This window comes from Geodermatophilus nigrescens, assembly GCF_900129495.1.
Taxonomy (GTDB): domain Bacteria; phylum Actinomycetota; class Actinomycetes; order Mycobacteriales; family Geodermatophilaceae; genus Geodermatophilus; species Geodermatophilus nigrescens.
In genome coordinates this window covers 395,439-1,120,487 of sequence record NZ_FQVX01000003.1, presented here as the reverse complement: position 1 = coordinate 1,120,487, position 725,049 = coordinate 395,439, and the positions used below count along the sequence as shown (strand labels likewise).

Here is a 725,049-nt window from a genome sequence, read left to right as displayed (position 1 = left end):
ACTGATCCCCTCCGAAGAGGTTCACCGTTCGACTTGCATGTGTTAAGCACGCCGCCAGCGTTCGTCCTGAGCCAGGATCAAACTCTCCGTAGATGATTTGATCTGGCCGAGAACCGAGAGCTAGCACTCTCGATGTCATCAACCAAAGGAATCCCACCCAGGCACGAAGCCCGGGACGGGGTATTACTTGGCACTGACTTTCGGCACGCTGTTGAGTTCTCAAGGAGCGGACGCACACCAACTCGACCCTTCCGGGCTCCGTCAGCAGCGGTTTATCCTACCGTACGCCGTGTCCAGAGGCTCTGCACCCTCGGGGTGCTCCTCCGTGGCCCTCGCGGGCTCCGTCCGGCGCGAAGAGAACAGTACACCAACTCCGAGGGGGTCTGCACGGGGGGTCCGGTGGGACGCCGGACACACCCCGGACACCTCCCCTGGACGGGCCCTCAGAGCCCTAGGAAGGACTCCAGGCCCACGGTCAGACCCGGGCGCCGGCCGATCTCGCGGACGGCCAGGAGCACACCGGGCATGAACGAGGCCCGGTCGTACGAGTCGTGCCGCAAGGTCAGCGTCTCCCCCGCCGCACCCATGAGCACCTCCTGGTGCGCCACCAGACCGGTGAGCCGCACGGCGTGCACGGCCACCCCCTCGACGTCGGCCCCGCGGGCACCGGGCAGTGAGTCGGTGGTGGCGTCCGGGGACGCGGGCAGGCCGGCCGCACGCCGCGCGGCGGCCACGAGGCGGGCGGTGCGCACCGCCGTCCCCGAGGGGGCGTCGACCTTGTTCGGGTGGTGCAGCTCGACGATCTCGGTCGAGGGGAAGAAGCGCGCGGCCTCCTGGGCGAAGCGCATCAGCAGGATGGCGCCGATCCCGAAGTTGGGCGCGATGACGACACCGACGTCGGGCTTCGGCTCGAGCCACTCGGCGACGGTCGCGAGCTTCTGCTCGTCGAAGCCGGTGGTGCCGACCACGCAGGAGATGTTCTGGTCGATGCAGAAGCGGATGTTGTCCATGACGACGTCCGGGCGGGTGAAGTCGACGACCACCTGCGCGCCGGCGTCGGCGACGTTGAACAGCCAGTCGCCCTCGTCCACCATCGCCACGAGCTCGAGGTCGTCGGCGGCGTTGACCGCCTTGACCACCTCGGTGCCCATCCGCCCCCGGGCGCCGAGGACGCCGACCGAGATCCGTGGCGGCTCTCCCACCACGGTGCCGGGAGCCTGCTGGTCGGGGGTCGGGGTGCTCGTGGTCACCCGGTCAGTCTCCCGGGGTCCCCGGACGGCGCAAGTGTCGGGCCGTCCTCAGACGGCGGGGACCCGCCGCTCCCCCACCGCCCAGGCGGCCAGGCCGAGGGCGATACCGGCGGCGTCGGCCAGCCAGTCGGTCACCGTGCCCGAGCGCCCCAGCAGCGGCAGGGCCTGGACCACCTCGCTGACGGCGCCGTACCCGAGCAGCAGCACCCCGAGCGGCACCGGCCGGATCCCCGCCCAGCGGCCGGCGAGGGTCAGCGCCAGGAACAGGCCGAGGTGCACGACCTTGTCCACCCCCGGCGGCGACGACGGCACGTCCGCCGCCGGCGCGAAGAGGACGGCGAGCGAGACGAGCACCGTGACGGCGAGGACGCCGCGGGACAGGGCGCCGTGCACGCGCAGGGCGGGATGGGGTCGGGCCATGGTGCGGGCGGCCTCTCAGAGCCGGTCGAGGTCGGACTCGCGGTACGGGCCGACGACGGCCAGGCAGGTGTCGCGGCCGAACAGGTCCGCGGCGGCGGCACGCACCTGCTCCTCGTCGACGGCGGCGATCCGCTCGAGCACCTCGCGCACCGGCACGTACTCCCCGTGCGAGAGCTCGCTCTTGCCCAGCCGGCTCATCCGCGACCCGGTGTCCTCCAGGCCGAGGACCGTGCCGCCGCGCAGCTGGCCGCGGCCGCGGGCGACCTCCTCGGCGGTGATCCCCTCGGCGGCCACGCGGGCCAGCTCCTCGCGGACCAGCCGGAGCACCTCCGGCACCCGCTTCTTGGCGCACCCGGCGTAGACGGAGAACGACCCGGTGCCGGCGTAGGAGGTCAGCGCCGACCCGACGCTGTAGACCAGCCCGCGCTTCTCGCGGATCTCCTGGAACAGGCGCGAGCTCATCCCGCCGCCGACCGCCGTCTCCAGGACCGCGGCCGCGTAGCGGCGCTCGTCGAACCGGCTCAACCCCACGCTGCCCAGGAGGAGGTGCGTCTGCTCGGTCTTCCTGCTCACCAGGCCGGCGGGCCGGGCGGGGCGGCCGAGCACCAGCTCGTCGCCGCGGCGCAGCGGCGCCGGCGGCACGGAGCCCGACAGCCGGTCGCCGAAGACCGCCGTCACCAGGTCCACCACCTGCTGGTGGTCGACCCGGCCGGCCGCGGTGACCACCATCGACGGGAGCGCGTACCGGGACCGGTACCAGCCGTCGACGTCGTCACGGGTCAGGCCCTCGATCGACTCGACGGTGCCGAGCACCGAGCGGCCGAGCGCGGTGTCGCCGAAGAGCGTCTCGGCGAACAGGTCGTGCACGAGGTCGGAGGGCTCGTCGTCGCGCATGGCGATCTCCTCGAGCACCACCGTCCGCTCGGACTCGAGGTCCTCGGCGGTGTTGAGCGCCTCGGTGACCAGGTCGCCGAGCAGCGTGACCGCGAGCGGGAGGTCGCTGGCGAGCACGTTCGCGTAGTAGCAGGTGTGCTCCTTGGCGGTGAAGGCGTTCATCTCACCGCCGACGGCGTCCATCGCCGTCGCGATCTCCAGGGCGCTGCGGCTGCGCGTGCCCTTGAACAGCAGGTGCTCGAGGAAGTGCGAGGCGCCGGCGACCCGGTCGCTCTCGTCCCGGGAGCCCACGCCCACCCAGATGCCGAGGGTGGCCGAGAGGACGCCGGGCATCGTCTCGGTGAGCACCCGCAGCCCGCCGGGCAGCACGGTGCGCTCGACGCGGCCGCCGACCTCGTCGACGTCGAGGACACGGGTGACACCGACCGGGGCCGGGACGGACGCGAGGTCGGCAGACCCCGCGCCCGTCCCGGCCCCGGCAGGAGTCGGGTCGGCGACCGTGTCAGGCCTCCGCGGACGCGTCGGCCGGAGCCGCGGTGTCGGCGGGGGCGGCACCGTCAGCGGCGCCCTCGGCGGCGACCGGCACGAGGCTGATCTTGCCGCGGGCGTCGATGTCGGTGATCTCCACCTGGAGCTTGTCGCCGACGTTGACGACGTCCTCGACCTTGCCGATGCGCTTGCCGCCGCCGAGCTTGCTGATGTGGACGAGGCCGTCCTTGCCGGGCAGCAGCGAGACGAAGGCGCCGAACGGCGTCGTCTTGACGACGGTGCCGAGGAAGCGCTCCCCGACCTTCGGCATCTGCGGGTTGGCGATCGCGTTGATGCGGTCGACCGCCGCCTGCGCCGAGGGGCCGTCGGAGGCGCCGACGTAGATCGTGCCGTCGTCCTCGATGGTGATGTCGGCGCCGGTCTCGTCCTGGATCGAGTTGATCATCTGGCCCTTGGGGCCGATGACCGCGCCGATCTTGTCGACCGGGATGCGCACCGTGGTCACCCGCGGGGCGTACGGGCTCATCTCGTCGGGGGCGTCGATGGCCTCGTTCATCACGTCGAGGATGTGCAGCCGGGCGGCGCGGGCCTGGGTCAGCGCCTGGGCGAGCACGTCGGACGGGATGCCGTCGAGCTTGGTGTCGAGCTGCAGGGCCGTGACGAAGTCCTTGGTGCCGGCGACCTTGAAGTCCATGTCACCGAAGGCGTCCTCGGCGCCGAGGATGTCGGTCAGCGCGACGTACTGGGTCTTGCCGTCGACCTCGTCGGACACCAGGCCCATGGCGATGCCGGCGACGGGGGCCTTCAGCGGGACACCGGCGTTGAGCAGCGCGAGGGTCGAGGCGCAGACCGAGCCCATCGACGTGGAGCCGTTGGAGCCCAGCGCCTCCGACACCTGCCGGATCGCGTAGGGGAACTCCTCGCGGTCGGGCAGCACCGGCACGAGCGCCCGCTCGGCGAGCGCGCCGTGGCCGATCTCGCGGCGCTTCGGCGAGCCCACGCGGCCGGTCTCCCCGGTGGAGTACGGCGGGAAGTTGTAGTTGTGCATGTACCGCTTGCGGTTCACCGGCGACAGCGTGTCCAGCTGCTGCTCCATGCGCAGCATGTTCAGCGTGGTGACACCCAGGATCTGGGTCTCGCCGCGCTCGAACAGCGCCGAGCCGTGCACGCGGGGCAGCACCTCGACCTCGGCCGACAGCGGCCGGATGTCGGTCAGGCCGCGGCCGTCGATGCGGACCTTGTCGCGCAGGATGCGCTGCCGCACGACCTTCTTGGTGACGGCGCGGAACGCGGCCGACACCTCCTTGTCGCGGCCGGCGAACTGCTCGGCGAGCGAGGCGGTGACCTCGTCCTTGAGCGCGTCGGTGGCGTCGTTGCGCTCGGTCTTGCCGGCGATGGCCTGCGCCTCGGTCAGCCGTTCGAGGGCGGCGGACTCGACGGCGGCGTAGACGTCGTCCTGGTAGTCGAGGAAGCGCGGGAACTCCGCGACCGGCTTGGCGGCCTTCTCGGCGAGCGCGGCCTGGGCCTCGCACAGCGCCTTGATGAACGGCTTGGCGGCCTCGAGGCCCTGGGCCACGACCTCCTCCGTGGGCGCGGTGGCGCCGCCGGAGACCAGCTGGATCGTCTTCTCGGTGGCCTCGGCCTCGACCATCATGATCGCGACGTCGCCGTCGGGGAGCAGGCGGCCGGCCACGACCATGTCGAAGACGGCGTCCTCGAGCTCCTCGTGGGTGGGGAAGCCGACCCACTGGCCGTCGACCAGCGCGACGCGGGTGCCGCCGACCGGGCCGGAGAACGGCAGGCCCGAGAGCTGGGTCGACGCGGAGGCGCCGTTGATGGCCAGCACGTCGTAGAGGTGCGCCGGGTCCAGCGACAGGACCGTGATGACGACCTGGACCTCGTTGCGCAGGCCCTTGGCGAAGGTCGGGCGCAGCGGGCGGTCGATGAGCCGGCAGGTGAGGATCGCGTCCTCGCTGGGGCGGCCCTCGCGGCGGAAGAACGAGCCGGGGATGCGCCCGGCGGCGTACATCCGCTCCTCGACGTCGACCGTCAGCGGGAAGAAGTCGAAGTGCTCCTTGGGGTGCTTGCCGGCCGTGGTGGCCGACAGCAGCATGGTGTCGCCCATGCTGACGACGACCGAGCCGGCGGCCTGCTTGGCCAGCCGCCCGGTCTCGAAGGTGATCGTGCGGCTGCCGTGGCTGCCGTTGTCGATGACCGCGGTGGCGGTGGTGACCCCGTCCTCGGGGTCGTACTCGGCAGCGGTGCTGCTGGCGGTGGTGGGTGCGGACACGTCGTCCTCTTCCTACGTCGCATGCGGCGACGTCCTCTTCGTGGCGCCCGGCGCCGGACTGCTCCCGGGTGACCGGTCTTCGATCGAAGCCCCCGGGGACGTTCCCCCCGCGACGGGAGGGCATGCCCGGAGGCCACCACCGAGGACCGGCCGGCGTCGGAGCGCGCGGCGGGCGCCGTGGTCCCGTGGGGCGGACGCCCCACGAGAGAGGGGACCGTCCCGGTGGGACGGTCCCCTCTGGGGTCAGCGGCGCAGACCGAGCCGCTCGATGAGCGAGCGGTAGCGGTTGATGTCGGTCTTCGCCAGGTAGTTCAGCAGCCGCCGGCGGCGGCCGACCAGCAGGAGCAGGCCCCGCCGGCTGTGGTGGTCGTGCTTGTGCTGCTTGAGGTGCTCGGTCAGGTCACTGATCCGGCGGGTGAGCATCGCGACCTGGACCTCGGGCGAGCCCGTGTCCTTCTCGACCGTCGCGTACTCGGTCATGATCTGCTGCTTCGTCGCGCTGTCGAGCGCCATGGGCGGGCCTCCGGGCCTGGTCAGGTGTGGCCCCCGGTCTGGTTCACGGGGGCAGCTCGCACACACGTCGGGCGGTGCCCGACGCTCCGAGGCTACCAGCGTGCCCGCGGCCGCCCGTGCCGGTGATCACCCGGCGGGGGGCAGCCCCAGGACGGCACGGGTGCGGGCGACGTCGCCGGCCATGGCCTCGACGAGGGCGTCCACCCCGGTGAAGGAGGTCATCGGCCGCAGCCGGGAGACGAACTCGACGCCGACGTGCTCGCCGTAGAGGTCCCCGGTGAAGTCGAGGACGTACGCCTCGACGGTGCGCCGCGACCCCTGGAACGTCGGGTTGGTGCCCACGGAGATCGCCGCCGGGGCGCTGCGGAGCGTCGCGCCGGAGGGGTCGAGGGTGACCAGGTGCCCGGCGTAGACGCCGTCGGCGGGGATCGCCGTCCACGGCGGGCTCTCGACGTTGGCCGTGGGGTAGCCGAGCTCCCGGCCCCGCCGGTCGCCCCGGACGACGACGCCGTCGACGCGGTGCGGGCGGCCCAGCGCCCGCGCCGCGCTCTCCATGTCCCCGGCCGCGACGCAGGCGCGGATGTAGGTGGAGGAGATGGTGACCTCGCCGTCGGCGGAGTCGTCGCCGGCCAGCGGGATGCCCTCGACGGCGAACCCGAACCGGCGGCCCTCCTGGGCGAGGGTGGTGACGGTGCCCGCGGCCCGGTGCCCGTAGGTGAAGTTCTCGCCGACGACGACCGCCGAGGCGTGCAGCTGCTCGACGAGCACGCCGTGCGCGAACTCCTCGGGGGTGTGCCGGCTGAACTCCAGGGTGAACGGGATGACGCACATGCCGTCGACGCCGAGCCCGGCCACCAGCTCGGCCTTGCGGTCCAGCGACGTGAGGATCGCCGGGTGCGAGCCGGGCCGCACGACCTCGCTCGGGTGCGGGTCGAAGGTGACCAGCACGCAGGGCCGGCCCAGCGACCGGGCCCGCTCGACGGCGGTGCCGATCAGCTGCTGGTGGCCGCGGTGGACGCCGTCGTACTGGCCCACCGTGACCACCGTCCGCCCGAGGTCGGCCGGGGTGGCCGCCAGCCCGCGCCAGCGCCGCACGCGCCGTCCTCCTGGGGGTCCGCCGGGGTCGCTCAGGCGACCCGGTGCAGCCAGCCGTGGGTGTCGGGCACCCGGCCGTGCTGGATGTCGAGCAGGTGCTCCCGCAGGCCCATGGTCACCGGGCCGGGGGTGCCGTCGCCGACGGTGAAGTCGCCGGTGCGCGCCTTGACCTCGCCGACGGGGGTGATGACGGCGGCCGTGCCGCAGGCGAAGGTCTCGGTGACCGTGCCGTCGGCGACGCCGGCGCGCCACTCGTCGACGCTGAACTTCCGCTCCGTCACCCGCATGCCGCGGTCGCGGGCCACGGTGACCAGCGAGTCGCGGGTGATGCCGGGCAGCAGGGTGCCGGTGAGCTCGGGGGTGACCAGCTCCGCGTCGTCGCCGGAGCCGAGGACGAAGAACAGGTTCATCCCGCCCATCTCCTCGACGTACCGCTTCTCGACGGCGTCGAGCCACACGACCTGGTCGCAGCCGGCGGCGATCGCCTGCTCCTGCGCCAGCAGGCTCGCGGCGTAGTTGCCGGCGCACTTGACGTCGCCGGTGCCGCCGGGCGCGGCGCGGATGTAGTCCTCGGAGAGGTAGACGCTCACCGGGTGCACGCCGCGCGGGAAGTAGGCGCCGGCGGGGCTGGCGATGACGAGGAACAGGTACTCGGTGGCCGGGCGCACGCCGAGGAACGGCTCGCTGGCCAGCTGGTAGGGCCGCAGGTACAGCGTCTGGTCGGGGCCGGTGGGGACCCAGTCGCGGTCGGCGTCGACGAGCGCGTCGACGGCGGCGAGGAAGGCCTCCTCGGGCACCGGCGGCATGGCCAGCCGGCGGGCGCTGCGGGCGAAGCGGGCGGCGTTGGCCTCGGGCCGGAAGGTGGCGACGCTGCCGTCGGGCTGGGCGTAGGCCTTGAGCCCCTCGAAGATCGACTGCGCGTAGTGCAGCGCGGCGGTGGCCGGGTCGACCTGCAGCGGCCCGTAGGGCGTCAGCCGGGCGTCGTGCCAGCCGCGGCCGGCCTCGTAGCGGGCCACGAACATCGAGTCGGTGAAGGAGCGGCCGAAGCCCGGGTCGGCCAGCACGGCCTCCCGGTCGGCGGCGGGACGGCGGGTCACCGGCTCCACGGTCACCGGCACGCCCTCGGTGAAGATCCGGGAGGAGGTGCGGCTGTCGGCGAGCGTGTCGGTCATGTCTCCCACCTGGGTGAGCTCGTGCGGGCGCCGGGCCGGCGGAGGGCCGGCCCCGGGCTCACAGTAGCCCCGGGTCCGGCGGCGGCCGGGAGCCGACCGCCGCCGTACCCACCCGGCCGGCTCAGGGCCGGTCGGGCGCCGAGCTCTCGATCACCTGGTAGGACCACAGGTGGTGCGAGTCGCTGGCGGCCGGGGCGAGCTCGTCGCCGCCGCCGGAGTGCGCCCGGGCGAAGTCCTGCCCGCCCTCCCAGGCCTGGTAGGCCTCCTCGCTCTCCCACCGGGTGTAGACGAGGTACTGGTCGGTGCCCTCCAGGGGGCGCAGCAGCTCGAACCACTCGAAGCCGGGGGTCTTCTCGACCAGGCCGCCCCGGCCGCGGAAGCGCTCCTCGAAGCGCTCCTGCGCGTGCGGCGGGACCACGATCGCGTTGATCTTGACGACGCTCATGCGCGGCTCCTTCCCGGCGTGGCGGCCGGTCACACGCACGCCCCTGCGGCGCCGCCGGTCCCGGGCGAGGATGGCCCGGTGACCCAGGACCCGCGGCCCGGCGTGCTGTTCGACGTCGACGGCACCCTGCTCGACACCAACTACCTGCAGGTCCTCGCGTGGTGGCAGGCCTTCCGCGACACCGGGCACGACGACGTGTCCATGGCCGACTGCCACCGCGCCATCGGCATCGCGAGCGAGCAGCTGGTCACCCACCTGCTCGGCGAGGACGCCGAGGACGCCGAGGAGATCTCGGAGACCAAGACCCGGCGCTACGAGCCGCTGCGGGAGCTGGTCTCCGCCTTCCCCCGCGTCGACGAGCTGCTCGCCGCCTGCCGCGAGCGGGACCTCGCCGTCGTGCTGGCCACCAGCGGCAAGGAGTCCGACCTGGAGTGGATGGTCCCGGCGATCGGCGGCGAGGACGTCGTCGACGGCTCGACCACCTCGGCCGACGTCGAGTCGGCCAAGCCCGCTCCGGACCTGCTGCGGACGGCGGCCGAGCAGAACGGACTGGACCCCCGCCGGACGGTGGCCGTGGGCGACACGATCTGGGACGTGCGGGCGGCCCGCGACGCCGGCTTCCCGTGCATCGCGCTCACCTGCGGCGGGATCTCGCGGCAGGAGCTGCTCGAGGAGGGCGCCGACGAGGTGTACGCCACCCCGGCCGACCTGCTCGAGCACCTCGACGACTCGCTCATCGGCAAGGCCGCCCGCGGCTGACGCGCCGGGCGCCGAGGCGCCGGTCAGGAGGGCGGGAAGCCCACGGCCACTCTGGCCGTGGCCCCGGCGTCCTCGACCAGCGCGGCGAGCCGCCCGGCGGGGTCGAGCGCGGCCACCAGGCCGGGGCGGCCGGTGGCGGGGATGCGCTGCCCGTAGCCGAGGGCCCGCGCCTCGTCGTCGGTGAGCCGCCGCTCCGGGTAGATCGCCGTCGCGGCGTCGGGCAGGGACAGCACGCCCGGTCCCCCGCCGGCGGCGAGCGCGGCCGCGGCCTCCTCCACCGGCGCGGCCTGCGCGGTGGTGAAGGGCCCGGAGGCGGTGCGGCGCAGCGCGGTCAGGTGGCCGCCCACGCCGAGGGCGGCGCCGGCGTCGCGGGCGATCGCGCGCACGTAGGTGCCCGCGGTGCAGGCGACGGTGACCTCGACGTCGACCAGCCCGGGCGCGGGGCGGGTGACCGCGTGCACGTCGATGCGGTGCACGGTGACCGCCCGCGGCTCGAGGACCACCTCCTCGCCGGCGCGCACCCGGTCGTAGGACCGCCGCCCGCCGACCTTGACCGCGCTCACCGAGGAGGGCACCTGCAGCAGCGGGCCGGTCTGGGCGGCGAGCGCGGCGCGGACGGCCTCGTCGGCGACCCCGTCGGCGGGGGTGGTGGTGAGCACCTCGCCCTCGCGGTCGTCGGTGACGGTGGTCTGCCCGAGCCGGACGGTGGCCTCGTAGACCTTGTCCGAGCCGCCGAGGTGGCCGAGCAGCCGGGTGGCGGCGCCGACGCCGAGGACGAGCAGGCCGGTGGCCATCGGGTCGAGGGTGCCGGCGTGCCCGACGCGGCGGACCGACAGCACGCGGCGGGCGCGGGCGACGACGTCGTGGGACGTCATGCCGCCGGGCTTGTCGACCAGCAGGATCCCGGGGGTGACGTCGGCGTCGGCGGCGCGACGGCGGCTCATCTGGGGGTCCCCGCGAAGACGTGGAGCGCCGGCGGAGCGTCTTCGTGGGGTGAGCTCATGTCCCCACCGTCGCAGGTGCGGTGAGCCACCTGTCCCCCGCCACCCGGGCGAGGACGGCGACCAGCCGCAGCACGACGAAGAGGGTCAGGCCGGTCCAGACGCCGGCGAGCCCCCAGCCGAGCGGGCCGGACAACAGCGACAGCGGCAGGAACCCGAGCAGCGCCGCCCCGACCGTGACGGTGCGCAGGTAGGCCACGTCGCCGGCGCCCATGAGCACGCCGTCGAGGGCGAACACCACCCCGGCCAGCGGCTGGAAGCCGGCGAGGAACCACCAGACGAGCTCCGCCTGCTCCCGGACGGCCGGGTCGCCGGTGAACAGCGGCACGACCAGGTCGCGGCCGGCGAGCAGGAGCACGGCGACCAGCGCGCCGGTGCCCAGGCCCCACAGCGTCACCCGCCGGGCGGTGGCCCGGGCCTCCTCCGGCCGCCCGGCGCCGAGGGCGTGGCCGACGAGCGTCTGCGCGGCGATGGCGTAGGCGTCGAGCACGAGGGCGAGGAAGAGGAACAGCTGCAGCGCGATCTGGTGGGCGCCGAGCTGCGCCTGCCCGGCGCGGGCGGCCACCCCCGCGGCGGTGAGGAAGGCCACCTGGAGGACGGTGGCGCGCAGCAGCAGGTCGCGGCCGAGGACCAGCTGCGCGCGGACGGCCGCCGGGCGGAAGCGCCAGTCGGCGCCCTCGCGGAGGAGCGCCCGCACGAACAGCGCCGCCGTCAGCGACTGGCCGGCCAGGTTGGCCACCGCGGAGCCGTTCAGCCCGAGACCCGCGGTGTGCACCAGCAGCGGGCACAGCACCAGGCTGAGCAGGCTCCCGGCGACGACGAAGCGCACGGGCCGGCGCAGCTCCTGCACCCCGCGCAGCCAGCCGTTGCCCGCGAGGGACACCAGCAGCAGCGGCGCGCCGCACCCGGCGATCCGCAGCCACCCCTCCCCCGCCGCGGCCACCTCGCCCGGGCCGCCGGCGAGCGCGCGGGTCAGCGGGCCGGCCAGCACCTGGAACAGGACCACGACGGCGGCGCCGAGCAGCAGCGCCAGCCAGGTGGCCTGCACGCCCTCGGCGACCGCGCCCGCCCGGTCGCCGGCCCCGGCGCGGCGGGCGGCGCGGGCGGTGGTGCCGTACGCGAGGAAGTTGAGCAGCGCGGCGGCCCAGGCCAGCAGCCCGCCGCCGACGGCGAGCCCGCCCAGCGGGACGGTGCCCAGGTTGCCGACGACGGCGGTGTCGACCAGCAGGTACAGCGGCTCGGCGGCCAGCACGACCAGCGCCGGGACGGCCAGCCCGAGGACCGACGGCGCCCGCGCCGTCACCGGGCGAGCGTCGCGGGTGTCCCCTCGGCCCCGACCGTGCCCCGGGTCGTGGCCCCGACCGTGGCGCGGAGCGTGGCGCGGATCGCCGCGACCGTCGCCTCCCGGTCGAGGTGCGAGGTGAAGCCCGCGGCGGCGCGGTGCCCGCCGCCGCCGAGCGCCGTGGCGACGCGGGCGACGTCGGTGGCCCCGCGCGAGCGCAGCGACACCGACCACGAGCCGTCGTCCTGGCCCTTGAGCACGCAGGCGACGTCGGCCTCGGCGGTCGCGCGGACGACGTCGACCAGCGCCTCGAGCTGCTCGCCGGGCAGGCCGTGCTCCGCGGCCTCGGCGGTGCTCGACCAGGTCCACACCAGCCCCTGTCCGACCTCCGGCTCCAGGACGGCGCGGCCGGCGACCGCCGACAGCAGCCGCAGCCAGCCGAAGGGCGCGGTGTCGAACAGGCGCCGGCTGATCGCGGCGTGGTCGATGCCGGTGCCGAGCAGCCGGGCGGCGAGCAGGTGCGTGTCGGGCCGGGTGCTGCCGAAGCGGAAGGAGCCGGTGTCGGCGGCGAGGCCCGCGTACAGCAGCGTGGCCAGCGGCGCGTCGAGGGGGACGCCGAGCTCGTCGAGCAGCCCGGCCACCAGGACGACGGTGGCGGGCGCCGCGCCGTCGATCAGCCGCACGTCGCCGAAGCCCGGGTTGCTGGCGTGGTGGTCGACGACGACGGAGGTGCCGGCCCGCTCGAGCAGCACCGCCAGCTCGCCCAGGCGCGCCGGGGAGGCGACGTCGAGGCTGACGAAGACGTCCGGCGCGGGGTCGACGGCGGCGGCCGGGGTGAGCCCCTCGGCACCCGGCAGCCAGCCCAGGGACGCCGGGAGCTCCGGCCGGCCCGGGAAGGTGGCGGTGACGCGGGCGCCGCGCCGGCGCAGGCCCTCGGCGAGCGCGAGCGTGCTGCCGAGCGCGTCGGCGTCGGGCTGCACGTGGCCGGAGAGCACGACGGTCGCGCCGGCGTCGGCGGCCGCGGCCAGCACGGCGGCCGGGGTGCGCGGCGGCACCCCGGCGGACGGGAGGGTCACCGGCGTCAGGCGTCGGGGCCGGGGTCGGACACCGGGGCGGCGTCCTCGTCCTCGGACACGGTGCCCCCACCGGGCGCCAGCGCGGGGCCGCCGTCGTCGGGCAGGTCGGAGGCGATGCTCGGCGCCGTGCCGATCTGGCCCTCGCGGCCGCCGTCGGTGGGGTCGCCGGCGTTCGGCTCCTGCCGGCCGCCGAGCTCCGAGAGCCCCTGGCCCTCGCCGGGCAGGTAGGGGTCGGGGTCGTTCTCGCTCATGAGGCGCTCCTGTGCTCGGGAGAGGTGTCGGCGTCCTCGTCGTCGTCCTCGTCCGGGTGCCGGTAGGGGTCGGCCTCGCCGGCGTAGCTCGCGTTCTCGCGCAGGCGGGCGAGCTCGGCGTCGGCGTGCCGGACCCGCTCGAGCGCCTCGTCGAGCTCACGGGCGGTGTCGGGGACCATGTCGGCGACGAAGGTGAGCGTCGGCACGAACTTGATGCCGGTCTGGCGGCCGACCGTGGAGCGCAGCACGCCGGTGGCGCTGGCCAGGGCGCGGGCGGAGTCGGCCACGACAGTCTCGTCGCCGTAGACGGTGTAGTAGACCGTGGCCTCGCGCAGGTCACTGGTCACCCGGGCGTCGGTCACGGTGACCATGCCGAGGCGCGGGTCCTTGATCTGCGACTCGATCGCCGCGGAGACGATCTGGCGGATGCGCACCGCGAGCTTGCGGGCGCGGGCGGGGTCGGCCACGGCGGACCTCCGGGGGTCGGGGGCGCGCCGGGGTGGCGCGCCCGGACGGGCGTGGGACTGCGGCCGGTCGGTGCGACCGGCCGGTGTGGCTAGTCGGTGTCGGAGAACAGCTGCCGGTGCGTCGACAGCAGCGTCACCTCCGGCCGCTCGGCCAGCAACCGCTCGCAGGCGTCGAGGACGTCGGTCACCTGGCCGGCGTCGCCCGCGACGGTGGCGACCCCGACCTGCACGCGGCGGTGCAGGTCGAGGTCGCCCACCTCGGCCGCGGCGACGGCGAAGCGGCGCCGCAGCTCGGCCACGATCGGCCGGACGACGGCGCGCTTGCCCTTGAGCGAGTGGACGTCGCCCAGCAGCAGGTCGGCGGTCAGCGACCCGGTGAACACCCGGTCTCCTCCCTGGGACCTGCCGTGGGCGACGTCCGGCGCGGTCTTACGCGCGCGGCTTCTCGCGCATCTCGAACGTCTCGATGACGTCCTCGATCTTGATGTCGTTGAACGACCCGAGCCCGATACCGCACTCGTAGCCGTCGCGGACCTCGGTCACGTCGTCCTTGAAGCGGCGCAGCGACTCGACGGTGAGGTTGTCGGCGACGACCACCCCGTCGCGCACCAGCCGGGCCTTCGAGTTCCGGGTGATGACGCCGCTGCGGACGATGGAGCCCGCCACGTTGCCGATGCGCGGCACGCGGAAGACCTCGCGGACCTCGGCGGTGCCGAGCGCGACCTCCTCGTACTCCGGCTTGAGCATGCCCTTGAGGGCCGCCTCGATCTCCTCGATCGCCTGGTAGATGACCGAGTAGTACCGGACGTCGACGCCCTCGCGGTTGGCGAGCTCGGTGGCCTGGCCCTCGGCCCGGACGTTGAAGCCCAGGACGATGACGTCGTCGGCCAGCGCCAGGTCGATGTCGCTCTTGGTGATGCCGCCGACGCCGCGGTGGATGACCCGCAGCGAGATGTCGTCGCTCACCTCGATCTTCATCAGGGCCTCCTCGAGCGCCTCCACGGTGCCCGAGTTGTCGCCCTTGATGATCAGGTTGAGCTGGCGGTTCTCCTTGAGCGCCGCGTCGAGGTCCTCGAGGCTGATCCGCTTGCGCATGGAGGCGTTCTGCGCGTTGCGGATGCGGGCCTGACGACGGTCGGCGATCTGCCGGGCGACGCGGTCCTCCTCGACGACGAGGAACGTGTCACCGGCACGCGGCACCGAGGTGAGACCCACGACCTGCACGGGGCGGGCCGGCAGGGCCTCCTTCAGCTTGTTGCCGTGCTCGTCGAGCAGCGACCGGACACGGCCGTACGCGTCGCCGGCGACGATCGAGTCGCCCTGGCGCAGCGTGCCGCGCTGGACGAGGACGGTCGCGACGGGGCCGCGGCCCTTGTCCAGCTTGCCCTCGATGACGACACCCTGCGGGTCCTGCTCGGTGTTCGCGCGCAGGTCCAGGGAGGCGTCGGCGGTCAGCAGGATCGCCGTGAGCAGCTCGTCGATGCCCTGGCGGGTGGTCGCGGAGACGTCGACGAACATCGTGTCGCCGCCGTACTCCTCGGCCACCAGCCCGTACTCGGTGAGCTGCTGACGGATCTTGGCGGGGTTGGCCCCCTCCTTGTCGATCTTGTTGACCGCGACCACGATCGGCACCTCGGCGGCCTGGGCGTGGTTGAGCGCCTCGACCGTCTGCGGCATGACGCCGTCGTCGGCGGCCACGACCAGCACGACGATGTCGGTCACCTTCGCGCCGCGGGCACGCATCGCGGTGAACGACTCGTGACCCGGGGTGTCGATGAAGGTGATCGGACGCTCGTTGTCCTCCAGCTCGGTGACGATCTGGTACGCGCCGATGTGCTGCGTGATGCCGCCGGCCTCGCGCGCCACCACGTTGGTGTTGCGGATGGCGTCCAGCAGCTTCGTCTTGCCGTGGTCGACGTGACCCATGACGGTGACGACCGGCGGGCGGGCCTCCCAGTCCTCCTCGTCGCCCTCGTCGCCGAAGGTGAGGTCGAAGGTCTCGAGGAGCTCGCGGTCCTCGTCCTCCGGGCTGACGACCTGGATGTCCCACTCGATCTCGGCGCCGAGCAGCTGGAGCGTCTCGTCGTTGACCGACTGGGTCGCGGTGACCATCTCGCCCAGGTGGAACAGGGCGGTGACCAGCGCGGCCGGCTGGGCGCCGATCTTCTCGGCGAGGTCGGTCAGCGAGGCGCCGCGGGGCAGCCGGACGACCTGCCCGTGGCCACGCGGCAGGCTGACGCCGCCCATGCTGGGCGCCGCCATGGAGTCGAACTCCTGACGCCGCTGCTTCTTGCTCTTGCGCCCGCGGACCGGACCGCGGCCACCGGGACGCCCGAAGGCACCCGCGGTGCCCGCACCCGAGCCACCGCGGCCGCGGCCACGGCCACCGCCGCCACCGCGGAAGCCACCGCCGGCCGGCGCGCCGCCGCCACCGGGGGCGCCACCGCCGCCGGGACGGAAGCCACCGCCGCCGCCGGGACCACCCGGACGGCCACGGCCGCCGGGACCACCCGGACCGCCGCCGGGACGCCCGGCACCGGCCGGACGCGGCGGCATCATGCCGGGGTTGGGCCGGGGCGGCATCATGCCCGGGTTCGGCCGGGGACCACCCGGGCCGGCCGCGGGACGCGGGCCACCCGGACGGGGACCACCGGCACCGGGCGCGGGACGCGGACCGCCGGCACCGGGCGCCGGGCGGGGACCGCCGGCACCGGGGCCCGGACGGGGACCGCCGGCCGCGGGACCCGGACGCGGGCCACCGGCAGCCGGACCCGGACGCGGGGCGCTGCTGAAGGGGTTGTTGCCCGGCCGCGGGGCCGGACGGGGACCCGGACGCGGACCGGCACCCGGGGCACCGGGCGCGGCACCGCCGGGACGCGGGGCGCCGGGAGCGGCCGGACGCGGGGCGCCCGGACGGGCGCCGCCGGGCACGGGACCACCGGCCGGACGCGACACGGGGCCGCCCGGACGGGGGGCACCGGGCGCGGCCGGACGCGGGCCCTGCGGGGCGGCCGGCTGCTGCGTCGGCGCGCTCGCGGCCGGCGCCTGCGGGGCGGCCGGCTGCTGCACCGGCTGCTGGGTCGGGCGCGGGCCGGGCACGGGGGCACCGGGGCGCGGGGCACCCGGACGCGGGCCCGGCGCGGGGCCGGCCGACGGGGCGGGCACGGACGGCGCGGCCGGCGCCTGGGGGGCGCGTGCGGCCGGCGCGGGCGCCGACGGGCGCGGCGCGGCCGGGGGCGTGGGACGGGGCGCAGGAGCGCTCCCGCCGTTGCCGCCGCCGTTGCCGCCGCCGGTGGCGGCGCCGAGGGCCTCCCGCAGCCGCCGGGCCACGGGGGCCTCGACGGTGGAGGAGGCGGACTTCACGAACTCGCCCTGCTCCTTGAGCTTGGCGAGGACGGTCTTGCTGTCGACCCCGAACTCCTTGGCGAGTTCGTGGACGCGGGCTTTGCCTGGCACGGATCTCCTCTGGTGAGGCCGGCGGCTCGCCCGCGCGACCTCGTCGTCAGTGGTGCATGGTCTGGCTTGTCATCGTGGGGACTTCACGGCGTGCTCATCCGACGACGTCCTGCTCTCGACGTGCGGACCGGCCGGGTGCCGGTCCGTCTGGGGAAGTGCGGTCTGTCGTTCGTCCGGTGTCGCCCGCCCCGGGTCGCGGTCGCCCGGCGCGGAGGCGCCGAGGACGTGCTCCCGGAGCGGACCGGCCTCCACCGCGGCGCCGCCTCCGGGGAGGCGCAGCGCCCGGGGGAAGGCCCGGCGTCGCTCCGCTGCGTGCAGGCACTCCGGCGTGGGGTGCAGGGACGCACCCCTACCGGGGAGCCTCCTCCGCGGATCGGGCACCAGGGCGCCGGAGCGGAGGACGACACGCAGCAGGTCGGTGACCGGAGCGCGCTTCCGGCAGCCCACACAGGTGCGCACCGGGATCGACGTTTCGGCCACCCGTCATGTTAGCGCGCGGCGGGGCCCCGGTGTTCCGGGCGTCGCTGACCGGTCCGGGGCGCCCCTCCACCGGGGTACGGGCGGCCGCCGGGGGCCCCGGCGCGCACCGACGGCGGACCCGACCGCAGCGGCGGCCGGCCCACGCCCGGCGACGGCGCGGCGTCGTCGGCCTGGGCGTCGCTGCGGATGTCGATCCGGCAGCCGGTGAGGCGGGCGGCCAGGCGGGCGTTCTGGCCCTCCTTGCCGATCGCCAGCGACAGCTGGTAGTCGGGCACGACCACCCGCACGGCCTTCGCCTTGGGGTCGACCAGCGTCGCCGAGGCCACGCGGGCCGGGCTCAGCGCCGAGGCCACGAAGGTGGCGGGGTCGTCGGACCAGTCGACGATGTCGATCTTCTCGCCGTGCAGCTCGCTCATGACGTTGCGCACGCGCTGGCCCATCGGGCCGATGCAGGCGCCCTTGGCGTTGAGCCCCGGCACGGAGGTGCGGACGGCGATCTTCGACCGGTGCCCCGCCTCGCGGGCGACGGCGACGATCTCGACGCTGCCGTCGGCGATCTCGGGGACCTCGAGGGCGAACAGCTTGCGCACCAGGTTCGGGTGGGTGCGCGAGATGGTCACCTGCGGGCCGCGGTGGGTGCGGGCCACGGAGACGACGTAGGCGCGCAGCCGGCTGCCGTGCGGGTAGCGCTCCCCCGGCACCTGCTCGGCCGACGGCATGACCGCCTCGACCTTGCCGATGTCGAGCAGCACGGCGCCCTGCGCGTTGCGGCGCGCGTCGGCCTGGACGACCCCGCTGACGATGTCGCCCTCGCGGCCGGCGTACTCGCCGAAGGTCTGCTCGTGCTCGGCGTCGCGCAGCCGCTGCACGATGACCTGCTTGGCGGTGCTGGCCGCGATCCGGCCGAAGTCGGAGGGGGTGTCGTCCCACTCGCGCACGACCTGGCCGTCGTCGCCGAGCTCCTGGGCGAGCACCGCCACCTCGCCGCTCTTGCGGTCGACGTGCACCCGCACGTGCCGGGCCGCGCCGTCGGCGTGCCGGTAGGCGGTCACCAGCGCCGTCTCGATGGCCTCGATCACCGTGTCGGCGGGGATGTCCTTCTCCCGCTCGATGGCCCTGAGGGCGGTCAGGTCGATGTTCACTGTCGTCCTCCGTCGTCGCCCTCGTCGTCGTCCAGCAGGTCCTCGTCGAGGTCGTCGTCGTCCGTGTCGCCGTCGAGGTCGTCCCCGAGGTCGTCCAGGACGTCGTCGACGTCGCCGTGGCCCGGGTCGCCGTCCGCGGGTCCGTTCTCGTCCCTGCCGGGCCGGCCGAACTCGACCTGCACCCGGCCGGCGCCCAGCTGCGCCCACGGCACGTGCCGCGGGGTGGGCGCCTTCTTCTTCGCGCCGGGCTTGCCCGGCTTCTCCACCGCCAGGGTCACACCCGAGTCGTCGACGGCGGTGACGCGGCCGGTCAGCTGGTCACCGCCGACCGCGACCGCCACCAGCCGCCCGGTGTTGCGCCGCCAGTGCCGCGGCTCGGTCAGCGGCCGGTCGACGCCGGGGCTGGTCACCTCGAGCACGTACGGCGCGCGGCCGAGCTCGCCGTCGTTGCGGTCGAGCACGGCCGACACGGCCCGGCTGACCTCGGCGACGTCGTCGAGGGAGACCCCCTGGTCCCGGTCGACGACGACGCGCACGACGCTGCGGCGGCCGGCGGGGGTGACCACCAGCTCCTCCAGGTCGTACCCGGCGTCGGCGACGACCGGCGTGATCCAGCCGGCCAGCCGCGTCGCGGCCGGGTCCCCACCCCGCGCTGCCGGGTCCTGACCCTTCGCTGCGGACACGGGCTCCCTCCCTCCTGACCGGTCGGAGCTCGTGCTCGGCGGACCGCACCCGGGCCGGCCGGCGGCGCGCACGGCACCGCCCGGCGGCGTACCCGGGAAGTGGTCAGGCTACCGCTCCGCCGCGGGCCCGGCCGCGGCCGCTCGGCGCGGACGGACCGACCGGGCCGACCCGCCCGTCGCTGCCCGCGGCGCGCGGGGGCGCCTGGGAGGATGGCGGTGATGTCCACCTCCCTCCCCGACGGCTCCCCCGCCGGCTTCTCGCGGCGCCGGCTGCTCGCCGGCGCGGCCGGGCTGGCCCTGCTGGCGGCTGGGTGCACCGCGGGCGACGGCGGCGGGGCGGCCGCGCAGACGTCGGCGCAGGACGACCGGCTGGCCGCGCAGCTGCCGGTGCAGGAGGCGGTCGTGGCCGCCTACGACGCCGCGGTGGCCGCCGACCCGGCGCTCGGTGGCGAGGTGGCCCCGCTGGCCGAGCAGGCGCGCACCCAGCTCGAGCGGCTGCGTGCCGCCGCGCCCGGGGCGGCCGCGTCGTCGTCCGGGTCGTCGTCGTCCGGGTCGTCGTCGTCCGGGGCGTCGTCGTCCGGGGCGTCGGCCCCCGCCCCGCCGGCGGGCGGGGACGTGCGCGGCTGGCTGCGCGAGCAGGTGGCCGCCGCCGCGGCGGGGCACGCCGCCGCGTGCGTGGAGGCCACCGGCGCCCGGGCGGCGCTGCTCGGCGCGGTGGCGGCCGGGCTGCGCGGCCACGAGGCGGCGCTCGCATGAGGGCCCGCACGAGGGCTCGCACGAAGGCTCGCACGAGGACTCGCGGGAGGAGGGGCCGACGTGGCCGATGACGGGACCGCCGCCGGCGGCGAGGACGCCGCGCTGCGCGAGGCGCTGGCCGCCGAGCACGCGGCGGTGTGGGGATACGGCGTCGTCGGGGCGGCGCTGCCGCCGGACGCGCGCGGGCCGGCCGTCGACGGCGAGCTCGCCCACCGCGACCTGCGTGACGGCCTGGCGGCGCTCCTCGAGGAGCGCGACGCCGACCCGGTGCCCGCGGAGGCCGGCTACGAGCTGCCCTTCCCCGTGCTGTCCGACGTCGACGCCGCGGCGCTCGGCGCCGCGCTCGAGGAGGGCGTGAGCGCCTCGTGGGTCGCGCTGCTGGGCGCCGCGGAGCAGCCGGCGGTCCGCCAGCTGGCCGTGGACGCGCTCGGCGCCGCGGAGGCGCGCGCCGTGGGCTGGCGCCGGGCGGCCGGGCGCACGCCGGTCACCGCGGCGCTGCCCGGTCTGCCCGACTCCTGACGGGCCCGCCCCGGCGGGGCGTCAGCCGACGGCGCCCAGGAAGGCGTCGGTGACCGCGACGGCGGCGCTGCTGGACTGCCCGCCCTCGACGAGCACCGCGAAGGCGATGTCGCCCTGCGCCCCGCCGAGCCGGTAGCCGACGAACCAGCCGTGCGAGTCCGGCGGGGTGTTGGTGCCGTACTCGGCGGTGCCGGTCTTGCCGTACACCTCGCCGCGGTCGGCCAGGGCGGTCGCGGTCCCGCTCAGCACCACCTGGCGCATCATCGGCCGCAGCTGGTCGAGCACGGCCTGCCCCGGTCCCGCGGGCGCGGGTCCGGCGGGCTCGGCGCCGACCACCTCGACCGGCGCGGCCGGGGTGCCGCTGGCGATGCCGGCGGCCACGAGCGCCATCTGCGCGGGGCTCATCAGCACCTGGCCCTGGCCGATGGCGTTGGCCGCCTTGGTGGTGCCGGTGGAGTCCGACGGGACGCTGCCGGAGAAGACGCCGACCGGCAGCTGCCACTCGGTGCCCACGCCGTAGGAGGCGGCCGCGGCGGCGAGGGCGTCGTCGGGCAGCTCCAGGCCCTCCTGGATGAACGTGGTGTTGCAGGACTGCGCGAACGCCTCGGTGAAGGGCACGGTGCCGAGGTCGAACTGGTCCTGGTTCTCGAACTCGCGGCCCTCGACGACCGTCGTCCCCGGGCAGGCGACCGGGGCGTCGGGGGCCACCGTCCCGGTGGACAGCAGCGCGGTGGCCGAGATCGTCTTCATGCTCGAGCCGGGCGGGTACTGGCCGGACAGCGCGTTGGCCGGCACGGCCGCCTCGTTCGACGCGACGGCCAGGACCTCCCCGGTGCCGGGCCGGACGACGACGAGATGGGTGGCCCGCGCCTCGGTGGCGACGGCGGCGTCGGCGGCCTCCTGCAGGGGGCGGACCAGCGGCGTCTGCAGCGGCTGCCCGGCGACCGGCGCGACGGCGGCCACCTCGCGGCCGGGATCGCCGGTGGCCTCGTCGGTGCTGACGACGGAGACGGTGAACCCGGGTGTGCCGGTGAGCTGCTCCTGGAACGCCCGCTGCAGGCCGGACAGGCCCACCTGGTCGCCGGCGGCGTAGGCGGGGCCGGCCTCCTCGGTGGTGGTCTCCTCGATCACCTCGGCGGTGGCCGCGCCGACCCGGCCGAGCAGCGCGGAGGCGAACCGCGGCGAGGGGGCGAGCAGCCGGGTGTCGGTCGGGAACACCGCGCCGGGCAGGTCGAACACCTGGGCGCGGATGGCCTCGAAGTCGGGGCGCCGCAGGGTGATGACCGGCACGAACTGCCCGGGCGGCGCGGCCTGGACGTCGGCGGTGATGTCCTCCGCCGGGATGCCGGTGGCCGCCGAGAGGCCCGCGGCCAGCGCCGGCAGGTCGGTCACCTGGCCGGTGTCGACGCCGACGTTCACGACCTCGGTGGGGGTGAACAGGGGCTGCCCCGCGGCGTCGGTGACCGCGGCGCGCTCGGGCAGCGCGCGGGTGAGCTGCAGGCGCTGGCCCTCCCCCAGCTCGGGGTGCACGAGCGCCGGCTCCGCGACGACCTGCCAGGCCTCCGCGCCGTCGCCCTCGCCCTCCCGCAGCTCGAGGGTCGCGTCGTAGGTCCAGTCGGGAGCGGCCTGCAGGTCCCAGGTGGCGGTCCACGCGGCGGTGGCGGTGCCGTCCTCGACGGTGACCGCGCCGAGCTCGGCGGACAGCGCCGCGCCGGGCAGGTCAGCGGCGGTCTGCTCGAGCAGCGCGGTGGCGGCGGCGGGGTCGGTGGTGGCGTCCGCGGCGGCCGCGGCGTCGCCGCCGGCCCAGTCGTCGAGGAAGGCCTGCGCGGCGGCGCGGACGTCGTCCTCGGAGCTGCCGGAGCAGGCCGCGAGGACCGGTGCGGACAGGAGGGTGAGGACCGAGCCGAGGACCGCCGTGCGTCGTGCTGCCACGTCCGGAGAGCCTGTCAGACGGCGGCGGCGTTCCCCGGGAGGCGCCTCAGAACAGGACGCTGGCGTAGCGGCCGACCTCGCGGAACCCGACCCGGCGGTAGACGGCGCGGGCGGGGGCGTTGAAGTCGTTGACGTACAGGCTCACCACCGGCGCGATGACCGTGCGGGCGTAGTCGACGACGGCGGCCATCCCGGCGGCGCCGATGCCGCGGCCGCGGGCCTCCGGGGCGGTCCACACGCCCTGCACCTGGCAGGCCGCGCGCGACACCGCGCCGATCTCGGCCTTGAACAGCACCCGCCCGTCCTCGATCCACGCCAGCGACTGGCCGGCGCGGACCAGGTCCTCGACGCGCATGCGGTAGCCGATCCCGCCGTCGGCGCGCAGCGGGCTGACGCCGACCTCCTCGGTGAACATGGCCACCGCGGCCGGGAGCAGGACGTCGATCTCGGCCGGCCGCACCGGGCGCACCCGCGGCTCCGGCGCCACCGCGGGCGGGCCCTCGATGGCCAGGAGGGGCTGCCGCGGCCGGTGGTCGCGCGCCGGACCCCAGGAGGGCTCGAGCAGCTCCCACAGCGGGTCGACGGCGGCGGCCGGGCCGACGATCGTCGAGCAGCGGCGCCCGGCCCGGCGGGCGCGCTCGGCGAACGCGGCCGCGGCCGCCCGCTCGGCGCCCGGGACGCTGAACGGGATCAGGTTCGCGCCGGCCAGGCAGACGGCGTCGAGGCTGCGGCCGCTGCCGATGCCCCACAGCGGCGCCCCGAGCGAGGCGGGGGCGGTGCCGGCCGCCTCCACCCGCCCGGCGAGCACGCACGCGGCGACCGGGTCGGCGGACAGCAGGCGGCGGACGGCCGGTTCGTCGCTCTCGTCGAGGACACGGGCGGCCGGCGAGCGCAGCACGGAGGGGACCGGGGAGGGCGGACGGGGCGGCGCGTCAGCCGACGGTGACGACGGGCGGGCCGGAGGGGACGCCGTCGTCGTCGAGCTGCTCCCCGGCCAGGCGCATGGCCTCCTCGATGAGGGTCTCGACGATCTGCGACTCCGGCACGGTCTTGATGACCTCGCCCTTGACGAAGATCTGGCCCTTGCCGTTGCCGGAGGCGACGCCGAGGTCGGCCTCGCGGGCCTCGCCCGGGCCGTTGACGACGCAGCCCATGACGGCGACCCGCAGCGGGACCTCCATGCCCTCGAGCCCGGCGGTGACCTCGTTGGCCAGCTTGTAGACGTCGACCTGCGCGCGGCCGCACGACGGGCAGCTGACGATCTCCAGGCCGCGCTGGCGCAGGTTCAGCGACTCGAGGATCTGGGTGCCCACCTTGACCTCCTCCGCCGGCGGCGCGGAGAGGGAGACGCGGATGGTGTCGCCGATGCCCTGGGACAGCAGCGCGCCGAAGGCGACGGCGGACTTGATCGTGCCCTGGAAGGCGGGGCCGGCCTCGGTGACGCCGAGGTGCAGCGGGTAGTCGCACCGGGCGGCCAGCAGCTCGTAGGCGCGCACCATGACCACCGGGTCGTTGTGCTTGACCGAGATCTTGATGTCGCGGAAGTCGTGCTCCTCGAACAGCGAGCACTCCCACAGCGCCGACTCGACCAGCGCCTCGGGCGTCGCCTTGCCGTACTTGGCGAGCAGCCGCTTGTCCAGCGACCCGGCGTTGACGCCGATGCGGATCGGGATGCCGGCGCCCTTGGCGGCGCGGGCGATCTCGCCGACCTTGTCGTCGAACTTCTTGATGTTGCCGGGGTTCACGCGCACCGCGGCGCAGCCGGCGTCGATCGCGGCGAAGACGTAGCGCGGCTGGAAGTGGATGTCGGCGATGACCGGGATCTGCGACTTCCGCGCGATGATCGGCAGCGCCTCGGCGTCGTCGGTGTCCGGGACGGCCACGCGCACGATCTGGCAGCCCGAGGCGGTCAGCTCGGCGATCTGCTGCAGCGTCGCGTTGACGTCGGCGGTCTTGGTCGTGGTCATCGACTGGACGCTGACCGGGTGGTCGCTGCCGACCCCGACGTTCCCGACCATCAGCTGACGGGTCGTGCGACGGGGCGCGAGGACGGGCGGGGGTGCGGCGGGCATGCCGAGACCGACGACGGTGGACATGCCCCCGAGTATCCCCGTTCTCCGCAGGTCGGCGCCGCGCGCTACTGCAGTGTGATCGGGTTGACGACGTCGGCGATGAGCAGCAGGCCCGACAGCGCGATGAACAACCCGGCGACGACGTAGGCCACGGGCATCAGCCGGGCGATGTCGAAGGGCCCGGGGTCCGGCCGGCCGCGCCACCGGGCGACCACCGAGCGCGCCTTCTCGTACAGCGCGCCGGCGACGTGCCCGCCGTCGAGCGGGTAGATCGGCAGCAGGTTGAACAGGAACAGCACGAGGTTGACGCTGGCCAGCAGGCCGAGGAAGAAGCTCAGCTTCTGCGCGCCGCTGAACTCCTCGATGGCGAACACCTCGCCGGAGATCCGCCCGACGCCGACGACGCCGATCGGGCCGTCGACGTCGCGCTCCTCGCCGAGGAAGGCGGCGCGGAACAGCTGCGGGACGCGCTCGGGGATCTCGACGAGCCGCTGCACCGACTGCGACACGACCATGCCGAAGTAGCCGGGCAGGTCGGAGAAGGACTGGCGGGCGAAGCCGAACACCGGGCTGACGCCGAGGTAGCCGGCCGTCATGGTGCCCTCGCCGTCGTCGGTGGCGACGACGTTCTCGATCGGGGTGACGGTGAGCTCGCGGGTCTCGCCGTCGCGCTCCACGGTGAGCGCCAGCGGCTCGTCCTCCGAGCCGCGGATCGCCTGCTGCACCGCCGTCCAGCTGTCGTAGGCGGTGGGGTCCAGCGTCCGCCCGTCGATGGCGACGATCGTGTCGCCGGGCTGCAGGCCCGCCTCGGCGGCGGGGCTGGCGACCGGCTCCGCGCAGCCGGGGGTGCCCTCCTCGCACAGCTGCCCGGCGTCGGCGCCGCTGGTCACGATCGGGATGCCGCAGACGTCGGTGTCCTGCTCGGCGGCGACGTCGATGCTCTCCGCGCCGGCCGGCACCACGCACGCGGGCACGCTGGCCAGCTGGGTGGTGATGACGTTGGTGCCGATGGCGGTGAGCAGCACCGCGAAGAACACGGCGGCCAGCACCAGGTTGTGGAACGGCCCGGCGAACATCACGATGACGCGCTGCCACCAGGGCTTGGCGTAGAAGACCCGGCCGGCGTCGCTGGGCAGGACGTCGTCGAGGGCCTGGCCGCGGACCTCGGCGATGAAGGTCCGCATGCGGGTGGCCCGCGTGCTCTCGTTCTCCTCGGCGGGCGGGATCATGCCGACGATGCGGATGTAGCCGCCGAGCGGGATGGCCTTGACGCCGTACTCGGTCTCGCCGCGGCGGCGGGAGAACACGGTCGGGCCGAAGCCGACCATGAACTGCGGCACGCGCATGCCGAACTTCCGCGCCCAGTAGAAGTGGCCGTACTCGTGGAAGGCGATCGAGGCGAGCAGGCCGACGAAGAACGCGACGATCCCGAGGACCGTCAGGACGATGCTCAGCTCGGGCCTCCGGCGAGAGCGGCGCGGGCGTGCTGCCGGGCCCAGCGCTCAGCGGCCAGCACGTCGTCCACGCAGGTGGGGGCGCCGAGGTCCGGCGCGTCGTCGAGGGTACGCGCGACGAGGCCCACGACGTCCGGGAAACGCAGCCGTCCCCCCAGGAAGGCGGAGACCGCCTCCTCGTTGGCCGCGTTGTAGAGCGCGGGGACGACGCCGCCGGCCTCCCCCGCGGCCCGCGCCAGGCGCACCGCCGGGAACGCCTCGTCGTCCAGCGGCGCGAACTCCCAGGTCCTCGCGGCCGACCAGTCCAGCGCCGGCTGCACGTGCGGCAGCCGGTCGGGCCAGGCCAGCGCGAGCGCGATGGGCAGCCGCATGTCCGGCGGGCTGGCCTGCGCGATGGTCGCGCCGTCGGCGAAGGTCACCATCGAGTGCACGATCGACTGCGGGTGCACGACGACGTCGATGTCGGCGTAGGGGACGCCGAAGAGCAGGTGCGCCTCGATGAGCTCCAGGCCCTTGTTGACCAGGGTCGCGGAGTTGATCGTCACCACCGGGCCCATGTCCCAGGTGGGGTGCGCCAGCGCCTGCTCGGGCGTGACGTCGGCGAGGTCGGCGGCCCGGCGCCCGCGGAAGGGGCCCCCGCTGGCGGTGAGCACCAGCCGGGCGACCTCTCCCCGGTCCCCGCCGCGCAGGCACTGCGCCAGGGCCGAGTGCTCGGAGTCGACCGGCACGAGCTGGCCGGGCGCGGCGGCCGCGGTGACCAGCTCGCCGCCGGCGACCAGCGACTCCTTGTTGGCCAGGGCGACGGTGTTGCCGGACCGGAGCGCGGAGAGCGTCGGCCCCAAGCCGATCGAGCCGGTGATGCCGTTGAGGACGACGTCGGCGGGGCGGGCGGCCAGCTCCTCGGCGGCGCGCGGCCCGGCGAGGATCTCCGGCAGCGCGTACTCCCCGCGCGCCCAGCCCCGCTGCGACGCCGCCGCGTAGAAGGCGAGCTGCAGGTCCTGGGCCGCCGTCGCCCGGGCCACCGCCACCGTGCGCACGCCGAGCGCGAGGGCCTGCTCGGCCAGCCGGGCGACGTCGCCCCCGCCGGCCGCCAGCGCCGTGATCCGCAGCCGGTCGGGGTTCTGCTCGGCGACCGCGATCGCCTGCCGGCCGATCGACCCGGTCGAGCCCAGCACGGTCACCTCGCGCGGCTCGCTCATACGGCGCATCCTCCCCGACGCGCCGCACCACCTCGACCGGTGGCCTCCGGGCGGGGCTGGCAGGATGGGGCCCGTGAGCGAGCACCACGGCCCGGGGGTCCGTCAGGACAACGCGCTGACCACGCGCGTCAACCAGCCCAACCGCGAGGAGGGCGTCGTCCGCGCCGGGGAGCACCCGGTCGAGGAGGAGCGCCCCGAGGACTGGGGCTGGCACGGCCGCTCCGGCAAGTGGGCGCAGATCGCCGGCTGGCTCACCGTGCTCTCGATGCTCGCCTACACGTGGGGCAACCACGAGGGCCGCATGGAGGACCTGTGGCTGTTCGGCATCGCCGCGGGCCTCGTCGTGATGCTGCTGTGGGACCTCCGCCGCAAGCGCACCGCCTGGCGCCCGTAGCGCCAGCAGTCCCCGAGACGTCCCGCGACGACCCGGTCCGGCACCCGCCGGGCCGGGTCGTCGCGTGTCAGGGCCGTCGCGTGTCGGGGCCGCCTCAGGCGGCGGTGACCCCGATCGCGGCGCCGATCAGGTAGGTGGCCCCGGCGGCCAGCGCGCCGAACAGCAGCTGGCGCAGCCCGGCGTACCACCACGGCCGCGGGGTGAAGCGGGACGACAGCGCACCGGCGGCCACCAGGCCGACCGCGCCGCACAGCAGCGCCACCCACAGCAGCGAGAGCCCGAAGAGGTAGGGCAGCAGCGGCAGCACCGCGCCCAGGGAGAACGTCAGGAACGACGAGACGGCCGCCGTCCGGGGTGAGGGGCGGTCCTCGGGGCTGACGCCGAGCTCGGCGACGACGTGCAGCCGCAGCGCCACCTCGGGGTCCCGGGACAGCTGGACGGCGACCTCGTGGGCGAGGTCCGCGTCGACGCCACGGTCGCGCAGCATCCCGACCAGCTCGCGCAGCTCCTCCTGCGGGTGCCGCTCGAGCTCGCGCCGCTCCTTGGCCACCTCGAGGTCGAGCTGCTCGTTCTGCGTCTTCACCGACGTGTACTCGCCGAGCGCCATGGAGATCGCGCCGGCGACCAGCCCGGCGACGCCGGTGAGCACGATCGTGCGCGGCGCCGCTCCCCCGCCGCCGACGCCGGCGACCAGCGCGGTGTTGGTGACCAGGCCGTCCATGGCGCCGAAGACGGCGGCGCGCAGCCAGCCGCCGGAGACGTCGCCGTGGTGGTGCTCGTGCAGCGCGGCGGGCTCCCCGGCCGCGGACTCCTCGGCGGTCCCGGCGCTCACGCGGGGGCTCTCACGCGTCGGCCTCGGCGCCCAGCGGCACCGGTGCCTCCAGCATGGGCGCGGGGGTGGCGACCGTCGGCACGCCGGCGTCGTCGCCGAGGTCGGCGGCGGCGAGCTGGCCGCAGGCACCGTCGATGTCCTGGCCGCGGGTGTCGCGGACCGTCGTCGGCACGCCCGCCGCCCGCAGGCGCGCGACGAACTCCCGCTGCGCCGGCAGCGGGCTCGCGTCCCACGGGCTGCCCGGCGTCGGGTTGAGCGGGATGAGGTTGACGTGCGCCAGCTTCCCGGCGAGCAGCCGGCCGAGCAGGTCGGCCCGCTCGGGCTGGTCGTTGACGTCGCGGATGAGCGCGTACTCCACCGAGTAGCGGCGGCCGGTGCGCGCGGCGTAGTCGTCGGCGGCCTCGACCACCTCGGCGACCTTCCACCGGGTGTTGATCGGCACGAGGGTGTCGCGCAGCTCGTCGTCGGGGGCGTGCAGGCTGACCGCGAGGGTCACCGCCATCCCCTCCTCGGTGAGCTTCCGGATGCCGGGCACCAGGCCGACCGTGGAGACGGTGACCGACCGCTGCGACAGGCCGAGGCCGTAGGGCGCCTGGCCGAGCAGCGCGCGCAGCGTGGCGCGCACCCGCGGGTAGTTGGCCAGCGGCTCGCCCATGCCCATGAAGACGACGTTGGACAGCCGGCCCGGCCCGCCGGGGACCTCGCCGTTCGCCATCGCCGCCGAGGCCGCCACCGCCTGGCCGATGATCTCGGCGGCCGACAGGTTGCGGGTCAGGCCGCTCTGGCCGGTGGCGCAGAAAGGGCAGGCCATGCCGCAGCCGGCCTGGCTGGAGATGCAGACGGTGGCGCGGTCGGGGTAGCGCATGAGCACGCTCTCGACCAGGGCGCCGTCGTGCAGCCGCCACAGCGTCTTGCGGGTGCGGCCGCCGTCGGCGCTGAGCGTGCGCACCGGGGTCAGCAGGCCGGGCAGCAGCGCCTCGCTGAGCGTCTCGCGGACCGCCGCGGGGACGTCGGTCATCTGCGCGGGGTCGGTGACACCGCGGAAGAAGTGCCGGGCCAGCTGGTCGGCGCGGAACGCCGGCTGCCCGAGGTCGGCGACGACGGCGCGCGCCTCCTCCCGGGTCAGGTCGGCGAGGTGGCGCGGCGGCTTCCCCCGGCGCGGGGCGTCGAAGACGAGGGGCAGGGCAGTCATGGCGCCCTCCATCGTCCCACCCCGCCCGGCGCCGTGGGACGCGCCGCGGGTGAGGTCGCTCGCTCAGGAGGGCGGTGCGGCCGGGTCCCCGCTCGGCTCCGGGGTCGCCGACGGCTCCGGCGTCTCCGTCGGGGTCGGCTCCGGCGTCTCCGTGGGGGTCGGCTCGGGCGTCTCCGTCGGGGTCGGCTCCGGCGTCGCGGTGGGGGTCGGCGTCGCGTTGGGCGTCGGCTCCGGGGTCGCCGTCGGCGTGGGCGTGGGGACCGGGGCCGACGTCGGGAGGGCCACCGGGACCGGCGCCGGCTCCGGCGGGGGCGCCGGGACCACCACCGGCGGCGGGACGGGCACCACCTGCGGGACGACGGCCGGCGGGACGGCGGGCGGCGCCACCGCGGCCGGGGCCCTCGTCGCCGCGGCGGCGAGCACGGGCGCCGGCGCGGGGACGGCCTCCGGCTGCGGCGCCGCGGTCTCGACGGCGGTCGTCGGGGCGGCGGGGACCGGCGGCGGGAGGACGGGGCGCACGGGCCGCGGCGCGCGCGTCGCCGTGGCGGTGGCGGTCGCGGTGGCCGTCGGCGAGGCCTGGACGGCGGAGGTCGGCACCGGGCCGGACGCCGAGCCTGCCAGCAGCACCGCGCCGGTGATCCCGCCGGCGGCGAGCAGGCCCAGGGCCACCGCCGTGCCGGTGCGGCGGCGCGGTCGCACCCGCGGGGCGACGACGACCCGGGGCGCCACCACCGGCACCGCGGACGTCCGGACGGGGTCGTCGGGCTCGTCCACGTCGGCGTCGAGGTCGGCGCCGAGGTCGGCGGCGTACGCGAAGCCGTCGGCGACGTCGAGGACCACGGTCTCCTCGGCCACCGCCTCCCCGGCCGCCGGCTCCTCGTCAGCGGGCTCCTCGTCAGCGGGCTCCCCGACGGCAGGCTCCTCGGCGGCGACCGCCCCGACGGCGGGCTCGTCGAGGCCGGGCTCCGCATCGACGGCCACCGTGGCCGCGACCGGGACCGCCTCGACCGGGACCGCCTCGTCTGACGGCTCCTCCGCCGCGGCCGGCTCGACCGTGGCCGGGTCGGCGGTGGCCTGCTCCGCGACGGGATCCCCGACCGCGGCCTCCTCGAGCGGCGTCTCAGCACCGACCTCGTCCTCAGCGGCGCCATCCCCCACAGGGGCGTCGTCCTCCGCGGCCAGCCAGAGGGGCAGCAGGTCCCGCAGGTCCTGCGTGGGCATCAGGCCGTCGTCGTCCACGAACGGGGTCGCGGCCGCGGCGGCGGCGCCCGGCGCCTCGTCGTCCTGCTGTGCCGTCATCCCACCTCGCAGTCACTCATGGTCATCCCCCGCTCACAGGTCGGAGTGATGGTGCCGGACGAGGGCGCCCGGGAGGCGGAGGCGCGGCCGGGCTAGCGTCCCCCGGGTGCCCGAGGCCACGGATGGGGAGACGGCGGCGGCGGGGCCGCTCGACACGGTCGGCGTCGGGCCGTGGGAGGGCCCGTGGCCCGAGGACCCGCGCTACGACCCCGAGCTGCTCGCGCACGGCGACCGGCGCAACGTCGTCGACCGGTACCGCTACTGGACGGTCGAGGCGATCGTCGCCGACCTCGACCCGCGCCGGCACGCCTTCCACGTCGCCATCGAGAACTGGCGGCACGACCTGAACATCGGCACGGTCGTGCGCACGGCGAACGCCTTCCTCGCCGCCGAGGTGCACGTGGTCGGCCGCAGGCGCTGGAACCGCCGCGGGGCGATGGTCACCGACCGCTACCTGCACGTGCGCCACCACCCCGACGCCGTCGCCCTCGGCGCGTGGGCGCGCGAGGCCGGCCTGCCGGTGCTCGCCGTCGACAACCTCCCCGGCGCCGTGCCGCTGGAGACCGCCGAGCTGCCGCGCGCGTGCGTGCTGCTGTTCGGCCAGGAGGGCACCGGGCTCTCGCCGGAGGCGCGCGGGCTGGCCGACGCCGTCCTGTCCATCGCGCAGTTCGGCTCCACCCGCTCGATCAACGCCGGCGTGGCCGCCGGGATCGCCATGCACGCCTGGGTCCGCCGGCACGCGCGGCTGCCCTGACGCGCGCGTCCGGGCCGGGTGCGCCACCCTCGGCGGGGTGGGCCGACTCGACGACGTGGACCTGACCCTGGAGCTGTCGAAGAAGGACGGCAACAAGCAGCTGGCCGAGGCGCAGCGACGGCTGGTGCACCTGCGGCTGTTCCTCGGCGGGCAGCTCGGCGGGCCGATCGGGCCGCCGGTGTGCGTGCTCTTCGAGGGCTGGGACGCCTCGGGCAAGGGCGGGGCGATCAAGCGGCTGGTCGACGAGCTCGACCCCCGGCACGTGCGGGTCGCCCAGTTCGCCGCCCCCACGCCCACGGAGAAGCGGCACCACTTCCTGTGGCGCTTCTGGCCGGTGCTGCCCGGCTGGGGCGGCATGGCCGTGCTCGACCGCACCTGGTACGGCCGGGTGCTGGTCGAGCGGGTGGAGGGCTTCGCCTCCGACGAGGCGTGGCAGCGGGCCTACGGCGAGATCGTCGACCTGGAGACCACGCTGGCCGCCGAGGGCACGATCCTGGTGAAGTTCTGGCTGCACGTCTCCCCCGAGGAGCAGCTGCGCCGCTTCGAGTCCCGCGCCGCCGACCCGTACCGCGCCTGGAAGCTCACCGACGAGGACTGGCGCAACCGGGAGAAGCGGGCCGCCTACGAGGCCGCCGTCGAGGAGATGCTCGAGCGCACCGACCACCCCGGCGGGCGCTGGACCGTGGTGCCCGCCGACGACAAGCGCCACGCCCGCGTCGCCGTCGTCCGGGCGGTGTGCGAGGCGATCGAGGCCGGGCTCGCCGCCCGCGGCATCGACCCGGACGCGCCCGCTCCGTGAGCGTCCTGCTCCACCTGTGCACCAGCGGCGAGTGGCGGGCCGCCCTCGACGCCGGTGCGCTGCGGCCGCCCGGGCCGTTCGTGCACCTGTCGCGGCCGGAGCAGGTGCACCTGCCGGCGCAGCGGCTCTTCCCGGGGCGCCGCGACCTCGTGCTGCTCGTCGTCGACCCCGCCCGCCTGACCGATCCCGTCGTGGACGAGCCCGGCGTCGCGGGCGACCCCGGCGGCATGCGCTTCCCGCACCTGTACGGGCCGCTGCCGACGTCGGCCGTGGTCGCCGTCGTGCCCCACCGGCCGCCGGTCCCGCCGGTGCTGCCCGAGCCCGGCGACGCGCTCGGCCGGGCGCTCGCCCTGTCGCTGTCCCTGCCGGTGCGCCGGGCCCCCGACGTGCGCGACGTCCCCGGCGGCGTGGCGGTCCGCGACCCGCGCTTCCCGCACTCGTACGACAACAACAGGCTGCTGCTCGGCTCCCCCGTCGACGCGGGCACCGTCGCCGCGGCCGCGGCGGACCTGTCCGTGCCCGCCGCGCTGCTGTCCTGGCCCGGCGCCGCGGCGGTCGCCGCGGAGCTGGCCACCTCCGGCTGGGAGGCCACGGAGCTGCTGGTCATGACCCGCCCGACCCACCCGCCGCTGCCGGGCGGCGAGCGGGCGGAGGTGCTGGCCGAGCCGCAGGTGCGCGCCTTCCGCACCGAGGCCTGGCGGCGCGACCTGCCCGCCGGCCTGCCCGACCGGGACGAGGTGGTCGCCCAGCTCGTCGGCCGCGAGCCGCTCACCGGCACCGTCGTGGCGGTGCACGAGGTGGCGGTCCGGGACGGCGGCCGCGTCGTCGCCGCCGGTCAGCTGCGGGTCGACGGCGCGACGGCGGCGATCGAGGCCGTGGAGACCGAGCCCGCCGCCCGCGGGCGGGGCGCCGCCGACGCCGTCCTCGCCCGCCTCGTGCGGCTGGCCGCCGACGCCGGGTGCGACCTGGTCGTGCTCGAGGCCGACGCCGCCGACTGGCCGCGGCACTGGTACGCCCGGCGCGGCTTCGCCGTCGCCGGTTCGGTGTGGGAGATGGCCCGGCGTCAGGCGGGCGGCGCCACCCAGGCCAGCAGCAGGTAGGCGACGGCGGCCGACGGCAGCAGGCTGTCGAGCCGGTCCATGATCCCGCCGTGGCCGGGCAGCAGCGTGCCCATGTCCTTGATGCCGAGGTCCCGCTTGATCAGCGACTCGCCCAGGTCGCCCACCGTCGCGCTCACCGCGAGGCAGACGCCGAAGAGCACGCCGCCCCACCACGGCCCGCCGAGGGCGAGGGTGACGATCGGCGTGGCCACGGCGACGCAGGCCACGATCGAGCCGGCCATCCCCTCCCAGGACTTCTTCGGGCTCACCGTCGGCGCCATGGGGTGCCGCCCGAACAGGACGCCGGCCGCGTAGCCGCCGACGTCGTTGCCGACCACGGTGGCGATGAACGCCAGCACCCGGGCGGCGCCGTCGTCGGGCACCAGCAGCAGCACGGCGAACCCGGCGAGCAGCGGGACGTAGAGGGCGACGAAGACGCCGGCGGTGGCGTCGCGCAGGTAGCCCTCGGGGCCGTCGCCGAGCCGCCACAGCAGGACGGCGACGACGGTGAACAGGAACCCGGCGACCAGCCCGTCGGTGCCGCGGGTCCAGGCCAGCGCGAGCATCGCCACCGTGCCCACGAGGACCGGCGCGAGCGGCACCCGGACGTTGCCGGCCTCCAGCGCCCGGACCAGCTCGACGCCGCCGACGAGGATCGCCACGGCGATGACGCCGAGGAACGCCGGCGGGTAGACCAGCAGCGAGGCGATGATGACCGCGCCGAGGCCGAGGCCCACGCCGATGGCCGCGACCAGGTCGCGCCCGGCGCGGCTGCTCTTCGGCGGGACGAGGTCCGGCTCGGGGTCGGGGCCGGGCACCGGGGCGATCACCGGGCCGCCGTGGGTGTCGTGGTCGTCCGCCTCCACCGGGGCGTCGGCCGCCGGGGCGTCGGTGGCCGGGACGGCGGGTGCCGGGACGGCGATCTCCTGGGTGCCGGGCGGCTCGGCCCGCGGCACCGCGATCGGGCTGGTCGGCGGGGCCACCGGCCGGACGGGACCGGTCGCCGGACCGTGGCCGCCCGCGGGCGGCGGTGGCGGTGTGGGCGCACGCCGGACGGCCGGGATCGGCCCGGTGTCGGCTGCCCCCTCGGGGGCTGCGCCGGACGGACCGGCCCCGGCGGCGTCGGGACGGGAGGTCATCGGAGGGGCGGGGCGGAGCGGCTCAGACCTCGAGCAGCTCGGTCTCCTTGTTCTTGACCGCCTCGTCGATGCTCGCGACGTGCTGGGCGGTGAGGTCGTCGAGCTCCTTCTCCGCGCGGCGCACGTCGTCCTCGCCGGCCTCGCCGTCCTTGGCGATGCGGTCGAGCTCCTCCTTGGCCCGGCGGCGCACGTTGCGGATGGCGACCTTGGCGTCCTCGCCCTTGCTGCGCGCCTGCTTCACCAGGTCGCGGCGGCGCTCCTCGGTCAGCTGCGGGAACACCACGCGGATGATCTGGCCGTCGTTGGTCGGGTTGACGCCCAGGTCGCTGTCGCGGATCGACCGCTCGATCGCCGAGAGCTGGCTGTTGTCGTAGGGCTTGATGACCGCCATCCGCGCCTCGGGCACGGTGATCGACGACATCTGCGGCACCGGCGTGGGTGCGCCGTAGTAGTCGACGAGGATCTTGTTGAACATCGACGGGGCGGCGCGTCCGGTGCGCACCGAGCCGAGGTCCTCCCGCGCGACCGACAGGGCCTTGTCCATCCGCTCCTCGGCGTCGAGCAGGGTGTCGTCGATCACGGGTCTCTCCTCCTGCGGCGGGCGGTGTCCGCCGTCGTCCTGCGGTGCGGTGCGGTGTGCTGCGGAGCCGGCGCCCGGGAGGCGCCCGCTCAGCTGATCAGCGTCCCGATCCTCTCACCCGCCACGGCGGCGGCGATGTTGCCGTCACGCAGCAGGTTGAACACCACGATCGGCATGCGGTTGTCCATGCAGAGGCTGATCGCGGTGGCGTCGGCGACCTTGAGCTGGTCGGCGAGGACCGTGGCGTAGTCGAGGTCGCGGTACATGGTCGCCGCCGGGTTGGTGCGCGGGTCGTCGTCGTACACGCCGTCGACGCCGTTCTTGGCCATGAGCAGCACCTGGCAGCCGATCTCCAGGGCGCGCTGGGCGGCGACGGTGTCGGTGGAGAAGTACGGCATGCCGGCGCCGGCGCCGAAGATGACCAGCCGGCCCTTCTCCATGTGCCGCACGGCCTTGCGCGGGATGTAGGGCTCGGCGACCTGGCCCATCTCGATCGCCGTCTGCACCCGGGTCTGCAGGCCGACCTGCTCGCAGAACGCCTGCAGGGCCAGGGCGTTCATGACCGTGCCGAGCATGCCCATGTAGTCGGCCTGCCGGCGGTCCATGCCCGCCTGCGACAGCTCGGCGCCGCGGAAGAAGTTGCCCCCGCCGACGACGACGGCGACCTGCGTGCCCGAGTCGACGACGGCGGCCAGCTGGGTGGCGATGTCGTGGACGATGCCCGAGTCGACGCCGACCTTCCCGCCCCCAAAGGCCTCACCGGAGAGCTTGAGGAGCACCCGCTGGTAGCCCGCGCCGTCGGCGGGCTGGAAGGCGCTGGGGGCCGAGAGCGGTGGGCTCTGCGGCGCGGTCTGCGGCGCGGCGGTGTCGGTCAACGGTCCATCCCTCGCTCGACGTCGTTCCGGTGATCCTGCCAAACGGGCCGCGCGGCGCCAGCCGGGCCCGGACAGGCCACCGGCCCCGTCCCGGGTGCGGGACGGGGCCGGTGGGGTGCCTCGTGCTGCCTGGAGGTCAGGCCTGGCCGACCTCGAAGCGGGCGAACCGCTGCACGGTCAGGCCCGCCTCGTCGACGATCTGCTTCACCGTGCGCTTGGGCTCGGTGATCGACGGCTGCTCGAGCAGGACGAAGTCCTTGTAGTAGGCGTTGACCCGGCCCTCGACGATCTTGACGATCGCCTGCTCGGGCTTGCCCTCCTCCTTCGCCGTCTGCTCGGCCACGCGGCGCTCGGTCTCGACGGCCTCCGCCGGGACCTCCTCGCGGGTCAGGTAGCGCGGACGCGCGGCGGCGATGTGCATCGCCAGCGAGCGCGCGGCCTCCTCGTCGCCGCCCTGGTACTGCACGGCGACGCCGATGGCCGGCGGCAGGTCGGTGGCCCGCTTGTGCAGGTACACCGCGGTCGGGCCCTCGAAGGTGGCGAAGCGGGAGAGGACGAGCTTCTCGCCGATGCGGGCGGACTCGGACTCGATCAGCTGGGCGACGGTCTGGCCCTCGACCTGGACGGCCATGAGGTCGTCCAGGGTCGCCGGGGACTGCTCGAGGACGATCTCGATGAGCCGCTCGGCCAGCGCGACGAAGTCGGCGTTCTTGGCGACGAAGTCGGTCTCGCAGTCGAGCTCGAGCAGGGCGCCGTGCTTGCTGACGACGATGCCGTTGGTCGTGGAGCGCTCGAGGCGCTTGCCGACGTCCTTGGCACCCTTGATGCGCAGCAGCTCGATGGCCTTGTCGTACTCGCCGTCGGCCTCGGTCAGGGCCTTCTTGGCGTCCATCATGCCGGCGCCGGTGGCGTCGCGGAGGCGCTTGACGTCGGCAGCGGTGAAGGCGGGCATGTCACTTCCTCACGGGTCTGAAGGGGGTGGTGCGGACGTGCCGCGGCGCCGCCGCCCGGCCCGCGGGGGGCGGGACGGCGGCGCCGGCGGGGTCAGCCGTTCTGGGCGCCCTGGGTGCCGGTGGAGGTGTCGCCGGTGGCGGGCACGCCCTCGACCGGGGCCACCGCGTCGGCCGAGACGGCCGGCGGGGCGGCCGGGGTCTCGGGGAGCGGGGTGGCGGCGCCGTCGGTGCCGGCACCGCCGGTGAGCAGCTCGCGCTCCCAGTCCGGCAGCGGCTCGTCGCCACCGATGGCCTGCTCCCCGCCGTCCTCGCGGCCGGCGTTGGCCTGCGACGCCGAGCGGGCCATGAGGCCCTCGGCGACGGCGTCGGCGACCACGCGGGTCAGCACGTTGATCGCGCGGATCGCGTCGTCGTTGCCCGGGATCTTGTAGTCGACCTCGTCGGGGTCGCAGTTGGTGTCGAGGATCGCGACGACCGGGATGCCCAGCTTGCGGGCCTCACCGACGGCGATGTGCTCCTTCTTGGTGTCGACGATCCAGATGGCGCTGGGCACCTTCTGCATGTCGCGGATGCCGCCGAGGCTGCGCTCGAGCTTGGCCTTCTCGCGGGTCAGGCCGAGCTGCTCCTTCTTGGACAGGCCGGCCATCACGCCGGTCTGCTCCATGTCCTCGAGCTCCTTGAGGCGCTGGAGCCGCTTGTGGACGGTGGAGAAGTTGGTGAGCATGCCGCCCAGCCAGCGCTGGTTGACGTAGGGCATGCCGACGCGCTGCGCCTGCTCGGCGACGACCTCCTGCGCCTGGCGCTTGGTGCCGACGAACAGGATCGTGCCGCCGTGCGAGACCGTCTGCTTGACGAACTCGTAGGCCGAGTCGATGTACCCGAGCGTCTGCTGCAGGTCGATGATGTAGATGCCGTTGCGCTCGGTGAAGATGAAGCGCTTCATCTTCGGGTTCCAGCGACGGGTCTGGTGCCCGAAGTGGACGCCGCTGTCGAGCAGCTGCTTCATGCTGACGACTGCCATGGTCGCCTTCCTGTCTGCGCGCGGCCGCAGGACGGCCGCGCTCCTCGGTTGACGCGGGCGCCGGGTGGCTGCCCGCCCTGGCGTCCTGCTGACCCACCGACCCGGTGCGGGACCGAGGTGGGGCTGCCCCGCCGTGCGAGGCGGGAGGAGGACGCGCGGAGTCGACCCGCACAGACGGGTCGCGCCTGACAGCATACGCGGCGCCGTCCGGGCCCCTCCCCCGCCGTCGGGTCCGTCCACAGGCCGGCCCTCCGGGCCCCGCCGCGTCCGGGGAGGCGCGAGGCTCGCCGGCGTGCTCCCCCGCCTGCTGCCGGCGCTGCTCCTGGCCCTCGCGGCGCTGCTCGCGCCGGCCACCGCGGTGGCCGAGCCGGCCGCCGGGCCCGTGGCCGGGGCCGTCGCCGGGGCGGGGTCGCCGTGGGTGTCCCCGCTGGGCGACCCGCCGGCCGTGACCCGGCCGTTCGAGCCGCCGCCGACGCCGTACGGCCCGGGCCACCGGGGCGCCGACCTCGGCGGCGTGCCGGGCGACGTCGTCCGGGCGGCCGGGGACGGCGTCGTCGTCTTCGCGGGGATGGTCGCCGGGCGGCCGGTGGTCAGCGTCGACCACGCCGGCGGGCTGCGGACGACCTACGAGCCGGTGGCCGCCTCCGTCGCCGCGGGGCAGGGCGTGGCGCGGGGCGACCCGCTGGGGACGCTCGCGCCGGGGCACGCCGGGTGTCCGGCCGCGGCGTGCCTGCACTGGGGCCTGCGCCGCGGCGAGGTGTACCTCGACCCGCTGGCGCTGCTGCGCCCGCCGCGGGTCCGGCTGCTGCCGCTGCGCCCGTGAGGGGCGGTCAGGCGATGTCCGCCAGCTTCGTGCGCAGGTGCAGCACGGCCTTGGTGTGCAGCTGGCAGATCCGGCTCTCGGTGACGCCGAGGACGCGGCCGATGTCGGCCAGCGTCAGGCCCTCGAAGTAGTAGAGGCTGACGACGACCTTCTCCCGCTCGGGCAGCTGCTCGACGGCGCGGGCCAGCAGCTGGCGGGACTCGCCGTGCTCGGCGACGGCCTGCGGGTCCAGGGCGTTGGCGTCCTGCAGCGTGTCGACCAGGCGCGGGGCGCCGCCCTCGTCGTCGGTGAGCAGCTCGTCGAGCGCGACGACGTTCACCAGGGACAGCTGGCCGAGGAACTTCCGGACCTCCTCGACGTCGAGGTCCATCTCCGCCGCGATCTCCTCGTCGGTGGGGCTGCGCCGCAGGCGGCTCTCCAGCGCGGCGACCGTGCGCTCGAACTGCCGGGCGCGGTTGCGCACCGAGCGCGGGATCCAGTCGGTGCTGCGCAGCTCGTCGATGATCGCGCCGCGGATGCGGGCCATCGCGTAGCTCTCGAACTTGACCTCGCGCGAGGGCTGGTAGCGGGTGATCGCGTCGATGAGGCCGAAGGTGCCGTAGGAGACGAGGTCGGCCTGCTCGACGTGCGCGGGCAGCCCGCTGCCGACCCGGCCGGCGACGTACTTCACCAGCGGGGCGTAGTGCAGGATCAGCCGGTCGCGCAGCGCGGGTGACCGGTCGGCGACGTACTGCGCCCAGAGGTCGGCGAGCGCCGCGTCGGCGTCCTCGTCGGACCCCCCGATCCGGTGGATGGTCGCCTCGGGCACGTCTGCGCTCCCCGTGTGGTGGTCGGTCGGGTCCCCGCGGTGCGGCGGGGCGGGCCGGATGGTCTCGGGCACGGCGGGCGCTCAGGCCCTCGGGTGGGCCTGGGCGTGCACCGCCCGCAGCCGCTCGACCGTCACGTGCGTGTAGATCTGCGTCGTCGCGAGGCTAGCGTGGCCGAGCAGCTCCTGGACCGAGCGCAGGTCGGCGCCGCCCTCGAGCACGTGGGTGGCCGCCGAGTGCCGCAGCCCGTGCGGCCCGACGTCGGGCGCCCCGGGGGCCTTCGCCACGGCGGCGTGCACGGTGCGCCGGGCCTCGCGCGCGTCCAGACGGCGCCCGCGTGCGCCGAGCAGCAGGGCGGGGCCGGAGTCGGGGGTGGCCAGCGCCGGCCGGCCACGCACCAGCCAGGCGTCGAGCGCCCGCTCCGCCGGGGCGCCGTAGGGCACGCTGCGCTCCTTGCGGCCCTTGCCGAGCACCCGGAGCAGCCGGCGTCCGCGGTCGACGTCGTCGACGTCGAGGCCGACCAGCTCGCTCACGCGGATGCCGCTGGCGTAGAGCAGCTCCAGGACGGCGGCGTCGCGCAGGCCCACCGGGTCGTCGGCCCCGGCGGTGGACTCGACGACCGCGCGGGCCTGGTCGGGGGCGAGCACGTCGGGCAGCGTGCGGTGGGCCTTGGGGCTGACCAGCCGCAGGCCGACGTCCTCGGGGGTCAGGCCGGCGCGGCGCAGCCAGGCGGTGAACGAGCGGGCCGCGGCGGCGCGGCGGGCGGTGGTCGCCCGGCTGGCGCCCTTCGTCCGGCCCTGCGCGAGCCAGCTGCGCAGCACGGCGAGGTCGAGCTCGTCGACGCGGGTGCCGCCGCGCCGGGCGAGGTGGTCGAGCAGCCAGACCGCGTCGGTGACGTATCCCCGGACGGTGTGCGGCGAGAGGTCGCGCTCCCCGGTGAGGGCGTCCTCGTAGCCCTCGAGCGCCGCGGCGAGCGCCGGCGGCAGCGCGGCGCGGGCGTCGGCGGTCCGGGCGGTCACGTCCCGACCGTCCGACGACACCCCCGCCCGGTCAAGGCGCCGCGCCGGTCGGTCGCCCGCGACGGAACGGGCGTCCCACCGTCCTCAGCGGCGCCGCGCCCGCTCCGGCGGCGGGGCCAGCCGCCAGCCGGTGCCGGTCCACTCGACCAGCCCGGAGATCTCCAGGCCGGGCAGCACCCGCATCGCCTCCAGCGGCCCGCAGCCGGCGACCGCCGCCAGCCGCTCGGCGCTCACCCCGGCGCGCACCGGGCAGGCGTCGAGCACCCGCCGCGCGAGGTCCGACAGCCCGTCGCGCGGGGAGGCCGGCCGGCCGGGCGGGGCGGCGAGGTCGCTGCCCAGGTCGCCCACCTCCTCGATCACCTGCGCGGCGCTGGAGACCAGCCGGGCGCCGGACTCCGCGTCGCGCAGCAGCTCGTGGCAGCCGACCGACAGCGCCGAGGTGACCGGGCCCGGCACGACCAGCACCCGCTTCCCCAGCGCCTGCGCGCGGCGGGCGGTGGCCTGCGCGCCGGAGCGGGCCGCGGCCTCCACCACGACGGTGCCGCGGGTGAGCCCGGCGATGAGCCGGTTGCGGACCAGGAAGCGGTGCCGGTGCGGCGCGGCGCCCGGCGGCCACTCGCTGACCAGCAGCCCGCCGCCGTCGACGATGCGGGCGAAGACCGCCGAGTGCGCGGCCGGGTAGGCGCGGTCGACGCCGCACGCCAGCACCGCCACGGTCGGCGCACCGGCGGCCAGCGCCCCGCGGTGCGCGGCGACGTCGATGCCGTAGGCGCCGCCGGAGACCACCGTCCAGCCCCGCTCCCCCAGCTGCGCGCCGAACTCGGCGGCGACGTGCTCGCCGTAGGACGTCGAGGCCCGTGACCCGACCACGGCCACCGAGCGGTCGACGGCCGCGTCGAGCGGCGCCTCGCCCCGCACCCACAGCGCCATCGGCGGCACCAGCGCCTTCGTGCGGTCGAGGTCTCCCCCGCCGTCGTCCCCGCCGTCTCCCCCGCCGGCGTGCGCGGCCACGGTCAGCGGGTGCAGGGCGAACGCCGGCCACTCCTCGTCCTCGGGCACGACGAGCCGGGCGCCGCAGCGCTCGGCGCGGCGGAGGTCGGCGAGGCTGGCGTCCTGCTCCGCCCGCGCGCCGACGAGGGCGCGCAGGGCGGCCGGCGCGGTGCCGTCGCGCAGCGCGCGCACCGCCGCCGCGGGGCCGACGTCCTCGACGTACCGCCACAGGGCCACCGAGCCGGGCTCGGCGGCCCGGGTGAGCCACGCCCGGGCCCGGCGCACGCCGGCCGCGCCGTCGGGGGTGCCCGGCGCCTCGACCGCCGCGGCGAGGTCGTCCTCCAGGCCGGTCACGCGGCCACCCGCTGCAGCCGCATGCCGAGCGCCTCGGTCACGTCGTCGGCGTGCGGCACGGGGCGCCCGTCGAGGTCGGCGAGCGTCCAGGACACCCGCAGCACCCGGTCGAGGCCGCGCACCGACAACAGGCCGCGGTCGAGCGCGCGCTCGGCCAGCGCCAGTGCCGGCCGGGGCACCGGCCACCGCTCCCGGAGCAGCCGGCCGGGCACCTGGCTGTTGAGCGCCAGGCCGGTGCCCCGCAGCCGGGCGGCGGCGGCCTCCCGCGCGACCGCGACCCGGGCCGCCACGGTCGTCGTCGACTCCGGCTCGGCACCGGCGCCGAGCCACGCGGCGCGCCCGACCGGCGGCAGCTCGACCCGCAGGTCGATCCGGTCGAGCAGCGGGCCCGACAGCCGCGCCTGGTAGCGGCGGCGCTCCAGCGGGCTGCAGGTGCAGGCCGCGTCCCCCGCGGCGCTGGCGCACGGACACGGGTTGGCGGCCAGCACCAGCTGGGCGCGGCACGGGAAGGTGGCCGACCCCGCCGCCCGGCTGATGGTCACCGCGCCCCGCTCGAGCGGCTGGCGCAGGGTGTCGAGCGTCGCCCGCGGGAACTCCGGCGCCTCGTCGAGGAACAGCACGCCGCGGTGGGCGCGGCACAGGGCGCCGGGGCGGATGGCGCCGGAGCCGCCGCCGACCAGGGCCGCCATCGTGGCCGAGTGGTGCGGCGCCTCGAAGGGCGGCCGGCTCACGAACGGGGCGTCGGGCGGGAGCGTGCCCGCCACCGAGTGGATGGCGGTGACCTCCAGCGCGGCGCGCTCGTCGAGGACCGGCAGCAGCCCGGGCAGCCGCTCGGCGAGCATCGTCTTGCCCGCGCCGGGCGGGCCGGTGAGGAACAGGTGGTGCCCGCCGGCCGCGGCGACCTCGACCGCGCGCCGCCCGGCCGCCTGGCCGACGACGTCCCCGAGGTCGGGCACCGGCGCGGGGGGCGGCAGCGGACCACGGGCGTGCGCCGCGAGCCGGGCCCGCCCGGACAGGTGGTCGACGAGGTCGCCCAGCGTCCCGGCGGGCAGCACCTCCGCGCCGTCGACCAGGGCCGCCTCGTCGGCGTTGCCGGCCGGGACGACGACGGTGCGGTGCCCCGCGCGCCTGGCGGCGAGCACGGCCGGCAGGACGCCGCGCACCGGGCGCACCGACCCGTCGAGGCCGAGCTCGCCGAGCAGGACCAGCCCGTCGGCCGCGTCGGCGGGCACCGCGCCCGCGGCGGCCAGGACCGCGGCGGCCAGCGCGAGGTCGAACCCGCTCCCCTGCTTGGGCATGGAGGCCGGCGAGAGCCCGATGGTGATGCGGCGCATCGGCCACGACGCCCCGGTGTTCACCACGGCGGCGCGGACCCGGTCGACCGACTGGCGCACCACGGCGTCGGGCAGGCCGACCAGCGCGACGCCGGGGAGGCCCGCCGACATGTCCACCTCGACCTCGACCATCGCGCCGGTGACGCCGGCCAGGCCGACCGACCAGGTGCGGGCCAGGGTCACGAGAACGCCCCGCGCAGGTGGGTGACGAGCGCCGGGCCCGCCGGGCGGACGAGGACGCCGACGACGTCGAAGCGCAGGTCGGGCGCGTGCTCGTCGTGGGCGGCGAGCCAGCGCCGGGCCAGCGTGCGCAGGCGCCGCTGCTTGGCGGCCGGCACCGCCTCGACCGGGTGGCCGAAGCCGGTGGCGCGGCGGGTCTTCACCTCGCAGAAGACGATCGCCGCGCCGTCGCGGGCGACGATGTCGAGCTCGCCGTCGCGGCAGCGCCAGTTGCGGTCGAGGACGCGCAGGCCGGCGTCGGTGAGGTAGGTCGCGGCGATCGACTCGCCGCGGCTGCCGAGTTCGGAGGGAGTGGGCACCCGCCGACCGTCACCGCGGCCGGCCCCGGTCGGGGGCGTCCGGCGACGTCTGTGGACACCGGATGCGCCTGTGGACGGCCGCGGCGGTCCCGTCGGCCCCGCCGGTCAGCGTCCGGGGCGTGGAGGCGACGTCAGGTGATGCGGGGCCCGTCGGGCAGCTCGAGGTCGGGCTTGTCGAGCTCCTCGACGTTGACGTCCTTGAACGTCAGCACGCGCACGTTCCGCACGAAGCGGGCCGGGCGGTACATGTCCCACACCCAGGCGTCGGAGAGCTTGAGCTCGAAGAACACCTCGCCGCCGGCCTCGCGCACCTGCAGGTCGACGGAGTTGGCCAGGTAGAAGCGCCGCTCGGTCTCCACCACGTAGGTGAACTGGCGGACGATGTCCCGGTACTCGCGATAGAGCTGCAGCTCCATCTCGGTCTCGTACTTCTCCAGGTCCTCGGTGCTCATCGCGGGTCTCCGGAGATCGTGCGCATGCCCCCATCATCGACCATGCCGCCCGCGGCGGTGAGGTGGAGTTCCCGGCCGGCGTGCGCGTCGCGGGCGCGGGCGACGTTGACGAAGCGCGAGCGGTGCTCCGGGCAGGGGCCGTGACGCTCCAGCGCGGCCGTGTGCGCGCCGGTCGTGTAGCCCTTGTGCACGGCGAAGTCGTACTCGGGGAACCGCTCGTGCAGGTCGAGCATGATCCGGTCCCGGGTGACCTTCGCCAGCACCGACGCCGCGGCCACGCACGCCGCCACCCGGTCGCCCTTCCAGACGGCGAGGGTGGGCACGCCGAGGCCGGGCACCGGGAAGCCGTCGGTGAGCACGTAGTCGGCCGGCGGGTCGAGCGCGCTCACCGCGCGGCGCAGCGCCTCGAGGTTGGTGACGTGCATGCCGCGCGCGTCGAGGTCCTCGACCGGGATGACCACCACCGACCAGGAGACCGCGCGGTCGACGATCTCGTCGTAGGCCCGGTCGCGGGCGGCGGCGGTGAGCAGCTTGGAGTCGGCGAGCCCCGGAACGCGGCCGCGGCGGCCGGCGGGCAGCACGCAGGCGGCGGCCACGAGCGGGCCGGCGCAGGCGCCGCGGCCGGCCTCGTCGGCGCCGGCGACGGCGGAGAACCCGCGCCGGCGCAGCGAGCGCTCCATGTCCCACAGCGCGTCGCTGCCGGGCGGCTCCGGCGGTGCCGGACGGCGGGTCCGGGCGGCCGGCACGGCGGCGGCCCGGTGGGCGGGGGGAAGACGGCCTGCCATCGCCGTCCGACAGTACGACCCGGCACCGACGGACCGGACCGGGCCCGGGAAGCCCGCACCACACGGCCGCGGGCCGGCCCCCGGGTCAGTGGGGACCGGCCCGCGGACCGGAGCGGACCGAGAGGCCCGCGGTGCCGGACCGCCGAGGAGGCGGACGGTCCGGGCAGAGCGGATGGAGGTTCAGACCTCCACGGGGGCGGAGGCGGCGGCCACGGCGTGGGCGCCGCAGCTGCAGGCGGCGGTGCCGCGCGAGGACAGGACCAGGGAGACGGCGTGCGCGCGGTCCCGGGCACCCAGCTTGCGCAGGATCGCCTTGACGTGCGACTTGACGGTGTCCTCGCTGATGAACAGGTTGCGGCCGATCTGGCGGTTGGACTGGCCCTGCAGCAGCTCGTCGAGGACGTCCTGCTCGCGGCGGGTCAGCGGCACCTCGGGGGTGAGCGGCTTGGCCACCGGCGCGGCGGCGGCGCCCTCGACCCGGCGGATCTGCGGGTCCACCACGGTGCGGCCGGCACGGGCGGCCAGGATCGCCCAGCCGAGCAGGGTCGGCGAGGTGTTGAGCATGAGGTAGCCGCGGACACCGGCGGCGACGGCCTCGTTCACGACGGCCGGGTCCTCGGAGGTGGCCAGCGCGACGACGGCGACCCGGGGGAAGCGGCGGCGCAGGTCGCGGACGACGTTGAGGGTGGCGGCGCGACCGGCACCCAGCTCGACGACCACGGCGTCGGGGCGGGCGGTCTCGACGAGGGTCAGCGCCCGGCGGAGCTCGCCCGGGGTGCCCACCGACTGCATGCCGGCGGTCTCGTTGACCATGCTGACCAGGCCGCGGCGCAGGACGGGGGCGTCGGCGAGGAGGAGCACGCGGGTGACGCCGCGGGTGGCGCTCGCCAGGGGTGCGGACACGACTTACTCCATTTCGGGAAACCGGTGTTGCTCTCGATTACTCCATCGGGCGGTATTGGCGATCGCTTGAACACTTCCTGGGGATTTTTTCTGCCTTTTCCGGTGCGGCCGTCGTCACACGGGAAACGCGCACCGGTCACCGACTCGCGATTGTCGACATGGGGACGACCATTCTGCGGAATGGTCGGACGGGAAACGGCGACGGCGCCGCCCCGGGGAGGGACGGCGCCGTCGAGGGAGCGCACGGGGGGCGGGTCAGCCCGGTGGGGCGCGGCGCAGCCGCCGTCGCCGGTTCCACACCGCGACCGGCAGCGCACCGACCAGGCCGGCGCCCAGGGGCAGCACCTGGCCGATCCGGCCGCTCGTGGCGGCGGCCTCGGCGGCCTGGATGTCCGGGGAGTCGAGCGTGCCGAAGCGGTCGACCGGCCAGACGATGAGCGCCGCCTTGCCGATGACGTCGTCGACGGCGATCGTGCCGCCGTAGCGGTCGCCGACGTGCGCGCGGGAGTCGGCCGACGCCGAGCGGTGGTCGCCCATGACCCACAGGCGCCCCTCGGGGACCGTCACCGGGCCGAACGGGCGGCTCTCCAGCGGGGTGTCCTCGAAGATGTAGGGCTCGTCGAGCGGCTCGCCGTCGACGGTCACCCGGCCCTCGGCGTCGCAGCACTGCACGGTCTGCCCGCCGGTGGCGATGACCCGCTTGACGTAGTCGTCCTCGCTCGGCGGCGCGACGCCCACGGCGCGGCCGAGCCACAGCAGGCCGCCGGTGAACCAGTTCGAGGGCTCCTGGTAGTCGACCTCGGGCACCCAGGTGTCGGGGCCCTCGAAGACGACGATGTCGCCGGGCTCGGGCTCGCCGAACCAGTACGGGACCTTGTTCACCAGCACGCGGTCGCCGGTGCAGCCCGGGCAGCCGTGCAGCGTCTGCTCCATCGACCCCGAGGGGATGAAGAACGCCTGGGCGAGGAACGTCTTGACCAGCAGGGCCAGGACGAAGGCCACAAGCAGCAGCACGGGCAGCTCACGCAGCAGGGAGCTCTTCTTCTCCGGCTGGGCGGGCCGGCGCCGCCAGAGGGACCGTCGGGCCGCCGTCCTGGGCGGCGGGTCCTCCCCCGGGACGACGTCGGCGGGCCCACCGGACCGGTCGCTGCTCATCGGGAGTCAGCGTACGGCCGCGGTGGACCCGCCGCGGTCAGGCCGGGCGGAGCCGGCCGGGGAACGGAGGTCGCGTCAGCGCGCGACGGTCTCGCGCTTCTCCTTGATCTTGGCGGCCTTGCCGCGGAGCTCGCGCAGGTAGTACAGCTTGGCGCGGCGGACGTCACCGCGGGTCAGCACCTCGATCTTCTCGACGACCGGGGTGTGCACCGGGAAGGTGCGCTCGACGCCCACGCCGAAGCTGACCTTGCGGACGGTGAAGGTCTCGCGGATCCCACCGTTCTGGCGGCGGATCACCACACCCTGGAAGACCTGGATGCGCGAGCGGTTGCCCTCGACGACGCGGACGTGCACCTTGACGGTGTCCCCGGGGCGGAACTCGGGGATGTCGTCGCGCAGCGAGTCGGCGTCGAGTACGTCCAGGGTGTTCATCGCAGCATTCCTCGGTCTCAGCGTGTGGCTGGTCGTCGGCCCGGGCAGCGGGGCGCCCCACTCCGGACCAGGTGTCGGCTGCGACTCCGGGAGGGAGTTGCCCGTCGGCGGGCGCCTCCGGTCTGCAGCGACTCTCTACTGTGCCACATCCGCGCCACCCTGCCGAGCGCGGCCCCCGGGCGACGGGTTCAGTCGACCACGCGGGGTGGCCGGCGCCACGGCCCGGCGAGCAGCTCCGGCAGCACGGCGGCGAGCTCGCGCGGCGCGAACTCCACGTCGGCCGCGGCGATCTCCGCCGCGGTCCACCAGCGGTGCGGCTCCTCGCCGAGCAGCTCGAGCTCGGTGCGGCCGGCCGGGTCGACCTCGTGGACGACGTCGCGCAGCACGAAGAAGGTCTCGCGCGAGTCGACCTGCACGCCCGCGAAGGGGCCCACGTGCCGGCGGAACCACACCGGGCCCTCGAGGGCCGCGGGGTCGACGACCAGGCCGATCTCCTCGGCGAGCTCCCGGGCGGCCGCGACGCGCACGCTCTCGCCGTCCTCCACTCCCCCGCCGGGCGTGTACCAGAACAGCACGTCACCGGGCGGGACGGCGGGGTCGGTCAGCCGGGCGCCGAGCAGCAGCACCCGGCCGTCGGGGTCGAGGACGACGACACGCGCCGTGGGCCGGACCACCGCCCGGGCGACCTCCGCGCGGTCAGGCACCGTCGAGGACCGCCCGCTCGGCGGGGGTGAGCGCGTCCCCGGGGAGCGCGGCCAGCAGGTCCGGGCGCCGGGTGGCGGTGCGCCGCAGCGACTCCGCGCGCCGCCAGCGGGCTATGGCCGCGTGGTCGCCGGACAGCAGCACCGGCGGGACGTCGAGCCCGCGCCAGGACGCCGGGCGGGTGTAGGACGGGCCCTCGAGCAGCCCGTCGGCGTGCGAGTCGAACTCCACGGACTCGCGGTTGCCGACGACGCCGGGCAGCAGCCGGGTGACCGCCTCGACCATCACCAGCACCGCGGACTCCCCGCCGGCGAGCACGTAGTCGCCGATCGAGACCTCGGACACGGGCCCGGCGGAGGCGGCCCAGTCGGCGACCCGCTGGTCGATGCCCTCGTAGCGGCCGCAGGCGAAGACCAGCCCGGGCTCGGCGGCCCACTCGGCGGCGACGGCCTGGGTGAACGGGCGGCCGGCCGGCGTCGGCACGACCAGCCGGGTGCCGGGCGGGCGCACGGCCTCCAGCGCGCGGGCCCACGGCTCGGGGCGCATGACCATGCCGGGGCCGCCGCCGTAGGGGGCGTCGTCGACGGTGCGGTGGACGTCGTCGGTCCACTGCCGCAGGTCGTGCACGCCGACGGCGACCAGGCCGCGGTCGGCGGCCTTGCCGAGCAGCGACTGGCGCAGCGGCGCCAGGTACTCGGGGAAGATCGTGACGACGTCGACGCGGTACGGCTCGCTCACAGGTCGAGCAGCCCCTCGGGCGGGTCGACGACGACGAACCCGCCGGGCACGTCGACCGTGGGCACGATCGCGGCGACGAAGGGGACGAGCAGCTCGCCGCCGTCGACGCGGCGCACGACGAGCAGCTCGGCGCCCTCGTGGCGGACGGCGGTGACCTCGCCCAGCGGCGTGCCGTCGGGCAGCCGGGCGGCGAGCCCGACGAGCTGGTGGTCGTAGAAGGCGTCGGGGTCCTCGAGGTCGGGGAGCTCGGCCACGGGGACCTCGAGGAGGGTGTCGCGCAGGGCCTCGACGGCCTCGCGGCTGTCGTAGCCCTCGAACGCGAGCAGCAGCACGTCGCGGTGCCAGCGGGCCGCGGTGATCGTCAGCGGCCCGCGCCCGGCGGGGTCGGTGCGGAGGGCGACGCCGACGCGGAAGCGCGCACCGGGGTCGTCGGTGCGCACCTCGACGGTCGCTTCACCACGGACACCGTGGGGCCGGCCGATCCGGCCGACCACCACGGTGTCCTGGGGAGGGGTTCCCACGTGCGGGACGCGGGGCTCAGCGCCCGTCGGTGTCGACGACGTCGACCCGCAGGCCGCGGCCGCCGACGCCGGCCATGACGGTGCGCAGGGCCTTGGCGGTGCGCCCGCCGCGGCCGATCACCTTGCCGAGGTCGTCGGGGTGCACCCGGACCTCGAGGGTCTTGCCGCGGCGACCGCCGACCAGGTCGACGGTGACGTCGCGCGGGTGGTCGACGATGCCCTTGACCAGGTGCTCGAGCGCCTCTTCGAGCACGTCTTACTCGGCGGGCGTCGAGGTGGCGCCGGCCGCCGGGCCCTCGCCACCGGCACCGGCGGCCTCGGCCACCGTGTCGGCGGCGCTGCTGTCGGCGGTGTCGGCGTCGGCCTTGGGGGCGGCCTTCTTCTTCGGGGTGGTGGCACCCGCGGCCGGCTCCTCGCCGTTGCCGCGGACGGCCTCCTCGTAGAGGGCCTTGCGGTCGGGCTTGGGGGCGGCGACCTTCATGGGCGGCGGGGCGGCCTCGCCCTTGAACTTCTGCCAGTCACCGGTGACGCGGAAGATGGCCGCGACGGGCTCGGTCGGCTGCGCGCCGACACCGAGCCAGTACTGCGCGCGGTCGCTGTCGACCTCGATGAAGGAGGGGTCCTCCTTCGGGTGGTACTTGCCGATCGTCTCGATGACGCGACCCTCGCGCTTGGTGCGCGAGTCGGCGACGACGATGCGGTAGTACGGAGCACGCATCTTGCCCAGACGCATGAGCTTGATCTTGGTGGCCACGGTGGCTCGAACTCTCCTCGAACGCTGTTCGTCGGTGCTCGCCGGACGGACGCGTGGGGTTACGCCGGGGCGGAGCCAGGGACACGGCCGGCGTCGGTGAGAGGGCCGCGCACCGCCGTGTTCGACCGACCATGATGCCAGACGCGAGGAGGTCCGCCGTGACCAGCCGGGGTCTGCTCCACCACGTGGAGCTGTGGGTGCCCGACCTCGACCGGGCGGAGCGCTCGTGGGGCTGGCTGCTGACCGCGCTGGGCGCGGCGCCGTACCAGTCGTGGGAGCACGGCCGGTCCTGGAGGCTGGGCGACGTGTACGTCGTGGTCGAGCGCTCCCCCGACCTGGCGGCGGGCGTCCACGAGCGGCGCCGGCCGGGCCTCAACCACCTGGCGTTCTGGGCCGGGAGCGACGGCGACCTCGACGCGCTGGTGGAGCAGGCCCCGGCGCACGGGTGGCGGCTGCTGTTCGCCGACCGCCACCCGTACGCCGGCGGCCCGGACCACCGGGCCGCCTACCTCGAGGACGCCGACGGCTATGAGGTCGAGCTGGTCGCCGGGCCCTGACGGACGGCGGCCAGGACGGCGGCCGCCGCGTCGGCGACCGGCACCTCCGTGCGCTCCCCGCTCACGCGGTCGCGGACCTCGACCACGCCCTGCGCCAGGCCGCGGCCGACGGTGACGATGGTCGGCATGCCGAGCAGCTCGGCGTCCTTGAACTTCACGCCGGGCGACACCTTCGGCCGGTCGTCGTAGAGGACGGTCAGCCCGGCGCCGACGAGCTCCCGCGACAGCGACTCGGCGGCCTCGAAGACGGCGGCGTCCTTGCCGGTGGCGACGACGTGCACGTCGGCCGGGGCGACCTCGCGCGGCCACACCAGGCCGAGCTCGTCGTGGGTGGACTCGGCGATCGCGGCCACGGCGCGCGAGACGCCGATGCCGTAGGAGCCCATCGTGACCGTGACGAGCTTCCCGTTCTCGTCGAGCACCTCGAGGCCGAGGGCCTCGGCGTACTTCCGGCCCAGCTGGAAGATGTGCCCGAGCTCGACGCCGCGGGCGAGCTCCAGCGGGCCGGAGCCGTCGGGCGCGGGGTCGCCGGGCAGCACCTCGGCGGCCTCGACGGTGCCGTCCCAGGAGAAGTCGCGGCCGGCGACGAGGTCGAACACGTGCTTCCCCGGGGCGTTGGCGCCGGTGACCCAGCGGCTGCCGGGGACCACGCGCGGGTCGACGAGGTAGCGGATGCCCGACTCGCTGCCGCTGCCCAGCACCTGCGGGCCGATGTAGCCCTTGACCAGCGCGGGGTGCTTCTCGAAGTCGGCGAACGGCTCGACCTCGGCCGGCGCCACCTGGGCCTCCAGCCGCTTGGCGTCGACCTCGCGGTCGCCGGGGACGCCGATGACCAGGGGCTCGCGGGTGCCGTCGGGGTGCACGAGCGTGACGACGACGTTCTTCAGCGTGTGCGCGGCGGTGTACCCGGCGTCGGGGAACAGCTCGTTCGCGACCGCGACCAGCGTCTCGATGGTCGGGGTGTCGGGGGTGTCCTCGACGTGCGCCTCGGGCAGCCCGTCGAACGGCACGGCCTCGGGGACGACGGTGGCGACCGCCTCGACGTTCGCCGCGTAGCCCCCGGCCGAGCGGACGAAGGTGTCCTCGCCGATGTCGGTGGGGTGCAGGAACTCCTCGCTGCGCGACCCGCCCATGGCCCCCGACATCGCCGAGACGATGACGTACTCGAGGCCGAGCCGGTCGAACACGCGGATGTAGGCGTCGCGGTGCGCGGCGTAGCTCTTGTCCAGCCCGGCGTCGTCGACGTCGAAGGAGTAGCTGTCCTTCATCGTGAACTCGCGGCCGCGGAACAGGCCGGCGCGGGGCCGCGCCTCGTCCCGGTACTTGGTCTGGATCTGGTACAGCGACAGCGGCAGGTCCTTGTACGACGAGTACAGGTCCTTCACCAGGAGCGTGAACATCTCCTCGTGCGTGGGGCCGAGCAGGAAGTCCGCGCCCCGGCGGTCCTGGAGCCGGAAGAGGTTGGGGCCGTACTCGGTCCAGCGGTTGGTCGCCTCGTAGGGCTCGCGGGGCAGCAGCGCCGGGAAGTGCACCTCCTGCGCGCCCATCGCGTCCATCTCCTCGCGGATGACGCGCTCGACGTTGCGGAACACCCGGTAGCCCAGCGGCAGCCAGGTGAAGCCGCCCGGCGCGGCGCGCCGGATGTAGCCGGCGCGGACCAGCAGCCGGTGGCTGGGGACCTCGGCGTCGGCGGGGTCGTCGCGCAGGGTGCGCAGGAACAGCGTGGACATCCGCAGGAGCACGGGAGCAGTGTCCCAGCACCGGCGAAGCGGTTTCCCGGCAGCGTCGGGAGGCGTCAGACTACGCGGCCGCGCAGCAGCCGCAGCACCGGCCGGGTGAGGGTGTGCAGGTCGACGCGCGGGTCGGTGTCGTAGACGACGACGTCGGCCGGCGCGCCCTCCTCGATGCCGGGCAGCCCGAGCCACGCGCGGGCCGCCCACGACGCCGCGCCCAGCGCCGCCTCGGCCGGGAGCCCCGCCTCGCACAGCGCCCGCACCTCGTCGGCGATCCGGCCGTGCTCGATGCCGCCGCCGGCGTCGGTGCCGGCGAACACCGGCACGCCGGCCTCGTGGGCGGCGCGCACGACGGCGCCCGAGCCCGCGTACAGCCGCCGCATGGTGCTCGCGTACGCCGGGAACCGCTTCTCCCCCGCCGCGGCGAAGCCGGGGAAGTTCTCCACGTTGACCAGCGTGGGGACGACGGCGGTGCCGCGGGCGGCCATCTCGGCCACGAGGTCCTCGGTCAGCCCGGTGCCGTGCTCGACGCAGTCGATGCCCGCGCGGACCAGGTCGGGCAGCGCGTCGGTGCCGAACGTGTGCGCGGTGACCCGCGCGCCCTCCTCGTGGGCCGCGGCGATCGCGGCGGCGACGACGTCGGCCGGCCACTCCGGCGCGAGGTCGCCCACCGAGCGGTCGATCCAGTCGCCGACGAGCTTCACCCAGCCGTCGCCCCGGCGGGCCTGCTCGCGCACCTGCGCGACGAGGTCCTCGGGCTCCAGCTCGACGGCCAGCCCCGGGATGTAGCGGCGGGTGCGGGCCAGGTGCCGGCCGGCCCGGATGATCGTCGGCAGGTCGGGCTCGTCGTCGAGGGCCCGGGTGTCGACCGGCGAGCCGCAGTCGCGCAGCGCCAGCACGCCGGCGTCGCGCTCGGCCACGGCCTGCTCGCGCAGCCCGGCGAGGTCCTCGACGTGCACGCCGCCGCGGCCGATGCCGACGTGGCAGTGCGCGTCGACCAGGCCGGGCAGCAGCCAGCCGCCGCGGGAGACGGTCTCCGCACCGGGCACCGGGTCGGACGTGAGCCGGCCGTCGCGCACCCACAGGTCCCGGTGCGCGCCCTCGGGGAGGACGACGCCGGAGAGGTGCAGCGCGGGCGCGCTCACCGCCCGGGCCGCTCGTCCCCGAACTTGCTGAAGTCGAGCTTGGACAGGTCCGGCAGCGCCTGGCCGGGCGGCAGCGAGGGCATGCCGCCGGGCAGCTGGCCCGGGAAGCCGGCGCCGGGGGGCAGCCCGGGGGCGCCCATCGGGCGGCGGGCCGGGGCCTTGCCCTTGCCGCCCTTCTTGCCCTTGCCCTTCTTCGACGACTGGGCCTGCATCTGCCGGCCGCGGGCCTTCTTGGACATGGGGCCCATGCCGGGCAGGCCCATGCTGCCGGCCATCTGGCCCATCATCTTCTGGGCTTGGGCGAAGCGCTCCAGCAGCTGGTTGACCTCGGTGACGGTCACGCCGGAGCCGTTGGCGATGCGCACGCGTCGCGAGGCGTTGATGATCTTCGAGTCGACGCGCTCCTGCGGCGTCATCGACCGGATGATCGCCGCGGTGCGGTCGAGGTCGCGGTCGTCGACCTGCTTGAGCTGCTCCTTCATCGCCCCGGCGCCGGGCAGCATGCCGAGCAGGTTGGCGATCGGGCCCATCTTGCGGATGGCCATCATCTGCTCGAGGAAGTCCTCGAGCGTGAAGCCCTCGCGGCTGACGAGCTTGCCGGCCATCTTCTCGGCCTGGTCGGCGTCGAAGGCCTGCTCGGCCTGCTCGATGAGGGTGAGCACGTCGCCCATGCCGAGGATGCGCGAGGCCATCCGCTCGGGGTGGAAGACGTCGAAGTCGGTGAGCTTCTCGCCGGTGGAGGCGAACATGATCGGCTGCCCGGTCACGTAGCGGACCGAGAGCGCGGCACCACCGCGGGCGTCGCCGTCGAGCTTGGTGAGCACGACGCCGGAGAAGCCCACGCCGTCGCGGAACGCCTCGGCGGTGGTGACGGCGTCCTGGCCGATCATCGCGTCGACGACGAACAGCGTCTCGTCCGGCCGGACGGCGTCGCGGATGCCGGCGGCCTGGGCCATGAGCTCGGCGTCGATGCCGAGGCGGCCGGCGGTGTCGACGACGACGACGTCGTGCATGGTGCGGCGGGCGTGCTCGATCGAGTCGGCGGCCACCCGGATGGGGTCGCCGACGCCGTTGCCCGGCTCCGGGGCGTAGACGTCGACCCCGGCCTGGCCGGCGACGATCGTGAGCTGGTTGACCGCGTTCGGGCGCTGCAGGTCGCAGGCCACCAGCAGCGGGGCGTGGCCCTGGGACTTCAGCCAGCGGCCGAGCTTGCCGGCGAGCGTGGTCTTACCGGAGCCCTGCAGACCGGCGAGCATGATCACCGTCGGCGACTGCTTGGCGAACCGCAGCCGGCGGGTCTCGCCGCCGAGGATCTCGACGAGCTCCTCGTTGACGATCTTGATGACCTGCTGGGCGGGGTTGAGCGCCTGCGAGACGGCGGCGCCGCGCGCCCGGTCCTTGATCGCGGTGATGAAGGCGCGCACCACCGGCAGCGCGACGTCGGCCTCCAGCAGCGCGATGCGGATCTCGCGCGCGGTGGCGTCGATGTCGGCGTCGGTCAGCCGGCCCTTGCCGCGCAGGCCGGTGAAGACCTTGTCGAGGCGGTCGGAGAGTGTCTCGAACACGAGCAGTCCTCAGCAGTCACGGGCGCTGTCGTGGCCCCGACGGGCCGCGCCTCCTGACTCCAGCGTATCGACCCGGGCGGTCCCGCCCCGGCCGTGCGGGCGCTCAGGCCGCGCGGCGCACCGCCGCCTCGACCACGACGTCGAGGCCGCCGAGCAGGAAGGCGGTGCCGCAGTCGGTGCACGCCCACTCGGGGCACTCGCCGCCGTCGGCGGTGTGCCCGTCGGCACACCCGGGCTGCTCGAACACGGTGTCCTCGCCGCAGGTGGGGCAGGGCCAGGTCTGGGACCGCACGGGGACTCCCCTCGCCGTCGGTGGCGGGACCGGTCCGTCCCGCATCTGCCGCGACGGTCGCACGGGCCACCGACAGTCCCGCGGATTCAGCGCGGCGTGTCCCCTCCCCCGCTGTGCGCCGGGTCGGGCACCGCACCCCGCGCGGCGGCCACCAGCGCCGCCTCCACCCGCCCGCGCTGCGCGGCGTCGATCGGGCAGCCGGCGGGGTTGCTCACGTAGAAGTAGTCGGCGGCGTCGGCCCCGAGCGTCTCGATCCGCGCGGAGGTGACGTCGAGGCCCTCGGCGCCCAGCGCGGCGGTGAGCCGGTAGAGCAGGCCCGCCCGGTCGCCGGCGCGCACCTCGACGATGCTCGTGGCCTCCCCGCTGACCTCCGAGTCGTGCCAGGAGACCCGCGGCGGCGCGGAGCGGGCGGCGTCCTGCCGGTAGTCGGCCTCGCGCTGCCGCAGCCGGTCGGCCAGCGGCAGCGTGCCCTCGAGGGCGGCCCGGACGGCGTCGGCGAGGATCGCCGGCTGCGGCGCCCGCCCGAACCGGGGGCGGACGGCGAACACCGCGGTGGCCCGGCCGCCCGCCACGTTGACCTTCGCGGCGCGCACGTCGAGCTGGTTGAGGGCGAGCACCCCGGCCAGCCGGCTGAACAGGCCCTGCTCGTCGGGGGCGCCGATGGTCACCTGCTGGCCGTCGGCGACGTCCTCCACGCCGACGGTCACCGCGCCCTCCCCCGGGCTGGTCACGCTCGGCTCGGTGGGGTGCAGCACGGGCTCCGGCCCCTCGACCGGCGTGCCGCCGAGGTGCGCCTGCACCCGCGCGACGAGGTGGGCGACCAGGTGCGCCTTCCACGGCGACCAGGCCGAGGTGCTGGTGGCCGCGCCGTCGGCCTGCGCCACGGCGTGCAGCAGCTGCAGCACCTGCGCGTCGCGGCCGATGGTGTCGGCGACCCGCTCGATGGTGGCCGGGTCGTCGATGTCGCGGCGGGTGGCGGTGTCGGGCAGCAGCAGGTGGTGGCGCACGAGGGTGCCCACGGTGGCGACGTCGGCCGGGGTGAAGCCCATCCGCGCCGCGATGCCGGCGGCGATCGGCTCCCCGACGACGCTGTGGTCGCCGGGCCAGCCCTTGCCGACGTCGTGCAGCAGTGAGGCGACCAGCAGCAGGTCGGGCCGGTCGACGTCGCGGGTGAGCTCGGCGGCGGCCGCGGCGGCCTCGACCAGGTGCCGGTCGACGGTGAACCGGTGCCACGGGTGGCGCTGCGGCAGCGAGCGCACCCGCTCCCACTCCGGCAGCAGGCGGGTGAGCAGGCCCTCCTGGTCCAGCTGCTCGATGACCGGGACGGCGGAGCGGCCGCTGGCCAGCAGCCGCAGGAACGACCAGCGGACCTCCGCGGGCCAGGGCTCCGGCAGCGGCGGCGCGTGCACCGCGAGCACCTTGAGCGTGTAGGGCGACAGCAGCAGGTCCTCGCGGGCGGCGGCGGCCGCGCCGCGCAGCACCAGGCCCGGGTCGGTGGCGGGGCGGGCGTCGCGGGCCAGCACCACCTCGTCCCCCTGCCGGACGACGCCCTCGGCCAGCGGCTCGCGGCGCACCCGGCGGTAGCGGGCGCGCGGGCGGCGGACCAGGGCGGCGTCCACGCGCCGCCAGGTGTCGTCGGCGACGAAGGCCAGCCGCCGGCCGGCGAGGCTGACCTCGCGCAGCAGCACGTCCTCGTCGGGCAGGCCGAGGGCCGCCGCGACCGGCCGCTGCTCCTGGCGGACCAGGACGTCGGTGGGCCGGCCGGCACGGCGGCGCAGCTCGTCGCGCACGTCGAGCAGGAAGGCGTAGGCGGCCTCGGCCTCCGCGGAGGGCTCGTCGCCGAGCTGGGCGGCGGCGACCGCGCGCAGCACCTGGCCCTCGCGCAGGCCGCCGTAGGCCTCCTTGAGGTCGGGCTCGAGCAGGAACGCCAGCTCGCCGACCTGGCGGGCCCGGCCGCGGCGCAGGTCGCGCAGCTGGGGCAGCAGCCGCGACGCCGACTGGCGCCAGCTGGCGAGCGTGGCGGTGCGCAGCGCGGCGGCCAGCCCGGCGTCGCCGGCGACCAGCCGCGCGTCGAGCAGCCCGAGGCCGGCCTTGACGTCTGTGGAGGCGACCGAGACGGCCTCGGCGACCGAGCGCACCGAGTGGTCGAGCCGGACGCCGGCGTCCCAGATCGGGTACCAGACGGCGTCGGCGAGCGCGGCGACCTCGGGCCGGCCGTCGTGGACGAGCACCAGGTCGAGGTCGGCGTGCGGCGGGGGCTCGCGCCGGCCGAGACTGCCGACGGCGACGAGCGCGACGCCGTCGGTGCCGGTGCGCGGGGCCGGTGCGCCCCGGCCCTGCCGCGGCGGCGGGGTGCCGGCCACGGCGTCGGCGAGCAGGTCGCCGAGCCACGCGTCGAGCAGCTGCACCCGCCCGGCGCGGGGCAGGTCGGGCAGCGAGGCCAGGTCCGGCACGGTCTCCCCCTCGGTCAGCGGTGCGGGAACGGCGTCGGCCGGGGCGGTGGTCTCCCCACCACCCCGGCCGACGCGACGTGCTCCGGGGTCAGTCCCGGGTCAGAGCGCGTCCTCGCCGCGCTCGCCGGTGCGGACCCGCACGATCTCGTCGATCGTGGTGACCCAGACCTTCCCGTCCCCGATCTGGCCGGTGGAGGCCGACTCGACGACGGCGTCCACCACCCGGGCGGCCTCGATCTCGCCGACGACGACCTCGATGCGGACCTTGGGGACGAAGTCCACCTGGTACTCCGCGCCGCGGTAGACCTCGGTGTGGCCGCGCTGGCGGCCGAAGCCCTGGACCTCGCTGACGGTGAGCCCGGTGATCCCGATCAGCTCGAGGGCGTTCTTCACGTCGTCGAGCTTGAAGGGCTTGATGATGGCGGTGACGAGCTTCATGCCCGGACCCCTTCCGTGGTCTTCGGCGTGGTGGCCTGGGAGAGGGCGGACCCGCTGCCCCCACCGAGGCTGGTGAAGTCGTACCCGGACTCGGCGTGCACGACGGTGTCGATCCCGGCCACCTCGTCCTCCTCGCTGACGCGGAAGCCCATGGCGGCCTTGACCAGGGTCCCGATGACGTAGGTCAGCACGAAGGAGAACACGAGCACCGCGCCGGCCCCGACGGCCTGCCGCCAGAGCTGGTCGACGCTGCCGCCGAAGAAGAGGCTCTCCACGCCGGCCGGGGCGTCCGGGTCGGCCAGGAAGCCGATGGCCAGGGTGCCCCACAGGCCGCCGACGAGGTGCACGCCGACGACGTCGAGCGAGTCGTCGTAGCCGAGGCGGTACTTCAGGCCGACGGCGAGGGCGCACAGCGCGCCGGCGATGACGCCCACGATGATCGCGCCGACCGGCGAGACGGCGGAGCAGGCGGGGGTGATGGCGACCAGGCCCGCGACGGCGCCGGAGGCGGCACCCAGCGAGGTGGCGTGGCCGTCGCGCAGCTTCTCGGTGACCAGCCAGCCGAGGACGGCGGCGCCGGTGGCGGCGAGGGTGTTGACCCAGACGACGGCGGCGGTGTTGTTGGCCGCGAGCGCGGAGCCGGCGTTGAACCCGAACCAGCCGAACCACAGCAGGCCGGCGCCGAGCATGACCAGCGGCAGGTTGTGCGGGCGCATCGCCTCGCGGCCGAAGCCGCGCCGCTTGCCGAGCACCAGGGCCAGGGCGAGGCCCGCGGCGCCGGCGTTGATGTGCACCGCGGTGCCGCCGGCGAAGTCGATGGCGGCCAGGTCGTTCGCGATCCAGCCGCCGGTGTGGGTGACCACGCCGTCGTCGTCGGTGAGGGTGAAGTCGAAGACCCAGTGCGCGACCGGGAAGTAGACGACGGTGGCCCAGATGCCGGCGAAGACCATCCAGGAGCCGAACTTCGCCCGGTCGGCGATGGCGCCGGAGATCAGGGCGACGGTGATGATCGCGAAGACCGCCTGGAAGCCGACGAAGGCCATCGAGGGCAGGCCGCCGGCCTCGCTGGTGGTGTCCTCCATCAGGCCCTTGAGGCCGAAGAACTCGCCGGGGTCGCCGAGCAGGCCCAGGCCGACGTCGTCGCCGAACGCGAACGAGTAGCCGTAGAGCACCCAGAGCACCGTGATCAGGGCGAGGGCGCCGAAGCTCATCATCATCATGTTGAGGACGCTCTTCGCGCGGACCATGCCGCCGTAGAAGAGCGCCAGGCCAGGGGTCATCAGCAGCACGAGGGCCGCGCTGGTGAGGATCCAGGCGGTGTCGCCGGTGTTGACCACGGCAACCTCCTGAGGTGGGTCGTGGGCCGTCGGCCGCAACGAGGACGGGCCCCGGCGGGCCGGGGTCGGGGCGGGTCGCGGTCGCTGCCCTCCCTGGCGGCGACGCGGCGTTCACGGTGCCGGGGCGGTGTTTCCGGGGACGTCGTCGCCGCGTTTCCGGGCGGTGAACTCCCGGTCGCGTGTCCCGCACCCGTGTGACGGCCGTGTTGCGCGCCGCACGGGGAGGTGGGACCGGGCGGACCTGCGAGGGCGGTGCACCTGCAAGCGATGTGCAATAAGGTGCCCGTCGGGTCGGCACCGGGCCGGTCCTCTCAGCCTGCGGAGGTCCGCGTGCACGTCCCCGACGGGTTCCTCGACGCCCCGACGTCGGTGGCCACCGGCGCCGTGGCCGCCGGGACCGTGGCCCTCGCCCTGCGCGGCGCGCGCCGCGAGCTCGACGAGCGCACCGCTCCCCTGGCCGGCCTCACGGCCGCCTTCGTCTTCGCCGTCCAGATGGTCAACTTCCCGGTCGGCGCCGGCACCAGCGGCCACCTGATCGGCGGCGCGCTCACCGCCGTGCTGGTCGGGCCGTGGACGGCGGTGCTCTGCATGACCGTCGTCCTGCTGGTCCAGGCCGTCCTGTTCGCCGACGGCGGGCTCACCGCCCTCGGCACGAACGTGACGCTCATGGGCCTGGTGGCGGTGGCCGCCGGCTACGGCGTCTTCCGGCTGCTCGTGCGGCTGCTGCCGCGCACGCGCTCCGGGGTGCTCGGCGCCGCGGGCGCCGGCGCCTTCCTGTCGGTGCCGGCCGCGGCGCTGGCCTTCGTCGGGCTGTTCGCCGCCGGCGGGGTCGCCGACGTCCCGCTCGGCACCGTGCTCGCCGCCATGGGCGGGATCCACCTGCTCATCGGCATCGGCGAGGCCGTCATCACCGTCGCCGTGCTCACCGCGGTGCTCTCGGTGCGGCCGGACCTGGTGCACGGCGCCCGGCACCTGCGCCGCCCCGCCGACCTCGCCACCCGCCCGGGCCTGCGCGCCGAGGGGGCCCTCCGATGAGCGGCACCGCGACGAGCGGCACCGCGACGAGCGGCAGCGCGACGAGGAGCCGCCGCGCGTTCTGGATCGCCGGGCTCGTGGTCACCCTGCTGGTCGCCGGGTTCGTCAGCTACTACGCGAGCGCGCACCCCGACGGGCTGGAGTGGGCCGCCGGCGAGAGCGGCTTCGCCGACACGGCCCGCGACAGCGCCGTCGCCGGCTCCCCGCTGGCCGACTACGGCGTCGAGGGCGTCGACGACGGCCGGCTGTCGGGCGGGCTGGCCGGCGTCATCGGCGTCGCGGTCACCCTCGTGCTCGCCGGCGGCCTCACGCTGGTGCTGCGCCGCCGCACCGGCACCGCCGACCGGGACTGAGCGTGGGCGCCGGGCACGGCGGCCCGCTCGGCTCGGCCTACGTCGCGCGCGACACCGTCGTCCACCGGCTGCCGGCGCACGTGGCGCTGGTCGCCGTCGTCGCGTTCGCGCTGGTCGTGGTGGCCACGCCGGTGCGGGCGGCCTGGGCGCCGGCCTACGCCGGGTACGCCGTCCTGGTGCTCGGCGCCGCGGCGCTGGCCCGCGTCCCGGCCGGCCGGCTGCTGCGCGGCCTGGCGGTGGAGCTGCCGTTCGTCGTGTTCGCGCTGCTGCTGCCGGTCGTCGCCCGCGGCCCGCGCGTGGAGGTCCTCGGGCTGTCGCTGTCGGAGAGCGGGCTGCTCGCCGCGGGCGGCCTGCTGGCCAAGGCGACGCTGTCGGTGCTCGCGGCCACGGTGCTCGCCGCCACCACCACGCCGCAGGACCTGGTCCGCGGGATGCAGCGGCTGCGGCTGCCGGCGGTGCTCGTGCAGATCCTGTCGTTCATGGTCCGCTACGCCGACGTCGTGGCCGGCGAGCTGCGCCGCATGCGGGTGGCGCGGGAGTCCCGCGGCTTCCGCGGCCGCGGCCCCGGCGCGCTGAAGGTCGTCGCCGGCACCGCGGGGGCGCTGTTCGTGCGGTCCTACGAGCGCGGCGAGCGGGTGCACCTCGCGATGCTGTCCCGCGGCGGGGACGGCCGGCTGCCCGCCGGGCCCGCCCTCGCCGTGCCCGCGCGCACCTGGCTGACCGGGCTGGCGCTCCCCCTGTCGGCGGCGGCCCTGCTGGCGGCGGGGATGCTCGGGGCGTGAGCACCCCGCCGTCCCTCCTCGTGGAGGACCTGGCCTTCGCCTACCCCGACGGGCACCAGGCGCTGTTCGGCGTCGACCTGCGCCTCGAGCGCGGCGAGCGGGTGGCGCTGCTGGGGCCCAACGGGGCCGGCAAGACGACGCTGGTGCTGCACCTCAACGGCATCCTCGCCGGCGGCCGCGGGCGGGTGAGCGTGGCCGGGCTGCCGGTGGAGAAGCGGAACCTGCCGGAGGTCCGCCGCCGGGTCGGCATCGTGTTCCAGGACCCCGACGACCAGCTGTTCATGCCGACCGTCGGCGAGGACGTCGCCTTCGGCCCGCGCAACCTGGGCCTGCCCGAGCCGGAGGTGGCCGCCCGGGTGGCCGCGGCGCTGGAGCAGGTGGGCATGGCCGGGTCGGCCGACCGCCCGCCGCACCACCTGTCGTTCGGCCAGCGCCGCCGGGTCGCCGTCGCCACCGTGCTGTCGATGCACCCGGAGGTGCTCGTGCTCGACGAGCCCTCCTCCAACCTCGACCCGGCCGGGCGGCGCGAGCTCGCCGAGGTCCTCACCGGCCTGCCGGTGACGATGCTGATGGTCACCCACGACCTGCCCTACGCGCTGCAGCTGTGCCCGCGCTCGGTGGTGCTCGACGGCGGCGTCGTGGTCGCCGACGGCCCGACACGCGAGGTGCTCGCCGACGCCGACCTGCTGGCCGCGCACCGGCTCGAGCTGCCCTACGGCTTCGACCCCTCGCGGGCCTGAGCCCGCGGCGGCCTCAGTCGGCGCCTCCGACGAGGCCCTCGGCGAAGGCCTCCGGCTCGAACGGCGCGAGGTCGTCGGCGCCCTCGCCCAGCCCGATGAGCTTCACCGGGATGCCGAGCTCGCGCTGCACGGAGACGACGATGCCGCCCTTCGCGGTGCCGTCGAGCTTGGTGAGCACGACGCCGGTGACGTCGACGGCCTGCGTGAACACCCGCGCCTGCACGATGCCGTTCTGGCCGGTGGTGGCGTCGAGGACCAGCAGCGTCTCGGTGACGGGGCTGACCTTCTCCACGACCCGCTTGATCTTGCCGAGCTCGTCCATGAGCCCGGACTTGGTGTGCAACCGGCCGGCGGTGTCGACGACGACGGTGTCGACCTCGGCCTCCACGCCGGTGCGCGCCGCCTCGAACGCCACCGACGCCGGGTCGGCGCCCTCGCGGCCGCGCACGGTCATCACGCCCACGCGCTCGCCCCAGGTCTCGAGCTGGTCGGCGGCCGCGGCGCGGAAGGTGTCGGCGGCGCCCAGGACGACGCTGCGGCCGTCGCCGACGAGCACGCGGGCGATCTTGCCGACCGTCGTCGTCTTGCCGGCGCCGTTGACCCCGACCACGAGGAGCACCCCGGGGCGGCCCTCGCGGCGGTCGGTGCCGAGCGTGCGGTCGAGGTCGGGGCCGAGGACGGCGGTGAGCTCGCGGACCAGCAGCGCGCGCAGGTCGGCCGGGGTCGCGGTGGCCAGCACCATCGACTGGGTGCGCAGCCGCTCGACGATCTGGGTGGTCGCGGCGACGCCGACGTCGGCGGCCAGGAGGGTCTCCTCGACCTCCTCCCAGTCGTCCTCGGTGAGCCGCTCGCGGGCGAGCACGGTGAGCAGGCCGCGGCCGAGGGAGGACTGCGAGCGGGCCAGCCGCGAGCGCAGCCTCACCAGCCGGCCGGCCGACGGCGGCGGGGTCTCGAAGACGAGGCCCGGCTCCGGGACGGCGGGCGGCAGGTCGACCGTGGGCGGCGCCTCGGGCGCGACGGCGTCGGGCTCGGCCGGCGCGAGGCCCAGCCCGGACGCCGTGGCCCCGGCCGGGCGGTCCTCCGGGGGCGCCGGCGGCGCGGCGGGCGGCCGCGGGCGGGTGAGCGTCGTGCCCGCGACGGCGTCGTCGTCGAGCCGGGTGGTGCGGCGGCCCCGGCCGACCAGCAGGCCCACCCCGGCGACCAGGGCCACGAGGACGATCGCGATCGCGATCAGCACGAACTCCATGCCGCCCAGTCTCCCAGCCGCCGCACGGCGGGCTCTGGGCGGAACCCGGGTGCGTGGAGCACGCTGGGCGGCGTGACGTTCCCCGCGGGAGACAGCCCCGCCCTGCTGCTCGGGCCGCTGCTGCGCCACGTCGACCCGGTGTCGGCCACGGTGTGGGTGGAGACCGACCGCCCCTGCACCGTCGACGTCCTCGGCCGCACCGCGCGCACCTTCCGCGTGGGCGGCCACTGGTACGCGCTCGTCGTCGTCGAGGGGCTGGAGCCGGGCAGCACCACCCCCTACGAGGTCCGCCTCTCCGCCGACGGCACCGACGGCGTCCGGGTGTGGCCCGAGGAGAGCTCCCCGTTCCCGCCCAGCCGGATCCGCACCCCCGGCCGGCCCGGCCCGTTCCGGCTGGCCTTCGGCTCCTGCCGCTACGCCGCGCCGAGCACCGTCGACCTCGGCGAGGGCATCCCGCCCGACGCGCTCGACGCCTACGCCCAGCGGGTGGCCGACCTCCCCGAGGAGGAGTGGCCCGACGCGCTGGTGCTGCTCGGCGACCAGGTCTACGCCGACGAGCTGACCTCGGCCACGCGCGCCTGGCTCACCGTGCACCGCGGCGAGCCGGTGCCCGAGGACGCGCAGGTGCGCGACCGCGAGGAGTACACGCGGCTGTACGCCGAGTCCTGGATGGACCCGCAGGTGCGCTGGCTGCTGTCGACGATCCCGTCGTCGATGGTCTTCGACGACCACGAGATGATCGACGACTGGAACACCTCGGCGGCGTGGCGGCGGCAGGTGACGGCCACCGACTGGTGGGCCGAGCGGATCACCGGCGGGCTGGTCAGCTACTGGGTGCACCAGCACCTGGGCAACCTCAGCCCGGCCGAGCTCGCCGCCGACCGCACCTGGCAGGCGGTGCTCGCCCTGCCCGAGGGCACCGACGCCGAGCCGCTGCTGCGCGAGATGGCCGTCGCCGCCGACCGCGAGCCTCGGACGGTGCGCTGGAGCTACGTGCGCCACTGGGGCGACGCGCGGCTGGTCATGGTCGACAGCCGGGCCGGCCGGGTCCTCGACGAGCAGGGCCGCCGCATGGTCGACGACGACGAGTTCGCCTGGATCGAGGACCAGATGCGCCAGGCGGTCGCCGACGGCGTCGACCACCTGCTGGTCGGCACCTCGCTGCCGTGGCTGCTCCCCCACGCCATCGACTCGATCGAGCGGGTGGACGAGGCGGTCGCCGTCCGGCACGAGGGCCGCTGGCGGGGGAAGGCCGCCGAGGCGGTGCGCCAGGCCGCGGACCTCGAGCACTGGGCCGCCTTCGGGCACAGCTTCGACCGGCTCGCGGCCGCGCTGCTCGCCGTCGCCCGCGGGGAGCACGGCCGCGCCCCGGCGACCGCGCTGGTGCTCTCCGGCGACGTCCACCACGCCTACGCCGCCGAGGTCGTCTCCCCCGGCGGGCTGACCGGCCGGGTGCACCAGCTGACCGTCTCCCCGCTGCACAACCAGGCGCCGCACCCCATCCGCGTCGGGTTCCGGATCGGCTGGAGCCGGTGGGCGCGGCGGTTCACCGCCGCGGTCGCGCGGGCGGCGCGGGTGCGGCCGCCGTCGGTGGAGTGGGCCAAGGCGGCGGGCCCCTTCTTCGGCAACCAGGTCGGCGAGCTGGTGCTCGAGGGCCGGCAGGCGCGCTTCGTGCTGCACGTGAGCGACCACCGCCCCGACGGCGAGGAGTGCCTGCAGCAGGTGCTCGACCTGCCGCTGGCCGACCCGGTCCCGGCGACGGTGCCCGCGCAGGGGTGACAGGCTGACGGGGTGACCGACCCCTCCGGCGTGAAGCCCGCCCCCGGTCCCGACCAGCCGCCCATCCCGGTGCGGCTGGTCACCTTCAACACCCACCACGGGGTGGGCGACGACCGCCGGCACGACCTGCCGCGGCTGGCCAAGGTGCTGGCCGCCGCCGACGCCGACGTCATCTGCCTGCAGGAGGTGGACCGGCACTTCGGCGACCGCAGCGAGGACGTCGACCAGGCGCTGCTGCTGTCCCGCGCGCTGGACATGCAGCTGGCGTGGGGCCCGGCGATCGACGAGGAGCGGCCGGGCGACGCCCCGCGCCGCCAGTACGGCAACGCGCTGCTGTCGCGGCTGCCGATCCTGATCAGCGACGTGCACCCGCTGCCGGGCACCGGCGAGCCGCGCAGCGCCCTGCGCACGCTGGTCGAGCTCGACGGCGGCGCGCTGTGGGTGACCACCACGCACCTGACCACCCGGTCGGCCGAGGAGCGGGCGCGGCAGGTGCAGCTGCTGCGCGACCTGCACACCGACTCGATGGAGACCGGCGTGGTGGTCGGCGACCTCAACGCCGCCCCGGACGCGCCCGAGCTGTCGGCGCTGCGGGCCGACTTCTCCGACGCGTGGACCCTCGCCGGCGACCGCGACGACCAGGCCCGCTGGCGGTTCTGGCAGCGCGACGAGGGCCACACCCACCCGGCGCGCGCGCCGCACGTGCGCATCGACCAGGTGTGGGTGACCCCGGGCATCCAGGTGGTCGCGGCCCGCGTGCTCGACGGTGCCGGCGCCTCGGACCACCTGCCGCTCGTGGTCGACCTGCTGGTCCCGTCCGGCGTCTGAGGCCAGGCATAGGAAGCTGTCCGCACGTTCTCGCGCCCGAGACGTGCGAACAGCTTCCTATGCCTGGGCCGGGTCGGGCTCGCGCAGCCGCTGGCTGATGACGCCGGTGATGCCGTCGCCGCGCATGCTCACGCCGTAGAGCGCGTCGGCGATCTCCATCGTGCGCTTCTGGTGGGTGATCACGATGAGCTGTGACGTCGCCCGCAGCTGCTCGACCAGGGTCAGCAGGCGGCCCAGGTTGACGTCGTCGAGCGCCGCCTCCACCTCGTCGAGCACGTAGAACGGCGAGGGCCGCGCCCGGAAGATGGCCACGAGCAGCGCGACGGCGGTCAGCGAGCGCTCGCCGCCGGACAGCAGCGACAGCCGCTTGACCTTCTTGCCGGGCGGGCGCGCCTCGATTTCCACGCCGGTGGTGAGCATGTCCTCGGGGTCGGTGAGCACCAGCCGGCCCTGACCGCCGGGGAACAGCGTCGCGAAGACGCCCTCGAACTCGCGGGCGACGTCGGCGAAGGCCGAGGCGAACACGTCGTGGATGCGCCCGTCGACCTCGCGGACGACGGTGAGCAGGTCGCGGCGGGTGGCCTTGAGGTCCTCCAGCTGCGTGGCGAGGAAGGTGTGCCGCTCCTCCAGGGCCGCGAACTCCTCCAGCGCCAGCGGGTTGACCCGGCCGAGCGTGACCAGGTCGCGCTCGGCCTGCGCGGCGCGGCGCTCCTGGGTAACGCGGTCGTAGGGCACCGGCCCGGGCGCGGGCTCACCCGCCGCCTCCGCGGCGGCGAGCCGGGCGGGCGAGGGCGGCACCGGAGCGGCCGGGCCGTACTCGGCGACCAGCGTGGGCAGGTCGACGCCGAACTCCTCGGCGGCCCGCTCCTCCAGGGCCTCGATGCGCAGCCGCTGCTCGGCGCGGGCCACCTCGTCGCGGTGCACCTCGTCGGTCAGCCGCTCGAGCTCGGCGGTGGCCGCACGGACGCGGGTGCGCACCTCGAGCAGCTCGGCCTCGCGGGCGCTGCGCTGCCGGGCCAGCTCGTCGCGCTCGGCGGCGGCGCGGGCCAGCGACGTCGCCAGGGCGGTGAGGGCGTCCTCCGCGCCGGCGCGCACGCGGGTGGCGACCTCGGCGCCCCGCCGGCGGGCCAGGGCGGCCGCGGCGGCGCGCTCGCGGGCGGCGCGCTCCTGCCGGGCCTGCCGGCGCAGCGCCTCGGCGCGGCCCGACAGCGCCCGGGCGCGCTCCTCGGCGGTGCGGACGGCCAGCCGGGCCTCGGTCTCGGCCTGCCGGGCGGCGGCGACCTCCAGCCGCAGCCGGTCGCGCTGCCCCGGGTCGGGCTCCTCGGCCGCGGGCGCCGCCTCGGCCTCGGTCAGCCGGGCCTCGAGCTCGGCGAGCCCGGTGGCCGACTCCTCGAGCGCCCGCTCGGCGCGCCGCCGGGCGGCGTCGGAGCGGTCGGCCTCGGCGGCGGCCGAGCGGGCGGCGGCGCCCAGCTCGGCGAGCTCGGCGGCCAGCTTCGACCGGGTGCGGTCGGCGGCCCGGCGGGCGGCCTGCGCGGCCTCGACGTCGGCCGAGCGGGCCTGGGCGGTCTCCCGGGCGGCGGCCAGTCGTGCGGCGAGGTCGGCGGCGCGGGCGGCCGCGGCAGTGTGCTCGCGCTCGGCCTCGTCGACCCGCGCCCGCACCTCCAGGCCCGACGGCGCCTCGGCAGCGCCGCCGGAGGCGCGGTCGGCGGCGACCAGGTCGCCGTCGACGGTGACCGCGCGGACGGTCGGGTGGGCCCCGACGAGCGCGGCCGCGGCCCCCAGGGTCGGGACGACCACGACGCCGTGCAGCGCCCGGGCCAGGGCCGGCCGCAGGTCGCCGGGCGCCTCGACGAGGTCGACCGCCCAGCGCAGGCCCTCGGGCAGCGCGGGCTCCCCGGCGCGCGACGGGGCGTCCGGGCCGCCGCTGACCAGCAGCGCGGCCCGGCCGCCGCCGACGTCGCGCAGGTGCGCCAGCGCGTCGGCGGCGCCGGTGACCCCGGCGACGGCGACCGCCTCGGCCAGCCCGCCGAGCGCCGCGGCCAGGGCCACCTCGGCGCCCGGGGCGACGGTGATCCGCTCGGCGACCGGCCCGAGCACGCCGGCCAGCGCGCCGGAGGTCCCGGCGGCGAGCACGGCGGCGGCGCCGTCGGCCGGGGCGAGGCCCTGCGCGAGCGTGTCGCGGCGGGCGGCCCAGGAGGCCCGGTCGCGCTCGGCGGCCCGCTCGGCGTCGGCCAGCTCGGTGACCGCGCGGGCCGCGGCGGTCCGGGCGGCGACGGCGTCGGCGTGCGCGGTGACCAGCGCGACGTCCTCGTCGTCGGCGTCGCCGGTGCCGGCGCGGCGCTCGTCGAGCCGGGCCTGCGCGGCCTCGGCGCGGGCGACGGCCTCCGCGGCGGCCTGCGCCAGCCGCTGCGCCTCGGCCTGCCCGGCGGCGGCCCGGGAGCGGGCGGCGGCGACCTTCCCCGACAGGCGGGCCAGGCCCTCGCGGCGGTCGGCGATCGCCCGGGTGGCCACGACCCAGGCGCGCTCCTCGGCCGCGAGCGCCTCCTCCAGCTCCGTGCGGGCGGCGACGGCGGCCGACAGCCGGCCGCGCTCGGCCGCGAGGCCGGCGGCCAGCTCGGCCTCGGTCGCGTCGAAGCGGTCGGCCTCGGCCTCGAGCTGCTCGGGGTCGCGCCCGCCGGTGCCGCCGGGGACGGGGGCCGAGAGGTGCCGGGAGCGCTCGGCGGCCAGCGAGGCGATGCCGCGGAAGCGCTCGGTCAGCGCGGACAGCCGGTACCAGGTGTCCTGCGCGGCGCCCAGGCGCGGGGCGTCGGCGGCCTGGGCGGCGTCGAGGTCCGCCTCCCGGCGCGCGACGCCGGCGAGCTCGGCCTCGACGACGGCGCGGCGGGCGCGGGCCGCGGCCTCGTCGGCGACGTCCTTGTCGAGCGCGTCGCGCAGGCCCACCAGGTCGTCGGCGAGCAGCCGCAGGCGCGCGTCGCGCAGGTCGGCCTGCACGCCGGCGGCGCGGCGGGCCACCTCGGCCTGGCGCCCGAGCGGCTTGAGCTGGCGGCGCAGCTCGGCGGTGAGGTCGGCCAGCCGGTCGAGGTTGGCCTGCATCCCGTCGAGCTTGCGGAGCGCCTTCTCCTTGCGCTTGCGGTGCTTGAGGACGCCGGCGGCCTCCTCGATGAAGGCCCGGCGGTCCTCGGGGCGGCCGGAGAGGACGGCGTCGAGCTGGCCCTGGCCGACGATGACGTGCATCTCGCGGCCGATGCCGGCGTCGCTGAGCAGCTCCTGCACGTCGAGCAGGCGCACCTTGTCGCCGTTGATCTCGTACTCGCTCTCGCCGGAGCGGTACATGCGGCGGGTGACCGACACCTCGGTGTAGTCGATCGGCAGGGCGCCGTCGGCGTTGTCGATGGTGAGCGTCACCTCGGCACGGCCGAGCGCGGAGCGCCCGGCGGTGCCGGCGAAGATGACGTCCTCCATCTTGCCGCCGCGCAGGGACTTCGCGCCCTGCTCGCCGAGCACCCAGGCGATGGCGTCCACGACGTTGGACTTGCCCGAGCCGTTCGGCCCGACGACGGCGGTGATGCCCGGCTCCAGGCGCAGCGTCGTCGCGGACGCGAAGGACTTGAAGCCCTTGAGCGTCAGGCTCGACAGGTGCACGGGAGGGAGGCTCTCACCCGGCGGCGGATCCGCGCGCCGGGTGGTGGTGCAGGTGTTACGCGAGCGCCGGCGCGGTGGTGTCGCCGGCCATGCTCAGCAGCTCGGAGGCGATGACGGCGTCGCGGGCGGCGTCGCGCTGGGCGCGCAGCTCGCCGAGCTCCTGCTCCAGGCGGCGCACCTTCGCGCGCAGCGCCGCGTTCTCCTCGAGTACGCGGAGCTCCGCGGGCGACACGACGGAACCGAACAGGGCCTTGGCCATGGCGACAGCGGCCTTTCGACAGCGGGAGGGGTGCCCGCCGCCCCGGGAAGTCGGTCGGCGCGGGCTCGGTGCCTCCAGGGTGACAGCACCCGACACGCAGGTCAACGGCCACACTGGACACCTCCCGTGTCGGGTGGATGTCGTCTTCGTCACGCCGTGGTGAAGCCCTGTCCCCCCTGCACCGCGCGGTCCTCGGACACCACGCCGGTGACCGAACCGGGCGCGCGCGGCCCGTCGAGCGCGGCGACGACGGCCCGGACGTCGTCGGCCGGCCCCTCCAGCTCGACCTCGACGCGCCCGTCGGGGAGGTTGCGCGCGGACCCCGCCAGCCCCGCCGCGTCGGCCAGGCCGCGGACGAACCAGCGGTAGCCGACGCCCTGCACGGTGCCGCTGACCAGCACGCGCACCCGCACGTCCGGGCTCACGACCGCCTCGCGCGCGGGCGCGGCTGGCACTGCGGGCAGCTGTAGCTCGAGCGGTTCATGAACGACTCCCGGATGATCGCCGTCCCGCAGCGCGGGCAGGGCCGGTCGAGCTGGCCGTAGACGGCGAGGAAGCGGGAGAAGTAGCCGCTCTGCCCGTTGACGTCGACGTAGAGCGAGTCGAAGGACGTGCCGCCCTGGGCGAGCGCCTCGCCGAGCACGCTGCGCACGCCGTCGAGCAGGTCGCCGACCTGGGCGCGGGTCAGCCGGTCGGTGGGCCGCGCGCCGTGCAGCCGGGCCCGCCACAGCGACTCGTCGGCGTAGATGTTGCCGACGCCCCCGATCAGCGTCTGGTCCAGCAGCGCCCGCTTGACCTCGGTCCGCCGCCGGCGCAGCGCCGCGCTGAAGCCGGCCTCGTCGAAGGAGGGGTCCAGCGGGTCGATGGCGATGTGCGCGAGGCGCGACGGGATCCGCTCGGCTGTGTCCTCACCCGCCGCACCGCCCCCGGCGCACTCCTCCACCGCCAGCCCGCCGAAGGTGCGCTGGTCGACGAAGCGCAGCTCGCGCCCGCCGTCGGTGAAGGTGAACCGGGCGCGCAGGTGGGTCTCGTCGGGCTGGCTGCGCTTCTCGACGAGCAGCTGCCCGCTCATGCCGAGGTGGGCGACCACCGCCCGGCCGGAGGGGGCGCCGTCGGGCTCGGTGAGCGGCAGCCACAGGTACTTGCCGCGGCGGTGCGCGGCGGCGACGGTGCGGCCGGTCACGGCCCCGACGAAGTGCTCGGCGCCCTCGAGGTGCCGGCGGACGGCGCGCGGGTGGTGCACCTCGACCGTGGCCACGGTGCGGCCGGCGACCCAGCGCTCGAGACCGCGCCGGACCACCTCGACCTCGGGCAGCTCGGGCACGGGGGCTACTCCGCGGGTGGCGCGACCGGGTTGGCCGCCGGGTCCGCCGCCGGGTCCGCCGCGGGGCCCTCGCTGGAGACGGCCTGCCAGGCGGCCTCGGCGGCCTCCTGCTCGGCGGCCTTCTTGGTGCGGCCGCTGCCGGTGCCCCGGAGGACGCCGGCCAGCGACACCGACGCGGTGAACGTCTTGGCGTGCGGCGGGCCCTCGTCGGTGACGTCGTAGACCGGGGCACCGAGGCCCCGGGCGGCACCGAGCTCCTGCAGGCTGGTCTTCCAGTCCAGGCCCGCGCCGCGCTTGGCCGACTCGACCAGCAGCGGGTCGAACAGCCGGTGCACGATCGCCGCCGCGGCGTCGAGGCCCAGGCCCAGGTGGATGGCGCCGATCAGCGCCTCGAGCGCGTCGGCGAGGATCGAGTCCTTCTCCCGGCCCCCGGTGGTCTCCTCGCCGCGGCCCAGCAGCAGGTGCGGGCCGAGGCCGCCGGCGCCGAGCCGCCGGGCGACGCCGGCCAGCGAGGTCATGTTGACCACCGACGCCCGCAGCTTCGCCAGCCGGCCCTCGGGCAGGTCGGGCTGGCTGCGGTAGAGCTCGTCGGTGACGACCAGGCCGAGCACGGCGTCGCCGAGGAACTCCAGGCGCTCGTTGGTCGGCAGGCCGCCGTTCTCGTAGGCCCAGGAGCGGTGGGTCAGCGCCAACGCCAGCAGGCCGCCGGGCAGCTCGACGCGGAGTGCGTCGAGCAGCCAGGCGGCTGCTCGGTCGGCGTGCGCCTGACCCGCCGGCGACCCGCCCTCGGGGACCACCGGCGTGCGGGCGGCGCTGCCCACGGACGCCGTCGTCAGACGGAGAGGACCTGGCGGCCGGCGTGCTGGCCGCAGTTCGGGCAGGCCTGGTGCGGCGGCTTGAGCTGACCGCAGGCGCGGTTCGGGCAGGGGCTGAGCGTGGGGGCGCTCGCCTTCCACTGCGACCGGCGGGCGCGGGTGTTGGCGCGGGACATCTTCCGCTTCGGGACGGCCACGGTCAGTTCTCCTCAGGGTCGTCCGGACGGTCGGTGACCGCTCCGGTGGTGAGTCGGCCGGCGAGGCCGGCCCAGCGGGGGTCGACCAGCTCGTGCGAGTGGTCGGCCGGGAGGTCGTCGATGCGCTGGCCGCAGCCGGAGCACAGGCCCGCGCAGTCGTCGGTGCAGGTGGGCGAGAGCGGGAGGGCCAGGACGACGGTGTCGCGGACCATCGGCTCGAGGTCGATGCGCTCGCCCTCGACGAGGCGGACCTCGTCCTCCTCGCTCGTGGCCTCGGTGGTGCTGCCCGGGTAGGCGTAGAGCTCCTGGACGTCGAGCTGGAGCGAGTCGTGGACCGGCTCGAGGCAGCGGGCGCACTGGCCCTCGACCGGGACCTCGACGTCGCCGGAGACCAGCACGCCCTCCATCACCGACTCCAGGCGCAGGCGCAGGTGAACCGGGGCGCCCTCGGGGACGCCGACGAGCTCGAGCCGCCAGCCGTCGGGCGCGGGGACCGTCCGGTCGAGCTCCTGCATGGAGCCCGCCCGGCGGCCGAGCTCGCGCAGCTCCACGGCCCAGGGGTTGGCGGCGGGACGCCGGGCGTCGGGGCTCGCGGCGCCGGGGCGGCGGGATGGGGCGGCAGGCATGTCGGTACTCGCGGTCGTCAGGAGGAGGGGATCCGGTCCGGGGAGGTCACCGGTGGACCAGCAACCGAGACTACCCGATCCTGCCGGGGTGCCGTCCGGCCCCGCTCAGTCGCGCAGGGTCTCCCGGGCCTTCTCCACCGAGCGCAGCATCCGCTCGAGGGTCGAGCCGAAGTCGGCGAGGCGGGTGTCGACGTACTCGTCGACCTCCGTGCGCATGCGGGTGACCTCCGCGACGGTCTGCGCGCCGAGCTCGTCGGAGCGGGCGACGGCGCCGCGGTAGACCTCGGTCTCGGTGACCAGGCGCTCGTGCTCGGCCTGCGCGACGGCGAGCAGCTCCGCCTGCTGGGCCTCGGCGTCGGCCAGCACCGCCGCGTGGTGGTCGCGGGCCTCGGCCAGCAGCCGGTCGGCCTCGGCCTCGGCCTGCTCGAGCAGCTCGTCGGCCTCGGCCTGCGCGCGGGCGAGCAGCTCGTCGCGCTGGCGGCGGGCCGTGCCGAGGATCTCCTCGCGCTGGCGGCGGGCGCCGGCGACGAGCCGGTCGGCCTCCTCGCGGGTGCGGCCGGTCAGCTGCTCGGCCTCGGCCTGCGCCTGCTCGAGGATCTCGGTGCGCTGCTCGACGATCGCGCCGGCGGCGTGCACCTCGTCGGGCAGGTTCTCCCGCAGGTCGTCGAGCAGGTCGAGCAGCTGGTCGCGCGGCAGGATGCACGAGCCCGACATGGGCACGCTGCGCGCGTTCTCGATCAGTCGGCTGAGCTCGTCGACGGTCTCGTAGAGCCGGTAGACGACCTCGGTCACGCCGAACCGTCCCGCTTGGCGAGCAGCCGGTCGAGGACGGCCTTGGGGACCAGCCGGGACACGTCGCCGCCGAAGGTGGCGATCTGCTTCACCAGGCTGGAGGACAGGTGCCCGACCTGCGGGGCGGTGGGCACGAACAGCGTCTCGATGCCCGCGAGCTCGCGGTTCATCTGCGCCATCTGCAGCTCGTACTCGAAGTCGCCGACCGCCCGCAGCCCCTTGACCACCACGGGGACGTCGTGGCTGCGGCAGTAGTCGACGAGCAGCCCGCTGAAGCTGTCGACGACGACGTTGGGCAGGTCGGCGACCGCCTCGCGCAGCAGCTCCATGCGCTCGTCGACGCTGAACAGGCCGGCCTTGCCGGGGTTCACCAGCACGGCGACCACCAGCTCGTCGTACAGCCCGGCGGCCCGCGCGATCACGTCGACGTGGCCGTTGGTGACCGGGTCGAAGGACCCGGGACACACCGCTCGCCTCACGGGAGGCGACCGTACCGGAGCAACGCCTCTCCGTAGCGGCGGTCGCGGATCCCGGTGAGCGGTGTCGGCCACTCCCACGGCTCCTCGCGGGAGGACCGCTCGACGACGACCACCGCTCCCGGCACCAGCCACTCCCCCGTGACCAGCGCCCCCAGGACGCCGAGCACCTCGGCGACGGGGACGGCGTAGGGCGGGTCGGCGAGCACGAGGTCGAAGCGGGTCGGCGGCGCGCCGCCGACGACGGTGGGCACCGAGCCCGCCACCACCCGCGCGCCGGGCAGCCCGACGGCGGCGACGTTGGCGCGCAGCACCGGCAGCACCCGGGGCCCGTTCTCGACGAGCACCGCCTGCGCCGCCCCGCGCGAGAGCGCCTCGAGGCCCAGCGCACCCGACCCGGCGTAGAGGTCGAGGACGGTGGCGCCGTCGAGGTCGAGCAGCGTGCCGAGGCTGTTGAACAGGCCCTCGCGGGCGCGGTCGCCGGTGGGCCGGACGCCGCTCGGCGGCACCGTCAGCCGCCGCCCGCCGGCCGCCCCGGAGATCAGGCGCGTCATGCCTTCTCGAGGTACTCGGCGCGCTCGTCGGTGGCCAGCGCCGCCACCTCCATCGCCAGGCCCGGGTGGTCGGCCAGGCCGCGGTCGGTGGCCAGCAGCGCGGTGGCCTCGGTGCGCGCGGCGGCGATGAGCTCCTCGTCCTCCAGCAGCGAGAGCATCCGGATGCCGGAGCGGCGGCCGGACTGCGCGGCGCCCAGCACGTCGCCCTCGCGGCGGGTCTCGAGGTCCAGGCGGGCGAGCTCGAACCCGTCGGAGGTGCCGGCGACGGCGGCCAGCCGCTGCCCGGTCGACGTCGTCTCGCGGGCCTCGGTGACCAGCAGGCACAGCCCGCGGTGCCTGCCGCGGGCGACGCGTCCGCGCAGCTGGTGCAGCTGGCTGACGCCGAACCGGTCGGCGTCCATGACGACCATCACCGTGGCGTTGGGCACGTCGACGCCGACCTCGACGACGGTGGTGGCGACGAGCACGTCGACCTCGCGGGCGGCGAAGGCGCGCATCGTCGCCTCCTTGGCCTCCGGCGTCATCCGGCCGTGCAGCACCGCGAGGCGCAGGCCGGCCAGCGCCCCCTCGTCGAGCGCGCGGGCGACGTCGAGGACGGCCAGCGGCGGGCGCCGGTCGTCGTCGCCGCCCTTCGCGTCCCCGGGTGCGCCGTCGGCGTCGTCGGGGGCGTCGGTCTCGTCGTCCCCGGTCTCGTCGTCGCCGATCCGCGGGCAGACGACGTACGCCTGCCGGCCGGCGGCGACCTCCTCGCGCAGCCGCTCCCAGGCGCGGTCGAGCCACGTCGGCTTGTCGGCGACCGGCACCACGGAGCTGGCCACGCCCCCGCGACCGCTGGGCAGCTGGCGCAGGACGGAGGTCTCGAGGTCGCCGTAGACGGTCATGGCCACGGTGCGCGGGATCGGCGTGGCCGTCATGACCAGCACGTGCGGCGGCCGCTCGCCCTTGGCGCGCAGCGCGTCGCGCTGCTCGACGCCGAAGCGGTGCTGCTCGTCGACGACGACGAGGCCGAGGTCGGCGAACTCGACGCCCTGCTGCAGCAGCGCGTGGGTGCCGACGACGATGCCGGCGCTGCCGTCGGCGACCGCGGCCCGGGCGGCGCGGCGGGGCGCGGCCTTGAGCGAGCCGGTGAGCAGCACGACCTTCGTGCCCGCGGGGTCGCCGTCGAGCTCGCCGGCGCGGGCGAGCGGGCCGAGCATCGCGGAGATGCTGCGCGCGTGCTGCGCGGCCAGGACCTCGGTGGGCGCCAGCAGCGCCGCCTGCCCGCCGGCGTCGACCACCTGGGCCATCGCCCGCAGCGCCACGACGGTCTTGCCCGACCCGACCTCGCCCTGCAGCAGGCGGTGCATCGGCTGGTCGCGGGACAGCTCGGCGGCCAGCTCCTCCCCCACCTCGCGCTGCCCCTCGGTGAGGGAGAACGGCAGGGCGGCGTCGACGGCGTCGAGCAGCCCGCCGGACCGGCGCGGGCGGGCGGTGCCCGGCTCCAGGGCGGCGGCCCGGCGGCGGGCGGCGAGCACGAGCTGCAGGGTGAGCGCCTCGTCCCACTTGAGCCGGTCCTGGGCGCGCTCGACGTCCTCGGCGGAGGTGGGCCGGTGGACGTCGAGCAGTGCGGCGGCGAGGCTGAGCAGCCCGTGCCGGGAGCGCAGGTCCTCGGGCAGCGGGTCCTCGACGAAGCCGAAGCCGCCGGTGGCGTCGAGCAGCAGCTTCACCGACTTCTGGATCACCCAGGACGAGACGTCCTTGCTCGCGGGGTAGATCGGGATGAGCGCGCGGGCCCAGTCCTCGTCGTCGTCGCCGGTGATGAGGTGGAAGTCGGGGTGCGCGAACTGCTTGGAGTTGCGGTACTCGCCGACGGTGCCGGCGAACAGCCCCCAGGAGCCCTCCTCGAGCTTCCCGAACTTCCGGTTGAAGAAGACGAGCTGCATCTGCCCGGCGCCGTCGCCGACGGTGACCTCGGTGAGCGTGCCCGGGCGGTTGCGCATGCGCCGGCTGGTGACCTTGCGGACCTGCGCGAGCACGGTGACGCGGTCGCCGACCTGCAGGTCGTCGAGGCGGGCGATCTCGCCGCGGCGGGCGTAGCGGCGCGGGTAGTGGCGCAGCAGGTCGCGCACGGTGCGCAGGTCCAGCGACTCGGCCATGGCCTTGGCCGTCTTCGCGCCGAGCACGCGGGAGAGGTCGGTCTCCAGGGTGACCGCCACGTCACTCCACCCCGATCTGCAGCGGGACCGCGGCCCCGCTCTCGTAGCGCACCACCTCGACGGTCGGGTGCGCGGCGGCCAGGTGCGCGCAGGCGGCGTCGCCGAGCGCGGGGTCGGGGCCGACCAGCACGGTGGCCATCTCCCCGCCGGCCGACAGCAGCCGGTCGAGCAGGTCGCAGGCGACGGCGGCGAGGTCGGCGCCGATGACCACGACGTCGCCCTCGGCCGACCCGAGGACGTCGCCCGGGCGGCAGGGGCCCGCGCTGGTCAGCGCCTCCTGCTCGGCGACGGCTACCTCGGCCCAGCGGGTGGCCGCCGCGGCCTCGGCCATGCCGATGACGTCGTCGCCGAACCGGCGGCCGGGGTCGGCGACCGCGACGGCGGCCAGCCCCTGCACCGGGGAGCGGGTGGGCACGACGGCGACGTCGCGGCCGAGCTCGCGGGCGCGCTCGGCGGCGCGGGAGGCGGCCGGCGTGAGCGCCGGGTCGTTCGGGAGCAGCACGACCTCGGCGGCGGCGGAGGCGACCACCTCGGCGAGCACCTGGTCCTCGGTGACGCCGTCGGGACCGCAGGTGACCGCCCGCACGCCCTCCCCGGCGAACAGCAGCGCCAGCCCGTCGCCCGGGACGACGGCGACCACCGCGCGCCGCCCGGGCACCGGCTCGGCCGGCCGCACCGGCGCCAGCGGCGTGACGCTGATCCCGTGCGGGCGCCCCGCCTCGATGCCGGCCTCGATGGCCGCGCCGACGTCGGAGGTGTGCACGTGCACGTTCCACTGCCGGCCGGTGGGGGTGTCGACGCCGACGACGACAAGGCTGTCGCCGAGCGCGGCCAGCCGCCGGTGCAGGACGGCGACGGCGGCCTCGTCGGCGTCGGCGAGCAGGTACTGCACCTCGCTGCCCGGGCCCGGCGGCGGCTGGTGCGGGACGTGGCCGTGCCCGTGCCCGCCCCGCTGCGGGCGGCGGTGCAGCGGCGGGCGGGCGGGCTCGACGCCGGTCACCGTGGTGACCAGCGCGTCGAGGACCAGGCTCAGGCCCGCGCCGCCGGCGTCGACCACGCCCGCGGTGCGCAGCACGTCGAGCTGGCCGGGGGTGGCCTCCAGCGCCGCGCGGGCGCCGTCGGCGGCGGCGGTGACGACGTCGGCCAGGGCGGTGCCGCCCGCGGTGACGGCGGCGCACGCGGCCTCGGCGCCGGCCCGGGCGACGGTGAGGAAGGTGCCCTCCTCGGGGTCGGCCACCGCCGAGTAGGCGCCGTCGGCGGCCTGCTGGAGGGCTGCGGCCAGCGCCGGGCCGTCGGCGGGACCGGCACCGGCGAGGGAGTCGGACAGGCCGCGCAGCAGCTGGGCGAGGATCGTGCCGCTGTTGCCGCGGGCGCCGAGCACCGCGCCCCGCGACAGCGCCGTCCAGGCGGACTCGGCGGGCCCCGCGGCCTCCAGCGCCGCGACCGCGGCCTGCGCGGTCAGCAGCAGGTTGGTGCCGGTGTCGCCGTCGGGCACCGGGAAGACGTTGAGCTCGTCGATGCGGTCGCGGGCCCCGGACAGCGCGGCGACCGCGGTGCGGCACCACTGACCGACCGCGGCGTCGTCGAGCGCCTGCAGCACGGGCGGAGGGTACCCACGGACGACGACGGTCCCGTTCCCCGCGACGGCGGTCCCGGGCCTCGGCGACACCGTCGCGCCGGACCGGTTAGGATGGTCGACGGTCTAGCGGTCGCCGTCGGTGCGCCGCCGTCTTTCGAACGATTCTCTGGGAGTGATCCACCGTGGCTGCCGTGTGCGATGTCTGTGGCAAGGGGCCCGGTTTCGGTATGTCGGTGTCGCACTCGCACCGCCGCACGCCGCGCCGTTGGAACCCGAACATCCAGTCGGTGCGGGCGCTCGTCGCCCCCGGCAACCGCAAGCGGATCAACGCCTGCACCTCGTGCATCCGCGCGGGCAAGGTCGTCCGCGCCTGATCGCGCCGCCCCCGTGAGGGGGTGAGGGTCCGACCGAGGACCCCGGAGGTCCCCGACCTCCGGGGTCCTTCGTCGTCCCTGCGGTCAGCCGATCCCCCGCGCCCGCGCCGCGGCGACCACCAGGTCGACGACGGTGCCCGGCGGCAGCGCCGTCCCGTCGACGACGAGGTGGTAGTGCCGCACGGCGGCCGGGTCGCAGCGGTAGAAGTGCCGCACGTAGGCCTCGCGGGTGGTGTCGTTGGCCTGCATCTCCCGCCGGGTCTCCTCCTCCGGCCGGCCGTAGCGCTCCACCGCCGCCCGCAGCCGCGCCTCCGGAGGCCCGTCGAGGCGCACGTGCAGCGCGTCGGGCCGGTCCCGCAGCACCAGTGCCCCGGCGCGGCCGAGCACCACTCCCCCGGGGCCGTCGGCGATCTCGCGCAGCACCCGCTCGGTCTGCTCGCGGTAGGCGCGCTCGTCGGGCTCGCCGGTCAGCGGGACGACGCCGCCGATCGGGTCGGGCATCGCCCCGAGCGAGGCCACGAGACGCCACAGCCCGCGCACGACGCGCTCGTCGTTGGCCTCGGCGTCGTCCTGGGAGACGCCCAGGCGGCCGGCCACCCGGGCCGGGATCGCCCGGTCGTGGAAGGCGAGGCCCAGCCGGTCGGCGACCGCCGGCCCCACCTCCGGGCCACCCGCGCCGTAGGACGCGGAGATCGTCACGACGCCCACGGCCGCTCCTCCCCGGGATCGGTCAGCTGCCGGCCGAGGAAGACCGCCCCGGCCTCCCCCGCGTAGATGCCGTACCCCGGCACGGGGCGGTATCCCATCGCGGCGTACAGCCCGAGCGCCTCGGGCTGCCGGTCCCCGGAGTTGAGCACCACCGAGCGGTACCCGGCGGCGCGGGCGGAGTCCTCCAGCGCGGTGACGACCAGCTGCGCCAGGCCCAGCCGGCGGAAGGCGGGCACCACGTAGACCCGCTTGACCTCCGCCTCGGTGCCGGCGTGCCCCTCCCCGTGCCGTCGCCAGGCGCCGCAGCCGGCGGGCTCGCCGTCGACCTCCGCGACGAGGAAGAGCCCGGCCGGCGGCACGAACTCCGCCGGGTCGACGGCGGCCTCGTCGGGCCCGCCGTAGCGGTCGACGTACTCCTGCTGCACCCGGCCGACCAGGTCGCGCGCCAGCGGGTCGTCGTACGGCACCGCCCGCAGCTCCGCGGTCCGCCCGTCCCGCAGCCGCACGCTGCGCCCGGCGACCTCAGCCGAAGTGGACATGCCCGGTCCTCCCTGCGCCCACGGCCTGCGCGACGTCGGCCGCCGGCTCGCCGCTGACGAACACGCCGGCCGCGCCGTCGCGGACCCCTCCGATGACCGTCCAGCCCGCGGGCAGCGCCGCGCCGGGCGGGAAGGTGGCCAGGAGGGCATGGTCCTCCCCGCCGGTGAGCACCCAGGACAGCGGGTCGGCGCCGAGCGCCGCCGCCACCTGCTGCATCGGGCCGGGCGGCTCGAGCATCGTCCGCACCAGGGCCGCGCGGTCGACGTCGATCGCCACGCCGCTCGCGTCGGCCAGGTGCCCGGCGTCGGCGAGCAGGCCGTCGCTCACGTCGCACATCGCGCTCGCCCCGGCGTCGGCGGCGGCCGGGCCCGCGGCGTAGGGCGGCGCGGGCCGGCGGTGCGCCGCGACGGCGGCGATCGGGCTGCTGAAGCCGCGGCGCAGCACGGCCAGCCCGCACGCCGACCAGCCCAGCCGCCCGGCGACGGCGAGCACGTCGCCGGGCCGGGCCCCCGAGCGCAGCACCGGCGCGCGGCCGCCCAGGTCGCCCAGCGCGGTCACCGACAGCACGATCGCGCCGCTGTCGGGTGCCGAGGCCACCGTGTCCCCGCCGACGACGGCCGCGCCGAGCGGCGCGCACTCGGCGGCCATGCCGGCGGCCACCCCCTCCAGCCACGACGTCGGGGTGTCCGCGGGGCAGGCCAGCCCGACCAGCAGCGCGGTGGCCACCCCGCCCATCGCGGCGACGTCGGCGAGGTTGGCCGCGGCGGCCTTGTGTCCCACGTCCTCCGCCGAGGACCAGTCGCGCCGGAAGTGGCGGCCCTCGACGAGCACGTCGGTGGTGGCGACCACCCGGCCGTCGGGCACCCGCAGCACGGCGGCGTCGTCGCCGGGACCGACCTCGGCGGCCGCCGCGGAGCCCGCGCGGGCGACCACCCGCGCGATGACGCCGAACTCCCCCACCACCCGGACGGTGTCGGCCAGGTCGCCGCGGCCGGTCAGCGGACGGGGCCGTGTCACCGGCCCCACCCGGCCGCTGGGGTACGTTGCGAGCCGGTCAGCCTGCCGGTGGCAGGCAGCCACCCGCAGACTCGTCCGAGGAAGGTCGTCCCGTGGTCCACGCCTACATCCTGATCCAGACCGAGGTCGGCAAGGCCGCCCAGGTGGCGTCCACGATCAGCGAGATCGCCGGGGTGACCAAGGCCGAGGACGTCACCGGCCCCTACGACGTCATCGTGCGCGCCGAGGCCGAGAGCGTCGACGACCTCGGCCGGCTGGTCGTCGCGCGGGTGCAGTCGGTGGACGGGATCACCCGCACGCTGACCTGCCCCGTCGTCAACATCTGAGCCGCTGAGCGAGCACACCCCCGCCGAGGGCGAGCCCGCCCCGGCCGACCGGACCGCGCCCGACCCGCTGCGCCGGCTGGCCCTGCTGGCCGCCGCCGTCGTCGTGCCGGTCCTGCTGGTGCTGCTGGTCGTCCGCCTGGTGAGCGGGGGCGACGACGACCCCGCGGCGGACGACGCCCCGGTGGCCGACCTCGGCCCCACGACGGGGCAGCAGCGCGAGGACCTGCCGGTGCTGCCGGTCGAGGTCCCGCCGGCCACCCCCGAGGCGGACGCGAACTGCCCGGCGCTCATGGGTTCGCTGCCTCTGGACCTGCTCGAGGAGCCGGGCCGGATGGTGCAGTCCGACACCCCCTACGCCGCCGCGTGGGGCGAGCCGCCGGTCGTGCTGGTCTGCGGCGTCGACGCGCCCGAGGGGCTGGTGCCCGGCGAGGGCCTGTTCACCATCAACGGCGTCACCTGGTTCGTCGACCAGTCCGATCCCGACGCCACGGTGTGGACCGCGGTCGACCGCGCCGTGTACGTCGAGGTGACCCTGCCGCCCGACCTCGACAGCGCCCCGGTGACCGCGCTCAGCGGGGTCATCGCGGGCGCGCTGCCGGCGCGCTGACCCACCGGGCTCAGGCCGGCGGCAGCTCCTCGAGCTGCGCGGCCACCACGTCGCGGACCTCGGCGACGGCCTCCTCCTCGGTGCCCGCCACCGCGGTGACCGCGACGCTGAACGACCCGTGGCCGCACCAGGCGAAGGCGGCCGGGCCGGCGAGGCCCGTGGCGGGGTCGGCCTCCGGCACGGTGAGCAGGCTGCACCCGGCGGGCAGGCCGGGCGGGTCGTGGCGCAGCACCCCCTCGTACACCTCGGCGTCGTTGCCGGCGAGGTCCTCGGCGTAGGTGGCGGCGCCCGCGGGGTCGTCGAACTGGTCGAGGAAGACGCTGGTCAGCGGGCCGGTGGTGGAGCCCCAGAAGCGCTCCCAGCCGTGCCGGTACCCGTAGTCGCGCAGCACGTCCCGCTCGCGCTCGGGGTCCTCGGCGTAAGTGGCGACGTCGTCGACGGTCTTGGCGCCGGCGGGCGGCTGCAGGTCGGCGTCGGGGATGCGCGGCAGGCCCGAGGGCACCTCGGCGAGCACCAGGTCGCCGAGCTCCTCGACGCTGCCCGGCGTCGGGACGGCCTCGGACCGCACGCCCTCCGCCTCGGAGGCCGTGCAGGCGGCCACCAGGGGGCCGGCCAGCAGCAGGCCGGCGGAGAGGACGGCCCGGCGGCCGCGGGTCACCGAGGGGCCGGCCGGCCCGCCCGCGCCAGCGCGGAGGCGACCAGCCGGTCGACCAGCTCGGGGTAGGGCACCCCGCTGGCCGCCCACATCCGCGGGAACATCGAGATCGGTGTGAAGCCGGGCATGGTGTTGACCTCGTTGACCACCAGCCGGTCCTCGCCGTCCGGGCCGGTGCCGAGGAAGAAGTCGACGCGCGCGAGCCCCTCGCAGTCCATGGCGAGGTAGGCGCGGCAGGAGGCCTCCTGGACCGCGCGGGTCTGCTCGGGCGTGAGGTCGGCCGGCACGTCGAACTCGACGGCGTCCTCGAGGTACTTGGCGTCGAAGTCGTACCAGTCGGTGCCGGGCTTGAGCCGGATCTCGGCCGGCAGGCTCGCCTCGGGGGCGCCGCCGTCGCGGCCGGCGAGCACCCCGCACTCGACCTCCCGGCCCGGGACGGACGCCTCGACGACGACCTTCCCGTCGACGGCGGCCGCGGTGGCCACCGCCTCGGGGAACTGCGCCCAGTCGGTGACGCGGGTGATGCCGATGCTCGAGCCGGCCCGCGACGGCTTGACGAAGACCGGCAGGCCGAGGCGCTCGCGGTCGTCGGCGGAGAGCGCGTCGGGGTGCGCCCACAGCGCGCCGCCGGCGTCGCGGAGGACGACGTGGTCGCCCTGCGGCAGCCCCGCTGAGGCGAGGAGCTTCTTGGTGAACTCCTTGTCCATCGAGGCGGCGCTGGCGAACACGCCCGACCCGACGTAGGGCAGGCCGCTCATCTCCAGCAGGCCCTGGATGGTGCCGTCCTCGCCGTAGGCGCCGTGCAGGACCGGGAAGACGACGTCGACCTCGGTGAGCGCCGCGCCGATCCCCCGTGCCGGCTCCAGGACCGCGAGCCCGCGCCCGGCGGGGTCGCCGACCAGGGAGACCGCCGTCCCGCCGGTGACCTCGGGCAGCTGCCCGTCGGTGATCGCGAGCCGCTGCGCGGGGTCGGGCAGGACCCAGCGGCCGTCGCGGGCGATGCCGACCGGCACCACCTCGTAGCGCTCCGGGTCGAGGGCGGCGATCACGCTCCCCGCCGAGACGCAGGAGATCGCGTGCTCCGCGCTGCGCCCCCCGAACACGACCGCGACCCGCACCCTGCCTGTCCCGCTCATCGCGGCCGACCCTAGTCGACGCCCGAGCGCGTCCCGCGTCTCCCGCGGGGCCGGGGCCCGCGCCGTGTGGGAACCTCGTCGGGATGCGGGAGAACGTGGCCCCTCCGGTGGACCCCCGACCTCCGGCGACGACGGCGCACCAGGGGCACGGGGACCGTCCGGCGCGTCCGCACTCCCTCGGTCTGCGGCTGGCCGGCGCGGCCGTGCACGCCTACACCGCGCTCGGCTCGGTGCTGGCGCTGCTGTTCGTGCTCGCCGCGCTCGAGGGCGAGGTGGAGGCCGCGCTCTGGGTGGGCCTGGCCGCGCTGTTCATCGACGGCACCGACGGGATGCTCGCCCGCCGCGCGCGGGTCAAGGAGACGATCCCCTGGTTCGACGGCGCCCTGCTCGACAACATCGTCGACTACCTGACCTACGTCTTCGCGCCGATCGTCCTGCTCTGGACGACCGGCGCGCTGCCGCACGGGCCGTGGGGTTGGGTACTCGCCGCGCTCCCGCTGCTGGCGTCGAGCTACCAGTTCTGCCGGGTCGACGCGAAGACCGACGACCACACGTTCCTCGGCTTCCCGAGCTACTGGAACGTCGTGGCGTTCTACGCGGTGGTGCTCGACCTGTCGCAGCCGGCCGTCGCGATCACGCTCGTCGTCTGCTCGGTGCTCGTGTTCGTGCCGGTGCGCTACCTGTACCCGTCGCGCACCGAGGCCCTGTGGCAGCTGAGCATGCTGCTGACGGCGGTCTGGTTCGTCTGCTACGCCGTGCTCGTCGTCCAGCTGCCCGACCCGAACCCGTTCGTCGTGGTGCTGTCGTTCGCCTACGTCGTCTACTACCTGGCCTTCAGCGGGTGGCTCACCGCCCGCGCCGCCCACCGCCGCCGCCGGGCCGCCCGCGCCGCCTGACGTCCCGGGCGGTGATGCGGGCGGTGATGCGCACCTGGGGTGCAGCCGGGCGCCAGGACGCGACGCGACCGCACGTCACCGGCGCGAGCGTGTGCGCTGACCCCGCATCCGTCGCCCGTGGATGCGGCGTGGGCGCACACCGTCGGGCCGGCGCGAGGCGATGTGCACCTGAGGCGCATCCGGACGCCGGAACGCACCGCGCCCGCACATCACCGGCCCGGCTCAGGGAGCGGACGCGGCGTCGAGCCCCGCGGTGAGGTCGGCGACGACGTCGCCGGTGTCCTCGATCCCGCAGGAGAACCGCAGGAAGCCCCCCGGGACGGCGTCGCCGCCCCACTGCGCCCGGCGGTCGACGGTGCTGTGCACCCCGCCGAAGCTCGTCGCCGCGACCCACAACCGGGTGGCGGCGAGGAACCGGGAGACCGCCGCCTCGTCGGCGAGCTCGGCGGACACGACGCCGTTGGGCCGCAGCATCTGCCGCGCCGCCAGCGCGTACGAGGGGTCCTCCGCCCGCCACGGCCAGCGCACGCCGGTGGCGGCGGGGTGCGCGGCGAGCGTCTCGGCCACCGCCGCCGCGGTCTCCCCCTGCCGGGCCAGCCGCAGGTCCAGGGTGCTCATCGAGCGGTGCCCGAGCCAGGCGTCGAACGCGCCCGGGGTGGCGCCGGTGTGGTCCCGCCAGCCCTTGAGCCGGTCGTACACCTCGTCTGAGGAGGTGCTCACGTGGCCGAGCAGCAGGTCGCTGTGGCCGGTGAGCGCCTTCGTGTCGGCCGCCATCGTCACATCGGCGCCGAGCGCCAGCGGCCGCTGGCCGAGCGGGGTCGCGGTGGTGTTGTCGACGGCGAGCAGCGCGCCGGTGGCCCGGGTGGCCCGGGCGACGGCGGCGACGTCGCACACGTCGAGCATCGGGTTGCTCGGCGTCTCCAGGACCACCATCCGGGCACCGTCGAGGTCACCGCGCGCGGCGACGCCGGCGATCTCGAGGGTGGGCACGTACTCGACGCGGACGCCCAGCCGCTCCAGCTCGTCGCGGGCCAGCAGCCGGGTCGTGTAGTAGCCGTCGCTGGGCAGCACGAGCCGGTCGCCGGCCGACACCAGCCCCAGGACGACGGCGGAGATCGCGGCCATGCCGGTGGCGAAGGACAGGCAGCGGCCGCCGTCCAGCTCGCCCACGGCGTCCTCGAAGGCCCGGAAGGTCGGGTGCTCGGTGCGGGCGTACGCGTCGCGGCCGCCGGCGCGGGGCGGCAGGTCGCCCAGGTGGTACGGCGCGGCGAACACCGGCGAGGGACGCAGCGGGGCGCCGGGCTCGGGAGCCGGGTCACCGGCGTGCACCGACCGGGTGCCGTCCCCCCATCCACCAGGCAGTCCACTCACTCGGGCTCCGCCCGTGGTGCCGTCGCTCACTCGGGCTCGGCCGGTGGTGCGGTCGCTCACTCCGGCTTCGCCTCGCGACTCATGATCTCCTTCACCATCTGCGCCGCCGGGACGCCCTCGTGGCAGACCCGCACGACCGCCTCCGTCAACGGCATCTCCACCCCGTGCGCGCGGGCGAGGTCGAGCACCGGCCGGCAGCTCTTCACGCCCTCGGCGGTCTGCCGGGTGGTGGCCTGCACCTCCTCCAGCGACAGGCCGCGGCCGAGCTTCTCGCCGAACGTGCGGTTGCGCGACAGCGGCGAGCTGCAGGTGGCCACCAGGTCGCCGAGGCCGGCCAGGCCCGCGAACGTCGTCAGCTCCGCGCCGAGCGCGAGGCCCAGCCGGGCGGTCTCGGCCAGCCCGCGGGTGATCAGCGAGGCCCGGGTGTTGTCGCCGAAGCCCATCCCCTCGGTGATGCCGCAGGCCAGCGCGATGACGTTCTTCACCGCGCCGCCGAGCTCGCAGCCGACGAGGTCGCGGTTGGTGTAGGGCCGGAAGTACGGCGTGTGGCAGGCGGCCTGCAGCGCCGTCGCGCGGTCGTCGTCGGGGCAGGCGATGACCGTGGCCGCAGGCTGCTCCTCGGCGATCTCGCGCGCCAGGTTCGGCCCCGACAGCGCCGCCACCCGCTCCGGGCCGGCGCCGGTGACCTCGCCGATCACCTCGCTCATCCGCTTGGTGCTGCCGAGCTCGATGCCCTTCATCAGCGACAGCAGCGTGGCGTCGGGCGGCAGCAGCGGCGCCCACTCGCCGAGGTTGGCCCGCAGCGACTGCGACGGGACGGCCAGCACGACGACGTCGGCGCCGTCGAGGGCGACCCCCGCGTCGGTCGTGGCGCTGAGCGCGCCGGGCAGCCGCACGCCGGGCAGGTAGTCGGGGTTCTCCCCGGTCTCGGTGATCGCCGCGGCCAGCTCGGGCCGGCGGGCGTGCAGGGTCACCGCGCACCCGGCGTCGGCGAGCACCTTGGCGAACGTCGTCCCCCAGGACCCGGCCCCGAGGACGGCGGCGCGCGTGCCGCTCACGCGGCGCTCCCCGGCAGGTCGCCGGGCAGCGCACGCCGCGGCCGGGCGGCGAAACCGGGCGGCGCCGTCTCGCCGCGGACGTCGGCCAGGAGGTCACGCACCCGGCCCATGATGGTGTCGGTGACCTCGCGCAGCAGGTCGGGCGTCAGCGGGCGTCCGGCGCGGACCTCCTCGCGCAGCGCGGTGAGGTCGACCGGCTCGCCGACCGCGTAGTCCGTGGGCGTCCGCAGCCGCAGGTGCAGCTTCTTGCTGTGGTAGTCGTGCACCCGCTGCGGGCCCCACTGCGCCACCGGCAGCACGACGGCGTCGGTGGTCAGCGCCAGCCGGGCGACGCCGGTGCGGGCCTGCATCGGCCACCAGTCCTCGTCGCGGGTGACCGACCCCTCGGGGTAGATGACGACGACGTTGCCGGCCTCGAGGTCGGCGGCCGCGGCGGCCAGCGCGCCCCGGGCCTCCGACGACCCGCGGGCCACCGGGATCTGCCCCGCGTCGCGCAGGATCGCGCCGGCCAGGCCCTTGAACACCGCCTCCTTGGCCAGGAAGTGCGGCACCCGCCCGTTGTCGTAGACCAGCCGCGCGCAGGCCAGCGGGTCGAGCACGGAGACGTGGTTGGCCACGAGCAGCACCGGCCCGGTGCGCGGCAGCCGGTCTCCGTGCCGGTAGCGCAGCCGGAACAGCAGCGAGGCCACCGGGTAGATGACGACGACGGCCAGGCGCAGCGACCACGGCAGCCGCCCGCGTTCGTGCAGGGCGCGGGGCCGTGTCTGCCCCGGGACCGCGGGGGTCCCCGGGGTCGGGTCCTCGGTCACCGGCATCCCTCCGCTGGTCGTGACGACCGGCACATGATCGACCCTCCCGGGGGCCGGTGGTCGCACCGGGGTCCCCTCGCGGGTCCCCTCGCGGCGACGGCCCGGCGCCCGCGTGTGCTCACATGGGCGGTGTGCGGTGGTCCCTGGTCGTCCCGGCGAAGCGGCTCGGCGCGGCCAAGACCCGCCTGGCGCCGCTGACCGGCGGCGGCCGCGGCGACCGGCCCGACCTGCACGCGAGCCTGGTGCTGGCGCTGCTGGCCGACACCGTCGCCGCCGCGCGCGCCTGCCCCGCGGTGGCCGCCGTCGTGGTGGTCACCGACGACGAGCGGGCCGCGGCCACCGTGCGCGCCCTCGGCGCCCGCACCGTGGCCGACGAGCCCGACCGCGGGCTCAACCCGGCGCTGGCGCACGGCGCCCGGGCGACCGGGGCGGCGGCGGTGGCCGCGCTGTCGTCGGACCTGCCGGCGCTGCGGCCGGCCGAGCTCGCCGCCGCGCTCGACGCCGCCGCGGCGGTCCCCCGCGGGTTCGTCGCCGACGCCGCGGGCACCGGCACCACGCTGCTCACCGCCTCGGGCGTGCCGCTGGACCCGCACTTCGGCAGCGGCTCGGCCGCCGCCCACACCGCCGCGGGTGCGCTGGCGCTGACCGGCGACTGGCCGGGGCTGCGCCGCGACGTCGACACCCCCGCCGACCTGCGCGAGGCCACCGGCCTCGGGCTCGGGCCGGCCACCGCGGCGCTGCTGCCCCGGCTGCCGCGGCCGGCGGCCTGAGGCCCCCGGGCGCGGTCCCTCGCCGTTCACCTGCGTGGGGCACGATGACCGGGTGGCTGCCGAGACGACACCCGTGGTGACCGGGCCGGAGACCCCCGCCCCCGCCGACGGGTCGACCGCCCTGCCCGCCGACCGCTTCCTCAACCGGGAGCTGTCCTGGCTGGACTTCAACGCGCGGGTGCTCGAGCTGGCCGAGGACGAGTCGATGCCGCTGCTCGAGCGGGTCAAGTTCCTGGCGATCTTCGCCGGCAACCTCGACGAGTTCTACATGGTGCGCATCGCCGGGCTGAAGCGCCGGCTGAGCACCGGCCTGACCGTCCGCTCCCCCGACGGGCTGACCATCCGCGAGCAGCTGGCCCGGGTCACGGCGCGGACGCAGGAGCTGGTGCACCGGCACGCCGTCGTCTTCGAGCAGGACGTGACGCCGCGGCTGGAGGCCGAGGGCATCCGGATCGTGCACTGGGAGGACCTGGCCGAGTCCGAGAGCCGGCGGCTGCGCGAGTACTTCCGCGACCAGGTGTTCCCCGTGCTCACCCCGCTGGCGGTCGACCCGGCGCACCCGTTCCCCTACATCAGCGGCCTGTCGCTCAACCTCGCCGTCTCGGTGCGCGACCCCGAGACCGGTGCGCCACGGTTCGCCCGGCTCAAGGTGCCGAACAACGTGCCGCGCTTCGTGCCGGTGGGATCGGACGACGAGGCGACGTTCCTGCCGCTCGAGGACCTCATCGCCGCCCACCTGGCGCTGCTGTTCCCCGGCCTCGAGGTGATCGACCACCACCTGTTCCGGGTCACCCGCAACGCCGACCTCGAGGTGGAGGAGGACCGCGACGAGGACCTGCTGCAGGCCCTCGAGCGCGAGCTCGCCCGCCGCCGGTTCGGCCCCGCGGTCCGGCTCGAGGTCCACAGCACGATGGACCCGCAGATCCTGTCGGTCCTCGTCTCCGAGCTCGAGGTCGACCCCCAGGACGTGGTCACCGTGCCCGGGCTGCTCGACCTCGCCTCCCTGTGGGCGCTGTACGACATCGACCGCCCGGAGCTCAAGGACGAGCCGTTCGTGCCGGCCACCCACCCGCGGCTGTCCGAGGGCGAGACGCCCATGAGCGTGTTCGCCACGCTGCGCGAGGGCGACGTGCTGGTCCACCACCCGTACCACTCGTTCGCCACGAGCGTGCAGCGCTTCATCGAGCAGGCCGCGGCCGACCCGCACGTGCTGGCGATCAAGCAGACGCTGTACCGCACGTCGGGCGACTCCCCGATCGTCACCGCGCTCATCGAGGCGGCCGAGGCGGGCAAGCAGGTCGTCGTCCTCGTCGAGGTCAAGGCGCGCTTCGACGAGGAGGCCAACATCACGTGGGCCCGGTCCCTGGAGCGCGCCGGCTGCCACGTCGTCTACGGCCTCGTGGGGCTCAAGACGCACTGCAAGACGGCGCTGGTGGTGCGCCGGGAGAACGGCGTCATCCGCCGCTACGCGCACATCGGGACGGGCAACTACAACCCGAAGACGGCGCGGCTGTACGAGGACCTCGGCATCCTCACCGCCGACCCGCGGGTGGGCGCCGACCTCACCGACCTGTTCAACGTGCTGACCGGCTACTCGCGGCAGACGTCCTACCGGCAGCTCATGGTGGCGCCGCAGGGCATCCGCGCCGGGCTGCTGGAGAAGATCCGCCGCGAGGCCCGGCACGCCGCGGAGGGGCGGCCCTCGGGCATCCGGATCAAGGTGAACTCCCTGGTCGACGAGCGGCTCATCGACGCGCTGTACGAGGCGTCGCGGGCCGGGGTGCCGGTCGAGCTGTTCATCCGCGGCATCTGCGCGCTGCGCCCCGGCGTGCCCGGGCTGTCGGAGAACGTCCGCGCCCGCTCGATCGTGGGCCGCTTCCTCGAGCACTCGCGCGTCATGGCGTTCGTCAACGGCGGCGACGAGGAGTGGTGGATCGGCAGCTCCGACCTCATGCACCGCAACCTCGACCGGCGCGTGGAGGTGCTCCTGCGGGTCTGCGACGACACCGCGCAGCGGCAGCTGCAGGGCATGTTCGACGCCGCGATGGCGCCGGGCGTGCGCTGCTGGGAGCTCGGCCCCGACGGCGCGTGGGTCCGCGGCGGCGAGCGCGACTACCAGGCCGGCCTCATGCGGGCGGTGACCGAGCATGCCGGCTGAGCGCACCCGCGCGGTCGTCGCGGCGGCCGGCGGCGTGGTCTGGCGCCCGGCCGACGGCGGCGGCATCGAGACCGTCGTCGTCCACCGGCCGCGCTACGACGACTGGTCGCTGCCCAAGGGCAAGCTCGACGCCGGCGAGAACGCGCTGACCGCCGCCGTCCGGGAGGTCTGCGAGGAGACCGGGCTGCAGGTGGTGGCCGGGCGGCGCAGCGTGCGCACGCACTACGAGGTCGCCGCCGGCCCCAAGCACGTCGACTACTGGCTCATGCGGGCCGTGGGCGGGGAGGAGTTCACGCCCAACGACGAGGTCGACGAGCTGCGCTGGCTGCCGGTCGACGACGCCTCCCGGCTGGTCACCCACGCGCACGACCGCGCCGTGCTGGCGGACCTCGCGCGCGAGGACGTCCCGCGGGCGCCGTCGCTGCTGCTGGTGCGCCACGCCAAGGCCGGCAGCCGCCGCGACTGGGACGGCCCCGACGAGGAGCGGCCGCTGGAGAGCCAGGGCCGCCGGCAGGCCGCGCAGCTCGCCGCGGTGCTGCCGCTGTTCGGGCCGCGGGAGCTGCACACCGCCGACCGGGTGCGCTGCCGGCAGACGCTGGAGCCGCTGGCCGCCGCGACCGGGCTGGAGCTGCACACGCTGCACGCCCTCGGCGAGGAGGAGTACGCCGCCGACCCGCGGGCCGGGCTCGACGCCGTCGAGGCGATGCTCGCGCCGTCGCCCGAGCCCGGGGTGCGGGTGGTGTGCAGCCAGGGCGGGGCGATCCCGTCGGTGCTCATGAGCCTCGGGGTGCGCTTCGAGGGCACCCGCCTGCACCCGCCCGCGGCCAAGGGCAGCGTGTGGGCGCTCGGCGGGCGCCCGGGCGCGCTGCTCGCCGACTACTACCGCGAGTTCGACCCGGACGCCGACGCCCCCCGCTGAGGGGGCGCCGGCGCCGGGGACGTCACCCGGCCGGGAGCGCCGGGAGCGCCTTCGGCAGCCACGCGGGGCGGCGGTCCTCGAAGGCCTCGATGTCGCCGAGGTGCCGCTCGGTGAGCCCGACGTCGTCGAGGCCCTCCAGCAGCCGCCAGCGGGTGTACTCGTCGACCTCGAACGGCACGGTGGTGTCGCCGTAGGAGACCGTCCGCGCCCCCAGGTCGACCGTCACCGGGGTGGCCGGGTCGGCCTCGACGGCCTGCCACAGCGCCTCGACGTCGGCCTGCGGCAGGACGACGGTGAGCAGCCCCGACTTGGTCGAGTTGTTCTTGAAGATGTCGGCGAACCGCGAGCTGATGACCACGCGGAAGCCGCCGTCGAGCAGCGCCCAGCAGGCGTGCTCGCGGGAGGAGCCGGTGCCGAAGTCCGGGCCGGCGACCAGGACCGTCGCGTCGGCGTACTGCGGCTGGTTGAGCACGAAGTCGGGCTCGTTGGTGCGCCAGGCGACGAACAGGCCGTCCTCGAAGCCGGTGCGGGTGATCCGCTTGAGGTACTCGGCCGGGATGATCTGGTCGGTGTCGACGGCGCTGCGCCGCAGCGGGGCCGCCGTGCCGGTGTGCGTGGTGAAGGGCTGCATCGGACTCAGACTCCAGCCATCTCGAGGTCGGCGGGGGCGGTCAGCCGCCCGGTGAGCGCGGTCGCGGCGGCCACGGACGGCGACACCAGGTGGGTGCGCCCGCCCTTGCCCTGCCGGCCCTGGAAGTTGCGGTTGCTGGTCGACGCCGACCGCTCCCCCGGCTTCAGCTGGTCGGGGTTCATGCCCAGGCACATCGAGCACCCGGCGCCCCGCCACTCGGCGCCGGCCTCGGTGAACACCCGGTCCAGGCCCTCGGCCTCGGCCTGCTGCTTGACGCCGATCGACCCGGGGACGACGAGCATCCGGGTGTTCGCGTCGATCCGCTTGCCGCGCAGCAGCTCGGCGGCGGTGCGCAGGTCCTCGATGCGGCCGTTGGTGCACGAGCCGAGGAAGACGGTGTCCACCTCGATCTCGCGCAGCGGCGTGCCCGGGGTCAGGCCCATGTAGGCCAGCGCCTGCTCGGCGGCGCGCCGCTCGTTGTCGTCGGCGAGGTCGGCCGGGTCGGGCACCCGCCCGGTGATCGGCAGGCCCTGGCCGGGGTTGGTGCCCCAGGTGACGAACGGCGCGAGCTCGGCGGCGTCGAGGACGACCTCGGTGTCGAAGGCGGCGCCCTCGTCGGTGTGCAGCGTCCGCCAGTACCCGACGGCGGCGTCCCAGTCGGCGCCCTGCGGGGCGTGCGGGCGGCCCTGCAGGTAGGCGAAGGTCGTCTCGTCGGGGGCGATCATCCCGGCGCGGGCGCCGGCCTCGATCGACATGTTGCAGATCGTCATGCGGGCCTCCATCGACAGCGCCCGGATGGCGCTGCCGCGGTACTCGATGACGTGCCCGGCGGCGCCGTTGGTGCCGATCCGCGCGATGACGGCGAGGATCACGTCCTTCGCCGAGACGCCCTCGGGCAGCTCGCCCTCGACGGTGACCGCCATCTGCTTCGGCCGGTACTGCGGCAGCGTCTGGGTGGCCAGCACGTGCTCGACCTCGCTGGTGCCGATGCCGAAGGCCAGCGCGCCGAAGGCGCCGTGGGTGGAGGTGTGGCTGTCGCCGCAGACGATCGTCAGGCCGGGCTGGGTGAGACCCAGCTGCGGGCCGATGACGTGCACGATGCCCTGGTCGCGGTCGCCCATCGGGGCCAGCCGGATGCCGAACTCGGCGGCGTTGCGGCGCAGCGCCTCGACCTGCGCCCGGCTCACCGGGTCGGCGATCGGGGCGAGGACGTCGAGCGTCGGGACGTTGTGGTCCTCGGTGGCCATGGTGAGGTCGGGCCGGCGCACCGGGCGGCCGGCCGCGCGCAGGCCGTCGAACGCCTGGGGGCTGGTGACCTCGTGCACGAGGTGCAGGTCGATGTAGAGCAGGTCCGGCTCGCCCGCGGTGCTGCGCACCACGTGGGCGTCGTAGACCTTCTCCGCCAGGGTCTTCGGCACGTTCCCTCCAGGTCCCACCGAGCGCGCATCCCATTGCGTGGGATGAGAGTATCGCTGTGTGGGACAGCCTAACCCCGTCGCCGTGCTGGACAAAGCAGTGGCCATCCTCCGCGCCGTGGCGCACGAGCCGGCCACCCTCGCCGACCTCGTGGAGCGCGCCGCGCTCCCCCGCGCCACCGCGCACCGGCTGGCCGTCGCCCTGGAGGGCCACCGCCTGCTGCGCCGCACGCCGGCGGGCGCCTGGGCGCCCGGCCCGGCGCTGGCCGAGCTCAGCCACGGCAGCGTCGACCTCGCCCAGGTGGCCGGCCGGCACCTCGTCGCCCTGCGCGACGCGAGCGGCGAGAGCGCGCAGTTCTACGTCCGCGAGGGCGGCTCGCGCGTCTGCGTCGCCGCCGCCGAGCGCACCTCGGGCCTGCGCGACACCGTCCCGGTGGGCGCCCGGCTGCCCATGACGGCGGGCTCGGCGGCGCACGCGCTGCTCGCGTTCGCGCCCGCCGAGGAGGTCACCCCGCTGCTGCCGAGCGCGAGCTTCACCGCCCGCACGCTGCTCGACGTCCGCCGGCGCGGGTGGGCGCACAGCGTGGCCGAGCGCGAGGCCGGCGTCGCCTCCCTGTCCGCGCCGGTGCGCGACCCCGCGGGCGCCGTCCTGGGCGCGGTCTCGATCTCCGGGCCGGTCGAGCGGCTCGGCCGCCGGCCGAGCCCCGAGGTGGTCGGCGCGGTCCTGGAGACGGCCGCCGCCATCGCCCGCGCCGCGAGCTGACCGGCGGGCCGGACCCGGCTAGTGCGCCGCGGTCCGGCCGCTGCCGTCGTCCTCGGGGTCCTGCCGGCCGGCCGGCTCCTCGACGACGACCGGCCGCAGCCGCGACCACAGCAGGAAGACCAGGGCGAACACCAGCATCGCGATGCCGGCCCAGAGGTTGGCGTTGGTGTCGCCGGTCTTCTCCTGCTCGGCCGGGGTGTTGCCGAACAGCCCCATGAGGACCAGCACGACGCCGTAGAACCCGATCAGCGCCGCGATGACGTTGCGGACGTCGAACGCGCCCGCCGAGTGCTTCGACCCGCCGGCGCGGGTGGTGCTGCTGCTCATGACCGCACTCCTGTCAGCGGAAGATCACGTTGAGGACGATGACCATGACCAGCGCGATGCCGGCCAGCTTGGTCGGCGACTGGTACCAGGGCAGCCGGTGGGCGTCGGGGTCGGTGCGCTGCTCCTTGGGCGTCTCCGAGTAGACGAGCCCGGCGAGCTGGGCGACCGGCTTGGGGGCGGTGACCATGCTGACCGCGATGCTCACGACGATGTCGACGACGAACGCCGCGCTCGCCGCGACGAAGCTCGCGCCCTGGCCGCCCAGCGGCAGCACGCCCAGCGACGCCGCCCCGAAGGCGTCCTCGCTGAGGAACGCCACCGCGACCGCGGCCAGCGTGCCCGACACCAGGCCCATCCAGCCCGCGGTCGGCGTCATCCGCTTCCAGAACATGCCGAGGATGAACGTGGCGAACAGCGGGGCGTTGAAGAAGCCGAACAGCGTCTGCAGGTAGTCCATCAGGTTGCTGTAGCCCGAGGCGATGATCGCCGTCCCGATCGCCACCACGGTGGCGCCGACGGTCGCCCAGCGGCCCACCGCCAGGTAGTAGGAGTCGGGCCGGTCCTTCTTCACGTACTGCTGCCACAGGTCGTAGCTGAAGACGGTGTTGAAGGCGGAGATGTTGGCCGCCATGCCGGCCATGAACGCCGCGAGCAGGCCGGCGAGCGCGACGCCGAGCAGGCCGTTGGGCAGGGTGTCGCGGATCAGCAGGAGCAGCGCGTTGTTGTAGTCGAAGTCGGGGTCGGCGCTGGCCCGCGCGGCGGCGACGTCGTCGACCAGGACCGTCGCGATGACGCCCGGGATCACCACGATGAACGGGATGAACATCTTCGGGAAGGCGCCGATGATCGGCGTGCTGCGCGCGGCGGACATCGACTTGGTCGCCATGGCCCGCTGGACCTCGACGAAGTTCGTCGTCCAGTAGCCGAAGGACAGCACGAAGCCCAGGCCGAAGACGATGCCGATGACCGACAGCACCGGGCTGCCGATGCCCGACAGCTCGGTGGCCGGCCACGAGGTGAGCTCCTCGCCGCGGCCGGCGCCGCGGACCTCGTCGATGAGCCCGCCGACGCCGCCGACGCGGTGCAGGCCGATGAGGGTCAGCGGCAGCAGCGCCGCGACGATCACGAAGAACTGCAGGACCTCGTTGTAGATCGCGGCCGACAGCCCGCCGAGGGTGATGTAGCTGAGGACCACGGCCGCGGCCACGATCAGCGACACCCACAGCGGCCAGCCGAGCAGCGCGTTGACGATGGTGGCCAGCAGGAACAGGTTGATGCCGGCGATGAGGATCTGGGCGACGGCGAAGCTCAGCGCGTTGACCAGGTGGGCGCCGGTGCCGAACCGGCGGCGCATGAACTCGGGGACGCTGCGGACCTTCGACCCGTAGTAGAAGGGCATCATCACCACGCCGAGGAACAGCATGGCCGGGACCGCGCCGATCCAGAAGTAGTGCATGGTGCTCATGCCGTACTGGGCGCCGTTGGCCGACATGCCGACGATCTCGACGGCGCCCAGGTTGGCGGAGATGAACGCCAGGCCGGTCACCCACGCGGGCAGCGACCGGCCGGACAGGAAGAAGTCCAGGCTGTCGGACACCCGCCGCCGCGCGGCGAGTCCGATCAGCAGCACGACGGCGAAGTAGGCGGCCACCAGCAGGTAGTCGACGAACCCGGCGTCCAGTCTCAGATCGCCCACTCAGGCCTCCACTCGGTTGTGCGTCACCTCAGCCGCCGGGCCCCCGCTGCGGGGACCACGACGTAGGAACGGGGGGCGCCGGCGCGCTCGGCGACGGCGGCGGACACGGCCTCGACGGCGCCGGCGTCGACCAGGGCGACGGCGCTGCCGCCGAAGCCGCCGCCGACCATCCGGGCGCCGTACGCGCCGGCGGCCAGCGCGGCCTCGACGACGGCGTCGAGCTCGGGCACCGACACCTCGAAGTCGTCGCGCAGCGAGGCGTGCCCGGCGGTGAGCACCGGGCCGGTCTCCCGCGGGTCGGCGCCGGCGCGCAGCAGGTCGACCACCTCGGCCACGCGGGCGTCCTCGGTGACCACGTGCCGCGCCCGGCGCAGCAGCACCGCGCCCTCGTCGGTGCCGTCGTCGAGGGCGGCCAGCGCGTCGGTGCCCGGCAGGTCGCACAGGTACTCGACGCCGAGGCGGCGCGCGGCCTCCTCGCACTGCCGCCGGCGCTCGCCGTAGCCGCTCTCGGCGTGGCTGTGCGTGGTGCCCGAGTCGACGACGAGCAGCGCCAGCCCGGCGGCCTCGAGGTCGAGCGGCACCTGGTCCCAGGAGCGGTCACGGGTGTCGAGGTGCAGCGCGTGCCCGGCGGTGCACAGCACCGAGGCGGACTGGTCGAGGATGCCGGTGGGGGCGCCGACGAAGTCGTTCTCGGCCCGGCGGGCGACATCGACCAGGTCGTCGGGGCCCCAGTCGAGGCCGAGCAGGTCGCGCACGGCGAGCGCCGCGGCGCACTCCAGCGCCGCCGACGACGACAGCCCCGCGCCGGCCGGCACGTCGCCGTCGACGAGCAGCGACAGCCCGCCGGCGGCCGCCTCGCGCACCTGCTCCACGATCCCGGCCGGGTAGCCGGCCCAGCCGCCGGGGGTGCCGGGCGTGAGGTCGGCGACCGCGACGTCGGCGTCCTCGCCGGGGTGCTGCGCGGAGACGAGGACCAGCCGGCCGTCGTCGCGGCGGGCGGCCGCGGCGCGGACGGTGTGCGGCAGGGCGACCGGGAGCACCGAGCCGCCGTTGTAGTCGGTGTGCTCGCCGATGACGTTCACCCGGCCGGGCGCGGCCCACACGCCCTCGGGCGCGGCGCCGAAGCGCTCGGCGAAGGCCGCCGCGGCGGCGCCGGCCGCGGCCGCGTCGTCGGCCGGTGCGTCGCTCACGGGACGACCACCGCGCGCAGCTGCTCGGCGACGTCCTCGGGGTTGGTGTCGGTGATGAACGCGCCCATGCCCGACTCGGAGCCCGCCAGGTACTTGAGCTTGCCGGGCGCGCGGCGCAGCGAGAACAGCTGCAGGTGCAGCCACCAGTCCTCGCGGCCCTCCCGCACCGGCGCCTGGTTCCAGGAGGCGATGTAGGGCATCGGGGTGTCGAAGCGGTGCGCGAACCGGCCGAGCACGTCGAGGTAGATCGCGGCCAGGTCGTCGCGCTGGGCGTCGTCGAGGGCCGGCAGGTCGGGCACCCGGCGGGTCGGGAACAGCTGCACCTCGTAGGGCCACCGCGCCGCGGCGGGCACGAACGCGACCCAGGAGTCGTTGGCGGCCACCACGCGCGGGCCGGTGCGCTCGGCCTCGACGACCTCGGCGAACAGGTCGCCGCCGGTGGTCTCGCGGTGCCGGCGCACCGAGGCGAGCACCCGCTCCACGCGCGGGGTCACGAACGGGTAGGCGTAGATCTGCCCGTGGGGGTGCGAGAGCGTCACCCCGATCTCCTCGCCCGAGTTCTCGAAGCAGAACACCTGCTCGACGCCGTCGATCGCCGACAGCTCCGCCGTCCGCTCGGCCCAGACGTCGACCACCAGCCGGGCGCGGTCGCGGCCGAGGCCGGCGAAGTGCTGGTCGTGGTCGCTGGTGAACAGCACGACCTCGCAGCGCCCGAAGCCGGGGCGCAGCTCGGCGAACGGGGCGCCGGGGGCGGTGGGCGGCACGTCGGTGTCGACCCCGGTGGCCAGCGACGGGAAGCGGTTCTCGAAGACGACGACCTGGTAGTCGCTGTCGGGCACCTCGCTGGGTCGGCCGGGCCGCGAGGGGCACAGCGGGCACTGGTCGGCCGGCGGCAGGAAGGTGCGCGTCTGCCGGTGCGCCGCGACGACGACCCACTCGCCGAGCAGCGCGTCGTGGCGCAGCTGCGACCGGGTGCTGACCGGCGGGAGGTCCCGGGTGTCCTCGGCGTCGTGGGCGGCGGTGCTGCCGTCGGCGTCGAAGTAGAGGATCTCCCGGCCGTCCGCCAGCCGGCGAGTCGTCCGGTTCACCGTTGCCGCGCCTCCGTTCCCGGCCCGAGGAGGGGCCCCGGGAACGCTACGTCCGCTGGCGATCATGGGCCACTCGGGGGGTCCGGGAACGCAGCAGGGCCCCCGGCCGGGGAGCCGGGGGCCCTGCTGTGGTGTAGCCCCGAAGGGATTCGAACCCTCGCTACCGCCGTGAGAGGGCGGCGTCCTGGGCCGCTAGACGACGGGGCCGGACGAGCACGATTCTGCCACACCACGGCGCCCGCCCCGTGGCAGGGGCCCGGGAACGGCGAGAGCCCCCGGTCCGGGGACCGGGGGCTCTCGGTGCGTAGCCCCGAAGGGATTCGAACCCTCGCTACCGCCGTGAGAGGGCGGCGTCCTGGGCCGCTAGACGACGGGGCCGTGCGGTGGTGCTGGTCGTGCTGTGGTGCTGAGGAGGTGGTGCTTCCTCGCTGGGGTACCAGGACTCGAACCTAGACTAACGGAGCCAGAATCCGTCGGGCTGCCAATTACCCCATACCCCAAGGTCTTGGCCGGCACCTCGCGGCGCCGGGGAGAACGATACCCGACGTCCCCGCGGGACGTGTCACCACCCCCCGGCCCGCGGGTCGCGGGCGGGGACGCGCAGGTCGAGGGCGGGGGTGAGCACCTCCGGGCGGAGCCGCCGGCGGGAGGTCGCCACCAGCGCCACGTAGGCGCCCATGGCCACCAGCGAGACCGCCAGCGACAGCAGCCCGATGCCGGCGGGGAGCTCCTGGGTGGCCACGCCGTCGCCGAGCGAGCCGGCCAGCAGGAAGACCAGCACGTTGTTGACCGCGTGCAGCACGATCGCCGCCTCCAGCCCGCCGGTCAGCCAGACGACCGCCGAGGCGGCCAGGCCGAAGGCGAACCGGTCGAGGAAGGTGGCGACGTCGCCGGGCGCGTGCGCCAGCGAGAACAGCGCCGCGGTGAGCACCGCCGCCGTCAGCGCCCCCGCCCGCGGGTCGCGGACCCACCCGGCGACCGCCTGGCTCAGGTAGCCGCGGAACACGTACTCCTCGGCCGCCGACTGCAGCGGCGTGGTGAGCACCACGACGAGCAGCAGCCAGAGCAGGTCGTCGACCGGCCCGGTGGCCGCGGCGTCGCCGAACGCGAAGCCGAGCACGACCGACAGGGCGATCCCGACGCCGAGGGTGGCCAGCGCCTGCAGCGTGTACGGGGCGAACAGCCGCCAGCGCAGCCGCGCCAGCACCGACGACGACCAGCCCGGGCGCATCCCGTGCGCGACGGCCCACAGCAGCCAGACGATCGGGATCGCGACGATCAGCGAGAGGTTGGTCACGAGCAGCACGCCGGGGTCGACCAGGTCGAGCAGCGCGAGGTCGGGCTCGATACCGGTGAGCAGCACCAGCAGCACGACGACGAACGCGGCCACCGAGTAGGCGACGACGAACAGCAGCAGGCCGAGCAGCGGCCTCCACCACGCCCAGTCCCGCGAGCGCATGGCCCGCAGGAAGGGCACCGGCTCGTCGTGCGGCGGGGTGCCCGGCGGCGGCGCCAGCCGGAGCCCCGGCGGCAGCGGCCCCGGCCCGAACGCGCCGGGCGGGTACGCGCCGTGCGGCACCGGCAGCGGCCCCGGGCCGGCCGGCCCGTGCGGGCCCGGGGGCAGGGGCACCGGGCCGAGCGGCCACGGCACCGGGCCGGCGGGCGCGCCGGCCCAGTGCGGGGCGTCCGCGCCGAGGAGCCCGGGCACCCGCGGCGGCGCCGCGTAGGGCCCGGTGGGCGGCGGGCCGGTGTACGGCTCGTCGGCGGCCCAGGGCGCCGGGCCCTCGGGGGCGGTCATCAGCTCGCGGTCAGCTCGCGGGCGGCCTCGAGGCGGCGCACCGTCCGCTCCCGGCCGAGCAGCTCGATCGACTCGTACAGCGGCGGGGACACCGTGCGGCCGCTGAGCGCCACCCGCACCGGCCCGAACGCCTGGCGCGGCTTGCGGCCCAGCCCCTCGACGAGGGCGTCCTTGAGCGCCTGCTCGATCGCCGGCGTGCTCCACCCGGGCAGGTCGCGCAGCGCGGCGGCCGCGGCGGCGAGCACCTCGCCGTCCTCGGGCCGCAGGTTCTTCGCCGCGGCGGCGGGGTCGACCTCGACGTCCTCGGTGAACAGGAAGCCGAGCAGCCCGACGACGTCGGACAGCACGACCGTGCGCTCCTGGGCCATCGGCGCGATGGCCCGCAGCACCCGCTCCTGCTCGGCCGTGGGCGGGTCGGCGACCAGCCCGGCGCCGGCGAGGACCGGCAGCACGGCGGCGACGTAGTCGTCGGCGGGCAGCGCCCGCACGTGCTGGGCGTTGATCGCCTCCGCCTTCTTGACGTCGAAGCGCGCGGGGTTGGCGCTCACCCGCGTGACGTCGAAGGCCGCGGCCATCTCGGCCATCGAGAACACGTCGCGGTCCTCGGCGATCGACCAACCCAGCAGCGCCAGGTAGTTGGCGAAGCCCTCGGGCAGGAAGCCGCGCTCGCGGTAGGCGTCGACGTTGGACGTGGGGTCGCGCTTCGACAGCTTCTTGTTGCCCTCGCCGGTGACGTAGGGCAGGTGGCCGAAGCGCGGCGTGCCGGCGGCGACCCCGACGTCCTGCAGCGCGGCGTAGAGCGCGAGCTGGCGGGGCGTGGAGGGCAGCAGGTCCTCGCCGCGGAGCACGTCGGTGATGCCCATCAGGGCGTCGTCGACGGGGTTGACGAAGGGGTACAGCGGCGCGCCGTTGGCCCGGACGACGACGAAGTCGGGCACCGAGCCGGCGGCGAAGCGCACCTCGCCGCGCACGAGGTCGGTCCAGGCGAGGTCCTCGTCGGGCATCCGCAGCCGCAGCACCGGCTCGCGGCCCTCGGCGCGGAAGGCGGCCTTCTGCGCGTCGGTGAGGAACCGGTCGGCGTTGTCGTAGCCGAGCTTGGGGTCCTGCCCGGCGGCCAGGCGCCGCGCCTCGACCTCCTCGTTGGTGGAGAAGGACTCGTAGAGGTGCCCGGCCTCGAGCAGCTTCCCGGCGACCTCCCGGTAGACCTCCGAGCGCTCGGACTGCCGGTAGGGGCCGTGCGGGCCGCCGACCTCGGGGCCCTCGTCCCAGTCCAGGCCGAGCCAGCGCAGGCTGTCGAGCAGGTGCCGGTAGGACTCCTCGGAGTCGCGGGCGGCGTCGGTGTCCTCGATGCGGAAGACGAACGCGCCGCCGGTGTGCCGCGCGTGCGCCCAGTTGAACAGGGCGGTGCGCAGCAGGCCGACGTGCACCATGCCCGTCGGCGAGGGGCAGAAGCGGGTGCGGACGCCCGTCATCGCGCGCCGCCCGCCGTGGAGGCGGTGTCGGCGCCGCTGACGCCGTTGGTCAGCGAGCCCAGGCCCTCGATCGCGCACTCGACGCGCTGGCCGGGCCGGATCGGGCCGACGCCCGCCGGGGTGCCGGTGAGCACGACGTCGCCGGGCAGCAGCGTCATGACCTGCGAGATGTAGGAGACCAGCGTGGGGACGTCGAACAGCAGCTGGCTGGTGCGCCCGGCCTGGCGCCGCTCGCCGTCGACGGTGCAGGTGATCTCCAGGTCGGCCGGGTCCTTGCCCAGGCCGCGCAGGTCGGTCTCGATCCACGGACCGAGGGGGCAGAACGAGTCGAAGCCCTTGGCGCGGGTCCACTGCCCGTCGGCCTTCTGCATGTCCCGCTCGGTGACGTCGTTGCCGATGGTGTAGCCGAAGACGCTGCCCGGGACCTGCTCCGGGGTGAGGTTGCGGGCGCCGCGGGCGCCGATGACGACGGCGAGCTCGACCTCGTGGTGCACGTTGGTGCTGCCGGCCGGGATGCGGATGGCGTCGCCGGGGCCGATGACCGACGTCGAGGGCTTGAGGAACAGCAGCGGGCGCTCGGGGGCGTCGCCGGTGTTCATCTCCTTGACGTGGTCGGCGTAGTTCTTGCCGACGCAGACGACCTTGCTCGGCAGGATCGGCGAGAGCAGCCGGACGTCGGCCTGGGCGAAGCGCTGGCCGGTGAAGGAGATGGTGCCGAACGGGTGGCCCTCGATCTGGGCGACCTGGCCGTCGCCGTCGAGGACTCCGAAGGACATGCCCGAGGGCGAGGCGAAGCGGACGATGCGCACGAGGTCGAGGCTACTGACCCCGCGCGGGCCCGCCGCCCGCCCTACGGTGACCGGTGTGGCCTGCCGCCTGAGCGAGATCGTCGTCGACAGCCGGGACCCCGAGGCGCTCGCCGCCTGGTGGGCGCAGGTGCTCGGCTACCGGGTGCTCGGGCGCGACGAGGACGGCGCCGTGGAGATCGGCCCGGAGGCCGGCTTCGGTGGCCCGGCGCCCACGCTGGTCTTCACCCCGGTGGAGCACTGGGAGCCCGCGAAGCCGCGCCTGCACCTCGACGTCAACGCCACCGACCGCGACCAGGACGCCGAGCTGCAGCGGCTGCTCGGCCTCGGGGCCACGCGCGCCGACGTCGGCCAGACCGGCGAGGAGTCCTGGCACGTGCTCGCCGACCCGGAGGGCAACCCGTTCTGCCTGCTGAGCCGCCGTCTCGACCCGCTGTGACCCCCGACCCGAGGAGAGTCCCGTGATCCTGATCGTCATCAAGTTCCCCGTCCGGCCGGACAGGATCGACGAGTTCCGGGCCAAGGCCGACGAGTACGCCGCGGCGGTGAACGCCGAGGAGGGCAGCCTGTTCTTCGAGTGGTCGCGCAGCGTGCTCGACCCGAACACCTTCGTCTGCATCGAGGGCTTCCGGGACTCCGACGCCGGCGCCTCGCACGTGGCCACCCCGCACGCGAAGGCCGCCTTCGACTGGATGTCGGACCTCGTGGCCGAGCAGCCGCAGATCATCTACGTCGACGAACCGTCGGTGCCCGGCTTCGGCCCGATGGGCGAGGTCCAGCCCCGCACCTGATCCGCCGGCGGGCGACAGCGTGCGCGGAGGTGCACTGCGAGACCCGGTCGCTGCACCTCAGCGCACGCTGTCGCCACCCAGCAGCCGCCGCCGGGCCCGGTACACCGCGAGGACGTCGCGCCGGCACTCGTCGGGCGCTGTCGTGAGCCGGCGGTAGCCGTACCGCAGGGTCTGCCAGCCGGCGGTCGCGACGAGCGAGTCGCGGCGGATGTCGGACTCGCGCTGCTCCCTCGAGCCGTGCCAGGCGGCACCGTCCATCTCGACCGCGAGCTGCACGTCGTCGTAGGCGGCGTCCAGGAAGAAGGTCTCGCCGCGCACCGCGAGCCGGCGCTGCTGCGTGAACGGCGGCATGCCCGGCGCGCGCAGCACCCGCAGGCAGCCCCAGATCTCCAGCTCGCTGCGGCAGCCGTCTGCCAGCAGGCCGACCAGCGCCGCGAGCTCGGCCCGCCCTCGCAGCCGGGTGCTCCGCTCCAGCTCGTACGCCAGGTCGGCGGGCCGACAGAGCCGCTGCCGGACGGCGGTGATCGCGGCGGCGCGGACGTCGGTGCGCGTCGGCGGGCCGGCGCCCCAGGCGTCGACGACGGCCCGCTCGACCGACGTCACCGGCAAGCCGCCCGCCCGGCGCCGGTCGGCGACCGCCGCCGCGTTCCGGTGCACCACCACGCCGGCCGGCCCGCGCGCGCTGCGGCCGTCCGCGACCGTCACGTGCACCGGGCCGGGCGGCGGCGGGAGGAGCTGCCACAGCGCCAGCGCCGTCCCGTGGCTGGCGACGGCGCCGCGACCGGCCAGCGCCGCGGCCACCCGCACCCGCCACCGCTGCGCCGCCACCGGGGTGGCCAGCACGCCGGGCGCGAGCCGGACCAGCCGGCCGCGGGTGACCCAGGTGGAGAGGGTCCGTGCGCTGACGTGCCGGAGCAGCTCCGCGCGGGTGGCCCAGCCCGCGGGGCCGACGACGAGGTCCACGTCCATGCCCGCGACCCTGCGGGCCGGACGCGCGGGCGGACGATCCACCGCCCGATCTGTGGACGGACGGCGACACCGTGCGCCGAGGTGCGGGCAGGGCCTCCGGGACCGCACCTCGGCGCACGCTGTCGGGCCGGGGAGGCCTAGCGGCAGTGGACGGCGTAGGTGAGCGCGTCGACCAGCGCGTGCCAGGAGGCCTCGACGATGTTGTCGTGGACGCCGACGGTGGTCCACTCCCCCACGCCGTCGGTGCTGTCGACCAGCACCCGCGTGGTGGCGCTCGTGCCGCCCTTCCAGCCGAGGATGCGCACCTTGTAGTCGGCCAGCGAGACGTCGGCGAGGCCGGGGTGGCGGCCGACCAGCGCCTGGCGCAGCGCGTTGTCCAGCGCGTTGACCGGGCCGTTGCCCTCGGCGGTGCTGATGACCCGCTCGGAGCTGCCGTCGTCGTTGGGCAGGTGCACCTTCACCGTCGCCTCGCTGACGACCACGCCGTTGCCCCAGTGCTCGACCGTCGTCCGGTAGCTCTCCAGCCGGAACAGCGGCGCCGGCGCACCCGGGAGCTGCGAGCGCAGCAGCAGCTCGAAGGAGGCGTCGGCCGCCTCGAACGACCAGCCGTCGGCCTCCAGCACCTTCACCCGGTCGACGACGCGGCCCACGACCTCGGCATGCCCGTCGAGGTCGACGCCGAGCTCGCGGCCCTTGAGCTCGACCGACGCCCGGCCGGCCATCTCGGTGACCAGGATGCGCATGTCGTTGCCGACGACGGCCGGGTCGAGGTGGTTGTAGAGCTCGGGGCTGACCTTGATGGCGCTGGCGTGCAGGCCGGCCTTGTGCGCGAACGCCGACGCCCCGACGAAGGGCTGGTGGTCGTCGGGCGCGATGTTCGCGAGCTCGGCGATCGCGTGGCTGACCCGCTGCAGCTCGGCCAGGCACTCCGCGGGCACCACGGGCAGCCCCATCTTGGTCACCAGGTTGGCGACCAGCGCGAACGTGTCGGCGTTGCCCGCCCGCTCGCCGTAGCCGTTGGCGGTGCCCTGGACGTGCGTCACCCCGGCCTCGACGGCGGCCAGCGAGTTGGCGACCGCGCAGCCGGTGTCGTCCTGGCAGTGGATGCCCAGCCGCCCCTCGACCCGCGAGCGCACGTCGGCCACGACCCGGCCCACGCCCATCGGCAGCATGCCGCCGTTGGTGTCGCACAGGACGCCGACCTCCGCGCCCGCGCCGAACGCCGCCCGCAGCACCGCGACGCCGTAGTCCGGGTCGGCGGCGTACCCGTCGAAGAAGTGCTCGCAGTCGACGAACACGCGCCGGCCGTGCGCGACGAGGTGGGCCACGGTGTCGGCGACCATCGCGAGGTTCTCCTCGAGCGTGGTGCGCAGCGCGTCGCGGACGTGCCGGACGTCGGACTTCGCGACCAGGCAGACCACCGGCGTCTCGGCGTCGAGCAGGGCCCTCACCTGCGGGTCGTCCTCCACCCGGACGCCGGCCTTGCGGGTGGCGCCGAACGCCACGAGCACCGCGTGCCGCAGCTTGAGCTCGGTGCGCGCGCGGGCGAAGAACTCGGTGTCCTTGGGCAGCGCCCCCGGCCAACCGCCCTCGATGTAGCCGACGCCGATCTCGTCGAGCAGCCGCGCGACGGCGAGCTTGTCCGCGACGGAGAAGCTGATCCCCTCGCGCTGGGCGCCGTCGCGGAGCGTCGTGTCGAAGACGTGCAGGTCGGTGTCGAGGTCGGTGGCCACGGGCTCTCCCGGGGGTTCGACGCCGATCAGGCCCCTCACACGAAGAAGACCCCCCGGGAACGGGAGGTCGGCGCGCGGTCGGGGGTGCTGACCGCGCGCTAGACGATGATGAGGGTGGTGCCGGGGACGTGCATCGCCGCGGAGTCTAACCCCGCGGCGACGCGCCGCTCAGCCCCGTCAGCCTCCCGCTAGGGCGGCGAGCCGGTCGCCGACCTCCGCGGTGCGCACCTGGGCGCGCGGGTCGCGGGTGGACAGGTCGAAGGCGACGGCGGCGTTCACCTTGCGGGCGAGGTCGGCGTGGCCGAGGTGGTCGAGCAGCAGGCCCACCGACAGCACGGTCGCCGTCGGGTCGGCGATGCCCTGCCCGGCGATGTCGGGCGCGGAGCCGTGCACCGGCTCGAACATCGACGGGTTGGTGCCGGAGGCGTCGAGGTTGCCGCTGGCGGCGAGGCCGATGCCGCCGGTGACCGCGGCGGCGACGTCGGTGACGATGTCGCCGAAGAGGTTGTCGGTGACGATGACGTCGTAGCGGCCCGGGTCGGTGATGAAGAACATCGACGCGGCGTCGACGTGCTGGTAGGCGACGGTGACCTCGGGGAACTCGGCGGCCACCTCCTCGACGGTCCGCGACCACAGCGACCCGGCGTGGGTGAGCACGTTGGTCTTGTGGATGAGCGTGAGGTGCCGGCGCGGCCGGGCCGTGGCCCGCTCGAAGGCGTAGCGGACCACCCTCTCGACGCCGAACGCGGTGTTGAGGCTGACCTCGGTGGCCACCTCGTGCGGGGTGTCGCGGCGCAGCACGCCGCCGTTGCCGACGTAGGGCCCCTCGGTGCCCTCGCGCACGCACAGCATGTCGATCTCGCCGGGCTCGGCGAGCGGGCTGCGGACGCCGTCGTAGAGCTTGGCCGGCCGCAGGTTGACGTGGTGGTCGAGCTCGAAGCGCAGCCGGAGCAGCAGCCCGCGCTCGAGGATGCCGGGCGGCACGCTGGGGTCGCCGATGGCGCCGAGCAGGATCGCGTCGTGCCCGCGCAGCTCGTCGAGCACGCTGTCGGGCAGCAGCTCGCCGGTGCGCTGCCAGCGGGCGGCGCCCAGGTCGTAGGGCGTCGTCTCGAGGCCGGGGGCGACCGCCCCGAGGACCTTGAGGCCCTCGGAGACGACCTCCGGGCCGATGCCGTCTCCCGCGATCACAGCCAGGCGCATGGCGAGGACCCTAGGTCAGCGGGGGTCGAGGTCGGCGGAGCGGGCCTCGCGCGCTCCGATGCGGCCGGCGATGTCGGCGAGCAGCTCGGGGGCGACCGGGCTGTCGACGACGACGGCCATGAGCGCCTCGCCGCCGCGCGTGGTGCGGCTGACCTGGGCGCCGGCGATGTTGATCCCGGCCTCCCCCAGCGCCGCGCCGACGGTGCCGACGACGCCGGGCCGGTCGGTGTAGAGGAAGAACAGCAGGTGCCCGGACAGGTCGAGGTCCATGTCGAAGCCGTCGACCTCGACGAGCTTGGGCACCTGGTTCTTGCCGAACAGGGTGCCGGAGACGCACACCTCGCGGCCGTCGGCCATCGCGCCGCGCACCCGGACGAGGTTGCGGTAGTCGGGGCTCTCGACGTCGCTGGTCAGCGCCACCTCCAGGCCGCGCTGCCCGGCCAGCAGCGGCGCGTTGACGTAGGTGACCTGCTCCTCGACGACGTCGGCGAAGACGCCCTTGAGCACGGCCAGCTGCAGCACCGAGTCGTCGAACTCGGCGAGCTTGCCGCGCACGTCGACGGTGAGGGACTGCGCGAGCCCGCCGGCGACGGCGGTGAACACGGTGCCCAGCCGCTCGGCCAGCGGCAGGCCGGGGCGCACGTCCTCGGCGACGACGCCGCCGGCCTGCACGTTGACCGCGTCGGGCACGAACTCGCCCTGCAGCGCCAGGCGGACCGAGTGGGCGACGGCGGTGCCGGCCTTGTCCTGCGCCTCCGTGGTGGAGGCCCCCAGGTGCGGGGTGACGACGGTGTTGGGCAGGCCGAACAGCGGGCTGTCGGTGGTGGGCTCGGTGGCGAAGACGTCGAGCCCGGCGGCGGCGACCTGGCCCGAGCGCAGGGCGTCGGCGAGCGCCGCCTCGTCGACCAGCCCGCCGCGGGCGGCGTTGACCACGATCACGCCGCGCTTGGTGGTGGCCAGCTCCGCGGCGCCGATGAGCCCGAGGGTCTCCGGCGTCTTCGGCAGGTGGACGGTGATGAAGTCGGCCTCGCGGAGCAGCTCCTCCAGCGACACCATGCGGACGCCGAGCTGCGCGGCGCGGCCGGGCTGGATGTAGGGGTCGTAGGCGATCAGCGTGGTGCCGAAGGCGGCCAGCCGCTGCGCGACGAGCTGGCCGATGCGGCCCAGCCCCACGACGCCGACGACCTTCCCGGTGACCTCGACGCCCATGAACCGCGACCGCGCCCACCGGCCCTCGCGCAGCGACGCGTCGGCGGCCGGGATCTGCCGGGCGGCGGCCAGCAGCAGCGCGACGGCGTGCTCGGCGGCGCTGACGATGTTCGACGTCGGGGCGTTGACCACCAGGACGCCGCGCTCGGTGGCCGCGGCGACGTCGACGTTGTCCAGGCCGATGCCGGCGCGGGCCACGACCTTCAGCCCGGGGGCGGCGGCGAGGGCCTCGGCGTCGATGCGCGTGGCGCTGCGGACCAGCACCGCGGCCGCGTCGGCGAGGGCCGGCAGCAGGGCCGCGCGGTCGGCGCCGTCGACGTGGCGGATCTCCACGTCGGTGCCGAGCACCTCCAGGACGCTCGGCGCCAGCTGCTCGGCGATGAGGACGACGGGCGCGCTCCGGTTCACGGGGGTAGAGCCTAGGGACGCGCAGGTCACGGGCACCGGCACGGGCGGGGTCACGGGGCGGGCACGGGGAGGGGTCACGGGGCGGGCACGCGGTGCCCCACGGGCCCCAGCACGGGCCCCCGCCGGGTGGCTCGCTTGATGTGGGTAGGGGTGCCCCGCATCCTGGCCGCGACCAGCCGGCACCGGCCGGCGACCCGGAGGAGACCATGACCGACTTCAGCAAGGACAGCGGCGGGGCCTCGGCCTCCGGCCAGGGCGGTTCCCAGGACCCCCAGCAGGCGGGCCAGTACGGCGGGCAGCCCCAGGGCCAGCAGTACGGCCAGCAGCAGGGCCAGCAGGGCTACGGCCAGGAGTACGGACAGCAGCAGGGCTACGGCCAGACCCAGCCCTACGGCCAGCAGTACGGCCAGCAGGGGTACGGCCAGCAGCCCCAGCAGTACGGCCAGCAGGGCTACGGGCAGCAGGGATACGGGCAGGGGTACGGCCAGCAGCCCCAGCAGTACGGCCAGTACGGCCAGGACCCGCAGTACGGCCAGTACGGCTACGCCCAGCAGTACGGCGCCGGCGCGGTGCCGGCCAAGCCCGGCGGCGTGGTGACGGCGGCGGTCCTCGGCTTCGTGTTCGGCGCCATCGGCGTGCTGCTGAGCTTCCTGCTGGTCTTCGCCGGGGCCGTGGCCAGCGGTGCGGGCAACGGGATCGACGACGAGATCCCCGGCTTCGGCGCCGTCGCCGGCGCGGTCGGCGGGGTGATCCTGGCCTTCGGCCTGGTGGTGCTGATCTGGACCGTCGTCATGATCTGGGGCTCGGTCTGGGCGCTGTCCGGCCGCAGCCGGGTGATGCTCCTCGTCGGCGGCTCGATCGCGCTGGCGTTCACCCTGCTCGGCTTCATCGGCAACCTGTCCGACGCCGACACCGCGGGGGCCGGCGGGATCATCACCAGCCTGCTGTTCTTCCTCGCCGCGCTGGCGATCGTCGTCCTGCTGTCGCTGAAGCCGGCCGCCGCGTTCTTCGCCGCGCACCGCGCCCGGCGCGGCCGCTGACGATGTCCGCGGGGACGCCGGGCCGGGACGGGCCGGGGCGGGGCGGGCGTCCCGTCCCGCGCCCGGCCCCGCTGCTCGTCGCGACGCTGCTCGGCTTCCTGCTCGGCCTCTGGGCCCTGCTGTACGCGGCGCTGCTGTTCTCGGCGGCCCGTTCCGACGGCGTCCTCGCCGCGATCGCGGCCGTCTGGCTCGGCATCACCGTGCTGTGCGTGGCGGGCGGCGTCCAGGCGCTGACCGGGCGGGGCGGCCGCCTCCTCGCGGCCGGCGGGGTGGCGGTCGCCGCTCTGTCGCTGCTGGGGGTCGTCACCTCGGTCCTGGACGGCACGCTCGCCGTGTGGCCGCTGGTCCTGGCGGCGGCCGGCGCGGGCGTCGTCGTGCTGCTCAACCGGCCGGCGTCCCGGGAGTTCCTCAGCCGGCCCCGCGCCTGACCTCCCGCGCCGGACCTCGCGCCCCTGACCTGCACCGATCCCCCGCCCGGGCGACGACCCGGGCCCCCGCAGGCCCCTACACTCCGCCGCCGACCGCCGACCCGGCGCGCCGGCTCTCCCGGAAGGAACCCCATGACAGGTCCCAGCTTCGACAAGGACTCCCCCTACGGGGGCCAGCCCGCGCCGGGTCAGCCGCCCTACGGCCAGCAGCCCGGCTACGGCCAGCAGCAGCCGTACGGCCAGCAGCCGTACGGCCAGCAGCCCTACGGCCAGCCGCAGCCGTACGGCCAGCAGCCGGGCGGCTTCGGCGGCCCCTCCCCCTACGGCGCGCCGGCCGGCAGGCGCCCGGGCGTCGTCACCGGCGCCGCGGTCGTCGGCATCGTCTGGGGTGGCCTCGGCACGCTGTTCGGGATCATCAGCCTGTCGCTGGCCTTCCAGATCAACGCGGTGGTGGGGCTGCTCGTGCTCCTGTCGACCGCGCTGTCGGTCGGCCTGCTCGTCGGCGGCATCCAGACGCTGCAGGGCAAGTCGCCCCGGCTGCTGCTGCTCATCAGCTACGTGGCCATCGGGATCAACGTGATCTCGCTGCTCCTGTCGCTGATCAGCGACGGCGCCTCGGCGGCCAACGGCCTGCTCGGGTTCATCCTGCCGGTCGTCGTCGTGGCGCTGCTGCGCCAGCCGCAGGCCCGGCAGTACTACGCCTCGCGCGGCATCAGCTACTGATCCCCGCACGTACGGGAACGGCCCCCGCTGCCATCGGGCAGCGGGGGCCGTTCCCGTGTGCCGACGTTACGAGCGGGCGGCGGTGCCGGTGTAGTCGTCGGAGCTCGACACCCAGCTCATCAGGCCGCGCAGCTTGCGGCCGGTCTCCTCGATCGGGTGCGCCTCGGCCTCGGCGCGGCGGCGCCTGAAGTCCGGCGCGCCGGCGTCCTGGTCGGCGATGAAGGCGGCGGCCCAGGAGCCGTCCTTGATCGCGGCGAGGACCTCCTTCATCGACTCCTTGACGCGGGCGTCGATGACCTTCGGGCCGGAGGTGTAGTCGCCGTACTCGGCGGTGTCCGACACCGACCAGCGCTGCTTGGCGATGCCGCCCTCGTACATGAGGTCGACGATCAGCTTGAGCTCGTGCAGGCACTCGAAGTACGCGATCTCGGGCTGGTAGCCGGCCTCGGTGAGGGTCTCGAAGCCGGCGGTGATCAGCGCGCTCGCGCCGCCGCAGAGGACGGCCTGCTCGCCGAACAGGTCGGTCTCGGTCTCCTCGGCGAACGTCGTCTTGATGACGCCGGCGCGGCTGCCGCCGATGGCCTTCGCGTAGGACAGCGCGAGCTGCAGGGCCTGCCCGCTCGCGTCCTGCTCGACGGCGACGAGGCAGGGCACGCCCTTGCCGTTCTCGAACTCGCGGCGCACGAGGTGGCCGGGGCCCTTGGGGGCGACCATCGCGACGTCGACGCCGGCCGGGGGCTTGACGTAGCCGAACCGGATGTTGAAGCCGTGGCCGAAGAACAGCGCGTCGCCGTCCTGCAGGTTGGGCTCGATCGACTCGGTGTAGAGGGTCCGCTGCACGTGGTCGGGCGCCAGGATCATGATCAGGTCCGCCTCGGCGGCGGCCTCGGACGGGGTGACGACCCGCAGGCCCTCGGCCTCCGCCTTGGCCCGGCTCTTCGACCCCTCGGGCAGGCCCACCCGGACGTCGACCCCCGAGTCGCGCAGCGAGAGGGCGTGCGCGTGCCCCTGGCTGCCGTAGCCGATGACGGCGACGGTGCGCCCCTGGATGATCGACAGGTCGGCGTCGTCGTCGTAGAAGATCTCGGCGGCCATGCGGTGGTGCTCCTTCGGTCGGTTCAGGTGAGTGGATGGAACGGCCCCCTCACAGGGTCCCGCCGCGAGCGCGCGAGCGGTGGGGGGCGAGGGGGTCCTTCGTCAGGCGGTGCGGTCGACCGGCCGCAAGGTACCGGCGCCGCTCATCGAGCGCGGTCCGCGGCCCAGGGCGACGGTGCCCGACTGGGCCATCTCCTTGATGCCGAGCGGGGCGAGGACCGCGAGCAGGGCCTGCAGCTTGTCGGGGGTCCCGGTGGCCTCGAGGGTCACCGTGTCGGTGTTGACGTCGACGACGCGGGCGCGGAAGAGCTCCGCGGTCTGGAGCACGGTGGTCCGCTCGGCCAGCGGCGCGCGGACCTTGACCAGCAGCAGCTCGCGCTGGACGGCGGCGCCGCCGTCGAGCTCCACGATCTTGATGACCTCGACGAGCTTGTTCAGCTGCTTGGTCACCTGCTCCAACGGGGCGGACTCCGCGTCGACGACGATCGTCATGCGGGACAGGTCGGGGTTCTCGGTCGGGCCGACGGCGAGCGACTCGATGTTGAACGCGCGCCGGCTGAACAGCGCCGAGACGCGGGCCAGGACGCCGGCCTTGTTCTCGACGAGGACCGACAGGGTGTGGCGGGTCATCGGGGGACCTTCTTCCGATCCGCGGTCCGGCCCCGTTCCAGGGGCCCGCCGCGAGCGTGCGAGTGGTGGGGACGAACGGGGTCCTTCGTCAGACCTGGTCCTCTCCGAAGACGGGCCGCAGGTCGCGCGCGGCCAGGATGTCGTCGTTGCTGGCGCCCGCGGCGACCATCGGCCACACCTGGGCGTCGGCGCCGACGACGAAGTCGATGACCACCGGGGCGTCGGTGATCGCCATGGCCTTCTCGATGACGGCGTCGACGTCGTCCTTGGACTCGCAGCGCAGGCCGACGCAGCCGAGCGCCTCGGCGAGCGCGACGAAGTCGGGGATGCGCACCGGCTTGGGCGTGCCGTCGGCGTTGCGCGCGTGCAGCCGCGTGTTGGAGTAGCGGCCCTCGTAGAAGAGGGTCTGCCACTGCCGGACCATGCCGAGGTTGCCGTTGTTGATGACGGCGACCTTGACCGGGATGCCCTCGATCGCGCAGGTGGCGAGCTCCTGGTTGGTCATCTGGAAGCAGCCGTCGCCGTCGATCGCCCAGACCGTGGTGTCGGGGCAGCCGTACTTGGCGCCCATGGCCGCGGGGACGGCGTAGCCCATCGTCCCGGCGCCGCCGCTGTTGAGCCAGGTGCCCGGCTTCTCGTAGCGGATGAACTGCGCGGCCCACATCTGGTGCTGGCCGACGCCGGAGGTATAGATCGCGTCGGGGCCGGCGATCGCGCCGAGCCGCTCGATGACGTACTGCGGCGACAGCGAGCCGTCCTCGGGCCAGTCGTAGCCGAGCGGGTAGCGGTCGCGCCAGTCGTCGAGCTGGGTCCACCAGGCGGTGAGGTCGGCGCGCCGGCCGGCCTCGTGCTCGGCGCGCAGGGCGGTCACCAGCTCGGCGATCGTCTCCTTCGCGTCGCCGACGATCGGCACGTCGGCCTTGCGGTTCTTGCCGATCTCGGCCGGGTCGATGTCGGCGTGCACGACCAGGGCACCGGGCGCGAAGGTCGACAGCTGGCCGGTGACGCGGTCGTCGAAGCGGGCGCCCAGGGCGACGAGGACGTCGGCCTTCTGCAGCGCGGTCACGGCGGCGACGGTGCCGTGCATGCCCGGCATGCCCAGGTGCTGCGGCGAGCTGTCGGGGAAGGCGCCGCGGGCCATGAGCGTGGTGACGACGGGCGCGCCGGTGAGCTCGGCCAGCTCGGCGAGCTCCGCGGTGGCGGAGGCCTTGAGCACGCCGCCGCCGACGTAGAGGACCGGGCGGCGGGCGCCGGCGATCAGCGCGGCGGCCTCGCGGACCTGCTTGCCGTGCGGGCGGGTGGTCGGCTTGTAGCCGGGCAGGTCCAGCCGCGGCGGCCAGGCGAAGTCGGTGCGCGCCTGCAGCACGTCCTTGGGGATGTCGACCAGGACCGGCCCGGGGCGGCCGGTGGCGGCGAGGTGGAAGGCCTCGGCGATCCGCTGCGGGATCTCGGCGGGGTCGGTGACCAGGAAGTTGTGCTTGGTGATCGGCATCGTGATGCCGCGGATGTCGGCCTCCTGGAAGGCGTCGGTGCCGATCGCGGCGCTGGGCACCTGCCCGGTGATCGCGACGATCGGGACCGAGTCCATGTAGGCGTCGGCGAGCGGGGTGACCAGGTTGGTCGCGCCCGGGCCCGAGGTGGCCATGCAGACGCCGACCCGGCCGGTGGCCTGCGCGTACCCGGTGGCGGCGTGGCCGGCGCCCTGCTCGTGGCGGACCAGGACGTGGCGCACGCGGGAGTCGAACAGCGGGTCGTAGGCCGGCAGGATCGCCCCGCCGGGGATGCCGAACACCACGTCGACGCCGACCGCCTCGAGCGAGCGGACCAGGCTCTGGGCGCCGGTGATGCCGGTCGCGGGCAGGTGAGCGGACTCGGCGATCGAGCGGGCCGTCGTCTCGACACCGGTGAGCGCCTCGGCGGCCTCTCGGGTGGCGGACTCGCTCGGGGTCGTGGTCATGGGGGGCGTCTCCTGGGCCGGACGTGCAGGGAGGGTGCGGTCGGGTGCCTGCTCGGGCAACAAAAAACCCCTCGTGCCACGGGCACGGAGGGGTCAGCGCGTCGGTCGGGCGACCGGCGCGCTAGGCGAGTACGAGGAGCAGGCAGGCGGAGGGCACGACCACACTGTGCGCCTCCGCCGTCGGGACGTCAACCAGCCCGTCCCACACCGTGGGACCGTGTCGAGCGGAACCTGGGACGACGCTCCGCGCCCGCTACGGGACGGCGACCGCCTCGGGGCCGCCGACCAGGGCCGGGTCGAACCCGTCGACCCGGGCGGGCAGGTCCGCGGCGGGCACCGGCCGGCCGATGTGCCAGCCCTGCAGGAAGCGGCAGCCCAGCGCGGTGAGCACCTCGAGCTGGGCGCGGGTCTCCACGCCCTCGGCGACGACGTCCATGCCGAGCGTGCGGCCGAGGTCGACGACGCTGCCGACGAGGGCGGCGACGCGCGGGTCGGTGTCGATGCCGGAGACGAACCCGCGGTCCATCTTCAGCACCTGCACGGGCAGCCGGGCGAGGTAGGCCAGCGACGAGTAGCCCTTGCCGAAGTCGTCGAGGGAGACCACGCAGCCCAGCGCGGACAGCTCGGCGAGCTCGGCCAGCAGCCGCTCGTCGTCGTCCATGAGGACGCTCTCGGTGACCTCGACCATGAGCAGGTGCGCCGGCAGGCCGGAGCCCTCCAGCGCGCGGGTGACGTCCTCCACCAGGCAGCGGGCCTGCAGGTGGCGCACGGAGATGTTGACGCCGAGCTTGAGGTCGCGGCCGCCGGCGACGAGGCGGGCGTGCTCGGCGGTGGCGGTCGCGAGCACCCAGCGCTGCAGCGGCACGATGAGCCCGTCGTCCTCGGCCAGGCCGATGAACTCCTCCGGCGGTACGGGGCCGAGCTCGGGGTGGTCCCAGCGCACCAGCGCCTCGACGCCGAGCACGCGCCGCTCCTCCGCGCCGGCGACCGGCTGGTAGACCATCCGCAGCTCGCCGCGGGCGATGGCGCCGGGCAGGTCGCGGGCCAGCCGGCTGCGGCGGGCGGACTCCTCGACGAGGGCCTCCCCCGACGCCCGGACGCCGTTCTTGCCCTGCGCCTTGACGGTGCGCAGCGCGAGGTCGGCCTCCCGCACGGTGGCCGAGGCGTCCGCGCCGGACAGCACCTCGGTGACGCCGACGCTGGCCGACACCCGCAGCACGGGGCCCGCAGTCTCCGGCTCCCCCGGCGCGGCGTGCCGGCTCGTGCGGTCGAGCTTCGCGACCAGCCGCTCGGCCAGGGCGAGGGCCTCGTCGGGGCCGCCGTCGACGACGAGGGCGAACTCGTCGCCGCCGAGCCGGGCCACCAGGTCGGTGCCGCGCGCCTCGGCGCGCAGTGCGGCCGCGACCTCGACCAGCAGCCGGTCCCCGGCGTCGTGGCCGGCGAGGTCGTTGACGGCCTTGAAGCCGTCGAGGTCGACGAGCAGCACGCAGGCGCGGGCGCCGCGGCCGGCGCGGGCGAGGGCGCCGTCGAGGGCGGCCATGAACCGGGCGCGGTTGGGCAGGCCGGTGAGCGAGTCGGTGTAGGCCAGCCGCTCGAGCTCGCGGTGGCTGGCGCGGCGCTCGGTGACGTCGCGCAGGTGCAGCACCAGCCCGTCGCCGGTGCGGCGGCCGCCGGTGCGGGCGGCACCGGACACCTCGACCTCGCGCCACGCGCCGTCGGCGGTGCGCAGCCGGCCGGTGGCGGGCAGGCCGTCGGGGGCGCCGTCGCGCAGGGCCGCGGCGACCCGGACGACGAGGTCGCGGTCCTCCTCGTGCAGCAGCCCGACGAGCAGGCGTCCGCGGAGGTCCTCCTCGGGGCGGCCGAGCTGGGCCTCGACCGCGCCGGTCGCCGAGGTCACCCGGCCGGCGGCGTCGAGCTCGACGGTGACGGCGTCGCCGCTGTGCACCAGCGCGCGGAACCAGCCCTCGGTGCGCTCGAGGCGGCGGGTGAGCCGGGCGGCGTCGAGCACCCAGGACAGGGTGCGGACCGCGGCCAGCAGCAGCAGGACGGTGGCGGCGCCGGCCTCGGCGGCCTGCAGCGGCCGCCCCGCGACGACGCCGGCGGTCAGCCCGACCAGCGCGGCGGTCGCGGCGCCGTGGGCGAGCACGCCGCCGCGCAGGGGCAGCGCCCGCCGGGACCCCGGCGGGAAGTCGGCGGCCGGCACGGGAGGGTCGGCGGCGGCCGCACCCAGGGCGGTGCCGAGCATGGCGAGCCACGCGAGCACGGTGACCACCCCGGCGACCGGGGCGGCGCCCTCGGCCGTGCGGCCGGCCGCGCCGCCGAGGGCGACGACGGCCATCGCCACGAAGGAGGCGAGCAGCCAGCCGGCCGCGCGGCGGCGGTCCTCCGACACCGCGGTGAGGGTGACCAGGCCGATGCCGCACAGGACGGCGCCCACCAGCGGGTAGCCGACGGCGATCAGGCCCTCGGCGGGGCCGCGGACGGCGGCCAGCAGGTCGGCGAGCAGGACGTCGCCGAGCAGCGCGACGGCGATGGTGACGACGAGGCCGTCGAGCACCACGCGGGTGCCCAGCCGGCGCTCGGCCCGCGGCGGCAGGAGCAGCACGGCGGCCGACACCGCGACCGGGACGGCGAGCAGGGCGGGCAGGTCCTCGACCCCGCCGGCACTCATGTCGCGGTCGGGCCGGGCGAGGGCGAGCACCTGGCCGAGCGCGAGCAGCGCGCCGGCGGCCGCGAGCGCCTGCCAGGGCCGGCGGGCGGTCCGGGGCAGGCGGGCGGCGCGGCGGGCCAGCACGGCGGCGGCAGCGCCGGAGCCGAGCGCGAGCGCCGCCGGGACGAGCCGGCCGGCCTCCTGCGCCCCGGACAGCTGCAGCGCGGTGGTGCCGGCGCCGAGGACTGCGAGCAGGACGACGACGGCGCGGCTGGCGGCGTCAGGCACCGGACGCCTCCCGCAGGACGGAGGAGTCGGCGGTCTCCCCGGCGATCAGGGTCGCGGCCGGGCCGGCCGAGGAGCCGACCAGCCCCGGCCACAGCGCGCCGGCGTTCTCGCGCAGCACCTGCGCCAGGTCGGCGGCCGGCAGCGGGCGAGCGAGCAGGAAGCCCTGCGCGAAGCCGACGCCGAGACCGCGCAGCACGCCGAGCTGGGCCGGCGTCTCCACGCCCTCGGCGACGACGTCGAGGCCGAGCGCGCGGCCGATGGTGACCATCGACTCGCACAGCGCCCGGCTGTCCCGGTCGCGGTCCACGCGGGAGACGAACGCGCGGTCGAGCTTGACGACGTCGATGGGCAGGCGGGTCAGGTGCAGCAGCGACGAGGAGCCGGTGCCGAAGTCGTCGAGGGCCACGTGCACGCCCATGAGGCGCAGCGCGGCGATGTCGCCGTCGACGGCGGTGCCGGCCGCGCGCACGGTGGCCTCGGTGATCTCGAGGACCAGCCGCTCGGGCCCGAGGCCGGAGCAGCGCAGGGCGCCCGCGACGTCGTCGACCAGGGTGCGGGCGGCGACGTGCGCGGCGGAGATGTTGACGCCCAGCCGCAGCGGGACGCCGTCGACGGCGGGCAGCCCGGCGACGGTGGTCGTGGCCTCCCGCAGGGCCCAGCGCTGCAGGTCGGCGATGACGCCGGCCCGCTCGGCGACGGGCACGAACTCCCGCGGCGGGACCTCGCCGAGGTCGGGGTGCCGCCAGCGCAGCAGCGCCTCTACGCCGGTCACCCGCTGCTCCCCCATCGACACGATCGGCTGGAACGCCAGCCACAGCTCCCCGCGCGCGGCGGCTCCGGCGACGTCCTCGCGCAGCCGGTCCCGGCGGGCCGCGGCCGCGCCGAGCTCCGGGGTCCACACGGTGGCCCGGGCCCGGCCGGAGGTGCGCGCGGCGGCGACGGCGAGCTCGGCGCGCGCGGTCAGCCCGGCGACGTCGAGGCCGTCCTCGGCGACGACGACGCCGACGTCGGCGGTGAGGTCGAAGACGCCCGCGGGCGTGGTCACCGGCTGCTCGAGCACGGCGAGGCAGCGGTCGGCGAGCAGCGCGGCGGTGTCGGCGTCGCCCTCGGCGAGGATGCCGAAGGTGCCGCCCACGGTGCGGGCCACGACCTCCTCGCCGCGGGTGGTGGCGCGCAGCCGGCGGCCGAGCTCGACCAGGACGGTGGTCACGGTGTCGCGGCCGGCGTGCTCGCGGACGTCGTCGAGCCCGCGGACGTCGACGAGCAGCACGGCGTGGCCGGCGCCCGTGCCGGCCAGTGCGGCTTCCCAGCCGGCCCGGTTGGGCAGGCCGGTCAGGGCGTCGGTGTAGGCGACCTCGGCCAGCGCGCGCTCGCGGGCCTCGCGCTCGGTCACGTCCCGGCAGTGCAGCACGACGGAGCCGACCGCGGCCTCGTCGCGCAGGTCGGCGACGCTCGCCTCCAGGTGCCGGGTGCCGCCGTCGGTGGTGCGGACGCGGAGGGTCAGCAGGCCGGGCGCCCCGGCGGGGCCGGCGAGCAGCCGGCGCAGCGCGGCGGCGTCGGCGGGGTCGACGGTGCCGGGGCGGGCGGTGCCACCGGTGAGCAGGTCGCGGCCGGCCAGCTCGGCGGGCGTGGTGCCCAGCAGGTCGGCCAGCGCCGCGGAGACCCAGCCGACGCGCAGCCGGCGGTCGAGGACGAGCACGGCCTCGCGGGTGGACTGCAGGAGCTTGCGGAAGTACGCCTCGTCCGAGCGCAGGCGGGCGCCGCGCTGGTGGTCCTCGCGGGCGGTGACCCAGCGGTGCGCCGCCGACAGGGCCACGCACAGCAGCGCGCCGGCGAGGGTGACCCGGGTGGGCCGGACGCCGAACGCGAGCGGGCCGACGACGACCCCGACCACGGCGACGAGCGCGAGCTGGGGCAGGACCGACCGCAGCTGGACGGCGCGGCCGCTGGCGGCGCCGGTCGAGGAGGAGGCGGCGGCGTCGCGGAGGCGGGCCAGCACGACCAGCGCCAGCCCGAGCACCACGGCGATCCGGGTGGCGGCGACGAGGTGGGGCGCGCCGAGCAGCGCGGCGGAGGTGGCGGTGCCGCGGCCCAGGCACAGCAGCACCAGGCCGCCGAGCAGGACGGCGGCCATCCCCTGGCGGTGCGCCGCCACGGAGCCGAGGACGGTGAGCGCGGCGGCCATGACCGCGCCGGTGGCGGCGACGGCGGCGCCGAGCACCAGCTGGGCGCCGACGGTCAGGCCGGCCCAGCTGTTGCCCGGGCCGACCAGCAGCAGCTGCATGACCACGACCGCGGCGGTGCCGAACAGCGCCAGCTCGAGCGACGTGCGCGAGCAGGTGCGGCGCAGGCCGGAGCGCCCGGCCATGTGCAGCAGCGCCACGACGGTGACGGCGTAGCCGGGCACGGTGGGCAGCCAGCGCAGGACGACCTGCTGCAGCACCGTCTCCGGCTGCACGACCGCGCCCACCGCGAGCGCGAGGACGGGGAAGAGCGGGGCGAGGGCGAGCAGCCGCCACGGCCGGTCGCCGGCCGCACCCGAGCGGCTCGTCGCGAACAGCACGGCCGCCGTCGCCACCCCGGCGAGGGCGGCGACGGCGTCGCCGAGCGGGGTCAGCGGCGGGACGAGCGCGGCGAGCACGCACGCCGCCGCGGCGGGCACGGCAGCCGCGAGCAGCCACCTGGTCCGTCTGTCCACAGTCCCGGTGTCGGCACCGCGGGCGGGCCGGAACAGCGCGGGGCGCCGCCGCTCACCCCATCGGGGGGACTCCCCCGGGTCTCAGCCGCAGATGGCGCCGTTCGCCGCGGAGCCGACGAGCTTGGCGTACTTCCCGAGGACCCCGGTGGTGTAGCGCGGGGGCAGCGGCTGCCAGCCCTGGCGGCGCCGGGCGAGCTCGTCGTCGTCGACCAGCAGGTCCAGCGTGCGGGTGGTCAGGTCCAGCCGGATCCGGTCGCCGTCGCGGACGAACGCGATCGGGCCGCCGTCGGTGGCCTCGGGCGCGACGTGCCCGACGCACAGGCCGGTGGTCCCGCCGGAGAAGCGGCCGTCGGTGAGCAGCAGGACGTCCTTGCCCAGGCCCGCGCCCTTGATGGCGCCGGTGACGGCGAGCATCTCGCGCATGCCCGGCCCGCCGCGCGGCCCCTCGTAGCGGATGACGACGACGTCGCCGCTCTGCAGCGTGCCCTCGGTGACGGCGTCCATGGCGCCCTGCTCGCCGTCGAAGACCCGCGCGGTGCCCTCGAAGACCTCGGCGTCGAAGCCGGCCGACTTGACCACGGCCCCCTCGGGCGAGAGCGAGCCGCGCAGGATGGTCAGCCCGCCCGTCTTGTGGATCGGGTTCTCCATCGCGTGCACGATCGTGCCGTCGAGGTCCGGCGGGGCGATCTCGGCGAGGTTCTCGGCCATGGTCTTGCCGGTCACGGTGAGCGCGTCGCCGTGCAGCAGGCCGGCGTCGAGCAGGGCCCGCAGCACCACCGGGACGCCGCCGACGCGGTCGATGTCGGTCATGACGAACCGGCCGAACGGCTTGACGTCGGCCAGGTGCGGGGTGCGGTCGCCGATCCGGTTGAAGTCGTCGAGCGTGAGGTCGACCTGCGCCTCGTGCGCGATGGCCAGCAGGTGCAGCACGGCGTTGGTGGAGCCGCCGAGCGCCATGACGACGGTGATGGCGTTCTCGAACGCCTCCCGGGTCATGATCTGGCGGGCGGTGATGCCCTTGCGCAGCAGGTTGACCACGGCCTCGCCGGAGGCGACGGCGAACGCGTCGCGGCGGCTGTCGGGGGCCGGCGGGGCGGCACTGCCGGGCAGCGCCATGCCGAGCGCCTCGGCCACGCTGGCCATGGTGTTGGCGGTGTACATGCCTCCGCAGGAGCCCATGCCGGGGCAGGCGGCCCGCTCGACGGCGGCGAGCTCGTCCTGGGTGATCAGCCCGCGGGCGCAGGCGCCGACGGCCTCGAAGACGTCGATGATCGTGAGGTCGTCGCGGTCGCCGAGCTTCCCGGGCAGCGTCGAGCCGGAGTAGAGGAACACGCTCGCGAGGTCCAGTCGCGCGGCGGCCATGAGCATCCCGGGCAGCGACTTGTCGCAGCCGGCGAGCAGCACCGAGCCGTCGAGCCGCTCGGCGAACATGACCGTCTCCACCGAGTCGGCGATGACCTCGCGGCTGACCAGCGAGGCGCGCATGCCCTCGTGGCCCATCGAGATGCCGTCGGAGACGGAGATCGTGCCGAACTCCAGCGGGAACCCGCCGGCGGCGTGCACGCCCTCCTTCGCCCGCTTGGCCAGCCGGTCGAGGGAGAGGTTGCAGGGGGTGATCTCGTTCCAGGACGAGGCGACGCCGATCTGCGGCTTCTCCCAGTCGTCGTCGCCCATGCCGACGGCGCGCAGCATCGCGCGGGCCGGGGCCCGGGTGATGCCGTCGGTCACCTCGCGGCTGCGCGGCTTGACGTCGGCGGTGGTGCGGGGCTCGTCCACGGTGGTCACGGACGACGAGGGTAGGCGCGTTCGGGGGGCCGTCCCAGATGCCGCTGATACTGGTACCGCCACCACCACCGAGGAGGAGCGCTGTTCGCCACCGCCCGTCGTGAACTCGCCGACTTCCTGCGCTCCCGGCGCGCCCAGCTCGACCCGCGCGACACCGGGCTGCCGGCCGGGGGCGCGCGACGCACGCCGGGGCTGCGCCGCGAGGAGGTCGCGCTGCTCTCGGGCGTGAGCTCCACCTGGTACACGTGGCTGGAGCAGGGCCGCGACATCCGGCCCTCCCGGCAGGTGGTCGACGCGCTGGCCGCCACCCTGCGCATGACGCCGGCCGAGCACGGCTACGTGCTGCGGCTGACCGGCCACGGCGGCGCCGCCCCCGGCGACCCGGGCGACGGCATGCCCGGCCACGTGCAGCGGCTGCTCGACGCGCTGGGCCCCTCCCCCGCCTACGCCATCACCGCCGACTGGACGATCGCCGGCTGGAACCGCGCCTACGAGCGGCTCTACCCCGGCGTGGCCGCCGTCGCCCCGGACCGGCGCAACCTGCTGGAGCTGGTCTTCACCGACCCGGCCGTACGGGCGCTGCTCGGCGACTGGGACACCGACAGCCGCCGGTTCCTCGCCCAGTTCCGCGCCGAGGTGGGGCCGCGGCTGGCCGACCCGCCGGTGGTCGACCTGGTCACCCGGCTCGAGGCGGCGAGCCCCGCGTTCCGCGCCGGCTGGGCCAGCCACGACGTCGACCGGTTCACCTCCGCCGAGCGGCGCTTCGAGCACCCGGAGGTCGGCACGCTGCTGCTCGAGCACCACCAGCTCGCGCCGGCCGACGCGCCGGGTCTGCAGGTCGTCGTCTACACCGCGGCCGCGGGCAGCGAGACCGCCGCGCGGCTGGCCCGGCTCGCCGGCCCGGCCGCCGGTCAGGCCGCCGGTCAGGCCGCCGGGGGCTGAGGCACCTCGAAGCGGCCGCCGGACCAGCCGGCCAGCCGCGGCAGGTCGCGGGCGCGCAGCACCGGCAGCCGCACCTCGCCGCCGCCGCGGGTGACCAGCCGCAGCCGCGCGTTGCGCACGACGCGGATCCCGGCCAGGTCGTCCCACGCCACGCGGCGCTGCCCGAGCACGCCGCGGGTGGTGATGGCCTCGTCGTCGACGTCGACGCCCACCCGCAGCACCCACACCGCGGCGGCCAGCGGCAGCAGGAGGACGAGCGCGGCCCACGGGGAGGCCGCGGCGAAGGGCAGCACGCAGACGGCCAGGAAGACGACGGGGACGAGGGCGACCCGGCTCAGCCGCATCCGCGCATGGACAGCCACGTCCGCCGATGATCCCTCAGTAGTCGCCGACGACGTCGGTCAGCGGCTCGCCGGCCAGCACCCGCCGCAGCTGGGCGAGGACGGTCTCCTGCGCGCGGGCCCGCGTCTGCGGCACCGCGCCGCCCACGTGCGGGGTGAGCAGCAGCCCCGGCGCCGTCCACAGCGGGTGGCCCTCGGGCAGCGGCTCGGGCTCGGTGACGTCGAGGGCGGCGCGCAGCCGGCCGGAGGTGAGCTCGGCGACCAGCGCGTCGGTGTCCACGACCACCCCGCGGGCGGCGTTGACCAGCAGCGCGCCGTCCGGCATGGCGGCGAGGAACGCGGCGTCGACCATGCCGGTGGTCTCGGCGGTGACCGGCACGATGAGCACGACGACGTCGGCCGACGGCAGCAGGTCCGGCAGCTCGTCGGTGCCGTGGACGCCGTCGCGGGCGGTGCGGCCGACGTAGGTGAGCTCGGCGTCGAAGCCGGACATCATCGCGCCGATCCGGCGGGCGATGTCGCCGGCGCCGACGACGAGCACCCGCGCGCCGACCAGCGAGCGGTGGGTGCCGGGCGCCCAGCGGCCGGCGTCCTGCGCGCGGACGAACTCCGGCAGGCCGCGCTGTGCGGCGAGGGTGGCGGCGAGCACCCACTCCGCCGTCGACGGGGTGTGCGCGCCACGGGCGTTGCACAGCACGACGCCGTCGGGCAGCCGGCCGGTGAACCGCTCGGCGCCGGCGCTGAGCAGCTGCACCAGGCGCAGGTCGGGCAGCGCGGCGAGGAACGCCTCGTCCGGCTGCGCGCCGCCGAAGGCCGGCACCCACACGCGCGCGGCCGCGGCCTCGCCCGTGGGCGGGCCGTCGTCGGGGGTGACGTGTGCGCGCACCCGCGGGTCGAGGGCCGCGACGGCGTCGGCCATCTCGCGCGAGGGCACGAGGACGGTCAGCGTCTCGTCGGGGCCGGCGATGTCGGTGCCGCGGATCTCGGGTGCCACGGGGTCCGAGCGTAGGCAGCCGCGCTCCACCCGGCCGCACCGTGCCCGGCCGTACTGTGGGTCGGGTGAGGCGGCAGCGGGGGCGGCGGGCGGCCGGCGCCGCGTGCGCGGTGGCCCTGACCCTGGTCCTCGCCGGCTGCGGCGAGGAGGGCTACGAGCCCAGCGGCCCGTTCCGGCCGCTGCCGGAGGGCGCGCCCCCGGAGGTCGGCCCGCCCACGGAGTCCTCCCCCGCCCCGGCGCCCGGCGACCCCGCCGACCCCGGCTCCGGGCAGGCCGGCGGCGACCCCAACGTCGTCGCGTCCGGGCTCACCGTGCCCACCGGCCTGGTCGTGCTGCCCGACGGCAGCGCCGTGGTCGGCGAGCGGGAGACCGGCCGGCTGCTGCAGGTCTTCCCCGACCGCTCGCCGGCCCGTGAGCTCATGGTGGTGCCGGGCGTCGACACCGGTGGCGACGGCGGCCTGCTCGGCCTCGCGCTCTCCCCGACGTTCGACGAGGACGGGCTGTTCTACGCCTACGTGTCGACGGCGACGGACAACCGCGTCGTCCGCTTCCCGATCGGCGGCACCCCGAACCCGGTGTTCACCGGCATCCCGCGCGGCGAGACGCACAACGGCGGCGGGCTGGCGTTCAGCACCGACGGCACGCTGCTGGTCGGCACCGGCGACACCGGCAACCCGGCGCTCGGGCAAGACCCGGCGTCCCTGGGCGGCAAGGTGCTGCGCATCGACGTCTTCGGGCGGCCGTCCAACGCCGCCGGGCCGGTGTTCAGCAGCGGCTTCGCCGACGTCACCGCGATCTGCCCGACCGCCGACCTGCCCTCGACGATCTACGCCGTCGACGAGTCGGCGGCCGGCCCCGACGAGCTCAACGAGCTCTCGGAGGGCACCGACCACGGCTGGCCGACCGCCGGCGGCGGCACGATCGAGCCGGTGTTCGAGGTGGACAACGCCGCGGGCGGGCTCGGCGGCTGCGCCGCCGTCGGCACCACGGTCTTCCTCGGCACCCTCGACGGGCAGCAGGTGACCGTCGTCCAGGTCGACGGCGAGGGCACCGTGAGCGAGGAGCCCGAGCAGCTGCTCACCGGGCGCTACGGCCGGCTGCGCACCGTCGTCCTCGACGGCGAGGGCGCGCTGTGGATCACCACGTCGAACCGAGACGGGATCGGCGCGCCCGCCGAGGACGACGACAAGGTGCTGCGCATCCTGCCGCCGTCCTCGACCGGCAACTCGCCGTTGTAGCGGCCCGCGGTGCCGTGCCCGGTGGCGGGCCCCGGAGGGGTCCCCGGCGGGTGCGGCGGACGGGCTCAGCGCACGTCGGGGACGGCACGTGGCCGCGGTGCGGTCCGGTAGGACCGCAGTGTCATCGCACGCGCTCCTCGAGCATCCGGCGAACGGTCGCGGCGTCGGCCTGGCCGCGGGTGGTCTTCATGACCGCGCCCACGAGCGCGCCGAGCGCCTGGACCTTCCCGCCGCGCACCTTCTCCACGACGTCCGGCGCGCCGGCGATCGCGGCCTCGACGGCGGCGACCAGCTCGTCGGACTCCCCCATCACCGCCAGGCCGCGGGCCTCGACGACGGCGCGCGGGTCGCCCTCGCCGGCCAGCACGCCGTCGAGCGCCTGGCGGGCCAGCTTGTCGTTGATCGTGCCCTCGGCGACCAGCGCGGTCAGCTCGGCGACCTGGGCCGGGGTGACGGCGAGGTCGGCCAGCTCGACGCCGGCGTCGTTGGCCCGGCGCGCCAGCTCCCCCAGCCACCACTTGCGGGCGTCGGCCGGCGTGGCCCCGGCGGCGACGGTCTGCTCGACCAGCCCGAGCGCCCCGGCGTTGACCAGCCAGGTCAGCTCGGTGGCCGACAGGCCCCACTCCTCCTGCAGCCGGCGGCGGCGGGCGGCGGGCAGCTCGGGCAGGCCGGCCGCCAGCTTCTCGATCCACTCGGCGTCGGGCGCGAGCGGCACGAGGTCGGGCTCGGGGAAGTACCGGTAGTCGGTGGCCTCCTCCTTGCTCCGCCCGGACGAGGTGCTGCCGGTGTCCTCGTGGAAGTGCCGGGTCTCCTGCACGACCCGCCCGCCCGCGTCGAGGACGGCGGCCTGGCGGCGCATCTCGTAGCGCACCGAACGCTCCACCGACCGCAGCGAGTTGACGTTCTTGGTCTCGGTGCGGGTCCCCCACTCCAGGCTGCCGATCGGCGCGAGCGAGGTGTTGACGTCGCAGCGCAGGCTGCCCTGCTCCATCCGGACGTCGGAGGCGCCGAGCGCCTGGATGATCTCGCGCAGCTCGGTCACGTAGGCGCGGGCGACCTCGGGGGCCTTCGCACCGGCGCCGGCGACCGGGCGGGTGACGATCTCGACCAGCGGGATGCCGGCGCGGTTGAAGTCGACCAGCGAGTGGTCGGCGCCGTGGATGCGGCCGGTGGCGCCGCCGACGTGCAGGTTCTTGCCGGTGTCCTCCTCGAGGTGCACCCGCTCGATCTCCACGCGGTAGGTCTCGCCGTCGACCTCGACGTCGAGGTGCCCGGCGGTGCACAGCGGCTCGTCGTACTGGCTGGTCTGGAAGCCCTTCGGGATGTCCGGGTAGAAGTAGTTCTTCCGGGCGAAGCGCGACCAGGACGCGATCCGGCAGCCCAGCGCGAGGCCGATGCGGATCGTCGACTCGACGGCGGCGGCGTTGGCCACCGGCAGCGAGCCGGGCAGGCCGAGGCACACCGGGCAGGTCTGCGTGTTGGGCTCGGCGCCGAAGGTGGTCGCGCAGCCGCAGAACATCTTCGACTCGGTGCCCAGCTCGACGTGGGTCTCCAGGCCGATGACCGGCTCGTACCGGGTGAGGACGTCGTCGAACTCGACCAGGGTCTCGCTGCGGGTCTCGCTCACGGGGTGGGGTCTCCCTTCGGGGCGGTGCTGCGCCCGGTCAGCCAGGCGCCGACGCCGGTCAGCAGCCCCAGGACGATGAAGACGGCGAACACCGCGCGGCCGGTGGTCAGCCAGAGCACGAGCCCGGCGAGGACGACGAACGCGGTCAGGCCCCAGGCGGCCTTGAGGGCGCCGTTCACGCGGCACGCTCCGCGAGGCGGTCGGTGAGCGGCGCGCCCTGGGCGGCCTCGACGGCGGCGGCGACGCGGTAGCAGCGGTCGTCGGCCAGCGCGGGCGCCATCACCTGCAGGCCCACCGGCAGGCCGTCGGACAGGCCGCACGGCACCGAGATCGCCGGGACGCCGGCGAGGCTCGCCGGCAGGGTGCACAGGTCGGCGGCGTACATGGCCAGCGGGTCGTCGACGCGGGCGCCGATCGACCAGGCCACGGTCGGGCTGGTGGGGCTGACCAGGACGTCGACGCCGCCGTCGAACGCGGCGGTGAAGTCGCGGGTGATCAGCGTGCGCACCTTCTGCGCCTGCCCGTAGTAGGCGTCGTAGTAGCCGGCCGACAGCGCGTAGGTGCCGAGGATGATCCGGCGCTTCACCTCGGGGCCGAAGCCCTGCTCGCGGGTGAGCGCCATGACCTCGTCGACGTCGCGGCTGCCGTCGTCGCCCACGCGGATGCCGAACCGCATGCCCTCGAAGCGGGCCAGGTTCGACGACGCCTCGCTCGGCGCGATCAGGTAGTACGCGGGCAGCGCCAGCCCGAACGACGGGCAGGTCACCTCGCGCACCTCGGCGCCGGCGGCCTCCAGCAGCGCGACCGCCTCGGCGAACCGGTCGAGCACGCCCTGCTCGTAGCCCTCGCGGGCGCCCTCGCCGCCGAGCTCCCGGACGACGCCGACGCGCAGGCCGGCCAGGTCGCCGGTGGCGCCGCGGCGGGCCGCCTCGACGACGGTGGGGACGGGCGCGTCGATGCTCGTGGAGTCGCGCGGGTCGTGGCCGCCGATGGCCTCGTGCAGCAGGGCGGCGTCCATGACCGTGCGGGCCATCGGGCCGGCCTGGTCGAGGCTCGAGGAGAAGGCGATGAGGCCGTAGCGCGACACCGAGCCGTAGGTCGGCTTGTGCCCGACGAGCCCGGTGACGGCGGCCGGCTGCCGGATCGAGCCGCCGGTGTCGGTGCCGAGCGCGAGCGGCGCGAGCCGGCCGGCGACCGCGGCGCTCGACCCACCCGAGGAGCCGCCGGGGATCCGGTCGTGGTCCCAGGGGTTGCGGGTGGGCCGGTAGGCGGAGTTCTCGGTGGAGGACCCCATGGCGAACTCGTCCATGTTGGTCTTGCCGAGCAGCACCGTGCCGGCCTCCTGCAGCCGGGTGGCGACGGTGGCCGAGTACGGCGGGCGCCAGCCCTCGAGGATCCGCGAGCCGCTGGTGGTGGGCACGCCCTCGGTGACGAAGACGTCCTTGAGCGCCACGGGGATGCCGGCCAGGCCGGTGCCGGCGGCGCCGGAGGCGTCGATCTCGGCGGCGCGGGCGAGCGCGGCGTCGTCGTCGACGAAGAGGTAGGCGCCGAGGGCGCCGTCCTCGGCGGCGATCCGGTCGAGGTGCGCGCGGGTGACCTCGACGGCGGAGGTCTCGCCGGCGGACAGCGCCGCCTGCAGCTCGACGGCGGTCAGGGCGGTGAGGTCGCTCACTCCTCCTCCCCCAGGATGCGTGGGACGCGGAAGCGGTCGTCCTCGGCGGCGGGGGCGCCGGCCAGGACGACGTCGCGGGGCAGGCTCGGCGTGGCGACGTCGGGCCGCAGGACGTTGGTCAGCGGGACGGCGTGCGTGGTGGGGGCGACGTCGCCGGCGTCGGCGCGCTGCACCTGGGCCACCGCGTCGAGCACCGCCCCGAGCTGGCCGGCGAAGCGGTCGAGCTCCTCGTCGGTGACGGCGAGCCGGGCCAGTCGCGCGAGGTGCGCGATGTCCTGGCGGCCGAGGGCGGGCGTCGCCCCGCGGTCGGGGGTGGACTCGGTGCTCATGCTGGGGCGGGACTCCTGTCGTCGGCGCCGCGCCGGCGCCAGGGACGCAACCCGCTCAGCCTACGCGGCGGCGCCCGGGCCGCTCCGACCGCCGAGGGGACGCATCCCACGCCCCGGTCCCCGCGTCGCACCTCGACCCGGGACCCGGCCATGGGGGAAGCTGCCTACTCGATCGACGCGGATCGTCCTGCACCTCGATGTCGTCAGCGGAGGAACCGTGTCCTATCTCCTGCGCCTGGTGGTCCCCGACCGGCCCGGCCTGCTGGGTGCCGTGGCGACCGCGCTGGGCACCGCGGGGATCGACATCGTCTCCGTCGACGTGCTCGAGCGCGGGGGCGGCGTGGCCGTCGACGACATCGTCGTCGACCTGCCGCCCGACCGGCTGCCCGACAGCCTGATCACCGCCGCGCAGGCGGTGCCCGGCGTGCAGGTGGAGTCATTGCGGCCCTTCGCCGGGCCGCTGGACACCCACCGCGAGCTCGACCTGCTCGAGGCGCTGGCGCGGGCGGCCGAGGGCACCGCGGTGAAGCTGCTGGCCGCCGAGATGCCGCGGGTGTTCCACGCCGGGTGGGCAGCCGTGCTGCAGGCCTCCGGCGACGGCTCGGCCGTGGTGCTCGCCGCCTCCGACGCCGCGCCCGCGCTGGAGGGCATGGCGCTGCCGTGGCTGCCGCTGTCCTCGCCGCTGCTGCTGCCCAGCGAGGACGACTGGGTGCCTGAGCGCTGGCAGGAGATGGCGATCGAGATGATGGCCGCCCCCTTCGGCGCCCCCGACACGGCCGTGCTGCTGGGCCGGTCCGGCGGGCCGGCGTTCCGCCGGTCGGAGCTGCTGCGGCTCACACACTTGACGGGCATCGCGACGTCGGTCGCCCACCTGCCACCGGTCTGACCTGCGGGTTCGTCCGTCCACAGAGGTTGTTCGGGTCTCGGTTCGAACGTATGATCGAAGGCGTGACGACGGTCCTGCCCGCTCCCGCCGGGGCGCCTGCCGCGGGGTGGGCGTCCGGGCCGCTGGGGTCAGTGCAGGCGTGTGATCGGGAGGTGTCGCGGCAGGCGGCGCTGCGGTACCGGGCTGTGGCGGCGTTCGCGCTCTCCCGGCCGTCGTCGGTGGATCGGCCGCAGGGCACGCGCGGGGCGATGGCGGCGGAGCGGTGGGCGGCGCGGCCGGAGCTGCTGCGCTCGGTGAGCGAGTGGGCCACCCAGGAGCTGTGCGTGGCGCTGTCGCTCACCTCGAACGCCGCCGAGGCGCTGCTGGTGCGGTCGCTGACGCTGGTCCACCGGCTACCGGCCACCCTCGACGCGCTCGAGGCCGGTGCCGTCCACGCCGGGCACGTGGCCGCGCTGCTCGACCACGTCGCGCCGGTCGCCGACGACACGGTGCGCGCCGCGCTGGAGCGGGACCTGCTCGCCTGGTCCGCCCGCCGCGGCGCGGTGTGCACGCCGGCGCAGTTGCGCGACAAGGCCCGCCGCGAGGTGCTCAAGCGCAAGGCCCGGTCCGCGGCCGACGACCTCGCGCGCGCCATCACGCGCCGCGGCCTCTCGTGCCGGCCCGATTCCTGCGACGGCATGGCGGTCGTCTCCGCCCTGCTCACGACGCCCGAGGCCGCGGCGCTCATGGCCGCGCTGGGCGCCTACGCCGACGCCCTGCCCGACGACGGCCGCACGCGGGGCCAGAAGATGGCCGACGCCCTGCTCGACCTGGTGCTGCGGCCCGGGGAGAACGGGCTGTCGCCGGTGCAGGTGGTGCTCACCGTGGTCGCCCCGATCGGCGCGCTGCTCGGTGGTGACCAGCCGTGCGAGATCGACGGCCAGGTCGTCCCGGCCGAGGTCGTCCGCGCCCTGCTCGCCGCCCTCACCGGCGCCCGCGTCACCGCCTCCGACGCCACCGCGGCCGAGGACAGCGCCACCGAGGATGCCCCGGCACCCGCCGAGGACACCGCCGTCGAGGACACCGCCGAGCAGGACCCCGCCGAGCAGGACCCCGCCGAGCAGGACCTCGCCGGCGCGAACCCCGCAGGGGCCACCGCACCGAGCGCCGCCACCACCGCGGACGACACCGATCCCCCGGAGCCGACCACCTCCGGCACCGCCACCGCCGGCGTCAGCCTGGTCAAGGGCGAGGACCCGCTGCGCGGCCTGAGCGACGCCGCCATCGCCCAGCACATCGCCGAACTGGAGGCCGACGCCGCCTGGTGGGCCGGGATCGAACGCCGCGTCGCCACCGGCGAGCTCTACGCCGACCTCGACCCCGCGCTCGATGACGACCCCGGGCCACCGCCCGGATGGTCACCACCCCGGGGCGACCTCGATCCCGACGACCGGGCCGACCACGACCCAGACCTACCGCCCGACCGCCCCGGCCCACCCGAGCCCGACGGCTGGTGGGCCCGCGCCGATGACGCCGTGAGCGACGCCAGTGCCGCGCTGCTCGACGCCGAGCGGGCGATCGGTCGTGCCCGTCGCCTGGTGGCCACCGCCGAACGCGCCGACGCGAGTGACGAGGGCGCCTGGGCGCACGGCCCGGCCGGCCGCGTGACCGCAGCGGCCGACGCGATCACCGCCCTGGCGCGAGCCACCGACGCCACCCGAGCGGAGCTCGCCGACCTGCTCGGACGCACCGCCGGCGGCGGCCTCGCCGACCGGCCCCGCATCGCCGTCACCCACGCCCTCACCGGCGCCCTGCTGGCCCTCACCGACCTGCCCGGCCTCCGCCGCGCCACTCGCGCCGGGACCGGCCTGCACGCACCCGCCGGGACCGACGGCTACCGGCCCGGCGCCGCCCTCGACCGGCACGTCCGCGCCCGCGACCGCCGCTGCCGCTTCCCCGGCTGCCGCCGCCCCGTCCCGAGAAAGGGCGAACTCGACCACGCCACCCCCTGGCCGGCCGGACCCACCTCCGCCGCCAACCTGACCGGCTTCTGCACCGGCCACCACCGCGGCAAGCACCAGGCCCCCGGCTGGACGCACACGCTGCAGCCCGACGGCACCCTCACCGTCACCACCCCCAGCGGCCTCACCGCGAGCACGGAGCCGCCGCCCTGGTGAGGGAGCCGAAAAGGCTCGCACCCCGCCCCGGCGCGGGGGCACGGTGACCGGTATGGCCGTCGACCACTTCGCCGGGCCCGTCGCCGAGCACTACGACGAGTCCTCCGCCGCGATGTCCGCGCCCGCGGTGGTCGATCCGGCGGTCGACCTGGCCGGCGACGGCGCCGCGCTCGAGTTCGGCATCGGCACCGGCCGGCTCGCCCTCCCGCTCAGCGCACGCGGCGTCCCCGTGCACGGCATCGACCTCTCCCCCGACATGCTCGCCCGGCTGCGCGCCGAGCCCAGCGCCGAGCGGATCGGCGTCACGGTCGGCGGCTTCGCCACCACCCGGGTCGAGGGCACCTTCCCTCCGGTCTACCTGGTCGTCAACACGGTGATGAACCTGACCAGCCAGGACGAACAGGTCGCCTGCTTCGCCAACGCCGCGCGCCACCTGGGCCGGGCGGGCACGTCGTCGTCGAGGTCGGCGTCCCGGACCTGCAACGGCTCCCGCCCGGCGAGCGCGCCCGCCCGTTCTCCGTCTCGGCCGACCGGCTGGGCGTCGACGAGTACGACGTCGCCGAGCAGCGCCTCGTCTCGCACCACTGGACGCTCACCGGCGGCCGCCCCGAGGCGCGGTCCATCCCGTTCCGCTACGTGTGGCCCGCCGAGCTCGACCTCATGGCGCGGCTCGCCGGCCTCGTGCCCGCGGGCCGCTGGGCGGACTGGCACCGCCGGCCCTTCACCTCGGACAGCCGCGCGCACGTCTCCGCGTGGCGGAAGCCGGGGGAAGGGCCGGAGGAACCGGGGGTCAGCCGCGCGGCGAGGTGACCTTGTCCGCGCTGATCCGCACCATCAAGCGCACCTGGTCCCGGCCGCCGAACCACGGGTACGGCCCGCCGATGTAGCGCTGCGCGAGCTCGTCGATGTGCTCGCGCGCGCCCTCCTCGGTCACCTCGACCACACGGCCGCGCACCTCGAAGTAGCGGCTCGGGTCGTCGGGGTCGGCCACGTTGAGCGACACCCGCGGGTCCCGCTCGACGTTGCGCACCTTCTGGTGGCCCCGGACGGTGTTGATCAGGACGTCGCGCCCGTCGGTGTCGACCCACGTCTGGGTCAGCTGCGGCGACCCGTCGGGCATCAGCGTCGCGAGGAAGCAGGGGCTGGGACGGCGGAGCAGGTCGAGCAGGGCGTCGGGCAGCGACACGCGGGGTCCTTCCGGAGCGGGTGGGCCCCGCCCCTACCCCCGCACCGGGCCTCCCCGAACGCGCGCGGACGGCGGACAGGTCACTCCGCCGCCGGCTCGCTCCCGTCGCCGATCGTGGCCACCGCGCGCGCCGCCTCCGGCCCCTCGTCGAGCAGCACCCGCAGGCCGTCGTCGTCGAGGACCGGCGCCTTCACCTGCACGGCCTTGTCGTACTTGCTGCCCGGGTCGGCGCCGACCACCACGAACCCGGTCTTCTTCGACACCGAGCCGGTCACCTTCCCGCCGCGCTCCTGCACCGCGGCGATCGCCTGGTCGCGGGACAGGTCGCGCAGCGAGCCCGTGATCACCACGGTGACCCCGGTGAGCGGCCCGGGCGGGGCGTCCTCCCCCGCGTCGGCCAGCCGCACGCCCGCGCGCCGCCACTTCTCCACGACGCCGAGGTGCCAGTCGACGGCGAACCAGTCGCGCACCGAGCGGGCGATCGTCGGCCCGACCCCGTCGGCCGCGGCCAGCTCCTCCTCCGAGGCGGCCATGATCCGGTCGAGCGAGCGGAAGTCGCGGGCCAGCGCCTGCGCCGCCGTGGGGCCCACGTGCCGGATCGACAGCGCGACCAGCACCCGCCACAGCGGCACGTCCTTGCGGGCCTGCAGGTTGGTGAGCAGCCGCTGCCCGTTCGCCGAGAGGCTGCCGTCCTTCTTGGTGAAGAAGGCGGTGCGGCGGAGCGCGTCCTCGGTCAGGTCGAAGACGTCGCCCTCGTCCTCCAGCAGGTGCTCGGCGAGCAGCGCGATCGCCGCCTCGTAGCCGAGCACCTCGATGTCGAAGGCCCCGCGCCCGGCCACGTGGAAGACGCGCTCCCGCAGCTGCGCGGGACACGAGCGGGCGTTCGGGCAGCGGATGTCGGCGTCGCCCTCCTTCTCGTGCCGCAGCTCGGTGCCGCACTCCGGGCAGTGCGTGGGCATCTCGAACTCGCGCTCGTCGCCGGTGCGCGCGGCGACCACCGGCCCGAGGATCTCCGGGATCACGTCGCCGGCCTTGCGCAGGACGACGGTGTCGCCGATGAGCACGCCCTTGCGCCGCACCTCGCTGGCGTTGTGCAGCGTGGCCAGCTGCACCGTGGACCCGGCCACCTTCACCGGCTCCATGTACCCGAATGGCGTCACCCGCCCGGTGCGCCCGACGTTCACCCGGATGTCGAGGAGCTTGGTCGTGGCCTCCTCCGGCGGGTACTTGAACGCGATCGCCCAGCGCGGCGCCCGCGCCGTCGACCCGAGCCGCCGCTGCAGCGACACCTGGTCGACCTTGACGACGACGCCGTCGATCTCGTGCTCCACCGAGTGGCGCTGCTCGCGGTACCGCTCGACGTAGGCCCACACCGCCTCGAGGTCGCCGACCACCTCGTAGCGGCTGCTCACCGGCAGCCCCAGCGCGCGCAGCCGCTCGTAGGCCTCCGACTGCCGCTCCGGCTCGAAGCCGCGCCGCGCGCCCAGCCCGTGCACGACCAGCCGCAGCGGCCGGGACGCGGTGATCCGCGGGTCCTTCTGCCGCAGCGAGCCCGCGGCGGCGTTGCGCGGGTTGGCGAACGGCGCCTTGCCCTGCTCGACCATCCCGGCGTTCACGTCGGCGAAGCCCTCGATCGGGAAGTAGATCTCCCCGCGCACCTCGAGCAGCTCGGGCAGGTCGTCCCCGGTCAGCTGCTGCGGGACGTCGGCCATCGTGCGGACGTTCGCCGTCACGTCCTCGCCGGTGGTGCCGTCGCCGCGGGTGGCCGCCCGCACCAGCCGGCCGTTCTCGTACACCAGCGCCACCGCGACGCCGTCGACCTTCAGCTCGCACAGCCAGCTCACGCCCGCCCCGGCGTCGCGGGTGACCCGCCCGGCCCACGCCGACAGCTCGTCGCTGTCGAAGACGTTGTCGAGACTCTGCATCCGCTCCAGGTGCTGCACCGGAGCGAAGGTGGCCGTGAACCCGCCGTTGACCTTCTGGCTCGGCGAGTCGGGCGTGACCAGCGCCGGGTGCGCGGCCTCGAGGGCCTTGAGCTCGGCCATCCGCTCGTCGTACTGCCCGTCGCTGACCAGCGGCTCGTCGCGCACGTAGTACGCGAAGGCGTAGCGGTCGAGCTCCTCGGAGAGGTCGCGGTGGCGGGTGCGCGCGTCGTCGGGGACCTGCGTGAGGTCCTCGCGGTCGGCGACCGCGGCGACCTGCGGGGCGTCCAGCTCGGCGTCGGTGCTCACGCCGGAGACGGTATCCGCCGCCTCCGACGGCGAACCGGTCGTTCCCCCGGCCGGGTCGGCGGCGCGGTCACGCGGCCGGGTCACTCCGGCAGGAGGTACCGCGCCGCCTCGCGCACGTGCGTCATCGCCGCCCGGGCGTACGCCGGCGAGGCGCCCGCCAGGCCGCACGACGGGGTGAGCGTCACCGCGGCGTGCAGGTCGTCGGCGGGGAAGCCGAGCTCGCTCCACCACGCCCGCAGCCGCGACGCCGTCGCCTTGGCCTGCGGGAGCGCGCTGTCGGTGCCGGGGACGACGCCGGGCAGCAGGTGCACGCCCGCGTCGACGGCGGTGCCGAGCGCGTCGAGGTCCTGCACCAGGCCCAGGTCGAACGACAGGGCGGCGGCACCGGCCGCGCGCAGCAGGTCCAGCGGCACCCGCGGCGCGCAGCAGTGCACGACCACCGGCCCGGGCAGCGCGCCGACGACGGACCCGAGCTCCGCCTCGACGTCGGGCGCGGCCACCGCGGGCAGCCGGCCGAAGCCGCTCGCCGTCGGCAGGGCGCCCTGCAGCACCGCGGGCAGCGACGGCTCGTCGAGCTGCACGACGACCTGCGCGCCGGGCACCCGGGCGCGCACCGCGGCCACGTGCGCGGCGATGCCCTCGGCCAGCGACTGGCCCAGGTCGCGCCGGGCGCCCGGGTCGACGACGGCCCGCTCCCCGCGCTCGCGCTCCAGCGAGGCGGCCAGCGTCCACGGGCCCGCGGCCTGCACCTTGAACGGCCCGGAGTGGCCCTCGGCGACGTCGTGCAGGGCGTCGAGGTCCCGGGCCAGCAGCTCCTGCGCCCGGCGCAGGTCCACGCCCCCGCGCGGCACCAGCCGCCAGCCGGCCGGCGTCAGGTCGACGGCGAGGTCGACCAGCAGCGCGGCGCTGCGCCCCACCAGGTCGGCGCCGGGCCCGCGGGCCGGCAGCTCGGGCAGGTGCGGCAGGCCGGGCAGCTCGCCGAGCACCACCCGCAGCGCCTCGGCCGGGTCGGTCCCGGGCACCGACCCCACGCCGGTGGCCCCGCCCCAGGTCAGCGGCTCGCTCACGAGCGGACCGTCCCCTGGCCGAGCACCAGGTCACCGCGCACCGGGTCGGGCGCGTACAGCACCGCCGACTGCCCGGGCGCCACCCCGCGCTGCGCGTCCGCCAGCGCGAGCACCAGCCCGCCGTCGGGCGCCGCGGTGACCTCGCAGGCCACCGGGGCGGAGTGCGCCCGCAGCTGCACCTCGGCGCGCAGCGGCAGCACCGGCGGCTCCCCCGTCCAGGTGGGCGGCGCCGTGCGGACGACGTCGACCCCGGCCAGCTCCGCCGTCCCGACCGTCACCGTGCGGGTGACCGGCTCGATCGACAGCACGTACCGCGGCCGCTGGTCGCCCACGGCGATCCCGAGGCCCCGCCGCTGGCCCACGGTGAACCCGTGGGTGCCCTCGTGCGTGCCCACGGTCGCCCCGGTGGCGGCGTCCACGACGGGGCCGGGCGCCGACCCGAGCCGGCGGGTGAGGAAGCCGCGGGTGTCGCCGTCGGGGATGAAGCAGATGTCGTGCGAGTCCGGCTTGGTGGCGACGGCGAACCCGCGCTCGGCGGCGATCGCGCGCACCCGCTCCTTGGTCATCGACCCGAGCGGGAACCGGGCGCCGGCGAGCTGCCCGGGCGTGAGCACGCCGAGCACGTAGGACTGGTCCTTGGCCGCGTCGACCGAGCGCCGCAGCCGGCCGTCCTCCAGCCGCGCGTGGTGGCCGGTGACGACGGCGTCGAAGCCCAGCGCGAGCGCCCGGTCGAGCACCGCGGTGAACTTGATCCGCTCGTTGCAGCGCAGGCACGGGTTGGGCGTGCGGCCGGCGGCGTACTCGGCCACGAAGTCGTCGACGACGTCCTCGGTGAACCGCTCGGCGAGGTCCCACACGTAGAACGGGATGCCGAGCTCGTCGGCGACCCGGCGGGCGTCGTGGGCGTCCTCGACGCTGCAGCAGCCGCGGGCGCCGCTGCGCAGCGTCTGCCGGTCGGGCGAGAGCGCCAGGTGCACGCCGGTGACGTCGTGGCCGGCGTCGACGGCCAGCGCGGCCGCGACCGCCGAGTCCACGCCCCCGCTCATGGCGGCGAGGACGCGCATCAGCGGCCCATCCCCGCGCGGCGGGCGCGCTCGACCACCGGGGCGATGACGGCCAGCAGCGCGTCGACGTCGTCGTCCGTGCTCGGCGAGCCCAGGCTGAACCGCAGCGAGCTGCGCGCCCGGTCGGCCTGCGCGCCGACGGCGGTGAGCACGTGGCTGGGCCGGGCGACGCCGGCGCTGCACGCCGAGCCGGTGGAGCACTCGATGCCGCGGGCGTCGAGCAGCATGAGCAGCGCGTCGCCCTCGGCGCCGGGGAAGGACAGGTGCGCGTTGCCCGGCAGCCGCCCGGGCCCGCCGGCCACGACGTCGTCGAGCGGGGGGCCGTTGAGCTGCGCGTCGGGCACCTGCTCGAGCACCCCGGCCACCAGCCGGTCGCGCAGCGCCGCCAGCCGGGCGGCCCGCTCGGGGCGCGCGGCGACGGCGGTGGTGGCCGCGACGGCGAGACCGACGATCGCCGGCACGTCGAGGGTCCCGGAGCGGACGTCGCGCTCCTGGCCGCCGCCGTGCAGCAGCGGCACGCACTCGGCGTCGCGGCGCAGCAGCAGGGCGCCGGCGCCCATCGGCCCGCCGAGCTTGTGCCCGGTGAGGGTGAGCGCGTCGACGCCGCTGGCACCGAAGTCGACCGGCACCTGACCCACGGCCTGCACCGCGTCGGTGTGCAGCGGGACGCCGACGGCGTGCGCCACCTCGGCCAGCGCGGCGACGTCGCTGACGGTGCCGATCTCGTTGTTGGCCCACATCACGCTCGCGACCGCGACGTCGGTGCCGTCGCCGAGCGCGTCGGCCAGCGCGTCGGGCGTGACCCGGCCGGTGGGCTCCAGCCGCAGCCAGGTGACCTCGGCGCCGTCGTGCTTGGCCAGCCACTCGGCGCTGTCGAGGACGGCGTGGTGCTCGGCCGGGCTGACCACGAGCCGGCGACGGCGCTGGTCGGCGTCCCGCCGCGCCCAGTACAGGCCCTTGACCGCGAGGTTGTCGCTCTCGGTGCCGCCGCCGGTGAACAGCACCTCCGACGGCCGGGCGCCCACGGCCTCGGCGAGGCGCTCACGGCCCTGCTCGGCGGCCCGCCGGGCGGCGCGGCCGCTCGCGTGCAGCGACGAGGCGTTGCCGACCCGGCCCCACTGCTCGGTCATGGCGGCCAGCACCTCGGGGAGCACCGGCGTGGTGGCCGCGTGGTCGAGGTAGGTCACCGGCCCAGGTTAGTCGCGCACGACGGATCCGCCGCCGGCGCGACCGTGCGCCCGGCCACCCGGGCGGTCAGCAGCGCCGGGACGGTCAGGACGGCGACCGCGGCCAACACGGCCGGCCACAGCGGCCCCCCGGCGTCGGCGGCGCCGGCCACCAGCACGCCCGAGAGCCCGACGCAGATCGCCGACGCGGTGGCGTCGGAGATCTGCAGCGCGGCGGAGTTGGCCCCGCGCTCGGCCTCCGGCGACTGGTCGAGCAGCAGCACCCCGACGCTGGGCATGCCGAGCCCCATCCCGACCCCGGCGAGCCCCCACGTCAGGTAGGCCGGCCAGCCGCCCAGGGCGGGGACCGCGACGGTGGCCGTGGCGGCCACGCCGACGGTGAGCACCAGGGCCCCCAGCCGGAGCACCCGCTGCCGGGGGACGTCGGGCCGCCGGCCCTGCAGCTGGGCGGCGACCACCCAGCCGACCGCGCCCGCGGTCAGCGGCAGCCCGGCGGTGGCCGCGCTCCACCCGTGCTGCTCGGTCAGCACGAACGGCAGCAGGGCGTCCATGCCGAAGAAGGCCCCGGCCAGCAGCCCGCGGGAGGCGACGACGGCGGGGATGCCGCGGCGGGCGCGCACGGTGCCGCGCGGCAGCAGCCGGCGCAGGCCCGCGGCGAGGGCGGCCGCCCCGAGGACGGCGATGCCGGCGGCGGCGAGGTCGAGCCGTTGCGCGGCGTACTGCAGCGCGGCGATGCCGGCACCGGCCAGCAGCGCCCACCCGGCCCGGCTCCGCCACGGCGCCGCGTCCGCGGGCGGGGTCCCGCCGGGCGCCCCGGTGAGGAGCAGCACCAGGCCGGCCGCGACCAGCGGCACCAGCCCGAGGAAGACCGCCCGCCAGCCGACGTGCGTGGTCAGCAGCCCGGCCGCGAGCGGCCCGAGCAGCGCCGGCAGCACCCAGCCCGCGGCGAACGCGCCGAACAGGCTGGGGCGCAGCCGGGAGTCGTAGGCCTGCCCGGCGACGACGTAGAGCAGCACGATGACCACCCCGGCGCCCAGTCCCTGCACGGCGCGGCCGAGGACGAGCACGGCCATGTGCTGCGCGAGGCCGGCGACGACCAGGCCGGCGGCGAACACCACCACGCCCGCGAGGACGCCCGGTCCCGGGGGACGGCGGTCCCCCACCTCGCCGCCGACCACCATGCCGACGACCGAGGTCACCAGGAACGCGCTGAACGTCCACGCGTACCAGGCGACGCCGTCGAGCTCGGCGACCGCGCGCGGCATCGCCGTCCCGACCGCCATCGCCTCGAAGGCGACCAGGGTGACCAGCGTCAGCAGGCCGACCGTCGTCCGCCGGTGCGCGGCGTCCCAGATGCTCGCCGTCGCCACGTCCCGCCCGCCCACCGGTCCCCCTGTCCCTCTACGAGTGCCCCGAACGCCGACGGGCGCCGACCCCCGGGAGGGGGTCGGCGCCCACGGAACGCGATGGAACGGCCTCCCTGCGGGGTCCCGCGGCGAGCTCGCGAGCCGTGGGGGGCAGGGAGGTCCTTCGTCAGCCCTTGCGGACCTTGATGAGCTCGGTGGCCTGCGGGGCGACCTGGAACAGGTCGCCGACGACGCCGAAGTCGGCCAGCTCGAAGATCGGGGCCTCGGGGTCCTTGTTGACGGCCACGATGGTCTTCGAGGTCTGCATCCCGGCGCGGTGCTGGATCGCACCGGAGATGCCGACGGCGATGTAGAGCTGCGGCGAGACGGTCTTGCCGGTCTGCCCGACCTGGAAGCTGTGCGGGTAGAAGCCGGAGTCGACGGCGGCGCGCGAGGCACCGACGGCGGCGCCGAGCGAGTCGGCCAGCGCCTCGATGATCGAGAAGTTCTCCGCGCTGGCCACGCCGCGGCCGCCGGAGACGACGATCGAGGCCTCGGTCAGCTCGGGGCGGTTGCTCTTCTGCTCGACGACCTTGTCGACGACGCGGGTGAGCTTGGCCTGCTCGGAGAGCTGTACCTGGACCGGGACCTCCTCACCGGCGGCCGGCGCCGGCTCGGGGGCGACGGAGTTGCCGCGCAGCGTGTAGATGGGCGTCCCGACGGTGACCTTCGAGTGCACGATCTGCGCGCCGGCGAAGACCACCTGGGTGGCGGTGCCGTCGGCGGCGATCTCGGTGACGTCGGTCAGGAAGCCGCTGCCGGTCTTGAGCGCGAGCCGGCCGGCGACCTCCCGGCCCTCCGGGGAGGACGGGATGACGACGGCGGCCGGCGAGACCTGCTGCACCAGCTGGGCCAGCACCTCGGCCTTGGGGGCGACGAGGAACTCGTCGATCTCCGGGGACTCGGCGACGTAGACCTTCGCCGCGCCGTACTGGGCGAGCTGCTCGCGGGTGCCGCCGAGGACACCGGGGCCGCCGGCGACGACCGCCGAGACCTCACCGAGTGCCCGCGCGGCGGTGAGCGCCTCGAGGGTGCCCTTGCGGACGGTGCCGTCGGCCGGGTTCAGCTCGACGAGGACCAGGACCTCTGCCATGGATGTTCAGTCTCCTCTTCGCTTCGATCCGGGCCGGGTCAGACGAGCTTCTGCTCGGCGAGGAAGCCCACGAGCTTCTCGGCGCCGTCGCCCTCGTCGGTGACCTTCACGCCCTCGCCCTTCGGCGGCCGGCCGGAGAAGTCCACGACCTGGCTGGTCGCCGTGGCGAGGCCGACGGCGGAGGGGTCGACGCCGAGGTCGGCCAGGGACTTGGTCTCCACCGGCTTCTTCTTGGCGGCCATGATCCCCTTGAAGGAGGGGTAGCGCGGCTCGTTGATGGTGTCCCAGGTGGACACGATCGCCGGCAGCGGCGCCTCGAGTGCCCAGAAGCCGCCGTCGGTCTGCCGCTCGACCTTGACGGTCGAGCCCTCGACGGTGAGCTTCTGCGCACCGGACAGCTGCGGGAGGCCGAGCCGCTCGGCGAGCAGCGCGGGCATGACGGCGACCTGGCCGTCGGTGGACGTGGCGCCGGTGAGCACCAGGTCGTACTGCATCTGCTGCAGCGCCGCGGCCAGGACCCCGGAGGTCTGGATCGCGCACGAGCCGTGGATCGCGTCGTCCACCACGTGGACGGCCTTGTCCGCGCCCATCGACAGGGCCTTGCGGATCGCGTCGGTGGCCGAGGCGGGACCGACGGTCAGCACGGTGACCTCGCCACCCTCGCGGTCGCGGACCTGCAGTGCCTCCTCGATCGCGTACTCGTCGATCTCGTTGATGACGTTGTCCGCGGTGGCGCGGGCGACGGTGTTGTCCGACGGGTCCAGCGAGCGCTGGGTGCCGGAGTCGGGGACCTGCTTGACCAGAACGACGATGTTCATCGCCAGACCTACCTCCGCGATCGGTCATGGGGGACGCGGGCCCGCGGCCCGCCTGGCTCCGATAGTGGAGGTTACTGCGGGGTAACGGAGCGCCGTGCCGGGGTGCGGGTGAGGCCCGTCACGCCGGGAAGCGGCCGGTCGCGGCGAACTCGTCCAGTACCGCTGCGTACGGCGCGAGGTCCATCCCGCGGGACGCCACCCAGGCGTCGGAGTGGTACGTGTGCGCGTACCGCTCACCGCCGTCGCAGAGCAGGGTGACGACGCTGCCGGTGCGGCCCGCCGCGACCATCTCGGCGACCAGCCGGAACGCGCCCCACAGGTTGGTGCCGGTCGAGCCGCCGGCCCGCCGGCCGGTCGCCCGCTCCAGGTGCCGCACCGCGGCCAGCGAGGCGGCGTCGGGCACGCGGATCATCCGGTCGACCACCGAGGGTAGGAACGACGGCTCCACGCGCGGCCGGCCGATCCCCTCGATGCGCGAGGCCGTGCCGGTGGTCCACCCCGGCTCGTCCTCCACCCAGCCGGGGAAGAACGCCGACCCCTCCGGGTCGACGACGGCCAGCCGGGTCGGGTGCCGCCGGTAGCGCAGGTAGCGGCCGAAGGTCGCGCTCGTGCCGCCGGTGCCCGCGCCGACGACGACCCACTCCGGCACCGGGTGGCGCTCGAGGGCCATCTGCTCGAACACCGACTCGGCGATGGTGTTGTTGCCGCGCCAGTCCGTGGCCCGCTCGGCGTGGGTGAACTGGTCGAGGTAGTGGCCGCCGGTCTCGGCCGCCAGCCGGCGCGCCTCGTCGTACATCGCCGACGCGTCGTCGACGAACGCGCAGCGCCCGCCGTGGAACTCGATGAGCGCGACCTTCTCCGGACTGGTGGAGACCGGCATCACCGCGACGAAGGGCAGGCCCAGCATCCGGGCGAAGTACGCCTCGCTCACCGCCGTCGACCCGCTGGAGGCCTCGACGACGGTGCTGCCCTCGGTGATCCAGCCCGAGCACAGCGCGTGCAGGAACAGCGAGCGGGCCAGGCGGTGCTTGAGGCTGCCGGTCGGGTGCGTCGACTCGTCCTTCAGGTACAGGTCGACGCCCCACTCCGGCGGCAGCGGGTAGACGAGCAGGTGGGTGTCGGCGCTGCGCACCGCGTCGGCCTCGACGGCGGCGATCGCCCGCTCCACCCACGCGCGGCCGGCGGGGTCGGAACGGTCGACGTCGCCGGTGCCGGGGTGCTCCACCCGGCCATCCTCGTGCAGGCCGGCCGGACGGCGGCGCGCACCCTCCGTCGCGGCGGGGTGGCGCAGCGGCGGGACGCGGCGGTCCCGCCGGGCGGGGAGCCGGCGCCGGGCGGACGCGGCTCCCGGCGGGACGCCGCGGTTCCTAGTCTCCGCGCGACCCGGACGTCCACGCCCGGCCGCGGTCCGCGGGCCGGGCAGCCGAGGAGCGCGCCCATGCCCCGCGAGTTCGGCCGCTACGTCCTGGAGGAGATGATCGGCGCCGGCGGCATGGGCGAGGTGTGGCGGGCCCGCGACACCCGCTTCGACCGGCTCGTGGCCCTCAAGCTGCTGCCCGAGGCGCTCAACCACGACGCGGAGTTCGCCCAGCGCTTCCGCCGCGAGTCGCACGTCGCCGCCCGGCTGCGCGAGCCGCACGTCGTCCCCATCCACGACTTCGGCGAGATCGACGGCCGGCTCTACATCGACATGCGGCTGGTCGACGGCCGCGACCTCGGCGCGATCCTGCGCGACGGGCCGCTGCCGCCCGCGCGGGCGCTGGCGCTGCTGTCCCAGGTCGCCGAGGCGCTCGAGGCCGCGCACGCCGACGGCCTGGTGCACCGCGACGTCAAGCCGAGCAACGTGCTGGTGACCCCGAACGACTTCGTCTACGTCGTCGACTTCGGCATCGCCCGGTCGGTGGGCAGCACGCGGACGTCGCTGACCATCACGGGCGCCACCGTCGGGACGCTGGACTACATGGCGCCCGAGCGCTTCACCGACCAGCCGATCGACGGCCGGGTCGACGTCTACTCGCTCGCCTGCGTGCTCGCCCAGACGCTGACCGCGCGCAAGCCCTTCGGCGGCGAGGACCTGCCGGCGTTGCTCTACGCGCACCTCTACGCCGAGCCGCCACGTCCCAGCGACGTGGTGCCGGGGCTGCCGCCCGGGCTCGACGACGTCGTCGCGCGCGGGATGGCCAAGCGGCCCGAGGACCGCTACCCCACCCCCACCGCCCTGATCGCGGCGGCCCGGGAGGCGCTGCGGGACGGCGCGCGGGGGGCCCCGCGGGAGGCGCCGGCGCGGACCGTCCCGGCCGCCGGGCTGCCGGGTGCAGGGCTGTCGGGCGCGGCGCCCACCGTGCTCGGGGTGCACTCCCGCGACGGCGCGCACAGCTCCGTGCAGCCGCTCGCCCCGCCGCCGGGACCGGTGCCGCCGGGGCCGGTGCCGCCGGGGCCGGTCCCGGCCGGCCGGCCGGCCCGCCGCGGCCGTGCCCGCCGCGCCGCCCTGGCCGCGGCGGCCGCGCTCGTGCTCGCCGCCGGCGGCCTCACCTGGTGGCTGTGGCCCGAGGGAGGCGACGGCGACCCCGCCGCGGCGGCCGGGACGAGCGGGGAGGCGTCCGGGACGCTGGCCCCCGACAGCACCACCGCGCCGCCCCGGCCGAGCGCCGGACCCGCCCCCAGCGTGGCCGTGCCCACCCAGCTGGGTGGGCCCATCTCGGTCCCGCCCACGCCGGGCTACATGGCGGTCGCGCCCAACGGCCGCTACGCCTACATCGCCCACCGCGCGGAGGGCATCGTCAGCGTCTTCGACACCAACTCCCTGCAGGTGGTCTCGCGCATCCGGATCGAGGCCGGGCCGCCGCAGTTCGTCACCTTCTCCCCCGACGGCAGCCGCGCCTACATCACGGTCACCAACGCCGACTACACCGAGAACCACGTCGCGTTCGTCGACACCGCCACCAACGAGGTGATCGACACGGTCGAGGTCGGCCTGCGGCCCTACGCGCCGGAGACCTCCCCCGACGGGACGCGGCTGTACGTGCCACTGCACGACGAGGGCCGGGTGGAGGTCCTCGACACCGCGACGGCCACGGACGTCGACTCCTACGACGTCCCGCGCAACCCGCACTGGATCGCCGTCTCCGCCGACGGGACGCGCGCCTGGACGGCCAACCACGAGTCGAACGTGCTTTCGGTGCTGGACCTCACCGACGGCGGCCGGGTGCTGCAGCAGATCCCCGCCGGGGTCTCACCGCACAGCGTCGCGGTCTCCCCGGACGGCACCCGCGTGGCCGTCGTCGCCTACGACAGCAGCGACGTCCACGTCATCGACGCCACGACCGGGGACGTCGTCGACTACGGGCCCGTCGGCACGAGCCCCCAGGACCTGACGTGGGCGCCGGACGGGCGCCGGTTCTACACCGCCGACGTGGGGTCCGACACGATGTCCGTGGTGGACGCCGAGACGCTGACCGTGACCGCGAACCCGTACACGGGCGACGGGCCGACCAGCGTCGCGGTCTCCCCCGACGGCGAGCGCGCCTACGTCACCAACCTCAACGAGGCCACGGTCGTGGTCTACCAGCTGACCGCGTGAGCCTCAGTCCGCGGACGCGGGCTCCACGAGCACCGGCCGCTCGGCCGGCGTGACGGTGACCGCGGTGCCGGGGGTGAGGCCCTGGCTGTCGGCGCTCGCGACGTCGGCCTGCACCTCCACGCCGTCGGGCAGCGCGACCGCCAGGCGGGTGGTGGCGCCGGAGAAGGTGCGGGTGACCACGCGGCCGGCGCCGTCCGGGTCGGCGGTCACGGTGAGCGCCTCGGGGCGCACCAGCGCGGTCGCGGGGCCGGCCGCCGCCGTGGCGCCGAGGACCTCGCGGCGCACGCCGAGGAACTCCACGTCGCCGTCGCCGAGCTGCGCCGGGATCCGGTTCATCGTGCCGACGAAGCCGGCCACGAACGCCGTCGCCGGGCGCTCGTAGAGCTCGTCGGGCGAGGCCACCTGCTCCAGCCGCCCCGCGCGCATGACGCCGACCCGGTCGGCCACCGACAGGGCCTCGGCCTGGTCGTGGGTGACGAACACCGTGGTGGTGCCGAGCTCGAGCTGGATGCGGCGGATCTCCTCGCGCAGCTGCACGCGCACCTGGGCGTCGAGGGCTGACAGCGGCTCGTCGAGCAGCAGCACCTGCGGGGCGACGGCGAGCGCGCGGGCCAGGGCCACCCGCTGCTGCTGCCCGCCGGAGAGCTGGTGCGGGTAGCGGCCGCCGCGGTCGGCGAGCCCGACCAGCTCGAGCAGCTCCGCGGCCCGGCCCGCCCGCTCGGCCTTGTCCCGTCGGCGCACCCGCAGGCCGTAGGCGACGTTGTCGGCCACGGTCATGTTCGGGAACAGGCTGTAGGCCTGGAACACCATGCCGACGTCGCGCTTGGCCGGGGGCAGCCCGGTGACGTCGCGGCGGTCGAACCGGATCCGGCCGGCGTCGGGCACCTCGAAGCCGGCGATGGCCCGCAGCGCCGTCGTCTTGCCGCAGCCCGACGGGCCGAGCAGGGCGAGGAACTCCCCGCCGGCGATCTCCAGGTCCAGGCCGTCGAGGGCGAGCACCGACCCGTAGCGGCGCGTCAGCCCCTCGAGCCGGACGGCGACGCCCGGCGCCTCCCGGAGGTCGGCCGGCGCGGCCGGTCGGACGGCGGTCATGCGGGGTCCTCCTCGCGGCGCCGGCGGTCCAGCGCGGAGATGAGCAGCAGCAGCGCCCAGGTGAGCAGCAGGGACAGCACCGAGACCGCGACCGACAGCCGCGGCTGGGAGCCCGAGATGCGCACGATCCAGGTGGGGAAGGTCTCGAAGCCGAGGATGTTGGCGACGGTGAACTCGCCGATCACCAGCGCGAGCGTGATGAAGGCGGCGTTGAGCACCGACGTGCGCAGCACCGGCAGGACGACGGTGAGCATCAGCCGCGGCCACGAGGCGCCGAGCACCCGCGCCGCCTCGGTGAGCGTGCGCAGCTGCGCGCCGCGGACGCCGGCGTCGAGCGCGCGGTAGACGAACGGCAGCGCCAGCACGACGTAGACGAGCACCAGGATCCACGGCAGCGCCGGCTCCTGGAGCGCGAAGAACGCCTCGGCCAGCGGGGTGCCGTAGAAGTGGTCGGGCGCCCAGGCGAGCACGCTGCGCACGCCGACCACCAGCGCGATCGGCGGCAGCAGCAGCGGCACCAGGGTGAGCAGCTCGACCACCGGCCGCCAGCGCGGCAGCCGCAGCTCCACGAGCACCACCGTGGGCACCATGAGCAGCAGCGCGATCACCACGGTGAGCACGCCGAGCAGCAGCGAGCGGCCGAGGTTCTCGGCGAACCCCTCCGCCGTCGGGATGCCGGTGTAGACGTCGGCGGTGACCCCGTCGCGGCTGCGCAGGGTGAACCACGTCGAGGCGGCCAGCGGGACGAGGAAGTACAGGCCGAGGACGGCGAACACCGCCCAGCGCCACCAGCCGCGGCCGCGGCGGGCGGCGCGGACCGGCGTCTCCGGCTCCACCCCGCCGGCGCCGGCGACCGCCGCGGTGGACAGGCCGGCGGAGGTGGCGCTCACGCGAGCCACCGCGACGCGCGCCGCTGCACCCAGGTGTAGAAGACCATCACCAGGCCGACGAGGACGACCATCCCGAGTGCCAGCGCCTTGCCGAGGTTCTCCGCGCCGACGATCACGTTGCTCGACAGCGAGTCGGCGATCTGCAGGGTCACCAGCGGCACGCTGCTGCCCACCAGCGCGCGGGCGGTGGCGTAGGCGGCGAACGCGGAGGCGAACAGCAGCACCGTGGCGCCGAGCACCGGCGGGGCGAGCACCGGCCCGCCGACGTGCCGCCAGTACTGCCAGCGGCTCGCGCCGAGCACCTCGGCGGCCTCCCGCCACTGCGGCCGCAGCGCCTCGATCGCCGGGACGATCGTCAGCACCATCAGCGGGACCAGGAAGTAGAGGTAGACCAGCGCCAGGCCGGTCATCGAGTACAGCGAGAAGCCGTCGAGCCCGAGCGGGCCGGTGAGCACCGCGGTGACCACGCCCTGCGTGCCGATCGTGGCGATGAAGGCGAACGCCAGCGGGATGCCGCCGAAGTTGGCCAGCACGCCGGACGCGGTGAGCACCAGGCGGCGCAGCAGGCGGCCGCGGCGGCTGGTGACGACGGCGAACGCGAGCGCCAGCCCGAGCACGGCGCCGAGCACCGCGGTGATCGCCGACAGCCGCAGGCTCCCGGCGTAGGACCGGGCGTAGGCGCCCTCGGCGATCGCGCCGAGGTTCGCCGTCGACCAGGACTCCTCGAAGGTGACCGGGTCGACCGCGCGGAAGGCCTCGACGGCCAGCACGCCGACCGGCAGCAGCAGGAAGACCGCGACGTAGAGCAGGAACGGCACGATCCCCAGCAGGGGCAGCAGACGCCCGCGCCGGCGCCCCCGGGGGGACGCCGGCGCGGGGCTCTCGACGACGGTGCTCAGCCCGAGATCTCCTGGTTCCAGCGGGTGGCGACCACCTGCTGCGCGGCGGTCTCCTGCTCCTGGGTCGGGAACTCCGCGGTGCCCTCGACCGGCGGCAGGGCGGCGAGCGCCTCGGCGTCGGCGGTGCCGGCCTCCTCCATCGCGGCCTGCCGGACGGGGCGGGCGCCGCCGGCCAGGTAGAGGTTCTGGCCGCGGTCGGAGTAGAGGAACTCCTGCCACAGCCGCGCCGCGGCCGGGTGCGGGGCGTAGGCGCTGATCGCCTGGCTGTAGTAGCCGCCGAACAGGCCGTCGCTCGGGACGGCGACCTGCCACTCGACGCCGTCGGCGGCGAGGGTCTCCGTCAGGCCGGCGTTGAGGTAGTCCCAGTCGATGGCCAGCGGCGTCTCACCGCTCTGGATGGTGGCCGGGGTGATCTCGACCGGGTTGAAGTTGCCGGCCTCCTTCACCTGGGCGAAGAAGTCGATGCCCGGGCCGATGTCGTCGAGGCTGCCGCCGTTGGCCAGCGAGGCCGCCCAGACGCCGGCGAACGCGGCCGCGGCCTGGGTGGGGTTGCCGTTGAGCGCGACCTGGCCCGCGTACTGCGGGTCGAGCAGGTCGGCGAAGCTGGTCGGGCACTCGGCGATCACCGTGGCGTTGCAGCCGATGGAGATGTAGCCGCCGTAGTCGTTGTACCAGTGGCCCTCGGGGTCCTTCTGGCCCTCGGGGATCTCGTCCCAGGTCTCCACCTGGTACGGCGCGAGGAGGTCCTGGGCCTGCGCCTGGCGGGCGAAGGCGGTGCCGAGGTCGAGCACGTCGGGCGCCCGGTCCTGGCCGCGCTGGCTCTCGACGGCGTTGAGCTCGTCCTGGCTGGAGCCGTCGGGCAGCGCGCTGTTGACGGTGATCCCGTACTCCTCCTCGAAGGCGGAGATGATCTCGCCGTAGTTCGCCCAGTCCGGCGGGAGCGCGATGACGTTGAGCTCGCCCTCGGCCTGCGCGGCCTCGACCAGGGCGTCCATGCCGCCGAGGTCCTCGGCCGAGCGCGCGCTCGCCGCGTCGCCGCCGCCCCCGCCGCCGGAGCCGCCGTCGTCACTCCCCCCTCCGCAGGCCGTGAGCACGAGGGCAGCGGCCGCCAGCACGGACGCGGTCCTCAGGGTGGGGGTGCTTCGCACGGGGTCCTCCAGGGGAAGGGAACGGAACGGCCGGAAGGCCGTGCGGATGGTGACAGAACCGGACCGTCCGGGAGGCGGGATCCGGTGGCCGGCGGCGGAACAGTCGGCGACGGGAAGCCCTCAGCGGCCGGTGAAGGTCGCCTTGCCCGGGCCGCTCTCCAGGAACGAGCGCATGCCGGTGGCCTGGTCCTCGGTGTCGAAGAGCTCGGCGAACAACCGGCTCTCCAGCTCCAGGCCGCCCTGCAGCGGCAGGTCCAGCCCCTCGTCGACCGCCCGCTTGGCCGCCGCGAGGGCCAGCGGCGGCCCGGCGGCGAACTTGCGCGCCATGGCGACGGCGGTGTCGTACACCTCGGCGTCGGGGACCACGGCGTCGGCCAGGCCCATCTCCAGGGCCTCCTCCGCGCCGACGTGCCGGCCGGTGAAGACGAGGTCCTTCGCCTTGGCCGGGCCGACCAGGCGGGCCAGGCGCTGCGTGCCGCCGGCGCCGGGGATGACGCCGAGCAGGATCTCGGGCTGGCCCACCTTCGCCCCGGCGCCCATGACCCGGAAGTCGGCGCACAGCGCGAGCTCGTAGCCGCCGCCGAGGGCGTAGCCGGTGATCGCCGCGACGACGGGCTTGGGGATCCGCGCGACGGCGGTGAAGGAGTTCGTCAGCTCGCGGCCCCAGGCGACCATCGCGGTGCCGTCGAGCTGCGACATGGCCTTGATGTCGGCGCCCGCGGCGAACACCCGCTCGCCGCCGTAGAGCACCACCGCGCGGACGTCGGCGCGCTCGGCGGCCTGCACCGCGGCGGCGCGCACCTCGGTGTGCAGCTGCTCGTCGATGGCGTTCATCTTCGGCCGGTCGAGGCGGATCGTGCCCACCCCGTCCTCGACCGACAGGGTCACGAACTCCGGTGTTCCAGCCATGCCCGGCACCCTAGCCAGGCAGGAGGCGTCAGGACCGGCGGCGGGCGGTGAACCGGCCGTCGTCGCGGGTGAGCTGCAGGGGCAGGCCGAAGGTCTCCGACAGCGTCTCGCCGGTGAGCACCTGGCCGAGCGGGCCGGAGGCCACCACCCCGCCGCCGCGCAGCAGCAGCGCGTGCGTGTAGCCCGGCGGGATCTCCTCGACGTGGTGGGTGACCAGCACCTGCGCCGGGGCGAACAGGTAGCGGGCGAGGTCGGACAGCCGGCTGACCAGGTCCTCGCGGCCGCCGAGGTCGAGGCCGGCGCCGGGCTCGTCGAGCAGCAGCAGCTCCGGGTCGGGCATGAGCGCGCGGGCGATCTGCACCCGCTTGCGCTCCCCCTCGCTGAGCGTGCCGAACGGCCGGTGGGCGATCGACTGCACGCCCCACTGCTGCATGAGCAGCGCCGCACGGGTGAGGTCGTGGATGTCGTAGCGCTCCCTGCCCCGCCCGACGACGGCGTAGCCCGCCGACAGGACGACGTCGCCGGTGCGCTCGCCCGGCTCGATGCGCTGGGCCAGGGCGGCGCTGGTCAGGCCGATCCGCGGCCGCAGCTCGAAGACGTCGACGGCGCCCATCGTCTCGCCGAGCAGCCGCACCTCGCCGCGGGTCGGGTGCATGTGCGCGCCGGCCAGCTGCAGCAGCGTCGTCTTGCCCGCGCCGTTGGGACCGAGGACCACCCAGCGCTGGTCGGGCAGGACGGTCCAGTCGACCCCGCGCAGCAGGTGCGAGGTGCCGCGCACGACGTCCACCCCGCGCATCTCGACGACCGGTTCGGCTCCGGGGGGTGCGGCGCTGCTCGACACGGCCCCATCCAAACAGCACCCCTGGTCCCGCCGCCCGGGAGGCGGACCGGGCACGATCGCGGCGTGAGGACTCCTGAGCACGGCAGCGGCGGCCCGGAGGTGTGGCCCGGCTCCCCCGCGCCGCTCGGCGCGCACTGGGACGGCACGGGCACCAACTTCGCGCTGTGGTCGGCAGGGGCGAGCGCCGTCGACCTGTGCCTGTTCGACCCCGACGGGACCGAGTCCCGCCACCGGCTGCAGGAGACCACCCACCAGGTGTGGCACGGCCGGCTGGCCGGCGTCGGCCCCGGCCAGCGCTACGGCTACCGGGTGCACGGCCCCTACGACCCGGGCGCCGGGTCGCGGTGGAACCCGGCCAAGCTGCTGCTGGACCCCTACGCCCGCGCCGTCGACGGCGAGCTCGCCCTCGACCCGGCGCTGTTCGGCTTCCGCCCCGACGGCGTCGACGCCGCCTCCCCCGACCCGCGCGACTCCGCGCCGTTCGTGCCGCGCGGCGTCGTCGTCCACGACTCCTTCCCGTGGGACGGCGACCGGCGGCCGGCGACGCCGTGGTCGGACACCGTCATCTACGAGGTGCACGTCAAGGGCGCCACGATGCGCCACCCCGACGTCCCCCCGGCGCTGCGCGGCACCTACGCCGGCCTCGCGCACCCCGCGTTCGTCGAGCACCTGCAGTCCCTGGGCGTCACCGCCGTCGAGCTGCTGCCGGTGCACCAGTTCGTCAGCGAGCCGCACCTGCTGCGCCGGGGCCTGACCAACTATTGGGGCTACAACACCCTCGGCTACTTCGCCCCGCACGCCGGCTACAGCTCGGCGGGCTCGGGCGGCGCGCAGGTGACCGAGTTCAAGGCGATGGTCAAGGCGCTGCACGCCGCGGGCATCGAGGTCGTGCTCGACGTCGTCTACAACCACACCGCCGAGGGCGACTCGACCGGGCCGACGCTGTCGCTGCGCGGCATCGACAACCCCGGCTACTACCGGCTCGACGGCGCCAACCGGGCCCGCTACACCGACTACACCGGGTGCGGGAACACCCTCGACGTCCGCCGGCCGCAGGTGCTGGCGATGCTCATGGACTCGCTGCGCTACTGGGTCACCGAGATGCACGTCGACGGCTTCCGGTTCGACCTCGCCGCGGCGCTGGCCCGCTCGATGCACGACGTCGACCGGCTGTCGGCGTTCTTCGACGTCGTCCACCAGGACCCGGTGGTCAGCCAGGTGAAGCTCATCGCCGAGCCGTGGGACATCGGCGAGGGCGGCTACCAGGTGGGCAACTTCCCGCCGCTGTGGACCGAGTGGAACGGCAAGTACCGCGACACGGTGCGCGACGTGTGGTCCGGCGCCCGGGTGGGCGTGCGCGACCTCGCCTACCGGCTGACCGGCTCGTCGGACCTCTACCGCTCCGACGGCCGCCGGCCCTTCGCCAGCGTCAACTTCGTCACCGCGCACGACGGCTTCCCCATGGCCGACCTCGTCACCTACGAGCACAAGCGCAACGAGGCCAACGGCGAGGACAACCGCGACGGCGAGAGCCACAACCGCAACTGGAACTGCGGCGTCGAGGGCCCCACCGACGACCCGGAGGTCACCGCCCTGCGCGCCCGGCAGGTGCGCAACCACCTGGCCACGCTGCTGCTGTCCACCGGCGTGCCGATGCTCACCGCCGGCGACGAGCTCGGCCGCACCCAGGGCGGCAACAACAACGCCTACTGCCAGGACAACGAGATCTCCTGGATCGACTGGGAGGCCGTCGACGGCGAGCTGCTGGAGTTCGTCAGCCGGCTGGTCGCGGTCCGCCGCGGCGCCCCGGTGCTGCGCCAGGAGGCGTTCTTCGAGGGCCACGAGATCCCCGGCACCGGCGGCACCCGCGACGTCGCCTGGTTCGCCCCGGGCGGCGGGCAGCTGACGACGGCGGAGTGGTTCGACGGCGGCCTGCAGACCGTCGGCATGTACCTCGACGGGCGCGGCATCCGGCACCGCGACGCCCGCGGCCGCCGGGTGGTCGACGACTCCTACCTGGTGCAGCTGCACGCCGGCCCCGACCCGGTGACCGTGCACCTGCCCGGGCCGCCGTGGGCCGACGGCTACGAGTTCGTCGTCAGCACCGAGTACCCGACCGGCGTCCCCCCGCGCCCGGCCGTCGTCGCGCCCGGCCCAATCGAGGTCCCCGCGCGCTGCGTCTGGCTGCTGCGCGTCCTGCGCCGGCCCTGACACGGCGAGAGCCCCGGTCCGCGGGGACCGGGGCTCTCGCCGGGAGCGGTGCCGCTACTCCTGCGGCTGCTCGTACGTGATCACGGTCCAGCCGAGCAGGAGACGGTCGCCGTCGGAGAGCGGGTGGGCGACGCCGGGCTCGAGCTGCGTCCACTCGGTGGCCTCGGGGCCGGCGACGTGCGTGCCGTTGAGCGAGCCCAGGTCGGTGAGGGTGACCTCGCGGCCCTGGCGCTGGATGGCGGCGTGCGCCGAGGACAGCACGTTCTGCGTGTCGGCGATCGGCACCGGGCGGGCGTTGCCCGCGGTCACCAGCTCGTGGCTGTCGGGGCGGCGGCCGAGCACCAGGTCCTCGTCGACGGTGACGACGAGGCCGTCGTCGAACCGGAGCACCGGCGCGGAGGCGCTGTCGGGCTTCCAGAACGCCGTCTCCTCGCCCTCGTCGGCGCGGGAGGGCGCCGACGACGCGGCCGAGGAGCCGCCCGGGGTGTAGGACGGCGCGGCGCCGAAGGAGGAGGGGCCGGCGAACCCGGCGTCGGAGCCGGCGGTGAACGACGACGGCTGCGCGGGGGCCGACGGCGGGACCGCGGCGCCGGCGGACGCGGCGGCGGCGAGGTGCAGCAGCGCGCCGGAGCCGGGCACGGTGCCCTCGGTGAGGTCGTAGGCGACGCCGGGCGGCATCGACGGGGCGGCCTGGCCGGGGCCGACGTACAGCGTGCCGCCGAGCGGGAAGCCCGCGGCGAGGCTGCAGCCCTCGGTGGGCTGGCCGGAGACCGGGACGCCGTCGACGGCGGGCTGGCCCTTGCCCGACCAGAGCGCGACGCCGGTGCCCGCGCCACCCTGGGAGTCGGTCAGGACGAGCGCGAAGGACGCCGACCCGCTCCCCAGGGAGTGCACCTGCGCGGCGACGGCGGCCAGGACGCGGTCGGCGCCGGGGCCGGCGACGCCCAGGCAGGCGTGCAGGGCGGCGACGAGCGCCGGCGAGCCGGGAGCGTCCACCCAGAGCAGGCCACCGCCGCGTCGGGCGACGACGGCGTCTCCGGGCAGGACTTCACAGCGGTCGGGCATGCGCGCCAGCCTAGTGACCGGGCCGGGGTCCGCGCGGCCCGGCGGCCACCGCCACGCCGGTCGCGCGCGCCCGGTGGGGACGCTGCGACCGGCGTGACGGGTGATCCCGGGTCAGGCCGAGCGGACCAGCCCCAGCTCGGCCGGGTCGGCCAGGTGCTCGGAGTGCGGGAGCACGCGCACGGTGTAGCCGAAGGCGCCGGTGCGCTCCAGCGGCAGCGTGGCGGTGAACCAGTGCCGGGAGCCCTCGGTGTGCTCGTGCGCCATCGGCACCGTGGTCACCTCGTGCAGCCCGTCGGCGTCGTCGACCCGCCCGTAGGCGGCCTGCACCTCGACGTCGCCCGGCGTCAGGTGCGGCAGCTCCACCTCGGCGCGCAGCGCCAGCGTCGAGCCGATCTCCGGGGTGTCACCGGCGCCGGTGGCCTCCACGTGCGCCACCCGCACGCTGCTCCAGTTCTCCAGCAGCCGGGCCCGCCACTGCGCCTCGTCGCGCGCCGGGGCGTAGCCGCCGTCGGCCATCGACCGGGCCGAGCCCGCGGCCGGGACGTAGAGGTGCTCGACGTAGTCGCGGACCATCCGGGTGGCCAGCACCTTCGGCCCGGTCTCGCGCAGCGTGTGCCGCACCATCTCCACCCAGCGGGTCGGGATGCCGTCGCGGTCGGTCTCGTAGAACCGCGGCAGCACCTGGGTGGCCAGCAGGTCGTAGATGGCGCGGGCCTCGACGTCGTCGCGGCGGGTCGGGTCGCTGACGCCGTCGGCGGTCGGGATCGCCCAGCCGTTCTGGCCGTCGAACCACTCGTCCCACCAGCCGTCGCGGATGGAGAGGTTGAGCCCGCCGTTGAGCGCGGCCTTCATGCCCGAGGTGCCGCAGGCCTCCAGCGGCCGCAGCGGGTTGTTCAGCCAGACGTCGCAGCCCCAGTAGAGGTAGCGGGCCATGCCGATGTCGTAGCCGGGCAGGAACGCGATGCGGTGCCGGATGGCCGGGTCGTCGGCGAACTTCACCATCTGCTGGATCAGCTGCTTGCCGCCGTCGTCGGCCGGGTGGCTCTTGCCTGCGATGACCAGCTGCACGGGCCGGTCGGGGTCCAGCAGCAGCGCCCGCAGCCGCTCGGGGTCGCGCAGCATGAGGGTGAGCCGCTTGTAGGACGGCACCCGGCGGGCGAAGCCGATGGTGAGGACGTCGGGGTCGAAGGCGGTGTCGGTCCAGCCGACCTCGGCCTCGGCCGCGCCGCGCGACAGCGCGGTCTCCCGCAGCCGGCGGCGGACCTCCTCAACCAGCCGCCCGCGCAGCATCCGGCGGGTGTTCCACAGCTCCAGCGCCGGGATCCGGTCCACGCCGTCGAACACCGCGGCGCCGGCGCCCTCGAACGGGTCGCCGCTGCGGGAGGTCTGGGTGCCGAGCTCGACGAGCTCCCGGGCGGTCCAGGTGGGGGCGTGCACGCCGTTGGTGATCGAGCCGATCGGGACGTCGGTCTCGTCGAAGCCCGGCCACAGGTCGCTGAACATCCCGCGGCTGACGTGCCCGTGCAGCTCGCTGACGCCGTTGGCCCGCTGGCCCAGCCGCAGGCCCATGTGCGCCATGTTGAACTTCGCCGGGTCGTCCTCGGCGCCGAGCGGGATGAGGTGCTCGAGCGGGACGCCGAAGCCGGCGAAGTAGCGCTCGATCAGCGCCCGCGGGAAGCGGTCGATGCCCGCCGGGACCGGCGTGTGGGTGGTGAACACGGTGCCCGCGCGGACGGCCTGCAGCGCCTCGGTGAAGGTCAGCCCGTGCGACTCGGTGAGCTCGCGGATCCGCTCGACGCCCTGGAAGCCGGCGTGGCCCTCGTTGGCGTGGAACACCTCCGGCTGCGGGGTGCCGGTGAGCTGGCAGTAGGCGCGCAGCGCCCGCACGCCGCCGATGCCGAGCAGCATCTCCTGGCGCAGCCGGTGGTCCTCGTCGCCGCCGTAGAGCCGGTCGGTGACGACGCGCTCGGCCGGGGTGTTCTCCTCGATGTCGCTGTCGAGCAGCAGCAGCGAGACCCGGCCGACCTGCGCCCGCCAGACGTGCGCGTGCAGCGTGCGGCCCTCGGGCAGCGGCACGGAGATGACGACGGCCGACCCGTCGGGCTGGCGCAGCAGCTTCACCGGCAGGCCGTGCGGGTCGAGCGAGGGGTAGTGCTCGAGCTGCCAGCCGTCGGCCGACAGACCCTGCTCGAAGTAGCCGGCCCGGTAGAGCAGCCCGACGCCGATCAGCGGGACGCCGAGGTCGGAGGCGGCCTTCAGGTGGTCACCGGCGAGGATGCCCAGGCCGCCGGAGTACTGCGGCAGCACCTCGGTGATGCCGAACTCGGCGGAGAAGTAGGCGATCGACCGCGGGGCGTCGGGCCCCAGCGACTGGTACCAGTGCTCGGCGGACAGGTAGTCCTCGAGGTCGTCGACGACGTCCTGGAGGCGGCGCAGGAACCGGCGGTCGGTGGAGAGCGTGGCCAGCCGCTCGGCCGACACCTCCCCCAGGACCTTCACCGGGTCGTTGCCGCACCGGCGCCAGAGGTCGGGGTCCAGCGTCTCGAACAGGTCGCGGGTCTCGGCGTGCCAGGACCAGCGCAGGTTCATGACCAGCTGGGACAGGGGTGTGAGGGCCTCGGGGAGGGCCGCCCGGACGGTGAACCGACGGAGTGCTCGCACGGCGCGAGCCTAGTCAGGCGGGCCCCGCGCGACAGGGTGGACGGATCACACCCGTCACGGCACCGGGACGTGCCGGAACCGGACGGGTGGGCGGCCCCCGGCCGAGGTGTGGGCGACCCCCCGGCTGGATAGCGTGGCCGCGATGACTCGCCGACCTGACCTCCGCCTCGGCATCTCCGATGTCGCCCCCGTCGTGTCCTGCGGGTCCTTCTCGGCCCGCGCCGTGGTCGGCGAGCACCTGCCGATCACGGCCACCGTGTTCCGCGAGGGCCACGACGCCGTCGCCGCCGACGTCGTCTGGACCGCTCCCGACGGCACGCGCGGTGCCTTCACCCGCATGCGCCGCTACGGCGAGGAGCCCGACCGCTGGATCGCCACGGTCGTGCCCGACCGGGAGGGCCGCTGGACCTTCCGCGTCGAGGCGTGGAGCGACCCGCTGGCCACCTGGCACCACGCCGTCGAGGTGAAGATCGACGCCGGCCAGGGCCCGGCCGAGCTCGCCAACGACCTCGAGGAGGGCGCGCGGCTGCTCGAGCGCGTGGCCGCCGACGCCGACGACGAGTGGCGCGGGCGGCTCACCGACGCGGTCACCGCGCTGCGCGACGAGACGCGCGGCCTGCACGAGCGCGTCGCCCCGGCGCTGGCCACCGGCCTGCAGCGGTACCTCGACGGCCACCCGGTCCGCGAGCTGGTCACCCCGACCGCCGACCACGAGGTGTGGGTCGACCGGCCGACCGCGCTCTACGGCTCCTGGTACGAGTTCTTCCCCCGCTCGGAGGGCGCCGTCGTCGGCGGGCAGCCCACGCACGGCACCTTCACCACCGCCGCCGACCGGCTGCCGGCGATCGCCGACATGGGCTTCGACGTCGTCTACCTGCCGCCGATCCACCCGATCGGCACGGTCAACCGCAAGGGCCCGAACACCGCCCAGTTCCCGGGCGGCAACCCGAACGAGATCGGCCCCGACGACGTCGGCTCGCCGTGGGCGATCGGCAGCGCCGAGGGCGGGCACGACGCCGTCCACCCGCAGCTCGGGACGATGGAGGACTTCCGCGCCTTCGTCGAGCGCACCCGCTCCCTCGGCATGGAGGTGGCGCTCGACCTCGCGCTGCAGGCCGCGCCCGACCACCCGTGGGTGGCCGAGCACCCGGAGTGGTTCACGACCAAGCCCGACGGCACGATCGCCTACGCGGAGAACCCGCCGAAGAAGTACCAGGACATCTACCCGGTCAACTTCGACAACGACCCCGAGGGCATCTACGCCGAGGTGCTGCGGGTCGTGCGCGTGTGGATGGACGCCGGCGTGCGGATCTTCCGCGTCGACAACCCGCACACCAAGCCGCTGGACTTCTGGCACTGGTTGATCTGGAAGGTCAAGGAGACCGACCCCGACGTGCTGTTCCTGGCCGAGGCGTTCACCCGGCCGGCGATGATGCACCAGCTCGCGCGGATCGGCTTCACGCAGTCCTACACGTACTTCACGTGGCGGACCGGCCGCGAGGAGATCGAGGAGTACGGCCGGGAGCTCGCCTCCAACGCGCACTACATGCGGCCGAACTTCTTCGTGAACACCCCGGACATCCTGCACGCGAGCCTGCAGTACGGCGGCCCGCCGATGTTCAAGATCCGTGCGGTGCTCGCGTCGATGATGAGCCCGACCTGGGGCGTCTACAGCGGCTACGAGCTGTTCGAGCACGTGGCGGTCAAGCCGGGCAGCGAGGAGTACCTCGACAGCGAGAAGTACCGGCTGCGTCCCCGCGACTGGGCCGGCGCCGAGGCCGCCGGGCGGAGCCTGGCGCCCTACCTGCGCAGGCTCAACGAGATCCGGCGCGCGCACCCCGCTCTCCAGCAGCTGCGCACGCTGCGCTTCCACGGCGTCGACAACGGCAACCTGCTCTGCTTCTCCAAGACCGACCCGGGCTCGCAGGACGCCGTCCTCGTGGTCTGCGCGCTCGACAGCCAGAACCGGCAGATCGGGACGACGTCGCTGGACCTGCCGGCGCTCGGTCTCGACTGGCACGAGCGGTTCGCCGTGACCGACGAGATCACCGGCGCGCGCTACGACTGGGGCCAGTTCAACTACGTCGAGCTCGACCCCTACTGGGAGCCCGCGCACGTCTTCTCGGTGCACCTCCCCCGGCCGGTCACCTGGCCCCCACCGGTCCGCTGAGCGCCGACCGCCCCTTCCCCGGACCACCGCTGAACCGCGAGGACGACCCGCTCCGATGACGCTCCCCGTGCCCGATCCCACCGACTCGACCTCCGGCCTGCCGCCGCGCGGCAGCGACCCGCTGTGGTTCCAGCGCGCCGTCTTCTACGAGGTGCTCGTCCGCGGCTTCGCGGACAGCAACGCCGACGGCATCGGCGACCTGCGCGGCATGCTCGACAAGCTCGACTACCTGCAGTGGCTCGGCGTCGACTGCCTGTGGCTGCCGCCGTTCTTCGCCTCGCCGCTGCGCGACGGCGGCTACGACGTCAGCGACTACACCGCGGTGCTGCCCGAGTTCGGCGACATCGACGACTTCCGCGCCCTGCTGCAGGCGGCCCACGCCCGCGGCATCCGCGTGATCATCGACTTCGTCATGAACCACACCTCGGACCAGCACCCCTGGTTCCAGGCCAGCCGCAGCGACCCCGAGGGCCCCTACGGCGACTTCTACGTGTGGGCCGACGACGACACCGGCTACGCCGACGCGCGGATCATCTTCGTCGACACCGAGAGCTCGAACTGGACGTTCGACCCGGTGCGCAAGCAGTACTTCTGGCACCGCTTCTTCTCCCACCAGCCGGACCTCAACTTCGAGAACCCGAAGGTGCAGGAGGCGATCATCGACGCCCTGCGCTTCTGGCTGGACCTGGGCATCGACGGCTTCCGGCTCGACGCGGTGCCCTACCTGTTCGAGGAGGAGGGCACCAACGGCGAGAACCTCCCCCGCACCCACGAGTTCCTCAAGCACGTGCGCAAGGTGGTCGACGCCGACTACCCCGACCGCGTGCTGCTGTGCGAGGCCAACCAGTGGCCGGCCGACGTCGTCGAGTACTTCGGCGAGAACGGCGACGAGTGCCAGATGGCCTTCCACTTCCCGGTCATGCCGCGGCTGTTCATGGCCGCCCGCCGGGAGCAGCGGTTCCCGATCTCGGAGATCATGGCCCAGACGCCGCCGATCCCCGACAACTGCCAGTGGGGCATCTTCCTGCGCAACCACGACGAGCTGACCCTGGAGATGGTCACCGACGAGGAGCGCGACTACATGTGGGCGGAGTACGCCAAGGACCCCCGCATGAAGGCCAACATCGGCATCCGCCGCCGGCTGGCGCCGCTGCTGGAGAACGACCTCAACACCCTCGAGCTGTTCAACGCGCTGCTGCTGAGCCTGCCCGGGTCGCCGGTCCTCTACTACGGCGACGAGATCGGCATGGGCGACAACATCTGGCTCGGCGACCGCGACGGCGTCCGCACGCCGATGCAGTGGACGCCCGACCGCAACGGCGGCTTCTCCACCGCCGACCCGCAGCGGATGTACCTGCCGCTGAACCAGGACCCGGTCTACGGCTACCAGACCACCAACGTCGAGGCGCAGCTGCGCAACAGCAACTCGATGCTGCAGTGGATCCGCCGGATGATCGCCGTCCGCAAGGAGCACCCGACCTTCGGCCGGGGCACCTACGAGGAGATCGGCTCGCGCAACCCGACGGTGCTGTCGTTCGTCCGCGAGTTCGGCGACGACGTCGTGCTGTGCGTCAACAACCTCTCGCGCTTCCCGCAGCCGGTGGAGCTCGACCTGCGCCGGTTCGAGGGCTACACGCCGATCGAGCTCACCGGCCGGGTCGAGTTCCCGCAGATCGGCGTGCTGCCCTACATGCTCACCCTCGCCGGGCACGGCTTCTACTGGTTCGAGCTGGCCAAGCCGGCGGAGCCGGTCGAGGAGCCCGCCGCGGAGCCGGAGTCCGCGACCAGCCCGGTCGCCGACGCGCTGCTCGCCGCCGGCCTCGTCAGCGAGGCCGAGCAGATCCCCGGCGGCAGCGACACGCGCACCGGCGACGACGTCCCGCCCAGCACCGGAGGACCCCGATGAGCACCGCCCTGGCCCACGTCCTGCGGGACTGGATGCCGCACCAGCGCTGGTTCGGCGGCAAGGGCCGCGAGTGGGCCGACGTGAGCGAGGAGGGCTTCTTCCTCTCCCGCTCCGAGCCGGTGCTCTCGGTCCACCGCGTCCGGGTCACCTACGCCGACGGCGCCGTCGAGACCTACCTCGTGCCGCTGTCGTGGCGGGCGCACCCGGAGGAGGACCTGACCTCGGCCTTCGTCGGCGCCGTGCCGGTGAAGGACGCCGAGGGCGCCGACCGGGAGAACTACGCCTACGACGCGCTGCGCGACCGCGACGCCACGACGCCGTGGCTGACCCACCTGGCCGCCGCCTCGACCGTCGGGCCGATGCACTTCTCCCCGTCGGGGAGCTCCGCCATCCCCGAGGGCGTGCCCGGCGACGTCATCTCCACCGAGCAGAGCAACACCTCGCTCGTCTACGGCCAGGACGCCATCCTCAAGCTGTTCCGCCGGCTCGAGCCCGGGCTCAACCCCGACGTCGAGATCGGCGAGGCGCTGCGCCGCACCGAGAACCCGCACATCGCCCCGCTGCTCGGCCACGTCGAGATCGACACCCCCGACGGCGAGCCCGCCACCGTGGCGATGCTGCAGACCTTCGTGCCGAACGCCAGCGACGGCTGGCGGCTGGCCACCGCGAGCGTGCGCGACCTCTACGCCGAGGGCGACCTGCACGCCGACGAGGTGGGCGGCGACTTCGCCGCCGACAGCGAGCGGCTGGGCGCGGCGACGGCGTCGGTGCACGCCGACCTCGCGCGGGTGCTGCCCACCGAGGCGGCTGACCGCGACTGGTTCGCCGCCACCGCACGGGGCATGGGCGAGCGGCTCGAGGCGGCGCTGGCCGTCGTCCCGCAGCTGGAGGAGCACCTCGAGCGGCTGCGGGCGGTCTACGCCGCGGTCGCCGACAGCCCCGAGACGGTGGTGCGCCAGCGGGTGCACGGCGACTTCCACCTCGGCCAGGTGCTGCGCACCGCGACCGGCTGGGTGGTGCTCGACTTCGAGGGCGAGCCGGCCCGGCCGCTGGCCGAGCGGCGGCAGCTCGACAGCCCGATGCGCGACGTGGCGGGCATGCTGCGCAGCTTCGACTACGCCGCACGTCACATGCTCGTGGAGCAGCCCGACGACCCCCAGCGCGCGTACCGGGCGCAGGAGTGGGCAGTGCGCAACCGCGGCGCCTTCTGTGCGGGCTACTCGGCGGCGAGCGGGATCGACCCGTGCGGGGACTCCCCTCTCCTGCGGGCCTTCGAGGCGGACAAGGCCGTCTACGAGTGCGTCTACGAGGCGCGCAACCGGCCGAACTGGCTGATGATCCCGCTCCAGTCGCTCTCCCGGCTCACCGCCGGCGAGGCCTGAGGCCCGCACCGCACCGCACGCAGACGAGACGACGGCAGCAGAGGACGGCACCCCGACGATGACGACGAGCGACTCCACCGGCCACGAGACCCCCGAGGCGCCGGCGACCAAGGACGAGCTGCAGCGGGTGGTCGAGCAGAAGGCGGCTGCCGCCGAGGCGGCCGAGAGCGAGCCGATCGTGAACCCGACGCCGGCCCGCAAGCGCGCCCCGGCCAAGAAGGCCGCCGCGAAGAAGGCCCCGGCGAAGAAGGCCGCCGCAGCCGCGCTCGCGGACGGCGACGGCGCGGCCGAGCCCGCCGCACCGGCCAGGGCCGCGAAGCGGACGACGAAGAAGGCCGCCGCGGCCGCCGGGGACGGCGCCCCCGCGAAGGCCACCCGCAAGCGCGCGCCGGCCAAGCGGACGGTCGCCGACACCGCCGCCGAGCCCGCCGAGCAGGTGATCGCCGAGCAGGGCGGCACCGCGACGCCGGTGGTGGCGCCGGCGCCGATCGCCGAGCCCGGGTCGCCGACCGGCGCCCCCGCGGAGCAGCCGGAGGCGCCCGACCCCGACCCGGCGACGCCGATGACGCCGCAGGCCCCGTCGGAGTCGCCGTCCGAGTCGCCGTCGGAGTCGCCGTCCGAGTCGCCGTCGGAGGCCCCGTCCCAGTCGCCGTCGGAGGCCCCCTCCGACGCGTCGGCCGAGCCGGCCCCCGGCGACGGGGGCGGGCTCGCCTCCGGCGCCGGCGGCGAGGGCGACCACGACCCCGTCGACGAGGTGACCGAGGAGGACCTGCGGGCCATCGTCGACGGCTGGTCGCGCGACCCGCACCGGGTCCTCGGCGCGCACCCGTCCGGCGACGGCTGGGTGGTGCGCGCGCTGCGCCCCGACGCCGCCGCCGTGGCCGTCGTCGACCAGGACGACGCCCGCTACGACGCCCGGCAGATCCACCCGGGCGGCGTCTTCGAGGCCCGTCTCCCGAGCCAGCCCGGTGACTACCGGCTCGACGTCAGCTACGGCAACGGCGAGGGCGGCACCGACACCTTCCTCGTCGACGACCCCTACCGCTGGCTGCCGACCCTCGGCGAGCTCGACCAGTACCTGGTCGGCGAGGGCCGGCACGAGCGGCTCTGGGAGGTGCTCGGCGCGCACGTCCGCCGCTACGACACCCCGCGCGGCCGGGTCGAGGGCGTCTCCTTCGCCGTGTGGGCACCCAACGCCCAGGGCGTGAAGGTCACCGGCGACTTCGACTACTGGGAGGCCCGCTCCTACCCGATGCGCCAGCTCGGCTCGATCGGCGTCTGGGAGATCTACGTGCCCGGCGTGCAGGCCGGCAGCCGCTACCGCTTCCACGTGCTCGGCGCCGACGGCGTGTGGCGCGAGAAGGCCGACCCGATGGCGTTCGCCACCGAGGTGCCGCCGCTCAACGCCTCCGTCGTCACCGAGTCCACCCACGAGTGGCGCGACGACGAGTGGCTGGCCGCGCGCGAGCGCGGCGGCTGGCACGAGCGGCCGATGAGCATCTACGAGGTGCACCTCGGCTCGTGGCGGCAGGGGCTGTCCTACCGGGAGCTGGCCGAGGAGCTCGTCGACTACGCCGTCTCCGCCGGGTTCACCCACCTGGAGTTCCTGCCCGTCGCCGAGCACCCGTTCGGCGGCTCGTGGGGCTACCAGGTCACGAGCTACTACGCGCCGACGTCGCGGTTCGGCAGCCCCGACGACTTCCGGTACCTCGTCGACCGGGCGCACCAGGCCGGCCTCGGGATCATCGTCGACTGGGTGCCCGCGCACTTCCCCAAGGACGCCTGGGCGCTGGGCCGCTTCGACGGCACCGCGCTCTACGAGCACGCCGACCCCCGCCGCGGCGAGCAGCCGGACTGGGGCACGTTCGTGTTCAACTTCGGCCGCACCGAGGTGCGCAACTTCCTCGTCGCGAACGCGCTGTTCTGGGCGCAGGAGTTCCACATCGACGGCCTGCGCGTCGACGCGGTGGCCTCGATGCTCTACCTCGACTACTCGCGCGAGGACGGCGAGTGGGTGCCCAACGTGCACGGCGGGCGGGAGAACCTGGAGGCGGTGTCCTTCCTCCAGGAGGTCAACGCCACGATCTACCGCGAGGTCCCCGGCGTCGTCACCATCGCCGAGGAGTCGACCGCCTGGCCGGGCGTCACCCGGCCCACCCACCTCGGCGGCCTGGGCTTCGGCTTCAAGTGGAACATGGGCTGGATGCACGACTCGCTGGCCTACGTGGCCCGCCAGCCGGTGCACCGCAGCTACCACCACAACCAGCTGACGTTCTCGATGATGTACGCCTACTCCGAGAACTACGTGCTGCCGATCAGCCACGACGAGGTCGTGTACGGCAAGGGCTCGCTGCTGCGGAAGATGCCCGGCGACCGGTGGCAGCAGCTGGCCGGCGTCCGCGGCTACCTCGCCTACATGTGGGCCCACCCCGGCAAGCAGCTGCTGTTCATGGGCTCGGAGTTCGCGCAGGACGGCGAGTGGGCCGAGAGCCGCTCGCTGGACTGGTGGCACCTCGACGACCCCGCGCACCGCGGCGTGCTGGAGCTGGTGACCGACCTGAACGCCCGCTACCGCGAGACCGAGGCGCTGTGGTCGCTCGACGTCGACCCGGCCGGGTTCCAGTGGATCGACGCCAACGACGCGGGCGGCAACGTCGTCACCTTCCTGCGCTACGGCCGGCCGAAGGTCGCCGACGTCCCCACGCCCACGGAGGCGGCCGAGTCCGGCGACAGCGGCACGACGCCCGACGGCGGGCAGACGCCGGGGCAGGCGCTGGCGGTCGTCTGCAACTTCTCCGGGTCGCCGCACCACGGCTACCGCATCGGCCTGCCGCGCGGCGGCCGGTGGCGCGAGGTGCTCAACACCGACGCCGAGGGCTACGGCGGCTCCGGCGTCGGCAACTACGGCGGCGTCGACGCCGTCGAGGAGTCCTGGCACGGCCAGCCGTTCTCGGCCACCGTCTCCGCTCCCCCGCTCGGCACCCTCTGGCTGCTGCACGAGGGCTGACGCCCGCCCGCGTTCCCCGGCTCCGCTCCCCCGGCCCCGCCGCGCTCCCCGCGCGGCGGGGCCGCGCGCAGACCCGTTCCGCGCTCCTCCCGGTCCGTGCATCATGGCCCGGCTCCGCGCCGCCCCCGGCGGCGCCGGACGGTCCCGCCGGCTCCGCTGCCGGCACCGGCAGAGGAGGAACACCGCGCGATGAGGCATGCCCGACGCCCCGGACTCGCCGTGCTCGCGGTGGGCAGCGTGCTGCTCGCCGGGTGCTCGGGCACCGTCGCGGGTGCCGCGGCCCCCGGCCCGGGGGTGCCGGCCGACGTCGCCGCCGCCGACTTCCCGATCACCGGCTCGGCCGACACCGAGGCCGACCGGCGGGCGCGCAACGCCCTCGCCGACCTCGACGCCTTCTGGTCCGAGGCGTACCCGGAGTTCTTCGGCGAGGAGTACCAGCCGATCACCGGCGGCTACTTCTCGGTCGACTCCACCGCGATCGACGAGTCGGCCTACCCGGCCACCGGGATCGGCTGCGCGGAGGCGCCGGAGGACCCGGAGGGCGTCGCGAACAACGCCCACTACGACCCGAACTGCGACGTCGTCGCCTACGACCGGGCGCTGCTGCAGCAGCTCAGCGAGGCCAACGGGCCCTACCTCGGCCCCGCGGTGATGGCGCACGAGATCGGCCACGCGATGCAGGGCCGGTTCGGCTTCGCCGACTCCACGATCGTCGTCGAGACCCAGGCCGACTGCCTGGCCGGCGCCTTCACCCGCTGGGTGGTCGACGGCAACGCCGAGCACACGGCGCTGCGGATGTCGGAGCTCGACAGCGTCGTCCTGGGCTTCATCGGCCTGCGCGACCCGGTGGGTCTCGCCCCCGACGACGACCGGGCGCACGGCTCGGGCTTCGACCGGCTGTCGGGCTTCTACGCCGGCTTCGAGGGCGGCGTCGGCACCTGCCGCGACGACTTCACCGAGGACCGGCTGTTCACCGCCACCGAGTTCCTCACCGAGGACGACCTCGACAACGAGGGCAACGCCCCGATCGACGAGATCGGCGGCTTGGTCGAGCAGACCCTCCCCGCGTTCTACGAGTCGGTGTTCCCGGGCCTGGGCGCGCAGTTCACCGCGCCGGCCATCGAGACCTTCGAGGGCACGGCGCCCGACTGCGGCGACATGGGCGCCGAGGACCGCGACGTCGGCTACTGCGAGGCCGACGACACCGTCTACGTCGACGGCGAGCTGCTCGGCGGCGCCTACGAGCAGATCGGCGACTTCGCCGTCGCGGCGGCCGTCTCGGTCGGCTACGCGCAGGCCGTCCGCGCGCAGCTGGACCTGCCGGTCGACGACGCCGCCGCGATCTCGTCGGCCGTCTGCCTGACCGGCTGGTACACCGCCCGGTTCTGGACCGGCGACTTCGAGCAGATCGGCAGCCTCTCCCCCGGCGACGTCGACGAGGCCGCCGTCTTCCTGCTCACCTACGGCCAGGAGGACGGCGTCTTCCCGAACACCGACCTGTCGGGCTTCGAGATGGTCGACGCCTTCCGCGACGGCTTCCTCGAGGGCGGGGCCGGCTGCGACATCGGGCTCTGACCTCCCCACCCGCGCCGGCGCCGCGTTCGGACGGCGCCGGCGCGGGTAAGGGCGCGCTGATGAGCCAGACAGCGCGCTCCCGGGGCCTGCTCGCCGCCGTGGCCACGCTCGGCGTCCTCGCGACGTCGGCGTGCTCCTACGTCGTCATCGGCACGCCGTCGTTGCAGGGCATGCCCTCGCAGTCGGTCGACGACGGGACGCTGCAGATCGTCGGCTCCACCGACAACCCGATCGACGCGCTGTCGCGCAACGCCCTGGCCGACCTGGAGACCTACTGGTCGCAGACGTTCCCCGACGTCTACGGCGAGCAGTTCCCGCCGCTGGCCGGCGGCTACTTCAGCGTCGACCCGGACGACATCGACCCGGCGGCCTACCCCGAGGGCATCGGCTGCGGCACCGACCCGCGCGACCTGGAGAACAACGCCTTCTACTGCTCCTCGCAGGGCGTGCCGAACTCCGACTCGATCAGCTACGACCGCGCCTTCCTCGGCGAGCTGGCCTCCCAGTACGGCGAGGTGCTGCCGCAGCTGGTGATGGCGCACGAGTTCGGCCACGCCGTGCAGGGGCGGGTGGGCTACCCGCGGACGTCGATCGCCACGGAGACCCAGGCCGACTGCCTCGCCGGCGCGTGGACGGCCTGGGTGGCCGACGGCAACGGCGAGTACTCCTCGGTCGACACCGCCGACCTCGACCAGCTGCTGCGCGGCTACTTCCTGCTGCGCGACCCGGTGGGCACCGGCTCCGGCGAGCAGCAGGCGCACGGCTCCTACTTCGACCGGGTCTCGGCCTTCCAGGAGGGCTTCGACGACGGCGCGACGGCCTGCCGCGACCGCTTCGGCCCCGACCGGGTCTTCACCCAGGGCGAGTTCACCAGCGACGCCGACTTCGCCAGCGGCGGCAACGCGCCCTTCCCCGACACCGAGGACATCCTCGCGGCATCGCTGCCGGAGTTCTGGGACCGCGCGTTCACCGAGGTCCTCGACGCGCAGTTCACCGAGCCGGAGCTGCAGAGCACCGACGGCCCGCCGTCCTGCGCGCCGTCCGACGTCGCGCTCGTGTACTGCCCCGACGGCGGCGACGGGTCGGGCCTGGTCGCCTACGACGCCGACTTCGCCTCGGCCGCCTACGACCTCGGCGACTTCGCGCTGGTCACCGGGGTCGCGATCCCGTACTCGCTCGCCGCCCGCGACCAGCTCGACCTGTCCACCGACGACACCGCGGCCCTGCAGTCGGCGGTCTGCCTCACCGGCTGGTACTCCGCGCAGGTCTACAACGCCCAGCTGACCTCGGTGACGATCTCGCCCGGCGACCTCGACGAGAGCGTGCAGTTCCTGCTCGAGTACGGCAACGACCCGGACGTGCTCGCCGACGTCGAGCTGACCGGCTTCCAGCTCGTCGACCTGTTCCGCGCCGGCTTCCTGAACGGCGCGGCCAGCTGCGACGTCGGCGTGTGACCCCGGGTCAGTACAGGGCGGCCATCAGCTGACGGCGGGCGGCGACGACCCGGGGGTCCTCGGCGCCCACGACGTCGAACAGCCCGACCAGGTGCACGCGCGCGGCGTCGCGGTCCTCGCCGGCCGTGCGCCGCACGGTGTCGACCAGGCGGGCGAAGGCGCCCTCGACGTCGCCGGTGCCGAGCAGGAAGTCGGCGGCGCGGGTCTGCGCCGCCACGTCGTCGGGGGCGGCGTCCGCCTGCGCGACGGCGTCGGGGCCGGCGTCCTCGGCTCGGCGGATGAGCCGCACCTGGCTGAGCGCGAGACCGGCGACCGGGTGGTCGGGCTCGGCCTCGAGGATCGCGGCGTAGGCGGCCTCGGCGGCCTCGAGGTCACCGCGCTCGAGCGCGGCCTCGGCGGCGTCGAGGCGGGGGTCCTCGAGGCCGTCGTCCTCGCCCTCGGCCGCGCCGGGGACGGCGCCGCCGGTGGTGGCGCGCACCAGCTCGGTGACGAACTGGCGGGCCTGCTCCTCGGGGATGGCGCCGGTGAACTCGGCGACCAGCTGCCCCTGCCAGACGGCCTTGACCGCGGGGATGCCCTGCACGCGCAGGCCCTGGGCCAGCGCCGGGTTGGCGTCGACGTCGACCTTGGCGAGCACCCACGAGCCGCCGCCCTCGGCGGTGAGGCGCTCGAGCACCGGGGACAGCTGCTTGCAGGGGCCGCACCACTCGGCCCACAGGTCGAGGACGACCGGCACCTGGAAGGAGCGGTCGAGGACCTCGGTCTGGAAGGTGGCCTCGGTGACGTCGACGACCGCCGAGCCGGGCGCGCCCGCGGGGGCCGCGGCGCTGGGCGGCGGCGCTGCCTGGGCCCGGGCGGCGGCCTCGGAGCGCGCCTTGACGGCGGCGAGGTCGACCGCACCGGCGAGGGAGGCGGCCAGCTGTGCCTGCTGGGCCTGCGCGCGCGGGTCGGGGCGTCCGGGACGGGTGGGCTGCATGGCTCCCATGATCCCACCGGCGCGGACGCGCCGTGTCAGCCCTCGGCGGACGGGGCGGGGTCGAGCCCGGCGACGTCGCCGGCGCCCAGGCGGACCCGGCGCAGCAGCTCGAACAGCGTCTCCTGCTCGGCCTCGGGCAGGTCGTCGAGGCCGAAGCCGAGCGCGGTCAGCTCCCCGGTGGCGGCCTCCACCACGGCGCGGCCGCGCTCGGTGATGCCGGCGAGCACGCCGCGGCCGTCGGCGGGGTTGGGTCGGCGGTCGACGTAGCCGGCCGCGGCGAGCCGGTCGATGGCGTTGGTGACGCTCGTCGGGTGCACCATCAGCCGGCTGCCGATGACCTTGAGCGGCAGCTGCCCGGTGCGGCTGAAGGTGAGCAGCACGAGCACCTCGTAGCGGGCGAAGGTCAGCCCGTGCGGGCGCAGCACCTCGTCGAAGCGGGCGAGCAGGATCTGCTGGACCCGGAAGACCGACGTCGCCGCGCGCATCGCCGAGGCGGGCCCGAAGTGCTGCTCCCAGGTCTCCCCCGCGCGCTCGATCGGGTCGAACGGCAGCCCCAGCGCCCGGACCATGCGCCCGACGCTACCTGGGCTGATCGTCCGTCCCCCGGCGAGATGCGGCTCAGCGTCGTCACCCGGGCCCCGATGACCGCCCAGGACCGCATCTCGGTGCCGCCTGTGGACGACGCCGACGTCGCGCCGGCGGGAGCGGCAGCATCCCCACCCGTGTCCCGACCGCCGGCCCGCCCGACCCAGCTGGTGGGCCGGGTCTTCCGCGGCTCCGCTGTCGTCCGGGCCGGGCTCCTGACGCGGTCGCAGCTGCGCAGCTCGGCCTGGCGGCGCCTGTTCCCCGACGTCTACGCGTGCACCACGGCGCAGGTGGACCACGCCGTCCGGGCCCTGGCGGTGAGCCGGCTGCTGCTCCCGGGCGCCGTCGTGAGCGGGCGCAGCGCCGCCGTCCTGTGGGGAGTGGCCCTGGCGGAGGCCGCTGACGACGTCACCTGCACCGTCACGCCCTCCGTCCGCGCAGGCGAGGTGCCCGGGATCGTCCTCACCCGGCGGCACCTCCGCGCGGACGAGACAGCGACCCGGCGCGGCACCCGCGTGACCACGCCCCTCCGCACGGCCCTGGACCTGGCCCGAACCCGCCCGCTCGAGGACGCGGTCGTCGACGTCGACCGGTTCCTCCGTACCGGGCTCCTCGACCTGGCGGCCCTGCGCGAGGCGGCGGCCGCGCTGACGGGCCGGGACTGCCGCCACGTCCGGAGCGTCCTGGCGCTGGCCGACGGGCTCGCCGAGTCCCCTCAGGAGACGAGGCTCCGGCTGCTCCTGCTCAGGTCGGGGCTGCCGCGACCCGTCGCCCAGCACGTCGTCCGTGACGGCACGCGCTTTGTCGCCCGGGTCGACCTCGCCTGGCCCGACCGGCGCATCGCCGTCGAGTACGACGGGCTCTGGCACGCCGACCCCGTGCAGTTCCGCGCCGACCGGCAGCGGCTCAACCGCCTCACCGCGGCCGGCTGGCTCGTCGTCTTCGTCACGGCCGCGGACCTGCGGGACCCCGCGCAACTGCTCACCCGCCTGCGGACACTGCTCGCCGCACCGAGATCCGCCTGAGGGGCGTCATCAGGGGCGCAGAACGACCCTCGGACGGATCTCGACGCGGCGGGCCGGAGCGGCAGAGCGGGTGTCAGGCGGCGGGGCGCAGGCGCGGGACATCGCGGACGCCGAACACCTCGCGCAGCGCCACGCGGGCCGCGTTGTCGCCGCACGCGCCGTGCACCGCGGGCCCGGGCGGGGTGGCCGCCGAGGCGAGGTACACGCCGTCGACCGGCGTCTTGTAGGTGTTCCACCGCGGCACCGGGCGGGCGAGCATCTGCCGCAGCGACGCCTCGCCGTTGGAGATGTCCCCGCCGACGTGGTTGGGGTTCCACGCCTCCATCGCCGGGGCGTTCTTCACCGCCCGCGCGACGATCGTGTCCCGGAAGCCGGGGGCGAAGCGCTCCACCTGCGCCTCGATGGCGTCGGTCATGTCCACCGGCGAGCCGTGCGGCACGTGCACGTACGCCCAGAACACGTGCCCGCCCTCGGGCGCCCGGGTCGGGTCGACGACGGTCGGCTGGACGGCGAGCACGTAGGGCTTGTCGGTGATCCGGCCGGCCGCGGACGCCGCCTCGCCGGCGATCGTCTCGGTGAGGTCGCCGGCGACGTGGACGGTGCCCGCGCGGCGCACCTGGGGGTTGGTCCAGGGCACCGGCTCCGACAGGACCCAGTCCACCTTGAAGACGCCCGGCCCGTGCTTGTACCGCGACACCCAGCGCCGGTAGCCCGGGTTCACACGGTCGCCGGCCATCTCGACGAAGGCCCCGGGCGTCGTGTCGAGCAGCACCGCGGGGACGCCGTCGAACTCGCGCAGGTCGGTGACCCGGTGGCCGGTCACCACCTCGCCGCCCTGCTGCTCGAGCGCGGTGACCATCGCGTCGGCCAGCCGCTGCGAGCCGCCCTCGACCAGCGGCCACCCGCGGTGGTGGGCCAGCATCCCGAGCACCATGCCCAGGCCCGCGGTGAGCGGCCGGCCGAGGTCGAGCATCCCGTGCGCGGCCGCCCCGCCGATGAGTGCCCGCGCCTCGTCGGTCTCGAAGTACCGGTGCACCAGCCAGCGCACGTTGGGCAGCGCGTTGAGCGCGAAGTGCGTGATCGCGCCGACGCTGCGGGTGGGCAGCCGCCGCAGCCGGCTCATGAGGAAGAAGTCGATGACGTCCTGGCCGTGCTCGACGAGCGGCTCGAACAGCCGCCGGTAGGCCGCGCCGTCGGAGCCGAGGCCCTCGGCGGTCTCCTCCAGCGAGTACCGCGACACCGCCGCCCGCCCGCCGTCGAGCGGGTGCGCGTAGGCGATCTCCGGGTGCACCAGCCGCACGCCGCGGCTGGGCAGGTCGAACTCGCGGAAGAAGGGCGCGGCGGCGGCCATCGGGTGCACGCTCGAGCAGGTGTCGTGCCGGTAGCCGGGCCGGGTGAGCTCCTCGGTGCGCATCCCGCCACCGGGCTTGTCGGCCGCCTCGACCACCTGCACCCGCAGTCCCGCGGCGGCCAGCCGGAGGGCTCCGGCCAGGCCGTTGGGTCCCGATCCGACGACGACGGCGTCCGGCTTCCCGTTCACCGGGACAGTCTGCCCGCGGGACCTGGGAGCCGCCCGGTCACAACGAGGCGAGGAGCCGGTCGGCGGCGCGGTAGGGGTCGGTCTCCCCCGCCACCACCTCGGCGGCGAGCGCGCCCAGCGCCGCCGACCCGCGCACCTCGCCCATCCGCTCGCGCAACCCGGCCAGCGCGATCGCCTCGATCTCGCGGGCGGCCCGCTCGGCGCGGCGGCGGGCGCCCTCGCCGGAGGAGTCCAGCCAGCGGCGGTGCTCCCCGACCTCGGCGAGGACCCGGTCGATCCCCTCGTCGCGCGAGGCCACGGCCCGCACGATCGGCGGTCGCCACGCGCCCGGGCCGGTGTGCCGCCCGCCGAGGGACTGCGCGTACCGCAGGTCGCGCACGGTGGTGTCGGCGCCGTCGCGGTCTGCCTTGTTGACGACGAACACGTCGGCCACCTCGAGGATCCCCGCCTTCGCCGCCTGGATGCCGTCGCCCATCCCGGGCGCGACGAGCACGAGCGTGGTGTCGGCGAGCGAGGCGATCTCCAGCTCCGACTGCCCGACGCCGACGGTCTCCACCAGCACCACGTCGCAGCCGGCCGCGTCGAGCACGCGCAGCGCCTGCGGGGTCGCCCAGGCCAGCCCGCCGAGGTGGCCGCGGGAGGCCATCGACCGGATGTAGACGCCGCGGTCGCCGGCGTGGTCCTGCATCCGCACCCGGTCGCCGAGCAGGGCGCCGCCGGAGAACGGCGAGGACGGGTCGACGGCGAGCACGCCCACCCGCCGGCCGGCGGCCCGCAGCGCGCGGACCAGCGCCGTCGTCGTCGTGGACTTGCCCACCCCGGGCGAACCGGTCAGGCCGATGACCTGCGCGTGCCCGGTGTGCGGGGCCAGCGCCGCGGCGACCTCGCGGAGGACCGGGCTCGCGTCCTCGACCAGCGAGATCAGCCGGGCGACCGCGCGGGCCTCGCCGTCGCGGGCGCGGGCGACGAGGTTGGGGACGTCGACAGCGCGCCGGCCCCGCCGCCCACGGGGGGCGACGGGGCCGGGCGTCGCGACGGCCGTGCCGTCCAGGACGACGCCGTCCGAGGTCACGCCTTCGCGGGCACGTGCAGGATCAGCGCGTCGCCCTGGCCGCCACCGCCGCACAGCGCGGCCGCCCCGACGCCGCCGCCGCGACGACGCAGCTCCAGGGCCAGGTCGAGGACGATCCGGGCGCCGCTCATGCCGACCGGGTGGCCCAGCGCGATCGCGCCGCCGTTCGGGTTGACCTTCTCCGGGTCGATGCCGAGCTCGCGGGTGGACACGATGCCCACCGCCGCGAAGGCCTCGTTGAGCTCGACGAGGTCGAGGTCCTTCGGGTCGATGCCCTCGCGGGCGCAGGCCTTCTGGATCGCCCGCGACGGCTGGCTCTGCAGCGTGGCGTCCGGACCGGCGACGACGCCGTGCGCGCCGATCTCGGCGAGCACGGTGCAGCCGAGCTCGGCGGCCTTCTCCGCGGACATGACGACCACCGCGCACGCGCCGTCGGAGATCTGGGAGGCGGTGCCGGCGGTGATGGTGCCGTCCTTGGCGAAGGCCGGCTTGAGCTTGGCGAGGGTCTCGACCGTGGTGTCGGCGCGGATGCCCTCGTCCTCGCGGAACTCGATGGGGTCGCCCTTGCGCTGCGGGATGAGGACGGGGGTGATCTCCTCGTCGAAGACCCCGTTCTTCTGGGCGCGGGCGGCCTTCTGGTGGCTCTCCGCGGCGAAGGCGTCCTGCTCCTCGCGGGTGAGCTGGTACTGCGCGTTGGCGCGCTCGGTCAGGGCGCCCATGGCGATCTGGTCGAAGGTGTCCGACAGGCCGTCGTGGGCCATCGAGTCGACCAGCGTGGCGTCGCCGTACTTGGTGCCGGTGCGGGAGCTCGGCAGCAGGTGGGGCGCCTGCGTCATCGACTCCATGCCGCCGGCGACGACGACGTCGAACTCGCCGGCGCGGATGAGCTGGTCGGCCAGCGCGATCGCGTCGAGGCCGGACAGGCAGACCTTGTTGAGCGTGAAGGACGGGACCGTCATCGGGATGCCGCCGGCGACCGCGGCCGGGCGGGCCGGGTTCTGGCCGGCGCCGGCCTGGATGACCTGGCCCATGATCACGTAGTCGACCTGGTCGCCGCTGATGCCCGCGCGCTCGAGGGCCGCCTTGATGGCGACGCCGCCGAGGTCGGCGGCGGAGAAGTCCTTGAGCGAGCCGAGGAGCCGGCCCATCGGGGTCCGGGCGCCGCCGACGATGACCGAGCGGGACATGCTGCCTCCAAGGGCGCGTCGCCGACGCTGGCGACCGCGGATCGGGCCGCACCCGCAGGACAGCGAGTCGCGGCGAACGGGCTGCCGGTCAGGATAGATCGGTTCTCCAACCGGGTCGACGGGCCGCCCGGGGGTCCCGTCGTCCGCCGGGCAGCGGGCGGTCCGGGGCGGACCCGCGGGGCGTGATGCCCGCCACACGGGAGAGTCGTCTCAGACGTCTTGCGCCAAGATGGCCCGATGACCGCCGACGCCCCCGCGGGTCTGCCCGCCGAGCTGTTCACGACCATCGACCACGTCGGGATCGCCGTCCCCGACCTGGACGAGGCGATCGCCTTCTACGCGGACACCCTCGGCGTGCGCTCGGTGCACGAGGAGACCAACGAGGAGCAGGGCGTCCGGGAGGCGATGCTCGCCGTCGGCACCGGGGAGACGCGCATCCAGCTGCTCGCCCCGCTCACCCCCGAGTCGACGATCGCCAAGTTCATCGGGCGGTCGGGCCCCGGCCTGCAGCAGCTCGCCTTCCGCGTCGACGACGTCGAGGCCGTCAGCGCCACGCTGCGCGAGCGCGGCCTGCGCCTGCTCTACGACACCCCGAGGCGGGGGACGTCGGACAGCCGCGTCAACTTCGTCCACCCCAAGGACGCCGGCGGGGTGCTCGTCGAGCTCGTCGAGCCCGCCCGCACCGCGCACTGACCCGTCGCCGGGCCGGGTGAGACGTCCGCCACGGTCTCGCCGACCGCCCTCGCGACGCCCGGTTACCCATCGGTAACCTCCGCCGCACCGCACCACCCTCCGAGCCAATGAAGACCCGGGAGACACACGTGGACGCCATCAGGGACGCCATCCTCGCCGACCAGCTCAGTGACATCGGCGGCCTGCCGGTGCCGGAGTCCTACAAGGCCGTGCTGGTCCGCAAGGACGAGCAGGACATGTTCGCGGGCCTGCCTCCCAAGGAGAAGGACCCCCGCAAGTCGCTGCACGTGGAGGAGGTCGCCACCCCGGAGCTCGGCCCGGGCGAGGCGATCGTCGCCGTCATGGCGTCGTCGGTGAACTACAACACCGTCTGGACGTCGATCTTCGAGCCGGTCAGCACCTTCGGCTTCCTCGAGCGCTACGGCCGCCAGAACGACCTCACCAAGCGCCACGACCTGCCCTACCACGTGGTCGGCTCCGACCTCGCCGGCGTCGTGCTCGAGGTGGGCGCGGGCGTCAACAAGTGGAAGCCCGGCGACGAGGTCGTGGCCCACTGCCTGTCGGTCGAACTCGAGGACCCGGCCGGCCACGACGACACGATGATGGACCCGCAGCAGCGGATCTGGGGCTTCGAGACCAACTTCGGCGGCCTCGCCGAGCTGGCGCTGGTCAAGAGCAACCAGCTCATGCCCAAGCCCGCCCACCTGTCGTGGGAGGAGGCGGCCGCCCCCGGGCTGGTCAACTCCACCGCCTACCGGCAGCTGGTCAGCCGCAACGGCGCGGCCATGAAGCAGGGCGACGTCGTCCTCATCTGGGGCGCCTCGGGCGGCCTGGGCTCCTACGCCACCCAGATGGCGCTCAACGGCGGCGCCATCCCCGTCTGCGTCGTCTCCTCCCCCGAGAAGGCCGACATCGTCCGGTCGATGGGCGCCGAGCTGGTCATCGACCGCTCCGCCGAGGGCTACCGGTTCTGGAAGGACGAGCAGACCCAGGACCCCAGGGAGTGGCAGCGCTTCGGCAAGCGGATCCGCGAGCTGACCGGCGGGGACGACGTCGACATCGTGTTCGAGCACCCCGGCCGCGAGACCTTCGGCGCGAGCGTCTACGTCGCCAAGAAGGGCGGCACGATCGTCACCTGCGCCTCCACCAGCGGCTACATGCACTCCTACGACAACCGCTACCTGTGGATGAACCTCAAGCGGATCGTCGGCTCGCACTTCGCCAACTACAAGGAGGCGTGGGAGGCCAACCGGCTCATCGACAAGGGGCTCGTGCACCCGACCCTGTCGAAGACCTACGCCATGGACGAGGTCGGCCAGGCCGCCTACGACGTCCACCACAACCTCCACCAGGGCAAGGTCGGCGTGCTGACCCTCGCCCCCGAGGAGGGCCTCGGCGTCAAGGACGCCGAGAAGCGCGAGAAGCACCTCGCCGCGATCAACCGCTTCCGCGGCGTGTGACCACCGTCCCCGGGCCCGGTCGACCGGGTCCGGGGACCGTGGCATGCTGCCCGCCCGGGCGCCCCTCGCGGGCGCCCGGGCACCCCGGGGGGGACCGCTTCGTTGACCGACGGGGCGCGGTCCGGGGGCTCGGTGGCCCGCGGCGCGGGCCCCGTCCGACACGCTGACGACACCCCCCGACTCTGCGAGGATGAACCGCATGACCGATCCCCGCCGCGACCTGCTGCCCATGCGCGAGGCACAGCACTCGTTCGACGTGGTGCTGCGGGGCTTCGACCGCCACCAGGTGGCCGAGACGATCGAGCGTCTCGAGGCCGACATCCGGGTGGCGCTCGCCGACCGGGACGCCGCGGCCGGCCGCGTCAGCGACCTCGCCGGGCAGCTCTCGGCGATGCACGCGGAGATCGACCAGCTGCGCCGCAGGGCCGCCAACCAGGGCCCGGCCACGTTCGAGAACATGAGCGAGCGCATCTCGCACATGCTCCGGCTCGCCGAGGAGGAGGCCGCCGACATCCGCGGCGCCGCCGAGCAGGAGGCCCGCGCGCTGCGCGAGCAGACCGCCGCCGAGGAGCGCGCGATGCTCGAGCGGCACGCCGCCGGGCGGGCCGAGGTCGAACGGATGCTCGCCGAGGCCCGGCAGAACGCCGAGCAGATCGCCAGCAAGGCGCAGATCCGCGCCGACGAGCTGGTCACCAAGGCGCAGGAGAAGGTCGCCCGCCTCGACGCCGAGTCCCAGGCCCGCCGCACCAAGGTCGAGCAGGACTTCGACATCGCGCAGCGCGCCCGCCGCGACGAGGCCGCGCGCGCCGCCGACGAGCGCGAGCGCGCGTCGGTGCAGGCCGCGCAGGACCGGGTCGCCGCCGCCGAAGCGCACGCCGCCCGCATCGTCGGCGAGGCCGAGGCCTCCGCCGCCGCCATCCGCCGCATCCGTGACGAGCTGACCGGCCGCCTCGTCGAGGCCCGGCGGGTGCTGTCCGCCCTGCCCGAGCTCGGCGACCGCCCGCAGCGCCGCCCGGCGGGCCCGCAGCAGCCCCAGCAGGGTCCCGCCCCGCAGGGCCAGCAGGCCCCGGCGGCCCAGGGTCCGGCGGCCCAGGGCACGGCCCCGCAGGCCCCGGCGCAGCAGCCGCGGCCGGGGGCGACCCAGGAGGCGCGCCTCCCCCGCCGCGAGCCGCAGGGCCCGCCCACGGCCATGCAGCCCGCCGTCGGCCCGCAGACCGGGATGCAGCCGGCGGTCGGCCCGCAGACCGCCGTCCAGACGGCCGTCCAGCCCGCGGCGCAGCCCGCCGGGGGCCCGCAGACGGCGCCGCCGCGGCCCGCGCCCGGCCGGGCGGCGACCGCGCCGCAGCCGGTGACCCAGCCGGCCACGCAGCCGCCCGGCGCCTCGCCCGAGCAGACGCAGTCGATCCGCCCGGTGCACACCAGCGCGCAGGACGAGGGCCGGCACTCCGGCGGCTCGACCCGCGTCGACAGCGCCCGGCCCGACAGCGCCCGGCCCGAGGGCGCCCCGGCCGAGGAGTCCCGGGCCCCGGGCGAGGACCCGCAGACGCAGGTCCAGCCGGCCGTCGACCCGCGGGACACCGGCAGCCAGCCGGCCGTCCCCGGGCGGCGCTGAGACCCGCCCGCACTTCTCCGGCGACGCAGCGCGACCGGCGCGCGGACGGCGGCCCGGCAGGGTAGGCAGGACCCGTGCCTGACGCCGCCGGACCGGAGGGCACCGGACCACGGCACGCCGCTCCCGAGGACGACGACGGCCCCGCGCCCGGTGCCGCCCCGGCGCGGACGCCCTCCCGCGCCCGGCACCGGCGGCGCCCGGCCCTGTCGGGACCGCCGGGCCGGGGCACGCTGCTGGCCCTCGTGCTCGCCGTACTGGTCGTCGGCGCCGCGTTCGTCCCGCGGCTGACCGGCGACGCCGGCGGCAGCACCACCGGCCCGTCCCCGGCCGCGCCGTCGTCCGGGTCGACCGCCGCCGCGGCGTCTCCCGCCGCCGGCGCGACCTCACCTGCCGACTGGCTGGCCGCCGCGCTCCCGCCGTCGACCGACCTCGCCGCCACGGCCGGCGTCCGCGAGGAGCTCGCGGCAGAGGGCGTGCCGGCCGACCGGCTGCGCCCCGCCGAGCAGAGCGCGTCCTCGGGGAGCCTGCTCGCCGTCGTCGGGCCGGCGCCGGAGGGCGCGCGGGTGGTGGCCGCCTTCGACCGGCCCGGGGACGGCAGCCGGATGCTGGTGGTCGACCCCGCGCCGGCCGAGCCGACCGCCGAGGAGCTCGACCGCCGCCGCGCGCTGGCCGACGCGCTGCTGGCCAACCCGGCCACCGGCGAGGACCCCGCGGTCACGGCCGTCCTGCGGTCCGGCGACGTCGACGCGCGGCTGCTGAGCATGCTCGCCGCCGTCGCCGCGCGGGAGGGCGTGCGCATCGCCGGGTTCCCCGCGCTGCCCGGCGAGGAGGCCGGCGACGCCCCGGCCCGGCGGGTGCTGGTCGGCGCCGTGGCGGGCGCGCCCGTGCCCGCCGACGCGGCGGCCACGGCGTCGCTGCGCGAGTGGCTCGACGCCCAGCTGCCGCCCTACCGCCCCGACGACGTGCAGGTGACCGACGCGGGCGTGCTGGTGTCCTTCCACTACGCCTCCACGCCCGACGCCCTGGTCAGCGCCGCGGCGGGCTGACGGCGCGCCCGGACGGACCTCGGCGTGCGACCCGCCCGGGCGGGGGGTAGACGTGGGGCGGTCGCCCGGCTCCGCCGGTGCGCGGGGTGCCGCGAGCAGCGCGGGTTCGTACACGGGGAGGACGCAGTGACGAGGACGAGCCGGGTCCTGGCGGTGGCGGCATTGACGGCGGGCCTGGCGGGCCTGCCGCTGCCCGCGGCGAGCGCCGCCGACGGGGGGCTGCTGCGCCTGGCGCACCTGTCGCCCGACACCCCCGCGGTCGACGTGTACGTCGACTCGGTCGCCGACCCCGCCGCCGGGCAGGTGTTCCCGGCGGTCGGCTACGGCACGGTGTCGGACTACCAGACCGTCCCGGTCGGCACGTACGCCATCAGCATGCGGGCCGCGGGCGCCGCCCCCGACAGCCCGCCCGTGCTGTCGACGACGGTGCAGGTGGGCACCGACTCCGCCCGCACGGTGGCCGGCGTCGGGCCCTTCGCCGACCTGGGCCTCGAGGTGCTCGAGGACGACCTGACGCCGCCCGCGGCCGGGTCCTCGCGGGTGCGCGTGATCGCCGCCGCGGCGAGCGCGCCGACCCTCGACGTCGCCGTGCCCGGCGGCCCGTCGGTGGCCACCGACCTCGCCTTCGCCGAGACCACCGGCTACGTGGACGTGCCTGCCGGCGCCACCAGCATCAGCGTCACGCCCGAGGGCGGGCAGGCCACCGACCTGCCGGTGCAGGTGGACGCGGGCTCGGTCTACAGCGTGCTCGTCCTCGACCGCCCGGGTGGCGGCCTGAGCGTGCAGACGGCGCTCGACGCGGCCAGCCCCGGCGTGGTCCCCGCGGGCGGCGTGGAGGCGGGTGCCGGCGGGACGGCCGGGGACTCCCCGTCGCTGCCGGTCGTGCTCACCGCGACGGCCGGTTCGCTCGCCGCGGGCGGCGGGCTGCTGCTGGTCGCCTCCCGGCGCACCGCAGCCGCCGGCCCGGGGCACGCCGCCCGCGCCCGGCACGCCGCCGGCCCGCGGGCGCGGTGACCTCCACCCGGCAGCGCACCGCCCCCCGCCGCGCGCGGCACCGCGCACCCCGCCGGCGGGGGGCGGTGCTGCTGCGCGCCGTCGTCGGGGTGCTCGCCCTGGCCGCCGGGGCGGCCGTCCTGCTGGCGCCCGGGTCGCCATCCCCGGCCGGCGCGGCGGAACCGTCGTCGGCCCCGTCGCCGGCCCCGTCGTCGGCCGGCCCGGTGGTGCTGGCCGCCCGGCCGCCCGCGACGACGGCGGTGCCCACCCGGGTGCGGGTGCCGGCGATCGGCGTCGACAGCGCGCTGGTCGACCTCGGCCTCGACGGCGCCGGCGCGCTCGAGGCGCCCGCCGACTTCGCGCTGGCCGGCTGGTACGCCGACGGGCCGGTGCCCGGCGAGACCGGCCCCGCGGTCGTGGCCGGGCACGTCGACTCGACCGCGGGCCCCGCGGTGTTCTTCCGGCTGCGCGAGCTCGCCCCCGGCGACGAGGTGCTCGTCGACCGCTCCGACGGCACGACCGCCCGGTTCACCGTCACCGGCGTCGAGCGGCACCCGAAGGACGCCTTCCCCACCGAGGCGGTCTACGGCCCCACCGCCGACGCCCAGCTGCGGCTGGTCACCTGCGGCGGCGCCTTCGACCGCTCGGTGCGCAGCTACGAGGACAACGTGGTGGTCTTCGCGCGGCTCGTCTAACGGCGGCGGTCGCGGGCCCGCCAGCAGGCGGTGTGCCAGTGCCGGCGCAGGTCGGCCGCGGAGTCGGTGTCCCACGGCTCGAGGTCGGAGTCGCGGGCGTAGGCGGGCCACGTGACCACGTGCGGCGTGCCGGGCCGGATCTCCTGGTCGCAGCCGGGGCAGCGGTAGGCCTTGGTGCTCGCGGCGCCGCTCAGCTGCCGGACGACCCAGTCGCCGTCGCTGGCCTCCTCGACCGGCTCGGGGCGACGCGACAGCGGGGGGCGGCCCCCCGGCCGCCCCCCGCTGCTCCGTCGTCCCCGGCGCGGCACGGCCTCAGCGGCCGGAGTGGTCCCGGAACCCGCGGCCGGTCTTGCGGCCGAGGTACCCGGCGGTGACCAGGTGCTCGAGCAGCGGCGCCGGCGCGAAGCCGGGCTCGCGGAACTCGGTGTAGAGCTCCCGCTCGATCGCCAGCGACACGTCGAGGCCGACGACGTCGAGCAGCTCGAAGGGACCCATCGGGTAGCCGCAGCCGACCTTCATGGCGGCGTCGATGTCGTCGGCGGTCGCGTAGTGCGCCTCGAGCATCTTCACCGCGTCGTTGAGGTAGGGGAACAGCAGCGCGTTGACGATGAACCCGGCGCGGTCGGTGCAGGAGACCGCGTGCTTGCCCAGCTGCGCGCAGACCGCGTGCGCGGTGGCCGCGACGTCGGGGGCGGTGGCGATGGTGCTGACCACCTCGACGAGCTTCATCACCGGGGCGGGGTTGAAGAAGTGCAGGCCGACGACGTCGCCGGGGCGCTCGCTGGCCTTGGCGCACTCGATGACCGGCAGGCTCGAGGTCGTCGTCGCGAGGACCGCGCCCGGCTTGGCGATCTCCCCCAGCGCCGCGAACAGCGCCTGCTTGACCGGCAGCGACTCGACGACGGCCTCGATCACCAGGTCGCGGTCGGCGAGGTCGTCGAGCGACGTCGTGCCGCGGACCCGGCCGAGCACCTCGTCGCGGCCGGCCTCGTCCAGGCGCCCGCGGGCCACCTGCTTGTCCAGCGACCGGGCCAGCGCCGTGCGGACCGCCTCGACCTTCTCCGGCGAGCGGGCCTGGAAGACGACGTCGTAGCCGCCCTTGGCGACGACCTCGATGATCCCGGTGGCCATCGTGCCCGAGCCGACGACGCCGACCAGCGAGACCGGGCGCGCGCCCTCGGCGGCGCCGCCGGCCGGCGGCGTGGCGGCGTCGGGGACGACCTCGGCGGAGTCGCGGCCGGCGTAGGTGTAGAAGCCGCGGCCGGACTTCCGGCCCAGCAGGCCCGCGGTCATCATCTGCTTGATCACCGGGCTCGGGGCGTGCAGCCGGTCGCGCGACTGCTTGTACATCGTGTCGAGGATCTCGTAGGCGGTGTCGATGCCGATGAGGTCCATGAGCGCGAGCGGGCCCATGGGCAGGCCGCAGCCCAGCCGCATGGCGGCGTCGATGTCCTCGCGGCTGGCGTAGCGGTTCTCGTACATGGAGACCGCGTGGTTGAGGTAGCCGAACAGCAGGGCGTTGGCGATGAAGCCGGCCTTGTCGCCGATCGTCACGTCGACCTTGCCGAGGCGGGCGGCCAGGGCCTCGACGTCCTCGATGACCGAGGGCTCGGTGACCACCGTGCGCACCACCTCGACCAGCTTCATGACCGGCGCCGGGTTGAAGAAGTGCATCCCGATGACCTTGCTCGGGCGGCCGGTGGCCACCGACAGCTCGGTCACCGACAGGCTCGAGGTGTTCGTGGCCAGGATGGTGTCCGGCGGGCAGATCTTGTCGAGCTTCGCGAACAGGTCGGTCTTGAGCTCCATCCGCTCCGGGACGGCCTCGACGACCAGCTCGGCGGCGGCGAGGTCCTCCAGCGAGGTGCTGAACCGGATGCGGCCGAGGATCGCGTCGCGCTCCGCCGGCTCCAGCTTGCCGCGCGAGACCGCCTTGTCCGTCGACTGCTCGACGTGCCCGCGGCCGCGGCCGAGTGCGTCCTCGCTGATCTCCACGGCGGTCACCGACAGGCCCGCGCGGGCCAGGACCTCGGCGATGCCCGCACCCATGGTGCCGAGCCCCACCACGCCGACCTCGGTCAGTTCTCTGGCCACGCTGCCATCCCTCCGTACCCGTTCCGACCGGGGCAGTCTCCCACCCGGGACGGCGGCGGTTACCCCTGGGTAGGGCTCAGAACAGGCGCTGCGTCGGGTCGTCGGTGCCCTTGAGGACGGCGTAGTCGACGGTCACGCAGTCGATGCCGCGGTCGCCGGCCAGCACCCGCGCCTGCGGCTTGATCTCCTGCGCGGCGAACACGCCCTTGACCGGCGCGAGCAGCGGGTCGCGGTTGAGCAGCTCCAGGTAGCGGGTGAGCTGCTCGACGCCGTCGATCTCCCCGCGCCGCTTGATCTCCACCGCCACCGTGCGGCCGTCGGCGTCCCGGCAGAGCAGGTCGACCGGGCCGATCGCCGTCGGGTACTCCCGGCGCACCAGCGTCCAGCCGGCGCCGAAGGTCTCCACGTGCAGCGCGAGCAGCCGCTGGAGCTCCGCCTCGACGCCGTCCTTCTGCAGGCCCGGGTCCACGCCGAGCTCGTGCGAGCTGTCGTGCTCGACCGCCTCGATCGTGATGACCAGCTGCTCCCCGGCCTTGTTGGTGACCGTCCAGGTGCCGGCCCGGCCGTCGGGGGTGTCGACGAGCTCGTCCTTGAGGGTGCAGGGCGGGGTCATCCAGTTGAGCGGCTTGTAGGCGCGGTCGTCGGCGTGCACCGACACCGAGCCGTCGGCCTTCACCAGCAGCAGCCGGGTGGCGAGGGGCAGGTGGGCGGTCAGCCGCCCGATGTAGTCGACCGAGCAACGGGCGATGACCAGGCGCACGGGCGCCGACGGTACCGGTCCGGTCACGACGGGAACCCCGCGGCCGGGGTCGGGCGTCGCACGACCGTGACGACGACGTCGACGGCCCGCGCGGCCGGCCTGCTCGCCCTGGCGCTCTCGCTCGCGGCCTGTGCCGGGGGCGGCGGGGACGCCGCGGCACCCTCCCCCGACCCGGCGCCGCTGCCGCCCGGGCTGGTGCTGCAGGTGGCGCACACGGGCGGCTTCACCACGCCGGACGAGCTCGCCGCCCGGCTGCCCGTGGTGAGCGTCTACGGCGACGGGCGGATCCTCACCCAGGGCCCGCAGATCGAGATCTGGCCGGCGCCGGCGCTGCCGAACGTGCAGGTGCAGCAGGTCGGCGAGGACGTCGTCCGCGACCTCGTGCAGGCCGCCGTCGACGCCGGCGTCGAGGAGTCCGGCGACCTCGGCGACCCACCGGTGGCCGACGCGCCGACGACCCGTTTCACCCTGGTCACCGGCGGCGGCACGGCGGTGCGGGAGGTCTACGCCCTGTCCGAGACGCCCGACGACTCGGTGACGCCGGAGCAGGCGGAGGCCCGCACGCGGCTGCGCGGGCTGGTCGACGAGCTCACCTCGCAGACCGGGCCGAGCGAGCCCTACGTCCCGCAGACCGTCGCCGCCGTGGTGCAGCCGCATCCCGGCGGCGACCCGGAGCTGCCGCAGCCCGACGTCGCCTGGCCCGGGCCGGAGCTGCCCGGGACGCCGCTCGGCGCGGGCCTGACCTGCGTGAGCGCCACCGGCCGCGAGGGCGCCGACGTGCTGGCCGCGGCCGCGTCGGCGAACGCCCTCACGCCGTGGGTCACGCCCGACGGCGCCCGCTGGTCGGTCACGTTCCGGCCGGTCCTCCCGCACGAGACGGGCTGCGCCGACCTCGGGCGCTGACCCGGTGGCTCAGACGCCGAGGTGGGCCAGCGCCTGCAGGAGCAGCGTGCCCTGCCCGCCGGCCAGCTCGGCCAGCACGGTCGACCCGCGCACCTCGTCCGGGGTGAACCAGGTGAGCTCCAGCGCGTCCTGCTGCGGCGCGCAGTCGCCCTCGACCGGCACGACGTAGGCCAGCGAGACGGCGTGCTGGCGGGGGTCGTGGAACGGCGTCACGCCCGGCGTCGGGAAGTACTCCGCGATGGTGAAGGGCTGCGGTGCCGGGGGGACGCGCGGCAGCGCGAGCGGGCCGAGGTCCTTCTCCAGGTGCCGCAGCAGCGCCGAGCGGACCCGCTCGTGGTGCAGCACCCGGCCCGAGACCAGCGCCCGCTTCACCTGCCCGTCCTCGCCGATCCGCAGCAGCAGGCCGACGGCGGTGACGACGCCCTGGCCGTCCACCCGCACCGGCACGGCGTCCACGTACAGGATCGGCAGGCGCTCCCGCGCGAGGTCCATCTCCTCGCGGGAGAGCCAGCCGGCGTCGGACCGCGTCACCTCGGACATGCGGACTGTCTATCCGACGCGGCCGCGGGCGGCCCGGCAGGGTCCCCCGATCAGTCGGTCCAGACCGCGGGCCGCTTCTCCAGGAACGAGGCCATGCCCTCGCGGGCGCCGTCGAGCTGGCTGGCCGCGGCCATGACCTCGACGGCCGTGGCGTAGGCGTCGCGCTCGGGCCGGTCGAGCTGGGCGTACATCGTCCGCTTGCCCCACGCCTTGCTGGCCCGCGAGCCGCGGGTCGCCCGCGCCACGAGCTCGTCGACGGCGGCGTCCAGCTCGTCGTCGGGGACCACCCGGTTGACCAGGCCCCAGTCCAGCGCGGTGCGGGCGTCGATGACGTCGCCGGTGAGCGCCAGCTCCATCGCGCGCTTGCGGCCGACGTTGCGGGCGATCGGCACCATCGGCGTGTGGCAGAACCAGCCGCCCTTCCCGCCCGGCGCGGCGAAACCGGCCGACTCGGCGGCGACGGCCAGGTCGCAAGAGGCCACCAGCTGGCACCCGGCGGCGGTGGCCAGCGCGTGCACCCGCGCGACGACGACCTGCGGCACCTGCTCGATCGCCTGCATGAGCTCGGTGCACAGCGCCAGCAGGCTGCGCACGTCGGTCAGCGGGGCGTCGAGGACGTCGGCGAAGTCGTGGCCCGCGCTGAACACCGGCCCCTCGCCCGCGAGCACGATGCCGGCGGCGTCGCCCTCCCCCACCTCGCGCACCGCGGCCAGCAACTGCTCCAGGTGGTCGCGGGACAGCGCGTTGCGCCTCCGCGGCCGGCACATGGTGATGCGGACGACGTCGCCGTCCCGCTCGACGCGGGGCGCACCCTCAGCGGTCATGTGGCCGACCTCACCACGGCGGGGTCGCCGCGGGCAACGCCGCTGGGGAGGCTGGAGGCGTGCAGCCCGAGGAGGTCACCGACACCGCGCCGCGCGCCGCCGGCCGGACGCTGTTCACGCAGGGCTGGCGCGACGTCGCGTTCGTGCACTGGGCGGTCGACCCCGCCGTCGTCGCGCCGCTGCTGCCCGCCGGCACCGAGCCCGACGTGCACGACGGCGCGAGCTGGGTGGGCCTCGTGCCGTTCCGGATGCGGCGCATCGGCGTCCTGGGCTCCCCCGGCCTGCCGTGGGTCGGCTCGTTCCTCGAGACCAACGTGCGGCTGTACTCCGTCGACGCGCAGGGCCGCCGCGGCGTCGTCTTCCGGTCCCTCGACGCCGACCGGCTGCTGCCGGTGCTGGTCGCCCGGGCCGCCGGACTGCCCTACCTGTGGTCGCGGATGCGGTTCGCCCGCGACGGCGACCGGCTCACCTACACCTCGCGCCGCCGCTGGCCCGGCCCCCGCGGCGCCGGCGGGCGGGTGGAGCTGCGGGTGGGCGAGCGGCTGGCCGCGCCCGGCCCGCTCGAGCGGTTCCTCACCGGCCGGTGGGGGCTGCACCAGACGACGCTCGGCCGCACCCGCTACTGGCCCAACGAGCACCCGGCCTGGCCGCTGCACCGCGCCGAGCTGCTGACCTGGGACGGCGACCTGCTGGCCGCCGCCGGGTTGCCGGGGGTCGGCGGCCCGCCGGACAGCGTGCTGTTCTCCCCGGGCGTCGACGTCCGCTTCGGCCCGCGCCGGTAGCCGTCCGACGCCGTTCCGCCACCGCTGGGCAAGCGCTCTCCCAACCGTCAGGATGCCGGGGTGGGCTCTCCCCGGTCGCTCGCCGCTCCCCCGACGTCCGCTCCCTCCGACGACTGGGTGCACCGGCTGCTCGACCTCGCCCGGACCCGGCTCGACATGGACGTCGCGTGGCTGTCGGTGTTCACCGAGGGCCGGCAGGAGGTCACCTCGGCCACCGGCGCGCTCGACGCCATGAACGTGAGCGAGGGGATGTCGCTGCCGCTGGAGGAGTCCTTCTGCGTGCGGGTGCTCTCCGGCCAGCTGCCGCCCGTGGTGACCGCGGCCGACCGCAACCCGGTCACCCGCGACCTGGCGGTCACCGAGGCGCTGGGCATCGGCTCCTACGTCGGCGCCCCGGTCCGCGACGTCGACCGGCGCCCGCTGGGGATGCTCTGCTGCCTCAGCCGCGACGCCGGTGAGCACCTCGACGGCGCCGCGGTGCGCACGGTGGAGATGCTGGCCGACCTGATCGGCGAGCGGCTGGCCGCCGAGGAGTTCGCCGAGGCCGAGCTCACCGCGCGGCGCGACCGCGTTGTCGACGTCCTCACCCGCCGGGCGGTGACGATCCACCTGCAGCCGGTCGTGGACATGCGCTCGGGCCGGGTGGTGGCGCACGAGGCGCTGGCCCGCTTCCCCGGCCGGGAGGAGGGCCCCGCGACGCTGTTCTCCGACGCCGCGGCGGTCGGGCTGGGCGTGGAGCTGGAGCTGCTGGCGGTGCGCTCGGCGTTGGAGCTGGCCGACCGGCTGCCGCCCGGCACCCGCCTGGCGGTCAACCTCTCCCCCGACGCGCTGCTCGTGCCGGCCGTGGGCCGCACCCTCGTCGAGGGCGCCGCCGCCACGCCGCTGACGGTGGAGGTCACCGAGCACTCGCCGATCGAGGACTACCCGGCCGTGCTGGTCGCCGTCGAGCCGCTGCGACGGGCGGGCATCCGGCTGAGCGTCGACGACGCCGGCGCCGGCTACGCGAGCCTGCGGCACATCCTTCGGCTGCGCCCGGACACCATCAAGCTCGACATCGCGCTGGTCAGCGGCGTGGACGCCGACCCGGCCCGGCAGGCGATGACCGCCGCGATGGTGGCCTTCGCCGCCGAGACCGGGTCCGCGCTGGTGGCCGAGGGCGTGGAGACCGCCGCCGAGCGGGACGCGCTGCTCGCCCGCGGCGTCCGGCTGGGGCAGGGCCACCTGTTCGGCCGCCCGGCCCCGCTGGACCGGGCGGCCGACGAGCAGACCGCCTAGGCGGGCGCGGGGACCCGCTCGTCGAGGCCGTTCGCCTCGCGGACGACGTCGACGACCTGGCCCATGATGTCGGTGAGCCCGAAGTCCTTGGGCGTGAACACCCGGGCCACGCCCTGCTCGCGCAGCCGGCGCGCGTCGCTGTCGGGGATGATCCCGCCGACCACGACCGGGACGTCGTCGAGCCCGGCGTCCCGGAGGCCCTGGAGCACCGCCGGCACCACCTGGAGGTGCGAGCCGGACAGCACCGACAGCCCGACGACGTGGACGTCCTCCTCGACCGCCGCCGACACGATCTGCGCGGGCGTCAGCCGGATGCCCTGGTAGACCACCTCGAAGCCGGCGTCGCGGGCCCGGACGGCGATCTGCTCGGCGCCGTTGGAGTGCCCGTCGAGCCCCGGCTTGCCGACCAGGAACCGCAGCCGCCCGCCGAGCTCCTCGCCGGTGGCGCGCACCCGCTCGCGGACGGCCACCAGCGTCTCGTCGGCCTCGCCGCCGCCGGTGGCCGCGGCCACGCCGGTCGGGGCGCGGAACTCGCCGAACACCTCGCGCAGGACCCCCGCCCACTCCCCCGTCGTCACGCCCGCGCGGGCGCACGCGAGCGTCGCGGGCACCAGGTTGACGTCGCTGCCGGCGGCCTCCCGCAGGGCGGCCAGCGCGGCCTCGACCGGGGCCGGGTCGCGCTCGGCCCGCCACCGGCGGACCGCCTCCTGGGCGGCGTCCTCGACGGCGGGGTCGACGACCTGGATGGCGGCGTCGAGGTCGGCCAGCAGCGGGTTGGGCTCGGTGCCCTCGAACCGGTTGACGCCCACGACGACGTCGTCCCCGTTCTCCATCCGGCGCCGCCGCTCGGCCAGCGAGGCGACGAGCCGGCCCTTCATGTAGCCGGACTCGACGGCGGCCACCGCCCCGCCCATCTCCTGCACCCGGGCGATCTCGGCGCGGGCGCCCTCGACCAGCTCGGACACCTTCCGCTCCACGACGACCGAGCCGGTGAACAGGTCGTCGTACTCGAGCAGGTCGGTCTCGTAGGCGAGCACCTGCTGCAGCCGCAGCGACCACTGCTGGTCCCACGGCCGCGGCAGGCCGAGCGCCTCGTTCCAGGCGGGCAGCTGCACCGCGCGGGCGCGGGCGTCCTTCGACAGCGTGACCGCGAGCATCTCCAGCACGATCCGCTGCACGTTGTTCTCCGGCTGCGCCTCGGTCAGGCCGAGGGAGTTGACCTGCACGCCGTAGCGGAACCGGCGGTGCTTGGGGTCCTGCACGCCGTAGCGCTCCTGCGTCAGCTCGTCCCACAGCTGGGTGAAGGCGCGCATCTTGCACATCTCCTCGACGAAGCGGACACCCGCGTTGACGAAGAAGGAGATGCGCGCGACCACCTCGCCGAAGCGCTCCTGCGGCACCTGGCCGGAGTCGCGGACGGAGTCCAGGACGGCGATCGCGGTGCTCATCGCGTACGCGATCTCCTGCACCGGCGTCGCCCCGGCCTCCTGCAGGTGGTAGCTGCAGATGTTGATGGGGTTCCACTTCGGCATGGCCGTCACCGTGTAGGCGACCATGTCGGTGATCAGCCGCATCGAGGGCCCGGGCGGGAACACGTAGGTCCCCCGCGACAGGTACTCCTTGATGATGTCGTTCTGCGTCGTCCCCGCGAGCTTCGCGACGTCGTGGCCGTGCTCCTCGGCGACGGCCTGGTAGAGCGCGAGCAGCCACATCGCCGTGGCGTTGATCGTCATCGACGTGTTCATCTCGTCGAGCGGGATGCCGTCGAACAGCGCGCGCATGTCACCGATGTGCGTCACCGGCACGCCGACCTTGCCCACCTCGCCGACGGCGAGCTCGTCGTCGGGGTCGTAGCCGGTCTGCGTCGGCAGGTCGAAGGCGACCGACAGCCCGGTCTGCCCCTTCGCCAGGTTGCGCCGGTACAGCGCGTTCGACTCGGCGGGTGACGAGTGGCCGGCGTAGGTGCGCATGACCCAGGGGCGGTCGCGGTCCTTCGGCGCTGAAGGGAACGGCATGCCCGCGGAGTGTAGGGCTGTTACCGGCCAGTAGCAGCACCGGTCCGGGAGCTCCGGCGGTGGCACACTCGATCGTGGACGACCGTGCCGGCGGGGCGCGGCCGGGGTCGACGGAGGGGGCCGGGATGCTGCAGCCGGGCAGTCTCAGCTACATCGCCGGGCCGGTCATCGCGATCGTGGTCATGGTCCTGCTGGCGCTGTTCATGCGCTGGGCCTTCGGCGGGAGCTCGACCGGCGGCATGCGCCGCGGCCGTCCCACGCCGTCGGACGACGGCCTGCTGACCCGCGTGGCCACGCTGTCGCGGCGGGAGTCGGCGCTGGCCCTGCGCGCCGTCCTGTCCGACGCCGGGATCCGCTCGACGATCCGCTTCCCCGAGGCGCACCGGGCCGACGTGCTCGTCTTCCCCGAGGACGCCCCCCGCGCCCGCGAGCTCGCGGCCTCGTTCCCGGCCCGCTAGCGGCCCCGTGCAGGGGCCCGGGCCGAGCGCAGCGAGGTCCGGGGGCACGGGGGTCCTTCCTCAGTCGGGGCGCTCGACCCGGCGGATCTCGGCGCCGAGGCCGGTGAGCAGCTCGACGAAGTCGGGGTAGCCGCGGTCGACGTGGTGCACGTCCTGCACCTCGGTGACGCCGTCGGTGAGCAGCCCGGCGAGCACCAGCCCGGCGCCGGCGCGGATGTCGGTGGCCAGCACCGGCGCGCTGGAGAGCCGCTCCCGGCCCCGGACGACGGCGTGGTGGCCGTCGATGCGCACGTCGGCGCCCAGCCGGACCAGCTCGTTGACGAACATGAACCGGCCCTCGAACACGTTCTCGGTGATCAGCGCCGTGCCGGTGGACACCGCGGCGAGCGCGACCGCCATCGGCTGCAGGTCCGTGGGGAACCCGGGGAAGGGCAGCGTGACGACGTCGACCCCACGGGGCCGCTCCTCCATGGCCACCCGGATGCCGTTCTCGACCACCTCGACGGTCGCCCCGGCGCTCACCAGCTTGTCCAGCGGGACGGCGAGGTGGTCGGGCACGGCCCGCTCCACGACGACGTCGCCGCGGGTCATCACCGCCCCGATCGCCCAGGTGCCGGCGACGATCCGGTCGGGGACGGTGCTGTAGGTGACCGGGCGCAGGGCGTCGACGCCCTCGATGGTCAGCGTGGAGGAGCCCGCGCCGTCGATCCGCGCGCCCATCGCCGTGAGCATCGAGCAGATGTCGACGATCTCCGGCTCGCGCGCGGCGTTGTCGATGACGGTCGTGCCCTCGGCGAGCACCGCGGCCATGAGCAGGTTCTCGGTGGCGCCGACCGACGGGAAGTCCAGCCAGATCGAGGTGCCCTGGAGCCGCGGCGCGGTGGCCACGAGGAAGCCGTGCTCGCTGTGGATGGAGGCGCCGAGCCGCTCGAGGCCGGAGATGTGCATGTCCAGGCCGCGGGAGCCGATCGCGTCGCCGCCGGGCAGCGCGACCTTGGCGCTGCCGCAGCGGGCCACCAGCGGGCCGAGCACGCTGATCGAGGCGCGCATCTTGCGGACTAGGTCGTAGTCCGTCTCGGTGGCCGGCTGCTCCGGCACGTCGACGACGACCCGGCCGCCGCCCCCGGGCTGCCCCGACCGCTCGTAGGTGACGCCGCAGCCCAGCCGGCGCAGCACCTCGCTCATGATCGCCACGTCGAGGATGTCGGGGACCTCGTCGATGGTCGTCCGGCCGGAGGCCAGGAGCGCCGCGGCCATGAGCTTGAGGGCGCTGTTCTTGGCGCCCGTGACGCGGACCCTGCCCGTGAGGGCCGTGCCCCCGGTCACCTCGAAGCACTGCACCGGCCCACCCTACGGCGGGCCCGCCGGCGGCCTCCGGCCAGCGCCTAGTCTCCTGGCCATGACCGTCCGGCTCACCCGCATCTACACGAAGACCGGTGACGCCGGGCAGACCCACCTCGGCGACATGAGCCGGGTGTCGAAGACCGACCCGCGACTGGTCGCCTACGCCGACGTCGACGAGGCCAACAGCGTCATCGGCGTCGCGCTCGCGCTCGGCTCGCCGACGCCGGAGCTGACCGAGCTGCTGCGCAGCGTGCAGAACGACCTGTTCGACGTCGGCGCCGACCTCTGCACCCCGATCGTCCCGGACCCGGCGTACCCGCCGCTGCGGGTGACCGCCGCCTACACCGAGCGGCTGGAGGCCGCCTGCGACGAGCACAACGAGGCGCTGCCGAAGCTGACCAGCTTCGTGCTGCCCGGCGGCACCCCGCTCGCGGCGCTGCTGCACCAGGCGCGGGTGGTGGTCCGGCGGGCCGAGCGGAGCGTCTGGGCGCTGCTGGAGGCCGACGGCGAGCGCACCAACCCCGAGACGGCGCGCTACCTCAACCGGCTCTCGGACCTGGTGTTCATCCTCGCCCGCGAGGCCAACCCCGACGGCGACGTCCTCTGGGAGCCGGGGGCGCACAGCGGGGTGCACGCCCAGCGCGCCGCCCGCGGCTGACCGCCCGGGCCGGCCGCCGGGCTCGCCCGCCCGGCCGCTAGGCCGTGGGCGGGGCCGACTCCACCCAGGACAGGAAGCCGGTCACCGTCGCGGGGTCCATCGCCAGCTCGCGGGGCCCGTTGTCGGTCTCGCAGGACACCACGACGGCGTCGTCGGGCAGCGCGACGTCGTCGCGACCGGGCGCCCGGCGACCGGCGACGTGCAGCTCGGTGCGGCACAGCCGCTGCTGCGGGCGCACCGACAGCGACACGGCGCGGTACCAGAGCAGCGCGTCCCCGCCGTACCAGGCCACGCCCACCGCCCAGCGCGAGCTGCCGCCGGGGCGCAGCCACATGGTCACCGCGCCGAGGCCGGAGAGCAGGAACCGGCGGCGCAGCAGGAAGGCGACCACCAGGGCGACGACCAGCGCCGCGGCGACGACGAGGAGGGCGGTGGTCACCGGCGGGTCGTGCGGGAGCAGTCCGGTCGGGTCAGGCCGGCCGGGTCAGGCCTGGCCGGCGGCGCGCAGCCGGGACTGGGCGCGGCGGGCGGCGGCGAGCGCGTCGGGGTCGTCCCCCTCCGACTCGGCGCGGCGCAGGGCCTCGCGGGCCCGCTCGACGTCGATCTCGGAGCTGATCTCCGCCGTCTCGGCGAGGATCGAGACGCCCTGCGGCGTCACCGACAGGAAGCCGCCGTGGGCGGCCGCGACGACGTCCTGGCCCTCGGTGCTGCGGATGGTGACGACGCCGCCGGGGGCGAGCTCGCCGAGCAGCGGGGCGTGGCCGGGCAGGACGCCGATCTCACCCTCGGTGGTGCGGGCGATGACCATGCTCGCCTCGCCGGACCAGATGGTCCGCTCGACGGCCACCAACTCGACCTGCAGGGTCGCCACGACACTCCTCCGGGTCCACCGACGCTGCGGTGCTGGGACGCCGGCCGGACGGGCACGGCGACGGTCGACCTCACTCTAGCCGCGTGCGTCGCGGCGTCCGGCGCGGGTCGGCTGCGGCCACCCCTTCGGGCGGCGGCGTGCCCGGGTGCTCAGGCGGCGCGGCGGTAGAGCAGGGTCCAGCGGCCGACGCGGACCCAGGGGTGGCGCACCGTGGAGGCCGGCGCCCAGTCGTCGGTGTCGTAGCAGATGTCGTCGACGGAGGAGACTGGCGCCGACGGCGGCCAGGTCCAGCCGGGGTCCGGGGTGCTGACCGGCAGCCGGCTCACCGTGCCGTGCGTGCTCGTCCCGTCCAGCCAGTCCATCGTCACTCCCGTGCTGCGCTTCCGGTCCCTCCGGGGCGCCACCTGCTGTGTCGGCACGCAGGCTCCCGCTCTTGAGGGTCGATCCGCCAGCCACCTGCCCACGGGGGTGCCCCGCCCAACCACCCGTCCCGGCGCGCCCGGGCAGGTCCCGACGCTGTGTCACCGGTCCGGCACGGAGGACGTCGATGCAGGTCACGGACCCGTAACGGCGGAGCGGAGCGTCGGAGAAGCGCGACGGCCGGGCACCCCCGTTCGGGGTGCCCGGCCGTCGCCGGACCGCGGGAGGTCAGCCGCGCTTGAGCTTCTCCGCGTTGCGCTCGAGGTCCTCGAGCCCACCGCACATGAAGAAGGCCTGCTCCGGCACGTGGTCGTAGTTGCCCTCGGTGAGCGCCTTGAAGGCCTCGAGGGTCTCCGACAGCGGCACGAAGGAGCCGGGCTGACCGGTGAAGGCCTCGGCCACGAACATGTTCTGCGAGAGGAACCGCTCGATCCGCCGCGCGCGCTGCACGGTGACCTTGTCCTCCTCGGAGAGCTCGTCGATGCCGAGGATGGCGATGATGTCCTGCAGCTCCTGGTAGCGCTGCAGGATCTGCTTCACCGTCTGGGCGACCTGGTAGTGCTCCTGCCCGACGTACTGCGGGTCGAGGATCCGGCTGGTGGAGTCCAGCGGGTCGACGGCCGGGTAGATGCCCTTCTCCGAGATCGGCCGCGAGAGCACGGTCGTCGCGTCGAGGTGGGCGAAGGTGGTGTGCGGCGCCGGGTCGGTGATGTCGTCGGCGGGCACGTAGATCGCCTGCAGCGAGGTGATCGAATGACCACGCGTCGAGGTGATCCGCTCCTGCAGCTCGCCCATCTCGTCGGCGAGGGTCGGCTGGTACCCCACGGCGGAGGGCATGCGGCCCAGCAGCGTGGAGACCTCGGACCCGGCCTGGGTGAACCGGAAGATGTTGTCGATGAAGAGCAGCACGTCCTGGTTCTGCTCGTCGCGGAAGTACTCCGCCATCGTCAGCGCCGAGAGCGCCACGCGCAGGCGGGTGCCCGGCGGCTCGTCCATCTGGCCGAAGACCAGCGCGGTCGAGTTGATGACGCCGGACTCCGTCATCTCCGTGATGAGGTCGTTGCCCTCGCGGGTGCGCTCGCCGACGCCGGCGAACACCGACACGCCACCGAACTCCTGGGCGACGCGGCGGATCATCTCCTGGATGAGCACCGTCTTGCCCACGCCGGCACCGCCGAACAGGCCGATCTTGCCGCCGGCCACGTAGGGGGTCAGCAGGTCGATGACCTTGATGCCGGTCTCGAGCAGCTCGGTGCGGCCCTCGAGCTGGTCGAACCGCGGCGCGTGGCGGTGGATCGACCAGCGGGTGAGGTCGCTGCCGTAGCCGGGCTGGTCGAGGCACTCGCCGAGGGCGTTGAACACGTGCCCGGTGACGCCCTCGCCGACGGGCACCGAGATCGGGGACCCGGTGTCGGTGACCGCGGCGCCGCGGACGAGGCCGTCGGTCGGGGCCATGGAGATGGTGCGGACCACGTTGTCACCCAGGTGCTGGGCGACCTCGAGGGTCAGGGTCTTGCCCAGGTCGGCGAGGGTGACGTCGACGTGCAGGGCGTTGAACAGGTCGGGCATCGCGTCGCGCGGGAACTCGACGTCGACGACCGGCCCGGTGACCCGGACGACGCGGCCGGTCGTCTGGGTGGTCGGACGGTCCTCGGTGACGGTCATGGGGTGCTCCTGGGATCTCAGGTCCGGACTCCCCGTCGCGGGCGACGGGGCGGGGTGGTCAGTCGTCGGCGTTCGCTGCGACCAGCGCGTCGGCGCCACCGACGATCTCGCTGATCTCCTGGGTGATCTCCGCCTGCCGGGCCTGGTTGGCCTGGCGGGACAGGTTCTTGGCCAGCTCCTCGGCGTTGTCGGACGCCGACTTCATCGCCCGCCGGCGCGACGCCGACTCCGAGGCCGCGGCCTCGAGCAGCGCCGCGTAGATGCGGGTGGTGACGTACTTGGGGAGCAGCGCGTCCAGCAGCGCCTCGGGTGAGGGCTCGAACTCGTAGGAGGTGGGGACGCCGGAGTCGCCGGGGCGCTCGCCGTCCTCCTCCCCCGCGTCCTCGAGCTCCGAGGTGTCCATCGGGGCCAGCCGGCGGGCGGTCGGCACCTGGGACAGCAGCGAGACGAACTCGGTGTAGACGATGTGCACCTCGTCGACGGCGCCGCTGCGGTCGGCGTCGTCCCCCGGCGCGAACACGTCGATCAGCGCGCGGCCGACCTCCTGCGCGTCGGAGTAGGCCGGCTGCTCGGAGAACCCGGTGAAGGTCTGCTCGACGGGCCGGTCGCGGAAGGAGTAGTAGGTCTCCCCCTTGCGGCCGACGACGTAGAGCACCGGCTCCTTGCCCTGCTGGCGCAGCTGGCCGAGGAGCTCCTCGGTGCGGCGCAGCACGTTGACGTTGTACGAGCCGGCGAACCCACGGTCGGAGGTGACCACCAGGACCGCCGCCCGGCGCGTCTCGGTCCGCTCGTTGAGCAGCGGGTGCTCCAGCGTCGCGGAGGACGCCAGGGCCGAGAGCACGCGGGTGATCTCCCGGGCGTAGGGCTTGGAGGCCTCCACCCGGGCCTGGGCGCGGACGATGCGGGCGCCGGCGATCAGCTCCTGGGCCGAGAAGATCTTCTTCGTCGACTGGGTGGAGCGGATGCGGCGCCGCAGCGCGCGGAGGGAACCGGCCACGTCAGGCGCTCTTCGTCGTCGAGACGCCCTGGGCGGTCGCGCCGCCGTCGCCGTCGTCGGTGAGCGAGGAGCCGTCCGACGTCGTGAACGAGCCGTAGAACGACTGCACCGCGCGCTCGAGGCTGTTGACGGCGTCGTCGCCGAGGGCTCGCGAGGTGCGGATCTCGTCGTAGACGCCGGGCTCGGCCCGGCCGATGTGGTCGAGGAACTCCGACTCGAAGCGCCGGACGTCGCCGACCGGGATGCGGTCGAGCTTGCCGGTGGTGCCCAGCCACAGCGAGACGACCTCGCGCTCGACCGGGTACGGCTGGTACTGGCCCTGCTTGAGCAGCTCGACGAGGCGCTGGCCGCGGTCCAGCGTGGCGCGGCTGGAGGCGTCCAGGTCGGACGAGAAGGAGGCGAAGGCCTCGAGCTCGCGGTACTGGGCGAGGTCCAGGCGCAGCCGGCCGGCGACGGACTTCATCGCCTTGATCTGCGCCGAGCCGCCGACGCGGGACACCGAGATGCCGACGTTGATGGCCGGGCGGACACCGGAGTTGAACAGACCCGTCTCGAGGAAGATCTGCCCGTCGGTGATCGAGATGACGTTGGTCGGGATGTAGGCCGACACGTCGTTGCCCTTGGTCTCGATGAGCGGGAGACCCGTCATCGAGCCGGCGCCCAGGTCGTCGGAGAGCTTCGCGCAGCGCTCCAGCAGGCGGGAGTGGAGGTAGAAGACGTCGCCCGGGTAGGCCTCGCGGCCCGGCGGGCGGCGCAGCAGCAGGGAGACGGCGCGGTAGGCCTCGGCCTGCTTGGACAGGTCGTCGAACACGATGAGGACGTGCTTGCCCTCGTACATCCAGTGCTGGCCGATGGCCGAGCCGGTGTAGGGGGCGATGTACTTGAAGCCGGCCGACTCCGACGCGGGCGCCGCGACGATGGTCGTGTACTCCATCGCGCCGGCCTCCTCGAGGGAGGCGCGGATCGCCGCGATCGTCGAGCCCTTCTGGCCGACGGCGACGTAGATGCAGCGCACCTGCTGGGCCGGGTCACCGGTCTCCCAGGCCTGCTTCTGGTTGATGATCGTGTCGGTGACGATCGCCGTCTTGCCGGTCTGGCGGTCGCCGATGACCAGCTGGCGCTGACCGCGGCCGATCGGCGTCATGGCGTCGATGGCCTTGATGCCGGTCTGCATCGGCTCGTGCACCGACTGCCGCTGCACCACGGTCGGGGCCTGCAGCTCCAGGGCCCGGCGCCCGGTGGTGGCGATCTCGCCGGCACCGTCGATCGGGTTGCCCAGCGGGTCGACCACGCGGCCGAGGTAGCCGTCGCCGACCGGCACCGAGAGGACCTCGCCGGTGCGGCGGACCTGCTGGCCCTCCTCGATCCCGGCGAAGTCACCCAGGATGACGACGCCGACCTCGCGGACGTCGAGGTTCAGCGCCAGGCCGCGGACGCCGCTCTCGAACTCGAGCAGCTCGTTGGTCATGACCGAGGGCAGGCCCTCGACCCGGGCGATGCCGTCGCCGGCCTCGGTGACGATCCCGACCTCTTCCCGGGACACGTCCGGGGAGAACTCGGTGACGTAGTTCTGGATGGCACTGCGGATCTCGTCTGCGGAGATCGTCAGCTCGGCCATGGCTCGCGTCCTCTTCCCTGCTGGGTCGTGCTGTCTGTGGTCTGGGGTGGGGCGGGTCAGCCGGCGAGCCGGCGGCTCGCGACCTCGAGCCGGTTCGCCACGCTGCCGTCGATGACCTCGTCACCGACGCGGACGACGAGACCGCCGAGCACCGTCGGGTCGACGGTCACCTGCAGTCCGATGGTCCGCCCGTAGATCCGGCCGAGCACGTCCTGCAGCCGGCGCTCCTGCGCCGTGGTCAGCGCCACCGCCGTCGTCACGTGGGCGACGGAGCGGCCGCGCCGGGCGGAGGCCGCCTCGGACAGCCGGACGATCCGGTTCTCCGCGTTCCCCACGTGCCGCGCGGTCAGCGAGTTCCGCAGCAGCGACTCGGTGACCGGGCTGACCCGGCCCGTGAGCAGCCGGTCGAGCAGGGCCGACTTGCCCGCCACGGGCGCGCGGTCGTCACCGAGGATGCGGCTGAGCTCGGGGTCGCCACCGACGATCCGGCCGAACCGGAAGAGCTCGTCCTCGACGCCCTCGAGCTCGCCGCGCGCCTCGGCGGCGTCGAGCCCCGCCTCGGTGGCGAGCACCTCGGTGGCCTCGACCAGGTCCAGCGGGCGCGACCAGCGCTGCCGGGCCGCGGTCTGGACCAGGTCGACGGTCGCCTCCGACACCCGCGAGCCGAGGACCCGCTGGGCCAGGCCGGCGCGGTCCGCCGGCTTGACGGCCGCGTCCGACAGCGCGCGCCGCAGCGCGACGCTGCCGTCGAGCAGCCGCGCGACGGCGAACAGCTCGTCGGCGAAGGCGAGCAGGCCCGGGCCGGCCGCCCCGCGGGTGGTCGCCGCCAGGCGCTCGCGGGTGACCGCGAGCGCCTCCCGGCTCGAGGCGTCCATCAGCGGTCCGTGCCGGGGACGAACACGGTGCTGCCGGTCCGCCCGTCGGTGGCGCCGCCGGCGCTCATGCCGTCGAGCGTGTCGAGGAAGCGGTCGACGGTGCCCCGGCGACGCGCCTCGTCCTCGAGGGACTCCCCGACGACGCGGCCGGCCAGGTCGACGGCGAGCGTGCCGATCTGGCCACGCAGCTCGTTGATGACCGACTGGCGGTTGGCCGCCAGCTGCTCCTCGCCGCGCGCGACGATCCGCGCGGACTCCTCCTGCGCCTGCGTCCGCAGCTCCTCGAGGATCTGCTGGCCCTCGGCGCGCGCCTGGTCGCGGATCTGTGCGGCCTCGGTGCGGGCCTCGGCGAGCTGGGCGCGGTACTGCTCCAGCGCCGCCTTCGCCTCGGCCTGCATGGCCTCAGCGCGCTCGATGCCGCCCTCGATCGCCTCACGGCGGGCGCGGAAGACCTGCTCGAAGCGCGGCGCGATGAGCCGGAAGAACACCACCATGACGATCGCGAAGGCGATCAGGCCGATGATGATCTCGCCGAGCGGCGGGATGAGCGGGTTGGCACTCTCCGCAGCGAGGATGCTCATGGTCTCAGTGTCCTGTCTCTGTGGTCGCTGTCCCTACCCGGAGGCGGGGATCAGGTGCCGAAGACGAAGGGGACGACGAAGCCGATCAGGGCGAGCGCCTCGGAGAGGGCGAACCCGAGGAAGGCGTAGGTGCGGGTCAGGCCGGCCGACTCGGGCTGCCGGGCCGTGGCCTGGATGTAGGCCGCCCACACGATGCCGACGCCGATGCCGGGGCCGATGGCGGCGAGGCCGTAGCCCACGGAGCCGATGCTGCCGGTCAGCTCAGCGAGAAGATCCATGACGGGGTGTTCCTCCTGTGTCGTCGCCCGGTGTCGTCCGGGCGGCTTGCGGGGGTCGTGCGGGTGGTGCGGTCCGGGTGGTGCGCGGGGAAGCCCCGGGGCTCAGTGCTCGGCCTCGATGGAGCCGTTGAGGTAGGTCCCCATCAGCACGGTGAAGACGTAGGCCTGCAGGAAGATGACCAGCAGCTCGAAGAAGGTCATCACGATCGCCATCAGCGCCGAGATGGGGCCGAACACGATCGAGAAGTTGTCCCGGCTGAACAGGTAGACCGCGCCGAGCGAGAAGACGACCAGCAGCATGTGGCCGGCGAACATGTTCGCGAAGAGCCGGACCGCGAGGGTGAACGGTCGGACGACGAAGTTCTGCAGGATCTCGATCGGGGTGACCAGGATGTACATCGGCTTGGGCACACCGGGCAGGAACAGGATGTCCTTGAAGTACCGGCCGGCGCCCTGCTCGCGGATGCCGATGTAGATGTAGATGACCCAGCAGATGGCGGCGAGCACCAGCGGGAAGGCGAACTTCGACATCGGGGAGATCTGCGCGAACGGGATGATCGCCATCAGGTTGTTCGCGAGGATGAAGAAGAACAGCGACGCGAGGAACGGCGCGAAGGGGATCCCCCGGGGGCCGACGACGTCGCGGGCGATGCCGTCACGGACGAGCGAGTAGCCGCTCTCACCGATGAACTGCATCTTGCCGGGGACGATGGACGGCTTGCGCACCGTCATGACCATGAAGACCAGCATCGCGAGCGTGGCGAACCACAGCCCCAGCGTGATGCGGGTGATGGCGAAGTCGACGCCCAGCAGCGAGAACTCGGCGATCGGCTCGGGGTAGAACTCGCTCAGGCCGGGGGCCTGGAAGCCGTCGCCGGCGCCACCGCCCTCGGCGGCGAGCACGTCCACGAGCGCGAGGGCGCTGGAGGTCACCGTTGTCCCTTCTGCGTCCTGGGCCGGCTCCGTCGTCCGCCCGGGGTCCTGCTGTTCTCGGTCGCCCCCGGTGTCGGAGGCGGACCGCCGTACCGCTTGACGACCAGGTAGATGGCCACGGTGATGCCGAGGAGGATCCCGACCGGCAGGAACACCCGCGTGTCCAGCCACCGGTCGATCAGCCAGCCGGCTCCGCCCCACACTGCCAGCCCGGAGATCATCGTCCCGATGACCGCATAGCCGGTCTCGGCACCGCTGCCCCGAGGAGCGGCTGGTCGCGCAGGTCGGGGCCGGGGCTCCCCACGGGTGAGGTCGTCCTCGGCCATCGCCCGGACACTATCAGCCGCGTGTCGCGGGCCCTCCCGGTGCCGGGGAGCCGGTCCCCTGACCGGGTGGCGCGGGAGGCGTGACGTAGTACAGCGGCCGGGTCCACACCCAGCGGAGCTGGACGACGCTCCACAGCAGCGCCCCGACGATCACCGTCCACGCGAGGGTGAGCCGGTCGAGCCAGCCGTCCTCGGGCAGGGCGTCGAGCACGGCGAAGAGAACCAGCGCCTTGACGAAGAACATGCCGAGCGCGGCGGGCAGCGTGAACGTGTCGTTGATCCGGCCGGCCCAGGCGATGACCACGCCGCTGACCACGAAGAACGCCGTCACCACGGCGGCCCCGACCAGGACGCCCACGGCGTCGGCCCAGCCGAGCGTCAGGCCGACGACGAGCGCGGCGACCGCGGCGACGGCGCCGGTGACCAGCGCGCCGACGCGGAGGAACGAGAGGTCCCAGGGGACCTCGGTTCCGGGGCGCGGCGCGCTCACCGGGTCACCTGCCCGGCGCCGGCCGCGCGCGGCGCGGTCGTCCCGGGCGCCGTCGCGCCGTTGGGTGAGGGCGGTGGCGCCGCGACCGGGCCGGCCGGCCGGCGCTCGCGGGTGGCGCGGGCGGTGGGGTGCGCGGCCCGGCTGCGCCGGCGCTGCGCGGCGATCTCGGCCGCCCGGGCCTCGCGGGCCGCCCGTCGGGTGTGCGGGCTGAGGACGACGACGACACCCACGGCGAGCAGGACTCCGATCACGACGAGCAGCTCCGCCGTCCCGCCGGTGATCGAGAGGGCCACCGCGCCGAAGGACAGGAGAGCCGCCCAGAAGTACATGGTCAGCACCGCCCGGCGGTGCGAGTGCCCGATGGACAGCAGCCGGTGGTGCAGGTGCATCTTGTCCGGCGAGAACGGCGACTGTCCGCGGCGGGTCCGGCGGACGACGGCCAGGACCAGGTCGACGAACGGGATGAAGAGCACCGCGACCGGCACGAGCAGCGGCAGCGTCAGCGGCAGCAGGCTGGCCGCGGAGTCGAAGGTCTGGGCGTCGACGCGGCCGGTGGCGCTGACCGCGGCCGCCGACAGCATCAGGCCGACGAGCATCGAGCCCGAGTCGCCCATGAAGATGCGCGCCGGGCTGAAGTTGTGCGGCAGGAACCCGAGGCACGCGCCGGCGAGCACCGCCGTGATGAGGGCCGGGGCGCTGGCCACCTCGTCGTAGCCGACCCGGCCGAGGTTGTAGCTGTAGGCGAAGAACGCCAGGGCCGCGATGGCCGAGACGCCGGCGGCCAGCCCGTCGAGCCCGTCGATGAAGTTGAGCGCGTTCACCACGAGGACGGTCAGCAGGATCGTCAGCGGCACGCCGACGTCGGGGCCGAAGGAGATCGTGCCGATGTCGGCGACCGGCAGGAACAGGAACGCCAGCTGGACGCCGAGCAGCACCATCACGCCGGCCGCGGCGATCTGGCCGGTGAGCTTGGTGAGCGCGTCGAGGCCGAACTTGTCGTCTAGCACGCCGAGCAGGCAGATCAGGCCGCCCGCGGCAAGCACCGCGGCGGTCTGGGAGTCCTCGAACGTGCGCTGCAGGGCCGGCAGCCGGGTGGCGACCAGCACGGCGGCGGCCACGCCCAGGTACATGGCGACCCCTCCCCCGCGCGGGGTCGGGATGACGTGCACGTCGCGCTCGCGGGGGGCGGCCATCATCCGCAGCCGGACGGCGGCCACGCGGACCACCGGCGTCGCCAGGAACGTCACCAGCGCAGCGGTGAGCAGGACGACGGCGTACTCGCGCACGGCTCAGCCCCGCTCGGGACCGCGCGGGACCCCGGCCGGGCGCGCGGCGGAGGGGCTCATCGCGACGGTGCTCCCGGGGCGAGACGACGACAGCGGACTCCCCACGGTATCCCCCGGGGCGGGACCGGAGCGGGACGTCGGCCCCTCCGCAGGGCCCCGCCGCGCGCGGAGCGCGTGGTGGGGGGCGGAGGGGTCCTCCATCAGTCCGTGGTGTCGGGCAGCACCTCGCGCACGCGGTCGACGGGGACGGCGCCCACCCGCAGCACCCGCGGCACGGGGCCGGTGCAGTCGACGATCGTGCTGGCCGCGGAGCCCGCGCGCGGGCCGCCGTCGAGCACCACGGCGGCGTGCTCGCCGAGCTGGGCCACCGCCTCCTCCGCCGTCGTCGCGGCCGGGCGGCCGGACCGGTTGGCGCTGGAGACCGCGAGCGGGCCGGTGCGGCGCAGCAGGTCGCGGGCGACGTCGTCGTCGGGCAGGCGGACGGCCACCGTGCCCTCGGCGTCGCCGAGGTCCCAGGCCAGCGACGGGGCGTGCTCGACGACGATCGTCAGCCCGCCGGGCCAGAACGCCTCGGCGAGCCGCTGCGCCGGCTGCGGCACGCTCATCGTCAGCCCGGCGAGCGTGGAGGCCTCGCCGACGAGGACGGGCACCGGCATCGCGCGGCCGCGGTTCTTCGCCCCCAGGAGCCGGGCGACCGCGGCGGGCGAGAAGGCGTCGGCGCCGACGCCGTAGACGGTGTCGGTGGGCAGCAGGACCAGCTCGCCGCGGGCGATCGCCGCCGCGGCGGCGTCGAGGCCGGCGGCTCGGGCCTCGGGGTCGGTGCAGTCGTAGACATCGGCCACGGGACGCGAGTCTCCCCCACGTACCGTCCGCGCCGTGCGCAGGGAGGCGGCGTCGCTGGTCGGGGCGCTGCTGACGGCCGGCTGCGCGACCGCGGCACCCCCGTCGCCGGCCGGGCCGCCGGCGGGCGTCCGCTGGGACTACCAGCTCGGCGGGGCGTCGGAGCCGGGCGAGGGTGTGGGGATCGTCGTCCGCGACCGGACCGCGGCGCCGGCCGCGGGCCTCTACTCGGTCTGCTACGTCAACGCCTTCCAGACCCAGCCGGGCGGGGACGGGGTGCCGCCGGACCTGCTGCGGACCCCGGGCGGCGCCCCGGTCGAGGACCCCGACTGGCCGGGCGAGTTCCTGCTCGACGTGTCGGCGGACGGCGCACGCGACCGCGTGGTGGACCTCGTCGGCGGCTGGGTGGCGGGGTGCGCGGCGGACGGCTTCGACGCCGTCGAGCTCGACAACCTGGACAGCTGGACGCGGTCGGCGGGCCTGCTCACCCGCTCCGACGCCGAGGCGGTCGCCCGGGCGCTGACCGCGCGGGCGCACGAGGCGGGGCTCGCCGCGGCGCAGAAGAACGCCGCCGAGCTGGCCGGGACCGACCTGGGGTTCGACTTCGCCGTCGCCGAGGAGTGCGCGGCGTACGGCGAGTGCGGGGCCTACGCCGCCGCCTACGACGTCGTGCTGGCGGTCGAGTACGCCGACGGTCCGTTCGCGGCGGCCTGCGCCGCCGGGCTCGACGGCGTCGCGGTCGTGCGCCGGGACCGCGACGTGCGCCCGCCCGGCGAGCCGGGCGCGGTCACCCGCTGGTGCCCCTGACCGTCAGCGGCGGACGGCGGTGGTGAAGCGCGGGCGACCGGCGAGGTCGGGGTGGTCGGCGACGTCGCCGAAGTCGCCGCTGCCGCGGACCAGCGCCGGGAGCGAGTCGCCCTGGGCGTCGGCGTGCTCGATGCCCAGCCCGCCGCCGGCCGGCAGCAGCCGGGCCGCGGTGCGCAGCAGCCCGCGGACGACGTCGAGGCCGTCGGGGCCGCCCCACAGCGCCAGCGGCGGGTCGTGGTCGGCGACCTCGCGGGGCACGCGCGCGCCGTCGGGCACGTAGGGCGGGTTGGAGACGACGAGGTCGACGGCGCCGTCGAGATCGCGGAGCAGGCCGGGGTCGGTCATGTCGCCGGCGAGCACGGTGACGGGGGCGTCCCCCGCCGCGGCGCGCAGGGCGGCGTTGTGCCGGGTCCACTCGATCGCCTGCGGGTCGCGCTCGACGGCGGTGACCCGCGCGCCGGGGTGCTCGTGCGCGATGGACAGCGCGATCGCGCCCGATCCGCTGCCCAGGTCGATGACGACCGGCTCGGCGACGCCGGCCAGCCGGGCCAGCGCCCACTCGACGAGCTGCTCGGTCTCCGGCCGGGGCACGAACACCCCCGGCCCGACGGCGAGCTCGAGGTGGCGGAACGGCGCCCGGCCGGTGAGGTGCTGCAGCGGGACGCGGGCGGCGCGCTGGTCGAGCAACGCGCCGAAACGGGCGGCCGCGTCGTCGTCGACGCCGTCGAGGGTGAGCAGCGCGGCGCGGGAGCGGCCGAGGACGTGCGCGAGCAGCAGCTCGGCGTCGACCCGCGGGGACGCGACCCCGGCGTCGGCGAGCCGCCGGGCGGCGTCGGTGAGCAGCGTCCTGGGACTCGGGGACATGGGGACTAGGACCCGGCCGCCAGCAGCTCGGCGGTGTGCGCGCGGGTGAGCGCGTCGATGACCGGGTCGAGCTCGCCGTCGAGGACGGCGTCGAGGTTGTGCGCCTTGAAGCCGACCCGGTGGTCGGAGATGCGGCTCTCCGGGAAGTTGTAGGTGCGCACCCGCTCGCTGCGGTCGACGGTGCGCACCTGGCTGCGCCGCTGGTCGCTGGCGGTGGCCGCGGCCTCCTCGCGGGCGGCGGCCAGCAGCCGGGAGCGCAGCACGCGCAGCGCCGACTCCCGGTTCTGCAGCTGGCTCTTCTCGTTCTGCGAACTCACCACGATGCCGGTGGGCAGGTGGGTGATGCGCACGGCGGAGTCGGTGGTGTTCACGCTCTGCCCGCCGGGGCCCGACGAGCGGAAGACGTCGATGCGCAGGTCGTTCGGGTCGACGGTGACGTCGACCTCCTCGGCCTCGGGCAGCACGAGCACGCCGACCGCGGAGGTGTGGATGCGGCCCTGCGACTCGGTGACCGGCACGCGCTGCACCCGGTGGACGCCGCCCTCGAACTTCAGCCGCGACCAGATGCCCTCGTCGGTGCGGGACTTCACCGCGATCGAGACGTCCTTGTAGCCACCCAGCTCGGCGGGGACGGCGTCGAGGACCTCGGTGGCCCAGCCGCGGCGCTCGGCGTAGCGCAGGTACATGCGCAGCAGGTCGCCCGCGAACAGCGCCGACTCCGCGCCGCCCTCCCCCGCCTTGATCTCGAGGATGACGTCCTTGTCGTCGTCGGGGTCCTTCGGCAGCAGCTGCTCGCGCAGCCGGTCCGAGAGCTCGTCGATCCTCGTCTCGAGGCCGCGCGCCTCCTCGGCGAACGACGGGTCCTCCGCGGCCAGCTCGCGGGCGGCGGAGAGGTCGTCGCGGGCGGCGTCGAGCGACCGGGCGGTCTCCACGACCGGCGCGAGCTGCGCGTACCGGCGGCCCAGGCGGCGGGCACGGCCGGCGTCGGCGTGCACGGCCGGGTCGGCGAGCTCGGACTCGAGCGCGGCGTGCTCGTCGAGCAGCCCGCGCAGCCGGTCGGGAGCGGCGTCGGGGGTGCTGCTCATCGGGTACCTCTCGGAGGGCCGTACGGGGTGCGGACACGACGACGGCGCCCGTCCCACGCGAGGTGGGACGGGCGCCGTCGGGGGTGCTACTTCTCGGCGTTCGCGCCGCGCTTGCCGAAGCGCTTCTCGAAGCGGGCCACGCGGCCGCCGGTGTCGAGGATCCGCTGCTTGCCCGTGTAGAACGGGTGGCACGCGGAGCAGGTCTCCACGGTGAGCGTGCCGCCAGGGGCGGTGCTGCGGGTGGTGAAGGTGTTCCCGCAACCACAGGTCACCGTGGTGGTGTGGTAGTCGGGGTGGATGCCGGGCTTCATGATGCTGCCTCTTCCGGGGACGTCGGTGCTGTCTGGCTGAACGCCGGCGGCCGGCCGGTCATTCCGGGCGCGCAGCGGGGCTCGGCCGTCCAGTGTCCCAGACGGCCGGGCCCTGCCGCAGCGGTGGTGGCTAGTCCCTCTCCGGGCCCAGCGCCGTCTTCTGGATCTGCATGAGGAACTCGATGTTGTTGCGCGTCTTGCGCAGCTTGTCGAGCAGCAGCTCCAGCGCCTGCTGCGGCTCGAGCGCGGCGAGCACCCGGCGCAGCTTGATGACGATGGCCAGCTCGTCGGGCGACATGAGGATCTCCTCCTTGCGCGTGCCCGACGCGTTGACGTCGACGGCCGGGAAGACCCGCTTGTCCGCCAGCCGGCGGTCGAGCTTGATCTCCGCGTTACCGGTGCCCTTGAACTCCTCGAAGATGACCGTGTCCATCGTCGAGCCGGTCTCGACCAGCGCGGAGGCGATGATGGTCAGCGAGCCGCCGTTCTCGATGTTGCGGGCGGCGCCGAGGAAGCGCTTGGGCGGGTAGAGCGCCGTGGAGTCGACACCACCGGACAGGATCCGCCCGCTGGCGGGCGCGGCCAGGTTGTAGGCGCGGCCCAGGCGGGTGATCGAGTCCAGCAGGACGACGACGTCGTGGCCCATCTCGACCAGGCGCTTGGCCCGCTCGATGGACAGCTCCGCCACCGTGGTGTGGTCCGACGGCGGGCGGTCGAAGGTCGAGGCGATGACCTCGCCCTTCACCGACCGCTGCATGTCGGTGACCTCCTCGGGCCGCTCGTCGACGAGGACGACCATGAGGTGGCACTCGGGGTTGTTCGTGGTGATCGCGTTGGCGATCGCCTGCAGCACCATCGTCTTGCCGGCCTTGGGCGGCGAGACGATGAGCGCGCGCTGCCCCTTGCCGATCGGCATGACCAGGTCGATGACCCGGGTGGTCAGCTGGTGCGGGTCGGTCTCCAGGCGCAGCCGCTCCTGCGGGTACAGCGGCGTGAGCTTGGTGAACTCGGGGCGGTTGCGCGCCTGCTCGGGGTCGAGGCCGTTGACGGTGTCGAGCCGCACGAGCGCGTTGTACTTGTCCTTGCGCTCGCCCTCGCGGGGCTGGCGGACGGCGCCGGTGATGGCGTCACCGCGGCGCAGGCCGTAGCGGCGCACCTGCGACAGCGAGACGTACACGTCGTTCGGGCCGGTCAGGTAGCCCGAGGTCCGGACGAACGCGTAGTTGTCGAGGACGTCGAGGATGCCGGCGACCGGCAGCAGGACGTCGTCGTCGCTGACGGTGGGCTCGCTCGGCTGGTCGAAGCGGTCGCGCCCGTTGCGGCGGTTGCGGTCGCGGTAGCGGCGCCCGCGGCGGCCGCGGCCACCCTCGAAGTCGTCGTCGTCCTCGTCGTTACGGCTGTCGTTGCGGCTGTCGCCCCGGGTGTCGGGACGGCCGTCGGTGCGGGTGTCCGCGCGGTCGGCACGGCCGTCGCGGTCGGCACGGCCGTCGCGGTCGGCGCGGCCGTCCGGGCGGGCGGTGCGCTCACCGCGCTCGGCGCCGCGGCTGCCGTCACGGCCGTCCCGCTGGCGGTCGCCGTCGCGCTGCGGGCGGTCGCCGTCGCGGCCGGTGCGCTCGGCACGCTCGCCGTCGCGGTCCCGCGGGGCACGGTCGCCGTCGCGGGGGGCGCGCTCGCCGTCCCGGTCGCGGCCGTCGCGCCGGTTGCGGTCGCGGCGGGACGGGCGGTCGCCGTCGGCGCGCTCGTCCTCGGTGCGCTCGGCGGGCGGCGCGGTGTCGGACGCGGGGGCCGGGGCCTCGGCGACCGGCGCCTCGGCGGGGGCCTCGACGACGACGGGGGTCCCGGCGGTGGGCCCGGCGGTCCCGGCCGGCGCGCCGGCGGGGCGGCTGGCCGCACGGCGGCGGCGCGGCGTGGTCTCGGCCGGCGCGGCCTCGGCGGGAGCGCTCGCGGCCGGGGCGGTCAGCGGGCCGCCGTTGGCGCCACCGCTCACGGGGGCCTCGACCGGCGCGGCGGTCGCGGCGATGCCCCGCGGGGCGTCCCCGGCGGACGCGCTCACGGCAGGCGCGGTCTCGACCGGCGCGGCGTCGGCGGGCGCGATGCCGGCGGGCGCGGCGTCGGCGGGCGCGGCGTCGGCCGGCGCGCTCGGCGCCGGGGTGCCGTTGCCCACCTGGCGGGCGGAGATGGCGGCGACGAGGTCGCCCTTGCGCATGCGGCCGACGCCGGAGATACCCAGCTCGGACGCGAGTCGCTGGAGCTCCGGGAGCAGCATCCCGGCGAGCCCGCTGCCACGGCGGCGGGACCGGCCCGCGGCAGGCGCCTCGCCCGTCGCGCCCGCGGGGGCGTCGGCGGTGGCGAGGTCGGTGGTTTCGCTCACGTACAGGTCCTTCCCTGCGGTGACCTGCGCCTACCGGCACAGGAGGTGACCCGGCGCCGCCCCTGCCGACCGGTTGAGGGCAGGGCAGAGCGGCGGATCGAGTGGGTGCGGAGCGGGGATCTGCGTCGACAGGAAGGGTCGTCGGCAACGTTCCGCGCGAGGCTCGCCCGAGAGGCGGCTACGCCGAGAAGACTAGACTCGCCCCACAGACGGGACAACACCGCTGGCCAGCGGAGTGTTCCTCGTTACGCCAACGATACCCCAGGCGTCACACGGGACACGCGGGCGCCGCCGTGGTCCACCTGCAGGGGGTACGCGCGCCACCCGTCCGGGGTGAGGGAACTCACCTCACGAACCCGGCGGGCCGACGCCGGGTCGCCAAGCGCGTCGTCCGGGTGGCGGCGGGTCAGCACCAGGACGCTCGGGCCGGCGCCCGAGACCACGGCCGCGTGGCCGGCGGCCCGCAGCCGGTCGACGAGCGCGAGCGTGTCCGGCATCGCCGCCGCCCGCTGCCGCTGGTGCAGCCGGTCGCCGGTCGCCTCGAGGAGCAGGCCGGGCTCGCTGGTCAGCGCGTGCACGAGCAGCGCGGCGCGGGCGGCGTTGAACGCGGCGTCGTCGTGCGGCACCGAGGCCGGCAGCAGCGTGCGGGCGAGGTGCGTCGACAGCGTCCCCTCCGGCACGAGGACCACCGGCAGCACCTCGTCGCTGACCGGCAGCTGCTCGGCCTGCGCGCCGTCGTCCGTCGACCACGACAGCGTGGCCCCGCCGAGCAGGCAGGCCGCGACGTTGTCCGGGTGCCCCTCGATCCGGTCGACCAGCCGCAGCACCGCGCCGGTGTCGACGGCCTCGACGTGCGGGCACAGCGCCCACGCGCCGACGACGCCGGCCACGACGGCGGCGGCCGACGAGCCCATCCCCCGCCCCTGCGGGATGGCGTTCTCCGCGCGGACCGCCAGGCCCGCCGGCGTCCAGCCGAGCTCCTCGCAGGCGGCGCGGAACGCGCGCACCACGAGGTGGCGCTCGTCGGTGGGCAGCTCCCCCGCGCCGACGCCGGACACCTCGACGGTCAGCCCGCCGTCGGTGACGGCGAACTCGACGACGTCGTGCAGCGTGAGCGCCAGCCCCGCGCAGTCGAACGCGGGGCCGAGGTTCGCGCTGGTGGCGGGGACCCGGACCCGGACGGCGGAGCTCACAGACCGAGCTGCGCTGCGGCCGCGGCGGCGTCGACCGGCACGGTGACCGGCGCGGGCGCGCCGGAGATCGCCCACTCCGGGTCCTTGAGGCCGTTGCCGGTGACCGTGCAGACCACCCGCTGGCCGGGCTCGAGCTCCCCGGCCGCGGCGGCCTTGAGCAGGCCCGCGACCGACGCGGCCGACGCCGGCTCGACGAAGACGGCCTCGCGGCGGGCCAGCAGCCGGTAGGCGGCGAGGATCTCGCGGTCGGTGACGGAGTCGATGCGCCCGCCGGACTCGTCGCGGGCGGCCAGCGCCTTGGTCCACGACGCCGGGTTCCCGATGCGGATCGCCGTCGCGATGGTGCTCGGCTGCTCGACCACCTGCCCGGTGACGATCGGGGCGGCGCCGGCGGCCTGGAAGCCCCACATGCGCGGGCGCCGCGTGGCCGGGCCGTCGTCGGCGTACTCGCGGTAGCCCTGCCAGTAGGCGGTGATGTTGCCCGCGTTGCCGACCGGCAGGCAGTGCACGTCGGGGGCGTCGCCCAGGACGTCGACGACCTCGAAGGAGGCGGTCTTCTGCCCCTCGATGCGGTACTGGTTGACGCTGTTGACCAGGCTGACCGGGTAGTCGATCGCGAGCTTGCTGGCCAGCGCCAGGCAGTCGTCGAAGTTGCCGTCGACCTGCAGCAGCTTGGCGCCGTGCACCAGCGCCTGGGCGAGCTTGCCCAGCGCGATCTTGCCCTGCGGCACGAGGACGGCGCACACCATGCCGGCGCGCGCGGCGTAGGCCGCGGCGCTCGCGCTGGTGTTGCCGGTGGAGGCGCAGATGACCGCCTGCGCGCCCTCCTCCTTGGCCTTGGTGATGGCCATGGTCATGCCGCGGTCCTTGAACGAGCCGGTCGGGTTGGCGCCCTCGACCTTGAGGAACACCTCGCAGCCGGTGCGCTCCGAGAGCTCCACGGCGCGGACCAGCGGGGTGGCGCCCTCCTGCAGGGTGACCACCGGCGTCGTGTCGGTGACCGGCAGCCGCGACCGGTAGGCCTCGATCAGCCCCGGCCAGAAGGGCGAGACCGCACCGCGCAGCGTCCCCGTCATGACAGACCCTCCACCCTCAGCACGCTCGTGACCCCGCGGACCGCGGGCACCTCCCGCAGCGCCGCGATCGTCGCCGAGAGGGCGGCGTCGGGGGCGCTGTGCGTGACGATGACCAGCGTGGCGGCGTCGCCGTACCCGTCCTGGCGGACGGTCGCGATGCTCACCTCGTGCCGGGCGAACTCGGTGGCCACGGTCGCGAGCACGCCGGGCACGTCGGCGACGTCGAGGCTGACGTGGTACCGCGTCGGCGTCTCGGCGATCGGCCGGGCCGGCAGCTCGGCGTAGGCGCTGGGGCCGGCGCCCGCGGCACCGGCGACCCGGTTGCGGGCGACGGCGACGAGGTCGCCGAGGACGGCGCTGGCGGTCGGCTCGCCGCCGGCGCCCTGGCCGTAGAACATCAGCTGCCCGGCGGCCTCGGCCTCGACGAAGACGGCGTTGAACGCCCCGCCGACGGCGGCCAGCGGGTGCGACGTCGGGATCATCGCCGGGTGCACGCGGACGGCGACGGTGTCGCCCTCGGCCTCGTCGGGGCGGCCCGCCACCCGCTCGCAGATGGCCAGCAGCTTCACCGTGCAGCCGATCTCCGCGGCGCGGGCGACGTCGGTGGCGGTGACCGACGAGATGCCCTCGCGGTGCACGTCGGCGGCGGTGACGGCGGTGTGGAACGCCAGCGACGCGAGGATCGCGGCCTTCGCGGCGGCGTCGAACCCGTCGACGTCGGCGGTCGGGTCGGCCTCGGCGTAGCCGAGCTCGGTGGCCTCGGCGAGCGCCTCGCTGAACCCGGCGCCCGTCTCGGCCATCCGGGACAGGATGTAGTTCGTCGTGCCGTTGACGATGCCCACGACCCGGCGGATCTGGTCGCCGGCCAGCGACTCGCGCAACGGGCGCAGCAGCGGGATCGCCCCGGCCACCGACGCCTCGTAGTACAGGTCGACGCCGGCCTTGGCCGCCGCGGCGTGCAGCGCGACGCCGTCCTCGGCGAGCAGCGCCTTGTTCGCGGAGACCACCGACTTGCCCGACTCGATCGCGGCGAGGATCAGCGAGCGCGCGGGCTCGATGCCGCCGATCACCTCGACGACGAGGTCGACGTCGTCGCGGGTGACCAGGCCGTGCGCGTCGGTGGTGAGCAGGCCGGCGGGCACCTCGGGGTGCCGGTCGGGCCGGCGGACGGCGACGCCGACGACCTCCACGGCGCGGCCGACGCGGGCGGCGAGGTCGGCGGCCTGCTCGTCGACGAGCCGCAGCACGGCGCTGCCGACGGTGCCGCAGCCGAGCAGGGCGACCTTCAGCGGTCCGGTCACGAGCGGGCTCCCACCGGGTGCTCGGGCGCCGGCTGGTCGACCGCCGGCGAGGGCGCGGGCCGGCCCGCGAGGACGGCGTCGAGGGCGAACACGTCGGACAGTGTCTGACGCCGGACGATCTCGGTGGCGGCGCCCTCCCGCACGGCGACCACCGGCGGCTTGAGCAGGTAGTTGTAGTTGCTGGCCATCGACCAGCAGTAGGCGCCGGTGGCGGCGACGGCGAGCAGGTCGCCGGGCTGCACGTCGGAGGGCAGCCACAGGTCGCGGACCAGCACGTCGCCGCTCTCGCAGTGCTTGCCGACGACGCGGCACAGCGCCGGCGGGGCGTCGGAGGTGCGGTTGGCCAGCACGCAGGTGTAGCTCGCGTCGTAGAGGGCGGTGCGGATGTTGTCGCTCATCCCGCCGTCGACCGACACGTAGTTGCGAACCTGCGGGGCGCCCTGCCCGCCGCTGCCCAGCCGGACCGGCTTGATCGTGCCGATCTCGTAGAGGGTGACCGTGCCGGGCCCCGCGATGGCGCGGCCGGGCTCGACGGCCAGCCGCGGCACCGGCAGGTCCAGCGCGGCGCACTCCATCGCGATGACGGCGCGCAGCCGCCGGGCGACGTCGCCGGGGGTCACCGGGTCGTCGTCGGAGAGGTAGGCGATGCCGAAGCCGCCGCCGAGGTTGAGCTCCTCCAGCACCTCGCCGGTGGCCTGGTGCACCTGGCCCATCAGGCCGACGACGCGGTGCGCGGCGGCCTCGAAGCCGGCCGTGTCGAAGATCTGCGAGCCGATGTGGCTGTGCAGGCCCGACAGGTGCAGCGCGGGCTCGCGGATGACCCGGACGGCGGCGGTCAGCGCGTCGCCGGTGGCCAGCGAGAAGCCGAACTTCTGGTCCTCGTGGGCGGTGGCGATGAACTCGTGGGTGTGCGCCTCGATGCCGACCGTGGTGCGCACCAGCACCGGCACCGGGGCGCCGCCGGCGGCCACCCGCGCCGCGGCCATGGGCACCAGCCGGTCGATCTCGTCGAAGGAGTCGAGGACGACGTGGCCGATGCCGGCGTCGACGGCGAGCTGCAGCTCCACCAGCGACTTGTTGTTGCCGTGCAGCGCGATCCGCTCCGCGGGGAAGCCGGCGGCCAGGGCGACGGCGAGCTCGTTGCCGCTGCAGGCGTCGAGGTGCAGGCCGTCGTCGGCGATCCAGCGGGCCACCTGGCCGCAGAGGAACGCCTTGGACGCGTAGTGCACGTCGGCGCCGTCGAAGGCGGTGGCGAAGTCGGCGGCGCGGCCGCGGAAGTCGTCCTCGTCGAGCACGAACAGCGGGGTGCCGTGGGCGCGAGCGAGGTCGGTGACCGCCCGCCCGCCGAGGTGCAGCTCGCCGTCGACCCGGCGGGCCGAGCGCGGCCACACCTGCGGGTCGAGCGCGCCGAGGTCGGCCGGGGGCATCCCGGCCGACGGCGGCGGGGCGAAGGCGCCGTGCAGCGGCCCCGCCGGGTGCGCCCTCACATCCGCTCCGGCGCGGAGACGCCGAGCAGGCCCAGGCCGTTGCGCAGCACCACGGCGGTGGCCGAGCACAGCCACAGCCGGGCGGTGGTGAGCGGGCCGGCCTCCTCGTCGCCGCGCGGGAGCACCCGGCAGGCGTCGTAGAACCGGTGGTAGGTGCCGGCCAGCTCCTCGAGGTAGCGGGCCACCCGGTGCGGCGCCCGCAGCTCGGCGGCCGCGGCCACCACCCGCGGGAACTCGGCGATGGCCCGGAGCAGGTCGTTCTCCCGCTCGTGGGCCAGCAGCGCCGGGTCGACGTCGCCGGGCTCCCCCAGGGCGAGCCCGAGGTCGGCGGCGTTGCGCAGCACCGAGGCGATCCGGGCGTGCGCGTACTGGACGTAGAAGACCGGGTTGTCGTTGGTCTTCCGGCTCCATAGCTCGACGTCGATGTCGATCATCTGGTCCACCGACGCCCGGGCGAGGGCGTACCGGGCGGCGTCGACGCCGATCGCGTCGGTGAGGTCGGAGAGCAGCACGATCGTGCCCGCGCGCTTGCTCATCCGGACCGGCTCGCCGTCGCGCAGCAGGTTGACCAGCTGGCCGATGAGGATCTCGAGGTGGGTGTCGGGGTCGTCGCCGGTGGCGGCCACCAGCGCCTTGTACCGGCCGACGTAACCGGAGTGGTCGGCGCCCAGCATGATCACGACCCGGTCGAAGCCCCGGGACCGCTTGTCGAGGTAGTAGGCGCAGTCGGAGGCGAAGTAGGTCGTCTCGCCGTCGGCCTTGACCAGCACCCGGTCCTTGTCGTCGCCGAACGTCGTGGTGCGCAGCCACACCGCGCCGTCGGACTCGTAGACGTGCCCCTGCTCGCGCAGCCGGGCCAGCGCCTTGTCCACCGCGCCGGTCTCGTACAGCGACTTCTCGGAGAACCAGACGTCGAAGTCGACGCCGAAGCCCTCCATCGACCGGCGGATCTCGTCGAGCATCAGCGCGACGCCGGTGTCGCGGAACGCCTGCCGCTGGGCGTCGTCGTCGCGGTCGAGGACGTCGGGGACGGCGGTGACCACCGACGCGGCGATGTCGCCGATGTAGGAGCCGCCGTAGCCGTCCTCGGGCACCGGCCGGCCCTGCGCGGCGGCCTGCAGGCTGCGCGCGAAGCGGTCGATCTGCGCGCCGGCGTCGTTGATGTAGTACTCGCGGGTCACCGCGGCGCCGCTGGCCTCGAGCAGCCGCCCGATCGCGTCGCCGACCGCGGCCCACCGGCTGCCGCCGATGTGCACCGGGCCGGTGGGGTTGGCCGAGACGAACTCGAGGTTGAGCGTCTGCCCGGCCAGCGGGGTGGTGCGGCCGTAGGCCTCGCCGGCGGTGACCGCCTGGACGGCGATCTGCCCGAGGGCGCCCTGGGCGAGGGTGACGTTGAGGAAGCCGGGGCCGGCGACGTCGACCCGGGCGACGCCGGGCTGCTCGCGCAGCTCCGCGGCGAGCAGGTCGGCCACCGCGCGCGGCGGCATGCCGGCGGGCTTGGCCAGGCGGAGGGCGACGTTGGTCGCGTAGTCGCCGTGCTCGGGGTTCTTGGGACGCTCGACGAGGACGTCGTCGGGGACGGCGACGGCGAGCGTGCCGCGCTCGACCACCGCCGCGACGACGGCCCGGACGAGGTCGCGCAACTGCTCGGGTGTCACCGCGACATCGTAGTCAGCGGCCGCGACCCGACTTCCGTCACACCCGCGGTGCCCGGGCACGCACAGGCGACCGACCTATGCTCGCGGGCGGGAGCGGCGGCGCAGCCGCGCTGCCCCGCGCGGACGGGCCCCCATCGTGGGCCACCGCGCACGCGCGCACCACTCGGGGCGCCGCCAGCGAGACGAGGACGAGGAGAGCACGTGGCCAAGGACCGCAAGCCCGACGCCGGCCGCAGCGGAGGCGGGGCGGGTCGCTCCGGCGGCGCGCCGGGCAGGGGCGGCTCCGGCGCGCGGCCGGTCTCCACCACGAAGGGCGGCGCCGGCGCACGCCCGTCCGGCCGGGGCCGCACCCGCCCGCCGACGCAGGTGGTCACCCAGCAGCGGCCGTGGGGCCTGATCGCCGCCGCCGTCGCCGTCGTGGTCTTCGCCGCCGCGGCGATCACCTACGCGGTGGTGCAGGTGCGCCAGGCCGACGCCGAGCGGATCGACGCGATCGACGAGATCGCCGGCATCGAGAGCTTCGACTACGCCGCGGGCCAGGAGCACGTGACCACCCCGGTCGAGTACGACCAGTCGCCGCCGGTGGGCGGCCCGCACGACGGCAACTGGGCCGACTGCACGGGCACCGTCTACGACGTCGACGTCCGGCACGAGAACGCCGTCCACTCCCTCGAGCACGGCGCCGTCTGGATCGCGTACAACCCCGACGAGGTCTCCGACGAGGACGTCGAGAGGCTGTCGGGGCTCGTCGACGGGATCTCCGGCCGGCTGATGTCGCCCTACGAGGGCCTGGACGCCGCGGTGAGCCTGCAGTCGTGGAACCACCAGCTGAAGGTGGACTCCGCCGACGACCCGCGCATCGAGCAGTTCGCCGACTTCCTGACCTTCAACGGCGACGTCGAGGGCCACTACCCCGAGATCGGCGCGAGCTGCGAGAACCCCGACTTCGCCGCCAGCCCGCTGGTCGCCGGCGACGCGAGCACCCCGGTCGGCCCGAGCGACGCGCCGACCACGCCGACCATGGGCGCCGAGGGCACCACCGAGAGCACCACGGAGTGAGGCCGCGATGACCGCCACCGCCACCCGTCCCGAGCAGGACGCGCCGGCTCCGGCGCCGGGCCCCCGCGGGCGCGGCCTGCGGGCGGCGCTGCTCGCCGTCATCGCCGTCGCGCTGGTGGCGCTCGGCGGCGGGCTGGCGGTCGGTCTCGGCATCGGCGCGAGCGGGACGCCCACGGCGGACTCGGTCGACGCCGGCTTCTCCCGCGACATGGCGGTGCACCACCGGCAGGGCGTGGAGATGGCCAACCTCGCGCTCGACCGCAGCGCCGACCCCGAGGTGCGGCAGCTCGCCTTCGACATCTCGAGCACCCAGACCAACCAGGCCGGGCAGATGGAGGGCTGGCTGGCGCTGTGGGGCCTCCCCCGCTCCGGCGGCGACCACATGGCCTGGATGGGCGACGGGCACGCCGGCCACGACATGTCCGGGATGTCGTCGGACACCGACGGCGCGCTCATGCCCGGCATGGCCACCGAGACCGAGCTCGCCGAGCTGCGCACGCTGACCGGCACGGAGTTCGACGTGCAGTTCCTGCGGCTGATGACCCGCCACCACCAGGGCGGGTTCGACATGGCGCAGTACGCGGCGGAGAACGCCTCGGAGGCGGCGGTGCGCACGCTCGCCCGGTCGATCGCCGAGACGCAGACCGCCGAGGTGACGACGATGGTCGGGATGCTCACCGCGCGGGGCGGGACGCCGCTGCCGGCGCCCTGACGCCCGCCGTCGGGACGGGCGGGGGCGGCTGGTAACTTCTCTCCTGCCCGGGCCCCCGTAGCTCAGGGGATAGAGCACCGCCCTCCGGAGGCGGGTGCGCAGGTTCGAATCCTGCCGGGGGCACAGTTCGAAACCGCAGGTCAGCGGCTTGTCGCAACGGCCCGGACGGTCTTCCGTCCGGGCCGTTCTGGCGTCTGGTCCGCATCTAGTCCGCAAGACCGGCCCGGACGTGCCGGGCCGCGTCGTCCAGCCGATGCGCCACCGCGTCGAGGTCGTCGTCGAACAGGTCGGTGTAGGTGTCGAGGGTCAGCGCGGCCGAGGCGTGGCCGAGCATCCGCTGGACGGCCTTGACGTTGGCGCCCGAGGAGACGGCGAGGCTCGCGGCCGTGTGGCGTAGCTCGTGCGGCACAAGCCCCTCAAGCCCCAGCGCCTCCGCTGCTCGGTCGAAGCCGGCGCGCCGGAAGATCCGGTTGCGCAGCACTCCCCCGCCCCGGAGACCAGTGAAGAGCAGCTCGTCGGGATCCCGGCCCTCCAGGTGCCTCCGGAGCTCCTCCAGTAGGAACGCCGGGACCGGGACAGACCGGCGCTCGTAGCCCTTGGGCACGCCCCAGACCAGGACGCCGTCGACCTCGACGACGGACTCCACGACCTCGAGCCGCCGTCGCGCCATGTCCACGCGGTCGACCTTCAGCGCGGCCAGCTCGCCCCAACGGAGACCGCAGTAGGCCAGGACCAGGACGACGAGCCGGTAGGAGTCCATGACCGCTCGCTCGCGGAACGGGAGGCGGGTCCCGGGACGCGGCCGGGCCGTCTCGGCGGCCAGCAGGTGCACCTGCTCGTGCGTCAGGTAGCGGCGCCGGGCCTGCTCGGCACGGGGCAGGTTGACCCCGGTGCAGGGATTGCGGGCCAGCCGGCCGTCGCGGACGGCGAGATCCAGGACCAGGCTGAGCACACGGAAGTGCTTGCGCACGGTGGCCGCTGCCATGCCGGCTGCACGCTGCTCCGCCACCCAGGTCTGGATCTCGGCATGGGAGAGGGTCGTCAGCGGCCGGTCGGCCCAGCGCGGGAGCACGTGTCCGTCGAGGATGCCTCGGTAGCGGGCGCGCGTCGTGGGCTTGAGCTGGGCCTGGCCCTCCAGCCACCGGCCGGCCCACTCCCCCACGGCGATGCGTCCGGCACGTGGGTCGACGTAGGTGCCGCTCGCGACGGCGGCGGTGACACCGTCCAGCCAGCGCTGCGCATCGACCTTGCGACGGAAGTGACGGGCGTGTTCGCGGCCGGCGGCGTCCCGGTACCGCGCCCGCCACTGGCCGTCGGTTCGCTTCGCAACGCTTGCCACTCGTCCTCATCCCGCTCGAGCCCTGTCGTCGTGACCCGTGTAGTGGGAGGGGACGACCCGTTGGTCGTGCCGAGCGAAGTTGTGGACGCGCTGAGGCCTGTGGACAACAGACTGCGGGTTCAGGTCGGACGTGAGCTGTAGCGCTTCTCCAGTGCTCCCATGAAGTCGTCGCCGGTTCTTGAGTGGCCGACTTAGGAAACGAGCACTCCACGCCTAGAGCATGTGCTTAGAGGCGGCTTCAGGGACGCGGTCACCCAAGGGCACCCCGTTCGGAGCACCGACCTGCATGGAGGCGGGGGGGCCGGCACCGGGGACGCCACGGCCGACGGCGGAAGTGATCCCGTACCTGAAGTGGAGCGGTAACTGGGCCCGTCCAGACCAGGGCGACTCACCGCGCTCACCTGCTCACCGTTACGCCATAGGTACTTGCCGAGACCGCCCGCGGGGCCTCGTCAGCTGTATGGCGAACGTCGACGACGCTCGAATAGGTGGAGTGCATGGTTCGTCATGGAGAAGGGGACGTGGGTCATCGTGGCGACTTGCTCAACGCTCGTCGTCAGCTGAACTGCTGCAACATCGCCGTCCGCGGTCGGGTGCTCCTGGCGATTCAGCATCCCGAGCATCGCCCAACTTCGACCGTGCGCGAACCCGCTACAGACCCGCCAGTGCACCTTGGCCTCTCGTCCGCCAAGTCTGCTCGCTCCACCCGCGGCCTCGACGATCTTCTCGTAGCTGAAGGTGCCGCAGACCCGGCTTAGGTCAAGGTCGAGGGTCTTGGCGAGCTTCTTGACCTCGTCCTTCCGTTCCTCCGCCGTGCGGATGCCGGCGAACGCCGTCGGGATCAATTCGCTTGCCTTCCCAACCTCGCTGACCTCGTTCCATGCGAGCCGCAGCCGTCGCTCGAGACGTGTCTTGCGGTCCGAAGGCGCGAGTAACCACACGGCGGTAGCGGCGTTCTCGATTGCTGCACGGAGCAGGGAGAAGGACGCGAACGGGTGTAGCACCTCGGCATCGATGACGAGCGCTTTGACCGCCGCAAGGTGGTCGATCGAATAGGTGATTGCTGACCAGGCAGCGTTGTCGACACGGTGAACAGGGCTCCGCTTTGCATCACCGGCAAGCGGGCTGCTGTCCTCGGTGGTCGGTGGCAGCTGCGCGCTCAGGTCTAGCCATGCGTCGATATGTGCGAAGAGCTGCTCGGGAGGCAGCAGGGGTGAACTACTCACCGGTTCAGTCGTCCGTCAATGCGCGGCTGCGGTGTCGCGGTCAGGTGAGGCACCCAAGGCATCGACGTGTGGCGCTCGACCGCGAGCGGGTGCCCGCCTATGTGCGCGCACCACTTGGCCCACGCCTTGAGGTCGCGTCGGTAGGCAGTGGCCGTCTTGTCGGCGCGGCCGACCAGCCAGCCAGCAGTGAGACGGAGGAACGGGTCGTCGTTGCTTGATCCCGGCAGCCGGTCGAGGGGAGCCGGCCGAGCGGCGGGCACCGGAACGGAGATGGGGACGTCGAAAGCTACTTCGGAAGCCATGTGGGGTCCTTCCAGGCGATGCGGACCTCTTCGAGCTCTTGCAACGCGCGCAGAACGGTTGAGGCCGTGAGCACCGCGAGGACGGCGTTGGCTTCGGTGAAGTGCTCCGGCGCGGCCGAGTGAACCGTGACGTGGCGACTCAGCGCCTTCGGCATGTCCCCAGGTGTTTTGCCTTCTGTCCACTCCGTGTAGAAGCGGTGTAAGGGGGCGAGCGCAGCCCGCAGGCGCAGCTCGTAGATGTGTACGTCTTCAAGGTCCGCGAGGCGAACCTTGTTCTTGACCCTGTCGTAGGTCGGGTGGATTGCTCTAGCCACCGCGGACTCCGTCACCACAACAGCGAGCGCTTGCGCCGGTTGCGGATGGCCGGCCTTGAGGGCATTGAGCGCCTGACGGGCGAGCAGCACCTTGCCTTCGTAGGTCGGGGAGGTCACCTCGTCGAGCACGGCCTGGCAGTCCTCGATGACGGCGTCTTGGTGCTCGACCAGGACCGCGACGCGCGCAGTCCAATCGGTCGCGTTCAGCACGTCGGCGACCACGTCCTCGCGAGGTGCCCAGACCAAGGGGATGCCGTCTACCGTGATCGCCGTTGTCATCCGGTCCACGTCAACGCCTGGCGGCCAATTCGACGGCCGGTACCCCGCCCATCGCCTGAGCCGCTCGACCAACTCCGGCGGAAACTCGAAGGCAGGAAGCAGGGGGCGGAGGTCCAAGCCGGAGAAGGTCTCTGCCCACTGCTCACGGATGCGCGCGGCAAAGGGAGCGACTGCCGCGCCGAGCGCCTCGCTGAGTTCCTTGGTCATCGGAGCAAGAGCCTCGGCAAGTCGTTGGCGGTCCTCCTCGGACAGCTCGAAGCCAAAGCCGCTGTCCTCGTGGTCGTCCTCGGTGGGTGACTCAGTCACGATTCCGACGCTAGCCGCGAGGCGCGACACCGACCGTGAGATGACGTCCCTTATCTGCGGACAGGGACGCCGTCCCGTGCCTGTCCGCCCGCGGCGATTCATGCTGGCTCCGGCGAGGGCGGTCGACAGGAGACAAGACGCTGCGCGGGACGCCCGCGCGGTGGATCCTGGGGTCGTCATAGAGACTCCGCCTGCAGCACGGGACGAAGGGCCCTGAGATGCCGGACGTGTTGAAGAAGGAGAACAAGCCGAAGCCGAAGCCGAAGGGCAGCCGGTGGCAGCGCTGGGGCAAGTGCCTGGCCGGCATCGCAGGAGGGGCAGGTGCCGGCGTCCTCGCCGGTGCGTCAGCCGGCAAGCAGTTGTCTAGCGGAGCGCCGCCGCCAGCCCAGGCAGGCGCCACGGTCCTCGGCGGGATCGCTGGGGGGCTGGCTGGGGGGCTAGCCGGGGCGGCGTCGTCATGCTGACGGACTGGGACCGTCGGACGACGTCGCGGGTCCTGACGTGGGCCCCGGCATGGTCCCTCGCTGTCGTGGCTTTAACCACCCGGGACGCCCCGGCCGCGCGCGTCCTGGGGACGGTGTTGTGGGTAGGCGGCGTCGGAGCGCAGTACGCAGTCGGGTTGCGATGGCTGGCGCGTCGATCGGCGACGTGACCGCCCGCTCAACCAGTCAAATCCGAGGCGGTCGCCGAGCTGGCGTGGATATGCAACGCAGATGAGCACCGGCGATCTGCTCGTCGACGTCGCCCAGCGGATCGCACTGGCCGATCCACCTGCCGTTCACTCCCGAGCTGACGCCAGAGGGGTGCCCGGAAAGGTCGTCGTCTTAGTGCCCTCCGTCTACGTCTCCGATGGCGCAGGTACAGATGGCGTTGGGCAGGCTCAAGCGCGAGTGTTGCGGACGGATCTCAGCTTGGGCGTAGAAGGTGCCTCGTCCTCGGGTGGACCTGGCTCCGGCTCGTCATCACCGGCGGCTTCCATCGTGGGCTGAGTAAGGCCGGCTCCTGCAAGGAGCGTCTCGACGAGCTTCGTCATCTCAGGGACGCTCACGGGCCGGTCCGCTTGCCTGGCCATCGTGTTCACAATCTTGGCCAAGTCTCGTGCGGTCCTGGCGTTGTCCTCCGCGATCCGGTCGCGGCTGAGTCGCGACCGAAGCAGGCTCCACTCCCGCAGGAGCTGGGGAGCGACGCGGATGACGGCGTAGACGGCCATAAGGAGCGCTGCGGCTAGGCCGACTCCTCCGACGTCAGTCGAGCCCACGACCTCAGCGATCGCGTCCCCGGCACTTGGGGTGGCGACTGCCAGGATGTGCACAGTGAAGAGCAGAGCAGGTTTGCTCGCCCGTGGCACTGCCCGATCAGGTGGACTTCACCCTTCAGTGGCACCTTGCCCCGCCGGGTGATCCTCGCGCTAGAGCGAGCTGGTGCGCCGGAGGGGCTCCGCCCCAGCTTCGCGCCGGCGCACTCCGTGTCTGCTGAGGATGTTGCGCACCGCTGAGAACGAGCGATCAGTCAGCTCCGCGAGCTCACGTAGGGATCGACCAGCGGCGTACTGCTGGACGATGAAAGCTTCGACGCGTCGCTGGACGTCCGGGTCAGGTCGCGTGGTCGCCGTGCCGGCGAACTCAGGCAGTGCCGTGAGCTGAGGACGCGACGGGTATGGCATGAAAGATGTGTCGTCTCTCGCGCCATGCGTCCTGAGCGCCCCTCCCCCAGAAGGGGTGGGTCCCGGTCCAATAGTCCACCCGTACCCAGGTAACGGACCGATTCGCAACTCTCCGGTGCTGGCGTGGAGACCAGGCCGCAAAGCTGGAAGCAGGGGCGCAGCTCGACCGCGGCGGTGACGGGCGGCGAAGGTTGCTGCTCGACAACGCAGTCCCGCTGGTAATCACTGAAGCCGATGACGACTGAGGCACTATCAAGGCAGCTGTCATGATCAACTGCGATGAGGCCGGGGACTCCTTTGGGAACCAATGCGTCGAAACACCTGGCGCTGATCCATGGACGCCGTTGCACGCTTCGACATCGAGTTGGCCGAGGCGCTGCGCCGCGGAGAGCTCGAGGGTCGAGACGACCTCAGCGTGGCCATCGCGCTTGCTGGGCTTGTGCACAAGAATCTTGAGGCCCACGGCACAAGAGGCGACCTGCAGCTCGACGACGATGACATCAAGACCGCGCTTCTTGCGCTGCGTGCCGTGTTGCGACGTCTCGGCATCATGTCCACCGTCCCGTTCCGCGACTTCACCTCGTTCCGCAGCTACTGGCTCAACAACGATGCGTCGGGGTCCGAGCAAGCGCGTCGCGACCGGCTCGAGGAGCTCTTCGAGCCGGTTCATGTGCGCCTGATCCGCTTGGAGGAGGCAACCTTCGAGGCGCTGGTCGAAAGCCGCCTTCAGGGACAGTCGTCAAGGAGCGGCCACTAGCAACGCCCCGCACACACTGCCGAAGGCCGAGCGCGTTTCCGCCGTCGCCAGCCTCCGTCCGACCGAGCGCTCGGTGGCGCGAACGGCCGCCGGCGTGACTACCGCCCTGAGGGTGAGGACGCGTCGCTACCAGCGCCTGCGTCGACGGCTCGTCCGTGGGTGTCCGACTTGGTGGTGGCCGCCGGCGAGGCATCGGTAGGCGTGTACTTGCCGGCCGTCGTATGCGCGACGGTTGAGCACCATCGCCCGCGTCTGCGCCGTCTGCTTGGTCAGCCGTTCCTTCTGCGGAAAGGGGCAGATATCAGCCATGTCCTCGGCTTCTCCGGCTGGAGGGGGAGCGGGGATGAAGGAGACCACCGACAGTGCTCGGGCACAGGCGGGAAACACCGCAGTTGGCAGTCCGAGTGGCTCGGTCGCCGGCTGGTCAAAGCGCCGGCCGACCGCACAATGGGCGCTGCCGTGGCCATGTGTAGCGCGAAGCCGCCCTGACAGACACCGGCGGACGTGGTGCCGGTCCCACCTGGTGATGCGACAGCGCTCCGTGCACGTCGTCTACGTCCGGCCCGACGACCGCCTGCGGACGCCGCGGCAGGGTCAACGCCACGTCCTTCACGCCGAGCCAACGCCAGTATTCAAGAGCTGGAGAAGCCGAGACTCGGAGGCGACACACCTCATGCACTCGGCGGCTGCCAATGCGTCGGACGGCTTTCCGGAGGTTCGTCCCCGACGCTGCAGGCATGGCGGGTGAGAAGGGCGACAGCGACCGCAATCGTCGGCTGCAGACCGAGAAGCGGCGACGAGCGCAGGCGCTCCGAAGACACGACAGCGAGCAGGTTGCCGGCCCACCAACACCGGCCGGCGCTATCGCTCAGGGCCCCGCACGACGTGCGGCCGCGGTGTCTTGCGCGTGGTGCGGCGCCGCCATCACGCCGGGGTGCCGGGGTCCCTTACCAAAGTGGTGCTCAGTCGGGTGCCGACGCCGAGCCTGGGAGCAGGGCCGCGCGGCGGCATCCGGACGATCAGCGATCGAGGTCGTCGAGCGCCGCGTGGAGGTCCGTGTGCCCTGCATCCCGACGCGGCGAGATTGGCTGGGACTGCTCAGCGAGTTCGCTGCACAGGTCGACGACGGGCGCGTCTACGACCGCGACCTCGCCGTGCTCGCTCCCGTCCTCCGGGGCGTCATGGAGGCGGTCGAGCGCCGTGCGAGGACACCCTGGTAGCCCGGCTAGTCCGCGCCAGTCCGCAGGCCTCTGCCCGCTGGACGTGGACCACTCGACTGTCGGGCGCCAGCACCAGGATTCACGGTCCGCAGGGAGTCCGCAGGAAGTCCGCAGAACGGCCCGCAACCGCCCCTTGCGACCAGTAACGACCAACCGCATATGCGCTGCTCAGCAGCCAGATCCGCGGTACCTAGCGAGGTAGACAAGGCCCCCCGGACGCCCTCCGGAGGCGGGTGCGCAGGTTCGAATCCTGCCGGGGGCACCCACGCGAGAACGGCCCGGACGGTCCTCCGTCCGGGCCGTTCTCGGTTCCGGGTCTCCGCGGCGACCGCGTCAGCGGTCCGGCGCCGTCTCCAGCGCCGGGGAGGCCGCCGGAGCGGCCCCCGTGACGGGCGCCTGCGCCGCCGGCTCCCGGTCGCGCAGGCTGCGCTGCGCCCGCGCCGCGCGGAAGCGCGACAGCGCGGCCCGCTGCCCGAACGCCCCGGTCAGCCGGTCGAGGAAGATCGCCAGCAGCACGACGGCGAGGCCGCCCTCGAAGCCGGCGGCGACGTCGAGCTGGGTCACCGCCCGCACCACCACCGCGCCGAGCCCCGCGGCCCCGAGCAGGCCCGCGGTGACCACCATCGACAGCGCCAGCATGATCACCTGGTTGACGCCCGCCATGATCGACGGCAGGGCCAGCGGCAGCTGCACCTCGCGCAGCACCTGCCCCGGCCGGGCGCCGAACGCCCGCGCGGCCTCGACGACCTCGCGGTCGACCTGCCGGATGCCGAGCTCGGTCAGCCGGACCCCGGGTGGGATGGCGAACAGGATCGTGGCCACCACGCCCGGCACCACCCCGACGCCGAAGAAGAAGACGGCGGGGATCAGGTAGACGAAGACCGGCGTCGTCTGCATGAAGTCCAGGACCGGCCGGACGACGACGCTCACCGCACGGTTGCGGGCCGCGAGGATGCCCAGCGGGACCCCGATCGCCGCCGCGATGACCGCCGCGACGAGGACCAGCGCCAGGGTCTGCATCGTCTCGGCCCACAGCTCGAGCGACACCACCAGGAGGAACGCCAGCACGGTGTAGAGCGCCAGCCAGGGTCCGCGCAGGAGCAGCGCGACGACGGCGAAGACGACGATCCAGACCACCGGCGGCGGGGTGACCAGCAGGTCGGTCAGGCCCTCGACGAGCGCCGACATGACCGCCGAGACGGCGTCGAAGAGCCACGGCACCGTGGCCAGCAGCCAGTCGATGAGGTCCGACACCCACCGGCCGAGCGGGACGTGCGGCATCAGGACCGCCTCCCCCGGGCCGGGACGGCCGACAGGGCATCGAGCACCGCGGCCCGCGGGACGACGCCGAGCAGCCGGCCGTCGTCGTCGAGGACGCCGAGGGGCACCGTGTGCCGCCCGACCAGGTGCACGAAGTCCACGACGGGCCGGTCGGCGCCGATCGTCGCGTAGTCGGGGACGAGCTCGCGGGGGCCGAGCGCGTCGCGGCCCTCCTGCACGGCGCGGGCCAGCAGGTCGTCCCGGGCGACGCCGGCCACCCGCCGGTCGCCGTCGAGGACGTAGACGCCGTTGGCCTCCGCGGTGCCCAGCCGCCGCAGCACCTCCCCCGGCGGGTCGCCGAGCCGGGCGGTCATCCGTGGCTCGCGCAGCAGGTCGCCGGCGGTCAGCACCCGGGTCCGGTCGACGTCGGAGGTGAAGTCGGCGACGTAGTCGTCCGCGGGCGCGGAGATGATCTCCGGACCGGTGCCCAGCTGGACGGTGCGGCCGTCCTTGAGCATCAGGATCCGGTCACCGAGCCGCATGGCCTCGTTGAGGTCGTGCGTGATGAACACGATCGTCTTGGCCAGCTCCGACTGCAGCCGCTCGAGCAGGTCCTGCATGTCCCGGCGGATCAGCGGGTCGAGGGCGGAGAACGGCTCGTCCATGAGCAGCACCTCCGAGTCGGCCGCCAGCGCCCGGGCCAGCCCGACCCGCTGCCGCATGCCACCGGAGAGCTCCTCGGGCCGGGCACCGGCGCGGTCGATGAGGCCGACGGTCTCCAGCGCCCAGTCCGCGCGCTCGCGCTGCACGGCCGCGGGCGCCCCGCGGACCTTGAGCGCGTAGGCGGCGTTCTCCCGGACCGTCCGGTGCGGCAGCAGCGCGAAGTGCTGGAAGACCATGCTGATCTTCTCGTTGCGCACCGTCCGGAGCTCGGCGTCGTCGAGCGCGCGCAGGTCGCGGCCCTCGACCTCGACGGTGCCGGCGCTCGGCTCGATCAGCCGGTTGAGCAGCCGCACCAGCGTCGACTTGCCCGAGCCCGACAGGCCCATCACGACGAACAGCTCACCGCGCTCGACGGCGAAGCCGACGTCGTGCACGGCGAGCGTCGCGCCGGTCCGGCGCAGGATCTCGTCGCGCCCGAGCCCCTCGCCGGCCAGCCGCAGCGCCTCCTGCTCCCGCGCGCCGAAGACCTTCGTCAGGCCCGTGACCCGCAGCACCGGGGCCGTCACGTCAGCCGATCCACTCGTCGATCTGGTCGGCGTTCGCGTCCACCCAGTCGCGCGCCACCGCGGCCACGTCCTCGCCGTCGACGTCGACCCGCTTCTGCATCTCCTCCATCTCCTCGACGGAGATGCGGAAGTCCGTCAGCAGGTCGACGAACGCCGGCGCCTGCTCGCGCAGCTCGTCGCTGGCGGCGATGTTGGCGCTGTAGGAGGGCATCGCGCAGGCGCCGTCGCCGGTGGTCAGGCACCCGTCGCTGTAGGGCGTGGGCTCCTCGAGCTGCACCATGTCGTACTGCGCGAAGACCGCGTGCGGGTGGTACAGGTACAGCACGATCGGCTCCTCGCGGCTGTAGCTGTTCGCCAGCTGCGCGAGCTCGGCGGCCTCGCTGGACACCACGTGCTCGAGCCCGATGCCGTAGCCCTCGAGGCGCTTGGCGTTCTGCTCGGTGGTGATGTAGCCGGGGTCGGCGTCGTAGAACTTGTTCCCGAGCTGGTCGGCGTACTCGTCGAGCTGCGTGACGCTGGTCAGCCCCTCGAGCGGGCCGCCCGGCTCCAGCGCGTACGCGGGGACGAACCAGCCCTGCGAGGCGTCCCCGTAGGTCTCCGACACGATCTCGACGCGGTCGGCGGCGGAGTCGGCGAGCTCCTGCTGGTTGGGCAGGGCGACCTCGGTGAGCAGGTCGATGTCACCGCGCTGGGCGCCCGCCCAGGCGGCGGCCGGGTCGAGCTGGGTGGTGGCGAGCGAGGCGACCCCGAGGTCGGGGTTGTCGGCGGCGATCTCACCGAGGATGCCGGTGGTCAGGCCGGCCGCGGTCCAGCTGAACTGCGCGGTCTGGACGGTGATCCCGTCGCCGCTGCCGGAACCGGCGCCCGAGTCGGGCTGCTCGCTCGTGCAGCCGGCGACGGCGGCGGCCAGGACGGCGGTGAGGGCCACCGCGGAGGCGCGGGGCCGGAGGGTCGTGCGCTGCATGGGGTCTCTTCCTGGAGGTCGTCGGGCCCGGGAGGCCGCGGCGGAGGGAGGCGCGCGCGACGAGGCGCAGGCCCCTCTCTGGGAAGAGCCTGCGCCTGAGGCGGCGGTCGTGCTGGGCGGAGGTGCCCCGCCGTCACCCGGCGGAGGGACCGACCGGGGCGTCGCCGCGCAGCGTGATGCGGTGCATGACACGGCGCTGGTCGCCGTAGTCGCGGTTGGCGTAGTGCACCGTCGAGCGGTTGTCCCACATCACGACGTCGCCGACCGACCAGCGGTGCCGGACGACGTGCTCCGGCTTGGTGATGTGCGCGTAGAAGAGGTCGAGGAGGTACCGGCTCTCGGCGTCGGACACGCCCTCGATGTGCGACACGAAGCCCGGGTTGACGAACAGCCCCTTGCGGCCGGTCTCGGGGTGCACGCGGACGACCGGGTGGGCGACCGGGACGAGGGCGCGGTACTCCTCGCCCTCCCACTTCGTGCGCTCCTCGCGCTGGGCGATGTAGTAGCCGAACTCGCGGGTGCCGTCGTGCACCGCGACGAGCTGGTCGGCCAGCCGCTGCACCGGCTCGGACAGGGAGCGGTAGGCGAGCTCCAGGTCGGCCCACTGGGTGTCGCCACCGGTGGGCGGGAGGACGACGGCGCGCAGCACCGACCCGAGCGGGGGCCGGCGGACGAAGGTGACGTCGGTGTGCCAGATGTCGGCGAACCCGCCGGTGGCGCTGTCCAGCGCGTAGATCTCGGGGTGCTCCTGGTCGACGCCCGGGACGACGGGGTGCGACTCGGTGACCTCGCCGAGCCGGCGGCCCAGCGCGATCTGGCCGTCGGGGTGCAGGTCGTGCTGGCCGGCGAAGAACAGCACCTTGTACTCGGCGAGCGCGGCCCGGACGGCCCGGACCTGCTCGTCGGTGGCGCGGGCGAGGTCGAGGCCGTGGACGCGGGCGCCGATGGTGGGCTCGAGGCGCTCGAGCTCGAGGGCGGCGACGTCGGCGTGGACGTCGGCGGGCTGGGTCGGGGCTGCGGCGAGCAGGGTCATGCGAGGACTCCGGGGGATGCGGCTGGACGGGACGGGGGACGGTCCTCAGGCCCGACAGAGCGCGCTCGCGCACCGCAGCAGGTCGACGTGCCGGCGCTCGACGAGCGCCAACCGCACAATCCCGACCGACTGCATGGGGATTACCGTAGCGGTCGATCGGGTCCGGCGACACGCGGGTGCCCTCGTCCCGCCCCCTGGAGGACCCGTGCCCACCACCGTCCGCGCCTACGCCGCCACGTCGCCCACCGATCCGCTGGCGCCGACGACGATCGACCTGCGGGACGTCGGCCCCCGCGACGTGCGCATCGACATCCGGTACGTCGGCATCTGCCACTCCGACATCCACACCGCGCGCAGCGAGTGGGGCGCCACGCGCTACCCCGTCGTCCTCGGTCACGAGATCGCCGGGGTGGTGGCCGAGGTCGGCGCCGAGGTGAGCCGGTTCCGCGTCGGCGACCGCGTCGGCGTCGGCTGTCTCGTCGACTCCTGCCGGGAGTGCCGCTACTGCCGGCGCGGGGACGAGCAGTTCTGCACCGAGGGCTACGTCGAGACCTACTCGAGCACCGGGCGGGACGGGCGGCCCACCCAGGGCGGCTACGCCGAGGGCATCGTCGTCACGGAGGACTTCGTCCTGCGCATCCCCGACGGCCTGGCGCTCGACGTGGCCGCCCCGCTGCTGTGCGCGGGCGTCACCGTCTACTCCCCGCTGCGCCACTGGGGAGCGGGCCCGGGGACCCGGGTCGCCGTCGTCGGGCTGGGTGGGCTGGGGCACGTGGCCGTCCAGGTCGCCGCCGCGCTCGGAGCCGAGGTCACGGTGCTGTCCCAGTCCCTGCGGAAGCAGGAGGACGGCCTGCGCCTGGGGGCGGGCCACTACGCCGCCACGAGCGCCCCGGACACCTTCGCCCGCCTGGCGGGCTCGTTCGACCTCGTCCTCAACACCGTCAGCGCGTCGGTCGACGTCGACGCGTACCTGTCCCTGCTCGACGTGGACGGCACGCTGGTCAACCTCGGGATCCCCGAGCACCCGCAGTCGCTGGACGTCGCCTCGCTGCTCATGCGTCGCCTCTCCTACGCCGCGTCCAACATCGGCGGCATCCGCGAGACCCAGGAGATGCTCGACTTCTGCGCCGCGCACGGCATCGCCGCGGAGGTCGAGACGATCGGCGTGGACCGCGTGGACGAGGCCTTCGACCGGGTGGTGGCCTCCGACGTGCGCTACCGCTTCGTGATCGACACGGCCACCCTGGCGTGACGCGCCGGTAGCGGACGGCACCGGGGGGTTGCCGATCTCCGGGACGGGGAACAGCGGTATCGGACGACGCCGACCGGAACGAGCCGATGACCGCACGCACCTGGCCGCGACGGCCCTGCCCCGAGACCACGGGATCCCGCTACGACTACGAACTCGCCTCCGCGGCACAGCTGCGCACCATGCGCGCCGGGCTGCGGGACTGGCTGCCCGCCGTGACGAGTGACCCCGACCTGCTCGACGAGCTGCTCCTGACCCTCGACGAGCTGGCGTCGAACGGCCTGCGGCACGGGCTCCCGCCCGTGCGCGTGAGCGTCGCGTCCTCGGCGGACGACCTGCTGCTCGCCGTCAGCGACGCCGCGCCCGAGTGCGCGCCGGAGCCGGCGACGGGGCGGGACCCCGCGCAGGGCGGGATGGGCCTCAACCTGGTGGCCGACCTGTCGGTCGCGTGCGGCTGGGACGTCCACGACGGCCGCAAGCACGTCTGGGCCTGCCTGTCCCGGGGCTGACCGGAGGGCCGGCACCCCTCGGGAGGAGGACCCCCGGCGGGCCAGGAACGCGGGACGCCCGGCCCGGCGTTGTGCTCTCCGGACGACGCGCCCGCCCCCGGCGCGCGCCCGAGGAGGGGACATGGACTACCTCAACCGCCTGCGCTCCGAGCGCCCGGTGCTCTACTGGCTCGTCCTGCTGGTCGGGTTCTGGCTGGCCTTCCAGCTCCTCCTCGGCGTCGCGCAGCTGCTGCTGGGCGGTTTCGCGCTGCCGGCGTGGGCGCCCCTGGCCCTGGTGCTCGGCGTGCTCGTCCTCGTCGCCCGGCGCCAACAGGGACGCTGACCCACCGGTCAGGACACGGCGGCCGCCGGGGCCTCCGCCGGGAGGGCCGTCCGGCGGCGCGGGCGCAGCTGCACGACCACCACGGACGCCAGCACCAGCAGGCCGCCGGCGAGCTGGACCGGCGTCAGGGACTCCCCCAGCGTCACGGCGGCCAGCGCCGCGGTGACGAGGGGCTCGGCGGTGGACAGGATGGCCGCGGTCGACGGGCCGGTGCGGCGCAGGCCGGCGAAGAAGGCCAGCATCGCGACGACGGTCGACACGACGGCGATGCAGCCGACCCACAGCCACCCGGCCGGCCCGAAGCCGAGGTCCAGCCCGCCGCCGGCGATCGCCCGGCCGGTGAGCGCCACGGCGGCGCCGGCCATCACCAGCGCGGACAGCACCACCGGCGCCAGCCGGTGCACCACCGTGTCGGCCACGAGGATGTAGCAGGTGTAGGTGACGGCGGCGCCGAAGGCGAGGGCCACGCCCGTGCCGTCGAACCGCACGCCGCCGGCGCCGAGCAGGACCAGCAGCGTCCCGCCGGACGCGACCAGCAGCGCCGCGGCGCGCGCCGGGGTCAGCCGGTCGCGGCCGAGCAGCACCGCGGCCAGCGTGACGAGCGCCGGATAGGTGTAGAGCACGAGCGCCACCAGCGAGGCGTCGATCCGCTCGAGTGCGGTGAAGTAGAGGGTGGCCTGGGTGGCGTACCCGACGGCGCCGAGCGCCAGGGCGGTCAGCAGGAGCCGCCGGCCGAGCGGCCGCCGCGGCCCCGGGCCGCCTGACCGCAGGCCGGGCCGCAGCGCGAGGACGCCGGCCAGCAGCAGCGCGGCGAGGAGGAACCGCAGCGCGAGGAGCGCCTCGGGCCCGACCCCGGCGGCGTAGGCGAGCTTGCCGAACACCCCCATCGCGCCGAAGCAGGCCGCCGACAGCAGGCACAGTGCGAGACCCACGCCGGACAGCCTCGCCCGCACGTCCCGTCAGCTCCAGCGACGGTTCGTGGACCGCACTGGTTAGCGTCCCTGCATGGTCGAGTTCGATCTCCGCCGGCTACGCGTGCTGCGGGAGCTGGAGCTGCGCGGCACCCTCGGCGCCGTGGCCGCCGCGCTGGGCTACACGCCGTCGGCGATCTCGCAGCAGCTGGCGGTCCTGGAGCGGGAGGCCGGCACGCCGCTGCTGGAGAGGGCGGGCCGGGGCGTGCGCCTCACCGACGCCGGGCGCCTCCTCGCCCGGCACGCCGGGGTCCTGCTCGCCGCGGCCGAGGCGGCGCGCGCGGACCTCGCGGCGTTCGGCGGCGAGGTCCGCGGCACGGTCCGGGCGGGCGGCCTGCAGTCGGCCACCCGCCACCTGCTCGTCCCCGCGGTGGCCGGCATGCGCGGCGAGCACCCGCGGGTGCGGGTCGAGGTGTCGGAGCTGGAGCTCGAGCAGGCGCTGCCGGAGCTGCGGTCGGGCAGCCTCGACGTCGTCGTCAGCGACGAGTACGACGGCCACCCGCGCCCGCGGCCGGCGGGGCTGCGGTTCGCCGTGCTGCACGAGGAGCCGCTGCACCTCGTCCTGCCCGCCGACCACCCCGCGGCCGTCCCGGGAGGCCCGGTCGCCCTGGCGCACCTGCGCGACGACGCCTGGGCGGCCTCCGGCGCCGGGACCGGGCACACGGCGCTGGTCGTCGGCGCCTGCCGCTCCCTGGGCGGGTTCGAGCCGGACCTGCGGCACCGGTCCGACGACGCCGACGTCCAGCTCGAGCTCGTGCGCCGCACCGGCGCCGTTGCCCTGCTCCCCGCGCTCACCCTGCCCGGGGGCGACCCGGCGCTGGCCGTGCGCGACGTCGCCGGGGCCGCCGTCCGGCGCCGGCTCGTGCTGCTCACCCGCGACCAGCCCGCTCCCCCGGCCCTGGCCGCCTTCCTCACCGCGGTGCGCGGCCGGGCGGAGCAGCTCGGCTGAGCGGGCCGACGGCGGTCAGCCCGGGTAGGCGACCCAGCCGCCCGGGAAGGCGTCGGGCGGGGCGAGCCCGGGCCGCGGCCCGCCGTCGAGGTCGTCGGCCGCCGCGACGACCTCCTCGGCGCCCACGCCGAGCAGCACCCGGGTGACCTGCTGGGTGGAGTCGAGCAGGTCGTCGAGGGCGCGGTCGACGTGCGCCCCGGTGACCACCTCGACCGGGTCCTGCTCGTGCAGCGCCTCGAGCACCGCGCGGCGCAGCAGCTCCTTGAGGAACGACGCCGTCACCCCGTCGGTGCGCTCGACGGCCCGCTCGACGTCGTCGCCGGTGAGCCGCAGCGGCACCGCCCGGCCGTAGAGCCGCAGCAGGTCGCGGCGGGCGGCGGCGTCGGGCAGGCCGACCTCGACCGCGACGTCGATGCGCCCCGGCCGCGCGGCGAGGGCGGGCTCGAGCAGGTCGGCCCGGTTGGTGGTCAGCACGAACAGCAGGTCGGCGTCGGGGGCGGCGCCGTCCATGGCGTCGAGCAGGTCGAACAGCACGGGGCTGCCGCCGGGGCCGAACGAGCGTTCGGCGGCCACGAGGTCGACGTCCTCCAGGACGACGACGGCCGGCTGCAGCTCGCGGGCGAGCTCGGCGACCGCCCCGATCGCCCCGAGGGAGCGGCCGGTGAGCAGTAGCCGGGTGTAGTCGTCCATCCGGCCGAGCAGCCACCGCACGGTGTGCGTCTTGCCGGTGCCGGGCGGGCCGTAGAGCAGCAGGCCGCGCTTGAGGTGCTGGCCGGCGGCGCGCAGGCCCGCGCGGTGCTCGGCGACCCCGACGGCGTGCCGCTCGACCCGGTCCAGGACGACGGCGGGCAGCACGACGTCGTCACGGGTCAGGCCCGGCGGCTCGAGGAAGGTGAGCTCGACGCCGCCCATCGGCGTCGGCGTCACCTCGACCAGCTGCCCGCGGTAGACGTTGCGCTCGCGGCGCAGCCGGTCGAGCTCGGCCAGCACCTCCTGCGCCGCGCGGACCGGCAGCCCCGCCACCTCCACCGACAGGGTGGGCCGGTGCTCGCCGGGGCCCTGCACGAGGAGCACGTAGCGCCCGGTGTCGTCGGTGACCAGCAGCAGCGCCAGCCGCAGGCACGCGAGCGTCGAGCCGGGGCCGTCGGGCAGGTCGACCACCGTCGGGGCGGACAGCCGCACCGGCGGCAGCGCCTCGCCGGTCATCAGCTGCTGCAGCGAGATGTCGCCGTAGTGCGGCGGGAGGACGACGCCGTGCACCTCGACCGTGCGCCCCTCGGCGGCCGTCCAGGCGTCCAGCGCCGTCTGCAGGTTGACGTGCTCGAAGCCCGACAGCGTCCGGGAGACGACGGACTCCGCCAGCCCCGCCGCGCCGAGCGACCCCCGCACGAGGGCCACGACCTCGTTGGCCCCCTGCGCCGGGGCGTGCAGCCAGTTCAGCAGCGACTGCAGGCCCTCGGCGAACCGCCTCGCCTCGTCGTCCGACGCTCCCGCCACGCTGCCCCCGCTCCGTCGGCCCGGCCGTGCCGGCGGAGCGTAGCGATCACCGGCCTGTGGCGCCTCAGCCCGCGGCGGGCAGCCGCACCAGGTCGAGCACCGCCCGGGCCGCGCTGCCCGGCGGCGCGAGCAGCACGAGCTCGCGGCCGTGCCCGGCGAGCTGGTCGCGCACCCGGTGCAGGACCTGCACGCCCGCGCTGGCCAGCAGGGTGACCGCGGACAGGTCGAGGGTCAGCGACAGCACGCCGCCGCGGGTGGCGGCCGCCACCGTGCGGTCGAGCTCGTCGACGCTGGTGACGTCGACCGGCCCGCTCACCCGCAACCGCACCGCGCCGGGGGTGCCGTCGGGCTCCCCGGGCACCACGCCGAAGGGCTCGCGGGGCGGCGCGGCGGCGCCCGGGCCGGCGTCGGCGCCGAGCATCGCCGGCCGGTGGAGCCGGTGCCGGAGCGTGACCACGGTCCCCGAGCCGCCGTCGGAGCGCTGCACGTGCAGCGAGTCGGTGAGCTGCTGGGCGAGCAGCAACCCGCGCCCGCGGTGCGAGGCGCCCGGGTCGGGGTCGCGCCACCGCCCCTCGTCGGCGACGCGGCACTCGAGCACCCCGTCGGGCAGCAGCACCGCGTCGAGCCGGACCGGGCCGGTCTCGCCGCGCGGGTAGGCGTGGTCGACGGCGTTGGCCACCGCCTCCCACACGGCGAGCTCGACCGCGCCCCGGTCGTCGGCGGCCGGGTCGAGCTCGTCGAGCCACGCGTCGACGGTCCGCCGCAGCCGCCGCACCTCGTCGCGGGCCGTGCCGGAGTCGGCGTGCAGGGGCGGCACGGGCACCGCCAGGCGGTGCGCGGCCAGCGTGGTGACGTCGTCGTCGTAGCCGGTGCGGGTGAGCAGCTCGACGGTCAGCCGGCACAGCCGCTCGTCGGGGGCGCCCGGCGCGCCGAGCGGGAGGGCCCGGTTGGCGGCCGCGTCGGAGGCGACGCCGGCGAGCTCGGCCATGCCGTCGGCGATGCTGCGGAACGGCCGCTCGATGAGCCCGTCGCTGTACAGGAGCACCGTCTCGCCGGGGGCGAGGACGTCGTCGGTGATCTCGGGGACGGAGCCCGGGGCGGCGGTGCCCAGCGGTCCCGCCGCCCCGGGGGCGAGGAAGCGGGTCGTCCCCTCCCCGTCGACCACGAGGGGCGGCGGCTGGCCGCAGCAGGCGTAGCGGAGGGCGCCGGTCGCCGGGTCCAGGACGACGAGCGCCACGGTCGCGGCGTGCAGCCGCGGGTTGCGCGCGGCGAAGGCGTCGGCCCGGGCGAGCGCCTCGGCGGGTCCGAGGCCGGCGAGCAGCGCGTCGCCGAGGACCGCGCGCAGCTGACCCATGGCCGCCGAGGCCGCCACCCCGTGCCCGACGACGTCGCCGACGACGAGCGCCACGGTCCCCGCGGGCAGCGGGATCGCGTCGAACCAGTCGCCGCCGGCCACCTGGTCGCCCGCGGCCACCAGGTACCGGGCGGAGATCCGGGCACCGGGCAGCACCGGCAGGGTGGCCGGCAGCAGTGCCTCCTGCAGCGTCGTGACCAGGGCCCGCGCGTCCCGGAAGCGCCGCTCGGCGTCGGCGGCCTGCTCCTGCGCCGCCTGCCGGGCGAGCACCTGCTCGGTGACGTCGTGGGCGAAGGTGGCCACGCCGTCGACCTCGCCGTCGGCCGAGCGGGTCGGCGCGAGGTGGAAGTCGAGGAACACCTCCTGCAGCTCCCCGGTGCCGCCGGGGTCCACCTGCAGCCGCCACTCCCGGGCCACCCGGTCGCGGCCGGTCGCCAACACCTCGTCGAGGAGCTCGAAGATGTGCTGCCCCTCCAGCTCGGGCAGGGCGTCGCGGATCGGCAGGCCGACCAGGTCGTCGCGGCCGAAGAACGCCCGCATCGCGCCGTTCGCCGCGACGACGGCGTGCTCCGGGCCGCCGTAGACGCACAGGATCAGCGGCATCTGGTCGTAGGCGACGCGGACGGCGGAGGCGTCGCCGACCAGCCGGTCGGCGTCTGCTCCGCCGCGCTGCACCACTCGCCCACCCACCCCCGCGGTCCTCCGGCGCGAGCGCGCCGCGGCGCCCCCCTACCCCCCGGACCTGCGGGTCCATGCACCGTGCCGGTGCGCGGCACCCCGCCGGGCGGTCCTCCTGGCCGTGCGGCCCCCGGTGGTCGATGATCGGGTGATGACGGTCACCGCACTGCCCTCGCGCGGGAGGTGGGTCTGGGACGCGCGCGACCGGACCCGCGCGGTCCGCGTCTCGGCGCACGCCGCCCAGGGGCTGCTCAACCTGAGCATCTGGCGCGACGACGTGTGCGTCGGCACCGTGAAGCTGCGGCCCGACGAGGCCGCCGACCTGGTGTCCGGCCTGTCGGAGGGGCTCGCCCAGCTGGCCGCCGCGCCGGCCCGCCCGGTCCCGGTCGACGCGCGGGTGCTCGACCTGGAGACGCGCCTGGCCGCCGTCGAGTCCGCCGTCGGGGGGCCGACAGGCGCCGCCCGCCGGTACCGCAGCGAGCCGCCCGCGCTGCGGGTGGCCCGCGCGCTGGCCCGCCGGGTGCAGCAGCGCCTCGCGCCCGACCCCCGGGCCCGCTGACACCGGGCCGGCCCGTGCGGGTCGTCTCCCTGCTCCCGTCGGCGACCGAGATCGTCTACGCCCTGGGCCTCGGCGAGCAGCTCGTCGGCGTCACGTTCGAGTGCGACGAGCCGCCGCGGGCCCGCGCCGAGAAGACCGTCGTCGTCGGCGGGCTGGACACCGCGGGGATGACGCCGGCGGACGTCGACGCCGCCGTCCGCGCCCGCGTCGCCGCCGGGGAGGACCTGTACACGCTGGACGCCGGCGCCCTCGCGGCGCTGGACCCCGACGTCGTCCTCACCCAGGACCTCTGCCGCGTCTGCGCGCTGCCCGCGGGCTCCGTCGACGCCGCGCTGGCGCACCTCGGCTGCCGCGCCGACGTGGTGACCCTCGACCCGCACACCCTCGAGGACGTCCTGGCCACGATCACCACCGTCGGCGAGCGCACCGGCACCGCGCCGCGGGCCGCGGAGCTCGTGGCGTCGCTGCGCGCCCGGCTGGACGCCGTCGCGCGCCGGGTGGCCGGGCGGCCCCGCCCGCGGGTGGCCGTCGTCGAGTGGGTCGACCCGCCGTTCCCGGCCGGGCACTGGGTCCCCGACCTGGTCACCGCCGCGGGCGGGCAGCCGGTGGCGTGCCGCCCCGGGCAGCGGTCGGCGCCGGTCCCCTGGGCCGAGTTCACCGCGGCCCGCCCCGACGTCGTCGTGGTCGCGCCCTGCGGCTTCGGCCTGGACGGGGCCGCCGGGCAGGCGGCCGACGTCGCGGGCCGGCTGCCCGGCGTGCCGGTCTGGGCGGTCGACGGCAACGCGGTGGTCGTCCGCCCCGGCCCCCGGCTGGTCGACGGCGTGGAGGTCCTCGCCGCGCTCCTGCACGGCGGGGAGGTGCCGCCGCCCCTGGCGGTCCGGGTCACCTGAGCGGCGGCTCCCCACCGCCTGAGCCGCCGCGGCCGGCTCAGGCGGTGGGGGTGCGCCGGCGCGTGGTCCAGGCCAGCGCCAGGCCGGCGATGCCGGTGACCGCGCCGACGACGCCGAGCACCAGCGCGGTCGTGGCGGTCCCGGAGCCGCCGTCGCCGCTCGCGGAGGCCTCGGCGACGTCGGTGGTGGGGGCGTCACCGCCGCCGTCGCCGTCGGCGGCCGCGGCACCGGCCAGCGTCAGCACCGGCGCCGGGTACTCGGGCTCCTCGCCGCCGACCGTGGGCTCGATCCAGGCGGCCTCCGTGCCGTCGCTGTAGGTCTGCACGGCCGGGTAGCTCACCTCGTCGGCGTCCGGGAACGGGCCGCCGGACAACGCGAACTCCAGGAATTCGCCGGGGCCGATGCCCTGGCCCTCCTCGGCGCGGAACTCCACGACGGAGACGTACTCGGTGATCTCCTGGCCGTGGGACTCCAGCGGCTCGGCCAGCTGCGCCCGGGTGGTCGACACCGTCCAGCCGGGCACCGGCATGGCCCGCAGCGAGGCCATCGCGGCCTCCTCCGGGACGGAGATCCGGACGGCCACGGTGCTGGCGGTGTCGCTCTCGTTCGGCACGCGGAAGGTCAGCTTCCCGTAGCCGCCGGCGGCCGCGTCCTGCGACGAGACGGTGACGTGCGCCGAGGCGACCCCGGCGGTCGCCAGGAGCGCGGCCAGGCCGGCCGCCAGGACGACGGCCAGCCGGTGGATGGTGCGGGACACGGTTCTCCTCGGGTCGGTGGTCGGGTGCGGCGGGCCGCACCTCTCCCCCCTCTGGTCGTCGCGCGCGCCGCCGCGGTTCCCGTGTGCCCGGTCACGGCCGCCACCGAGCCGCCCGACGGTCCTGTGCGGTGCCGGTTTAGCGTCGCCGCATGGAGCACACCGGGGTGCAGACCACCCGCGCCGGCGACGTCGAGATCGCCTACGAGACCTTCGGCTCGCCCGAGGACACACCGCTGCTGCTGGTCATGGGCCTGGCCACCCAGATGGTCGGCTGGCCCGACGGGTTCTGCCGGATGCTCGCCGACCGCGGCCTGTACGTCGTCCGGTTCGACAACCGCGACATCGGCCTGTCCACGCACCTCCACGACGCCGGCGCGCCCGACGTGCTCGCCGTCATGGGCGGCGACCACAGCCGCGTCGCCTACCGGCTGGCCGACATGGCCGACGACACCGCGGGCCTGCTCGACGCGCTCGGCCTCGACAGCGCGCACGTCGTCGGCGGCTCGATGGGCGGGATGATCGCCCAGACGCTGGCCATCCGGCACCCGCAGCGGGTGCGCAGCCTGACCTCGATCATGTCGACGACCGGCGACCCCGCCGTCGGCTCGCCTGCCGAGGCCGCCATGGGCGTCTTGCTCGCCCCGCCGGCCACCGACCGGGAGTCCGCGCTGCAGCGGGCCGTCGACACCTACCGCGTCATCGGGTCGCCGGGCTTCGAGTTCGACGAGGCCGGCCTGCGCGAGCGCGCCGGGCTGTCCTTCGACCGCGCCCACGACCCGGCCGGCGTCGCCCGCCAGCTCGCCGCGATCCTCGCCAGCCCCGACCGCACCGCCGACCTGGCGTCGGTCGCCGTCCCCACGCTGGTCGTGCACGGCGAGCAGGACGCGCTGGTGGACGTCTCCGGCGGCCGCGCGACGGCGGCGGCGATCCCCGGCGCCGAGCTGCTCGTCGTCGACGGGATGGGCCACGACCTGCCGCGCGAGGTGTGGCCGCAGATCGTCGACCGGGTCGCCGCGCTGGTCGACCGGGTCGAGCGGGCCTGACCTCCCGGGGCCCCGCCGCGCGGCGGGGCCCCGGACCGGGCTCAGCTGGTGAGCATGCCGCCCTCCACCGGGATCGTCGTCCCGGTGACGTAGCCGCCGGCCTCGCTGACGAGGAAGACGAGGGCGGCCGCGAGCTCCATCGGGTCGCCGGCGCGGCCGGCGAGGACCCGGCCCATCTGCTGGTCGAGGTAGCCCTCGGGGTACTGGTCGGTCATCTCCGAGGCGAAGAAGCCCGGCGCCAGCGCGTTGACCCGGATGCCCTTGCGGCCGGTCCATTGCTGCGCGAGGTCGCGGGTCAGGCCGATCAGCCCCGCCTTGCTCGCCGCGTACGCCGCCTGGGGCAGCCCGGCGGTGGTCAGCCCCAGCACGCTGGAGATGTTCACGATCGAGCTGCCCGGCTGCATCACGCGCCCGCAGGCCTGGGCCATCCAGTAGCAGCCGTTGAGGTTCACGTCGATGACCGACCGGAACTCCTCCGGCTTCTCGCGGGTGGCCGGCGCGGCGGTGCCGATGCCGGCGTTGTTGACCAGGACGTCGACACGCCCGAACTCCGCCATCGTGGCGTCGACCAGCGCCTGGCAGTCCTCCACCCGCGCGACGTCCGTGCGCACGGTGATCGCCCGCCGGCCCTCCGCCTCGACCGCCTCCCGCGTCGCGGCCATGCGGTCCTCGCGGCGGGCGCCGAGGGCGACGTCGGCCCCGGCCTGCGCCAGCGCCCGGGCGAACACCACGCCCAGCCCCGAGGACGCCCCCGTCACGATCGCCACCCTGCCGTCGAGCCGGAACATGTCCAGGACGCTCTTGTCCGCCACCGTGCACTCCCCTCGCCGACCATGCCGTCCCCGGGACCGTATCCGGGCTGTGCGGTACATCACCGCCCGGGCGGGTAGGGGGTGCTGCGCGGGCAGCAGGACCCGCGGGGAGGGAGTCGGCATGACGTCGGCACAGCCACCGGGCACGCCGCTGTGGCGGCAGGCGTTCGACGCCGCCGAGAAGGCGGTGACCCCGCACGCGGAGAACCTGGTGCGGACCCCCGGGTTCGCCACCGGCGTCACCCTGCTGCGCCGCGCGCAGACGATGGCGCGCGACACCGCACGCGGGGTGTCCGCCCGCGCCTGGCACCTGGTCAACCTGCCCGCCGGCAGCGACCTGGCGCGGCTGCGGGCGCAGATCGGCGCGCTGGACCGCGAGGTGCGCCGGCTGACCGTGCAGCTGGAGAACGAACGACGTGCCCGTGCCGCCGACCCCACCCCGGAGGAGCCCGATGCCGACGGTCCCCACTCCCCAGGCGGTGCTCGACCGCGTGCGCCGCGACGTCGAGCGCAACGCCCTCCGCGCGCGTAACGGCATCAAGCTCGCCGCCGGCGTCGACCGGCCCGGCGTCGGGCTCACGCCCAAGGACGTCGTCTGGCAGCGCGGCCGCACCCAGCTGTGGCACTACCGCAGCGAGAAGGTGCGGTACTCGCCGCCGCTGCTCATCGTGTTCAGCCTGATCAGCCGCAGCTACATCCTCGACCTGACGCCGGGGAACTCCTTCGTCGAGCAGCTGCTCGACGCCGGCTTCGACGTCTACATGGTCGACTGGGGCGAGCCCGACGAGCGCGACGCGCAGAACCGCCTCGAGGACTACGTCGACGACTACGTCCCCGCGGCCGTCGACCGGGTGCGGGAGATCTCCGGCGCCGACGAGGTCAACCTGTTCGGCTACTGCTTCGGCGGCGACCTCTCGCTCCTCTACGCCGCGCACCACCCCGACGCCCCGGTGCGCAGCCTGAGCGTGCTGGCCACCCCCGTCGACTTCACGGAGATGGGGCCGATGGCCGACATCTTCCGCAGCGGCGGGATGGAGGTCGACGACGTGGTCGACGAGAACGGCAACGTCCCGCCGCGCATCGTCGTCCAGGGCTTCCGCACCCTCACCCCCACCGCCGAGGTCACCCGCTACGTGACGCTGTGGGAGCGGCTCTGGAACGACGAGTACGTGGCGGCCTACCAGGCGATGACCGGCTGGTCCGACGACCACATCCCGTTCCCCGGCGCGGCCGCGCGGGAGACCGTGCAGATGCTCGTGCGCGACAACGGCATGGTCACCGACCGGCTGACCGTCGGCGGGGACCGCGTGCACCTGTCCGACATCCGGCTGCCGTTCCTCACCGTGCGCGCCGACCGCGACCACATCGTCCCGCCGGCTGCCACGGCGCCCCTGATCGACCTGGTCGGGTCGGAGGACAAGCACGAGCTGCGGCTGCACGCCGGGCACATGGGGCTGGTGGTCGGCCGGACGGCGGCCAAGACCACCGTGCCGGAGATCATCGGGTTCCTGCGCCAGCGCAGCGACGAGCACACGCCCGGCCGCGCCGCCGGGCAGGAGGGGTGAGCGTGGACGTCGTCGAGCTCGGCGAGGCGCACTGCGACGCGCTGCTGCGGTTCTTCCGGTCGCTGCCGGAGGAGGACCTCACCTTCATCGAGGAGCAGGTGACCGACCCCGACGTCGTCCGGTCCTGGGCGTCCGGCGGCGGGAGCGCCCGGCGGTTCGTCACCGTCGACGGCGACGACCCGGGGGGCGACGTCGCCGGCTACGTGGCGATCCGGCGGCTGACGGGCTGGTCCTCGCACGTCGGCGAGGTCCGGCTCGTGGTCTCCCCCGCCCGCCGCGGCTCGGGCCTCGGACGGGCGCTGGCCCGGCACGCCCTGGTGACGGCGGTCGGCGACGGGCTGACCAAGCTCGTCGTCGAGGTGGTCGCCGAGCAGGGCAGCGCGCTGGCGCTGTTCACCGGCCTGGGCTTCACCGGGGAGGCGCTGCTGCGCGACCACGTCCGCGACCGGGAGGGGCAGCTGCGCGACCTCATGGTGCTGGCCCACCACGTCGACGAGACGTGGTCGGGCATGGCCACCGTCGGCCTCGACGAGGCACTCGGCCAAGATCTGAGCTGACCTCCGCTCCCGTTCCCCGGCCTCCCTGCAGGGTCCCGCCGCGAGCTCGCGAGCGGTGGGGGGCAGGGAGGTCCTTCGACCGAGGCTCAGGACTCCGTGACCCGGCCGTCCTCGACGGCGAACCGGCGGGTGGTGGCCACGGCGTCGAGCATCCGGCGGTCGTGGGTGACCAGCAGCAGGGTGCCCGGGTAGGCGGCGAGCGCGGACTCCAGCTGCTCGATGGCCGGCAGGTCGAGGTGGTTGGTCGGCTCGTCGAGGACCAGCACGTTCACCCCGCGGGCCTGCAGGAGGGCCAGGGCCGCGCGGGTGCGCTCCCCCGGCGACAGGGTCGCGGCCGGTCGCAGCACGTGCTCGGCGGTGAGGCCGAACTTGGCCAGCAGGGTGCGCACCTCGGCGGTGGGCCAGTCGGGCACCTCCGCGCCGAAGGCGTCCAGCAGCAGCCGGTCGCCGGTGAACAGTCCGCGCGCCTGGTCGACCTCGCCCAGCCGCACCGCCGGGCCCAGCGACGCGGCGCCGGAGTCCAGCGGCACCCGGCCGAGCAGCGCGCCGAGCAGCGTCGTCTTGCCCGAGCCGTTGGGGCCGGTGATGGCCACCCGGTCGCCCCAGTCGACCTGCAGGCTCACCGGCCCGAGGGTGAACCCGCCGCGGCGGACGACGGCGTCGCGCAGGGTGGCGACGACGGCGCCGGCGCGCGGGGCCGCGGCGATCGTCATCCGCAGCTCCCACTCCTTCCGGGGCTCCTCGACCACCTCCAGCCGCTCGATGCGCCGCTCGGTCTGCTTGGCCTTGGCGCCCTGCTTCTCCGCCGTCGACCGGTTGTGCGCGGTGATGTGCTTGTCCGGGTCCTTCTTCTTCTTGACCGCGTCGCGCACGCCCTTGGCCAGCCAGTTGCGCTGCATGCGCGCGCGGGCCTCGAGCTCGGCCCGCGTCCCGGCGTACTCCTCGTACTCCTCGCGCGCGTGCCGCCGGGCCACCTCGCGCTCGGCGAGGTAGGCCTCGTAGCCGCCGTCGACCACCCGAACGAGCTGCTGGGCGAGGTCGAGCTCGACGACGCGGGTGACGGTGCGGGACAGGAACTCGCGGTCGTGGCTGACCACGACGATGCCGGCGCGGTTGCCGGCGACGAACCGCTCGAGCTGGTCGAGCCCCGTCAGGTCGAGGTCGTTGGTCGGCTCGTCGAGCAGCAGCAGGTCGTAGCGGGACAGCAGCAGCGAGGCCAGGCCCACGCGGGCGGCCTGCCCCCCGGACAGCGCGGGCATCGGCGCGTCCGGCGCGACGCCGGGGGCCACCTCGGCGAGCACCGCCCCGAGCCGGTCGTCGAGGTCGGCGCCGCCCAGCGCCAGCCACCGCTCCAGCGCCTCGCCGTAGGCGTCGTCGGCACCGGGCCGCCCCTCGGCGAGGTCGGCGGTGGCCGCGTCGAGGGCGGCCTGCGCGGCGGCCACGCCGGTGCGCCGGGCGACGGCCGCGGCGACGGTCTCGCCCTCGCGGCGGTCGCGCTCCTGCGGCAGGTGCCCGACGGTCGCCGCCGGCGGGCTGAGCGACACCGAGCCGCCGCCGGCGGGCAGCTCGCCGGCCAGGGTGCGCAGCAGCGTGGACTTGCCGGCGCCGTTGACGCCGACCAGGCCGACGACGTCACCGGGCGCGACGACGAGGTCGAGGCCGGAGAACAGGACGCGGGCGCCGTGGCCGGCGGAGAGGGCGCGCGCGACGAGGGTGGCGCTCATGGGGTGCTCCCGGGAGGACGGTCGGAGGAGGGACGACGTCGGGTCCGCGGGTCACAGCACGCGACCACGGTAGCGCGGGCGCGCTCAGCCGTCGTGCGGGTTCCCGGCGTCGTCCTCGCGGTCGTCCCGGACGTCGTCCTCGGCGTCGCCGGCGAGGACGTCGTCGGCCATCTCGTCGAGCATCGACTCCAGCGCGTTGTCCTCCTCCCCCGGCGGCCGGCGGCGCACCAGCCAGGGCTGCAGGTGGTCGTAGCCGCGCACCGACACCCGCCGGAGCGGGCGCACCCGGTACTGCCGCAGGCCCCGCAGGTGCCCGGCCAGCACGCGGTCGGCGAGCAGCGTGCCGGGCCGGGCCAGCGAGGTGAGCCGGCTGGCCAGGTTCACCACCGGCGAGTAGACGTCGCCGAGCCGCGTGAGCACCGACCCGTAGGCGACGCCCACGCGCAGCGGCGGGCGGTCCTCGGCCTCCCAGGCGCCGGGCAGCGTCAGGCCGATCTCGACGGCGTCGACGGCGGAGACGGCGGTGTAGAGGACGCCGTCGCCGACGGTCTTGACCACCCGGCCCCGGTGCCGGGCGATGACCTCCGTCGCGGTGGCCTCGAACGCCTCCACCATCGCGCCGAGCTCGCGCCCGCCCATGCCGCGGGAGCGCGAGGTGTAGCCGACCAGGTCGGCGAACCCGACGGCGAGCTCGCGGCGGTCGCCGGGCGCCCCATCCGACATCAGCCGGTCCACGTTGGCCGCGAGGTGCCGGCGCCACACGTAGTCCTGCGTGCGGGCCAGCAGCGGCAGCAGCGTCTCGGCCGCGGCCACGACGTCGACCGGTCCCTCCGCGTCCCGGCCCTGGCGCAGCAGCGCGGCGGCGAGCAGGTCGGTCTGCCAGTCGGCCAGCCGCGACAGCGCCTGCCCGGTGGCCCGGGCGATCGACGCCTCGGTCCCCGGCTCGACGAAGCCGGAGTCGATGAGCGCCGAGACGGTCGCCAGCGCGCCGACGTCGGCGAGGGTGAAGGCCGGGTCGTCGTCGGCGACGTCGGGGAAGCCGAGCGCGCGCCACAGCCGCTGGGTCCGCTCCGGCGGCATGCCGGCCGCCGCGGCGACCTCCAGGCGCGTCAGCCGGCGCGGCCCGCCCAGCAGCAGGCGCTCCAGCGACTCCCGGACGTCGGGATCGGGGCCGGCGGGGTCCACGTCCGGCTCCGGGTCAGCCCGTCGTGTGGACGACGAGGACGTCGCAGGCCGAGCGCCGGGTGGCGTCGGCGGGGACCGAGCCCAGCAGCCGCCCCCTGATGCCGGCGAGCCCCCGGTTGCCGACGACGAGCAGGTCGGCGCCCTCGCGGCGGACCACGTCGAGCAGCGCCTCCACGGGCGAACCGACGACGGCGACCGTGCGCACCTCCCCTGCGCCCGCGGCCAGCGCCGCCTCCCCCGCCCGGCGGACGGTGTCCTCGGCGGGGTGCGAGCCGACCACCTGGTAGGCCTCGTCGCGCAGCACGTCCCGGGCCCGCGCGAGCTCCCGCTCGTCCTCCTCCGTCGGCAGGTACGCGCAGGCCACGACGAGGGCGGCACCACACGCACCGGCCAGGGCGCCCGCGCGCGCGACCGCGCGCAGGGAGGAGTCCGAGCCGTCGGTACCGACGACGACCGTCCGGTAGGCGCTCACGGCCGCACTGTAGTGACCGGCCGGACCGGCTGTGCCCGTGGTCACGGCGGCGCACCCGCTCGGGGCCGCGGGGGAACGGCCGGTGGACGGCGGGTGGCCGGCCGGTGCGGAGGCCGCGGCCCGGGGGCCGGAGGGGTCGGAACGGTCGGCCGGGTGCGCTTGGATGACTCACGCACGGGGGTGCACGCACAGACGAGGAGGACCGATGCCCAGCGGCACCACCGCCGGACCACGGCCGGTGCGGATCGAGGTCGCCGGCCTGACCAAGACGTTCGGCTCGGTCCGGGCGGTGTCCGACCTCGGGTTCACCGTCGAGCCCGGTGCCGTCACCGGCTTCCTCGGCCCCAACGGCGCGGGGAAGACGACGACGCTGCGGATGGTCCTCGGTCTGGTCACCCCCGACAGCGGCCGCGCCACCTTCGACGGCGTCCCCTACGCGGCGCTGCCCGACCCGGTGCGCACCGTCGGCGCGGTGCTCGAGACCGCCTTCCACCCGGCCCGCTCCGGCCGTGACCACCTGCGCGTCTACTGCCGCGCCGCGGGCCTGCCGGTCGCCCGCGCCGACGAGGCGCTCGAGCGGGTGGGCCTCAGCGCCGCCGGGCGGCGCCGTGCCGGCGGCTACTCCCTCGGCATGCGGCAGCGGCTCGCGCTGGCCACCGCGCTGCTCGGCGACCCGCCGGTGCTGGTCCTCGACGAGCCGGCCAACGGCCTCGACCCCGAGGGCATCCTCTGGCTGCGCGGCTTCCTCCGGCACCTGGCGCACGACGAGGGCCGCACCGTGCTGGTGTCGAGCCACCTGCTCGCCGAGATGGAGCAGACCGCCGACCGGGTGGTCATCGTCGGCGCCGGCCGGCTGGTGCGGCAGGGCTCGATCGCCGAGCTGCGCTCGGGCGCGCAGGGCGCGGGCACCGTGCTCGTCCGCAGCCCCGAGGCCGACCGGCTCGCCGCCGTCCTCACCTCCGGCGGGCTGTCCGCCGCCCGCGGCGACGACGGGCTGGTCACCGTCGAGGGCGCGAGCCCCGCCGACGTCGGGGCCCGGGCCTTCGCCGCGCAGGTGGAGCTGCACGAGCTGCGCGCCGAGAGCACCGGCCTCGAGGAGCTCTACTTCCGGCTCACCGCCGGCCAGGAGCAGTACGCCGCCGGCACCCCCGACCAGCCCGCGACCACCTCCGACCGGCCCACGGCCCCCGAGGGAGCGACCCGATGAGCGCGCTCGTCCGCGCCGAGTGGACCAAGCTGTTCACCACCCGCGTCTGGATCGGGCTGCTGCTCGGCGCGTGCGCGCTGACCATCGGCTTCGCCGTCCTGTTCACCGCCTTCGCCGGCAACCCCGAGAGCGGGCTGCCCGCCGTCGGCACCCCGGCCTACGAGCAGCTGGCGCTCGCGGTCGCCGCCAACGTGACGGTGCTCTTCCTGATCCTCGGCGTCATCGGGATGACCCAGGAGTACCGCCACCGCACGGCCACCCCGACCTTCCTCACGACGCCGCGGCGCGGCCGGGTGGTCGTGGCCAAGCTCCTGGCCTACGCCGCGGCCGCGGTGCCCTTCGCGCTCCTCGTACTGGTGGTCAACTACGTCGTCGTGCTCGTCGCCGCGGGCGCGCGGGGCTCGGCGCCGTCGCTGACCGGGGACAACCTGCAGGTGCTGGGCAACAGCGGGCTGGCGCTGGTGATCTACGCCGTCATCGGCGTGGGCCTGGGCGCGCTGCTGCGCAACCAGGTCGGGGCGATCGTCGGCGGGCTGGTCTACCTGTTCGTGATCGAGCCGATCATCCGGTCGATCCCCGCGACCGCCGGCACCTACAAGTGGCTGCCCGGTGGCGCGCTGGAGGCCATGACGGCGACGTTCGAGGCCCCCGACCTGCTCGAGCGGTGGCAGGGGGCGGTGCTGCTGCTCGGCTACGGTCTGGTGGCGGCGCTGCTGGGCACCCTGCTCGCCGTCCGCCGCGACGTGAGCTGAGCCCCGGCCCACCCGCACCGACGCCCCGAGCGCCGACGCCGGCGCCGGCCCGGCCACGGGCGCGGCGCCGCTCCCGCACACGACTCCCGAGGACGGGGACCCCCTGCATGACCACCCGCATGACGGTGCAGCGACTCATCCGGCTGGTGGAGGCCGGCGACCTCGGGGCGGTCCGCGCGGCCGTGGCCGAGGCGCCGCGGCTGCTGGCCGGCACGGTGGAGCGCGCCGGGGAGAGCGGCTGGACGCCGCTGCACGTGGCCGTCGCCTGCGGGCAGACCGTCGCCGTGCGCGACCTGGCCGCGGCCGGCGCCGACCTCGGGGCGCGCACCGAGTCCGGCCGCACGCCGCTGCACGTCGCCGTCCTGGAGGCCCCGGACCTCGTGCCGCTGCTCGGGGAGCTCGGCGCGCCGGTCGACGCCCCGGCCGCCGCCTACCTCGACGACGCCGCGCGGCTGGCGGTCCTGCTCGACGGCGGCGCCCCGCTCACCGACCCGGTCACCGGCCTGGACCTGCTGACCGTCGCCGCCGCCGGCGGCGCGGCCGGGACGCTCCGGCTGCTGCTCGAGCGCGGGGCCGACCCCGACGGCGGTGCGCTCGCCGCGGCCGCCGCCGCCCGCCGGCCGGACCTGGTGCGCGCGCTGCTCGACGCCGGGGCCCGCGCCGACCGCCGCGACCCCGACACCGGGCGCACCGCGCTGCACGAGGCGGTGTCGGCCGGGACGCCGGCGGGCGCGCCGGCCGGCCCGGGGACCGGGCCGGAGGGCGACGCGCCCGAGGTCGTGCGGCTCCTGCTGGCCGCCGGGGCCGACGTCGACGCCACCACCAGCGACGGCGCCAGCGCCCTCGACATCAGCCGGGTCGCCGCGGCCCGCCACCGGCGCGACGACGCAGGTCGGGCCGGTGCCCGCGACGCGCTGGTGGACCTGCTGGTGGCCGCCGGCGCGAGCAGCTGAGGGAGGTCGCGCGGACCTCGCCGCGGGCCCGGCACACCGGCTGCGCACTCCGGGTCGGCCGGGAGGGACGGGCGTAGAGTCAGTCCCCGGTCCAGAGACGCCCACCGACGACGAAGAAGGCACTCGACCCCGTGTCACGCGACAACGCATCCCGGCCGTCCACCACCGGCGCCTCCTCGGCCGTGGCGGGCTTCGGCACCAACGAGTGGCTGGTCGAGGAGATGTACCAGCAGTTCCTCGCCGACCCGTCCAGCGTGGACCAGGCGTGGCACGAGTTCTTCGCCGACTACCGGCCGGGCAGCCCGGTCGCCGCCAGCGACGACCGTGAGCAGGCCCCGGCGCCCGCGCAGGCCGCCGCCCCGGCACGGCCGCAGGCCCCCGCCCCGGCACCTGCCCAGGCCTCCGCCCAGGCCGCCGCGCCCTCGAACGGCGCCGCGCGCCCGGCCGCCGCCGACGCGGCCGCCTCGGCCCCCACCGCGGCCGCGCCCGCCGCCCCGGCCACCCCCGCCCCGGTCCGGTCCACCCCGGTGCCCGAGCGCACCGAGGCCACCGTCGTCGACCGCGCGGCCGACCGTGCCGACCAGAAGACCGCGGCCGCCCCCGCGCCGAAGCCCGCGGCGAAGCCGGCGCAGCCGGCCGGCGAGGGCCCGAGGCGCACGCCGTTGCGCGGTGCGGCGGCGAGCGTCGTCAAGAACATGAACGCCTCGCTCACCGTGCCCACGGCGACGAGCGTGCGGGCGGTGCCGGCCAAGCTCCTGGCCGACAACCGCATCGTCATCAACAACCACCTCAAGCGCTCCCGCGGCGGCAAGGTCTCCTTCACGCACCTGATCGGCTACGCGCTGGTCCGGGCGCTCGACGACTTCCCGAACATGAACGCCGCGTTCGCCGAGGTCGACGGCAAGCCGACCCTGGTGCAGCCCGAGCACGTGAACTTCGGCCTGGCCATCGACCTGCCCAAGGCCGACGGCTCGCGCTCCCTCGTCGTCGCCTCGATCAAGGGCGCCGAGGAGATGGACTTCGCCGCGTTCTGGGGCGCCTACGAGGACGTCATCCGCCGCGCGCGGGCGAACAAGCTGACGCTGGAGGACTTCTCCGGCACCACGATCAGCCTGACCAACCCGGGCACCATCGGCACCGTCCACTCGGTGCCGCGGCTGACCGCCGGCCAGGGCGCGATCATCGGCGTCGGCGCCATGGAGTACCCGGCGGAGTTCCAGGGGATGAGCCCCGAGGCGCTCACCGACCTCGGCATCTCCAAGATCATCACGCTGACGTCGACCTACGACCACCGGATCATCCAGGGCGCCGAGTCCGGCGACTTCCTGCGCCGGCTGCACCAGCTGCTCCTCGGCGAGGACGGCTTCTACGACGACGTCTTCCGGTCGCTGCGCATCCCCTACGAGCCGGTGCGCTGGATGCCCGACGTGCGGGTCAGCCGCGAGGGGCAGATCGACAAGGAAGCCCGGGTCATCGAGGTCATCGAGTCCTACCGGCGCAACGGCCACCTCATGGCCGACACGGACCCGCTCGAGTTCAAGGTCCGCAGCCACCCCGACCTCGACATCCTCCAGCACGGCCTCACCCTGTGGGACCTCGACCGCCCCTTCCCCGTCGGCGGCTTCGCCGGCGAGAAGGTCATGCCGCTGCGCGACATCCTCGGCGTCCTGCGCAACTCCTACTGCCGCACCGTCGGCGTGGAGTACATGCACATCACCGATCCCGAGGAGCGCGAGTGGCTCCAGAAGCGGATCGAGGTCAAGCACGAGCAGCCCGACCGGGAGAAGCAGAAGCACATCCTCGGCCGGCTCAACGCCGCGGAGGCGTTCGAGACCTTCCTGCAGACCAAGTACGTCGGCCAGAAGCGCTTCAGCCTCGAGGGCGGCGAGTCGGTCATCCCGATCCTCGACGAGGTGCTCATCGCCGGCACCGACCACGGCCTCGACGAGGTCGCGATCGGCATGGCCCACCGCGGCCGGCTCAACGTGCTGGCCAACGTGCTCGGCAAGAGCTACTCGAAGATCTTCGGCGAGTTCGAGGGCAACATCGACCCCGGCACCGTCCAGGGCTCGGGCGACGTGAAGTACCACCTCGGCGCCGAGGGCACCTTCGCCAACCCGTTCCAGCCGGGTGCGGAGATCGCCGTCTCGCTCGCCAGCAACCCCTCGCACCTGGAGACGGTCAACCCCGTCCTCGAGGGCATCGTCCGCGCCAAGCAGGACATGATCGACAAGGGCGAGCAGGGCTTCACCGTCCTGCCGGTCCTGCTGCACGGCGACTCCGCGTTCGCCGGCCAGGGCGTCGTCGCCGAGACGCTGAACCTGTCGCAGCTGCGCGGCTACCGCACCGGCGGCACCGTGCACGTCGTCATCAACAACCAGGTCGGCTTCACCACCAGCCCGGCCGCGGCCCGCTCGAGCCTCTACTCGACCGACGTCGCGCGGATGGTCAACGCGCCGGTCTTCCACGTGAACGGCGACGACCCCGAGGCGTGCGTGCGGGTGGCGCGGCTGGCGGTCGAGTACCGGCAGGCGTTCCGCAAGGACGTCGTCGTCGACCTGGTCTGCTACCGCCGGCGCGGGCACAACGAGGGCGACGACCCCTCGATGACCCAGCCGCTGATGTACGACATCATCGACCGCAAGCGCTCGGTCCGGAAGCTCTACACCGAGGCGCTGATCGGCCGCGGCGACATCACGCTGGGCGAGGCCGAGGAGGCCCTGAAGGACTACCGCGACCAGCTGGAGCGGGCCTTCGCCGAGACGCACGACGCCACGGAGACCCCGAAGCCGCAGCCGGTCATGGACCAGCCGGCCCAGCAGGTCAGCACCGTCGCCACCGCCATCACCCCCGAGGTGATGAAGGCGATCGGCGACGCGCACGTCTCGCTGCCGCAGGACTTCACCGTGCACCCGAAGCTGCAGCGGCTGCTCGAGCGGCGCGCCGCGATGGTCAGCGAGGGCGGCATCGACTGGGCGATGGGCGAGCTTCTCGCCTTCGGGTCGCTGCTCATGCAGGGCGTCCCGGTGCGGCTGGCCGGCCAGGACTCCCGCCGCGGCACGTTCGTGCAGCGCCACTCGGTGCTCATCGACCGCGAGACCGCCGGCGAGTACACGCCGCTCGGCAACCTGTCCGAGGAGCAGGCGAAGTTCTTCGTCTACGACTCCCTGCTCTCCGAGTACGCCGCGCTCGGCTTCGAGTACGGCTACTCGGTGGCCAACCCGAAGGCGCTGGTCCTCTGGGAGGCGCAGTTCGGCGACTTCGTCGACGGCGCGCAGATGGTCATCGACGAGTTCATCTCCTCCGGCGAGGCCAAGTGGGGCCAGCGCTCGGGCGTGACGATGCTCCTGCCGCACGGCCTCGAGGGCCAGGGCCCCGACCACTCCAGCGGCCGCATCGAGCGGTTCCTGCAGCTGTGCGCCGAGAACAACATGACGGTCGCCAACTGCTCGACGCCGGGCAACTACTTCCACCTGCTCCGCCGCCAGGCGCTCTCCGACGTGCACCGGCCGCTGGTCGTGTTCACGCCGAAGTCGCTGCTGCGGGCCAAGGCGGCGGTCAGCCCGGTCGCGGACTTCACCGAGGAGTCCTTCCGGCCGGTGCTCGGCGACCCGGGCGTGGGCGGCGAGCCGCTCGACGACGCCGCGGTGCGCCGGGTGCTGCTGTGCAGCGGCAAGGTCGCCTACGACCTGGTCGCCCAGCGCGAGGCCGAGGGCCGCGCCGACACCGCGATCCTGCGGGTCGAGCAGCTCTACCCGCTGCCGGCCGAGCAGATCGCCGAGGCGGTCGGCCGGTACCCGAACGCGCAGGACCTCGTCTGGGTGCAGGAGGAGCCGGCGAACATGGGCGGCTGGTCGTTCATGGCGCTCGAGCTGCCCGAGCACCTCGGTGGCCGCACCCTGCGCCGGGTCAGCCGCCGGGCGTCGGCCAGCCCCGCCGTGGGCTCGGCGAAGGTGCACGAGAGCGAGCAGAAGGCGCTGGTCGCCGAGGCCTTCGCGAGCTGACGTCCGTGTACTCCACCAGAGGACGTCCCGGCCGTGTACTTCACTGACAGGGGCCTGGAGGAGCTGGCCGACCGGCGGGGCGGGGAGCAGGTGACCCTCGCCTGGCTGGCCGACCAGCTGCAGGCCTTCGTCGACCAGAACCCCGACTTCGAGGTGCCGATCGAGCGGCTCGCCACCTGGCTGGCCCGCGGCGGCACCGACGACGTCGACGACGACTGAGCGCCGGACGCACGATCAGGTGAGCTGATCGTGCTGCGTCCTGGCTCACCTCCCACGCTGAGCCAGGACGTACGCCGGTGATCCCGGCTGATCGTCGGTACGGAGCGCCTCCGCCGGCGGCGCCCCACCAGGCGGGACGCTGCGCACGTGCTCGGTCACTCCCACGCGCTCTCCGGCCTGGCCGCCGGCGCGGCGACGCTCCCCTGGGCCCCGGTCGACGGCACCGTCGCGCAGGTCGCGTGGGTGGCCGCCGCCGGCGGGTTCGCCATGCTCCCCGACCTCGACCACTCCGGCTCGACCGTCTCGGACATGTGGGGCCCGCTGACCGACGTGCCCTCCGGCGCGATCGGCCGGCTGTCCGGCGGCCACCGCTGGGGCACCCACGACGCGCTGCTGGCGCCGATCGCGTTCGGAGCGGTCGCGCTGGCCGCGGCCAACCTCTACTGGTCGAGCCTCGTGGTCATGGCGCTGGCGATCGGGCTGGCGCTGCGGGCGCTGCACTTCGTCATCCCCGGTCGGGCGGAGAACACCGTCGTCGGCAACCTGGCGCTGTCCTTCGGCGGCGCGTGGCTGCTGCTGGCCCACTCGCCGCAACCGACCTGGCTGCCGTGGGCGGTGGCGCTCGGCGTGCTCACCCACGTCGCCGGCGACCTCATCACCAAGCAGGGCGTGCCGCTGCCGGTGCTGTGGCTGCTCAAGCGCAAGCGGGTGGCCCTGACGCCGATGCGCACGGGCACGACGCTGGAGAAGGCGGTGCTCGCGCCCGCGTTCCTGCTGGTCGCGGTCTGGTTCCTCTACAGCAACACCGCCGCCCGCGACGTCGTCGACCCCTACCTGCAGGGGTTGCTCAGCCTGGGCTGAGTCGCCGGGCAGCGCTAGGTTGCGCTCGCCATGACCGTCCTCCACACCGCAGCGCGCTGGTCGCTGCCGCTGCTGCGCCCCGTGCCCGGCGCGGTCGCCGCGGCGCTGTGGACCGCCGTCGATACCGGCCGCCCGCCGTGGCGGCCCCGCAAGCGGCGCTGGGACCGCCTGCTGCTGCTCGTCGTCGCGCTCGCCGGCTACGTCACGTGGCTGACCGCGTCGGGGGCGGGCGCCTCGAGCCGGCTCTCCAGCGGCCTGTTCCTGCTCACCGCGGCGCCGCTGCTGGCCGGGTTCGTGCTCGCGGTGCGCCGCCCGCTCGACGGGTGGCGGCTGTCGCTGCTGGGCCTCGTGCTCGTCGGTTACGCGCTGCCCCCTCCCCCGGCGCCCGCGCCCGTCCTCGAGGGCTGGCAGTGGACGCTGTGGTGCCCGGTGCTGCTCGCCGTCGCCTGGGCCTGCGCCCGGAGGGTGGCGCTCGGCGTCGCGGTGGTCTCGCTGGCGCTCGTCGTCGTGCTCGGCGCGACGACGCCGTGGCCGGTCGACCTGCGGCTCACCCTGCCCGTGGCGTTCCTCGGCGTGCTGGCCCCGCTGGTGGTCGGAGCGAGCCTGGGCGCCCGGTGGGACGCCCGGCGCGCGCTGGAGGCCGAGCAGGCCCGGACGGCGGAGGCGCAGGCCGCCCGCGGCGCGCTGGCCGAGCGGGCCCGGATCGCGCGGGAGATGCACGACGTCGTCGCCCACCACCTGTCGCTCATCGCGGTGCGCTGCGAGACCGCGCCCTACCGCCTGGCCCCGCTGGACGTGCGGGCCGGCGCGGAGCTCGCCGAGGTGGCCGGCACCGCCCGCACCGCGCTCACCGAGCTGCAGCGGCTGCTCGGCGTGCTGCGCGCCGAGGACCAGGACGCCGAGCGGTCGCCGCAGCCGGGCACCGCCGACCTCGGCGCGCTGTTCGCCGGCGTCCGCGCGGCGGGCACCGACCTGAGGGTGGAGGTCGCCGACCTCGACCTGCCCGCGGGCCTGGGACTGAGCGTCTTCCGCATCGCGCAGCAGGCGCTGTCCAACGCCGCCCAGCACGCCCCCGGGGCGCCGGTGCGGGTGACGGTGCGGCAGGACGGCGGCGCCGTGCGTATCGAGGTGGTCAACGGCCCCGGCGCCGTGCCGGGCACCCCCGGCGCCGGCAACGGCCTGACCGGCATGCGGGAGCGGGCCGAGCTGCACGGCGGGCGCCTCGACGCCGGCCCCACCGCCGACGGCGGCTTCCGGGTGCTCGCCGAGCTGCCGCTGGAGGTCGCGCGCCGGTGATCCGGGTGATGCTGGTCGACGACCAGGAGATGGTCCGCGAGGGCTTCGCCGCGCTGCTCGGCGCCCAGCCCGACGTCGAGGTCGTGGGCACCGCCGGCGACGGCGCGGCCGCGCTGGCCACCCACGCGGGCCTGGCCGCGGCCGGGCGGGCGCCCGACGTCGTGCTCATGGACGTGCGGATGCCGGTGCTCGACGGGCTGGAGGCCACCCGCGCGCTGCTGTCGGGCGACCCGCCGCACCCGCGGGTGCTGGTGCTCACCACCTTCGACCTCGACGACTACGTCTACGACGCGCTGCGCGCCGGGGCCAGCGGGTTCCTGCTCAAGCACGCGCCGGCCGCCGAGCTGCTGCACGCGGTGCGGGTGGTCGCGGCCGGGGACGCGCTGCTCGCGCCCGCGGTGACCCGCCGGCTGATCGCCGACTTCGTGGCCGCCCGCCCCACCGCCGCGCCCGCCCCCCGCCCCCAGGTGCTGACCGCGCTGACCGAGCGCGAGGCCGAGGTGCTCGCCCTGGTGGCCCGCGGGCTGTCCAACACCGAGATCGCCGCGCACCTGGTGCTCGCCGAGCAGACGGTGAAGACCCACGTGAGCCGCGTGTTCACCAAGCTCGGGCTGCGCGACCGCGCGCAGGCGGTGGTACTGGCGTACGAGACGGGGCTGGTCTCCCCCGGCTCCTGAGTACCCCGGTAGCACCCGCAGGTGGGCTCCCCGGTGTGACGATCCGGGCGCCCGACCTGCCTAGCGTCGGGCAGCGTGAGAAACCGGTGGACCGCCTCGTTCCTGCTGGTCAGCGCCCTGTGGACGGCGTCCGCGCAGCCGTCGGAGGCCGCCGTCCCGGCGCCCGTGCGGCTCGACGCCGCGTGCGCCGCCGACCTGGCCGCGCGGCTCGGGCCGGTGGGCGTCCTCGGCTGCGACCCGGCCGGCCGGGGCCTCGCCGTCGTCGTCCTCGGCGACCTCGCGACGGCCCGCTCGGTGGCGGTGCTGGTGCCCGGGTCCGACACCGACCTCGCCCGGCTGCACGACCACGCCGACCCGCGGCGGCGCCCGTTCGGCTGGGCGCGGGCCCTCGCCGACGCCGGCGGCCCGGGCCTCGCCGTCGTCCTCTGGGTGGGCTACGTGACGCCGGACGGGCTGGGCGTGGACGCCGCGAGCGGCCGGCTCGCCCGTGCCGGGGCCACCGCGCTCGTGCGGTTCGTCGACGACCTGCGGGCCGGCCCGTCGGCGGCGGCGCACGTGACGGTGGTCGGGCACAGCTACGGCGCCGTCGTCGCGGCGCTGGCCGCGCCGGACCTCGCCGCCGAGGACGTGGTGCTCCTGGGCAGCCCCGGGGCGCGCGCCGGGTCGGTGGCGGACCTGGGCACCACCGCCCGGGTGTGGGCCGGGCGGGCGGACGCCGACTGGATCGGCCGGGTGCCGGGCCTGCGGATCGGCGACCTCGGGCACGGCCGCGACCCGGCCGGCCCCGGCTTCGGCGCCCGCCCGCTGCCGGTCGACGGCGTGCGCGGGCACGACGGCTACCTCTCACCGGGGACGGCGTCCCTCGAGGCGATCGCCCGGATCGCCACCGCACCCGCGGGCGGTGCGGCGTGACCCGCGACCGCGGCCCGGACCTGCTGCGCGCCCTGGCGCTCGCCGGCGTCGTCCTCGGGCACTGGCTGGTCACCGCGCCCGGGGCGCCCGGGGCGGTGGACGGGCGGGTGGTCACCGGCAGCCCGCTCGCCGGGATGCCCGCGCTGGCGCCGGTCAGCTGGCTGCTGCAGACGCTCGCCCTGTTCTTCCTCGTCGCGGGCTGGGCGGCGGCCCGCGGGACCGGGGCGCGGCGGTGGTCGCGGACGCTGCGCCGGGCCGCCGGGCCGGTGGTCGCCCTCGTGGCCGCGGTGGCGGCCCTCGCGACCGCGCTGGCGGTGGCCGGGGCGTCGCAGGGCGTCGTCCGGACCGTCGTCACGCTGTCGCTGCGGCCGCTGTGGTTCCTCGGCGTGTACCTGGTGCTGTCGCTGGCGACGCCGCTGCTGGTGCGGCTGGACGCCCGCCTCGGCGCGGCGGCCGCCGTCCTGCCGCTCGGGCTCGCGCTGGCCGGGCCGCTGGTGCCGGGGACCGCCGGGACGGTCGCCACCGCGCTGGCCGCGTGGTGGGTGCCGTGGCAGCTGGGCGTGGCGGCCGCCCGGCGCGAGCCCGGCCCGGGTGCCTGCGTGGCGCTGCTGGCCGGCGGGGTGCTCGCCGTCGTCCTGCTGGTGACCGCCGGCGGGCTGCCGGTGACGGCGGTCGGCGTCCCGGGCGTCGGGGCCTCCAACCTGGACCCGCCGTCGGCGGCCACGCTCGCCCTGGGGCTGGCGCAGGCCGGCGCGGCCGGGCTGCTGCTGCCAGTGCTGCGCCGGGCCCGCGGGCCGCTGGCCGACGCCGCGGTCGCCACCGGACGGTCGGCGCTGCCGGTGTTCCTGCTGCACCAGCCGCTGTTCGTGCTCCTGTGGCTCGGCACGCTGCCGGCCGCGCCGCTGCCCGGGTTGCACGACCTGCCGGACGACCCCGCCTGGCTGGTCGCCCGCGCCGGCTGGGTGCTGGTCCTGGCCGGGCTGACCACCGCCGCGGTGCGGGCGCTCGGGGCGCGCCCGGCCGCCGGCCGCTACGGTGCCCCGCTGTGACCGCCGTCGCACCGCGCCTGTCCCGGGGCACGCACCTGGGCTACGCCGTGGGCTCCATCGGCACCGCCGCGTTCGGCACCGTGCCCGGCCTGCTCCTCCTGTACTACCTGACCGACGAGCTCGGCGTCGCCGCCGGGCTGGCCGGCCTGGTCGTGTTCGCCCCCAAGGCGTGGGACGTGCTGCTCAACCCCTGGATCGGCAGCCGGTCGGACCGCACGACCGGCCGCTGGGGGCCGCGCCGGCCGTGGATGCTCGCCGGCGGGCTGGCCCTGCCGCCGCTGTTCGTGCTGGTCTTCGCCGGCCCCGGGGAGCCGCCGGCGCTGGCCGCCGCCTGGGTGGCGGTCGCCTTCCTGCTCGCCGCCACCGCCTACGGCTGCTTCCAGGTGCCCTACGTCGCCCAGCCGGCCGAGATCACCGACGACCCGGGCGAGCGCGCCACGCTCATGTCGTGGCGGGTGGCCGCCCTCGCGCTCGGCATCCTGCTCGCCGGCGCCGGCGCCCCGGCGGTGGTCGACGCGTTCGGCGGCGGGCGCGGCGGCCACCTGGCGATGGCCGTGTTCGTCGCGCTGCTGCTGGCCGGCGGGATGCTCGGCGCGGTCGCCGGCACCCGCCGCGCGCCCACCCTCACCCGCGCCACGAGCGAGGGCCGGCTCGGCGCCACGCTGGTGCTGGCCTGGCGGTCCCGGCCGTTCCGGGTGCTGCTCACCGGCTTCGTCGTCCAGGCGCTCGGCATCGGCGTGATGCTCGCCGGCGTCCCGTACTTCTCCGAGCAGGTGCTCGGCGACGCCGCCGCGGGCTCGCTGCTGTTCGCCGCGCTGGTCGGCCCGGCGATCGTCGTCATGCCGCTGTGGCTGCGGGTGAGCCGGCGGCTGGGCAAGCGCACCGGGCTGCTGGCGTCCTCGGCGCTGTTCACCGCGGGCGCGGCGGCCCTGGCGCTGGTCGGCCCGGGCGGCACCGGGCCCGCGCTGGCCCTCGTCGTCCTGGTCGGCGTCGGCTACGCCGGCATGCAGATGTTCCCGCTGGCGATGCTGCCCGACGTCGTGGCCGCCGACGAGGCCGCCTCCGGGCAGCGGCGCGCGGGCGTCTTCACCGGCGTGTGGACGGCGGCCGAGACGCTCGGCCTCGCCGTCGGCCCGGGCCTGCTCGGGCTGCTGCTCGCGGCGGCCGGCTACCGCTCCTCCGCCGGCGGCGACGCCGTCCAGTCCGACGGCGCGGTGCTCGCCGTACGGCTGGGCTTCTCGGTCGTCCCGGCGCTGCTCGTGCTCGCCAGCCTGCCGGTGCTCGCCCGCTACCGGCTCGACCCCGTCCCCGACCGGCCCCAGGAGGTCCCCGCGTGACGCCGCAGGAGGTGCTGGCCGAGCTCACCGCGCTGCAGGCCGGCGACGTGCCCACCCACGGGGGCTCGACGATGGCCTACGTCTACGACTCCGGACGGGCCGGCGTCGAGGACCTCGCCGCCGCCGCGCAGGCCGCGTTCCAGTGGACCAACGCGCTGGACCCGACCGCCTTCCCGAGCGTCGCCCGCATCGAGGACGACCTGGTGGGCGCGGCGGCCGACCTGCTCGGCGGCGGCCCGGCGACGGTCGGCACGGTCACCAGCGGCGGCACCGAGAGCTGCCTGCTGGCGGTGCTGGCCGCCCGCGAGCGGTGGCGGGCGCGGGGAGGCTACCGGCGGGGCGGCAGCGGGCGGCCCCGGCTCGTCCTGCCGGTCACCGCGCACGCCGCGTTCCGCAAGGCCGCGCACCTGTTCGACCTCGAGGTCGCCGACGTCGCCGTCGACCCGGACACCTGCCGGGCGCTGCCGGCGGCGGTGGCCGGGGCGCTGGACGACCGGGCCGCGCTGGTCGTGGTCAGCGCGCCGTCCTACCCGCACGGCGTGCTCGACCCGGTCGGCGAGGTGGCCGCGCTGGCCGCCGCCGCGGGCGTCCCCTGCCACGTCGACGCGTGCATCGGCGGGTGGGTGCTGCCCTTCCTCGACGACGTCCCCGAGCCGTTCGACCTGTCGGTGCCCGGCGTGACCTCGCTGTCGGTGGACCTGCACAAGTACGGCTACGCGCCCAAGGGCGTCTCGGTGCTGCTCACCGCCGAGCCCGAGCTCCGGCAGGGGCACTGGTTCAGCACCGCCGGCTGGCCCGGCTACCCGGTGGTCAACCCGACGCTGGCCGGCACCCGCCCGGCCGGCCCGATGGCCGCCGCCTGGGCCGTGCACCGCTGGCTGGGGCGCGACGGCTACGCGGAGCTCGCGCGGGCCACCCGGGCGGCGACGGTCGCGCTGGCCGGGGGCGCGGCGGCGATCCCGGGACTGCGGGTGGTCGGGACGCCGGTGGCCACGCTGGTCGCGCTGGCGCAGGACGGCCCGGACGGCGTCGACGTGCTGAATCTCGCCGACGAGGCCACCGCCCGCGGCTGGCTGCTGCAGCCCCAGCCGCCGTTCGCCCAGCCCGGCGGCGCCGACCTGCCCGCCACGCTGCACCTCACCGTCACCGGCGCCACCGCGGGCCGGGTGGACGCCCTGCTCGCCGACCTCGCCGACGCCGCCCGGGCCGCCGCCGAGCTGCCCCGCCCCGTGGCCGACCCGGACCTGGTGGCGGCCGCCGCGACGATCGACCCGGCCGCGCTCACCGTGGCCGAGGTCGACGCGCTGCTGGAGCTGGCCGGCGTCGGCGGCGGGCGGCTGCCCGAGCGGATGGCGCCGGTGCACGCCCTGGTGGCGGCGCTCCCCCGCCCGGTGGCCGAGCGGCTGCTGGCCGGTGTCCTCGACCTGGTCTACCGGCCCCGCCGGGCGGCGTTCAGCGGGTGATGCCCTGCGCCCGGGCGGTGGCGGCCACGGCCTCGGCGACCGCGGTGGCCACCCGCCGGTCCAGCGGGCTCGGCACGACGTACCCGGGCGCGAGGTCGTCGCCGACGACGCCGGCGATGGCCTCGGCGGCGGCCAGCTTCATCTCCTCGGTGATCGCCGTGGCGCCCGCGTCGATGGCGCCGCGGAACACCCCGGGGAAGGCGAGCACGTTGTTGATCTGGTTCGGCAGGTCGCTGCGCCCGGTGGCGACGACGGCGGCGTACCGCGCGGCCATCTCCGGGTCGACCTCCGGCGTCGGGTTGGCCAGGGAGAACACGATGCAGCCCGGCGCCATCGAGGCGATCGCGGCCTCGGGCACCGAGCCGCCGGACAGGCCCAGGTAGACGTCGGCGCCCTCGAGCGCGCCGGTCATCGTGCCGGCGTAGCCCGAGCGGTTGGTGTGCTCGGCGACCCACCGCTTGACCGGGGTGAGGTCCTCGCGGCCGGGGTGCAGCACGCCGCGGGAGTCGGCGACGCAGATGTCCCCGACCCCGGCGCCGAGCAGGATCCGCGTGCAGGCGATGCCCGCCGCGCCGGCGCCCGCCACCACCACCCGCAGGTCGGCCAGGGTGCGGCCGGTGACCCGGGCGGCGTTGCGCAGCGCGGCGAGCACGACGATCGCCGTCCCGTGCTGGTCGTCGTGCATGACCGGGACGTCGAGCCGCTCGCGCAGCCGGTCCTCGATCTCGAAGCAGCGCGGGGCGCTGATGTCCTCGAGGTTGATGCCCCCGAACGACGGCGCGATGGCGGCGACGGTCTCCACGATCCGGTCGACGTCGGTCGTCGACAGCACGACCGGCACCGACGACAGCCCGGCGAACTCGCTGAACAGGCAGGCCTTGCCCTCCATCACCGGCAGCGCCGCCGCCGGCCCGATGTCGCCGAGACCCAGGACGGCGGTGCCGTCGGAGACCACCGCGACGACGCGGGAGGCCCAGGTGAAGCGGCGGGCCAGCTCCGGCTCGGCGGCGATGGCGCTGGAGACGCGGGCGACGCCGGGGGTGTAGGTGAGCGCGAGGTCCTCGCGGGACTCGATCCCGCGGGTGGGGCGCACCACGAGCTTCCCGCCCTCGTGCACCTCGAAGGCCGGGTCGGAGGCGAAGCGGTCCTCCGCCGGGGCCCGCGGCGTGCGGTCGGCAGCGGTCGCGGGCGAGCCCGTCTCTGCGCTCATGGACCCCGGAGGGTAGTGCGGCGCCGGGGGTCCCTCTGCCGCCGACCCCGGGCGCACGGCGGCTCGCTACCGTGCCCGCCGTGGAGATCCGCGAGCTCGCCGTGCCGGACACCTACGTGCTCGACCTGGTGCCGCACGGCGACGACCGCGGCCGGTTCACCGAGTGGTACCGCGCCGACGTGCTCGCGGCGGCCACCGGCTGGGCGCTGCCGCTCGCGCAGGCCAACCACAGCGTGTCGGCCCGCGGCGTGCTGCGCGGCGTGCACTTCGCCCTCGTCCCCCCGGGCCAGGCCAAGTACGTCTACTGCCCGGCCGGCCGGGTGCTCGACGTCGTCGTCGACGTGCGGGTCGGCTCCCCGACGTTCGGCGTCTCCGACTCCGTGCTGCTCGACGCCGCCGAGCCGCGCGCCGTCTTCCTCGCGGAGGGCCTGGGCCACGCGTTCCTCGCGCTGGAGGACGGCTCGTCGGTGACCTACCTGGTCTCCACCGGCTACTCCCCCGGCCGCGAGTTCGGCGTCTCGCCGCTGGACCCCGAGCTGGACCTGCCGTGGCCGGCGGACGTGGAGGTCCGGCTGTCGGACAAGGACCGCGCCGCGCCGACGCTGGCCGAGGCCCGCGCGCAGGGGACGCTGCCCACGATGGAGCAGTGCACGGCCCGCTACGCGGAGCTGCGCGCTGGGGGTCAGGCGGGCGTCTAGGCGGTCGGCTGGACGGGCGGAGGCGGCCGCAGCCTCCCGGGCCGGGGGGACAGCCGGCCGACGACGCGGCCCACGGCGACGGCCGGCCCGAACGCCCGGCTGTCGTCGGTGACCAGCGGGTTGTCCCCGCGCACGTCGACGGCGCCGCCGTCGAGCAGCGCGTGCACCCGCTTGACCACGAGCAGGTCCGGCCGCGCGGGGAACCGCGCCAGGACGACGTCGCCGGGCGCCACCCGGCCCGCGCGCACCCGCCGGACGAGCAGCCGGTCGCCGTGCCGGACGGTCGGCGACATCGACGGGCCGCTCACCCGCGCCACCACCCACGCGCCGGCCAGCGGCGGGACCGGGCGCTCGCCGGGACGGGGGGTGATCACCGCGAGTAGGGTCGCAGACGACCCGATCCCGCGACATCCGGAGGAAGAGACATGCTGTTCAGCCGCGTGTTCTCCGCCGTGGAGGCCACCGCGCACTGCGACCTCCCCTGCGGTGTGTACGACCCGGCCCAGGCCCGCATCGAGGCGGAGTCCGTCAAGGCCATCCAGGAGAAGTACCAGGCCAACGAGGACCCGGCCTTCCGCACCCGCGCCATCCTGATCAAGGAGCAGCGGTCGGACCTGGTCAAGCACCACCTGTGGGTGCTGTGGACCGACTACTTCAAGCCGCCGCACTTCGAGAAGTACCCGCAGCTGCACGAGCTGTTCAACAAGGCGACCAAGCAGGCCGGCGCCGCCGGCGGCAAGGGCAGCATGGACCCGGCCGAGGGCCAGAAGCTGCTCGACTACATCGCCGAGATCGACAAGATCTTCTGGGAGACCAAGGCCGCGGCCTGACGAAGGACCCCCTCGCCCCCCCACCGCTCGCTGACGCTCGCGGCGGGACCCTGCGAGGGGGCCGACGGCACGTCCCGACGGCCGGTGGGCACCCGCCCACCGGCCGTCGGCGTCCCCGCCCCGGGCCGGCGGCGCGGACCCAGCGCGCCGGTGGCGGGTGCCCGGGCCCGCGGAGCGGCCCCGGTACCGTCGCACCTCGATGCGCATCGACCGGGCCGGGTGGCCCTTCATCACCGGACCCCTCGGCCCCGCCGCCGTGCTGGCCGCCGCCGGCGCGCGGACCGGACGCCGCTGGGCGCGGGTCGCCGCCTGGCCGTTCCTCGCGCTCTCGGCCTACATGCTGCTGTTCTTCCGCGACCCCGAGCGGCCCTGCGACCGCGTCGAGCCACCGGCCGACGTCGTCCTGTCCCCCGCCGACGGGATGGTCATGGTCGCCGGGGAGCCGCAGGAGGGCGTGGCGCCCGAGCCCGCGCCGCCGGGCGGCTGGCAGCAGGTCAGCGTCTTCCTCTCCGTCGTCGACGTGCACGTCAACCGCTCGCCCTACCGCGGTGAGGTGGTGGAGAGCTCCTACCGCAAGGGCAGCTTCCTGGCCGCCTACCGGGCGGAGTCGGCGCACCGCAACGAGCGCAGCGAGCTGTGGCTGCGGGACGGCGACCGGACCGTCGTCTTCCGCCAGCTCGTCGGGGTGCTCGCCCGCCGCATCGTCACGCGCACCGGCGTCGGGCAGCGGCTGGCCACCGGCGAGCGGTTCGGGCTGATGAAGTTCGGCTCGCGGATGGACGTCTTCCTCCCCGCCGAGTGCGAGATCACCGTGCGGAAGGGCCAGCGCGTGCGCGGCGGGGACACCGTCATCGCCCGCTGGCCCGCCGCCGGCTGAGGGCCCCCGGTGCCCAGTTCCGCGTCGGGCGAGGGCCGCGCGCCCACCCGGCGGCTCGCGACCGTCGAGTTCGTCCGCGGCTCGGTCCGGGGCAGCCGCCGCCGGGCCCTCGCCACGCTCCCCAGCCTGTTCACGCTCGGCAACATGATGTGCGGCTTCGCCGCGATCCTGGTCTCGATCCGCGGGCAGTTCTCCCTCGCCGCGGTGCTCATCGGCCTGTCGGTGCTCTTCGACATCGCCGACGGCGCGGTGGCCCGGCTGGTCCGCGCGGTCAGCGCCTTCGGCCTGCAGTTCGACTCGCTCGCCGACCTCGTCTCCTTCGGCCTGGCCCCGGCGCTGCTGGCCTTCACGCTGTTCTCCGAGGGCCGCGACGAGTGGGACCCGCTGGGCTGGGTCGTGTGCTTCCTGTGGGTGGCGTGCGCGGCGATCCGGCTGGCCCGCTTCAACACCACGGTCGACCCGACGGCCGACAAGCGGTACTTCACCGGCATGCCCAGCCCCGGCGCGGCCGGCGTCGTGCTGGCCTCCGTGTTCGCCTTCGGCGACCAGATGCAGGGCCGCGACCGGCTGTGGGTGCTGCTCATCGTCGCCGTCCCGGCGCTGCTGATGGTGAGCACCGTCCGGTTCCGCTCGTTCCGGTCGCTGGTGAGCCCGAAGAGCGGCCGCCCCTACGGGCTGGTCGCCGCCGCCGTCGCGCTCGTCGTCGGGTTCGCCACCGTCCCGGTGGTCACCGGCTGCGTGCTGGCCTACGGCTACCTGCTCGCGCCGGTGCTCAACCCGGTGCTGTCCCCGCTCGGCCGGCTGGTCCCGGAGCGGGTCCGGGAGGTGCTCACGTGACCGTCCGCCGCATCGAGCCCGGCGACGTCGCCGCCGTCGTCGGCCTGGTGCGGGAGCTGGCCGAGTACGAGGAGTCCGCGCACGAGGTGCGGCTCACCAAGGAGCAGCTGTCCGGCGCGCTGTTCGGCGACTCCCCCGCCCTGTTCGGCCACGTGGCCCTCGGCCCGGACGGCGCCGTCGTCGGCACCGCCCTGTGGTTCCTCAACTTCTCCACCTGGCGCGGCACGCACGGCATCTACCTCGAGGACCTGTACGTGCAGCCGCGGCACCGCGGGACGGGCCTCGGGCGGGAGCTGCTGCGCACGCTGGCGGCCACCTGCGTCGAGCGCGGCTACGACCGGCTGGAGTGGTCGGTCCTCGACTGGAACGAGCCCTCGATCGCCTTCTACCGGGCGGCGGGCGCGGTGCCGATGGACGGGTGGACGGTCTTCCGGCTCACCGACGACGCCCTGACCGGCTTCGCGGCCGATCGGCGCGGTACGGCAGGCTGAGCGCGTGACGATCGAGCGCGGGCCCGCCGAGTGCTGGCTCACCGACATGGACGGCGTCCTCGTGCACGAGGGGCAGGCGCTACCGGGGGCGGCGGAGTTCCTCGCCCGGCTGGTGGAGCGGCGGCGCCGCTTCCTCGTCCTCACCAACAACTCGATCTTCACGCCGCGCGACCTCGCCGCCCGGCTGTCGCGGTCGGGCCTGCAGGTGCCCGAGGAGTCGATCTGGACGTCGGCCCTGGCGACGGCGGACTTCCTCGCCACCCAGCTGCCCGGCGGCTCGGCCTACGTCATCGGCGAGGCGGGCCTGACGACGGCGCTGTACGAGGCCGGCTACACCCTCACCGACACCGCGCCCGACTTCGTCGTGCTCGGCGAGACCCGCACCTACTCGTTCGAGGCGATCACCCGGGCGATCCGGCTGGTCGACGCGGGCGCCCGGTTCATCGCCACCAACCCCGACGTCACCGGCCCCTCCCCGGAGGGCCCGCTGCCCGCGACCGGGTCGGTGGCCGCGCTGATCACCGCCGCCACCGGCGCCAAGCCCTACTTCGTCGGCAAGCCCAACCCGATGATGTTCCGCAGCGCCATGAACCGCATCGAGGCGCACTCGGAGACCACCGTGATGATCGGCGACCGCATGGACACCGACGTCGTGGCCGGCATCGAGGCGGGCCTGGAGACCTTCCTCGTGCTCACCGGCTCCACGACGGCGGCCCAGGTGGCGCAGTTCCCGTTCCGGCCGAGCCGGGTGCTCGACTCGATCGCCGACGTCGTCGACCTGGTCTGACGGCCCGCGCCGGCGGTCAGCGGTCAGCGGTCAGCGGTCGAGGAACGCCAGCCGCGCCTCGGGGGTGGCCAGCAGGTACAGCTCGGTGAGCGCCAGCACGATGAGCGGAATGCCGAGCAGCGGCTGGCCGCCGGGGAACGCGGTGCTGTAGCCGAACAGCCCGAGCAGCAGCTGCAGGACGACGACCGGGCCTCGGGACCACCCCGCCAGCCGGCGCAGCCCCGCCGCGGCGAAGGCCAGGGCGACGCCGAAGAGGGCCACGTACACGACCTCGGCCAGCGCCCGGCCGACGCTGTCGGGGTCGCTGGTGAGGGTCAGCCAGAGGATCACCAGCGCGCCGCCGAGCAGCAGCGCGGCCTCGACGGCGGCCACCAGCGCCGCACGCCGGACCGCCGACGGGGCCTCGGGGGCGGGCGGCCGGGGCGGGCGCGACGAGGGCTGCGCGGCGCCGCCGAAGAGCCGCTCGGCCCGGCCGGGGCGGCGCGGGGTGTCCTCCTCCGTCACACGAGCGAGGCTACGCGTCAGCAGGAACGCACCGGCCGCGTCCGTGCCGGTCAGCGGCCCGGGTGCTGGTTAGCCTGACCACATGCGTGCGCTCGTGGTGGCCAACCCCGCGGCGACGACGACGAACGGCCGGGTCCGCGACGTGCTCGTGGGCGCGCTGGCCAGCGAGCTGAAGGTCGACCTCGCGGAGACCACCCACCGCGGGCACGCCCGCGAGCTCGGGCACCGGGCGCTGGCCGAGGGCTTCGACGTCGTCGTCGCGCTGGGCGGCGACGGCACCGTCAACGAGGTCGTGAACGGCCTGCTCACCGACGGCCCGGGCGCGCACGTGCCCACCCTCGCCGTCGTCCCCGGGGGCTCCACCAACGTGTTCTCCCGGGCGCTGGGCCGCTCCCGCGACCCGGTCGAGGCGACCGGCGAGATCCTCGACGCGCTGCGCGCGGGCCGGACACGGCGGGTGTCGCTGGGCACCGCCAGCGCCACCGGCGCGAGCACCACCCCCGCCCGCGGCGTCGACGAGCGCGTCGCCGTGGCCGCCGCCGAGGCCGGCGCGGCCGAGCACGACGGGTGGACCGGGCCGCGGTGGTTCGTCTTCGCCGCAGGCCTCGGCTTCGACGCCGACGTGATCGCCCGCGTGGAGGCGCAGCGGGCACGCGGCCGGCGCTCGACCGGGGCGCTCTACGTCCGGGAGGCCACCCGCGCGTTCGTGCTCGGCCGCGAGCGGCGGCGCCCGGCGATGACGCTGACCCGGCCCGGGGAGCCCGACCTCGACGGGCTCTTCCTCTGCCTGGTCTCCAACGTGAGCCCGTGGACCTACCTGGGCGCCCGGCCGGTGAACCCCAGCCCGCAGGCCTCCTTCGAGACCGGGCTGGACGTGTTCGCGATGGGCCGGATGGGCGTCCTGCGGATGCTGCACCACTCCCGCCAGGTGCTGGCCCGCCGTCCCGACGCGCGCGGCCGCGGCGTGCACCGCCTGCACGACCTCGACGGGGTCACCCTCACTGCGTCCCGGCCGCAGGGCTGGCAGCTCGACGGCGACCACCTGGGCACCGCGACCGGCCTGCGCGTGCGCTCGGTGCCCGCGGCGCTGTCCGTCGTCGCCTGATCCCCGCGCCGGGCGTCCGGGCTCGCTGCCCGGCCCGGCCGCGGCCTCCCGCGCCCCTGTCCGACCTCGCGTCGCGGTGCCCGACCTCGCCCCGCAGCGCGAGGTCGGGCACCGTGCGGCGAGGTCCGCGCGGACGGGCGGCGGAGGGGTGGCGGGCGTCCCTCACGCACGTCGCGGAGCGCCTGTCAACGAACCCGGCACTGCCGAGTGGCGGCCCTAGCACGCCCGTGGTGAGGTTGCTCACGCGGGGTCGACCCGAGACCCTCACGCGCTTGACACGCGGTCCTCAGGTGAAAACATCGCGAGAGGAAAGCAACCTGCCGGTAACAAACGGCAGGCGGTCGCTGGAACGAGGCGCTGGGCAACCGGTGTCGCGCCCGCGCGAGCGGCCCGTGGTCAGCGATCCGCACGCACAACGTAGTCGACACCGAGGAGTGCACCGACATGGACTGGCGCCACCGCGCCCTCTGCCGGGACGAGGACCCGGAGCTGTTCTTCCCCATCGGGACGACCGGCCCCGCCCTCGTGCAAGTCGAGCAGGCGAAGGCCGTGTGCCGTCGCTGCTCCGTCGTGGAGTCCTGCCTCGACTGGGCCCTGCGATCCGGCCAGGACTCGGGCGTGTGGGGCGGGCTCTCCGAGGACGAGCGGCGCGCGCTCAAGCGCCGCCAGTCCCGGACCCGCGTCCGCGCCTGACACACCCGCACCACCACGCCGCGAGGCCGGTTCCCCACCCGGGGGACCGGCCTCGCGGCCGTTTCAGCGGCGGTCGCGGCCGGCGTTGGGGAGCTCGAGCACGACCTCGGTGCCGGGGCGGCCGGGCCCCGGCGGGTCGGCCGGGGTGGTGGCGTGCAGCGCGCCGCCGAGCTCGCTGGTGACCAGCGTCCGCACGATCTGCAGGCCGAGCCCCTCGCTGTGCGCCGGGTCGAACCCCTCGGGCAGCCCCTGGCCGTCGTCACGCACCCGCACGACCAGGTCGTCGCCGTCGCGCTCGGCCACCAGCTCGATCGAGCCGGGCGGGCCGTCGGCGGGGAACGCGTGCTCGGCGGCGTTCTGCAGCAGCTCGGTCACCGCCATGACCAGCGGCGTCGCCGTCGCCGCGGGCAGCTCGCCGAAGCGCCCCACCCGCCGGGTGCGCGCCGCCGGGCCGATCGAGGTGAGGTCGCCGAGCATCGGCAGCACCTGGTCGATGACGTCGTCGACGTCGACGACGTCCTCCCGGCTGCCCGCCAGCGTCTCGTGCACGACGGCGATCGAGGCCACCCGGCGCACCGACTCCTCCAGCGCCGCGCGCGCCGCCGGCTCGGTCATCCGGCGCGCCTGCAGCCGCAGCAGCGCGGCGACCGTCTGCAGGTTGTTCTTCACGCGGTGGTGGATCTCGCGGATCGTCGCGTCCTTGGTGAGCAGCGCCCGGTCGCGGCTGCGCAGGTCGGTCACGTCGCGCACCAGGACCAGCGCGCCCTCCTCCGCGCCCGGCGCCTGCAGCGGCAGCGCCCGCACCAGCAGCACCGCCGAGGCCCCCTCGACGTCGGTGGGGTCGGGGAACCGCCCCGCCACGGCAGCGGCGATCCCCGCCGCGGCGGCCTCGCCGGCCACCCGGTCCCAGGCCGCCGAGCGCGTCAGCCTCGCCAGGTCCGCCCCGACGAGGTCGCCGGTCACCCCGAGCCGCCGGTAGGCCGACAGGGCGTTGGGGCTTGCGTAGACGGCCCGCCCCGACGCGTCCAGGCGCACCAGCCCGTCGCCCACCCGCGGGCTCATCTCGGCGTCGAGCAGCTTCTCCGGCGGGAAGGTGCCCGCCGAGACCATGAGGCAGAGGTCGGCGGCGATGTCGAGGTAGGTGAGCTCCAGCGTCGACGGCGACCGGGTGACGGCCAGGTTGGTGTCCTTCGCCAGCACCGCGACGACGACGCCGTCGTGCCGCACCGGGATGATCTCCCGCCGACGGGGCGCGGTGCCCGACCAGTCGACGTCGCCCTCGGTCACCGGGCGGCCCTCGCGGTGCGCCAGCCGGAACGCGTCGGCGCCGGGGCCGTCGACCTCGCTGCCCACCAGGTCCTCGGGCTGGCTGGTCGGCGCGGTGAGCGGCCGCACCTGCGCCACGCACCACCACGCGCCGGTGCGCAGGGGCACCCACAGCGTGAGGTCGGCGAAGGCCAGGTCGGCCAGCAGCTGCCAGTCGGCCACCAGGCGCCGGGCGTGGTCGACCTGAGAGGGGGCGGTCGCCGAGCCGCGGTGCAGGCGTTCGGAGAGGGTGCTCATGGTGCCCCCGAGCGTAGGTGGGGCCGCTGCCTAGGCTCGGCGGACGTGGCGCTCCCCTCCCCGCTCCCCTCCCCGGTCCCCTCCGCCGTCCCGTCGCCCGTGCGGGTCGAGGACGCCGTCCCCGCCGACTGGCCGCGCATCGCGGAGCTCACCGCCGGCGTCTACCGCGACGAGCGCCTCGCCTCCGACGAGTACCAGGCGGAGCTGGCCGACGTCGCCGGGCGGGCGGGCCGCTCGCAGCTGCTCGTGGCCCGCGACGGCGGGGTCGTGGTGGGCGCGGTGGCCCTCGTGCTGGAGGGCGACTTCGGCGAGGTCACCGGCTCCGACGACGAGGCGGCGTTCCGCATGCTCGTCGTCGACCCCGCGGCCCGCGGGCGCGGCGTCGGCGAGGCGCTGGTGCGCACCTGCCTCGACCGGGCACGGGCCGCCGGCAAGCGGCTCATGGTCCTCTCGACCGACCCGCGGATGACCGCCGCGCACCGCATCTACGGCCGGCTGGGCTTCACCCGGCTGCCGGAGCGCGACTGGAGCCCGCGCCCGGGCATCGACCTGCTGGTGTACGCGCTGGAGCTGTGAGCCTCAGGCGTCGCCGACGGTGGCGATGAGGTCGCCCTCCTGCAGCACCTCGCCCTCGACGACGTGCAGCTCCTGCACGACGCCGGCGCGCTCGGTGAGCACGGGGATCTCCATCTTCATCGACTCGAGGATCACCAGCGTGTCCCCCGCCGCGACCTCGGTCCCCGGTGCGACGAGGACCTTCCAGACGCTGGAGACCATCTCGGCGTGGATCTCCTCGACCGCCACGCGGCACCCCCTCGGTTCGGAGACCCCATCCAACCAGGCCGGGTCCCCGGCGGCGGCGGGAGCGGGCCTCAGGCGCCCGGCGCCGGGTCGCCCGCGGCCAGCCGGTCGAGGACCGCGCACACCTCAGCGCCGTCGTGCGGGACGCCGGCGTCGGGCAGGTCCGACAGGGCCGCACCGGCGGCGCGGGCCGCGGTGGCGGTGTCGGCCGCGCCGGCGCTGACGGTGGTCAGCAGCGCGTCGTACCAGGGGTCGAGGCGGTCGCCGGGGTCGTAGCCGCTGACCGCGACCACCTCGGTCTCGCCCGCGGCGCCGCGCAGCCGCCCGGAGGCGGGCAACCGGCCGGTGACCCGGCCCGCGCGTCCGGGCGCCAGCGTGGAGCGCAGCTGCACGGCGACGGCGGCCCGCGGCGGGTGCTCCTCGGCCGTGCGGCGGCGCGGCGCCCGGCGGCCCGCGGCGGTGGCCAGCGCCAGGTCGACGGCGTCGACGCGGTGCGCGCGCTCCAGGACGGCCATGTCGAGGGAGAACCCGGCCGCGACCTCGCCGAGCTCGCCGTCCTCGGAGACACCGACGGTGACCAGCCCCCGCCAGCCGACGTCGACCAGCCGCTTCGCGCCCATCGGCACCTCGCCGGCCGGGTCGGGCGTCCAGGACACGCGGGCGATGCCGGCGGCGCGGTCACGGGCGACCGCCGTCGGGTAGCGCAGGCCCTCCTCGGTGACCAGCGCCAGCAGGCCGTGCTCGCTGGCGGGCTCCACGCCGTCGCCGCCGAGCCGCTCGAGCACCTCGGCGGGCGGCCCGACCCAGGTCAGCCCGGCGGCGGCGACCTCGGCGGCCAGCGACGCGTTGCCGGCCAGCGCCGGCGGCACGGGCAGCACCGCGCCCGCGCCGCTGCGGCGGGCGGCCTCGACCACCCGGTCGACGGCGAGGTAGGACTCCGCCGCCGGCGCGGGGCCCAGCAGCACGGCGTCGTCGGCCAGGCGGACGTGCCGGGCGCTGCGCTCGGCCTCCGAGTAGACGGCCACCGCCTTGACCCCGAGCCGGGAGCAGGCCGCGATCACCGCACAGGCGGCGGGGCCCCGCCCCGCCACGAGCACGCTCTCGATCCCGTGCTGCGCCACGCTCCGGTCCTCCCCGTCCCGAGCCGGGTCCCCGTCGTCCCGGCTGCCCTCATCGTGCCCCCCGCCCCCGACACCCGCCGCACCGGCCGGGGCGCTCTCCCCCGCCTGTGGGACCCTGGAGGCAGACCCGGCGGTCGCCTCCCGGCGCACCGCGACCCGACGACGGAGGAAGGAGGGCAGCGATGTCCAAGCGCGGACGCAAGCGTCGCTCCCGCAAGGGGAACAAGGCCAACCACGGCAAGCGCCCCAACGCCTGAGCGCGAACGCAGCAGCGCCCCGCACCGGAGTCCGGTGCGGGGCGCTGTCGCGTGCGGGGTCAGTCCTCGAGGTCGACCCGGACCACCTCGGTGCTCACCTGCTCGACGCTGACGTGCGTGCCGTCCTCGTCGAAGGAGACCGTGGTCAGCTGCAGCTTGATCCGGTCGCGCAGGCCCAGCGGCGTGGGGTCGCCCCCGCAGCGGCGGCGGACCAGCGCCTTGAACTCCTGCTCGATGCCGAACTGCCGCAGGCACGGCGAGCAGTCCTCGAGGTGCTCGGCGATGACGGCCCGGCGGGCGTCGTCGGTCTCGTGGTCAAGGAACTCGAAGACGTGCGAGAGGACGTCGTCGCAGGAGGTGGCGTGCTCGTGGTCGGTGGTCACGACCGGCCCTCCTCGGCGGCGCCGGCGCGGACGAAGCCGCGCTCGCGGGCGTAGTCGGCCAGGAGCTTCTGCAGGCCCCGCCGGCCGCGGTGCAGCCGGGACATCACCGTGCCGATGGGCGTGCCCATGATCTCGGCGATCTCCTTGTAGGCGAAGCCCTCGACGTCCGCGAGGTACACCGCCAGGCGGAAGTCCTCCGGCAGCTGCTGCAGGGCCTCCTTGATGTCGGAGTCCGGCAGGTGGTCCAGCGCCTCGATCTCGGCCGACCGCAACCCGCTGGAGCTGTGCTCCTCGGCGGCGTACAGCTGCCAGTCCTGCACCTGGTCGGTGGGGTACTGCTGCGGCTGACGCTGCTTCTTGCGGTAGCTGTTGATGTAGGTGTTGGTCAGGATCCGGTACAGCCAGGCCTTGAGGTTCGTGCCCTCGGCGAACTGGTGGAACGCGGAGTAGGCCTTGACGAAGGTCTCCTGGACCAGGTCCTCGGCGTCGGCGGGGTTGCGGGTCATCCGCAGCGCCGCCGGGTAGAGCTGGTCGAGGTAGGGCAGCGCGTCGCGCTCGAAGCGGGCGTCGCGCTCGGCCCGGGTCTCGGCGACCTCGGTGCGGCTGCCGCCCTCGCGGGCCTCCGGCACCTCCACCGGCGCCCCCGGGACCTGCGTCTCGACGGGCTCGACGGCGGGGTTCCCGCCCGCGGACTCCTCAGGCACCGACCGTCCTCTCTGCGGCGCCCGGGTGCGGGCGACCACGTCAGACGATCCTAGTCGCGCGGCGTCGGGCCGGCCCGGGGGCCGCCGGCGCGAGGCCCGCGTGCGGGCGAGGGAGACGGTGCTGCTCACGGTCGCTGCAACGGTCCCCCCGGGGGCGTCATTCCCCGCCGGGCCGTCCACCTGCGGAACCCGGCGGCGCCGCGGGGAGGCGCTGGCTACGCTGCCCGGCCGTGGCGGCGACCCCCGCGGTGCGGGCTCTGGAGAAGGCCGGCGTGGCGCACACGCTGCACCCCTACGACCCGGAGCATCCCTCCGACCAGGGGCACGGCGAGGCCGCGGTGGCCGCGCTGGGCGCCGATCCGCGCCAGGTGTTCAAGACGCTGGTCACCCGGGTCGACGGCGTCCTGACCGTCGCCGTCGTCCCGGTGGCCGGCACCCTCGACCTCAAGGCGCTCGCCACCGCGGCCGGCGGGCGGAAGGCCGCGATGGCCGACCCCGCCGACGCCGAGCGGACCACCGGCTACGTGCTGGGCGGGATCAGCCCGCTCGGCCAGCGCAAGGCGCTGCCGACGGTGGTCGACGACTCGGCGCTGGGGTTCGCGACGGTCATGGTGAGCGCCGGCCGCCGCGGCCTGCAGGTGGAGCTGCCGCCAGCCGAGCTGGTGCGCCTCACCCGTGCCCGCACCGCCCCGATCGGCCGCTGCTGAAGGACCTCCCTGCCCCCCACCACTCGCACGCTCGCGGCGGGCCCCTGCAGGGAGGCCGCGTGGACCGGAAGAGTCCTCCTGGTCAGGCGTCCGGGGCGCCGTAGGGGGTGAGCAGCTGGTCGACCGGCGCGGCGTCGTCGGTGAGCACCCGGGCGTCGCCGGCGAAGGCGGCCACCTCGTCGGCCGAGGCCACCTGCCACGTGGAGTCCTGGGCCAGCAGCGCCTCGGCCAGCGCCACCTCGTCGAGCGGCCGGTGCGAGGCGACGGCGACCAGGTTGCCGCCGTCCTCCCCCGCGAGCACCGGCGCCCGGGCCAGCAGCAGCACGGACGGCCACACCTCGCGCATGGTCGCCAGCTCCGCGCGGACGAACGACAGCGGCGGGTGGTCGATGAGGTTGGCGACGTAGACGCCGTCGTCGGTGAGCGCGCGGTCGACCAGCCCGAGCGCCTCCACGGTGGTCAGCTGCCACGGGACCGACAGCCCGCCGAACGCGTCGCCGACGACGAGGTCGCGGGTGCCGGCGTCCTCGTCGGCCAGCCCCACCCGCGCGTCGCCGACCCGCACCTCGAGCTCCGCGGACTCCTCGAGCCCGAGCCGCTCGCGGTCGATCTCGACGACGCCGGGGTCGACCTCCAGCACCCGGCTCGTGGTGCCCGGCCGCACCTCGGCGAGGTAGCGCGGCACCGTGGCCCCGCCGCCGCCGAGGTGCAGCGCCGACAGCGGCTGCCCGGCCGGGGCGAGGACGTCGGTGACCGCGGCGATCGCGCGGACGTACTCGAACTCCAGGTACGTCGGGTCGGCGAGGTCGACGTAGCTGTGCCGCAGCGTGTCGAGCACCAGCACCCGGCCGGTCTCCCGCTCGGGGTCGGCCACCACGCGGGCGCAGTGGTAGGCGGTCTCCTCCTCGCACGGCGTGGGCGCGACCGCGGCCAGCAGCGACCCGGCCACCGCGAGCAGCAGGAGCGCAGCCGGCAGCCGCCCGGCGCCGGCGGGGGCCGAGCGGCGCAGCAGCACGAACACCGCGATCCCGGCGAGCACGGTGACCAGCCCGGTGCCCACGAGGATGCCGCTGCTCGGGAACACCGCGACCAGCACGAACCCGGTGGCGAAGGTGGCCGCGATTCCGCCGAGCGTGCCGATGCCCGACAGCTTCCCGACCACCGCGCCGGTCTCGTCGAGCGAGGCCAGCTGCAGCTTGACCACCATCGGCGGCACCGCCGACAGCAGCGCGGCGGGCACCACCACGGCCACGGCGGCCAGCAGCAGCACGCTCCCGGCGTCGGCCCCGGTGAGGAACGACCCGGCGAAGCGGACCAGCGGCAGGACGGCGACCACCAGCGCGCCGCCGGCCACCAGCAGCGGCGCGATGAGCTGCCGCGGGTCGCGCCGGTCGGCGGTGGCGCCGCCGGCCCACGCGCCGATCGCGATGGCGGCCAGCGCGAAGCCGATGACGGCGGTGTTGGTCTGCAGCGTGATGCCGACGTAGGGCGCGATCAGCCGCAGCCCGACGATCTCGAGCACCAGCACCGCCCCGGAGGACAGGAAGGTGACCCCGGCGGCCACCCACCCGGGCAGCGCGGCGCCGGCCGGAGCGGGCGGGTCGGTCGACGGGACGGCGGGCGCGCGCTCGCTCAGGGCAGGTCTCCTCAGAAGAGCGCCGGCTGGTCGGCGGGGGCGCTGGCGCCCTCCACCCGGGTCAGCAGCTCGGCGCCGTTGTTGCGGACGTTGTTCACCGCGGTGCCGACGGGGCGCAGCTCCAGCGCCTCGACGACCTCCGTCGGGGTCGGCTCGGTGAGCGCCTCGACGTCGTCGCGGGACGGGTCGAGCCAGTCGGCCCAGCGCTCGCGGGGCAGCACCAGCGGCATCCGGTCGTGGATGTCGGTGAGCGCCCCCACGGCCGGGGCGGTGACCACGGTGCAGGTGTAGAGGCGGTCCTCGCCCTTCCCCCACACCTCGTACAGCCCGGCCATGGCGAGCGTCGACCCGTCGGCCGGGTGGATGAAGAAGGGCTGCTTGCCCGGGGAGTCGAGCCGCTTCTGCCACTCGTACCAGCCGTCGGCCGGCACCAGGCAGCGGCGCGAGCGCGCGGCCGAGCGGAAGGCCGGCTTCTCGGTGAGCGACTCGACGCGGGCGTTGAGCAGCCGGTTGCCGATCGAGGCGTCCTTGGCCCACGAGGGCACCAGGCCCCAGCGCACCGCCCGCAGCTCGCGGTGCCCGGCGCCGGTGGGGCTGCCCTCGGCGTCGCGCTCCCGCTTGGTGCGGACGACGTACACGTCCTTGGTGGGCGCGACGTTGAAGTCGGCCCGCAGCGGCTCCTGCCCCTCGGCGGGGACCGCCTCGAACTCGACCACGAGGTCCTCGGGACGGCGGCTGGCGGCGTAGCGACCACACACGGCTGGTCCTCCCGGCGGCTGTCGGGCCCGGACGGCGGGCCCGTCGCACCCGACTCTAGGTGGGGGGACCGACGGCGCGACTGCCCCGGGCGGCCGCGGGTAGGCCGGGGGTGGAGTCGACGCCGACGAGAGACGAGGATCACCCAGGTGACCGCCACCCAGAACCCCACGCACGAGCAGCCGAAGACCGCGAGCGAGTCCGCCGAGCGGCGCTACGCGACGGTCAACCCCTTCACCGGCCAGGTCGAGAAGGAGTTCGACTTCACGCCGACCGAGGCCATCGACGGGATCGTCGGGAAGGCGCACGCCGCCTACCAGGAGTGGCGGGAGCGGTCGGTGGAGGACCGCGCCGCCGTGGTCCGCCGCGCCGCCGAGCTGATGGACGAGCGGCGCGAGGAGCTCGCGTCGCTCATCACCACCGAGATGGGCAAGCGCCGCGACGAGGCGACCGGCGAGCTCTACCTGTGCTCGATGATCCTCAAGTACTACGCCGACAACGGCCCCGGCTTCCTCGAGCCCACGTCGATCACGCCGCTCATGGGCAAGGGCGAGGCGGTCGTGGAGACCCGGCCGGTCGGCGCCCTGCTGGCCATCGAGCCCTGGAACTACCCCTTCTACCAGGTGGTCCGCGTGGCCGGCCCCAACCTGGTGCTGGGCAACACCGTCATCCTCAAGCACGCCGAGATCACCCCGCAGTGCGCGGTGGCCATCGAGCAGCTGTTCACCGACGCCGGCGCGCCCGAGGGCGTCTTCACCAACACGTTCCTGCGCATCGAGGACGTCGAGCAGGTCATCGCCGACCCCCGCATCCAGGGCGTCACGCTCACCGGCAGCGAGCGCGCGGGCAGCGCGGTGGGCGCCCTGGCCGGCAAGCACCTCAAGAAGTCGGTGCTCGAGCTCGGCGGCAGCGACCCGTTCATCGTGCTCGACGCCGAGGACATGGCCGCCACGGTGAAGGCCGCGACCATGGGCCGGATGCAGAACACCGGCCAGGCCTGCACCGCCTCCAAGCGGCTGATCGTCACCGAGGAGAACTACGAGCCCTTCGTCGAGGGCCTGCGGCAGGCGTTCGGCACCTTCGCCCCCGGCGACCCGGCCGACAAGGCGACGTCGCTGGCCCCGCTGTCGAGCGAGCGCGCCGCGAAGGACCTGCACGCCCAGATCCAGGACGCCATCGACAAGGGCGCCACGGTCGTCGCCGGCGGCGGGCGCCCCGACCACCCGGGCGCCTTCGTGGAGCCGACGATCCTCACCGACGTCACGCCGGAAATGCGCGCCTACCGCGAGGAGCTGTTCGGCCCGGCCGCCGTCGTCTACAAGGTGAAGGACGCCGACGAGGCGGTCGCGCTGGCCAACGACAGCGACTTCGGCCTCGGCGCCACCGTCATGAGCAGCGACGTCGACCGCGCCCGCGCGGTGGCCGAGCGGCTCGAGGCCGGCATGGTGTGGATCAACCAGCCCACCGGTTCCTCCCCGGAGCTGCCCTTCGGCGGGATCAAGCGGTCGGGTTACGGCCGCGAGCTCTCGGAGCTGGCGATGTTCGAGTTCGCCAACCGGCGGCTGGTCCGCACGGTGCCGGTGAAGAAGGCCGACCGCCCGGTCGGCGGCTGAGCGTGGGCGGAGCGGCGTCGGCCGGGCCAGGCAGGATGGACCCGTGAGCCAGGTCTGGTCGACGCCGCACCGCAGCACCCCGGTCGACGCCGTGGTGGCGCTGCCCGGCTCGAAGTCGATCACCGCGCGGGCCCTGGTGCTCGCCGCGCTGGCCGACGGCCCGAGCCGGGTGGTGCGCCCGCTGCGCGCCCGCGACACCGACCTCATGGCCGCCGGGCTGCGGGCCCTCGGCGTGCGGGTCGACGAGGACGGCGCCGACTGGCTCGTCACCCCCGGCCCGCTGCGCGGCCCCGCCGAGGTCGACGCCGGGCTGGCCGGCACCGTGCTGCGCTTCCTGCCGCCGGTGGCCGCCCTCGCCGACGGCCCGGTGCGGCTCGACGGCGACCCGCGGCTGCGCGAGCGCCCGAACGCCGGGCTGATCGCCGCGCTGCGCGCCCTCGGCGTGGCGGTCGACGACGGCGGCCGCGGCCGGGCGCCGTTCACCGTGCACGGCACCGGCGGGGTCCGCGGCGGCGCGGTGACCGTCGACGCGAGCGAGTCGTCGCAGATCGTCTCCGGCCTGCTGCTGGCCGCCGCCCGCTTCGCCGACGGGATCGACCTGGCGCTGGCCGGCGGGGTGCCGTCGATGCCGCACGTGGAGATGACCGTGGCCGCGCTGCGCGAGCACGGCGTCGACGTCGCGGCCACCGACCGCGGCTGGCGGGTGGCGCCCGGGCGGCTGGCGCCGCTGGACCGCGTCGTCGAGCCCGACCTGTCCAACGCCGCGCCGTTCCTCGCCGCCGCGCTGGTCACCGGCGGCCGGGTCACCGTGCCCGACTGGCCGGCGGCCACCACCCAGCCCGGCGCGCAGCTCGACGCGCTGCTGTCGCGGATGGGCGCCGAGGTGGAGCGCACGCCCGAGGGGCTGCGGGTCACCGGCACCGGCCGGATCGCGCCGCTGGTGGCCGACCTCGGCGACGTCGGTGAGCTGACCCCGGTGCTCGCCGCGCTGTGCGCGCTGGCCGACGGGACCTCCCGGCTCACCGGCATCGGGCACCTGCGCGGCCACGAGACCGACCGGCTGCAGGCCCTCGACGAGGTGCTCACCGCCGTCGGGGCGCGGGTCGAGCAGCTGCCCGACGGCCTGGTGGTCACCCCCGGCCCCGGCCGCGCCGCGCTCGTCGACTCCTACGCCGACCACCGCATGGTGCACGCCGCCGCCGTCCTGGGCCTCGCGGTCGACGGCGTGCGGGTGTCCGGGCCCGAGGCGGTCACCAAGACGCTGCCGGACTTCCGGGAGCGCTGGGCCGCGATGCTCGGGGACGACGTGCTCGGTGCCGACGTGTCCGGGGCTCCCGCCGGGGTGGGCACCTGAGCCCCCGCAGGCTCGACAGCCGGTCGGACGAGGACGACGTCCGGACGCGGCCGAGCCGGCGTGGCTCGCGGCCGCGCACCCGCACCCGCCCGGCGCACGGCGACGCCGTCCCGGGGCTCGTCGTCGCCGTGGACCGCGGCCGGATGACCGTCCGCGTCGAGGGCCCGGACGGCGCCCCCGTCGAGGTCACCGCGATGCGCGCCCGCGAGCTCGGGCGGCACGGCGTCGTCGTCGGCGACCGGGTGCGGCTCGTCGGTGACACCACCGGCCGCCCGGACACCCTGGCCCGGATCGTGGTCATCGAGGAGCGGGCGACGTCGCTGCGGCGCACCGCCGACGACACCGACCCCACCGAGCGGGTCGTGGTGGCCAACGCCGAGCTGCTCGTCGTCGTCACCTCGGTGACCGACCCGGAGCCCGCGCTCGGCTTCCTGGACCGCTGCCTCGTGGCCGCCTTCGCCGGCGGCCTGCAGCCGCTGTTCTGCCTGACCAAGACCGACCTGGCCAGCGCGCAGCCGCTGCTGGACCGCTACGCCGGGCTCGACGTGGACGCGGTGCCGATGTCGCGCGAGGCGCCGCTGGAGCCGCTGCTCGACCGGATCGGCGGACGCACCAGCGTCTTCGTCGGGCAGTCGGGCGTGGGCAAGTCGACGCTGGTCAACCGGCTGGTGCCCGACGCCTTCCGGGCCACCGGCGACGTCAGCAAGATCGGCAAGGGGCGGCACACCTCGTCGTCGGCGGTGCTGTTCGACCTGCCCGGCGGGGGCACGGTCATCGACACCCCGGGCATCCGGTCGCTGGGGCTGGCGCACGTCACCGCCGACGACGTCGTCGCCGCCTTCGACGACCTGGCCGAGGCCGCGGTCGAGTGCCCGCCCGGGTGCGGGCACTCGTCCGACGACCCCGACTGCGCGCTGGACGCCTGGGCCGCGGCCGGCCCGGACAACCGGGAGGAGCGGCTGGCCAGCGTGCGACGGCTGCTCGGCGCCGTCGGCCAGGTCGGCCCGGGGTACTAGGAGGCCACCGTGGAGCAGCAGGTCCACTTCCTCACCCTCGCCACCGCCGACCTCGACGCGGCGCGGCGGTTCTACGTCGAGGGCCTCGGGTGGACGCCGCTGCTCGACGTCCCCGGCGAGATCGTCTTCTTCCAGGTCGCGCCGGGCACGGTGCTGGCCTTCTTCGAGACGGGGAGCTTCGCCCGCGACCTCGGCACCGGCCCGGCACGTCCGGAGGTGTCCGGGGTGACGCTGGCGCACAACGTCGCCGACCGGCCCGCCGTCGCCGCGCTGGCCGACCGGATGGCCGCGCACGGCGGGACGGTGCTCACCCCGCCCGAGGAGGGCGCCTTCGGCGGCGTCTTCCACGCGCTGGTGCGCGACCCGAACGGCGTCGTCTGGGAGGTCGCGCACAACCCCGGCTGGTCCGTCGACCCCGACGGCACGGTGCGGCTGGCTCAGCCGGACTGACGGCCCGGAGCGGCTGCCGGACCCGGACCCGGGCCCGGCGGCCGGGGCAGCGGGACGAACAGGTCGTCGGCCATCGGCTCGTCGACGGCCTCGACCACCACCTCGTGGCCGTCGCCGGCGGAGGTGCCGTCGAGGGCCTCGACGAGGACGCAGACGCCGGTGCCGACGTCCAGCCGGATCCGGGAGGCGGTCGGGTACACGACGTCGCGCGCCTCCCCCCACTCGAGCCGGTCGACGTCCGGGTCGTGCAGCAGGGAGCAGCAGCCACAGCGCGGCTCGTACGAGCCGGTCGTCGCGACGACGGCCTCCCAGGCGGGCCGGCCCCCGTGCTCGACCTCTCGGACCGGGCCGATCTCCAGCGGCGGCCCCGCGGGCTCCCCGGTGTCCCGGTCGCGGCCGTCGGCGAACTCGACGGGGTCCAGCAGGGCGACGAAGCCGTAGTCCTGCCACATCGGGTCCTCGGCCTGCGCGCGGTCCCACGGGCGGACGGCGACCAGCCCGTCGGGGCGCCGGACCGGCTCCCCGGGCGGCTCGGTGGCCGGGGCGACCCCGCCCGCCCACGAGGTGAGCACGACGGTCCCGCTGCCGGGGGACTCGTGGACGACGTCCAGCAGGTCCCCGCCCAGGGTCTCGACGCGCAGCCGGTCCGGGCGCCGCAGCCGGACCCGGACGGCGCCGTCGGACCGCCCGGTGCGGAGGGTGAACCGCAGCGTGCGGAACAGCCACGGCGAGGACCGGGCGAGCGCGCGGAGGTCGTCGGCGTCGGGCACGGGCGGGAGTGTGGCCCCCGGAGGCGGGTCCTGTCCTGCGAGTGGTCGTGCTCTGCCCCGCCGGGCGGGGCAGAGCACGACCCGCACCGGGACTAGACGTCCACCCAGCCGCCGGAGCGCCAGTACTCCCCCGCCTCCCGCGACAGCAGCCCCTCGTCGACCAGGTACCGGCGCAGCGCCGCGGTGTCGGGGTGCCAGACCGCGAGCAGCGCGTTGACCTCCCGCTCGGGATAGCGCACGCCGACGTCGAAGACCCGCACCACGTGCTCGAGCACCACCCGGCGCTTGCTCAGCTGGGCCGGGATGGTGGTCAGCCGGCCGTCGCGGATGAAGGAGGCGAGCACCGCGGACTCCGCCGGGTCGTCCGACAGCGGCTCGGCCGGCGGGGCGGAGGCGGCCGCGGCCCGCGCGGCGGCGCCGAACCGGTCGGTCAGCAGCTCGAGGCCGTGCCCGTCGCGGCGCACCAGCCCGGCGCGGGCCAGCCGGCGGGCGGCCAGCGCGACGTCCTTGAGCGAGAGCCCGGAGGCGTCGGCGACCTCCTCGATCGTCCCGGCGCCGAGCGCCAGCGCCGCCACCACCCTCAACCGGGTGGGGTCGGCCAGGAGCCCCACGATCGTCGCCGCCTCCACGCCCGCGACGGTATCCGCGCATCGACGGACGGGGGCGGGGGTAGCGGGACGCCATGGTGAGCCCGATCGACATCCAGAAGGCCCTGAAGGGCATCGAGTACCCGGCGAGCAAGGAGCAGCTCCTCGAGCACGCGAAGGGCGGGGACAAGGAGGTGCTCGACGCGCTGCAGAAGATCGAGGACCGCGAGTACGAGGGGCCCAGCGGCGTGAGCGCCGCGGTGTTCGACTGACGTCCCGCTAGGTTCGGTGCCCATGACACCGGGCCGGGACTTCACGGGGGACATGCACCTGGCGCACGTGCTGGCCGACCAGGCGGACTCCATCAGCATGGACCGCTTCAAGGCCCTCGACCTCACCGTCGAGACCAAGCCGGACCTGACGCCGGTCACCGACGCCGACCGCGCCGTCGAAGAGCAGCTGCGGATCACCCTCGCCCGGGCCCGCACCCGCGACGCCGTGCTCGGCGAGGAGTTCGGCGTCACCGGGCACGGCCCGCGGCGCTGGGTGCTCGACCCCATCGACGGGACGAAGAACTTCGTCCGCGGCGTGCCGGTGTGGGCGACGCTCATCGCGCTGTTCGACGGCGACGAGGCGGTCGTGGGCCTGGTCTCCGCGCCCGCGCTCAACCGCCGCTGGTGGGCGGCCAAGGACGTCGGCGCGTGGACCGGCCGGCGGCTGGAGTCGGCCACGCGCTGCCGGGTGTCGGGCGTCTCCGACCTCGGCGACGCGAGCCTGTCCTACTCCAGCCTGTCCGGCTGGGAGGAGCGCGGCCTGCTCGACGGCTTCATCGGCCTCACCCGCGCGTCCTGGCGCACCCGCGCCTACGGCGACTTCTGGAGCTACGTGCTCCTGGCCGAGGGGGCGGTCGACGTGGCGTGCGAGCCGGAGGTCTCGCTGTGGGACCTCGCCGCGCTCGACGTCATCGTGCGGGAGGCCGGCGGCCGGTTCACCGACCTCACCGGCGTCCCCGGCCCGGCCGGCGGCAGCGCCCTGGCCACCAACGGCCTGCTGCACGACGCCGCGCTGGCGCACCTGCGGCTGCCCCCGGACGACGCGGCCTGACGCGCCGGCCCGGGACACGACGGCGGCCCCTCCCCGAGTCCGGGGAGGGGCCGCCGTCGTGTGCGGTGCGGAGGCCTACGGGCGCGGACCGCCCGCGCCGCGGCCGCCGGAGAACCGGCGGCGCGCGTCGTCGATGCGCGCCTTCGTCTTCGGGTCGCTCGCCAGCTGCTGCGCCTTGGCCGAGACCTGCTTGAGCGCCTGCTGGCCCTTGGGACTGCGGGCGAACTGGGCCACCTTGTCGAACACCGACGCCATGTCGGGTGCCTCCTCTCGCCGGGGCCCGCGGCCGGGCCCGCTCGTCGAGGTCAACGGATGCCCCGCCCCCGCCGTTCCATGCGGCTGGCCGGGCGTCGGCCCGGTCACTTCCCCGGGGACACCGGCTCGCCCGCCGCCCGCTCCGGCTCCACCGCCAGCCCGACCCCGCGCCCGGCCAGCACGGCGGCACCGATCGCGGAGGCGCTCCGCAGCTCCAGGGGCACCACGGGCCGCCCGAGCAGGTCGGCGAGCACCTGCCGCACCAGCGGGGAGCGCCCGCCGCCACCGGTGAGCACGACCGGCCCGTCCGGCGGCTCCCCGATCAGCCCGGCTGCGTCGGCGACCGCGGTCAGCACCCCCTCGACGGCGGCGCGGGCGAGGTCGGAGCGCGTGGTGCCCGCCGACAGCCCGGTCCACGAGGCTCGGTCACCCGGACCGGCCACCCCGCCGCGCTCGCCGGTGAGGAACGGCCGGAACACCGCACCCCCGGCACCCGGCGGCGACGCCGCGGCGAGGTCGAACAGGTCCCCGGGCGCGACACCGAGGACGCCGGCCGCCCAGGACCACGCCGAGCCGCCGTTCTGCAGCGCGGCCATCGCGTACCAGCCGCCCTCGGCGTCGGCGTAGCCGTGCACGGGCGGGTCGTCGGCGGGGGCGGGCGTCCAGCCGGGCCGCAGCACCTGCGCACCGGTGCCCAGGTTGACCTGCAGCCCGCCGGCGGTACCGGCCGCGAGCAGCGCCAGAGGGGTGTCGGCGCCGCCGACGACGACCGGCACCCCCGCCCCGCCCAGCACCGCCGTCCCGCCCAGCACCGCCGTCCCGGCGACCGCGGCCGAGGACCGCACCGCGGGCAGCAGGCCGGGCGGCACCCCGGCCGCGGCCCGGGCGGCGTCGGACCAGGTGTCGGCGACGACGTCCCACAGCAGCGTCCCGGAGGCGTCGCTGCGGTCGGTGACCCGCCAGTCGGCGCCGGGCAGCAGGGTGGCCCGCAGCGCGTCCTTGGGCAGCAGCACGCCGGCCGCGCGGGCCACCAGGTCCGGGCGGTGCGCCGTGAGCCAGGCGAGCACCGGGCCGGTCATCCCGGGCACGAGCGGGTTGGCCAGCGCGGCGCGGGCGGCGTCGGGCAGCGCCCGCCAGCGAGCGACCTCCGCGGCCGCCCGCCGGTCCGGCCAGAGCACCGCGGGCGCCAGCGCCGCCCCGGCCTCGTCGACCAGGACGGTGCCGTGCATCTGCCCCGAGAGGCCGAGACCGGCCACCGGGCGCCCGCCCAGGGCGGGCAGCAGCCGGGCGAGGGCGTCGTCGAGGGCGGCCCGCCACGTGCCGACGGCGCACTCGGCCCACCCCTCGTGCGGGCCGTCGACCGGGTAGCCGGCCTCCGTCTCGGCGGCGATCCGGCCGTCCTCGCCGAGGGCCACCAGCTTGAGCCCGCTGGTGCCCAGGTCGGCGCCGAGCAGGACGGCGCTCACCGCGGGCCGTGCGCCGCCCCGCCGCTGCGGCCGTTGCGGTCCGCGAGCAGGCCGGCGAGCGTGCTGAGCGCGATCTCCGCGGGCGCCCGCGAGCCGATGTCCAGGCCGATCGGCCGGTGCACGCGGGCGACCTCCTCCGGCGGCACGCCGAGCGCGGCCAGCGCGGCGACGTGCGGGCCCTCGTGCCGCGGGTTGCCCATGACGCCCACCCAGCGCACCCGCCGGGCGAGCGCGTCGCGCAGCACCTCGCCGAGCTCGGCCCGGTGGTGGTCGGTGACCACGACGTCGGCGTCGGCGAGGTCCTCCGGCAGGCCGGCGAGGGTGCGGACCCCGGCGTCGCGGGCCGGGTCGGGGTCGAGCAGCACCGTGCGGAAGCCGAGCTCCGGCGCCCAGCGCAGCAGCACCTCGGCCACGGGCGAGTCGAACACCGCCACCAGCACCCGGCCCGGCGGCGCCTCCCCCGGCGCCCCGTGCGCGACGCCGCAGGCCGGGTCGGTCACGCCGCGCCCCGCTCCGGGCTGTCGCCGTAGGCGTAGCCGGCGTCGGCGTAGCGGCCGCCCACGGCGACCCCGGGCGGGGCGATCTCGCCCAGCCGTGCCAGGTCGTCGGCCGAGAGCTCCACGGCCAGCGCGCCGGCGTTCTCCTCCAGGTAGGACCGCCGCTTGGTGCCCGGGATCGGCACGACGTCGGGCCCCTGCGCGAGCACCCAGGCGAGCGCCAGCTGCCCGGGCGTGCAACCCCGCTCCTCCGCCATGGCCCGCACGGCGTCGACCAGCCGCAGGTTGGCCGCGAACGCCTCGCCGGTGAACCGCGGGTGGGTGCGCCGCCAGTCGTCCTCGGCGAAGTCGTCCGGGCCGGTGATCGCGCCCGTGAGGAAGCCGCGGCCGAGCGGGCTGAACGGCACGATGCCGATCCCCGCCTCCCGGGCGACGCCGAGCACCTCCCTCTCCAGGTCACGCGTCCACAGCGACCACTCGCTCTGCAGCGCCGCGATCGGGTGCACCGCCACCGCGCGCCGGACCGACGCCGCCGACGCCTCCGACAGCCCGAGGTGGCGGACCTTCCCCTGCTGCACGAGCTCGGCCATCGCCCCGACGGTGTCCTCGATCGGCACCCGCGGGTCCACCCGGTGCTGGTAGTAGAGGTCGATCACGTCGACGCCCAGCCGCCGCAGGCTGGCCTCGGCGCAGGCCCGCACGTTCTCCGGCCGGCCGTCGATGTCCATGCCCCCCGAGCCGTTGCGGCGCAGCGAGAACTTCGTGGCCAGCTGCACCTCGTCGCGCCGGCCGCGGATCGCCTCGCCCACCAGCTCCTCGTTGTGCCCGTCGCCGTAGACGTCGGAGGTGTCGAGGAAGGTGATCCCGAGGTCGAGCGCGCGGTGCACGGTGGCGATCGACTCGTCGCGGTCGGCGGCGCCGTACATCTGGCTCATGCCCATGCAGCCCAGTCCGAGCGCGGAGACGACCAGGCCGTCCCGGCCGAGGGTCCGGGGAGACGCAGGAGAGGTCATGCCCCGCATCCTCGTCCCGGCCGCCGACGGGACGCCACCGGCCGTTTCCCTCGGGGTGGCCCGGGTAGCCGCCCGGGGTCGCGACTCCCCGGGAGGACCCATGAGCCCGCGCCCCGCCCGCCGCACCGCCCGCCTGCTCGGGCTGGCCAGCCTCGGCCTCGGCACCACCATGCTCGTCGACCCGCGAGGTGTGGCCCGCTTCGCCGGCGTCGACGACTCCCCCGTGGCGCTGCCGGTCGTCACCGCCGTCGGGGCCCGGGAGCTGGCGCACGCCGCCGGCCTGCTCGCCGGGCGGCCGGGCTGGGCGTGGACCCGCGTGCTCGGCGACGCCGTCGACCTCGCCGTCATGGGCGTCGCGCTGCAGAACCGCCGCGGCGACCGGCACGATCGGCTGCGCACCGTCCTCGTCGGCGCGTCGGTGCTCGCGGCGGTCGACCTGCTCACCGCCCTGCGCTCGCGCCGCCGTCGCGGCTCCTCCGACGGGCGGGCCGGCAGCCCCACCCCCGTGGAGCGGCGGGCGGCGGCCCCGGGGCTGCTGGCCCCGCTGGTCGACGTCCGCCCCGCGCTGGCCGGCGTCGCCCGGCAGCCGGTGCGGCGGCCGGGCGGGACCGACGCCCCCGACCTCCCCGCGGGGAGCTAGCCCCCCGCGGTCAGGAACGCGTCGACGACCGGCGCGAGCTCCGGGGCGGCGAACACGTCGTAGTGGGTGCGCCCCGGCAGGACCGCCAGCCGCGACGCCGGCCGGCCCGAGCCGTCCCAGCCGGCGTCGCGCAGCCCGCCGCCGAGCAGGGCGAAGAACTCCGCCGCGTGGGCGGGCGGGATGCCGTCGGCGTCGGCGTAGGCCAGCAGCACGGGCAGCGTCAGGGCGCGGACCTCGTCGGTCCAGTCGTAGTCGCCGCTGATCAGCGCGCCGGTCTTGTCCATCAGCGCCGGGAAGGCGTCGACGTCGGGTGCGACCGCCGCGTACGCCTCGTACAGCGGCGTCCGCCGCATCCACTCCAGGCCCGCGGAGGACACCGACTCCTGGCCCGCCCGGACGTCGGGGAACCAGCCGTCCCGCCGGCACGGCGCCGACACCACGACCAGCCGGCGCACGGCCTCCGGGGACCGGATCGCCGTCCGCAGCACCACCCCGCCGCCGAGCGAGTAGCCGAGCAGGTCGGCCGGGCCGGGGCCGAGGGAGCCGACCAGCGCGGCGACGTCGTCGGCGAACGCCTCCCAGGTGAAGGGCCGGTCGACGTCCGCGGTGTGCCCGTGCCCCTGGAGCTCGACGGCGACCACCCGCCGCCCCGCGGCCAGCCGCTCGAGGACGTCGCCGAACATCTCGACCACGCCGAACCCGCCGTGGACGACGACCAGCGGCGGACCGCCCTCCCCGACGCTGCGCCAGTACATCCGCACGCCACCGGTCACCGGCGCGTACCCCTCCTCGACCCGCGGGCCCGTCGTCGTCATGCCGCTAGGACGCCGCGGGCGGCCGGGACTCATCGGTGGTGGTGGGATGGGGGCAGCGCGCCCGACCGGGGCGCCGGGCGAGGAGGTCCGCGTGCAGTACGCCGAGTCCGTCGTCGACCTGATCGGCGGCACCCCGCTGGTCCGGCTGTCGTCGGTGACCGCCGACCTCGGCCCGGACGCACCGCTGGTGCTGGCCAAGGTCGAGTACATGAACCCCGGCGGGTCGGTGAAGGACCGCATCGCCGTGCGGATGGTCGACGCCGCCGAGGCCAGCGGGGAACTGCAGCCGGGCGGGACCATCGTCGAGCCGACCAGCGGCAACACCGGCGTCGGCCTGGCGCTGGTCGCCCAGCAGCGCGGCTACCGGTGCATCTTCGTGTGCCCCGACAAGGTCAGCCAGGACAAGGTCAACACGCTGCGGGCGTACGGCGCCGAGGTGGTCGTCTGCCCCACCGCCGTCGACCCGTCCGACCCGCGCTCCTACTACTCGGTCTCCGACCGGCTGGCCCGCGAGACGCCGGGCGGCTGGAAGCCCGACCAGTACGCCAACCCGGCCAACCCCCGCTCGCACTACGAGACGACCGGGCCGGAGATCTGGGAGCAGACCGAGGGGAAGGTGACCTGCTTCGTCACCGGCGTCGGCACCGGCGGCACGATCAGCGGCATCGGCCGATACCTCAAGGAGGCCTCCGGCGGGCGGGTGCAGGTGGTCGGCGTCGACCCCGAGGGGTCGGTGTACTCCGGCGGCACCGGCCGGCCCTACCTCGTCGAGGGCGTCGGTGAGGACTTCTGGCCCGAGGCCTACGACCGGTCGATCGCCGACGACATCGTCGCCGTCTCCGACGCCGACTCGTTCCGGATGACCCGCCGCCTGGCCCGCGAGGAGGGCCTGCTCGTCGGCGGCTCCTGCGGGATGGCCGTCGTCGGCGCGCTGCGCGCGGCCGAGCGGCTGGGGCCCGACGACGTCGTCGTGGTGCTGCTGCCCGACGGCGGCCGCGGCTACCTCAACAAGATCTTCAACGACCGGTGGATGGCCGACTACGGCTTCCTCGACGTCGCCACCGGCGAGACGGTCGGCGAGCTGCTGCACGGCAAGGGCGGGGTGACGCCGGAGCTCGTGCACACCCACCCCAACGAGACCGTCCGCGACGCGATCGACATCCTGCGCGAGTACGGGGTCAGCCAGATGCCGGTCGTCCGCGCCGAGCCCCCGGTGACCGCCGGCGAGGTGGTCGGCTCGGTCGACGAGAAGGTCCTGCTCGACGCGCTGTTCGCCGGCCGCGCCTCGCTGTCGGACCGGGTGGAGAAGCACATGTCCGCGCCGCTGCCGATCATCGGCTCCGGCGAGCCGGTGAGCGCCGCCGTCGCGGAGTTCGGCGAGGCCGACGCGCTCGTCGTGCACGTCGACGGCAAGCCCGCGGGCGTGGTCACCCGCCAGGACGTGCTCGGCCACCTGGCGGGGGTGACCCGGTGACCGAGTTCCCCGGCTTCGACACCCGCGCCATCCACGCCGGGCAGGACCCCGACCCGGCCACCGGCGCGGTCGTCGTCCCCCTGCACCTGGCCACCACGTTCAAGCAGGACGGCGTCGGCGGGCTGCGCGGCGGCTACGAGTACGCCCGCAGCGCCAACCCGACCCGGGACGCGCTGCAGGCGCTGCTGGCGTCGCTGGAGGAGGGCACCGCGGGGCTGGCCTTCGCCTCAGGCCTGGCCGCCGAGGACACCCTGCTGCGCACCGTCTGCGCGCCGGGCAGCCACGTCGTGCTCGGCGGGGACGCCTACGGCGGCACCTTCCGGCTCATCTCGAAGGTGGTCTCGCGCTGGGGCGTCGAGCACACGCCGGCCGACCTCAACGACGCCGACGCGCTGCGCGCCGCCATCCGCCCGGGGTCCACCCGCGTCGTCTGGTGCGAGACGCCGACCAACCCCCTGCTCAACGTCGCCGACATCGCGCGCACCGCCGAGATCGCGCACGAGGCCGGCGCGCTGCTCGTCGTCGACAACACCTTCGCCAGCCCCTACCTGCAGCGGCCGCTGACGCTGGGCGCCGACATCGTCGTGCACTCCACGACGAAGTACCTCGGCGGGCACTCCGACGTCGTCGGCGGGGCGCTGGTCGTCCGCGACGGCGACCTCGCCGAGCAGCTGACCTACTCCCAGAACGCCATGGGGGCGGTCTCCGGGCCGCTGTCGGACTGGCTGGTCGTGCGCGGCATCAAGACCCTCGGCGTGCGGATGGAGCGCCACCAGGCCAACGCCGCCCGGATCGCGGAGTACCTGACCGCGCACCCGGCCGTGTCCCGGGTGCTCTACCCCGGCCTGCCCGACCACCCCGGCCACGAGATCGCGGCCCGGCAGATGTCCGGGTACGGCGGGATGCTGTCGTTCCGGCTGGCCGGCGGCGAGGAGGCGGCCCTGCGGGTCTGCGAGCGGGCGCGGCTGTTCACGCTGGCCGAGTCCCTCGGCGGCGTCGAGTCGCTCATCGAACACCCGCACCGGATGACGCACGCCAGCGCCGCCGGCTCCCCGCTGGAGGTCCCGGGCGACCTGGTGCGCCTGTCGGTGGGCATCGAGGACGTCGACGACCTGCTCGCCGACCTCGAGCAGGCTCTCGGCTAGTCCCGCTCGAGCAGGGTGATCGCCCCCGTCGGGCACTGCGAGACCGCGTCGCGCACGGCGGCGGCGTCGTCCGGCTGCTCCTGCAGCACCCGGACGGCGCCGTCGTCGTCGACCTTGAACGCGTCGGGGGCGAGCAGTTCGCACGAGCCCGCCCCGACGCACACCTCGCGGTCGGCCACGACCCGCATCAGCGGTCCCCGCCCAGCCGCGCGGGCAGCCGCTTGAGGCCGTTGACGAACGACGACGCCAGCCGGTGTGGCGGGCCGGTGACCTCGAGGTCGGGCAGCTGGTCGAAGACGGCCCGGAAGGTCACCTGCAGCTCGCGGCGGGCGAGGTGCGCGCCGAGGCAGAAGTGCGGGCCCTTGGAGCCGAAGCCGACGTGCGGGTTGGGGTCGCGGCCGACGTCGAAGCGCTGCGGGTCGGCGAACACCTCGGGGTCGCGGTTGGCGGCGGCGTAGAACAGCAGGAACTTCTCCCCCGCGGTGAAGGCGTGGCCGTTGATCTCGCCGTCCTGCGTGGCGGTGCGGCGCATCCAGGTCACCGGGCTCACCCAGCGCACGACCTCCTCGACGCCGGTGCGGTCCAGCGCCGGGTCGGCGGCCCAGCGGGCCCACTGGTCGGGGTGCTGCGAGAGCGCCAGCAGGCCCTGGGAGATCGCGTTGCGGGTGGTCTCGTTGCCGGCGACCAGCAGCAGGATGAAGAACGAGGCGATCTCCTGGTGCGACAGCCTCTCGCCGTCGACCTCGGTGCTGACCAGCGCGGTGGTGAGGTCGTCGCGCGGCTCGGCCAGCCGCTCGGCCGCCAGCCGCTCCATCAGGGCCGCCATCTCCATGCCCGCGGTGAGGAAGGCGGTCAGCGGGTCGTCGTTCTCGATGAGCTCCGGGTCGCCGCCGGACAGGATGACGTTCGAGTTGGCCAGCACGGAGGCGCGGTCGGCCTCCGGGACGCCCATCATGTCGCAGATGACCCGCAGCGGGATCGGCGCGGCGATGTCGGCGACGACGTCGATGCTCCCGTCCCCGGCCTCCGCCTTCGCCCGGGCGCGCGCCAGGACGTCGTCGACGACGGCGCGCACCGAGTCCAGCGTCCGCTCGAGCATCCGCGGCGTGAACGTCTTCGACACGATGCGGCGGATCTTGGCGTGCCGCGGGTCGTCCATGCTGATCAGCGAGCCGTAGAACTCGTTGAGGTCGGCCGGCACGTCCTGCATGGACACCGCGCCCTTGCCGGAGCAGAAGACGGCCGGCCGGCAGCTGATCGCCTCGAGGTCGGCGTAGCGGGTGACCGCGTGGTAGCCGGGGCCGGGCGGGAAGCCGGGGATGTCGGGCTCGGCGAAGAAGGCGAAGGGGCGCTCGCTGCGCAGCCGGTCGAAGGCGGCGTGGCGGTACTCCGGCGGGGTCGTCCACCAGTCCCGGTCGGACAGGTCGACGGTCGCCAGGTCGACGCCGCCTGCGTCGGCCGGGGGCACGGCTGCGATGGTCACGGGACGACTCCCTCGTCGTAACGGTCACCTCTGACCGCACGCTAGAGAGGACCGGGTGTGAGGGGCAACACACCCGGGCGCGTCGGCCGGCTCAGGACCGGCCGAGTCGCCCGGTGAGCCAGGCGCGGGCCTCCGCGCCGCCGCGCCGCCCGCGCTCGCGCGCCGCGGCCACCACGCCGTCGAGCTCGCCGGACAGGCAGCGGGTCAGCGCGGCGTCGAGGGCCGCGACGCCGACCTCCTCGGCCGGCACCACGAGCGGCCAGCCGAGGGCGCCGGCCTGCCGGGTGACCTTGGCGCCGCCGGCGACGGGGTCGCAGGCCACCACGGGCCGGCCGGCCTTCAGCCCGAGCACCAGCCCGTGCAGCCGCATGCTCACCACGACGTCGGCGCGCGTGATGAGCGCCTCCACCTGGGCCGGGCGCCGGGGGTGCGGCTTCTCGTACATGTCCATCCCGAGCTCGAACCAGGGCAGCTGCCGGGCGGCCAGCCACTCCTCGATCTCCTCGCGGACACCGTCGGCACGGCTCCGGTCGCCGTACTCGGCCTGCGCCGGGGTGAAGGCCACCGCGACCACCGGCGCGGTGGCGGCCGGGCCGGCGGCGGCGAGGTCGGGGCGGGCGATCCCGTCGGCGTCGCGCTCCCACACCTCGTCGAACAGCGCCCGCCCGGCCTCCTCGACCACCGAGACGTTGACGGCGAGGCGCCGGCAGCCGGCGAAGGCGCCCGTCAGCTCGCGCAGCAGCGGCGAGTCGCGGACCGGCCCGGTGACGAACACCAGGTGCGTGTAGCCCGCGGGGTCGACGTCGCGCCAGTCGACGCCGCGGCCGTCCGCGCCGCCCTCGAGGAACGGCGCGACGGCGACGTCGTACGGCACACCCAGCTCGGTGAGCCAGCCGGCGACGACGTCCCCGCCCAGCTCGTCGCCGACGGTGGCGATCACCTCGTCGAAGCTGAACCACCCGGCCACGAGGACGCGCACACGGTCCACCCAACCAGGCGGGCCGCGGCGTCGCGCGTCAGGAGTCGCGCGCCACCAGGTCGCCGTACTCCGGGTGGCGCTCGATCCAGCCGCGCACGAACGAGCACTGCGGGACGACGGAGCCGCCGCGGCCCCGCACGTCGTCCAGCGCGGCGCGGACGAGCGTGCCGCCCAGGCCCGAGCCCTCGGAGTCCGGGTCGATCTCGGTGTGGGTGAAGACCACCGTCTCGCCACGCCGCTGGTAGGCGGCCAGGCCGAGCAGGCGGTCGCCGTCGCGGATCTCGTAGCGGTCGGCGTCGGGGGCGTCGTGGACGGTCGGCTCCATGCCGTGCGCCAACCGGCGCCGGGCCGCTCCTGTTCCGGGGGAACGACGAGGGCCCCGGAGCGGTGTGCTCCGGGGCCCTCGTGCCAGTAGCGGGGACAGGATTCGAACCTGTGACCTCTGGGTTATGAGCCCAGCGAGCTACCGAGCTGCTCCACCCCGCGTCGGTACGGATCACTCTACACGGCCTCCGGGGGCCGTCGACGCGGGCCTCCGGTGACCTCCGTCGCCCCCTCGCCCGGCGCGCCACGCGAGCCGACCCCGGACGCGGCGAGGGCCCCGGATCGGGTGATCCGGGGCCCTCGTCGTGCGAGTAGCGGGGGCAGGATTCGAACCTGCGACCTCTGGGTTATGAGCCCAGCGAGCTACCGAGCTGCTCCACCCCGCGTCGGTGAGACCACTGTACCCCGCGGGGACGGCGGCCGCAGACGGGGGCCGCCGGGCCGGTCAGGCCGGCCGGCCGGCACCCTCCCGCAGCAGCCTGACCAGGGCGTTCGTCGAGGAGTCGGAGTCGTAGTCCGGCGCACCCTCGCTCTGCAGCTTCGGCGCCAGCTCGTTGGCCATGACCTTGCCGAGCTCCACGCCCCACTGGTCGAAGCTGTTGATCCCCCACACCACGCCCTGGGTGAAGACGCGGTGTTCGTAGGTGGCCACGAGCTGCCCCAGCGTCGACGGCGTCAGCTTCGGCGCCACGATCGCGTTGGACGGGTGGTTGCCCGGCATGACCTTGTGCGGGACGACGTCGGCGGCGGTCCCGTCGGCGGCGACCTCCTCGGCGGTCCGGCCGAAGGCGAGCGCGCGCGGCTGGGCGAGGAAGTTGGACAGGAACAGGTCGTGCATGCCGTCGAGGTCCCTGCCGTGGGCGAGGTCGTTCGGCTGCGCGAAGGCGAGGAAGTCCGCCGGTACGAGCACCGTGCCCTGGTGCAGCAGCTGGTAGAACGCGTGCTGGCCGTTGGTGCCCGGCTCCCCCCACACGATCTCGCCGGTGGCGACGTCGACCGGCGACCCGTCGAGGCGCACCGACTTGCCGTTGGACTCCATGCACAGCTGCTGGAGGTAGGCGGGGAACCGCGCCAGGTACTGCGAGTACGGCAGCACGGCCTGCGTCTGGGTGCCGAAGAAGTCGACGTACCAGACGCTGATCAGCCCGAGCAGCGCCGGCAGGTTCTCCTCCCAGGGCGCGGTGCGGAAGTGCTCGTCGACGGCGTGGAAGCCGTCGAGCAGCTCGCGGTACCGCTCCGGGCCGATGGCCACCATGAGCGACAGCCCGATGGCCGACGTGAACGAGTAGCGGCCGCCGACCCAGTCCCAGAAGCCGAACATGTTCTCGGTGTCGATGCCGAACTCGGCGACCTTCTGCGCGTTGGTCGACACCGCGGCGAAGTGCTTCGCCACCGCCGTCTCGTCGCCGCCGAGCCCCTCGAGCAGCCAGCGCCGGGCCTCACGGGCGTTGGTCAGCGTCTCCTGCGTGGTGAACGTCTTGGACGCGACGATGAACAGCGTGCTCGCCGGGTCGAGGTCGCGGGTGGCCTCGGCGAGGTCCGCCGGGTCGATGTTGGAGACGAACCGGACGGTGATCGACCGCTCGGAGTAGTCGCGCAGCGCCTGGTGGGCCATCGCCGGGCCGAGGTCGGAGCCGCCGATGCCGATGTTGACCACCGCGCGGATCCGCTCGCCGGTGTGCCCGGTCCACTCCCCGCCGCGCACCCGGTCGGCGAAGGACGCCATCCGGCCGAGCACCTCGTGCACCTCGGCGTTGACGTCGTGCCCGTCGACGTCGAGGCCGCTGGTCCGCGGGTCGCGCAGCGCCACGTGCAGCACGGCGCGGTCCTCGGTGCTGTTGACGTGCTCGCCGCGGAACATCGCCTCGGTGCGCTCCCGCAGGCCGGCGGCGTCGGCCAGCGCGGCGAGCAGCCGCACCGTCTCGCGGGTCAGCCGGTTCTTGGAGTAGTCGAGGTACAGGTCGCCGGCCGTGACGACCAGGTCCGTGCCCCGCTGCGGGTCCTCGGCGAAGAGGTCGCGCAGGTGCCGGTGCCCGATCTCGCCGTGGTGCTCGGCCAGGGCCCGCCACTCCGGGGTCTCGCTGATCCGCATGTGTCCTCCTGCTCGCGCGCGTCGGCCGCGTACAGCCTTCCCTAGCGGCCGGCGGGCGGCCATGCGGCCCCGGACGGCAGCGGCCCCGGACGGCAGCGGCCCCGGACGGCAGCGGCCCCGGACGGCAGCGGCCCCGGACGGCAGCGGCCCCGGACGGCAGCGGGCCCCGGCCCTCGCGAGGAGGACCGGGGCCCGGACTGCCGTGCGGGAGGCGTCAGCCGGTCGGCGACGCCGGGGCCGCCGAGCCCGCCGCGGCCTGCGCCGCCTCGTACGCCTCGACGGCGTCCTGCAGGTCGGCCAGCGCCTGCCCCTGCGCGGCGAAGTCGCCGGAGCGCTGGGCGTCCTCGAGCCGCTGCAGGGCCGCGTCGAGGTCGGACACCGCCTGGTCGAGCTCCGGCGCCGACGTACCGCCGCCGTCCGGCGGGGTGGTCGGGTCGGCCGGCGCCGACGGGTCGGCCGGCGGCGTGGTCGGCGTCGTCGGCTCCTGCGGGTCGGGCGTGGAGTCCGCGTCGTCGGAGTCGGTCGCGGTGTCGCCCGCGCCGGCGCCGAAGACCTGGTCGAGCGCCTCGGACAGGGTGTTGGCGTACCCCACCGAGCCGCCGTAGTTGACCAGCACCTTGCGCAGCAGCGGGAAGGAGTTCTCCCCCGTGCCCTCGACGTAGAGCGGCTGCACGTACAGCAGGCCGTTCCGGCCGATGGGCAGGGTCAGCAGGTTGCCGAACACCGCCTGCGAGTCCTCGCTGTTGAACAGCGTGAGGTCACGCGCGACCTGGTCGTTGGTGTTGAACGACTGCTGCACCTGCTGCGGCCCGCGGAACGGCGTGTTGCCCGGCAGCTGCAGCACCTGGATCGACCCGTAGCTGTCCGGGTCGCTCGACGCCGAGATGAACGCCGAGAGGTTCTGCCGGCGGAAGGCGTTGAGGGCGCTGGTGAGCTGGAACGTCGCGCCGTCCTCCCCCGGCCGCGCGGCCAGGATGTAGTACGGCGGCTGGGCCTCACCGGTGGCCTGCGTCTCCTCCGACTGCGTGGGGTCGGTCGGCACCGCCCAGCGGTCGTTCTGCTGGTAGAAGTCGCTCGGGTTGCTCACGTGGTAGCGCGTGAGGATGTCCCGCTGCAGCTTGAACAGGTCCTCCGGGTACCGGACGTGGCTGACGAGCTCCTCGCTCATGTCCTCGCGCGGCTCGATGACACCGGGGAACGCGGCCTCGTACGCCTTGAGGACCGGGTCCTCCTCGTCCCACTCGTACAGCCGCACGGTGCCGTCGTAGGCGTCGACGGTCGCCTTGACCGAGTTGCGGATGTAGTTGAACTGCTCGTTGGGCAGCGCCGTCGTGCCCTGGCCGGTGAGCGCGTCCGCGGCGGCCTCGCCGAGCTCCATCCGCTCGGAGTACGGGTAGGCGTCCGACGTCGTGTAGCCGTCGAGGATCCAGGTGACCCGGCCGTCGATCACCGCGGGGTACGGGTCGCCGTCGACCTCGAGGAACGGCGCGGCCTTCTCCACCCGCTCGCGCGGGTCGCGGACGTAGAGGACGCGGGAGGCGTCGTTGACCGCGCTGGAGAGCAGGAAGTTCCGCTCGCGGTAGTAGATGGCGAAGGTCAGCTGCCGGAAGAAGCTGCCGATCGCGACGCCGCCCTCGCCGTCGTAGGTGTTGTTGACCTCGCCCTCGGAGCCGTCCTCGGGCCGGTCGAACTCCTGCGGGTTCGCCCCCTCCGGCGCGCCGACCACCGAGTAGTCCTCGATGAGCTCGCCGTAGTAGATGCGCCCCTGCTCGACGTCGATGTCGCCGACCGTGGGCAGGTCCCGGCTGGTGAAGTTGGGCTCGCCGCCCTCCTGGCCGGTGACCACCTGGTTGGCCGGCGCGGCCACGAAGCCGTTGCCGTGCGTGTAGACGGTGTGCCGGTTGATCCAGGTGTCCTGGTTCTCCGACAGGCTGCCGCTCTCCAGCTCGCGGACGGCGACCACGTAGTCGCGCGTCTCGCCGTCGACCGTGTACCGGTCGATGTCGAGCTTGTCGGGGAAGCCGTAGACGTTGCGGATCTGCTGGCGCGCGGTGAACGTGTCCGACAGGACGTTGGGGTCCAGCAGGCGGGCGTTGGGGATCGTCGCCTGGTCGTCGCGCAGCTCGCCGGAGGCGGACTCGGTGTCGGCGTCGTCGCCGGTGGTCTGCTGCGCGTAGTCGATGTAGTCGACCTCGGTGAGGTCGTAGGCCTCGCGGGTCGAGGCGATCGCCCGCTCGATGTAGGCGGCCTCCCGCTCGTTGGCGCTCGGGCGGACCACGAACTGCTGCACGATGGCGGGGTAGGCCACGCCGATCACCAGGCTCGACAGCAGCAGCAGGACCAGCGCCGCGGCCGGCAGCCGGAAGTTGCGGACGACGACGTTGGCGAAGAACGCGATGGCGCAGAACGCGGCGGCGAAGACCAGGATCGTCTTGGCCGGCAGCAGCGCGTTGACGTCGGTGTAGCTCGCGCCGCTGAACAGCTCGCCGCGGTCGGAGTAGACGAGGTCGTACCGGTCGAACCAGTAGGCGACGGCCTTGAGCGCCACGAACAGGCCCAGCAGCACCGACAGCTGCACCATCGCCGCGCCGGTCAGCTTCTGCCCCGGCGTCTGCAGCCGCAGCCCGCCGAAGACGTAGTGCGTGAGCAGCGACCCGATGAGCGCCAGCAGCACGATCGCGAAGCCGAAGCTGATCAGCAGCCGGTAGAAGGGGTACTCGAAGACGAAGAACGACAGGTCGAGCCCGAACTGCGGGTCGGTCTGGTTGAACGGCACCGAGTTGCGGAAGGTCAGCCAGGTCTCCCAGCTGCCCTGCGCGGTGAACCCGGCGAACAGGCCGACGACGACGGCGACGGCGGTGAGCACCAGGGTGCGGCGCGGCTCGAGCGACTGGCGGTAGCGCTCGAGGTTCTGCTGCTCCAGCGACATCGGCCGGAACGCGGGACGGAACCGGTAGGCGAGGTACACGGCCAGCGCGGTCAGCCCGCCGGTGGCCACGCCGGCCACGGCGAACAGCAGCGCGCGCGTCTGGAGCTCGGTCCAGAACACCTCGGTGAACCCGGTCTCGTCGAACCAGAGGTAGTCGACGTAGACGTTGGTCAGCGTCCCGATGGCCGTGAACAGCACCAGCAGCACGGCGATGGACCCGATGACCACCTTCGCGCGCCGCGACAGCGTCGGCACGGACACGGGGGGCCGCATGGCCACGAGCGGTCTCCTTCAGTTGCAGGTGCGGCGGCACACCGGGAGGTGCGTCACCGCGGTGGGGCGACCGCGTGCGGTCGGACACGCGCCGCCACGACGGCGCGGACACCGGTCCGCCGGACGGTCCGGTGTCGCCCCGACCAACGTCCGGCGCGGCACCGGGTTCCCCGGCGGGGCCCGTGCTGGCCGACAGCATCCCCCACGCGGGGCGTCCCGTGCCGGGGGCCGGGTCAGCAGCCCTGCGGCGTGCGCCCGGCGCGGACGTCCTCGAGGGCGGTGAGCGCGTCGTCGAGCGTCGCCACCCGCGCCAGGGTCAGGTCGGCGGCCGGGGAGCCGAGTGCGTCGGCGCAGTTGTCGGCCGGCACGAGGAACAGCTCGGCACCGATCTCCTGCGCCGCGACCATCTTGAGCTGGATGCCGCCGATCGGGCCCACGGTGCCCTCGGCGTCGATCGTGCCGCTGCCGGCCACCACGGCGCCCTCGGTGAGGTCGGTGTCGCCGACGAGGTCGAGGATGCCGAGCGTGAGCATCAGGCCCGCCGAGGGGCCGCCGACGTCGGCCACGTCGATGTCGACGTCGAAGGGCGCCGAGGGCTGCTCGGTCACCAGCACGCCCAGCACCGAGCCCGCGCGCCCCTCGGCGGCCGCCGTCGTCAGGGTCGCGGTCCCCGGGTCGCCGAGGCGGGTGTAGCCCACCTCGACCTCGGTGCCCGGCGCGATGCCGCCGAGGACGGTGGTCAGCGTGGCCGAGTCCGGGGTGGCCTGACCGGCCACCGACTCGATCGCGTCGCCCTCCTCGAGCAGGCCGTCCGACGGCGAGTCGTCCCCGGACAGCCCGCGGACGACGACCTTCACCGGGTAGCCGAGCTGACCGAGCGCCGCGGCCTCCGCCGACTCCTCCGAGGTGAGGAAGGCCTGCCGGTTGGCCTGCTCGATCTCCTCCTCGGTCTGGTCGGGCGGGTACACCGACTCCTCGGGGACGACGCTGATCTCGTCGTCGAACCAGCCGCGGACCGCCTCCACCAGGCTCAGGCCCGCGCGGCTGACACCGACGGTGGTGAGGTTCAGGTTGCCGCTGACCTCGTTGCGGTCGCGGCCCCGGACGCTGATCACGGGGTCGCCGTCGATGTCTCCGAGGGTGTTGAAGGTCGGTCCGGGCACCTGGGCCACGTAGGGCACCGGCAGCGCCGCCCCGAGCACCCCGGCCACCAGCAGCAGCACCACACCGACGGCGAGGACGGCGACGCGACGGGTCACGACCGGCCAGCCTAGGTGGTGTTGCCGGCGGCGTCCGCTGACGGCGGACAGCCGGGTCCCCGATCCGCCCGCGACGGCGTGATCACGCGTCTACCGTGGGGGCATGAGCGACGTGCCGTTCGGCTTCGGGCTCCCCGACCGGGACCCCGAGCGCCGCGACCAGCCCAGCCCGAACGACCCGTTCGGGTTCTCCGCGCTGTTCGGGGCCGGTGGCGCCGGCGGCACGCCCGAGGAGCTGCTGGGCAAGATGCCGCTGTTCGCGGAGCTGCAGAAGCTCATGAACTGGTCGGGCGGCCCGGTGAACTGGGACCTGGCCCGCCAGGGCGCCATCAGCGGGCTGGCCACCGGCACGCAGCCGACGTCGGAGGCCGAGCGCGCCGCCGTCACCGAAGCGCTGCGGCTGGCCGACCTGTGGCTGGACCAGGTGACCGACCTGCCCTCCGGCGTCGACCGCGCGGTGGCCTGGTCGCGCGTGGAGTGGGTGGAGCAGACGCTGCCGGCCTGGAGCCGGCTGATCGACCCGCTGGCCGAGAAGGTCGTCGCGGCGATGACCAGCGCGCTGCCGCAGGAGGCCATGGCGATGGCCGGGCCGCTGGCCGGGCTCATGGGCCGGATGGGCGGGCTGATGTTCGGCGCCCAGGTCGGCCAGGCGATGGGCCGACTGGCGGGCGAGGTGCTCACCGGCACCGAGGTGGGGCTGCCGCTGGCACCGGCCGGGTCCGGGGTGCTGGTGCCGCAGAACGTCGCGGAGTTCGCCTCGGGTCTCGACCGCCCGGCCGACGAGGTGCGGCTGTTCCTCGCCCTGCGCGAGGCGGCGTCGCTGCGGCTGTTCGCGCACGTCCCGTGGCTGCGCCAGCAGCTGCACGACGCCGTCCACGCCTACGCGCGCGGGATCACCATCGACCGCGAGGCGATCGAGCGCGGGCTCAACGACGCGATGGGCTCGATGGGCGGCGGCTTCGACCCGTCGAACCCCGAGGCGATCCAGGAGCTGCTCGGCAGCGGCCTGCTCGAGCCGGAGGAGACGCCGGAGCAGCAGATGGCGCTGCGCCGGCTGGAGACCCTGCTCGCGCTCGTCGAGGGCTGGGTGGACGCCGTCGTCGCCGCGGCGGCCGGTGAGCGGCTGCCGGGCCACGGCGCGCTGGCCGAGACCATGCGCCGGCGGCGCGCCTCGGGCGGTCCGGCCGAGCAGACGTTCGCCACGCTCGTCGGGCTGCAGCTGCGCCCGCGCCGCCTGCGCGACGCCGCGACCGTGTGGGGCGCCATGTCCCAGCGGTACGGGTCGGCCGAGCGCGACCGGCTGTGGTCGCACCCCGACCTGCTGCCCACGTCCGACGACCTCGACGAGCCGCTGGACTTCGTGGCCCGCCAGGGCGTCGACGACGAGCTGCGCGCCCTGACCGAGGAGGCCGAGGCACAGGGCGGTGCGGCCGACGACACGGTCGACCCGGCCGACGGTCAGGACGGGGACTCCCCCACCCGCTGACGCCGCCCTGCGGGGCGCCGTGAGGAGTGGGGGCCGGAGGCTCCCGCGATCGAGCGGCGGGCTGGGCTCAGCGCACGACGGGGACGGCACCTGGCCGCGGTGTGATCCGGAGGATCACGATGTCACGGCTCAGTCGACGAGGTCGTCGTCCCCGGCCGGGTCGACGCCGTCGGCGCGGGCGGACTCCACGCCCTCGAGGAACCCGCGGGCCCGCTCGGCCTGCGGGTAGCGCGCCACCAGCGCCCAGAAGCGTGCGTCGTGCGCGGCCTCGAGCAGGTGCGCCAGCTCGTGGACGAGCACGTAGTCGACGACGTAGGCGGGCATCGTGCGCAGCCGGCTCGACAGCCGGATGCTCCCGTCGGCCGGGGTGCACGAGCCCCAGCGGCGCTGCTGGTTGTCCACCCACCGCACGCTGGCCGGGCGGGCGGCGCCGTCGAGGTGCGCCTCCGACAGGGCCCGCGCCCGGGCCATGAGGTCGTCGTCGCCGCCCATCGACCGGCGGCGGCGCTCCTCGCGGGTCTGCAGCTTGGCCACCATCTGCGCCACCCAGCGGCGCTCCTCCGCCGGCGTGAACGCGGCGGGGATGAGCACGACCGTGCGACCGGACTCGCGGTAGGCGGTCACCGTCCGGCGGCGCCGGGCGCTGCGGCGGACCTCGACCGGCCCGAGCGCGGAGGCCGGGTCGAGCGAGGAGTCGGGGGTCGTTCCGGGCACGGGAGGACCGTAGTTGCCCGCCCCTCCCCGACGCGCCCGGGGGAGCCACCCGCTCGGGTACGAGTCGCACGGACGGTGGACAGCCGGGCGCCCCGCCGGGCCGTCCGCCGTCCACAGCTCCGGCAGCGGCGTCATCGCAGGTGACGGCGCCGTTCCCGAGGGTGAGGCCGACCCCCTCCCCCGCCCCGTCCCCGGTCCGCGCACAGGGACACGCCGCCGGGTCCCCACGCTGCCCACAGAGTTGTCCACAGGCTGTGGGGAACGGGGCCCTGCGGACCCCCTGCCGCGCCGGGTCGGACGGTGCCGTCCGGGTAGCGTTCCGCGACGAGGGCGCCCGGAGCGGGGGTCGAGCATCCGGAGGGGAGACGGACCGTGGCGGAGAGCTACAACGGCTACTGCGTGAAGTGCAAGGAGAAGCGGGACTTCGACGGCGAGGTCAAGGTCAGCGAGTCCGGCCGCCGGATGGCCCAGGGCACCTGCCCGGTCTGCGGCACCAAGATGAACCGGATCCTCGGCAAGGCCTGACCGGCCTCCCGGAAGCCGCTCTGCGACGGCGGCGCCCGCACGGCGGGCGCCGCCGTCGCCGTTGCCCGGCCTGTGGACAGCGCGGGCGGGTCGACGCCGGCCGCTGGCACCCTGCGCCGGTGCCCGACGCCCATCCCCTCCTGCCGCCCGGCACGCCGCTGCTGCACCGCGCCCCCGACGCCCTCCAGGTCGGCGGGGTCGACGGTCCCGGCGCGGTGCTCACCGGCACCGACCCCGCCGCCCTGAGCGGCCTCCTGCGCGGTCTCGACGGACGCCGCACCCGCCGCGCGGTCCTGGCCGACGCCGCCGCGGCCGGGCTGGACCCCGGCCCGGTCGGCGCGCTGCTGGACACCCTGCGCGACGCCGGCGCCCTGGCCGACCTCGATGCCGCCGACCTGCTGGCCTCCGACGCCGGGCCGGCCGCCGCCGCACGCACCACCGCCGAACTGACGGCCGCGCGGCCGGGCGCCGGGCGCTGGCGGGCCCGTCGGGCGGCGTCGGTCGTGGTCGACGGCGCCACGCGGGTCGGCGTGCCGCTCGCGGCGCTGCTGGCCGCCAGCGGCGTGGGCCGGACCGTCGTCGCGGACGACGGCGTGGTGACCGCCGCGGACGCCGTCGTCGGCGGGCTGGGGGCCGACGACGAGGGACGCCCGCGCGGGCCGGCCGCCGCCGACGCCGTGCGCCGCGCCGCGCCGCTCGCCGACCTGCGCCCGCTGCCGCCCGGCGTCTCCCCCGACCTGGTCGTCCTGTCGCGGCCGTGGTCGGCGTCGGACCCCCTGGTCGCCGGACTGCACGACGCCGGCGTGCCGCACCTGGTGGCCACGGTGCGCGGGACGACCGGCGTCGTCGGGCCGCTGGTGGTGCCCGCGGTGACCAGCTGCCTGCACTGCGCCGACCTGCACCGCCGCGACGCCGACCCGCGCTGGCCGCTGCTCGCCGCCCAGCTCGCCACGGGCACCGGTCCGGCCGGCGGGTCGACGCTCACCTGCTGGGCCACCGCCCTGGTCGCCGCCCAGCAGGTGCTGGCCTACCTCGACGGCAGCGGGAGCCCCGCGGCGCTGTCCGCCGCGCTGGAGCTGCGCCCGCCGGACCTGGTCCCCCGCCGCCGCCCCTGGCCGCCGCACCCGTCGTGCGGGTGTACCGGCCCCTCCATCGGGGACGAGATCGGCCGTCCCGTCAGCGGCGATGGCGCCCGTAAGGGGACAATGGCACGGTGAGCGACGACGCACGCGGGATCCCGAGCGGCTCGATCTCGCGCACCGCGCGCCTGGCCGCGCTGCCTCTCGGTGCCGCCGGTCGCGCCACGCTCGGGATCGGCAAGCGGCTGTCGGGGCAGTCGTCGGAGGCGGTCACCGCCGAGCTGCAGCAGCGCACCGCCGAGCAGCTGTTCGCCGTCCTCGGCCAGCTCAAGGGCGGGGCGATGAAGCTCGGCCAGACGCTGTCGGTGTTCGAGGCCGCGGTGCCCGACGAGGTGGCCGCGCCCTACCGCCAGGCGCTGGTCAAGCTGCAGGAGGAGGCGCCGCCGATGCCGGTGCGGACCGTGCACGCGGTCCTCGCCCAGCAGCTCGGCGGCACCTGGCGCACGCGCTTCCGCGAGTTCGACGACCAGCCCGCCGCGGCGGCCAGCATCGGCCAGGTCCACCGGGCCACCTGGCGCGACGGCCGCGACGTCGCCGTGAAGATCCAGTACCCGGGCGCGGCCACCGCCCTGATGGCCGACCTCAACCAGCTCGCCCGCTTCGCCCGGCTGTTCGCCGCGGTGTTCCCGGGCATGGACGTCAAGCCGCTGATCGCCGAGCTGAAGGCCCGGGTGGTCGAGGAGCTCGACTACGGGCTCGAGGCCGACGCGCAGCGGCAGTTCTCCGCCGCCTACGCCGGCGACCCGGAGATCGTCGTCCCGCGGGTGGTGGCCAGCGCGCCGAAGGTCATCGTCTCCGAGTGGCTCGAGGGCGTCCCGCTCTCGCGCGTCATCGTCGACGGCACCCGCGAGCAGCGCGACCGGGCCGGCCACCTGATGGCCCAGCTGCACTTCTCCGCGCCGCACCGCGCCCGGCTGCTGCACGCCGACCCGCACCCGGGCAACTTCCGGCTCGTCGACGGCGACCGGCTCGGCGTCATCGACTTCGGCGCCACCGCCCGCCTGCCCGACGGGCTGCCCGAGCCGATCGGCCGGCTGGTGCGGTGGGCGCTGGAGGGCCGCGCCGAGGAGGTGCTGACCGACCTCCGTGCCGAGGGCTTCGTCCGGCCGGGGGTGCAGGTCGACGCCCAGGGCGTGCTCGACTACCTGCGGCCGATGCTCGAGCCCATCGAGCGGGAGACCTTCCGGTTCACCCGCGCGTGGATGCAGGAGCAGGCCGCCCGGCTCGCCGACCCGCGCAGCGACGCGAGCAAGCTAGGACGCCAGCTCAACCTGCCCCCGGCCTACCTGCTCATCCACCGGGTGACGGTCGGCTCGATCGGGGTGCTCTGCCAGCTCGACGCCGCCGCCGGCTACCGCAGCGTCCTCGAGGAGTGGCTGCCCGGCTTCCGCGGCTGAGTCCGCCCACCGGAGAACGACAGGAGGCCGGGTCCCCGACGCACCGGGAGCGTCGGGGACCCGGCCTCGTCCGGGAGGGGCACGGCGTGCCCCGGATGATCGCCGTCTCTCAGCGGACGGCGGCGCTGGCCCGCGCGGCACGCCGGCTGGCGTACTCCGCGCGCCGGGCCCACCGGCGCGCGGCCCGCAGGCGCCGGACGCGACCGGCGGTGTCGGCCTCCGCGCGCAGCTCGCTGAGCCGCGTGGTGGCCAGGTCGTACTCGTAGCTGTACATCGTGGGTCCTCGGTGCTCGTCGGGCGTCGGCGCCCGGTGGGAGTGCTCTCGCTGTTCGCTGGCGCCGTCCCCGCTCACGCGGCGACGACCTTGCGGGGACGGCCCCGCGGACGCTTGCGGGCGATCACGACGCCCCGCTCGAAGATCTCGCCGCCCCAGACGCCCCAGGGCTCGCCGCGGTCGAGCGCGCCCGCCAGGCAGGCGTCGCGGACCGGGCAGTCGCCGCACAGGACCTTGGCCTGCTCGAGGGCCGCGGGGCTCTCGGCGAACCACAGGTCCGGGTCGTCGCTCCCGCGGCACGGCAGGGGCCGCCGCACGGGGGCCGGGGCCAGGGGCGTGTGCGGCGTCCTCGGGGTGGCGCCACCGGTCCGGGGGAGCCCGGGTCGGCGGTGGGACGTCGGGCGGTCGATCGTCTGCTGCACTGCCGCTCCTCCTCGTACTCGTCGTCTCGCAGCCGGCGGGGGCCCGCCGACCGGGTGGTCGGGGCCGGGTGCCGCGAGAAAGACGAAGGCCGCGGATCCCGGGGTTCGGGTTCCGCGGCCTCGAGGAGGACCGGTCGAGCGCTAGCTCTGCGGTCTCCCCGGGGAGTGGATCCCGAGGGTGGTGCTGTTGTCGATGTCGGTGCGGTGGCCGCCGAGGACGGTGGCGGCGGGCTGCTCGGTGCCGCGCGGGTCAGCGGGCAGACCGGTCCCCTGGAACGGGGCGGTGGGCGCAGCAACGGAGGTGCCGGTCAGGTCGAACGGCGTCATCGACCGGACGACGGCGTAGCGCGGACGGGCCCAGCGGACGTCGTCCACGAGGACGCCACCGGCGGCGCAGCCGGCCGGACGCACGTCGAGGCCGCCCGTTCCGGTGACCCCGGCGGGGGCGAGAGCGAAGCGCATGTCGATCATCGGAACCCCTCCTCCCGGGGTCGGAGCCGGCGGTCGGGCCGGTCTCGGTCTGGCGCGCCGGCGGGGTCCCCCGCGGCGCAGTCAGGACAGTAGGGAAGGCCACACGGGCGGCGCAACGCAATTAACGAGCGCGTCCCCGAGCCGGGGGACGCCACGCCGGAGGAGCGTGCGGTGGGCACGCTCCGTGACCGGCTACTCCCCGACGGTCGCGAGTACGTCCTCGCCGTAGAGGTCGAGCTTCCGGGCGCCGATGCCCGGCAGGCCCGCCAGCTCCTGGATGCTCGTCGGCCGCGCCTCGGCGATGGCCTGCAGCGTGGCGTCGGTGAAGACGACGTACGCCGGGACCGAGGCGGCCTGCGCGGTGCTGCTGCGCCAGGCGCGCAGCCGCTCGAACAGCTCCCCGGCCTCGCCCTCGAGGACGACCTTGGCCCTCTTCGGCTTCCGCTGGGGCGCCGGCGCGGTCGGCGAGGAGCCCGGGACCAGCCCGTCGAGGAACCGGCTGCGCGGGCGCGGGCGCTTGGCGCCGGGGTTGCGCACCAGCGACCACGACAGCGTCAGCTGCTCGCGGGCCCGGGTGACGGCGACGTAGAGCAGCCGCCGCTCCTCCTCCACCGCGTCGGGCCGCGACAGCGACTGCGAGATCGGCAGCACGCCGTCGACGAGGCCGACGACGAACACCGCGTCCCACTCCAGGCCCTTGGCCGCGTGCATCGAGGCCAGCGTGACGCCCTGGACCGTGGGCGCGTGCTGGGCGTCGGCCCGCTCGGCGAGGTGGGCGACGAAGCGCGGGAGGTCGGTGCTCGGGTCCTCGGCGACGAGGTCGACGGCGAGGTCGACCAGCGCGGCCAGCGACTGCCAGCGGTCGCGCGCCGCTCCCCCGGGCGGCGGCCGGTGCTCCACCCAGCCGGTGGAGGCCAGGACGTCGCGCACGGTGGGCACCAGCATCCCGGGGTCGCTGCCGCCGGCTGCTGCCCCGCGCAGCAGGACGACGGCCTCGCGCACCTCGGGCCGCTCGAAGAACCGCTCGCCGCCCTTGAGCACGTAGGGCACGCCGGCGTCGGCCAGCGCCGACTCGTACACCTGCGACTGGGCGTTGATGCGGAACAGCACCGCGATCTCCGACGCCGGCGTCCCGGCCTCGACCAGCGCGCGGCAGGCCTGCGCGACGGCGGCGGCCTCGGCGGGCTCGTCGGCGTGCTCGAAGAAGCGCGGCTCGGGGCCCTCGGCCCGCTGACCGAGCAACTTGAGCCGGAAGATGCTCTTGCGCTCCGGCGCCTGCCCGATGAGCTTGTTGGCCAGCCCCACCACCTGCGGCGTCGACCGGTAGTCGCGCTCGAGCTTGACCACCTCGGCGTCGGGATAGCGGTCGGCGAAGCCGAGCAGGTAGTCGGGGTCGGCGCCGGTGAACGAGTAGATGGTCTGGTTCGGGTCGCCGACGACGCACACCGACGCCCGGCCGCCCAGCCAGGCGTCGAGCAGCCGCTGCTGCAGCGGGTTGACGTCCTGGTACTCGTCGACGACGAAGTGGCGGTACTGCGCGCGCACCTGCCGGGCGACGTCGGGGTGCTCCTCCAGCGCGAACGCGGTGACCAGCAGCAGGTCCTCGAAGTCGAGCATCCCGTCGCGCTGCTTGGCCGACTCGTAGGACGCGTAGACCCGCGCGACGGCGGCGGCGTCGAAGGGGGGCTCGCGGCCCGCGGCCTGGGCGCGCGCCGGGTAGTCCTCCGGTGTGGCCAGGGTGGTCTTGGCCCACTCGATCTCGCTGGCGAGGTCGCGCAGGCTGGTGCGGTCGGTGGTCAGCCGGGCGCGGGCGGCGGCGGTGGCGACCACCCGCAGCTTGTTCTCCACCAGCGCCGGCATCGGCCCGCCGAGCACGCGCGGGGCGAAGTAGCGCAGCTGCCGCATGGCGGCGGCGTGGAAGGTGCGTGCCTGTACCCCGCCGACGCCGAGGCCGGCCAGCCGGGAGCGCAGCTCGCCGGCGGCGCGGGCGGTGAAGGTGACGGCGAGGACCTGCTCGGGCACGAAGGCGCCGGCGTGCACGCCGTAGGCGATGCGGTGGGTGATGGTGCGGGTCTTGCCCGTGCCGGCGCCGGCGAGGATGCACACCGGCCCCTCCACGGCCGACGCGGCGGCCCGCTGCTCGTCGTCGAGCCCGGCGAGCACGGCCTCCGCCCCGGCGGACGGGGCGGCGGAGGGGGCGGCGGACCCGGGCAGGTCGGCGGTCCGCGGCATGCGGTCGTACTCCTCGGGGGGACGGGACGGGACGTGCGGCTCCGAGTCTCCCAGCCCCCGCCGACATCCGGCCGGGACACCCCGCGCCTGTGGAGGGAAGGTCCGGCGGCCCCCGGGCGTTCACGTACGGCGGGACGCCCCGCGTCCCGGACCGATCGACCGCTCCCTGGGAGGACCCCGAGTGACTGCCGCACCCGCCGCCGTGACGATGTACACCACCACCTGGTGCGGGTACTGCGTGCGGCTGAAGAAGCTGATGCAGCGCGAGGGCATCCAGTACGCCGAGGTCGACATCGAGCGCGACCCCGCGGCGGCCGACGTCGTCATGCAGGCCAACGGCGGCAACCGCACCGTCCCGACGCTCGTGTTCGCCGACGGCAGCGCGCTGACCAACCCGAGCATCGACCAGGTGAGGTCCCAGCTCGCCTCCCAGCCCGGCGCCTGACCGGCGGGTGCTGCGCGGTCCGCGACCCCCGGCGGTGCATCATCTGCCCCGGCGGGTCGCGACCGTGACCGCCGCCGGAGCCCCGGCCAGCCGGCCGGTCACCCCCACGGGAGCCACTGACGTGACCTCGGACGCCGTGCCCTCCCCCGAGATCCCGACGTCCGCCGGGGACGGCCCGTCGGTGGTCGTCGCCCGCACCGGCGGCGGCTGGCGCGTGCTCGCGCCCGGCCGCGCCCAGGACGTCGGCGACCTGCTCGAGGGGATGTCGCTGGCCGACCTGGTGGCCGAGGAGCTGGGCGGCGCCACCGACCCCGACCGCACGGCCCGCCGCGCGGCCCGCGGCAACGGGGACGCCGCGCCGGACACCGACCCCCGGGACGCGCGGATCGCCGCGCTGGAGCGGACCGTCGCCCAGCTCGAGCACGCCCTCGCCGCCCGGGTCGCCACCGAGCGGGCCATCGGCGTCCTCGCCGAGCGGCACGCCACCGCCCCGCGCACCGCCTTCGAGGTGCTGCGCGGCCAGGCCCGCTCGCTCGGGCGCCCGGTGCACGAGCTCGCCCGCGAGGTGATGGCGACCCTCGACCGGCTCGCCGAGCCGACGACGCCCGCCGTCCCCGCTGCCCCGGCCGCCGAGCCCGTGCCCGTGCTGCCGCCGGTCCCCCGCCGCCCGCCGGGCCGGCGGGTCGAGCGCGGCGCGCACCGACCCGGCCCCGTGGTCCCGGCGGACGGCCGCCCCTGAGCGGTCCGGAGCCGCTGACCCCGGGCGCGCTGGCCGACCGGCTGGCCGCCCTCCTCGCCGACGCCGACCCCGAGCCGGGCGCCGCTGCGCTGCGCGTGGCCGTCGACGGCCCCGACGTCGCCGGTCCCGAGACGCTCGCGCGGGCGGTCGCCGAGCGGCTGCCCCCGCTGGGCCGCCCCGCCGTCGTCGTGCCCGCCGCCGGGTTCCTCCGGCCGGCGTCGCTGCGGCTCGAGCACGGCCGCATCGACCCCGACGCGCGCTACACCGACTGGCTCGACGCCCGGGCGCTGGCCCGCGAGGTGCTCGACCGGGTGGGTCCCGGCGGCCCCGCCGAGTACCTGCCGGTGCTGTGGGACGTCGCGCGGGACCGCGCGGCGCGGGCCGGCTACGAGCCGATGCCCCCGCGCGGGGTGCTGCTCGTGCCGGGCCCGCTGCTGCAGGGCGTCGGGCTGGCGTTCGACGTCGTCGTCCACCTGCGGGTCGCCCCGGCCGCCCGCCGCCGGCGGTTCCCGGCGGAGCAGGCGTGGGAGCTGCCGGCCTTCGACCGCTACGACGACGAGGTGGACCCCGCCGCCCTGGCCGACGCCGTGGTGCTCGCCGACCGGCCGGAGCACCCGGCGCTGGTGCTGCAGGGCCGCTTCGGCTAACGAAGGACCCCGACCTCCCCACCCTTCGCGAGCTCAGGGCGGGCCCCTGGTCGGGGCCGACAACACACCCGACCTGCGGGCTCAGGCCAGCTGGCCGTCGACCCAGCGGTCGATGAGGTGCCGGGCGATGGAGACCGGCGGCGGCAGCGCGGCGGGACCGTCGCCGGAGGCCAGCTCGTCGCGGGTCCACCAGCGGGCCTCCTCGATCTCCGTGGGGTCGAGGGTCAGCTCGAGGTCGCCGACCGCGCGGGCGACGAAGCCGAGCATCAGCGACTGCGGGAACGGCCAGGGCTGGCTGCTGACGTAGCGGACGTCGGTGACGGTGAGCCCGACCTCCTCGGCCACCTCGCGGGCGACCGCGCCCTCCGCGGACTCCCCCGGCTCGACGAACCCGGCGAGCACCGAGAACCGCCCGGGCGGCCAGACCGCCTGGCGGCCCAGCACGCACCGGTCGCCGCCGTCGTGGACGAGCATGATCACGGCCGGGTCGGTGCGCGGGAACAGCTCGACGCCGGTCTCGGGGTCGCGCTGCACCCAGCCGGCCCGCTCGATCGTCGTCGCCGCGCCCGACACGGGGCTGAACCGCGCGCGCTCGTGCCACTCGAGGATGCCGATGGCCTCGGCGAGCAGGCCGGCGTCGAGGTCGCCCAGGTCGGTGCCGAGCTCGCGCAGCCCCGACCAGGCGTCGACCGGCCGGCCGTTGACGGTGAGCGCCCGCTCCCCGCGGACGGCGGCGTAGGGCACGCCGTCGGCCTCGCCGAGGTAGACCGCCCCGACCGGGAGGGTGGGCTGCTCGTCCCAGACCAGCGCGGGGCCGTCAGGGCCCTCGGCCACGGGGACGGCACGGCGCCCGTCGACGGTCAGCACCCGCACCGGCCGCCCGCGGGTGGGGTCGGGCAGCGAGCGGCCGAGGTGGTCGCGGTCGTGCGCCGAGCGCGAGAGCACCGGCACGACGCCGGTGGTGCGCGGCGTGCCGGACGGCCAGTTGCCGCGGGTGACGTCCTCGGGCGTGCTGCCGCCCGGCGGGACGCTCACGCCGGGTCCGCCGCGGCGGCGCTCGCGGTGACGTCGACCGGGCCGAGTGCCCGGAGCCCCTCGGTGACCCGCTCGGCGTCGCCGACGACGACGCCGGTCAGCGCCGCCGGGGCGAGGTACCGGCGGGACGCCTCCTGCACCTGCTCGACGGTGACCTCGGCCAGCGCCCGCTGGTGCTCGGTCAGCCACTGCGCCGACAGGCCCGACCCGGCCAGCGCCGACAGCGTGCTGGCCAGCCCGGCGTGGGTGGCGGTGGACAGCGCCATCGAGCCGAGGACGTAGCGGCGGGCGGCGTCGAGCTCGGCCTCGGTGACCGGCGCGAGCGCCATCCGGCCGAGCTCGGCCCACGTCTCGACGAACGCCGCTCCCGTGACCTCGGTGGCGACGTCGGCCTCGACGAGGAACGAGGAGGCCGCGGCCAGGTGGTCGACGGCGCTGCGCGGGCTGTAGGAGTAGCCGCGGCGCTCGCGGATGTTCTCGACCAGCCGCGAGGAGAAGTAGCCGCCGAAGACCATGCTGGCCAGCCGGACCGCGGGCAGGTCGGGGTCGGTGCGCCCGGGCGCGGGGCCGCCGAGGCGGATGTTGGACTGCACCGCGCCGGGCCGGTCGACCACCTCGAGGTGTCCGGGGGCGAGCGCCGGCGCGGGCGGGGCGCCGGCGGCGGAGCCCTCGCCGGTCCACTCCCCCAGCGCCGCGGCGACGGCGTCGGTGGCCGCGGCGGCGTCGAGGTCGCCGACGAGGACCAGCGTGCTGCCGGCGGGCAGCACCCGCTCGCGGTGCAGCTTGCGCAGCGCCGCGGCGCCGACCTTGCCGACGAGCTCGGGCGCGGGCAGCTGCGCGGCGTAGGGGTGGGTGCCGTAGCGGCGGGCGGCCAGGGCGGACCGGGCGATGACGCCGGGCTGGGACCGCGCGATGGCGATCCGCTCGGCGACCCGGTCGCGCTCGCCCTCGACCTGGTCGGCCGGGTAGGCGGCGCCGGTCAGCACCTCGGCCAGCAGCTCGAGCACCGGCGTCAGGCCCTCGCTGAGCAGGGTGGTGGAGAACAGCAGCCGGTCGGGGTCGGCGGCCACCGTCAGCTCGGCGCCGTGGCCCTGCAGCGCCTCGGCGAGGCCCGTGGCGTCCCGCCGGGCGGTGCCGAGCAGGACGGCGCCGGAGAGCACCGAGGCGCGGGCGGTGTGCTGGGCGGCGCCGCGCGGGGTGGTGGCCGCGAAGGGCACCCGCAGCCGCAGCTCGACCAGCGGGACGCCGGGCCGCGGCACGGCGACGACGGTCAGGCCGCTGGGCAGCGTCGTCGTCGTGCCCTCGGGGACCGGGTGCGGGCGCGGCTCGCCCAGCGGCGGGACGAGGTCGAGGTCGACGACCGGCGCGCTCATCGGGTGCCTCCGGTGGCCTTCAGCTCGAGGATCGCGGCGGTGCCGGGGTCGAGGCCCCGCGCGGCGGTCTGCACCTGGTCGGGCGTGACGGCGGCGAGCCGGGCGGCGATCTCGCCGGCCAGCTCGGCGCGGCCGTGCACCAGCTCGGCGCCGGCGAAAGCCAGCGTGCGGCCGAGCACCGAGTCGGCCTGGCGCAGCAGCTGCGCGCCGGTCCGGGCCTGCACCCGGGCCAGCTCCTCGGCGCTCACCCCCTCGGTGGCCACGCGGCCGATCTCCTCGTGCACGGCGCCGAGCACGTCGTCGACCCCGACGGCGGCCGGGTGGTGCACCTGGGTGGTGAGCAGCGTGGCGTCGCGGACGTCGAACGGGTCGCCGAACAGGCCGACGTAGCTGCTCTGGGCGACGGCGAGGCGGTCGTCGTGCACGAGCCGGCGCTCGAGACGGGAGGCGTCGCCCTCGCTGAGCAGCTCGGCGAGCAGCACGGTGCCGAGGTAGGTGTCGAGGTCGCCGACCGGGTCGGGTACCCGCCAGCCGAGGGCGACGGCGGGCGCGGGGGCCAGCCGGTCCTCGACGACGTCGCGGCGCACCGTCGTCGGCGAGGGCTCCCCGGTGGGCGGGGTCGGCGGGACCTCGCGGGCCTCGACCGGGCCGAACCAGCGGCGCACCAGGCGCTCGGTCTCGGCGACGTCGAGGTCGCCGCCGATGCACAGCACCGCGTTGCCGGGGGCGTAGTAGCGGGAGAAGAAGTCGGTGGCGTCGTCGACGGTGGAGCTCTCCAGGTCGACGAAGGAGCCGTAGCCGTCGTGGGTGTTGGCGAAGCTCTCGAACGCGATCTGCGGCAGCTGCAGCCAGGGGAAGGCGCCGTAGGGGCGGTTGAGGACGTTGACCCGGATCTCCTCCTTCACCACGTCGATCTGGTTGCGGAGGTTCTCCTCGGTGATGGCCGGGGCGGCCATCCGGTCGGCCTCGAGGAACAGCGCGCGCTCGAGCGCCTCGGCCGGCAGCGCCTCGTAGTAGTTCGTGTAGTCCTGGTGGGTGGAGCCGTTGAACGTGCCGCCGGCGGCCTGCACCAGGCGGGCGTGCTCCATCTTCGGCACGTGCGCCGAGCCCTGGAACATCATGTGCTCGAAGAGGTGGGCGAACCCGGTGCGGCCCTCCGGCTCGTTGCGCATGCCCACGTCGTAGAAGACGGTCACGGCGACGACCGGCACGCTGCGGTCGGGTGCGAGGACGACCCGCAGCCCGTTGTCGAGCGAGAAGCGTTCCACCGGGTGCCGCAAGGTCAGATCGGCCCCTACTGCTGTCACGGACCGACCCTAACCACGCGGGCGCCGGGGCCGCCGGGCGGCCGACGAGCGGGGCCCGGAGGGTCCCCGAGGAGGCCACGACCGCAGCCGCGTCCCAGTGCCGGGACGGCAGGGCGCCGCGGCACGGGACGTGACCCGCCCTGCGAGGGCCACGACCGGGGACGGGCCCGGAGGGTCCTCACCGGGCGCGGCGGCAGAGCTCAGCGCAGCCGGGGTACGGCACGTGGTCGCGGTGTCGGCCGGTAGGCCGACGATGTCACCGCTTCACAGCACGTCGATGTCGCCCACGACGCGGTCGATGACGCCGTAGAGCTCGGCGTGGGTGTTGGGGATGGAGACGTAGAGCAGCGCGGGGTCGGCGCGGCCCACGTCGATGACGAGCAGCGCGGCCCGCTCACCGGTGGAGTCGTAGCCCTCGACGTCCCAGCTGAGCTGGAACTCGATCAGGTGGGCGTTGCGGCCGTCGACGGTGAGAGCCTCGTCGCGCAGGATCTCGCGCTCGTTCGGGTACGGGTAGTACAGGGTCCGGACGCTGTCGGCCAGCGCCGTGACGGTGGCCTGCTCGCTGCCCGGGCCGGTCCACCCGTAGCCGTCGGCGACGGGGCCGGAGGTGCACTGGGCGATGAAGATCCCCCCGGAGGGGACCCCCTCCTGGGTGGTGAAGTACTGGCCGGCGATGGTCCGCGTCTCGGCCATGTCCCCCAAGTCGTACTCGAACCAGCCGTTGCCGAGGAACGGGTAGGAGATGCCCGCCTCCTCGTCGACGATCCGCACCGTGCCGGGCGGGAACTCCGTGCCCGAGGGGCCGGCCGGCACCGGCGGGTCGTCGGCGACGGCGCGGCCACCCCCGCCCCCGGACAGCCCCACGACGAGCGCCACGACCACGACGGCGACGACGGCGAGCACGGAGCCGGCCACCCACCACGCCGTGCGCGGACGGCGGGCGGGCGGCGGCGGGACGTCGTCCCACTGGCCGGCACCCCAGCCGGCCTGCGGGCGCGGCGCGGGGGCCACCGGCGGCGTCTGCACGGCGACGCCGGGGCCGGCCGGCGTCGTCACGTCCGACCAGCTCTCCCCGTTCCACCAGCGCACCATCCCGGGCGCCCCGTCGGGGTCGGGGTACCACCCCGCGGGCGCGGTCGTCAGCCCAGGTCCGGTCACGGGGGTCAGGGTAGGACGGCGACGCCGCCGGTCAGGGCTCCCGCGGCGCGACGTGTCCCATCAGTAGCCGCGGTCGGCGTCGTCCCACCATCCGCGCAGGTCGTAGAGCCCCGACGCGCCGCCGCCGCGCTGCTCGGCGATGCCGTAGGTGCCCAGGTCGTCCCAGGCCCAGGCGAGCACCGCGTCGCCGTCGCCGTCGACCCAGCAGGCGACCCGGCCGACCTCGGCGTCGTCGTCGTCCAGGACGGGGAACCAGCCGGAGGGGCCGGGCTGGCCGTCGAGCTCCTGGCCGCAGTCGTAGCGCTCGTCGAGCTGCTCGAGGCCCTCCCGCTCGATGTCGGCGGCGAGGGCCCGCGCGGCGCCGTCGCCGTCGTGCGCGCGGACGGTGCTGGTGGTGACCCCGGCCTCGTCGTCGGCCGGGCAGGTGACCTCGCGGAGGACGCCGTCGCCGGGGTCGGCGCCGGTGCAGTCGCCGATCGTGACGCCGGCCGGCAGGGCGGCGGCGACCAGCCGCTCCCCCGCGCCGGCCGCCGCGTCGCCGGCGTCGTCGGACCGCAGCGCGACCACGACGAGCGCGACGGCGAGGGCCAGGGCGACCAGCCCGGCCAGGGCGGCGACCACCCACGGCAGCCGCGGTGCCCGGGCGGGCGCGGGGCCGGCGGGCGGGCGCGGCCCGACGGTGGTCGGCGGCGCGGGCGGGCGGGCGGTGCCCTGCTCGCGGGTGACCGCCCGGCCGGGGGCGCCGCCCGCGGCCGGACCCACGGCGGTGCCGGCGTCGGCCGGGACGGGGACGCCGCTCTGGGCGAGTGCCGCCCGCGCGGCGGCGGCCATGGCGCCGGCGGTGGGCCAGCGCTGGTCGCGGTCCTTGGCCAGGCCGCGGAGCACGACGCCGTCGAGGGCGGGCGGGATGCCGGGCGCCAGGGCCGACGGCGGGGGTGGCGGCTCGTGCATGTGCGCGGCCATGAGCGCCACCGGCTCGGCGGCCGGGAACACCCGGCGGCCGGTGAGCGCCTCGAAGAGCACGCAGGCGAGGGAGTAGACGTCGGCGCGGGCGTCCAGCGTCGCGCTGCTGAACCGCTCCGGGGCCATGTACTCGGTGCTGCCGACGGCGGTGCCGGTGCTGGTCAGCGCGGGGCCGGTGCCCTCGGTGGTGCGGGCGATGCCGAAGTCGGCGAGGTAGCAGAAGTCCTCGCCGGGGGCCGAGCGCAGCAGGTCCCCGCCGTCGCCGCGGCCGACGAGCAGCACGTTGGACGGCTTGACGTCGCGGTGCACCAGTCCGCCGGCGTGCGCGGCGTCGAGCGCGCGGGCCACCTGCCCGACGACGTCGACCGCGCGGGCCGGGGCGAGCCGCCCGCCGCGGCGGAGGAGGGAGGCGAGGTCCTCCCCCTCGACCAGCCGCATGTCGAGGAAGAGCTGGCCGTCGATCTCCCCGAAGCGGTGGATGGGGATGACGTGCGGCTCGTTGAGCCGGGCGGCGATGCGCGCCTCGCGGCGGAAGCGCTCGCGGTAGCCCTCGTCGGCCGCCCACGCCGGGTGCAGCACCTTGATGGCGACGTCGCGCTCGTGCTCGTCGTCGTGGGCGCGCAGCACCGCGCCCATCCCGCCGCGGCCGAGCTCGCCGAGGACGCGGTAGGGCCCGAAGCGGCCGCCGACCTCGGGAGCGGTCACCGCGCCGCCAGCTCGCGCCACAGGTGGGCCGCCGCCTCCGCGCCGCGGTGCAGCATCGGCAGCAGGACCCGCTCGTTGGGCGAGTGGATGCGGTCGGTGGGCAGCCCCACGCCGAGGAACAGCAGCGGCGCGCCGAGCTCGCCGGCGATCGCCGCCTCGGGGCCGCTGCCGCCCTCCCGGGTGAGCAGCACGTCCTCCGGCGCGGTGTCGAAGGCCTGGCCGATGGCGGCCAGGAGCGCGTCCATGAGCGGGGAGTCCAGGTCGCTGGCGCAGGGCGCGACGCCGCCGGGCGGGGCGTGCACCTCGGCCTCGATGCCCTCGGGGACGTTGGCCTCCACCCAGGCGCGCAGCATCGGCCCGATCTCCCCCGGCCGCTGGTCGGAGACCAGCCGGAAGGTCACCTTGGCGTGCGCCTCGGCCGGGATGATCGTCTTGTGACCGGGGCCGGTGTAGCCGCCCCACATGCCGTTGACCTCGGCGGTCGGGCGGGCGCCGGTGCGCTCCAGGGTGCTGAAGCCGGCCTCGCCGGAGGTGGCGCGCGAGGCGGCCGGGCCGGCGAGCCAGGCCCGCTCGTCGAAGGGCACCCGCGCCATGAGCTCGCGCTCGCGGTCCGACAGCGGGCGCACCGCGTCGTAGAAGCCGGGGAGGGTGACCCGCCCCTGGTCGTCGTGCAGCTTCGCGATCAGCTCCGCCATGGCGTGCAACGGGTTGGGCACCGCGCCGCCGAACGAGCCGGAGTGCAGGTCGACGGCGGGGCCGCGCAGCGTGATCTCGGCGTCGGCCAGCCCGCGCATGGCGGTGACCGCGCTGGGCACGTCGGGGGCGGCCATGCCGGTGTCGCTCACGACGACGACGTCGCAGTCCAGCCGGTCCCGCCGCTCCCGGAGCAGCGCCTCGAAGTGCGGTGAGCCGGACTCCTCCTCGCCCTCGACGAGCACCTTGACCGTGACGGCGGGGGTGTCGCGGCCGGTCGCGGCGAGGTGGGCCCGCAGCCCGAGCAGGTGCACGACCAGCACGCCCTTGTCGTCGCTCGCGCCGCGGCCGTGCAGCTCCGGGCCGTCGGGGCCCTCGACGCGGGTCGGCTCGAACGGCGGGTGCTCCCACAGCTCCAGCGGGTCGACCGGCTGGACGTCGTGGTGGCCGTAGACGAGCGCGACCGGAGCGCCGGCGTCGGCGCTGGGCCACTCGGCGTACACGGCGGGCGCGCCGGCGGTCGGCCAGATCTCGACGGTCGGGAAGCCGGTCCGGCGCAGCGCGTCGGCCAGCCACTCGGCGCTCGCGGCGACGTCGGGGCCGTGCGCCGGGTCGGCCGAGATGGACGGGATGCGCACCCAGGCGTCGAGGTCGGCGTGCAGGTCGTCGAGGTGGGCCTGCACGAAGTCGCGTTCCGGGCTCGTCACGGTCGCCGACGGTAGCGGCGTCGACGGGCGCCGTCCGCCCCGGCCACTAGGTTCGGGGACATGGCCGGAGAGCTGCTGCGGGTGGACGTGGGCGACCTGACCTTCGACGTGCGGGCCGACGGCCCCGAGGACGGGCGGCCGGTGGTGCTGCTGCACGGCTTCCCGGAGACCTCGGCGTCGTGGGCGGCGGTGACCCCGCGGCTCGCCGAGGCGGGGCTGCGCACCTACGCCGTCGACCAGCTCGGCTACTCCCCCGGCGCCCGCCCGCAGGAGGTGGAGGCGTACGCGCTGACCAACCTCGCGCAGGTCACCGCCGACCTGATGAGCGCGATGGAGGTGCCGGTCGCCGACGTCGTCGGGCACGACTGGGGCGCCAACGCCGCCTGGGCGCTGGCCGCCTGGCACGCCGACCGGGTGCGCTCGCTGACCGCCGTCTCGGTCCCGCACCCCACCGCTTTCACCGCCGCCTACCGCAGCGACCCGGAGCAGAAGGAGCGCTCGGCCTACATCCGGCTGTTCTGGCAGGAGGGCAAGGCCGAGGAGGTGCTGCTCGCCGACGACGCGCGGCGGCTGCGGCGCATGTTCGGCGACGTCGTCGACCGCGAGACCGTCGACGAGTACGTGGCCGTGCTGTCGGCGCCGGGCGCGCTGACCGCGGCGCTCAACTGGTACCGGGCGATGAGCTCGCAGACGCCGGTGGACGACGTGACCGTGCCGACGACGTTCGTGTGGAGCGACGCCGACATCGCGATCGGCCGCATCGCCGCGGAGGGCTGCGGCGAGTACGTGGCCGGCGACTACCGCTTCGTGCAGCTGCCCGGCGTGAGCCACTGGATCCCCGAGGAGGCGCCGGACCAGCTGGCCGCGGCGATCCTCGACCGGATCGCCTCCACCTGACCTGACCTGACCGGCCGTCCTCGCCGTGCGGTGCCCGACCTCGCGCTGCGGGGCGGGGTCGGGCACCGCGGGGCGAGGTCCGGCGGTCAGACCAGCCGGTAGTAACGGACCAGCGGCAGCGCCGTGAAGCCGGCGGCCTCGTACGTGCGCCGCGCGGGCCCGTGGCCCGGGTCGCCGCCGGTGCCGATCGCGACCAGCCGCACGCCGGCCTCGCGCAGCCGCTCGATCCCGTCGTCGAGCAGCGCGCGGCCGGTGCCCCGGCGCTGGGCCGCCGGGTCGACGGCGAGCATCTCGACCTCGCCGCCCTCCGGCTCACCGTCCTCGCGCACCACGACGGCGACGAACCCCACGGGACGGCCGCCGTCGTCGGCCACGCGGACCCGCATCGCCGGATCGCGGCACACCCGTTCGACGGCCGCCGCCTGCGCGCTCCGCCAGTCCGGGTACAGCTGCCGGTACACCGCCGGGCCGAGGACCGACTCGAAGGAGCCGAACACCGGCTCCCACGCGCGCAGGGACAGCGCGACGACCTCCGCCACGTCGGTGTCCTCGAGGTCCCGGATGACGACGGCCACCCGATCAGGCTGGCGCGGGCGTCAACCGAGTTCGTCGTCCGGCGGGGGCGGAAGCTCGTCGTCGTCCGGCTCGGGCGGCAGGTCGTCGGGCAGGTCGCCGCCGGCCGCGGCCCGGCCGGTGACCAGCGCGAGCAGGCCGGCCTCGTCGAGCAGGTCGACCGGGCGCACGGTGACCCCGGCGGAGACGTGGTGGAAGCCGGCGCTGACCCGCTCGACCGGCACGCCGGCCAGCCGCGACCAGCCCAGCCGGTAGGCGGCCAGCTGCACCGCGGCGGCCGACAGCTCCGTTCCCGACGGCGGCGGGCCGGTCTTCCAGTCGACCACCTCGAAGCCGCCCTCGGCGTCGCCGAAGACCGCGTCGATCCGCCCGCGCAGGGTCAGCGGGCCCAGCGGCGTCTCGAAGGGCACCTCCACCTCGACCGGCTGGCGCTCGGCCCACGGGCTGGCCAGGAACGCCTGCTGCAGCTCGGTGAGCGCCCCGTCGGGGGCCGCGGACTCGTCGCCGGAGCCGGGGAGCTCGTCGAGGTCGAGCAGCCGGGCGGCGCCGAAGCGCTCCTCGAGCCAGGCGTGGAAGGCGGTGCCGCGGCGGGCCAGCGGCGCGGGCGCGGCGGGCATGGGGCGGCGCAGCCGGCGGGCCAGCTCGGCGGGGTCGCGGCGCAGGGTGACCAGCTCCGACACCGACAGGTGCGACGGCAGCGCCACCTCGACCGTGGGCCGGGCCGTGCGCCGCCGCTCGCGCAGCAGCAGGTCGGCGTCGCGCACCCAGCGCGCCACCTCGGGGTCGGCGGTGCCCAGGTCGGCGCCGGGGTCGAGCGGGTGCGGCGCCGCGCCGGCCACCAGCTCGGCGGCGGCGGTGAGGGCACGGCGCCGCGGCGCCGACAGCGGGTCGGCCGGCCAGACGCCGACCGGCCACTCCTCCAGCGCCGGGTTGGTGGCGCCGTCCTCGGGCCGCTCGGCCCACGCGACGACGACGCCGGCGCCCGCGGTGCACGCCCGGCGGACGGTGTCGAGCAGCACCGACGGGCCGTTGGGCTTCACGCCCTCCCGCCACCAGCTGCCCGAGCACACGAGCAGGTGCTTGGCGCGGGTGACCGCCACGTAGCCCAGCCGGATCTCCTCGGCCTCGCCGAAGCGCTTCCACTCCTCGACGTAGTCCTCGAGCGCGGCGCGCACCGCGGCCTGGTCGCCGGAGCCGGGCACGGGCAGGCGCAGCTGCGGCAGCTCCTCGCGGTCGGTGAGGCGCAGGTCGACGGGGACGGCACCCGGGTCCTTCACCCACGAGTCGGCGGTGTCGGTGCGGGCGGGGAACTGGTCGGCGGTCATGCCGGGCACCGCGACGACGTCCCACTCCAGGCCCTTGGCCGAGTGGCCGGTGAGCAGCTGGATGGACTCCGGGTCGACGGCGACCTCGCCGGGCTCCAGGCCGCGCTCGCGCTCCTCGGCGTCCTTGAGGTAGCCGAGGAACGCCGGCAGCGAGGGCAGCTCGGCCAGCTCGGTGAACTCCGCGGCGACGGCGTGCAGCGCGTCGAGGTGCGCCCGCGCGGCGCCGGGGCTCACGCCGGGCGTGCTGGCCAGCTCGGTCTCCAGGCCGAGGACGCGGGCGACGTCGTCGACCATGTCGGGCAGCGACTCCCCCAGCCGGCCGCGCAGGTGCCCCAGCTCCGCGCCGAGCCGCCGCAGCCGGCGGTACGCGGCGGGCGAGTAGGCCGCCGGGTCGCCGAGGTCGTCGAGCGCCTCGACGATGCTGCCCCGCTCCGAGGGCCGGGGCGCCGCCTCGTCGTCGGTCTCGCGCGGGGGGCGGCGGCCGTGCACGAGTGCCCGGGCGCGGGCCTCGAGCGCGGCGAGGTCGCGCGGGCCGATCCGCCAGCGCGCGCCGGTGAGCAGCCGGCCGAGCGCGTCGCCGGCGGTGGGGTCGACCAGCACGGTGAGCGTGGCGACGACGTCGGAGACCTCGGGCACCTCGAGCAGCCCGCCGAGGCCCACCACGGTGACGGGCAGCCCGCGGGCGCGCAGCGCGGCCGCGATGCCGGGCAGCTGCTTGCGCGTGCGCACGAGCACCGCGGTGGTGGGCGGGCGGCCGTCGGGGCGCGGCGGCACGTCGGGGTCCTCGCCGCGCCAGCAGGCGGCCAGCCGGTCGGCGAGCGCCTCGGTCTCCTCGGCCACCGTGGCGTACAGGCCGGCGGTGACCAGGCCCCGCCCGGCCCCGGGCGCCGACGCGAGGTCGGGCAGCGGCACGTCCGGCGCGGGCAGCATCCCGGCGACGGCGTTGGCGACGTCGAGCACGGCGCCGTCGTTGCGCCAGCTGGTGGCCAGGGTGAGCCGCTGCGCCTCCCGGCCGCGCAGGCCGGGGAAGGTGCGCGCGAACCGCTCGATCGTGCCGGCCGACGCGCCGCGCCAGCCGTAGATCGACTGCCGCGGGTCGCCGACGGCCAGCACCGCGTGCCCGCTGGTGCGGCCGAACAGCGCCTCGAGCATGCGCAGCTGGCCGACGCTGGTGTCCTGGTACTCGTCGAGCAGCACGATCCGCCAGCGCGCCCGCTCGCGGCGGCCGACCTCCGGCGCGCTGACCGCCACCTTCGCCGCCAAGGCGACCTGGTCGGAGTGGTCGATGGCCCCGGCGGCCCGCTTGCGCCCCTCGAAGGCCTCGACCAGCGGCAGCAGCGCCACGCGGGCCCGCTGCCGGGCGAGCATCTCCAGCACCGGCGCGTACGGGCCGCGCTTGCCCTTCGCGTCGGGGTAGCCGGCGACCTGGCGCTCCAGGCGGGCGGTCCAGGAGCGCAGCGCGTCCGCGGAGACGTCGTGCTCGCCGAGCTCGCCGGCCAGCGCCAGCACGTCCTCGACGGTGGTGAGCGGGGTGAGCGGGACGTCGGCCATGTCGCCGGTCCACTGCGACACCACCGACGCCGCCTGGCCCCAGCACATGGCCGGGCCGAGCACGCCGGCGCCCGGCTCGACGCCGATCCGCAGCCCGTGCTCGCTGACCAGCGAGGCGGCGTAGCCGTGGTAGGTGGACACCGTCGGCATCGCGACGGCGAGCCGCTCCCTGAGCTCCGGGTCGGTGCCGGGGTGCCGTGCCAGCGCGCCGAGCCGGATGCGGATGCGCTCGTTGAGCTCGCTGGCGGCCTTGCGGGTGAAGGTCAGCCCGAGGACAGCGTCGGGCGCGACCAGCTCGTTGGCCACCAGCCAGCACACACGGGCGGCCATCGTCTCGGTCTTGCCGGACCCGGCGCCGGCGACGACGACCAGCGGCCGGTCGGCCGGCGACGACACCACGCGCGCCTGCTCGTCGGACGGCGCGTACTTCAGGCCGCACCGCTCGGCGACCTCGGCGGGGGTGAGCAGCCGCCGCGGCTCCACCGGCTCGGGCGCGCCGCCGAACAGGGCGTCGTCGAAGGCGAGCTGGTCCTCGGCCGGCGTGGAACGTCGACTCACGCCGTGACCTGCCGGCCGCGCTCGTGCATCGGGCAGCTGCGGCGGGCCGGGCAGCGGGAGCAGTGGCTGCCGGTGCGCACCTCGAAGGTGCCCGCGCCCATCCCGTCGCCCACCTCCGCGACGAGCTCGCCGGCCCACGTCTCCCCCACCGGCACGTCGGCCGGGAGCGCGTCCTGCGCCTGCTCCTTGGCCTTCGTGCCGGACCCCACCTGCAGCAGCGCCGCCCCGCCGGGGGCGTCGCCGTGCTCGCCGAAGGCGCCCGCCGCGACCGCCACCTGGTAGGCGGCGAGCTGGCCGTGGGTGTCGATGCCCTTGGCCTGGCTGCGGCCGGTCTTGAGGTCGACGACGACCAGCCGGCCCGCGGAGTCCCGCTCGAGCCGGTCGACCTGGCCGCGGATGCGCGCCCGGCCCACCGTGACGTCGAAGTCGGCCTCGGCGGCCAGCAGCTCGCGCCGGTTGCCCGCGTGCCAGCGCAGGAACCGGTCGAGCATGTCGCGGGCGGCCACGCGCTGCCGCTGGTCGGCCCAGCCGGGGCCGAGGTCCAGCGCGTCGAGCTCCACGGCCAGCGCGGCCGGCGCCTCGGCGGCGGGCAGTCCCTCGGCCACCTGCTGCGCCACCGCGTGCACCGCCGAGCCGACGGTGCGGGTCGAGTCCGGCGACGCCTCGGCACCCACCGCGCCGAGCACCCACTTGAGCGGGCAGCGCTGGAAGGTCTCGATCGCCGACGGGCGCACCCGTACCGGCTCGCCCTCGGGCACCAGCGGCGCGTCGTCGGACAGCGGCGCCAGCCCCCACCAGTCGGCGGGCGAGGCGCCGGGGACGCCCTCGTCGGCCAGCCGGCGCAGCACCGCCGCGGCCGCCGAGCGGCGCGCGGGCTCGGTCTGCGGGTCGCTGACCGTGCGCCGCAGGTCGGCGACCAGCGCGGGCAGGGTGAGCGAGCGCGGCAGCGGCGTGAGCGGGCGGCCCTCGTCGGGCGGCGCGGCGACGAGGTCGAGGAACCGCGAGGCGGTGGCGCCGGCGTCGGGGCCGTCGAGCGCGCCCTCCACCGCCGTGACCACCAGCCGCCTCCGGGCGCGGGTGCAGGCGACGTAGAACAGCCGCCGCTCCTCGGCGAGCATCTGCACGCGCCGGTCGACCGTCGCGCCGTCGATGCCCGCGACGCGCTCCACCAGCAGCTCGGTGTCGAGCAGCGTGCCGCGGTCGCGCAGGTCGGGCCAGACGCCCTCCTGGACGCCGGCGACGCAGACGACGTCCCACTCCAGGCCCTTGGACGCGTGCGCGGTGAGCAGCCGCACGGCGTCCGCGGCCGACTCCCGGCCGGCACCGGCGACGCCGGGCAGCTCCTGGGCCGCGAGGTGCTCGACGAACGCCCCGACGGTGGCCGAGGGCAGCCGGTCGACGAAGCCGGCCGCGGCGTCGAACAGGGCGACGACGGCGTCGAGGTCGCGGTCGGCGCCCGCGCCCGCCGCCCCGCCCGCGGCGCTGGCCCGCGCCCACCGGCCGGCCAGCCCGCTGCGCTGCCACATCGCCCACAGCACGTCCTCGGCCGAGCCGTCGCGGGCCAGCGCCACCCGGCCGGCGGCGAGCACGCCGGCGACCTTCCGAGCGGGCCGGGCGACGGCTTCGGGCAGCTCCTCGAGCAGCGCCTCGTCGGCGAGGGCGGCGGCCAGCGGCTCGCCGCGCTCGTCGGCGTCGACGCCGCGCTGGGCCTGCGCGATGCGCACCGCCCGCCGCAGCCGGCGCAGGTCGAGCACGGTGGCCCCGCCGAGCGGCGAGGTGAGCAGCGCCTCGGCGCCGGGCTCGTCGAGGTCGAGCGTGCCGGGCTCGGCGTCCCGCCGCGGCAGCAGCGCGCGCAGCGCGGCGAGCAGCGGCGCGACGGCGGGCTGGGCGGCCAGCGGGAGGTCGTCGGTGCCGACCTCCACCGGGACGCCGGCCGAGGTCAGCGCGCGCCGCAGCGGGCCGATGGCCAGGGCGTTGCGGACGACGACGGCCATCTCGCCCCACGGCACGTCGTCGACGAGGTGCGCTCGGCGCAGGGTGTCGGCGACGTAGGCGGCCTCCACCGACGCGGACCCGAAGACGTGCACCTCCGCGGCGCCCTCCTCGGCACCGTCGACGGCCGCGAGCCGGCGGTGCTCCCAGGGCCCGGGCAGCGCCTCGGCGACCCGGCGGCTCACCGCGAGCAGGGCCGGGCCCGACCGGCGGCACACCCCGAGCGAGACGCGCGGCGCGGGCTCCCCGCGGACGGTGCGGAAGGCGTCGGGGAAGTCGACGATGCCGCGCGGCTCGGCGCCGCGGAAGGCGTAGATGGCCTGGTCGGGGTCCCCCACGACGACCAGGTCACCGCCGCCGCCGGCCAGCAGCTGCAGCAGCTCGACCTGCGCGGGGTCGGTGTCCTGGTACTCGTCGACGAACAGCCAGCGGGCCCGCGCGCGCTCGGCGCGCAGCAGCTCGGGGTCGTCCTCCAGCTCGGCGATCGCGGCGCGGACGAGCTCGGCGGGGTCGTAACCGGAGGCGTCGCCGCCGCCGGCCGTGGAGAAGGCGGTGACCGCCTCGTACTGCTCGAGGAACGCCGCGGCGTGCAGCCACGCGTCGGTGCCCGTCTCGCGGCCCCAGGCGGCCAGCAGCTCGGGGTCCACCCCGCGCTCGGTGGCCCGCAGCAGCAGGTCGCGCAGCTCGCCGCGGAACCCGGCGGTGGCGAGCGCCGGCATCAGCTGGTCGGGCCAGCGGACCGCGCCCTCCCCCGCCAGGTCACCGCGCAGCAGCTCCGCGACGACGGCGTCCTGCTCGGCGGCGGTGAGCAGCCGCGGCGGCGCCTCACCCCGCAGCAGCGCCGCCCGGCGCAGCACCCCGTAGGCGTAGGAGTGGAAGGTGCGGGCCAGCGGCTCGCGGATGGTGCGCGCCACCCGCGCGGTGACCCGGTCGCGCAGCTCGGCGGCGGCCCGCCGGCTGAAGGTCAGGACGAGGATCTGCTCGGGGTCCACGCCGCGGTCGATCCGCGCGGCGACCGCCTCGACGATCGTCGTCGTCTTGCCCGTGCCGGGACCGGCCAGGACCAGCAGCGGCCCGCCCGGGTGGTCGACGACGGCCTGCTGCGTGGGGTCCAGCCGCGGCCGCCGCGGCGGCTCGGCGGCCGGCTGCACGAGCCGGTAGACCGGCGCCCCGTCCCCGTGCGTCGTGTCCCCCCGCAGTGCCACCCCTCGATGACACCACGGCGGTCCGACATCGCCGCGGCGCGCACGGGGCGCGGCGTCAGCCGGCCGGCGCGTCCGGGTACCGGACCCGGTACCAGTGCTCGGTCTCCCCGGGCACGGGGTCGAGCAGCACCTGCGTCCCGCCCGGGACGTCGAGGACCCGCGTCCCGTCGCCGAGGAGGACGGGCGCGAAGAACAGCAGCACCTCGTCCAGCAGGCGGGCGGCCAGGAGCTGGCGGGCGACGTCGGCCCCGAGCACGTTGGCCGTCCCGTCCCCGGCGGCCGCGCGGACCAGCTCGACGCCGTGGTGCAGGTCGTCGGTGAACGTGACGCCGTCGGGCGCCTGCGCGGGCGGGCGGTGGGTGAGGACGACGACCGGCCCCGACCACTGCCCGCCGAAGGCGCCCTCCCGGTCGGTGCCGCGGTTCGGGTCGTCGCCGCCGAAGGTGACGGCGCCGGCGAGGATCGCCGTCGTCTGCGCCATGAGCCGGTCGGCGGTCGGGTTCGGCGCGCCCAGGTGCGGGGTCAGCCAGGACATGTCCCCGCCGGGGCCGGCGATGAAGCCGTCCAGCGACGCGGTCGCGGAGTAGAGCAGCGTGGCCACGGGGTCCTCTCGGTCGGGCGGGCACAGGACGGACCCGCCCGCGCCCCGGGACTCATCGCCTCAGGGCCAGCCGACGGCGGCGAGGTCCACCCGGCCCGCGCGCAGCGGCACGCCCTCGCCGGCCAGGAGCTCCAGCTGGCGCACGCGCACCGGCTCGGCGCAGCTGCCGTCGGCGCGCACGACCCGGTACCAGGGCACCGCGCCCCCGCCGCCGGACAGCGCGCGGGCGACGCGCCGCGGGCCGACGCCGACCAGCCGGCCGATCGCCCCGTAGGTGCTCACCCGGCCCGGTGGGATGGCCTCGACGGCGTCGAACACGGCCTCGTCGACGTCGGCCGGGTCGACATCGGCCGGGTCGGGGACCGCGCGGGCGCCCGGGGGCCGCGGCTCCCCGGGCGCCCGGCGGCTCACAGCTGGTAGTCGCTGTTCGCCGTCCACCACGTGTAGAGCGCGGCGAGGTCGGCCTGCGTGCTGCCGGGGGCGGTGACGACGCCCTCGACCAGTGCGTTGTCGTCGGTCCAGATGATCCCGACCTGGCCGCTGGCGGCGTCGATCGCGCAGGCGACCGATCCGGAGTTGGTGTCCGACGACCACGTGCCGGCGCCCTGCGTCGTCGCGCAGTCCTGCCCGTCCGGGATGGCCGGGGCACCCTCGGTGTCGGTGGCGAAGACCGAGTCCATCGTCGCCGCGTCGGGGTAGGCGAAGAACTCCGCCACCTGGGGCCCGGGCTGGGTGGTGGCCGCGCCGCAGGACGCGTGGGCGACGTCGCCGTCGCCGGCCAGCGGGGCCTCGGTGCAGTCGGTGAAGTCCGCCGGGACGATCGCCAGCAGGTCCGCCGACCCGGCCCCGCCGGCGGGCGGCGGCGCGCTGGTGGTCGCCGACGAGCTGCTGCTCGACGAGCTCGACGACGAGCTGCTGGAGCTGCTCGACGTCGTCGTCGTGGTGTCGTCGGCCGTCGGCGCGGGGTCGTCGTCGCGGAGGACGAAGAAGAGCGTGACGGCGGCCGCGATCACGAGGACGAGACCCGCGATGAGGCCGGCGACCAGCCCGCGCCGCTTCTTGCCTCCACCCGGGCCGCCGGGCCCGCCGGGCTGGCCGTACGGCTGCCCGTACTGACCGGGCTGCCCGAACTGACCGGGCTGCCCGTACTGACCGGGCTGCTGGGGCTGGCCGTACGGGTCGGGTGCGCCGTACTGACCGGGCGCCCCGTGCTGGCCCGGGGCGCCGTACTGACCGGGAGCGCCGTACTGCCCGGGCTGCTGCGGCTGGCCGTACGGGCCGGGCTGCGGCTGGCCGGAGCCGTCGGGGAACGGACCCGAGGGCGGCTGGCTCATGGGATGACCTCCTGCGTGCGTGAGCCCGCAGGATAGGGACGTGCGGGCGCCGCCGGGCCGTCCCGGACCGGCCGACACCCCAGCGGGTCAGACGCGGCGGCCGAGGCGGGCCAGCAGCCGCTCCTGCGGGGTCGCGCCGTCGGGCAGCTCCACCGGCGGGTCGAACAGCCCCGGCACCCCGTCCGCGGGCAGCCGGCCGGCCAGCCGCTCCGCGGCGCGGACCAGCGCCGGGTCGAGCGCCTCGTCGCCGCCGGTGGCGCGGGCGAGGTCCCAGGAGTGCACGGTCAGGTCGGTGGTCAGCTCCTCGACGTACTCCCACGCCGGCGTCGGGCCGCGGGACAGGTGCACGGTGCCCGCGGCGAGGTCGGCGGCGGCGACGGCGGCCAGCGCCTCGTCGGCGACCCCCTCCCACGACGTGAGCGGGTCGGCGCCGAGCAGCGCGCCGGTGCCCTCCGGCACGCGGGCGGCGACGTCGTCGAGCGGCTCGCCGGCCAGCAGGCCGGGGACCCAGTGGGCCTCGCCGACGAGGTGCGCGACGAGGTCGGCGACGGTCCAGCCGGGCAGGGCCTCGAGGTCCCACTGGCCCGGCTCGACGGCGTCGACGCGGTCGGTGAAGGCGGCCTGAGCGCGCTGGAAGAGCTCCAGCAGCTCGACGGGTTCGGGTGCGGACACGCGCCCCAGTCAACACAGACGCCGGGGGCCCGGCACCCGCAGACGCAGGTGCCGGGCCCCGGTGAGCCGCTGGGCGGACCCCCTGAAGGGGTCCTCCCGTCAGTACGTGGGCAGCGTCTTGTCGATCCGCGTGGCCCACGCCGTCACGCCGCCCTGCACGTGGACGGCGTCCTTGAAGCCGGCGTTCTTGACCGCGGCGAGCACCTCGGCCGAGCGGACGCCGGTCTTGCAGTGCAGCACGATCGGCCTGTCCTGCGGCAGCTGCGACAGCGCCCGGCCCGACAGCAGCTCGTCCTTCGGGATGAGCGTGGCGCCGGGGATGGACACGATCTCGTACTCGTTCGGCTCGCGGACGTCGATGAGCTCGAAGTCCTTGCCCGCGTCCATCATGTCCTTGAGCTCGTCGACGGTGATCGTCGAGCCGGCCGCGGCGGCCTGGGCCTCGTCGGACACGACGCCGCAGAAGGCCTCGTAGTCGATGAGCCCGGTGATCGGCTCGGCCTCCGGGTCCTTGCGCACCTTGATGGTGCGGAAGGTCATCTCCAGGGCGTCGTAGACCATCAGGCGACCGAGCAGCGTCTCGCCGATGCCGGTGATCAGCTTGACGGCCTCGGTGGCCTGGATGGCGCCGATGGTCGCGCACAGCACGCCCAGCACGCCGCCCTCGGCGCAGGAGGGGACCATCCCGGGCGGCGGGGGCACCGGGTAGAGGTCGCGGTAGTTGGGGCCGTGCTCGGCCCAGAAGACCGACACCTGGCCGTCGAAGCGGTAGATCGAGCCCCAGACGTAGGGCTTGCCGAGCAGCACGCACGCGTCGTTGACCAGGTAGCGCGTGGCGAAGTTGTCGGTGCCGTCGACGATGAGGTCGTACTGCTCGAAGATCCCCATCACGTTGTCGCTGTCCAGGCGCGTCTCGTGCAGCCGGACGTCGACGTAGGGGTTGATCTCCTTGATCGAGTCCCGGGCGCTCTCGGCCTTGGAGCGGCCGACGTCGGAGGCCCCGTGGATGATCTGCCGCTGCAGGTTGGACTCGTCGACGGTGTCGAACTCGACGATGCCGATCGTGCCCACACCGGCCGCGGCCAGGTACATCAGCACCGGCGAGCCGAGGCCCCCGGCGCCGACGGCGAGCACCTTGGCGTTCTTGAGCCGCTTCTGCCCGTCCATCCCGACGTCCGGGATGATCAGGTGGCGGCTGTAGCGGCGGACCTCGTCGATCGACAGGTCGGCGGCGGGCTCCACCAGGGGTGGCAGGGACACGCTTGACTCCTCGGGTCGCGACCAGCGGCCCCGCGGGGGGCCGGCGTTCGTGCGCACAACAGCGTGGCACGCGCCGCTGTTCCCGCCGGGGTCAGGGGAAGGGCCAGGCGTTCTTCGTGCAGCCCTCGAGGCCCAGCGTCTGCTGCTGCATGACCGGCGCGAGCTGCCCCTGCCCGGGGCAGGGCTGGTGGCCGTTGCCGAGCGCGTGCCCGACCTCGTGATTGACCACGTACTGGCGGTAGGTGGCGATGTCGCCCTGGTAGTCGGGGACGGCGGTCTCCCAGCGGGCCAGGTTGATGACCGCGCGCTCGCCGTAGCGGCAGGAGGTGTAGCCGCCGGTGCCCACGCCCGGGCAGTAGCGCTCCATGCTGCCGGGGCTGACCAGGCTCACGCGGAAGTCGTAGGAGCCGACGTCGGTGGTGTCGACCCGCTGGAAAGACATCCGCCCGCCGCTCCCCCACGACCGCGGATCGCCGAGGGTCGCCTCGACCGCGGCGGCGAAGGTCGGCCCGTCGACGCCGATGCCGCCCTCCACCTCGACGACGAAGCGCTGCAGCGGCCCGCTGCCGTACACGCCGGAGCTGCCGGGGACGACGGCGACCTCGCCGCTGCCCTGCTCCACGTAGGTGGCCGCCGCGGGCGGGGGGACGACGTCGGTCGGGCCGGCGTCGCCCTCGGCCGGCGCGGTCGGCGTGGCGGGAGCCGGGGCGGGCCCGGTGCTCGCCGGGGCCTCCGCCGGGGTCCCCTGGGAGGTCGCGGCGCCGGTGGAGGCGGCGGGCGTCGTGTCCGGGGCGCCGACGACGTCGACGAGGGTGAGCACGGTGGCGACGGCGAGCAGCGGGATCGCGTAGGCCCGCCAGCCGTACCGGCGGACGAAGCGGCGCAGCCGGCCCGGCCGCCGGCGCACGACCGGGGGGCGGGTGCGGTCCGCCCGCGGGTCGTCGCCCCGGGACCGGCCGGACGGCGGCAGGTCGCGGGGGCGCGGCGGGGGCGGCACCGGGGGGCGGGTGCGCAGCGGCTCGGGCTGGCGGCCGGACGGCGGACGTGCCACGGTGCCGCCTCCTCGCCGCTCGTCCTGCCGTCGCGCAGCGCACCCGGACGGCGACGCCGCGCTTCCCGGGGATCAGGCTCTCACGGCGGCGCGGGGATCGGACAGGACCGCGAGGGCGCGTCGGCCGGGTCAGCCGGCGCGGGCCTCCCCGGCGGCGTCCTCCATCAGCCCGAGCACCGCGCGTGCCGTCTCCTCGGGCGCCTCGAGCATCGCCACGTGCCCGACCGTCTCGAGCACCAGCAGCCGCGCGCCGGGCACCACGGCGGCCAGCCGCGGCGCCAGGCGCGGGTCGACGAGCCGGTCGCGGTCGCCCCACACCACGAGGGTCGGCATGCGCAGCGACGCGGCCATCCGCCAGGCGTTGGCCCGGCCGACCCGCAGGTAGGAGGTGATGAGGCCGCGCATGCTGCGGGTCAGCGACCGGTTGGCCCAGCCCTGCGCCGCCCGCTCCCGGGCCTCCTCGACGGCGGCCTCCAGGCGCTCCCGCGGCACCCGTGCGGGCTCGCCGAAGCACATCTGCGTCATCCCGCGCACCGACTGCTCGGGCGTCACGCCGGCCAGCCGCCGCTCGGCCAGCGTGGGCACGCCCGGCAGCAGGAGCAGCAGCAGCGCCCGGCTGAACGCGGCGGGCACCCGGTAGACCGGCATCGCCGGGGAGACCAGCGTCAGCGACGCGACCAGGTCCGGCCGGCGCGCGGCCGCCACCAGGCTGACCAGCCCGCCGAGGCTGTTGCCCAGCAGGTGCACCGGCCGGCCGGCGGCCTCCCCCGGCTGGGCGGCGACGTGCTCGAGGACGTCGACGACGGCCCGCACGTGCCCGCGCACCGAGTAGGAGCTCCGCGGCGGCGGCTGGGAGCGGCCGAAGCCGGGCAGGTCCACCGCCCAGCCCTCGCAGCGGAGCGCGAGCAGGCCCGCGAGGTCGGTCCAGTTGGTGGAGGCGCCGCCGAGGCCGTGCACGTAGAGCGCCCGCTCGCGCGGCCCCTCGGGCGGCCCGGCGTAGGGGGTGGCGCGGACGAACACCCGCCCGCCGGTCACCGCGACCTCCTCGCCCGGCCAGGCCGGTGGCGGCTCGGCCGGGAGCGCGAGGTCCGCGGCGGAGGAGCGGGCGGTCGACGACGGCGACACGGTGGGGGGCGCGGGAGTCCGGCGGGTGCGCGCGCGGGAGGCCTCGGGCACGCGGCGACGGTATGCCAGGCGGCCGGGACGCGTGCGCCGGGTGACCCGCCGGTAACATCCCCGGCGCCATGCAGCCCTCCCGACCGGTCCCCGTGCGCCGCACGTCACGCCTGCCCCGGGGCGCGCGCCGGCTGCAGCTGCTGCAGGCCGCGCAGGAGGTCTTCGTCGCGCAGGGCTTCCACGCCGCCGCGATGGACGACATCGCCGACCGCGCCGGCGTCAGCAAGCCCGTCCTCTACCAGCACTTCCCCGGCAAGCGGGAGCTGTACCTGGCGCTGCTCGAGCAGCAGGTCACCGAGCTCACCGACCGGGTGCGCGAGGCCATGGCCGGCACCGAGGACAACCGGCAGCGCGTGCACGGCGCCGTCGGCGCGTACTTCGACTTCATCGACGCCGAGGGCGGCGCCTTCAGGCTCGTGTTCGAGTCCGACCTGCGCAACGACGACGACGTGCGGGCGCTCGCCGACCGCGGCAACCGCGCCTGCGTCGAGGCGATCGCCGAGGTCATCGCCGGCGACACCGGCAGCTCGCCGGAGCAGGCCCACCTGCTCGCCTCCGGGCTCACCGGGCTGGCCGAGAGCAGCGCCCGCTGGTGGCTGGCGCAGAAGGGCACGGTCTCGCGCGACGACGCCGTGTCGCTGATGTCGGCGCTGGCGTGGCGGGGCATCTCCCGCTTCCCCCGGGTCGAGGGCGAGCCGGCCGCCGGCTGAGCGCCGTTCGCTCTCGGCGCAGGTCCGCGGCGGGGCCGGGTCGCCCGCGCTGGACTAGCGTGGTCGGCAGCCGTGCAACACGAGGAGGCATCCCGAGTGGAAGTCAAGATCGGTGTCCAGCACTCCCCCCGGGAGCTGGTCGTCGACAGCCCGAAGACCCCCGACGAGATCGCTGCCGACGTGGCCTCCGCCATGTCCGGCGGCACCAAGGACGGGCTGCTGACCCTGGAGGACGAGCGAGGGCGCCGCGTCCTCGTCCCGGTCGACCGGATCGCCTACGTCGAGATCGCCCAGGCCGACCAGCGCCGGGTCGGGTTCGTCGCCGGCGGCGCCTGAGCACCGACGACGTCGTCCGGGAGGGCGTCCCCGCATCCGCGGGGGCGCCCTCCCGCCGTCTCAGGGGAGGGGGCTCGCGCAGGAGGTGAGCCGCCCGGCGGGGCGCGTGCGAGGAGCGGGGGCCGGAGGCTCCCCGACGAGTGCGCGGGACGAGCTCCACGCAGGTCGCGACGGCACCTGGCCGCGGTGCAATCCGGAGGATCGCCGTGTCAGGGGTTGAGGCCGAGGGTGCGCATTCGCTCGGTGTGCGCGGCGGTGATCCGGTCGACCAGCCGCGCGATGCCGGTGAGGTCGCCGGTGCCGGCGACGATGAGCCCGACCAGGCCCTCCCGCTCGGCGATGACCGCCTGCGACTGGGAGATCGCCTCCCCCACCAGCCGCCGCCCCCACAGCGCCAGCCGGCCGGCGAGGGCCTGCTGCGCGGCGATGGCCGCGCGGACCTCGCGCACGGCGAAGTCGGCGTGGCCGGTGTCGGCGAGGACGTCGAGGATCAGCGAGCGGTCCGGCTCCGGCAGCGAGCCCGCGATCTCGCGGTAGAAGTCGGCGGCCAGCCCGTCGCCGACGTAGGCCTTCACCAGGCCCTCGAGCCACGTGCGCGGGCGGGTGCCCTCGTGGAAGCCGTCGAGCGCGGGCACGAACGGGGCCATCGCGGTGGCCGGGTCCGCACCGAGCTCGGTGAGCCGGGCGGCGAGCCGGTCGTGGTGGTCCATCTCGGCGGCCGCCATGCGCGCCAGCGCCGCGCGGCCGTCGAGCGTCGGGGCCATCCGCGCGTCCTCGGCCAGCCGGTCGAACGCCGTCAGCTCGGCGTAGGCGAGCACGCCGAGAAGGTCGACGACGGCTCGCGGGTCGGCCGCGGTCACGGGCCACCTCCGGGCGGGGTCGGGGGCCGGTGGGCACCGGCCGCAGGGCCCGCCGCGGGGCCGGTCGGGGTGCGGGTGGCCCCGCGCGGCAGCCGAGGCTAACCGCTGCCCGCGCTACCATGGGAACAGGCGGGCCGCCAGGTCCGCTGGTATCTGTGCGCTGACGAACGTCGGAAGACGCCCCGAGGAGCCCCCACCGGGCACCGGGTGCGTCCCGGTCCTCCCCGGTCCGCTGGCCGCGTCGGCGCTGGAACGCATCCCGCGACACCCGACCGCGGAGCGCCCGGGCGACGCCACCGTCGCCCCCGGCCGCTCCCCCAGCCGACCAGAGGCGAGAACCCTGACCTCCACCGAGAACACCCACACCGAGAACACCCCCACCACCCCCGAGATCGACCACGCCGAGAGCGGCGCGCCCGCCCCCGAGCAGGTCGAGCAGGCCGTCGAGGCGCTCGGCGGCGCCCCGGTCGCCGAGACCGCCCCGCTGTTCAGCGACTTCGACGTCCACCCCGACGTCGTCGCGGCGCTGGCCGAGGCCGGCATCACCCGCACCTTCGCCATCCAGGAGCTGACGCTCCCCCTCGCGCTGGCCGGCAACGACCTCATCGGCCAGGCGCGCACCGGCACCGGCAAGACCCTCGGCTTCGGCGTCCCGCTGCTGCAGCGCGTCGCCCCCGCGGCCGAGGGCGGCGACGGCGTACCGCAGGCGCTGGTCGTCGTCCCCACCCGCGAGCTGTGCGTGCAGGTCGCCCGCGACCTCAGTACCGCCGGCGCCAAGCGCGGCATCCGGGTGAAGGCCATCTACGGCGGCCGCGCCTTCGAGCCGCAGGTCGCGGCACTCCAGGCCGGCGTCGAGGTCGTCGTCGGCACCCCCGGCCGGCTGCTGGACCTCGCGCAGCAGGGCCACCTGATCCTGGGCAAGGTCCGCGTGCTCGTCCTCGACGAGGCCGACGAGATGCTCGACCTGGGCTTCCTGCCCGACATCGAGCGGATCCTCGCCATGGTCCCGGAGAAGCGGCAGACGATGCTGTTCTCCGCCACGATGCCCGGCCCGATCGTCACGCTGTCGCGGTCGTTCATGACCCAGCCGACCCACATCCGGGCGCACGGCAACGACGAGGGCTCGACCGTCCCGCAGACCACCCAGTTCGTCTACCGGGCGCACAACCTCGACAAGCCCGAGCTGCTGTCCCGCGTGCTGCAGGCCCGCGGCCGCGGCCTGGCGATGGTCTTCTGCCGCACCAAGCGCACCGCGCAGAAGGTCGCCGACGAGCTCGTCGACCGCGGGTTCGCCGCGGCCGCCGTGCACGGCGACCTCGGCCAGGGCGCCCGCGAGCAGGCGCTGCGCGCCTTCCGCAGCGGCAAGGTCGACGTCCTGGTCGCCACCGACGTCGCCGCCCGCGGCATCGACGTGACCGGCGTCAGCCACGTCGTCAACTACCAGTGCCCCGAGGACGAGAAGACCTACGTGCACCGGATCGGCCGCACCGGCCGCGCCGGCCGCGAGGGCGTCGCCGTCACCCTCGTCGACTGGGACGACATCCCGCGCTGGCAGCTCATCAACAAGGCGCTCGACCTGCCGTTCGCCGACCCGCCGGAGACCTACTCCACCTCGCCGTGGGTCTACACCGACCTCGACGTGCCCGAGGGCGCCAAGGGCCGGCTGCCGCGTGCGCAGCGCACCCGCGAGGGCCTCGACGCCGAGGTGCTCGAGGACCTCGGTGAGACCGGCAAGAAGACGAAGGGCGCCGGCCGCGGTCCCGCGCGCGAGGAGTCCCGGGAGGACGGCGAGCGGCCGGCCCGCTCGCGGTCGCGCTCGCGTCGCCGCACCCGCGGCGGCGAGTCCGCCGACGGCTCGGCTCCCGCGGAGGCCGGCACCGCGTCGGACGTCGCCCCGGCCGACGGCGCGCCGTCCGACGCCGCCGACGCCGGTGACGGCACGCCCGCCGGTGACGGCACCCCGCGCCGCCGCCGTCGCCGCCGCGGTGGCTCCCGTCGCCGCTCCGGGGGCGCCGAGGCCGGGGGCGAGTCCTCCGGCGACTCCGGCGACGGCCCGGGCGGCGACTCCGAGTCCGCCGCCTGACGGCGCCCGCGTCCGCAGGTGGCGCTGCGTCCCCCGCCGCTGCGGGTCTGGGTCTGGACGGCGGGCGCGCTCGTGCTGGCGCTGGTCGCCGTCCTGCTCTACCGCGGCTCCAGCGTCGCGGCCACCGACAGCACCACCGCGCCGGCGTCCCCGCTCCCCGGGGGGACGCCGGCCGGGCAGGTCGCGCAGGCCTGGTCGGCCGATGGCCGGGACCTGCCCGTGCAGCTGGTGCAGGAGGGCCGGGTCGTGGTGCCCGGCGAGCGCAGCCTCGTGGCCCACGACGCCGTCAGCGGTGAGGAGGCGTGGCACTACCGCCGCGACGACGCCGAGCTGTGCGGCGCCACCGCCGTCGACGGGCTCGTGGTGGCGGTGTTCCGCACCGCCGGCCGCTGCGACGAGGCACTCGCCCTCGACGCGGCCACCGGCGTCCGGCAGTGGACGCGCAACCTGAGCCTGCGCGGCGACGCGACGATCCAGGGCACCAGCCAGGCCGTGCTGGCCAGCAGCACCACCGGCGTCGTGGTGATCGACCCGACCGGTGACAACGTCCGCTGGCGCACCGCCGCGGACGAGGGCTGCCGGCTCACCGACACCGCCGTCGGCAGTTCCGGGGTGGCGCTCCTGCAGCGCTGCCCGGGCTCCGACGCCGTCCGGCTGCGGCTGTTCGACTCCTTCACCGGCCAGGCGCGGTGGAGCCGCGACGTCGCCGTGCCCGACGGCGGCGAGGTGACGCTGGTCGGCGCCGACCGGCTGGTCACCGTCGCCGCCGGCGGCACGCTGCTGGCCTCCCGGCCCGACGACGGCTCCGAGGCGGCGGCGCTGCCCCTCCCCGAGGGCGACGGCGACGGCGATGGCGACGGCGATGGCGACGGCGATGGCGACGGCGACGGCGACGGCGGCATCCTGCAGGGCGGCGCCGGCGACCTCGCGCTGCTGTGGGCCCGCGGCACGCTGTGGGCGGTCGACCCGGCCACCGGCGAGGTCCGCTGGGAGCGGCCCGCCCGGGGCCTGCCGGCCACCGCGGACGCGGCGAAGACCGCGGCCGGGGACGTCGCCGTCTGGGTGCCCGAGGAGGGCGGCTTCGTGCTCCGCGACCTCGCCACCGGCGAGGAGGCCGGACGCGCCGACGTCGACGGCGGCCTGGAGCCCGGCGGGCGCACCTCCGTGACCGGGCCGGCGCTGGTGTACCGGCTCGAGGACCGCGTGCTCGGCTACCGCTGAGGGGCCTCGGCGGCACACCGCGCCGGGTCGGGGTTCACTGGGTGCATGGTCCTGCCCGGGAGCCCCGAGCCGTCCGCCACCCTCGCCGTCCCCACCGACGACCTGCGTCAGCTCGCCGACCACGACGCCACCCCGCGCACCCTGCCCGGCCGGGCGGGCCCGCTGGCTGCGCTGGACACCGGCGGCGACGGGCCGAGCGGGACCGTGCTGATGGTCGCGGGCTACACCGGCAGCAAGGAGGACTTCGCGCCGCTGCTCGCGCCGCTGGCCGCCGACGGCTACCGCGTCGTCGCGATCGACCAGCGCGGACAGTTCGAGTCCCCCGGCCCCGACGACCCGGCCGCCTACACCGTCGCCGAACTCGCCGACGACCTCGTCGCGGTCGCCCACCTGCTCGCCGGTGAGACCGGCGTCCCGCACCTCGTGGGGCACAGCTTCGGCGGCCTGGTCGCTCGCGCCGCCGTGCTCGCCGACCCCGCCGTGTTCCGCTCGCTCACCCTGCTCGGCTCCGGCCCCGCCCGGCTCACCGGCCCGCGGGTGGCGCTGCTGGAGCACCTCGGGCCGCTGCTCGACTCCGGCGGCGTGCCGCTGGTGCAGGCCACCCTCGAGCAGCTGGCGATGACCGACGAGCGCGCCCAGGCCGTGCCGGAGCCCACCCGCGCCTTCTACGCCCGCCGGTTCCTCGGCAACACCGCCGCCGGGCTGCGCGGCATGGCCGACGCGATGACCACCGAGCCCGACCGGGTGGCCGAGCTGGCCGCCACCGGCGTCCCGGTGCTCGTGGCCCACGGCGAGGCCGACGACGCGTGGTCCCCGGCCGAGCAGGCCGACATGGCCCGGCGGCTCGGCGCCCGCCACGAGGTGGTCCCGCACGCGATCCACTCCCCCGCGGTCGAGAACCCACCGCGCACGCTGCAGGCGCTCGAGGACTTCTGGACGTCGCTGTGAGCGGCGTGCGGCCGTCGGCGCGGGACTGGACGCCGGAGGAGGACCTGCTCGGCTTCTTCGGCCCGGACAGCGTCACCTGGCGGGTGCACGCCGACCCCGTCTACAGCGTCGGCGGGCTGCGCGCGCTGCTGCTGCAGGCGCTGCACCCGGTCGCCATGGACGGCGTCGCCCGCAACTCCGTCTTCCGCGAGTCGCCGTGGCAGCGGCTCACCCGCACCGCCGAGTACGTGGACACGCTGACCTTCGGCACCCGGCGGGAGGCGATCCGGGCGGTGCGCCGGGTGCGCGGCCTGCACCGCCGGCTCGGCGGCACGGAGGAGACGACCGGGCGCACCTACCGGGTCGACGACGCCGACCTGCTGCTGTGGGTGCACGCCTGCGAGGTCGACTCGCTGCTCGACGTCGCCCGCCGCGCCGGCGTCGTCACGCCCGCGGAGGCCGACCGCTACGTGGCCGAGCAGGTCACCGCGGCGGCGCTCATCGGCGTCGACCCGGACGACGTCCCCGCCTCCGTCGCCGAGCTCGAGGCCTACTTCGCGCGGGTGCGCCCGCAGCTCGCGCTGACGCCCGCCGCCCGCGAGGCGTGGCGGTTCCTCGTCGTCCCCCCGATGCCGCGCTGGGTGCAGCTCCTGACGCCGGCCCGCCCGGCCTGGGGGTCGCTGGCCTCGCTGGCGGTCGCCACCCTGCCGCCGTGGGCCCGCCGGCTGGCCTCGATGCCGGGCCTGGCGCTCACCGACACCGCGGCGACGGCGGCGCTGAAGGCGTTCCGTACCGGCCTGCTGGCGGTGCCGGAGCGGGCGCGGCGCTCGCCGATCGTGCGCGCCGGCTTCGACCGCACCGCGGCGGCCGAGGCGGTCTGACCGACCGGGTCGGACGACCGGGTTAGACGACCGCGTCGTCGTCGGCGGGCAGGCTGCTCCACGTCTCCCGCACCGGGGTCGCGGCCTGGCCGGTCGGGCAGCTGGGCCGGAAGTCGCACCAGCCGCACTGCCGGCCCGGCGCCGTCGGGAACGCCTCGTCGGGCGACGCGCCGTCCTCCACCCGCTGGGTGGCGACGGCGATGTCGGCGGCGATGTCCTCGGCGCGGCGGACGTGGTTGGCCAGCGAGCGCTCGGTGTGCTCGAACGCCGCCACCGTGCCGCTGGGCAGGTGGTGCAGCTCCACCCGGCGGCAGGGCCGGCGCAGCGTCCGCTGCACGCCGAGCACGTACAGCGCCAGCGCCGGTGAGCCGCGCGCCTCGTCCTCGGTGCTGGGCACCCGGCCGGTCTTGTAGTCGACGACGACCAGCTCGTCGCCGCGCTGGTCGATGCGGTCGACCCGGCCCGACACCGCCAGCGCCGCCGTCGTCGCCGCGACCTGGCGCTCGGTGCCCACCGGCTCGTCGTCGGGGTGGAGGGTGGGCACGTAGTCGGTGAGCCAGCCGGCCGCGCGGGCCCGCCACGACGCCGACTGCTCGGCGTCGCGGAAGCCGGTGTCGGACCAGACGCCGTAGAGCAGCTGGCGGGCCGCGGCGGCGGTGCGGCGGTCGCGCGGGAGCTCCCACCACGAGCGCAGCGCCGCGTGCACCGCGGAGCCGACCGTGTTGTGCGCCCACGGCGGGCCCTTGGGCGGGGTGGGCCGGTCGACGTAGGCGAACCGGTAGCGGCGCGGGCAGTCGGCGAACGCGGCGAGCTTGCTCGGGGTGGCCGGGAACAGCCGCCGCGGCATGCCGGGCATCTCCAACTGCACGCCCCCACGCTAGCCGGGCGCGCCGACGATCAGCCGGAGAACACGGTGCTGCCGGAGCCTGCGGCCAGCAGCGCCTCGTACTGCCCCGGCTCGGTGCGGCAGGCGGCGATCGGCGTCGTCTTGTTCGTGCCGTGGTAGTCGCTGGACCCGGTGGTCAGCAGGCCCAGGTCGCGGGCCAGGCCGCGCAGGTGGTCGCGCTCGGCGGGGCTGTGGTCGGGGTGGTCGACCTCCAGCCCGAGCAGCCCGGCGCCGGCCATCGCGGCGATCGCGGCGTCGTCGACCACCCGCCCGCGCTTGGTGGCCAGGCCGTGGGCGAAGACCGGCACCCCGCCGGCGGCGCGGACCAGCGCGATGCCCTCGAGGACGTCGGTGTCGGCCTTGGCGACGTAGTACGGGCTGCGGTGGCTCAGCAGGGTGGCGAACGCCTCGTCGACCGATCCGACGACGCCCGCCTCGACCAGCGCGCGGGCCACGTGCGGCCGGCCGACCACCCCGCCGCCGGAGGCCTGCACGATCCGGTCCCACACCACCGGGTACCCGGCGGCGGCCAGCGCGGTGACGATCCGCTCGCCGCGGCCGAGCCGCTCGGCGCGCAGCCGGCCGAGCTCGGCCGACAGCTCGGGGTGGTCGGGGTCGAACAGGTAGGCCAGCAGGTGGACGCTGACCGGCGGCTGGTCGGCGGGGAACCAGCGGCAGGACAGCTCCATGCCGGGGACGACGGTGAGCCCGGCCGGGCGGGCCGCGGCGGCGACGGCCCAGCCGGCGGTGGTGTCGTGGTCGGTGAGGGCGACGACGTCGAGGCCGGCGGCGCGGGCGGTGGCCAGCAGCTCGGCGGGGGTCTCGGTGCCGTCGGAGACCGACGAGTGGGTGTGCAGGTCGATCAGCATCGGCGTCCAGCCTCCCCCAGCGCGGCGGCCCGCGCCGGGAGCCTCACGCGCCGGGCGGGTCCTGGCGGGCGCCGGGGATGGGCTGGGTGTCGTGCCGCACGCGTGGTCGCTGCCGCCGCGGCACGGCCGGCTCGGGGTTGCCCTCGTCGTCGCCGCTGGACGCGCCGCCGTGGTCGCTGCCGAACAGCAGCCCGCTGACCTCGTGGTACAGGAGGTCGGCCCGCGGCAGGTAGGTGATCTGCGAGAGCGCCTGCTGCTGGCCGGCGGACTCGAAGCGGAAGGTGCCGTAGCCGAGCACCTGGCCCAGCAGCGTCTCCTTCCACGTGAGGTCGGTGATCCGGCGCAGCGGCAGCAGGGTGACGGTGCGCGCGACGATCCCCGAGGTCAGCAGCACGCGGCGGCGGGTCACGATGAAGTGCCGCATCCACCACTCGCCGGCGCGCAGCGCGAACCAGCCCAGCGCGCCGACGGCGACCAGCAGGCCGACGCTGGCGGAGAACCGGTTGTCGGGGTCGAGGGTGAGCACCCAGACGCCGATCGCGAACACCGGCAGCGCGCGGGCCGCCGGCGACAGCAGCACCGCCCAGTGCCGGCGGGTGGCGACGACCGCCTGCTCGCCGGGCAGCAGGTACTTGGCGGCGTCCTTGGCCCACCGTGGCGGGCGGCCGTCGGCGGGGCCGGACACGGCCCGGCTAGCCGAGCGAGGTGACGAAGTCGGCGATCGAGGACGCCGCGTCGCCGAGCGCCTCCCCGGCGCTCTTGACCATCTCGGCCGAGGACTCCGGCTGCTGGATCACGTAGAAGACGACGAAGGCGATGGCCAGCCAGACGAGCACCTTCTTCAGGTTCACCGCCACCTCCGGAGTGCGCGCGGACCGGCGGGCACGGTGCCCGCGCGGGTCGGCCCGGAGGCCTGCCCCATGGGTAACACGTGTCCCAGCCGGGGCGGCGGCGGACACGCCGGTGCGGTCACTCCCCGGGCAGGAAGTGCTCGCTCGGCGGGCCCAGCGGCAGGTCGGGGTAGAGCCGGTCGCGCAGGTCGAGCAGGCGCAGCGGCTCGGCGACCAGCCAGCCCGCCGCCATCGGCCACATCACCAGCCACAGCCACACGCCGTAGGCCTCGCCGACGAACGCCGCCCGGTCGTCGGAGGTGGGGACCGCCCACAGCGGCGCGTGCTGCCCGGCCGCCTCGACGGAGGCCACCGACGGGCCGGTGATGACGTCGCCGGGGTCGAGGCCGGGCAGGCCCGCGTAGCCGCAGCCGACGCCGGTGCCCGGCTCCTCGGCGACCAGCACCATCTCCGCGGGACCGCCGAGCGGCGCCGGGCCGGCACAGCCGACGACGATCGCCCGCGCGCCGGGTTCCCCGCCCCACGCCAGGCCGGTGACCGACCAGCCGGCGGGCACGGGGTCGGGCACCCAGGCGGGGACGCGGGCGTCGGCGGTGACGGCGGCGATCGCGTCGTGGGCGATGACGGCGGTGTGGTGCAGCGGGGTGACGGCGCCGTGCAGGTGGCACCAGGCCTGCGCCGAGTCCCCCGGCCGGACGACGAGCGGCTCGCCGCAGCGGGGGCAGACCGGGGAGGCGCTCATCGGAGACACCGTCCTGTCACGCGCGGTTCCCGTCAAGCGGGGGCGGACGGTCCCGGTCCGTGTCGCCGTACCCTGCGCGGGTGCCGCCCGACTCCCCCGCCGCCGGCCCGCCGGTGCAGGCCTGCGTGGGCGCGGTGGTGCTCGACGACGCCGGGCGGCTGCTGCTGGTGCGCCGCCGCAACGAGCCGGGCCGGGGCCTGTGGTCGGTGCCCGGCGGGCGGGTGGAGCCGGGTGAGTCGCTGGGCGCCGCGGTGGCCCGGGAGGTCCGCGAGGAGACCGGCCTGGCGGTGACCGTGGGCGCCGAGGTCGGGCGGGTGACGATCCCCGGCGACGGCGTCGTCTACGAGGTCGCGGACTTCGCCTGCACGCTCACCGGCCCGGCCGACCCGGTGCCGGGCGACGACGCGGACGCCGTCGTGTTCGCCGACGCGGCCGACCTCGACCGGCTGGCCTGCACGCCGCGCCTGCTGGAGACGCTGCGCGGCTGGGGCGCGCTGCCCGGCTGAGCGGGCGGCGCGCCCCGGCGCGTCGGCTGCGGGGGACTCGACCGGGCCTGGACCGCGGGGGTCACCTGCGAGGTCTCAGCTGCGGGACCTCAGCTGCGGGGCTTCGGCTCCGGGCGCCCGGGCTGCTCGCCGCCGCGGGCCTCGCCGTAGGAGCGCTTGGGCACCATGACCTTGCGGCGGAAGACGCACACGACCGTGCCGTCCTGCTTGTAGCCGATCGTCTCGACGTACACGACGCCGCGGTCGTCCTTCGACCTCGACTCGGTCTTGTCGAGCACCGTCGTCTCGCCGTAGATGGTGTCGCCGTGGAAGGTCGGCGCCACGTGCCGCAGCGACTCGATCTCCAGGTTGGCGATGGCCTTGCCCGAGACGTCGGGGACGCTCATGCCGAGCAGCAGCGAGTAGACGTAGTTGCCGACCACCACGTTCTTGCCGAAGTCGGTGGTCTCCGCCGCGTAGTGGGTGTCCAGGTGCAGCGGGTGGTGGTTCATCGTGATGAGGCAGAACAGGTGGTCGTCGTACTCGGTGACGGTCTTCCCGGGCCAGTGCTTGTAGACCGCGCCGACCTCGAACTCCTCGTAGTACCGACCGAACTGCACGTGTGCTCTCCCGACGTCGTCGTGCGGTGAGAGGGCGCGGCGCACGCGCGCGGACGGGCCCCGTGGGACGGGTGGGGCCAGTTGCCCACCACGCGGCGCCGGTGACCCATCTGGACGGCCGCCGATCCTACGATGCCCGGGTGGTCCGCCCGCTCCGCACCGGCGACCCCGCGGAGGGCGACGTCATCAGGCTGTCCCCCGCCGGTCGCCGCGCCCGCCTGGCCGCCTCGCTCGTGGTCCTCGCGCTGCTCCTGGCCGGCACGGTCTGGGGCACCGACGCCCACTTCCCGTTCGGCCCGTTCAAGATGTACTCGACCCGCGCGTCCAACGACGCCCCGGTGGTCTCCACGCGTGTCGTCGGCCTGACCGGTGACGGGCGCGAGGTGCGGCTGTCCGGCGGCGAGGTGGGCCTCCGCCGCGCCGAGTTCGAGGGCCAGCTGCCGCGCCTGGTCAACGACCCGGCGCTGCTGGTCCTGCTCGCCGACACCTACGCCGAGCACCACCCCGGCGGTCCGGAGCTGGTCGAGGTGCAGGTGGTCCAGCGCCACTTCGAGCTCGTCGACGGCGAGGTCACCGGCGCGTGGACCGACGAGGTGCTCGTCGAGCAGGAGCTGGAGGTCGGCCCGTGAGCGCCACCCTGCCCGCCGCCGAGGCGCCCGCGGGTCCGCGCCGGCGCACCCCGCTGCGCGGCTTCTGGACGCGGCCGGTGCCGCTGGCCCGGATCGCGGTGTTCCGCACCATCGCCTACCTGTTCGTGCCGGTCGACGTCTTCCTCACCACCGCCTGGGTGAGTGCGCACGCCGACGTCCCGACCGCCTACTACCAGCCGCTGGTCATCGGCCGGCTGCTGGACCTGCCCACCCCGACCTCGACCGTCGTGCACGTCGTGCAGTGGGCCCTGGTGGCCTGCGCGCTGGCGGCGGCGACCGGTCGCGCACCCCGCCTGCTCGGTACCGCGGTGTTCGTCCTCTACCTCGAGTGGATGGTCATCGCGATGAGCTACGGCAAGGTCGACCACGACCGCATCGCCTACCTCGTCGCGCTCGCGGTGCTGCCCACGATCGGCGTGGCCCGCTGGCGGGACCGCCGCTCGTCGGAGGCCGCCGGCTGGGCGATGGCCGCGGTGATGGTGACCGTCATGCTCACCTACTTCCTGGCCGCCTGGGCGAAGATGCGCTTCGGCGGCTGGGACTGGGCGACCGGCTCGACGATCACCCGCGCGGTCATCCGCCGCGGCACCGTCCTGTCGGAGTGGACGCTCGACGTCCCCGGCCTGCTCACCGCCGTCCAGTGGGCGATGCTCGTGCTGGAGTTCGCCGCGCCGCTGATGCTGCTCGTGCGGTCCGACCGGGCGCGCACCGCGCTGGTGCTCTTCCTGCTCGGCTTCCACCTCATGGTCTTCGGCGGCCTGCGGATCATCTTCCTGCCGCACTGCGTCGCGATCCTGTCGATCCTGCCGTGGGAGCGGTTCCCCGACGCCGTCGCCGCCGTGCGCGGGCGGCTGGGGCGGGGACGGGCACCGGCCGCCCCCGCCGCCGCGCCACCGGGCTGAGCCGGCTCAGACCAGCGCTCCGATCCGGGCCGCGACGTCGGCCTCGTGCTGCTGGTAGGACGCCGCCACCGCGGTGAGCAGCCCGCCCATGCCGGTGAGCGCGTCGCTGACCGACTGCGCCGAGGCCCGCCACTGCTCGTAGAGCGCGCTGAACTGCACGGCCGCCTGGCTGTCGGTCCACCCGTCGAGCACCGAGCCGGTGACGCTGCTCGACAGGGTGGCGTGCCGGGCGGCGGTGTCGGCCGCCTCCGCCTGACACTGCCCGGCCAGCGACTGCAGCGTGGCGATGTCGACCCTCATGACCCCTCCGATCCGTCCCGGGCACCTCCCGGGACCTGGGGGCGGACGCTAGGGCCGGACCGCGACGGCGCCCGCTCCCCCGTCCACAGCCCGCCTCCTGTCCACAGTCCGCGCCGGCGGCCCCCGCCAGGGCGCGTGGGACCGCACGGTCGCCGGGTGCCCGCCTCCCCGCCGGACGTCCCCCCGCGCTGCTGGACCGTGGTCGGCCCCGAGGGCGCCGTCGACGTCGAGGTCTCCGCCGCCGACGACGATCCGCTCGGCGCCGTGCTGCCCGTGCTCACCGCGGCGCTCGGTGTCCCGGCGGCCGGCGTGTGGTCCGGGTCGACCCGGCTCGACGACGACCTGCCGCTGACCTCGCCGCTGCTCGCCCACGGCGCCGTCCTGGGCCTCGGCCGGCCGGCGCCCCGCGACGAGCGGCCGCCGAGCCCGCTGGAGCTGCACGTCGTGGGCGGCCCGGCGGCCGGGACGACCGTCGGCCTGGCCTCCGGGCGGCACGTGCTCGGCCGCGGCGCCGGCGCCACGCTGCCGCTCCCCGACCCCGGGGTGTCCCGGCGGCACGTGCGGCTCGACGTCGGCGCCGGCGGCACCACCGTCACCGACCTCGGCTCGACCAACGGCACCCGGCTCGACGACCGCGACCTCACCGGCCCGGCGGCCTGGCCCGACGGTGCGCCGCTGCGGGTGGGCGCCAGCACGCTGGCGGTCACCGGCCCGCGGGACGCCCCGGCGGCCACGCGTCCGTCCCCCGGCGGGCGGGTGCTGCTGCAGCTGGGCGTGGCGCCGTCCGCCGGGCGTCCCGAGACCGAGGTGGTGGTGCCCGGCCCGCCGGAGGACCCGCCCCGCCGGAGGCTGGCCTGGGTGGCGGTGCTGCTGCCCGCCGTCGCCGGCGCGTGCCTGGCCTGGGCGCTGGCGACCCCGACGTTCCTCGTCTTCGCACTGCTCTCGCCGCTGGTCGCGGTGGGCACCTGGGCCTCCGACCGGTGGACCGGCCGGCGGTCGGGGCGCCGGGCGGCCGCCGCACACGCCGAGGAGGTTGCGGCGACGCGGGCCCGCGTGGCCGAGGCCGTCCGCGCCGACGTCCGGGCCGCCGCCCGGGCGCTGCCCGACCTCGCCGCCCTGGCCGGCGCGGCCCGCCGTCGCACCGCGCTGCTGTGGTCGCGCGGCGCCGACGACCTGGTCGTCCGGCTGGGCCTGGGCCCCGGACCGACCCGGGTGGTCCGGGTCGAGGAGGGACGGCGGCACCCGGAGACCGCCGGTGACCTGCCCGTCGGCCTGGACCTGCTGCGCGCCGGCGGCCTGGGGGTCACCGGCCCGAGGGCGGCCGCCCTCGGCGTCGCGGCGGGCGTGCTCGCGCAGGTGGCGGCGCTGCACCCGCCCGGCGAGGTCGACGTCGCGCTGCTCGCGGCGCCCGACCGTGCCCGCGACTGGGCGTGGGCGCGGTGGCTGCCGCACCTGGCGCCCGGCGCGGTGCACGCGCGGGCGGGCACGGCGGCCGGGTGGGTGGCAGCGCTGGTGGTCCGGCCGGGCGGGCGGCTGCTGCTCGTCGTCGACCGCCCGGTGGACGACGAGGAGCGCGACGCCCTCCGCCGCTGCCGCGCGGCCGGGGCGCTGCTCCTGTCGGTCGCCGGGCGCATCGGCGAGCTGCCCGTGTCCGGCGGGGCCGTCGTGCAGGTCGGGGGCGAGACTGGCGACACCGGTCTCCTCGACCGCGGGGACGGGTCCGCCCGGGCCCAGTTCACCGCCGACCGCCTGCCCCGGCCGGTCGCCGCCCGGCTCGCCCGCGACCTGGCCGCGCTCGACGCCGGCCGCGCGGCCCCTCCCCTGCCGCGCACGGTCCGGCTCCTCGACCTCGTCGGGCCGGACGACGGCGGCCCGGTGGCGGTCGCCTGGACGCGCGCGCGGGACTCGCTGCGCGTCCCGCTGGGGCGCACGGCCGACGGGACCGCCGTGGTCGACCTCTGCCGGGACGGGCCGCACGCGCTAGTCGCGGGCACGACCGGGTCGGGGAAGTCCGAGCTGCTGCAGACGCTGGTCGCCGGGCTCGCCCTCGCCTCCCCGCCCGACCGGTGCTCCTTCCTGCTCGTCGACTACAAGGGCGGTGCCGCCTTCGCCGAGGCCGCGGCCCTGCCGCACACCGTGGGCCTGGTGACCGACCTCGATGCCGCAGCCACCGCCCGGGCGCTGCGCTCGCTCACCGCGGAGCTCACCCGGCGGGAGGCGCTGCTCGCGGCGGCCGGGGTCGCCGACCTGGCCACCCTGCCCGACGACGTGGCGCTGGCCCGCCTGGTCATCGTCGTCGACGAGTTCGCGGGCCTGGCCGAGGAGCTGCCGGAGTTCGTCAGCGGGCTGGTCGGGATCGCGCAGCGCGGCCGGTCGCTGGGCGTGCACCTCGTGCTGGCCACCCAGCGACCCGGCGGCGTGGTGTCCCCCGAGATCCGGGCCAACTGCTCGCTGCGGCTGTGCCTGCGCACCACCGACGAGGCCGACTCCCGTGACGTCCTGGGCGGCCCCGAGGCGGCGCGCGTCCCGGCCGACCGGCCCGGCGGCGGGCTCCTGCGCGTCGGGTCGGCGCGTCCGGTCGCCTTCCAGGCCGCCCGGGTGGCGAGCACCCCTCCGCCGCGGGCCACCGGTCCCACCGTGCGCCGCCGGCCCTGGCCGCCCGGGCCCGCCTCCGACGGCGGGCCGGGGACGCCGCGGGGCGCGACGGACCTGGCCCGCATCGCGGAGGCCGTGACGCGGGCGGCCGGGTCGGCCGGCGGGGCACCGCCGCACCGCCCCTGGCAGCCGGCCCTGCCCGACCGGCTGCCCGCCGCGGACCTCCCGGCCCCGGCCGGCCCGGGCACCCGCCTGCCGGTGGGCCTCGTCGACCGCCCCGACCGGCAGGCCCGCGAGGTGCTCGCCCTGGACCTGACCGGCGGCGGGGGCTGGCTGGCCGTCGGCGGGCCCCGCAGCGGCCGCACCACCCTGCTGCGGACGGTGCTCGCCGAGGCGGTCACCCGGCTCACACCGGACCGGCTGCACGTGCACGTCCTCGACCACGGCGGCGGCGCGCTGGCCGCCGAGGCGGCCCGGCTGCCGCACACCGGCACCGTCGTCGGCGCGGGCGACGCCCTGCGCACCGTCCGGCTGCTGGCCCGGCTCGCGGAGTCGGTCGCGGCCCGCCGCGCGTCCCCGGAGCACGGCGGGCCCCCCGTGCTGCTGCTCGTCGACGGCGTCGAGTCGCTGATGGCGCAGCTCGACGAGGCCCTGCCGGGACAGGGGTCGGCCGAGCTGCTGCGGCTGCTGCGCGACGGCGCCGCGGCGGGCCTGACCGGCGTCCTCACCGCCGACCGGGCGGTCCCCGGCGGGCGGCTGGCCGCGGTCGCCGGCACCCGGCTGGTGCTCCCGCTGCCCGACCGCGCCGATTACGCCGTCGCCGGCGTGCCGGTGCGCGCCGTCCCCGCCTCCCGGCCGCCGGGTCGGGCGCTGCTCGGCGAGGACGCGCTCGAGTGCCAGCTGGCCCTCCCGCGACCGCTGCCCGCGCCGTTTCCCGGGCCGTACCGCGGGGCGGCCGCGACCACGGCCCTGCGCATCCCCGAGCTGCCGCCGGCGCCGGTGCTGCCGCCCGGCGGCGCCGGCGACGACCCGCTCGCCGCGGTGCCGCTCGGACCGGGTGGCGACGAGGGGACCGTGCTGCACGCCGACCTGCGCCGCGGCGGCGGGCTGCTCGTCGTCGGGCCGCCGCGCAGCGGCCGCACCGGCGCACTCACGGCGGTCGCCGGCACGCTCGCGGGCTCCGGCGTCCCGGTGGCGCAGCTCGTCCGCGGCCGGCAGCCCGTCGTCGCACCGGGCGCGGTGGCCCTCGCCGTCGACGACGTCGCCGGCTGGCACGCCTGGCTGCACGCCCTCGACGGCGGTCCCGGGGTCCTCGTGGTCGACGACGCCGGCCCGCTCGCCGACGCACCGGTGCTCCTCGCCGCCACCGGCGCCGGGCTCCCCGGGCGGGACGTCGTCACCCTCGCCGCCGGCACCGCCGGTGAGCTGTCCGGCGCCTTCCGCGGCCCGGTCGCCGACCTGCGCCGCAGCCGCAGCGGGCTGCTGCTGTGCCCGGGTCCCGGCGACGCCGACCTGCTCGGCATCCGGCTGCCGCGCACGCCGGTGCCGGTGCGCCCGGGATCGGGCTGGCTGGTCGCCGCCGGCGTCGCGCAGCGGGTCCAGGTCGCCCGGCACGCCCCCGGCGGCGGGCCGTGACCGGTGGGTCAGAGCAGGTCGAGCGCCGGCCCGATCTCCTGCGTCGCGTACCAGGCCAGCTCGTGCCCCTCGGCCTGGTCGACGACGAACTGCGCCTCGTCGCTGCCGAGGTCGGCCTCCAGGACCACACCGACCGCGGCCCGGACGTCGTCCTCCGCGTCGGCCCCGTCGACGTGCGCGCTGGCCACGTCCGCGAGCGCGACGTCCCCGGTCACCCGCACCGCGCCGGGGTCGGTGTCGGCGTCGTCGACCTCGGTGACCGCCGTGTCGGGGACGTCGGCGGCCAGCACCACCCGGCGCCGGGCGGCTCCCGGGTCGACGTCGATCAGCCGCAGGCTCGCCCGGGCGGCCGCCAGCAGCGCCGCGTACTCGAGCTCCTCGACGTCGGCCGCGGCGTCGCTGAGCGCGTAGTACCCGCGCAGCCGGGCGGTGACGGCGAAGGCCGTGTGCGGTCCGGCGAGGCGGCCCTCGTCCACCAGGCGCCGCAGCACCGTGGTCGTGGCCGGCAGGTAGATCCGCACCCGGCCGCTCCTCTCCTGTCAGGGACCGCGACGGTATCCCGCGCCCGTGCGCCGGCCGCGTGCAGCAGGTCAGCGCACGGACTCGGCGAGGGCCGCGACCTCCTGCTCGACGAGGTCGGCCAGCACGTCGACGTCGCCGACGCCGTCGCGGTCGGCGTTGAGGCCCACGTACACGGAGCCGTCGTAGCTGGTCATCCCGACCGACAGCGCCTGGCCGCCGACCAGCGGCACGACGGGGAAGACCTCCAGCATCCGGCTGCCCGCGGCGTAGAGGGGCTGCTGCGGGCCGGGGACGTTGGTGACGACGAGGTTGAACATCCGCCGCGACAGGCCCCGCGCCGCCCGGGCGCCCAGCGCGTGCAGCGTCGGCGGCGCGAAGCCGGTCAGGGCGATGAGCGCGTCGGCGCGCACCGAGCGGCCCGAGTCGGTGACGCCGCGCATGGCGTAGCTCAGGCGGGCCAGCCGCACCCACGGGTTGGGCTCCCCGACGGGCAGGTCGACCAGGTAGGCCGCGACGCTGCCCCCGGGCGCCCGCTGTTCCTCGCCCTGCACCGACACCGGCACCAGCGCGCGCACCGCCGTCGAGCCGAGGACGGGCTCCCCGCGCGAGAGCAGCCAGTCGCGCAGCGCGCCGGTCAGCACGGTGAGCAGGACGTCGTTGACCGTGCCGCCGTGCGCCTTCCGGATGGCCTTGAGGTCCTCGAGGTCGGCGCGCGCCACCGCGACCCGGCGCTGGGTGCCCAGTGTCCGGCCGAGCGGGCCGTGCGGGGCAGCGAGGATCGCCGAGCGCGCGGCGCGGGCGAGCCCCTCGGCCACCCCGGCCACGCGGGCGGCGGTCGAGCGCAGGTCCCCGACGGCCGCGCGCGCGTTCTCCAGCACCGCCGTCGGCCGCTGCACGGACTCCACGAGCGCGTCGCGGACCAGACCGACCCGGCCCGGCAGCCGGCGCGGCACCCAGGAGTCCGCGGCAGGCACGGACGCCTCGGGGGTGGTGTCGAGCAGGACCTGCGCGATGTCCACCGCACCCAGCCCGTCGACCAGCGCCGGGTGGGTCTTGGTGACCACCGCGACCCGGCCCTCCTCGAGCCCCTCGACGAGGTAGACCTCCCACAGCGGCCGGTCGCGGTCCAGCGGCCGCGAGGTCACCCGGGAGACGAGGTCCAGCAGCTGCGCCCGGGTGCCGGGACGGGGCACCGCCGAGCGCCGCACGTGGTAGGCCACGTCGAAGTCCGGGTCGTCGGCCCAGACCGGGTTGGCCAGGCGCCCGGGCACCGGCACGATCCGCTGCCGGTAGCGCGGCACCAGCGGCAGCCGCGCCTCCAGCAGCTCCGCGAGCGCGTCGAGGCCGCCCTGGACCGGCTCGAGCACCAGCACGCCCGCGACGTGCATCGGCGCCCCGGCGTCCTCCAGGTACAGGAAGGACGCGTCCAGGGTCGTCAGCCGCTCGGCCATCGTCCTCCTCCGGATCGGTGCCCCACGCTACGGGGCCGGGCGGCGGCGCCCCAGTCCACACGGCGGTCCCCGTCCCGGCCGGGGGTGCGGGTCACCCGGCGCGCCGGCGGCGCCACCCGCGGCGTCCCGGTGCCGGCTCGGGCACCCGGGCCAGCGCGGCGGCCAGCCCCCGCAGGCCCGCCCGCAGCGGCGAGCCCGGCGCCACCTCGGCGAGCGTCCGGCCCGAGGCGAGCGCCGCGTCGGTGGCACCGCGGTCGACCGGGAGGAAGGCGCGCACCGGCCGGCCGGCGAAGCGCTCGAGCGCCTCCCCGATCTCCCGGCGGGCGTCCCCGGGCACCGGCCCGCGGCGCACCTGGTTGACCACCACCACCGGCTCCACCTCGGGCAGCAGGTCACGCAGCTGGCCCAGGGCGCGGATGGTGCGCTGCAGGCCGACCGGGTCCGCGCCGCTCACGCACAGCACCTCGTCGGCACTCTCGAGCACCGTCACGGTGGCGCCGTTGCGCCGTGGTGCGGCGGTGTCGAAGGACAGCTCCTCGTCCTCCTCGAGGTTGAAGGCGCAGTCGACGACGGTCAGGTCCGCCACCCGGCGGGCCTCGTCCAGCACGGCGCCCACCGCGCGGGGCCGCAGCTCGGGCCAGCGGTCGGCCCGCGCGAGCCCGGTGAGCACCGACAGCTGCGGCCGCACCGACCAGGCGAGCCGGAGCAGCGCCGCCTCGTCGAGCGTGCCGGCGGCCGCCTGCCGCGCGGCTCCGGCCAGCCCGGGCGACTCGTCGAGCAGCCCGAGCACCTGCGCGACGACGCCCCCGTAGACGTCGGCGTCGACCAGCAGCGTCGGCACGCCGAGCCGGGCCGCCTCGTCGGCGAGGCCGACCGCGACCGTCGTCCGCCCGGGCGCTCCGGTCGGTCCCCACACCGCGACGACCCGGCCGCGGGCGGGCCGCCGGTCGGCCGGTTCGGGCCCGTCCCCGCCGGCTCCCGGGAGCGCCGCACGCGGGTCGGCGACATCGCGCCCGCCTGCCGGACCGCCGGTGACGGCCTCGCGCAGGGCCCGCACCACCTCCTCCGGAGCGGCGTCCGCGGGCAGCACGGTCGTGACGCCGAGCGCGCGCAGCCGGTCGCCGGCCCGGTCGTCGCCGGGGTCGACGAGACCGACGACGGCCACCCCGCCGGCCTGCAGCCGGGCGACGGCGTCGACGTCGAGCCGGTGCAGGTCCGCCGACAGCAGTGCCGCCTGCGCGGTGCCTGTCGCCGCCGTGGCCAGCAGGTCGGAGGCGTCGACGCAGCGGCGGACCACCGTGACGCCGTGGTCGGCCCGGTCGAGTGCGCCGACCAGCGCGGCCTCCCAGGCGGCGCCGGTGACCGCGGTGACGACCTGCAGCGCCATCAGAGGGTGGGCCCGGCGGGAGCGCCCGGGCCGGCGACCGGCGCCGGGGCGGGCTGCACCGCGGGAGGCGCGGCCGCCGTCGACGGCGCGGCGGGCGCCGGCAGCGGACCGCCCGCGGCGGGCGCGCCGGTCGTCGGGGTGCTCGTCGAGGAGGCGCCCGTCGTCGGGGCGCCCGGGGACGGGGAGGCCGACGGCCGCGCCGCGGAGGGAGCACCGTCCACCGAGCCGTCCACCGAGCCGTGCACCACGACGACCAGCGGCCGCCCGCCGATCGACCCGAGCACCGCGGCCGCGTCCGCGGCGGGGACGCCGACGACCACCTGCACCGTCGTCGTCGCCGTCGACAGCACGCCCTCGGCGCGCCCGCTGACCGCCTGCACCGTCGCCCCCTCGACCACGGGGACGACGCCCTCGCCGGTCGTGGTGCCGGCGGGGTCGGTCACGCCGTAGACGTCGACGACCTGTCCGCGGGTCAGGCCCGGCGGGACGTAGCCGGCCTGCACCGGGAGGGCCACCTGGACCAGGTCGGCCGGCTCCTCCAGGGCAGCGCGCGGCAGCAGCTCTCCGGCCCGCACCGCCCGGGCGAGCGTGCGGCCGGCGGGGTCGGTGCCGGTGGACAGGTAGGCGCCGGCGGCGTCGCCCAGGCGGACCTGCACGGCGACGAGATCGGCGGCCTGGATCTCGGTGCCCGCGGCGAGGTCGGCGGCGACGGACCAGACGGGCACGGTCGCGTCGGCGGCACCGACCACCCGCGCACCGAGCAGCACCGACCCCAGCACCAGCAGGACACCGAGGACCAGCCGCAGGTCCAGCCACCGCGGCGGGCGGACGCGGCGCGGCACCGGGCCCGCCGCCGTCCCCGTGGCCGGCGTGGCCGTCGGCGGCACCGTGCGCGTGGCAGCGCTCACCGGGCGCTCCTCTCAGTCCCCGGAGCCGTGCCCGGCTCCCCCGCACCGGCGGGCGTGACGACCGGCGTCCCGCGCGGTCGGACGCAGATGATGCGATACGGGTGCGGATGGACGCACGGGTTGTCCACACGTTCGGGTGTGGACGGGATGCACGCGGACGGTCGCGGTGCTGACAGACTGGCGGCGACTGGACGGAGAGCCATGCCCACACCGCGATTCCTGACCCTCGACGACGTCGCCGAGGTCCTCAACGTCTCCTGGTCGCAGGCCTACGCGCTGGTGCGGCGCCGGGAGCTGATCGCCATCCAGATCGGCGGCCGCGGCCAGTGGCGGGTCGAGGTCGACGAGCTCGAGCGGTTCATCCAGCGGAAGTACGCCGAGGCGCGCGCCGGTGCGGTCCCCGCCGCCGAGGAGCTCGCGTCCGCCGAGGCCCCCGCGGCGGGCGGGGACGCCGAGGCCGAGACACCGGCCGAGGCCGGCCCCACCCGCGGACGGCGTTCCCGCCGCTGACCTCAGGCGGCGCCCGGGGTCAGCGTCCGCACCACGGCCACCGCCGCCAGCACCACCGCGCGCACCGAGCGCACGGCCCCGGCCCGCCGGAAGTCCTCCGGCGCGTGCTCGGCCAGCTCGACGAAGTCCGCGCCCACCCGGTCCACCGTGCCCGTGAGCACCGCGCCGTCGTCCAGGACGACGGCCACGGCGGCGCGGTCGCGCGCCAGCCCGCGGAGCGCCCGCCGCAGGTCCAGGGCCGCGCGCACCGGCGACGCCGGCTCCGCGGCCGCCGTCGACCGCACCAGTCCCGACACCGCCAGCACCGCCGGCAGGGCCACCAGCACCTCGCGCCCGGCGTCGTCGGTCAGCAGCGCCCAGTCCGGCCCCACCTCCTCGAGGCGGCCCGCGACCTCGCCCGCCCCGCGGCAGCGCAACGACACCCGCGCGCCCACCGCGCCGCCGAGGCGCCCGGCCAGCCGGACGGCCGCCGTCTCGGCCCGCGACCGGGACGGCAGCTCGGCGCGCTCCTCCGCGGCGGCGGCCTCCTCGAACTCCGCCTGCAGGTCGGTGAACAGCTGCTGCCAGCGCATGACCGGAGCGTAGATCCACAGCGTTCATTGCGTTTGCTTGCGTTTGTCTGCTCTAGTACGCCGACGCGTGCAGAGGAGGAGACATGTCGATGCGTCGGCTCGTCGTCACGACGGCGGCGACGGCGGCGGTGGCGGCCGTGCTGGCCGTGCTCACCCCGGACACGTCCTGGCTCTCGGCCGGGAGCCTCCAGCACGCCGTCGACACGGCCGGCCCGGAGGCCGTGCTGCTGTCCGCGGTGGCGGCCGCCGCGTGGCTGACGTGGGCGTGGGGCGCGCTCGGGCTGGTGCTCACCGCCCTCTCCGCGCTCCCCGGACTCGCCGGTGCGGCCGCCGCGCTCGTCCTGCGGGTGGTCGTGCCCGCCGCCGGCCGGCGGGCCGCCGCGCTCGCGCTCGGCGTCGGTCTCGCCGCGACGCCGGTGCTCACCGGCTGCACCGGCCCGGCCGCCGTCGTCCCGGCCGCCGTCGTCCCGGCCGCCGCCACCGCCTCGGCCGCCACGCCCGCCGCCACCACACCGGCCGCCGTGCCGGACTGGCCCACCGCGCCGGCGGCCACCCCCACCGGCACTCCGACGACGCCGGTCCCCGACTGGCCCCTCCCCGCACCGGGCGACCACGTCGTCCTGCGCGGCGAGTGCCTGTGGTCGATCGCCGAGGCCGACCTCCGCGAGCGGACCGGGCGCGAGCCGGCCGACGCCGAGGTGGCCGAGGCGGTCGGCCGGTGGTGGTCGGTCAACGCCGACGTCATCGGCACCGACCCCGACCTCCTGCTGCCCGGCCAGGTGCTGCGCCCACCCGCCTGAACCACCCACCCGTCCCACCTGCCCGCACCGCCTGCCCCCACCACCTGCCCTCACCACCTGCACCGCCCCGTCCCGGCCGCTCCCCCGGCCCACCCCTCCGACCCGACCCCGGGAGCCCCCGTGACCGCTGCCTCCCCCGCCGGCCCGCAGCCGGCCGTCGCCGCCCCGCACCTCACGCTCGTCCCGGCCCTGCACCCGCCGCTGCGCGGGCCCGCCGCCGTGCTGGTCGACCCGACCACCCCGCCGCCGCGGCCGCCGCACCGCCCGGGGCCGCGCCCGGCCGCGGACGGCGGACCCGCGCGCCGGCCCGACCTGCTCGGTCCCGCGTGGTCGGTGCGCGCCGGGCTGCCCGATCCGCGCGCGGCAGGGCGGCTGCTGTTGACCACCGTGCTCGAGGCGCTCGCCGGCCGCCGCCCGATGGGTCAGGTGCAGCGGCTGACCGCGCCGGGCGTGCACGCCGCCCTGCTGGCCGGGCGCCGGCCGGCGTGGTGCAGCCACGGCGCCGGACCGCTCCTGCTCGGGCCGGTGTCGGTCTGCGAGCCGGTCGACGGCGTCGCGGAGATCAGCGCCGTGGCCCGGCGGGCCGGCCGGGCGCACGCGGTCGCCGCCCGGCTCGAGGGCAACCACGGCGTGTGGCGCTGCACCGCGCTGTCGATCGGCTGACGGCCGGGCGTCCCGCCGCCCGAGGTGACCGCGTGCCGGGGCCCGGCCCACCCGACGACGTCGAGCGGACCGGGCCCGGGACACGGCTGGGGTCAGCCGCGCGCGCCCTGCAGTTCCTCCTCGCGGTCCCGGCCCGGCGCCGGCGACCCGACCGCGTCCCCGGCGTCCTCGGCCACCTCGGCCTCGATCCGCGGCAGCAGCCGGTCGAGCCGGCCGGGCAGCCACCAGCTGCGCCGGCCGAGCAGGCTCATCGTGGCGGGCACGAGCACCATCCGGACGACGGTCGCGTCGAGGAACACCGCGACCGCCATCCCCAGGCCGATCTGCCGGACGACGAGATCGGACTCGGTGGCGAACCCGAGGAAGACGACCACCATGACGGCGGCGGCGGTCGAGATGACCCGTCCGGTGCCGGCGACGCCGCGCACCACGCTCGCCTGGGCGTCTCCGCTGCGCAGCCAGTGCTCCCGGATCCGCGAGAGCAGGAACACCTCGTAGTCCATGGACAGGCCGAACAGGATCGCGAACATCAGGATCGGCAGCCAGCTCGAGACGGGCATGGCCGCGTCGAGACCCATCAGTCCGCTCCCCCAGCCCCACTGGAACACCGCGGTGACCACGCCGTAGGCGGCGCCGATCGACAGCAGGTTGAGCGCGGCCGCCTTCAGCGGCACGACGGCCGAGCGGAACATCGCCGCGAGCAGCAGCACCGACACGGCGACGACGAAGCCGACGACCAGCCACAGCCGTCCCGACAGCATCTCGGCGATGTCGGTGAACATGGCGGTGCTGCCGGTGACCTCCGCTCCGTCGAGGTCGGCGCGCAGTCGCTCCAGCAGCCCGGGAGTGCGCTCGTCGGCGGGGCCGAAGGCGGGCTGCGCCTCGAGCACGGCGACCGCGCCGTCCGGCGACACGACCGGTTCGCTGACGGCGACCACACCGTCGGTCCCCCGGAGCTGCGCGGCGGCCGCCGCGACGCCCGCGTCACCGACCTCCGCGCGGTCGACCACCACGGTGAGGGGCCCGTTGGCCCCCTCCCCGAACTCCGCGGTGACGATGTCGTAGGCCTGTCGCGTCGTGCTGTCGGCCGGGTTGTTCGACACGTCCCGCGGGAAGGTGCGCATGTCGAGCGCCGGCAGGGCGAGCGCGCCCATGACGACCACCCCGGCGAGCGCCCAGGGCACCGGCCGGCGGGCGACCGCCGCCGCCCACCGCGCGGACCACGGCTCGCGCACCGGCCGGCGCCGACGGGGCGGGAGGCCGCGGCGCTCCCGCCGCGGCAGCAGCCTGCGGCCGAGGAGTCCGCAGAGGGCCGGGACGAGGGTGAGCGCGGCCGCCGCGACGGCCACCACGGCGATCCCGGTGGCGAACCCGAACGTCGAGTACATGGGGATGCCGGCGAGTGGGAGGCCCATCAGCGAGACCAGGACGATCGCCGCGGCGAAGACCACGGAGCGGCCCGCCGTGGCCGTCGCCCGGCCCGCGGCCTCGACCACCGGGACGCCGGCCCGCACGAACTCCAGGTGCCGGGTGACCAGCAGCAGGGCGTAGTCGATCCCGACGCCGAGGCCCACCATCACCGCGACCGTCGGGGCGGTGCTGCTGACGTCGGTGACGGCGGCCAGCAGGCTGATGCCGGCCGCGGAGACGCCGAGCCCGGCGAGGGCCACCAGCAGGGGCAGCCCCGCGGCGACGACGGTGCCGAGGACCACGACCATCAGCACGAGGGCCACCGCCACGCCGGCGATCTCGCCAGTGCCCTGCACCTCCTCGGCGGACGTGTTGGGCAGCTCGCCGCCGAGCTCGACCCGCAGCCCGCCGGCGGCCCCGTCCACCGCCTCCTCCAGCGCCTCGACGCCGCGGCCGCCGGCGAGGTCGGGATCGGTCACGGGCACGTCGAGGACGACGCCGAGCAGGGCGGTGTCCCGGTCGTCGGACCAGCGCGGCGGCGACACCGACGTCACGTGGTCGACCTCGGCGATCCGGGCGGTCAGGTCGGCGACGTCGGCGTCGCTCACCTCACCGCCCGCAGGGTCGTGGACGACGACCTGGGCGGAGCTGCCGGCCGCCCCCGAGCCGGGGAAGTGCTCGCGCAGCGACTCGACGCCGGTGAGCGCGCGGGCGCCCTCGACGTCGAAGTCGTCCTGGGGCGTCCCGCCGAGCGCGCCGGCGGTCAGGGTGGCCACGACGGCGAGGAGCACCCAGGCGGTCAGGGTGCGCCACGGGTGGGCGGCCGTGGCCCGGCCGAGGTGGTGCAGCAGGCGGGTCATCGCGGCCCCCCGGACCCCGCGCCGCCGGCGCCCGAGGACGTGAGGCTCTGGGCCCCGATGACCGCGAGCACCTCGAGCTTCTCGTGGCTCTCGGTGCCGGGCTCGGCCGTGTACACCATGAGGCGGTGCGACTGGTGCGGGTCGACCAGCGTCTGGCAGTTGAGGTCGAGCCGGCCGACCTCGGGGTGTCGGTAGCGCTTCCGCTCCTCGAGGTGGATCCCGACCTCGTGGACCTCCCACAGCGAGCGGAACTCCTCGCTCTCCTCCAGGAGCAGCCCGGCGAGGTACGCGGCCCGCGACCCCGGTCCCCGCATCGCGAGCAGCGCGCGCAGCCCGGCGGCGTAGGTCCGCGACATGTGCGCGTGGTCCTCCGGCAGGTACAGGTCCCGCGCCGCGGGGTCGGTGAACCAGCGGTAGCCCCGGCTGCGCGCCGGACCGGTGTAGCGCATCGCGTCGCCGACGAGCGCGACCCCGGGCGGCGTCTGGCGGAGCGTCTCGCCGACCTCGGTGACGATCTCGGCCGGGGTGTCGCCCAGCCGGTCGAAGATGCGCAGCAGCCCGGGGCTGACGTGCTCGCTCGCCGCGCCGCGGGGCGGCGGCTGGTGCCCGGCGAGGCGGAACAGGTGGTCGCGCTCGTCGACGGACAGGTGCAGCCCCTGCGCGATGGCGGCGATCATCTGCTCCGACGGCTGCGGTCCGCGCTCGCGCTCGAGGCGGGAGTAGTAGTCGGTCGACATGAAGCACAGCGCCGCGGCCTCCTCGCGGCGCAGGCCGGCGGTCCGGCGGCGCGGCCCGCGGGGCAGGCCGACGTCCTCGGGCTGGAGCACTTCCCGGCGGCGGCGGAGGAACTCCGCCAGCCCGGTGCGGTCGATGGCCACGTGTCTCCTCGGGGGATGGGGTGCGACCGGCCCGGCCGGGGCGGTCGCTGCCGTGTCTATCGGCGCGGCGCCGGCGCAGACACGGCCCGCTGATCCCCCTCTCACGGGGCCCGGACGGGGGGATCGGCAGGTCCTGCCTCGCGCCGGCCGGAACGCCGACGGTGGGGACACGGCGCGGACAGCGCCGACCCCACGAGCACAGGAGCCCGAGATGGCCCGCACCATCGACATCCCCGTCCCCGACCTGTCGGGCAAGCGGGTGGTCCTCACCGGAGGCAGCGACGGCATCGGCCTGGTCCTGGCCCGCCGCCTGGCGCAGGCCGGTGCCGACCTCGTCCTGCCGGTCCGCAACCGCGGCAAGGGCGAGGCGGCGACGGCGGAGATCCGCGCCCGCGTCCCCGGGGCACGGATCACCCTGCACGCGCTCGACCTGTCCTCCCTCGCGTCGGTGGACGACCTGGCCGGCGTCCTGCTCGCCGAGGGCCGCCCGATCGACGTCCTGATCGCCAACGCGGGCGTGATGACGCCGCCGGAGCGCCGGACGACGGCCGAGGGGCACGAGCTGCAGTTCGGCACGAACCACCTCGGCCACTTCGCCCTCGTGGCGCGGCTGATGCCGCTGCTGCGTGCCGGCCGTGCCCGGGTGACGACGCAGCTGAGCATCGCGGCGAACAGCAACGCGATCAACTGGGACGACCCGGACTGGGAGCGGTCCTACGACGGGATGCGCGCCTACAGCCAGTCGAAGATCGCCGCCGGGCTGTTCGCACTCGAGCTCGACCGGCGCAGCGTCGCCCACGGCTGGGGCATCACGAGCACCCTGAGCCACCCCGGCGTCGCCCCGACCAGCCTGCTCGCGGCGCGGCCGGAGATCGGCCGCGCCGACGAGGGGCGCGAGCTCCGGATCATCCGCCGGCTGTCGGCGCTGGGCATCGCGGGGACGCCGGAGACCGCGGCCCTCCCCGCGCTGCTCGCCGCGACGGCGCCCGACGCCGTCGGCGGCCGGTTCTACGGCCCCAGCCGGTTCTGGCACGTGAGCGGCCCGCCGGCCGAGCAGCGCCTGTACCGCACCCTGCGCAGCGCCGAGGACGCCGCGCGCATCTGGCGGCTCTCCGAGGAGCTGACCGGCCTGGCCTTCGCCGCGGACGGGGCCGGGCACGTCGCCGGACCGGCCGGCGACCGTCGTGCACCGGCCTGACGGCGTCGCGCCGAGGTCCGGAGGTCCCGTGACCGGCGCCCCGGCCGCCGGGTCGCCGTCCGCCCCGCGGGGTGGGCGGCGACCGTCCGGCACCGGCCTGTTCGTCCGTGAGTTCGCCCGCGCGCCGCTGCGCACCGCCTCACTGGTGCCGAGCTCCCCCGCCCTGGCCGAGCGCATGGTCGCCCCGCTGCGCCGGCCGTCCGCCCGCCCGCCGGTGGTGGTGGAGCTGGGGCCGGGCACCGGGTCCTTCACCGCGGCCCTGCGCGCGGCGGCGCCCGCGGCGCGCTACCTCGCCCTGGAGCTCAACCCAGCCATGGCCGACCACCTCGAGGCCCGCTTCCCGGGCATCGACGTCGTCCGCGGCCCCGCGTCCGGCCTGGCCCGCGCGCTCGCCGAGCGGGGGCTCGGGCCGGTCGACCTCGTCGTCAGCGGCCTGCCGTGGCAGGCCTTCGCCGGTCCGGAGGGCGACGCGCTGGTCGCCGACGTCGCCGCCTGCCTGGCGCCGTCCGGCGCCCACACGCAGTTCACCTACAGCGCGACCCGCTGGGCGCCGCCCGGCCGGCGCCAGCACCGGCGGCTGCAGCGGCACTTCGGCAGCGTCGACCTGTCGCCGACCGTCTGGCGCAACCTGCCGCCGGCGGTCGTCTACACCGCCACCCGGCCCGTGCCCGCCGTCGACCCCTGCCTCGCCGGCCGGTGAGCGGCTGGGCTGCCGACCCGTCCGCCGCCGGGACGGCGGTGCTCGTCGCCGTCCTCCTGACGGCGGAGGCGGGCCTGCTGGTCGGCGTCGTGATGCCGGCGTCGTCGCTGGTCCTGGGGCTGGGCGTGCTGGCCGGCGCCGGCGCGTTCTCCCCGGCGGCGGCCGTGCTGACGGCGGCGGGGGCCACCGTCCTGGGTGCGGCCCTGGGGCACCGGGCCGCCGCCCGCGGCGGGCCGGGGTCCCTGCTGCCGACGGCGGGACCGCTCGGCCGGCTGCTCCCCGCGCGGGCGCGCGCCCTCGCCGAGCGGCTGACCGCGCCCTGGGTCGAGGCGGTCGGCCGCGGGCCGGTGCGGGCGGCGGCCGCGGCCCAGTTCGTCGCCGGGGCGCGCACGCTCGCCCCCCGTGTCGCCGCCCGGGCCGGGGTGCACCCCGCCGAGATGCTCCGCGGGACCGTCCCGGCGGCGCTGGTCTGGGCGTCGTGCCTCGTGTCGGCCGGCGCGCTGGCGTCCTCCGCGCTGCCGCTGGTCCGCAGCGCCTCCACCGCGCTCGGCCTCCCGCTGCTCGTGGTCGCGACCGCCGTCCTCCTCGTCCGGCGGCGGGCCGGGGCGCGCCGGGCGGGACCGCGCCCGGCCTGAGCACCGCCCCGCACACGACGGCGCCCCGCCGACCACGGAGGTCGGCGGGGCGCCGTCGGCTGCGGGGAGCGGTCAGCGACCGGCCGCTCCGTGGCAGACCTTGTACTTCTTGCCCGAGCCGCAGGGGCACGGCGCGTTGCGCGACGGCTCCTTGGTGCCGGTGACCGTGGCGGTCTTGGCCGCCTTGGCCGGGCCGCTCTCCTTGGGCGAGGCGTCCAGCGACGGCGCCGAGTAGCTCAGCTCCTCCTGGGGCCGCCGCGGCTCGTCGAGGCCCTTGACCGCCAGCTGCGGGCCGGTGCCCGACGGCGACGGGGCCTCGGGGGCCGGTGCGGGCGGCGTCGTGCGCGCGGCCGGCCGGTTCGCCGGGCCGCCGGTGGAGCGGCGGGCGGCGGGCTTGGCCGACGGCTTGGACACCGACACCGGGGTGGCGGGAGCGGGGGCCGGGGCAGCCGGGGCAGCCGGGGCAGAGCCGTCGCCGTCCACGGCGGGAGCCGGAGCAGCGGGTGCCGGGGCGGCAGCGGCGGACGCGGCCGCCTCGCGGGCGGCGGCCTCCTGCTGCGCGCGCTGGCGGGCGAGCACGCGGGCGGTGCCCTCCTGCGCGGCGGCCAGCGCCTTGGCCTCGGCCTCGGCCTGCTGGGCCCTCGCCTCGGCCTCCTGCTGCTCCTTGGTCTTGACCTCCAGGTTGAACAGGAAGCCGACCGACTCCTCCTTGATGCCGTCGAGCATCGCGTTGAACATGTCGTAGCCCTCGCGCTGGTACTCCACGACCGGGTCGCGGTTGGCCATCGCGCGCAGGTGGATGCCGGCCCGCAGGTAGTCCATCTCGTAGAGGTGCTCGCGCCACTTGCGGTCGAGGACCGACAGCAGCACCCGCCGCTCGAGCTCGCGCATGACCTCCGAGCCGAGCGCGGCCTCCCGCTCCTCGTAGGCGCGGTGGACGTCATCGAGCAGCTCCTGCCGGAGCACGTCGGCGGTCAGCGCGGCCTGCTCGCCGTCGGCCACCCGGCCGAGCAGCTCGGTGCGGTCGAGGCCCACGGGGTAGAGCGCCTTGAGCCCGTTCCACAGGACCTCGAGGTCCCAGTCCTCGGCGTAGCCGGTCTCGGTGGCGCCGTCGACGTAGGCGCCGACGACCTCGTCGAGCACGTGCTGCACCTGGTCGTGCAGGTCCTCGCCGTCGAGGACCTTACGGCGCTCCTCGTAGATGACGGTGCGCTGCCGGTTGAGGACCTCGTCGTACTTGAGGACGTCCTTGCGGACCTCGAAGTTCTGCTGCTCGACCTGCGTCTGCGCCGAGCGGATGGCCCGGGTGACCATCTTCGACTCGATCGGCTGGTCGTCGGGGACCCGCAGCGTGGTCATCATCGACTCGAGCATCGGGCCGTTGAACCGGCGCATCAGGTCGTCGCCGAGGGAGAGGTAGAACCGCGACTCCCCCGGGTCGCCCTGCCGGCCGGAGCGGCCGCGCAGCTGGTTGTCGATGCGGCGGCTCTCGTGCCGCTCGGTGCCCAGCACGTACAGGCCGCCGGCGTCGACGACCTCCTCGTGCTCGCTCTCCACCTGGTCCTTGGCGGCCTGCAGCGCCTCGTCCCAGGCGGCCTCGTACTCCTCCGGGGTCTCCGACGGCGACAGGCCGCGGGCCCGCAGCGTCTCGTCGGCGAGGAACTCCGCGTTGCCGCCGAGCTGGATGTCGGTGCCGCGGCCCGCCATGTTGGTGGCCACGGTGACCGCGCCCAGCCGACCGGCCAGGGCGACGATCGCGGCCTCCCGCGCGTGGTTCTTGGCGTTGAGGACCTCGTGCGGGATGCCGCGGCGCACGAGCATCTTCGACAGGAGCTCCGACTTCTCCACGCTCGCGGTGCCCACGAGGATCGGCTGGCCGGCCTCGTTCCGCTCGGCGATGTCGTCGATGACCGCCTCGAACTTGGCCTTCTCCGTCTTGTAGATGACGTCCGAGCGGTCCTCGCGGATCATCGGCCGGTTCGTCGGGATCGGCACGACGCCGAGCTTGTAGGTCTGGTTGAGCTCGGCCGCCTCGGTCTGGGCGGTGCCGGTCATCCCGGAGAGCTTCTCGTAGAGCCGGAAGTAGTTCTGCAGGGTGATCGTGGCGAGCGTCTGGTTCTCGTCCTTGATCTGCACCTTCTCCTTGGCCTCGATGGCCTGGTGCATGCCCTCGTTGTAGCGGCGGCCGGCCAGCACGCGCCCGGTGAACTCGTCGACGATGAGCACCTCGCCGTTGCTGACGATGTACTGCTGGTCGCGGTGGAAGAGCTCCTTGGCCTTCAGCGCGTTGTTCAGGTAGCCGATCAGCGGCGTGTTGACCGCCTCGTAGAGGTTGTCGATGCCGATCTGGTCCTCGACGAACTCGACGCCCTCCTCGGTGACGGCGACCGTGCGCTTGGACTCCTCCACCTCGTAGTGCACGTCGCGCTTCATCAGCGGCACGATCCGCGCGAACTCGACGTACCACTTGCCCGCCGACTCGGCCGGGCCGCTGATGATCAGCGGGGTGCGCGCCTCGTCGATGAGGATCGAGTCGACCTCGTCGACGATGGCGTAGTTGTGCCCGCGCTGCACGAGGTCGGCCTTCGACCAGGCCATGTTGTCGCGCAGGTAGTCGAAGCCGAACTCGTTGTTCGTGCCGTAGGTGATGTCGCAGGCGTACTGCTCGCGGCGGTGCGCCGGCTTCTCGCCCGACAGGATCGTGCCCACCGACAGTCCGAGGAACCGGTGCACCCGGCCCATCTGCTCGGCGTCGCGGCGGGCCAGGTAGTCGTTGACCGTGACGATGTGCACGCCCTTGCCGGACAGGGCGTTGAGGTAGGCCGGCAGCACGCCGGTCAGGGTCTTGCCCTCACCGGTGCGCATCTCGGCGATGTTGCCCAGGTGCAGCGCCGCCCCGCCCATGAGCTGGACGCGGAAGTGCCGCTGGCCCAGCGTCCGGGTGGCCGCCTCGCGGACGACGGCGAACGCCTCGGGCAGCAGCTGGTCGAGCGTCTCGCCGTCCTCGTGGCGCTGCTTGAACTCGTCGGTCTTGGCACGCAGCTCGGCGTCGGTCAGGTCGGCGACGTCGTCGGACAGGGAGTCGATCGCGTCGGCGATCCGCTCCAGTCGACGGACGAGCTTTCCCTCTCCGGCCCGGAGGATCCTCGAGAACACCACGACCCCAGCGTAGGCGGCCCACCCGGCGTGCCGGGGACGCCGCACGTACCCTCCCGGCCCATCCGCAGGTCAGCGGACGACGAGGCGCCTCTCGCGCGGGTCGACGACGACCTCCCGCGCGCCCTGCCGCATGCCGTCGAGCACCGCGGCCACCACCTCGCCGCGGTCGTGCCCGGCGGGCAGCCGCGGCGGCGTCCCGGCCAGGGCGCGGTCGACCAGGCCGGTGTCGACGTGCGGCGGGCGCACGTCCAGCACGGCCACCGACCGGCCGCGCAGCTCGCGCCGCAGCACCGACGCCCAGGCCGACAGCGCCGCCTTGCTCGCCGAGTACTCGGCCATGCCGAGGGTCGGCGCGTCGGCCACGACCGCCGACAGCAGGACCACCGCCCCGCCGTCGGCGAGGTGGGGCAGCGCGGCGCGGACCAGGCTCATCGGCGCGAGCGCGTTGACGGCGAACAGCTCCTCGGTGACCGCGTCGTCGGCGTCGGCGGCCGGGCCGAAGGCCACCACGCCCCAGGCGACGACGACGGCGTCGAGCCCGCCCAGCGCCCCCGCGGCGGCGTCGACCGCGGCCCGCACGGCGTCGACGTCGACGGCGTCCACGGCGGACGCGGGCGCACCGCCGAGCTCCGCGGCCAGCGCCTCCAGCCGGCCGCCGTCCCGCCCGGCGAGCGCCACCCGTGCCCCGGCGTCGGCGAGCGCGCGGGCCAGCGCCCCGCCGAGCACCCCGGTCGCGCCCGCCACCAGCACCTTCGCCCCGGTCAGCTCCACGGGCCGCCGGTGCCCGCCGCCGCGGCGACCTAACCTCTCGGCGTGGCCCACGATCCGCACGACCTCGCGCCGGACCTGCTCACCTTCCTCACCGAGCGGCACCTGGCCACGCTCACCACGCTGCGCGCCGACGGCAGCCCGCACGTCGTGCCGGTCGGCGTCACCTTCGACCCGGACACCGCCACGGCCCGGGTGATCACCTCCGGCACGTCGGCCAAGGCCCGGCACGTGCGGGCCGGGCAGTCGCGGGTGGCCGTCTGCCAGGTCGACGGCCGGCGCTGGCTGACCCTGGAGGGGGCGGCGGTCGTGCGCGACGACCCGGCGTCGGTCGCCGACGCCGAGGCCCGCTACGCCCGCCGCTACCGGCAGCCGCGGGAGAACCCGGCGCGGGTCGTCATCGAGATCTCGGTCGACCGGGTGCTGGGCAACGCATGACGATCGTCTGGTGGACCTCTCCGGCACCGACCTGACCACCGCGGTGGTGCGCACCGCCCGCCTGGTGCTGCGCCCGCCGACCACGGATGACGCCGCCGCGGTGACCCGCGCGATGCAGGACCCCGAGACGCAGCGCTGGGTCACCGGGGCGCCGGTCCCCTACACCGAGGACGACGCCCGCGCGTTCCTGGACACGGTGCTGCGGCAGCGCGCCGAGGGCACCGGCCTGCCGGTGGTGGCCGAGGCCGACGGCGGGTTCGTGGGCACCGGCGGCCTGCTGCTCGGCGGCGCCCGGCACCTGGGCCCCGAGATCGGCTACTCGGTGGCGCCCTGGGCGCGCCGCCGCGGTTTCGCGGCCGAGGTCGCCGCCGGCCTCGCCGGCTGGGCGTTCGCGCACGGTGCGCCGCGGGTGCACCTCGTCGTCGACGTGGACAACGCCGCCTCGCAGGCGGTCGCCCGGCGCGCCCGGTTCACCGAGGAGGGCGTGGTGCGCGGCTGCCTGCCGCTGCGCGACGGCCGCTACTCCGACGCGGTGCTGTTCGGGCGGCTGGCGACCGACTGAGGCAGGGGCCCGGGATCCCGGGCCCCTGCCCCCGGGTCAGCGCGGGACGGCGGCGGGCTCGGCCGCCGGGGCCGCGGCCGCGCCGAGCGGCTGGTCGACGAGCCGGATGAGGCCGTAGTCGAAGGCGTGCCGCCGGTAGACGACGGTCGGCTGCCCGGTGTCGGCGCAGTGGAAGAGGAAGAAGTCGTGCCCCACGAGCTCCATCTCGTGCAGGGCCTGGTCGACGGTCATCGGGGTGGCCGGGTGGTGCTTCTCCCGGACGATCTGCCCCGGCAGGTGCTCGTCGAGGTCGGTGACCGCCGGCTCGCTGTCGGCGAACCGGTCGAGGGCGCCGTCGGCGAGGCCGAGCGAGGGGGTGGCCAGCGGCGCGGCGTCGGCCGGGCCGCCGCCCACGCGCACGCTGGCCGGGGTCCTCCGGCCGTGGTGCACGCGGCGCCGGTCGTTGGCCCGGCGCAGGCGGTTGTCGAGCTTGCCGCAGCTCAGGTCGAGCGCGGCGTAGAAGTCCGGCGCACTGGCCTCGGCGCGGACCACGGGTCCCTTGCCGCGCAGCGTGATCTCGACGCGCTGGCAGCTGGCGGACTGGCGGGGGTTCTTCTCGTGGAACAACTCGACGTCGATGCGGGACAGCTTGCCGTCGAATCTCTCGAGCTGGCCGACCTTGTCCTCGACGTGCTGCCGGAAGTGCTCCGGCACCTCGACGTTGCGGCCACGGACCACGATCTCCATAGGACCTCCCGGTCGTCGGGTGTGACCAATGGCACGCTAGTCGCTGTCACGTTGCCGGGACAGTCGATCAGCCGGGGCGCCGGGGACCGGTGCGCGCGCCCCGGGACGGGACCGCTGGTGGCGCCGCGGGAACGCGCGGGAGGACCGGCCGTGGCGTCGCGGCGACGACGGCACCGAGCACCGGCGTGTCGCCGTCCGGGCGTGTCGCGGCCAGCACGCCCGCCGCCGCGGTGAGCGTGGTGCCGCTGGTGACGACGTCGTCGACCACCACGAGCAGCGCCCCGGGCGGCGCCGCACCCCGGGCGGCGAAGGTGCCGGCGAGGTTGGCCCGGCGCTGCGCCACCGTCAGCCCGGCCGAGTCGCGGACCCGGCCGGCGCGGGCGAGCAGCCGCGCCTCGGCCGCCTCCACCCCGGCGGCCCGCAGCTCCGCGACGGCGGCGCCGGCCAGCTCCCGCACGTGGTCACGGCCCCGCTCGCGCAGCGCGGCCCGGGTGGCCGGGACCGGCACGAGCACCACCGGGCGGCCGGGCAGCAGCGTGGCGTGCACGGCGACGGCGAGGGCCAGCGCGGCGCCCAGCGGCCCGGCCAGCTCCGCGCGGCCGCGCTCCTTGAACGCCACCACCGCCGGGCGCACCGGCCCGGCGTAGGCGCCCGCCGCGACGGTCGGCGGCATCCCCCACGGCACGCGGCGCGGCGCGGCCTCCCGCGGGCGGGCGAGCAGTCCCGCGCAGCGGCGGCACAGCACCGGCCCGGGCACGCCGCAGCCGGCGCAGGTGCGCGGCAGCACCAGGTCGGCGAGGGCCGCCGCGAGCGCGCGCACTCCGCCACCCTCCGGCCGGCGCGGCCGTGGCGGGCGGGCGCCGCCCGATCTGTGGACTCAGACGGGGTAGAAGGGCTCGATGCCGGGCACCGGCTGCTGCCCGCGCACCAGCGTCACCCACGTGCCGCCGGCCAGCACCCAGACCGACCCGCCCGCGCTGACCAGCGGCTGCTGGCCGGGCGCGGCCGCCACCGCGGTCGGCTGGCTGGGCAGGCCCGCGGTGGGCACCTCCGTGAGGCCCCAGCCGTCGACGCCGACCTCGTAGGGCACCGTGCCGTCCTCCCCGCCGGCGGCCGCGAGGACGACGAGGGTGCCCGCGTCGCGCCAGGCGACGTCGGTGACGCCGGTCAGCGACGGGGCGATCTCGCGCAGGTCGCGCAGCGCGACCGGGCCGTCGTCGGAGCGGACGACGGTGCCCACGAGCAGCGAGGACCCGTCGGCCGCGCCGACGACGAGCGCGGCCCGCACGCCGTCGGGCGAGAGCTGCAGCGCCGTCGCGCGTCCCTGCTGGGGCAGCGTCGGCGCGTTGACCGGCTGCGGCGAGCCGCCGGCGGGCACCCGCACCACGGTCGTCTCGTCGCGGACCACCCAGTACTCCGGTCGGGTCGCGGCGACCGTCGGCACCGAGAGCCGCCCTGCGGTGAACACGGGGGCCAGCTCCCGGCCGTACTCGCCGGCCAGGAAGGTGGCGGTGCCCCCGGAGACCGAGACGCCGACCATGGAGGTCAGCGCGCTGGTGCGCGCATCGGCCGCCACCGCCGCGGAGGCCAGCCCGTAGGCGCCCTCCCCCGCCGGCCCGGGCGCCGGGCGGCCGTCGACGGTCATGAGCCGGCCGCCGTCGAGGTAGTGGCCCGCGGCGTCGGCGGGCACGGAGTCCGGGCTGGAGCCGGCCCAGTCGTCGGTGCGCTGCACGGTCGGGACGCCGTCGAGCGGGAGGGGGTCGCCGCCGCTGGTGATCTCCACGGAGCTCACGCCGTCGAGCTGGTCGAGGGTCCAGACCAGCTGCGCGCAGAGGGTGGACAGCTGGGGAGCCGGCAGGTCGTCGAGGCCGGCGAGGTCGACGGTGACGGTGGCCCCCGAGACGGTGACCGCCCGGGTGAGCGTCACGCCCGACAGGGCGTTGCCCACGCCCGCCGACAGCGCGGGCGAGGGACCGTCGAGCAGGCGCTGCACCAGCGTCGTCGGCTGGGCGCCGCCGCCGAGCAGGTAGCGCCGGTCGGGCACGACCCGCTGGCCGGTCGGGTCGACGAAGTAGGCGGCGAGGTCGTCGTAGAGCCGCTCGAAGTCGGGCACGAGCATGACCAGGCCGTCGGGCGGGTTGGCGATCCGCCACTGCCCGCCCACCTCGGTGAGCGTGAACTCGTGGGTGAACGGCTGGCCGGCGGAGGCCTCGAACACCCCGCGCGGGTCGACCGTGCCGACCAGGTCGCCGGTCAGCGCGACGGTGCCCTCCTCGACGGTGACCGTGGCGTAGTCGGCGCCGACGAGGGTGATGCCCGACTCGTCGGACCAGGAGGCCGCGGCCTCGGGGGTGAGGTGGTCGCGGGCGACGGGGTGGCGCTGCACGCTGCTGGCGGCGGCGTCGACGAAGCCGCGCACGATCTCCTCCGGGGAGGCGCCGGCGGCGGGCCCGACCGGCTCGATGCCGACCTCGCCGGCCGGCCGGGTGGGCGCCTCGGTGATCTGCACCGGCGGGGAGCCGGTGGGCACCGTGGAGCAGGCGGTCAGCAGCCCCAGCACGAGCGCGGCGAGGACGGCGCGGCGTCGGGTCACGGCCGGTACACCGCCGGGAGGGCCGGGCGGGTCGCCGGCTGCGCGGCCGACCGGGCCGTCGCGCCGGCCGGGCGCCGCACGATCGTGGGCCGCAGCGGCAGCGGGGAACTGGTGAGGTCGGTGCCCGCCGTCAGCGGGACGGTGAGCCGGAACTGCGCGCCGAGGCCGGGCTGTCCCCACACCTGCAGCCAGCCGCCGTGCAGCCGCGCGTCCTCCAGGCTGATCGACAGGCCGAGGCCGCTGCCGCCGACGGTGCGCACCCGGGAGGGGTCGGCGCGCCAGAACCGGTCGAACACGTGCTGGGCGTCGGCGGAGGTGAGGCCGACCCCGTGGTCGCGGACGGTCACCGCGGCCGCCGTCCGGTTGGCCGCGAGCGTCACCTCGACCGGCTTGCCGTTGCCGTGCTCGATGGCGTTGCCGACGAGGTTGCGCAGGATCCGCTCCACCCGCCGGGCGTCGACCTCGGCGATCACCGGGTCGCGCGGGCAGGTCACCTGCAGCTCGCAGCCGTGCCGCTCGGCCAGCGCGGACATGCCGTCGGTGACCCGGCCGACGATGGCGGCGAGGTCGGTGGGCGCCCAGTCCAGGACGGCGGCGCCGGCGTCGTAGCGGCTGATCTCCAGCAGGTCCGACAGCAGCCGCTCGAAGCGCTCGAGTTCCTCGTGCAGCAGCTCGGCCGACCGCGCCACGTGCGGCGCGAAGTCCTCCCGCGACTCGTGCAGCACGTCGGCGGCCATCTGCACCGTGGTGAGCGGGGTGCGCAGCTCGTGGCTGACGTCGGAGGTGAACCGCTGCTGCAGCTGCGAGAGGCCCTCGAGCTGGGTGATCTGCCGCTGCAGGCTGTCGGCCATCGCGTTGAAGCTGGTGGCCAGCCGGGCGAGGTCGTCCTCGCCGCGCACGGCCATCCGCTCCTCGAGCTGGCCCTCGGCCAGCCGCTGGGCGGTGCCCGCCGCGCGGCGCACCGGGTCGACGACCAGCCGGGTGACGAGCACGCCGATGCCGGCGACGAACAGGGTGAGCGCGATGCCGCTGATCGCCACGGTGCTGCGGATCAGCGAGAGCGTCTCCTCCTCCTGGTCGAGGGGGAAGGCGTAGTACAGCTCGATCTGCCCGGACGACGACGCGCCGCCGGGCACCGGGGAGCCGACGAGCAGCGTCGGACGCTCCTGGCCGGCGGCGTTGGGGACCATCGCGTACTGGTAGGACTGCCCGCCGCCGCGCACGTCGGCGCGCAGCCCGTCGGGCAGCGCCGGGTAGATGCCGCGCTGGCTGACCGCGGGCGGCCGCTCGGTCTCGCCGGCCCGGTAGACCATGACGACGTCGAAGTCGCCGGCCGACCCGCCGCGGGTGAGCAGCTGCTGCACGGTGCGGTCCAGCGTGGTCCGCACGCTCGCGGCGTCGCCGGCGGCGATGCCGACCACCTCGGTCTGGGCGTAGAAGACGCCCGACTGCACCTGGTCGATCGCCGCCTGCTGCTTGACGGTGAGCAGCTGGGTGCGGATCTGGCTGAACAGCACCAGGCTGACGATGACGACGACGGTGCCGGCGACGACCATCGTGATCGCGCCGATCCGCACGTGCAGCGACGAGCGCCAGGCCGACAGCGCCGCGGCCAGCAGGGCACGGCTGATCCGGCGCGCCCGCCCGGCCCGCCGGCGCACGCCGCGCCGCAGGGTCGGCAGGTCCCGGGGCAGCCGGCGCCGCGCCGCCGACCGGGGGGACTCGAGGACCTCGGCGTCCGCCGGTGCGGCGGCCCGCTCGGTCGTGCTCATGCGGTCACGGCGGGCCGGCCTTGTAACCCACCCCGCGCACGGTCAGCACGATCTCCGGCTTCTCCGGGTCGCGCTCGATCTTGGCGCGCAGCCGCTGCACGTGGACGTTGACCAGCCGGGTGTCGGCCGCGTGGCGGTAGCCCCACACCTGCTCGAGCAGCAGCTCGCGGGTGAACACCTGGCGCGGCTTGCGGGCCAGGGCCACCAGCAGGTCGAACTCCAGCGGGGTGAGCGCGATCGGCTGGCCGTCGCGGGTCACCTGGTGGGCCGGGACGTCGATCTGCACGTCGCCGATCGCCAGGGACTCGGCCTGGCCGGTCTCCCCGCGGCGCAGCTGGGCGCGCACCCGGGCGACGAGCTCGACGGGCTTGAACGGCTTGGTCACGTAGTCGTCGGCGCCGGCCTCGAGGCCCTGGACGACGTCGATGGTGTCGCCCTTGGCGGTGAGCATGACGATCGGGACGGTGGACTGGGCGCGGATGTCCTGGGCGATCTGCAGGCCGTTGCGGCCGGGCAGCATCAGGTCGAGCAGGACGATGTCGGGGCGCGTCTGCTGGAACACCGACACCGCGCGGTTGCCGTCGGAGACGAAGGCGGGGTCGTAGCCCTCGCGCCGCAGCACGATGCCGAGCATCTCGGCGAGGGCGGCGTCGTCGTCGACGACGAGGACGCGGCCGCGGCTGGGCCCGGTGTTCGCTGCGGTCGGAGGCACGGACCCATTCTGCGACGTCACGGGCCGATAACGGCGGCGCCGGACCGGAGAGTCCCGGTCCGGCGCCCCCATCAGCCCCAGGTTCCCCCTGGCGAGGGACGGGAACGGCCCCCTCGCAGGGTCCCGCGCCGAGCGTGCGAGGCGTGGGGGGCGAGGGGGTCCTTCGTCAGTAGCGGTAGTGCTCGCTCTTGTACGGGCCCTCGACCGGCACGCCGATGTAGTCGGCCTGCACCTTGGACAGCTCGGTGAGCTTCACGCCGAGCGCGTCGAGGTGCAGCCGGGCCACGTGCTCGTCGAGCCGCTTGGGCAGCACGGTGACGGTGGGCTCCTTGCCCTCGTACGCCGCGCGGTTGGCCCACAGCTCGATCTGGGCGAGCACCTGGTTGGAGAACGAGGCGCTCATGACGAAGCTCGGGTGCCCGGTGGCGTTGCCGAGGTTCAGCAGCCGGCCCTCCGACAGCAGGATGATCGTGTGGCCGTCGGCGAACCGCCACTCGTCGACCTGCGGCTTGATCTGCGTCCGCGTGATGCCCGGGGTGCGGGCCAGGCCGGCCACGTCGATCTCGTTGTCGAAGTGGCCGATGTTGCCGACGATCGCCTGGTGCTTGGTCTGCCCGAGCTGCTCGGCGGTGATGATGTCGCGGTTGCCGGTGGCCGTGATGATGATGTCGGCCTTGCCGATGACCTCGTCGAGCGTGGTCACCTCGTAGCCGTGCATCGCCGCCTGCAGGGCGTTGATCGGGTCGATCTCGGTGACGATGACCCGGGCGCCCTGGCCGCGCAGCGACTCCGCGCAGCCCTTGCCGACGTCGCCGTAGCCGCAGACCACGGCCACCTTGCCGCCGATCATGACGTCGGTGGCGCGGTTGATGCCGTCGATCAGCGAGTGCCGGCAGCCGTAGAGGTTGTCGAACTTGCTCTTGGTGACCGAGTCGTTGACGTTGATCGCCGGGAACAGCAGCCGGCCGTCACGGGCGAGCTCGTACAGGCGCATGACGCCGGTGGTGGTCTCCTCGGTGACGCCCTGGATGCCCTGCCCGATGCTGGTCCAGTAGCCGGCGTCGGCGGCCAGGGTGCCGCGCAGCACGTCGAGGATGACGCCGTACTCCTCGGAGTCGGCCTCGGTGGTGTCGGGGACCGCGCCGTCGGCCTCGAAGCGGGTGCCGAGGTGGACCAGCAGGGTGGCGTCACCGCCGTCGTCGAGCAGCATGTTCGGGCCGACGACGTCGCCGGCCTCGTCGCGGAACTCGAAGAGGCGCTGGGTGCACCACCAGTACTCCTCGAGCGTCTCGCCCTTCCAGGCGAAGACCGGGACGCCGGCGGGCGCCTCGGCCGTGCCCTCCGGGCCGACGACGATCGCCGCGGCCGCGTGGTCCTGGGTGGAGAAGATGTTGCAGGAGACCCAGCGGACGTCGGCGCCGAGCGCGACGAGGGTCTCGATGAGGACGGCGGTCTGCACGGTCATGTGCAGGGAGCCCGCGATGCGGGCGCCGGCCAGCGGCTGCTCGTCGCCGTACTCGGCGCGCAGCGCCATCAGCCCGGGCATCTCGTGCTCGGCGAGCTGGATCTCCTTGCGGCCGAACGGCGCCAGGGAGAGGTCGGCGACCTTGAAGTCGGCCTCGCCGCTCGGGGTGGTCAGGGGACGGGTGCCGGTAGAGGCGGTCATGTCGCTCCAGGGTCGATGCCCCGCGCCGGGAGGGCGGGGCTCGGGATCGCTGATGAGGGAGCGCGCTCGCGAGTTCCCCGTGGGCACAGCGAGCCTGCGAGCGAGCGCTCCGACGAGCGCCAGCGAGGAGGCTGGCGCGAGCGAGCATGCCGAGGCTTCGGCGGGGCTCGTGCCGTCGTCCAGGGTAGCCCAGCGCGCCGGTCAGGACTCGCAGCCGACCCCGTCGCCGTCGCCGTCGAGGTCGGGGTTCCAGCCCGGCTCGCCCTCCCGGAGGGGCGCGGCGCCGGCGGCGCGCGCCGCGGCGCAGTCGGGGAAGGGCCCCTGCGGCGTCTCCTGCGCGGGCAGCGGCTCCCCGCCCGGCAGCGGCTCGCCGGGGCAGGTGCCGAGCACCGCGGCCATCGCGTCGCGCTCGGCCCGGGTCACCCACAGGCCGTAGGTGGCCTTCACCGCCACCTGCCGGGCGACGTAGGCGCAGCGGTAGGAGCGGTCCGGCGGCAGCCAGGTGGCGGCGTCGCCGTCGCCCTTCTGCATGTTGAGCGGGCCGTCGACGGCGAGCAGGTTGAGCGGGTCGTTGGCGAACTGCGTCCGGCGCGCGTCGTCCCACTGCCGGGCGCCCTTCTGCCAGGCGTCGGACAGGGCGACGACGTGGTCGATCTGCACGGCCTCGCTGGTGCCCTCGCCGCGGCGGAACGCGATGGTGCGGCCGGAGTACGGGTCGTCGAGGGTGCCGGTGGCGACGACGCAGTCGCGGCTGCCGGACACGAACGTCTCGCCGGTGAGGTCGCGGGCGAGGACGTCGTTGCGGGTGTCGCAGCCGTTGCGGTCGGTGTCCACCCAGCCGTCGCCGAACTCGTCCCGCTCGTAGCCGGTGCGCGGGCCGCGGCCGCGGACGTCGACCGTCGCGAGGGTCTCCAGGGCGCTGCCCGGCGGGCCGGTCACCGGGGCGGGCGCGGCACCGGTGACCAGGTCGCAGCCCGACGTCAGGGCCACCGCGACGCCCAGCGCGGCGAGCGCGCGGCGGGACGACGGGGAGGGCACGACCGACGCTACGTCGGCCGGCGGACCCTCCCCCGCCGCGACACGCGGCCCCGGTCAGCCGGTCGTCGGCGCAGGTCCTGTCGCGTCAGCGCAGGTTCGTCGTCGCCCGGTAGAGCACGGCGGGGCCGCGCGCGGTGACCGGGGCGCCGGCCGGCACGAACGCCGACGAGCCGCGCTCGAGCACCACCTCGCCGTCGGCTCCGGCGAGCACCGCGCGGCCCTCGGTGCACAGCACGACCTGCGGGCCGCGGGTGGTGAGCGGGCCGGCCTGCTCGTCGAGCTGGACGCGGGTGAGGTCGAAGTCGTCGACCGGCACCGGGTAGCGCAGCCCGCCGGGGCCGAGCACCGGGTGCAGGACCGGGATCTTGCCGTCGGAGAAGTCGAGGACCTCGATCAGCGCGGCGAGGTCGACGTGCTTGCTGGTCAGGCCGCCGCGCAGCACGTTGTCCGAGCTGGCCATCACCTCGACGCCGGCCCCGGACAGGTAGGCGTGCAGGTTCCCGGCGGGCAGGAACACCGCCTCACCGGGAGCGAGCTTGAGGTGGTTGCACATCAGCGAGATGACGACGCCCGGGTCGCCGGGGTAGGCCTCGGCGAGGGTGGCGGCCCACCGGTAGGTGTTGATGAACTCCGGGTCGTGCGCGGCGACGAAGCCGGCGGCGCGCTCGGCCACCACCTCCACCAGGTGCGTGCGCCGCTTGCCCGACAGGGCCAGCAGCTGCGGGATCGCCGCCTGCAGCCCGCCACGGGCCAGCGCCGCGATCGTCGGCTTGAGGTCGGGCAGCTGCAGCTTGGCCAGGCAGTGCAGCGACTCCTCGATCGGCCGGAAGCCGCACAGCGCCTCGAAGGTGGTGAGCGCGAGCAGCAGCTCGGGCTTGTGCCACGGGTCCTTGAACGTCCGCGTCGGGTCGTCCTTCGGGATCCCGGCCGCCTCCTCGGCCGCGAACCCCGCCCGGGCCTGCGCCATCGTCGGGTGCGCCTGCAGCGACAGCGGCGCGTCGGCGGCCAGCACCTTCATGAGGAACGGCAGCCGGGCGCCGAAGCGCTCGACCACCGGGGGGCCGAGCAGCCGCTCGGGGTCGGCGGAGATCGCCGCGTCGAGCGGGCTGCCGTCGGGCAGCACGCTGGGCTGGTCGGGGTGCGCGCCCATCCACAGCTCGGCCTCGGGCTGCGCGGCCGGGCTGGGCCGGCCCAGGAGTTCGGGGATGACGGTGCGGCTACCCCAGGGGTAGTTCCGGACCGCGCTGCTCAGCTGCCACATCACCGAGCAGGCTAGCGGCGGACGGGCCCGGATCGGCCCGTCCCACCCGTCTCTCCCGCCACATCACCCGGTCGGGCTGGGTGACGCGCCACCCGTTCAGTGGGCGGCCGCGCCCCCGGCCTTCTGCCCCTTCCGGCGGTGCAGCGTCAGGCTCAGCACGGCCACGACCACCGCCCCGACGACGAGACCGACGACCGCGCTCGCCAGGGTGTTCACCAGCCAGCCGACGACGCCGCCGAGGGCGCCGGTCGCCTCGTGCGCGGCCTCCTCCCAGTGGTGGACGACGTCGTAGAGGGCGTGCCAGCCGAGCTCGTCGGTGCCGACCAGCAGGATGTGGCCGCCGACCCACAGCATCGCCACCGTGCCGATCACGGTGAGCGCCGCCAGCAGCCGCGGCATCGCCTTGACCAGGCCCCGGCCGAAGCCGGCGACGCCCCGGCTGTCCGACCGCGACAGCCGCAGCCCGGCGTCGTCCATCTTCACGATGAGCGCGACCACGCCGTAGACGAGGACGGTGATGAGCACGGCGACGACGACGAGGATCGCCGCCCGGGACCAGAAGCCCTCACTCGCCACCTCGTTGAGCGAGATCACCATGATCTCCGCCGACAGGATCAGGTCGGTCCGCACCGCGCCGCGCACGAGCGTGTCCTCGTCCGGCGGGTGGTTCTCCGCGTCGCCGTGCGCGGCCGAGTGGCCGCGCAGCCGGTGCCAGATCTTCTCGGCGCCCTCGTAGCAGAGGTAGGCGCCACCGACCATGAGGATCGGGGTGAGCAGCCACGGCAGGAACTCGCTGAGCAGCAGGATCGCCGGGAGGATGATCAGCAGCTTGTTGCGCAGCGACCCGATCGCGATGCGCCGGATGATCGGGATCTCGCGCTCGGCGCTGATCCCCTGCACGTACTGGGGCGTGACGGCCGTGTCGTCGACGACGACACCGGCGGCCTTCATGCTCGCCTTGCCCGCCGCGGCCCCCACGTCGTCGATCGAGGAGGCGGCGGCGCGGGCGATGAGCGCCACGTCGTCGAACAGGGCCACGAGTCCACCGGCCACGGGAGGTCCTTCCAGTCGGTCAGCAGTCGGGTGCGCTGCACGGTCGATCGCGAGCCGGTACCCCGGCCGGGCGCCGGGGACACGGGCCGGTGGACGTCACCGGCGCTGCGCGCGCTCCTGGTCCAGCGCCAGCGCCAGGTAGACGGCGGCGAAGTCGGCGACGGCGAGCTGGCGGGCGAGCCGCGGCAGCCGGCCCCAGCGCTCCGGCTCGCCGTGCTCGGCCAGCCCGCTCACCGGCACGTTGTTCGCCGCGGCGGTGCGCAGCACCTCGCCCAGGGCCTCCGGCGCCGAGCGCGGCTCCCGCTCCCCCGCGCCGTCGTGCGAGGCGGCGTCGGTGTCGCGGATGGTGAGCAGCCGCAGCCGCCGGCCGGTGTCCTCGGCGCGGTCGCGGAAGAAGTCGTCGGCGTCGGGGGTGGCCAGCGGCCCGCCGAGCACCGCGCAGGCCGCCACCCGCTGGTCGGGCAGCCGGAACCCGCTGGTCGGCAGGCCCGCGAGGGTGGCCAGCTGGTCGGCGAAGCGCGTGGCGGCGGTGTCGGCCATCGGACCCTCGGCGGCGATGACCGGCAGGGCGTCGAGCAGCTCGAGGGCGAGGGTCTTCGCCGGGTTGACGAAGGACTCCTGCGCCGGGCCGCACTCCACGGCGACCTCGTCGAGGGCGGCGGCGATCGCCTCGGGGTCGGCGACCTCGGGCCGGACCAGCTCCAGCTCGGTGGCCAGCCGCAGCATCGGCGTGAGCAGCGACCACAGCGTCGTGTGCCGGACCCGCGTACCTGGCAGCGGGACGTAGGGCATCCGCGCCGTCGAGCAGGCGGCCCGCAGCGGCGCGTCCTCGGCGCCGATGCCGAGCAGCGTCACGCCGCGGCGCGCGGCCTCGTAGGCCGGGGTCACCGCGTACCGGCCGGCGCCGGTGCGGGTGGCGACGACGGCGATGTCGGCCGGGCCGGTCCACACCGGCAGGTCCGGGCCGGGGACGACGTCGACGGTGACCGGGCTCGCCGGGCCGAGCAGCGCGCGCAGCACCGACGCCGCGACCGCGCCCTCGCGCCGGGCGACGACCACGAGCCCGCGGGGACGGCCGCCGCCGGCGACCCGCCCGAGGCCCGCCTCGTCGACCAGCCGGGAGGTCTCCCGCACCTGCGCGCCGGCGCCGGCCACGGCCGGCAGCAGCCCGCGCGGGTCGCGGGCGCGCAGCACGTCGAGGTCGTCGAGGACCTCCTCGGCCAGCTCCGGCGAGGTCATGCTCCCCCGCTCCCCCCGCGGTGGCGTGCCTCGTCGAGCAGCAGGACCGGGATCCCGTCGCGCACGGGGAAGGCCCGGTCGCACTCGGTGCACAGCAGCTCGCCCGCCGCCTCGTCGACGGTGAGCGGCGCGTGGTGGGTGTCGGGGCAGGCGAGGATCCCCAGCAGCACCGGGTCCAGGCCGAGCGGCCCCTGGGTCGTCCCCTGCGTCATGCGCGCACCATCCCGAGCACCCGGTCCCGGAGCTCTGCCATCCGCGCCGCGTCGGGCGCCTCCACGTTCAGCCGCAGCAGCGGCTCGGTGTTGCTCGCCCGCAGGTTGAACCACGAGCCGTCGGGCAGGTCGACGGTGAGCCCGTCGAGCTCGTCGAACGTCGCGCCCTCGGCCTCGAACGCCTCGCGGACCGCCGCGGTGCGCCCGGCGGCGTCGTCGACCCGGGAGTTGATCTCCCCGGAGGCGGCGTACCGGCTGTAGGCGGCGGTGAGCTCCGACAGCGGCCGGGACTGCTCGCCGAGCGCGGCCAGCACGTGCATCGCGGCGAGCATGCCGGTGTCGGCGCGCCAGAAGTCGCGGAAGTAGTAGTGCGCGGAGTGCTCGCCGCCGAACACGGCGTCGGTGCGGGCCATCTCGGCCTTGATGAACGAGTGGCCGACGCGGGTGCGCACCGGCTGCCCGCCGTGCTCGCGCACGATCTCGGGCACCGCGCGCGAGGTGATCAGGTTGTGGATCACCGTCGTCCCGTGGCCCTTGGCCAGCTCCCGGACGGCGACCAGCGCGGTCACCGCCGAGGGGCTCACCGGCTCGCCGCGCTCGTCGACGACGAACACGCGGTCGGCGTCGCCGTCGAAGGCCAGCCCGATGTCGGCGCCCTCGCGGACGACGGCCGCCTGCAGGTCGACCAGGTTGGCCGGGTCCAGCGGGTTGGCCTCGTGATTGGGGAAGGTGCCGTCGAGCTCGAAGTACAGCGGGACGACGTCGAGCGGCAGCCCGTCGAGCACGACCGGGACGGTGTGCCCGCCCATGCCGTTGCCGGCGTCGACGACGACCCGCAGCCGCCGGACGGCCGACAGGTCGACCAGGCGGTTCAGGTGGGCCGCGTACTCGGCCAGCAGGTCGCGCTGGGTGACCCCGCCGGTGCGGCCGGGGTCGCGGTCGTAGGAGTCGACCTCGGCCCACTCGCGGATGGTGGCCAGCCCGGACTCCTGCCCCACGGGGGCGGCGCCGGCGCGGCAGAGCTTGATGCCGTTGTACTGCGCCGGGTTGTGGCTGGCGGTGAACATCGCGCCGGGCACGTCGAGCGAGCCGGCGGCGAAGTAGAGCAGGTCGGTGGAGCCGAGCCCCGCCTCGACGACGTCGACGCCGCGGGACAGGACGCCCTCGGCGAAGGCGCGCGACAGCGGCACCGACGAGGGGCGCATGTCGTGCGCGGTGACGACGGTCGTGGCACCGCTCTCGGTGACCACGAACTCGGCGAAGGCGGCGCCGATGCGCCGCGCCACGTCCTCGTCCCACTCGTCCGGGACCACGCCCCGGACGTCGTAGGCCTTGATGATCGACGACAGATCCGCCACAGCCCACCCTCGCGCCGGCCTCGCCCCGGGCCGACCCCGGTGCCGGACGACCCTATCCGGAGCCCCGGGCGAACGCGCCTAGTCGAGGTCGGGGAGCACCCGGAGGTGTCCGCGCCGGGTGCCGCGGCCGTCGTCGGCCGGGTTGCGCGGGGGCTCGGGACGGGCGGCCTCGCGGACCGCGTCGGCCAGCGCGAGCAGGTCGTCGCCGGTCGGGCCGGAGTCCTCGACGTCGATCTCGTGCCGGACGACCTCCCAGCCGCGCGGCACGGTCAGCCGCTCGGCGTGGAACTCGCAGAGGTCGTAGCTGTGCGGCTCCGAGTACGTCGCCAGCGGACCCACGACGGCGGTCGACTCGGCGTACACGTAGGTCAGGGTCGCCGCCGCCGGTTGCGCGCAGCCGCTGCGCGAGCAGCGACGTGACTGCCTCACCACCGGTTCCTCACGCGAGGCACAGTAGCCGCGCCCGCGGGGTCCGGCGAGCAGGCGCACCGGCCCGGCGCACCACCTCTCCCATCCAACCCGACGTCCCCGCGCGCCCCGGGACCGGGTCCGCGCAGGCCCGCGCCGTGTCCCGCGCGCCGTGTCCCGCGCGCCGTGTCCCGCGCGCGCTGCCCGCCCCCGCGGGCGCGCCGTACGCTCGGCGCGCCATGAGCCGACCCGCCCCGCGACCCTCCCCCGGCCGATCCCGCTCCCGCCGCGACCGCCACGGCCGCGGCCTGCGCGGGCGCCTCGTGCCCGAGGAGGTCCCGCTCTCGCGCAGCCGCGCCGAGCAGTTCGACGACCTGGTGCTCGACGCGGTCGAGGACATCGAGCGCCGCTGGGAGCGCGAGCTCGCCGGCGTCGAGTTCGCCGTCGAGGACGTGCCGTGGGTCGACCACACCAGCCCCGACGAGGTGGTGCTCGACCCCGACGTCCTCGACGACGGGACGGTGCCGCTGGCCCGGGTGCTGCCGGCGCACCGCGAGGACGGCCGGGAGGTCCCGCCGCGGATCGTCGTCTACCGGCGGCCGCTGGAGATCCGGGCGCACGACCGCGACGACCTGGCCGACCTCGTCCGCGACGTCGTCGTCGACCAGGTGGCGGTGCTGCTGGGCCGCGACCCCGAGGAGATCGACCCCACCGGCTGAGGCCCCGGCGGTCAGCGCTCGACCGGGCCGCCCAGCTCCTCGGCCATCCCGCGCGCCTCGTCGAGGCGGGCGCGGGCGAAGGCGGCGTCGAGCCCGTCGCCGCGGTCGGCGCGGGTGAGCCGCGCGACCAGCTGCTCCAGCGCGACGGCGTGCCACAGCAGGCCGACGTCGGGCTCCTCCCAGCCGGCGGTGCGCGAGAGCACCACCTCGCCGACCTGCGCGCGGTCCTGCGCGTCGGGGGTGGTCGCCCACAGGGTGAGCAGGTCGCGGTGCCGCGGGGCCGCACGCACGCCCGACCACTCGAGGACGACGACCCGGTCCCCCTCGTCGGCGCCGTCGGCGTCGAGGACGACGTTCGCGGCGCGGTAGTCGCCGTGCCCGACCTCCGACAGCGGCAGCTGCGCCGCGGCCGCGCGGACCGCCCGCAGCTCCCCCATCCGCAGGCCGCCGCGCAGCAGCCGGCCGGTGTCGCCGACGGTGGCGCGCGCCCGGCGCAGCGCGGGCCCCGCGGGCGGGGACCACGGCTGCCCCGGCGGGACGGGCAGCGGCGCGATGCGGACGGCGGTCTCCACCGCCGCGGCCGTCCACCGCTGGCCGCCGGAGACGCCGGGGTGCACGCGGCGGGACAGCAGCCAGCGGCCGTCGTCGGCGGCGGCGAGCACCTCGGGGACGCCGACCTGCCGCTCCTCGGCCCAGCGCCGGCCGCGCAGCTCCGCCCGCAGCCGGCGGCGGCCGCTCTCGGTGACGGCGAGGTCGAGGACGCGGTCGGCGAGCACCCCCTGCACCACGCCCAGGCGGGCGCTGAGGTCGGCGACCGCGGTCACGGGCTGGGTCACCCCCAGCTCAGCGAGCAGCGAGGTCACGCGGTCGCGGACACCGGACGACGTCGATCCGTTGTCTGCCACAGCGGGATCGTGTCAGGCGCCCCGCCCGGCCGCGATGGCTGATCCGGCCGGGGCGCCCTGCGATGCTCTGCGGGATGGAGTCCACCGCGCCGGTCGCCGCCTGGCTGGTGCTGGGCCTGGCGCTGGCGGGGCTGGCCGCCGCCGCGGTGCTCCTGGCGCGCACCCGGCCGGCGGGCCGCCCGGCCCAGCGCACGGCCGCGCCCGCGCCCGCGCAGGCCTCCCGCTGGGCGCAGGACGACCTCCCCGCCTTCCTCGAGGCGCCGCCCGGGACGCCCCGGCCGCCGGTGGCCGCGCCGCCCGAGCCGCCGCTCGCCGGGCCGGACGACGACGGCGACGCGGGCCGCGCGGTGGCCGCGCTGGCCGCGGCGGCGCTGGCGCTGGTCGCCGTCCTGGCCGGCGTGGCCCTGGCCGCCCGCGAGGACCCCGCCCCCGCGGCCGCTCCCCCGCCGGTCGCGACGGCCGCTCCCCCGCCGCCGGCGCCCGCCCCGGCCGCGCCGGACCTGCCGCTCCCGCCGGCCGACCCGCTGCCCGGCGAGCGCGGCGCCGGCCTGCTCGCCGCGCGGTCGGTGCCCCTCGGCGACGGCGGCGTCAGCGCCCGGCTGGCCCTCGGCGGCCTGGTGCTCGAGCGGCGCGCGGTCGGCGTGAGCGTCGGCTACCCGGCCGTCAGCGTCACCGCGGGCGAGAGCGGCGCGGCGCTGGCGCACCTGCGGCTGGTCACCTGGAACTGCCTGGGGAGCACCGCGCCGGAGGACCCGGCCGCCGCCGGCTGCGCGGCCACCGGCGTCGAGTACGCCGACCTGCCGACGCCGGCACTCGGGGTCACCCGCGACGGCGACGCCCTCCGGCTGACCGGCCGCTTCCCCACCTACACGCGGCCCACCGGGACCCCGCCCGCCTACACCGGGCGGGTCTACGACCTGAGCGTCACCGTCGCCCGGGCGGGGCCGCCGCGCGACGGCGAGGCGCCGGCGGAGGGCGCGCTGTTCCTCGGCACCGAGCGGGCGGACTCGCTGCCCGACCCGCTGCTCAGCCGGTTCCGGCCGGCCGGCTGAGGGGCCGGGCGGGTGGAGAGCCCCCGGGCAGCAGCGGGACCACCCGGTCCACGACCGCCCGGACGACGCTGCCGCGGCCGGCGAGCGACACGCCGACCAGCGGCGCGCCCCGCTCCTCGCGCAGCCCGCCGACCTCGGAACGTCCCCACCAGGGCAGCCGGTCGCCGCCGTCGAGGAGGGTGAGCAGCCCGGCGCGCAGCCGGCCGCCGTCGCGGACGGTGGCCACCTCGAGCCGGCCGGCCGCGGCGTGCAGCCGGGCGGCGGCGCGGACCAGGTCGGTGGTGCGGCGGTCGCGGACCCCGGCGAGCAGTCCGGGCAGGGCGGCGTCGAGGTCGCGGGCGTCCCGGCTGCGGACGAGACCGCCGGCGGGCAGGGCATCGGCGGGCAGCGCGTCGAGGTCGTCGACCAGGCGCGCACTGCGGGCGCTGGCCACCACGGCGTCGGGCCGCCGCCGCACCAGCGCGCGCACGGTCGGGTCGCCGAGCGGCAGCCCGGTCAGGCGCATCCGCCAGGGCCGGCGCAGCGCCGTGAGCACGCCGAGCATCCCGGCGGCGAGCCGGTCGGCGGCGTCGTCGTCGCGGGCCAGCAGCCGGGCGGCGGGGCGGCCGCCGGGCACGGGCAGCCCATCGCCGAGGAGGGTCGCGGTGACCACGGGGCCCGCGGTCGCCAGCGCCAGCAGCGCCAGCCCGTCGGGGCCGCCGGACCCGCGCGGCCCGGCGACCACCGCCACGGGCGTCAGCCGGGGCCGGCGGTGCGCCGACTGCACCGACAGGACGGTGGTGAGCCAGGGCGCCGAGGCGGTCAGCGGCGCCCGGAGGTCGCGGGCCAGCGGCACGGCGGCGTGCAGCTCGCGCACGACCTCCGCCCGGCCGCGTGCGACCCGGGTGTGCGCGTCCCCCACCCGCTCATCCGACCACAGGGACGCCGCAGCCCCCGGCGGCGGTGCCGCCGGGGGCCGGTGAGGGGCTGGAACGGCCTCCCTGCAGGGGCCCGCCGCGAGCTCGCGAGCGGTGGGGGGCAGGGAGGTCCTTCGTCAGATGGCGCGACGGCGCAGGCGGCGGCGCTCCCGCTCGGAGAGCCCGCCCCAGATGCCGAACCGCTCGTCGTTGGCCAGCGCGTACTCGAGGCACTCGGCCTTGACCTCGCAGCCGGTGCAGATCTTCTTCGCCTCGCGGGTGGAGCCGCCCTTCTCGGGGAAGAACGCCTCCGGGTCGGTCTCGGCGCACAGCGCGCGCTCCTGCCAGGACGCGATGTCGTCGGTCAGGCCCATGCCGAGCATGCCCATCAGACCCTGGTCGGCGGCGCCGGCACCCCGGCCGGGCCGCTCGGCTCCGCTGACGTAGTCACTCAGCCACGAGACCTCTGCCATGACGATGCGTCCCCTCTCGCTGTCGTCCGGAGCGCGGGTCACCGGGTTCCTCCCGGCGCTCCCTGCGCCTCACACCGCCGGAATTACACGCGTGTCGTTGCCCGAGCGTCAACATCGCCCGGTGTAAGCGGTTGACCACACCCGTCCCACGCGTCACGGATCGTTCGTCAGTTCTCGTGCACCTACGCAACACGCCCGTCGAACAGTGGACAAGTGCCCATGGGGCACGATGACTTTCGTGGAGATCGTCGTCCTCGCCGGAGGTGTCGGAGGAGCCCGTTTCCTCACCGGACTGCGGGACGTGGCACCGCCGGGGTCGGTCACCGCGGTGGTCAACACCGGCGACGACGTGACGATGCACGGCCTGCGGATCTGCCCCGACCTCGACAGCGTGGTCTACACGCTGGGCGGTGGCATCGACCCGGAGCGTGGCTGGGGCCGCACCGGCGAGACGTGGACGGTCAAGGAGGAGCTGGCCGCCTACGGCGCCGAGCCCACCTGGTTCGGCCTCGGCGACCGCGACCTCGCCACCCACCTCGTGCGCACCCGGATGCTCGACGCCGGCTACCCCCTCTCCGACGTCACCGCCGCGCTGGCCACCCGCTGGGAGCCGGGCGTCACGGTGCTGCCGATGAGCGACCAGCGCGTCGAGACGCACGTCGTCGTCGACGACCCCGCCACCGGCCGCCGCGGCGCGATCCACTTCCAGGAGTGGTGGGTGCGCCACCGCGCGCAGCTCGACGCGCACGCGTTCGTGCAGGTCGGCGCCGAGCGCGCGCGCCCGGCGCCGGGCGTGGCCGAGGCCCTGGCCCGCGCCGACGCCGTCCTCCTGGCGCCGTCGAACCCGGTGGTCTCGATCGGCACGATCCTGGGCGTGCCCGGCCTGCGCGAGGCCCTGCTGGCCACCCCGGGCCGGATCGTGGGCCTGTCCCCGATCGTCGGCGGCGCCGTGGTGCGCGGGATGGCCGACCGGTGCCTGCCGGTGGTCGGCGTCGAGGTCAGCGCCGAGGGCGTGGGCCGGCACTACGGCGCCCGCTCCGACGGCGGCCTGCTCGACGCCTGGCTGGTGCACACCGGCGACCGCGCCGAGGTGCCCGGCGTCGACGTGCGCGCCGTCCCGCTGCTCATGGACTCCCCGGAGACCACCGCCGCCATGGCCCGCGCCGCCCTGGACGCCGCGGGTGTCTGACGAGGGACCCCTCCGCCCCCCGCCGCCCGCGAGCTCGCGACGGGTCCCTGCGGAGGGGCCGACGGTCGGCATCTCCGTCCATCCGGTCCCGGGGCTGCCCGAGTTCACCGCCGGTGACGACCTGGCCGGCGCCGTGGCCGCCGCCGCGCCGTGGCTGGCCGACGGCGACGTCGTCGTCGTGACGTCGAAGGTCGTGTCGAAGGTCGAGGGCCGGGTGGTGCCGGTGCCGCCGGGCGCCGACCGCGAGGCGGTGCGCCAGCGGGCCATCGACGAGGAGACCGTGCGGGTGGTGGCCCGGCGCGGGCCGCTGAAGATCGTGGAGACGCGGCACGGCTGGGTGGTGGCCGCGGCCGGCATCGACGCCTCGAACGTGCCCGGCGACTCCCTCGTCCTGCTGCCCGAGGACGCCGACGCCTCCGCCCGCGGCCTGCGCGCGCGGCTGCGGGAGCTGCTCGGCGTCGACGTGGCGGTGGTCGTCAGTGACACCTTCGGCCGCACCTGGCGGGAGGGGCTCACCGACGTCGCGGTGGGGTCGGCCGGGATCGCCGCGCTGACCGACCACCGCGGCGACGTCGACGCGCACGGCAACCGGCTGGAGACCACGCAGGTCGCCGTCGTCGACGAGCTCGCCTCGGCCGCCGACCTGGTGAAGGGCAAGCTCGGCGGGGTGCCGGTCGCCGTCGTCCGGGGGCTGCCGTTCGCGCGGCCCGCCGAAGACGCCGGCACCCGGCCGCTGGTCCGGCTCGGTCCCGGCGACCTGTTCCCCTACGGGAGCCGCGACCTGGTGGCCACCCGCCGGCCGGCCGCCGACCTGGTGCCGCGGCCCGGCGACCGCGAGGCGGTCGCCGAGGCGTTCCGGGTGGCCAGCGCCGCGCTGCCCGAGTTCCCGGTGGTGCTGCGGCACGGCGGGGAGGGCGACGGCGCCGTCGACGTGCACCTGACCGAGCGCGCCACCACGACGGCGGCGCTCAACCTCGGCGCGCTGGTCGGCGCGGTCGTCGTCCAGCTGCACGCCGAGGGCTGGTCGACCCGCTGGGAGCCGGTGGGCACGCCCGGCGGCTCCTCCCTCGTCGGGAGGTTGTGGCTGGGCTCCCCGCGCGCCTGACCAGCCCGCTCTCGGTAGCGTCCGCCGTCATGCGGGGGATCATCCTGGCCGGGGGCACCGGCAGCCGCCTGTTCCCGATCACGCAGGCGGTCAGCAAGCAGCTGATGCCCGTCTACGACAAGCCGATGGTCTACTACCCGCTCTCGACGCTGATGATGGCCGGCGTCCGCGAGGTGCTGGTGATCACCACCCCCGGCGACCAGGCGGCGTTCCGCGCCCTGCTCGGCGACGGCGGCCGGCTCGGGATGCGGATCGAGTACGCGGTGCAGGAGCGCCCCGAGGGCCTCGCGCAGGCGTTCCTCATCGGCGCGGACTTCGTCGGGGACGAGGCGGTCGCGCTGGTCCTCGGCGACAACATCTTCTACGGCGCGGGCCTCGGGACGGCGCTGGGCCGCCTGCCCGAGCCCGACGGCGGGCACGTGTTCGCCTACCACGTGGCCAACCCGGCCGACTACGGCGTCGTGGAGTTCGACCCGTCGGGCCGCGTGCTGTCGATCGAGGAGAAGCCGGCCCGGCCGAAGAGCTCCTACGCGGTGCCGGGCCTGTACTTCTACGAGTCCTCGGTGGTCGAGGTGGCCCGCTCGATCCGGCCCAGCGCCCGCGGCGAGCTGGAGATCACCGCCGTCAACGAGCACTACCTGCGCGAGGGCCGGCTCACCGTCACCGTGCTGGACCGCGGGACGGCCTGGCTGGACACCGGGACCTTCGCCTCGTTGCGTCAGGCGACGGAGTTCGTCTCGGTGGTCGAGGAGCGGCAGGGCCTCAAGATCGGCTGCATCGAGGAGGTCGCCTGGCGGCAGGGCTGGCTGGACGACGACGGCCTGCGCCGCGCCGCCGAGCCGCTGGGCAAGAGCGGCTACGGCGACTACCTGCTCCGCCTGCTCGAGGACCGCTAGATCCGCTTGTAATTCGTCGGCGCCGTGCGCGGCCCACGGCGGGGCGGCATGCTCCCGCCGAGGTGCAGCAGCCGGACGACCCGCTGGCGGTGCCCGCGCCAGGGCTCGAGAAGCACCATCATCCCGTCGTCGTCGGTCTTGCGGCCGGCCAGCGACCAGCCCACCAGGTTCTTGAGGTGGTAGTCGCCGTAGCTGACGGTGTCGGGGCAGCCGAGCGTGCGCTGCACGACCTCGGCCGCCGTCCACACGCCGATGCCGGGGACGGTGCGCAGCCGGCGCTGCAGCGTCGGGGAGTCGCAGCCGCCGTCGGGCTCCAGGGCGTGGGCCACCGAGGCGACGTGCCGCAGTGCCCGCCGCCGCGCGCCGTCGAGGCCGGCGCGGTGCCACTCCCAGTCGGGGATCTCCAGCATCCGGCGCGGCGAGAACAGCACCCGCATGCCCTCGGGCGCCGGGCCGGGGGCGGGCTCGCCGGCCAGCCGCAGCAGCGCCCGCCACACCCGGTGCGCCTCGATGACGGTGACCTTCTGCTCCAGCACGGCGGGGACGAGGGCGTCCCAGGTGCGGCCGGTGCGGCTCAGCGGCAGGTCGGGCGTGCGCCGGGCGATCTCGCGCAGCAGCGGGTGGCCGCTCGGGTCGAAGCCGGCCGGGTCGTCCTGCGCGCCGAGCCACCCGGGCACCGCCGTCCCGGCCCACTCCGCGCCCGGTCCCCACGCCAGCACCTGCACCTCGCCGCCGCGGTGCGTGATCCGGACGGTCGCCGGCCCGCAGGGGGTGGTGGTCGTGCGCCAGACGGCGTCGCCGTCCCACCGCATCGTCGGGTCGCTCGCGCTGCGCTGGTGCGGGCGGAGGACGGCCTTCAGGTCGAAGGTCCAGTCCGGCCGCCAGCAGTCGGCGAAGTCGGCGCCGGTCGGGGCCGCATCGGCGGGAGCCGCGCCGGCGGGGGCCGGTGCGGGGTGGTGCGCCGGCGGGGTCGGGGCCGGCAGTGCTGTGGTCACGCGGTTCTCCGGGGAAGAGGGAGAGGAGCAGCGGCCACCGTCAGCGGGGCGCCATGCGCAGGGCGCCGTCCATCCGGATGGTCTCGCCGTTGAGGTAGCCGTGCTCGATGATGCCGAGCGCCAGCCGGGCGAAGTCGTCGGGGCGGCCCAGGCGCTTCGGGAAGGGGATGCCGGCCGCCAGCGCGGTCCGCGCCTCCTCGGGCAGGCTGCCGAGCAGCGGGGTGTCCACCAGGCCCGGCGCGATCGTGCACACGCGCACGCCGACGCTGGCCAGGTCGCGGGCCGCCGGGAGGGTCATGCCGACGATGCCGCCCTTCGACGCGGCGTAGGCGATCTGGCCGATCTGGCCGTCGAAGGCCGCGATGGAGGCGGTGTTGACGACGACGCCGCGCTCGCCGTCCTCCTCCGGCTCGGTGGCCGCCATCGCCGCGGCGGCCAGGCGCAGCACGTTGAAGGTGCCGACCAGGTTCACCTGGACCGTGCGGAGGAACGGCTCGAGGTCGTGGGCGGTGTTGCCCTTGCCCACGGTGCGCTGCGCCCAGCCGATGCCGGCGCAGTTGACCGCGATCCGGAGCGGCCGGTCCTTGCCGGTGGCGTCGGCGACGGCCGCGGCGACCTGGGACTCGTCGGTGACGTCGGTGCGCACGAACGTCGTGTGCCCGCCCAGCTCGCCGGCCAGCGCGGCCCCGCGCTCCTCGTTGAGGTCGGCGATGGTGACCGCGGCACCGCGCGCGGCGAGCGCGCGGGTGGTGGCCTCCCCGAGGCCCGAGGCCCCGCCGGACACGACAGCTGCGACGTCGAAGCTCTGCATGTCGGCATCCCACCACGCGGCGGCGCGGACCCGGCACCGGGTGCCCGCGCCGCCGGCGGCTACCCGGCCGACGCGCGCCGGCGCAGCACGAGCAGCGCCGGGCCCCCGGCCACCGCGACCGCCACGACGGCGAGGCGCCGCGCCGGCGGGTCGACCACGAGCTCCTCGGCCAGGCCGGTGGACGGCCCGGCCTCGTAGGTGCACCTCGTCCCCGGCGGCAGCCAGCTGCGGCTCGCCTCGCCGTACACCGAGCTGCCCCGCGTCAGCTCGCAGGTGCTGTCGCCGAAGAGCGACGGCGCCGCCCAGCAGGCGGCGACGAACAGCACGGACGCCAGCCACACGGCCACGCCCAGCAGCACCGGCCACCGGGCGCGCACGCGGCGCTCAGCTGAAACGGGCACCGAAGCGCTCCTCGACGGCGGCGAGGAGCTGCTTGACCCGCTCGGCGTCGGACACCGGGCAGACCATCGTGACGTCGCGGGTCGCGACGACGACGCTGTCGCGGACGCCGACCAGCGCGACCAGGTGGTCGGGCTCGTCGCTCAGCACGATGTTGCCCGCGCTGTCGAGGGCGACCGCGAGGCCGGAGACGGCGTTGTCGCCCGCGACCGCCAGCGTCTGCGCCAGGGCCGGCCACGAGCCGACGTCGAGCCACTCGACGTCGAGGTCGGCCACGAGCACCCGGCCGGGCTCGGTGGCCGCGGGCTCCAGCACCGCGTAGTCGACGCTGGTCTTCGGCAGCGTCGGGAACACCTCGGCGAGGACGGCGTCGCGCTCCGGGCCCGCCGGCGCGGCCACCACGCGGGCCAGCCCCTCGGCGGAGGCGGGCAGGTGGTCGGCGAGCGCGTCGAGCACGGTGCGCGCCCGCCAGACGAACATGCCGGAGTTCCACAGGTACTCGCCCGACGCCAGGTAGCCCTCCGCGGTGGCGCGGTCGGGCTTCTCCTTGAACGCGGCGGCCTCGGCGACGCCGGGCACCTCGGTCGCCGGGCCGCGGCGGACGTAGCCGAAGCCGGTGGCCGGGGCGGTCGGCGTGATGCCGAGGGTGACCAGCGCCCGCGGCCGCGCGGCCAGCGCGTCGAAGGCGGTGCTCAGCGTGGCGGCGAAGCGCTCGACCGGGCGGATGACGTGGTCGGCGCTGACCACGGCGAGCTCGGCGTCGGGGTCGGCCTCGGCCACCAGCGCGGCGGCCAGCCCGACGGCGTTGGCGGTGTCGCGGGCGACCGGCTCGAGGACCAGCCGGTCGGGGCGCAGCCGGGGCAGCGCCGCGCGCACCTGGTCGCCGTAGCGCGCCGCCGTGCACACCCAGATCCGCTCGGCCGGCAGCACCGCCTCCAGCCGCTCGAACGCCTCGGCGAGCAGGCTGTGCGCCCCTCCGCCGGGCTCGGCGACGACGTCGAGCAGCTGCTTGGGCCGGGCCGCCCGCGACAGCGGCCACAGCCGCGTGCCCGAGCCGCCGGCCATGATGACCGCGTGCCTCACCGGCGCGTCTCCCCCTCGTCGGCGGACAGCTCCGCCAGGTCGGTCCGGACCATCGTCGCCACCATCTCCTCGAAGCCGACCGTGGGCGCCCAGCCGAGCCGCTCGCGCAGCCGCGACGGGTCGCCGACCAGCACCTCGGCGTCGGCCGGGCGGACCAGGCTGGGGTCGGAGGCCAGCAGCGGCTCCCAGTCGGCGATGCCGACCTCGGCGAAGGCGGCAGCCACCAGGTCGCGCAGGCTGTGCGCCACCCCCGTCGCGACGACGTAGTCGCCGGCCTCGGGCGCCTCGGCGGCGAGCAGCATCGCGGCGGTGTAGTCCGGCGCCCAGCCCCAGTCGCGGCGGACGTCGAGGTTGCCGAGCACGAGCCGGTCGGCCCGGCCCGCGGCGATCGCCGCGACGCCGCGGGTGATCTTGCGCGTGACGAACCGCTCGGGCCGGCGCGGCGACTCGTGGTTGAACAGCACCAGCGAGCTCGCGTGCAGGCCGCGCTCCCGGTACATGCCCACCGACCGGTGCGCCACGGCCTTGGCGACGCCGTAGGGGTTCACCGGCGAGACCGGGGACGCCTCGGTGACCGGCCCGCCCGTGGCGCCGGCGAACACCTCGCCGCTGGAGGCCTGCACCAGCCGGACCGGCGCGCCCTCCTCCGCCCGGCGGAACAGGTGCTCCAGCAGCGCGAGCACCGCCCGGCCGTTGACGTCGAGGGTGCCGACGGGGTCGGCCCAGCTCGCCGCCACGCTGGACGCGCCGGCGAGGTTGAACACCCAGTCGGGCCCGACGTCGTCGACCAGCCCCGGCAGCGCGCCGGGGTCGCGCAGGTCGGCGGTGTGCACCGTCAGGGCGTCCCCGAGCGCGGCCAGGTGGGCGGGCAGCGGGCCGCCCGCTCCCCCGCTGACCGTGCCGTGGACCCGGTGCCCGGCCGCGACGAGCTGCTCGGCGAGGTAGCCCCCGTCCTGGCCGCCGATCCCGGTGACCAGTGCGAGCGCCACGTCAGCCGGCCAGGGCGCGCTGCTCCGCGAGGTCGTTCTCGACCATCATCTGGACCAGCTGCTCGAACCCGACCCTCGGCTCCCAGCCGAGCTGCTCCTTCGCCTTGGAGGCGTCCCCGATGAGCAGGTCGACCTCCGCCGGGCGGAGGAAGGCGGGGTTGAGCTTCACGTACTGGTCCCAGTCCTCGATCCCGACGGCCGCGAAGGCGACGTCGAGCAGCTCGCGGATGGAGTGGGTCTCCCCCGTGGCGACGACGTAGTCGTCGGCCTGCTCCTGCTGCAGCATCCGCCACATGGCGTCGACGTAGTCGCCGGCGAAGCCCCAGTCGCGGCGGGCGTCGAGGTTGCCGAGCTCCAGGTCCTTCTGCAGGCCGAGGGAGATGCGGGCGACGGCGCGGGTGACCTTGCGGGTGACGAACTCCGGCCCGCGGCGCGGCGACTCGTGGTTGAACAGGATCCCGGAGGACGCGTGCATCCCGTAGGACTCGCGGTAGTTGATCGTCATGTAGTGGCCGAAGACCTTGGCGACGCCGTAGGGCGAGCGCGGCCACAGCAGGGTGCTCTCCCGCTGCGGGACCTCCTGCACCTTGCCGAACATCTCCGAGCTCGACGCCTGGTAGAAGCGGATCCGGCCCGGGTCGTCGCCGCAGGACAGCCGCACGGCCTCGAGCATGTTGAGCACGCCCTTGCCGGTGACGTCGGAGGTCAGGTGGGCGTTCTCCCACGAGTACGCGACGAAGGAGATCGCGCCGAGGTTGTAGACCTCGTCGGGCTGCGCGGTCTGCACCGCGCGCAGCAGGCTGGAGAGGTCGGTGAGGTCACCGAACAGCAGCTTCAGGCCGGGGATCTGCCGCGCGATCTCCACCTTGGGGTTGTTCTGGCCCCGGACGAGCCCGTAGACCTCGTACCCCTTGTCGAGCAGGAGCTCGGACAGGTACAGCCCGTCCTGTCCGGTCACCCCGGTGATCAGCGCGCGCTTCATCGACTCCACTTCCTCGCGACGGTGTTCGCGCCGATGCTCGCACGACCACGGCCGGATCAGGCCCGGTTCCGGGCCGGGATCACCCGTCCGGCGGCGCGTCTACGGCGTCCGGGTCCGCCGCGCGGCGCGGCCGACGTCGTCGGCCCGGCGCTGGAACCGGGCCCCGGCGGCCACCCGGCCGCTGACGTAGCTGACCAGCATCCGGCCGCCGAGCCCGGCCCGCAGGGCCGCCCGCAGCGGGGCGTTCCGGCGGCCCGGGTACTGCCCGGCCAGGTAGCGCAGGGCGCTGGTGTGGTGCACCCGCTGCATGCGGTGCGGCTCGCGGCGGGTGGCGTGCCCGCCCTCGTGGACGACGACCGCCGACGGCGCGTAGACGTGCAGGTAGCCGGCGCGGCCGAGGCGCTCGGCGAGGTCGACGTCCTCGAAGTACATGAAGTAGCCGGGGTCGAAGCCGCCGACGGCGCGGAACGCCTCGAGGTCGACGAGGAAGCACGAGCCCGACAGCCAGCCGGCCGTGCGCTCGCGCGGCGCCTCCCGCTCGCGGCGGTAGCGCGCCGTCCACGGGTTGCCCGGCCACGCCCAGCCGAGCAGCGCGTGCCCGGCGCCGGTGGACAGCCGCGGCAGGTCGCGCGCGGACGGGTACAGCTCCCCCTCGGGGGTGCGGATGGCCGGGCCCACGGTGGCCGCGCGCGGCCAGCGGGCGGCGACGGCGAGCAGCTCGTCGACGGCGCCGGCCTCGAAGCGGACGTCGGGGTTGGCGACCAGGGCGTACCGGCCCGCCGCCCCGGCCAGGCCCGCGTTGACCGCCGCGCCGTAGCCGACGTTGCCGCCGGTGCGCAGCAGCCGCACCTGCGGGTGGCGCGCGGCGACGTCCTCGGGGACGCCGTCGGTGGAGCCGTTGTCGGCGAGCACGACCTCGACCGGCCGGGTGGTGGCCTCGGCCAGGGAGGTGACGAACCCCTCGAGCGCCTCCCCCGGGGAGTAGGTGACGGCGACGACGCGCAGCGGCCCCGCGTGCTCGGCGCTCATGTCCCCGACACTAGAGGCCGCGCTCCGGGGTCGGCCCGACACCCGGGGTGCACGGGGAACAGGGCACGCGCGACACGACGACGACCGACCGAGGGGACCAGCGTGGCCAGCAGCGCGCCGCCGACCGAGCACGAGCGCACCGGGGACGCGTCCGCCGCACCCCCTGCGGGCCGGCGGGACCGGCGGCCGGTGCTCGGCTGGGCCGCGGTCGGGGCGGTGGCCGGCGGCCTGTTCTTCCTGGTGGTCTCCCGCGCCCTGATCGACGACACCTACATCACGCTCTCCTACGTCCGGAACGTGGCGGCCGACCTGCACTGGGGCCTGATCCCCACCGAGACGGCCAACAGCGCCACCTCGCCGTTCAACGTGCTGTCGCTGGCGGCGGTCACCTGGCTGGTGTCGCTGGTCACCGGCGACGTGCGGCCGGTGCTGGGCCTGGGGATCGCCACCGTCGCGTGGTGCGCGCTGCTCACCGGCGCCACCGCCGCCACGGCACGCCGCCTGGGCCGCTCGGGGGCGTGGTCGGTGGCGCTGCTGGCCGTGGTGCTCGCCAACCCGTTCGTCAACTCCGCGATCGGCCTCGAGGTGCTGCCGATCGCCGCCCTGCTCGCGGGGCTGACCTGGGCGGCGGTGGCCGGGCGTCCCGTCGCGTTCGGGCTGCTCGCCGGCGTGCTGGTGCTCACCCGGCTCGACCTCGGCGTGATCGTCGCCGCGGTGTTCCTGCTCACCCCGGCCGTCCGCGGCTGGCGCGCGCCGGTCCTGGCGACCGCCGTGGTGCTGCCCTGGTTCGCGTTCAGCTGGACGGTCCTGGGCTCGGCGATCCCCGACACCTTCGTCATCAAGACCCTGCAGCGCTCGTTCGGCGACTTCACCTTCGCCAACGGCCCGTTCACCCTCTGGCTCGACCGGGGCGTGCTGCAGCTGTCGCTGGCGTTCGTCCCGGCGCTCGCGGGTCTCGCCGTCGCGGTCGCCCTGGCCGTGCCGCGGGTGCGCCGCCGGCACCCGGGCGTCGCCGGCCCGCTGGCCGGGCTCGTGGTGGGCGGGCTCGCCTGGTACGCGGCGTACTCGCTGCTCCAGGTGCCGCCGTACCAGTGGTACTACGTGCCGACGACGGTCGCGCTGGCCACCGCCGGGGTCCTCGGCGCGGCGCTGTTCCTGCCCGCGCCGCGGGTGCGCGCCGTCCGCCACGCCGTCCCCCTGGGCCTGGCCGCGCTGGCCGTCGCCCTGCTGGCCGTCACCTCCGGCGACCGCCCGGTGCCGTGGGACCGCCCCGTCTACTTCGGCGCCTGGGCCCTGCCCGAGGAGTACCGGGAGATCGGCGCGGAGGTCGCCGCGATCGTGGGCGGCGAGACCGTGGAGGCGCCCGGGGAGATCGGCACGCTGGCCTACGCGTGCGGCTGCGAGATGGTCGACTACTTCTCGGACCGGGGCATCGCCGTCGGGCTCGTCGAGGAGCGCACCGAGCAGGCCGGGCCGCTGATGCGCGCGCTGCTCGACGCCAACTTCGCCCGCCTCGACCGCGGCGACCGGCCGCTGACGCCCGAGTGGCGGCTGCGCTGGACGCAGGGCGCCGTGCCGGAGGGCGCGTACACCTGGCCCACCGACTCCCCCGCCACCGGACCGGCCACCATCTACCTGGAGCGGGTGCCCTGACCGGCGCGGCCCGGCCGCCCGGTCGCCTACTGTCGAGGGGTCCGACCCCCGAGGCAGCGGCGGCGGCCACCGGGACGGACCGGTCGGCTCCCGCCCGAGGAGCAGGTCCCGTGCAGACGTCCCAGGTGAGCCCGTCGTCGCCGGTGTCCCCACCCTCCCCCCGCCCCCGTCGCACGGAGCGGGCGGACCTGCTGCTGGCCGGCGGGGCCGCCGTCGTCGCGGCGCTGTGCTTCCTGCTGGTCCGCGCCAGCCTCATCGACGACGCCTACATCACGCTGTCCTACGCGCGGAACCTCGCCGAGGAGTTCCACTGGGGGCTGACCCCGTTCCGCACGGCGAACAGCGCCACCTCCCCGCTCAACGTGCTGGTCCTCGGCCTGGCCGCGTTCGTGGTCCGCGACCCGGTGTGGGGCCTCGGCGTGGTGTTCGTCGTGCTGACCGCGCTGCAGGCGCTGGGCCTGGCCCGGCTGGCCCGGCGCCTCGATCTCTCCCGCGGCGCGGCGGTCGCGGCGACGGCGCTGCTGCTGCTGTCCCCGCTGTTCCTCGCGATCGTCGGCATGGAGATGACGCTGGCGCTCACGCTGGCGGTCTGGGCGACGGTGGCCGCGGCCGAGCGGCGGCCCGTCCTGTTCGGCGCGCTGGCCGCCCTGCTGGTGCTCACCCGCGTCGACCTCGCCGTCGTCCCGCTGGTGCTGCTGCTGGCCACCCCGGGGCTGCTGCGCCGCACGCACGTCGTCCTCGGCACGGCGCTGCTGGTGGCCGCGCCCTGGTACGTCTTCAGCTGGGTGGCCCTGGGCGCGCTGGTGCCCGACACGCTGGTCATCAAGACGGTGTCCACCGGCGCGTGGGGGCCGTGGGACTTCGCCAACGGCTGGCAGCTCTACCTGGAGCGCTACCCGGCGGCGACGGTCCTCGCCGCGATCCCGGCGCTGGCCGGCCTGCTGGCGCTCGTCGTCTGGCCCTTCGTGCGGCGCCGGGCCCGCTGGGCGGGTCTCGGCCCGGTCGTGGCGCTCGGCGCCGCCGGGGTGCTGCACGCGGTGGCCTACTCGCTGCTCGCCCCGCCGCCGTTCCACTGGTACTACGCGCCCTCGGTCGGCGCGCTGACCGTCACCGCGGCCTTCCTCGGCGCCGCGGCCGCCGCGCGCCGGCCGGCCCCCGCGGCCGACGGGTCCCCCGCCCCCGCGCGGCGCCGGCCCGTGGCGCTGCTGGCCGCGGGCGTGGCGGCCGCGCTGCTCCTGGTCGACGCCGCCTTCGCCCTGCAGCGCGGCGTGCCGTGGGAGATGACGCCGATCACCACCAACTGGGCCACCGCCGAGCAGTACCTGGCGATCGGTGAGGACCTGCGCGCCGAGGTGGGCGACGACGTCGTCCGCAGCCCCGGTGAGATCGGCACGCTCGCCTACGCCTGCCGGTGCGACATCGTCGACCCGTTCTCCGACCGCGGGACCCTGCTGCCGCAGATCGACCAGCGGCAGGAGGAGGCCGGCACGGTCATGCGGCTGCTGCTGCGGCTGAACTTCGCCAACCTCGACCGACCGCCGGCGGCCGAGCCGGACCGGGCGCTGGTGTACGAGGGCGGCCGCCCCGACGGCGACTGGCCGGTGACCTCCGCGTGGCGCGGGTCGGGTTCGTTCTCCCTCGTGGCGCCCTGACCGTCACCCAGACCGGACGGGTTCGTCACATCCGTAACCGACGCCCCCGACACCACATCCGTCGACGTGGCTGCGGGCGACCTCCCGGGTACCGTCGGTCCCCGTGACCTCAGCGAGACCTGACCTCGTCGTCGTCGGCTCCGGCTTCTTCGGACTGACCGTTGCCGAACGGGTGGCCAGCCAGCTGGACAAGCGCGTGCTCGTCCTCGACCGACGTGACCACATCGGTGGCAACGCCTACTCCGAGCCCGAGCCCGAGACCGGCATCGAGATCCACCGGTACGGCGCCCACCTCTTCCACACGTCCAACGAGCGGGTCTGGCAGTACGTCAACCAGTTCACCGAGTTCACCGGCTACCAGCACAAGGTGTACTCGATCTACCAGGGGCAGACGTACTCGCTGCCGATGAACCTGGCCACCATCTGCCAGTACTTCGGCAAGAGCTTCTCCCCCGGCGAGGCCCGGGCCCTCGTGGCCGAGCAGGCCGGCGAGATCGACACCGCCGAGGCGAAGAACCTCGAGGAGAAGGCGATCTCGCTGATCGGGCGCCCCCTCTACGAGGCGTTCATCCGCGGGTACACGAAGAAGCAGTGGCAGACCGACCCGACCGAGCTGCCCGCCGCCGTCATCGCCCGCCTGCCGGTGCGGTACACGTTCGACAACCGGTACTTCAACGACACGTACGAGGGCCTCCCCAAGGACGGCTACACGGCGTGGCTGCAGAAGATGGCCGACCACCCGAACATCGAGGTCCGCCTCTCCACGGACTACTTCGACGTCCGCGACGAGCTGCCGGCCGACGTGCCGACGGTCTTCACCGGCCCGATCGACAAGTACTTCGACTACGAGGCCGGCGAGCTCGGCTGGCGCACGCTGGACTTCGAGACCGAGGTCCTGCCGATCGGCGACTTCCAGGGCACCTCGGTCATGAACTACGCCGACGAGGACGTGCCCTTCACCCGGATCCACGAGTTCCGGCACTTCCACCCCGAGCGGTCCTACCCCGAGGACAAGACGGTCGTCGTCCGCGAGTACTCGCGCTTCGCCGAGTCCGGCGACGAGCCGTACTACCCGATCAACACCCCCGAGGACCGCGCCAAGCTGGAGCGCTACCGGGAGCTGGCCAAGCAGGAGGCCGCGGAGAAGCGTGTGCTCTTCGGCGGCCGGCTGGGCACCTACAAGTACCTGGACATGCACATGGCGATCGGTTCGGCGCTGAGCATGTTCGACAACCGCATCCGGCCGTTCTTCGACGAGGGCGGCTCGCTCGACGGCCGCCTCGACGACTGACCGCTCCGACGTCGACACAGAGGACTACTCCCCCATGACGACCACCGCACCCCAGGTCGCCGACGCGCCGGTCAAGCCCGACGCCGTGAGCGAGCCGGCCGAGACCGACCTCACGCCGGACAAGGCCGTCACGCTCGTCCAGCGCGTCCTCATGCCGCGGCCGGCCGACCCGCTGAAGGTCCGCAGCCTCTACCTCGACGAGGAGAACGCGCCGGTCCGCGTGCGGCAGGACGGCCGCCACTCCGGCACGATCACCGCCGGCTCCGAGGTCTCCTTCGCCACCTACTTCAACGCCTTCCCGGCCAGCTACTGGCGGCGCTGGAGCGTGCTCGGCTCGATCGTGCTGCGGGTGACCGTCGCCGGCAGCTGCCGCATCGACGTCCACCGCTCCAAGGCCGACGGCGAGTCGATGCACGTCACCGGCGTCTCCCACGAGGGCGACGACGAGCGGACGCTCGAGTTCGAGCTCGACCTGGCACCGTTCATCGACGGCGGCTGGTACTGGTTCGACGTCACCGCCGACTCCGACACCGTCGTCCGCGAGGCCGGCTGGTACGCCCCGCAGGCGCCGGCCGAGGAGCCGCGGCTGGCCGTCGGCATCTGCACCTACAACCGCCCGGTCGACGCCCTGGCCGCCGCCCGCGCGCTGGTCGAGGACGCCGCGGTGCTCGACCGGCTCGCGCTGGTCACCATCGCCGACCAGGGCAACAACCACGTCAAGGACGCCGCCGGCTACGCCGAGGTCAAGGCGGCCCTGGGCGACCGGCTGCGCGTGGTCGAGCAGCCCAACCTCGGCGGCAGCGGCGGCTTCGCGCGCACCATGCACGAGGCCTTCACCCGCAGCGACGCCACGCACGTCGTGCTGCTCGACGACGACATCATGATCGAGCCCGACAGCCTGCTGCGGGCCCGCGCCTTCGCCGCCTACGCGAAGAGCCCGATGCTCGTCGGCGGTCAGATGCTGGCCCTGCAGAACCGCTCGATCCTGCACAGCATGGGCGAGATCGTCGACCGCGAGACGTTCTTCTGGACCAACGCGCCGAACACCGAGTACCACCACGACTTCGGCAAGGAGTCGCTGCGCGAGTCGCCGGACCTGCACCGGCGCATCGACGTCGACTACAACGGCTGGTGGATGTGCCTGATCCCCCGCGCCGTCACCGAGCAGATCGGCATGCCGCTGCCGGTGTTCATCAAGTGGGACGACGCCGAGTACGGCCTGCGCGCCTTCGCCGCCGGCTTCCCGACGGCGTCGCTGCCCGGCACGGCCATCTGGCACCTCTCCTGGGGTGACAAGGACGACGCCAGCGACTGGCAGGCGTACTTCCACATCCGCAACCGGCTGGTCGCCGCGGCGCTGCACTCGCCGCACAAGCACGGCGGCAAGCTGTTCCGCGAGATGCTCAAGGCCGACCTGCGGTTCCTGATCAACCTGCAGTACTCGACGGTCGAGCTGCACCACCTGGCCTACCGCGACTTCCTCGCCGGGCCGGAGGGGCTGTTCGGCGGCATGCCGCAGTCGGTGGTCCGGGCCCGCGAGGTGCGCGCGACGCACTCCGACGGCCAGGTGCTGCCCTCCTCGGCCGACCTGCCGCTGCCGTCCATGCCGACGGCGAAGGCGGTGCGCTTCCGCAAGATCCCGGTGTCGCCGGTGTCGATCGCGAAGACCCTGGTCAAGGGCCTGGTGCACAACGCCCGGCCGGTGGACGAGGCGAACCTGGAGACCCCGCAGCTGAACCTGGCGTTCCAGGACGCCCGCTGGTTCCTGCTCTCCCGGCTCGACAGCGCCACCGTGGGCACCGCCGACGGCCGCGGCGTCACCTTCCGCCGTCGCGACCCGGCCACGTTCCGCCGGCTGGCGGCGACGTCGGCGCGGTACCTGCGGCGGATGTCGGCGGAGTTCCCGGAGCTGCAGCGCCGCTACCAGGAGGCCGCGGGCGACCTGACCTCCATGGACAGCTGGAGCAGCGCCTTCGAGCAGTGGGGCTACGAGCGGGTGTAGCCCCCGGCACGACGACGAAGGGCCCCGACCGGAGATCCGGTCGGGGCCCTTCGTCCGTGCGGCGGCCTCGTCGTGTGCGGCGGCCCGTGGACGGCAGGTCAGGCGGGGCGGGTCAGGCGCTCCTGGCGGCCGGCCCGGGTGAGCCGGCGCCACTCCCGCCAGCCGGCCGGGTCGCGGCGGGAGACGAGGAAGAACCAGCCGAAGCGGACGGTCTCCAGCGGCCGCAGCCAGCGCATGCCGGGCTGGGCCATGAGGTAGCCGCGGTTGCGGTAGGTGAAGAACCGCTTGACCTCGTTGGCCGGGTACTGCGCCGACAGGCGCCCGCCGAGGATCGGCGCGAACTCCGTCGTCCCCTCGGGGTGCAGGTAGGCGGCCTGCGTGCAGGTGCCGAACGGCAGCCCGGCGCGCAGCAGCCGGCGGTGGATCTCGGTCTCGTCGCCGCGGAAGAACAGCCGGTAGTCGGGCACGCCGACGACGTCGAGCGCCTCGGCCCGGAACAGCGCCCCGTTGAACAGCGAGGCGTAGCTCGGCAGCAGGTCCAGGCCCGCGAAGTCGCTGCGGTGCCGCCGCCAGCGCAGCCCGCGGCGCAGCGGGAAGGCCAGCCGGTCGGGGTCGGCCATGTCGGTGACCAGCGGGCTGACCTCGGCCAGCCCGTGCCGCCGCGCGGCGTCGAGCAGGGTGGCGAGCACGGTGCCGTCGGCGGGGCGGCCGTCGTCGTCGGCGCACCAGACCCAGTCCGCGCCCAGGGCGAGGGCGTGCAGCATCCCGTAGGCGAAGCCGCCGGCCCCGCCGAGGTTGCGCTCGCTGGGCAGGTGGGTGGCGGGCAGGCCGCTGGCGGCCACGACGTCGGCGGCCGACTCGTCCGGCCCGTTGTCGACGACGACGACGTGGTCCACCGGCCGGCTCTGCGCCGCCAGCGCCGCCAGGCTCTCGGCGAGCAGCCCGCGGCGGTGCCGGGTGACGACGACGGCGACGACCCGCTCCCCGGCGGCCGGGGCGGCCGCCGTCACGCCGGGAGGCCCTTGTAGGCCCGCAGCACGTCCTCGAGGGTGCCCTGCTGCTTGATCCGGCCGTGCTCCATCCAGATGGCGGTGTCGCACAGCTCGCGGAGGAACTCGTCGGAGTGCGAGGCGAAGACGAGCAGGCCCGAGCGCTCGACCAGGGACACCAGCCGCTGCTTGGACTTCTCGAGGAACGCCGCGTCGACGGCACCGATGCCCTCGTCGAGCAGCAGGATCTCCGGGTCGATGCTGGTGACGACGCCCAGGGCGAGGCGCACCCGCATGCCGGTGGAGTAGGTGCGCAGCGGCATGTGCAGGAAGTCGCCGAGCTCGGTGAACTCGGCGATGTCGTCGACCCGCTCCTGCATCTGCTTGCGGGTCATCCCGAGGAACAGGCCGCGGATCATGATGTTCTCGAGGCCGGAGATCTCGGGGTCCATGCCGACGCCCAGGTCGAAGACCGGGGCCACGCGGCCGCGCACCTCGGCGATGCCGCGGGTCGGCTCGTAGATGCCCGACAGCAGCCGCAGGAGCGTGGACTTGCCGGCGCCGTTGTGGCCGACGAGGCCGACCCGGGCGCCGTGCTCGAGGGAGACGGTGATGTCGCGCAGCGCCTCGATGACCGGCACCTTGCGGCTGCTGTCGACGTTGCCGCCGACCAGGCCGACGACGGTCTTCTTCAGCGACCGGCTCTTGGCGTCGAAGATCGGGAAGTCGACGCACGCGTCCTTGGTGACGATGCCGATCGGACTGTTCGGGCTCTCTGACACGCTCACACCCAGTAGGAGACGCGGGACCGGTAGCGGCGCAGGACGAGCATCGTCAGCGCCCAGCCGACCACGGTGATGACGAGGACGACGATCCAGTGCCGCCAGACCTGGTCCTGGCCCAGGAGCGGTCGGCGGATGATCTCCACGAAGTGCAGGAACGGGTTGAACTCCGCGAGCCGCGCCCGCTCGGCGATCGCCGGGTTGGGGCTGTTCACGAGCTCGTCGTAGATCCAGACGATCGGCGTCAGGAAGAACGCCAGCTGCACGATGCTCTGCGTGATCGGCAGGATGTCGCGGAAGCGGGCCGTGATCGTGCCGACCGCCAGGGCCACCCAGGCGCCGTTGAGCGCCAGCAGGACGAAGGCCGGGATCGCGTAGACGACCGTCCACTTCAGCGGCTGGGGGAAGACCACCAGCATCACGACGTAGACGAGCAGGTTGTGCGCGAAGAACAGGATCTGCCGCCACACCAGTCGGTACACGTGCACCGACAGCGGCGAGGGCAGGTGCTTGATGAGGCCCTCGTTCGCGATGAAGACCTCGGAGCCCTCGTTGATGCAGCCGCTGATGAAGTTCCAGACGACGAAGCCCACGAGGACGTGCGGGAGGAGCCGGGCCAGCTCGATGTCGAACAGGCCCGAGTACAGGATGCCCAGCGCGATGGCGGTGACCGCCATGCTGATCGTGATCCACACCGGTCCGAGGACGGATCGGCGGTAGCGCTGGCGGATGTCCTGCCAGCCGAGGTGGCCCCACAGTTGGCGCTGCCGCCACCCGTCCGACAGGTCGTCGACGGCCCTGCGCCAGCTGCGCACGCCGGGGGCGGCCGTCGCAGTCATGGCGACCACGCTACCTGTGGACGCAGATCGCCCCGGGGAGCGCAGTGCTGCCCCGGGGCGACCCGTCCGTCACATCTCAACGGGGTTGCACAGTCGCCTCACCCGTCGCGCCGTTCACCGTGATCGTGCCGTTCTGGAAGGTCTGCCGGGTGCCGCCGGCCACGGCCTGCGCGTCGCCGGTCGGGTAGCCGAGGCGGCCCTGCTCCCAGCCGGTGGCCCCCCACGCGTCGAGCACGGCGCCGCGGACGACGCGCGTCCCGCCCGCCGGGCTGCTGTAGACCGCGCCGCCCTGGAAGTAGGCGTAGCGGCCCTGCCCGTCGGGGGTGACGGTGACGTCGGTCGTGGGGAAGCGGAGGACGCCGGTCTCCCAGCCGCCGCGGGCCCAGGCCTCGAGCACCGTGCCGTACAGGAAGTGGGCGCCGGTGGCCCGCGTCCGGTAGACCGACCCGGCCTCGAAGTGCTGGTACTCCCCCAGGCCGTCCGGCGTCGTCCGGACGTCGGCGACCGGGTAGCCCAGCGGGCCGCGCTCGAAGCCGCTCAGCGCCCAGGCGTCGCGGAACGCCGTCGGCAGGACCCGCGCACCGCCGGTGGCGGTCGAGTAGATCGAGCCGCCCTCGAAGTGCTGGTAGGTGGCCTTCCCGTCCGGGGTGCGCCCGGTGTCGGAGACCGGCACGCCGAGCGTCCCGGCCGGACCGCCGGCCGCCTGGTAGGCGCCCGCCAGCGCGGCCTGCACGGAGAACCCGCGCCCGCCGGAGACGTAGACGGTGCCGCGCTCGAACGCCTGCGACGTCACGCCGCCGGCCGTCTGGGCCGCCCCGGTCGGGTAGCCGAGCGAGCCGCCCTCCCAGCCGCTGCGCGCCCACACCGCGACGACCGCCGTCGGCAGCACCTTGGGGCCGGTGGCGGTGACGTAGACCGACCCGCCCTGGAAGTGCTGGTAGGTGGCCTTCCCGTCCGGGGTGCGCCCGGTGCCCGAGGTGGGCAGGCCCAGCGCGCCGGTGGGACCGCCGGCCCCCTCGTAGGCGGCGACCATCGCGGTGAGGACGGCGTTCCCGCCGCTCTCCCCGGCGTACACCCGGCCGCCCTCGAACTGCTGCGTCGTCACGCCGCCGGCGGTGGTCGCCGCGCCGGTCGGGTAGCCGAGCGGGCCGCCCTCCCAGCCGCTGCGGCCCCACGCGGCGACGACCGCCGTCGGCAGGACCTTCGCCCCGGTGGCGGTGACGTAGACCGAGCCGCCCTGGAAGTGCGCGTACCGCGCCTTGCCGTCCGGGGTGGTGCCCACGTCGCTGGTGGGCAGCCGCAGGGCGCCGGTCTCCCAGCCGGTGGCGGCCCAGGCGTCGAGCACGTCGCCGGCGAGCCGGCGGGCACCGGTGGCGGCCGACCAGTAGATCGAGCCCTCCTGGAAGTGCACGTACTGGGCGGCGCCGTTCGGGGTCGTGGCCTGGTCGGTGACCGGGTAGCCGAGCGGGCCGTTCTCCCAGCCGGTCGCCGCCCACTTGGCGTAGACCTCGCCGGCGATCACGCGGGCGCCGGTCCCGGCCGTCGCGTAGATGGAGCCGGAGCGGAAGTGCGCGAAGCTGCCCTCGCCGTCGGGCGTGGTGGCGACGTCGGAGACCGGCAGGCCGAGCGGGCTGGTCTCCCAGCCGCTGGCCGCCCACCGGTCGTAGACGGCGCCGGAGAGGACCCGCGCCCCGGTGGCCGCCGACCAGTAGATCGAGCCGCCCTGGAAGTGCACGTACTGCGCGGCGCCGTTCGGGGTGGTGACCTGGTCGGTCACCGGGTAGCCGAGCGGCCCGCCCTCGTAGAACCTGGTCCCCCACTTGTCGCGGATGGCACCGGCGACGAAGTGGGCGCCGCTGTCCGGCGACCAGTACAGCGAGCCGCCCTCGAACGCCTGGAAGCAGCCGCCGCCGGCCAGGCCGCACATGCCGTCACCGGTCGGGTAGCCGAGCGGGCCGGCCTCCCAGCCGTAGGTCGACCACTTGTCGCGGACCTGGCCGAGCAGGACGATCCGCGCGCCGGTGGCCTGCGACCAGTAGATCGAGCCCTTGGCGTAGTTCTGGATGCAGCCGCCGTTGCGCAGGCCGCACTGCACGTCACCCGTGGACGCGCCCAGCGGGCCGGACGCCCCGCCGCTCGCGGCGTAGCGCGCGGTCACCTCGCTCGCGCCGGGGACCTGCGTGGAGCCGAACCAGTTGGTGTACTGGAACCAGAAGTTCCGGTTGCCGTAGCTCGAGCAGCTGTCGCCTCCCCTCGGGTAAGCGGCCAGCGACGCCGCGTTGGGCTGGTAGGGCGTGTAGTTGTACAGGCCCACGGTGGCCTGGTTCTCCAGGAGGACCGGCGCGCTACCGCACGAGGCGGTGGGGCTCCACTGGATGTTGACCGTGGTGCCGACCCGACGGCCGAGGTAGCCGGGGTTGGCGGCATACCACTTGTAGCGCGAAGCAGCGCTGTAGACCTGGTTGAACAGGTGGGCGTACCTCGGGTCGCAGTCTGCGGTGTCCGGACAGCCGTATCCCATCGCCCGCTCGTAGCGGCGGCCGGTCAGGTCGTTGCCGCTGAGGGTGACCAGTCCCTGCTCCTTCTGCAGGATGACCAGGAGCACCTTCTGGCTGACGCCGCAGGCCTGGCCGACCTTCGCGATGATGGTCGCCGCGGTCTCGGCAGGGGCGCCGACGTAGGTCCCCGGGCAGTACGCGTCGGCCGGACGGGTGTACGTGTCCTGGCGGGCGTTCTTCAGGCACGGCGTGCCGTCGGATGCCGCCACGCAGTTCGGGTTCCTCTGGTTGAGGAACGTCTGCACCGCCGCGGCCGACATCGCGTTGCCGTCGAAGAACAGCTGGTCGCTGATGATGTTGCCCGGGCGGAACTGGCTGGGGTCCGCGGCCTCCTCGAGCCGCGGCGAGGACGAGCCCGTGAGCACGCCGGCCAGGACGGCCGCGCCGCAGACCGCGGTCAGGAGGGCGACGAGGACCCGGCGGGCGGAGGTCACTCCGGCACCTCGACGTCGTACGGGGCCGACTCGCCGGACGCGCTGCCGGACTCGTACTGCAGGACGACCGACCACGTGCCGGGGCTCAGCTCCTCGCCGGGCAGCACCAGGCGGTCGCACACCGTGGTGGTGGCGTCGGCCATGCCGTCGACGGTCGCCCGGACGGTGGCGCCGTCGCGCGAGACCAGCAGCGTGCAGGTGCCGCCGTCCTCTACCACCGGGCTGACGAAGCCGTAGGCGAAGAGCGCGGCCTCGGCCGGGTCCCAGTAGGCGTTCGAGATGGCGACGCTGGTGTCCTCCACCGGCGCGTCGGTGACCACCGGCTCGCCCGCCTCCTCCTCGGCGGGAGCGTCCGTGACCTCGGCGGTCTCCTCGTCCGGCGCGGAGGGGCTCTCGGCGGCGGCGCTCGTCGCCGACGACGACGCGCCGGCCTCGTCGGTCCCCTCCTGCGACGAGCAGGCGGGCAGGGCGCACACCGCGGCGAGGGTGACCGCCGCGAGGCTCCGACGGGCGGTGGTGGAACGGGTCATGACGGGTCTCCTCCGCGCCCCGGCCGGGGCGGTCGTCGGCGGTTCGGGGGACGGCGAGCGGGTCAGCGGACGGTCACGGTCGCCGCGCCGGAGGCGGAGACGGTGACGGTCCCGTGCTCGAACGTGGTGCGGGTGCCGCCGCCGGGCTGGGCGACGGTGTCCGAGGTGGGCCAGCCGAGGCGGCCCTGCTCCCAGCCGGTGCGGGCCCAGGCGTCGAGGACCGCGCCGCGCAGCACGCGGGTGCCGCCGACGGCGCTGCTGTAGACGGCGCCGCCCTGGAAGTAGGCGTAGCTGCCCTTGCGGTCCGGCGTCGTGGTGACGTCGGTGGTCGGGTAGCGCAGCGTGCCCTGCTCCCAGCCCTGTGCCGCCCAGGCGGTGTAGATGTCGCCGCGCAGCAGGTGGGCGCCGGTGGGACGGGTCCAGTAGACCGAGCCGCCCTGGAAGTGGGCGTAGAGGCCCTGGCCGTCCGGGGTCGCCGCCGTCGAGACGGTCGGGTAGCCGAGGACGCCGTTCTCCCAGCCGCTGCGGGCCCACAGGTCGTAGACCGCGCCGCGCAGGACGCGCGCGCCGGTGGCGGCCGTGGCGTACACCGAGCCGTTCTGGAAGTGCTGGTAGGTGCCGCGCCCGTCGGGCGTGGTGGCGACGTCGGTGGTCGGGTAGCCGAGGACCGCGGGGCCGCCGGCGGCGTCGACCGCGGCGCCGAACGCGGCGGACACCGCGTGCGCCCCGGTGGCCGAGGTCGCGTAGACGACGCCGCCCTCGAAGCGCTGCACCGTCGCGCCGGCCTGCTGCGCGGCGGCGGTGCCCGCCGGCGGGGCGGTCGGGTAGCCCAGCGGGCCGTTCTCCCAGCCGGTGCGTCCCCAGGCCGCGGCGACGGCGGTGCTGAGCACCGAGGTGCCGTGCTCGGTGGTCGCGTAGACCGAGCCGCGCTGGAAGTGGGCGTAGACGGCGCCGCCGTCGGGGGTGCCGGCGGTGTCGGAGACCGGCATGCCGAGCGCGCTGGTCTCCCAGCCGCTGGCCGCCCACGCGGCGTAGACCCCGCCGGTCAGCCAGCGCGCGCCGCCGGCCTGCGACCAGTACACCGAGCCGTTCTGGAAGTGCACGTACTGCGCGGCGCCGTTGGGCGTCGTCGTCCAGTCCGAGGTGGGGTAGCCCATCGCCCCGGCCTCCCAGCCGGCGGCCGCCCAGCGGTCGCGGATCGGCCCGCCGATGCTGTGGGCCCCGGTCCGCTGCGACCAGTACACCGAGCCGTTCTGGAAGTGCGCGAAGCGGCCGGCGCCGTCGGGGGTGGCCGTCACGTCGGTGGTCGGCATGCCGAGCGGGCTGTTCTCGAACCCGGTGCGCGCCCAGCCCTCGAAGACCTGGCCGGACAGCACGCGGGCGCCGGTGGCCTGCGACCAGTAGATCGAGCCGTTCTGGAAGTGCACGAACTGCGCGCGGCCGTTGGGCGTCGTCGTCCAGTCCGAGGCCGGGTAACCGAGGCTGCCGTTCTCCCAGCCGAGCGAGCCCCAGCGGTCGCGGATCGCGCCGCCGATGGTGTGCGCGCCGGTGGCCTGCGACCAGTAGATCGAACCGTTCTGGAAGTGCTGGTAGAGGCCGCGGCCGTCGGGCGTGGCGGTCGTGTCGGTGGTCGGGTAGCCGAGGCTGCCGTTCTCCCAGCCGAGGGAGGCCCACTTGTCGCGGATCGGTCCGCGCAGGATGCGGGCGCCGGTGGCGCCGCTGGCATAGATCGAGCCGTTGGCGTAGTGGGCGAAGGCGCCCTGGCCGTTCGGGGTGCGGGTCGGGGCGGTGGTCTGCGCGCCGAGCAGCTGGCGGGCCGCGGCGTCGCTGCTGTACCGCTGGGAGACCAGCGGCAGCGCGGAGCCGACCTGCGCGGCCACCTTGCTGCGGATCTCGGGCAGCTTGGCGTAGCCGTAGCGCCCCGGGCAGGCGGTGCTGCCGGTGTCCCGGTGCCCGAAGATCGTCGGCAGCGTGACCCGGGTGCCGGCGGGGTACCGCGACGTGCTGCCGCCCGAGGTCAGCTGGACGGTGCCGCTCGGGTTGACATTGTAGAGCGAGAACTTCCAGGCGATGATCGCCGCCACCGCGTCGACCATCGGCTGGGTCGTGTCGACGACGTCGTAGTTGCCGATCATCGAGACGCCGAAGGTGCCGGTGTTGAAGCCGCCCGCGTGCGCGCCGACCACGGTGCTGGCCAGTCCGCCGTAGCGGCCCTCCCAGAGCCGGCCGAACCTGTCGACGATCACGTTGTAGCCGATGTCGCCCCAGCGCAGGCTCTGCGTGTGGTAGGCGTACATCGTCCGGATGATCCCGGGCACCGCTTCCGCGGCGTAGCCGTTCGCGCCCGCGGTGTGGTGGAGCGTGGCGGCCTTGATGGTGGGCGCGTACTCCGGGTCCCAGGTGCGGATGGTCTCGTCGGCGCCCCACTGCGCGCGGCTGTAGACGTCGGGCATCGCGAGCGCGGCGTCCGCCGTGTCCTGGATGTCCGGCGTGCCCGGGAGGGCGTCGGCCGGGCTCTCCGGCGTGCCGATCAGGTCGAGCTGGACGTCGGTCGGCGCGGCTCCGGAGACGGTGACGACCTCGACCTCGACGCCGGTGCTCGGGCCGGTCCACAGCGGGGCGGTGCCGGCCCGCTGCGCGGTGTCGGCGGTCGCGTCCGTGCCCACCGCGGCGTCCTCGACGCCGAGCTCGGTCCACTCACCCCAGGCGCCGGCGGCGTCCTGGACGCGCACCTGGGCGCGCACGTCGCGGACCGCCGGGTCGGCGGCCCAGGTGACGCCCACGAGGGAGAACTCGTCGACGCCGGTGCGGGTGACCGTCAGCGCCGGCGCGGTGTCGGGCACCCCGGCCACCGGCTCGGTCGTGCCCTCCTGCACCTCGGCCGCGGCCGCGGGCTCCTCGACCGAGCCGAGGGGCACCTCCTCGGCCGAGGTCTCGACCGGCACCGCCTCGGGTCCCGGGTCGGCGTAGACGGGCAGCACCAGGAGGGTGCCGGTCATGGCGACGAAGGCGGCGGTTCCCGCGAGTAGGCGGCGCACGAGGGAGGACCTCCGGTGGGTCGTGGCGGCCGCGCCCCCAGGAGGGCGCATCTGTCCGCCACGAGCATCGGCACGGCACCGTCCGTCCTTGAGGCGACGCGCCCGAACCGGTGACGGGACGGGACCGTCCCGTCACCGGGGGTCACAGCGGACCCACCCCTCCCCCGGGGGTCAGACCCCCGCCGGCACGGCCAGCGCCCGGTGCAGCGCCTCCCGCCACGGCAGCGGCTCCGGTAGCCCGGCGGCCAGCCAGGGGCCGCCGTCGAGCACCGACCACGCCGGCCGGGGCGCCGGGCGCGGGAAGGCCGCGGTCGTCGTCGGCGCGACGAGGGCCGGGTCGGCGCCGAGCTCCTCGTAGACGGCGCGGGCGAGGCCGAACCAGCTGACCGCGCCCGCGTCGGTGCGGTGCAGCACCGGCGGCGCCGGCTCGTCCCGCTCCCCCAGCGCGACCAGCCCCGCCGCGAGGCCTGCCGCCCACGTGGGCGAGCCGACCTGGTCGTCGACGACCGACACCTCCGCCCCGGCCTCGGCGCGGCCGGCCATGGTCCGCACGAAGCTCGCGGAGTGCCGGCTGTAGACCCAGGCGGTGCGCACCACGGTGGCCTCGCCGCCGGCCGCGGCGACCGCCCGCTCCCCCGCCGCCTTCGTCCGCCCGTACGCCGAGCGCGGGGCCAGGGGCGCATCGACCGGGTAGGGCTCGGTGGCCGACCCGTCGAAGACGTAGTCGGTGGACAGGTGCACCAGCCGCCCCGCGCCGGCCAGCTCCTCCGCCAGCCAGCCCGGCGCGTGCCCGTTGACGACGAGCGCGGTGTCCTCGTCGGTCTCGGCGGCGTCGACGGCGGTGTAGGCGGCGGCGTTGAGCAGCACCGGCCGGCGGCCGGCCGCGCGGGCGCCCGCCAGCCAGCCCCGCACGGTGGCGCGCACGCCGTCCTCGTCGGTGAGGTCGAGCCGGTCGCGGCCGAGGGCGGTGAGCTCGTCGCCGGGCCGGGCGCCCAGGAGGGCGGTCAGCTCCCGGCCGAGCTGCCCGTGCGCGCCGGTGACGAGCCAGGCGGTCGGCGCGCTCACGCCCCGGCCCGCCAGGCCGCCGCCTTGAGCGGCTCCCACCAGGCGCGGTTGTCGCGGTACCACTGCACGGTCAGGGCGAGCCCCTCCTCGAAGGACATCCGCGGCGCGTAGCCGAGCTCCGCCGTCTTCGAGTAGTCGACCGAGTAGCGCAGGTCGTGGCCGCCGCCGCGCGGGTCGACGATGTGCTCGACGGAGCTCCAGTCGCGCCCCGTGGCCTCGAGCAGCTTCTCGGTGAGCTCGCGGTTGGACAGCTCCCGCCCGCCGCCGATGTTGTAGTACTCGCCGGGCCGGCCCTTCTCGAGGACCAACTGGATGCCGCGGCAGTGGTCGTCGACGAACAGCCAGTCGCGCACGTTCGCGCCCTCGCCGTAGAGCGGCACCCGCTGCCCGTCGAGCAGGTTGGTGACGAACAGCGGGATGACCTTCTCGGGGAAGTGGTAGGGCCCGTAGTTGTTGCTGCAGCGGGTCACCGAGACGTCGAGGCCGTAGGTCCGCGCGTAGGCGCGGGCGATGAGGTCCCCGCCGGCCTTGGCCGCCGAGTACGGCGAGTTCGGCTCGAGGAGCGACTCCTCGGTCCAGGACCCCTCGTCGATCGAGCCGTAGACCTCGTCGGTCGAGACGTGCACGACCCGGCGGACGCCGTGGCGCAGCGAGGCCGCGAACACCTCCTGGGCGCCGAGCACGTTGGTGAGCACGAAGTCGGCCGCCCCGCCGCTGATGGACCGGTCGACGTGCGACTCGGCGGCGAAGTTCACGACGACGTCGTGCCCGGGCAGGGCGGCGTCGAGGTCGGCGGCACGGCAGATGTCGCCCTGGACGAACCGGTAGCGCGGCGAGTCGGCCACCGGCGCCAGGTTCGCGGGGTTGCCCGCGTAGGTCAGCTTGTCGAAGACGGTGACCTCGGCGTCCTCGTACCCGGCGTAGCCGCCGGTGAGCATGGTCCGGACGTAGTGGGAGCCGATGAACCCGGCTCCACCGGTGACGAGCACGCGCATGGGCGACATCCTCCTGTCGGGCGACACCGGGGGCATCATCCCGGCGTGTGACGTCCGTGGCGGATGGGGTCGTGCGCGACCAGACGGGCGGCCGGTGCCAGACGGGCGCGGGCGACGGCGAGACGGAGCGTTCCCCCGTGTCGCTCGCCGCCCGGCCGCACCGGCCGCACCTAACCTCGGTCGCGTGAGCCGAGACCGCAACGAGCAGGACGCGTCCCCGGGCCGGCCGCTCCCGGCGCGCCTCGACCCGCGCGCCGGCCGCCCGTCCCGTCCCCGCACCCGGGACGCCGCGGACGCCGCGCCCCGCGCCGCCCGGGACGAGCGCGGCCCCGACGCCCCGCGCGCCCCGAGCCGCCGCAACGGCCGCGCCGCGGCCGTCGCCCGCGGGGTGGCCGCCGTCCTGTCCGTCGTCCTGCTCGGCGCGAGCGGCTGGGGCTGGTACCTCGGCCGCGTCGCCGAGGCGACGGTGAACCGCACCGACGCCATCCCGTCGGCCGGCAACACCGAGGCCGGGGACGCCCCCGAGGCGATGAACCTGCTGCTGGTCGGCAACGACAGCCGCGCCGCCCTGACGCCCGAGCAGCTCGCCGAGCTCACCGCCGGCGCCGACTCCGGCATCAACACCGACACGATGATCCTGGTGCACATCCCGGCCGACGGGTCGCGCGCCTCGTTCGTCTCCTTCCCGCGCGACTCCTACGTGGAGATCCCGGGCTACGGCATGGACAAGCTCAACGCCGCCTACGCCTACGGCTACAGCGAGGTCGACGACGCCGCGCCCGAGGCCGACCGCCAGGCCGGCGGCGCCCAGCTGCTCGTGCAGACCATCAGCCAGCTGACCGGCCTGCAGATCGACCACTACGCCGAGGTCGACCTGCTCGGCTTCTTCAACCTGACCAGCGTGGTCGGCGGCGTGACCGTCAACCTCTGCGAGGCCGTCGACGACTCCGAGTACTCCGGCGCGGTGTTCCCCGCGGGCGAGCAGGTCATCGCCGGCGCGGACGCCCTCGAGTTCGTCCGCCAGCGGCACGGCCTGCCCCGCGGCGACCTCGACCGCATCGTCCGCCAGCAGGTCTTCATCGGCGGCGTGCTGCGCAAGATGCTGTCCGACGACGTTCTGCTCGACCTCGGCAAGCAGCGCCAGCTGGTCGAGGCCGCGTCGCAGTCGCTGACCATCGACCGCGACCTGGTGCTGCTCGACCTGGCCCAGCAGATGCAGTCGGTGACCGCCGACAGCATCGACTTCCAGACCGTGCCGATCGTCGGCGACGACCGCGACGAGCAGGGCCGCTCCATCCTGCAGCTGCCCGACGAGGACGAGCTGCACGCGTTCTTCGCCGACCTGTCCGCCGAGCCCGAGGCACCCGCGGCCGAGGCCCCCGCGGCGCCGGTCACTGTCGCGCCGGCGCAGGTGACGGTGCAGGTCTACAACGGCTCCGGCACCCCCGGCCTGGCCGCCGAGGCCGCCTCCGCGCTGGAGACCGCCGGCTTCGTCGTCAGCTCGACCGGCAACGCCGACTCCAGCGACTACGACACGACGGTCATCCGCCACGCCGCGGGCGACGAGGCGCTGGCCACCACCCTGGCCGCGCAGATCCCCGGCGCCACCACCGAGGTCGCCGACGACGCGTCCACCGGCACGGTGCAGCTGGTCCTGGGCACCGACTTCAACGGGATCGGGCAGGCGACGACGCCGCCGGCGCCGTCGACCGCGACGCCCACCGAGGTGCCCCGCACCGCCGCCGACACCACCTGCATCAACTAGGTCCCCGACGGCCGAGGGCCCCTCTCCCGCGCGGGAGAGGGGCCCTCGGTCGTCCCGCGCCTCAGATGGACAGGCGGCGGAAGAGCGGGCGCGGCAGGTGGCGCAGGCCGCTCATGACCACGCGGAAGGCGCCGGGCACCCAGACGGTGTGCCGCCCGGAGCGCACGCCGTCGACGATCGCCTCGGCCACGGCCTCGGGCGTGGTGGCCAGCGGCGCCTCGGGCAGGCCCTCGGTCATCCTCGAGCGGACGAAGCCGGGCCGGACGACGAGCACCGAGACCCCGCTGCCGTGCAGGGCGTCGCCGAGGCCGGAGAAGAAGGCGTCCATGCCGGCCTTCGTCGAGCCGTAGACGTAGTTGGAGCGCCGGGCCCGCTCCCCCGCGACGGAGGACAGCGCGACGATCACGCCGTGCCCCTGCCGGCGCATGTGCGCGGCCAGCGCGGTGCCGACGGCGACCGGCGCCTCGTAGTTGACCCGGGCCAGGCGGGCCGCGGCCACCGGGTCGTCGGCCAGCGCCTCCTGGTCGCCGAGCTGGCCGACCGCGACGACGGCGACGTCGACGTCCCCGCCCGCGGCCGCGGCGGCCACCAGGCCCGCGGGGTCGTCGAGGTGCTCGGCCTCGAAGGTCAGCACCTCGACGGTGGCGCCGAGGCCGGTGAGCTCCTCGGCGACGGCGGCGCGCCGGGGGCTGTCCCGAGCGGCGAGGACCACCCGCAGCGGCCGCTCCTGCAGGTAGCGGCGGGCGGTGGCCACGGCGATGTCGGACGTGCCGCCCACCAGCAGGAGGGAGCCGACGGAACCGAGCGCGTCGATCACAGGGACAGCCTCCTGGCCAGGTCGGACGTGAAGACCCCGTCGGGGTCGACCCGCGCGCGGACGGCGCGGAAGCGGTCGAGGTCGGGGTACATGCCGGCGAAGACCTCCGGCCGGACGCGGGCGTCCTTGGCCAGGTAGATCCGCCCGCCGGCGGCGACCACGAGCTCGTCGAGGTCGTCGAGCAGCCGGGCGAGGCCGGGGACGACCGGGATGTCCAGCGCCAGCGTCCAGCCGGGCGCCGGGAAGGACAGGAAGCCGGGGTCGCCCTCGCCGAAGCGCTTGAGGACGGCGAGGAACGACGCCGTGCCCGAGCCGGAGATCCGCTCGAGCGCGGCGCGCAGGGCGTCCTCCTGCCCGAAGGGCACGAGGAACTGGTACTGCACGAACCCGCCGGGGCCGTAGACGCGGTTCCACTCCCCCACGCCGTCGAGCGGGTGGAAGAAGGTGGGGATGGTCTGCAGCTGGTCCCGCTTGCGCTGCGGCGCCTTGCGGTACCAGAGCTCGTTGAACGCCGAGACCGTCAGCCGGTTGAGCAGGCCGCCCGGGATCACCGGCGGCACCGAGAGCAGCACGTCGCCGCGGTAGCGCAGCGGGTCGCGCTGCGCACGGGCCGGCAGCTCGTCGCGGCGGGCGAACCGGCCACGGGTGAGCACCGAGCGGCCCATCCGCCGGCCGCGGGCCACGCAGTCGATCCAGGCCACCGAGTAGTCGTAGTGGTGGTCGGTGGTGGTGAGCAGGTCGAGCAGGGAGTCGAGGTCGGGCGTGCGGTCGGTGTCGACCACGCAGCGGGCGGTCTCGATCGGCTTCATCCGCACCCGGGCCCGGACGATGACGCCGGTCAGGCCCATGCCGCCGACCGTGGCCCAGAACAGGTCCGGGTCGGTGTCCGGGCCGATCCGCCGCTCCTGCCCGTCGGCGGTGACCAGGTCCAGCCAGGCGACGTGCGCGCCGAAGCTGCCGACGCGGTGGTGGTTCTTGCCGTGGATGTCGGCGGCGATCGCCCCGCCGACGGTCACGTAGCGGGTGCCGGCGGTGACCGGGACGAACCAGCCCAGCGGCACGAACAGCTGCATGAGCCGGTCGAGGGAGGCGCCGGCCTCGACGTCGAGCTCGCCGGTGACCAGGTCGGCGGCGAGCACGCGGTCGAGGCCGGTGAGGTCGAGGACGGCGCCGCCGGCGTTCTGCGCGGCGTCGCCGTAGCTGCGGGCCAGGCCGCGGGCGAGCACGCCGCGCGGGCCGGAGCCACCGACCACCGCGGCGACGTCGTCGACCGAGCGGACCGGGGTGACGCTGGCCCGGGTGGGGGCCGTGCGCCCCCAGCCGGTCAGCTGCTCCTCGCGCGCGGGCAGCGTGGCGGTCACAGGAACACCCCCAGGCCGAGGGTGGCCACCCACACGGTGCCGATGAGCAGCAGGACCTTGTCGTTCAGGACGACCTCCTCCGGCGCGCCGGCGGCGCCGCGGTCGAGGTCCACCGCGTGCCGCAGCAGACCGAGGACGAAGGGCGCGATCGAGATGGTCGACCAGGGGATGCCGTCCTGGGTGCGGCCGATCTCGAAGGCCCACAGGCTGTAGACGGTGACCGTGACGCCGGCCGACATGCTCCACACGAAGCGCAGGTAGCTGGCCGAGTACTCGCGCAACGACTTGCGGGTGGCGGCCTCCTCGCCGAGGACGACCAGCTCGGAGTACCGCTTGCCGGCGACCATGAACAGCGACCCGAACGCGGCCACGAGCAGGAACCACTGCGAGATGGCGATGCCCGCGGCGACACCGCCGGCGACCGTGCGCAGCAGGAAGCCCGAGGCCACGATCGCCAGGTCGATGACCGGCTGGTGCTTGAGCCACAGGCAGTAGCCGAGCTGGATGACGACGTAGACGCCGAGCACCCAGCCCAGGGCCGGGCGCGCGAACAGCGAGCCGAGCACCAGCGCGCCGGCGAACAGCACGATCGCCAGCCCGAGCGCCAGGCCCCGCGGGACGATGCCGGCGGCGATCGGCCGGAAGCGCTTCTTCGGGTGCCGGCGGTCCTCCTCGACGTCGACGACGTCGTTGACCAGGTAGATGCCGGCCGACACCGCGCAGAACAGGACGAGCGCGAGCAGCGTGGCCCGGGCGACGTCCTGCTCGAACAGCCGCCCGGCCGCGGCCGGCGCGGCGAGGACCAGCACGTTCTTGACCCACTGCCGCGGGCGGACCGCCCGGACCAGGCCGACCGCCAGCGACCCACGGGCGCCGGGCGGGCGGGGCGGGAGCTCGCCGGGCGGCGGGAGGGCGGCGTCGGCGGTGGCGCCGCGGGGCGCCGGCACCTCGGCCTCGCGCTCGGCCCGCCGGGCCTCGGGTCCGCTGGTCATCGGTCCTCCCCTGGGATCGCGGCGCGACGGACGCCGGAGGCCACCGCCGTACCCAGAACGGCGCCGGCGACGACGTCGGTGGGCCAGTGCACACCGAGCAGCACGCGGGACACCGCCATCGCGCCGAGGGCGGCGGTCATCACCGGCCGCCCGACGAGCGGGCCGAAGCCGGCGGCCGCCGCGGCGGTCGAGGCGGCGTGCGCGCTCGGGAACGACAGCGTGCTGGGGGTGCGCACCAGCGAGGGCACCGCCTCGAGCACCGGGCGGGACCGGCGGGCGGCCCGCTTGACGCCGACGGCGGCGCCGTGGGCGAGCAGCACGCCGAGCGTCGCCGTCGCCCAGTCGCGGCGGTCGCGGCCGCGCAGCCAGCCGGCGGCGCCGAGCAGCAGCCAGCCGGCGGCGTGCTCGCCGAACAGCGACAGCCCCCGGGCCAGCGGCACCGCCGGTGTGTGGCCGAGCACCCGCCGGGTGGCGCCGAGGACGGCCACCTCACCCCGGGCGAGCGCCGCCCGGGTCGTCCCCACCTGTCCCGCACCCATGTGTCCCGAGCGTAGGCGTTCACGCTGAGCCCCCGACCGGTCACGCGGGGCGCTCACCCGTCCGGGGATCAGCCGTCCGCGGCCTCCAGGACGGCCTCCCGCAGGGCCGTCCCGATGACCGCCGCGCCCTCCTCGGAGGGGTGCAGGCCGTCGGTGGCCATGCCCGGGGCGAAGCGGTCCCCCGACCGGACGCCGGCCGCGGAGTCGGCGAACGTCCAGCCCTCCTCCTCCGCGAGCGCCTGCAGCACCGCGTTCGTGGCCACGGCGACGGCGGGCGCCTCGTCGCGCGGGGGCACCGCCGACAGCACGACCCGCTCGACGCCGACCGCCTCGACGATGCCGCGGACGTTCTCGGCCGTCTCGGCCTCCGAGAGCCCCGCCCCCGGGTCGTTGGTGCCGGCGAGCACCACGAGCACGTCGGCGTCCACCGGGCCGACGGCGGCCAGCATGTCGGCCGTCGTGGCGCCGGGGCGGGCCCAGCCGCCGGCGAACACCACGCCGTCGGTGGCCGCCGTCGACAGCCAGGACCCCCGGCCCAGGACGCCCGCGGGCACGTCGCCGTCGGCCTGGGTGATCGAGTCGCCGACCGCGGCCAGCCGGACCGCGTCGGCCGGCGCGGCCGGAGGGGTGTCGCCGCCGCCCGCCGACGTGCATCCTGCGAGGGACAGGGCGGCCGCCGTGATCATCGCGGCCGCCGTCGTGGGACGGGTGTGACGAGGGGTGCGGGACACCCCTGGAGTGTCGCCGACGGGCGCGTCGGACCGGTTCCTCTCAGTACCCGTTTCGTTACATTCGGTCCGTCGGTCGCCGGTGTCGCCGCCGACCTGGACCGAACGGGTGCAGGCGTGGGCCGCCGCACCGGATGCAGGAGTGAGCAGCGTGTCTGGTCGACTGGGGACGATGGATCCGACGACGGCGGGGGTGCCGGAGCCGGCCCTGTCCACGAGCACCGTGCGCATGGCCCCCGTGCCGCCGGTGGTCCCGCCCCGCGACGGCGACACCCCTCCCCCGCCGGCGGCGCCGCGGAAGGAGTCCGGCGTCCGGATCGAGATCCAGGCCCTGCGGGCGCTGGCGATGTCGCTGGTCGTCCTCTACCACGTGGTCCCGCTGCGGGTCCCCGGCGGCTACGTCGGCGTCGACGTCTTCTTCGTCGTCTCCGGCTTCCTCATCACCGCGCACCTGCTGCGCGAGGTCGAGCGGACCGGGCGGGTGAGGCTGGCGCAGTTCTGGGCCCGCCGCGCCCGCCGGCTGCTCCCGGCGTCGCTGCTCGTGCTCGTCGCCAGCGCCGTCGCCACCGTCGTGTGGGTGCCGCAGACCTACTGGCAGGGCTGGCTGCGCGAGGTCGGCGCCTCGGCGCTCTACGTCGAGAACTGGCTGCTCGCGGGCGACGCCGTCGACTACCTGGCGCACACCAACGCCGCCTCGCCGGCGCAGCACTACTGGTCGCTGTCGACCGAGGAGCAGTTCTACCTCGTCTGGCCGCTGCTGGTCGTGGCCGCCGCGTGGGTCGCCGTGCGGGCCGGGGTGCACCGCCGCCTCGCCGTCGGCGTGCTGTTCGGCGCGCTGACCGTCGGCTCGTTCCTGTACTCGCTGGCGACGACGGTCAGCAGCCCGCCCGACGCGTACTTCACCACCCCCGCCCGCGCCTGGGAGTTCGGCCTGGGCGGCCTGCTGGCCCTCGTGGCCGCCACCCCGCCGGAGGGCCGGGAGAAGCTGCGGACGCTGGTCTCCTGGGCCGGCTTCGGCGCCATCGCGTACTCCGCCTTCGCCTTCACCGCCCTCACGCCGTTCCCCGGCACCGCCGCCCTCGTGCCGGTGCTGGGCACCGTCGCCGTCATCTGGGCCGGCGCCCCGCGCTGGGACTGGAGCCCCACCACGCTGGCCGACTTCGGCCCGGTGCGCTTCCTCGGCGACGTCTCGTACTCCGCCTACCTGTGGCACTGGCCGCTGGTCGTGATCCTGCCCTTCGCCCTGGGCCACGAGATGGGCACGACGGCGAAGCTCGCCGTCCTGGCCGCCACCGTCGTGCTGGGGTGGGCCACCAAGGTCTGGGTCGAGGACCCGGTGCGCACCGGCACGCCGCTCGCCCGCCGCGGCAACGGCACCACCTTCCTGGCCACCCTGGTGGCGACCGTGCTGGTCGTCGGGTGCGCCGCGGGCGGCTGGTTCTACGTGCAGTCGGAGGTGGACAAGGCGCGGGCGGCCGCAGCCGCCTACGCCGCGGGCGGCGACCCGTGCTTCGGCGCCGGCGCCACCGACCCGGCCAACGGCTGCGGCGACCCGTACGCCTACGAGGGCGACGCTGCCAACCCGATCTTCGCCAAGAGCGACCTGCCGCAGGGCTTCTCGTGTCTGTCGGTGCTGGCCGAGACCGACGTCGTCACCTGCCGCTTCGGCAGCGCGGACCCCGTCGAGACGGTCGCCCTGCTCGGCGACTCGCACACCGCCAGCCTCTACGAGGCGATGGAGACCGTCGCCGAGCGCAAGGACTGGGCGGTGGTCACCTACATGAAGGCCGGCTGCCCGGCGCTGGCGAGCTCGCAGCTGCCCGCCGTCGGCCAGCCCGCCGAGGAGCGCCCGGCGTGCGGCGAGTGGGGTGAGGCGGCGATCCAGCAGATCGCCGACGACCCCTCGATCAGCCGGGTGTTCACCAGCTACCGCTCCGACGTCTACCGCTACGAGGACGAGTCGGGCGCGCTGCACGCGGAGATCCCGGCCGACCTGGTCGCCGGGTCGCTGCAGCGGCTGGCCGACGCCGGCAAGGACGTGACCGTCATCCGCGCGGTGCCGACGACCAACGGCTTCCACCCCGGCCCGGAACTGGTCAACCTCGAGGCGAGCGCGCCGGACTGCATCGCCCGGGTCAGCGGGACCGACGACCCGTGCGCCGGCCCGCGCGACGTCCGGCTCTCCCCCGACCGGATCGTGCAGGCCGTCGAGGAGCTCGGCGACGACCGCATCTCGGTGCTCGACCTGACCGACGTCTTCTGCGACGAGCAGACCTGCCACGAGCTGATCGGCGGGGTGATCGTCTACTTCGACGGCTCGCACCTCACGGCCACGTTCTCCCGGACGCTGGGGCAGGTCATCGCCCAGCGGGTCTGACCGCGCCGACGCGACAGCGCCCCCGTGCCCACCCGGGCCCGGGGGCGCTGCGCTGTGTCCGCCGGCATCCGTGTCACCCGGCCGGAGGCGTTCCCGCGGGAACGTCGTCGGCCCGGCCCGGACACGCTCCCGCGGGCAAGGCCCTGGACGCGCGGAGGCCCGGTGGCTGGTCGCCACCGGGCCTCCGCGTCGGGTCGTGCGGGAGCTCAGACCGGCAGGCCGGTCTCCTGGTACGCCTTCAGCTCCTCGGGCGTGCCGAAGCAGTAGAAGTCGCCGCGCACGAGGCCCACGCGCCGGCCCGACGAGATGAGCTCGTTGAACACCAGCGAGACGTAGTACTCCGGCATGGCGGCGTCGATCTGCCGGGCCATGAGCCGGTCGGCGGCCTCGAGGAACACCCGCGCCGAGGTGAACGAGTAGACGCCCATGAGGGCGTCGGAGCTGATCGCCTGCTTCTCCGCGGTGCGGACGACGAGCCCGTCGGGGCCGACCTCGGCGAAGCTGTAGCGCGGCAGGACCGACGAGAACGACAGCAGCAGCCCGTCGAGGCTCTGCTGCTCGACGGCGTCGGCGAGCACCCGGAAGTACTCGGCGCTGTCGAAGGCGATGTCGCAGTCGATGATGACCAGCGGCTGGTCGGGGTCGAGCGCGTCGCGGGCCACCAGGCAGGTCTCGACGGCGCCGCGGGTGTCGTGGTCGAGCATGACGATCCGCGCGTCGGGCTGGGCGGCGAGGACCTTCTCGGCCAGCCCGTGCTCGGCGTCGTCGTCGGACCGGACGACGACGGTGACCGTCTGGTCCCCGGTCCACGGGTCGAACGAGCGCAGCGCCCGCTGGAACATCGGGCCGCCGTCGACCTCGATGAGCGGCTTGGGCGTGGTGATCCCGACCTTGCGGAACCGCGTGCCGAGCCCGCCCATCGGCATGAGCACCTGCAGCGTGGTCATCAGGAGACCTCGTCCCACTCGTAGTCGCGGTCCGGCGCCGGCTCCGACGTCGGCCGGCCCAGCCGCCACAGCGCCAGGTTGCGCAGCGCCGTCCGGAAGATGTTCCAGTTGCGCGCGTTCGACACCTGGTCCTCCTCGCGCCAGGTGATCGGCACGTACGCGAAGCGCACCTTGCGGGCCACCAGGTCGAGGATGAGCTCGTAGTTGAACGTCAGGTGGTTCGCGAAACGCAGGTAACGCGCCGGGTCGAGGTCGCGCAGCGCGAATAGATTCAGCCCCGAGCCCAGGTCCTGCAGCGAGCGCAGCGCCACGGCGCTGTAGACGCCGTTGAGCACCCGGTTGCCCCAGACCCGCTTGGCGTCGTAACCGTGCAGCGTCGAGTGCCGGCTGAACCGCGAGCCGAGCACCGTCTGGGTCTCCGGGTGGGCGGCGGCGTGGTCGAGCAGCAGCGTGACCTCGTCGCTCCTCGCCTGGTTGTCGCCGTGCAGGATCACCACGTGGGTCATCCCGGCGGCCCGGGCGTGCTCGAAGGCGACCTTGTGGGTGCCGCCGAGGCTGTTGTTCTGCCGGTTGCGGAACACCCGCAGCTGCGGCAGCCGGCCCGAGCGCCGGTACTCGACCGCCCGCTCGAGGGTGTCGTCGGTGCTGCGGTTGTCGATCACCCAGATCTCCTCGACCCGGGCGGCCACCTCGTCGGTGATCTCGTCGAGCACCCGGCCGATCTGGGGGGCGCAGTTGTACGCCGGGATGGCGACAACGACCTTCTGCGACTCCGGACTCACCGTGCGAGGACCTCCCCGTCCCTCGGCGCATCGCCGAAGACGTCGTCGTCCTGGGCAGCCACGGGCAGCTCGTACTGCTCCAGGAAGCGGTTCAGCGCCTGGATGCAGACGCCGTAGTACTTGAGCACCGTGCCGGGGTTGATCGCCACCCGGTGGGTGAGCATCCGGCCGTAGAAGAGCCCGACGTGGAACAGCACCGCGCGCTGCTCGGCCTGCGACAGCCGCCGCGGCATGACCTCGGTGGAGACGAAGTCGGCGAGCTCGGCGTACCGGGCCGACCGCGCGTCGCGGTAGGTGATCTCCGGGGTGCCGTCGGCGGCGGCGCCGAGGACGACCGGGTCCTCGTCGTCGTTGAGGAACTCGTAGCCGTACAGCAGCGACTGCATGTGCCGGGCGAAGTCGATGACCGGGCCGCGGATCTGGTTGTCGTCGGAGGGGTCGATGACCAGCACCCGGTCGGTGGGCAGGTCGACGAGGATGTTGTCGACCGTCAGGTCGCCGTGGATGTGCGACGACGCCCGGAAGGTGGCCAGGTCCTCCCACGCGGCCGGGTTGGCCTGGATGCGGGCGAGGATCCGGTCGAAGTTGTCCAGCTCGGTGCCGTTGACGACGATCCGGTCGCCCTTGAGCGCCTCGGCCAGCGCCGGGTGCGACTCCGCGGCGGCGCGCACGCGCAGCACGAACCGCTCGGTGACGTAGTCGTCGCGCAGCTCCGGCCGCGCCTCGAGCCCACCGAGCCGGTAGACCCGCGAGTACATGTAGTCCCAGACCTCGGCGAGCTTGGCCGCGCCCTCGGCCAGCGGGTTCTCGTGCACGTACTCGTGCAGGGGCACGCTGCTGGGCCGGTACTCGAGGTCGATCGAGTAGTGGTCCTCGGCGTGCTCCTCGCGCAGCACGGTGACCAGCTGGTCGTGGTCGGCGCGCTCGGCCAGCCAGTCGTGCTGGTTCTTGAGCCGGTGCGCGTACTCGGTGGGCACCATCTTCTTCACGAACAGCTCGCCCGAGCCGTTGGTGGCCAGCAGCGTCACCGCGTTCGACCCGCCCTTGAAGAAGCGGACCAGGCTGACGTTGCCCTTCACCTCCAGCCGGTGCATGACCGTGCTCAGGTGCTGGCGCTGGAAGTAGGCGTCGAGGAAGTGCGTCATCGACCCGGAGATGTCCTGGTCGCGGCCGAGCTTGTTCACGTACCGGTCGGCCGGGGCGAGCTCGGCGCCGGCCAGCGGGTCGCTGGTGCGCCGCGCCCAGTTGACGAACAGCGAGACGACGGCGACGACGATCACCGGCACGTTCACGACCGCCCAGGAGGCGGCGGCGAACAGGAGCACCTCGGAGCCGGACAGGCCGGTGCTGCCGGTGACGAAGTCGCGGATCCCGTCGGCGTAGGAGCCGGGGGCGCCGTTGCCGATGCTGGGGCTCACCACGCCGGCGGGCGCCGCGGTGGTGATGACGGCGTCGCGGCTCGACAGCGCCGGGAAGACGACGGCGACGGTGACCGCGGCGGCGGCGACGTAGCAGGCCCACGAGGCCAGCGTCAGCACGCCGTAGCGGGCGAGCTGGCGGCGCTGCCGCAGGAACCGCTGGAAGCCGAAGATGACCGACCACAGCTTGAACCGGGCCCGGTTCTCCAGGTCGGTGTTGAGCCACGCCGTCATCCGCCAGGCCAGCCGCATGAGGGTGGCGTTCTCGCGCACGAGCGCGGCGAACGAGCCGATGAGCACCAGCGAGACGACCAGCGCGGCGACGGCGGCGAACGGCACGATGCCGGCGATCGGGCCGCCGAACAGCGCGATCACCAGCAGGAACGCCACCGAGACGAGGACGACGTCGATGAGCCGCTCGAGGACGACGGCCATCAGCGTGTACAGCCAGCTGATCCGCAGCGTCTTCGCGACCAGGTAGGAGCGGACGACCTCGCCCACGCGCAGCGGCCAGACGAGGTTGAACAGGTAGCCGATCGACAGGTGCCGGAACTGCCCGGCGAGGCTGCCCCGCCGCACGTTGTCGATCGGCACCTTGGTGCGCGCGGCGCGCAGCACGTGCCCGCCCAGCTGCACCGCGGCGGCCAGGCCCAGCAGCGCCCAGCCGCCGCCGGACAGGCCGGAGACCAGCCGGTCGGCCAGGTCGGTGAGCGAGCCCCAGGTGAGGACGACGAAGCCGGCGAGCGAGAGCAGCGCGACGACGATGAGCGCGAGCCGGCCGCGCGAGTAGCGGAGAGCCATCAGAAGTGCGGCACCTTGAGGACCATCAGCCCCGCCGCGAGGGCCGCCTGGCGCCCGGTCTCGGAGTCCTCGAACGCCAGGCTCGCCGACGCGTCGGCGCCGAGCAGCTCCAGCGCCCTGAGGTAGCCCTCCGGGTCGGGCTTGCTGCGGGTCACCTCGTCACCCCACACGACGACGTCGAACAGCGGCGTCAGCCCGTGGGTGTCGAGGATCTGCCGGCCGTTGCCGGACTTGGCGGTGCTCACCAGCGCGGTGCGGTGGGTCGGGGCGACCAGCCGCAGGAAGGCGATGAGCGCGTCGTTGGCCGAGGTCTCGTGCAGGACCTCGGCGTAGAGCCGGCTCTTGGCCGCGCGGATCGTGTCGACGCCGCTGGGGTCGATGCCCGGCAGCAGGTCCGGGATGAAGTCGCGCGAGTCGCGGCCCCAGGTGCCGGCGAACTGCTCGGGCGTCAGCTCGTGGCCGGACTCCGCGAACGCGTCGCGGTAGGCCGCGTAGTTGGCCTCGCGCGTGTCGACGAGGGTGCCGTCGAGGTCGAAGAGCAGGGCCTGCACCGACCCGCCTGGACGCGTCATGCCGTTCGGTCCCCCCAGTGCGTCGGTCCCGGTGCCCGGTCGTGCTGCCACCTCAGGCCCCCGCCCCGTCGCGCGCCGGCTCCCGCTCGGGCTGCGGCGCCGGGCGGCCGCGGAACAGCAGCTTGCTGGCGACGAAGTTGGCCGCGAACGACGGCGGCAGCGACACCAACTTACAGACAAAGGCGTCCCACCCCGTGACGTCGTGCAGGAGCTCGATGAGCACGGAGAAGACGACGATCGAGGTCGCGTACCACCCGACGAACAGCGCGAAGGTGGTGCGCGAGCGCTCGGCGGCGAAGGCGTACTTCGTCACGAACAGGTAGACGACGACCACCGCGCAGGCGGCGCTGACCACGTTGGCGACGCCGGGCGAGGCGCCCAGCCGCACGCCGAGGGCGAAGACGCCCAGGTCGACGGCGAGGCCCAGGCACGAGCCGAGGAGGAAGCGGAGGACCTGCCGGAGCAGGTGCCGCACGCGGCCGCCGCTCACCGGCGGGCCCCCCGGCGGCCGGCGACGACGGCACCGGCGGCCGCCAGCACGATCAGCGCCGACCCGGCGAGGGCGGCGGGCACGACCGCGCCGGCACCGGCTGGGGCGTAGGCCAGCTCGAGGCGGCCGCCGTCGATGCCGGCGGGCAGGTCCACGGCGAGCGCGGCGCCCTCGACCGTGGTCACCGGGAGCTCCTCGCCGTCGAGGGTCGCCGTCATGCCCGGGTAGTACGGGATCCGGGTGGCCAGCGTGCCGCCCGCGTCACCGGTGGAGACGACGTAGGTGTCCATCGGGGCGTCGACGCGGGCGAGGGTGGAGGTCCAGCCCTCCTCCGAGACGGCGACGTCGCCGGTGACCGCGGTGACGCGGCCCGGGAGCCCGTCGGCGCGCTGGTAGCGCAGCCACGTCTCGTTGGCCGCGACCTGGCGCCAGCCGCCCTGCGCGAAGTGGTCGACGACCTCCTGCGGCGCCTCGGCCGACAGGAGCACGACGTCGGAGGACATGAGGTCCAGCCAGGTCAGCCCGGTGTCGCCGGCCGGGGCGAGCAGCTCCGCCGGCTCCGAGCAGGTGGCGCCCCAGACCGAGCGGCACCAGTGGTCGTTGAGCGCGGCCTGCCAGACGGCCAGCGAGGCGTAGCCCGGGCGCAGGCCGGCGATGACGTTGCCGCTGCCGTTCACGACACCGTCGGACCAGCCGCGGTCGCCGTCGAAGCGCCAGGTGACGACGGTGAGCTGCTCGTCGGGCGCGACGGAGGCGGCGCGGAAGTCGGCGACCGTGGTGCCCACGTCGCGGCCCGGGTCCAGCGCCCGCAGCGGGGCGCCGTTGCTGTCGGGGTTGCCCTTGATGACGTCGTCGCGCTCCTGGACGGTGACCATCATCTGCTCGCCCAGCGGGAAGCCGCAGGCGACGGCGAGGACCAGGACGACGCCGGCGAGGGCGGGCACCGCCGGACGGGCGCCGGCCCGGCCCTCGGTGGAACGGCCGGCGGTGGCGGCGGAGGTGGTGGCGGCGGTGGAGCCGCGCAGCACGACGACCAGCGCGGCGAGCGCCACGAGCGCGACGACGAAGGCCAGCGCGTGCCACTTGACCAGCACGGGGGCGCGGGAGAAGGCGAGGGCGGCCTGGGCGGCGGCGATCCCGCCGGCCAGCGCGATCCGCCGGCGGGTGAGCACGGGGGCGGCGGCCAGCGCGATGAGCACCAGCAGCGGCAGGAAGACCTCGACGTAGACGAGGTAGCGCACCGGGTAGCGGAAGACCGACACCGTGGTGGGCAGCTGGGTGGCGACGACGGCGGCGGCCCACACCAGGCCGGCGGTCAGCACGCCGGGCCGGTGCCAGGCGGCGCGCCAGTCGACCAGCGCGGCGGCGGGCAGGGCCACCAGCATCGTGGCCATGGCCGGGACCAGGCCGATGGTGCCGGTCCAGGCGTTGGTCTGGCCGAGCAGCGTGGTGCCGCCGAGCAGCACGTCGGCGAGGTTGGGCACGCCGAAGCCGGCGTTGCCGATGAGCGGGTCGGCGCCCTGGCGGCCCATGACCTCCGACAGCTGCAGGGTGGAGACGAAGGTGGGCAGCGCGACGACGAGCCCGCCGACGGCGGCCGCGACCCGCGACAGCGCGCGGGCGTTGATCAGCGCCGCCTTCCAGGAGCCGTACTCGCGGCGGTACTCGACGAGCTGGCCGACGATGACCAGGCCCGCGAACGGGAAGGCATAGGGGTTGCCCGAGGTGAGCAGCGCCCAGGTGGCGAGGCCGGTGCCGAGCACGCCCACGGCCGAGCGGCTGCGCAGGCCGGCCCACAGCCACGGCAGGCACGCGGTGGCCCACAGCAGCGGCCACCAGGAGCTGCCGTACCAGACGAGGAAGCCGCTGGAGCCGATGCCGACGGCGCCGGCCACGGCCAGCGCGGGCCGCACGCCGTACTGCAGCAGGACGACGACCGCGCCGGCGCCGAGCACCAGGATCATCCCGGCGCCGTAGGCCCAGGAGATCGCCAGGAAGTCGCCCGAGCGGCCCACGACCGCCTGCACCAGCCAGTGCAGCGGGTCCAGCGCGCCGTACTGCATGTCGGCGACGACGTTGCCGCCCATCCCGAGGTCGGGGTCCATGAGCGGCGGCCGGCCGCCCTCGAGGTTCTGGCCCAGCCACCAGGTCATGGGGCCGAACTGCGCCTGCGAGTCGTCGAACCAGAAGAAGCGGGGCGCCCAGTGGCGGACCAGCAGCAGCTGCAGGCCCTGCGCGACGAGGTAGGCGGCGAGGGCGAGCACCCAGGTGCCGGCGCGCGAGCCGCGCGGCGCGCGGGCCTCGCCGGGGGTCCGGTCGGGCACCGGCGGGGTCTCGCGGTCGAGGACGGCGGCGCGGGAGCCGGTGTCTGCGTTCATGGGGTCTCGGCCTTCTCGTCCGACGCGGGCGGCCTGACCGGCCGGGCCCGCGGCACCGAAGGCGCTCCCGTCGGGAGGCGGGCCCGACCGGTGCTCGTGGGGCGTTCCGGGAGCCGACTGTATCCGCGCGCGGACGGCCCCGGGGCGAACCGGTCCGGTCCGGTGCCACCCTGTCCCCGTGCCTCCCACTCGTCCCACGGACCCCGCCGGGCTGCTCGCCGCGGCGCTGCGCCGCGACCCCTCCGCCCCCCTCGTCACCGCCTACGACGACGCCACCGGCGAGCGCGTCGAGCTGTCGGCCACGACGCTCGCGAACTGGGTGGCGAAGACCGCGAACCTGCTGCAGGACGAGTTCGACGTCGGCCCGGGCAGCACGGTCGCCGTCGCCCTGCCGGTGCACTGGCAGACCGCCGCGGTGCTGCTCGGAGTGTGGAGCTGCGGCGCCGCGGTGCTCGACACCGCTGCGGAGGACGACGGCCGCCTCGACGCCGCCGACGTCGTCCTCGCCGCGCACGACCGGCTCGCGCCACTGGAGGAGCAGGACCTCCCCGACCTGATGGGCCTGTCGCTGCACCCGCTCGGGATGGGCATGACCGGGTACGCGGGCCCGGCCCGCGACTTCGCGCTCGAGGTGCGTGGGCACGGCGACGTCTTCACCCCGTACCAGCAGCCCGACCCGGCCTCCCCCGGACTGTCCGCCGGCGGCCTGCAGCTGTCCCTCGGCGCGCTGGCCGGGGCCGCGGAGGAGCTCGCCGGGCGGCTGGGCCTCGCGGCCGGGGACCGGGTGCTGGTCGACGAGCGGACCGCGGAGGAGGCCGGGCCCGTCGCCTGGCTGCTCGCGCCGCTGGCCGCCGGGGCCTCGCTCGTGCTCGTGCGGCACCCCGACCCGGCCGCCCTGCGCGGCCGGGCGGAGGCCGAACGGGTCACCGCTACGCTCGGCGTCCGGATCGAGGGCATCCGCGAGCTGGGCCGGCCCGCCTGAGGCGGCCGCCCCACCGCGCCGGGAGAGACGGTGGTCAGCTGATGGACAAGGTCGTCGCGAGCGCGCGGGAGGCGGTGGCCGACGTCGGCGACGGCGCCGTCCTCGCCGTGGGCGGGTTCGGGCTCTGCGGTGTCCCGGTGGCGCTGATCGACGCGCTGCTGGAGAAGGGGTCGCGGGACCTGACGACCATCTCCAACAACTGCGGCGTCGACGACCAGGCGCTCGGCGTGCTGCTGTACGCCGGCCGCATCCGCCGCACGATCAGCTCCTTCGTCGGCGGCAACAAGGAGCTCGCCCGGCTGTACCTGTCCGGCGAGCTGGAGGTCGAGCTGACCCCGCAGGGCACGCTGGCCGAGCGGCTGCGGGCCGGCGGCGCCGGCATCCCCGCCTTCTACACGCCCACCGGCGTGGGCACGATGGTCGCCGACGGCGGCATCCCGGTGCGCTACGACGCCGACGGGAACGTCGTCGAGACGTCCGCGCCGAAGGAGACCCGCGTCTTCGACGGCACCGAGTACGTGCTGGAGACCGCGCTGACCGCCGACTTCGGCCTGGTCCGCGCCGCGGTCGGCGACCGGCACGGCAACCTGGTCTTCCACGAGTCGGCGATGAACTTCAACCCGCTGGCCGGCATGGCCGGGCGGGTCACGATCGCCGAGGTCGAGGAGCTCGTCGAGCCCGGCGAGATCACCCCCGAGCACGTGCACCTGCCCGGCGTCTTCGTCGACCGGGTCGTCGTCGTCGGCAGCGAGGGCAAGAAGATCGAGCGGCGCACCACCCGCCCGCGGCAGTCCGCCGCACCGCTGGCCGCGGCCGGCGAGGAGGCCACCGAGGAGACGGCCCGATGACCCTGACCCGCGACCAGCTCGCCGCCCGCGTGGCCCAGGAGCTCGAGGACGGCTCCTACGTCAACCTCGGCATCGGTATGCCCACGCTCGTGCCCAACCACGTCCCCGACGGCGTGCACGTGGTGCTGCACAGCGAGAACGGCGTCCTCGGCGTCGGCCCGTACCCCTTCGAGGGCGACGAGGACCCCGACCTGATCAACGCCGGCAAGGAGACCGTCACGATCCTGCCGGGCGCGAGCTTCTTCGACTCCGCCATGAGCTTCGGGATGATCCGCGGCAAGCACCTGGACCTCGCCATCCTCGGCGCCATGCAGGTCAACCCCCGCGGCGACCTCGCCAACTGGCTGATCCCCGGGAAGATGGTCAACGGCATGGGCGGGGCGATGGACCTCGTCCACGGCGCCCGGCGGGTGGTGGTCATGATGGAGCACGTGGCCCGCGACGGGTCGCCGAAGCTCGTCGAGGAGTGCTCCCTGCCGCTCACCGGCAAGGCGTGCGTGGACCGGGTGGTCACCGACCTCGCCGTCGTCGACGTCACGCCCGAGGGGTTCGTGCTGCGCGAGGTCGCCCCGGGCGTCACCGCCGACGAGGTCGTCGAGAAGACCGGCGCCCCGCTGGCGGTGCCCGGCGACGTGCCCACGATGGCCCTGCCGGCCACGGTCTGACCCCGTCGTGACCACGGCACCGCTCCCCCGGTGACGTTCTCGGTCGTCGCCCGCGACCCGGTCACCGGGGACATGGGCATCGCGGTCTCCTCCTGCATCCTCGCCGTCGGCCGGGCGGTGCCCAGCGCCCGGCCGGGCGTCGGCGTGGTCGCCGTCCAGGCGCGCAGCCCGCGCGGCCTCGGGCACGTGCTCCTCGGCGGGCTGGCCGAGGGCACCGCGCCCGCGGTGCTGGTGCGCCGGGCCGCGCACGCCGCGGAGGACGTCGACCGGCAGATCGCCGTCCTCGCGACCGACGGCTCCGTCGCCGCTGACACCGGCCCGGGGTCGTTCCCGGTCAGCGGCCACGTCGTCGGCGCGGGCTGGAGCGTGCAGGGCAACATGCTCGCCTCGCCGGAGGTGCTCCCGGCGATGGCCGCGGCCTACGAGGCCGCCGCGGGCGGGCTGCCCGACCGGCTGCTGGCCGCGCTCGCCGCGGGGCAGGACGCCGGCGGCGACCTGCGCGGTCGCCAGTCGGCGGCGCTGCTCGTGGTGAGCGGGCAGCCCGCGTCGGAGGAGGACGACGGCGTGCGGATGGACCTGCGCGTCGACGACTCCGGCGACCCGGTCGCCCAGCTGCGGATGCTGCGCAACCTGCAGCGGGCCTACGACGAGCGCGACTACGACACCCTGGCGCTGTTCGCCCCGGAGGGGGCCCGCGACCTCTACGCCGCGCTGGCCGCCTCCCGCCGCGGCGACCGGGAGGGCGCCCGCGCCGCGCTGGCCGCCGTCCGCCGTCGCCCGGGCTGGTCGGCGTGGCTGGCGTCGATGGCGGGTGACTCGCGGCTGGCCGCGGTCTCCCGGCTGCTCGACTGACGTGGCCGCCGACGTCCCCGCCGACGGCATCCCGGCCGACGGACCCGCCCGCGAGCCGGCCCGCGACGGGCTGCTGCGCCAGCTGACCCGCTTCGTCGCCGTCGGCGCGCTGTCGGCGGTCGTCGACCTCGGCGTCTACACCCTCGGCCTGCACCTGGGGCTGGCCACCTGGCTCGCCCGGGCGATCAGCTTCGTCTGCGGCACGACGACGGCCTACGTGCTCAACCGGCGCTGGGCGTTCGGGGTCGAGGGCGGGTCGCGGCGGGTGGCCGGGTTCGTGCTGCTCTACGGCACCACGTTCGGGGTGGTGCTGGCCGTGAACGCGCTGGCCCTGCTGTGGCTGCCCGGGCGGTGGTGGGCGCCGACGCTGGCCTGGGCCGTCTCGCAGGGCGTCGGCACCGCCGTCAACTTCGTCGTCCTGCGGACGGTCGTCTTCCGCCGCTGACGGCGCTCAGGCGCTCTCGCCGACCTCCGCCGGCACCCCGCGGATCTGCTCGATGATCGCGGTCGTGGACACCGCCGGGGTGCGCTCCAGGTAGACGACCCGGCAGACGTCGCCGAGGCCGTCGAAGCGGCCCGCCCAGTCGTCGCCCATGACGAGGACGTCGGCCCGCTGCTCGACGAGGTACCGCCGCTTCGCCTCCAGGCTGTGCTCGACGAACACCTCGTCGACGCACCGCAGGGCGCCGACGATCGCCATGCGCGCCGCGAGCGGGTACACCGGCGAGCGCCCCTTCTTGCCGCGGTTGAGCTCGTCGGAGCTGATGCCCACGACGAGCCGGTCCCCGAGCGCCGCGGCCCGCTCGAGCAGCCGGAGGTGGCCGGCGTGGAACACGTCGAAGGTGCCGAAGGTGACCACGCGGGTGGGGCCCGGCACCGGCGCCAGGCTCACAGGGTCTCCGGCCGGAGCGAGCGCAGGACCGCCGGGTCGATCTCCCGGTCGTGCAGCGGCAGGACCAGCTCGGTGACCAGGTCGGTCAGCTCGGCGACGCGCAGGTGCAGCCGCCGCTCCTCGTGCAGGCCGTCCCGCAGCCGCGCCACCTCCTCGCGGAGCGCGCCCACCTCGTCGCCGAGGCCGCGCAGCCGGGCCACCTCCGCCTCGAGCTCGCGGGTGCGGCCGCGCGCCTCGTCCAGCTCCTCGCGCAGCCGGTCGTCGGCGGCGCGGAGGTCGGCGAACTCCTGCTGCAGGGCGGACAGCTGCCCGGCCAGCTCGAGGCCGGCGGGTGCCAGGACCCGGCGCACCAGGTGCGCCGGCCGGGCCAGGGGGCGCCGGGGCGCCGCGTCGTCGGGGGTCAACTGTTCCTCCGTCGCAGGGTGATGCGCCACAGGTCGGTGAGGCGCTCCTCGGGGGCGCCGGCCCAGGAGACCGGCTCGGTGCACAGGACCACCTCGTCGGCGACGAGCCGGTGCCGCGCCGCCTCGGCGAGGACGTCGTCGAGGCGCAGGTGGCGGTGCGGGGCGATCCCCGGGTGGGCGTGGTTGGCGACGACGTCGAGGTGGGCGGTCCCGCCGCGGCGCAGCAGCATCCCGCAGAGCCGGAACACGTTGTCCCGGCCGCGGTCCTCCAGCGCGTTGAGCAGCCGGCGGCCGAGCACGGTCCAGGCGCCGGGGTGCCCGGCGGCGAGCTCGGCGCCCAGCCGGAGGACGAGGCGGGTGTCGAGGAGGTTGAGGACGTCGAAGGCGACGTCGAGGTCCCGCTCCCCCGCCGCCCGGCGCGCGGTCTCCAGGGCGTAGCGGGAGAAGTCGACGGCGCGCACGGTCCGGCCCGCGGCGGCCAGGGCCAGCGCGTCCGAGCCCAGGCCGCAGCCGAGGTCGAGCACCGGCGCGCCGTCCGGGGCCGTCGCGTGCAGTGCCCGGGCGAGGCCGCTCATGGCGCGGGCGGGGCGGGGCTCCTCGGTGGCGAGGACGACCTCGTCCTCCCAGCCCTCGCGCTCGACGTTGTAGTCGGCGAACCAGCCGTAGAAGCGGTCGGCCGTCTCCGGCGGGATGTCGAACTGGTAGGCCGGGTCCGGCACGCGCCACCCGGGTCCGAACAGCTCCACGAGCATCCGCTCGGGGTCCCGCGGCGCCGGCTCCGGGCGGCCCTCGACCAGCACGGTCACCGGCGGGAGGAGGTCCTCCTCGGTCGCCTCGGTGCGGATCGGGAAGTGCTGGAACCAGCGCCCCTCGAGCAGGAAACCGGTGAAGACGTCGACGTAGTGGTCGGGCCGGCCCTCGTGCTCGACGAGGACCTGGAGGTGCCCGGCCGACAGGCGCAGCACCCGGTGTCCGGCGCCGGCCAGCACACGGCCGAGCTCGAACGCCTCGAGCACCACGTCCACCGGGACCGAGAGCCGGCTGAGGTAGGCGAGGTCGGCGTCGTCGTCGTGCGGGAGGACGTGCCCGTCCTCGCGGACCGGACCGAGCAGGCTGCCGCCGGTCACGTAGACCCGGTCGCCGAGGTGCGCCTGCACGAGGGCCCGGATCTCGTCCATCGAGTCGAGCATCCGCTCGACCATGGCGGGGCCGGCGTCGCCGAGCGCGTGCCCGAGCCGCCCCCACTTGTTGACCACGAGCGGGCGGCCGTGCCGGTCGGCCAGCCGCAGCGGGCCCGGGTCGCCGTCGAGCGAGGTCTCCGCCTCCGCCCAGGCCCCCGCGTCCTCGCCCACGGTCCGCAGCGCCACGCGGAAGGTGCCCCGCAGGTGCGGGAGGAGGGCCGGCGGCCACGGCTCGAAGCCGACGCGGGTCCCCTCGTCGACGCCGGGCGGCCGCTCGGGGGCGACGCCGTCGGGCCGGTCGCGGAACGACCAGACGCGCCGGTCGTCGAGCAGCACGTCGAGGACGCGCCCGGCGACGTCGGCGGACTCGTAGGCCAGGCCGTCCGCGGACGGCCAGAGACTGCGTGGCGGCATGGCTCCGGAGGGGTCGGGGCCGTCCCCGGAGGTCCCGGTGTTCGCGCGCGGGACGGGACGACGATGCCCCGATGTTACGGACCGGTCACCCGCAGTACAGGTCGGACACGCCCGGGCCCCGTCCGCGTCCCTGCTGTCGGGATGGAGGCCCCTGCCCGGGCCGCGGCGGCCTGACCCGGGCTACGCCCGCGGGGCGCCGTCAGGCAGGGCGGCCAGCAGGTCGGCGGGCGACTCCGGGCGCCCCTCCGCCACGGCGGCCGCGTACCGCTCGCCGAGCGCCGCGCGCAACCGGGGCAGCCACGCCGCGACCCGGCGCTCCTGGGACGGCGTCCGCGGGAGCGGGCCCTCCTCGCGGAGCCGGCCGGCGGCACCGACGAGCCGCGCGGCGGCCCGCGGGTCGCCGTCGCCGACGGCCTCACCGAGCAGCTCGAGGGTCTCCGCGAGCGCGGCGGGCTGGCCCAGCTCGAGCGCGTTCGCGCCGGCGCGCCGCAGCAGCGCCGTGGCCGCGGCCGGCTCGCCCAGCGCGAGCGACGCCTGCGCCAGCGTCTGCAGGGACGCGGTGACGCCCTCCCGGTAGCCGACCGCCTCGAACACCGCGAGGGACTCCTGGGCGAGCCGCTCGGCCTCCGCCACCGCCCCGTCGGCCAGGCAGGTGCGGGCGAGCTGGTCCAGGCACAGGGCGCCGAGGTGCGGGTCACCGGCGCGGCGCAGGAGGTGCCGGGCCTCCACCAGCAGCTCGCGGGCGAGCCGGGCGTCGTCCCCGTCGAGCGCGGTGCGGGCACGCAGCACCAGGCCGAGGCCCGCGCCGCTGTCGTCCCGCACCGACCGGTACAGCCCGATGGAGCGGTCCTGCGCGGTGGCGGCGTCGTCGAGGCGGCCCAGCGCCCAGCGGGCGGTGCCCAGGTGCAGCAGCGCACGGGCCTCGCCGCGGGAGTCCCCGATGGCGGCGAAGCCCGCGGCGGCCCGGGTGCACTCCTCCTCGGTCACCGCCAGCTCGCCGACGGACTCGGCGTGCATGCCGGCGGCCAGGTGCAGCTCGGCGTCGAGGCGCGGCCCGTGCGGCCCCGCGGCCCGCGCCTCGGCGATCCAGGCCCGCGCCTCCGCGAAGGAGCCCTCGTGGGACCAGAACCACGACAGCGCGCACACCATCCGCGCGCCCGGGTCCGCCCGGCGCCCCGGGCCGCGCAGGCAGTGGGCCAGCGCCGCCCGCAGGTCGGCGCGTGACGCGCGGAGCTCGGCGAGCCAGCCCGCCTGGTCCGCGCCGCGGATGGAGCGGTCGGCATCCTCGGCGAACGCGGCGTACCAGCACGCGTGCCGGTCCGCGGCCGCCGACGCCTCGTCCGGACGGGTCGCCAGGCGGGCGCCGGCGAAGGCCCGGACGGTGTCGAGCAGCCGGAAGTGGTCGGCGTCGCCCACCGCGACCAGCGACTGGCGGACGAGGCTGAGCAGCAGCTGCAGCCCGTCGGCCGCCAGCCCCGCCCCGGCCACCTCGGCGGCCGCCTCCAGCGGGAAGGGGCCCGCGAAGACCGCGAGCCGGTCCAGGAAGGCGGCCTCGTCCTCGGTCAGGAGGCCGTAGCTCCCGTCGATCGCCGCGCGCAGCGCACCGTCGCCGAGCAGCCGCAGGCGGTCCGCGAGCAACGCGGCCGTCTTGCGGGGGCTCAGCGCCGCCGCGTGGCCGGCCGCGAGCTCGATGGCCAGGGGCAGCCCGTCGAGCAGGCGGCACACCGCCGCCACGTCGCCCGCGTTGGCCGCGTCGAGGACGAACCCGGGCCGGACGGCGGCGGCGCGCTCGCAGTACAGCCGCACCGCCGGCGAGGCACCGACCACCTCGACGTCGTCCTCCCCGGCGGCGGGGACCGGCAACGTCGGGACCGGCCGGACCAGCTCGCCGGGGACGCCGAGCGGCCGGCGGCTCGTGGCGAGCACGCGCAGCCCGGGGCAGCCGGCCGTCAGGACCGCGACGAGGCGGGTCGCCTCGTCGGCCACGTGCTCGCAGGTGTCGAGGACGAGCACCGCCTCCCGCCCGCCGATCCAGCGGCGCAACTCCTGTGCGGCGTCGTCCGAGGCGAGGCCCGTGCCGGTGGCGGCGGCGACCGCGGCGCCGACACCGGGCCCGCCGGGGACGGCGGCGAGGTCGGCCCACCACACCGTCCCCCGGCCGGCCGGCGGGCGGACGACCTCCGCCGCGAGCCGGCTCTTCCCCGCTCCCCCGGGCCCGGTCAGCGTCACGACCCGGGAGCCGCCCAGTGCCCGCCGCACGGCGGCGACCTGCTCGTCGCGGCCGACCAGCGAGGTGAGGGCGACCGGGACGCCGGGCACCTCCGCCGGGGCCGGCGGGCGCGGGGCGGGCCCGGAGTCGGGCGCGGGGTCCGGTACCGGCGCCCGCCGGGCAGCCGGGACGGTGTCGAGCGGCGGGTCGAGCGGCGGGTCGAGCCGCCGGTCCTGCCGGAGGACCTGCCGCTCGAGCTCCGCCAGCCCCGGCCCGGGGTCGAGACCGAGGTCCTCGGCGAGCACGGTCCGCGCGCGGTGCAGGGCGGCCAGCGCCTCGGCCTGCCGCCCGGCCCGGTAGAGGGCGAGCGCCAGCTGGCCCTGCAGGCGCTCCCGGAAGGGGTGCTCCCGCGCGAGCTGCGCGAGGTCGGGCAGCGCCTCGTCGTGGCGGCCGAGGGCCAGCAGGGCGTCGGCCCGGGACTCGCAGGCCTGCACCCGCAGCTCGTCGAGCCGGGCGATGTCGGCCTGGGCGAACGCGTCGTCGGCCGCCTCGGCGAACGCCGGTCCACGCCACAGCGCCAGCGCCTCCGACGCCGCGCGCAGCCGGACTCCCGGCTCCTGCGCGGCCGCCGCCCGCCGGACGAGCTCCTCGAACCGGGCGGCGTCCACGCTCCCGGGGTCGACGACGAGCCGGTAGCCGGCCGGCCCGCGGTCGATGCGCAGCCGCTCCCCCGCGACGGTCCGGCGCAGGTAGGAGACCAGCAGGTGCAGGGCGTTGTCCGCGTTGACCGGCGGCGCATCGCCCCACAGCTGGTCGATCAGGGTGTCCTGCGGCACCGGGTCGCCGCGGCGCAGCAGCAGCGACAGCAGCAGCCGGCGCGGCCGGCCCCGGCGCACCTCCACGGGGCGGCCGTCCCGACGGACCTCGAGCGGGCCGAGCACCAGGAGGTCCACGATCGGCACTCCTCCGGGACGGACGGGACGGCAGCGGCGGGGAAGCTACCCCGCCCGCGGCGCCCCGTGACACCCGTCCGACAGCGCCGTGACAGGACGCCGCCGCAGGGTCGGACCCGACGCGGCACAGGGCCGCGCCGCCGCCCCCCAGGAGCACCGATGTCCCGTCTGCTGCACGTCTCCGCCTCCCCCCGCGGGGCCCGGTCCGAGTCGCTCGCCCTCGCGGCGACCTTCCTCGACACCTACCGCGAGGCCAACCCGCTCGACGACGTCGACACCCTCGACCTGTGGGACGGCACGCTGCCGGACTTCGGGCCGGCGGCCGCAGCGGCGAAGATGGCCGTCTTCGCCGGCGAGGAGCCCCAGGGGGCCGCGGCGGAGGCGTGGGCCCGCGCGGTGGAGACCTTCCGGCGGTTCGACTCCCACGACCGCTACCTGTTCAGCGTGCCGATGTGGAACGCCGGGATCCCCTACGTCCTCAAGCAGTTCATCGACGTGGTCAGCCAGCCGGGCATGGTCTTCTCCTTCGACCCGGTCGCGGGCTACACGGGCCTGCTCACCGGCAAGAAGGCCGCGCTCGTCCTCACCAGCGCCGTCTACGGGCCCGGCCGCGGCCCCGCCTTCGGCTCGGACTTCCAGGCCCCCTACCTGCGCGACTGGCTCGCCTGGGCAGGTGTCACCGAGGTCGAGGAGGTCCACTTCCGCCCGGACCTGGCCACCGCCGACGCCGCGGCCGCCCGGGATCGCGCCCACGAGGACGCCCGCCGCGTCGCGGCGAAGTTCTGACACCGCCGCCCACCCCAGCCGTCCCGGAGGTCCGCCGTGCCCAGCCCGTCCGTCCCCCTGCCCGCCGACGTCGTCCGGGGGTTCCTCGACGACGTCCGCTCCGGTGCCCGTCCCGACCGGGCCGACCGGTACCTCGCGCCGCGGGTCGAGGCCCGCCAGGGACCGCCCGGGGCCGTCCGTGCCGTCGTGCGGCGGACGCCCGGGCAGTACGCCGACCACGTGCGGGAGATGCTGCGGGCGGTCGGCCCGTGGGACTTCGAGGTGACCGGCGTCGTCGACACCGGCCCCGAGGTGGAGGCCACCTGGCGGCAGGCGGGGACGGTCGCCGCCGGCCCGCACCGGGGACGGCGGGTCGTTGAGCACGGCCGCGCGGGCTACACCGTCCGGGACGGGCGCATCACCGGGTACTGGATCGACGTCCGCGAGGAGACGGTGCACGAGCGGACAGGGCCCCCGGCGCCCGAGGTGCTGCGCTACGCCGCGTTCAGCGCGGACCCGCGCGGTGGCAACCCCGCGGGCGTGGTGCTCGACGCCGGCGGGATGACCGCGGGCGAGATGCTCGCCACCGCGGCCGACGTGGGGTTCTCCGAGACCGCGTTCCTCGTGCCGCGCGGCGACGGGCGGTTCGCCGTCCGCTACTTCAGCCCGCGGGCCGAGGTCAGCTTCTGCGGGCACGCCACGATCGCCTCGGCGGTGGCGCACGCCGAGCGCTCCGGACCCGGCCGCCTGCTCTACGAGACGCCGGCCGGCCCCGTGGAGGTCGTGACGAGCCGGACCGACGGTGCCTGGCAGGCGACGCTGACCAGCGTCCCGCCCCGGACGGTCCCCCTCGACGCCGCCGACCGCGGGGACCTGCTCACCGCCCTGGGCTGGTCCGAGGCGGACCTCGACCCGGACCTGCCGGCCCGCGTGGCCTACGCCGGCGCCTGGCACCCGGTCCTCGCCGCCGCCACCCGGCAGCGGCTCGCCGACCTCGAGTACGACCCGGCCGCCCTCGGCGAGCTGATGGCGCGCCGCGACTGGACGACCGTGGCGCTCGTGTGGCGGGAGGCCGCGACGACGTTCCACGCCCGCAACCCGTTCCCGCCCGGCGGGGTCGTGGAGGACCCGGCGACCGGCGCGGCCGCCGCGGCGTTCGGCGGGTACCTGCGCGAGCAGGGCCTCGTCCCCCTGCCGGCCCGGCTGACCGTGCTGCAGGGCGCCGACATGGGACGGCCGAGCCGGCTGACCGTGGACGTGCCGGCTCACCCGGACGCCGGCGTCCGCGTCACCGGCAACGCCGTCGCCCTCCCGGCCCGCGGCACGTGGCAGGAGGAGTCGTGACCGCGCGGACGTCTGCACCGGTCCCGGCCGGGCCCGCTGCCGGGCCTGCCGCCGGGCCCGTCCGGCGGTGGGTGGCCCGGCGGCCGCTCACCGCGTTCACCGCGGTCGTGTTCGGCGCGGGGTGGCCGGTGATGTCGGTGCCGGCGCTGACCGCGCACGGGCTGCTCCCCGGTGGCGCGCTGCCGGTCGAGCCGTTCGTCCTGGCCACGCTGCTGCTGGTGATGCTGCCGGCGGCGGTCGGCGTGACCGCGGTCCTCGACGGCCGGGCCGGGGTCCGCGCCCTGCTGGCGCGGACCGTGCGGTGGCGGTTCGGCGCGGGGTGGTGGGCCGCGGTGGGCCTCGGTCTGCCCGCCGTCACGCTGGCCGCCGGGCTGGTCACCGGCCGGGTCCTGGTCCTCGACGACGCCGGCGCGGTCCTCGCCGGCGCGGTGCTGTCGGCCGTCGGTGCGCTCCTGCTGGTGAACCTGTGGGAGGAGACGGTCTGGGCCGGCTTCCTGCAGACCCGGCTGCAGCAGCGCTCGGGGCCCTGGCGGGCGGCGCTGCTCACCGGGGTCGCGTTCGCCGGGATCCACGTCCCGCTGCAGTTCACCGACGGAGCCACGGCGGGGTCCGCGCTGGCCGGCGTCGGGGTCCTGCTCGGCGCCGGGGTGCTCGTCCGGGCGCTGGCCGGCGCCGTGCTCACCGGGACGGGCGGCAGCGTCCTCGCCGTCGCGGTCCTGCACGCGAGCTCCAACGCCTCGAACTCGGAGGACGAGCTGGTCGACCGCCTGCTCTCCGGCGGCTCCCCGCTCGTCCTGGCACTGGCGGCCACCGCCGTGCTGACCGCGTCCCTCGTGGCCGCGCAGCGGCGGCGGTGACCGTCCGCCCGGGGCGGCCGGCCCGCCGCCCCGGGAGGCACCGGCCTAGCGCAGGAGGCTGCGGGCGATGACCATCCGCTGGATCTGGTTGGTGCCCTCGTAGATCTGGGTGATCTTGGCGTCGCGCATCATGCGCTCGACCGGGAAGTCCTGCGTGTAGCCGGCGCCGCCGAACAGCTGGACGGCGTCGGTGGTGACCTTCATGGCGACGTCGGAGGCGAACGCCTTGGCCACGGCGCACAGCCGGCCGAGGTCGGGGTCGACCTTGCCGCCGTCGTGGGCGGCCTCACCGCGCGCGGCGGCGACGTAGACCAGGTGCCGGGCGGCCTCGATCTGCATGGCCATGTCGGCGAGCATGAACTGCACGCCCTGGAAGTCCGAGACCGCCTTGCCGAACTGCGTGCGCCCGCGGGTGTACTCGACGGCGGCGTCCAGCGCGCCCTGCGCGATGCCGACCGCCTGCGCGCCGATGGTCGGGCGGGTGAAGTCCAGCGTCCGCAGCGCGGTCTTGAAGCCGGTGCCCTCCGCGCCGATGATCCGGTCGGCCGGGATGGTGCAGTCGGTGAAGTAGAGCTCGCAGGTGGGCGAGCCCTTGATGCCCATCTTCCGCTCCTTGGGGCCCACGGCGAAGCCCGGGTCGTCGCGGTGCACGACGAAGGCGGAGATGCCGTTGGCCCGCTTCTCCGGGTCGGTGACGGCCATGACCGTGTACCACTCCGACACGCCGGAGTTGGTGATCCAGGCCTTGGTGCCGTTGAGCACCCAGGTGTCGCCCTCGCGGCGGGCGCGGGTCCTCATCGCGGCGGCGTCGGAGCCGGCCTCCCGCTCGGACAGGCCGTAGCTGATCATCGCGTCGCCCGCGGCGATCGACGGCAGCACCTTCTGCTTCAGGTCCTCCGACGCCGACAGGATGATCGGCATCGAGCCCAGCTTGTTGACCGCCGGGATGAGCGACGCCGAGACGTCGACCCGGGCGACCTCCTCGATCACGATGCAGGTGGCGACCGCGTCGGCCCCCTCACCGCCGTAGCTCTCCGGGATGTGCGTGGCGTGGAACCCGGCCGCGGTCAGCGCCTTCTGCGCCTCGATCGGGTAGCGGGAGTCCGCGTCGACCTCGGCCGCGTACGGCGCGATCTCCCGCTCGGCGATGTCCCGGACGGCGGCCCGGATCGCGTCGTGCTCCTCGGTCAGCTGGTACAGCCCGCTCGTGCTCACGACCAGATGTTAGGACGTCCCAGCAGTTCCCCGGGAGCTGCTCCCACCCTCCGCGGCGAGGCGGGCACGGAGCGCGGCGTCGCGGGCGACGACGGAGTCGGCGAGGTCGGCCTGGAACCGCTCGACGGCGGCCCGCAGCTCCGGGTCGCCGGCGGCCAGCACCCGCACGGCGAGCAGGCCGGCGTTGCGCCCGCCGCCGATGGAGACGGTGGCCACCGGCACGCCCGCGGGCATCTGGACGATCGAGAGCAGGCTGTCGAGGCCGTCGAGCCGGTCGAGCGGCCGCGGCACGCCGATCACCGGCAGCGGCGTGGCCGCGGCGAGCATGCCCGGCAGGTGGGCCGCTCCCCCGGCGCCGGCGACCAGCACCCGCAGGCCGCGCCCGGCCGCCGACGTGGCGTAGTCGAGCATCCGCTGCGGCGTGCGGTGCGCCGACAGGACGTGCACCTCGTACGGGACGCCGAACTCCCGGAGCGCGACGGCGGCCGGCTCCATGGTGGGCCAGTCGGAGTCGCTGCCCATGACGATCCCGACGAGCGGCTCGGTCATCTCAGTGCTCCTCGGGGAAGGCGAAGGCCGGGTCGACCTCGCCGTCGGCGAGGTAGCGGGCGGCGGCGACGGCGCGGGCGCGGACCTGCTCGAGGTCCTCGCCGAGCGCGGTGACGTGGCCGAGCTTGCGGCCGGGGCGCTGGCCCTTGCCGTACCAGTGCAGCTTCACGTCGGGCCAGTGCGCCATGAGGTGGTGGACGCGCTCGTCGAGGCCCGGCCCGTCCCAGCCCCCCTCCGAGGCGCGCCCGCCGAGCACGTTGGCCATGACGACGGCGGGCGCGGCCATCGCCGTCGACCCCAGCGGGTAGTCGAGGACGGCGCGCAGGTGCTGCTCGAACTGGCTGGTGCGGGCGCCCTCGATGGTCCAGTGCCCGGAGTTGTGCGGGCGCATGGCCAGCTCGTTGACCAGCACGCCGCCGGGGGTCTGGAACAGCTCGACGGCCATGACGCCGACGACGCCGACCCGGTCGGCGATGCGCACGGCGAGTTCCTGGGCGGCGCCGGCGGTCTCCTCGTCGAGGCCCGGCGCGGGCGCGAGCACCTCGGTGTTGATGCCGTCGCGCTGCACGGTCTCCACGACCGGCCAGACGGCGACCTGCCCGAACGGCGACCGGGCCACCAGCACCGCGAGCTCGCGGACCAGTTCCACCCGCTGCTCGACGAGCAGGGTGCCGTGCGCGGCGAGCAGCTCGGCGGCCTCCTCCGCGGCGCCGACGACGAACACGCCCCGGCCGTCGTAGCCGCCGCGCGGGGTCTTCACGACCACCGGCCAGCCGACCGCCTCGCCGAGGTCGGTGATGCCCTGCAGCGTCTGCACCTCGGCCCACTGCGGCTGCGGCTCGCCGGCCGCGGCCAGGGCGCGGCGCAGGACCAGCTTGTCCTGCGCGTGCACCAGGGCGTCCGGGCCGGGCGCGACGCGCACCCCCTCGGCGACCAGGGCGTGCAGGTGCTCGGTCGGCACGTGCTCGTGGTCGAAGGTGAGCACGGTGGCGCCGTCGGCCGCGGCGCGCAGGGCGTCGAGGTCGCGGTGGTCGCCGATCCGGACGTCGGCGGCGACCAGCGCCGCCGACTCGTCGGGCCCGGTGGACAGCACGCGCAGCGACTGGCCGAGGGCGATGGCGGCCTGGTGGGTCATGCGGGCCAGCTGGCCCCCGCCCACCATGGCGACGACGGGCAGACCGGTCCGCGGGTCGGTCGGGGCAGGCACGGTTGACCACCGTAGCGAGCGGCCCGTCCGGCGTCGGTGCCACCGGAGGAGGCCCCCGGGTCCGTACAGTCGGCAGGCGTGCCGCTGCTGCCCGCCCTCCGCCGTCGCGTCGGCAGCACCTGGCACCTGCTGCTCAAGGAGCTGAGCGCCTTCGGCGCGGTGGGCGCGGCCTGCTTCGTGCTCGACGTCGGCCTGTTCCAGCTGCTCTACACCTCGGGCAGCGGCGCGGTGACGGCGAAGCTCGTGGCGACGGTGGTGTCCACGACCGCGGCCTACCTCGGGCACCGGTTCTGGTCGTTCGCGCACCGCGAGCGCTCGGGCTACCGGCGCGAGTACGTCGTCTTCGTGCTGGTCAACGGGCTCACGTTGCTCATCGGCCTGGCGCTGGTGGCCTTCGTGCGGCACCCGCTGGGCCAGGAGCACGCGCTGGTGCTGCAGGCGGCCAACGTCGCCTCGATCGGGTTGGGCACGGTGATCCGCTGGTTCGCCTACCGGCGGTGGGTCTTCCGCGCCGTGGCCGAGCCGCCCGCCGCAGGGTCGCCCTCCCCGGCGTCGCCTCCCGCGGTGTCCCCCGCCGCTCCGCGCCCGGCCGACCCGCGCACGGCGGTCCCGGCCGTCGGCGCTGCCGCCGTCGGGCGGCGGGTGGGCGGCGCGGAGCCGGCCCGCAGCGGCGCCTGACCTCCCCCGCCGGGGTCCACCTCGGCCCTGCCGGGGTTCACCCCGCCAGGCGTGACCCCGACCGGCCGGCCACGACCTCCAGCCGGGTGGGCACGCGGGTGCGCAGCTCCTCCAGGTGGCTGATCACCCCGACCGTGCGCCCGCCGCGGCGCAGCTCGTCGAGCACGGTCATCACCGCGTCGAGGGCGTGCGCGTCGAGCGTGCCGAAGCCCTCGTCGACGAACAGCGTGTCCATCTGCACGCCGCCGGCCTCCGCGGTGACGACGTCGGCCAGCCCGAGGGCCAGCGCGAGCGAGGCCATGAAGCTCTCGCCGCCTGATAGCGTCTTGGTGGGCCGCCGGGTGCCGGTGTACTCGTCGAGCACGTCGAGGCCGAGGCCGCCGCGGGCGCCGTGGCGGCCCAGCGCGTCGCTGTGCAGGAACGTGTAGCGCCCGCGCGACATCTCCTGCAGCCGCCGGCTGGCCACCTCCGCCACCTGCTCCAGCCGCGCGGCGAGCACGAAGGACTGCAGCCGCATCCGCAGCGTGTTGGCGCCGCGCCCGCCCACGAGGTCGGCCAGCGCCGCGACCTGCCCGGCGCGCGCGGTGCGGTCGGCGAGCTCCTCCTCCGCGGCCACGACGTCGCCGGCCAGCCCGTCGAGCGCCCCGGCGCACCGGCGGGCCTGGTCGAGGGCGGTGACGGCGTCCTCGCGGCGGGCGGTCAGCGCGGCGCAGCGCTCCTGCAGCGCGCCGACGTCGGGCCGCTCGCCCAGGTCGGCGAGATCGGGGTCGGCCAGCGTGGCCGCGGCGACCGACCGGGCCTCGTCGTGCGCCCGCAGCCGCGCGTCGAGGGAGGCCAGGTCGCCCGCGGGCAGCAGCGCCGCGGCGGCGTCGAGGACGTCGGCGAAGCCGGCCGCGGCCGACCGCTCCTCGGCCGCGGCCTGCGCGGCGGCGGCGGACTCGGCGGCGCGGACCTCCTCGGCGGCCGCGGCCACGGCCGCCTCGCAGCGCTCGGCCGCGGCGGTCAGCCGGGTGGTGCGGGTGCGCAGGTCCGGGTCCTCCCCGCGGGCGGCGTCGACGCGGGCCGCGGCCTCGGCGGCGCCCTGCCCGGCGGCGGCCTGCTCGGCAGTGCGCCGCTGCAGCGCCTCCCGGTCGGCGGCCAGCGCGGCGGCGGTGGCGTCGCGGCGCCGCTCGGCCGCGGCGAGGGCGGCGCGGGCGGCGTCGGCCCCGCGGGCGAGGGCGGCCACCTCGTCGCGCTCGACCCGCGCGGCGGCGGCCCGGTCGGCCAGCTCGGCGGGAGGGACCTCGCCGGCGCGGGCGCGCAGGACCGCGAGCTCCCGCTCCCGCTCCTCGACGACCCGGCCCGCGGCGGTGCGCCGCTCGTCGGCGGCGTCGACGGCCGCGCGGGCGCGCTCCTCGTCGTCGGCGGTGACCCGGGCACCGGCCGCCGCGGCCGGGCGCGGGTGCTCCGTGGCGCCGCAGACCGGGCAGTCGGCGCCGTCGGTGAGCCCGGCGGCGAGCTCGGCGGCCATCCCGTCGAGCCGGGCGGTGCGCACCTCGACGAGGCGCTCGCGGGCGTCGACCCAGGCGACCCGGGCGGCCTCGGCCCCGGCGCGGGCGGCGGCCAGCCGGCTGGTGAGCGCCTCGGCGCGGGTGGCGGCGTCGAGCGCGGCGCGGGCGGCCTCCTCGGCGGCGACCAGGCCGGGCAGCCGGGCCGCGGCGGCCGCCGCGGCGTCGAGGCGGGCCTGCGCGGCCGCCACCCGGGCCGGCTCCTCCTCGACGGCGCGCGCGCCGTCGGTGCAGGCGGCGGTCAGCCGGGTGACCTCCCCGGCCAGCCGGGCGGCCTCGGCGGCGAGCTCACGGGCGCGGGCGGCCTCGGGCAGCAGGGCGCGGGCGTGCGCGGCGGCGTCGCGCAGCTCCCGCGCGGTGGTAGCGGCGGCGGGGCGGCCGTCGGCCACGGCGGCCCACGCGCGGTCGGCGGCCGCGCGGGCGGCGGTGGCCCGCTCGGCGGCGAGGGCGGCGCGGCCGGCGGCCTCGAGCGCGTCGCGCAGCACCTCGGCGCGGCGGCCGGCGTCGGCCCGGGCACGCAGCGGCGCCAGCTCCGGCTCGCGGGCGGTGAGCTCCTCCAGCCGGGCGCGGGCGCGGGCGCGGCGGGCGTGCCGGTCGGCCAGCGCGCGGGCGGCGGCGAGCTCGGCGTCGACCCGGGCGCTCTCCTCCGCGGCGGCCGCGGCGCCGGCCTCGGCGGCGGTGAGCCGCTGCGCCGCGCCGGCCCGCACGCTGCGCACCCACGCGCCGACCGAGGCGCCCGGCCGCGCGCCGACCAGCTCGGGCGCGAGCTCCTCGGGCACCTCGACGTCGGCGATCTGCGCGACCCGGTGCAGCAGCGTGCTCACCCGGTGCCGGTCGGACCGCAGCGCCTCCTCGGCGGCCCGCCGCTCGCCGGCCAGCCACTCCTCGGCGCGGGCGAACCGGTCGACGTCGAACAGCGTGCGCAGCAGCTTGGCGCGGTCCTCGGGCTCGGCGCGCAGGAAGCGGGCGAAGTCCCCCTGGGGCAGCAGCACGACCTGGCAGAACTGCTCGGCCGACAGGCCCAGCCGCACCCGCAGGTACTCCGAGCCCTCGTCGATGCGGGTGCTCACCGGCTCCCAGGTGCCGCCGGCCCAGCGCTGCACGGTGAGCTTGGCCTGCTCGGTGGTCTCGCCGGCGCCGCGCTTCTTCGGCCGGGTCTGCTCCGGCCGGCGGGTGACCAGCAGCCGCTCGCCGGCGAGGGTGAGCTCGCAGGTGACCTCGGTGCGGGTGGCGGCGTCGGCGTGGTCGCTGCGCAGCCGCCGCGCCTCGCCGCGGGCCCCGGGCACGACGCCGTAGAGGGCGAACACGACGGCGTCGAGCAGGGTGGTCTTGCCGGCGCCGGTGGGGCCCCAGAGCAGGAACAGCCCGTCGCGGGCGACGTCGTCGACGTCGACGGTCTCGGTGCCCGCGAAGGGCCCGAAGGCGGTGAGCGTCAGGGTGTGCAGCCTCACCGGCACAGCTCCTCGCGGGCGGCCGCGCCGAGCGCCCGCCCCAGCAGGTCGCGCTCGGGCGCGCTGGCCCCCACCCCGCCGCGCACGTGGGCGACGAACTCCCCGGCGACGTCGAGGTCGCCGCGGCCGCGCAGCCGCTCCTGGTAGCTGCGCCCGTCGGAGGTGCCGCCCCCGGACCACTCCAGGTGCACGCAGTGCGGGAAGCGGGTGCGCAGCCGGCGCATCGGGTCGGAGGGCCGGACGTCGTCGGTGAGCCGGGCGGACACGAACGCCTCCTCCGCCGCGGCGTGCGCGGGATCGGCCAGCAGCTCCTCCAGGGTGCCGGTGAGCACGGTGAGCGCGCGCGGCAGGGGCAGCGGCACCTCGCGCACGCCGGCCAGCCCGCCGCCGTCGAGGTCGACCAGCCACGCCTGCTTGTCCTGGCCCGCCTCGCCGAAGGAGTACGGCAGCGGCGAGCCGCTGTAGCGCAGCCGGTCGCTGAGCGACTGCGGCCGGTGCAGGTGGCCCAGTGCCACGTAGTCGACGCCGTCGAAGACCGACGCGGGGACGATGTCGACGCCGCCCACGCAGATGTCGCGCTCGCTCTCGCTGGCCAGGCCGCCGCCGACGAAGGCGTGCGCCAGCACCACCGAGCGGGTGCCCGGGCGCAGGAACAGGTCGGCGCGCACCCGGTCCATCGCCGCCCGCAGCACCGCCTCGTGACTCCGCGCGTCCAGCAACCCCAGCTCGTGCCGCGCGATCTCCGGCTCCAGGTACGGCAGCCCGTACAGCGCGACGTCGCCGTGCGCGTCGGACAGCAGCACCGGCTCGTCGAGCCCCGCGACGGTGGCGCGCACGTGCACGCCGGAGACGGCGAGCAGGCCCGCGGCGAAGTTCAGCCGGCGGGCGGAGTCGTGGTTGCCGGGGGTGAGCACCACCGTGGCGCCGGCCCCGCGCAGCCGGGTGAGCACCCGGTCGAGCACCGCCGTCGCGTCGGCCGAGGGCACCGCCCGGTCGTAGACGTCGCCGGCCACCAGCACGGCGTCGACCCGCTCGGCGGCCACGACCTCGGCCAGGCCGGAGAGCACCGCCTCCTGCTCGGCGAGCAGGTCGGCACCGTGCAGCGACCGGCCGATGTGCCAGTCGGAGGTGTGCAGGAGGCGCATGGGTGCGGAAGGTAGGTCGGGGTACCGACAGAACCGGCCAGGCTCGCCGTGACCGATCGGTCACACACCGCCGCGTCCCGACGCCTTCCCGCCCTCCGCCGCGTGCGGGAGGCTGCGCGGCGTGCCGCTCGCGCCCGGGGACGTGTTCGCCGGCTACACCGTCGTCCGCACGCTCGGCGCCGGCGGCATGGGCGAGGTCCACCTGGCCCGCCACCCGCGGCTGCCCCGGCACGACGCGCTGAAGGTGCTGCGCCCCGAGCACTCCGCCGACCCGCACTTCGCCGCCCGGTTCCGGCGGGAGGCCGACCTGGTGGCCCGCCTCTCGCACCGCAACGTCGTCCCGGTGCTCGACCGCGGCGAGGCCGACGGGCGCCTGTGGCTGACCATGCGCTACGTCGAGGGCACCGACGCCGAGGGCGCCCTGGCCGCCGCGGGCGGGCTGCTGCCGGCCGGCCGCGCGGTGCGGATCGTCGGCGAGGTGGCGGCGGCCCTCGACGCCGCGCACCGCGCCGGCCTGCTGCACCGCGACGTGAAGCCGGCCAACGTGCTGCTCGCGCCGGGCGAGGAGGGCGAGCCCGAGCAGGTGTTCCTCACCGACTTCGGCATCGCCAAGGCCCTCGACGGCGGGACCGCGCTCACCCGCACCGGGATGGTGCTGGCGACGTTCGAGTACGCCTCGCCCGAGCAGATCGAGTCCCGGCCGCTGGACGCGCGCTCCGACGTCTACTCCCTCGGCTGCCTGCTGCACCGCCTGCTGACCGGGCAGGTGCCCTTCCCCGGTGCCTCGGTCATGGCCTCGCTGCACGGCCACCTCACCGCGCCGCCGCCCCGGCCGACCGCGCTCGCGCCCTGGCTGCCGCCGGGCCTCGACGACGTCGTCGCCCGGGCGATGGCCAAGGACCCCGCCGGGCGGTTCCCCACCTGCCGGGCGCTGGCGGCGGCCGCCTCCGCCGCGCTGGCCGACCTCCCGCCGGCCCCGCCGCCGCCCTACCGGCTCACGCTCCCGTCGGGGCAGGCCGTGTCCACCGCCGACCTGTCCGCGGCCGAGACCGAGCACCTGTCCGGGCTGCTCCGGCGCACCCGCTTCTTCGACCTGCCGCCCGTGCTGCCCGGGGACCTGCCCGAGCCGCGGACCGCGACGGCCCTCCACCGGGGTCCGGCTCGCCCGGTGACCGTCGAGATCGCCACCGCGACGACGACCCGGCGGGTGACCGCCGACCTCGCCGACGCGCGCCGCCCGCCGGAGTTCGAGGAGCTGGCCGCGACGGTCGCCGCCACCCGGCCCCGCGTGCGCCCCGCCCCTCCGCCGCCGCCCCCGCCGCCACCCCGGCCCCGGCCGGCCGCGCCGACCACCGTCACGACCCCGGCCGTCCGGCCGCCGGAGCACGCCCCGCCGGTCCCGACGCCGGTCCCGGCACCGGTTCCGGTCCCGACGCCGGCCGCCCGGCTCCCCGCGCGCGGGCGGGCCGCCCGGTGGGCCGTCGCGGGGGTGGCCGCCCTCGTGCTCGCCGGGGCCGGCGGCACGGTGTGGCTCCTCGGGCGCGACGACCCGGCGGGCGGCGACGGCGCCGCGTCTCCCGGCACGACGACCGGGGCGGCGGGCACCTCGGACGGGACGACGGACGGGACGACGGACGGGACGACGGACGGGACGACGGCGGCGGGCACCGACGCCCCCGGCGCCGCGCTGGCCGCCCTGCCCCGGTCCGCGCCGCTGCCCGACGGGGCCGTGCTCGTCTCCCGGGAGCTCGACGGCGAGGTGGACCTGCTGGCCGTCGACACCGCCACCGGCGCGGCGGTCCCGCTCACCACCGCGGCGGGGGCCGACGTCGGCGCCGTCGTCTCCCCCGACCGGCGCACCGTCGTCTACGGCAACGTCACCGAGGCCGGCGGGGAGCTGCGCGCCGTCGGCGCCGACGGCAGCGGGGACCGGCCGCTGTTCACGGCGCCGCTGGAGGGCTGCGCCGACCCCGGCCGGCCGGCGTGGGACCCCGTCGACCCGACGCGGCTGGCCCTGACGTGCGCCGGCGGCGACGGCGTCTCGCTGCACCTCGTCACGCTCGACGGCGCGGTCGGCCCCGCGCTGGCCACCGCGCCCGCGCTCGGCGACCCGGCGTTCTCCCCCGACGGCACGACCGTCGTCTACTGGGCCGGGCAGGACCCGGAGCGCGACGGCGGCTCGCTGTTCGCCGTCGCCGCGGCCGGCGGGGACCCCGAGCCGCTGACCGACGAGGAGGACGGCAGCGACGCCGACCCGTCCTTCTCCCCCGACGGGCGCACGCTGGCCTTCCGGCGGGAGATCGTCGGCGGGCAGCGCGGCATCGTCACCATGGGTGCCGACGGGTCCGGCCCGCGATTCGTCACGTCGGGCTCGTTCGACCAGGACCCCGTCTGGTCACCGCGGGGCGACGCGCTCGCCTACAAGAGCAACCGGGCCGGCGACGCCGCGCCGCCCGGGGACCAGCTCTGGGTCACCGACCCCGACGGGCTCGACCCGCGCCAGGTGCCCGCCGAGGAGGGCGTGCTGGTCAACGCCGTCGCCTGGGGACCGCCGGCCGGCTGAGCCTCAGGGCAGCGGGGCCTCAGGGCAGCGGGGCCTCAGGGCAGCGGGCTGGTGCTCCAGCGGTCGTCCGCGGGCTCCCACGCGTCGGGGACCTCGCCGTACGCCCGCTCGGCGTCGTCCTCGACCAGCTGTGCGACCAGCGCCTGCACCCCGTCGCTGTCCGGCACGCGGGCGAGCACCAGCGGGCCGGCGTCGCCGGCCGACTCGACGGTGACCGTTCCCGACCGCACGACCCGCTGCCACAGCGTCTGCCGGCTGGAGACGTCGGTGATCCGCGACAGCGCGACGTCGCGTCCGCGGCGGGTCAGCACGCCCGTGCGCACCAGCAGCCGGTGCGTGGTGAGGACGTAGTGCGTGGTGCGCCAGCGGACCACCGGCCGCACGACCGTGACCGCCAGGACGACGAGCACCACCCCCAGCAGCGCCATGCGCAGGACGCCCTGCTGGCGGCCGTCGGGCACCAGCGCCGCGAGGTAGGACGCCCCGCCGACGACGGCGAGCAGCCGGACCACCGGCCAGAACAGCGTCAGCCCGTGCGGGTGCAGGTGCGCGACGACCTCCTCGTCGTCGGCGAGCAGCTTGTCGGGGAAGGCCACCCCGCCAGGATGACCGAGCGGAGGCGGGTGGTCAGGCTCCGCGCGGGCGTGTCCGCACGTGGCGCACGTCGCCACTGGCGAGCTCCACCGTGCCGCCGCCGGTGTCGAGCACGAGCCGGCCGTCCCAGTCGACGGCGGTGGCGGTGCCCGCGAGCTCCGACCCGTCGGGCATGGTGACGGTGACCTCGGCGCCGACGGTCGAGCACCAGGCCAGGTAGTCGGCGGCCAGCCCCGTGGACACCGGGTCGCCGAGCGCCGCGGTCCACGCGAGGTAGCGGCGCTCGAGCGCGCGCAGGAACGCCAGCAGCAGCGGCCCCCGGTCGACGGGCGCGCCGGCGACCAGCGCCAGCGACGTCCCGGTGGGCGGCAGCTCCTCGCGGCGGGTGTTCACGTTCAGCCCGGTGCCGACCACGACGGCGGTGCCGGTGACCTCGGCGAGGATCCCGGCGAGCTTCGTCCCGTCGGCGGCCAGCAGGTCGTTGGGCCACTTGAGCGAGCTGCGGACGCCGGAGACCTCGCCGACGGCCTCGCCGAGCGCGATCCCGGTGAGCAGCGGCAGCCAGCCGCGGCGGGCGGCGGGCACGTCGGGGCGCAGCAGCACCGAGACGGTCAGCCCGGCGCGCGGCGGGGAGGTCCAGGTGCGGTCGAGCCGGCCGCGGCCGGAGACCTGGTGCTCGGCGACCAGGACGGTGCCCTCGGGGGCGTCGCCGGCGGCCCGTGCGGCGAGGTCGGCGTTGGTGGAGCCGACCTCCGGCGCCACCTCCAACGAGCGCCACAACCGGCTGTCGCGGACCAGCGCCGCCTGCAGCGCGGCGGCGTCGAGCGGCGGTCGGTCCAGCTCCGACCAGCGGGCGGAGGGCGCGTCGGGCACTCCCCTACGCTACGGCCCCGTGAGCGCTGCCGAACTCGAGAGCGCGGGCGACTCCGTCCCGGCCGACGTCGACATCCACACGACCGCCGGCAAGCTGGCGGACTTCGAGCGGCGGGTGCAGGAGGCCGTCCACGCCGGCTCCGAGCGCGCCGTCGAGAAGCAGCACGCGGCGGGCAAGATGACCGCCCGCGAGCGGATCGAGGCCCTGCTGGACCCGGGCTCGTTCACCGAGCTCGACGAGTTCGCCCGCCACCGCTCGAGCAACTTCGGGATGGACTCGCGCCGGCCCTTCGGCGACGGCGTCGTCACCGGGTACGGGACCGTCGACGGCCGCCCGGTGTGCGTCTTCTCCCAGGACGTCACCGTCTTCGGCGGCAGCCTCGGCGAGGTCTACGGCGAGAAGATCGTCAAGGTGCTCGACCTGGCCATCCGCAACGGCTGCCCGGTCATCGGCATCAACGAGGGCGGCGGCGCGCGCATCCAGGAGGGCGTGGTCTCCCTCGGCCTCTACGGCGAGATCTTCCAGCGCAACGTGCACGCCTCCGGCGTCATCCCGCAGATCTCCCTGGTGATGGGCGCCGCGGCCGGCGGGCACGTCTACTCCCCCGCGCTCACCGACTTCATCGTCATGGTCGACGGGACCTCGCAGATGTTCATCACCGGCCCCGACGTGGTGAAGACGGTGACCGGCGAGGACGTCACGCTCGAGGAGCTGGGCGGCGCCCGCACGCACAACACCAAGTCCGGCGTGGCCCACTACCTGGCCGAGGACGAGACCGACGCCCTCGACTACGTCAAGGCGCTGCTGTCCTACCTGCCGAGCAACAACCTCGACCCGCTGCCGGCCGTCGAGGTCGCCCCCTCCGACACCACGCCGGACGGGGTGACCGAGGAGGACCACGAGCTCGACACGGTGGTCCCCGACTCGGCGAACACCCCCTACGACATGCACACCGTCATCGAGCACGTGCTCGACGACGGCGAGTTCCTCGAGGTGCAGGCGCTGTTCGCGCCGAACATCGTGGTCGGCTTCGGCCGGGTCGAGGGCCGGCCGGTCGGCGTCGTGGCCAACCAGCCCACCCAGTTCGCGGGCACGCTGGACATCGACGCCAGCGAGAAGGCCGCCCGCTTCGTGCGCACCTGCGACGCCTTCAACGTCCCGGTGCTCACCTTCGTCGACGTCCCGGGCTTCCTCCCCGGGACGTCGCAGGAGTGGGAGGGGATCATCCGCCGCGGCGCGAAGCTGATCTACGCCTACGCCGAGGCCACGGTCCCGAAGATCACCGTCATCACGCGCAAGGCCTACGGCGGCGCCTACGACGTCATGGGCTCCAAGCACCTCGGCGCCGACCTGAACCTCGCCTGGCCGACCGCGCAGGTCGCCGTCATGGGCGCCCAGGGCGCGGTGAACATCCTCTACCGGCGCGAGCTGGCCGACTCGCCCGACGCCGACGCCCGCCGCGCGGAGCTCGTCACCGAGTACGAAGACACGCTGCTCTCGCCGTACATCGCGGCCGACCGCGGGTACGTCGACCAGGTGATCCGCCCCTCGGAGACCCGCATCGAGATCACCAAGGCGCTGCGGCTCCTGGCCAACAAGCGCCAGACGCTGCCGCCGAAGAAGCACGGGAACATCCCGCTGTGACCGGGCAGCGCCCCCTGTTGACGGTGGTGAAGGGCGAGCCGACGGCCGAGGAGCTCGCCGCGCTCACCGTCGTCGTCGCCGCGCTGTCCTCGCAGGGCCGTCCGCGGAAGCGCCCGGTCCCGGTCGGCGCGTGGGCCGCGTACGGCGACGCCCACCGGCAGCCGCTGCGGCCGGGCCCCGGCGGCTGGCGCGCCGCGGGACGGCCAGCGTGAGCCGGCGGCTGGTGCTCGCGTCCGCGTCCCCGGCGCGGCTCGCGCTGCTGCGCCAGGCGGGCCTCGCCCCCGAGGTCGTGGTGAGCGACGTCGACGAGACGACGGTGACCGCGGCGCGCGTCTCGGAGAAGGTGGCCCTGCTGGCCGCCGCGAAGGCCACCGCCGTCGCCGGGCGGGAGGACGACGCGCTGGTGATCGGCGCCGACTCCCTGCTGGAGTTCCGCGGCCAGGCGATGGGCAAGCCCGCCGACGCGCAGGAGGCCCGCGAGCGCTGGCGGCGGATGGCCGGCCGCAGCGGCACCCTGCACACCGGCCAGGCGCTGTTCGACGTGCGCGGCGGCGCGGTGGAGTCGCGCGACGTCGTCGTCACGTCCACGGTCGTGCACTTCGCCAGCCCCACCCCGGACGAGGTCGAGGCGTACCTGGCCACCGGCGAGCCGCTGGCCGTGGCCGGCGCGTTCACCCTCGACGGGCTCGGGGCGCCCTTCGTCCGCCGCGTCGAGGGCGACCCCGCGTCGGTGGTCGGGCTGTCGCTCGCGGCACTGCGCGAGCAGCTGCGCCGGCGCGACACCACCATCACCGACCTCTGGCGTCGCTGACGTCACACAGAGTACCGGCACCATCCGCTTTCCGTGAGACCGTAACGGTTCGTCACGGAGGTGTGGGATGACCAGGCGTTGGATGCGCGGCCTCGTCGCCGTCGCGCTGGGCTTCGGGCTGCTGGTGCCGACCGGCGGGACCGCGCAGGCGGACTCCTGGCAGGACCGAGTGGCGGCCGGCAGCACGTACGCCACGAACCGCGGCACGACGATCGCGCTGGCGTGGCTGGACCGGCACACCGGCGACTACCGGGACAACGGCGCCGCCGCGCACACCCGGATCGAGTCGGCCTCGGTGATGAAGGTCTTCATCGCCGAGCACCTGCTCCGCCGGCGCGACCTCGGGCAGATCCGCCTCTCGGCGACGGACGTGAACGACCTGGGCCGGATGCTGCGCGAGTCCGCGGACGCCCCCGCCAGCCGGTTCTGGAGCACCTACGGGGCCAACGCCATCGTCGCCGACGTGATCGGGCGCTACGGGCTGCGCGAGACCGGGCTGACCTCCAACCCCCGCTACTGGGGCAACACGCTCATCACCGCGCACGACATGGTCGTCTTCTACCGCGGCCTGATGGACGGCGTCGGGGGCCTGTCCGCCGGCTCACGTGACTGGATCGTCGAGCAGCTGCGTCAGTCCACCGTGTGGGGCGACGGCGCCCGGCAGTTCTTCGGGCTCCACGACGGCCTCCCCCGCGAGGTGTTCATCCCCCAGAAGCAGGGGTGGATGTGCTGCGTCAACGGCGACATCTACCGCCACTCGAGCGGCTACGTCGGCGGGGACAACCGGTACATCGTGGTCGCCCTGGCCCGCGAGCCCTCCGGCCGGGGAGGCGCGCACACCGAGGAGTCGGTCACCGGCGCGATCCGCACGATGTTCCCGGAGGGGCTGGTCCCCCGCGTGCAGGGACCCATCGGTGAGCACTGGTCCCGCATGGCCGGCGCGTTCGGCCGGCTCGGCTACCCGATGGGCGACCAGATCCCGCTGATCCGCGGCGGAGCACTCAGCCGCTTCCAGGGCGGCTACGTCTACTGGTCCCCCACCACCGGCGCCCACGCCGTGCACGGCCCGATCCTGGACACCTACGGCCTGCACATGTGGGAGGGAGGCCCGCTGGGCTACCCGACCAGCAGCGAGATCCCCATCCGCGGCGGAGCCCTCAACCGCTTCCAGGGCGGCTCCATCTACTGGTCCCCCGCCACCGGGGCGCACGCCGTGTCCGGACCGATCCTCGCCACCTACGGCGCCCACACCTGGGAGGCCGGCCGGCTGGGCTACCCCACCAGCAACCAGATCCCGCTGATCCGCGGTGGAGCCCTGAACCGCTTCCAGGGCGGCTACGTCTACTGGTCCCCCACCACCGGCGCCCACGCCGTGCACGGCCCGATCCTGGACACCTACGGCCTGCACATGTGGGAGGGAGGCCCGCTGGGCTACCCGACCAGCAGCGAGATCCCCATCCGCGGCGGAGCCCTCAACCGCTTCCAGGGCGGCTCCATCTACTGGTCCCCCGCCACCGGGGCGCACGCCGTGTCCGGACCGATCCTCGCCACCTACGGCGCCCACACCTGGGAGGCCGGCCGGCTGGGCTACCCCACCAGCAACCAGATCCCCCTGGTCCGCGGCGGAGCCCTGAACCGCTTCCAGGGCGGCTACGTCTACTGGTCCCCCACCACCGGCGCCCACGCCGTGTGGGGCGACGTCCTGGCGGCCTACGGCAGCCAGGGCTGGGAGCGCGGCCCCCTCGGCTACCCGGTCAGCGCCCTCGTCGAGGACGAGGAGGGCGTGCGGATGGCCTTCCAGGGCGGCAGCATCTCGGTGCCCACGGGCGGCCGGCCCACGATCACCACCACCCCGCCGACGACCACCCCGCCGACGAGCCCCTCCACGCCGGCCCCGACCAGCGCGGCGCCGACGACCGGCGCGGCGCCCACGACGGCCCCGGCGCCCACGACGGCCCCGGCGCCGACGACCGGTGCTGCGCCCACGACCACCCCTGCGCCCACGACGGGCGCTGCGTCGTCCGGCACCCCGGTCGAGGGGCGGCAGCCGTGAGGCCGCTGCTGGGGCTCACCGCAGCGGCCCTCGTGCTCCTGGGGGCCGCCGGCTGCACCGCCTCCGGCGACGACGCCGACGGCGGGTCGCCGGGGACACCCGCCGCCCCCACGGCGCCGGAGCTCGCGGGGCCGGCGGAGGCCGAGGTCCTCGCGGCGCTCCCGGCCGGGGCGGCGACCGGGACGGCGGTCCTCTCTTACGCCGGCCTCGGCGAGCTGCGGGAGCCCTTCACCGGCCAGTGCTCGCACGACGGCGGGTCCACGCGGATCGAGGGCTCCGCCGACACCGCCCGGATCACGCTCGTCGTCGGTCCCGACGGCGCACGGCTCGACCTGGACGACTCGGGGGTCACCTCCTCCACGGAGCTCAGCACCGGCCGCTACGAGGTCTCGGGGAACCACCTGTCCCTGGCCGCGGACCTCGCCCTGGACGGCATGCGGGCAGGATCCGCGGACCTGGAGATCGACTGCGGCGGCTGACCCCCGCTGCGCCCCTCCGCATCCGGGCGGGCTCCCTGTCGCACCGCCCCGGCCGCTCCTGGCTACCCTCCGTGCGGTCGACTGAGAAGGAGAGCCCTGGTGCAGAAGGTCCTGATCGCCAACCGCGGGGAGATCGCGGTCCGCGTCGCCCGCGCCTGCAGGGACGCCGGGCTGACCAGCGTCGCCGTCTACGCCGAGCCCGACCGCGATGCCCTGCACGTGCGCGCCGCCGACGAGGCCTTCGCGCTCGGCGGCACGACGCCCGGTGACTCCTACCTCGTCATCGACAAGATCCTCGACGCCGCGAAGCGGTCCGGCGCCGACGCGATCCACCCCGGCTACGGCTTCCTGTCGGAGAACGCCGGCTTCGCCCAGGCCGTCCTCGACGCCGGGCTCACCTGGATCGGCCCCTCGCCGCAGGCGATCATCGACCTCGGCGACAAGGTGGCCGCCCGCCACATCGCGACCAAGGCCGGCGCGCCCCTGGTCCCCGGCACGAAGGACCCGGTCGGCGGCGCCGACGAGGTGCTCGCCTTCGCCCGGGAGCACGGCCTGCCGGTGGCCATCAAGGCCGCGTTCGGCGGCGGCGGGCGCGGCCTGAAGGTGGCCCGCACCGAGGAGGAGATCCCGGAGCTGTTCGACTCCGCCGTCCGCGAGGCGGTCGCCGCCTTCGGCCGCGGCGAGTGCTTCGTCGAGCGGTTCCTCGACAAGCCGCGGCACGTCGAGGCCCAGGTGCTCGCCGACACGCACGGCAACGTGGTCGTCGTCGGCACCCGCGACTGCTCGCTGCAGCGGCGCAACCAGAAGCTGGTCGAGGAGGCCCCGGCGCCGTTCCTCACCGACGAGCAGCGGGCCCGCATCCACGAGTCGGCCAAGGCGATCTGCCGCGAGGCCGGCTACCACGGCGCCGGCACCGTCGAGTACCTCGTGGGCACCGACGGGTCGATCTCCTTCCTCGAGGTCAACACCCGGCTGCAGGTGGAGCACCCGGTCTCGGAGGAGACCTCCGGCATCGACCTGGTGCGCCAGCAGTTCCGCATCGCCGAGGGCCTCCCGCTGGAGGTCACCGAGGACCCTGCCCCGCGCGGGCACAGCATCGAGTTCCGCATCAACGCCGAGGACGCCGGGCGCAACTTCATGCCCGCCCCCGGCCCGGTCACCCGGCTGGAGATCCCGCAGGGCCCTGGCGTGCGCTGGGACTCCGGGGTCGAGACCGGCGGCGAGGTGGCCGGCGCGTTCGACTCGATGCTGGCCAAGCTGATCGTCACCGGCGCCACCCGCGCCGAGGCGCTGCAGCGGGCCCGGCGCGCGCTCGACGAGCTCGTCGTCGAGGGCATGCCCACGGTGATCCCGTTCCACCGCGCGGTCGTGCGCGACGAGGCGTTCACCAGCGAGCCGTTCACGGTGCACACCCGCTGGATCGAGACCGAGTGGGACAACCAGGTCCCGCCGTACTCCGCCGCCCCGGCCGACGCCGAGGAGGAGGCGCCTCGTCAGACCGTCGTCGTCGAGGTCGGCGGCCGCCGCCTGGAGGTCTCGCTGCCCGCGGGCCTCGCGCTCGGCGGCGGCGCGGCGGCGCCGGCCGGCACCGGGGGCGCCAAGCCGCGCAAGCGCGGCTCGGGCCACGGCGGCTCGGGCGCCTCGGGCGACTCCCTCACCTCGCCGATGCAGGGCACGATCGTGAAGGTCGCCGTCGAGGAGGGCGCGACCGTCGCCGCCGGCGACCTCGTCGTCGTCCTCGAGGCGATGAAGATGGAGCAGCCGCTGACCGCCCACAAGGCGGGCACCGTGACGGGCCTGTCGGCCGAGGTGGGCGCCACCGTCACCAGCGGCGCGGTCATCTGCACGATCGCCGACGCCGCCGAGTAGTCCCCGCGCACGCACGTGGGCCCGCCACCGGATCCCCGGTGGCGGGCCCTCGTGCGTCCGACGCCGTCAGGACCGGCGGACCTCGCCGGTGGCCTGCGTCCAGGTCAGGGTGCCGCCCTGGAACCGCTGCGACCGGCCGCCCACGACGGCGCGCTCGGGCTCCAGCGGGTAGCCGAGCCCCCGCTCCCAGCCCAGCGCTCCCCAGCGTTCCGCGACGGGACCGGGGACGACGGGGTGGGCGCCGGTGGCCGGGGACCAGTACAGCGCGCCGCCCTGGAACCGCTGGAGGCAGCCGCCGTCGCGCAGCCCGCAGACCGCCGCCGCCGTCGGGTAGCCGAGCGCCCCACCCTCGGAGCCGGCGCGGAACCAGCCGTCGCGCAGCGCGCCGGACACCGCCCACGAGCCGCTCGCCGGGCTGGACATGACCGTCCCGCCCTGGAAGTGCTGGTAGCAGCCGCCGTCGCGCAGGCCGCACACCGTGTCGGTGACCGGGTAGCCGAGCGGCCCGCCCTCCCAGCCCTGCCGGGCCCAGCCGTCGCCGATCCGAGTCGTGACCGCACGGGCGCCGGTGGCCGGGGACCAGTACAGCGCGCCGCCGGCGAAGCGCTGGAGGCAGCCGCCGTCGCGCAGGCCGCAGACCTGTGCGGCCGTCGGGTAGCCCAGCGGGCCGCCCTCGGAGCCGGTCCGGAACCAGCCGTCGCGCAGCGCGCCGGACACCGCCCAGGCGCCGCTCGCGGGGCTGGCCATGACCGTGCCGCGCTGGAAGTGCTGGTAGCAGCCGCCGTCGGCGAGGCCGCAGCCCATGCCGCTGGTCGGGTAGCCGAGCGAGCCGAACTCCCAGCCCGAGGCCGCCCAGCGGTCCCAGACGGGGGCGAGGACGGCGTGCGCGCCGGTGGCGGCCGTCCAGTACAGCGGCCCGCCCTGGAAGCGCTGGTAGCAGCCGCCGTCACGGAGGCCGCACACCGCGGCCGCCGTCGGGTAGCCGAGGACGCCGGCCTCCGAGCCGTTCCGGAACCACCCGTCGCGCAGGCCGCCCGACACCGCCCAGGTGCCGGCCGGCCCGGTCATCAGGGTGCCGCGCTGGAAGTGCTGGTAGCAGCCGCCACCGGCCAGGCCGCAGCCGGCGTCGCTGGTCGGGTAGCCGAGGGAGCCGAACTCCCAGCCGCTGGCGGCCCAGCGCGCCCAGCGGTCGCCCGCGACGGCATGCGTGCCGGTGGCCGGGGTGGTGTAGACGCCGCCGCCCTCGAACGCCTGGTAGCAGCCGCTCTCGCGCAGGCCGCAGGCGCGGTCGGTGGTCGGGAAGCGCAGCGCGGCGGACTCGCGCTCCCACGCGGCGAGCTCCGGCGCGGCCACCGAGTGGCCCCCGGTCGTCGGCGACCAGAAGACGCGCGCGTTCTGGTAGCGGGCGGTGCAGCGCTTGGCGGCGTCGCAGGTCTCGGCCTCCACCAGCGTGCCCTGCGGGCCGCTGTCGCCGCCGGCCAGCGAGTGGACGGCGACGGTCGGGGTGGCCGGGACGACGCGGAGCACGGCCTGCCCGGCGGTCACGCCGGTGACGGTCACGGTGAACCGGCCGCCGGCGAAGCGCACCGGCGTGTCCACCGGCAGGACCACGGCGACGTCGCGGCCCCAGTTGGCGCGCGCCGACGGGGTGGCGTCGAGCAGCAGGGAGCTGTCGGAGTCGGACTCCACGGAGCGGCGCAGGACGACGCCCTGCTGCAGGCCGTAGCGGTTGCGGCCGCTGCCCAGCCAGGCGTCCTGGCCGCTGGCCTGCCGGTACTCCAGCCAGTAGTGGGTGACCCCGTCGGCGTCGGCCAGGTCGACGGCGCGCCGGGTGCCCGGCGGCAGCGCGCCGGCCGAGACGGGCACGAGGGTGACGTCGGCCGCGCCGGTGGCGGTGGAGACGACGGCGGCGTCGTCGGGCCCGAGGACGCCGAGCTCGGCGGCCTGCACCGTGTTGAGGGTGCCGACCTCCTCCCACGAGATGCCCATGACGTCGTAGAGGTCCATGTAGGGCGCGGTCTCGCAGGTGCCGGAGTCGACGGCGCCGTCGCACTGCACCTCGGAGCTGTGGCCGAGCCCCAGGTTGTGGCCGAACTCGTGGGCGATGACCGAGGTGGCGGTGGCGCGCACGTAGGCCAGACCGCCGCCGTGCAGGCTGCGGCCCACCGTGCCGAGGCCGTAGGCGCACCCGGGCGAGCTGGCGGGCACGTAGACGAGCAGGTGGTCCCCCGCGGCGCCGCTCCAGCCGGCCCGCTGCGCGGCCTGCTGCCACAGCTCGAAGGGCTTGTCGCAGCCGACGGTGGCCTCGGCGCCCCAGTCGACGCCCTTGACGACGCCGAAGGTCACCTGGCCGCGGGTCTGCTGCTCCCAGAAGTCGGCCACCGGGCCGTTCACCGCGCGCACCACGTCGTCGAGCGTGCGGGCGTCCCGGGCGACGCCCCGCGGCTGCAGCATCACGACGGTGACCCGGTGGTTGACCGGCCCGACGGCGGGCGCGGTCGCCGGCGCCTCGGCCGCGGCCACCTGCTCGGCGGCCAGCACGTCGCGGGCGGGCTGGAGCCCGTCGGCGGAGGCCTCGTCGCGGACGGTGCCGCCGAGGGTCACCTCGACCGTCGCGCCGTTGTCCACGGCGGCGACGTCCTCGGTGGGCACGCGCACGGCCTCGCCGTCGCCGGTCTGCACCCAGCTCAGCAGGCCGCCACCGGCGTCCTCGTCGTGGGCCTCGTCGTGGGCCGCGTCGAGGGCCTCGTGCGGCCCGGGGTCGGCGTACCCCTGCACCAGCTCGCCGACGACCGTCTCCTGCGGCGCGGCGCCGGCCGGGGGCAGGGCGAGGGCCAGCGGCGACAGCACGGCGGCCAGGACCGCCGGCACGAGCAGCCGCGGGGAGCGCGGCCGGACTGCGAGGTGCACGTGTCTCTCCAGGTCGGGAGGCCGCGGGTCGGCCCTCCCCGCCTCTTCATCGGCGTGTCGGGCCCCGGACTGGACCCCTCCGCGGGGGGAGGGCGCGGTCAGCCGCGGGCGCGCAGGCGGGGCAGCACCCGCCGGGTGGCCAGCGCCGTGCCGCCGAGGCCCGCCAGCGCGCCGGCGGCGAGCGCCGGGGTGGTCCAGGAGGAGCCGGCCGGCTCGGTGGCGGCGGCCTCGACCGGGGCGGCGGCGGTCACGTCGGGGGCTCCCGCCGGGCCCTCCGCCGGGGCGGCCGGGGCCGCGGCGGGGACCTCGGCCGGGACGGGGGCGACGGCGGACGGGGCGGTCGCGGCGGCGGCCGGGGCCGACGCCGCGGTGCCGCTGCCGGGCAGGACCGACGGCGCCGGGGCGGGCGCGGGCGGCGGGACCGCGGCGGCCCCGGGGGTGCGGACGACGGTGACGGTCGCGCCGGCCGGGGTGACCGCGTCGACGGTGACGGTGAGCTCCCCGCCGGCGACGACGACGGGCACGCCCGGGCGCAGCGCCGTCTGCAGGTCGGCCTCCCAGCCGGCGGCGGCCGAGGGGCTGCCGTCGAGCAGCAGCGAGGTGTCGGGCAGCGCGCCGGAGCGGTGCAGCAGCACGCCGCTGTCGAGCCGGTAGCGGTTGTCGGTGGCCAGCCACTCGTCCCGGCCGGTGGCGGTGCGGTACTCCAGCCAGTAGTCCGGACCGGCGGCGGTGGGCATGCGCAGCACGCGGGTGCCGGCGCCGGCGCCGAGCGGGGCGAGCGCGGCCGTCGTCGTGCCGGTGCCCGCGGTCAGGGTGGCCGCGGCGGGCAGCACGCCGAGGCGCTGGGCCTGGGCGGCGGTGAGGCTGCCGACGCGGTCCCAGGAGACGCCCATGACGTCGTAGAAGTCGCGGTAGGCGGCGGTGCGGCAGGCGCCGGTCCCGGCCGCCTCCACCGCGCCGTCGCACTGCAGGCCGCTGGAGTGGCCGAGGCCGAAGTTGTGGCCGAGCTCGTGGGCGACGAGCGAGGCGAGGTCGTCGCGGACGTAGAGCCGCCCGCCCGACGTCGTCCCGGTGCCGACCTGGCCCAGCGCGTAGGAGCAGCCGGGCAGGTCCTGCGGCCGGCTGGTGACGTAGAGCAGCAGGTGCTTCCCGGGGCCGGGGACGAACCCGACGCGGGCGGCGGCCTCGTCCCACAGCGCCGTCGGGTCGGCGCAGCCGGCGGCGGTGGTCATCCAGTCGTGCGCGGCGGTGACGCCGACGCTCACCGCGCCGCCGGTCTGCTCCGCCCAGAACGACGCGACGCCGGTGTTCACGGTGTCGACGACGTCGGCGAGCGCGGTGCCGTCGGGGGTGCCGCCCGCGGGAGCGACCAGGACGACGGTGACCTGGTTGGTGACCGAGCCGGCCGGCACGGTGGCGGCCGGCCGGGGCGCCCGCAGGACCTCGGTGCCGAGGACCTCGCGGGCCGGCGCGTAGCCGGACTCGCCGGCCTCGTCGTCGGTGGTGCCGCCGACGGTCACCTCGACCGTCGCGCCCACGTCGAGGCCCGCGGCGGCCTCGGTCGGGATCCGGACCGATGTGCCGTCGGCGCCCTCGACGAAGGTCAGCGGCTGCTCGTGCGACTCCCCCGCGTGCTGGCCCTCCAGCGACGTCTCCGGCCACGCCTGCACCAGCTCGCCGACCACGGTGGTCCCGGCGTCGGCCCGCGCGACGGCGGCGGGGCCGGCGCAGACGGCGACCGCCATGCCGGCGAGGGCCAGGGTCCGCAGTGCTCGGGAGGCGTGCATCCCTCCCGGCATCGGCGGTCCGGCGTCCCAGCCGCACCATCGGGGACCCGTCCGTCACACCGGTCCCGGACGCCCCGCCCCGCGAGCCCCGGGCGTCACACCGGTCACGCCAGCGCGTCGGCCCCCATGAGCCGCCGGCCGGCCTCGGTGATCGAGCCCGACAGCGACGGGTAGATGGCGAAGGTCTGCGCCAGGTCGCTGACGGTCAGGCCCTTGGTGACGGCGAGCGCGATCGGCAGGACCAGCTCGCTGGCGCCGGGCGACACGACCACGCCGCCGACGACGACGCCGGTGGCCTTGCGGGCGAACAGCTTCACGAACCCGGCGTGCAGGTCGCTCATCTTGGCGCGCGCGTTGGTGGCCAGCGGCAGGCGCACGACGTCGAGGTCGTGGCCCTCGGGCAGCGTCTTCTCCTGGACGCCGACGGTGGCGATCTCCGGGTGGGTGAAGACGTTGGCCGACACGGTCTTGAGGCGGATCGGCTGCACCGCCTCGCCGAGCGCGTGCCACATGGCGATGCGGCCCTGCATGGCCGCGACGCTGGCGAGCTGGAAGACGCCGGTGACGTCGCCGGCGGCGTAGATGCCGGGCACGTTGGTGCGCGACACCCGGTCGACGACGACGTGGCCGGACTCGCGCAGCTCGACGCCGCACGCCTCCAGGTTGACCCCGGCGGTGTTGGGCACCGTCCCGACGGTCATCAGCGCGTGCGAGCCCTCGACGGTGCGCCCGTCGGTGAGCTCCACGAGCACGCCCTTCTCGGTGCGGGTGACGCTCGCCGCCCGGCCGCGCCGGGCGATCTGCCCGCCGCGGGCCTCGAACACCTCGGCGATGACGTCGGCGGCGTCGGCGTCCTCGCCGGGCAGCACCTGGTCGCGGGAGGAGACGAGGGTGACCGGCACGCCCGCCTCGAGGTAGCCCGAGGCGAACTCCGCGCCGGTGACGCCGGAGCCGACGACGACGAGGTGCTCGGGCAGCTCGGGGAGGTCGTAGAGCTGGCGCCAGTCGAGGATCCGCTCGCCGTCGGGCTCGCTGCCGGGCAGCACGCGCGGGTCGGCGCCGGTGGCGATGAGGACGACGTCGCACTCCAGGGTCTCGCGCACCGAACCGTCGGCGCCGACGACCTCGACGCGGTGCTCGATCAGGCCGCGGGCCTCGTCGGCCAGCCGGCCCTGCCCGGAGACCAGGCGCACGCCCTCGCCCTCGAGGCGGGCGTGGATGTCGGCGGACTGCGCGACGGCCAGGCCCTTCACGCGGGCGTTGACGGCGGCGAGGTCGAGACCGACGGTGGCCAGGTCGCTGCCCCGCAGGCCCAGGACCGACGCCTCGCGGACCGACGTCATCGTGCCGGCGGCGGCGATCAGCGTCTTCGACGGCACGCAGTCGGTGAGCACGCTGGCCCCGCCGAGGCCGTCGCGTTCGACGACGGTGACCTGCGCGCCGAGCGAGGCGGCCACCAGCGCGGCCTCGTAGCCGGCCGGGCCGCCGCCGATGATGACGATGCGGGTCATGCGGGATCTCCTGCGTCGGAAGCGGGCAGTGCGACCCCATCCTCCCAGCCGGGGCCGTCCGTGTCGGCCGCCTCCCCGGTCGGACTGGCCACACCGCCCGTAGGCTCGGGCGGCGATGGGTCTCTATGCCGCGTACGGGTCCAACATGGACCCCGAGCAGATGCTGCGCCGCTGCCCGTCCTCCCCCCACGTCGGCACCGGGTGGATCCGCGGCTGGCGGCTGGCCTTCGGCGGCGAGGAGTACGGCTGGGAGGGCGCCCTGGCCACCCTCGTCCCCGCCGAGGACCGCGAGGCGCCCGGCGTCTTCGTCGCGCTCTACGACCTCACCCCCGCCGACGAGCGCGAGCTCGACGCGTGGGAGGGCGCCGACCGCGGCCTCTACCGCAAGCTGAACCTGCGGGTGCACACCCTGGGCGGCGACGTCGTCGCCTACGTCTACGCGCTGGACGCCTTCGAGGGCGGGCTGCCCTCGGCCCGGCACCTGGGCGCGATCGCCGACGCCGCCGAGGCCGCGGGCGCCCCGGCCGACTACCTCGCCGAGCTCCGCGCCCGGGAGTGCCGCTCCGCGTTCTGACCCTCCCCGTCCGGGTCAGGCGGTCGGGACGCGCGCCCCCCGCACGGCGCCGCGCCCGGCCGACGACGCGTGCCCGGCCGACGACGCGCAGCGGGGCGCCGGCGGCACGGGCGGCAGCTCGGTGGGCCGCGGCCGGGCCGGTGCGGCCGCGGTGGGAGCACCGGCGGTCGCGGGCGCGCGGTCGGCCAGCCGGGCGAGGTCGCGCTCGACGGCGCGGCGCAGCCGCGGGCCCAGTGGGCGCTCGACCAGCCGGTGCACGCCCCAGGCCACCACGAGCGCCGCGGCCGTGACGACGGCGAGCACGACGTACGCGGGCAGGACCGGCGCGAGCTGCTGGATGAGCGCCCAGCCGGGCACCTCGTGCACCAGGTAGAGCGGGTAGGTCAGCGCGCCGGCCGTCGTGAGCCACCGCCAGTCGAGCCGGGCGAGCGGGGTCAGCGTGGCGGCCACGAGCGCGCCGATGCACAGGAACAGCAGCACGGTGAGCGCCCGCATCGAGACGCCCGCCCCGGCGACCGCCACCGACCACGGGACGTAGTGCGCCCGGCAGACCCACAGCGCGCCGAGCACGTTGAGCCCCAGGAGCAGGCCGGTCGGCAGGTCGAGGCCGTAGCGGCGGACGAGGAACAGCAGCATCCCGATGCAGAAGAACGGGGCGTAGGTCGGCTCGAGCAGCGCGGCGACGAGCGTGCTGCCCGACTGGGCGGCCATCGCGCCGAGGACCGGCCACAGCAGGCACAGCAGCAGCAGCCGGGCGCGGGTGATCCCGGCGAGGCCCAGCAGCGCGAGCAGGACGTAGAACTTCAGCTCCACCCACAGCGTCCAGAAGACGCCGTCGACGTGGCCGACGCCGAACGCCGACTGCACCATCGTGAGGTTGAGCGCGATGCCCGGGAGGCCCAGCTCCTGCCACTTGGGCACGACCGGGGCCACCCACAGCACCAGCGCCGTGAGCACGACCGCGACCCAGTAGGCCGGGTACAGGCGCCCCACGCGGGAGGCGACGAACGAGGGGACCGACCGGCCCCAGGCGCTCATCAGCACGACGAAGCCGCTGATCATGAAGAACAGGTAGGGGCCGAAGCCGCCGTAGACGGTCAGCCGGCTCAGCGTCGGGAAGACCTCGCGGACGCTGCCGCCCCACCCCGGGTTGTCCCGTCCGGTGAAGTGGAAGGCCACGACCGCGGCGGCCGCCACGAACCGCAGCCCGTCGAGCGCCCGCAGCCGGCCGCCGTCGGCCGCCGGTCCCGCGTTGCCCACCGAACGCACCGTCTCCCCCGTCCCGGCCGGGGACTCCCCGGCCGACGGCGACGCTAGGGGCGCGGGCGGGCGGCGCCTGGGCGACCCGCCCGCACCCGGTCACGCGCGCGCCGGGTGTGACGGACGGGTCCGGAGAGGACGGTCCGCAGGGCGGCCCGGACGTGGGGCCGGTCAGGCGTCCGGATCGCCGAGGAAGGTCTCCAGGAGCCGGCGTGCGGCCAGTGCGGGGGTGAGCTCGCCGGCCAGCACCGCCTCCTCCAGCCCCGGTGTCTGCGCCCGCACCGCCGGGTGCGCGCGCAGCCGGTGCTCCAGCCCGTCGCGCACCATCTGCCAGGTCCAGCGCACCTGCTGCGCCCGGCGCCGCTCGTCGAAGGCACCCGATGCCTTCGCGCGGTCCTGGTGCTCGACCAGCTTCGCCCACACCTCGGCGAGCCCCTCGCCGGTCAGCCCGGCGCAGGTCAGCACCGGCACGTCCCACTCGGAGTGCCCGCGCAGCATCCGGATCGCCCCGGCCAGCTCGCGGGCGGCCTTCCGGGCGTCGCCGGCGGCGGGCCCGTCGGCCTTGTTCACCGCGATGACGTCGGCGATCTCCAGGATGCCGCGCTTGATGCCCTGCAGCTGGTCGCCGGTGCGGGCCAGCGTGAGGAAGAGGAACGAGTCGACCATCTCCGCGACGGTGACCTCGGACTGCCCGACGCCGACGGTCTCCACCAGCACGACGTCGTAGCCGGCCGCCTCGACGACGACCATCGACTCCCGCGTCGCCTGCGCGACCCCGCCGAGCGTCCCGGCGGTCGGCGCGGGCCGGATGAAGGCGTTGCGGTCGACGGCGAGGCGGGCCATGCGGGTCTTGTCGCCGAGGATCGACCCGCCCGACCGCGCCGACGACGGGTCGACCGCCAGCACCGCCACCCGGGAGCCGGCCGCGGTGAGGTCGACGCCGAGCTGGTCGATGAACGTCGACTTCCCCACCCCCGGCACCCCGGAGATGCCCACCCGCCGCGCCTTGCCGGCGTGCGGCAGCAGCTCGACCAGCAGCTCCTGCGCCCGCTCGCGGTGGTCGGCGCGGCGCGACTCGACCAGCGTGATCGCCCGCGCCAGCGACCGGCGGTCGCCGCCGAGCACCCCCTTGACCAGCGCGGGGACGTCGGGTGCCGGCGCCACTAGTCGTTCGCTCCCGCGGGTCGCTCCGCTCCTCGCTCGCTGGCGCTCGCTGCGATGCTCACTCCCCCGTCCGCTCAGCCGTGTCCGAGTCGCTGCGACAGCGTCCGCAGCAGCTCCTGCGCCGCCTCGGCGATGACCGTGCCCGGCGGGAACACCGCGGCCGCGCCCATCTCCCGCAGCCGCGGGACGTCGTCGGGCGGGATGACACCGCCGACCACGACCAGGACGTCGTCGGCCCCGAGCTCGGCCAGCGCGTCGCGCAGCGCCGGCACCAGCGTCAGGTGCCCGGCGGCCAGCGACGAGACGCCGACGACGTGCACGTCGGCCTCGACCGCCTGCCGCGCGACCTCCTCCGGCGTCTGGAACAGCGGGCCGACGTCGACGTCGAAGCCGAGGTCGGCGAACGCGGTGGCGATGACCTTCTGCCCGCGGTCGTGGCCGTCCTGGCCCATCTTGGCGACCAGGATGCGGGGGCGGCGCCCCTCGGCGTCGGCGAACGCCCCGGTCATCCGGCGGGTCTCCTCCACCGGGCCCGAGCTGCCGGCCTCGTCGCGGTACACACCGGAGATGGTGCGCACCTGGCCGGCGTGCCGCCCGTGGACCTCCTCGAGCGCGTCGGAGATCTCCCCGACCGTCGCCTTGGCCCGCGCGGCGTCGACGGCCAGCTTGAGCAGGTTGTCGCCGAGGTCGCGGCCCCGTCGTCCCTCGGCGGCGGCGCGGGCGGCGTCGGTGAGCCGGCGCAGCGCGTCGGCCACCGCCGAGTCGTCCCGGGAGGCGCGCAGCTCCGCGAGCTTGGCCTTCTGCTGGGCGAGCACGTCGGCGTTGTCGACGCGCAGCACCTCGATCGCCTCGTCGGCCTCGACCCGGTACTTGTTGACGCCGATGACCGGCTGCCGGCCGGAGTCGATGCGCGCCTGGGTGCGGGCGGCGGCCTCCTCGATGCGCAGCTTCGGGATGCCGTCGTCGATGGCCTGGGCCATGCCGCCGTGCTCGGCGACCTCCTGGATGTGCGCCCAGGCGCGCCGGGCCAGGTCGTAGGTCAGCTTCTCCACGTACGCCGAGCCGCCCCACGGGTCGATGACCCGCGTCGTCCCCGACTCCTGCTGCAGCAGCAGCTGGGTGTTGCGGGCGATCCGCGCGGAGAAGTCGGTGGGCAGCGCCAGCGCCTCGTCGAGGGCGTTGGTGTGCAGCGACTGGGTGTGCCCCTGGGTGGCGGCCATGGCCTCCAGGCAGGTGCGGACGACGTTGTTGTAGACGTCCTGCGCGGTCAGCGACCAGCCCGACGTCTGCGAGTGGGTGCGCAGCGACAGCGACTTGTCCTTCCGCGCGCCGGCCTCCTTCGCCAGCCGCGCCCACAGCAGCCGGCCGGCGCGGAGCTTGGCGACCTCCATGAAGAAGTTCATGCCGATGGCCCAGAAGAAGCTCAACCGCGGCGCGAACGCGTCGATGTCCAGGCCCGCGGCCTTGCCGGCGCTCAGGTACTCGACGCCGTCGGCGAGGGTGTAGGCCAGCTCCAGGTCGGCCGTCGCCCCGGCCTCCTGGATGTGGTAGCCGGAGATGGAGATCGAGTTGAAGCGGGGCATCTCCGCCGACGTGAAGGCGAAGATGTCGCTGATGATCTGCATCGACGGCTTCGGCGGGTAGATGTAGGTGTTGCGGACCATGAACTCCTTGAGGATGTCGTTCTGGATGGTCCCCGTGAGCTGGTCCGGCGCCACCCCCTGCTCCTCGGCGGCGAGGACGTAGAGCGCCAGGACGGGCAGGACGGCGCCGTTCATCGTCATCGAGACGCTCATCCGGTCCAGCGGGATGCCGTCGAACAGCTGCCGCATGTCCAGGATCGAGTCGATCGCCACCCCGGCCATGCCGACGTCGCCGACCACGCGCGGGTGGTCGGAGTCGTAGCCCCGGTGGGTGGGCAGGTCGAACGCGACCGACAGGCCCTTCTGCCCGGCGGCGAGGTTGCGGCGGTAGAACGCGTTGGACTCCGCCGCGGTGGAGAAGCCCGCGTACTGGCGGACCGTCCACGGCTGGGTCGTGTACATCGTCGGGTAGGGCCCGCGCAGGTAGGGCGGCAGGCCGGGGTAGGTGCGGAGGAAGTCCAGCCCGGCGAGGTCGGCCGGGGTGGCCAGCGGCGGGACGGCGATGCCCTCGGGGGTCTCCCAGCTCGCCTCCGCCACGCCGCGCCCGGTCGCCTCCTCGAACGCCTTGGCCCAGTCGTCGGCGCCGGCCGGCGCCGCCGGGCGGCCCAGCTCGACGCCACTGAAGTCGGGGATGCCGCTCATGCCGTGACTCCCAGCTGCTCGTGGACCGTCCGCAGGGCGGCCAGCGCGTCACACCCGGCGTACACGTACCCGTCGACGCCGTCCACCGCGAGCGAGGGCTTCCCCGCCAGCCAGACCGACGTCGCGCCGGCGGCCCGGAGCTCGGCGGCCAGCGCCGCGGCGGACTCCGCGTAGTCGGCGTCGGTGCCGCAGATGCAGGCCACGGTCGTCCCGGACCCGGCCAGCCCCGAGGCGCCGTCGGCCGCCGGGGTCTCGACGCCGCCGGCCTGGAACAGGTTGGCCGCGAAGGTGGCCCGGGCGGTGTGCCGGGCGATCGGGCCGAGCGTGGCCAGGTACACCCGCGGGCGGGACGGCGCGGCGTCGGCGCGGTCGCGCAGCTCCTCGTACTCCTGCGCCGCGCGCACCCGGGGCAGCCCGCCGGTGGGGTGCAGGTCGGCCGCGGGCTGCCGCCGGGGCAGCTCCTCCGCCAGGTTGGGGAACTCGCTGACGCCGGTGATCGCGTCGGCGCGAGTCGCCAGCCGCGTCGCGCGGGCGTCCCAGGCGGCGGCCAGCCGGTCGCGCACCAGGCCGGAGTCCAGCGCCGCGGCCAGCCCACCCGCCCGCTCGATCTCGGTGAACCAGGCCCAGGCGGCCTGCGCGAGGTCCTCGGTGAGCGACTCGACGTACCAGGAGCCGCCGGCCGGGTCGAGCACGCGCGCGAGGTGCCCCTCCTCCACCAGGAGGCTCTGGGTGTTGCGCGCGATCCGCCGGGAGAACGCGTCGGGCAGGCCGAGCGCGGCGTCGAAGGGCTGCACGGTGACGACGTCGGCGCCGCCCACGCCCGCGGCGAAGCAGGCGACCGTGGTGCGCAGCATGTTCACCCACGGGTCGCGCCGCGTCGTCATCACCGACGACGTCACCGCGTGCTGGCGCTGCGCCCGGGCGCCCTCCGACGCGCCGCTCACCTCGCCGACCCGGTCCCACAGCCGGCGGGCGGCGCGCAGCGCGGCGATGGTCGTGAACTGGTCGGCCGACGCGGAGTAGCGGAACTCCAGGGCGCCGAACGCCTCGTCGACCGGCAGCCCGCCGTCGGTGAGCGCCCGCAGGTAGGCGACGCCCGCGGCCAGCGAGCAGCCGAGCTCCTCGACCGCGGTGGCCCCGGCGTCGGCGAAGACGGTGGCGTCGACGACGACGGTGCGCCAGCCGGCGGGCGCGCGGCGGGCGAGGGCGGCCAGGCCGGTGAGGTCCTGCTCCTGCCCCGAGGCGGCGTGCACGCCGAGCGGGTCGAGGCCGAGCGAGCCGCCGGGCGCGAGGTCGGTGCGGTCGCCGACCAGCGCCAGCAGCGCCTCGGCGGCCGGCGCCCCGCCGGAGACGGCGACCGGCGCGAGGTCGAGGTAGACGTCGGCGAGCGCGTCGCCGAGGGCGTCCACGGGCACCGCGCCCTCGCCGAGCTGCAGCCACAGCGAGGTGACGCCGTTCTCCAGGTCCGCCGCGATCGCCTCGCGGGTCGTGGCGACGTCGGGGTGTGCGTGCCGCTGCCGGACGTCCCAGCCGGCGGGCACCCCGCTGTCCGGGTGCGACCCCGCGCGGGCGCCGCGGACGAACGGGGGCAGGCCGGGCACGCCGACCGCCGTCGGGAGGTCGCCGGCGTCGTCGGCGTCGTAGAGCGGCGCGACCTGCACGCCGGTGGCCACCGTGCGGCGCAGCGCGTCCTCGACCGGGTCGGGCAGCTCCTCGCGGCCGGCCTTGCGCAGGACGCCGGCGACGAGCTCGCGCCAGGCGCCGCGGTCGGCGGGGGCGAAGCCGCCGGCGAGGGACAGCTCGTCGGGGACCGCGTGCTCGGCGGGGACCTCGTCCTCGCCGGGCGTCACTGTCTCGGTGGCGCTCATCGGTGAACTCCTCCCAGTCGAGGAAGGTTCTACCGGCGCTCCCCCGACCGCGGACGCGCGGGGTGGGCCGCGGGCGGCGCCCCGGCCGACGGGCCCGACGTGCCGGCGTCGGCCGTGAGGGCCTGCAGCGCGGTGCGCACGAGCAGCCGCACGCCCACCCCGATCGCCCGCTCGTCGACGTCGAAGGTGCCGCGGTGCAGGTCCAGCGGCGCCCCGCCGCCGTGCGTGCCGAGCCGGGCGAGGGCGATCGGCAGCACGTCGGCGTACCAGCCGAAGTCCTCGCCGCCCATGCTCTGCGGCGACTGGCGCAGGTTCTCCGCGCCGACGGTCTGCAGCGCCGCGGCCCGCAGCAGCGCGACCGCGCGGGGATCGTTGACCACCGGCGGCACCCCGGGCACGTAGTCGACGTCGACCTGCGCGCCGGTGGGCGCGGCGACCTGCTCGACCAGGCGGCGCAGCAGCGCCTCGGCGCCCTTCCACTCGTCGCGGTCGAGCACCCGCACGGTGCCGCGCAGCGTGCCGCGCTGCGGGATGGCGTTGGCCGCGACGCCGGCGTTCACCGCGCCCCACACCAGCGAGAACCCGGCCCGCGGGTCGACCTGGCGGGACAGCAGCCCGGGCAGGTCGGTGATCAGCCGGCCGAGCGCGTCGACGAGGTCGACGGTCAGCTGCGGCCGGGCGGTGTGCCCGCCGGGGCCGGTCAGGGTGACGTCGACCCGGTCGCAGGCCGCGGTGATCGAGCCGGTCCGCAGGCCCACCGTGCCCACGGGGATCGCGGGGTCGCAGTGCAGCGCGAACGCCCGCGAGGCGCCCTCGAGCGCCCCGGCCGCGACCACGTGCGTCGCGCCGCCGGGCACGGTCTCCTCGGCGGGCTGGAACACGCAGCGCACCGTGCCGGGGAGATCGTCGAGGTCGGCCAGGGCCAGGGCCGCGCCGAGGACGGCGGTGGTGTGCACGTCGTGCCCGCAGGCGTGGCACATGCCCTCGCGGGTGGAGGCGTACGGCACGTCCTTGAGGTCGGCCAGCGGCAGCGCGTCGATGTCGGCGCGCAGCACCACCGTGGGCGGCCCCGACCCGACCTCGACGACGAGACCGGTGCCGGTGGGCAGCCGCCGCGGGGCGAGGCCGGCCTCGGTGAGCCGCTGCTCCAGGAACGCCGTCGTCTCGACCTCGGCGAAGGCGAGCTCGGGGTGCATGTGCAGGTGGCGGCGGACGCCGACCAGCGAGTCGGCGCGCCCGGCCACCCAGGCGTCGAGTCCGGCGGCGAGCTCCTCGGGTCCGCGGGTCATGCGGCGTGCCCGCCGGCGCACGCCGCCGGGCCGGGGACGGGGCCGTCGGTGGCGGGGCCGTCGGTGGCGGGGCCCGAGGTGGGCAGCCCGTTCTCGCGCTCGGCCAGCAGCAGGTCGACGACGGCGCGCAGGTCGCCGTCGGCGGCGAGCGCCGCGGCCCGCTGCCGCTGGTAGGAGGCGCCCACCGCGAGCACCCGCTCGACGCCGGCGAGCTCGGCCTCGCAGCCGAGCCGGCGGGCGGTCGGCTCGAGGTCCTCGGCGAGGTCGAGCAGCGCCTGCCGGACCGGCCGCACGGTGCCCTTCTCGTCAACGACGACGTCGGCGTCCAGGCCCCAGCGGGCAGCCCGCCACTTGTTCTCCCGGAGCACCCAGCTCGGCGGGGTCGGCAGCGTGTAGCCGCGGTCGAGCTGGCTGTCGAACTGCTCGACCAGGCACTGCGACAGCGCCGCCACCACCCCGATCTCCTCGAGCGTGGGCAGCCCGTCGCAGATGCGCAGCTCCACGGTGCCGAAGCCGGGGTGCGGGCGGATGTCCCACCACACCTCGCGGACGCTCTCGATCGACCCGGTGGAGATGAGCGTCTCCATGTAGGTCTCGAAGCCGGCCCAGTCCGGCAGCTGGGTGGGCAGCCCCGCGGTGGGCATGCCCTCGAACACCTTGCTGCGCGCCGAGGCGAGGCCGGTGTCGCAACCGACCCAGAACGGCGAGGACGCCGACAGCGCCAGGAAGTGCGGCACGTACTGGGTGAGCGCGTTGACGATCGGCATCGCCTTGTCCGGCGAGCGGACGCCGACGTGCACGTGGACGCCGAAGATCTGCAGCCGGCGGGCGAGCCACTGCATCCGCTCGACGAGCTGCAGGTAGCGCTCCTTCGGCGAGATGAGCTGGGTCTGCCAGTCGGTGAACGGGTGCGTGCCGGCGCACATCAGGCCCAGCCCGCGGCGGTCGGCGGCCGCGGCGACCTCGGCGACGGTGCCGGCGAGGTCGGCGAGGGCCTCCTCCACGGTGGTGCAGACGCCGGTGATGACCTCGACGGTCGACTGCAGCAGCTCGTGCTTGGCCTTGGGGTGCTCCTCGGCGCCGTCGGGGCGGAGCTCCTCGAGGATCTCGTTCGCGCCGGCGGTGAGCTCGCGGGTCCCGCGGTCGACGAGCTGCAGCTCCCACTCGACGCCCAGGCTGGCGCGCTCGGAAGAGGAGAAGGGGATCTGCACGCGATGAGGATAGGGACGACCGGCCCCGTGCACCCCCCGAACGGCGCGGGCTACGGGACGGGGACCAGCTCCGCGCCCGCCGCCTCGGGCAGCCGCAGCAGCGCCGCGGGCACCCGCTCGACCACGGCGGCGAGCGCGCGGCGGCCGTAGAGGTCGGGGTGGACGAGCACGCAGCACAGGTCCCGGCCGACCACGGTCACGCCGCGGCCGTCGGCGGTGGGGACCAGCGCCTCCACCCGCGACCACGGGATCCCGTGCACGTCGCCGTCGGCGTCGCGGTGGGCCAGGCCCTCGTCGGAGAGGACCAGCGCCACCCGCGCCGCCGGGTCGAGCAGCCGTCGGTGCCACGGCGGGCGGAACAGGGTGCCCATGGGCAGCTCCGGCAGCGTCCCGCACAGCGGCCGGCGGGGCACCCCGGCCGGCCCCTCCCAGGCGACGGTGTCGGGCACGGCAAGGACGGCGGTCGGCTCGGCGCGGCGCAGCGCCTCCCGCACGGCGGCCGGCGTCACCGCGCGCCAGGTGGCGAGCGTCTGCGCGGCCGTGCGGAACGGCAGCCCCGTGGCGGCGCAGTAGGCGGCGTCGGCGAGCTCGGCGCCGGCGGCGTCCTCCTCGTCGAGCTCGGCCTCGAGCCCCGCGACGGCGTGCGCGACCTCGGCGTCGGACGGGCCGTCGGCGCACAGCTCCGCGAAGGTGGCCCATAGCAGGTCGGCGACCTCGGCGTCGCGGCCGGAGCGGGCGTCGACCACGAGGGCGACCTCCCGGCGGTCGGGCGCGAGGTCGAGGGTGAGCGAGTCGACGGCGTAGGACAGGCCGCGGCCGTGCCGCGCGCGCTCGCGCAGCCGCTCCCCCGCCACCTGCACGCCCACCGCCAGCGCGGCGTCGGCGGGCCGGTCGGTGGCCAGCAGCAGCCCGACGCCGGGGACGTCGGTGCGGGTCCACACCGGCCCGTCCTGCGGGCGGGGCGCAGGCAGGCGCCGCACCGGACGCGGCCCCTCGGGCAGCGGCAGCCGGAGCCCGGCCGGCAGCGGGCCGTGGCACCACAGCGCGGCGTTGCCGCGGACGAACCAGCGGGCGGCGTGCGCGCGGACGGTGTCCTCGTCGAGGTACTCCGGCCCCGGCCCCGCGGAGACGGTGAGCCCGGGGCCGGTCAGCCCGTAACGGGCGGCCCACAGGGCGCTGACCGTCGTGGACGCCGAGCCGCAGCCCTCCGCCTGGAGCACGCCGGCCTCGGCGGCGATCCGGTCGGTGGGCAGGTCGGCCAGCGCCCGGCACACGGCCTCGAGGAAGGCGCGCACCGCCTCCGGGCGGCCGGTGGCGAAGAAGGAGGTGCTGTCGACGTCGGTGACGGCGTTGCAGCGCAGGTGCGTGCGGGGCAGCGCGGCCATGGCCAGGTGCTCGACGAGGTGGGTGACCTCGATGGTCGCGAAGGTCTCGTCGCGCAGGCCCACGCCGAACACCAGCGCGGCGGTGGTCCGCTCCCGTCCGCCCGCGCTGAACACGGGCACCCCGTCGACCACCGTCCGCTGCACACGGCCATCGTCGGGGCCCGGCGTCCCGCCGTCCCCGGCCGACACGCGGCCGGGGACGGCTGGGACGGGTGGGTCAGCGGGTCAGGCCGAACACCGAGATCGTGCCGTCGTCCTCGTTGCTGGTGAGGAACAGCTGCCGGTTCGGCACGGCGAGCAGGCCCTCGGGGGCGTCGCCGGTCGGCAGCACCTGCAGCAGCCGCGGCCGGCGCTCGTCGCCCAGGTCGTACACGAGGACGGCGTCGCCGCGCTCGGAGCCGACGAAGGCGTACGTCGTGCCGCGGATGCCGGCCACCTCAGCGCCCTCGAACTCCGCGCCCTTGTCGTCGCTGCGCCCGTCCGGGTACCGCCCGGCGTCGGCCAGGGCCTGCTCGGCCGAGGTGCCCGACGAGGACACGACCGCGCCCGACGGCGAGAACACCGTCCAGCCGCGGCCGCCGCTGGGCTCCGCGGCGAGGTCGCCCTCGTCGGCGGTCAGCAGGTTCCCGTCCGGCGTCCACTGCACGGCGTCGGGCTCGCGCGGGGCGGTGAAGGCGTCGTCGAAGGCGACCGTGCCGTCGTCGGCGGTGTCGGCCTGCTGCGACACCGTGCCGGCCGAGAAGGAGCCGACCACCCGCCGCTGCCGCAGGTCGACCAGCGCGACGGCGTTGTTCTCCTGCAGCGTCACCGCGGCCACGTCCCGCTGGCTGACGTCGACGTACTCCGGCTCCGGGTCCGCCGGGAAGGCCAGGCCGGGCAGGCCCGCGAGCTCCACCCGGTCGACCGTCCAGCGGGCCGGCTGGCCCTGCAGCTCCACGACCGACAGGAAGCCGGCCGGCGGCTGCGGCAGCCCGCCCTCGACGCCGCCGACCTCGAGCTCCTCGTCGCGCTGGTTCTCGATCGCGATCGCGGCGTAGCGGCCGTCGGGGCTCAGCCCGATGGAGTCCGGCTGGCCGCCGAGCGGCCGCTCGGTGACGACGGCGAGGGTGCGCAGGTCGATGACGACGAGGCGGCCCGACGGGGCGGTGAACGCACCGTCGGTGTCGTCGACGACGGCGAGCGCGAAGCGGCCGTCGCGGGTGACGGCCACCGAGGTGGGCTCCCCGCCGACGTCGACGGCGCCGGCCTGGCGGGGCTGCTCGGGGCGGCTCAGGTCGACCACGCCGACCTGGCCGGTCGCGGAGTCGGTGTAGAGCACGGTGCGGCCGTCGGGGGTGACCGAGAGGATCTCGGCCACCTCGCCGGCGACGTCGAAGGTGGCCAGCTCGGCGAACACCGGCGCGGGCTGGGCGGGCGCGGCGGCGGCCGGCGCGGCCGTGGCGGCGAGGGCGAGCAGCGCCAGCGGGGCGGCGGTGCGGAGCAGGCGGAGGGACGAGCGCGTCACGGGGGTCCTCGGGGTCCGGCGGAGGGGTCCCGCCGACCCAAGCCGCCCCCGGTGACGCGCCGGTGGCCGCCGGGTGACCGCCCGGCGTGCCCCGGGTGACCGGCCGCCCGGTGTCAGGCGACGGGGACGACGGTCCCCGGCCGCGGCGCCGACCAGCGCTGCGGGTGCACGACCTCGCGGAGCCGCGCGCTGACCTGGTCGACGGCGCGCTGCCCGAAGACCGCCCTCTCCACCGGCACCAGGCACATGTTGCCGCCGACGACCACGACGCCGCCGTCGTCGAGGATCGGGAAGACGTTCTCCACCTGCGACCAGGCGATGGCGTGCACGTCGCCGTCGGGGTCGCGGTGGGCGATGCCCTGGTCGCCCAGGACGATCGCGCGGTTGCCGGCGCGGCCGAGCACCCGCTGGGCGAGCGACGGCCGGATGGTGCGGCCGGGCACCGCCTCGCGGGTCAGGCCGCAGATCAGCCAGCGCTGCAGACCCGGCAGGCCGGCGAAGTCCGACCACTCGGGCACCTGCAGCAGCGCGCTGCGGCGCACCCGCTCGAGCGCCGCCTGCGCCTCCGGCGCGGTCACCGCGGTGCACGCCTCCATCCACGCGGCCAGCGGCAGCGCCGGGATGCCGGTGACGGCCGAGACGGCGGCGTCCATGAGGTCGGAGCGGACGAGCTCGTCCTCGTCCGCGGCGTCGAGCGCCTCCTCCAGGCCCTCGCGGGCGTGCGCCAGCTCCGCCGCGCCCGGGCCGGTGCGGCAGAGGTCCTGGAACTGCGTCCAGAGGATCTCGGCGACCGCGCCCTCCTGGCCCTCCCGGGCGTCGACGACGACGGCGACCTCGCGGCGGTCGGGGGCGACGTCGTGGGTCACGACCTCGGCGGAGTAGCTCAGGCCGCGCTCGGTGCGGGCGACGTCCTGCACCCGCTCGCGCAGCACGTCGGCGGCCACGCGCAGCGCCGGGTCCCAGGGGCCGGTGGCCGACAGCTGCAGCCCGACGCCCGGCGTCCACGACTTGGTCCACGCGGGGGCGGCCTGGTGGCGGGGCAGCGCGGGGCGGTGCGGCGGGGCCGGCCGGTCGGGCAGCGGCAGGCGCAGGCCCTCGGGCAGCTCGCCGTGGCAGACCAGGGCCGCGTTGCCGCGGACGAACCACGCCGCCGCGTGCGCGCGGATCACCTCGTCGGGCAGGAACTGCGGGCCGGGCCCGCCGGCGAACGCGACGCCCGGGCCGGTCAGGCCGTACCGGGCCGCCCACAGGCTCTCGACCAGCCCGCCGCCGGAGCTCGAGCAGTCCTCGGCCTGCAGCACGCCGATCTCGGCGTCGGCCCGCTGCAGCGACAGGTCCGACACCGCCGCGCACACGCCCTCGACGAACTCGCGGACCGCCTCGGGACGGCCGGTCGCGTAGAAGGACGTGGTGTCGACCGTCGTCGTCGCGTTGCACTGGATGTTGCGCTTGGGCAGCGACCCCATGACCAGGTGCTCGACCAGATGGGTGAGCTCCCGGGTCTGGTAGGTCTCGTCCTGGACGCCGACGCCGAACACCAGCACGAGCGTGGTGCGCCGCGGCCCGGGGGCGGAGAAGACCGGCACGCCGTCGATCTGCGAGGTCTGCACGCGGCCATGGTGCGGACGCCTCCCCCGGCCCGTCGGCGACACGCCCTCCGCGGGACGGATGGGGCGGGTGCGCCGCCCCGGAGCCCGCGACCGCCCCGGCGGGCTGGGTTAGCGTCGCCCGGTGAGCGAGAGCACCTCCGACCCCGCGGCCCTGGCCGCCACCGCCGCGACCGCGCTGACCGACGCCCTGGGCGGCGGCCACGACGTCGCCGTCGTCATGGGCTCGGGCTGGGCCCCGGCGGCCGACGCCTTCGGCGAGCCGGCGGCCACCGTCCGCATCGGCGACCTGCCCGGCTTCGCCGCGCCGACGGCGGTCGGCCACGGCGGCGAGGTGCGCTCGGTGCGCGCCGGCGAGCGGCGGGTGCTGCTGTTCCTCGGCCGCACCCACCTCTACGAGGGCCGCGGCGTCGAGCCGGTCGTGCACGGCGTGCGCACCGCGGCCGCGGCCGGTGTGCGCACGGTCGTGCTGACCAACGCCGCCGGCGGGCTGGACCCGCAGCACCGGGTGGGCCAGGCCGTGCTGATCAGCGACCACCTCAACCTGACCGCCCGCTCGCCGCTGGTCGGCGCCGACTTCGTCGACCTCACCGACCTCTACTCCTCCCGCCTGCGCGCGCTGGCCCGCGAGATCGACCCCGAGCTCACCGAGGGCGTGTACGCCCAGCTGCCCGGCCCGCACTACGAGACGCCGGCCGAGATCCGCATGCTGCGCACGCTCGGCGCCGACCTCGTCGGCATGTCCACCGGGCTGGAGGCGATCGCCGCGCGCGCCGCCGGGGCGGAGGTGCTCGGGCTGTCGATGGTCACCAACGCCGCGGCCGGCATCACCGGCGAGAAGCTCGACCACGCCGAGGTGCTCGCGGCCGGCCGGGCCGCGGCGGGCCGGCTGGGCCGGACCCTCGTCGAGCTCATCGGCCGGCTGCCGTGACCCTGCTGGAGCAGGCGCAGGCCTGGGCGGCCGCCGACCCGCACGACGGCGACCGCGCCGAGATCGAGTCCCTGCTCGCGGCCGGGGACGACGCCGAGCTCGAGCGCCGCTTCGCCGGGCCGCTGACCTTCGGCACCGCCGGGCTGCGCGGCCCGCTGCGCGCCGGGCCCGCCGGCATGAACGCGGCCGTCGTCACCCGGGCCGCCGCGGGGCTGGGCGCCTGGCTGACGGCGAACGGGCACGCCGGCGGGGGCGTCGTCGTCGGGTTCGACGCGCGTCGCCGCTCCGACGAGTTCGCCCGGGTCACCGCCGCAGTGCTCACCGCCGCCGGGTTCGCCGTGTCGGTGCTGCCCCGGCCGCTGCCCACCCCGGTGCTGTCCTCGGCGGTCCGCTCCCTGGGCTGCGTGGCCGGCGTGATGGTCACCGCCAGCCACAACCCGCCGCAGGACAACGGCTACAAGGTCTACCTCGCCGACGGCGCCCAGCTCGTGCCGCCGGCCGACCGGGAGATCGAGGCCGCGATCGCCGCGGTCGGGCCGGCCCGCGAGGTGCCCACCGCCGACGGCTGGACCACCCTCGGCGACGAGGTGGAGGCCGGGTACGTGGCCGCGGTGGTGTTGGCGCTCGACCCGGCGCAGGTGCCGGCGATCGTGCGGCAGGGCCTGACGGTGGCCTACACCGCGATGCACGGCGTCGGCGCGGCCACCACGCGCGCGGTGTTCGCCGCCGCCGGGTTCGGGCCCCTGGTGAGCGTGCCCGAGCAGGACGCGCCGGACCCGGCGTTCCCGACCGTCGCCTTCCCCAACCCGGAGGAGCCCGGCGCGGTCGACCTGCTGCAGGACCTGTCCTCCCGCGTGGGCGCCACCGTCGGCATCGCCGAGGACCCCGACGCCGACCGCTGCTCGGTGGTGGTCGACGGCCGCCAGCTCACCGGCGACGAGGTCGGGGCGCTGCTCGCCGACTGGCTGCTGCGCCGCGGCGTGCGGGGGACGTACGCGTCCTCGCTGGTCAGCGGCTCGCTGATGCACGCGCTGGCGCAGGCGCACGGCGTCCGGTCCGCCGAGACGCCGACCGGGTTCAAGTGGATCATCCGGGCGGGCACCGACGCCGAGCCGCTGGTGTTCGGCTATGAGGAGGCGCTGGGCTACGCGGTCACCCCCGACGTCGCCCGCGACAAGGACGGCATCTCCGCGGCCCTCGCCGTCGCGCTGCTGGCCGCGGAGCTCAAGGCCACCGGGCGCACGCTGGTCGACCGGCTCGACGAGCTGGCCCGCGAGCACGGGCTGTTCGCCACCGGCCAGCTGTCGGTGCGGGTCGAGGACCTGTCGCTCATCTCCGGCGCCATGGAGCGGCTGCGCGCGGACCCGCCGCAGCGGCTGCTCGGCCGGCCGGTCACCGCGACCGACCTGCTGGCCGAGGACCCGCCCGTCGACGCCGTCCGGCTGCTCGGCGACGGGGTCCGCGTGATCGTGCGGCCCAGCGGCACCGAGCCGAAGCTCAAGGCCTACCTGGAGACGGTGGTGCCGGTGCACGACGACGCCGGGATCATCGCCGCCCGCGGCCGCGGCGAGGACGAGCTCGACCAGCTGCGCGGCGAGATGGCGCACGCGCTGGGGCTGTAGCCGTGGACGCCGGCGCGCTGGTCTTCGACGTCTTCGGCACCGTCGTCGACTGGCGCGCCGGCGTCGCCCGCGAGGCGGCGCGGCTGCTCGGGCCGGACGTCGACGCCGCGGCCTTCGCCGACGCCTGGCGGGCGCGCTACCAGCCCTCGATGGAGGAGGTGCGCTCCGGCCGGCGGCCGTTCGTGCCGCTGGACGCGCTGCACCGGGAGTCGCTGCCGGCCGCGCTCGCCGAGGTGGGTGGGGGCCCGGTCGCCGACGACGTGGCCGGCGAGCTCGTGCTGGCCTGGCACCGGCTCGACCCGTGGCCGGACTCCGTGCCCGGGCTCGCCCGGCTGCGCCGCCGGCACCTGCTCGCGCCGCTGTCCAACGGCGGCGTCCGGCTGCAGGTGGACCTCGCCCGGCACGGCGGGCTGCCGTGGGACACGGTGCTCGGCGCGGAGGTCGTCGGCCGCTACAAGCCCGACCCGGAGGTGTACGACTCCGCGCCGCGGTTCCTGGCGCTGCCGCCGTCGCGGGTGTGCCTGGTGGCCGCGCACGTCGACGACCTCGCGGCCGCCCGGGAGCGGGGCCTGCGCACGGCGTACGTGCACCGGCCCGCCGAGTTCGGCGGCGACCCGGTGCCGCCGGTCACCGACCCCGCCGCCGACCTCTCGGTCGGCTCGCTGGAGGAGCTGGCGGACGCCCTCGGCTGCTGACCAGCGGGCGCCAGTCCAGCGTCCAGGTCTCCCCCACCGGCAGCGCGCGCCAGCGCCGCCCGGCGTCGGCCAGCGCGTCCGCCGCGGCGGCGAGCCGGTCCGGCGGCAGGCCCAGGCCCGCGGCCTCGCCGGGCAGCACCTGCGCGCCGCGGGCGCTGCGGGCCACCAGGTCGGCCACCCCCTCGGCCCGCTGGATCGCCGCGGCCCGCTCCCGCTTGAGCCGCGCCGAGCGCTCGGCCGCGTGCGGCGGCTGGCGGCCGCTCACGTGCCGCATGCTGCCCCAGACGACGCCGTCGGCCACGCAGCCCCAGATCCCGTCGGCCATCCCGAGCTCGGTCTCCACCAGCGCGTGCACCAGGTCGTGCGGCAGGTCCGACCCCCCGCCGGCGCCGCGCATCGCGAAGACCACGCCGTCGTCCCGCTCGACGACGGTCTCCACCGGACGCCGGTCGGCCAGCCGGGAGAAGGTGAGTCGCACCTCTCCAGGCTGGCCGACGGGGTCAACCGGTTTCACCAGTTCGCGAGCAGGGGCTCCCGCCGCGCCGGGCGGGCGCCGCCGGCGCCGCCGTACTGGTTGGCACCCGGCTCGCCGGGCAGGCAGCCGACCACCACGAACAGCACGATCGGGCCGGCGATCGGCACCAGGCCCCACAGCAGGAACCAGCCGGAGCGGCCGGTGTCGTGCAGCCGGGTGACCGCCGCGCTGACCGACGGCGCGAACAGCGCCAGCGAGACCAGCAGCGTGATCGGCCCGCCGGAGAAGCTGACGTCGGCGCTGTAGTAGTCGTAGCCGTAGGACTGGTAGCTCGTGGAGTACCAGGCCAGGCCGAGCGCGATGTCCGCGACGATCGCGGCGATGCTCGCCGCCCACAGCGGCAGCGCGTAGTGCAGCCAGTAGGTGCGCCGGTCGATCCGGCCGCGGCGGACGTACCAGCTGCCCTGGTCCTGGTACGCCGGCGGGCGGGCGCCGTAGCCGTTGCCGTACGTGGTCTGGTGGCCGTAGCCGTGGGCGTACTCGCTCATGGAGGTGTCTCCCCTGTCCGGCCCCGGTGCCCGGGGCTCCCTGTCGTCGGGGGAGACGATGGCGGCGGCCGCTTGGCCCGCGGTTGGGCGCGGCTGCACCTCCGCCGCAAGCGCGCCGCTAGGCGGTCGGGACGAGCTCCCGGCAGCCGGACGCGAGCGCCCGCTCGGCAGTCTCGAGCACCACGACGACGTCGCGGCCGAAGCCGACGTCGCACGGGTGGTCGCCGCCGGTGAGCGCCGCGGCCTGCAGCTGGTCGACCGCCGCCGACAGCGACTCGACGGCGCTCTCGGTGTCGGGCAGCAGCACCAGCCGGCCGGCGTCGCCGTGCACGGAGAACTCGATGCCGGTGGCCAGGGGCGCCACGGTGTGCGACAGCGTGACGGTGGAGGCGACGCCCGGCGTCGCGTGCTGCAGCACCAGGTGCACCGTGTCCCCGGCGCCGGCGCCCGCCTGCACCGACGCCACCGGTCCCAGTGCCGGCACCAGCAGCGACAGCGCGTGCGGGCCGATGTCCCACAGCGCGCCGTGCTCGCGGCGCCAGGCGGAGTCGAAGGGGCTGCCGGCCAGGGCGCTCAGCCACGACGCGGCGCCGCCGGCGAGCCGGGTGCGCGCGGCCTGCCCGAGCCAGGTCGTCGTCGCGGCCTGGAAGCGGAAGGTGAAGAACACGACCGAGGCGACGCCGGCGGACCGGACCGCGGTCACCACCCGGTCGGCGTCGGCCGTGGTGAGCCCGATCGGCTTCTCCAGCAGCAGGTGCCGGCCCGCGGCGGCGGCCTGCTCGGCCAGCGGCACCTGGACGTCGGGCGGCACGGCGACGGCGACGGCGTCGACCTGCTCGAGCAGCGCGGCGAGGTCGGAGGTGCCGGGGACGTCGAACTCGGCGCCGACGGCGGCGGCCTTCTCCGCGTCGCGACCCCAGATGCCGGCGAGCTCCGCGGTGGGGTGCGCCGCGATCGCCGCGGCGTGGACGGTGCGGGCCCAGTGACCGGTGCCCAGGACGGCGAACCGCATGGTCAGACGGCGCCGAACTGGCGGTCGCCGGCGTCGCCGAGGCCGGGGACGATGTAGGCCTGGTCGTTGAGGCCCTCGTCGACGCTGGCGGTGAACACCCGCAGCGGGAGCCCGCTCTGCTCCAGCCGCTCCAGGCCCGCCGGGGCGGCGAGCGTGCACAGCACGGTGATCTCGGTGGCGCCGCGGTCGGTGAGCAGCGTGCAGCAGTGCACCAGCGAACCGCCGGTGGCCAGCATCGGGTCGAGGACGAACACGTGCCGGCCGACCAGCGACTCCGGCAGCGAGGCCATGTAGGCCTCGGGCTGGAAGGTCTGCTCGTTGCGGGCCAGGCCCACGAAGCCCATCTGCGACTCGGGCAGCATCCCGTGCGCGGTGTCGGCCATCCCGAGGCCCGCGCGCAGCACCGGCACGATCAGCGGCGGCGACGCCAACCGGTAGCCGGTGGTCTCGGTGACCGGGGTGGTGATCGGCTCCTCGGCCACCTCGAGGTCACGGGTGGCCTCGTAGACCAGCATCTGGGTCAGCTCCCGCAGCGCCGCCCGGAAGGCGGCGTTGTCGGTCCGCTCGTCGCGCATGCGCGAGAGCCGGGCCCGGGCGAGCGGGTGGTCGACGACGGTCAGCTGCACGGGCGCCACCGTAACGGTCGCGCCCAGGGGGCGACGGCGCGGAACGGGGACCCCTCCCCGCACGGGGGAACCGCGGTCCCGGGGCGGCCCGCCGCACTGGGAGGATGGGCGCATGACCCACGTGCTCGACCCCGGGACGCTCGCGGCCGGGACCCGGCCCACCCCCGGGTCCGGAGCGGCGCTCGACGACGTGACCCGGTCCGACGCCGCCCTCCGCGCCTTCCTGCACGGGCTGCCCGGCGTCGACCAGGTCGGCGCCGAGCAGCGCGCCGCCACGCTCGGCACCCGCTCGATCAAGACCACCGCCAAGGCGTGGGCGATCGACACCGCCATCTCGATGGTCGACCTCACCACGCTCGAGGGCGCCGACACCCCCGGCAAGGTGCGCAGCCTCGCCGCGAAGGCCCGCCGCCCCGACCCGACCGACCTCACCGCCCCGCCGGTGGCCGCCGTCTGCGTCTACGGCGACCTCGCCGGCGTCGCGCGGGAGGCGCTGGCCGGCACGGGCATCCACGTCGCCGCCGTGGCCACCGCGTTCCCGAGCGGGCGGGCCAGCCGGGAGGTGAAGCTCGCCGACGTCCGCGACGCCGTGGCGAACGGCGCCGACGAGATCGACATGGTCATCGACCGCGGCGCGTTCCTCGCCGGCCGCTACCTCGAGGTGTTCGAGGAGATCGTCGCCGTCAAGGAGGCGTGCGGCAGCGCCCACCTCAAGGTCATCCTCGAGACCGGCGAGCTGGTCACCCTCGACAACGCCCGCCGCGCCTCCTGGCTGGCCATGCTCGCCGGCGGCGACTTCATCAAGACCTCCACCGGCAAGATCTCACCCGCGGCCACGCTGCCGGTCTGCCTGGTGATGCTCGAGGCGGTACGCGACTTCCGCGCCGCCACCGGCACCCAGGTCGGCGTCAAGCCCGCCGGCGGCATCCGCACCACCAAGGACGCCGTCAAGCACCTGGTGATGGTCAACGAGACCGTCGGCGCCGACTGGCTGTCCCCCGACTGGTTCCGCTTCGGCGCCTCCAGCCTCCTCAACGACCTGCTCCTGCAGCGGCAGAAGCTGCGCACCGGCCACTACTCCGGCCCCGACCACGTGAGCGTCGACTGATGACTGCACCCGCCCAGCCCGGCCCCCTGTTCGAGTACGCCCCCGCACCCGAGTCGCGCTCGATCGTCGACGTCCGGCCCTCCTACGGCCTGTTCGTCGACGGCGAGTTCGTCGACGGCTCCGGCGAGTCGATGAAGACCGTCAACCCGGCCACCGAGGAGGTGCTCAGCGAGGTCGCGGTGGGCACCGAGGCCGACGTCGACCGCGCCGTGCGGGCCGCGCGCCGGGCGTTCACCCGCGTGTGGGGGCCGATGCGCCCCGCCGACCGCGGCAAGTACCTGTTCCGGATCGCGCGGATCCTGCAGGAGCGGGCGCGGGAGTTCGCCGTCCTGGAGTCGCTCGACAACGGCAAGCCGATCCGGGAGTCCCGCGACGTCGACGTGCCCCTGGCCGCGGCGCACTTCTTCTACCACGCGGGCTGGGCCGACAAGCTGGCCCACGCGGGTCTCGGCCCCGACCCGCGCCCGCACGGCGTGGCCGGCCAGGTCATCCCGTGGAACTTCCCGCTGCTGATGCTGGCGTGGAAGGTCGCGCCGGCGCTGGCCACCGGCAACACCGTCGTCCTCAAGCCCGCGGAGACCACCCCGCTGACGGCGCTGCTGTTCGCCGAGGTGTGCCGCCAGGCCGACCTGCCCCCGGGCGTGGTCAACGTCGTCACCGGCGCCGGCGACACCGGCCGCGCGGTGGTCGAGCACGACGACGTCGACAAGGTCGCCTTCACCGGCTCCACCGAGGTGGGCCGCTCGATCGCCCGCGCCGTCGCCGGCACCCGCAAGGTGCTCACGCTGGAGCTCGGCGGCAAGGCGGCGAACATCGTCTTCGACGACGCCCCGATCGACCAGGCCGTCGAGGGCATCGTGCGCGGCATCTTCTTCAACCAGGGCCACGTCTGCTGCGCGGGCTCGCGGCTGCTGGTGCAGGAGTCGGTGCACGACGAGGTGATCGCCTCGCTGCAGCGGCGGATCGGCACGCTGCGCGTGGGGGACCCGCTGGACAAGAACACCGACATCGGCGCGATCAACTCCGCCGAGCAGCTCGCCCGCATCCGGGAGCTGTCCGACGTCGGCGAGGCCGAGGGCGCGCACCGCTGGCAGCCGGCCTGCGACCTGCCCGACCGCGGCTTCTGGTTCCCGCCGACGGTGTTCACCGGCGTCTCCCCCGCGCACCGGATCGCCCGCGACGAGGTGTTCGGGCCGGTGCTCAGCGTGATGACCTTCCGCACGCCCGACGAGGCGGTCGCCAAGGCCAACAACACCACCTACGGGCTCTCGGCCGGCATCTGGACGGAGAAGGGCTCGCGGATCCTGGCGATCGCCGACCGGCTGCGCGCCGGCGTGGTGTGGGCCAACACCTTCAACCAGTTCGACCCGACGTCGCCCTTCGGCGGCTACAAGCAGTCCGGCTACGGCCGGGAGGGCGGCCGGCACGGGCTGGCCGCCTACCTGAAGGGGGCCTCGCACTGATGTCGGACCGGCTCGCCGTCCGCAAGACCTACAAGCTGTACGTGAACGGGGCCTTCCCCCGCTCGGAGTCCGGCCGCACCTACGAGGTGACCGACGCCCGGGGGGCGTTCCTCGCCAACGCCGCGTGGGCCTCCCGCAAGGACGCCCGCGACGCCGTCGTCGCCGCCCGCGGCGCGTTCGGGAAGTGGTCGCGCGCCACCGCCTACAACCGCGGCCAGGTGCTCTACCGGGTGGCCGAGGTGATGGAGGGCCGGCACGCGCAGTTCTGCGAGGAGGTGGCGGCCGGCGAGGGCGTGTCCTCGGGGCGGGCGCGGGCCGTCGTGGACGCCGCCATCGACCGCTGGGTCTGGTACGCCGGGTGGACCGACAAGCTGGCCGCCGTCCTCGGCAGCGCGAACCCGGTCGCCGGGCCGTTCTTCGACTTCTCGCTGCCCGAGCCCACCGGCGTCGTCGCGGTGCTGGCGCCGCAGCGGTCCTCGCTGCTCGGCCTGGTCAGCGTGCTGGCGCCGGTGCTGGCCGGCGGCAACACCGCCGTCGTCGTGACCTCCCACCGGCGGCCGCTGCCGGCGGTGACGCTCGGCGAGGTGCTGGCCACCAGCGACGTCCCGGGCGGGGTGGTCAACCTGCTCACCGGCGACGCCGGGGAGATCGGCCCGTGGCTGGCCGAGCACGACGACGTCGACGCCATCGACCTCACCGGCGCCCCGGCCGACCGGGCGCTGGAGCTCGAGCGGCTGGCCGCCGGGAGCATCAAGCGGGTCGTGCGCCCGCCCGCCGAGGAGCCGGACTGGACCGCCGACCCCGGCACCTCCCGGATGACGCCGTTCCTGGAGACCAAGACGGTCTGGCATCCCAAGGGGGTCTGAGGACGCCTGCCCCGCCGCCGGTCAGCCGACGGGCGGCGGGGCCCGCCGGACCGGTACCGACCTGATCCCGCGGGCGCGCTCCGGGTCGGACCCGGCAGGATGGGCTCCGTGGCCAGGCCCAGCATCGTCCCCATCGCGCTCACCGTCGACGACCGAACCGGTTACACGCTGTGGGCGCCGCCGTGGGAGGAGGACGGCGAGGAGTGGCAGGCGTTCCTCGGCACGTCCGAGGGCGAGACCGCCACGGTGCACCTGTTCCCCACCCCGTCGGCGCTGGCCGCGTTCTGCCGCACGCGCACCGACCACGACCTCGCCGACCACCCGGTCTGGCCGGTCGTCACCGGGCTGGGCGCCGAGGACCTGACGCCCGACGACGACCACCGCTACGACCTCGACGGCGTCTACGACACCGCCGCGGAGAACCCCGACCGGTGGGCGGTCGAGGAGCTGGCGGCCACCATCGACATCGTCAGCCGGCTGGCCGAGTGCCTGGACACCGCCGGCGCCGACGACGAGGACGCACCGCGCGCCCGCACCGACGGGGACGCCGACGACGACGAGGACCTCGAGGACGAGGAGACCGAGTTCCCGGCGCTGGCCGAGCTGGTCGCCCGCCCGGAAATCGGCTCCCTGGGCCTGGGCGTCGACGCCTTCGTGGGCCGCTCCGGCGAGGACGCCTGGGTCGGTGTCGGCGGGGCGCTCGACGAGCTGTGGGAGGACGTGATCGAGGAGCTGTCCGGTCACCTGGACTGGACCGGCTCCGGCACCACCACGGTCGACGCCTACCCCACGGCCGACGACGAGGACCTCGACGACGACCTGGGCGGGGACGCCGACGACGAGGAGGACGACGCCCCGGCGGAGCGCACGGTCGCGCTCGGCTCCGACGGCAGCGGCAACCGCCCGGCCGCCGGGTCCACCGCGGCCGCGCCCGCGGAGGCGGCGACCGCCGGGATGAGCACCATCCGCGGCGGGAGCCGGATCACCGCCACCCCGGCCGCCGTCGCCGCGGCCGCGGAGTTCTGGGAGGCGGTGGGGATCCTGCCGGTCGAGCTGGTGGTCCCCGACGGCGCCGGCGTGACGCTGCGCTGCTACGTCGACGACGTCGCCCGCTTCCTCGGCCGCGACGGCGAGATCTGGCTCTTCGACACCCCGGCCCAGCTCGCCCGGTTCATCGCCGGCGACGAGGACCACGACCTCACCGAGATCGCCTCGTGGCCGGAGGTCGCCGACACCGACACCCTCCCGCTGCCGGCCGAGCAGGACCGCTACGACCTGACCGAGCTCTCCGAGGTGCTGGCCGAGGTCGCCGGCGGCGCGGCCGGGCTGGTCGACCACGGCACGCTGGGGCAGCCGGTGGAGGGCGTGCGCGACGTCGCCGAGTACGCCGGGCTGTCACGGGTCGAGGAGCTGCTGGCGCCGGGGACGCCGCTCGGCCGGGCGGTGGCGATCGGCGAGCGCGAGCCGGGCACCCCGCTGCGGGCGGAGGACGCCGCGGCGCTGCGGACCGCGTGGGACGAGGTCGTCACCGAGGTCGGCGGGGCGCTGGTCTTCCGCCGCTGACACCCGTGCTCCGCGTCCGGCCCGGACCCGGAGCACGACAGTTCTCCCTGGAGCGGTCGTGCTCTGCCCCGGCCCGGTGGGCAGAGCACGAGGCGGCTCGTCGGGACGCTCGTGCTCTGCCCCGCCCCCGTGGGCAGAGCACGACCCGGCTCCGGACAGCACAGCGGCCGGCCCCCGGGACGGGGACCGGCCGCTGCGTGCGTCAGTCGCGGGCGGGCGCCGGACGGTCGGGACGACCGCCGCGCTCCCCCGGCCCGCGGGACCGGTCGCGGTCCCCGAACGGGCGGCGCGGGCGCTCGCCCTCGCCGAACGGACGGCGGGAACGGTCGCCCTCGCCGGAGGGGCGGCGCGGACGGTCGCCGTCGCGGCGGCCGCGGTCTCCCTCGCCGTACGAGCGGCGGGGACGGTCGCCGTCACGGCGCGGACGCCGGCCGCCGGGGCCGCCGTGCGGACGGCGGGACTCCCGCGCCGGGCGCTCGATCGGCTCCACCGGCACGCCGCTGGCGACGAGCTCGGCGATCGGGGCGTCGCCCGGCCGGATGCGGTCGACGCGCGGGTCGACCTTCGCCTGCCGGAACCGGCGCTTGGCCTGGCCGACCTGGTCGGGCAGCAGCAGCGAGACCACGACACCGGCGGCACCGGCGCGGGCGGTGCGGCCCGAGCGGTGCAGGTAGGTCTTGTGGTCGGCCGGCGGGTCGTAGTGCAGCACCAGCGAGACGTCGTCGACGTGGATGCCGCGCGCGGCGACGTCGGTGGCCACCAGGACCGGGCTGCGGGCGTCCATGAACGCCTCCAGAGCCCGGCGGCGCGCCGACTGGGGCAGCCCGCCGTGGATCGCCTCGGCCTTGATGCCGACGGCCTTGAGGTTCTCCGTCAGCCGGTCGACGCCGAGCTGGGTGCGCGCGAAGACGATGGTGCGGCCCGGACGGGCGGCCAGCTCCTGCGTCACGGGCACCTTGTCGCGGAACGCGAGGCTGTAAGCCAGGTGCTCGGCCGGCGGCGCGTCGTCGCCGGGGCGCTTGACCTCGTGCCGGGCCGGGTCCTTGAGGTAGCGGCGGACCAGGGTGTCGACCTCGCCGTCCAGCGTGGCCGAGAACAGCAGCCGCTGGGCGTCGGGGCGGGTCTGGTCGAGCAGCTCCTGCACGACCGGCAGGAAGCCGAGGTCGGACATGAAGTCGGCCTCGTCGACCACGCTGACCTCCACCTCGGCGAGGGTGGCCTCGCCCTGGGCGATGAGGTCCTGCAGCCTGCCGGGGGTGGCGACGACGACGTCGACGCCGCGGCGCAGCTGGGTGATCTGGCGGTGCATCGGGGCGCCGCCGTAGACGGTGACGAACTGGGCACCGATGGCCTGGCCCAGCGGGGCGAGGTTGTCGGCGACCTGCTGGGCCAGCTCGCGCGTGGGCACCAGCACGAGGGCGCGGGGCGCCCGGGGGCCGCGGCGGGCGGTGAGGCCCATGCGGGCGAGCATCGGCAGGCCGAAGGCCAGCGTCTTGCCCGAACCGGTGGCGGCCTTGCCCAGCACGTCGCGCCCGGCGAGGGCGTCGGGCAGGACGGTGGCCTGGATGGCGAACGGCGCGCGGATGTCGCGCCGCTCCAGCGCCGTCACCAGCTGCTGGGGCAGGCCGAGCGCGGCGAAGGAGGGACCGGCCGGCTCGGGCGCCGGCGCGGGGGTGGTCTCGGTGTCGAGCGAGGTGTCGAGCGAGGTGTCGAGCGAGGTGTCGACGGCGTCGACGGGGTCGAACGAGGTCATGCGGGTGTGGGACTCCGATACAGCTCGGGCGCGTCCCGTGGTGGTTGCGCGGGCGCCACCCCCGGCGTCGGGGTCCGGCGTCCTCACTGGCGGTCGCGGCGTCGCGGGACGCGGCGGACCTGCACGGATGCGCTCATGCCCGGACGGACCGTCCGGGAGGATGTCCGGCGAGTGCCGGCACACCCACGGTAGCAGCGGAGATCACCCGTCCATTCCGGCGCGGGCGGTGGGGGTGGTCACCCGCGCAGCGCGGCGTACCCCGGCCGGACGACGTCGGTGAGCAGCCGGGCGCGGACGGCGTCGTCGGCGAAGGCGGCGGCCAGCGCGCGCTCGGTGACCGCCTGGACGTCGTCCCAGCCCCAGCCGTGCGCGGCGGCGACGTCGGTCAGCTCGCTGGTCACCGACACCCCGCTCATCAGCCGGTTGTCGGTGTTGACCGTGACGGCGAACCCGAGCCGGTGCAGCCGGTCCACCGGGTGCGCGGCGATCGAGGGGTAGGCGCCGGTCTGCACGTTCGACGACGGCGCGACCTCCAGCGGGACCTGCGCGTCGAGCACGCGCTGCGCGACGGGGCCGAGCGGGCCGTCCGCGGGGACCTCGTCGGCGATGCGCACGCCGTGGCCGAGCCGCTCCGCGCGGGCGCCGTCGAGGGCGGCGCGGATGCTGTCGATGCCGGCGGCCTCCCCGGCGTGGATGGTGCGGTGCGCGCCGGCCCGGTCGAGCAGCGCGATGGCCTCGGGGTGCCGGTCCGGCGGGAAGCCGATCTCCGGGCCGGCCAGGTCGAACCCGACGACGCCGGCGTCGCGGTAGCGGACGACGAGGCCCGCGACCTCCTCCCACCGGTCGGCCTGGCGCATCGCGCACAGCAGCGCGCCGACGGTGATCGGGGTGCCCGCGGCGGCGGCCTCGGCGCTGCCCTGCGCGAAGCCGTCGAGGATCGCCTCGACCGCCTCCTCGATCGGCGTGCCGCCGGCGGTCACGAGCTCCGGCGCCATGCGCACCTCGGCGTAGACGACGCCGTCGGCGGCGAGGTCCAGCGCGCACTCGCGGGCCACCCGGCGCACGGCCTCGGGCCGCTGCATCACGCCGACGGTGTGCGCGAACGTCTCCAGGTAGCGGACGAGCGACCCGGAGTCGGCGGCCTCCCGGAACCAGCGGCCCAGCGCCTCGGCGTCACCGGCCGGCAGGTCGCGGTAGCCCGCCTCGTCGGCGAGCTCGAGCACCGTCTGCGGCCGCAGACCGCCGTCGAGGTGGTCGTGCAGCAGGACCTTGGGGGCGCGGCGGATCGAGTCGGCGTCGAGCGGTGCGGGCACCCGCCGACGTTATCTGGTCCCGCGCTCCTGCCAGCGGAAGGTCAGGACGCACAGCACCAGCCCGGCGAGGCACCAGGCACCGAGTACCAGGGCCACCCGCCCGAGCTCCCAGGTGCCCGCCGGCTCGGACGCGGCGAGCGCGTCGGGCAGGAACACCGAGCGCAGGCCCTGGGCCATCCACTTGAGCGGGAAGAAGGACGCGACCGTCTGCATCCAGGTGGGCACCTGGCTGAACTGGAAGAAGACGCCGGAGATGAACTGCAGCACCAGCGCGATCGGCGTGACGGTGGCCGACGCCGACCGGCCGTTGCGGGCCAGCGAGGACACCGCGATGCCGAGCAGCGTGCACGCGGCGGCGCCCAGCGCGGTCACCCAGGCGAAGGTCAGCCAGTCCGCGCCCGTGGGCAGGTCGACGTCGTAGAAGACGACGCCGACGAGCAGCAGGATCGCGATGATGAGGACCGTGACGGCGAGGACCTGCACGACCTTGCCGACGAAGTAGGCGCTGCGCGGCATCGGGGTGCCGTAGAGCGACTTGAGCGTGCCGTCAGCCCGCTCGGTCGCGATGGAGATCGCCATGTTCTGCAGGCTCGCCCCGAGGATGCCCGCGGCGATCACGCCGGCCACGAAGTACTGGGTGAAGCTGACCCCGCTGCCCAGGTCGTAGTCCAGCACCGCGCCGAAGACGACGAGCAGCAGCACGGGGAACACGAGGGTGAAGACCACCGACTCGCGCTGCCGGAAGAACTCCTTGAGCTCCACGCCGGCGCGGGAGCGGTAGACGGCGCCCAGCGAGGGCAGCGCCGGGGTGGTGCGGTCGGTCGTCGCGGCGCTCACGCGCGCTCCTCCCCGATCATCTGCAGGTAGACGTCCTCGAGGGTCGGCCGGGCCACGGCCAGGTCGGGCACCTCGCCGCCGAAGCGCGCGGCCAGGTCGCGGACCAGCGCGGTGGGGGCGCCGGTGGCCTCGCTCCGCCGCACGCCGTCCTCGGTCCAGGTCACCACGGCCGGCGCCCGGCCCCGCCCGCCCAGCTCCGAGGGGACGGCGACCTCCGCCAGCCGGCCGCGGGCGATCACGCCGACCCGGTCGGCGAGCGCCTCGGCCTCGTCGAGGTAGTGGGTGGTCAGGAGCATGGTGGTGCCCAGGTCGCGCAGCGACCGGATCAGCGACCAGAACTGCCGGCGGGCCTCGGGGTCGAAGCCGGTGGTCGGCTCGTCGAGGAACAGCAGGGTGGGCCGGCCGACGATGCCGAGCGCGACGTCGAGCCGGCGGCGCTGCCCGCCCGACAGCGACCGGCCACGCGAGCCCGCCTTCTCCGTCAGGCCGACCAGCTCGAGCACCTCGTCGGGGTCGCGCGGATCGGGGAAGTAGGACGCCTGCGCCCGCAGCAGCTCGCGGCAGGTGAGCTGGCTGTCGCCCGCGCCGGACTGCAGCACGATGCCCAGCTGCGCCTTCCACCGGCGCCCGCCCGAGGCCGGGTCGGTGCCGAGCACCCGCACCTCGCCGCCGTCGCGGTCGCGGAAGCCCTCGCAGATCTCGACCGTCGTCGTCTTGCCGGCGCCGTTGGGGCCGAGCAGCGCGAAGATCTCGCCCCGGCGGATGTCGAGGTCGAGGCCGTCGACGGCGGTGGCGGCGCCGTAGCGCTTCACCAGCCCGCGGACCGAGATCGCCGCGTCCGGGTCGAGGGGCGCCCCGGCCTGCGGGGCGGCGGCGGAGGTCGGCGCCGCGGACGTGCTGGTCACGAGGACCCAGTCTGCTCCTCGGTTCCGGCCCTGCGCCGACCGCCCTCCGTGCGCATGTCCGCGGACGTGCGCACGGAGGGCCCGCTCGTCAAGCCGAGATGCGGTCCAGCAGCAGCGGCAGCGGCTCGTCGCCGGTGTCCACGCCGACGGCGTCCTCCAGGGCCTCCAGCGCCCGCTCGATGCGCGCGGGGTCGTCGGTGTGCAGCTCCAGCAGCGGCTGGCCCTCGGTCACCTGCTCCCCCACTGTCGCCGTCCAGGTGACGCCGGCCGCGGCCGAGACCGGGTCCTCCTTGCGCGCCCGCCCGGCCCCGAGCCGCCACGCGGCGACACCGAGGGCGTAGGCGTCCAGCCGGGTCAGCGTGCCGGTGGCCGGGGCGGTCACGACGTGCCGCTCCGCCGGCTGCGGCAGCGGGGCGTCGGGGTCCCCGCCCTGCGCGGCGACCATCCGCCGCCACACGTCCATGGCCCGGCCGTCGCGCAGCGCGTCGGCGGGGTCGACGTCGGGCCGCCCGGCGCCGGTGAGCATCTCGCGCGCCAGGGCGAGGGTCAGCTCGACGACGTCGGCCGGGCCGCCGCCGGCGAGCACCTCCACCGACTCGGCCACCTCGACGGCGTTGCCCGCGGCGCGGCCGAGCGGCCGGTCCATCGCGGTCACCAGCGCCACGGTGTTCACCCCGGCCGCCTCGCCCAGGCCGACCATCGTGCGGGCCAGCTCGCGGGAGGCCTCCGGGTCCTTCATGAACGCCCCGGACCCGGTCTTGACGTCGAGCACGAGCGCGTCGGCGCCCTCGGCGATCTTCTTGCTCATGATCGAGCTGGCGATCAGCGGGATGGACTCGACCGTCGCCGTCACGTCGCGCAGCGCGTAGAGCTTCTTGTCCGCGGGCGCGAGGTCGTGCCCGGCCGCGCAGATCACCGCGCCCACCTCGGCGAGCTGCCGCAGGTAGGCGTCCTCGTGCACGTCGGCGCGCCAGCCGGGGATCGACTCGAGCTTGTCCAGCGTGCCGCCGGTGTGCCCGAGACCGCGACCCGACAGCTGCGGCACCGCGACCCCGCACGCGGCGACCAGCGGCGCCAGCGGCAGCGTGATCTTGTCGCCCACCCCGCCGGTGGAGTGCTTGTCGGCGGTCGGGCGGCCCAGCGAGGACAGGTCCTTGCGCTCGCCGGAGTCGATCATCGCCTGCGTCCAGACCGACAGCTCGCCCGGCGACATGCCCCGGAAGAACACCGCCATGAGCAGCGCGCTCATCTGCTCGTCAGGAACGGTGCCGTCGGTGTAGGCGCCGATGACCCAGCGGATCTGCTCGGGCGTGAGTTCCCCGCCGTCGCGCTTGGCGCGCAGCACGTCGATGGCGTCCATCAGCCCCGTCCCCCCTCGCCCGCGCCCGCGCCGCCGTCCCGGGCGGCCGCGGCCACCAGGTCCTCGGGGCCGAAGGCGTCGGGCAGCACCTCGCGCATGGGCACGATGCCCAGCGACACCGTCTCGATGAGCATGTCGGCGCCGCCGTGCTCCCACAGCAGCTGGCGGCAGCGCCCGCACGGCATGAGCGGCTGCCCGTCGCCGCCGACGCAGGCCACCGCGACCAGCCGGCCGCCACCGGTGCGGGCGAGGTCGCTGACCATCCCGCACTCGGCGCACAGCCCCAGGCCGTAGCTGGCGTTCTCGACGTTGCAGCCGGTGACCACCCGGCCGTCGTCGACCAGCCCGGCCACGCCCACGGGGAACCGCGAGTACGGCGCGTAGGCGTGCGTCATGGCCTCCCGGGCCGCCGCGCGCAGCGCCTCCCAGTCGACGTCCGCCATCTAGTGCTCTCCTCGTCGGTAGACCAGCCCGTCGGCCTTGGGCATCCGCAGCCGCTGGGACGCCAGCGACAGGACCAGCAGCGTGGTCAAGTGCGGCGTGAACGACACCAGGCCCGGCGGCAGCTCGTCGACGGTGAGGAAGCCGACCAGCGCGGCCGCGGCCACGACGGCGGCGATGCCCGCCGGCAGCAGCTTGCCGCGCCGGGCCTGCACGACCGCGATCACCGCGAGCAGGATCGCCACCAGCAGGAACAGCGCGACGACGGCGGAGCGGCTGCGCAGCTGCAGCGCGTCGGTGAACCCGAACAGGCCGGCGCCGGCCGCGAGCCCGCCGGGGCGCCAGTTGCCGAAGATCAGCGCGGCGAGGCCGATGAACCCGCGCCCGTTGACCTGGCCCTCGCGGTAGATCCCCGCGATGAAGACGAGGAAGACGCCACCCAGGCCGGCCAGCGCGCCGGAGATGACCACCGCGATGTACTTGAGGCGGTAGACCGGCACGCCGAGCGAGTCGGCGGCGGCCGGGTTCTCCCCGCACGAGCGCAGGCGCAGCCCGAAGGAGGTGCGCCACAGCAGCAGGTAGCTCGCCGGGACGAGCAGCACCGCGATGAGCGTCAGCAGGCCGATGCCGCTGGTGAGCCCGCGCAGGATGCCCGCCACGTCGCTGACGAGGAACCAGCGCTGGCGCTCCAGCGAGCCGAGCAGGTCCGGCCCCGAGGACAGCACCGGCACCGAGAACGACGGCGGGTTGCCGTCGACCGGCGGGGACTGCGTGACGCCGCCGCCGGCCGGGTTGTCGGTGTAGAGCAGCTCGGAGAGGAACCGCACGACGCCGCCGGCCAGGATGTTGATCGCCACGCCGGAGACCACGTGGTCGACGCCGAAGGTGACGGTGGCCAGCGCGTGCAGCAGGCCGCCGACCGCGCCGAACAGCAGCCCGCCGACGACGGCGGCGCCCCAGCCCCACTGGTAGCCGGCGAACCCGGCGCCCCAGGTGCCGAGCGTCATCATCCCGTCGAGGCCGATGTTGACGACGCCGGCGCGCTCGGCGAACAGGCCGCCCAGCGCGGCCAGGCCGATCGGCACCGCCAGCAGCAGGGCCGCGGCGATCGTCGAGGAGCTGGTGAGCTGCGCCTCGCCGCTGATCACCCGGACCAGCGAGACGAGCAGCACGACGCCGAGCAGCAGCCACATCAGGCGGCGGGACCGCCCGCCGCCGGTGAACAGGTCGGTCAGCGGTCCGCGGCTCGGCCGGGTCCCGCTGGGTGGGGTGGCCACGGTGCTCACAGCCCGGACTCCTGACGCTCGTCGGAACGCTGGCCTGCCCCGGCCGACCGGCTCACACCGGCCCCGGTGCCCACCCCGCCGTCGGCGGCGCCGCCGTCGGACGCGGCGCCCGAGGCGGCCTGCCCCGGGCCGGTGCTGCCGTCGCCGGCGACGACGGCGGGGGCCGCCGAGCCGCGCTCCGCGGAGCGGCGGGCCACCCGGCGGGCGATCTCGTTGGCCACGACCACGGCGAGCACGATCGTGCCCTGGATGATCGTCACGACCGAGGCCGGGAAGTCCTGGATCTGCAGCGGCACCAGCGACCGGTCGAGGAAGGCGAACAGCAGCGCGCCGAGGGCGATGCCGACGGGCTTGTTGCGGCCGAGCAGCGCCACCGCGATGCCCAGGAAGCCCAGCCCCGAGGTGAAGTCGGTGGTGTAGGCGTGGGTGGAGCCGAGCAGGTCGGGCATGCCGATCAGCCCGGCGACGGCGCCGGACAGCAGCATCGTCTTGACGACCATGCCGCGGGAGTCGACGCCGCTGGCGCTGGCCGCCGACGGCGACAGGCCCGCCGCGCGCAGGTCGAAGCCGAAGCGGGTCCGGTTGAGCAGCACGGCGATGACCGCGCCCACCACGACCGCGACGAGCAGGAAGCCGTAGAGCTGCCGCGGCGGGGTGGCCAGGCCGAGCAGCCCGAAGACGCCGTTGAGGCTCGGCATCCAGCCGGACTCGGGGATCTCGGCGGTGGCGATGATCGAGGCGCCCTCGGGGCTGCCCCGCAGCGGGCCGGTGAGCAGGAACGAGGCGATGCCCAGCGCGATGACGTTGAGCATGATCGAGCTGATGACCTCGCTGACGCCGCGGGTCACCTTGAGCACCGCGACGATGCCGGCCCAGATGGCGGCCACGGCCATCGCCACGACCACGATGAGCAGCACGTGCAGCGGGCCCGGCAGCGCGACGGCGGCGCCGACGCCCGCGGCGAGGATCGTGGCCAGCCGGTACTGGCCCTCGACGCCGATGTTGAACAGGCCCATGCGGAAGGCGATGGCCACCGCGAGGCCGGCCAGGAACAGCGGCACCGCCCGGTTGAGGATCACCACGAGGGCGGTGACCTGCTGGGACGGGGTGTCGCCGAAGTCGACCATGACGGCGAAGACCTCGAACGGGTCGACCTGCAGCGCGGCCATGACGGCCGAGGAGATGACGACGGCGACGACGACGGCGAGGACCGGCGCGAAGAGCGCCAGCCCGATCTTGCGGAGGACGTTCACGCCGCACCCGCCGTCGTCCGGGCCCCGGTCATGTACCCGCCGAGCTCCTCGGGGGTGACCGCGGACGGGTCGAGGGTGGCCACCAGCCGGCCGCGCAGCATGACGTGCAGCGTGTCGGACAGGCCGATCAGCTCGTCGAGGTCGGCCGAGATGAGCAGGATGCCCATCCCCTCGGCGCGGGCCTCCTCGAGCAGCCGCCAGATCGCCCCCTGCGCGCCGACGTCGACACCGCGGGTCGGGTGGGCGGCGAGCAGCAGCCGCGGGGCGGCGCTCATCTCGCGGCCGACGATCAGCTTCTGCTGGTTGCCACCGGACAGCGCGACGGCCAGGGTGTCCGGGCCCGGGGCGCGGACGTCGTAGTCGCGCATGATCCGCGCGGTGTCGGTACGCGCGCCGCGGCGGTCGATGAAGGGTCCCTTGACCGCCGGCGGCCGGGTCTGGTGTCCGAGGATGCGGTTCTCCCACAGCGGCGCCTCGAGCAGCATGCCCTGGCGGTGGCGGTCCTCGGGGATGAACCCGAGCCCGGCGTCGCGGCGGGCGCGGGTGCTCCACGCGGTGATGTCGTCGGGGCCGAGCAGCACGGTGCCGGCGGCGAGGGCGCGCAGGCCCATGACGGCGTCGACGAGCTCGGCCTGGCCGTTGCCCTCGACGCCGGCGATGCCCACGACCTCGCCCTCGCGGACGGTCAGCGTGACGTCGTCGACCGGCGGGCGGCCGGTGGGCGCGGCGACGGTGACGTCGCGCAGCTGGAGCACCGGCGTCTCGCGCACGGTGGAGGTGCGGATCTCCGGCGAGGGCAGCTCGGTGCCGACCATGAGCTCGGCGAGCTGGCGCGCCGTCGTCGTCTTCGGGTCGGCGGTGCCGACCGTGGTGCCGCGGCGGATGACGGTGATCGAGTCGGCGACCTTGCGGACCTCGTCGAGCTTGTGCGAGATGAAGATGACCGTCAGGCCCTCGCGCTTGAGCTCGGCGAGGTTGCCGAACAGCTCGTCGACCTCCTGCGGCACGAGGACCGCGGTCGGCTCGTCGAGGATCAGCGTCGTGGCGCCGCGGTAGAGGACCTTGGCGATCTCGACCCGCTGCCGGTCGCCGACGCCGAGGTCCTCGACGAGGACGTCGGGGTCGAGGCCGAGGGCGTAGGCGTCGGAGATCTCGCGGATCCGCCGGCGGGCCTCCGCGCCGATGCCGTGCGCCTTCTCGGCGCCCAGCACCACGTTCTCCAGCACGGTCAGGTAGTCGGCCAGCATGAAGTGCTGGTGCACCATGCCGATCCCCGCGGCGATCGCGTCGGCCGGGCTCTTGAAGTGCACCTCGCGCCCGTGCAGCAGGATCGAGCCCTCGTCGGGGCGGTGCATCCCGTAGAGGGTCTTCATCAGCGTCGACTTGCCGGCGCCGTTCTCCCCCACGATCGCGTGCACCTCGCCGCGCCGGACGCGCAGCTCGATGTCCTTGTTGGCGACGACGCCGGGGAAGCGCTTGGTGATGCCGCGCAGCTCGACGGCGAGCGGCGCCCCCGCGGCAGCGCTGCCGTCCTCGCCGTGCGCCCCGGTCGCGCCCTTGCCCAGGTCGGTCGGCGTTCCCGCCGAGCCGCCTGCCGGGGAGCCTGGTGTGGCCATGGTGGGCCCCTCCTGCGTTCCTGCGGCCCGCGGGTGCGCGGGCACGCGTCCACTCTGCTGCACCGGCGGCGCGGGATCGACCGCGGTCTCCGGCGTGCGCACCGCGCCGGGGAAGCGGCGGGTGCGTCGGCTGGGCATCCTCCCCGATCAGTGTGACGACCGGGGATCCCCCTCATGGCGGAGGGCCCGGGGTGCGTGTGCGCCCCCGGGCCCTCCGGTCGTGCGTGGGGTCAGCCGGCCCTGCGGCCGGCCGCCGTCACGGGGTCGACGGGACCGTGATCTCGCCGTCGACGATCTGCGTGCGGTACTCCTCGATCTGGTCCTGGATGTCGTCGATGAAGCCACCCGAGGTGGACAGGCCGACGCCGTCCTGCTCCAGGTTGTAGACGATGTCCTCGCCGCCCTGGACGCTGCCGTCGACGAAGGAGTCGATGAACGAGGACACCGCGGTGTCCACGCGCTTGAGCATCGAGGTCAGGATGACCGCCTGCAGCGCCGGGTCGTCGACCGTCTGGTACTGGTCGGAGTCGACGCCGATGGCGCGCGCGCCGGCCGCCGCGGCCGCCTGGAAGACGCCGAGGCCCGAGCCGCCCGCCGCGTGGTAGACGATGTCGGCGCCGCCCTCGTACATGCCCTGGGCGACCAGCAGGCCGCGGTCGGGGGCGTTGAAGCCGGAGAAGTCACCGGCCGGCGAGATGTACTGCCGGTCGATGATGATCTGCGGGTTGACCGCCTGGGCGCCGGCCACGTAGCCGGCCTCGAACTTCTGGATCAGCGGGGTCTCGACGCCGCCGACGAAGCCGACGTGGCCCGTCTCGGACTTGAGCGCCGCGGCGACACCGGCGAGGAAGGAGCCCTCCTCCTCGCTGAACAGCAGGCCGGTGAGGTTGTCCGCGCCGACCTCCGCCGCGGAGGAGTCGATGATCGCGAACGTCGTGTCCGGGTACTGCTCGACGACGTCGCCGATGACCTCGCCGTAGGCGAAGCCGACCGCGATGATCGGGTTGTAGCCCTCGTCGGCCAGCTGGGTCAGCAGGTCGGCGCGGTTGGAGCCGTCGGCGTTGGGGCTGAGGTCCTGGAACTCGCCGCCGTGCTCCTCGACGGCGGCCTCGAGGCCCGCGACCGCCGCGTCGTTGAACGAGCGGTCGCCACGGCCGCCGGTGTCGAAGGCGAGGCCGATGCGGGGCTCCTCGCTGCCGCCACCCTCGCCGCCGCCGCTCCCGCTGCTGCCGCCGCCGGTCTCGTCGCTGGCACAGGCGGCCAGGGCCATGCTGCCGGCCAGCAGCAGGGCCGCGACCTTCATCTTCCGCGCTCGGCGCAAGACGCACTCCTCTCTGGGGGGAGCTCCCGGCACAGACGGGGGAGCTCCCGTGGGTCCTGGTCCGTCACGCCCGGGCACACCCCGGCACGGCCGGGACGCCGGACGCGACGACCCCGGCACGCTAACCGCGCTCCGGCCCCCCGCCGCCATCCGTGCGACGGACCGAGACGGGATCGTTGTGAACGCCCCGCCCGCGCGGAGCCCCGGCCACGGCCGCCCGCGCCCGGCGACCCGGCCCCGCCGGCCCGCGGCTAGCGTCCTCCCCGTGCGGCGACGGTGGGGTGCGCTGGTGGCCGTGCTGGCCGCGCTGGCGGTGCTCCTGGGCGCCGCTCCCGCCGCGGCGGCACCGGCCGACGACACCCCGCGCCCCACAGCCGACCCGGCCGCCCCCACGCCCACCGCGCCGCCCGCCGGCGGGCCGCCGCAGGGTTCGGCGCCGGGCGGGGTCACCGTCGGCGGGGACGGCCTCGACACCCGCGGCACCGTGGTGGCCGACGGGGCGCCGCCGCTGCCCGACGGCGTCGTGGCGGCCGGCTGGCTCGTCGCCGACGCGGGCACCGGCGAGGTGCTGGCCGCCCGTGACCCGCACGGCCGCCACTACCCGGCGAGCACGCTCAAGACGCTGACCCTGCTGACCCTCGCCCACCGGCTGGACCCCGCGCTGGTGGTGGAGGGCACCGTCGAGGACGAGAAGATGGAGGGCAGCAAGGTCGGCATCGTGGCCGGCGGCCGCTACCCGGTCGGGCTGCTGTTCCAGGCGCTGGTGATGCAGTCGGGCAACGACGCCGCCAACGCGCTGGCCCGGGCGGCCGGGGGCACCGCGCCCACGATCGCCGCGATGAACGCCCGGGCGCTGCAGCTGGGCGCCTTCGACACGGTCGCGGGCTCGGTGTCGGGCCTCGACGTCGCCGGGCAGTCCTCCTCCCCCTACGACCTCGCCCTGTTCTTCCGGGAGCTGGTCGCGGACCCGGTCACCGCGGGGCTCCTCCTGACGCCGACGGCGCAGATGCCCGGCGTCGAGGGCCGCTCGCCCGGCTTCCAGATCCAGAACCAGAACCCGCTGGCCGGCTACCCGGGGACGCTGGGCGGCAAGACCGGGTTCACCGACGCCGCCCGGCACACCTACGTGACCGCCGCCGAGCGGGACGGCCGGCGGCTGGTCGTCAGCGTGATGGGCACCGAGAACGTGCCGCTGCGCGCCGCAGACCAGGCCGCGCGCCTGCTCGACTGGGGCTTCGCCGTCCCGGCGTCGCTGGCCGGCGTCGGCCGCCTGGTCGCCTCGGCCGACGAGGTCCCCGCTCCTCCCCCGACCCGGACGGCGACGCCGACGCCGGCCGGCCCCGCGCAGGTGGCGGCGGGCCCGCCCGCGGCGGCGCCGGCGGCCGGCGACGGCGGCCCGCCCGCGCTCGGCCTGCTGGCGCTCGGTGCAGCCGCGGCCGCGGTCGTCGCCGCCACGGTCATCGGCCGACGGCGGGCGGTGCGCCGGACGCCGCCGCCACCGGCGGCCGCGTCTCCGGGGCGGCGGGCACCGCCGGGGTCAGGCGCGGGAGGGTCGCCGTCCACGCCGCCGTGAAGAACGCGAACCGGACCACCAGGTTGATCCACACCAGGACGCCGACCGCCCCGCCGAAGGCCGACGAGGTCACGCTGCCGGAGATCAGCGACAGGTAGAGGCTGCCGGCCAGCTTCATCAGCTCGAACCCGGCGGCGCCGAACAGCGCGCCGGGCAGCAGCAGCCGCAGCGGGTGCGACGTCGAGGGCACCACCCGCAGCAGCCACAGGAAGACGACGACGTCGCCGGCGAACGCGAGCGCGATGCCGAGCAGGCTGGTCCCCACGGCCAGCCCCGGCGCGTCCTGCAGGCCCAGGACGTCGAGCACCACCGAGGTGGCCTGGGTGGCGAAGCCGGTGAGGCCGATGCTGAGCAGGCCGGCGCCGCCGAGGGCGACGAGCGCGACGACGTCGGCGAGGTTGTCGCGCCAGAACTCCGGCTCGTCGACGGAGCCCTTCCAGATCTGCTCCATGCCGATGCGCAGCTTGTCCATGGCGCGCAGCCCGGCGTAGAGGAAACCGGCCGCGCCGATGATCCCGGTCAGGCCGGCCGCGCCCACCGCCGAGCGCAGCTCGTCGACGATCTGCCGCCCCGTGCCGCCGGGGAAGGACTCCCGGATGGCGGTGTAGAGCTCCCGCTGCAGGATCGCGTCGCCGGACAGGACCAGGGCGATGACCGAGGCGACCAGCAGCAGCACCGGGAACAGGCCGAGGAACACGAAGTAGGTGACCCCGGCGGCCAGCAGGTCGCCCTGGCTGCGCTGGTAGCGGCCGCCGGCCCGGGCCAGGTGGTCGAACCACGGGCGCCGGCGGCGCTGGGTGCGGACGAGGGAGTCCACGGAGCCCGCGACCCGGGCGCCGGCACCGGCGACGCGGGCCCAGGGGCTGCGTCCGGCGTCGGCGGGGGGCCGGTCGTCCGGAGGGGTGCCCACCCCGTCCAGTCTGCTGCCTCGGGGACCGCGGCGCAGGTCAGCGGCGGTGCGGCGGCCCGGTCAGCGGGTACTCGCGGGCGACCACCCAGGTGCCGGTGGGGCTCTGCTGGAACTCGGTGAACGAGGTGACGGCGAACTCGGCCGACAGGTCGGCCAGGCCGCTGTAGGCGAGGTCGAGCATGTCCGGCGCGACGTCGTGGGCCACGGTCACGTGCGGGTGGTACGGGAACGACAGGTCGCGCGCCAGCGGCCCGGTGCGCACGTCGGAGGCCAGCAGCTCGCAGTTGCCGATGCCCTTGGCGACGGTCACGAAGACGACGTCGGAGACCGGCGTGAAGGTGCCGGTGCCCGACAGGTGCATCTCGAACGGCGGGTGGCTGCGGGCGACGCGCGCCAGGTGCTCGCTGATCGCGGCGCGGTCGGCGCACGGCACCTCGGTGGGCGGCAGCAGCGTGACGTGCGGCGGGACCACGGTGGCCTGCGGGTCGCCGACCTTGGCGCGCCAGTCGACGAGCACCTGCGCCCACGGCTCGGGCACCGGCACGAGGACGCCGACGACGGAGGTCTGCGGCGGCGCCGTCCGGCTGCGCGGGACGAACGTGTCGTCGTTCACGACACCGCCCCCGCGGGCCGGAGGAAGCCGACCCGGTCGTAGACCGTGGCGACGGTGGCCGCGGCGACCTCGCGGGCGCGGGCCGCCCCGCCGGCGAGCAGCCGCTCGAGCTCGGCGCGGTCGTCGAGCAGCTCCTGCGTGCGGGCGCGCACCGGGGCGACGAAGTCGGTGACCACCTCGGCGAGCTCCTTCTTGAGGTCGCCGTAGCCGCGGCCGGCGAACCGCTCCTCCAGCTCGGGCACCGGGATGCCCGACAGGGCGCTGTGGATCGTCAGCAGGTTGGTGACGCCGGGCTTGTTCTCCGCGTCGGCCACCACCTCGCGGCCGGTGTCGGTGACCGCCGAGCGGATCTTCTTCGCCGACGTCTTCGGGTCGTCGAGGAGGAACACACAGCCGGCCGGCGGCAGGCTCTTGCTCATCTTCTTCTCCGGCGACTGCAGGTCGAGGATCTTCGCCGCGCCCTGCGGGATCCGGGCGGCGGGCAGCGTGAACGTGTCGCCGAACCGGCCGTTGAAGCGGGTGGCGAGGTCGCGGGTCAGCTCGAGGTGCTGGCGCTGGTCCTCGCCCACGGGCACCTCGTCGGCCTGGTAGACGAGGATGTCGGCGGCCTGCAGCACCGGGTAGGTGAACAGCCCGACCGAGGAGCCCGCGGCGCCCTCGCGCTGGCTCTTGTCCTTGAACTGCGTCATCCGGCTGGCCTCGCCGAAGCGGGCGAGGCACTCGAGCACCCACGACAGCTGGACGTGCTCCGGCACGTGGCTCTGCACGAACAGCGAGCTGCGGGCGGGGTCGACGCCGAGGGCGACCAGCTGGGCGGCGGAGACGAGGGTGTTCTGCCGGAGCTGCGCCGGGTCCCAGTCCATCGTGATCGCGTGCTGGTCGACGACGCAGTAGAACGCCTCGGCGGTGTCCTGCAGCGCGACCCACTGGCGGAGCGCACCCAGGTAGTTGCCGAGGTGGAAGGAGCCCGCCGTCGGCTGGATGCCGGAGAGGACACGGGGAAGAGGCACGGCGGCCATCAAACCAGCCGCGGCTCAGCCGACAGGCGCGCCGGTGCGCACGTCGTCGCCCGCCGCACCCGACGCGCCGGTGGTGACCTCGTCGAGCGCCGCGAGGAAGACGTCGTCCTCCTCGGGCGTGCCGACCGTCACCCGGATGCCCTCGCCGGCGAAGGGACGGGTGATGACGCCGCGGCCCTCGAGCGCCGCCGCGACCTCCGCCGTCGGCTCCCCCAGCGGCAGCCACACGAAGTTGGCCTGGCTGTCGGGCACCTCGTGGCCGCGCTCGCGCAGGGCCGCGGTGAGCCGGTCCCGCTCGGCGACGACGGCGGCCACCCGCCGGCCCACCTCGTCGGCGCTGGCCAGCGCGGCGACCGCGGCGGCCTGCGCGAGGCTGGACACGCTGAAGGGCACGTGCGTGCGGCGGACGGCGTCGGCGACGGCCGGGTCCTCGGCGACCAGGTAGCCCACCCGCAGGCCGGCCAGCCCCCACGCCTTGGAGAACGTGCGGAGCACCGCGACGTTCGGCCGGCCGCGCATGAGCTCGAGCCCGTCGGGGACGTCGGGGTCGGTGACGAACTCCCGGTACGCCTCGTCGAGGACGACCAGCACGGACTCGGGCACCCGGTCGAGGAACCGCTCGAGCTCGGCCCGGCGCACCGCCGTCGACGTCGGGTTGTTGGGGTTGCAGACGAACAGCAGACGCGTGTCGTCGTCGACCACGGCGGCGAGCGCGTCGAGGTCGTGGGTGTCGGGGGACCCGCCGGGGCGGGAGGGCACCAGCGGCACCTGCAGGCTGCGCGCCCCGGCCACCTGCGCCAGCAGCGGGTACATCTCGAACGAGCGCCAGGCGAAGGCGATCGCCGTCCCGGGGTCGTTGAACGACTGCGCGAGCTGCTGGCAGAGCATCACCGCGCCGCAGCCGGGCACGACCTGCACCGGGTCGACGTCGTAGTGCTCGGCCAGTGCCCGGGTGAGGACGGCGGCCCCGTTGTCGGGGTAGCGGTAGGTCTCCCCCGCCGTCGCCGACAGCGCCTGGACGACCGCCGGCAGCGGCGGGAACGGCACCTCGTTGCTGGCCAGCTTGACGGCGCGGTCGACGCCGAGCTCGCGGGCGAGGTCGGCCGGGTTGCGGCCGGGCTTGTAGGCCGGCAGCGCCTGCACCGCCGGACGTGCGCTCACCACGGACAGGTCCTCCCGGGCGACGGCTCCTAGGGTGGCCCCATGCGCGTACTCGTCGCCGGTGGGGCCGGCTACATCGGCAGCGTAGTCACCGCCGCCCTCCTCGAGGGCGGCCACGAGGTCACCGTGCTCGACGACCTCTCGACCGGGCACGCCGACGCCGTCCCGGAGGGCGCCCGGTTCGTACAGGCCAGGCTGCAGGAGTCGGCGCCGGTGCTGGCCGAGGTGCGGCCCGAGGCGGTGCTGCACTTCGCGGCCAAGAGCCTGGTCGGCGAGTCGCAGGTCAAGCCGGAGATCTACTGGGAGCACAACGTCGGCGGGTCGCTGGCGCTGCTCGAGGCGATGCGCGCGGTCGACTGCCGGCGGATCGTGTTCTCGTCCACGGCGGCCACCTACGGGGAGCCCGACCAGGTGCCGATCCGCGAGGACGCGCAGACCCGGCCCACCAACACCTACGGCGCCACGAAGCTCGCCGTCGACGCGATGCTGACCTCCTACGCCACCGCGTACGACTTCGCCGCGGTGAGCCTGCGCTACTTCAACGTGGCCGGCGCGGCGTACGGCCGGGGCGAACGGCACACCACCGAGACGCACCTCATCCCGATCGCGCTGCAGGTCGCGGCCGGGACGCGGGAGGCGATGACCGTCTACGGCGAGGACTACCCGACGCCGGACGGCACCTGCATCCGCGACTACATCCACGTCTCCGACCTCGCCGACGCGCACCTGCTGGCGCTGACCGCGCCGCAGCCGGGCGAGCACCGGGTCTACAACCTGGGCAACGGCACGGGTTTCTCGGTGCAGCAGGTGGTCGACGCCGTCCGCGAGGTCACCGGGCACCCGGTGCCGGTGCAGGTGGGCGAGCGGCGGGCGGGCGACCCGGCGCAGCTGGTGGCCGCCAGCGACCGCATCCGGGCCGACCTCGGCTGGAGCCCGCGGCACACCGACCTGACCGGGATCGTGCGCGACGCGTGGGAGGTCTCGCGGGGGCGGAGCTGACGGACCCGGGCTCCCCGGCCGGGCTCAGCCGGCCGGGGCGTCCTCCCCGGCCGGCTCGGCGTCCGGCGCGCCGGTGACCGACAGCCGGGCGATCCGCCGTCCGTCGAGCTCCAGGACGCCGAGGGTGCGGCCCTCCACCTCGACCGAGTCCCCGACGCCGGGGATGCGGCCGAGCTCGGCGAGGACGAAGCCGGCCACCGTCTCGTAGGGGCCCTCGGGCAGCCGCAGGCCGGTGACCTCCGCGAAGTCGTCGAGGTTGAGCAGGCCGTCGACCTCGTGCGGTCCGCCGGGACGCTCGTCGGCGTCGGCGACGACTTCCTCGTCGTACTCGTCGTAGATCTCGCCGATGACCTCCTCGATGAGGTCCTCGAGGCTGACGATCCCGTCGGTGCCGCCGTACTCGTCCACCACGATCGCCAGGTGCTGGTTCTCCCGGCGCATCTCCGACAGTGCGGTGAGCACGCCGGCGGTGCCGGGCAGCCGCTTCACCTCGCGGGCCAGGTCGCCGACGGTGGCCGCGCGGCCGGCCGGGTGGGTGGGCAGCAGCAGGTCGCGGACGTGCACGAAGCCGACGACGTCGTCCTGGTCGCGGCCGGTGACCGGGTAGCGCGACCAGCCGGACTCGGCCACCTGGCGCGCGGCGCGGCTGACCGTCGTCGAGGCCTCGAGGAACTCGACCTCGGTGCGCGGGGTCATCACCTCGCGGACCTCGCGGTCGCCGGCGCGGAACACCTCGTCGATGAGCCGGCGCTCGTCGCTGGACAGCGACTCGTGCGCGGCGACGAGGTCGCGCAGCTCCTCCTGGCTGATCGCCTCGCCGCTGGCCCTCGGGTCGCCGCCGAGGAGCCGCACCAGCACGTTCGTGGAGGCCGACAGCAGCCAGATGACCGGCCGCGACAGCCGCGCGATGGTGTTCAGCGGGCGCGCGACCATCAACGAGAAGCCCTCGGCGCGCTGCAGCGCCAGGCGCTTGGGCGTCAGCTCGCCGACCACGAGCGACAGGTAGCTGATCGCCACGGTGACCAGGACGAGGGCCAGCGGGTCGGCCACACCCTCCCCCACGCCGCGGGTGACCAGCCAGTCGCTGAACGGCTCGGCGAGGGTGCTCGCGCCGAAGGCGGCGGACAGGAAGCCCGCGAGGGTGACGCCCACCTGGACGGCGGCGAGGAACCGGTTGGGGTCGGCGAGCAGGCGGGCCAGCGCGCGGCCGCGGCCGCCCCGCTCGGACAGCACGCGGACCTGGGCCTCCCGCAGCGACACCAGGGCGATCTCCGCGCCGGCGAAGAAGCCCCCCACCAGCACGAAGACGACGACCAGGACGATGTCGAGCCAGACGTCGCTCACGGCGGCGTGCTCCTCGGAGATGGGGGCGGGGTGAGCCGTCCATGCTGCCCGCCCGGTCCGCTCGGGCGGCGCCTGGGGCTCCCCGGGCGCAGGTGTGTGACCTCGGTCACGTCCCTCTCCCGGGTGAACGGCCGCTACGGCTAGTCTCGACGAAGTCACGGTCCGTTTCTGTCGAGTCCCGTGAGGACGTCCTCCTCGTGCGCCACCGCCGGTCTTCCCCGCTGTCCGCCCGCCTCGCCGCCGCGGGCCGTCGGCTGCTCCCGTCGCTGTTCCGCGTCCTGCTCGGCCGGCGCGCGCTGTCCGTCCTGGCCGTGACGGTGGTCGTCGCCGGCATCGCGCTGGTGGTCCCGCTGGTGATGGCCGGCCGCGGTGCGCTGTCGACGGCGGAGTCGGCCGTCATGACCACCGCCGAGGACGCCGGGCAGCGGACCGGCGTGGTGACGATGGGCGTCGACGGCGAGCCCGCGCCGGGGTCCGCGGGGGCCGGCTCGGCGTCGTCGGGCCCGTCCTCGTCCTCGGCTACGTCCTCGTCGGGCTCGGCGTCGTCCGCGTCGGCGTCCTCGCCGGCCGGGTCCCGGTCCGGGACCGCCGCGGCCCCGGGCATCGCCTCGTCCTCCGCTCCGGCAGGCGTCCCGTCGTCCGCCGCGTCGTCCGCCGCGTCGTCCGCGGCGGAGGCGCCGCACTCCCCCGCGGACCAGCCGTCGCCGTCCCCCGCGGGGGCCCCGTCCGCGTCGGCGGGGGCGCCTCCGGCCGGGTCGCCCTCCGCGGCCGGCTCGTCCTCCGCGTCGGCGGCCGCGCCTGCGCCGCAGGCGGCCCCCGCCGCGCCGGCCGTGCCCGCGCCGGGCACCACGTCGCCGGCGCCGGCTCCCTCGCCGACGCCGTCGCGGAGCAGCGCGCCGGCTCCCTCCCCCGGCCCGGCGGCCCTCCCGGCGCCCGGCGCGACCGCGGCCGCGGTGCCCGGCGGGGCGGCCGCGGTGCTGGCGGCGGTCGACGTCGCCCGGGTGGCCGCCGGCTGCGACCCGCTGACCCGCGACGCCGGCCTGGCCGCGCAGGCCGAGGCGCACGGCGAGGAGATGCGGCGCGCGGGCGGCGAGGTGCCGGTGGGCAGCGGCGCGGTGGCGTCCGGGACCCGAGACGGCGGCACGGTCGTCGCCGGCTGGCTTGCCGGCTCCGCCGCCGGGGACCTGCTCGACTGCTCGCTGACCAGCGCGGGCGCGGCCGTCGTCGGCGGCCCCGGCGGCCCGTTCTGGACCCTCCTGCTCGCCTGACCCTCACGACCGCAGCGCCGCGACCACCCGGGCGACGAGCGCCTCCGGGTCGCGGAGGTCCGCGGCGGTCACGAACACCACCCTCCAGCCGGCCGCCGTCAGCCGGTTGAGACGCCGCCGGTCCCGGGCCAGCTGCTGAGGCGCGCCGTGCCAGGCCCCGTCGTACTCGACGGCGAGCCGCTGGTCCGGGAACGCCAGGTCGACGCGGGCGACGAAGCCCCCCTCGGCGTCCCGCACCGTGTACTGCGGCACGGGAGTGAGACCTGCCAGGGCGAGCAGCACCCGCAACCGCGACTCCTGCGGCGACTCCGCGCGTGGGTCGGCGAGCTCGACGGCCCGGCGCGCACGCCGGATCCCGCGGGACGAGGGCGGAGCGGCGAGGGCGTGCTGCAGCTCGGCGCGGGTGACGACGTCGCGGGCCAGGAGGACGTCCAGGGCGACGACGGCCTCCGCGAGCGGCTCGTCCCGCGCCAGGTCGAGCGCCGTGCGCGTGGCACTCGTGCACCGGCGTGTCCGGACCTCCACGACGTCGGTGGACGGGAGCGCCACCTGGCGCACACGGAGCCCGGCGACCGGCCCGAAGCGCACGCCCGTCGGGACCGACACGTCCACGGGTGCCGCAGTGTCGGCGAGCTCGACGGCGCCGTGCAGCCACGCCGCCGTCCGCCCGCTGAGGACGGCCGCCGGTGGCATCAGCAGCAGGGCGCCCCGGACACGGACGCCGACGTCGTCGGGCAGTGCGGCGTCGGCGTAGACGCCGCGGTACAGGCGCCTCCAGGCGCTGCTGCGCAGGGCGGCCGGCGTCAGCAGGCCCAGGCGCACGGCGTCGGCACCGCGGAAGACGCGACCGCGCAGGCGCTCGGGGCGCAGGGGCGGGGGCACCCGAGGAGCGTCCCCGAGCGGGCCCGCCGACGTCGGCGCCGTCCACAGGCCGCAACTACGGGGAAGTCGTCGTCTGTAGGGCCCGGTGGACAGCGACTTCCCGGGAGTCGTTGCAGGAGTTCGGCCCCCGGACGCGCAGCGGCCCCCTCACCCGGGGGCGAGGGGGCCGCTGGAGAGCTCAGCGCGTCAGCGCACTGCTCAGGCCATGGCCTTCTGCAGGTTGCTGTCGATAGCCGCCAGGAAGTCCTGGGTGGTCAGCCACGGCTGGTCCTTGCTGATCAGCAGCGCGAGGTCCTTGGTCATCTGACCGCCCTCGACGGTGTCGATGCAGACCTTCTCGAGGGTCTCGGCGAACCGGGTGACCTCGGGGGTGCCGTCCAGCTTGCCGCGGTGGGCGAGGCCCCGGGTCCAGGCGAAGATCGACGCGATCGGGTTGGTCGACGTCTCCTTGCCCTGCTGGTGCTGCCGGTAGTGGCGGGTCACCGTGCCGTGGGCGGCCTCGGCCTCGACCGTGCGGCCGTCCGGGGTGGCCAGTACCGAGGTCATGAGGCCGAGCGAGCCGAAGCCCTGCGCGACCGTGTCGGACTGGACGTCGCCGTCGTAGTTCTTGCAGGCCCAGACGTAGCCGCCCTCCCACTTGAGGGACGCGGCGACCATGTCGTCGATGAGCCGGTGCTCGTAGGTGATGCCGGCCGCCTGGAACTGGTCCTTGAACTCGGCCTCGAAGGTCTCCTCGAAGATGTCCTTGAACCGGCCGTCGTAGGCCTTGAGGATCGTGTTCTTCGTGGACAGGTAGACCGGGTAGCCGCGCGAGAGGCCGTAGTTCAGCGAGGCGCGGGCGAAGTCGCGGATCGAGTCGTCGAGGTTGTACATCGACAGCGAGACGCCGGCGCCGGGCGCCTGGAAGACCTCGTGCTCGATCGGCTGCGAGCCGTCGTCCGGGGTGAAGGTGACGGTCAGCTTCCCCGAGGTGGGGAACTTGAAGTCGGTGGCGCGGTACTGGTCGCCGTAGGCGTGGCGGCCGACGATGATCGGCTTGGTCCAGCCCGGCACGAGCCGCGGCACGTTCTGCATGATGATCGGCTCGCGGAAGATCACGCCGCCGAGGATGTTGCGGATCGTCCCGTTCGGGGAGCGCCACATCTTCTTGAGGCCGAACTCCTCGACCCGCGCCTCGTCCGGCGTGATGGTGGCGCACTTGACGCCCACGCCGTGCTTCTTGATCGCGTTGGCGGAGTCGATCGTGACCTGGTCGTCGGTGGCGTCGCGGTGCTCGATGCCCAGGTCGTAGTACTCCAGGTTCACGTCGAGGTACGGCAGGATCAGCTGGTCCTTGATGAACTGCCAGATGATCCGGGTCATCTCGTCGCCGTCGAGTTCGACGACGGTGCCCTCGACCTTGATCTTGCTCACGTCAGACATTCCCTCTCTGCAGCCCCGGCCCGTCGGGCCGGGAGTCGGTCAGGTCGCGGTCGCTCTCACATGTCCGCGACGTCGGCCTGCTTGGCACGCACCGCCTCGGCGGCCTCGCGCAGCCCGGCCAGCTCGCTGTCGGTCAGGTCCCCCTCGACCACCCGGCGCACACCCCCGCGGCCGATCTCCGCCTCGACGCCGAGGTACACGCCGGAGATCCCGTACTCGCCGTCGACCCACGCGCACACCGGCATGACCGCGCCCGAGTCCTCGATGACGGCGCGGGCCATGCGGGCCGCGGCCGCCGAGGGCGCGTAGTACGCCGAGCCGGTCTTGAGCAGCGCCACGACCTCGGCGCCGCCGTTGCGGGTGCGCTGCACGAGGTGCTCGACGCGGTCGGGGGCCATCACGTCGGCCAGCGGCTTGCCGTCGACGGTGCAGCGCGAGGGCACCGGCACCATCGTGTCGCCGTGCGAGCCCAGGGTCAGGGTGCGCACCGAGGAGACCGGGACGCCGAGCTCCTCGGCGACGTTGTTGGTGAACCGGGCGGTGTCGAGCATCCCTGCCTGGCCCATGACCCGCTCCTTCGGGAAGCCGGTGGCGAGCTGGGCGAGGGCGGTCATCTCGTCGAGCGGGTTGCTCACCACGATGACGACGGCGTCCGGCGAGCTCTGCGCGATGTTCTCGGCGACCGAGCGGACGATGCCGGCGTTGGTCTCGATGAGGTCCATGCGGCTCATGCCGGGCTTGCGGGGCAGGCCCGCGGTGACCACGACGACGTCGGAGCCCTCGGTGCCCTCGTAGGAGCCCCCGCCGACGCCGACGACGCGCGTCTCGAAGCCCTCGATCGGGCGTGACTGGTTGATGTCGAGGGCCAGGCCCTCGGGCTTGCCCTCGACGATGTCGGTGAGCACGACCGTCTCGAAGACGTCGTACTCCGCCAGTCGCAGGGCGGTGGTGGAGCCGTAGAAGCCGGCACCGACGACGGTGACCTTGCCGTTCCTGGGCTGCTCTGCCATGGGCGTCAACCTAGACCCGGGACCCCCGCGGCCGCGCCCGCGGGCCGGTCCGCTCAACTGCCCGGCACCAGGACGGACAGCACCGTGACCGCCACCCCGGCCCCGGCCATGAGGACGACGTCGACCGGGCGGCTGCGGACGGCGAGGAAGCCGACCCGCCGCACCGGCAGCACCAGCCGCAGCACCGCGGCGCCCACCAGCGCCAGCCCGACCACCAGCAGGCCGCGCCGCCAGTGCTCCAGCGCGACCATGCCCAGCCCCACCGCGACCGCGACCAGGACCGCGAACAGCGGCAGCTGGCGCAGCAGTCCGGCCAGGAACGGCCGGCGCGTGTAGAGGGGCGGCCGGCTCATCAGGCGGTGAGCACCTCGGCCGCGACGGCGCGCTCGGCGGCGAGCACCACGTTCTGCAGCAGCATCGCCCGCGTCATCGGGCCGACGCCGCCGGGGTTGGGCGCCACGTGGCCGGCCACCCCGGCGACGTCCGCCGCCACGTCGCCGGCGATCTTCCCGTCGACCCGGCTGACCCCGACGTCGAGCACCGCGGCGCCCGGCTTGACGACGTCGGCCGTGACCAGCCCGGGCACGCCGGCCGCGGCGACGACGACGTCGGCGCTGCGCAGGTGGGCGGCGAGGTCGCGGGTGCCGGTGTGGCAGAGGGTCACCGTGGCGTTCTCGGTGCGCCGGGTGAGCAGCAGCCCGAGCGGCCGGCCGACGGTGATCCCGCGCCCGACGACGACCACCTCGGCGCCGGCCACCGGGACGTCGTACCGGCGGAGCAGCTCGACGATGCCGACCGGCGTGCACGGCAACGGCCCGTCGACGCCGAGCACCAGGCGGCCGAGGTTGGTGGGGTGCAGCCCGTCGGCGTCCTTGGCCGGGTCCATCGCCTCGAGGACGGCGTACTCGTCGACCTGGCGGGGCAGCGGGAGCTGGACGATGTAGCCGGTGCAGGCCGGGTCGGCGTTGAGCTCCTCGACGACGCCGAGGACGTCGGTGAGCGTGGCCGTGGCCGGCAGCTCGCGCTGGATGCTGGCGATGCCGACCTGCGCGCAGTCCGAGTGCTTGGCGTTCACGTACCAGCGGCTGCCCGGGTCGTCGCCGACCAGCAGGGTGCCCAGGCCCGGCCGGCGGCCGGCCGCGGTGAGGGCCTCGACCCGCGCGGTGAGCTCCTGGCGGATCGTGGCGGCGGTGGCCTTGCCGTCGAGGATCGTCGCGGGCACCCCGACAGTGTGCCGGAGTCGTCCCCGGCGGGGCCCTCCCGGCCCTACGCTCGCGGCGGCGCCTCCCCGGCGCCGTCCCGCCCGCCCCGCGAGGAGTGCCGATGAGCGAGCCCGACCCGTCGACCCGGCAGATGCCCGCCGCGCAGGCCGGTGGGTGGCGGGAGCAGACGGCGCCGGGGGCCGGCGGCTCCGGGGCGCACGGCTACGCCGGGACGGGCGAGAACTACTACACCTCGCCCAACTACTCGACCCGGCCGGTGGCGGTGCGCCGGCCGGCGTCGCTCGCCGGGCTGCTGTGCATCCTCGCCGGGATCGCCGCCGGCATCAGCGTGCTGCTGCGCTGGCTGGCCGACACCCCCGACCGCGGCTGGGACCTCGTCGGGCGCGGGTTCACCGAGCTCGGCGACGGTCTCTCGCAGCTGACGTCGTCGGGCTTCTGGCAGCCGCTGGCCGTGGTGCTCGGCGGCGCGGTGCTGTTCGTGCTGGGCATCCTGCTGTGGCTGCCGGCCCGCACCCACCGCACGCTCGGCGTGCTGGCGCTGTTCGTCAGCGCCCTGGCGATCGCGGCGGTGCTCGTCCCGCTGGCCCGCGAGGAGTGGGACGCCGGCCGGTTCGCCCTCGGCTTCTGGTTCGGCTGCGCCGTCGGCGTCCTCGGCCTGCTCGGCGCCCTCTGGGCGATGCTCAAGGGCCCCAAGTACCGGTAGGGGTGAGCCGCCCTGCGGGGACGGCGGCCCGTCCGCGGGGCCGGAGGCTCCCGGTCGGGACGTCGTGACGGGGCTCCGCGCAGCAGGGGGACGGCACCTGGCCGCGGTGGAGGCCGGTAGGCCGACCAGGTGTCACGGCGAGTCACCTATTCGACTCTCGCGCCGAGGGACTGCGTCACCTGGACGGCCTGGGGCAGGTCGAGCCGGACGCCGGTCAGCTCCAGGCCGCGCCACGGCCACGCCTCGGTGGCCGCGCCGCGCAGGTCGGCCCCGCGCAGCTTCGCGCCCTGCATCCGCGCCCGGTCGAGGTCGGCGCCGGTGAGGTCGCACTCGCGCAGGTCGGCGTCGGTCAGGTCGGCCTCGCGGAACCGCTGGCCCGACAGGTCGGTGCCCGACAGGTCCGCCCCGCGCAGCGACGTCCAACTCCAGTCGCAGTCGGTGCTGGTCAGCGGCCGCAGCGTCGCGCCCGGGAAGTGCGAGCCGGTGAGCTTGCAGCCGTCCCACACGACGTCGATGAGCCGCGCGCGGTCGAAGCGGCAGGACAGGAACGCCGACCCGCGGTGCCGCGAGCCGCTCATCCGCACCCCGGTGAGCACGCAGGAGTCGAACACGCAGCGCCGGGTGACCAGCTCGGTCAGGTCCGCGTCGTGGAACCGGCAGCGGGTGAACGTGACGCCCTCAAGCTCGGCGCCCCACCAGTCCACGGAGGAGAGGTCGGCGTCGGTGACCTCGGCGTCGTCCTCCGGGGGCCGGACGTGCGGCCGCGACCCCGGCATCAGTGGGCGAAGTGGCGGGTCCCGGTGAGGTAGAGCGGCACGCCGGCCGCGCTCGCGGCAGCGACGACCTCCTCGTCCCGCACCGACCCGCCCGGCTGCACCACCGCGCGCACCCCGGCGTCGAGGAGCACCTGCAGGCCGTCGGCGAAGGGGAAGAACGCGTCGGAGGCGGCCACCGACCCGGCGGCCCGCTCCCCCGCCCGCGAGACCGCCAGGCGGGCGGAGTCCACCCGGTTCACCTGGCCCATGCCGACGCCGACGGTCGCCTTGTCGTGGGCGAGCAGGATCGCGTTGCTCTTCACCGCGCGCACCGAGCGCCAGGCGAACACCAGGTCGTCGAGGCCCGCGGCGTCCAGCGGCTCCCCGCAGGCGAGCGTCCACGTCGTCGGGTCGTCGCCGGCGGCGTCGATCCGGTCGGCCGTCTGCAGCAGCAGCCCGCCGCTGACCGGCCGCATCTCGACCGCGGGCCGCGCGGCGCCGTCGAGCCGCAGCAGCCGGATGTTCTTCTTCGCCGTCAGCACGCCGACCGCGTCCTCGGTGAACGACGGCGCGACGACGACCTCGGTGAACACCCCGGCCACCTGCTCGGCCATGGCGAGGTCGACCTCGCGGTTGGCGGCGATGACCCCGCCGAACGCCGAGACCGGGTCGCAGGCGTGCGCCTTGCGGTGCGCGGAGGCGATGTCGGCGCCGACGGCGATGCCGCACGGGTTGGCGTGCTTGATGATCGCGACGCAGGGGTCGTTGTGGTCCTGCGCGGCCCGCCAGGCGGCGTCGGTGTCGACGTAGTTGTTGTAGGACATCTGCTTGCCGTGCAGCTGCTCGGCGTGCGCGAGGCCCGGCGTCCCGCCGCGGTAGAGCGCGGCCTGCTGGTGCGGGTTCTCGCCGTAGCGCAGCACGTCGGCGCGCTCCCACGAGGCGCCGACCCACGCGGGGAACGCCGACTCGTCGTCGGGTGCGAGCACGCTGCCCATCCAGGAGGCGACGGCGACGTCGTAGCTCGCGGTGTGCCGGAAGGCCGCCGCGGCGAGCCGCTGCCGCTCGGGGAGGGTGAACCCGCCCGCGGTGACGGCGGCGAGCACGTCGCCGTAGCGCGCCGGGTCGACGACGACGGCCACCGACGGGTGGTTCTTCGCCGCGGCACGCACCATCGCCGGGCCGCCGATGTCGATCTGCTCGACGCACTCGTCGGGCGTCGCGCCCGAGGCGACGGTCTCGGTGAACGGGTAGAGGTTGACCACGACGAGGTCGAAGGGCGCGATGCCGAGCTCGTCGAGCTGCGCTGTGTGCTCGGGCTTCCGGCGGTCGGCGAGGATGCCGGCGTGCACCGCCGGGTGCAGGGTCTTCACCCGCCCGTCGAGGCACTCGGGGAAGCCGGTGACCTGCTCGACCGGGGTGACGGCGATGCCGGCCTCGGCGATGCGGCGGGCGGTGGCTCCCGTGCTCACCAGCTCGACGCCGGCGTCGGCCAGCCCGCGGGCGAGCTCCTCGATCCCGGTCTTGTCGTACACGCCCAGCAGGGCTCGGCGCACCGGGGTCCGGCTCTCGGTCATCGCGCGCTCTCCTCCGTCGTCCCGGTGACGAGTCGCGCCACCGTCTCCACCAGGAGCGTGCGCTCCACGGCCTTGATCCGTTCGTGCAGTCGGTCCTCGTCGTCGCCGGGCAGCACCGGCACCTCGCGCTGCGCCAGCACCGGGCCGGTGTCCACGCCGGCGTCGACGAGGTGGACCGTGCTGCCGGTGACCTCCGCGCCGGCGGCCAGGGCGTCGCGGACGGCGTGCGCGCCCGGGAACGCCGGCAGCAGCGCGGGGTGGGTGTTCACCAGCCGGCCCTCGTAGCGCGCCAGCACGGCGGGGCCGACGATCTTCATGAACCCCGCGGAGACCACCCAGTCGGGACGGTGCGCGGCGATCGCGTCGGCCAGCGCGGCGTCCCAGGCGGCCCGGTCGGGGAAGGCGCGCAGCGGGACGGTGAAGGTGGGCAGGCCGCGGCGGCGGGCGTGCCCGAGGCCGGCGGCGTCGCGGTCGGCGCCGACGGCGACGACCTCCGCGGGGTAGCCGGGGGCGTCGGCGGCGTCGAGGAGCGCCGCGCACAGCGACCCGGTGCCCGACAGCAGCACCACGACCCGCGCCCGCGCGGGGGATGGAGCGGCCGGCACGCCGCCGACCCTAGACGGCGGCCCGTTCCTGCCCGCCGGACGGGGCGTCAGTCCCGCGCCCGCCAGCGGGCCACGGCCGCCGCGAGGGCCGCGGCGATGCCGGCCTGCAGCGCGACGGCCAGCGCGGTGGCCGCCGGCGGCGCCCCGACGTCGGCCAGCGCGCCGTCGCCCAGCGAGCCGCCGGCGACCGCGACGGCCAGCCCGGAGGCGACCCCCAGCAGCAGCCCGGCGAGGACGCCCCACAGGCCCGCGGAGACCGAGCCGCCGTCGTCGTCGCCCATCCGGCGGCCGAGCACCGTGCCGGCCGCGAGGCCGGCCAGCGCGGGCACCGCCTGCGAGGCGAAGGCCAGCAGGGGCACGGCCTGGGTGTCGGGGAGCGCGGCCAGCAGCGGCAGCGCGGGGACCGGGCCGAGGCTGACCCCGTGCACGGAGACGACGGTCGCCGCGCCGACGGAGAAGCCCGGCCCGGCGGCGACCCCGAGGGCCGCGGCGGCGGCGTTGGGCAGCAGCAGCGCGCCGAGCGCCAGGAGCCCGAGGACGCCGGCGGCCGACCCGCCCAGCGACTCCTCGACCGCCGCGTACCCGGCGGCGTCGGCGCCCACGGCGACCGCGACCACCGCGCAGCACAGCCCGCCGGCGGCGAGCAGGCCCGCCAGGACGGCCGGCAGCAGGGGCCGGACCGGCCCGGGCAGCCGGTCGAGGGCGGCGTCCGCCAGGCCGCTCTCCCGCAGCACGCCCCAGCCGCCCGCCACCAGCGCGAGGACCGCCGCACCGGCCCCGCAGCGCAGCAGGTCGGTGCGCGCGCCGGGCCCGTCGACGGCGAGCGCCAGCAGCACGGCGAGCAGCGCGTGCACCGCCACGACGGTCGCCACGACGACACCGGCCCCGCCGGCCCCCGCCGGCCCGGTCACGCGGGTGACCCCGCGTCCCGCGCGGGACAGACCGACGGCGACGGCGAGGGTGAGCAGCAGCGGGGCGAGCACGACCGGCCCCGACCCGAGGTCGAGGCCGCCGCCGTTGGCCAGCAGCCACAGCCGGCCGGCCACCCGGACCGACCCGCCGACGGGCAGCCCGCCGGTGGGGTCCAGCGCCTGGACGACGACGACCGCGAGGCCCAGGCCGACGAGGCCGAGCAGCGTCACCGCCGCGGTGGCCGCGACCGCCAGCCCGGCTCCGCGTGCGGCCGACTGCTGCCGGCCGGGGACGGGCAGGCGTGCCAGCAGGGAGACCACGTCCCCACTGTCGCAAGCGCGGCGGCCGGACGCCGGTCGCACGCGCCGGGACCGGGTCCCGGACGCCGACGAGGGCCGGCGGCGGGTGCCGCCGGCCCTCGTCGGGACGGGTGCGTCCGGGGACGCGGTGCTCGCGTGCGCGCTCAGCTCAGGGCTGGCCCTGGCCCGAGGCGCTCGAGCCGCCGGGCTGCCGGCCCGGGTCGGTGGCCGGGGACGGGGTGGCGGGCTGGGCGCCGTGCTGGCCGTGCTGCTGGCCCGGCTGCTGGCCCGGCTGCGGCTGCCCCCACTGCTGGCCCGGCTGGCCGTAGGGGGCCGGCTGGCCGTACTGCCCCGGCTGGCCGTAGGGCTGGGGCTGCCCGTAGGGCTGCGGCTGGCCGTACGGCTGCGGCTGGCCGTAGGGGCCGGGCTGCCCGGAGGACGCGGGCGGGCCGGGGTTGGTGGACGAGCCGTGCTGGCCGAACTCCGGCGCCTGCTGGTTGGCCCACTGGGCGGCCCCGGCGACGGCACCGGGGAGCGCCGGGCGGTTGCGCAGCTCCGGGATCAGCCGCAGGACGGCGACGGCGGTGACCGCGGCGGTCACCAGCAGCGCGAGCAGCCCGACCAGGCTGAACTCCCAGTCGAAGGTCTGGATCCAGGCGATCAGCGTGAGCAGCAGCGCGAGCCCGGCCAGCGCCACGGTGACCCAGCTGCGCGGGAAGCCCAGGCGCAGCTCGGTGACCGCCGGCAGCAGCGCCCAGACGGCCGCCGCCAGCAGCAGGATGAAGCTGAAGGTGACCAGGCCGCTGAACGAGAAGCCGTTCACGTTGTAGTCGGTGGAGAAGTAGCTGTCGTCGAAGTCGATCCACGGCAGGATCGCCAGGACGAGGAACAGCAGCGCACCGGCGGCGACGACGTAGTCGGCCACCTTGAGGCGCTTGAGGTCGAGGCCTGCGCCCGCCGGGCGCGGGGGCTGCCCCCACGGCTGGCCGTAGGGCGGCTGCTGGCCGTACGGGCCCTGGGGCTGCTGGCCGTACGGGGGCTGCCCCTGGGGCGCGCCGTACGGCGGCTGCTGCCCGTAGGGGGACTGCTGGCCGTAGGGCGCCTGCTGCCCGTACGGCTGCTGGCCGTACGCGGGCTGACCCTGGGGGGCGCCGTACGGCGGCGGCGGCTGCTGCCCGTACCCCGGCTGGCCGCCCGGACCCGGCTGGCCGGGGCCCCCGGGCTGCTGCGGCGGCTGACTGGACGTCATGGTTCGGCTCTCTCTCGTTCCTGGGTACGGCGTCGCGGATGCTCTCCCCCGCCGTCGCGGGGCTGCAACCCCGCCACGCCCACGCCTCCCCACGAAGGGGCGGGATCGTGACCGGGCCGCGACGGGGCCCCGACGAACGGAACTGCCCCGGCTCCTGGACAGGGGCCGGGGCAGTTCGCGGGGATGGCGGTCAGGCGCCGACGAGCTCCCGCATGAGGCGGGCGGTCTCCGACGGCGTCTTGCCGACGCCGACGCCGGCGGCCTCGAGGGCCTCCTTCTTCGCCTGCGCGGTGCCTGCCGAGCCGGACACGATCGCGCCGGCGTGGCCCATCGTCTTGCCCTCGGGGGCGGTGAAGCCCGCGACGTAGCCGACGACGGGCTTGGTGACGTTGGCCTTGATGAAGTCGGCCGCGCGCTCCTCGGCGTCGCCACCGATCTCGCCGATCATCACGATGGCCTCGGTCTCCGGGTCGTCCTGGAAGGCCTGCAGCGCGTCGATGTGCGTGGTGCCGATGACCGGGTCGCCGCCGATGCCGATGGCGGTGGAGAAACCGATGTCCCGGAGCTCGTACATCATCTGGTAGGTCAGCGTGCCGGACTTGCTGACCAGCCCGATCTTGCCCTGCTGGGTGATGTTGGCCGGGATGATGCCGGCGTTCGAGCGCCCGGGGCTGATCAGGCCCGGGCAGTTCGGGCCGATGATCCGCGTCGAGCTGCCCTGGGCGTGCGCCCAGAAGGCGGTCGAGTCGTGCACCGGGATGCCCTCGGTGATGACGACGGCGAGCCCGATCTGGGCGTCGATCGCCTCGATGACCGCCGCCTTGGCGAACGGCGGGGGCACGAAGATGACGCTGACGTCGGCGCCCGTCTCCTTCATCGCCTCGGCGACGCCGCCGAACACCGGCACGCTGGCGCCCTCGAAGTCGACGCTGGTGCCGGCCTTGCGGGGGTTCACGCCGCCGACGATCGCGGTGCCGGAGGCCAGCATGCGCTGCGTGTGCTTGCTGCCCTCCGAGCCGGTCATGCCCTGGACGATGACCTTGCTGTTCTCGTTGAGGAAGATCGACATCTCTTCAGGTCCTGTCGGGAGTCGGGACGGCGATCAGGCGGCGAGCTCGGCGGCCCGGCGCGCGGCGCCGTCCATCGTGTCGACCACGGTCACCAGCGGGTGGTTGGCCTCGGCGAGGATCCGGCGGCCCTCCTCGACGTTGTTGCCGTCGAGCCGGACGACCAGCGGCTTGGTCGCCTCGTCGCCGAGGATGCCGAGGGCGGAGACGATGCCGTTGGCCACGGCGTCGCAGGCGGTGATCCCGCCGAAGACGTTGACGAAGACGCTCTTCACGGCCGGGTCGGAGAGGATGATCTCCAGGCCGTTGGCCATGACCTCCGCCGAGGCGCCGCCGCCGATGTCGAGGAAGTTGGCCGGCTTGACGCCGCCGAACTCCTCACCGGCGTAGGCGACGACGTCGAGGGTGCTCATGACCAGGCCGGCACCGTTTCCGATGATCCCGACCTCGCCCTCGAGCTTGACGTAGTTGAGGTCCTTCTCCTTGGCGCGCGCCTCGAGCGGGTCGGCGGCGGCGGTGTCCGCGAGCTCGGCGTGCTCGGCGTGCCGGAAGGCGGCGTTCTCGTCGAGGGTGACCTTCGCGTCGAGCGCGAGGACGGTGCCGTCGGGCGCCTTGGCCAGCGGGTTGACCTCGACGAGCGTGGCGTCCTCCTTGCTGAAGACCTCCCACAGCTGCACGGCGATGGCGATCACCTGGTCGCGCACCTCGGGGGCGAACCCGGCGGCGTCGACGATCTCGGCGGCCTTGGCCTCGTCGACGCCCTTGCCGGCGTCGACCGGGATCCGGGCGAGGGCCTCGGGGCGCTCGACGGCGAGCTGCTCGATCTCCATGCCGCCCTCGACGCTGGCCATGGCCAGGAAGGTGCGGTTGGACCGGTCGAGCAGGTAGGAGAAGTAGTACTCCTCGGCGATGTCGCTGGCCTGGGCCACCATCACCTTGTGGGTGACGTGCCCCTTGATGTCCAGCCCGAGGATGTCCTGGGCGCGCGCCTTGGCGTCCTCCGCGTTGTCGGCCAGCTTGACGCCGCCCGCCTTGCCGCGCCCGCCGGTCTTGACCTGCGCCTTGACGACGACGGTCTGCCCGATCTCGCGGGCGATCGCCTCGGCCTGCTCGGGTGTCTCGGCGACGCCGCCGGGGAGCACGGGCACGCCGTGCGAGGCCAGCAGGTCACGCGCCTGGTACTCGAAGAGATCCACGGACAGGCACCGTAGCCCCCGTGAAACCGGCCTGCCGCACCGGCGGTGGGTGCCGTGCGCGGGGTCACATGCTCCCGGGTGGGCCTCCCGGCCGGGCCCGCAGGTCAGGCGCGCCGCAGCGCTGCGACGACGTCGTCGGGTGGGGTGCCGTCGGGGAACCGGAGGACGCCGGCGGGCGGCTCGCCGTCGTCGCCGAGGACGAAGACGGTCACGTCGTCGGCGCCGTCGCCGGCCAGCCGGCCGAGCAGCCCGGCGAGCAGCCGGGGAGGCGCGCCGGCGAGGCCGACGGCGTCGGCGTCCTCCTGGACGACGGTGGCGGCCAGCCGGTCCGGCGACGCGGGCACGCCGGTGAGGACGACCTCGGCCCCGGCGTCGCGCAGCGCCCGCGCGAGCGCGACCGCCCGCGGGTCGTCCTGCCCGTCCGGGCCGGCGACGACGACGCGCAGCCGCTCGACCGGGGTCACGCGGCGGCGCGGCGCAGCCGCCAGGCCAGCACGGTGAGCAGCGCGTAGCCCAGGCCGGCGGCGAGCAGGCCGGCGCCGGGGACCGTCCACTCGAGGTCGTCGGAGGTGACGGCGTCGCGCAGGCCCGCGAGGGCGGCGGCGAGCACGGTCACCGCGACGGCCAGCAGGCCACCGACGGCGGCCAGCCGCGGGCGCAGCGAGGGCGCGAGCACCGAGGCGAGGACGACGGCGCCGGCGAGCAGCAGGCCGCCGAGGAGGGCGAGGCCGGGCCGCTCGAGCAGCGCCTGCGGTCCCTGCTGCTCGACGACGACCTCGAGGCCGGTGGAGGGGTCGTCGACGAGCCGGTCGGGGACGTCGGCGGCGGGCAGCGCCAGGCACAGCACGGTGAGGACGCCGAGCAGCACCGCGGCGCCGGCGAGCCCGGGGCGGGCGGGGTCGAGCGCGCCGCGGTCCTCCATGACGGTGCGGCCCCACGACGCGGCGGCGAGGGCGCCGGCGAGCACGGTCAGGGCGAGCGCGGCGACCGAGAGCCACCAGCCGGCGCCGGTGGTCACGGAGCTGGTGAGCACCCGCTCCCCCGCGAGCACCTCGATGCCCGGGCGCACGGTGGAGCTGCTGCCGCGGTAGACCTCGATGAGCAGCGAGCCCAGGGCCAGCGCGCCGCCGACCCCGGCGTAGGCCAGCCCCAGGCGCGGCACGCGGCCGGCAGCGAGGCCCGCACCGACGGCGATCGACGCCACCGGGACGAGCAGGCCCACGAGGACGGCGCCGAGGCCGCGGCCGAGGACGAGCTCCTGCCCGCCGACGACGAGGTAGGACGGGAACAGCGCGGCGATCCCGGCCAGGCCGGCCAGCACGAGCGCGACACCGGCGGCGCGGGCGACCGGCGGGACGTCGCCGACCACCAGCCCGTCGGCGGGGACGGGGGCGGCGGGGGTGCGCGGCGTCCGGCGGTCCCCGGCGGGCCGGTTGCCGGTGCCGCGCCGTCCGGGGCCGTCGGCGGAGGCGGCGCGCCGGGCGGTGGCGCCGCGCGTGCGGTCGTCACGGGCGGAGCGGTCGCGGCCGGCCACGGTTCCCCCTTCGTCGCGATCCGATCGTCGTCCTGTGATCGTCGCGGTCGTGTCATCGCGTCTTCGTCGAGATGTGTTGCGATCCGGCCTCGATCTCGTCGAGACGCGGCGCTCGTCGTGTGACCGTGGCCACACACGGGCATTACCGTCAGGTGAACGGAGCACAGCAGTGGTGCTCCGGCCGCCGACGGGACCCAGGTCCCTGGACCAGGCCGGTGGCCGACAGACGGGAGGACCTGTCCATGCGCACGACCGGTTATCGGGGGCCCGGTCCAGAGTCGCACACGGGCGAGGTCTCCTCCGGGACGCCACGGGGCGTGCTGCGGGCGCTGGCGACGCCGGCCACGGTGACCGGCGGCATCGCCGAGCTGGCCTGGGTCGGCGCCCACGTGCTCATGTACCCGCTCGGTACGCGCACCGAGGCGCTGCGTCCCGACGTCCGCTGCCGCCCGGGCGAGCAGTCGCCGTCGGTCCGGGCCCTGTTCGCCGCCGACCCCCTGGCCGCCCGCATCCCGGTGCTGCTGGTGCACGGCCTGGTCGACAACCGCTCGATCTTCACCCTGATGCGCCGTGGCCTGCGCCGGCGCGGCTTCGCGCAGGTGTGCACCTGGAACTACAGCCCGCTGCTCGGCGACGTGGCCGAGGGCGCCCGTGACCTCGGCGAGCACGTCGAGCGGATCTGCGCGCAGACCGGGCACGACCGGGTGCACGTCGTCGGGCACAGCCTGGGCGGCCTCATCGCCCGCCACTACGTCCAGCTGCAGGGCGGCGGGCGGCGCGTGGAGTCGCTGACGACGCTGGGCACCCCGCACGGCGGGTCGGTGCTGGCCCACCTGCTGCCGACGCCGATGGTCCGCCAGCTGCGCCCGGGGTCGGCGGTGCTCGAGGAGCTCGCCGCGCCCGCGCCGCAGTGGGACACCCGGATGACCGCCGTCTACAGCGACCTCGACCAGCTGGTCATCCCCACGCGCAACGGCCGGTGCGACCACCCCGACCTGCGGGCGCGCAACGTGCTCGTGCGGGGCCTCGGGCACATGACGCTGCCGTTCTCCCGGGTCGTCGTCGACGAGGTCGCGGCCACCCTCGCCGGCCTGCGCCCCGTCGCGACGCCGATGGACGTCGCGGCCGCCGTCGCCTGACCGGTCACCCTCGGGAGACATGGCGACACGCAGCGTCGCCTACCGCGGTACGGACTGACGGAACGTTACGGTCCGATCACGGCGCCGGTACCCACCGGCGGGCGTCCACTGGACGCCTCCACCGCCGTCGCTCACCCGACGGACCGCTGCACCTCGTGGTCCCGGGAGCGGAGACGAAGGGGATCTGCGTGACCGCGCTCCTCGAGCCTGCCGCCGGCCGCGCGTCGGCCGAGCTGGAGGCGACCGGCCGCATCCCGGGCCTGCGCCCGGTGGCCGCGGTGCCGCCGCCGCGCACGGCGTCCGTCCCGGCCGTGTCGCCCGCGACCGCCTCCGCTCCCGCCGTTCCCGCCCCGGCCGCGCCGGTCACCTCTCCCGCCGCTCCCGCCACCCCGGCGCCGGCCGCCGAGCCCGCTGCTGGGCCCGCCCGGTCCGCCGAGCCGGCCGCGCGCCTCGCCGTCCGCCGTCCTCCCGGCCGCCGCGGCGGCATGTGGCTCGGCGCGCTGGTCGCCGGTGCGCTCGTGGCCGCCGTCCCGACCTTCACCGGCAACGAGCCGCAGCCGGTCACCGCGAGCGCCGCCGACTACGGCCTGGGCGCCGCCGACATCGGCTTCTCCGGCGGCCTGGACGAGGCCGGCGCCCGTCGCGGGATCACCGAGGCCGAGGCCGCCGTCCGGCTGTCCGAGCTGGCCGCCTCCCGCGCGGCCCGCGAGCCGGAGACCGTGCTGCCGACGTCGGGTCGCATGACCACCTGCTTCTGCCAGCGCTGGGGCTCCATGCACTGGGGCCTCGACCTCGCCGCCCCGCTGGGCACGCCGATCTACTCGGCCACCGACGGCGTCGTGCTGCGCGCCGGGCGCGCGTCGGGCTACGGCAACGCCGTCTACATCCAGGACGCCGACGGCAACGTGCACATCTACGGGCACATGCGCTACTACGACGTCTCGGCCGGCGACATCGTGCACGCCGGCGACCAGATCGCGAAGGTCGGCAACGAGGGCCAGTCGACCGGGCCGCACCTGCACTACGAGATCCACCGCGGCGGCATGACCGGCCGCCCGATCGACCCCGAGGAGTGGCTCGCCGACCGCGGCGTCGCCATCTGATCTCCGTTGCCGGTGTTCCTCGCGGATCGCCGGCCCTGCAGCACCCGCAACGCCCCAGGAACGCCGGCACTGCGCCGCTCCTGGGGCGTTGCCCGCGCCCCCGGAGCCCCGCAGGACCCCGGGAGGACGAGGGACACCCCAGGAGGTGCGGCGGACGCCCGCCGCTAGAGCTTGACGAGCGGGGCGTAGCGCAGGACGAGGCGCTTGGTGCCGCCGGAGCCGAAGTCGACCGTGGCCTGCGCCTTCTCCCCCACTCCGTTGACCTCGACGACGGTGCCCAGGCCGAACGCGTCGTGGCTGACCCGGTCGCCGACCTCGACGGAGATCACCGCCCGGTTGCCGCGACCGCCGCGCAGGCCGCCGGTGGACAGGCCCGTGGCCGCCACCCGCTGCTGCGCGGACCCGGTGCTCGGCGCCGGCGTCGGGTCGGTGCGCGCCCAGTGGACGGTGTCGCCCGGCAGCTCGTCGAGGAAGCGCGACGGCGGGTTGTAGGCCGGCTGGCCCCAGCTCGTGCGCACCGTGGCGCGGGAGAGGAACAGCCGCTGCTGCGCCCGCGTGATGCCCACGTAGGCCAGCCGGCGCTCCTCCTCCAGCTCCTTGGGGTCGCCGAGCGCGCGCAGGTGCGGGAAGACGCCGTCCTCCAGCGCGGTGAGGAAGACGACCGGGAACTCCAGCCCCTTGGCGGTGTGCAGCGTCATGAGCGTGACGACGCCGGCCTCGTCGCCGGTGACGGGCACCTGGTCGGCGTCGGCCACGAGCGAGACCTGCTCGAGGAAGTCGGTGACCGTGCCGCCGGGGTTGGTGGCCTCGAACTCGGCGGCCACCGAGATGAGCTCGTTGAGGTTGTCGACGCGGCCCTCGTCCTGCGGGTCGGTGCTGGCCTCGAGCTCGGCGAGGTAGCCGGTGCGGTCGAGGATGCTCTCCAGCAGCGCGGCCGGCCCGGAGCCGGTCTCCACGAGCTGCTCGAACTCCTCCAGCAGCGTCACGAACTCCTGCAGCGCCTTGAGCGAGCGCGGCGCCAGGGTGGTGATCTCCCCGCACCGGCGCAGCGCCGTCGCGAACGCGATCCGCTCCCGGTCGGCGAACTGCTCGACGCAGGACTCCGCCTTGTCACCGATGCCGCGCTTGGGCGTGTTGATCACGCGGCGCAGGCTGACGACGTCGGCCGGGTTGGCGACCACCTTCAGGTAGGCCAGCGCGTCGCGGACCTCCTTGCGCTCGTAGAAGCGCACCCCGCCGACGACCTTGTAGGGCATGCCGACGCGGATGAACACCTCCTCGAACACCCGGGAGGCGTTGTTGGTCCGGTAGAAGACGGCGATGTCGGCGGGCCGGGCCTTCCCCTCGTCGACCAGCGCGTCGATCTGCTCGGCGACCCAGGCGGCCTCGTCGTGCTCGTTCTCGGCGACGTAGCCCTCGATCAGCTCGCCGTCACCGGCGTCGGTCCACAGGTTCTTGGGACGGCGGCCGGTGTTCTTCGCGATGACGGTGTTCGCGGCCTTGAGGATGCGCTGCGTGGAGCGGTAGTTCTGCTCCAGCAGGATCGTGGTGGCCTGCGGGTAGTCGCGCTCGAACTCGTCGATGTTGCGGATCGTGGCGCCGCGGAAGGCGTAGATCGACTGGTCGGCGTCACCGACGACGCACAGCTCGCCGGGCGGGACCGGCCCCTCCCCCGTGCCGACCAGCTCGCGCACCAGGACGTACTGGGCGTGGTTGGTGTCCTGGTACTCGTCGACCAGGACGTGCCGGAACCGGCGCCGGTAGTGCTCGGCGACGTCGGGGAAGGCCTGCAGCAGGTTGACCGTCGTCATGATCAGGTCGTCGAAGTCCAGCGCGTGCGCCTCGCGCAGCCGCCGCTGGTAGAGCGTGTAGGCCTCCTTGAGCACCTTCTCCGGCGCCGTCTGGGGGTCGAACGACTCCTCGTCGACGAGCTCGTTCTTCAGGTTCGACACCTGGGCGGTGAGGCTGCGGCCGGGGTAGCGCTTGGCGTCGAGGTCGAGGTCGCGCGCGACCATCGTCATGAGCCGGACCGAGTCGCCCTGGTCGTAGATCGTGAACGACGACTTGAGGCCGAGCTTGGCCGCCTCGGCGCGCAGGATGCGCACGCACATCGAGTGGAACGTGGACACCCACATGGCGCGGGCGCGCGGCCCGACGAGCTGGGCCACCCGCTCCTTCATCTCACCGGCGGCCTTGTTGGTGAACGTGATCGCCAGGACCTCGCCGGGCTGCACGCCGCGCGCGCCGAGGAGGTAGGCGATGCGGTGGGCCAGCACGCGGGTCTTGCCCGACCCGGCGCCGGCCACGATGAGCAGCGGGCCGCCCTCGTGGACGACGGCCTGGCGCTGGGGACCGTTGAGTCCGGCCAGCATGCGGTCCAGTTCCCGGCCGGCCGAGCCGGGAGCGGAACGCTGGAGCGCGGCGGTTCCGGGGAGGGCCTGCTGCACGCTGCTCATAGCCACACCACTGTAGTTCGACCGGGTGACGGTCCCGGCCGCCGTCGGACCCCCTGGGGACGGGGACCGGCGTGTGTCACACTCGACGACGTGCTGCTCGCCACCGTCAGCTTTTACTACGGGCACCGGGTTCCGGTGTCCGTAGCCGCTGGCTGAGCAGCCGCCGCGACGAACGCCCCGGGCCCGAGGAGCCCGGGGCGTCTCTCGTTCCTGGGCCCGGAGGCTCCCGCCCCGCCAGGAGACCGAGATGAACGCCACCAGCACCCCCGCCGACGAGCGCATCGCCGAGCTGCGCGGGGAGATCGACGCCTGCGACGCCGAGCTGATCCGGCTCGTGCAGCGCCGCCTCGCCGTGTCGCAGGAGATCGGGCAGCTGCGCCGGGACTCCGGCGGCACCCGGCTCTCGCTCGCCCGCGAGCAGCAGGTCATCGCCCGCTTCCAGGACGCCCTGGGTGCCGACGGCGCCGCGCTCGGGATGATGCTGCTCCGCCAGGGGCGCGGCCGCCTCTAGCGCCGGTGTCACGGATCGGCCGGCTGCGTCGTCCGGAGGGCATGCCCCGACGAGAGGACGCCGCCGTGACCGGGACCCGCACCGCCCGCATCCCGCTCGACCCGCCGCGCACGCTGCTCACCCGCGTCGTGGACCTGTACTCGCGCCGCCGGTACGGCGCGCGCCTGCAGCCCGCCGCCGCGATGGGCCACCACCCGCGCCTGCTGCTCACCGAGCTGCGGCACGAGCAGGCCCTCGCCCGGTGGGACCGGCTCGACCCGACGCTCAAGGCGCTGGCCGTCATGTCGTCGGCGGTCACCATCGGCTGCTCGTGGTGCGTGGACTTCGGGTACTGGGTGAGCCCGCAGGACGGCGTCGACCCGGCCAAGGTGCGCGCCGTGCCCTCGTGGCGCACGAGCGACGCGCTCACCGACCGCGAACGGCGGGTCGTCGAGTACGCCGAGGCGATGAGCACCACGCCGCCCGGCGTCACCGACGGGATGGTGGAGGCGCTGCGGCGCGAGCTGGGCGAGGCGGCGCTGGTCGAGCTGACGATGATGGTCGCCGTGGAGAACAGCCGGTCGCGGTTCAACGCCGCGATGGGGCTGCACAGCCAGGGCTTCCGCGACCGCTGCGACGTCCCGGCCGGGACGTGACCGACCCGCTGCCGCCGTTCGACGCCGCCCGGCGGCTGCTGTTCGGCGTCGCCTACCAGATGCTGGGCAGCGTCGCCGACGCCGAGGACACCGTGCAGGACGCCTGGCTGCGCTGGTCGGCGGCCGACCGGGGCGACGTCGCCGACCCGCGCGCCTGGCTGGTGCGGACGACGACCCGCCTGGCGCTCGACCGGCTGACCTCCGCCCGGGCCCGCCGCGAGACCTACGTCGGCCCGTGGCTGCCCGAGCCGCTGCTCACCGGCGGGGCGCTTCCCTCCACGGGGTCCGCCACGGCGCCCGACCCGGCCGACGAGGTGGCGCTCGGCGAGCAGGTGTCGCTGGCGCTGCTCGTCGTCCTGGAGACGCTCTCCCCCGCCGAGCGGGCCGTCTTCGTGCTCCGCGAGGTGTTCGGCCTGCCGGCGGCCGAGGTGGGCGCGGCGCTCGGTCGCTCGGAGGCCGCCGTCCGGCAGCTCGCCCACCGGGCACGCGAGCACGTCGAGGCCCGACGACCCCGGTTCGACGCCGACCGCCGCGCCCACCGCGAGGTGACCGAGCGCTTCCTCGCCGCGTGCCTCGGGGGCGACGTCGGCGCGCTGCTGGCGGCCCTCGCCCCCGGCGCCGTGCTGGTCACCGACGGCGGCGGGCGGTCCAAGGCGGCGCTGCGGCCGATCACCGGCGCGGACAAGGTGGCCCGCTTCCTGGCCGCGGTCGCCTCCGGCGGGGCGGCGCTGCCCGGGCTGCGGATGGAGCTGGCCGACGTCAACGGCCTGCCCGGCGTGGCGGCGTGGACCGACGCCGGGCCGTTCGTGGCGGTGTCGCTGGGCGTCGCCGACGGGCTCGTGCAGCAGGTCCTCGTGGTGCTCAACCCCGACAAGCTGTCCGGACTGGGGGCCGGTGCGGCCCCCGCATAGGCTCCGCCGGTGACCGCACCGCCGCCCCGCAGGCCCGCCGAGCACGTCGAGCGCGCCCTCTGCGTGCTCGCCCACCCCGACGACGTCGACTTCGGGAGCGCCGGGACGGTGGCCACCTGGGCCGCCGCGGGCACCGAGGTGACCTACCTGATCGTCACCGACGGCGACGCCGGCGGCTTCGACGACACCCCGCGCGACCGGATGGGCCCGCTGCGCCGCGAGGAGCAGACGGCGGCGGCCAAGGCGGTCGGCGTCACCGACGTCCGCTTCCTCGGCTACCCCGACGGCCGGCTCGAGCTGACCCTCGACCTGCGCCGCGACATCTCCCGGGTGATCCGGCAGGTGCGGCCGCAGCGGGTGCTCACCAGCTCGCCCGAGCGGTACTACGAGCGGATCGGCGCCAGCCACCCCGACCACATGACGGTGGGCGAGTCGACGCTGCGCGCCGTCTACCCCGACGCCCGCAACCCGTTCGCCTTCCCCGAGCTGCTGGGCGAGGAGGGGCTGGAGGCGTGGACGGTGTCGGAGGTGTGGCTGGGTGCCAGCCCGCGCGCCGACCACGCCGTCGACGTGACCGACGTCGTCGAGCTCAAGTTCGCGGCGCTCAAGAGCCACGTGTCGCAGGTGGGCCACCTCGACGACCTGGAGGCCTTCGTCACCGGGTGGATGGCGCAGAACGCCCGCACCCACGGCCTCCCGGACGGCCGGCTCGCCGAGACCTTCCACGTGGTGCACACCGCCTGACGACGCGGACGGGGCCGGCCCCCGGAGGGACCGGCCCCGTCGTGTCGGGCGTCGAGGATCAGGCGACGGCGTGGTGGGAGTGCGCCAGCCCCCCGCCGCCGTCCTCGGCGAACGTCCCCTCGGGACCGGCCGGCTCCGGCAGCGTGAACGGCCGGCCCGGGACCTGCTTGCCGACGACGCCGTTCACGCTCTCCGTCGAGTAGGCGAACGTGAGCATCGCGAAGGCGATCAGGTCGCTGTTCACGTCGAGCGCGAACAGGTCGAGGTTCGCGATCGTGTCGCAGGCCTGGTGGTAGCAGGGGTCGAACGCGTCACCGGCCGTTCCGCCCCAGATGGCCGCCTGCTCCTCGGTCTTGATCTCCTCCGCCCCGGTGAACAGGCCGCTCGACGGGATGCCGGCGAGGATGAACGCCTCGTAGTCGCTCCGGCCGGAGAACTCGGTGTCGTCGTACGGCTGCCCGATGGCGGTGTAGAAGGACTCGTAGACGTCCTCGATCGCCGTCGAGCCCTCGGGGATCGGGACCCCCTCGGGCGCCGGGAACGTCGACTGGTCGGCGTCGTAGACCATGAAGATGTGGTTCGGCGACCCGACCATGTCGTAGTTCATGTACAGCGCGATCCGGTCGAGCTCGGCTGCGGGCAGGCCCTCAACGTAGGCCGCTGAGCCGAGCAGGCCCTGCTCCTCGCCGGCCCACCAGGCGAACCGCAGCGTGTTCTCGGGGCGGAGGTTGGCCATCGCCAGCGCCGTCTCGAGCAGCGCGGCCGAGCCGGAACCGTTGTCGTTGATGCCCGGCCCCTCGATCACGCTGTCGAGATGAGCGCCGGCCATGACGACGTTGTCCCGGTTCTTCCCGGGCAGCTCGGCGATCACGTTGCGGTCGGTACGGGTCTCGCTCGGCAACACGTTGACGCGCGCCGTCGAGCCCGGCTGGGACAGCGCCACGCCGTCGGCGAAGCTGGCGCCGACCACCGGGACGTCGTAGTCAGCCGGCTGCGTGCCCTCGAGGTCGAGGCTGGTGGCGTCACCGATGAACAGGGGCTCGCGGTCCGGGCTGTTGCCCTGGTTCATCACGATGACCGCCTCGGCGCCCGCGGCGTCAGCGTTCTGCGCCTTGAGTCCGAAGGTGCACGTCCCGCGCTGGATCAGCACGATGTCGGCGGGCCCCGAGAGGTCGAGGCCGGCGAAGTCATCCGCCTCGCAGCCGCTCGTGCTCGCGCGGTCGCCGGTGAGGTTGAGGTCCACGGGGACGACGGCCCCGCTCACCTCGCCCGACCCGCTACCGGTGTAGACGCCCGTCTCGTACTCGGCCGCGACCGGGGTGAGCTGCTCGAGCTCGGCCGGGAAGTTGAAGGTGATCTCCACGTCGGTGAACGAGACCTCGTACCCCGCCTCCTGCAGGAGCCCGGCGACGTAGTCGACGCTGTCGGCGTACCCGTCGGTGCCCGCGGCCCGGGTGCCCGGGTAGACCGGGTCGGTGCTGTTGTCGGCGATCTTCTGGAGCTCCTCCATGTGCTCGAGGACGCCGCCGACCGTCACGCAGTGCAGCAGCTTCTCGTAGGTGTTGTTGCTGCGGTTCTCGCACCCACCACCGTGGCCTCCACCGTGGCCGCCACCGCCGCCCGGGGCCGCGACCGCGGCGGTCGCCGGCAGCGTCAACGCCACCAGCAGCCCTCCCGCGCCCGCCGCCAGGGCCCTGGTGCCGGTCCTCGTGGATCTCGTTCGGCGATCTGCCATCCCGTGTCCCCTCGTCGGGCCCGCCGGCGTGGTGGCCGGCGGGCGCGTACCGGTCCCCCGATCGGGTGAGGATGGCCCGGCGCCCAGGGGACGTACAGGGAACGCCCAGGATCGGTGTGATCCAGGACACACACTCCGGCGGGACGTGACTCCTCGTGGGCGGACGGAGACGTTCCGGTGTCCTCGTCCTCCCGGCCTCGGAGCGCGTCCCCCGTGGTCGCCAGGTGACGTTCCGCAGCGGGCACGCGCCCCCGAAACGCGGCCGACACGGGCGGCACGGGGCCGCAACACGGGGTCCGTAGACCGGCGGGGACCGACCGCCCGCAGCACCCGGAGGATCCCGTGAGCGACATCCCGCAGCAGCCGACCGGCCCGGATCCCGCGACCGCCGCGGCCGTCGTGGAGCGCGCCCTCGGCCGACGGGCCTTCGTCCAGGCGGCGCTCGCCAGCGCCGCCCTCGGCGCCGGACTCGCCGCGGCCGGGCCGGCGAGCGCGACGCCGGGCGGGCGGAGCCGGCTGCCCGGAGAGGTCCTGCAGCCGGGACGCGGACCGGTGGACGGCGACGTCTACCTGCCCTCCCGGGTCGAGGAGGTCCTCTGGGGGTACCTCCCGCGCACCACCGACGCGCCGGTCCTCCGGGTCGCCTCCGGCCGCACCGTCACGGTGGACACGGTGAGCCACGAGGGCATCCTCGAGGACCAGGGCCGCGACCCGGTCGGCTGGTTCGCGGCGCGGGGTGTGCCGCGCGACCAGGTCCTCGACGACGCGGTGGCCATCGCCGCGGGATACGCCCGTCACCCCCGCGACTTCGACGCCGACGGCCCGCACGTCGTCACGGGGCCCGTGTACGTGGAGGGCGCCCGGCCCGGCGACGTCCTCAAGATCGAGCCGCTCACGGCCCTGCCGCGGGTCCCCTACGGCGTCGTCTCCAGCCGCCACGGCAAGGGCGCGCTCGCCCGGCAGCTGGCCACCCCGGCGGGCGGGATCACCGAGGCGGAGGTCATGCCGCCGGTCGGGACCGACGGACGCGCCACCGGGGACCCGACCCGCTACGGCAACGTCTCGGTGTTCACCCCCGTCGCCCGGGGACGGGGCGGGGTCCTCCGGGCGTCGCTGCCGGTGGGCACCGGCGGGAACCGGGTCTCCTGGCCGGTCGACTGCTTCCCCGGCCTCATGGCGGTGGCCACCGTCGCGGACGCGCCCGCGCCGAACGACCCGCTGGTCAACTCCATCCCGCCGACGCGAGGCGGCGGGAACATCGACATCCGGCGGCTCACCGTCGGCTCGGCGTTCTACGTGCCGGTGGTCGCCGAGGGCGCGTTGTTCTCCGTCGGCGACCCGCACATGTCGATGGGCCACGGCGAGGTCGCGCTCACCGCGCTGGAGGGGTCACTGCGGCTGACCTTCCGGCTGACCGTCTGCCGGCCGGGCTCCGGGGACGCGCCGTCGGTGGCCTTCCGGTACCCCTTCGGCGAGAGCCCCGACGCCTGGCTGCCCATCGGCCTGTCCGACCCCGACGGCTACCGGGACGGGCAGTTCGTCGACCTCGACGTCGCCGCCCGTCGCGCGGTCGTCAACGCCCTCGACTTCCTCGAGCACGACCGGGGGATGGACCGGTCGGTGGCGTACGCGTACCTCTCGGCGGCCGCGGACTTCGAGGTGTCCCAGGTCGTCGACCGCACCGTGGGCGTCCACGGCGTGATCTACAAGGACCACTTCGCCTGAGGCCGCGCGGGACCCGCGCACCCGGGGCGTCCGGGTGCGCGGGTCCCGCCCGTCAGAGCAGGCGGTTGGTGGCGGCCCAGCGGGTGAGCTCGTTGCGGTTGGAGAGCTGGAGCTTGCGCAGCACGTTCGAGGCGTGCGACTCCACCGTCTTCACCGAGATGAACAGCCGTGAGCCGATCTCCCGGTAGGTGTAGCCGCGGGCGAGCAGCTGCATGACCTCGCGCTCCCGCGCGCTGAGCAGGTCCAGGCCGGGGTCGGTGGCCGGGTCCTCCGGCTGCGGGGCCGACGGCGAGCTGGCCGCGAAGGCGTCGAGCACGAACCCGGCCAGCCGGGGGCTGAAGACGACGTCGCCGTCGGCCACGCGCTGCACCGCGGACACCAGGTCGGGGCCGGAGATGGTCTTCGTGACGTACCCCCGGGCGCCCGCGCGGATCACCGCGATGACGTCCTCGGCGGCGTCGGACACCGACAGCGCCAGCCAGCGCACGTCCGGCAGCTCGCCGCGCAGCGCCTCGAGCACCGCGCGCCCACCACCACCGGGCAGGTGGACGTCGAGCAGCACGACGTCGGGCGCCGCGGCGCGGATGCCGGCGATCGCCGAGTCGGCGTCGGCGGCCTCGCCGACGACCGTGACCGAGTCGCCGAGCTCGTGCCGGACGCCGGCCCGGACCATCGCGTGGTCGTCGACGAGGTAGACCCGGACGGTCACGCGGCGGCCTCGCGCGGCAGCACGAGCTCGACCTCGGTGCCCTCACCGGGCGCGGACCGCACGGTCGCCGTGCCGCCCAGCCGAGTGATCCGCCCGGTGACCGAGTCGCGCAGCCCGCGCCGGTCGACCGGGACGGCGGCCGGGTCGAAGCCGGCGCCGCGGTCGCGGACGAACACCGACACCTGACCCGCCGTGACCTCGGTGTAGAGGTCGGCGGAGGTCACGCCGGAGTGCTTCGCCGCGTTGACCAGCGCCTCGCGGGTGGCGGCCCCGAGGGCGGCGAGGGCGTCGTCGACGGGCGCGTCACCCACGACGACGGGGTCGACGGTGAGCGCGTGGTCGCCCTCCACCTCGGTGATCATCTCCGAGACCAGCGCCGCCCAGGTGCCGCCGGCCGCCGTCCGCGGCTCGTACAGCCACGTGCGCAGCTCGCGCTCCTGGCTGCGGGCGAGACGGGCGACGGCCTGCTGGTCGTCGGCGTGCCGCTGGATCAGCGCGAGGGTCTGCAGCACCGAGTCGTGCAGGTGCGCGGCGACGGCGGCCCGCTCCTCCGAGCGGATGCGGGCGGTGCGCTCGTCCTCGCGGGAGTCCAGCAGCCGGCGCCAGAACGGGGCGGTGGCCAGCAGGATGCCGGCGAGGATGACGACCGTCGCGACGAAGCCGTTGCGCGCGTTGGCCAGCTGCCCGGTGGTGGCCAGCAGGAGCACCAGCCCGAGCGCGGCGAGCGCGGCGCCACCGGCGAGCACCCAGCGGACGCCGGGGCGGGTGAGCGTCCGGTCGGTGTCCAGCTGCCGCCAGATGACCGCCAGGCCGCCGCCGACCAGCAGCAGCGGCGCGATGAGGTCGTTGTTGCCCCAGGTGGCGAGGTTGGTGACCAGCACCAGGGCGCCGAGGCCGACGAACGCGAGCCCCAGCGTCTGCCGCCGGCTGGGCTGCGCGGCCTGCGCCGGGTCCACCTCGCCGAGCGGCACGAAGAACCACAGCAGGACGTAGGCGACGACGCCGATGCCGGTCATCGCCAGCGCCACGAACAGGGCGCGCACCACCAGCGGGTCCGCGCGCAGGTGGTGCGCGGTGCCGGCGGCGACGCCGGCGAGCATGCGGCCCGACCGGGGCCGGACCAGCGGCGGCCGCTCGGGCTGCGCGGGCGCCGCCGGGGACACCGTCAGCAGCGGTGCCGGCGCGGCGGCCGGGTCCGGCGCGGGGGTCGGTACGGGCGCCGGGGCCGGCACGCCGGCCGGTGGCTGCGCGGCGGCCGCGGCCGGCACGCCCGCCGGCGGCTGCACACCGACCGGGAGCCCGCCCACGGAGGTCGGCACGGTCCTCGTCACGGTGCGATCGTCGCACCGCGCGGGCCGCTCCCGGTACCGGGAAGACCCCGGACGGGCAGGACCAGGGTCGGATGGGGGCCTTCCCCGATGCCCCGCGGACGGCCCGCTGGGCACGCTCTGTGCCATGACCGCCGCATCCCCTCCTCCCCCCGCTCCCCCCGTCGAACCACCACCGGTCCGGCCCGCCCTCCGGCGCAGCCGCACCGACAAGTACGCCGGCGGTGTCGCCGGCGGGCTGGCCCAGTACAGCGGCGTCGACCCGCTGCTGTGGCGGGTCGGCTTCGTCGCCCTCACCCTGGCCGGTGGCACCGGCATCGCGATCTACCTGCTGCTGTGGCTGCTCATGCCGGCCGGCCCGAGGCACACCGACGGCGCGCCCGCCGCCCCGCCGGGGCCGCGCTCCCCCGTCGCCGGGATCACCGTCGCCGGACTGCTCATCGTCGTCGGCCTGATGGTGCTGGTCACCCGCTACACGCCCCTCGACCTGGGCCCGCGGGGCTTCCTCGCCGGGGCGCTGCTCGTGGTGGGACTCGGCCTGGTCGCCTCGGCCTTCGTCCGCAACCGCGCTCCGCGCGGCGGGCTCATCGCGCTCGGCTCGGTGCTCACCCTCGCGCTGCTGTTCACCTCGTCGGTGTCGGCCTGGCACGACGGCGAGGGCCCGCGCGGCGGCGTCGGCGACCGTTCCTACGAGCCGTCGACCGTGGCCCAGATCCGGCCCGAGTACGCGCTCGGTGCCGGCAACCTCGAGCTCGACCTGTCCGAGATCGACGTCGACGACATCCGGCAGACCGTCGACATCGCCATCGACCACGGCGCCGGCGACCTCGAGATCACGGTGCCCGAGGACGCCGACGTCCGGGTGGTCCTCGACCAGGGGATCGGCGACGTGGACGTCTTCGGCCAGAGCGACGGCGGCTTCTTCCCCGCCGAGGACGAGGACGAGAGCGACAACCGTCCCGAGTTCCGCCTGACCATCGACCACCAGGTCGGCAACGTGGAGGTGTCCCGTGCCTGACTACAGCGAGTTCCCCACCACCCCGACCGGCTGGCAGGAGCGGGCGCTGGCCGAGGACTGGCAGCACCACACCGCGAGCCTCCTGCCCGTCGAGGAGCCGCCGCGCCGGCGCCGTCCCGACCTGGTGGCCCTGGTGCCCGGCGTCGCCTTCGTCCTCCTGGCGCTGACCTTCCTCGCCGGGGTCACCCTGCCGCTGGAGTTCCTCGCCGACGGCGGCCTGCTGTGGCTGCTGCTGGTCGGCGCGGGGGTCCTGCTCCTGGTGAGCGAGCTGCGGAAGGCGCGCCGGAGGCGCTGACCGACAGGGAGACGGTGGTCACGAGGGCCCGGGGAGCTGCTGCTCCCCGGGCCCTCCGCCGTGCCGGGGCGCTGCGACCCGGGGCCTCCGGGTCAGGCGGTCACGCGCGCGACGAAGTCCAGCGCCCGCCCGAACAGCAGCTCCGTGGCGGCCGGGTCGTACTCGGCCGGCAGGCCCGCGTCGGTGAACAGGTGGCCCGCGGTGTCGTAGGTGAACACCTCGAGCTCCGCGCCGGCCGCCTCGACGTCGGCGGCGAACGCCGCGTCCCACTCCGGCGACGCGAGCGGGTCCCCCGTCGCCCGGTGCAGCTGGGCCGGGAGGCCGGCGGGCCAGCCGGCGGCCCCGAGCACCGCCATCGGCAGCGCGCCGGAGAACAGCAGGACACCGCCGCACCGCCGCCGGGTGGCCACGTGCTCGGCCATCCCGGCGCCGTTGGAGAAACCGGCGGCCACGAACCCGTCGGGCAGGTGCCGCACGGCATCCTCCGCCCGTGCCATCAGCGCCGGGAAGCCGACCTCCTCGACGAAGGCGCCGGCCTCCGCGTAGTCGTCGCCGAAGGCCCGGCCGTCGTACTGGTCGACGACGAGGACGTCGTGCCCGGCGGCGCGGAACCGGCCGGCCGCGTCGGTGACGCCCTGCCGGACGCCGAGGACGGAGTGGAAGAGCGCGATCGCTGCCATGCGACGACCCTGTCGCGGGGTCGGTGACACCGTCCTGTCACCGACCCCTGACAGGATCCCGCCCGTGAACCGCACCGACCGGTTGCACGCGCTGACCGAGGAGCTGCGCCGCGCCGGGCCGCGCGGGCGCACCGCCGGGCGGCTGGCGGCCTGGCTGGAGGTGTCCACCCGAACGGTCAAGCGCGACGTCGACGCGCTGCAGCAGGCCGGCGTGCCGATCTGGGCGTCGTCGGGGCCGGGCGGCGGCTACGTGCTCGACGCCGCGGCCACGCTGCCGCCGGTGAACCTGACGCCGGCGCAGGCGGTCGCCGTCGCGGTGGCGCTGGCCGGCGCGGGCGACGCGCCGTTCGCCGCCGACGGCCGGGCGGCGCTGGAGAAGGTGCTCGACGTCCTGGGCCCGGGAGCGCGGGCGGAGGCCGAGCGGCTGGGCGGGCGGGTGTGGGTGCGGTCCGGCGCCGGCCGGCCGGACCCGGCGCCGGTGGTCGAGGAGGCGCTGGCCCGCCGTCGCGTCGTCGCCATCACCTACCGGGACCGGGTGGGGACGGCGTCCCGGCGGCGGGTGGAGCCGCACCTGCTCGCCCGCACCGGTGACCGCTGGTACCTGGTCGGCTGGTGCCGGGAGCGGGACGCGCCGCGCTGGTTCCGGTGGGACCGGATCGAGGCGGCGTCGCTCACCGCCGAGACGGCGCCGGAACGGGACCCCGCCGCCTACGGCACTCCCCCGCCCGACGCCCGCGCCGTCCGGGCGCCGGGCTGACGCCGGGTCAGGTCCACGTCACCCGGGCGGAGGCCGGGCCGGTCTTCTCGAAGTACTCGACCCGGACCTCGTGCGCCCCCTCGGGAAGGGTCACCGTCGCCGAGCCCGTGCCGCCGGTCGTCCAGCGGTCGATCCGGAGCTGCCCGTCCACGAAGACGCGGATCCCCTCGTCGGCGGTCGCCGTGAACGTGTGCGGACCGGCGGTGAAGGAGAAGACCCCCGTCCAGCGGGCCGAGAAGTTGTTCTGCCCGACCCCCGGCGGCCCACCGGTCCCCCAGTTCTGGTTCAGCGGCGCCGCCTCGCAGGCGGTCGACACGGGGGTGCCGGACAGGTTGCGGTTCGAGAAGTACTGCGCCCGGTACTGGCCGCCCGGACAGGTGGCCCGGAAGGTCGCCGTGTGGGTGACCGCGGTCGACCCGGCGGTCACCTGGTGGGTCTGGGCTCCCCCGTCGGACCACGCGACGAACTCCTGCAGGGCACCGCCCGCCGTCTGCGGGGACGGCGTGGACAGGCTGGTCGTGGCGCCCACGATGAGCGTGGCCGTGAACGGCGTCGTGGCGGTCCTGGTCCCGAGCGTCGCCTGCAGGCCGGCCGGCTGCGTGGTCACGGTGACGGGGACGGTGCGCGGCTGCAGGTCCCGGGTCACCGTGGCCGTCCGCCCGGAGGCGTCCCGGGCCGTCAGGCGGAGCGAGAGGTGCGCCGGGTACTCGTGGTCGGGTGCGGCGATCGAGGCACCCGCCACGCCGGTCCAGGTCTGCAGCGGGTGGTCGTGGCAGGCGTCGGGACAGTGCCGCAGGACCATCTCCCAGCTGAGCGCGCTCGCCGGCAGCGGCTGCCCGGCGGCGTCGGTGGCCGAGCCGGTGAAGGAGATCGTCCCGCCGACCTGCCAGGTCGTCCCCGCGGCCGGGGTGGTGATCTGCGGGACGGGAGCGCCGGTGGGCGCGGAGGTGGTCCAGGCGAGCCGGGCGACCGCGTCGCCGCCGGTCTCGAACCACTCGACGCGCACCTGGTGCGCGCCCGCCGTCAGCGGCCGGACGCCGGTGAAGGTGGTGGCCGACTGGTCGCGCCACTCGTCGATGACCGTGGTCCCGTCGACCGCCACCCGGATGCCGTCGTCGCTGACCGCGGTGAAGGTGGTGTCCCCGGCCGGGAAGTCGAACGTGCCGGTCCAGCGGGCGGAGAAGTTGTCCGGCCCGACTCCGGCCGGGGCGCCGGCGCCCCAGTCGTGCGCCAGGGGGGCGGCCTCGCAGGCCGTGACCGCCGGCGTCCCGGTGAGCGTCCTGTTGGGGAAGTACTCGGCGAGGTACTGCCCGGCCGGGCAGGTCGTCGGCGTCGGGGTGGTCCCGCCGTAGACCACCCGGCGGATCGTCCCGCCGCCCAGGTCGGCGTAGAACAGCTCGCCCTGGGGCGAGAGCTCGAGGTCGACGGGGCCGGCCGCGTCGGTGACGAACGGGCGGGCCTTGAGGCGGTCGGGCAGCCCGTCTGTCCCCCGGGTCATCACCCAGATGCAGTTGCGCGAGTAGTCGGAGAAGAACAGGGCGCCGTCGTACTCGGCCGGATAGGGGCCGCCCGCGTAGAACTGGAACGAGACGCCGGACGTCGACGAGCCGCGGGTGACGTTGCAGTTGTCGTTGGCGTTGAGCGGCTGGCCGTGCCGGTATGGGTAGTACGGCGCCGTGACGGCGGACGCGCCCTGGGCGTACAGGTCCTCGCACACCGCGAGGTCCAGCCCGTCGTAGGCCGGCTGCCGGTCGTTGCCCTCGTAGCAGGGCCAGCCGAAGTTGGTGACGCCGCCGGTCGGGGACGCCAGGCGGTCGATCTCCTCGTACGTGCCCCACCCGACGTCGCCGATCCACAGCTCGTCGGTACCGGGCCGCTGCGTCATGCGGAACGGGTTGCGCAGGCCGTACGCCACGATCCGGCGGGCGTTGGCGTCCGCCGAGGAGGCGTTGGGGTTGTCCGGCAGCGCGGCACCGGTGTCCGGGGAGACGCGGATGACGGTGCCGTCGAGCGTGACCGGGTCCCCGGCCGTGCGCAGGTCCTGGGAGCGCAGCGCCCCGCCCTGGGCGGTCGGCGGGCTCATCGCGCCGCCGACGCCGCCCGGCGGGTCACCGCAGGGGTTGACCGGGTTGCCGTCCTGACCGAAGTCGGCGAAGTCGAAGCTGGCGCCGTCGCCCGCGGAGGCGTACAGCGCGCCGTCCCGGCCGAAGACCAGGTCGCCGGTGCTGTGGCTCGGGTACTGCTGGCACCAGTCGTGCACCAGGTCCTGCTTGGTCGTCGTCGTGCCCGTGAGCACCAGCCGGACCAGCTTGCCGCTCACCACGCAGCCGTCGCTCGTGGCTCCGGGTGGGTTGGGACAGGGGTCGCTGTCGGCACCGGCCGTCCCCCAGCGGGGAGCGGTGCCGCCGACCGGTCCGTCGAAGGTGTACAGGGCGTAGAGGTACGGCCGCCCCGGGAACCCGGGGTCGACGGCGAGGCCGAGCAGCCCGCGGTCCCAGAAGTTGTGCACCTCGGTGCGCAGGTCGGCGACCTGGGTGGCCGTCGTGTCGCCGAGCCCGTCGAACATCTGGATGGTGCCGCGCTTCTCGGCGACGAAGACCCGGCCGTCCGGCGCGAACCGCACCGCCGTCGGGTTGACCAGCCCGCTGAAGGCGGTGGTGTCGGTGAAGCCGGCCTGCGGCGCCGCGGCGGCCGGCGCGGCCGACGTCCCCACGACCGCGAGGCAGGCCGCGACGACGAGCAGGAGCGCGGCGGCCCCTGCTCCGGCGGCGTGGACGGTGCGTCGCAGGTGCCCGGAACAGCCGACCATGGTCACTCCCCGTGTCCACCCGGCCTGCCGTGGCCGAGGGGACGGGACGCTAGATCCGCCGGTCCTCCCGCGACCTCATCGCCCTCACGGCATCGCACTGTGGTCCACGTCACACCGCGCGGCGTGACGGATGGTGACCCCGCTCAGCGGGAGCGCGCGACGGTCACTCCCACTCGATGGTGCCCGGCGGCTTGCTCGTCACGTCGAGGACGACCCGGTTGACCTCGGGCACCTCGTTGGTGATCCGCGTGGAGATCCGGGCGAGCACGTCGTAGGGCAGGCGGGTCCAGTCCGCCGTCATCGCGTCCTCGCTGGACACCGGCCGCAGCACCACCGGGTGGCCGTAGGTGCGCCCGTCGCCCTGCACGCCGACCGAGCGGACGTCGGCCAGCAGCACCACCGGGCACTGCCAGATCTCGGTGTCCAGCTTCGCCGCGCTGAGCTCCTCGCGGGCGATCGCGTCGGCGCGGCGGAGCACGTCGAGCCGCTCGCGGGTCACCTCGCCGACGATGCGGATGCCCAGGCCCGGGCCGGGGAACGGCTGGCGCTGCACGAGCCGGTCGGGCAGGCCGAGCTGCCGGCCCACCTCGCGCACCTCGTCCTTGAACAGCGTGCGCAGCGGCTCGACGAGGGTGAACTGCAGGTCCTCGGGCAGCCCGCCGACGTTGTGGTGGCTCTTGATGTTGGCCGTGCCGGTGCCGCCGCCGGACTCCACGACGTCGGGGTAGAGCGTCCCCTGCACGAGGAAGTCGACGGTCTCGCCGTGCGCCTGGGCGTCGGCGACGACGTCGGTGGCCGCCTGCTCGAACACCCGGATGAACTCGCGGCCGATGGTCTTGCGCTTCTGCTCCGGGTCGCTGACGCCGGCCAGCGCGGAGAGGAACTGGTCGCTCGCGTCGACCACCCGCAGGTCGGCGCCGGTGACCTCGGCGAAGTCGCGCTCGATCTGCTCGGTCTCGCCCTGCCGCATGAGCCCGTGGTCGACGTACACGCAGGTGAGCCGGTCACCGATGGCCCGCTGCACGAGCGCGGCGGCCACGGCGGAGTCGACACCGCCGGACAGCGCGCACAGCGCCCGCCGGTCGCCGATCTGCTCGCGGATGCGCTCGACCTGCTCGTCGACGACGTTGCTCATCGTCCAGCTGCGCTCGAGCCCGGCGATGTCGAACAGGAAGTGCTCGAGCACCGTCTGCCCGTGCGCGGTGTGCCGCACCTCGGGGTGGAACTGCACGCCCGCGAGCCGCCGGTCGACGTCCTCGAACGCGGCCACCGGGGCGCCCGTGGAGGTGGCGGTGACGGTGAACCCGGGCGGCGGCGTGCTGACGGCGTCGCCGTGGCTCATCCACACCGACTGCTCCACCGGCAGGTCGCCGAACAGCCGGCCGCCGGTGGTGACGGTCAGCGGGGTGCCGCCGTACTCCCGGTCGCCGGTGTGCGCGACCGTGCCGCCCAGCGACTGGGCCATCGCCTGGAAGCCGTAGCAGATGCCGAAGGCGGGCACGCCGCCCTCGAACAGGGCCGGGTCGACCTGCGGCGCACCCTCGGCGTAGACGCTCGAGGGGCCGCCGGAGAGCACGATCGCCGCCGGCCGCCGCTCCAGGACCTCCGCCGCCGACACCGACGACGGGACGATCTCGGAGTAGACGCCGGCCTCGCGGATGCGCCGGGCGATGAGCTGCGCGTACTGGGCGCCGAAGTCGACGACGAGGACGGTCGGGAAGTCCATCAGTCGGGTCGACCGCCGATCACGAGGTCCACCCGCTGGAACTCCTTGAGGTCGCGGTAGCCGGTCTTGGCCATGGTGCGGCGCAGCGCGCCGAAGAGGTTGGTGCGGCCGTCGGAGGTCTCGGCCGGCCCGAGCAGCACCTGCTCCAGCGACCCGGCCGCCGGGACCGGCGCCGACGTCCCGCCGCGGGGCAGCCGCGGGTGGGCGGCCACCGAGTCCCACCACACGCCACCGGCCGGGGCCTCCTTCGCCGCGCGCAGCGGCTCGCCGACCTGGACGGCGTCGGCCCCGCAGGCCAGCGCCCGCGCGATCGCGCCGCTGGTCTCGATCCGGCCGTTGGCGATGACGTGCACGTACCGCCCGCCGGTCTCGTCGAGGTAGTCGCGGCGGGCCGCGGCGGCGTCGGCGATCGCGCTGGCCAGCGGCACGCGCACGCCCATGACGGCGTCGCCGGTGGAGAAGCTGTCGGCCCCGACGCCGACGATCACGCCGGCCGCGCCGGTGCGCATGAGGTGCAGCGCCGTCTGGTAGTTCGCCGCCCCGCCCACGATCACCGGGACGTCGAGGTCGGCGATGAACGACTTGAGGTTCAGCGCGGAGCCCTGCGTGGTCACGTGCTCGGCGGAGACGATCGTGCCCTGGATGACCAGCAGGTCGACCCCGGCGGCGAGCACGGACGGGGCGAGCAGCTCGGTGTGCTGCGGGGAGACCCGCACCGCCGTCGTCACCCCGGCGTCGCGCATCTCCTTGATGCGGGCGCTGATCAGGTCGGGCTTCACCGGCTCGGCGTAGACCTGCTGCAGCAGCGCGATCGGCGGCGGCGCCTCGGCCGCGGCGTCGCGCAGCTGGCGGTAGACCGGCAGCGGGTCGTCGTAGCGGGTCCACAGCCCCTCGGCGTTGAGCACGCCGAGGCCGCCGGCCTGCCCGACGGCGATCGCCGTCGCCGGGCTGACGACGGCGTCGCTGGGGCTGGTGACCAGCGGGATCTCGAACCGGAAGGCGTCGATCTGCCAGGCGGTGGAGACGTCGTCGACGTCGCGGGTGCGGCGGGACGGGACGATGGAGACCTCGTCGAGGTCGTAGCCCCGCCGGGCGAAGCGGTTGAGACCGATCTCGACGGTGTCGCGGCTGGGCATGGGTCAGCGCCCCCGGTAGTTCGGTGCTTCGACCGTCATCTGGATGTCGTGCGGGTGGCTCTCGGTCAGGCCCGCGGCGGTGATGCGGGTGAGCTGGCCGCGCTCCTGCAGGTCGGCCACGGTGGCCGCGCCGGCGTAGCCCATCGACGCCCGCAGGCCGCCGACGAGCTGGTGGGCCACGGTCGCGAGCAGGCCGCGGTAGGGCACCTGGCCCTCGATGCCCTCGGGGACGAGCTTGTCGTCGGAGAGGACGTCGTCGGCGAAGTAGCGGTCGCGGCTGAAGGACTGGTTGCCGCGCTTCTGCATCGCGCCCAGCGACCCCATGCCGCGGTAGGTCTTGAACTGCTTGCCGTTCATGAACACGAGCTCGCCCGGCGCCTCCTCGACGCCGGCGAACAGCCCGCCGATCATCACCGTGTCCGCACCGGCGACCAGCGCCTTGGCGATGTCGCCGGAGTACTGCAGGCCGCCGTCGGCGATGACCGGCACCCCGGCCGGCTTGCACGCCAGGCTCGCCTCGTAGACGGCGGTGATCTGCGGGACGCCGACGCCCGCGACCACGCGGGTGGTGCAGATCGAGCCCGGGCCGACGCCGACCTTCACGGCGTCCGCGCCCGCGTCGACCAGCGCCTGCGCGCCGGCGCGGGTGGCCACGTTGCCGCCGACGACCTGCACGCCGCCGTCGCCCCCGAAGTCCGTGCGGACCCGGGCGACCATGTCGAGGACGGCGCGCTGGTGGCCGTGCGCGGTGTCGACGACGATCACGTCGACCCCGGCGTCGACCAGCAGGCCCGCCCGCTTGTAGGCGTCCTCGCCGACGCCGAGCGCGGCGCCCACGACGAGGCGGCCGTCGGCGTCCTTGGTGGAGTTCGGGTACTGGTCGCGCTTGACGAAGTCCTTGACCGTGATCAGCCCGCGCAGCCGGCCGGCGTCGTCGATGATCGGCAGCTTCTCGATCTTGTGCTGGGACAGCAGCGCCAGCGCGGTGTCGGCGTCCACCCCGACCGGGGCGGTGACCAGCGGCATCGGCGTCATGACGTCCCGGACGAGCCGGTGCTGGTCGGTCTCGAAGCGCATGTCGCGGTTCGTGACGATGCCGACCAGCACGCCGTCGCCGTCGACGACCGGGGCGCCGGAGATGCGGTAGCGGGCCGACAGCGCGTCGACCTCGGCCAGGGTGTTGTCCGGCGAGCAGGTGACCGGGTTGGTGACCATGCCGGCCTCGGAACGCTTCACGAGGTCGACCTGGCCGGCCTGCTCCTCGGCGGCGAGGTTGCGGTGCAGGATGCCGACGCCGCCGATGCGCGCCATGGCGATCGCCATCCGGGCCTCGGTGACGGTGTCCATCGCGCTCGACAGCAGGGGCACCGCCAGCCGGATGCCGCGGGTCAGGCGGCTGCTGGTGTCGACCTCCGCCGGGACGACGTCGGACTCGCCCGGGATGAGCAGGACGTCGTCGTAGGTCAGGCCGAGCGGGGCGAACTTCGCCGGCAGCTCGGGGGTCCGGTCGTCGGGCTGCATGATCGCCGCCACCCTCTCGTCGGTTCGCCCCCGGCCGGGCGCGCGGGAACCACCCCCGATCGTAGGCGGGGGCGCCGGGGGCCCGGGACGGCGTCCGCGCACGCGTGGGAACGGGAGCCGGAGGCGGCTACCGTGGTCCCCCGGACGCGCGCCCGCGCGACCGCACGAGAGCGACCGCGCCGCACGAGGGAGGAGGCACCGTGGGTCCCTTCGACGACCTGCCGGGCCCCGACTCAGGCTCCACGCCGTCGGACCCGCCGCCGCTCACCATGGAGGAGCGCGCCGGCGTCCTCGACGACCTCGCCGAGCTCGAGGTGTTCCGCACCCTGCTCGAACCGACGGGCATCAAGGGCATCGTCGTCGACTGCCCGGACTGCGACGAGGAGCACCACGTCGACTGGGCGCTGATGCAGGCGAACCTGCGCCAGCTGCTCGAGGAGGGGCAGACCGGCCGGCACGAGCCGCCGTTCGACCCGGACCCCGACGACTACGTCAGCTGGGACTACGCCAGCGGCTACGCCGACGGGGTCGCCGCGATGGCCGAGCGCGAGGAGCCCGGGGGCGGCAGCACCGGCCGCCACGCCCGCGACGACTGAGCTCAGACGTCCCGGACGAGGGTCGCGAGGCGTCCCTCCAGCTCGGGGGTCACCTCGACGCGGTGCGCCTCCCGGGCGTGCGGCCCGACCTGCGCCATCAGCTCGTCGACCGACTCGGCCCGGACGACCGCCTCGCAGTCGAACCCGGCGTCGCGGCAGCGCAGCTCCTTCATCGTCGTCCCCTCCGGCGGCGGCCCCGTGCACGGTCAGCGTGCGCCGGGACGGCCGTCCGGGCCAGGGGTACCGGCGCGTTCCGCGTGCACCGGGACGAGAACGCGCCGAGGGCCCCCTCCCGTGCTCCGGAGGGGGCCCTCGGCGTGCGTCCGTCGTCTCAGGTCATCATCCCGCGACGGAAGCCCGTCGCGACGGCCTCGGCCCGGTCCTTGGCGCCGAGCTTGCGGAACAGCCGGCGGGCGTGGGTCTTGATGGTGTCCTCGGACAGGTAGAGCTCGCGCCCGATCTGGGCGTTGCTCTTGCCCTGGCTCATGCCGGTGAGGACCTGCATCTCACGCATGGACAGCGTCACCGCGGGCGCGGCCTCGCGGACCGGCGTGCTCACCGCGCGCGGGCCGGCGCCGTTGAGCGGCGTGGCCCACGCGGGCACCGGGGCGCCGACGGAGGCCAGCGGCACGGAGGCGCTGACCTGCTGCGGCGGGCGCGGGCCCTCCGGGCGCAGGCCGACGCGGGACAGGCCCAGGCCCATCTCCAGCGCGCTCGCATCCCAGCGCAGGTAGCCCCGTGCACCGACGGCGACCGCGCCGCGGACGGTCTCGGCGTCGTCGGGGGCGCCGAGCACCAGCACGGGCACGCCCGGGTGGCTGCGCAGCACCGTCGTCGCGACGCTCAGGCCGGTGTCCACGGCGCGCTGCGTGCCGACCAGCAGCACGTCGGGCTGCCGGGTGGCCAGCCGCTGCATCAGCGCGACCGCGTCACCGACGACCTCGACGCGTCCCACGAACGGGAGGGCCACCAGGCGGGCGGCGACGTCGTCGCGCACGCGGCGGCGCTCGTCGTACACCCACACGGTCGTGGCACCGTGTCCCGGTCCACGCATCCTGTCGTCGATCACTCGCTGCTCCTCGTCTCCCCCGGCCGGGCGGGGCGCCCGGGTCACTCGACCCGGGGAACGGCACGGCCTGCAGTCACCTTGACCGCCGGTCAGGACGGGGAACACCCGTGCTCACCCTGCGGGGGGAGACGGGAGCCGGGAAAATGTCCGATCCCGGTGTGTTTGACCCCGGGGACCCTCGGGCACCGGCACCCCAGCAGCCGGACCGCCCCCTCCGGCTCGCACCGAGCCGAGGAGGACCGACATGGCCGACATCCGCCGACTGCCGACGCCCGTGGCCGAGGTCTGGGACTGGCAGCTGCACGGCGCCTGCCGTGGAGAGAGCACGGCCCTGTTCTTCCACCCCGACGGCGAGCGCGGCCCCGCGCGGGCCCGTCGCCAGGCGGCCGCGAAGGCCGTCTGCGCCTCCTGCCCCGTCGTGGAGGCGTGCCTCAAGCACGCGCTGAGCGTCCGCGAGCCCTACGGCGTGTGGGGCGGCATGAGCGAGGAGGAGCGGGCCCGGCTGATCGCCGCGGAGCCCGCCGCCGTCGCCGCGGGCGTCTAGCCGCACGGACGACGAGAGGGCCGGTCCAGCACTCGCTGGACCGGCCCTCTCGCTGCGTCCGGGGTCAGTCGACCCGCTCGGCGGTCATCAGCTCGTCGTGCACCCAGGTGACGCCCCGGTCGGGGGACGTCTCGGCCGACCAGGTGAACGAGCGCGGGCGGACGTCGGAGAAGCGCCAGCGCAGCCACGGCTCCTCGTCGTCGCTGAGCAGGAGGACGCCGCCGTCGCCGGTGGGGCGGCCGGTGAAGCGCCGCACGCGCCCGTTGACCGGGTCCATCCACGTCGAGCGCCACGTCCCGGGGGCGTGCGGGTCGGGGAAGCGGACCGTCGTCCCGTGGAACGCCCGCGGCGGGACGCCGGCGCCGGGCCGTCCCGGACCGGGCACCACCCAGACGTCCTGCACCGCCCGGCCGCCGAGCACGCGGCCGACGTGCAGCTCCCCCTCCGCCGTCGCCCAGTCCCCGTCGGGCCCGAGGCCGCGCCAGGACAGCCGCCAGCTCCCCGCCAGCCGGCCGAACAGCGCCAGCGCGTCCTCGCCGTCGGGCTCGGGCGAGTGCAGGACCTCGTGCAGCACGGCGACCTCCTCGTCAGTCTCCTGTCAGGACGACAGTAGACTGTCATCATGACCGACGTCCAGGAGGCCTACCGGCTGCTCGTCGCCGACGTCTACGAGCTCGCCGGCACGTCCCGGCGCACCAGCGAGGCGATCGCCGCGACGGCCGGGCAGACCACCGCCCGGTGGCACGTGCTCAGCGTCCTGTCCGGGGCGCCGTCGACGGTGGCCGCCGTGGCCCGCCGGCTGGGCCTCGCCCGCCAGTCGGTGCAGCGGGTGGCCGACGACCTCGTCGCCGACGGCCTGGCCGACCGCGCACCCAACCCCGACCACCGCACCGCTCCCCTGCTGGAGCTGACCAGCGCGGGGCGGGCGGCGCTGGCGGCGCTGGTCGAGCGCGGGGACGCCGACCGGGCGCGCGTCCTGGCCGCGGCGGGCACCTCCGCCGAGGAGCTGCTGGCCTGCCGGGAGGTCCTCCGGCGCCTGGTCGCCGCGCTCGACGGTCCCTGAGGCGGACCCTGAGACGACGGGAGGGCCGGCCCAGCAGACGCTGGGCCGGCCCTCCCGGTGTGCGGGCCGTCCTGGCCCACGTCCGTGCGTCCTGGCTCACCGTCGGCGGTGAGCCAGGACGCCGCACGATCAGCTCACCTGATCGTGCGGAACGGGGTCAGTGGCTGTGGCCGTGACCGTGCGAGTGGCCGTGGGTGTGGTGCCCGCCGCCCGCGTGGTCGTGCTCCTCCTCCGGCGCCTCGACGACGGCGGAGTCGGTGGTGAGCACCATCGCGGCGATCGACGCGGCGTTGCCCAGCGCGGCCTTGGTGACCTTGACCGGGTCGATGACGCCCTGGCCGGCCAGGTCGCCGTACTCGCCGGTGGCGGCGTTGAAGCCCTGCCCCACGCCGAGGTCGCGGACCTTGGCGACGACGACGCGGCCCTCGAAGCCGGCGTTGTCGGCGATGCGCGCCAGCGGGGCCTCCAGCGCGCGCTGCACGGCGCGCGCGCCGGTCAGCTCGTCGCCGGTGAGGTCCAGCGCGTCGATCGCGGTGGCGGCGTGCACGAGCGCGGAGCCGCCGCCGGGGACGACGCCCTCCTCCACCGCGGCGCGGGTGGCGGCGATGGCGTCCTCGATGCGGTGCTTGCGCTCCTTGAGCTCGACCTCGGTGGCCGCGCCGACCCGGATGACGCCGATGCCGCCGGCCAGCTTGGCCAGCCGCTCCTGCAGCTTCTCGCGGTCCCAGTCGGAGTCGGTGGCCTCGATCTCGCGGCGGATCTGGGCGACCCGGTCGGAGATCGCGCCGGCCGTGCCGCCGCCGTCGACGACCGTCGTCGTGTCCTTGGTGACGGTCACGCGGCGGGCGGTGCCGAGCACCTCGAGGCCGACCTGGTCGAGCTTGAGGCCGACGTCCTCGCTGACGACCTGGCCGCCGGTGACGATGGCGAGGTCGGTCATGAAGGCCTTGCGGCGGTCGCCGAAGTAGGGCGACTTGACCGCGACGACGCGGATCGTCTTGCGGATCGAGTTGACGACGAGGGTGGACAGCGCCTCGCCCTCGACGTCCTCGGCGACGATCAGCAGCGGGCGGGCGCCGTTGCCGAGCACCTTCTCCAGCAGCGGGAGCAGGTCGGCCAGCGCGCTGACCTTGCCCTGCACCAGCAGCACGAGGGCGTCCTCGAGGACGGCCTCCATCGCCTCCTGGTCGGTGACGAAGTAGGGCGAGAGGTAGCCCTTGTCGAACTGCACGCCCTCGGTGACGTCGAGGTCGGTGGAGAGGGTGTTGCTCTCCTCGACGGTGATGACGCCGTCCTTGCCGACCTTCTCCATCGCCTCGCCGATCAGGGCGCCGACCTCGGCGTCCTGGGCGGAGATGGTGGCGACGCCGGCGATGGCCGACTGCTCGTCGACGGGGATGGCGACCTCGTCGAGGGCCTTCGACACCGCGTCGACGGCGGCGCGCATGCCGCGGCCGAGGCCCATCGGGTTGGCGCCGGCGGCGACGTTGCGCATGCCCTCCTTGACCAGCGCCTGGGCCAGCACCGTGGCCGTGGTGGTGCCGTCACCGGCGACGTCGTTGGTCTTGGTGGCGACGTTCTTGGCCAGCTGGGCGCCGAGGTTCTCGTACGGGTCCTCGAGCTCCACCTCGCGGGCGATGGTGACGCCGTCGTTGGTGATGGTCGGGGCGCCGAACTTCTTGTCGAGGACGACGTTGCGCCCGCGCGGGCCGAGGGTGACCTTGACGGCGTCGGCGAGCTTGTCCACGCCGCGCTCGAGCGAGCGGCGGGCGTCCTCGTTGAACTTGATGATCTTGGCCATGGGGCCCTTCCGATCAGATCGCTACGGGGGTGAGACGGCGACCGCCCCGGGACCCGGTCAGTCGGGTCGCCGGGGCGGTCTGGTGCCGTGCTGGAACGGCCACTCTCCAGGGGCCCGCGCCGAGCTCGCTCGGCGTGGGGGGAAGGGTGGTCCTTCTACTTCTCCACGACGGCGAGCAGGTCGCGGGCGGAGAGCACGAGGTACTCCTCGCCGGCGTACTTGACCTCGGTGCCGCCGTACTTCGAGTAGATGACGACGTCGCCGACGTTGACGTCGAGCGGGACGCGGTTGCCGTTGTCGTCGATGCGGCCGGGGCCCACGGCGATGACCGTGCCCTCCTGCGGCTTCTCCTTGGCGGTGTCCGGGATGACCAGGCCGGAGGCGGTGGTGGTCTCGGCCTCGTTGGCCTGGACGACGACGCGGTCCTCGAGCGGCTTGATGGAGACCTTGGTAGCGGTCGTCACGAGGTGACGCCCCCTTCGGGATCGGACGGCTGGTGGGGTTGCACGTTGTGGCACGGGGGCCGGGCCTGCCGTCGCGGGGGTCAGGCGCCTGCCCGTGTCGATTGGCACTCTACCCACGAGAGTGCCAGCCCCTCAACCGGGTCCACCGCTCGGAGGACGGGCCGCTGCGGGAGGCTGGTCGCCGTGCCCAATCCCGCCGCGCTGACCCTGCTGCGCACGCCCGAGGGAGCCGCCGCGACCGCCCGCGCAGCGGCGCTACTCGCCGGGGGCGCCGACGTGCTGGCGGGGGTCGCCGCGCTGCGCGCGGAGGTCGGGCCGGAGCTGGCCGGTCCCGCCTGGGAGCTGGCCCGGCTGCGGGCGCGGGCCCGCCCGGTGTTCGGCGCCGACGCCGACCGGCTGTTCCTCACCGCCGACACGCTCGAGCAGGCCGGCCGTCCCGCGCTCGCCGCCCGCCGGGCCGCCCGCCTGCTCGCCGACGGCACCGACTCCGCCGCCGACCTCGGCTGCGCGTCGGGCACCGACACCGTGGCGCTCGCCCGGGCCGGCGCGCGGGTGCTCGCCGTCGACCTCGACCCGGTGGCCCGCGAGCTCACGGCCGCCAACGCCGAGGCGCTCGGCGTGGCCGACGACGTGTGGGTGGTCGCGGGCGACGTCGTCGAGCTGGTGGACGCCGCCCGCGGGGGCGAGATCGCCGGGTGCGCGGCCGCCGTCCTCGACCCCGCGCGGCGGGCGGGCGGCCGCCGGCAGCTCGACCCCGACCGCTGGTCGCCGCCCTGGTCGACGGTGACGGCGCTGCTCGACCGGGTGCCGCGCGCCGTGGTGAAGGTGGCGCCGGGCCTCGACCACGACCGGGTGCCCGAGGGCGTCGAGGCCGAGTGGGTGTCGGTGCGCGGGTCGATCGTCGAGGCGCTGCTGTGGGGCCGCGGGGTGTCCGAGGTGTGGCGGCGGGCGACCGTCGTCCGCGGCGACGACGTGCACGAGCTCACCGCCGGCGCCGACCCCGGGCCCGCGCAGGCCGGCCCGGTCGGGGCGTGGCTGCACGAGCCCGACCCCGCCGTCATCCGCTCCGGGTTGGTGTCCCTCGTGGCCGCGGAGCTCGGCGCGACGCTGGTCGACCCGACGATCGCCTACCTGACCTCCGGCGCTGCCCCGGACTCCCCGTGGGTCACCTCGTACCGCGTCGACGAGGTGCTGCCGTTCGGCCTGAAGAGGCTGCGCGCGCTGCTGCGGGCCCGCGGCGTCGGCCGGGTGGTGGTGAAGAAGCGCGGGTCGGCGATCGAGCCGGAGACCCTGGCGCGGCAGCTGCGCGGCCCGGGCGACCGGAGCGCCACCGTCGTCGTCACCCGGGTGGCCGGCGCCCCGACCGCCCTGGTGTGCGACGTCAGCGGGTGAGGAAGGACCCCGTCCCCCTCACCCCTCGCACGCTCGGGGTGAGCCTCTGGACGGGGCCGCGACCGCAACAGTCGTCGCTCAGCGGCTCACCGTCTGGATCGGCAGGCTGCTGTCGGCGCCCAGGTCGGGCGCCGAGGGCTCGACGCCCGCCGCGACCAGCCGGGAGCCGAGCGCCGCGACCATCGCGCCGTTGTCGGTGCACAGCCGCGGGCTGGGCACGCGCAGCACGATCCCGGCCGCGGCGCAGCGCTCCTCCGCCAGCGCCCGCAGCCGCGAGTTGGCCGCCACTCCCCCGCCGAGCACGAGGTGGTCGACGCCGGAGTCGCGGCAGGCGCGCACCGCCTTGGCGGTGAGCACGTCGGCGACCGCCTCCTGGAACGACGCCGCGACGTCGGCCACCGGTACCGGCTCCCCCGCCTTCCGCCGCGCCTCCACCCAGCGGGCGACGGCGGTCTTCAGGCCGGAGAAGGAGAAGTCGTAGGGCGCGTCGCGGGGGCCGGTGAGCCCGCGCGGGAAGTCGATGGCCGCCGGGTCGCCGTCGCGGGCGGCGCGGTCGATGGGCGGGCCGCCCGGGAACGGCATGCCGAGCACGCGGGCGACCTTGTCGAAGGCCTCGCCGGCGGCGTCGTCGATGGTGCGGCCGAGCGAGGTGACCTCGCGGGCGAGGTCGGGCACGAGCAGCAGCGAGCTGTGCCCGCCCGACACCAGCAGCGCCAGCGACGGCTCGGCCAGCGGGCCGTGCTGCAGCTCGTCGACGGCGACGTGCGCGGCCAGGTGGTTGACCCCGTACAGCGGCTTGTCCAGCGCCAGGGCGTAGGCCTTCGCGGCGGCCAGCCCGACCAGCAGCGCGCCGGTGAGGCCGGGTCCCGCGGTGACCGCGACGGCATCGACGTCGGACGCCGACACCCCGGCCTCGGCGAGCGCGCGGTGCACGGTCGGGACCATCGCCTCCAGGTGCGCCCGCGAGGCGATCTCGGGCACCACGCCGCCGAAGCGCTCGTGCTCGGCCATCGAGGTCGCCAGCGCGTCCGACAGCAGGGTGTGGCCGCGCACCAGGCCGACCCCGGTCTCGTCGCACGAGGTCTCGAACCCCAGGACCAGCGGCTCGCTCACCGCCGCACCTCCCGCTTCATCACGACGGCGTCGGTGCCGCTCGGCTGGTAGTAGCGCGGGCGCCGGCCGATCTCGGCGAACCCGCGGCGCCGGTAGAGGCCCTGCGCCACCTCGTTGTCGGCGCGCACCTCGAGCAGCACGACGGGGCTGCGCCGGTCGGCCTCGGCGAGCAGCGCGTCGAGCAGGAGCGCGCCGAGGCCCTCGCCCTGCCGGTCGCGGGCGACGCCGATCGTGGACACGTGCGCCTCGTCGTCGTAGGCGATGAGGCCCGCGTACCCGACGACGGCGCCGTCGTCCTCGCCGTCCGTGTCGACGGCCACGAGGTAGTGCCGGGTGTCGGTGCGCGACAGCTCGTCGCGGTACATCGCGCGGGTCCAGGTGTCCGGCGCGAAGAGCTCGTCCTCCAGCGCCAGCACGGCGTCGAGGTCGGCCAGCCGCATCGGCCGCAGCCGCGCGCTCACGACGTCGTCACCGGCTTGAACGACGTCGGCGGGACCGCGTCGGGGCGGCGCAGGTACAGCGGGACGAGCGGCCCGGCCGACGACGGGTCGTCGAGCAGCGGCGCCGCCGCCCGCAGCAGACCGGCGACCGTCACCTCGGCGGGCGTGACCGCGGCGCCGAGCCGCTCGGCGAAGCGCGGGTCGCCGACCAGCGGGCCGCGCGCGGCGAGCTCCTCGGGGCGGACGACGCCCGGCCCGTCGACGCGCGCGCCGGCGGCGTCGTAGGCGGCCCAGTAGACCTCCTTGCGCCGCGCGTCGGTGACCACCGTCCGCTCCCCCGACCCGACGGCGTCGAGCGAGCAGACGCCCACGGCGGGGACGCCGCCGGCGTCGGCCAGGGCGGCCGCGGTGACCACGCCGACCCGCAGGCCGGTGAACGGGCCGGGCCCGAGGCCGGTGACGACGGCGCCGACGTCGGCCAGCGCCACGCCGGCCTCGGCCAGGGCCTCGCGCACGGCGGGGACGAGCAGCTCGGCGTGCCGGTTGCCGGAGGGCACCGCCCGCTCGGCGAGGACCTCCACGCCGCCGTCGTCGGAGCGGCGGGCGACGCCGGCGACCAGCGTGGGGGTCGCGGTGTCGAGGACGAGGACCAGCACGACCGGCCAGCGTAGTCAGCCGTTGTCGCCCGGCGGCCCGGTCGGGCAGGATCGCCCGGCCCACGCCGTCGGGGAAGAGGACGCCGATGACCGCATCACTGCTGCTCGTGCACGGCGCCTGGCACGGCTCGTGGTGCTGGCGCCCCCTGGTGGAGGAGCTCGGCGACGACGTGCGGGCGCACACCGTCGACCTGCCCAGCGTCGGCGAGGACCCGGCCGCGCTGGGCGACCTCCGTGCCGACGCCGCGGCCGTGCGGGACGCCCTCGCGCGGGTCGACGGCCCGGTCGTCGTCCTCGGCCACTCGTACGGGGGCGCGGTGGTGACCGAGGCGGTCGCCGCGGACAGCGGCGTCGCGCACCTCGTCTACCTGTGCGCCTTCCAGCTCGACGTCGGGGACTCCCTCCTCGGGAGCGTCGGCGGGCAGGCGCCGCCCTGGTGGGAGGTCGGGGAGCACGCGATCGGGGTGACGGACCCGGCGGCGGTCTTCTACAACGGGGTGCCCGAGGAGCTGACGCGCGACGCGGTGGCCCGCGTCGGGCTGCAGTCCCGCGCCTCGGTGGAGCAGCCGCTGACCGGCGCGGCGTGGCGGCACGTGCCGAGCACCTACGTCGTGTGCGAGGACGACCAGGCCATCCCGGTGTTCGCCCAGGAGGCGATGTCGTCCCGGGCCGGCGAGGTGCTGCGCCTGCCGTCGGGGCACTCGCCGTTCCTCTCCCACCCCGCCGAGCTGGCCGCGCTGCTGCGACCGGTCCTCGACCGCGCCGGCTGAGCGGTCGCGGCGCCGGTCCTGGCGCGGACGGTCACACCGACAGCTCGGAGACGACCTCGACGCCGTCGACCGGGTCCACCTGCTCGCCCACGACGACGAAGCCGAACGGCCGGGCCACCGCCTGCGACGCGGTGTTCGACGGCGCGATCGACAGCCGCACCACCGACACGGCCGGCTCCGCCCGGGCGCGGGCGAGCAGCGCGGCCAGCGCCGCCCGCGCGTAGCCGCGGCGCCGGTGCTCGGGCAGCACGGCGTAGCCGATCTCGACCATGCCGCGCCCGTCGGGCGGGCCGTGGAAGCCGGCGCGCCCGACGGCCAGCCGCCGGTCGGGGTCCCACACGACGCCGGTCACCCACGCGGCCGCGGCCGGGTCGGCGGCCACCTGCTCCGCGCGCATCCGCCACACCTCCGACCAGTCGGGATCGGCGAAGCCCGGCGGCAGCGGGACCGGGCACGCGGCGCCCGCGGCGGCGAGGTCGCCGGCGGCCAGCGCGGCGAACGCCGCCGCCGGGAGGGCGAGCACGTCGACCCGGACGCTCACCCGGCGCTCCCCGCCCAGCGGAGCACCTCGACGTCCGGGCCCAGGACGGCCCGCAGCCTCGCCAGGTCCCGCGGCGTCGGGTCGACGAGGTGCGGGACGCGCGCGGCGCGCAGCAGCGGCAGGTCGGAGGCGCTGTCGGAGTAGGCGTGGTCCAGCGGCAGCGGCACCCCGGCCGCCCGCAGCGCCTCGAGCTTCCCCTGCCCCCGGGCGGGGACCGCGGGTGCCGGCAGCCCCCAGCGGCTGCGCCGCAGGTCGGTGTCGACCACCTCGACGTCCGGCAGGCCGATCACCCGGCACACCTCCGCCGCCAGCGGTCGGGCGCACGCGGTGGCCACGACCACCCGGTCGCCGCGGGCGACGTGCTCGCGGACCCGGGCGACCGCGGCCGCGGCGGTGCGCCCGCCGGCCGGGCCGGCGTGCTCGGCGGCGAAGGCCCGCGCCGCCGCGGTGAACCCCTCGGCGTCGAGGCCCACCGCGGCAAGCCACACCAGCCAGCGCTCCGCGGGCACCCGCAGGCGCCCGGTCGCCAGCGCCGGCAGCCACACCGGCGCGGTCAGCAGCGCCGCGGCCAGCCGCAGGGGCTGCCGGGTGAGCAGGCGGCGGAGGAAGCCGCCGAAGGAGTCGCCGGCGACCAGCGTGCCGTCGAGGTCGAAGACGACGACCGCCGGCCGGCCCGAGGGGCTCACGCCTCCAGCCGCCGCTCCCAGCCTGCGCCGGAGGGCACGAGCACGGCGGTGCGGACGTCGTCGTCGCGGCGGTCCAGGCGCACCTCGAGGTGCTCGTCGGTGAGCCGCTCGACCAGCCCGGCGCCCCACTCGACGACCGTCACCGACTCCTCGGTCGAGGCGTCGAGGTCGAGGTCGTCGACGTCGGCGACGCTCCCCAGCCGGTAGGCGTCGACGTGCACCAGCGGCAGCCGCCCGCCGCGGTGCACGCGGGCGATGACGAAGGTCGGCGAGGTGACCGGCTCGGTCACCCCGAGCGCGGCACCGAGGCCCTGGGTGAGCGCGGTCTTGCCGGCGCCGAGCGGGCCGGTGAGCACCAGCAGGTCGCCCGGCTCCACGACGGCGGCGAGGGCGGCGCCGAGGGCCCGGGTGTCGTCGACGGTGGGCAGCACGTGCTCGCGCCTCATGCCGCCAGGCTCCGGGCGACCGACGTCAGGTCCTCGAGCAGGCCGGCGCGGGGGGCGCCGTTCGGCCCGAACCGGATGGCCGCCGACGGGTGGTAGGTGGCCCAGACCGCCCGGCCGCCGACGTCGTGCGGGCGGCCGCGGGCCCCGGCGAGCACGGTGCGCGGGCCGAGGAACCACTTGGCCGACGACAGGCCCAGCGCCACGACGACCGGCGGGTCGAGCAGCTCGAGCTGGCGGCGCAGCCAGCCGCTGCAGCGGGCCACCTCCGGCGTCTTCGGCGTCCGGTTGCCCGGCGGTCGGCACTTCACGATGTTGAGCACGGCCGCCTCGGCGCGGTCGAGCCCGGCCTCGGCGAGCAGCTGGTCGAGCAGCTGGCCCGACCTCCCGACGAAGGGCCGGCCGGTCTCGTCCTCGTTGGCACCGGGCGCCTCGCCGATCAGGGCGAACCGCGCCCGCCCGCGCACCGGCGGGTCGCCGACGACGACGTGCTGCCGGGTGGCCGACAGCTCGGGGCAGGCGACGCAGGGCGTCGCGGCGGCGGCGAGCGCGGGCCAGTCGGCGGCGGCCGCGGCCGTGGCGGCGACCTCCTCGGCCGCGGCGTCGAACCGGGGCGGACGGGGGGCTGCCACGTCCCCGACCCTACGGCGGGCGCGGCCGGGGGGCTTCCGCGCCCGCTCCCGCCCTGTCACCGTGGGACAGGGCCCCCGCCGCGGGAGGAGTCGCCATGACCGAGCACCCCGACGTCTACGAGGTCGCCTGTCTGGCCGGCGGGCCGCAGCGGGTGGTCGACACCGCGCTGGTGGCCCTCGTGGTCACCGGCCGGGTGCGCGCGGTGGCGCCCGGGGAGCTGCAGGTCGTCGAGCCGCGGCGGCGCCACCCGGTGGAGGCCGCCGTCCTCGACGCCGTCGGGGGCCGGGGCCGCCGGTCGGTGGAGACGGTGCGCTGGCGCGCGCTGGCCGACGACCGGGTCACCGTCCTCCCCCGCCGGCTGCGCGCCGAGCGCCTGCTCGGCCGGTTCACCGGCCCGACCGCGGCCGGCCGGCGCGTGCTCGAGCGGGCGCGCGCCGCCGACGTCGGGCCGGTGCTGCACGTCGCCCTCGAGGGCCGGGACCGGCTGACCGACCCCGCGCTGCGGGAGGCCGTCTGCGACCCGCCGCGCCGCCCGGTGCTGCCCGGCGTCGCCGCCTCGCCGTGGGCGCTGTCCTACGCCGACGGGTGCGAGGTGGCCCAGCGGACCCGGGACACGCTGGTGGCCCGGGGCCTCGACGGCCGCCCCTGACGACGGACCGGCCGGGCTCCCCGCGGGGACCTACCGGCCGGGTTCCTGGCGGATGCGGGCGGTCTCCGCGGCCACCCGGCGCACCAGGCCGGCCAGCGCCCGGGTGACCTCCTGCGGCTTCTCCAGCGTCACCAGGTGCCCGGCGTCGTGGACGACGACGTGCTCGACCGCCGGCCCCTCGCCGCCGAGCAGCTCCACCAGGGTGTCGCTGTGCGCCGGCGGGATCATCCGGTCGGCGTCGCCGGTGAGCACGAGCGTGGGCACCCGGCGCAGCGGCGCGAGCGCGCCGGTCTCGTCGAGGCCGGCCAGCGCCGGGTAGAACTCGGCGATCACGTCGACCGGGGTGCCGGCGATCATCGCGTCGACGTAGCGGCCCAGCCGCGGATCGACGTCGGTGGAGGCGAACGACAGCGACCAGGTCGCCGCGGAGACGACGTCGGCGGCGAGCCGGCGGGTGCGCTCGGCGAACACCGGCCGCCGGCGCATCGTCCAGGCGGCCACGGGCAGCACCGCGGCGCGCACGCGGGTGAGGAAGTCGGGCAGGCCGAAGTCGAGGTCGGCCAGCTGGCCGCTGGAGGTGGACACCAGCGCGACGCCGGCGACCTTCGTGCCGAACAGCTCCGGGTGCAGGTCGGCCAGGCCCATGACGGTCATGCCGCCCATGGAGTGGCCGACCAGCACGACCGGCCCCTCCGGCACCCGCTCCTCGAGCACCCGCGCGAGGTCGCGGGCCAGCTGCTCGATCGTCGAGTTCTCCGCCGGCCCGCGGGACGACGAGCCGTGCCCGCGCTGGTCGTAGAAGACCAGCCGAGCGGTGGGCCGGTGGCCGTTCGCGGTGGCCAGCTCCGCGCCCAGGGACCGGCGCTGGTAGGTCCAGGAGGCCATCGACAGCGTGTAGCCGTGCACGAAGACGACGGTCAGCGGCGCGTCGAGCGGGCCGACCTCGTCCACGGCGAGCAGCACGCCGTCGTCGGCCTGCACCTGCGCCGTCCGGTCGGCCCGGCGCGCGGCGGCGCCGAGCGGGTCGTCCTCGCGCAGCTCGGCGTCGCTGGCGCCCTCCGGCAGCGCTCCGCCCGGGCTGAGCCGCTCGGCCCGCACCCGGCGGGTGGCGATGCGCGCGACGGCGACGCCGACGGCGGTGGTGGCCGCCGCGAGGCCGACGACCGCGCCGGCGATCCCGACCGCCGGGTGCCGCTCCAGCGCCCCGGTCAGTCCCGGGTGCGCCGGCGCCCGCCGGCTCGACCGCTGTGCCATCAGACCGCCCCCGCCGACCCGACGTGGCGGCGGGTGAACCGCCCGCCGACCCGGGTGACCAGCTCGTAGTGGATGGTGTCGACCGCGTCGGCCCACTGCTGGGCGGTCGGCTCGCCGCGCTCGCCCGAGCCCCACAGGACCACCTCGTCGCCCGGGGCGACGGCGTCGTCGCCGACGTCGAGCACGAACTGGTCCATGCACACGCGGCCGGCGATCGTCCGCTGCGCGCCGGCGGCGAGCACGGGTGCGCGGTTGCCCGCGGCGCGCGGGACGCCGTCGGCGTAGCCGACCGGGACCAGCGCCAGCGTCGTCTCCCGCTCCGGGGAGTAGGTGTGCCCGTAGGAGACGCCGACGCCGGCCGGCACCCGCTTGGTCAGCGCCACGCGGGCGCGCACGCTCATGGCCGGCCGCAGGCCGTGGACGGCGGGGTCGCCGCCGAGCGGGTCGAGGCCGTAGAGGGCGACGCCGGGGCGGACCATGTCGTACCAGGTGTCGGGCAGCGCGACGGTGGCCGCGGAGTTGGCCAGGTGCCGGGTGCCGTCGAGGCCGGCGGCGCGGGCGATGCCGACCGCCTCCTCGAACACCCGCACCTGCGCGCCGATCGTCGGGTGGGTGGGGGCGTCGGCGTAGGCCATGTGGCTCCACAGCCCGACCACCTCGACCTCGCCGTCGGCCTGCGCGCGGGCCGCCGCGGCCACCAGCGCGGGCCAGTCGGCGGTCGTGGCGCCCTCGCGGGACAGGCCCGTGTCGGCGCACAGGTGCAGCCGCGCGGGACGGCCGGTGGCGCGGGCGGCGGCCACGACCTCGGCCAGCCCCCACTCCGCGTTGGCCGACACCTCGACGCCGGCCTCCAGCGCGGGCGCGAAGTCGGTGCCCGGCGCGTGCAGCCAGGCCAGCAGCGGCGCCGTGACCCCGGCGGCACGCAGCGCGAGCGCCTCCTCGAGGACGGCGACGCCGAGCGCGTCGGCACCGCCGGCGAGCACCGCCCGCGCGGCCGGCACCAGACCGTGCCCGTAGCCGTCGGCCTTGACCACCGCCATGAGCGGACGGCCGACCCGCTCGCGGAGCACGGCGGTGTTCGCCGCGATCGCGTCGAGGTCGACGACCACCTCGGCCCGGGGAGCTGGCTGCTTCACGCCCCCGAGTGTCCCAGGAGCGCGTCGCCGCCCCCGCGCACCCGGCCGACGGTGTCCGGCAGCACCCGCACGAGGTCGGAGGCGAGGATCGGCCCGCGAGCCGCGGCGATCTGGCCGGCCCGGCCGTGCAGGTGGGCGGCCGCCGCGGCCGTCTCCGCCGCGGGCGTGCCGGCGGCCAGCAGCGAGCCGAGGACCCCCGACAGGACGTCGCCGCTGCCGGCCGTGGCCAGGTCGGAGGTGCCGGTGGCGTTGACGAACGCGGTGCCGTCGGGCGCGGCGACCACGGTGGCGTCGCCCTTGAGCAGGACGACGGCGCCGAGGTCGGCGGCGAGCCGGCGGGCACTGCTAATGCGGTCGCCGCCGACCGGGACGCCGAAGCGCTCGAACTCCCGGTCGTGCGGGGTCAGCACGGTGGGCGCGGTGCGGCCGCGGACGAGGTCCGGCTCGCGCGCGGCCATCGTCAGCGCGTCGGCGTCGACCACCACCGGCAGGTCGGTGGCCAGCACCTCGGCCAGCACGCTCCGGGCGTCGTCGTCGGTGCCCATCCCGGGGCCGGCCACCCAGGCCTGCACGCGGCCGGCGTCGCCGGGCCGGCCGTCGGTGACGATGGCCTCCGGCCAGGCGGCGCGGACGCCGTCGGCGGCGGTGCCGGCGTAGCGGACCAGCCCCGGGCGGGTGCGCAGCGCCGCCCCGGTGCACAGCACGGCGGCGCCGGGGTAGACCGCCGAGCCCGCCACCACCCCGACGACGCCGCGGGAGTACTTGTCGTCGGTGGGGCCGGGCGGTTCCAGGTGCGCGGCGACGTCGGCGTCGGTGAGCTGGTGCGCGCGGGCCGGGGCCAGGTGCGGGGCGAGACCGATGTCGACCAGGTGGACCGTGCCGGCGTACCCGCGCCCCTCCCCCACGACGAGGCCGGGCTTGACCGCGCCGAAGGTGACCGTGTGCACCGCGGCGAACGCCGCGCCCTCGACCGCGCCGGTGTCGGCGTCCACGCCGCTCGGCACGTCGACGGCGACGGTCAGCCCCGGTCCGGTGGCCGCCCGCTCCGCCAGCCGGGCCGCCTCGGTGCGCAGGCCACCGCGGCCGCCGATGCCCACGATGCCGTCGAGGACGAGGTCGGCGCGGTCGAGCCCGTCGGGCCCCTCCGGGCCGGTGACCCGCCCGCCGGCGCGGCGCAGCGCGGCCAGCCCGGCGGGGTGGGCGCGGTCGGCGTCGAACAGGACGGCGGTCACCCGGGCGCCGCGGGCGGCCAGCTGCGCGCCGGCGAACAGCGCGTCCCCGCCGTTGTTGCCGGCGCCGACGAGCAGCGTGACGCGGGCGCCGTGCGCCCGGCCGAGCAGCCGCAGGCAGACGACGGCCAGGCCGGTGGCCGCCCGCTGCATGAGCGCGCCCTCGCGGCCGGCGGCGAGCAGCACGTCCTCGGCGGCGCGGACCTCGGCGGCGGTGGACAGCCCGATCACGCGGGTCCCCCCTCGGCGACGACCACCGCGGAGGCGATCCCGCCGTCGTGGCTCAGGGACACGTGCCAGCGGGTGATGCCGAGCTCCGCGGCCCGGGCGGCGACGGTGCCGCGCACCTCCAGGTGCGGGCGGCCGTGCTCGCCGACGGTCACCTCGGCGTCGTGCCACTGCAGCGCGCCGGGGGCGCCGAGCGTCTTGGCGACGGCCTCCTTGGCGGCGAACCGCGCGGCCAGCGACTCCGCCGTCCGCGGGTTGCCCGACGGCGTCACCTGCTCGGAGGCGGTGAACAGCCGGTCGCGGATGCCGGGCGTGCGGGTGAGCGACTCGGCGAAGCGGGTCACGGGGACCACGTCGATCCCCACCCCGATGATCACCGGGCCAGTCTGCCGTGCCGCCGTCGCCGTCGCCGTGCGGCCCGTCGCGCGGCTACTCGACGGTGACGCTCTTGGCCAGGTTGCGGGGCTGGTCGACGTCGAAGCCGCGGGTGTCGGCGATCTCGCAGGCGAGGATCTGCAGCGGCACCGTGGTCACCACCGGCGCGAGCAGGGTCGGCGTGCGCGGCACCCGGATCAGGTGGTCGGCGTAGGGCACGACGTCCTCGTCGCCCTCCTCGGCGATCACGATCGTGCGCGCGCCGCGGGCCCGGATCTCCTGGATGTTGGAGACGACCTTGCCGTGCAGCAGGCTGCGGCCGCGGGGCGACGGCGCGACGACGACCACCGGCGTGCCCTGGTCGATGACGGCGATCGGGCCGTGCTTGAGCTCGCCGGCGGCGAAGCCCTCGGCGTGGATGTAGGCGAGTTCCTTGAGCTTGAGCGCGCCCTCGAGCGCCACGGGGAAGCCCACGTGCCGGCCGAGGAACAGGATCGTGTCGGCGTCGGCCAGCGAGCGGCCGAGCTCGCGCACCGGCTCCATCTGGGCCAGCACCCGCTCGACGGCCTCGGGCAGCTTCTGCAGCTCGTGGACGATCGAGGCGACCTCGTCGGTGTACTTGATCCCCCGCACCTGCGCGAGGAACAGCCCCACGAGGTAGCAGGCGACGATCTGCGCCAGGAAGCTCTTGGTCGAGGCGACGGCGATCTCCGGCCCGGCGTGCGTGTAGAGCACGGCGTCGGACTCGCGCGGGATCGTCGAGCCGTTGACGTTGCAGATGGCCAGCGTGCGGGCCTTCTGCTCCTTGGCGTGCCGCAGCGCCATGAGGGTGTCCATCGTCTCGCCGGACTGGCTGATGACGACGACGAGCGTGGAGCGGTCGAGCACCGGGTCGCGGTAGCGGAACTCGCTGGCCACCTCGACCTCGACCGGGATGCGCGTCCAGTGCTCGATCGCGTACTTGGCGATCAGCCCGGCGTGGAACGAGGTGCCGCAGGAGACGACGAAGATCTTGTCGATGTCGCGGAGCTCCTGGTCCGACAGGCGCACCTCGTCGAGGACCAGCTCCCCGTCCTCGCCCAGCCGGCCGAGCAGGGTGTCGGCGACGGCCTGCGGCTGCTCGGCGATCTCCTTGAGCATGAACCAGTCGTGGCCGCCCTTCTCGGCGGCGGCGGCGTCCCAGTCGACGGTGTAGGCCACCGGCTCGGCGGGGGCGCCGTCGAAGTCGGTGACGGTCAGGCCGCGGGTGCGGTCGATCTCGACGACCTGGTCCTGGCCGAGCTCGCGCGCCTCGCGGGTGTGCGCGATGAAGGCGGCGACGTCGGAGCCGAGGAAGTACTCGCCGTCGCCCACGCCGACCACCAGCGGGCTGTTGCGGCGGGAGGCGACGAGGGTGTCGGGCTCGTCGGCGTGCGTGGCGACCAGCGTGAAGGCGCCCTCGAGCCGGCGGGACACCACGCGCAGCGCCTCGGCCAGCCGGCCGGGGCCCGCGGGCAGGTCGCGGTAGGCCGCCTCGAGCAGGTGCGCGACGACCTCGGTGTCGGTGTCGGAGCGAAACTCGATGCCGCGGGCCTCGCACTCGGCGCGCAACGCGGCGAAGTTCTCGATGATCCCGTTGTGGATCACCGCGACCCGGCCGTCGGCGGACAGGTGCGGGTGGGCGTTGCGGTCGGTCGGCCCGCCGTGGGTGGCCCACCGCGTGTGGCCGATGCCGATGGTCGACTCCGGCAGCGGCGCGTCGGCCAGCACCTTCTCGAGGTTGGCGAGCTTGCCGGCCTTCTTGGCCGCGGCGAGCGCGCCCTCACCGTCCCGCTCGACCCGGACCGCCACGCCCGCGGAGTCGTATCCCCGGTACTCGAGCCGCCGCAGGCCCTCCAGGACGACGTCCAGGGCGTTCTGCGGGCCGACGTAACCCACGATGCCGCACATGTGGACCGAGGGTACCGGCGGTGGCGGACCGATCCGTCCTCCGACGCCGTGACGCGCGCCCCGCGCCCCACGCGTCACAACGACACGGTCGTCCTCCGGACGACACCGCGACCAGGAGCCGTCCCCCGCCGCGCGGAGCCCACCCCGCCGCTCGATCGCGGGAGCCTCCGGCCCCCACCCCTCCCGGCGACGCTCTGCGTCCTCAGGACCAGGGGGTGACCGGCCGGGGCCGCGGCACGCCGTCGACCGCGACGTCGAAGCGCTCGTCGAAGAAGCACAGCAGCCCGGTGAGCTGGGCCGCGTCGGGCAGCGGGTCGGGGTAGCTCCACACCGCGTCGGGCACGAGGCCGTCGTCGGTGCGCACCGACCAGTAGTGCGCCACGCCCTTGTAGGCGCACTCCGTCCGGGTCGGGCTCGGCTCCAGGTCGGCGACGACGTCCGCGGCGGGCAGGTACCAGCGGACCGGCAGCAAGGTCTCGAAGACCAGCGCGGGCCGCGCCGAGTCGGCGAGCAGCTGGCCGCCGGCCGACACCCGCACCGAGCGCGACCCGGCGCGGACGTCGACCCGGTGGAAGGGGTCGCGCGGGTGGCCGTGCAGCCGCTCGTCCTCCTCGAACCAGGCGTCGCAGCCTGCCCAGTCGAGGACGACGTACCCGGCCAGCGCCGGGTCGGCCGGGCAGAACCCCTCGACCGTGCGGTCGCTGCCGGGGACCGGCACCAGCACCGGCTCCCCCGGCGTGCTGCGGACGGCGAAGGGCACCCGCGGGTCGAGCACGCGCAGCTCGGTCACGTCGGGCAGGGCGAAGCCGGTCCCCGCGGGCTCGTCCGGCACGGCGCCGCGGCCCGGGACCGGCGCCGCGCGCAGGTCCTCGACCGGCACCGCGTAGGCGGGCACCACCCGGCGGGGCTCCCAGACCAGCAGCGCCCGGTCGGTCAGGGCGACGACGGCGCCGTCCACCTCGGCCCGGACGCGCTTGGCCGTCGGCTCGTACCGGAGCCGGTCGACCACACCGCCGAGCAGGTCCCTCATCCGCACGGTCACGACGTCCTCCCGGAGGCCGGTGGTGGACGATGGTCGTCCCGTCCGGCCCGGCGGTCCAGGGGTCAGTCGACGGCGGCGACGACCTCGGCCAGCCGCGCGGCGATCGCGTCGGCGGACTCCTGGGTGGGCGCCTCGACCATGACCCGCACCAGCTGCTCGGTGCCCGACGGGCGCAGCAGCACCCGGCCGTCGTCGCCGAGCTCCTCCTCGGCGGCGTTGACCGCGCCTGCGACGGTGTCGCTCTCGACGACGGCGATCCGGTCGCGCACCGGCACGTTCACCAGCACCTGCGGCAGCCGCTGCACGACCGAGGCGAGCTCGGCGAGCGAGGCGCCGGTGACCGACATCCGCGACAGCAGCGACAGCCCGGTGAGCAGCCCGTCGCCGGTGGTGGCGTGGTCGAGGAAGACCAGGTGGCCGCTCTGCTCCCCGCCGAGGGACAGCCCGCGGGCGCGCAGCGCCTCGAGAACGTAGCGGTCGCCGACGGCGGTGGTGTGCACGGCGATGCCGGCGTCGCGCATCGTGTGGTGGAACCCGAGGTTGCTCATCACGGTGGCGACGACGGTGTCCTGCGCCAGCGCGCCGCGCTCCTTGAGGCCGAGCGCGCAGACGGCGAGGATCGCGTCGCCGTCGACGACCTCGCCGTCGGCGGTCACCGCCAGGCAGCGGTCGGCGTCGCCGTCGTGGGCGATGCCGAGGTCGGCGCCGGTGGCGCGGACGGCCTCGGTCAGCGGGCCCAGGTGGGTGGAGCCGATGCCGTCGTTGATGTTCCAGCCGTCGGGCTCGCCGCCGATGACCGTCACGTCGGCGCCGGCGCGGCGGTAGACGTCGGGCCCGCCGGCGGCGGCCGACCCGTGCGCGCAGTCGACGACCAGGCGCAGCCCCGCGACGGGGGCGGGCAGCGTCGACAGCAGGTGGTCGGCGTAGTCGGCGGCGCCGCCGGGCAGGTCCCGGACGCGGCCGATGGCGGCGCCGGTGGGCCGGTGGGCGGCGGTGCCGGTCTGCACGCTCGCCTCGATCGCCGCCTCGACGGCGTCGGGCAGTTTGTGGCCGCCGCGGCTGAACAGCTTGATGCCGTTGTCGGGCATCGGGTTGTGGCTCGCCGAGATCATGACGCCGAGGTCGGCGCCGGTCTCGGCGGTGAGGAAGGCGACGGCCGGCGTCGGGAGCACGCCCACGCGGAGCACCTCGGCGCCGGCGCTGGCCAGGCCCGCGACGACGGCCGCCTCGAGCATCTCCCCGCTGGCGCGGGGATCACGGCCGACGACCGCGACGGGACGCGAGGTCCCGTCGCGGTCGGCGAGCACACCGGCGGCCGCACGGGCCACCGAGAGGGCCAACTCCGGCGTGAGGTCGGCGTTGGCCCGACCCCGGACGCCGTCGGTCCCGAACAGGCGACCCACGGCGGTACCGGTCAGCGCTTCGAGTACTGAGGCGCCTTGCGGGCCTTCTTGAGGCCGTACTTCTTGCGCTCCTTGACCCGCGCGTCGCGGGTGAGGAAGCCGGCCTTCTTGAGCGCCGGGCGGTCCTCGGCCTCGACCTCGATGAGGGCGCGGGCGATCGCCAGGCGCAGCGCGCCGGCCTGGCCGGTGACGCCGCCGCCCTTGAGGATGCCGACGACGTCGTACTGCTCGGCCTTCTCGAGGGTCACGAACGGCTCACGGATGAGCTGCTGGTGGACCTTGTTCGGGAAGTACTGCTCGAGCGTCCGGCCGTTGAGGCGGAACTGGCCGGTGCCCGGCACGAGCCGCACGCGGACGACGGCCTCCTTGCGCCGGCCGACGGTCTGGACGGGACGCCCCTCGGCGTCGGTCACGGTCAGGGCGGAGGTCACTGGGCCACCTGCTTGATCTCGAAGGTCTGGGGCTGCTGGGCGGCGTGCGGGTGCTCGGGGCCCGCGTACACCTTCAGCTTCTTGATCATCTGCCGGCCGAGGCTGTTGTGCGGCAGCATGCCCTTGACGGCGCGCTCGACGACGCGGTCGGGGTGCGTGCGCAGCTGGTCGCCGACGTTGATCGCCCGGAGGCCGCCCGGGTAGCCGGAGTGCCGGTAGGCGGTCTTCTGATCCCGCTTGGAGCCGGTCAGGGCGACCTTGCCGGCGTTCACGACGACGACGAAGTCGCCGACGTCGACGTGCGGTGCGAACTGGGGCTTGTGCTTGCCGCGCAGCAGGGTCGCGATCTGGCTGGCGAGTCGACCGAGCACCACGTCGGTGGCGTCGATGACGTGCCAGACCCGGTCGACCTCGCCGGGCTTGGGTGAGTACGTGCGCACGGCACTGTCCTCCGTCGTCGTCGGGGCGGCTGGTGGGATCGCCTCACCGAGCACGGGAGACGGGGACGGCGCGCGCGCACCAGCCGGCGGCCGCGCACCAGCCGACGACGATACCAGCCGGTTCAGCCGTCGATCAGGTCGCGCTGGGCGGGCAGCAGCCGGTCCATCGCGGCGACGTCGTCGGGCGCGGTGAGGCCGAGCACGTCGACGCTCGCGAGGTAACTGCCGTAGCCGACGTAGCAGCGCTGGTAGAAGCTCTCCCCCGACTCGAACCAGAAGCAGGGCGCGTCGGGGATCGACGGCAGCGTGAACCGGGTGCCGCCGAACTCCGTGGCCTCGAGCTCGGCGAACGTCGTGTAGACGGCGTTGGTCTGCGTCGACGTCGGGAAGGCGTAGAGCGCCACCGCATAGCTGAGCTCGTCCTCGTCGGACTGCTTGGAGTAGAAGCCGCGGAACCCGTTGGCCGACAGCAGGTCGCGCTCGCGCGCCGGGTCGATCGCCAGCCGCAGGTAGCCCTCGAGGTCGTAGGGGCCGGAGAAGTCGGTGAAGTCACCCGGCGGGTCGAGCGTGAGCGACTGGAGGCCCACCGGGTCGGGAGGCAGCGTGGGCACCTGCGCCTGCGGCGTGGGCGTGAACCCCTGCAGCAGCCCGACCTGGTCGGTCATCAGCCGGCCGACGTCGTCGAGGCCCTGGCCCGCGGCCGCCGTGTGGTACGCGTAGGCCAGCATCCGGCCGACCGGCACGAAGACCTGGACGACGTCCTCGCCGCCGTCCTCCAGCAGCACGGCCTCGCCGTCGACGCCGGGCACCGAGGTCGGCTCGTAGCCGGCGCCGGCCTGGTCGGCGGCGAGCTCGGCGGCGGCCCGCCGCGCCGACTCCGGGTCCGACAGCTCGGCCACCATCGTCAGGGTCGCGCGGCCGTCGGCCGGGTCGCTGTTGCACTGCCCCCACGCGGTGACGAAGCCCCAGCGGTCCAGGACCGTCCCCGCGGTGCCCGAGCCGAAGTAGGCCGCGTCGAGGGCGCCGGCGTCGCTCCACGGCCCGCTCGGGAAGCAGGTGTCGGTGCGCGCCGGGAAGGTCGCCTGCACCAGCGAGGTCACCGAGGCGATGCGGTGCGCCTCGAGCAGCGTGCCGACCGTGGGCGCGGGCGCCGGGGTGACGTCGACCGGCGGCTCCGACGGCGTGGGGTCGGGCGCCTCGCTCGTCGTCGGCGGGGCGCTGGCCAGCGGCGTCGCCGTCCCGGACACCGTGCTGGTGCAGCCCGCCAGCAGCACCCCCGCCGCGACCGCGCCGGCCGCCGTCCACCTGCTCCGCGTCCCCGTCACGGGGCGCGAGCCTAGTGACGGGGACGGGTGGTCAGTCGGCCTCGACGCGGTGGAGTCGCCCGGTCGTGACGTCGTAGACGGTCCCGCAGACGTCCTTCGACAGCAGGAACGGGCTCGCGCGCAGCTTCCGGATCGACTCGCGGACGTCCTCGTCGACGTCGGTGAAGGCCTGCGCCGGCCACGGCGGGCGCGCCCCGGTGGCCTCCTCGACGAGGTCGGCGAAGGAGGCGTCGTCGGTCTTCTGCAGCCCGCAGTCGGTGTGGTGCACGAGCACGATCTCGCGGGTGCCGAGCAGGTGCTGGGAGATGGTCAGCGACCGGATGGTGTCGTCGGTGACGACGCCGCCGGCGTTGCGGATGACGTGCGCGTCGCCGACGGCCAGCCCCAGCAGGGGGAACAGCGGCATCCGGCTGTCCATGCAGGCGACGACGGCGACCTTGCGCGCCGGGGCCACGGGCAGGGCGCCCGGGAAGTCGCGGGCCCACTCCTCGTTGGCGTCCAGCATCCGCTCGTACTCGGCCACGTGCGTGCTCCTCTCGGGTGGCAGGCATCGGAAGCTGTCCGCACGTTCCGGGCGTGCGGACGCAGGGAGAGCTTCCTATGCCTGCGCCGCGCGCTCGCGGGCGACCTGCGCGGCGAGGTCCGCGGCGGTCAGCGCGGGGCGCCCGCCGAGCCGGCCGACGGTCAGCGTGGCCGCCGCGGACGCCGCCCGGGCCGCGTCCTCCGGGGTGGCACCGCCGAGCACCGCGGCCGTCAGCGCGGCGACGGTGGAGTCCCCGCCGCCGGTCGGGTCGGCGGGGTGGTGGTCGTGCAGCGGCAGGAGCAGGTCGCCGTCGTCCGGCCACGGCTGCCCGCCGGCCGCCGGGGAGGGGCCGCCGCGCCAGGCCACCAGGTCGCCGTCGGCGCCCGCGGACAGCGCGACCAGCCGCGGGCCGGCCGCGAGCAGCTCCCGCGCGGCCGCCCGGACGTCGCCGACCCCGTCGAGCCCGCGGCCGACCAGCAGCGCGGCCTCGCTGGCGTCGGCGCGGAGCACGGCGGCGCGGGCGAGCACCGCGTCCCGCGTGCCGTCGTCGGCGGGGGCGCCGTCGGCGACGACGAGCGCGTCCGGGCCGACCCGGTCGAGGGCCGCCCGGACCGCCTCCCCCGGCTGCTGCAGCTGCAGGACCAGCGCGGCGCACCCGGCGAGCAGGTCCCCGGCCGCGGCGACGTCCGCGGCGGTGAGCAGCACGCCGTCCGGGACGTCCTCGAGCAGCCGGCGCGTGCCGTCGGCCTCGACGACGTCGACCAGCAGCGCGCTGGGCACGCCCGGCCGGCGGACGACGGCGGTGACGTCGACCCCGTCGGCGCGGGCCCGGTCCAGCAGCGGCTCGCCGTCCTCCCCCACGACGCCGACCAGCGCCACCGGGAGGCCGAGCTGCGCGAGCGCGACGGCCTGGTTGGCGCCCTTGCCGCCGGCCACCTCGAGGCGCTCGCCGACGTCGGCGGACCCGCCCGCGCCGGGCAGCTCCGTGACCTGCAGCACGAGGTCTCGCCCCACCTGCCCGAGCACCACCACGCCGGTCACGGCTGCCCACGCTGCCCGCCGCCCCGGACGCCCGCCAGCCGGCCGCGGGGCGATCGGCCAGGATGACCCGGTGCGCACGGTCGAGGAACACCAGGCGGCGGTGGCCGCGCTGCTCGCCCCCCTCGGCGAGGAGGAGGTGCCGGTCGCCGCGGCGCACGGCCGGGTGCTCGCCCGCGACGTGACCGCCGGCGTCCCCCTGCCCGGCTTCGACAACTCGGCGATGGACGGCTACGCCGCCCGCAGCGCCGACCTCGGGCAGCTGCCCGTGCGGCTGCCGGTCGCCGACGACCTGCCCGCCGGGCGCACCGGCGTCGACCCGCTGCAGCCGGGCACCGTGCAGCGGATCATGACCGGCGCGCTGCTGCCTCCGGGCGCCGACGTCGTCGTCCCCGTGGAGCTCACCGACGCGGCCACCGACGTCGTCGAGATCCGCGACGCCCCCGCCGCCGGCACCCACCTGCGCCGCGCCGGGGAGGACATCACCGCCGGCACCGTCGCGCTGGAGGCCGGCAGCCCGCTGGGCGCCGCGCAGCTGGGCCTCGCCGCCGCTGTGGGCGCCCGCACGCTCTGGGTGCGCCGCCGCCCGCGGGTGCTCGTGCTGTCCACCGGCAGCGAGCTGGTGGAGCCCGGCGAGCCGCTGCTGCCCGGCCAGGTCTACGAGTCCAACTCGCTGCTGCTGTGCGCGGCGGTCGAGGACGCCGGCGGCACCGCGCGGCGGCTGCACTTCGTCCCCGACGACGTCGACCAGTTCCTCGCCACCGTGCGCGCCGAGCTGGCCGAGGCCGACCTGCTGGTCACCAGCGGCGGGGTGAGCGCGGGCGCCTACGAGGTGGTCAAGGACGCGTTCCTCACCCTCGGCACGGTCGAGTTCCTCAAGGTCGCGATGCAGCCCGGCGGGCCCCAGGGCTGCGGCACCGTCGACGGCGTGCCGGTGGTGACCCTGCCGGGCAACCCGGTCAGCTCGTTCGTGTCCTTCGAGGTGTTCGTGCGCCCGGCGCTGCGGCAGGCGCTGGGCCACGCGGCCCCCGGCCGGCTGCGGGCGCCCGCGGTGCTCACCGCGCCGCTGCGCTCCCCCGCCGGGCGCCGCCAGTTCCTCCGCGGCCGCTACGACGCCGGCCGCGTCTCCCAGGTCGGGGGGCCCGGCTCGCACCTGGTCGCCCACCTGGCCCGGGCCAACTGCCTGGTCGTCGTGCCCGAGGACGTCACCGAGCTGCCCGCGGGCGCCGAGGTCGACGTCGTCCTGATCGAGGGAGCCCTGCAGTGAGCGACCGTCTCACCCACGTCGACGAGTCCGGGGCGGCCCGGATGGTCGACGTCTCCGCCAAGCCCGTCACCGCCCGCGAGGCCACCGCGGCCGGCCGGGTGCTGGTCAGCCCCGAGGTGGTGGCGCTGCTGCGCGGGGAGGGCGTGCCCAAGGGCGACGCCGTCGCCGTCGCGCGGATCGCCGGCATCGCCGGGGCCAAGCGGACGCCGGACCTCGTGCCGCTGTGCCACCCGATCGCCCTGCACGGCGTCACCGTGGACGTGACCGTCGCCGACGACGCCGTGGAGATCACCGCCACCGCGCGCACCGCCGACCGGACGGGCGTGGAGATGGAGGCGCTGACGTCGGTGGCGGTGGCCGGGCTGACCGTCATCGACATGGTCAAGGCGGTCGACCCGCGGGCGGCGATCACCGACGTGCGGCTGCTGGCGAAGTCCGGCGGCAAGAGCGGGGAGTGGCGGCGGTGAGCGAGCTCCCCGCGGACGCGCGCGCCGTCGTCGTCACCGCGTCCAACCGGGCCTCGGCCGGGGTCTACGAGGACCGCAGCGGGCAGGCGCTGGCCGAGGGGCTGCGCGCGCTGGGGTTCGCCGTCGAGGGCCCGCACGTGCGCCCGGACGACGCCGAGGCGCTGGCCGCGGTGATCCGCGAGGCGGTCGCGTCCGGCGCCGACGTCGTCCTCACCACCGGCGGCACGGGTCTGTCCCCCACCGACGTGACGCCCGAGGCCACCCGCGCGGTGGTCGAGCGGGAGGCGCCCGGCCTGGCCGAGGCGGTGCGCCGCTACGGGGAGGGGAAGGTGCCGACGTCGGTGCTCTCCCGCGGCATCGCCGGCACCGCGGGACGGACGCTGGTCGTCAACCTGCCCGGCTCGACCGGCGGGGTGCGCGACGGGCTCGCGGTCCTCGGCCCGCTCCTCCCCCACGTCGTGTCGCAGCTGCGCGGCGGCGACCATGCCTGACGTCGGCCTGCCGGCCTCCACCGCGGCCAGGTGCCGTCCCGGCCTGCGCTGAGCCCCTTCCGGCGACCCGCCGGGGACCCTCCGGGCCCGCCACCGGGTCACCGCCTCGCGGGGCGGCTCAGTCCAGCAGCACTCTGTCCGTCCTGCTGTAGACGTTGCAGCCGTCGCCGCGGAGGAAGCCCACGAGCGTGATGCCGGCGTCGGCGGCGAGCTCGACCGCCAGGGACGACGGCGCCGACACCGCCGCCAGCACCGGGATGCCGGCCATCGCCGCCTTCTGCGTCAGCTCGAAGCTGGCCCGCCCGCTCACCATGAGCACGTGCCCGGCCAGCGGCAGCCGGCCCTCGCGCACGCCGTCGCCGATCACCTTGTCCACCGCGTTGTGCCGGCCCACGTCCTCGCGCAGCGACACCAGCTCGCCGTCGGCGGTGAACAGCCCGGCCGCGTGCAGCCCGCCGGTCTTGCTGAACACCTCCTGCGCCGCCCGCAGCCGGTCCGGCATCGCGAGCAGGGTGCCGAGGTCGAGCCGGATGGGATCGGCGGCCACGTCGTGGCGGCTGCGGGTGCGGATCGCCTCGATGCTCGCCTTACCGCACACCCCGCAGGAGCTCGACGTCAGGAAGTTCCGGTCCAGCGCGGTGGCCGGCGGCTCGACGCCGGTGGCCAGGTCGACGTCGACGACGTTGTAGGTGTTGCGGCCCTCGTCGTCCACGGAGTTGCAGTAGCGCAGGCCCGCGACGTCCTCGATGCCGGCGATCACGCCCTCGGTGGCGAGGAAGCCGTGCACCAGGTCGAAGTCCGCGCCGGGGGTGCGCATCGTGACGGCCAGCGGCGACCCGTTCAGCCGGATCTCCAGCGGCTCCTCCGACGCCACCGTGTCGGGCCGGGTGGTGTGCACGGGGCCGCGGATGCGGAGCACGGGCGTGCGGCTGGTGACTCGTCCCACGAACGGCGACGGTACCCACGCCGGGCCCCTACGGTGCGGTCGTGGACGCGACGCCGGCCCCCCTGCCGCCCTACGCGGCCGTGGTGCTGGCCGGCGGCCGGGCGGCGCGGCTCGGCGGGCGCGCCAAGCCCCAGCTCGAGGTGGGCGGCCGCCCGATCCTCGCCCGCGTCCTCGACGCGGTCGCCGACGCCGACCACCGGGTGGTCGTCGGGCCGCCGCAGCCGGTCCCCGACGGCGTCGTCGTGGTGCGCGAGCACCCGCCCGGCGGCGGGCCGGTGGCGGCCCTGCGCGCGGGGCTGGCGGCCGTCGGCACCGACGTCGTGGCGGTGCTCGCCGGCGACCTCCCGTTCGTGACCCCGGCGGTCGTCAGCGAGCTACGCGGGCGGCTCACCGCCGACGGGGTTCTCGTCGTCGACGACGCCGGACGCGACCAGTACCTGCTCGGCGTCTGGCGGACCGCGGCGCTGCGGCGAGCGGTCGGCGCGGCGCAGGGCCCGGCGCCGGTACGCCGCGTCGTGGCCGCGCTGACGGTGACCCGCTGGCGCCCCGTCCCGGCGCCCGGCGCCCCGGCCCCCTGGACCGACTGCGACACCCCCGCCGACCTCGCCCGCGCCCGCGAGCAGGCCGGCGGGTGACCGGGCGCCCCGGCGGGTAGCCCGGCGGCATGCGCGTCGTCATCGCCGGTGCCCACGGACAGATCGCCCGCCGCCTCGGCCGGCTCCTCGCCGCCCGCGGGGACACGGCGGTGGGGATCGTCCGCAACCCCGACCACACGGCCGACCTCGAGGCCGACGGCGTCGAACCCGCCGTCCTGGACCTGGAGTCCGCCTCGGTCGAGGAGGTGGCCGAGGTGGTGCGCGGGGCCGATGCCGTCGTCTTCGCGGCCGGGGCCGGACCGAACAGCGGCGAGGCCCGCAAGCACACCGTCGACCACGGCGCAGCCGTGCTCCTCGCGCACGCCGCCGAGCGCGCCGGGGTGCGGCCCTATCTCCTGGTCTCCTCGATGGGCGTCGAGCAGGCCCGGCAGGGCACGCCGCAGGGCATGGACCCGGTCTTCGCGGTCTACCTGCAGGCCAAGCTGCGCGCCGAGGACGAGATCCTGCCCCGCACGGCCCTCGACACCGTCATCGTGCGACCCGGCCGGCTCACCGACGACCCGGGCACCGGGCGCGTCACCCTCGCCCACGGCGTCGGGTACGGCGAGGTGCCGCGCGACGACGTCGCCGCGGTCCTGCTCGCCCTGCTCGACGCGAGGAAGGTGAACGAGGTGGTCGAGCTGGTCGGCGGCGACACCCCGATCGACGAGGCGGTCGCCGCGCTGCCCTGACGCCTCAGCTGCGCAGCGCGCGGGTCCGCTCCACCCGGGCGGCGAGGTCGGCGTCGGCCGGGTAGTCCACGCGCACCAGCGTCAGCCCGCCCGGCGGGGCGACGACGACCTCGTCGGCCCGCACGCGGCGGGTGAGCAGCTGCGCCGGCCAGCCGGGCTCCCGGCGGCCCTCCCCCACGGCCAGCAGCGCGCCGACGAGGCTGCGCACCATCGAGTGGCAGAACGCGTCCGCCGACGCCCGCACCGTCACCAGGTCGCCGTCGCGTTCGACGCCGAGGTCGAGCAGCACGCGGATCGTGGTCGCGCCCTCGCGGCGGCGGCAGAACGCGGCGAAGTCGTGCTGCCCGAGCAGCAGCCCCGCGGCGGCGTCCATGGCGGCCGCGTCGACCCGGCGGGGCCAGCCGACGGTGTCGGCCCGCCGCAGCGGAGGGGGGCCGCCGTCGGCGTCGGTGAGCCGGTAGCGGTAGTGCCGGGCGAGCGCGGCGAAGCGCGCGTCGAAGCCCGCGGGCGCCTCGCTCACGGTGTGCACGGCGACGTCGGGCGGCAGGACGCCGCGCAGCCGCCGCACCAGCCGGGCGCGGTGCTCCTCCCACAGGTCGCGGGCCACGTCGGCGTGCGCCACCTGACCGGTCGCGTGCACGCCGGTGTCGGTGCGCCCGGCGACGGTGAGCCGGACCGGACGGCGCAGCACTGTGGCCAGGCCGTCCTCGAGCTCGGCCTGCACGGTGCGCCGGCCGGGCTGGCGGGCCCAGCCGGAGAAGGCGGTGCCGTCGTAGGCGACGTCGAGGCGGAGACGGACGAGCCCGCCCCCGGGATCGGGGGCGGGCTCGTCCGTGGTGTGCGCGGGGTTCAGCGACGGCTACCGGGGGTCGGGCGCCGACTCGCCGCCGGGGGCGTGGGTGCCCGCGGTGGCGGCGTCGCCGAGCTCGGCGGCCTCGACCTCGGCCGCGGCCGCGGCGGCCACGTCCGGGGACAGCGCCGGGTCCTCGACGACGGCGACGTTCTCCGCCTTCGGCTGCTCGGTCACCGCGCCGTCGTCCTGACGGTCGCCGTCGGGGTTGAAGACGTCGGTGACGACCTGCTGCGCCTCGGGGTCGACCTCACCGGAGACCACGGCGGGCGAGGTGTCGCCGCCGGGACCGGTGGTCTCGCCCTCGAACGTGGCGCCCTGGTCGCCGCCGCCGGGGCGGACGCCGGCCGCGCCCGCGTCGCCGTCGCGACCCGGCTGCTCGGTCACTTGGAGCCGTCCGCGTCCTCGGCCGGGGCGTCTGCGTCGGCCGCGGTGGCGTCGGCGTCGTCGGAGGCCTCGATGGCCTCGACGGCGGCGTCGGTGTCGGCGTCGGTGACCTCGGCGTCGGTGTCGTCGACGGCGGGGGTCTCGTCGGCGGCCTCGACCGCGTCGGCGGTGACCTCACCGGACGCGGCGGCCGCGCCGGCACCGGCGGCGAAGCGGGTGCCGCGGGCGCGCTCGGCCTCGCCGACGGCCTCCTGCGCCACGGTCAGGCCCTCGACCAGCTCGATGACCGCCATGGGGGCGTTGTCGCCCTTGCGCGGGCCGACCTTGGTGATGCGGGTGTAGCCGCCGGGCCGGTTCTCGAAGCGGGGGCCGATCTCGGCGAACAGGTGGTGGACGACGTCCTTGTCCCGGATGACGGTCATCACCTGGCGGCGCGCGTGCAGGTCACCGCGCTTGGCGAAGGTCACCAGCTTCTCGGCGAACGGCCGCAGCCGCTTCGCCTTCGCCTCGGTGGTGGTGATCCGCCCGTGCTCGAACAGCGAGGTGGCCAGGTTGGCCAGCATCAGCCGCTCGTGGGAGGCGGACCCGCCGAGACGGGGGCCCTTGGTGGGGGTGGGCATGTCGGTCCTTCCTCAGGCGGCCGGGGGCGTCTGCCGGCTGCAACCAGGTGGTGCTGTCGTTCGCTGGATCGAGTGTGGCGGGCGCTCCCGCCCGGACGGGCGGCAGGTCCCCCCGCCGCCCGTCCGTGGCAGCGTCAGAGCTGCTCGGTCTCCTGGTAGGAGCCGTCGTCGTACTGGACCTGGCCGTACTCGGTGCCGTACTCGGCGCTGCCGTGGTACGCGTCGGTCTCGTAGCCCTCGTCGTAGCTCTCGACGGAGGTGGGGATGAACCCGGGCGGGCTGTCCTTGAGCGCGAGGCCCATGGCCGCCAGCTTCATCTTGACCTCGTCGATCGACTTGGCCCCGAAGTTGCGGATGTCGAGCAGGTCGGCCTCCGAGCGGGTGACCAGCTCGCCGACGGTGTGCACGCCCTCGCGCTTGAGGCAGTTGTAGGACCGGACGGTGAGGTCCATGTCCTCGATCGGCATCGAGAAGTTCGCGATGTCGGCGGCCTCGGCCGGGCTCGGGCCGACCTCAATGCCCTCGGCGTCGACGTTCAGCTCGCGCAGGAGGCCGAACAGCTCGACCAGCGTGGAGCCGGCGGAGGCGATGGCGTCGCGCGGGGCGATCGACGGCTTGGTCTCGACGTCGACGACGAGGCGGTCGAAGTCGGTGCGCTGCTCGACGCGGGTGGCCTCGACGGCGTAGGTGACCTTGAGGACCGGCGAGTAGATCGAGTCGACCGGGATGCGGCCGATCTCCTGGCCGGGCTGCTTGTTCTGCGGGGCGGGGACGTAGCCGCGGCCGCGCTCGACGACCAGCTCGATCTCCAGCCGGCCCTTGCCGTTGAGGGTGGCGATGTGCAGGTCGGGGTTGTGCACCTCGACACCGGCCGGGGGCGCGATGTCGGCGGCAGTGACCTCGCCGGGGCCCTGCTTGCGCAGGTACATGGTCACCGGCTCGTCGGAGTCGGAGCTGACGACCAGGCCCTTGAGGTTGAGGATGATCTCGGTGACGTCCTCCTTGACCCCGGGCACGGTGGTGAACTCGTGCAGGGTGCCCTCGATCCGGATGCTGGTGACGGCAGCGCCCGGGATCGACGACAGGAGGGTGCGGCGCAGCGAGTTGCCGAGGGTGTAGCCGAAGCCCGGCTCGAGCGGCTCGATGACGAACCGCGAGCGGTGCTCGGTGATGGTCTCCTCGGTCAGCGTCGGACGCTGTGCGATGAGCACGGTTGTTCTCCTTCTCGGTCCTCCGGCGCCCGCCATATGACGCCGTGAGGGGGGTGGTGCTGGCCCCGGCGGACATCGGTCCGCCCGCCGGGGCCGGTGGTGCTGTGGTGCTGCGAGCCCTTACTTGGAGTAGAGCTCGACGATCAACTGCTCCTGGACCGGGGTGTCGATCACCTGGCGGGCCGGGACGCTGTGCACGACCGCGCGCAGCTGGCCGGTGATGACCTCCAGCCACGGCGGCACGGGACGCTCGCCGGCGCGGGCCTGGGCGATCTCGAAGGGCACCATCCGCCGCGACTTCTCGGCGACCTCGATGATGTCGTTCGCGCTGACCCGGTAGGACGGGATGTCCACCTTGCGGCCGTTCACCCGGATGTGGCCGTGCTTGACCAGCTGGCGGGCCATGTCGCGGCTCTCGCCCCAGCCGGCCCGGTACACGACGTTGTCCAGGCGGGACTCGAGGATCTGCAGCAGGACCTCACCGGTCTTGCCGGTCTTGCGGTTGGCCTCCTCGTAGTAGCCGCGGAACTGCTTCTCGAGGACGCCGTAGATGCGGCGGGCCTTCTGCTTCTCGCGCAGCTGCAGGAGGTACTCGCTGTCCTTGCTGCGGCCCCGGCCGTGCTCGCCCGGCGGGTACGGCCGGATCTCGATCGGGCACTTCGGGGACTCGCACTTGCTGCCCTTGAGGAACAGCTTCATCTTCTCGCGCCGGCAGAGGCGGCAGTCGGCTCCGGCGTAACGGGCCACGTCAGGTACTCCTCGTTCTTCTCGTCAGTGGCCGGTCAGACCCGGCGGCGCTTCTTGGGGCGGCAGCCGTTGTGCGGCTGCGGCGTCACGTCCTGGATCTGGCCGACCTCGAGGCCGGTCGCCTGCAGCGAGCGGATCGCGGTCTCGCGACCCGAGCCCGGGCCCTTCACGAAGACGTCGACCTTGCGCATGCCGTGCTCCTGGGCCTTGCGCGCGGCGTTCTCGGCGGCCATCTGGGCGGCGAACGGCGTGGACTTGCGCGAGCCCTTGAAGCCGACGTGGCCGGCGGAGGCCCAGCTGATCACGTTGCCCGTGGGGTCGGTGATCGACACGATCGTGTTGTTGAACGTGCTCTTGATGTGAGCGGCGCCGTGGGCGACGTTCTTCTTCTCCTTGCGGCGGACCTTCTTGGCACCAGCCGCGGCGCGAGCCCTGGGAGGCATGTCTCTCCGGTTTCCTTCTGAACGATCAGTGGCCAGATGAGCACGAGCGGCGCGCCGTCGCTCCCGCCCTCACGGGGCCTGCGACGGCGCGCCTCACGGCTTACTTCTTGCCGGCCTTCTTCTTGCCGGCGATGGTCTTGCGCGGGCCCTTGCTCGAGCGCGCGTTCGTGCGGGTGCGCTGACCGTGCACGGGCAGGCCACGACGGTGGCGCAGGCCCTGGTAGCAGCCGATCTCCACCTTGCGGCGGATGTCGGCGGCCACCTCGCGGCGGAGGTCACCCTCGACGCGGAAGTGCTCGTCGATGTAGTCGCGCAGCTTCAGCAGGTCCTCGTCACCGAGGTCCTTGACCCGCAGGTCGGGGCTCACGCCGGTGGCCGCGAGGGTCTCCTTGGCGTGGGTCTTGCCGATCCCGTAGATGTAGGTGAGCGCGATCTCCATCCGCTTCTCGCGGGGCAGGTCGACGCCGGCCAGTCGTGCCATGTCTCAGGTACTCCCTCAGCCCTGCCGCTGCTTGTGGCGGGCGTTGTCGCAGATGACCATGACCCGGCCGTGCCGGCGGATCACCTTGCACTTGTCGCAGATCTTCTTCACCGACGGCTGGACCTTCACCGGTGCCGCCCCTCATTCCTGTCGATCGATGGCCACGGGCGCGGCACCTGTCGGTGCCCCGCGCCGGTGGCGGTCACTTGTAGCGGTAGACGATGCGACCGCGGGTCAGGTCGTAGGGCGAGAGCTCCACGACGACGCGGTCCTCCGGCAGGATGCGGATGTAGTGCTGGCGCATCTTGCCGCTGATGTGGGCGAGCACCCGGTGCCCGTTCTGCAGCTCGACCCGGAACATCGCGTTGGGCAGCGGCTCGACGACGCGACCCTCGACCTCGATGGCCCCGTCCTTCTTCGCCATGCCCGACACGGCCTCCCTGACTCGGTGGTGCTCGTTGATGTGCTGGAGTCACGTGCGACCATGCCGGAGCCGGCCCGGCCGTACGTGGTGGTTGCAGTCCAGGTGGTGCAGGCGTTCCCGCGAGGGCGTCCCGGTCCGTGCGGCCACAGCACGACGACAGGACGGCGCGAACGCCGTCGTTCACTGTACCCCGCCGCAGCGGGGCCCTCCAACCCGCCCTCCGTCACACGGAGGGACGTCCGGAGGCGCTCCCCGGCCTACTGGCGCGGGGTGATGCCGAAGGGCGCGAGCCCCGCGACGCCGCCGTCCTCGGCCGTCAGGACCCAGGGGCCCTCGGGCGTGATCGCGACGGTGTGCTCGAAGTGGGCGGCCCGCGAGCCGTCCTTGGTCACGACGGTCCAGCCGTCCTCGAGCTCGACGGTGGCCGGGTCCCCGACGGTGACCATCGGCTCGATGGCCAGCGCCAGGCCGGGCACGAGCTTCGGCCCGCGGCCGGCGCGGCCGTAGTTCAGGACGTGCGGGTCCTGGTGCATCTCGGTGCCGATGCCGTGCCCGCCGTAGTGGTCGACGATCCCGTAGGGGTGCGTCTCGGCCGTGACGGCCTCCTCGACGGCGGCGCTGATGTCGGTGAGCCGCCCACCGGCGACCGCCCGCGCGAGGCCCGCCCACATGCTGCGCTCGGTGACGGCGATGAGAGCCGCGTCCTCGGCGGACGGCGGGCCGACGGTCACGGTCACCGCCGAGTCACCGTGCCAGCCCTCGAGGATGGCGCCGCAGTCGATGGAGATGTTGTCGCCCTCGGAGAGCGCGCGCTTCGGATCCGGGATCCCGTGCACGACCTCGTCGTTGATCGAGGCGCAGATGCTGCCGGTGAACCCGTGGTAACCGAGGAAGGACGGGATCGCCCCCGCCGAGCGGATGGTGTCCTCGGCGATGGCGTCGAGCTCCCCCGTGGTCACCCCGGGGCGGACGGCGGCGCGCACGGCCGAGATGGCGCGGGCGACCACGAGGCCGGCGCCGCGCATGAGCTCGATCTCGTGCGGTGTCTTGATCTGGATCATGCGTCCACTCCACTTCGCCAGCAGCGGGAGGCGGGTCAGGATCCCGGCCGACATGCGCGGCGCCGTCCCCTCAGCTGTCGCCCGGGCGTCCCGGGGTGCCGAGGGCGGTCATCACGCGCTCGGTGACCTCCTCGATGGAGCCGATCGCGTCGATGCGCGACAGCAGCCCCTCGCCCTCGTAGAACCCCGACAGCGGCGCGGTCTGTTCCCGGTAGACCTCGAGCCGGTGACGCACGGTCTCCGGCTTGTCGTCGTCGCGCTGGACCCACTCGCCGTCGACGAGCATGCGCCGGCCGGACAACCGGCGGACGAGCTCGTCCTCCTCGACGACGAGCTCGAGCACGCGGTCGAGGTGGTGGCCGAGCTCCTCCAGCGAGCTGCGCAGCTGCTCGCCCTGGGCGATGGTGCGCGGGAAGCCGTCGAGCAGGAAGCCGGCCTTGGCGTCGGGCTCGGCCAGGCGGTCCTTGACCATCGCGACGGTGATCTCGTCGGGGACCAGGTCGCCGGCGTCCATGTAGACCTTGGCCTTGAGGCCGAGCTCCGTCTGGCCGCTGACGTTGGCCCGGAAGATGTCGCCGGTCGAGATGGCCGGCACACCGAGCCGGCCCGCGATGACCTGCGCCTGGGTCCCCTTGCCGGCTCCGGGAGGACCGAGCAGCACGACGCGCACTACTTCAGGAACCCTTCGTAGTTGCGCTGGTTGAGCTGCGTCTCGATCTGCTTCACCGTCTCCAAGCCCACTCCCACCATGATCAGCACTGCGGTCCCGCCGAACGGGAAGTTCTGGTTCGCTCCCTGCTGCGTGATCGACAGGAAGAAGTTGGGCAGCACCGCGACGATCCCCAGGTAGATCGACCCGGGGAGGGTGATCCGGGAGAGCACGTACTGCAGGTACTCCGCCGTCGGCCGGCCCGGGCGGATGCCGGGGATGAAGCCGCCGTAGCGCTTCATGTCGTCGGCCCGCTCCTCCGGGTTGAACGTGATCGACACGTAGAAGTACGTGAAGAAGACGATCAGGCCGAAGTACAGCGCGACGTGCACCGGGCTGCTCTGGTCGATGACGTAGTTCTCGAAGAACTGCCGCACCGGACCGGTCTCGTCGCCCTGCAGCTGGGTGATCAGCTGCGGCAGGTAGAGCAGCGACGACGCGAAGATGACCGGGATGACGCCGGCCTGGTTGACCTTGAGCGGCAGGTAAGTCGACGTGCCGCCGTACATGCGGCGCCCGACCATCCGCTTGGCGTACTGCACCGGGATGCGCCGTTGCGCCTGTTCGACGTAGACCACCGCGCCGATGATGAGGAGCGCGAAGGCGCAGACGACGGCGAAGACGACGCCGCCGCGGGTCTGCAGGATCGAGCCGCCCTCGGCCGGGATCCGCGCGGCGATCGAGGTGAAGATCAGCACGGACATGCCGTTGCCGATCCCCTTCTCGGTCAGCAGCTCGCCCAGCCACATGATCACGGCGGTGCCGGCGGTCAGCGTGACCACCAGGACGACCGTCGACCAGAGGCTCTGCGACGGGATGATCTCCTGCTGGCAGCCGGGGAACAGCTGGCCGCTGCGGGCCAGGGCGATGATGCCGGTGCTCTGCAGGATCGCCAGGGCGATCGTCAGGTAGCGGGTGTACTGGGTCAGCTTGGCCTGACCCGACTGCCCTTCCTTCTTCAGCTGCTCGAACCGCGGGATCACCACGACCAGCAGCTGCACGATGATGCTGGCGGTGATGTACGGCATGATGCCGAGCGCGAAGATCGACAGCCGCAGCAGCGCCCCGCCGGAGAACAGGTTCACCAGCGAGTAGACGTCGCGCTGGTCGGAGGCCTGGGCCTGCTCGAGACAGCTGTTGATCGCCTCGACGGAGACGCCCGGACCCGGGACGGCCGCGCCGAGCCGGTAGACGGCGATGATCGCCAGGGAGAACAGCAACTTTCGCCGGAGGTCTGGCGTCCGGAACGCCGCGGCGAACGCCTGCAGCACGTGCCCTCCCCTTCTCGGTCGGACGAGGTTAGCAACGGTCGGGGTCGGACCGGTCACAGCCCTCCCCCTCCGGGTGGCCCGAACGCGGCCTCACGGCCGGCGCGGGAGCGACCCGGGCGGGCCCGTCCGCGGGGGACGGCGCCCGAACAGCAGACGACCCCCGGGGCGTCGGCCCCGGGGGTCGTCCATCGCTCAGATGCGGGTGGTGCTGCCCCCGGCCGCGGCGATCTTCTCGGCCGCCGAGGCGGAGAAGCCGTGCGCGTGCACGGTGACCTGGACGCCGCCCAGGTCGCCGGTGCCGAGGACCTTCACCGGCTGGCCGCGGCGGACCGCGCCGGCGTCGGCGAGCGTGTCGGGGTCGACGTGCCCGCCCTGCGGGAACAGGGCGGCGATCCGGTCGAGGTTGACGACCTGGAACACGACCTTGTTCGGGTTCTTGAAGCCGGACATCTTGGGCAGCCGCATGTGCAGCGGCGTCTGACCGCCCTCGAAGCGCGCGGAGGTGTTCCCGCGCGCCCCGGTGCCCTTGGTGCCGCGACCGGCGGTCTTGCCCTTGGAGCCCTCACCACGGCCGACGCGCGTCTTGGGGGTGTGGGCGCCCGGGGCGGGACGCAGGTGGTGGACCTTGAGAGTCATGACTGGTTCCTGCTCAGATCTCTTCGACGGCGACGAGGTGCGTCACCGTGGCGACCATCCCGCGGATCTCGGGACGGTCCTCCTGGACGACCGAGTCGTTGATCCGCTTGAGGCCCAGGGACCGCAGCGTCTGCCGCTGGTTGGGCTTCGTGCCGATCGCCGACCGGACCTGGGTGACCTTCAGCTGAGCCACGTCAGACCCCCTGACCCGCACGCGCCCGCAGCATGGCGGCCGGAGCGACGTCCTCGAGGGGCAGCCCGCGACGGGCGGCGATCTCCTCGGGGCGGACGAGGTCCTTCAGCGCCTGCATGGTGGCGTGCACGATGTTGATCGGGTTCGACGAACCCAGGCTCTTCGAGAGCACGTCGTGGATGCCGGCGCACTCGAGCACGGCACGCACCGGGCCACCGGCGATGACACCGGTACCGGGGCTGGCCGGCTTGAGCAGCACGACGCCCGCCGCCGCCTCACCCTGCACCGGGTGCGGGATGGTGCTGGCGATGCGCGGCACCTTGTAGAAGTGCTTCTTGGCCTCCTCGACGCCCTTGGCGATCGCCGCGGGCACCTCCTTGGCCTTGCCGTAGCCGACACCCACGGTGCCGTCGCCGTCGCCGACGATCACCAGCGCGGTGAAGCTGAAGCGCCGACCGCCCTTGACGACCTTCGACACGCGGTTGATGGCCACCACGCGCTCGATGTACTGGCTCTTCTCGGCAGGCGCGCCGCCGGGCCCCCGCCCGCCGTCACGACGGTCGCGGCGGTCGTTGCCGCCGCCGGCGCCGCCGCCGCGTCGCTGTGGTCCTGGCATCAGACGTCCCTCTCGATCTGCTCGTTCGCGGTGTCGCTCATCAGAAGTCCAGCCCGCCCTCACGCGCGCCGTCGGCCAGCGCGGCGATGCGGCCCTGGTAGCGGTTGCCACCCCGGTCGAAGACGACCTTGGTGATGCCCGCGGCCTGGGCGCGCTCGGCGACCAGGGCACCGACCCGGCGGGCCAGGGCGGACTTGTCGCCCTCGGTGCCGCGCAGGCTGGCGTCCAGCGTGGAGGCGCTCACCAGCGTACGGCCGACGGTGTCGTCGACGACCTGCACGTGGATGTGCCGCGAGCTGCGGTTGACCACCAGGCGCGGGCGCTCCGCCGTGCCGCCGACCCGCTTGCGGAGCCGGTTGTGGCGGCGCAGCCGCGAGACGCGGCGCCGGGTGCTGATGTCGGTGCCGACCGGGGTGTGCACCCGAGCGGCCTTCTCGGTCTGTGCCATCACTTACCCGTCTTCCCGACCTTGCGCTTGACGACCTCGCCCTGGTAGCGGACGCCCTTGCCCTTGTACGGGTCCGGCCGGCGCAGCTTGCGGATGTTGGCGGCCACCTGGCCGACCTGCTGCTTGTCGATGCCGGCCACCCGCAGACGCGTGGGCGACTCGACCGTGAAGGTGATGCCCTCCGGGGCCCGCACGGGCACCGGGTGGCTGTAGCCGAGGGCGAACTCGAGGTCGCTCCCCCGCGCCTGCACGCGGTAACCGACGCCGACGATCTCGAGGGTCTTGGTGTAGCCCTCGGTCACGCCGGTGATCATGTTGGCGATCAGGGTGCGGGACAGGCCGTGGAGGGCCTTGCTCTCGCGCTGGTCGTCGGGACGGGCCACCGCGAGGGTGCCGTCCTCGCTCTTCTCGACGGTGATCGGCGCGGCGACGGTGTGGGCCAGGGTCCCCTTGGGGCCCTTCACGTTGACCGTCTGGCCGTCGATGGTGACGTCCACACCACCGGGCACCGGAATCGGCAGTCGTCCGATCCGTGACATCTCGCTCGCTCCTCTTACCAGACGTAGGCGAGGACTTCCCCGCCCACGCCCTTCTTGTTCGCCTGCCGGTCGGTCAGCAGCCCGGTCGAGGTGGAGATGATCGCCACCCCGAGGCCGCCGAGCACCTTGGGCAGCGCGTTGGACTTCGCGTAGACCCGCAGGCCCGGCTTGGACACCCGGCGGACGCCGGCGATGCTGCGCTCGCGGTTGGGGCCGTACTTGAGGTCCACCACCAGCTCCTTGCGGGTGGAGCCGTCCTTCTCGACCTCGTCGACGCGCCAGCCGGCGATGTAACCCTCCTGCTGGAGGATCTCGGCGATCTTCGTCTTGAGCTTCGACGACGGCATGGCTGCCGAGTCGTGGTACGCCGTGTTCGCGTTGCGCAGCCGCGTGAGCATGTCCGCGATCGGATCGGTCATCGTCATGGGTGTCGTGCCTCTCTCGCCGCGGTTCCTCACGCGGACCTCGCGTGGGCCTCTCGGCGACCGGTGGTGCTGGGGACCCGCCCCGCGCGGTCAGCGCGCGGGGCGGGGACTGCGGACTACCAGCTGGACTTGCTCACACCCGGCAGCTCGCCGGCGTGCGCCATCTCCCGCAGGCAGATCCGGCACAGGCCGAACTTGCGGAAGACGGAGTGCGGACGCCCGCACCGCTGGCAGCGGGTGTAGCCGCGGACCGCGAACTTGGGCTTGCGGGCCGCCTTGTTGATCAGCGCCTTCTTGGCCATCTGTCTGTCTCCTCGGCCCGGCTCAGCGGATGGTGGTGACGACGGGCTGGCCGGCGAACGGGAAGCCCAGGAGGCGGAGCAGCTCGCGACCCTCCTCGTCGTTCGTCGCGGTGGTGACCAGCGTGATGTCCATGCCGCGCGGCCGGTCGATCTTGTCGACGTCGATCTCGCGGAACATCGACTGCTCGGTCAGCCCGAAGGTGTAGTTGCCGTGCCCGTCGAACTGCTTGGCGTTCAGGCCGCGGAAGTCGCGGATGCGGGGCAGGGCCAGCGCCAGGAGCCGGTCGAGGAACTCCCACATGCGGTCGCCGCGGAGGGTGACCTTGGCGCCGATGGGCATGCCCTCGCGCAGCTTGAACTGCGCGATGGACTTGCGGGCCCGGACGACGGCGGGACGCTGGCCGGTGATGGCGGTGAGGTCGCGGACCGCGCCGTCCATGAGCTTGGCGTCGCGGGTGGCCTCGCCGACGCCCATGTTGACGACGATCTTCGTCAGCCGCGGGATCTGCATGACGTTCTCGAAGCCGAACTCGTCCTGCAGGGCCGGCACGATCGACTCGCGGTAGTGCGCCAGCAGGCGCGGGAGCTCGCGGGTGGGGGCAGTCATCGTCACAGGTCCTTACCGGTCCGCCGCGACACCCGGATGGTGCGGCCGTCCTCGTCCTTGCGGTGGCCGACCCGGGTCGGCTTCCCCTCGGAGTCGATCACCATCACGTTGCTCACGTGGATGGGAGCCTCCTGGGTGACGATGCCGCCCTGCTGGGCGCCCCGCTGGTTCGAGCTGATGCGGGTGTGCTTCTTGACCCGGCCGACGCCCTCGACGAGGACCTTCTGCAGCTGGGGGAAGGCGGCGATGACGCGACCGCGCGCGCCCTTGTCCTTGCCGGCCAGGACGACGACCGTGTCGCCCTTCTTGACCTTCATGGACGGGGCCTTCTTCTTGGTGTCCGTCTTCTTCGGGGCGGCCATGGTCAGAGCACCTCCGGGGCGAGCGAGATGATCCGCATGAAGCGCTTGTCGCGCAGCTCGCGGCCGACGGGCCCGAAGATGCGGGTGCCGCGCGGGTCGCCGCTGTCGCGGATGATCACCGCGGCGTTCTCGTCGAAGCGGATGTAGGAGCCGTCGGGACGACGACGCTCCTTGGCGGTGCGGACGACGACGGCCTTGACCACGTCGCCCTTCTTGACGCCGGCGCCGGGGATGGCGTCCTTCACGGTGCCGACGATGACGTCGCCGATGCCCGCATAGCGCCGCCCGGACCCGCCGAGCACCCGGATGCAGAGGATCTCCTTCGCACCGGTGTTGTCGGCGACCCGGAGCCGTGACTCCTGCTGGATCACGTCCTACTCCCAATCTCAGTGGTGACAGCCGGGCCGGAACGGTGAACCGGCTGTCCGGCACCCACGTGCGGACGCACCGGCGACTGATGCCGCCGGTGCGTCCGACACGGGTACCGGGATGTGGCGCTCACCCGGAGGGGCGCCAGTCGTCCAGGGTACCCGGTCCCGCGACCGCGCCCGAGGGCGTGGGTCACAGGGAGCCGGAGGCACCCGGACGGGTCCTACTTGGCCTTCTCGAGGACCTCGACCAGCCGCCACCGCTTGGTGGCCGACAGCGGCCGGGTCTCCATGATCTGCACGCGGTCACCGATGCCGGCGACCCCCTGCTCGTCGTGGGCCTTCAGCTTGCTCGTGCGCCGGAGGACCTTGCCGTACAGACCGTGCTTCACGCGGTCCTCGACCTCGACGACGATGGTCTTGTCCATCTTGTCGCTGACCACGAGGCCCTCGCGGACCTTGCGGTAGCCACGGCCGGCCAGGCCGGGGCCGCTGGCGACAGCGGCGTTGTCGGACTCGCTCATGCCACACCCTCGTTCGGGGCGGCCGAGAGACCCAGCTCGCGCTCGCGCATGATCGTGTAGATCCGGGCGATGTCGCGGCGGACGGTCTGCAGCCGCCGGTTGTTGTCCAGCTGGCCGGTGGCCACCTGGAACCTCAGGTTGAACAGCTCTTCCTTGTGCTCACGCAGCCGCGTGGCGAGCTCGTCGGCAGACAGCTCGCGCAGCTCCGGGGCGGTCAGGCCGGCGGCCATCACACCTCTCCTTCGCGCGTGATGAAGCGGCACTTCATGGGCAGCTTGTGGATGGCGCGGCGCATGGCCTCGCGGGCGACCGGCTCGGCCACACCGGAGAGCTCGAAGAGCACCCGGCCCGGCTTCACGTTGGCGACCCACCACTCGGGCGAGCCCTTACCGGAACCCATGCGGGTCTCGGCCGGCTTCTTGGTCAGCGGACGGTCCGGGTAGATCGAGATCCACACCTTGCCGCCACGGCGGATGTGCCGCGTCATGGCGATACGGGCGGACTCGATCTGCCGGTTGGTGACGTACGCCGGCTCGAGGGCCTGGATGGCGTACTCACCGAAGTTGATCTCGGTGCCGCCCTTGGCCCGGCCGGAGCGGTCCGGGTGGTGCTGCTTGCGGTGCTTGACGCGCCGGGGGATCAGCACGTGTCAGCCCTCCGTCTGGGTCTCGGTCGCCGTCGACTCGGCAGCGGCGGTCCCCTCGGGACCCGCGGCCTGGGCGACGGTCTGCTCGGGCGCGACCTCGCCGGAGGTCACGGCCACGGTGCTGTCGGCGGTGTCGGGGCCGGTCGTGGACTCGCCCGACGCGGCGGCGCGGCCGGCCTCGGTCCCACCGGCGGTGGTGCCGCTGGAGCCCGACCGGCGCGGACGCTGCGGGCGCTCACGGCGCTGCTGCCGCGCGGCGAGGGCCTCGAGGGCCTCCCGCTCGGCACGCGAGCCGCTGACGTCGCCCTTGTAGATCCACACCTTCACGCCGATGCGGCCGAAGGTGGTGCGGGCCTCGTACAGGCCGTAGTCGATGTTCGCGCGGAGCGTGTGCAGCGGCACGCGACCCTCGCGGTAGAACTCCGACCGGCTCATCTCGGTGCCGCCGAGGCGACCCGAGCACTGCACGCGGATGCCCTTGACCTGCGGGCTGCGCTGGGCCGACTGCATGGCCTTGCGCATGGCGCGGCGGAAGCTCACGCGGCTCGACAGCTGCTCGGCGACCGCCTGGGCCACGAGCTGGGCGTCGGCCTCGGGGTTCTTGACCTCGAGGATGTTGAGCTGCACCTGCTTGCCGGTCAGCTTCTCCAGCTCGCCGCGGATGCGGTCGGCCTCGGCGCCGCGGCGGCCGATGACGATGCCGGGGCGGGCGGTGTGGATGTCGACGCGGACCCGGTCACGGGTGCGCTCGATCTCCACCTTCGAGATGCCGGCGCGCTCCATGCCCTTGGACATGAGCTTGCGGATGGCCACGTCTTCCTTGACGTAGTCCTTGTACAGCTTGTCGGCGTACCACCGGGACTTGTAGTCGGTGGTGATGCCCAGGCGGAACCCGTGCGGGTTGACCTTCTGACCCACTAGCGGGTCCCTCCCCTCGTGTTGGAGCGCTGCTGCGTGCCCTGCTGCTGCCCCGTCTGCTGCGTGGCCGGGCCGGACTGGCCGGTGCGGCGGCGCGCGGTGCGGGACTTGCCGGCGAGCTCGGCGCTGGCGCCGACCTCGGTCACCTCGACGGTGATGTGGCTGGTCCGCTTGTTGATGCGGTAGGCCCGGCCCTGCGCACGCGGACGGATCCGCTTGAGCGTGGGGCCTTCGTCGACGTAGGCGGCGCTGACGACGAGCGCGGCCGGGTCGAGCCGCAGGTTGTGCTCGGCGTTGGCGACGGCGCTGGCGACGACCTTGGCCACCGGCTCACTGGCGGCCTGCGGGGCGAACCGCAGCAGGGCCAGGGCCTCGTCGGTGGGCAGGTAGCGGACGAGGTCCACCACCCGGCGTGCCTTCATGGGGGCGACGCGGACGAACCGGGCGGTGGCCCGGGCGACCTGCGTCTCCTCTCCCAGCTGGGAAGTCATCTCGTGTCTCTCTCTCCCGGGTCCGCGTCAGCCCCGCCGGGACCGGCGGTCGTCCTTGACGTGGCCCCGGAAGGTCCGGGTGGGGGCGAACTCGCCGAGCTTGTGCCCGACCATGGCCTCGGTCACGAAGACCGGCACGTGCTTGCGCCCGTCGTGCACGGCGATGGTGTGGCCGAGCATGTCCGGGATGATCGTCGAGCGCCGCGACCAGGTCCGGATGACCGTCTTGGTGCCCTTCTCGTTCTGGACGTCCACCTTCTTGAGCAGGTGGTCGTCCACGAACGGGCCCTTCTTCAGGCTGCGTGGCATGTCTGTCGTACTCCTCTACCCGCTCAGCGCTTCTTGTTGGTACGCCGGCGGCGCACGATGAGGGCATCGCTGGCCTTGCGCTTGCGCGTACGGCCCTCGGGCTTGCCCTTCGGGTTGACGGGGTGACGACCACCGGAGGTCTTGCCCTCACCACCACCGTGCGGGTGGTCGACCGGGTTCATCGCCACACCACGGACGGTCGGGCGCTTGCCCTTCCACCGCATGCGGCCGGCCTTGCCCCAGTTGATGTTCGACTGCTCGGCGTTGCCCACCTCGCCGACGGTGGCGCGGCAGCGCACGTCGACGTTGCGGATCTCGCCCGAGGGCATGCGCAGCTGGGCGAAGCGGCCCTCACGGGCGACCAGCTGGACGCTCGTGCCGGCCGAGCGGGCGATCTTCGCGCCGCCACCCGGGCGCAGCTCGATGGCGTGGACCACCGTGCCGACCGGGATGTTGCGCAGCGGCAGGTTGTTGCCCGGCTTGATGTCGGCCGCGGGGCCGCACTCCACCGTGTCGCCCTGCTTCAGGCGGGCCGGCGCGATGATGTAGCGCTTCTCGCCGTCGGCGAAGTGCAGCAGCGCGATGCGCGAGGTGCGGTTCGGGTCGTACTCGATGTGCGCGACCTTCGCCGGCACGCCGTCCTTGTCCGCCCGACGGAAGTCGATGACGCGGTAGGCGCGCTTGTGGCCGCCGCCCTGGTGGCGAGCGGTGACCTTCCCGTGCACGTTGCGCCCACCGCGGCCGTGCAGCGGCCGGACCAGCGACTTCTCGGGATGGTCGCGGGTGACCTCGGCGAAGTCGGCGACACTCGAGCCGCGGCGGCCCGGCGTCGTCGGCTTGTACTTGCGGATAGCCATTGCTGACTCAGTTCCTCTGTCTCTGGTCCGAACGGTCCGGGCCCTCAGGCGCCGGGACCACCGAAGATCTCGATGCGGTCGCCGGGGGCCACCGAGACGATGGCGCGCTTGGTGTCCTTGCGCTTGCCCATCCGGGTGCCCCGGCTGCGCTTGCGCTTGCCCTGGCGGTTGATCGTGTTGACCGACAGGACCTTGACGTCGAAGACCTGCTCGACGGCGATCTTGATCTGCGTCTTGTTGGCCTCGGGCAGGACCACGAACGTGTACTGGTTGTCGTCCAGCAGCCCGTAGCTCTTCTCCGAGATGACCGGCGCCAGCAGGACGTCACGGGGGTCGCGGACGCTCACGCCTTCTCCTCGGTGGTGTCGGTGGCCTCGTCGGCGAGGTCCAGGTCGGTGGTGCCCACGGTCGGCTGGATCGACGGGATGGCGCCGGGGATGTCCGGCGTCGTCAGGTCCGGCTTGGTGAGCGAGGTGCCGCCCGTGCTGCCGCCGTGCGGGCCGGCGACGAACTCGGCGAGCGCGGTCTCGGTGAAGACCACCTCGTCGCTGACGAGCACGTCGTAGGTGTTGAGCTGGCCGGCCTCGATGAGGTGCACGCGCTGCTCGTTGCGCAGGCTCACCCAGTTGAGGACGTCGTCGCGGTCGAGGACCACGAGCACCCGCTTGGCCGAGGTGACGGCGTCGAGGGTGGCCAGCGCCGCCTTGGTCTTCGGCGCGTCGCCGTCGACGAAGGTGGTGACGACGTGCACGCGGCCGTCGCGCGCCCGGTCCGACAGGGCGCCGCGGAGGGCGGCGGCCTTCATCTTCTTGGGCGTGCGCTGCGAGTAGTCGCGGGGCTGCGGGCCGTGGACGGTGCCACCGCCGGAGAACTGCGGCGCGCGGATCGAGCCCTGGCGGGCGCGGCCGGTGCCCTTCTGGCGGTAGGGCTTCACGCCACCGCCGCTGACGGCGCCGCGCGTCTTGGTCGCGTGCGTGCCCTGGCGGGCCGCGGCGAGCTGCGCCACGACGACCTGGTGCATCAGCGAGACGTTGGCGTTCGCGTCGAACAGGGCGCCGGGCAGCGTCACGCTGCCGGAGGTCTCCCCCGCGGGCGTGCGGACGTCGACCTGGCGGTCGGCGCGCGCGGCCTCGGTGGTGGCCGTGGTCGCGGTCGACTGGGTCACTTGGTGTCACTCCCCACGGGACCGCCCTTGACGGCCGAGCGGACGAGCACGAGGCCGCCCTTCGGGCCGGGGACGGCGCCCTTGATCAGGATCAGGCCGCGCTCGGCGTCGACCTTGTGGACGACGAGCGAGAGCGTCGTGGTCTTGACCGCGCCCATGCGGCCGGCCATGCGCAGGCCCTTGAAGACCCGGCCGGGGGTGGCGCAGCCACCGATGGAGCCCGGCGACCGGTGCTTGCGCTGGGTGCCGTGGCTGGCGCCGAGGCCCTTGAAGCCGTGGCGCTTCATGACACCGGCGGTGCCCTTGCCCTTGCTGGTGCCGATCACGTCGACCTTGGCCACGCCGTCGAACACGTCGACGGTGAGCTCCTGGCCGGCCGCGTACTGCGTGGCGTCCTCGGTGCGGAGCTCGACGACGTGGCGGCGCGGGGTCACGCCGGCCTTCGCGAAGTGACCGCCCTCGGGCTTGTTCACCTTGCGGGGGTCGATCTCGCCGTAGCCGAGCTGGAGAGCGGTGTAGCCGTCCACCTCGGGGGTGCGCACCTGCGTCACCACGTTCGGGCCCGCCTTGACGACGGTCACCGGCACGATGCGGTTGTTCTCGTCGAAGACCTGGGTCATCCCCAGCTTCGTGCCGAGGAGTCCGCGGAACGTACTCGCCATGACTGGTCTCGGTCCCTTACTGGATGTTGACGTCGACCGAGGCCGGCAGGTCGATGCGCATGAGCGCGTCGACCGTCTTCGGCGTCGGGTCGAGGATGTCGATGAGCCGCTTGTGCGTGCGCATCTCGAAGTGCTCGCGCGAGTCCTTGTACTTGTGCGGCGAGCGGATGACGCAGTACACGTTCTTCTCCGTCGGCAGCGGCACCGGGCCGACGACGCGCGCACCGGTCTTGGTGACCGTGTCGACGATGCGCCGCGCCGAGGCGTCGATGGCCTCGTGGTCGTAGGCCTTCAGCCTGATGCGGATCTTCTGTCCCGCCATCGCTGTCTCTGCTCCTGCCGATCGCTGTTCTGCTAGCTGGGGGAACGCCGGGTGCGTCCGGAACTCATCCGGCGCGGCCCCAGCGGGGAGGGTGGCGGTGCACACACGCAGCACGCCGACCCGGGGACGGGCGGCGGCGCAGGGGTGCGCCGCCGCCCGTCGGGGGTGTTACTTGAGGATCTTGGTGACGCGACCCGCGCCGACGGTACGGCCACCCTCACGGATGGCGAACCGCAGGCCCTCCTCCATGGCGATGGGCTGGATGAGCTCCACCGTCATCTCGGTGTTGTCGCCCGGCATGACCATCTCGGTGCCGGCCGGCAGGGTCACGACGCCGGTGACGTCGGTCGTCCGGAAGTAGAACTGCGGACGGTAGTTGTTGAAGAACGGCGTGTGACGGCCACCCTCGTCCTTCGAGAGGATGTAGACCGAACCCTCGAAGTTGGTGTGCGGGGTGATCGAGCCGGGCTTCACGACGACCTGGCCGCGCTCCACGTCCTCGCGCTTGATGCCGCGCAGCAGCAGGCCCACGTTGTCGCCGGCCTGGCCCTGGTCGAGCAGCTTGCGGAACATCTCGACGCCGGTGACGGTCGTCTGGGTCGAGGTGGGGCGGATGCCGACGATCTCGACGGTCTCCGACACCTTGACGATGCCGCGCTCCACGCGACCGGTCACGACGGTGCCGCGGCCGGTGATGGTGAAGACGTCCTCGACGGGCATGAGGAACGGCTTGTCGATCTCGCGCTCCGGCTCGGGGATCGCCGTGTCGACGGCGTTCATGAGCTCCATGAGCTTGTCGCCCCACTCGGCGTCGCCCTCGAGGGCCTTCAGCGCCGAGACGCGGACCACGGGGACGTCGTCGCCCGGGAACTCGTACTCGGACAGCAGCTCACGGACCTCCAGCTCGACGAGCTCGAGGATCTCCTCGTCGTCGACCATGTCGGCCTTGTTCAGCGCCACGACGATGTAGGGGACGCCGACCTGGCGGGCCAGGAGGACGTGCTCCTTGGTCTGCGGCATCGGGCCGTCGGTCGCGGCGACCACCAGGATGGCGCCGTCCATCTGCGCCGCACCGGTGATCATGTTCTTGATGTAGTCGGCGTGCCCGGGGCAGTCGACGTGCGCGTAGTGACGGTTCTCCGTCTGGTACTCGACGTGGGCGATCGAGATTGTGATGCCGCGGGCCTTCTCCTCGGGCGCCTTGTCGATCTGGTCGAAGGCCGACGCCTCGTTGAGGTCCGGGTACTTGTCGTGCAGCACCTTGGTGATCGCCGCGGTCAGCGTGGTCTTGCCGTGGTCGATGTGCCCGATGGTGCCGATGTTGACGTGCGGCTTGGTCCGCTCGAACTTGGCCTTGGCCACTGGGTTCCTCTCCTCGTGGTCTCGCGTCGTGCGCGAACTCTGGGGTGGGCTTGCTGGGGGTGCCGGCCGGGGTCCTACCCCGGCCGGCGGGTCACTCGCCGGTGGCCTTGGCGATGATCTCCTTGGCCACGTTCTGCGGGACCTCGGCGTACGAGTCGAACACCATGGTGTAGCTCGCCCGCCCCTGGGTGCGGCTGCGCAGGTCGCCCACGTAGCCGAACATCTCCGAGAGCGGGACGAGGGCCCGGACGACGCGGGCGCCGGAGCGCTCCTCCATCGCCTGGATCATCCCGCGCCGGGAGTTCAGGTCGCCGATGACGTCACCCATGTAGTCCTCGGGCGTGACGACCTCGACGGCCATCATCGGCTCGAGCAGGGCCGGGCTGGCCTTGCGCGCGGCCTCCTTGAAGACCATCGAGCCGGCGATCTTGAAGGCCATCTCCGAGGAGTCGACCTCGTGGTACTGGCCGTCGACGAGCGTGGCCTTGACCCCGACCATCGGGTAGCCGGCGAGGATGCCGTACTGCATGGCGTCCTGCATGCCCTGGTCGACCGAGGGGATGTACTCCTTCGGGATGCGGCCACCGGTGACGCCGTTGACGAACTCGTAGGTCGGGCCGTCGCCGGAGACCTCGAGCGGCTCGATGCTGACCTGCACCTTGGCGAACTGGCCGGACCCACCCGTCTGCTTCTTGTGGGTGTAGTCGACCTTCTCGATCGCCTTGCGGATCGTCTCGCGGTAGGCCACCTGCGGCTTGCCGACGTTGGCCTCGACGCGGAACTCGCGGCGCATGCGGTCGACGAGGATCTCCAGGTGGAGCTCGCCCATGCCGGAGATGACGGTCTGGCCGGTCTCGTCGTCGAGGCGGACCTGGAAGGTCGGGTCCTCCTCGGCGAGCTTCTGGATGGCCGTGCCGAGCTTCTCCTGGTCGCCCTTGGTCTTGGGCTCGATCGCGACCGAGATGACCGGCGCCGGGAAGGTCATCGACTCGAGGATCACCGGGTTCTGCGGGTCGCAGAGGGTGTCACCCGTGGTCGTCTGCTTGAGGCCGACGACGGCGACGATCTGACCGGCGCCCACGCCCTCGCGCTCCTCGCGCTTGTTCGCGTGCATCTGGTAGATCTTGCCGATCCGCTCCTTGCGGTCCTTGGTGCTGTTGAGCACCGGGGACCCGGAGTTGAGCCGGCCCGAGTAGACCCGGACGTAGGTCAGCTTGCCGAGGTGCTGGTCGGTCTGGATCTTGAAGGCCAGCGCGGAGAACGGCTCGTCCTCGTCGGCGTGACGCAGGACCTCGGTCTCGCCGTCGAGCGCGGTGCCGACGATGGCCTCGATGTCCAGCGGGCTGGGCAGGTAGTCCACGACGGCGTCGAGCAGGGGCTGCACGCCCTTGTTCTTGAACGCCGTGCCGGTGAGGACCGGGTTGATCTGCGCGTTGATCGTGGCCTTGCGGATCGCGGCCTTCAGCGTCTCGACGGAGATCTCCTCGCCACCGAGGTAGGCCTCCATGATCGCGTCGTCGGTCTCGGCGACGGTCTCGAGCAGCTTGTCGCGGTACTCCGCGGCCTGGTCGGCGAGCTCGGCCGGGATCTCCTCGACGGCGTAGTCCTCGCCCATCTTGGTCTCACCGCGCCAGGTGAGCGCGCGCATCTGCACCAGGTCGACGACGCCGATGAAGTCGGCCTCGGCGCCGATGGGCAGCTGCAGGACGGCGGGGTTGGCGGCGAGCCGCTCGACCATCATGTCGACGCAGCGGAAGAAGTTCGCACCGGTGCGGTCGAGCTTGTTGACGAAGCACATGCGCGGGACGCCGTACTTCTCCGCCTGCCGCCAGACCTGCTCGGTCTGCGGCTCCACGCCGGCGACGCCGTCGTAGACGGCCACGGCACCGTCGAGCACGCGCAGGGACCGCTCCACCTCGACGGTGAAGTCGACGTGCCCCGGGGTGTCGATGATGTTGATGTCGTGGTCGTTCCAGGTGCACTTCGTCGCGGCGGACGTGATGGTGATGCCGCGCTCCTGCTCCTGCTCCATCCAGTCCATCGTGGCCGCGCCGTCGTGGACCTCACCGATCTTGTAGTTGATACCGGTGTAGAAGAGGATGCGCTCGGTCGTCGTGGTCTTGCCGGCGTCGATGTGCGCCATGATCCCGATGTTGCGGGTCTTGGCGAGCTGGGCCTTGATGTCGGCCATCTGTCTCGTCTCCTCTTTCTCTCTGGTCCGCGTGCGGTGTCCGGGGGTGGCCCGGCGTTCCCGCCGGCGGGTGCTGGTGGACGGGTGTCACCAGCGGGGTGCGACTACCAGCGGTAGTGCGCGAAGGCCTTGTTCGACTCGGCCATCTTGTGGGTGTCCTCGCGGCGCTTGACCGCGGCACCGAGGCCGTTGCTGGCGTCGAGCAGCTCGTTCATGAGGCGCTCGGTCATCGTCTTCTCGCGGCGCGCGCGGCTGTACTGGATCAGCCAGCGCAGGCCCAGCGTCGTGCTGCGGGAGGCGCGGACCTCGACCGGGACCTGGTAGGTCGCACCACCGACGCGGCGGCTGCGGACCTCGAGGGCCGGCTTGACGTTGTCCAGCGCCCGCTTGAGCGTGACCACCGGGTCGGTGTCGGTCTTGGCGCGGGCGCCCTCGAGGGCGCCGTAGACGATCGCCTCGGCGACGGAGCGCTTGCCGTCGACCAGGACCTTGTTCACCAGCTGGGTGACCAGCGGCGACTGGTAGACCGGGTCGGCGACCAGCGGACGGCGCGGCGCGGGGCCCTTGCGCGGCATTAGCTCTTCTCCTTCTTCGCGCCGTACCGGCTGCGAGCCTGCTTGCGGTTGCGGACGCCCTGCGTGTCCAGCGACCCGCGGATGATCTTGTAGCGCACACCCGGGAGGTCCTTCACGCGGCCGCCGCGCACGAGCACCATCGAGTGCTCCTGCAGGTTGTGGCCGACACCCGGGATGTAGGCGGTCACCTCGATGCCACTGGTGAGGCGGACGCGAGCGACCTTGCGCAGCGCCGAGTTCGGCTTCTTCGGCGTCGTCGTGTACACGCGGGTGCACACGCCACGACGCTGAGGGGAGCCCTTCAGCGCCGGGGTCTTGGTCTTCTCGACCTTGTCCTCGCGGCCCTTGCGGACCAGCTGGTTGATCGTGGGCATGGGTGGCCTGGATCTCCTACCTGCGCTGGGTCGTGCTGTGGACGGTTCTGCTCTGCGTGCCGGTACCGGTCCTGCCGGGGCCATCTGCCCTGGTCACGCCCCACCCACCGGCCCCCGCGGTCGGGCGTGTCGCCCTCCCCAGGACCGGCCGGCGGTCGAACCGGACTGGTCGCCCCCCGCGACTCGGCGCCGCCACCTCCGGACACCGTCCACCGTGGACGGCCCACCGGGGCGGACCCGCGGCCAGGAGGAGGACCTCCGGACACCCAGGCGCACCGCGAACGGGAGCAGGCCCAGGGCACCCTGGGCACGGCTGACCACGATACCCGCGGTACCGGGGGCGGTCAAAGCCGGGTCCCGGTCGCCTGGCGGGCGGTCGCCTGCCTGTCCCCGGGGCCCATCGATCCGCACAACGGCGCGGTCGCCGGACCGTATTCCCGGCGCCCGCGCGGGCCGCACGGGGCGGCCCCGGGGTGGCGAGCACCATACCGCGCGACGGCGCCCGCGCCAGCCCTCCGCCACCCGACGCGGGAACGCGCGACTGTCGGTGCCTCCCCCTACCGTCGGTGTCAGGTAAGGCACTCACCGCAACGGAGGTCCCCGTGCTGATCGACTCGGCGCGCGAGCTGAAGGCGCGCCTGTCCGCGCGGCTGGCCGAGGGCTTCCCCCTCGCCACCGCCAGTGGCCTGGGTGGCCGGCCCTGGACCCGGCCGGCCATCGGGTTGACCCCGGTGGCGCCCGGGCGGGCGCACCTGGCCATCCGGGTCGCCGTGGAGGACGACGCCCGCGTGCTCCTCACCGGCCTCGACGACGTGGTCCGCGCCGAGGTCGACGTCCGGGTGACCGGCCCGATACTGCCCCAGGCGCGGCACCGGGCCTCCCCTCCCCCGGCCGACCTGCAGCGGCGCACCCGGCCGCTGGTGCCCGGCCTGTCCGTCGCGCACGCCGCCGTGTCGGCCGGGACGCTCGGCGGCTTCGTGCGGCTCGACGGGCGGCTGGCGGTGCTGTCGAACAACCACGTGCTGGCCGCGGAGGGCGCGGGCGCCGTCGGGGACGCCGTGCTGCAGCCCGGGCCCGCCGACGGCGGCACCGCGGCCGACCGGGTGGCCACGCTGGCCGCTGTCGCGCCCCTCACCGACGGGCCCAACCGCGTCGACGCCGCCGTCGCCACCCTCGACGAGGGCGTGACCGCCGAGCCCGGCGACGTCCCGGGCGGCCCGCTCGGGGCCGCCGTGCCCGACGGGCTGGAGGTCGAGCCCGACGAGGAGGTCGAGAAGGTGGGCCGCACCACCGGGCACACCCGCGGGCGGATCACCGCCGTCGAGGTGGACGGTGTCGCCGTCCAGTACGACGACGGCGTGCACGTCTTCGACGACCAGATCGAGATCGAGGGGCTGTCGGGGGCGTTCTCCTCCGGCGGCGACAGCGGCTCGGTCATCTGGCGCAGCAGCGACCGGGCACCGCTCGCCCTGCTCTTCGCCGGCAGCGGCCGGGGCGGGCGCACCGGCGCCGGGCTGACCTTCGCCTCCCCGCTGTCGACCGTGCTGGCCACGCTCGGGGCGGAGTGGGTCGCCACCTGAGCACACTCCCCAGGTCAGGGGGATGTCGCTCCGGGCGGGGACGAGGCACCATGGGGAGGTGACCGAGCCCGCCCGGCTCCCCGGGGCCTCCCTCGCCCCGGGCACCCCGGCCGGTGGGCCCCAGCGAGGAGCCCGCGTGACCGACCGAGCCGCCGCCCGCGCCGCCAAGAGCGCCCTCGCCACCCAGCTGTCGGCCGCCCCCGGCGTCGTGGGGATCGGCCTGGCCCGGCGGGACAGCGGCTACGTCGTCAAGGTCGACGTCGCCGACGCCGACGCGGCCGGCCGGGTGCCTCGCGACGTCGACGGCGTCCGGGTCGTCACCGAGGTCGTGGGCGTGGTCCGCCCGCTGCGCAGCCGCACCGCCTGAGCCCTCTCCCCCGCCGGGGCACCCGCTACGGTCGCCGGAGGCGCCGACGCGGGCGCCGCCGACCGAAGGAGTGCAGGTGCGCATCGGCATCCAGGCCAGCTACGCCGGGGGTTTCCAGGAGACGGCGGCGGAGATCGTCGACCTGGAGGCCGCCGGGCTCGACCTCGCGATGTGCGCGGAGGTGTACACCTTCGACGCCGTCAGCCAGCTCGGCTACCTCGCCGCGGTCACCCAGCGGGTGGAGCTGATGAGCGCCATCCTGCCGATCTACAGCCGCACGCCGGCGCTCACGGCCATGACGGCGGCCGGCCTGGACTTCGTCTCCGGCGGGCGGTTCACGCTCGGTCTCGGCGCCTCGGGGCCGCAGGTGATCGAGGGCTGGCACGGCGTCCCCTACGACGCCCCGCTGCAGCGCACGCGTGAGGTCGTGGAGATCTGCCGGCAGGTGTGGCGGCGCGAGCGGCTCGTGCACGAGGGGCCGAAGTACACCGTGCCACTGCCGGCCGAGCAGGGCACCGGCCTGGGCAAGCCGCTGAAGCTGATCAACACGCCGGTGCGCGAGCGCATCCCCGTCATGCTGGCCGCCCTCGGCCCCAAGAACGTGGAGCTGGCGGCGGAGATCGCCGAGGTGTGGGAGCCCATCTGGTTCATGCCGGAGCGCGCCGACGAGGTGTGGGGCGACTCGCTGCGGGCCGGCAAGGCCAAGCGGGACGCCGCCCTCGGCGACCTGCAGGTCATCTGCGGCGTCCCCGTGGCGATCGGCGAGGACGTCGACCACCTGCACGACCACGTCCGGCCGCAGCTGGCCCTCTACGTCGGCGGCATGGGCGCCAAGGGCAAGAACTTCTACAACGACCTCGCGCGGCGCTACGGCTACGAGGAGGCCGCGGAGACCGTCCAGGAGCTGTACCTGGGCGGCCGCAAGGACGAGGCGGCCGCGGCGCTGCCCGAGGAGTTCGTCCGCAAGGTGTCGCTCATCGGGCCGGAGTCCTACGTGGCCGAGCGGGTGGCCGCCTACGCCGAGGCCGGCGTCACCACCCTCGCGCTGCAGCCCCTCGACGACAGCCGCGAGAGCCGGCTGCGCACCGTGGAGACCATGCGGACGCTGGCCGACCGGTAGCCCGGCCTTCCGTCACGTGACGCCGGGCGCGTCCTGGCTCACCGTCGCGCGTCCTGGCTCACCGTCGGCCGTGAGCCAGGACGCAGCACGATCAGGCCGGCTGATCGTGCCGCCCCAGCCGGACACGGGAAGGGCCCCGCAGATCTCGCGATCTGCGGGGCCCTTCTCACGTGCTACCGGGGATCAGCCCCGCCAGTCGTACTCCTCGAGGCGCACGGCCTCACCGGAGCCCGACCCGAAGACGTCGGGGCTGTAGTACTGCCCGTCGTCGTACCCGGCCATCGTGTAGACGGCGGCGCGGGCCTCCTCGGTCGGCTCGACCGTGATGTTCCGGTAGCGGCTGATGCCCGTACCCGCCGGGATCAGCTTGCCGATGATCACGTTCTCCTTGAGGCCGAGGAGCGAGTCGCTCTTGCCCTGGATCGCGGCGTCGGTGAGCACCTTGGTCGTCTCCTGGAAGGAGGCGGCCGACAGCCACGACTCGGTCGCGAGCGAGGCCTTGGTGATGCCCATGAGCACCGGACGGGCCGAGGCCGGCTCGCCGCCCTCGGCGACGACGCGGCGGTTCTCGGTCTCGAACAGCGTCCGCTCGACCAGCGCACCGGGGAGGAACTCCGTGGCGCCCGAGTCGATGATGGTCACCCGCTTCAGCATCTGGCGGATGATCACCTCGATGTGCTTGTCGTGGATCGACACGCCCTGGCTGCGGTAGACCTCCTGGACCTCGCGGACCAGGTGCAGCTGCACCTCGCGCGGGCCCATGATCCGCAGCACCTCGTGCGGGTCCACCGCACCCTCGGTGAGCTGCTCGCCGACCTCGACGTGGGCGCCGTCCTCGACCCGCAGCCGCGACCGGCGCGACAGCTTGTCGTAGACGACCTCGTCGGAGCCGTCGTCCGGGGTGATCGTCAGCTTGCGGAACTGCTCGCCGTCCTCGATCCGGACGGAGCCGGCCAGCTCGGCGATCGGGGCCTTGCCCTTGGGGACGCGGGCCTCGAAGAGCTCCACCACACGCGGCAGACCGTGGGTGATGTCCTCACCCGCGACGCCACCGGTGTGGAAGGTGCGCATCGTCAGCTGGGTGCCGGGCTCACCGATCGACTGGGCGGCGATGATGCCGACCGCCTCGCCGACGTCGACGAGCTTGCCGGTGGCCAGCGAGCGGCCGTAGCAGGTGGCGCAGGTGCCGAGCAGCGACTCACAGGTGAGCACGCAGCGGACCTTGACCTCCGCGACGTTCGCGTCGACCAGCTCGCCGATCAGCACGTCGCCCAGGTCCTGGCCGGCCTGCGCGACCAGCGTGCCGTCCTCGGCCACCACATCGGCGGCCAGGGAGCGGGCGTAGACGCTGGTCTCGACGTGCGCGTCCCGGGTGAGGACACCGTCGATGACGGTCGCGATCGGCATGATCACGCCGCGCTCGGTGCCGCAGTCCTCCTCGCGGATGATGACGTCCTGGGAGACGTCGACCAGCCGCCGGGTGAGGTACCCGGAGTCCGCGGTCCGCAGGGCGGTGTCGGCCAGACCCTTGCGCGCACCGTGCGTGGAGATGAAGTACTCCAGCACGGACAGACCCTCCCGGAAGTTGGCCTTGATCGGCCGCGGGATGATCTCGCCCTTCGGGTTGGCGACCAGACCACGCATGCCGGCGATCTGGCTGATCTGCATCATGTTGCCTCGGGCGCCCGAGTTGACCATGACCCAGACCGGGTTGGTGGTCGGGAAGTTGTCCACCATCGCCTGGCTGACCTCGGCCCGCGCGCGGGTCCAGATCTCGATGAGCTCGCCACGGCGCTCGGCGTCGGTGATGACACCGCGCTCGTACTGCTTCTCGATCTGGCGCGCCTCGTTCTCGTGGCGGTCCAGGATCTCCTGCTTGGCCGGCGGGGTGACGACGTCGTCGATGGCGATCGTGACGCCCGAGCGGGTGGCCCAGCGGAAACCGGCCGACTTGAGGGCGTCCAGCGTCGCCGCGACCTGCACCTTGGGGTAGCGCTCGGCGAGGTCGTTGACGATCGCCCCGAGCTCCTTCTTCGGCACCTGGTAGTTGACGAAGCGGTAGTCCTCGGGCAGGGCCTCGTTGAACAGCACCCGGCCCAGGCTGGTCTCGACCAGCGCCGGGGCACCCGGGGTCCAGTCGGCGGGCTGCTCCCACGCGGGGTTGACCTTGCCGTTGTCGACGCCGAACACCTCGTCGAGGCGGATCAGCGCACGCTCCTGCAGGCCCAGGGCGCCCTTGTCGAACGCCATGATCGCCTCGGCCGTCGACCCGAAGGCCGCCGGACGGCCACCGTCGGCCTCGTACCGGCTCTGCACGAGGGTCGTCAGGTGGTACAGGCCGAGCACCATGTCCTGGGTCGGCGCGGTGATCGGGCGACCGTCGGCCGGGCTCAGGATGTTGTTGCTCGACAGCATGAGGATGCGGGCCTCGGCCTGCGCCTCGGCTGACAGCGGCAGGTGCACGGCCATCTGGTCACCGTCGAAGTCCGCGTTGAACGCGGTGCAGACGAGCGGGTGGATCTGGATGGCCTTGCCCTCGACCAGCTGCGGCTCGAAGGCCTGGATGCCCAGGCGGTGCAGCGTCGGCGCCCGGTTCAGCAGGACCGGGTGCTCGGTGATGACCTCCTCGAGCACGTCCCACACGACGGGGCGGGCACGCTCGACCATGCGCTTGGCGGACTTGATGTTCTGCGCGTGGTTGAGGTCGACCAGCCGCTTCATGACGAAGGGCTTGAACAGCTCCAGCGCCATCTGCTTGGGCAGGCCGCACTGGTGCAGCTTCAGCTGCGGGCCGACGACGATGACCGAACGGCCGGAGTAGTCGACGCGCTTGCCGAGCAGGTTCTGGCGGAACCGGCCCTGCTTGCCCTTGAGCAGGTCGCTCAGGGACTTGAGGGGACGGTTGCCCGGGCCGGTGACCGGCCGGCCGCGGCGGCCGTTGTCGAACAGCGCGTCCACGGACTCCTGCAGCATCCGCTTCTCGTTGTTCACGATGATCTCGGGCGCGCCGAGGTCGAGCAGACGCTTGAGCCGGTTGTTCCGGTTGATGACCCGGCGGTACAGGTCGTTCATGTCGCTGGTGGCGAAGCGGCCACCGTCGAGCTGCACCATCGGGCGCAGGTCCGGCGGGATGACCGGCACGCAGTCGAGCACCATGCCCATGGGCGAGTTGCGCGTCTGCTGGAACGCCGCCACGACCTTGAGCCGCTTGAGGGCGCGCAGCTTCCGCTGGCCCTTGCCGTTGCGGATGGTGTCGCGCAGCGAGGCGGCCTCGGCGTCGAGGTCGAAGTCGGACAGCAGCTTCTGCAGGGCCGCGGCGCCCATGCCGCCCTCGAAGTACTCACCGAAGCGGTCGCGCAGCTCGCGGTAGAGGCCCTCGTCGGCGATGAGCTGCTTGACCTCGAGCTTGCGGAAGGTGTCGAGCACCTCCTCGAGGCGGTCGATCTCCCGCTGGGCGCGGTCGCGCAGCTGGCGCATCTCGCGCTCACCGCCCTCGCGCACCTTGCGGCGGACGTCGGACTTGGCGCCCTCCGCCTCGAGCTCGGCCAGGTCGGCCTCGAGCTTCTGCTGGCGGGCCTCGACGTCGGCGTCGCGCCGGCTCTCGAGGTTGTGCTTCTCCGCGCTGATCTCGGCCTCGATGGTCGGGAGGTCGCGGTGGCGCGCCTCGTCGTCGACCGAGGTGATCAGGTAGGCGGCGAAGTAGATGATCTTCTCGAGGTCCTTGGGCGCCAGGTCGAGCAGGTAGCCCAGGCGCGAGGGGACGCCCTTGAAGAACCAGATGTGGGTGACCGGAGCGGCCAGCTCGATGTGACCCATCCGCTCGCGGCGGACCTTGGCGCGGGTCACCTCGACGCCGCAGCGCTCGCAGATAATGCCCTTGAAGCGGACGCGCTTGTACTTGCCGCAGTAGCACTCCCAGTCCCGGGTGGGACCGAAGATCTTCTCGCAGAAGAGACCGTCCTTCTCCGGACGGAGCGTGCGGTAGTTGATGGTCTCGGGCTTCTTCACCTCACCGTGCGACCACTGGCGGATGTCGTCGCCACTGGCCAGACCGATGCGGAGCTCGTCGAAGAAGTTGACGTCGAGCACTGAGTGGACCCCTTTCCCGGGGCTCGGTTGGTGCACTTCTAGCTGTTGTCGGAGGGGCGCCGGCCGGCCCCGTCACGCGGGGCCGGCCGGCCGCCGATCACACGTCCTCGACGCTGGAGGGCTCGCGGCGGCTGAGGTCGATGCCCAGCTCCTCCGCGGCCCGGAACACCTCGTCGTCGGTGTCACGCAGCTCGATCGCCTGCCCGTCGCCGGAGAGCACCTCGACGTTGAGGCACAGCGACTGCAGCTCCTTGAGCAACACCTTGAACGACTCGGGGATGCCCGGCTCGGGGATGTTCTCGCCCTTGACGATGGCCTCGTAGACCTTGACGCGGCCCAGGATGTCGTCGGACTTGATGGTCAGCAGCTCCTGCAGCGCGTAGGCCGCGCCGTAGGCCTGCATCGCCCAGCACTCCATCTCACCGAAGCGCTGGCCACCGAACTGCGCCTTACCACCCAGCGGCTGCTGCGTGATCATCGAGTACGGGCCGGTCGACCGGGCGTGGATCTTGTCGTCGACCAGGTGCAGCAGCTTCAGGATGTAGACGTAGCCCACCGAGATCGGCTCGGGGAACGGCTCGCCGGACCGGCCGTCGAACAGCCGGGCCTTGCCGGTCTCCTGGACCATCCGGTCGCCGTCGCGGTTGGGGATCGTCGACCCGAGCAGGCCGATGATCTCCTCCTCGCGGGCGCCGTCGAACACCGGCGTCGCGGTCCGCGTGCCGGGGTCGGCCTGGCGCGCCTGCTCGGGCAGGTTGGCCGCCCACTCGGGGGTGCCCTCGACCTGCCAGCCGGACTTGGCGATCCACCCGAGGTGGGTCTCCAGCACCTGGCCGACGTTCATCCGGCCGGGGACACCGAGCGGGTTGAGCACGATGTCGACCGGGGTGCCGTCGGAGAGGAACGGCATGTCCTCCTGCGGCAGGATCTTCGCGATGACGCCCTTGTTGCCGTGGCGGCCGGCGAGTTTGTCACCGTCGGAGATCTTGCGCATCTGGGCGACGTAGACCCGGATCAGCTCGTTGACGCCGGCGGGCAGCTCGTCGCCGTCCTCGCGCGAGAACACGCGGACGCCGATGACCTTGCCGGACTCACCGTGCTTGACCTTCAGCGACGTGTCGCGGACCTCGCGGGCCTTCTCGCCGAAGATCGCGCGCAGCAGCCGCTCCTCGGGGGTCAGCTCGGTCTCGCCCTTGGGCGTGACCTTGCCGACGAGGATGTCGCCGGGGACGACCTCGGCACCGATGCGGATGATGCCGCGCTCGTCGAGGTCGGCGAGGACCTCCTCGGAGACGTTCGGGATGTCCCGGGTGATCTCCTCGGCACCGAGCTTGGTGTCGCGGGCGTCGACCTCGAACTCCTCGATGTGGATCGAGGACAGGACGTCGTCCTGCACGAGGCGCTGCGACAGGATGATCGCGTCCTCGTAGTTGTGGCCCTCCCACGGCATGAAGGCGACGAGCAGGTTCTTGCCCAGCGCCATCTCGCCCTGGTCGGTGCACGGGCCGTCGGCGATGACCTGGCCGACCTCGACGCGCTGGCCCTCGTCGACGACGGGGGTCTGGTTGATCGAGGTGCCCTGGTTCGAGCGGCGGAACTTCAGCAGGCGGTAGGTCTGCCGGGTGCCGTCGTCGGCCATGACGGTGACGTAGTCGGCGGTGGAGTCCTCGACCACGCCGGCCTTCTCGGCCACCACGACGTCGCCGGCGTCGACGGCGGCGCGCAGCTCCATGCCGGTGCCCACGAGCGGGGCCTCCGAGCGGAGCAGCGGCACGGCCTGGCGCTGCATGTTGGCGCCCATGAGCGCGCGGTTGGCGTCGTCGTGCTCGAGGAACGGGATCATCGCCGTCGCGACCGAGGTCATCTGCCGCGGCGAGACGTCCATGTAGTCGACGTTCTCCGGCGCCAGGTAGTCGACCTCGCCGCCCTTGGTGCGGACCAGGACGCGGTCCTCGGCGAAGCGGCCCTGCGCGTCGAGCGGCGAGTTCGCCTGCGCGACGACGAAGCGGTCCTCCTCGTCGGCGGTCAGGTAGTCGATCCGGTCGGTGACCGTGCCGTTCTCGACCCGTCGGTAGGGGGTCTCGATGAAGCCGAAGGCGTTGACCCGGCCGTAGGCCGACAGCGAGCCGATCAGGCCGATGTTCGGGCCTTCCGGCGTCTCGATCGGGCACATCCGGCCGTAGTGGCTCGGGTGCACGTCGCGGACCTCCATGCCGGCCCGCTCACGGGACAGACCACCGGGACCCAGCGCCGACAGGCGGCGCTTGTGGGTCAGGCCCGCGAGCGGGTTGGTCTGGTCCATGAACTGCGAGAGCTGGCTGGTGCCGAAGAACTCCTTGATGGAGGCGACGACCGGCCGGATGTTGATCAGGGTCTGCGGCGTGATCGCCTCGACGTCCTGGGTCGTCATCCGCTCGCGGACGACGCGCTCCATGCGGGAGAGGCCGACCCGGATCTGGTTCTGGATCAGCTCGCCGACGGTGCGCAGGCGGCGGTTGCCGAAGTGGTCGATGTCGTCGACGCCGTGGTCGGGCTCGCCGGCGTGCAGGCGCACGACGTACTCGATGGTGGCGACGATGTCGTCCTCGGTCAGCGTCGAGGTCGGCTGGGGCACCTCGACACCGAGCTTCTTGTTCACCTTGTAGCGGCCGACCTTCGCCAGGTCGTAGCGCTTCGGGTTGAAGAAGAGGTTCTCCAGCAGGGCCTGGGCCGACTCACGCGTCGGCGGCTCGCCCGGCCGCAGCTTGCGGTAGATGTCGAGCAGGGCCTCGTCCTGCCCGGCGATGTGGTCCTTCTCCAGGGTGGCGAGGACGGTGGGCGACCACTGGAAGTGCTCGCGGATGCGGTCCTCGGTCCAGCCCAGCGCCTTGAGCAGCACGGTGACCGGCTGGCGGCGCTTGCGGTCGATGCGGACGCCGACGGTGTCGCGCTTGTCGACGTCGAACTCCAGCCACGCACCGCGGCTGGGGATCACCTTGGCGCTGAAGACGTCCTTGTCGGAGGTCTTGTCCAGCGTCTTGTCGAAGTAGACGCCGGGGCTGCGGACGAGCTGGGAGACCACGACGCGCTCGGTCCCGTTGATGACGAACGTGCCCTTGTTCGTCATGATCGGGAAGTCACCCATGAACACCGTCTGCGACTTGATCTCGCCGGTGGTGTTGTTCATGAACTCGGCGGTGACGAACAGCGGCGCCGCGTAGGTCATGTCCTTGTCCTTGCACTCCTCGAGGGACGCCTTGACGTCCTCGAAGCGCGGGTTGGAGAAGGACAGCGACATCGAGCCGCTGAAGTCCTCGATCGGGGAGATCTCCTCGAGGATCTCGGCGAGGCCGCCGACGGCGGAGGCCTGCTCCTCGGGCGAGAGGGTGGCGCGCCACTCGGGGCTGCCGACCAGCCAGTCGAAGGAGGCGGTCTGCAGGGCGAGCAGGTCCGGGACCTCGAGGGGCTCGGAGATCTTCGCGAACGAGACCCGGAGGGGGGCCCCGGGGATCTTCTGCTGGTCGGCCTCACCGGTGCGGGGGCCGGCCTGGGGAGTCTGGTTCTGCTGGCCGTAGCCGCCGGACTCGGTGGTGCTGGGGGAGATGCTGGTGGGGCGAGAGCCTGCCAAGATGCGTCCTTCCAAGGACCTCACGACGTGCGGGCGGGGGTGCGGGTTCGTCCTGGGTCGTCGTCGGTTTCGGCGGGGCTGCCGACGGCGTCCGGCCCGCGCGGTCGACCGGGTGCCGGGTGATCCCGGGCACCCCACTCGACCCGGCTCGGCGGGCAGGCAGTCAGGGGGCAGCGCAACAGAGAACCCTACCCCTGCTCGTCAGCGCTGTCCACGTCGGGGGTGGGGGGACCCACGCCACACTCCCGGGAAGGACAGCACCTCCGCAACACCGGCGGTGGGCCGCGGCACAGATGATGCCAGTCGGACCGCCCCGTTGTCTCCGCCACGCCGCACGGGGCCCGGGCGGCCCGGCGGTCAGCTGGTCGTGAGCAGCGTCAGGTCGCTGATCCGCCAGTCGCCGTCGACCCGGGTCATCGCGACCTGCACGGTCTGCGTGCACGACTGCGCGCCCTCGGGCGTCACGGTGCACTCCGACCCCTCGGGCGGGGCCTGGGTGCCGCTGGTGACCGACTCGACGACGTACTGGCCGAACACCACGACCGTGGCGGAGTCCTGGTCGTCGGAGACCTGCTGCAGGCCGACGTCGAGGACCTCGTAGCGCGTGGTGGCCGACACCTGCTCGTAGGTGTCGAGGATCCCGCCCTGGGAGAGGTCGCGCTCGTACTGGTCGCGCAGGTCACCGGTGAGGACGTCGAGCTTGCGCTGCACGCTGCCCTCGGAGTCCTGGTAGTCGTAGGCGTAGAGCGCCTGCACGTTCTCGCGGGCGGCGCTGAACACCGTGGCGGATACCGTCGACGGCTCGGCCCGCTGCCAGGCGAGGACGGCGACCGCGGCGGCGGCGAGCACGCACAGCACCGCCAGGACGGCGACGAGGGGCAGCGCCCGGCGCCGGCGGGCCGGGGCGGCCTCGCGGGCGGGCCGGGTGCGCCGGGCGGAGGCGCCGGACCGCGCGGGGCGGCGCCCCTCCCCCGCCGGCGCCTCCGCCGGCGAGGTCGGCGCGGGAGCGACGGCGGCACCGGCCGCGGGACTCCCGGCCTCGGGGCTCTCGGGCGCCGGGCGGGGCTCGTCGCGGTCGCGGCGGCTCCCGGCCACGCGCGGCCGCGGCGACGGACGCGTCGCGGCGCGCGGTCGCGGCGTCGGGCGCGGGCGGTCCTCGGGGGTCTCGGGCACGCCGGTCACCTCCCCTGGATCCCGGACAGCACCCAGCGGCCGTCCTCGCGGACGAGCTCGACCTGGATGCGGTAGCGCAGCACCTGGGCCTGCGGGCTCGCTGTGCTCTGCTGGGTGGACTGGAGGACGAGCAGCACGGTGCCGCTGTCCTCGTCGGCGGCGACGACGCCGGCGCCGACGACCTCGGTCTGCACCACGGCCTGCGCGTCGACGAGCTCCTGCCGCCGGTCCTGCAGCTGGGCGAGGGACTCGTCGCGCAGGTCGCCGGTGGCCACGCGGCGGACCTGCTCGATGTCGTCGTCGATGGTGACCGCGTCGAAGGAGGTCAGGTCGACCACGCCGGAGCGGGCCGCCTGCAGGACCTCGACGTAGGTGTCGGTGCGCACCGGGGAGTCGGTGTCGCCGCGGAACAGCGGCAGCGCCAGCCAGACGCCGGCCGCGACCAGCGCGACCAGCAGGACGGCGAGCACCGGGACGAGCGGCAGCGACGGCCGCCGGCGCCGCGGCGCGGCGTCGTGGACCGACGAGCCCTCGGCCTCGGGGGCGGCGTGGCGGGACCGGCGCCCTCCGCCGCGGCCCTCCTCCACCGGGGACGCGACGGTCCCCTGCTCCGAGTCCTGCCCCGTGCGGGTCACCGCGTCCTCCTCTCGTCCTGTACCGGTTCGGTTTCTCTGGGTGACGAGCATGCCTGACCTAGCCCTGGGTCCGTGCGAAGGGGGAGGCGCCGAGCAGCCCGCCGACGACGTCGTCGAGCACCGCGGCGCCCGGTGCGCCGGCGCCGGGCTGCCCCTGCGGGCCGGGCGACCCGACGCCGCCGTCGCGGCCGATGTTCTGCTCGCCGCGGATGTTGGAGCCGCTCTCGTCCACGCCGTCGCCCGGCGAGGGGTCGACGCCGTCGACGACGTCGCAGCCGACCGCGTCGACGTCGACGGTGGCCACCGAGCCCGGCGTCGGCGTCTGCCCGGTGGAGACGTAGCCGCTGGTGCAGGCGCGCGGGTCGTCGCTGCCCAGGACGAGGCCGAAGTGGGCGCGCAGCGTGCCGCCGTCGTTGCGGACGACGCTGAAGCCGCCGCTGACGACGTCGGGGTAGGTGACCAGCAGCTGCTCGACGCCGTCGAGGCGCGGGATCGTCACGCCGTTGAGGACGTCGAGGCCCCGCACCAGCGACCCGAGTCCCGGCCCGGCGTCGTCGACGAGCCGCTGCAGCGCGGCGCCGGCGTCGGGGGCGTTGACCACCAGGCCGCGCAGGTCGGGGTCGATGTCGACGAGGGTGTCGCTGACGGCGCGCAGGTCGGCGGCCCACTGCTCGATCGCCGAGCGGCTCGCGGCCTGGGTCTCCAGCACCGTGCGCCCGTCGGTGATGAGCCGCAGCGTCTCGGGCAGCGACTCCTCGGCGCGGGCGAGCAGCAGGTCGCCGTTGTCGATGAGGCGGGTCAGGTCGTCGCCGGCGCCGGCGAAGGCCCGGCCGAGCTCGTCGACCACCACCCGCAGGTCCTCCGCGTCGAGCGAGGTGACCAGCTCGTCCACGTCCAGCAGCAACTGCTCGACCGGGACGGGGATCGCCGTGCGCGACTGCGGGATGACCGCGCCGTCCTCGAGGTACGGCCCGTCGGCGGTGGCCGGTCGCAGGTCGAGGTACTGCTCGCCGACGGCGCTGCGGGTGGCCACGACCGCGTCGGTGTCGGCCGGGATCGGGTCGGCGCCGGGCTCGATGGTCATGGTCACGCGGACGCCGTCGTCGGTGAGCTGCATGTCGCTGACCCGGCCGACCGCGACGCCGCGGTGGGTGACCTCGGCGTTGACGAAGACGCCGCCGGAGTCGGCGAAGTCGGCGGAGACGTCGTAGCCGCTGCCGAGCAGCACCCGGTCCAGGCCGACGTAGGTGAAGCCGACGTAGGAGATGCCGAGCAGCGCCACCGTCGCGAAGGCGAGCAGCTGCAGCCTGACCCTGCGGGTGATCACGAGCCGCTCCCGGGCACCGGCGGCAGGCCCACGAGGCCCGCGTCCGCGGGCTGCCCGCCGAGGACGGTGCCGGCCAGGCCGCCGAGGACCGGCGCCGGCGACGGCGCACCCGGTCCGGCGGGGGCGGCGCCTCCCGCGGCGTTGGACGGCGGGGTGCCGGGCGTGCCGCACTCGGCGCCCACGAGGTCCTGCGGCTCCAGCGTCTCCAGGCCGCCGGTGACCGGGTCGACCACGTAGCGGCAGAGCAGCTCGGACAGGTCGAGGTTGAGGTTCGCCGTCATGTTGGTGAACAAGCCGTACCCGCCGGTGCGCGCGTCGGGCCGGTACTGCAGCGCCGACAGCGAGCTGGCCGGGAAGGGGTAGGTGAGCAGCAGGTCCAGCGACTCGGCGAGGTCGGGCCCGGCCGCGGCGAGCTGGGACAGGATCGGCTGCAGCAGCTGCAGGTCGGCGACCGTGTCCGCCCCGGCCTGCTGGATCACCCGGGTGCCGACGTCGCCGAGGCGGGCCAGGCTGCCGAGCATCGACACGAGCAGGTCGCGCTGCTCGGTGATCACGTCGAGGCCGGGGCCGATGGTGTCCAGCGCGGTCTCGATCGTGCCGGTGCGCGCGGCGAGCGACGCGGTGAGGGCGTCGACGCTGTCCAGCGCCCGGTCGATCTCCTCGCGCTGGTCGTCGAGGCCGGCGATGAACGTGTCGAGCTCGGTGAGGGTCCGCCGGATGGCGTCCTCGCGGCCCTCGAGCGCCACGCCGAGCTCGCGGCTGATGGTCTGCAGCTGCGCGAGCCCGCCGCCGTTGAGGACCAGCGACAGGGCGCCGAGCAGCTCCTCGACCTCGACGTTGCGGTTCGTGCGGTCCAGGCCGATGCGCGCGCCGTCGGCCAGCCGGCCGGCGGGCTCCTCGCCGCCGGGGGCGGCGAGCTCGACGTACTTCTCCCCCAGCAGCGAGGACTGCTGGACCATCGCCACCGCGTTGGCCGGCAGCTCGACGTCGCCGTCGACCTCCACGGTGACCACCGCGGTCCAGTCCTCGCCGAGCGCGATGTCCTCCACCCGCCCGACGGGGACGTCGGCCACCCGGACGCCGGCCTGCGGCACCAGGTCGAGGACGTCGAGGAACTCGATCTGCACGGTGTAGGGGTCCTCGCCGGTGTCGGCGCCGCCGGGGAGGTCGAGGGAGTACGCGCCGCGGAAGCCGCAGCCGGACAGCAGCAGCGCACCGGCGGCCAGCGCGGCCGCCCGGCGGCGGGCGGGGCCGCTCACCGCTGGCCCCCGACCGGCGGCAGGCCGACCAGCGGGGTGCCGCCGGCGGCGGGGGTGGCGGCGGACCGGCCGAACAGGGTGCCGAGCAGCTCCTGCAGGTCGGGCACGCCGTTGCCGTTGAGGTCGTCGAGCTGCCCGTCGTTGCCCGGGTCGCCGGAGAGCAGCCGCACGCAGATCTGCTCGGTGGGCGGCAGCTGCAGGAAGGCGGGCAGGTCGGTCAGCGCCACGCCGCCGAGCTGCAGCCGCCCGGCCTGCGCCAGGAGCTGGCAGACCATGACCTCCGGGTTGGTCGAGCCGAGCGAGTTGTCCCGGGTGTCGAGGGTCCCGTAGTCGGGGTTGTAGGCGTGCGCGATGTTGCCCAGGGCGGCGGGGGCGACGTCGAGCACCTCGGCCAGCGCCTGGCGCTGCTGCACGAGGGTGAGGGTGACGTCGGCGAGCCGGTCGACGTTGGTCGTCAGCAGCGTGGTGTTGGTCTGCACGAAGCTCGCGATCTCCCCGAGCGCCTGCGAGAGCAGGGCGACGGCGGCCGCGAGGTCCTCCCGCTCGCCCTCGAGCTGGGCGGCGACCGCGGCCATGTCGGCGTTGAACTGGCCCACCTGGGCGTCGATGGAGGCCAGCGCCGAGGTGAAGGTCTGCAGGTTCTCCACCGACCCGAACAGGTCGTCGCGGTTCTCCGACAGCGTCCGCACCGCCTGGGAGAAGCCGGTGAGCGTGCGGTCCAGCGCGCCGCCGTTGCCCTCGAGGTTGTCGGCGCCGACGGCGAGCAGGTCCGACAGGGCGCCGTCGGCGTTGGCGCCGGTGGGCCCGAGCGCCGCGGAGAGCTGGTCGAGGGCGCCGTAGACCGCGTCGAGCTCGACCGGGGTGGCGGTGCGCGAGAGGTCGAGCTCCGCGCCGTCCTCCATCGTCGGGCCGCCGTCGTAGACCGGGGAGAACTGCACGTACCGGTCACTGACCAGTGAGGGCGCGAGGACGACGGCGTCGGCGTCGGCCGGGATGTCGTACTGCTCGTCGACGAGCATGTCGACGCGCACCCGGTCGCCCAGGGGGACGACGGCGGTGATCTCGCCGACGTCGATGCCGAGGACGCGCACGTCGCCGCCCTCGTAGACGCCGACGGCCTGGCCGAAGTACGCGGTGACCCGCATCTGGCCGGCCGGGCGCAGGACCGTCCAGCCCAGCGCGGCCACCAGGACCGCCGCGGCGGCCAGCGCCACGCCGCGCTGCAGGGTGCCGCTCACTGCCCCTCCCCGCAGGAGACGAGGCCGCCGGGCGCCTGCGCCGCGCCGCCGCACAGCACCGAGCCGACGGCGCCGGGCAGCAGGTTCTCGACGAAGCTGTCGAACCAGCGGCCGTTGCCCAGGGTGTTGGTGAAGACCCGCACGAACGGCGCCAGGTCCGCCACCGTCTCCCCGAGCGCCTGCCGGTTGCGCGACAGGATGTCGGTGACCGTGGCCAGCTGCTGCAGCGCCGGGGTGAGCGCCTCGCGGTTGTCGGCGACGAGGCCGGTCAGCTGCCCGGCGAGCGTCTGGGTGTTCGTGAGGATGGCGTCGATGAGCGCCCGGCGCTCCTGCACCTCGGTGAGCAGGGTGTTCGAGTCGAGGACGAGCCGGGTGAACTCGCCGTCGCGGTCGGCCAGGACGCGGGTGACGTCCTCGGTGGCCGACAGCAGCTCGCGCAGCTGCGCGTCGCGGGAGGCGATGGTGTCCGAGAGCCGGGCCAGGCCGTCGAGAGAGGCGCGCACCTCGTCGGGGGTGTCGGCGAAGGTCTCCGCGAGCACCTCGAAGGAGCCGGCCAGCTGGGCGGTGTCGATCTCCCCGACCGTCGTGGACAGGTCGGCGAAGGCCTCGACGACGTCGTAGGGCGAGGCGGTCCGGGTGAGCGGGATGCGCTCCTCGGGGTCCAGCGGGGACGCCCCGCGCGGCACGAGCGCCAGGTACTTGGCGCCGAGGACCGTCTCGATCCTGATGGCCGCCTCGGAGGCGTCGCCGACGAAGGCGTCGCGGACCCGGAACGCCACGGTGACCGCGCCGTCCTCCAGGGACAGGCTCTCGACCTGCCCGACCTTGACGCCGGCCACCCGGACCGGGTCGTCGGGGCGCAGGCCCGCGGCCTCGGAGAACTGGGCGCGGTAGACGGTGCCGCCGCCGATGAGCGGCAGGTCCTTGGCGTTGAAGGCCAGCAGCACCAGCAGCGCGATGAGGGTGAGGCTGACCGCGCCGATGACCACCGGGTCCCGGTCCCGGAAGGGCGTGCTCGCGCGGCGGGCCATCAGCAGCCCCTCGCGCCGGAGGACAGCCCGCCCGCGGGGACGGTGCTCGGCTCCGCGGACCCGGGCAGGGTCACCGAGCCCGACGCCCCGCACAGGTAGAAGTTGAACCAGGAGCCGTTGACGGCGGTCCGCGTGATCAGGTCGATCTTCGACGGCGCGAGCTGCAGGAACTCCTCCAGGACGTCGCCGGAGTCGGCGAGGTTGCCGGCCAGGCTGCCGAGCTGCTCGACGTCGGCGGCCAGCGGGGCGCGGGCGTCCTCGAGCAGGCCGGCCGTGCTGACCGCCAGCCCGTCGATGGTCTGCAGCGAGTCGAAGATCGCGTCGCGGTCCTGCGCCAGGCCGCTGACGAACTGCTGCAGCGAGACGACGAGCGAGGACAGCTGCTCGTCGCGCGCCGCGACGGTGCCCATGACGGTGGTCAGGTTGTCGATGACGCTGCCGATGACGGCGTCCTTGTCCGCCAGCGACGACGTCAGCGAGGCCACGTGCCCGAGCAGGCTCTCGACGGTGCCGCCCTCGCCCTGGAACACCTGGATGACCTCGTAGGACAGCCGGTTGACGTCCTGCGGGGACAGCGCCTGGAACAGCGGCTGGAACCCGCCGAACAGGGTGGTGAGGTCCAGCGCCGGCCGCGTCTGCGCGAGCGGGATGGTGGCGCCCTCCGCGAGGGTGGCCCCGGCCGAGCCCTCCCCCTCGGTGAGCGCCACGTAGCGCTGCCCGACGAGGTTGCGGTAGCGGATGGTGGCCTGCACCGAGGTGGGCAGCGGGACCTCCGCGTCGACCTCGAGGGACACCTCGGCCACCGGGCGCTCGGTCCGGTCGGAGAGCCCGATGCCGGTCACCTGGCCCACCCGGACGCCGGCGATGCGCACCTCGTCGCCCTCGACCAGGCCGGCGACGTCGCTGAACTGGGCGCGGTAGCCGAGGGACTCGCCGTACCCGGCGTTGGTGATGGTGGTGACCAGGACGTAGCTGGCCAGCACGGTGACCAGCGCGAAGACGGCCAGCTTGGTCAGCGGCGCGGCGAGGCCCCTCATCGCAACGCCACCTGGGTCCCGCGCAGCAGCGGCGCCATGGTCGAGGCGGCGAGGTCGGAGACCCGCGCCGGCTCGGTGCCGGTCTGGTACCCGAGGATGCTGCGCACCAGGTCGAGCTCGGCCGTCGACCCGGGCAGCGCGCCGGGCACCGAGTCCCCGAGGGAGGCGGCGACCGCGTTCGGCTCGCCGGAGCCGGCGGGGACGTCGGCGGGGCCGCGCCCGCCCAGGCACGTGGGGTTGCCGCTGAAGGGGTTGTCGGCCGAGTCGACGCCGTCCTGCGGCGGCGCCGGGCAGTAGTACTCGCCCCGGTCGGCCGCGGCGATGATGGCGTCGATGTCGTCGAGGCCCTGGCAGTCGGGCCCCGACCGGTCGAGGTAGGCCGGCTGGTCGCCGGGCTGGTAGGCGTTGCGGGGCGGCAGCGTCACGACGATGTCCAGGTTCAGAGCGGGGTCGCCGTCGCCGCCGAAGGCCTCGGTGATCATCGGCGTGAACCGGGCGAGCCCGTCGAGCAGGCAGGGGTAGACCGGCGAGTACTCGGCGAAGGTGCCGAGCACCGGCCGGGAGGTGGCGGCCAGCGAGATGAGGCTGCGCTCGTTGGCCTCCAGGAAGCCGGCCGCGGTCGCCGAGGAGCCGCCGACGACGGTGAACGTGCGCCGCAGCTGCTCGGACTGGTCGACCAGCGTCTGCGACGTCACCGCCAGGTCGTCGAGGACCGCGAGCAGGTCGTCGGCGGCCGAGTCGTAGGTGTCGGCGACGTCGGCCAGGCCGCTGATGTCGGCCTGCAGCTCGGGCAGCACGGTGTTCAGCTCGCCGACGTAGCTGCCGACGGCGGCCAGGTTCTCGCCCAGGCGCTCGCCGCGGCCGCGCAGCGCGGAGGCGACGGCACCGAGCGTGTAGCTGAGGTCCTGCGGCTCGACGGCGCGCAGCAGCGGCAGCAGGTCGTCGATCACCCGCTGCAGTTCGACCGCGTTCTCCGTGCGGTCCTGGCCGATCTCCGCGCCGTCGGCCAGCCGCTCCGGGGAGGGCTGGTCGGGCACCACCAGCGACACGTAGCGCTCGCCGAACAGCGTCTTGGGCAGCAGCCGGGCGGTGACGTCGGCGGGGATCTGCTCGAGGAACCGCGGCCGGATGCCCAGCTCGATGGTGGCGCCCTCGGCGCTCGCCTCGACCGAGCGGACCTCGCCCACGATGACGCCACGGACCTTGACGTCGGAGGTCTCCTGCAGTTGGTTGCCCACGGTGTCGGCGCGCAGCACGACGCGGGCGGTGTCGGTGAACGCCTTCTGGTACAGCGCCACGGTCAGGGCCAGCAGCAGCGCCAGGACGACGAGGAACGCCACGCCCTGGAGACGGCGGCGGACGACCGCTCCCCTGCCCCCGGTCACCGGCCGCTCACCCCGCGATCCGGACGGTCGTCGTCGAGCCCCAGATGGCCAGCGACAGGAACAGGTCGATGACCATGACCGCGACGATCGAGAAGCGCACCGCCCGGCCCACCGCGAGGCCGACGCCGGCGGGGCCGCCGCCGGCCCGGTAGCCGTAGTAGCAGTGGCTCAGGATGATCACGACGGCGAAGACGAGCACCTTGACGAAGGACCACAGCACGTCCTGCGGCGGCAGGAACAGGGTGAAGTAGTGGTCGTAGGTGCCGGCCGACTGCGCGTACGCCTGCGTGGTGATCGTCCGTGTGGCGAAGTAGCTGCTCAGCAGGCCGATGACGTAGAGCGGGACGACCGCCACGAAGCCCGCGACGATGCGGGTGGTCACCAGGAACGGCAGCGAGGGCACGCCCATGACCTCGAGGGCGTCGATCTCCTCGTTGATCCGCATGGCGCCGATCTGGGCCGTGAACCCGCAGCCGACGGTCGCCGACAGGGCGAGCCCCGCGACCAGCGGCGCGATCTCGCGGGTGTTGAAGTACGCGGAGAGGAAGCCGGTGAACGCCGAGGTGCCCAGCTGGTCGAGAGCCGCGTAACCCTGCAGCCCGACCTCGGTGCCGGTGAAGAACGACAGGAAGGCGATGACGCCGACCGTGCCGCCGATGACGGCGAGCGCGCCGGTGCCGAAGGTGACCTCGGCGAGCAGCCGGAGCGTCTCGCGCTTGTAGCGGCGGAGCGTGCGCGGCGTCCAGCCCAGCGCCCGGCCGTAGAAGGACAGCTGGTCGCCGAGGTCCTCGAGGGTGTCCATCGGCCGGCCGTACACGCGGCGGACCAGCCGGCGTGCGCCGACGCGGACCCGGTCGACCGGGGAGAGGAGGGCCACGGGGTCACTGCCCCTTCGGCGGGACGAGCTGGAAGTAGATCGCCGTCATCACGAAGTTCACCGCGAACAGCAGCAGGAAGGTGATGACGACGGACTGGTTGACCGCGTCGCCGACGCCCTTGGGCCCGCCCCCGGCGCGCAGCCCCTTGTAGGAGGCGACGATCCCGGCGATGAGGCCGAAGACCAGGGCCTTGAGCTCCCCGGACCAGAAGTCCTCGACCTGGGCGAGCGCGCCGAACGACGCCAGGTAGGCGCCCGGGGTGCCGCCCTGCAGGACGACGTTGAAGAAGTAGCCGCCCGCGACGCCGACGACGCTGACCAGGCCGTTGAGCAGCGTGGCGACGACCATCGCGGCGAGCACCCGCGGGACGACGAGGCGCTGGATCGGGTTGATCCCGAGCACCTCCATGGCGTCGATCTCGTCGCGGATCTTGCGGGCGCCGAGGTCCGCGCAGATGGCCGAGCCGCCGGCCCCGGCGATGAGCAGCGCGGTGACGATCGGGCTGGCCTCGCGCAGCACGGCGAGCACCGACGCCGAGCCGGTGAACGACTGGGCGCCGAGCTGGCGGGTGAGCGACCCGAGCTGCAGGGCGATGACCGCGCCGAACGGGATGGCGACCAGCGCCGTCGGCAGGATGGTCACGCTGGCGACGAACCAGGTCTGCTGGACGAACTCCCGCAGCTGGAACGGCCGCTTGGGCATCGCCCGGACGGTGTCCAGGGCGAACGCGAAGAGGTCGCCGCTCGCGCGCAGCGGCCGCGTCGGGGACAGCTTCCCGTCGAGCAGCCCCGGCGCCTCGGGCTTCCCGGGAGCCGTCACCGGCCGTCCCGGGGCCCGGGCAGGACGCCGATGGCCTGCGTGCTGTCGGTGGCCCAGTGCCGCCCGCCCGCGGGAGGTGTGAGGACGCCCGCGTCGGCCTGCGCGAGCAGGTCGGCGGGCAGGCTGGCGCGGATGGCGTCGGCGGTGGCCGGGTCGAACTCGTGCAGCATCCGCGCGACGCGCTCCTGGCGGCGGCGCTGGGCCCGGCGCTCGGGCAGGCCCGGGGACGGGTCGAGCTGCGGCGGGACGGCGTCGCCGCCGACGGCGCCCTTGGGCCCGACGCCGTTGTGCCGGTCCCCGCCGCGCGCCTGCAGGGCGGCCATCTCGGCCTCGACCTGGGCGACGTCCTTCTCCTCGCTCATGCCGATCGGGCCCTCGCGGCGGCCGTTGAGGAACTGCTGGACGACCGGCTCCTGCGAGGTCAGCAGCTGCTCGCGCGGGCCGAACATGGCCAGGTGCTTGCGGTAGAGCAGGCCGAGGTTGTCCGGCACGGTGCGGGCGGTGCCGATGTCGTGCGTGACGATGAGGAAGGTGGCGTCGATCTGCGCGTTCAGGTCGACGATCAGCTGGTTGAGGTAGGCGACGCGGACCGGGTCGAGGCCGGAGTCCGGCTCGTCGAACAGGATGATCTCCGGGTCGAGCACCAGCGCGCGGGCGAGGCCGGCGCGCTTGCGCATGCCGCCGGAGATCTCGCCGGGCAGCTTCCGCTCGGCGCCCTGCAGGCCGACCATGTCCATCTTCTCGAGGACGATGCGGCGCACCTCGGCCTCGGTCTTGCGGGTGTGCTCGCGCAGCGGGAAGGCGATGTTGTCGAACAGGTCCATCGAGCCGAACAGCGCGCCGTCCTGGAAGAGGACGCCGAAGAGCTTGCGCACGTCGTAGAGCCGGGACTCGCTGCACCGGACGATGTCGGTGTCGCTGATGACGATCGAGCCGCGCTCGGGCTTGAGCAGGCCGACCAGGGACTTGAGGAAGACCGACTTGCCGGTGCCGGACGGGCCGAGCAGCACCGAGATCTCCCCCGGCGGCAGCGTCAGCGTGACGTCGCTCCAGATGTTCTGGCTGCCGAAGGACTTGGTCAGCCCCTCGACCTCGACGGCGACGCCCACCACGACCCCCTCGTCCGGCTCCGTCGCCGGTCGCACCCCGGTGTGCGTCCGGCTCTACTGACGGGTAACGAGGACGCCTCCGGGAGGTTACGGAGATCACTCGCCTCGCGTGACACGGATCGCTGTCGCATCACCCGGAGACGCGACAGGGGCCGCCCTCCCGGAGGAGGACGGCCCCTGTGTGGTGCGGGGTGGTGCAGGTCCCCGGCTCAGGCCGGGGACGGCGTCACTTGACGGTGACGGTGGCGCCGGCGCCCTCGAGGGCGGCCTTGGCCTTCTCGGCAGCGTCCTTGGCGACCTTCTCCAGGACCGGCTTCGGCGCGCCGTCGACCAGGTCCTTGGCCTCCTTGAGGCCGAGCGAGGTCAGGCCGCGCACCTCCTTGATGACCTGGATCTTCTTGTCGCCGGCGCTCTCGAGGATGACGTCGAACTCGTCCTGCTCCTCGGCGGCGGGGGCGCCACCGTCGCCGGCACCACCGGCGGCCGGGGCGGCCGCGACGGCGACCGGAGCAGCGGCGGTGACCTCGAAGGTCTCCTCGAACTGCTTCACGAAGTCGGACAGCTCGAGCAGCGTCATCTCCTTGAACGCGTCGAGCAGCTCCGTGGTGGACAGCTTGGCCATGATCTCTCCTTGGGGGTCAGTCGGTGCCGGCCGCGGCGTCGGCGGCGTCGGCGGAGTCGGTGGTGGTGTCGGCAGCAGCGGTGTCGGCGGCCGGAGCGTCGCCCTCGGCGGGCTTCTTCTCCTGCAGCGCGGCGGCCAGGCGGGCGACCTGCGACAGCGGGGCCTGGAACAGGCCGGCGGCCTTGGTCAGGTTGCCCTTCATCGCGCCGGCCAGCTTGGCCAGGAGCACCTCGCGGGGCTCGACGTCGGCCAGAGCGGTGACCTCGGCGGGCGTGACCGTGCGGCCCTCGACCACGCCGCCCTTGACGACGAGCAGCGGGTTGGCGCGCGCGAAGTCACGGATGGCCTTGGCGGCCTCGACGACGTCGCCCTCGATGAAGGCGATCGCGGTCGGGCCGTTCAGCAGCGGGCCCAGGTCGGTGTGCCCGACCGAGTCCGCCGCCCGCTTCGTCAGGGTGTTCTTGACGACGGCGTAGCTGCTGCCCGCACCGAGGGAACGGCGCAGCTGGGTCAGCTGCGCCACGGTCAGCCCGCGGTACTCGGTGAGCACGGCCGCACTGGAGTTCTGGAACCGCTGGGTGATCTCGTCGATCACCACGGCCTTCGCCTGCGTGGGCATGGGCCTCCTCTCGTCTGTCGGGCGACCGCTCGTGCGTCGTGCGGGAGCGGGCGATCGGGCCCGGAGACGAGGAACGCCCCGGCGCAGGGCGCACGGGGCGAGGGGCGGGCGCGCGCGGCGCCGCCGATCGGACCGTCCTCCTGCGCGGGCCGCCCGGGGATCCGGGACCTTCGATCGCACGCGGACGTGCGACGACCAGCGGTCATGGGTGAACGACGACGAGCATACGCGATCCCGCGGCGGAGGCGGCGGCCGGTCCGGGAGACGACGGAGGCCCCGCCGCGCGGGTGCGCGGCGGGGCCCCTCGTGAGGTGCTGGAACGGCCTCGTCCCGGGGCCCGTCCTGAGCTCGCTCAGGACGGGGAGGACGAGGTCCTTCGTCAGGCGGTGGGCTCGTCCACCGTCAGGTTGCGGGTGCGGTTCGGGTCGACCGGGATGCCCGGGCCCATCGTCGTGGAGATGGTGACCTTCTTGACGTACCGGCCCTTGGCGGCGGCCGGCTTCGCGCGCAGCACCTCGTCGAGGGCGGCGGCGTAGTTCTCGACGAGCTTGGTCTCGTCGAAGGAGGTCTTGCCGATCACCAGGTGCAGGTTGGCCTGCTTGTCGACGCGGAAGTTGATCTTCCCGCCCTTGATGTCGTTGACGGCCTTGGTGACGTCGGGGGTCACGGTGCCGGTCTTCGGGTTCGGCATCAGGCCGCGGGGGCCGAGGATGCGGGCGATCCGGCCGACCTTGGCCATCTGGTCGGGGGTGGCGATCGCCGCGTCGAAGTCCAGGAAGCCGCCCTGGATCCGCTCGATGAGGTCGTCGCTGCCCACGACGTCGGCGCCGGCGGCCTCGGCCTCGGCGGCGCGGTCACCGGTCGCGAAGACGATGACGCGGGCGGTCTTGCCGGTGCCGTGCGGCAGGTTGACGGTGCCGCGGACCATCTGGTCGGCCTTGCGCGGGTCGACGCCCAGGCGCATGGCCACCTCGACGGTGGCGTCGTACGCGGTCGGCGAGGTCTGCTTCGCCAGGCCGGCCGCCTGCAGCGGGCTGTAGAGGTTCTCGCGGTCGACCTTCGCCGCTGCCTCGCGGTACTTCTTGCCGTGCTTCGCCATGGTGGTTCCTCTCCCCCGCCGCGCGGGCGGGGATCTCGTGGTGTGCGGGCCTGGCGGGGCCCTCCCACTGGTGACGTGCTGGTGCGGCCCGGTGGGGCCGCCGGTGCCGTCGGGGGCGTCAGCCCTGGACGGTGATGCCCATCGACCGGGCGGTGCCGGCGATGATCTTCTCGGCCTCGTCGAGCGAGTTGGCGTTGAGGTCGGCCATCTTGGTCTGGGCGATCTCGCGGACCTGGTCACGCGTGACGGTGGCGACCTTGGTCTTGTGCGGCTCGCCCGAGCCCTTCTCGACACCGGCGGCCTTGAGCAGCATGCGCGCGGCCGGCGGGGTCTTGGTGATGAAGGTGAACGAGCGGTCCTCGAAGACCGAGATCTCGACCGGGACGACGTCGCCGCGCTGCGACTCGGTCGCGGCGTTGTACGCCTTGCAGAACTCCATGATGTTGACGCCGTGCTGGCCGAGCGCCGGACCGACGGGCGGCGCGGGGGTGGCCGCACCGGCCTTGATCTGGAGCTTGATGACCGCGGTCAACCGCTTCCTGGGGGGCATGACTTCCTTCTCCGTGACGGGGTGGGACGGCCGCGTCGCAGGGTCCCGCCGTCGATTCTACGAGCGGCGGGGGGCGACCCGGTCCGTCGTCAGATCTTGGCGACCTGGGTGAACGACAGCTCGACCGGCGTCTCCCGGCCGAAGATCGAGACCAGCACCTGCAGCTTCTGCTGCTCGGCGTTGATCTCGTTGATGGTGGCCGGGAGGGTGGCGAACGGGCCGTCCATGACGGTGACCGACTCGCCGACCTCGAAGTCGACGACGGCGACCGGCGACGCGGCCGCGGCGGCCGGCGAGGCCGCCTCGGCGGTCTTCGCCGCCTGCGGCGGGGCGTCGGGGACGAGCAGGTTCACGACCTCGTCGATCGACAGCGGCGAGGGCCGCGAGGTGGCGCCGACGAAACCGGTGACGCCGGGGGTGTTGCGCACCGCGCCCCAGGACTCGTCGTTGAGGTCCATGCGGACGAGCAGGTAGCCGGGGAGCTTCTTCCGGTTGACCTGGGTGCGCTTGCCGTTCTTGATCTCGGTGACCTCCTCGGTGGGCACCTCGATCTGGAAGATGTAGTCCTCCATGTCCAGCGACTGGATGCGGGACTCGAGGTTGGTCTTCACCTTGTTCTCGTAGCCCGCGTAGGAGTGGATGACGTACCAGTCGCCGAACTGGGTGCGCAGGGTCCGCTTGAGCGTCTCCCGGGGGTCCTCGTCCTCCGCCTCGGCCTCGGCGAGCGCCTCGGTCACGATCGGGTCGTGGTCGGGCGCCGGGGCCGCGAGCGGGTCGCCGACGAGGGCGTCGCGCCCGCCGCCCTCGACCGCCGGGGTGACGTCGGCGACGCCGGTGTCGGTGTCCTGGTCGGTGGTGTCGCCCGAGCCCTCGGCGGCACCCACCTCGTCGGCGCCGGTCTCGACGTCGACGCTGCCGCGCACGTCCATGCGGGCGTCGTCGAGGTCGATGTCCTCGACGTCGCTGTCGGTGTCGAACGGCTCGCGGGGGTCGGTCACGGCTTCTCTTCCTTCTCGGGTGGCGGGCGGGCGCAGGGGGCGGTCAGCCGAAGACGGCGAGCACGCCCTGCGCGAAGAGGACGTCCAGGCCCGCGACCAGCGCGACCATGAAGGCCACGAAGAGGATCACGACGGTCGTGTAGGTGATCAGCTCCCGGCGGCCCGGCCAGATGACCTTGCGGAGCTCGGCGACGACCTCGCGGAGGAACCGGCGCAGGTTGCGGCGCTGGCGGACCTCGTCGGCCCGGGCGCGCTGGGCGGCGGCGCGGGAGCGGGTGGCGCCACCCTCCTCGGAGCGGCCGGCGGGGCGGCTCGCGGCGCGCTCGCGGGCGGGACGGCGGGTGCGCGGCGCGGCCGGCTCGTCGTCCTCGTCGTCGTCGCCGGCGGTGATCCGGCCACCGCGGCGGCGTGCCGGGGCGGGGACGACCTTGTCCTCCTCGGCCTGCGCCTCGGCGGCGACCTCGTCCTCGGCGGCCTCGAGCTCGGCGGCGTCCTCGACGCCCGGGGCCTCACGGTCGAGCTGCTCGTCGGTCAGCTCGGCGTCGGAGGCGGAGCGGGGGTCCTCCCCGCGGCCCGGCTTCTCGTCGCTCACTGCGCCTCGCTCGCGTCGTGGTGGTGGCCGCTGTCGTCGGGCCGTCTGCCGTCGTGCCCCCGGGGCCGCGCGGGCCCCGGGCCGGCACCGGCCGCGCCGGCGCTGCCGGGACACGGGGCGGTGCCGGGTCGTGCTCGTCGCCGGCGCACACCGGCGGCACGGGCAGGGGTGACAGGACTTGAACCTGCAGCCTGCGGTTTTGGAGACCGCTGCTCTGCCAGTTGAGCTACACCCCTAGTGCCCGGGACCGAGGTCCCGAGCGAGCCCCGGGACGGCCGCTCCGCCGGTCCGGCGCCGTCCCAGGAGATGCTCCGGGGCACGCCGGTGGCGGGGTCGATCGCCCCAGGGTTGCCAGTGTACGGGACCGCGCCCGGCGCCCGTGACTCCGCTCCGGAGCGTGCCCCGGACGGGGTGCGCGCGGCCGGCTCCCGCCCCCGGGACCGCGCCCCGGCCTGCGGCGACCCGGAACGGGGCAGCCCGGACGGCGGTGCTCCTGACACGATGGGGCCCATGACCGCCGTCTCCCCGTCGGAGCCCGCCGCCCAGTCCCCCGCCCGGTCGCGCGTCTCGCGCCGCGTCGCCGCCATCGCCGAGTCCGCGACGCTCGCGGTCGACGCGAAGGCGAAGGCGCTCAAGGCGGCCGGCAAGCCGGTGATCGGCTTCGGCGCCGGGGAGCCGGACTTCCCGACGCCGGACTACGTCGTCGAGGCCGCGGTCGCCGCGTGCCGCCAGCCGGCCATGCACCGCTACACCCCCGCGGGCGGCCTGCCGGTGCTCAAGGAGGCGATCGTCGCCAAGACCGCCCGCGACTCGGGACTGGCGCTCACCCCCGCGCAGGTGCTGGTGACCAACGGCGGCAAGCAGGCCGTGTACGAGGCCTTCGCCGCGATGCTCGACCCGGGCGACGAGGTGCTCGTGCCGGCGCCGTACTGGACCACCTACCCGGAGGCGATCCGGCTGGCCGGCGGCGTCCCGGTGCCGGTGGTGGCCGACGAGGAGAGCGGCTACCTGGTGTCGGTCGCGCAGCTCGAGGCGGCCCGCACCGAGCGCACGAAGGTGCTGCTGTTCGTGTCGCCGTCCAACCCCACCGGCGCGGTCTACCCGCCCGACCAGGTGGAGGCCATCGGCCGCTGGGCAGCCGAGACCGGCCTGTGGGTGCTCACCGACGAGATCTACGAGCACCTCACCTACGGCGGGGCCACCGCGCCGTCCATGCCGGTGCTCGTGCCCGAGCTGGCCGACCGCTGCGTCGTCGTCAACGGGGTCGCCAAGACCTACGCGATGACCGGCTGGCGGGTGGGCTGGATCGCCGGGCCGGCCGACGTCGTCAAGGCCGCGACCAACCTGCAGTCGCACGCGACGTCGAACGTCGCCAACGTGTCGCAGGCCGCGGCGGTGGCCGCGCTGACCGGCGACCTGTCGGCGGTCGACGAGATGCGCACCGCCTTCGACCGGCGCCGCAAGACCATCGTGTCGATGCTGCGGGAGATCCCCGGCGTCGCCTGCCCCGAGCCGCAGGGCGCCTTCTACGTCTACCCCTCGGTCAAGGCGCTGCTCGGCCGGCCGATCAACGGGCGCACGGCGTCCTCGAGCGCGGAGTTCGCCGAGATCGTGCTGGAGGAGGCCGAGGTCGCCGTCGTCCCCGGGGAGGCGTTCGGCACCCCGGGCTACGTGCGGATGTCCTACGCGCTGGGCGACGACGACCTCGCCGAGGGCGTCGGCCGGCTGCAGCGGCTGCTCGGCTCGGCCGGCTAGTCCGGGCGGTCGCCCTCGTCGAGGGCACCGGCCGCCACCAGCACGTCGAGGGCGGCCGGCAGGTCGGCGAGGGCGGCCGCGACGTCGTCCGGTGTGACGATCGTCCAGGCGTTGACCTGCACGTAGCAGCGCAGCGCGGCGTCGAACGGGCCCTCGCCGGCCGCCTGCCGGGCGGCGAGCAGGGCGGCGCCGCCCTTGCCGTAGACGGCGTCGAAGTACTCCTCCGTGCCCGCGAACTCGTCCATCGCGCCGCCGACGTCGCCGGGGGCGGCCAGCGCGCGGTCGAGGGACTCCTGCGACACCTGGCCGTCGACCCGCTCGGCGTAGGTGGCGAACGCCTCGTCGAGCCACGGATCGCGGAACTGCGAGTCGCCGACCATCCCGTAGAACCACATGTGCGCGACCTCGTGCTCGAGCACCGACCGGTCGGCGCCGGCCATGAGGATCGAGCTCGGGTACTCGATGCCGCCGCCCTCGGCCGGCAGGAGCGGCACGGTGAGCGTGTCGTAGGGGAAGGCGCCGAGGCGGTCGGCGAGGTCGGTGACGGCCTCGCTGGTCCAGTCGGCGAGCTCGCCGGGGCCCACGTCGGCGCCGTCGAGCACGCCGGTGGTGATCTCGACCCCGCCGGGCGAGGTGAGCGTGGCCGTGCGGAACGGGCCGGCGGCGACGCTGACGTCGCGGGCGACCGGCTCCCGCGAGGTCCAGGTGCGCCGGCCGTCGTCGGGCGCCGAGGGCTCCTCCTGCGCGCCGGTCATCAGCACGGTGAGGTCCTCGGGCGCGTCGACGGTGACCGTGGTGTCGGCGACCGGGCTGCTCGCGGTCTCGCCCAGCACGTCGACGAACGGGTCGCGCGCCCAGCCCGAGCCGGGCTCCCACGCCAGCAGGGGGAAGCCGCTGGCCCACCAGGCGGTGCCGTCGGCCGTGCCGAGGCGCTGGAGGCCGTCACCCCCGCCGAGCGACAGGGTGAAGTCCAGCTCGACCTCGGTCGGGTCGCCCGCGGCGAGCTCGTCGTCGAGCTGCAGCACGTACAGCCCGCCCGGCGACCGCGCGCCGGCGTCCTCGTAGCCGCCCTCGCGGACGTCGTCGCCGCGCACGTCGTCGACGGTCAGCCGGCTGCCGAGCTCGGTGCCGCCGGGGCTGTTGGGCACCAGCCGGAACACCATCTCGTCGGTGTCCTCGTCGGGGGTGAAGACGACGGTCTCGGTGCCGGTGACGGTGCGCAGGTCCTCCGACAGCCGGAAGGACAGGTCGACGACGGGCCGGTCGGGGTCGGGCTCGGCGCGCGGGGCGGGGCAGGACGCGTCGCCGTCGCCGCTGCCGTCCCCGTCGTCGGTGGGCGCCGGATCCGACGGCGCGGCGGCCGACGGGGCGTCCTCCGCGGCGACGGTCTCGCTGAAGGAGGTGCAGCCGGAGACGAGCAGGACCGCGGCGGCCAGGGCCGCGCGCCGCAGGGTCATGCCAGGGCGACGGTGGCGCGGGCCAGCGAGAGGACCTTCTCGCCGCCGCTGGTGACCGTGAGGTCGACGCGGACCCGGCCGCCGTCGAGGACCGCCCCGACCTTCCCGCGGACGGTGACCTCGGCGCCGGTGTCGTCGTCGGGCACGACGACGGGGCGGCTGAAGCGCACCTGGTACTCGACCAGCGCGCCGGGGTCGCCGGCCCAGTCGGTGACGGCCCGGGCGGCCAGGCCCATGGTCAGCATCCCGTGGGCGATGACGCCGGGCAGGCCGACGCCGGTGGCGACCCGGTCGCTCCAGTGGATGGGGTTGAGGTCGCCGGACGCGCCGGCGTAGCGGACCAGGTCGGCGCGGGTGACGCGGTGGACCTGCTCGGGCAGCTCGGTGCCGACGGCGACGTCGGTGGCCGCCGGACGGGCGCTCACGCCGTCCCCCGGGCGACGAGGAGGGAGGTGGCGGTGCAGACGGCCTCGCCGTCCTCGGTGGCGACGTCGACCCGGGTGGTGAGCATGTCGTTGCCGGCGACGCTGCGCACGGCCTCGATCGTGGTGGTGCTGACCAGCCGGTCGCCGGCCCGGATCGGGCGGGCGTGGGTGAAGCGCTGCTCGCCGTGTACGACGCGGCTGTAGTCGAGGGCCACGTCGGGGTCGGCGATGACGACGTCGGCGGCGCCCATGGTGACCACGATGGCGAAGGTCGGCGGGGCGATCACGTCGGGGTGCCCGAGCGCCCGGGCCGCCTCGGCGTCGGTGTGCGCCGGGTCGGTGGCGCCGACCGCGGCGGCGAACTCGGCGATCTTCGCGCGGGCGACCTCGTAGACGGCGGAGGGCGGGTAGCTGCGCCCGACCAGTCCTGCGTCCAGCGCCACTCCCGCCCTCCCTGCTCCGTCCGGGACCTGCGTCAGCGGGTCTCGCGGTGGACGGTGTGCCGCTTGTCCTTGGGGCAGTACTTCTTCAGCTCGAGCCGGTCGGGGTCGTTCCGCCGGTTCTTGCGGGTGATGTAGTTGCGGTTCTTGCACTCCTGGCAGGCCAGGGTGATCTTCGGACGGACGTCGGTGGCTGCCATGGAGGCTCTCCTCGCCTTGTCAGGACCGGCCCGCCACGGGCCGGTGTGCCGTGGCGGCGGGTGCCGACACGGCGACGGACCCCGGAGGTCCGGGGTCCGTCTGGAGTAGCGGTGACCGGACTTGAACCGGTGACACAGCGATTATGAGCCGCTTGCTCTACCAGGCTGAGCTACACCGCCGGGATGACCGTGCGGCCCGGTCTGGCGACTGGACCGGCTGGTCGGAGCCCCTTTACGGAATCGAACCGTAGACCTTCTCCTTACCATGGAGACGCTCTGCCGACTGAGCTAAAGGGGCGTGCTCTGGGAGCCGTCGAGAACCATACACGACGCCTCCGGGCCCTCCCGGCAGGGGTCGCCGGGCTCCTCAGGCGCGGACGAACAGCCGGCGGTGCTGGGCGCCGGGCGCGGCCGAGCGCACGCCGGTGCGGGCCAGCAGCCAGCTCTCCAGCCGCTCGTCGGGTAGCGGCCGGCTGACCAGGAAGCCCTGCAGCTTGTCGCAGCCCATCTCGGTGAGGAGCTTGCGGGTGAGCTCGTCCTCGACGCCCTCGGCCACCACGCGCAGGCCCAGATTGTGCGCCAGCTCGATGATCGAGCGGGCGATGAACGACTCCCCCTGGCTGGTGGACATCCCCAGCACGAAGGACTTGTCGATCTTCACCTCGTCGATCGGCAGCTGCCGCAGCTGGGACAATGACGAGTAGCCGGTGCCGAAGTCGTCCATCGACAGCCGCAGGCCCAGCGCGTGCAGCTCGGCGAGGACGGTGCTCGAGCGCACGGAGTCGTCCACGACGCTGCCCTCGGTCAGCTCGAGGATGAGCAGCTCGCCGGGGACGCCGTGCAGCCGCAGCGCCCGCTGGACGCGCTCGACGAGGTCGGGCTCGGACAGGCAGCGCGCCGAGAGGTTCACCGCGACCGACAGGGCGATGTCCTGGTCGAGCCACCGGCGGCAGCGGGCCAGGGCGAGGTCCAGCACGTGGTCGGTGAGGTCGCCGATCCGGCCGATCTGCTCGGCGAGGTGGATGAAGTCGTCGGGCGGGATGGCGCCGAAGCGCGGGTGCGCCCAGCGCACCAGCGTCTCCACCGAGACGATGTCGGAGGTCCGGGCGTCGATGATCGGCTGGAAGACGACGCTGATCTGACCGTCGGCCATCGCCTGCTCGAGCTCGGTGCCCAGCTGCAGGCGGCGCAGGCTCTGCTGGTCGAGGACCTGGTGGTAGCTGGCCACGCCGGGACCGTCCGCGGCCGCGAGCAGCGCGACGTCGGCCCGCTGCATGAGCATCCCCGAGTCGGTGCCGTGCACCGGCGCGGCGGCCACGCCGATGGTCAGCGTGACCTCCAGGTCCAGCCCGGCGACGCGGGCGCGGGTGGAGGTGGCCTCGCGCAGCCGGCGGGCGGCCCGCTCGGCGGCGTCCAGGGACAGACCCGGGAGGAGGACGGCGAACTGCTCGCCCTCCATGCGGGCCACGAGGGCGTCCGGCGGGGCGTGCTCGCGGAGCAGGCCGGCGGTGACCAGGAGCAGCTCGTCGGCGGCGGCGTGGCCGAGGGTGTCGACGATCTCGGTGAGGTTGTCGAGGCTCGCCAGCACCAGGCCCGCGCGGGCGCCGACCGGGTCGGCGGCGAGCAGCGTGTCGATCTCGACGGCGAGGCGCTGGCGGTTGGGCAGGCCGGTGAGCCGGTCGTGGTCGGCGTCGTAGCGGATCTGGGTGAGCAGCTGCTGGGCCCGGATGGCCGCGTTGACGTGGGTGAGCATCGAGTCCAACGCGGAGCGGTCGCCGTCCGCGTACGACAGCGCGTCGCTGCGCCGGTCGCAGACCTCGAGGTAGCCCGGCTCCCCCGCAGCGGTGGCGACGGAGGCGGCCAGGAGGTCCTCGACCCCGCGCCGGCGCAGCGCGGCCGCCTCGGCCTCGGTGGCGCGGCTCATCGACACCAGGACCGGCCCGTCGTTCACCGGGTCCGTCGCCCGACGGCGGATGAGGTCGTCGGGGTCGCCGGGGCCGTCGTACCAGTCGCGTCCGTCCTCGGCGGCGACGACCAGGCGCGGCCCCTCGTCGAGGTAGGGCGGCAGCCAGAGGGCGACGCGGTCGGCGTTGAGCAGCTCTCGGACCGCGTCGACGAGATGGAGGGTCCCGGCCTCGTCCGACGGGAGCTCCTCGACCCGCCGGGCGAACTCGTAGACCTTCTGCAGGGTGTGCCGCTCGCGAGCCACGGAGGCGAAGCGGCGGAAGAGGACGGTGACGGCCACTGCGGCGGGCAGGATCAACACGGCCGCCCACCCGGTCACCCGGATCAGGAGCATCGCGACGACCGCGACGGAGACCGCGAACGGGGAGACGACGGCGACCGGCAGGAGGAGTTCCTGCCACAGCTGACGGTTCGGGTTACCGCCGCTCAGCCGGATGGCGCAGATGACGAGGAGCGTGCCGATCACGTCGGCCACCAGGACGGCGACGAGCAGCGCGAGCCAGCCCGCCGGCTCGGTCAGGCCCGTGAAGGGCAGCACCCGGAGGACGGCGACCGCGACGGCCACCTCGACGACCGACACGGCCATGTTGAACACGGCCTTGGGCGGGGGGTAGCGCTGGAAGGCGAGGCTCAGCCCGACGCCGACGACACGCGCGGCGGCGGCCCAGTACCCGCCGACCTCGACCAGGGCGACTGTCAAGGCGAGTTCGCTCACCGACCAGGACCAGGTCTGCCGCCGGAACTCGACGTGCAACGAGACGGTCTCGGTGAGGAAGAAGGCCACCGTGACGATGAGGAACGGCAGCGGGTCGAAGCGCGTCGGCGCCGACGGGAACACGAGGACGGCAGCCAACAGCGCCAGCAGGCAGCCGCCGATGGCGATGACCCATGGATGGAGTGGCGCGGCGGCCCGTGGCAGCGGCGCGCGCGGCTCGGGACTGGCCAACGTCACCCGGGATTCTGGGGAGGGGAGAATTGCGCGCAGAGGCTAACAGCGGGACGGGCGTTCCCGGGATCTCCACCAACCCGAAGGGGGCAGCCGGCCCATCGCCGGACCGGCCACCCCGAGGTCTACCGCTGGGTCAGCGGCTCCACTTCGAACCACGGCTCCACTTCGACCCGCGGCTCCACTTCGACCCACGGCTCCACTTGGATCCACGCTGCGTGCTCATGACGCCTCCTCAGGCATGAAGGACAGCTCTCAGACGTGCGGCTGTCACCCAGGCGCGGGGGCAGAGCGTCGTTCGTGTACGGACCGCGCCCGAGACACTCATGCCCTCACCCTGGCGAGGCAAGCACGGAGGATCACGGACGGGTGACGGCCCGTTATGTCGTCACTGACGGTCCGGATTGATCATCGGAGCGTCACCGAAACGGGTGAACGGTGTGTCGCGTGGGACGGACGGCCCTGGGGACGGGCAGCCTGCGGGAGGCTGGACGGCCCTACGCTCCGCGCCGTGCCGGCGAGGACGGACCCCGACGAGCTCGATGTCGAGCGGGGCTCGGCGCTGCCCTTCGTCCTGGTCTGCTGGCTCGTGGCGGCGGTCATGGCCCTCGGCGCGATCGCGGCGTCGGACGCCTTCCTCGAGCATCGCGACGTCCAGGCGGTCTGCGACGGCGCGGCGCTGGCCGCGGCCAACCGCGCCGACGAGGGCCGCGTCTACGCCGCCGGCGTCGGCGAGGCGCTGCCGCTGACCACCGAGACGGCCCGGGCGGCCGTCGCCGACCACCTCGCCGACGGTGGGACGGCCCTCGACTCCTGGTCGGCCGAGACCGACGGCACGGAGGTCACCGTCCGCTGCGGCCGCTCGGTGCAGATCGCCTTCGGCTGGCTCTTCCTCGGCGGCCGGCCGCTGGAGGTCGCGGCCGTCGCGGGCGCCCGGGCACCGGCTCTCTGAGCCTGCCGATCCGAGCACCGGTCCCGGACACGACAGCGGCCCCCGACCTGCTGGTCGGGGGCCGCTGCGCGTGGGTGTGGCGGGTGAAGGATTCGAACCTTCGTAGGCTAAGCCGACGGATTTACAGTCCGCTCCCATTGGCCACTCGGGCAACCCGCCGTGGTGCCACGGGAGAAGAGTACAAGACGGGCCGACGCCGGCCCGACGGGTCCCGCCCGGGCCACCCCCGCGCGGGAGGGAGGAGCAGACATGGCCGACTCGTCGTTCGACGTCGTCAGCAAGGTCGACCGCCAGGAGATCGACAACGCGCTCAACCAGGCGGGCAAGGAGCTCTCCCAGCGCTTCGACTTCCGCGGCACCAACGCGCGCATCGCCTGGGCCGGTGAGGACGGCGTCCTCCTGGAGGCCGACACCGAGGAGCGGGTGACCGCCGCGCTCGACGTCTTCAAGGACAAGCTGATCAAGCGGGGCATCTCGCTCAAGGCGCTCGACGCCGGCGAGCCCGCGGCGTCGGGCAAGGCCTACAAGCTCTCGGCGCGCATCAAGCAGGGCATCGAGTCCGACACCGCGAAGAAGATCGCCAAGATCATCCGCGACGAGGGCCCGAAGGGCGTGCAGGCGCAGATCCAGGGCGACCAGCTGCGGGTCAGCGGCAAGAAGCGCGACGACCTGCAGGCCGTGCAGCAGCTGCTGCGCGGCAAGGACCTCGACGTCGCCCTGCAGTTCGACAACTACCGCTGAGGGTCCGCCGTCCGGCACGGATCAGGGGGTGACCAGGGTCCTCCCGGATGTGCCGGACGGCGCCCGCGCGGGAGCGTGGACCCGTGCCCGCGACCGTGCTCGACGCCCCGCCCGCGCCGGTGCGCGCGGACGCGGCCGGGACGCGCCGGCCGACCGCGCCCGGCGACCGCCCGACCGTCCAGTTCGTGCGCTTCGTCCTGGTCGGCGGGTCGGCCAACCTCGTCTACGCCGCGCTGTTCCTGCTGTTCGGCCGCTTCGGCGACCAGGCGGCCAACGTCGTGGCGGTGCTGGCGTCCACGGCGCTGGCCAACGAGCTGCACCGGCGGCTGACCTTCCGCGCCGGGGACCGGGTGGGCTGGGCGACGGCGCAGTGGGCCGGCGGGGGCATCGCCGCGGTCGGGCTGGCCGTCTCCAGCCTCACGCTGGCCGCCGTCGAGGTCTGGACCGACTCCGCCGGGCCGCTGGTGTCCATCGCCGCGGTGGTCGCCGTCAGCGGCGCCGTGGGCCTGGCGCGCTTCGTCGGGCTGCGCTGGGTGCTGGTCCTGCGCCCGGGCGCGCGGCCCTGACGCCCGGCCGGCTCAGCGGCCCTCGCGGGCCATCTGCTCGAGCCGGGCGATCCGCTCCCCCATCGGCGGGTGGGTCGCGAACAGGGCCGCGAGGCCGCCGCGGCGGCAGGGCGGGGCGATCATCAGGTGGCTCTGCGCGACCAGCTGCCGCTCGGGCGGGAGCGGCCGGGCCGCCGCCTCCGCGGCGATCCGGCGCAGCGCGTCGGCCAGCGCCTGCGGGTCGCCGCACAACCGGGCGCCGTCGGCGTCGGCCTCGTACTCGCGGCCGCGGCTGACCGCCATCCGCACCATGCCCGCGGCCATCGGGCCGAGGAGCACCAGCAGGAGGGCGCCGAGCAGCCCGTCGCCGTCGCGCTCGTCGCTGCGGCCGCCGAGCAGCGCGCTGAACGTGGCGAGGTGCGCCAGGTAGGTGACGACGGCGGCCAGCGCGCCGGCGACCGAGCCGAGCAGCACGTCGCGGTTGTGCACGTGGGAGAGCTCGTGGGCGAGAACGGCGCGCAGCTGTCGCCGGTCGAGCAGCTCGAGGATCCCCTGCGTGCAGCACAGCGCCGCGCGGCGCGGGGTGCGGCCGGTGGCGAAGGCGTTGGGCTGGTCGGTGGGGCTCACGTAGAGCCGGGGCATCGGCTGGCGCGCCTGGGTGGCCAGCTCGCGGACCACCGCGTAGAGCCCGGGCGCCTGGGTCTCGGTGACCGGGAAGGCCCGCATGGCGCGCAGCGCGAGCCGGTCCGAGCGGTACCAGGCCCAGCCGTTCACCCCGAGGGCGACGACGAGCGCCACGAGCAGCCCGGTGCGGCCGCCGACCAGCGCCCCGGCGGCGAGGACGAGACCGGCCATCAGGCCCAGCAGGAGGGCCGTCCGCACCCCGTTGTCCCAGCGCCGCACCCCTCGTGAACGGAACGACCGGGACCGCCGTTCCCCGCTCCCCCCTGCGAGGTGGCTCACGGACGGCGGCGTCCGGAATGGCGGCCGCCCGGGCCGGGTTGCGCTGGGAGAGACCCGCACCCCCGCTGGGCGCGTCGACCACGCTCCGTGATCCGCCTCACGGGACCGGCCGCGTCACCGCCACGTAACCTCGCCTGCTGGAGGTAACACGCCTGATGACTGCTCTGGACCCGTCCACCACGCCCGGCAGCTCGGCCCCCGGTGGGCTCGTGAAGAGCGTCGTCGAGCTCGACCGCGTCGTCATCCGGCTGGCCGGCGACTCGGGCGACGGCATGCAGCTGACCGGTAACCGCTTCACCAGCGAGACCGCGTCCTTCGGCAACGACCTGTCGACGCTGCCCAACTTCCCCGCCGAGATCCGCGCCCCCACGGGGACCCTGCCGGGTGTCAGCTCCTTCCAGCTGCACTTCGCCGACCACGACATCATGACGCCGGGTGACGCCCCCGACGTCCTGGTGGCGATGAACCCGGCCGCGCTGCGCGCCAACCTCGCCGACCTCCCCGGCGGCGGCCTCGTGATCGCCGACAGCGACGAGTTCACCCCGCGCAACCTGGCCAAGGTCGGCTACGCCACCAACCCCCTCGAGGACGGCTCGCTCGACGGCTGGCAGGTCGTCGCGGTGCCGCTGACGAGCATGACGCTCGAGGCGCTCAAGGACTCCGGCCTGGGCAAGAAGGAGGCCGAGCGCAGCAAGAACATGTTCACCCTCGGCCTGCTGAGCTGGATGTACCACCGGCCCACCGAGGGCACCGTGCGCTTCCTCGAGCGGCAGTTCCGCCGCAAGCCCGAGATCGCCGCGGCGAACATCGCGGCCTTCCGCGCCGGCTACAACTACGGCGAGACGACGGAGGCCTTCGCGGTCTCCTACGAGATCAAGCCGGCCCCCATGGCGCCGGGCCGCTACCGCAACATCTCCGGCAACCAGGCGCTGGCCCTCGGGCTGGTCGCCGCCGGGCAGCGGTCGGGCCTGCCGGTGTTCCTCGGCGCCTACCCGATCACCCCGGCGTCGGACATCCTCCACGAGCTGTCCCGGCACAAGTCCTTCGGCGTGCGCACCTTCCAGGCCGAGGACGAGATCGCCGGCATCGGCGCGGCGCTCGGCGCCTCGTTCGGCGGTGCGCTGGGCATCACGACGACGTCGGGCCCCGGTGTCTCGCTGAAGTCCGAGACGATCGGCCTGGCCGTGATGACCGAGCTGCCGCTGGTGATCGTCGACGTGCAGCGCGGCGGCCCGTCCACCGGCCTGCCCACCAAGACCGAGCAGTCGGACCTGCTGCAGGCGATGTTCGGCCGCAACGGCGAGGCGCCGCTGCCGGTGATCGCCCCCCGCTCCCCCGGCGACTGCTTCGACGCGGCGCTGGAGGCGTCCCGGATCGCGCTCAAGTACCGGACGCCGGTCATGCTGCTGTCCGACGGCTACCTGGCCAACGGCGCCGAGCCGTGGGCGATCCCCGCCGCCGACGAGCTGCCCGACCTGCGGGTCGACTTCGCCACCGAGCCCAACGGCGCCGCCGCCGACGGGACGCCGGAGTTCCTCCCCTACCTGCGCGACCCCGAGACGCTGTCCCGCCCGTGGGCCATCCCGGGCACCGCGGGCATGCAGCACCGCATCGGCGGGCTGGAGAAGGCCGACAAGAGCGGCAACATCTCCTACGACCCGGCCAACCACGACCTGATGACCCGGCTGCGGCAGGCCAAGGTCGACGGGATCGCCGCCGACATCCCGCCGACCGACGTCGACGACCCGGACGGGGACGCCCGCGTGGCCGTCATCGGCTGGGGCTCCACCTACGGGCCCATCGGGGCGGCGGTCCGCCGGATCCGACGGTCGGGCCGGAAGGTCGCCCAGATCCACCTGCGCCACATCAGCCCGTTCCCGGCCGACCTCGGCGACGTCCTGCGCCGCTACGACCGGGTCGTGTGCCCCGAGATGAACCTCGGGCAGCTCTCGCTGCTGCTGCGCGCCAAGTACCTCGTCGACGTCCAGAGCCACACCCAGGTGCGCGGGCTGCCCTTCCGGGCCGCCGAGCTCGCCGCCGTGGTCCAGGACGTCATCGACTCCACCCCCGGAGGCCAGAAGTGACCACCTCCCCGCACGTCCACGAGCTCGGCATGCCGGGCAGCCCGATCGACGCGCGCATCCAGCAGGCGATCGCCGACTCCGTGGCCACCCAGGGCGAGAAGCAGACCGCCCTCAAGGCCAAGGACATGAAGACCGACCAGGAGGTGCGCTGGTGCCCCGGGTGCGGTGACTACGTCATCCTCAACGCGGTCCAGAGCTTCCTGCCCTCACTGGGCATCGCCCGCGAGGACATGGTCATCGTGTCGGGCATCGGCTGCTCCTCGCGCTTCCCGTACTACATGAACACCTACGGGATGCACTCGATCCACGGCCGCGCGCCGGCCATCGCCACCGGCCTGGCCGCCTCCCGGCCGGACCTGTCGGTGTGGGTCGTGACCGGCGACGGCGACGCGCTGTCGATCGGCGGCAACCACCTGATCCACGCGCTGCGCCGCAACGTGAACATGACGATCCTGCTGTTCAACAACCGGATCTACGGGCTCACCAAGGGCCAGTACTCGCCCACCAGCGAGGTCGGCAAGGTCACCAAGTCCACCCCGATGGGCTCGCTGGACCACCCGTTCAACCCGGTGTCGCTGGCCATCGGCGCCGACGCCACGTTCGTGGGCCGCGCGATGGACTCCGACCGCAAGGGCCTCACCGAGGTGCTGCGGCAGGCGGCCGAGCACGAGGGCACCGCCCTGGTGGAGATCTACCAGAACTGCAACATCTTCAACGACGGCGCGTTCGACCTGCTGAAGGACTCCTCGACCGGCCCGATGTGGACCATCCCGCTGGTGCACGGGCAGCCGCTGGTGTTCGGCCCGGACGGCGCCTCGTGCGTGGTCCGCGACGAGTCCGGCGGCCTGCGGATCGCCGAGACCAACCAGGTCGACGCGGGCGAGATCGTCGTCCACGACGCCACCCGCGAGGACCCGTCGTACGCGTTCGCGCTGTCGCGGCTGTCCAGCCAGGACCTGCGGTACACCCCGATGGGCGTCTTCCGGTCGGTGCGCAAGCCCACCTACGACCGGATGATGGCCGACCAGCTCGCCGACGCCCGCACCGAGGGCGCCGGCGACCTGGACACGCTGCTCGCGGGCAGCGACACCTGGACCGTCTCGGCCTGACGAAGGACCTCCCTGCTCCCCCACCGCTCGCACGCTCGCGGCGGGCCCCTACAGGGAGGCCACGGCCGGCCCGTCTCCCCCCGGGGAGGCGGGCCGGCCGCGTTCTGCCAGGACCCCGGCCAGCACGGGCAGCGCCCGCCGGAGCTCCGCCCGCGCCGGCGCGGCGAAGCCCAGGACCAGGCCGGCGGGCGGGTCGTGCGGACCCGGTCCGGCGAGGTGCCGGGCCAGCCCGTCGACGGCGAGCCCGCGGGCGGCGGCCGCGGCGACCACCGCCTCCTCGGCCGCGCGGTCGGGCAGCGGCACGAGCACGTGCGCGCCGGCCGGGTCGCCGGTCACCGGCACCCCCGCGCCGGCCAGCGCGTCCACCACCAGCGCGCGCCGGTGGGCGAGCTCGCGCCGTAGCCGCCGCAGGTGCCGGGCGAGGTCCCCGGAGGTGGCGAGCGCGGCGAGCACCCGCTGGCCGGCCCGGCCGGGGCGGGTGCCGGTGGCGGTCCGGGCGGCGGCGACGGCGGTGCGCACCTCCGGCGGGGCCACGAGCCACCCGACGCCGAGGGTGGGGCTGAGGACCTTGCTGCTGGTGCCGAGGTGCACGACGACGTCGGGTGCGAGGGCGGCCAGCAGGGGCAGCGGGGCGACGTCGTAGCGCAGCTCTCCGTCGTAGTCGTCCTCCAGCACCCACCAGCCCTCGGCGCGCGCCCGCGCGACCAGCGCGACGCGGCGGGCGGCCGACAGCCGCCGGCCCAGCGGCCACTGGTGCGCCGGGGTGCAGTAGACGGCGGCCAGCCCGGGCGGGACGGCGTCGACGACCAGCCCGTCGCCATCGACCGGGAGGGGCACCACCTCGACCCCGGCGGCCCGCAGCGCGCCCACGGCCCGCAGGTAGCCGGGGTCCTCCACGCCGACCCGCGCGCCGGGCGGCAGCAGGCGGGCCACCTCCGCCACCGCCGCCGACGTCCCGCCGGTGGCGAGGACCTCCTCCGGCGCGGCCGGCAGGCCGCGGTGGCGCAGCAGGTGCTCGGCGACGGCGGCCTGGAACGCCGGGTCGGCGCCTGGCTCGGGGCCGGGGTCGGGCGGGCGGTCGCCGGCGGCGCGCCAGGCCCGCCGCCAGGCGGCCGGGTCGAGGACCTCCAGGCACGGCGAGCCGGCGCGCAGGTCGACGGCCGGTCGCTCCGGCGCCGCCCGCGGCGTCCCCCGCCGGGCCGCCGCGGTGCCCGCGGGGGCCAGCCCGACGACGTAGGTGCCGGCGCCGCGGCGGCCCTCGGCCCAGCCCTCGGCGACGAGCTGGTCGTAGGCGGCGGCGGTGACCGTGCGGCTCACCCGCAGGGCCGCGGCGAGCTCGCGGGTGGAGGGCAGCCGGTCGCCCGGGCGCAGCACGCCGCCGGCGGCCGCGGTGCGCAGCGCGTCGGCGAGCTGCACGGCCAGCGGGCGGCCGGTGGCGCGGTCGAGGACCAGCGGGGGCATGTCCACACGCGGCTCCGTCCGGGAAGTGGCCTGGTCGAACGGCAGGCTACTGGCCCTTACGGCAGGCCACTCCTCCGCGGAGGCTGGGACGGTGACCACCTCGACGCCCCTGTCCCCGACGCCGCGCAGCACCCTCCGGCGGCTCTCCGACCGCGCCCGCACCGACCGGGCCGACCTGTACGCGGTCCTCGACGCGGGCCTCGTCGGGCACCTCGGGATCGTGCTGGGCGGCGCTCCGGTCGTGCTGCCGACCGGCTACGGGCGCGACGCCGACACCCTGTACCTGCACGGGTCCACCGGCGCGGCGACGCTGCGGGCGGCCGCGGGCGGGGCGCCGGTGTGCTTCACGGTCACCCACCTCGACGGGATCGTGTACGCGCGCTCGGCCATGCACCACTCGATGAACTACCGCTGCGCCGTCGTGCACGGGGCCGCCCGGCCGGTCACCGACCCCGACGAGCGGCTGCGCGCCTTCGCCGTGCTCACCGAGCACCTGGCGCCGGGGTCGTGGTCGGCCACCCGGCAGCCGTCGCGGAAGGAGGCCGCCGCGACGGCGGTGCTCGCGCTGGACCTGACCGAGGCCAGCGTCAAGGTGCGCACCGGCCCGCCCGGCGACGACGAGGCCGACCTGGCGCTGCCCGTGTGGGCCGGCGTGCTGCCGCTGCGCACCGTCGTCGGCGAGCCCGAGCCCTGCCCGCTGCTCCCCGAGGGGACGCCGGTGCCCGACCGCGTCCTCAGCCGGCGGGCGTGATGCCATGACACCGTCGGCCTACCGGCCGACACCGCGGCCAGGTGCCGTCCCCCGGCCGCGCTGAGCCGGAGCCGCCGCGCCTGCGCGGACCGATCACACCGTCGGCCTACCGGCCGACACCGCGGCCAGGTGCCGTCCCCGACCTCCGATGAGCCGGACCCGCCGCGCCTGCGCGGACCCCTCCGGGGCCCACTCGGCGCGGCGACCGCTACGCGGGTGTGACGCGGAGGAGGCGGTCGTCGCCCTCGCCGTTGTCGGTCGTCAGGTAGAGCGCGCCGTCGCCGCCGAGCACGGGGGTGCGCACGCGCCCGTAGGTGTCCTCGAGCTCGGGCACCCGGAACTGCTCGACCAGCCGGCCGTCGTCGACCCGCAGCGCCAGCACGCCGGTGTCCTTCTGCACGCCGACGACCAGCACGCCGTCGTAGCCGCCCCACTGCGGGCCGCTGAGGAACTCCGCGCCGCTGGTGGCGATCGTCGGGTCACCGGAGGACCAGACGGCGGCGAGCGCGCCCGGGATGCCCGGGTCGGTCATGGGCACGCTCTCGTCGTACCCGCCGCCGGCACCGTCGGGGTCCCAGCCGTAGTTGCCGCCGGGCACCGAGAGGTTGACCTCGTCGTCACGGTCGGAGCCCTGCTCGGCGGTGTAGACGGCGCCGGTGCCCGGCTGGACGGCGATGCCCTGCACGTTGCGGTGCCCGTAGCTGAGCACCAGCCGGGTCTCTGGGTCGGCGTCGTCGGCGAAGGGGTTGCCCGCGGCCGGCCCGCCGGTGGCCGGGTCGACCCGCAGCACCTTGCCGGCCAGCGTGCCGAGGTCCTGCGGGTTGCCGCCGACGGCGTTGTCGCCGGTGCCGACCAGCAGCGCGCCGGTCGGGTCGAAGCGCACCCGGCAGCCGCCGTGCCGGCCCGAGGACTCGTTGACCGGGATGTCGCCGACGAGAGGGTCGGCGACGCGGGTCGCGCGGGTCCAGCCGTCGTCGACGGTCCAGGCGACCACCTGGATCTCCGCGCCGCCGTCCTCCTCGACGCCCTGGCAGGTGTAGAAGCGCCGGTCGTCGGCGAAGGCGGGGCTGAGCACCAGGCCCATCAGCCCGGTCTCGCCGTCGGCGAAGAGGTCGGAGAAGTCGGCGTCGAGCCCGCGGGCGGTGCCGTCGGGCAGGACGGCGGTGAGGCCGCCGCCGCGCTCGTCGACCAGCAGCGTGCCGTCGGGCGCCCGGGCGACGTCCCAGGGGTGGTCGAGGCCGTCGAGGACGGTCTCCACCTGCAGCGCGGGGAGCGCCGCCGGGCTGGGAGCCCCGGCGTCGGGGACGTCGGTGGCCCCCTTGTCCTCCTGCCCGCCGGGCAGGTCACCCGTCCCTCCGGTGTCGCCGGCGGAGCAACCGGCGAGCACGAGGACGGCGGCCAGCAGCGCGGCGCGGGGAGACCTCACCCCGCCGAGCATCCCCGGGAACGGCGGACGACGCCGTCCGCGCTCAGCTGGTGCGGGTGACCACGTAGTCGCACATGGCCGCGAGCGCGTCGCGGACCTCGCCGGCCGGCACGCCCGCCAGCGACGCCTGCGCCCGGTCGGCGTACTCGCGCAGCACCCCGCCGGCCCGCTCCAGGGCCGCGGACGAGCGCAGCAGCGCCAGCCCCTCGGCGTGCTCGCCGTCGTCGGACAGCGGGCGGGAGACCAGCTCGCGCAGCCGCGCGTCGGCCGGGTCGTCGCCGGCCAGCGCGATGAGCGCCGGCAGCGTGGCGATGCCCTCGCGCAGGTCGGTGCCCGGCGACTTGCCCGAGGTGCCGTCGGTGACGATGTCGAGCAGGTCGTCGGAGAGCTGGAAGGCGACGCCGACCTCCTCGCCGAAACGGGTCAGCGCCTCGACCAGCCCGGGCTCGACGCCGGCGAAGCTCGCGCCGAAGCGCGCGGAGGTGGCCACGAGCGAGCCGGTCTTGTCGGCCAGCACCTCGAGGTAGTGCGCCACCCGGTCCTCGCCGGGCCGGGCGCCGACGGTCTCCCGGATCTGACCGGTGACCAGCCGCTCGAAGGTGCGCGCCTGGATCCGCACCGCCTCGGGGCCGAGGTCGGCGAGGATGTCCGACGCGCGGGCGAAGAGCAGGTCCCCGGTGAGGATGGCCACGCTGTTGGTCCAGCGGCTGTTGGCGCTCTGCGCCCCGCGGCGCACGTCGGCCTCGTCCATCACGTCGTCGTGGTACAGCGTCGCGAGGTGGGTGAGCTCGCAGACGACGGCGGCCTGCACCACCTCGGGCGCCCGCGCGTCGCCGAGGTGCGCGGCGAGCAGCGCCAGCATCGGCCGGAACCGCTTGCCGCCGGCGGCCATCAAGTGCCCGGCGGCCTCGGAGACGAAGGGGTGCTCGCTGGCGACCGCGGTGGCCAGGGCGGCCTCCACGCGGGACAGGCCCTCGGCGAGGGACTCGCCGAGGGCCCCCGACGGGAGCCAGGGGCCCATCGTGGAGGCGGGGGTCGCGATGCGGTGCCAGACCTCGGCCGGGGCGATCCCGTCGACGGCGGCACGGGGTCCGGTCATCAACCGACGAAGATAGCCGCCCGATCGGCCAGTCCGAGCACCGCCCCGGGGACGACGCCCAGGACCAGCGTGGCCGCGGCGGTCACCGCGAGCACGATCGTCGTGGGCATGCCGGGCACGCCGACCGTCGGGCCGTCGGCCGCGGGCTCGGAGAAGTACATGAGCACGATGACCCGCAGGTAGAAGAACGCCGCGATCGCGCTCGCCAGCAGCGCCACCAGGGCCAGCGGCCAGGCCCCGTCCTCGATCGCCGCCCGGAACACCGCGAACTTGCCGGTGAAGCCGCTGGTCAGCGGGATCCCGGCCAGCGCCAGCAGGAACAGGCTCATGACGGCGGCGGTCAGCGGCGAGCGCTGCGCCAGCCCCGCCCACTGCGACAGGTGGGTGGCCTCGCCGTCGCCGCTGCGGACCAGGGTGAGGACGGCGAACGCACCGAGCGTCGTCGTCCCGTAGGCCAGCAGGTAGAACAGCACCGCCGGCAGCCCGGACCCGGCCGGGTCGCCGGTGGCCGGGAAGCCCACGACGCCGACGAGCAGGAACCCGGCGTGCGCCACCGACGAGTAGGCGAGCATCCGCTTGAGGTCGGTCTGGGTGAGGCCGAGCACCGCGCCCACCACCATCGACACGATCGCGACGCCGTAGACCAGCGGCCGCCACGTCCACTCCTCGGTGCCGAAGGCGACGTAGAGCAGGCGCAGGATCGCCCCGAAGGCCGCGACCTTGGTGCAGGCGGCCATGAACGCGGTGACCGGGGTGGGGGCGCCCTGGTAGACGTCCGGCGTCCAGGTGTGGAAGGGCGCCACGCTGGCCTTGAACAGCAGGCCCACGACCAGCAGCGCCAGCCCGAGGACCAGCAGGGTGTCGCTCTGCCCCGCGCCCACGGCGTCGCGCACGGCCGACAGCCGCACGCTGCCGGTGGCGCCGTAGACCAGCGCCAGGCCGTAGAGGAAGAACGCCGACGCGAAGGCGCCGAGCAGGAAGTACTTGACCGCCGCCTCCTGCGACAGCAGCCGCCGCCGGCGGGCCAGGCCGCTGATCAGGTACAGCGGCAGGCTGAGCACCTCCAGCGCGACGAACATGACCAGCAGGTCGTTCGCCGTGACGAACAGCATCATGCCGCCGACGGCGAAGGTGGCCAGCGGGTAGACCTCGGTCTGCACGCGCTGGACGGTCAACAGCTCCCGGTCGCGGGCGCTGCCCGCCGGCACCGCCGCCGACACGACGAACGCCGACCGCGCGGGGTCGAGGTTGCGCTCGGCGAACAGCAGCACCGACAGCGCGCCCAACGCGGCGATGGTCGCCTGCAGGAACAGCCCGGCGCCGTCGACGGCGAGCGCGCCGCCGGCGGTCACCTCCTGGGTGCCGGCCAGCAGCAGCGTGGTGACCAGCCCGCCGAGCGTGCCGACCAGCGCGACGCCGACCTGCACGGGATGGCGGCTCTCGCGCGGGCCGAACGCCTCCACCAGCACGCCGACGCAGGCCGCGCCCAGGACGAACAGCAGCGGCGCCAGCGCGGCGAAGGACAGGTCGGGTGCCTCGATGGGCATCAGTCGGTCCCCTCGGACGGTGCGGACCCGGCGCCGACGTCGCTCATCGTCGCGGCGACGGCGGGCTCGATCAGCCGGATCAGCGGCTGCGGGTAGACGCCGAGGACGAGGACCAGCGCCACCAGCGGGGCGACGACGAGCGTCTCGCGGCGGGTGAGGTCGTACATCCGCGAGGCCCCGCCGGACCGGGCCGGGGCGGGCGCGGTCAGGGTCGCCGTCGCGCCGTGGGCGCCGTGGCCGCCACCGGCCGGGGCCGCCGTCGCGCCGTGCCCGGCACCGGCCGGGGGCGCCGTCGCGCCGTGCGGGGCGGCTCCGCCCGCGGCGCCGTCCGCGGCGTCGTCGGCGGCGTCACCGGCCGGGAACAGCACGCCGCGCGGCGGGCCGTGCATCGTCCGTTGGTAGAGCAGCAGCACGTAGAGCGCGGCCAGGATGATGCCGACGGTGGCCAGCACGGTGAACACCGGCCGGGTCGGGAACGAGCCGATGAGCACCAGGAACTCGCTGACGAAGCTGTTGGTGCCCGGCAGGGCCAGCGAGGCGAGACCGGCGACCAGGAAGACGCCGGCCAGCTTCGGCGCCCGCGAGGCGACGCCGCCGTAGTCGCCGACCAGCCGCGAGCCGCCGCGGGCGATGAGCATCCCGACCACGAGGAACAGCAGGCCCGTGGCGATGCCGTGGTTGACCATGTAGAGCACCGCGCCGGTGCCGGCCTCGGTGGTGAAGGCGAAGACGCCGAGCGCGATGAACCCGAAGTGGGCGATCGAGGTGTAGCTGACCAGCCGCTTCATGTCCGTCTGCCCCATCGCGAGCAGCGCCGCGTAGAGGACGCCGGCGACGGCGAGCACGAGCACCAGCGGGGCGAACTCCCGCGACGCCTCCGGGAACAGCGGCAGGCAGTAGCGCAGGAAGCCGAAGGTGCCGACCTTGTCGAGCACGCCGACCAGCAGCACCGCGCCGCCGACCGGGGCCTCGGCACCGGCGTCGGGGAGCCAGGTGTGCAGCGGCACCAGCGGCGCCTTGATCGCGAAGGCGACGAAGAAGCCGAGGAACAGCAGCCGCTGCACGCCGGGGTCGATGTCGAGCTGGCGCAGCGACTCGAAGGCGAAGGTGCCCTCCCCCGCCGCCTCGCTCACCACGTACAGGCCGATGACCGCGGCGAGCATGACCAGCCCGCCGACCAGGCTGTAGAGGAAGAACTTCACCGCCGCGTACTGCCGGCGCGGGCCGCCGAAGCTGCCCACGATGAAGTACATCGGGACGAGCATCGCCTCGAAGAAGACGTAGAAGAGGAAGACGTCGGTGGCGGCGAAGACGCCGACCATGCACGCCTCGAGCAGCAGCAGCCAGGCGAAGAAGGTGCGCATCGACCGGTTGGGCGGCGCGGTGTCCTCCCACGAGGCGAGCACGACGACCGGCACGAGGACGCCGACCAGCAGCAGCATCACCAGCGCGATGCCGTCGACGCCGAGGGCGAAGTCGACGCCGAAGCCGGGGATCCAGGGCACCGAGGTGGTGAGCTGGAACCGGTCGCCGTCGGGGTCGAACGCGACGGTCGCGAGCACCGCCAGGACCAGCACCACCAGGCTGACGCCCAGCGCGAGCTGCCGGGCGGTCGCCGTCCGGTGCTTCGGCAGCCCGGCGACGACGGCGGCGCCCACCGCGGGCACCACCACCATCGCCACGAGCAGCAGCGAGTCGCTCACGCCGTCTCCCCCTCCAGGGCCGTGGACCTGCGCCCGCTCATCCCGCCGTCACCGCCAGCAGCGCCCCGGCCACGACCACCGCGCCGCCGAGCATCCCGAGCGCGTAGGAGCGCACGAAGCCGGTCTGCGCCCGGCCCAGCCGCGACGACGACCCGCCGAGCGTGGCGGCCAGGCCGTTCACCGCGCCGTCGACCCCGCGGTTGTCCACCCACACCAGCGCGCGGGTCAGCCACTGGCCCGGGCGCATGAACACCGCCTCGTTCACCGCGTCGGCGTACAGCGACCGCCGGGCCGCGCGGGTGACCGGCGAGACGCGGACCGGCGCCACCTCGGGCACCTCGCGGCGGCCGACGAACAGCCAGGCCGCGAGCACCCCGAGCGCCATCACCGCGGTGACGACGACGCCGACGACGGCCGGCGCGACGACGTGCTCGGCCTCCTCGGGGACGCCGAACACCGGCTCGAGCCAGTCGCCCAGCGGCGCGACGACGACGAGCAGGAAGCCCGCGGCCACCGACCCGATCGCCAGCAGCACCATCGGCGCGGTCATCACCGACGGCGACTCGTGCGGGTGCTGCCCCTCGGTCCACCGCGGCCGGCCGAGGAACGTCATGATCATCAGCCGGGTCATGTAGAACGCGGTGAGCCCGGCGCCGAGGACGGCGACCCCGCCGAGCAGCCAGCCCGCCCAGTCGCCGCGGTCCAGCGCCGCCTCGATGATCGCGTCCTTGGTCCAGTAGCCGGACAGGAACGGGAAGCCGATCAGCGCCAGGTAGCCCAGGCCGAACGTCACGAAGGTGACCGGCAGCTTGCGCGCCAGCCCGCCGAAGCGGCGCATGTCCACCTGGTCGCCCATCGCGTGCATGACCGACCCGGCGCCGAGGAACAGCCCGGCCTTGAAGAAGCCGTGGGTGAGCAGGTGCGCGATGGCCGCCGCGTAGCCGACGGGGCCGAGCCCGACGGCCAGGAACATGTAGCCGATCTGGCTGACCGTGGAGTACGCGAGCACCTTTTTGATGTCGTCGTACGCGCAGCCCACGATCGCGCCGTAGAGCAGCGTGACCGCGCCGACGGCGAGGACGACGGCCCGGGCGGTGGGCGTGAGGTCGTAGATCGGCGCGGACCGGGCGATGAGGTAGACGCCGGCGGTGACCATGGTGGCGGCGTGGATGAGCGCCGACACCGGCGTCGGGCCCTCCATGGCGTCGGGCAGCCACGCCTGCAGCGGGACCTGGCCGGACTTGCCGCACGCGCCGAGCAGCAGGAGCAGGCCGAGCGCCGTCAGCGTGCCGCCGGCCAGGGCGCCCACCCCGCCGAAGACGCCCTCGTAGGAGACCGTCCCGAGCTGGGCGAACATCACGAAGATCGCGATCGCCAGGCCGACGTCGCCGACCCGGTTCATCACGAACGCCTTCTTCGCGGCGGTGGCCGCGGCCGGGCGGTCGTGCCAGAAGGCGATGAGCAGGTAGGACGCGAGGCCCACGCCCTCCCAGCCGACGTAGAGCGCCACGTAGTTGTCGCCGAGGACGAGCAGCAGCATCGCCGCGACGAACAGGTTCAGGTAGGCGAAGAACCGGCGGCGCCGCGGGTCGTGCGCCATGTAGCCGATCGAGTAGACGTGGATGAGCGCGCCCACGCCGGTGATCAGCAGCATGAAGGTCGCCGACAGCGGGTCGACCAGCAGGCCGGCCTCGACGTCGAGCGACCCGGCGGAGACGAAGGTGAACAGGTCGACGTCGACGACGCGCTCGTCGAGCCCGGCCAGCTGCACCGTGCACAGCAGCGCGAGGACGAACGCGGCGACGACGGTCGCCGTCCCCAGCAGGTGGCCCCAGCGGTCGGTGCGCCGCCCGCCGAGCAGAAGCACCGCGGCGCCGAGCAGTGGCAGCGCGATGACCAGCCAGGAGGACGACAGCAGCCCCGAGGCCGCGACGGTGTCCATGGGTGCGCCGGCTCCCGTCAGTACTTCAGCAGGTTGGCGTCGTCGACCGACGCCGACCGGCGCGTCCGGTAGATCGACATGATGATCGCGAGCCCGACGACGACCTCCGCCGCGGCGACGACCATGACGAAGAACGCCATGATCTGGCCGTCGACGGTGCCCGTGGCCCGCGCGAAGGTGACCAGCGTCAGGTTGACCGAGTTGAGCATCAGCTCGACGCACATGAACACGACGATCGCGTTGCGGCGCACCAGGACGCCGACCGCGCCGATGGTGAACAGGATCGCCGCCAGCACCAGGTAGTGCGTGAGGGTCATCGTTCGGTCTCCGGGCTGCCGAGGGCGGCGTCGGGGCTGCCGAGCTGGGCCCGGCCGGTCGGGCGGGGCATCTGGTCGGCCTCCTGCGCCTCGATGCCGGTGGCCAGGCTGTCCTCGGCCGTGCGGCCGTCGGGCAGCAGCGCGCCGACGGCGACGGAGTTGGCCCGCGCGAACACGCCGGGCCCGGGCAGCGTCTGCGGCCGGTCGCCGAGGAAGCGGGCCCGCGAGAGCTCCTTCTGCGTCTGCCGGGTGCCGGGCTCCCGCTCGATGTGGGCGAGCACCATCGCGCCGACCGCAGCGGTGATCAGCAGGGCGCTGGTCACCTCGAAGGCCAGCAGGTAGCGGGTGAACAGCAGCTCGGCGATCGCCTCGATGTTGCCCACGCCGCCGGCGTCGGCCAGGCCGCCGGCGGGGATGTCCTCGGTGGCCCGCGCGATGCCCGCGCCGACCAGCCCGGCGAAGCCGACACCGAGCACGGTGGCGGCGACCCGCTGCCCGCGCAGCGTCTCGACCACCGAGTCGGAGGAGTCGCGCCCGACCAGCATGAGCACGAAGAGGAACAGGATCATGATCGCGCCGGTGTAGACGATGATCTGCACCGCGCCGAGGAACGGCGCCTGCTGGACGACGTAGAAGACGCCGAGCGCCAGCATCGTGTTGACCAGCCACAGCGCCGAGTGGACGGCGTTGCGGCTGAACACCATCCCCAGCGCTCCGGCCAGCGCGACCGGCCCCAGGATCCAGAAGACGACGGCCTCGCCGGTGCCCAGCTGCGTGGTGGTGTCCGCCGCCGCGGCGAGCACGCTCATGCCCGCTCCGCCGTGACCGGCTCGGCGGCGGACCCGGCCTCGGGCTCGCGCACGTAGTACGCCTTCTCGTCGTCGCCGAGGCGCATGGCGTGCGGCGGGGCCTCCATGCCGGGCAGGAGCGGCGCCATGAGCTGCTCCTTGGTGTAGATGAGGCTCTGCCGGTCGTCGTCGGCGAGCTCGAAGTCGTTGCTCATCGTCAGCGAGCGGGTGGGGCAGGCCTCGATGCACAGCCCGCAGAAGATGCAGCGCAGGTAGTTGATCTGGTAGACGGCGCCGTACCGCTCCCCCGGCGAGTAGCGGGCGTCCTCGGTGTTGTCCCCGCCCTCGACGTAGATGGCGTCGGCCGGGCACGCCCAGGCGCACAGCTCGCAGCCGACGCACTTCTCCAGGCCGTCGGGGTGCCGGTTGAGCACGTGCCGGCCGTGGTAGCGCGGCTTGGTCACCTTCGGGACCTCGGGGTACTGCTCGGTGGTCACCTTCCTGAACATCTGGGCGAAGGTGACGCCGAAGCCCTGCCCGGGCGCGGGCAGCAGGCTGCGCCGGGCGGGCGCCGCGCCGCCGTCGCGGCCGGCCCGCTCGACCTCGCCGCCGGTGCGCCCGGCCGCGCCGGCCCCCGCGGGGGTGGGCTCAGTCATCGCTGTCCTCCTGTGGGCTGGTGGCGGTGGCGCCCGCGGTGCCGCCGGCTCGGCGGCCGGTGCCGACGACCCCGCCCTCGGACCGGCGGGCGCCCACGGGCTCGGCGCGCCGCAGCCGGGGCGACGGCGGGACGGTGAGGTCCATCGGCGGGACCGGGAACCCGCCCTCGGCGCGGGCGGGCCCGGTGCGCTGCGCCGGGCGGGTGCGCGGCCCGGCCGGCGGCAGCACGTCGGGCTCGGGGTCGACGGCGTGCACCCCGCCGGCCGCGGCCTCCTCGGCCATGAGCCGGGTGTCGCGGTTGCTGGCCCGGCTGGCGATCGACAGGCCGAGCAGCACCACCAGGGCGATCGGCACGCCGACGAAGACGGCCACCTCGCCGGTGGACAGGTCGGCCTCGCGGGAGACGGTGCGCATCGTGGCGACGGCGAGGATCCACACCAGCGCCGTCGGGACGAGCACCTTCCACCCGAAGCGCATGAACTGGTCGTAGCGGAGCCGGGGCAGCGTGCCGCGCAGCCAGATGAAGACGAACAGCGCCAGGCAGACCTTGAGGAAGAACCACAGCATCGGCCACCAGCCGGAGTTGGCGCCGTCCCAGATCGACAGCGGCCACGGGGCCCGCCAGCCGCCGAGGAACAGCGTCGCGGCCAGGGCCGAGACGGTGACCATGTTGATGTACTCGGCGAGGAAGAACAGCGCGAACTTCAGGGACGAGTACTCGGTGTGGAACCCGCCGACCAGCTCGGACTCGGCCTCGGGGAGGTCGAAGGGCGCCCGGTTGGTCTCGCCGACGACGGCGATGGCGTAGATGACGAAGCTGACCGGCAGCAGCACGGCGTACCAGCCGGGGCCGGTGAACTCGAAGCCGAAGAAGGACAGCTGCGTGCCGTCGGCCTGCGCCGCCACGATCTCCGACGTCGACATCGTGCCGGCGTAGAGGAACACCGCGACGATCGACAGCCCCATCGCGATCTCGTAGCTGACCATCTGCGCGGCGCTGCGCAGGCCGCCGAGCAGCGGGTAGGTGGAGCCCGACGCCCAGCCGGCGAGCACGATGCCGTAGACGCCCATCGCCGAGCAGGCGAGCACGACGAGCACGCCGATGGGGGCGTCGGTGAGCTGCAGCGGCGTGCGCTCGCCGAAGATGCTCACCGTCGGCCCGAGCGGGATGACCGAGAAGGCCAGGAACGCCGGGACGGCGGCGATCACCGGGGCCAGGAAGTACACCGGCTTGTCGGCGAGCGCCGGCATGATGTCTTCCTTGAAGGCGAGCTTCAGCCCGTCGGCGAGGCTCTGCAGCGACCCGCGCGGCCCGACCCGGTTGGGGCCGACCCGCTGCTGCATCCGCGAGACGACCTTGCGCTCGAAGACGATCGCGAACAGCGTCATCAGCACGAGCACGACGAAGACGCCGACGATCTTGATGAGCACGATCCACCAGACGTCCGACCCGAAGTCCTCGAGCGTCGGCTGGTCGGGTGCGGCGAGCAGCATCAGGCCGCCCCTCCGGTGCCGAGGCGGACCAGGCCGCCGGGGGCGGTGCCGAGGCCGGCGCGGACCTCGCTGCCGGGTGAGCGCATGGGCAGCCACACGATGCCGTCGGGCATCTCGGTGACCAGCACCGGCAGCGTCACCGAGCCGGTCGCGCCGGTGACGGTGAGCGGGTCGCCGTCGGCCAGGCCGAGCCGGGCGGCCGCCTCCGCGCCGATGCGGGCCACCGGCGGCCGGGCGGTGCCGGCGAGCTCGGGCTCGTCGCGCTGTAGGGTGCCGGCGTCGAGCAGCTGCCGCCACGAGGCCAGCAGCGCCTCGCCGTCGGCGGGCTCGGGCGCCACTGCGGGGGCGACGTCGAGACCGGCGCCGTCGGCGCGGGCGCCGGTGTCGCCCAGGGCGGCGAGCTCCGCGCGGGCCGCCTCGGGCGTGGGCAGCCGCAGGTCGGCGTCCATGAGGTCGGCCAGGCCGTGCAGCACCCGGCCGTCGGGCAGCTGGCCGGTGCCGTGCAGCGTGGCGTCGAAGGACCGCACCCGGCCCTCCCAGTCGAGGTAGCTGCCGGCCTTCTCGGGCGCGGCGGCCACCGGCAGGACGACGTCGGCGTGCTCGGTGACGGCGGAGAGCCGCTGCTCGAGGCTGACGACGAAGCCCGCGGCGGCCAGCGCGGCCTCGGCCAGCGCCGGGTCGGGCAGGTCGGCGGGGTCGACGCCGCCGACGAGCAGGCCGGCGAGCCGGCCGTCGCGGGCGGCGGTGAGGATCCCGGTGGTGTCGCGGCCCGGCGTGGCCGGCAGGTCGGCCGGGTCGACGCCCCACAGCGCGGCGACCTCGGCCGCGGCCACCGGGTCGGCGACCGGGCGGCCGCCGGGCAGCAGGCCCGGCAGCGCGCCGGCCTCCACCGCGCCGCGCTCGCCGGCCCGCCGCGGCACCCAGGCCAGCCGGGCGCCGGTGGCGCGGGCGAGGGCGGCCAGCGCGGTGAACGCGCCGGGCACCTCGGCCAGGCGCTCGCCGGCCAGGACCACCGTGCCGGGCTGCCGCAGCGCCTCGACCGCCGGGCCGCCCCAGCTGCCCTCGGCCAGCGCGCCGAGCGCGCGGGCCTCGTCGCCGGGTCGGGTGACCAGCACGGTGGCCTGGAGCTTCTGCGCCGCGCGGGTGGCGAACGGCGCGAGGTCGTAGACGGTGAGCGACCCCGTCCGCACGGCCTTGCGCAGGCGCAGGAAGACGATGGGCGACTCCTCCTCCGGCTCGAAGCCGGCCAGGAGCACGGCCGGTGCGGCCGCAAGGTCGTCGTAGGTGACCGCGTCCCGGCCGGGGCCGGTGCCCGCCACGTGCGCGGCCAGGAACGCCTGCTCCTCGGGCGAGTGCGCGCGGGCGCGGGCGTCGACGTCGTGGGTGCCCAGCACCACGCGGGCGAACTTCGCGTAGGCGTAGGCGTCCTCGACCGTCAGCCGGCCACCGGGCAGCACGCCGACGCCGCCGGCCGCGCGGGCCGCGCGCAGCCCCTCGGCCGCGGCGGCCCAGGCCTCCGGCCAGGACGCCGGCTCCAGGACGCCGTCGCGGCGGACCAGCGGGGTGGTCAGCCGGTCGTTGCTGGTGGCGTAGCGGTACGCGAAGCGGCCCTTGTCGCAGGTCCACTCCTCGTTGACCGCCGGGTCCTCGCCGGCCAGCCGGCGCATGACCTTGCCGCGCCGGTAGTCGGTGCGCATCGAGCAGCCCGACGAGCAGTGCTCGCAGACCGACGGCTCGCTGCGCAGGTCGAACGGCCGCGAGCGGAACCGGTACTGCGCGCTGGTGAGCGCGCCGACCGGGCAGATCTGCGTGGTGTTGCCCGAGAAGTAGGAGGAGAACGGCTCGTCCTGGTCGACGGCGACCTGCTCCAGCGCGCCCCGCTCGAACAGCTCGATGAACGGGTCACCGGCCACCTGCTGGGAGAACCGGGTGCAGCGGGCGCACAGCACGCAGCGCTCGCGGTCGAGCAGGATCTCGGTGCTGATCGGCAGCGGCTTGGGGTAGGTCCGCTTGACGTCGACGAACCGGGTCTCGCCGCGGCCGTTGCTCATCGCCTGGTTCTGCAGCGGGCACTCGCCGCCCTTGTCGCAGACCGGGCAGTCCAGCGGGTGGTTGATCAGCAGCAGCTCCATCGTGCCCTGCTGCGCCTTGTCGGCGACCGCGCTGGTCAGCTGCGTCTTCACCGCCATGCCGTCGGTGACCGGCATGGTGCAGGAGGCCACCGGCTTGCGCTGGCCCTCCACCTCCACCAGGCACTGCCGGCAGGCGCCGACGGGGTCGAGCAGCGGGTGGTCGCAGAACCGCGGGATCTGGATGCCGACCATCTCGGCCGCCCGGATGATGAGCGTCCCCTTGGGCACGGCGACGTCGAAGCCGTCGATGGTGCAGTGGACGGCGTCGGGCGGGGTGTGCGGTCCGGGGACGCCGGGCGGGACGGCCGCCGCGGGCTCCGGGCTCACGGGGGTCACGGTCACGAGGCGACTCCGACGGGCTCGAGGCGCAGGGAGCGGCCCAGGCGGGCCTGCTCCTCGGGCGGCAGCAGGGCGACGTAGTCGTCGCGGAAGTACTTGAGCGAGCTGGTGATGCAGCTGGTCGCGCCGTCACCAAGGGCGCAGAACGAGCGGCCGAGGATGTTGTCGCAGGTGTCGGTCAGCAGGTCGAGGTCGGCGGCCGTGCCGGAGCCGTCGACGAGGCGCTGCAGCACCTGCACCAGCCAGTAGGTCCCCTCGCGGCACGGGGTGCACTTGCCGCAGGACTCGTGCGCGTAGAACTGGGTGAACCGCAGGGTGGCCTCGACGATCGAGTCGGTCTCGTCGAACACCATGAGCGCGGTGGTGCCGAGCATGGAGCCCGCGGCGGCCACGGAGTCGAAGTCGAGCGGGACGTCGAGGTGCTCGGCGGTGAAGTACGGCGTCGACGAGCCGCCCGGCGTCCAGAACTTGAGCTCGTGCCCGGCGCGCACGCCGCCGGCCATCTCCAGCAGCTCGCGCATGGTGGTGCCCATCGGGGCCTCGTACTGGCCGGGGCGGTTCACCCGGCCCGAGAGCGAGTAGATCTTCGGCCCGGGCGACTTCTCCGGCCCGAACTCCTTGAACCACTCGGCGCCGCCGCGGACGACGAACGGCACGGTGGCCAGCGTCTCCACGTTGTTGATCACCGTCGGGGCGCCGTACAGGCCGGCGACCGCGGGGAACGGCGGCTTGAGCCGCGGCTGGCCGCGGTAGCCCTCGAGCGAGTCGAGCAGCGCCGTCTCCTCGCCGCAGATGTAGGCACCGGCGCCGGCGTGCACGACCAGCTCCAGGTCCCAGCCCGAGCCGAGGACGTCGCTGCCGAGGTAGCCGGCCGCGTAGGCCTCCTCGACGGCGGACACCAGCCGCCGGTGGGCGTGCACGGCCTCGCCGCGGACGTAGATGACGGCGAACCGGCAGCGGATCGCGTACGCCGAGATGATCACGCCCTCCACCAGGGAGTGCGGGTCGGTCATCATCAGCGGCAGGTCCTTGCAGGTGCCCGGCTCCCCCTCGTCGGCGTTGACCACGAGGTACTTGGGCATCGCGGCGGGCCCCGTGGGCGTCTCCCCGGGCTTGGGCTGCGGGATGAAGCTCCACTTCATGCCGGTGGGGAAGCCCGCGCCGCCGCGGCCGCGCAGGCCGGAGTCCTTGACCAGGGAGACCAGCTCGTCGGGCTGCATGGTCAGCGCGGTGCGCAGCGCCGAGTAGCCGCCGAGGGACTCGTAGGTGGACAGCCGCCAGGGCTGGTCGGCGCCCCAGCGCGAGGTGAGGACGGGGGTGAGGGGCATGGGTCAGGCCTCCCGGGTCGCGGGCCCCTGGCCGGAGGTGCCCGGCTCGGTGCCCGCGGGGGTGTCGGGGGTGGGACGGGGGCCGCCGGGGGTGCGGCGGCCGTACTCGGTGCCCTCGTCGGGGTGCGCCTGCGCGGCGCCGGCCCGCTCGGCGGGGTTGTCGGCCGCGGCGACGCGGGCGTCGGCGGCCTCCTTCTCGGGCGTCTCGCCCGTGCGGCCCGACGGCGCGACGGTGTCGGCGGGCTCGCCGGCGTCGGCGGGCTCCGGCTCGGGGCCGGTCATCGGCGGCGCGGACTCGCCGCGCTCGGCGGCGAGCCGGACCCCGGCCAGCGTCGGGCCCCACTCCCCCGGCGCGTCGACGGCGGCCGCGGCGGCCGCGGCGTCGGCGTGCTGGGAGAAGCCGGCGAGCTGGCGGGAGACGCCGCGGAAGTCGGTGAGCGGCGCACCCCGGGTGGGGTGCGGCTTCTCGCCGCGCCGCAGCGCCGCCACCAGCGCGCGGGCGCTGTCGACGTCCTGCTGGTCGTAGAACTCGTAGTCGACGGTGACCACGGGCGCGTAGTCGCAGGCCGCCAGGCACTCGGCGTGCTCGAGGGTGACCGACCCGTCGGCGGCGGTCTCGTCGTGGTGGACGCCGAGGTCGTCGGACAGGGCGTCCATGATCCGCTGCCCGCCGAGGACGGCGCACAGCGTGTTGGTGCAGACGCTGACGATGTGCCGGCCGGTCGGGCGGCGCTTGTACATCGTGTAGAAGGTCGCGACCGCGCCCACCTCGGCGCGGGTCAGGCCGAGCTCCTCGGCGCACAGCCCGATGCCCTCGGGGCTGACGTAGCCCTGGTAGCTCTGCACCAGGTGCAGCATCGGGAGCAGCGCCGAGCGCGGCTGCGGGTAGCGGGCCATGATCTCCCGCGCCTCGAGCCGGGTCCGCTCGGTCAGCGGCGGCAGGTCGGCGGCCGCGGGCGCGACGGGGCTGTCGACCAGTCCCGTCGTCGCCGCGCCCTCCGCCGATCCGGGCAGGGCGGTCACCGGTCGACACCTCCCATCACCGGGTCGAGCGAGGCGATCGCGGCGATGACGTCGGCGATCATGCCGCCCTCGCTCATCGCCGCGGTGGCCTGCAGGTTCACGAAGCTGGGGTCGCGCACGTGGACGCGCCACGGGCGGGTGCTGCCGTCGCTGACCACGTGGTAGCCGAGCTCCCCGCGCGGCGACTCGACCGGCACGTACACCTGCCCGGCCGGCACCCGGAAGCCCTCGGTGACCAGCTTGAAGTGGTGGATCAGGGCCTCCATCGAGGTGCCCATGATGTGCCGGACGTGGTCGAGGGAGTTGCCCATGCCGTCGGCGCCGAGGGACAGCTGGGCGGGCCAGGCGATCTTCCTGTCCTCGACCATGACCGGGCCGGGCTCGAGCCGGTCGAGGGCCTGCTCGACGATCCGCAGCGACTCGTGCATCTCCGCCATCCGGACCAGGAAGCGGCCCCAGGCGTCGGATGTGTCGGCGGTGGGCACCTCGAAGTCGTAGGTCTCGTAGCCGAGGTAGGGCTCGATCTTGCGCAGGTCCCAGGCCAGGCCGGTGGCGCGCAGCGGCGGCCCGGTGACGCCGAGCGCCAGGCACCCGGTGACGTCGAGGTACCCGACGTCCTTGAGCCGCCGCTGCCAGATCGGCTGGGCGGTGAGCATCTGGTGGTAGCCGGCCAGCTGCCCGGGCATGACCCGGAGCCACTCGCGGATCGACTGCTCGGCGCCCGGCGGCAGGTCCTGCGCGACGCCGCCGGGGCGGATGTAGGCGTGGTTCATCCGCAGGCCGGTGATCTCCTCGAGCAGGTCGAGGCACATCTCCCGCTCCCGGAAGCCGTTGGTCATGCCGGTGAGCGCGCCGAGCTCCATGCCGCCGGTGGCCAGGCACACCAGGTGCGAGGCGATCCGGTTGATCTCCATGACCAGCACGCGGATGGTCTGCGCCCGCTGCGGCACCTCGATGCCGAGGAGCTTCTCGACGGCCATGCAGTAGCCGGCCTCGTTGAACAGCGGCGACAGGTAGTCCATCCGCGTCACGAACGTCGTGCCCTGCGTCCAGGTGCGGTACTCGGTGTTCTTCTCGATGCCGGTGTGCAGGTAGCCGATGACCACCCGCGCCTTGGTCACCGTCTCGCCCTCGAGGTCGAGCACCAGCCGCAGCACGCCGTGCGTGGAGGGGTGCTGCGGCCCCATGTTGACGACGAGGCGCTCCTCGCCGGTGAGGTCGCTGCCGAAGGTCTGGTCCCAGTCGCCGCCGGTGACCGTGTAGACGCGGCCCTCGGTGGTCTCGCGCGACCCGGCGTACGGGTCCTGCGTGGCGGTCACCGGTAGCTCCGGCGGGTGTCCGGCGGCGGGATCGTGGCGCCGTGGTACTCCACCGGGACGCCGCCGAGCGGGTAGTCCTTGCGCTGCGGGTACCCGTCCCAGTCGTCGGGCATCAGGATCCGGGTGAGCGCGGGGTGGCCGTCGAAGACGATGCCGAACATGTCGTAGGTCTCCCGCTCGTGCCAGTCCGCCGTCGGGTAGATCCCGGACACCGACGGGACGTGCGGGTCCTCGACGGTGACGGCCACCTCGAGCCGGATCCGGCGCCGGTAGGTCATCGACGTCAGGTGGTAGACGACGTGCAGCCGTGGCCGGCCCGGCGTCGTCACCGGACCGCCGCTCCCCTCGTAGTCGACGCCGGAGACGCTGCTGCACAGCTCGAAGCGCAGCGCGTCGTCGTCGCGCAGCGCCCGGACGAGGGTGAGCAGGTGCTCGCGGGCGACGAAGTAGGTGATCTCCCCGCGGTCGACCAGCACCCGCTGGACGGCGGCGGCGTAGGTGGCCTCGCCGACCGCCTCGGCCAGCGCGTCGGTGACCTCGTCGAACCAGCCGCCGTAGGGTCGCTCGGTGGAGTGCAGCGCGACCGCGCCGCCGGGCTCGACGCGGACCAGACCGCCGAAGCCGGAGGTGTCGCCGCTGCCGGAGACGCCGAACGCGCCCTTGCGGAAGCCGCCGGACGGTGCCGCGACGCCCTGGCTGGCGTCGGCGCCGCTGCGGTCGCCGGGGCCGGTCACCGGGCACCGCCGTACTGCTCGGGCAGCAGGACGGCGTTGCCGCCGCGCCGCTCGATGAGGAACTGGCCGGTGCGGCCGGCCGCCGCGGCCTCCTCGTAGGCCCGCCGGGCCTCCTTGTCGGCGCGGATGCTCGAGGGCATCTCGACCAGCAGGTCGCGGGCGCGGCCCTCGGCCCGGTCCTGCTCGAGTTGGCGGGCCCGCCGGGCGCCCAGCGGCTCGTTCTGGATCTTGTGGTGGAGCTTGAGGATGGCGTCCATCAGCATCTCCGGGCGCGGCGGGCAGCCGGGCAGGTACATGTCGACGGGGACGACGTGGTCCACGCCCTGCACCACCGCGTAGTTGTTGAACATGCCGCCGGAGCTGGCGCACACGCCCATGGCGAGCACCCAGCGCGGCTCGGGCATCTGGTCGTAGATCTGCCGCAGGACCGGCGCCATCTTCTGGCTCACCCGGCCGGCGACGATCATCAGGTCGGCCTGGCGCGGGGAGGCGCGGAAGACCTCCATGCCGAAGCGCGCGAGGTCGTAGCGGCCGGCGCCGGTGGCCATCATCTCGATGGCGCAGCAGGCCAGGCCGAAGGTGGCCGGCCACAGCGACGACTTGCGCGTCCAGTTGACGAGCTTCTCGACCGTGGTGAGCAGGAAGCCGCTCGGCAGCTTCTCCTCGAGACCCATGTGTGTCAGCTCCTCGCCGTCGGGGTCACGCCCGTCAGTCCCACTCGAGGCCGCCGCGGCGCCAGACGTAGGCGTAGGCGAGGAAGACGGTGGCGATGAAGACGACCATCTCGACCAGGCCGAACAGGCCCAGCGCGTCGTTGGCGACGGCCCACGGGTAGAGGAAGACGATCTCGATGTCGAAGACGATGAACAGCATCGCCGTCAGGTAGTACTTGACCGGGAACCGGCCGCCCTGCAGCGGCTGGTCGACCGGCTCGATGCCGCACTCGTAGGCCTCGAGCTTCGCCCGGTTGTAGCGGCGCGGGCCGACGTACGGCGCGACCGCCACGGAGAACAGCGCGAAGGCCGCGGCGAGCGCGAACAGACCCACGATGGGGACGTAGGCCGACAGCACCGGCGCCTCCCTCGGCGACTCGAACGCTTGTGAAGAATTTCACAAACTGGTGCATCGAGCCTATGCCGCGACCCCGGGGGATGGAAGCACCGGGGGTGAGTGAGTTCACATCGGGCGGTCACGGTCCGGTCACGGACCGCCGCGACGGCCAGGTCAGACCGAGGGCGTCAGCCGGGTGAGGACGGCGACCGCGCGGTCGAACCGGTCGCCGTCGCGGCCGTCGGAGAGGTTGCCCATGAGCCGCAGCGCCGCGTTCACCATCGTCGGGCGCTTGAGCCCGTGCGCGGTGGCGAAGCGGACCAGGCCGGGGCGGTCGAGCAGCGCCAGGAAGGCCGTGCCGAGCCGGTGGTGGCGGCCGTAGGCCTCGCGCAGCCGCTCGGGGTAGGCGCGCAGCACCGCTTCGCGGGCCGGGCCCTCGGGTGCGCGCAGCGCGGCGGCCGCCGTCTCACCGGCCATCCGGCCGGTCTCCAGCGCGTAGCTGATGCCCTCGCCGTTGAACGGGTTCACCACGCCCGCGGTGTCGCCGGCCAGCAGCAGCCCCCGGGTGTAGGCGGGGCCGCGGTTGAGCGCCATGGGCAGGCCGGCGCCGCGCAGCGGGGTGACCGCGTGCTCCTCGCCCAGCTGCCACTCCGGCGGCAGCGTCGCCAGCCAGCGGCGCAGCACGGTGCGCGCGTCGGTCTCCCCGCCGCGGCGGGTGTCGAGCAGGCCGAAGCCGACGTTGGCGGTGCCGTCGCCCATGCCGAACGACCAGCCGTAGCCGGGCATGGAGTCGGCGGTCGGGCCCTCGGCGGACAGGTCGAAGGAGATGTCGAGGTAGTCATCCTCGCCGCGCGGCGTCCGCACGTAGCGGCGGACGGCGACGCCGAGCGGCCGGTCCTCGCGGCGGGTCAGCCCGATGGCCTTGGCCAGCCGGCCCGACAGGCCCTCCGCGGACACGACCAGCGGCGCCCGCCAGGTGACCGGCTCCTTCCCGGGCCCGGCCTGCGCGTGCACGCCCGCGACCCGGCCGGCGTCGTCGAGCAGCGGGTCGGTGACGGTGACCTCCTGCTCGAGCCGGGCGCCGGCGGCCACGGCGTGCTCGGCCAGCATCGGGTCGAGGTCCCTGCGCTGCCGGATGAGGCCGTAGGACGGCCAGGAGTCCAGCGACGGCCAGTCGACCTCGACGACCTGCCCGCCGCCGAAGACGCGCAGCCCCCGGTGCCGGACCCAGCCCGCGGCCGGGGAGACGTCGACGCCCATCTCGTCGAGCGCCTTGACCGCGCGTGGCGTGAGGCCGTCGCCGCAGACCTTCTCCCGGGGGAACCGGGCCTTCTCCAGCACGACGACGTCGAGCCCGACGGTGGCCAGCGCCCAGGCGGCCGCCGACCCCGCGGGGCCGGCACCCACCACGACGACGTCGGCACTGCCCCCGGCGGTACCGCCTCCGGCGGTCGGAGTCGTCACGCGCTGGCCCCCTCGGTGCTCGGTCACGGCCCGGGCGGACCGACCGCCCGAGCCTAGGCGGGGCCCCGGCGGGCGGCGGAGGCGAGCGCGGCGACCACCTCGTCGTCGCCGGTCTGGCCGAAGTCGTCGTACCAGCGGCCCACCGCGCCGAACGGCCGCGGGGCGAGCAAGCAGACGACGGCGTCGGCGTCGAGGGTCACGCCGGGCGCGGCGACCGGGACGGCCACGACGACCGCCGCGGGGCCGGTGCGGCGCACGGCGGCCAGGGCGGCGCGCATGGAGGCGCCGGTGGCGAGGCCGTCGTCGACGAGGACGACGGTGCGGCCGGCCGGGTCCGGCGGCGGGCGGTCGCCGCGGTAGGCCGCGCGGCGCCGGTGCAGCTCGGCGAGCTCGGCGCGGCGGACGTCGGCGGCGGCCGCCTCGTCGACCTCGACGCGGGCCAGCACCTCCTCGACGGCGACGCTCTCGACGGTCTCCCCCACCGCCGCGACCGCCCCGACGGCCAGCTCCGGCCGCCAGGGCAGGCCGAGCTTGCGGACGGCGACGACGTCGAGCTCCGCGCCCAGGGCCGCGGCGACCTCGGCGGCGACGAGCACCCCGCCGCGGGGGAGGCCGAGGACCAGCGCGCCGGCGTCGAGCGGGACGGCAGGCGCGGTGGCGGGGTCGGTCAGGCGCGCGGCGAGGTGCCGGCCGGCGTCGCGCCGGTCGGCGAACGGCGGCGGGCCCACCGCGGCCGCCGGGTCAGACCGGCTGCGGCCCCGCCGGCGGCGGCGCGGTCGGGTCGGTCGGGCTCGGCTGCGGCAGCGGGGCCGGCGACGGCGGGGAGATCGGGTCCACCGGGGACGGCGACGGGCCGGGCGGCTCGGGTGCCGGGAACGGATCGGTCATGGACCGACGCTAGTGGAAGGACCCCCTCGCCCCCACCACTCGCAAGCTCGCGGCGGGCCCCTGCGAGGGGGCCGACCGCCGGGCCTACGGGCGGCGGGCTCGGTGCAGCGCCACGATCCCGCCGGTGAGGTCGCGCCACTCGACGTCGGCCCAGCCCGCCGCCTGGATGCGGGTGGCGAGCGCCGGCTGGTCGGGCCAGGCCCGGATCGACTCGGCGAGGTAGACGTAGGCGTCGGGGTTGCTGCTCACCGCGGTCGCGATCCGCGGCAGCGCCCGCATCAGGTACTCGGTGTAGACGGTGCGGAACGGCGCCCACGTGGGGCTGGAGAACTCGCAGACGACGAGCGTGCCACCGGGCCGGACGACGCGGGCGAACTCGCGCAGCGCGGCGTCGGGGTCGGCCACGTTGCGCAGGCCGAAGGAGATGACCAGCCCGTCGACGCTCGCGTCGGCCAGCGGCAGCGCCATCGCGTCGCCGGCCACCATCGGCACCGGCCGCCACGCGCCCGCGCGCAGCATCCCCTGGGAGAAGTCGCAGGCCACCGCCCGCACGCCGCCCGCGGCGAGCTCGACCGTGGAGACGCCGGTGCCCGCGGCGACGTCGAGCACGACGTCCCCCGGCCGGGCGCCGAGCGCCTCGCGGGTGGCCCGCCGCCAGGACACGTCGCGGCCGGCGGACAGGACGGTGTTGGTGAGGTCGTAGCGCCGCGCGACGCCGTCGAACATGGCCGCGACCTCGTGCGGCTGCTTGTCCAGACCGGCCCGCCGTCCGGCGGTGTGTGCGCTGTCTCGCCGGTCCGTCACGGCGCCGACGCTACCGGCCTGCCTACGCTGGGGAGCGTGACAGCCGCGGCGGTGACCTCCCCGGACGCCGTCGCGCCCGCGGTCACCACGGTCGCGCTGCCCGACGCCCCCGACCTGCTGTCGCTGCTGCCGCGCGAGGGCGCCCTGTCCTGGGTGCGCCGCGGCGAGGGGCTGGTCGGCTGGGGCGAGGCCGACCGCCTCGAGGTCTCCGGTCCCGGCGCGCTGGCCGAGGCGGCCGCCTGGTGGGCCGACCGCAGCGCCGCGCTCGCCGTCGACGACGCCGTCGGGGTCCCCGGCTCCGGCCCGGTCGTGTTCGCCAGCATCGCGTTCGACCCGGCCGCGGGGACGTCGGTGTTCGTGGTCCCGGAGGTCGTCGTCGGCCGGCGTGGCGGGCTGGCGTGGATGACCACCACCGGCGACGCCGACCCGCGCGACCTGCCCGCGCCCGCTCCCCTGCCGCCGTCGCCCGCCCGGCTGCGCTACGCCGACGGGGCGCTCGACCCCGCGTCCTGGTGCGGCGCGGTGTCCGCGGCGGTCGCCCGCATCGGCGACGGCGACCTCGCCAAGGTGGTCCTCGCCCGCGACCTGCTGGTCACCGCCGACGTGCCGCTCGACGCCCGCCGGCTGCTCGACCGACTGGCCGCCCGCTTCCCCGACTGCTGGACCTTCGCCGTCGACGGGCTGCTCGGCGCCACCCCGGAGCTGCTGCTGCGCCGCACCGGCCGGCAGCTGTCCGCGCGGGTGCTCGCCGGCACCGCCCCGCGCGGCGCGGGTGCCGACGACGAGCGGCTCGCGGCGGGCCTGCTCGCCAGCCCGAAGGACCGCGCGGAGCACGCCCTCGCCGTCGACTCCCTGGTGCGGGCGCTCGACCCGTTCTGCACCGCGCTGTCGGTGCCGGAGGAGCCCTCGCTGCTGACGCTGCCCAACGTGCGGCACCTGGCCACCGACGTCGTCGGCACGCAGCGCCGGTCCGGGGAGCGCGGGCGCGCGGGACTGCTCGACCTGGTCGACGCCGTGCACCCGACGGCGGCCGTCTGCGGCACCCCGCCCGACGTCGCGCGCGCGGTGATCGCCGAGCTCGAGGGGATGGACCGCGGCCGCTACGCGGGGCCGGTCGGCTGGCTCGACGCCCGCGGCGACGGCGAGTTCGGCCTGGCGCTGCGGTGCGCGCAGCTGTGCGACGACGACCCCGCCTCGGCCCGGCTGTTCGCCGGGTGCGGCATCGTGGCCGGCTCCGACCCGGCCGCCGAGCTCGCCGAGACGCAGTCGAAGTTCGCCGCGTTCCAGGCCGCGCTGGAGAGCTGATGCGGCTGGTCCCGGACCTGCGCTGGGACCACAACGCGCACTACCGGCACCTGTTGCTGCGCGCCGTGCCACCCGGGGCCGCGCGGGTGCTCGAGGTCGGCTGCGGTGCCGGCGACCTCGCCGCCGAGCTCGCCGGGCGGGCGGCGCGGGTGGACGCCGTGGACCGCTCGGCGGAGATGGTCGCGTTGGCCCGCGCGCGGGTGCCGGCAACCGTGCGGGTGGACCGGGCCGACGTGTTGGACCTCGCCCTGCCGGCGGGCGGGTACGACGCCGTCGTCGGCATGAGCGTCCTGCACCACCTGCCCCTGGAGGAGGCACTGCGGGCCCTGGCCGCGGCCCTGCGCCCGGGCGGCGTGCTGGCGATGGTCGCCCTGCCGCGCACCGACCTGCCCCGCGAGCTGCCGCTGGAGCTCACCGCGGCGGTCGCGGACCGTGCCGTCGGGCTGCGGCGGGCCGTGCGCGGGCTCGCCGCCGGAGCCCCCGTGCCGGGCATGCCGATGCGCGACCCGGAGCTCACCGTGCGGGAGGTGCGGGCGCGGGCCCGGGCGGTGCTGCCGGGCGTGCGCGTCCGCCGGCTGCTGTTCTGGCGCTACCTGCTGGTGTGGCAGCGGCCGGCCTGACCGTGGGAAACGGGTCGGCAGGCGACGACGGCGCTGGTTGGCTGGCGCGGTGCGCCCCGTCCCCACCGTCGCCGGTGACCGCTCGCTGCCGCCGCCGTTCGACCACCCGCACGCCTCCGCGGAGGCCCGCGCGGTCGCCGAGCGGGGACGGTCCTGCGCGCCCAGGTCGGGTCCGGCGTCCACGGCACCTCGGTGGCCGGCCAGGACGACCGCGACGAGATGGGCGTCTGCCTCGAGCCACCGGAGTTCGTGACCGGCACCGCGCGGGTGCCGGCGGGCCTGTCGACGACGGCGACCGTGCCGTTCGAGCAGTACCACCGGCACACCGCCTGGGACCGGCCCGGTGGGCTGGCCAACCGCTCCGGCGCCGGCGACCTCGACGTCGTCGTCTACTCGGCACGCAAGTGGGCTCGGCTCGCGCTCGGCGGCAACCCGACGGTCCTCCTCCTGCTGTTCGTGCCGGACGAGGAGGTCGTGGTCCGCACCGAGGCCGGTGCGGAGCTGGTCGCACACGCCGACCGGTTCGTCTCGCGCCTGGCTGCCGACCGCTTCCTCGGCTACCTGCGCGCCCAGCGGGCGGCGATGACCGGCGCCCGCCCCGGCCGCGCGGAGCTGGTCGACGCACACGGGTTCGACGTCAAGTTCGCGATGCACGCGCTGCGGCTCGGGGTGCAGGGCGCCGAGCTGCTCGGTACCGGCCGGATCACCCTGCCGGTGCCGGAGCCGGACCGGGCGTACCTGCGCCGGGTGCGCCGCGGCGAGGTACCGCTCGCCGAGGTGGTCGAGGCGGTCGAGGACGCCGAGGCGCGCCTGCTGGCGCTGCGCGACAGCCCGGCGGTGCCGCCGCTTCCCGACCGCGCCTGGGTGGACGGCTGGCTGCACCGTGCCCACCTCGCGTACTGGGCGTCGCTGCCCTGAGATCGCGGGGTGTCAAGACCTGTCCGGCATCTGTGGACAGGCCCCTGACCTGCGGATACGGGTCGCCGCACCGTGCTCGCGGCGGTAGACTCCGTACATGTGTTCGAGTGGGATCGGCAGCGGTGACGTCCTGGATGACGTCGCCGCGCTGGTCGCCGAGCGCAACCGGATCGACGCGCGCCTGGCCCGCGCGGTGCGGGCGGCGGAGCTGTCCTCCGCTCCCGAACGGGACGGATTGAAGAGCATGGCGTCGTGGCTGCGGGGGCACTGCCGGCTGTCCGGGCGGGAGGCGTCCCGGCCGGCGCACAACGCCCGCGCGCTGGCGCACCTGCCGGTGCTCGCCGAGGCGCACGACGCCGGGCTGGTGACCGCCGCGCAGGTGGCCGTGGCCGCGGAGGTGACCACCCCGGACCGGCTCGCCGCCGCCGCCGCGCAGGGCGTGGACCTGGGCGAGATCGACTCGGTGCTCACCGGCGTGGCGATCGAGCAGGAGCACGACGCCCTGGTCGTCGTGGTGAAGCGGTACTGCACCGCGCTGGATCCCGACGGGCCCGAGCCGGACCCGACCGAGGGGCGGCGCATGTCGGTGGTCCGCCACGCCGACGGCACCGTCTCCTTCCACCTGCACCTCGACCCCGTGGGCGCCGAACGCTTCTCCACCGCGGTGGAGGCACACGTGCAGGCCGACCGGCCCGCCGGCGACGACCGCACCCGCGCCCAGCGGCTCGCCGACGGCGCCGTGCAGCTCGCCGACACCGCCCTCGCTTCGGGCAGCACCCCGCGGCTGCGCGGGGTCAAGCCGCAGGTCGTGGTGAAGGTCGACGCCGAGGACCTCGCCACCGGGCGGGGCAGCGCCCAGCTCGGCTCCGGAGCGCTGGTCTCCGCCGCCCGGGCCCGCTGGCTGGCCTGCGACAGCAACATCGCCCGCGTCGTCATGGGCCCGGACGGCGTCCCCCTCGACCTCGGCCGCGACCAGCGCCTCGCCACCCGGCACATCCGGCGGGCCGCCGAGGTCCGCGACGGCGGGTGCGTGTTCACCGGATGCGGCGCCCCCACCTGGTGGTGCGACGTCCACCACCTGGTCCACTGGCTCGACGGCGGACCGACGTCGCTGGAGAACTCGGCGCTGCTGTGCGAACGCCACCACACCGAGGTCCACTCCGGCTTCCGCGTGCAGCGACAACCGGACGGCCGATGGCACACCTGGCGGCCCGACGGCACCGAGATCCGCACACCCGCAGCGCTGCGGTCCCCGCCCCTCGTCCCCGCCTGAGACGACGAGGACCCCGGCCGCGGGCGGCCGGGGTCCTCGTGTCGGGCGGTGGTCAGCCGACGTAGTTCACGTGCACGTGGTCGAAGTGGTTCGCGGTGACGCCACCGCGGTCCTCCATGGCGCGCCACGCACCGTCGGGCGAGGTGAGGATGCGCTGCTCCCAGATCACGTACTCGACACCGAGCTCGTCCCAGTGGTCCACGTGGTATTGCGCGATGGCGTCGCCGAGGGCGGCATCGCTCATGACCATGTAGTCCAGGGCCTTACCCGAGGGGTGCCCGTCGGGGTCGACGGCGCTGGGCCGGGTGCCGCCGAGGGTGATGTCACCGGCGCCGGGCACCGCGCTCACGACGGCGTTCGCGGCCGCCTGCACCGCGGCGTGGATCGGCCCGGAGCTGTTGGTGATGGTGGCGACGGCGGCCGGCGCGGGCGCCGCGGCGACCTCGGGGGCGGCCTCGGCGAGCGGGGCGACCTCGCCGACCGGCGCGGACTCCCCGGCGTTCGAGCCACCGGCGGGGGCCTCGGCCGGGGTCTCGGCGGGCGCGGGAGCCGGAGCCTCGGCGGGGGCCGCGGCAGGCGCGGGGGCCGGCGCCTCGGCGGGCGCGGCGGCCGGGGCCGCCCCGCTCACCGCGAACACCTGACCCGGGAAGATCAGGTTCGGGTTGCTGCCGATGACGTCGACGTTGCGCTCGTAGAGCTCCCGCCAGCTCTGGGCGTGGGCGGCGGCGATCTTGGCGACGGTGTCGCCCCACCGGACGGTGTAGTCCTCGGTGTCGGCAGCGGCCGGCGCAGGCGCGGCCGGAGCGGCCTCGAGCGGCGCGGGCGCGGCCGGGGCGGCGGGAGCGGCCTCCGGCGCGGGGGCCTCCGCGGCGGGCGCGGCGGGAGCGGGGGCCTCGGCGGCGGCCGCGGTGGTGCCCTCGGCCAGGTACTTGCCGCAGGACGGCCAGGCGCCGACGCCCTGACCGGCGAGGACGGCCTCGGCGATCTCGACCTGCTGGGCGGGGGTGGCGAGGTCGGCGCGCGGGGCGAGCTCGGTGCCGCCGAACGCGGCCCAGGTGGACTGGCTGAACTGCAGGCCGCCGTAGTAGCCGTTGCCGGTGTTGATCGACCAGTTGCCGCTCGACTCGCACTGGGCGACGCCGGACCAGTCGTGGCTGGTCGAGGCGGAGGCGGGCGAGCTGAGGACGCCGATCCCGACGACGGTGGCGCCGGCGGCGACAGGGGCCTTGGCGATGACCTTCTTGGTGCGGACGTAACGGGGTGCGCGGTGCTTGGGCATGGTGATGATCTCCCGATCACCGCCGGCGAGGTGAGCTGTCGGGTTCGGGCGATCGGTGCCCGGCCGCGGGACGCGGCTTCACCCCGGAGACGCGTTCAGGTCAGGCCCCCGTAGGCCGTCACGCGCCGGAAGTGGGTCCCCCACCCCTGCCCTTGGGAGTTGACGTGAGCGACCGGTGGGCAGGGTTTGGCGGACCGGCGCCGCGCTCCGGTGTGCTGAGCGCAGCCAAAACGTTACATATCGTCATGGCAACTGTCGTCGTGTCGCCGGTCACAACGGGGTTGTGGTGTGCTCCAGCGGGGTAACGGCGCCCCTCGGTCGAGGGGCCGGCGAACCCGCTGTCCGGACGATCCACCCTGGTCGCACCCGGTGTCGCGGAGACGGCCCCCGCCCTCCCTCGACGGCCGGGACCAGCGGCGGCCGGTGACGCAGCACACCGGCCGCGCGGGTCAGCTCAGGGCACGGGCGGCGGTCTCCCGCAGCGCGACGGCGAGGTCCGCCTCCGCGCGCTGGTCGGTGCGGACGACGACCACCCGCGGCCCGCCGAGCGCCAGCGCCGCCGGCAGCTCGTCCGCGGCGGTCACCGCGGTGGCCGCCCAGCCCAGCGCCCGGGCGACGGTGACGAGGTCGCGGCCGTGCGGTGTGCCGAACACCCGCCGGTAGTCGCGTTCGTGCGCGGGCCGCCCCGGCTCGAGCTGGGCGAAGATCCCGCCGCCGTCGTTGTCCGGGACGACGACGGTGAGGTCCGGCCGGGCCTCGCCCTCGCCGGTCAGCAGCCCCTGCAGGTCGTGCAGGAACGTCAGGTCGCCCATGAGCGCGACCGCCGGGCCGCCGTGCACCAGTGCGGCTCCGATCGCCGTGGAGATCGTCCCGTCGATGCCCGCGACGCCGCGGTTGGCCAGCACGCGCACGTCGCCGCGCGGCACGGCGAGCCGGTCGACGTCGCGCACGGGCGTCGAGGAGCCGAGCACCAGCAGCGCGCCGGCGGGCAGCGCGGCGACGACGTCGCGGGCCAGGCGGGCGGCGGTCAGGCCGGGAGCGCCGTCGAGCAGCGTGTCCACGGCCGTGCCCACCCGCGCGGCGGCGTCGCGCCAGGCGGCCGCCCACGCGGCGTCCGCGGGGGGCCCGGACGGCGGGGCGGCGCGGGTGACCGACGTGCTGGAGCGGGCGGGGTCGGGCCAGCGCGGGCCGGACACCACCGTCTCCACCCGCACCCGGGGGTCGGCCAGCAGCGCCGAGACCGGCCGCGACAGCGTCGGCCGCCCGAGCACGACCACCCGCGCGGGCCGGTGCTCCTCCAGCCAGTCCGGCGCGCCGAGCAGCAGCGCCCCGCCGCGCACGGCGTCGCCGGTCCACGCCCCGCCACTGGGCTCGGCGACCACGGGCCAGCCCGCGGCCGCGGCGCCCTCGGCCCAGGCCCGGCCGGCCGCCGACGGCCCGTCACCGGCGACCACCAGCGTCCGCGGGGCGTCGGGCAGCGGGTCGGCCGGGGCGAGGGTGGCCCCGCCCGCGGTCCACGCGCCGCCGTCGTCGCGCCCGGCCCACGGGCCGGTGAGCGGGCCCGGCTCCTCCTCCGGCAGCAGCGGGTCGCGCAGCGGCAGGTCGAGCTGCACCGGCCCGGGGTCGCCCGACAGCGCGCCGGTGGCGGCGAGCAGCGCGCGGGAGACCACGGAGCGCCAGTAGCGGTTCTGCGCGGCCTCGCGGCCGGCCTCGGGCACGCCCACGTCGGCCGCCCAGCGCACCGCGCCGCCGTAGAGCCCGGGCTGCTCGATGGTCTGGTTGGCGCCGGTCGACCGCAGCTCCGGCGGCCGGTCGGCGGTCAGCGCGAGCAGCGGCACGCCGGTGACGTCGGCCTCGAGGACCGCGGCGTGCAGGTGCGCGGTCGCCGTCCCGGACGTGGTGAGCACCGGCACCGGCCGGCCGGAGGCGCGGGCCAGGCCGAGCGCGAGGAAGGACGCCGTCCGCTCGTCGATGCGCACGTGCAGCCGCAGCGAGCCCGCGCGCTCCGCGGCGGCGAACGCGAGTGCGACGGGCGCCGAGCGCGACCCCGGGGCGACGACGGCGTCGCGGACCCCGCCGCGGACGAGCTCGTCGACCAGCACGCGGGCGAACGCGGTGGAGGGGTTCACGCGGCCAGCACCGCCGTGAGCCGCCGGCCCCACCGGTCGGTGACGTCGTCGGGCGCGGTCACCTCGGCCAGCCGGTCGGGCTCCACCGCGCGGACGGGCAGGGCGCCGTCGACGGGCAGCAGCGGGTCGGCCGTCACGTCGCCGTCGAGGAGCGCGACCGTCGCCAGGCCGCACGCGAAGGGCAGCTCCGGCAGCGCGGCGGCCAGCGCCACCCCCGCGGCGATGCCGACCGAGGACTCCAGCGCCGAGGACACCACGCAGGGCAGGCCGTGCGCCTCGGCCACCCGCAGCGCCGCGCGCACCCCGCCGAGCGGCTGCACCTTGAGGACGACGACGTCGGCGGCCTCGCGCAGGTCGACCGCGAGCGGGTCGCCGGCCCGGCGCACGCCCTCGTCGACGGCGACCCGCACGTCGACCCGGCGGCGCAGCGCGGCCAGCTCCTCCAGCGTGGCGCAGGGCTGCTCGACGTACTCCAGGCCGACCCGGTCCAGCTCCCGGACCCGGGCGACGGCCGTGTCGACGTCCCACGCGGCGTTGGCGTCGACCCGCACCGCGCCCGCGGGGCCGAGCGCGTCGCGGACGGCCTCCACGCGGGCGAGGTCGTCGGCCGGCGTCTGCCCGGGCTCGGCCACCTTCACCTTCGCCGTCCGGCAGCCCGAGGCGGCCACGATGGCGTGCGCCCGCTCCGCGTCCACCGCCGGCACCGTCACGTTGACGGGAACGGAGTCGCGCACCGGCGCGGGCCAGCCCTCCAGCGCCGCCTCGGCCGCGGCGGCCCACCAGCGGCGGCTCTCCGCCACGCCGTAGTCCCAGAACGGGGAGAACTCGCCCCAGCCGGCGGGCCCGCGCACCAGCACGCCGTCGCGGACGTCGATGCCGCGGAACCGGGTGCGCATCGGCACCGACCACACCGCCGTCGCCGTCGTCCCGGGCGGGAGCGGCACGGAGGTGATCACGGCGGCAAGCGTATGCCGGGCGGGTCGTACCCTCGGGGATCGTGCCCCGGCAGCTCACCGTCCTCCCCGCGCCGGAGGCCCCCGCAGACGTGCTGGGCTCCGCGCTGCCCGCCGTCCGCGCCGCGCTCGAGGGGTCCGCGCCGCTCGCCGTGCTGCCCGCCGGCCCCGCCGCCACGGCCGCCCGGGAGGTGCTCGCCCCGGAGGAGCCGCTCGAGGACGGCGCCGACCTCGTCGTCGTCACCTCCGGGTCCACCGGCGGCGGGCGCGGCGTGCTGCTGCCCGCGGCGGCGCTGCGCGCGTCGGCGACCGCCACCCTCGACCGGCTCGGCGGCCCGGGCACCTGGCTGCTGGCGCTGCCGGTGTCGGCGATCGCCGGGCTGCAGGTGCTCGTGCGCTCGGCGCTGGCCGGCACGCTCCCGGCCGTCCTCGCGCCCGGGGAGGGACTGGCCGCGGCTGCCGCCCGGATGCCCGGCGGCCGCCGGTACACCGCGCTGGTGCCCACGCAACTGCGCCGGTACCTGGACCGCGAGCCGGAGGTGCTGCGCACCTTCGACGCCGTCCTGGTCGGCGGCGCGGCCACCGACCCCGCGCTGCTGGCCCGCGCCCGCGCCGAGGGCGTGGCCGCGGTGACCACCTACGGGATGAGCGAGACGGCCGGCGGCTGCGTGTACGACGGGGTCCCGCTCGACGGCGTCCGCGTGCGGGTGGACGACGACGGGATCGCGATCGCCGGGCCGGTGCTCGCCCTCGGCTACCGCCGCGACCCGGGGGGCACCGCGGCCGCCTTCACCGGCGGGGAGTTCCGCACCCGCGACGCCGGGACGATCGGCGCCGACGGGCGGCTGACGGTCACCGGCCGGCTCGACGACGTCGTGGTCACCGGCGGGGTGAACGTCGCGCCGCAGGCCGTCGAGGGCGCACTGCGCGAGCACCCCGACGTCGCCGACGCCGTCGTCTTCGGCCGGCCCGACGACGAGTGGGGCCAGCGCGTGGTGGCCGCCGTCGTGCCCGCGCCCGGCGCGGCCCCCGAGCTGGCCGCGCTGCGGGCCTGGGTGAGCGGGCGGCTGGGCGGGCCGAGCGCTCCGCGGGAGCTGCACCTGCTCGACGCCGTCCCCACGCTGCACACCGGCAAGCCCGACCGCCGCGGCGTCGCCGCCACGGTGACCCGCTGATGGCCACCCCGGCGCAGTGGGTGGCCGGCGCCCGGCCCCGCACGCTGCCCGCCGCGCTCGCGCCCGTCCTGGTGGGCACCGGCGCAGCCGCCGCGCTCGACGGCTTCCGGCTCGTCCCGGCGCTGCTGGCGCTGCTGGTCGCCCTCGCGCTGCAGGTGGCGGTCAACTACGCCAACGACTTCTCCGACGGGAAGCGCGGCACCGACGCCGACCGGGTCGGGCCGATGCGGCTCGTCGGCTCCGGCGCGGCGCCCGCCCGGCAGGTGCTCACCGCGGCGCTGCTGTCGTTCGCCGTTGCGGCGGGCGCGGGGCTCGCGCTGGCGGCGCTGTCGAGCTGGTGGCTGGTCGCCGTCGGGGCGGTGTGCATCGCCGCGGCCTGGACCTACACCGGCGGCCCGCTCCCCTACGGCTACCGGGCGCTGGGCGAGGTCTTCGTCTTCGTGTTCTTCGGCCTGGTCGCCGTCGCGGGGACGACGTTCGCCCAGACCGGCCGGGTCGAGGGCCTGGCCCTGGCCGCCGCGGTGCCGGTCGGGCTGCTGTCGGTGGCGCTGCTGGTGGTCAACAACCTGCGCGACGTCGAGGGCGACGCCCAGGTGGGCAAGCGCACGCTGGCGGTGCTGCTCGGAGCCACGCGGACCCGGCTGTTCTACGTCGGGCTGCTGGCGGTCGCCTTCGCCGTCGTCGTCGCCATCGGGGTGGTCCGGCCCTGGGCGCTGCTCGCGCTGGCCGCCGCGCCGCTGGCCGTCCCGCCGTCGCGGGTGGTGCTCTCCGGCGGGCGCGGCCCGGCGCTGATCGCCGCGCTGCAGGCCACCGGCCTGCTCACCCTCGCCACCGGCGTGCTGCTGGCGGCGGGGCTCGCCCTCAGCGGCTGATCGCGCTCAGGCGGGCTGGTCGCCCGACAGCCGGGTGCGGAACTCCTCCTTGGCCCGGCGCTTCTCCTCCGCGCGCAGGACCAGGGCGACGCTCAGCTGCTCGCGGGAGCGGCGGAGCAGGAAGTAGGCCACCGGCATCGACGCCACGAGGCCGAACAGCAGGCCGGACCAGAAGTCGAGGCCGACCATCCACAGCACGACGGTCAGCAGCGCGAAGACGGCCAGCCGGCCGACGGTGTGCATCACCAGCCAGGGCAGCACCCTCGGCCGCGGCAGCGGCTTGCCGTCGGGGCCCACCGGGGTGCGCGCCTGCTCAGTCATGTCGTCCCTCCCACTTGGTCGAGAGCACCACGGTCGTGCGGGTGCGCGCGACGCCCTCGATCCTGTTCAACGCGTTGATGGCGGCCTCCAGTGCCGGGATGTCGGTCACCCGCACCTTGAGCACGTAGCCCTCGCTGCCGGCCACCCGCCAGCAGTCCTCGACCTCGGGCATCGCCCGCAGCGCCGCCTCGACGCCGGTGTCGTCGACCGAGTCGCTCTCGATGACGCCCACCAGCGCGGTGACGTCGAGGCCGAGGGCGGCGGGGTCGACGACGGCGCGGTAGCCGGTGATCACCCCGGCGGTCTCCAGCTTGCCCACCCGCTCGTGCACGGCCGGCGCGGAGAGGCCGACCTGCCGGGCGAGCTCGGCGTAGCTGGCCCGTCCGTTGGCGCGCAGCAGGTCGACGAGCTGTCGGTCGACGGCGTCGATGGGGCACTCCGTCCAGGAGGGGGCGAGGGACCGGAGGCGGCGAGCCGCGCTCCGCCCTCCGAGTATCCCCGCGGTCGTACAGTGGCGGGGAGACGAGGAGGTGGGCCCGGTGGCTCCGTTGTTCCTGCTGGTGGTCGCCGTGGTCGTGGTCCTGCTCGTGATGCGGGCGACCGCCGCGGCCGGCCGGGGGGTGCGCCCCCAGCGCCCGGCCCGCCGTCCGCGCCCGCCGCGCGCCACGCGGCCGGTCGCGCCCGACGACGACCCGGAGTTCCTGCGCGAGCTCGGCCGCCGCGCCCGCCGCGACGACGGGTCGCCCGCCTAGTCGCCAGGTGGCAGGCGGCCGCTCAGGCCGCGGTGCCGCCGAAGATCCGGCGCCAGCCGCGCCGCGTGGGCGGCTCGGCGTCGTCCCCGACGCCGTCCGCGGGGTCGTCCCCGAGGACGTCCCGCGGGTCCGGGACGGCCGGGACGGCGTCCATGCGCGTGGTCTCCCGCAGCACGTCCTCCGCGGCCTCGACGACGGCCCGCTCGGCGTCCGCGTCGACGGCCCCGACGACCTGGGCGGGCTCGCCGGCCGGCCGGGCGTCCTGGGCCGCCGCGCGGTCGATGCCGCCGGGCCAGCCGAGGCCCCCACCGGTGGTGGTGTCCCCGGGCCAGCCCAGGCCGCTCTCCGTGCCGCCGTCCGTCCCGTTGTCCGTGCTGCTGCCGGTGCCGCCGTCGGGCGAGCCGTCGGCGGTGGCGTGCCGGGTGCCGGAGGCGGCGCCGTCCTGCGACGCGAGCGCTGCGGCGACGATCGGGTCGGTGCCTGCTCCGTCGGCGGCGGCGTGCCTACCCACGGTCAGCCCCCGTGCGTGCGGTCATGGCGACAAGTGGAGCACGCAGCGGGAGCGACGGGCGTCCGGACCCCGAACGGGAGGGGCGGGACGCGTGTGCTGGGACCCGTGGGGCGGAAGTCAGTTGACCCCGCCGTAACTGTGCAGCCCGGTGGACACCATGTTCACGTAGAGCAGGTTGAACACCATGACCGCGAGGCCGACCACGTTGACCCACGCCGCGGGCCGGCCGCGCCAGCCGGCGGTCGTGCGGGCGTGCAGGTAGGCGGCGTAGACCACCCACGCGATGAAGGCCCAGGTCTCCTTGGGGTCCCAGCCCCAGAACCGGCCCCAGGCGCTCTCGGCCCAGATGGCGCCGGCGATGACGGCGAAGGTCCAGATCGGGAAGCCGAAGACGGCGGTGCGGTGCGCGACGCGGTCGAGGGTGGCCGCCGACGGCATCCGGGCCACCAGCCGCGAGGACGACGGGTCGCCGCCGCGGGCCTCGTACCGCGACCGGACCAGGTAGAGCACGCTCGCGATGCCGCTGACGAAGAAGACGCCGAAGCCGAGGATCGCCGTCGACACGTGCACGGCCAGCCAGCTCGAGCGCAGGGCCGCTACCAGCGGGCCGCCCTCGACGTAGAGGAACAGGCCGATCGCGACCATGCTGACCACGACCGGGGCGAGCACGAACAGGCCCAGGTGGCGCAGGCCCGGCGAGCGCAGCGCCAGCACCAGGAAGGCCACCACGGCGACGAGCACGACCGCCGTGGCGAACTCGTACATGTTGCCCCAGGGCAGCCGGTCGGTGGCCATCCCGCGGGTGACCAGCACGCCGGCGTGGGTGAGCGCCCCGACGGTGGCCAGCAGCATCGCCACCCGGCCCCAGCGGCGCACCGACGGCGCGTCCTCGGGCAGCGCGCCCGGGTCCGCCGGGGACTCGGGCGGCAGCTCCGCGGCGCCCCCGCCGGCGGTCACCAGCGCCCGCTCCCGGGCCGGGCGGCGGCCGAACGCCAGCTGCGCGCAGAACGCGACGGTGGCCAGCGAGTAGAGGCCCACGCTGGTGGAGAACAGGGTGTCCGACAGGCCGGACAGCTGGTCGGGGGTCACGCGGATGTTCCTCCGGTCGAGGATGCGCTCCCGGACGGGGCGCGGTCGGCACGGGCGGGGTCTCGGCTGGCGAGGACCGCCCGCAGGTCGTCGGTGAGGGCCGCGAAGCGCGGCGCGCCGTCGCCGCTGCCGCGGGTCAGCGCACCGACGTCGAGCACCGTACCGCCGGTGGCGGGGTCGGTGTCGGCGCGGGCGAAGACCCGCTCGCGGCGCAGCAGGAGCATCCCGAGCAGGCCGGCGAGCACCGCGATCGCGGCGCCGAGCACCCACACCTGGCCGGGGTCGTGCGAGAACTGCAGGGCGGCGAACTCCGAGTACCCGTCGAAGGTCACCGTGGTGCCGTCGGGCAGGTCGAGCGACTCCCCCACCGACAGGTTGCCGCGGGCCACCTCGGTGAGCCGGCCGCGCTCGATCTGCGACTGGTCGAGGGAGTAGACCGACTGCGGCAGCCCGGAGTCCAGGCCGAGGTAGCCCTGGAAGGCCACGACCGCCACCTGCGGCGCGAGGGGCCGCGGGTCGATCGAGGTCAGGATGTCGTCCTGCACCAGCCCGGTGGGGGCGAAGAAGCCCTGCAGCGCGAGCTGGTCGTCGGAGCCGGCGCCGAGGTCGGGCAGCTTGAGGGCGCCCTCGCTGGACATCGTCGACTGCTCGACGGGCAGGAACGGCGCGGAGACGTCGGCGAAGGTGCGTCCGTCGGGCAGCGTCACGGTGAACCGCGGGCTGAAGCCGTGGCCGGTGACGTAGACGCGGTCGCCGTCGACCCGCAGCGGGTCGTTCACGCCGATGACCTCGGGGCTGCCCTCCTCGCCGGGGGCGCCGTAGGTGATGTCGGCGGTGAAGGAGGCCGCCGTCAGGTTCTCCTCGTACTCCGCGCGGAAGTCCTCGAGGCCGACGCAGACCGGCGAGAGGTCGCCGCTGTCGACCAGGGCACCTGCGGAGTAGGTGTCGTACTGCTGGAACGAGTTGCAGAACCGGTCGCCCTCGGTGACCAGGATGCTGCCCTCGTAGCCCCACAGCTTGCCGCCGGCGAGGCCCAGCAGCAGCGCCACCAGCGCGAGGTGGAAGACCAGGTTGCCGGTCTCCTTCAGCAGCCCCTTCTCCGCGGACAGCTCGGCCACGCCCCCGCGCTCGCGGCGCACGACGCGGTAGCGGCGGACCCGCAGCTCCTCCTCGACGGCGTCGAGGGCGGCGCCGGCCGGCAGCGTCGTGTCCAGCCGGGCGGAGTCGGGCAGCCGGGTCAGCCGGCGCGGGGCCGGGGGCGGCGGGGTGCGCAGGGCGCGGGCGTGCTCGAGGGCGCGCGGCAGCACGCAGCCGATCAGCGAGACGAACAGCAGCAGGTAGACCGCGGCGAACCACGGGGAGCTGAAGACGTCGAACAGGAAGAGGTCGTCGAGGACCGGCGCGAGCGTCGGGTGGTCGGCGAAGTACTGCTGGACGTTGGCCTGCGACAGCGAGCGCTGCGGCAGCAGCGAGCCGGGGATGGCGGCGAGCGCGAGCAGGAACAGCAGCACGATCGCCGTGCGCATGGCGGTCAGCCGGCGCCACTGGCGCAGCAGGAACCCGCCGAGACGGCGGACCGCGGAGGGGCGCGCGGGCGAGGACGGCGGGGGCGCGGCGGCCGGCCGGGGCGGGGCGACGGTGCTCACAGCGCCGACTCCCCCAGGCCGGTGGCGGCGAGCCAGGCGCGCAGCCAGGCCATCATCTCGGTCCACGCGCCGGTGACCAGCAGCAGACCGACCAGCACGAGCACCGCACCGCCGAACCGGGTGACCGCGCGGGCGTGCCGGCGCAGGAACGTCGTCGCCCCGACCGCCCAGCGGGCGCCGAGGGCGACCAGCACGAAGGGCACCCCGAGGCCGACGCAGTAGGCGACCGACAGCAGCGCGCCGCGACCGGCGGTGGCCTCGGTGTAGGCCAGCGAGTAGACCGCCGACAGCGTCGGGCCCAGGCACGGCGTCCAGCCCAGGCCGAACACGACGCCGAGCAGCGGCGCCCCGGCGAGGCCCGCCGCCGGGCGCACCGACAGCCGGGCGGTGCGCTGCAGCAGCGGCAGCCACCCGAGGAAGGCCAGGCCGACGACGATGACGACGACGCCCATCACACGGGTGATCACGTCGTCGTACTGCACGAGCAGCCGGCCCAGCCCGCCGAACGCGGTGCCCACGGCGACGAAGACGGCGGTGAAGCCCAGCACGAACAGCAGCGCGCCGAGCACCATCCGCCCGCGCGGGGAGCGCTCGTCGGTGCGGACGGCGGTGGCCGTCGCCCCGGGCGCCGCGCCGTCGCCGGCGGGCGCGGGGGCCGTGCGGGCGCCGCTCGCCGCCCCGCTGCCCACGAGGCCGGTGACGTAGGAGAGGTAGCCGGGCACCAGCGGCAGGACGCAGGGTGAGGCGAAGCTGACCAGCCCGACGAGGGCGGCGACGGCGGCGGCGACCAGCAGCGGCCCGTCGGTGACCAGCGCGGCGAACTCCTGTCCCACGTCAGCCCTCCCCGAGCAGCAGGTCCAGCACGGCCCGCAGGTCGTCCTGCGACACCTCGCCGGTGTAGACGGCCGCGACCCGGCCCTCCCGGTCCAGCACGATCGTGGACGGGATCGCGTTGGCCGGGTAGTCCCGGAACGTCAGCGCGACCTCGCCGGCGGGGTCGTAGAGGGAGGGGAACTCGATGCCCTGGGTGTCGACGAACGCCTGGCCGAACTGCTCGTCGGCCTCCTTGACGTTGAGCCCGAGGAACTCCACGCCCTCGTCGCGGACCTCGGCGTAGACCTCCTGGAACTGCGGCGTCTCCACCCGGCAGGGCGCGCACCACGAGCCCCAGAAGTTCAGGACGGCGATCCGCCCGTCGAGCTCGTCGGACGTCCAGTCGCCGCCGCCGAGCAGCGTCCCGCCGAAGTCGGGGGCCGACTGGCGCTCGCCCTCCGGGATCACCTCGCCGGCGGGGGTGCCGGCGACGAAGCGGAACTGCCCGCCGTTGGTGACGTCGACCTGGTCGTCGCCGGTGGAGCAGCCGGTGAGGACGGCGAGCCCGGCCACCGCGGCCAGCAGGGCGCGCCTCCCGGGGCCCCCGCGGGAGCGTGGAGCGCCAGCGGAGCGCTCTCGTGGGGTGGTCATGCGCCGGGGACGGCGTCGGGGTCGGTGGCCCCCGCCGGCTCGGCGTAGTCGATCCGCGCGACGGAGTCGCCCTCGTACGTCACCGAGGTGACGCTGGCCAGCCCGCACTGCCGGCGGCGCGGGTCGTGCGCGTACCTCCTGCCCTCCAGGTGCAGCCGCAGCGTCCAGATCGGCAGCTGGTGGCTGACGCAGACGGCGGCCCCGCCGCGCGCGGCGTCGCGGGCGGCCTCGACGGCGAGCAGCATCCGGGCGGCGATCTCCACGTACGGCTCGCCCCACGAGGGCCGCACCGGGTTGCGCAGCCGCCACCAGTTGCCGGGCGAGCGGAACACGCCCCGGCCGCCGGCCACCCGCAGCCCCTCGAAGGCGTTGCCGGCCTCGATGAGCCGCTCGTCGACGGCGACGTCCAGGCCGAGCGCGTCGGAGACCGGCGCGGCGGTCTGGCGGGCGCGCTCCAGCGGGCTGGACACCAGGTGCGTGACGCCGCGGCCGGTGAGCCACTCGGCGGCCCGGCGGGCCATGTCCTCGCCGGCCCCGGACAGCCGGTAGCCGGGCAGCCGCCCGTAGAGCACGCCCTCGGGGTTGTGCACCTCCCCGTGCCGCAGCAGGTGGACGACGGTCGTCTCCATCAGGGCTGCAGCTCCTGGGCGTCCTTGGCGTCCTCGTCGGACGGCGCGTCGGCGGGGTCGGCGGCCGCGGCGGCACGGGCGGCGGCGGGCAGCGCGTCGAGCACCCGCTCCACGGCCTCGTCGTCGAGCGCGGCGCTGACGAACCAGGCCTCGAACGCCGACGGCGGCAGGTACACGCCGCGGGCGAGCATCTCGTGGAAGAAGGCGCGGTGCGCCGCGACGTCCTGGGTGCGGGCGTCGTCGTAGTCGCGCACCTGGCGCTCGTCGGGGACGAAGAACACCGAGAACATCGAGCCGGCCTGCTGCACGCGGTGCGGGACGCCGGCGGCGAACAGCGCCGCGCTGGCCGCGCCGCGCAGGGTCACGGCGACCTCGTCGCAGCGGGCGTAGACCTCGTCGGTGCAGTGCCGCAGCGTGGTGAGCCCGGCGGCGACGGCGACCGGGTTCCCCGACAGCGTGCCGGCCTGGTAGACGGGCCCGACGGGGGCGAGCTGCTCCATGAGGTCGGCGCGGCCGCCGAACGCCGCGGCCGGCAGCCCGCCGCCCATGACCTTGCCGAAGGTGAACAGGTCGGCGTCGACGGGGTCGAGGCCGTACCAGCCCGAGCGGGACACCCGGAAGCCGGTCATCACCTCGTCGAGCAGCAGCAGCGCGCCGTGCTCGGCGGTGATCCGGCGGAGGGAGGCGTTGAAGCCGTCCAGCGGCGGGACGACGCCCATGTTGCCCGGCGCCGCCTCGCTGACGACGACGGCGATGTCGGACCCGCGCTCGGCGAAGACGGCCTCGACCGCGGCGACGTCGTTGTAGGGCAGCACGATCGTGTCGGCGGCCGCGCCGGTGGTGACGCCGGGGGTGTCGGGCAGGCCGAGGGTGGCCACGCCGGAGCCGGCGGAGGCCAGCAGCGCGTCGACGTGGCCGTGGTAGTTCCCGGCGAACTTGACGACCAGCGGGCGGCCGGTGGCGCCGCGGGCCAGGCGCAGCGCGGAGAGCACCGCCTCGGTGCCGGAGTTGACCAGCCGCACCCGCTCGACCGGGGCGACGCGGTCGACGATCTCCTGCGCGAGGTCCAGCTCGCCCTCGGTGGGCGTGCCGAAGGAGAACCCGCGGCGGGCGGCCGCGGTGACCGCCTCGACGACGGCCGGGTGGGCGTGGCCCAGGATCATCGGCCCCCACGAGGCGACGAGGTCCACGTAGCGGCGGCCGTCGGCGTCGGTGAGCCAGGGCCCCTGCGCCTGCGCCATGAAGCGCGGGGTGCCGCCCACGGCGCGGAAGGCGCGCACCGGCGAGTTGACCCCACCGGGGGTGAGGCGCTGCCCGCGGGCGAACAGGTCGGCCGAGACGGGGGCCGCGTAGTCGTACCGGGTCGTGTCCAGCGAGGTCACGGCCCCAGTGTCCCCCTGCCGCCCGGGCGGCCGTCGGGGGTGTCGCGGTCGGCGGGGTGTGACCCTGCGCTCCCCGGCACCGCGGCGAGCAGGGCCGCGGACAGCGCCGCGGGGTCCCGCGTGGGCACGAGCACGGTGCGCCCGTCGGTCAGCCGCAGCGGCAGCCCGGTGCGCCCGCGCGGCACCGACCAGCCGCCGCCGAGCACCGGGGCGCCGGCGTCGACGCCCGCCGTCCCCTCGCGGACGGCGCGCAGGTGGGCGGCGTCGACGTCGGCCAGCGGCACCCGCTCGCGGCCCACCGACAGGGCGCCGTCGGGGCCCGCGGCGTCGACCCGGACGGTCCACGCCCGCCGCCCGGCGAGGCAGCCGGAGGCGACGACGCCGAGGACGGCCACGACGGCGACCAGCCACAGCAGCGGCGGCACGTCGGGCCCGGGCAGCACCAGGTCCAGGACGCCGAGGAGCCCGAGGACCCCGGCGACCGTCCAGAACGGCCGCCAGGAGCCCCCGGGCTCGACGTGTCCCACGGTCAGCGGGTGAGCAGCCGCGCGGCCTCGACCGCCCAGTAGGTGAGCACCTGGCCGGCGCCGGCCCGCCGGATGGCGGTGAGCGTCTCGAGGATGGCCCGCTCGCGGTCGATCCAGCCGTTGGCGGCGGCCGCCTCGACCATCGCGTACTCGCCGCTCACCTGGTAGGCGCTCACCGGGACGTCGACGGCGTCGGCGACCCGGGTGACGATGTCCAGGTAGGGCAGCGCGGGCTTGACCATGACGGCGTCCGCGCCCTCGGCGAGGTCCTGCGCGACCTCGCGCAGCGCCTCGTCGGCGTTGGGCGGGTCCATCTGGTAGGTCGAGCGGTCGCCGAACTGCGGCGCCCCCTCGGCGGCCTCGCGGAACGGGCCGTAGAAGCCGCTCGCGTACTTCGCCGCGTAGGCGAGGATCGGCGTCTCGGTGAAGGCGCGGGAGTCCAGCGCCCGGCGGATCGCCGCGACCTGCCCGTCCATCATCCCGCTGGGGGCGATGACGTGGGCGCCGGCCTCGGCCTGGGCGATGGCCACCGAGGCGTAGCGGTCCAGCGTCGGGTCGTTGTCGACGACGCCGGCCGGCGTGACCAGGCCGCAGTGCCCGTGCGAGGTGTACTCGCACAGGCACAGGTCGGCGATGAGGACCAGCTCGTCGCCGAGGTCGGCCCGCAGCTCGCGGAGCGCGACGTTGACGATCCCGTCGGCGGCGTCGGCCTGGGAGCCGGCCTCGTCCTTCTCGGCGGGGATGCCGAAGAGGACGAGGCCGCCGATCCCGGCCTCCGCCGCCTCGTGCGCGGCCTTCCGCAGCGAGTCGGTCGTGTGCTGGACGACGCCGGGCATCGAGCCGATCGGGACCGGCTCTGAGATGCCCTCCTTGACGAACACCGGCAGCACCAGGTCGGCCGGGGCCACCCGGGTCTGCGCGGTGAGGCGGCGCAGCGCGGGCGTCGACCGCAGCCGGCGCCCGCGCGCGAAGCCCGGGTTCGACCCGCCCTGCGCCGGGGTCACTCCCCGGCCTCCGCCCGCTTGGCCTCGGCGTACTCGGCCAGCGCGTCGACCAGCGGCGCGACGGCGGCCGTCTCCGGCTGCACGTCGACCCGCAGGCCGAACTCCTGCGCGGTCGCGGCGGTGGCGGGGCCGATCACCGCGACGACGGTCTTGGCGTGCGGCTTGCCCGCGATGCCGACCAGGTTGCGCACGGTGCTCGACGAGGTGAAGCACACCGCGTCGAAGCCGCCGCCCTTGATCGCCTCGCGGACCGGCGCCGGCGGCGGGGCCGCCCGGACGGTGCGGTAGGCGGTGACGTCGTCGATCTCCCAGCCGCGCTCCTGCAGGCCCGCGGCGAGGGTCTCGGTGGCGATGTCGGCGCGCGGCAGCAGCACCCGGTTGATCGGGTCGAGCACGTCGTCGAACTCGGGGAAGTCGGCCAGCAGGCCCTCGCTGGACTGCGCGCCCGAGGGGACGAGCTCGGGCACGATGCCGAACGAGCGCACCGCCTCGGCGGTCTGCTCGCCGACGCAGGCGACCTTCACGCCGGCGAACGCGCGGGCGTCGAGGCCGAGCTCGGCGAACTTCTCGCGCACGGCCTTCACGGCGTTGCCGGAGGTGAACACGATCCAGCCGTAGCGGCCGGTGACCAGGCCCTTGACGGCGCGGTCCATCTGGGCGGCGCTGCGCGGCGGCTCGACGGCGATCGTCGGCACCTCGACCGGCACCGCGCCGTAGGCCCGCAGCCGCTCGCTCATCTCGCCGGCCTGGTCCTTGGTGCGCGGCACGAGCACCCGCCAGCCGAACAGCGGGCGGCTCTCCCACCAGGAGAGCTTGCCGCGCTTGTCGACGGCCGAGCCGACGGTGGCCACGACCGGGCCGGTGAGGCCGCCGAGGTCGGCGGTCTTCTCCGCGACGGCGGAGAGCTTCGCGGTGACGCTCCTCTGGCCGGTGCCCGAGCCGCCGGTGGTGACGACGACCGGGGTGCTGCCGGACAGGCCGCCCTCGACGAGCCGGGTGGCGGCGTCGGGGAGCTGCTCGGCACCGGCCTGCAGCACCACGGGGGCGCCGAGCGCGGCGGCCGCGGTGGCGAGCGCGGCGACGTCGGTCCCGCCGTCGCGGATGTCGGCGGTCAGCGAGGTGCCGCCGAGCGCGACGCCCGCGTAGGCGGGCACCGCGGTGGACGGGGCGACGCCGGGGACGACGTCGAAGGGCACCGACGTGCGGCAGACGGCGAGCACCTCCTTGACGGCGGCCTCGGAGGTGTACGGGTCGCCGGCGACGAGCCGGACGACGACCTCGCCGTTCTTGGCGGCGGCGACGGCGCTCTTGGCCACCTCGGCCGGCTCGCCGCTGACGGTGGTCGGCTCGAGGCCGGGCCGGTCCTCGCGCACGGCGTCGGTGAGGGCGGCCGGCACGTCGGGGTCGACGAGCACGGCCGTGGCCTCGGCCAGCGCGGCCGTGGCCCGGGCGGTCAGCATCCCGGGGTCGCCGGGGCCGGCGCCGACGAAGACGACGCGGCCGGGGGTCTTGCGGAAGCGCGTCATCGCGAGCTCCTGGTCCTTCTGGGGGTCGATGCCCTGGGGAGGGCGTGTGCGGGGGTCTGGGGGTGCGGGTCCCGGCGGATCACCGGGAGGCCGCCATGAGCGCGGCGGCGCCGCGGTCGAGCAGGTCGGCGGCGAGCTCGCGGCCGAGCCGCTCCGCGTCGCCGACCGGGCCGGTGAGCGAGCCGCGGACGCCGTCGCTGCCGTCGATCGCGGTCACCGACGCGCGCAGGTACAGCTCCGGGCCGTCGTCGCCCTCGGCGAGCTCCGCGTAGGCGGCGACGGGGGCGCTGCACCCGGCCTCCAGCGCGGCGAGCGTGGTCCGCTCGGCGAGCACGGCGGCGCGGGTGTCGGGGTCGTCGAGCGCGGCGAGCAGCGCGCGCGTGCGCTCGTCGTCGGCCCGGCACTCGACGGCGAGCGCGCCCTGCGCGGGCGCGGGCAGCACCTGCAGCGGGTCGAGGGTCTCGGTGACCACCTCGAGCCGGCCGAGGCGGGCGAGCCCCGCGCGGGCGAGGACGACGGCGTCGAGGTCGCCGGGGACGACGCGGGCCATGCGGGTGTCGACGTTGCCGCGGATCGGCACGATCTCCAGTCCCAGGCCCAGCGCCCGCAGCTGCGCGACGCGCCGCGGGGCCCCGGTGCCGACGCGGGCGCCGGCCGGCAGCTCGCCGAGGGTGAGCCGGTCGCGGGCGACGAGGGCGTCGCGCGGGTCCTCCCGCGGCGGGACGGCGGCCAGCACCAGGCCGGGCTCGGGTGCGGTGGGCAGGTCCTTGTAGCTGTGCACGGCGACGTCGACGGTGCCCTCGAGCAGCGCCTGGCGGATCGCGGTGACGAAGACGCCGGTGCCACCGAGCTGCGCGATCGCCGCGGAGTTGCGGTCGCCCTCGGTGCTGATGTGCACGAGCTCGACCGGCACGCCGGCGGCCGCGCTGAGCGCGTCGGCGACGGTCTGGGACTGGGTGCGGGCCAGCTGGCTGGCGCGGGTGCCCAGCCGCAGGGTCGCGGTGGTCTGCGGGCTCACGCGGCACCGCCGGGGCGCAGGTCGTCGGGGTCGACGGCGACCGCCTGGGCCAGCCGCGGGCCGTCGGCGGGGACCTCGGCGTCGAGGCCCAGGCCGAACAGTGCGCGCAGGGCGTCGGCGTAGTCGACGCCGCCGGGCGTGCTGGCCAGTTCCTTCACCCGCACGGTCGGCTCGTGCAGCAGCTTGTCGACGACGCGGCGCACGGTGCGGGCGATCTCGCCGCGGGCGCGGGCGTCGAGGTCGGGCAGCCGGGTGGACAGGCGCAGCAGCTCGGCGTCGACCACCTCGGCGGCCTGGCTGCGCAGCGCGGAGACGGTGGGCGCCACGGCGGCGGCCTGCCGCTCGGCGCGCAGCAGCGCGGTCTCGGCCTCGATGAGGGCGTGCGCGGCGGAGACGTCGTCGGCGGCGACCGGGCCGGCGCCGTCCTCGCCGGCGGCCGAGCGCTCGCCCTGCAGCAGGGCCAGGTCGACGACGTGCACGCCGGGCAGCGCGGCCACGCCGGGGTCGACGTCGCGGGGCAGGGCCAGGTCGACGACGGCCAGCGGGCACCCGCCGCGGTCGGCCATGGCGGCGGCGACGACGTCGGTGCCCACGACCAGGCCGGTGGCGCCGGTGCAGGTGACCACGACGTCGGCGTCGGCGATCGCCGCGCGCAGGTCGGCGAGCTCGGCGGTGCCGCCGTCGACGGCGGCGGCCAGCCGCGCGGCCGACTCCGGGGAGCGGCTGGCGACGGTGACCAGGGCACCGCGACGCGACAGCGTGGTGGCGGCCAGCGCGCCCATCGAGCCGGCGCCGACGACCAGCGTGCGGCGGCCGGCCAGCGGGCCGACGCGGTCCTCGGCGTGGTCGAGGGAGACGGTGACGAGGTTGGCGCCGGCGCGGTCGATGCCGGTCTCGGAGTGCACGCGCTTGCCGACGCGCAGGGCGTGCTGGGCGACCGGGTGCAGCGACCGGCCGACCGTGCCCTCCTCCTGGGCGAGGGCGTAGGCGGCGCGCAGCTGGCCGAGCACCTGGGTCTCGCCGACGACCATCGAGTCGAGCCCGGCGGCCACGGTGAACAGGTGCGCGACGGCCTGGTCCTCGTAGTGGACGGTCACGTACGGGGTGAGCTCCTCGACGCCGGCGCCGGACTGGCGGGCCAGCACGCGGCTGACCTCGGCGACGCCGCCGTGGAAGCGGTCGACCTCGGCGAAGACCTCGATGCGGTTGCAGGTGGCGAGGACCAGCGCCTCGCTGACGTGGTCGCTCTCGACGAGCTCGTGCAGCGCCTTGACCTTGTCGTCGGTGGTCATGGCGAACTGCTCGAGCAGCGCCACCGGCGCCGTCTGGTGGCTGATGCCGACCGACAGCAGGCTCATGCCATCCCCCCGGCGGGCGCGAGGGCGTCCAGCCGGACGCCGGGGACGGCGCCGCGCTGCTTGTCGAGGAACGCGAGGACCTGCAGCTCGACGGAGAGGTCGACCTGGCGGACGTCGACCCCCGCGGGCGCGCTCAGGGTCACCGGCGCGAAGTTCAAGATGCTCCTCACCCCGGCCGCGGCCAGCCGGTCGCAGACCGGCTGGGCCACCTCGGCCGGTGTCGCGATGACCCCGATCGTCGCCCCGGTGGCGGCCACGACGTCCTCGAGCTCGGCCACCGGGCGCACCGGGAGGCCGCCGATCTGCTGCCCCACCCGGGCGGGCGAGGCGTCGAAGAGCCCGACGAACTCGAAGCCGCGGCTGCCGAAGCCGCCGTAGCCGGCGAGCGCCGCGCCGAGGTTGCCGATGCCGACGAGCACGCAGGCGTGGGCGGTCTCCATGCCGAGCACGCCGGCGATGCGGTCACGCAGGGTGGACACCTCGTAGCCGACGCCGCGGGTGCCGCAGGGACCGAGGTGGGAGAGGTCCTTGCGCAGCCCGGCCGGGTTCACGCCGGCCGCGGAGGCCAGCTCACCGGAGGAGACGGTGCGCCGACCGCCGTCGGCCAGGCCGGTGAGCACCCGCAGGTACACGGCCAGCCGGGCGACGGTGGCCTCCGGGATCCGGGGCCGCGACTGCATCACGGGCCTACTCCACAGCGGTCGCGCCCGGGCGACGGCGGGAGCCGAGGGGGGCGGACGACATCGGGGATCCGGGCGGTCGGCCGCCCGGCGTCTGCCACGGTAACCGCTTGTGAACGCAGGAACAAAGTCGCGCGGGGGCACTCGGGCCCCGGGCCTGCGCGGATGCCGCGACCTGTGTCCGACACCATACCCGCGCGGATGACGGGGAGCCCTGGGGTCAGCCGGTCCCGAGGTCGCGGCGCAGGCGCGCGACGTCGACGGTGAAGTAGGAGTGCTCGCGGCCGTCGAGCAGCACCACCGGCACCCGGTCGCCGTACTCGGCCTGCAGGTCGGGGTCGGCGTCGACGTCGACCTCCCGGCTGGTCACCCCGGCCTCCGCGGCGAGGCGCGCGAGCGTCTCGGCCGCGGTGACGCACAGGTGGCACCCGGCGCGGGTGAGCAGCGTCAGCCGGGCCTCGGGACCGGTCACGGGGCCACCTCCCCGGTCGCCGGCTCGCCGGTCTCCAGGCCGAGCTCGCGCAGCCGGGCGCGGCTGACCTTGCCGGTGAGCGAGTGCGGCAGCGCCGGGCGGAACACCACCGTCGTCGGCACCTTGTAGCGGGCCAGCGACGCGGCGGCGTGCGCCCGCAGCGCGGCCGCGTCCACCTCCGCGCCGGGGACGGTCACCACCACGGCGACGACGGCGGCGCCCGTGCGCGCGTCGGGCACGCCGATGACCGCGCTCTCGGCGACGGCGGGGTGCGCGTCGAGCACCCGCTCCACCTCGGCCGGGTAGACGTTGAAGCCGCTGACCAGCACGAGGTCGCTGCGCCGGTCGACCAGGCGCAGGTCGCCGTCGGCGTCGCGGTGGGCGAGGTCCCCGGTGGCCAGCCAGCCCGCGGCGTCCGGCCCGTCGGCGCCGTCGGGCCAGAAGCCGGCGAAGAGGTTGGGGCCGCGCACCCACAGCTCCCCCGGGCCCTCACCGGCGTCCGGGTCGCCGCCGTCCGGGTCGCCGCCCGCCTCGCGCAGCGCGACCTCCACGCCGGGCAGCGGTCCGCCGATGCAGGCGGGCTTGGCCCGGCCGGTGGCCAGGGTGCTCGCCACCACCGGGCAGGCCTCGGTGAGGCCGTAGCCCTCCCACACGCGCACGCCGGCGCGGTCGCGCATCGCCGTCCAGGTCTCCTCGGGCAGCGGCGCGGCGCCGGAGGAGGCCATCCGCACCGAGGCGAGGGCCGCGCGCAGCCGGGTGTCGCCGCCCTCGGCGTCGGCCACCGCGAGCCAGGCCTGGTACATCGGCGGCACGCCGGGGACGGCCGTGACCCGCTCCCGCTCGACCACCCCGAGCGCCGCCCGCGGGTCGAAGGCCGGCAGCAGCACCGCGCAGGCGCCGGTGGCCGCGACCAGGCCGAAGCCGGCGTTGAGGCCGTAGACGTGGAACAGCGGCAGGACCAGCAGCACGCGGTCGTCGGACCGCACCGGCGGCGGGTCGAGGGCCAGACACTGCTCCTGGTTGGCCCGCAGCGCCGCCGCCGTGAGCATCGCGCCGCGCGGGCGGCCGGTCGTGCCGCTGGTGTAGGCGAGGAAGGACAGCGCGGCGGGGTCGTCGTCGTCGGCGGGCGGGTCGCCGTCGGCGTCGGGCGGGCCGGCCAGCACCGGCACCCCGGCCACGGGCTCCCGCTCCCCCGCGGCCACGAGCAGCGACGCCCCGGAGTCGGTCAGCACGTGCGCGACCTCGGCGTCGGTGTAGGCGGTGTTCACCGGGACGACGACCAGCCCGGCGCGCAGCGCCCCGAGGACCGCGCGTAGCCAGGCGACGCCGTTGGGCAGCTGCACGGCCATCCGGTCGCCGCGGCGCAGCCCCCGCGCGGCCAGGGCGGCGGCGCTGCGGTCGACCAGCGCGTCGAGCTCGCCCCAGCTCAGCCGGGTGTCGCCGTCGACGACGGCGGGCGCGTCCGGGCGGCGGCGGGCGGCGTCCCGCACGAGCGCGGCGAGGCCCGTGGGCGCGGCGGGCGGGGTCACGCGCACCTCCTCCGGGCGGAGCGGTCCCCCGGGGGAGGTACCGCGGAGTACCGGCCGACCGCCCGGCGTGGACGGTTCGCAGTCATGTTGTCACCATGGGGCAGGACCCGCAGCAGCGCGGGACCCCGCCGAGCTGGGGAGGCCCCCGTCGGGCGAGCCGTCCGGGCTCGGCGGGCCGACGAGGAGGTCGACGTCCCGCATGCCGCAGTCGCGCCCGGTGGACGAGCGGTCGTCCGCCGTCCCGACCGGGCGGCGGCCCAGCCCGCGTCCGCGCCCGACGCCGCACCCGCGTGCCAGCGCGGAAGGTGCCCCGCCGGCGGACGTGGCCCCCGTCGAGCCTCCCGCGACCGAGCCTCCCGGGATCGGGCCGGCGCAGGACGTCGAGGACGACGGCGCGCTGGCCGAGGAGCTCGCCGCCCTCGGGGAGACGCTGCCCGGCGACCGGGTCGACGTCTGGGGGCTGGTGCACCGCGCCCAGGACGGCGACGCGGAGGCGTTCGGGCAGCTCTACGACCACTACGTGACGCTGGTGTACCGCTACGTGCTGCACCGCGTGGGCGACCGGGCGCAGGCCGAGGACTTCACCAGCGAGACCTTCGTGCGGGCGCTGCGGCGGATCGACTCGCTGTCGTTCCAGGGCCGCGACGTCGGCGCGTGGCTCGTGACCATCGCCCGCAACATCATCCGCGACCACGTGAAGAGCAGCCGCTTCCGGCTGGAGGTCACGACGGCGGACATGCGCGACGCCGACCAGGCCACCGACGGGCCCGAGGACGCCGTCGTCGCCCGGCTGACCAACGAGCAGCTGCTGGCCTGCATCCGGCAGCTGGGCAGCGAGCAGCAGGAGTGCATCTCCCTGCGGTTCCTGCAGGGGCTCTCGGTGTCGGAGACCGCCGCGGTCATGGGGAAGAAGGACGGCGCGATCAAGGCGCTGCAGCACCGGGCGGTGCGCCGGCTGGCGAGCCTGTTGCCGGAGGGGCTGCGGTGACCGCCGGGACCCCGGGCGGGGGACCCGCCGTTGTTACCGGCCGGTACGCCGTAACGGCCCCCGACCTGCGTCGTTGCTCCGGTCGATCCCGTCCCGACCGACCGACCGGAGGCCTCAGGTGAGCGCCGAGCACGACGCCGCGGGCAGGCCGCGCCGCGCGTCCGTGCAGGAGCGCGAGCTCGCCGTCGAGGAGCGGCTGCGGGCCCTGGCCACCGACCTCGACGACGGCCCGGCGCCCGACTTCCGCGCCGCCACCCGCGCCCGGCTGGTCGCGATGGCCGCCGTCCGCACCCCGGAGCCCGCGCCCCGCCGCGGCCTGGCCCGGCTCGCGCCGTCCCGGCGGCGGTCGAACCCGTGGCGCGCCCGGCTGGCGGCCACGGTCGCGGGCGTCGCGATGGCGGTCACCGCGCTCGGCACGCTGGTGGCGCTGTCGAGCGACGCGCGGCCCGGCGACGTCCTCTACGGCCTCAAGCGCGGCACCGAGCAGACGCAGCTCGCGCTGGCCGGCGACGAGCGGGGGCTGACCCTGCTCGAGTTCGCCACCACCCGGCTGCAGGAGCTCGACGCGCTGGTCGAGGCCACCGGAGGCGCGCCGCCGGCCGACCTGGTCCGCGACACCCTCGCGACGATGGACGCGCAGACCACCGAGGGCGCAGCGCTCGTGCTCACCACCGCCGTCGAGGCCGCGGACGCCGCGCCGCTGACCGTGCTCGGCGGCTGGGCGCAGCAGCAGGGCACCGGGCTGTCGGACATCCGCGCCGCGCTGCCTGCCGAGGCCGGCACGTCGATCGCGCTCGTCGAGCAGGTCGGCTCCCGCGCCGCCGCCCTGCAGACGGCGCTGACCTGCCCGTCCGGTCCGGCCACCGCCGGCCGCGACGCGCTCGGCCCGCTGCCGGGCGAGTGCGGTGCCGCGCCGGCCGCCCCTCCGGCGCCGGCTCCGCCCACCGCCCCCGCGCCGGGGACCGCCACCCCCTCCGCCGAGCCGCCGGCCGGCCAGACCCCGGCGGTCCCCCCGGCGGTCCCGGCGCCCTCCTCCCCCACGGGCGGCGCACCCGCCCCGGCGCCGGCGCCCGCCCCGCCGGGTGGCGCGCAGCAGACGCCGTCGGCGCCGACCGGCGGCAGCGGACCGCAGACGCCGGCCCCGACCCCGGGGCTGCCGCTGCCCCCGCTGCCGGTCCCGGGCGGCACCGGGCCGACGACGTCGTCGCCGTCCCCGGGCCCGCTGGTCGACCTCCCGCTGCCGATCTGCGTCTGGCCGCTGGTCTGCTGACGCCCGGCCGCCGCACCTGCTGCCGCACCTGCTGCCGCGACGGGTGGCCCGGCGGCGGCCGATAGGGTCGGGCGCGGGGGACCGCCGCGAGGCGGGGCCGCAGAGCCAGGGAGGGAGCCCGTGCCGGGACTGCCGTTCCGCGGCCGCCGCCGGTCCGACGCGGCGACGCCGTCGGAGGAGGAGATCCGCGCGCACGTCGCCGGTCTCGCGTCGGCCGCCGCCGCCGAGGTCGAGCCGGCCCCGGCCGTCGTCCACGACCGCACCGCGGCCGCGTTCTTCGACGTCGACAACACGATGATGATGGGCGCCTCGCTGTTCTGGTTCGCCCGCGGCCTGGCCTCCCGCAAGTACCTGACCTCGCGCGACATCGCCCGCTTCGCCTGGCAGCAGGCCAAGTTCCGCGTCGCCGGCAACGAGAGCGCCGGCGACATGCTGACGATCCGCGAGACCGCGCTGGCCTTCGTGGCCGGGCGCGAGGTGTCCGAGATCGTGGATGCGGGCGAGGAGATCTACGACGAGCTGATGGCCGACCGGATCTGGTCGGGCACCCGCAACCTCGCCCAGCAGCACCTCGACGCCGGGCAGCGGGTGTGGCTGGTGACCGCGACCCCGGTGGAGCTGGCGCGGATCATCGCCCACCGGCTCGGGCTGACCGGCGCGCTCGGCACCGTGTCCGAGGTGGTCGACGGGCGCTACACCGGCCGGCTGGTCGGCGAGCTCATGCACGGCGAGGCCAAGGCCGAGGCGGTGCGGGCGCTGGCCGAGCGCGAGGACCTCGACCTCTCGCGCTGCACCGCGTACAGCGACTCCGCCAACGACCTGCCCATGCTGTCGCTGACCGGCACCGCGGTGGCGGTGAACCCCGACACCGAGCTGCGCGCCGTCGCCCGGTCCCGCGGCTGGACGATCCGCGACTTCCGCACCGGCCGGAAGGCTGCCCGGATCGGCGTCCCGACGGTGGCCGCCGCGGCGCTCACCGGCGGCGTCGTCGGCGGGGCGCTGGCCTTCCGCCGCCGCAAGACGGTCTGACCGATCCACCGAGAGTGCAGCCAGCGGGCTCTCCCGCCACCCCGCGACCCCGGCAGGCGCACACTCACGGCGCGCGCTGTGCACACACCGCGATCGAGCGCGGCCGGACACCACCGCACACCGCGCTGCGTGCCCATCCCGCCGCCGGCGATCGAGTGTGCGCCCGGCGGGGCCTCGGACCACCCCGTGACCCCGACAGGCGCACACTCGCCCCGCGTCTTGTGCACACACCGCGGGCGACCACCGATCGTGGCGCTCGGCCGGGCATCCCTCCACCCCACGCTCGCGACGTTCGTGCACACGACGCGCCAGGACGTGGGCCGCACCGCGCTGCGTGGACACCCGCCCGGACGCCCGGCGCGGTCAGCTGAAGACGGAGCTCCGCTGCAGGAGGAGCTGGTAGATCGACTGCTGGATGGTCTCGCGGACCTGGTCGGTCAGGTTGAACACCAGCATCGGGTCCTCGGCGGCCGCCGGGCCGTAGGACGCCGTCTCGATCGGCTCCCCGAAGGCGATCAGCCACTTGGACGGCAGCGGCACCAGGCCGAGCGGGCCGAGCGCCGGGAAGGTCGGCGTCACCGGGAAGTACGGCAGCCCGAGCAGGCGGGCCAGCGTCTTCGCGTTGCCGATCATCGGGTAGATCTCCTCGGCGCCGACGATGGCGCACGGGATGATCGGCTTGCCGGTGCGCAGGGCCGCCGTGACGAAACCCCCGCGGCCGAACCGCTGCAGGGTGTACCGGTCGCGGAACGGCTTGCCGACCCCCTTGAAGCCCTCGGGGAAGACGCCGACCAGCTCGCCGCCGCACAGCAGCCGCTCGGCGTCCTCACTGCAGGCCAGCGTGGCGCCGAACTTGCGGGCCAGGGAGCCGACGACCGGCAGGTCGAACACCAGGTCGGCGCCGAGCAGCCGGAAGCGCCGCTGCGCGGGGTGGTCGTCGTGCAGCGCCACGGTGGCCATGAGCGCGTCGACCGGGACCGTGCCGGAGTGGTTGGCCACCACGAGCGCGCCGCCGTCGGTGGGCACGTTCTCGACGCCGGAGGTCTCCACCCGGAACCAGCGGGAGAACAGCGGCCGCAGCAGCGGCAGCAGCACGTGGTCGGTGAGGTCGGGGTCGAAGCCGAACTCGTCGGTCTCGTAGTCGCCGGTCAGCCGACGGCGGAGGAACTCCAGCCCGCCGGCGACCTGCTCGTCCCAGCTCGGGTCCGACGGCGGCGGGACGTGCGGCTGCTCGTCGTCGGGACGCAGCCGGATGACACGGGCCTCAGGCATCGCGCACCGCCCGCAGTCCCGGGGGCGCCGGCGCCGGCCGCAGCCGCCCGTGCACGGTGGTGCCCACGGTCGAGGCCACGGAGGAGGCGACCGACCCGGCCCGGTGGACGAGGCCCTCCGCGCGGCCCGCGAGGTCGCCGACCAGGTCGGGCGGGACGACCGGCGGCACGGTGCGCGCGTAGTCGGCCAGGGCCTCGGACGTGGTGTAGCGGGGCGTGTAGCCGAACTCGGTGCGCAGCACCGTGGTGTCGACGACGCGGCCGAAGTTGAGGAAGCGCATCTGCTCGGGTGAGTAGTCGACGTAGCCGAAGCGGCGGGTGAGCCGGCCCAGTGACCCCAGCGCCGGCGAGGGCACGGGGAGCTGGAGCCGGCCGAGACGGCGGATGACCTGCGACAGCAGCAGCGTGCCCTCTCCCCCGACGTTCACGGTGCCGGCGAACTCGCCCGTGGTGGCGCGGGTGAGCACGCCGAGGGCGTCGTCCTCGTGCAGCAGCTGCACGCGGGCGTCGTAGCCGAGCGCCGTCGGCACCACCGGCATGCGCAGGAACCCGGTGAGCACCGAGTCGATCCGCGGGCCGATGAAGTTGGTGAACCGCAGGACCGCGACCCCGACGTCGGGACGGCGGCGCGAGAACGACCGCACGTAGCCCTCGATGTCGAGGCTGTCCTTGGCGAAACCGCCCGAGGGCACCCGGCGGGCCTGCATCCGCTCGGTGAAGACGGCCGGGTCGCGCGGCGAGGCGCCGTAGACGGCGCTGGTCGACTTGAGCACGAGCCGGCGGACCGACGGGGCGCGCTGGCAGGCGGCGAGGAGCTGCATCGTCCCGATGACGTTGAGCTCCTTCATCGGCCCCCGCCCGCCGGCACCGGCGGGCGTGGAGCTGATGTTCATGTGGACGACGGTGTCGACCCCCGCGGTGGCGATGACCTTGCCGATCAGCGGGTTGCGGATGTCGGCGCGCACGAACTCGGTGCGGCCGAGGCGGCGGAGCAGCTCCGCCGACGGGGGGACGGTGTCGACCCCGATGACCCGGTCGATGGCCGGGTCGCGAGCGAGCTCGGCCGCCAGCGCGCCACCGAGCCACCGGCTCACGCCGGTGACCAGGACGACCGCGGGCGGCACGAGCGTCAGCTCACTTCTTGTTGCGACGCTGCACGCGGGTCTTCTTCAGCAGCTTGCGGTGCTTCTTCTTCGCCATCCGCTTGCGGCGCTTCTTGATGACCGAACCCATGTCCTGCTCCCGACGTGTTGGCCGCGTGGCGTGCGCCGGTGGCCGCAGGGGCGGAACCGGACGCCACGCGAGTGTGGATCAGCTCGTGTGCGACGGTTCCGGCCGGGGCCGGGGTTGTCGCTCGGCGCCCGAGCCTACCCGGCGCCCCCGCGGCGACGCTGCCGCGGGAACCGGGCCGGACGGATCCCATCCCGAGGGGTGGGGACGCCGATCGACGGTCGATCGGTGGTGCTGCGTGGTGCTCAGGTGGTGCTCAGGTGGTGCTGCCGCGGCCGGGAGCCGCGGCGACCGGGACGGGCCCGGTCAGGCGGGCACCGATCAGGCGATGTCGGTGTAGGCGTCGCGCAGGTAGTCCTGGACGGCGCGCTCCGGGACGCGGAACGACCGGCCGACGCGGACGGCGGACAGCTCGCCGGCGTGGACGAGGCGGTACACGGTCATCTTGGAGACGCGCATCATGCTGGCGACCTCGGCGACGGTCAGGAAGGTGACCGCGGCGCGCGGCTGCGGGACGGCCGGGCGGCCGACCGGCATGGCGGCGGGGTGCTGCGGGCCCACGGGGCGGGCGACGGCGGCGGCCGGGATGGGGCGGGCCATCGGGCGCGGGCCGGGGACGGCCGGGCGGACGTAGGCGGCGTTGGTGCGCTGGGGCATGGTCATGATCAGCTCTCCGGACCTAGCACGAGTCGGGCGCCGGCTTCCCCACCGGCTACGGGACACGCACGTGCTGATACAGAGAGTAGGGGGGCCCGCGTGACTGATGCGATGGAAGAAACGAACACGGGGAACGGTCCGTCCCTGGCAGAACTACACCTATGCAACTCGCTTCACAGCCGTATCGGCGCGTCCACGAGTAGATGTGTCGACACGGTGACGCAGCGTCCACCCATCCGGGCCTGAGCCGGGGTACGGTCACCGGCTCCCGTCGGCGCGGCCCAGCTCCACCGAGCGCCGAGCGGCCGCCTCGATGGCCGCGATGAGCGCCGAGCGCACCGAGTGCCGCTCCAGCTCCCGGATGCCGGCGATCGTCGTCCCGCCCGGGCTGCTCACCGCGTCCCGCAGCTGGGCCGGGTGCTCGCCGGACTCGCGCAGCATCACCGCCGAGCCCAGCGCCGTCTGCACGACCAGCTCCGTCGTCAGCGCCCGCGGCAGGCCCAGCAGCACGCCGGCGTCGACCATCGCCTCGACGAGGTAGAAGAAGTAGGCCGGGCCGCTGCCCGACAGCGCCGTCACCGCGTCCTGCTGGTACTCCGGCACCCGCGCCACGCGGCCGACGGTCGACAGCAGCGCCTCGGCCTCGTCGAGCTCGGCCTCCCCGGCCGAGGCACCGGCCGACAGGACGCTCATCCCCTCGTCGACCAGCGCCGGGGTGTTGGGCATGACCCGCACCACGGGCACGCCGGCGGGCAGGGCCGCCTCGACGGTCGCCGTCGAGATGCCCGCGGCGATGCTCACCACCAGGTGGCCCGGGCCGACCGACGGCGCGAGCCGCTCCAGCAGCGCCGGCAGGTCCTGCGGCTTGACGGCCAGCAGCAGCACCCGCGAGCGCGCCGCCGCCTCCTCGAAGCCGACGACGTCGATGCCGTAGCGCGCCGCGAGCTCCGCGCCGCGCTCCGGGTGCCGCTCGCAGACGACGACGCCGTCCGCGCCCTGCCGCCTCACCAGCCCGGCCAGCAGCGCCTCGCCCATCTTGCCGCCGCCCAGGACCGCCAGGCCCCGCCGCTCGCCCATCCGCCCGCTCCCGCCTGTCGAGGTACCGGTCGGACCGTAGTGCGCCGGGGTGTGCCGCCCGGGAGCCCCGGGTAGCCGCGCCCGCATGGCAGGAGAACTGGACGGGATGAAGGTGGCCGTGCTCGCGACCGACGGCGTCGAGCAGGTCGAGCTCGAGCGGCCGTGGCAGGCGCTCGAGGAGGCGGGGGCCGAACCGGAGCTCGTGTCGCTCGACGGCGGCTCGATCACCATGTACCAGCACATCGACAAGGGCGACACCAAGAAGGTCGACACCACCGTCGCCTCGGCCGACCCCGAGGACTACGCCGCGCTGGTCCTGCCCGGCGGCGTCATCAACGGGGACTTCGTGCGGGCCGACGCCGACGCCGTGGCGTTCGTGAAGGCCTTCTTCGAGGCGGACAAGCCGGTGGCGGCCATCTGCCACGCGCCGTGGGTGCTCGCCGAGGCCGACGTCGTGCGCGGGCGGCGGATGACGTCGTGGCCCTCGCTGCAGACCGACCTGCGCAACGCCGGCGCCAAGTGGGTGGACGAGGAGGTCGTCGTCGACGGCAACCTGGTCACCAGCCGCAACCCCGACGACCTCGACGCGTTCTCCGCGGCCATCGTGGAGCAGTTTGCGCAGGCCGACGCCGGGGACGACGAGGACGAGTGAGCCCCGGCCGGGCCGCTCGCCCCGTCAGGAGGCGGCGGCGAGCAGCCCGGCGGCCGGGGCGATGGTGAGCAGCGTCCCGGCGAAGACGAGGACGGCGACCACCTTCGGCCCCACCGGCTCCCGGCCGGTGCGGCTGCGCCAGGCGCCGACGCCGGCGACCAGGGCGGTCACCGCGAGCGGGGCGAGCACCACGGCGACCTGGGGCAGCTGCTCCCAGACGACGGTGGACAGGAAGTAGATGCCGACGCCGGCGGCGAGGGCCAGCACCAGCTCGCCGGCGAAGCGCAGCCAGGCGAGCGCGCCCTCCTTGGCGCCGAGCGGCTCGTCGAGGACGTCGGTCTCGCCGGGCCGGGTCACCGGGATCGGGCCGGTGGCGGGTGCCGGGTCGGAGGCGCCGGGGACGCCGGGCTTGCGCGAGGGCCCGCCGAGACCGGGGATGGCGGCCGTCGTCGGGCCGTCGGGTCCGCGGCCGGCCTTCGCCGGGGCGCTGCGCCCGGTGTCCCGGTCGGCGTCACGGGCCGGGCGGACGGCCTCCCGCCTCCGGCCGGTGTCGCGGCCGGTGTCGGAGACCCGCCCGGTGTCCGACACCCGGCCGGTGTCGGAGACGCGGCCCGTGTCCGAGACCCGGCCCGTGTCGCTGGCCCGCCGGCCGGGGTTGGGGCGGCCGCCGTCGGTGTCGGGCTCGCGCTGGCGCTGCTTGACCGGGATGTCACCGGTGTCGCCGCGGCGGCGCCGGGCGCTGCGGGGTGCCTCGATGCCCGCCTCGCGCAGGATGTCGGCCAGCGGCCGGCCACCGGTCTCCGGACCGGGCTGTGACATCACGCGCCTCCCAGGGTGTCGAGCCGCCGGAGGATGACGCCCTCCCGCAGGGCCCACGGGCAGATCCGCACGGAGGGTAGATCCAGAGCCTGCATGGCGGCCTGCGCCACCACGGCACCGGCGGGCACCTGGTGCGCGCGGTCGGGCGACACGCCGCGCAGCTCGGCCAGCGCGCGGGACTCGATGCGGGAGACGAAGCCGATCAGCTGGCCCAGCCCGTCGGCGCTGAGCTCCCGCGGCACCCGCAGCCCCGCCGAGTAGGGCGCCGCGCCGGTGAGCCGGGCGAGCGTGCGGAACGTCTTGCTCGTCGCGGCCACCAGGTCCGGCGGCCCGGCCGCGCGCAGCTTCTTCGCCGCCGGCCGCAGCACGTCGGAGGCGTGCTCGCGCAGCGCGTTGAGGGCGGCGAGGTCGGGACGGCCGCCGGTCGCGGCCTCGGGCAGGAAGCGGCGGGTCATCCGGCCGGCACCCAGCGGCACCGACAGCGCCACGTCGGGGTCCTCGTCGGTGCCCGTCGCCAGTTCCAGCGAGCCGCCGCCGATGTCGAGGACCAGCAGCCGCCCGGCGCTCCACCCGTACCAGCGGCGGACGGCGAGGAAGGTCAGCCGCGCCTCCTCCTCCCCACTGGTCACCTGCAGGTCGACGCCGGTGCGCGAGCGGACCCGGTCCAGCACCTCCATGCCGTTGCGCGCCTCGCGGATGGCGGAGGTGACCAGCGCGAGGACCTCGTCGCACTTCTCCTTCTCCGCCTGGTCGCAGGCCTTCTGCACGGCCTTGACCAGCGCCTTCTCGCCCTCCTTGGACAGCACGTCGTCGGCGCCGACGTGCTCGGAGAGGCGCAGCAGCCAGCGGTCGTCGTGCTGCGCGGTGGGCTCCGCGCCGCGGTGGGCGTCGACCACCAGCAGGTGCACGGTGTTCGAGCCGACGTCCAGCACCCCGAGCCGCATGGGCACCAGTCTGCCGGGCGGGCCCCCCGCGGGCCCGCGGCGGGCCGACCGCGGGAGCCGACCTAGCCTGATCGGGTGCAGGACGTGCCGCCCGAGGTCGACCCCGACTTCGCCCGCGAGTGGGTGGAGTTCCCCGACCCGGCCGACCCGCGGCACCGCGTCCGCGCCGACCTGACCTGGCTGTCCTCGGCCTGGACCTGCGTCTTCGGCCGCGGTTGCGCCGGCGTCGTCCCCGGCCGGGCCGACGACGGCTGCTGCAGTCACGGCGCCTTCTTCAGCGACGAGGACGACCTCGCCCGGGTGACCGCCGCCGTCGCCGACCTCACCGACGACGACTGGCAGCTCGCCCCCGTCGGCCGCGGAGCGTGGACCGAGGAGGACGACGCCGACGACGGCGCCGCCGACGAGGCCCCCGGGGAGGGCGGCGTCCGTTCCCTGCGCACCCGCCTGGTCGACGGCGCCTGCGTCTTCCTCAACCGGCCCGGCTTCGCCGGCGGCACCGGCTGCGCGCTGCACCGCATGGCCCTGCGCGAGGACCTGCACCCGCTGCTCACCAAGCCCGACGTCTGCTGGCAGCTGCCGGTGCGCCGCGAGCAGGAGGAGGTCGAGCGGGGCGACGGCAGCACCGTCCTGGTGAGCACCATCGGCGAGTTCGACCGCCGGGGCTGGGGCCCGGGCGGCGCCGACCTGCACTGGTGGTGCACCGGCTCCCCCGCCGCGCACGTCTCCCCCGAGCCGCTGGTCCTCACCTACGCCGCCGAGCTGACCGCGCTGGTCGGCCCCGACGCCTACGCCGAGCTGCGCCGGCTCACCGAGGCGCGGCTGGACCAGGGGCTCGTCGCGCCGCACCCAGCCAGCCCCGCGCCGGTGCCGCTGACGCTCCTCCCCCGGCGGCCGGGAGCCTGAGACCGCTCGCCCGTCCGGGTGCGGCGGGGCCTGACGATCACGGTCCGCCACTACCCTGCGGAGGACGACCGCGACGACCGGACGGCGAGGACTGTGAGCGACGGACATGCGGCGAGCCCGGGCACGCACGGGCCCGGGTCGTCGGCGACCGGTCGGGGCACCGACAACGCGCTGGTCGCGCTGCTGCGGATCCCGGTCTTCCGGCGCATGTGGGCGGCGATCGCCGTCTCCAGCCTCGGCGACTGGCTGGGCCTGCTCGCCACCACCGCGATGGCCCAGCAGCTCACCCGCGACGAGTCGACGGCGGTGCAGGGCGTCGCCATCTCCGGCGTCATCCTCGTCCGGCTGCTGCCCGACCTGCTCCTCGGCCCGATCGCCGGTGCCCTGGCCGACCGGCTCGACCGCCGCACCACCGTCATCGTCGGCGACCTGCTCGCCTGCGGCCTGTACCTCTCCATCGCGCTGAGCTACGAGCTGACCTGGCTGTACGTCGCGCAGTTCCTGGTCGAGGCCGTCGGCCTGTTCACCAACCCGGCCAAGCAGGCCAACTGGGTGGCCATCGTCCCGCGCGAGCGGCTGGCGACCGCGAACCAGGTGTCGCTGTTCAGCGTGTACGGGTCGGTGCCCGTCGCCGCGCTGCTGTTCGCCCTGCTGTCCACCGTCTCGCGGGTGTTCCCGGGCGGGGAGGCCGGCGACACCCGGACGGCGATCGTCGTCGCGCTGGTGTTCAACTCGCTGACCTTCGCGCTGTCGGCGGGCATCGTGCTGCTGTCGCGGGCGCTGATACCGGCCACGCAGGTCGACCGCGAGGCACCGGCGAACGTCTTCTCCCTCGTCGTCGAGGGCGTGTCCTTCCTGCGCGGGCAGCCGCTCATGCGTGCGCTCTACGTCGGCGTCATCGGGGCCTTCGGCGCGGGCGGGCTGACGGTCGGCGTCGCCCAGCTCTACGTCGTCACCCTCGACGCCGGTGCCGCGGGCTACGGCATCCTCTTCGGCGTCGTCTTCACGGGCCTGGCGATGGGCATGCTGGTCGGCCCGCGGATCCTGCCGACCATCCCCCGGCGCACCCTGTTCGCCCGCTCCATCGGCCTGGCCGGCCTGGCGCTGCTCGCGATGTCGCTGCTGCAGGAGTTCGTGCTGGCCGCGGCCGCGGCGTTCCTCGTCGGCCTCTTCGCCGGCGTCTCCTGGATCATCGGCTACACCCTGATCGGCTTCGAGGTCGAGGACCGGCTGCGCGGGCGGGTGTTCGCCTTCGTCTTCTCCTCGGTGCGCATCGAGCTGCTGCTCGCCGTCGCCGTCGGCCCCGGCCTCGCCGGGCTGCTCGGCTCGCACGAGCTGAACGTCGGCGAGCTGCGGTTCACCGTCAGCGGCCCGGGCCTGACGCTGCTGGTCGGCGCGCTGCTCGCGCTCGGGGTCAGCGCCTACGCCGTCCGGCAGGTGGCGCCGCGCGGGCGCCCCGGCACGCGGGCCCGCGACGTGTTCCGGCTGCTGTGGGGCAGCTCGGACCTGCTGTCGGCGTCCTCCAGCGGGGTGGGCCTGTTCGTCGTCGTCGAGGGCGCCGACCGCGACCTCACCCGCCGCTACACCGCCGACCTCGCCCGCGTGCTGCGCGCGGACGACCGCCCGGTGGTCACCACGCACGAGCCCAGCGACACCGCGCTCGGCCGCCAGGTGCGCGGGCTGCTGTTCCCGCCGGCCTCGCCGCCCGCCGACGGCCGCACGGCGACGGACGGCCGCACGGTCACCGACGACGAGGGCCGCCCGGTGGCGGCCTACACCGCGGCGCTGCTGGCCGCCGCCGACCGCGCCGAGCACGTGGCCACGGTCATCCGCCCGGCGCTGCAGCGGCGCGAGATCGTGGTGTGCAACCACTACGTGGACACCTCGATGGCCTTCCACGGGGCCGGCCAGGGCCTCGACGCCGACCGCATCCTGCGCACGTCGCTGTGGGCCACCCGCGGCCTGCTGCCCGACCTGACCGTGCTCGTCGACTCGCCGGTCACCGCCGGGCCCGACGGTGCCGACGCCGACGCCGTGCGCGCGGGGTTCCTCGCCCGGGCCGACGCCGCGCCCGACCGCTACGTCGTCGTCCCCGGCGAGCTGCTCGACGCCGACGCGCCGCACGACGGCGACGGGCTGGTGTCGGCCGCGGTGCGGCGCCGCCTGGGCACGCTGCTGGCCCAGCGCTACCCCGAGAGCGGTACCCCGGCCCCCGCGGACGCCTCCGACGGCGCGAGCGGCCCGGCCGACGCGCCGGTCGGCGCGGGCCGGACCGGTACCGGGACCGTGCCCGGAGGCTCCGTACGCTGACCGCCGTGGCTGCCCCGGTGACCCCTCCCCCGCCGACCTGGACGGCCGAGGACACCGAGGAGGTCGACTGCTGCCTCTGCGGCGTCCGCGGCCGGCTCGTGCACGACCTGGCGCCCTTCGGCGTCGTCCGCTGCCCGTCCTGCGGCCTGGTGTTCGTCAGCCCGCGGCTGCGCCCGGAGGCCCTGCAGCGCCTCTACGACGACGTCGGCTACTTCGAGGGCGGCGTCTACGGCGGTGCGGTCGACGGTGGGTCCGCCGACGGCGGGGCGCAGGAGACGGGGCGGTTCGACCCGGCGATGGTCCTGCAGCGCACCTGGACGGCGGGCCGGCTCGCCCTGCTCGACCGGGTGCGCGGTCGCGCCGCCGGGGGCCGGCTGCTCGAGGTCGGCGCCGGCTACGGGCTGTTCCTCGACGCCGCGCGCCGCGCCGGCTGGACGGCCAGCGGCGTGGAGCTCTCCCGCACCGGCGCGCAGCACGCGGTGGACGCGCTCGGCCTCGACGTCTTCTGCGGCCAGCTCGCCGACGCGCCGCTGACCCCGGGCTTCGACGTCGTCTGCGCCTGGGACACCGTCGAGCACGTGCCCGACCCGCTCGACTTCTGGCGGACGGCGCGCTCGCTGGTGGCCGAGGACGGCGTCGTGCTGTTCTCCACGCCCTACGTGTCGTCACTGCCGGCGCGGCTGCTGGGCACCCGCTGGTGGACGCTCAAGCCCGCCGAGCACATCTGGCACTTCACCCCGCGCACGCACGCGATGGTGCTGGCGCGCGCCGGCTTCGCCCTGACGCAGGTGGTGCGCAGCCCGCTCGCGCCGAGCAACGCCGGCCGGCTGGACAGCCTGGTGGGCGTCGCCCGGCCGATCCCGGTCTGACCCTCCCCCGCCCTCAGGCGGCCGAGCCCTCGCTGACCGGCACCAGGGCCGCGGCGCGGAAGGTCTGCCGGTAGGCCCTCGGGGAGACGCCCCGGCGGCGGCCGAACTGCTCGCGGAAGCCGGCCGCGGTGCCGAAGCCGACGAGCCGGGCGATCTCCTCGACCGGGGCGTCGCTCTCCTCGAGCAGCGTCTCGGCCGCGGCGAGGCGCTGGGCGAGCAGCCACGCGTGCGGCGTCGTCCCCGTGGTGGCCTTGAACCGGCGGGCGAAGCTGCGCGGGCTCATGAGCGCACGCCGGGCGAGGACCTCGACGCTGATGTCCTCGGCGAGGTGCGCGCGGGCCCAGTCGAGGACGAGGCCCAGCAGGTCGTCCTCGCAGCGGGCGACGGGCTCGTCGATGTACTGGGCCTGGCCCCCGTCGCGGTGCGGCGGCACGACCATCTCGCGGGCCAGCGCGTTGGCCGCCGCCGAGCCCCACTCGCGGCGCACGAAGTGCAGCAGCGCGTCGACGCCGGCGGCCGTGCCGGCACCGGTGATCAGGGTCCCCTCGTCGACGTAGAGGACGCGCGGGTCGACGTCGACCGCCGGGTACCGGGCGGCGAGCTCGCCCGCGTAGCGCCAGTGGGTGGTGGCCCGCTTCCCGTCGAGCAGCCCGGCCGACGCGACGACGAACGCGCCCGTGCAGTGGCTGATGATCTGGCCGCCGCGGGCGTGCACGGCGCGCAGCGCCTCGAGGACCTCGTCCGGCACCGGCTTCGACAACTTCTCCCAGGCGGTGACCAGGACGACGTCGGAGACCGCGAGCCGCTCGAGGCCGTGCTCGGCGTGGACGGCGAGCCCCGTGTCGGTGCGCACCACCCCCGGCGCGGTGCTGACGATCGCGAAGTCGAAGCGCGGCAGGCCGAAGCGGGAGTGGTCGTAGCCGAAGACCTCCGCGGCGACGCCCAGGCCGAAGGCGCCCAGGACGCCGTCCCCGGCGAGGAGGCTGACGACGACGGGACGGTCGGTTCCGGTCACGCCGACATCATGGCAGGAAAGACGCGGTCCATGTCACCCCTGCCACTCGTCGGCGCGGATCGGCCGGAGCACGCTCGTCCCATGTTGCTGATCACCTGCCCCGTGACCCGGGCCGACGAGCTGGTCGCCGACCGGCGGATCCGATCGGTCACCAACCACCCGACCCACGTCGCGCTGGCCGTGGAGTGCCCCTCCTGCGGCAGCGTGCACGTCTACCGGACCGGCCGCCGCTGGGAGTCCCGCGAGGCCGCGCCGGCCGCCGCGGCCGCTCGACCTGCGCCGGAGCTCGCGCGCGCCTAGGCTCGAACACATGAGCGAATCGAACGTCAACACCGGTCAGGCCGGCGACCCCACGGCGGAGAAGGACCCGTCGGACTGGGTGACCGGCGACGAGCCCGCCACGGGCGCGCAGAAGAGCTACCTGCACACGCTGGCCCGCCAGGCCGGCGAGGACGTGCCGGAGGACATCACGAAGGCCGACGCGTCGAAGAAGATCGACGAGCTCCAGGAGGAGACCGGCCGGGGCCAGTGACCCCGGTCGGTCAGCTCGGGTGGCGGGTCCGCAGGACCCACCCCCGAGCTGACGGGAGCACGCGCGACACGTGGTGAGCCCACGCGTGGTCGCGGTGCCCGCCGGTGCCGCCCTGCGAGGACGGCGGACCGGTCGCGGGGCCGGAGGCTCCCGACCGGCACGCCGTGGCAGGGCTCAGCGCAGGCCGGGACGGCACCTGGCCGCGGTGTCGGCCGGTAGGCCGACGACGTGATCGCCCTGCGAGGACGGTGGACCGGTCGCGGGGCCGGAGGCTCCCGACCGGGATGCCGTGGAACGGCTCAGTGCAGCGGGGGGACGCCTCCTGGCCGCGCCCGTCGGCCGGAGGCCGACGATGTCATCGCGTCACTGCTCGAACTTGTAGCCCAGGCCGCGGACGGTCACCAGGTGCTTGGGGTTGGCCGGGTCGGGCTCGATCTTGGCCCGCAGGCGCTTGACGTGGACGTCGAGGGTCTTGGTGTCCCCCACGTAGTCCGAGCCCCAGACGCGGTCGATGAGCTGGCCGCGGGTGAGCACCCGCCCGGCGTTGCGCAGCAGCAGCTCGAGCAGGTCGAACTCCTTGAGCGGCAGGGCCACCTGCTCGCCGTCGACGGCGACGACGTGCCGCTCGACGTCCATGCGCACCGGGCCGGCCTCGAGCGCGCCCTCGACGGGGGCGTCGACGTCGCCGCGGCGGCGCAGCACGGCGCGGATGCGGGCGACGAGCTCGCGCGCCGAGTACGGCTTGGTGACGTAGTCGTCGGCGCCGAGCTCGAGGCCCACGACCTTGTCGACCTCGGAGTCCTTGGCCGTGAGCATGATGATCGGGACGTTGCTGCGGGAGCGCAGCGCCCGGCAGACCTCGGTGCCGGGCAGGCCCGGGAGCATGAGGTCGAGCAGGACGATGTCCGCTCCGGCGCGGTCGAACTCGGCCAGCGCCTCGGGCCCGGTGGCGGCCACGACCGCCTCGAAGCCCTCACGGCCGAGCATGTAGGACAGCGCGTCGGAGAAGGACTCCTCGTCCTCCACCACGAGCACTCGCGTCATTTCCGTCCTTCCTGGAGGACCCCGGCCGGGGCGTCGTCCGCCGCGCCGGGAGGTTCGGGGCGGTCGGAGGGGTCCTCGACCGCGAGGGGGATGCGCAGGGTGAACGTGGAGCCGAGGCCCTCCTCGCTCCACACGCTCACCGAGCCACCGTGGTTGCTGGCCACGTGCTTGACGATCGCCAGGCCCAGCCCGGTCCCGCCGGTGCTGGTGGCCCGCGACTGGTCGACCCGGTAGAAGCGCTCGAACACCCGCTCCCGGTCGGCCCGGGGGATGCCGATGCCGCTGTCGGTGACGGCGATCTCGGCGAACCCGCCGCGGGACCGCGCGCCGACGGCGATCTTCGTGTTCTCCGGGCTGTAGGCGACGGCGTTGGCCAGCAGGTTCGTGACCGCCGTCGTCAGCTGGTTCTCCACGCCGCGGACGGCGAGGCCGCGGCGCCCGCCGACGGCGATGGTGATGCCCTTGGCGGCGGCGGCGAGGCCGGTGCGGTCGACGGCCTCGGTGAGCACGGTGTCGACGTCGACCGGCGCGAGCTCGGGCAGCGGCTCGGCGCCCTGCAGCCGGGACAGGTCGATGAGCTCGCGCACCAGCTTGGCCAGCCGGTCGGCCTCGTGCGCCATGCGGGCGGCGAAGCGCTGCACCGTGTCCGGGTCGTCGGCCGCACCCTGCATCGCCTCGGCGAGCAGCCCCAGCGCGCCGACCGGCGTCTTGAGCTCGTGTCCGACGTTGGCGACGAAGTCGCGGCGGACCGCCTCCACGCGGCGCGCCTCGGTGACGTCCTGCAGGACGAGCGCGACGGGGCCGGGGACGACGGTGGGCGCGGCGTCCAGCGGGACGCCGTGCGCCCCGACCAGGCGGGTGCCGCCGCCGACGACCTCGCCGGGCAGGGAGACGTCGGCGCGCCGGCTGCCGGAGGTGCGCACCGTGCGGACGAGGTCCGACAGGGCCGGCACCAGCAGGCGCCGGTCACGGACCAGGCCCAGGGCGCGGGCGGCCGGGTTGGCCACGACGACGGCGTCGTCCTTGTCGAGCACCAGGACGGCGGGGTCCATGAGGTCGATGAGCCGCCGGGCCAGGGCGGCCTCGCGGGCGGCGTCGCCGGGGTCGGCGGCGGCCCGCGGGGCCGCGTCGGACGGCCGGCGGGCCAGGACGACCGCGACGGCTCCCAGCGCCGCACCGACGACGAGGCCGGCCACGACGGCGACCAGCAGGCTCACGCCGCCGATGCTAGGCGTCGCGGGGCCCGGGACATCCCCCGTGTGAGTGGTCGCGGAACCGGGTAGACCGATTGTTCATGCCCGGGTGCCCCCGCGTTCACCGGGCGGGATCTCGCGCTGTCCGGTGAGCACCTACCCTCGGTGTCCTGGGGACGGCCGCCGAGCAGAGGTGTCCGGACGGCGTGACCGGTGAGGGCCGGCCCGACGAGGAGGACCCGTGCGCGAGCACTACCGCGAAGAGCTCGAGGACATCAACAACTGCCTCGTGGAGATGTCGAACTCCGTGGGCTCGGCCATGAGCAAGGCCACCACCGCGCTGCTCGACGCCGACGTCGCCCTCGCCGACCTGGTGATCGCCGGCGACGAGCACATCGACGCGGTGCGCGAGAGCATCGAGGAGCGCTGCTTCACCCTCCTCGCCCGCCAGCAGCCGGTCGCCACCGACCTGCGCACGGTCACCACCGCGATGCGGATCGTCGGGGACCTCGAGCGCATGGGCGACCTCGCCGTCCACGTGGCCAAGCTGGCCCGGATGCGGTTCCCCGAGTCCGCCGTCCCCACCGAGGTCCGGCCGATCTTCCTCGAGGCCGGCCACGTCGCGCAGAGCCTGGTGACCCAGGTCGGCACGGTGATCGCCAAGCTCGACGTCCAGGGCGCCGCCCAGCTGGAGCGCGACGACGACCTCATGGACCAGCTGCACCGCCAACTGTTCACCGAGCTGCTGAGCCCCGGCTGGCCGCACGGCATGGAGTCGGCCATCGACATCACGCTGCTCGGCCGCTACTACGAGCGCTTCGCCGACCACGCCGTCAGCGTCGCCCGCCGGGTGGTCTTCCTGGTCACCGGCGAGCGGGACATGGTCGCGCTCCCGAACTGAACCGCCGTACGACGAGGGCCCCCGCACCGCACGGTGCGGGGGCCCTCGTCGCTGCGGCTACTTCTTGCCCTGGTTCTTCACGGCCTCGATGGCGGCCGCGGCGGCCTCGGGGTCGAGGTACTCCCCGCCCGGCTTGACCGGCTTGAGGTCGGCGTCGAGGTCGTAGCGCAGCGGGACGCCGGTGGGGATGTTGAGCCCGACGACCTCGTCCTCGCCCATGCCGTCGAGGTGCTTGACCAGCGCCCGCAGGCTGTTGCCGTGCGCGGCGACCAGCACGGTCGCGCCGGTGCGCAGGTCGGGGACGATCGAGTCGTACCAGTACGGGAGCATCCGGACGACGACGTCGGCCAGGCACTCGGTGGCCGGCCGCACCTCGGGGGGCAGGAAGCCGTAGCGCGGGTCGGCGTCCTGGGAGTACTCGCTGCCGGGGTCGATCGGCGGCGGCGGGGTGCTGTAGGAGCGGCGCCAGGTCATGAACTGCTCCTCGCCGTACTCGGCGAGGGTGGCGGCCTTGTCCTTGCCCTGCAGCGCGCCGTAGTGCCGCTCGTTGAGCCGCCACGACCGGCGCACCGGGATCCACTGCCGGTCGGCGGCGGCGAGCGCCAGCTCGGCGGTGGTGATGGCGCGCCTGAGCAGCGACGTGTGCAGCACGTCGGGCAGCAGGCCGTGCTCGGCCAGCAGCTGCCCGCCGCGCGCGGCCTCGGCGCGCCCCTTCTCCGACAGCTCGACGTCGACCCAGCCGGTGAACAGGTTGGCCCTGTTCCACTCGCTCTCGCCGTGGCGGAGCAGCACGAGGGTCCCGGGCGTGGTTCCCGCAGACATGGTCACGGGCCCATCCTGCCCGACGCCGTCCTCAGCGGGTGACCAGTGGCCAGAGCACCCATGCCTCGTAGACCGCCGGGGGTGCCAGGCCGGCCAACAGCCAGGGGCTGCGCACCCGCCGGGCGGCGCCCCACCGCACCGCCGCGACCAGGGCGACACAGCAGCCCACGGCGACCGCGAGCCACAGCACGGTGGCCCCGACGTCGACGACGAACAGCTGCGCGAGCACGAGCTGCACGGCGCACAGCAGCAGCGGGTAGACCAGGCCGGAGGCGGCCACCACGCCCATCAGCGCGCGGCCGAGCCGCTCCTGCTGCGCGGGTGGCTCCTGCACGCCCCCACGCTAGGCGGCGGAGACCTCCCGCGCGCCCGGCCGGCGGCGGCCGGGCAGCCACACCAGGACGACGACGGCGGCGACCGCGGAGGCGGCGGCGGTGCCGACGGCGGTCAGGTGCATCGCCGAGACGAACGCGTCGCGGGCGGTGTCCTCGAGCGCCCCGGCGGCGGCGACGGCCTGCGCGTCCCCGGCGGCGCGGGCCTGCTCGGCCGTCGTCCGGGCCGCCTCCAGCGTGGCCGCGATCGACGTGCTCGCCTCGGCGCGGACGTCGGCGGGCAGCACGTCGACCGCGCGGCCGACGTTCGCGGCGTAGGCGGTGGCCAGCACCGACCCGAGGATCGCCACGCCGAGCGCGCCGCCGACCTGGCGGACGGTGTTGTTCACCGCGGCGCCGGCGCCGGCCTTCTCGCGCGGCACCACGGCCATGATCGACTCGGTCGCCGGCGCCATGACCGCGCCCATACCGAGGCCCTGCACGGTCAGCGCGGTGAGCAGCAGCCACAGCGGGGCGGCCTGGTCGAGCAGCTGGAAGCCCAGGAACGACAGCGTGATGAGCACGAAGCCGCCGGCGCAGACGGCCTTGGCGCCGAACCGCTCGGCGAGCCGCGAGCTGCGCGGGGCCATCAGCGCCATGCCCAGCGCCACCGGGATGAGCGCGGCGCCGGACTGCAGCGGGTCGTAGCCGCGGGCGCCCTGCAGGTAGTACACGAGGTAGAACGTGGCGCCCATCAGCGCGAAGAAGTTCAGGCCCAGCGCCGCGGCGGCCGCGGAGAAGGCCGGGTTGCGGAACAGCGAGACGTCGAGCGCCGGGTGCGAGGAGCGCCGCTGCAGCCAGACGAACAGCGCCAGCAGCAGCGCGCCGCCGAGCAGCGGCACGAGCACGCCCGGCGTCGTCCAGCCCACCCCGGAGCCGCCGTGGATGATCCCGTAGACGAGGCCGGCGAGCGCCGCGATCGACAGCAGGACGCCGGGGACGTCGAGGCGGCCGGGCGCCGGGTCGCGCGACTCGGGGACGAACACCAGCGTGGCGACGACGCCGAGGACGGCGACCGGCACCCCGATCAGGAAGATCGCGCCCCACCAGTAGTGCGTGAGGACGGCGCCGCTGGCCAGTGGCCCGCCCGCGACGGCGAGCCCGGCGGTGGCCGCCCAGATGCCGATGGCGCGGCCGCGCTCGCCGGGCGGGAAGACGTTGGTGAGCACGGCGAGGGTGGTCGGCTGCACCGCCGCGCCGCCGACGCCCATGACCGCGCGCCAGGCGATGAGCTCCAGGGGGCTGTCGGAGAACGCGGCGAGGACCGACCCGGCGGCGAAGACGGTGAGCCCGATCAGCAGCACCCGGCGGCGGCCGATCCGGTCGCCGATGACGCCCCAGGAGAACAGCAGCCCGGCGAACACGACGATGTAGGCGTCGACGGCCCACTGCAGCTCGCCCTGGGTGGCGCCGAGCTCGCGCTGCAGGGTCGGGATCGCGACGTTGAGCGTCGTGTTGCCCATGATCACCACGAGCAGGCAGACCGTCATGGTGGCCAGCACCCACCAGCGCCGGGCGTAGCCGGGGCGCTCCTCGGCGGGGGCGGCCAGGTCCTCCCGCCCGGGAGCGGTCATCCCCCGCCGTCCGGTGCGGGCGCTCCCCCGCCGTCCCTCCGGTCGGCTCCCCCGGCCTGCGCGAAGGCGGCGAAGGCCTCCAGGTTGCGCAGCGACTCCCCGCGCCTGACCCGCCACTCCCACTCGCGCCGGATCGAGGTGCCGAAGCCGATCTCGAGCAGCGTGTTGAACGAGTCGTCGGCGTAGCTGAGCACCGCGCCGAGCACCCGGTCGAGCTCCTCGGGCGTGACCGCGGCGTGCGGCAGCCGGCCGGTCAGGTAGATGTCGCCGACCCCGTCGATCGACCACGCGACGCCGTACATGCGGGCGTTGCGCTGCAGCAGGTGGGTCCACAGCTGCTCGCGGTTCTCGTCGGGCTGGCGGCAGACGAAGGCCTCCACGCGCAGCGCGTGCTCGCCGACGACGAGCCCGCAGACCGTCTTGAGCTTCTTCGTGCCGGGCAGGTCGACCAGCCAGCGGCCGGGCGCGGGGTGCTCGTGCACCAGCTCGGCCTCGCGCAGCGTGGCGTCGATGACGGCGTCGAGCGCCGCGACGACGTCGCCCCGCGCGGTGGGGACCTCCTCCGGGCCGCTCACCAGGCCACCTGCGGGACCGTCGGGAGCCCGGCCACCGGCCGCAGCGCCGGGCGCCCGGCGGCGGCCATCTCCGCGCCCGCCGCGGCGTAGGCGTCGACCAGCGCGCCGGCCGTGCGGTCCCAGGAGAACGCCGCGGCGTGCCGGCGGGCGCCGGCGGCGAGCATCGGGCGGCGGGCGAGCACGGCGCGGATCGCCGCGGCGTAGGCGCCGGGGTCGCGGCTGCCGACGAGCACGCCGGAGACGCCGTCGCGCACGGCCGTGGGCAGGCCGCCCACCGCGGCGGCCACAACCGGTGTGCCGCACGCCTGGGCCTCCAGGGCCACCAGCCCGAAGGACTCGTTGTGGCTGGGGACGACGGCGACGTCGGCGGCGCGGTAGTGCAGGGCCAGCCGGTCGGGGCTCTGCGGCGGCAGGAAGCGCACCAGGTCGCCGATGCCGAGGTGCGCGGCGAGCTCCTCGAGCTGGCGCGGCGCCTCCAGCCCGGAGCCGCTGGGCGCGCCGACCACGTGCACGCGCAGCCGGCCGCGCAGCGACGGGTCGTCCTCGAGCATCCGCGCGGCGGCGGCGAGCAGCAGGTCGGGCGCCTTGAGCGGCTGGATGCGCCCGACGAAGGTCAGCACGACAGCGTCGGCGGGGACGCCCAGCGCGCGGCGGGCGGCGGCGCGGTCGCCGGGGGTGAACCGGTCGAGGTCGACGCCGGGCGGGACGACCAGGGTGCGCCGGGGGTCGGCCCCGTAGTGCTCGACGAGCTGGCGGGCCTCCTCCTCGGTGTTGGCGACCAGCCGGTCGGCCTCGGCCACCACCTGCTCCTCGCCGATCACCCGCGCCCGCGGCTCGGGCCGGTCGCCGTCGGCCAGGGCGGCGTTCTTCACCTTCGCGAGGGTGTGCGCGGTGTGGATGAGCGGCACGCTCCAGCGGTCGCGCGCCAGCCAGCCGACCTGGCCCGACAGCCAGTAGTGCGAGTGGACGACGTCGTAGTGCCCGGGCTCGTGCAGGGCCTCCTCGCGCAGGACGCCGGCGGTGAAGGCGCACAGCTGCCCGGGCAGCTCCTCCTTGCCGAGGCCCTCGAACGGGCCGGCGCTGACGTGCCGCACGGTGACGCCGGGGCTCATCTCGACCACCGGAGGCAGGTCGCTGGAGGTGGCGCGGGTGAACACGTCGACGGCGATGCCGCGCGCGGCCAGCCGCCGGGACACCTCGACGATGTAGACGTTCATGCCCCCGGCGTCGCCGGCACCGGGCTGGTCGAGCGGGCTGGTGTGCACCGAGATCGTCGCGACCCGGCGCAGCGCGCGGGAGCCGAGGCGTCGGCGAGCAGGCACCCGCGACCTCCCGCCTCACGCCGTCCCGGGCGCCGTCGCGGCACCCCTGTCGGCTCTCCATCCTGCAACAGGGACAGGATGGCCACATGCCCGGTGTCGCCGATCTCTCACCGTCCACCGCCCGTCCCCTGCCGGGGTCCGGGCGCACCGCCGTCGTCACCGGGGCCTCCAGCGGCATCGGCGCGGCCACCGCGGAGCGCCTGGCCGCGGAGGGCTTCGACGTCGTCCTCGGCGCCCGGCGGCTGGACCGGCTCGAGGCGCTGGCCGAGCGCACCGGCGGGCGGGCGCTGCAGCTGGACGTCACCGACCCGGCGTCGGTGGAGGCGTTCGCCGCCGCGCTGCCGCGGGTCGACGTCCTGGTCAACAACGCCGGCGGGGCCTTCGACACCAACCCGGTGGCCGACGCCGACCTCGACTCGTGGGCGCGCACCTACGACGTCAACGTGCTCGGCACCGTGCGGCTGACCAAGGCGCTGCTGCCGGCGCTGCGGGCCTCGGGCGCCGGCGACCTGCTGTTCGTGGGCTCCACGGCCGGGCTGGTCAGCTACGAGGGCGGTGCGTCGTACACGGCGGCCAAGCACGGCGTGCACACGCTGGCCGGGACGCTGCGCCTGGAGCTGGTGGCCGAGCCGGTGCGGGTCATCGAGATCGCGCCGGGGATGGTGCGCACGGAGGAGTTCTCGCTCAACCGCCTGGGCAGCCAGGAGAAGGCCGACGCCGTCTACCGCGGCGTGCGGGAGCCGCTGGTGGCCGAGGACGTCGCCGACTGCATCGCCTGGGCGCTCACCCGGCCGCACCACGTCAACGTCGACCTGCTCGTCGTCCGTCCCCGCGCGCAGGCCGCGCAGCACAAGGTCCACCGCGAGGACTGACGGTGCGCGTCCGCGAGGCCACCGACGCCGACTGGCCGCTCGTCTTCCCGTTCTTCCGCGCGGTGGTCGACGCCGGCCGCACCTACGCGTTCCCGGCCGGGTCGTCCCTGGACGAGGCCCGCGGGTGGTGGATGGAGGCGCCTCCGGGGCGCACGGTCGTCGCCGTCGAGGGGGACTCCGTCGTCGGCAGCGCGAAGATGGGTCCCAACCGTCCGGGGCGGGGGTCACACGTGGCGACGGCGAGCTTCCTCGTCGACCCGGCGGCCCAGGGCCGGGGCATCGGCCGGGCCCTGGGTGAGCACGTCGTCGCGTGGGCGCGGGACGCCGGCTACCGCGGCATCCAGTTCAACGCCGTCGTCGAGACGAACGCGCCCGCGGTCTCCCTGTGGCGGTCACTCGGCTTCGAGGTGGTGGGCACGGTGCCCGGCGCGTTCGACCACCCCGAGCACGGCTTCGTCGGCCTGCACGTGATGTACCTGGACCTCACCGGCCGCTGACGCGCCCGCCGGCCTCGCGCCGCGGTGCCCGGCCTCGCGCTGCGGGGCGAGGTCGGGCACCACAGCGCGAGGGTGGGCACGAGGCGAGGGCGAGGACGGGACCCGGCCGCGGTCCGCGACGGGACACGCCCTGCGAGGTGGCGCGAGGAGTGGGCGCCGGAGGCTCCCGCGAGCGAGCGCCAGGAGGGGCTCAGCGCCGGTGGGGGACGGCCCTGGCCGCGGTGTCGGCCGGCAGGCCGACGACGTCAGAGCCGCTGCGGCTCGGGGACCAGCGTGACGCCGAACCGGTCGTGGACGGCGGTGACGACGCGGTCGGCGAAGGCCATCAGCTCCTCCGCCGTGGCGCCGGGCTCGGTGGTCAGCGCCAGGCTGTGCCGGGACGAGGTGCCCACCCGCCCGTCGCGGGTGCCGCGGCCGAAGCCCGCCGACTGCACCAGCCACGCGGCGCTGAGCTTCACCCGGCCGTCGGCGGCGGGCCAGCTCGGGCAGCCCGGCACCGCCTGCTCGGGCGGGACCACCGGGTTGGTGAAGAACGAGCCGGCGCTGCGGGTGTCGGGGTCGGCCGGGTCGACGACCATGCCCTTGCCGCGCCGCAGCTCCAGCACGGCCGCGCGGACGTCGGCCAGCGGCGCCCGCCCGCCCAGCTCGACGTCGAGGCGCTTCGCGAGCTCGGCGTACTGCACGGGGCGGGACAGCGGGCCCGCGTCGAGCGCGAAGGTGACGGTGAGGACGACGAACCGGCCGGGCTCGCGCTTGAGCCGGCTGTCGCGGTAGCCGAACGCGCAGTCGGCGTTCGACAGCACCCGCTCCTCGCGGGAGGTCCGGTCCCAGACGCGCACCTCGGTGACCGTCTGCGCGACCTCCTGGCCGTACGCGCCGACGTTCTGCACCGGCGTCGCGCCGGTGGAGCCGGGGATCCCCGACAGCGCCTCCATCCCGGCGAGCTCCTGCTCCACGGTGAGCGCCACGAGGTCGTCCCACGGCTCGCCGGCCTGCACCTCGACGACGTCGCCGCGCCGCTGCACGCCGCGGCTGCGCACCGCCACGACGTCGCCGGACCAGCCCGCGTCGGGGGCGACGACGTTCGAGCCGCCGCCGAGCACCAACAGCGGGCGTCCCGCGTCGTCGGCCTCGCGGACGGCGGCGACCAGGTCGGCGGCGGTGGTGACCTCGACCAGCCGGTCGACGGGCCCACCGACCCCGAGGGTCGTGAGGTCGGCGAGACGGGCGTCGGAGCGGACGAGCACCCGCCCACGGTAGCCACGGCCCGCCAGCCCGCCGGGGAGGCGGACTACCCTCGGGTCCGGTGAGCGAGGGCGACAGCGGGCACAAGCGCCGGGCGTCGCTCACCCCCCGCAGGGCCAACCCGCGCCTGGCCGCCGGCCGGGCCCGCGCGCTGGGCCTGCCCACCCGCGGCACCACGAACGCCAACCGGCTGCGCCGGGTCGACCGCTGGATCCTCGCCACCCAGCTCCCCCGCCTGCGCGACGCCGCCCGCCCGCTCGTCGTCGACCTCGGCTACGGCGCGTCGGCGGTGACCACCTTGGAACTCGTCGACCGGCTGGCCCCCGCCGTGCCCGGCCTCGAGGTCGTCGGGCTGGAGATCGCCCCCGCCCGGGTGGCCGCCGTCGAGGCCGACCGCGACCCGCCGCGGGTCGACTTCCGCGTCGGCGGGTTCGAGCTCGCGGGGCTGCGCCCGGTGCTGGTGCGCGAGTTCAACGTGCTGCGCCAGTACGACGAGGCGTCCGCGGCGCGCGCCTGGGAGACCACCTGCGCGGCGCTGGGCCCCGGCGGTCTGCTGGTGGAGGGCACCTGCGACGAGTGGGGACGGCGGGCGACCTGGGTGGCCCTCGACGCCGACGGCCCGCTCACCCTGACCCTCGCCGCCCGCGTCGCCGACCTCGACCGGCCCTCCGACCTCGCCGAGCGGCTGCCCAAGGCCCTCATCCACCACAACGTCCCCGGGCAGCCGGTGCACGACCTGCTGCGCGCCCTCGACGCCGCCTGGGCCGCCGCGGCCGGGCTGACCGCGTTCGGGCCACGGCAGCGGTGGGGAGCCGCGGTCCAGGCCCTCGCCGACGACGGCTGGCCGCTGGTGGGCTCCACGCGGCGCTGGCGGCACGGCGAGCTGACGGTGCGCTGGTCGGCGGTGGCGCCGTCGTGAGGCGCGGCGAGCGCCCCCCGGTGGTGCCGCCGGGTCCCACCGAGGTCGACGGCGGCACGGCCGAGCTGCTCGGCGACGCCGACCGCGACGGCTCGTGGGTGCTGATGGTCGAGGGGACGCCGCAGTCGCACGTCGACCTGGACAACCCCGCCCACCTGGAGTTCGAGTACGTCCGCCGGATGGGCCACGTGCTCGACCTGGCGGCGCCCGAGGGGCAGCCGGTCGACGCCGTGCACCTCGGCGGCGGCGCGCTCACGCTGGCCCGCTACCTCGCGGTGACCCGGCCCGGCTCGCGGCAGCGGGTGGTGGAGGTCGACCAGCGGCTCACCGACCTGGTCCGCGCGCACCTGCCGCTGCCCCGCGACGCGCGGGTGCGGGTGCGCGCCGCCGACGCCCGCGCCGGGCTGGCGGCGCTGCCGCCGGCGAGCGCCGACGTCGTCGTCAGCGACGTCTTCGCCGGGGCGCGGACGCCGGCGCACCTGACCACGGTCGAGTACGCCGCGGAGGCGCACCGGGTGCTGCGGCCCGGCGGTGTCCTGGCCGTCAACGTCGCCGACGGCCCGCCGCTGCGCTTCGCCCGCGGGCAGGTGGCCACGCTGCGGGCGGTCTTCGCGCACGTCTGCGTGCTCGCCGAGCCCGGCACGCTGCGCGGGCGGCGGTTCGGCAACCTCGTCGCGGTGGCCTCGGACGCGCCGCTGCCGGTGGCCGCCCTGACCCGGCGCTGCGCCGCCGACCCCATGCCCGCGCGGGTGGTCGAGGGCGAGGACCTGGCCCGGTTCGTGGGCCGCGCGCAGCCGGTGACCGACGCCGGGGCGGTCGCCTCCCCGGAGCCGCCGCCGGGCGTGTTCAGCCGCTGACCAGGGTCTTCCCCGATGCCGGGGTGCCCGGAGCGCGCCTAGGGTCGGGGCATGACCTATCCCGCACCGGCTCCGCGCCGGCTCGCCCGCGACACCCGCAACAAGATGATCGCCGGCGTCTGCTCCGGCATCGCCCGCCGCTACGGCATCTCGACCGGCGCCCTGCGGCTGGCCTTCGTGGTCTCGTGCATCCTGCCCGGACCGCAGTTCATCGCCTACCTGGTCCTGTGGGTGCTCATGCCGCGCGACGACCGGTACTGACCCGGCCGCCCGCGGTCACCAGGGGCTGTTGCCCCGCTGCACCCCGCGGACCGCGGGCCGCACGTCGACCAGGTAGACGACGGCGGCGATGACGGCG

700 protein-coding genes, 10 tRNA genes, 1 rRNA gene, 2 pseudogenes and 1 riboswitch (1 of these 714 cut by a window edge) are annotated in these 725,049 nt (G+C 75.6%); of the genes and pseudogenes, 217 read left to right on the top strand and 496 right to left on the bottom strand.

Annotation, left to right across the window (positions count from 1 at the left end; genetic code table 11):
* The 9 genes from BUE37_RS19050 to BUE37_RS19010 form a co-directional block, all read right to left on the bottom strand.
* Window positions 1-93: ribosomal RNA gene (locus BUE37_RS19050) — 16S ribosomal RNA — on the bottom strand; the annotation flags it as partial.
* A 350-nt stretch (window positions 94-443) separates the two neighbouring features.
* Window positions 444-1,250: a 4-hydroxy-tetrahydrodipicolinate reductase gene (gene dapB, locus BUE37_RS19045; RefSeq protein ID WP_083628866.1), complete on the bottom strand. Its 807-nt coding sequence runs from the start codon at window positions 1,248-1,250 to the stop codon at window positions 444-446.
* A 48-nt stretch (window positions 1,251-1,298) separates the two neighbouring features.
* Window positions 1,299-1,670: a VanZ family protein gene (locus BUE37_RS19040; protein ID WP_073421853.1), complete on the bottom strand. Its 372-nt coding sequence runs from the start codon at window positions 1,668-1,670 to the stop codon at window positions 1,299-1,301.
* Window positions 1,671-1,685: 15 nt separating this feature from the next.
* A complete protein-coding gene (locus tag BUE37_RS19035) occupies window positions 1,686-2,933 on the bottom strand; it encodes a M16 family metallopeptidase (RefSeq protein ID WP_073422036.1) in 1,248 nt (415 codons plus the stop codon).
* A 133-nt stretch (window positions 2,934-3,066) separates the two neighbouring features.
* Complete coding sequence (locus BUE37_RS19030; RefSeq protein ID WP_073421852.1) at window positions 3,067-5,343, bottom strand: polyribonucleotide nucleotidyltransferase; 2,277 nt, start codon at window positions 5,341-5,343, stop codon at window positions 3,067-3,069.
* A 243-nt stretch (window positions 5,344-5,586) separates the two neighbouring features.
* On the bottom strand, window positions 5,587-5,856 hold the full coding sequence (rpsO, locus tag BUE37_RS19025; protein WP_072920360.1) for a 30S ribosomal protein S15: 270 nt from the start codon (window positions 5,854-5,856) through the stop codon (window positions 5,587-5,589).
* Window positions 5,857-5,982: 126 nt separating this feature from the next.
* Window positions 5,983-6,951: a bifunctional riboflavin kinase/FAD synthetase gene (locus tag BUE37_RS19020; RefSeq protein ID WP_073421851.1), complete on the bottom strand. Its 969-nt coding sequence runs from the start codon at window positions 6,949-6,951 to the stop codon at window positions 5,983-5,985.
* A 32-nt stretch (window positions 6,952-6,983) separates the two neighbouring features.
* Window positions 6,984-8,123, bottom strand: a complete 1,140-nt coding sequence (locus BUE37_RS19015) for a branched-chain amino acid aminotransferase (RefSeq protein WP_073421850.1) — start codon at window positions 8,121-8,123, stop codon at window positions 6,984-6,986.
* A gap of 121 nt (window positions 8,124-8,244) precedes the next feature.
* The gene (locus BUE37_RS19010; RefSeq protein WP_073422035.1) at window positions 8,245-8,568 is read right to left on the bottom strand and encodes an antibiotic biosynthesis monooxygenase family protein; all 324 of its coding nucleotides are present in this window, start codon (window positions 8,566-8,568) and stop codon (window positions 8,245-8,247) included.
* Window positions 8,569-8,646: 78 nt separating this feature from the next.
* On the opposite strand from BUE37_RS19010, the gene BUE37_RS19005 reads away from it, so the two are divergent.
* Entirely contained in the window at window positions 8,647-9,327 is a 681-nt protein-coding gene (locus BUE37_RS19005; protein ID WP_073421849.1) for an HAD family hydrolase, read from the top strand.
* A 23-nt stretch (window positions 9,328-9,350) separates the two neighbouring features.
* On the opposite strand, the gene truB is transcribed toward BUE37_RS19005, so the two are convergent.
* From truB to rimP, 11 genes and pseudogenes are all read right to left on the bottom strand, one after another.
* Window positions 9,351-10,271: a tRNA pseudouridine(55) synthase TruB gene (gene truB, locus BUE37_RS19000; RefSeq protein ID WP_073421848.1), complete on the bottom strand. Its 921-nt coding sequence runs from the start codon at window positions 10,269-10,271 to the stop codon at window positions 9,351-9,353.
* Between the two features lie 55 nt (window positions 10,272-10,326).
* Complete coding sequence (locus BUE37_RS18995; RefSeq protein ID WP_073421847.1) at window positions 10,327-11,631, bottom strand: MATE family efflux transporter; 1,305 nt, start codon at window positions 11,629-11,631, stop codon at window positions 10,327-10,329.
* On the bottom strand, window positions 11,628-12,686 hold the full coding sequence (locus BUE37_RS18990) for a DHH family phosphoesterase (protein WP_083628863.1): 1,059 nt from the start codon (window positions 12,684-12,686) through the stop codon (window positions 11,628-11,630). The genes BUE37_RS18995 and BUE37_RS18990 overlap by 4 nt, the downstream gene beginning before the upstream one ends.
* A 5-nt stretch (window positions 12,687-12,691) precedes the next feature.
* Complete coding sequence (locus BUE37_RS18985; protein WP_073421846.1) at window positions 12,692-12,937, bottom strand: hypothetical protein; 246 nt, start codon at window positions 12,935-12,937, stop codon at window positions 12,692-12,694.
* Window positions 12,934-13,404: a 30S ribosome-binding factor RbfA gene (gene rbfA, locus BUE37_RS18980; RefSeq protein WP_073421845.1), complete on the bottom strand. Its 471-nt coding sequence runs from the start codon at window positions 13,402-13,404 to the stop codon at window positions 12,934-12,936. Before rbfA ends, BUE37_RS18985 begins: the two co-directional genes overlap by 4 nt.
* An 89-nt stretch (window positions 13,405-13,493) precedes the next feature.
* Window positions 13,494-13,787 carry a DUF503 domain-containing protein gene (locus tag BUE37_RS18975; protein ID WP_073421844.1) on the bottom strand — a complete coding sequence of 98 codons (294 nt, stop codon included), beginning with the start codon at window positions 13,785-13,787 and terminating at the stop codon, window positions 13,494-13,496.
* A 46-nt stretch (window positions 13,788-13,833) separates the two neighbouring features.
* Complete coding sequence (gene infB, locus BUE37_RS24595) at window positions 13,834-15,666, bottom strand: translation initiation factor IF-2 (protein WP_245794753.1); 1,833 nt, start codon at window positions 15,664-15,666, stop codon at window positions 13,834-13,836.
* 1,050 nt (window positions 15,667-16,716) lie between these two features.
* A pseudogene (locus BUE37_RS24590) lies at window positions 16,717-16,860 on the bottom strand (translation initiation factor IF-2 N-terminal domain-containing protein); the annotation flags it as partial.
* Window positions 16,861-16,929: 69 nt separating this feature from the next.
* Window positions 16,930-17,307 carry a YlxR family protein gene (locus tag BUE37_RS23170; protein WP_083628920.1) on the bottom strand — a complete coding sequence of 126 codons (378 nt, stop codon included), beginning with the start codon at window positions 17,305-17,307 and terminating at the stop codon, window positions 16,930-16,932.
* A gap of 41 nt (window positions 17,308-17,348) precedes the next feature.
* Window positions 17,349-18,482, bottom strand: a complete 1,134-nt coding sequence (gene nusA, locus BUE37_RS18960; RefSeq protein ID WP_073421842.1) for a transcription termination factor NusA — start codon at window positions 18,480-18,482, stop codon at window positions 17,349-17,351.
* Window positions 18,479-19,165: a ribosome maturation factor RimP gene (rimP, locus tag BUE37_RS18955; protein ID WP_083628861.1), complete on the bottom strand. Its 687-nt coding sequence runs from the start codon at window positions 19,163-19,165 to the stop codon at window positions 18,479-18,481. The genes nusA and rimP overlap by 4 nt, the downstream gene beginning before the upstream one ends.
* A gap of 219 nt (window positions 19,166-19,384) precedes the next feature.
* Here rimP and BUE37_RS18950 point away from each other — a divergent pair, with 219 nt between their 5' ends.
* Both BUE37_RS18950 and BUE37_RS18945 read left to right on the top strand, forming a co-directional pair.
* The gene (locus BUE37_RS18950) at window positions 19,385-19,921 is read left to right on the top strand and encodes a hypothetical protein (RefSeq protein WP_073422034.1); all 537 of its coding nucleotides are present in this window, start codon (window positions 19,385-19,387) and stop codon (window positions 19,919-19,921) included.
* A gap of 60 nt (window positions 19,922-19,981) precedes the next feature.
* Window positions 19,982-20,440 (top strand): ferritin-like domain-containing protein, encoded by a 459-nt coding sequence (locus BUE37_RS18945; RefSeq protein WP_073421840.1) that lies wholly within the window; start codon window positions 19,982-19,984, stop codon window positions 20,438-20,440.
* Window positions 20,441-20,461: 21 nt separating this feature from the next.
* Here BUE37_RS18945 and BUE37_RS18940 read toward each other — a convergent pair whose 3' ends face one another.
* The 5 genes from BUE37_RS18940 to dxr are packed head-to-tail and all read right to left on the bottom strand — an operon-like array spanning window position 20,462 to window position 27,097.
* Window positions 20,462-22,372, bottom strand: a complete 1,911-nt coding sequence (locus tag BUE37_RS18940) for a penicillin-binding transpeptidase domain-containing protein (RefSeq protein ID WP_139253042.1) — start codon at window positions 22,370-22,372, stop codon at window positions 20,462-20,464.
* A 46-nt stretch (window positions 22,373-22,418) separates the two neighbouring features.
* A complete protein-coding gene (locus BUE37_RS18935; protein ID WP_073421839.1) occupies window positions 22,419-23,270 on the bottom strand; it encodes a GNAT family N-acetyltransferase in 852 nt (283 codons plus the stop codon).
* Window positions 23,271-23,304: 34 nt separating this feature from the next.
* Window positions 23,305-24,468, bottom strand: a complete 1,164-nt coding sequence (gene ispG / locus BUE37_RS18930; RefSeq protein WP_073421838.1) for a flavodoxin-dependent (E)-4-hydroxy-3-methylbut-2-enyl-diphosphate synthase — start codon at window positions 24,466-24,468, stop codon at window positions 23,305-23,307.
* A 41-nt stretch (window positions 24,469-24,509) separates the two neighbouring features.
* Window positions 24,510-25,871, bottom strand: coding sequence for a M50 family metallopeptidase (locus BUE37_RS18925; RefSeq protein ID WP_281248097.1), 1,362 nt, complete (start codon window positions 25,869-25,871; stop codon window positions 24,510-24,512).
* Between the two features lie 23 nt (window positions 25,872-25,894).
* Window positions 25,895-27,097 (bottom strand): 1-deoxy-D-xylulose-5-phosphate reductoisomerase, encoded by a 1,203-nt coding sequence (gene dxr / locus BUE37_RS18920; protein WP_073421836.1) that lies wholly within the window; start codon window positions 27,095-27,097, stop codon window positions 25,895-25,897.
* A gap of 73 nt (window positions 27,098-27,170) precedes the next feature.
* Between dxr and BUE37_RS18915 the strand changes: the two genes are divergently transcribed.
* Entirely contained in the window at window positions 27,171-27,491 is a 321-nt protein-coding gene (locus BUE37_RS18915) for a DUF2631 domain-containing protein (RefSeq protein WP_245794737.1), read from the top strand.
* Window positions 27,492-27,585: 94 nt separating this feature from the next.
* On the opposite strand, the gene BUE37_RS18910 is transcribed toward BUE37_RS18915, so the two are convergent.
* The 3 genes from BUE37_RS18910 to BUE37_RS24015 form a co-directional block, all read right to left on the bottom strand.
* Window positions 27,586-28,323, bottom strand: coding sequence for a VIT1/CCC1 transporter family protein (locus BUE37_RS18910; protein WP_073421835.1), 738 nt, complete (start codon window positions 28,321-28,323; stop codon window positions 27,586-27,588).
* Between the two features lie 10 nt (window positions 28,324-28,333).
* A complete protein-coding gene (gene rlmN / locus BUE37_RS18905) occupies window positions 28,334-29,515 on the bottom strand; it encodes a dual-specificity RNA methyltransferase RlmN (protein WP_073422031.1) in 1,182 nt (393 codons plus the stop codon).
* A gap of 63 nt (window positions 29,516-29,578) precedes the next feature.
* The gene (locus BUE37_RS24015) at window positions 29,579-30,814 is read right to left on the bottom strand and encodes a hypothetical protein (RefSeq protein ID WP_073421834.1); all 1,236 of its coding nucleotides are present in this window, start codon (window positions 30,812-30,814) and stop codon (window positions 29,579-29,581) included.
* 106 nt (window positions 30,815-30,920) lie between these two features.
* Between BUE37_RS24015 and BUE37_RS18895 the strand changes: the two genes are divergently transcribed.
* Genes BUE37_RS18895 through BUE37_RS18885 form a run of 3 tightly spaced genes read left to right on the top strand, consistent with a single transcriptional unit; the run spans window position 30,921 to window position 33,467 of the window.
* On the top strand, window positions 30,921-31,568 hold the full coding sequence (locus BUE37_RS18895; RefSeq protein WP_073421833.1) for a TrmH family RNA methyltransferase: 648 nt from the start codon (window positions 30,921-30,923) through the stop codon (window positions 31,566-31,568).
* A gap of 37 nt (window positions 31,569-31,605) precedes the next feature.
* Window positions 31,606-32,367, top strand: a complete 762-nt coding sequence (locus tag BUE37_RS18890) for a polyphosphate kinase 2 family protein (protein WP_073421832.1) — start codon at window positions 31,606-31,608, stop codon at window positions 32,365-32,367.
* The gene (locus BUE37_RS18885; RefSeq protein ID WP_073421831.1) at window positions 32,364-33,467 is read left to right on the top strand and encodes a DUF952 domain-containing protein; all 1,104 of its coding nucleotides are present in this window, start codon (window positions 32,364-32,366) and stop codon (window positions 33,465-33,467) included. Before BUE37_RS18890 ends, BUE37_RS18885 begins: the two co-directional genes overlap by 4 nt.
* On the opposite strand, the gene BUE37_RS18880 is transcribed toward BUE37_RS18885, so the two are convergent.
* The 5 genes from BUE37_RS18880 to rpsB all read right to left on the bottom strand — a co-directional run bounded on the left by BUE37_RS18880 (window position 33,431) and on the right by rpsB (window position 38,035).
* Entirely contained in the window at window positions 33,431-34,450 is a 1,020-nt protein-coding gene (locus tag BUE37_RS18880) for a phosphatidate cytidylyltransferase (protein ID WP_245794735.1), read from the bottom strand. The two genes, BUE37_RS18885 and BUE37_RS18880, sit on opposite strands and share 37 nt — an antisense overlap.
* Before the next feature lie 178 nt (window positions 34,451-34,628).
* The gene (gene frr, locus BUE37_RS18875) at window positions 34,629-35,186 is read right to left on the bottom strand and encodes a ribosome recycling factor (RefSeq protein ID WP_073421830.1); all 558 of its coding nucleotides are present in this window, start codon (window positions 35,184-35,186) and stop codon (window positions 34,629-34,631) included.
* A gap of 89 nt (window positions 35,187-35,275) precedes the next feature.
* Window positions 35,276-36,061, bottom strand: a complete 786-nt coding sequence (gene pyrH, locus BUE37_RS18870) for a UMP kinase (protein ID WP_073421829.1) — start codon at window positions 36,059-36,061, stop codon at window positions 35,276-35,278.
* A gap of 136 nt (window positions 36,062-36,197) precedes the next feature.
* A complete protein-coding gene (tsf, locus tag BUE37_RS18865) occupies window positions 36,198-37,013 on the bottom strand; it encodes a translation elongation factor Ts (protein WP_073421828.1) in 816 nt (271 codons plus the stop codon).
* A gap of 92 nt (window positions 37,014-37,105) precedes the next feature.
* The gene (rpsB, locus tag BUE37_RS18860; protein WP_073421827.1) at window positions 37,106-38,035 is read right to left on the bottom strand and encodes a 30S ribosomal protein S2; all 930 of its coding nucleotides are present in this window, start codon (window positions 38,033-38,035) and stop codon (window positions 37,106-37,108) included.
* Window positions 38,036-38,327: 292 nt separating this feature from the next.
* Here rpsB and BUE37_RS18855 point away from each other — a divergent pair, with 292 nt between their 5' ends.
* Window positions 38,328-38,858, top strand: coding sequence for a M23 family metallopeptidase (locus BUE37_RS18855; protein WP_139253041.1), 531 nt, complete (start codon window positions 38,328-38,330; stop codon window positions 38,856-38,858).
* A 7-nt stretch (window positions 38,859-38,865) separates the two neighbouring features.
* Here BUE37_RS18855 and whiG read toward each other — a convergent pair whose 3' ends face one another.
* The 15 genes from whiG to rpsP form a co-directional block, all read right to left on the bottom strand.
* Window positions 38,866-39,666 (bottom strand): RNA polymerase sigma factor WhiG, encoded by an 801-nt coding sequence (gene whiG, locus BUE37_RS18850; RefSeq protein WP_073421826.1) that lies wholly within the window; start codon window positions 39,664-39,666, stop codon window positions 38,866-38,868.
* An 81-nt stretch (window positions 39,667-39,747) separates the two neighbouring features.
* Window positions 39,748-40,683: a tyrosine recombinase XerC gene (locus tag BUE37_RS18845; protein WP_073421825.1), complete on the bottom strand. Its 936-nt coding sequence runs from the start codon at window positions 40,681-40,683 to the stop codon at window positions 39,748-39,750.
* An 84-nt stretch (window positions 40,684-40,767) separates the two neighbouring features.
* Window positions 40,768-42,027, bottom strand: coding sequence for a DNA-processing protein DprA (dprA, locus tag BUE37_RS18840; protein ID WP_139253040.1), 1,260 nt, complete (start codon window positions 42,025-42,027; stop codon window positions 40,768-40,770).
* A complete protein-coding gene (locus BUE37_RS18835; protein ID WP_073421824.1) occupies window positions 42,024-43,544 on the bottom strand; it encodes a YifB family Mg chelatase-like AAA ATPase in 1,521 nt (506 codons plus the stop codon). Before BUE37_RS18835 ends, dprA begins: the two co-directional genes overlap by 4 nt.
* Window positions 43,541-43,900, bottom strand: coding sequence for a YraN family protein (locus tag BUE37_RS18830; protein WP_073421823.1), 360 nt, complete (start codon window positions 43,898-43,900; stop codon window positions 43,541-43,543). Before BUE37_RS18830 ends, BUE37_RS18835 begins: the two co-directional genes overlap by 4 nt.
* Window positions 43,901-44,031: 131 nt before the next feature.
* A complete protein-coding gene (locus BUE37_RS18825) occupies window positions 44,032-44,352 on the bottom strand; it encodes a DUF2469 domain-containing protein (protein WP_073421822.1) in 321 nt (106 codons plus the stop codon).
* Window positions 44,349-45,137 carry a ribonuclease HII gene (locus BUE37_RS18820; RefSeq protein WP_139253039.1) on the bottom strand — a complete coding sequence of 263 codons (789 nt, stop codon included), beginning with the start codon at window positions 45,135-45,137 and terminating at the stop codon, window positions 44,349-44,351. Before BUE37_RS18820 ends, BUE37_RS18825 begins: the two co-directional genes overlap by 4 nt.
* Window positions 45,138-45,317: 180 nt before the next feature.
* Complete coding sequence (locus BUE37_RS18815) at window positions 45,318-46,040, bottom strand: LuxR C-terminal-related transcriptional regulator (protein ID WP_073421821.1); 723 nt, start codon at window positions 46,038-46,040, stop codon at window positions 45,318-45,320.
* A 255-nt stretch (window positions 46,041-46,295) separates the two neighbouring features.
* Window positions 46,296-47,195 carry a signal peptidase I gene (gene lepB / locus BUE37_RS18810; RefSeq protein ID WP_073421820.1) on the bottom strand — a complete coding sequence of 300 codons (900 nt, stop codon included), beginning with the start codon at window positions 47,193-47,195 and terminating at the stop codon, window positions 46,296-46,298.
* A gap of 75 nt (window positions 47,196-47,270) precedes the next feature.
* On the bottom strand, window positions 47,271-47,627 hold the full coding sequence (gene rplS, locus BUE37_RS18805) for a 50S ribosomal protein L19 (protein WP_073421819.1): 357 nt from the start codon (window positions 47,625-47,627) through the stop codon (window positions 47,271-47,273).
* Between the two features lie 188 nt (window positions 47,628-47,815).
* A complete protein-coding gene (locus tag BUE37_RS18800) occupies window positions 47,816-48,331 on the bottom strand; it encodes an NUDIX hydrolase (RefSeq protein WP_073421818.1) in 516 nt (171 codons plus the stop codon).
* Window positions 48,324-49,067 carry a tRNA (guanosine(37)-N1)-methyltransferase TrmD gene (trmD, locus tag BUE37_RS18795; protein ID WP_073421817.1) on the bottom strand — a complete coding sequence of 248 codons (744 nt, stop codon included), beginning with the start codon at window positions 49,065-49,067 and terminating at the stop codon, window positions 48,324-48,326. The genes BUE37_RS18800 and trmD overlap by 8 nt, the downstream gene beginning before the upstream one ends.
* Entirely contained in the window at window positions 49,064-49,588 is a 525-nt protein-coding gene (gene rimM, locus BUE37_RS18790; protein ID WP_217651300.1) for a ribosome maturation factor RimM, read from the bottom strand. The genes trmD and rimM overlap by 4 nt, the downstream gene beginning before the upstream one ends.
* Before the next feature lie 16 nt (window positions 49,589-49,604).
* Complete coding sequence (locus BUE37_RS18785; RefSeq protein ID WP_073421815.1) at window positions 49,605-49,841, bottom strand: RNA-binding protein; 237 nt, start codon at window positions 49,839-49,841, stop codon at window positions 49,605-49,607.
* 3 nt (window positions 49,842-49,844) lie between these two features.
* Window positions 49,845-50,342 (bottom strand): 30S ribosomal protein S16, encoded by a 498-nt coding sequence (gene rpsP / locus BUE37_RS18780; RefSeq protein ID WP_073421814.1) that lies wholly within the window; start codon window positions 50,340-50,342, stop codon window positions 49,845-49,847.
* A 158-nt stretch (window positions 50,343-50,500) separates the two neighbouring features.
* On the opposite strand from rpsP, the gene BUE37_RS18775 reads away from it, so the two are divergent.
* Complete coding sequence (locus tag BUE37_RS18775; RefSeq protein WP_217651299.1) at window positions 50,501-50,899, top strand: VOC family protein; 399 nt, start codon at window positions 50,501-50,503, stop codon at window positions 50,897-50,899.
* Here BUE37_RS18775 and BUE37_RS18770 read toward each other — a convergent pair.
* From BUE37_RS18770 to BUE37_RS18740, 7 genes are all read right to left on the bottom strand, one after another.
* On the bottom strand, window positions 50,869-52,641 hold the full coding sequence (locus BUE37_RS18770; RefSeq protein ID WP_073421813.1) for a proline--tRNA ligase: 1,773 nt from the start codon (window positions 52,639-52,641) through the stop codon (window positions 50,869-50,871). The genes BUE37_RS18775 and BUE37_RS18770 overlap by 31 nt on opposite strands.
* 53 nt (window positions 52,642-52,694) lie before the next feature.
* Complete coding sequence (locus BUE37_RS18765; RefSeq protein ID WP_245794733.1) at window positions 52,695-53,777, bottom strand: amidohydrolase family protein; 1,083 nt, start codon at window positions 53,775-53,777, stop codon at window positions 52,695-52,697.
* Window positions 53,774-55,342 carry a signal recognition particle protein gene (gene ffh, locus BUE37_RS18760; protein ID WP_073421812.1) on the bottom strand — a complete coding sequence of 523 codons (1,569 nt, stop codon included), beginning with the start codon at window positions 55,340-55,342 and terminating at the stop codon, window positions 53,774-53,776. The genes BUE37_RS18765 and ffh overlap by 4 nt, the downstream gene beginning before the upstream one ends.
* Window positions 55,343-55,445: 103 nt before the next feature.
* Complete coding sequence (locus BUE37_RS18755) at window positions 55,446-55,634, bottom strand: hypothetical protein (RefSeq protein WP_073421811.1); 189 nt, start codon at window positions 55,632-55,634, stop codon at window positions 55,446-55,448.
* A gap of 86 nt (window positions 55,635-55,720) precedes the next feature.
* Window positions 55,721-58,087 carry a [protein-PII] uridylyltransferase gene (locus tag BUE37_RS18750; RefSeq protein ID WP_073421810.1) on the bottom strand — a complete coding sequence of 789 codons (2,367 nt, stop codon included), beginning with the start codon at window positions 58,085-58,087 and terminating at the stop codon, window positions 55,721-55,723.
* Between the two features lie 99 nt (window positions 58,088-58,186).
* The gene (locus BUE37_RS18745) at window positions 58,187-58,525 is read right to left on the bottom strand and encodes a P-II family nitrogen regulator (RefSeq protein ID WP_073421809.1); all 339 of its coding nucleotides are present in this window, start codon (window positions 58,523-58,525) and stop codon (window positions 58,187-58,189) included.
* Window positions 58,522-59,862 carry an ammonium transporter gene (locus BUE37_RS18740; RefSeq protein ID WP_073421808.1) on the bottom strand — a complete coding sequence of 447 codons (1,341 nt, stop codon included), beginning with the start codon at window positions 59,860-59,862 and terminating at the stop codon, window positions 58,522-58,524. Before BUE37_RS18740 ends, BUE37_RS18745 begins: the two co-directional genes overlap by 4 nt.
* A 330-nt stretch (window positions 59,863-60,192) precedes the next feature.
* On the opposite strand from BUE37_RS18740, the gene BUE37_RS18735 reads away from it, so the two are divergent.
* From BUE37_RS18735 to BUE37_RS18720, 4 genes are read left to right on the top strand one after another with little or no spacing between them, the layout of a single operon-like run.
* Complete coding sequence (locus BUE37_RS18735; RefSeq protein WP_073421807.1) at window positions 60,193-60,897, top strand: energy-coupling factor ABC transporter permease; 705 nt, start codon at window positions 60,193-60,195, stop codon at window positions 60,895-60,897.
* Window positions 60,894-61,250 carry a PDGLE domain-containing protein gene (locus BUE37_RS24010; RefSeq protein ID WP_175562915.1) on the top strand — a complete coding sequence of 119 codons (357 nt, stop codon included), beginning with the start codon at window positions 60,894-60,896 and terminating at the stop codon, window positions 61,248-61,250. The genes BUE37_RS18735 and BUE37_RS24010 overlap by 4 nt, the downstream gene beginning before the upstream one ends.
* A gap of 2 nt (window positions 61,251-61,252) precedes the next feature.
* Window positions 61,253-62,032 carry a cobalt ECF transporter T component CbiQ gene (gene cbiQ, locus BUE37_RS18725; protein ID WP_073421806.1) on the top strand — a complete coding sequence of 260 codons (780 nt, stop codon included), beginning with the start codon at window positions 61,253-61,255 and terminating at the stop codon, window positions 62,030-62,032.
* Entirely contained in the window at window positions 62,029-62,772 is a 744-nt protein-coding gene (locus tag BUE37_RS18720) for an energy-coupling factor ABC transporter ATP-binding protein (protein WP_073421805.1), read from the top strand. The genes cbiQ and BUE37_RS18720 overlap by 4 nt, the downstream gene beginning before the upstream one ends.
* A gap of 13 nt (window positions 62,773-62,785) precedes the next feature.
* On the opposite strand, the gene ftsY is transcribed toward BUE37_RS18720, so the two are convergent.
* Window positions 62,786-64,018: a signal recognition particle-docking protein FtsY gene (gene ftsY, locus BUE37_RS18715; protein WP_073421804.1), complete on the bottom strand. Its 1,233-nt coding sequence runs from the start codon at window positions 64,016-64,018 to the stop codon at window positions 62,786-62,788.
* 72 nt (window positions 64,019-64,090) lie between these two features.
* On the opposite strand from ftsY, the gene BUE37_RS18710 reads away from it, so the two are divergent.
* Window positions 64,091-65,797, top strand: coding sequence for an alkaline phosphatase D family protein (locus tag BUE37_RS18710; protein WP_073421803.1), 1,707 nt, complete (start codon window positions 64,091-64,093; stop codon window positions 65,795-65,797).
* Between the two features lie 12 nt (window positions 65,798-65,809).
* Window positions 65,810-66,625 carry an endonuclease/exonuclease/phosphatase family protein gene (locus tag BUE37_RS18705; protein WP_073421802.1) on the top strand — a complete coding sequence of 272 codons (816 nt, stop codon included), beginning with the start codon at window positions 65,810-65,812 and terminating at the stop codon, window positions 66,623-66,625.
* 57 nt (window positions 66,626-66,682) lie between these two features.
* On the opposite strand, the gene smc is transcribed toward BUE37_RS18705, so the two are convergent.
* From smc to BUE37_RS18645, 12 genes are all read right to left on the bottom strand, one after another.
* Window positions 66,683-70,267 carry a chromosome segregation protein SMC gene (gene smc, locus BUE37_RS18700; RefSeq protein ID WP_073421801.1) on the bottom strand — a complete coding sequence of 1,195 codons (3,585 nt, stop codon included), beginning with the start codon at window positions 70,265-70,267 and terminating at the stop codon, window positions 66,683-66,685.
* 55 nt (window positions 70,268-70,322) lie between these two features.
* Entirely contained in the window at window positions 70,323-70,526 is a 204-nt protein-coding gene (locus BUE37_RS18695; protein WP_073421800.1) for a hypothetical protein, read from the bottom strand.
* A gap of 149 nt (window positions 70,527-70,675) precedes the next feature.
* Window positions 70,676-70,951, bottom strand: coding sequence for an acylphosphatase (locus tag BUE37_RS18690; RefSeq protein ID WP_073422023.1), 276 nt, complete (start codon window positions 70,949-70,951; stop codon window positions 70,676-70,678).
* The gene (gene mutM, locus BUE37_RS18685; RefSeq protein ID WP_073421799.1) at window positions 70,948-71,850 is read right to left on the bottom strand and encodes a bifunctional DNA-formamidopyrimidine glycosylase/DNA-(apurinic or apyrimidinic site) lyase; all 903 of its coding nucleotides are present in this window, start codon (window positions 71,848-71,850) and stop codon (window positions 70,948-70,950) included. The genes BUE37_RS18690 and mutM overlap by 4 nt, the downstream gene beginning before the upstream one ends.
* Window positions 71,851-71,855: 5 nt before the next feature.
* Window positions 71,856-72,671 (bottom strand): ribonuclease III, encoded by an 816-nt coding sequence (gene rnc, locus BUE37_RS18680; protein ID WP_245794731.1) that lies wholly within the window; start codon window positions 72,669-72,671, stop codon window positions 71,856-71,858.
* 11 nt (window positions 72,672-72,682) lie between these two features.
* Window positions 72,683-72,862 (bottom strand): 50S ribosomal protein L32, encoded by a 180-nt coding sequence (gene rpmF / locus BUE37_RS18675; protein WP_073421798.1) that lies wholly within the window; start codon window positions 72,860-72,862, stop codon window positions 72,683-72,685.
* A gap of 2 nt (window positions 72,863-72,864) precedes the next feature.
* Window positions 72,865-73,488, bottom strand: coding sequence for a YceD family protein (locus tag BUE37_RS18670; protein WP_083628854.1), 624 nt, complete (start codon window positions 73,486-73,488; stop codon window positions 72,865-72,867).
* Between the two features lie 105 nt (window positions 73,489-73,593).
* Window positions 73,594-74,280 carry an ATP synthase subunit B family protein gene (locus BUE37_RS18665; protein ID WP_073421796.1) on the bottom strand — a complete coding sequence of 229 codons (687 nt, stop codon included), beginning with the start codon at window positions 74,278-74,280 and terminating at the stop codon, window positions 73,594-73,596.
* Window positions 74,277-74,759, bottom strand: coding sequence for a pantetheine-phosphate adenylyltransferase (gene coaD, locus BUE37_RS18660; protein ID WP_073421795.1), 483 nt, complete (start codon window positions 74,757-74,759; stop codon window positions 74,277-74,279). Before coaD ends, BUE37_RS18665 begins: the two co-directional genes overlap by 4 nt.
* Complete coding sequence (gene rsmD / locus BUE37_RS18655; RefSeq protein WP_073421794.1) at window positions 74,756-75,310, bottom strand: 16S rRNA (guanine(966)-N(2))-methyltransferase RsmD; 555 nt, start codon at window positions 75,308-75,310, stop codon at window positions 74,756-74,758. The genes coaD and rsmD overlap by 4 nt, the downstream gene beginning before the upstream one ends.
* Entirely contained in the window at window positions 75,307-77,505 is a 2,199-nt protein-coding gene (recG, locus tag BUE37_RS18650) for an ATP-dependent DNA helicase RecG (RefSeq protein WP_073421793.1), read from the bottom strand. The genes rsmD and recG overlap by 4 nt, the downstream gene beginning before the upstream one ends.
* A gap of 1 nt (window position 77,506) precedes the next feature.
* Entirely contained in the window at window positions 77,507-79,105 is a 1,599-nt protein-coding gene (locus BUE37_RS18645) for a DAK2 domain-containing protein (protein ID WP_175562914.1), read from the bottom strand.
* A gap of 161 nt (window positions 79,106-79,266) precedes the next feature.
* Here BUE37_RS18645 and rpmB point away from each other — a divergent pair, with 161 nt between their 5' ends.
* Window positions 79,267-79,458 (top strand): 50S ribosomal protein L28, encoded by a 192-nt coding sequence (rpmB, locus tag BUE37_RS18640; RefSeq protein WP_073421792.1) that lies wholly within the window; start codon window positions 79,267-79,269, stop codon window positions 79,456-79,458.
* Between the two features lie 84 nt (window positions 79,459-79,542).
* On the opposite strand, the gene BUE37_RS18635 is transcribed toward rpmB, so the two are convergent.
* The 3 genes from BUE37_RS18635 to BUE37_RS18625 are packed head-to-tail and all read right to left on the bottom strand — an operon-like array spanning window position 79,543 to window position 81,723.
* A complete protein-coding gene (locus BUE37_RS18635) occupies window positions 79,543-80,166 on the bottom strand; it encodes a cytidylate kinase-like family protein (RefSeq protein ID WP_073421791.1) in 624 nt (207 codons plus the stop codon).
* The gene (locus tag BUE37_RS18630) at window positions 80,154-80,705 is read right to left on the bottom strand and encodes a GNAT family N-acetyltransferase (protein WP_073421790.1); all 552 of its coding nucleotides are present in this window, start codon (window positions 80,703-80,705) and stop codon (window positions 80,154-80,156) included. Before BUE37_RS18630 ends, BUE37_RS18635 begins: the two co-directional genes overlap by 13 nt.
* Window positions 80,689-81,723 (bottom strand): thiamine-phosphate kinase, encoded by a 1,035-nt coding sequence (locus tag BUE37_RS18625; protein ID WP_083628853.1) that lies wholly within the window; start codon window positions 81,721-81,723, stop codon window positions 80,689-80,691. Before BUE37_RS18625 ends, BUE37_RS18630 begins: the two co-directional genes overlap by 17 nt.
* 92 nt (window positions 81,724-81,815) lie before the next feature.
* On the opposite strand from BUE37_RS18625, the gene BUE37_RS18620 reads away from it, so the two are divergent.
* Together BUE37_RS18620 and BUE37_RS18615 are read left to right on the top strand one after the other, a co-directional pair.
* Complete coding sequence (locus BUE37_RS18620) at window positions 81,816-82,049, top strand: Lrp/AsnC ligand binding domain-containing protein (protein ID WP_073421789.1); 234 nt, start codon at window positions 81,816-81,818, stop codon at window positions 82,047-82,049.
* Between the two features lie 103 nt (window positions 82,050-82,152).
* Window positions 82,153-82,656: a DUF3515 domain-containing protein gene (locus BUE37_RS18615; RefSeq protein WP_245794730.1), complete on the top strand. Its 504-nt coding sequence runs from the start codon at window positions 82,153-82,155 to the stop codon at window positions 82,654-82,656.
* 10 nt (window positions 82,657-82,666) lie between these two features.
* Here the strand turns inward: BUE37_RS18615 and BUE37_RS18610 are convergent, their stop codons facing one another.
* Both BUE37_RS18610 and BUE37_RS18605 read right to left on the bottom strand, forming a co-directional pair.
* Entirely contained in the window at window positions 82,667-83,314 is a 648-nt protein-coding gene (locus tag BUE37_RS18610) for a DUF7373 family lipoprotein (protein WP_073421787.1), read from the bottom strand.
* Window positions 83,311-84,447 carry a D-alanine--D-alanine ligase family protein gene (locus BUE37_RS18605; protein WP_073421786.1) on the bottom strand — a complete coding sequence of 379 codons (1,137 nt, stop codon included), beginning with the start codon at window positions 84,445-84,447 and terminating at the stop codon, window positions 83,311-83,313. Before BUE37_RS18605 ends, BUE37_RS18610 begins: the two co-directional genes overlap by 4 nt.
* A gap of 107 nt (window positions 84,448-84,554) precedes the next feature.
* On the opposite strand from BUE37_RS18605, the gene BUE37_RS18600 reads away from it, so the two are divergent.
* Window positions 84,555-85,343: a CDP-alcohol phosphatidyltransferase family protein gene (locus BUE37_RS18600; RefSeq protein ID WP_245794728.1), complete on the top strand. Its 789-nt coding sequence runs from the start codon at window positions 84,555-84,557 to the stop codon at window positions 85,341-85,343.
* A 222-nt stretch (window positions 85,344-85,565) separates the two neighbouring features.
* Here BUE37_RS18600 and BUE37_RS18595 read toward each other — a convergent pair whose 3' ends face one another.
* From BUE37_RS18595 to BUE37_RS18585, 3 genes are read right to left on the bottom strand one after another with little or no spacing between them, the layout of a single operon-like run.
* Complete coding sequence (locus BUE37_RS18595) at window positions 85,566-86,714, bottom strand: cystathionine gamma-lyase (protein WP_245794726.1); 1,149 nt, start codon at window positions 86,712-86,714, stop codon at window positions 85,566-85,568.
* A gap of 56 nt (window positions 86,715-86,770) precedes the next feature.
* On the bottom strand, window positions 86,771-87,772 hold the full coding sequence (locus tag BUE37_RS18590) for an NAD(P)H-dependent glycerol-3-phosphate dehydrogenase (RefSeq protein WP_073421785.1): 1,002 nt from the start codon (window positions 87,770-87,772) through the stop codon (window positions 86,771-86,773).
* Window positions 87,769-88,587: a lysophospholipid acyltransferase family protein gene (locus BUE37_RS18585; protein WP_083628916.1), complete on the bottom strand. Its 819-nt coding sequence runs from the start codon at window positions 88,585-88,587 to the stop codon at window positions 87,769-87,771. The genes BUE37_RS18590 and BUE37_RS18585 overlap by 4 nt, the downstream gene beginning before the upstream one ends.
* Window positions 88,588-88,712: 125 nt before the next feature.
* Here BUE37_RS18585 and cofC point away from each other — a divergent pair, with 125 nt between their 5' ends.
* From cofC to BUE37_RS18570, 3 genes are read left to right on the top strand one after another with little or no spacing between them, the layout of a single operon-like run.
* Complete coding sequence (gene cofC, locus BUE37_RS18580) at window positions 88,713-89,351, top strand: 2-phospho-L-lactate guanylyltransferase (protein ID WP_425432425.1); 639 nt, start codon at window positions 88,713-88,715, stop codon at window positions 89,349-89,351.
* Between the two features lie 52 nt (window positions 89,352-89,403).
* Window positions 89,404-91,509: an RNA degradosome polyphosphate kinase gene (locus tag BUE37_RS18575; RefSeq protein WP_245794724.1), complete on the top strand. Its 2,106-nt coding sequence runs from the start codon at window positions 89,404-89,406 to the stop codon at window positions 91,507-91,509.
* Window positions 91,499-92,428, top strand: a complete 930-nt coding sequence (locus tag BUE37_RS18570; RefSeq protein ID WP_073421783.1) for an NUDIX hydrolase — start codon at window positions 91,499-91,501, stop codon at window positions 92,426-92,428. Before BUE37_RS18575 ends, BUE37_RS18570 begins: the two co-directional genes overlap by 11 nt.
* Before the next feature lie 22 nt (window positions 92,429-92,450).
* On the opposite strand, the gene leuD is transcribed toward BUE37_RS18570, so the two are convergent.
* Together leuD and leuC are read right to left on the bottom strand one after the other, a co-directional pair.
* Complete coding sequence (gene leuD, locus BUE37_RS18565; RefSeq protein ID WP_073421782.1) at window positions 92,451-93,059, bottom strand: 3-isopropylmalate dehydratase small subunit; 609 nt, start codon at window positions 93,057-93,059, stop codon at window positions 92,451-92,453.
* A gap of 5 nt (window positions 93,060-93,064) precedes the next feature.
* Window positions 93,065-94,477: a 3-isopropylmalate dehydratase large subunit gene (gene leuC / locus BUE37_RS18560; protein WP_073421781.1), complete on the bottom strand. Its 1,413-nt coding sequence runs from the start codon at window positions 94,475-94,477 to the stop codon at window positions 93,065-93,067.
* A gap of 82 nt (window positions 94,478-94,559) precedes the next feature.
* Here leuC and BUE37_RS18555 point away from each other — a divergent pair, with 82 nt between their 5' ends.
* Window positions 94,560-95,237 (top strand): IclR family transcriptional regulator, encoded by a 678-nt coding sequence (locus BUE37_RS18555; RefSeq protein WP_245794723.1) that lies wholly within the window; start codon window positions 94,560-94,562, stop codon window positions 95,235-95,237.
* An 18-nt stretch (window positions 95,238-95,255) separates the two neighbouring features.
* Here BUE37_RS18555 and BUE37_RS18550 read toward each other — a convergent pair whose 3' ends face one another.
* From BUE37_RS18550 to BUE37_RS18505, 10 genes are all read right to left on the bottom strand, one after another.
* Complete coding sequence (locus BUE37_RS18550; protein ID WP_073421779.1) at window positions 95,256-95,564, bottom strand: hypothetical protein; 309 nt, start codon at window positions 95,562-95,564, stop codon at window positions 95,256-95,258.
* Window positions 95,565-95,577: 13 nt separating this feature from the next.
* On the bottom strand, window positions 95,578-97,260 hold the full coding sequence (locus BUE37_RS18545; protein WP_073421778.1) for a sodium:solute symporter family protein: 1,683 nt from the start codon (window positions 97,258-97,260) through the stop codon (window positions 95,578-95,580).
* A gap of 23 nt (window positions 97,261-97,283) precedes the next feature.
* Window positions 97,284-98,450, bottom strand: a complete 1,167-nt coding sequence (galK, locus tag BUE37_RS18540) for a galactokinase (protein WP_073421777.1) — start codon at window positions 98,448-98,450, stop codon at window positions 97,284-97,286.
* Window positions 98,447-99,538 carry a galactose-1-phosphate uridylyltransferase gene (gene galT, locus BUE37_RS18535; protein WP_139253037.1) on the bottom strand — a complete coding sequence of 364 codons (1,092 nt, stop codon included), beginning with the start codon at window positions 99,536-99,538 and terminating at the stop codon, window positions 98,447-98,449. The genes galK and galT overlap by 4 nt, the downstream gene beginning before the upstream one ends.
* A gap of 134 nt (window positions 99,539-99,672) precedes the next feature.
* Window positions 99,673-99,745, bottom strand: a tRNA-Glu gene (locus BUE37_RS18530).
* A gap of 98 nt (window positions 99,746-99,843) precedes the next feature.
* Window positions 99,844-99,916: transfer RNA gene (locus BUE37_RS18525), tRNA-Glu, on the bottom strand.
* Between the two features lie 50 nt (window positions 99,917-99,966).
* Window positions 99,967-100,038 (bottom strand) — tRNA-Gln (locus BUE37_RS18520).
* A 62-nt stretch (window positions 100,039-100,100) separates the two neighbouring features.
* Window positions 100,101-101,336 (bottom strand): CPBP family intramembrane glutamic endopeptidase, encoded by a 1,236-nt coding sequence (locus tag BUE37_RS18515; RefSeq protein ID WP_073421776.1) that lies wholly within the window; start codon window positions 101,334-101,336, stop codon window positions 100,101-100,103.
* The gene (gltX, locus tag BUE37_RS18510) at window positions 101,336-102,808 is read right to left on the bottom strand and encodes a glutamate--tRNA ligase (RefSeq protein ID WP_073421775.1); all 1,473 of its coding nucleotides are present in this window, start codon (window positions 102,806-102,808) and stop codon (window positions 101,336-101,338) included. Before gltX ends, BUE37_RS18515 begins: the two co-directional genes overlap by 1 nt.
* Window positions 102,805-103,617, bottom strand: coding sequence for a fumarylacetoacetate hydrolase family protein (locus BUE37_RS18505; protein WP_073421774.1), 813 nt, complete (start codon window positions 103,615-103,617; stop codon window positions 102,805-102,807). Before BUE37_RS18505 ends, gltX begins: the two co-directional genes overlap by 4 nt.
* 55 nt (window positions 103,618-103,672) lie before the next feature.
* Here BUE37_RS18505 and BUE37_RS18500 point away from each other — a divergent pair, with 55 nt between their 5' ends.
* The gene (locus BUE37_RS18500; RefSeq protein ID WP_073421773.1) at window positions 103,673-104,053 is read left to right on the top strand and encodes a VOC family protein; all 381 of its coding nucleotides are present in this window, start codon (window positions 103,673-103,675) and stop codon (window positions 104,051-104,053) included.
* A gap of 22 nt (window positions 104,054-104,075) precedes the next feature.
* Complete coding sequence (locus tag BUE37_RS18495; RefSeq protein WP_073421772.1) at window positions 104,076-104,405, top strand: putative quinol monooxygenase; 330 nt, start codon at window positions 104,076-104,078, stop codon at window positions 104,403-104,405.
* A gap of 57 nt (window positions 104,406-104,462) precedes the next feature.
* On the opposite strand, the gene BUE37_RS18490 is transcribed toward BUE37_RS18495, so the two are convergent.
* The 4 genes from BUE37_RS18490 to serA form a co-directional block, all read right to left on the bottom strand.
* Window positions 104,463-105,374 carry a DUF559 domain-containing protein gene (locus BUE37_RS18490; RefSeq protein WP_073421771.1) on the bottom strand — a complete coding sequence of 304 codons (912 nt, stop codon included), beginning with the start codon at window positions 105,372-105,374 and terminating at the stop codon, window positions 104,463-104,465.
* A gap of 137 nt (window positions 105,375-105,511) precedes the next feature.
* Window positions 105,512-107,107: a citramalate synthase gene (gene cimA, locus BUE37_RS18485; protein WP_175562913.1), complete on the bottom strand. Its 1,596-nt coding sequence runs from the start codon at window positions 107,105-107,107 to the stop codon at window positions 105,512-105,514.
* 177 nt (window positions 107,108-107,284) lie between these two features.
* Window positions 107,285-108,307, bottom strand: a complete 1,023-nt coding sequence (locus BUE37_RS18480; RefSeq protein WP_073421770.1) for a 3-isopropylmalate dehydrogenase — start codon at window positions 108,305-108,307, stop codon at window positions 107,285-107,287.
* Window positions 108,308-108,322: 15 nt separating this feature from the next.
* Window positions 108,323-109,924, bottom strand: a complete 1,602-nt coding sequence (gene serA, locus BUE37_RS18475) for a phosphoglycerate dehydrogenase (protein ID WP_073421769.1) — start codon at window positions 109,922-109,924, stop codon at window positions 108,323-108,325.
* A gap of 206 nt (window positions 109,925-110,130) precedes the next feature.
* Between serA and BUE37_RS24005 the strand changes: the two genes are divergently transcribed.
* The 3 genes from BUE37_RS24005 to BUE37_RS24000 all read left to right on the top strand — a co-directional run bounded on the left by BUE37_RS24005 (window position 110,131) and on the right by BUE37_RS24000 (window position 112,115).
* Window positions 110,131-110,964 carry a hypothetical protein gene (locus BUE37_RS24005; RefSeq protein WP_175562912.1) on the top strand — a complete coding sequence of 278 codons (834 nt, stop codon included), beginning with the start codon at window positions 110,131-110,133 and terminating at the stop codon, window positions 110,962-110,964.
* Window positions 110,965-110,966: 2 nt separating this feature from the next.
* A complete protein-coding gene (locus tag BUE37_RS18465; protein WP_073421768.1) occupies window positions 110,967-111,392 on the top strand; it encodes a hypothetical protein in 426 nt (141 codons plus the stop codon).
* Window positions 111,393-111,524: 132 nt separating this feature from the next.
* Window positions 111,525-112,115, top strand: coding sequence for a hypothetical protein (locus BUE37_RS24000; RefSeq protein WP_073421767.1), 591 nt, complete (start codon window positions 111,525-111,527; stop codon window positions 112,113-112,115).
* 66 nt (window positions 112,116-112,181) lie between these two features.
* On the opposite strand, the gene ilvC is transcribed toward BUE37_RS24000, so the two are convergent.
* The 6 genes from ilvC to ilvD all read right to left on the bottom strand — a co-directional run bounded on the left by ilvC (window position 112,182) and on the right by ilvD (window position 123,218).
* On the bottom strand, window positions 112,182-113,210 hold the full coding sequence (gene ilvC / locus BUE37_RS18455; RefSeq protein ID WP_073421766.1) for a ketol-acid reductoisomerase: 1,029 nt from the start codon (window positions 113,208-113,210) through the stop codon (window positions 112,182-112,184).
* 102 nt (window positions 113,211-113,312) lie between these two features.
* The gene (ilvN, locus tag BUE37_RS18450) at window positions 113,313-113,840 is read right to left on the bottom strand and encodes an acetolactate synthase small subunit (protein ID WP_073421765.1); all 528 of its coding nucleotides are present in this window, start codon (window positions 113,838-113,840) and stop codon (window positions 113,313-113,315) included.
* Between the two features lie 88 nt (window positions 113,841-113,928).
* Window positions 113,929-115,797: an acetolactate synthase large subunit gene (locus BUE37_RS18445; protein WP_073421764.1), complete on the bottom strand. Its 1,869-nt coding sequence runs from the start codon at window positions 115,795-115,797 to the stop codon at window positions 113,929-113,931.
* Window positions 115,798-116,050: 253 nt separating this feature from the next.
* A complete protein-coding gene (locus BUE37_RS18440; RefSeq protein ID WP_073421763.1) occupies window positions 116,051-118,735 on the bottom strand; it encodes a putative bifunctional diguanylate cyclase/phosphodiesterase in 2,685 nt (894 codons plus the stop codon).
* A complete protein-coding gene (locus BUE37_RS18435) occupies window positions 118,728-121,433 on the bottom strand; it encodes a putative bifunctional diguanylate cyclase/phosphodiesterase (RefSeq protein WP_139253036.1) in 2,706 nt (901 codons plus the stop codon). Before BUE37_RS18435 ends, BUE37_RS18440 begins: the two co-directional genes overlap by 8 nt.
* Before the next feature lie 81 nt (window positions 121,434-121,514).
* Window positions 121,515-123,218 (bottom strand): dihydroxy-acid dehydratase, encoded by a 1,704-nt coding sequence (ilvD, locus tag BUE37_RS18430; RefSeq protein WP_073421761.1) that lies wholly within the window; start codon window positions 123,216-123,218, stop codon window positions 121,515-121,517.
* Between the two features lie 81 nt (window positions 123,219-123,299).
* Between ilvD and BUE37_RS18425 the strand changes: the two genes are divergently transcribed.
* Complete coding sequence (locus BUE37_RS18425; protein WP_073421760.1) at window positions 123,300-124,160, top strand: helix-turn-helix transcriptional regulator; 861 nt, start codon at window positions 123,300-123,302, stop codon at window positions 124,158-124,160.
* Here BUE37_RS18425 and BUE37_RS18420 read toward each other — a convergent pair.
* Window positions 124,142-124,522 (bottom strand): PH domain-containing protein, encoded by a 381-nt coding sequence (locus BUE37_RS18420; protein WP_073421759.1) that lies wholly within the window; start codon window positions 124,520-124,522, stop codon window positions 124,142-124,144. The genes BUE37_RS18425 and BUE37_RS18420 overlap by 19 nt on opposite strands.
* 16 nt (window positions 124,523-124,538) lie before the next feature.
* Window positions 124,539-125,495 carry a 2-hydroxyacid dehydrogenase gene (locus tag BUE37_RS18415; RefSeq protein ID WP_245794721.1) on the bottom strand — a complete coding sequence of 319 codons (957 nt, stop codon included), beginning with the start codon at window positions 125,493-125,495 and terminating at the stop codon, window positions 124,539-124,541.
* 65 nt (window positions 125,496-125,560) lie between these two features.
* Between BUE37_RS18415 and BUE37_RS18410 the strand changes: the two genes are divergently transcribed.
* Window positions 125,561-126,733, top strand: coding sequence for a PQQ-dependent sugar dehydrogenase (locus BUE37_RS18410; RefSeq protein WP_083628845.1), 1,173 nt, complete (start codon window positions 125,561-125,563; stop codon window positions 126,731-126,733).
* 121 nt (window positions 126,734-126,854) lie between these two features.
* On the opposite strand, the gene gatB is transcribed toward BUE37_RS18410, so the two are convergent.
* From gatB to gatC, 4 genes are read right to left on the bottom strand one after another with little or no spacing between them, the layout of a single operon-like run.
* A complete protein-coding gene (gatB, locus tag BUE37_RS18405; RefSeq protein WP_073421757.1) occupies window positions 126,855-128,360 on the bottom strand; it encodes an Asp-tRNA(Asn)/Glu-tRNA(Gln) amidotransferase subunit GatB in 1,506 nt (501 codons plus the stop codon).
* Window positions 128,357-128,539, bottom strand: coding sequence for a hypothetical protein (locus BUE37_RS18400; protein WP_073421756.1), 183 nt, complete (start codon window positions 128,537-128,539; stop codon window positions 128,357-128,359). The genes gatB and BUE37_RS18400 overlap by 4 nt, the downstream gene beginning before the upstream one ends.
* On the bottom strand, window positions 128,536-130,032 hold the full coding sequence (gene gatA / locus BUE37_RS18395; RefSeq protein WP_073421755.1) for an Asp-tRNA(Asn)/Glu-tRNA(Gln) amidotransferase subunit GatA: 1,497 nt from the start codon (window positions 130,030-130,032) through the stop codon (window positions 128,536-128,538). The genes BUE37_RS18400 and gatA overlap by 4 nt, the downstream gene beginning before the upstream one ends.
* Window positions 130,029-130,361, bottom strand: coding sequence for an Asp-tRNA(Asn)/Glu-tRNA(Gln) amidotransferase subunit GatC (gatC, locus tag BUE37_RS18390; RefSeq protein ID WP_073421754.1), 333 nt, complete (start codon window positions 130,359-130,361; stop codon window positions 130,029-130,031). The genes gatA and gatC overlap by 4 nt, the downstream gene beginning before the upstream one ends.
* A gap of 217 nt (window positions 130,362-130,578) precedes the next feature.
* On the opposite strand from gatC, the gene BUE37_RS18385 reads away from it, so the two are divergent.
* The 3 genes and pseudogenes from BUE37_RS18385 to BUE37_RS25020 form a co-directional block, all read left to right on the top strand.
* A complete protein-coding gene (locus tag BUE37_RS18385; RefSeq protein WP_073421753.1) occupies window positions 130,579-131,247 on the top strand; it encodes an ACT domain-containing protein in 669 nt (222 codons plus the stop codon).
* Between the two features lie 62 nt (window positions 131,248-131,309).
* A complete protein-coding gene (locus BUE37_RS18380; protein WP_245794719.1) occupies window positions 131,310-133,403 on the top strand; it encodes an HNH endonuclease signature motif containing protein in 2,094 nt (697 codons plus the stop codon).
* A 52-nt stretch (window positions 133,404-133,455) separates the two neighbouring features.
* A pseudogene (locus tag BUE37_RS25020) lies at window positions 133,456-133,791 on the top strand (class I SAM-dependent methyltransferase); the annotation flags it as partial.
* Here the strand turns inward: BUE37_RS25020 and BUE37_RS24240 are convergent.
* From BUE37_RS24240 to cds1, 10 genes are all read right to left on the bottom strand, one after another.
* Window positions 133,758-133,985, bottom strand: a complete 228-nt coding sequence (locus BUE37_RS24240; RefSeq protein WP_217651297.1) for a hypothetical protein — start codon at window positions 133,983-133,985, stop codon at window positions 133,758-133,760. The pseudogene BUE37_RS25020 and the gene BUE37_RS24240 overlap by 34 nt on opposite strands.
* A 208-nt stretch (window positions 133,986-134,193) precedes the next feature.
* Complete coding sequence (locus BUE37_RS18370) at window positions 134,194-134,589, bottom strand: PPOX class F420-dependent oxidoreductase (RefSeq protein ID WP_073421751.1); 396 nt, start codon at window positions 134,587-134,589, stop codon at window positions 134,194-134,196.
* 80 nt (window positions 134,590-134,669) lie between these two features.
* Window positions 134,670-136,820, bottom strand: coding sequence for an NAD-dependent DNA ligase LigA (gene ligA / locus BUE37_RS18365; protein WP_073421750.1), 2,151 nt, complete (start codon window positions 136,818-136,820; stop codon window positions 134,670-134,672).
* 80 nt (window positions 136,821-136,900) lie between these two features.
* Entirely contained in the window at window positions 136,901-137,887 is a 987-nt protein-coding gene (locus BUE37_RS18360) for a uroporphyrinogen decarboxylase/cobalamine-independent methonine synthase family protein (protein WP_073421749.1), read from the bottom strand.
* Window positions 137,884-138,951: a tRNA 2-thiouridine(34) synthase MnmA gene (gene mnmA, locus BUE37_RS18355; RefSeq protein ID WP_073421748.1), complete on the bottom strand. Its 1,068-nt coding sequence runs from the start codon at window positions 138,949-138,951 to the stop codon at window positions 137,884-137,886. Before mnmA ends, BUE37_RS18360 begins: the two co-directional genes overlap by 4 nt.
* Window positions 138,951-140,138, bottom strand: a complete 1,188-nt coding sequence (locus BUE37_RS18350; RefSeq protein ID WP_073421747.1) for a cysteine desulfurase family protein — start codon at window positions 140,136-140,138, stop codon at window positions 138,951-138,953. The genes mnmA and BUE37_RS18350 overlap by 1 nt, the downstream gene beginning before the upstream one ends.
* Window positions 140,135-141,523, bottom strand: coding sequence for an MFS transporter (locus BUE37_RS18345; protein ID WP_073421746.1), 1,389 nt, complete (start codon window positions 141,521-141,523; stop codon window positions 140,135-140,137). The genes BUE37_RS18350 and BUE37_RS18345 overlap by 4 nt, the downstream gene beginning before the upstream one ends.
* Window positions 141,524-141,671: 148 nt before the next feature.
* Complete coding sequence (locus tag BUE37_RS18340) at window positions 141,672-142,637, bottom strand: electron transfer flavoprotein subunit alpha/FixB family protein (RefSeq protein WP_073421745.1); 966 nt, start codon at window positions 142,635-142,637, stop codon at window positions 141,672-141,674.
* Between the two features lie 38 nt (window positions 142,638-142,675).
* A complete protein-coding gene (locus BUE37_RS18335; RefSeq protein ID WP_073421744.1) occupies window positions 142,676-143,455 on the bottom strand; it encodes an electron transfer flavoprotein subunit beta/FixA family protein in 780 nt (259 codons plus the stop codon).
* 118 nt (window positions 143,456-143,573) lie between these two features.
* Complete coding sequence (gene cds1, locus BUE37_RS18330; protein WP_073421743.1) at window positions 143,574-144,680, bottom strand: L-cysteine desulfhydrase Cds1; 1,107 nt, start codon at window positions 144,678-144,680, stop codon at window positions 143,574-143,576.
* 213 nt (window positions 144,681-144,893) lie between these two features.
* On the opposite strand from cds1, the gene BUE37_RS18325 reads away from it, so the two are divergent.
* Window positions 144,894-147,035: a serine/threonine-protein kinase gene (locus BUE37_RS18325; RefSeq protein WP_073421742.1), complete on the top strand. Its 2,142-nt coding sequence runs from the start codon at window positions 144,894-144,896 to the stop codon at window positions 147,033-147,035.
* Between the two features lie 3 nt (window positions 147,036-147,038).
* Here BUE37_RS18325 and BUE37_RS18320 read toward each other — a convergent pair whose 3' ends face one another.
* The 6 genes from BUE37_RS18320 to BUE37_RS18295 all read right to left on the bottom strand — a co-directional run bounded on the left by BUE37_RS18320 (window position 147,039) and on the right by BUE37_RS18295 (window position 152,769).
* Entirely contained in the window at window positions 147,039-148,127 is a 1,089-nt protein-coding gene (locus tag BUE37_RS18320; RefSeq protein ID WP_083628844.1) for an ABC transporter ATP-binding protein, read from the bottom strand.
* Entirely contained in the window at window positions 148,124-149,017 is an 894-nt protein-coding gene (locus BUE37_RS18315) for an ABC transporter permease (RefSeq protein WP_245794717.1), read from the bottom strand. Before BUE37_RS18315 ends, BUE37_RS18320 begins: the two co-directional genes overlap by 4 nt.
* The gene (locus tag BUE37_RS18310) at window positions 149,014-149,835 is read right to left on the bottom strand and encodes an ABC transporter permease (protein WP_245794715.1); all 822 of its coding nucleotides are present in this window, start codon (window positions 149,833-149,835) and stop codon (window positions 149,014-149,016) included. Before BUE37_RS18310 ends, BUE37_RS18315 begins: the two co-directional genes overlap by 4 nt.
* 77 nt (window positions 149,836-149,912) lie before the next feature.
* Complete coding sequence (locus BUE37_RS18305; RefSeq protein WP_245794713.1) at window positions 149,913-151,031, bottom strand: ABC transporter substrate-binding protein; 1,119 nt, start codon at window positions 151,029-151,031, stop codon at window positions 149,913-149,915.
* Between the two features lie 153 nt (window positions 151,032-151,184).
* On the bottom strand, window positions 151,185-151,973 hold the full coding sequence (locus BUE37_RS18300; RefSeq protein WP_073421740.1) for an enoyl-CoA hydratase/isomerase family protein: 789 nt from the start codon (window positions 151,971-151,973) through the stop codon (window positions 151,185-151,187).
* A 28-nt stretch (window positions 151,974-152,001) separates the two neighbouring features.
* Window positions 152,002-152,769 carry an ABC transporter ATP-binding protein gene (locus BUE37_RS18295; protein ID WP_073422009.1) on the bottom strand — a complete coding sequence of 256 codons (768 nt, stop codon included), beginning with the start codon at window positions 152,767-152,769 and terminating at the stop codon, window positions 152,002-152,004.
* A 108-nt stretch (window positions 152,770-152,877) separates the two neighbouring features.
* On the opposite strand from BUE37_RS18295, the gene glgX reads away from it, so the two are divergent.
* Window positions 152,878-155,025, top strand: coding sequence for a glycogen debranching protein GlgX (gene glgX / locus BUE37_RS18290; RefSeq protein ID WP_073421739.1), 2,148 nt, complete (start codon window positions 152,878-152,880; stop codon window positions 155,023-155,025).
* A 54-nt stretch (window positions 155,026-155,079) separates the two neighbouring features.
* Here the strand turns inward: glgX and BUE37_RS18285 are convergent, their stop codons facing one another.
* Together BUE37_RS18285 and glgP are read right to left on the bottom strand one after the other, a co-directional pair.
* Complete coding sequence (locus tag BUE37_RS18285) at window positions 155,080-156,090, bottom strand: FHA domain-containing protein (protein WP_073421738.1); 1,011 nt, start codon at window positions 156,088-156,090, stop codon at window positions 155,080-155,082.
* 111 nt (window positions 156,091-156,201) lie between these two features.
* Window positions 156,202-158,751 (bottom strand): alpha-glucan family phosphorylase, encoded by a 2,550-nt coding sequence (glgP, locus tag BUE37_RS18280; RefSeq protein WP_073421737.1) that lies wholly within the window; start codon window positions 158,749-158,751, stop codon window positions 156,202-156,204.
* A gap of 142 nt (window positions 158,752-158,893) precedes the next feature.
* Here glgP and BUE37_RS18275 point away from each other — a divergent pair, with 142 nt between their 5' ends.
* From BUE37_RS18275 to BUE37_RS18250, 6 genes are all read left to right on the top strand, one after another.
* Window positions 158,894-160,921, top strand: a complete 2,028-nt coding sequence (locus tag BUE37_RS18275; protein ID WP_073422008.1) for an alpha-1,4-glucan--maltose-1-phosphate maltosyltransferase — start codon at window positions 158,894-158,896, stop codon at window positions 160,919-160,921.
* A 55-nt stretch (window positions 160,922-160,976) separates the two neighbouring features.
* Window positions 160,977-162,827 (top strand): maltose alpha-D-glucosyltransferase, encoded by a 1,851-nt coding sequence (treS, locus tag BUE37_RS18270; protein ID WP_073421736.1) that lies wholly within the window; start codon window positions 160,977-160,979, stop codon window positions 162,825-162,827.
* On the top strand, window positions 162,824-164,209 hold the full coding sequence (locus BUE37_RS18265) for a maltokinase N-terminal cap-like domain-containing protein (RefSeq protein ID WP_073421735.1): 1,386 nt from the start codon (window positions 162,824-162,826) through the stop codon (window positions 164,207-164,209). Before treS ends, BUE37_RS18265 begins: the two co-directional genes overlap by 4 nt.
* A 58-nt stretch (window positions 164,210-164,267) precedes the next feature.
* Window positions 164,268-167,216: a 1,4-alpha-glucan branching protein GlgB gene (gene glgB / locus BUE37_RS18260; RefSeq protein ID WP_073421734.1), complete on the top strand. Its 2,949-nt coding sequence runs from the start codon at window positions 164,268-164,270 to the stop codon at window positions 167,214-167,216.
* A 189-nt stretch (window positions 167,217-167,405) separates the two neighbouring features.
* Window positions 167,406-168,791 (top strand): neutral zinc metallopeptidase, encoded by a 1,386-nt coding sequence (locus BUE37_RS18255; RefSeq protein ID WP_073421733.1) that lies wholly within the window; start codon window positions 167,406-167,408, stop codon window positions 168,789-168,791.
* Between the two features lie 59 nt (window positions 168,792-168,850).
* A complete protein-coding gene (locus BUE37_RS18250; RefSeq protein WP_073421732.1) occupies window positions 168,851-170,245 on the top strand; it encodes a neutral zinc metallopeptidase in 1,395 nt (464 codons plus the stop codon).
* A gap of 7 nt (window positions 170,246-170,252) precedes the next feature.
* On the opposite strand, the gene BUE37_RS18245 is transcribed toward BUE37_RS18250, so the two are convergent.
* Both BUE37_RS18245 and BUE37_RS18240 read right to left on the bottom strand, forming a co-directional pair.
* Complete coding sequence (locus tag BUE37_RS18245; protein ID WP_073421731.1) at window positions 170,253-171,221, bottom strand: tetratricopeptide repeat protein; 969 nt, start codon at window positions 171,219-171,221, stop codon at window positions 170,253-170,255.
* Between the two features lie 35 nt (window positions 171,222-171,256).
* Window positions 171,257-171,790, bottom strand: a complete 534-nt coding sequence (locus tag BUE37_RS18240; protein WP_073421730.1) for a MarR family winged helix-turn-helix transcriptional regulator — start codon at window positions 171,788-171,790, stop codon at window positions 171,257-171,259.
* Window positions 171,791-171,943: 153 nt separating this feature from the next.
* Between BUE37_RS18240 and BUE37_RS18235 the strand changes: the two genes are divergently transcribed.
* The gene (locus BUE37_RS18235) at window positions 171,944-172,831 is read left to right on the top strand and encodes a hypothetical protein (protein ID WP_073422007.1); all 888 of its coding nucleotides are present in this window, start codon (window positions 171,944-171,946) and stop codon (window positions 172,829-172,831) included.
* 73 nt (window positions 172,832-172,904) lie between these two features.
* Here the strand turns inward: BUE37_RS18235 and BUE37_RS18230 are convergent, their stop codons facing one another.
* Genes BUE37_RS18230 through BUE37_RS18220 form a run of 3 tightly spaced genes read right to left on the bottom strand, consistent with a single transcriptional unit; the run spans window position 172,905 to window position 176,630 of the window.
* On the bottom strand, window positions 172,905-174,371 hold the full coding sequence (locus BUE37_RS18230) for a phytoene desaturase family protein (protein WP_073421729.1): 1,467 nt from the start codon (window positions 174,369-174,371) through the stop codon (window positions 172,905-172,907).
* Window positions 174,372-174,408: 37 nt separating this feature from the next.
* Window positions 174,409-175,443, bottom strand: coding sequence for a methylmalonyl Co-A mutase-associated GTPase MeaB (gene meaB, locus BUE37_RS18225; RefSeq protein WP_245794712.1), 1,035 nt, complete (start codon window positions 175,441-175,443; stop codon window positions 174,409-174,411).
* On the bottom strand, window positions 175,440-176,630 hold the full coding sequence (locus tag BUE37_RS18220; RefSeq protein WP_073421728.1) for an acetyl-CoA C-acetyltransferase: 1,191 nt from the start codon (window positions 176,628-176,630) through the stop codon (window positions 175,440-175,442). Before BUE37_RS18220 ends, meaB (BUE37_RS18225) begins: the two co-directional genes overlap by 4 nt.
* A 237-nt stretch (window positions 176,631-176,867) precedes the next feature.
* Here BUE37_RS18220 and mce point away from each other — a divergent pair, with 237 nt between their 5' ends.
* The 6 genes from mce (at window position 176,868) to BUE37_RS18190 (ending at window position 183,129) form a co-directional block, all read left to right on the top strand.
* Window positions 176,868-177,323: a methylmalonyl-CoA epimerase gene (mce, locus tag BUE37_RS18215; RefSeq protein ID WP_073421727.1), complete on the top strand. Its 456-nt coding sequence runs from the start codon at window positions 176,868-176,870 to the stop codon at window positions 177,321-177,323.
* Between the two features lie 128 nt (window positions 177,324-177,451).
* Complete coding sequence (gene ccrA, locus BUE37_RS18210; protein ID WP_139253034.1) at window positions 177,452-178,783, top strand: crotonyl-CoA carboxylase/reductase; 1,332 nt, start codon at window positions 177,452-177,454, stop codon at window positions 178,781-178,783.
* Between the two features lie 199 nt (window positions 178,784-178,982).
* Entirely contained in the window at window positions 178,983-180,395 is a 1,413-nt protein-coding gene (locus BUE37_RS18205; RefSeq protein WP_073421725.1) for a hypothetical protein, read from the top strand.
* Between the two features lie 74 nt (window positions 180,396-180,469).
* Window positions 180,470-181,441: a hypothetical protein gene (locus BUE37_RS18200; protein ID WP_073421724.1), complete on the top strand. Its 972-nt coding sequence runs from the start codon at window positions 180,470-180,472 to the stop codon at window positions 181,439-181,441.
* Window positions 181,442-181,567: 126 nt separating this feature from the next.
* The gene (locus BUE37_RS18195; protein WP_073421723.1) at window positions 181,568-182,455 is read left to right on the top strand and encodes a DUF4397 domain-containing protein; all 888 of its coding nucleotides are present in this window, start codon (window positions 181,568-181,570) and stop codon (window positions 182,453-182,455) included.
* Window positions 182,452-183,129 carry a class F sortase gene (locus BUE37_RS18190; RefSeq protein ID WP_245794710.1) on the top strand — a complete coding sequence of 226 codons (678 nt, stop codon included), beginning with the start codon at window positions 182,452-182,454 and terminating at the stop codon, window positions 183,127-183,129. The genes BUE37_RS18195 and BUE37_RS18190 overlap by 4 nt, the downstream gene beginning before the upstream one ends.
* Here the strand turns inward: BUE37_RS18190 and BUE37_RS18185 are convergent.
* From BUE37_RS18185 to nucS, 3 genes are all read right to left on the bottom strand, one after another.
* Window positions 183,126-183,437 carry a hypothetical protein gene (locus tag BUE37_RS18185; protein ID WP_073421722.1) on the bottom strand — a complete coding sequence of 104 codons (312 nt, stop codon included), beginning with the start codon at window positions 183,435-183,437 and terminating at the stop codon, window positions 183,126-183,128. The genes BUE37_RS18190 and BUE37_RS18185 overlap by 4 nt on opposite strands.
* Window positions 183,438-183,441: 4 nt before the next feature.
* Window positions 183,442-185,223, bottom strand: coding sequence for a 3-hydroxyacyl-CoA dehydrogenase family protein (locus BUE37_RS18180; protein WP_073421721.1), 1,782 nt, complete (start codon window positions 185,221-185,223; stop codon window positions 183,442-183,444).
* 76 nt (window positions 185,224-185,299) lie between these two features.
* On the bottom strand, window positions 185,300-185,983 hold the full coding sequence (gene nucS, locus BUE37_RS18175) for an endonuclease NucS (RefSeq protein ID WP_073421720.1): 684 nt from the start codon (window positions 185,981-185,983) through the stop codon (window positions 185,300-185,302).
* A gap of 66 nt (window positions 185,984-186,049) precedes the next feature.
* On the opposite strand from nucS, the gene BUE37_RS18170 reads away from it, so the two are divergent.
* Entirely contained in the window at window positions 186,050-186,886 is an 837-nt protein-coding gene (locus BUE37_RS18170; RefSeq protein ID WP_073421719.1) for a hypothetical protein, read from the top strand.
* Window positions 186,887-186,895: 9 nt separating this feature from the next.
* Here the strand turns inward: BUE37_RS18170 and BUE37_RS18165 are convergent, their stop codons facing one another.
* Complete coding sequence (locus BUE37_RS18165; RefSeq protein ID WP_073421718.1) at window positions 186,896-187,426, bottom strand: NUDIX hydrolase family protein; 531 nt, start codon at window positions 187,424-187,426, stop codon at window positions 186,896-186,898.
* Between the two features lie 50 nt (window positions 187,427-187,476).
* Complete coding sequence (locus BUE37_RS18160; protein WP_073421717.1) at window positions 187,477-188,250, bottom strand: enoyl-CoA hydratase-related protein; 774 nt, start codon at window positions 188,248-188,250, stop codon at window positions 187,477-187,479.
* A gap of 59 nt (window positions 188,251-188,309) precedes the next feature.
* Between BUE37_RS18160 and BUE37_RS18155 the strand changes: the two genes are divergently transcribed.
* Window positions 188,310-189,032, top strand: a complete 723-nt coding sequence (locus BUE37_RS18155; protein WP_073421716.1) for a YqjF family protein — start codon at window positions 188,310-188,312, stop codon at window positions 189,030-189,032.
* 60 nt (window positions 189,033-189,092) lie between these two features.
* Window positions 189,093-190,307 carry a sensor domain-containing phosphodiesterase gene (locus BUE37_RS18150; RefSeq protein WP_139253033.1) on the top strand — a complete coding sequence of 405 codons (1,215 nt, stop codon included), beginning with the start codon at window positions 189,093-189,095 and terminating at the stop codon, window positions 190,305-190,307.
* Here the strand turns inward: BUE37_RS18150 and BUE37_RS18145 are convergent.
* On the bottom strand, window positions 190,304-192,322 hold the full coding sequence (locus tag BUE37_RS18145) for a protein meaA (RefSeq protein ID WP_073421715.1): 2,019 nt from the start codon (window positions 192,320-192,322) through the stop codon (window positions 190,304-190,306). The genes BUE37_RS18150 and BUE37_RS18145 overlap by 4 nt on opposite strands.
* A 125-nt stretch (window positions 192,323-192,447) precedes the next feature.
* Between BUE37_RS18145 and BUE37_RS18140 the strand changes: the two genes are divergently transcribed.
* Window positions 192,448-192,780 carry a hypothetical protein gene (locus BUE37_RS18140; RefSeq protein ID WP_073422003.1) on the top strand — a complete coding sequence of 111 codons (333 nt, stop codon included), beginning with the start codon at window positions 192,448-192,450 and terminating at the stop codon, window positions 192,778-192,780.
* 60 nt (window positions 192,781-192,840) lie between these two features.
* On the opposite strand, the gene murA is transcribed toward BUE37_RS18140, so the two are convergent.
* A complete protein-coding gene (gene murA / locus BUE37_RS18135) occupies window positions 192,841-194,121 on the bottom strand; it encodes a UDP-N-acetylglucosamine 1-carboxyvinyltransferase (RefSeq protein WP_073421714.1) in 1,281 nt (426 codons plus the stop codon).
* Window positions 194,122-194,179: 58 nt separating this feature from the next.
* Between murA and BUE37_RS18130 the strand changes: the two genes are divergently transcribed.
* Entirely contained in the window at window positions 194,180-194,782 is a 603-nt protein-coding gene (locus BUE37_RS18130; protein WP_073421713.1) for a cob(I)yrinic acid a,c-diamide adenosyltransferase, read from the top strand.
* 37 nt (window positions 194,783-194,819) lie between these two features.
* On the opposite strand, the gene BUE37_RS18125 is transcribed toward BUE37_RS18130, so the two are convergent.
* From BUE37_RS18125 to BUE37_RS18060, 14 genes are all read right to left on the bottom strand, one after another.
* Window positions 194,820-195,221 (bottom strand): DUF2550 domain-containing protein, encoded by a 402-nt coding sequence (locus tag BUE37_RS18125; protein ID WP_073421712.1) that lies wholly within the window; start codon window positions 195,219-195,221, stop codon window positions 194,820-194,822.
* A gap of 45 nt (window positions 195,222-195,266) precedes the next feature.
* On the bottom strand, window positions 195,267-195,653 hold the full coding sequence (locus tag BUE37_RS18120) for a F0F1 ATP synthase subunit epsilon (protein WP_073421711.1): 387 nt from the start codon (window positions 195,651-195,653) through the stop codon (window positions 195,267-195,269).
* 149 nt (window positions 195,654-195,802) lie between these two features.
* Window positions 195,803-196,015, bottom strand: a complete 213-nt coding sequence (locus BUE37_RS18115) for a hypothetical protein (RefSeq protein ID WP_139253032.1) — start codon at window positions 196,013-196,015, stop codon at window positions 195,803-195,805.
* Between the two features lie 286 nt (window positions 196,016-196,301).
* Window positions 196,302-197,738 (bottom strand): F0F1 ATP synthase subunit beta, encoded by a 1,437-nt coding sequence (atpD, locus tag BUE37_RS18110; protein ID WP_073421709.1) that lies wholly within the window; start codon window positions 197,736-197,738, stop codon window positions 196,302-196,304.
* Between the two features lie 58 nt (window positions 197,739-197,796).
* Window positions 197,797-198,735: a F0F1 ATP synthase subunit gamma gene (locus BUE37_RS18105; protein ID WP_073421708.1), complete on the bottom strand. Its 939-nt coding sequence runs from the start codon at window positions 198,733-198,735 to the stop codon at window positions 197,797-197,799.
* Between the two features lies 1 nt (window position 198,736).
* Complete coding sequence (gene atpA / locus BUE37_RS18100) at window positions 198,737-200,353, bottom strand: F0F1 ATP synthase subunit alpha (RefSeq protein ID WP_073421707.1); 1,617 nt, start codon at window positions 200,351-200,353, stop codon at window positions 198,737-198,739.
* A 56-nt stretch (window positions 200,354-200,409) separates the two neighbouring features.
* Window positions 200,410-201,228, bottom strand: coding sequence for a F0F1 ATP synthase subunit delta (locus BUE37_RS18095; RefSeq protein WP_073421706.1), 819 nt, complete (start codon window positions 201,226-201,228; stop codon window positions 200,410-200,412).
* The gene (locus tag BUE37_RS18090) at window positions 201,228-201,809 is read right to left on the bottom strand and encodes a F0F1 ATP synthase subunit B (RefSeq protein ID WP_073421705.1); all 582 of its coding nucleotides are present in this window, start codon (window positions 201,807-201,809) and stop codon (window positions 201,228-201,230) included. Before BUE37_RS18090 ends, BUE37_RS18095 begins: the two co-directional genes overlap by 1 nt.
* A gap of 50 nt (window positions 201,810-201,859) precedes the next feature.
* Window positions 201,860-202,087 carry an ATP synthase F0 subunit C gene (gene atpE, locus BUE37_RS18085; RefSeq protein WP_029432783.1) on the bottom strand — a complete coding sequence of 76 codons (228 nt, stop codon included), beginning with the start codon at window positions 202,085-202,087 and terminating at the stop codon, window positions 201,860-201,862.
* A 102-nt stretch (window positions 202,088-202,189) separates the two neighbouring features.
* Window positions 202,190-203,020: a F0F1 ATP synthase subunit A gene (gene atpB, locus BUE37_RS18080; RefSeq protein WP_083628837.1), complete on the bottom strand. Its 831-nt coding sequence runs from the start codon at window positions 203,018-203,020 to the stop codon at window positions 202,190-202,192.
* A complete protein-coding gene (locus tag BUE37_RS18075; RefSeq protein ID WP_073421704.1) occupies window positions 203,017-203,346 on the bottom strand; it encodes an AtpZ/AtpI family protein in 330 nt (109 codons plus the stop codon). The genes atpB and BUE37_RS18075 overlap by 4 nt, the downstream gene beginning before the upstream one ends.
* 13 nt (window positions 203,347-203,359) lie before the next feature.
* Window positions 203,360-203,836 (bottom strand): Cg1360 family ATP-synthase-associated protein, encoded by a 477-nt coding sequence (locus BUE37_RS18070; protein ID WP_073421703.1) that lies wholly within the window; start codon window positions 203,834-203,836, stop codon window positions 203,360-203,362.
* Window positions 203,833-205,122 carry a glycosyltransferase family 4 protein gene (locus tag BUE37_RS18065; protein ID WP_073421702.1) on the bottom strand — a complete coding sequence of 430 codons (1,290 nt, stop codon included), beginning with the start codon at window positions 205,120-205,122 and terminating at the stop codon, window positions 203,833-203,835. The genes BUE37_RS18070 and BUE37_RS18065 overlap by 4 nt, the downstream gene beginning before the upstream one ends.
* A gap of 200 nt (window positions 205,123-205,322) precedes the next feature.
* The gene (locus BUE37_RS18060) at window positions 205,323-205,964 is read right to left on the bottom strand and encodes an L-threonylcarbamoyladenylate synthase (protein WP_073421701.1); all 642 of its coding nucleotides are present in this window, start codon (window positions 205,962-205,964) and stop codon (window positions 205,323-205,325) included.
* 34 nt (window positions 205,965-205,998) lie between these two features.
* Between BUE37_RS18060 and BUE37_RS18055 the strand changes: the two genes are divergently transcribed.
* Window positions 205,999-206,769, top strand: a complete 771-nt coding sequence (locus BUE37_RS18055; protein ID WP_073421700.1) for an endo alpha-1,4 polygalactosaminidase — start codon at window positions 205,999-206,001, stop codon at window positions 206,767-206,769.
* A 3-nt stretch (window positions 206,770-206,772) separates the two neighbouring features.
* Here the strand turns inward: BUE37_RS18055 and prmC are convergent, their stop codons facing one another.
* The 9 genes from prmC to argS form a co-directional block, all read right to left on the bottom strand.
* Window positions 206,773-207,633, bottom strand: a complete 861-nt coding sequence (gene prmC, locus BUE37_RS18050; RefSeq protein ID WP_073421699.1) for a peptide chain release factor N(5)-glutamine methyltransferase — start codon at window positions 207,631-207,633, stop codon at window positions 206,773-206,775.
* Between the two features lie 5 nt (window positions 207,634-207,638).
* Window positions 207,639-208,718, bottom strand: coding sequence for a peptide chain release factor 1 (gene prfA / locus BUE37_RS18045; protein WP_073421698.1), 1,080 nt, complete (start codon window positions 208,716-208,718; stop codon window positions 207,639-207,641).
* An 86-nt stretch (window positions 208,719-208,804) separates the two neighbouring features.
* A complete protein-coding gene (gene rpmE, locus BUE37_RS18040) occupies window positions 208,805-209,029 on the bottom strand; it encodes a 50S ribosomal protein L31 (protein ID WP_073421697.1) in 225 nt (74 codons plus the stop codon).
* 130 nt (window positions 209,030-209,159) lie between these two features.
* Window positions 209,160-211,400: a transcription termination factor Rho gene (rho, locus tag BUE37_RS18035; protein ID WP_073421696.1), complete on the bottom strand. Its 2,241-nt coding sequence runs from the start codon at window positions 211,398-211,400 to the stop codon at window positions 209,160-209,162.
* A 245-nt stretch (window positions 211,401-211,645) separates the two neighbouring features.
* Entirely contained in the window at window positions 211,646-212,593 is a 948-nt protein-coding gene (gene thrB, locus BUE37_RS18030) for a homoserine kinase (RefSeq protein ID WP_073421695.1), read from the bottom strand.
* Window positions 212,590-213,669 (bottom strand): threonine synthase, encoded by a 1,080-nt coding sequence (gene thrC / locus BUE37_RS18025; protein ID WP_073421694.1) that lies wholly within the window; start codon window positions 213,667-213,669, stop codon window positions 212,590-212,592. The genes thrB and thrC overlap by 4 nt, the downstream gene beginning before the upstream one ends.
* On the bottom strand, window positions 213,666-214,970 hold the full coding sequence (locus BUE37_RS18020) for a homoserine dehydrogenase (protein WP_073421693.1): 1,305 nt from the start codon (window positions 214,968-214,970) through the stop codon (window positions 213,666-213,668). Before BUE37_RS18020 ends, thrC begins: the two co-directional genes overlap by 4 nt.
* Window positions 214,967-216,457: a diaminopimelate decarboxylase gene (gene lysA, locus BUE37_RS18015; RefSeq protein WP_073421692.1), complete on the bottom strand. Its 1,491-nt coding sequence runs from the start codon at window positions 216,455-216,457 to the stop codon at window positions 214,967-214,969. The genes BUE37_RS18020 and lysA overlap by 4 nt, the downstream gene beginning before the upstream one ends.
* Complete coding sequence (gene argS / locus BUE37_RS18010) at window positions 216,454-218,115, bottom strand: arginine--tRNA ligase (RefSeq protein ID WP_073421691.1); 1,662 nt, start codon at window positions 218,113-218,115, stop codon at window positions 216,454-216,456. The genes lysA and argS overlap by 4 nt, the downstream gene beginning before the upstream one ends.
* Window positions 218,116-218,316: 201 nt before the next feature.
* Here argS and BUE37_RS18005 point away from each other — a divergent pair, with 201 nt between their 5' ends.
* The 3 genes from BUE37_RS18005 to BUE37_RS17995 all read left to right on the top strand — a co-directional run bounded on the left by BUE37_RS18005 (window position 218,317) and on the right by BUE37_RS17995 (window position 220,009).
* Window positions 218,317-219,174: a thioredoxin-like domain-containing protein gene (locus BUE37_RS18005; RefSeq protein WP_073421690.1), complete on the top strand. Its 858-nt coding sequence runs from the start codon at window positions 218,317-218,319 to the stop codon at window positions 219,172-219,174.
* Between the two features lie 7 nt (window positions 219,175-219,181).
* Window positions 219,182-219,886: a DUF305 domain-containing protein gene (locus BUE37_RS18000; protein ID WP_073421689.1), complete on the top strand. Its 705-nt coding sequence runs from the start codon at window positions 219,182-219,184 to the stop codon at window positions 219,884-219,886.
* Window positions 219,887-219,937: 51 nt separating this feature from the next.
* Window positions 219,938-220,009 (top strand) — tRNA-Arg (locus BUE37_RS17995).
* An 82-nt stretch (window positions 220,010-220,091) separates the two neighbouring features.
* On the opposite strand, the gene BUE37_RS24870 is transcribed toward BUE37_RS17995, so the two are convergent.
* The 6 genes from BUE37_RS24870 to BUE37_RS25015 all read right to left on the bottom strand — a co-directional run bounded on the left by BUE37_RS24870 (window position 220,092) and on the right by BUE37_RS25015 (window position 225,315).
* Entirely contained in the window at window positions 220,092-221,225 is a 1,134-nt protein-coding gene (locus BUE37_RS24870) for a tyrosine-type recombinase/integrase (RefSeq protein ID WP_073421688.1), read from the bottom strand.
* A gap of 452 nt (window positions 221,226-221,677) precedes the next feature.
* Window positions 221,678-222,451 carry a hypothetical protein gene (locus BUE37_RS17985; RefSeq protein ID WP_073421687.1) on the bottom strand — a complete coding sequence of 258 codons (774 nt, stop codon included), beginning with the start codon at window positions 222,449-222,451 and terminating at the stop codon, window positions 221,678-221,680.
* Window positions 222,448-222,753 carry a hypothetical protein gene (locus tag BUE37_RS23995; RefSeq protein ID WP_175562911.1) on the bottom strand — a complete coding sequence of 102 codons (306 nt, stop codon included), beginning with the start codon at window positions 222,751-222,753 and terminating at the stop codon, window positions 222,448-222,450. The genes BUE37_RS17985 and BUE37_RS23995 overlap by 4 nt, the downstream gene beginning before the upstream one ends.
* The gene (locus tag BUE37_RS23160; RefSeq protein WP_139253031.1) at window positions 222,738-223,652 is read right to left on the bottom strand and encodes a hypothetical protein; all 915 of its coding nucleotides are present in this window, start codon (window positions 223,650-223,652) and stop codon (window positions 222,738-222,740) included. The genes BUE37_RS23995 and BUE37_RS23160 overlap by 16 nt, the downstream gene beginning before the upstream one ends.
* Before the next feature lie 880 nt (window positions 223,653-224,532).
* Window positions 224,533-224,964, bottom strand: a complete 432-nt coding sequence (locus tag BUE37_RS17970) for a hypothetical protein (protein WP_139253030.1) — start codon at window positions 224,962-224,964, stop codon at window positions 224,533-224,535.
* Window positions 224,965-225,060: 96 nt separating this feature from the next.
* Window positions 225,061-225,315, bottom strand: a complete 255-nt coding sequence (locus BUE37_RS25015) for a helix-turn-helix domain-containing protein (RefSeq protein WP_073421684.1) — start codon at window positions 225,313-225,315, stop codon at window positions 225,061-225,063.
* A gap of 334 nt (window positions 225,316-225,649) precedes the next feature.
* Here BUE37_RS25015 and BUE37_RS17960 point away from each other — a divergent pair, with 334 nt between their 5' ends.
* The gene (locus tag BUE37_RS17960; RefSeq protein WP_073421683.1) at window positions 225,650-226,072 is read left to right on the top strand and encodes a hypothetical protein; all 423 of its coding nucleotides are present in this window, start codon (window positions 225,650-225,652) and stop codon (window positions 226,070-226,072) included.
* 1,553 nt (window positions 226,073-227,625) lie between these two features.
* Here the strand turns inward: BUE37_RS17960 and BUE37_RS17955 are convergent.
* From BUE37_RS17955 to BUE37_RS25010, 5 genes are all read right to left on the bottom strand, one after another.
* Entirely contained in the window at window positions 227,626-228,573 is a 948-nt protein-coding gene (locus BUE37_RS17955) for an ABC transporter permease (protein ID WP_073421682.1), read from the bottom strand.
* Window positions 228,573-229,781 (bottom strand): quaternary amine ABC transporter ATP-binding protein, encoded by a 1,209-nt coding sequence (locus tag BUE37_RS17950; RefSeq protein WP_083628831.1) that lies wholly within the window; start codon window positions 229,779-229,781, stop codon window positions 228,573-228,575. The genes BUE37_RS17955 and BUE37_RS17950 overlap by 1 nt, the downstream gene beginning before the upstream one ends.
* 1 nt (window position 229,782) lies before the next feature.
* On the bottom strand, window positions 229,783-230,745 hold the full coding sequence (locus BUE37_RS17945) for a glycine betaine ABC transporter substrate-binding protein (RefSeq protein ID WP_073421681.1): 963 nt from the start codon (window positions 230,743-230,745) through the stop codon (window positions 229,783-229,785).
* Window positions 230,746-230,878: 133 nt separating this feature from the next.
* Window positions 230,879-231,778: a TauD/TfdA dioxygenase family protein gene (locus BUE37_RS17940; RefSeq protein ID WP_073421680.1), complete on the bottom strand. Its 900-nt coding sequence runs from the start codon at window positions 231,776-231,778 to the stop codon at window positions 230,879-230,881.
* 45 nt (window positions 231,779-231,823) lie between these two features.
* Window positions 231,824-231,913 carry a putative leader peptide gene (locus BUE37_RS25010; protein ID WP_425432424.1) on the bottom strand — a complete coding sequence of 30 codons (90 nt, stop codon included), beginning with the start codon at window positions 231,911-231,913 and terminating at the stop codon, window positions 231,824-231,826.
* Between the two features lie 70 nt (window positions 231,914-231,983).
* Between BUE37_RS25010 and BUE37_RS17935 the strand changes: the two genes are divergently transcribed.
* The 3 genes from BUE37_RS17935 to BUE37_RS17925 all read left to right on the top strand — a co-directional run bounded on the left by BUE37_RS17935 (window position 231,984) and on the right by BUE37_RS17925 (window position 233,858).
* Window positions 231,984-233,030 carry an NAD(P)-dependent alcohol dehydrogenase gene (locus tag BUE37_RS17935; protein WP_073421679.1) on the top strand — a complete coding sequence of 349 codons (1,047 nt, stop codon included), beginning with the start codon at window positions 231,984-231,986 and terminating at the stop codon, window positions 233,028-233,030.
* 86 nt (window positions 233,031-233,116) lie between these two features.
* Window positions 233,117-233,536, top strand: coding sequence for an ATP-binding protein (locus BUE37_RS17930; protein ID WP_073421678.1), 420 nt, complete (start codon window positions 233,117-233,119; stop codon window positions 233,534-233,536).
* A 121-nt stretch (window positions 233,537-233,657) separates the two neighbouring features.
* The gene (locus BUE37_RS17925; RefSeq protein ID WP_073421677.1) at window positions 233,658-233,858 is read left to right on the top strand and encodes a hypothetical protein; all 201 of its coding nucleotides are present in this window, start codon (window positions 233,658-233,660) and stop codon (window positions 233,856-233,858) included.
* A gap of 8 nt (window positions 233,859-233,866) precedes the next feature.
* Here BUE37_RS17925 and BUE37_RS17920 read toward each other — a convergent pair whose 3' ends face one another.
* Window positions 233,867-234,790 carry an EamA family transporter gene (locus BUE37_RS17920; protein ID WP_073421676.1) on the bottom strand — a complete coding sequence of 308 codons (924 nt, stop codon included), beginning with the start codon at window positions 234,788-234,790 and terminating at the stop codon, window positions 233,867-233,869.
* 73 nt (window positions 234,791-234,863) lie between these two features.
* Between BUE37_RS17920 and BUE37_RS17915 the strand changes: the two genes are divergently transcribed.
* Window positions 234,864-235,778: a LysR family transcriptional regulator gene (locus BUE37_RS17915; RefSeq protein WP_073421675.1), complete on the top strand. Its 915-nt coding sequence runs from the start codon at window positions 234,864-234,866 to the stop codon at window positions 235,776-235,778.
* 15 nt (window positions 235,779-235,793) lie between these two features.
* Here BUE37_RS17915 and BUE37_RS17910 read toward each other — a convergent pair whose 3' ends face one another.
* Entirely contained in the window at window positions 235,794-237,275 is a 1,482-nt protein-coding gene (locus tag BUE37_RS17910) for an AAA family ATPase (protein WP_073421674.1), read from the bottom strand.
* 64 nt (window positions 237,276-237,339) lie between these two features.
* Window positions 237,340-239,319 (bottom strand): SpoIIE family protein phosphatase, encoded by a 1,980-nt coding sequence (locus BUE37_RS17905; protein ID WP_139253029.1) that lies wholly within the window; start codon window positions 239,317-239,319, stop codon window positions 237,340-237,342.
* 139 nt (window positions 239,320-239,458) lie between these two features.
* Between BUE37_RS17905 and BUE37_RS17900 the strand changes: the two genes are divergently transcribed.
* Entirely contained in the window at window positions 239,459-239,866 is a 408-nt protein-coding gene (locus tag BUE37_RS17900) for a hypothetical protein (RefSeq protein ID WP_073421673.1), read from the top strand.
* Between the two features lie 14 nt (window positions 239,867-239,880).
* Window positions 239,881-240,756, top strand: a complete 876-nt coding sequence (locus BUE37_RS17895; protein ID WP_073421672.1) for a cobalamin-binding protein — start codon at window positions 239,881-239,883, stop codon at window positions 240,754-240,756.
* Window positions 240,757-240,793: 37 nt separating this feature from the next.
* Here the strand turns inward: BUE37_RS17895 and BUE37_RS17890 are convergent, their stop codons facing one another.
* Entirely contained in the window at window positions 240,794-241,513 is a 720-nt protein-coding gene (locus BUE37_RS17890) for a YcnI family protein (protein ID WP_073421671.1), read from the bottom strand.
* 149 nt (window positions 241,514-241,662) lie between these two features.
* Between BUE37_RS17890 and BUE37_RS17885 the strand changes: the two genes are divergently transcribed.
* Window positions 241,663-242,556 carry an alpha/beta fold hydrolase gene (locus BUE37_RS17885; RefSeq protein ID WP_073421670.1) on the top strand — a complete coding sequence of 298 codons (894 nt, stop codon included), beginning with the start codon at window positions 241,663-241,665 and terminating at the stop codon, window positions 242,554-242,556.
* A 41-nt stretch (window positions 242,557-242,597) separates the two neighbouring features.
* Here BUE37_RS17885 and BUE37_RS17880 read toward each other — a convergent pair whose 3' ends face one another.
* The gene (locus BUE37_RS17880; RefSeq protein ID WP_217651296.1) at window positions 242,598-243,368 is read right to left on the bottom strand and encodes an SDR family NAD(P)-dependent oxidoreductase; all 771 of its coding nucleotides are present in this window, start codon (window positions 243,366-243,368) and stop codon (window positions 242,598-242,600) included.
* A gap of 121 nt (window positions 243,369-243,489) precedes the next feature.
* Between BUE37_RS17880 and BUE37_RS17875 the strand changes: the two genes are divergently transcribed.
* The 3 genes from BUE37_RS17875 to BUE37_RS17865 are packed head-to-tail and all read left to right on the top strand — an operon-like array spanning window position 243,490 to window position 245,490.
* On the top strand, window positions 243,490-243,900 hold the full coding sequence (locus BUE37_RS17875) for a hypothetical protein (RefSeq protein WP_073421669.1): 411 nt from the start codon (window positions 243,490-243,492) through the stop codon (window positions 243,898-243,900).
* Window positions 243,821-244,933 carry a PHA/PHB synthase family protein gene (locus tag BUE37_RS17870; protein WP_073421668.1) on the top strand — a complete coding sequence of 371 codons (1,113 nt, stop codon included), beginning with the start codon at window positions 243,821-243,823 and terminating at the stop codon, window positions 244,931-244,933. The genes BUE37_RS17875 and BUE37_RS17870 overlap by 80 nt, the downstream gene beginning before the upstream one ends.
* A gap of 2 nt (window positions 244,934-244,935) precedes the next feature.
* The gene (locus BUE37_RS17865) at window positions 244,936-245,490 is read left to right on the top strand and encodes a GNAT family N-acetyltransferase (RefSeq protein ID WP_073421667.1); all 555 of its coding nucleotides are present in this window, start codon (window positions 244,936-244,938) and stop codon (window positions 245,488-245,490) included.
* 86 nt (window positions 245,491-245,576) lie between these two features.
* Here the strand turns inward: BUE37_RS17865 and BUE37_RS17860 are convergent, their stop codons facing one another.
* The 3 genes from BUE37_RS17860 to BUE37_RS17850 form a co-directional block, all read right to left on the bottom strand.
* Window positions 245,577-247,214: an ABC-F family ATP-binding cassette domain-containing protein gene (locus BUE37_RS17860; RefSeq protein WP_073421666.1), complete on the bottom strand. Its 1,638-nt coding sequence runs from the start codon at window positions 247,212-247,214 to the stop codon at window positions 245,577-245,579.
* Between the two features lie 84 nt (window positions 247,215-247,298).
* Window positions 247,299-248,399, bottom strand: a complete 1,101-nt coding sequence (locus BUE37_RS17855; protein WP_073421665.1) for an adenylate/guanylate cyclase domain-containing protein — start codon at window positions 248,397-248,399, stop codon at window positions 247,299-247,301.
* A 13-nt stretch (window positions 248,400-248,412) separates the two neighbouring features.
* A complete protein-coding gene (locus tag BUE37_RS17850; protein ID WP_073421664.1) occupies window positions 248,413-248,871 on the bottom strand; it encodes a universal stress protein in 459 nt (152 codons plus the stop codon).
* A gap of 205 nt (window positions 248,872-249,076) precedes the next feature.
* Here BUE37_RS17850 and BUE37_RS17845 point away from each other — a divergent pair, with 205 nt between their 5' ends.
* From BUE37_RS17845 to BUE37_RS17790, 12 genes are all read left to right on the top strand, one after another.
* Window positions 249,077-250,078, top strand: a complete 1,002-nt coding sequence (locus tag BUE37_RS17845; RefSeq protein WP_139253028.1) for an ABC transporter ATP-binding protein — start codon at window positions 249,077-249,079, stop codon at window positions 250,076-250,078.
* Window positions 250,075-250,830, top strand: coding sequence for an ABC transporter permease (locus tag BUE37_RS17840; protein WP_073421662.1), 756 nt, complete (start codon window positions 250,075-250,077; stop codon window positions 250,828-250,830). Before BUE37_RS17845 ends, BUE37_RS17840 begins: the two co-directional genes overlap by 4 nt.
* Before the next feature lie 107 nt (window positions 250,831-250,937).
* Entirely contained in the window at window positions 250,938-251,783 is an 846-nt protein-coding gene (locus BUE37_RS17835; RefSeq protein WP_073421661.1) for an ankyrin repeat domain-containing protein, read from the top strand.
* A 131-nt stretch (window positions 251,784-251,914) separates the two neighbouring features.
* Window positions 251,915-255,787, top strand: coding sequence for a multifunctional oxoglutarate decarboxylase/oxoglutarate dehydrogenase thiamine pyrophosphate-binding subunit/dihydrolipoyllysine-residue succinyltransferase subunit (locus BUE37_RS17830; RefSeq protein WP_073421660.1), 3,873 nt, complete (start codon window positions 251,915-251,917; stop codon window positions 255,785-255,787).
* A gap of 33 nt (window positions 255,788-255,820) precedes the next feature.
* On the top strand, window positions 255,821-256,006 hold the full coding sequence (locus BUE37_RS17825; protein WP_073421659.1) for a DUF6104 family protein: 186 nt from the start codon (window positions 255,821-255,823) through the stop codon (window positions 256,004-256,006).
* Between the two features lie 147 nt (window positions 256,007-256,153).
* A complete protein-coding gene (locus BUE37_RS17820; RefSeq protein WP_073421658.1) occupies window positions 256,154-256,867 on the top strand; it encodes a metal-dependent hydrolase in 714 nt (237 codons plus the stop codon).
* 30 nt (window positions 256,868-256,897) lie between these two features.
* A complete protein-coding gene (locus tag BUE37_RS17815; protein ID WP_073421657.1) occupies window positions 256,898-258,163 on the top strand; it encodes a sensor histidine kinase in 1,266 nt (421 codons plus the stop codon).
* The gene (locus BUE37_RS17810) at window positions 258,160-258,840 is read left to right on the top strand and encodes a response regulator transcription factor (protein WP_073421656.1); all 681 of its coding nucleotides are present in this window, start codon (window positions 258,160-258,162) and stop codon (window positions 258,838-258,840) included. Before BUE37_RS17815 ends, BUE37_RS17810 begins: the two co-directional genes overlap by 4 nt.
* 75 nt (window positions 258,841-258,915) lie before the next feature.
* A complete protein-coding gene (locus BUE37_RS17805) occupies window positions 258,916-259,752 on the top strand; it encodes an alpha/beta hydrolase (protein WP_073421655.1) in 837 nt (278 codons plus the stop codon).
* Window positions 259,749-260,801 (top strand): acyltransferase family protein, encoded by a 1,053-nt coding sequence (locus BUE37_RS17800; RefSeq protein ID WP_073421654.1) that lies wholly within the window; start codon window positions 259,749-259,751, stop codon window positions 260,799-260,801. Before BUE37_RS17805 ends, BUE37_RS17800 begins: the two co-directional genes overlap by 4 nt.
* Window positions 260,798-262,138, top strand: a complete 1,341-nt coding sequence (locus BUE37_RS17795) for an MFS transporter (protein ID WP_073421653.1) — start codon at window positions 260,798-260,800, stop codon at window positions 262,136-262,138. Before BUE37_RS17800 ends, BUE37_RS17795 begins: the two co-directional genes overlap by 4 nt.
* Window positions 262,135-263,601 carry a pyridoxal phosphate-dependent decarboxylase family protein gene (locus BUE37_RS17790; protein ID WP_073421652.1) on the top strand — a complete coding sequence of 489 codons (1,467 nt, stop codon included), beginning with the start codon at window positions 262,135-262,137 and terminating at the stop codon, window positions 263,599-263,601. The genes BUE37_RS17795 and BUE37_RS17790 overlap by 4 nt, the downstream gene beginning before the upstream one ends.
* Here the strand turns inward: BUE37_RS17790 and BUE37_RS17785 are convergent.
* A complete protein-coding gene (locus BUE37_RS17785) occupies window positions 263,591-264,811 on the bottom strand; it encodes an NAD(P)-dependent malic enzyme (protein ID WP_073421651.1) in 1,221 nt (406 codons plus the stop codon). The genes BUE37_RS17790 and BUE37_RS17785 overlap by 11 nt on opposite strands.
* Window positions 264,812-264,891: 80 nt before the next feature.
* Here BUE37_RS17785 and BUE37_RS17780 point away from each other — a divergent pair, with 80 nt between their 5' ends.
* Window positions 264,892-265,509: a dTDP-4-dehydrorhamnose 3,5-epimerase family protein gene (locus BUE37_RS17780; RefSeq protein ID WP_073421997.1), complete on the top strand. Its 618-nt coding sequence runs from the start codon at window positions 264,892-264,894 to the stop codon at window positions 265,507-265,509.
* Here the strand turns inward: BUE37_RS17780 and BUE37_RS17775 are convergent.
* Window positions 265,506-265,883 (bottom strand): S26 family signal peptidase, encoded by a 378-nt coding sequence (locus BUE37_RS17775; protein ID WP_245794708.1) that lies wholly within the window; start codon window positions 265,881-265,883, stop codon window positions 265,506-265,508. The genes BUE37_RS17780 and BUE37_RS17775 overlap by 4 nt on opposite strands.
* Before the next feature lie 51 nt (window positions 265,884-265,934).
* Here BUE37_RS17775 and sodN point away from each other — a divergent pair, with 51 nt between their 5' ends.
* From sodN to BUE37_RS17750, 5 genes are all read left to right on the top strand, one after another.
* Window positions 265,935-266,339 carry a superoxide dismutase, Ni gene (gene sodN / locus BUE37_RS17770; RefSeq protein ID WP_073421650.1) on the top strand — a complete coding sequence of 135 codons (405 nt, stop codon included), beginning with the start codon at window positions 265,935-265,937 and terminating at the stop codon, window positions 266,337-266,339.
* 199 nt (window positions 266,340-266,538) lie between these two features.
* Window positions 266,539-267,216: a phosphatidylserine decarboxylase gene (locus BUE37_RS17765; RefSeq protein ID WP_073421649.1), complete on the top strand. Its 678-nt coding sequence runs from the start codon at window positions 266,539-266,541 to the stop codon at window positions 267,214-267,216.
* A 9-nt stretch (window positions 267,217-267,225) separates the two neighbouring features.
* The gene (gene pssA / locus BUE37_RS17760) at window positions 267,226-268,053 is read left to right on the top strand and encodes a CDP-diacylglycerol--serine O-phosphatidyltransferase (protein ID WP_073421648.1); all 828 of its coding nucleotides are present in this window, start codon (window positions 267,226-267,228) and stop codon (window positions 268,051-268,053) included.
* A complete protein-coding gene (locus BUE37_RS17755) occupies window positions 268,050-268,544 on the top strand; it encodes a GNAT family N-acetyltransferase (protein WP_073421647.1) in 495 nt (164 codons plus the stop codon). Before pssA ends, BUE37_RS17755 begins: the two co-directional genes overlap by 4 nt.
* Before the next feature lie 4 nt (window positions 268,545-268,548).
* Complete coding sequence (locus tag BUE37_RS17750) at window positions 268,549-269,331, top strand: HAD-IIA family hydrolase (protein ID WP_217651295.1); 783 nt, start codon at window positions 268,549-268,551, stop codon at window positions 269,329-269,331.
* 30 nt (window positions 269,332-269,361) lie between these two features.
* Here BUE37_RS17750 and BUE37_RS17745 read toward each other — a convergent pair whose 3' ends face one another.
* Entirely contained in the window at window positions 269,362-269,835 is a 474-nt protein-coding gene (locus BUE37_RS17745) for a hypothetical protein (RefSeq protein ID WP_073421646.1), read from the bottom strand.
* 82 nt (window positions 269,836-269,917) lie between these two features.
* Here BUE37_RS17745 and BUE37_RS17740 point away from each other — a divergent pair, with 82 nt between their 5' ends.
* Both BUE37_RS17740 and BUE37_RS17735 read left to right on the top strand, forming a co-directional pair.
* Window positions 269,918-270,940: a diacylglycerol/lipid kinase family protein gene (locus BUE37_RS17740; RefSeq protein WP_073421645.1), complete on the top strand. Its 1,023-nt coding sequence runs from the start codon at window positions 269,918-269,920 to the stop codon at window positions 270,938-270,940.
* A 444-nt stretch (window positions 270,941-271,384) separates the two neighbouring features.
* Window positions 271,385-271,633, top strand: coding sequence for a WhiB family transcriptional regulator (locus BUE37_RS17735; RefSeq protein ID WP_073421644.1), 249 nt, complete (start codon window positions 271,385-271,387; stop codon window positions 271,631-271,633).
* Window positions 271,634-271,696: 63 nt separating this feature from the next.
* Here the strand turns inward: BUE37_RS17735 and BUE37_RS17730 are convergent, their stop codons facing one another.
* Window positions 271,697-273,196, bottom strand: a complete 1,500-nt coding sequence (locus tag BUE37_RS17730) for a sensor histidine kinase (RefSeq protein WP_073421643.1) — start codon at window positions 273,194-273,196, stop codon at window positions 271,697-271,699.
* 45 nt (window positions 273,197-273,241) lie between these two features.
* Between BUE37_RS17730 and BUE37_RS17725 the strand changes: the two genes are divergently transcribed.
* On the top strand, window positions 273,242-273,772 hold the full coding sequence (locus BUE37_RS17725) for a GNAT family N-acetyltransferase (protein WP_073421642.1): 531 nt from the start codon (window positions 273,242-273,244) through the stop codon (window positions 273,770-273,772).
* A gap of 3 nt (window positions 273,773-273,775) precedes the next feature.
* Here the strand turns inward: BUE37_RS17725 and BUE37_RS17720 are convergent, their stop codons facing one another.
* Both BUE37_RS17720 and BUE37_RS17715 read right to left on the bottom strand, forming a co-directional pair.
* The gene (locus BUE37_RS17720; protein WP_073421641.1) at window positions 273,776-274,000 is read right to left on the bottom strand and encodes a biotin/lipoyl-binding carrier protein; all 225 of its coding nucleotides are present in this window, start codon (window positions 273,998-274,000) and stop codon (window positions 273,776-273,778) included.
* 68 nt (window positions 274,001-274,068) lie between these two features.
* Window positions 274,069-275,118: a biotin carboxylase N-terminal domain-containing protein gene (locus BUE37_RS17715; RefSeq protein WP_073421640.1), complete on the bottom strand. Its 1,050-nt coding sequence runs from the start codon at window positions 275,116-275,118 to the stop codon at window positions 274,069-274,071.
* 182 nt (window positions 275,119-275,300) lie between these two features.
* Between BUE37_RS17715 and BUE37_RS25005 the strand changes: the two genes are divergently transcribed.
* Window positions 275,301-275,375, top strand: a complete 75-nt coding sequence (locus BUE37_RS25005; RefSeq protein WP_014377707.1) for a 50S ribosomal protein bL37 — start codon at window positions 275,301-275,303, stop codon at window positions 275,373-275,375.
* A 59-nt stretch (window positions 275,376-275,434) separates the two neighbouring features.
* Here the strand turns inward: BUE37_RS25005 and rsrA are convergent, their stop codons facing one another.
* Window positions 275,435-275,758: a mycothiol system anti-sigma-R factor gene (gene rsrA, locus BUE37_RS17710; RefSeq protein WP_073421639.1), complete on the bottom strand. Its 324-nt coding sequence runs from the start codon at window positions 275,756-275,758 to the stop codon at window positions 275,435-275,437.
* The gene (locus BUE37_RS17705; protein WP_073421638.1) at window positions 275,755-276,462 is read right to left on the bottom strand and encodes a sigma-70 family RNA polymerase sigma factor; all 708 of its coding nucleotides are present in this window, start codon (window positions 276,460-276,462) and stop codon (window positions 275,755-275,757) included. The genes rsrA and BUE37_RS17705 overlap by 4 nt, the downstream gene beginning before the upstream one ends.
* A gap of 230 nt (window positions 276,463-276,692) precedes the next feature.
* Here BUE37_RS17705 and ybaK point away from each other — a divergent pair, with 230 nt between their 5' ends.
* Entirely contained in the window at window positions 276,693-277,169 is a 477-nt protein-coding gene (gene ybaK / locus BUE37_RS17700; protein WP_073421637.1) for a Cys-tRNA(Pro) deacylase, read from the top strand.
* An 82-nt stretch (window positions 277,170-277,251) separates the two neighbouring features.
* Here the strand turns inward: ybaK and BUE37_RS17695 are convergent, their stop codons facing one another.
* On the bottom strand, window positions 277,252-278,733 hold the full coding sequence (locus tag BUE37_RS17695; protein WP_245794706.1) for a fused MFS/spermidine synthase: 1,482 nt from the start codon (window positions 278,731-278,733) through the stop codon (window positions 277,252-277,254).
* Between the two features lie 83 nt (window positions 278,734-278,816).
* Window positions 278,817-279,563 carry an SOS response-associated peptidase gene (locus tag BUE37_RS17690; protein WP_073421993.1) on the bottom strand — a complete coding sequence of 249 codons (747 nt, stop codon included), beginning with the start codon at window positions 279,561-279,563 and terminating at the stop codon, window positions 278,817-278,819.
* Window positions 279,564-279,710: 147 nt separating this feature from the next.
* Here BUE37_RS17690 and BUE37_RS17685 point away from each other — a divergent pair, with 147 nt between their 5' ends.
* From BUE37_RS17685 to BUE37_RS17670, 4 genes are all read left to right on the top strand, one after another.
* Window positions 279,711-281,174, top strand: coding sequence for an NAD-dependent succinate-semialdehyde dehydrogenase (locus tag BUE37_RS17685; RefSeq protein WP_073421636.1), 1,464 nt, complete (start codon window positions 279,711-279,713; stop codon window positions 281,172-281,174).
* Window positions 281,175-281,217: 43 nt separating this feature from the next.
* Window positions 281,218-282,528 (top strand): 3-phosphoshikimate 1-carboxyvinyltransferase, encoded by a 1,311-nt coding sequence (gene aroA, locus BUE37_RS17680; protein ID WP_073421635.1) that lies wholly within the window; start codon window positions 281,218-281,220, stop codon window positions 282,526-282,528.
* A 143-nt stretch (window positions 282,529-282,671) separates the two neighbouring features.
* Window positions 282,672-283,544 (top strand): ribosome small subunit-dependent GTPase A, encoded by an 873-nt coding sequence (gene rsgA, locus BUE37_RS17675; RefSeq protein WP_245794704.1) that lies wholly within the window; start codon window positions 282,672-282,674, stop codon window positions 283,542-283,544.
* Between the two features lie 9 nt (window positions 283,545-283,553).
* Entirely contained in the window at window positions 283,554-283,994 is a 441-nt protein-coding gene (locus tag BUE37_RS17670; RefSeq protein ID WP_073421634.1) for a VOC family protein, read from the top strand.
* On the opposite strand, the gene BUE37_RS17665 is transcribed toward BUE37_RS17670, so the two are convergent.
* Entirely contained in the window at window positions 283,982-284,764 is a 783-nt protein-coding gene (locus tag BUE37_RS17665; protein ID WP_073421633.1) for a hypothetical protein, read from the bottom strand. The two genes, BUE37_RS17670 and BUE37_RS17665, sit on opposite strands and share 13 nt — an antisense overlap.
* 92 nt (window positions 284,765-284,856) lie before the next feature.
* The gene (locus tag BUE37_RS17660; RefSeq protein ID WP_073421632.1) at window positions 284,857-285,393 is read right to left on the bottom strand and encodes a DUF2087 domain-containing protein; all 537 of its coding nucleotides are present in this window, start codon (window positions 285,391-285,393) and stop codon (window positions 284,857-284,859) included.
* A gap of 53 nt (window positions 285,394-285,446) precedes the next feature.
* Here BUE37_RS17660 and BUE37_RS17655 point away from each other — a divergent pair, with 53 nt between their 5' ends.
* Together BUE37_RS17655 and BUE37_RS17650 are read left to right on the top strand one after the other, a co-directional pair.
* A complete protein-coding gene (locus BUE37_RS17655) occupies window positions 285,447-285,623 on the top strand; it encodes a DUF2795 domain-containing protein (RefSeq protein WP_073421631.1) in 177 nt (58 codons plus the stop codon).
* Between the two features lie 22 nt (window positions 285,624-285,645).
* Window positions 285,646-286,455: an inositol monophosphatase family protein gene (locus tag BUE37_RS17650; RefSeq protein ID WP_073421630.1), complete on the top strand. Its 810-nt coding sequence runs from the start codon at window positions 285,646-285,648 to the stop codon at window positions 286,453-286,455.
* Window positions 286,456-286,530: 75 nt separating this feature from the next.
* Here the strand turns inward: BUE37_RS17650 and BUE37_RS17645 are convergent, their stop codons facing one another.
* The 4 genes from BUE37_RS17645 to BUE37_RS17630 form a co-directional block, all read right to left on the bottom strand.
* Complete coding sequence (locus BUE37_RS17645) at window positions 286,531-286,710, bottom strand: hypothetical protein (protein ID WP_073421629.1); 180 nt, start codon at window positions 286,708-286,710, stop codon at window positions 286,531-286,533.
* Window positions 286,711-286,814: 104 nt separating this feature from the next.
* Entirely contained in the window at window positions 286,815-288,176 is a 1,362-nt protein-coding gene (locus BUE37_RS17640) for an FGGY family carbohydrate kinase (RefSeq protein WP_073421628.1), read from the bottom strand.
* Window positions 288,173-288,676 carry an XdhC family protein gene (locus BUE37_RS17635; RefSeq protein WP_073421627.1) on the bottom strand — a complete coding sequence of 168 codons (504 nt, stop codon included), beginning with the start codon at window positions 288,674-288,676 and terminating at the stop codon, window positions 288,173-288,175. The genes BUE37_RS17640 and BUE37_RS17635 overlap by 4 nt, the downstream gene beginning before the upstream one ends.
* Complete coding sequence (locus BUE37_RS17630) at window positions 288,673-289,686, bottom strand: aldo/keto reductase (RefSeq protein WP_073421626.1); 1,014 nt, start codon at window positions 289,684-289,686, stop codon at window positions 288,673-288,675. The genes BUE37_RS17635 and BUE37_RS17630 overlap by 4 nt, the downstream gene beginning before the upstream one ends.
* A 100-nt stretch (window positions 289,687-289,786) precedes the next feature.
* On the opposite strand from BUE37_RS17630, the gene BUE37_RS17625 reads away from it, so the two are divergent.
* Window positions 289,787-290,326 (top strand): hypothetical protein, encoded by a 540-nt coding sequence (locus BUE37_RS17625; protein ID WP_073421625.1) that lies wholly within the window; start codon window positions 289,787-289,789, stop codon window positions 290,324-290,326.
* Here the strand turns inward: BUE37_RS17625 and BUE37_RS17620 are convergent.
* The gene (locus tag BUE37_RS17620) at window positions 290,323-291,141 is read right to left on the bottom strand and encodes an alpha/beta fold hydrolase (protein ID WP_073421624.1); all 819 of its coding nucleotides are present in this window, start codon (window positions 291,139-291,141) and stop codon (window positions 290,323-290,325) included. The two genes, BUE37_RS17625 and BUE37_RS17620, sit on opposite strands and share 4 nt — an antisense overlap.
* 91 nt (window positions 291,142-291,232) lie before the next feature.
* Between BUE37_RS17620 and BUE37_RS17615 the strand changes: the two genes are divergently transcribed.
* Entirely contained in the window at window positions 291,233-292,615 is a 1,383-nt protein-coding gene (locus tag BUE37_RS17615; RefSeq protein WP_073421623.1) for a cystathionine beta-synthase, read from the top strand.
* Complete coding sequence (locus BUE37_RS17610) at window positions 292,612-293,760, top strand: cystathionine gamma-synthase (protein ID WP_073421622.1); 1,149 nt, start codon at window positions 292,612-292,614, stop codon at window positions 293,758-293,760. The genes BUE37_RS17615 and BUE37_RS17610 overlap by 4 nt, the downstream gene beginning before the upstream one ends.
* Here BUE37_RS17610 and BUE37_RS17605 read toward each other — a convergent pair.
* The 9 genes from BUE37_RS17605 to BUE37_RS17565 form a co-directional block, all read right to left on the bottom strand.
* Window positions 293,757-293,948, bottom strand: a complete 192-nt coding sequence (locus BUE37_RS17605; protein ID WP_083628825.1) for a ferredoxin — start codon at window positions 293,946-293,948, stop codon at window positions 293,757-293,759. The genes BUE37_RS17610 and BUE37_RS17605 overlap by 4 nt on opposite strands.
* Complete coding sequence (locus tag BUE37_RS17600; RefSeq protein WP_139253026.1) at window positions 293,948-295,243, bottom strand: cytochrome P450; 1,296 nt, start codon at window positions 295,241-295,243, stop codon at window positions 293,948-293,950. Before BUE37_RS17600 ends, BUE37_RS17605 begins: the two co-directional genes overlap by 1 nt.
* Window positions 295,244-295,334: 91 nt before the next feature.
* Window positions 295,335-296,222, bottom strand: coding sequence for a polysaccharide pyruvyl transferase family protein (locus BUE37_RS17595; RefSeq protein ID WP_073421621.1), 888 nt, complete (start codon window positions 296,220-296,222; stop codon window positions 295,335-295,337).
* Between the two features lie 37 nt (window positions 296,223-296,259).
* On the bottom strand, window positions 296,260-296,547 hold the full coding sequence (locus tag BUE37_RS17590) for a GNAT family N-acetyltransferase (protein WP_073421620.1): 288 nt from the start codon (window positions 296,545-296,547) through the stop codon (window positions 296,260-296,262).
* A gap of 87 nt (window positions 296,548-296,634) precedes the next feature.
* Window positions 296,635-296,708 (bottom strand) — tRNA-Met (locus BUE37_RS17585).
* 150 nt (window positions 296,709-296,858) lie between these two features.
* Window positions 296,859-296,932, bottom strand: a tRNA-Met gene (locus BUE37_RS17580).
* Window positions 296,933-296,991: 59 nt separating this feature from the next.
* The gene (pgi, locus tag BUE37_RS17575) at window positions 296,992-298,638 is read right to left on the bottom strand and encodes a glucose-6-phosphate isomerase (protein ID WP_073421619.1); all 1,647 of its coding nucleotides are present in this window, start codon (window positions 298,636-298,638) and stop codon (window positions 296,992-296,994) included.
* A 214-nt stretch (window positions 298,639-298,852) separates the two neighbouring features.
* Entirely contained in the window at window positions 298,853-301,840 is a 2,988-nt protein-coding gene (locus tag BUE37_RS17570) for a UPF0182 family membrane protein (protein ID WP_245794751.1), read from the bottom strand.
* A 233-nt stretch (window positions 301,841-302,073) separates the two neighbouring features.
* The gene (locus tag BUE37_RS17565; protein WP_073421617.1) at window positions 302,074-303,099 is read right to left on the bottom strand and encodes a YlbL family protein; all 1,026 of its coding nucleotides are present in this window, start codon (window positions 303,097-303,099) and stop codon (window positions 302,074-302,076) included.
* A 103-nt stretch (window positions 303,100-303,202) separates the two neighbouring features.
* Here BUE37_RS17565 and BUE37_RS17560 point away from each other — a divergent pair, with 103 nt between their 5' ends.
* Complete coding sequence (locus tag BUE37_RS17560) at window positions 303,203-304,585, top strand: zinc-dependent metalloprotease (RefSeq protein ID WP_073421616.1); 1,383 nt, start codon at window positions 303,203-303,205, stop codon at window positions 304,583-304,585.
* Window positions 304,586-304,714: 129 nt separating this feature from the next.
* On the opposite strand, the gene BUE37_RS17555 is transcribed toward BUE37_RS17560, so the two are convergent.
* Window positions 304,715-305,299: a M48 metallopeptidase family protein gene (locus BUE37_RS17555; protein WP_073421615.1), complete on the bottom strand. Its 585-nt coding sequence runs from the start codon at window positions 305,297-305,299 to the stop codon at window positions 304,715-304,717.
* A gap of 372 nt (window positions 305,300-305,671) precedes the next feature.
* Between BUE37_RS17555 and BUE37_RS23990 the strand changes: the two genes are divergently transcribed.
* The 3 genes from BUE37_RS23990 to BUE37_RS17545 all read left to right on the top strand — a co-directional run bounded on the left by BUE37_RS23990 (window position 305,672) and on the right by BUE37_RS17545 (window position 308,360).
* Entirely contained in the window at window positions 305,672-305,824 is a 153-nt protein-coding gene (locus tag BUE37_RS23990; RefSeq protein WP_012950213.1) for a DUF5679 domain-containing protein, read from the top strand.
* Between the two features lie 119 nt (window positions 305,825-305,943).
* Window positions 305,944-307,041: a ThiF family adenylyltransferase gene (locus BUE37_RS17550; RefSeq protein WP_073421614.1), complete on the top strand. Its 1,098-nt coding sequence runs from the start codon at window positions 305,944-305,946 to the stop codon at window positions 307,039-307,041.
* The gene (locus BUE37_RS17545; RefSeq protein WP_073421613.1) at window positions 307,038-308,360 is read left to right on the top strand and encodes an ABC1 kinase family protein; all 1,323 of its coding nucleotides are present in this window, start codon (window positions 307,038-307,040) and stop codon (window positions 308,358-308,360) included. Before BUE37_RS17550 ends, BUE37_RS17545 begins: the two co-directional genes overlap by 4 nt.
* 109 nt (window positions 308,361-308,469) lie before the next feature.
* On the opposite strand, the gene BUE37_RS23985 is transcribed toward BUE37_RS17545, so the two are convergent.
* The 4 genes from BUE37_RS23985 to BUE37_RS17530 all read right to left on the bottom strand — a co-directional run bounded on the left by BUE37_RS23985 (window position 308,470) and on the right by BUE37_RS17530 (window position 311,759).
* Entirely contained in the window at window positions 308,470-308,634 is a 165-nt protein-coding gene (locus BUE37_RS23985; RefSeq protein WP_175562909.1) for a hypothetical protein, read from the bottom strand.
* 74 nt (window positions 308,635-308,708) lie between these two features.
* Complete coding sequence (locus tag BUE37_RS17540) at window positions 308,709-308,951, bottom strand: WhiB family transcriptional regulator (RefSeq protein ID WP_281248093.1); 243 nt, start codon at window positions 308,949-308,951, stop codon at window positions 308,709-308,711.
* A 246-nt stretch (window positions 308,952-309,197) separates the two neighbouring features.
* Window positions 309,198-309,527, bottom strand: coding sequence for a hypothetical protein (locus BUE37_RS17535; protein ID WP_073421612.1), 330 nt, complete (start codon window positions 309,525-309,527; stop codon window positions 309,198-309,200).
* Between the two features lie 192 nt (window positions 309,528-309,719).
* Complete coding sequence (locus BUE37_RS17530; RefSeq protein WP_073421611.1) at window positions 309,720-311,759, bottom strand: ATP-dependent helicase; 2,040 nt, start codon at window positions 311,757-311,759, stop codon at window positions 309,720-309,722.
* 181 nt (window positions 311,760-311,940) lie between these two features.
* Between BUE37_RS17530 and BUE37_RS17525 the strand changes: the two genes are divergently transcribed.
* The 3 genes from BUE37_RS17525 (at window position 311,941) to BUE37_RS17515 (ending at window position 313,590) form a co-directional block, all read left to right on the top strand.
* Complete coding sequence (locus BUE37_RS17525) at window positions 311,941-312,204, top strand: mycoredoxin (protein ID WP_217651293.1); 264 nt, start codon at window positions 311,941-311,943, stop codon at window positions 312,202-312,204.
* Between the two features lie 121 nt (window positions 312,205-312,325).
* On the top strand, window positions 312,326-312,943 hold the full coding sequence (locus BUE37_RS17520; RefSeq protein ID WP_083628820.1) for an ANTAR domain-containing protein: 618 nt from the start codon (window positions 312,326-312,328) through the stop codon (window positions 312,941-312,943).
* A 95-nt stretch (window positions 312,944-313,038) separates the two neighbouring features.
* Window positions 313,039-313,590, top strand: coding sequence for a nucleoside/nucleotide kinase family protein (locus BUE37_RS17515; protein WP_245794702.1), 552 nt, complete (start codon window positions 313,039-313,041; stop codon window positions 313,588-313,590).
* Between the two features lie 81 nt (window positions 313,591-313,671).
* On the opposite strand, the gene nudC is transcribed toward BUE37_RS17515, so the two are convergent.
* The 6 genes from nudC to BUE37_RS17485 form a co-directional block, all read right to left on the bottom strand.
* The gene (gene nudC / locus BUE37_RS17510; RefSeq protein WP_073421609.1) at window positions 313,672-314,625 is read right to left on the bottom strand and encodes an NAD(+) diphosphatase; all 954 of its coding nucleotides are present in this window, start codon (window positions 314,623-314,625) and stop codon (window positions 313,672-313,674) included.
* Window positions 314,622-315,998 carry a M16 family metallopeptidase gene (locus BUE37_RS17505; RefSeq protein ID WP_073421608.1) on the bottom strand — a complete coding sequence of 459 codons (1,377 nt, stop codon included), beginning with the start codon at window positions 315,996-315,998 and terminating at the stop codon, window positions 314,622-314,624. Before BUE37_RS17505 ends, nudC begins: the two co-directional genes overlap by 4 nt.
* Entirely contained in the window at window positions 315,995-317,266 is a 1,272-nt protein-coding gene (locus BUE37_RS17500; RefSeq protein ID WP_245794700.1) for a M16 family metallopeptidase, read from the bottom strand. The genes BUE37_RS17505 and BUE37_RS17500 overlap by 4 nt, the downstream gene beginning before the upstream one ends.
* Before the next feature lie 303 nt (window positions 317,267-317,569).
* Window positions 317,570-318,466, bottom strand: a complete 897-nt coding sequence (locus tag BUE37_RS17495; RefSeq protein WP_073421606.1) for a DUF2510 domain-containing protein — start codon at window positions 318,464-318,466, stop codon at window positions 317,570-317,572.
* A 60-nt stretch (window positions 318,467-318,526) separates the two neighbouring features.
* Entirely contained in the window at window positions 318,527-320,134 is a 1,608-nt protein-coding gene (locus BUE37_RS17490; RefSeq protein WP_139253025.1) for a serine/threonine-protein kinase, read from the bottom strand.
* Entirely contained in the window at window positions 320,131-321,534 is a 1,404-nt protein-coding gene (locus tag BUE37_RS17485) for a M20/M25/M40 family metallo-hydrolase (protein WP_073421604.1), read from the bottom strand. The genes BUE37_RS17490 and BUE37_RS17485 overlap by 4 nt, the downstream gene beginning before the upstream one ends.
* Window positions 321,535-321,594: 60 nt before the next feature.
* On the opposite strand from BUE37_RS17485, the gene BUE37_RS17480 reads away from it, so the two are divergent.
* Complete coding sequence (locus BUE37_RS17480; RefSeq protein ID WP_073421603.1) at window positions 321,595-322,431, top strand: alpha/beta fold hydrolase; 837 nt, start codon at window positions 321,595-321,597, stop codon at window positions 322,429-322,431.
* Window positions 322,432-322,517: 86 nt separating this feature from the next.
* On the opposite strand, the gene BUE37_RS17475 is transcribed toward BUE37_RS17480, so the two are convergent.
* From BUE37_RS17475 to BUE37_RS17430, 10 genes are all read right to left on the bottom strand, one after another.
* Complete coding sequence (locus BUE37_RS17475; RefSeq protein WP_073421602.1) at window positions 322,518-323,006, bottom strand: GNAT family N-acetyltransferase; 489 nt, start codon at window positions 323,004-323,006, stop codon at window positions 322,518-322,520.
* A gap of 21 nt (window positions 323,007-323,027) precedes the next feature.
* Complete coding sequence (locus BUE37_RS17470; protein ID WP_073421601.1) at window positions 323,028-326,438, bottom strand: ATP-dependent helicase; 3,411 nt, start codon at window positions 326,436-326,438, stop codon at window positions 323,028-323,030.
* The gene (locus BUE37_RS17465) at window positions 326,435-329,635 is read right to left on the bottom strand and encodes an ATP-dependent helicase (RefSeq protein WP_217651292.1); all 3,201 of its coding nucleotides are present in this window, start codon (window positions 329,633-329,635) and stop codon (window positions 326,435-326,437) included. Before BUE37_RS17465 ends, BUE37_RS17470 begins: the two co-directional genes overlap by 4 nt.
* A gap of 55 nt (window positions 329,636-329,690) precedes the next feature.
* Entirely contained in the window at window positions 329,691-330,236 is a 546-nt protein-coding gene (locus tag BUE37_RS17460; RefSeq protein WP_073421600.1) for a dihydrofolate reductase family protein, read from the bottom strand.
* Between the two features lie 60 nt (window positions 330,237-330,296).
* Window positions 330,297-330,647, bottom strand: coding sequence for an MGMT family protein (locus BUE37_RS17455; RefSeq protein WP_073421599.1), 351 nt, complete (start codon window positions 330,645-330,647; stop codon window positions 330,297-330,299).
* On the bottom strand, window positions 330,644-331,570 hold the full coding sequence (locus BUE37_RS24235) for a hypothetical protein (protein ID WP_073421598.1): 927 nt from the start codon (window positions 331,568-331,570) through the stop codon (window positions 330,644-330,646). The genes BUE37_RS17455 and BUE37_RS24235 overlap by 4 nt, the downstream gene beginning before the upstream one ends.
* An 87-nt stretch (window positions 331,571-331,657) precedes the next feature.
* Entirely contained in the window at window positions 331,658-332,242 is a 585-nt protein-coding gene (locus tag BUE37_RS17445; RefSeq protein WP_073421597.1) for a TIGR03086 family metal-binding protein, read from the bottom strand.
* A gap of 99 nt (window positions 332,243-332,341) precedes the next feature.
* Window positions 332,342-333,502, bottom strand: coding sequence for an adenylyltransferase/sulfurtransferase MoeZ (gene moeZ / locus BUE37_RS17440; RefSeq protein WP_073421596.1), 1,161 nt, complete (start codon window positions 333,500-333,502; stop codon window positions 332,342-332,344).
* 91 nt (window positions 333,503-333,593) lie between these two features.
* Complete coding sequence (locus BUE37_RS17435) at window positions 333,594-334,553, bottom strand: DUF3152 domain-containing protein (protein WP_083628819.1); 960 nt, start codon at window positions 334,551-334,553, stop codon at window positions 333,594-333,596.
* Between the two features lie 129 nt (window positions 334,554-334,682).
* Complete coding sequence (locus BUE37_RS17430) at window positions 334,683-335,729, bottom strand: alpha/beta fold hydrolase (protein WP_245794698.1); 1,047 nt, start codon at window positions 335,727-335,729, stop codon at window positions 334,683-334,685.
* Window positions 335,730-335,797: 68 nt separating this feature from the next.
* On the opposite strand from BUE37_RS17430, the gene BUE37_RS17425 reads away from it, so the two are divergent.
* Both BUE37_RS17425 and BUE37_RS17420 read left to right on the top strand, forming a co-directional pair.
* On the top strand, window positions 335,798-336,439 hold the full coding sequence (locus BUE37_RS17425) for a TetR/AcrR family transcriptional regulator (protein ID WP_073421594.1): 642 nt from the start codon (window positions 335,798-335,800) through the stop codon (window positions 336,437-336,439).
* A 96-nt stretch (window positions 336,440-336,535) separates the two neighbouring features.
* Window positions 336,536-336,775: a DUF3107 domain-containing protein gene (locus tag BUE37_RS17420; RefSeq protein WP_073421593.1), complete on the top strand. Its 240-nt coding sequence runs from the start codon at window positions 336,536-336,538 to the stop codon at window positions 336,773-336,775.
* Between the two features lie 209 nt (window positions 336,776-336,984).
* Here the strand turns inward: BUE37_RS17420 and BUE37_RS17415 are convergent, their stop codons facing one another.
* Complete coding sequence (locus tag BUE37_RS17415; RefSeq protein WP_073421592.1) at window positions 336,985-337,635, bottom strand: ferritin-like fold-containing protein; 651 nt, start codon at window positions 337,633-337,635, stop codon at window positions 336,985-336,987.
* A gap of 484 nt (window positions 337,636-338,119) precedes the next feature.
* Between BUE37_RS17415 and BUE37_RS17410 the strand changes: the two genes are divergently transcribed.
* Genes BUE37_RS17410 through BUE37_RS17395 form a run of 4 tightly spaced genes read left to right on the top strand, consistent with a single transcriptional unit; the run spans window position 338,120 to window position 342,747 of the window.
* On the top strand, window positions 338,120-339,718 hold the full coding sequence (locus BUE37_RS17410) for a DEAD/DEAH box helicase (RefSeq protein WP_245794749.1): 1,599 nt from the start codon (window positions 338,120-338,122) through the stop codon (window positions 339,716-339,718).
* Between the two features lie 18 nt (window positions 339,719-339,736).
* Complete coding sequence (locus BUE37_RS17405; protein WP_073421590.1) at window positions 339,737-340,939, top strand: outer membrane protein assembly factor BamB family protein; 1,203 nt, start codon at window positions 339,737-339,739, stop codon at window positions 340,937-340,939.
* Between the two features lie 45 nt (window positions 340,940-340,984).
* The gene (locus BUE37_RS17400) at window positions 340,985-341,887 is read left to right on the top strand and encodes an alpha/beta fold hydrolase (RefSeq protein WP_083628815.1); all 903 of its coding nucleotides are present in this window, start codon (window positions 340,985-340,987) and stop codon (window positions 341,885-341,887) included.
* The gene (locus BUE37_RS17395; protein ID WP_245794696.1) at window positions 341,884-342,747 is read left to right on the top strand and encodes an oxygenase MpaB family protein; all 864 of its coding nucleotides are present in this window, start codon (window positions 341,884-341,886) and stop codon (window positions 342,745-342,747) included. The genes BUE37_RS17400 and BUE37_RS17395 overlap by 4 nt, the downstream gene beginning before the upstream one ends.
* Before the next feature lie 22 nt (window positions 342,748-342,769).
* On the opposite strand, the gene BUE37_RS17390 is transcribed toward BUE37_RS17395, so the two are convergent.
* From BUE37_RS17390 to BUE37_RS17375, 5 genes are all read right to left on the bottom strand, one after another.
* Complete coding sequence (locus BUE37_RS17390; RefSeq protein WP_245794694.1) at window positions 342,770-343,615, bottom strand: RecB family exonuclease; 846 nt, start codon at window positions 343,613-343,615, stop codon at window positions 342,770-342,772.
* Window positions 343,616-343,644: 29 nt separating this feature from the next.
* Window positions 343,645-344,502, bottom strand: a complete 858-nt coding sequence (locus tag BUE37_RS17385; RefSeq protein WP_073421589.1) for a PHP domain-containing protein — start codon at window positions 344,500-344,502, stop codon at window positions 343,645-343,647.
* A gap of 43 nt (window positions 344,503-344,545) precedes the next feature.
* Window positions 344,546-345,187, bottom strand: coding sequence for a PH domain-containing protein (locus BUE37_RS17380; protein WP_073421588.1), 642 nt, complete (start codon window positions 345,185-345,187; stop codon window positions 344,546-344,548).
* 7 nt (window positions 345,188-345,194) lie between these two features.
* Complete coding sequence (locus tag BUE37_RS23975) at window positions 345,195-345,359, bottom strand: hypothetical protein (protein WP_175562889.1); 165 nt, start codon at window positions 345,357-345,359, stop codon at window positions 345,195-345,197.
* 112 nt (window positions 345,360-345,471) lie between these two features.
* Window positions 345,472-346,095, bottom strand: a complete 624-nt coding sequence (locus tag BUE37_RS17375) for a DUF6758 family protein (protein WP_073421587.1) — start codon at window positions 346,093-346,095, stop codon at window positions 345,472-345,474.
* An 80-nt stretch (window positions 346,096-346,175) separates the two neighbouring features.
* Here BUE37_RS17375 and BUE37_RS17370 point away from each other — a divergent pair, with 80 nt between their 5' ends.
* Window positions 346,176-346,601: an NUDIX domain-containing protein gene (locus BUE37_RS17370; RefSeq protein ID WP_217651291.1), complete on the top strand. Its 426-nt coding sequence runs from the start codon at window positions 346,176-346,178 to the stop codon at window positions 346,599-346,601.
* 89 nt (window positions 346,602-346,690) lie between these two features.
* Here the strand turns inward: BUE37_RS17370 and BUE37_RS17365 are convergent, their stop codons facing one another.
* A complete protein-coding gene (locus BUE37_RS17365; RefSeq protein ID WP_073421586.1) occupies window positions 346,691-347,200 on the bottom strand; it encodes a MaoC family dehydratase in 510 nt (169 codons plus the stop codon).
* Window positions 347,201-347,340: 140 nt separating this feature from the next.
* Here BUE37_RS17365 and BUE37_RS17360 point away from each other — a divergent pair, with 140 nt between their 5' ends.
* Together BUE37_RS17360 and BUE37_RS17355 are read left to right on the top strand one after the other, a co-directional pair.
* A complete protein-coding gene (locus tag BUE37_RS17360; RefSeq protein ID WP_073421585.1) occupies window positions 347,341-347,829 on the top strand; it encodes a hypothetical protein in 489 nt (162 codons plus the stop codon).
* A complete protein-coding gene (locus BUE37_RS17355) occupies window positions 347,826-348,752 on the top strand; it encodes an HTTM domain-containing protein (protein WP_245794692.1) in 927 nt (308 codons plus the stop codon). The genes BUE37_RS17360 and BUE37_RS17355 overlap by 4 nt, the downstream gene beginning before the upstream one ends.
* A gap of 6 nt (window positions 348,753-348,758) precedes the next feature.
* On the opposite strand, the gene BUE37_RS17350 is transcribed toward BUE37_RS17355, so the two are convergent.
* A complete protein-coding gene (locus BUE37_RS17350; protein ID WP_073421584.1) occupies window positions 348,759-349,052 on the bottom strand; it encodes a WXG100 family type VII secretion target in 294 nt (97 codons plus the stop codon).
* A gap of 156 nt (window positions 349,053-349,208) precedes the next feature.
* Between BUE37_RS17350 and BUE37_RS17345 the strand changes: the two genes are divergently transcribed.
* The gene (locus tag BUE37_RS17345; RefSeq protein ID WP_073421583.1) at window positions 349,209-353,282 is read left to right on the top strand and encodes a type VII secretion EssC family protein; all 4,074 of its coding nucleotides are present in this window, start codon (window positions 349,209-349,211) and stop codon (window positions 353,280-353,282) included.
* A gap of 8 nt (window positions 353,283-353,290) precedes the next feature.
* On the opposite strand, the gene BUE37_RS17340 is transcribed toward BUE37_RS17345, so the two are convergent.
* The 4 genes from BUE37_RS17340 to BUE37_RS17325 all read right to left on the bottom strand — a co-directional run bounded on the left by BUE37_RS17340 (window position 353,291) and on the right by BUE37_RS17325 (window position 357,550).
* On the bottom strand, window positions 353,291-353,803 hold the full coding sequence (locus BUE37_RS17340; RefSeq protein ID WP_073421582.1) for a DUF6912 family protein: 513 nt from the start codon (window positions 353,801-353,803) through the stop codon (window positions 353,291-353,293).
* 69 nt (window positions 353,804-353,872) lie between these two features.
* Window positions 353,873-355,255 (bottom strand): WS/DGAT/MGAT family O-acyltransferase, encoded by a 1,383-nt coding sequence (locus BUE37_RS17335; protein ID WP_073421581.1) that lies wholly within the window; start codon window positions 355,253-355,255, stop codon window positions 353,873-353,875.
* 91 nt (window positions 355,256-355,346) lie between these two features.
* Window positions 355,347-356,642: a CpaE/TadZ family protein gene (locus BUE37_RS17330; protein ID WP_073421580.1), complete on the bottom strand. Its 1,296-nt coding sequence runs from the start codon at window positions 356,640-356,642 to the stop codon at window positions 355,347-355,349.
* The gene (locus BUE37_RS17325; protein WP_139253023.1) at window positions 356,642-357,550 is read right to left on the bottom strand and encodes an SAF domain-containing protein; all 909 of its coding nucleotides are present in this window, start codon (window positions 357,548-357,550) and stop codon (window positions 356,642-356,644) included. Before BUE37_RS17325 ends, BUE37_RS17330 begins: the two co-directional genes overlap by 1 nt.
* Before the next feature lie 201 nt (window positions 357,551-357,751).
* Here BUE37_RS17325 and BUE37_RS17320 point away from each other — a divergent pair, with 201 nt between their 5' ends.
* Window positions 357,752-358,060 (top strand): helix-turn-helix domain-containing protein, encoded by a 309-nt coding sequence (locus tag BUE37_RS17320; protein ID WP_073421579.1) that lies wholly within the window; start codon window positions 357,752-357,754, stop codon window positions 358,058-358,060.
* Between the two features lie 2 nt (window positions 358,061-358,062).
* Here BUE37_RS17320 and BUE37_RS17315 read toward each other — a convergent pair whose 3' ends face one another.
* Entirely contained in the window at window positions 358,063-358,632 is a 570-nt protein-coding gene (locus BUE37_RS17315) for a hypothetical protein (RefSeq protein WP_073421578.1), read from the bottom strand.
* An 83-nt stretch (window positions 358,633-358,715) separates the two neighbouring features.
* Between BUE37_RS17315 and BUE37_RS17310 the strand changes: the two genes are divergently transcribed.
* Both BUE37_RS17310 and BUE37_RS17305 read left to right on the top strand, forming a co-directional pair.
* Window positions 358,716-359,432, top strand: coding sequence for a LysM peptidoglycan-binding domain-containing protein (locus tag BUE37_RS17310; protein ID WP_073421577.1), 717 nt, complete (start codon window positions 358,716-358,718; stop codon window positions 359,430-359,432).
* Window positions 359,433-359,552: 120 nt separating this feature from the next.
* Window positions 359,553-360,095 carry an Rv3235 family protein gene (locus BUE37_RS17305; RefSeq protein WP_073421576.1) on the top strand — a complete coding sequence of 181 codons (543 nt, stop codon included), beginning with the start codon at window positions 359,553-359,555 and terminating at the stop codon, window positions 360,093-360,095.
* Window positions 360,096-360,187: 92 nt separating this feature from the next.
* Here the strand turns inward: BUE37_RS17305 and BUE37_RS17300 are convergent, their stop codons facing one another.
* Together BUE37_RS17300 and BUE37_RS17295 are read right to left on the bottom strand one after the other, a co-directional pair.
* A complete protein-coding gene (locus BUE37_RS17300; protein ID WP_073421575.1) occupies window positions 360,188-362,365 on the bottom strand; it encodes an MMPL family transporter in 2,178 nt (725 codons plus the stop codon).
* Window positions 362,362-363,243, bottom strand: coding sequence for a helix-turn-helix transcriptional regulator (locus BUE37_RS17295; protein ID WP_073421574.1), 882 nt, complete (start codon window positions 363,241-363,243; stop codon window positions 362,362-362,364). Before BUE37_RS17295 ends, BUE37_RS17300 begins: the two co-directional genes overlap by 4 nt.
* A 211-nt stretch (window positions 363,244-363,454) precedes the next feature.
* Between BUE37_RS17295 and BUE37_RS17290 the strand changes: the two genes are divergently transcribed.
* From BUE37_RS17290 to BUE37_RS17280, 3 genes are read left to right on the top strand one after another with little or no spacing between them, the layout of a single operon-like run.
* On the top strand, window positions 363,455-364,441 hold the full coding sequence (locus BUE37_RS17290) for an SDR family oxidoreductase (RefSeq protein WP_073421573.1): 987 nt from the start codon (window positions 363,455-363,457) through the stop codon (window positions 364,439-364,441).
* Between the two features lie 28 nt (window positions 364,442-364,469).
* Complete coding sequence (locus BUE37_RS17285; protein ID WP_217651290.1) at window positions 364,470-365,141, top strand: class I SAM-dependent methyltransferase; 672 nt, start codon at window positions 364,470-364,472, stop codon at window positions 365,139-365,141.
* Window positions 365,138-365,776, top strand: coding sequence for a DedA family protein (locus tag BUE37_RS17280; protein ID WP_073421572.1), 639 nt, complete (start codon window positions 365,138-365,140; stop codon window positions 365,774-365,776). Before BUE37_RS17285 ends, BUE37_RS17280 begins: the two co-directional genes overlap by 4 nt.
* Before the next feature lie 72 nt (window positions 365,777-365,848).
* On the opposite strand, the gene secA is transcribed toward BUE37_RS17280, so the two are convergent.
* Both secA and BUE37_RS17270 read right to left on the bottom strand, forming a co-directional pair.
* The gene (gene secA, locus BUE37_RS17275; protein WP_073421979.1) at window positions 365,849-368,935 is read right to left on the bottom strand and encodes a preprotein translocase subunit SecA; all 3,087 of its coding nucleotides are present in this window, start codon (window positions 368,933-368,935) and stop codon (window positions 365,849-365,851) included.
* A gap of 69 nt (window positions 368,936-369,004) precedes the next feature.
* On the bottom strand, window positions 369,005-369,706 hold the full coding sequence (locus tag BUE37_RS17270) for an SDR family NAD(P)-dependent oxidoreductase (protein WP_073421571.1): 702 nt from the start codon (window positions 369,704-369,706) through the stop codon (window positions 369,005-369,007).
* A 42-nt stretch (window positions 369,707-369,748) separates the two neighbouring features.
* Between BUE37_RS17270 and BUE37_RS17265 the strand changes: the two genes are divergently transcribed.
* Window positions 369,749-370,141 carry a pyridoxamine 5'-phosphate oxidase family protein gene (locus tag BUE37_RS17265; protein ID WP_073421570.1) on the top strand — a complete coding sequence of 131 codons (393 nt, stop codon included), beginning with the start codon at window positions 369,749-369,751 and terminating at the stop codon, window positions 370,139-370,141.
* Window positions 370,142-370,151: 10 nt separating this feature from the next.
* Complete coding sequence (locus BUE37_RS17260) at window positions 370,152-370,703, top strand: GNAT family N-acetyltransferase (protein WP_073421569.1); 552 nt, start codon at window positions 370,152-370,154, stop codon at window positions 370,701-370,703.
* 36 nt (window positions 370,704-370,739) lie between these two features.
* On the opposite strand, the gene hpf is transcribed toward BUE37_RS17260, so the two are convergent.
* The 13 genes from hpf to BUE37_RS17195 form a co-directional block, all read right to left on the bottom strand.
* The gene (hpf, locus tag BUE37_RS17255; RefSeq protein ID WP_073421568.1) at window positions 370,740-371,429 is read right to left on the bottom strand and encodes a ribosome hibernation-promoting factor, HPF/YfiA family; all 690 of its coding nucleotides are present in this window, start codon (window positions 371,427-371,429) and stop codon (window positions 370,740-370,742) included.
* A gap of 67 nt (window positions 371,430-371,496) precedes the next feature.
* On the bottom strand, window positions 371,497-372,249 hold the full coding sequence (locus tag BUE37_RS17250) for a ComF family protein (RefSeq protein WP_073421567.1): 753 nt from the start codon (window positions 372,247-372,249) through the stop codon (window positions 371,497-371,499).
* A gap of 57 nt (window positions 372,250-372,306) precedes the next feature.
* Complete coding sequence (locus BUE37_RS17245; RefSeq protein WP_073421566.1) at window positions 372,307-374,022, bottom strand: LpqB family beta-propeller domain-containing protein; 1,716 nt, start codon at window positions 374,020-374,022, stop codon at window positions 372,307-372,309.
* The gene (mtrB, locus tag BUE37_RS17240; protein ID WP_073421565.1) at window positions 374,019-375,794 is read right to left on the bottom strand and encodes an MtrAB system histidine kinase MtrB; all 1,776 of its coding nucleotides are present in this window, start codon (window positions 375,792-375,794) and stop codon (window positions 374,019-374,021) included. Before mtrB ends, BUE37_RS17245 begins: the two co-directional genes overlap by 4 nt.
* A 4-nt stretch (window positions 375,795-375,798) precedes the next feature.
* Entirely contained in the window at window positions 375,799-376,506 is a 708-nt protein-coding gene (gene mtrA, locus BUE37_RS17235; protein ID WP_073421564.1) for an MtrAB system response regulator MtrA, read from the bottom strand.
* 166 nt (window positions 376,507-376,672) lie between these two features.
* Window positions 376,673-378,172, bottom strand: a complete 1,500-nt coding sequence (gene ahcY, locus BUE37_RS17230; protein WP_073421563.1) for an adenosylhomocysteinase — start codon at window positions 378,170-378,172, stop codon at window positions 376,673-376,675.
* 201 nt (window positions 378,173-378,373) lie between these two features.
* Complete coding sequence (locus BUE37_RS17225) at window positions 378,374-379,210, bottom strand: HNH endonuclease family protein (protein ID WP_073421562.1); 837 nt, start codon at window positions 379,208-379,210, stop codon at window positions 378,374-378,376.
* An 85-nt stretch (window positions 379,211-379,295) separates the two neighbouring features.
* Window positions 379,296-380,471: a mannose-6-phosphate isomerase, class I gene (gene manA, locus BUE37_RS17220; protein ID WP_073421561.1), complete on the bottom strand. Its 1,176-nt coding sequence runs from the start codon at window positions 380,469-380,471 to the stop codon at window positions 379,296-379,298.
* A 96-nt stretch (window positions 380,472-380,567) separates the two neighbouring features.
* Window positions 380,568-381,524, bottom strand: a complete 957-nt coding sequence (locus tag BUE37_RS17215; RefSeq protein WP_073421560.1) for a DUF808 domain-containing protein — start codon at window positions 381,522-381,524, stop codon at window positions 380,568-380,570.
* 96 nt (window positions 381,525-381,620) lie between these two features.
* On the bottom strand, window positions 381,621-382,763 hold the full coding sequence (locus tag BUE37_RS17210; protein WP_073421559.1) for an SIS domain-containing protein: 1,143 nt from the start codon (window positions 382,761-382,763) through the stop codon (window positions 381,621-381,623).
* Window positions 382,760-382,975 carry a Trm112 family protein gene (locus tag BUE37_RS17205; RefSeq protein WP_073421558.1) on the bottom strand — a complete coding sequence of 72 codons (216 nt, stop codon included), beginning with the start codon at window positions 382,973-382,975 and terminating at the stop codon, window positions 382,760-382,762. Before BUE37_RS17205 ends, BUE37_RS17210 begins: the two co-directional genes overlap by 4 nt.
* A complete protein-coding gene (locus tag BUE37_RS17200) occupies window positions 382,972-384,333 on the bottom strand; it encodes a phosphomannomutase/phosphoglucomutase (protein WP_073421557.1) in 1,362 nt (453 codons plus the stop codon). Before BUE37_RS17200 ends, BUE37_RS17205 begins: the two co-directional genes overlap by 4 nt.
* 78 nt (window positions 384,334-384,411) lie before the next feature.
* Window positions 384,412-384,762 carry a DUF3499 domain-containing protein gene (locus BUE37_RS17195; RefSeq protein WP_073421556.1) on the bottom strand — a complete coding sequence of 117 codons (351 nt, stop codon included), beginning with the start codon at window positions 384,760-384,762 and terminating at the stop codon, window positions 384,412-384,414.
* A 218-nt stretch (window positions 384,763-384,980) separates the two neighbouring features.
* Between BUE37_RS17195 and BUE37_RS17190 the strand changes: the two genes are divergently transcribed.
* The gene (locus BUE37_RS17190; protein ID WP_073421555.1) at window positions 384,981-385,460 is read left to right on the top strand and encodes a metallopeptidase family protein; all 480 of its coding nucleotides are present in this window, start codon (window positions 384,981-384,983) and stop codon (window positions 385,458-385,460) included.
* 11 nt (window positions 385,461-385,471) lie between these two features.
* Here BUE37_RS17190 and BUE37_RS17185 read toward each other — a convergent pair whose 3' ends face one another.
* Window positions 385,472-386,365: an aminoglycoside phosphotransferase family protein gene (locus BUE37_RS17185; protein ID WP_139253021.1), complete on the bottom strand. Its 894-nt coding sequence runs from the start codon at window positions 386,363-386,365 to the stop codon at window positions 385,472-385,474.
* Between the two features lie 74 nt (window positions 386,366-386,439).
* On the opposite strand from BUE37_RS17185, the gene BUE37_RS17180 reads away from it, so the two are divergent.
* The gene (locus BUE37_RS17180; protein WP_073421553.1) at window positions 386,440-387,417 is read left to right on the top strand and encodes a hypothetical protein; all 978 of its coding nucleotides are present in this window, start codon (window positions 386,440-386,442) and stop codon (window positions 387,415-387,417) included.
* On the opposite strand, the gene BUE37_RS17175 is transcribed toward BUE37_RS17180, so the two are convergent.
* Window positions 387,392-388,273, bottom strand: a complete 882-nt coding sequence (locus tag BUE37_RS17175; RefSeq protein ID WP_139253020.1) for a GNAT family N-acetyltransferase — start codon at window positions 388,271-388,273, stop codon at window positions 387,392-387,394. The genes BUE37_RS17180 and BUE37_RS17175 overlap by 26 nt on opposite strands.
* A 177-nt stretch (window positions 388,274-388,450) precedes the next feature.
* Window positions 388,451-388,702 (bottom strand): WhiB family transcriptional regulator, encoded by a 252-nt coding sequence (locus BUE37_RS17170; protein WP_175562932.1) that lies wholly within the window; start codon window positions 388,700-388,702, stop codon window positions 388,451-388,453.
* Between the two features lie 322 nt (window positions 388,703-389,024).
* Between BUE37_RS17170 and cofD the strand changes: the two genes are divergently transcribed.
* The 3 genes from cofD to rfbA are packed head-to-tail and all read left to right on the top strand — an operon-like array spanning window position 389,025 to window position 391,976.
* A complete protein-coding gene (gene cofD, locus BUE37_RS17165; RefSeq protein ID WP_073421550.1) occupies window positions 389,025-389,975 on the top strand; it encodes a 2-phospho-L-lactate transferase in 951 nt (316 codons plus the stop codon).
* On the top strand, window positions 389,968-391,080 hold the full coding sequence (locus BUE37_RS17160) for a coenzyme F420-0:L-glutamate ligase (protein ID WP_083628809.1): 1,113 nt from the start codon (window positions 389,968-389,970) through the stop codon (window positions 391,078-391,080). Before cofD ends, BUE37_RS17160 begins: the two co-directional genes overlap by 8 nt.
* 29 nt (window positions 391,081-391,109) lie before the next feature.
* Window positions 391,110-391,976, top strand: a complete 867-nt coding sequence (gene rfbA, locus BUE37_RS17155; RefSeq protein WP_073421977.1) for a glucose-1-phosphate thymidylyltransferase RfbA — start codon at window positions 391,110-391,112, stop codon at window positions 391,974-391,976.
* Here the strand turns inward: rfbA and BUE37_RS17150 are convergent.
* The 7 genes from BUE37_RS17150 to BUE37_RS17120 form a co-directional block, all read right to left on the bottom strand.
* Window positions 391,973-392,971 (bottom strand): DNA-3-methyladenine glycosylase family protein, encoded by a 999-nt coding sequence (locus BUE37_RS17150; protein WP_245794690.1) that lies wholly within the window; start codon window positions 392,969-392,971, stop codon window positions 391,973-391,975. The genes rfbA and BUE37_RS17150 overlap by 4 nt on opposite strands.
* Before the next feature lie 40 nt (window positions 392,972-393,011).
* Complete coding sequence (locus BUE37_RS17145) at window positions 393,012-393,782, bottom strand: SDR family NAD(P)-dependent oxidoreductase (protein WP_073421549.1); 771 nt, start codon at window positions 393,780-393,782, stop codon at window positions 393,012-393,014.
* A 59-nt stretch (window positions 393,783-393,841) separates the two neighbouring features.
* Window positions 393,842-394,183, bottom strand: a complete 342-nt coding sequence (locus BUE37_RS17140; RefSeq protein ID WP_139253019.1) for a hypothetical protein — start codon at window positions 394,181-394,183, stop codon at window positions 393,842-393,844.
* Window positions 394,167-395,264, bottom strand: a complete 1,098-nt coding sequence (locus tag BUE37_RS17135; RefSeq protein WP_073421547.1) for a mannose-1-phosphate guanylyltransferase — start codon at window positions 395,262-395,264, stop codon at window positions 394,167-394,169. The genes BUE37_RS17140 and BUE37_RS17135 overlap by 17 nt, the downstream gene beginning before the upstream one ends.
* Window positions 395,261-396,253 carry a GDP-mannose 4,6-dehydratase gene (locus BUE37_RS17130; RefSeq protein WP_073421546.1) on the bottom strand — a complete coding sequence of 331 codons (993 nt, stop codon included), beginning with the start codon at window positions 396,251-396,253 and terminating at the stop codon, window positions 395,261-395,263. Before BUE37_RS17130 ends, BUE37_RS17135 begins: the two co-directional genes overlap by 4 nt.
* A gap of 1 nt (window position 396,254) precedes the next feature.
* Window positions 396,255-397,235: a GDP-mannose 4,6-dehydratase gene (gene gmd / locus BUE37_RS17125; RefSeq protein ID WP_073421975.1), complete on the bottom strand. Its 981-nt coding sequence runs from the start codon at window positions 397,233-397,235 to the stop codon at window positions 396,255-396,257.
* Window positions 397,236-397,334: 99 nt separating this feature from the next.
* Window positions 397,335-398,264 carry a glycosyltransferase family 2 protein gene (locus BUE37_RS17120; RefSeq protein ID WP_073421545.1) on the bottom strand — a complete coding sequence of 310 codons (930 nt, stop codon included), beginning with the start codon at window positions 398,262-398,264 and terminating at the stop codon, window positions 397,335-397,337.
* A 102-nt stretch (window positions 398,265-398,366) separates the two neighbouring features.
* Between BUE37_RS17120 and BUE37_RS17115 the strand changes: the two genes are divergently transcribed.
* The 4 genes from BUE37_RS17115 (at window position 398,367) to BUE37_RS17100 (ending at window position 404,862) form a co-directional block, all read left to right on the top strand.
* Window positions 398,367-399,917 (top strand): hypothetical protein, encoded by a 1,551-nt coding sequence (locus BUE37_RS17115; protein ID WP_073421544.1) that lies wholly within the window; start codon window positions 398,367-398,369, stop codon window positions 399,915-399,917.
* A 110-nt stretch (window positions 399,918-400,027) separates the two neighbouring features.
* Window positions 400,028-401,569: a hypothetical protein gene (locus BUE37_RS17110; RefSeq protein ID WP_083628808.1), complete on the top strand. Its 1,542-nt coding sequence runs from the start codon at window positions 400,028-400,030 to the stop codon at window positions 401,567-401,569.
* Between the two features lie 103 nt (window positions 401,570-401,672).
* Entirely contained in the window at window positions 401,673-402,860 is a 1,188-nt protein-coding gene (glf, locus tag BUE37_RS17105; protein ID WP_139253018.1) for a UDP-galactopyranose mutase, read from the top strand.
* 34 nt (window positions 402,861-402,894) lie between these two features.
* A complete protein-coding gene (locus tag BUE37_RS17100) occupies window positions 402,895-404,862 on the top strand; it encodes a glycosyltransferase (RefSeq protein WP_073421542.1) in 1,968 nt (655 codons plus the stop codon).
* A gap of 98 nt (window positions 404,863-404,960) precedes the next feature.
* On the opposite strand, the gene glfT1 is transcribed toward BUE37_RS17100, so the two are convergent.
* The 8 genes from glfT1 to rfbB form a co-directional block, all read right to left on the bottom strand.
* On the bottom strand, window positions 404,961-405,872 hold the full coding sequence (gene glfT1, locus BUE37_RS17095; protein ID WP_073421541.1) for a galactofuranosyltransferase GlfT1: 912 nt from the start codon (window positions 405,870-405,872) through the stop codon (window positions 404,961-404,963).
* Complete coding sequence (gene wzt / locus BUE37_RS17090; protein ID WP_245794688.1) at window positions 405,869-406,633, bottom strand: galactan export ABC transporter ATP-binding subunit Wzt/RfbE; 765 nt, start codon at window positions 406,631-406,633, stop codon at window positions 405,869-405,871. Before wzt ends, glfT1 begins: the two co-directional genes overlap by 4 nt.
* A gap of 2 nt (window positions 406,634-406,635) precedes the next feature.
* Entirely contained in the window at window positions 406,636-407,472 is an 837-nt protein-coding gene (gene wzm / locus BUE37_RS17085) for a galactan export ABC transporter permease subunit Wzm/RfbD (RefSeq protein ID WP_073421972.1), read from the bottom strand.
* A gap of 76 nt (window positions 407,473-407,548) precedes the next feature.
* On the bottom strand, window positions 407,549-410,464 hold the full coding sequence (locus BUE37_RS17080) for a hypothetical protein (protein WP_073421540.1): 2,916 nt from the start codon (window positions 410,462-410,464) through the stop codon (window positions 407,549-407,551).
* Window positions 410,461-410,994, bottom strand: a complete 534-nt coding sequence (locus BUE37_RS17075) for a hypothetical protein (protein ID WP_073421539.1) — start codon at window positions 410,992-410,994, stop codon at window positions 410,461-410,463. Before BUE37_RS17075 ends, BUE37_RS17080 begins: the two co-directional genes overlap by 4 nt.
* A gap of 62 nt (window positions 410,995-411,056) precedes the next feature.
* Window positions 411,057-413,993: an N-acetylmuramoyl-L-alanine amidase gene (locus BUE37_RS17070; RefSeq protein ID WP_245794686.1), complete on the bottom strand. Its 2,937-nt coding sequence runs from the start codon at window positions 413,991-413,993 to the stop codon at window positions 411,057-411,059.
* Between the two features lie 210 nt (window positions 413,994-414,203).
* Window positions 414,204-415,097 (bottom strand): dTDP-4-dehydrorhamnose reductase, encoded by an 894-nt coding sequence (rfbD, locus tag BUE37_RS17065; RefSeq protein WP_073421971.1) that lies wholly within the window; start codon window positions 415,095-415,097, stop codon window positions 414,204-414,206.
* Window positions 415,094-416,092 (bottom strand): dTDP-glucose 4,6-dehydratase, encoded by a 999-nt coding sequence (gene rfbB, locus BUE37_RS17060; RefSeq protein WP_073421537.1) that lies wholly within the window; start codon window positions 416,090-416,092, stop codon window positions 415,094-415,096. Before rfbB ends, rfbD begins: the two co-directional genes overlap by 4 nt.
* 184 nt (window positions 416,093-416,276) lie before the next feature.
* Here rfbB and BUE37_RS17055 point away from each other — a divergent pair, with 184 nt between their 5' ends.
* Complete coding sequence (locus BUE37_RS17055) at window positions 416,277-417,857, top strand: LCP family protein (protein ID WP_073421536.1); 1,581 nt, start codon at window positions 416,277-416,279, stop codon at window positions 417,855-417,857.
* 61 nt (window positions 417,858-417,918) lie between these two features.
* Here BUE37_RS17055 and dprE2 read toward each other — a convergent pair whose 3' ends face one another.
* From dprE2 to BUE37_RS17030, 5 genes are all read right to left on the bottom strand, one after another.
* Window positions 417,919-418,674, bottom strand: a complete 756-nt coding sequence (gene dprE2 / locus BUE37_RS17050; protein WP_073421535.1) for a decaprenylphospho-beta-D-erythro-pentofuranosid-2-ulose 2-reductase — start codon at window positions 418,672-418,674, stop codon at window positions 417,919-417,921.
* Window positions 418,671-420,035: a decaprenylphosphoryl-beta-D-ribose oxidase gene (dprE1, locus tag BUE37_RS17045; protein WP_073421534.1), complete on the bottom strand. Its 1,365-nt coding sequence runs from the start codon at window positions 420,033-420,035 to the stop codon at window positions 418,671-418,673. The genes dprE2 and dprE1 overlap by 4 nt, the downstream gene beginning before the upstream one ends.
* Window positions 420,032-421,027, bottom strand: coding sequence for a decaprenyl-phosphate phosphoribosyltransferase (locus tag BUE37_RS17040; RefSeq protein WP_083628804.1), 996 nt, complete (start codon window positions 421,025-421,027; stop codon window positions 420,032-420,034). Before BUE37_RS17040 ends, dprE1 begins: the two co-directional genes overlap by 4 nt.
* Window positions 421,024-421,566, bottom strand: coding sequence for a phosphatase PAP2 family protein (locus BUE37_RS17035; protein WP_073421533.1), 543 nt, complete (start codon window positions 421,564-421,566; stop codon window positions 421,024-421,026). Before BUE37_RS17035 ends, BUE37_RS17040 begins: the two co-directional genes overlap by 4 nt.
* A 68-nt stretch (window positions 421,567-421,634) precedes the next feature.
* Window positions 421,635-422,297, bottom strand: coding sequence for an SGNH/GDSL hydrolase family protein (locus BUE37_RS17030; protein ID WP_175562908.1), 663 nt, complete (start codon window positions 422,295-422,297; stop codon window positions 421,635-421,637).
* Window positions 422,298-422,466: 169 nt separating this feature from the next.
* Between BUE37_RS17030 and BUE37_RS17025 the strand changes: the two genes are divergently transcribed.
* The gene (locus BUE37_RS17025) at window positions 422,467-424,671 is read left to right on the top strand and encodes an acyltransferase family protein (protein ID WP_083628801.1); all 2,205 of its coding nucleotides are present in this window, start codon (window positions 422,467-422,469) and stop codon (window positions 424,669-424,671) included.
* A 206-nt stretch (window positions 424,672-424,877) separates the two neighbouring features.
* Here BUE37_RS17025 and BUE37_RS17020 read toward each other — a convergent pair whose 3' ends face one another.
* The 6 genes from BUE37_RS17020 to BUE37_RS23970 are packed head-to-tail and all read right to left on the bottom strand — an operon-like array spanning window position 424,878 to window position 432,059.
* Complete coding sequence (locus tag BUE37_RS17020; protein ID WP_073421531.1) at window positions 424,878-425,618, bottom strand: glycosyltransferase family 2 protein; 741 nt, start codon at window positions 425,616-425,618, stop codon at window positions 424,878-424,880.
* Window positions 425,618-426,400: a glycosyltransferase family 2 protein gene (locus tag BUE37_RS17015; RefSeq protein WP_073421530.1), complete on the bottom strand. Its 783-nt coding sequence runs from the start codon at window positions 426,398-426,400 to the stop codon at window positions 425,618-425,620. Before BUE37_RS17015 ends, BUE37_RS17020 begins: the two co-directional genes overlap by 1 nt.
* Window positions 426,397-428,619, bottom strand: a complete 2,223-nt coding sequence (locus tag BUE37_RS17010; RefSeq protein WP_073421529.1) for a lysylphosphatidylglycerol synthase transmembrane domain-containing protein — start codon at window positions 428,617-428,619, stop codon at window positions 426,397-426,399. Before BUE37_RS17010 ends, BUE37_RS17015 begins: the two co-directional genes overlap by 4 nt.
* The gene (locus BUE37_RS17005; protein WP_083628799.1) at window positions 428,619-429,191 is read right to left on the bottom strand and encodes an HAD family hydrolase; all 573 of its coding nucleotides are present in this window, start codon (window positions 429,189-429,191) and stop codon (window positions 428,619-428,621) included. Before BUE37_RS17005 ends, BUE37_RS17010 begins: the two co-directional genes overlap by 1 nt.
* 52 nt (window positions 429,192-429,243) lie before the next feature.
* Window positions 429,244-429,681 (bottom strand): GtrA family protein, encoded by a 438-nt coding sequence (locus BUE37_RS17000; protein WP_073421527.1) that lies wholly within the window; start codon window positions 429,679-429,681, stop codon window positions 429,244-429,246.
* On the bottom strand, window positions 429,678-432,059 hold the full coding sequence (locus tag BUE37_RS23970) for a hypothetical protein (protein ID WP_073421526.1): 2,382 nt from the start codon (window positions 432,057-432,059) through the stop codon (window positions 429,678-429,680). The genes BUE37_RS17000 and BUE37_RS23970 overlap by 4 nt, the downstream gene beginning before the upstream one ends.
* 178 nt (window positions 432,060-432,237) lie before the next feature.
* Between BUE37_RS23970 and BUE37_RS16990 the strand changes: the two genes are divergently transcribed.
* From BUE37_RS16990 to BUE37_RS16970, 5 genes are read left to right on the top strand one after another with little or no spacing between them, the layout of a single operon-like run.
* Window positions 432,238-433,041 carry a TIGR03089 family protein gene (locus BUE37_RS16990; RefSeq protein WP_073421525.1) on the top strand — a complete coding sequence of 268 codons (804 nt, stop codon included), beginning with the start codon at window positions 432,238-432,240 and terminating at the stop codon, window positions 433,039-433,041.
* Between the two features lie 41 nt (window positions 433,042-433,082).
* Entirely contained in the window at window positions 433,083-433,889 is an 807-nt protein-coding gene (locus tag BUE37_RS16985) for a CoA transferase subunit A (RefSeq protein WP_083628798.1), read from the top strand.
* A complete protein-coding gene (locus BUE37_RS16980; RefSeq protein ID WP_073421524.1) occupies window positions 433,886-434,554 on the top strand; it encodes a CoA transferase subunit B in 669 nt (222 codons plus the stop codon). Before BUE37_RS16985 ends, BUE37_RS16980 begins: the two co-directional genes overlap by 4 nt.
* Window positions 434,555-434,584: 30 nt before the next feature.
* Window positions 434,585-435,406 (top strand): DUF1028 domain-containing protein, encoded by an 822-nt coding sequence (locus BUE37_RS16975; protein ID WP_073421523.1) that lies wholly within the window; start codon window positions 434,585-434,587, stop codon window positions 435,404-435,406.
* A 1-nt stretch (window position 435,407) separates the two neighbouring features.
* Window positions 435,408-435,851: a GtrA family protein gene (locus tag BUE37_RS16970; protein ID WP_073421522.1), complete on the top strand. Its 444-nt coding sequence runs from the start codon at window positions 435,408-435,410 to the stop codon at window positions 435,849-435,851.
* 6 nt (window positions 435,852-435,857) lie between these two features.
* On the opposite strand, the gene BUE37_RS16965 is transcribed toward BUE37_RS16970, so the two are convergent.
* The 4 genes from BUE37_RS16965 to BUE37_RS16950 all read right to left on the bottom strand — a co-directional run bounded on the left by BUE37_RS16965 (window position 435,858) and on the right by BUE37_RS16950 (window position 441,459).
* Window positions 435,858-436,283, bottom strand: coding sequence for an FAD synthase family protein (locus tag BUE37_RS16965; RefSeq protein WP_073421967.1), 426 nt, complete (start codon window positions 436,281-436,283; stop codon window positions 435,858-435,860).
* A gap of 11 nt (window positions 436,284-436,294) precedes the next feature.
* The gene (locus BUE37_RS16960; RefSeq protein WP_073421521.1) at window positions 436,295-436,702 is read right to left on the bottom strand and encodes a DUF6752 domain-containing protein; all 408 of its coding nucleotides are present in this window, start codon (window positions 436,700-436,702) and stop codon (window positions 436,295-436,297) included.
* Entirely contained in the window at window positions 436,699-438,297 is a 1,599-nt protein-coding gene (locus BUE37_RS16955; RefSeq protein ID WP_073421520.1) for a class I SAM-dependent methyltransferase, read from the bottom strand. The genes BUE37_RS16960 and BUE37_RS16955 overlap by 4 nt, the downstream gene beginning before the upstream one ends.
* Window positions 438,298-438,477: 180 nt before the next feature.
* The gene (locus BUE37_RS16950; RefSeq protein ID WP_073421519.1) at window positions 438,478-441,459 is read right to left on the bottom strand and encodes an AfsR/SARP family transcriptional regulator; all 2,982 of its coding nucleotides are present in this window, start codon (window positions 441,457-441,459) and stop codon (window positions 438,478-438,480) included.
* A 159-nt stretch (window positions 441,460-441,618) separates the two neighbouring features.
* On the opposite strand from BUE37_RS16950, the gene BUE37_RS16945 reads away from it, so the two are divergent.
* The 3 genes from BUE37_RS16945 to BUE37_RS16930 are packed head-to-tail and all read left to right on the top strand — an operon-like array spanning window position 441,619 to window position 444,425.
* Window positions 441,619-442,245, top strand: coding sequence for an FMN-dependent NADH-azoreductase (locus BUE37_RS16945; RefSeq protein WP_073421518.1), 627 nt, complete (start codon window positions 441,619-441,621; stop codon window positions 442,243-442,245).
* 36 nt (window positions 442,246-442,281) lie between these two features.
* Window positions 442,282-443,568, top strand: a complete 1,287-nt coding sequence (locus BUE37_RS16935; RefSeq protein WP_083628795.1) for a PhzF family phenazine biosynthesis isomerase — start codon at window positions 442,282-442,284, stop codon at window positions 443,566-443,568.
* Window positions 443,565-444,425: a CPBP family intramembrane glutamic endopeptidase gene (locus BUE37_RS16930; RefSeq protein WP_073421517.1), complete on the top strand. Its 861-nt coding sequence runs from the start codon at window positions 443,565-443,567 to the stop codon at window positions 444,423-444,425. Before BUE37_RS16935 ends, BUE37_RS16930 begins: the two co-directional genes overlap by 4 nt.
* A gap of 45 nt (window positions 444,426-444,470) precedes the next feature.
* Here the strand turns inward: BUE37_RS16930 and BUE37_RS16925 are convergent, their stop codons facing one another.
* Genes BUE37_RS16925 through BUE37_RS16915 form a run of 3 tightly spaced genes read right to left on the bottom strand, consistent with a single transcriptional unit; the run spans window position 444,471 to window position 447,396 of the window.
* Window positions 444,471-445,640, bottom strand: coding sequence for an acyl-CoA dehydrogenase family protein (locus tag BUE37_RS16925; RefSeq protein WP_139253017.1), 1,170 nt, complete (start codon window positions 445,638-445,640; stop codon window positions 444,471-444,473).
* Between the two features lie 9 nt (window positions 445,641-445,649).
* Window positions 445,650-446,189, bottom strand: a complete 540-nt coding sequence (gene purE, locus BUE37_RS16920) for a 5-(carboxyamino)imidazole ribonucleotide mutase (protein WP_073421515.1) — start codon at window positions 446,187-446,189, stop codon at window positions 445,650-445,652.
* 1 nt (window position 446,190) lies between these two features.
* Window positions 446,191-447,396, bottom strand: a complete 1,206-nt coding sequence (locus BUE37_RS16915) for a 5-(carboxyamino)imidazole ribonucleotide synthase (RefSeq protein WP_073421514.1) — start codon at window positions 447,394-447,396, stop codon at window positions 446,191-446,193.
* A gap of 78 nt (window positions 447,397-447,474) precedes the next feature.
* Between BUE37_RS16915 and BUE37_RS16910 the strand changes: the two genes are divergently transcribed.
* Complete coding sequence (locus tag BUE37_RS16910) at window positions 447,475-448,074, top strand: GtrA family protein (RefSeq protein ID WP_073421513.1); 600 nt, start codon at window positions 447,475-447,477, stop codon at window positions 448,072-448,074.
* A gap of 37 nt (window positions 448,075-448,111) precedes the next feature.
* Here the strand turns inward: BUE37_RS16910 and BUE37_RS16905 are convergent, their stop codons facing one another.
* Both BUE37_RS16905 and BUE37_RS16900 read right to left on the bottom strand, forming a co-directional pair.
* Window positions 448,112-451,072, bottom strand: a complete 2,961-nt coding sequence (locus BUE37_RS16905; protein WP_073421965.1) for an AAA family ATPase — start codon at window positions 451,070-451,072, stop codon at window positions 448,112-448,114.
* Window positions 451,069-452,217: an exonuclease SbcCD subunit D gene (locus BUE37_RS16900; RefSeq protein WP_073421512.1), complete on the bottom strand. Its 1,149-nt coding sequence runs from the start codon at window positions 452,215-452,217 to the stop codon at window positions 451,069-451,071. Before BUE37_RS16900 ends, BUE37_RS16905 begins: the two co-directional genes overlap by 4 nt.
* 121 nt (window positions 452,218-452,338) lie before the next feature.
* Here BUE37_RS16900 and BUE37_RS16895 point away from each other — a divergent pair, with 121 nt between their 5' ends.
* Window positions 452,339-454,780, top strand: coding sequence for a protein kinase domain-containing protein (locus tag BUE37_RS16895; protein ID WP_073421511.1), 2,442 nt, complete (start codon window positions 452,339-452,341; stop codon window positions 454,778-454,780).
* Between the two features lie 35 nt (window positions 454,781-454,815).
* Here BUE37_RS16895 and BUE37_RS16890 read toward each other — a convergent pair whose 3' ends face one another.
* Together BUE37_RS16890 and BUE37_RS16885 are read right to left on the bottom strand one after the other, a co-directional pair.
* Window positions 454,816-455,376: a PH domain-containing protein gene (locus tag BUE37_RS16890; RefSeq protein ID WP_073421510.1), complete on the bottom strand. Its 561-nt coding sequence runs from the start codon at window positions 455,374-455,376 to the stop codon at window positions 454,816-454,818.
* Window positions 455,377-455,407: 31 nt separating this feature from the next.
* Window positions 455,408-456,247, bottom strand: a complete 840-nt coding sequence (locus BUE37_RS16885; RefSeq protein WP_073421509.1) for a biotin--[acetyl-CoA-carboxylase] ligase — start codon at window positions 456,245-456,247, stop codon at window positions 455,408-455,410.
* 19 nt (window positions 456,248-456,266) lie between these two features.
* Here BUE37_RS16885 and BUE37_RS16880 point away from each other — a divergent pair, with 19 nt between their 5' ends.
* From BUE37_RS16880 to BUE37_RS16855, 6 genes are all read left to right on the top strand, one after another.
* Entirely contained in the window at window positions 456,267-457,892 is a 1,626-nt protein-coding gene (locus BUE37_RS16880) for an acyl-CoA carboxylase subunit beta (RefSeq protein WP_073421964.1), read from the top strand.
* On the top strand, window positions 457,889-458,104 hold the full coding sequence (locus tag BUE37_RS16875) for an acyl-CoA carboxylase subunit epsilon (protein WP_073421508.1): 216 nt from the start codon (window positions 457,889-457,891) through the stop codon (window positions 458,102-458,104). The genes BUE37_RS16880 and BUE37_RS16875 overlap by 4 nt, the downstream gene beginning before the upstream one ends.
* Entirely contained in the window at window positions 458,101-458,703 is a 603-nt protein-coding gene (locus tag BUE37_RS16870) for a Maf family protein (RefSeq protein ID WP_073421507.1), read from the top strand. Before BUE37_RS16875 ends, BUE37_RS16870 begins: the two co-directional genes overlap by 4 nt.
* Window positions 458,704-458,770: 67 nt before the next feature.
* The gene (locus BUE37_RS16865; RefSeq protein WP_139253016.1) at window positions 458,771-460,756 is read left to right on the top strand and encodes an LGFP repeat-containing protein; all 1,986 of its coding nucleotides are present in this window, start codon (window positions 458,771-458,773) and stop codon (window positions 460,754-460,756) included.
* Window positions 460,753-461,235 (top strand): hypothetical protein, encoded by a 483-nt coding sequence (locus tag BUE37_RS16860; RefSeq protein ID WP_073421505.1) that lies wholly within the window; start codon window positions 460,753-460,755, stop codon window positions 461,233-461,235. The genes BUE37_RS16865 and BUE37_RS16860 overlap by 4 nt, the downstream gene beginning before the upstream one ends.
* A 99-nt stretch (window positions 461,236-461,334) precedes the next feature.
* Window positions 461,335-463,104 carry an acetyl/propionyl/methylcrotonyl-CoA carboxylase subunit alpha gene (locus BUE37_RS16855; RefSeq protein ID WP_073421504.1) on the top strand — a complete coding sequence of 590 codons (1,770 nt, stop codon included), beginning with the start codon at window positions 461,335-461,337 and terminating at the stop codon, window positions 463,102-463,104.
* A gap of 66 nt (window positions 463,105-463,170) precedes the next feature.
* On the opposite strand, the gene BUE37_RS16850 is transcribed toward BUE37_RS16855, so the two are convergent.
* From BUE37_RS16850 to BUE37_RS16840, 3 genes are all read right to left on the bottom strand, one after another.
* Window positions 463,171-466,014, bottom strand: coding sequence for a reprolysin-like metallopeptidase (locus BUE37_RS16850; RefSeq protein ID WP_073421503.1), 2,844 nt, complete (start codon window positions 466,012-466,014; stop codon window positions 463,171-463,173).
* A 98-nt stretch (window positions 466,015-466,112) separates the two neighbouring features.
* Window positions 466,113-467,801 carry a zinc metalloprotease gene (locus BUE37_RS16845; RefSeq protein WP_073421502.1) on the bottom strand — a complete coding sequence of 563 codons (1,689 nt, stop codon included), beginning with the start codon at window positions 467,799-467,801 and terminating at the stop codon, window positions 466,113-466,115.
* Window positions 467,802-467,905: 104 nt separating this feature from the next.
* Complete coding sequence (locus BUE37_RS16840; protein ID WP_073421501.1) at window positions 467,906-469,312, bottom strand: NAD(P)H-quinone dehydrogenase; 1,407 nt, start codon at window positions 469,310-469,312, stop codon at window positions 467,906-467,908.
* Between the two features lie 115 nt (window positions 469,313-469,427).
* Here BUE37_RS16840 and BUE37_RS16835 point away from each other — a divergent pair, with 115 nt between their 5' ends.
* The gene (locus BUE37_RS16835; RefSeq protein WP_073421500.1) at window positions 469,428-469,886 is read left to right on the top strand and encodes a gamma-glutamylcyclotransferase family protein; all 459 of its coding nucleotides are present in this window, start codon (window positions 469,428-469,430) and stop codon (window positions 469,884-469,886) included.
* 15 nt (window positions 469,887-469,901) lie between these two features.
* On the opposite strand, the gene BUE37_RS16830 is transcribed toward BUE37_RS16835, so the two are convergent.
* The 9 genes from BUE37_RS16830 to BUE37_RS16790 form a co-directional block, all read right to left on the bottom strand.
* Window positions 469,902-471,146, bottom strand: coding sequence for an acyltransferase family protein (locus tag BUE37_RS16830; RefSeq protein WP_073421499.1), 1,245 nt, complete (start codon window positions 471,144-471,146; stop codon window positions 469,902-469,904).
* Window positions 471,147-471,317: 171 nt separating this feature from the next.
* Window positions 471,318-472,310, bottom strand: a complete 993-nt coding sequence (meaB, locus tag BUE37_RS16825) for a methylmalonyl Co-A mutase-associated GTPase MeaB (protein WP_073421498.1) — start codon at window positions 472,308-472,310, stop codon at window positions 471,318-471,320.
* A 74-nt stretch (window positions 472,311-472,384) separates the two neighbouring features.
* Window positions 472,385-474,595: a methylmalonyl-CoA mutase gene (gene scpA / locus BUE37_RS16820; RefSeq protein WP_073421497.1), complete on the bottom strand. Its 2,211-nt coding sequence runs from the start codon at window positions 474,593-474,595 to the stop codon at window positions 472,385-472,387.
* Window positions 474,592-476,463 carry a methylmalonyl-CoA mutase family protein gene (locus tag BUE37_RS16815; RefSeq protein WP_073421496.1) on the bottom strand — a complete coding sequence of 624 codons (1,872 nt, stop codon included), beginning with the start codon at window positions 476,461-476,463 and terminating at the stop codon, window positions 474,592-474,594. Before BUE37_RS16815 ends, scpA begins: the two co-directional genes overlap by 4 nt.
* Window positions 476,464-476,492: 29 nt before the next feature.
* The gene (locus BUE37_RS16810) at window positions 476,493-477,752 is read right to left on the bottom strand and encodes an amidohydrolase (RefSeq protein WP_073421963.1); all 1,260 of its coding nucleotides are present in this window, start codon (window positions 477,750-477,752) and stop codon (window positions 476,493-476,495) included.
* Complete coding sequence (locus BUE37_RS16805) at window positions 477,749-478,963, bottom strand: glutamate--cysteine ligase (RefSeq protein WP_073421495.1); 1,215 nt, start codon at window positions 478,961-478,963, stop codon at window positions 477,749-477,751. The genes BUE37_RS16810 and BUE37_RS16805 overlap by 4 nt, the downstream gene beginning before the upstream one ends.
* Window positions 478,964-479,013: 50 nt before the next feature.
* Window positions 479,014-480,492 (bottom strand): peptidase M16 family protein, encoded by a 1,479-nt coding sequence (locus BUE37_RS16800; RefSeq protein WP_073421494.1) that lies wholly within the window; start codon window positions 480,490-480,492, stop codon window positions 479,014-479,016.
* A gap of 73 nt (window positions 480,493-480,565) precedes the next feature.
* Window positions 480,566-481,852: a hypothetical protein gene (locus BUE37_RS16795; protein ID WP_073421493.1), complete on the bottom strand. Its 1,287-nt coding sequence runs from the start codon at window positions 481,850-481,852 to the stop codon at window positions 480,566-480,568.
* 113 nt (window positions 481,853-481,965) lie between these two features.
* Window positions 481,966-483,462 (bottom strand): peptidase M16 family protein, encoded by a 1,497-nt coding sequence (locus tag BUE37_RS16790; RefSeq protein WP_073421492.1) that lies wholly within the window; start codon window positions 483,460-483,462, stop codon window positions 481,966-481,968.
* Window positions 483,463-483,583: 121 nt separating this feature from the next.
* Here BUE37_RS16790 and BUE37_RS16785 point away from each other — a divergent pair, with 121 nt between their 5' ends.
* From BUE37_RS16785 to BUE37_RS16775, 3 genes are read left to right on the top strand one after another with little or no spacing between them, the layout of a single operon-like run.
* On the top strand, window positions 483,584-484,390 hold the full coding sequence (locus BUE37_RS16785; protein WP_073421491.1) for a purine-nucleoside phosphorylase: 807 nt from the start codon (window positions 483,584-483,586) through the stop codon (window positions 484,388-484,390).
* Entirely contained in the window at window positions 484,387-486,012 is a 1,626-nt protein-coding gene (locus BUE37_RS16780) for a phospho-sugar mutase (RefSeq protein WP_073421490.1), read from the top strand. The genes BUE37_RS16785 and BUE37_RS16780 overlap by 4 nt, the downstream gene beginning before the upstream one ends.
* Window positions 486,013-486,014: 2 nt before the next feature.
* Window positions 486,015-486,707, top strand: a complete 693-nt coding sequence (locus BUE37_RS16775) for a haloacid dehalogenase type II (RefSeq protein WP_073421489.1) — start codon at window positions 486,015-486,017, stop codon at window positions 486,705-486,707.
* On the opposite strand, the gene BUE37_RS16770 is transcribed toward BUE37_RS16775, so the two are convergent.
* The 4 genes from BUE37_RS16770 to upp form a co-directional block, all read right to left on the bottom strand.
* Complete coding sequence (locus BUE37_RS16770; RefSeq protein WP_073421488.1) at window positions 486,640-487,185, bottom strand: hypothetical protein; 546 nt, start codon at window positions 487,183-487,185, stop codon at window positions 486,640-486,642. The genes BUE37_RS16775 and BUE37_RS16770 overlap by 68 nt on opposite strands.
* 32 nt (window positions 487,186-487,217) lie before the next feature.
* Window positions 487,218-487,730 carry a DUF805 domain-containing protein gene (locus BUE37_RS16765; protein WP_083628790.1) on the bottom strand — a complete coding sequence of 171 codons (513 nt, stop codon included), beginning with the start codon at window positions 487,728-487,730 and terminating at the stop codon, window positions 487,218-487,220.
* A 118-nt stretch (window positions 487,731-487,848) separates the two neighbouring features.
* Window positions 487,849-488,742: a Gfo/Idh/MocA family protein gene (locus BUE37_RS16760; protein ID WP_073421487.1), complete on the bottom strand. Its 894-nt coding sequence runs from the start codon at window positions 488,740-488,742 to the stop codon at window positions 487,849-487,851.
* Between the two features lie 2 nt (window positions 488,743-488,744).
* Window positions 488,745-489,368: a uracil phosphoribosyltransferase gene (upp, locus tag BUE37_RS16755; protein ID WP_073421961.1), complete on the bottom strand. Its 624-nt coding sequence runs from the start codon at window positions 489,366-489,368 to the stop codon at window positions 488,745-488,747.
* 112 nt (window positions 489,369-489,480) lie between these two features.
* On the opposite strand from upp, the gene deoC reads away from it, so the two are divergent.
* From deoC to BUE37_RS16735, 4 genes are all read left to right on the top strand, one after another.
* A complete protein-coding gene (gene deoC / locus BUE37_RS16750) occupies window positions 489,481-490,476 on the top strand; it encodes a deoxyribose-phosphate aldolase (protein WP_073421486.1) in 996 nt (331 codons plus the stop codon).
* Window positions 490,476-491,939 carry an aldehyde dehydrogenase family protein gene (locus BUE37_RS16745; protein WP_217651287.1) on the top strand — a complete coding sequence of 488 codons (1,464 nt, stop codon included), beginning with the start codon at window positions 490,476-490,478 and terminating at the stop codon, window positions 491,937-491,939. Before deoC ends, BUE37_RS16745 begins: the two co-directional genes overlap by 1 nt.
* Window positions 491,939-492,805: an aldehyde dehydrogenase family protein gene (locus BUE37_RS16740; protein ID WP_073421485.1), complete on the top strand. Its 867-nt coding sequence runs from the start codon at window positions 491,939-491,941 to the stop codon at window positions 492,803-492,805. Before BUE37_RS16745 ends, BUE37_RS16740 begins: the two co-directional genes overlap by 1 nt.
* A gap of 108 nt (window positions 492,806-492,913) precedes the next feature.
* Complete coding sequence (locus BUE37_RS16735; RefSeq protein ID WP_073421484.1) at window positions 492,914-494,368, top strand: hypothetical protein; 1,455 nt, start codon at window positions 492,914-492,916, stop codon at window positions 494,366-494,368.
* Window positions 494,369-494,570: 202 nt separating this feature from the next.
* Here BUE37_RS16735 and BUE37_RS16730 read toward each other — a convergent pair whose 3' ends face one another.
* The 10 genes from BUE37_RS16730 to BUE37_RS16685 form a co-directional block, all read right to left on the bottom strand.
* On the bottom strand, window positions 494,571-496,121 hold the full coding sequence (locus BUE37_RS16730; protein WP_073421483.1) for a DEAD/DEAH box helicase: 1,551 nt from the start codon (window positions 496,119-496,121) through the stop codon (window positions 494,571-494,573).
* 236 nt (window positions 496,122-496,357) lie between these two features.
* Window positions 496,358-497,434, bottom strand: coding sequence for an adenosine deaminase (locus BUE37_RS16725; protein ID WP_073421482.1), 1,077 nt, complete (start codon window positions 497,432-497,434; stop codon window positions 496,358-496,360).
* Window positions 497,435-497,443: 9 nt separating this feature from the next.
* Window positions 497,444-498,271, bottom strand: coding sequence for an ABC transporter permease (locus BUE37_RS16720; protein ID WP_073421481.1), 828 nt, complete (start codon window positions 498,269-498,271; stop codon window positions 497,444-497,446).
* Window positions 498,268-499,176 carry an ABC transporter ATP-binding protein gene (locus BUE37_RS16715; protein ID WP_073421480.1) on the bottom strand — a complete coding sequence of 303 codons (909 nt, stop codon included), beginning with the start codon at window positions 499,174-499,176 and terminating at the stop codon, window positions 498,268-498,270. Before BUE37_RS16715 ends, BUE37_RS16720 begins: the two co-directional genes overlap by 4 nt.
* A gap of 88 nt (window positions 499,177-499,264) precedes the next feature.
* Entirely contained in the window at window positions 499,265-500,536 is a 1,272-nt protein-coding gene (locus BUE37_RS16710) for a thymidine phosphorylase (RefSeq protein WP_073421479.1), read from the bottom strand.
* Window positions 500,536-500,979 carry a cytidine deaminase gene (locus tag BUE37_RS16705; RefSeq protein ID WP_073421478.1) on the bottom strand — a complete coding sequence of 148 codons (444 nt, stop codon included), beginning with the start codon at window positions 500,977-500,979 and terminating at the stop codon, window positions 500,536-500,538. The genes BUE37_RS16710 and BUE37_RS16705 overlap by 1 nt, the downstream gene beginning before the upstream one ends.
* Window positions 500,980-502,263 carry an ABC transporter permease gene (locus tag BUE37_RS16700; protein ID WP_139253015.1) on the bottom strand — a complete coding sequence of 428 codons (1,284 nt, stop codon included), beginning with the start codon at window positions 502,261-502,263 and terminating at the stop codon, window positions 500,980-500,982.
* The gene (locus tag BUE37_RS16695; protein ID WP_083628788.1) at window positions 502,260-503,516 is read right to left on the bottom strand and encodes an ABC transporter permease; all 1,257 of its coding nucleotides are present in this window, start codon (window positions 503,514-503,516) and stop codon (window positions 502,260-502,262) included. Before BUE37_RS16695 ends, BUE37_RS16700 begins: the two co-directional genes overlap by 4 nt.
* A complete protein-coding gene (locus BUE37_RS16690; protein ID WP_083628786.1) occupies window positions 503,513-505,132 on the bottom strand; it encodes an ABC transporter ATP-binding protein in 1,620 nt (539 codons plus the stop codon). Before BUE37_RS16690 ends, BUE37_RS16695 begins: the two co-directional genes overlap by 4 nt.
* Before the next feature lie 256 nt (window positions 505,133-505,388).
* Entirely contained in the window at window positions 505,389-506,453 is a 1,065-nt protein-coding gene (locus BUE37_RS16685; RefSeq protein ID WP_245794684.1) for a BMP family lipoprotein, read from the bottom strand.
* 265 nt (window positions 506,454-506,718) lie between these two features.
* On the opposite strand from BUE37_RS16685, the gene BUE37_RS16680 reads away from it, so the two are divergent.
* On the top strand, window positions 506,719-508,026 hold the full coding sequence (locus BUE37_RS16680; protein WP_083628783.1) for a D-alanyl-D-alanine carboxypeptidase family protein: 1,308 nt from the start codon (window positions 506,719-506,721) through the stop codon (window positions 508,024-508,026).
* Here the strand turns inward: BUE37_RS16680 and BUE37_RS16675 are convergent.
* The 4 genes from BUE37_RS16675 to hisC are packed head-to-tail and all read right to left on the bottom strand — an operon-like array spanning window position 507,911 to window position 511,729.
* Entirely contained in the window at window positions 507,911-508,936 is a 1,026-nt protein-coding gene (locus BUE37_RS16675; RefSeq protein WP_245794682.1) for a YihY/virulence factor BrkB family protein, read from the bottom strand. The two genes, BUE37_RS16680 and BUE37_RS16675, sit on opposite strands and share 116 nt — an antisense overlap.
* 37 nt (window positions 508,937-508,973) lie before the next feature.
* Window positions 508,974-509,549 (bottom strand): 2'-5' RNA ligase family protein, encoded by a 576-nt coding sequence (locus BUE37_RS16670; protein ID WP_073421476.1) that lies wholly within the window; start codon window positions 509,547-509,549, stop codon window positions 508,974-508,976.
* Window positions 509,546-510,568, bottom strand: coding sequence for a tryptophan--tRNA ligase (gene trpS, locus BUE37_RS16665; protein WP_073421475.1), 1,023 nt, complete (start codon window positions 510,566-510,568; stop codon window positions 509,546-509,548). Before trpS ends, BUE37_RS16670 begins: the two co-directional genes overlap by 4 nt.
* A gap of 15 nt (window positions 510,569-510,583) precedes the next feature.
* Complete coding sequence (hisC, locus tag BUE37_RS16660; protein ID WP_245794680.1) at window positions 510,584-511,729, bottom strand: histidinol-phosphate transaminase; 1,146 nt, start codon at window positions 511,727-511,729, stop codon at window positions 510,584-510,586.
* Window positions 511,730-511,771: 42 nt separating this feature from the next.
* Between hisC and galE the strand changes: the two genes are divergently transcribed.
* Window positions 511,772-512,728 (top strand): UDP-glucose 4-epimerase GalE, encoded by a 957-nt coding sequence (galE, locus tag BUE37_RS16655; protein WP_073421473.1) that lies wholly within the window; start codon window positions 511,772-511,774, stop codon window positions 512,726-512,728.
* A 24-nt stretch (window positions 512,729-512,752) separates the two neighbouring features.
* Here the strand turns inward: galE and BUE37_RS16650 are convergent, their stop codons facing one another.
* Window positions 512,753-514,072 (bottom strand): hemolysin family protein, encoded by a 1,320-nt coding sequence (locus BUE37_RS16650; RefSeq protein ID WP_073421471.1) that lies wholly within the window; start codon window positions 514,070-514,072, stop codon window positions 512,753-512,755.
* A gap of 197 nt (window positions 514,073-514,269) precedes the next feature.
* Between BUE37_RS16650 and BUE37_RS16645 the strand changes: the two genes are divergently transcribed.
* Window positions 514,270-515,340 (top strand): hypothetical protein, encoded by a 1,071-nt coding sequence (locus BUE37_RS16645; protein ID WP_073421469.1) that lies wholly within the window; start codon window positions 514,270-514,272, stop codon window positions 515,338-515,340.
* A gap of 3 nt (window positions 515,341-515,343) precedes the next feature.
* Here BUE37_RS16645 and BUE37_RS16640 read toward each other — a convergent pair whose 3' ends face one another.
* From BUE37_RS16640 to BUE37_RS16620, 5 genes are all read right to left on the bottom strand, one after another.
* Entirely contained in the window at window positions 515,344-516,222 is an 879-nt protein-coding gene (locus BUE37_RS16640; protein ID WP_083628782.1) for a hypothetical protein, read from the bottom strand.
* Window positions 516,223-516,420: 198 nt separating this feature from the next.
* Window positions 516,421-517,644, bottom strand: a complete 1,224-nt coding sequence (locus BUE37_RS16635) for an NADP-dependent isocitrate dehydrogenase (protein WP_245794678.1) — start codon at window positions 517,642-517,644, stop codon at window positions 516,421-516,423.
* A 56-nt stretch (window positions 517,645-517,700) separates the two neighbouring features.
* Window positions 517,701-518,654, bottom strand: a complete 954-nt coding sequence (gene mdh / locus BUE37_RS16630) for a malate dehydrogenase (RefSeq protein WP_073421465.1) — start codon at window positions 518,652-518,654, stop codon at window positions 517,701-517,703.
* Window positions 518,655-518,707: 53 nt separating this feature from the next.
* Window positions 518,708-519,007: a DUF3017 domain-containing protein gene (locus BUE37_RS16625; RefSeq protein ID WP_073421463.1), complete on the bottom strand. Its 300-nt coding sequence runs from the start codon at window positions 519,005-519,007 to the stop codon at window positions 518,708-518,710.
* Window positions 519,007-519,876, bottom strand: a complete 870-nt coding sequence (locus BUE37_RS16620) for a bifunctional methylenetetrahydrofolate dehydrogenase/methenyltetrahydrofolate cyclohydrolase (protein ID WP_073421461.1) — start codon at window positions 519,874-519,876, stop codon at window positions 519,007-519,009. Before BUE37_RS16620 ends, BUE37_RS16625 begins: the two co-directional genes overlap by 1 nt.
* 101 nt (window positions 519,877-519,977) lie before the next feature.
* On the opposite strand from BUE37_RS16620, the gene BUE37_RS16615 reads away from it, so the two are divergent.
* The gene (locus tag BUE37_RS16615) at window positions 519,978-520,580 is read left to right on the top strand and encodes a hypothetical protein (protein WP_245794676.1); all 603 of its coding nucleotides are present in this window, start codon (window positions 519,978-519,980) and stop codon (window positions 520,578-520,580) included.
* A 146-nt stretch (window positions 520,581-520,726) separates the two neighbouring features.
* Here the strand turns inward: BUE37_RS16615 and BUE37_RS16610 are convergent, their stop codons facing one another.
* The 9 genes from BUE37_RS16610 to BUE37_RS16570 all read right to left on the bottom strand — a co-directional run bounded on the left by BUE37_RS16610 (window position 520,727) and on the right by BUE37_RS16570 (window position 529,771).
* On the bottom strand, window positions 520,727-521,356 hold the full coding sequence (locus BUE37_RS16610; protein ID WP_073421460.1) for a pentapeptide repeat-containing protein: 630 nt from the start codon (window positions 521,354-521,356) through the stop codon (window positions 520,727-520,729).
* Window positions 521,356-522,909: a bifunctional phosphoribosylaminoimidazolecarboxamide formyltransferase/IMP cyclohydrolase gene (gene purH, locus BUE37_RS16605; protein WP_073421459.1), complete on the bottom strand. Its 1,554-nt coding sequence runs from the start codon at window positions 522,907-522,909 to the stop codon at window positions 521,356-521,358. The genes BUE37_RS16610 and purH overlap by 1 nt, the downstream gene beginning before the upstream one ends.
* Window positions 522,906-523,514 (bottom strand): phosphoribosylglycinamide formyltransferase, encoded by a 609-nt coding sequence (gene purN / locus BUE37_RS16600; RefSeq protein ID WP_073421457.1) that lies wholly within the window; start codon window positions 523,512-523,514, stop codon window positions 522,906-522,908. Before purN ends, purH begins: the two co-directional genes overlap by 4 nt.
* A gap of 47 nt (window positions 523,515-523,561) precedes the next feature.
* Window positions 523,562-524,746 (bottom strand): cell division protein PerM, encoded by a 1,185-nt coding sequence (locus tag BUE37_RS16595; RefSeq protein WP_073421455.1) that lies wholly within the window; start codon window positions 524,744-524,746, stop codon window positions 523,562-523,564.
* 148 nt (window positions 524,747-524,894) lie between these two features.
* A complete protein-coding gene (locus BUE37_RS23965; protein ID WP_073421453.1) occupies window positions 524,895-525,974 on the bottom strand; it encodes a hypothetical protein in 1,080 nt (359 codons plus the stop codon).
* A gap of 190 nt (window positions 525,975-526,164) precedes the next feature.
* Entirely contained in the window at window positions 526,165-527,043 is an 879-nt protein-coding gene (sucD, locus tag BUE37_RS16585; RefSeq protein WP_073421452.1) for a succinate--CoA ligase subunit alpha, read from the bottom strand.
* Window positions 527,044-527,076: 33 nt separating this feature from the next.
* Complete coding sequence (gene sucC / locus BUE37_RS16580; RefSeq protein WP_073421450.1) at window positions 527,077-528,237, bottom strand: ADP-forming succinate--CoA ligase subunit beta; 1,161 nt, start codon at window positions 528,235-528,237, stop codon at window positions 527,077-527,079.
* Between the two features lie 104 nt (window positions 528,238-528,341).
* Window positions 528,342-528,701, bottom strand: coding sequence for a cobalamin B12-binding domain-containing protein (locus tag BUE37_RS23960; RefSeq protein WP_073421448.1), 360 nt, complete (start codon window positions 528,699-528,701; stop codon window positions 528,342-528,344).
* Entirely contained in the window at window positions 528,698-529,771 is a 1,074-nt protein-coding gene (locus tag BUE37_RS16570) for a hypothetical protein (RefSeq protein WP_139253012.1), read from the bottom strand. The genes BUE37_RS23960 and BUE37_RS16570 overlap by 4 nt, the downstream gene beginning before the upstream one ends.
* A 317-nt stretch (window positions 529,772-530,088) precedes the next feature.
* Here BUE37_RS16570 and BUE37_RS16565 point away from each other — a divergent pair, with 317 nt between their 5' ends.
* Entirely contained in the window at window positions 530,089-530,910 is an 822-nt protein-coding gene (locus BUE37_RS16565) for a lipase family alpha/beta hydrolase (RefSeq protein ID WP_245794675.1), read from the top strand.
* A 188-nt stretch (window positions 530,911-531,098) separates the two neighbouring features.
* Window positions 531,099-532,013 (top strand): M23 family metallopeptidase, encoded by a 915-nt coding sequence (locus tag BUE37_RS24865; protein ID WP_281248091.1) that lies wholly within the window; start codon window positions 531,099-531,101, stop codon window positions 532,011-532,013.
* Window positions 532,014-532,177: 164 nt separating this feature from the next.
* On the opposite strand, the gene pcrA is transcribed toward BUE37_RS24865, so the two are convergent.
* A complete protein-coding gene (gene pcrA, locus BUE37_RS16555) occupies window positions 532,178-534,469 on the bottom strand; it encodes a DNA helicase PcrA (RefSeq protein WP_073421446.1) in 2,292 nt (763 codons plus the stop codon).
* Window positions 534,470-534,716: 247 nt separating this feature from the next.
* Here pcrA and BUE37_RS16550 point away from each other — a divergent pair, with 247 nt between their 5' ends.
* The 4 genes from BUE37_RS16550 to BUE37_RS16535 all read left to right on the top strand — a co-directional run bounded on the left by BUE37_RS16550 (window position 534,717) and on the right by BUE37_RS16535 (window position 537,270).
* Window positions 534,717-534,980, top strand: coding sequence for a chorismate mutase (locus BUE37_RS16550; protein ID WP_073421445.1), 264 nt, complete (start codon window positions 534,717-534,719; stop codon window positions 534,978-534,980).
* A gap of 65 nt (window positions 534,981-535,045) precedes the next feature.
* Window positions 535,046-535,615: a carboxymuconolactone decarboxylase family protein gene (locus BUE37_RS16545; protein WP_217651286.1), complete on the top strand. Its 570-nt coding sequence runs from the start codon at window positions 535,046-535,048 to the stop codon at window positions 535,613-535,615.
* Window positions 535,612-536,526, top strand: a complete 915-nt coding sequence (gene sigJ / locus BUE37_RS16540) for an RNA polymerase sigma factor SigJ (RefSeq protein ID WP_073421443.1) — start codon at window positions 535,612-535,614, stop codon at window positions 536,524-536,526. Before BUE37_RS16545 ends, sigJ begins: the two co-directional genes overlap by 4 nt.
* A gap of 9 nt (window positions 536,527-536,535) precedes the next feature.
* On the top strand, window positions 536,536-537,270 hold the full coding sequence (locus BUE37_RS16535; RefSeq protein ID WP_073421442.1) for a PIG-L deacetylase family protein: 735 nt from the start codon (window positions 536,536-536,538) through the stop codon (window positions 537,268-537,270).
* A 58-nt stretch (window positions 537,271-537,328) separates the two neighbouring features.
* Here BUE37_RS16535 and BUE37_RS16530 read toward each other — a convergent pair whose 3' ends face one another.
* On the bottom strand, window positions 537,329-538,933 hold the full coding sequence (locus tag BUE37_RS16530; protein WP_217651285.1) for a M28 family metallopeptidase: 1,605 nt from the start codon (window positions 538,931-538,933) through the stop codon (window positions 537,329-537,331).
* A 414-nt stretch (window positions 538,934-539,347) separates the two neighbouring features.
* Between BUE37_RS16530 and BUE37_RS16525 the strand changes: the two genes are divergently transcribed.
* Entirely contained in the window at window positions 539,348-540,730 is a 1,383-nt protein-coding gene (locus tag BUE37_RS16525; RefSeq protein WP_217651284.1) for an acetamidase/formamidase family protein, read from the top strand.
* 52 nt (window positions 540,731-540,782) lie between these two features.
* Here the strand turns inward: BUE37_RS16525 and BUE37_RS16520 are convergent, their stop codons facing one another.
* Complete coding sequence (locus BUE37_RS16520; RefSeq protein ID WP_073421441.1) at window positions 540,783-541,439, bottom strand: response regulator; 657 nt, start codon at window positions 541,437-541,439, stop codon at window positions 540,783-540,785.
* Window positions 541,436-542,770: an ATP-binding protein gene (locus BUE37_RS16515; RefSeq protein WP_245794673.1), complete on the bottom strand. Its 1,335-nt coding sequence runs from the start codon at window positions 542,768-542,770 to the stop codon at window positions 541,436-541,438. Before BUE37_RS16515 ends, BUE37_RS16520 begins: the two co-directional genes overlap by 4 nt.
* A 124-nt stretch (window positions 542,771-542,894) precedes the next feature.
* Here BUE37_RS16515 and BUE37_RS16510 point away from each other — a divergent pair, with 124 nt between their 5' ends.
* Together BUE37_RS16510 and BUE37_RS16505 are read left to right on the top strand one after the other, a co-directional pair.
* The gene (locus tag BUE37_RS16510) at window positions 542,895-543,785 is read left to right on the top strand and encodes a PspC domain-containing protein (protein WP_073421440.1); all 891 of its coding nucleotides are present in this window, start codon (window positions 542,895-542,897) and stop codon (window positions 543,783-543,785) included.
* A complete protein-coding gene (locus BUE37_RS16505) occupies window positions 543,778-544,080 on the top strand; it encodes a hypothetical protein (RefSeq protein WP_073421439.1) in 303 nt (100 codons plus the stop codon). Before BUE37_RS16510 ends, BUE37_RS16505 begins: the two co-directional genes overlap by 8 nt.
* A 92-nt stretch (window positions 544,081-544,172) precedes the next feature.
* Here BUE37_RS16505 and BUE37_RS16500 read toward each other — a convergent pair whose 3' ends face one another.
* Window positions 544,173-544,790 carry a dienelactone hydrolase family protein gene (locus tag BUE37_RS16500; protein WP_281248090.1) on the bottom strand — a complete coding sequence of 206 codons (618 nt, stop codon included), beginning with the start codon at window positions 544,788-544,790 and terminating at the stop codon, window positions 544,173-544,175.
* A gap of 34 nt (window positions 544,791-544,824) precedes the next feature.
* Between BUE37_RS16500 and BUE37_RS16495 the strand changes: the two genes are divergently transcribed.
* Window positions 544,825-545,517, top strand: coding sequence for a helix-turn-helix transcriptional regulator (locus tag BUE37_RS16495; RefSeq protein WP_073421437.1), 693 nt, complete (start codon window positions 544,825-544,827; stop codon window positions 545,515-545,517).
* A gap of 7 nt (window positions 545,518-545,524) precedes the next feature.
* On the opposite strand, the gene BUE37_RS16490 is transcribed toward BUE37_RS16495, so the two are convergent.
* From BUE37_RS16490 to guaB, 4 genes are all read right to left on the bottom strand, one after another.
* Window positions 545,525-548,326: a PA14 domain-containing protein gene (locus BUE37_RS16490; RefSeq protein ID WP_175562906.1), complete on the bottom strand. Its 2,802-nt coding sequence runs from the start codon at window positions 548,324-548,326 to the stop codon at window positions 545,525-545,527.
* A 163-nt stretch (window positions 548,327-548,489) separates the two neighbouring features.
* Window positions 548,490-550,052: a glutamine-hydrolyzing GMP synthase gene (gene guaA / locus BUE37_RS16485; protein WP_073421434.1), complete on the bottom strand. Its 1,563-nt coding sequence runs from the start codon at window positions 550,050-550,052 to the stop codon at window positions 548,490-548,492.
* The gene (locus tag BUE37_RS16480; RefSeq protein ID WP_073421432.1) at window positions 550,052-551,188 is read right to left on the bottom strand and encodes a GuaB3 family IMP dehydrogenase-related protein; all 1,137 of its coding nucleotides are present in this window, start codon (window positions 551,186-551,188) and stop codon (window positions 550,052-550,054) included. Before BUE37_RS16480 ends, guaA begins: the two co-directional genes overlap by 1 nt.
* A 3-nt stretch (window positions 551,189-551,191) precedes the next feature.
* Entirely contained in the window at window positions 551,192-552,709 is a 1,518-nt protein-coding gene (guaB, locus tag BUE37_RS16475; RefSeq protein ID WP_073421948.1) for an IMP dehydrogenase, read from the bottom strand.
* A gap of 200 nt (window positions 552,710-552,909) precedes the next feature.
* On the opposite strand from guaB, the gene BUE37_RS16470 reads away from it, so the two are divergent.
* Entirely contained in the window at window positions 552,910-553,305 is a 396-nt protein-coding gene (locus BUE37_RS16470) for a DUF5319 family protein (protein WP_073421430.1), read from the top strand.
* Window positions 553,306-553,307: 2 nt separating this feature from the next.
* Here the strand turns inward: BUE37_RS16470 and BUE37_RS16465 are convergent, their stop codons facing one another.
* The gene (locus BUE37_RS16465; RefSeq protein ID WP_073421429.1) at window positions 553,308-553,478 is read right to left on the bottom strand and encodes a DUF1059 domain-containing protein; all 171 of its coding nucleotides are present in this window, start codon (window positions 553,476-553,478) and stop codon (window positions 553,308-553,310) included.
* Between the two features lie 158 nt (window positions 553,479-553,636).
* On the bottom strand, window positions 553,637-554,329 hold the full coding sequence (locus BUE37_RS16460) for a helix-turn-helix transcriptional regulator (protein ID WP_245794671.1): 693 nt from the start codon (window positions 554,327-554,329) through the stop codon (window positions 553,637-553,639).
* A gap of 289 nt (window positions 554,330-554,618) precedes the next feature.
* Here BUE37_RS16460 and BUE37_RS16455 point away from each other — a divergent pair, with 289 nt between their 5' ends.
* Window positions 554,619-554,918, top strand: coding sequence for a WhiB family transcriptional regulator (locus tag BUE37_RS16455; protein WP_073421428.1), 300 nt, complete (start codon window positions 554,619-554,621; stop codon window positions 554,916-554,918).
* A 64-nt stretch (window positions 554,919-554,982) separates the two neighbouring features.
* Here the strand turns inward: BUE37_RS16455 and BUE37_RS16450 are convergent, their stop codons facing one another.
* The gene (locus tag BUE37_RS16450) at window positions 554,983-555,492 is read right to left on the bottom strand and encodes a hypothetical protein (protein WP_073421426.1); all 510 of its coding nucleotides are present in this window, start codon (window positions 555,490-555,492) and stop codon (window positions 554,983-554,985) included.
* Window positions 555,493-555,540: 48 nt separating this feature from the next.
* Between BUE37_RS16450 and BUE37_RS16445 the strand changes: the two genes are divergently transcribed.
* Window positions 555,541-555,981, top strand: a complete 441-nt coding sequence (locus tag BUE37_RS16445; protein WP_073421424.1) for a MarR family winged helix-turn-helix transcriptional regulator — start codon at window positions 555,541-555,543, stop codon at window positions 555,979-555,981.
* A gap of 157 nt (window positions 555,982-556,138) precedes the next feature.
* Here BUE37_RS16445 and groL read toward each other — a convergent pair whose 3' ends face one another.
* Complete coding sequence (gene groL / locus BUE37_RS16440; RefSeq protein ID WP_073421423.1) at window positions 556,139-557,782, bottom strand: chaperonin GroEL; 1,644 nt, start codon at window positions 557,780-557,782, stop codon at window positions 556,139-556,141.
* A gap of 155 nt (window positions 557,783-557,937) precedes the next feature.
* The gene (gene groES / locus BUE37_RS16435) at window positions 557,938-558,246 is read right to left on the bottom strand and encodes a co-chaperone GroES (protein WP_073421422.1); all 309 of its coding nucleotides are present in this window, start codon (window positions 558,244-558,246) and stop codon (window positions 557,938-557,940) included.
* Between the two features lie 183 nt (window positions 558,247-558,429).
* Between groES and BUE37_RS16430 the strand changes: the two genes are divergently transcribed.
* The gene (locus tag BUE37_RS16430; RefSeq protein ID WP_083628774.1) at window positions 558,430-559,638 is read left to right on the top strand and encodes a THUMP-like domain-containing protein; all 1,209 of its coding nucleotides are present in this window, start codon (window positions 558,430-558,432) and stop codon (window positions 559,636-559,638) included.
* A 78-nt stretch (window positions 559,639-559,716) separates the two neighbouring features.
* On the opposite strand, the gene tsaD is transcribed toward BUE37_RS16430, so the two are convergent.
* Genes tsaD through tsaB form a run of 3 tightly spaced genes read right to left on the bottom strand, consistent with a single transcriptional unit; the run spans window position 559,717 to window position 561,847 of the window.
* Window positions 559,717-560,751, bottom strand: a complete 1,035-nt coding sequence (gene tsaD, locus BUE37_RS16425) for a tRNA (adenosine(37)-N6)-threonylcarbamoyltransferase complex transferase subunit TsaD (RefSeq protein WP_073421421.1) — start codon at window positions 560,749-560,751, stop codon at window positions 559,717-559,719.
* Window positions 560,748-561,212, bottom strand: a complete 465-nt coding sequence (gene rimI, locus BUE37_RS16420; RefSeq protein WP_217651283.1) for a ribosomal protein S18-alanine N-acetyltransferase — start codon at window positions 561,210-561,212, stop codon at window positions 560,748-560,750. Before rimI ends, tsaD begins: the two co-directional genes overlap by 4 nt.
* Window positions 561,209-561,847: a tRNA (adenosine(37)-N6)-threonylcarbamoyltransferase complex dimerization subunit type 1 TsaB gene (tsaB, locus tag BUE37_RS16415; RefSeq protein ID WP_073421420.1), complete on the bottom strand. Its 639-nt coding sequence runs from the start codon at window positions 561,845-561,847 to the stop codon at window positions 561,209-561,211. The genes rimI and tsaB overlap by 4 nt, the downstream gene beginning before the upstream one ends.
* A gap of 86 nt (window positions 561,848-561,933) precedes the next feature.
* On the opposite strand from tsaB, the gene BUE37_RS16410 reads away from it, so the two are divergent.
* Window positions 561,934-562,617, top strand: a complete 684-nt coding sequence (locus BUE37_RS16410; RefSeq protein ID WP_073421418.1) for an alpha/beta hydrolase — start codon at window positions 561,934-561,936, stop codon at window positions 562,615-562,617.
* 31 nt (window positions 562,618-562,648) lie between these two features.
* Here the strand turns inward: BUE37_RS16410 and BUE37_RS16405 are convergent, their stop codons facing one another.
* From BUE37_RS16405 to BUE37_RS16390, 4 genes are read right to left on the bottom strand one after another with little or no spacing between them, the layout of a single operon-like run.
* Window positions 562,649-563,158 carry a GNAT family N-acetyltransferase gene (locus BUE37_RS16405; protein ID WP_073421416.1) on the bottom strand — a complete coding sequence of 170 codons (510 nt, stop codon included), beginning with the start codon at window positions 563,156-563,158 and terminating at the stop codon, window positions 562,649-562,651.
* Window positions 563,155-563,844, bottom strand: a complete 690-nt coding sequence (locus BUE37_RS16400) for a haloacid dehalogenase-like hydrolase (protein ID WP_073421415.1) — start codon at window positions 563,842-563,844, stop codon at window positions 563,155-563,157. The genes BUE37_RS16405 and BUE37_RS16400 overlap by 4 nt, the downstream gene beginning before the upstream one ends.
* Complete coding sequence (gene tsaE, locus BUE37_RS16395) at window positions 563,841-564,290, bottom strand: tRNA (adenosine(37)-N6)-threonylcarbamoyltransferase complex ATPase subunit type 1 TsaE (RefSeq protein ID WP_073421414.1); 450 nt, start codon at window positions 564,288-564,290, stop codon at window positions 563,841-563,843. Before tsaE ends, BUE37_RS16400 begins: the two co-directional genes overlap by 4 nt.
* Window positions 564,287-564,919 (bottom strand): uracil-DNA glycosylase, encoded by a 633-nt coding sequence (locus BUE37_RS16390; protein WP_073421412.1) that lies wholly within the window; start codon window positions 564,917-564,919, stop codon window positions 564,287-564,289. The genes tsaE and BUE37_RS16390 overlap by 4 nt, the downstream gene beginning before the upstream one ends.
* Between BUE37_RS16390 and BUE37_RS16385 the strand changes: the two genes are divergently transcribed.
* Window positions 564,913-565,569, top strand: coding sequence for a TIGR04222 domain-containing membrane protein (locus BUE37_RS16385; protein ID WP_342742289.1), 657 nt, complete (start codon window positions 564,913-564,915; stop codon window positions 565,567-565,569). The two genes, BUE37_RS16390 and BUE37_RS16385, sit on opposite strands and share 7 nt — an antisense overlap.
* 30 nt (window positions 565,570-565,599) lie before the next feature.
* On the opposite strand, the gene BUE37_RS16380 is transcribed toward BUE37_RS16385, so the two are convergent.
* The 12 genes from BUE37_RS16380 to BUE37_RS16325 form a co-directional block, all read right to left on the bottom strand.
* Window positions 565,600-566,823 carry an alpha/beta fold hydrolase gene (locus BUE37_RS16380; protein WP_083628773.1) on the bottom strand — a complete coding sequence of 408 codons (1,224 nt, stop codon included), beginning with the start codon at window positions 566,821-566,823 and terminating at the stop codon, window positions 565,600-565,602.
* The gene (alr, locus tag BUE37_RS16375; protein WP_073421408.1) at window positions 566,823-567,959 is read right to left on the bottom strand and encodes an alanine racemase; all 1,137 of its coding nucleotides are present in this window, start codon (window positions 567,957-567,959) and stop codon (window positions 566,823-566,825) included. Before alr ends, BUE37_RS16380 begins: the two co-directional genes overlap by 1 nt.
* Entirely contained in the window at window positions 567,956-569,419 is a 1,464-nt protein-coding gene (locus BUE37_RS16370; RefSeq protein WP_073421406.1) for a bifunctional ADP-dependent NAD(P)H-hydrate dehydratase/NAD(P)H-hydrate epimerase, read from the bottom strand. Before BUE37_RS16370 ends, alr begins: the two co-directional genes overlap by 4 nt.
* Window positions 569,416-569,793, bottom strand: coding sequence for a holo-ACP synthase (locus BUE37_RS16365; RefSeq protein WP_073421405.1), 378 nt, complete (start codon window positions 569,791-569,793; stop codon window positions 569,416-569,418). The genes BUE37_RS16370 and BUE37_RS16365 overlap by 4 nt, the downstream gene beginning before the upstream one ends.
* 52 nt (window positions 569,794-569,845) lie before the next feature.
* A complete protein-coding gene (gene glmS, locus BUE37_RS16360; RefSeq protein ID WP_073421404.1) occupies window positions 569,846-571,720 on the bottom strand; it encodes a glutamine--fructose-6-phosphate transaminase (isomerizing) in 1,875 nt (624 codons plus the stop codon).
* A gap of 202 nt (window positions 571,721-571,922) precedes the next feature.
* Window positions 571,923-572,762 (bottom strand): DUF427 domain-containing protein, encoded by an 840-nt coding sequence (locus BUE37_RS16355; RefSeq protein ID WP_073421403.1) that lies wholly within the window; start codon window positions 572,760-572,762, stop codon window positions 571,923-571,925.
* Window positions 572,763-572,824: 62 nt separating this feature from the next.
* Window positions 572,825-574,165: a phosphoglucosamine mutase gene (gene glmM, locus BUE37_RS16350; protein WP_073421401.1), complete on the bottom strand. Its 1,341-nt coding sequence runs from the start codon at window positions 574,163-574,165 to the stop codon at window positions 572,825-572,827.
* An 11-nt stretch (window positions 574,166-574,176) separates the two neighbouring features.
* A complete protein-coding gene (rpsI, locus tag BUE37_RS16345; RefSeq protein WP_073421399.1) occupies window positions 574,177-574,596 on the bottom strand; it encodes a 30S ribosomal protein S9 in 420 nt (139 codons plus the stop codon).
* On the bottom strand, window positions 574,593-575,036 hold the full coding sequence (gene rplM, locus BUE37_RS16340; protein ID WP_073421397.1) for a 50S ribosomal protein L13: 444 nt from the start codon (window positions 575,034-575,036) through the stop codon (window positions 574,593-574,595). The genes rpsI and rplM overlap by 4 nt, the downstream gene beginning before the upstream one ends.
* 122 nt (window positions 575,037-575,158) lie before the next feature.
* Entirely contained in the window at window positions 575,159-576,361 is a 1,203-nt protein-coding gene (locus BUE37_RS16335; RefSeq protein ID WP_139253010.1) for a DUF7373 family lipoprotein, read from the bottom strand.
* A gap of 31 nt (window positions 576,362-576,392) precedes the next feature.
* Window positions 576,393-576,884: a beta-class carbonic anhydrase gene (locus BUE37_RS16330; RefSeq protein ID WP_073421394.1), complete on the bottom strand. Its 492-nt coding sequence runs from the start codon at window positions 576,882-576,884 to the stop codon at window positions 576,393-576,395.
* A 75-nt stretch (window positions 576,885-576,959) separates the two neighbouring features.
* Window positions 576,960-577,925, bottom strand: coding sequence for a PfkB family carbohydrate kinase (locus tag BUE37_RS16325; protein WP_073421392.1), 966 nt, complete (start codon window positions 577,923-577,925; stop codon window positions 576,960-576,962).
* A 70-nt stretch (window positions 577,926-577,995) separates the two neighbouring features.
* On the opposite strand from BUE37_RS16325, the gene moeA reads away from it, so the two are divergent.
* Genes moeA through BUE37_RS16310 form a run of 3 tightly spaced genes read left to right on the top strand, consistent with a single transcriptional unit; the run spans window position 577,996 to window position 580,147 of the window.
* Window positions 577,996-579,189 (top strand): molybdopterin molybdotransferase MoeA, encoded by a 1,194-nt coding sequence (moeA, locus tag BUE37_RS16320; RefSeq protein WP_073421390.1) that lies wholly within the window; start codon window positions 577,996-577,998, stop codon window positions 579,187-579,189.
* Window positions 579,186-579,656 (top strand): cyclic pyranopterin monophosphate synthase MoaC, encoded by a 471-nt coding sequence (gene moaC / locus BUE37_RS16315; protein WP_073421388.1) that lies wholly within the window; start codon window positions 579,186-579,188, stop codon window positions 579,654-579,656. Before moeA ends, moaC begins: the two co-directional genes overlap by 4 nt.
* The gene (locus tag BUE37_RS16310; protein ID WP_083628771.1) at window positions 579,653-580,147 is read left to right on the top strand and encodes a MogA/MoaB family molybdenum cofactor biosynthesis protein; all 495 of its coding nucleotides are present in this window, start codon (window positions 579,653-579,655) and stop codon (window positions 580,145-580,147) included. The genes moaC and BUE37_RS16310 overlap by 4 nt, the downstream gene beginning before the upstream one ends.
* A 118-nt stretch (window positions 580,148-580,265) precedes the next feature.
* On the opposite strand, the gene fdhD is transcribed toward BUE37_RS16310, so the two are convergent.
* Entirely contained in the window at window positions 580,266-581,093 is an 828-nt protein-coding gene (fdhD, locus tag BUE37_RS16305; RefSeq protein WP_073421385.1) for a formate dehydrogenase accessory sulfurtransferase FdhD, read from the bottom strand.
* Between the two features lie 41 nt (window positions 581,094-581,134).
* Between fdhD and mobA the strand changes: the two genes are divergently transcribed.
* Window positions 581,135-581,728 carry a molybdenum cofactor guanylyltransferase gene (gene mobA / locus BUE37_RS16300; RefSeq protein WP_073421384.1) on the top strand — a complete coding sequence of 198 codons (594 nt, stop codon included), beginning with the start codon at window positions 581,135-581,137 and terminating at the stop codon, window positions 581,726-581,728.
* Between the two features lie 29 nt (window positions 581,729-581,757).
* Complete coding sequence (locus BUE37_RS16295) at window positions 581,758-582,420, top strand: NAD(P)H-binding protein (RefSeq protein WP_073421382.1); 663 nt, start codon at window positions 581,758-581,760, stop codon at window positions 582,418-582,420.
* Window positions 582,421-582,424: 4 nt separating this feature from the next.
* Here BUE37_RS16295 and truA read toward each other — a convergent pair whose 3' ends face one another.
* The 37 genes from truA to rpsL form a co-directional block, all read right to left on the bottom strand.
* Window positions 582,425-583,273, bottom strand: a complete 849-nt coding sequence (gene truA, locus BUE37_RS16290) for a tRNA pseudouridine(38-40) synthase TruA (RefSeq protein ID WP_073421381.1) — start codon at window positions 583,271-583,273, stop codon at window positions 582,425-582,427.
* A 6-nt stretch (window positions 583,274-583,279) separates the two neighbouring features.
* Window positions 583,280-583,657: a hypothetical protein gene (locus BUE37_RS16285; RefSeq protein WP_073421380.1), complete on the bottom strand. Its 378-nt coding sequence runs from the start codon at window positions 583,655-583,657 to the stop codon at window positions 583,280-583,282.
* Window positions 583,654-584,277, bottom strand: a complete 624-nt coding sequence (gene rplQ / locus BUE37_RS24915; RefSeq protein WP_073421378.1) for a 50S ribosomal protein L17 — start codon at window positions 584,275-584,277, stop codon at window positions 583,654-583,656. The genes BUE37_RS16285 and rplQ overlap by 4 nt, the downstream gene beginning before the upstream one ends.
* Window positions 584,278-584,411: 134 nt before the next feature.
* The gene (locus BUE37_RS16275; protein ID WP_073421376.1) at window positions 584,412-585,488 is read right to left on the bottom strand and encodes a DNA-directed RNA polymerase subunit alpha; all 1,077 of its coding nucleotides are present in this window, start codon (window positions 585,486-585,488) and stop codon (window positions 584,412-584,414) included.
* A 120-nt stretch (window positions 585,489-585,608) separates the two neighbouring features.
* Entirely contained in the window at window positions 585,609-586,235 is a 627-nt protein-coding gene (rpsD, locus tag BUE37_RS16270) for a 30S ribosomal protein S4 (protein WP_073421374.1), read from the bottom strand.
* Between the two features lie 35 nt (window positions 586,236-586,270).
* Window positions 586,271-586,678: a 30S ribosomal protein S11 gene (gene rpsK / locus BUE37_RS16265; RefSeq protein WP_012950456.1), complete on the bottom strand. Its 408-nt coding sequence runs from the start codon at window positions 586,676-586,678 to the stop codon at window positions 586,271-586,273.
* A 100-nt stretch (window positions 586,679-586,778) separates the two neighbouring features.
* Entirely contained in the window at window positions 586,779-587,159 is a 381-nt protein-coding gene (gene rpsM, locus BUE37_RS16260) for a 30S ribosomal protein S13 (protein WP_073421372.1), read from the bottom strand.
* Between the two features lie 15 nt (window positions 587,160-587,174).
* Window positions 587,175-587,288, bottom strand: coding sequence for a 50S ribosomal protein L36 (gene rpmJ, locus BUE37_RS16255; RefSeq protein WP_012950458.1), 114 nt, complete (start codon window positions 587,286-587,288; stop codon window positions 587,175-587,177).
* A gap of 73 nt (window positions 587,289-587,361) precedes the next feature.
* The gene (gene infA / locus BUE37_RS16250; protein ID WP_012950459.1) at window positions 587,362-587,583 is read right to left on the bottom strand and encodes a translation initiation factor IF-1; all 222 of its coding nucleotides are present in this window, start codon (window positions 587,581-587,583) and stop codon (window positions 587,362-587,364) included.
* A gap of 257 nt (window positions 587,584-587,840) precedes the next feature.
* Window positions 587,841-588,644: a type I methionyl aminopeptidase gene (gene map / locus BUE37_RS16245; RefSeq protein WP_073421943.1), complete on the bottom strand. Its 804-nt coding sequence runs from the start codon at window positions 588,642-588,644 to the stop codon at window positions 587,841-587,843.
* Window positions 588,645-588,714: 70 nt separating this feature from the next.
* Complete coding sequence (locus BUE37_RS16240; protein WP_336028174.1) at window positions 588,715-589,305, bottom strand: adenylate kinase; 591 nt, start codon at window positions 589,303-589,305, stop codon at window positions 588,715-588,717.
* A gap of 8 nt (window positions 589,306-589,313) precedes the next feature.
* Window positions 589,314-590,624, bottom strand: coding sequence for a preprotein translocase subunit SecY (secY, locus tag BUE37_RS16235; protein ID WP_073421370.1), 1,311 nt, complete (start codon window positions 590,622-590,624; stop codon window positions 589,314-589,316).
* Window positions 590,625-590,816: 192 nt separating this feature from the next.
* Window positions 590,817-591,260: a 50S ribosomal protein L15 gene (gene rplO / locus BUE37_RS16230; protein ID WP_073421369.1), complete on the bottom strand. Its 444-nt coding sequence runs from the start codon at window positions 591,258-591,260 to the stop codon at window positions 590,817-590,819.
* Window positions 591,261-591,273: 13 nt separating this feature from the next.
* On the bottom strand, window positions 591,274-591,453 hold the full coding sequence (gene rpmD, locus BUE37_RS16225) for a 50S ribosomal protein L30 (RefSeq protein ID WP_073421368.1): 180 nt from the start codon (window positions 591,451-591,453) through the stop codon (window positions 591,274-591,276).
* A gap of 1 nt (window position 591,454) precedes the next feature.
* Window positions 591,455-592,069 carry a 30S ribosomal protein S5 gene (gene rpsE, locus BUE37_RS16220; protein ID WP_073421366.1) on the bottom strand — a complete coding sequence of 205 codons (615 nt, stop codon included), beginning with the start codon at window positions 592,067-592,069 and terminating at the stop codon, window positions 591,455-591,457.
* A 40-nt stretch (window positions 592,070-592,109) separates the two neighbouring features.
* Window positions 592,110-592,517 carry a 50S ribosomal protein L18 gene (gene rplR / locus BUE37_RS16215; protein ID WP_073421942.1) on the bottom strand — a complete coding sequence of 136 codons (408 nt, stop codon included), beginning with the start codon at window positions 592,515-592,517 and terminating at the stop codon, window positions 592,110-592,112.
* Window positions 592,517-593,056 (bottom strand): 50S ribosomal protein L6, encoded by a 540-nt coding sequence (gene rplF / locus BUE37_RS16210; protein ID WP_073421365.1) that lies wholly within the window; start codon window positions 593,054-593,056, stop codon window positions 592,517-592,519. Before rplF ends, rplR begins: the two co-directional genes overlap by 1 nt.
* 14 nt (window positions 593,057-593,070) lie before the next feature.
* Window positions 593,071-593,475, bottom strand: coding sequence for a 30S ribosomal protein S8 (rpsH, locus tag BUE37_RS16205; protein WP_425432423.1), 405 nt, complete (start codon window positions 593,473-593,475; stop codon window positions 593,071-593,073).
* A 122-nt stretch (window positions 593,476-593,597) separates the two neighbouring features.
* A complete protein-coding gene (locus tag BUE37_RS16200) occupies window positions 593,598-593,783 on the bottom strand; it encodes a type Z 30S ribosomal protein S14 (RefSeq protein ID WP_012950469.1) in 186 nt (61 codons plus the stop codon).
* A 22-nt stretch (window positions 593,784-593,805) separates the two neighbouring features.
* Window positions 593,806-594,390: a 50S ribosomal protein L5 gene (gene rplE, locus BUE37_RS16195; protein WP_073421361.1), complete on the bottom strand. Its 585-nt coding sequence runs from the start codon at window positions 594,388-594,390 to the stop codon at window positions 593,806-593,808.
* Window positions 594,391-594,392: 2 nt separating this feature from the next.
* Entirely contained in the window at window positions 594,393-594,752 is a 360-nt protein-coding gene (gene rplX, locus BUE37_RS16190; protein ID WP_425432422.1) for a 50S ribosomal protein L24, read from the bottom strand.
* Window positions 594,753-594,754: 2 nt separating this feature from the next.
* Entirely contained in the window at window positions 594,755-595,123 is a 369-nt protein-coding gene (rplN, locus tag BUE37_RS16185) for a 50S ribosomal protein L14 (protein ID WP_073421359.1), read from the bottom strand.
* 221 nt (window positions 595,124-595,344) lie between these two features.
* Window positions 595,345-595,644, bottom strand: a complete 300-nt coding sequence (gene rpsQ / locus BUE37_RS16180; protein ID WP_073421356.1) for a 30S ribosomal protein S17 — start codon at window positions 595,642-595,644, stop codon at window positions 595,345-595,347.
* Window positions 595,641-595,874 (bottom strand): 50S ribosomal protein L29, encoded by a 234-nt coding sequence (gene rpmC, locus BUE37_RS16175; RefSeq protein ID WP_073421354.1) that lies wholly within the window; start codon window positions 595,872-595,874, stop codon window positions 595,641-595,643. Before rpmC ends, rpsQ begins: the two co-directional genes overlap by 4 nt.
* The gene (gene rplP, locus BUE37_RS16170) at window positions 595,874-596,290 is read right to left on the bottom strand and encodes a 50S ribosomal protein L16 (RefSeq protein ID WP_073421352.1); all 417 of its coding nucleotides are present in this window, start codon (window positions 596,288-596,290) and stop codon (window positions 595,874-595,876) included. Before rplP ends, rpmC begins: the two co-directional genes overlap by 1 nt.
* A gap of 3 nt (window positions 596,291-596,293) precedes the next feature.
* Window positions 596,294-597,208, bottom strand: a complete 915-nt coding sequence (gene rpsC, locus BUE37_RS16165; RefSeq protein ID WP_073421350.1) for a 30S ribosomal protein S3 — start codon at window positions 597,206-597,208, stop codon at window positions 596,294-596,296.
* Window positions 597,208-597,699, bottom strand: a complete 492-nt coding sequence (rplV, locus tag BUE37_RS16160) for a 50S ribosomal protein L22 (RefSeq protein WP_073421349.1) — start codon at window positions 597,697-597,699, stop codon at window positions 597,208-597,210. Before rplV ends, rpsC begins: the two co-directional genes overlap by 1 nt.
* Before the next feature lie 27 nt (window positions 597,700-597,726).
* Entirely contained in the window at window positions 597,727-598,008 is a 282-nt protein-coding gene (rpsS, locus tag BUE37_RS16155) for a 30S ribosomal protein S19 (RefSeq protein WP_073421347.1), read from the bottom strand.
* Between the two features lie 23 nt (window positions 598,009-598,031).
* Window positions 598,032-598,865 carry a 50S ribosomal protein L2 gene (rplB, locus tag BUE37_RS16150; protein ID WP_073421345.1) on the bottom strand — a complete coding sequence of 278 codons (834 nt, stop codon included), beginning with the start codon at window positions 598,863-598,865 and terminating at the stop codon, window positions 598,032-598,034.
* 44 nt (window positions 598,866-598,909) lie between these two features.
* Complete coding sequence (gene rplW / locus BUE37_RS16145; protein ID WP_073421343.1) at window positions 598,910-599,212, bottom strand: 50S ribosomal protein L23; 303 nt, start codon at window positions 599,210-599,212, stop codon at window positions 598,910-598,912.
* Window positions 599,209-600,030, bottom strand: a complete 822-nt coding sequence (gene rplD / locus BUE37_RS16140; protein ID WP_073421341.1) for a 50S ribosomal protein L4 — start codon at window positions 600,028-600,030, stop codon at window positions 599,209-599,211. The genes rplW and rplD overlap by 4 nt, the downstream gene beginning before the upstream one ends.
* On the bottom strand, window positions 600,027-600,692 hold the full coding sequence (rplC, locus tag BUE37_RS16135) for a 50S ribosomal protein L3 (RefSeq protein WP_073421340.1): 666 nt from the start codon (window positions 600,690-600,692) through the stop codon (window positions 600,027-600,029). Before rplC ends, rplD begins: the two co-directional genes overlap by 4 nt.
* A gap of 16 nt (window positions 600,693-600,708) precedes the next feature.
* Window positions 600,709-601,014, bottom strand: coding sequence for a 30S ribosomal protein S10 (gene rpsJ / locus BUE37_RS16130; protein WP_014742859.1), 306 nt, complete (start codon window positions 601,012-601,014; stop codon window positions 600,709-600,711).
* A gap of 168 nt (window positions 601,015-601,182) precedes the next feature.
* Complete coding sequence (tuf, locus tag BUE37_RS16125; RefSeq protein ID WP_073421338.1) at window positions 601,183-602,376, bottom strand: elongation factor Tu; 1,194 nt, start codon at window positions 602,374-602,376, stop codon at window positions 601,183-601,185.
* Between the two features lie 91 nt (window positions 602,377-602,467).
* On the bottom strand, window positions 602,468-604,567 hold the full coding sequence (fusA, locus tag BUE37_RS16120; protein WP_073421337.1) for an elongation factor G: 2,100 nt from the start codon (window positions 604,565-604,567) through the stop codon (window positions 602,468-602,470).
* A 104-nt stretch (window positions 604,568-604,671) separates the two neighbouring features.
* A complete protein-coding gene (gene rpsG / locus BUE37_RS16115; RefSeq protein WP_073421335.1) occupies window positions 604,672-605,142 on the bottom strand; it encodes a 30S ribosomal protein S7 in 471 nt (156 codons plus the stop codon).
* Window positions 605,142-605,516: a 30S ribosomal protein S12 gene (rpsL, locus tag BUE37_RS16110; RefSeq protein WP_012950487.1), complete on the bottom strand. Its 375-nt coding sequence runs from the start codon at window positions 605,514-605,516 to the stop codon at window positions 605,142-605,144. The genes rpsG and rpsL overlap by 1 nt, the downstream gene beginning before the upstream one ends.
* A 602-nt stretch (window positions 605,517-606,118) precedes the next feature.
* On the opposite strand from rpsL, the gene BUE37_RS16105 reads away from it, so the two are divergent.
* From BUE37_RS16105 to BUE37_RS16095, 3 genes are all read left to right on the top strand, one after another.
* Window positions 606,119-607,096 (top strand): chymotrypsin family serine protease, encoded by a 978-nt coding sequence (locus BUE37_RS16105; RefSeq protein WP_073421334.1) that lies wholly within the window; start codon window positions 606,119-606,121, stop codon window positions 607,094-607,096.
* 136 nt (window positions 607,097-607,232) lie between these two features.
* On the top strand, window positions 607,233-607,463 hold the full coding sequence (locus BUE37_RS16100) for a hypothetical protein (protein ID WP_073421332.1): 231 nt from the start codon (window positions 607,233-607,235) through the stop codon (window positions 607,461-607,463).
* A gap of 76 nt (window positions 607,464-607,539) precedes the next feature.
* Window positions 607,540-608,583 (top strand): LLM class F420-dependent oxidoreductase, encoded by a 1,044-nt coding sequence (locus BUE37_RS16095; protein WP_073421330.1) that lies wholly within the window; start codon window positions 607,540-607,542, stop codon window positions 608,581-608,583.
* Between the two features lie 183 nt (window positions 608,584-608,766).
* Here the strand turns inward: BUE37_RS16095 and BUE37_RS16090 are convergent, their stop codons facing one another.
* The 20 genes from BUE37_RS16090 to BUE37_RS15995 all read right to left on the bottom strand — a co-directional run bounded on the left by BUE37_RS16090 (window position 608,767) and on the right by BUE37_RS15995 (window position 632,886).
* Window positions 608,767-612,672: a DNA-directed RNA polymerase subunit beta' gene (locus BUE37_RS16090; protein ID WP_073421329.1), complete on the bottom strand. Its 3,906-nt coding sequence runs from the start codon at window positions 612,670-612,672 to the stop codon at window positions 608,767-608,769.
* Window positions 612,673-612,769: 97 nt separating this feature from the next.
* The gene (rpoB, locus tag BUE37_RS16085) at window positions 612,770-616,279 is read right to left on the bottom strand and encodes a DNA-directed RNA polymerase subunit beta (protein ID WP_083628769.1); all 3,510 of its coding nucleotides are present in this window, start codon (window positions 616,277-616,279) and stop codon (window positions 612,770-612,772) included.
* A gap of 357 nt (window positions 616,280-616,636) precedes the next feature.
* Window positions 616,637-617,452, bottom strand: coding sequence for a hypothetical protein (locus tag BUE37_RS16080; RefSeq protein WP_139253009.1), 816 nt, complete (start codon window positions 617,450-617,452; stop codon window positions 616,637-616,639).
* Between the two features lie 5 nt (window positions 617,453-617,457).
* Entirely contained in the window at window positions 617,458-618,087 is a 630-nt protein-coding gene (locus tag BUE37_RS16075; protein ID WP_073421325.1) for a hypothetical protein, read from the bottom strand.
* Window positions 618,088-618,145: 58 nt separating this feature from the next.
* On the bottom strand, window positions 618,146-619,414 hold the full coding sequence (locus BUE37_RS16070; RefSeq protein WP_073421324.1) for an MCE family protein: 1,269 nt from the start codon (window positions 619,412-619,414) through the stop codon (window positions 618,146-618,148).
* Window positions 619,411-620,673, bottom strand: a complete 1,263-nt coding sequence (locus BUE37_RS16065; RefSeq protein WP_073421323.1) for an MCE family protein — start codon at window positions 620,671-620,673, stop codon at window positions 619,411-619,413. The genes BUE37_RS16070 and BUE37_RS16065 overlap by 4 nt, the downstream gene beginning before the upstream one ends.
* A complete protein-coding gene (locus BUE37_RS16060) occupies window positions 620,670-621,911 on the bottom strand; it encodes an MCE family protein (RefSeq protein WP_073421321.1) in 1,242 nt (413 codons plus the stop codon). The genes BUE37_RS16065 and BUE37_RS16060 overlap by 4 nt, the downstream gene beginning before the upstream one ends.
* Entirely contained in the window at window positions 621,908-622,942 is a 1,035-nt protein-coding gene (locus BUE37_RS16055) for an MCE family protein (RefSeq protein WP_073421939.1), read from the bottom strand. The genes BUE37_RS16060 and BUE37_RS16055 overlap by 4 nt, the downstream gene beginning before the upstream one ends.
* Window positions 622,942-623,979 carry an MCE family protein gene (locus tag BUE37_RS16050; protein ID WP_073421319.1) on the bottom strand — a complete coding sequence of 346 codons (1,038 nt, stop codon included), beginning with the start codon at window positions 623,977-623,979 and terminating at the stop codon, window positions 622,942-622,944. The genes BUE37_RS16055 and BUE37_RS16050 overlap by 1 nt, the downstream gene beginning before the upstream one ends.
* Entirely contained in the window at window positions 623,976-625,364 is a 1,389-nt protein-coding gene (locus BUE37_RS16045; protein ID WP_073421317.1) for an MCE family protein, read from the bottom strand. The genes BUE37_RS16050 and BUE37_RS16045 overlap by 4 nt, the downstream gene beginning before the upstream one ends.
* A 7-nt stretch (window positions 625,365-625,371) precedes the next feature.
* Entirely contained in the window at window positions 625,372-626,241 is an 870-nt protein-coding gene (locus BUE37_RS16040; protein ID WP_245794669.1) for an MlaE family ABC transporter permease, read from the bottom strand.
* Window positions 626,242-626,245: 4 nt separating this feature from the next.
* The gene (locus tag BUE37_RS16035) at window positions 626,246-627,061 is read right to left on the bottom strand and encodes an MlaE family ABC transporter permease (RefSeq protein WP_245794666.1); all 816 of its coding nucleotides are present in this window, start codon (window positions 627,059-627,061) and stop codon (window positions 626,246-626,248) included.
* Entirely contained in the window at window positions 627,058-628,173 is a 1,116-nt protein-coding gene (locus BUE37_RS16030) for an ABC transporter ATP-binding protein (protein ID WP_281248089.1), read from the bottom strand. The genes BUE37_RS16035 and BUE37_RS16030 overlap by 4 nt, the downstream gene beginning before the upstream one ends.
* Window positions 628,174-628,396: 223 nt before the next feature.
* Window positions 628,397-628,792: a 50S ribosomal protein L7/L12 gene (gene rplL, locus BUE37_RS16025; protein WP_073421315.1), complete on the bottom strand. Its 396-nt coding sequence runs from the start codon at window positions 628,790-628,792 to the stop codon at window positions 628,397-628,399.
* Between the two features lie 16 nt (window positions 628,793-628,808).
* Window positions 628,809-629,411 (bottom strand): 50S ribosomal protein L10, encoded by a 603-nt coding sequence (rplJ, locus tag BUE37_RS16020; protein ID WP_073421313.1) that lies wholly within the window; start codon window positions 629,409-629,411, stop codon window positions 628,809-628,811.
* Window positions 629,412-629,790: 379 nt separating this feature from the next.
* Complete coding sequence (rplA, locus tag BUE37_RS16015; RefSeq protein WP_073421311.1) at window positions 629,791-630,510, bottom strand: 50S ribosomal protein L1; 720 nt, start codon at window positions 630,508-630,510, stop codon at window positions 629,791-629,793.
* Window positions 630,511-630,628: 118 nt separating this feature from the next.
* The gene (gene rplK, locus BUE37_RS16010) at window positions 630,629-631,060 is read right to left on the bottom strand and encodes a 50S ribosomal protein L11 (RefSeq protein ID WP_073421309.1); all 432 of its coding nucleotides are present in this window, start codon (window positions 631,058-631,060) and stop codon (window positions 630,629-630,631) included.
* 89 nt (window positions 631,061-631,149) lie between these two features.
* Window positions 631,150-632,058, bottom strand: coding sequence for a transcription termination/antitermination protein NusG (nusG, locus tag BUE37_RS24555; RefSeq protein ID WP_245794663.1), 909 nt, complete (start codon window positions 632,056-632,058; stop codon window positions 631,150-631,152).
* Between the two features lie 43 nt (window positions 632,059-632,101).
* Window positions 632,102-632,650, bottom strand: a complete 549-nt coding sequence (gene secE, locus BUE37_RS16000) for a preprotein translocase subunit SecE (protein ID WP_073421307.1) — start codon at window positions 632,648-632,650, stop codon at window positions 632,102-632,104.
* A gap of 163 nt (window positions 632,651-632,813) precedes the next feature.
* Window positions 632,814-632,886, bottom strand: a tRNA-Trp gene (locus BUE37_RS15995).
* A gap of 274 nt (window positions 632,887-633,160) precedes the next feature.
* On the opposite strand from BUE37_RS15995, the gene BUE37_RS15990 reads away from it, so the two are divergent.
* Window positions 633,161-634,405: a pyridoxal phosphate-dependent aminotransferase gene (locus BUE37_RS15990; RefSeq protein ID WP_073421305.1), complete on the top strand. Its 1,245-nt coding sequence runs from the start codon at window positions 633,161-633,163 to the stop codon at window positions 634,403-634,405.
* Here BUE37_RS15990 and BUE37_RS15985 read toward each other — a convergent pair.
* From BUE37_RS15985 to BUE37_RS15955, 7 genes are all read right to left on the bottom strand, one after another.
* Window positions 634,402-635,862 carry a M1 family aminopeptidase gene (locus tag BUE37_RS15985; RefSeq protein WP_073421304.1) on the bottom strand — a complete coding sequence of 487 codons (1,461 nt, stop codon included), beginning with the start codon at window positions 635,860-635,862 and terminating at the stop codon, window positions 634,402-634,404. The genes BUE37_RS15990 and BUE37_RS15985 overlap by 4 nt on opposite strands.
* Window positions 635,859-636,287: a MaoC family dehydratase gene (locus BUE37_RS15980; RefSeq protein WP_073421303.1), complete on the bottom strand. Its 429-nt coding sequence runs from the start codon at window positions 636,285-636,287 to the stop codon at window positions 635,859-635,861. The genes BUE37_RS15985 and BUE37_RS15980 overlap by 4 nt, the downstream gene beginning before the upstream one ends.
* On the bottom strand, window positions 636,284-636,730 hold the full coding sequence (locus tag BUE37_RS15975; protein WP_073421302.1) for an FAS1-like dehydratase domain-containing protein: 447 nt from the start codon (window positions 636,728-636,730) through the stop codon (window positions 636,284-636,286). The genes BUE37_RS15980 and BUE37_RS15975 overlap by 4 nt, the downstream gene beginning before the upstream one ends.
* Window positions 636,731-636,762: 32 nt before the next feature.
* Window positions 636,763-636,927 (bottom strand): 50S ribosomal protein L33, encoded by a 165-nt coding sequence (gene rpmG / locus BUE37_RS15970; protein WP_073421301.1) that lies wholly within the window; start codon window positions 636,925-636,927, stop codon window positions 636,763-636,765.
* 106 nt (window positions 636,928-637,033) lie between these two features.
* A tRNA-Met gene (locus tag BUE37_RS15965) sits at window positions 637,034-637,107 on the bottom strand.
* A 45-nt stretch (window positions 637,108-637,152) separates the two neighbouring features.
* Window positions 637,153-637,225 (bottom strand) — tRNA-Thr (locus tag BUE37_RS15960).
* Between the two features lie 69 nt (window positions 637,226-637,294).
* Window positions 637,295-639,844, bottom strand: coding sequence for a putative bifunctional diguanylate cyclase/phosphodiesterase (locus tag BUE37_RS15955; RefSeq protein WP_245794661.1), 2,550 nt, complete (start codon window positions 639,842-639,844; stop codon window positions 637,295-637,297).
* Window positions 639,845-640,349: 505 nt separating this feature from the next.
* Here BUE37_RS15955 and BUE37_RS15950 point away from each other — a divergent pair.
* A complete protein-coding gene (locus BUE37_RS15950) occupies window positions 640,350-640,790 on the top strand; it encodes a pilus assembly protein TadG-related protein (protein WP_073421300.1) in 441 nt (146 codons plus the stop codon).
* A 77-nt stretch (window positions 640,791-640,867) separates the two neighbouring features.
* Here the strand turns inward: BUE37_RS15950 and BUE37_RS15945 are convergent.
* Window positions 640,868-640,949 (bottom strand) — tRNA-Tyr (locus BUE37_RS15945).
* Window positions 640,950-641,039: 90 nt separating this feature from the next.
* Here BUE37_RS15945 and BUE37_RS15940 point away from each other — a divergent pair.
* Complete coding sequence (locus BUE37_RS15940) at window positions 641,040-641,531, top strand: YajQ family cyclic di-GMP-binding protein (protein WP_073421299.1); 492 nt, start codon at window positions 641,040-641,042, stop codon at window positions 641,529-641,531.
* A gap of 83 nt (window positions 641,532-641,614) precedes the next feature.
* Window positions 641,615-642,097 carry a GtrA family protein gene (locus BUE37_RS15935; RefSeq protein ID WP_217651282.1) on the top strand — a complete coding sequence of 161 codons (483 nt, stop codon included), beginning with the start codon at window positions 641,615-641,617 and terminating at the stop codon, window positions 642,095-642,097.
* Between the two features lie 12 nt (window positions 642,098-642,109).
* Here the strand turns inward: BUE37_RS15935 and BUE37_RS15930 are convergent, their stop codons facing one another.
* A complete protein-coding gene (locus tag BUE37_RS15930; RefSeq protein ID WP_245794659.1) occupies window positions 642,110-642,958 on the bottom strand; it encodes a M48 family metalloprotease in 849 nt (282 codons plus the stop codon).
* A 236-nt stretch (window positions 642,959-643,194) separates the two neighbouring features.
* On the opposite strand from BUE37_RS15930, the gene BUE37_RS15925 reads away from it, so the two are divergent.
* Window positions 643,195-645,123, top strand: coding sequence for a 2-oxoacid:acceptor oxidoreductase subunit alpha (locus BUE37_RS15925; RefSeq protein WP_073421296.1), 1,929 nt, complete (start codon window positions 643,195-643,197; stop codon window positions 645,121-645,123).
* Window positions 645,120-646,232, top strand: a complete 1,113-nt coding sequence (locus BUE37_RS15920; protein WP_245794657.1) for a 2-oxoacid:ferredoxin oxidoreductase subunit beta — start codon at window positions 645,120-645,122, stop codon at window positions 646,230-646,232. The genes BUE37_RS15925 and BUE37_RS15920 overlap by 4 nt, the downstream gene beginning before the upstream one ends.
* A 48-nt stretch (window positions 646,233-646,280) precedes the next feature.
* Here BUE37_RS15920 and pdxR read toward each other — a convergent pair whose 3' ends face one another.
* Window positions 646,281-647,693 (bottom strand): MocR-like pyridoxine biosynthesis transcription factor PdxR, encoded by a 1,413-nt coding sequence (pdxR, locus tag BUE37_RS15915; protein ID WP_073421932.1) that lies wholly within the window; start codon window positions 647,691-647,693, stop codon window positions 646,281-646,283.
* A 91-nt stretch (window positions 647,694-647,784) separates the two neighbouring features.
* Here pdxR and BUE37_RS15910 point away from each other — a divergent pair, with 91 nt between their 5' ends.
* The gene (locus BUE37_RS15910) at window positions 647,785-648,444 is read left to right on the top strand and encodes a pyridoxamine 5'-phosphate oxidase family protein (RefSeq protein ID WP_073421295.1); all 660 of its coding nucleotides are present in this window, start codon (window positions 647,785-647,787) and stop codon (window positions 648,442-648,444) included.
* Between the two features lie 208 nt (window positions 648,445-648,652).
* Here the strand turns inward: BUE37_RS15910 and BUE37_RS15905 are convergent, their stop codons facing one another.
* The 20 genes from BUE37_RS15905 to BUE37_RS15815 all read right to left on the bottom strand — a co-directional run bounded on the left by BUE37_RS15905 (window position 648,653) and on the right by BUE37_RS15815 (window position 670,498).
* The gene (locus BUE37_RS15905) at window positions 648,653-649,870 is read right to left on the bottom strand and encodes a PQQ-dependent sugar dehydrogenase (protein WP_073421931.1); all 1,218 of its coding nucleotides are present in this window, start codon (window positions 649,868-649,870) and stop codon (window positions 648,653-648,655) included.
* Between the two features lie 43 nt (window positions 649,871-649,913).
* Window positions 649,914-650,969 carry a polyprenyl synthetase family protein gene (locus BUE37_RS15900; RefSeq protein WP_073421294.1) on the bottom strand — a complete coding sequence of 352 codons (1,056 nt, stop codon included), beginning with the start codon at window positions 650,967-650,969 and terminating at the stop codon, window positions 649,914-649,916.
* Complete coding sequence (gene nuoN / locus BUE37_RS15895; RefSeq protein ID WP_073421293.1) at window positions 650,969-652,516, bottom strand: NADH-quinone oxidoreductase subunit NuoN; 1,548 nt, start codon at window positions 652,514-652,516, stop codon at window positions 650,969-650,971. The genes BUE37_RS15900 and nuoN overlap by 1 nt, the downstream gene beginning before the upstream one ends.
* On the bottom strand, window positions 652,516-654,219 hold the full coding sequence (locus tag BUE37_RS15890) for an NADH-quinone oxidoreductase subunit M (RefSeq protein WP_073421292.1): 1,704 nt from the start codon (window positions 654,217-654,219) through the stop codon (window positions 652,516-652,518). Before BUE37_RS15890 ends, nuoN begins: the two co-directional genes overlap by 1 nt.
* A gap of 37 nt (window positions 654,220-654,256) precedes the next feature.
* A complete protein-coding gene (gene nuoL / locus BUE37_RS15885; protein ID WP_175562905.1) occupies window positions 654,257-656,161 on the bottom strand; it encodes an NADH-quinone oxidoreductase subunit L in 1,905 nt (634 codons plus the stop codon).
* Between the two features lie 17 nt (window positions 656,162-656,178).
* Window positions 656,179-656,478, bottom strand: a complete 300-nt coding sequence (gene nuoK / locus BUE37_RS15880) for an NADH-quinone oxidoreductase subunit NuoK (protein ID WP_073421291.1) — start codon at window positions 656,476-656,478, stop codon at window positions 656,179-656,181.
* A complete protein-coding gene (locus BUE37_RS15875) occupies window positions 656,475-657,287 on the bottom strand; it encodes an NADH-quinone oxidoreductase subunit J (protein WP_073421290.1) in 813 nt (270 codons plus the stop codon). Before BUE37_RS15875 ends, nuoK begins: the two co-directional genes overlap by 4 nt.
* Window positions 657,284-657,922 (bottom strand): NADH-quinone oxidoreductase subunit NuoI, encoded by a 639-nt coding sequence (gene nuoI / locus BUE37_RS15870; protein ID WP_073421289.1) that lies wholly within the window; start codon window positions 657,920-657,922, stop codon window positions 657,284-657,286. Before nuoI ends, BUE37_RS15875 begins: the two co-directional genes overlap by 4 nt.
* Entirely contained in the window at window positions 657,915-659,417 is a 1,503-nt protein-coding gene (gene nuoH, locus BUE37_RS15865; protein ID WP_083628762.1) for an NADH-quinone oxidoreductase subunit NuoH, read from the bottom strand. The genes nuoI and nuoH overlap by 8 nt, the downstream gene beginning before the upstream one ends.
* The gene (locus BUE37_RS15860) at window positions 659,417-661,876 is read right to left on the bottom strand and encodes an NADH-quinone oxidoreductase subunit G (protein WP_073421928.1); all 2,460 of its coding nucleotides are present in this window, start codon (window positions 661,874-661,876) and stop codon (window positions 659,417-659,419) included. Before BUE37_RS15860 ends, nuoH begins: the two co-directional genes overlap by 1 nt.
* An 11-nt stretch (window positions 661,877-661,887) precedes the next feature.
* Complete coding sequence (nuoF, locus tag BUE37_RS15855) at window positions 661,888-663,216, bottom strand: NADH-quinone oxidoreductase subunit NuoF (protein ID WP_073421288.1); 1,329 nt, start codon at window positions 663,214-663,216, stop codon at window positions 661,888-661,890.
* 3 nt (window positions 663,217-663,219) lie between these two features.
* Window positions 663,220-664,239 carry an NADH-quinone oxidoreductase subunit NuoE gene (nuoE, locus tag BUE37_RS15850; protein ID WP_083628757.1) on the bottom strand — a complete coding sequence of 340 codons (1,020 nt, stop codon included), beginning with the start codon at window positions 664,237-664,239 and terminating at the stop codon, window positions 663,220-663,222.
* Window positions 664,236-665,558, bottom strand: coding sequence for an NADH-quinone oxidoreductase subunit D (locus BUE37_RS15845; RefSeq protein ID WP_073421287.1), 1,323 nt, complete (start codon window positions 665,556-665,558; stop codon window positions 664,236-664,238). Before BUE37_RS15845 ends, nuoE begins: the two co-directional genes overlap by 4 nt.
* Window positions 665,555-666,292: an NADH-quinone oxidoreductase subunit C gene (locus tag BUE37_RS15840; protein WP_073421286.1), complete on the bottom strand. Its 738-nt coding sequence runs from the start codon at window positions 666,290-666,292 to the stop codon at window positions 665,555-665,557. Before BUE37_RS15840 ends, BUE37_RS15845 begins: the two co-directional genes overlap by 4 nt.
* Entirely contained in the window at window positions 666,289-666,966 is a 678-nt protein-coding gene (locus BUE37_RS15835; RefSeq protein WP_073421285.1) for a NuoB/complex I 20 kDa subunit family protein, read from the bottom strand. Before BUE37_RS15835 ends, BUE37_RS15840 begins: the two co-directional genes overlap by 4 nt.
* A gap of 34 nt (window positions 666,967-667,000) precedes the next feature.
* Window positions 667,001-667,363 carry an NADH-quinone oxidoreductase subunit A gene (locus BUE37_RS15830; RefSeq protein WP_425432421.1) on the bottom strand — a complete coding sequence of 121 codons (363 nt, stop codon included), beginning with the start codon at window positions 667,361-667,363 and terminating at the stop codon, window positions 667,001-667,003.
* Between the two features lie 153 nt (window positions 667,364-667,516).
* The gene (locus tag BUE37_RS15825) at window positions 667,517-668,806 is read right to left on the bottom strand and encodes a geranylgeranyl reductase family protein (RefSeq protein ID WP_073421284.1); all 1,290 of its coding nucleotides are present in this window, start codon (window positions 668,804-668,806) and stop codon (window positions 667,517-667,519) included.
* Window positions 668,807-668,859: 53 nt separating this feature from the next.
* Window positions 668,860-669,534 (bottom strand): phosphoribosyltransferase, encoded by a 675-nt coding sequence (locus tag BUE37_RS15820; RefSeq protein ID WP_073421283.1) that lies wholly within the window; start codon window positions 669,532-669,534, stop codon window positions 668,860-668,862.
* 13 nt (window positions 669,535-669,547) lie between these two features.
* Window positions 669,548-669,694, bottom strand: coding sequence for a hypothetical protein (locus tag BUE37_RS23955; RefSeq protein ID WP_175562904.1), 147 nt, complete (start codon window positions 669,692-669,694; stop codon window positions 669,548-669,550).
* An 84-nt stretch (window positions 669,695-669,778) separates the two neighbouring features.
* Complete coding sequence (locus BUE37_RS15815) at window positions 669,779-670,498, bottom strand: demethylmenaquinone methyltransferase (protein ID WP_073421282.1); 720 nt, start codon at window positions 670,496-670,498, stop codon at window positions 669,779-669,781.
* Between the two features lie 36 nt (window positions 670,499-670,534).
* Here BUE37_RS15815 and BUE37_RS15810 point away from each other — a divergent pair, with 36 nt between their 5' ends.
* The 4 genes from BUE37_RS15810 to BUE37_RS15795 all read left to right on the top strand — a co-directional run bounded on the left by BUE37_RS15810 (window position 670,535) and on the right by BUE37_RS15795 (window position 674,614).
* A complete protein-coding gene (locus tag BUE37_RS15810; protein ID WP_073421281.1) occupies window positions 670,535-671,803 on the top strand; it encodes an isochorismate synthase in 1,269 nt (422 codons plus the stop codon).
* Window positions 671,803-672,423 (top strand): class I SAM-dependent methyltransferase, encoded by a 621-nt coding sequence (locus BUE37_RS15805; RefSeq protein ID WP_073421280.1) that lies wholly within the window; start codon window positions 671,803-671,805, stop codon window positions 672,421-672,423. Before BUE37_RS15810 ends, BUE37_RS15805 begins: the two co-directional genes overlap by 1 nt.
* Before the next feature lie 153 nt (window positions 672,424-672,576).
* Window positions 672,577-673,341, top strand: coding sequence for a DNA polymerase beta superfamily protein (locus BUE37_RS15800; protein ID WP_073421279.1), 765 nt, complete (start codon window positions 672,577-672,579; stop codon window positions 673,339-673,341).
* A 97-nt stretch (window positions 673,342-673,438) separates the two neighbouring features.
* Window positions 673,439-674,614, top strand: coding sequence for an HNH endonuclease signature motif containing protein (locus tag BUE37_RS15795; RefSeq protein ID WP_073421278.1), 1,176 nt, complete (start codon window positions 673,439-673,441; stop codon window positions 674,612-674,614).
* Window positions 674,615-674,666: 52 nt separating this feature from the next.
* Here BUE37_RS15795 and BUE37_RS24860 read toward each other — a convergent pair whose 3' ends face one another.
* The 3 genes from BUE37_RS24860 to BUE37_RS15780 form a co-directional block, all read right to left on the bottom strand.
* Entirely contained in the window at window positions 674,667-675,893 is a 1,227-nt protein-coding gene (locus BUE37_RS24860) for a LysM peptidoglycan-binding domain-containing protein (RefSeq protein ID WP_073421277.1), read from the bottom strand.
* Between the two features lie 4 nt (window positions 675,894-675,897).
* Window positions 675,898-676,068, bottom strand: a riboswitch (cyclic di-AMP (ydaO/yuaA leader).
* A gap of 274 nt (window positions 676,069-676,342) precedes the next feature.
* Window positions 676,343-678,022, bottom strand: a complete 1,680-nt coding sequence (menD, locus tag BUE37_RS15785) for a 2-succinyl-5-enolpyruvyl-6-hydroxy-3-cyclohexene-1-carboxylic-acid synthase (RefSeq protein ID WP_073421925.1) — start codon at window positions 678,020-678,022, stop codon at window positions 676,343-676,345.
* On the bottom strand, window positions 678,019-678,978 hold the full coding sequence (locus tag BUE37_RS15780; protein WP_245794654.1) for an o-succinylbenzoate synthase: 960 nt from the start codon (window positions 678,976-678,978) through the stop codon (window positions 678,019-678,021). The genes menD and BUE37_RS15780 overlap by 4 nt, the downstream gene beginning before the upstream one ends.
* 41 nt (window positions 678,979-679,019) lie before the next feature.
* On the opposite strand from BUE37_RS15780, the gene menE reads away from it, so the two are divergent.
* Together menE and BUE37_RS15770 are read left to right on the top strand one after the other, a co-directional pair.
* Window positions 679,020-680,150 carry an o-succinylbenzoate--CoA ligase gene (gene menE, locus BUE37_RS15775; protein WP_073421276.1) on the top strand — a complete coding sequence of 377 codons (1,131 nt, stop codon included), beginning with the start codon at window positions 679,020-679,022 and terminating at the stop codon, window positions 680,148-680,150.
* Complete coding sequence (locus BUE37_RS15770) at window positions 680,150-681,022, top strand: 1,4-dihydroxy-2-naphthoate polyprenyltransferase (protein WP_073421275.1); 873 nt, start codon at window positions 680,150-680,152, stop codon at window positions 681,020-681,022. The genes menE and BUE37_RS15770 overlap by 1 nt, the downstream gene beginning before the upstream one ends.
* 6 nt (window positions 681,023-681,028) lie before the next feature.
* On the opposite strand, the gene BUE37_RS15765 is transcribed toward BUE37_RS15770, so the two are convergent.
* From BUE37_RS15765 to BUE37_RS15685, 17 genes are all read right to left on the bottom strand, one after another.
* Window positions 681,029-681,343 carry a DUF4229 domain-containing protein gene (locus tag BUE37_RS15765; protein WP_073421274.1) on the bottom strand — a complete coding sequence of 105 codons (315 nt, stop codon included), beginning with the start codon at window positions 681,341-681,343 and terminating at the stop codon, window positions 681,029-681,031.
* On the bottom strand, window positions 681,336-682,010 hold the full coding sequence (locus tag BUE37_RS24855; RefSeq protein ID WP_281248087.1) for an Lrp/AsnC family transcriptional regulator: 675 nt from the start codon (window positions 682,008-682,010) through the stop codon (window positions 681,336-681,338). The genes BUE37_RS15765 and BUE37_RS24855 overlap by 8 nt, the downstream gene beginning before the upstream one ends.
* A 107-nt stretch (window positions 682,011-682,117) precedes the next feature.
* Window positions 682,118-682,606: a hypothetical protein gene (locus BUE37_RS15755; RefSeq protein WP_073421273.1), complete on the bottom strand. Its 489-nt coding sequence runs from the start codon at window positions 682,604-682,606 to the stop codon at window positions 682,118-682,120.
* 117 nt (window positions 682,607-682,723) lie between these two features.
* Window positions 682,724-683,695, bottom strand: coding sequence for a c-type cytochrome biogenesis protein CcsB (gene ccsB, locus BUE37_RS15750; RefSeq protein ID WP_073421272.1), 972 nt, complete (start codon window positions 683,693-683,695; stop codon window positions 682,724-682,726).
* On the bottom strand, window positions 683,692-685,341 hold the full coding sequence (gene resB / locus BUE37_RS15745; protein ID WP_073421271.1) for a cytochrome c biogenesis protein ResB: 1,650 nt from the start codon (window positions 685,339-685,341) through the stop codon (window positions 683,692-683,694). Before resB ends, ccsB begins: the two co-directional genes overlap by 4 nt.
* Window positions 685,338-686,174: a cytochrome c biogenesis CcdA family protein gene (locus tag BUE37_RS15740; protein ID WP_083628755.1), complete on the bottom strand. Its 837-nt coding sequence runs from the start codon at window positions 686,172-686,174 to the stop codon at window positions 685,338-685,340. Before BUE37_RS15740 ends, resB begins: the two co-directional genes overlap by 4 nt.
* A 1-nt stretch (window position 686,175) precedes the next feature.
* Window positions 686,176-686,727 (bottom strand): TlpA family protein disulfide reductase, encoded by a 552-nt coding sequence (locus BUE37_RS15735; RefSeq protein ID WP_245794652.1) that lies wholly within the window; start codon window positions 686,725-686,727, stop codon window positions 686,176-686,178.
* A 74-nt stretch (window positions 686,728-686,801) separates the two neighbouring features.
* Window positions 686,802-687,434 carry a histidine phosphatase family protein gene (locus BUE37_RS15730; RefSeq protein WP_073421269.1) on the bottom strand — a complete coding sequence of 211 codons (633 nt, stop codon included), beginning with the start codon at window positions 687,432-687,434 and terminating at the stop codon, window positions 686,802-686,804.
* On the bottom strand, window positions 687,434-688,816 hold the full coding sequence (gene hemL, locus BUE37_RS15725) for a glutamate-1-semialdehyde 2,1-aminomutase (RefSeq protein ID WP_073421268.1): 1,383 nt from the start codon (window positions 688,814-688,816) through the stop codon (window positions 687,434-687,436). Before hemL ends, BUE37_RS15730 begins: the two co-directional genes overlap by 1 nt.
* The gene (locus tag BUE37_RS15720) at window positions 688,813-689,343 is read right to left on the bottom strand and encodes a hypothetical protein (protein ID WP_245794650.1); all 531 of its coding nucleotides are present in this window, start codon (window positions 689,341-689,343) and stop codon (window positions 688,813-688,815) included. Before BUE37_RS15720 ends, hemL begins: the two co-directional genes overlap by 4 nt.
* 2 nt (window positions 689,344-689,345) lie before the next feature.
* Entirely contained in the window at window positions 689,346-690,347 is a 1,002-nt protein-coding gene (gene hemB, locus BUE37_RS15715) for a porphobilinogen synthase (protein WP_073421267.1), read from the bottom strand.
* The gene (locus tag BUE37_RS15710) at window positions 690,344-691,873 is read right to left on the bottom strand and encodes a uroporphyrinogen-III synthase (protein WP_073421266.1); all 1,530 of its coding nucleotides are present in this window, start codon (window positions 691,871-691,873) and stop codon (window positions 690,344-690,346) included. Before BUE37_RS15710 ends, hemB begins: the two co-directional genes overlap by 4 nt.
* 79 nt (window positions 691,874-691,952) lie before the next feature.
* Window positions 691,953-692,891, bottom strand: coding sequence for a hydroxymethylbilane synthase (hemC, locus tag BUE37_RS15705; protein WP_073421265.1), 939 nt, complete (start codon window positions 692,889-692,891; stop codon window positions 691,953-691,955).
* Window positions 692,888-694,249, bottom strand: coding sequence for a glutamyl-tRNA reductase (locus BUE37_RS15700; RefSeq protein WP_073421264.1), 1,362 nt, complete (start codon window positions 694,247-694,249; stop codon window positions 692,888-692,890). Before BUE37_RS15700 ends, hemC begins: the two co-directional genes overlap by 4 nt.
* Entirely contained in the window at window positions 694,246-694,929 is a 684-nt protein-coding gene (locus BUE37_RS15695; protein WP_083628895.1) for a redox-sensing transcriptional repressor Rex, read from the bottom strand. Before BUE37_RS15695 ends, BUE37_RS15700 begins: the two co-directional genes overlap by 4 nt.
* Window positions 694,930-695,149: 220 nt before the next feature.
* Window positions 695,150-695,401 carry a glutaredoxin family protein gene (locus BUE37_RS15690; protein ID WP_073421262.1) on the bottom strand — a complete coding sequence of 84 codons (252 nt, stop codon included), beginning with the start codon at window positions 695,399-695,401 and terminating at the stop codon, window positions 695,150-695,152.
* Window positions 695,398-696,930 carry a class I adenylate-forming enzyme family protein gene (locus BUE37_RS15685; RefSeq protein WP_073421261.1) on the bottom strand — a complete coding sequence of 511 codons (1,533 nt, stop codon included), beginning with the start codon at window positions 696,928-696,930 and terminating at the stop codon, window positions 695,398-695,400. Before BUE37_RS15685 ends, BUE37_RS15690 begins: the two co-directional genes overlap by 4 nt.
* Before the next feature lie 322 nt (window positions 696,931-697,252).
* Between BUE37_RS15685 and BUE37_RS15680 the strand changes: the two genes are divergently transcribed.
* The 3 genes from BUE37_RS15680 to BUE37_RS15670 all read left to right on the top strand — a co-directional run bounded on the left by BUE37_RS15680 (window position 697,253) and on the right by BUE37_RS15670 (window position 700,217).
* Complete coding sequence (locus BUE37_RS15680) at window positions 697,253-697,918, top strand: sigma-70 family RNA polymerase sigma factor (RefSeq protein WP_245794648.1); 666 nt, start codon at window positions 697,253-697,255, stop codon at window positions 697,916-697,918.
* A gap of 118 nt (window positions 697,919-698,036) precedes the next feature.
* A complete protein-coding gene (locus tag BUE37_RS23945; protein WP_073421260.1) occupies window positions 698,037-699,188 on the top strand; it encodes a DUF5667 domain-containing protein in 1,152 nt (383 codons plus the stop codon).
* A 120-nt stretch (window positions 699,189-699,308) separates the two neighbouring features.
* Entirely contained in the window at window positions 699,309-700,217 is a 909-nt protein-coding gene (locus BUE37_RS15670) for an HAD family hydrolase (protein WP_083628750.1), read from the top strand.
* Window positions 700,218-700,580: 363 nt separating this feature from the next.
* On the opposite strand, the gene BUE37_RS15665 is transcribed toward BUE37_RS15670, so the two are convergent.
* The 5 genes from BUE37_RS15665 to proC form a co-directional block, all read right to left on the bottom strand.
* Window positions 700,581-701,489 (bottom strand): lysophospholipid acyltransferase family protein, encoded by a 909-nt coding sequence (locus tag BUE37_RS15665; RefSeq protein WP_073421259.1) that lies wholly within the window; start codon window positions 701,487-701,489, stop codon window positions 700,581-700,583.
* On the bottom strand, window positions 701,482-702,612 hold the full coding sequence (locus tag BUE37_RS15660; RefSeq protein ID WP_073421258.1) for an NAD-dependent epimerase/dehydratase family protein: 1,131 nt from the start codon (window positions 702,610-702,612) through the stop codon (window positions 701,482-701,484). The genes BUE37_RS15665 and BUE37_RS15660 overlap by 8 nt, the downstream gene beginning before the upstream one ends.
* A gap of 10 nt (window positions 702,613-702,622) precedes the next feature.
* On the bottom strand, window positions 702,623-702,721 hold the full coding sequence (locus BUE37_RS15655) for a 30S ribosomal protein bS22 (protein WP_012854759.1): 99 nt from the start codon (window positions 702,719-702,721) through the stop codon (window positions 702,623-702,625).
* A 318-nt stretch (window positions 702,722-703,039) separates the two neighbouring features.
* Entirely contained in the window at window positions 703,040-703,381 is a 342-nt protein-coding gene (locus BUE37_RS24535; protein ID WP_245794646.1) for a helix-turn-helix domain-containing protein, read from the bottom strand.
* 252 nt (window positions 703,382-703,633) lie between these two features.
* Window positions 703,634-704,452, bottom strand: coding sequence for a pyrroline-5-carboxylate reductase (proC, locus tag BUE37_RS15645; RefSeq protein WP_073421257.1), 819 nt, complete (start codon window positions 704,450-704,452; stop codon window positions 703,634-703,636).
* Between the two features lie 85 nt (window positions 704,453-704,537).
* On the opposite strand from proC, the gene BUE37_RS15640 reads away from it, so the two are divergent.
* Window positions 704,538-705,104 (top strand): type 1 glutamine amidotransferase domain-containing protein, encoded by a 567-nt coding sequence (locus BUE37_RS15640; RefSeq protein WP_073421256.1) that lies wholly within the window; start codon window positions 704,538-704,540, stop codon window positions 705,102-705,104.
* 24 nt (window positions 705,105-705,128) lie between these two features.
* On the opposite strand, the gene BUE37_RS15635 is transcribed toward BUE37_RS15640, so the two are convergent.
* Together BUE37_RS15635 and BUE37_RS15630 are read right to left on the bottom strand one after the other, a co-directional pair.
* Window positions 705,129-705,923 (bottom strand): chromosomal replication initiator protein DnaA, encoded by a 795-nt coding sequence (locus BUE37_RS15635; protein ID WP_073421919.1) that lies wholly within the window; start codon window positions 705,921-705,923, stop codon window positions 705,129-705,131.
* Entirely contained in the window at window positions 705,923-706,867 is a 945-nt protein-coding gene (locus BUE37_RS15630) for a Ppx/GppA family phosphatase (RefSeq protein WP_073421255.1), read from the bottom strand. The genes BUE37_RS15635 and BUE37_RS15630 overlap by 1 nt, the downstream gene beginning before the upstream one ends.
* 75 nt (window positions 706,868-706,942) lie before the next feature.
* Between BUE37_RS15630 and BUE37_RS15625 the strand changes: the two genes are divergently transcribed.
* From BUE37_RS15625 to BUE37_RS15615, 3 genes are all read left to right on the top strand, one after another.
* Window positions 706,943-707,773: a DUF3109 family protein gene (locus tag BUE37_RS15625; RefSeq protein ID WP_073421254.1), complete on the top strand. Its 831-nt coding sequence runs from the start codon at window positions 706,943-706,945 to the stop codon at window positions 707,771-707,773.
* Window positions 707,774-707,866: 93 nt separating this feature from the next.
* The gene (locus BUE37_RS15620; RefSeq protein WP_073421253.1) at window positions 707,867-710,083 is read left to right on the top strand and encodes a bifunctional MFS transporter/dTMP kinase; all 2,217 of its coding nucleotides are present in this window, start codon (window positions 707,867-707,869) and stop codon (window positions 710,081-710,083) included.
* A 5-nt stretch (window positions 710,084-710,088) separates the two neighbouring features.
* Window positions 710,089-710,952, top strand: coding sequence for a class I SAM-dependent methyltransferase (locus BUE37_RS15615; protein WP_245794645.1), 864 nt, complete (start codon window positions 710,089-710,091; stop codon window positions 710,950-710,952).
* A gap of 13 nt (window positions 710,953-710,965) precedes the next feature.
* Here BUE37_RS15615 and BUE37_RS15610 read toward each other — a convergent pair whose 3' ends face one another.
* Window positions 710,966-711,967 (bottom strand): helix-turn-helix domain-containing protein, encoded by a 1,002-nt coding sequence (locus BUE37_RS15610; RefSeq protein WP_073421251.1) that lies wholly within the window; start codon window positions 711,965-711,967, stop codon window positions 710,966-710,968.
* An 81-nt stretch (window positions 711,968-712,048) separates the two neighbouring features.
* On the opposite strand from BUE37_RS15610, the gene BUE37_RS15605 reads away from it, so the two are divergent.
* Together BUE37_RS15605 and BUE37_RS15600 are read left to right on the top strand one after the other, a co-directional pair.
* Window positions 712,049-712,267 (top strand): hypothetical protein, encoded by a 219-nt coding sequence (locus BUE37_RS15605; RefSeq protein WP_073421250.1) that lies wholly within the window; start codon window positions 712,049-712,051, stop codon window positions 712,265-712,267.
* Window positions 712,268-712,277: 10 nt separating this feature from the next.
* Window positions 712,278-712,499 (top strand): DUF3072 domain-containing protein, encoded by a 222-nt coding sequence (locus BUE37_RS15600; RefSeq protein WP_073421249.1) that lies wholly within the window; start codon window positions 712,278-712,280, stop codon window positions 712,497-712,499.
* 363 nt (window positions 712,500-712,862) lie between these two features.
* On the opposite strand, the gene BUE37_RS15595 is transcribed toward BUE37_RS15600, so the two are convergent.
* Both BUE37_RS15595 and BUE37_RS15590 read right to left on the bottom strand, forming a co-directional pair.
* A complete protein-coding gene (locus BUE37_RS15595; protein ID WP_073421248.1) occupies window positions 712,863-713,543 on the bottom strand; it encodes a response regulator transcription factor in 681 nt (226 codons plus the stop codon).
* Window positions 713,540-714,760, bottom strand: a complete 1,221-nt coding sequence (locus tag BUE37_RS15590) for a sensor histidine kinase (RefSeq protein ID WP_073421247.1) — start codon at window positions 714,758-714,760, stop codon at window positions 713,540-713,542. Before BUE37_RS15590 ends, BUE37_RS15595 begins: the two co-directional genes overlap by 4 nt.
* A 217-nt stretch (window positions 714,761-714,977) precedes the next feature.
* Here BUE37_RS15590 and phoU point away from each other — a divergent pair, with 217 nt between their 5' ends.
* Entirely contained in the window at window positions 714,978-715,637 is a 660-nt protein-coding gene (gene phoU, locus BUE37_RS15585) for a phosphate signaling complex protein PhoU (RefSeq protein WP_073421246.1), read from the top strand.
* A 57-nt stretch (window positions 715,638-715,694) separates the two neighbouring features.
* On the opposite strand, the gene BUE37_RS15580 is transcribed toward phoU, so the two are convergent.
* From BUE37_RS15580 to mshA, 5 genes are read right to left on the bottom strand one after another with little or no spacing between them, the layout of a single operon-like run.
* Entirely contained in the window at window positions 715,695-716,459 is a 765-nt protein-coding gene (locus BUE37_RS15580) for a phosphoglyceromutase (protein WP_073421918.1), read from the bottom strand.
* Between the two features lie 31 nt (window positions 716,460-716,490).
* Window positions 716,491-716,793: a hypothetical protein gene (locus BUE37_RS15575; RefSeq protein ID WP_073421245.1), complete on the bottom strand. Its 303-nt coding sequence runs from the start codon at window positions 716,791-716,793 to the stop codon at window positions 716,491-716,493.
* Window positions 716,794-716,802: 9 nt separating this feature from the next.
* Window positions 716,803-718,404, bottom strand: coding sequence for an MFS transporter (locus tag BUE37_RS15570; RefSeq protein WP_073421244.1), 1,602 nt, complete (start codon window positions 718,402-718,404; stop codon window positions 716,803-716,805).
* Window positions 718,401-718,979: a YbjN domain-containing protein gene (locus BUE37_RS15565; RefSeq protein ID WP_073421243.1), complete on the bottom strand. Its 579-nt coding sequence runs from the start codon at window positions 718,977-718,979 to the stop codon at window positions 718,401-718,403. Before BUE37_RS15565 ends, BUE37_RS15570 begins: the two co-directional genes overlap by 4 nt.
* Entirely contained in the window at window positions 718,976-720,301 is a 1,326-nt protein-coding gene (gene mshA / locus BUE37_RS15560; protein ID WP_083628748.1) for a D-inositol-3-phosphate glycosyltransferase, read from the bottom strand. The genes BUE37_RS15565 and mshA overlap by 4 nt, the downstream gene beginning before the upstream one ends.
* Before the next feature lie 86 nt (window positions 720,302-720,387).
* Here mshA and BUE37_RS15555 point away from each other — a divergent pair, with 86 nt between their 5' ends.
* Window positions 720,388-721,173: an SDR family oxidoreductase gene (locus BUE37_RS15555; RefSeq protein WP_073421242.1), complete on the top strand. Its 786-nt coding sequence runs from the start codon at window positions 720,388-720,390 to the stop codon at window positions 721,171-721,173.
* 2 nt (window positions 721,174-721,175) lie between these two features.
* Window positions 721,176-721,670 carry a GNAT family N-acetyltransferase gene (locus BUE37_RS15550; protein WP_073421241.1) on the top strand — a complete coding sequence of 165 codons (495 nt, stop codon included), beginning with the start codon at window positions 721,176-721,178 and terminating at the stop codon, window positions 721,668-721,670.
* Window positions 721,671-721,915: 245 nt separating this feature from the next.
* Here the strand turns inward: BUE37_RS15550 and BUE37_RS15545 are convergent, their stop codons facing one another.
* Window positions 721,916-722,917 carry a UDP-N-acetylmuramate dehydrogenase gene (locus BUE37_RS15545; RefSeq protein ID WP_073421240.1) on the bottom strand — a complete coding sequence of 334 codons (1,002 nt, stop codon included), beginning with the start codon at window positions 722,915-722,917 and terminating at the stop codon, window positions 721,916-721,918.
* Window positions 722,918-722,976: 59 nt separating this feature from the next.
* Between BUE37_RS15545 and BUE37_RS15540 the strand changes: the two genes are divergently transcribed.
* Genes BUE37_RS15540 through BUE37_RS15530 form a run of 3 tightly spaced genes read left to right on the top strand, consistent with a single transcriptional unit; the run spans window position 722,977 to window position 724,952 of the window.
* Window positions 722,977-723,834 carry an SAM-dependent methyltransferase gene (locus tag BUE37_RS15540; RefSeq protein WP_073421239.1) on the top strand — a complete coding sequence of 286 codons (858 nt, stop codon included), beginning with the start codon at window positions 722,977-722,979 and terminating at the stop codon, window positions 723,832-723,834.
* Window positions 723,831-724,691: a spermidine synthase gene (locus BUE37_RS15535; protein WP_073421238.1), complete on the top strand. Its 861-nt coding sequence runs from the start codon at window positions 723,831-723,833 to the stop codon at window positions 724,689-724,691. The genes BUE37_RS15540 and BUE37_RS15535 overlap by 4 nt, the downstream gene beginning before the upstream one ends.
* A 51-nt stretch (window positions 724,692-724,742) precedes the next feature.
* Window positions 724,743-724,952 carry a PspC domain-containing protein gene (locus BUE37_RS15530; protein ID WP_073421237.1) on the top strand — a complete coding sequence of 70 codons (210 nt, stop codon included), beginning with the start codon at window positions 724,743-724,745 and terminating at the stop codon, window positions 724,950-724,952.
* A 15-nt stretch (window positions 724,953-724,967) separates the two neighbouring features.
* Here the strand turns inward: BUE37_RS15530 and BUE37_RS15525 are convergent, their stop codons facing one another.
* A protein-coding gene (locus BUE37_RS15525; RefSeq protein WP_073421236.1) for a DUF2516 family protein crosses the window boundary here: on the bottom strand, window positions 724,968-725,049 show its final stretch. The gene runs 203 nt beyond the window's last position; 82 of the gene's 285 nt are visible here — the last part of the coding sequence; the start codon falls outside the window, past its right edge — the gene reads right to left on this strand; the stop codon is at window positions 724,968-724,970.

Excerpts from the sequence above, each read along its gene's own strand:
- BUE37_RS19040 (WP_073421853.1), bottom strand. The coding sequence starts at position 1,670 with ATGGCCCGACCCCATCCCGCCCTGCGCGTGCACGGCGCCCTGTCCCGC.
- rpsO (WP_072920360.1), bottom strand. The coding sequence starts at position 5,856 with ATGGCGCTCGACAGCGCGACGAAGCAGCAGATCATGACCGAGTACGCG.
- BUE37_RS19015 (WP_073421850.1), bottom strand. The coding sequence starts at position 8,123 with ATGACCGACACGCTCGCCGACAGCCGCACCTCCTCCCGGATCTTCACC.
- BUE37_RS19010 (WP_073422035.1), bottom strand. The coding sequence starts at position 8,568 with ATGAGCGTCGTCAAGATCAACGCGATCGTGGTCCCGCCGCACGCGCAG.
- truB (WP_073421848.1), bottom strand. The coding sequence starts at position 10,271 with ATGAGCCGCCGTCGCGCCGCCGACGCCGACGTCACCCCCGGGATCCTG.
- BUE37_RS18985 (WP_073421846.1), bottom strand. The coding sequence starts at position 12,937 with ATGAGCGAGAACGACCCCGACCCCTACCTGCCCGGCGAGGGCCAGGGG.
- infB (WP_245794753.1), bottom strand. The coding sequence starts at position 15,666 with ATGGCGGCGCCCAGCATGGGCGGCGTCAGCCTGCCGCGTGGCCACGGG.
- BUE37_RS18950 (WP_073422034.1), top strand. The coding sequence starts at position 19,385 with ATGTCCACCTCCCTCCCCGACGGCTCCCCCGCCGGCTTCTCGCGGCGC.
- ispG (WP_073421838.1), bottom strand. The coding sequence starts at position 24,468 with ATGTCCACCGTCGTCGGTCTCGGCATGCCCGCCGCACCCCCGCCCGTC.
- dxr (WP_073421836.1), bottom strand. The coding sequence starts at position 27,097 with ATGAGCGAGCCGCGCGAGGTGACCGTGCTGGGCTCGACCGGGTCGATC.
- rlmN (WP_073422031.1), bottom strand. The coding sequence starts at position 29,515 with ATGACTGCCCTGCCCCTCGTCTTCGACGCCCCGCGCCGGGGGAAGCCG.
- BUE37_RS24015 (WP_073421834.1), bottom strand. The coding sequence starts at position 30,814 with ATGACGGCACAGCAGGACGACGAGGCGCCGGGCGCCGCCGCCGCGGCC.
- tsf (WP_073421828.1), bottom strand. The coding sequence starts at position 37,013 with ATGCCCGCCTTCACCGCTGCCGACGTCAAGCGCCTCCGCGACGCCACC.
- rpsB (WP_073421827.1), bottom strand. The coding sequence starts at position 38,035 with ATGGCAGTCGTCAGCATGAAGCAGCTGCTCGACAGCGGCGTCCACTTC.
- BUE37_RS18825 (WP_073421822.1), bottom strand. The coding sequence starts at position 44,352 with ATGAGCACCGAGGACCTGGAGAAGTACGAGACCGAGATGGAGCTGCAG.
- BUE37_RS18820 (WP_139253039.1), bottom strand. The coding sequence starts at position 45,137 with ATGGCAGGCCGTCTTCCCCCCGCCCACCGGGCCGCCGCCGTGCCGGCC.
- lepB (WP_073421820.1), bottom strand. The coding sequence starts at position 47,195 with ATGAGCAGCGACCGGTCCGGTGGGCCCGCCGACGTCGTCCCGGGGGAG.
- rplS (WP_073421819.1), bottom strand. The coding sequence starts at position 47,627 with ATGAACACCCTGGACGTACTCGACGCCGACTCGCTGCGCGACGACATC.
- BUE37_RS18745 (WP_073421809.1), bottom strand. The coding sequence starts at position 58,525 with ATGAAGCTCGTCACCGCCATCATCAAGCCCTTCAAGCTCGACGACGTG.
- BUE37_RS24010 (WP_175562915.1), top strand. The coding sequence starts at position 60,894 with ATGAGCGGCACCGCGACGAGCGGCACCGCGACGAGCGGCAGCGCGACG.
- ftsY (WP_073421804.1), bottom strand. The coding sequence starts at position 64,018 with ATGGAGTTCGTGCTGATCGCGATCGCGATCGTCCTCGTGGCCCTGGTC.
- BUE37_RS18695 (WP_073421800.1), bottom strand. The coding sequence starts at position 70,526 with ATGGCCAAGGCCCTGTTCGGTTCCGTCGTGTCGCCCGCGGAGCTCCGC.
- BUE37_RS18670 (WP_083628854.1), bottom strand. The coding sequence starts at position 73,488 with ATGCCTGCCGCCCCATCCCGCCGCCCCGGCGCCGCGAGCCCCGACGCC.
- rsmD (WP_073421794.1), bottom strand. The coding sequence starts at position 75,310 with ATGACGCGCCTGATCTCCGGGGCGGCCGGCGGGCGGCGGCTGACGGTG.
- BUE37_RS18630 (WP_073421790.1), bottom strand. The coding sequence starts at position 80,705 with ATGTCCACTTCGGCTGAGGTCGCCGGGCGCAGCGTGCGGCTGCGGGAC.
- BUE37_RS18605 (WP_073421786.1), bottom strand. The coding sequence starts at position 84,447 with ATGAGCGGGACAGGCAGGGTGCGGGTCGCGGTCGTGTTCGGGGGGCGC.
- BUE37_RS18585 (WP_083628916.1), bottom strand. The coding sequence starts at position 88,587 with ATGCCGGTGACCGAGGACCCGACCCCGGGGACCCCCGCGGTCCCGGGG.
- BUE37_RS18570 (WP_073421783.1), top strand. The coding sequence starts at position 91,499 with ATGCCGGCTGAGCGCACCCGCGCGGTCGTCGCGGCGGCCGGCGGCGTG.
- leuD (WP_073421782.1), bottom strand. The coding sequence starts at position 93,059 with ATGCAGCCCTTCACCACGCACACCGGCACGGCGGCCCCGCTGCGGCGC.
- BUE37_RS18550 (WP_073421779.1), bottom strand. The coding sequence starts at position 95,564 with ATGAGCAGCAGCACCACCCGCGCCGGCGGGTCGAAGCACTCGGCGGGC.
- BUE37_RS18515 (WP_073421776.1), bottom strand. The coding sequence starts at position 101,336 with ATGACCGCCCCCGAGGGCCCGGCGCCCTGGGCCGCCGACGAGCCGTAC.
- gltX (WP_073421775.1), bottom strand. The coding sequence starts at position 102,808 with ATGACGGGCGTCCGCACCCGCTTCTGCCCCTCGCCGACGGGCATGGTG.
- BUE37_RS18490 (WP_073421771.1), bottom strand. The coding sequence starts at position 105,374 with ATGGACGTGGACCTCGTCGTCGGCCCCGCGGGCTGGGCCACCCGCGCG.
- BUE37_RS18480 (WP_073421770.1), bottom strand. The coding sequence starts at position 108,307 with ATGCGCCTGGCTGTGATCGCGGGAGACGGCATCGGCCCGGAGGTCGTC.
- BUE37_RS24005 (WP_175562912.1), top strand. The coding sequence starts at position 110,131 with ATGACCGACTTCAGCAAGGACAGCGGCGGGGCCTCGGCCTCCGGCCAG.
- BUE37_RS18465 (WP_073421768.1), top strand. The coding sequence starts at position 110,967 with ATGTCCGCGGGGACGCCGGGCCGGGACGGGCCGGGGCGGGGCGGGCGT.
- BUE37_RS24000 (WP_073421767.1), top strand. The coding sequence starts at position 111,525 with ATGACAGGTCCCAGCTTCGACAAGGACTCCCCCTACGGGGGCCAGCCC.
- ilvC (WP_073421766.1), bottom strand. The coding sequence starts at position 113,210 with ATGGCCGCCGAGATCTTCTACGACGACGACGCCGACCTGTCGATCATC.
- ilvN (WP_073421765.1), bottom strand. The coding sequence starts at position 113,840 with ATGACCCGCCACACCCTGTCGGTCCTCGTCGAGAACAAGGCCGGCGTC.
- BUE37_RS18445 (WP_073421764.1), bottom strand. The coding sequence starts at position 115,797 with ATGACCACGACCCCGAGCGAGTCCGCCACCCGAGAGGCCGCCGAGGCG.
- gatC (WP_073421754.1), bottom strand. The coding sequence starts at position 130,361 with ATGAGCACCGAGTCCACCCCCGACCGCGGGGCGACGCCCGCCCTCGGC.
- mnmA (WP_073421748.1), bottom strand. The coding sequence starts at position 138,951 with ATGCGCGTCCTCGCCGCCATGAGCGGGGGCGTGGACTCGGCGGTCGCG.
- BUE37_RS18340 (WP_073421745.1), bottom strand. The coding sequence starts at position 142,637 with ATGGCAGAGGTCCTGGTCCTCGTCGAGCTGAACCCGGCCGACGGCACC.
- BUE37_RS18335 (WP_073421744.1), bottom strand. The coding sequence starts at position 143,455 with ATGAACATCGTCGTTCTGGTCAAGCAGGTCCCCGACTCCGGCACCCAG.
- BUE37_RS18325 (WP_073421742.1), top strand. The coding sequence starts at position 144,894 with ATGCCCCGCGAGTTCGGCCGCTACGTCCTGGAGGAGATGATCGGCGCC.
- BUE37_RS18320 (WP_083628844.1), bottom strand. The coding sequence starts at position 148,127 with ATGACCGCCGTCCGACCGGCCGCGCCGGCCGACCTCCGGGAGGCGCCG.
- BUE37_RS18300 (WP_073421740.1), bottom strand. The coding sequence starts at position 151,973 with ATGGCTGGAACACCGGAGTTCGTGACCCTGTCGGTCGAGGACGGGGTG.
- BUE37_RS18295 (WP_073422009.1), bottom strand. The coding sequence starts at position 152,769 with ATGCGCGGGGTGGACGTCGTGCGCGGCACCTCGCACCTGCTGCGCGGG.
- BUE37_RS18285 (WP_073421738.1), bottom strand. The coding sequence starts at position 156,090 with ATGCCCGACCGCTGTGAAGTCCTGCCCGGAGACGCCGTCGTCGCCCGA.
- BUE37_RS18275 (WP_073422008.1), top strand. The coding sequence starts at position 158,894 with ATGACTCGCCGACCTGACCTCCGCCTCGGCATCTCCGATGTCGCCCCC.
- treS (WP_073421736.1), top strand. The coding sequence starts at position 160,977 with ATGACGCTCCCCGTGCCCGATCCCACCGACTCGACCTCCGGCCTGCCG.
- BUE37_RS18265 (WP_073421735.1), top strand. The coding sequence starts at position 162,824 with ATGAGCACCGCCCTGGCCCACGTCCTGCGGGACTGGATGCCGCACCAG.
- glgB (WP_073421734.1), top strand. The coding sequence starts at position 164,268 with ATGACGACGAGCGACTCCACCGGCCACGAGACCCCCGAGGCGCCGGCG.
- BUE37_RS18255 (WP_073421733.1), top strand. The coding sequence starts at position 167,406 with ATGAGGCATGCCCGACGCCCCGGACTCGCCGTGCTCGCGGTGGGCAGC.
- BUE37_RS18250 (WP_073421732.1), top strand. The coding sequence starts at position 168,851 with ATGAGCCAGACAGCGCGCTCCCGGGGCCTGCTCGCCGCCGTGGCCACG.
- BUE37_RS18245 (WP_073421731.1), bottom strand. The coding sequence starts at position 171,221 with ATGCAGCCCACCCGTCCCGGACGCCCCGACCCGCGCGCGCAGGCCCAG.
- BUE37_RS18240 (WP_073421730.1), bottom strand. The coding sequence starts at position 171,790 with ATGGTCCGGGCGCTGGGGCTGCCGTTCGACCCGATCGAGCGCGCGGGG.
- BUE37_RS18220 (WP_073421728.1), bottom strand. The coding sequence starts at position 176,630 with ATGTCCCGCTCGGTCATCGTCGGCGGCGCCCGGACCCCGATGGGCCGG.
- mce (WP_073421727.1), top strand. The coding sequence starts at position 176,868 with ATGACCGCCGACGCCCCCGCGGGTCTGCCCGCCGAGCTGTTCACGACC.
- BUE37_RS18205 (WP_073421725.1), top strand. The coding sequence starts at position 178,983 with ATGACCGATCCCCGCCGCGACCTGCTGCCCATGCGCGAGGCACAGCAC.
- BUE37_RS18165 (WP_073421718.1), bottom strand. The coding sequence starts at position 187,426 with ATGTCCGAGGTGACGCGGTCCGACGCCGGCTGGCTCTCCCGCGAGGAG.
- BUE37_RS18160 (WP_073421717.1), bottom strand. The coding sequence starts at position 188,250 with ATGACCGCTGAGGGTGCGCCCCGCGTCGAGCGGGACGGCGACGTCGTC.
- BUE37_RS18145 (WP_073421715.1), bottom strand. The coding sequence starts at position 192,322 with ATGCCGTTCCCTTCAGCGCCGAAGGACCGCGACCGCCCCTGGGTCATG.
- BUE37_RS18140 (WP_073422003.1), top strand. The coding sequence starts at position 192,448 with ATGCTGCAGCCGGGCAGTCTCAGCTACATCGCCGGGCCGGTCATCGCG.
- BUE37_RS18130 (WP_073421713.1), top strand. The coding sequence starts at position 194,180 with ATGACCGTCCGGCTCACCCGCATCTACACGAAGACCGGTGACGCCGGG.
- BUE37_RS18115 (WP_139253032.1), bottom strand. The coding sequence starts at position 196,015 with ATGGACTGGCTGGACGGGACGAGCACGCACGGCACGGTGAGCCGGCTG.
- atpD (WP_073421709.1), bottom strand. The coding sequence starts at position 197,738 with ATGACCGTCACCGAGGACCGTCCGACCACCCAGACGACCGGCCGCGTC.
- atpA (WP_073421707.1), bottom strand. The coding sequence starts at position 200,353 with ATGGCCGAGCTGACGATCTCCGCAGACGAGATCCGCAGTGCCATCCAG.
- BUE37_RS18095 (WP_073421706.1), bottom strand. The coding sequence starts at position 201,228 with ATGGACGCCTCGAGCCGGGAGGCGCTCGCGGTCACCCGCGAGCGCCTG.
- BUE37_RS18090 (WP_073421705.1), bottom strand. The coding sequence starts at position 201,809 with ATGAGCATCCTCGCTGCGGAGAGTGCCAACCCGCTCATCCCGCCGCTC.
- atpE (WP_029432783.1), bottom strand. The coding sequence starts at position 202,087 with ATGGATCTTCTCGCTGAGCTGACCGGCAGCATCGGCTCCGTGGGCTAC.
- BUE37_RS18075 (WP_073421704.1), bottom strand. The coding sequence starts at position 203,346 with ATGGCCGAGGACGACCTCACCCGTGGGGAGCCCCGGCCCCGACCTGCG.
- prmC (WP_073421699.1), bottom strand. The coding sequence starts at position 207,633 with ATGTCCCCGAGTCCCAGGACGCTGCTCACCGACGCCGCCCGGCGGCTC.
- prfA (WP_073421698.1), bottom strand. The coding sequence starts at position 208,718 with ATGAGCAGCACCCCCGACGCCGCTCCCGACCGGCTGCGCGGGCTGCTC.
- rpmE (WP_073421697.1), bottom strand. The coding sequence starts at position 209,029 with ATGAAGCCCGGCATCCACCCCGACTACCACACCACCACGGTGACCTGT.
- thrC (WP_073421694.1), bottom strand. The coding sequence starts at position 213,669 with ATGACGGGGACGCTGCGCGGTGCGGTCTCGCCCTTCTGGCCGGGGCTG.
- BUE37_RS18000 (WP_073421689.1), top strand. The coding sequence starts at position 219,182 with ATGACCGCCACCGCCACCCGTCCCGAGCAGGACGCGCCGGCTCCGGCG.
- BUE37_RS23995 (WP_175562911.1), bottom strand. The coding sequence starts at position 222,753 with ATGGCTTCCGAAGTAGCTTTCGACGTCCCCATCTCCGTTCCGGTGCCC.
- BUE37_RS25015 (WP_073421684.1), bottom strand. The coding sequence starts at position 225,315 with ATGCCATACCCGTCGCGTCCTCAGCTCACGGCACTGCCTGAGTTCGCC.
- BUE37_RS17960 (WP_073421683.1), top strand. The coding sequence starts at position 225,650 with ATGGACGCCGTTGCACGCTTCGACATCGAGTTGGCCGAGGCGCTGCGC.
- BUE37_RS17955 (WP_073421682.1), bottom strand. The coding sequence starts at position 228,573 with ATGCCGCACGTCCCGCTCGGCCGGTGGGTGTCGGACCTCATCGACTGG.
- BUE37_RS17945 (WP_073421681.1), bottom strand. The coding sequence starts at position 230,745 with ATGCAGCGCACGACCCTCCGGCCCCGCGCCTCCGCGGTGGCCCTCACC.
- BUE37_RS17940 (WP_073421680.1), bottom strand. The coding sequence starts at position 231,778 with ATGACCCTGCTCGCCGCAGCCCCGACCCAGCCCGCCGACGTCCACGCC.
- BUE37_RS25010 (WP_425432424.1), bottom strand. The coding sequence starts at position 231,913 with ATGCAGTCGGTCGGGATTGTGCGGTTGGCGCTCGTCGAGCGCCGGCAC.
- BUE37_RS17930 (WP_073421678.1), top strand. The coding sequence starts at position 233,117 with ATGACCGCACGCACCTGGCCGCGACGGCCCTGCCCCGAGACCACGGGA.
- BUE37_RS17925 (WP_073421677.1), top strand. The coding sequence starts at position 233,658 with ATGGACTACCTCAACCGCCTGCGCTCCGAGCGCCCGGTGCTCTACTGG.
- BUE37_RS17915 (WP_073421675.1), top strand. The coding sequence starts at position 234,864 with ATGGTCGAGTTCGATCTCCGCCGGCTACGCGTGCTGCGGGAGCTGGAG.
- BUE37_RS17900 (WP_073421673.1), top strand. The coding sequence starts at position 239,459 with ATGACGGTCACCGCACTGCCCTCGCGCGGGAGGTGGGTCTGGGACGCG.
- BUE37_RS17885 (WP_073421670.1), top strand. The coding sequence starts at position 241,663 with ATGGAGCACACCGGGGTGCAGACCACCCGCGCCGGCGACGTCGAGATC.
- BUE37_RS17875 (WP_073421669.1), top strand. The coding sequence starts at position 243,490 with ATGACGTCGGCACAGCCACCGGGCACGCCGCTGTGGCGGCAGGCGTTC.
- BUE37_RS17870 (WP_073421668.1), top strand. The coding sequence starts at position 243,821 with ATGCCGACGGTCCCCACTCCCCAGGCGGTGCTCGACCGCGTGCGCCGC.
- BUE37_RS17860 (WP_073421666.1), bottom strand. The coding sequence starts at position 247,214 with ATGAGCGCCACCCTCGTCGCGCGCGCCCTCTCCGCCGGCCACGGCGCC.
- BUE37_RS17845 (WP_139253028.1), top strand. The coding sequence starts at position 249,077 with ATGCCCAGCGGCACCACCGCCGGACCACGGCCGGTGCGGATCGAGGTC.
- BUE37_RS17840 (WP_073421662.1), top strand. The coding sequence starts at position 250,075 with ATGAGCGCGCTCGTCCGCGCCGAGTGGACCAAGCTGTTCACCACCCGC.
- BUE37_RS17835 (WP_073421661.1), top strand. The coding sequence starts at position 250,938 with ATGACCACCCGCATGACGGTGCAGCGACTCATCCGGCTGGTGGAGGCC.
- BUE37_RS17815 (WP_073421657.1), top strand. The coding sequence starts at position 256,898 with ATGACCGTCCTCCACACCGCAGCGCGCTGGTCGCTGCCGCTGCTGCGC.
- BUE37_RS17785 (WP_073421651.1), bottom strand. The coding sequence starts at position 264,811 with ATGAGCGCAGAGACGGGCTCGCCCGCGACCGCTGCCGACCGCACGCCG.
- sodN (WP_073421650.1), top strand. The coding sequence starts at position 265,935 with ATGCTGTTCAGCCGCGTGTTCTCCGCCGTGGAGGCCACCGCGCACTGC.
- BUE37_RS17765 (WP_073421649.1), top strand. The coding sequence starts at position 266,539 with ATGCGCATCGACCGGGCCGGGTGGCCCTTCATCACCGGACCCCTCGGC.
- BUE37_RS17740 (WP_073421645.1), top strand. The coding sequence starts at position 269,918 with ATGCGTGCGCTCGTGGTGGCCAACCCCGCGGCGACGACGACGAACGGC.
- BUE37_RS17735 (WP_073421644.1), top strand. The coding sequence starts at position 271,385 with ATGGACTGGCGCCACCGCGCCCTCTGCCGGGACGAGGACCCGGAGCTG.
- BUE37_RS17730 (WP_073421643.1), bottom strand. The coding sequence starts at position 273,196 with ATGAGCACCCTCTCCGAACGCCTGCACCGCGGCTCGGCGACCGCCCCC.
- rsgA (WP_245794704.1), top strand. The coding sequence starts at position 282,672 with ATGACCGTCCGCGTCGAGGGCCCGGACGGCGCCCCCGTCGAGGTCACC.
- BUE37_RS17655 (WP_073421631.1), top strand. The coding sequence starts at position 285,447 with ATGGTGAGCCCGATCGACATCCAGAAGGCCCTGAAGGGCATCGAGTAC.
- BUE37_RS17650 (WP_073421630.1), top strand. The coding sequence starts at position 285,646 with ATGACACCGGGCCGGGACTTCACGGGGGACATGCACCTGGCGCACGTG.
- BUE37_RS17645 (WP_073421629.1), bottom strand. The coding sequence starts at position 286,710 with ATGGCGTCGGTGTTCGACAAGGTGGCCCAGTTCGCCCGCAGTCCCAAG.
- BUE37_RS17630 (WP_073421626.1), bottom strand. The coding sequence starts at position 289,686 with ATGACCTCTCCTGCGTCTCCCCGGACCCTCGGCCGGGACGGCCTGGTC.
- BUE37_RS17625 (WP_073421625.1), top strand. The coding sequence starts at position 289,787 with ATGAGCCCGCGCCCCGCCCGCCGCACCGCCCGCCTGCTCGGGCTGGCC.
- BUE37_RS17620 (WP_073421624.1), bottom strand. The coding sequence starts at position 291,141 with ATGACGACGACGGGCCCGCGGGTCGAGGAGGGGTACGCGCCGGTGACC.
- BUE37_RS17605 (WP_083628825.1), bottom strand. The coding sequence starts at position 293,948 with ATGCGGGTCGTGGCCGACCGCGAGGTGTGCGTCGGGGCGGGCTCGTGC.
- BUE37_RS17590 (WP_073421620.1), bottom strand. The coding sequence starts at position 296,547 with ATGGAGCCGACCGTCCACGACGCCCCCGACGCCGACCGCTACGAGATC.
- pgi (WP_073421619.1), bottom strand. The coding sequence starts at position 298,638 with ATGCGGATCAGCGAGACCCCGGAGTGGCGGGCCCTGGCCGAGCACCAC.
- BUE37_RS17570 (WP_245794751.1), bottom strand. The coding sequence starts at position 301,840 with ATGCGGCCCCCCGTGTCCGTGCCGACGCTGTCGCGGCGCGCGAAGGTG.
- BUE37_RS17560 (WP_073421616.1), top strand. The coding sequence starts at position 303,203 with ATGAGCGACGTGCCGTTCGGCTTCGGGCTCCCCGACCGGGACCCCGAG.
- BUE37_RS23985 (WP_175562909.1), bottom strand. The coding sequence starts at position 308,634 with ATGTACAGCTACGAGTACGACCTGGCCACCACGCGGCTCAGCGAGCTG.
- BUE37_RS17535 (WP_073421612.1), bottom strand. The coding sequence starts at position 309,527 with ATGATCGACATGCGCTTCGCTCTCGCCCCCGCCGGGGTCACCGGAACG.
- BUE37_RS17530 (WP_073421611.1), bottom strand. The coding sequence starts at position 311,759 with ATGCCGCGGACCGCCGACCTGCCCGGGTCCGCCGCCCCCTCCGCCGCC.
- BUE37_RS17505 (WP_073421608.1), bottom strand. The coding sequence starts at position 315,998 with ATGAGCGCGCCGGTCGTCGACCTCGACCTCGTCCCGCCGCTGGGCGAG.
- BUE37_RS17480 (WP_073421603.1), top strand. The coding sequence starts at position 321,595 with ATGGCCGGAGAGCTGCTGCGGGTGGACGTGGGCGACCTGACCTTCGAC.
- BUE37_RS24235 (WP_073421598.1), bottom strand. The coding sequence starts at position 331,570 with ATGAGCCAGCCGCCCTCGGGTCCGTTCCCCGACGGCTCCGGCCAGCCG.
- BUE37_RS17425 (WP_073421594.1), top strand. The coding sequence starts at position 335,798 with ATGCAGCCCTCCCGACCGGTCCCCGTGCGCCGCACGTCACGCCTGCCC.
- BUE37_RS17400 (WP_083628815.1), top strand. The coding sequence starts at position 340,985 with ATGGTCCTGCCCGGGAGCCCCGAGCCGTCCGCCACCCTCGCCGTCCCC.
- BUE37_RS17385 (WP_073421589.1), bottom strand. The coding sequence starts at position 344,502 with ATGCTGATCGACCTGCACACCCACTCGTCGGTCTCCGACGGCACCGAG.
- BUE37_RS17375 (WP_073421587.1), bottom strand. The coding sequence starts at position 346,095 with ATGAGCGCCTCCCCGGTCTGCCCCCGCTGCGGCGAGCCGCTCGTCGTC.
- BUE37_RS17350 (WP_073421584.1), bottom strand. The coding sequence starts at position 349,052 with ATGAGGGTCGACATCGCCACGCTGCAGTCGCTGGCCGGGCAGTGTCAG.
- BUE37_RS17335 (WP_073421581.1), bottom strand. The coding sequence starts at position 355,255 with ATGGCCGAGCGGCTGACGACCCTGGACGCGTCCTTCCTGTACCTGGAG.
- BUE37_RS17330 (WP_073421580.1), bottom strand. The coding sequence starts at position 356,642 with ATGGCGCTGCAGGTCGTCACCGCGGTCACCGGCGCCGCCTGGGAGGCC.
- BUE37_RS17320 (WP_073421579.1), top strand. The coding sequence starts at position 357,752 with ATGCCCACACCGCGATTCCTGACCCTCGACGACGTCGCCGAGGTCCTC.
- BUE37_RS17315 (WP_073421578.1), bottom strand. The coding sequence starts at position 358,632 with ATGCGCTGGCAGCAGCTGTTCACCGACCTGCAGGCGGAGTTCGAGGAG.
- BUE37_RS17310 (WP_073421577.1), top strand. The coding sequence starts at position 358,716 with ATGTCGATGCGTCGGCTCGTCGTCACGACGGCGGCGACGGCGGCGGTG.
- BUE37_RS17300 (WP_073421575.1), bottom strand. The coding sequence starts at position 362,365 with ATGACCCGCCTGCTGCACCACCTCGGCCGGGCCACGGCCGCCCACCCG.
- BUE37_RS17290 (WP_073421573.1), top strand. The coding sequence starts at position 363,455 with ATGGCCCGCACCATCGACATCCCCGTCCCCGACCTGTCGGGCAAGCGG.
- hpf (WP_073421568.1), bottom strand. The coding sequence starts at position 371,429 with ATGGAGATCGTGGTCCGTGGCCGCAACGTCGAGGTGCCGGAGCACTTC.
- mtrB (WP_073421565.1), bottom strand. The coding sequence starts at position 375,794 with ATGAGCACGACCGAGCGGGCCGCCGCACCGGCGGACGCCGAGGTCCTC.
- ahcY (WP_073421563.1), bottom strand. The coding sequence starts at position 378,172 with ATGACCGCCTCTACCGGCACCCGTCCCCTGACCACCCCGAGCGGCGAG.
- manA (WP_073421561.1), bottom strand. The coding sequence starts at position 380,471 with ATGTGGCAGCTGAGCAGCGCGGTCCGGAACTACCCCTGGGGTAGCCGC.
- BUE37_RS17210 (WP_073421559.1), bottom strand. The coding sequence starts at position 382,763 with ATGACCTCGCCGGAGCTGGCCGAGGAGGTCCTCGACGACCTCGACGTG.
- BUE37_RS17205 (WP_073421558.1), bottom strand. The coding sequence starts at position 382,975 with ATGACGCAGGGGACGACCCAGGGGCCGCTCGGCCTGGACCCGGTGCTG.
- BUE37_RS17190 (WP_073421555.1), top strand. The coding sequence starts at position 384,981 with ATGAGCCGACCCGCCCCGCGACCCTCCCCCGGCCGATCCCGCTCCCGC.
- BUE37_RS17180 (WP_073421553.1), top strand. The coding sequence starts at position 386,440 with ATGGAGTCCACCGCGCCGGTCGCCGCCTGGCTGGTGCTGGGCCTGGCG.
- BUE37_RS17170 (WP_175562932.1), bottom strand. The coding sequence starts at position 388,702 with ATGGGCATGCTCGGCATGGGCCTGACCGACGACATCGCGTCCTGGCAG.
- rfbA (WP_073421977.1), top strand. The coding sequence starts at position 391,110 with ATGCGGGGGATCATCCTGGCCGGGGGCACCGGCAGCCGCCTGTTCCCG.
- BUE37_RS17145 (WP_073421549.1), bottom strand. The coding sequence starts at position 393,782 with ATGCAGAGCTTCGACGTCGCAGCTGTCGTGTCCGGCGGGGCCTCGGGC.
- gmd (WP_073421975.1), bottom strand. The coding sequence starts at position 397,235 with ATGAAGCGCGCGCTGATCACCGGGGTGACCGGACAGGACGGGCTGTAC.
- BUE37_RS17120 (WP_073421545.1), bottom strand. The coding sequence starts at position 398,264 with ATGAGCGCCGAGCACGCGGGGCCGCTGCGCGTCGTCGCCGTCACCTAC.
- BUE37_RS17100 (WP_073421542.1), top strand. The coding sequence starts at position 402,895 with ATGACGACCACCGCACCCCAGGTCGCCGACGCGCCGGTCAAGCCCGAC.
- wzm (WP_073421972.1), bottom strand. The coding sequence starts at position 407,472 with ATGACTGCGACGGCCGCCCCCGGCGTGCGCAGCTGGCGCAGGGCCGTC.
- BUE37_RS17075 (WP_073421539.1), bottom strand. The coding sequence starts at position 410,994 with ATGACCCGTTCCACCACCGCCCGTCGGAGCCTCGCGGCGGTCACCCTC.
- BUE37_RS17070 (WP_245794686.1), bottom strand. The coding sequence starts at position 413,993 with ATGACCGGCACCCTCCTGGTGCTGCCCGTCTACGCCGACCCGGGACCC.
- rfbB (WP_073421537.1), bottom strand. The coding sequence starts at position 416,092 with ATGCGCGTGCTCGTCACCGGTGGAGCCGGGTTCATCGGCTCCCACTAC.
- BUE37_RS17040 (WP_083628804.1), bottom strand. The coding sequence starts at position 421,027 with ATGACCAGCGGACCCGAGGCCCGGCGGGCCGAGCGCGAGGCCGAGGTG.
- BUE37_RS17035 (WP_073421533.1), bottom strand. The coding sequence starts at position 421,566 with ATGGGTGCGGGACAGGTGGGGACGACCCGGGCGGCGCTCGCCCGGGGT.
- BUE37_RS17025 (WP_083628801.1), top strand. The coding sequence starts at position 422,467 with ATGGATCCGACGACGGCGGGGGTGCCGGAGCCGGCCCTGTCCACGAGC.
- BUE37_RS17020 (WP_073421531.1), bottom strand. The coding sequence starts at position 425,618 with ATGACCACGCTGCAGGTGCTCATGCCGATGGGCGGGCTCGGCACGCGG.
- BUE37_RS17010 (WP_073421529.1), bottom strand. The coding sequence starts at position 428,619 with ATGGCTCTCCGCTACTCGCGCGGCCGGCTCGCGCTCATCGTCGTCGCG.
- BUE37_RS17005 (WP_083628799.1), bottom strand. The coding sequence starts at position 429,191 with ATGACGCGTCCAGGCGGGTCGGTGCAGGCCCTGCTCTTCGACCTCGAC.
- BUE37_RS23970 (WP_073421526.1), bottom strand. The coding sequence starts at position 432,059 with ATGAACGCAGACACCGGCTCCCGCGCCGCCGTCCTCGACCGCGAGACC.
- BUE37_RS16985 (WP_083628798.1), top strand. The coding sequence starts at position 433,083 with ATGGACAAGGTCGTCGCGAGCGCGCGGGAGGCGGTGGCCGACGTCGGC.
- BUE37_RS16980 (WP_073421524.1), top strand. The coding sequence starts at position 433,886 with ATGACCCTGACCCGCGACCAGCTCGCCGCCCGCGTGGCCCAGGAGCTC.
- BUE37_RS16955 (WP_073421520.1), bottom strand. The coding sequence starts at position 438,297 with ATGCCGCCACGCAGTCTCTGGCCGTCCGCGGACGGCCTGGCCTACGAG.
- BUE37_RS16945 (WP_073421518.1), top strand. The coding sequence starts at position 441,619 with ATGTCCCGTCTGCTGCACGTCTCCGCCTCCCCCCGCGGGGCCCGGTCC.
- purE (WP_073421515.1), bottom strand. The coding sequence starts at position 446,189 with ATGACCGAGCCGCTCGTCGGGATCGTCATGGGCAGCGACTCCGACTGG.
- BUE37_RS16900 (WP_073421512.1), bottom strand. The coding sequence starts at position 452,217 with ATGCGCCTCCTGCACACCTCCGACTGGCACATCGGCCGGTCGCTGCAC.
- BUE37_RS16865 (WP_139253016.1), top strand. The coding sequence starts at position 458,771 with ATGACCAGGCGTTGGATGCGCGGCCTCGTCGCCGTCGCGCTGGGCTTC.
- BUE37_RS16845 (WP_073421502.1), bottom strand. The coding sequence starts at position 467,801 with ATGCACGCCTCCCGAGCACTGCGGACCCTGGCCCTCGCCGGCATGGCG.
- BUE37_RS16840 (WP_073421501.1), bottom strand. The coding sequence starts at position 469,312 with ATGACCCGCATCGTCATCATCGGCGGCGGCCCGGCCGGCTACGAGGCC.
- BUE37_RS16835 (WP_073421500.1), top strand. The coding sequence starts at position 469,428 with ATGGGTCTCTATGCCGCGTACGGGTCCAACATGGACCCCGAGCAGATG.
- scpA (WP_073421497.1), bottom strand. The coding sequence starts at position 474,595 with ATGAGCGGCATCCCCGACTTCAGTGGCGTCGAGCTGGGCCGCCCGGCG.
- BUE37_RS16815 (WP_073421496.1), bottom strand. The coding sequence starts at position 476,463 with ATGAGCGCCACCGAGACAGTGACGCCCGGCGAGGACGAGGTCCCCGCC.
- BUE37_RS16810 (WP_073421963.1), bottom strand. The coding sequence starts at position 477,752 with ATGACCCGCGGACCCGAGGAGCTCGCCGCCGGACTCGACGCCTGGGTG.
- BUE37_RS16765 (WP_083628790.1), bottom strand. The coding sequence starts at position 487,730 with ATGAGCGAGTACGCCCACGGCTACGGCCACCAGACCACGTACGGCAAC.
- BUE37_RS16760 (WP_073421487.1), bottom strand. The coding sequence starts at position 488,742 with ATGCGGTTCGCCGTCCTGGGCACCGGTCACTGGGCCCGCACCGTCCAC.
- deoC (WP_073421486.1), top strand. The coding sequence starts at position 489,481 with ATGACCCACGTGCTCGACCCCGGGACGCTCGCGGCCGGGACCCGGCCC.
- BUE37_RS16745 (WP_217651287.1), top strand. The coding sequence starts at position 490,476 with ATGACTGCACCCGCCCAGCCCGGCCCCCTGTTCGAGTACGCCCCCGCA.
- BUE37_RS16740 (WP_073421485.1), top strand. The coding sequence starts at position 491,939 with ATGTCGGACCGGCTCGCCGTCCGCAAGACCTACAAGCTGTACGTGAAC.
- BUE37_RS16730 (WP_073421483.1), bottom strand. The coding sequence starts at position 496,121 with ATGACCTCGTTCGACCCCGTCGACGCCGTCGACACCTCGCTCGACACC.
- BUE37_RS16710 (WP_073421479.1), bottom strand. The coding sequence starts at position 500,536 with ATGGACGCCATCGACGTGCTGCGCGCCAAGCGCGACGGCGGGGAACTC.
- BUE37_RS16705 (WP_073421478.1), bottom strand. The coding sequence starts at position 500,979 with ATGGCGGACGTCGACTGGGAGGCGCTGCGCGCGGCGGCCCGGGAGGCC.
- BUE37_RS16690 (WP_083628786.1), bottom strand. The coding sequence starts at position 505,132 with ATGGCCACACCAGGCTCCCCGGCAGGCGGCTCGGCGGGAACGCCGACC.
- trpS (WP_073421475.1), bottom strand. The coding sequence starts at position 510,568 with ATGGCCGCCGTGCCTCTTCCCCGTGTCCTCTCCGGCATCCAGCCGACG.
- galE (WP_073421473.1), top strand. The coding sequence starts at position 511,772 with ATGCGCGTACTCGTCGCCGGTGGGGCCGGCTACATCGGCAGCGTAGTC.
- BUE37_RS16635 (WP_245794678.1), bottom strand. The coding sequence starts at position 517,644 with ATGTCTGACGTGAGCAAGATCAAGGTCGAGGGCACCGTCGTCGAACTC.
- mdh (WP_073421465.1), bottom strand. The coding sequence starts at position 518,654 with ATGGCAGAGCAGCCCAGGAACGGCAAGGTCACCGTCGTCGGTGCCGGC.
- BUE37_RS16625 (WP_073421463.1), bottom strand. The coding sequence starts at position 519,007 with ATGAGCCGGCCGCCCCTCTACACGCGCCGGCCGTTCCTGGCCGGACTG.
- BUE37_RS16615 (WP_245794676.1), top strand. The coding sequence starts at position 519,978 with ATGAGCGAGCCCGACCCGTCGACCCGGCAGATGCCCGCCGCGCAGGCC.
- BUE37_RS16610 (WP_073421460.1), bottom strand. The coding sequence starts at position 521,356 with ATGCCGGGGTCGCGGCCGCACGTCCGGCCCCCGGAGGACGACGCCGAG.
- purH (WP_073421459.1), bottom strand. The coding sequence starts at position 522,909 with ATGACCGAGAGCCGGACCCCGGTGCGCCGAGCCCTGCTGGGCGTGTAC.
- BUE37_RS23965 (WP_073421453.1), bottom strand. The coding sequence starts at position 525,974 with ATGACGTCCAGTCAGCCGCCGCAGCAGCCCGGGGGCCCCGGCCAGCCG.
- sucD (WP_073421452.1), bottom strand. The coding sequence starts at position 527,043 with ATGTCGATCTTCCTCAACGAGAACAGCAAGGTCATCGTCCAGGGCATG.
- pcrA (WP_073421446.1), bottom strand. The coding sequence starts at position 534,469 with ATGAGCAGCGTGCAGCAGGCCCTCCCCGGAACCGCCGCGCTCCAGCGT.
- BUE37_RS16550 (WP_073421445.1), top strand. The coding sequence starts at position 534,717 with ATGAACGCCACCAGCACCCCCGCCGACGAGCGCATCGCCGAGCTGCGC.
- BUE37_RS16510 (WP_073421440.1), top strand. The coding sequence starts at position 542,895 with ATGACCGCCGCATCCCCTCCTCCCCCCGCTCCCCCCGTCGAACCACCA.
- BUE37_RS16490 (WP_175562906.1), bottom strand. The coding sequence starts at position 548,326 with ATGGTCGGCTGTTCCGGGCACCTGCGACGCACCGTCCACGCCGCCGGA.
- guaA (WP_073421434.1), bottom strand. The coding sequence starts at position 550,052 with ATGGACTTCCCGACCGTCCTCGTCGTCGACTTCGGCGCCCAGTACGCG.
- BUE37_RS16480 (WP_073421432.1), bottom strand. The coding sequence starts at position 551,188 with ATGCCCAGCCGCGACACCGTCGAGATCGGTCTCAACCGCTTCGCCCGG.
- guaB (WP_073421948.1), bottom strand. The coding sequence starts at position 552,709 with ATGCAGCCCGACGACCGGACCCCCGAGCTGCCGGCGAAGTTCGCCCCG.
- BUE37_RS16465 (WP_073421429.1), bottom strand. The coding sequence starts at position 553,478 with ATGAAGGAGCTGCGCTGCCGCGACGCCGGGTTCGACTGCGAGGCGGTC.
- BUE37_RS16455 (WP_073421428.1), top strand. The coding sequence starts at position 554,619 with ATGGCCGACATCCGCCGACTGCCGACGCCCGTGGCCGAGGTCTGGGAC.
- BUE37_RS16445 (WP_073421424.1), top strand. The coding sequence starts at position 555,541 with ATGACCGACGTCCAGGAGGCCTACCGGCTGCTCGTCGCCGACGTCTAC.
- groL (WP_073421423.1), bottom strand. The coding sequence starts at position 557,782 with ATGGCCAAGATCATCAAGTTCAACGAGGACGCCCGCCGCTCGCTCGAG.
- BUE37_RS16410 (WP_073421418.1), top strand. The coding sequence starts at position 561,934 with ATGACCGCATCACTGCTGCTCGTGCACGGCGCCTGGCACGGCTCGTGG.
- tsaE (WP_073421414.1), bottom strand. The coding sequence starts at position 564,290 with ATGAGGCGCGAGCACGTGCTGCCCACCGTCGACGACACCCGGGCCCTC.
- BUE37_RS16380 (WP_083628773.1), bottom strand. The coding sequence starts at position 566,823 with ATGGCACAGCGGTCGAGCCGGCGGGCGCCGGCGCACCCGGGACTGACC.
- glmS (WP_073421404.1), bottom strand. The coding sequence starts at position 571,720 with ATGTGCGGCATCGTGGGTTACGTCGGCCCGCAGAACGCCCTGGACGTC.
- BUE37_RS16295 (WP_073421382.1), top strand. The coding sequence starts at position 581,758 with ATGCGCGTCGTCATCGCCGGTGCCCACGGACAGATCGCCCGCCGCCTC.
- rplQ (WP_073421378.1), bottom strand. The coding sequence starts at position 584,277 with ATGCCCACCCCCACCAAGGGCCCCCGTCTCGGCGGGTCCGCCTCCCAC.
- rpsK (WP_012950456.1), bottom strand. The coding sequence starts at position 586,678 with ATGCCTCCCAGGGCTCGCGCCGCGGCTGGTGCCAAGAAGGTCCGCCGC.
- rpsM (WP_073421372.1), bottom strand. The coding sequence starts at position 587,159 with ATGGCACGACTGGCCGGCGTCGACCTGCCCCGCGAGAAGCGGATGGAG.
- infA (WP_012950459.1), bottom strand. The coding sequence starts at position 587,583 with ATGGCGAAGAAGGACGGGGCCATCGAGGTCGAGGGTCGCGTCGTCGAG.
- map (WP_073421943.1), bottom strand. The coding sequence starts at position 588,644 with ATGATCCAGATCAAGACACCGCACGAGATCGAGCTCATGCGCGGCGCC.
- rplO (WP_073421369.1), bottom strand. The coding sequence starts at position 591,260 with ATGACTCTCAAGGTCCACCACCTGCGTCCCGCCCCGGGCGCCCACACC.
- rpsE (WP_073421366.1), bottom strand. The coding sequence starts at position 592,069 with ATGCCAGGACCACAGCGACGCGGCGGCGGCGCCGGCGGCGGCAACGAC.
- rplR (WP_073421942.1), bottom strand. The coding sequence starts at position 592,517 with ATGGCACAGACCGAGAAGGCCGCTCGGGTGCACACCCCGGTCGGCACC.
- rplF (WP_073421365.1), bottom strand. The coding sequence starts at position 593,056 with ATGTCACGGATCGGACGACTGCCGATTCCGGTGCCCGGTGGTGTGGAC.
- rpsH (WP_425432423.1), bottom strand. The coding sequence starts at position 593,475 with ATGACCGATCCGATCGCGGACATGCTCACGCGGCTGCGCAACGCGAAC.
- BUE37_RS16200 (WP_012950469.1), bottom strand. The coding sequence starts at position 593,783 with ATGGCCAAGAAGGCGCTGATCAACAAGGCGGCCCGCAAGCCCAAGTTC.
- rplE (WP_073421361.1), bottom strand. The coding sequence starts at position 594,390 with ATGACTGCCCCCACCCGCGAGCTCCCGCGCCTGCTGGCGCACTACCGC.
- rplX (WP_425432422.1), bottom strand. The coding sequence starts at position 594,752 with ATGGCCGCCCCGAAGAAGACGGACACCAAGAAGAAGGCCCCGTCCATG.
- rpsQ (WP_073421356.1), bottom strand. The coding sequence starts at position 595,644 with ATGAGCGAGTCCGACAACGCCGCTGTCGCCAGCGGCCCCGGCCTGGCC.
- rpmC (WP_073421354.1), bottom strand. The coding sequence starts at position 595,874 with ATGGCCGCCGGCCTGACCGCCCCGGAGCTGCGCGAGCTGTCTGCCGAC.
- rplV (WP_073421349.1), bottom strand. The coding sequence starts at position 597,699 with ATGACTTCCCAGCTGGGAGAGGAGACGCAGGTCGCCCGGGCCACCGCC.
- rpsS (WP_073421347.1), bottom strand. The coding sequence starts at position 598,008 with ATGCCACGCAGCCTGAAGAAGGGCCCGTTCGTGGACGACCACCTGCTC.
- rplB (WP_073421345.1), bottom strand. The coding sequence starts at position 598,865 with ATGGCTATCCGCAAGTACAAGCCGACGACGCCGGGCCGCCGCGGCTCG.
- rplC (WP_073421340.1), bottom strand. The coding sequence starts at position 600,692 with ATGGCGAGTACGTTCCGCGGACTCCTCGGCACGAAGCTGGGGATGACC.
- rpsJ (WP_014742859.1), bottom strand. The coding sequence starts at position 601,014 with ATGGCGGGACAGAAGATCCGCATCAGGCTGAAGGCCTACGACCACGAG.
- fusA (WP_073421337.1), bottom strand. The coding sequence starts at position 604,567 with ATGGCCGACATCAAGGCCCAGCTCGCCAAGACCCGCAACATCGGGATC.
- rpsG (WP_073421335.1), bottom strand. The coding sequence starts at position 605,142 with ATGCCGCGCAAGGGCCCCGCGCCGCGCCGTCCGCTGGTCGCCGACCCG.
- rpsL (WP_012950487.1), bottom strand. The coding sequence starts at position 605,516 with ATGCCCACGATCAACCAGCTGGTCCGCAAGGGCCGCGAGGACAAGGTC.
- BUE37_RS16055 (WP_073421939.1), bottom strand. The coding sequence starts at position 622,942 with ATGGCCCGCCGCGCGAGCACGCCCTTCCGGGACCGGGACCCGGTGGTC.
- BUE37_RS16050 (WP_073421319.1), bottom strand. The coding sequence starts at position 623,979 with ATGAGGGGCCTCGCCGCGCCGCTGACCAAGCTGGCCGTCTTCGCGCTG.
- rplL (WP_073421315.1), bottom strand. The coding sequence starts at position 628,792 with ATGGCCAAGCTGTCCACCACGGAGCTGCTCGACGCGTTCAAGGAGATG.
- rplJ (WP_073421313.1), bottom strand. The coding sequence starts at position 629,411 with ATGCCCACGCAGGCGAAGGCCGTGGTGATCGACGAGATCACCCAGCGG.
- rplA (WP_073421311.1), bottom strand. The coding sequence starts at position 630,510 with ATGGCGAAGCACGGCAAGAAGTACCGCGAGGCAGCGGCGAAGGTCGAC.
- rplK (WP_073421309.1), bottom strand. The coding sequence starts at position 631,060 with ATGCCCCCCAGGAAGCGGTTGACCGCGGTCATCAAGCTCCAGATCAAG.
- BUE37_RS15990 (WP_073421305.1), top strand. The coding sequence starts at position 633,161 with ATGACCGCCGTCTCCCCGTCGGAGCCCGCCGCCCAGTCCCCCGCCCGG.
- BUE37_RS15985 (WP_073421304.1), bottom strand. The coding sequence starts at position 635,862 with ATGACCCTGCGGCGCGCGGCCCTGGCCGCCGCGGTCCTGCTCGTCTCC.
- rpmG (WP_073421301.1), bottom strand. The coding sequence starts at position 636,927 with ATGGCAGCCACCGACGTCCGTCCGAAGATCACCCTGGCCTGCCAGGAG.
- BUE37_RS15940 (WP_073421299.1), top strand. The coding sequence starts at position 641,040 with ATGGCCGACTCGTCGTTCGACGTCGTCAGCAAGGTCGACCGCCAGGAG.
- BUE37_RS15925 (WP_073421296.1), top strand. The coding sequence starts at position 643,195 with ATGACTGCTCTGGACCCGTCCACCACGCCCGGCAGCTCGGCCCCCGGT.
- pdxR (WP_073421932.1), bottom strand. The coding sequence starts at position 647,693 with ATGCCCCCGCTGGTCCTCGACCGCGCCACCGGCCGCCCGCTGGCCGTG.
- BUE37_RS15900 (WP_073421294.1), bottom strand. The coding sequence starts at position 650,969 with ATGACCGGACCCCGTGCCGCCGTCGACGGGATCGCCCCGGCCGAGGTC.
- nuoN (WP_073421293.1), bottom strand. The coding sequence starts at position 652,516 with ATGCCCATCGAGGCACCCGACCTGTCCTTCGCCGCGCTGGCGCCGCTG.
- nuoL (WP_175562905.1), bottom strand. The coding sequence starts at position 656,161 with ATGGACACCGTCGCGGCCTCGGGGCTGCTGTCGTCCTCCTGGCTGGTC.
- nuoK (WP_073421291.1), bottom strand. The coding sequence starts at position 656,478 with ATGACCCTCACGCACTACCTGGTGCTGGCGGCGATCCTGTTCACCATC.
- BUE37_RS15875 (WP_073421290.1), bottom strand. The coding sequence starts at position 657,287 with ATGAGCGTGCTCGCCGCGGCGGCGGACACCACCACGCAGCTGGGCACC.
- nuoI (WP_073421289.1), bottom strand. The coding sequence starts at position 657,922 with ATGACTGAGCCCACCCCCGCGGGGGCCGGCGCGGCCGGGCGCACCGGC.
- nuoH (WP_083628762.1), bottom strand. The coding sequence starts at position 659,417 with ATGCTGCTCGCCGCACCCGACCAGCCGACGCTCGAGGACTTCGGGTCG.
- nuoF (WP_073421288.1), bottom strand. The coding sequence starts at position 663,216 with ATGCCCCTCACCCCCGTCCTCACCTCGCGCTGGGGCGCCGACCAGCCC.
- BUE37_RS15835 (WP_073421285.1), bottom strand. The coding sequence starts at position 666,966 with ATGGGTCTCGAGGAGAAGCTGCCGAGCGGCTTCCTGCTCACCACGGTC.
- BUE37_RS23955 (WP_175562904.1), bottom strand. The coding sequence starts at position 669,694 with ATGACCGATCCGTTCCCGGCACCCGAGCCGCCCGGCCCGTCGCCGTCC.
- BUE37_RS15805 (WP_073421280.1), top strand. The coding sequence starts at position 671,803 with ATGCGGCTGGTCCCGGACCTGCGCTGGGACCACAACGCGCACTACCGG.
- BUE37_RS15795 (WP_073421278.1), top strand. The coding sequence starts at position 673,439 with ATGTGTTCGAGTGGGATCGGCAGCGGTGACGTCCTGGATGACGTCGCC.
- BUE37_RS24860 (WP_073421277.1), bottom strand. The coding sequence starts at position 675,893 with ATGCCCAAGCACCGCGCACCCCGTTACGTCCGCACCAAGAAGGTCATC.
- BUE37_RS15770 (WP_073421275.1), top strand. The coding sequence starts at position 680,150 with ATGGCCACCCCGGCGCAGTGGGTGGCCGGCGCCCGGCCCCGCACGCTG.
- BUE37_RS15765 (WP_073421274.1), bottom strand. The coding sequence starts at position 681,343 with ATGACTGAGCAGGCGCGCACCCCGGTGGGCCCCGACGGCAAGCCGCTG.
- BUE37_RS15730 (WP_073421269.1), bottom strand. The coding sequence starts at position 687,434 with ATGGAGACGACCGTCGTCCACCTGCTGCGGCACGGGGAGGTGCACAAC.
- BUE37_RS15710 (WP_073421266.1), bottom strand. The coding sequence starts at position 691,873 with ATGACGCGCTTCCGCAAGACCCCCGGCCGCGTCGTCTTCGTCGGCGCC.
- BUE37_RS15700 (WP_073421264.1), bottom strand. The coding sequence starts at position 694,249 with ATGAGCCTGCTGTCGGTCGGCATCAGCCACCAGACGGCGCCGGTGGCG.
- BUE37_RS15695 (WP_083628895.1), bottom strand. The coding sequence starts at position 694,929 with ATGCAGTCGCGGCCCCGGATCCCGGAGGCCACCGTCGCCCGGCTGGCC.
- BUE37_RS15665 (WP_073421259.1), bottom strand. The coding sequence starts at position 701,489 with ATGCCTGAGGCCCGTGTCATCCGGCTGCGTCCCGACGACGAGCAGCCG.
- BUE37_RS15655 (WP_012854759.1), bottom strand. The coding sequence starts at position 702,721 with ATGGGTTCGGTCATCAAGAAGCGCCGCAAGCGGATGGCGAAGAAGAAG.
- BUE37_RS24535 (WP_245794646.1), bottom strand. The coding sequence starts at position 703,381 with ATGACCATGCCCCAGCGCACCAACGCCGCCTACGTCCGCCCGGCCGTC.
- proC (WP_073421257.1), bottom strand. The coding sequence starts at position 704,452 with ATGGGCGAGCGGCGGGGCCTGGCGGTCCTGGGCGGCGGCAAGATGGGC.
- BUE37_RS15640 (WP_073421256.1), top strand. The coding sequence starts at position 704,538 with ATGGCAGGAGAACTGGACGGGATGAAGGTGGCCGTGCTCGCGACCGAC.
- BUE37_RS15635 (WP_073421919.1), bottom strand. The coding sequence starts at position 705,923 with ATGTCACAGCCCGGTCCGGAGACCGGTGGCCGGCCGCTGGCCGACATC.
- BUE37_RS15630 (WP_073421255.1), bottom strand. The coding sequence starts at position 706,867 with ATGCGGCTCGGGGTGCTGGACGTCGGCTCGAACACCGTGCACCTGCTG.
- BUE37_RS15605 (WP_073421250.1), top strand. The coding sequence starts at position 712,049 with ATGTTGCTGATCACCTGCCCCGTGACCCGGGCCGACGAGCTGGTCGCC.
- BUE37_RS15600 (WP_073421249.1), top strand. The coding sequence starts at position 712,278 with ATGAGCGAATCGAACGTCAACACCGGTCAGGCCGGCGACCCCACGGCG.
- BUE37_RS15595 (WP_073421248.1), bottom strand. The coding sequence starts at position 713,543 with ATGACGCGAGTGCTCGTGGTGGAGGACGAGGAGTCCTTCTCCGACGCG.
- BUE37_RS15580 (WP_073421918.1), bottom strand. The coding sequence starts at position 716,459 with ATGTCTGCGGGAACCACGCCCGGGACCCTCGTGCTGCTCCGCCACGGC.
- BUE37_RS15570 (WP_073421244.1), bottom strand. The coding sequence starts at position 718,404 with ATGACCGCTCCCGGGCGGGAGGACCTGGCCGCCCCCGCCGAGGAGCGC.
- BUE37_RS15555 (WP_073421242.1), top strand. The coding sequence starts at position 720,388 with ATGCCCGGTGTCGCCGATCTCTCACCGTCCACCGCCCGTCCCCTGCCG.
- BUE37_RS15530 (WP_073421237.1), top strand. The coding sequence starts at position 724,743 with ATGACCTATCCCGCACCGGCTCCGCGCCGGCTCGCCCGCGACACCCGC.